Annotated in this window: 803 protein-coding genes, 11 tRNA genes, 3 rRNA genes, 1 other RNA gene, 10 pseudogenes and 2 riboswitches (1 of these 830 only partly in view); of the genes and pseudogenes, 350 read left to right on the forward strand and 478 right to left on the reverse strand. The window is 65.4% G+C overall.

The annotated features are described in order from the left end of the window. Positions 1 to 34: 34 nt before the first annotated feature. From LQ955_RS09440 to LQ955_RS09450, 3 genes are all read left to right on the forward strand, one after another. Positions 35 to 107, forward strand: a tRNA-His gene (locus LQ955_RS09440). Between the two features lie 183 nt (positions 108 to 290). Beyond that, the gene (locus LQ955_RS09445; protein ID WP_231027901.1) at positions 291 to 641 is read left to right on the forward strand and encodes a metallopeptidase family protein; all 351 of its coding nucleotides are present in this window, start codon (positions 291 to 293) and stop codon (positions 639 to 641) included. Positions 642 to 779: 138 nt separating this feature from the next. After that, positions 780 to 2,132, forward strand: coding sequence for a D-alanyl-D-alanine carboxypeptidase family protein (locus LQ955_RS09450; RefSeq protein ID WP_231027902.1), 1,353 nt, complete (start codon positions 780 to 782; stop codon positions 2,130 to 2,132). A gap of 175 nt (positions 2,133 to 2,307) precedes the next feature. Here the strand turns inward: LQ955_RS09450 and LQ955_RS09455 are convergent, their stop codons facing one another. Genes LQ955_RS09455 through LQ955_RS09470 form a run of 4 tightly spaced genes read right to left on the reverse strand, consistent with a single transcriptional unit; the run spans position 2,308 to position 5,844 of the window. Further along, the gene (locus LQ955_RS09455; protein ID WP_231027903.1) at positions 2,308 to 2,787 is read right to left on the reverse strand and encodes a hypothetical protein; all 480 of its coding nucleotides are present in this window, start codon (positions 2,785 to 2,787) and stop codon (positions 2,308 to 2,310) included. A 10-nt stretch (positions 2,788 to 2,797) separates the two neighbouring features. After that, a complete protein-coding gene (locus LQ955_RS09460) occupies positions 2,798 to 3,580 on the reverse strand; it encodes an energy-coupling factor transporter transmembrane component T family protein (protein WP_231027904.1) in 783 nt (260 codons plus the stop codon). Continuing rightward, positions 3,577 to 5,211: an ABC transporter ATP-binding protein gene (locus LQ955_RS09465; RefSeq protein ID WP_231027905.1), complete on the reverse strand. Its 1,635-nt coding sequence runs from the start codon at positions 5,209 to 5,211 to the stop codon at positions 3,577 to 3,579. Before LQ955_RS09465 ends, LQ955_RS09460 begins: the two co-directional genes overlap by 4 nt. A 3-nt stretch (positions 5,212 to 5,214) precedes the next feature. Beyond that, complete coding sequence (locus LQ955_RS09470; RefSeq protein WP_231027906.1) at positions 5,215 to 5,844, reverse strand: ECF transporter S component; 630 nt, start codon at positions 5,842 to 5,844, stop codon at positions 5,215 to 5,217. Between the two features lie 106 nt (positions 5,845 to 5,950). Continuing rightward, positions 5,951 to 6,060: riboswitch (TPP riboswitch) on the reverse strand. A 22-nt stretch (positions 6,061 to 6,082) separates the two neighbouring features. On the opposite strand from LQ955_RS09470, the gene LQ955_RS09475 reads away from it, so the two are divergent. From LQ955_RS09475 to treZ, 5 genes are all read left to right on the forward strand, one after another. Continuing rightward, entirely contained in the window at positions 6,083 to 6,466 is a 384-nt protein-coding gene (locus LQ955_RS09475; protein ID WP_231027907.1) for a hypothetical protein, read from the forward strand. A gap of 88 nt (positions 6,467 to 6,554) precedes the next feature. Further along, a complete protein-coding gene (locus LQ955_RS09480; protein ID WP_231027908.1) occupies positions 6,555 to 7,478 on the forward strand; it encodes an LLM class F420-dependent oxidoreductase in 924 nt (307 codons plus the stop codon). An 88-nt stretch (positions 7,479 to 7,566) separates the two neighbouring features. Further along, positions 7,567 to 9,768 carry a glycogen debranching protein GlgX gene (gene glgX / locus LQ955_RS09485; protein WP_231027909.1) on the forward strand — a complete coding sequence of 734 codons (2,202 nt, stop codon included), beginning with the start codon at positions 7,567 to 7,569 and terminating at the stop codon, positions 9,766 to 9,768. 50 nt (positions 9,769 to 9,818) lie between these two features. Beyond that, on the forward strand, positions 9,819 to 12,194 hold the full coding sequence (treY, locus tag LQ955_RS09490; RefSeq protein ID WP_231027910.1) for a malto-oligosyltrehalose synthase: 2,376 nt from the start codon (positions 9,819 to 9,821) through the stop codon (positions 12,192 to 12,194). 3 nt (positions 12,195 to 12,197) lie between these two features. Next, positions 12,198 to 14,192: a malto-oligosyltrehalose trehalohydrolase gene (gene treZ, locus LQ955_RS09495; RefSeq protein WP_231027911.1), complete on the forward strand. Its 1,995-nt coding sequence runs from the start codon at positions 12,198 to 12,200 to the stop codon at positions 14,190 to 14,192. Positions 14,193 to 14,390: 198 nt separating this feature from the next. On the opposite strand, the gene LQ955_RS09500 is transcribed toward treZ, so the two are convergent. The 4 genes from LQ955_RS09500 to LQ955_RS09515 form a co-directional block, all read right to left on the reverse strand. Next, positions 14,391 to 15,596, reverse strand: coding sequence for a DNA polymerase IV (locus LQ955_RS09500; RefSeq protein ID WP_390623480.1), 1,206 nt, complete (start codon positions 15,594 to 15,596; stop codon positions 14,391 to 14,393). A gap of 298 nt (positions 15,597 to 15,894) precedes the next feature. Then, entirely contained in the window at positions 15,895 to 16,473 is a 579-nt protein-coding gene (locus LQ955_RS09505; protein WP_231027913.1) for a DUF1697 domain-containing protein, read from the reverse strand. 4 nt (positions 16,474 to 16,477) lie between these two features. Continuing rightward, complete coding sequence (locus LQ955_RS09510) at positions 16,478 to 18,115, reverse strand: ABC-F family ATP-binding cassette domain-containing protein (protein WP_231027914.1); 1,638 nt, start codon at positions 18,113 to 18,115, stop codon at positions 16,478 to 16,480. Between the two features lie 177 nt (positions 18,116 to 18,292). After that, positions 18,293 to 18,556, reverse strand: coding sequence for a hypothetical protein (locus LQ955_RS09515; RefSeq protein ID WP_231027915.1), 264 nt, complete (start codon positions 18,554 to 18,556; stop codon positions 18,293 to 18,295). Between the two features lie 133 nt (positions 18,557 to 18,689). On the opposite strand from LQ955_RS09515, the gene LQ955_RS09520 reads away from it, so the two are divergent. Genes LQ955_RS09520 through LQ955_RS09530 form a run of 3 tightly spaced genes read left to right on the forward strand, consistent with a single transcriptional unit; the run spans position 18,690 to position 22,882 of the window. Further along, positions 18,690 to 21,581 (forward strand): rhomboid family intramembrane serine protease, encoded by a 2,892-nt coding sequence (locus LQ955_RS09520; protein ID WP_231027916.1) that lies wholly within the window; start codon positions 18,690 to 18,692, stop codon positions 21,579 to 21,581. Between the two features lie 48 nt (positions 21,582 to 21,629). Further along, on the forward strand, positions 21,630 to 22,634 hold the full coding sequence (locus tag LQ955_RS09525; protein ID WP_231027917.1) for an aldo/keto reductase family protein: 1,005 nt from the start codon (positions 21,630 to 21,632) through the stop codon (positions 22,632 to 22,634). A gap of 11 nt (positions 22,635 to 22,645) precedes the next feature. Continuing rightward, positions 22,646 to 22,882 (forward strand): hypothetical protein, encoded by a 237-nt coding sequence (locus LQ955_RS09530; protein ID WP_231027918.1) that lies wholly within the window; start codon positions 22,646 to 22,648, stop codon positions 22,880 to 22,882. Positions 22,883 to 22,947: 65 nt separating this feature from the next. On the opposite strand, the gene LQ955_RS09535 is transcribed toward LQ955_RS09530, so the two are convergent. From LQ955_RS09535 to LQ955_RS09550, 4 genes are all read right to left on the reverse strand, one after another. Continuing rightward, the gene (locus LQ955_RS09535; RefSeq protein ID WP_390623462.1) at positions 22,948 to 23,868 is read right to left on the reverse strand and encodes an oxygenase MpaB family protein; all 921 of its coding nucleotides are present in this window, start codon (positions 23,866 to 23,868) and stop codon (positions 22,948 to 22,950) included. A gap of 86 nt (positions 23,869 to 23,954) precedes the next feature. Continuing rightward, entirely contained in the window at positions 23,955 to 24,497 is a 543-nt protein-coding gene (locus tag LQ955_RS09540; protein WP_231027919.1) for an isoprenylcysteine carboxyl methyltransferase family protein, read from the reverse strand. Beyond that, positions 24,497 to 25,588 carry a type III polyketide synthase gene (locus LQ955_RS09545; RefSeq protein ID WP_231027920.1) on the reverse strand — a complete coding sequence of 364 codons (1,092 nt, stop codon included), beginning with the start codon at positions 25,586 to 25,588 and terminating at the stop codon, positions 24,497 to 24,499. Before LQ955_RS09545 ends, LQ955_RS09540 begins: the two co-directional genes overlap by 1 nt. Positions 25,589 to 25,651: 63 nt before the next feature. Beyond that, positions 25,652 to 26,992: an MFS transporter gene (locus tag LQ955_RS09550; protein WP_231027921.1), complete on the reverse strand. Its 1,341-nt coding sequence runs from the start codon at positions 26,990 to 26,992 to the stop codon at positions 25,652 to 25,654. 61 nt (positions 26,993 to 27,053) lie between these two features. Between LQ955_RS09550 and LQ955_RS09555 the strand changes: the two genes are divergently transcribed. Beyond that, the gene (locus tag LQ955_RS09555; protein WP_231027922.1) at positions 27,054 to 27,722 is read left to right on the forward strand and encodes a GntR family transcriptional regulator; all 669 of its coding nucleotides are present in this window, start codon (positions 27,054 to 27,056) and stop codon (positions 27,720 to 27,722) included. Positions 27,723 to 27,735: 13 nt separating this feature from the next. Here LQ955_RS09555 and LQ955_RS09560 read toward each other — a convergent pair whose 3' ends face one another. Further along, on the reverse strand, positions 27,736 to 28,302 hold the full coding sequence (locus LQ955_RS09560) for a GNAT family N-acetyltransferase (protein WP_231027923.1): 567 nt from the start codon (positions 28,300 to 28,302) through the stop codon (positions 27,736 to 27,738). Between the two features lie 100 nt (positions 28,303 to 28,402). Here LQ955_RS09560 and LQ955_RS09565 point away from each other — a divergent pair, with 100 nt between their 5' ends. After that, on the forward strand, positions 28,403 to 28,978 hold the full coding sequence (locus LQ955_RS09565) for a TIGR03086 family metal-binding protein (protein ID WP_231027924.1): 576 nt from the start codon (positions 28,403 to 28,405) through the stop codon (positions 28,976 to 28,978). 33 nt (positions 28,979 to 29,011) lie between these two features. Then, on the forward strand, positions 29,012 to 30,010 hold the full coding sequence (locus tag LQ955_RS09570; protein ID WP_231027925.1) for an SDR family oxidoreductase: 999 nt from the start codon (positions 29,012 to 29,014) through the stop codon (positions 30,008 to 30,010). Positions 30,011 to 30,016: 6 nt separating this feature from the next. On the opposite strand, the gene LQ955_RS09575 is transcribed toward LQ955_RS09570, so the two are convergent. After that, positions 30,017 to 30,874 (reverse strand): LysR substrate-binding domain-containing protein, encoded by an 858-nt coding sequence (locus LQ955_RS09575; RefSeq protein WP_231027926.1) that lies wholly within the window; start codon positions 30,872 to 30,874, stop codon positions 30,017 to 30,019. A 155-nt stretch (positions 30,875 to 31,029) separates the two neighbouring features. On the opposite strand from LQ955_RS09575, the gene LQ955_RS09580 reads away from it, so the two are divergent. After that, positions 31,030 to 32,373 carry an MFS transporter gene (locus tag LQ955_RS09580; protein WP_390623481.1) on the forward strand — a complete coding sequence of 448 codons (1,344 nt, stop codon included), beginning with the start codon at positions 31,030 to 31,032 and terminating at the stop codon, positions 32,371 to 32,373. A 29-nt stretch (positions 32,374 to 32,402) separates the two neighbouring features. Further along, entirely contained in the window at positions 32,403 to 33,062 is a 660-nt protein-coding gene (locus tag LQ955_RS09585) for a DUF1345 domain-containing protein (RefSeq protein WP_231027928.1), read from the forward strand. Positions 33,063 to 33,215: 153 nt separating this feature from the next. On the opposite strand, the gene gatB is transcribed toward LQ955_RS09585, so the two are convergent. From gatB to mnmA, 6 genes are all read right to left on the reverse strand, one after another. Beyond that, the gene (gatB, locus tag LQ955_RS09590; RefSeq protein WP_231027929.1) at positions 33,216 to 34,730 is read right to left on the reverse strand and encodes an Asp-tRNA(Asn)/Glu-tRNA(Gln) amidotransferase subunit GatB; all 1,515 of its coding nucleotides are present in this window, start codon (positions 34,728 to 34,730) and stop codon (positions 33,216 to 33,218) included. Next, positions 34,730 to 36,310, reverse strand: coding sequence for an Asp-tRNA(Asn)/Glu-tRNA(Gln) amidotransferase subunit GatA (gene gatA, locus LQ955_RS09595; protein ID WP_231027930.1), 1,581 nt, complete (start codon positions 36,308 to 36,310; stop codon positions 34,730 to 34,732). The genes gatB and gatA overlap by 1 nt, the downstream gene beginning before the upstream one ends. Beyond that, positions 36,307 to 36,597 carry an Asp-tRNA(Asn)/Glu-tRNA(Gln) amidotransferase subunit GatC gene (gene gatC, locus LQ955_RS09600; RefSeq protein WP_231028101.1) on the reverse strand — a complete coding sequence of 97 codons (291 nt, stop codon included), beginning with the start codon at positions 36,595 to 36,597 and terminating at the stop codon, positions 36,307 to 36,309. Before gatC ends, gatA begins: the two co-directional genes overlap by 4 nt. Before the next feature lie 610 nt (positions 36,598 to 37,207). After that, the gene (locus tag LQ955_RS09605) at positions 37,208 to 37,801 is read right to left on the reverse strand and encodes a hypothetical protein (RefSeq protein WP_231027931.1); all 594 of its coding nucleotides are present in this window, start codon (positions 37,799 to 37,801) and stop codon (positions 37,208 to 37,210) included. A 212-nt stretch (positions 37,802 to 38,013) separates the two neighbouring features. Continuing rightward, entirely contained in the window at positions 38,014 to 40,476 is a 2,463-nt protein-coding gene (gene ligA / locus LQ955_RS09610) for an NAD-dependent DNA ligase LigA (protein ID WP_231027932.1), read from the reverse strand. A 79-nt stretch (positions 40,477 to 40,555) separates the two neighbouring features. Continuing rightward, the gene (gene mnmA, locus LQ955_RS09615; protein WP_231027933.1) at positions 40,556 to 41,707 is read right to left on the reverse strand and encodes a tRNA 2-thiouridine(34) synthase MnmA; all 1,152 of its coding nucleotides are present in this window, start codon (positions 41,705 to 41,707) and stop codon (positions 40,556 to 40,558) included. 130 nt (positions 41,708 to 41,837) lie between these two features. Here mnmA and LQ955_RS09620 point away from each other — a divergent pair, with 130 nt between their 5' ends. Further along, on the forward strand, positions 41,838 to 42,830 hold the full coding sequence (locus LQ955_RS09620; RefSeq protein ID WP_231027934.1) for an endonuclease/exonuclease/phosphatase family protein: 993 nt from the start codon (positions 41,838 to 41,840) through the stop codon (positions 42,828 to 42,830). Positions 42,831 to 43,154: 324 nt separating this feature from the next. Next, complete coding sequence (locus tag LQ955_RS09625; protein WP_231027935.1) at positions 43,155 to 45,104, forward strand: helicase HerA-like domain-containing protein; 1,950 nt, start codon at positions 43,155 to 43,157, stop codon at positions 45,102 to 45,104. A 246-nt stretch (positions 45,105 to 45,350) separates the two neighbouring features. Here the strand turns inward: LQ955_RS09625 and LQ955_RS09630 are convergent, their stop codons facing one another. Then, positions 45,351 to 46,895, reverse strand: coding sequence for a cysteine desulfurase family protein (locus tag LQ955_RS09630; RefSeq protein WP_390623463.1), 1,545 nt, complete (start codon positions 46,893 to 46,895; stop codon positions 45,351 to 45,353). Between the two features lie 32 nt (positions 46,896 to 46,927). On the opposite strand from LQ955_RS09630, the gene glgX (LQ955_RS09635) reads away from it, so the two are divergent. Beyond that, positions 46,928 to 48,982, forward strand: coding sequence for a glycogen debranching protein GlgX (gene glgX, locus LQ955_RS09635; RefSeq protein ID WP_231027936.1), 2,055 nt, complete (start codon positions 46,928 to 46,930; stop codon positions 48,980 to 48,982). A gap of 23 nt (positions 48,983 to 49,005) precedes the next feature. Here glgX (LQ955_RS09635) and glgP read toward each other — a convergent pair whose 3' ends face one another. Continuing rightward, complete coding sequence (gene glgP, locus LQ955_RS09640; RefSeq protein ID WP_231027937.1) at positions 49,006 to 51,615, reverse strand: alpha-glucan family phosphorylase; 2,610 nt, start codon at positions 51,613 to 51,615, stop codon at positions 49,006 to 49,008. A 267-nt stretch (positions 51,616 to 51,882) separates the two neighbouring features. On the opposite strand from glgP, the gene LQ955_RS09645 reads away from it, so the two are divergent. The 3 genes from LQ955_RS09645 (at position 51,883) to LQ955_RS09655 (ending at position 56,857) form a co-directional block, all read left to right on the forward strand. Next, complete coding sequence (locus LQ955_RS09645; protein WP_390623482.1) at positions 51,883 to 53,907, forward strand: alpha-1,4-glucan--maltose-1-phosphate maltosyltransferase; 2,025 nt, start codon at positions 51,883 to 51,885, stop codon at positions 53,905 to 53,907. 121 nt (positions 53,908 to 54,028) lie between these two features. After that, positions 54,029 to 56,248, forward strand: coding sequence for a 1,4-alpha-glucan branching protein GlgB (glgB, locus tag LQ955_RS09650; RefSeq protein ID WP_231027938.1), 2,220 nt, complete (start codon positions 54,029 to 54,031; stop codon positions 56,246 to 56,248). A gap of 99 nt (positions 56,249 to 56,347) precedes the next feature. Beyond that, on the forward strand, positions 56,348 to 56,857 hold the full coding sequence (locus tag LQ955_RS09655; protein WP_231027939.1) for a hypothetical protein: 510 nt from the start codon (positions 56,348 to 56,350) through the stop codon (positions 56,855 to 56,857). A gap of 30 nt (positions 56,858 to 56,887) precedes the next feature. Here the strand turns inward: LQ955_RS09655 and LQ955_RS09660 are convergent, their stop codons facing one another. From LQ955_RS09660 to LQ955_RS09670, 3 genes are all read right to left on the reverse strand, one after another. Beyond that, complete coding sequence (locus LQ955_RS09660) at positions 56,888 to 58,027, reverse strand: AI-2E family transporter (RefSeq protein WP_231027940.1); 1,140 nt, start codon at positions 58,025 to 58,027, stop codon at positions 56,888 to 56,890. Positions 58,028 to 58,119: 92 nt separating this feature from the next. After that, positions 58,120 to 59,121 (reverse strand): tetratricopeptide repeat protein, encoded by a 1,002-nt coding sequence (locus LQ955_RS09665; RefSeq protein ID WP_231027941.1) that lies wholly within the window; start codon positions 59,119 to 59,121, stop codon positions 58,120 to 58,122. Further along, a complete protein-coding gene (locus LQ955_RS09670; protein ID WP_231027942.1) occupies positions 59,118 to 60,989 on the reverse strand; it encodes a hypothetical protein in 1,872 nt (623 codons plus the stop codon). Before LQ955_RS09670 ends, LQ955_RS09665 begins: the two co-directional genes overlap by 4 nt. Before the next feature lie 120 nt (positions 60,990 to 61,109). Between LQ955_RS09670 and LQ955_RS09675 the strand changes: the two genes are divergently transcribed. Beyond that, entirely contained in the window at positions 61,110 to 62,165 is a 1,056-nt protein-coding gene (locus LQ955_RS09675) for an AI-2E family transporter (protein WP_231027943.1), read from the forward strand. An 80-nt stretch (positions 62,166 to 62,245) separates the two neighbouring features. Here LQ955_RS09675 and LQ955_RS09680 read toward each other — a convergent pair whose 3' ends face one another. From LQ955_RS09680 to LQ955_RS09725, 10 genes are all read right to left on the reverse strand, one after another. Then, on the reverse strand, positions 62,246 to 62,971 hold the full coding sequence (locus tag LQ955_RS09680; RefSeq protein WP_231027944.1) for an alpha/beta hydrolase: 726 nt from the start codon (positions 62,969 to 62,971) through the stop codon (positions 62,246 to 62,248). 1 nt (position 62,972) lies between these two features. After that, positions 62,973 to 63,326: a hypothetical protein gene (locus tag LQ955_RS09685; RefSeq protein WP_231027945.1), complete on the reverse strand. Its 354-nt coding sequence runs from the start codon at positions 63,324 to 63,326 to the stop codon at positions 62,973 to 62,975. A gap of 65 nt (positions 63,327 to 63,391) precedes the next feature. Next, on the reverse strand, positions 63,392 to 65,035 hold the full coding sequence (locus LQ955_RS09690) for a cation:proton antiporter (protein WP_231027946.1): 1,644 nt from the start codon (positions 65,033 to 65,035) through the stop codon (positions 63,392 to 63,394). A 48-nt stretch (positions 65,036 to 65,083) separates the two neighbouring features. Next, positions 65,084 to 65,650 carry a DivIVA domain-containing protein gene (locus LQ955_RS09695; protein ID WP_231027947.1) on the reverse strand — a complete coding sequence of 189 codons (567 nt, stop codon included), beginning with the start codon at positions 65,648 to 65,650 and terminating at the stop codon, positions 65,084 to 65,086. Positions 65,651 to 65,705: 55 nt separating this feature from the next. Beyond that, on the reverse strand, positions 65,706 to 66,674 hold the full coding sequence (locus LQ955_RS09700) for a phosphatidate cytidylyltransferase (RefSeq protein ID WP_231027948.1): 969 nt from the start codon (positions 66,672 to 66,674) through the stop codon (positions 65,706 to 65,708). Positions 66,675 to 66,681: 7 nt separating this feature from the next. After that, positions 66,682 to 67,236 carry a ribosome recycling factor gene (frr, locus tag LQ955_RS09705; RefSeq protein ID WP_231027949.1) on the reverse strand — a complete coding sequence of 185 codons (555 nt, stop codon included), beginning with the start codon at positions 67,234 to 67,236 and terminating at the stop codon, positions 66,682 to 66,684. A 105-nt stretch (positions 67,237 to 67,341) separates the two neighbouring features. Then, positions 67,342 to 68,067 (reverse strand): UMP kinase, encoded by a 726-nt coding sequence (pyrH, locus tag LQ955_RS09710; protein WP_231027950.1) that lies wholly within the window; start codon positions 68,065 to 68,067, stop codon positions 67,342 to 67,344. A 109-nt stretch (positions 68,068 to 68,176) separates the two neighbouring features. Then, positions 68,177 to 69,007 (reverse strand): translation elongation factor Ts, encoded by an 831-nt coding sequence (gene tsf / locus LQ955_RS09715; RefSeq protein WP_231027951.1) that lies wholly within the window; start codon positions 69,005 to 69,007, stop codon positions 68,177 to 68,179. 99 nt (positions 69,008 to 69,106) lie between these two features. Next, entirely contained in the window at positions 69,107 to 70,117 is a 1,011-nt protein-coding gene (rpsB, locus tag LQ955_RS09720) for a 30S ribosomal protein S2 (protein ID WP_231027952.1), read from the reverse strand. Between the two features lie 232 nt (positions 70,118 to 70,349). Then, positions 70,350 to 71,867, reverse strand: a complete 1,518-nt coding sequence (locus LQ955_RS09725; RefSeq protein ID WP_231027953.1) for a sugar porter family MFS transporter — start codon at positions 71,865 to 71,867, stop codon at positions 70,350 to 70,352. 275 nt (positions 71,868 to 72,142) lie between these two features. Here LQ955_RS09725 and LQ955_RS09730 point away from each other — a divergent pair. Next, positions 72,143 to 72,487 (forward strand): annotated as a pseudogene (locus LQ955_RS09730) (peptidoglycan DD-metalloendopeptidase family protein); the annotation flags it as partial. 99 nt (positions 72,488 to 72,586) lie between these two features. On the opposite strand, the gene LQ955_RS09735 reads toward LQ955_RS09730, so the two are convergent. The 10 genes from LQ955_RS09735 to LQ955_RS09780 form a co-directional block, all read right to left on the reverse strand. Beyond that, positions 72,587 to 73,630, reverse strand: a complete 1,044-nt coding sequence (locus LQ955_RS09735) for a tyrosine-type recombinase/integrase (RefSeq protein WP_231027954.1) — start codon at positions 73,628 to 73,630, stop codon at positions 72,587 to 72,589. A gap of 64 nt (positions 73,631 to 73,694) precedes the next feature. After that, the gene (locus tag LQ955_RS09740; protein ID WP_231027955.1) at positions 73,695 to 74,591 is read right to left on the reverse strand and encodes a phosphodiesterase; all 897 of its coding nucleotides are present in this window, start codon (positions 74,589 to 74,591) and stop codon (positions 73,695 to 73,697) included. Further along, the gene (dprA, locus tag LQ955_RS09745) at positions 74,588 to 75,907 is read right to left on the reverse strand and encodes a DNA-processing protein DprA (protein WP_231027956.1); all 1,320 of its coding nucleotides are present in this window, start codon (positions 75,905 to 75,907) and stop codon (positions 74,588 to 74,590) included. Before dprA ends, LQ955_RS09740 begins: the two co-directional genes overlap by 4 nt. Continuing rightward, positions 75,904 to 77,439 (reverse strand): YifB family Mg chelatase-like AAA ATPase, encoded by a 1,536-nt coding sequence (locus tag LQ955_RS09750; protein ID WP_231028104.1) that lies wholly within the window; start codon positions 77,437 to 77,439, stop codon positions 75,904 to 75,906. Before LQ955_RS09750 ends, dprA begins: the two co-directional genes overlap by 4 nt. Next, positions 77,436 to 77,870 (reverse strand): YraN family protein, encoded by a 435-nt coding sequence (locus LQ955_RS09755; RefSeq protein WP_231027957.1) that lies wholly within the window; start codon positions 77,868 to 77,870, stop codon positions 77,436 to 77,438. The genes LQ955_RS09750 and LQ955_RS09755 overlap by 4 nt, the downstream gene beginning before the upstream one ends. Before the next feature lie 102 nt (positions 77,871 to 77,972). Then, positions 77,973 to 78,296 (reverse strand): DUF2469 domain-containing protein, encoded by a 324-nt coding sequence (locus LQ955_RS09760; protein ID WP_104244363.1) that lies wholly within the window; start codon positions 78,294 to 78,296, stop codon positions 77,973 to 77,975. A gap of 94 nt (positions 78,297 to 78,390) precedes the next feature. Then, positions 78,391 to 79,065: a ribonuclease HII gene (locus tag LQ955_RS09765; RefSeq protein ID WP_231027958.1), complete on the reverse strand. Its 675-nt coding sequence runs from the start codon at positions 79,063 to 79,065 to the stop codon at positions 78,391 to 78,393. After that, on the reverse strand, positions 79,062 to 79,847 hold the full coding sequence (gene lepB, locus LQ955_RS09770) for a signal peptidase I (RefSeq protein WP_231027959.1): 786 nt from the start codon (positions 79,845 to 79,847) through the stop codon (positions 79,062 to 79,064). Before lepB (LQ955_RS09770) ends, LQ955_RS09765 begins: the two co-directional genes overlap by 4 nt. 190 nt (positions 79,848 to 80,037) lie before the next feature. Beyond that, positions 80,038 to 80,385, reverse strand: a complete 348-nt coding sequence (gene rplS / locus LQ955_RS09775; RefSeq protein ID WP_231027960.1) for a 50S ribosomal protein L19 — start codon at positions 80,383 to 80,385, stop codon at positions 80,038 to 80,040. Between the two features lie 235 nt (positions 80,386 to 80,620). Beyond that, positions 80,621 to 81,139, reverse strand: a complete 519-nt coding sequence (locus LQ955_RS09780) for an MFS transporter (RefSeq protein WP_231027961.1) — start codon at positions 81,137 to 81,139, stop codon at positions 80,621 to 80,623. Between the two features lie 76 nt (positions 81,140 to 81,215). Between LQ955_RS09780 and map the strand changes: the two genes are divergently transcribed. Continuing rightward, positions 81,216 to 81,983 carry a type I methionyl aminopeptidase gene (gene map / locus LQ955_RS09785; RefSeq protein WP_231027962.1) on the forward strand — a complete coding sequence of 256 codons (768 nt, stop codon included), beginning with the start codon at positions 81,216 to 81,218 and terminating at the stop codon, positions 81,981 to 81,983. Between the two features lie 43 nt (positions 81,984 to 82,026). Here the strand turns inward: map and trmD are convergent, their stop codons facing one another. Next, a complete protein-coding gene (trmD, locus tag LQ955_RS09790) occupies positions 82,027 to 82,797 on the reverse strand; it encodes a tRNA (guanosine(37)-N1)-methyltransferase TrmD (RefSeq protein WP_231027963.1) in 771 nt (256 codons plus the stop codon). Positions 82,798 to 82,895: 98 nt separating this feature from the next. Here trmD and LQ955_RS09795 point away from each other — a divergent pair, with 98 nt between their 5' ends. Together LQ955_RS09795 and LQ955_RS09800 are read left to right on the forward strand one after the other, a co-directional pair. Then, entirely contained in the window at positions 82,896 to 83,441 is a 546-nt protein-coding gene (locus LQ955_RS09795) for a hypothetical protein (RefSeq protein ID WP_231027964.1), read from the forward strand. An 11-nt stretch (positions 83,442 to 83,452) separates the two neighbouring features. After that, positions 83,453 to 84,031, forward strand: a complete 579-nt coding sequence (locus tag LQ955_RS09800; protein ID WP_231027965.1) for a hypothetical protein — start codon at positions 83,453 to 83,455, stop codon at positions 84,029 to 84,031. Positions 84,032 to 84,158: 127 nt separating this feature from the next. On the opposite strand, the gene rimM is transcribed toward LQ955_RS09800, so the two are convergent. From rimM to rpsP, 3 genes are read right to left on the reverse strand one after another with little or no spacing between them, the layout of a single operon-like run. Continuing rightward, entirely contained in the window at positions 84,159 to 84,926 is a 768-nt protein-coding gene (gene rimM / locus LQ955_RS09805) for a ribosome maturation factor RimM (RefSeq protein WP_231027966.1), read from the reverse strand. Next, positions 84,883 to 85,119, reverse strand: coding sequence for an RNA-binding protein (locus LQ955_RS09810; protein ID WP_231027967.1), 237 nt, complete (start codon positions 85,117 to 85,119; stop codon positions 84,883 to 84,885). Before LQ955_RS09810 ends, rimM begins: the two co-directional genes overlap by 44 nt. Before the next feature lie 3 nt (positions 85,120 to 85,122). After that, complete coding sequence (gene rpsP / locus LQ955_RS09815) at positions 85,123 to 85,554, reverse strand: 30S ribosomal protein S16 (RefSeq protein WP_231027968.1); 432 nt, start codon at positions 85,552 to 85,554, stop codon at positions 85,123 to 85,125. A 226-nt stretch (positions 85,555 to 85,780) separates the two neighbouring features. Here rpsP and LQ955_RS09820 point away from each other — a divergent pair, with 226 nt between their 5' ends. Further along, complete coding sequence (locus LQ955_RS09820) at positions 85,781 to 86,917, forward strand: glutamate--cysteine ligase (protein WP_231027969.1); 1,137 nt, start codon at positions 85,781 to 85,783, stop codon at positions 86,915 to 86,917. A gap of 197 nt (positions 86,918 to 87,114) precedes the next feature. Here the strand turns inward: LQ955_RS09820 and LQ955_RS09825 are convergent, their stop codons facing one another. The 10 genes from LQ955_RS09825 to LQ955_RS09870 form a co-directional block, all read right to left on the reverse strand. Continuing rightward, positions 87,115 to 87,936 (reverse strand): LLM class F420-dependent oxidoreductase, encoded by an 822-nt coding sequence (locus LQ955_RS09825; protein ID WP_231027970.1) that lies wholly within the window; start codon positions 87,934 to 87,936, stop codon positions 87,115 to 87,117. 175 nt (positions 87,937 to 88,111) lie between these two features. Then, positions 88,112 to 89,698, reverse strand: a complete 1,587-nt coding sequence (gene ffh / locus LQ955_RS09830; RefSeq protein ID WP_231027971.1) for a signal recognition particle protein — start codon at positions 89,696 to 89,698, stop codon at positions 88,112 to 88,114. A gap of 95 nt (positions 89,699 to 89,793) precedes the next feature. After that, complete coding sequence (locus tag LQ955_RS09835; RefSeq protein ID WP_231027972.1) at positions 89,794 to 90,321, reverse strand: hypothetical protein; 528 nt, start codon at positions 90,319 to 90,321, stop codon at positions 89,794 to 89,796. Positions 90,322 to 90,346: 25 nt separating this feature from the next. Continuing rightward, a complete protein-coding gene (ftsY, locus tag LQ955_RS09840; protein ID WP_231027973.1) occupies positions 90,347 to 91,222 on the reverse strand; it encodes a signal recognition particle-docking protein FtsY in 876 nt (291 codons plus the stop codon). Positions 91,223 to 91,284: 62 nt separating this feature from the next. Next, positions 91,285 to 92,286: a lipoyl synthase gene (lipA, locus tag LQ955_RS09845; RefSeq protein WP_231027974.1), complete on the reverse strand. Its 1,002-nt coding sequence runs from the start codon at positions 92,284 to 92,286 to the stop codon at positions 91,285 to 91,287. Continuing rightward, a complete protein-coding gene (gene lipB, locus LQ955_RS09850; RefSeq protein ID WP_231027975.1) occupies positions 92,283 to 93,002 on the reverse strand; it encodes a lipoyl(octanoyl) transferase LipB in 720 nt (239 codons plus the stop codon). Before lipB ends, lipA begins: the two co-directional genes overlap by 4 nt. Positions 93,003 to 93,061: 59 nt before the next feature. Further along, positions 93,062 to 93,502 (reverse strand): SRPBCC domain-containing protein, encoded by a 441-nt coding sequence (locus LQ955_RS09855; RefSeq protein WP_231027976.1) that lies wholly within the window; start codon positions 93,500 to 93,502, stop codon positions 93,062 to 93,064. Positions 93,503 to 93,681: 179 nt separating this feature from the next. Further along, positions 93,682 to 94,245, reverse strand: a complete 564-nt coding sequence (locus tag LQ955_RS09860; RefSeq protein WP_231027977.1) for a YbhB/YbcL family Raf kinase inhibitor-like protein — start codon at positions 94,243 to 94,245, stop codon at positions 93,682 to 93,684. Continuing rightward, positions 94,242 to 98,012, reverse strand: a complete 3,771-nt coding sequence (locus LQ955_RS09865; RefSeq protein ID WP_231028105.1) for an AAA family ATPase — start codon at positions 98,010 to 98,012, stop codon at positions 94,242 to 94,244. The genes LQ955_RS09860 and LQ955_RS09865 overlap by 4 nt, the downstream gene beginning before the upstream one ends. Positions 98,013 to 98,278: 266 nt before the next feature. Beyond that, positions 98,279 to 99,121, reverse strand: coding sequence for an IclR family transcriptional regulator (locus LQ955_RS09870; RefSeq protein ID WP_231027978.1), 843 nt, complete (start codon positions 99,119 to 99,121; stop codon positions 98,279 to 98,281). Positions 99,122 to 99,239: 118 nt separating this feature from the next. Here LQ955_RS09870 and LQ955_RS09875 point away from each other — a divergent pair, with 118 nt between their 5' ends. Beyond that, entirely contained in the window at positions 99,240 to 99,854 is a 615-nt protein-coding gene (locus tag LQ955_RS09875) for a DUF3558 family protein (protein WP_231027979.1), read from the forward strand. A 151-nt stretch (positions 99,855 to 100,005) separates the two neighbouring features. Next, positions 100,006 to 101,292 (forward strand): ThiF family adenylyltransferase, encoded by a 1,287-nt coding sequence (locus LQ955_RS09880; RefSeq protein WP_231027980.1) that lies wholly within the window; start codon positions 100,006 to 100,008, stop codon positions 101,290 to 101,292. 114 nt (positions 101,293 to 101,406) lie between these two features. On the opposite strand, the gene LQ955_RS09885 is transcribed toward LQ955_RS09880, so the two are convergent. Continuing rightward, positions 101,407 to 101,691 (reverse strand): MoaD/ThiS family protein, encoded by a 285-nt coding sequence (locus LQ955_RS09885; RefSeq protein WP_304961685.1) that lies wholly within the window; start codon positions 101,689 to 101,691, stop codon positions 101,407 to 101,409. Positions 101,692 to 101,710: 19 nt separating this feature from the next. Next, positions 101,711 to 102,832 (reverse strand): GTP 3',8-cyclase MoaA, encoded by a 1,122-nt coding sequence (gene moaA, locus LQ955_RS09890; RefSeq protein ID WP_231027981.1) that lies wholly within the window; start codon positions 102,830 to 102,832, stop codon positions 101,711 to 101,713. Positions 102,833 to 102,949: 117 nt separating this feature from the next. Here moaA and LQ955_RS09895 point away from each other — a divergent pair, with 117 nt between their 5' ends. The 6 genes from LQ955_RS09895 (at position 102,950) to LQ955_RS09920 (ending at position 110,934) form a co-directional block, all read left to right on the forward strand. Next, positions 102,950 to 104,362, forward strand: a complete 1,413-nt coding sequence (locus tag LQ955_RS09895) for a molybdopterin molybdotransferase MoeA (RefSeq protein WP_231027982.1) — start codon at positions 102,950 to 102,952, stop codon at positions 104,360 to 104,362. Beyond that, a complete protein-coding gene (gene moaC, locus LQ955_RS09900; RefSeq protein ID WP_304961688.1) occupies positions 104,355 to 104,942 on the forward strand; it encodes a cyclic pyranopterin monophosphate synthase MoaC in 588 nt (195 codons plus the stop codon). Before LQ955_RS09895 ends, moaC begins: the two co-directional genes overlap by 8 nt. Then, a complete protein-coding gene (locus tag LQ955_RS09905; protein ID WP_231027983.1) occupies positions 104,939 to 105,454 on the forward strand; it encodes a MogA/MoaB family molybdenum cofactor biosynthesis protein in 516 nt (171 codons plus the stop codon). Before moaC ends, LQ955_RS09905 begins: the two co-directional genes overlap by 4 nt. Then, positions 105,444 to 106,358, forward strand: a complete 915-nt coding sequence (locus LQ955_RS20195) for a molybdenum cofactor biosynthesis protein MoaE (protein ID WP_390623464.1) — start codon at positions 105,444 to 105,446, stop codon at positions 106,356 to 106,358. Before LQ955_RS09905 ends, LQ955_RS20195 begins: the two co-directional genes overlap by 11 nt. A 683-nt stretch (positions 106,359 to 107,041) precedes the next feature. Then, positions 107,042 to 107,845, forward strand: a complete 804-nt coding sequence (locus LQ955_RS09915) for an FAD binding domain-containing protein (protein ID WP_231027984.1) — start codon at positions 107,042 to 107,044, stop codon at positions 107,843 to 107,845. Beyond that, positions 107,842 to 110,934 carry a molybdopterin-dependent oxidoreductase gene (locus LQ955_RS09920; protein WP_231027985.1) on the forward strand — a complete coding sequence of 1,031 codons (3,093 nt, stop codon included), beginning with the start codon at positions 107,842 to 107,844 and terminating at the stop codon, positions 110,932 to 110,934. The genes LQ955_RS09915 and LQ955_RS09920 overlap by 4 nt, the downstream gene beginning before the upstream one ends. Before the next feature lie 52 nt (positions 110,935 to 110,986). Here LQ955_RS09920 and LQ955_RS09925 read toward each other — a convergent pair whose 3' ends face one another. Next, positions 110,987 to 112,135, reverse strand: coding sequence for an XdhC family protein (locus LQ955_RS09925; RefSeq protein WP_231027986.1), 1,149 nt, complete (start codon positions 112,133 to 112,135; stop codon positions 110,987 to 110,989). Positions 112,136 to 112,199: 64 nt separating this feature from the next. On the opposite strand from LQ955_RS09925, the gene LQ955_RS09930 reads away from it, so the two are divergent. After that, positions 112,200 to 113,531 carry an amidohydrolase family protein gene (locus LQ955_RS09930; RefSeq protein WP_231027987.1) on the forward strand — a complete coding sequence of 444 codons (1,332 nt, stop codon included), beginning with the start codon at positions 112,200 to 112,202 and terminating at the stop codon, positions 113,529 to 113,531. A gap of 225 nt (positions 113,532 to 113,756) precedes the next feature. Here the strand turns inward: LQ955_RS09930 and LQ955_RS09935 are convergent, their stop codons facing one another. Both LQ955_RS09935 and LQ955_RS09940 read right to left on the reverse strand, forming a co-directional pair. Continuing rightward, positions 113,757 to 114,716, reverse strand: a complete 960-nt coding sequence (locus tag LQ955_RS09935; protein WP_231027988.1) for a PDR/VanB family oxidoreductase — start codon at positions 114,714 to 114,716, stop codon at positions 113,757 to 113,759. A gap of 18 nt (positions 114,717 to 114,734) precedes the next feature. Further along, a complete protein-coding gene (locus tag LQ955_RS09940) occupies positions 114,735 to 115,598 on the reverse strand; it encodes a helix-turn-helix domain-containing protein (RefSeq protein WP_231027989.1) in 864 nt (287 codons plus the stop codon). Positions 115,599 to 115,798: 200 nt separating this feature from the next. Here LQ955_RS09940 and LQ955_RS09945 point away from each other — a divergent pair, with 200 nt between their 5' ends. From LQ955_RS09945 to LQ955_RS09980, 8 genes are all read left to right on the forward strand, one after another. Continuing rightward, complete coding sequence (locus tag LQ955_RS09945) at positions 115,799 to 117,082, forward strand: amidohydrolase family protein (RefSeq protein WP_231027990.1); 1,284 nt, start codon at positions 115,799 to 115,801, stop codon at positions 117,080 to 117,082. Beyond that, entirely contained in the window at positions 117,079 to 117,864 is a 786-nt protein-coding gene (locus tag LQ955_RS09950) for an ABC transporter ATP-binding protein (RefSeq protein ID WP_231027991.1), read from the forward strand. The genes LQ955_RS09945 and LQ955_RS09950 overlap by 4 nt, the downstream gene beginning before the upstream one ends. Next, entirely contained in the window at positions 117,861 to 118,748 is an 888-nt protein-coding gene (locus LQ955_RS09955) for an ABC transporter permease (RefSeq protein ID WP_231027992.1), read from the forward strand. Before LQ955_RS09950 ends, LQ955_RS09955 begins: the two co-directional genes overlap by 4 nt. Positions 118,749 to 118,879: 131 nt before the next feature. Beyond that, positions 118,880 to 120,058 carry an ABC transporter substrate-binding protein gene (locus LQ955_RS09960; RefSeq protein WP_231027993.1) on the forward strand — a complete coding sequence of 393 codons (1,179 nt, stop codon included), beginning with the start codon at positions 118,880 to 118,882 and terminating at the stop codon, positions 120,056 to 120,058. 7 nt (positions 120,059 to 120,065) lie between these two features. Further along, complete coding sequence (locus LQ955_RS09965; protein WP_231027994.1) at positions 120,066 to 120,827, forward strand: SDR family NAD(P)-dependent oxidoreductase; 762 nt, start codon at positions 120,066 to 120,068, stop codon at positions 120,825 to 120,827. Between the two features lie 46 nt (positions 120,828 to 120,873). After that, positions 120,874 to 121,731 (forward strand): creatininase family protein, encoded by an 858-nt coding sequence (locus LQ955_RS09970; RefSeq protein WP_231027995.1) that lies wholly within the window; start codon positions 120,874 to 120,876, stop codon positions 121,729 to 121,731. Between the two features lie 55 nt (positions 121,732 to 121,786). After that, on the forward strand, positions 121,787 to 123,121 hold the full coding sequence (locus LQ955_RS09975) for an FAD-binding oxidoreductase (protein ID WP_231027996.1): 1,335 nt from the start codon (positions 121,787 to 121,789) through the stop codon (positions 123,119 to 123,121). Position 123,122: 1 nt separating this feature from the next. Then, entirely contained in the window at positions 123,123 to 123,695 is a 573-nt protein-coding gene (locus LQ955_RS09980) for a pyridoxamine 5'-phosphate oxidase family protein (protein ID WP_231027997.1), read from the forward strand. On the opposite strand, the gene LQ955_RS09985 is transcribed toward LQ955_RS09980, so the two are convergent. Then, positions 123,692 to 124,891, reverse strand: coding sequence for a methylenetetrahydrofolate reductase C-terminal domain-containing protein (locus tag LQ955_RS09985; RefSeq protein WP_255713777.1), 1,200 nt, complete (start codon positions 124,889 to 124,891; stop codon positions 123,692 to 123,694). The genes LQ955_RS09980 and LQ955_RS09985 overlap by 4 nt on opposite strands. A gap of 119 nt (positions 124,892 to 125,010) precedes the next feature. On the opposite strand from LQ955_RS09985, the gene allB reads away from it, so the two are divergent. Next, entirely contained in the window at positions 125,011 to 126,381 is a 1,371-nt protein-coding gene (gene allB / locus LQ955_RS09990) for an allantoinase AllB (protein ID WP_231027999.1), read from the forward strand. A 13-nt stretch (positions 126,382 to 126,394) separates the two neighbouring features. Beyond that, positions 126,395 to 127,300 (forward strand): factor-independent urate hydroxylase, encoded by a 906-nt coding sequence (gene pucL, locus LQ955_RS09995; RefSeq protein ID WP_231028000.1) that lies wholly within the window; start codon positions 126,395 to 126,397, stop codon positions 127,298 to 127,300. A 9-nt stretch (positions 127,301 to 127,309) separates the two neighbouring features. Here the strand turns inward: pucL and LQ955_RS10000 are convergent, their stop codons facing one another. The 6 genes from LQ955_RS10000 to uraD form a co-directional block, all read right to left on the reverse strand. Then, positions 127,310 to 127,801, reverse strand: coding sequence for a hypothetical protein (locus tag LQ955_RS10000; protein ID WP_231028001.1), 492 nt, complete (start codon positions 127,799 to 127,801; stop codon positions 127,310 to 127,312). Between the two features lie 88 nt (positions 127,802 to 127,889). Continuing rightward, positions 127,890 to 128,006 (reverse strand): 5S ribosomal RNA (gene rrf / locus LQ955_RS10005). 179 nt (positions 128,007 to 128,185) lie between these two features. Then, positions 128,186 to 131,305 (reverse strand): 23S ribosomal RNA (locus tag LQ955_RS10010). Positions 131,306 to 131,749: 444 nt separating this feature from the next. Further along, positions 131,750 to 133,275 (reverse strand): 16S ribosomal RNA (locus LQ955_RS10015). The 16S, 23S and 5S rRNA genes sit together here, the layout of an rRNA operon. Before the next feature lie 553 nt (positions 133,276 to 133,828). Beyond that, on the reverse strand, positions 133,829 to 134,170 hold the full coding sequence (gene uraH / locus LQ955_RS10020) for a hydroxyisourate hydrolase (RefSeq protein ID WP_231028002.1): 342 nt from the start codon (positions 134,168 to 134,170) through the stop codon (positions 133,829 to 133,831). Further along, complete coding sequence (uraD, locus tag LQ955_RS10025; protein ID WP_231028003.1) at positions 134,167 to 134,655, reverse strand: 2-oxo-4-hydroxy-4-carboxy-5-ureidoimidazoline decarboxylase; 489 nt, start codon at positions 134,653 to 134,655, stop codon at positions 134,167 to 134,169. Before uraD ends, uraH begins: the two co-directional genes overlap by 4 nt. Before the next feature lie 65 nt (positions 134,656 to 134,720). On the opposite strand from uraD, the gene LQ955_RS10030 reads away from it, so the two are divergent. Beyond that, positions 134,721 to 135,323, forward strand: coding sequence for a nucleotidyltransferase family protein (locus LQ955_RS10030; RefSeq protein WP_231028004.1), 603 nt, complete (start codon positions 134,721 to 134,723; stop codon positions 135,321 to 135,323). An 11-nt stretch (positions 135,324 to 135,334) separates the two neighbouring features. On the opposite strand, the gene LQ955_RS10035 is transcribed toward LQ955_RS10030, so the two are convergent. The 4 genes from LQ955_RS10035 to LQ955_RS10050 all read right to left on the reverse strand — a co-directional run bounded on the left by LQ955_RS10035 (position 135,335) and on the right by LQ955_RS10050 (position 140,319). Then, positions 135,335 to 136,222, reverse strand: coding sequence for a MurR/RpiR family transcriptional regulator (locus LQ955_RS10035; protein WP_231028005.1), 888 nt, complete (start codon positions 136,220 to 136,222; stop codon positions 135,335 to 135,337). A gap of 121 nt (positions 136,223 to 136,343) precedes the next feature. Continuing rightward, on the reverse strand, positions 136,344 to 137,834 hold the full coding sequence (locus LQ955_RS10040; RefSeq protein ID WP_231028006.1) for an allantoate amidohydrolase: 1,491 nt from the start codon (positions 137,832 to 137,834) through the stop codon (positions 136,344 to 136,346). Further along, positions 137,831 to 139,033, reverse strand: a complete 1,203-nt coding sequence (locus tag LQ955_RS10045; protein WP_390623465.1) for a pyridoxal-phosphate-dependent aminotransferase family protein — start codon at positions 139,031 to 139,033, stop codon at positions 137,831 to 137,833. The genes LQ955_RS10040 and LQ955_RS10045 overlap by 4 nt, the downstream gene beginning before the upstream one ends. Positions 139,034 to 139,236: 203 nt before the next feature. Next, positions 139,237 to 140,319, reverse strand: coding sequence for an acetamidase/formamidase family protein (locus LQ955_RS10050; RefSeq protein ID WP_231028008.1), 1,083 nt, complete (start codon positions 140,317 to 140,319; stop codon positions 139,237 to 139,239). 116 nt (positions 140,320 to 140,435) lie between these two features. On the opposite strand from LQ955_RS10050, the gene LQ955_RS10055 reads away from it, so the two are divergent. Then, the gene (locus tag LQ955_RS10055; protein WP_231028009.1) at positions 140,436 to 141,161 is read left to right on the forward strand and encodes a YoaK family protein; all 726 of its coding nucleotides are present in this window, start codon (positions 140,436 to 140,438) and stop codon (positions 141,159 to 141,161) included. A gap of 68 nt (positions 141,162 to 141,229) precedes the next feature. Here the strand turns inward: LQ955_RS10055 and LQ955_RS10060 are convergent, their stop codons facing one another. The 13 genes from LQ955_RS10060 to LQ955_RS10120 all read right to left on the reverse strand — a co-directional run bounded on the left by LQ955_RS10060 (position 141,230) and on the right by LQ955_RS10120 (position 154,205). Continuing rightward, positions 141,230 to 142,198: an Fpg/Nei family DNA glycosylase gene (locus LQ955_RS10060; protein WP_231028010.1), complete on the reverse strand. Its 969-nt coding sequence runs from the start codon at positions 142,196 to 142,198 to the stop codon at positions 141,230 to 141,232. Between the two features lie 15 nt (positions 142,199 to 142,213). Beyond that, the gene (rnc, locus tag LQ955_RS10065) at positions 142,214 to 142,939 is read right to left on the reverse strand and encodes a ribonuclease III (RefSeq protein ID WP_231028011.1); all 726 of its coding nucleotides are present in this window, start codon (positions 142,937 to 142,939) and stop codon (positions 142,214 to 142,216) included. Positions 142,940 to 142,956: 17 nt separating this feature from the next. After that, positions 142,957 to 143,160, reverse strand: coding sequence for a 50S ribosomal protein L32 (gene rpmF / locus LQ955_RS10070; RefSeq protein WP_116282206.1), 204 nt, complete (start codon positions 143,158 to 143,160; stop codon positions 142,957 to 142,959). A 3-nt stretch (positions 143,161 to 143,163) separates the two neighbouring features. After that, on the reverse strand, positions 143,164 to 143,760 hold the full coding sequence (locus tag LQ955_RS10075) for a YceD family protein (protein WP_231028012.1): 597 nt from the start codon (positions 143,758 to 143,760) through the stop codon (positions 143,164 to 143,166). Between the two features lie 119 nt (positions 143,761 to 143,879). Then, positions 143,880 to 144,827: a LysR family transcriptional regulator gene (locus tag LQ955_RS10080; RefSeq protein WP_231028013.1), complete on the reverse strand. Its 948-nt coding sequence runs from the start codon at positions 144,825 to 144,827 to the stop codon at positions 143,880 to 143,882. A 689-nt stretch (positions 144,828 to 145,516) separates the two neighbouring features. Continuing rightward, a complete protein-coding gene (locus LQ955_RS10085; protein WP_231028014.1) occupies positions 145,517 to 146,851 on the reverse strand; it encodes an aspartate aminotransferase family protein in 1,335 nt (444 codons plus the stop codon). 87 nt (positions 146,852 to 146,938) lie between these two features. Then, positions 146,939 to 148,093, reverse strand: a complete 1,155-nt coding sequence (locus LQ955_RS10090; protein WP_231028015.1) for an ABC transporter substrate-binding protein — start codon at positions 148,091 to 148,093, stop codon at positions 146,939 to 146,941. Positions 148,094 to 148,205: 112 nt separating this feature from the next. Next, the gene (locus LQ955_RS10095; RefSeq protein WP_231028016.1) at positions 148,206 to 149,078 is read right to left on the reverse strand and encodes an ABC transporter permease; all 873 of its coding nucleotides are present in this window, start codon (positions 149,076 to 149,078) and stop codon (positions 148,206 to 148,208) included. Beyond that, complete coding sequence (locus LQ955_RS10100) at positions 149,075 to 149,887, reverse strand: ABC transporter ATP-binding protein (RefSeq protein WP_231024419.1); 813 nt, start codon at positions 149,885 to 149,887, stop codon at positions 149,075 to 149,077. Before LQ955_RS10100 ends, LQ955_RS10095 begins: the two co-directional genes overlap by 4 nt. After that, positions 149,884 to 150,765: an ABC transporter permease gene (locus tag LQ955_RS10105; protein WP_231024420.1), complete on the reverse strand. Its 882-nt coding sequence runs from the start codon at positions 150,763 to 150,765 to the stop codon at positions 149,884 to 149,886. The genes LQ955_RS10100 and LQ955_RS10105 overlap by 4 nt, the downstream gene beginning before the upstream one ends. A gap of 13 nt (positions 150,766 to 150,778) precedes the next feature. Further along, positions 150,779 to 151,795 carry a TIGR03842 family LLM class F420-dependent oxidoreductase gene (locus LQ955_RS10110; protein WP_231024421.1) on the reverse strand — a complete coding sequence of 339 codons (1,017 nt, stop codon included), beginning with the start codon at positions 151,793 to 151,795 and terminating at the stop codon, positions 150,779 to 150,781. A gap of 33 nt (positions 151,796 to 151,828) precedes the next feature. Next, positions 151,829 to 153,268: a dihydropyrimidinase gene (hydA, locus tag LQ955_RS10115; RefSeq protein ID WP_231024422.1), complete on the reverse strand. Its 1,440-nt coding sequence runs from the start codon at positions 153,266 to 153,268 to the stop codon at positions 151,829 to 151,831. A gap of 88 nt (positions 153,269 to 153,356) precedes the next feature. Beyond that, positions 153,357 to 154,205 (reverse strand): nitrilase-related carbon-nitrogen hydrolase, encoded by an 849-nt coding sequence (locus LQ955_RS10120; RefSeq protein WP_231024423.1) that lies wholly within the window; start codon positions 154,203 to 154,205, stop codon positions 153,357 to 153,359. Positions 154,206 to 154,306: 101 nt separating this feature from the next. Between LQ955_RS10120 and LQ955_RS10125 the strand changes: the two genes are divergently transcribed. From LQ955_RS10125 to LQ955_RS10140, 4 genes are all read left to right on the forward strand, one after another. Then, entirely contained in the window at positions 154,307 to 155,725 is a 1,419-nt protein-coding gene (locus LQ955_RS10125) for an aminotransferase-like domain-containing protein (RefSeq protein ID WP_231024424.1), read from the forward strand. A 69-nt stretch (positions 155,726 to 155,794) separates the two neighbouring features. After that, the gene (locus LQ955_RS10130) at positions 155,795 to 156,796 is read left to right on the forward strand and encodes an LLM class flavin-dependent oxidoreductase (RefSeq protein ID WP_231024425.1); all 1,002 of its coding nucleotides are present in this window, start codon (positions 155,795 to 155,797) and stop codon (positions 156,794 to 156,796) included. A gap of 54 nt (positions 156,797 to 156,850) precedes the next feature. After that, positions 156,851 to 157,858 carry a 2-phospho-L-lactate transferase gene (gene cofD, locus LQ955_RS10135; protein WP_231024426.1) on the forward strand — a complete coding sequence of 336 codons (1,008 nt, stop codon included), beginning with the start codon at positions 156,851 to 156,853 and terminating at the stop codon, positions 157,856 to 157,858. 28 nt (positions 157,859 to 157,886) lie between these two features. After that, complete coding sequence (locus LQ955_RS10140; RefSeq protein ID WP_231024427.1) at positions 157,887 to 159,080, forward strand: hypothetical protein; 1,194 nt, start codon at positions 157,887 to 157,889, stop codon at positions 159,078 to 159,080. A gap of 154 nt (positions 159,081 to 159,234) precedes the next feature. Here LQ955_RS10140 and cofC read toward each other — a convergent pair whose 3' ends face one another. The 5 genes from cofC to LQ955_RS10165 form a co-directional block, all read right to left on the reverse strand. Then, a complete protein-coding gene (cofC, locus tag LQ955_RS10145; protein ID WP_231024428.1) occupies positions 159,235 to 159,867 on the reverse strand; it encodes a 2-phospho-L-lactate guanylyltransferase in 633 nt (210 codons plus the stop codon). Then, positions 159,864 to 160,964, reverse strand: a complete 1,101-nt coding sequence (locus LQ955_RS10150) for a coenzyme F420-0:L-glutamate ligase (RefSeq protein WP_390623368.1) — start codon at positions 160,962 to 160,964, stop codon at positions 159,864 to 159,866. The genes cofC and LQ955_RS10150 overlap by 4 nt, the downstream gene beginning before the upstream one ends. After that, entirely contained in the window at positions 160,924 to 161,925 is a 1,002-nt protein-coding gene (locus tag LQ955_RS10155; protein ID WP_231024429.1) for a TIGR03557 family F420-dependent LLM class oxidoreductase, read from the reverse strand. Before LQ955_RS10155 ends, LQ955_RS10150 begins: the two co-directional genes overlap by 41 nt. A 40-nt stretch (positions 161,926 to 161,965) precedes the next feature. Further along, entirely contained in the window at positions 161,966 to 162,451 is a 486-nt protein-coding gene (gene coaD / locus LQ955_RS10160) for a pantetheine-phosphate adenylyltransferase (RefSeq protein WP_231024430.1), read from the reverse strand. A 72-nt stretch (positions 162,452 to 162,523) separates the two neighbouring features. Then, positions 162,524 to 164,923 carry an ATP-dependent DNA helicase RecG gene (locus tag LQ955_RS10165; RefSeq protein WP_231024431.1) on the reverse strand — a complete coding sequence of 800 codons (2,400 nt, stop codon included), beginning with the start codon at positions 164,921 to 164,923 and terminating at the stop codon, positions 162,524 to 162,526. 92 nt (positions 164,924 to 165,015) lie between these two features. Between LQ955_RS10165 and rsmD the strand changes: the two genes are divergently transcribed. Beyond that, positions 165,016 to 165,588: a 16S rRNA (guanine(966)-N(2))-methyltransferase RsmD gene (rsmD, locus tag LQ955_RS10170; RefSeq protein WP_231024432.1), complete on the forward strand. Its 573-nt coding sequence runs from the start codon at positions 165,016 to 165,018 to the stop codon at positions 165,586 to 165,588. Between the two features lie 4 nt (positions 165,589 to 165,592). Here rsmD and LQ955_RS10175 read toward each other — a convergent pair whose 3' ends face one another. Further along, positions 165,593 to 166,270 carry a hypothetical protein gene (locus tag LQ955_RS10175; RefSeq protein WP_231024433.1) on the reverse strand — a complete coding sequence of 226 codons (678 nt, stop codon included), beginning with the start codon at positions 166,268 to 166,270 and terminating at the stop codon, positions 165,593 to 165,595. Between the two features lie 163 nt (positions 166,271 to 166,433). Here LQ955_RS10175 and LQ955_RS10180 point away from each other — a divergent pair, with 163 nt between their 5' ends. Both LQ955_RS10180 and LQ955_RS10185 read left to right on the forward strand, forming a co-directional pair. Then, positions 166,434 to 167,084, forward strand: a complete 651-nt coding sequence (locus tag LQ955_RS10180) for a TetR/AcrR family transcriptional regulator (RefSeq protein ID WP_231024434.1) — start codon at positions 166,434 to 166,436, stop codon at positions 167,082 to 167,084. Beyond that, the gene (locus LQ955_RS10185; RefSeq protein WP_231024435.1) at positions 167,081 to 168,793 is read left to right on the forward strand and encodes an MDR family MFS transporter; all 1,713 of its coding nucleotides are present in this window, start codon (positions 167,081 to 167,083) and stop codon (positions 168,791 to 168,793) included. Before LQ955_RS10180 ends, LQ955_RS10185 begins: the two co-directional genes overlap by 4 nt. A 96-nt stretch (positions 168,794 to 168,889) precedes the next feature. On the opposite strand, the gene LQ955_RS10190 is transcribed toward LQ955_RS10185, so the two are convergent. Both LQ955_RS10190 and LQ955_RS10195 read right to left on the reverse strand, forming a co-directional pair. Continuing rightward, the gene (locus LQ955_RS10190) at positions 168,890 to 169,192 is read right to left on the reverse strand and encodes a DUF7882 family protein (protein WP_231024436.1); all 303 of its coding nucleotides are present in this window, start codon (positions 169,190 to 169,192) and stop codon (positions 168,890 to 168,892) included. A gap of 92 nt (positions 169,193 to 169,284) precedes the next feature. Beyond that, positions 169,285 to 170,385: a thiamine-phosphate kinase gene (locus LQ955_RS10195; protein WP_231028109.1), complete on the reverse strand. Its 1,101-nt coding sequence runs from the start codon at positions 170,383 to 170,385 to the stop codon at positions 169,285 to 169,287. Positions 170,386 to 170,495: 110 nt separating this feature from the next. On the opposite strand from LQ955_RS10195, the gene LQ955_RS10200 reads away from it, so the two are divergent. The 3 genes from LQ955_RS10200 to LQ955_RS10210 all read left to right on the forward strand — a co-directional run bounded on the left by LQ955_RS10200 (position 170,496) and on the right by LQ955_RS10210 (position 173,121). Next, the gene (locus LQ955_RS10200; RefSeq protein WP_231024437.1) at positions 170,496 to 171,044 is read left to right on the forward strand and encodes a DUF3515 family protein; all 549 of its coding nucleotides are present in this window, start codon (positions 170,496 to 170,498) and stop codon (positions 171,042 to 171,044) included. A gap of 160 nt (positions 171,045 to 171,204) precedes the next feature. Continuing rightward, positions 171,205 to 171,609 (forward strand): VOC family protein, encoded by a 405-nt coding sequence (locus LQ955_RS10205; protein ID WP_231024438.1) that lies wholly within the window; start codon positions 171,205 to 171,207, stop codon positions 171,607 to 171,609. Positions 171,610 to 172,113: 504 nt separating this feature from the next. Then, positions 172,114 to 173,121 (forward strand): IS3 family transposase, encoded by a 1,008-nt coding sequence (locus tag LQ955_RS10210; protein WP_255713779.1) that lies wholly within the window; start codon positions 172,114 to 172,116, stop codon positions 173,119 to 173,121. A gap of 136 nt (positions 173,122 to 173,257) precedes the next feature. On the opposite strand, the gene LQ955_RS10215 is transcribed toward LQ955_RS10210, so the two are convergent. Continuing rightward, positions 173,258 to 175,297: a M3 family metallopeptidase gene (locus LQ955_RS10215; protein WP_231024440.1), complete on the reverse strand. Its 2,040-nt coding sequence runs from the start codon at positions 175,295 to 175,297 to the stop codon at positions 173,258 to 173,260. A 91-nt stretch (positions 175,298 to 175,388) separates the two neighbouring features. Here LQ955_RS10215 and LQ955_RS10220 point away from each other — a divergent pair, with 91 nt between their 5' ends. Then, a complete protein-coding gene (locus LQ955_RS10220; protein ID WP_231024441.1) occupies positions 175,389 to 176,225 on the forward strand; it encodes an aldo/keto reductase in 837 nt (278 codons plus the stop codon). Here the strand turns inward: LQ955_RS10220 and LQ955_RS10225 are convergent. The 7 genes from LQ955_RS10225 to LQ955_RS10255 all read right to left on the reverse strand — a co-directional run bounded on the left by LQ955_RS10225 (position 176,222) and on the right by LQ955_RS10255 (position 183,709). After that, positions 176,222 to 177,313, reverse strand: coding sequence for a D-alanine--D-alanine ligase family protein (locus LQ955_RS10225; protein WP_231024442.1), 1,092 nt, complete (start codon positions 177,311 to 177,313; stop codon positions 176,222 to 176,224). The two genes, LQ955_RS10220 and LQ955_RS10225, sit on opposite strands and share 4 nt — an antisense overlap. After that, entirely contained in the window at positions 177,216 to 178,307 is a 1,092-nt protein-coding gene (locus tag LQ955_RS10230; RefSeq protein ID WP_231028110.1) for an NAD(P)H-dependent glycerol-3-phosphate dehydrogenase, read from the reverse strand. The genes LQ955_RS10225 and LQ955_RS10230 overlap by 98 nt, the downstream gene beginning before the upstream one ends. A gap of 89 nt (positions 178,308 to 178,396) precedes the next feature. Continuing rightward, positions 178,397 to 179,143 carry a lysophospholipid acyltransferase family protein gene (locus LQ955_RS10235; protein WP_231024443.1) on the reverse strand — a complete coding sequence of 249 codons (747 nt, stop codon included), beginning with the start codon at positions 179,141 to 179,143 and terminating at the stop codon, positions 178,397 to 178,399. A gap of 9 nt (positions 179,144 to 179,152) precedes the next feature. Continuing rightward, complete coding sequence (gene murA, locus LQ955_RS10240; RefSeq protein WP_231024444.1) at positions 179,153 to 180,541, reverse strand: UDP-N-acetylglucosamine 1-carboxyvinyltransferase; 1,389 nt, start codon at positions 180,539 to 180,541, stop codon at positions 179,153 to 179,155. Between the two features lie 12 nt (positions 180,542 to 180,553). Next, positions 180,554 to 181,150, reverse strand: coding sequence for a 3-isopropylmalate dehydratase small subunit (gene leuD, locus LQ955_RS10245; protein WP_231024445.1), 597 nt, complete (start codon positions 181,148 to 181,150; stop codon positions 180,554 to 180,556). Between the two features lie 2 nt (positions 181,151 to 181,152). Then, a complete protein-coding gene (gene leuC, locus LQ955_RS10250; protein WP_231024446.1) occupies positions 181,153 to 182,616 on the reverse strand; it encodes a 3-isopropylmalate dehydratase large subunit in 1,464 nt (487 codons plus the stop codon). Between the two features lie 85 nt (positions 182,617 to 182,701). Then, a complete protein-coding gene (locus tag LQ955_RS10255) occupies positions 182,702 to 183,709 on the reverse strand; it encodes a TerC family protein (RefSeq protein ID WP_231024447.1) in 1,008 nt (335 codons plus the stop codon). 162 nt (positions 183,710 to 183,871) lie between these two features. On the opposite strand from LQ955_RS10255, the gene LQ955_RS10260 reads away from it, so the two are divergent. After that, entirely contained in the window at positions 183,872 to 184,669 is a 798-nt protein-coding gene (locus LQ955_RS10260; protein ID WP_231024448.1) for a TIGR00645 family protein, read from the forward strand. A 13-nt stretch (positions 184,670 to 184,682) separates the two neighbouring features. Here LQ955_RS10260 and LQ955_RS20200 read toward each other — a convergent pair whose 3' ends face one another. From LQ955_RS20200 to LQ955_RS10280, 4 genes are all read right to left on the reverse strand, one after another. Continuing rightward, positions 184,683 to 185,462: a PadR family transcriptional regulator gene (locus LQ955_RS20200; protein WP_390623369.1), complete on the reverse strand. Its 780-nt coding sequence runs from the start codon at positions 185,460 to 185,462 to the stop codon at positions 184,683 to 184,685. Then, positions 185,459 to 186,298, reverse strand: coding sequence for a DUF4097 domain-containing protein (locus tag LQ955_RS10270; protein ID WP_231024449.1), 840 nt, complete (start codon positions 186,296 to 186,298; stop codon positions 185,459 to 185,461). Before LQ955_RS10270 ends, LQ955_RS20200 begins: the two co-directional genes overlap by 4 nt. A gap of 300 nt (positions 186,299 to 186,598) precedes the next feature. After that, entirely contained in the window at positions 186,599 to 186,880 is a 282-nt protein-coding gene (locus tag LQ955_RS10275; protein ID WP_231024450.1) for a hypothetical protein, read from the reverse strand. After that, the gene (locus tag LQ955_RS10280; protein WP_231024451.1) at positions 186,877 to 187,551 is read right to left on the reverse strand and encodes a MarR family winged helix-turn-helix transcriptional regulator; all 675 of its coding nucleotides are present in this window, start codon (positions 187,549 to 187,551) and stop codon (positions 186,877 to 186,879) included. Before LQ955_RS10280 ends, LQ955_RS10275 begins: the two co-directional genes overlap by 4 nt. Positions 187,552 to 187,677: 126 nt before the next feature. Between LQ955_RS10280 and LQ955_RS10285 the strand changes: the two genes are divergently transcribed. Both LQ955_RS10285 and LQ955_RS10290 read left to right on the forward strand, forming a co-directional pair. Then, positions 187,678 to 188,202: an SRPBCC family protein gene (locus LQ955_RS10285; protein ID WP_231024452.1), complete on the forward strand. Its 525-nt coding sequence runs from the start codon at positions 187,678 to 187,680 to the stop codon at positions 188,200 to 188,202. 47 nt (positions 188,203 to 188,249) lie between these two features. Further along, the gene (locus tag LQ955_RS10290) at positions 188,250 to 189,095 is read left to right on the forward strand and encodes an NAD(P)H-hydrate epimerase (protein WP_231024453.1); all 846 of its coding nucleotides are present in this window, start codon (positions 188,250 to 188,252) and stop codon (positions 189,093 to 189,095) included. Here LQ955_RS10290 and LQ955_RS10295 read toward each other — a convergent pair. The 4 genes from LQ955_RS10295 to LQ955_RS10310 all read right to left on the reverse strand — a co-directional run bounded on the left by LQ955_RS10295 (position 189,070) and on the right by LQ955_RS10310 (position 193,695). After that, entirely contained in the window at positions 189,070 to 190,701 is a 1,632-nt protein-coding gene (locus LQ955_RS10295) for an acyl-CoA dehydrogenase family protein (protein WP_231024454.1), read from the reverse strand. The two genes, LQ955_RS10290 and LQ955_RS10295, sit on opposite strands and share 26 nt — an antisense overlap. Before the next feature lie 108 nt (positions 190,702 to 190,809). Then, positions 190,810 to 191,280, reverse strand: a complete 471-nt coding sequence (locus tag LQ955_RS10300) for a hypothetical protein (RefSeq protein WP_231024455.1) — start codon at positions 191,278 to 191,280, stop codon at positions 190,810 to 190,812. Beyond that, the gene (locus LQ955_RS10305; RefSeq protein WP_231024456.1) at positions 191,268 to 192,779 is read right to left on the reverse strand and encodes a glycosyltransferase family 4 protein; all 1,512 of its coding nucleotides are present in this window, start codon (positions 192,777 to 192,779) and stop codon (positions 191,268 to 191,270) included. The genes LQ955_RS10300 and LQ955_RS10305 overlap by 13 nt, the downstream gene beginning before the upstream one ends. 76 nt (positions 192,780 to 192,855) lie before the next feature. Beyond that, on the reverse strand, positions 192,856 to 193,695 hold the full coding sequence (locus LQ955_RS10310) for a glucose 1-dehydrogenase (RefSeq protein WP_231024457.1): 840 nt from the start codon (positions 193,693 to 193,695) through the stop codon (positions 192,856 to 192,858). 67 nt (positions 193,696 to 193,762) lie between these two features. Between LQ955_RS10310 and LQ955_RS10315 the strand changes: the two genes are divergently transcribed. Both LQ955_RS10315 and LQ955_RS10320 read left to right on the forward strand, forming a co-directional pair. Next, positions 193,763 to 194,218, forward strand: coding sequence for a TM2 domain-containing protein (locus tag LQ955_RS10315; protein ID WP_231024458.1), 456 nt, complete (start codon positions 193,763 to 193,765; stop codon positions 194,216 to 194,218). A gap of 145 nt (positions 194,219 to 194,363) precedes the next feature. Continuing rightward, entirely contained in the window at positions 194,364 to 195,254 is an 891-nt protein-coding gene (locus LQ955_RS10320) for an alpha/beta fold hydrolase (protein WP_231024459.1), read from the forward strand. A 228-nt stretch (positions 195,255 to 195,482) separates the two neighbouring features. On the opposite strand, the gene LQ955_RS10325 is transcribed toward LQ955_RS10320, so the two are convergent. Beyond that, complete coding sequence (locus tag LQ955_RS10325; protein ID WP_313788345.1) at positions 195,483 to 197,069, reverse strand: HNH endonuclease signature motif containing protein; 1,587 nt, start codon at positions 197,067 to 197,069, stop codon at positions 195,483 to 195,485. A gap of 196 nt (positions 197,070 to 197,265) precedes the next feature. Then, positions 197,266 to 198,378: an EamA family transporter gene (locus LQ955_RS10330; RefSeq protein WP_231024460.1), complete on the reverse strand. Its 1,113-nt coding sequence runs from the start codon at positions 198,376 to 198,378 to the stop codon at positions 197,266 to 197,268. Positions 198,379 to 198,416: 38 nt separating this feature from the next. Between LQ955_RS10330 and LQ955_RS10335 the strand changes: the two genes are divergently transcribed. The 3 genes from LQ955_RS10335 to LQ955_RS10345 all read left to right on the forward strand — a co-directional run bounded on the left by LQ955_RS10335 (position 198,417) and on the right by LQ955_RS10345 (position 201,398). Next, positions 198,417 to 198,971 carry a CGNR zinc finger domain-containing protein gene (locus tag LQ955_RS10335; RefSeq protein ID WP_231024461.1) on the forward strand — a complete coding sequence of 185 codons (555 nt, stop codon included), beginning with the start codon at positions 198,417 to 198,419 and terminating at the stop codon, positions 198,969 to 198,971. A gap of 9 nt (positions 198,972 to 198,980) precedes the next feature. After that, complete coding sequence (locus LQ955_RS10340; RefSeq protein ID WP_231024462.1) at positions 198,981 to 199,406, forward strand: VOC family protein; 426 nt, start codon at positions 198,981 to 198,983, stop codon at positions 199,404 to 199,406. Positions 199,407 to 199,529: 123 nt separating this feature from the next. Next, positions 199,530 to 201,398 carry a chromosome partitioning protein ParA gene (locus LQ955_RS10345; RefSeq protein WP_231024463.1) on the forward strand — a complete coding sequence of 623 codons (1,869 nt, stop codon included), beginning with the start codon at positions 199,530 to 199,532 and terminating at the stop codon, positions 201,396 to 201,398. A gap of 78 nt (positions 201,399 to 201,476) precedes the next feature. Here LQ955_RS10345 and LQ955_RS10350 read toward each other — a convergent pair whose 3' ends face one another. Beyond that, positions 201,477 to 202,415, reverse strand: a complete 939-nt coding sequence (locus LQ955_RS10350) for a hypothetical protein (RefSeq protein WP_231024464.1) — start codon at positions 202,413 to 202,415, stop codon at positions 201,477 to 201,479. 98 nt (positions 202,416 to 202,513) lie between these two features. On the opposite strand from LQ955_RS10350, the gene LQ955_RS10355 reads away from it, so the two are divergent. After that, positions 202,514 to 203,950 carry a saccharopine dehydrogenase NADP-binding domain-containing protein gene (locus LQ955_RS10355; RefSeq protein ID WP_231024465.1) on the forward strand — a complete coding sequence of 479 codons (1,437 nt, stop codon included), beginning with the start codon at positions 202,514 to 202,516 and terminating at the stop codon, positions 203,948 to 203,950. After that, positions 203,937 to 204,632 (forward strand): TetR/AcrR family transcriptional regulator, encoded by a 696-nt coding sequence (locus LQ955_RS10360; RefSeq protein WP_231024466.1) that lies wholly within the window; start codon positions 203,937 to 203,939, stop codon positions 204,630 to 204,632. The genes LQ955_RS10355 and LQ955_RS10360 overlap by 14 nt, the downstream gene beginning before the upstream one ends. Before the next feature lie 159 nt (positions 204,633 to 204,791). On the opposite strand, the gene LQ955_RS10365 is transcribed toward LQ955_RS10360, so the two are convergent. Next, a complete protein-coding gene (locus tag LQ955_RS10365) occupies positions 204,792 to 206,717 on the reverse strand; it encodes a S53 family peptidase (protein WP_231024467.1) in 1,926 nt (641 codons plus the stop codon). Between the two features lie 253 nt (positions 206,718 to 206,970). Between LQ955_RS10365 and LQ955_RS10370 the strand changes: the two genes are divergently transcribed. The 3 genes from LQ955_RS10370 (at position 206,971) to LQ955_RS10380 (ending at position 210,563) form a co-directional block, all read left to right on the forward strand. Next, the gene (locus tag LQ955_RS10370; RefSeq protein WP_231024468.1) at positions 206,971 to 207,978 is read left to right on the forward strand and encodes a PfkB family carbohydrate kinase; all 1,008 of its coding nucleotides are present in this window, start codon (positions 206,971 to 206,973) and stop codon (positions 207,976 to 207,978) included. Between the two features lie 183 nt (positions 207,979 to 208,161). After that, positions 208,162 to 208,986, forward strand: a complete 825-nt coding sequence (locus LQ955_RS10375) for an alpha/beta fold hydrolase (protein WP_231024469.1) — start codon at positions 208,162 to 208,164, stop codon at positions 208,984 to 208,986. A 50-nt stretch (positions 208,987 to 209,036) separates the two neighbouring features. Next, a complete protein-coding gene (locus LQ955_RS10380) occupies positions 209,037 to 210,563 on the forward strand; it encodes a sensor domain-containing diguanylate cyclase (RefSeq protein ID WP_231024470.1) in 1,527 nt (508 codons plus the stop codon). An 81-nt stretch (positions 210,564 to 210,644) separates the two neighbouring features. On the opposite strand, the gene LQ955_RS10385 is transcribed toward LQ955_RS10380, so the two are convergent. Further along, positions 210,645 to 211,853, reverse strand: a complete 1,209-nt coding sequence (locus tag LQ955_RS10385) for an MFS transporter (RefSeq protein WP_231024471.1) — start codon at positions 211,851 to 211,853, stop codon at positions 210,645 to 210,647. A gap of 52 nt (positions 211,854 to 211,905) precedes the next feature. On the opposite strand from LQ955_RS10385, the gene LQ955_RS10390 reads away from it, so the two are divergent. Next, positions 211,906 to 212,244 carry an ArsR/SmtB family transcription factor gene (locus LQ955_RS10390; protein WP_231024472.1) on the forward strand — a complete coding sequence of 113 codons (339 nt, stop codon included), beginning with the start codon at positions 211,906 to 211,908 and terminating at the stop codon, positions 212,242 to 212,244. A 12-nt stretch (positions 212,245 to 212,256) separates the two neighbouring features. On the opposite strand, the gene LQ955_RS10395 is transcribed toward LQ955_RS10390, so the two are convergent. Continuing rightward, positions 212,257 to 212,652 (reverse strand): PPOX class F420-dependent oxidoreductase, encoded by a 396-nt coding sequence (locus LQ955_RS10395; RefSeq protein WP_231024473.1) that lies wholly within the window; start codon positions 212,650 to 212,652, stop codon positions 212,257 to 212,259. A 103-nt stretch (positions 212,653 to 212,755) separates the two neighbouring features. Between LQ955_RS10395 and LQ955_RS10400 the strand changes: the two genes are divergently transcribed. After that, on the forward strand, positions 212,756 to 214,339 hold the full coding sequence (locus LQ955_RS10400; protein ID WP_231024474.1) for a Na+/H+ antiporter: 1,584 nt from the start codon (positions 212,756 to 212,758) through the stop codon (positions 214,337 to 214,339). A gap of 57 nt (positions 214,340 to 214,396) precedes the next feature. Here LQ955_RS10400 and LQ955_RS10405 read toward each other — a convergent pair whose 3' ends face one another. After that, on the reverse strand, positions 214,397 to 216,079 hold the full coding sequence (locus LQ955_RS10405; protein ID WP_231024475.1) for an APC family permease: 1,683 nt from the start codon (positions 216,077 to 216,079) through the stop codon (positions 214,397 to 214,399). A gap of 219 nt (positions 216,080 to 216,298) precedes the next feature. Here LQ955_RS10405 and LQ955_RS10410 point away from each other — a divergent pair, with 219 nt between their 5' ends. Further along, positions 216,299 to 217,054, forward strand: a complete 756-nt coding sequence (locus tag LQ955_RS10410) for a ParA family protein (protein WP_231024476.1) — start codon at positions 216,299 to 216,301, stop codon at positions 217,052 to 217,054. Here the strand turns inward: LQ955_RS10410 and LQ955_RS10415 are convergent. From LQ955_RS10415 to LQ955_RS10435, 5 genes are all read right to left on the reverse strand, one after another. After that, positions 217,051 to 218,049 (reverse strand): alpha/beta hydrolase, encoded by a 999-nt coding sequence (locus LQ955_RS10415; protein WP_231024477.1) that lies wholly within the window; start codon positions 218,047 to 218,049, stop codon positions 217,051 to 217,053. The two genes, LQ955_RS10410 and LQ955_RS10415, sit on opposite strands and share 4 nt — an antisense overlap. Positions 218,050 to 218,070: 21 nt before the next feature. Beyond that, a complete protein-coding gene (locus LQ955_RS10420; RefSeq protein WP_231024478.1) occupies positions 218,071 to 218,922 on the reverse strand; it encodes a mycofactocin-coupled SDR family oxidoreductase in 852 nt (283 codons plus the stop codon). A gap of 202 nt (positions 218,923 to 219,124) precedes the next feature. Beyond that, complete coding sequence (locus LQ955_RS10425; protein WP_231024479.1) at positions 219,125 to 219,391, reverse strand: hypothetical protein; 267 nt, start codon at positions 219,389 to 219,391, stop codon at positions 219,125 to 219,127. Positions 219,392 to 219,396: 5 nt separating this feature from the next. Next, entirely contained in the window at positions 219,397 to 219,999 is a 603-nt protein-coding gene (locus LQ955_RS10430; RefSeq protein WP_231024480.1) for a DnaJ family domain-containing protein, read from the reverse strand. Between the two features lie 122 nt (positions 220,000 to 220,121). Beyond that, positions 220,122 to 222,416, reverse strand: a complete 2,295-nt coding sequence (locus LQ955_RS10435; protein ID WP_231024481.1) for a helix-turn-helix transcriptional regulator — start codon at positions 222,414 to 222,416, stop codon at positions 220,122 to 220,124. A gap of 135 nt (positions 222,417 to 222,551) precedes the next feature. On the opposite strand from LQ955_RS10435, the gene LQ955_RS10440 reads away from it, so the two are divergent. Then, complete coding sequence (locus LQ955_RS10440; RefSeq protein WP_231024482.1) at positions 222,552 to 224,414, forward strand: alkyl/aryl-sulfatase; 1,863 nt, start codon at positions 222,552 to 222,554, stop codon at positions 224,412 to 224,414. A gap of 87 nt (positions 224,415 to 224,501) precedes the next feature. Here the strand turns inward: LQ955_RS10440 and LQ955_RS10445 are convergent, their stop codons facing one another. Beyond that, positions 224,502 to 226,160, reverse strand: a complete 1,659-nt coding sequence (locus LQ955_RS10445; protein ID WP_231024483.1) for an MDR family MFS transporter — start codon at positions 226,158 to 226,160, stop codon at positions 224,502 to 224,504. A 136-nt stretch (positions 226,161 to 226,296) separates the two neighbouring features. Here LQ955_RS10445 and LQ955_RS10450 point away from each other — a divergent pair, with 136 nt between their 5' ends. Beyond that, the gene (locus LQ955_RS10450) at positions 226,297 to 227,292 is read left to right on the forward strand and encodes a diacylglycerol/lipid kinase family protein (RefSeq protein ID WP_231024484.1); all 996 of its coding nucleotides are present in this window, start codon (positions 226,297 to 226,299) and stop codon (positions 227,290 to 227,292) included. A gap of 46 nt (positions 227,293 to 227,338) precedes the next feature. Here LQ955_RS10450 and LQ955_RS10455 read toward each other — a convergent pair whose 3' ends face one another. Together LQ955_RS10455 and LQ955_RS10460 are read right to left on the reverse strand one after the other, a co-directional pair. Next, a complete protein-coding gene (locus LQ955_RS10455) occupies positions 227,339 to 227,731 on the reverse strand; it encodes a PNPOx family protein (protein WP_231024485.1) in 393 nt (130 codons plus the stop codon). A gap of 184 nt (positions 227,732 to 227,915) precedes the next feature. After that, on the reverse strand, positions 227,916 to 231,485 hold the full coding sequence (locus LQ955_RS10460) for a TM0106 family RecB-like putative nuclease (RefSeq protein ID WP_231024486.1): 3,570 nt from the start codon (positions 231,483 to 231,485) through the stop codon (positions 227,916 to 227,918). A gap of 225 nt (positions 231,486 to 231,710) precedes the next feature. Between LQ955_RS10460 and LQ955_RS10465 the strand changes: the two genes are divergently transcribed. Together LQ955_RS10465 and LQ955_RS10470 are read left to right on the forward strand one after the other, a co-directional pair. Further along, positions 231,711 to 232,625 carry a helix-turn-helix domain-containing protein gene (locus LQ955_RS10465; protein ID WP_231024487.1) on the forward strand — a complete coding sequence of 305 codons (915 nt, stop codon included), beginning with the start codon at positions 231,711 to 231,713 and terminating at the stop codon, positions 232,623 to 232,625. An 8-nt stretch (positions 232,626 to 232,633) separates the two neighbouring features. Beyond that, on the forward strand, positions 232,634 to 233,236 hold the full coding sequence (locus LQ955_RS10470; protein ID WP_231024488.1) for a TetR/AcrR family transcriptional regulator: 603 nt from the start codon (positions 232,634 to 232,636) through the stop codon (positions 233,234 to 233,236). Positions 233,237 to 233,302: 66 nt separating this feature from the next. Here LQ955_RS10470 and LQ955_RS10475 read toward each other — a convergent pair whose 3' ends face one another. Next, a complete protein-coding gene (locus tag LQ955_RS10475) occupies positions 233,303 to 234,283 on the reverse strand; it encodes a GlxA family transcriptional regulator (protein WP_231024489.1) in 981 nt (326 codons plus the stop codon). Between the two features lie 129 nt (positions 234,284 to 234,412). Here LQ955_RS10475 and LQ955_RS10480 point away from each other — a divergent pair, with 129 nt between their 5' ends. Continuing rightward, positions 234,413 to 235,129: an alpha/beta fold hydrolase gene (locus tag LQ955_RS10480; protein ID WP_231024490.1), complete on the forward strand. Its 717-nt coding sequence runs from the start codon at positions 234,413 to 234,415 to the stop codon at positions 235,127 to 235,129. Between the two features lie 208 nt (positions 235,130 to 235,337). After that, entirely contained in the window at positions 235,338 to 235,712 is a 375-nt protein-coding gene (locus LQ955_RS10485) for a hypothetical protein (protein WP_231024491.1), read from the forward strand. A 26-nt stretch (positions 235,713 to 235,738) separates the two neighbouring features. On the opposite strand, the gene LQ955_RS10490 is transcribed toward LQ955_RS10485, so the two are convergent. After that, positions 235,739 to 236,047: a DUF7882 family protein gene (locus LQ955_RS10490; RefSeq protein WP_231024492.1), complete on the reverse strand. Its 309-nt coding sequence runs from the start codon at positions 236,045 to 236,047 to the stop codon at positions 235,739 to 235,741. A 185-nt stretch (positions 236,048 to 236,232) separates the two neighbouring features. Further along, entirely contained in the window at positions 236,233 to 236,412 is a 180-nt protein-coding gene (locus LQ955_RS10495) for a hypothetical protein (RefSeq protein ID WP_231024493.1), read from the reverse strand. A gap of 297 nt (positions 236,413 to 236,709) precedes the next feature. On the opposite strand from LQ955_RS10495, the gene pstS reads away from it, so the two are divergent. Further along, positions 236,710 to 238,755, forward strand: coding sequence for a phosphate ABC transporter substrate-binding protein PstS (gene pstS / locus LQ955_RS10500; protein ID WP_231024494.1), 2,046 nt, complete (start codon positions 236,710 to 236,712; stop codon positions 238,753 to 238,755). A 45-nt stretch (positions 238,756 to 238,800) separates the two neighbouring features. Here the strand turns inward: pstS and LQ955_RS10505 are convergent, their stop codons facing one another. Then, positions 238,801 to 239,820 (reverse strand): S1C family serine protease, encoded by a 1,020-nt coding sequence (locus LQ955_RS10505; protein WP_231028112.1) that lies wholly within the window; start codon positions 239,818 to 239,820, stop codon positions 238,801 to 238,803. 250 nt (positions 239,821 to 240,070) lie between these two features. Between LQ955_RS10505 and LQ955_RS10510 the strand changes: the two genes are divergently transcribed. The 6 genes and pseudogenes from LQ955_RS10510 to LQ955_RS10535 all read left to right on the forward strand — a co-directional run bounded on the left by LQ955_RS10510 (position 240,071) and on the right by LQ955_RS10535 (position 244,221). Continuing rightward, entirely contained in the window at positions 240,071 to 240,772 is a 702-nt protein-coding gene (locus LQ955_RS10510; protein WP_231024495.1) for a hypothetical protein, read from the forward strand. Positions 240,773 to 240,958: 186 nt separating this feature from the next. After that, a complete protein-coding gene (locus LQ955_RS10515) occupies positions 240,959 to 241,228 on the forward strand; it encodes a hypothetical protein (protein WP_231024496.1) in 270 nt (89 codons plus the stop codon). Between the two features lie 202 nt (positions 241,229 to 241,430). Next, entirely contained in the window at positions 241,431 to 241,628 is a 198-nt protein-coding gene (locus tag LQ955_RS10520) for a hypothetical protein (protein WP_231024497.1), read from the forward strand. Between the two features lie 116 nt (positions 241,629 to 241,744). Continuing rightward, positions 241,745 to 242,065, forward strand: coding sequence for a hypothetical protein (locus tag LQ955_RS10525; protein WP_231024498.1), 321 nt, complete (start codon positions 241,745 to 241,747; stop codon positions 242,063 to 242,065). Positions 242,066 to 242,088: 23 nt separating this feature from the next. After that, positions 242,089 to 242,676 (forward strand): annotated as a pseudogene (locus LQ955_RS10530) (RNase H family protein); the annotation flags it as partial. A 108-nt stretch (positions 242,677 to 242,784) separates the two neighbouring features. Further along, positions 242,785 to 244,221 (forward strand): HNH endonuclease signature motif containing protein, encoded by a 1,437-nt coding sequence (locus tag LQ955_RS10535; protein ID WP_231024499.1) that lies wholly within the window; start codon positions 242,785 to 242,787, stop codon positions 244,219 to 244,221. Between the two features lie 60 nt (positions 244,222 to 244,281). On the opposite strand, the gene LQ955_RS10540 is transcribed toward LQ955_RS10535, so the two are convergent. Then, positions 244,282 to 245,184, reverse strand: coding sequence for a siderophore-interacting protein (locus tag LQ955_RS10540; protein WP_231024500.1), 903 nt, complete (start codon positions 245,182 to 245,184; stop codon positions 244,282 to 244,284). Between the two features lie 53 nt (positions 245,185 to 245,237). Here LQ955_RS10540 and LQ955_RS10545 point away from each other — a divergent pair, with 53 nt between their 5' ends. The 5 genes from LQ955_RS10545 to LQ955_RS10565 are packed head-to-tail and all read left to right on the forward strand — an operon-like array spanning position 245,238 to position 250,223. After that, the gene (locus LQ955_RS10545) at positions 245,238 to 246,248 is read left to right on the forward strand and encodes a FecCD family ABC transporter permease (protein WP_231024501.1); all 1,011 of its coding nucleotides are present in this window, start codon (positions 245,238 to 245,240) and stop codon (positions 246,246 to 246,248) included. Between the two features lie 26 nt (positions 246,249 to 246,274). Continuing rightward, positions 246,275 to 247,438, forward strand: a complete 1,164-nt coding sequence (locus LQ955_RS10550) for a FecCD family ABC transporter permease (RefSeq protein ID WP_231024502.1) — start codon at positions 246,275 to 246,277, stop codon at positions 247,436 to 247,438. Next, positions 247,435 to 248,295 carry an ABC transporter ATP-binding protein gene (locus tag LQ955_RS10555; RefSeq protein WP_231024503.1) on the forward strand — a complete coding sequence of 287 codons (861 nt, stop codon included), beginning with the start codon at positions 247,435 to 247,437 and terminating at the stop codon, positions 248,293 to 248,295. Before LQ955_RS10550 ends, LQ955_RS10555 begins: the two co-directional genes overlap by 4 nt. A gap of 21 nt (positions 248,296 to 248,316) precedes the next feature. Continuing rightward, positions 248,317 to 249,357 (forward strand): ABC transporter substrate-binding protein, encoded by a 1,041-nt coding sequence (locus LQ955_RS10560; RefSeq protein WP_231024504.1) that lies wholly within the window; start codon positions 248,317 to 248,319, stop codon positions 249,355 to 249,357. 38 nt (positions 249,358 to 249,395) lie between these two features. After that, positions 249,396 to 250,223 carry an alpha/beta fold hydrolase gene (locus LQ955_RS10565; RefSeq protein WP_231024505.1) on the forward strand — a complete coding sequence of 276 codons (828 nt, stop codon included), beginning with the start codon at positions 249,396 to 249,398 and terminating at the stop codon, positions 250,221 to 250,223. Here LQ955_RS10565 and LQ955_RS10570 read toward each other — a convergent pair. Next, a complete protein-coding gene (locus LQ955_RS10570) occupies positions 250,195 to 250,947 on the reverse strand; it encodes an SDR family NAD(P)-dependent oxidoreductase (RefSeq protein ID WP_231024506.1) in 753 nt (250 codons plus the stop codon). The two genes, LQ955_RS10565 and LQ955_RS10570, sit on opposite strands and share 29 nt — an antisense overlap. Positions 250,948 to 251,048: 101 nt before the next feature. On the opposite strand from LQ955_RS10570, the gene LQ955_RS10575 reads away from it, so the two are divergent. Then, a complete protein-coding gene (locus LQ955_RS10575; RefSeq protein ID WP_231024507.1) occupies positions 251,049 to 251,975 on the forward strand; it encodes a helix-turn-helix transcriptional regulator in 927 nt (308 codons plus the stop codon). Here LQ955_RS10575 and LQ955_RS10580 read toward each other — a convergent pair. Next, on the reverse strand, positions 251,963 to 253,384 hold the full coding sequence (locus LQ955_RS10580) for an MFS transporter (RefSeq protein WP_231024508.1): 1,422 nt from the start codon (positions 253,382 to 253,384) through the stop codon (positions 251,963 to 251,965). The two genes, LQ955_RS10575 and LQ955_RS10580, sit on opposite strands and share 13 nt — an antisense overlap. An 81-nt stretch (positions 253,385 to 253,465) precedes the next feature. Beyond that, on the reverse strand, positions 253,466 to 254,116 hold the full coding sequence (locus LQ955_RS10585; protein ID WP_231024509.1) for an ArsR/SmtB family transcription factor: 651 nt from the start codon (positions 254,114 to 254,116) through the stop codon (positions 253,466 to 253,468). Positions 254,117 to 254,209: 93 nt separating this feature from the next. On the opposite strand from LQ955_RS10585, the gene LQ955_RS10590 reads away from it, so the two are divergent. The 5 genes and pseudogenes from LQ955_RS10590 to LQ955_RS10610 all read left to right on the forward strand — a co-directional run bounded on the left by LQ955_RS10590 (position 254,210) and on the right by LQ955_RS10610 (position 258,881). Continuing rightward, the gene (locus LQ955_RS10590) at positions 254,210 to 255,181 is read left to right on the forward strand and encodes an aldo/keto reductase (RefSeq protein ID WP_231024510.1); all 972 of its coding nucleotides are present in this window, start codon (positions 254,210 to 254,212) and stop codon (positions 255,179 to 255,181) included. Between the two features lie 53 nt (positions 255,182 to 255,234). Beyond that, positions 255,235 to 256,203 carry an NAD(P)-dependent oxidoreductase gene (locus tag LQ955_RS10595; protein WP_255713569.1) on the forward strand — a complete coding sequence of 323 codons (969 nt, stop codon included), beginning with the start codon at positions 255,235 to 255,237 and terminating at the stop codon, positions 256,201 to 256,203. Between the two features lie 62 nt (positions 256,204 to 256,265). Next, positions 256,266 to 257,156 carry an SDR family oxidoreductase gene (locus LQ955_RS10600; RefSeq protein WP_231024512.1) on the forward strand — a complete coding sequence of 297 codons (891 nt, stop codon included), beginning with the start codon at positions 256,266 to 256,268 and terminating at the stop codon, positions 257,154 to 257,156. Between the two features lie 9 nt (positions 257,157 to 257,165). Next, positions 257,166 to 257,615, forward strand: a pseudogene (locus LQ955_RS10605) (DUF72 domain-containing protein); the annotation flags it as partial. Between the two features lie 165 nt (positions 257,616 to 257,780). After that, entirely contained in the window at positions 257,781 to 258,881 is a 1,101-nt protein-coding gene (locus LQ955_RS10610) for an ATP-binding protein (RefSeq protein ID WP_231024513.1), read from the forward strand. A gap of 35 nt (positions 258,882 to 258,916) precedes the next feature. On the opposite strand, the gene LQ955_RS10615 is transcribed toward LQ955_RS10610, so the two are convergent. After that, a complete protein-coding gene (locus LQ955_RS10615) occupies positions 258,917 to 259,576 on the reverse strand; it encodes a DNA-3-methyladenine glycosylase family protein (protein ID WP_231024514.1) in 660 nt (219 codons plus the stop codon). Between the two features lie 143 nt (positions 259,577 to 259,719). Here LQ955_RS10615 and LQ955_RS10620 point away from each other — a divergent pair, with 143 nt between their 5' ends. Next, positions 259,720 to 260,067 (forward strand): helix-turn-helix domain-containing protein, encoded by a 348-nt coding sequence (locus LQ955_RS10620; protein WP_231024515.1) that lies wholly within the window; start codon positions 259,720 to 259,722, stop codon positions 260,065 to 260,067. 55 nt (positions 260,068 to 260,122) lie between these two features. Here the strand turns inward: LQ955_RS10620 and LQ955_RS10625 are convergent, their stop codons facing one another. Continuing rightward, entirely contained in the window at positions 260,123 to 261,013 is an 891-nt protein-coding gene (locus tag LQ955_RS10625; protein ID WP_231024516.1) for an SDR family oxidoreductase, read from the reverse strand. 97 nt (positions 261,014 to 261,110) lie between these two features. On the opposite strand from LQ955_RS10625, the gene LQ955_RS10630 reads away from it, so the two are divergent. Further along, entirely contained in the window at positions 261,111 to 261,683 is a 573-nt protein-coding gene (locus LQ955_RS10630; protein ID WP_231024517.1) for a TetR/AcrR family transcriptional regulator, read from the forward strand. A gap of 32 nt (positions 261,684 to 261,715) precedes the next feature. On the opposite strand, the gene LQ955_RS10635 is transcribed toward LQ955_RS10630, so the two are convergent. After that, positions 261,716 to 263,134: an ABC transporter permease gene (locus tag LQ955_RS10635; protein WP_231024518.1), complete on the reverse strand. Its 1,419-nt coding sequence runs from the start codon at positions 263,132 to 263,134 to the stop codon at positions 261,716 to 261,718. Between the two features lie 351 nt (positions 263,135 to 263,485). Here LQ955_RS10635 and LQ955_RS10640 point away from each other — a divergent pair, with 351 nt between their 5' ends. Genes LQ955_RS10640 through LQ955_RS10650 form a run of 3 tightly spaced genes read left to right on the forward strand, consistent with a single transcriptional unit; the run spans position 263,486 to position 265,555 of the window. Further along, positions 263,486 to 264,187 carry a GAF and ANTAR domain-containing protein gene (locus LQ955_RS10640; RefSeq protein ID WP_231024519.1) on the forward strand — a complete coding sequence of 234 codons (702 nt, stop codon included), beginning with the start codon at positions 263,486 to 263,488 and terminating at the stop codon, positions 264,185 to 264,187. A 9-nt stretch (positions 264,188 to 264,196) separates the two neighbouring features. Beyond that, on the forward strand, positions 264,197 to 264,916 hold the full coding sequence (locus LQ955_RS10645; protein ID WP_231024520.1) for a GAF and ANTAR domain-containing protein: 720 nt from the start codon (positions 264,197 to 264,199) through the stop codon (positions 264,914 to 264,916). A 51-nt stretch (positions 264,917 to 264,967) separates the two neighbouring features. Then, on the forward strand, positions 264,968 to 265,555 hold the full coding sequence (locus tag LQ955_RS10650; protein WP_231024521.1) for a GNAT family N-acetyltransferase: 588 nt from the start codon (positions 264,968 to 264,970) through the stop codon (positions 265,553 to 265,555). Between the two features lies 1 nt (position 265,556). On the opposite strand, the gene LQ955_RS10655 is transcribed toward LQ955_RS10650, so the two are convergent. Next, complete coding sequence (locus tag LQ955_RS10655) at positions 265,557 to 266,249, reverse strand: TetR/AcrR family transcriptional regulator (protein WP_231024522.1); 693 nt, start codon at positions 266,247 to 266,249, stop codon at positions 265,557 to 265,559. Positions 266,250 to 266,372: 123 nt separating this feature from the next. Here LQ955_RS10655 and LQ955_RS10660 point away from each other — a divergent pair, with 123 nt between their 5' ends. Genes LQ955_RS10660 through LQ955_RS10670 form a run of 3 tightly spaced genes read left to right on the forward strand, consistent with a single transcriptional unit; the run spans position 266,373 to position 270,881 of the window. Next, positions 266,373 to 268,409, forward strand: coding sequence for a 3-hydroxyacyl-CoA dehydrogenase NAD-binding domain-containing protein (locus tag LQ955_RS10660; protein WP_231024523.1), 2,037 nt, complete (start codon positions 266,373 to 266,375; stop codon positions 268,407 to 268,409). After that, positions 268,406 to 269,656, forward strand: coding sequence for an acyl-CoA dehydrogenase family protein (locus LQ955_RS10665; protein ID WP_231024524.1), 1,251 nt, complete (start codon positions 268,406 to 268,408; stop codon positions 269,654 to 269,656). Before LQ955_RS10660 ends, LQ955_RS10665 begins: the two co-directional genes overlap by 4 nt. Positions 269,657 to 269,687: 31 nt before the next feature. Beyond that, positions 269,688 to 270,881, forward strand: a complete 1,194-nt coding sequence (locus tag LQ955_RS10670; RefSeq protein WP_231024525.1) for an acetyl-CoA C-acetyltransferase — start codon at positions 269,688 to 269,690, stop codon at positions 270,879 to 270,881. 137 nt (positions 270,882 to 271,018) lie between these two features. Here LQ955_RS10670 and LQ955_RS10675 read toward each other — a convergent pair whose 3' ends face one another. Next, complete coding sequence (locus LQ955_RS10675) at positions 271,019 to 271,465, reverse strand: MarR family winged helix-turn-helix transcriptional regulator (protein ID WP_231024526.1); 447 nt, start codon at positions 271,463 to 271,465, stop codon at positions 271,019 to 271,021. A 62-nt stretch (positions 271,466 to 271,527) separates the two neighbouring features. On the opposite strand from LQ955_RS10675, the gene LQ955_RS10680 reads away from it, so the two are divergent. From LQ955_RS10680 to LQ955_RS10725, 10 genes are all read left to right on the forward strand, one after another. Continuing rightward, positions 271,528 to 271,893: a VOC family protein gene (locus LQ955_RS10680; protein WP_231024527.1), complete on the forward strand. Its 366-nt coding sequence runs from the start codon at positions 271,528 to 271,530 to the stop codon at positions 271,891 to 271,893. Between the two features lie 86 nt (positions 271,894 to 271,979). Then, positions 271,980 to 272,975 (forward strand): alpha/beta fold hydrolase, encoded by a 996-nt coding sequence (locus LQ955_RS10685; RefSeq protein ID WP_231024528.1) that lies wholly within the window; start codon positions 271,980 to 271,982, stop codon positions 272,973 to 272,975. Positions 272,976 to 273,047: 72 nt separating this feature from the next. Continuing rightward, positions 273,048 to 273,710 carry a class I SAM-dependent methyltransferase gene (locus LQ955_RS10690; RefSeq protein ID WP_231024529.1) on the forward strand — a complete coding sequence of 221 codons (663 nt, stop codon included), beginning with the start codon at positions 273,048 to 273,050 and terminating at the stop codon, positions 273,708 to 273,710. A 119-nt stretch (positions 273,711 to 273,829) separates the two neighbouring features. Beyond that, on the forward strand, positions 273,830 to 275,044 hold the full coding sequence (locus LQ955_RS10695; RefSeq protein WP_231024530.1) for a histidine kinase: 1,215 nt from the start codon (positions 273,830 to 273,832) through the stop codon (positions 275,042 to 275,044). Beyond that, the gene (locus tag LQ955_RS10700) at positions 275,041 to 275,733 is read left to right on the forward strand and encodes a response regulator (protein ID WP_231024531.1); all 693 of its coding nucleotides are present in this window, start codon (positions 275,041 to 275,043) and stop codon (positions 275,731 to 275,733) included. The genes LQ955_RS10695 and LQ955_RS10700 overlap by 4 nt, the downstream gene beginning before the upstream one ends. A 185-nt stretch (positions 275,734 to 275,918) precedes the next feature. Continuing rightward, on the forward strand, positions 275,919 to 276,692 hold the full coding sequence (locus tag LQ955_RS10705; protein WP_231024532.1) for an ABC transporter ATP-binding protein: 774 nt from the start codon (positions 275,919 to 275,921) through the stop codon (positions 276,690 to 276,692). Then, positions 276,689 to 278,113: an ABC transporter permease gene (locus LQ955_RS10710; RefSeq protein WP_231024533.1), complete on the forward strand. Its 1,425-nt coding sequence runs from the start codon at positions 276,689 to 276,691 to the stop codon at positions 278,111 to 278,113. Before LQ955_RS10705 ends, LQ955_RS10710 begins: the two co-directional genes overlap by 4 nt. Then, positions 278,110 to 278,757 (forward strand): VTT domain-containing protein, encoded by a 648-nt coding sequence (locus LQ955_RS10715; RefSeq protein ID WP_231024534.1) that lies wholly within the window; start codon positions 278,110 to 278,112, stop codon positions 278,755 to 278,757. The genes LQ955_RS10710 and LQ955_RS10715 overlap by 4 nt, the downstream gene beginning before the upstream one ends. Positions 278,758 to 278,767: 10 nt before the next feature. Continuing rightward, entirely contained in the window at positions 278,768 to 279,658 is an 891-nt protein-coding gene (locus LQ955_RS10720; RefSeq protein ID WP_231024535.1) for an ABC transporter permease, read from the forward strand. Between the two features lie 40 nt (positions 279,659 to 279,698). Continuing rightward, positions 279,699 to 280,907 (forward strand): adenosylhomocysteinase, encoded by a 1,209-nt coding sequence (locus LQ955_RS10725; protein WP_231024536.1) that lies wholly within the window; start codon positions 279,699 to 279,701, stop codon positions 280,905 to 280,907. Positions 280,908 to 280,992: 85 nt separating this feature from the next. On the opposite strand, the gene LQ955_RS10730 is transcribed toward LQ955_RS10725, so the two are convergent. Further along, a complete protein-coding gene (locus tag LQ955_RS10730; RefSeq protein WP_231024537.1) occupies positions 280,993 to 281,949 on the reverse strand; it encodes an undecaprenyl-diphosphate phosphatase in 957 nt (318 codons plus the stop codon). Positions 281,950 to 282,268: 319 nt separating this feature from the next. Continuing rightward, a complete protein-coding gene (locus LQ955_RS10735; RefSeq protein WP_231024538.1) occupies positions 282,269 to 282,796 on the reverse strand; it encodes a hypothetical protein in 528 nt (175 codons plus the stop codon). Positions 282,797 to 282,957: 161 nt separating this feature from the next. Between LQ955_RS10735 and LQ955_RS10740 the strand changes: the two genes are divergently transcribed. Continuing rightward, positions 282,958 to 283,683 (forward strand): response regulator transcription factor, encoded by a 726-nt coding sequence (locus LQ955_RS10740; protein WP_231024539.1) that lies wholly within the window; start codon positions 282,958 to 282,960, stop codon positions 283,681 to 283,683. Beyond that, positions 283,680 to 285,341 (forward strand): sensor histidine kinase, encoded by a 1,662-nt coding sequence (locus LQ955_RS10745; protein WP_231024540.1) that lies wholly within the window; start codon positions 283,680 to 283,682, stop codon positions 285,339 to 285,341. Before LQ955_RS10740 ends, LQ955_RS10745 begins: the two co-directional genes overlap by 4 nt. 31 nt (positions 285,342 to 285,372) lie before the next feature. Here LQ955_RS10745 and LQ955_RS10750 read toward each other — a convergent pair whose 3' ends face one another. Then, the gene (locus LQ955_RS10750; RefSeq protein ID WP_231024541.1) at positions 285,373 to 285,828 is read right to left on the reverse strand and encodes a MarR family winged helix-turn-helix transcriptional regulator; all 456 of its coding nucleotides are present in this window, start codon (positions 285,826 to 285,828) and stop codon (positions 285,373 to 285,375) included. A gap of 133 nt (positions 285,829 to 285,961) precedes the next feature. Here LQ955_RS10750 and LQ955_RS10755 point away from each other — a divergent pair, with 133 nt between their 5' ends. Beyond that, positions 285,962 to 286,711, forward strand: a complete 750-nt coding sequence (locus tag LQ955_RS10755) for an SDR family oxidoreductase (RefSeq protein ID WP_231024542.1) — start codon at positions 285,962 to 285,964, stop codon at positions 286,709 to 286,711. 104 nt (positions 286,712 to 286,815) lie between these two features. Here LQ955_RS10755 and LQ955_RS10760 read toward each other — a convergent pair whose 3' ends face one another. Next, positions 286,816 to 287,394: an SDR family oxidoreductase gene (locus LQ955_RS10760; protein ID WP_231024543.1), complete on the reverse strand. Its 579-nt coding sequence runs from the start codon at positions 287,392 to 287,394 to the stop codon at positions 286,816 to 286,818. A 17-nt stretch (positions 287,395 to 287,411) separates the two neighbouring features. Beyond that, on the reverse strand, positions 287,412 to 288,278 hold the full coding sequence (locus LQ955_RS10765; protein ID WP_231024544.1) for an SDR family NAD(P)-dependent oxidoreductase: 867 nt from the start codon (positions 288,276 to 288,278) through the stop codon (positions 287,412 to 287,414). Positions 288,279 to 288,378: 100 nt separating this feature from the next. Between LQ955_RS10765 and LQ955_RS10770 the strand changes: the two genes are divergently transcribed. Together LQ955_RS10770 and LQ955_RS10775 are read left to right on the forward strand one after the other, a co-directional pair. Next, the gene (locus LQ955_RS10770) at positions 288,379 to 289,233 is read left to right on the forward strand and encodes a helix-turn-helix transcriptional regulator (RefSeq protein WP_231024545.1); all 855 of its coding nucleotides are present in this window, start codon (positions 288,379 to 288,381) and stop codon (positions 289,231 to 289,233) included. Positions 289,234 to 289,276: 43 nt separating this feature from the next. Beyond that, positions 289,277 to 290,179, forward strand: coding sequence for an SCO6745 family protein (locus LQ955_RS10775; protein ID WP_231024546.1), 903 nt, complete (start codon positions 289,277 to 289,279; stop codon positions 290,177 to 290,179). A 47-nt stretch (positions 290,180 to 290,226) separates the two neighbouring features. Here LQ955_RS10775 and LQ955_RS10780 read toward each other — a convergent pair whose 3' ends face one another. The 4 genes from LQ955_RS10780 to LQ955_RS10795 all read right to left on the reverse strand — a co-directional run bounded on the left by LQ955_RS10780 (position 290,227) and on the right by LQ955_RS10795 (position 294,426). Then, positions 290,227 to 291,033, reverse strand: coding sequence for an ABC transporter permease subunit (locus LQ955_RS10780; protein ID WP_231024547.1), 807 nt, complete (start codon positions 291,031 to 291,033; stop codon positions 290,227 to 290,229). Next, positions 291,030 to 292,046 carry an ABC transporter ATP-binding protein gene (locus LQ955_RS10785; protein ID WP_231024548.1) on the reverse strand — a complete coding sequence of 339 codons (1,017 nt, stop codon included), beginning with the start codon at positions 292,044 to 292,046 and terminating at the stop codon, positions 291,030 to 291,032. The genes LQ955_RS10780 and LQ955_RS10785 overlap by 4 nt, the downstream gene beginning before the upstream one ends. Next, positions 292,043 to 292,783, reverse strand: coding sequence for a TetR family transcriptional regulator (locus tag LQ955_RS10790; protein ID WP_231024549.1), 741 nt, complete (start codon positions 292,781 to 292,783; stop codon positions 292,043 to 292,045). Before LQ955_RS10790 ends, LQ955_RS10785 begins: the two co-directional genes overlap by 4 nt. 137 nt (positions 292,784 to 292,920) lie before the next feature. Beyond that, entirely contained in the window at positions 292,921 to 294,426 is a 1,506-nt protein-coding gene (locus tag LQ955_RS10795) for an HNH endonuclease signature motif containing protein (RefSeq protein WP_231024550.1), read from the reverse strand. 250 nt (positions 294,427 to 294,676) lie between these two features. On the opposite strand from LQ955_RS10795, the gene LQ955_RS10800 reads away from it, so the two are divergent. From LQ955_RS10800 to LQ955_RS10810, 3 genes are all read left to right on the forward strand, one after another. Continuing rightward, entirely contained in the window at positions 294,677 to 295,429 is a 753-nt protein-coding gene (locus LQ955_RS10800; protein ID WP_231024551.1) for an SDR family NAD(P)-dependent oxidoreductase, read from the forward strand. A 76-nt stretch (positions 295,430 to 295,505) separates the two neighbouring features. Further along, a complete protein-coding gene (locus LQ955_RS10805) occupies positions 295,506 to 295,850 on the forward strand; it encodes a VOC family protein (RefSeq protein ID WP_231024552.1) in 345 nt (114 codons plus the stop codon). A gap of 51 nt (positions 295,851 to 295,901) precedes the next feature. Beyond that, on the forward strand, positions 295,902 to 296,504 hold the full coding sequence (locus LQ955_RS10810) for a TetR/AcrR family transcriptional regulator (RefSeq protein ID WP_231024553.1): 603 nt from the start codon (positions 295,902 to 295,904) through the stop codon (positions 296,502 to 296,504). Between the two features lie 128 nt (positions 296,505 to 296,632). On the opposite strand, the gene LQ955_RS10815 is transcribed toward LQ955_RS10810, so the two are convergent. The 5 genes from LQ955_RS10815 to LQ955_RS10835 all read right to left on the reverse strand — a co-directional run bounded on the left by LQ955_RS10815 (position 296,633) and on the right by LQ955_RS10835 (position 302,273). Beyond that, a complete protein-coding gene (locus LQ955_RS10815) occupies positions 296,633 to 297,616 on the reverse strand; it encodes an SRPBCC family protein (RefSeq protein ID WP_231024554.1) in 984 nt (327 codons plus the stop codon). Positions 297,617 to 297,618: 2 nt separating this feature from the next. After that, a complete protein-coding gene (locus tag LQ955_RS10820; protein ID WP_231024555.1) occupies positions 297,619 to 298,032 on the reverse strand; it encodes an ArsR/SmtB family transcription factor in 414 nt (137 codons plus the stop codon). A gap of 64 nt (positions 298,033 to 298,096) precedes the next feature. Next, positions 298,097 to 299,758, reverse strand: a complete 1,662-nt coding sequence (locus LQ955_RS10825; protein ID WP_231024556.1) for an amidase — start codon at positions 299,756 to 299,758, stop codon at positions 298,097 to 298,099. Beyond that, positions 299,755 to 300,783: an agmatine deiminase family protein gene (locus LQ955_RS10830; protein WP_231024557.1), complete on the reverse strand. Its 1,029-nt coding sequence runs from the start codon at positions 300,781 to 300,783 to the stop codon at positions 299,755 to 299,757. The genes LQ955_RS10825 and LQ955_RS10830 overlap by 4 nt, the downstream gene beginning before the upstream one ends. Beyond that, positions 300,780 to 302,273 (reverse strand): purine-cytosine permease family protein, encoded by a 1,494-nt coding sequence (locus LQ955_RS10835; RefSeq protein WP_231024558.1) that lies wholly within the window; start codon positions 302,271 to 302,273, stop codon positions 300,780 to 300,782. The genes LQ955_RS10830 and LQ955_RS10835 overlap by 4 nt, the downstream gene beginning before the upstream one ends. An 85-nt stretch (positions 302,274 to 302,358) precedes the next feature. On the opposite strand from LQ955_RS10835, the gene LQ955_RS10840 reads away from it, so the two are divergent. Both LQ955_RS10840 and LQ955_RS10845 read left to right on the forward strand, forming a co-directional pair. Further along, entirely contained in the window at positions 302,359 to 302,979 is a 621-nt protein-coding gene (locus LQ955_RS10840; RefSeq protein ID WP_231024559.1) for a TetR/AcrR family transcriptional regulator, read from the forward strand. Positions 302,980 to 303,090: 111 nt separating this feature from the next. Then, entirely contained in the window at positions 303,091 to 303,507 is a 417-nt protein-coding gene (locus LQ955_RS10845) for a hypothetical protein (protein WP_231024560.1), read from the forward strand. Positions 303,508 to 303,547: 40 nt separating this feature from the next. Here LQ955_RS10845 and LQ955_RS10850 read toward each other — a convergent pair whose 3' ends face one another. From LQ955_RS10850 to LQ955_RS10865, 4 genes are all read right to left on the reverse strand, one after another. Beyond that, complete coding sequence (locus LQ955_RS10850; protein WP_231024561.1) at positions 303,548 to 304,486, reverse strand: LLM class F420-dependent oxidoreductase; 939 nt, start codon at positions 304,484 to 304,486, stop codon at positions 303,548 to 303,550. Positions 304,487 to 304,559: 73 nt separating this feature from the next. Continuing rightward, entirely contained in the window at positions 304,560 to 308,942 is a 4,383-nt protein-coding gene (locus tag LQ955_RS10855; protein WP_231024562.1) for an LPXTG cell wall anchor domain-containing protein, read from the reverse strand. Between the two features lie 290 nt (positions 308,943 to 309,232). Beyond that, the gene (locus tag LQ955_RS10860; RefSeq protein ID WP_231024563.1) at positions 309,233 to 310,990 is read right to left on the reverse strand and encodes a DUF4832 domain-containing protein; all 1,758 of its coding nucleotides are present in this window, start codon (positions 310,988 to 310,990) and stop codon (positions 309,233 to 309,235) included. Between the two features lie 129 nt (positions 310,991 to 311,119). After that, positions 311,120 to 311,815 carry a response regulator transcription factor gene (locus LQ955_RS10865; protein WP_231024564.1) on the reverse strand — a complete coding sequence of 232 codons (696 nt, stop codon included), beginning with the start codon at positions 311,813 to 311,815 and terminating at the stop codon, positions 311,120 to 311,122. A 47-nt stretch (positions 311,816 to 311,862) separates the two neighbouring features. Here LQ955_RS10865 and LQ955_RS10870 point away from each other — a divergent pair, with 47 nt between their 5' ends. From LQ955_RS10870 to LQ955_RS10880, 3 genes are all read left to right on the forward strand, one after another. Further along, on the forward strand, positions 311,863 to 313,149 hold the full coding sequence (locus LQ955_RS10870; RefSeq protein WP_231024565.1) for a sensor histidine kinase: 1,287 nt from the start codon (positions 311,863 to 311,865) through the stop codon (positions 313,147 to 313,149). Continuing rightward, entirely contained in the window at positions 313,146 to 314,357 is a 1,212-nt protein-coding gene (locus LQ955_RS10875; protein WP_231024566.1) for a hypothetical protein, read from the forward strand. Before LQ955_RS10870 ends, LQ955_RS10875 begins: the two co-directional genes overlap by 4 nt. A 104-nt stretch (positions 314,358 to 314,461) precedes the next feature. Then, a complete protein-coding gene (locus LQ955_RS10880; protein WP_231024567.1) occupies positions 314,462 to 317,254 on the forward strand; it encodes a putative Ig domain-containing protein in 2,793 nt (930 codons plus the stop codon). Positions 317,255 to 317,384: 130 nt separating this feature from the next. Here LQ955_RS10880 and LQ955_RS10885 read toward each other — a convergent pair whose 3' ends face one another. Beyond that, positions 317,385 to 318,485: an AI-2E family transporter gene (locus LQ955_RS10885; protein WP_231024568.1), complete on the reverse strand. Its 1,101-nt coding sequence runs from the start codon at positions 318,483 to 318,485 to the stop codon at positions 317,385 to 317,387. A 347-nt stretch (positions 318,486 to 318,832) separates the two neighbouring features. On the opposite strand from LQ955_RS10885, the gene LQ955_RS10890 reads away from it, so the two are divergent. From LQ955_RS10890 to LQ955_RS10900, 3 genes are read left to right on the forward strand one after another with little or no spacing between them, the layout of a single operon-like run. After that, the gene (locus tag LQ955_RS10890) at positions 318,833 to 319,666 is read left to right on the forward strand and encodes a mycofactocin-coupled SDR family oxidoreductase (RefSeq protein WP_231024569.1); all 834 of its coding nucleotides are present in this window, start codon (positions 318,833 to 318,835) and stop codon (positions 319,664 to 319,666) included. A gap of 55 nt (positions 319,667 to 319,721) precedes the next feature. Further along, positions 319,722 to 320,555 (forward strand): mycofactocin-coupled SDR family oxidoreductase, encoded by an 834-nt coding sequence (locus tag LQ955_RS10895; RefSeq protein WP_231024570.1) that lies wholly within the window; start codon positions 319,722 to 319,724, stop codon positions 320,553 to 320,555. A 2-nt stretch (positions 320,556 to 320,557) separates the two neighbouring features. After that, positions 320,558 to 321,391 (forward strand): mycofactocin-coupled SDR family oxidoreductase, encoded by an 834-nt coding sequence (locus LQ955_RS10900; RefSeq protein WP_231024571.1) that lies wholly within the window; start codon positions 320,558 to 320,560, stop codon positions 321,389 to 321,391. A 142-nt stretch (positions 321,392 to 321,533) separates the two neighbouring features. Here LQ955_RS10900 and LQ955_RS10905 read toward each other — a convergent pair whose 3' ends face one another. The 5 genes from LQ955_RS10905 to LQ955_RS10925 all read right to left on the reverse strand — a co-directional run bounded on the left by LQ955_RS10905 (position 321,534) and on the right by LQ955_RS10925 (position 324,633). Continuing rightward, positions 321,534 to 321,860: a type II toxin-antitoxin system HicB family antitoxin gene (locus LQ955_RS10905; protein ID WP_231024572.1), complete on the reverse strand. Its 327-nt coding sequence runs from the start codon at positions 321,858 to 321,860 to the stop codon at positions 321,534 to 321,536. Positions 321,861 to 322,199: 339 nt separating this feature from the next. Continuing rightward, on the reverse strand, positions 322,200 to 323,093 hold the full coding sequence (locus LQ955_RS10910; protein ID WP_231024573.1) for a DUF4349 domain-containing protein: 894 nt from the start codon (positions 323,091 to 323,093) through the stop codon (positions 322,200 to 322,202). Between the two features lie 141 nt (positions 323,094 to 323,234). Further along, positions 323,235 to 323,627: a type II toxin-antitoxin system VapC family toxin gene (locus LQ955_RS10915; protein ID WP_231028113.1), complete on the reverse strand. Its 393-nt coding sequence runs from the start codon at positions 323,625 to 323,627 to the stop codon at positions 323,235 to 323,237. Continuing rightward, entirely contained in the window at positions 323,627 to 323,857 is a 231-nt protein-coding gene (locus LQ955_RS10920) for a type II toxin-antitoxin system Phd/YefM family antitoxin (protein ID WP_231024574.1), read from the reverse strand. The genes LQ955_RS10915 and LQ955_RS10920 overlap by 1 nt, the downstream gene beginning before the upstream one ends. 26 nt (positions 323,858 to 323,883) lie before the next feature. Then, positions 323,884 to 324,633, reverse strand: coding sequence for a DUF4253 domain-containing protein (locus LQ955_RS10925; protein WP_231024575.1), 750 nt, complete (start codon positions 324,631 to 324,633; stop codon positions 323,884 to 323,886). Positions 324,634 to 324,883: 250 nt separating this feature from the next. Here LQ955_RS10925 and LQ955_RS10930 point away from each other — a divergent pair, with 250 nt between their 5' ends. Genes LQ955_RS10930 through LQ955_RS10945 form a run of 4 tightly spaced genes read left to right on the forward strand, consistent with a single transcriptional unit; the run spans position 324,884 to position 331,429 of the window. Next, entirely contained in the window at positions 324,884 to 326,341 is a 1,458-nt protein-coding gene (locus LQ955_RS10930; RefSeq protein ID WP_231024576.1) for a DUF3375 domain-containing protein, read from the forward strand. After that, positions 326,341 to 326,997, forward strand: a complete 657-nt coding sequence (locus LQ955_RS10935; RefSeq protein ID WP_231024577.1) for a DUF4194 domain-containing protein — start codon at positions 326,341 to 326,343, stop codon at positions 326,995 to 326,997. Before LQ955_RS10930 ends, LQ955_RS10935 begins: the two co-directional genes overlap by 1 nt. After that, positions 326,994 to 330,329 (forward strand): ATP-binding protein, encoded by a 3,336-nt coding sequence (locus LQ955_RS10940; RefSeq protein ID WP_231024578.1) that lies wholly within the window; start codon positions 326,994 to 326,996, stop codon positions 330,327 to 330,329. The genes LQ955_RS10935 and LQ955_RS10940 overlap by 4 nt, the downstream gene beginning before the upstream one ends. Beyond that, positions 330,326 to 331,429 (forward strand): Wadjet anti-phage system protein JetD domain-containing protein, encoded by a 1,104-nt coding sequence (locus LQ955_RS10945; protein ID WP_231024579.1) that lies wholly within the window; start codon positions 330,326 to 330,328, stop codon positions 331,427 to 331,429. The genes LQ955_RS10940 and LQ955_RS10945 overlap by 4 nt, the downstream gene beginning before the upstream one ends. A 162-nt stretch (positions 331,430 to 331,591) precedes the next feature. On the opposite strand, the gene LQ955_RS20205 is transcribed toward LQ955_RS10945, so the two are convergent. From LQ955_RS20205 to LQ955_RS20215, 21 genes are all read right to left on the reverse strand, one after another. Next, positions 331,592 to 332,182, reverse strand: a complete 591-nt coding sequence (locus LQ955_RS20205) for a type II toxin-antitoxin system VapC family toxin (RefSeq protein ID WP_390623372.1) — start codon at positions 332,180 to 332,182, stop codon at positions 331,592 to 331,594. Positions 332,183 to 332,606: 424 nt separating this feature from the next. Then, complete coding sequence (locus tag LQ955_RS10950) at positions 332,607 to 333,578, reverse strand: aldo/keto reductase (protein WP_231024580.1); 972 nt, start codon at positions 333,576 to 333,578, stop codon at positions 332,607 to 332,609. Between the two features lie 113 nt (positions 333,579 to 333,691). After that, positions 333,692 to 334,942, reverse strand: coding sequence for a GNAT family N-acetyltransferase (locus LQ955_RS10955; protein WP_231024581.1), 1,251 nt, complete (start codon positions 334,940 to 334,942; stop codon positions 333,692 to 333,694). Positions 334,943 to 334,993: 51 nt separating this feature from the next. Further along, positions 334,994 to 335,656 (reverse strand): nucleotidyl transferase AbiEii/AbiGii toxin family protein, encoded by a 663-nt coding sequence (locus LQ955_RS10960; protein WP_231024582.1) that lies wholly within the window; start codon positions 335,654 to 335,656, stop codon positions 334,994 to 334,996. Beyond that, a complete protein-coding gene (locus LQ955_RS10965; RefSeq protein WP_231024583.1) occupies positions 335,653 to 335,991 on the reverse strand; it encodes a transcriptional regulator in 339 nt (112 codons plus the stop codon). Before LQ955_RS10965 ends, LQ955_RS10960 begins: the two co-directional genes overlap by 4 nt. A gap of 13 nt (positions 335,992 to 336,004) precedes the next feature. Continuing rightward, positions 336,005 to 336,268, reverse strand: a complete 264-nt coding sequence (locus LQ955_RS10970) for a hypothetical protein (protein WP_231024584.1) — start codon at positions 336,266 to 336,268, stop codon at positions 336,005 to 336,007. A 217-nt stretch (positions 336,269 to 336,485) separates the two neighbouring features. Next, entirely contained in the window at positions 336,486 to 337,034 is a 549-nt protein-coding gene (locus LQ955_RS10975) for a hypothetical protein (RefSeq protein WP_231024585.1), read from the reverse strand. A gap of 14 nt (positions 337,035 to 337,048) precedes the next feature. After that, complete coding sequence (locus tag LQ955_RS10980) at positions 337,049 to 337,642, reverse strand: hypothetical protein (protein WP_231024586.1); 594 nt, start codon at positions 337,640 to 337,642, stop codon at positions 337,049 to 337,051. Between the two features lie 122 nt (positions 337,643 to 337,764). Then, positions 337,765 to 338,826: an ABC transporter permease gene (locus tag LQ955_RS10985; RefSeq protein WP_231024587.1), complete on the reverse strand. Its 1,062-nt coding sequence runs from the start codon at positions 338,824 to 338,826 to the stop codon at positions 337,765 to 337,767. After that, positions 338,805 to 339,782: an ABC transporter ATP-binding protein gene (locus LQ955_RS10990; protein WP_231024588.1), complete on the reverse strand. Its 978-nt coding sequence runs from the start codon at positions 339,780 to 339,782 to the stop codon at positions 338,805 to 338,807. Before LQ955_RS10990 ends, LQ955_RS10985 begins: the two co-directional genes overlap by 22 nt. Positions 339,783 to 339,864: 82 nt before the next feature. Next, positions 339,865 to 340,092, reverse strand: a complete 228-nt coding sequence (locus tag LQ955_RS20210; protein WP_390623373.1) for an antitoxin VbhA family protein — start codon at positions 340,090 to 340,092, stop codon at positions 339,865 to 339,867. Positions 340,093 to 340,170: 78 nt separating this feature from the next. Then, entirely contained in the window at positions 340,171 to 341,982 is a 1,812-nt protein-coding gene (locus LQ955_RS10995) for a DUF2075 domain-containing protein (RefSeq protein ID WP_231024589.1), read from the reverse strand. Next, positions 341,969 to 342,289, reverse strand: coding sequence for a nucleotide pyrophosphohydrolase (locus LQ955_RS11000; RefSeq protein ID WP_231024590.1), 321 nt, complete (start codon positions 342,287 to 342,289; stop codon positions 341,969 to 341,971). The genes LQ955_RS10995 and LQ955_RS11000 overlap by 14 nt, the downstream gene beginning before the upstream one ends. A gap of 302 nt (positions 342,290 to 342,591) precedes the next feature. Next, positions 342,592 to 343,116: a very short patch repair endonuclease gene (locus tag LQ955_RS11005; protein ID WP_313788346.1), complete on the reverse strand. Its 525-nt coding sequence runs from the start codon at positions 343,114 to 343,116 to the stop codon at positions 342,592 to 342,594. A 332-nt stretch (positions 343,117 to 343,448) separates the two neighbouring features. Further along, on the reverse strand, positions 343,449 to 345,098 hold the full coding sequence (locus LQ955_RS11010) for a TIGR02391 family protein (protein ID WP_231024591.1): 1,650 nt from the start codon (positions 345,096 to 345,098) through the stop codon (positions 343,449 to 343,451). Continuing rightward, on the reverse strand, positions 345,095 to 346,192 hold the full coding sequence (locus tag LQ955_RS11015) for a DNA cytosine methyltransferase (protein WP_231024592.1): 1,098 nt from the start codon (positions 346,190 to 346,192) through the stop codon (positions 345,095 to 345,097). The genes LQ955_RS11010 and LQ955_RS11015 overlap by 4 nt, the downstream gene beginning before the upstream one ends. 56 nt (positions 346,193 to 346,248) lie before the next feature. After that, entirely contained in the window at positions 346,249 to 348,063 is a 1,815-nt protein-coding gene (gene drmB / locus LQ955_RS11020; protein WP_255713570.1) for a DUF1998 domain-containing protein, read from the reverse strand. Further along, a complete protein-coding gene (locus tag LQ955_RS11025) occupies positions 348,050 to 351,235 on the reverse strand; it encodes a helicase-related protein (protein ID WP_231024594.1) in 3,186 nt (1,061 codons plus the stop codon). Before LQ955_RS11025 ends, drmB begins: the two co-directional genes overlap by 14 nt. Further along, the gene (locus tag LQ955_RS11030) at positions 351,232 to 352,749 is read right to left on the reverse strand and encodes a nuclease-related domain-containing DEAD/DEAH box helicase (RefSeq protein WP_231024595.1); all 1,518 of its coding nucleotides are present in this window, start codon (positions 352,747 to 352,749) and stop codon (positions 351,232 to 351,234) included. Before LQ955_RS11030 ends, LQ955_RS11025 begins: the two co-directional genes overlap by 4 nt. Then, complete coding sequence (locus LQ955_RS11035) at positions 352,746 to 357,521, reverse strand: DEAD/DEAH box helicase (RefSeq protein WP_231024596.1); 4,776 nt, start codon at positions 357,519 to 357,521, stop codon at positions 352,746 to 352,748. Before LQ955_RS11035 ends, LQ955_RS11030 begins: the two co-directional genes overlap by 4 nt. A gap of 117 nt (positions 357,522 to 357,638) precedes the next feature. Further along, a complete protein-coding gene (locus tag LQ955_RS20215; RefSeq protein WP_390623374.1) occupies positions 357,639 to 357,968 on the reverse strand; it encodes an ArsR/SmtB family transcription factor in 330 nt (109 codons plus the stop codon). Positions 357,969 to 358,045: 77 nt separating this feature from the next. Here LQ955_RS20215 and LQ955_RS11040 point away from each other — a divergent pair, with 77 nt between their 5' ends. The 4 genes from LQ955_RS11040 to LQ955_RS11055 all read left to right on the forward strand — a co-directional run bounded on the left by LQ955_RS11040 (position 358,046) and on the right by LQ955_RS11055 (position 360,979). Next, on the forward strand, positions 358,046 to 358,405 hold the full coding sequence (locus LQ955_RS11040) for a single-stranded DNA-binding protein (RefSeq protein WP_231024597.1): 360 nt from the start codon (positions 358,046 to 358,048) through the stop codon (positions 358,403 to 358,405). 281 nt (positions 358,406 to 358,686) lie between these two features. Further along, a complete protein-coding gene (locus tag LQ955_RS11045) occupies positions 358,687 to 360,117 on the forward strand; it encodes an Abi family protein (protein ID WP_231024598.1) in 1,431 nt (476 codons plus the stop codon). Between the two features lie 249 nt (positions 360,118 to 360,366). Next, on the forward strand, positions 360,367 to 360,534 hold the full coding sequence (locus LQ955_RS11050) for a hypothetical protein (protein ID WP_231024599.1): 168 nt from the start codon (positions 360,367 to 360,369) through the stop codon (positions 360,532 to 360,534). Positions 360,535 to 360,613: 79 nt separating this feature from the next. Beyond that, complete coding sequence (locus LQ955_RS11055) at positions 360,614 to 360,979, forward strand: hypothetical protein (protein WP_231024600.1); 366 nt, start codon at positions 360,614 to 360,616, stop codon at positions 360,977 to 360,979. Here LQ955_RS11055 and LQ955_RS11060 read toward each other — a convergent pair. Next, positions 360,945 to 361,379: a (deoxy)nucleoside triphosphate pyrophosphohydrolase gene (locus tag LQ955_RS11060; protein ID WP_231024601.1), complete on the reverse strand. Its 435-nt coding sequence runs from the start codon at positions 361,377 to 361,379 to the stop codon at positions 360,945 to 360,947. The genes LQ955_RS11055 and LQ955_RS11060 overlap by 35 nt on opposite strands. Then, a complete protein-coding gene (locus tag LQ955_RS11065; RefSeq protein ID WP_231024602.1) occupies positions 361,369 to 361,710 on the reverse strand; it encodes a ribbon-helix-helix domain-containing protein in 342 nt (113 codons plus the stop codon). The genes LQ955_RS11060 and LQ955_RS11065 overlap by 11 nt, the downstream gene beginning before the upstream one ends. Positions 361,711 to 362,601: 891 nt before the next feature. Between LQ955_RS11065 and LQ955_RS11070 the strand changes: the two genes are divergently transcribed. Beyond that, complete coding sequence (locus LQ955_RS11070) at positions 362,602 to 362,775, forward strand: antitoxin VbhA family protein (protein WP_231024603.1); 174 nt, start codon at positions 362,602 to 362,604, stop codon at positions 362,773 to 362,775. Between the two features lie 72 nt (positions 362,776 to 362,847). On the opposite strand, the gene LQ955_RS20220 is transcribed toward LQ955_RS11070, so the two are convergent. Continuing rightward, positions 362,848 to 363,042, reverse strand: a complete 195-nt coding sequence (locus LQ955_RS20220; RefSeq protein WP_390623375.1) for a DUF2510 domain-containing protein — start codon at positions 363,040 to 363,042, stop codon at positions 362,848 to 362,850. A 72-nt stretch (positions 363,043 to 363,114) separates the two neighbouring features. Between LQ955_RS20220 and LQ955_RS11075 the strand changes: the two genes are divergently transcribed. From LQ955_RS11075 to LQ955_RS11095, 5 genes are read left to right on the forward strand one after another with little or no spacing between them, the layout of a single operon-like run. Further along, a complete protein-coding gene (locus tag LQ955_RS11075) occupies positions 363,115 to 363,450 on the forward strand; it encodes a hypothetical protein (protein WP_231024604.1) in 336 nt (111 codons plus the stop codon). A gap of 38 nt (positions 363,451 to 363,488) precedes the next feature. Continuing rightward, complete coding sequence (locus LQ955_RS11080) at positions 363,489 to 363,800, forward strand: SdpI family protein (protein ID WP_231028114.1); 312 nt, start codon at positions 363,489 to 363,491, stop codon at positions 363,798 to 363,800. A gap of 23 nt (positions 363,801 to 363,823) precedes the next feature. Further along, the gene (locus LQ955_RS11085; protein ID WP_231024605.1) at positions 363,824 to 364,516 is read left to right on the forward strand and encodes a hypothetical protein; all 693 of its coding nucleotides are present in this window, start codon (positions 363,824 to 363,826) and stop codon (positions 364,514 to 364,516) included. After that, complete coding sequence (locus LQ955_RS11090; protein WP_231024606.1) at positions 364,513 to 365,124, forward strand: SdpA family antimicrobial peptide system protein; 612 nt, start codon at positions 364,513 to 364,515, stop codon at positions 365,122 to 365,124. Before LQ955_RS11085 ends, LQ955_RS11090 begins: the two co-directional genes overlap by 4 nt. Continuing rightward, the gene (locus LQ955_RS11095) at positions 365,112 to 366,230 is read left to right on the forward strand and encodes a sporulation-delaying protein SdpB family protein (protein ID WP_231024607.1); all 1,119 of its coding nucleotides are present in this window, start codon (positions 365,112 to 365,114) and stop codon (positions 366,228 to 366,230) included. Before LQ955_RS11090 ends, LQ955_RS11095 begins: the two co-directional genes overlap by 13 nt. A gap of 524 nt (positions 366,231 to 366,754) precedes the next feature. Here the strand turns inward: LQ955_RS11095 and LQ955_RS11100 are convergent. Continuing rightward, on the reverse strand, positions 366,755 to 367,459 hold the full coding sequence (locus LQ955_RS11100) for a (deoxy)nucleoside triphosphate pyrophosphohydrolase (protein WP_231024608.1): 705 nt from the start codon (positions 367,457 to 367,459) through the stop codon (positions 366,755 to 366,757). Between the two features lie 141 nt (positions 367,460 to 367,600). On the opposite strand from LQ955_RS11100, the gene LQ955_RS11105 reads away from it, so the two are divergent. Next, positions 367,601 to 368,260: a hypothetical protein gene (locus tag LQ955_RS11105; protein WP_231024609.1), complete on the forward strand. Its 660-nt coding sequence runs from the start codon at positions 367,601 to 367,603 to the stop codon at positions 368,258 to 368,260. Positions 368,261 to 368,264: 4 nt separating this feature from the next. Further along, positions 368,265 to 368,576: a hypothetical protein gene (locus tag LQ955_RS11110; protein ID WP_231024610.1), complete on the forward strand. Its 312-nt coding sequence runs from the start codon at positions 368,265 to 368,267 to the stop codon at positions 368,574 to 368,576. Positions 368,577 to 368,659: 83 nt separating this feature from the next. Here LQ955_RS11110 and LQ955_RS11115 read toward each other — a convergent pair whose 3' ends face one another. The 4 genes from LQ955_RS11115 to LQ955_RS11130 form a co-directional block, all read right to left on the reverse strand. After that, positions 368,660 to 368,920 carry a Txe/YoeB family addiction module toxin gene (locus LQ955_RS11115; protein ID WP_231024611.1) on the reverse strand — a complete coding sequence of 87 codons (261 nt, stop codon included), beginning with the start codon at positions 368,918 to 368,920 and terminating at the stop codon, positions 368,660 to 368,662. Further along, the gene (locus LQ955_RS11120; protein ID WP_449342971.1) at positions 368,917 to 369,234 is read right to left on the reverse strand and encodes a type II toxin-antitoxin system Phd/YefM family antitoxin; all 318 of its coding nucleotides are present in this window, start codon (positions 369,232 to 369,234) and stop codon (positions 368,917 to 368,919) included. The genes LQ955_RS11115 and LQ955_RS11120 overlap by 4 nt, the downstream gene beginning before the upstream one ends. 216 nt (positions 369,235 to 369,450) lie before the next feature. Then, positions 369,451 to 369,852, reverse strand: coding sequence for a (deoxy)nucleoside triphosphate pyrophosphohydrolase (locus LQ955_RS11125; RefSeq protein ID WP_231024613.1), 402 nt, complete (start codon positions 369,850 to 369,852; stop codon positions 369,451 to 369,453). Positions 369,853 to 369,874: 22 nt separating this feature from the next. Further along, on the reverse strand, positions 369,875 to 370,216 hold the full coding sequence (locus LQ955_RS11130; protein ID WP_231024614.1) for a ribbon-helix-helix domain-containing protein: 342 nt from the start codon (positions 370,214 to 370,216) through the stop codon (positions 369,875 to 369,877). Positions 370,217 to 370,713: 497 nt separating this feature from the next. Between LQ955_RS11130 and LQ955_RS11135 the strand changes: the two genes are divergently transcribed. The 3 genes from LQ955_RS11135 (at position 370,714) to LQ955_RS11145 (ending at position 373,011) form a co-directional block, all read left to right on the forward strand. Continuing rightward, positions 370,714 to 371,418, forward strand: coding sequence for a hypothetical protein (locus LQ955_RS11135; RefSeq protein WP_231024615.1), 705 nt, complete (start codon positions 370,714 to 370,716; stop codon positions 371,416 to 371,418). 657 nt (positions 371,419 to 372,075) lie between these two features. Further along, a complete protein-coding gene (locus LQ955_RS11140) occupies positions 372,076 to 372,594 on the forward strand; it encodes a hypothetical protein (RefSeq protein ID WP_231024616.1) in 519 nt (172 codons plus the stop codon). A 51-nt stretch (positions 372,595 to 372,645) separates the two neighbouring features. Continuing rightward, positions 372,646 to 373,011, forward strand: coding sequence for an META domain-containing protein (locus LQ955_RS11145; protein WP_231024617.1), 366 nt, complete (start codon positions 372,646 to 372,648; stop codon positions 373,009 to 373,011). Positions 373,012 to 373,029: 18 nt separating this feature from the next. Here the strand turns inward: LQ955_RS11145 and LQ955_RS11150 are convergent, their stop codons facing one another. From LQ955_RS11150 to LQ955_RS11165, 4 genes are all read right to left on the reverse strand, one after another. Further along, on the reverse strand, positions 373,030 to 374,328 hold the full coding sequence (locus LQ955_RS11150) for an RNA polymerase sigma factor (RefSeq protein WP_231024618.1): 1,299 nt from the start codon (positions 374,326 to 374,328) through the stop codon (positions 373,030 to 373,032). A 48-nt stretch (positions 374,329 to 374,376) separates the two neighbouring features. Then, the gene (locus LQ955_RS11155; protein ID WP_231024619.1) at positions 374,377 to 374,712 is read right to left on the reverse strand and encodes a YciI family protein; all 336 of its coding nucleotides are present in this window, start codon (positions 374,710 to 374,712) and stop codon (positions 374,377 to 374,379) included. A 39-nt stretch (positions 374,713 to 374,751) separates the two neighbouring features. Further along, the gene (locus LQ955_RS11160) at positions 374,752 to 375,351 is read right to left on the reverse strand and encodes a dihydrofolate reductase family protein (protein ID WP_231024620.1); all 600 of its coding nucleotides are present in this window, start codon (positions 375,349 to 375,351) and stop codon (positions 374,752 to 374,754) included. A 183-nt stretch (positions 375,352 to 375,534) separates the two neighbouring features. Then, on the reverse strand, positions 375,535 to 376,170 hold the full coding sequence (locus LQ955_RS11165; RefSeq protein ID WP_231024621.1) for a MerR family transcriptional regulator: 636 nt from the start codon (positions 376,168 to 376,170) through the stop codon (positions 375,535 to 375,537). Positions 376,171 to 376,243: 73 nt separating this feature from the next. Here LQ955_RS11165 and LQ955_RS11170 point away from each other — a divergent pair, with 73 nt between their 5' ends. Beyond that, on the forward strand, positions 376,244 to 376,744 hold the full coding sequence (locus tag LQ955_RS11170) for a DUF4188 domain-containing protein (RefSeq protein WP_231024622.1): 501 nt from the start codon (positions 376,244 to 376,246) through the stop codon (positions 376,742 to 376,744). 18 nt (positions 376,745 to 376,762) lie between these two features. Here LQ955_RS11170 and LQ955_RS11175 read toward each other — a convergent pair whose 3' ends face one another. The 7 genes from LQ955_RS11175 to LQ955_RS11205 all read right to left on the reverse strand — a co-directional run bounded on the left by LQ955_RS11175 (position 376,763) and on the right by LQ955_RS11205 (position 383,194). After that, entirely contained in the window at positions 376,763 to 377,527 is a 765-nt protein-coding gene (locus LQ955_RS11175) for an amino acid ABC transporter ATP-binding protein (protein ID WP_231024623.1), read from the reverse strand. Further along, positions 377,524 to 378,465: an amino acid ABC transporter permease gene (locus LQ955_RS11180; RefSeq protein WP_231024624.1), complete on the reverse strand. Its 942-nt coding sequence runs from the start codon at positions 378,463 to 378,465 to the stop codon at positions 377,524 to 377,526. The genes LQ955_RS11175 and LQ955_RS11180 overlap by 4 nt, the downstream gene beginning before the upstream one ends. Before the next feature lie 6 nt (positions 378,466 to 378,471). Next, complete coding sequence (locus LQ955_RS11185) at positions 378,472 to 379,365, reverse strand: transporter substrate-binding domain-containing protein (protein WP_231024625.1); 894 nt, start codon at positions 379,363 to 379,365, stop codon at positions 378,472 to 378,474. Next, positions 379,365 to 379,841, reverse strand: a complete 477-nt coding sequence (locus tag LQ955_RS11190; protein WP_231024626.1) for a DUF3830 family protein — start codon at positions 379,839 to 379,841, stop codon at positions 379,365 to 379,367. The genes LQ955_RS11185 and LQ955_RS11190 overlap by 1 nt, the downstream gene beginning before the upstream one ends. Further along, positions 379,842 to 380,621 carry a gamma-glutamyl-gamma-aminobutyrate hydrolase family protein gene (locus tag LQ955_RS11195; RefSeq protein WP_231024627.1) on the reverse strand — a complete coding sequence of 260 codons (780 nt, stop codon included), beginning with the start codon at positions 380,619 to 380,621 and terminating at the stop codon, positions 379,842 to 379,844. Then, the gene (locus LQ955_RS11200; protein ID WP_231024628.1) at positions 380,618 to 382,123 is read right to left on the reverse strand and encodes an aldehyde dehydrogenase family protein; all 1,506 of its coding nucleotides are present in this window, start codon (positions 382,121 to 382,123) and stop codon (positions 380,618 to 380,620) included. Before LQ955_RS11200 ends, LQ955_RS11195 begins: the two co-directional genes overlap by 4 nt. Before the next feature lie 75 nt (positions 382,124 to 382,198). After that, complete coding sequence (locus LQ955_RS11205; RefSeq protein ID WP_231024629.1) at positions 382,199 to 383,194, reverse strand: Lrp/AsnC family transcriptional regulator; 996 nt, start codon at positions 383,192 to 383,194, stop codon at positions 382,199 to 382,201. Positions 383,195 to 383,769: 575 nt separating this feature from the next. Between LQ955_RS11205 and LQ955_RS11210 the strand changes: the two genes are divergently transcribed. Continuing rightward, positions 383,770 to 384,255 carry a hypothetical protein gene (locus tag LQ955_RS11210; RefSeq protein ID WP_231024630.1) on the forward strand — a complete coding sequence of 162 codons (486 nt, stop codon included), beginning with the start codon at positions 383,770 to 383,772 and terminating at the stop codon, positions 384,253 to 384,255. 146 nt (positions 384,256 to 384,401) lie between these two features. Here the strand turns inward: LQ955_RS11210 and LQ955_RS11215 are convergent, their stop codons facing one another. Beyond that, positions 384,402 to 385,136, reverse strand: a complete 735-nt coding sequence (locus LQ955_RS11215) for a DUF2510 domain-containing protein (RefSeq protein ID WP_231024631.1) — start codon at positions 385,134 to 385,136, stop codon at positions 384,402 to 384,404. A 940-nt stretch (positions 385,137 to 386,076) separates the two neighbouring features. Between LQ955_RS11215 and LQ955_RS11220 the strand changes: the two genes are divergently transcribed. The 3 genes from LQ955_RS11220 (at position 386,077) to LQ955_RS11230 (ending at position 394,898) form a co-directional block, all read left to right on the forward strand. Continuing rightward, positions 386,077 to 387,231 (forward strand): hypothetical protein, encoded by a 1,155-nt coding sequence (locus LQ955_RS11220; protein ID WP_231024632.1) that lies wholly within the window; start codon positions 386,077 to 386,079, stop codon positions 387,229 to 387,231. A gap of 740 nt (positions 387,232 to 387,971) precedes the next feature. Then, the gene (locus tag LQ955_RS11225; protein ID WP_231024633.1) at positions 387,972 to 388,646 is read left to right on the forward strand and encodes a hypothetical protein; all 675 of its coding nucleotides are present in this window, start codon (positions 387,972 to 387,974) and stop codon (positions 388,644 to 388,646) included. Between the two features lie 771 nt (positions 388,647 to 389,417). Continuing rightward, entirely contained in the window at positions 389,418 to 394,898 is a 5,481-nt protein-coding gene (locus LQ955_RS11230; RefSeq protein ID WP_231024634.1) for a DUF3320 domain-containing protein, read from the forward strand. Here the strand turns inward: LQ955_RS11230 and LQ955_RS11235 are convergent. After that, a complete protein-coding gene (locus tag LQ955_RS11235) occupies positions 394,891 to 395,067 on the reverse strand; it encodes a hypothetical protein (RefSeq protein ID WP_231024635.1) in 177 nt (58 codons plus the stop codon). The genes LQ955_RS11230 and LQ955_RS11235 overlap by 8 nt on opposite strands. Before the next feature lie 149 nt (positions 395,068 to 395,216). Between LQ955_RS11235 and LQ955_RS11240 the strand changes: the two genes are divergently transcribed. After that, on the forward strand, positions 395,217 to 396,329 hold the full coding sequence (locus LQ955_RS11240) for a restriction endonuclease (protein ID WP_231024636.1): 1,113 nt from the start codon (positions 395,217 to 395,219) through the stop codon (positions 396,327 to 396,329). Here LQ955_RS11240 and LQ955_RS11245 read toward each other — a convergent pair. Beyond that, a pseudogene (locus LQ955_RS11245) lies at positions 396,284 to 397,550 on the reverse strand (IS3 family transposase). The gene LQ955_RS11240 and the pseudogene LQ955_RS11245 overlap by 46 nt on opposite strands. A gap of 113 nt (positions 397,551 to 397,663) precedes the next feature. On the opposite strand from LQ955_RS11245, the gene LQ955_RS11250 reads away from it, so the two are divergent. After that, positions 397,664 to 398,101 carry a hypothetical protein gene (locus LQ955_RS11250; protein ID WP_231024637.1) on the forward strand — a complete coding sequence of 146 codons (438 nt, stop codon included), beginning with the start codon at positions 397,664 to 397,666 and terminating at the stop codon, positions 398,099 to 398,101. Positions 398,102 to 399,198: 1,097 nt separating this feature from the next. Here LQ955_RS11250 and LQ955_RS11255 read toward each other — a convergent pair. The 12 genes from LQ955_RS11255 to LQ955_RS11310 all read right to left on the reverse strand — a co-directional run bounded on the left by LQ955_RS11255 (position 399,199) and on the right by LQ955_RS11310 (position 412,656). Further along, on the reverse strand, positions 399,199 to 399,858 hold the full coding sequence (locus LQ955_RS11255) for a hypothetical protein (RefSeq protein WP_231024638.1): 660 nt from the start codon (positions 399,856 to 399,858) through the stop codon (positions 399,199 to 399,201). A 95-nt stretch (positions 399,859 to 399,953) separates the two neighbouring features. Beyond that, the gene (locus LQ955_RS11260) at positions 399,954 to 400,481 is read right to left on the reverse strand and encodes a DUF2716 domain-containing protein (RefSeq protein ID WP_231024639.1); all 528 of its coding nucleotides are present in this window, start codon (positions 400,479 to 400,481) and stop codon (positions 399,954 to 399,956) included. Between the two features lie 41 nt (positions 400,482 to 400,522). After that, positions 400,523 to 402,004, reverse strand: coding sequence for a hypothetical protein (locus LQ955_RS11265; RefSeq protein ID WP_231024640.1), 1,482 nt, complete (start codon positions 402,002 to 402,004; stop codon positions 400,523 to 400,525). Between the two features lie 125 nt (positions 402,005 to 402,129). Next, entirely contained in the window at positions 402,130 to 403,599 is a 1,470-nt protein-coding gene (locus tag LQ955_RS11270) for an ApeA N-terminal domain 1-containing protein (RefSeq protein WP_231024641.1), read from the reverse strand. Positions 403,600 to 403,601: 2 nt separating this feature from the next. Next, complete coding sequence (locus LQ955_RS11275; RefSeq protein ID WP_231024642.1) at positions 403,602 to 403,862, reverse strand: hypothetical protein; 261 nt, start codon at positions 403,860 to 403,862, stop codon at positions 403,602 to 403,604. A gap of 820 nt (positions 403,863 to 404,682) precedes the next feature. Continuing rightward, positions 404,683 to 405,384: a TY-Chap2 family putative peptide chaperone gene (locus tag LQ955_RS11280; RefSeq protein ID WP_231024643.1), complete on the reverse strand. Its 702-nt coding sequence runs from the start codon at positions 405,382 to 405,384 to the stop codon at positions 404,683 to 404,685. Continuing rightward, positions 405,381 to 405,980 (reverse strand): recombinase family protein, encoded by a 600-nt coding sequence (locus tag LQ955_RS11285; RefSeq protein ID WP_231024644.1) that lies wholly within the window; start codon positions 405,978 to 405,980, stop codon positions 405,381 to 405,383. The genes LQ955_RS11280 and LQ955_RS11285 overlap by 4 nt, the downstream gene beginning before the upstream one ends. A 323-nt stretch (positions 405,981 to 406,303) precedes the next feature. Continuing rightward, entirely contained in the window at positions 406,304 to 409,930 is a 3,627-nt protein-coding gene (locus tag LQ955_RS11290) for a YobI family P-loop NTPase (protein ID WP_231024645.1), read from the reverse strand. 71 nt (positions 409,931 to 410,001) lie between these two features. After that, positions 410,002 to 410,400: a hypothetical protein gene (locus tag LQ955_RS11295; RefSeq protein ID WP_231024646.1), complete on the reverse strand. Its 399-nt coding sequence runs from the start codon at positions 410,398 to 410,400 to the stop codon at positions 410,002 to 410,004. A gap of 63 nt (positions 410,401 to 410,463) precedes the next feature. After that, positions 410,464 to 410,994, reverse strand: a complete 531-nt coding sequence (locus tag LQ955_RS11300) for a hypothetical protein (protein ID WP_231024647.1) — start codon at positions 410,992 to 410,994, stop codon at positions 410,464 to 410,466. Beyond that, entirely contained in the window at positions 410,991 to 411,356 is a 366-nt protein-coding gene (locus tag LQ955_RS11305; protein WP_231024648.1) for a hypothetical protein, read from the reverse strand. Before LQ955_RS11305 ends, LQ955_RS11300 begins: the two co-directional genes overlap by 4 nt. Before the next feature lie 307 nt (positions 411,357 to 411,663). Further along, positions 411,664 to 412,656, reverse strand: coding sequence for a hypothetical protein (locus tag LQ955_RS11310; RefSeq protein ID WP_231024649.1), 993 nt, complete (start codon positions 412,654 to 412,656; stop codon positions 411,664 to 411,666). A gap of 279 nt (positions 412,657 to 412,935) precedes the next feature. Between LQ955_RS11310 and LQ955_RS11315 the strand changes: the two genes are divergently transcribed. After that, positions 412,936 to 414,225 (forward strand): tyrosine-type recombinase/integrase, encoded by a 1,290-nt coding sequence (locus tag LQ955_RS11315; protein WP_231024650.1) that lies wholly within the window; start codon positions 412,936 to 412,938, stop codon positions 414,223 to 414,225. Positions 414,226 to 414,270: 45 nt separating this feature from the next. Here the strand turns inward: LQ955_RS11315 and LQ955_RS11320 are convergent. After that, positions 414,271 to 414,343: transfer RNA gene (locus LQ955_RS11320), tRNA-Glu, on the reverse strand. 70 nt (positions 414,344 to 414,413) lie between these two features. On the opposite strand from LQ955_RS11320, the gene LQ955_RS11325 reads away from it, so the two are divergent. Then, entirely contained in the window at positions 414,414 to 414,923 is a 510-nt protein-coding gene (locus tag LQ955_RS11325) for a hypothetical protein (protein WP_231024651.1), read from the forward strand. An 88-nt stretch (positions 414,924 to 415,011) separates the two neighbouring features. On the opposite strand, the gene LQ955_RS11330 is transcribed toward LQ955_RS11325, so the two are convergent. After that, positions 415,012 to 415,440 (reverse strand): VOC family protein, encoded by a 429-nt coding sequence (locus LQ955_RS11330; RefSeq protein WP_231024652.1) that lies wholly within the window; start codon positions 415,438 to 415,440, stop codon positions 415,012 to 415,014. A gap of 64 nt (positions 415,441 to 415,504) precedes the next feature. Continuing rightward, a complete protein-coding gene (locus LQ955_RS11335) occupies positions 415,505 to 416,176 on the reverse strand; it encodes an FMN-dependent NADH-azoreductase (protein WP_231024653.1) in 672 nt (223 codons plus the stop codon). A gap of 148 nt (positions 416,177 to 416,324) precedes the next feature. On the opposite strand from LQ955_RS11335, the gene LQ955_RS11340 reads away from it, so the two are divergent. Next, positions 416,325 to 416,858 (forward strand): MarR family winged helix-turn-helix transcriptional regulator, encoded by a 534-nt coding sequence (locus tag LQ955_RS11340; protein ID WP_231024654.1) that lies wholly within the window; start codon positions 416,325 to 416,327, stop codon positions 416,856 to 416,858. 20 nt (positions 416,859 to 416,878) lie between these two features. Here the strand turns inward: LQ955_RS11340 and LQ955_RS11345 are convergent, their stop codons facing one another. Continuing rightward, entirely contained in the window at positions 416,879 to 417,490 is a 612-nt protein-coding gene (locus LQ955_RS11345; protein WP_231024655.1) for an NADPH-dependent F420 reductase, read from the reverse strand. Positions 417,491 to 417,710: 220 nt separating this feature from the next. Here LQ955_RS11345 and LQ955_RS20080 point away from each other — a divergent pair, with 220 nt between their 5' ends. Continuing rightward, complete coding sequence (locus tag LQ955_RS20080; protein WP_304961039.1) at positions 417,711 to 418,298, forward strand: TetR/AcrR family transcriptional regulator; 588 nt, start codon at positions 417,711 to 417,713, stop codon at positions 418,296 to 418,298. 23 nt (positions 418,299 to 418,321) lie between these two features. On the opposite strand, the gene LQ955_RS11355 is transcribed toward LQ955_RS20080, so the two are convergent. After that, positions 418,322 to 419,392: a diacylglycerol/lipid kinase family protein gene (locus LQ955_RS11355; RefSeq protein ID WP_231024656.1), complete on the reverse strand. Its 1,071-nt coding sequence runs from the start codon at positions 419,390 to 419,392 to the stop codon at positions 418,322 to 418,324. 129 nt (positions 419,393 to 419,521) lie between these two features. Between LQ955_RS11355 and LQ955_RS11360 the strand changes: the two genes are divergently transcribed. From LQ955_RS11360 to LQ955_RS11375, 4 genes are all read left to right on the forward strand, one after another. Then, on the forward strand, positions 419,522 to 420,190 hold the full coding sequence (locus LQ955_RS11360; RefSeq protein WP_231024657.1) for an MBL fold metallo-hydrolase: 669 nt from the start codon (positions 419,522 to 419,524) through the stop codon (positions 420,188 to 420,190). A gap of 152 nt (positions 420,191 to 420,342) precedes the next feature. Beyond that, positions 420,343 to 420,675, forward strand: a complete 333-nt coding sequence (locus tag LQ955_RS11365) for a hypothetical protein (RefSeq protein WP_231024658.1) — start codon at positions 420,343 to 420,345, stop codon at positions 420,673 to 420,675. A 165-nt stretch (positions 420,676 to 420,840) separates the two neighbouring features. Next, positions 420,841 to 421,602: an META domain-containing protein gene (locus tag LQ955_RS11370; protein WP_231024659.1), complete on the forward strand. Its 762-nt coding sequence runs from the start codon at positions 420,841 to 420,843 to the stop codon at positions 421,600 to 421,602. A 151-nt stretch (positions 421,603 to 421,753) separates the two neighbouring features. Then, complete coding sequence (locus LQ955_RS11375) at positions 421,754 to 422,428, forward strand: aggregation-promoting factor C-terminal-like domain-containing protein (RefSeq protein ID WP_231024660.1); 675 nt, start codon at positions 421,754 to 421,756, stop codon at positions 422,426 to 422,428. Positions 422,429 to 422,869: 441 nt separating this feature from the next. Here the strand turns inward: LQ955_RS11375 and LQ955_RS20085 are convergent, their stop codons facing one another. Further along, positions 422,870 to 425,428 (reverse strand): sigma-70 family RNA polymerase sigma factor, encoded by a 2,559-nt coding sequence (locus LQ955_RS20085; protein WP_304961041.1) that lies wholly within the window; start codon positions 425,426 to 425,428, stop codon positions 422,870 to 422,872. A gap of 529 nt (positions 425,429 to 425,957) precedes the next feature. Between LQ955_RS20085 and LQ955_RS11390 the strand changes: the two genes are divergently transcribed. The 10 genes from LQ955_RS11390 to LQ955_RS11435 all read left to right on the forward strand — a co-directional run bounded on the left by LQ955_RS11390 (position 425,958) and on the right by LQ955_RS11435 (position 438,856). Next, the gene (locus LQ955_RS11390) at positions 425,958 to 429,362 is read left to right on the forward strand and encodes a S8 family peptidase (protein WP_231024661.1); all 3,405 of its coding nucleotides are present in this window, start codon (positions 425,958 to 425,960) and stop codon (positions 429,360 to 429,362) included. Positions 429,363 to 429,650: 288 nt separating this feature from the next. Further along, positions 429,651 to 431,246 (forward strand): ABC transporter substrate-binding protein, encoded by a 1,596-nt coding sequence (locus LQ955_RS11395; protein WP_231028115.1) that lies wholly within the window; start codon positions 429,651 to 429,653, stop codon positions 431,244 to 431,246. A gap of 131 nt (positions 431,247 to 431,377) precedes the next feature. Then, positions 431,378 to 432,331 (forward strand): ABC transporter permease, encoded by a 954-nt coding sequence (locus LQ955_RS11400; RefSeq protein ID WP_231028116.1) that lies wholly within the window; start codon positions 431,378 to 431,380, stop codon positions 432,329 to 432,331. Next, entirely contained in the window at positions 432,328 to 433,248 is a 921-nt protein-coding gene (locus tag LQ955_RS11405) for an ABC transporter permease (RefSeq protein ID WP_390623377.1), read from the forward strand. Before LQ955_RS11400 ends, LQ955_RS11405 begins: the two co-directional genes overlap by 4 nt. Before the next feature lie 128 nt (positions 433,249 to 433,376). Further along, positions 433,377 to 435,218: an ATP-binding cassette domain-containing protein gene (locus LQ955_RS11410; protein ID WP_231028118.1), complete on the forward strand. Its 1,842-nt coding sequence runs from the start codon at positions 433,377 to 433,379 to the stop codon at positions 435,216 to 435,218. Positions 435,219 to 435,296: 78 nt separating this feature from the next. Continuing rightward, positions 435,297 to 435,821, forward strand: coding sequence for an AAA family ATPase (locus LQ955_RS11415; RefSeq protein WP_231024662.1), 525 nt, complete (start codon positions 435,297 to 435,299; stop codon positions 435,819 to 435,821). A 171-nt stretch (positions 435,822 to 435,992) separates the two neighbouring features. Beyond that, on the forward strand, positions 435,993 to 436,277 hold the full coding sequence (locus LQ955_RS11420; RefSeq protein WP_304961044.1) for an ABC transporter ATP-binding protein: 285 nt from the start codon (positions 435,993 to 435,995) through the stop codon (positions 436,275 to 436,277). A gap of 77 nt (positions 436,278 to 436,354) precedes the next feature. Further along, positions 436,355 to 436,729 (forward strand): cupin domain-containing protein, encoded by a 375-nt coding sequence (locus LQ955_RS11425; RefSeq protein ID WP_231024663.1) that lies wholly within the window; start codon positions 436,355 to 436,357, stop codon positions 436,727 to 436,729. A gap of 39 nt (positions 436,730 to 436,768) precedes the next feature. Continuing rightward, on the forward strand, positions 436,769 to 437,605 hold the full coding sequence (locus LQ955_RS11430; RefSeq protein WP_231024664.1) for an alpha/beta fold hydrolase: 837 nt from the start codon (positions 436,769 to 436,771) through the stop codon (positions 437,603 to 437,605). 168 nt (positions 437,606 to 437,773) lie between these two features. Then, the gene (locus LQ955_RS11435; RefSeq protein ID WP_255713783.1) at positions 437,774 to 438,856 is read left to right on the forward strand and encodes an IS1249 family transposase; all 1,083 of its coding nucleotides are present in this window, start codon (positions 437,774 to 437,776) and stop codon (positions 438,854 to 438,856) included. 110 nt (positions 438,857 to 438,966) lie between these two features. Here the strand turns inward: LQ955_RS11435 and LQ955_RS11440 are convergent. Continuing rightward, positions 438,967 to 439,038, reverse strand: a tRNA-Gln gene (locus tag LQ955_RS11440). Between the two features lie 138 nt (positions 439,039 to 439,176). Next, positions 439,177 to 439,599, reverse strand: a complete 423-nt coding sequence (locus LQ955_RS11445) for a VOC family protein (protein WP_231024666.1) — start codon at positions 439,597 to 439,599, stop codon at positions 439,177 to 439,179. Positions 439,600 to 439,816: 217 nt separating this feature from the next. Here LQ955_RS11445 and LQ955_RS11450 point away from each other — a divergent pair, with 217 nt between their 5' ends. Continuing rightward, positions 439,817 to 440,767: an NADP-dependent oxidoreductase gene (locus LQ955_RS11450; protein WP_231024667.1), complete on the forward strand. Its 951-nt coding sequence runs from the start codon at positions 439,817 to 439,819 to the stop codon at positions 440,765 to 440,767. Positions 440,768 to 440,873: 106 nt separating this feature from the next. Here LQ955_RS11450 and LQ955_RS11455 read toward each other — a convergent pair whose 3' ends face one another. The 3 genes from LQ955_RS11455 to LQ955_RS11465 all read right to left on the reverse strand — a co-directional run bounded on the left by LQ955_RS11455 (position 440,874) and on the right by LQ955_RS11465 (position 444,385). Continuing rightward, positions 440,874 to 441,857: an NAD(P)/FAD-dependent oxidoreductase gene (locus LQ955_RS11455; protein WP_231024668.1), complete on the reverse strand. Its 984-nt coding sequence runs from the start codon at positions 441,855 to 441,857 to the stop codon at positions 440,874 to 440,876. A 41-nt stretch (positions 441,858 to 441,898) separates the two neighbouring features. Continuing rightward, positions 441,899 to 443,485 (reverse strand): glutamate--tRNA ligase, encoded by a 1,587-nt coding sequence (gene gltX, locus LQ955_RS11460; RefSeq protein WP_231024669.1) that lies wholly within the window; start codon positions 443,483 to 443,485, stop codon positions 441,899 to 441,901. 72 nt (positions 443,486 to 443,557) lie between these two features. After that, positions 443,558 to 444,385 carry a TetR/AcrR family transcriptional regulator gene (locus LQ955_RS11465; protein WP_231024670.1) on the reverse strand — a complete coding sequence of 276 codons (828 nt, stop codon included), beginning with the start codon at positions 444,383 to 444,385 and terminating at the stop codon, positions 443,558 to 443,560. 99 nt (positions 444,386 to 444,484) lie between these two features. Here LQ955_RS11465 and LQ955_RS11470 point away from each other — a divergent pair, with 99 nt between their 5' ends. Next, on the forward strand, positions 444,485 to 444,862 hold the full coding sequence (locus LQ955_RS11470; RefSeq protein ID WP_231024671.1) for a VOC family protein: 378 nt from the start codon (positions 444,485 to 444,487) through the stop codon (positions 444,860 to 444,862). A 280-nt stretch (positions 444,863 to 445,142) separates the two neighbouring features. Here the strand turns inward: LQ955_RS11470 and LQ955_RS11475 are convergent, their stop codons facing one another. The 5 genes from LQ955_RS11475 to LQ955_RS11495 all read right to left on the reverse strand — a co-directional run bounded on the left by LQ955_RS11475 (position 445,143) and on the right by LQ955_RS11495 (position 451,130). Beyond that, a complete protein-coding gene (locus LQ955_RS11475) occupies positions 445,143 to 446,147 on the reverse strand; it encodes an aldo/keto reductase (protein ID WP_231024672.1) in 1,005 nt (334 codons plus the stop codon). 81 nt (positions 446,148 to 446,228) lie between these two features. Further along, the gene (locus tag LQ955_RS11480) at positions 446,229 to 446,987 is read right to left on the reverse strand and encodes a fumarylacetoacetate hydrolase family protein (RefSeq protein ID WP_231024673.1); all 759 of its coding nucleotides are present in this window, start codon (positions 446,985 to 446,987) and stop codon (positions 446,229 to 446,231) included. A gap of 187 nt (positions 446,988 to 447,174) precedes the next feature. Beyond that, positions 447,175 to 448,287 carry a branched-chain amino acid aminotransferase gene (locus LQ955_RS11485; protein WP_231024674.1) on the reverse strand — a complete coding sequence of 371 codons (1,113 nt, stop codon included), beginning with the start codon at positions 448,285 to 448,287 and terminating at the stop codon, positions 447,175 to 447,177. Between the two features lie 97 nt (positions 448,288 to 448,384). Further along, entirely contained in the window at positions 448,385 to 449,485 is a 1,101-nt protein-coding gene (locus LQ955_RS11490; protein WP_231024675.1) for a 3-isopropylmalate dehydrogenase, read from the reverse strand. A gap of 49 nt (positions 449,486 to 449,534) precedes the next feature. Continuing rightward, on the reverse strand, positions 449,535 to 451,130 hold the full coding sequence (locus tag LQ955_RS11495; RefSeq protein ID WP_231024676.1) for an MFS transporter: 1,596 nt from the start codon (positions 451,128 to 451,130) through the stop codon (positions 449,535 to 449,537). A gap of 164 nt (positions 451,131 to 451,294) precedes the next feature. On the opposite strand from LQ955_RS11495, the gene LQ955_RS11500 reads away from it, so the two are divergent. From LQ955_RS11500 to LQ955_RS11515, 4 genes are all read left to right on the forward strand, one after another. Beyond that, positions 451,295 to 453,823, forward strand: a complete 2,529-nt coding sequence (locus LQ955_RS11500) for a GH25 family lysozyme (protein WP_231024677.1) — start codon at positions 451,295 to 451,297, stop codon at positions 453,821 to 453,823. 100 nt (positions 453,824 to 453,923) lie between these two features. Next, positions 453,924 to 455,720: a hypothetical protein gene (locus tag LQ955_RS11505; RefSeq protein ID WP_231024678.1), complete on the forward strand. Its 1,797-nt coding sequence runs from the start codon at positions 453,924 to 453,926 to the stop codon at positions 455,718 to 455,720. Positions 455,721 to 455,750: 30 nt separating this feature from the next. Then, on the forward strand, positions 455,751 to 456,311 hold the full coding sequence (locus LQ955_RS11510; RefSeq protein WP_231024679.1) for a TetR/AcrR family transcriptional regulator: 561 nt from the start codon (positions 455,751 to 455,753) through the stop codon (positions 456,309 to 456,311). 23 nt (positions 456,312 to 456,334) lie between these two features. Then, positions 456,335 to 456,973, forward strand: coding sequence for a hypothetical protein (locus LQ955_RS11515; protein WP_231024680.1), 639 nt, complete (start codon positions 456,335 to 456,337; stop codon positions 456,971 to 456,973). 30 nt (positions 456,974 to 457,003) lie between these two features. Here the strand turns inward: LQ955_RS11515 and serA are convergent, their stop codons facing one another. After that, positions 457,004 to 458,593 (reverse strand): phosphoglycerate dehydrogenase, encoded by a 1,590-nt coding sequence (gene serA, locus LQ955_RS11520; RefSeq protein WP_231024681.1) that lies wholly within the window; start codon positions 458,591 to 458,593, stop codon positions 457,004 to 457,006. Between the two features lie 101 nt (positions 458,594 to 458,694). On the opposite strand from serA, the gene LQ955_RS11525 reads away from it, so the two are divergent. Next, the gene (locus LQ955_RS11525) at positions 458,695 to 459,093 is read left to right on the forward strand and encodes a DoxX family protein (RefSeq protein ID WP_231024682.1); all 399 of its coding nucleotides are present in this window, start codon (positions 458,695 to 458,697) and stop codon (positions 459,091 to 459,093) included. A 10-nt stretch (positions 459,094 to 459,103) separates the two neighbouring features. Here the strand turns inward: LQ955_RS11525 and LQ955_RS11530 are convergent, their stop codons facing one another. Then, complete coding sequence (locus LQ955_RS11530; RefSeq protein WP_231024683.1) at positions 459,104 to 459,463, reverse strand: hypothetical protein; 360 nt, start codon at positions 459,461 to 459,463, stop codon at positions 459,104 to 459,106. A 1-nt stretch (position 459,464) separates the two neighbouring features. Beyond that, positions 459,465 to 460,112 carry a hypothetical protein gene (locus tag LQ955_RS11535; RefSeq protein WP_231024684.1) on the reverse strand — a complete coding sequence of 216 codons (648 nt, stop codon included), beginning with the start codon at positions 460,110 to 460,112 and terminating at the stop codon, positions 459,465 to 459,467. Positions 460,113 to 460,179: 67 nt separating this feature from the next. Between LQ955_RS11535 and LQ955_RS11540 the strand changes: the two genes are divergently transcribed. After that, on the forward strand, positions 460,180 to 460,557 hold the full coding sequence (locus LQ955_RS11540; RefSeq protein WP_231024685.1) for a hypothetical protein: 378 nt from the start codon (positions 460,180 to 460,182) through the stop codon (positions 460,555 to 460,557). A 120-nt stretch (positions 460,558 to 460,677) separates the two neighbouring features. Here LQ955_RS11540 and ilvC read toward each other — a convergent pair whose 3' ends face one another. From ilvC to ilvD, 4 genes are all read right to left on the reverse strand, one after another. Continuing rightward, the gene (ilvC, locus tag LQ955_RS11545; RefSeq protein ID WP_231024686.1) at positions 460,678 to 461,703 is read right to left on the reverse strand and encodes a ketol-acid reductoisomerase; all 1,026 of its coding nucleotides are present in this window, start codon (positions 461,701 to 461,703) and stop codon (positions 460,678 to 460,680) included. A 46-nt stretch (positions 461,704 to 461,749) separates the two neighbouring features. Further along, positions 461,750 to 462,259: an acetolactate synthase small subunit gene (gene ilvN / locus LQ955_RS11550; protein ID WP_231024687.1), complete on the reverse strand. Its 510-nt coding sequence runs from the start codon at positions 462,257 to 462,259 to the stop codon at positions 461,750 to 461,752. Between the two features lie 3 nt (positions 462,260 to 462,262). Next, complete coding sequence (locus tag LQ955_RS11555; protein WP_231024688.1) at positions 462,263 to 464,092, reverse strand: acetolactate synthase large subunit; 1,830 nt, start codon at positions 464,090 to 464,092, stop codon at positions 462,263 to 462,265. A gap of 98 nt (positions 464,093 to 464,190) precedes the next feature. Then, positions 464,191 to 465,885: a dihydroxy-acid dehydratase gene (ilvD, locus tag LQ955_RS11560; RefSeq protein WP_231024689.1), complete on the reverse strand. Its 1,695-nt coding sequence runs from the start codon at positions 465,883 to 465,885 to the stop codon at positions 464,191 to 464,193. Positions 465,886 to 465,977: 92 nt separating this feature from the next. On the opposite strand from ilvD, the gene LQ955_RS11565 reads away from it, so the two are divergent. Continuing rightward, on the forward strand, positions 465,978 to 467,096 hold the full coding sequence (locus LQ955_RS11565; RefSeq protein ID WP_231024690.1) for a GGDEF domain-containing protein: 1,119 nt from the start codon (positions 465,978 to 465,980) through the stop codon (positions 467,094 to 467,096). A gap of 118 nt (positions 467,097 to 467,214) precedes the next feature. On the opposite strand, the gene otsB is transcribed toward LQ955_RS11565, so the two are convergent. Together otsB and otsA are read right to left on the reverse strand one after the other, a co-directional pair. Beyond that, positions 467,215 to 467,976, reverse strand: a complete 762-nt coding sequence (gene otsB, locus LQ955_RS11570) for a trehalose-phosphatase (protein WP_231024691.1) — start codon at positions 467,974 to 467,976, stop codon at positions 467,215 to 467,217. Next, complete coding sequence (gene otsA, locus LQ955_RS11575; RefSeq protein ID WP_231024692.1) at positions 467,976 to 469,574, reverse strand: alpha,alpha-trehalose-phosphate synthase (UDP-forming); 1,599 nt, start codon at positions 469,572 to 469,574, stop codon at positions 467,976 to 467,978. Before otsA ends, otsB begins: the two co-directional genes overlap by 1 nt. Before the next feature lie 87 nt (positions 469,575 to 469,661). Here otsA and LQ955_RS11580 point away from each other — a divergent pair, with 87 nt between their 5' ends. The 4 genes from LQ955_RS11580 (at position 469,662) to LQ955_RS11595 (ending at position 472,085) form a co-directional block, all read left to right on the forward strand. Further along, complete coding sequence (locus LQ955_RS11580; RefSeq protein ID WP_231024693.1) at positions 469,662 to 470,567, forward strand: sugar phosphate isomerase/epimerase family protein; 906 nt, start codon at positions 469,662 to 469,664, stop codon at positions 470,565 to 470,567. Positions 470,568 to 470,636: 69 nt separating this feature from the next. Continuing rightward, the gene (locus LQ955_RS11585; RefSeq protein ID WP_231024694.1) at positions 470,637 to 470,834 is read left to right on the forward strand and encodes a hypothetical protein; all 198 of its coding nucleotides are present in this window, start codon (positions 470,637 to 470,639) and stop codon (positions 470,832 to 470,834) included. A gap of 124 nt (positions 470,835 to 470,958) precedes the next feature. After that, positions 470,959 to 471,468 carry a hypothetical protein gene (locus LQ955_RS11590; protein ID WP_231024695.1) on the forward strand — a complete coding sequence of 170 codons (510 nt, stop codon included), beginning with the start codon at positions 470,959 to 470,961 and terminating at the stop codon, positions 471,466 to 471,468. A 140-nt stretch (positions 471,469 to 471,608) separates the two neighbouring features. Continuing rightward, positions 471,609 to 472,085, forward strand: coding sequence for a hypothetical protein (locus LQ955_RS11595; RefSeq protein ID WP_231024696.1), 477 nt, complete (start codon positions 471,609 to 471,611; stop codon positions 472,083 to 472,085). A 218-nt stretch (positions 472,086 to 472,303) separates the two neighbouring features. On the opposite strand, the gene LQ955_RS11600 is transcribed toward LQ955_RS11595, so the two are convergent. From LQ955_RS11600 to LQ955_RS11650, 12 genes are all read right to left on the reverse strand, one after another. After that, on the reverse strand, positions 472,304 to 473,677 hold the full coding sequence (locus tag LQ955_RS11600; RefSeq protein ID WP_231024697.1) for a glucose-6-phosphate dehydrogenase: 1,374 nt from the start codon (positions 473,675 to 473,677) through the stop codon (positions 472,304 to 472,306). 92 nt (positions 473,678 to 473,769) lie between these two features. Beyond that, positions 473,770 to 474,531, reverse strand: coding sequence for a hypothetical protein (locus LQ955_RS11605; protein WP_231024698.1), 762 nt, complete (start codon positions 474,529 to 474,531; stop codon positions 473,770 to 473,772). A 107-nt stretch (positions 474,532 to 474,638) separates the two neighbouring features. Beyond that, complete coding sequence (locus tag LQ955_RS11610) at positions 474,639 to 476,120, reverse strand: GH1 family beta-glucosidase (protein ID WP_231024699.1); 1,482 nt, start codon at positions 476,118 to 476,120, stop codon at positions 474,639 to 474,641. Then, positions 476,117 to 478,438 carry an alpha-xylosidase gene (gene yicI, locus LQ955_RS11615; protein ID WP_231024700.1) on the reverse strand — a complete coding sequence of 774 codons (2,322 nt, stop codon included), beginning with the start codon at positions 478,436 to 478,438 and terminating at the stop codon, positions 476,117 to 476,119. The genes LQ955_RS11610 and yicI overlap by 4 nt, the downstream gene beginning before the upstream one ends. Positions 478,439 to 478,471: 33 nt before the next feature. After that, the gene (locus LQ955_RS11620; protein ID WP_231024701.1) at positions 478,472 to 479,395 is read right to left on the reverse strand and encodes a carbohydrate ABC transporter permease; all 924 of its coding nucleotides are present in this window, start codon (positions 479,393 to 479,395) and stop codon (positions 478,472 to 478,474) included. Beyond that, positions 479,395 to 480,387, reverse strand: coding sequence for a carbohydrate ABC transporter permease (locus tag LQ955_RS11625; RefSeq protein ID WP_231024702.1), 993 nt, complete (start codon positions 480,385 to 480,387; stop codon positions 479,395 to 479,397). Before LQ955_RS11625 ends, LQ955_RS11620 begins: the two co-directional genes overlap by 1 nt. A 67-nt stretch (positions 480,388 to 480,454) precedes the next feature. Beyond that, positions 480,455 to 481,786 carry an ABC transporter substrate-binding protein gene (locus LQ955_RS11630; RefSeq protein ID WP_231024703.1) on the reverse strand — a complete coding sequence of 444 codons (1,332 nt, stop codon included), beginning with the start codon at positions 481,784 to 481,786 and terminating at the stop codon, positions 480,455 to 480,457. Between the two features lie 254 nt (positions 481,787 to 482,040). Beyond that, positions 482,041 to 483,270 carry an ROK family transcriptional regulator gene (locus LQ955_RS11635; RefSeq protein ID WP_231024704.1) on the reverse strand — a complete coding sequence of 410 codons (1,230 nt, stop codon included), beginning with the start codon at positions 483,268 to 483,270 and terminating at the stop codon, positions 482,041 to 482,043. Positions 483,271 to 483,316: 46 nt separating this feature from the next. Then, a complete protein-coding gene (locus tag LQ955_RS20020) occupies positions 483,317 to 483,445 on the reverse strand; it encodes a hypothetical protein (protein WP_255713574.1) in 129 nt (42 codons plus the stop codon). A gap of 206 nt (positions 483,446 to 483,651) precedes the next feature. Next, the gene (locus LQ955_RS11640; RefSeq protein ID WP_231024705.1) at positions 483,652 to 484,962 is read right to left on the reverse strand and encodes a HipA domain-containing protein; all 1,311 of its coding nucleotides are present in this window, start codon (positions 484,960 to 484,962) and stop codon (positions 483,652 to 483,654) included. Next, a complete protein-coding gene (locus LQ955_RS11645; protein ID WP_231024706.1) occupies positions 484,955 to 485,200 on the reverse strand; it encodes a helix-turn-helix domain-containing protein in 246 nt (81 codons plus the stop codon). The genes LQ955_RS11640 and LQ955_RS11645 overlap by 8 nt, the downstream gene beginning before the upstream one ends. A 164-nt stretch (positions 485,201 to 485,364) precedes the next feature. Next, positions 485,365 to 485,440 (reverse strand) — tRNA-Lys (locus tag LQ955_RS11650). Between the two features lie 105 nt (positions 485,441 to 485,545). On the opposite strand from LQ955_RS11650, the gene bcp reads away from it, so the two are divergent. Further along, entirely contained in the window at positions 485,546 to 486,028 is a 483-nt protein-coding gene (gene bcp, locus LQ955_RS11655) for a thioredoxin-dependent thiol peroxidase (RefSeq protein WP_231024707.1), read from the forward strand. A gap of 28 nt (positions 486,029 to 486,056) precedes the next feature. On the opposite strand, the gene LQ955_RS11660 is transcribed toward bcp, so the two are convergent. Beyond that, complete coding sequence (locus tag LQ955_RS11660; protein WP_231024708.1) at positions 486,057 to 486,497, reverse strand: hypothetical protein; 441 nt, start codon at positions 486,495 to 486,497, stop codon at positions 486,057 to 486,059. 289 nt (positions 486,498 to 486,786) lie between these two features. On the opposite strand from LQ955_RS11660, the gene LQ955_RS11665 reads away from it, so the two are divergent. After that, positions 486,787 to 487,035: a WhiB family transcriptional regulator gene (locus tag LQ955_RS11665; protein WP_137835978.1), complete on the forward strand. Its 249-nt coding sequence runs from the start codon at positions 486,787 to 486,789 to the stop codon at positions 487,033 to 487,035. Between the two features lie 157 nt (positions 487,036 to 487,192). Here the strand turns inward: LQ955_RS11665 and LQ955_RS11670 are convergent, their stop codons facing one another. Beyond that, on the reverse strand, positions 487,193 to 488,695 hold the full coding sequence (locus LQ955_RS11670; RefSeq protein WP_231024709.1) for a sensor histidine kinase: 1,503 nt from the start codon (positions 488,693 to 488,695) through the stop codon (positions 487,193 to 487,195). Positions 488,696 to 488,906: 211 nt separating this feature from the next. Between LQ955_RS11670 and LQ955_RS11675 the strand changes: the two genes are divergently transcribed. Next, positions 488,907 to 489,332, forward strand: a complete 426-nt coding sequence (locus tag LQ955_RS11675) for an Rv3235 family protein (protein ID WP_231024710.1) — start codon at positions 488,907 to 488,909, stop codon at positions 489,330 to 489,332. Between the two features lie 90 nt (positions 489,333 to 489,422). On the opposite strand, the gene istB is transcribed toward LQ955_RS11675, so the two are convergent. From istB to mtrA, 8 genes are all read right to left on the reverse strand, one after another. Beyond that, complete coding sequence (istB, locus tag LQ955_RS11680) at positions 489,423 to 490,199, reverse strand: IS21-like element helper ATPase IstB (RefSeq protein ID WP_231028119.1); 777 nt, start codon at positions 490,197 to 490,199, stop codon at positions 489,423 to 489,425. Further along, positions 490,199 to 491,404, reverse strand: coding sequence for an IS21 family transposase (gene istA, locus LQ955_RS11685; protein ID WP_231024711.1), 1,206 nt, complete (start codon positions 491,402 to 491,404; stop codon positions 490,199 to 490,201). Before istA ends, istB begins: the two co-directional genes overlap by 1 nt. A gap of 1,210 nt (positions 491,405 to 492,614) precedes the next feature. Further along, entirely contained in the window at positions 492,615 to 495,500 is a 2,886-nt protein-coding gene (gene secA / locus LQ955_RS11690; RefSeq protein WP_231024712.1) for a preprotein translocase subunit SecA, read from the reverse strand. 143 nt (positions 495,501 to 495,643) lie between these two features. Beyond that, positions 495,644 to 496,357, reverse strand: a complete 714-nt coding sequence (hpf, locus tag LQ955_RS11695) for a ribosome hibernation-promoting factor, HPF/YfiA family (protein WP_231024713.1) — start codon at positions 496,355 to 496,357, stop codon at positions 495,644 to 495,646. A 119-nt stretch (positions 496,358 to 496,476) separates the two neighbouring features. Further along, positions 496,477 to 497,061, reverse strand: coding sequence for a ComF family protein (locus LQ955_RS11700; protein WP_231024714.1), 585 nt, complete (start codon positions 497,059 to 497,061; stop codon positions 496,477 to 496,479). 301 nt (positions 497,062 to 497,362) lie between these two features. Further along, the gene (locus LQ955_RS11705; protein ID WP_231024715.1) at positions 497,363 to 499,048 is read right to left on the reverse strand and encodes an LpqB family beta-propeller domain-containing protein; all 1,686 of its coding nucleotides are present in this window, start codon (positions 499,046 to 499,048) and stop codon (positions 497,363 to 497,365) included. Continuing rightward, complete coding sequence (mtrB, locus tag LQ955_RS11710; protein ID WP_231024716.1) at positions 499,045 to 500,883, reverse strand: MtrAB system histidine kinase MtrB; 1,839 nt, start codon at positions 500,881 to 500,883, stop codon at positions 499,045 to 499,047. Before mtrB ends, LQ955_RS11705 begins: the two co-directional genes overlap by 4 nt. Then, complete coding sequence (gene mtrA, locus LQ955_RS11715; RefSeq protein WP_231024717.1) at positions 500,870 to 501,556, reverse strand: MtrAB system response regulator MtrA; 687 nt, start codon at positions 501,554 to 501,556, stop codon at positions 500,870 to 500,872. The genes mtrB and mtrA overlap by 14 nt, the downstream gene beginning before the upstream one ends. 156 nt (positions 501,557 to 501,712) lie before the next feature. Here mtrA and LQ955_RS11720 point away from each other — a divergent pair, with 156 nt between their 5' ends. From LQ955_RS11720 to LQ955_RS11740, 5 genes are all read left to right on the forward strand, one after another. After that, on the forward strand, positions 501,713 to 503,038 hold the full coding sequence (locus LQ955_RS11720) for a hypothetical protein (protein WP_231024718.1): 1,326 nt from the start codon (positions 501,713 to 501,715) through the stop codon (positions 503,036 to 503,038). A 2-nt stretch (positions 503,039 to 503,040) separates the two neighbouring features. Then, positions 503,041 to 503,820, forward strand: a complete 780-nt coding sequence (locus LQ955_RS11725; protein ID WP_231024719.1) for a DUF4129 domain-containing protein — start codon at positions 503,041 to 503,043, stop codon at positions 503,818 to 503,820. Beyond that, on the forward strand, positions 503,817 to 505,163 hold the full coding sequence (locus tag LQ955_RS11730) for a DUF4350 domain-containing protein (protein ID WP_231024720.1): 1,347 nt from the start codon (positions 503,817 to 503,819) through the stop codon (positions 505,161 to 505,163). Before LQ955_RS11725 ends, LQ955_RS11730 begins: the two co-directional genes overlap by 4 nt. A gap of 112 nt (positions 505,164 to 505,275) precedes the next feature. Beyond that, complete coding sequence (locus LQ955_RS11735; RefSeq protein ID WP_231028120.1) at positions 505,276 to 506,268, forward strand: AAA family ATPase; 993 nt, start codon at positions 505,276 to 505,278, stop codon at positions 506,266 to 506,268. Between the two features lie 136 nt (positions 506,269 to 506,404). Beyond that, positions 506,405 to 507,712, forward strand: coding sequence for a DUF58 domain-containing protein (locus tag LQ955_RS11740; protein WP_231024721.1), 1,308 nt, complete (start codon positions 506,405 to 506,407; stop codon positions 507,710 to 507,712). Positions 507,713 to 507,845: 133 nt separating this feature from the next. Here the strand turns inward: LQ955_RS11740 and LQ955_RS11745 are convergent, their stop codons facing one another. Then, positions 507,846 to 508,841 carry a stage II sporulation protein M gene (locus LQ955_RS11745; RefSeq protein ID WP_231024722.1) on the reverse strand — a complete coding sequence of 332 codons (996 nt, stop codon included), beginning with the start codon at positions 508,839 to 508,841 and terminating at the stop codon, positions 507,846 to 507,848. Between the two features lie 17 nt (positions 508,842 to 508,858). Between LQ955_RS11745 and LQ955_RS11750 the strand changes: the two genes are divergently transcribed. Then, a complete protein-coding gene (locus tag LQ955_RS11750; RefSeq protein ID WP_231024723.1) occupies positions 508,859 to 509,722 on the forward strand; it encodes an RDD family protein in 864 nt (287 codons plus the stop codon). A gap of 122 nt (positions 509,723 to 509,844) precedes the next feature. On the opposite strand, the gene ahcY is transcribed toward LQ955_RS11750, so the two are convergent. Both ahcY and LQ955_RS11760 read right to left on the reverse strand, forming a co-directional pair. After that, positions 509,845 to 511,332 carry an adenosylhomocysteinase gene (gene ahcY / locus LQ955_RS11755; protein ID WP_231024724.1) on the reverse strand — a complete coding sequence of 496 codons (1,488 nt, stop codon included), beginning with the start codon at positions 511,330 to 511,332 and terminating at the stop codon, positions 509,845 to 509,847. Positions 511,333 to 511,434: 102 nt separating this feature from the next. Further along, a complete protein-coding gene (locus tag LQ955_RS11760; protein WP_231024725.1) occupies positions 511,435 to 511,647 on the reverse strand; it encodes a DUF3499 family protein in 213 nt (70 codons plus the stop codon). 61 nt (positions 511,648 to 511,708) lie between these two features. Between LQ955_RS11760 and LQ955_RS11765 the strand changes: the two genes are divergently transcribed. Continuing rightward, the gene (locus tag LQ955_RS11765) at positions 511,709 to 512,149 is read left to right on the forward strand and encodes a metallopeptidase family protein (RefSeq protein ID WP_231024726.1); all 441 of its coding nucleotides are present in this window, start codon (positions 511,709 to 511,711) and stop codon (positions 512,147 to 512,149) included. Positions 512,150 to 512,180: 31 nt separating this feature from the next. Here LQ955_RS11765 and LQ955_RS11770 read toward each other — a convergent pair whose 3' ends face one another. From LQ955_RS11770 to LQ955_RS11780, 3 genes are all read right to left on the reverse strand, one after another. Continuing rightward, positions 512,181 to 514,148 carry a DUF5719 family protein gene (locus LQ955_RS11770; RefSeq protein ID WP_231024727.1) on the reverse strand — a complete coding sequence of 656 codons (1,968 nt, stop codon included), beginning with the start codon at positions 514,146 to 514,148 and terminating at the stop codon, positions 512,181 to 512,183. After that, the gene (locus LQ955_RS20305; RefSeq protein ID WP_231024728.1) at positions 514,145 to 517,249 is read right to left on the reverse strand and encodes a glycosyltransferase family 2 protein; all 3,105 of its coding nucleotides are present in this window, start codon (positions 517,247 to 517,249) and stop codon (positions 514,145 to 514,147) included. The genes LQ955_RS11770 and LQ955_RS20305 overlap by 4 nt, the downstream gene beginning before the upstream one ends. Positions 517,250 to 517,384: 135 nt before the next feature. Next, positions 517,385 to 517,729: a WhiB family transcriptional regulator gene (locus LQ955_RS11780; RefSeq protein WP_390623379.1), complete on the reverse strand. Its 345-nt coding sequence runs from the start codon at positions 517,727 to 517,729 to the stop codon at positions 517,385 to 517,387. A gap of 254 nt (positions 517,730 to 517,983) precedes the next feature. Here LQ955_RS11780 and LQ955_RS11785 point away from each other — a divergent pair, with 254 nt between their 5' ends. Beyond that, positions 517,984 to 518,973, forward strand: a complete 990-nt coding sequence (locus LQ955_RS11785; RefSeq protein WP_231024729.1) for a GlxA family transcriptional regulator — start codon at positions 517,984 to 517,986, stop codon at positions 518,971 to 518,973. Positions 518,974 to 519,125: 152 nt separating this feature from the next. On the opposite strand, the gene LQ955_RS11790 is transcribed toward LQ955_RS11785, so the two are convergent. Then, positions 519,126 to 519,707, reverse strand: a complete 582-nt coding sequence (locus tag LQ955_RS11790; protein WP_231024730.1) for a hypothetical protein — start codon at positions 519,705 to 519,707, stop codon at positions 519,126 to 519,128. A 142-nt stretch (positions 519,708 to 519,849) separates the two neighbouring features. Between LQ955_RS11790 and LQ955_RS11795 the strand changes: the two genes are divergently transcribed. After that, positions 519,850 to 521,931 carry a carboxypeptidase-like regulatory domain-containing protein gene (locus LQ955_RS11795; RefSeq protein ID WP_231024731.1) on the forward strand — a complete coding sequence of 694 codons (2,082 nt, stop codon included), beginning with the start codon at positions 519,850 to 519,852 and terminating at the stop codon, positions 521,929 to 521,931. A gap of 6 nt (positions 521,932 to 521,937) precedes the next feature. Further along, entirely contained in the window at positions 521,938 to 524,010 is a 2,073-nt protein-coding gene (locus LQ955_RS11800; RefSeq protein WP_231024732.1) for an S-layer homology domain-containing protein, read from the forward strand. A gap of 51 nt (positions 524,011 to 524,061) precedes the next feature. Here the strand turns inward: LQ955_RS11800 and manA are convergent, their stop codons facing one another. Continuing rightward, complete coding sequence (manA, locus tag LQ955_RS11805; RefSeq protein WP_231024733.1) at positions 524,062 to 525,354, reverse strand: mannose-6-phosphate isomerase, class I; 1,293 nt, start codon at positions 525,352 to 525,354, stop codon at positions 524,062 to 524,064. A gap of 133 nt (positions 525,355 to 525,487) precedes the next feature. Between manA and LQ955_RS11810 the strand changes: the two genes are divergently transcribed. Both LQ955_RS11810 and LQ955_RS11815 read left to right on the forward strand, forming a co-directional pair. Beyond that, on the forward strand, positions 525,488 to 526,696 hold the full coding sequence (locus LQ955_RS11810; RefSeq protein WP_231024734.1) for an acyl-CoA dehydrogenase family protein: 1,209 nt from the start codon (positions 525,488 to 525,490) through the stop codon (positions 526,694 to 526,696). Positions 526,697 to 526,772: 76 nt separating this feature from the next. Beyond that, on the forward strand, positions 526,773 to 528,176 hold the full coding sequence (locus LQ955_RS11815; protein ID WP_231024735.1) for an O-antigen ligase family protein: 1,404 nt from the start codon (positions 526,773 to 526,775) through the stop codon (positions 528,174 to 528,176). A 25-nt stretch (positions 528,177 to 528,201) separates the two neighbouring features. On the opposite strand, the gene LQ955_RS11820 is transcribed toward LQ955_RS11815, so the two are convergent. Both LQ955_RS11820 and LQ955_RS11825 read right to left on the reverse strand, forming a co-directional pair. Further along, positions 528,202 to 530,583, reverse strand: a complete 2,382-nt coding sequence (locus LQ955_RS11820) for a glycosyltransferase (RefSeq protein ID WP_231024736.1) — start codon at positions 530,581 to 530,583, stop codon at positions 528,202 to 528,204. Continuing rightward, positions 530,583 to 530,915 (reverse strand): hypothetical protein, encoded by a 333-nt coding sequence (locus tag LQ955_RS11825; RefSeq protein ID WP_231024737.1) that lies wholly within the window; start codon positions 530,913 to 530,915, stop codon positions 530,583 to 530,585. The genes LQ955_RS11820 and LQ955_RS11825 overlap by 1 nt, the downstream gene beginning before the upstream one ends. A gap of 185 nt (positions 530,916 to 531,100) precedes the next feature. Here LQ955_RS11825 and LQ955_RS11830 point away from each other — a divergent pair, with 185 nt between their 5' ends. Together LQ955_RS11830 and LQ955_RS11835 are read left to right on the forward strand one after the other, a co-directional pair. Beyond that, positions 531,101 to 532,048, forward strand: coding sequence for an FkbM family methyltransferase (locus tag LQ955_RS11830; RefSeq protein ID WP_231024738.1), 948 nt, complete (start codon positions 531,101 to 531,103; stop codon positions 532,046 to 532,048). After that, positions 532,045 to 533,574, forward strand: a complete 1,530-nt coding sequence (locus LQ955_RS11835) for an ArnT family glycosyltransferase (protein WP_231024739.1) — start codon at positions 532,045 to 532,047, stop codon at positions 533,572 to 533,574. Before LQ955_RS11830 ends, LQ955_RS11835 begins: the two co-directional genes overlap by 4 nt. A 119-nt stretch (positions 533,575 to 533,693) precedes the next feature. Here the strand turns inward: LQ955_RS11835 and LQ955_RS11840 are convergent. The 8 genes and pseudogenes from LQ955_RS11840 to LQ955_RS11875 form a co-directional block, all read right to left on the reverse strand. Continuing rightward, positions 533,694 to 534,470 (reverse strand): annotated as a pseudogene (locus LQ955_RS11840) (ABC transporter ATP-binding protein); the annotation flags it as partial. Continuing rightward, positions 534,470 to 535,414 carry an ABC transporter permease gene (locus LQ955_RS11845; RefSeq protein ID WP_231024740.1) on the reverse strand — a complete coding sequence of 315 codons (945 nt, stop codon included), beginning with the start codon at positions 535,412 to 535,414 and terminating at the stop codon, positions 534,470 to 534,472. The gene LQ955_RS11845 and the pseudogene LQ955_RS11840, both read right to left, overlap by 1 nt. 44 nt (positions 535,415 to 535,458) lie before the next feature. Continuing rightward, entirely contained in the window at positions 535,459 to 536,955 is a 1,497-nt protein-coding gene (locus LQ955_RS11850) for a glycosyltransferase (RefSeq protein ID WP_231024741.1), read from the reverse strand. Next, positions 536,952 to 538,505, reverse strand: a complete 1,554-nt coding sequence (locus LQ955_RS11855; RefSeq protein ID WP_231024742.1) for a glycosyltransferase — start codon at positions 538,503 to 538,505, stop codon at positions 536,952 to 536,954. The genes LQ955_RS11850 and LQ955_RS11855 overlap by 4 nt, the downstream gene beginning before the upstream one ends. Before the next feature lie 9 nt (positions 538,506 to 538,514). Beyond that, complete coding sequence (locus LQ955_RS11860; RefSeq protein WP_231024743.1) at positions 538,515 to 538,748, reverse strand: hypothetical protein; 234 nt, start codon at positions 538,746 to 538,748, stop codon at positions 538,515 to 538,517. Positions 538,749 to 538,756: 8 nt separating this feature from the next. Next, on the reverse strand, positions 538,757 to 539,353 hold the full coding sequence (locus LQ955_RS11865; protein WP_231024744.1) for a GtrA family protein: 597 nt from the start codon (positions 539,351 to 539,353) through the stop codon (positions 538,757 to 538,759). Positions 539,354 to 539,401: 48 nt separating this feature from the next. After that, positions 539,402 to 541,360, reverse strand: a complete 1,959-nt coding sequence (locus LQ955_RS11870) for a DUF4012 domain-containing protein (protein WP_231024745.1) — start codon at positions 541,358 to 541,360, stop codon at positions 539,402 to 539,404. A 96-nt stretch (positions 541,361 to 541,456) separates the two neighbouring features. Then, a complete protein-coding gene (locus tag LQ955_RS11875) occupies positions 541,457 to 543,457 on the reverse strand; it encodes a glycosyltransferase (protein WP_231024746.1) in 2,001 nt (666 codons plus the stop codon). 75 nt (positions 543,458 to 543,532) lie between these two features. On the opposite strand from LQ955_RS11875, the gene LQ955_RS11880 reads away from it, so the two are divergent. The 5 genes from LQ955_RS11880 to LQ955_RS11900 are packed head-to-tail and all read left to right on the forward strand — an operon-like array spanning position 543,533 to position 549,046. After that, positions 543,533 to 544,519 carry a GDP-mannose 4,6-dehydratase gene (locus tag LQ955_RS11880; protein ID WP_231024747.1) on the forward strand — a complete coding sequence of 329 codons (987 nt, stop codon included), beginning with the start codon at positions 543,533 to 543,535 and terminating at the stop codon, positions 544,517 to 544,519. A 59-nt stretch (positions 544,520 to 544,578) separates the two neighbouring features. Further along, on the forward strand, positions 544,579 to 545,547 hold the full coding sequence (locus LQ955_RS11885) for a GDP-mannose 4,6-dehydratase (protein WP_231024748.1): 969 nt from the start codon (positions 544,579 to 544,581) through the stop codon (positions 545,545 to 545,547). Between the two features lie 5 nt (positions 545,548 to 545,552). Further along, positions 545,553 to 546,746 (forward strand): glycosyltransferase family 4 protein, encoded by a 1,194-nt coding sequence (locus LQ955_RS11890; protein WP_231024749.1) that lies wholly within the window; start codon positions 545,553 to 545,555, stop codon positions 546,744 to 546,746. After that, complete coding sequence (locus LQ955_RS11895) at positions 546,743 to 547,594, forward strand: glycosyltransferase family 2 protein (RefSeq protein WP_231024750.1); 852 nt, start codon at positions 546,743 to 546,745, stop codon at positions 547,592 to 547,594. The genes LQ955_RS11890 and LQ955_RS11895 overlap by 4 nt, the downstream gene beginning before the upstream one ends. 3 nt (positions 547,595 to 547,597) lie before the next feature. Beyond that, positions 547,598 to 549,046: a hypothetical protein gene (locus LQ955_RS11900; protein ID WP_231024751.1), complete on the forward strand. Its 1,449-nt coding sequence runs from the start codon at positions 547,598 to 547,600 to the stop codon at positions 549,044 to 549,046. On the opposite strand, the gene LQ955_RS11905 is transcribed toward LQ955_RS11900, so the two are convergent. Genes LQ955_RS11905 through LQ955_RS11915 form a run of 3 tightly spaced genes read right to left on the reverse strand, consistent with a single transcriptional unit; the run spans position 549,043 to position 553,672 of the window. Continuing rightward, positions 549,043 to 550,887, reverse strand: a complete 1,845-nt coding sequence (locus LQ955_RS11905) for a hypothetical protein (protein WP_231024752.1) — start codon at positions 550,885 to 550,887, stop codon at positions 549,043 to 549,045. The genes LQ955_RS11900 and LQ955_RS11905 overlap by 4 nt on opposite strands. 32 nt (positions 550,888 to 550,919) lie before the next feature. Further along, on the reverse strand, positions 550,920 to 553,100 hold the full coding sequence (locus LQ955_RS11910; protein WP_231024753.1) for a carbohydrate binding domain-containing protein: 2,181 nt from the start codon (positions 553,098 to 553,100) through the stop codon (positions 550,920 to 550,922). Beyond that, positions 553,097 to 553,672, reverse strand: a complete 576-nt coding sequence (locus tag LQ955_RS11915; RefSeq protein WP_231024754.1) for a hypothetical protein — start codon at positions 553,670 to 553,672, stop codon at positions 553,097 to 553,099. Before LQ955_RS11915 ends, LQ955_RS11910 begins: the two co-directional genes overlap by 4 nt. Before the next feature lie 283 nt (positions 553,673 to 553,955). Here LQ955_RS11915 and LQ955_RS11920 point away from each other — a divergent pair, with 283 nt between their 5' ends. From LQ955_RS11920 to LQ955_RS11930, 3 genes are all read left to right on the forward strand, one after another. Beyond that, on the forward strand, positions 553,956 to 554,888 hold the full coding sequence (locus tag LQ955_RS11920; protein WP_231024755.1) for an NAD-dependent epimerase/dehydratase family protein: 933 nt from the start codon (positions 553,956 to 553,958) through the stop codon (positions 554,886 to 554,888). A 52-nt stretch (positions 554,889 to 554,940) separates the two neighbouring features. Beyond that, a complete protein-coding gene (locus LQ955_RS11925; protein WP_231024756.1) occupies positions 554,941 to 555,663 on the forward strand; it encodes a glycosyltransferase family 2 protein in 723 nt (240 codons plus the stop codon). Between the two features lie 124 nt (positions 555,664 to 555,787). Beyond that, on the forward strand, positions 555,788 to 556,927 hold the full coding sequence (locus LQ955_RS11930) for a glycosyltransferase family 4 protein (RefSeq protein ID WP_231024757.1): 1,140 nt from the start codon (positions 555,788 to 555,790) through the stop codon (positions 556,925 to 556,927). 10 nt (positions 556,928 to 556,937) lie between these two features. On the opposite strand, the gene purE is transcribed toward LQ955_RS11930, so the two are convergent. Further along, positions 556,938 to 557,459: a 5-(carboxyamino)imidazole ribonucleotide mutase gene (purE, locus tag LQ955_RS11935; RefSeq protein ID WP_231024758.1), complete on the reverse strand. Its 522-nt coding sequence runs from the start codon at positions 557,457 to 557,459 to the stop codon at positions 556,938 to 556,940. A 159-nt stretch (positions 557,460 to 557,618) separates the two neighbouring features. Further along, on the reverse strand, positions 557,619 to 558,767 hold the full coding sequence (locus tag LQ955_RS11940; RefSeq protein WP_231024759.1) for a 5-(carboxyamino)imidazole ribonucleotide synthase: 1,149 nt from the start codon (positions 558,765 to 558,767) through the stop codon (positions 557,619 to 557,621). Positions 558,768 to 558,925: 158 nt separating this feature from the next. Between LQ955_RS11940 and LQ955_RS11945 the strand changes: the two genes are divergently transcribed. Then, complete coding sequence (locus LQ955_RS11945; RefSeq protein ID WP_231024760.1) at positions 558,926 to 559,450, forward strand: GtrA family protein; 525 nt, start codon at positions 558,926 to 558,928, stop codon at positions 559,448 to 559,450. A gap of 22 nt (positions 559,451 to 559,472) precedes the next feature. Here the strand turns inward: LQ955_RS11945 and LQ955_RS11950 are convergent, their stop codons facing one another. Further along, entirely contained in the window at positions 559,473 to 559,973 is a 501-nt protein-coding gene (locus LQ955_RS11950) for a PH domain-containing protein (protein WP_231024761.1), read from the reverse strand. Between the two features lie 7 nt (positions 559,974 to 559,980). After that, positions 559,981 to 560,781 carry a biotin--[acetyl-CoA-carboxylase] ligase gene (locus LQ955_RS11955; protein WP_231024762.1) on the reverse strand — a complete coding sequence of 267 codons (801 nt, stop codon included), beginning with the start codon at positions 560,779 to 560,781 and terminating at the stop codon, positions 559,981 to 559,983. Between the two features lie 139 nt (positions 560,782 to 560,920). On the opposite strand from LQ955_RS11955, the gene LQ955_RS11960 reads away from it, so the two are divergent. Genes LQ955_RS11960 through LQ955_RS11970 form a run of 3 tightly spaced genes read left to right on the forward strand, consistent with a single transcriptional unit; the run spans position 560,921 to position 563,337 of the window. After that, on the forward strand, positions 560,921 to 562,492 hold the full coding sequence (locus LQ955_RS11960; protein ID WP_231028122.1) for an acyl-CoA carboxylase subunit beta: 1,572 nt from the start codon (positions 560,921 to 560,923) through the stop codon (positions 562,490 to 562,492). Positions 562,493 to 562,508: 16 nt separating this feature from the next. Continuing rightward, positions 562,509 to 563,066, forward strand: coding sequence for a DUF4287 domain-containing protein (locus LQ955_RS11965; protein ID WP_231024763.1), 558 nt, complete (start codon positions 562,509 to 562,511; stop codon positions 563,064 to 563,066). A 46-nt stretch (positions 563,067 to 563,112) separates the two neighbouring features. Next, positions 563,113 to 563,337 carry an acyl-CoA carboxylase subunit epsilon gene (locus LQ955_RS11970; protein WP_231024764.1) on the forward strand — a complete coding sequence of 75 codons (225 nt, stop codon included), beginning with the start codon at positions 563,113 to 563,115 and terminating at the stop codon, positions 563,335 to 563,337. Positions 563,338 to 563,632: 295 nt separating this feature from the next. On the opposite strand, the gene LQ955_RS11975 is transcribed toward LQ955_RS11970, so the two are convergent. The 4 genes from LQ955_RS11975 to LQ955_RS11990 form a co-directional block, all read right to left on the reverse strand. Next, positions 563,633 to 564,649, reverse strand: a complete 1,017-nt coding sequence (locus LQ955_RS11975) for a hypothetical protein (RefSeq protein WP_231024765.1) — start codon at positions 564,647 to 564,649, stop codon at positions 563,633 to 563,635. Next, a complete protein-coding gene (locus LQ955_RS11980; RefSeq protein ID WP_231024766.1) occupies positions 564,646 to 565,953 on the reverse strand; it encodes a sensor histidine kinase in 1,308 nt (435 codons plus the stop codon). The genes LQ955_RS11975 and LQ955_RS11980 overlap by 4 nt, the downstream gene beginning before the upstream one ends. Before the next feature lie 2 nt (positions 565,954 to 565,955). Then, on the reverse strand, positions 565,956 to 566,645 hold the full coding sequence (locus LQ955_RS11985; RefSeq protein WP_231024767.1) for a response regulator transcription factor: 690 nt from the start codon (positions 566,643 to 566,645) through the stop codon (positions 565,956 to 565,958). A gap of 178 nt (positions 566,646 to 566,823) precedes the next feature. Next, complete coding sequence (locus tag LQ955_RS11990) at positions 566,824 to 568,218, reverse strand: class I SAM-dependent RNA methyltransferase (protein WP_231024768.1); 1,395 nt, start codon at positions 568,216 to 568,218, stop codon at positions 566,824 to 566,826. A 122-nt stretch (positions 568,219 to 568,340) separates the two neighbouring features. On the opposite strand from LQ955_RS11990, the gene LQ955_RS11995 reads away from it, so the two are divergent. The 3 genes from LQ955_RS11995 (at position 568,341) to LQ955_RS12005 (ending at position 574,751) form a co-directional block, all read left to right on the forward strand. Beyond that, complete coding sequence (locus tag LQ955_RS11995; RefSeq protein ID WP_231024769.1) at positions 568,341 to 569,057, forward strand: Maf family protein; 717 nt, start codon at positions 568,341 to 568,343, stop codon at positions 569,055 to 569,057. A gap of 93 nt (positions 569,058 to 569,150) precedes the next feature. Beyond that, entirely contained in the window at positions 569,151 to 570,944 is a 1,794-nt protein-coding gene (locus LQ955_RS12000) for an ATP-binding protein (RefSeq protein WP_231024770.1), read from the forward strand. A gap of 63 nt (positions 570,945 to 571,007) precedes the next feature. After that, complete coding sequence (locus LQ955_RS12005) at positions 571,008 to 574,751, forward strand: DEAD/DEAH box helicase (protein WP_231024771.1); 3,744 nt, start codon at positions 571,008 to 571,010, stop codon at positions 574,749 to 574,751. A 10-nt stretch (positions 574,752 to 574,761) separates the two neighbouring features. Here LQ955_RS12005 and LQ955_RS12010 read toward each other — a convergent pair whose 3' ends face one another. After that, positions 574,762 to 576,075, reverse strand: coding sequence for a Vgb family protein (locus tag LQ955_RS12010; protein WP_231024772.1), 1,314 nt, complete (start codon positions 576,073 to 576,075; stop codon positions 574,762 to 574,764). Positions 576,076 to 576,260: 185 nt separating this feature from the next. On the opposite strand from LQ955_RS12010, the gene LQ955_RS12015 reads away from it, so the two are divergent. Further along, positions 576,261 to 576,884 carry a transposase gene (locus tag LQ955_RS12015; protein ID WP_231024773.1) on the forward strand — a complete coding sequence of 208 codons (624 nt, stop codon included), beginning with the start codon at positions 576,261 to 576,263 and terminating at the stop codon, positions 576,882 to 576,884. Positions 576,885 to 576,917: 33 nt separating this feature from the next. Then, the gene (locus LQ955_RS12020) at positions 576,918 to 577,283 is read left to right on the forward strand and encodes a transposase (RefSeq protein ID WP_231024774.1); all 366 of its coding nucleotides are present in this window, start codon (positions 576,918 to 576,920) and stop codon (positions 577,281 to 577,283) included. Positions 577,284 to 577,461: 178 nt separating this feature from the next. On the opposite strand, the gene LQ955_RS12025 is transcribed toward LQ955_RS12020, so the two are convergent. Beyond that, positions 577,462 to 578,316, reverse strand: a complete 855-nt coding sequence (locus LQ955_RS12025; protein ID WP_231024775.1) for a hypothetical protein — start codon at positions 578,314 to 578,316, stop codon at positions 577,462 to 577,464. 680 nt (positions 578,317 to 578,996) lie between these two features. Further along, positions 578,997 to 580,433 carry an NAD(P)H-quinone dehydrogenase gene (locus tag LQ955_RS12030; RefSeq protein WP_231024776.1) on the reverse strand — a complete coding sequence of 479 codons (1,437 nt, stop codon included), beginning with the start codon at positions 580,431 to 580,433 and terminating at the stop codon, positions 578,997 to 578,999. Positions 580,434 to 580,529: 96 nt separating this feature from the next. Here LQ955_RS12030 and LQ955_RS12035 point away from each other — a divergent pair, with 96 nt between their 5' ends. The 3 genes from LQ955_RS12035 to LQ955_RS12045 all read left to right on the forward strand — a co-directional run bounded on the left by LQ955_RS12035 (position 580,530) and on the right by LQ955_RS12045 (position 584,007). Further along, a complete protein-coding gene (locus tag LQ955_RS12035; protein WP_231024777.1) occupies positions 580,530 to 581,363 on the forward strand; it encodes a purine-nucleoside phosphorylase in 834 nt (277 codons plus the stop codon). A gap of 74 nt (positions 581,364 to 581,437) precedes the next feature. After that, positions 581,438 to 583,192, forward strand: a complete 1,755-nt coding sequence (locus LQ955_RS12040; protein ID WP_231028123.1) for a phospho-sugar mutase — start codon at positions 581,438 to 581,440, stop codon at positions 583,190 to 583,192. Then, positions 583,189 to 584,007, forward strand: coding sequence for an IclR family transcriptional regulator domain-containing protein (locus LQ955_RS12045; protein WP_231024778.1), 819 nt, complete (start codon positions 583,189 to 583,191; stop codon positions 584,005 to 584,007). Before LQ955_RS12040 ends, LQ955_RS12045 begins: the two co-directional genes overlap by 4 nt. A gap of 298 nt (positions 584,008 to 584,305) precedes the next feature. Here the strand turns inward: LQ955_RS12045 and LQ955_RS12050 are convergent, their stop codons facing one another. Genes LQ955_RS12050 through LQ955_RS12060 form a run of 3 tightly spaced genes read right to left on the reverse strand, consistent with a single transcriptional unit; the run spans position 584,306 to position 586,216 of the window. Further along, positions 584,306 to 584,578 carry a PTS sugar transporter subunit IIB gene (locus LQ955_RS12050; RefSeq protein ID WP_231024779.1) on the reverse strand — a complete coding sequence of 91 codons (273 nt, stop codon included), beginning with the start codon at positions 584,576 to 584,578 and terminating at the stop codon, positions 584,306 to 584,308. Continuing rightward, entirely contained in the window at positions 584,575 to 585,033 is a 459-nt protein-coding gene (locus LQ955_RS12055) for a PTS sugar transporter subunit IIA (RefSeq protein WP_231024780.1), read from the reverse strand. Before LQ955_RS12055 ends, LQ955_RS12050 begins: the two co-directional genes overlap by 4 nt. Before the next feature lie 46 nt (positions 585,034 to 585,079). Continuing rightward, entirely contained in the window at positions 585,080 to 586,216 is a 1,137-nt protein-coding gene (locus tag LQ955_RS12060) for an adenosine deaminase (protein ID WP_231024781.1), read from the reverse strand. Between the two features lie 92 nt (positions 586,217 to 586,308). Here LQ955_RS12060 and uriH point away from each other — a divergent pair, with 92 nt between their 5' ends. After that, a complete protein-coding gene (gene uriH / locus LQ955_RS12065) occupies positions 586,309 to 587,256 on the forward strand; it encodes a uridine-preferring nucleoside hydrolase UriH (RefSeq protein ID WP_231024782.1) in 948 nt (315 codons plus the stop codon). 166 nt (positions 587,257 to 587,422) lie between these two features. Here uriH and LQ955_RS12070 read toward each other — a convergent pair whose 3' ends face one another. From LQ955_RS12070 to LQ955_RS12100, 7 genes are all read right to left on the reverse strand, one after another. After that, positions 587,423 to 588,715, reverse strand: a complete 1,293-nt coding sequence (locus LQ955_RS12070; RefSeq protein ID WP_231024783.1) for a thymidine phosphorylase — start codon at positions 588,713 to 588,715, stop codon at positions 587,423 to 587,425. 52 nt (positions 588,716 to 588,767) lie between these two features. Further along, entirely contained in the window at positions 588,768 to 589,184 is a 417-nt protein-coding gene (locus LQ955_RS12075) for a cytidine deaminase (protein ID WP_231024784.1), read from the reverse strand. A gap of 11 nt (positions 589,185 to 589,195) precedes the next feature. Then, positions 589,196 to 590,563 (reverse strand): ABC transporter permease, encoded by a 1,368-nt coding sequence (locus LQ955_RS12080; RefSeq protein WP_231024785.1) that lies wholly within the window; start codon positions 590,561 to 590,563, stop codon positions 589,196 to 589,198. Continuing rightward, a complete protein-coding gene (locus LQ955_RS12085; RefSeq protein WP_231024786.1) occupies positions 590,560 to 591,873 on the reverse strand; it encodes an ABC transporter permease in 1,314 nt (437 codons plus the stop codon). Before LQ955_RS12085 ends, LQ955_RS12080 begins: the two co-directional genes overlap by 4 nt. Continuing rightward, on the reverse strand, positions 591,870 to 593,411 hold the full coding sequence (locus tag LQ955_RS12090) for an ABC transporter ATP-binding protein (protein WP_231024787.1): 1,542 nt from the start codon (positions 593,409 to 593,411) through the stop codon (positions 591,870 to 591,872). Before LQ955_RS12090 ends, LQ955_RS12085 begins: the two co-directional genes overlap by 4 nt. 86 nt (positions 593,412 to 593,497) lie before the next feature. Continuing rightward, entirely contained in the window at positions 593,498 to 594,607 is a 1,110-nt protein-coding gene (locus LQ955_RS12095) for a BMP family lipoprotein (RefSeq protein ID WP_231024788.1), read from the reverse strand. A 219-nt stretch (positions 594,608 to 594,826) separates the two neighbouring features. Then, on the reverse strand, positions 594,827 to 595,945 hold the full coding sequence (locus tag LQ955_RS12100; RefSeq protein ID WP_231024789.1) for a mannose-1-phosphate guanylyltransferase: 1,119 nt from the start codon (positions 595,943 to 595,945) through the stop codon (positions 594,827 to 594,829). Between the two features lie 86 nt (positions 595,946 to 596,031). On the opposite strand from LQ955_RS12100, the gene LQ955_RS12105 reads away from it, so the two are divergent. The 8 genes from LQ955_RS12105 to trpS all read left to right on the forward strand — a co-directional run bounded on the left by LQ955_RS12105 (position 596,032) and on the right by trpS (position 604,069). Continuing rightward, the gene (locus LQ955_RS12105; protein ID WP_231024790.1) at positions 596,032 to 597,180 is read left to right on the forward strand and encodes a glycosyltransferase family 4 protein; all 1,149 of its coding nucleotides are present in this window, start codon (positions 596,032 to 596,034) and stop codon (positions 597,178 to 597,180) included. 129 nt (positions 597,181 to 597,309) lie between these two features. After that, complete coding sequence (sdhC, locus tag LQ955_RS12110) at positions 597,310 to 597,735, forward strand: succinate dehydrogenase, cytochrome b556 subunit (protein ID WP_255713578.1); 426 nt, start codon at positions 597,310 to 597,312, stop codon at positions 597,733 to 597,735. After that, on the forward strand, positions 597,735 to 598,184 hold the full coding sequence (locus LQ955_RS12115; RefSeq protein WP_231024791.1) for a succinate dehydrogenase hydrophobic membrane anchor subunit: 450 nt from the start codon (positions 597,735 to 597,737) through the stop codon (positions 598,182 to 598,184). Before sdhC ends, LQ955_RS12115 begins: the two co-directional genes overlap by 1 nt. Positions 598,185 to 598,232: 48 nt before the next feature. Continuing rightward, positions 598,233 to 600,032 carry a succinate dehydrogenase flavoprotein subunit gene (gene sdhA, locus LQ955_RS12120; protein WP_231024792.1) on the forward strand — a complete coding sequence of 600 codons (1,800 nt, stop codon included), beginning with the start codon at positions 598,233 to 598,235 and terminating at the stop codon, positions 600,030 to 600,032. Next, complete coding sequence (locus LQ955_RS12125) at positions 600,032 to 600,790, forward strand: succinate dehydrogenase iron-sulfur subunit (protein WP_231024793.1); 759 nt, start codon at positions 600,032 to 600,034, stop codon at positions 600,788 to 600,790. The genes sdhA and LQ955_RS12125 overlap by 1 nt, the downstream gene beginning before the upstream one ends. Before the next feature lie 89 nt (positions 600,791 to 600,879). Next, positions 600,880 to 602,079 (forward strand): YihY/virulence factor BrkB family protein, encoded by a 1,200-nt coding sequence (locus LQ955_RS12130; protein WP_231024794.1) that lies wholly within the window; start codon positions 600,880 to 600,882, stop codon positions 602,077 to 602,079. Positions 602,080 to 602,133: 54 nt separating this feature from the next. After that, positions 602,134 to 602,988, forward strand: coding sequence for an exodeoxyribonuclease III (locus LQ955_RS12135; protein ID WP_231024795.1), 855 nt, complete (start codon positions 602,134 to 602,136; stop codon positions 602,986 to 602,988). 58 nt (positions 602,989 to 603,046) lie between these two features. After that, the gene (gene trpS / locus LQ955_RS12140; protein WP_231024796.1) at positions 603,047 to 604,069 is read left to right on the forward strand and encodes a tryptophan--tRNA ligase; all 1,023 of its coding nucleotides are present in this window, start codon (positions 603,047 to 603,049) and stop codon (positions 604,067 to 604,069) included. Here trpS and LQ955_RS12145 read toward each other — a convergent pair. Beyond that, on the reverse strand, positions 604,066 to 605,058 hold the full coding sequence (locus LQ955_RS12145; RefSeq protein ID WP_231024797.1) for an IS481 family transposase: 993 nt from the start codon (positions 605,056 to 605,058) through the stop codon (positions 604,066 to 604,068). The genes trpS and LQ955_RS12145 overlap by 4 nt on opposite strands. Positions 605,059 to 605,529: 471 nt before the next feature. On the opposite strand from LQ955_RS12145, the gene LQ955_RS12150 reads away from it, so the two are divergent. After that, entirely contained in the window at positions 605,530 to 606,339 is an 810-nt protein-coding gene (locus LQ955_RS12150) for a cytochrome c oxidase assembly protein (RefSeq protein ID WP_255713786.1), read from the forward strand. A 16-nt stretch (positions 606,340 to 606,355) separates the two neighbouring features. Here LQ955_RS12150 and LQ955_RS12155 read toward each other — a convergent pair whose 3' ends face one another. Then, positions 606,356 to 607,471, reverse strand: a complete 1,116-nt coding sequence (locus tag LQ955_RS12155; protein WP_231024798.1) for an FUSC family protein — start codon at positions 607,469 to 607,471, stop codon at positions 606,356 to 606,358. Between the two features lie 58 nt (positions 607,472 to 607,529). On the opposite strand from LQ955_RS12155, the gene LQ955_RS12160 reads away from it, so the two are divergent. The 7 genes from LQ955_RS12160 to LQ955_RS12190 all read left to right on the forward strand — a co-directional run bounded on the left by LQ955_RS12160 (position 607,530) and on the right by LQ955_RS12190 (position 617,108). Further along, positions 607,530 to 608,276, forward strand: coding sequence for a polyprenol monophosphomannose synthase (locus LQ955_RS12160; RefSeq protein WP_231024799.1), 747 nt, complete (start codon positions 607,530 to 607,532; stop codon positions 608,274 to 608,276). Between the two features lie 781 nt (positions 608,277 to 609,057). Then, a riboswitch (FMN riboswitch) is annotated at positions 609,058 to 609,221 on the forward strand. A 240-nt stretch (positions 609,222 to 609,461) separates the two neighbouring features. After that, positions 609,462 to 610,607 carry a bifunctional diaminohydroxyphosphoribosylaminopyrimidine deaminase/5-amino-6-(5-phosphoribosylamino)uracil reductase RibD gene (gene ribD, locus LQ955_RS12165; protein ID WP_231028126.1) on the forward strand — a complete coding sequence of 382 codons (1,146 nt, stop codon included), beginning with the start codon at positions 609,462 to 609,464 and terminating at the stop codon, positions 610,605 to 610,607. A 1-nt stretch (position 610,608) separates the two neighbouring features. Next, on the forward strand, positions 610,609 to 611,352 hold the full coding sequence (locus tag LQ955_RS12170) for a riboflavin synthase (RefSeq protein ID WP_231024800.1): 744 nt from the start codon (positions 610,609 to 610,611) through the stop codon (positions 611,350 to 611,352). Then, positions 611,352 to 612,767: a GTP cyclohydrolase II gene (ribA, locus tag LQ955_RS12175; RefSeq protein ID WP_231024801.1), complete on the forward strand. Its 1,416-nt coding sequence runs from the start codon at positions 611,352 to 611,354 to the stop codon at positions 612,765 to 612,767. Before LQ955_RS12170 ends, ribA begins: the two co-directional genes overlap by 1 nt. A 41-nt stretch (positions 612,768 to 612,808) precedes the next feature. Then, positions 612,809 to 613,315: a 6,7-dimethyl-8-ribityllumazine synthase gene (gene ribH / locus LQ955_RS12180; protein ID WP_231024802.1), complete on the forward strand. Its 507-nt coding sequence runs from the start codon at positions 612,809 to 612,811 to the stop codon at positions 613,313 to 613,315. A 147-nt stretch (positions 613,316 to 613,462) separates the two neighbouring features. After that, entirely contained in the window at positions 613,463 to 614,851 is a 1,389-nt protein-coding gene (locus LQ955_RS12185; RefSeq protein ID WP_231024803.1) for an MFS transporter, read from the forward strand. 103 nt (positions 614,852 to 614,954) lie between these two features. Next, positions 614,955 to 617,108, forward strand: coding sequence for an ABC transporter ATP-binding protein (locus tag LQ955_RS12190; protein WP_231024804.1), 2,154 nt, complete (start codon positions 614,955 to 614,957; stop codon positions 617,106 to 617,108). Between the two features lie 345 nt (positions 617,109 to 617,453). On the opposite strand, the gene folD is transcribed toward LQ955_RS12190, so the two are convergent. The 18 genes from folD to LQ955_RS12280 form a co-directional block, all read right to left on the reverse strand. Next, on the reverse strand, positions 617,454 to 618,317 hold the full coding sequence (gene folD, locus LQ955_RS12195) for a bifunctional methylenetetrahydrofolate dehydrogenase/methenyltetrahydrofolate cyclohydrolase FolD (RefSeq protein WP_231024805.1): 864 nt from the start codon (positions 618,315 to 618,317) through the stop codon (positions 617,454 to 617,456). 67 nt (positions 618,318 to 618,384) lie between these two features. Next, positions 618,385 to 619,323: a formyltetrahydrofolate deformylase gene (gene purU, locus LQ955_RS12200; RefSeq protein WP_231024806.1), complete on the reverse strand. Its 939-nt coding sequence runs from the start codon at positions 619,321 to 619,323 to the stop codon at positions 618,385 to 618,387. A gap of 96 nt (positions 619,324 to 619,419) precedes the next feature. Next, complete coding sequence (locus tag LQ955_RS12205) at positions 619,420 to 620,262, reverse strand: TrmH family RNA methyltransferase (RefSeq protein WP_390623484.1); 843 nt, start codon at positions 620,260 to 620,262, stop codon at positions 619,420 to 619,422. A 166-nt stretch (positions 620,263 to 620,428) separates the two neighbouring features. Next, positions 620,429 to 621,025: an isochorismatase family protein gene (locus LQ955_RS12210; RefSeq protein WP_231024807.1), complete on the reverse strand. Its 597-nt coding sequence runs from the start codon at positions 621,023 to 621,025 to the stop codon at positions 620,429 to 620,431. Between the two features lie 66 nt (positions 621,026 to 621,091). Continuing rightward, positions 621,092 to 622,522, reverse strand: coding sequence for a D-alanyl-D-alanine carboxypeptidase/D-alanyl-D-alanine endopeptidase (gene dacB / locus LQ955_RS12215; protein WP_231024808.1), 1,431 nt, complete (start codon positions 622,520 to 622,522; stop codon positions 621,092 to 621,094). 62 nt (positions 622,523 to 622,584) lie between these two features. After that, positions 622,585 to 623,565: a Gfo/Idh/MocA family protein gene (locus LQ955_RS12220; protein WP_231028128.1), complete on the reverse strand. Its 981-nt coding sequence runs from the start codon at positions 623,563 to 623,565 to the stop codon at positions 622,585 to 622,587. 184 nt (positions 623,566 to 623,749) lie between these two features. After that, complete coding sequence (locus LQ955_RS12225; protein WP_231024809.1) at positions 623,750 to 625,195, reverse strand: glycosyltransferase family 39 protein; 1,446 nt, start codon at positions 625,193 to 625,195, stop codon at positions 623,750 to 623,752. A gap of 96 nt (positions 625,196 to 625,291) precedes the next feature. Further along, positions 625,292 to 625,364: transfer RNA gene (locus LQ955_RS12230), tRNA-Thr, on the reverse strand. Between the two features lie 36 nt (positions 625,365 to 625,400). Beyond that, positions 625,401 to 626,063: a TetR/AcrR family transcriptional regulator gene (locus LQ955_RS12235; protein ID WP_231024810.1), complete on the reverse strand. Its 663-nt coding sequence runs from the start codon at positions 626,061 to 626,063 to the stop codon at positions 625,401 to 625,403. Positions 626,064 to 626,164: 101 nt separating this feature from the next. Then, the gene (locus LQ955_RS12240) at positions 626,165 to 627,748 is read right to left on the reverse strand and encodes an alpha/beta hydrolase (RefSeq protein WP_231024811.1); all 1,584 of its coding nucleotides are present in this window, start codon (positions 627,746 to 627,748) and stop codon (positions 626,165 to 626,167) included. Continuing rightward, positions 627,745 to 628,905: a DNA polymerase III subunit delta' gene (locus LQ955_RS12245; protein WP_231024812.1), complete on the reverse strand. Its 1,161-nt coding sequence runs from the start codon at positions 628,903 to 628,905 to the stop codon at positions 627,745 to 627,747. The genes LQ955_RS12240 and LQ955_RS12245 overlap by 4 nt, the downstream gene beginning before the upstream one ends. A 112-nt stretch (positions 628,906 to 629,017) precedes the next feature. Next, the gene (gene tmk / locus LQ955_RS12250) at positions 629,018 to 629,644 is read right to left on the reverse strand and encodes a dTMP kinase (RefSeq protein WP_231024813.1); all 627 of its coding nucleotides are present in this window, start codon (positions 629,642 to 629,644) and stop codon (positions 629,018 to 629,020) included. Positions 629,645 to 629,652: 8 nt separating this feature from the next. Further along, entirely contained in the window at positions 629,653 to 632,559 is a 2,907-nt protein-coding gene (gene topA / locus LQ955_RS12255; RefSeq protein WP_231024814.1) for a type I DNA topoisomerase, read from the reverse strand. Positions 632,560 to 632,682: 123 nt separating this feature from the next. Continuing rightward, positions 632,683 to 633,129 (reverse strand): Rv3654c family TadE-like protein, encoded by a 447-nt coding sequence (locus LQ955_RS12260; RefSeq protein WP_313788348.1) that lies wholly within the window; start codon positions 633,127 to 633,129, stop codon positions 632,683 to 632,685. Continuing rightward, on the reverse strand, positions 633,105 to 633,473 hold the full coding sequence (locus LQ955_RS12265) for a TadE family type IV pilus minor pilin (RefSeq protein ID WP_231024815.1): 369 nt from the start codon (positions 633,471 to 633,473) through the stop codon (positions 633,105 to 633,107). The genes LQ955_RS12260 and LQ955_RS12265 overlap by 25 nt, the downstream gene beginning before the upstream one ends. After that, entirely contained in the window at positions 633,470 to 633,628 is a 159-nt protein-coding gene (locus LQ955_RS12270; protein ID WP_390623485.1) for a DUF4244 domain-containing protein, read from the reverse strand. The genes LQ955_RS12265 and LQ955_RS12270 overlap by 4 nt, the downstream gene beginning before the upstream one ends. A 155-nt stretch (positions 633,629 to 633,783) precedes the next feature. Then, the gene (locus tag LQ955_RS12275; protein ID WP_231024817.1) at positions 633,784 to 634,845 is read right to left on the reverse strand and encodes a hypothetical protein; all 1,062 of its coding nucleotides are present in this window, start codon (positions 634,843 to 634,845) and stop codon (positions 633,784 to 633,786) included. Then, positions 634,838 to 636,016, reverse strand: coding sequence for a TadA family conjugal transfer-associated ATPase (locus LQ955_RS12280; protein WP_231024818.1), 1,179 nt, complete (start codon positions 636,014 to 636,016; stop codon positions 634,838 to 634,840). Before LQ955_RS12280 ends, LQ955_RS12275 begins: the two co-directional genes overlap by 8 nt. Before the next feature lie 422 nt (positions 636,017 to 636,438). Here LQ955_RS12280 and acs point away from each other — a divergent pair, with 422 nt between their 5' ends. After that, the gene (gene acs / locus LQ955_RS12285) at positions 636,439 to 638,505 is read left to right on the forward strand and encodes an acetate--CoA ligase (protein WP_231024819.1); all 2,067 of its coding nucleotides are present in this window, start codon (positions 636,439 to 636,441) and stop codon (positions 638,503 to 638,505) included. A gap of 11 nt (positions 638,506 to 638,516) precedes the next feature. Here acs and LQ955_RS12290 read toward each other — a convergent pair whose 3' ends face one another. Together LQ955_RS12290 and LQ955_RS12295 are read right to left on the reverse strand one after the other, a co-directional pair. Next, complete coding sequence (locus LQ955_RS12290; RefSeq protein WP_231024820.1) at positions 638,517 to 639,011, reverse strand: RidA family protein; 495 nt, start codon at positions 639,009 to 639,011, stop codon at positions 638,517 to 638,519. Then, complete coding sequence (locus tag LQ955_RS12295) at positions 639,008 to 639,244, reverse strand: hypothetical protein (RefSeq protein WP_390623381.1); 237 nt, start codon at positions 639,242 to 639,244, stop codon at positions 639,008 to 639,010. Before LQ955_RS12295 ends, LQ955_RS12290 begins: the two co-directional genes overlap by 4 nt. Positions 639,245 to 639,293: 49 nt before the next feature. Between LQ955_RS12295 and LQ955_RS12300 the strand changes: the two genes are divergently transcribed. The 3 genes from LQ955_RS12300 to LQ955_RS12310 all read left to right on the forward strand — a co-directional run bounded on the left by LQ955_RS12300 (position 639,294) and on the right by LQ955_RS12310 (position 643,025). Continuing rightward, a complete protein-coding gene (locus LQ955_RS12300) occupies positions 639,294 to 641,807 on the forward strand; it encodes a transglycosylase domain-containing protein (protein ID WP_231024821.1) in 2,514 nt (837 codons plus the stop codon). Between the two features lie 94 nt (positions 641,808 to 641,901). Beyond that, positions 641,902 to 642,858, forward strand: a complete 957-nt coding sequence (locus tag LQ955_RS12305; protein ID WP_231028131.1) for a metallophosphoesterase — start codon at positions 641,902 to 641,904, stop codon at positions 642,856 to 642,858. 93 nt (positions 642,859 to 642,951) lie between these two features. Continuing rightward, positions 642,952 to 643,025, forward strand: a tRNA-Pro gene (locus LQ955_RS12310). Between the two features lie 54 nt (positions 643,026 to 643,079). Here the strand turns inward: LQ955_RS12310 and LQ955_RS12315 are convergent. Continuing rightward, positions 643,080 to 643,688 (reverse strand): thymidine kinase, encoded by a 609-nt coding sequence (locus tag LQ955_RS12315; protein ID WP_231024822.1) that lies wholly within the window; start codon positions 643,686 to 643,688, stop codon positions 643,080 to 643,082. Between the two features lie 87 nt (positions 643,689 to 643,775). Between LQ955_RS12315 and LQ955_RS12320 the strand changes: the two genes are divergently transcribed. Beyond that, positions 643,776 to 645,581 (forward strand): glycosyltransferase family protein, encoded by a 1,806-nt coding sequence (locus LQ955_RS12320; RefSeq protein WP_231024823.1) that lies wholly within the window; start codon positions 643,776 to 643,778, stop codon positions 645,579 to 645,581. Positions 645,582 to 645,934: 353 nt separating this feature from the next. Here LQ955_RS12320 and LQ955_RS12325 read toward each other — a convergent pair. The 4 genes and pseudogenes from LQ955_RS12325 to LQ955_RS12340 form a co-directional block, all read right to left on the reverse strand. Next, positions 645,935 to 647,044, reverse strand: a pseudogene (locus LQ955_RS12325) (Rv2578c family radical SAM protein); the annotation flags it as partial. Positions 647,045 to 647,773: 729 nt separating this feature from the next. Then, complete coding sequence (locus LQ955_RS12330; protein WP_231024824.1) at positions 647,774 to 648,445, reverse strand: copper resistance CopC family protein; 672 nt, start codon at positions 648,443 to 648,445, stop codon at positions 647,774 to 647,776. Beyond that, on the reverse strand, positions 648,438 to 649,379 hold the full coding sequence (locus LQ955_RS12335) for a YcnI family copper-binding membrane protein (protein WP_231024825.1): 942 nt from the start codon (positions 649,377 to 649,379) through the stop codon (positions 648,438 to 648,440). Before LQ955_RS12335 ends, LQ955_RS12330 begins: the two co-directional genes overlap by 8 nt. A gap of 130 nt (positions 649,380 to 649,509) precedes the next feature. After that, entirely contained in the window at positions 649,510 to 650,277 is a 768-nt protein-coding gene (locus LQ955_RS12340) for a hypothetical protein (RefSeq protein WP_231024826.1), read from the reverse strand. Positions 650,278 to 650,472: 195 nt separating this feature from the next. Here LQ955_RS12340 and LQ955_RS12345 point away from each other — a divergent pair, with 195 nt between their 5' ends. Both LQ955_RS12345 and LQ955_RS12350 read left to right on the forward strand, forming a co-directional pair. Continuing rightward, complete coding sequence (locus tag LQ955_RS12345; protein WP_231024827.1) at positions 650,473 to 651,762, forward strand: alpha/beta hydrolase; 1,290 nt, start codon at positions 650,473 to 650,475, stop codon at positions 651,760 to 651,762. Between the two features lie 218 nt (positions 651,763 to 651,980). Beyond that, complete coding sequence (locus LQ955_RS12350; protein ID WP_231024828.1) at positions 651,981 to 652,313, forward strand: hypothetical protein; 333 nt, start codon at positions 651,981 to 651,983, stop codon at positions 652,311 to 652,313. 331 nt (positions 652,314 to 652,644) lie between these two features. Here LQ955_RS12350 and LQ955_RS12355 read toward each other — a convergent pair whose 3' ends face one another. From LQ955_RS12355 to LQ955_RS12370, 4 genes are all read right to left on the reverse strand, one after another. Further along, positions 652,645 to 653,559, reverse strand: coding sequence for a DUF1345 domain-containing protein (locus LQ955_RS12355; protein WP_231024829.1), 915 nt, complete (start codon positions 653,557 to 653,559; stop codon positions 652,645 to 652,647). After that, complete coding sequence (gene lepB / locus LQ955_RS12360; RefSeq protein WP_231024830.1) at positions 653,556 to 654,698, reverse strand: signal peptidase I; 1,143 nt, start codon at positions 654,696 to 654,698, stop codon at positions 653,556 to 653,558. The genes LQ955_RS12355 and lepB (LQ955_RS12360) overlap by 4 nt, the downstream gene beginning before the upstream one ends. Continuing rightward, entirely contained in the window at positions 654,691 to 656,154 is a 1,464-nt protein-coding gene (locus LQ955_RS12365; protein WP_231024831.1) for a hypothetical protein, read from the reverse strand. The genes lepB (LQ955_RS12360) and LQ955_RS12365 overlap by 8 nt, the downstream gene beginning before the upstream one ends. A 113-nt stretch (positions 656,155 to 656,267) precedes the next feature. Further along, positions 656,268 to 657,632: a hypothetical protein gene (locus LQ955_RS12370; protein WP_231024832.1), complete on the reverse strand. Its 1,365-nt coding sequence runs from the start codon at positions 657,630 to 657,632 to the stop codon at positions 656,268 to 656,270. A gap of 429 nt (positions 657,633 to 658,061) precedes the next feature. Between LQ955_RS12370 and LQ955_RS12375 the strand changes: the two genes are divergently transcribed. Further along, positions 658,062 to 658,574: a hypothetical protein gene (locus LQ955_RS12375; protein WP_231024833.1), complete on the forward strand. Its 513-nt coding sequence runs from the start codon at positions 658,062 to 658,064 to the stop codon at positions 658,572 to 658,574. Positions 658,575 to 658,618: 44 nt separating this feature from the next. After that, entirely contained in the window at positions 658,619 to 659,506 is an 888-nt protein-coding gene (locus LQ955_RS12380) for a response regulator transcription factor (protein WP_231024834.1), read from the forward strand. Between the two features lie 6 nt (positions 659,507 to 659,512). Here LQ955_RS12380 and LQ955_RS12385 read toward each other — a convergent pair whose 3' ends face one another. The 4 genes from LQ955_RS12385 to LQ955_RS12400 form a co-directional block, all read right to left on the reverse strand. Continuing rightward, positions 659,513 to 660,709 carry a GGDEF domain-containing protein gene (locus LQ955_RS12385; protein ID WP_231024835.1) on the reverse strand — a complete coding sequence of 399 codons (1,197 nt, stop codon included), beginning with the start codon at positions 660,707 to 660,709 and terminating at the stop codon, positions 659,513 to 659,515. A gap of 86 nt (positions 660,710 to 660,795) precedes the next feature. Then, positions 660,796 to 662,340 (reverse strand): sensor histidine kinase, encoded by a 1,545-nt coding sequence (locus LQ955_RS12390; protein ID WP_231024836.1) that lies wholly within the window; start codon positions 662,338 to 662,340, stop codon positions 660,796 to 660,798. 184 nt (positions 662,341 to 662,524) lie between these two features. Beyond that, complete coding sequence (locus LQ955_RS12395; protein ID WP_231024837.1) at positions 662,525 to 664,171, reverse strand: chitinase; 1,647 nt, start codon at positions 664,169 to 664,171, stop codon at positions 662,525 to 662,527. After that, positions 664,168 to 666,423, reverse strand: coding sequence for a glycosyltransferase family 2 protein (locus LQ955_RS12400; RefSeq protein WP_231024838.1), 2,256 nt, complete (start codon positions 666,421 to 666,423; stop codon positions 664,168 to 664,170). Before LQ955_RS12400 ends, LQ955_RS12395 begins: the two co-directional genes overlap by 4 nt. 325 nt (positions 666,424 to 666,748) lie before the next feature. Between LQ955_RS12400 and LQ955_RS12405 the strand changes: the two genes are divergently transcribed. From LQ955_RS12405 to LQ955_RS12415, 3 genes are all read left to right on the forward strand, one after another. After that, positions 666,749 to 667,312 carry a hypothetical protein gene (locus LQ955_RS12405; protein ID WP_231024839.1) on the forward strand — a complete coding sequence of 188 codons (564 nt, stop codon included), beginning with the start codon at positions 666,749 to 666,751 and terminating at the stop codon, positions 667,310 to 667,312. 94 nt (positions 667,313 to 667,406) lie between these two features. Next, the gene (locus LQ955_RS12410; protein ID WP_231024840.1) at positions 667,407 to 668,414 is read left to right on the forward strand and encodes a MauE/DoxX family redox-associated membrane protein; all 1,008 of its coding nucleotides are present in this window, start codon (positions 667,407 to 667,409) and stop codon (positions 668,412 to 668,414) included. Between the two features lie 274 nt (positions 668,415 to 668,688). Continuing rightward, a complete protein-coding gene (locus LQ955_RS12415) occupies positions 668,689 to 669,495 on the forward strand; it encodes a helix-turn-helix domain-containing protein (protein WP_231024841.1) in 807 nt (268 codons plus the stop codon). 48 nt (positions 669,496 to 669,543) lie between these two features. Here the strand turns inward: LQ955_RS12415 and LQ955_RS12420 are convergent, their stop codons facing one another. Further along, a complete protein-coding gene (locus LQ955_RS12420) occupies positions 669,544 to 670,065 on the reverse strand; it encodes a hypothetical protein (protein WP_231024842.1) in 522 nt (173 codons plus the stop codon). Between the two features lie 209 nt (positions 670,066 to 670,274). On the opposite strand from LQ955_RS12420, the gene LQ955_RS12425 reads away from it, so the two are divergent. The 3 genes from LQ955_RS12425 (at position 670,275) to LQ955_RS12435 (ending at position 672,939) form a co-directional block, all read left to right on the forward strand. Further along, on the forward strand, positions 670,275 to 670,466 hold the full coding sequence (locus tag LQ955_RS12425; protein ID WP_231024843.1) for a hypothetical protein: 192 nt from the start codon (positions 670,275 to 670,277) through the stop codon (positions 670,464 to 670,466). 193 nt (positions 670,467 to 670,659) lie between these two features. Further along, positions 670,660 to 671,148, forward strand: coding sequence for a hypothetical protein (locus tag LQ955_RS12430; protein ID WP_231024844.1), 489 nt, complete (start codon positions 670,660 to 670,662; stop codon positions 671,146 to 671,148). A 345-nt stretch (positions 671,149 to 671,493) separates the two neighbouring features. Beyond that, positions 671,494 to 672,939 (forward strand): BNR repeat-containing protein, encoded by a 1,446-nt coding sequence (locus LQ955_RS12435; protein WP_231024845.1) that lies wholly within the window; start codon positions 671,494 to 671,496, stop codon positions 672,937 to 672,939. A 113-nt stretch (positions 672,940 to 673,052) separates the two neighbouring features. On the opposite strand, the gene LQ955_RS12440 is transcribed toward LQ955_RS12435, so the two are convergent. The 6 genes and pseudogenes from LQ955_RS12440 to LQ955_RS12465 form a co-directional block, all read right to left on the reverse strand. Continuing rightward, positions 673,053 to 673,214 (reverse strand): hypothetical protein, encoded by a 162-nt coding sequence (locus LQ955_RS12440; RefSeq protein WP_231024846.1) that lies wholly within the window; start codon positions 673,212 to 673,214, stop codon positions 673,053 to 673,055. A 96-nt stretch (positions 673,215 to 673,310) separates the two neighbouring features. Next, positions 673,311 to 673,904 (reverse strand): acyltransferase, encoded by a 594-nt coding sequence (locus LQ955_RS12445; RefSeq protein WP_231024847.1) that lies wholly within the window; start codon positions 673,902 to 673,904, stop codon positions 673,311 to 673,313. A 97-nt stretch (positions 673,905 to 674,001) separates the two neighbouring features. After that, on the reverse strand, positions 674,002 to 674,661 hold the full coding sequence (locus LQ955_RS12450) for a 3-oxoacid CoA-transferase subunit B (RefSeq protein ID WP_231024848.1): 660 nt from the start codon (positions 674,659 to 674,661) through the stop codon (positions 674,002 to 674,004). After that, positions 674,661 to 675,446, reverse strand: a complete 786-nt coding sequence (locus LQ955_RS12455) for a CoA transferase subunit A (protein ID WP_231024849.1) — start codon at positions 675,444 to 675,446, stop codon at positions 674,661 to 674,663. The genes LQ955_RS12450 and LQ955_RS12455 overlap by 1 nt, the downstream gene beginning before the upstream one ends. Positions 675,447 to 675,637: 191 nt before the next feature. After that, positions 675,638 to 675,745, reverse strand: a pseudogene (locus tag LQ955_RS12460) (transposase); the annotation flags it as partial. A 156-nt stretch (positions 675,746 to 675,901) separates the two neighbouring features. Further along, entirely contained in the window at positions 675,902 to 676,981 is a 1,080-nt protein-coding gene (locus LQ955_RS12465) for a hypothetical protein (RefSeq protein WP_231024850.1), read from the reverse strand. Positions 676,982 to 677,653: 672 nt separating this feature from the next. Here LQ955_RS12465 and LQ955_RS12470 point away from each other — a divergent pair. Both LQ955_RS12470 and LQ955_RS12475 read left to right on the forward strand, forming a co-directional pair. Beyond that, the gene (locus LQ955_RS12470; RefSeq protein ID WP_231024851.1) at positions 677,654 to 679,678 is read left to right on the forward strand and encodes an acyltransferase family protein; all 2,025 of its coding nucleotides are present in this window, start codon (positions 677,654 to 677,656) and stop codon (positions 679,676 to 679,678) included. Positions 679,679 to 679,786: 108 nt separating this feature from the next. Then, a complete protein-coding gene (locus tag LQ955_RS12475) occupies positions 679,787 to 681,022 on the forward strand; it encodes an IS256 family transposase (protein ID WP_231028027.1) in 1,236 nt (411 codons plus the stop codon). A 503-nt stretch (positions 681,023 to 681,525) separates the two neighbouring features. Here the strand turns inward: LQ955_RS12475 and LQ955_RS12480 are convergent. Genes LQ955_RS12480 through rfbA form a run of 3 tightly spaced genes read right to left on the reverse strand, consistent with a single transcriptional unit; the run spans position 681,526 to position 684,802 of the window. Then, positions 681,526 to 682,929, reverse strand: coding sequence for a sugar nucleotide-binding protein (locus LQ955_RS12480; protein WP_231024852.1), 1,404 nt, complete (start codon positions 682,927 to 682,929; stop codon positions 681,526 to 681,528). After that, positions 682,930 to 683,928 (reverse strand): dTDP-glucose 4,6-dehydratase, encoded by a 999-nt coding sequence (rfbB, locus tag LQ955_RS12485; RefSeq protein ID WP_231024853.1) that lies wholly within the window; start codon positions 683,926 to 683,928, stop codon positions 682,930 to 682,932. A 4-nt stretch (positions 683,929 to 683,932) separates the two neighbouring features. Continuing rightward, on the reverse strand, positions 683,933 to 684,802 hold the full coding sequence (gene rfbA / locus LQ955_RS12490; RefSeq protein ID WP_231028132.1) for a glucose-1-phosphate thymidylyltransferase RfbA: 870 nt from the start codon (positions 684,800 to 684,802) through the stop codon (positions 683,933 to 683,935). Between the two features lie 590 nt (positions 684,803 to 685,392). On the opposite strand from rfbA, the gene LQ955_RS12495 reads away from it, so the two are divergent. Continuing rightward, entirely contained in the window at positions 685,393 to 685,812 is a 420-nt protein-coding gene (locus tag LQ955_RS12495) for a hypothetical protein (protein ID WP_231024854.1), read from the forward strand. A gap of 56 nt (positions 685,813 to 685,868) precedes the next feature. On the opposite strand, the gene LQ955_RS12500 is transcribed toward LQ955_RS12495, so the two are convergent. After that, positions 685,869 to 687,350, reverse strand: coding sequence for a malate:quinone oxidoreductase (locus LQ955_RS12500; protein WP_255713584.1), 1,482 nt, complete (start codon positions 687,348 to 687,350; stop codon positions 685,869 to 685,871). 56 nt (positions 687,351 to 687,406) lie between these two features. Beyond that, complete coding sequence (locus LQ955_RS12505; RefSeq protein ID WP_231024856.1) at positions 687,407 to 688,720, reverse strand: UDP-glucose dehydrogenase family protein; 1,314 nt, start codon at positions 688,718 to 688,720, stop codon at positions 687,407 to 687,409. 176 nt (positions 688,721 to 688,896) lie between these two features. Here LQ955_RS12505 and LQ955_RS12510 point away from each other — a divergent pair, with 176 nt between their 5' ends. Both LQ955_RS12510 and LQ955_RS20235 read left to right on the forward strand, forming a co-directional pair. Then, positions 688,897 to 689,844 (forward strand): nucleotidyltransferase family protein, encoded by a 948-nt coding sequence (locus LQ955_RS12510; protein WP_231024857.1) that lies wholly within the window; start codon positions 688,897 to 688,899, stop codon positions 689,842 to 689,844. Beyond that, positions 689,841 to 690,140 (forward strand): PqqD family protein, encoded by a 300-nt coding sequence (locus tag LQ955_RS20235; protein ID WP_390623382.1) that lies wholly within the window; start codon positions 689,841 to 689,843, stop codon positions 690,138 to 690,140. The genes LQ955_RS12510 and LQ955_RS20235 overlap by 4 nt, the downstream gene beginning before the upstream one ends. Positions 690,141 to 690,319: 179 nt before the next feature. On the opposite strand, the gene LQ955_RS12515 is transcribed toward LQ955_RS20235, so the two are convergent. Next, a complete protein-coding gene (locus tag LQ955_RS12515) occupies positions 690,320 to 691,852 on the reverse strand; it encodes an FAD-dependent oxidoreductase (RefSeq protein WP_231024858.1) in 1,533 nt (510 codons plus the stop codon). 109 nt (positions 691,853 to 691,961) lie between these two features. Continuing rightward, a complete protein-coding gene (locus LQ955_RS12520; RefSeq protein ID WP_231024859.1) occupies positions 691,962 to 692,621 on the reverse strand; it encodes a YdcF family protein in 660 nt (219 codons plus the stop codon). An 88-nt stretch (positions 692,622 to 692,709) separates the two neighbouring features. On the opposite strand from LQ955_RS12520, the gene LQ955_RS12525 reads away from it, so the two are divergent. From LQ955_RS12525 to LQ955_RS12535, 3 genes are all read left to right on the forward strand, one after another. After that, positions 692,710 to 693,597, forward strand: coding sequence for a polysaccharide pyruvyl transferase family protein (locus LQ955_RS12525; protein WP_231024860.1), 888 nt, complete (start codon positions 692,710 to 692,712; stop codon positions 693,595 to 693,597). 134 nt (positions 693,598 to 693,731) lie between these two features. Further along, positions 693,732 to 695,762 (forward strand): acyltransferase family protein, encoded by a 2,031-nt coding sequence (locus LQ955_RS12530; protein ID WP_231024861.1) that lies wholly within the window; start codon positions 693,732 to 693,734, stop codon positions 695,760 to 695,762. Positions 695,763 to 695,837: 75 nt separating this feature from the next. Continuing rightward, a complete protein-coding gene (locus tag LQ955_RS12535; protein WP_231024862.1) occupies positions 695,838 to 697,166 on the forward strand; it encodes an oligosaccharide flippase family protein in 1,329 nt (442 codons plus the stop codon). Positions 697,167 to 697,215: 49 nt separating this feature from the next. Here LQ955_RS12535 and LQ955_RS12540 read toward each other — a convergent pair whose 3' ends face one another. The 3 genes from LQ955_RS12540 to LQ955_RS12550 are packed head-to-tail and all read right to left on the reverse strand — an operon-like array spanning position 697,216 to position 701,701. Beyond that, complete coding sequence (locus LQ955_RS12540; RefSeq protein WP_231024863.1) at positions 697,216 to 699,381, reverse strand: acyltransferase family protein; 2,166 nt, start codon at positions 699,379 to 699,381, stop codon at positions 697,216 to 697,218. A gap of 32 nt (positions 699,382 to 699,413) precedes the next feature. Next, complete coding sequence (locus LQ955_RS12545; RefSeq protein WP_231024864.1) at positions 699,414 to 700,391, reverse strand: acyltransferase family protein; 978 nt, start codon at positions 700,389 to 700,391, stop codon at positions 699,414 to 699,416. 41 nt (positions 700,392 to 700,432) lie between these two features. After that, positions 700,433 to 701,701 carry an O-antigen ligase family protein gene (locus LQ955_RS12550; protein WP_231024865.1) on the reverse strand — a complete coding sequence of 423 codons (1,269 nt, stop codon included), beginning with the start codon at positions 701,699 to 701,701 and terminating at the stop codon, positions 700,433 to 700,435. Positions 701,702 to 701,862: 161 nt separating this feature from the next. Between LQ955_RS12550 and LQ955_RS12555 the strand changes: the two genes are divergently transcribed. From LQ955_RS12555 to LQ955_RS12565, 3 genes are all read left to right on the forward strand, one after another. Beyond that, entirely contained in the window at positions 701,863 to 703,059 is a 1,197-nt protein-coding gene (locus LQ955_RS12555; RefSeq protein ID WP_231024866.1) for a DUF1972 domain-containing protein, read from the forward strand. A 31-nt stretch (positions 703,060 to 703,090) separates the two neighbouring features. After that, a complete protein-coding gene (locus tag LQ955_RS12560) occupies positions 703,091 to 704,179 on the forward strand; it encodes a Gfo/Idh/MocA family protein (protein ID WP_231024867.1) in 1,089 nt (362 codons plus the stop codon). Positions 704,180 to 704,284: 105 nt separating this feature from the next. Beyond that, complete coding sequence (locus LQ955_RS12565; protein ID WP_231024868.1) at positions 704,285 to 705,073, forward strand: hypothetical protein; 789 nt, start codon at positions 704,285 to 704,287, stop codon at positions 705,071 to 705,073. Between the two features lie 92 nt (positions 705,074 to 705,165). Here LQ955_RS12565 and LQ955_RS12570 read toward each other — a convergent pair. Both LQ955_RS12570 and LQ955_RS12575 read right to left on the reverse strand, forming a co-directional pair. Beyond that, positions 705,166 to 705,407, reverse strand: a pseudogene (locus LQ955_RS12570) (IS481 family transposase); the annotation flags it as partial. Positions 705,408 to 705,466: 59 nt separating this feature from the next. Next, the gene (locus tag LQ955_RS12575; RefSeq protein WP_231024869.1) at positions 705,467 to 710,539 is read right to left on the reverse strand and encodes a CBM96 family carbohydrate-binding protein; all 5,073 of its coding nucleotides are present in this window, start codon (positions 710,537 to 710,539) and stop codon (positions 705,467 to 705,469) included. Positions 710,540 to 710,713: 174 nt separating this feature from the next. Here LQ955_RS12575 and LQ955_RS12580 point away from each other — a divergent pair, with 174 nt between their 5' ends. Together LQ955_RS12580 and LQ955_RS12585 are read left to right on the forward strand one after the other, a co-directional pair. Next, the gene (locus tag LQ955_RS12580) at positions 710,714 to 711,844 is read left to right on the forward strand and encodes a glycosyltransferase (protein ID WP_231024870.1); all 1,131 of its coding nucleotides are present in this window, start codon (positions 710,714 to 710,716) and stop codon (positions 711,842 to 711,844) included. A 45-nt stretch (positions 711,845 to 711,889) separates the two neighbouring features. After that, a complete protein-coding gene (locus tag LQ955_RS12585; RefSeq protein ID WP_231024871.1) occupies positions 711,890 to 712,894 on the forward strand; it encodes a glycosyltransferase family protein in 1,005 nt (334 codons plus the stop codon). A gap of 20 nt (positions 712,895 to 712,914) precedes the next feature. Here LQ955_RS12585 and LQ955_RS12590 read toward each other — a convergent pair whose 3' ends face one another. The 10 genes from LQ955_RS12590 to LQ955_RS12635 form a co-directional block, all read right to left on the reverse strand. After that, positions 712,915 to 713,613 (reverse strand): hypothetical protein, encoded by a 699-nt coding sequence (locus LQ955_RS12590; RefSeq protein ID WP_231024872.1) that lies wholly within the window; start codon positions 713,611 to 713,613, stop codon positions 712,915 to 712,917. A 196-nt stretch (positions 713,614 to 713,809) separates the two neighbouring features. Beyond that, positions 713,810 to 715,303 carry a sugar transferase gene (locus LQ955_RS12595; RefSeq protein ID WP_231024873.1) on the reverse strand — a complete coding sequence of 498 codons (1,494 nt, stop codon included), beginning with the start codon at positions 715,301 to 715,303 and terminating at the stop codon, positions 713,810 to 713,812. A 137-nt stretch (positions 715,304 to 715,440) separates the two neighbouring features. Continuing rightward, on the reverse strand, positions 715,441 to 716,868 hold the full coding sequence (locus tag LQ955_RS12600) for a sugar transferase (protein ID WP_231028133.1): 1,428 nt from the start codon (positions 716,866 to 716,868) through the stop codon (positions 715,441 to 715,443). A 71-nt stretch (positions 716,869 to 716,939) separates the two neighbouring features. Further along, complete coding sequence (locus LQ955_RS12605; protein WP_231024874.1) at positions 716,940 to 718,379, reverse strand: polysaccharide biosynthesis tyrosine autokinase; 1,440 nt, start codon at positions 718,377 to 718,379, stop codon at positions 716,940 to 716,942. 120 nt (positions 718,380 to 718,499) lie between these two features. After that, positions 718,500 to 719,120: an arsenate reductase/protein-tyrosine-phosphatase family protein gene (locus tag LQ955_RS12610; protein ID WP_255713585.1), complete on the reverse strand. Its 621-nt coding sequence runs from the start codon at positions 719,118 to 719,120 to the stop codon at positions 718,500 to 718,502. Positions 719,121 to 719,202: 82 nt separating this feature from the next. Continuing rightward, positions 719,203 to 719,856: an arsenate reductase/protein-tyrosine-phosphatase family protein gene (locus tag LQ955_RS12615; protein ID WP_231024876.1), complete on the reverse strand. Its 654-nt coding sequence runs from the start codon at positions 719,854 to 719,856 to the stop codon at positions 719,203 to 719,205. 11 nt (positions 719,857 to 719,867) lie between these two features. Continuing rightward, entirely contained in the window at positions 719,868 to 721,382 is a 1,515-nt protein-coding gene (locus tag LQ955_RS12620) for a polysaccharide biosynthesis tyrosine autokinase (protein WP_231024877.1), read from the reverse strand. Between the two features lie 191 nt (positions 721,383 to 721,573). Further along, on the reverse strand, positions 721,574 to 722,131 hold the full coding sequence (locus LQ955_RS12625; RefSeq protein WP_231024878.1) for a hypothetical protein: 558 nt from the start codon (positions 722,129 to 722,131) through the stop codon (positions 721,574 to 721,576). Between the two features lie 286 nt (positions 722,132 to 722,417). Beyond that, positions 722,418 to 723,563, reverse strand: a complete 1,146-nt coding sequence (locus LQ955_RS12630; RefSeq protein WP_231024879.1) for a hypothetical protein — start codon at positions 723,561 to 723,563, stop codon at positions 722,418 to 722,420. A gap of 11 nt (positions 723,564 to 723,574) precedes the next feature. Beyond that, on the reverse strand, positions 723,575 to 724,792 hold the full coding sequence (locus tag LQ955_RS12635; protein WP_231024880.1) for a sensor histidine kinase: 1,218 nt from the start codon (positions 724,790 to 724,792) through the stop codon (positions 723,575 to 723,577). A 388-nt stretch (positions 724,793 to 725,180) separates the two neighbouring features. On the opposite strand from LQ955_RS12635, the gene LQ955_RS12640 reads away from it, so the two are divergent. Continuing rightward, positions 725,181 to 726,755 carry an HNH endonuclease signature motif containing protein gene (locus LQ955_RS12640; RefSeq protein WP_231024881.1) on the forward strand — a complete coding sequence of 525 codons (1,575 nt, stop codon included), beginning with the start codon at positions 725,181 to 725,183 and terminating at the stop codon, positions 726,753 to 726,755. 179 nt (positions 726,756 to 726,934) lie between these two features. On the opposite strand, the gene LQ955_RS12645 is transcribed toward LQ955_RS12640, so the two are convergent. Both LQ955_RS12645 and LQ955_RS12650 read right to left on the reverse strand, forming a co-directional pair. Next, positions 726,935 to 728,293 (reverse strand): FAD-binding oxidoreductase, encoded by a 1,359-nt coding sequence (locus LQ955_RS12645; RefSeq protein ID WP_231024882.1) that lies wholly within the window; start codon positions 728,291 to 728,293, stop codon positions 726,935 to 726,937. 141 nt (positions 728,294 to 728,434) lie between these two features. Then, a complete protein-coding gene (locus LQ955_RS12650; RefSeq protein ID WP_231024883.1) occupies positions 728,435 to 729,088 on the reverse strand; it encodes a response regulator transcription factor in 654 nt (217 codons plus the stop codon). Between the two features lie 155 nt (positions 729,089 to 729,243). Here LQ955_RS12650 and LQ955_RS12655 point away from each other — a divergent pair, with 155 nt between their 5' ends. Continuing rightward, positions 729,244 to 729,879: a phosphatase PAP2 family protein gene (locus LQ955_RS12655; protein WP_231024884.1), complete on the forward strand. Its 636-nt coding sequence runs from the start codon at positions 729,244 to 729,246 to the stop codon at positions 729,877 to 729,879. 32 nt (positions 729,880 to 729,911) lie between these two features. Here the strand turns inward: LQ955_RS12655 and LQ955_RS12660 are convergent, their stop codons facing one another. Then, positions 729,912 to 730,811 carry a decaprenyl-phosphate phosphoribosyltransferase gene (locus LQ955_RS12660; protein WP_231024885.1) on the reverse strand — a complete coding sequence of 300 codons (900 nt, stop codon included), beginning with the start codon at positions 730,809 to 730,811 and terminating at the stop codon, positions 729,912 to 729,914. A 250-nt stretch (positions 730,812 to 731,061) separates the two neighbouring features. Here LQ955_RS12660 and LQ955_RS12665 point away from each other — a divergent pair, with 250 nt between their 5' ends. From LQ955_RS12665 to LQ955_RS12675, 3 genes are read left to right on the forward strand one after another with little or no spacing between them, the layout of a single operon-like run. Next, positions 731,062 to 731,508 carry a GtrA family protein gene (locus LQ955_RS12665; RefSeq protein ID WP_231024886.1) on the forward strand — a complete coding sequence of 149 codons (447 nt, stop codon included), beginning with the start codon at positions 731,062 to 731,064 and terminating at the stop codon, positions 731,506 to 731,508. Between the two features lie 36 nt (positions 731,509 to 731,544). After that, a complete protein-coding gene (locus tag LQ955_RS12670; RefSeq protein WP_231024887.1) occupies positions 731,545 to 732,873 on the forward strand; it encodes an FAD-binding oxidoreductase in 1,329 nt (442 codons plus the stop codon). 6 nt (positions 732,874 to 732,879) lie between these two features. Then, positions 732,880 to 733,698: an SDR family NAD(P)-dependent oxidoreductase gene (locus tag LQ955_RS12675; RefSeq protein WP_231024888.1), complete on the forward strand. Its 819-nt coding sequence runs from the start codon at positions 732,880 to 732,882 to the stop codon at positions 733,696 to 733,698. Here LQ955_RS12675 and LQ955_RS12680 read toward each other — a convergent pair. After that, the gene (locus tag LQ955_RS12680; RefSeq protein ID WP_231024889.1) at positions 733,695 to 734,348 is read right to left on the reverse strand and encodes a TMEM175 family protein; all 654 of its coding nucleotides are present in this window, start codon (positions 734,346 to 734,348) and stop codon (positions 733,695 to 733,697) included. The genes LQ955_RS12675 and LQ955_RS12680 overlap by 4 nt on opposite strands. A gap of 252 nt (positions 734,349 to 734,600) precedes the next feature. Between LQ955_RS12680 and LQ955_RS12685 the strand changes: the two genes are divergently transcribed. After that, on the forward strand, positions 734,601 to 735,608 hold the full coding sequence (locus LQ955_RS12685; RefSeq protein ID WP_231024890.1) for an endonuclease domain-containing protein: 1,008 nt from the start codon (positions 734,601 to 734,603) through the stop codon (positions 735,606 to 735,608). Between the two features lie 179 nt (positions 735,609 to 735,787). Here LQ955_RS12685 and LQ955_RS12690 read toward each other — a convergent pair whose 3' ends face one another. The 6 genes from LQ955_RS12690 to LQ955_RS12720 form a co-directional block, all read right to left on the reverse strand. After that, positions 735,788 to 737,830 (reverse strand): glycosyltransferase, encoded by a 2,043-nt coding sequence (locus tag LQ955_RS12690; protein ID WP_231024891.1) that lies wholly within the window; start codon positions 737,828 to 737,830, stop codon positions 735,788 to 735,790. Continuing rightward, the gene (locus tag LQ955_RS12695) at positions 737,827 to 739,569 is read right to left on the reverse strand and encodes a hypothetical protein (protein ID WP_231024892.1); all 1,743 of its coding nucleotides are present in this window, start codon (positions 739,567 to 739,569) and stop codon (positions 737,827 to 737,829) included. The genes LQ955_RS12690 and LQ955_RS12695 overlap by 4 nt, the downstream gene beginning before the upstream one ends. A gap of 27 nt (positions 739,570 to 739,596) precedes the next feature. Next, positions 739,597 to 741,867 (reverse strand): hypothetical protein, encoded by a 2,271-nt coding sequence (locus tag LQ955_RS12700; RefSeq protein ID WP_231024893.1) that lies wholly within the window; start codon positions 741,865 to 741,867, stop codon positions 739,597 to 739,599. Between the two features lie 187 nt (positions 741,868 to 742,054). Then, entirely contained in the window at positions 742,055 to 744,631 is a 2,577-nt protein-coding gene (locus LQ955_RS20025; protein ID WP_255713587.1) for a putative bifunctional diguanylate cyclase/phosphodiesterase, read from the reverse strand. A 490-nt stretch (positions 744,632 to 745,121) separates the two neighbouring features. Beyond that, positions 745,122 to 745,610, reverse strand: coding sequence for a DUF1707 SHOCT-like domain-containing protein (locus LQ955_RS12715; protein WP_231024894.1), 489 nt, complete (start codon positions 745,608 to 745,610; stop codon positions 745,122 to 745,124). A 102-nt stretch (positions 745,611 to 745,712) separates the two neighbouring features. Further along, positions 745,713 to 746,840 (reverse strand): aspartate-semialdehyde dehydrogenase, encoded by a 1,128-nt coding sequence (locus tag LQ955_RS12720; protein WP_231024895.1) that lies wholly within the window; start codon positions 746,838 to 746,840, stop codon positions 745,713 to 745,715. 81 nt (positions 746,841 to 746,921) lie between these two features. Here LQ955_RS12720 and LQ955_RS12725 point away from each other — a divergent pair, with 81 nt between their 5' ends. Continuing rightward, positions 746,922 to 747,872: a CPBP family intramembrane glutamic endopeptidase gene (locus LQ955_RS12725; protein WP_231024896.1), complete on the forward strand. Its 951-nt coding sequence runs from the start codon at positions 746,922 to 746,924 to the stop codon at positions 747,870 to 747,872. Between the two features lie 250 nt (positions 747,873 to 748,122). Here LQ955_RS12725 and LQ955_RS12730 read toward each other — a convergent pair whose 3' ends face one another. Then, positions 748,123 to 749,532 carry an aspartate kinase gene (locus LQ955_RS12730; protein WP_231024897.1) on the reverse strand — a complete coding sequence of 470 codons (1,410 nt, stop codon included), beginning with the start codon at positions 749,530 to 749,532 and terminating at the stop codon, positions 748,123 to 748,125. Between the two features lie 401 nt (positions 749,533 to 749,933). On the opposite strand from LQ955_RS12730, the gene LQ955_RS12735 reads away from it, so the two are divergent. Next, a complete protein-coding gene (locus tag LQ955_RS12735) occupies positions 749,934 to 750,371 on the forward strand; it encodes a cupin domain-containing protein (RefSeq protein WP_231024898.1) in 438 nt (145 codons plus the stop codon). Between the two features lie 241 nt (positions 750,372 to 750,612). Here the strand turns inward: LQ955_RS12735 and LQ955_RS12740 are convergent, their stop codons facing one another. From LQ955_RS12740 to LQ955_RS12760, 5 genes are all read right to left on the reverse strand, one after another. After that, the gene (locus LQ955_RS12740; protein ID WP_231024899.1) at positions 750,613 to 752,832 is read right to left on the reverse strand and encodes an AtzH-like domain-containing protein; all 2,220 of its coding nucleotides are present in this window, start codon (positions 752,830 to 752,832) and stop codon (positions 750,613 to 750,615) included. 10 nt (positions 752,833 to 752,842) lie between these two features. Further along, complete coding sequence (recR, locus tag LQ955_RS12745) at positions 752,843 to 753,442, reverse strand: recombination mediator RecR (RefSeq protein ID WP_231024900.1); 600 nt, start codon at positions 753,440 to 753,442, stop codon at positions 752,843 to 752,845. Positions 753,443 to 753,444: 2 nt separating this feature from the next. Continuing rightward, the gene (locus LQ955_RS12750; protein ID WP_313788349.1) at positions 753,445 to 756,549 is read right to left on the reverse strand and encodes a DNA polymerase III subunit gamma and tau; all 3,105 of its coding nucleotides are present in this window, start codon (positions 756,547 to 756,549) and stop codon (positions 753,445 to 753,447) included. Positions 756,550 to 756,630: 81 nt separating this feature from the next. Next, entirely contained in the window at positions 756,631 to 756,987 is a 357-nt protein-coding gene (locus LQ955_RS12755; RefSeq protein WP_231024901.1) for a hypothetical protein, read from the reverse strand. A gap of 184 nt (positions 756,988 to 757,171) precedes the next feature. Beyond that, the gene (locus LQ955_RS12760) at positions 757,172 to 759,235 is read right to left on the reverse strand and encodes an alpha-keto acid decarboxylase family protein (RefSeq protein WP_231024902.1); all 2,064 of its coding nucleotides are present in this window, start codon (positions 759,233 to 759,235) and stop codon (positions 757,172 to 757,174) included. A gap of 102 nt (positions 759,236 to 759,337) precedes the next feature. On the opposite strand from LQ955_RS12760, the gene LQ955_RS12765 reads away from it, so the two are divergent. Further along, positions 759,338 to 759,796: an Lrp/AsnC family transcriptional regulator gene (locus LQ955_RS12765; RefSeq protein WP_231024903.1), complete on the forward strand. Its 459-nt coding sequence runs from the start codon at positions 759,338 to 759,340 to the stop codon at positions 759,794 to 759,796. A gap of 236 nt (positions 759,797 to 760,032) precedes the next feature. Further along, positions 760,033 to 760,617: a GNAT family N-acetyltransferase gene (locus LQ955_RS12770; protein WP_231024904.1), complete on the forward strand. Its 585-nt coding sequence runs from the start codon at positions 760,033 to 760,035 to the stop codon at positions 760,615 to 760,617. A gap of 626 nt (positions 760,618 to 761,243) precedes the next feature. On the opposite strand, the gene LQ955_RS12775 is transcribed toward LQ955_RS12770, so the two are convergent. After that, complete coding sequence (locus LQ955_RS12775; RefSeq protein WP_231024905.1) at positions 761,244 to 762,380, reverse strand: acetate/propionate family kinase; 1,137 nt, start codon at positions 762,378 to 762,380, stop codon at positions 761,244 to 761,246. Next, positions 762,377 to 764,689 (reverse strand): phosphate acetyltransferase, encoded by a 2,313-nt coding sequence (pta, locus tag LQ955_RS12780; RefSeq protein WP_231024906.1) that lies wholly within the window; start codon positions 764,687 to 764,689, stop codon positions 762,377 to 762,379. Before pta ends, LQ955_RS12775 begins: the two co-directional genes overlap by 4 nt. 189 nt (positions 764,690 to 764,878) lie before the next feature. On the opposite strand from pta, the gene ffs reads away from it, so the two are divergent. The 5 genes from ffs (at position 764,879) to LQ955_RS12805 (ending at position 768,924) form a co-directional block, all read left to right on the forward strand. Then, an RNA gene (gene ffs / locus LQ955_RS12785) (signal recognition particle sRNA small type) lies at positions 764,879 to 764,975 on the forward strand. Positions 764,976 to 765,160: 185 nt separating this feature from the next. Next, positions 765,161 to 765,814 carry an NAD(P)H-binding protein gene (locus LQ955_RS12790; protein WP_231024907.1) on the forward strand — a complete coding sequence of 218 codons (654 nt, stop codon included), beginning with the start codon at positions 765,161 to 765,163 and terminating at the stop codon, positions 765,812 to 765,814. Between the two features lie 77 nt (positions 765,815 to 765,891). Continuing rightward, positions 765,892 to 765,979: transfer RNA gene (locus LQ955_RS12795), tRNA-Ser, on the forward strand. A 116-nt stretch (positions 765,980 to 766,095) separates the two neighbouring features. Beyond that, positions 766,096 to 767,556, forward strand: a complete 1,461-nt coding sequence (locus LQ955_RS12800) for an MFS transporter (RefSeq protein ID WP_449342972.1) — start codon at positions 766,096 to 766,098, stop codon at positions 767,554 to 767,556. A 195-nt stretch (positions 767,557 to 767,751) separates the two neighbouring features. Beyond that, positions 767,752 to 768,924: a DUF4190 domain-containing protein gene (locus LQ955_RS12805; RefSeq protein ID WP_304961169.1), complete on the forward strand. Its 1,173-nt coding sequence runs from the start codon at positions 767,752 to 767,754 to the stop codon at positions 768,922 to 768,924. Between the two features lie 43 nt (positions 768,925 to 768,967). Here the strand turns inward: LQ955_RS12805 and LQ955_RS12810 are convergent, their stop codons facing one another. Both LQ955_RS12810 and LQ955_RS12815 read right to left on the reverse strand, forming a co-directional pair. Further along, positions 768,968 to 770,194, reverse strand: a complete 1,227-nt coding sequence (locus LQ955_RS12810; protein ID WP_231024908.1) for an MFS transporter — start codon at positions 770,192 to 770,194, stop codon at positions 768,968 to 768,970. 363 nt (positions 770,195 to 770,557) lie between these two features. Next, positions 770,558 to 770,761 (reverse strand): hypothetical protein, encoded by a 204-nt coding sequence (locus tag LQ955_RS12815; protein ID WP_231024909.1) that lies wholly within the window; start codon positions 770,759 to 770,761, stop codon positions 770,558 to 770,560. Between the two features lie 20 nt (positions 770,762 to 770,781). Here LQ955_RS12815 and LQ955_RS12820 point away from each other — a divergent pair, with 20 nt between their 5' ends. Further along, entirely contained in the window at positions 770,782 to 771,624 is an 843-nt protein-coding gene (locus LQ955_RS12820) for a potassium channel family protein (RefSeq protein WP_231024910.1), read from the forward strand. 124 nt (positions 771,625 to 771,748) lie between these two features. After that, positions 771,749 to 772,384: a hypothetical protein gene (locus LQ955_RS12825; RefSeq protein ID WP_231024911.1), complete on the forward strand. Its 636-nt coding sequence runs from the start codon at positions 771,749 to 771,751 to the stop codon at positions 772,382 to 772,384. A 136-nt stretch (positions 772,385 to 772,520) separates the two neighbouring features. Here the strand turns inward: LQ955_RS12825 and LQ955_RS12830 are convergent, their stop codons facing one another. The 4 genes from LQ955_RS12830 to LQ955_RS12845 form a co-directional block, all read right to left on the reverse strand. After that, positions 772,521 to 773,795, reverse strand: coding sequence for a saccharopine dehydrogenase family protein (locus LQ955_RS12830; RefSeq protein WP_231024912.1), 1,275 nt, complete (start codon positions 773,793 to 773,795; stop codon positions 772,521 to 772,523). 43 nt (positions 773,796 to 773,838) lie between these two features. Then, positions 773,839 to 774,555: a phosphatase PAP2 family protein gene (locus tag LQ955_RS12835; RefSeq protein WP_231024913.1), complete on the reverse strand. Its 717-nt coding sequence runs from the start codon at positions 774,553 to 774,555 to the stop codon at positions 773,839 to 773,841. Positions 774,556 to 774,779: 224 nt separating this feature from the next. Then, entirely contained in the window at positions 774,780 to 776,009 is a 1,230-nt protein-coding gene (locus LQ955_RS12840; protein WP_231024914.1) for a multidrug effflux MFS transporter, read from the reverse strand. Between the two features lie 99 nt (positions 776,010 to 776,108). After that, on the reverse strand, positions 776,109 to 777,482 hold the full coding sequence (locus tag LQ955_RS12845) for an ROK family protein (RefSeq protein WP_231024915.1): 1,374 nt from the start codon (positions 777,480 to 777,482) through the stop codon (positions 776,109 to 776,111). Between the two features lie 248 nt (positions 777,483 to 777,730). Here LQ955_RS12845 and xylA point away from each other — a divergent pair, with 248 nt between their 5' ends. The 3 genes from xylA to LQ955_RS12860 all read left to right on the forward strand — a co-directional run bounded on the left by xylA (position 777,731) and on the right by LQ955_RS12860 (position 781,588). Beyond that, entirely contained in the window at positions 777,731 to 778,921 is a 1,191-nt protein-coding gene (gene xylA, locus LQ955_RS12850; RefSeq protein WP_231024916.1) for a xylose isomerase, read from the forward strand. Positions 778,922 to 779,030: 109 nt separating this feature from the next. Further along, positions 779,031 to 780,839, forward strand: a complete 1,809-nt coding sequence (locus LQ955_RS12855; RefSeq protein ID WP_231024917.1) for an FGGY family carbohydrate kinase — start codon at positions 779,031 to 779,033, stop codon at positions 780,837 to 780,839. Positions 780,840 to 781,216: 377 nt separating this feature from the next. Beyond that, positions 781,217 to 781,588, forward strand: a complete 372-nt coding sequence (locus LQ955_RS12860; protein ID WP_231024918.1) for a VOC family protein — start codon at positions 781,217 to 781,219, stop codon at positions 781,586 to 781,588. A gap of 55 nt (positions 781,589 to 781,643) precedes the next feature. Here LQ955_RS12860 and LQ955_RS20120 read toward each other — a convergent pair whose 3' ends face one another. After that, on the reverse strand, positions 781,644 to 783,164 hold the full coding sequence (locus LQ955_RS20120) for a glycerate kinase (protein ID WP_313788350.1): 1,521 nt from the start codon (positions 783,162 to 783,164) through the stop codon (positions 781,644 to 781,646). 164 nt (positions 783,165 to 783,328) lie between these two features. On the opposite strand from LQ955_RS20120, the gene LQ955_RS12875 reads away from it, so the two are divergent. Beyond that, the gene (locus tag LQ955_RS12875) at positions 783,329 to 786,028 is read left to right on the forward strand and encodes an FUSC family protein (protein WP_231024919.1); all 2,700 of its coding nucleotides are present in this window, start codon (positions 783,329 to 783,331) and stop codon (positions 786,026 to 786,028) included. On the opposite strand, the gene LQ955_RS12880 is transcribed toward LQ955_RS12875, so the two are convergent. The 3 genes from LQ955_RS12880 to LQ955_RS12890 form a co-directional block, all read right to left on the reverse strand. Beyond that, positions 786,003 to 786,998, reverse strand: a complete 996-nt coding sequence (locus LQ955_RS12880; RefSeq protein WP_231024920.1) for an ornithine cyclodeaminase family protein — start codon at positions 786,996 to 786,998, stop codon at positions 786,003 to 786,005. The genes LQ955_RS12875 and LQ955_RS12880 overlap by 26 nt on opposite strands. 174 nt (positions 786,999 to 787,172) lie before the next feature. Then, on the reverse strand, positions 787,173 to 787,583 hold the full coding sequence (locus tag LQ955_RS12885) for a hypothetical protein (RefSeq protein WP_231024921.1): 411 nt from the start codon (positions 787,581 to 787,583) through the stop codon (positions 787,173 to 787,175). Between the two features lie 187 nt (positions 787,584 to 787,770). Beyond that, a complete protein-coding gene (locus LQ955_RS12890; protein ID WP_231024922.1) occupies positions 787,771 to 788,427 on the reverse strand; it encodes a nucleotidyltransferase domain-containing protein in 657 nt (218 codons plus the stop codon). Positions 788,428 to 788,661: 234 nt separating this feature from the next. Between LQ955_RS12890 and LQ955_RS12895 the strand changes: the two genes are divergently transcribed. Continuing rightward, a complete protein-coding gene (locus tag LQ955_RS12895) occupies positions 788,662 to 789,297 on the forward strand; it encodes a DoxX family protein (RefSeq protein ID WP_231024923.1) in 636 nt (211 codons plus the stop codon). Between the two features lie 165 nt (positions 789,298 to 789,462). On the opposite strand, the gene LQ955_RS12900 is transcribed toward LQ955_RS12895, so the two are convergent. The 11 genes from LQ955_RS12900 to LQ955_RS12945 form a co-directional block, all read right to left on the reverse strand. Beyond that, the gene (locus LQ955_RS12900) at positions 789,463 to 789,831 is read right to left on the reverse strand and encodes a hypothetical protein (protein WP_231024924.1); all 369 of its coding nucleotides are present in this window, start codon (positions 789,829 to 789,831) and stop codon (positions 789,463 to 789,465) included. A 78-nt stretch (positions 789,832 to 789,909) separates the two neighbouring features. Continuing rightward, positions 789,910 to 790,038 carry a hypothetical protein gene (locus tag LQ955_RS20030; RefSeq protein ID WP_255713589.1) on the reverse strand — a complete coding sequence of 43 codons (129 nt, stop codon included), beginning with the start codon at positions 790,036 to 790,038 and terminating at the stop codon, positions 789,910 to 789,912. A 216-nt stretch (positions 790,039 to 790,254) separates the two neighbouring features. Then, positions 790,255 to 791,229: a class 1b ribonucleoside-diphosphate reductase subunit beta gene (gene nrdF / locus LQ955_RS12905; protein WP_231024925.1), complete on the reverse strand. Its 975-nt coding sequence runs from the start codon at positions 791,227 to 791,229 to the stop codon at positions 790,255 to 790,257. A 69-nt stretch (positions 791,230 to 791,298) separates the two neighbouring features. Next, positions 791,299 to 793,446, reverse strand: coding sequence for a class 1b ribonucleoside-diphosphate reductase subunit alpha (gene nrdE, locus LQ955_RS12910; RefSeq protein ID WP_255713591.1), 2,148 nt, complete (start codon positions 793,444 to 793,446; stop codon positions 791,299 to 791,301). Continuing rightward, positions 793,431 to 793,832: a class Ib ribonucleoside-diphosphate reductase assembly flavoprotein NrdI gene (nrdI, locus tag LQ955_RS12915; protein ID WP_231024926.1), complete on the reverse strand. Its 402-nt coding sequence runs from the start codon at positions 793,830 to 793,832 to the stop codon at positions 793,431 to 793,433. The genes nrdE and nrdI overlap by 16 nt, the downstream gene beginning before the upstream one ends. Before the next feature lie 25 nt (positions 793,833 to 793,857). Next, entirely contained in the window at positions 793,858 to 794,091 is a 234-nt protein-coding gene (nrdH, locus tag LQ955_RS12920) for a glutaredoxin-like protein NrdH (RefSeq protein WP_188672494.1), read from the reverse strand. A 266-nt stretch (positions 794,092 to 794,357) separates the two neighbouring features. Then, on the reverse strand, positions 794,358 to 795,857 hold the full coding sequence (locus LQ955_RS12925) for an MFS transporter (RefSeq protein WP_231024927.1): 1,500 nt from the start codon (positions 795,855 to 795,857) through the stop codon (positions 794,358 to 794,360). A 74-nt stretch (positions 795,858 to 795,931) separates the two neighbouring features. Continuing rightward, a complete protein-coding gene (locus tag LQ955_RS12930) occupies positions 795,932 to 796,666 on the reverse strand; it encodes a cyclase family protein (protein ID WP_231024928.1) in 735 nt (244 codons plus the stop codon). Beyond that, positions 796,663 to 798,114, reverse strand: coding sequence for an APC family permease (locus tag LQ955_RS12935; protein ID WP_231024929.1), 1,452 nt, complete (start codon positions 798,112 to 798,114; stop codon positions 796,663 to 796,665). The genes LQ955_RS12930 and LQ955_RS12935 overlap by 4 nt, the downstream gene beginning before the upstream one ends. Before the next feature lie 109 nt (positions 798,115 to 798,223). After that, complete coding sequence (locus tag LQ955_RS12940) at positions 798,224 to 798,514, reverse strand: type II toxin-antitoxin system prevent-host-death family antitoxin (protein ID WP_231024930.1); 291 nt, start codon at positions 798,512 to 798,514, stop codon at positions 798,224 to 798,226. A gap of 73 nt (positions 798,515 to 798,587) precedes the next feature. After that, positions 798,588 to 799,484: a LysR family transcriptional regulator gene (locus LQ955_RS12945; protein ID WP_231024931.1), complete on the reverse strand. Its 897-nt coding sequence runs from the start codon at positions 799,482 to 799,484 to the stop codon at positions 798,588 to 798,590. A 92-nt stretch (positions 799,485 to 799,576) separates the two neighbouring features. Here LQ955_RS12945 and LQ955_RS12950 point away from each other — a divergent pair, with 92 nt between their 5' ends. Further along, positions 799,577 to 800,839: an MFS transporter gene (locus LQ955_RS12950; protein WP_231024932.1), complete on the forward strand. Its 1,263-nt coding sequence runs from the start codon at positions 799,577 to 799,579 to the stop codon at positions 800,837 to 800,839. A gap of 124 nt (positions 800,840 to 800,963) precedes the next feature. Here the strand turns inward: LQ955_RS12950 and LQ955_RS12955 are convergent, their stop codons facing one another. From LQ955_RS12955 to LQ955_RS12970, 4 genes are read right to left on the reverse strand one after another with little or no spacing between them, the layout of a single operon-like run. Next, positions 800,964 to 801,341 carry an SHOCT domain-containing protein gene (locus LQ955_RS12955; RefSeq protein WP_231024933.1) on the reverse strand — a complete coding sequence of 126 codons (378 nt, stop codon included), beginning with the start codon at positions 801,339 to 801,341 and terminating at the stop codon, positions 800,964 to 800,966. A gap of 55 nt (positions 801,342 to 801,396) precedes the next feature. Further along, a complete protein-coding gene (locus tag LQ955_RS12960) occupies positions 801,397 to 801,822 on the reverse strand; it encodes a DUF6325 family protein (protein ID WP_231024934.1) in 426 nt (141 codons plus the stop codon). A 47-nt stretch (positions 801,823 to 801,869) separates the two neighbouring features. Further along, the gene (locus tag LQ955_RS12965) at positions 801,870 to 802,541 is read right to left on the reverse strand and encodes a GAP family protein (protein WP_231024935.1); all 672 of its coding nucleotides are present in this window, start codon (positions 802,539 to 802,541) and stop codon (positions 801,870 to 801,872) included. Beyond that, the gene (locus tag LQ955_RS12970) at positions 802,538 to 804,199 is read right to left on the reverse strand and encodes a SulP family inorganic anion transporter (protein ID WP_231024936.1); all 1,662 of its coding nucleotides are present in this window, start codon (positions 804,197 to 804,199) and stop codon (positions 802,538 to 802,540) included. The genes LQ955_RS12965 and LQ955_RS12970 overlap by 4 nt, the downstream gene beginning before the upstream one ends. Positions 804,200 to 804,444: 245 nt before the next feature. On the opposite strand from LQ955_RS12970, the gene LQ955_RS12975 reads away from it, so the two are divergent. Further along, on the forward strand, positions 804,445 to 804,840 hold the full coding sequence (locus tag LQ955_RS12975) for an SHOCT domain-containing protein (protein WP_231024937.1): 396 nt from the start codon (positions 804,445 to 804,447) through the stop codon (positions 804,838 to 804,840). A gap of 67 nt (positions 804,841 to 804,907) precedes the next feature. Here LQ955_RS12975 and LQ955_RS12980 read toward each other — a convergent pair whose 3' ends face one another. Continuing rightward, complete coding sequence (locus tag LQ955_RS12980; protein ID WP_304961191.1) at positions 804,908 to 807,289, reverse strand: arylsulfatase; 2,382 nt, start codon at positions 807,287 to 807,289, stop codon at positions 804,908 to 804,910. A gap of 124 nt (positions 807,290 to 807,413) precedes the next feature. Between LQ955_RS12980 and LQ955_RS12985 the strand changes: the two genes are divergently transcribed. Together LQ955_RS12985 and LQ955_RS12990 are read left to right on the forward strand one after the other, a co-directional pair. Further along, on the forward strand, positions 807,414 to 808,541 hold the full coding sequence (locus tag LQ955_RS12985) for a hypothetical protein (protein ID WP_231024938.1): 1,128 nt from the start codon (positions 807,414 to 807,416) through the stop codon (positions 808,539 to 808,541). 94 nt (positions 808,542 to 808,635) lie between these two features. Next, positions 808,636 to 810,192 (forward strand): hypothetical protein, encoded by a 1,557-nt coding sequence (locus LQ955_RS12990; protein ID WP_231024939.1) that lies wholly within the window; start codon positions 808,636 to 808,638, stop codon positions 810,190 to 810,192. 63 nt (positions 810,193 to 810,255) lie between these two features. Here LQ955_RS12990 and LQ955_RS12995 read toward each other — a convergent pair whose 3' ends face one another. After that, positions 810,256 to 811,272: an NAD-dependent epimerase/dehydratase family protein gene (locus tag LQ955_RS12995; RefSeq protein WP_231024940.1), complete on the reverse strand. Its 1,017-nt coding sequence runs from the start codon at positions 811,270 to 811,272 to the stop codon at positions 810,256 to 810,258. Between the two features lie 200 nt (positions 811,273 to 811,472). Between LQ955_RS12995 and LQ955_RS13000 the strand changes: the two genes are divergently transcribed. Together LQ955_RS13000 and LQ955_RS13005 are read left to right on the forward strand one after the other, a co-directional pair. After that, positions 811,473 to 811,742 carry a hypothetical protein gene (locus LQ955_RS13000; RefSeq protein WP_231024941.1) on the forward strand — a complete coding sequence of 90 codons (270 nt, stop codon included), beginning with the start codon at positions 811,473 to 811,475 and terminating at the stop codon, positions 811,740 to 811,742. Positions 811,743 to 812,455: 713 nt separating this feature from the next. Then, on the forward strand, positions 812,456 to 813,766 hold the full coding sequence (locus LQ955_RS13005) for an arginine deiminase (protein ID WP_231024942.1): 1,311 nt from the start codon (positions 812,456 to 812,458) through the stop codon (positions 813,764 to 813,766). Positions 813,767 to 813,959: 193 nt separating this feature from the next. Here the strand turns inward: LQ955_RS13005 and LQ955_RS13010 are convergent, their stop codons facing one another. Together LQ955_RS13010 and LQ955_RS13015 are read right to left on the reverse strand one after the other, a co-directional pair. Beyond that, positions 813,960 to 815,111: a cystathionine gamma-synthase gene (locus tag LQ955_RS13010; RefSeq protein WP_231024943.1), complete on the reverse strand. Its 1,152-nt coding sequence runs from the start codon at positions 815,109 to 815,111 to the stop codon at positions 813,960 to 813,962. Positions 815,112 to 815,275: 164 nt separating this feature from the next. Further along, complete coding sequence (locus LQ955_RS13015; RefSeq protein ID WP_231024944.1) at positions 815,276 to 816,640, reverse strand: cystathionine beta-synthase; 1,365 nt, start codon at positions 816,638 to 816,640, stop codon at positions 815,276 to 815,278. A gap of 53 nt (positions 816,641 to 816,693) precedes the next feature. Here LQ955_RS13015 and LQ955_RS13020 point away from each other — a divergent pair, with 53 nt between their 5' ends. Then, positions 816,694 to 817,437: a cysteine hydrolase family protein gene (locus tag LQ955_RS13020; RefSeq protein ID WP_255713594.1), complete on the forward strand. Its 744-nt coding sequence runs from the start codon at positions 816,694 to 816,696 to the stop codon at positions 817,435 to 817,437. 137 nt (positions 817,438 to 817,574) lie between these two features. Here LQ955_RS13020 and LQ955_RS13025 read toward each other — a convergent pair whose 3' ends face one another. The 8 genes from LQ955_RS13025 to LQ955_RS13060 form a co-directional block, all read right to left on the reverse strand. Further along, positions 817,575 to 819,437 (reverse strand): ABC transporter ATP-binding protein, encoded by a 1,863-nt coding sequence (locus LQ955_RS13025; protein ID WP_231024946.1) that lies wholly within the window; start codon positions 819,435 to 819,437, stop codon positions 817,575 to 817,577. 104 nt (positions 819,438 to 819,541) lie between these two features. Beyond that, positions 819,542 to 820,531 (reverse strand): carbohydrate ABC transporter permease, encoded by a 990-nt coding sequence (locus tag LQ955_RS13030; protein ID WP_231024947.1) that lies wholly within the window; start codon positions 820,529 to 820,531, stop codon positions 819,542 to 819,544. Continuing rightward, positions 820,528 to 821,499, reverse strand: coding sequence for a carbohydrate ABC transporter permease (locus LQ955_RS13035; RefSeq protein ID WP_231024948.1), 972 nt, complete (start codon positions 821,497 to 821,499; stop codon positions 820,528 to 820,530). The genes LQ955_RS13030 and LQ955_RS13035 overlap by 4 nt, the downstream gene beginning before the upstream one ends. A gap of 131 nt (positions 821,500 to 821,630) precedes the next feature. Next, positions 821,631 to 822,983, reverse strand: coding sequence for an ABC transporter substrate-binding protein (locus LQ955_RS13040; RefSeq protein ID WP_231024949.1), 1,353 nt, complete (start codon positions 822,981 to 822,983; stop codon positions 821,631 to 821,633). A gap of 383 nt (positions 822,984 to 823,366) precedes the next feature. Then, a complete protein-coding gene (rplL, locus tag LQ955_RS13045; protein WP_231024950.1) occupies positions 823,367 to 823,750 on the reverse strand; it encodes a 50S ribosomal protein L7/L12 in 384 nt (127 codons plus the stop codon). Next, complete coding sequence (gene rplJ, locus LQ955_RS13050) at positions 823,750 to 824,271, reverse strand: 50S ribosomal protein L10 (protein WP_188672421.1); 522 nt, start codon at positions 824,269 to 824,271, stop codon at positions 823,750 to 823,752. The genes rplL and rplJ overlap by 1 nt, the downstream gene beginning before the upstream one ends. A gap of 228 nt (positions 824,272 to 824,499) precedes the next feature. Beyond that, positions 824,500 to 824,721 (reverse strand): DUF2071 domain-containing protein, encoded by a 222-nt coding sequence (locus LQ955_RS13055; protein ID WP_231024951.1) that lies wholly within the window; start codon positions 824,719 to 824,721, stop codon positions 824,500 to 824,502. 238 nt (positions 824,722 to 824,959) lie between these two features. Next, entirely contained in the window at positions 824,960 to 825,970 is a 1,011-nt protein-coding gene (locus LQ955_RS13060; RefSeq protein WP_231024952.1) for a DUF1684 domain-containing protein, read from the reverse strand. Positions 825,971 to 826,091: 121 nt separating this feature from the next. Between LQ955_RS13060 and LQ955_RS13065 the strand changes: the two genes are divergently transcribed. Then, positions 826,092 to 826,469: a YciI family protein gene (locus LQ955_RS13065; protein WP_231024953.1), complete on the forward strand. Its 378-nt coding sequence runs from the start codon at positions 826,092 to 826,094 to the stop codon at positions 826,467 to 826,469. After that, complete coding sequence (locus LQ955_RS13070) at positions 826,451 to 827,983, forward strand: RNA polymerase sigma factor (protein ID WP_313788351.1); 1,533 nt, start codon at positions 826,451 to 826,453, stop codon at positions 827,981 to 827,983. Before LQ955_RS13065 ends, LQ955_RS13070 begins: the two co-directional genes overlap by 19 nt. A gap of 2 nt (positions 827,984 to 827,985) precedes the next feature. Here LQ955_RS13070 and LQ955_RS13075 read toward each other — a convergent pair whose 3' ends face one another. Both LQ955_RS13075 and LQ955_RS13080 read right to left on the reverse strand, forming a co-directional pair. Continuing rightward, positions 827,986 to 829,482 carry a sensor histidine kinase gene (locus LQ955_RS13075; protein ID WP_231024954.1) on the reverse strand — a complete coding sequence of 499 codons (1,497 nt, stop codon included), beginning with the start codon at positions 829,480 to 829,482 and terminating at the stop codon, positions 827,986 to 827,988. Then, the gene (locus tag LQ955_RS13080; RefSeq protein WP_304961204.1) at positions 829,479 to 830,240 is read right to left on the reverse strand and encodes a response regulator transcription factor; all 762 of its coding nucleotides are present in this window, start codon (positions 830,238 to 830,240) and stop codon (positions 829,479 to 829,481) included. Before LQ955_RS13080 ends, LQ955_RS13075 begins: the two co-directional genes overlap by 4 nt. A gap of 226 nt (positions 830,241 to 830,466) precedes the next feature. On the opposite strand from LQ955_RS13080, the gene LQ955_RS13085 reads away from it, so the two are divergent. From LQ955_RS13085 to LQ955_RS13095, 3 genes are all read left to right on the forward strand, one after another. After that, on the forward strand, positions 830,467 to 832,014 hold the full coding sequence (locus LQ955_RS13085; protein WP_231024955.1) for an FtsX-like permease family protein: 1,548 nt from the start codon (positions 830,467 to 830,469) through the stop codon (positions 832,012 to 832,014). Positions 832,015 to 832,118: 104 nt separating this feature from the next. Next, positions 832,119 to 832,787 carry an ABC transporter ATP-binding protein gene (locus LQ955_RS13090; protein ID WP_231028141.1) on the forward strand — a complete coding sequence of 223 codons (669 nt, stop codon included), beginning with the start codon at positions 832,119 to 832,121 and terminating at the stop codon, positions 832,785 to 832,787. Between the two features lie 212 nt (positions 832,788 to 832,999). Continuing rightward, on the forward strand, positions 833,000 to 833,623 hold the full coding sequence (locus LQ955_RS13095) for a YqaJ viral recombinase family protein (RefSeq protein ID WP_231028142.1): 624 nt from the start codon (positions 833,000 to 833,002) through the stop codon (positions 833,621 to 833,623). A gap of 445 nt (positions 833,624 to 834,068) precedes the next feature. On the opposite strand, the gene rraA is transcribed toward LQ955_RS13095, so the two are convergent. From rraA to aceB, 3 genes are read right to left on the reverse strand one after another with little or no spacing between them, the layout of a single operon-like run. Then, positions 834,069 to 834,533 carry a ribonuclease E activity regulator RraA gene (gene rraA / locus LQ955_RS13100; protein ID WP_231024956.1) on the reverse strand — a complete coding sequence of 155 codons (465 nt, stop codon included), beginning with the start codon at positions 834,531 to 834,533 and terminating at the stop codon, positions 834,069 to 834,071. Further along, positions 834,533 to 836,728 carry a malate synthase G gene (locus tag LQ955_RS13105; RefSeq protein ID WP_231024957.1) on the reverse strand — a complete coding sequence of 732 codons (2,196 nt, stop codon included), beginning with the start codon at positions 836,726 to 836,728 and terminating at the stop codon, positions 834,533 to 834,535. Before LQ955_RS13105 ends, rraA begins: the two co-directional genes overlap by 1 nt. After that, positions 836,725 to 838,353: a malate synthase A gene (gene aceB, locus LQ955_RS13110; RefSeq protein WP_231024958.1), complete on the reverse strand. Its 1,629-nt coding sequence runs from the start codon at positions 838,351 to 838,353 to the stop codon at positions 836,725 to 836,727. The genes LQ955_RS13105 and aceB overlap by 4 nt, the downstream gene beginning before the upstream one ends. Before the next feature lie 173 nt (positions 838,354 to 838,526). On the opposite strand from aceB, the gene LQ955_RS13115 reads away from it, so the two are divergent. The 14 genes from LQ955_RS13115 to LQ955_RS13180 all read left to right on the forward strand — a co-directional run bounded on the left by LQ955_RS13115 (position 838,527) and on the right by LQ955_RS13180 (position 856,169). After that, positions 838,527 to 840,122, forward strand: a complete 1,596-nt coding sequence (locus tag LQ955_RS13115) for an isocitrate lyase (protein WP_231024959.1) — start codon at positions 838,527 to 838,529, stop codon at positions 840,120 to 840,122. A gap of 136 nt (positions 840,123 to 840,258) precedes the next feature. After that, entirely contained in the window at positions 840,259 to 841,692 is a 1,434-nt protein-coding gene (locus LQ955_RS13120; protein ID WP_231024960.1) for a helix-turn-helix transcriptional regulator, read from the forward strand. Between the two features lie 354 nt (positions 841,693 to 842,046). After that, positions 842,047 to 843,189 (forward strand): sugar ABC transporter substrate-binding protein, encoded by a 1,143-nt coding sequence (locus LQ955_RS13125; RefSeq protein WP_231024961.1) that lies wholly within the window; start codon positions 842,047 to 842,049, stop codon positions 843,187 to 843,189. 145 nt (positions 843,190 to 843,334) lie between these two features. After that, complete coding sequence (locus LQ955_RS13130; RefSeq protein WP_231024962.1) at positions 843,335 to 844,384, forward strand: ABC transporter permease; 1,050 nt, start codon at positions 843,335 to 843,337, stop codon at positions 844,382 to 844,384. Continuing rightward, positions 844,381 to 845,949: a sugar ABC transporter ATP-binding protein gene (locus LQ955_RS13135; protein WP_231024963.1), complete on the forward strand. Its 1,569-nt coding sequence runs from the start codon at positions 844,381 to 844,383 to the stop codon at positions 845,947 to 845,949. Before LQ955_RS13130 ends, LQ955_RS13135 begins: the two co-directional genes overlap by 4 nt. Before the next feature lie 48 nt (positions 845,950 to 845,997). Then, positions 845,998 to 847,308 (forward strand): NtaA/DmoA family FMN-dependent monooxygenase, encoded by a 1,311-nt coding sequence (locus LQ955_RS13140; protein WP_231024964.1) that lies wholly within the window; start codon positions 845,998 to 846,000, stop codon positions 847,306 to 847,308. Continuing rightward, the gene (locus tag LQ955_RS13145; RefSeq protein ID WP_231024965.1) at positions 847,305 to 848,132 is read left to right on the forward strand and encodes an alpha/beta fold hydrolase; all 828 of its coding nucleotides are present in this window, start codon (positions 847,305 to 847,307) and stop codon (positions 848,130 to 848,132) included. The genes LQ955_RS13140 and LQ955_RS13145 overlap by 4 nt, the downstream gene beginning before the upstream one ends. Continuing rightward, entirely contained in the window at positions 848,129 to 849,109 is a 981-nt protein-coding gene (locus tag LQ955_RS13150; protein ID WP_231024966.1) for an LLM class flavin-dependent oxidoreductase, read from the forward strand. The genes LQ955_RS13145 and LQ955_RS13150 overlap by 4 nt, the downstream gene beginning before the upstream one ends. Continuing rightward, positions 849,106 to 850,428 carry an LLM class flavin-dependent oxidoreductase gene (locus LQ955_RS13155; RefSeq protein ID WP_231024967.1) on the forward strand — a complete coding sequence of 441 codons (1,323 nt, stop codon included), beginning with the start codon at positions 849,106 to 849,108 and terminating at the stop codon, positions 850,426 to 850,428. Before LQ955_RS13150 ends, LQ955_RS13155 begins: the two co-directional genes overlap by 4 nt. Next, the gene (locus tag LQ955_RS13160) at positions 850,425 to 851,759 is read left to right on the forward strand and encodes an NtaA/DmoA family FMN-dependent monooxygenase (protein ID WP_231024968.1); all 1,335 of its coding nucleotides are present in this window, start codon (positions 850,425 to 850,427) and stop codon (positions 851,757 to 851,759) included. Before LQ955_RS13155 ends, LQ955_RS13160 begins: the two co-directional genes overlap by 4 nt. A gap of 49 nt (positions 851,760 to 851,808) precedes the next feature. Beyond that, entirely contained in the window at positions 851,809 to 852,915 is a 1,107-nt protein-coding gene (locus LQ955_RS13165) for an LLM class flavin-dependent oxidoreductase (protein WP_231024969.1), read from the forward strand. Between the two features lie 92 nt (positions 852,916 to 853,007). Further along, positions 853,008 to 853,721 carry a GntR family transcriptional regulator gene (locus LQ955_RS13170; protein WP_231024970.1) on the forward strand — a complete coding sequence of 238 codons (714 nt, stop codon included), beginning with the start codon at positions 853,008 to 853,010 and terminating at the stop codon, positions 853,719 to 853,721. 135 nt (positions 853,722 to 853,856) lie between these two features. Beyond that, positions 853,857 to 854,906, forward strand: a complete 1,050-nt coding sequence (locus tag LQ955_RS13175) for a YncE family protein (RefSeq protein ID WP_231024971.1) — start codon at positions 853,857 to 853,859, stop codon at positions 854,904 to 854,906. A 228-nt stretch (positions 854,907 to 855,134) separates the two neighbouring features. After that, the gene (locus LQ955_RS13180) at positions 855,135 to 856,169 is read left to right on the forward strand and encodes an NADP-dependent oxidoreductase (RefSeq protein WP_313788352.1); all 1,035 of its coding nucleotides are present in this window, start codon (positions 855,135 to 855,137) and stop codon (positions 856,167 to 856,169) included. Between the two features lie 101 nt (positions 856,170 to 856,270). On the opposite strand, the gene LQ955_RS13185 is transcribed toward LQ955_RS13180, so the two are convergent. Further along, on the reverse strand, positions 856,271 to 856,801 hold the full coding sequence (locus LQ955_RS13185; RefSeq protein ID WP_231024972.1) for a GNAT family N-acetyltransferase: 531 nt from the start codon (positions 856,799 to 856,801) through the stop codon (positions 856,271 to 856,273). A 63-nt stretch (positions 856,802 to 856,864) separates the two neighbouring features. Here LQ955_RS13185 and LQ955_RS13190 point away from each other — a divergent pair, with 63 nt between their 5' ends. Further along, positions 856,865 to 857,326, forward strand: a complete 462-nt coding sequence (locus LQ955_RS13190) for a hypothetical protein (RefSeq protein WP_231024973.1) — start codon at positions 856,865 to 856,867, stop codon at positions 857,324 to 857,326. A gap of 169 nt (positions 857,327 to 857,495) precedes the next feature. Here the strand turns inward: LQ955_RS13190 and rplA are convergent, their stop codons facing one another. Further along, positions 857,496 to 858,188, reverse strand: a complete 693-nt coding sequence (gene rplA, locus LQ955_RS13195) for a 50S ribosomal protein L1 (RefSeq protein ID WP_231024974.1) — start codon at positions 858,186 to 858,188, stop codon at positions 857,496 to 857,498. A 9-nt stretch (positions 858,189 to 858,197) separates the two neighbouring features. Beyond that, positions 858,198 to 858,629, reverse strand: coding sequence for a 50S ribosomal protein L11 (gene rplK / locus LQ955_RS13200; RefSeq protein WP_231024975.1), 432 nt, complete (start codon positions 858,627 to 858,629; stop codon positions 858,198 to 858,200). Between the two features lie 214 nt (positions 858,630 to 858,843). Here rplK and LQ955_RS20240 point away from each other — a divergent pair. From LQ955_RS20240 to LQ955_RS13210, 3 genes and pseudogenes are all read left to right on the forward strand, one after another. Next, positions 858,844 to 859,011: pseudogene (locus LQ955_RS20240) on the forward strand (type IV toxin-antitoxin system AbiEi family antitoxin domain-containing protein); the annotation flags it as partial. 24 nt (positions 859,012 to 859,035) lie between these two features. Continuing rightward, complete coding sequence (locus tag LQ955_RS13205; RefSeq protein WP_231024976.1) at positions 859,036 to 859,407, forward strand: hypothetical protein; 372 nt, start codon at positions 859,036 to 859,038, stop codon at positions 859,405 to 859,407. Further along, positions 859,404 to 860,324, forward strand: a complete 921-nt coding sequence (locus LQ955_RS13210) for a nucleotidyl transferase AbiEii/AbiGii toxin family protein (RefSeq protein ID WP_231024977.1) — start codon at positions 859,404 to 859,406, stop codon at positions 860,322 to 860,324. The genes LQ955_RS13205 and LQ955_RS13210 overlap by 4 nt, the downstream gene beginning before the upstream one ends. Positions 860,325 to 860,399: 75 nt before the next feature. Here the strand turns inward: LQ955_RS13210 and nusG are convergent, their stop codons facing one another. The 3 genes from nusG to LQ955_RS13225 all read right to left on the reverse strand — a co-directional run bounded on the left by nusG (position 860,400) and on the right by LQ955_RS13225 (position 861,904). Continuing rightward, the gene (gene nusG / locus LQ955_RS13215; RefSeq protein ID WP_231024978.1) at positions 860,400 to 861,446 is read right to left on the reverse strand and encodes a transcription termination/antitermination protein NusG; all 1,047 of its coding nucleotides are present in this window, start codon (positions 861,444 to 861,446) and stop codon (positions 860,400 to 860,402) included. Between the two features lie 42 nt (positions 861,447 to 861,488). Next, positions 861,489 to 861,779, reverse strand: a complete 291-nt coding sequence (gene secE / locus LQ955_RS13220; RefSeq protein WP_231024979.1) for a preprotein translocase subunit SecE — start codon at positions 861,777 to 861,779, stop codon at positions 861,489 to 861,491. Between the two features lie 52 nt (positions 861,780 to 861,831). Beyond that, a tRNA-Trp gene (locus LQ955_RS13225) sits at positions 861,832 to 861,904 on the reverse strand. Between the two features lie 150 nt (positions 861,905 to 862,054). On the opposite strand from LQ955_RS13225, the gene LQ955_RS13230 reads away from it, so the two are divergent. The 4 genes from LQ955_RS13230 to LQ955_RS13245 all read left to right on the forward strand — a co-directional run bounded on the left by LQ955_RS13230 (position 862,055) and on the right by LQ955_RS13245 (position 866,084). After that, the gene (locus tag LQ955_RS13230; RefSeq protein WP_231024980.1) at positions 862,055 to 863,098 is read left to right on the forward strand and encodes an AI-2E family transporter; all 1,044 of its coding nucleotides are present in this window, start codon (positions 862,055 to 862,057) and stop codon (positions 863,096 to 863,098) included. Between the two features lie 28 nt (positions 863,099 to 863,126). Further along, a complete protein-coding gene (locus LQ955_RS13235) occupies positions 863,127 to 864,101 on the forward strand; it encodes an NAD(P)H-quinone oxidoreductase (protein ID WP_231024981.1) in 975 nt (324 codons plus the stop codon). Positions 864,102 to 864,256: 155 nt separating this feature from the next. Further along, a complete protein-coding gene (locus LQ955_RS13240; RefSeq protein ID WP_231028144.1) occupies positions 864,257 to 864,799 on the forward strand; it encodes a flavin reductase family protein in 543 nt (180 codons plus the stop codon). An 85-nt stretch (positions 864,800 to 864,884) separates the two neighbouring features. After that, a complete protein-coding gene (locus LQ955_RS13245; RefSeq protein WP_231024982.1) occupies positions 864,885 to 866,084 on the forward strand; it encodes a pyridoxal phosphate-dependent aminotransferase in 1,200 nt (399 codons plus the stop codon). A gap of 21 nt (positions 866,085 to 866,105) precedes the next feature. Here LQ955_RS13245 and LQ955_RS13250 read toward each other — a convergent pair whose 3' ends face one another. The 3 genes from LQ955_RS13250 to LQ955_RS13260 all read right to left on the reverse strand — a co-directional run bounded on the left by LQ955_RS13250 (position 866,106) and on the right by LQ955_RS13260 (position 868,778). Beyond that, on the reverse strand, positions 866,106 to 867,044 hold the full coding sequence (locus LQ955_RS13250) for a Fic family protein (protein ID WP_231024983.1): 939 nt from the start codon (positions 867,042 to 867,044) through the stop codon (positions 866,106 to 866,108). A gap of 117 nt (positions 867,045 to 867,161) precedes the next feature. Next, the gene (locus LQ955_RS13255; protein WP_231024984.1) at positions 867,162 to 868,103 is read right to left on the reverse strand and encodes a Fic family protein; all 942 of its coding nucleotides are present in this window, start codon (positions 868,101 to 868,103) and stop codon (positions 867,162 to 867,164) included. A 141-nt stretch (positions 868,104 to 868,244) separates the two neighbouring features. Beyond that, the gene (locus tag LQ955_RS13260) at positions 868,245 to 868,778 is read right to left on the reverse strand and encodes a Fic family protein (RefSeq protein ID WP_231024985.1); all 534 of its coding nucleotides are present in this window, start codon (positions 868,776 to 868,778) and stop codon (positions 868,245 to 868,247) included. A 567-nt stretch (positions 868,779 to 869,345) separates the two neighbouring features. Here LQ955_RS13260 and LQ955_RS13265 point away from each other — a divergent pair. The 4 genes from LQ955_RS13265 to LQ955_RS13280 all read left to right on the forward strand — a co-directional run bounded on the left by LQ955_RS13265 (position 869,346) and on the right by LQ955_RS13280 (position 873,173). Next, a complete protein-coding gene (locus LQ955_RS13265; protein WP_231024986.1) occupies positions 869,346 to 870,284 on the forward strand; it encodes an ABC transporter ATP-binding protein in 939 nt (312 codons plus the stop codon). Beyond that, positions 870,281 to 871,168, forward strand: coding sequence for an ABC transporter permease (locus LQ955_RS13270; RefSeq protein ID WP_231024987.1), 888 nt, complete (start codon positions 870,281 to 870,283; stop codon positions 871,166 to 871,168). Before LQ955_RS13265 ends, LQ955_RS13270 begins: the two co-directional genes overlap by 4 nt. Before the next feature lie 86 nt (positions 871,169 to 871,254). Continuing rightward, positions 871,255 to 872,553: a sensor histidine kinase gene (locus LQ955_RS13275; RefSeq protein ID WP_231024988.1), complete on the forward strand. Its 1,299-nt coding sequence runs from the start codon at positions 871,255 to 871,257 to the stop codon at positions 872,551 to 872,553. Further along, positions 872,550 to 873,173 (forward strand): response regulator, encoded by a 624-nt coding sequence (locus LQ955_RS13280; RefSeq protein WP_231024989.1) that lies wholly within the window; start codon positions 872,550 to 872,552, stop codon positions 873,171 to 873,173. Before LQ955_RS13275 ends, LQ955_RS13280 begins: the two co-directional genes overlap by 4 nt. Before the next feature lie 208 nt (positions 873,174 to 873,381). Here the strand turns inward: LQ955_RS13280 and LQ955_RS13285 are convergent, their stop codons facing one another. The 4 genes from LQ955_RS13285 to LQ955_RS13300 all read right to left on the reverse strand — a co-directional run bounded on the left by LQ955_RS13285 (position 873,382) and on the right by LQ955_RS13300 (position 876,792). Then, positions 873,382 to 874,701 (reverse strand): FAD-binding protein, encoded by a 1,320-nt coding sequence (locus LQ955_RS13285; RefSeq protein ID WP_231024990.1) that lies wholly within the window; start codon positions 874,699 to 874,701, stop codon positions 873,382 to 873,384. Between the two features lie 80 nt (positions 874,702 to 874,781). Further along, on the reverse strand, positions 874,782 to 875,213 hold the full coding sequence (locus LQ955_RS13290) for a MaoC/PaaZ C-terminal domain-containing protein (RefSeq protein WP_231024991.1): 432 nt from the start codon (positions 875,211 to 875,213) through the stop codon (positions 874,782 to 874,784). Beyond that, positions 875,210 to 875,656, reverse strand: coding sequence for a MaoC family dehydratase N-terminal domain-containing protein (locus LQ955_RS13295; protein WP_231024992.1), 447 nt, complete (start codon positions 875,654 to 875,656; stop codon positions 875,210 to 875,212). Before LQ955_RS13295 ends, LQ955_RS13290 begins: the two co-directional genes overlap by 4 nt. Before the next feature lie 44 nt (positions 875,657 to 875,700). Then, positions 875,701 to 876,792: a hypothetical protein gene (locus tag LQ955_RS13300; RefSeq protein WP_231024993.1), complete on the reverse strand. Its 1,092-nt coding sequence runs from the start codon at positions 876,790 to 876,792 to the stop codon at positions 875,701 to 875,703. A 149-nt stretch (positions 876,793 to 876,941) separates the two neighbouring features. Between LQ955_RS13300 and LQ955_RS13305 the strand changes: the two genes are divergently transcribed. The 4 genes from LQ955_RS13305 (at position 876,942) to LQ955_RS13320 (ending at position 881,701) form a co-directional block, all read left to right on the forward strand. Continuing rightward, positions 876,942 to 877,985, forward strand: a complete 1,044-nt coding sequence (locus LQ955_RS13305) for a serine hydrolase domain-containing protein (protein WP_231024994.1) — start codon at positions 876,942 to 876,944, stop codon at positions 877,983 to 877,985. A gap of 112 nt (positions 877,986 to 878,097) precedes the next feature. Further along, positions 878,098 to 878,952: a DUF4190 domain-containing protein gene (locus tag LQ955_RS13310; RefSeq protein WP_231024995.1), complete on the forward strand. Its 855-nt coding sequence runs from the start codon at positions 878,098 to 878,100 to the stop codon at positions 878,950 to 878,952. A gap of 73 nt (positions 878,953 to 879,025) precedes the next feature. Beyond that, positions 879,026 to 879,580, forward strand: coding sequence for a hypothetical protein (locus LQ955_RS13315; protein ID WP_231024996.1), 555 nt, complete (start codon positions 879,026 to 879,028; stop codon positions 879,578 to 879,580). 222 nt (positions 879,581 to 879,802) lie between these two features. Then, positions 879,803 to 881,701, forward strand: coding sequence for a potassium transporter Kup (locus tag LQ955_RS13320; protein WP_231024997.1), 1,899 nt, complete (start codon positions 879,803 to 879,805; stop codon positions 881,699 to 881,701). Between the two features lie 33 nt (positions 881,702 to 881,734). On the opposite strand, the gene LQ955_RS13325 is transcribed toward LQ955_RS13320, so the two are convergent. Both LQ955_RS13325 and LQ955_RS13330 read right to left on the reverse strand, forming a co-directional pair. Beyond that, positions 881,735 to 882,676: an anti-sigma factor gene (locus tag LQ955_RS13325; RefSeq protein ID WP_231024998.1), complete on the reverse strand. Its 942-nt coding sequence runs from the start codon at positions 882,674 to 882,676 to the stop codon at positions 881,735 to 881,737. Further along, a complete protein-coding gene (locus LQ955_RS13330; RefSeq protein WP_231024999.1) occupies positions 882,673 to 883,179 on the reverse strand; it encodes a sigma-70 family RNA polymerase sigma factor in 507 nt (168 codons plus the stop codon). Before LQ955_RS13330 ends, LQ955_RS13325 begins: the two co-directional genes overlap by 4 nt. 146 nt (positions 883,180 to 883,325) lie before the next feature. On the opposite strand from LQ955_RS13330, the gene LQ955_RS13335 reads away from it, so the two are divergent. Next, positions 883,326 to 883,895 (forward strand): COG4315 family predicted lipoprotein, encoded by a 570-nt coding sequence (locus LQ955_RS13335; RefSeq protein ID WP_231025000.1) that lies wholly within the window; start codon positions 883,326 to 883,328, stop codon positions 883,893 to 883,895. Here the strand turns inward: LQ955_RS13335 and LQ955_RS13340 are convergent. Both LQ955_RS13340 and LQ955_RS13345 read right to left on the reverse strand, forming a co-directional pair. Further along, positions 883,873 to 884,936: pseudogene (locus LQ955_RS13340) on the reverse strand (amino acid permease). The gene LQ955_RS13335 and the pseudogene LQ955_RS13340 overlap by 23 nt on opposite strands. A 184-nt stretch (positions 884,937 to 885,120) precedes the next feature. Further along, positions 885,121 to 886,020: an SDR family NAD(P)-dependent oxidoreductase gene (locus tag LQ955_RS13345; protein ID WP_231025001.1), complete on the reverse strand. Its 900-nt coding sequence runs from the start codon at positions 886,018 to 886,020 to the stop codon at positions 885,121 to 885,123. Between the two features lie 108 nt (positions 886,021 to 886,128). Here LQ955_RS13345 and LQ955_RS13350 point away from each other — a divergent pair, with 108 nt between their 5' ends. Then, positions 886,129 to 886,596 (forward strand): MarR family winged helix-turn-helix transcriptional regulator, encoded by a 468-nt coding sequence (locus LQ955_RS13350; RefSeq protein WP_231025002.1) that lies wholly within the window; start codon positions 886,129 to 886,131, stop codon positions 886,594 to 886,596. Positions 886,597 to 886,872: 276 nt separating this feature from the next. On the opposite strand, the gene LQ955_RS13355 is transcribed toward LQ955_RS13350, so the two are convergent. Both LQ955_RS13355 and LQ955_RS13360 read right to left on the reverse strand, forming a co-directional pair. Then, positions 886,873 to 886,946, reverse strand: a tRNA-Met gene (locus LQ955_RS13355). Positions 886,947 to 887,055: 109 nt separating this feature from the next. Continuing rightward, positions 887,056 to 887,127 (reverse strand) — tRNA-Thr (locus tag LQ955_RS13360). A gap of 99 nt (positions 887,128 to 887,226) precedes the next feature. On the opposite strand from LQ955_RS13360, the gene LQ955_RS13365 reads away from it, so the two are divergent. Beyond that, positions 887,227 to 889,017, forward strand: a complete 1,791-nt coding sequence (locus LQ955_RS13365) for a glycoside hydrolase family 13 protein (RefSeq protein WP_231025003.1) — start codon at positions 887,227 to 887,229, stop codon at positions 889,015 to 889,017. 169 nt (positions 889,018 to 889,186) lie between these two features. Here LQ955_RS13365 and LQ955_RS13370 read toward each other — a convergent pair whose 3' ends face one another. The 3 genes from LQ955_RS13370 to LQ955_RS13380 all read right to left on the reverse strand — a co-directional run bounded on the left by LQ955_RS13370 (position 889,187) and on the right by LQ955_RS13380 (position 891,102). Then, positions 889,187 to 889,999: an inositol monophosphatase family protein gene (locus tag LQ955_RS13370; protein ID WP_231028145.1), complete on the reverse strand. Its 813-nt coding sequence runs from the start codon at positions 889,997 to 889,999 to the stop codon at positions 889,187 to 889,189. Positions 890,000 to 890,070: 71 nt separating this feature from the next. After that, entirely contained in the window at positions 890,071 to 890,391 is a 321-nt protein-coding gene (locus tag LQ955_RS13375) for a hypothetical protein (RefSeq protein ID WP_231025004.1), read from the reverse strand. A gap of 309 nt (positions 890,392 to 890,700) precedes the next feature. Then, positions 890,701 to 891,102 (reverse strand): hypothetical protein, encoded by a 402-nt coding sequence (locus LQ955_RS13380; RefSeq protein WP_231025005.1) that lies wholly within the window; start codon positions 891,100 to 891,102, stop codon positions 890,701 to 890,703. A gap of 214 nt (positions 891,103 to 891,316) precedes the next feature. Between LQ955_RS13380 and LQ955_RS13385 the strand changes: the two genes are divergently transcribed. Beyond that, the gene (locus tag LQ955_RS13385; RefSeq protein ID WP_231025006.1) at positions 891,317 to 891,481 is read left to right on the forward strand and encodes a hypothetical protein; all 165 of its coding nucleotides are present in this window, start codon (positions 891,317 to 891,319) and stop codon (positions 891,479 to 891,481) included. A 51-nt stretch (positions 891,482 to 891,532) separates the two neighbouring features. Here the strand turns inward: LQ955_RS13385 and LQ955_RS13390 are convergent, their stop codons facing one another. Beyond that, a complete protein-coding gene (locus LQ955_RS13390; protein ID WP_231025007.1) occupies positions 891,533 to 892,408 on the reverse strand; it encodes an alpha/beta fold hydrolase in 876 nt (291 codons plus the stop codon). 248 nt (positions 892,409 to 892,656) lie between these two features. Between LQ955_RS13390 and LQ955_RS13395 the strand changes: the two genes are divergently transcribed. Further along, complete coding sequence (locus LQ955_RS13395; RefSeq protein WP_231025008.1) at positions 892,657 to 893,103, forward strand: hypothetical protein; 447 nt, start codon at positions 892,657 to 892,659, stop codon at positions 893,101 to 893,103. Positions 893,104 to 893,382: 279 nt separating this feature from the next. Here LQ955_RS13395 and LQ955_RS13400 read toward each other — a convergent pair. Then, positions 893,383 to 893,464: transfer RNA gene (locus LQ955_RS13400), tRNA-Tyr, on the reverse strand. Between the two features lie 91 nt (positions 893,465 to 893,555). On the opposite strand from LQ955_RS13400, the gene LQ955_RS13405 reads away from it, so the two are divergent. Continuing rightward, positions 893,556 to 894,572 (forward strand): LacI family DNA-binding transcriptional regulator, encoded by a 1,017-nt coding sequence (locus tag LQ955_RS13405; protein ID WP_231025009.1) that lies wholly within the window; start codon positions 893,556 to 893,558, stop codon positions 894,570 to 894,572. Positions 894,573 to 894,596: 24 nt separating this feature from the next. Here LQ955_RS13405 and LQ955_RS13410 read toward each other — a convergent pair whose 3' ends face one another. Next, the gene (locus LQ955_RS13410) at positions 894,597 to 895,532 is read right to left on the reverse strand and encodes a lytic transglycosylase domain-containing protein (protein ID WP_231025010.1); all 936 of its coding nucleotides are present in this window, start codon (positions 895,530 to 895,532) and stop codon (positions 894,597 to 894,599) included. Between the two features lie 76 nt (positions 895,533 to 895,608). Continuing rightward, positions 895,609 to 896,679, reverse strand: a complete 1,071-nt coding sequence (locus tag LQ955_RS13415) for a DUF2510 domain-containing protein (protein ID WP_231025011.1) — start codon at positions 896,677 to 896,679, stop codon at positions 895,609 to 895,611. 181 nt (positions 896,680 to 896,860) lie between these two features. On the opposite strand from LQ955_RS13415, the gene LQ955_RS13420 reads away from it, so the two are divergent. Next, positions 896,861 to 897,349: a YajQ family cyclic di-GMP-binding protein gene (locus LQ955_RS13420; protein ID WP_231025012.1), complete on the forward strand. Its 489-nt coding sequence runs from the start codon at positions 896,861 to 896,863 to the stop codon at positions 897,347 to 897,349. Between the two features lie 30 nt (positions 897,350 to 897,379). Here LQ955_RS13420 and LQ955_RS13425 read toward each other — a convergent pair whose 3' ends face one another. The 7 genes from LQ955_RS13425 to LQ955_RS13455 all read right to left on the reverse strand — a co-directional run bounded on the left by LQ955_RS13425 (position 897,380) and on the right by LQ955_RS13455 (position 904,067). After that, on the reverse strand, positions 897,380 to 898,540 hold the full coding sequence (locus tag LQ955_RS13425) for an FkbM family methyltransferase (protein WP_231025013.1): 1,161 nt from the start codon (positions 898,538 to 898,540) through the stop codon (positions 897,380 to 897,382). Positions 898,541 to 898,560: 20 nt separating this feature from the next. Further along, positions 898,561 to 899,334, reverse strand: coding sequence for a hypothetical protein (locus tag LQ955_RS13430; RefSeq protein ID WP_231025014.1), 774 nt, complete (start codon positions 899,332 to 899,334; stop codon positions 898,561 to 898,563). Then, positions 899,331 to 900,260 (reverse strand): ABC transporter ATP-binding protein, encoded by a 930-nt coding sequence (locus tag LQ955_RS13435; protein WP_231025015.1) that lies wholly within the window; start codon positions 900,258 to 900,260, stop codon positions 899,331 to 899,333. Before LQ955_RS13435 ends, LQ955_RS13430 begins: the two co-directional genes overlap by 4 nt. 2 nt (positions 900,261 to 900,262) lie before the next feature. Continuing rightward, on the reverse strand, positions 900,263 to 900,616 hold the full coding sequence (locus LQ955_RS13440; RefSeq protein ID WP_231028146.1) for a GntR family transcriptional regulator: 354 nt from the start codon (positions 900,614 to 900,616) through the stop codon (positions 900,263 to 900,265). A gap of 176 nt (positions 900,617 to 900,792) precedes the next feature. Continuing rightward, the gene (locus tag LQ955_RS13445) at positions 900,793 to 902,154 is read right to left on the reverse strand and encodes an FAD-dependent oxidoreductase (protein WP_231025016.1); all 1,362 of its coding nucleotides are present in this window, start codon (positions 902,152 to 902,154) and stop codon (positions 900,793 to 900,795) included. Positions 902,155 to 902,176: 22 nt separating this feature from the next. Next, positions 902,177 to 903,232: a polyprenyl synthetase family protein gene (locus LQ955_RS13450; protein WP_231025017.1), complete on the reverse strand. Its 1,056-nt coding sequence runs from the start codon at positions 903,230 to 903,232 to the stop codon at positions 902,177 to 902,179. 55 nt (positions 903,233 to 903,287) lie between these two features. Next, the gene (locus LQ955_RS13455) at positions 903,288 to 904,067 is read right to left on the reverse strand and encodes a class I SAM-dependent methyltransferase (protein ID WP_231025018.1); all 780 of its coding nucleotides are present in this window, start codon (positions 904,065 to 904,067) and stop codon (positions 903,288 to 903,290) included. A gap of 307 nt (positions 904,068 to 904,374) precedes the next feature. On the opposite strand from LQ955_RS13455, the gene LQ955_RS13460 reads away from it, so the two are divergent. Both LQ955_RS13460 and LQ955_RS13465 read left to right on the forward strand, forming a co-directional pair. Continuing rightward, on the forward strand, positions 904,375 to 905,643 hold the full coding sequence (locus LQ955_RS13460; protein WP_231025019.1) for a D-arabinono-1,4-lactone oxidase: 1,269 nt from the start codon (positions 904,375 to 904,377) through the stop codon (positions 905,641 to 905,643). Positions 905,644 to 905,924: 281 nt separating this feature from the next. Further along, positions 905,925 to 907,283 (forward strand): isochorismate synthase, encoded by a 1,359-nt coding sequence (locus tag LQ955_RS13465; protein WP_390623488.1) that lies wholly within the window; start codon positions 905,925 to 905,927, stop codon positions 907,281 to 907,283. Between the two features lie 28 nt (positions 907,284 to 907,311). Here the strand turns inward: LQ955_RS13465 and LQ955_RS13470 are convergent, their stop codons facing one another. The 3 genes from LQ955_RS13470 to LQ955_RS13480 all read right to left on the reverse strand — a co-directional run bounded on the left by LQ955_RS13470 (position 907,312) and on the right by LQ955_RS13480 (position 911,107). After that, positions 907,312 to 908,256 (reverse strand): PPK2 family polyphosphate kinase, encoded by a 945-nt coding sequence (locus LQ955_RS13470; RefSeq protein WP_231025020.1) that lies wholly within the window; start codon positions 908,254 to 908,256, stop codon positions 907,312 to 907,314. 209 nt (positions 908,257 to 908,465) lie between these two features. Then, positions 908,466 to 910,751, reverse strand: a complete 2,286-nt coding sequence (locus tag LQ955_RS13475; protein ID WP_231025021.1) for a 2-succinyl-5-enolpyruvyl-6-hydroxy-3-cyclohexene-1-carboxylate synthase — start codon at positions 910,749 to 910,751, stop codon at positions 908,466 to 908,468. Next, on the reverse strand, positions 910,748 to 911,107 hold the full coding sequence (locus tag LQ955_RS13480; RefSeq protein ID WP_231025022.1) for a PLD nuclease N-terminal domain-containing protein: 360 nt from the start codon (positions 911,105 to 911,107) through the stop codon (positions 910,748 to 910,750). The genes LQ955_RS13475 and LQ955_RS13480 overlap by 4 nt, the downstream gene beginning before the upstream one ends. 101 nt (positions 911,108 to 911,208) lie before the next feature. Between LQ955_RS13480 and LQ955_RS13485 the strand changes: the two genes are divergently transcribed. Further along, positions 911,209 to 911,517, forward strand: a complete 309-nt coding sequence (locus LQ955_RS13485) for a DUF4229 domain-containing protein (RefSeq protein ID WP_231025023.1) — start codon at positions 911,209 to 911,211, stop codon at positions 911,515 to 911,517. Between the two features lie 12 nt (positions 911,518 to 911,529). Here the strand turns inward: LQ955_RS13485 and LQ955_RS13490 are convergent, their stop codons facing one another. Together LQ955_RS13490 and LQ955_RS13495 are read right to left on the reverse strand one after the other, a co-directional pair. Next, positions 911,530 to 912,510, reverse strand: a complete 981-nt coding sequence (locus LQ955_RS13490) for a 1,4-dihydroxy-2-naphthoate polyprenyltransferase (protein WP_231025024.1) — start codon at positions 912,508 to 912,510, stop codon at positions 911,530 to 911,532. A gap of 68 nt (positions 912,511 to 912,578) precedes the next feature. Further along, a complete protein-coding gene (locus tag LQ955_RS13495; RefSeq protein ID WP_231025025.1) occupies positions 912,579 to 913,826 on the reverse strand; it encodes an AMP-binding protein in 1,248 nt (415 codons plus the stop codon). A gap of 70 nt (positions 913,827 to 913,896) precedes the next feature. On the opposite strand from LQ955_RS13495, the gene LQ955_RS13500 reads away from it, so the two are divergent. After that, entirely contained in the window at positions 913,897 to 914,940 is a 1,044-nt protein-coding gene (locus LQ955_RS13500) for an o-succinylbenzoate synthase (protein ID WP_231025026.1), read from the forward strand. Positions 914,941 to 914,952: 12 nt separating this feature from the next. On the opposite strand, the gene ccsB is transcribed toward LQ955_RS13500, so the two are convergent. The 5 genes from ccsB to LQ955_RS13525 form a co-directional block, all read right to left on the reverse strand. Next, the gene (gene ccsB / locus LQ955_RS13505; RefSeq protein ID WP_231028148.1) at positions 914,953 to 916,014 is read right to left on the reverse strand and encodes a c-type cytochrome biogenesis protein CcsB; all 1,062 of its coding nucleotides are present in this window, start codon (positions 916,012 to 916,014) and stop codon (positions 914,953 to 914,955) included. A gap of 97 nt (positions 916,015 to 916,111) precedes the next feature. After that, positions 916,112 to 917,791, reverse strand: coding sequence for a cytochrome c biogenesis protein ResB (resB, locus tag LQ955_RS13510; RefSeq protein ID WP_231025027.1), 1,680 nt, complete (start codon positions 917,789 to 917,791; stop codon positions 916,112 to 916,114). Beyond that, on the reverse strand, positions 917,775 to 918,518 hold the full coding sequence (locus LQ955_RS13515) for a cytochrome c biogenesis CcdA family protein (RefSeq protein ID WP_449342973.1): 744 nt from the start codon (positions 918,516 to 918,518) through the stop codon (positions 917,775 to 917,777). Before LQ955_RS13515 ends, resB begins: the two co-directional genes overlap by 17 nt. A 4-nt stretch (positions 918,519 to 918,522) precedes the next feature. After that, positions 918,523 to 919,119 carry a TlpA family protein disulfide reductase gene (locus tag LQ955_RS13520; RefSeq protein WP_231025028.1) on the reverse strand — a complete coding sequence of 199 codons (597 nt, stop codon included), beginning with the start codon at positions 919,117 to 919,119 and terminating at the stop codon, positions 918,523 to 918,525. Between the two features lies 1 nt (position 919,120). Beyond that, positions 919,121 to 919,765 (reverse strand): histidine phosphatase family protein, encoded by a 645-nt coding sequence (locus LQ955_RS13525; RefSeq protein WP_231025029.1) that lies wholly within the window; start codon positions 919,763 to 919,765, stop codon positions 919,121 to 919,123. Between the two features lie 150 nt (positions 919,766 to 919,915). Between LQ955_RS13525 and LQ955_RS20035 the strand changes: the two genes are divergently transcribed. After that, positions 919,916 to 920,047 (forward strand): hypothetical protein, encoded by a 132-nt coding sequence (locus tag LQ955_RS20035; RefSeq protein WP_255713603.1) that lies wholly within the window; start codon positions 919,916 to 919,918, stop codon positions 920,045 to 920,047. Between the two features lie 63 nt (positions 920,048 to 920,110). Beyond that, positions 920,111 to 921,439, forward strand: a complete 1,329-nt coding sequence (aspS, locus tag LQ955_RS13530) for an aspartate--tRNA(Asn) ligase (RefSeq protein WP_231025030.1) — start codon at positions 920,111 to 920,113, stop codon at positions 921,437 to 921,439. 37 nt (positions 921,440 to 921,476) lie between these two features. Here the strand turns inward: aspS and LQ955_RS13535 are convergent, their stop codons facing one another. From LQ955_RS13535 to LQ955_RS13545, 3 genes are all read right to left on the reverse strand, one after another. Further along, positions 921,477 to 922,217, reverse strand: coding sequence for a UPF0758 domain-containing protein (locus tag LQ955_RS13535; RefSeq protein ID WP_231025031.1), 741 nt, complete (start codon positions 922,215 to 922,217; stop codon positions 921,477 to 921,479). 170 nt (positions 922,218 to 922,387) lie between these two features. Then, a complete protein-coding gene (locus LQ955_RS13540; RefSeq protein ID WP_231025032.1) occupies positions 922,388 to 922,687 on the reverse strand; it encodes a Dabb family protein in 300 nt (99 codons plus the stop codon). Beyond that, positions 922,684 to 922,746, reverse strand: the 3' portion of a protein-coding gene (locus LQ955_RS13545) for a glutaredoxin family protein (protein WP_231025033.1). It continues 207 nt past the right edge of the window; 63 of the gene's 270 nt are visible here — the last part of the coding sequence; its start codon lies beyond the right edge, outside the window; its stop codon occupies positions 922,684 to 922,686. Before LQ955_RS13545 ends, LQ955_RS13540 begins: the two co-directional genes overlap by 4 nt.

A 922,746-nucleotide genomic window follows, 5' to 3' on the forward strand; every position in this document is an offset into this window, starting at 1 on the left:
GCGGGGCCGCAGCCCCGCTTCGGTGGGGCGCCTGGTGGGTATAGCTCAGTTGGCAGAGCGCCTGGTTGTGGTCTAGGAGGCCGCGGGTTCGAGCCCCGTTACTCACCCCGTGTTAGTAACAAGCGTTACTAAAGAAAACGAATGGCCCGGTATACACCGGGCCATTCGTCTGTGCTAGTAACAAGCGTTACTAAAGAAAACGAATGGCCCGGTATACACCGGGCCATTCGTTTTATCTGGCGCGGTACCCTGAGGGCTGGCGTGGCGGTGTATTGGTCAGGAGGTTCCGGATGCTCGAGGTCGACGCCGAGGCGTTCGAAGCACTGGTGGTGGCCGAACTCGACCTGCTGCCCGACGAGATGGTCGACGGGCTCGACAACGTGGTGTTCGTGGTCGAAGACAGACCCGAGAACGGAACCCTCGACACGCTCGGCCTGTACGAGGGAGTCGCCTTGACCGAGCGCGACGATTACGGCTTCGGCGAGCTGCCCGACCGCATCGTGCTGTTCCGTGAACCGCTGCTGACGATCTGCGCCGACGAGGCCGAGCTGCGCGATGAGATCCACACCACCCTCGTGCACGAGATCGGCCACTTCTACGGCATCGACGACGCCCGCCTGCACGAGCTCGGCTGGGCCTGAGCGTCGGGCGCTGATGACGGGCGGTCATGACAGGCTCGACCCCGCGGCCGTGACGGCGTGACGGGTGACGGGTTACGGGTCGGTTACGAACGGCGGGGCGAGGCGGCGAGCGAACGCAGAGCCGCTTAGCCTGAACCCATGGCCTCGACCGTTGCACGACGAATCCGGCGCGGTATCTTCATCGGAGTAGGTGCGCTGGTCATCCTCGGAATCGGCCTGTACGGCCCGGTGACCCTCGTCGGCCCGCTGCCGACCGCCACGGCGACCGTGGTCGATGCGACCGGCACCCTCACTCCCCCGCCTCTGCCGACGCTGCCCGAGACGGGTGCCAGCGGCATCACCGCCGACGGCGCGACCGGAGTTCTGGCAACCGCCGGCATCACCGATCCGGTGCCGCTGGGCGGCACCGCCAAGGTCATCACCGCCCTCGTGGTGCTCGACGCCAAGCCGATGCAGTCGGGCCAGCAGGGCGAGTCGATCGTCATCACGCCCGCCGACTACGCCGACTACATCACTTATATCTCGCAGAGCGCCCGCGCCGTGTCGTTCATCGCCGGCGAAACGTGGACCCAGCGCGACATGCTGCAGGCCATGCTGATGGGCTCGAGCAACAACCACGCCGACGCGCTCGCCGCGTGGGCGTTCGGCTCCACCGACGCGTACGTCGAGGCCGCGAACGCATGGCTCACGAAGAACGGATTCAGTGGCACGACAGTCGTCGACGCGACGGGGCTTTCGAGCAATTCCGAGGGCACGGCATCCGATCTCACCCGCATCGCTCAGCTGGCGTTCGCCAACCCCGTCATCAGCGAGATCATCGCTCAACCAGCGGCCACTGTGAACGGCGGGCGCTACGTGAACAACCTGGCAATCTACCTGCCCGACAAAGGGGTGACCGGGCTCTCGCTGAGCTATACCGACCAGGCGGGCCTGTGCTTCTTGTACAAAGCCGACGTGTCCGTCGCCGGAACCACCGTGACCCTCTACGGAGCGATGCTGCGCGAGCCCGACTACGACACACTCAACGGCGACATGACCACGCTGCTGACGAGCGCCGCGACGAACCTCAAACCCACCACCGTCGTGACGGCCGGCGACGTGTTCGTGCACTACACCACTGCCTGGGGCCAATCGGCCGACGGCGTGGCGATCGCCGGCGACTCGCGGATGCTCTGGGCAACCACGCCCGTCACGCACACTGTGGCGGCGGCACCCGTCACCACAGCTCTCGGCGGAACCTCGGCCGGCACCGTGACGTTCGATCTTCCCGGCGGCCCGCTGACCGTCGCCCTCAAGCTCAGCAACGCGCTCTCCGACCCGGGACCGTTGTGGCGGCTCACCAACCCGATTCCGGTCATCCAGTCGTTCGTCGACTCCCGAACCGGGTCGAGCGATGCCCCCGCACCGAGTGGGCCGGCCACGTCACCGGCAGGTACGCCGACCCCCTCGGCCACGCCTGCGTCGAGCGGGCCCGCCACGCCCGCAGGCTGAAACCTCGCGCAGTTCGGTACAAACGCGCCCGCTCGAGCAGGGGCAGTTACACCGAACTGCGCGTGCAGGCAGGCGAAACGCCCCCGGGCTCAGAGATCAGATTCAGGGCTCACGCTGAGGGCTGAGAGCTCAGGTTCAGGGCTCACGCTGAGGGCTCAGAGCTCAGGCTGACGGCTCAGACGAGCGCCTCGCCGAGGTCGGTGTCGTCTCCGCTGACAAAGGGATCGCTCTCTTGGGCCTCGAACGAGTAGCTGACGTGCAGCTGTCCGTTCAGTTCACGGGTCGAGACGGCGGTGTATTCGAAGTTCGACTCGATTCCGTCGACGAGGGCGATGACGCCAAAGGTCTTGTCGTAGTCGCCGCCGATGAGAATGCGCTCGTCAATCTGGCCCTTGAGGGGGCCGTCGGCGTATTCGACGGTGTACGTGGCGGGGGTGGAAGCTGAGTCTGTCATGACTCCACCGTAGCGCGACCGGCCGACACGGGCATCCGGATGCCCGCGGCTGGCGCTCGCGCCCCACACCGTGGTACCGCGGTGGCGGGTCGCGGCCAGCGCTGCCAGCGGCAGCAGCGCGTGCGAAAACGGAGGCGATTCCGCACCAGTGCCGCCGTATTCGCGGCACGCTTTCGAAATCTCCTCTGTTTCAGCGGCCACCGCGCGCACCTTAGCCGCCGATGAAGTTCCAGTGCCCCGTCGACACCGACACCGCGACCGCCGTCAGCGCAACGGCCGCCGCGATGACGATCAGCAGCGTCTCGCGCCAGCCGAACGTCGACTCGCGGGCATACGTTCGGCGCCCCGGGGCGCCGAATCCGCGCGCCTCCATGGCCGTGGCGAGCTTGCTGCCGCGCCTGATCGACAGCACCAGTAGAGCGAACCCCAGGCTCAAGAACCGGCGGATGCGCCCCGAGTCTCCGACTCCGCGCGCCCGCCGCGCGAGTTTCAGCGAGCGCCAATCGTCGAGAAACAGCCCCACGAGACGCAACCCCGCCAGCCCGCCGAGCACGAACCGGCTCGGCAGATGCAGCACCTGCGCGAGCCCGTCTGCGAGGTCGGTCGGATCGACGGTGACGAACAGCACGATGGCAGGCAGCCCGATCGCCAGCACCCGCAGCATTGTCGCAACGCCGAGTTCGATCGATCCGTCGGTGACGTGCACGAGCCAGAACTGGGCGTAGGTCTGACCCGACGGCCGGCCGTACAGAACGGTCGTCAGGCCGGCGAGCGGCGCGGCGATCCAGACCGGAAGCGTGCGCAGAAAGAACACCTTCGGCGTCAGCCCGGCCCAGAAGAAAAGGATGCCCTCCAGCACCAGCGCGACCGACGCCGACACCCAGTCGATCGAAAGCAGCAGCGTCAGGCTCAGCACGAATGCCGCACCGATCTTGGCGACCGGGTTGATGGAGTACACCGCCTGCGTGCCGCGATGCGGGGTCAGGATGCTCATGCCCCTCCACCCTCGGGCGCCGCCGTGGCAGCCGGCGTGAGCCGCGCGGCAGAGAGAGAAGGAGCATCGGCTGCAACGGGCATCCGGAACTCGCGGTCGGCAAGCGCGTCGACGAAGTCAGAGTCGTGGGTGACAGCAACCACGGCCGTACCGTCGTCGAGCAGTTCGGCGAGCAGGGCGAGGAGTTCGGCCCAGGTTCGGGAGTCTTGCCCGAACGTCGGCTCATCGAGCACGAGCAGCTGCGGCCGCGTGGCGAGAACGGTCGCGACAGAGAGCCGGCGCTTCTCACCGCCCGAGAGCGTGAAGGGGTTCGCGGCGGCGAGTCGGGTGAGCCGCAAGCGCTCGAGCAGCTCGTCGACGCGCTCGTCGATCTGGCGCTGCGCAACCTTGAGCGCCCGCGGACCCACAGCCAGCTCGGCCCGCACGGTGGCGGCGAGAAACTGGTGTTCCGGGTCTTGAAAGACGGTTCCGATGCGGCTGAGCAGCTGTCGGGAGCGCCAGCGAATCGGCTGCGTACCCGCGCCTGCAGCAAACGCCGGGCTCGCCTGCAGGGTGCCGCCCGCCGGCGACAGTAGCCCGGCGAGCGTCAAGGCGAGGGTCGATTTGCCCGATCCGTTCGCCCCTGTCACCGCAGTAGCGTTGCCCGCGACAACGTCGAGGCTGAGGTCGCGGGCGACCGGCCGCCCTTTCGCACGCGCCACGGCGAGGTCGGTGGCGCGCAGCAGTACGGCGCCCGACGCATCGGCGCCTCGTGTCGCACCCGTCTCGTGAGTCACGTGCGCCGTATTGAGGTCGTTGTAGCGACCTCTCCTCGGCGCAGCTGTCTCACCGAGGGCGCGCACCGGACGCGCGGGCGGGTACTCCGGAACCCACACCCCCGACGCCGCCAGCTCGGCCCCACGGGCGCGAAGCACGTCATCCGGCGCGCCGTCGGCGAGCACTCCCCCGCCCGGCGCGAGCACGATCACCCGATTCACCAGATGCCGCCAGATCTCGACCCGGTGCTCGATGACGACAAACGTCGCCTCCGAATGCTGCAGCACCCGCGCGACAGAGTCGCGCACCTCCACAACTCCCTGCGGGTCGAGGTTGGCGGTCGGCTCGTCGAGCAGCAGCAATTGCGGGCGCATGGCGAGCACCCCGGCGAGCGCGAGGCGCTGTTTCTGCCCGCCCGACAGCTCCGATGTCGGATGCTCGTGCGGCAGGTACAGCCCGACCGCCTCCAGCGCGTCACCGACCCGCCGCCAGATCTCGTCGCGAGGCACACCGAGGTTCTCGCAGCCGAAGGCGACGTCGTCGCCGACCCGCGCGAGCATTACTTGGGAGTCCGGATCTTGCAGCAACAATCCGACCCTGCCCCGGGCATCCTCGGGCCGGCCCCCGCCGACCAGCAGCGAGCCTTCGTCTTCGCCCTCGTCGGCGCCGCCGAGCACCCCGGCGAGCGCCGAGATCAGGGTCGACTTGCCGGCCCCCGAAGCCCCGAGCAGCAGCACGCGCTCGCCCGCCCCGATCTCGAGGTCGAGCTCACGAACGGCCCACGCCGCTCGCCCGGCGTGCCGCCACCCCCATCCGCGCGCGCTGACGTCGGCGCCGCCGCCGGCACCGGATGCCCGGCCTCCGCCTGGCGCCACGGGTTAGACCCGCACCGCGGATTCCCGCCCCGCCGCGAACCGTGAGAGCGCCCCCGTGCGAGCGAGACCCTTCACGGCCAGCCACGACAGCAGACCGGCCAGAACGATGCCCGAGATGATCGACGACACGGTGTAGATGATGATGAACGGCGTGTCCGATCCCGGGTACGACACCAGCAGATCGTTGATGGCGAGCGCCAGGCCCGCCCCGGCGCCGGCGAGCAGCGCGACGTACAGGCGGTAGTTCACGTAGAGGAACAGCGCGAAGACCACCTCGGCACCGATGCCCTGCACGACCCCCGAGAGCAGGGTCAGAATGCCCCACTGGGTTCCGACCAGCATCGACACGACGGCGGCGAGCACCTCGGTATAGAGGGCTGCGCCGGGCTTGCGGATGATTAGCCCGCCGAGCACGCCGGCGAAGAGCCACCCGCCGCCGAGCAGCGCCCCGAGCCCGGGAGCGAGCGCTTCGAGGGGTGCGCTGAGCGGATTCCACGCCTGCCCCCACGCCCAGAAGATGAGCCCGGAGGCGACGCCGACGACGCTCGCGACGACGATATCGACGACGCGCCAGCGGAAGCGGCCTGTCGCGACCCCGGATGCGACCTTGAGTGATGCGGTTGTTGTTTGCACTGTTCGTGCCCTTTCGTTAGACGAATTTATTAGGGCACGGGTTGTGAGACGTCGCGATCGGTGCGGGGCCTGCAGAGCATCCATTCGGCCGCGCACCAATAACGACGGCTCGAGAGTGTCTGCTCCCTGCGCTGGCATGATCCAGATCAGGTTAGACGGTCGAAGGTTGAGAACCTTCCTCTCAGCCCGGCTCACCGGACTCCCGTGTTGCCGCAAGTATCCCATATTCTGAGTGATCATGCCTTTGTTCATTCTCGCGATCGCCGTTTTCGCGGCGATACTGGTTCTCGCCGTCTATGCGCATCGCCGCATGACCGAGAACTGGCTGAGCCACAACGGCACAAGAACACGAGGCCAGGCCATCACTGTCGCCCCTCCACTGTCGGCTGGCCTGATTTCGCGCCTCACCAAGACGGTGACCATCATCTCCTTCACCGCGACCGACGGCGTCTCGCGCAGCCTCATTCCGCGTTCGGGGGCGATGACCTTCACCGTCGCCCAGGCGCAGGGGGCGGTCACCGTGCTCTACGACCAAGCCAAGCCGTCGAACCACGACCGGATGCGCGTGGGATTCGGGCCCGCACCCACCACGTGGCACCGGGTGCGGCTGCGCGACGGCTGAATTATCCACAATCCACTCGACTTCCCACATCTGCACAGCTCCCGGCAACCCCACACGACCGCCCGTCGAAGTGTGTCAGGCTGAAGTCATGCAGTTGCGCATCTTCACAGAGCCCCAGCAGGGCGCCAGTTACGACGATCTTCTCGCGGTTGCGCAGGCCACCGAACGCCTCGGCTTCGACGCCTTCTTCCGCTCCGACCACTACCTCGCCATGGGCGGCGAAGGCCTGCCCGGCCCCACCGACGCCTGGACGAGCCTCGCCGGGCTCGCCCGCGAAACGAGCCGCATCAAGCTCGGCACGCTCGTCTCGAGCGTCACCTATCGTGTTCCGGGCATCCTGGCCATTCAGGTTGCCCAGGTCGACCAGATGTCGGGCGGCCGAGCCGAACTCGGGCTCGGCACCGGCTGGTTCAAGGCAGAGCATGAGGCCTACGGCATCCCTTTTCCTGAAAAGCGGTTCGGCATGCTCGAAGAGCAGCTCGAGATCGTGACCGGTCTCTGGTCGACACCGCCGGGTGAGAAGTACAGCTTCAGCGGTGAGAACTACACGCTCATCGACTCGCCGGCGCTGCCCAAACCGGTGCAGAGCCCCGTGCCCGTCATCGTCGGCGGCAACGGACCGAGTCGCACGCCCAAACTCGCCGCCCGCTTCGCCACGGAGTACAACCAGGCGTTCCCCGAGTTCGAGACCATCGCGCCGCAGTTCGGGCGAGTGCGCGCAGCGTGCGAGACGCTCGAGCGCGACCCTGCCAGCCTCATCTACTCGGCCGCGCTCGTGGTCGCCACCGGTGCCGACGAGGCGGAGTTCACTCGCCGCGCCGGCGCGATCGGCCGCGAACCCGCAGAGCTGAGAGAGCACGGCGTGGCCGGTACGGCAGCTGAGGTCATCGACCGCATCGGCTGGCTGAAGCAGCAGGGCGTCGAACGGCTGTACCTTCAAGTGCTCGACTTGTCAGACCTCGACCACCTCGAGTTCATCGCGAGCGAGATCGCTCCACACGTCGCCGGGTAGCCGAATAGCCGATTACCGGCTGCCGTGAACTGCGCGTAGCCTGCCCCGACCGACGATCACCGAACCAATACATCAACTGGAGTCATTTGTGGACAGCTGGCCAGGATCCGCCTACCCGCTCGGAGCGACCTTCGACGGCAGTGGTACCAACTTCGCGATCTTCAGCGAGGGTGCAGAGAAGGTCGAACTGTGCCTGTTCGGCGAGAAAGGCGCAGAGACCCGCATTCTTCTGCACGAGGTCGACGCGTTCGTCTGGCACTGTTACCTGCCGCAGGTTCAGCCGGGCCAGCGTTACGGCTACCGCGTCTACGGGCCGTACGACCCGAAGAACGGGCTGCGGTTCAACCCCAACAAGCTGCTGCTCGACCCGTACGCGAAGGCCACCAGCGGAACCATCGACTGGGACCAGTCGCTGTTCGCCTACAACTTCGGCGACCCTGACAGCGAGAACGACCTCGACTCCGCCAAGCACATGATGTACGGCGTCGTCATCAATCCGTTCTTCGATTGGTCGGGCGACCGGGCATTGCGTGTTCCCTACAACGAGACCATCATCTACGAGGCGCACGTGAAAGGGCTCACCGAGCTCAACCACGAGATTCCGAAAGACCAGCGCGGCACCTACGCGGGCATCGCGCACCCCGCCACCATCGAGCACCTGCAACGGCTCGGTGTCACGGCCATCGAGCTCATGCCGGTTCACCAGTTCGTTCAAGACTCGACGCTGCTCGACAAGGGTCTGCACAACTACTGGGGCTACAACACCATCGGGTTCTTCGCACCTCACAGCGCGTATTCGTCAGCCGGTGAGCGCGGCCAGCAGGTGCAAGAGTTCAAGGGCATGGTCAAGGCCTTACACGCGGCCAACATCGAAGTCATTCTCGACGTCGTGTACAACCACACCGCCGAGGGCAACCATCTCGGCCCCACAATCTCGTTCCGCGGCATCGACAACGAGGCCTACTACCGCTTGATGGATGACGACAAGCGGTACTACATGGACTACACCGGCACGGGCAACACCCTCAACGTGCGTCATCCTCACTCCTTGCAGTTGATCATGGACTCGTTACGCTACTGGGTCATCGAGATGCACGTCGACGGATTCCGCTTCGACCTCGCCTCGACCTTGGCGCGCGAGTTCTACGACGTCGACCGGCTGTCGAGCTTCTTCGAGCTCGTGCAGCAAGACCCGGTGGTCTCGCAGGTGAAGCTGATCGCCGAGCCATGGGACGTCGGGCCCGGCGGCTACCAGGTGGGTAACTTCCCTCCGCAGTGGTCGGAGTGGAACGGCAAGTATCGTGACACCGTGCGTGACTTCTGGCGTGGCGAACCGTCGACGCTGGGTGAGTTCGCGTCGCGGTTCACAGGCTCGAGCGACCTCTACGAGCATTCCGGTCGCCGCCCTGTCGCCTCAATCAACTTCGTCACGGCGCACGACGGATTCACCCTGGCCGACCTGGTGTCGTACAACGAGAAGCACAATGAGGCGAACGGCGAGAACGGCAACGACGGCGAGTCGAGCAACCGCAGCTGGAACGGCGGGGCGGAGGGTCCCACCGACGACCCGGCCATCCGGGCCTTGCGCGCGCGTCAGCAGCGCAACTTCTTAGCGACGCTGTTGCTCTCGCAGGGTGTGCCGATGCTGCTGCACGGTGACGAACTCGGGCGCACCCAGAACGGCAACAACAACACCTACGCGCAAGACAACGAGCTTTCGTGGGTGCACTGGAAGCGCGCCGACGAGCCGCTCACCGAGTTCACCTCGGCCGTGATGCGTCTGCGCAAAGAGCATCCCACCTTCCGGCGCAGCCGGTTCTTCGACGGCCGGCCCGTGCGGCGCGGGCGCGGCGAGCCCCTTCCCGACATCGTGTGGCTGAACCCCGAGGCGGGCGAGATGGAGCCGGAAGAATGGGATGCCCCGCTCAGCCGTTCCGTCGGTGTCTACCTCAACGGTCAGGGAATCCGCGGTCGTGACTATCGCGGCGAGCGGGTCACCGACGTGAACTTCTTGCTCTACTTCAACGCGGACGACGTCGAGGTTCCCTTCACCCTGCCCAGCGCAGAATACGGAGTCGCGTGGGACGTCGTGATCGACACGGCGGGTCAGGCGACCGACGAGGCGCCCAGCAAACCGGCAGACATCGTCACCGTGCATCCGAAGTCGATGATGGTGCTGCGTGCACATCGCGCCGATGTGCCAGACCCCGATCACTCGGTCGCCGCTTCGCTTAGCAGCATGACCGGCGCGGTTCCCGTGATTCCCGCCAACCGGCCGTCAGCGGGCTGACCCGGCCGCCGAACTCCCCTCCCACGCCTCGTGAACGAGAGAAGACCTTGATGCGCGTTCCCCGCTCGACCTACCGATTGCAGATCACCTCGGAGTTCACCCTTCAGCAGGCTGCCGACGTCGCTGGGTACCTCAAAGACCTCGGCGCCGACTGGCTGTACTTCTCGCCGATTCTGAAGGCCGAGCCCGGCTCGAACCACGGTTACGACGTCGTCGACCACTCGCAGATCGATCCGGCCCGCGGCGGTTCCGCCGGCCTCGATCAGGCGGTCGGCGCGGCACGCGAACTCGGCCTCGGAGTGCTCATCGACATCGTTCCGAACCACGTGGGTGTTGCGACGCCCGCAGAGAGCACCTGGTGGTGGGATCTGCTGAAGCACGGGCAACTCTCGCGATTTGCCGTGGCCTTCGACGTGGACTGGCAGTTCGGCAACGGCAAGGTGCGCATTCCAGTGCTCGGCGACGATTCCCTCGACGGCCTCGAGATCGTCGGGGCTGAGCTGCACTACTACGACAACCGCTATCCGCTTGCTCCGGGCAGCTACGAAGACGGGGCAGATGCCCGCACCGTGCACTCTCGTCAGAACTACGAATTGGTGAACTGGCACCGCGCCGACTACGACCTGAACTATCGGCGTTTTTTCGCCGTGAACTCGCTCGCGGGCATCCGGGTCGAAGACGCCGGCGTGTTCGACGAATCGCACCTCGAGATCGCGCGCTGGTTCGACGAGGGTCTCGCCGACGGTCTGCGGGTCGATCATCCCGACGGCCTTCGCGACCCCGAGGGTTACCTCGAGCGGCTCGGTGGCCTCACCGGCCACAGCTACGTTCTCGTCGAGAAGATTCTCGAAGGCCGTGAGCCGCTGCCTGCCGAGTGGGCAACAGCGGGCACGACCGGGTACGACGCGCTTGCCGACTTCGACCGCGTGCTGGTCGACCCCGCAGGTCAGCAGCCGCTCGACGAGCTCGACCGAAGGCTGGCGACGGGTGCCCGCCCGGCACCCTCGTCGTTCGCTGACCTGATCCACACGACCAAGCGCGGGATCGCCGACGGCATTCTGCGCTCCGAAGTACTGCGCATCGTTCGTGACCTCGCCGCGAGTCGAGCAGTGGATGTCTCGGGCACGGTGTCCCCGGGTGGGGAGCCGTTCCCCGCGGGGTTGCCGACGCTCGATGCAACCTCGATCGCCGATGCGATCGCCGAGCTGCTGACCTGCTTTCCTGTGTACCGTTCCTACCTTCCGCTGGGTGTGGAGCAACTCCACGAAGCGGCCGATCTTGCAGAGACCTACCGCCCCGATCTGTCAGCGACGATCGACGCGCTGCTGCCCGCCCTGAGCGATTCCTCCAACATCGCGGCGAAGCGCTTTCAGCAGACCTCGGGAATGGTCATGGCGAAGGGTGTCGAAGATACAGCGTTCTACCGTTTCAACCGGCTCACGTCGCTCAACGAGGTCGGCGCAGACCCCGCCGAGTTCGCCATCTCGGTCGCTGAGTTCCACAAGCGGCAGGTGACACGGCTGCGGTCGTACCCGAACACGATGACCACCCTGTCGACCCACGATACGAAGCGAGGCGAAGACACCCGCGCCAGAATCAGCGTCATCTCCGAGTTGCCCGAGCAGTGGGCATCCACTCTCGGCCAGTTGCGCACACTCGCCCCGCTCGGCGACGGGCAACTGGAGAATCTGCTGTGGCAGGCGATTGTCGGTTCCTGGCCCGTATCGCGGGAGAGACTTCACGCCTACGCAGAGAAGGCGGCGCGCGAAGCAGGCGATTCGACCGGCTGGCTCACCGTCGACGAAGAGTTCGAGTCTCGAATGCACCGTCTTGTCGACAGCGCGTTCGACTCGCACGAGGTTCGGCGGGTGCTCTCGGGGTTCTTGAAGCTCGTCGAGCAACCCGGCTGGTCGAACTCGCTCTCGCTGAAGCTGTTGCAGCTGACCGCACCGGGCTCACCCGATGTGTACCAGGGCAGCGAATTGTGGGAGACCTCGTTGGTCGACCCCGACAACCGGCGTGCGGTCGACTTCGACGTGCGGCGCGCAATGCTGGCGAGGCTCGACGCCGGCGATCTGCCGCCGATCGACGAGACCGGGGCGGCAAAACTGCTCATCACCTCGCGCGCCCTTCGGCTGCGCCGCGACAAGCCCGGACAGTTCGAGGGGTACCGACCGCTCGTCGCCGTCGGCTCGGCCGCACATCACGTTGTCGCCTTCGACCGCGACGAGGCCATCACCGTCGTCACGCGCCTGCCCGTCGGGCTCGCTGAGCGCGGCGGCTGGGGCGAAACGACGATCTCAACGGACTACGAACGGGTGCACGACGTGATCACGGGGCGCTCGTACCCGGGTGACGGCATCCGTCTCGCCGACCTTCTCGCGACCTACCCGGTCGCCCTGCTCGTACCGATGACGGAAAGCTGAATCATGGCACTCAAACAGTTCGATGTCTGGGCACCGCGGGCCTCCTCGGTGACGCTGAGGTATCGGGAGCTCTCGGCCGACCTGACTTCGGTCGTGATGACGCCGCGTTCCGGCGGCTGGTGGAGCGCGCCCGAACTCAGCGGCTTCATCGAGGCGGATTACGGCTACGTGATCGATCCCTCAGGTTCGACTGACGACCTGACGTTGCCCGATCCTCGCTCGCGGCGGCAGCCGACGGGCGTTCACGGTCTCTCACGCACCTATGACTCCTCCCGCTTCGTCTGGAGCGACGGCTCCTGGAAGGGCCGTCAGCTTGCGGGCGGGGAGATCTACGAGCTGCACATCGGCACGTTCACCCCCGAAGGCACCCTCGACGCCGCCATCGACAAGCTCGACCACCTCGTGTCGATCGGTGTCGACTTCGTCGAGCTGCTGCCCGTCAACGCGTTCAACGGCACGCACAACTGGGGCTACGACGGCGTGCTCTGGTTCGCGGTGCACGAGCTGTACGGCGGCCCCGAAGGGTACCAGCGTTTCGTCGATGCCTGCCACTCCAAGGGACTGGCGGTCATCCAAGACGTCGTCTACAACCACCTCGGTCCGAGCGGCAACTACCTCCCGCTCTTCGGCCCCTACCTCAGCGATGCCAGTGCCAATACCTGGGGTTCGTCGATCAACCTCGACGGCGACGACTCGGCCGAGGTTCGCCGGTACATCATCGATAACGCGCTGATGTGGCTGAATGACTACCACGTCGACGGGCTGCGCCTCGATGCCGTGCACGCGCTGCACGACGACTCCGACCCTCACCTGCTCGCCCAGCTCTCGAGCGAGGTCGAAGCGCTGTCGTCGTTCGTCGGCCGCCCGCTCACGCTGATCGCCGAGTCCGACCTCAATGACCCCGTCATGTTCACTCCGCGCGAGAGCGAAGGCTACGGGCTCACGGGGCAATGGAGCGACGACTTCCACCACGCCGTGCACGTCGCGCTGACGGGCGAGACCACCGGGTACTACGCCGATTTCGAACCCATCTCGGCGCTGGCGAAGGTGCTGACCGAGGGCTTCTTTCACAACGGAACCTACTCGAGCTTTCGCGAGAAGAACCACGGCAAACCCATCGACACCGAGCACACCTCCTCGTGGCGCCTGGTCGTGGCGAATCAGAACCACGACCAGATCGGCAATCGTGCCACAGGCGATCGGCTCAGCGCGTCGCTGACTGACGGTCAGCTCGGCATCGCGGCAACACTCACTCTGCTCGGGCCGTTCACCCCGATGTTGTTCATGGGCGAGGAGTGGGCGGCCTCGACTCCGTGGCAGTTCTTCACGTCGCATCCCGAGCCCGAGCTCGGCGAGGCCACCGCGAAGGGCCGCATCGCCGAGTTCGCGAAGATGGGGTGGGATGAATCCGCCGTTCCCGACCCCCAAGACCCCGCAACGTTCGAGAACTCGAAGCTCGACTGGGCCGAAGCCCTCTCTGGCCGGCATGCGCGGCTTCTGCGCCTCTACCGCCAGCTCGCGACGCTGCGCCGCAGCTCACCCGAGTTCACCGACCCGCGCTTCGGCGAGACGTCGGTGCGCTTCGACGAGGCTGCGCGCTGGTTTGAACTGCGCCGCGGGGCGGTGAGCATTCTCATCAACTTCTCTGGCGCGCCGATCGACGGCGCAGCCCTCGACGCCGAGGTGGGCGAGGTGCTGCTGTCGACGCACGATGTTCTGGCCGACGCCCCCGACCCCGCTGTCGCCGCCTCTGCTGATGCCGCCGCGTCCGGCACCGCCGCCTACACTGATGCCGCCGCGTCCGGCACCGCCGCCTACACTGATGCCGCCGCGTCCGGCACCGCCGCCATCTCCGGCACCGCCGCCACCTTCGGCACCAACGCCGACGCTGCCAGCGCTGATGCCGACACCGCCCCGGCCGGCAACGCGTCACCAACCCTTTCGCCCGCTCTCACCAGACTGCCGCCGCATTCGGCCACCGTTTTCCGACGCGGCTGACCCGCTGCGCACACAGCGCGCCGTCGTTTCGTAGGAAATGTCGACAGGCTGACGGCCATAGCGACACTCCCCCCTCCCATCTCCTACGAAATGGCGCACGGACCGAGACAGGGCGGGGCCGAGCCGGGCACGTGCTGCTACGCGCACCCGTGGCGACAGGCTGCGGGCGCGGCGGGGGCGGCAGGTGCGGCGAAGCGGCTACGAGTCGGGTGAGAACGGCGGCGTCACCGGATGCTCGCTGGCCGACCGCACGAGAGAGGCACGCCGCACGGCGCCTGCGCCGAACTTGGCGGCCACGCGGTCGACGGTCACCTCCGCATCACGCCAGCCGTCTGACGGGGCGGACTCGTCTGCCCACAACGACGGCTGATGCACCACATCGGCTGCCTCGACGAGGTTCTCGACGCGAACCCCGATGAGTCGCACGCGCTGAACCATCGGGCCGAGCGCGTCGAACAGATCGCGCGCCGCGTCAGAGATGGTCTGCGCGAGATCGGTCGGCTCCGACAGAGTGCGTGACCTCGTGATGGTCGAGAAGTCGGTGAAGCGCAGCTTCAGCGCCACGGTCTTGCCGGCCAGTCCCGCGCGGCGCAACCGAACGGCGACCTGATCGGATTGGCGCAGCAGTTCGAGCCGCACCTGCCGGGCATCCGCCACGTCGTGCTCGAACGTCATCTCGTGCCCGATGCTCTTCTCGCTGCGGGTCGTGACCACCGCGCGCGCGTCGCGACCGTGGGCCAGATCGTAGAGCTTCTGCCCGTTTGCCTCACCCACGCGGTTTTTCAGGGTGGGCAGCGGCGTCGCGGCGAGATCGGCTACCGTGCGGATGCCCAGCCGCGCCAGCGCGTCGGCCGTCGTCGCCCCGACGCCCCAGAGCGCCGAGATCGGCAACGGATGCAGAAAGTCGAGCGTCGCCCGCGCCGGAATGACGAGCATGCCGTCGGGCTTGGCCCGGCCAGAGGCCATCTTGGCGATGAACTTGGTCGATGCCGCTCCCACCGAACAGGTGAGCCCCGTCTCGTCGAAGACGCGCTGCCGAACGGCGGCGCCGATGGTCGACGGCGAGCCGAGCAGTCGGCGGGCTCCGGCCACGTCGAGAAAGGCCTCGTCGATGCTCAACGGCTCGACCAGCGGAGTGACATCGCGAAAAATACGCATCACTTCGCTCGAGTAGTGCGTGTACTTCTCGCGGTGACCCGGCAGCACGACCGCGTGCGGGCAGAGCTGCAGAGCGCGAGCGACCGGCATGGCCGAGTGCACGCCGAACCGGCGCGCCTCGTAGGTGGCTGACGTGACGACTCCGCGGCCACCGGCGTGGCCCACGATGACGGCCTTGCCGACGAGCTCCGGATGCTCGAGCAGTTCTACCGACGCGAAGAACGCGTCCATGTCGATGTGCAGCATGGTTGCCGTGCCGTCGTCGTCGAGGCCGCCGAAAACCGTCGGGCGCGCGGAACCCGCCGCGGGCACCGGTTTCGGCGCCCAGTCGGCCGCTCGTTTCGCGCCCTCTGCCACTCCCCCAGCCTAAGCCGCGCCACCGACATCGGCACTGCCACCAGCACTGTCATCGGCACTGCCACCGAGGCCGGTCAGCGCGGCCGCCCCGCCAGCACTACCGCGCCGTCAGCGCGCCAGCACCGCCAGCACTGCGTCACCGCTGCAGCACCGTCAGCACAGCAGTCCGGTCACGGCCATAGTCCGATCACTCCAGCAACCGCGCCCGCACCATCTCGCTCAACTTGCTCGTGGTGTTCAGGTTTCGCGCGGTGTAGACAGGGCCGACACGCTTCCAGAACGCCGCGGGAACCTTGCTCTTCGAGACACCGTTGGGGCACCACAGGTACACAGCGCGCTTGCCGACCGCCATCACCTCGGGTGCCAGCCACTCGGGGTCGGGCGGTTCGAGTTCTTCGGCTGCCAGCGCGGAACGGGCATCGGCAGTCGGCGGCACGTAGGCCACGAGGCTCTGCGCTGGGTTGACGGCAATGTCGAGCAGAGGGTTCTCGTTAGTGATCTCAAGGAACTCACGGCCGCTCAGCACCACGAACCCGGCGGTGAACCCGGCAACTCGCTCGAACTCGGCTTCGATAGCAGTGACCTCGGCCGGCCCGATCGGCGCAGCGGCCGAGAACACGACGTTGCCGCTGCGCAGCAGGGTGCGCACCCCGGTGTAGCCGAGATTCTCGAAGACGCCCCGCAGATCATCCATGGTCACCTGATGGCTCGTGCCTACGTTGATTCCTCGAGCGAGGGCAACGTGAACGTATACGTCTTCGGGCATACGATCAGAGCTCCGTAACGATTCCGTCGCTCACGCTGAGCTGGCGCGTGAGCCGCACCGTTTCGAGCATGCGCCGGTCATGGGTGACGAGCAACAGCGTGCCGTCGTAGCTGTCGAGCGCTTGCTCGAGCTGCTCGATCGCGGCGAGGTCGAGGTGGTTCGTCGGTTCGTCGAGCACGAGCAGGTTCACGCCCCGCGCCTGCAACAGTGCGAGTGCGGCACGAGTTCGCTCGCCGGGCGACAGGCTCGAAACGGGCCGGTCGACGTGGTCGGCCTTCAGCCCGAACTTCGCCAGCAGGGTGCGAACCTCGGCCTCGGGCAGATCGGGCACCTGGGCGGCGACGGCTTCACGCAGCGGCATCTCGCCGTCGAGTAGCGCACGCGCCTGGTCGATCTCGCCGATGGCAACAGTACGGCCGAGACTCGCGGATCCCTCCGAAGGCAGCTGGGTGCCGAGCAGAAGGCGCAGCAACGTCGACTTGCCCGCACCGTTCGGCCCCGTGATTCCGATGCGGTCGCCGCCGTCGATCTGCAGCGACACCGGGCCGAGGGTGAAGTCGCCTTGGCGGGCCGTGACGGCGCTGAGGGTCGAGACGACCGCGCTCGATCGTGGCGCCTGCCCGATCGAGAACTGCAGCTGCCACTCTTTGCGCGGCTCGTCGACCTCGTCGAGGCGTGCGATGCGACTCTCCATCTGCCGCAACTTCTGGGCCTGCTTCTCGCTGGATTCGACGGATGCCCGGCGGCGGATCTTGTCGTTGTCCGGCGCCTTTTTCAGCGCATTGCGCACACCCTGCGACGACCATTCCCGTTGCGTTCGCGCGCGGCCCACGAGGTCGGCCTTCTTCGAGGCGAACTCCTCGTATTCGTCGCGGGCGTGGCGCTTGGCCGTCTCGCGTTCGTCGAGAAAGGCGTCGTACCCGCCGTTGTAGACGCCGATACTGTTCTGGGCGAGGTCGAGTTCGACCACCGTGGTGACGCAGCGAGCCAAGAACTCCCGGTCGTGCGACACCAGCACGACGCCTCCGCGCAACCCGCGAACGAAGGACTCGAGGCGGGCGAGGCCGTCGAGGTCGAGATCGTTGGTGGGTTCGTCGAGCAGCACCAGATCGAAACGCGAGAGCAGCAACGCCGCGAGCGCCACGCGGGCGGCCTGGCCTCCCGAGAGTCCCGTCATGAGAGCGGTGGGGTCGGCCTCGAGACCGAGTTCGGCGAGCGTAGCGGGAATACGGTCATCCAGATCGGCGGCACCGCTCGCCAGCCAGCGGTCGAGGGCGACCGAATAGGCGTCGGCCGCCAGGGGGTCGTCACCGCCGAGCTCGACCGAGGTTCGCTCCATGTCGGCGGTCGCCTCAGTGCAGCCGGTGCGCCGACCGATGTACGCGGCGATCGTCTCGCCGCCGACCCGCTCGTGCTCTTGCGGCAGCCAGCCGACGAAGGCATCGGGCGGCGCGAGCGCGACGGTGCCGGCGAGCGGAGCATCCACCCCCGCCAACAGACGCAACAAGGTGGTCTTACCTGCGCCATTCGCGCCCACCAACCCAACCATGTCGCCCGGGGCGACCGTCAGGTCGAGCCCCGTGAACAGCACCCGGTGCCCATGGCCGCCCGACAGGTTCTTTGCGACGAGTGTTGCGGTCATCTCACCATTCTCGCCCATCTCGCCCGTTCGCCTGCATGCCGACCGCCTCCGTTTTGCGCAGACGCACCTTCCGGCCGCCATAAAGGTGCATCTGCGCAAACCCGGCGGGGATAGCGGGGCGGCAACGCGGCACCTGAGCCGCCTGAGGTGCGGCGGGCGTCAGCGCGGGTGCCGGCGTCAGCGCGGGTTGTCGGCGAGAATCTGGTCGACGTCGATGCGCTTGAGCAGGGCATCCCAATCGATGGCGCGGGCCTCGGCCTCGAGCTCGCGCTCGGCGAAGGCCTTGCCGTTGCGGTGCACGACGATGCCCTCGGGAAGCATCGAATTGAGCTGGGCGAGCACCGCGTCGTCGACGGCTTCGGTGTCGAAGTCGGCACCCACGGTCGCGTAGTAGTCCGCTGAAACGGTGTAGGAGACGGTTGTGATCTCGACTTGGCTCATGAGCTAAAGAATAGCCCCGGGCACGCCCTTACTATGGTGATTGGCCGCAGCAGCAGGACAGCAGCTCGAGCAGCACCAGTAACACCAGCAACACCAGCAGCACCGAAGGCAGGCCGACGACAAGGGGCGAACAGTGGACCAGTGGCTCGCGACGATTCCGCCGCTGCTCATCATGCTCACTGTCGCCGGGTTCGTCGCCGTCGAGAGCATCGGGGTTCCGCTGCCGGGCGAGACCGTGCTCATCGCGGCCACGATCGTGTCGCTCGACGGCCACATCTCCCCGTGGCTGGTCTGGGGCTCGGCGGTTGTGGGAGCCGTGGTCGGAGACTCCGTCGGCTACCTCATCGGGCACCGGTTCGGCGTGCGGTTGCTCGCGGTCGGCTCGCGCCGGTTTCCGAACAGGTTCAGCCCCGAGGTCATCCACCGCGCCATCGGCACGATGAACCGGTGGGGCGCGCTGGCCGTCGTCGGCGGTCGTTTCGTGGCCATTCTGCGCATTCTGGTCGGCCCGCTGGCCGGTACGCTCCGGATGCCCTACCGCCGTTTTCTCGCAGCCAACGTCACGGGCGCCATTCTGTGGGCCGGAGCGATCGTGCTGGCCGTCTCGATGCTCGGCCACGCCGCCATCGAGCTGATTCACCAGTTCACGTGGATCGCGCTGCTCGTGGTGCTCGTCGCTGTCGTCATCATCGCCATCGTCGTCGTGTACCGATCGCGCCGGGCAGCCGTCCGGGCGGCGGAGCAGTCGGCAGCAGACCAGTCGACAGCGCCAGGCTCCCCCGGCAGCGAACGCACCGTCGACCCGGCCGACACCGCGACCGGAACCCTCGAGTTGAGCGACCTGTTCGAGCCCGACGGCAGCCTCAGCCCGCTCGCGGCGCGCGCCGGACTCGAGACGAACGCCTCCGGCGTCGCCGCCGTTCCCGGCCTCGCCGGGGTCTCGGGGCTCGCCGGCATCGCCCAAGCGGCAGGGGTCGTCGTGGGGCCGATCGGGCGCACCGCACGACGCTTTCCGTTCACCACCGGCTTGTTCGGCATCTTCTTGATTCTGGGCATCGCCACCGGCGCCCTGTGGGATCCGGTGCATCGTCAGCCCTGGTACCACAGCATCGCCTACGGGGTGCCCTCGTTTCTCGACGGGCAGTGGTGGACGCTGATTACGGGCACGTTCTTCTCGCAGCTGCCGATCCATTACGCACTTGTGCTCGTCGGGCTCATCGTGGGCGTCGGCTGGGCGGAGCGAAAGTTCGGCTCACGCCGGGCCTTCGGCATCTTCGCGGCCGGGCAGATCGTTGCGGTCGTGGGCAGCCTGTTCATCCTGCTCGCCGCGCGCTCGTTCGACAGCTCGTGGGCGAACGACCTCGCCACCCAGTACGACGTCGGGCCGTCGGGCGGCATGTTCGCCTGTCTGGCCGCCGCCATGATCACGCTTCGTGCGCCCTGGCGGCTGCGCCTTCGGTTCGCGCTGTTCGCTGCGGTCACGGTGGCGCTCATCTACATCTCGTCGCTGGCCGACCTCGAGCACTTTCTCGGAGTGCTGGGCGTCGTGGTCGCGGCCCCGTTCATTCAGGGCTTTCACCGAAAGCAGGGTCGGCCCTCGGTGCGGGAGTGGCGCATTCTGGCGTTCGCCAGCCTGGTGATTCTCGCCGTGGTCGAGATCATCGGCACGCTCTTGCCTTCTGACGACCCCGCGACCAGCGCGAGCCCGGGGGCGAGCACCTGGATCGACCTGGCGATCGACGTGATCATCATCGCCCTCATCGCGAATGGCATCAGGCAGGGATACCGTCTGCCGTGGGTGATCGCCGTGTGCCTCTGCGCGTTCAACGTGCTCGAGTTCGTCGCACTCACCGTCTACGCCATCGTGGCGGTCGATTTTCCGCCCAGCTTGTTCGAGGCGCTCACCAACTCGTCGCTCTGGATCGCCCTTCTCGTGGTCTTGCTCCTCGGCCGTGGCGCCTATCGGGTGCCCTGGCGCCGATCGAGGCGCGTCGTTCGGCAAGTGGATGCTCCCAAGAGCCCGCTCGACATCTTGACCGAAAACGGCGGAGGCACCCTCTCGTGGATGACCATGTGGAAGGCGAACTCGTACTTCATCACCGCAGACGGGCAGAGTTATGTCGCCTACCAGCGATACTCGGGCGCGGCGATCGCGCTGGGCGACCCGGTCGGCCCTGCCGAGAACCTGGCGCAGACCGTGAGCGAATTCGTCGCGGAGTGCGAGCGGATCGGTCTCGTGCCGTGCTTCTTCTCGGTCTCTGACGAGACGCTCGCGGCAGCCCCCGAAGGCTGGACGAACCTGCAGGTCGCCGAAGACACCATCATCGACCTGCCGACCCTCGAGATGACGGGCAAGAAATGGCAGGCCATCCGCTCTTCGCTGAATCGGGCGACGCGCGAGAACATCACCTTTCGCATGACGAATCTGGCCGACGAGCCCTGGTCGATCGTGTCGCAAGTGCGCGCCATTTCTGAAGAGTGGGTCGGCGACAAGGCTCTGCCGGAGATGGGATTCACGCTGGGCGGGGTGGATGAAGCACTCGACCCGCACGTGAAGACCGCCCTTGCTCTCGACGAGTCGCAGACGGTGCAGGGAGTGTTGTCGTGGTTGCCCGTCTATGGCGCCGGCGACACCGTGCGCGGCTGGACCCTCGACCTCATGCGGCGTAAAGACGACGGGTTCAAGCCCGTCATGGAGTTCTTGATCGCCTCGTCGTGCCTGTACTTTCAGGCCGAGGGTGCGCTCTTCGTTTCGCTCTCGGGCGCACCGCTCGCCCGGGCCGACGACCAGGGTGAGCCCGAGGGCATCGACGCTCTGCTCGAATCGCTCGGCAGAATTCTCGAGCCGCTCTACGGGTTTCAGTCGCTGCACAACTTCAAGACGAAATTCAACCCGCGCTACGAGCGGATGAGCCTGCTGTATCGCGACGAGGCAGACCTGCCGAAGATCGCTCTCGGGCTGACGCGGGCGTTTCTGCCGAACGAGTCGCTCGTGGGCATCGCGCGCATGGGGCTGCAGCGCTGACGGTCTTCGCCGAGCATCCGTCGACACGGGCGACGCTACGCTGGAGACATGGAATTCAGGTACCTCGGAAACAGCGGCCTCAAGGTCTCAGAAATCACCTACGGCAACTGGCTGACCCACGGTTCCCAGGTTGAGAACGAGATCGCCCGAGAGAGCGTGCAGGCCGCCCTCGAGGCCGGCATCACCACGTTCGACACGGCCGACGGCTACGCGAATACCGCGGCAGAGAAGGTGCTCGGCAAGGCGCTGAAGAACGAGCGCCGCGCGTCGCTGGAGATCTTCACCAAGGTGTACTTTCCGACCGGTCCGAAGGGCCCGAACGACACCGGCCTCAGCCGCAAGCACATCATGGAATCGATCGACGGCTCGCTTCGCCGGTTGCGTACCGATTACGTCGACCTCTACCAGGCGCACCGCTACGACTACGAGACGCCACTCGAAGAGACGATGACGGCCTTCGCCGACATCGTGCGGGCCGGCAAGGCGCTGTACATCGGCGTCAGCGAATGGACCGCCGCGCAACTTCGTGAGGCACACGCCCTTTCTACGAAACTGGGATTTCAGCTCATCTCGAACCAGCCGCAGTATTCGATGCTCTGGCGAGTGATCGAGGCCGAGGTGGTTCCCGCCTCTGTCGAACTCGGCATCTCGCAGATCGTCTGGTCGCCGGTTGCACAGGGCGTGCTGACGGGCAAGTACAAGCCCGGCGCCGCACTGCCCGAGGGATCGCGCGCCACCGACACTAAGGGCGGCGAAGACATGATCAAGAGCTGGCTGAGCGATGAGACGCTGACGCGGGTGCAGAAGCTGCAGCCGATCGCCGACGACCTGGGGCTGACGATGGCCCAGCTCGCGGTCGCGTGGGTGCTGCAGAACCCGAACGTCGCGTCGGCCATCATCGGGGCCTCCAAGCCCGAACAGATCGCCTCGAACGTGGTCGCGGCCGGCGTGAAGCTCGAGCCAGAGGTGCTGACACGCATCGACGAGGCGCTGGGTGATGTCGTCGAGCGCAGCGCCGACAAGACCACGTCGCCTTCGCACCGGCTGGCCTAGGCGGGCCGGCGATGGATCGGGCCACCCGCTTCTCTCTGCTCGGCCTCGGCGGCTCGTTCATCGTCGTGGTCGCCGCGGTGATCGATGCCATCACGCACGGCGCCTATGGCACGGTGCTGCTCATCATCATGCTCGCGGGCATCGTCTTCGCGCTGGTCATGGTGGTGTCGGCTCGGCTGGAACGCCGCCGGGTACGCAAGCTGTCTGAGCCGCCCAAGCCGATGCCGCCGACTCAGCGCCTGCGCTGAGTGCGTTCGCGCGTCGCTTTACGCCGCTTCGTCGAGCGCATGGCGACCAAAAACGACGCGCGAGACTAGGGCGCTGCGACTCGTTCGAGGCGCGCGAGGCGGCGGCGAGCGGCGAGTTCGCTCGGTCCGGGCCCTGTGCCGAGCATGTCGCCCACGACCTTCAGCACAAGCCGAGTCGCGGTGACGCTGGGAAGCGGAACCCGCCACAGATGGGCGGGCTGCAGCCCGAGCATCCGGCGGTATTCGGGCGCGATCGACGCCACAGCACCGTTGAAGAGCACACGATAACCCGGCATCAGCCCGCGAGCCAGGGGCGGCCGGCGGATGAACCGAACCGCCTCGGCGACTCGCTCGTCGCTCTTCAGAGTGCCGGAGGTGAGAAACGCGCGGATCTGAGCGTGCAGCTCCGCCTCAGACCTCGGCGGGTTCGGCACCCCCATCAGCTCACCGGCCTTCGCCCACTCGCGAACATAAGCGTCGGGCCCACCGGGAATGGGCGTGCTCCAGAGCTTCGCTGTGGCGAGAAACGAGTCGGTGAACGCCAGGTGCACCCAGCTGAGCAGTTCGGGGTCGTTCGCGGCGTAGTCACGCTCACGGCCCTGGGCGTCGAGGTAACTTCCGACCACGCGCTCGTGCAGCTTCAGCACCCAGTTCGACGCAGAAACGGCTGTCTCGGTGTCGGCGTAGGTCACGGTGAAGATCCAGCGGATCGTACCTGCGAGCCGGCCGAGCGGGTCTTCGCGGTACCGCGACCAATCGTGCACGCCCGCCATCGCACCCGGGTGCAGCGCCTGCATGAGCAGGGCACGAACGCCGGCCGCGATGGTGGCCGTCTGGCCGTGCACCGCCCAGGTGGCCGACGCGGGGTCGAAGAAGCCCGCGTCATCACCCTGGTCGAGGGCGAGCACCCACTCCGGCTGCCCCTCGAGCTGCCCGGTGAAGGTCGACCGCAGTCGGTTGCGCATGCTCTCGGGAAAGATACTCACGCATCAATTCTGCGCCCGGCGGATGCCCGTAAGACCCCCTTGACGGAAAACTGCCAGCACTGCATTTCGTTGCACGCGTGCCGGCGTCAGGCCCCCGCCCGGGCATCCGGTGCCTGCGCGAGCCCGAACGCGAGAGCTCGCTCTTCGACAGGAATGCGAAAACGCAGCAGCAGTACCAGATTGATGACCGTGAACACGGTCGCCGTAATGTACGCATTATAGACCAACGGCAGGGCGATTCCCTCAGCGATGACCGCGACGTAATTGGGGTGGTTGAAGAATCGGTAGGGCCCCCGGTCGACCAGCGGCAACCCGGGCACGACGATCACCCGAGTGTTCCAGCGCTTGCCGAGGGTGGCGATGCACCACCAGCGCAGGGCCTGGCTGGCCAGGGCGATGACGAGCATCGGATAGCCCAGCCACGGGGTGAACGTGCGGTTCAGCAGAAACACTTCGGCCAGGCAGGCGAGCAGCATTCCCGTGTGCAGGCACACCATGAACGCAAAATGTCTCTTGCCGAACTCGACTCCGCCGCGCTTGAAGGCCCAGGCGGCGTTGCGCGACGAGACACCGAGTTCGACGAATCGTTCTGCCCCCGTTGCCAGAATCAGCGCCGCGTACCAGAGCACTAGCGGGCGGCCTCGGCATCGTCCGGCCACTTCAGCAACACGATCTCGGCGCAGACCCCCGGGCCGAGCGCAAACAGCAGACCGAGGCCGCCGGCCTCGAACTTGTCTTGCTCCAGCGTCTCGGCGAGCACATGCAGAATGGAGGCCGACGACATGTTTCCTTTGTCGGCCATCGACTGCCAGCTCACGTCGAGCGCGCCCTCGGGCAGATCGAGCGCCGACGAGAACGAGTTGAGCACGCGCGGGCCGCCCGGATGCGCGAGCCACACTTCGATGTCGGAGACCCCGATTTCGTGGGCGTTCAACATTCCTCGCACGTCGCTTTCGAAGTGCTCGTCGATCACATCGGCGACACCGGCGGTCAGCACGATGCGAAACCCGCTCGCGCTCGGGTTGAAACCGAGCACCTCGCGCGTGCCCGGGTAGAGCCGGCTTCGCGTGTCGATCACGTCGGGGCCGGTCACGGGCATCCGTTTCGCCCGTTCAGAGCCGACCATGATGACGGCGGCAGAGCCGTCGCCGAACAGGCCGGTCGCAACGAGGTTGCCCATCGAGTCGTCGCCACGCTGAACGGTGAGCGAGCAGAGTTCGACAGAGACCAGCAGGCCGACCTCGTCGGGATGCCCGAGCAGATAGTCGTTCACACGGGCGATGCCCGCCGCTCCTGCTACGCACCCCAGGCCGAACATCGGCATGCGTTTGATGTCGTCACGAAAACCGAGTCTCAGCGCGAGCAGAGCATCGACAGAGGGAGCCGAGATGCCGGTGACCGAGGTGAAGACGACAAAATCGATGTCGGAGGCGTGCAGGCCGGCCTTGAGCAGCGCCGCCGCCGTGGCCTCTTCGGCAAGCTCTAACGCTTGCACGATGAAGGTGTTGTTGGTCAGCGTGAACGTCAGCTCGTTGTCGCGGTACCACTCGTACGGCATCACCAGGTGGCGGCTGTTCACTTTGCTGTTGGCGTGCAAGCGGCGAACCAGCGCCATCTTGCTGGGATTCTCGGTGATGATCGAACCGAGTAGCTCCGTCAATTCATGCTGCGGATAAGAACGTGAGGGGAAGGCTGCGGCTACTCCCGCGATACGTGGCATTTTTGCACGGTACCACGCGCGCGCGGCGTTCGTTCGACGCCCGAACCGGTGCGGCGAACGGGTCTAGAGTTTCTTGCCGGATCGCTTGTCGACCAGCGGAACGAGCGGAATGGCGACGAGAGGCAGAAGGGCCGTCAGTCCGAAGGCGGCAGCGAAACCGAAAACCCCGATCAGCGCGCCCATGACAGGTGCGGTTGCCGTCGCCGCAACAAATTGTGCCGTGTTCTGAGCACCGAGAGCGCGGCCCGACCATCGGCTGCCCGCGATCTCGGCGACAGCGGTGAAGGCCAGACCGTTGTCGGCGACAGTGATGGCCGAGGCCAGAATCACCGCCACGGCAGCAATCCCCGAGAGGCCCCACCAATCGGTCAGCGCCAAGACGATCATCATCAGCGCGGCAGCGCCTGCCACCACGCGCAACGGGAGCATACGGCTGCCCACGCGATCGGAAACCAGACCCACCACGATGCGCCCGAGCGCCCCGACGAACTGGGCAATGCCCACCACGAGGCCCGCCGCCAGCGGCTGCCAGCCCTCATCGGTGATCAGCCAGACCAGAGCGAACGTCGACACGACGAACTGCGGAAAGACGAGCAGCACCGACACCCCGTGGATGCGCCAGAGCAACGAGGTGGTGCGGTACGGGTTCTGCGGCTTCTGACCGACGGGCAGCACGTCGTGCGGGGCGCGTTTGGGGTCCACGATGAACACGGCGCTCAGCACGGCGGCCGCGGCCGTCATCACAAACGGCAGCAGCAGCGCTGCGCTCAGCCCGTTCGCGGCGGCGATCGGCGGTACGACGATGGCCGCGACGGCGACGCCGAGCGGCTGCGCCATCTGCCGAATGCCCATGGCGAGGCCACGGCGCTCCCGAGGAAACCAGCCGACCACCAGACGGCCGCCCGCCGCGTTGGCGCTCGCTGCACCCATACCGCCGATCACGAAGAAGATCGTGATCGCGGTGAGGTCGCCGGCCACCAGGGCGCCCAGCGCGGCGAGTGCCGTGATCGTGAGGCCGGCCGCGATCACCCAGTGCTCTCCGACGCGGTCGGCGAGGGCTCCCCAGGCGATCAGGGTGAGCACCATGCCGAGCGAAGGAGCCGCCACCACCAGTCCGGCCTGCGCCAGCGAGAGGCCGCGCTGGTCGTGCAGCAGCGTGACGAGAAAGGCGGGAGTCGTGACGGCGATAGTTCCGGCGACCTGGGCGAAGAGGCCGAGCGCGAGCATGAACCAGGGGCGCAGGCCGAGCGGGGGCGCCGCGAGGGTCGCGCCGGTGGCGGCGGGCGCGGGTGCAGCGACGGCGGTCGGGGGCGCAGCGGCGGCGAGCGCGCGTGCGGCGGTAGACGCGGTCGCGGTCGCGGGTGGCGTCTCGGCCGCGGTCTCGGTCTCGGGTCGCTCAGTCATGATCCGGTTGCCTTTCGGTTGGTATACCACCACGGTATACCAACCTTGCTAGACTCGCAGCATGGTAGAGATATCGCAGACCGTTCAGATCTACGCGCGGCTTCGGGAGGGCATCCTGAGCCTGTCGATGGCGCCGGGCGAGCGACTCACCGAGCGGGGCCTCGAGACAGAGCTGCTGGCGTCGCGCACCCCGGTGCGGGCCGCGCTCATGCGTCTCGAATCCGAAGGGCTGGTTCAGCGCGAGGGGCGCGGGTGGATGGTCGCTCCCATCGATCTCGCCGAGATCGCGCACCTGCTCGAGTACCGCGAAGTCATCGAATCGGCGGGGGTGCGACTGGCCTGCGAGCGCGCGGTCGACGCCGACATCGAGGCGCTCGACGAGTTGCTCGCCTCGTTCGACATCAGCCAGTCGAGCGAAGAGGGGTTACGCTCGGGCACCGACTTTCACGTGGAGTTGATGCGGCTGTCGCAGAATCCGTTTCTCGTCACCGCCACCGAGGGGTCGATGACCCGACTTTCTCGCACGCGCTGGCTCGAAGTGCAGACCGAGCAGTCGCGCGCTCTGGCGGTGTCGGAGCACCGAGCGATCGTGGATGCACTGCGGCACCGCGACGCCGACGTCGCCGTTCGGCGGGTCGTCGCCCACATTCACGACACGCGCGACCGGCTGCTCGCGGCCATCGACTCGGATCGACGGATGCTGCGGGCCCGCGGCGTCGCGATCGTGTGAGAAGGCGTTCGGGTCAGCTGTCTCGGCTCGCCGCTGCCGGCTCCGTCACTGACCCGACTACTGGCCCCTCCGCCGGTGCCGCCAGCGGTGCCGCCAGCAGCGAAACGACGAACGCGCCGCCCTTCGTTGCCTGCTGACCCACTTCGACGAAACCCAGGCGGTGGTGGAATCGTAGCGACCCCGGGTTCGGCGGCGAGAGGTTGACCTCGCAGAACACTTCGGAGACACCCTCGGAGCGCGCGGAGTCGAAAATCGTGGTGTAGAGCATTTGCCCGACGCCCGCGTCGCGCGCGCCCTCGGCCACGACGATGCGGTCGACGTAGAGAAAATCGCTCGAACGGCTCTCGAACCAGCGATAGTTCTCGCTGTGGTAGTCGGCGCCCGAAACGAGGGTGAGCGCGAATCCGAGCACGCCGGCGGGCTCAGCGTCGTCGACGACCGTGAACCCGAATCGCACCTCGGCCAGAATTGCTCGCAGCGCCGGCTCGTCGAGCTTGTTGACCGCGGGCACGGCGAGATTGTTCAGGGCGAGCAGCTGGGCTACGTCGTCAGATCGGGTGGCGCGAACGTGAAGTGTCATGACTCGAACCTACACATCCACAGGCTGCACACTGTGGGAGTTGTGCACAGGGCGAGGCTGCCGGAATGGATGCCAGACGGTTGCGCTTTACTGTAAAGACATGAACGGAGACCCCATGAGCATCGACTGGCTGAGCCTGCACGGGACGGCACACGACGAGTTCGGTGCGCGCCTTGCGGCCGTCACCGACTGGTCGGCGCCGACGCCCGACACCGAGTGGAATACGCATCAACTGGTGCAGCACGTCATCGAAGAGCAGCAGTGGGTTCCGCTGCTGCTCGAGGGCCGCACGGTGCGCGACGCGCATCCCCTCATTCGGCCGCTCGGTGACGACCTCATCGGCGAGTGGCATCGCTACTCCGCCGCGGCCGCGTCGGCCTGGGCCAAGGCCGCCCCCGAGACGCCCGTACATGTGTCGTACGGAACCATTCCCGCGAGCGAGTACCTGCGCGAGCAGGTTTCTGACGTGACAATCCACACGTGGGATCTCGCGAAGGCCACCCATTCGTCTGACTCGATCGACCCGGCCTTGATCGAGGCCGTGTACACCGTGTTCGAGCCGCAGAAAGACACGCTCGAGGCGAGCGGGTTGTTCGCCTCGCCCGTTCCGATCGCCGACGACGCTCCGCTGCAATCGCGGCTGCTCGCGCTCACCGGTCGCGACGACCGCGAGTAGTCGGCGCGAGAGTAACCGAGGCGACAGGCGACCATGGCGAAACGCGGTGACATCAAGCTTCCCGATTTGACGGGCCGGCGGGCTGTGGTGACGGGAGGCAACTCCGGGCTGGGCTTCGAGACGGCTCGCCGACTGCTCGCGGCCGGTGCCGATGTGACCATCACCGCGCGCTCGGCAGAGAAGGGCGCCGAGGCTCTGCGCCGTCTGCAGAGCGGCGCCGCGGGCCGCTCGGGCGACGCGGAGCGCGAATCCGGGTCGTTCGAGGCCGCCGCCGCGGCGGTGACACCGGGCACTCCGAGCCTCGCCTCGCTCGACCTCGCGAATCTCGGCTCGGTGCGGCGGCTCGCCGACGCGATCGTGGCCGACGGGCATCCGCTCGACCTGCTCTTCAACAATGCCGGCGTGATGGCCGTGCCGCGTCGAACACTCACCGACGACGGCTTCGAGCTGCAGTTCGGAACGAACCATCTCGGCCACTTCGCTCTCACAGGCCTGCTGTTGCCGGCCTTGATGCGTTCCGACACGGCCCGCGTGATCACCATGTCGAGCATCATGCACTGGATCGGGCGCATCGATTTTGAAGACCTGCAGAGCGAAAGTAAGTACAACGCGTGGGGCGCTTACGGTCAGTCGAAACTGGCGAACCTGATGTTCGCCAAAGAGCTCGCCAGGCGCAACGCGACGCTCGGCTGGGGCGTGCTGAGTGTGGCCGCTCATCCGGGCTTCAGTCGCACGAACCTGCAGTCGTCAGGCCCGAACCTCGGGCGGGCGAAGCCGTCGCGAATGATGAGCGCCATGAACAGCGTGCCCAAAATGACGCAGAGTGCCGAGCAGGGCGCACTGCCCGAACTCTTCGCGGCCACGAACGATGAGGTTCTCGGGGGTGACTACTTCGGCCCGTCGGGGCCGGTCGAGCTCACCGGTGAACCGAACTTCGCGCATTTCGCCCGTCGCGCCGAGAACGAGAAGCAGCTCGCGCTGCTCTGGTTGCGCTCAGAAGAGCTCACGGGCGTGCACTTTCCCACCGACTGAGCTTCGTCACGCGGCGGGGCGGGAGAGCGGGCGCCCCATGATGGCGGAGGTGAGTGCCTCGACGGGCGAGGCGGCCGCTGCCGGGTTCGCCAGCAGGCGAAAGTCGACGTAACCGAGTTCGGGCAGGCCGAACCGCGCGCCGACCGGCACCAGATCGTCGGGAATCAGCGACTGCGGAAACACTGCGATGCCGATTCCGGCCCGAACGGCAGCGAGCAGCCCGTTTACCTCGCGCGTATTGCACGTCACCCGCCACGTGCGCCCCGCTGCCTCGAGCGCGTCTATCGCGCTCTGCCGGCTGATGCTCGGAGCCTGGTAGACGATGAGCGGCACCGGCTCCCCCGGGTCGACGACCGTCTTCGGCTGCCCCACCCACACCTGCGTATCGCGCCGAACCAGCGCACCCTCGTCTGAATCCGACATGCGCTTGATGAAGATGAGGTCGAGCCGGCCCGCCTTCAACTGCCGGTAGAGCGGCGTGCTCTGGTTCACCGTCAGCTCGAGGTTGATCTGCGGGTACAGCTGACGAAAGTGCCGCAGAATGCGCGGCAGCTGCGTAATCGCGAGGTCGTCCGCGGCACCGAACCTCAGCTTTCCGCGCATGGCGGATCCGCTGAAATACGCGGTCGCTGCCGAATGGGCCGCAAGGATGCTGCGCGCGAACCCTGCCATCGCGTCACCGTTGTCGGTCATCCGCACGTCTCGCGTGTCGCGAGCCACGAGCTGACGCCCCGCCGCGTCTTCGAGCTTGCGAATGTGCTGGCTCACGGTGGGCTGACTGATACCGAGTCGATGCGCGGCAGCCGTGAAGCTGTGGGTCTCAGCGACCGCTAGAAAAGTAGTGAGCAGCACCGGGTCGAACATGAGCCGAACCTCTTCATTCGATTTCGTAATAGGAGTAATAGCCTCAATTTAGCAAGATAATGGATGCCCGCGAGATACGGTCGAAGAACACCACTCATTACTACGCAACTCAGGATCCATACGTGACTGCTCCACCGCCCACCCGCCCCATTCCCATCGTTCGAAACGAAGCGCCGGTCCGTGCGGCGAATTCGGCTCCCGCCACGGCCCCGGTTCCGATCATCCAGCACCGCCCGCCGTGGCGCGACACACTCGTCGCTCTGCGCATCCGCAACTATCGCCTGTTCACGTTCTCGAACATGGTCTCGATGACCGGCACGTGGATGCAGCGCATCGCCCAAGACTGGCTCGTTCTCGAACTCACCGGCAGTGTGACCGCGGTCGGCATCACCGTTGCCATGCAGTTCACACCGATGCTGCTGTTCGGACTCTTCGGGGGCGTGTTCGTCGACCGGCATTCGCGCCGCCTGTTGCTCATCACGACGCAGATCGCCCTGTTTTTTCTCGCCGCCGCCCTCGCCGCACTCACTTTGAGCGGGGTCGTGGTGGTCTGGGAGGTCTATATCATCGCGTTTCTGGTCGGGGTGGTGACCGTGTTCGACAACCCCGCGCGCCAGGTGTTCGTGAACGAGCTCGTGGGTCCGAAGTACCTGCACAACGCCATCGCCATCAACTCGTCGGTATTTCAGCTGGGCGGGCTGGTCGGGCCCGCCGTGAGTGGCGCTCTGCTGGTGGCCGTGGGCGCCGGATGGTCGTTCGCCATCAACGCCATCAGCTGTCTGTTCGTCGTGGCGGCGTTGCTCCGGTTGCGCGTGGCCGACTTACACAAGACGACGCCCGCTCCGCGGGCTCCGGGTCAGCTGCGCGAGGGGCTGCGCTACGTCGTGTCGAAGCCGTCGATTCTCTGGACCATGGTCATGATGGCCGTGCTGTCGCTGTTCACCTTCTCGATGCCGGTGTTGCTCGCCGCCTTCGCGAGCAACGTCTTCGACGTCGGGGCCGGCGGGTACGGCCTGTTCAATACGCTGCTCGCGATCGGCGCCTTCACGGGGGCCATCGCCTCGACGCGGAGGATGGGCATCCGGTTGCGCACCGTGATCGCAACCGCCGCTCTATTCGGCGGTCTGCAGGCGCTCGCCGGTCTCATGCCCAACCAAGTGTTCTTCTCGGTGGTGCTCATCGGAGTGGGGTTCGCGAACCTGCTCTTCATCACGGGTGCAAACTCGCTCGTACAGATCTCGTCGAACATGGCGGTGCGCGGGCGGGTGATGTCGGTCTACGTGCTGGTGCTGCTCGGCGGGCAGGCCATCGGTGGGCCGTTCATGGGTTTCATCGTGGAGACGTTCGGGGCGCACCGGGCAATGGCGATCTCGGGGCTGGCCCCCGTCGTCGCCGCGGCCGTGATCGGCGCCATTCTGGGGAAGCAGGGTCGGTTGCGCCTGCGGCTCACCCTGCACTCCGGCCCCCGATTCATGAGCATCGTCAGAGCTGACGACTGAGCGGTCTGGGCGCGTGCGATGATCGCAAGGTGAGTACTAGCAGTCAATCCGTTCCCCTGATGCGCAGATCAGCCACGCGTGCCGTCATCATGCTTCTCGTCGGAATAGCGGCCGGGTTCATCGCCGGGGCCTTCGGAGGCTGGGCGGATTCCGCCGTCATCGGCTGGATCTGCGCGGCCCTCGTGTACAACATCTGGACCTGGGCTCGCACCCACAACAAGAATTCCGCCGACACCGCTAAGCACGCAACCCGAGAAGACCCCTCCCGTGCGGCCGCCGAGCTGCTGCTGCTGCTCGCGAGTCTCGGCAGCATCGCTGCTGTCGTCATCGTCATTCTCGGCTCGAGCGACGAGCACGGTGCAGACAAGTTCGGAGCCGGGGCGCTCGGCGTGCTGAGCCTGACCCTCTCGTGGATACTGGTGCACATCTTGTTCACCCTGCGCTATGCGTCGCTCTACTACCGCGGTACACCGGGCGGCGTCGACTTCAACCAGAAAGAAGACCCGCGGTACAGCGATTTCTACTACCTGTCGTTCACCATCGGCATGACCTACCAGGTCTCCGACACGACCTTCGAGAACAGCGCGTTCCGGGCGCAGGCGCTCCGCCACGCCCTTCTCTCGTACCTCTTCGGCGCGGTCATCCTCGCGTCGGCCATCAACCTCGTCGCCGGCCTGGCGAGCCACTAGCCTGGTGCGTCGCCATCGCAGGGGCGGCGTACCAGACGGGTTCAGAGAAAGCGGCGACCGCGCTCGTCGCTTTCTCTGTTGGTAGCGGCCAATACAGCGATACGTTTCACCAGTCGCATGGTGCGCCGCAGGGGCGGCGGCGCACCAATCAATTCAGGCGCTTGCGCGTTCTAGCACGAGTTCGCGAACGCGGGCGGCGTCGGCCTGGCCCTTCATGGCCTTCATGACGGCACCGATCACAGCACCGGCAGCCTGAACCTTACCGTCGCGAATCTTCGCGAGAACATCCGGTTGCGCCGCCAGTGCCTCATCGATGGCCGCGATCAGCGCACCGTCGTCGGACACGACTGCCAATCCGCGGCCCGCCACGACCTCGTCGGGCGTGCCTTCACCCTCGATGACGCCCTCGAGCACCTGACGCGCGAGACGGTCGGTGAGGGTTCCGGCGTCGACGAGCGCGATGAGCTCGGAGACGTGCAGCGGCGACACCAGCGTTGAGGCGTCGACCCCGCGCTGATTGGCCACGCGAGCGATCTCGCCGGTCCACCACTTGCGTGCGGACTGAGCGGATGACCCAGCCTTCGTCGTCTCCACGATCTCGGTGAGCAACCCCGAGTTCACCACGTCTTGAAACTCGAGATCGGTGAAGCCCCAGTCGGCCTTGAGACGCCTCCGCCTGGCAACCGGAGCCTCGGGCAGCGCGGCCCGCAGTTCCTCGATGAGTTCGGGCGACGGCACCACGGGCAGCAGGTCGGGCTCCGGAAAGTACCGGTAGTCGTCGGCGTCGCTCTTCGGGCGCCCGGCCGAGGTCTGGCCGGTGTCTTCGTGCCAGTGCCGCGTCTCTTGGATGATGGTTCCGCCCTTGGCCAGAATGGCGGCCTGACGCTGAATCTCGTACCGAATGGCCCGCTCGACAGAACGCAACGAGTTCACGTTCTTCGTCTCGGTGCGCGTGCCCAACTTCGCGGCCGGCTCGCCCGGCGCCGTGCGCGGGCGCAGCGAGATGTTCGCGTCGCAACGGAGGTTGCCGCGCTCCATCTTCGCGTCGCTGATACCGAGCGCCACGACGATGTCGCGGATCGTCGACACATAGGCCTTCGCCAGCTCGGGCGCGTCACTCTCGGCGCCGTAGATGATGTCGGTCACGATCTCGACGAGCGGAACGCCGGCCCGGTTGTAGTCGACAAGCGAATACTCGGCGCCTTGAATACGGCCCGTGGCACCGCCCACGTGCGTGAGCTTGCCGGCGTCTTCTTCCATGTGCGCACGCTCGATCGGCACCGTGAAGAGGCGGCCGTCGGGCAACTCCACCTCGACAGAGCCGGTGAACGCGATGGGCTCGTCGAACTGCGAGATCTGGTAGTTTTTCGCCAGGTCGGGGTAGAAGTAGTTCTTGCGCGCGAAGCGCGAGGTGGGTGCGATCGAGCATCCGAGGGCCAGCCCCAGGCTGATGGCGTACTTGACGGCCTGCTCGTTGACCACGGGCAGCGACCCCGGCAGGCCGAGGTCGACGGGCGTCACATTCGTGTTCGGCTCGCCGCCGAAGAAGTTCGGGGCGTCAGAGAACATCTTGGTCTTGGTGTTCAGCTCGACGTGCACTTCGAAGCCGAGCACCGGCTCGAACAGCTCGAGGGCTTTGTCGTAATCCATCAGCTCGGGCTTGGCCATCAGACGGCCCCTTCTTCAGACGCGAACATTTCTTGCGGGGCGAGGTCGGGCGCTTCGCTGAGCAGCGGATGCCCCCACTTCTCTTCGAGCAGCGCCTCGAGTGTTGCGCCGAGCTTGTAGAGCCGGGCATCCTCTCGCGCAGGCGCCATGAACTGGATGCCCACCGGAAGCCCGTCTTCGGGAGCAAGCCCGACGGGCAGGCTGATTCCGGGGACGCCCGCGAGGTTCGCCGGAATCGTGGTGAGGTCGTTCAGGTACATCGCCAGCGGGTCGTCGAGCTTCTCGCCGAGCTTGAACGCTGTGGTGGGCGCGCTCGGGCTGACCAGCACGTCGACGTCGGCGAACACCCGCGCGAAGTCGCGCTGGATGAGCGTGCGAACCTTCTGTGCGGAGCCGTAGTAGGCGTCGTAGTAGCCCGCGCTGAGCGCATAGGTGCCGAGGATAATACGGCGCTTCACCTCGGGACCGAAGCCGGCCTCGCGGGTCGCCGACATGACGTCTTCGACCGTGCCACCACCGGGCGGGTTGACCCGCAGCCCGAAGCGCACCGAGTCGAACTTCGCGAGGTTGCTCGACGCCTCGGCGGGAAGGATCAGGTAGTACGCCGAGATGGCGTACTCGAAGCTCGGAGTGCTGACCTCGACGACCTCGGCGCCGGCTGCGGTGAGCAGCGCGACCGCTTCTTCGAAGCGCTGGGTGACACCCTTCTGGAAGCCGTCGCCCTGCAGTTCTTTGACGATGCCGACCTTCAGGCCCTTCAAGCTGCGCGTCGCCGCGCCCTCGCGAGCGGCGGCGGCGAAGCTCGGCCACTCGTCGCGCAGGCTCGTGGAGTCGCGCGCGTCGTGGCCGCCGATGACGTCGTGCAGCAGTGCCGCGTCGAGAACGCTGCGGCTGACCGGCCCGACCTGATCGAGGCTGGAGGCGAGGGCGATGGCGCCGTAGCGGCTCACTCCCCCGTAGGTGGGCTTCATGCCGACGCTGCCCGTCACCGCGGCCGGCTGGCGAATCGAGCCGCCGGTGTCGCTGCCGAGTGCCAGTGGTGCCTCGAAGGCGGCGACGGCCGCGGCGCTGCCGCCACCGGAGCCGCCGGGGATGCGGTCGAGATCCCACGGGTTGTGCGTCGGACCATACGCCGAGTGCTCGGTGGAGGAGCCCATGGCGAACTCGTCCATGTTCGTCTTGCCAAGCGGAATGAGGCCGGCTCGCCGCAGCTTGGCGACGACGGTCGCATCGTAGGGCGGAACCCAGCCCTGCAGAATCTTCGACCCCGCGGTGCTCGGCATATCGATGGTGCAGAGCACGTCTTTGATGGCGATCGGCACGCCGGCGAGTTCACTGCCCGCGCCGCGAGCGGTTCCGCTCTCGTCGGCGGTGAGGTCACCGGATGCTCGGCGAGCGTCGATCGCGCGTGCAGTCGCCCGGGCCTGGTCTGCCGCCACGTGCAGGAACGCGTGCACGTCGGGCTCGACGGCGGCGATGCGGTCGAGGTGGGCATCCACTGCTTCGAGGCTGCTCACTTCGCGCGTGGCGAGCTTCTCGGCCAGCGCGGAGGCGCTCAGGCGGGTCAGGTCGTGGCTCACTGTTCTTCTCCCAGAATGGCCGAGACGCGAAAGCGGCTGCCGTCGTGTTCGGGTGCCCCCGAGAGCGCTTGCTCTTGGGTGAGGGTGACGCCCACGACGTCTTCGCGGAACACGTTCTGCAGCGGAATGGGGTGGCTCGTAGCGGGCACGTCGGGGGTCGCGACCTCGGTCACCTTGGCCACGTTGTCGACGATCGCCACCAGCTCGCCGGTGAGTTTCGTGATCTCGTCGTCGGTGAGGTTGATGCGCGCGAGGCCGGCGAGGTGCGCGACCTGGGCGGTTGTGATCTCGCCGGGGCCGCTAGCGCCTTCTGCGGGCGCAGGCCGACTGTTGGCGCTCGTCGCAGGGCGCGCACTTTCGCTGCTCGCGACGCTGGCGCTGTTCGCGTTCGGGGGTGTTTCGGTAGACATGCGACTCCGTACTGCTGGGTTCGGGGCGGCGCACAACGGCGCGGCTCGGTGCGGTGCGCTGCCGCGCCCCGGGAACCCATCAAGTGTATTCGCTGTCGCTGACCTTCAGTTGCGCCGCCGTCTCCGGCTCGCCACTGCGTTTCCGCGCCACAGCGCTCGAATAAGCGCCGGCCGCAGCGAACCCGCATCAGTGCACGGCCGGCACCAACTGGTTGAATTCGATAGTCAGTCGGCCCAGTTGTGATGAGGCTACTCGGACGCGCACGGTGGCGCCCGGCACAATCGCATCGACCAGCACCTGGGGAATCGCTTGGTTCGTTCGCGGCGGAAAGGAGTCATGCCCCGGGACCGAGACCAGCAGGTCGAGATGACGGCCGGATCTGCATCGAATTGAGTTCCGAACGCGACATTCGTCGACTGCATTCCCCGCACCACGGCGATGAGGTCCGCTGAAGTACAGATCTGCGGCCCCAGTCGACGGTCGAGGCTACACTGCGGGCCAGTCGATCGTCCAGAGGTCGGGCACCGCCGGGTTGCCCTTCAGCGGAAACGTCGCGCCCGGGACCACGAGCGGGTACTTATCTCGCGGGATGCGCTGCCCGTTCTTCGAGATATACGGGGCGCCACCGGGATATGTGATGCTCATGATGAGACCGAGCACCGGGTCTCCGTTCGGTGCCGTGATGCTGCCCACGCTGAACGTCTGCTGCACCACTCCCGTGGCCGCCGTTCCACTCTCGCGAAGAGCGTCGCCAGACATCGGCTGCCCTCCCGGCACGGCACCTGCCATCGCAGCCGCGCCGATTCCGGCTCCGCCCATCATTGCCCCGCTCATTCCGCCCCCGCCCAGGGCGTTCGGGATGATCTGACTGAAGTCAATGCCTAACCGGCCGAGATTGGTGGGGTCGACGCGAACGAATACGGTGGAGCCCGGCAGGATCGAGCCGATGAGCATGAACGGAACCGTTTGATTCGTTGTCAGTGGATATGGCTCGTGATCGGGAATCGTGACGATGAGTTCAAACGAGACGACGTGATTCGACTGGAAGTCGGCACCGAACGACACGTTCGTCGATGTCATTCCGCGGACGAGAGCGGTTCCTTGAATGCCGCTCGCCTGAAGGTCAGCCGGCATCGTGCGCGGCGTACTCATTTCAGCAACGATTTTGCCCAGGCCCAGGCCGTTTACAAAGTCACGGAAGCCCATCATCTATCTCGATTCAAGTCGGACTCGTGAAATTCGACTGAATCTCACATATTGTCAACTTCGAGAGTAGCATGAACTTATCTCAACTAAAGTGGATCTTCTTCGGCTTCAGGCTCGGCCAGAGCCGCGGGGCCTTCCTTAAGCAACAGGGCGAACTGCTCCGCGTTGATGATGCGGAGGCCCAGGGCCTCGGCTTTGGGGAGCTTCGAGCCGGCACCAGGGCCGGCCGCCACGAAGTCGGTCTTCTTCGAGACCGACGAGGCCGCCTTGCCGCCGGCCGCGATGATCGCCTCGATGGCGCCTTCACGGGTGAAGCCCTCGAGCGAGCCGGTGGCGACGACGGTGAGGCCGTCGAGGGTTCCGCCGGCGCCGACGTTTGCGCCGGGGCCCGGATGCCCGGGGGTGCTGAACTGTACGCCAGCCGCCGCCCAGCGGTCGATGATCTCGACGTGCCAGTCGACCGAGAACCAGTCGATGAGCGCATCGGCGATGATGCCGCCGACCCCGTCGACCGCCGCGAGCTCTTCACGGGTCGCGGCACGGATGGCGTCGAGCGAACCGAAGTAGTCGGCGAGCGAGCGCGCCGCGACGGGCCCGACGTGCCGGATGCTCAGCGCGACGAGGATGCGCCACAGCAGACTCGTCTTCGCCTTCTCAATGTTCTCGATGAGCTTGATCGCACTCGCAGAAGGCACGTAGAACTCGTCGCCGGCGAAGGTGGTCGAGGCAGTACGAGCGGTAGAGGCGGTGACAGATTCAGCAGTGAGAGTAGCCTCGCCAGACCCTTCGGCGGTGTCCGAAGTGGCAGGTGCGCTAGCGCCGGGAGGCACGAAGAGCCCGTCTTTCTTCTGCCGACGGCGACGGAACGGCGCCTCACGTTTGGGCTCGCCGTTGTCGTCGAGTTTCTCGAGGCCGGTCTCGTAGTCGCGCACAATGGTCGTGATGGGGAAGATCTGCTCGAGCGTGAGGTCGAACAACCCGGCTTCGGTGTCGAGCGGCGCCCGGGCGGGCTGATCGGGCTGAGTGAGGGCGGCCGCCGCGACCTCGCCGAGCACCTCGATGTCGAGCGCACCGCGCGAGCCGACATGCTCGACCCTGCCGCGCACCTGAGCGGGGCAGCTTCGCGCGTTCGGGCAGCGCAGGTCGATGTCGTTCTCTTTCGCGGGAGCGAGACGGGTGCCGCACTCGGGGCAGAATTCGGGCATCACGAACTCGCGTTCGGTTCCGTCTCGCAGCTCGACGACCGGCCCGAGCACTTCGGGAATCACGTCGCCGGCCTTACGCAGGATGACCGTGTCGCCGATGAGCACACCCTTGGCCTTCACGACGTCTTGGTTGTGCAGGGTGGCCTGCCGAACCTCTGAGCCAGCGACGCGAACCTTCTGCATCACGGCGAACGGCGTCGCTCGACCGGTGCGCCCCACACTCACCACGATGTCGAGCAGCTTCGTCTGCACCTGCTCGGGCGGGTACTTGTAGGCGATGGCCCAGCGCGGCGCCCTGCTAGTGGCGCCGAGCTCTTCGTGCAGCGCGAGCTCGTCGACCTTGATCACGATGCCGTCGAGCTCGTGCTCGACGCTGTAGCGGTGTTCACCGAAGTACTCGATGAACTCCGAGGCGCCGGCGATGTCGGGCTTCACCTGGTAGTGCGTGCTGGTGGGCAGTCCCCACGACTTGAGCAAGTCGTAGATGCCCGATTGGGTGTCGACGGGCGGGTTCGGCCAGGCGCCGATGCCGTGCACGAGCATCCGCAGGCCCGTGAGGCGCCGATGCATGAGGTCGAGGCCGGCAGCGGTCTTGTTCTCAGCCTTCTGCCGCAGCGATCCGCTCGCCGCGTTGCGGGCGTTGGCGAACAGGCGGTCGCCCGCAGCGAGCTGCGCGGCGTTCAGTTCGTCGAACGTGGCGACCGGGAAGAAGATCTCGCCGCGCACCTCCATGAGAGGCGGATGCCCGGTGCCTTCGAGTTTCGTCGGGATTCCCGGAATGTACGCGACGTTCTCGGTGACGTCTTCGCCGACGACGCCGTCACCCCGAGTCGCCGCCGAAACGAGCCTGCCGTTGACGTAGCGCAGGTTCATTGCCAGGCCGTCGATCTTCAGCTCGCAGAGGTAGTGCACTGGCCGGCCGGAATCGCGTTCGACCTTGGCCGCCCACTCGGCGAACTCGTCGAGCGAGAAGACGTTGTCGAGGCTGAGCATGCGTTCGGCATGCTGCACCGGGGAGAACAGCGTGGTCTCAGCGCGACCGCCGACGGTCTGCGTGGGGCTGTCTTGGCTCTGCAGCTCGGGAAAGAGCCGCTCGAGCTCGCCGAGCCTGCGCAGCATGCGGTCGTAGTCTTCGTCGGAGACGAGCGAGGCGTCTTTGTCGTAATACGCGTCGCGAAGCTCTTGGATGCGCGTAGTGAGCGCCGAGGCTTCGTCGGCCGCCTGCTCGAGCGTCAGCTCGTCGGCCGCAGCCGTGCTCGCCACCGTGCTCGCCGAAGTGGCCGCCACTTGCGCGGCACCCGATTCACGCTCGGACTTCGTCGTCGCTGAGGATTTCGCCATCATGCTCTCCGTGTGGTGGTTCTGCGCGGTTCGGTGGCTGTCGTTCGGTCTATCGTTCGGGCGATCTGGCGATCGGTCGGGCTCAGCCTGCCGCCACGGCGGCGGCGGCCGAAACCGAAGCCACCGGAACGGCACTCGTGGTGCGGTCGATCGTGGTCTGCCCCAACACGCGCGTGCCGACGTAGACGACCGCCGTCTGCCCGGGAGACACGCCGATGAGCGGCTCGTTCGGCCGGATAACCAATTCGCGTGACCCGTCGTCAAGGTCGACCACCTGCGCCACGGCCGGCACCGGGTCGGCGTGCGCCCTGATCTGCACCTCGCAGTCGAACGCGGCCTCCGGATGCTCGGGGGCATGCCCCGCCCAGGTGAACCGCGACCCGGCGATCTCTGCGATGGCGAGCGCCTCCTTCGGACCCACGACTACGGTGTTCGTGGCCGGCTTCACCTCGAGCACAAACCGGCGGCGGCCGTCTTCGGCCATGATGCCGAGATTCAGCCCCCGCCGCTGGCCCACGGTGTAGCCGTGCGCGCCCTCGTGCGATCCGATGACGGTACCGTCGCGCTCGACGATGTCGCCCGTCGCGGTGCCGACCTTCTCGGCGAGCCAGCCGCGCGTGTCGCCGTCGGGAATGAAGCAGATGTCATGGCTGTCAGGCTTGTTGGCAACGCTGAACCCGCGCTCGGCGGCCTCGGCGCGAACGAGCGCCTTCGACGGAGTCGCTCCCAGCGGAAACATGGAGTGCGCGAGCTGCTCTGCCGTGAGCACACCCAGCACGTAACTCTGGTCTTTCGCCCAAGCGCTCGCCCGGTGCAGCTCGCGGTTGCCGTGATCGTCGGTGACGATGGTGGCGTAATGCCCGGTCGCGACGGCGTCGAAGCCGAGATCGAGCGCTTTCTCGAGCAGGGCGGCGAACTTGATGCGCTCGTTGCAGCGCATGCACGGGTTCGGGGTGCGGCCCGCGGCGTATTCGGCGATGAAATCGTCGACCACGTCGAGCTTGAAGCGCTCGGAGAAATCCCACACGTAATAGGGAATGCCGATGATGTTGGCCGCACGCTGGGCGTCGGAGGAGTCTTCGATGGTGCAGCAACCCCTGCTGCCGATTCGGAGGGTACCGGGCATCCGGCTGAGGGCGAGGTGAACCCCCACGACGTCGTGCCCCGCCTCGACCGCGCGTGCTGCGGCCACTGCGGAGTCGACGCCGCCACTCATTGCTGCCAGAACCTTCATGCCACAAGCATAAACGGCGCCACTGACGCCCCGCCGGGAATGCGCCAGACTGTGCATAACTGCGCGACACGCACGCGCTGTGGAGTATTCATTCACGAAAGCATCAGACACGTAGACGAGACTGATCACGATGTCTTTGCTCCTCCCCACTCGTCCCATCCCGACGGGCGGCGTGCCAGCCAGCCCCGTGCGAACTGCCCGCCACCCGCGGCTCACGGCGCTCACCATCGTGTTCTCGTTCGTGCTCGCCGTGCTTGTGTTGTTTCATACGGCGGTGCCCGACATCGGTGGTATCGGGCTGCTACTCGACACGAGCATCCCGTGGTTCGGGCTGTTCGTGATTCCGCTGGCGGTGATGGCGGTCGTAGCGCGGCGGGTGAGCGCGCTGGTTTTCGTGCTGCTTGCTGCGGTGGTGTGGGGGGCGCTGTTCGGGCCGGGGCTCGTGCCGTTGAAATGGAGTGCGCCCGCGGCATCCACCGCCGACGGAACGCACCTCACCGTGGCGAGCCAGAACATCGAGGCGTCGTCGGGAACCGGCCGGCAGTCGGCGCAGACGCTGGCCGCAACCGGGGCAGACGTCATTGCGCTCGAAGAGATGACGTCAGACGATTTCGACAGCATCTCGGCCTCTCTCGCGGCGGCGTATCCCTACTCCTATGGCGTGGGCACCGTGGGAGTCTGGAGCAAGTACCCCGTCGTCAACGCCCAGCCGCTCAACCTGGGGCTCGGCTGGAATCGTGCACTCGCTGCCGATCTGCAGACACCGCAGGGGCTGGTGAGCATCTACGTCATCCACGCCGCCTCGGCCAGGCCCGGTGACGTTTCGGCTCGCGACTCGATGCTCGCGGCCCTCGCCCAGACGCTGCCGAACGACGAGAACAAGCGAGTCATCGCGGTCGGCGACTTCAACGCCGCCTCGACAGACCGCGCGATGGGCGGCATCGAGTCGCAGCTCTCCGAGGCGAATCAAAGCGAAGGGATGCTCGGCAGCACCTGGCCGTCGAACCTCCCCGTGACGCGGCTCGACCACCTCCTGCAGCGCGGAATGACCGTCACGTCGAACACCACCCTCGCCGCCGGCGGCAGCGACCACCGCGCCATCCTGACGTCGCTCAACCTCTAGCCCGCCTCACTCCCGCGGCGTCGAGCGCGACTCTTCCGGACGAGAGCGGCCGCCCCGGCGGTCGCTCTCGTCCGGAGCCATCGCGGTGACGGGGCTTGCGCCTCCCGTGGCGGTGCGGCGTCGTTCGTGAGCGTCACGCGCAGGGGCCTCGCGGTCACACGTCGAGGTTGCGCAGATGCACCTAAAGCCGCTGCGCGCGGCGCTTTTGCGCAACCCGGCGGTCGAAGAGCGTCGAATCGGAGCCGAATGTGCGCGCCGCTGGTCTCCGAGTCAAGGGCGGCTCCGACCGTGGATACCGCGGCGCGCGCGGAATAGGCTGACCACATGACCGACGATGCTCTGCGAATTGCTCAGGAAGAGGCCGCCGCCGCGGTCGAAGCGGCCCGCCAGGCCCAGGCGGCCGCGGAGGCAGCGCTCAAACGGGCTCAGGATGCGGCCCTCGCCGCCGCATCCGCGCCGTCACCCGCGGAAACTGCTGCGGCTGCGGCTGGCGCTGCCGCGACACCCACCCCCGCAAACACCCCCGCCACCCCGCCGGTCGACACCCCCGCTCCGGCAGACACCCCCACCCCCACCGCCGCCCCCGCGCCGCAGGCCGGCCCCCTCGACCCCGCCGCGGTCGACCTCATCCGCGCCGGATACGCGTTCACCGGCCCCGCCCTCGAGATGGGCTCCCTCGTCAACGGCGACGCCGACCCCGCGACCCAGGTGCGCATCCCGCTCGCCATGACGAACCGCCACGGACTCGTCGCCGGCGCCACCGGAACCGGCAAGACGAAGACGCTCCAGGTGCTCGCCGAGCAGCTCAGCGCGGCCGGCGTTCCCGTCTTCGCAGCCGACATCAAGGGCGACCTCTCCGGCATCGCGACCGCCGGCCAGCCGAACGACAAGCTGCTCAGCAGAACCCAGGGCATCGGCCAGAACTGGGTGCCCGAGGCCAGCCCGACCGAGTACTTCAGCCTGGGTGGCAGAGGAAAGGGCATCCCGATCCGCGCCACCGTCGCCGGGTTCGGGCCCCTTCTCATGAGCAAAGTGCTCGGCCTGAACAACACGCAGGAGTCGAGCCTCGGCCTCGTCTTCCACTACGCCGACAAGGCCGGCCTCCCACTGCTCGACCTCAGCGACCTGCGGGCCGTGCTGAGCTACCTCGCGAGCCCCGAGGGCAAGGCCGAACTCACCGATCTCGGCGGCATCTCGTCGCAGACCATCGGGGTGATTCTGCGCGAGCTCATCACCTTCGCCGATCAGGGTGCCGACGTCTTCTTCGGCGAGACCGAGATCGATACGGCCGAGTTTCTGAAGACCACCGCTGACGGTCAGGGCATCGTGAGCCTGCTCGAGGTTCCGGGCGTCGCAGACAAACCGGCCCTGTACTCGACGTTCTTGATGTGGCTGCTGGCCGACCTCTACAACGATCTGCCCGAGGTCGGCGACCTCGACAAGCCCAAGCTCGTGTTCTTCTTCGACGAGGCGCACCTGCTCTTTCGCGACGCGTCGAAAGACTTTCTCGCCTCGATCACGCAGACCGTGCGGCTGATCCGCTCGAAGGGCGTCGGCATCTTCTTCGTGACGCAGACCCCGAAGGATGTTCCGGGCGAAGTGCTGGCGCAGCTCGGCTCGCGCATCCAGCACCAGCTGCGCGCCTTCACTCCCGACGACGCCAAGTCGCTGCGGGCCACGGTCTCGACCTTCCCGAAGTCGGGCTACGACCTCGCCGAAGTGCTGCAGAACCTCGCCACGGGCGAAGCCGTCGTCACGGTCATGAACGAGAAGGGCGCCCCGAGCCCCGTCGCGTGGACCCGTCTGCGCGCCCCACAGGGGTCGATGTCTCCGACACCGGATGCCCAGATCGACTCCGCCGTAGCCGCCTCCCCTCTGCTGCCGATCTACGGCGCCGTCATCGACCGCGAGTCGGCCCGCGAGATGCTCACCGCGAAGCTCAATCTGGCTGCGGAACAGGCCGCGGCAGCCGTGCAGGCCGAAGCCGACGCGAAGGCCCAGGCCGACGCGGCCGCGGCGGCAGCCAAGGAGCAGGCCGCGGCCGAAAAAGCCCAGGCGAAGGCGCAATCCGACCACGAGAAGGCGCAGGCTAGGGCCGAGCGTGAGGCCGTGGCAGCCGCTGCCTCCGCGGAAAGGGCCCGCCGGGCATCCGGAACCCGCACCACCGCCCAGGCCGCGCCGAACATTCTCGCCGACGTGCTCGGCTCGAAGGCCACTCAGTCGATTCTCACCAGCGTCGTCTCGGGCATCTTCGGCACCCGTCGCCGCCGCTGACGCGAAGGGCGGCGCCCGGCCGCGACGGGTCGCTGCTCGGCTCGGGATCCGCTCCCACCCCGCCGCTCCCGCTCCGCTGCCCGCGCCGCCGCTGCCCTCGGGCCCGGTCGGCGCGCCCGGCTCCCCGTCGCTGAGGTCGTTACCGCCGTACTGAGGCCGTCACAGCGACCTCAGTCGAGTCCTAACGACCTCACAAGGCCTCGCGAGCCGGCGGCGCGGTGCGGTGCGGTGCGGTGGGACGCAGCGCTAGGCCACGGCGCGGTCGGCGAAGCCGGCCTTCGTCGCGCGAGCGACTGCCGCGGGCAAGGCTGCCACCAGAGCATCCACCTCGGCCGCCGTTGTGCCGTGCCCGAGCGTGAACCGCAGAGCCCCGCGGGCCTCCAGCTCGGGAACGCCCATCGCCACGAGCACGTGCGACACCTCCGGCACTCCGGCCTGGCATGCCGACCCAGTCGACACCGAGAACCCGGCCACGTCGAGCAGAAACAGCAGCGAATCCCCCTCGCATCCCTCGAACGTGAAGTGCGCGTTGCCCGGCAGCCGACCTTCCGGGCTCGGGTCTCCGCGCAGCACAGCCGTCGGCACCGCCGACCGGATGCCCGAAACCAGCCGGTCACGCAACTCCTCGAGTGCTGGCGCAAAGGTGGGCAGCGTCGAAACCGCGTTCTGGGCTGCCGCCGCAAACGCCACGGCGCCCGCCACATCTTGCGTTCCGGATCTCCCGCGCTGCTGCCCCCCACCATGAATCAGCGGCACCACATCGGCCGTTCGCGACAGCAGCAGCGCCCCCACCCCGACCGGGCCGCCGATCTTGTGGGCCGAGACGCTGAGCGCGGCGACTCCGATCGCATGAAAGTCGATGGGCACATACCCGTACGCCGACACCGCGTCGACGTGCACCGGAACGCCGTATTTCGCAGCTACCGCGGCCAGCTCGGCGACGGGCTGAATCGTTCCGACTTCGTTATTCGCCCACAGAAACGACACGAGCGCCACGTCGTCGGCCGCGCCAGTCCCGCTCGCAGCAGTCACATCGTCGACCGCACCAGCCTCGCTCACAGCAGACCCACCGTCGACCGCACCAGCCCCGCTCACAGCAGACCCACCATCGACCGCGCCCGCCACGTTCGCCGCGCCGGTCACAGAAACGCCACCCCCAGCTGCGTTACTGCCGACAGCCGCGCCTCCGCTGCCCCGCGCCAGCGCCGCCTCGAGCACCTCAGGGTGCAGCCGCCCCACCGAATCCACCGGCAGCCACTCGATGACGGCGCCCTCGTACTGCGCGAGCCACTCCACGGCGTCGTTCGTCGCGTGGTGCTCCCCGCCCGGCACCAGCACTCGGGGCCTCCGTGGCATGCTGCCACCGGCACCACTCACGCCCGCCGCACCAGCACCCGCGCCCGCCGCGCCGCCTTCGGCACCCGCTCCACCACCGGCACCCGCGCCACCCGCGCCACCTCCGGCACGCGCGCCCGTCGCACCACCCGCGCCGCCCGCCGCAGCGCCCTGCTGCCGCTTCCAGTACAGTCCCTTAACCCCGAGGTTGATCGACTCCGTACCCCCCGACGTGAACACCACTTCAACCGGGTCTGCCCCGAGCGACGCCGCCACGACCTCGCGGGATTCCTCGAGCATCCGCTTCGCCTGCTGACCCTGCGAATGAATCGACGACGGGTTGCCCACCACACCGAGCGCCGAGACGTACGCCGAGAGCGCCGACGGCAGCAGCGGCGTGGTCGCCGCGTGATCGAGATAAATGGCCATAACGGGCAGCACTACTCCAGTTTTCATTGCCGAAACAACTACTCACTACTCTAAGACGCATGACCCAAGCCGATCCCCTCGCCAACCTCGGTATTCGACAGACGGCGTCGGGCGGCGAACTGAGGGTGTGGTCTGAGCACGCCACGCAGATCGACCTGTGTCTCTTCGACAACAAAGACCCCAAGTGGATCTTCAAGACCGTCAGCCTCGTGCGCGACGCGAACAACGTCTGGTACGGCAAGACCAAGTCGCTCGCGCCCGGTCGTAAGTACGCGCTCAAGGTCAGCGGACCCGACGGACCCATGAACGCCTTCGACCCCAACCTGCTGCTGCTCGACCCCTACGCCCGCGGGCTCACCCGCACCGGCCCTGACACCTGGCGCGGGGTTGTGGTCGACGACTCCTTCAACTGGAACGGCGTCACCAAGCCCAACACTCCGCTCGACCACACCGTCATCTACGAAGGTCACGTCAAAGGCCTCAGTAAGCTGAACACCCGCATGCCCGAACACCTGCGCGGCACGTACGCGGGCCTCGCACACGAGACCACCATCGGGTACCTGCAGAAGCTCGGCGTGACCGCCGTACAGCTGCTGCCGGTGCACGCCTTCGTCTCCGAGCGCCGCCTCATGAAGCAAGGCCTCACGAACTACTGGGGTTACAACACCCTGAATTTCTTCAGTCCGCAGAACTTCTACGCCACCCGCGAGGCGCAGGCCGAGGGTCCGAGCGGCGTGCTGCGCGAGTTCAAGGGCATGGTGAAGCTGCTGCACGAGGCCGGGCTCGAGGTGATACTCGACGTCGTCTACAACCACACCGCCGAAGAGGGCCGCATGGGGCCGACCACGAGCTTTCGCGGCATCGACAACGCGAACTACTACCGGCAGACCCGAACGGGCAACTATATAGACGTCACCGGATGCGGCAACAGCGTCAATACGTCGGTGCCCGCCGTGACACGGTTGATCCTGGATTCGCTCAAGTACTGGGCGAACGACGTGCAGGTCGACGGATTCCGGTTCGACCTGGCCGCCACGCTCGGGCGCAACGCCGACCACTCGTTCGACCCCGGGCATCCGCTCATACAGGGCATCATCAACGACCCAGACCTGACCGGCGCCAAAATGATCGCCGAACCGTGGGATGTCGGCATGGGCGGCTGGCAGACGGGCAACTTTCCGGGCGGCTGGCAGGAGTGGAACGACCGCTACCGCGACCGCATGCGCAAGTTCTGGCTGCGCGACATCCGATCGATTCGCGAAAACGGCTCCCCCGGCGACGGCGTCGGGATGCTCGCCACCCGACTCGCGGGTTCGTCGAACACCTTCTCTCCCGCGCGCGGGCCGCTCGCCTCGGTCAACTTCATCACCGCCCACGACGGCTTCACCATGGCCGACCTCACGGCGTACGACGTGAAGCACAACGTCGGAAACGGCGAGTCGAACCGCGACGGAACCGACAACAACATGTCGTACAACCACGGCGTCGAAGGCGCAACGCCGAACCGCGCCGTCGAGGCCAGCCGGCGCCGCACCATCCGTAACCTCATGGGCACGCTGCTGCTCTCGGCCGGCACGCCCATGATCACGGCCGGCGACGAATTCGGCCGCAGCCAGAAGGGCAACAACAACGCCTACTGTCACGACTCCGAACTGACCTGGCTCAGCTGGGATCGCCGCAAGTGGCAGAACGGACTCTGGCAGACCACGCAGCACCTCCTGCGACTTCGCCGCGAGAACCCGGCGCTGCGCCCGGTGCGCTTCGGAGTGTTCGGCGAGACGACCCCGAGCGCCAGCCAGATGGACTGGTACGACGGCGGCGGCAACTCCATGAGCGTCTATGAGTGGAACTCGGCCGAGAACCGCACCCTGCAGTTTCTGGCCGCGTCGACCCCCGAACACGAGCCCTTCAACCGCATTCTCGTGGTGATCCACGGCATCGAGTCGCCGACCACCGTCATTCTGCCCCACCACGAGGGCGTCACCCAGTACACCCTGCTCTGGGATAGCTCGTTCGACTCGCCCCCTTCGCTCGAGGCCCCCGCGGACATCCGGATGCCCGGCGGCGAGTACGACGTGGCCGCCAGCTCTCTGCAGCTCTTCCGCGCAGACTGAGCCGACTGATCCGCCCGTCGCGGTCAGTGCGCCGACGCGATGAGCCCCAGCTCGGCCGAGGAGGCCAGGTTCGCGTGCTTGGGCACGACGCGCACGGTGTAGCCGAACGAGCCGGCGTGCTCGAGAACGACGGTGCCCGAGAAGCCCCAGAGGCCGTCGGAGTCGGTGTGCTGCGATCCCGGGTTGATGATGGTGATCGGCGTGGTCGTGGTGGGGAGCTGCGCTGGCGAGAGTGCGACAGAACTCACCGCGGTGAGTACATCGCCCGCGACAGCGTGCCCGTAACAGACCTCGACCGACACGTCGTCGGGCGTCAGCGATCCGAGCTGGATGCGCGCCCGCACCTGCAACTCGTCGCCGACCTGGGGCGTGTCGTCGAGCCCGCCGGACTCGACGTGCACCACGGCGACCGATGACCAGGCGGCGCGCTCGCGCGATTTCCACTCGGCGAGTTCCACGGCCGGCGTGTAGTCGTGCCCCTCGATGACCCGGGCAGCAGCGGCCGCAGGCACATAGAGGCGCGAAACGTACTCCGAAACCATGCGCTCGGCCGACAGCGCCGGCGAGAGTGTCGCGAGGGTGTGCCTGATCGACTTGGTCCAGCGCACCGGCAGCCCTTGCGCGGTGCGGTCGTAGAACCGCGGTGCGACTTGGTGCTCGATGAGGTCGTAGAGCGCCTCCGACTCGAGCTGGTCGCGCTCTTCGGGGGTGTCGGCCGAATCGGCCGTCGGAATAGCCCAGCCGTTCTCGCCGTCGTAGAACTCGTTCCACCAGCCGTCGAGAATCGAGAGGTTGAGCCCGCCGTTGAGGGCCGCCTTCATTCCGGATGTTCCGCAGGCCTCCAAGGGCCGCAACGGGTTGTTCAGCCACACATCGGTGCCCGGGTACAGCTTCTGCGCCATGCCGATGTCGTAGTTCGGCAAGAACGCCATTCGGTGGCGCACCTCGGGGTCTGACGCGAACTGCACGAGCTTCTGGATGAGCCGCTTGCCCTCCTCGTCGGCCGGATGCGACTTGCCCGCGATCACCATCTGCACGGGCCGCTCGGGGTTCAGCAGAATCGCCTTCAGCCGGGCCGGGTCGTGCAGCATGAGCGTGAGCCGTTTGTAGGTGGGCACGCGCCGGGCGAATCCGATGGTCAAGACCTCGGGGTCGAGCAGGGTGCGATACCAGGCCGGCGGAATGGAACCCGGGCTGCGCTCGAGCCAGGCTTCGGTGACGCGGTGCCGGGCATCCGTCACCAGCTGCCGCCGCATGTCGTTGCGCACCGCCCAGATGTCTTCGTCGCTCACATCAGACGAGAGCCAGTTCGCGTGGGCCGTGTCTGAGGTGCCGAGCTTGTTCTCGGCGAGTTCGATGAGCAGCGGGTCGGTCCAGGTGGGGGCGTGCACGCCGTTGGTGACCGAGGTGATGGGCACCTCGCCCTGGTCGAATCCGGGCCAGAGCCCCGCGAACATCCCCCGGCTGACCTCGCCGTGCAACTGAGAGACGCCGTTGGCGCGCTGCGCCAGCCGCAGCCCCATGACGGCCATGTTGAAGACGTCGGGGCTTCCACCATTGGCGACCTCATTGCCGAGCGCCAAGACCTCGTCGACGTCGACCCCGGGCAGCAGGTCAGTCGAGAAATAGCGCCGCACGAGCGACGCGTCGAAGCGGTCGATGCCGGCCGGCACGGGCGTGTGAGTAGTGAACACCGTGCTGGCGCGAACGACCTGCAGTGCCACGTCGAACGAGAGCCCCTCGCCGATGAGGTCGCAGATGCGCTCGAGGCCCTGAAAGCCCGCGTGACCCTCGTTGGTGTGAAACACCTCGGGCTCGTCGGTGTGCGTGAGCTCGGCCAGAATCTTCAGCGCACGAATACCGCCGATGCCGAGCAGCAGTTCTTGCAGCAGCCGGTGCTCTCCCCCGCCGCCGTAGAGCCGGTCGGTGACCGAGCGCAGGTCTTCGTCGTTGTCAGGAATGTCGGTGTCGAGCAGCAGCAACCGGATGCGCCCCACCTGCGCCTGCCAGATGCGGGCGTACAGCGCGCGGTCGTCGGGCAGCGAGAGCACGATCTGGGCGGGCGACCCGTCGGCTAGCCGCAGCACGTTCAGCGGAAGCCCGTCGGGGTCGAGCACGGGGTAGCTTTCTTGCTGCCAGCCGTCGCGCGAGATGGCCTGCCGAAAGTAGCCGGCCCGGTAGAACAGCCCCACGCCGACGATCGGCACGCCGAGGTCGGAGGCCGCCTTGAGGTGGTCGCCGGCCAGAATTCCAAGACCGCCCGAGTACTGCGGCAACGCTTCCGCGATGCCGAACTCGGGCGAGAAATACCCGATGCTCTTTGGCTTCTCGCCCTCGAGCCCCTGGTACCAGCGGGGCTCGTGGATGTAGCGGTGCAGGTCGTCACGCAGGCTGTTCGCCCAGGCGACGAACCCCTCGTCGCGGGCCAGCTGAGCGAGGCGCTCGGGGCTCACCGCACCGAGCAGCGCGATCGGGTCTCCGGTGGTCGCCTCCCAGTCGTCGGGCGAGATGTGGGCGAGGAGCTTGCGGGTCGGTTCGTGCCACGACCAGCGCAGATTGGCGACCAACTCGCCCACAGCGCTGAGCTCCGGAGGCAGTACAGACCGAACGGTGAACTTGCGAATCGCTTTCACGGGTGTGAGCTCCTTCTGGGTTCCGTGGCGCCAGCCTAGAACAGGTCGATCCTGTCTCCCAATTGGGCACGGCCGCGAGATAGCTTGCCGACCGCCGGGCGCGCAAGGGGCGATGTTTCTGAAGCCCCGTCGCGGCTTTGTTGGTACGGTCGAACCGTGGCTAAGTCAGTGGTTAACCCAGCAGCGAAAAGCACACCCCGAACGACCGTGAAGAAGCCGGCGGCACAACCGGCAGCGGGCGCGATCACCGCGCCGTTCGAGCCGATCATCGGGCGCATCCCTATCATCGACGTGTTTCCACAGGTCTCCGGAGGCCGCTGGCCGGCCAAGGCCTACGCCGGCGAGGTCGTGCCGTTCGGCGCGACGGTCTTTCGCGAAGGCCACGACGCCGTCGGCGCCCAGGTCGAACTCGTCGACCCCGCAGGCGTCTCGTCGTCGTACGGATTGCGGATGATCGGGGTCGGCATCGACCGCTACCAACGCCTCGCCCATCTTCCCACCGCGGGTACCTGGCGCTTTCGTATTCGCGCCTTCAGCGACGATTACGCCACCTGGCACCACAACGCCGAAATCAAGGTGCCGGCAGCAATCGATGTCGAGCTGATGTTCCTCATCGCCAGCGAGCTCTTCGTGCGCGCCGGGGCAGAAGCCGCGCGCCCCGCTGCCGATCGGTCGCTCTTCGACGATCTCGCGCTGCTCGTCGCCGACACCCTGTTGCCCGCCGAAGACCGGCTCGCAGCGGCGACGTCGGAGACCGTTCTCGACGCGGTCGAGCGCTTTCCGATCGCCAGCCTCGACACGTTCTCAGACTGGCAGACGGTCAAGGTCGAGCGTGAGCGCGCCGGCTACGGCGCCTGGTACGAGTTCTTTCCCCGCTCGGTGGGAGCTATCGCGAACGCCGACGGCAGCATCACGAGCGGCACGTTCCGCACCGCGGCCCGGCGGCTACCGGCCGTCGCCGCGATGGGGTTCGACGTGCTGTACCTGCCGCCGATCCATCCCATCGGCGAGGCCTTTCGCAAGGGCCCGAACAACTCGCTGACGCCAGAACCCGGCGACCCCGGATCGCCCTGGGCCATCGGTTCGGCGGCGGGCGGCCACGATGCCGTGCACCCCGATCTCGGCAGTGTCGCGCAGTTCAAGATCTTCGTGCAGGCCGCGCAGAAGGCGGGTCTCGAGGTGGCGTTGGACTTCGCGTTGCAGGCCAGCCCCGATCATCCGTGGGTCACAGAGCACCCGGAATGGTTCACCACCCTGCCCGACGGCTCGATCGCCTACGCCGAGAACCCGCCGAAGAAGTACCAAGACATCTACCCGATCAACTTCGACAACGACCCCGAGGGCATCCGTGCCGAGGCGCTGCGCATTCTGAAGTTCTGGATCGCCGCCGGCGTGCGCATCTTTCGGGTCGACAACCCGCACACGAAGCCGCTCGACTTCTGGGAATGGATCATCACGACGATCAACCTCGAGTTTCCCGACATCGTCTTTCTCGCCGAGGCCTTCACCCGCCCGGCGCTCATGCAGACGCTCGCGAAAGTCGGCTTTCAGCAGTCGTACACCTACTTCACCTGGCGCAACAGCAAAGAAGAGCTCGAGGAGTTTCTCGACGGGCTGGCGCACGAGACGGCTGCTTTCTTTCGCCCCAATCTCTTCGTGAACACGCCCGACATTCTGCACGCCTATCTGCAGTTCGGGGGGCGCCCGGCCTACAAGATCAGGGCAGCGATCGCCGCGACAGGCTCACCGACCTGGGGCGTCTACTCGGGCTACGAGCTGGTCGAGAACGTCGCGCGCGCCGGATCCGAAGAGAACATCGACAACGAGAAGTACGAGATCAAGCCGCGTGACTTCGCCGCCGCCGAGGCCGCGGGCACGTCGATCACGCCCTACATCACGCAGCTGAACAAGATCAGGCGCGAGCATCCGGCCCTGCACCAGCTGCGCAACCTCGACATTCACGCCAGCGACGACGACTCGATTCTCGTCTACAGCAAGTACATCTCGGGCGAGTTCACCGCCGACGGCGAGGCCGACGGCATCATCGTGGTGGCGAATGTCGACCCGTGGTCGGTACGCGAGACCACCGTGCGGCTCGACGTCACGAAGTTCGGGCTCGAGCCCGGGGCGCAGTTTCGCGTGACCGACCTCATCACCGGCGTCACCTGGCAATGGGGCGCCGACAACTACGTGCGCCTGAACGCGTTCGGCGAGCCCGTGCACATTCTGCGGGTGCACTACGGCGCCGAACCGGATGCTCCCGCCGACGCCCCGATCGTCGCGACGCCGTGATGGCAGCCACCGTGCACGCGGCGCCGATGGCAGGTCGCCCCGCCGCCACCTCGAACTCCGCGCGGGCGCCACGCCACCGCACCACCACCCTGCTTGTCACCCCGAACGAAAGCGACTTCTGATGTCACAGATCGACGGGCTCACCACCCTCAGCCTCCCCCAGGTGCCGGAATCCGTACTCGAACAGGTAGCGGCCGGCTCATACTTCGACCCGCACAAGGTGCTCGGGCAGCACCTCGTGCATGGGGAGGGTGTGAGCGACCCCATCACGGTCATCCGCACCCTGCGCCCGCTCGCCAGCGAGGTCGTGGCGGTGCTCTCGAACGGGGCCCGGGTGCAGCTCACTCACCTCTGGGGCGGCATCTGGCAGGGCTACACGCTCACCGGGCTGAACGACTACCTCATCGAGGCGACGTATGACGACGGATCCGCGTGGACGGCCGACGACCCCTACCGCTTCTCTCCCACGCTCGGCGAGCTCGACCTGCACCTCATCGGCGAGGGCCGGCACGAGCAGCTGTGGGATGTTCTGGGCGCCCACTATCGCACCCACTACGGCGCCGAAGCCGCGTTCGCCGGCACCGCCTTCGCCGTCTGGGCTCCGCACGCCCGCGCCGTTCGCGTGATCGGCGACTTCAACGGCTGGGACGGAACCCGTCACTCCATGCGCAGCCTGGGCGCGACAGGCGTCTGGGAGATCTTCATTCCCGACCTCGAGCCCGGCAGCAACTACAAGTTCGAGCTACTCGCCCAGCACGGCGGCTGGGTGCAGCACGCCGACCCGATGGCGCGGCGCACCGAGGTGCCCCCGCTGACGGCATCCGTCATCACCGAGTCGTACTACGAATGGGCCGACGGCGACTACATGCGAGCGCGGGCGGAACGCGACCCGCACAACTCGCCCATGAGCGTGTACGAGATGCACCTCGGCTCGTGGCGCCCCGGCCTCGACTACCGCTCGATCGCCGACCAGCTCATCGACTACCTGAACGAACTCGGCTTCACCCATGTGGAGTTCATGCCCCTGGCCGAGCATCCGTTCGGCGGATCCTGGGGCTACCAGGTCACCTCGTACTACGCTCCCACAGCGCGCTTCGGCACACCGGATGACCTGCGGTACCTCATCGACCGGCTACACCAGGCCGGGTTCGGTGTGCTGCTCGACTGGGTTCCGGGCCACTTTCCGAAAGACGAGTGGGCGCTGGCCAAGTTCGACGGGGAGGCCCTGTACGAGCATCCGGACCCCCGCCGGGGCGAGCAGCCCGACTGGGGCACGCTGGTCTTCAACTTCGGCGACTCGAAGGTGCGCAACTTTCTGGTGGCGAACGCGCTGTACTGGCTCGAGGAGTTTCACATCGACGGCCTGCGCGTCGACGCCGTGGCGTCGATGCTCTACCTGGACTATTCGCGCAAGGCCGACGAGTGGCTGCCGAACCAGTACGGCGGCCGCGAGAACCTCGAGGCCATCAGCCTGCTGCAGGAGGTCAACGCGACGGCCTACCGGCGCTACCCCGGCATAGTGATGATCGCCGAGGAGTCGACGAGCTGGCCCGGCGTCACCCACCCCACCAACCAGGGCGGCCTCGGCTTCGGCATCAAGTGGAACATGGGCTGGATGCACGACACCCTCGCCTACATCGAGACCGACCCGCTGTACCGGTCGTACCACCACGGCGAGATCACGTTCTCGTTCTTGTACGCGTTCAGCGAGAACTTCATCTTGCCCATCTCGCACGACGAGGTCGTGCACGGCAAGGGCTCGCTGCTCTCGAAGATGCCCGGCGACCACTGGCAGAAGCTCGCGAACCTGCGGGCGTACCTCGGCTTCATGTGGGCGCACCCGGGCAAGCAACTGCTCTTCATGGGCCAGGAGTTCGGTCAGCCCTCCGAGTGGAGCGAGGAGCGGGGCCTGGACTGGTGGATTCTCGACCAGCCCGTGCACCGGTCGCTGCTGCACCTCGTGTCGTCGCTCAACCGCGTCTATCGCGAGAACCCCTCACTCTGGCTGCGCGACAACGAGGCCGGCGGCTTCGAGTGGATCGACGGCGGATCGAGTGAGAAGAACCTCGTGTCGTTCCTGCGGTGGGATGACGCGGGCAACCCCATCGCGGTGCTGATGAACTTCAGCGGCGCCCCCGTCGGCCCCTACCGCGTCGGGCTGCCCTTCGGCGGCCAGTGGAACGAGATCATCAACACCGACGCCACCGAGTACGGCGGCTCGGGTGTCGGCAACTTCGGCGCAGTGCAGGCCGAATCCGTTCCGTGGTCGGGCCGCCCCGCCTCCGTCGAGCTCACCCTCCCGCCCCTGGCCGCGCTCTACCTGAAGCCGGCCCCCCGCTAGCCCGTCGCCGCATTTCGCGGAGTGGCGTAAGCGCAAGCCGTGTTCGGTGTCTTTGTTCACGAGGAGCCCGCTCGGGGCACTTCTGACGAAGGGACCATCTTGACGAACATCCACTCGCTCTCGCGGAGCCGGAACACCCGGCGCAGAACCCTGACAGCGGCCGCAGCGCTCGCAGCCGTCGCGCTGGCCCTCGTCACCGGCGCCGCGAGCGCTGAGGCCGCACCCGCGCCGCCCAAGCCCACCCTCGTCGCTCAGGTGCCCTTCGACGTGCCGGCTTCGTTCACCGCGGGCGTGGCTGTCGGCGTCACCGCCACGATCTGGCACCTGCCGGCCGCGGTCGACGCCGACGACGTCATCGCATGGGTGACCTGCACGGGAACCCGGGTGCCGTCAGCGTATCCGGTCACCAAGATCGTCGATCACACCACGCGTCGCATCCTGCTCTCCACCGTCATCGAGAGCTCTCGAGACGACAGAGACTGCGTTCTCAACGCGGTGCCCACCGCGCTCGGCACCCATGTCGCGTTCTCTCCCGCGATCACCGATGCCAGCACCGGCGCCATCCAAATCGACGGCGACTACGTCGTAGAAGGCGTCATCGCACGCTAGGCCCACCGGCTCGCCCGCTGCGCTCGACCCTTATTTCGCGTCTTGCTTCGGGAAGACGACCTTTTCGATGATGATGATGGCCGAGGCCGCGATGGGGATGGCGACGAGTGCACCGAGCACCCCGGCAATCGCCGCGCCGGCCACGGCCCCGATGACGACGACCGCACCTGGCACAGCAACCGCGCGGTTCATGATGCGAGGGCTGAGAACGTATGCCTCGACCTGCATATAAATGAGGTAGTACACGGCCGCCACGATAGCCGTGAGCGGCGATGCGAGCAGACAGACGAGCACGATGATGACGGATCCCGACACCGTTCCGACGAGCGGAATGAGCGACAGCAGGAACGCGATGAACGCGAGCAGCACCGGCAGCGGCGCCCCGATGATCGTCAAGAAGATGAAGCTCAAGATTCCGTTGACCAGCGCCAGGGCGATCTGCCCCACCACATAGCGCCCCACGGCCCCGGTGATCTGCTCGGTGATGTCGGCGAAGTTCGCTCGCTTTGTGGCCGGCACAAAACGGTAGGCGACGCGCTTCATCGAGCGCAGCGAGGCGAGAAAGTACAGCGTCAGAATCAGCACGATGACCGTACCGGTGATGCCGCTCGCCACGCCCGCGCCCACCGCGAGCAGCCCGCCGCCGAGCGACAGCACCTTATCGGGGCTCAAGAAGCTCTGCAGGTTCTTCACCACGTCGTCGACGCTCACCACGCCAGAGAGTTGCTGCTCCAGACTCTGGAACCAGTCCGAATTCTGCAGGTTGGTGACATACGTCGGAAAGTTATTGATGAGGTTGCTGGTCTGGGTCACGATGATGGGGATGATCGTGAGCAACAGCCCCGCCAGCACCAGTACCACGACACCGAACACGATGGTGATCGCCAGCGCACGCGGCATTCGGCGGGCGAGCCGTGAGACAAGAGGATCAAGGCCGAGCGCAATGAACAGTGCCACGCCCACGTAGATGAGCACGGTGCCCAGCTGGGTGACCAACCCACCGATGACGAGCGCGACCAGCACACCGAGGCCGCCGAGCAGGCCGATCTTGAAGGCGTTGATCTGCGCAAACGTCTCGCCACCGGTGGTCACCGACTGGATCTCGGGCGAGACTTTCATCTGCGGCGTGATGGCCGCCTGCGATGCGGCCTTGCGATGGAAAATGCTCATAACCCGACTGTATTGCTAATGAGGCGCACTCGCCCGCAACGGAGCCACCGATTGACAAGGGCTCGCAGATGTGGCTGGGGCAGCCGGTGTCGTCAGTACAGCAGCATGGTCAGGCGACGACGCGCGGCGGTCACGCGCGGATCGTCGAGCCCGACGACCTCGAAGAGTTCGAGCATCCGTGCGCGAAGCAGGTCTTTGCTCGCCTGGTCGGCCTTGGTGAACAGGGCGAGAATGCGGTCGAAGGCGTCTTCGACGTGACCGCCCGAAACGTCGAGGTCGGCGACGGCGAGCTGAGCGTCGATGTCGTCGGGCGCCGCAGCACCGGCCGAACGAATCTCGTCGAGCGACTTTCCGTCGAGCCTGTCGAGCAGCTTCACCTGCGCCAGGCCTGCGGCGGCGAGGGCGTCGCGCGGGTTCTGCACGATTGCCTTCTCGTACTCAGCGATGGCGGTCTTGTAGTCGCCCTGCGAGATGGCGTCGAAGGCCTCGGCGTGGTGCGGCGGCAAGGGCTCTTCGACGGGCTCGGCCGGGGATTCACTGTCGGCTTCTGCCCCCGCGCGGCCGTCTTGCGGCAAGGCACGCCCCGTGACGCCGTTCTGCGCCGCCAACTGCACGACCTGGTCGAATACGTCGCGGATGCTCTGCTCCGGCTGCGCGCCCTCGAAGAGCGCAACGGGCCGGCCGGCGATGATCGCGGCGACCGTCGGCACCGACTGTGCCTGAAAGGCCGCAGCAAGCTGCGGGTTGGTGTCGGTCTCGACACGCACGAGCACGAACTGACCGCCGTACTCGAGGATGAGCTTCTGCATGAGCGGCGCGAGAATTCGCGAACCGTCAGACCACGAGGCCCACAGTTCGACGATGACCGGCACGGCGTTCGACAGATCGAGAATCTGCGAGAAGGTGGCGTCGGTTCCGTCGAGCAGCAGACTCGGAACCGCGACACCCGCTCCTGGTGCGGCACCCGGGGCTCCTGGCGCTGCGGCCGGGCCGCCGGCGGCAGGCGAGCCCGCGGGAGCAGCGGCACGATTGACCAGCGACGAGAGGTCGACGGCGCCTCTCAGACTGGCGGCAGAGGGGGGAACGTTACTCATGGCAGCTCCTTGGCAGACAGCAGGCCCTGGGCGAACCCGAGGAGTTGAACCTTCGAGGTATCGCCCGACGCCGGAACGTAGAACAACAATTGATAATCGTAGATCGCTTCGGTGCCCTTGGTGGTGCCGCCGGCCGCGACTCCCGAGAGGGCCTGCACCGCGCCCGTCGGGGTGACCGTGGCGCCAGACTCGACCGGCTTCACCGTCACCGATTCACGGATGTTCGCGGTCACGATGGCGCCGGACTGATTAGTGGCGAGAGCAATGGTCTGCCCGGGCGCCGGCACCTTTGCGAAGTCGATGCTCGCCGTGTTCGGCAGATTGGCCTTCTGCTGAGCCTTGTAGTCCGCGCCGACGCTTGTGCGCAGCGTGTCGCCGGTGGCATCGAACTTGTCGAAGTATGGGCTCTGTTGACCGACTGCGAGGATGTCGGCGTAACCAGTGGCCACATCGGCGGGCGTCATCGACAACAGCTTGGTGTCATTGTCTAGTACGGCAGTGCCCACCGTGGCCGGGGCGACCGGCGGAAGAGTGGTCGACGGCTCCAGCGGCACGGCGTAGTAGACCTTGTACTGACTGCGCGGTGTGTCTTGAGTGAGCATCAGCGACAGCGGAGCGATGGTGGGGTCGGCGGGGTTCTCAACGATGGTGAAGACAGTACGTGGCCAGTCGTCTGTCGCCTGCGGCAGAACGACCGAGGAGGGGCCGGCGGGAATCGCCGCCTGCGCCGGGTAGTCGGCGTCGGTCTTGCGAATCGAGTAGGTCGCGGTGCGCAAGTCGAGCGCAGGACCGGTCATTCGCACAGCGAGGCCCGTCGCGGCAGCGGTGGGGTCGGTGGCAGACGCCGCATCAGAAGCAGTGACGACCGTCGACACCTTGCCGAGAATCGTGTCGAGCTGGGACTCGGAGACGACGGGCGGTGGCCCCGAGTCGGGCGTCGGAACCGGCGTCGGCACGTCGGTCGCGCTCGGCGTAGCGGTGCTGGTCGTCGTTGCCGTGCCGCTGGTCGCGACGGGCACGGGCGTGGCGGTGTCGGCGATAGCCGCCGGAAGGGACTGCGACGAGAGGGGCAGAACCGAGCATCCGCTCAGCGCAGCGACGCTCAACACCGAAACCGGCACCAGAACGGCGATCGACTTGGTGATGGAGCGACGACCGCGCCGCACGCCCGATTCGATGCCGTTCGTTCGAGAAGACGAGAAGCGCTTGCCCTTCGGCAGAGCCGGCTGCTTACGACGGGGGCCTTGCGACTTCTTCATCTGCCGCAGGCCCAGCAGCAACAGAATGAGGCCCACGATGAGAAAAAACGCCCCCGTCAGCAGCAGCGGCACGGCCATGGGTGTGCTGTCGTCGAGCGGCCACGAGATGGTCACACTGGTCGGCGCGGGCGCAGTGCCGTCGTCGGCGATGATGAGCGCGTACCCTGCCGGCAGATTGAAGGTGCGCATCATCGAACCGTCGGTGCTGTACTGATCGAGCCAGAGGTCGGAGCCGGCCGGGTCGGCCGAGCCGCTCGCCACGTTCGCTGCACCTGCCGGGTCGGCGGCGACGATGGTCGCGTTCAAACTCGGTTTGTCGCCCGGCACCACGCTCAGATCGGCATAGGTCGAGCCGTTCAGCCAGGACTTCACGTCGTCGGTGCGCCCGTACGCCACGAAGGTCTTCGCGCTGCCGGTGAAGGTCACGGTCTGGTCGCCCGACTCGGCCAGCAGCGAGTCGCTGCCGAGAAAGAGGTAGGGCGCCCCGCTGGTCTGGGTGGTCTGTACACTCACCGACGACGGCGGAAGAAACACCGTTCGTTGGGCGATGCCGATGCCGATGAGCGCCAACGCAATGACGAAGGCGATGATGGCAAGAATAAAACGCACGAATGAACTCCAGACAAGACATTAAAAGATAGCCGATCCTGCTTGTGAATGCTCCCAGACTTCTGGGTTGTCATGTGCAGGCGCTAGATTTGCTGGCAGAGCACGACCTGAGGAGCAACGGTGAAGATTCGGAACGCCTTCACCCTGGGACTCGTCGGTACGCTCGGTGTCGGCCTCGGAATCGTCATTCTGATGGCCATCGGCAACCTGGCCACCGTGCTCACCTACGTGGGCATCGCCATCTTTCTCGCGCTCGGCCTCGACCCGGTCGTGTCATGGCTCGAGTCTCGGCACGTCAGGCGATCGCTCGCGATTCTGATCGTGATCGTCGGGGTGGCGGCGATCATCACCGGGCTCGTCTTCGCCGTGCTGCCGATCATCATCGACCAGCTCACTCAGCTGTTCGGCCAGATTCCCGTGCTGCTGCGCGGCTTTCAGTCGTCGACCTGGGCGTCTGACCTGAGCGATCGACTCGGCGGTTTCATCGACGTGCAGGCGGTGGTGGATGCCGTGACGAAATATCTGCAAGACCCCGGCAATATCACGACCATCGCCGGTGGTGCGCTGGCGGTGGGAGTCGGCATTGCGAACGGCATCTTCGGAACCGTGATCGTGATCATTCTGACCCTGTTCTTCACGGCGAACCTGGCCATGATGAAACGCACGGTGTATCTGCTCGTTCCCGCGTCGAAGCGCGAGCGGTTCGCCGATCTCGGCGAGCAGGTCACCGACGCGGTAGGGCGTTACGTGATCGGGCAGGTGGTGCTCGGCATGTGCAACGGAGTGCTCAGCTTCATCTTCTTGTCGATCATCCAGGCGCCCTATGCCGCCGTGCTGGCGTTCATCGCCGGGCTGCTCTCGCTGATTCCGCTCGTCGGAACCATCTCGGGATCGGTCATCATCGTGGCCGTCTGCCTCATCCCCGGAATCGGATCGCCGCTCACGGCGTTGGTCGCGGCGATCTACTACCTCATCTACATGCAGGTCGAGGCGTACTTCTTGAGCCCGAACATCATGCGGCGAGCGGTCTCGGTGCCAGGGTCGGTGGTGGTGATCGCCGCGTTGGCCGGCGCCTCACTACTGGGCGTGCTCGGGGCGCTGATCGCGATTCCCATCGCGGCGTCGATCATTCTCGTCGTGAAGCAGGTCGTGATTCCCCTTCAGAACGAGCGCTGAGGAAGAACGAGCGCTGAGGACCGGTAACAGTGCTGCGGCGACTGGCTGGCTGCGCCGGGCGAACGGATGCCCGCCAGAACCTACTCGAGTTCGTACGTCTCGGGCAGCGGCGCTGCGGCGGGATTCACGTGCGCCACGATCTCGTTCAGCACACGTTTCACTTGCGTCTCCCCCACCCACAGATGCTTTCCGCCCGCGATTTCGACGAGGTCGATGTCGGGCACGACCGAGAAACGCTCTCGAGCCTCCTCCGGGCGCAGAAAGTCGTCGAACTCGGGAATGAGCGCGACGAGCGGCACGCTGTTCGTCGCCCACGCGGCGAGCTCGGCCTCCGTCGCGCGGTGCAGCGGCGGCGAAAGGAGAATCGCCCCGTCGATGTTGTGCTCCAGCCCGTATTTCAGGGCGAGTTCGGTGCCGAACGACCAGCCGACAAGCCAGGGATGCGGCAGCTGGTGCTCGGTGACGAAGCGCATAGCCGAGTCGAGGTCGAGCCGTTCATCCGTTCCCTCGTCGAAGGCACCCCCGCTTCTGCCGCGCGGAGACGACGTGCCCCGCGTATTGAAGCGCAGCACGGCCAGATCGGCTAGCGCGGGCAGTCGGTTCGCCGCTTTGCGCAGCACGTGCGAATCCATGAATCCGCCCGCAGTCGGCAGCGGATGGAGCGTGACGAGAGTCGCTACGGGCGGCTTGTCGACGGGCACCGCGAGTTCGCCGACCAGGGTGAGCCCATCGGCGGTGTGCAGCTCGATGTCGGTGCGGGTCGCGGGCAGCTCGACGCCGCTTCGTACCTCGACGGTGGGTGCCACGTTATGTTCCGATCTTCCAGCAGTGAGTGTGCCAATGGCGGCGCGCGGCGAGGTCGGCAGCGTCACCCAGAACTCCGTCGGCGCGCCAGGCGACGAGGTGCGCGGTGCCGGGCGTGATGGCCTGCAGGCAGCCGGGGCACATGTACTCTTTGGTCGCCTGCAGCGCCGAGATGGGCTGCACGTTCCAGTCGCCCGAGCGGCGGTGCTCGGTGCTGCGCCAGCCGGTCAGCAGTCGCTCGATGCTCGGCTCGTCGTCGTCAGCGCCCCCCGCCGAGCCGCTGCCCGCTGCCGCGCCGACGCCCGCACGGCCCGGTGTGGCGCGCTTCGCCTTTCGGGGGTGATTGCTGCGGGGCATGCCTTCCATCCTACGATCGTGCGGGCGGGTAGCCGCCGGGCATCCCTCGGCCCTCGGCCAGCGCTTCAGTCGGCCAGACCTTCGTTCTGCACCAGCCGCGACTCCTCGAGGTCAAGCATCTCGTGCGCCTTGGTGATGGCGTGCGAACTGAACGACTCGCGGTCGCGGGCATCGAGCAGCGTTTCGCGTTCGACCCGCAGCACCTCGAGGCGCAGCTCGCGGTACTGCTCGCTCGACGGGAGGGCACCGGGAGCCACCGCAGCGTGCTCGGCGGTCTGCGCGAGCTCCCACGCCGACTGGCTGCGCAGCAGTGCGTCGTGGCGCACCCGCTCAACCACCTCGGGGTCTGGAACGGTGCCGTCTGACAGTACGAGGGAGGGGTTCTCGAGCATCCCCCTGCCCGCCTCTTGCAGCTCGTCCACGAGAGAGGCGAACTCCTCCCGATCGGCGACGGGGCTGGCCAGCCGGATGCCCGACCACCGAATCACGAACGGCAAGGTCGTGCCCTGCAGCACCAGTGTCACGATCGCCACCGTGAATGCGATGAGAATCAGTTGTGGCCGGTACGGAGTGTTTTCGGGCAACGATTGCGCCGCAGCCAGCGTCACGACACCCCGCATGCCGCTCCACGACAGCACCAGGCCGCCAGGAGCACCGGCCGGGGCGTCTGGAGCACCCGGATCGAACGCGACTCCCTGCCGCGCGAGCCGGCGCCGGTACCGCCACGACATCAGCACCGCAGGAGGCATGACGAAAACGAAGCGCAGGATGATCAGCAGAACCGTCGCGTACAGCCCGAACAGCACGGCTTGCTGCACACTCAGCTTCTGATCGACCACAGACTCGAGCAGGCCCTTCAGCTGCAGGCCCATGATGAGAAAGACCGCGTTCTCCAGCAAGAACGACAACGTGCGCCAGGTGAGCCGCTCGCTGATGCGCGACGGCGCGGAGAAATATTTGGCTCCGAAGTGCCCGGTCAGCAGGCCTGCGGCCACCACCGCCAACACGCCCGACGCGCCGATCTCCTCGGCGGGCACGTAGGCCAGAAACGGCACCGCGAACGAGATGGCGGTGGTGAGAACGGGGTCGCGCAGCTTCGATCGCACCCACACGGTGACCACGCCGACGATACCGCCGACGATCGCGGCGATGACCACCGAATACACGAACGAACCGCCGACCTGCCAGATGCTCACCGCTCCCGCCGTGGCTGCCACGGCCGAGCGCAGCAGCACCAGTGCTGACGCATCGTTGACGAGGCTCTCGCCCTCGATCACCGCTACCAGCCGGTGCGGCAGGCCGAGCCGCTTGGCGATCGAGGCTGCAGACACCGCGTCGGTTGGGCTGATCACCGCGCCGAGAGCGATGGCCGAGGCGAGGCTGAGCTGCGGAAAGAGCCAGAACAGCAGGAGCCCGGTGCCGAAGGCGCTCACGAACACGAGGGCGACCGACAGCCCCGTGATGCTCACGATGTTCTTGCGAAAGTCGCTGAGCGGCAGATTGATGGCCGAGGCGTAGAGCAGCGGCGGCAGCACAACGGTGAGAATGAGCGCCGACGGCACGACAACCGGTTGAACACCGGGAATGATCGAAATGCCGATTCCGATCAGAACCAGGATGATCGGCGCCGCAATCTTCAGCCGCGGAGCGAAGACCGAAACGCCCACGATGACGATGACGCCGATGACGGCCACGACCTCATTGCGCATGGTGCCTCCCCCGAATCATCGCCCCGATCATCCGCAATCCGTGCGGGTTTACTGCACCGAGAGCATCACGTCGACGACCGCGTCGAGCACGGCGTCGACCTGAGCCTCGTTGTAGCCGCCCAGCTTCGGGCGAAAAATGGCGTTGCGCACGTCGTCGACAGTCACGGTCTCGGTGCCGCGAAAATAGCCCGCGACCGTCTCGCAGAAGTCGTCGACGTCGCCGCGATCGTAGCCGCCGGTGAGAATGCCCACCCGCCGGAACTTGTGCCCGCGCCCGCGCTCGAGTCGCCCGACGATCTCTCGAGCCCGGTCACGGCTCAAGGTGTACCACTTCTCATCGCCGATTTCGTGCTTGGCCCGCGCACGCTCGCGCGCAGAAAAGGCGTCTTCGAGCCGCTCGAGGGCCGCGTCGACGTGACTCGTCGAGTACCCGCCCTTCTGCAGCGAGAACGAGGTGCGACGGATGCCCCGCGAATCCAAGTCGACGTCGGATGTCCCGCGCGAGGGGTCGCCCTGCGCCTCGTAGGCCGCGCGTGCGTCGCTCAAGAACTTCTCTACCTCGTCGACGTTGTAGCCCATTGCTGACTTGCGACTGACCGGAAACGTTTGACTCACGCACCCATTGTGCCAACTCTTCTGGTGCCAAGCTGACCGAAGGCCGCACGGAGTGTCAGTGGAAGATCACAAAAAGTGCGTACGCCGCGACGGCGGAAGGCAACATCGAGTCGAGCCGATCGAGAAAACCGCCGTGCCCGGGCAGCCAGGTGCTCATGTCTTTGATGCCCATGTCGCGCTTCAGCAGAGACTCGGCCAGGTCGCCGAAGGTCGCCGTCGCAGTGATGACCGCCCCGAGGATGAGGCCCACCCACCAGGGCTGCTGGAGCAAGAAGATGCCGAGAATGAGGCCGGCGATGAGGGCCAGACCGGCGGCGCCGGCAAAGCCCTCCCACGTCTTCTTCGGGCTGATTCTGGGCGCCATCGGGTGTTTGCCGAAGTTGAGCCCTGTGGCGTACGCGCCCGTATCGACGCAGATCACCACGATCATGAACGACAGCACCCACCAGCGACCGTCGGGCTGAGTCACGAGCAGAATCGAGATGCTGCCGAGAAACACGACGTAGGCCTGAACGAAGAACCCCGCCGCGAGATCGCGGAACACCGACGCCGAGCTCGTGCGATACTTCGGCACAGCGAGCTCCACCAGGCGCCAGAGTAAAACGAACACGCTGCCGGCGAGCAGAATGAGCCATTGCCCCTGCTGCCCCCAGAAGTACGCCGCCACCGACACGGCCGCCGCCGAGATCAGCGTTGGAATCAGGGGAACGTGACGCCCCGATTTACCGAGGGCACCGACGAGCTCAGCGGATGCCAGGCACGTCAGTACACCCACGAAGATGAAGAACACGACCGGAAAGAACAGCAGGCTGAACAGCATGATGAGCCCGAGGCCGAGCCCGATGGCTATCGCGCTGACGAGGTTTCGCCCGGTGCGAGCAGCAATCTTCTCATTGACCTCGTCGAACTGCTCTCGGCGGGCTCGCACTCGCTCTTCGAGTTCGGCCCGCGAAATGCCCTGCCCGGAACGTTTCGGCTTCTGAGGCTTCGCCGCCTGATCAGCCGCCCCGGGGTCATTGCTCATGGGTGACCTAGATTTCCAGCAGTTCGGTCTCTTTGCGCTTCAGAGCATCGTCGATGGCATCGACCGTTGCTTTCGTGTTCGCCTCGAGTTCTTTCTCAGCACGCCCGACCTCGTCGTCGCCGACTTCGCTCTTCAGGGCGTCGAGATCGTCTTTCGCCTTGCGGCGGATGTTGCGCACCGAGACCTTGCCGTCTTCGGCCTTGCCCTTCACGAGCTTGACGAACTCTTTGCGGCGCTCTTCGGTGAGGTCGGGCAGCGTGACACGAATGATGTTGCCATCGTTCGTGGGGTTCGCGCCCAGGTTCGGCATGTCGCGCAGTGCCTGCTCGATGTCGCGCAGAGCACCCTTGTCATAAGGCGTGACGATGATCGTGCGAGCCTCGGGGTTCGCGAGCGAGGCGAGCTGGGCGAGAGGTGTGGGCGAGCCGTAATAGTCCACCAGCACCTTCTGGAACAACGACGGGTTCGCACGGCCGGTGCGCACTGTCGAGAAATCTTCTTTGGTGGCCTCGAGGGCCTTTTTCATGCGTTCGGCGGCATCGGTCAGCACATCGGCAATCACGGTGGAACTCCCTTACTTCAAGCCCTAAGTTTAGAGGTCGTGCGAATGTTCTGCTTGCTCGAGCGTCTCTCGTGGCGGTCTACTCGTGCGAGCTGCTCGAACCAGCTACTCGTGCGAGGTGTGAACCAGCGTGCCGATCTCTTCGCCGAGAATGGCGCGGGCCACGTTGCCGTTGGGCTCCATGCCGAACACCACCATGGGCATCCGGTTGTCCATACACAAGCTGAACGCTGTGGAGTCGACGACCTTGAGCTCACGCTGCAGCGCGTCGATGTAGGTCAGCCGGTCGATCTTCTTGGCGTCGGGGTTGGTGCGCGGGTCGGAGTCGTAAACGCCGTCGACACCGTTCTTCGCGACCAGCACGACATCGGCGCCGATCTCGAGGGCGCGCTGGGCGGCGACCGTGTCGGTCGAGAAGTACGGTAGCCCGGCGCCGGCGCCGAAGATGACCACACGGCCTTTCTCGAGGTGCCGCTCGGCACGACGGGGGATGTACGGCTCAGCCACCTGGGTCATCGAGATGGCCGACTGCACCCGCGTCTCGGCCCCGGCCTGCTCCAGAAAGTCTTGCAGCGCGAGGGCGTTCATCACTGTGCCGAGCATGCCCATGTAGTCCGCTCGGCCGCGATCCATGCCCCGCTGGGAGAGCTCTGCACCACGAAAGAAGTTGCCGCCCCCCACAACGACGGCGATCTCAACGGTCTTTGCAGCCTCGGCTATCTCACGAGCCAGTGCTCCGACGACATCGGGATTAACACCGAGTGCGCCACCGCCGAAAGCCTCCCCCGAGAGCTTCAGCAGTACACGCCTTTTCTTGGTTGTGTCTGTCATGTGAGGCAGATTCCCTTCGTCGCTACGTTCAACAGGCTACCGGTAAACCGGGTGACCTTTCGGGCGCGAAAAAGGGGCGACTTCCGCCGCCCCTTTTTGATGTTTGTGGCTACGCGCCGACCTTGAACCGGGCGAAGCCCGTGATGGTCAGGCCTGCGTCGGCGACGACCTTGCCGACAGACAGCTTGTTGTCTTTGGCGTAGTCCTGGTCGAGCAGTGCGACCTGCTTGAAGTACCCGGTCAGGCGACCCTCGATGATCTTCGGCAGCGCCGCAGCAGGCTTACCCTCGTTTTCGGCGATCTCGGTCACGATCTTGCGCTCGGCCTCGACCGCGTCGGCGGGAACACCCTCGCGGTTCAAGTACTCGGGGTTCGCGAACGAAATGTGCTGCGCGATGCTGCGTGCAGTGTCTGCATCGTCACCGATGTAGCCCACGATGACGCCGACCTGCGGGGGCAGGTCTTTGCTCGTGCGGTGCAGGTAGATCGCGAAGTGCTCGCCGCCCACCTGGGCGACACGACGCAGTTCGAGCTTCTCGCCCAGAATCGCGGCCTCGTCGGTGATGACCTCGGCGACGGTCTGGTGCGGGCCGCAGGCGGCGCCCAGAGCTTCGGCGACGGTGCTCGCGTTCGCGGCGACGGTCGCGTCGAGAACCTTCTCGCTCAGGTCGATGAACTTCTGGTTCTTCGCCACGAAGTCGGTCTCACAGGCCAGCTCGATGAGAGTGGCACTGTTGCCGTTCTCTTTAGCGGCTACAAGGCCCTCGCTGGTGGCGCGGCCTTCGCGCTTCGCCACGCCCTTCTGGCCCTTGAGACGCAGAATCTCGATGGCCTTGTCGATGTCACCATCGGCCTCGACCAGAGCGTTCTTGCTGTCGACCATTCCGGCACCGAGGCGGTCACGCAGGATCTTAACGTCGGCAACGTTGAAATTTGCCATGTGCTTTTTTTACTCCTAGCTAAATGACTGTGCCCGAGTCACCCCGGGCACAGCTTGTTGTCGTTTCTCGAGTCGCAATCGTGGTTGCGACCAGTGGTTCTATTCGGAGAGCGTTTCGCCGCGCGACGGGGCGACGGGGTGCGCCACCGGGTCGCCGATGTTCTTGCCGATGAGCTGCGCGTCAGCGTCGTTCTCTTCGGTGTTCGGCTCTTCGGCAAGCTCGACGATGTCTTCGACGATCTCCGCAGCATCGGTTGCAGCAGCCTCGACGACAGCCTCAGGCTGGCCCTCGACCTCGAGCTCGACGGCTACTTCGATTTCGGTCGCAGCCAGCTCGACGGTGCTCGTCTCGAGCAGCTCGCGCTCCCACTCGGCGAGGGGCTCGACGGCCGAGACGTTACCGGCCTCTTCGGGCTTCTGGTGACGCTGGATGAGGCCTTCGGCCGCAGCGTCGGCGATGATGCGAGTCAACAGGCCTACCGAACGGATGGCGTCGTCGTTACCCGGAATCGGGTACTGAACTTCGTCGGGGTCGCAGTTCGTGTCGAGAATGCCGATGACCGGGATGCCGAGCTTGCGGGCCTCGTCGATGGCGAGGTGCTCTTTCTTGGTGTCGACCACCCAGAGCGCCGACGGGGTCTTCGTGAGGTTACGAATACCACCGAGGCTCTTGTGCAGCTTGTCGAGCTCGCGCTTCTTGATGAGCAGCTCTTTCTTCGTGAAACCGCTCTTCGCGGTGTCTTCGAAGTCGAGCTCTTCGAGCTCTTTCATGCGGGCGAGACGCTTCGACACCGTCTGGAAGTTGGTGAGGAGCCCACCGAGCCAGCGCTGGTTGACGTAGGGCTGGCCGACACGGGTCGCCTGCTCGGCGATGGACCCCTGAGCCTGCTTCTTGGTGCCGACGAAAAGAACGGTGCCGCCGTGCGCCACGGTCTCTTTGACGTAGTCGTAGGTCTTGTCGATGTAGGCCAGCGACTGCTGCAGGTCGATGATGTGGCTGCCCGAGCGCTCGGTCAGAATGAAGCGCTTCATTTTCGGGTTCCACCGGCGGGTCTGGTGCCCGAAGTGAACGCCGCTGTCGAGCAGCTGGCGAATGGTTACAACGGCCATGGCCGTTCTCCTGTTCTGCGGGCCGCGGCGCACGGATGCACGGCGAACCCAAATCGGTTGCTAGCGACGACCGGATGATCGCCTCTCCTGGTGCCCGGCACAAACCCGCCGCACTTCGAACGCCGTTTGGGCGTCTGATTCGCAGACCGAATGGATTTGGCGGCCGAAACGGCACGCGTAGTCACCGCGACAAGCGCGGCGCGTCTACAAGAATAGCACCTTCGAACGGAATTTACGCCGGGGCATCCGCCTTGAGGGCAGCGGCTGCCTTCGCCGCTCGTCCGCCGCGGTCGACCTTCAGATCATCCATACTCTCCAGCGACCGGCCCTTGGTCTCGGGAACGGCGAAGAACACGAAGAAGAACGACACGAGCGCGAAGAACGCGTACATGCCGTAGGTGAAGGTGAGCGAGAAGTCAGACAGCGCCGGGAAGGTCTCGGTGATGGCGAAGTTGGTGAGCCACTGAGCCGCAGCCGCAACGCCGAGCGCCTTGCCGCGAATGCGGTTCGGAAAGATCTCGCCGAGCAGAACCCAGACCAGCGGACCCCAGGTCGCACCGAAGCAGATCACGAAGAGGTTCGCGGCGACCAGCGCAATGGGCCCCCAGGCGCCCGGAAGAGAGGGGCTGCCGTTGACCTGAACCGACTGCGCGAAGGCAAGCGCCATCACACCGAGCGAGATGAACATGCCGATCGAACCGCTGAGCAGTAGCGGCCTTCGACCGACCTTGTCGACGAAGAAGATCGCCACGAAGGTGACGGCGACGTTCACCACCGACGTGACCACCGAGATCGTGAGAGACGTGCCCGGATTCGTGGTGTCGAAGCCGACCGAGGCCCACAACGACGTCGAGTAGTAGAAGATCACGTTGATGCCCACAAGTTGCTGGAACATCGAGAGCAGAATGCCCACCCATACGACAGGCAGTAGACCGAACAGCTTGCCGCGTAGCGAGGCCGTTCGAGCGTTCTCCTTGTCTTCCTTCAGGGTGCGTTCGATCTCGTTCAGGGCATCGTCGACCTGATGCTTCGGCATGACACTGGCCAGAACGTCTCGCGCGTCATCCTGCCGCCCCTTGTTCGCCAGATACCTCGGCGATTCCGGTAACCGCAAGGCAAGCAGGCCGTAAACGATGGCCGGAATGGCGCACATCACGAACATCCACCGCCAGGCGTCGGCGCCGAACCAGAGCGGACTGTTGGCGTCGCCGGCCGCATTCGCGAGAATCGCGTCAGAGAGCAGGGCGGCGAAGATACCGAGCGTGATGGCCAGTTGCTGCAGCGACGCGAGACTGCCGCGCACGGCCTTCGGCGCGATCTCGGCGATGTACGCCGGAGCGATCACCGAGGCGATACCGATGCCGAGGCCGCCGAGCACGCGCCAGAGCACCAGATCCCACACGGCGAAGGCGAAGGCCGAGCCGATGGAGCTGACCAGAAAGAGCCCGGCGCCGATGAGCATGACCGGAATACGGCCCATGCGGTCGGCCAGCCGGCCGGCGAAGTAGGCGCCGATCGCGCAACCGAGCAAGGCTGAGGCGACGACAAAACCGCTCAGCAGCGGAACGCCGCCCAGGTCGAAGTCGCTCTTGATCGCGTCGACCGCGCCGTTGATGACCGAGGAGTCGAACCCGAACAAGAAGCCGCCGAGGGCCGCCGCGATCGAAAGGCCGATCACCTTGCGATTGAGTTTTTTCTGCAGGTCTTTCTCTGAAACGCCAGACCCCGTTGTGCTAGCCGTGCCAGACATTGCTACCCCTTCGAACAGTGAAGCCGCGTCAGATGCCGCGGTGGATGGTTCTACTCACATCTCCGATCTTGGCACGATGATCCACAGATCGGGCGAAATGGCTCGGGGGTTGCGTTCGCGGCGACGACGCTGTTCGCATGCGAAAAAACACAGTATGGGTGCGGGTTCTCCTGATCGTCGCTACGGTCGTCGTCGGCGGCGTCTGGGCGCCGGCGGCGAGCGGTGATCTCGCTGAGGTCGGCGGCGGCGTGCTAGCGGCGCCCGTGGGCGACCGGATGCACGGGGTGTGGCCCGTCGGCCCGCAACACGTGGTTCTTCGGGGCTTCGAAGCGCCAGAGACCCGCTATTCGGCCGGGCACCGCGGAATCGACCTGGCGGCCGACGTGGGCGAGCCCGTCGTCGCCACAGCGGCGGGGGTGGTGTCGTTCGCGGGAGTGGTTGTCGATCGCCCGCTGGTGTCGATCGTGCATCCCGGCGGTTTTGTCAGCACTGTCGAGCCCGTCTCGCCGATCGTCGCGGCAGGCGACGTCGTTGCTGCCGGAGAGCAGATCGGCGTTGTGGCGGCGTGGGTGCACTGCCCGGTGGCGTGCGTGCACCTCGGAGTGCGGCTGAACGGAGAATATGTGTCGCCGTTGTTGTTGCTCGGCGCGGTGCCGCGCGCGGTGCTGCTGCCGAATGCTGCGGATCCCGGCGCTGGCGCCGAACGAAGACGTATCGCCTTAGGCCCTCGGGTGGGCAGCGAGGTACGTCTGGCGAAGCCGCTCGGTCGTGACGTGGGTGTAGATCTGGGTGGTGCCGAGGCTGGCGTGGCCGAGCATCTCTTGTACCGCCCGAAGATCGGCTCCCCCGTCGAGCAGGTGCGTTGCCGCGGTGTGCCGAAACGCGTGGGGGCCCTCGGGGCCTGATCCGGGAACGCCCTGAAGCAGCTTCGAGACGAGGGCGTAGACCGAACGCGTGCCCATTCGCGCCCCGCGAGTGTTGAGAAACAGCGCGGAGGCCGCCGGCGCAGCTGCGACCGCCGCCTTCGCCCGCGCCGGCGACGGCACAGCCGCTGAGTCAGGGGCGCTCGCGCGAGCGAGCAGAGCGCGTCTGCCGTGTTCCCGATACTGGGCGATCGCTTCTGCCGCAGGCGCTCCGAACGGCACGACGCGCTGTTTCGAGCCCTTGCCGGTCACGAGCACCGTGCGCCGCGAATCGTCGAGGTCGTCGACGTCGATGCCGACGAGTTCCGACACGCGCAAGGCTGAGGCGTACAGCAGTTCGACGATCGCCCGGTCACGCTCGGCAACCGGGTCGCCCTCCGCGGCCGCGATTTCGAGAGCGTCGAACAGCACCTGCATCGACGCGCGGCTCAGCACCCTCGGCAGAGACCGCTCGGGCTTGGGCGCGCGAAGTCGAATGGCGTTGTCGACGGGCTGCCGGTGGGTGCGTGACAGCCAGGCCGAGAAGCTCTTCGTCGTCGCAGATCGCCGCGCCAGGGTGGCTTTCGAGAACCCCCGGTTCGATGCATCCCACAGCCAGTCGCGCAGCAATTCGAGCGTCAACTCCACATCGGAGGTTGCCGACGGCACGCTCGCGGCGGCAGCGGGAGCGGGGGCCGCAGCGGGAGCAGCGGACACAGCTCGGGCGGCAGCTTGTCGCTGCGCGGCGAACGCGCGAAGCGTCGCGAGGTCGGAGGAGTACGACCGGATGGTGTTCGGCGAATAGCCGCGCTCAAGCGCGAGGTACGACACGAAGTCGTCGATGCTCTGCCCGAGATCCATTCCTTCAGCATGCCCCACACGCGCCGTCGCACGCCTCACCGACGACAGGCGCGCCGCCAACCGATCACTCCGCTGGCGGAACCTGGCGGGAGAAGGCGTTTTTCTGCTCGGCAGGCGAGAGCGCTTCGACCTTCGACACGAATTCTGCCGGGAACGACGTGACGACCTCGTAGTCGCCGATCGGCACGGCCGAGTGAACGACCTGGTCGTCGTAGACCGTGACGACGTTGATGGATTGGCCGCCGTTCATCCCCGCGAGCAGACCACGCTCTGAGACGGTATCCATCGTGTAACACGTCGCGGCGGCCACCGAAATCGGAATTCCCGCGAACAACGAGTGGGTCGAGTAGTGCAGGTGGCCGCCGAGAATGCCCCGAACATCCGTCGCCCGAACAACGTCGGCAAAGCGCTGCTGCTCCTGCAATTCAAGAATGGGCATCAATGGGAGTGTCGTCGGAATGGGCGGGTGATGCAACGCGATGAGCGTGCCCTTCGGCGCGGGCTGGGCCAGCACGTCGCCGAGCCAGGCCAGCTGCGCATCGGTGAGCTCGCCGTGATGAAAGCCGGGAACCGAGGTGTCGAGCGCAATGAGCCGCAACCCGTTCAGGTCGAAGACACGGTCGACGGGCTCGTCGCTCGCCGCGATGTCGAGCAGGTCGGTGCGCAGACGCTCGCGAGAGTCGTGGTTTCCCATCACCCAGACGAGTTGCGCCCCGAGGCGATCGGCCACCGGTTCGACGATCGACCGGATGCGCGCGTAGGCGTCACTCTGCCCGAGGTCGGCGATGTCGCCGGTGAAGACGAGCGCGTCGAACCGAATGCCCGACGCCTCCAGCCTCGCCAAAATGCGAGAGAGCGTGGCGTCGGTGTTCACTGCACCGTAGAGCAGTGCCTCGTCGGCGAGAAAGTGCGTGTCGCTGATGTGCGCGATCGTGTGGCTGGGTTGGGGGCTCGTCGTCATGGTTCTATCTTCTTCCACCCGAGATCGACTTCGATCACATCACCGGCGACCTGCAGCACCCCGAGCATGGCCCTCGTGCGATCGATTCCCAGACCCGCACGCTTGGCCAGCTCCTCGGTTCTGCGTGCCGAGCGGTTGCTGAGAGCATCCATCAGCCGCAGTGTCTCGCCCGAACGGCGAGCCGCGCCATCCGCACCCCGCACCTCTTCGCCCGCGCCTTCGGCGCCTCTCTCCCCTCCTGTGCCCGACGCCGCACCCCGTTCGTCGCCCCGGCGAGGGAGAGCCTCACCGACGGCCAAGAACAGCCCGATGACCTCCTCGGAGTTCGTGACGCACTCGGCGTTGTACTCGCGCAGTAAGCGATGACAGCCCGCCGACGATGCAGACGTCACCGGGCCCGGCACAGCACCGAGCGGCCGGCCGATTGCCGCCGCGTGGGCTGCCGTATTGAGCGAACCGCTGCGAGTGCCCGCCTCCACCACCACGGTCGCGCGCGACAGAGCGGCGATGAGGCGGTTGCGCTGCAGAAACCTCCACTTGGTCGGCGGCGAGCCACAGGGCATCTCTGAGACCACCGCTCCCACCGACGCGATGCGCGTCAGCAGTGCGTCGTGGCCGCTGGGATAGAACCGATCGACCCCACCGGCCAGAAACGCGACAGTGAAGCCCGAACTCGCAAGGGCGGCTCGGTGCGCCATGCCGTCGATTCCGTAGGCCGCGCCCGAGACCACACCCACACCCCGGTCGCTGAGGCCTGCCGACATCTCCATGGCCACATGCTCGCCGTAGCCGGTCGCGGCCCGCGCGCCGACGAGGGCGACCGAGTGGCTTGCTCGGCGAAACTCGGCCGGCCTTCCGCGCACCCAGAGCGCCAGGGGTTCATGTTCACCGAGGTCGGCGAGCGAGGTGGGCCACTCGGCATCGCTCGGCACGATGAGACGAGCACCGCACCGTGCCGCCGACTGCATGGAGTTCAGCGCCGCGGTCGAGCCCAGGCGAGGAGCCCACCGATCCAGCGCCTGGGACAGAACCGTAGACGACACCGTTTCGACACCGGCCTCCGCAAGCGCTTCGAGAATGCGGGCGTTCTTATGGCGCTCGAGCAGGGCACCAAGAGCTGCTGGCGCCCCGAGCGCACGAACCAGCGTGCCGGCCACGACATCTCCGGGCTCGGCGAGGCCGCTCCACGTCGCCCGCGCGAACCGCTCGGCAATGTCAAAGCGGGCGCCATCGTTTGCGGGCTCCTCGCCGTCGCGGTGGGTGATCGCCTTGACGGCGGTCGAGACGATCGTTTCATCGAGCGAGAAAATGGTCATGTCGCTAGTGACTTTCTGAGGTAGAGGGCACGGCCCACGTGGTCGAGATCGGGCTGGTCTGCGTCGTCGAGGTCGGCCAGAGTCCAGGCGACGCGCAGAATGCGGTCGTATCCGCGCATTGTGATGCCGCCCCTCTCGAGGGCCCGATCGAGCGAGGCTGTCACATCAAGACCGAGCCGTCGCGGGCCTGCGCGCAACCACTCGCCCGAAACTTGGTTGTTAAGACTCCAGGGAGTGTCGACGAGCCTTTCGGCCATTCGCCCGCGCGCGGCGGCAACCTGAGAGCGCGCCTTCGCCGTGGTCAGGCGCGGCTCGAGCTGTGCCGTGCGGAGTTCGCCCGCCGTCACGCGGCGCACCTGCACCTGAATGTCGATGCGGTCGAGCAGCGGCCCCGATAGCCGGGCGAGGTAACGCCGTCGGGTATTCGGTGTGCACACGCAGTTCGTCTCTGCGGCGCCGTACTGACCGCACGGGCACGGATTCGCCGCGAGCACGAGCTGAAACCTCCCGGGAAACCGTGCCACGGCGTTTGCGCGATGAATCGAGATGATGCCGGACTCGAGCGGTTGCCTCAGACAGTCGAGCACGTTGGTGGCGAACTCGGGTGCCTCGTCGAGAAAAAGTACCCCGTGACAGGCGCGCGCAGCCGCGCCCGGGCGAATCTGTTTCGATCCGCCGCCGATGAGCGATGCCGCTGTTGCGGTGTGGTGTGGACTCTCGAAGGGCGGCCGAGTGGCCAGCGTACGTGGAACACCGGCACCGGCAAGTGACCGGATCGAGCTCACCTCGAGCGCCTGCGCGGTGTCGAGATCGGGCAGCAAGCCGGGCAGCCGAGCGGCGAGCATGGTCTTTCCGGCGCCAGGCGGGCCCAGCATGAACATGTGGTGACCTCCGGCCGCGGCGGCGACTAAGGCGAGCACGGAGTCGGGATTGCCGATGACGTCGGCGAGTTCGTAATGCGGTTCGTTATCGGTAACGAGCTCGCTGCCCTCGATGACCTCGAGGCCGACCGGGTCGAACGACCCGCCATGATAGATCGCCGCGTCACGCATCGAAACGACCGGCACTATGGTCACGTCGGGTACCAGCTCGGCCTCGTGCCGGTTGCCGGCCGGCACCATGAACGTGCGGAAACCGGCCCGAGCCGCCGCCGCTATCGCAGGTAGCACCCCGTTCATCGGCCGCAGCCGCCCGTCGAGACTCATCTCGCCGAGATGCACTACGCCCTCGACCGATCGAGCCGAGATGCTGCCCGACGACGCCAGAATGGCCATGGCGATCGCGAGGTCGAACGTAGAACCGTGCTTGGGCAGCGCCGCCGGGCTGAGGTTCACGGTGATCTTGCTCACCGGCAGCGGGCAGCCGGAGTTGCTCGCTGCCGCGCGCACCCTGTCACGGGCGTCAGCGAGCGCCGTGTCAGGCAACCCGATGATCATCAGCGTGGGCAACCCGTTGCCCATGTCGGCCTCGACCTCGACCATCGACCCGGTCATTCCGAGCAGCGCCACCGAATACGTGCGCGCCACCATCAGAAGATGCCCTCGAGGTGCTCGATCGTTGCCGGGCGCCCCGTCGGTGCAACGACGCCGATCGCATCAATGCGGATCTGCCGCCGCGCGCGACGACGATTCGCCGCCGCCGCGTCGACGCCGCCGTCGCCGTCGCTGTCGCCCGAGTTGCCTTCAGCCGTTGCCTCGGCCCCGTGCGCCTCGCACCATGCCGCGCTCAACCGTTTCAATCGCGCCAGCTTCGCCACCGTGATCGCCTCGAACGGATGCCCGTACCGCAGCCCCGATCGGGTCTTCACCTCGACGAAGACCACGACTCCACGGCGCTCCGCCACGATGTCGATCTCGCCCTGCGTGCACCGCCAATTGCGCTGCACGATGGTATACCCCGCGCCGACCAAGTGGTCGACGGCAAGTTGCTCGCCGCGTCTGCCGAGCTCGTCTTTCGCTTTCATCACTGCCTCCGCCAGCAACTCTGGCGGCAGGCGAACGGCTCAGGCCCGCGAAAACATCAAACGGTGCACAACCCGCAGGGATGACCGGTTGTGGAGAACGACCTACTCGTCGAGCGCGAGCTCTTTCGGCAGCTCGAAGTCTTTCGACGAAAGCTCTTCGATGTTGACGTCTTTGAAGGTCAACACACGAACAGACTTGACGAACCGGTCGGAACGATAGACGTCCCACACCCACACGTCGCTCATCGTGAGTTCGAAGTAGAAGTCGTGCTCCGTATCGCGCCTCACGAGGTCGACGTCATTGGCCAGATAGAACCGGCGCTCGGTCTCGATCACATACTTGAACTGCGACACGACGTCGCGGTATTCGCGGTAGAGGGCCAACTCGACCTCGCGGTCGTAGTCCTCGAACTCATCTTCTTCCATGGTGCGACAAGTCTATGCCCGGGCCCGGCGGTCGCAGGCAGAGTTCACTGCACCTGTGCAGTCTCGGCGGCAAGAGCCAGAACCGAACATCCACTCACGCCTCTTCGAAGAGCCTGAGCATCCGATCGGTCTTGAGCCACGTGTGCCGATGATGTTCGCTCGGCCCCAGAAGATCGAGCGCCTCGAAATGCGCAGCAGAGGCGTACCCCTTGTTGCTCGCCCACTTGTACCCGGGAACCTCGCCATCGAGCGAATTCATCAGCCGGTCACGATGCACTTTGGCCACGACTGACGCGGCCGCCACCGAGGCGCAATCACGGTCGGCCTTGATGCGCGTCGTCACCCGCACCGGCGCGCTGAGGTGCCGACTGAGGTAGTCGTAGTTGCCGTCGAGCACCAGCACCGCATCTGACACGTCGACCCCCGCCGCGAGCAGCGTCTCGAGCGCCCTCGCGCCGGCCAGCCCGAGGCACACCATGATGCCGAGTTCGTCGACTTCGTTCGCACTCGCCAGGCCCACAGCGGATGCCCGCGCCCACGCCGCGGCCAGCGGAGCCAGTTGCTCCCGCCGAGGCTCGGCCAGCAGTTTCGAGTCGCGCAGCCCGGGCGGGAATTTGCCCGGGCGAACGGGATCGATCACGCACATTCCCACCGCGACGGGGCCCGCCAGCGCGCCGCGCCCGACCTCGTCGACACCGATGACCAGGCGTGCGCCTTGGCGCCCGAGCGCGCGCTCGTGCTTCAGAGTCGGGTCGGCGACGGGCGTCATCCGGAACCGCCGCTCGGCGGAGAGCTGGCGGGCGGGCTCGTGGGAGCGGCGTCTTTGGCACCGCGGAAGACGGCCGAGTAGTTGTCGAGATACGTCCAGCGGCTCGACGGCCAGGTGATCCACAGCGCGCGACCGACGACATCGCTGATCGGTACGAAGCCACCGTCGGGTTTGTCTTGGTTGTAGCGCGAGTCGGCCGAGTTATAGCGGTTGTCACCCATCACCCACAGAGAGCCGGCGGGCACGGTGACGTCGAAGGCGAGGTCGGAGACCTTCGTGACGCCGTCGGGAAGCTTGATGTACGGCTCGTTCAACGGCACGTCGTTCACCGACATCTGCCCCAGAGCGTTGCAGCAGGTGACGTGGTCGCCCGGAAGCCCGATCACCCGCTTGATCAAATGGTCGTTACTGTCGGTCGCTGCGAGGCCGACGGCGTCGAGGGCCCAGTTGATCGCGGTGACGATGGGGGTGGTCGGCGGCTCGTACTGGGGCTGCAACCAGCCGCCCGGGTCTTTGAAGACCACGACGTCGCCGCGGGAGACCGGGATGATGTTGGGTTCGAGCTCGTTGACCAGAATGCGGTCGTTGATCTGCAGGGTATTCTCCATCGACCTCGACGGAATGTAGAACGAGCGCACCAGAAACGTCTTGATGAGCACGGAAGCGAGCAACGCCACCAGGAAGATGATGATGATGTCGCGCGCGAACAGGGCAGCACTGCGAGACCGCCGCCCCCCACGCCTACCGCCGCGTTGTCGCGTCGGTACCGGTGTTTCTGTCATTGAGTTGTTTCTTGTCTTAAATGGTCTGAGCCCTCGACCCATTTTATGGGGCGAGGGCTCAGAAGGCCGTTCACGACTCCGCGCTCACGCGGCAATTTCACAGTCGCTTTGCCTAACCGTCAACTCCTGCATGAATTAATCATGCAATTGCCAAGTCGTATGGCAGGCCGGTGCTCGGTGAAGCCGGCTATTACGCGTCGCGCTTCTCTTTGATCTTGGCCTTCTTGCCACGCAGCGAACGCAGGTAGTACAGCTTCGCGCGACGAACGTCGCCGCGGGTCACGACCTCGATGTGGTCGATGATGGGCGAGTGCACCGGGAAGGTACGCTCGACGCCGACCTGAAAGCTCACTTTGCGAACGCAGAAGGTCTCGCGCACGCCTTCGCCGGAACGGCCGATGACGATGCCCTGAAAGACCTGCACACGCGAGCGAGTACCTTCGATGATGTTGACGTGAACGCGAACAGTGTCACCGGCGCGAAAGTCGGGAATGTCGCTGCGCAGCGAAGCTGCGTCTACGGCGTCAAGAATATGCATGATGTATCGCTCTCTGTAACCGCCACAGGTCGACTACGGGTTATGTAGAAAAAGGAGTGTGTGCCCACTCGTTACTGCAGAACTCCCCTGTGGCAGAGTCTGGCGGTGGCACAATCGTCAATTGTGCCACGAGACGGCCCACTTAAGCAAAGGCGAGCGGATGCCCGTGCCTGGCCTCCCCCGAACATCCTGTGCCCGCGGGCGGATGCCCGTGCTGCAGCTGGCGCGAACGCCCCTAGTTCTGCTGGCCCCGGCTCGTCTCGATGACGATGTATTCGTGCTCGTCGACGATGGGCGGTCGGGGCGCAGCGCCCACTCCGGCGGCAGCCCCGGCCGGGGCGCCCATCTGTGCCGCGTACTGGAATGACTCGTAGACGCCCTGCACTCTGCGGCGGGTCTCGCGCGCCAGCTCTACGATCGACACCCAGAAAGCGGCGAGCCCGAGCACCACCACGGCCACCGACAGCAGCGGGGTCGCGGCCGTGAGAAAGCCGGTCGCGACGATGGCGGCGTGCCAGCCGGCGGCGAGAGCGACGTCGGGCCAGGAGAGCGCCCGCTCGGTGCGCACCTTCTTGCGAGTGAAGTTCAGCAGCCCGACACCGGCCAGCGCGAGCGCGAGAACACCGCACGAGAGCAGCACCAGAAGGAACTGCCAGGCCGACCCCCCGAAGATCGACCAGCCGATCAGAATCCAGAGCGGAAGCACAACGACGGCAGCTGGCTGCCAATAGTAGAAAGCTCGACGAACGAACATGAATCAAGGGTACGGCGGGTATCGTGGGTTCGGCCCATGTGGCCGAGAAAAACACAGTCAAATCAAAGGGAACGCAGTGATCGAGCTCAAGACGCCAGCCGAAATCGACAAGATGCGAACGGCCGGCATCTTCGTGGGCGAAGTGCTGACCGAGCTCGCCGCGCACGCGGCCGTCGGCGTGAACCTGCTGAAGCTCGATCAGATCGCGCACGACATGATCAGGGCGCGCGGAGCCGAGTCGTGCTACATCGACTACCACCCGTCGTTCGGCGCGAGCCCGTTCGGCAAGGTGCTCTGCACTTCGGTCAACGACGCCGTTCTGCACGGCCTGCCGCACGACTACCGCCTGCGCGACGGCGACATGGTGTCGCTCGACTTCGCGGCATCCGTCGACGGCTGGGTCTCCGACTCGGCCATCACCGTCATCGTGGGCACGCCCCGGCCCGAGGATGCCCGGCTCATCGATACAACACAACGCGCCCTTGCGGCAGGCATCGCCGCCGCGCAGCCGGGTGGGCGCCTCGGCGACATCTCGGCCGCCATCGCCGCGGTCGCCACCGCCGACGGCTACTCCATCAACACCGACTTCGGCGGACACGGCGTCGGGCGCACCATGCACGGCGACCCGCACATCCCGAACAACGGCCGAGCCGGCCGCGGGCTGCGCCTCGAGCCAGGGCTCACCGTGGCGATCGAGCCGTGGTTCCTCGAAACGACGAACAAGCTCGTGACCGACCGTGACGGCTGGACCCTGCGCAGCGCCGATGGCTCGCGCGGCGCCCACGCCGAGCACACCGTCGCCATCACGGCCGACGGCCCGCTCGTGTTGAGCGCTCGCTCGTAGGGTCGACGGCGAGTATTTCCTTATTTATCGACGCTCACGGGCGTCACTCGGGCAGCAGGTCGGGGCGCACGCGGCGCGTGCGCTCGAGCTGGGCATCCCGTCGCCAAGTCGCGATGGCGCCGTGGTTGCCGCCCATCAGCACCGGCGGAACCTCGTATCCGCGCCATTCGGCGGGCTTGGTATAGCTCGGGTATTCGAGCAGGCCGTCTTCGTGTGACTCTTCGACGAGACTCTCGGGGTTGCCGATGACGCCGGGAATCAACCTGCCGATGGCCTCGATCATCGCCATAACAGCGACCTCTCCCCCGTTGAGCACGTAGTCGCCGAGACTCACCAGGCGAACGGATGCTCGGCTCTCGGCATACTCGAACACCCTTTGGTCGATTCCTTCGTAGCGCCCGCACCCGAACACGAGGTGGTCGGCGGTGCTCAGTTCGCGCGCCATGGCCTGGGTGAAGACTTCACCGGCGGGCGAGGGAAAGATGACGAGGGGGGCGTCGCGAGTGAGCTGCTGGGCATCCGGCCCGACCGTCGAATCGAGATCGAGAATTGCATCGAGGGGATTGGACGCGTTGGCCGCACCGTCGAGATCGAGAATTGCGTCGAGGGCCTCGCCCCAGGGTTCCGGCTTCATCACCATGCCGGCACCGCCACCGTAGGGCTTGTCGTCGACCGTTCGGTGCCGATCGTGTGTGAACGCGCGCAGGTCGTGCACCTGGACGTCGAGAATCCCGTCTTCGCGCGCCCGCCCCAGCAGAGAGACGTCGAGCACGCCGAAGTACTCCGGAAAGATCGTCACGATATCGATGCGCACCCCCCGACTCTAACCTGCGATTTCGCCGACAAATGCTCGGCGTTGGCTGGCTCATTGCTATTCTGATGTTTTCTCACTAATGAAATCAGGTAAAGCAAATGACTCGAGGCGGGCGCGCGGTGCTCATCACTCTGATCGTGGTGCTCTTCGTCGGCGGCGGGCTGGTGAGCGCGGCCTTCGCGTTCATCCCAATGCTGACCGGCGGCTCCGGCGGAATGTTCGGGTCGATAGCTGGCGGGTGTTCGGCTTCGCAGAGCTTCACCGACGCCGACGGCACGAACACGACCAACGTCAGCGACTGTCTGCCGCCCGGCCTCCCGTCGTCGATACCGCTCATCACCGGGCGCGCGGTCAGCGGCGACTCGGTGACCGGCCAGAACGGTTACGCCGAGTACGACGCGATCATTGTCGTCACGAACACCGATTCCGCGACGCAGCAGATCACCAAGCAGCTCACCGACGCGGGCTTCACCGTGGTGCCCTACGACCAGTCCGACTACGACCTCGAGTTCACCGGGTTCGGCTACGACGTCGCGATGACGATGACGTCGACCGGCCCGCACGGTCCGACCGTCGAGTACTACATCACCCAGTCGACCAACGGGTCGGGGGCGCCAGCACCGTCGCCCGCGTCATCGACATAGGCGTCGACACCATGAATCGTGAGCAACTGCGCGACATTTTCGCGCCGCTGCGACCACCTCGCGCACTCGACGCGTTGACCGAGTTCGACGAGGCCGTAGGTGGATGTTACGCAGAAGGGTTCGCCTACGAACGCCGAAACGGGCATCGTCTGCGGCAGCTCTCGTCAGACCCTCGAGTCACCGACAGACTCATCGTCTTCGGCCAGGCAAACGAAGACGGCAGCGAGTTCGCCGTGTGGAATGTTCCGCCTCGCAGCGCAGAATCGACGGCGCCCGAAAGCATCCTCGAAGAAATGCCCATCGTCATTCTGGGAGACGAAGGCGGAATCCACCCTGTCGCCTCGAACGCGGTCGAATTTCTTCGGCTGCTCTCGTTCGATCGTGACCTCGCAGTGAGCGAGGAGCGCGTCTGGTTCTCTCAAGACGAGCTTCACGACGACTCCCCGTTCCATGCGGCCTATCGAGTGTGGTTCGAGGCACATTTCGCGGCCACACTGACAACGCGTGACGAAATCGCGCAGAACGCCCAACGCCGGTACGGACGGGCCCTGACGGCCTTCCTCTCCGGCCCCACGAACACATCGCACTAAGGGCGGCGTCGACGACGGAGGTCACCGCCGGGGCGGAGGGCGCCGCGCTCAGAAAAAACGTAGGAGCGTTCGGCGGCGTGACGCCAATGGCGCAGCACAGTGCCGAAAACTCCTACGTTCTGACGAGCTACTCCGTCGGGGCGCTGGTGGCAGCGGTGCGGCCCGGTGCGGTGGGCGCGACGGCATCCGCATCGCCAGCGAGGGCCTCACGCGCATCCGCTTCGCCCGCAACATCGTCGCGTGCATCCGGGTCGCCCGCAACACCGTCGCGTGCATCCGCATCGCCCGCGGCGCTGTCGCTCGCATCGCCGGCCTCGCTGGCGGGCAGCTCCTCGAAGAGGCCGGGAGGCGGCGTCACGGTGAGGGTGCCGGCGTCGATGTCGACCTCTGACACGATCGCCTTCACGAAGGGAACGAGCACCTCTCCGGCGTCGGTCGACACGTGCAGAAGGTCTTGCGCAGACAGGTGGTCGATCGCGCTGACAGATCCGATGCGAACCCCATCACGGATGACCCCGAGTCCGACCAGCTGATGGTCGAACCAGGCGTCTTCCTCGTTGGTCTTCTCATCGAGGTCGTGGTCGATCCAGAGTATCGCCTTCGCGAGCGACTCGGCGGCCGTGCGGTCGGGCACGCCGACGAAAAAACCGACCGGATGCCCGTTGTACCAACGGAGCTCGGATAGCTCGAGCGTCTTGCCGTGCCACGGCGAAGACGGGGGGACTTGCAGCGTGAACACCGCGCCCGGAACGAAGCGTCGCCCCGGGTCGTCGGTGAACAGCTCGAGTTTGATCGCGCCCTTCAGCCCGTGGGCTTTGGTGAGGCGACCGACTCTCAGTTGCGTTTCGTTCTTAGAAATCGGTATCAACCACGTCGACACGAACGCGCTTGCCATCGGCGAGCGCTGCAACGAGGGTGCGCAAGGCTTTCGCCGTGCGCCCGGAACGACCGATCACGCGGCCGAGGTCGTCGGGGTTCACACGAACCTCGAGAACCTCGCCGCGTGGTGAGTTCTTTGCCACGACGTGCACATCGGCAGGATGATCGACGATCCCCTTGACGAGGTGCTCGAGTGCTGGTGCGAGCAAGACTTACGCCTCGGTCGATGCAGCGGCGTCAGCGTCGTCAGACGACTCCGCGGCAGCAGGTGCAGCAACCGGAGCCGCGGGAGCCTCGGTCTTCGGGCGCAGAACCGGCTTCTTCTTCTCGTCTGCGATGTAGGGCGCCTTAGGCTCTTTCACCCGAACGGTCGAAACCGCGTTGGGGTCACCCTTGAACTTGCCCCAGTCACCGGTCAGCTTGAGAATGGCCTCAACCTGCTCGGTCGGCTGCGCGCCGACGGAAAGCCAGTACTGCGCACGATCGCTCTTGACCTCGATGTACGAGGGCTCTTCGGTCGGGTGGTACTTGCCGATCTCTTCGATGACACGGCCGTCGCGCTTGGTGCGCGAGTCGGCGACGACAATACGGTAGTAAGGAGCGCGGATCTTGCCCAAGCGCTTCAAACGGATTTTTACAGCCACAATTCTCCTGAGTAATTTTTATGGGGCGAACTGTCGGCCGTGAGCGTGGGGATGCACACTCGGCCAAGAATAAGTTCTGGGGTTCTCCAGCCGCGCCTGATTAGAGGGTCGGGCGGGCAGAGACTCGACAGACCATTCTGTCAGATTTTGCGGCCAAGCAGTAATCCCGGCGAGAATTATCTGCCGACTTCCCAGAATCGGTCAGAAGAGATGCCACAGTTGACCCATGCAGATCTCTTTTGCCGAATCGGAACGGTCCACTCTCGGCATCGAGTGGGAGATCGCACTCGTCGACCAGCAGACCGGCGACCTGGTCTCGGTGGCCGGCGAGGTGCTCGATGCGCTTCGCCAAGAAGACGGCTCCGAGCATCCGCAGATCACCGGCGAATTGTTGCTCAACACCGTCGAGTTGGTCACGAAGGTGCACCACCGAGTTGAGGATGCCGTCGCCGACCTCTTGGCCCAGCTCGACGAGGTGCGCGCCATCACCGATCCGCTCGACGTCGAGCTGATGTGCGCCGGAACCCACCCCTTCGCCCAGTGGTTCGACCAGCAGGTCACCGACAAGGAGCGCTACCACAAGCTCGTCGACCGCACCCAATGGTGGGGGCGCAACATGCTCATCTGGGGCATTCACGTGCATGTGGGCATCGAGTCGGTCGACAAGGTGCTTCCGCTGCTCGACGGGTTGCTCACCTACTACCCGCACCTGCAGGCGCTGAGCGCGTCGAGCCCGTTCTGGGGCGGAGTCAACACGGGGTATGCGTCGAACCGGGCGCTGATGTTCCAGCAGCTGCCCACGGCGGGGTTGCCGTACCAGTTCTCTGAGTGGAGCGAGTACGAGAAGTACGTGGCCGACATGACCACGACGGGCATCATCGACGACTACACCGAAGTACGGTGGGACATCCGCCCCTCGCCGAAGTGGGGCACGGTAGAGATGCGCGCGTGCGACGGGCTGTCGAGCCCGCAGGAGATCGGGGCTGTGGCCGCGCTCATCCAGTGCCTCGTCGAGCACATGTCGTCGGAGCTCGACGCGGGGCGTTCACTCGTCACTTTGCAGCCGTGGTTCGCGCGCGAGAACAAGTGGCGGGCGGCCAGGTACGGGCTCGACGCCGAGATCATCCTCAACTCCGCCGGCGACGAGCGGCTGGTGACCGACGAGATCCGCGATCTGCTGGTGCTGCTCGCGCCCGTCGCTTCGCGCCTCGGATGCTCGGCGGAACTCGCCCAGATCAACCTCATTCTCGAGCACGGCGCCAGCTATCAGCGCCAACTGCGCGTCGCGGCCGAGAACGGCGGCAGCCTGCACGCGGTGGTGTCGTCACTCACCCACGAACTCCGCCACGGCCTGGCGGGCTGACGCGCTGGCCCACCGCGCGCAGCATGCAGGTGAGGCCGCTCGCAGCTAGTGAGGCCGATGGGCCGCTAGTGAGGCCGACGTGACGACCTCAGCAGGGCTACAACGACCTCACGTCTCAGCCCCTGGTGGTCGGCGGGAGGGCAGGCTGGCGCGGGCGCGGTGCAGGCCGAAGCGCATCGACTGGCACGATCAATGCCTCAGCGGGCGTTGACCTCGTCGCGCCAAGCGAGCAGGTCGATGACCGGAGACGGGTCGAGGTCGGGGCCCGTGATCCCGAGGGTGAAGAGCGTCGCGCCCAGGCCGAGCTGTTGCTCGAGGTCGCTCGGGTCGAGTGAGCCCGGGGTGTGCGGCCGAGTGCCGGTCGAGATCTCGATGTCGCCGAAGTCGCGGCCGACCGCCTCGCAGTGCCCGCGCAGAATGCCGAGCTTGCGCTCGAGCGTCTCGGTGTCGGCGAAGCTGTGCCAGATGTCGGCGTGCTGAGCCACGATCCGCAGCGTCTTCTTCTCTCCCCCACCGCCGATGAGCACGGGGATCTTGCGCGTGGGAGCCGGGTTCAGCTTGGCCCAGCGCGACTCGATGCGCGGCAGAGCTTCGGAGAGGGCATCCAGTCGCTGACCGGCGGTACCGAACTCGTAGCCGTATTCGTCGTAGTCGCGCTCGAACCAGCCCGATCCGATGCCGAAGATGAGCCGGCCTTCGGCACCGTTCTTCGCGCTGATGTGGTCGACGGTGCGCGCCATGTCGGCGAGCAGGTCGGGGTTACGGTAGCTGTTGCAGGTGACGAGCGGGCCGAACTGGATGCTCGTGGTCTGCTCGGCCCAGGCCGCCAACATGCTCCAGCCTTCGAAGTGCAGGCCGTCGGGCTCACCGCTGAGCGGATAGAAGTGGTCCCAGTTGAAGACGACGTCGACGCCGAGCTCTTCGAGCTTAGTGACCGTGTCGCGGATTTCGGTGTAGGTGGAGTGCTGGGGAGCGACTTGCACTCCGATTCGTACGGGGCGCGTGGCTTCAGAGGTCATACTCCGAGCCTATTCCTGCTTACGAGCACCGCATGCCGCGGCCTGCGCCTGCCGCAACCGCCGCCCGCACATCCGCCGCCCGCACTCACGCGTCACTTTTGACCGCAAAGCATCAGGATTGGTGGCAGAAATCGACGCGCGAAAGAGACTAGGGTGCAGCAGAGTCGCTGTCAGCCTAGCGACGCAAGAACTTCTGCAAGGTCTCGAGTTCTTGCTCGCTCGGGGCACCCTCAGGCAGGCCCGCGCGGCCGCCGAGGCCGAAACCCGAGCCCTTCGGTGCGGTCTCGGCCGAACCAGCACCGACCTTCTCGCCCGACGCCAGCGCCGCGTTCTCGACGGCACGCTTCGCCGGGTTGCCCGACTTCGAGCCCTTCTTCTTCGCCGGCAGCTGCTTGCCGCGACCGCCACCGAAACCGGCGCCGGGAACCGGCCCCATGCCCGGGATGTTCGGCACCCCGCCGCGCGCGACGGTCTTCATCATCTTGGCGGCCTGCTCGAAGCGCTGCACGAGCTGGTTCACATCGGTCACGGTCATGCCCGAACCGCGCGCGATGCGCACGCGACGCGAGCCGTTCAGCAACTTGGGATTCTGGCGCTCGGCCTTCGTCATCGACTGGATGATGGCCTCGGTGCGCACGATCTCACGCTCGTCGAAGTTGTTGAGCTGCTCTTTCATGGCGCCCATGCCGGGCAGCATGCCGATCATCTTCTTGATCGACCCCGCGCCACGCAACTGCTGCATCTGCCCGAGAAAGTCTTCGAGGGTGAACGTGTCGGTGCGGAACTTCTCCGCGACCTTCGCGGCTTCTTCTTCGTCGAAGGCGCCCTGCGCCTGCTCGATGAGCGTGAGAATGTCGCCCAGGTCGAGAATGCGCGACGCCATGCGGTCGGGGTAGAACGGCTCGAAGTCGTCGAGGGACTCCCCCGTCGAGGCGAAGATGATGGGGCGGCCGGTCACCGACGCGACAGAGAGCGCGGCACCGCCTCGCGCGTCACCGTCGAGCTTGGTGAGCACAACACCCGTGAAGTCGACGCCCTCTTGGAACGCCTTGGCCGTAGCAACCGCGTCTTGACCGATCATGGCGTCGATGACGAACAGCACCTCGTCGGGCTGCACCGCCTTACGGATGTCTGCGGCCTGCTTCATCATGTCGGCATCGACACCGAGACGACCGGCGGTGTCGACGATGACCACGTCGTACTGCTTGTCGATGGCCCACTTGATCGAGTCTTTGGCGACCTTGACGGGGTTTCCGACGCCGTTGCCGGGCTCGGGCGCGTACACCGCGACACCGGCCTGGCCGCCGACGACCTGCAGTTGCTGCACGGCGTTCGGGCGCTGCAGGTCGGCCGCGACGAGCAGCGGGGTGTGGTTGTCTTTGGCGAGCCACTTCGCGAGCTTGCCGGCGAGCGTCGTCTTACCGGCACCCTGCAGACCCGCGAGCATGATGATGGTCGGCGGCTTCTTGGCGAAGTTGATGCGCCGCGCCTCGCCGCCCAGAATGGCGATCAGCTCTTCGTTGACGATCTGCACGACCTGCTGCGCCGGGTTCAGCGCCTTGTTGACCTCGTCGCCCAGGGCACGCTCGCGCACCTTGCCGGTGAAGTCTTTGACGACGTCGAGCGCGACGTCGGCGTCGAGCAGCGCACGACGGATCTCGCGCACAGTACCGTCGACGTCTGCGGGGCTGAGCTTGCCCTTGGTGCGCAGGTTTCTGAAGGTATCGGCGAGGCGGTCAGAGAGGTTTCCAAAAGTGGCCATGGTGCAACAATCTTAACCGCTCCCGCCGAGCACATGCTGCGAGCGACGGCGTGTACGCGAACGCCGCTGGCGAACGGATGCCCGGCAGAGGCAGCTCAGCGCAGAATCTCCACCAGCATGACCCACGCGTTCACGACCGCACCGATGATCACGAACAAAATGCCCGCTGCAATCCACGACAACCCGGCGGCCAGGCCCCCACCCACAACCAACAGCACACCGCCCACGACGAACGGGACGACCTGCAGCACGCTCATCGCGCCGTTCACGACGAGGTTGCTGAGCGGCCTTCGGTACCCTCCGGCGTCGGGGTGTGTGCTCTCTTGCGTCAGGCGAACTGTGGAGTCGACGGCGAAGGCCAGCGCGATGAGTCCGAAGACGAGTGACTCGAGCCCGAGCATCCATTCGGCCTGAATGGGAATGAGGGCCCCGATCGACACGACGACCACCAACACTAAGGCGGCGATCGACGACCCCGCCCGCGAGGGCATCGATGTCGTGGCCAGAATCTGCTTGATGTTGACCGACATCGACACGATGATCAGACCTGCCAGCGCAGCGGCCGCTCCTGCCGAGGCGACGAACAAGTCGTGCCACGCCTCCAGCTCCACCGTTGCCCCCATGTTCGCCCCCGCGGATTCGCCCGGCTCAGCCGATGAGGTTCTGCACGAACACGTGCGGGGTGAACCCGGTGAGGTCGTTGATGCCCTCACCCTGGCCGATGAGTTTGATGGGGATGCCCGTCTTCTCTTGCACCGCGAGCACGAACCCGGCCTTCGCCGACCCGTCGAGCTTCGTGAGCACGAGCCCGGTCACGCCGGCGTGCTGGATGAACGCCTCCGCCTGCGCCAACCCGTTCTGCCCTGTCGTGGCATCGAGCACGAGCAGCACCTCGGAGACCGGCGCCTGCTTCTCGATGACGCGGCGGATCTTGGTGAGCTCGTCCATCAGCCCGCCCTTGGTCTGCAGCCGGCCGGCGGTGTCGATGATGACGATCTCGATGCCGTTCTTCTGCGCGTACTCGATGGTCTGGTAGGCGACGGATGCCGGGTCTTGACCCTCGTGCTGCGGGCGCACAATGTGCGCGCCGGCCCGCTCGGCCCACGTGGCGACCTGCTCGACGGCTGCGGCCCGGAACGTGTCGGCCGCGCCGACCACGACGCTGCGGTTGTAGTTGCGCAAGAACTTCGCGAACTTTCCGATGGTCGTCGTTTTGCCCACGCCGTTCACCCCGACGACCAGCACGACGGCGGGCCGCTCGGTGAGCTTCAGGGTCGAGTCGAGCTTGGAGAACCGCTCTTCGAGGGTCTCGCGCAGCATCCGCTGCAGGTCTTTGGGGTCTGTGGTGTTGTAGCGGGCGACCTTGGCGCGCAAGTCGTCGACGATCTCGTCGGTCACGTCGATGCCGAAGTCGCCCGTGATCAGGGCCGTCTCGAGGTCGTCCCACGTGTCTTGGTCGATGAGGCGCTTCGAGAACATGCCCCGCAGGGCACCCGAAAGCGACCAGGGGGTGCGTTCAGCCATGGCTCCAGCTTAGGCGCACGCACCCCACAGGCCGCGGATGTTCGCCCCGGGCAGCCGGCAGCTCAGACCGCCTGCGCGAAACCGAGCTGGGCGTTGGCCAGCTGCGCCTCGGCGAGTGCCTCGAGGCCCTCGGGGATGGCCCAGCCCTTGCGGTGCATCGACTGCGCCCAGAGGCGGCCGGCGCGGTACGACGAGCGCACGAGCGGGCCGGCGAGCACGCCCAAGAAGCCGATCTCTTCGGCCTCTTCTTTGATTTCGACGAACTCTTCGGGCTTCACCCAGCGGTCGACCGGCAGGTGCCGCGGCGACGGGCGCAGGTACTGCGTCACCGTGATGATGTCGGTTCCCGCGTCGTGCAGGTCGTGCAGCGCCTGACTGATCTCTTCGCGGGTCTCCCCCATGCCGAGAATCAGGTTCGACTTCGTGACCAGCTGGGCCGCACGGGCCTGTGTGATGACGTCGAGCGAGCGCTCGTACCGAAAGGCGGGGCGGATGCGCTTGAAGATACGCGGCACGGTCTCGACGTTGTGCGCGAACACCTCGGGGCGCGACGAGAACACCTCGGCGAGCAGGTCGGGATTGCCCGAGAAGTCGGTCGCGAGAATCTCGACCCCGGTGCCCGGGTTCTGCTGATGGATCTGCCGCACGGTCTCGGCGTGCAGCCAGGCCCCCTCGTCGGGCAGGTCGTCGCGGGCGACTCCGGTCACGGTGGCGTAACGCAGGCGCATCTGGGTCACCGATTCGGCGACGCGGCGCGGTTCGTCGCGATCGTAATCAGCGGGCTTTCCGGTGTCGATCTGGCAGAAGTCGCAGCGGCGCGTGCACTGCGAGCCGCCGATGAGAAAGGTCGCTTCACGGTCTTCCCAGCACTCGAAGATGTTCGGGCATCCGGCCTCTTGGCACACCGTGTGCAGGTCTTCGCTCTTCACGAGCTCTTGCAGCTGACGGTATTCGGGGCCGAAGCGGGCCTTGGTCTTGATCCACTCGGGCTTCTTCTCGATGGGCGTCTCGGCGTTGCGCACTTCGAGGCGCAGCAGTTTGCGGCCCTCTACAGGCGCGCTCACGCGTTGACTCCGGCACGGGCATCCTGCGCCGCGGGCACCGGATGCCCGGGGCTGGGCGCCTCCCGAACCGGCGAGCCCTCCGCGGCGAACGCCGCGTACAGGTGCCGTTGCACGGAGTCGATCACGTCGGCGGGGTCGACCGTGCGGCCGAGCACGTCGGTGATCGTGGTCACGCCGGCGTCGCGGATTCCGCACGCCACGATGTGCGCGTACGGCTCGAGGCTGTTGCTGCAATTGAGCGCGAAGCCGTGCGAGGTGACCCCGTCGGCGACCCGGATTCCGATGGCGGCGATCTTGGCGTCTTTGGCGAACGGACCCTCGCCGATCTGCACCCAGACGCCCGAGCGTCCCTCGACGCGCCGACCGGTGACACCCGCCTCGGCGAGCACCGCGATGAGCACGGATTCGAGCGTGCGAACGTAGGCGACGACATCCATCGGCTCGCGCAGGCGCACGATGGGATACCCGACCAGCTGCCCCGGGCCGTGCCAGGTGAGCTTGCCGCCGCGATCGACCTCGATCACCGTCGAGCCGTCGGTGGGGCGCTCGGAGTCGTCGGTGCGTCGGCCGGCGGTGTAGACGGCGTCGTGTTCGAGCAGAATCACGACGTTCTCGGCACCCTCGCATACCGCCTTGCGCCTCGTGCGCTGCAGCACCAGGCCCTCTTCGTAGGGAACGGTTCGGCTACCGACGTCTGCGACGAAAAATTCGACCATGGCGTCCACTATACATTTTGTGGACTCAGTCCAGGAATGCGCATCGGCGGGGAACCTCCTCAGTCGTCGACGAGAGTGCCCTCGACCACCGAGCGCAGGCCTTTCAGGGCGAGCATCCAGTTCTCTTCGGAGTGCGCAGCCGCTTCCATGGTGGGATTCTTGTCTTGGGTGAGGGCGACGCGGGTGCCCTCGGCGACTTTCTCGAGCGAGAACGACACCGTGTGATAGTTCTCGGCAACGTCAGGCTGGCCGGTCATCGGGCTGAAGTGGGTCATGCTCAGGGCGTGCGGCTCGTCGAACTCGAGAATCGTGCCCTTGTCTTCGTAGTCGGTGCCTTTGAAGGTGCCTTTCCAGGAGATCGGATGACCGACCTGCCAATCGGTCACGATCTCGGCGCCGAACATGATCTCGGGATTCGACCCTGTGGCCGTGAGCGTCTGCCACACTTCTTCCGGAGCCTTTCGGATCAGAATTTCGGCCCGAGAAACGTAGTCAGACATGAAGACTCCCCTGTCGTTCGTGTGGTGTGCTCATCATTCTGCAACGCACGACGCCGCCGGTCTACGGTCTGGTTCGTACAGTCGCGACGTGCTACAGGCCGACGTGCCGCTGGCGCAGGCGCTTCGGGCGCAGGCGGTGCGTTGCGGGTGCTACGGCCGCAGATGGTGAGTTGCGGGTGCTACGGCCGCTCGAACGTCGCCCAGGTGCGTCCGCGGGCGAGGATGAGCCCGTAGGTCGCATTGGTGACCTCGCTGCGCCCGGCCGAAGCGGGCAGCGGCAGAGACTTCGAGAGCGCAAAAAGCTCGAAGACGTAGCGGTGCGGGCCGTGCGCCTCGATCGGCCGCGGGCCCGCGTAGCCGTAGCGGTTGAACGAACCCGGGTGCAGCACGATTCCGGTGTTCTCGGCCTCTTCGTTCAGCTCGCCGCGGGCGACGCCGATGCGGCTCGGATCGAGACGGGCGATCAGGTGGATGACCGGCCTCAGCAGGGGAACATCAGGGTCTTCGATCATCAGCAGCAGCTGCCGCGTGCCCACCGGAACCCCGCTCCATTCCAGCGCGGGCGAAATGTTGTCGCCGACACCGTCACCGGCGTGGAGGGCCGGAATCGCACCGCCCTCGGCGAAGTCGGGGCTGGTGACACGGATGCTCGTCGGCGCTTCTGGCGCCAACGTGCCCCAGGCGAGCATGTGCTGCCCGGCATGCACCCGCCGAATCACGCGCCCGGGCTTGGGCAGTTTCACGACGCGGCCTCGATGCGCTGACCGATCACGGCAGAGACGCCGTCTTGGCGCATCGAGACGCCATAAAGGGCGTCGGCGATTTCCATCGTGCGCTTCTGGTGGGTGATGACGATGAGCTGCGACGTCTCGCGCAGGTCGCGAAAGATGGTGAGCAGACGCCCCAGGTTGGCGTCGTCGAGGGCGGCCTCGACCTCGTCCATGATGTAGAACGGGCTCGGGCGCGCCTTGAAGATCGCGATGAGCAGCGCCACGGCCGCCAGCGAGCGCTCGCCGCCCGAGAGCAGCGAGAGCCGCTCGATCTTCTTGCCGGCGGGCTTCACGCTCACCTCGACACCCGTGGTGAGCAGGTCTGCCGGATCGGTGAGCGAAATGCTGCCGGTGCCGCCGGGGAACAGGATCGGAAACACCTGCGCGAACGCCTCACGAGTGTCGTTGAAAGCACTCTCGAAGATGAACTTCATCTTGTCGTCGATCTCGTCGATGATCGTCAGCAGATCTTTGCGGGTGTTCGTCAGATCGGTGAGCTGCTCGGTCAAGAACTTGTGACGCTGCTCCAGCGCATCGAACTCTTCGAGGGCGAGTGGATTCACGCGACCGAGCTCCGCGAGCATCCGCTCGGCCTTGGCGAGCCGGCGCTTCTGCTCGTCGCGGTTGAACGGCACCGAATCGTCTTCGTCGCTCGGCTCGGCAGACGGGCCGCCGGATGCCGGGCCACCGGATGCTCGGCCACCGGATGCTCGGCTCTCCACCGAGGCGTCGAGAGGAATGCGCTGATCGGGGCCGTACTCGGCGACCAGGTCGTCTTCGACCAGACCGAGCTCCGAACCGACCCGCTCGAGCACGCTGGAGAGGTGCAGCTTCTTCTCGTAGATCTGCAGCTCGAGCCCGTGCACGTTCTCGGTGATGCCCTGCAGGCGCTCGCGCAGGGCGGATTCCTCGCGGCGCAGTTCGGTGAGCTCGGCGTTCTGCTCGGCGCGTTCGGCCTCGCGCTTGCCGAGATCGAGTCGAGCCTCGGCCACGGAGGCGTCGACCGAGGGCAGAACGTCGGGAAGGGCATCCACGACCGAGGTCGCCGCGTCGACCTGACGCCGGCGGATCACCGCCCGCCGCGCGGCCTCTTCTGCGGCGGCGCGCTCAGTCTCGAGCTGACGCTCGAGATCGACCACTCGTGCCTGCTCGGCGCGAACACGTTCGCGCACGGTCTCGAGCCGCAGGCGAGCCTCGAGCTCACCCTCACGGCCCTTCTCGAGCATTTCGAACAGGTCGTCGCGCGAACTCACGTCGAGGATGGGGCGGGGCCTGGCGCGGGCGGACTCGAGTTCGGCACGCGCCTTCTCGGCGGCCGCAAGCGCGGTGGCGACGGTCTCACCGGCGGCCGCGCGGCTGCGCTCGAGGCGCTCGAACTCGCCGTGACTGGCGTCGACTTGCGCGCGCAGACGCGAGAGCCGCTCGGCCTGTGCCGCGAGCCGCGAGTCGAACTCGCGCAGGGCCGTCAGCGCCGTGGCCGACTGCTGCTTGGCGTTCTGCAGAATGCCGCGCTGCTCGGCGAGCGCGAACTTCGCGCGGTCGATCTCGGCGGTCACGATCTCGAGCCGGTCGGCTGCCGCGTCGCGCTCGGCGACGAGCTCGAGCCGGGAGCGCTTCGCGCCGGATCCGCCGCGCAGCACGTACTCGGTGAGCACGTCGCCGCCGCGCGTGATGATCGTGAGGGTGCTCGTGGCGGCACCCGTCGCAGCGACGCCTGTCACGGCGGCACTTGTCGCGTCGGCCCATGTCGCGGCGGCACCCCTCGCGCCACCGCCTGTCGCCGCGGAGTGGATGCTCGGCCACGCCTCTCGCGCCGCCTCGAGATCATCGGCGATCAGTGTGTGCGCCAGCAGCGCTTTCACTCCCTCGGGCGCCGTCACGACATCCACCGCACGCACCAGCCCCGGCGCGCCCCGCGCGCCCGCCGCCGAGAGCGACGTTTTCGGACGAGAGGAGCCGCCGAGGCGCTCGCTCTCGTCCGGAACCGTCGCTCTGGCAGAGGCGGTGGCGTCGGTAGCGGCAGCAGCGGCGACGCCGCCCGGGTTCGCCACGACGACTTCGACGCGACCCATGTCAGCGTCGCGGGCCGCCGCTAGCGCGGCGAACGCCGCATCGGCGCTGTCGGCGAGCACGCCATCGGCGAGGGAACCGAGCGCGGCCGCGATGGCCGCCTCGAAGCCGGGCTCGACCTGCACGTGATCGGCGAGCAGCCCGCGAACACCCGGGACTCCGGCGGCGGCGAGCTCGCTCGATCCGTCTTTCTGGCCCAGCGCCATCGACAGCGCGCTGGTCTTGCCGGCCAAGGCGTCGCGCTCCCGCTCGTGCACATGCAGGGCATCCCGCAGCTGTTCGATCTCGGCCTCCGCCTCGAACACGGCGGCCTGCGCGAACTCGTACGCCTCGTCGAGGTCGGTCTGGCCGGTGTCGTCGAGAGCGGCCTGCGCTTCGAGCGCCACGAAGTCTGCCTGCAGGCGTTCCCTGCGATCGCCGGCCGCATCGAGCGCATTCTGCTGCCTCAAGTCTTCGCCGCGTACCGCCGCGAGTCGCGAATTCGCCGACTCGAGCTGACCGCCGAGCTTCGACAACTCCAGATCGTGCTTCGAGACCAGGGCACTCTGTACGGCGATCTGCTCGTCCACCGCGTCGAGCGACTGCCGCGCGGCCTGGGTGCGACCTTGCGCGTCGAGCCAGCCCTGCTCGGCGGCCGCCACGGCGGCGACCAGGCGTATGGCCTCGTCACGGGCATCCTGAACCATCGACGGCGACACGCTCGGCGAAACGTCGTGCGCGCCCTGCTCCGAACCCAGCAGCGCAAGGCGCTGGTTCGCGAGGGTGAAAAGTCCGCGCAGGCGTTCTTGAACCGATTCGAGGCCGAAAGCCGTGCGGCGGGCGAGGTCGACGGCGTCGCCGACCTGCTCCTGCTCGATTCGCGTGATGCGCAACTGGTTCTGCTCGAGGCGCTCCTGCAGCACGATGCGCTCGGTGCGGCGCTCGTTTTCGCTCTGGGAGTGCGCGTCGAGGGCCTGGCGCAGGGTCACCACTTCGTCGGCGAGCAGGCGGGCGCGGGCATCCCGCACGATCGACGCGATGCCCTGGGCCTCTTTGGCGACCTCGGCCTGGCGCCCGAGAGGTTTCAGCTGCCGACGGATCTCGCCCGCCAAGTCACTCAGCCGCGTGAGATTCGCTTGCATCGCCTCGAGCTTGCGCTGCGTCTTCTCTTTGCGGCGGCGATGCTTCAGGATGCCCGCGGCCTCCTCGATGAACCCACGCCGCCCCTCGGGGCTGGCGTGCAGAACGGCATCGAGCTGACCCTGCCCCACGATGACGTGCATTTCCCGCCCGAGGCCGGAGTCACTGAGCAGCTCCTGTACGTCGAGCAGCCGGCACGAGTCGCCGTTGATGGCGTATTCGCTGCCCCCGTTGCGGAACAGCGTGCGGCTGATCGTCACCTCGGAGTAGTCGATCGGCAGGGCCCCGTCGGCGTTGTCGATGGTGAGAATCACCTCGGCGCGGCCGAGCGGGCCGCGGGTCGAGGTGCCGGCGAAGATGACGTCTTCCATCTTGCCGCCGCGCAGCGTCTTGACGCCCTGCTCGCCCATGACCCAAGCCAGGGCATCCACCACGTTGCTCTTGCCGGAGCCGTTCGGGCCGATGACACAGGTGACGCCGGTCTCGAACGCGAACGTCGTGGGCTGCGCGAACGACTTGAACCCCTTCAGGGTCAGGCTCTTCAGATACACCGGTGACCCTCTCTGCGCGCTCACGGTCGTGCTCTACGGTACCCAACAACCCCTTCGGTTCGGCCTCGCCGCACGTGCTGGGCTTCACATGGGTGCCCAAAAACGCCCTCCCGGGCCCTTTTCGGCGCCGCCCGCGCCATCGAGTTGACGAAAAAGCCCCCAAAATCGCGCGGGAACGGGCTTTTTCGCAAAGTCGATCGCCGCGACGGGGCTTCAGGGGGAAGGGAAGGAGGGATGCGCGCGAACGGCGGAGGCACGCGGCGGCGTCAGCGCGCGGCAGCAGCCGCCACGATGGAGTCACGGGTAGCGCCCGAGACCGCTGCCGCGCGCAGGGCCCGTTCGACGAGGGCCGCGTCACGGTCGATCTGCGGAGTCGTCGAGATGCACACCAGCGCCGCCGGCATGCCGGGCTGCGGCCAGGGCACGGCCACGCACGACACCTCGGGCATGAGTTCGGCCCGATCGATGAACACTCCGTCGCGCACGATCGTGTCGAGCTGAGCGTCGAGCTGTGCGCGGGAGGTGGCGCGGGTCGTCGACTGCACCACGTACCCGCCCGGCGTCGGCCCGAGTCCGAGCGAAACGCGAAACTGCTGCACGACGGCCGACGGCGCCACGCCCGACACGGCATCGGTGGGCACGGGCAACGGATCGTTCGGCAGGTAGCGCTGCCGATCATCCGCCGCCAACTGCGACGCAATGGTCTTACCGGCCGCGCTGACCCACAGCGGAAAACTCGTGGTCAGCCCATAGGGAATCTTCGCCCCCACCGGGTCGGCAGAGGCCAGCACCACTCCGACTCCGCCGACCAGCCCCACGGCCTGCGTCAGCATGCCGGTGACACCCGAAACCGCGTGGATGATCGGCTCCGCGAGCCGCAACGACACCCCTGCGGCGGCACCCTGTCCGAGCAGAGTCGAGCGAGGCCCGATCAGCACGTGACCGCCGTCGTCACGCACCAGCCAGCCGTCGGCTTCGCATGCCGACACCATGCGCGAGGCGGTGGCCTTGTCGACGCCGAGTTCGCGCGCGAGCTGCGAGACGGTGAGCGGGCCCGAGAAATCGACGATCTCGAGCAGACGGAGGCCGCGCAGCAGAGTCTGTGACACGAGTTCACGATACTGCACTCCGGGCGCAAAATAGGGCTGTTATTTGCATTCAGTGAGCACTATCGTTGCAATTAGTGCAACGGATGTTGACAATAACGACCTCAGTGAGGAGAACACGATGAATCGAGCAGCAGCGATTCGAGCGACAATCACCGGTGCGGCGGCCCTGCTCTTGGTGGCCGGATGCACGGCGTGCAGTTCGAGCTCATCGACAACCAGTGCCGGGTCAGGCGCCGGGGCAGGGTCTTCGGCATCAGCCTCCGCCTCGGCAGCGGATTCTGGCGGTCCCTCCGCGGCCCCCGCCGCGGCCAGTGGATCCACCGACCCGTGCACCCTCGCCACCACCACCGAGATCCAGGCGATTTTCGGCGGCACGGTTGCAACCGGTGCGCCCGACACCGACCCTTCTCAGGTCAATCCCACCTGCGTCTGGCCGGTGACCGGGTCGAATCTCGGCGGGTCAGGCCAGGTCGACATCTTCCTGCCCACGGCTATGCAAGACGCCACGAAATTCGGCTACGCCAAAGACGGAACCCCGGGTGCCATCGACCTTCCGGGCATCGGCGATTCGGCCTTCTACAGCGCACAAACAGATGCCGTCACCTTCGCGTCGGGTGACACCGTCGTCACCGTGCAGAGTGTGTTCATTCGCGGCGACGGCAACACGCTCGACCCCGCCACCACCCAGCAGCAGGTGACCGCCCTCGCGACGAAGGTGGCCGCGGGGCTCTAGCCGCCGGGCCTTGGCTCTCGACATCGAGAGGGCGATTTCGCTCCCAAGTTCCACAGTTTGGGAGAGAAATCGCCCTTTCTATGGGGCAATCTGCAAACGAGGACGCGGGCAAGCACGGGAGGAGCCGCGCGCAGGCGCGTAGGGTTGGAACATGGCACGCACCCCGCTCGTCGCACCCGGGCGGGAGCTGACGGCGAGCGAGCTGGAGCGCTATTCGCGGCAGATCCGGTTGCCGCAAATCGGCATCGAAGGGCAGCGCCGTCTGGCGAATTCGCGCGTCGTGGTGCTCGGCGCAGGTGGGCTCGGCTCGCCGGTGCTCACGTCCCTCGCGGCCGCGGGTGTCGGAACGATCGGCATCGTCGACGAAGACGTTGTCGATGTGTCGAATCTGCAGCGTCAGACCATCCATACGACAGCCGCCGTGGGTACTTCGAAGGTGCATTCTGCGGCAGCGGGCATCCGTCGGCTGAACCCGCACGTGAACGTCGAACTGCACGACGAACGCCTGACCGGGCGTAATGCCGCCCGCATTCTCTCGGCCTACGACCTCGTCATCGACGGAACCGACAACTTCGCCACGCGATACCTGGCAAACGATACAGCCGCGCTGCTCGGCATGCCTTATGTGTGGGGGTCGGTGCTGCGATTCGACGGGCAGGCGTCGACGTTCTGGAGCGCCGCGGGCGCACATGGCGAGCTCGGACCGAATCTGCGCGACGTCTTTCCCGTGCCCCCCGGCGACGACGAAGTCGAGTCGTGCGCCGTCGCCGGGGTACTGGGGCCGCTGTGCGCCACCGTCGGAGCAACCATGGCGAGCGAGGCGCTGAAGCTCATCGCGGGGTTCGGCGAGCTGCTGTTAGGGCGCATTCTGGTAGTGGATGCTCTCGACGGCAGCTACACGAATGTGCCGTTTCACCGTGCGGCGGCCGACGACTCGACGCCCCCGGCTGACGCGGTAAAGGGTTCGGCTTCGGGCCCGGCTTCGGCTTCGGCTTCGACTTCGGCTTCGGCTTCGGGTTCGGGTTCGGGTTCGGGTTCGGCGCAAGGTTCACCAATCGAAAGAAGCACAATGCCTGACGAATCAACTCCCGCCACTCCGGCGGCACCGTCGATCACCGCGACCGAACTCGCCGCGCGACTGGTCGCGCGCGCGGCAGGCACCGACGACTTCGTGCTCGTCGACGTGCGGGAGCCCTGGGAACGTGAGCTCGTCGCGATTGAGGGCTCAGCCCTCGTTCCGCTGCAGTCGATTCTCTCCGAAGCGGCCCAAGAGGTCATGCCGCGCGACGAGACCGTCATCGTGCACTGCCACTACGACAACCGCTCCCGCTACGCCCGCGAGGTGCTGCTGCAGTCGGGCTGGACCAACGTCACCTTCGTCGAAGGCGGCATCGACGCCTGGGCGACCGAGGTCGACCCCACCCTCCCCCGGTACTGAGTTGTCTGGTGCGCCGCCGCCCCCTCGCTGACCAGATCGACTTTGCGAAAAAGCACCTTCCCGGCACGTTTTGGGTGCTTTTTCGCAAAGTCGATTGCAGCGACTGCAGGTAGCTCAGCCGCCGGCGAAGGGAGGGAGCACGTCGAGTTCGTCGCCGTCTCGCAGGGGGTGGGAGCGATCGGTCGTGGTCACGCCGTTGACGAGAAAGCTGCTGCGGCCGAAGACAGGCACCGCCGCCAATCCCGCGCCGACGAGTAGCTCGTCGATCGTGCATCCTTCGGCCACCGTTCGCGTCTCTGCGCCAACACCGGCGGCCGCCTTTGCCGCCGCGAAATAGCGCACATGAATGTTCGCGGGCGCGGCCGATGCCGTCGTCGAACCACCAGCGCCAGATTGCACAGTCGGGGCCTCCGCCGAGTTATCCACCGATCGCACTCATCGGCCGATCGGGCTGCTGGAAGCCTGCGAGGCTCATGCCATGTCCAGATTGCTTCGCCCACATCGCCCCGCGCCAGAGATCGGCCACGGTGTCGTCGTCAGCGCCTGCGCGCATCGGGCCGAGCAGATCGGTCTCCGTGTGCGAGAACAGGCAGCTGCGCACGGCGCCCTCCGCCGTGAGCCGCGTGCGTCGGCAGTCCTCGCAGAACGCCTCGGTGACCGAAGCGATGATGCCCACGGTTCCCAACGGCGCACTGTCAGCGGCCGCACCGCGCTCGCGAACCTGGTACAACTCTGCCGGGGCGCCATCGCGCGGCGCTTCGTCTGGCGTGAGGTCGAATCGCGACGAGAGCCGCCGGCGAATCTCGGCGGCCGTGATCATCACGTCACGATTCCAGATGTGGTCGGCGTCGAGCGGCATCTGCTCGATGAACCGCAGTTGGTGCCCCCCGGCGAGCGCCCACTCGAGCAGGTCGGGGCCCTGCTCGTCGTTGATGCCCGGAATCAGCACGGCGTTGATCTTCGTGTGCCCGATTCCCGCCTCGCCCAGTGCGTCAATGCCCTTGAGCACCCGCTCCAGAAACGGCCGCCGGGTGATGATGGCGAACGTCTCGGGGCAGATCGAGTCGAGCGACACATTCACGCGGTCGAGCCCCGCGTCGGCCAGCGCAGCAGCACGACCAGAGAGCCCGATGGCGTTGGTGGTCAGCGAGATCTCGGGGCGGGCATCCAGTGCGGCGACGTCACGGATGATCTCCACCAGGTCTTTACGCAGAAGCGGCTCACCGCCGGTGAAGCGCACCTGGCGCACACCCAGGTGCTCGGTCGCCAGGCGGGCCAGGCGCACGATCTCGTCGCGCTGCATGAGCTTCGAGGTCGGCAGAAAGGGCAAGCCCTCTGCCGGCATGCAATACGTGCAGCGCAGATTGCACTTGTCGGTCAGCGAGATGCGCAAATCGGTGGCGACGCGACCGTAGGTGTCGAGCAGCCCGGGCACTGCGGCACTCGACGGGCGGCCGGTCGACGCGTGCGCGACAACCCCGACCCCCGAATCCGGGTTCGCAGAAAGGCGAACCTGCGGAACTCCGAGCATGACGGTCATGCAACCAGCCTACGAGCAGTTGTCGTGACATCCTGCCCTAGTCACGCGAATTTAACAGCAGACAGCGTTCCTCGGCCCACCGACTGCAGCTCCCGAGCCCGTGGCAGTATTGACCGTGTGAGCACCAGGCGAAGCGTCAACGACCATCGTGAGGCAGTGGATGCCCTGCTCGCCCCGCTCGCCGAAAAAAGCGCGATCGAAACCCTCGCCGTCACCGCAGCGGCCCTCGCTGCCCGACCCGGCGACTACCGAAACCGCCTTCTCGCGGCAGACCTCATAGCTCCCGCAGACCTGCCGACCTTCGACAATTCGCAGATGGACGGCTACGCCGTCAGCTGGTTCGACCTCGTCACGGCCTCACCGAGCGAGCCTGTGACGCTGGCGATTGCCGCCCAGATCGCGGCCGGCGACGACGCATCGGCACTCGTTCCCGGAACGGCGGCCCCCATCATGACGGGCGCGCCGGTTCCGCCCGGCGCCGACGCAATCGTTCCCATCGAGCAAGCGGTTCCGCCGCGGTTTCAGCACCTGCACGCGCCTGAGACAGCCGCCCGGCGCGCTCCCCTCACCGTCGATTTCGTCGAACCTGTCGTTCCCGGCACCTTCGTGCGCCGGGCCGGCAGCGACGTCACGCGCGGCGACCTGCTGCTACGGGCCGAAAGCCTGCTCGGCCCGGCGCAACTCGGCGTGATCGCCGGCACCGGGCTCACCGAAGTCGAAGTGCTGCGCCGCTTGCGCGTGCTGCTCATCTCGACCGGCCACGAAATCCGCGACGCCGGCAGCACCCTGCAGCCGGGCCAGATCTTCGACTCGAACAGCGTCTCGCTCAGCCTCGCGCTCGCCGACGCCGGGTGCGTGGTGACCGCCGTGCCGTGCCGATCCGATGACGCCGACGTGCTGCTGGGCATCCTGAGCCAGCACGCTGAGCAGGTAGACCTGGTGATTACGATCGGCGGAGTCAGCGCCGGTGCCCGCGAGGTCGTGCGCGACGCGCTCGGCCCGCTCGGGGTGCAGTTCGGCAAGGTGGCTATGCAGCCCGGTGGGCCGCAGGGTTTCGGGCTCGCCACAATTCCGCTCGAAATACCCCCCGACGCTCGGCCTGGTGCTGACTCGCCCGACGGCGCCGATTCGGGCAACACTTCAGTGCGCGACGTGCTGCCCAGCCCTGCTCCACCCGGTGCCGCGCGAAGCGTCACTCTGCCTGTGCTGACGCTTCCGGGAAACCCCGTGAGCGCCTTGGTTTCGTTCGAGATGTTCGTGCGCCCGGCCCTCCGCCGACTGGCCCACGCGGAACCGGCCGAGCGGGTGCGCGAGGTTGCGATGATCGCGGAGCCAGTCGACTCTCCCGCGGGTGTGCACCAGGTGCGTCGCGGTTTCGTGCACGAAGACGGCACCGTCGCATTCGTCGGCGGGCCCAGTTCGCATCTGCTGCACTCGTACGCCTCGTCGAACGCCCTCGTTCATATTCCCGCAGACGTCGAGCACCTCGACGCCGGCGACCCCGTCATGGTGTGGAGAATCGATGACTGACCACGAACCAACCCTCGTCACACACATTGCGCAATCGGAGTCTGCACCGCCACAGCCTGTCGCGCATCCGCACGGCGCTCACGCGTCGCACGGCGCGTCGCACTCGCAGGCCCCGCAGCTCACGCACGAACGTCCCGACGGCGCCGTGCTCATGGTCGATGTCAGCGACAAGCCCGTCACGAAGCGCACCGCCCGCGCCACGGCAACACTGATCACCCGTCCAGACGTCATCGCGCTGCTCGTTGCGGGAGACCTGCCGAAGGGCGAAGCTCTGGCCACTGCCCGCATCGCCGGCATCATGGGCGCCAAACAGACCTCGTCTCTCATCCCGCTCTGCCACCCGCTTCCGCTCTCGGGAGCCACCGTCGATTTCGAGACGCACGACGACCGGGTCGTCATTCTCACAAGCGTCAAGACCACCGGGGTCACCGGCGTCGAGATGGAGGCGCTTACCGCCGCCTCGGTAGCCGCCCTCACGCTCTACGACATGATCAAAGCCGTCGACAAACATGCGCAGATCACCGACCTCCGCGTGCTCGAGAAGACCGGCGGCAAGAGCGGCGACTGGGTGCACGAATGACTCCGGATGCACGAAAGACACTCGATCAACAGAAGACACTGACGGCGGCGGTGCTCATCGTGTCGACCCGCGCAGCGGCTGGCGTCTACGACGATCTGACGGGTCCGCTCATCGTCGACTGGCTGACGGCCCGCGGATGGTCGGTGCAGGGCCACCACGTCATCGCCGACGGCCCCGGGGTCTCCACCGAGCTGGCCACACTGCTCGCCGCGCGGCCCGACCTCGTGCTCACCAGTGGCGGAACGGGCATCCACCCGGGCGACCGCACCCCCGACCAGACCCGCACGCTGCTCGACTATGAGATTCCGGGGTTCGCCGAAGAACTGCGCCGCCGGGGTTCTCTGAAGGTCGCGAGCGCACTTCTCTCGCGGGGAATCGCGGGAGTGTCGGGCTCGACGATCGTCATCAATCTGCCCGGTTCGACGGGCGGCGTGAAAGACGGTCTCGGTCTGCTCGACGAGGTGCTCGACCACATGATCGACCAGCTGAGAGGCGGCGATCATGCCCGCTGACACTACCCGCGACGACGCTCCCGCCCATCGCGCTCACGACGCCGACCGCTTTGACGACTCCGACAGCACGCCCTCCGGCGCGCAACCCGAGCGCAGCGCCGTCGCCCCCGAGCGCACCGTCGCCCCCGAGCGCACCCTCGTCGCTCCCAAGCACACCGGCGCCGCTCCCGAGCACACCGGCGCCGCTCCCGAGCACACCGGCGTCAGTCCCGAGCGCACCGTCAGTCCCGACCGCACCGTCAGTCCCGACCGCACCGTCAGTCCCGACCGCACCGTCAGTCCCGACCGCACCGTCAGTCCCGACCGCACCGTCAGTCCCGACCGCACCGTCAGTCCCGACCGCACCGTCAGTCCCGACCGCACCGTCAGTCCCGACCGCACCGTCGCGCGGGGCCGTGACGTCGCGCGGGGCAGTGACGTCGAGCCCCGGCGCACCGTCGAGGGAATCGAAGGCACCTTCGCGCTCGACGACGCCAGCGCTCCCGCCGAAGTGGCGTTCGCCTTCGTGAGTGAGACTCCGATCACGATCGAGTGGTGCGTCGACAACGTCACGTCTGACCACTCCGGCGCCGTCGTCACCTTCAGTGGCATCGTGCGCGATCACGACCACGGGCGCGGAGTGCTGCGACTGAGCTATTCCGGGCATCCCACAGCCGACGAAGTCATGCGCCAGGTCGCCGAAGAGGTGGCCGCCTCCCACCCCGGCACCCGCATCGCCGTGGCACACCGCGTGGGCGAGCTGGGCGTCGGTGACATCGCCCTCGCCGCCGCGGTCGCGAGCGCCCACCGCGCTCAAGCCTTCGCCGCCTGCGCTCAACTCATCGACGAGGTGAAGTCGCGGGTTCCCATCTGGAAAGAGCAGTGGTTCACCGATGGCACCACCGAGTGGGTCGGCGCCACCTAGGAGCAGCGGCACCCGACACCCCCACAACGGCACCACCGAACCGGTCAGTGCTCCCCAGAGCACCGGCACCCCACACCCCCATCCGCCGCCGCCCCAGCCCGAGTCGCCGCACGCCGCGCCGCACACCGCCAGAGCGACACATGCGGACGAGATGAGCCTGCGCGCTTGTCCCTCTCGACCCAAAAGGTCGCACTCGCACGCGCAGCCGATCACGTGGGCAGCCGAAAAGCTGCGAGCGGGCGCGAAACGGCTCCCCACCCCGCCCCGGTCTCCCCGCCCGGCCCGGCCCCACGCCACCCCGCCTCGCCCCGCCCCACGCCACCCCGCCTCGCCCCGCCCCACGCCACCCCGCCTCGCCTCACCCCACCTCGCCCTACTCCACCCCACCCCGCCTCGCCCTACTCCACCCCACCCCGCCTCGCCCTACTCCACCCCACCCCGCCTCGCCCTACTCCACCCCGCCTCGCCTCACCTCACCTCACCCCGCCTCGCCCTACTCCACCCCGCCTCACCCCACCCCACCCCGCCTCGCCTCACCCCACCCCACCCCGCCTCGCCTCACCCCGCCTCGCCCTACTCCACCCCACCCCGCCTCGCCCTACTCCACCACGCCTCGCCCCACCCCACCCCACCCCGGCGCGAGCCGTTACACGCCCGACACGTTCATGGTGTCTACTTGCAGCGTGGATCTGAATACTGTCACCGACGTCAGGCTGGCCCGCAGCCGCGCCGATCTGAGCGCCCTCGGCCCAACCGTCGCACCTTTCGCCGGCGGATCAGCCCTCTTCGGCGAACCGCAGGCCCATCTCACGGGCCTCGTCGACCTGATGACGTTCGGCTGGCCCTCGCTCACGGTCACGTCCGAAGGCCTCGAGATCGCCGCCACCTGCACCCTCGCCGAGCTCTCGCGCCTGCCTGCTCAGCTCGGCTGGCAGGCGCACCATGTCTTCTTCGAGTGCTGCACGTACCTGCTCGGCTCGTTCAAAGTCTGGAACGTCGCCACCGTCGGCGGCAACATCTCCGCCTCACTTCCGGCCGGCCCCATGACCTCTCTGACCGCCGGCCTCGACGGAATAGCCCTCGTCTGGCGCGCCGACGGCTCCGACGAACGGATGCCCGTGACCGAGTTCGTCACCGGCAACAAGTCGAACGCCCTCGCTACGGGCGACATTCTGCGTTCCGTTACCATCCCGCTCGACTCCCTGCAATCGCGAGTCGCCTCGCGCAAGATCGCTCTCTCTCCTCTCGGCCGCTCCGGCCTCGTGCTGCTCGGTCGGCGCGCCGCCGACGAGACCTTCGTTCTGACCGTCAGCGGCGGAACAGTACGCCCGATTCAGCTGCGCTACCCGGATCCCCCAGACGCCGCAACACTTCGCGACGATGTGCTCGCCATCGAGGCCTGGTTCACCGATCCGCACGGCGCCGCGGACTGGCGCCGCACCGTGAGCACCGTTCTCGCAGAAGAAATCCGACAGGAGCTCGCATGACTTTCAGGGTGAACGGTTTGCCGCTCGAGAAGACCCCGCGCCCCGGGCAAGTACTGCGCACCTTTCTGCGCGACAATGAGCACTTCGAGGTCAAGAAGGGCTGCGATACCGGCGACTGCGGTGCGTGCTCGGTGCTCGTCGACGGCACGCCGGTGCACTCCTGCGTCTTTCCCGCGTACCGCGCCGACGGCCGTGAGGTCACCACGGTCGCAGGCCTCGGCACGCCCGACGATCTGAGCCCGGTGCAACAGCACTTCGTGAACGCCGCGGGGTTCCAGTGCGGCTTCTGCACCGCGGGGATGGTCGTCACGGCATCGACCCTCGAGGGTCACGACGTGGATGATCTGCCGCGCATGTTCAAAGGGAACCTCTGCCGCTGCACCGGTTACCGCGCGATTCACGACGCCCTGGCCGGCGTCGCGAATGTGGTGAGCTCATCTCTTCCAGCCGATCCCCGCGACGACGATGGCGACGACGATGCCGATGGCACGACCATCTCCGCGACGGGTGCCGCCGGCCATACGCCGTCCGGATCGCGCGGCGCCCCCGCGCCGGGCGCAGGCCCCGTGCCGCACACACAGCCCCACGCACACGGCGGCGGCACGGCAGTGCTCGAGCGAACGCTGCCGACCACCACGGGCATCCGCTCGGTCGGCCGCTCGCAGAAGTCGCCGGCCGGCTCGCGCATCGTCAGCGGAAGGGAGCCGTACACCCTCGACATCGCCGTCGCCGGGCTGCTGCACCTCGTGGTGTTGCGCAGCCCGCACGCCCACGCGCGAATCGTGTCGATCGACACCGCAGCGGCCGAAGCCCTGCCGGGCGTGGTCGCCGTCTTCACCCACGCCGATGTGCCGAAGACCCTCTTCTCGAGCGCCCGCCACGAGAACCGCACCGACGACCCCGACGACACCCTCATCCTCGATGAGGTCGTGCGTTTCGTGGGCCAGCGGGTTGCGTTCGTCGTCGCCGAATCCGTAGGCATCGCCGAGGCCGCCTGCCGCCTGCTCGACGTTCAGTACGACGTGCTGCCCGCGAACTTCGACCCCGCGCGCGCCCGCGAAGCCGGTGCACCGCTGCTGCACGCCGAGAAAGACGCCGCAGCGTCGCGCATCGCCGACCCCTCGAGCAACCTCGTCGCCGAGATGCGCGGCGAGTACGGCAGCATCGCCGAGGGACTTGCTCGCGCCGATGTCACCGTCACCGGAACCTGGCAGACCCAGCGCATCTCGGCCAGCGCCCTCGAAACGCACGGCGCCATCGGCTGGCTCGACGCCGACGCACGCCTCGTGCTGCGCACCAGTTCGCAGGTGCCGTTCCTCGTGCAGAAAGAACTCTCGCGCATTCTCGACATCGACATCGAGCGCATCCGGGTCTACACGGCGCGGGTCGGCGGAGGTTTCGGCAGCAAGCAAGAGATTCAGACCGAAGACCTCGTCGCCCTCGCGGTTCTGAAGACCGGCCGGCCCGTTCAGTACGAGATGACCCGCACCGACGAACTCACCGTGGTGCCGTGTCGTCACCCCATGCGATCGACCGTCACCCTGGGCGCCACGGCCGACGGGCGACTCACCGCCATCGACCTCACGATGCTCAGCGATACGGGCGCGTACGGAAACCACGGGCCGGGCACGATGTTCCACGCCTGCGGCGAGTCGATCAGCATCTACAACGCACCGAACAAGCGCGTCAACGCCGAGTGTGTGTACACGAACAACATGCCCTCGGGTGCATTTCGGGGCTACGGCCTCGGCCAGGTGATCTTCGGCGTCGAGTCGGCGATGGATGATCTGGCCCTCGCCCTCGGCATGGATCCCTTCGAGTTGCGGCGCATCAACGCCGTGCGCGCCGACGATCCGCTCGTCGTAACGCACGTGGAGGGCGACGACCTTTCGTTCGCCGGAAGCTACGGGCTCGACCAGTGCTTCGACCTCGCCGAGTCGGCGCTGCGCCGCGGAAACGGCGTGGGAGCGCCGCAGGGCGACGTGTGGAAGATCGGCGAGGGCGTCGCCGCAGCCATGATCGCCACCATCCCACCACGCGGGCACTTCGCCGAGGCGTCGGTGACGCTCGCCCTCGACGGCGTCTACGACCTCAACTTCGGCACCGCCGAGTTCGGCAACGGCACGTCGACCGTGCACGCACAGATCGCCGCCGAGACCCTGGGCACCTCACCCGAGCTGCTGCGCATCCGCCAGTCCGACACCGACGCGGTGCCCTACGACACCGGAGCCTTCGGCTCGGCCGGAACCGTGGTCGCGGGCCGGGCGGTGCTCGCCGCAGCGACTGCCCTGGCCGAAAAACTGCGCGAGACCGCTGAGGTCTTGACGGGCGTTCCGGCAGACAAATGGATGCTCGCGCCCGACGGCCTGCGCACCCACAACCGGCTCCTGCCGCTCACCGAGGTGGCAGCCGCTGGTGCCGCCGCGGCCCGGGCCGCGACCGCAGCCGCTCGCGTTTCGGACGCACCCGGTGCGCTCCCCGCTGCGCTCCCTTCCCCGCTCGCGGAACTCGACGCCGTCACCAGCATCGCCATCACCGAAGGTGTCGCCTCTGCCGAAGCCGAGCTCGCCGGCATCACCGCCACCGGACACCATGCCGGAGACCACCGCTCGATCGCGTTCAACGTGCAGGCCTTTCGGGTCGCGGTGAACACCGACACCGGCGAGGTGCGCATTCTGCAGTCGGTGCAGGCCGCCGACGCCGGCTTCGTGATGAACCCCGAACAGTGCCGCGGTCAGGTCGAAGGCGGAGTTGCACAGGGCATCGGAACCTCGATGTACGAAGAGATCATCGTTGACGAAGGTGTGGTGACCACTTCCGTGCTGCGTAGTTATCACCTGCCGCAGATGGCCGACGTGCCCCTCACCGAGGTCTACTTCACCTCGACGGCCGACGACCTCGGGCCCTACGGCGCGAAGTCGATGAGCGAATCGCCCTTCAACCCGGTCGCTCCGGCGCTCGCAAACGCCATTCGCCGAGCCATCGGCGTACGACCGTACGAGTTGCCGCTCTCCCGCGATCGTGTGTGGCGCCTGCTGCAGCCGGCCGATGCGGTTGCGATCGACGCCGTGCAGCTGCCCGCCGACTGAGGCCCTAGTTGCGTTCGCTGGCCCAGACAAACGTCGCTTGAGGGCTGACGTGCTATATGCCGCTTTCGGCATGTAGCGGCTCGCGGGCAGCCGTCGTGCGATGAATCGGCCCGCTGGCGTGCCTCAAGAGCCCCCCGGTCGCCGCATTCTTCACCGCCAGCACCTCCGCAAGAATCGACACAGCAGTCTCTTCGGGAGTACTCGCCCCGATATCGAGGCCGATCGGCGAATGCAGCCGCTCGAGCGCCTCGGCAGGCACCGTCTGGCGCAGCGCCGCAAGCCGGCGAGCGTGAGTACGACGGGAACCCATCGCTCCCACGTACGCGATCGGCATTCCGAGGGCTACTTCGAGCAACGGAATGTCGAACTTGTCGTCGTGTGTCAGAACACAGACCACCGTGCGGGAGTCGATCTCGGTGCGCGCAAGATACTCCGACGGCCACTCGACCACGACCTCGCTCGCCGCGGGAAATCGTTCGGCGGTCGCGAAGACGGGGCGCGCGTCGCAGATGGTGACGCGATAGCCGAGCAGCGCCGACGCGTTCGCAAGAGCCGCGGAGAAGTCGACCGCTCCGAAGATGATCATTCGCGGCGCCGACGCCGCCACCACGAACAACGCCTCGACGGGCCCGTCTTCGCAGTCCACGACAGCGAGCCCACCGCGACCGCCCGAGATGCGCGCCGCGAGCTCGCCCTGAAGCCGCCGAATGCTGTCGGCGCCGAGAGCGTTCGCACCTGCGCCCACCAGCCCGCCCGGCCCAAGGTCGTCACCCGCCGCGAGCGCAACCCCGAATGCGCTGCCGCCCACGATCAGCGCCACGCCCGCCGGCAGACCGGCCGCCGCCGCAACGAACTCGGCCCGCAACGGGCTCGCCGACCATCCCGCGCCCGGCGAAAGCCGCTGCACCACAACCTCGATTCGCCCTCCGCACGCGAGCCCCACGGCGAACGCATCGTCGTCGGAGTAGCCGAACTCCTGCCGCGACGCCTCACCGGTTCGAAGAACTTCACGGCAGGCTTCGTACACCGCGCCCTCGACGCAGCCGCCCGAAATACTGCCGATCACGGCGCCGTCATCGTCGACGGCCATGGCGGTTCCGAGGGTGCGCGGAGCGCTGCCGTTGATGCGCGTCACAGTTGCGAGGGCGAGCCGATGCCCGGCGTCGAGGCGGGGCAGCAGCGTGGCGGCGAGCTCGATCATCCGTTTCCCTCCCTGTCGAAATCGGCGACATCAGCCTGACACAAAAGCATGTTAGAACTCATTCATGCTCACCATCCGCGGCGCCGTGACCACGTTCATCGATGAAACCACAGAATACGCCGGTGACTTGTTCCTCGACGCCGGGGTGGTGACCGAACCGGATGCCCGGGGTGCCGCCGACCCGCAACTCGAGGTGATCGACGCCTCGGGCTGCGTCGTGACCCCCGGTCTCGTGAACGCCCATCACCACTTGATGCAGACCGCTTTTCGCACCCTGCCTGGCACTCGGGGTGTACCGATGGCCACGTGGCTGCCCACCATGGCTGCGGTTTATGCCGAAGTCGGCATAGACGCCGAACTCGCCTTCACCGCTGCCCGAGCCGGGCTCGCAGAAGGGCTGCTCAGCGGCGTCACCACCATCGCCGACCATCATCTCAACTGGGGCACCGCCGGCGTCGAGGACTCGGTCGCCATCGCGAGCGGCACCGCCGCTGCCGCAGAAGAGCTCGGCGCGCGCCTCGTGTTCGTGCGCGGTTCGGCACGAGACGATGCCGAACTCGCCGCCGCCTCAGCCGAGGCGATCGTCGGCGCGCTGGTCGCCGGGGCGCCCCAGGGCATCCGTGCCGACGGTCTGCTCCAGGTGGCGGTCGGCCCGGCCGGAGTGCACAGCGACAGCCCCGAAACCTTCGCGCTGCTCGGCGAGGTTGCGGCGAAATACGGGTTGCGCCGCCGCACCCAGGCGAACGAACAGGTCGACGTGGTGATCGCCCTCGAAAAGTACGGCAGACGGCCGATCGACCTGCTCGAAGAATGGGGATGGCTCGCGCCCGACGTCACGGTCGCCCACCTCTGCGCCGTCACGCCCGACGAGATTGCGCGCCTCGCCGCCGCCGGCGTCACCGGCACACACGCACCCGCCTGCGACCTGCCGATGGGCTGGGGAATCGCGCCTGTCGCGGCCCTGCGCGCGGCAGGCGTCACCATGGGTCTCGGCACCAGCGGCGGCGGCAGCAACGATGCCGGTCACCTGCTGGCGGATGCTCGGCTCGCCATGCAGGTCGCCCCTCTCGTCGGCCCGCCGATACCGGCGCGCGAGGCGCTCAGTATGGCGACGAAGGGCTCTGCGCTCGGCCTCGGACGCCCCGAACTCGGCTCGCTCACTCTGGGCGACGCGGCCGACGTCTGCGTCTGGGACGTCTCCGGGGTCGCCGACGCCGCCGTCGCCGACCCCGTGGCCGGCCTGCTCTGGGCGAACCCCGGTCGTCGCCCGAAACACGTCATCGTGGCGGGCCGCGTCGTCGTGCGCGACTACCGCCTCGTCTCCGCCGACGAGCGCACCGTCACGACCGCCCTCGAAGACCTCCTCGCCTCTCGTCGCAAACATTCCGCCCACTGACGCGCATCCGCCGAAAAAAGGTGCCCACTAGCGCCCCCGGGCTCCTACGCCATGCGAGATCGGCAGAACGCGGCGACCGCGCTCGTCGCGTTCTGCGAGAGTAGCGGCCAGAACAGTGGCATGAACGGCCAGTCGCAATGTGCGCCGTCCCCACCGGGCCACTCCGCGCGCCGCGAGCGGCACGCGGAGCCTCGGGCCGGCGTGGGCCCAGAGGCGGCGGCGCACCTATAGATCCAGAACGAGCCGCGGGCACGCGGCACGTGAAACGCAGATCATCATCGTGTCGTTCGCTTCTTGCTCCTCGGGCGTCAGCACCGAGTCGCGGTGGTCGATCTCGCCCGACACGACGGGCGTCTCGCACGTGCCACAGGTTCCCTCGCGGCACGACGACAGCACAAGCACGCCCGCCTCCTCGGCGACCTCGAGAATGCTCTTCTCGGGCGGAACCGTCAGGGTCATTCCGCTCAGCTCGAGTTCGACCTCGAACGAGTCGGCGAACACCGGCTCGCCGGCGGCGACGGCCTCGAACCGCTCGAGGTGCAGCGCGCCAGACGGCAGCGAATCCGCGAGCGCGAGTGCGGCATCCAGCAGCCGGGCCGGCCCGCAGCTGTACACGAGTGTCGAGGGCGTCACGGCAGCGAACAACGTGGGCAGCGCCAGGCGTTCACCCGCGTCGCCGGCATAGATCGTGACGCGCTCCGGATGCTCGGACTTGAGCTCGGCGGCGAACGCCATCGATCCGTGCGAGCGCCCCGCGTACGCGAGCGACCACTCCGCCCCGGCAGCTTCGGCGGCAGCGATCATCGGCAGCAGCGGCGTGATGCCGATGCCCCCGGCGACGAACAGATACGCGGGTGCCGCAACGAACTCGAAGTGATTCAGCGGCCCCCGCACATGCACCGACGAACCGATCGATAGCGACCCGTGAACGAATTCCGACCCGCCCCGGCCGCTCGGCTCACGCAGCACGGCGACCTTCCACGCAGAACGATCCGCCGGATCCGAGCAGAGCGAGTACTGCCGTTCCAGCCCGGGCTGCAACACCAGATCGATGTGCGCGCCCGGCAGCCATTCCGGCAGGTCGCTGCCGTCCGGTCGAGCGACGGTCACGAGTACCACGTCGTCGGCGACGACAGAGAGCTCTGTCACGACGGCGTCGAAGTCGGCGAGTGGATGCACGGTCACAACAGGCTCATTTCAGATTCATTCGGCGCGTCGGTGCCCGATGCCCACTGCGGGCACCGTCTCGAACGACGGCGGCGTCTCGACCGCTGGCGACCACTCGTCCGCCGGCACCGTCTCGTCCGCGGGCACCGTCTCGAACGACGTCGCCGGAGCGAACGTGGCCGCCGTCTCCGCCTTGCTCCAGAGCGTCACCCGCGCGGGCACGCCGTTCTGCCCCGGCGTGAAGCGCTGCTTCACGATCAGCAGCCGGTACGGACTCGGCGTCGCCGACCGCCAGCGGTGCGCGGTTCCGCCGACGAAATACAACGAGTCGCCGGCGGCCAGCGTATTCAGCCCCGCCTCGTCGAGATCGACCACGATCTCTCCGTCGATCACGGTGATGAACTCGTCTTCGGCGTGCCGGTAGAAATCGCCGAAGGTCTGGTTCTGCCCGCAGAACTCCATGGGCTGAAACTTCGCCCGGGCATCCACCAGCAGCCGCCCCTGCCCCTCGGCATACGGCCCGCGGGTGCCCTCGGCGGCTCGAATCAGCGTCGATGCCGTCGACTCGACCCCGGCCGTAGCAGACGGCGAACCAGCAACCGTGCCGCCGGCGCCCGCACCACCGACCCCCACGCCACTCTCTGCCGCACCGGCGAGCAGGTCGAGCTGGCTGGTTTCAAGCGCCCGCGCGATGCGCTCGAGCGACGTCATGCTCGGCCGCGCGTGCCCCCGCTCCAGCTGCGAGAGAAACGGATGCGAGAGGTTCGACAGCCGCGCCAATTCGACCAGCGTCATCGACTTCGAGAGCCGTGACGCACGAATGGCCGCGCCGAGTTGCAGCGTCTGCAGATCGAGCGCTTCGGTGATGGCGGGAATCTGGTGCTCCTTTCGAGACCTCACGACAGACAGTAATCGCTTCGTGCACCGATTCTGCAATCCGTGTCGCCCAGGCTTAACACGTCGAAATGTTCGCGTTACACGCCCGAAACGCGCCGAACGTAGATTTTCACATGTTGAGCACATCAACATCAGCACGATCTCCCAACGTCGAGACGATCGATCACCCGATCAGCACACATCATTCTCAGGAGGCGAGCACGATGAGCCGCCTGCCCCTGCGCTTGAGCCTTCTGCAGAACGCAACACTCGCCGACGGATCGACCTGCGACGTCTCCCTCGCGAGCGGTCTCGTGACCGGCATTTCGCCGGCGAATTCCACTCCTCCGCAGCCCGGCAGCACCCTCGACCTCACCGGCTTTCTGCTGCTGACGGCCCCTGCCGAACCGCATGCCCACCTCGACAAGGCCCTCTCGTGGGACGCGATCAACCCCCCGATGGGCGACCTGGTCTCGGCCATCATGGCCTGGCGCGAGTACGCCGCCACGATGACCACCGAATCGATCGCCGAGCGCGCCCGGGCCGCAGCACTCCTTGCGCTGAGACAGGGCACCACCGCCATTCGAAGCCACGTCGACATTCTGCTGAGCAGCGATCCGCTGCGAGGAGTGAAGGCTCTGCTTCAGGTTCGGGATGAACTGCGAGGCCTCATCGACATCGAACTCGTCGCGCTAGCGAGCTCCGACGCACCCGACGCCGACATCGAAGCGGCCATCGACCTCGGCGTCGACCTGGTCGGCGGCGCCCCTCATCTCGCGCCCGACCCCAGTGCCGATCTGCAGCGGTTGCTGCGCATCGCGGAACGCAAGGGCGTCGGCGTCGACATCCATACCGACGAAGGCCTTGGCGGTCCGCTCACCCTGGGCGAGCTGGCGACCGCCGTGCGCGACTGGCCGGCGGACCGCAACCGCAGCGCCGGGCACTGCGTGCGTCTCGGCACGCTCGAAGCCGCTGAACTCGGCGAGGTTCTGACCGAGGTGAAGGCGGGCGACGTCGGCATCATCAGCCTGCCGATCACCAACCTCTACCTGCAGGGCTGGGAACACCCGGTGGCCACCCCGCGTGGGCTCACGGCTATTCGCGCCGTGCTCGATGCGGGCATCCGGTTCGCCGCCGGCGCCGACAACGTGCGCGATCCGTTCAACCCGGTCGGTCGCAGCGACGCGCTCGAGACCGCTTCACTGCTCGTCACGGCCGGTCATCTCACCCTCGACGAGGCGTACACCGCCATCAGCGACGGTGCCCGATCGGTGATGGCGCTGCCTCTGGCCGGCGTCGCCGTCGGAGCGGCCGCCGAACTGCTGGCCGTTCGCGGCGTCTCGCTCTCTGATGTCATCGCCAACGGCTCCGCCGACCGCTATGTGATCCACGCCGGCAACCTGGTTGCCCAGAGCTCGGTGTCGTACGACGTCGCCGAGCCCTCGCTGCTTACCGCCCCTCCCGTGCTCCACCCGTCTCTCAACGAAACCGAGGTGATGCTGTCGTGACCGTCACAGCACCCGCACCAACCAACACGCAGACATCGGCAACCGATGTACTGCTCGACTTCTCGAATGTCGAGATGACCTTTCCCGATGGCACGATCGCGTTGCACGGGGTCGATCTGGTCGTCAAGCGCGGTGAGTTCGTCACCGTGGTCGGCCCCTCGGGCTGCGGCAAGAGCACGCTGTTGCGCATCGCATCAGGGCTCGAAACCGCGTCGAACGGCGTCGCCGAGGTCGGCACAGACCGCATCGGGTACGTGTTCCAGGATGCGACACTGCTGCCCTGGCGCAACGTGACCGCTAACGTCGAACTGCTGGCCGAACTGCACGGCGAGACGAAAAAAGACCGCGCTGCGAAGGCACGAGAGGCCATCGAGCTGGTGGGCCTCGGCGGCTTCGAGAAGCACCTGCCCAAGGCGCTCTCTGGCGGAATGAAGATGCGCGCCTCGCTCGCCCGCTCCCTGACGCTCGACCCGGAGCTCTTCTTGTTCGACGAGCCGTTCGGCGCCCTCGACGAGATCACTCGCGAGCGCCTCAACGACGAACTCATCGGGCTTTTCAATGCCAAGCAGTTCGCCGGGCTGTTCATCACACATTCCGTCTCTGAGGCGGTCTACATGTCGACGAAGGTCGTGGTGATGTCGGGCCGACCGGGCACGATCGTCGAGACATTCGACGTTCCGTTTCCGCCCACTCGCGATCCGGAGGTGCGATTCACTCCCGAATTCGCTGCGCTGGTCGGAGAGGTTTCTCACGCCCTCCGGAAAGGACACGGCCACTCATGACCACCATCTCGAACGAAACGACCGTGGGCGACGGCATCGATAACATCGAAGGCCACCCGACTCCCGAACTGCCCGCAACGCTCTCGACGACACCCGCCAAGAAAAGGAAGCGCGGCCTCTCGCGCTGGCTGCCACCAGTTCTCGTCTTTCTCGGCATCGTCGTCGTCTGGTACATCATCAGCCTCTTCGTGCTCGACCCGCATCTGCGCTTCTTGCTGCCTCTACCCCAAGACATCCTCTTCAAGGGGTTCCTCGACCCGCTTTCGTTCAACGCGCTGATTGTCGCGCTGTACCAGACCATCATCGTCGCCATGCTCGGGCTTGCGATCGCCATCGTGATCGGTGTCATCTGGGCGATCGCCATGTCGCAGGCGAAATGGGTGGAACGCTCGCTGTTCCCGTACGCGGTGATTCTGCAGTGCATCCCGATCCTCGCGCTCGTTCCGCTCATCGGATTCTGGTTCGGCTACGAGTTCCCCTCGCGCGTTCTGGTCTGTGTGATGATCGCGTTGTTCCCGATGGTGAACAACACTCTTTTCGGTCTGCAGTCGGTCGACAAGGGCCACAAAGAACTCTTCAAGCTGCAGGGCGCCAGCCGCTGGACCACGCTCGGCAAACTCTCGCTGCCCGCCGCGCTGCCCGCCATCTTCGCCGGCATGCGCATCTCAGCAGGTCTCGCCGTCGTCGGTGCGATCGTCGGCGACCAGTTCTTTCGCCGGGGAACACCGGGCCTGGGCATTCTGATCAGCAACTACAGTTCACGCCTGCAAGGTGAGCAGTTGTTCGCGACCATCATCACCGCTGCCCTGTTCGGCGTCGTCGTCTTCTGGCTGTTCGGCCTGCTCGGCCGGCGCGCCGTCGGCAAGTGGTACGACTTCACCTAAACAAGCGCATCGCACCGCACACGACGCACCCCCACGCATTCCCTACCACCACGCACGCGGCACCCCCACAGATGTTCCACCCGCACCAACAGCACCGCACCGCACCTGCACACATCCCGAAGGAGTAGTAAATGCACAAACGTTCGAAGAGGGTCGCCTTCGCCGGCGGCCTCGCCGTTCTCAGCATGGTGGCCCTGGCCGCCTGTAGCTCGGGCTCGTCGACCAGCACTCCGGCCGCGACTGCCGCCTCCGGTGGGGTCGACCTCGCCGCAGCCGGATGCCCGGCCACTGTCGTGATTCAGACCGACTGGAACCCCGAGGCCGAACACGGTCACCTGTACCAGATGCTCGGCCCGAACCCGACGATCGACGCCAACAAGAAGTCGGTCTCCGGACCCCTCTACGCTGACGGCGCCCCCACCGGTGTCAACCTCGAGATCCGCTCGGGCGGCCCGGCCATCGGGTTCCAGACGGTGACCAGCCAGATGTACGCCGACACCAGCATCACCCTCGGCTACGTCACCACCGACGAAGCGGTTCAGCTCTCGGCCGACCAGCCCACCACGGCCGTCTTCGCTCCGCTCGACAAGACGCCGCTCATGATCATGTGGGACCCGACCACCTACCCGAACGTCAAGACCATCGCCGACTTGGGCAAGCAGCTCCAGCCCGGCAAGGTCGTTCGCTACTTCGGCGGCTCGGCGTACATGGACTACTTGACCAGTTCGGGCATCCTGAGCAAGAGCCAGGTCGACGGCAGCTATGACGGCACCCCGGCGAGCTTCGTGGCCGACCAGGGAGCGTCGGGCCAGCAGGGCTTCGCGAGCGCTGAGCCCTACCAGTACCAGTACGAGGTGCCGGCCTGGGGCAAGGCCGTCAACTACCAGACGCTGAACGATGCCGGTTACCCGGTCTACGCTTCAGCAGTCTCGGTTCGCACCGCCGATGTGTCGACGCTCTCGAGCTGCCTCACCAAGCTGGTTCCGATCATGCAGCAGGCCGAGGTCGACTACTTCGCGAACCCCGCGCCGGTCAACTCGCTGATCTTGAACCTGGTCACCCAGTTCAACACCGGCTGGGTCTACTCGCAGGGCATGGCCGACTACTCGGTCAAGACCCAGGTCGACAAGGGAATCGTCGGCAACGGCGACAACTCGACGCTCGGCGACATGGACACGGCTCGCGTTCAGAAGATCATCGACATCGACACGCCGATCTACGCGGCTGGTGGAAAAGCGGTGAAGGCCGGGCTCACTCCTGCCGACATCTTCACCAACCAGTTCATCGACACCTCGATCGGAATGAAGTAACTCCATCATGACCACGACTCCGCCGGTGACGAATGCGCGCCTTCAGGGCAAGCGCATCATCGTCACCGGCGGGGCCCGTGGCATCGGTGCCTCCATCGCCGCCCGCGTGGCGGCCGACGGCGCCGACGTCGTGATTCTCGACCTGCTCGAAGAGCAAGGCGTCGCCACCGCCGAGCGAATCGGTGGCCGTTTTCTGCGTGTCGACCTCAGCGACGAAGCGGATGCCCGCGGTCAAGTCGGCGCGGCCATCAACACGCTCGGCGGGGTCGACGTGCTCATCAACAATGCGGGCATCCTGCGCTTCTCCCCCTTGCTCGACATCTCGGTGGCGGACTGGGATGCGATGTTCACCATCAACACCCGCTCGATGCTGCTCACCACCCAGGTGGCGGCGAAGTGGATGATCGGGGCTGGCCGCCCCGGCAAGATCATCAATATGGCGAGCATGGGCGGCAAGTCCGGCGGGGCGGGCCAAGCGCACTACGCCGCCTCGAAGGCCGCCGTCATCGCCCTCACCCGGGTCACCGCCCTCGAACTCGGCTGCGAGTCGATCACCGCCAACTGCATCTGCCCCGGTTACGTCTTGACCGAGATGGGAGCAGCAACCCGCACCGCAGAAGACATCGCCGAATGGAGCAGTTACTCGCCCCTCGGGCGCTTGGCCGAACCCGACGACGTGGCCGGAGTCGCGGCTTTTCTCGCCTCCGCAGACGCCGACTACCTCACCGGGCAGGCCTTTAACGTCACCGGCGGAATGATCATGCACTGACGCTTCAGCTTCACAACCACGCATCGCCCCCACAGCAAGGATTCACATGTCACGCAACCTCGTCGAGCTCTCTAGCATCGCCGCCGTCGAGGCACTGCGCCACGACTCGGTGATTGTGCTGCCCACTGGCGCCATCGAACACCACGGCCCCCATCTGCCGCTCTCGACCGACTTTCTCGTCGCCGAAGAGTCGGCGAAGGCCGCCGTCGACCTCGCTGCCGAGGCCGGAGTGAACGCCTGGCTGCTGCCGGGCCTCGCCTATACCAAGTCCGACGAGCACCACTGGGCTCCGGGTACCGTCTGGCTGAGCTGGGAGACGCTCATGCAGACCATCGTCGAGATCGGCGAATCCATCGCACAGACGCCCTGCACCCGGCTCGTTTTCTACAACGGCCACGGCGGCAACGTCGCCCTGCTGCAGGTCGCCTGCCGCGAGCTACGGCGCCGGTTCGGTCTGCAGACCTTTCTCATCGGCGGCGGCATGCCGGCCAACGGCGGCGCGAAGTCGGGTGAGAACGAGTTCGGTCTCGGTATCCACGGCGGCCACGTCGAGACCAGCGTCGTGCTGCATCTGCGCCCAGAACTCGTCGATATGAGCCGTGCGGTACGCAGCGTGCCCGAGCATTTGCTCGACTACCAGTACGTCGGCTTCGGCAAACCCGTCAGCTTCGGCTGGGTCAGCAACGATTTCTCGCCCGGCGGGGTCATCGGCGACCCGACCGAGGCCACGGCCGAATTCGGCAAGGCGCATTTCGAAGCGAACGTGGCCCAGGCGGCTGCCGCTCTCGCCGAGATCGCCGTCTTCAGCCCGGCGCCGACAAACGCGCGCATCGGTTTCAGCCCGGCCCCCGTTGTCGAATCGCCCCCCGCCCCGCCCAAACGCATCGGCTTCAGCGCGGTCTGACCGACCCGCCCTCACTTCGCAAGACTCTCCGCTCACGATCGCAAGGAAGCACAGCATGACCGACCACACCCCCGACATCGACGCTCTCGCGGCTGAACTGCGCGAACTCCTCGGCGACAGAGCCGTCACCACCGAGCTCCGGGCGCGCGAGAAGGCCTCGGTCGACGGCGCCTACCTCTCCCCGATTCTCGCCGAGCAGTTGCCGCTCGGTCTCGCCGACCTGGTGGCCTTTCCTACCTCCGCCGAACAGATCGCCGAGACCATCGGTGCGGCGGTGCGCCACCACGTGCCGATCACGCCGCGGGGCAAGGGCACGGGCAACTACGGCCAGGGCATCCCGATGCAGGGCGGCCTCGTGCTCGACATGTCGAAAGCGCGCGGCGTCATCGAGGTGGGCGACGGCTTCATCACCGTCGAGGCCGGCACCCCCATGGTCATGATCGAACAGGCGGCGAACGCGGCCGGCCAGCAGATTCTGATGTACCCCTCGACCGCGCAGTCCACCATCGGCGGTTTTCTCTCCGGCGGCTCGGGCGGCACGGGGTCGATCAAACACGGCTCGAACCACATCGGTTTCGTTCGCGCCCTCGACGTGGTGCACGCGGTTCCGGATGCTCGGCTCATCCATGTCGAAGGCACCGCCGCTGAGCCCTACGTTCACACCTACGGAACGCTCGGCATCATCGCCAGAGCCACCCTGCAGCTCGAACCCCTGCAGAATTGGCGAGGACTCTACGCCAGCTTCGATACCTTCGACGACGCCCTCTCTGTCATCCGCGAGATCGGCCTGCTCGAGCCCACTCCACGGCTGGTCTCGGCCGACCTGCCCGTTCTGGCCAATGCCCTGCCCGACGACCCGGCGATTCCGAAAGACCGCGCGAGCCTGCGCGCGATTCTCGACGCCGACACCGTCGAGGCGGCCAGCGCGCTGATCTTCGGCGCCGGCGGACGCATCGAAGACGTTCGCGAGGGAGCGGCCGCATCGATGAAGATCAGCATGCTTTCGTACAACCACCCCATCGAGTGGCTGCAGAAGAGCGACCCGGGAAAGTACTTTCACGTCGAGGTCGCCGGAGACGCCCTCGTCGAGCGCATCGACGAGGTTCACGCGATCTACAACGGCGGAATGCTGCACATCGAAGCGCAGCACGGCCGGCCGATCGGAATGCTCGCGGGCATCTACGAGAGCAAAGAGCAGGTCTACGCGGGCTTCGACGCCCTGGCCGCCATCGGTGTCGGCTCCCACAACCCGCATCACTGGGAGGTCGATCACGAAGTCGAGCGCACTCGCCGTCTCGCCGCCGACACCGATCCCGAGGGCCTGTTCAACCCCGGCAAGCTGCCCGCCGAGGGAGTCGCTCCGGTCGCGGGCGCCGGAAAGGTGACCTGAGGTGACAGCGCCTTACCTCGACGAGCTCGCCGAGTGGCTGCCCGCGAACGACGTGCCGGCCAGGCCGCTGATCGCGCTCTCGACGATCTCGCCCGACGGTTACCCCGACACCCGGCACGTGCTGCTGAGCGAGTACACCGACGAGCGGTTCTCCTTTCATACAGATGCCCGCTCCCGCAAACTCGCTCAACTCGAGTTCGCCCCCCGTGCGTCGTTCGCCGTCGCATGGCCCGAGCTCGGGCGTCAGCTGATCGTCGTCGGCGATGTCGAGGCGGTCACTGACGAAGAAGCGCAGCGCGTCTACCAGCACCGCTCGTACTACCTACAGGTGCTGGCCTGGCTGAACGATGCCGAGTACGCGGCCCTGCCCCTGGCCGAACGGCAGCGCATCTGGGCGGAGTTCGAGGCCGAGCATCCCGTTGGCACGCTCACCCCGCCGCCGACGTGGGCCGGCACAGCCATTCGACCGAGACGCGTCACCTTGTGGCACGGACGCCCCGACGCCGCGAGCCGCCGCACCGAATACACCCGCGCCGACGACGGAACGTGGTTGACCACGATTCTGCCCGGCTAGACCCGCCCATGATCATCGAACACCCGCAGTCGAGTGCCAGCCGCCACGAGCACCATGGCTTCGGCGAAGTGCTCTTCGCGCCCGTCGGCCGGGCCCCCAGACAGGTTGACTCCGACCACGCCATCGAGCGCGAGCAGTTCTTCGCTCAGGTCGATGGCCGCCGCAATGCCTTCAGCGAAGACGTCGCGTGCGCCGAGAATGCGCTCGAGGTAACCCTCGGGCAGCACGAGCGTCGTGAACGAAGCGAGCAGCTCGGCACTGCCGCGATCCACGACGAGCGGAACACACGCGATGAAACGCACCGGTTGTCTCGCACCGGCCGGCGAGTGGGAGGGCGCATCGGACTGCGGTTCGGCCTGCGTTTCGGCCGCCTCGAGTGCGCGAACCTCGGCGATGAAGCGCTCGACCGGTCCGGCCCCGCCGCAATGGTTGACGAATGCGAGATCGGCGCCCGCCTTGACCTTCTCGATCAGCCGGGCCGCGCGATGCGTCGTGGGCGGAGTGGCCGGGGCCTCCCCCACCGACACCAGGTGACCGGATGCCCGGGCGAGAGCCGCGACCCGCGTGGAGTCGAGGTCGAACACCGGCTGGGCATCCGGCCTGTTGCCGGTGAGAGTATGGTCGCCCGTGACACAGTGCACGGCGGCCACACCGACGGCGGCCAGCCCCGCGAGCTCACCCTCGATCGCCACCCGATTGCGGTCTCGGCAGTTCACGCCGATGAATGCGGCGAGCCCGGTCTCTTGGATCAGTTGAGCCCGATACGTCGGAGCGAATTGCACCCGCTGCGCACCGGAGTCGCCCGAGAGCGCCGCATCCACTGTTCTCGTCATGATCTCGGCGCAGCGCCTGGCCGACTCGACATCGAGTGCCCGAGCCGGAAAGTCACCGACCACGATCTGACGCCGGCCGAGCACCGCGCGCAGCCGCGCTCCGACCGATTCGGCGCCTCCGGATTCGGTGTCTCCCGACGAACTCGGCGCCGCCGCACCAGCCCGGCCCTGGATCCCTCGTGCAACCGGCTCCCCCGGCCACCGCACCGTCGGGGCATCCAGAAACACGCAGCGGTTCGGTGCCACCTCGCACGAACCGTCGAATTCCACACCGCCGCACGGCCCGAACTGCATCTTCTTCGGGCAGGTGAAATCGTCGATGGCGGACTTCATCGAGAGCGTCTCCTTGCTGCAACCGGTGATGGCCTCAGGCTAGCGTCGCCGTGTGTCGGCCACGTTTCACACTCTCGAAATACCGGCAGGACCAAAAAGTTAGGCTGGAAAATGCGCCACAGCACGACCCGAACCACCTGGAGAATTGCGTGAGTGAACCCTACGACCTGGTCGTGCGATCGACGCGAGCCTACGTCGACGGAGCCTTCCGGCCTGCCGCACTTGCTGTGACGAACGGCGTGATCGTCGCCATCGGCGAAGTGGATGCTCCCTTCGACGCCCTCGAAGACATCACCCTGCCCGATTCCCGCGTTCTGCTGCCGGGCGTCGTCGACTCGCACGTACACGTCAACGAACCCGGGCGCACCGATTGGGAGGGCTTCGCCAGCGCGACAAAAGCCGCCGCAGCGGGCGGTGTGACGACCATCATCGACATGCCGCTCAACAGCATCCCGCCCACCACGACGCCAGAGGCACTCTCCCTCAAACGCGAAGCGGCCGCCCGCCAGGCCACGGTCGACATCGGCTTCTGGGGTGGCGCCATTCCGTCGAGCCTCACCCACCTCGAACCGCTGCACGACGCCGGTGTTTTCGGCTTCAAGGCGTTTCTCTCGCCCTCAGGTGTCGACGAGTTCCCTCATCTGAGCACCGAGCAGCTGCACGCGGCCCTGCAGGAACTCGCCGCCTTCGACGGGCTTCTCATCGTTCACGCCGAAGACCCCGGAGTTCTGGCCGAGCACGAGAACGCCGGCGGCGTGGGCTACGAAGACTTCGTCGCCAGCAGGCCCGAACAGGCCGAGAAGACAGCGATCGAACACGTCATCGAGGGACTTCGGGCGACCGGCGCTCGCGCGCACATTCTGCATCTCTCGTCGGCAGGGGCGCTGCCGATCATCCGTGCCGCCAAGGCCGAAGGGTTGCGACTCACCGTCGAGACCTGCCCGCACTACCTGAGCTTCGCGGCCGAAGGCATTCCCGATGGCGCGACACAGTACAAGTGCTGCCCGCCGATTCGTGACGAGGCCAACCGCGAACTGCTCTGGCAGGCGCTTCTGGCGGGCGACATCGACCTCATCGCCTCCGACCACTCGCCGAGCACCCGGGAGCTCAAACTGGGGCACGGTGGAGACTTCGGTCTCGCCTGGGGCGGAATCTCCGGTCTGCAGGTCAGTCTTCCGGCGGTGTGGACTGCCGCGCGCGCCCAGGGCATCGATCTCGGAAAGGTGATCGAGTGGATGAGCGTGTCGACCGCTCGCTTAGCTGCACTTTCGACGAAGGGCACGCTCGCGGCCGGCTTCGACGCCGACTTCATCGACTTCGCACCCGACGAGACCTTCACCGTCATCGCCGAGCATCTCGAACACAAGAACAAGCTGACCGCCTTCGAAGGAACCGACCTGCACGGTGTCGTGCACACGACCTGGTTACGCGGCACTCCGGTCTTCACCGTCGACGACCTCGTCACCCCGGTCGCGCTCGCAGGCGCACTCGTCACCCCCTATTCCTCTACCCCTCACTGACAGGAGAACACCCGTGGCCATTGTTCTGGGCTCAAACCGTTACGGCAAAGCAGAAAACCGCGTCGTACGCATCTACCGCGATTCCGAGCGGCACGAGATTCGCGACATCAACGTATCGAGCGCACTACGCGGCGACTTCGCCGACGCGTACCTCACCGGTGATCAGTCGAAGATCCTGCCCACCGACACGCAGAAGCAGACGGCGTACTCGTTCTCGAAAGAGAAGGGTCTCACGTCGATCGAGACCTACGCGCTCGAGCTCGGCGCGCACTTCGTCGACAGCGTCGAATATGTGAAGAGCGCGCGCATCGAAGTCGAAGAATTCGAGTGGCAGCGTGTGCTCGTCGACGGCACCGAGCACAACCACACGTGGGTTCGCAAAGGGCAGGAGACGCGCACCGCAGCGGTGACGGTCACGGGCTCGGGCGACGACCGCAGCAACATCGTCATCGGCGGATTCAAAGACCTGATCATCCTGAAGTCGACCGGTTCTGAATTCTCCGGGTTCTACGAAGACCCGTACACCCTGCTCGAGCCCACGACCGATCGTGTCATGGCGACGTCGCTGGTGGCCAAGTGGCGCTTCACCTCGACCGACGTCGACTGGGAGGCGACGTATCTCGGCATCAAACAGATCATCATCGAGACCTTCGCCACGCTGCATTCGCTCGCCTTGCAGCAGACCCTTTACGAGATGGGCAAGGCGGTTCTCGAAGCCTACGACTTCATCGCTGAAATCCGTTTTTCAGCGCCGAACAAGCATCATTTCTTGTACAACCTGGCACCCTTCGGCGTAGAGAACAACAACGAGGTCTTCAATGCGGATGACCGCCCCTACGGCCTCATCGAAGCAACCGTCATTCGCGACGAGGTGCCGCCGGCGCCCGAGGCCTGGGATACGTACACCGGTCTCGTCTAGCCTGCACGATCAATACTGCGGCGGCCAGTCGAACGCGGGGCTCGGTACTGCAACCGCGCCCCGCGGTGTGAACACCAGGTCGATGTCCATCCTGTTCGTCAGAACGATCTGTGCTGGATCTCCTGAGTAAGGCGCCTGGTTCACGAAGACGGTGAAGTTCTCTGTCGACGACTGCTGCACCCCGCCCACCCCGGAAGGCTGTAGGGCCAGACCCCACTCATCGAAAAATCGGCCGAGCTCGAACGTCTCCTGAACGGGCGACTCGACGTGCAGGATGCCCGTGGTGTCGTGCGTGTGCAAAGGCTGTGTCACGCCCGTCACCGCGTTAATACCTGTATTCGCGGGCACGGTCTGCTCGACGCCGTTGATCGAAACCGTCAGATGAGCGTGGATGTGCTCGGGCACCGGAGCAACTCGCACGGCAAGCAGTAGCACGGCCGCACAGAGCGCAGCGAGCAGCACCGCGATCGCCCAGAACGGAAGGTGCCACGCTTTTGTCATGCGGTAACGCTAGCCGTCGCAGCCGTATTCGCACTGTTAAAGCGAAAGAGCCCAGCTCCCGAAGGGGCTGGGCTCTTTCTCAAGTTGAGTCCGGCGGTGTCCTACTCTCCCACAAGGTCTCCCTTGCAGTACCATCGGCGCTGAGAGTCTTAGCTTCCGGGTTCGGAATGTTGCCGGGCGTTTCCCTCTCGCTATGGCCACCGAAACATGTTCGACCTTTTTTACGGTCATTGAATGTTTCTGCAGTTGCTGCAGTATTCAGTTGTGTTGTCACCACAGTATGTGTGTGGTGGGTTACCCGACCGTATGTCGGGAACCACAGAGTGGACGCGAGTGCCTTTGAGGCAGAAGTTTTTTCAGCCACCCTTTGTGGGGGTGGTGGTGTTGTTGAAGTTGTTGGCTTATTAGTACAGGTCAGCTACACACCTCGTTAGTTGGTGCTTCCACATCCTGCCTATCAACCCAGTAGTCTCCTGGGAGCCTCTCACCATGAATGGTATGGAAATCTCATCTCGAAGCCGGCTTCCCGCTTAGATGCTTTCAGCGGTTATCCGTTCCGAACGTAGCTAATCAGCGGTGCACTTGGCAGTACAACTGACACACCAGAGGTTCGTCCATCCCGGTCCTCTCGTACTAGGGATAGCTCTTCTCAAATTTCCTACGCGCGCAGAGGATAGGGACCGAACTGTCTCACGACGTTCTAAACCCAGCTCGCGTACCGCTTTAATGGGCGAACAGCCCAACCCTTGGGACCTACTCCAGCCCCAGGATGCGACGAGCCGACATCGAGGTGCCAAACCATGCCGTCGATATGGACTCTTGGGCAAGATCAGCCTGTTATCCCCGAGGTACCTTTTATCCGTTGAGCGACAGCGCTTCCACAAGCCACTGCCGGATCACTAGTCCCGACTTTCGTCCCTGCTCGACTTGTCAGTCTCACAGTCAAGCTCCCTTGTGCACTTACACTCGCCACCTGATTGCCAACCAGGTTGAGGGAACCTTTGGGCGCCTCCGTTACTCTTTAGGAGGCAACCGCCCCAGTTAAACTACCCACCATGCACTGTCCCAGAACCCGATCAGGGTTCGTAGTTAGATATCCAGAGTGACCAGAGTGGTATTTCAACAATGACTCCACCAGCACTAGCGTGCCGACTTCACAGTCTCCCACCTATCCTACACAAGCCACACCGAACACCAATACAAAGCTATAGTAAAGGTCACGGGGTCTTTCCGTCCTTCTGCGCGTAACGAGCATCTTTACTCGTAGTGCAATTTCGCCGAGTTCGCGGTTGAGACAGCTGGGAAGTCGTTACGCCATTCGTGCAGGTCGGAACTTACCCGACAAGGAATTTCGCTACCTTAGGATGGTTATAGTTACCACCGCCGTTTACTGGGGCTTAAATTCTGGGCTTCGCATTGCTGCTAACTCTTCCTCTTAACCTTCCAGCACCGGGCAGGCGTCAGTCCGTATACATCGTCTTGCGACTTGGCACGGACCTGTGTTTTTAGTAAACAGTCGCTTCCCACTGGTCTCTGCGGCCCTATCACGCTCCCGGAGTAAATCCGTTCACGATCGGGGCCCCCCTTCTCCCGAAGTTACGGGGGCATTTTGCCGAGTTCCTTAACCACGATTCTCTCGATCTCCTTAGTATTCTCTACCTGATCACCTGAGTCGGTTTGGGGTACGGGCACATGGAACCTCGCGCCGATGCTTTTCTTGGCAGCAGACGATCACTGATTTCCCCACTGAAGGGTACCCATCGAGTCTCAGCCTTATACGAGAGGCGGATTTGCCTACCCCTCGGCCTACATTCTTAGACCGGGACAACCATCGCCCGGCTCAGCTACGTTCCTGCGTCACACCTGTTAATACGCTAACCGCACCACATCGGGTCGCACGCTACGCCGGCACGCCTCACCCCGAAGGGATCGGTCTAACCGGTTTCAGATGCTTAGCATTAGTGGATTGGCTTGGACGGTTCTTCTGCGGTACGGGAATATCAACCCGTTGTCCATCGACTACGCCTGTCGGCCTCGCCTTAGGTCCCGACTTACCCAGGGCGGATTAGCCTGGCCCTGGAAACCTTGATCTTTCGGAGGACGGGTTTCTCACCCGTCTTTCGCTACTCATGCCTGCATTCTCACTCGTGTGGCCTCCACGGCTGGTTTACACCGCCGCTTCGCTGGCCACACGACGCTCTCCTACCCATCCATACGGCTGGACCACGAAGGCCTGCCAAAAATATAAATGCCACAACTTCGGTGGCGTGCTTGAGCCCCGTTACATTGTCGGCGCGGAATCACTTGACCAGTGAGCTATTACGCACTCTTTCAAGGGTGGCTGCTTCTAAGCCAACCTCCTGGTTGTCTATGCAACTCCACATCCTTTCCCACTTAGCACGCGCTTAGGGACCTTAGATGGTGGTCTGGGTTGTTTCCCTCTCGACGATGAAGCTTATCCCCCACCGTCTCACTGCTGCGCTCTCACTTACCGGCATTCGGAGTTTGGCTAACGTCAGTAACCTTTTAGGGCCCATCGGCTATCCAGTAGCTCTACCTCCGGCAAGAAACACGCAACGCTGCACCTAAATGCATTTCGGAGAGAACCAGCTATCACGAAGTTTGATTGGCCTTTCACCCCTATCCACAGCTCATCCCCTCCATTTTCAACTGAAGTGGGTTCGGTCCTCCACGACGTCTTACCGTCGCTTCAACCTGGCCATGGATAGATCACTTCGCTTCGGGTCTAGAACCAGCGACTCAAACGCTCTATTCGAACTCGCTTTCGCTACGCATTCCCCTCACGGGTTAAGCTCGCCACTGATCACTAACTCGCAGGCTCATTCTTCAAAAGGCACGCCGTCACACCAACAAAGGGCGCTCCGACGGCTTGTAAGCAAACGGTTTCAGGTACTATTTCACTCCCCTCCCGGGGTACTTTTCACCTTTCCCTCACGGTACTTGTTCACTATCGGTCATCTGGGAGTATTTAGGCTTATCAGGTGGTCCTGACAGATTCACGCGGGATTTCTCGGGCCCCGCGATACTTGGGATACTCTCCAGGCCATAACCGCATTTCGACTACAGGGCTGGCACCTGCTATGGCTGGGCTTTCAATCCCATTCGTCTATACGGCGCTGTAACCACCAGAACACGGCAGTGCTCTACGGAAAGTCCCACAACCCCGCCCATGCAACCCCTGCCGGGTATCACACACGAACGGTTTAGCCTGATCCGGGTTCGCTCGCCACTACTAACGGAATCACTATTGTTTTCTCTTCCTGTGGGTACTGAGATGTTTCACTTCCCCACGTTCCCTCTACCCGCCCTATATATTCAGGCGGGAGTCACCAGGTCACCTCACGGGCCTGACGGGGTTTCCCCATTCGGAAACCCTCGGATCACAGCTCTATTATCAGCTCCCCGAGGCTTATCGCAGATTTATACGTCCTTCTTCGGCTCCAGATGCCAAGGCATTCACCGTTTGCTCTTAAAAACTTCAAAACAAAACATACACATACAAAGACCAATGTTTATCCCGATCCAAAGACCGGGGAACATTGATTATCAGTCCACAAAACAAGACCCCGAAGGATCAAAATTTCGCGGCTGATGATGCTCGCGTCCACTGTGTAGTTCTCAAAATACGGGCGGCACCCCACACCACAACTCCCCCAAAAGGAAGCCGGCGTGAGGCCCATAAGTTACAAACAACCCTCCATCCGAAGACGAAGAGATGCCCGGTCCCTCAGGACCCAACAGCGTGCACCACACCCACGACACGTGAACATTCCGTTCCAAACCCCGAAGGATCGTACTAAAAACAACCACGCCGTTAAGCGCTTGTCATATGTTCCACCCATGAGCGCCACCAACACATAACTTGCGTTGAAATGACTGTCACTGCAACTCCGCTGTATACAGACGGACAGTGAACGTGCTCCTTAGAAAGGAGGTGATCCAGCCGCACCTTCCGGTACGGCTACCTTGTTACGACTTAGTCCTAATCACCGATCCCACCTTAGACAGCTCCCCCCCTTACGGGTTAGGCCACTGGCGTTGGGTGTTACCGACTTTCATGACTTGACGGGCGGTGTGTACAAGGCCCGGGAACGTATTCACCGCAGCGTTGCTGATCTGCGATTACTAGCGACTCCGACTTCATGAGGTCGAGTTGCAGACCTCAATCCGAACTGAGACCGGCTTTTTGGGATTCGCTCCACCTTACGGTATTGCAGCCCTTTGTACCGGCCATTGTAGCATGCGTGAAGCCCAAGACATAAGGGGCATGATGATTTGACGTCATCCCCACCTTCCTCCGAGTTGACCCCGGCAGTCTCCTATGAGTTCCCACCATAACGTGCTGGCAACATAGAACGAGGGTTGCGCTCGTTGCGGGACTTAACCCAACATCTCACGACACGAGCTGACGACAACCATGCACCACCTGTAAACGAGTGTCCAAAGAGTTGACCATTTCTGGCCCGTTCTCGTTCATGTCAAGCCTTGGTAAGGTTCTTCGCGTTGCATCGAATTAATCCGCATGCTCCGCCGCTTGTGCGGGCCCCCGTCAATTCCTTTGAGTTTTAGCCTTGCGGCCGTACTCCCCAGGCGGGGAACTTAATGCGTTAGCTGCGACACAGAAACCGTGGAATGGCCCCTACATCTAGTTCCCAACGTTTACGGCATGGACTACCAGGGTATCTAATCCTGTTCGCTCCCCATGCTTTCGCTCCTCAGCGTCAGTTACGGCCCAGAGATCTGCCTTCGCCATCGGTGTTCCTCCTGATATCTGCGCATTCCACCGCTACACCAGGAATTCCAATCTCCCCTACCGCACTCTAGTCTGCCCGTACCCACTGCAAGCCCGAGGTTGAGCCTCAGGATTTCACAGCAGACGCGACAAACCGCCTACGAGCTCTTTACGCCCAATAATTCCGGACAACGCTTGCACCCTACGTATTACCGCGGCTGCTGGCACGTAGTTAGCCGGTGCTTTTTCTGCAAGTACCGTCACCCCGAAAGGCTTCTTCCTTACTAAAAGAGGTTTACAACCCGAAGGCCGTCATCCCTCACGCGGCGTTGCTGCATCAGGCTTTCGCCCATTGTGCAATATTCCCCACTGCTGCCTCCCGTAGGAGTCTGGGCCGTGTCTCAGTCCCAGTGTGGCCGGTCACCCTCTCAGGCCGGCTACCCGTCGTAGGCTTGGTGAGCCATTACCTCACCAACAACCTGATAGGCCGCGAGTCCATCTCCAACCAAAAAATCTTTCCACCAACAAACCATGCGGCTGAAGGTCGTATCCGGTATTAGACGTCGTTTCCAACGCTTATCCCAGAGTCAAAGGCAGGTTACTCACGTGTTACTCACCCGTTCGCCACTAATCCGCTAGCAAGCTAGCATCATCGTTCGACTTGCATGTGTTAAGCACGCCGCCAGCGTTCGTCCTGAGCCAGGATCAAACTCTCCGTAAATGCTTACGCGCCACACCACCCACGGGAATCGAAGGCAATGCGACAAGTTTGATGCTGACAGAACAAATCATTACTGACTTGCTTGTCCGCAACCACCCCAAAGGGCAGCTGCTAATTTCAATTTCCCAAAGGAACCCGGACACCACCAAAGCGATGCCACGGGAATTTGGCATATGACAATTGTGCACACTGTTGAGTTCTCAAAGATCGGACACACCCGAACCATCCCCCACTCACGCAGGACCCGGCTCCGGGGCAACTTCACTATCTTATCACTTGCCGCATCCGTGTCAAATCGAGGCATTTGGCCAACCTCTCGAGAGAGGCGTCGCCAAGAACCCAGAACTGAAGGTTGCGGAAGGTGTTTTACATCTCCCGCCGAGAGACAGAGTTCTACGAGAGAATCTGTACTGCTTGGGGTTTGATGGCCCCCGCTTGAGGCCCAGAAGCGCTTCGGCTTTCCGGCACCTTTGGGGTGACGAGTAGTTACTCTATGGGCTTTTTGGCCACCATGCAAATCGAGGCCGAGAAGCCCGGAATCACGCGGAATTCGTCAACTTCCGCGGTACGTGGAGTACGCGAATGGGCTCAGCAGAAGAGGGATGTGATAGTGCTCCGCTTCGTTCTGCAAGACGAACGTGATGGCCACTTCCGGGTAGAAGGCGCTCTGACCTTGTGCGCTGAAATAGCTGGCCGTATCGAAGGTCACTCGATAGAGACCCGCCGCCAGAGCCTCGGGGCCGAGGTTCGACACGCGTCCGTCGGCGTCGGTGATGCCTGAGGCAACGATCATCCACTGCCCGCCGGCGGCGGATTCGAGAGAGATCGGCACACCCTCTGCCGGTCGGCCGACGGTCGAGTCGAGAACGTGCGATGTGACATGGCTGCGAGTCATAACGAATGCTCCTCGTAGATCGAGCGAAGGCGTAGCTGCGCGATGTCGAGCAGCTCAGAACCGACGATAACCCGTTCGGTCTGGTCGTCGAGGCTGAGACGGCGGCGCAGCTCGCCGAGAATCTCGGGCCTGGTTCGGCCCGCAGCGCGGATGAGAAAGACCCGGCCGAACCGCTCTTCGTAGGCGACGTTGCCCTCGGCTATCGCCAGATTCACGCTCGCATCGTCGTCGCCCAGCGACGCCTGCTCCTTACGGGAGAACTCGGCTGCGGCCGTATCTGCCGCGTGCCTCTCGCCGATGCGCGGATGATCGGCCATCGCCTGGTCGATCTCGCTCGTGCTGAGCGGGCCTGCGTCTCGCGCGGCGGCGAGCAGTGCATCCAGATCGCCGAATGGCGCCTTTGCCGACACCTCGTCGACCCAGCGATCCACATTCAGGCACGAACGCAGCAAGTCACGCAGCTCTGGGGGCGGCAGGTTCAGCACGGCTCCTCCTTGCGTAGACGAGTGTCAGCCGCTTTCAGCCTAGCGGGGCGATCTACGATGAGCAGGTGACAGACCACCGCGTGACCGGACTGCTGCTGGCTGCGGGCGGCGGCAGCAGAATGGGCATGCCGAAAGCGCTCGTTCGGGGCGGTGACGGCGTGCCGTGGGTAGTGCGGAGTGTGCGGCTGCTGATGGCCGCCGGATGCTCGCCGGTCGTGGTGGTCGTGGGAGCCCGCGCTTCCGAGGTCGAGGCTTTGCTCGCGCTTGAGTTCGGCCCTCGCTCTGCGGTTGTCGTGGCCCATGCAGAGGAGTGGGCCTCGGGCATGGCTGCGTCACTGCGTGCCGGCTTGGCAGCGGTCGCGCACGAGAAATCGTCGCCGATCGGGGTGCTGGTGACCCTCGTCGATCTTCCCGAGCTGACCGTCGAAGCGCTCGAGCGCGTGTTGTCACGGGCACGCGCGAACGAGCACCCTGAGAGCGCGCTGGTGAGGGCGGCGTACGACGGAATGCCCGGGCATCCGGTGTTCATCGGGCGCCGACACTGGGCCGCCGTGGCCGCCGACGTCAGCGGCGACGCGGGAGCCGGGCGCTACCTCCGCGCGCACAATGCTCAGCACGTCGATTGCAGTGACCTCGGCGGAGGGGACGACCGGGACACCGCGCGCTGAGAACGCGAAAGCTACTCGAGCTCGTTGAGGTCGCCGTAGAGGCGGTTGATGGAGGAGATGCGGGAGCGAGTACCGCGGGCCGCGACTCCGAGGGTCTCGCTGGCGAGCAGGGCGACGAGGCTGTTCGCGGCGGCATAGCTGTCGAGGGCTGTGACGCTGTCGACGGGGCAGTCCAGCCAGACGGTGGAGTGGGGGGCGTAGCGTGCGGCGGAGGAATCGCCGATCAGCACGACGGGTACGCTCAACTGCCGCAGGGCATCAACTACGCCGGTGAAGCCGTGCGGACGGCGGCGGAAGCCGACGACGATGGCCGCGTCGTCGGGGCCGAGGCCGACGAGCTCTTCACCGATCGACTGCGCGGGCTGGGGGGCGAGGCGAACGTCGCCCAGTCCTTGGATGAGCTGCTGCCGCAGGTGCAGGGCGACGGGGTACGAATTGCGCAGGCCGATCACCACGACGCGGCGGGCACGGGCCAGCAGGGCGGCCGCGGCATCCAGTCGGCCGTCGGTCACGGCTTCGAGGGCGCGCTGGATGTTCGACCGCTCTTGCTCGAGGTGCGCCTCGAGCGCCGCTCTGCCGTGATCCAGTTCGAGGTTCGGGCCGCCTGAGCCGAGGGCGATTCCGCCGAGGGGGACGCCCTCGCTACGCAGGGCGCGAGCGTGATCGCGCACTTCTTGCGCGTCGGTGAAGCCGAGGCTGCGAAACAGTCGGCTCACGGTCGCCTTCGAGACACCGCTGAGGCGGGCGAGCTCGCTGGCGTTGTACACGGCGAGATCGTCGATGTGATCGAGAATGAAGTCGGCCGCCCGCTGCTCTTGCGGCGAGAGCTCGGCGTACGAGTTGTCGATGCGCTGCCCGATCGGCGCCGCCGCCGACTGCGCTTCGGGGGCGGCGGTCACCTCTGCGCTCCGGCCGCGGGGCTAGATCGAGCTGCGGGTTTGTGCGGGTGGCGCGGGTGTAGACCCGCACAAAGTCGCAGCTCGATGAGGTGGAGAGGTGCCACGAGGCTGGTTGGGCGAGTCACGCGAGCACCGGGGGGTCGACGGCGAGGGGCATCTGCGCGGCGAGCGAGAGAACGGCCTGCTCGAAAGCATCGGTGGCGAGGGCGACGTCGGCCGCCTCGACGTGCTCGTCGGGGTGGTGGCTGACGCCGCCGCGGCAGCGGATGAACAGCATCGCGATGTCGGTGACGTCGGCTACGGCCATTCCGTCGTGCCCGGCGCGGCTGAGCAGCAGTTTGGGCTCGGGGTTGCCGGTCGAGTGGATGCCAGCCGCGATCGCCTCGCGCAGGTGCGGGCTGCACACCACGGCTGGGGCGTTATGCGTCTGCCGCACGGTGAAAGTGAGGTCGCGTGCCTGGCACGTGGCGGCGATGTTCGCGTTGATCTCGGACCACACGTGGTCGCGCTCGTCGTCGAACTCTCCGCGCAGGTCGAGGCTGAGCTCGACGCGGCCGGGGATGACGTTGACCGCGTTCGGGAACACCTCGAGGTGGCCGACGGTCGCGATCAGGCCTGCGAAGCGGGCGGTGGTCTCGATCATGGTGACGATCTCTGCGGCGCCGGCCAGGGCATCCTTTCGCCGGTCGAACGGAGTGCCGGAGTGACCGGCGTGGCCGTTGATGGTGATGGCGAAGCGGCGGGCGCCCGCGATCGAGGAGACGATGCCCAGAGCGTGACTCGCCTCTTCGAGATAGGGGCCCTGCTCGATGTGCGCTTCGAGGTAGGCGACGAGAGATTCGGGGGTGCGTGCCGCGTCGGTGAGCTTCTCGGGGTCGAGCCCGAACGCACGATAGGCCTCGCGCAGGGTGACGCCCTGCTCGTCGGTGAGGTCGAGCCAGTTCGGGTCGAAGGTGCCCGCGAGCGCGCGGCTGCCGAGCAAAGCGCGGCCGAAGCGGGTGCCCTCTTCGTCGCCGAAGGCCACGACCTCGAGCGCAAACGGCAAGCGGATGCCCGCCGAATGAATACGATCGACCACCGCGATGGCGGTCAGAACACCGAGAATGCCGTCGTAGCGCCCCGCGGAAGGAACGGTGTCGAGGTGCGATCCGAGCAGAACGGCGGGCAGACCCGGAACGGCGCCCTCGAGGCGGCCGCACTGGTTGCCGGCGGCGTCTTGCCAGGTGGTCATGCCGGCCTCGATCATCCAGCCGGCGGCGAGCGCGTTGACCGCGCGGTGCTCGTCGGTGAGGTAGACGCGGCGGATGAGTCCGTTCGGCAGGGTGCTGTAGCTCGCGAGCTCGTCGCAGCGGGCGAGCAGGGAGAGGGCGCCGGTGCGGTCGACTACGGCGGCGGTCGCCGGGGCGCTGACGGTCGTGGGCCTGGCGTCGGTCGTAGACGCGGCGCCGGAGGCGTCGGTGGCGTCGGTCGTAGACGCGGCGCCGGAGGCGTCGGTGGCGTCGCTCGTAGACGCGGCGCCGGAGGCGTCGGTGGCGTCGCTCGTAGACGCGGCGCCGGAGGCGTCGGTGGCGTCGCTCGTAGACGCGGCGCCGGAGGCGTCGGTGTCGGTCATACGGCCTCGGCTTCGGTGAACTCCGGGGCGGTCGCCGCAGAGTCGGCATGGGCGTCGGTGTAGAAGTCGTAGGCGGCCCCGACTCCCCCACCGGCCGCGACAGGTGCGCCCGCGCGGCGCAACACCTGCTCGAGTGCCGAAAGCGTGGTGAGCACGGTGTCTTTGCGGGCGTTGTAGCCCATGGTTCCGATGCGCCAGACCTTGCCGTGCAGCGGGCCGAAGCTGGTTCCGATCTCGATGCCGAAGTCGTCGAGCAGCTCGCCGCGTACCGCGTCACCGGCGACTCCCTCGGGGATGTAGACCGCGGTGACGTTGTTCATGAGGTACCGCTCGTCGCCGAAGATACGCAGGCCGAGCCCGCGGAGGCCTTCGCGCATGGCGCCGCCGTGCATCCGGTGCCGCTCGACGGCGGCATCGATGCCTTCGTCGACGAGCAGCCGCGCGCATTCGCGTGCGCCGTAGAGCATGGAGGTGGCCTCGGTGTGGTGGTTGAGGCGTTTGGCGCCCCAGTAGTCGAAGATCATTGAGAGGTCGAAGTAGTTCGAGCGGATGGGGGTGGCCGATCCAAAGGGAGACAGCACAGGGTCGCCCTCCGAACGGATGCCCGCCTCGATGCTCTTGCGCGAGTTGATGAGCTCGACGGCTTTGGCCGAGAAGGTGGCCGGCGCAGATCCCGAGGGGCCGCCGAGGCACTTCTGCAGGCCGGCGGTCACGGCGTCGAGGCCCCAGGCGTCGGTCTGGAAGGTGTTTCCGGCGAGCGAGGCGGTGACGTCGGTGTAGAACAGCACTCCGTGTTCGCGGCAGATGGCGCCGAGTTCGTCGAGCGGCTGAGCGACGGTCGTGGAGGTGTCGCCGTGCACGATAGCGAGCAGCTTCGGCTTGGTCTCGATGATGGCTTGCTCGATCTGCTCGGGCGTGAAGACGGTGCCCCACTCGACTTCGCGCACGTGCACTTCGGCTCCGCAGCGCTCAGCAATTTCGCGCAGCAAGTGCCCGAATCGGCCGAAGACGGCCACCAGAACGCGGTCTCCGGGCTCGATCATGCTCACGAGCGCGGCCTCGATGCCGGCGCGCGAGGTGCCGTCGATGAGCAGCGTCTGCTCGTTCTGCGTCTTGAAGACGTCGCGGTAGAGGCCCATCGTCTCGGTCATGTACGCCGTCATCGCCGGGTCGTATTGCCCCACGAGCTGCGCTGACATCGCCCGCAGCACCCTCGGGTCTGCGTTGATGGGGCCGGGGCCCATGAGCAGGCGCGCGGGTGGGTTGATGGGCTGACTGGTGATGACGACTCCTCGTGCGATGTGTGAAGGTTGTGCGGCTACCGGATGCTCTGAATCAGGTGTTTCAAGGTTCTAGTATATGCAACACGTGTTTCACGGGTGTTACGCGGAGTGCAACGGCGTCACGTGAAGTCAGCCACGCGGATGCGGGCGTGCACTCCCTTCACGATGTCGACCACCTGCGAGATGTTGAAGTCGGTCGCCGCGCTGAGGTACGCGTAGGCCAGGTGCGAGTCCATGCCGTAGCGAGCGCCGAGCAGCGAGATCGCTGCGCGAACGCAGTGCTGCACGGCCTCGTCGAGGTCCACGCTCATGCCTGTGGGTACGAGAAACTCGGAGGTTTCGGCGAGCGGGCCGACCAGGTGGCCGAACTGCTGCAGAGCATCCGCTTGGGTGACGACCTCGAAGCGCACGGTGACGCGCAGCGACGCCTCCATGGCGGTGAGGGCGACCTCGCCGTCGCCCTGTGCGAAGTGCGGGTCGCCGACGTAGGCGAGTGCGCCCTCGACCTGCACCGGCAGGTACAGCGAGTTACCGGCGGTCAGCAGGTTGATGTCGATGTTGCCGCCGTGCGGGCCGGGCGGTACCGAGTGCGGTCGGGTGTCTCCCGAGACAGCGACGCCCATGATGCCGAGGAACGGGGCGAGCGGGAATCGCACCGAGCGGGCGCCGCCTACGACGAGTGGAAGTGCTCCGACCCGGCGGCCGTCGGGGTCTTCGTCGACCTTGGCGAACGCGCTGACGGTTTCGAGCCCGACGGGGAATTCGCCGGGAAGCGCGCCGCGCCCGTGCCGGTTCGAGATGACGCCGTAGGGCACCCGCGGCAGGGCCTCGACGAGGGTCATCTTGAGCAGGTCGCCGGGGCGGGCTCCGCGAATGCGGATGGGTCCGGTGATGACGTGCGGGCCGTCGACGGCCCGATCGCGCGGGTAGTCCGAGGCGGCCAGGGCGACGGCATCGGCGAGCACCCCGTCGGGGTCGACTCCGTGGCTGCCGAAGTAGCGGCGCGGATCGCGGCCCTGGTCTTCGAGCACACCCTCGTGACTGAGGGTGTCGATGGTGACCTCGTCGCCCGAATCGACCTCGAGCACGGCAGCGTCGGCCGCGCAGGGCAAGCGGCCCCAGAGAACATTGCGACCGGTGGCGGGCAGATAGTGTTGTGAGCGGATCGCGCCGGCCTCTGGCTGGAGTGGATCGAGAATCATGTCAGATCTGCCTTCTGGTCTGCGTCGGTCTGCCCCGGCCTTCGCAGGCCTGCGCTTCTGCCTCTGATCGGGCTACTCGCCCGACGTTTCGACATTACCGTGACAAGGATTCGCCCGTGTTTCGACGCCTCAGCAGCAACACCGACAACCTGCACCTCGGACTCATGCTCGCGCTCACGTTCTCAACCGGCGTGGTCGACGCTGTCGGGTACCTCGGGCTCGACCGGGTGTTCACAGGCAACATGACGGGCAACGTCGTGATTCTCGGTATGGCGCTGGCTGGGGCGGATGGTCTGCCGATCATCGGGCCGGTCATCGCCTTGCTCAGCTTCATGCTGGGTGCGGTGATCGCCGGGCGGGTTCTTCGGCCGGTCAAAGACGGCTGGACTTCGCGCAGCACCGGGCTCTTGACGACCGTCGCCGTGATCATGGTGGCGCTGGCCATCACGCTGATTGTCTACGGCAGCACTCCCCCGCAACCGCAGGAGTACATCGTCACGATGTTCTTGGCCATCGGAATGGGAATACAGGCCGGTACGGCACGACACCTGGGCGTGAAAGACGTGACGACGGTGGTCGTGACGTCGACGATCACGGGGTTCGCTGCCGATTCACGTCTGGCCGGCGGTAAGGGGCAGCCCTGGTTTCGTCGCGGGGCCGCGATCGTGCTGATCGCCTGCGGCGCGGCGACGGGTGCCCTGCTGCTCCGGCTCGGGCTGGGGTGGGGAGTGTCGCTGACGGCGCTGATCACGGTGATCGTGGCCATCCTCGGCCACGTCGGCGCGCGCGAGACCGCGCGGCGCGTGGCAGCCGACGTCGACGCTCCCACCCCCGCCCCCTAACGATCTCGCGCGTCGATTTCGGCCGGTTCATCGGCGGGATAGCGGCAGAAATCGACGCGCGAGATTTCTCAGCGGGGGTTGCGGAGGCGTTGACAGTGGGGGCAGAAGTGCGAGCCTCTGTTCATGAAGTTCTCGCGGACGACGAGGGTGCCGCAGCGGGGGCAGGGTTTGCCCTGCTGGCCGTAAACGTTGAGCGAGTGCGAGAAGTACCCTGACGCACCGTTGACGTTCACGTAGGTGGCGTCGAAACTCGTGCCACCCTCGGCCAGCGCCTTGGTGAGCACGAGCCTTATCTCCGTGAGCAGCAGCCGCGCACGCCGTGTGCCGAGCGAAGAGGTCGGCTGCGCGTAGTGGATCTTCGCCGCCCACAGCGCCTCGCCGGCGTAGATGTTGCCGATGCCGCTGACCAGCGTCTGGTCGAGCATCGCGCGCTTGATGCCGGTGTTCTTGCGCTTGAGCGCGGCGAAGAAAGCGCGGTCGTCGAAGGCCGGGTCGAGTGGATCGCGGGCGATATGGGCGACCTGGCTGGGCACCGCGGCGAGCCACGCGGGGGGCTCCGTCAATGATGTGCTGGCGGCCGCGGAAGAGGGGGGCCAGCCGCGCTCGAGACCGGGGCCCGAGTAGCCGCCCGCACGGGCATCCGGTGTCGGCAGCAGGGTGTCGACCGCCATCGAGCCGAAGATGCGCTGGTCGACGAAGTTGACCCAGTACTCTCCGAGCTGCGGATGCTCGATGCCGAGCCGAATGCGCAGCAGGCCGTTCTCGGCGGTGCCCGGTTCGCGCAGAAGTACTTGCCCGCTCATTCCGAGGTGGGTGACGAGGGCGGCGCCCGAGCTCAGCGGAAACCAGAGGAACTTTCCGCGGCGCACGGCCGCGAGCATCCGGTTGCCTGTCAAGAGCGTCTCGAACTCGCCGGCCGCGGGTGCGTGCCGCTTGAGCGAGCGCTGGTCGAATACCTCGACCCCCGTGACGAGGGCACCGGTCACGGCGGGTTCGAGGCCGGCGCGCACGACCTCGACTTCGGGCAGCTCAGGCACGGTCGACCGGTGCGCTCACGCGCGGTCGGCGAGCAATTGCTGCGCCTGGCGCGCGGCTACCGACTCGGCCTGCTTCTTGCTCGAGCCTTCGCCGACGCCCGTGACGAGGTCACCGATACTCACGGTCGCGACGAAGACCTTGCGGTGATCGGGGCCCGACTCGGTGATCTCGTACTGCGGGGCCTCTTCGCCGAGTGTCGCAGCGAGTTCTTGCAGGGTGGTCTTCGGGTCCATGGACTCGCCGAAGGTATCGGGGTTCTCGATGAGAGGCTCCACCAGACGCAGCACCAGCGCCGTTGCGGTGTCACCGCCGAGGCCGAGATAGGTGGCGCCGATCAGCGCCTCGACCGTGTCGGCCAGAATCGACGCCTTTTCGCGGCCGCCGGTCAGCACCTCGCCGCGGCCGAGGTGGATGTACGCGCCGAGGCCGATCGTCTTGCCGATGCCGGCGAGAGCCACCGTCGACACGAGGCTCGCGCGGCGCTTGGCCAGCTCACCCTCGCCGAGGTCGGGGTAGCGGTTGTAGAGCATCACCGTGACGGCCTGGCCGAGAATCGAATCGCCGAGAAACTCGAGGCGCTCGTTCGTGGCGACGCCGCCGTGTTCGTACGACCAGGAGCGGTGGGTTAGAGCGAGGTGCAGCAGATCATCCGGAATCTGAACCTGCAGGGTCGCCAAAAGGCGCGTTCTGTCTAACGCCGTCTCGGACTTGGCCGCCGCGGATTTTTCAGAACGCGCCATTCGGTAGGAACCGAAGCCTATACGTCGGCGACCTTGCGGCCCTTGTATTCAAGGAACAGCGCGGTGCCGGCGGAGTCTTCGACAACCTTGGCGCGGTGCGGAAGGCTGTAGGTGGTCTTGCCGTTCTCGATGGTCTTGACGAGCGTGGGGGCGGTCGCCTTCCACTGTGCGCGGCGCATGCGGGTCGAGGCCCGCGACATCTTTCGCTTGGGTACAGCCATGAGCTAACTCTTCTCTATCTCGGCCCCGGACGGCGATTCTGCGTCGGGCGCGTGGTTTGTGGATGCTTCTGACTCGTTCGGTTCCAGCAGACCTGCGAGCGCAGACCAGCGGGAATCAATGAGCTCCTGCGGCGGGCGTTCGGGCAGATCTTCGAGTCGCTCACCCGTGACGGGGTCGAGACCAGGGCAATCTGGCCGGCAAACCGGTTGGAACGGGAGTGCGAGAACAACCGCATCCCTGATCAGAGGTTCAAGGTCGACGTGGTCGCCGATCACCTCATAATCAAAAGCTTCGTCATGAGAATACGCGAAAAGCTCCGCAAACTCGACTCGAACGGGCAAAGTGATGTCTTTGAGGCATCTGCCGCACACTCCGACGGCCTCGCCATCGACTCTGGCCGTGGCCAGAATGCCGTCGTGCAGGGACTCCAGACGCAGGTCGATGTCGAGCACACTGCCCTGTTCGACCGCCACGAGGCCCTCGCCCAGTTTCTCCGGCACAACGAGTTCGAGTTCGCGTTCGCGCAGCTCGCCGGGCTGATGCATCAGATCCCAGACGTTGACCGTGAACGGGGTCTTGTTGAATTTGTTCACGGTCATTGAGTTTACATTGGTGTTGCTGGTGGTCGGCGGGTGGGGTCAGGTCTGGCCTGGCCTGGTCTGGTCTGGCCTGGTCTGGTCGGTGCGCGTCAGGTCTGGTCGGTGCGGTGCGGGTCGGGTCACGGGATGATCGTGGGGTTCGCCTCGCGGATCGCTGCGGATTCGGCTCGCAGGGCATCCACTACCGTTCGCACGGCGAGGCGCTCGGCGCGGTCGGGGCGCATCAGCGCATAGATGTGACGCTCGGCGCGCACTCCGGTGAGCGGTTTGAGCGAGATGCGTTGCGACATGGTGCTCGAGGTGAGGTAGGCGCCGCCCGCGGTGTAGCGGGGCAAGATGGCGATGCCGAGTCCCGCGGCCACGAGCGCCTCGGTGACGCGGGTGTCGGCGAAGCGCTGCACGATGTTCACCGGAGCGCCGGCCGCAGCCGAGATGTCGTAGAGCGTCTGTTCGAACGGGTAGCCCCAGGGCACGCCGATCCACTGGTCGCCGACGAGATCGGTGGGGCTCACGCTCGGTTCGCCGGCAAGCGGATGCCCGGGCGGCAGTGCCACGTCGAGGGGCTCCGTCATCAGATGTACCACCTCGAGGCCACGGCCCTGCCAGAGCGCCGGCGGCCGGGAAGGGGCGTGCGCGATGACGATGTCGAAGTCGTTCGTGAGGTCGGGAAAATGCTCGGAGACGGGGTCGCGGTCGCTGGCGTGCAGGGTCAGCCCGGACTGGCGGGAGAGGCGGTGCAGCACGCCGGGGAGCAGCATCTGGCCGCCGGTGGGAAAGGTAGCGAGAGAGACCTCGCCGGTGGGGTCGTGGCGGAACTCGTCCCACAGAGCGTCGGCGCGCTCGATGGCGACGGCGATGTCGGCGGCGCTGCGGGCCAGGGCGCGGCCGGCGTCAGTAAGCACAATGCCGCGGCCTGCCTTCTCGGTGAGCGGAAGCCCGGCCTCGCGCTCGAGCACGCGCAGCTGTTGCGACACGGCGGAGGGGGTGCGATGCGTCGCGCGCGCCACCTCAGTGATGCTGCCGCGCTCCGCGAGCTCACGCAGCAGCTCGAGTCGGCGCACGTCCATGTAGCGACGCTACCGCGTCGCGGCGGCTTGCGCGGGCGACGCTACCGCGTCGCGGCGGTTCGTGCGGGCGACGCTGCCAAGTTGAGGCGGTTCTGCGTGCGGCGACAACGACGCTTTACGCATCCGATCCCAACTCGCTCCACGCCCGAACCCACTCCGCGCCCCACCTGGCGCGTGAGAGCGAGTGTTTCGGACGAGAGCGACCGGCGCGGCGGCTCATCTCGTCCGAAACACTCGCTCTCGGCAACGACGGGCGAGCTGCCGCGTACGGGTGGCCAGCGAGAGATGCTGGTGCGGACGAGAGAAGCTGTAGCAACGGCTTCTCTCGTCCGCACGAACTTCTCTCACGGGGTGGGGCGGGTCGGCGGGTGGGTCAGGGCGGGCGCGGGCCGGCGGCGAAGCGGCGGCCCGGGGTCAGGCGTGGGCGGGGTGGCGGCGAAGCGGCGGCCGGGTCAGGGCAGGCGCGGGTCGGCGGCGAAGTGGCGGGCAGGTCAGGCGGACGCGGGGTGGGGGCGGATCAGCGGGCAGGTCAGGCGGGGGCGGGGCAGGGGCGGATCAGCGGGCGGGTCAGGGCGGGCGCGGGTCGGGGGCGAAGCGGGGGCCCGGGGTCAGACGGGCGCGGGTCGCCGGCGAAGCGGGGGCCCGGGGTCAGACGGGCGCGGGTCGACGGCGACGCGGGGGCCCCGGGGTCAGGCGGGGGTGGACAGAGCGGCGAGGGCCTCGTCGACGATGGCGAGGGCCTGGGCGCACTCGGCGTCGGTGACGACACAGGGGGGCACGATGTGCAGGCGGTTGTCGGCGAAGAACGGCAGGAGGCCGCGCGCGAGGAGGGCCGACTTCAGCTCGCCGATGACTGCTGCCGACACCGGCTCGCGGGTCGTCGCGTCGGCGACGAGGTCGAGCGCCCAGAACACTCCGAGGCCGCGCACCTCGCCGATGATCTCGTACTTCGAGGCGAGCTCGCGAAGGCCCGGGCCGAGCACGTCGCATCCGATGCGCGCGGCGTTGTCAACGATGCCCTCGTTCGCCATGGCGTCGAGTGCCCCGATGATCGACGCCATGGCGAGCGGATGCCCGGAATAGGTCAAGCCGCCCGGGAACACCTGCTCGTCGAACTGTTCGGCGATGAAGGGCGGAATGATGACCCCGCCGACCGGCACGAAGCCGGAGTTGACACCCTTGGCGAACGTGATGAGGTCGGGAACGACCGGCTCGTCGACGAGCCCCAGCGACTGGAAGGCGAACCAGCCGCCGGTGCGCCCGAACCCGCTCATCACCTCGTCGAAGATGAGCAGAATGCCGTATTTGTCAGCCAAGGCGCGAACACCGGCGAGGTAGCCCGGCGGCGGTACGAGCACGCCCGCCGTGCCGGGAATCGTCTCGATGAGAATCGCCGCGATCGACGATGAGCCCTCGGACTGGATGACGCGCTCGAGGTGGTGCAGCGCGCGCTGCGACTCCTGCTCGGGCGAGGTCGACCAGAACTCCGAACGGTAGGCGAAAGGCCCGAAGAAGTGCACGTGGCCGCGCGCGTACTCGTTCGGCACCCGCCGCCAGTCGCCGGTTGCGACCACGGCAGCCCCGGTGTTGCCGTGGTACGAGCGGTACATCGACAGCACCTTGTCGCGCCCGGTGTGCAAGCGCGCCAGCCGGATGGCGTTCTCGTTGGCATCGGCGCCGCCGTTGGTGAAGAAGACCTTGCTGAACTCGTCGCCGGCTCGCTCGAGAATGCGCTGCGCCGCCTGCCCTCTGGCGAGGTTCGCATGCGCGGGGGCGACCGTGGTGAGGATGTCGGCCTGCTGCTGGATCGCCGCGACGACCGCAGGGTGCTGATGGCCGATGTTCACGTTGACGAGCTGGCTCGAGAAGTCGAGGTAGGTGTTGCCGTCGAAATCCCAGACGGTGCTGCCGAGACCGCCCGCGATGACCATGGGCTTCAGCGCGGCTTGAGCCGACCAGGAGTGGAAGACGTGCGCGCGGTCGAGTTCGAGGGCGAGTCGGCCGTCGTCGGGTGAGAGGTTCACGGTGGTGCTTTCTTTCGATGGTGGTGAGTTCGGGCATCCGCTGCCCTGCAGCGAGTGGATGCCCGAACCCGGGTGGTGACGGTGAACTTACTTGCCGCCCTCGGTGAGGGTGACCGTGATGGGCTTGAACGAGGTGCCGGTGACGTCGACGCCCTCGGACTTCAGCGCGTCGAGCGCCTTATTCACATAGGTGTTGTCGTACGCGTCGGCATCGGGTTCTTTGGTGATGACGGTGCTTCCTTCGAGGTTCTTGGCGTTCATGGCGACGTTCACAGTCTGCGCCCACGAGTCGGCGTTGACCACACCGATTCCGTCAGGGGAGGGCCAGATGAGCTTGTTGATCTCGTTGGTCATCCAGAGCTGGTGGCTCGCGCCGAGCTGAGACCCCGCCGCCACGACGATGTCGGACGCCTTCTGGGGGTTGTCGCGGGCGTAGACCCAGCCTTTCAGGCCCGCGGTGAGGAACTTGACCGTCGTGTCTTGGTACGCCGGGTCGCTTTTCAGCTTCTCGGTGTTGGCCCAGATGGCGTCTTGCAGCATCGCGGTGCCCTCGGTATTCCAGTCGATGACGTTGAGGTCGCTCGGCTGGTAGAGCTTGCCCGTGGCCGGGTTCACCGTTTCGAGAATCTGCGCATACTCGTTGTAGGTCTCGGCCTGCGCCGCGTCGATCGACCCGTCGAGCAGGCCCGACTCGTCGAACGCCTGCTGCACGAGCTGCACGTCGGTCGCAGGGTCGAGCCCGGCCTTGGTGATGCCGGCGAACATCTCGAACTCGTTGCCGTAGCCCCAGTTGCCGACGATCTTGCCCTTGAGATCGGCCGCGGTCTTGATGTTCTTGTCGGCCATCGAGACCTGCAGGGTGCCCGAGCGCTGGAAGATCTGGCCCACATCGGTGATGCCGGCGCCCTGCTCGCGCGAAGCCAGCGCCTTCGGCACCCACGCGACGGCGTAGTCGACCGCGCCATCGGCGAGTTGGGTCTGCGGCACGATGTCGGTGCCGCCTTCGACGATGGTCACGTCGAGACCTTCGTCTTTGAAATAACCCTGGTCGAGAGCCGCGTAATACCCGGCGAACTGCGCCTGGGTGAACCACTGCAACTGGAGCTTGACCGGGGTGAGGGCGCCACCGCTGCTGCTTGCGGCCGGGGTGGAACTGCTCGAACTCGAGCAGCCCGAGAGAATCAGGGCTGCCGAGGCGGCGATGGCCGCCACGCCGAGGGTGATGCGTTTGCTGTGTTTCATTTCTCCTCCTTCAGTGATGATGCTGGGTGTGGGGGTGATCCTTTTGGTGCGATGGAACATCTGTGGAGAACCGCGAGTGAGCGGTTGCTGTGCAAACGGGGCCGGCGAGCGCTCAGCCGCCCGACGATCGCCGCCGGGTGACGAGCCATTCGAGCAGCAACGTGGCCCCGTAGAACACGAGCCCGAGCACGATCGCGCCGAACACGTACGCCCACGCCCTCGGGTACGCGCTGTTCGCCGCCGCCGAGGTGATGCGCGAACCGAGCCCGTTCTGCAGGCCGCCGAAGTACTCGGCCACGATCGCCGAGATCACCCCGAGCGGTGCCGCGATGCGAAGCCCGGTGAAGATGAACGGAATCGCGCCGGGCAGCGTGACGGTTCGCGTCATCTGCCAATTCGACGCCGCATAGGCGCGCATGAGATCGCGGTGCACGGGCCGCACCTGCCGAAGTCCGCGCAGGGTGTTGATGAAGATGGGTGCGAACACGACGATCAGCACCACGATGCGCCGCGGAGTGTCGGAGGTCGACCCGAACATGGTGTTCAGAATCGGCGCGAGGGCGACGATGGGAACGACGGCGACGGCCGCGACCAGAGGCACGATCATCCGGTCGAAAATGGTCAGCCGCGAGGCCAGCAGAGCGAGAACGATGGCGAGCACGGCGCCGACGACGACACCGATCAGCGCATTGAGGCCCGTGGCGAGCAGCGACGACCACAACAGCGGAAAGACGAGCACGATCTGGCCCGCGATGTCGGTCGGTGCCGGCAGCAGGTAGGGCTTGAGGTCGAAGACGATGACCGCGAGCTGCCAGAGCAGCAGAAAGGCCAGGCCCAGGATGATCGGCGGCAGTATCGAGCGCGCGATCCACGCACCGCTGCCCGGCCCGGTCGCGGGCCGTCGAGTGCTGGCGAGGGGCACCGACTCCCCCGGCAGCGCGAACAGCGCAGGGGACGTCGGTTCGACGAGGGTTTCGTCGCTCATCGCAGGTCAGCCCCGGCGGGAACGGCGGGCGACCCGTGCAGCGCCTCGCGCACGGCGGTGACGGCCGTGAAGAAGCCCGGGTTCTCCCGCAGCGCCTCCGTTCGCGACGTTCCCGGGCCCAGCGGAACATCCACGATACCGACGATGCGCCCGGGCCGCGGTGACATGACGACGACACGGTCGCTCAAGAAGACCGCCTCGGGAATCGAGTGCGTGACGAACACTACTGCGGCGCCCGTCTCGGCGCAGATGCGCACCAGCTCCTGCTGCATCCGTTCGCGGGTCATCTCGTCGAGGGCGCCGAACGGTTCGTCCATCAGCAGCAACTTCGGGCGCTCGGCCAGCGAGCGGGCGATGGCGACCCGCTGCTGCATTCCGCCCGAGAGCTGATCGGGAAACCGGCTGCGAAAGTCGGTGAGCCCCACGAGCTCGATGAGCTCTTCGGCGCGAGCCGTTCGTTCGGCCTTGCCGACGCCGTGCAGCTCGAGCGGCAGCTCGATGTTCGCCTGAACCGAGCGCCAGGGCAGCAACCCCGCACTCTGGAACGCGATGCCGTACTCCTGGTCGATGCGCGCCTGCCGGGCCGACTTGCCGAACACGAGAACCTCGCCGCTCGAGGCTTCGTCGAGGTCGGCGATCAACCGCAGCAGGGTGCTCTTGCCGCAGCCCGATGGCCCGATGAGCGAGACGAACTCCCCCGGCGCGACCGTCAGATCGATGTTCTCGAGAGCGCGCACCTCGGCACCCTTCGCGACGGCGAAGACCTTGCCGGCGTTGGTGATCGTGATGGCGGCGTTCGTTTCGGTCACGACGAGATCTCCTGTCGATTGAAGCGTTTGAGGCCGAGCCCGAGCAGGGCCACGAGACCGGCGGCGACGAGGCCGAGAACAACCGCCCCGGCGATGGGCGCGTATGCCTTCGCTGGATCTGACGTGCCCGACTGCGCGAACTCCACGATCATGCGGCCGATACCGCCCTTGTAACCGGTGGAGACCTCGGCGACGACGGTTCCGACGATGGCACTCGCGGCTCCGAGGCGCAGCGCGGGCAGCAGGTACGGCACACTCGCCGGCAGCCGCAACCGCAGGAGCGTCTTGAACCAGCCGGCGTCGTACGAGCGCATCAGCTCGAGATGGATGGTGTCGGGCGACTGCAATCCCCGCAATGCACCGACGGCCACCGGGAAGAAGGCCAGGTAGGCGGCGATGACGGCCACGGACATCCACCTATCCCAGGAGAAGGCACCGATCTGGATCTTGCCACCCCAGGCCACGATGAGCGGCGCCAGCGCGATGAGGGGAACCGTCTGACTGAGAATGAGCCACGGCAGCACCGCACGTTCGGCGACGCGCAAGCGCTGCATGAGAATCGCGAGCAGCAGACCGACGACCGAGCCGATGGCCCAGCCCACGGCGGCGACCCCGAGGCTGTTGAGCGCAGCCCCGATCACCGCAAGCCAGACCGGAGGTGAGCCGGCCGACGAGTTGACGGGCTCGGCGGCGCGCTGAACCATGGCCCACAGGTGCGGCATCGAGCGATCGTCGGTCTTCGGCAGGATGCCCTGGCCGAAGAGTTCGAAGCCGGTCGATGGCCCGAGCGCCTTATAGCCCTCCCACAGAGCAAGCAGGATGATGACACCGATCAGCCCCCACAGCACTGCGTAAAAACGCCCCCCGGCCCGGATCATGCGCTCGTGAGCCTCACGACGTCGCCGTGATGTGGTCGCGAAGCGCGGGAATCACCGTCTCGCCGTAGACCCGCAGCGTCTCTTCTTTGTTGTCGTGCTGCAGGTAACCGGCGAACTGGTCGACACCCAGCTCTTTGAGTGCTTTGAGCTTCTCGATGTGATTCTCGGCAGGCCCGAGCAGGCAGAATCGGTCGACGATCTCGTCGGGCACGAACTCGGCGTGCGTGTTGCCCGCCTGCCCGTGCTGGTTGTAGTCGTAGCCCTCGCGCCCGGCGATGTAATCGGTGAGCGCCTTGGGCACCGAGGAGTTCGACCCGTGTTTGGCGACGATGTCGGCTACGTGGTTGCCCACCATTCCGCCGAACCAGCGGCACTGGTCGCGCATGTGCTGCCAGTCGTCGCCGATGTACATGGGCGCTGCCACGCAGAACTTGATCGACATCGGGTCGCGACCGGCCTTCTCGGCCGAATCGCGTACGGTTCTGATCATCCACTCGGCGATATCGAGGTCGGCGAGCTGCAAGATGTAGCCGTCACCCACTTCGCCCGTCAGCTTGAGGGCGAGCGGGCCGTAAGCGGCGACCCAGACGTCGAGCGTCGAGCCGTGGCTCCACGGAAACTGCACGGTGGCGCCGTTGTATTCGACCGAACGAGAGTTGGCGAGCTCGCGGATGACGTGAATCGACTCGCGCAGCGTCTTCAGCGTGGTGGGGGCGCCGTTGGTGGCACGCACCGCCGAGTCGCCCCGGCCGATGCCGCAGATGGTGCGGTTGCCGTACATCTCATTGAGGGTGGCGAAAATGGATGCCGTGACCGTCCAGTCGCGGGTCGCCGGGTTCGTCACCATGGGGCCGACGATGACGCGGTTGGTCTCGTCGAGAATCTTGCTGTAGATGACGTAGGGCTCTTCCCAGAGCAAGTGGGAGTCGAACGTCCAGATGTACTCGAAGCCGTGCTGCTCGGCGAGCTTGCTGAGCGCGATCGTGCGCGCCGCCGGTGGATGGGTCTGCAGTACTGCTCCGAATTGCATCTGTGGTGCTTTCGTTAGAAGGAATGAAGAGAATCAAATGAGGTATTGAGACAGGCCGCGCTTGAAGTACTTGCCGTCGCCCTTGGTGCCGAGGTACTGGTTGTCGTCGACGATGACCTTGCCCCGCGAGATGACCGTATCGACGTGACCGTCGATTTCGAAACCCTCCCACGCCGCGTAGTCCATGTTCATGTGGTTCTTCTTGCCCTCGCCCATGCCGATGGAGGTGTGCCCGTTCGGGTCGTAGATCACCACATCGCCGTCGGCTCCCGGCTGAATGACGCCCTTCTTGCCGTACATGCCGAACATGCGAGCGGGGGTGGTCGAGGTGAGTTCGACCCAGCGCGGCAGCGAGATCTCGCCCATGACGACACCTTGGTAGATCAGGTCCATGCGGTGTTCGACCGAGCCGATGCCGTTGGGAATCTTCGAGAAGTCCCCGATTCCCATGTCTTTCTGGCCCTTCATGCAGAACGGACAGTGGTCGGTGGAGATAACCTGCAAGTCGTTCGTGCGCAGGCCCTGCCACATGTGGTGCTGGTGCCCCTCGGCCCGCGAGCGCAGCGGAGTCGAGCACACCCACTTGGCGCCTTCGAAGTCGCCCCACTCGGCACTGGATGCCCCGAGCTGTTCTTCGAGCGAGAGGTACAGGTACTGCGGGCAGGTCTCGGCGAACACGTTCTGGCCATTGTCGCGCGCCAGGGCGATCTGCTCGACCGCCTGCTTCGCACTCACGTGCACGATGTACAGCGGCGCCCCGGTGAGGTTCGCGAGCATGATCGCGCGGTGTGTCGCCTCTTCTTCGGTCTGCCACGGGCGCGTCGTTCCGTGGAAGTACGGGCTCGTGTCGCCACGGGCGATGGCCTGCTGCACGAGTACGTCGATGACGCTGCCGTTCTCGGCGTGCATCATCATGAGGCTGCCGTTCTCGCTGGCACGCTGCATGGCCTTCACGATCTGGCCGTCGTCGCTCAAGAACACGCCCTTGTAGGCCATGAAGAGCTTGAAGCTCGAGACGCCCTCGTTCAACAGTTCATCCATGGCGCTGAGCGAGCTGTCTTGCACGTCGGAGAGAATCTGGTGAAAGCCGTAGTCGACGGCACAGTTGCCCGCCGCCTTCTCGTGCCAGAGGTTGTACTGGTCGAGAACGTTCTCGCCGGCGTACTGCACCACGAAATCGACGATGCTCGTCGTGCCGCCCCAGGCCGCCGCGCGGGTGCCCGTTTCGAAGGTGTCGCTCGCGAAGGTGCCGCCGAACGGCATCTCCATGTGCGTGTGGGCGTCGATGCCACCGGGGATCACGTATTTTCCGCGGGCATCGATGACCTGGTCGACGTTTCGGGCCACGTCGAACCCGAGCAGGCTCGAGCCCGGCGCCAGAACGGCGGCGATCGTCTCACCGTCGATCAGAACATCCGCTTCGGCCGTACCGGTCGCGTTGACGACCGTTCCGTTGGTGATGAGGGTCTTCATGAGTGCTCCTTCGCGCTGATTCGTTGGCGCAGATTCTGATTGGCGCAGATTCGGTTGGCGCAGATTCGAACGTGTCCTTGTCGAGAGCCTAGGGCTGCGGGATGGCCGTGTACGACTCCGGCCGGCGGTCGCGGTAGAACTGCCAGTCGTCGCGCATCTGCTGCACCATGTCGAGGTCGAGGTCGCGGATCAGAATCTCTTCGTCGCTGCCCGAGCCGCGCTCGCCCACGAAGTTGCCGCGCGGGTCGATGACCTGGCTGGTTCCGTAGAAGTCGACGGCGAGCTCGCCGTACTCGTTGTCTTCGCGGCCGACCCGGTTGGGCTGCAGCACGAAGTATCCGTTGGCGACGGCCGCACACGGGCCCTCGACCTCCCACAGCCGGTTGGAGAGACCCGGCTTGGTGGCGTTGGGGTTGAACACGATGTGGGCGCCGTTCAGGCCGAGCTCCCGCCAGCCCTCGGGAAAGTGCCGGTCGTAGCAGATGTACAACCCGATTTTGCCGACCGAGGTGTTGAACACGGGGTAGCCGCCGTTGCCGGGGCGGAAGTAGAACTTCTCCCAGAAGCGGTCGAGGTTCGGAATGTGGTGTTTGCGATACTTGCCGAGAATCGTGCCGTCGGCTTCGACGATGACGGCCGTGTTGTAGTAGACGCCCGTGATGTCTTCTTCGTAGATCGGCAGAATCATCACGAGGTTCAGCTCTTTCGCGAGCGCTGCAAAGCGCTGCACGATGGGGCCGTTGGCCGGCTCGGCGTACCGGTAGTACTTCTTGTCTTCGGTGATGCCGAAGTACGGGCCGTAGAACAGCTCTTGAAAGCAGATGACCTGGGCGCCGTCGGCGGCAGCGTCACGTGCGAACTGCTCGTGTTTGTCGAGCATCGACTCTTTGTCGCCCGTCCAGGTGGTCTGCGTGATCGCTGCTCGAATGACCGTCATCGTGAGTATTCCTTTCAAAGCCGGTTTTGTTATTATTCGTTGTGAACATTTCTCTTGTGTTTCAGCCTGTGACGCGAGCGTAAATAAGTCAAGAGGTGTGCATGATCGACCTCATAGCGACGGCTGTGGAGAAAAAGACGCCCGAGGCGATCGCCGCTGCCGTCTCCCGTCTCATCCGCACGGGGCAGATCGCGTCGGGCGATCGTCTGCCCACCGTGCGCGAGCTGGCGTCGGTGCTCGGCGTCAGCCCGGCCACCGTTTCGAACGCGTGGCAGGCGCTCGCCGGCGTGGGCCTGATCACCTCGCGCGGGCGCGCCGGCAGCTTCGTGCTGCAGGCGTCGACAACGTGGATGCCCGCGCACTTCGCCGAGCTCGCCGGCTCCCATGTGGAGGCCCGACTCGACCTCTCGTCGGGCACTCCCGACGCCGAGCTGCTGCCCGACCTCGGGCCCGCGCTCGCGCGGGTGCCGACCCGAGCCGACACGTCGAGCTATCTCGCGGGCCGAGTGCTTCCCGAACTCGAACGGCATCTACGGGCATCCTGGCCCTACCCGCCCGAAGCGCTCACGATCACAGACGGCGCCCTCGACGCCGTCTCGAGAGCGCTCGACGTCGTGCTGAGATACGGCGACCGGGTCATCGTCGAAGACCCGTCGTTCCCGCCGTTCCTCGACCTGCTCGACCAGAACGGGGCCGAGCGGGTGCCGGTGGCCATCGACGAGCACGGTCTGGTTCCGGATGCCCTGGCCGCAGCCCTGCGATCGAACCCCGCGGCGATCATGCTGCAGACCCGCGCGCAGAACCCCACCGGAGCGTCGATGACAAGCGAGCGCGCCCATGAGCTGGTGCGGGTGCTGCGAGCGCATTCGCACCTCACCGACCCGGTGATCATCGAAGACGACCACTCGGGCGAGATCAGCACCGTGGGAGCCGTCAGTCTCGGGTCGTGGCTGCCGCACCGCACGCTGCACATTCGCAGCTACGCCAAGTCGCACGGCCCTGACCTGCGCATCGGGGCGCTGGCCGGCCCCACCGAGCTGATCGATCAGATCGTGGCGCGGCGCATGCTCGGCCCGGGGTGGACGTCTCGCATGCTTCAGGTGATTCTGTACGAGCTGCTCACCGCGCCAGCATCCGTCGCCCGAGTGAGCGAAGCGCGCGAGACGTACCATTCGCGGCAGGCGCAGCTGGTGGCGGCGCTCGCGCGCCACGGATACGTCTCACCGTTCGGCAGCGCTGCGGCGCGTGCCGCCGACGGGGTGCCTGACGGCATCAACCTCTGGATGCCCGTGGCCGACGAGCGCGCGGCGATCGTGTCTCTGGCGGCCAGCGGTATTCGGGTCGCGGCCGGAACACCGTTTCAGGCTCGGCTGGGGCCGACGCGGGTCGACGACGGGCCGGAGGGGATGCTGAAGGTCGTTGCGCCCGAGCATCCGCAGGCCATCCGGGTCACAGCCGGATTGGTGCGCGGCGACTTCGACGAGGTGGCGGCGCTGCTCGCGACGGCGGCGCGGGCTTGAGGTGGGCGGCGGCGCGGGCTTGAGGTGGGCTCACGGGTCGGTGTCGGTCGGCGCTTCTAGACTGGCGGCATGCGCTTCGGAATCGTGATTCTGCCCCAAGACCCGTGGTCGATCGGGCGTCGAAAGTGGATGCTCGCGGAGGAGCTCGGCTTCGACCACGCCTGGACGTACGACCACCTCTCCTGGCGATCGCTCGCCGATGAGCCGTGGGGTGCAACGCTGCCGACGCTCACCGCCGCGGCGGTCGTCACCTCGCACATTCGTCTCGGAACCTTCGTCTCGTCGCCGAACTTTCGGCATCCCGTGCCGTTCGCGAAAGAGATCGCGACGCTCGACGATGTGTCGGGCGGGCGGTTCACCCTCGGGGTCGGGTCGGGCGGCACCGGGTTCGACGCGTTCGTGCTGGGGCAGGCGGCCCTCTCGCCGCGACAACGGCACGAGCGGTTCACCGAATTCGTGGAGCTGCTCGACGAGTTGCTGCGGTTCGAGCCGGCAGGCGACGGCTCGGCAGGTGACGGCTCGGCAGGTGGGGGCTCGGCAGGTGGGGGCACAGCAGGCGGCCCGGCGGGTGACGGCGCGGCAGGTGACGCCACGGCGGCCGCCGAGCCCTGCGGCATCTCCCGCAGCGGCGAGTGGTTCACCGCGCACGAGGCGCGCATGGTCGGGGTGCCCGCGCAGACACCACGAGTGCCGTTCGTGCTCGCGGCCAACGGGCCGAAGGGGCTCGCGCTGGTGAGCCGCATCGCCGACGGCTGGGTGACCACCGGAGCCGACGGCGCGACCGGCGAAGACTGGTGGCGCGCGGTGACCGAGCTGAGCGGCCGGCTCGACGATGCCGCAGCGGCCGCCGGGCGAGACCCGCGCTCGATCGACCGATACTTGTCGCTCGACTCGGGTGGCGTGTTCTCGCTCGAGAGCGTCGGGGCGTTCGAGGAGCTCGCGGGGCGGGCATCCGATCTCGGATTCACCGACGTGATCAGCCACTGGCCTCGCGCCTCCGGCATCTACGCCGGCGACGAAGACGTGCTCGTCGAGGTGGCGTCACGATTGGCCACCTACCGCTCGCTCTGATGCTCGCTCTGACGCCCCGGGTTGCGCTCGAAATCGCGTGGGAGGATTGAGCCTGTGCGAATAACAGTGTTAGCGGGCGGCGTCGGCGGGGCCAAGTTCTTGCGGGGGCTGCGTGACCACCTGCGGCAGGTCGCGCCCGACGGTCTCGGCGGCACGACGGCCGAGGTGACGGTGGTCGTGAACACGGGCGACGACGTGTGGCTCACCGGGCTTCGAGTGTGCCCCGATCTGGACTCCATCATGTACACGCTCGGCGGCGCGAACGACGAGGTGCGCGGCTGGGGCCGAGTCGGCGAGAGCGAACGGGTCAGCGCCGAGCTCACCGAATACGGGGTCGGATGGCCGTGGTTCACCCTCGGCGACCTCGACCTCGGCACACACATCACTCGGTCGCACCTGCTGCGCGAAGGGCTGACGCTGAGCGAGGTCACCACACGCCTCACCGCGCGCTGGAATCTCGGCGTGCGGCTGCTTCCGATGAGCGACCACGAGGTCGAGACGCATGTCGTCGTCGCCGATCTCGACGCTCCCACCGGTGAGCGCTCGATGCACTTCGAAGAGTGGTGGGTGCACTACCGCGCCGGCCTTCCGGCGCTGCGCTTCGAGCAGCACGGGCTTTCGTCGTCTGTCGCGGCACCGGACGTAGTCGAGGCCATCCTGAGCGCCGACGTGGTGCTGTTCGCCCCGTCGAACCCGGTGGTGTCGATCGACACGATCGTGGCGGTGCCGGGCATCCGCGACGCCCTGCGCGCGACCGCTGCGCCGGTGGTCGGCGTCTCGCCCATCATTTCGGGGTCGGCCGTTCGGGGCATGGCTCACGCCTGCCTCAGCGCGATCGGTGTCGAGACCGCCGCCGACGCCGTCGCACTGCACTACGGAGCACGCGACGCGGGCGGGTTGCTCGACGGCTGGCTTCTCGACGAGAGTGACGCCGCACTCACTCCGGCGCTCGAGCAGGCCGGGCTGCGCGTGGCTGCGGTACCCCTGTGGATGAATTCGGTCGAGACCTCGGCAGCTCTGGCCGCCGCCGCTCTGGCCGAGGCCGCCGGGCTCTCTGTCTGAGGCGAGTATCGGCCGGAGGAGCAGTCGCATGGGGTTCGTCGAGAGGCTGGAACGGGCATCCGCGGCGCTGGGCGAGGGCGCACTGGGCGAGGGCACGCCGGCTGGGGGCGAACTGGGCGAGGGCCCGCCGGATGAGGGCACGCCGGCTGGGGGCACGCCGGCGGATGGCACGCTGGCCGAGGGCGACAGTGAGGTGGGCGACGCGGCAGGCGTCGGCGCGCGGGGGCGCGGGCGCGAGACCCTGGCGGCCGCCTGGGTGGGGCAGATGCTCGCGGCCGAGCTGCCCGAACTGCTGGCCGGCATCGCGCACGACCGCTCTTCCGGAGCTTTCGCGCGCTGGGGGCTCTCGACCGTGGTCGACGAGAACCTGCGGGAGCCCGTGATCGGCCGCGCTCTGTTCGAGTTTCTGCACGAATACGCGGGCGTTGCGGCAACGTGGCCGATCGGCAACGCCGGCGTGCTGCACGTCTACGGGTACCTGCTGTCGGCCGTCTCGACTCGGTACGGGTTGAAGCGAGAGCGCTGGCTCGGTGCTGAGTTGACGACGGCACTCGGGATGCCCGAGGGGGCGTTTCTCGATGCGCTGACGAGTGCCGGCAGCGGTGCGGGCGCGGGGGCTGGCAGCGGTACGGGTGCCGGCGCGCCGGCTGGCGGCGCTGCCGACAGCGGTACGGTCGCCGGGGCGGGGGCTGGCGGCGCTGCGGACAGCGGCACGGTGGCTGGCGGCGCTGCGGACAGCGATGCGGGGCTGGGCGCTGGCGGCAGTGCGGGACTCGCGGGCTGTGTGGCCGATGTCGTGATGTCGACCCTGGAGTCGGCAGTCGTCACGGTCGACGAGTTCGCCGGCGAGGAGCGCGAGGAGGTGTTCCGCGCGGCGTACCTCTCCGCCACCCCGGCGGCCGGTGGCGCGAGCGGCAGCGAGGCGGCGAGCGGTGACGTGGTGGCCGGCGGCACAGTTGGCAACGGCGCGGCGCGAGGCGACGCGGCCGGCAGCGGCGCGGTAGGTGGTGGCGCAGTGGCCTACGTCGCGCTGCTCGGTGACGCGCATCGGCTCGTGACGGTGTTTCCGGTGGCGGCGAGTGCCGAGGAGTGGCTCGCGGCTTTCACCGCGGAACCGCCTCGTCTGAGATACAACGCCGCCGCACACGAGCTGGCCCCGCGCGCGCCGCTGGCCTCCCGCCGGATAGAACGCGCCGGCAGCCTGCCACCGCGCTCCGGGTAAGACGACGCGAAACAGCGGAGATTTCGAAACCGTAGGCGCTATAAGGGGTTACAGTCTCGAACGCTCCTACGTTCTGACGGGCGGTGGCGGCAGGCGAAGGCGGCAGCGGGTGGCAGCCGCCAGAGGGCGGGCCGGCGGCCGCGGGCGCGCAGCGTCAGACGTCGGGGTGGGCCAGGGCGCGAGCCGTGTGGGGGCCGACGCCGCTGCGCAGGGCGGCCTCGAGATCGGAGGGGGTGTCGACGTCGCGACGCAGCGTCGACTCGGGCGGCACGGCGAGCGAGACGAGTCCTGCCGCGGCATGCCGAGCCGCGGAGTGCTCGCCGAACTCCGGCACGATGTCCAACCCCGGCTGGGCCGCGATGGTCGTTGTACCCAGCCCCAACGCATCGGCCACGAACGAGAGCGGATGCTCGGCGGCGAGTCCGAGCGCAAAGACGACGTCGGCCGTGGCGAGTGTGGGCAGGTCGGCGGTGATCACCACACGGGCGGCTGCGGGGTGGGTGCGGGCGGCATGATCCAAGCCGGCGCGGATGGCCGCGTTCAAGCCGTCGCCGGGGTCGGGAATCGTCACGGCGCCGAGCTGCGTGACGGCGTCGGCTGCCACGGGGTCGCTGGTCACCACGAGTAGCTCACGAACATCCGGTACCGCCTGAATCGCGGCGATCGAGTCGAGGGCGAACGCGAGGGCCAGCCGGCGGCGCTCTTCGGGTGCGAGCGGAAAGTCGGCGAGGCGCGTCTTGGAGGCGGTCGATCCCTTGACGGGCACGACCACGACCCACTCGGTCACGCGGTGCCTGCGACTGCAGCGGCGGCGTCAGATCCGGCGGCCACGTCAGGCCCAGCAGCGGCCGTCCCCGTGACTCCGGTTGCGGCGGGCGCGTCAGATCCAGCAGCGGCGGGCGCGTCAGATCCGGCAAATCCGGTTGCGGCGGCAGCGGCAGCGACTCCGGCAGCAGCGGCGGATGCGTCAGATCCGGCAACTCCGGCAGCGGGGTCTCCAGCGTCTCCGGCAGCGGCGGCTCCGGCAGTGGCGGCGGCGGCCGCGCCGGCGGCCGCCAGCCCCGCTTCGTACCCCGAGGCGAATCCCTCCGCCCGGCCCAGCTCGAGCGCCTCGTCGGTGCCGAGCCGGAACATGTCCGTCGGCCCCGTGCGGTTCAGCGCCCGGGCCGGAGTGTCGAGCGACTCGACCACGAACCGCCCCGCGCCGCGCACCAGCGCCACCGGCACTCCCGTCGCCTTGCCTTTCACCAGGTCGGCTGCGGCAGCGAGTTCGTCGGCGACCGAGATCTGTGTGACCTCGAGTGTGGTGCCGAACGTGTCGACCCCGCCGCGCAGATCGTCGACAACCGTCACGCCGGCCGAACCGATCGCCGCGTCGGTCTGGCCTTCGCGCCACGCGCGCCCCAGCGTGTCGGAGATCAGGATGCCGAGCCTCACCCCGAACCGCGTGCGCAGTTCGGCGGCGAGCGCGCGCGCCGAAGCATCGGGGTCGAGCGGCAACAGCAGCACGGTGCCGGCGGGGGTGTTGCTCGCGTCTACTCCGGCGGCGGCTTGCACGATTCCCTGCCGGTTCTCGACGATGCGCGTCACGCCGCCGGGATGCGCCCGAGTCGCAACCACGCGAACGGTCTCGGCCGTGATGGCGGCCTCACGGTCATCCGCTCGCACCGAACGGCCTTCGGCCTTCGAGACGATCTTGCTCGTGACCACCAGAATGTCGCCGTCGACCAGCGTGAGCCCGCTCGCTTCGACGGCGTCGCCGATGAGCCCGGCGAGCGAAACGCCCGCCTCAATTTCGGGTATGCCGTCGACGGCATATACCTCTAACGATGCCGCGCCCATGTCAGCGGCGCAGCTTCGGGAGCACATCGCGGCCGAAGACATCGATCCAGTCGGACTGATTGCGGCCCACATTGTGCAGATAGATGCGGTCGAACCCGAGGTCGGCGAAGCGCTGGATGTAGGCGCGGTGCACGTCGGGGTCTGAGGAGATGAGCAAACGCCCTTCGAAGTCTTCGGCACGCACCGACTTGGCCAGCTGCTCGAATTCGAACGGCGAACGGATGTCGGCCTTCGGAAACCGCATGCCGCCGTTCGGCCACTCGACCATCGCGTTCGAAAGGGCCTGCTTGTCGGTTTCTGCCCAGGACACGTGCAGCTGCAGCACCTTGGGCATGCTCGAGGGATCTTTGCCCACGTCTCGGGCTCCCTCGTCGAACTTGGCGAACAGGCCCGCGATCTTCTCCAGCGGGGCGCCCACGGTGATGAGCCCGTCGGCCTGACGGCCCGCGCGTTTCGCCGTGACCGGCCCGGCCGTCGCGACCAAGATCTCGGGGGCTTTTTCGGGCATGGTCCACAGACGGGTCGATTCGAGCTTGAAGAACTCGCCGCGATGTTTGACGTCTCGGCCGGCGAGAGAGGCGCTGAACAGTTTGTTGATGATGTCGAGGGCTTCGAACATCCGGTTGATGCGTTCGGGCGTTTCGGGCCAGTACTGCCCGACGATGTGCTCGTTCAGCGCCTCGCCCGACCCGATGCCGAGCCAGTGCCGACCCGGATACATTGCGGCGAGTGTCGCGCTCGCCTGCGCCACCATCGCTGGGTGCCAGCGGAACGTCGGCGCCGTGACGCCCGGGCCGAAATCGCCTTTCGTTCGCTCGCCTACGGCGGTCAGCACGTTCCAGACGAAAGAGGCCTGACCCTGCTGCGGCACCCAGGGCTGGTAGTGGTCGGCCGCCATGACTCCGCTGAACCCGTGATCTTCGGCGAGTGCGCTCAGCGCGACGGCTTCACTCGGGTGAAACTGCTCGAGCGCGGCAGCGTAGCCGACGGTGAGTTCAGACATGCCTCAATCCTGCCACTCGAGGCGAAGCGCCCGCCCCGCGTCAGTTGGGGCTGGCGAGAAACTCCGCGACGGCGACGGGAACGTAGGGCGCGACGTCTCCGCCGAGCCCGGCGACTTGGCGCACGAGCGAGCTGGACACGTGGGCGTGCGCGGGGTCGGGCAGCAAGAAGATCGTCTCGACGCCGGCCAGGTTGCGGTTGACGATGGCCATCGGCGTTTCGTAGGCCACGTCGACCTGCGAACGGATGCCCTTGACCAGCACTTTCGCGCCGACTTCGACGCAGTAGTCGACCAGCAGACCCATGCTCCACGACGTGACCAGAATTTCACCCTCGACGTTGCCGTCGGCGATGGCGCGCTGAATGAGGGAGACCCGCTGAGCGATGGGCAGCAGCGCCGATTTGTCGGGGTTGTGCACAACGACGACGTGCACCTCGTCGAAGATCGAGGCGGCGCGCTCGATCACGTCAATGTGCCCAAGTGTCACGGGATCGAACGAACCGGGTACAACGGCGATGGTGTGCATGCTTTCAGGCTATCAATGCGCAGCAGGGGCCGTAACCGCCGGCCACCGGCACCGTAACACCGAGACGCAGCCTCAGCTCTTGGCGAGAAACGCGCGGTCGCTCTCGTCGAGTCGGCGCACGAGCGCGCCGGCGAGCTCCGGATGCCCGGCGAGCGTGGGGTCGAGCTCGAGCACCTCGGCCGCCGCCTCGCGCGCCTCGCCGATGAGATCACCGTCGTGGATCACCCGCAGCAACCGCAGGGATGACCGGCCACCCGATTGGGTGCTGCCGAGCACATCGCCCTCGCGCCGCAGTTCGAGATCGATCTGGGCGAGTTCGAATCCGTCGAGGGTCGAGGCCACGGCATCCACTCGCTCACGGGCGAGGGACTCGGGCTCGGCGTGGGTCACCAGCAGGCAGAGCCCGGGCACTCCCCCGCGGCCGACGCGGCCGCGCAGCTGATGCAGTTGTGAGACGCCGAACCGGTCGGCGTCCATAACCACCATCGTGGAGGCGTTCGGCACGTCGACGCCGACCTCGATGACCGTCGTCGCGACCAGCACGTCGATCTCGCCCGCGGCGAAGGCCTGCATGGTCTGGTCTTTCTCTTCGGCCGACATGCGGCCGTGCAGTGGCTCGATGCGGGCGCCGGCGAGTGCCGGGTTGGCGCGGGCCTCGGCGAGAACGCCGACCACGGTCGCCATGGTGTGCTCGGGTGGCTCCGCACCCGCAACAGCAGCACCAGGAGGCCCGCTGCGGGCTGCTGCCGCGCCCCGTGCCGCCGCACTGGCGCCGGTCGTTCGTTTGGGTGCCGGCCGGGCATCCATCTCGTCGGATTCGAGGGTGTCTGCGGTCTCAGCGACGGTCGATTCGATGGCGGGGCAGACGAAGAACGCCTGCCGCCCTTTCGCCAGCTCTTCGGCGGTGCGCTGCCAAATGCGCCCGGCCCAGCCCGGCTTCTCGGCGAGCGGCACGACGAAGCTCGAGATGCCCTGCCGGCCGGCGGGCAGCTCGGTGATGGTGCTGATGTCGAGGTCGCCGAACACCGTCATGGCGACGGTTCGCGGAATCGGTGTGGCCGTCATCACCAGCACGTGCGGCGGCACCGCGCCCTTGGCCCGCAGCGCATCACGTTGCTCGACGCCGAATCGGTGCTGCTCGTCGACCACGACGAGTCCGAGGTCGTAGAACTGCACGTTGTCGCTCAGCAGGGCGTGGGTGCCGATGACGATTTTCGCCTGCCCCGATACCATGCGCAGCAGGGCCTTGCGTCGCACAGCGATGGGCAGCTGACCCGTATGCAGCGTCGGCATGAGCTCGGCCGAGAGATCGGGGCCCAGCACGCGCACGATCGAGCGGAGGTGCTGCGCCGCCAGCACCTCGGTCGGCGCGAGCAGGGCGGCCTGACCGCCCGAATCGGCGACCGCGAGCATGGCGCGAAGCGCTACGAGCGTCTTTCCCGAGCCCACCTCCCCCTGAATGAGCCGGTTCATCGGCTCGGGCTTGGCCAGATCTGCCGTGATCTCGCTGCCGACGAGGTTCTGGTCGGCCGTCAGGGTGAAGGGGAGCGCCTTGTCGAACCGCTCGAGATACCCGCCCGGTTTGGCAACGCGCGGATTCGCGTGCTGGGCGTGCGCCGCCTGGCGCTGCTGCAGCAGGGCCGTCTGCAGCACAAACGCCTCCTGAAACTTCAGCGCCTCTCGCGCTCGCATGAAATCGCTGTCTTTTTTCGGCTGGTGGATGAGCTGCAGCGCCGTGCCGAAATCGACCAGCCCGCGCTGCTTTCGCAGGGCCGCGGGCACGGGGTCACCGACCGTGCCGACCGCCTCGAGCACCATCGCCATGGCCGCCTGCACCTGCCAGCTCGACATCGTTCCGCTCGCCGGGTAGATGGGAATCGGCGACTCCGCCCACTTCTTGGCCTTCTCGTCGACGCTGCCGTCGAGTTCGAGCAGGTCGAGTTCGTCGAAGAGCTGGTAGTCGGGGTGCGCGAGCTGAAGCGCGCCGCGGTACTCGGAGACCTTCCCGGCGAAAATTCCGCGCAGACCTGGGCGCAGCTCGCGCGAACGCCAGGCCTGGTTGAAGAACGTCAGGCTCAGGATTCCGCGGCCGTCGGAGATCGAGACCTCGAGAATCGAGCCGCGCCGGGCCTTCATCGGCCGCTCGACCACCTTGCGAATCTCGGCGACGATCGTCACCGTCTCATTCAGTGGCAACTCGCTGAGGGCGGTGAGCTCGCCCCGGCGCGCATAACGCCGCGGGTAGTGCTCGAGCATGTCGCCGACGGTCACGATTCCGAACGACTTCTGCAGCACTCCGGCCGTGCGGCCACCGACGATACCCGACACCTTGTCGTCGAGCGGCGACCCGGTTCCGAGGTTGGCGCGCCGCTCCCCCGCCGTGAGTTCGCGTACCGCCCGGTCGTCACCCTTCGTCCACGTCGACCCTCGCGCCGCGGAAGAACTCGCAGCAGATTGGTCAGAGGGGCTCATACGCACGATTCTAGGCTCAGCGACCGACAGATCGGGCCCAACGTGACGCACTCTGAGGAGTGCACCCGACCCGCTGTGGATAACATTCAGCCATGACCCGCATCATCGCCGGCTTCGCCGGTTCGCAGCGCCTGGCCGTTCCCTCGAGCGGCACGCGCCCGACGAGCGACCGGGTTCGAGAGGCCATCTTCTCGGCCCTGGAGTCGCGCGATCTGATCGCCGGCAGTGCCGTTCTCGACCTGTTTGCGGGCTCCGGTGCGCTCGGCCTCGAAGCGGCGAGCCGCGGGGCCGCCGAAGTGACGCTCGTGGAGAAGAGCAGTGCGGCGGCCCGCGTGGCCAAAGGCAATGCAGCGGTCATCCTGAGCGCCGCGGCCGCGTCGAAGGTCACAAAGCCGCGGATTCACGTGGTGCCCCAGGCGGTTTCGGCCTTTCTCGGCACGACCCCCTCGCGTTTCGACGTCGTGTTCATCGACCCGCCGTACGACCTCGGTGAGCCAGAGCTGGCCGACACTCTGCATCGCCTCGTGACTCACGTCGTGCCTGGCGCTACCGTCGTCGTCGAGCGCACCTCTCGCTCGCCCCAGCCCACGCTGCCGCCCACGCTCGAGCTCGACCGCCGCAAAGACTACGGCGAGACGACGCTCTGGTGGTTCACCGCTCGCTGACGCATCAGGCGAGGATGTTCACGGCGCGGGAGACGACGAGGGCGAGCAAGACGAAGGCGCCGATGGATTGGAACGCCATGATGAGTTTGGCGCGGGAGGTCATCGGCATGGTGTCGGTGGGGCTGAAGGCGATCATGTTCGTGAAGGCCACGTAGAAGTAGTCGATGTAACCGGGCCGCCACTGCCTCGAGTCGGCAGGGCTGCCGTCGGTGCTACCGTCAGCGCCGCCCTCGTCGCCGCCGTCGTTCTGCGGAAACCTGAAGTCGGCCCCGGCAGCGTGCCAGCCACCAGCCTCTCGACGGGCGACGGGGCCGCCGTGGTCGAGTTCCCAGTAGACGAGCCCGAAAGTGATCACGCTGCTCAGCCAGACCTGCAGGGCACTGAGAAGCACGTCTTTGCCGTCCGCGTCGCCGTTCAGCAGGTTCTCGATCGTCACGAGCACCGTGATCTGGTTGGCGAGCACGAGGAACGAGGTGAGAACGATCGAGATCCATCGGGAGAGAGTCGTCTCGCGGCACAGCCGACGGGGGTTCTGGATCACGAGCGGTATGAGCAGCGCACCAGCGATCGCCGGCACGAGCCAGCTCGGCAGCACCTGGAATTTCTGCGGAATGAAGTACAACAGCGCCAGATTCACGAGCACCGCGATGAGCACCGGCAGGCGGTCTTCATAGTCAGACATGAGGGATGCTCGTAACTCCACGATGACGAGTGTAGCCCGACCCGGGCATCCGTGCGCAAGCATCCCGGGCCAGATTCATTCCCTGCAAGATTGCATCACAGCAAACTTGCAGGTACGCAACGTTGCAGTTGCGAAAGTTTGCACATAGCGCAATAATTGAGATATGGAAATCACCGCCCCCCTCGGACTACGCGACAAGAAGCGCGCCGAGACCCGGGCCAAGCTCGAACGAGCAGCAGTCGAACTGGTGCTGCGCGAGGGCCTGGCCCACGCCACGGTCGACGCCATCAGTGAGGCCGCCGACGTGTCGAGCCGCACCTTCTTCAACTATTTCGATAGCAAAGAAGACGCCGTACTCGGCATCCACGACCTGGAGCTGACCGAAGAAGCGGTCACCGAGCACCTGCGTAAGAACGACGGTGCCGGTCTCGTCGAGTCGATCGTCAAGCTGTTGTTCTGGGTGATCGGCCCCTCCATTACGACCACCGACCTGCACGCGCTTCGCATGCAGGTCGTTAAGGCCCACCCCGAGCTGCTGAGCAGGCATGTCACGCAAATGACACGCATGGCCGATCAGCTCACCGCGGCCATCCAGACCCTGCTCGCGAGCGATCCCGAATTCGCCGCAGACCCCGTACAGACCCGTTCGGCCTCGGCCGACATGCTGCTCACTATCTGCAGCGGTGGCGTTCGCGTCGCCGTCAAAGAGTGGGTCACCGAGGGCAGCACGGTCAGTTCAGACCCGGCCACGACAGACCAGTTGGAACAGCGAGCCATCGAGCTCGTCAGAGAGGTAACGAAAAAAATCCAATGAGTGCCACAACCGCTCCGGCACCGACCGCATCAACGGCCGCGCCGACTTCGAAACGCAACATCCTTTTGGTGTTCGCCGGCCTGATGGTGACGATGCTTCTCGCATCGCTCGACCAGACCATCTTCAGCACCGCACTGCCCACCATCGTCGGCCAGCTGCACGGCGTCGACCTCATGCTGTGGGTGACCACCGCGTACATCCTCGCGTCGACAATCGTGCTGCCCGTCTACGGCAAGCTCGGTGACCTCATCGGCCGCAAGGGCCTGTTCATCATCGCGATCAGCCTCTTCATGCTCGGCTCGATCATCGGTGGGCTCGCCCCCGACATGGGCCAGCTCATCGCAGGCCGGGCTATTCAGGGCCTCGGTGGCGGTGGTTTGATGATTCTCTCGCAGGCCATCATCGCCGACGTCGTGCCCGCTCGTGAGCGCGGCAAGTACATGGGAATCATGGGCGGCGTGTTCGCCCTCTCGAGTGTCGCCGGCCCGCTGCTCGGCGGCTGGTTCACCGAAGGGCCCGGCTGGCGCTGGGGTTTCTGGATGAACATTCCCCTGGGCATCCTCGCGATCCTGTCTGCCGTGATGTTCTTGCACCTGCCGAAGGGTCAGCAGGGCAAGCCCCGCATCGACTTCGCCGGCATGATTCTGCTGGCACTCGCCTCGACCGGCCTCTTGCTCACCACGACCTGGGGTGGCAACACCTACGACTGGGATTCGCCCACGATCATCGGCCTCATCGTCGGTACCGTCATCGCGGCGATCGCCTTCATCATGGTGGAGCGTCGCGCCTCTGAGCCGATCATGCCGCCGTTCCTGTTCAAGCAGCGCAACTTCGTGTTCACCACGATCGCCGGTCTCATCATCGGAATCGCGATGTTCGGTGCGCTCGCCTACCTGCCGACCTACATGCAGATGGTCACGGGTGCCAACGCCACCCAGGCCGGCCTGCTGATGATTCCGCTGATGGCGGGTCTGCTGATCACCTCGATCGGCTCGGGTCAGCTGGTGAGCCGTACGGGTCACTACAAGTTCCTGCCGATCGTCGGCACGATCATCACGGCCGGCGCGCTTCTGCTGCTCTCCACGATGACCGCCGGGATGCCCGTCTGGATCATCTGCGCCTACCTGGCCATCATGGGTATCGGCCTCGGTATGTGTATGCAGATCCTGATCCTGATCGTGCAGAACACGTTCCCGCTGCGTGTGGTGGGTACGGCTACCGCGTCGAACAACTACTTCCGCCAGATCGGTGCCTCACTCGGCACCGCCATCGTCGGCAGCCTGTTCACCGCGAAGCTGACCACCCTGCTGGCCGAGCGGATGCCCGCTGGAGGAACCGGTACTGCCGGTGGAAACAACTCGCTGACGCCCGACCTGGTGCGCGCCCTGCCCGCCTCGGTTCGTGACATCATCATCGGTTCGTACAACGACGCTCTCACCCCTGTGTTCCTGCTGATGGTTCCGCTGGTGCTCGCCGCTACGGTGCTGCTGTTCTTCGTCAAAGAGAAGCCGCTTGCCACCACGCTCGACCGCGGCGAGGTGCTGTCGGAGTCGCTCGAGGTCGACGGTGCATCGCGAGTCTCCCTCGCCACCGGCGCTATCGCGCTGGAGGAGATCCGGGCCGCGGGGTCGGCAGATCCCGATGCAGAATTGGCTCAGCTGACCGACGACGAGTCGGAAGCAGCCAAGGCTTCGGGGCCACGGCACTAGCTGTAACCCGCATTCGCGTCTGAAGACGAAGAACGCCGGCCCGACCATCCAGTGGTCGGGCCGGCGTTCTTTTGTGCTTGTGGCCGTGTCTGGCTCCTACATATCGGGTTCGGGCAAGAGCTGCAGACCGACGGTCGTGCTGGCGCCGAGCATGAGCGCCTCGATCCAGGCGCGGTTCAGCGCCGGCTCCTTGCTGCCGTAGAACTTGAACTGCAGCGGAATCGACGGGTGCATCCAGAGGCTCGCGTGCCCCGCACCGGCCTCGGGGCCGTAGGCGTACTGCATCGTGAACGATTCGCCGCGGCGCAGCTTCGTGACGATGACGACCCGCAAGTGGGCGAGCACGCGGTCGTCGAACTCGATCTCGACGCCGGGTGTTCCATAGATGAGTTTGCCCATGTGGCAGGAGCTCCGTTCGTCAGAGCGCGGCGGCCGGTGCTCACCACCGGGGTCGGGTCGCGGCGCGTGCCTCAAATTCTACTGGGAGCCGATCAGCCCTCGGCGCCGTTCCAGTCGCTGAAGGGATCCCACCCGCCGGGCTTCACGTAGGCCTCGCCGCCCACCGTGACCAATGGATGCCCGGCAGCACGCTCGAGAACGACCCCGATCCGGCGGAACCCCGCCGGCAGTGGCACGCTCGGCGCGAACGTGGCGAGAAGCGCATGGTCTTCTCCTCCACAGAGCACAAAGTCGCGGGATTGTGCACCGATTACGTCGTCGACGGCCCGCAGCGCTGCCGCCTCGGCTTCGATGGCGGCATGAGAGAAGTCGATCGAGCACCCGCTCGCCGTCGCAATTCGCCCGGCGTCGAGAACCAATCCGTCAGAGACGTCGAGCATGGCGGTAGCGCCGCCCTCGGCTGCTGCCACGCCTGCGTGCAGCGGCGAGGTGGGGGCGAGCTGAGCCTCGATGAGCGCCGGGTGGTGGTGGCGCACGGCTCGCCCGAGCGTGGCGTCGGGGTGGCGGGTTACGGTGGGTGACGTGGTCGTCGGCGACGAACTCGCGCTGGCGGAAGCCGTGGCAACTGACGACATGGCTCGGTCGAAGAGCAGCCAGATGCCGGCACCGGCGCGGCCGAGGTCTCCGGCCACGGCGACCACGTCGCCGGGGCGGGCACCTGACCGCACGACGGGCGCGCGGCCGTCGAGGTCGCCGAAGGCCGTGACGGCGAGGGTGAGAGTTCTCGAAACCGAGAGGTCTCCCCCGACGACCCCGGCGCCCGGGGCGAGCGCCGCGCAGGCGTCGCGGAGTCCGTCGGCGATTCCCTCGAGCGTCGCGACCGGGGTGTCGAGCGGCGCCGCGATAGCGACGACGAGGGCCGACGGCCTTGCGCCCATCGCCGCGACGTCGGCGAGGTTCGTGACCGCGGCCTTCCAGCCCAGATCGTGAGGCGTTGACCAGGCGAGGCGAAAGTCGGGGCCGTGAATCATCATGTCGGTCGTGACCACGAAGCGGGCATCCGGAGCCGAAATCACGGCGGCATCGTCGCCGGGGCCGAGAAGCGCAGAGGCCGCGGCGGGAAGCCGCGGAAAGATTCGCTTGAGCGCCTCGACCTCGCCGACGCTCTCGAGCGTGTCGCTCGGCGGCGACAGGACCGGCGCCCCAGGTGCGGCCTCGCCGCGGGCATCCGGCGCCTGCGCTACCGCCGGAAGCTGAGGGTCGGCCCCATGAGTTCTCACCTGTCAACGGTAGCCTGTCAGTGATGTCTGCCCGTAAACGTCTTCTGGTTCCCGCCGCCCTGGCGGCCGCTTTTGTGAGCATCGTACTGTCGGGGTGCGCCTCGACCGTAGCGCTCGATCCGGCTGCCAGTGCGACCGCGCCCGGCTGCGCGGAGATCATGGTGCGTCTGCCGACAAGCGTGGCGAGCCAAGACCAGCGGCAGACGAATGCCCAGGCGACCTCCGCCTGGGGCACGCCGGCGTCGGTGCTGCTGCGCTGCGGCGTGCAGCCCTACGGCCCGACAACGCTGCCGTGCGTCAACGTGTCGGGCGTCGACTGGATCGAAGACGACTCGCAGAAGCCGTCGTACACCTACACGACGTTCGGCCGCGACCCCGCCACCGAAGTCATCGTCGACTCGAACGCCGTCTCAGCATCGACCGCCCTCATCGACCTGCAGACCGCGATCTCGGCCATCCCCGAAACCGGTCGTTGCCTCGACGCCAACGACCTGCTCGGCACGGGGGATGGAACCTCGACCGGTGCCCCCACCGCCTCCCCCACGGCCCCCGCGGCTTCGGTCGCCCCCTAGCCGCTAGCTTGATGAGGCCGTTCCGACACTGCTGAGGCAGGTGTGGCGACCTCACAAACGACACAAGAGCCTCACGCGGAACGAGAGCCCGAGCGGCCGGCACGGCGCAAGACATTGCAACGGGTGGCGCCCGAACCGGCCGACGGTCGAGAATGGGGATATGTCACTTCGTTGGTACAGCGTGGTCGTCGATTGCCGAGACGTAGCCGCCCAGGCGCGGTGGTGGGCCGAGACGCTCGGCTGGCGCATCGCGTTCGAGTCGGGCGACGAGGCTGCCGTCGTGTCACCGGTTGCGCTCGACGCCGACCGGGTCGTTCCCATCGAGGAGCGGCAGCAAGGACTCGTCTTCGTGCAGGTGCCCGAGGGAAAGACGGTGAAGAACCGCCTGCACATCGACCTGGCTCCGCGTGCCGACGACGATCAGGCCGCCGAGGTCGAGCGCCTTATCGCCCGCGGAGCATCGCGGGTGAACGTGGGCCAAGACGAGTCGAGCGTTGGGTGGGTCGTGCTGGCCGATCCCGAGGGCAACGAGTTCTGTGTGCTCAGCCCCCGCGACAACCCGTGACATGAGTGTTGCGTGCAGGCACGACCGACCATCCGCGGTATTTCGGCGCGTCTGCGGTGGTTTGGCGCGTCCGCGGTAGTTCGACCCTCTGTGTCAGCCTGTGGTGAGACAGATTGGTGGTGTGCTGGTGGTGAGGTCGATGGGTTTGAAGTGGCATCGTCCGGTGGGGTTGAAGCTGGAGATCGTGTCGGCGTATGAGTCTGCTGAGCGGGGTGCTCGGGGTGAGGTGCTGCGCCGGTATGGGGTGGATCGTGGCAGTGTGGCGCGGTGGGCGTTCGCTCGCGATAATGAGGAGTTCGGGCCCTCACCGACGGGCCATCGGGTCTTGGGACGGGCGATGACACCACGCACGCAGAGCGCTGAGATAGCCAGGCTCCGCAAAGAGCTCGCGAAAGCGCAGGCCGACAGGGACATTCTGGAAGCCGCGTTAGAGTCCGTGGGAAAAGCGCACGCGCTCTTGGAGAAACTTGCCGAGAGCGCGGAGCCGGAACCATTGCAACCAGCATCCAGGAAACCGCCGTCGCCGAACTCGTCGCCGCCGGGTTAAGCGTGTCCGCCGCCTGCGCGGCCGCGGGGGTACCGCGAGCGTCCTGGTATCGGCGCAGGCATCGACCGCGAGGACATCGAGCACCGGTACCGCAGTCGGATCGGTTCCAGCCAGCGGCTTTGTCAGTTCAGGAACGCGCCCGGATCGTGGCGTATCTGTGTGACGAGGAGTACGCGGACCTGTCCGTGACGGCGGTGTTCTATCGGCTCTTGGACGAGGGTATCTACATTGCGTCCCAATCATCCTGGCACCGAATCGCGCGCCAACGGCAGCTCACCGGTGACCGGCGTCGTCAGGCCACCCATCCGCCGGCCGTGATCCCGGTGCTCTGCGCGACGGGACCGAATCAGGTGTGGTCCTGGGACATCACGATGCTGCCCAGCACCGATCGGGGCCGCAGTTTCAAGCTGTACCTGATCCTTGACGTGTATTCCCGGTACGTCGTCGGCTGGCGCGTCGAAGACGCTGAACGCGCCACCCTCGCCGTCGCCATGCTCACCGACGCGATCGCTGCGAACAGCGTCCCCGAGGTGCTACACGCCGACCGTGGACCCTCGATGACCTCCGATCTGATGACCGAAACACTAGGCACCCTCGGGATCGTGAAGTCACATTCCCGCCCTCACGTGTCTAACGACAACCCATTCTCCGAAGCCCAGTTCAAAACCATGAAATACGCCCTCGACTACCCCCGCAGGTTCGACACCCTCGAACACGCCAGACACTGGATCGACGCGTTCATCCGCTCCTACAACACCGAACACCACCACTCCGGGATCGGCCACTACACACCCGAGACCGTGCACAACGGCACCTGGCGGATATACCGCAACCGCCGCCAGAGCCTCCTGAACACCGCCTACCAGCAACACCCCGAACGCTACAACCGCCGACCACAAGCCGAAATCATCAACATCCGCACCTGGATCAACCAACCCACCACCGAACTGTCCCACACAGGTTGACAAACACCGCGAACCACCGCGGACGCGCCGAACCACCGCGCATTCACCGACCACCGCGCATTCACCGAGCTACCGCGCGCCGGAACGGGTGGGGCGCAACGGGTGTGGCCGGACATCCGAGACGGTGAACAGGAGCTCAGGCGTTGAGGCCGCGGCGGTCGAGCAGGGGGCCGATTTCGGCGGGGCGACCGCGGAAGTCGACGAACGCCTCGAGGGGCGGAACGGAGCCCCCGACGCCGAGCAAACGTTGGCGAAAGCGGTCGCCGTTGGCGCGGGTGAGGCCGCCGGTGGAGCGGAACCACTCCACCGTGTCGGCGTCGAGCACCTCACTCCAGATGTAGGAGTAGTAGCCGGCGTCGTATCCGCCCGAGAAGGTGTGCGCGAAGTAGGTGCTCGCATACCGGGTGGGCACCGCAGGGTTGTCGAGCCCGAAGGAGGCGAGGGCTGCCGCCTCGAACGCAGCAACGTCGTCGACGGCAGGCGAATCGACCGAAAGCGAGTGCCACGCCTGGTCGAGCAGCGCCGCAGCAAGGTACTCCGACGTGGCGAACCCCTCGTTGAAGCCGGACGAGTCCTGCAACTTCTGCACCAGAGCAGAAGGCATCGGCTCACCGGTCGAGTTGTGCACCGCGTAGTTCGCCAGAACCTCGGGCCAGAGCATCCACATTTCGTTGACCTGGCTCGGAAACTCCACGAAGTCGCGAAACACCCGGGTGCCGGCGAACTTCGGGTACGTCACCCGCGCGAACAACCCGTGCAAGGCGTGCCCGAACTCGTGGAACAGCGTCGTGACCTCGCTGTACGTGAGTAACGTCGGCCCCGACGACGGTTTGGGCACGTTGAGGTTGTTGGTCACGACCACCGGATGCCCGAGCAGCGAGCTCTGCGAGGTGAGCGAGTTCATCCAGGCCCCACCCCGCTTCGAGTCGCGCGTGTACAGGTCGAGCAGGTAGAGCCCCACGACCGAGCCGTCTTCGTTACGGACCTCGAACACGCGAACCTCCGGGTGGTACGCCACCAGATCGAACCGCTCGGTGAACGTCACGCCGTACAAGCGATGGGCGGCGAAGAACACGCCGTCGTTCAGCACCCGCGACGCCTCGAAGTAGGGCCGCATCTCGGCGGTGTCGACGTCGTAGGTGGCCTTGCGCACCTTCTCGCTGTAGAACGCCCAGTCCCAGGCCTGAAGCTCGAATGAAGCGTCGCCCGTCTCGCGCACGGCGAGCTGCTGAAGCGCGGCCTGCTCGGCGCGGGCGTTGCGCGCGGCCGGGCCGGCGAGCTGGCGCAGCAGGGCATCCACTGCCTCGGGCGTCTGGGCGGTCTCGTCGCTGGTCACAAAAGCGGCGTGGGTCGCGAACCCCAGTAGTGCCGCGCGTTCGGCACGCAACCGGGTGATCTGTAGCACGATCTCACGGTTGTCGTGCTCGCAGCCGTGTGTGCCGCGTGAGCGTGAAGCCGTCATGATGCGCTCGCGCACCGCGCGATCGGTGAGCGAAGCGAGGTACGGATGCCCGGTGGGCAGCACCAGCGTGATGACGTACTTTCCGGGCATCCCCCGCTCGGTTGCGGCCGCGGCAGCCGCCGAGATCTCGCCCTCTCCCAGCCCGTCGAGCGAGGCGACGGTGTCGATGACCACGGCGAGTTCGTTCGTATCGGCGAGCAGGTTCTTCTCGAAGCGGGTGGTCAGCGTCGACAGTTCGCTGTTGAGGTGGCGGAGGCGGCTCTTGTCGTCGTCGGAGAGCCCGGCACCGGCCTGGGTGAACTCGGCGTAATACCGCTCGGCCAGGTAGCGCGACTCGGCGTCGAGAGTGTCGCGGTTCTCGTACACACCACGGATGCGTGAGTACAGCGCCGAGTTCAGCCGAATCGCGTCGGAATGCGCGGCCAACTGCGGCGCGAGCTGCTCTTCGAGCTCGTTCGTGAAGTCGGTGCTGTCGGCCGAGGCCTTGTTGAAGAACACCGCGGAGACGCGAGAGAGGGTCTGACCTGCGCGCTCGAGCGGAATCAGTGTGTTCTCGAGGGTCGGCGCATCCGTCTCGGCCAGGATCTCCTCGATCTCGGCCAGGTGCTCTGCGAAACCACGTTCGAAGGCGGGCGCGTAGTGCTCGTCGCGAATGTCGGCGAAGGGCGGCAGGCCGAACTCGAGCGGGCTCGGTTCGAAGAAGGGATTGGGCATACGTCGAGCCTATTGCGACCCGGGCAGGCCGCCGAGCGCAAGCCCCGATGGCGGATTCGGCAGCGTCAGTGGGCGCGCGTAGCGTTGGAGTATGACAGTTCCTAACGTGACCCTGAACAACGGCGTCGAGATTCCCCAGCTGGGTTTCGGCGTCTTCCAGATCAAACCGGCCGACACCAAAGAAGCAACCCTCACCGCGCTCGAGGTCGGCTACCGCCACATCGACACCGCCGAGATGTACGGCAACGAGAAAGAGGTCGGTCAGGCCGTCGCCGAGTCGGGCCTGAAGCGCGAAGACGTGTTCGTCACGAGCAAGCTGAACAACGGCTTTCACGCGCGCACGGATGCCCTGCCGGCCTTCGACAAGACCCTCGACGCCCTCGGCTTCGAGTACCTCGACCTGTTTCTCATCCACTGGCCGCTGCCGGGCATCGGTGACTTCGTCGAGACGTGGCAGGCCATGATCGAAATGCTCGCATCGGGCCGGGTGCGTGCCATCGGCGTCTCGAACTTTCAGCCGCACCACCTCGACAAGCTCTTCGCGAAGACCGACGTCGTTCCGGCGGTCAACCAGATCGAGGCGCACCCGTACCTGACGCAAGACGACGTGCGCGACTTCGACCGCGAGCACGGCATCGCCACCGAAGCCTGGTCACCCATCGCTCAGGGCAAAGTGCTCGACGACCCCACCATCGTGGGCATCGCCGAGAAGCTCGGCAAGACTCCCGCCCAGATCACCCTGCGCTGGCACATCCAGCGCGGCGACATCGTCTTTCCGAAGTCGGTGACGCGCGAGCGCGTGGTCGAGAACTTCAACCTCTTCGACTTCGAGCTGAACGACGACGACATCGCGGCGATCACCGCCCTCAACCGCGACGAGCGCACCGGGCCGAACCCGGACGAGTTCAACTACATCCCGAAGGGCTAGACCTCGAGCGCCAGAGTGATGAGCTCGTCGATGATCTCGGGGTAGGTCAGGCCCGAGGCGATCCAGCACGTGGGGAACATCGAGATGGGCGTGAAGCCCGGCATCGTGTTGATCTCGTTGACGACGAAGCCCGAGGGTGTCAAGAAGAAGTCCACACGGGCGAGGCCTTCGCAGCCGATGGCGGCGAAGGCCCGCACCGCGAGACTCTGCATCTCGGCGAGCTCGTCTGCCGTCAGAACGGCGGGGCAGACGAGATCGATTCCCGGGGCATCCAGGTACTTCGCTTCGAAGTCGTAGAACTCGCGCGCGGTCATCACGATCTCGCCGGCGACGGATGCCCGGGGGGCCGCCCCCGCACGACCCTGCAGCACGCCGCACTCCACCTCGCGGCCCACGATTCCCTCTTCGATGAGAACCCGGTTGTCTTCGGCGAGCGCCACCGTCATCGCCGCACAAAGCTCAGACCACTGCTTGACCTTACTGACGCCGACCGACGAGCCGGCCCGAGCGGGCTTGACGAAGACGGGCAGCGTCAGAGCGGCGGCCGCCACCGCTTCGACCTCAGCGGGAGCCGCGGCCCACTCGCGCGCGGTCACTGTGCGCCACGGCGCCACTTCGATGCCCGCCTGCTGCAGCACGGTCTTGGTGAAGTGCTTGTCCATGCCGAGAGCGGAGGCGAGCACACCGGCCCCGACATACGGTAGCCCGACGAGCTCGAGCAGACCCTGAATGGTGCCGTCTTCGCCGTACGGGCCGTGCAGGATGGGAAAAACCACGTCGACGGCGCCCAGCGAGCGAACAGCGCCCCGGGCATCCGTTACCGTCAGCTCACGCGAGAGCGCGCTCTCGGGCCAGTGCACACGGGTGCCGTTATCGACGACCGACGGCAGGTTCGCCGGGTCGAGTGTGAACTTCGATGCGTCGTCGTCTTCGAGCACAAACGCGCCGTCACGCGTGATGCCGATAGGTACGACCTCGTACCGCGAGCGGTCAATCGCCTTGAGCACCCCGCCGGCCGTCGCGCAGCTGATCGAATGCTCGCTGGAACGGCCGCCAAAGAGCAGAGCCACCACGGTTTTGTTTGCCATCGTTCGGCCTTTCGCCCTGGGGTTCGAGTGAATCGGTTGTGAGGTGCGGTGCAATATCCCGGGGGTTCAGCGTACCGGCAAGCACCTGGCTGACCTGCTGAACGATAGGCATGTCGACACCGCGTGCCGCGGCGAGCGTGAGGATCGGCGCCACCGACGCGAGCCCCTCGGCGGTCTGCTGCATGCGGCCCACCACGTCGGCGAAGCTGTAACCCTGGCCGAGCAACCGGCCCGCGGTGTTGTTGCGCGAGAGCGGCGAGCTGCTGGTGGCGATGAGGTCGCCGAGCCCGGCGAGCCCGGCCATGGTCTCAGGATGCCCGCCATACGCCACCGCGAACGCCGTCATCTCGGCGAGCCCTCGCGTGATGATCGACGCCTTCGTGTTCTCGCCGTAGCCGACGCCGTCCACGATGCCGATGGCCACGGCGATGAGGTTCTTCAGCACGCCGCCGAACTCCGTGCCGATGACGTCGGTATTGACGTATGAGCGAAAGTAGCGGTTGGTGGCGACCATCGCTACAGCCTCGGCGGTCGAAAGGCTGTCAGACGCGATGACGGCGGCCGTCGGCTGCTCTTTGGCGATCTCGAGCGCGAGGTTGGGGCCAGAGGCCACGGCCAGCCGATCGCGGTGAAGATCAAGACCGTGCTCGAGCACCTCGCTCATGCGGAGCCCCGTGCCCTTTTCGACGCCCTTCATCAGACTGACCACGATGGTGTCGTCGCCCAGCGCGGGCCGCAACGCATCGAGATTCGAGCGCAGCGACTGGCTCGGAATCGACACGAACACGATCGACGACCCGGCGACGGCCTGTTCGAGGCTGGCGGTGGCGCGGATGCCCGGCGGCAGGTTCACGCCCGGCAGGTAATCGCTGTTGCGCTTGGCCTCGTTGATCTCGCGCGCGAGTTCGGGGCGCCGAGCCCAGAGGGTGACGTCTGCTCCCCCGTCGGCGAGGATCTTGCTGAACGTGGTACCCCAGCTGCCGGCCCCGAGCACGGTGACGGCCTTCTGCGGGGCGGCCAGCGCCGCGGCGCGCGCGGCGGCCCGGCTCGCACGAGAGGAGCGAGGCGTGACTGATCGGGGCGTCACAGCGGTCTTCCGAATTCGGTCTGGTTGTGGTCGGCCGGGTTGTACCGCTCGGCGGGTGCGCTCTCGCCACGAAGCTGCTCGAGCAGAGTGGTGATGGCGGTCATGACCTGGTCGGTCGCTTCGAGCAGAGCGCTCTGGGTCAGCGGCTTGCCGCGAAACCGGTCGAGATCGACCTCGTCGCCGTAAAGAACGTGAACGGTCTTTCGCGGGAAGAGGCTGATCTTCTTGCTCCAGCGCGGCAGAATGTGCTGGTCGCCCCAGTGCGCCACCGGAATCAGCGGCACGCCGTTCTCGAGCGCGATGCGCACGGCCCCCGATTTGCCGCGCATCGGCCAGAGGTCGGGCTCGCGAGTCAGGGTTCCTTCGGGGTACACGATGACGCCCGCACCCGACGCCGCCAGATCATTTGCGGCCGACATGGCTTCACCGCCGGAGGTTCGGGTGGTGCGCTCGACGGGTATCTGCTTCACCTGGCGCAGTGCCCAGCCGAGCACCGGCACGCGGAAGAGAGACGCCTTCGCGAGAAAACGCGGAGCACGGCCCAGGCGCCACACCGACCATCCGATGACCACCGGGTCGAAGTCGCTGAAGTGATTCGGGGTGAGCACAAAAGAGCCGGTCTTCGGCAGCTTCTCACCGTGCTGAACGTCGAGCCGGCAGATCGCCGCCGTGAAGGCGATGACCGGCGCAGCCATTACCCGGAACGCGACATTCTTCTCGTGCGCCCTTGCCTGTTGCGGCATGAAGAAGGGTTACGACTCGAAGGAGAAGTCTGCTCCGAGCTTCTCGAGCTTGCCGGTGAAGTCACCGTAGCCGCGGCTGATGAGCCCGACGTTGCTGACCCGCGACTGACCCTGAGCGGTGAGAGCCGCGATGAGGTGGCTGAAGCCGCCCCGCAGGTCGGGAACCTCGATGTCGGCACCGTGCAGCTTGGTAGGCCCGACGATGACGGCGGCCTGCTCGAGCGCACGACGCGGAACGCGGCGGCCCTCGCCCTCGAGACCGTTCTTGTGTACCGTGATGTCGGCGCCCATCTCGACGAGCGCCTCGGTGAAGCCGAAGCGGTTCTCGTACACCGTCTCGTGCACGACAGACGTACCGATGGCCTGGGTCAGCGCCACGATGAGCGGCTGCTGCCAGTCGGTCATGAAGCCGGGGTGCACATCGGTCTCGATGACGACAGGCTTGAGGTCACCGCCCGGGTGGAAGAACCGAATGCCGTCTTCTTCGATGTCGAAGTCGCCGCCGATCTTACGAAAGACGTTCAAGAACGTCATCATCTCTTGCTGCTTCGCGCCCACGCAGAAAATGTCGCCCTTGGTCGCCAGAGCAGCGGATGCCCAGCTCGCGGCCTCGTTACGGTCGAACAAGGCACGGTGGTCGTAGCCCTTCAGGCTGTCGACGCCCTCGATGAGAATGACCCGGTTGGGCTCGATCGAGATGATCGCGCCCATCTTCTGCAGCACGGCAATGAGATCCATGATCTCGGGCTCGATGGCCGCGTTCTTCAGCTCGGTGATGCCCTTGGCACGAACACCGGTGAGCAGAACCTGCTCGGTGGCGCCGACGCTAGGGTAGGGCAGCTCGATGTTGGCGCCCTTGAGGCCGTTGGGCGCCGTGATGTTGATGCCGCTCGGCAGCTTGTCGACGACGGCACCGAAGGCGCGCAGGGCGTCGAGGTGAAAGTCGATGGGGCGGTCGCCGATGCGGCAACCGCCGAGGTCGGGAATGAACGCGTGCCCCAAACGGTGCAGCAGCGGCCCGCAGAACAGGATCGGAATGCGGCTCGACCCCGACAGAGCGTCGATCTCGGCGCTCTGGGCGATGGCCACGTTGGCCGGGTCGAGAACGAGGATGCCCGATTCGGGGCTGCCCGTGATCTCGACGCCGTGAATCTCGAGCAACCGCGAGACGACGTGCACGTCGCTGATGTCGGGCACGTCACGCAAGACGCTCTTCGTGTCGCCGAGCAGAGAGGCGACCATGGCCTTCGTGACCAGGTTCTTCGCCCCGCGCACGTCGATACGGCCGCGCAAGGGGCGCCCGCCGTTCACGATGATGGTGTCAGAGAGAAGACCCACGCGAGCCGCCGCCTTCTGTGCATCGAGCAGGAGTGATGCGTCTTGGAGGAGTGTGTTCATAAAGGGTGCTGCCTACTTCACTGGGAGTGTCTTCGGCCGCCATGATGCTCGGCGGCTCTCGAATTCTGTGATCTCTGCTTCATTGCGCAGAGTGAGCCCGATGTCGTCGAGACCTTCGAGCAGCCTCCACCGAGTGTAGTCATCGATGTCGAACGGCAGCCGGAGGTCGCCCACAGACACGGTTTTCGTGTTCAAATCGACACTGATCGAAAGGCCCGGCTCGGCGTCGATGGCCGACCAGATGGTTTCGATGTCGGCTTCGCTCAGGGTGGCGACGAGCAGGCCCTGCTTGCCCGAGTTGCCGCGGAAGATGTCGCCGAAGCGCGAGCTGAGCACGGCGTCGAATCCGTAGTCGCGCAGCGCCCAGACGGCGTGCTCACGGCTCGAACCCGTGCCGAAGTCGGGGCCCGCCACCAGAATCTTGGCGCCCTGGTATTCGGGCTGGTTCAGTACGAAGTCGGGGTCTTGGCGCCAGGCATAAAACAGGGCGTCTTCGAAGCCCGTCTTTGTGACGCGCTTCAAGAACACGGCGGGGATGATCTGGTCGGTGTCGACGTTCGACCGGGTCAGCGGCGCAGCGACTCCGGTGATGACGGATACGGCGTCCATGCTCAGGCCACCCCTTCGTTCGACGACGCACCGACGAGCGAGTGCTCGTTCTGGGTGAGATCCCAGGGGCTCGACAGCGTTCCCCTGATCGCAGTCGCGGCGGCGACGAGCGGCGACACCAGATGGGTGCGCCCGCCCTTGCCCTGCCGGCCCTCGAAGTTGCGGTTCGAGGTGGATGCACAGCGTTCGCCGGGCGCCAGCTGGTCTGGGTTCATTCCGAGACACATCGAGCAGCCCGCGAAGCGCCACTCGGCACCGAACTCTTCGACGATCTTGTCGATGCCCTCGGCCTCGGCCTCGATGCGCACCCGCGCTGAGCCCGGAACGACCATGACGCGAACATTGTCTGCCTTCTTCTGCCCCTTGATGACCGAGGCGAACGCGCGCAGGTCTTCGATGCGGCTGTTCGTGCACGACCCCATGAACACGGCGTCGACCGCGATCTCTTTCATCGGAGTGTTCGCGGTGAGCGCCATGTACTCCAGCGCCCGTTCGGCGTTGGCGCGGTCGTTCGCGTCGATGATCAGCGACGGGTCGGGCACGTTCTCGCTCAGCGAGACGCCCTGGCCGGGGTTGGTGCCCCAGGTGACGAACGGCTCGAGCTCGTCGGCGTTCAAAAAGACCTCGGCGTCGAAGATCGCGTCTTCGTCGGTGGCGAGCGTGTTCCAGTACGCCACGGCCTCATCCCAGTCGTCGCCCGCGGGAGCGTGCGGGCGACCCTTGAGATACTCGTACGTCGTCTCGTCGGGTGCGACCATACCGGCGCGTGCGCCCGCCTCGATCGACATGTTGCAGATGGTCATGCGACCATCCATCGACAACGACCGGATGGCCGAACCGCGGTACTCGAGCACGTAACCCTGCCCGCCGCCGGTGCCGATCTTCGCGATCACCGCGAGAATGATGTCTTTCGCCGTCACGCCGGGGCGCAGCGTGCCCTCGACGGTGATGGCCATCGTCTTGAAGGGCTTCAGCGGCAGGGTCTGCGTGGCGAGCACGTGCTCGACCTCGCTGGTGCCGATGCCGAACGCCATCGCGCCGAACGCGCCGTGGGTCGAGGTGTGCGAGTCGCCGCAGACTACGGTGATACCCGGCATCGTCAAGCCGAGCTGCGGGCCCACCACGTGCACGATGCCCTGCTCGACATCGCCGAGCGAGTGCAGCCGAACGCCGAACTCCTTGGCGTTGGCGCGCAGGGTGTCGATCTGCAGGCGGCTCGTCGCGTCGGCGATGGGCTTGTTGATGGCCAGCGTCGGCGTGTTGTGGTCTTCGGTGGCAATCGTCAGGTCGAGGCGGCGCACCGGGCGGCCCGCGGCGCGCAGGCCGTCGAAGGCCTGCGGGCTGGTGACCTCGTGCACGAGGTGGAGGTCGATGTAGAGAAGGTCAGGGCTGCCGTCTTCGCCTTTGACGACAACATGGTCATCCCACACCTTTTCGGCGAGGGTGCGAGCCCTGGTTTCTGACATGATTCTTCCTTCTCGAACGCGGTGCTACCGCGTGCTGATGTATCCGCTCATTCTAACCGCGCGGGTTGGAATTGATTCCCGACGGCTACTTCGGTGCGTCGTTCGAGGTGACGGCTCGCCGAGCATCCACTCGCATCTTGATGAGGCTCGCTACGGTGGCGACGGCCATCGAGAGGATGATCACCGCGAGCGAGGCGAAGGTCGAGATGTCGGGCACCCAGTCGATTCCCTCACCACCGTTGATGAACGGCAGCTGGTTGTCGTGCAGGGCGTGGAACACGAGCTTCACCCCGATGAAGGCGAGGATGAACGCGATGCCGTAGTGCAGGTAGACCAGCTTGTCGAGCAGGCCACCGAGCAAGAAGTAGAGCTGGCGAAGGCCCATCAGGGCGAAGATGTTCGCCGCGAACACGATGAACGGGCTCTGCGTAATGCCGAAGATGGCCGGAATCGAGTCGAGCGCGAACAGCAGATCGGTCGACCCGATGGCGATGAACACGATGATCATCGGCGTGAAGAAGCGCTTGCCGTCGATGGTGGTGCGCACCTTGGTGCCGTCGAAGTCGGGCGAGATCGCCACGCGCTTGCGCAGCACACGGGTGAGCAGATTGTCTTTCTGGTCTGCCTCGTCGTCGTGCTTGCCGAAGGCCTGCTTGATGGCGGTGTAGAGCAAGAACGCGCCGAAGATGTAGAAGATCCAGCTGAAGTTCTCGATGAGGCTGGCGCCCAGCACGATGAAGATGGCGCGCAGAATCAGGGCGATGATGATGCCCACCATCAGCACCTCTTGCTGCAGCTTTCGGGGCACCGCGAAGCGCGCCATGATGATCACGAACACGAACAGGTTGTCGATACTGAGGCTGTACTCGGTGACCCAGCCGGCGAGGAATTCGACGGCGTGCGTGCTGTCGCCGATGACCCACATGAGGCCCGCGAAGATGAGCGCCAGCAGCACGTAGAACGCGACCCAGAGGGTCGACTCTTTCGTCGAGGGGATGTGCGGGCGCTTGATGACGAGCAGCAGGTCGCCGATGAGAATCAGGGTCAAGACGACGAGAGACGTGATCTCGAACCAGAGGGGCAGAGCGGTCATTCGAACCTTTCGCACGACAAAGCGGCGAAAGTCTCTCCCGCACGAAGAATCGTGCCACCGCGCCGGGCCTTCGATGACGAAGACCGTATTGACGACAACGGTGAAGTGGGATACTCCCCTTCATTGAGAGAGTGTACAGGAAGCGTCTCGTACCCTCGAAGCATGGCCAAACCCGATTCGACCATTATTCGTTCCTACCGACCCCAAAGCGCAGGCGTGAAAGGCATCGGGTACCTGATCTTCTTCAGCCGCTGGCTGCAGGCTCCGCTGTACCTCGGGCTCATCGTGGCCCAGCTCATCTACGTCGTGGTGTTCGTGATCGAGCTGATCCACCTCGCCGAGACCGTGATCCACGACCCGCTGAAGATCGACGAAGCGAAAATCATGCTCGCCGTGCTCGGCCTCATCGACGTGGTGATGATCGCGAACCTGCTGATCATGGTGATCATCGGCGGCTACGAGACGTTCGTGTCACGCATCGACATCGACGGGCATCCGGATCAGCCCGAGTGGTTGTCGCACGTCAACGCCAATGTGCTGAAGGTCAAGCTGGCGATGGCCATCATCGGTATCTCGTCGATCCATCTGCTGAAGACGTTCATCGAGGTGGGCGACATCGGCTCGCCCGAGTCGGAAGACGAGAGCATCACGGGCGAGACATACACCAGCGAGGGGGTGTTCTGGCAGGTGATCATTCACAGCGTGTTCATCTTGTCGGCGCTAGCGCTGGCGCTCATCGATCGCATGTCGAAGGGGCGCGGCGGATCCGTTGCGCTCGGCGCCGGCGTCGGTGTCGGGCTGCATCTTGGCACGGACGGCACGGCGGCAGCTGGCGCGCCGACCGCCGGGCCTTCAAGTGCGACGCCGACCGGCGGGCCCACGACCACGAGTTCGGCGCCCATCGCGGGGCACCTCGTCAACGGGGTCTTCGTGCCGATGGAGCTCGAAACCCGCCACTGAGGCCCGTGCCCCGTCAGGAGCCGAGGCTGGCCTTCAGCTCGGCCTGAATGCGCTTCAGCTCGGCGGTGAAGTGCGAGACGGCAGCCGCCGGAACAGCTCCGCGAGCGGCGTGTTTACGCAGGTCGACCCGCACCGCACTGCGGAAGGAGTTGATCGCCAGCTCGACGTCACGCAGGGCATCCGCGTTGCTGCGGCGCTGCTCGTCGCCGGGGTTTTGACGTTGCTCTTCGGCCGAGGGGGTGGGGTTGTCGCTCTGCTCCTCGCTGCCGGTGCTGCTGTCGCTGCTGCTGTCGCTGCTGCCGGTGCTGCTGTCGCTGCTGTCGGTGCTGTCGCTGCTGCGCGGATCGGCGGCGGGAAAGCCGTAGTTGACCGGGCGGCCTTCGGAACGGGTTCGCGCAGAGTCGGGGCGCGACGCCTGGGCGGCGGCGGCGAGGTCGGCGCGCAGGCTGCGCATGGCTTCGTTCACGCCGGCGCGTAATCCGTCGGCGAGGGTGCGCAGCGAGTCGCTCACGTTGTTCTCGATGGAGTCGAGGTCGTCTTGCCGGGCATCCAGTTCGGCTCGGCCGGCGTCGGTGATCGAGTAGACGGTCTTGCGGCCATCGGTCGATTTGGTGACGAGACCCTCGTCTTCGAGCTTCGCCAGGCGCGGGTAGATGGTGCCGGCGCTCGGGCTGTAGGTTCCGCCGAAGCGAGTGCTCAGCTCTTGGATGAGCTCGTAGCCGTGGCGCGGCTGCTCGGCGAGCAGCTTCAGCAGGTACAGCCGCAGGTCGCCGTGGCCGAAGACGGTACTCACGCCGTCGCCTCGGCGGGCTGCTGGGCGGTGGATGCCGCGGCGGGCCGGCGCACGGCCGTGATGTTGCCCGCGACCGAGTTGGCGTGCACCTCGGCGAAGCGCCCGTCGAGCGAGCCGGTGGTGAAGTTCTTGCCCTTGCCGTAGGTTCCGCGGAACACCGAGCCGTCGAGACTCAGCACACCCGAAACGGTGTTCACGTTGTAACGCGCGCCCAGCCCCTCGTCGAGGCGCACGGTGAACTCACCCGAGACGGTGTTGTTGTCGATGGTGTCGACGTCGCCGTCGAGGTCGAGAAAGACGCTCGCTGCGACGCCGTCGGCGGCGAATTTGGTGACGGATCCGCTGACCGTGATGTCGCCGGTCACGGTGTGCGCGGCGACCGCGCCGCGGTGGTCGCTGATGGAGATCTCGCCGTTCACGGTGTTGATGTCGACGCTGCCCTCGACGCCGTCGATCACGATGTCGCCGTTGACGGAGTTGGCCTTGATGCCGTTGGTCACGCCCGAGACGAACGCGCTGGCATTGACGACGCCGAACTTGAGAGCGACCGACCGCGGAACGAGCAGGCTGATGTCGGCCTTAGCGGTGCCGCGGAACGATGCGAACACGTCGATGAAGTTGTCCCAGCGCAGCTGCGGGTGGTCGATCTCGAGCTCGTCGCCGTCGATCTGCACCTTGAGGTCTTTTCCGCTGACCGAGTGCACCTCGACCCTCGCGCCGGGTTCGTCGTGGGCGATGATGTCGATCTTGCCCCCGATGAGACTGATCTTCACCGAACGCACGAGGTCGAGGTCGATGACTTTCGGCTCACTGACGAGCCACTTCTCCAGCGCCATGCTGGGCTCCCTTCGGTGTCGCGGATGCTCGGCGGCGGCCTTTCGGCACATCGAGCTATATCGCGTTTCTACTTGGGCACCATCGTAGGCAGGCGATCGTGGCAAAGTCAAGCTATATCGCGTTTGCTGGGGCTGTGAAGTCGCTGCAGAGGGACACGCACACTTCGGCGCATGCGCGCTCGCTCGAGCAGGGGCGCATGCGCCGAAGTGCGCGAGTCAGCGGGCGAGTCGTGCGAGTCAGCGGGCGAGTCGTGCGAGTCGGCGGCCGAGCCGTGCGAGTCGGCGGCCGAGTCGTGCGAGTCAGCGCGCGACGACCCGCGGATGATCGTGCCAGGCCGGCATCGTGGCCAGGTAGTCGAGCGTCTCTTTCTCGACCTGCTCGCGCGACTGGTCGGGGTGCGACCTCGCCTGCCAGAGCGACATGCGCCGAAAGCGCTCGTCGAAGTTCTGCAGCGCACCGGATTCGTCGGTGCAGTGGTCGCAATAGGGCCCCGACTCGATGGGCATGCCGCAGCTCTCGCAGGTGAGCATGGTGGTGGTGTCGGTGTTCTCGGTGTTCTCGGTGCTGTCGGTGGTGGTCATGGTGCTGTCCTTTCGTGAGGGGTGGGGTGCGGGGCGGTGGGGTGCGGGGCGGTGGGGCGCGGGGTGGTGGGGCGCGGGGTGGTGGGGCGCGGGTGATCCTGGCCGGGCGTCGAGGCGGCGGCAGCCACGGGTGGAGGCAGGAGAGGAACGGCGGCCGAGCGCTCGACGACCGCCACGAGCGACCGCAACGAGTCGAAGAGCCTGACGCGGTTTTCTTCGGTAAGGTGCTGCAGGGCATCCGTCAGCCGGGTCTCGCTGAGCACTGACTCGTCGCTGCGCAGGCGGTCGACTCCGGCGGGGGTGAGCCAGACGAGCGAGCGCCGGCGGTCGGCCGGGTCTGCCCGGCGCTCGAGCAGACCTTTACGTTCGAGCTGGCTGACCATGTCGCTGACGACCGATTGAGCACGCTCGAGGTGCTGTGCCGTTTCACCGATCGTGAGCGGGCCGGTGAACGCGAGGTGCGTCAGAATCGCGCGCGACGGCCCGCTCAGAGCGGACCGTTTCTCGTCACGGCGGTGCAGCCCGAGATATACGGCGCGAAAGAGCCGTTCAAACTCTGCGGCGGTCGTCTCTGCGCCGGTCTTCTCTGCGCCGGTCGTCTCTGCGCCGGTCGTCTCTGCGCCCGTCTTCTCTGCGCCGGTCGTCTCTGCGCCGGTCTTTTCCGCGTTCATGCAGACAACTTTCGACCTGTTCTGAAGCATCGTCAATGCCGATGTATTCCGCTGCCGGAGATGCCGGGGTGCGGATGCTCGGGCAGAGGCGCGGCGGATGTCGCAGGCTCTCGTTACGGTATGTGCATGGCATTTTCAACCTCGACCTCCTTCATCGACATCGACGCCGGCGCCGACCGGGTGTGGGCGGCTGTCACGCAGCCCGAACTCGTTGCGCGCTGGCAGTACGGCAGTCGGCTGCTCACCGATTGGCGGGTGGGCGGGCCGATTCGGTTCGTCTCCGAATGGGAGGGGCAGCGATTCGAGCAGTGGGGCACGGTGCTGTCGTACGAGGTTCCGCGCGAGTTGTCGTACTCGCTGTTCGCGCCTCGGCCCGACCTCGCCGACGTGCCGGAGAACTACTTCACGATGACGTACACCGTTTCGCCCGTCGCCAACTCTTCTGGTGCGCCTCGAACGCGGTTGACGATCGTGCAGGTCGATCCGCGGCCTGCGGCGCCGGGTGACGAGGGCGCTGACGAGCAATTCGATGGCGAGTTCGATGAGCAGTTCGACGGCGATGACGAGGTGCAGGGCGAATTCGCCGACGACGGGGCGGTCGAGACCGAGAGCCCGGTGCTGATCGCGCTGAAAGAGCTGTGCGAGGAGTAGCCGCATGCCGACCGAAATGCGCAATACTTCAACGCCGAAATGCCGCGATGAAGACCTACACGACCGCCGAGGTGCGGGCAGCGGAGCAGCCGCTGCTCGACGCCGGAGTGCCGCTGATGGCACGGGCGGCGGCAGTGCTGGCAGCCGAGACGCGAGCGTTGCTGGCCGAGCACGGCATCGAGGTGCGTTCGGCGAGGGTACTAGTGCTCGCGGGCGCGGGTAACAACGGCGGTGACGCACTCTTCGCGGCGGCGGAGCTTGCGCGCGGTGGCGCGTTGGTGACCATCGTGAAAACGGCCGACCGGGTGCACGACGAAGGGTTCGCGGCGGCGATCGGCGCAGGTGCGACCCTGCTCGCGGGTGCGGGTGCGGGTGCGGGTGCGGGTGCGGGTGCGGGTGCGAGTGCGGCTGCAGGTGCAGGTACGGGTGCCGGTGCAGGTGCAGGTGCAGGTGCAGGCGACACACTTGCGGCGGCCCTTGCGCGTGTGGTTGCCGCGGCGCAGCAGAGCGACGTGGTTCTCGACGGCATTCTCGGCACGGGAACGAGCGCCAACCCCGCGCTGCGCGGGCGTGCGCGCGAGCTCATCGCGGGCATCCGCCTGGCTGTTGAAATCGACGAGTCAGCCGAGGGCGCGGCAGCCCAGGCGGCGGGTGCGGTAGCAGCCCGCCGGCCGCTCGTGGTGGCCGTCGACCTGCCGAGCGGCATCGGGGCCGACGACGGCGCAGTGCCCGACCCGACGGTGCTGCACGCCACCCTGACCGTCACGTTCGGCGGCTGCAAGGCGGGGCTGCTGCTCGAGCCGGGGGCGAGCTACGCGGGCCGAGTGGTGGTCGCCGACATCGGTCTCGGCCCCGAACTCAAGCGCGTCAGGCTCGGTCGAGAATCTCGGTGAGCCGGATGCCCGGCGGCAGCTCACCGTAGAAGCGTGCCCGGGCATCCGCGAGCCGTGAGCGCACGAAAGCTTCGCTCACGGCGGTGGGGGCGTGCCGCAGCAACAGTGAACTCTGAAGCGCGAGCCCGAGGGCGGCGACGAGACGACGGGAACCGAGGGCTGCAGCGGCGGAGTTCGGGTCGAGACGCGCCTCGCGCACGAGCTCGCGAGTGGTCGCCAGATGCGCGTCGAATGCGGGCGCAACGCCGGCTGCGAGGCTCAGCTCGGCATCGAACGCGTCATACGCGGAAGGCTCCCGCGCCAGGGTGCGCAGAACGTCGAGCGCGATCACGTTGCCCGAGCCCTCCCACACCGCCATCACGGGTTGCTCACGATACCGGCGCGCCAGCGGAAAACCTTCGGTGTAGCCGTTGCCGCCGAGGCACTCGAGCGCCTCGTACGCGTGGGCGGGGCCGAGCTTGCAGATGTAGTACTTCGACACGGCCGTAGCCAGGCGACGAAAGGCCCGATCCTGGTCTGACGCGTCGGCGTCGTGGGCGCGGGCGAGCCGCAGCGCGGTCTCGGTGGCGGCCTCCGACTCGAGCGCGAGGTCGGCGACGACATTCGTCATGGCCGGCTGATCGACGAGCAGCGCTCCGAATGCTGCACGATGGCGCACGTGCCAGAGCGCCTCGGCGCTCGCCTGCCTCATGCCCGCCGCTGTGCCGAAGATGCAGTCGAGGCGGGTGCGCGAGACCATCTCGATGATCGTCTTGACGCCGCGGCCTTCCTCCCCCACGAGCAAGCCGCGCGTCTGATCGAACTCGATCTCGCTCGACGCGTTCGAGCGGTTGCCGAGCTTGTCTTTCAGCCGCTGAATGCGAAACACGTTGCGGCTGCCGTCGGGCAGCACCCGGGCCACCAGAAAACACGAGAGTCCGCCCGGTGCCTGCGCCAGCACGAGAAACGCATCAGACATGGGTGCGCTGCAGAACCACTTGTGCCCGGTCACGAGATACTCGCCTCCGCCGAGCGGGGTCGCTTCGGTCGTGTTCGCCCGAACATCCGACCCGCCCTGTTTCTCGGTCATGGCCATGCCGATTTGCGCCGAGGTCTTGCCCGGCACGAGGGCAGCCTCGTACGAGGTGCTCAGGAGCCGGGGCATCCACTCGGCCACCACCTCGGCAGGCGCCGACGACTGGATGACCGGCACCGCCGCATGCGTCATCGACACCGGGCAGGCGTGCCCCGGTTCGACCTGCGCGAAGAGCATGAACGTCGCGGCGCGAGCCACGTTCGCACCCGGGCGCGGTTCGGCCCACGCACTCGTGTGCGCGCCGTGCGAGACGGCGGCCGAAAGAACGCGGTGATACGAGGAGTCGTACTCGACCTCGTCGATGCGGTTGCCGTACCGGTCGTGACTGTGCAGCTCGGGTTCGACGGTGTTGGCGCGCTCAGCATCGTGCTGGAACTGTTCCGTACCCACGTGCCGGCCCACGTCGCCGAGCGCTTCGATCGCCCACCCGGCGTCGTACCGGCTTACGGCCTCGACGAGCGGCACATTTGTGGTGAACTCGTCGACGTTCTCCCGCGGGGGAACCTGGTTGAAAACCGAATGCGTCGCCATCGACGTACCTCCTGCCTGCCTCCAGACTAGGACGTGTCTCGGGCCCCCGGGGGTTGCTCGTCAGAGGCGTCGCCAGCTAGAGGGATCGCGGGCTAGAGGGATCGCTGGCTAGAGGGGGTCTCCCCCGCGCGATTCTGCGGCCACAGCATCCGGCTGAATCGCAGCCTCGGGCTGAATCGCAGCATCCGGCTGATGCGCAGCGTCGGGCTGATGCGCAGCGTCGTCGATGATGTTCATTCGCCGCGTCACCGCGAGCAGCTCGTTCAGAACCGCCTCGCGATCTCGACCGGCACCGGCGCGAATCGCGTGCAGCGTCTCGTCGTAGCGGTCTGCACGATGCGACTGTTCGTCGAGCTGCAGCTGAGCCTTGGCGAGTTCCGCCCGCAGCTCGTCGAGGTCGGCTGCCTGCCGAGTGCGCACGACCGTCAAGAGCGCCAGCCGGTCTTCGAGAGCACTTGCTCGCTGACGAAGATCGTCGAGTTCACGACCGTGCTGCTCGAGCGGCGCGGTGGTCGCCGCGACGGCGATCGAACGCATTCGGTCACGCAGCCAGATCTTGGGGCTGGTCAATCGGGCCACTCGCTGCTCCTTCTCGGTACGACCAGGTCGTCGGATACTCCCCGGGTTTCGGCCAGCCAAGCAGAGAGCACTCGGCGGGCCTTCTTGTCTTTGTCGTCGATGTCACTTTCGCTGTCGATGTCGCTGTCACCCTCGACATCGAGGTGCGCGCTCGCCGCCGCAGCCGTACGCGGTCGCGTCATGAACTCGAAGACGGCGTCGACATACGTCTCGAACGAATAGTTCTCGTTCATGAGCCGTTGGGCCCGTCTGCCGAGGGTGTCGACGTCGACCTCGCCTGCGACCACCCTGCGCATGGCCTCGGCGAGACTCTCGACGGTACGATCGATCTTCAGGCAGTGTGCTTCGTCGCTGAGCCACTCCGAGACACCCGCTTGGGCGGTGACGATGGGCGTGCATCCGAGGGCCGCTGCCTGCAGCCCCACTTGGCCGAGCGCCTCGCGCTCGGCCGTCGGAAACAGGAACGCGTCGGCGGTCGCGAGCGAATCGTAGAGAACCGCGCGATCGACGTTGCCGTGGAACCGCACAACCCCAGAGAGGCCGAGCTCCTCGGCGCGACGGCGGTAGAACGCGTCGTCGCCGGCACCGAACATGTCGACGGTGAAGGCACCGGATGCCGGCGATCCGGCCGATGCTTGCGATGCCGCCGATGCCGCCGACGCCTTCGACGCCTCCGTCGCCTCGCCCAGAAGCGCGGCAGCAGCGTCGAGCACCAGGTCGACCCCCTTGTGGGCGAACAGAACGCTGGCGAAGACGAAACGAAAGGTTCTTTGCGCGGCAGCAGGCACGCCCGCCGTGCCTTCCGCGGCGCTCGCGGGCAAGGCCGTCTCGCCCGCCGCGCCCGAACCGCGCCGAGTAAGCCCCGCCGGCACCCGGATGCCCCGCGGAACAATCAGGCGATCACCCGACAATTCGACGCCGAACCTCGAAATCTCGGTAGCGAGTTTCGAGCTGACGGCCACTAAGGGAATGTCGGCGAAAAACGCCTCGGCCGCGACCCCCGGAGCGGCGTAAACGTCATGCACCGCCCGGGGCAGCTCACGGAGCACCTCGACGGGGATGGCGTCGCCCAGGTTCAGGCTGAACGGCACGCCGGAGTGCCGCAGAACATCCAGCAGCGCCGCGCCGCCGATCCCGATGACGTTGAAGACCTGCACAGCATCGGGCTGGAATTCGCGCAGGGTCTCGAGCACCAGGTGCGAGTTGACCGGCTGCGAGATCATGTGCTCGAAGTGCAGCTTCAGCTCTTCTTCGCGGGTCAGCTCCATCGCCGGCCCGTAAGCCGTCAGCCGCAGCTCTCGGCGCACATCCACTCCGGCTCGGGAGGCGTCGGTCTCGGACTCGTCGGGGGACACGGCCAGCGCGCCGGTACCAGCACTCGTCAGTACCCGAACCGTATGCCCGCGCTCAGCGAGGGCCTGCGCCAGATCGTGCGCGGCCAACTCGTACCCGCCCAGAATCTTCGGCGGAAACAGATTTGAAATCAGCAGCAGGCGCATCGTTCGTCAACTTTATGTGAAACCTCGAAGAACGCCTGCCAATTGAAAGGGCGCGGCCAGACATCCGAAATGATTATCAGAGCCCCACACTGCCCTGCATAATGCCGCCGTCGACAAAGACGGTCGTCGCCGTCATATACGCCGAGCGCCCCGACGACAAGAACACCACCAGATCGGCGATCTCGTTCGGCTCGGCAAGGCGGCCGAGCGGTATCGCATCGTTGAGATCTTTCAGCTTCTCAGGATCGGCCATCGTGCTGGCGTTGATGGGGGTCGCGACGGCGCCCGGGGCGACGTTCACGCTACGGATGCCGTACTTACCCAGCTCGACGCCGGCGGTTCGGGTGAGCATCCGCGTGCCGCCCTTCGAGACGCAATAGGCGATGTTGCCGGGCATCGGCCAGTCTTCGTGCACCGAGGAGATGTTGATGATGAGACCGCCGTCACCCTGGGCGATGAACTGTTTCGCCGCGAATTGGGTGCCGAAGAAAGCGCTCTTGAGGTTGATGTCGAGCACACGGTGGTATTGCTCTTCGGTGGTGTCGAGGATGCCCGTGCGGGTCTCGACACCGGCATTGTTCACCATCACGTCGAGTCGGCCGAAGGTGTCGACGGCGACCTGAACCATCTTGTGCAGGTCTTGGGCCTTGCTCACGTCGGCTTGCACACCGACCGCGTGGCCGCCGGCAGCCTCGATTTTCGAGATGATCTCGGTGGTCTCGTCGGCATTGCTGATGTAGTCGATGACGATGTTGGCACCCTCCGCGGCGGCCGCGACGACGATGCCTTCTCCGATGCCGCTGTTTCCGCCAGTGACGATGATGGTTTTTCCTGAAAGCAGCACCCGAGACCCCTTGGTCGACAGCGGCTCAAGCGCGACCCGCGCTGCACAGAATATCGGCTGCTGCTGGTTCACGGGGCTACGATTCAGGTATTCAGCGGGTATACGACACCCGCCGAGCCCGTGCGATCAAAGGATGCCCGTGACAACCCTGGAGCCCACCCCGCCGACACCTTCTTCTCTCCCCGTTGCGGCCGCTCCAGCGGTTTCGCTCGTGGCGCCGACCGGGGCGGTGGTCGCCGCCGTTCCCCCCGTCGTCGTCACTCCGGCCGCGCCCGGCTCGTCGACCACGACCGTGGTCTACGTGAACCCGCCCGCCATCGCAGGTTCGGGCGGCGCGGGCGCTGGGGCAGCCGGTGGGCTGGATGCCACGCTGCCCCGCCCCTCACGCAAGGGCGCCTCATTGCTCACCGCCTACGCCTTGTTCTTCTTCTTCGGCTGGACCGGCATGCACCAGGTGTACCTCGGCAATACTCTGCGCGGCGTGAGCTACATCTTCACGTTCTCGTGGTTCACCCTCGCGCTGTGGATCGATCTCTTCACCCTGCCCTCGCAGGTGCGCCGGGTGAACACCGAGCGGCTTCTCGGCCTGCGCTGACGCCGTCAAGCCCCCGCCCCTCGCGCGCCGAAGCACAATCCAGTCGATACGGTAGCTTCCAGGGCTTCGGGAGTTTCGAGGGCTTCGGGAGTTACGGGAGTTTCGGGAGTTACGGGAGTTTCGGGAGTTTCGGGAAGGAGCGAACATGGCGAACCAGCACTACCTGCTCTCGTCGGGTCGCGCGCTCGGAATGACCGCACTCGGCGACCCGTCGTCGAGACGCTTGGTTGTCGTGTGTCACCCCACCCCCGGGGCGGGCGGGTTCGACCCCGATCCCCTGGTCACGGCCGCGTCCGGCCTGCACCTGCTGATGATCGATCGGCCCGGCTACGGGGCCTCCGACCCACTGCCGCGCGACGAAGACCCCGCTGTCGAGCGGCACGCCGACGATGTCGCCGAAGTGCTGCGACACTCTGCCCGGGCATCCGCAGGGGCGACCACCGCCGACTTCGACAGCGTCGGCGTCATCGGCTGGGGTGCCGGTGGCGGCGCCACCGCCCTCTCGCTCGCTGCGCGGTACCCCGATCTCGTCGACCGGCTCGCCGTCGTAGCCACCCCTCGTGTCGACGGCCCTGGCCTCATCGACCCCGTGCGACGGATGCTCGGCCTCTCCCGCATCGAAGCGTTCTCCCCGCGCTCACACCTCGACCGCGTCATCCGCTCGCACAGCGACCTCAGCGCCGAATCGCTCGGCATCGACGAAGCCGAACTCAGCCGTGCCGCGCCCGAGAACAAGGGGCTCTCCGGCCGCTTCGCCCGGATGCTCGCCGACGCGTCGCGCCAGGGCGCAACCGGTCTCGCGAACGACATACTCTCGTTCAGAGACCGTTCGTGGGCCATCGATCTGCCCGCCATCACCGCGCAGACCCTTCTGGTCTACGGCACCACCGATGCTCTGGTCGGCGCCCGTGACGGCAACTGGTACCGCAAACGCATCGCCGCTTCGCGTGTTCTCGAGGTGAAAGACGCCGGCGAGTTCGTCTACGTGTCGGAGTGGCCGCGCCTGCTCGAGCACGTCTCGCGCCCGGCTGCGTAACCTCGGTCGCGGTGCAGCCCGCGCCGTTCGGTGCAGTCGTGCCGACGGTGCAGCCCACGCGGTGCGATGCAGTCCTGCCGACGGTGCAGCCCGCGCCAGTGCAGGGGCAGGGGCAGGGGCAGGGGCAGGGGCAGGGGCACCTTCGTCCCCTGTCCGCGTGCATTGCTGGTGCTGTTGCTGTTGCTGGTGCTGGTGCTGGTGCTGGTGCTGGTGCTGGTGCTGGGATTATCAGGCTTCGGCGCGAAAACGTTCGGCGAGGCGCACGCGCGACTTCGTTGTGGTTGTCCACGTTCGGTACCGCCGGTCGAGCCAGGGAGGAGCCTTGATCTGCGGAGCACCACCACGCATTCGAATCTGCCAGCCCGACACTTCTATCGTTCGATGGTGGAACCAGCACAGGAGTACGCCGTTGTCGATGTGAGTCGCGCCACCGTCGGAGTGTGGTGTCACGTGGTGAATCTCGCACCACGACGCCGGAATGTCGCACCCGGGAACGATGCACCCTCCGTCTCGAAGGGTTATCGCTCGGCGCTGCCACCCCGTGAAACATCGCTGCTCAGTGGAGAGCTGAAGCACTCGACCCGCTCGGTCGAGCAACACCTTCTGCACGCCGCCTGCGCAGACCATCTGGCGCACCGTTCGCATCGAGACCGGTAGTTCGAGGCCTTCGATCCAGCCGATACCCGGTGCAGCTGAGACGAGCGGTATACGATCGCCTGGGTCGGCATCTGCGCTTGGGTCGGCATCTGCGCCCGTTTCATCACCTTGGCCTACGTCATTGTGCGCGTCTGCGACTATCTCCGGCTCGCTCCGGTCGCCGGGGCCGGTGCCCCCGGGATCGAGGTCACTCTGCGTCACCGTGACGAGCACTGTCGGAGCCGCACCACCGATACTGGGCGTCTGCGCAGACCGAGCGGAACAGTCGAGAACGGCGAGAAACACATCGTGCTGCTGCTGAACGCGGGAACGAGGATCGGAGACCGCTCCTGCCTCGGTTTGCGTGCCTTCGGAAGCGGAGCCAGAGAATGGGAACGCCACCGGCCGCGAGACCGGCGAGAGGTATGCGTCGAAAAGCCTCTGCAGTCGAGCAGCCGCCTCGGGAATCAGCACTCCCGACAGGGGCACGCCTGACGAGGTCGCCCTGCCCAAGCTGAGACTGCGGTGCTTCATCGCGCGTTCTTCGTCTGGTTCCACACCGTCGGGGTCGATCAGCGTTCGCCACACCGCCGCCTGCATTCTGAGCTCGTCGGGAGTCGCGGGCACCGGACACTCTGGACTGCTGCCGAGCGCGGCGTCGACGAGTTCGTGCTCGGCGGCGCGAACCGCGTCGTCTGATGCCCGCAGAGTCGGCACGGAGAGCCCAGAGACGATCGCTGTGGCCGTATCGAGCCCGAGCGTGCCGGATTCAACGGCCGCCGCCAGCACAGGAAATCGAGGCGGAAGCGGCGAGCCCGACAACGTCGCACCACCTCGCACCGCGCTCGCCACTCTCTGCAACCGCGCGACTGACGCAGATGACAGCTGCGTCACGCGTTGCAGCAGTTCGCAGGCAGTTCGACAGCCCTTTTTCACACAAAGCCGGTCTGACCCCAGCCCAGCCCGAGACCGATCGCAGATTTCGCCCGTCGCCGAAATCTGCACCGATTCAAGGCCCCGAGCTGCCTTCGCACCCGCTGCCGCGAGGATAAGCAAATCTTCATCGGCTCTCGCCTCGGCGTGAAGTTCTCTTCTGACCTGCATGGCACGCTCGGTAATGGCGTCGAGTTCAGCGACGAGCTGCTCGACGTCAGGAGCGATTGTGCAAGAACTTGACATGCCTCAATTCTCGCACATATATTCGAGTAATGCTCACTCAATTATCAATCAGTTTCGAACACCGGTGCTTCGGCGCCTTCGCGCACCAGTTCAATAACCTTCGAGTCAATAACCCCGGAGTCAATAACCCGCGTGCCCGATTGTTTTTCGCAGTACTGGCATGCGTTCGACTGGCATGTGTTCGGTCTGTGGCCAGTCAGGGCGTGGTCGCGGTCGCCGGGTCGACGTCACCGCCGAGATGCGGCTCGACGTGGGGCTCGACCATCGGCTCGAGGTGCGGCGCGAGGTGCGGCTCGGCGATCGGCTCGACGATCGGCTCGACCTCGACGCGGGCATCCACTCGCTCGGAACGCACAAACCCGATTCCGACCAGAATGAGAGCGCCGCCGACGAGTTGCAGCGGTGAGAGCTTTTCGCCGAGCAGCAGCCACGCGTAGAACGTCGCGGCGACCACCTCGAGCAGGCCCGCGAACGACGCCAGCCGCGAGCCGAGCATCTCGCTTGCGGTGATGCTCGCCGCGTAGGCGACAGCGGTGCCGAGAATGCCCACTGCCACGAGCGGAATCCACCAGGCGACCGAGGAGCCGAACAGGTCGACGTTGGTCATGCTGAAAGTGAACGGTATCAGCCCGGTGAGACCGACGACGAGCAGCATGACGCCGCCGATCAACAGCCCGAATCCCGCCAGAGCCACGGTCGGCAAGCCATCGCTCGGGCGCGCGGCGATGACGTAGTACAGAGCGCAGCCGACCATGGCCATCAGGGCGAACGTGAATCCGAGGGCGTCGAACGCTCCGCCACCGCCGGGCGACACCACGAGAAAGAGGCCGACGAGAGCAATCACCGAACCGACGAGTACGACGACCTTCGGCATGCGGCGCGTGCGCGCCCAGACGAAGGCGACGAGCAGCAGGGGGGCCATGTATTCGATGAGGATGCCCGTCGAAACCGGGATGCGCTGGATGGCCGCGAAGTAGACCAGCTGGGTGCCGGCGACGCCGACGCTCGCCATGGCCAGGACGCGCCAGCGCGAGTGCCACAGCGCACCCCAACGGCCCCGCAACGAGAGCAGGGCGAAGGGCAGCAGTGCGACGGCTCCGATCAGCACTCGCGCGGTGACGGCGGCGGCCGGGCTCCAGCCGGCCTCGAGCAGGGGTTTGATGAGAGCGCCAGAGGTGCCGAAGGTGGCCGCGGCGAGAACCGCCACGGCCAGGCCGGCCGTGGTCGACGAACGCCGTGGCGAAACGGCGACCGAAAGGCTCGACGGCGCCGTCACTGCGGCATCGGAGGAGCGGTTGACTGCACTCATGGCTTCGACGCTAGTCTGGTACCGAGTAAGGAGTCAATTTGCATTTTGCCCCTGACACCGAGGTCACTCTGGAGTTCACCGTGGCGCTCGCCAATACCGTCGCCGGCGCGACCAAGAGCGGTCGCGACGAGATCTCCACGCCCTCAGAGCTGACCGCGCTTCTTGACGCCTACGGCTACACCGGCCGCTTCGATCGTGACCAGGCCGAGTTGCTCGATGTCCGAGACACGCGCAGCCGCCTGCGTGAGGTGTGGCTGCTCGAGAGAGATGCAGCCGTCGCCGAGGTGAACGGCATGCTGCAGGCAGCGAAAGCCCTGCCCCATCTCGTTCGCCACGACACGTTCGACTGGCATCTGCACGCCACAGACCAACAGGCTCCGTTGGCCGAGCGCATCCGAGTCGAAGTGTCACTTGCCCTGGTCGACGTGATCAGAACCGACGAGATGAACAGGCTGCGCGCCTGCGAAGCCGACGATTGCGACGGGTTATTGCTCGACCTGTCGCGCAACGGGTCGAAGCGATTCTGCAGTGTTCGCTGCGGCAACCGGATGAACATGGTCGCGTTTCGACAACGAGTGGCCGGGTCGGCGTAGGGTCTGTGCATGTCGACCCCAGAGAACGGTGCGCACGGCACCGACGAATCGCCCACCGAAAGTCGCTCCGCGACTTTCCGCACGCCTGCGCGGGTGGACTACTTCGAGATCGGCACCCCCGATCCCGTAGCGGCTCAGGCGTTCTACGGAGACCTGTTCGGCTGGCAGTTCGACGAGCCATCCGAGCCCGCGCAGTACAGCATGGTGAACGGCGGCGCGGGCGGTCTCTGGAACACCGAGGCTCTCGGCGGAGCGAGCTGGGCGGTGTTCTATGTGCACGTCGACGACGTCGCGGCGAGCTTCGCGCAGGCCGTCGGAATCGGGGCGACGGTCGCGCTTCCGGTCATCAATAACGGGCAGATCGAGTTCGCCCACCTGATCGACCCAGCAGGCAACAGATTCGCCATCTGGAACGAGGCGCCGGCCGCCGGCTGAAAACGAGAAACGCGCACGGAGGCGCACGTCTATTACGCTCAATCACTAAGGAATCATTCAGATATCGATTCTTCTAGTGACGAGAGGTAGGGCAGCGAGTTGGCAATCGACAGAAGTCAAGCGTTGGATGAACCTGTCATCACCGCGCTGTTGCGCCCCGACCACACCGGAATGCTGAATGTCGACGGCACGGCGCGTGCTCTGCGCGGCACCTCGGAAGGGGAGGCGCTGCAGGCACTGATCGGTCTGATTCAGGATGAAGCGCTGAAGTTCCGTCGCCCGGTGCGCGTGACGGTGCGCGCCCGAACCGGGCTCAGTATTCTGCTCGCCGCACCCGACGGATCGATCGAAGAAGAGAGCTTCGTTCCGTTCGAAGACCTTCCGCAACCGTGGCCGCCGCCGGAGTCGGCCCCAGAGGGAGAGGGAGAGGCAGCGGCAAAGGCAGCGGCAAAGGCAGCGCCAGAAGTAGCCCCAGAGGCAGAGCCGGCGCCAGCGACGGCCGGGCCGCGGGCGGCTGCGGCGTTGACGATCGACGAAGACGTCGACGATGACGCCGACGACGAGCTCGACTACGACGACCCCGCGTTCGGCGGCCCCGTTTCAGCCGCTCCGGTCGCCGCCGCGGCGCGCGACCGCGAACCCGCGGCGGAGGTAGCTCCAGAACCCGAGGCGGATTCCGAGCCCGAGGCTGATTCTGAGGCCGAGGCGGATTCCGAGCCCGAGCCACACCCAGAAGCGGCGACCGCACCCGAGCCCGAGCCTGAGCCGGAACCCGACGCCGTCGTCGAGTCAGACGCGCAATCAGAGGCAGAGCCGACGCCCGAAGCCGAGAAAGAGCCAGAGTCGACGCCAGCCGAACCGGCGCCAAATCCCGTGACGGCGCCAAATCCCGTGACCGAACCCGAACCCGAACCGCAACCGCAACCGCAACCGCAACCGAACACGGCCGCCGACCCAGAGGCGGATCCCGAGCCCGTACCTCAGCCCCGGGCATCCACCGCCCCGCCTGCACCGCCCGCGCCACCCGCAACACCCACCGCACCGAAAGAACCTATGTCTGAGCAAGCTCGTCGTGATTTGCTCGACGCCCCCTCTTTTCTGGCCACGACAAGCGTCGACGAGCCCGCGCAGCGCGGATTGCCGGGGTTCATGAACCGGTTCGGCTTTCATTTGGCTCCGGGCCCGGCCGAGCTCAGCGAACGAAACGACATTCAGGGCGTCTCGCGTCACTTCGACGCCCACCGCACCATCAGCGTCATCAACCGAAAGGGCGGCGCGAACAAGACGCCGACCGTCGTCAATCTCGCGGCGGTCTTCGCCCGCTACGGCGGAGGCGGCGTACTCGCGTGGGACAACAACGAGACCATGGGCACGCTCGGCTGGCGCACCGAACCCGGCGCACACGGTTCGACGGTGCTCGACGTTCTCGGCAGCGCCGACGAGCTCCTGGATGCCCGGGCAGAGTTCGGGCAGATGTCGGGCTTCGTGCACCACCAGCAGGCCGACAAGTTCGACGTGCTGCGTTCCGATGAAGATGCCACGGGCATCCATGAGATGACGGCAGACGAGGTCGACGTGGTGCACAGCATCGCGGCCAAATACTACCGACTCATTTTCATGGACTCGGGCAACAGCGACCGCGCCGAGAATTGGCTTCGCATGATCGACCATACCGACCAACTCGTGGTGCCGACGACAACAATGGAAGACCGTGCCCAAGCGGCCCTGCTCACCTTGCAGGCCGTGCAGAGCCGCAGCGAGAAGGCAGCCGAGTTGGCGCGCAATGCGGTGGTCGTGGTGTCGGAGTGGCAGCCGAAGGAGTCGAGCATCTCGCAGCGCATGGCCGACGATTTTCGGCCGTACGTGCGCGACGTGGTCATCGTTCCGTTCGACCCGGCGCTCAAGGCCGGGCGCATCCAGTACGGAGCGCTGCAACCCGCCACCCGGCGCGCGTGGCTGGCGGCCGCGGCGGCGGTTTCGCGGGGGCTCTGAGCCGGGCATCCACTCGCCGGGCCGCCGGCTCGCCGACGGACGCACGCGCGGTACAGCGCACGAACGCACTCAAAGCACTCAGAGCGCAGGAAACTGCGGCCCGAAAAGCGCACGCAGTCGATCACCGACGATGGTGTTGTCGCCGTCGATCGAGGCGTTGACCGCGGAGCGCAGCAGCGCGGCGGCCGGCTCGACGAGGTAGCCGCCCTCGATGCGCCGAGCGAGGCTCGCCGCGGCACGCACCCCCTGCCGTGGCACCGGGCTCGAGATGTCGGTCAGCGTCATGAGGTCGTCGGCGGCGAGTTGCTCGAACGTCCAGCACAGATCCCACAGCACACTGAACGAGGGCTGCTGCAGGGCCTGACGAATGACAGCGGTCTCGAGATAGTACGACGACATCGAGGCCCGTACGCGGTGCTTCCACGCCAGAACGAGACGGATGAGCGGGCGTAGGCCGTCGTCGTCGATGCGGCTGAGCAGCGTCTCTCGGGCGCCGATTCGCGTCGCGACCCAGCGCTTCGCCGGATCGGCGAGCACCACGACGTCACCGCCGGCGGCCGAGATCGACGACGGCGCTTCGAACGCGGGAATGAGCCGCAGGCCGGGTGGCCCGTCGTCTGGCGCGGCGCCGACGGCCCAACGCCCTGCGCCACCGAGCGCTATTTCGTCGAGCCCAGCGTCACCGAGCCCCGCGTAACCGAGCCCTGTCGCACCGGGCCCTATCCCACCGGTCTCAGGATCGCCGAGCGGCGCCACAGCGGCCGCCACCAGCTCTGACGCTTTGGCCGCGCTGGTCGGTTTGCCCGACAGCACCACGAGAACGTCGAACCAGCTGTGTTGGCCGACCTCGGTGCCGTGCCGGTACGATCCCGCGTCGACGACTCTGAGCACCCTGGGCTCGGTCGCCAACACGTCGACGGCCCGATTGCGCAACTGCACCAGACGCTCTTTCTCGTCGGTCGACGCGCGGATGCTCTCGTCGAAGCTCCGGAACACGGATTCGATGTTCTCCAGCACGAGTACTCCCAGCAGACGCCTGAGCCGAGACTACGTCACTGACAACCGGGATGGGCAACGAATTTGCCGGGCCGAAGCGGGCTCACTAATGTAAGTGAATGGTCACAAACAAAGCAGAAGCCGGCGAACCGACCCGTCGCCCGGTCAGCGCTCTCATCACCGTTCTCGGTGCTACCGGTGCCGTCGGCCGCCCGCTCGCGGCCGAGCTCGCCTCTCGCGCGTCGACGAACGGCTGGCGACTGCGGTTCGTCGGGCGTAATCTCAGCACTCTGCGAACTCTGGCAGAGCGGTTCGACGCCGAATGGTGGCGGGTGAGCGAGTTGTCGCTTCACGAACTCGAACCCGCACTCAGCGGGAGTTCGGTGGTGGTGAATCTGGTCGGTCCGTTCGCCGCGACCGCCCAGGTCGTGTCGGGCGCCGCGCTGGCCGAAGGGTGCCACTACATCGATGCCGCGAACGAATACGCGGCGGTCGCGGCCGTTCTCGCGCGCGACGCCGAGGCCCGCGACCGGGCAGTGACCCTGATGCCGGCGGTCGGCTTCGGAACGGTCGCGACCGAGGGTCTGGCCGCGTCGGTCGCCGAGCACCTTCGAGGCGGAGGCGGTGCTGACGTCGCGCGCGGCGGTAGCGCCGCGAATCCGCTCAGAACCGGGCGACGGAGTGGCGCTGCGACCACGCTAGGCGGTGATTCCTGGTACGGCGGCGTCGAGGGCGGCGCCAGCGGTGGCGGCAGCAGCGGTAACAGAAGCGACAGCGGCAGCGGCAGCGGCAGCGGCAGCGGCGGCGAGCACGTTACGCGGGTCAACGTCGCCATGTTCCCGCAGAGTGCGGCGCGCAGTCGCGGCGCGGCGACCAGTGTCGTCGGAGTGCTGGCCGACGGTGGCGCCGCCGTCGAGAACGGTCGGCTCACCCGTTTCGCCCTCGGCCACCGCGCCCATCGGCTGGTCGGACCGAACGGACCCACCACGCTCATCCCGGCAGCGACGGGCGACCTCGCGGCCATTCCGGCGACCCTCGGCGCTCGATTCGTCACCAGCTCCGTCGGCCTCCCTCTGCCGCGGTTCGGCGCCGCGGCCGCGTTGCCCCTCGTCTCTGCGGCGATGCGTTCGCGCCTGCTGCGCCGGCTAGTGGATGCTCGTGCGGCAGATACGGCGCCGAAAACGGGTGAGCTCGTGTCGTACTCGTGGGCGCGGGTGGCGGGTGAATCGGGTGACACTCGTGAGGCGTGGCTGCGCGCTGGCGAAGGATACGCCTTCACCGTGCACGCCCTCGTGTCTGCCCTCGAGCAGCTGCTCGCGCCGAGAACACCAGCGGGAACAACGACTGGAACGCCGGCTGGAACAACGGTGGGAACAACGGCTGGTGCACTGACGGCGACGGCCGCCTTCGGGTCGGGATTCTTGCGCGGGTTGCCAGGCGTGAGCACCCACTCGTCGCTGGCCGACGCGCTGGCCCACGGTGCTGCTGCCGACGATGCCGACGCCCCGGCCGATGCCGGCGCCGATGCTGATGCTGATGCTGATGCCCCGGCCTAGCCGCAAGGCCGACGTGCTCGCGGCCGCGACCGCCTGCTTCGCCGAGCTCGGCTACGACAACACACGTGTTCGGCACATTGCAGAGCGCTCAGGCATGTCGGAGGCGTCGATCTACCGACACTTCGCTTCGCTCGACGACCTGGCGACGCAGGTCTATTCGGCGAACCTGGCCGCGTACGCGCGGCTCGTCGCCGACGCCATCGAGTCCACCCGCGCCGAGCGTGCCGTGCACTCCGAACGCCCCGAACGCTCCGAAAGCTCCGAAAGCTCCGAAAGCTCCGAGATCGGCGATGCGACGGTGTCGGGCGCATCGGCAGCCTCCGATAACGCGGAAGAACGTGCGCTGCGTGCGATCGTGCAAGAAACGATCGCGCGGTACCGCAGCGACCGCGTCTCGTTCGTGGCGACGCTCGTTCGGGTTCCCACCTTTCTGCCGAAGTTACCGGCGGGCACGGTTTATCCGCTCGAACTCATCGAAGCGGTGATCCGCCAGGCGCAAGCGTCGGGCGTTGCGCGCGAGGGCCAGCCGAACCTGCTCGCCGCCCTTTTCATGGGCGCTCTGCTGCGCCCGTTTCTGCTGGCGGAGCTGGCCGCTCCCGGCGCGTTCGACCTGCTCTCCGAGAGAAAACACGACCTCGTCATCGAAGAGGCCGCCCTCGCGACCGTCATCGTGCCGCGGTAATACGAACGGCCACCGGCGCTCCCTCAGCCGCCGCGAGAACCCGCTAGCAGCGAGAGAACCAGCTAGCGCCGAGAGAAGGTGGTGCACCGTCTTCTCTCGGCGCGAGAGGCTTCTCTCGCGGGCGGTGAGGTGCCGGCCGAGGCCGAGATGCCCGGGTGATCAGCGATCTTCGCCGATGGCGCGGATGCTGCGCAACTCGTCTGCGAGGTCGGGAGCCGCATCTGCGGGTGGGGCTGCCGACACACCGCCGGTCGCACGTGTCGCTGCGGCGTCAGCGGCGGCGGCGCCAGCGGCGGCAGCAGCGGCGGCGGCAGCAGCGGCGGCCGCGGGCGCGACGGCCCCGCCGCCGGCACGGTTCGCCTGGCCCGCGCGCAACGCCGCGAGCAACGCCGTACCGCTCGGCACACCGAGCCCGGTGCACGCATCCCAGCCCACCCCGGCGTCGAAGGCGCCGTTGTCACCGACCGTCACGTCGCGCAACCCAGCTCGTGCCGCGTACAGCGAGGGCTGCAGCAGCCCGAGCGGCGACCCCAACGACTCCACGAACCGCGCGACCAGTGCTGCCCACAGTGGAGCGACCGCGCTGGTTCCGCCGTAGACGGCCCGGGTGCCGTCGACCAGAACCTCATAGCCGGTCTGCGGGTCGGCATTTGCGGCCACGTCGGGCACGCCGCGACCACCGGAGCGCGCCGGCGACGCGGGCACTCCCGCCCCCTGCTGCCACACCGGCAACGCGAACACGTCGCTCACCCCGCCGCCCGTCGCGCCCTTGCCCGACCCGTTGTTCCAGACCGTCTCTGAGGTGACCGTGCTGCCGCTGGCATGCAGGCTTGTGCCGCCGCAGGCCAGCGCGTGCGGGCTCGACGCCGGAAAGTCTGCGTGGTTGGCGCCCGCGCTGTCGCCGTCGGAGCTGCCATTATCGCCCGCGGCGACGGTGACCGTCACGCCGAGCGCCGCCGCGTCTTGCAGGGCGTCGTCGAGGGCCGTGCGGGCCTGGGCAGTCCACTGGTCTTCGCTCTGACCCCAACTGATGCTGATGGCGGCCGGCGTAGGCTTCGCGTGTGCGGCCGTGGCGACCGCATCGAGAAACCCGGCGTCGGTGTTGGGTGCGAAATAGACCAGGATGCTCGCCTTCGGCGCGAGCGCGCCCACCACTTCGATGTCGAGCAGCACCTCGCCGTCGGCCCCCTGGGCGTTGTGCTCGGGGGTGTTCGCGGCGCCGTCGACGCCGACCGCCCGCACCGCCGGAACGTCGATGCCGAGACCGCCGAAGTACGTGTCGAGGTCGCTCTGGGTGAACCCGCCGCCGAGTTCGACGATCGCGACGGTCTGGCCTGCACCCGACGTCTCCGCCGGAAAATCGTAGAGACGCCCCAGCTCGACGGGCGTGTAGCTCACGCTCGCCGCATGGGCTTCGGCCAGGCGAAACTGCGCACGAGCCTGCGGTCGGTCGTCGAGCCCGAGCACCGCCGTCACCACACCGTCGAGGGCGGCCGGGATGCTCAGCCCTCCACTGCGCCGCCGACTCTGCACGAGGTCGCCCCCGCCCACGCCGCCCGCGCCAGCCGCCTCGCTCACGTCACCCGCCGCGCCGCCGACCCCGCCCACACCGCCGCCAACCCCGCCCGCGCCGGAACCGGACCCACCTGCACCGGAACCGGACCCACCCGCAGCAGAACCGACCCCGCCCGCAGACTCCCCCACCTGCAGCGTGGTGCCGAACACCCGCTCGACCGTCGCCACGCTTGCCGCGATGCGAACACGCCGCGAGGGCGGATCGACCTCGAGAATGTCGAGCCCGAGTTCTCGAAACGTGCTCGTGACGAGCTCGACATCGGCAGGCGCAGCCCCGACACCGGCAGCCGCCTCGCCCGTCACCTGACCCACCGCCCCAGCGCTCGCCCGGCGCAACACCACAGTGGCCTCGACCACCGAAGCGCGCGCGGCCGGCTGAGCCGCCGCCGCGAATCCGTGCGCCGGAGGCCGTTCACTGCCGGCGAGCGGCACGAGGTCGAGGGGCGGCACGAGGTCGAGAGGCGGCACAGAGTGCTGAGGCGATTCTGAGGATTGTACGGATTCGGTCATGCATCCGGTTTACCGCCAACCCCCGACACCGGGCAAGTGCTTGCACCAAGCCCGATTCGGCAACCCCCGGCATTCCCCGAGAATCGCCCGATAACATGAAGGAACGGCGGCCGGACCACACCCCCGGCGACGCCGCACCACCGCACCACCCTCATTCTTCGCTCGAGTTCACCGCTGCTCTGGAGCATCGCCCCTGAAGCGCCGCCCGTAAAGCACCGACCCCGAAGCACCGACTCCGATTGCCCCGCCGCCCATGCCTCTGTCACCCTCTCGCGCCGCCGACGCGTCTGCGTCTGCGGATGCGCCTGCGCCTGCGCCTGCGCCTGCGTCAGCGTCAGCGTCAGCAGCATCTGCAGCGCACTCCGTCGACCGTACTTCGACGCCGGCCGCGCGGCACCTCCGGGTCTCCGTGGTCGGCCACGTCTGCATCGACGAGAACACGGCCGACCGAGGCGACGTGCTGCGCTCCGCCGGCTCGCCCGCCGTGTTCATTGCGCATCAGTTCGCCGAGTTCACGGGCGTGAGCACGACGGTGCTCGCTCCGCGCGGCACCGACTTCGACCCGCTCGCCCCCGAGATCTCGTTCTTCGACGCGGCCGAGGGCGACACGACGCTCGTCTATCGCAATTCCTTCGTCGACGGCGTGCGCCACCAGCAGTGCCTCTACACCGACAGCGCCGTTCCGAAGCCGGTCGATGCGCACACGGCGAAGCGAATGCGGGATTCCGACGTCGTGATCGTGGCCCCCCTGCTCAGCAACCTTTCTCCGACCTATCTGAACGACATCTTCGAGAACGTTCCCGCCTCCGCCCTTCGCCTGCTGTTGCCCCAGGGCTACATGCGCCGCGTCGGCACCGATCACATCGTGCACGAGCGCGAGTTCACCGAATGGGCTCACGTGCTCCCCCACTTCGACGTGGTGGTGTTCTCTGACGAAGACTGTACCGACGCGCTCGACACGGCTCGCGGATGGTCGCGGGCACTCCCGCACACCGCCATCGTCGTGACGCAGAACCGGCGCGGAGCCACCATTTTCGAACGGGGTCGCTCGCGCCGGGTCGCGGCGGCACCCATCGCGGCCGTGGATTCCGTCGCCACCATCGGCGCCGGCGACGTATTCAGCGCCCACCTCGCCCTCGGCCTCGCCGGACGACGCGATCTTGATGTCGCCGTGGCGAACGCGAACAACGCGGCGGCGAGCTTCATCGAGGCCGCGAACGTGCGCGCGTCGGCGCGCGACGAGTCGTCGCAGCTCGTCTGACCGACCAGCTCCGCGGCCCCGGTCATCGGGGCGTGCCGCGAAACCGTCGGGGACGTGTCGCGAACCCGCCCGGCGTTTGTCGCAAAACCGAACATACGAGCGTCGCAGAGCCGAGCATCCGCATCCCGTACGAACAGACCCCCGATATGCTGATGCGATGAGCCGTCTGGGGAGTGCGACACTATGACGATCACCATGCCCGGCGGCGCTGCCGCGAATGCCGTTCTGACGAGAAACAACGTCTCCGTTCTCGGTGCCGACACCGCCCCGACCATGATCTTCGGGCACGGCTACGGCACGAGCAAGCAGATGTGGCGCCTCGTCGCCCCGCAGTTCGCCGACGACCACCGGGTCGTGCTCTTCGATCACGTGGGCTCGGGCGACTCCGACCAGGCGGCGTACGACGCGAGCAAGTACGACTCGCTCTACGGCTACGCCGACGACCTGCTCGAAATCGCTCACGCGCTCGACCTGCACGACATCGTGTTCGTGGGTCACTCGGTGAGCGCCATGATCGGCGCCCTCGCCGCCATCGCCGAGCCCGAGCTGTTCGCGAGCCTGATTCTGGTGGGCCCGTCGCCGCGGTACATCAACGACTCCGACTATGTGGGCGGTTTCGAAGCGGCCGATGTGGATGCCCTGCTCGACTCGCTCGACGCGAATTACCTGGGCTGGGCATCGACCATGGCCCCCGTCTTCATGGGCAACGCCGAGCGCCCCGAACTCGCGGCCGAATTGGTGGACAGTTTCGCGAAGGCCGACCCGGCTGTGGCCAGCCAGTTCGCCCGCGTCACGTTCTTGTCAGATGTACGGGCCGAGCTGCCGAACGTGACCACTCCGACGCTCATCGTGCAGTCGACGGATGACATCGTGGCTCCCGTCATCGTGGGCGAGTATCTGAAGGGCGCCATCGCCGGCAGCGAACTGGTGGTACTCGAGGCCGACGGCCACTACGTGCACCTGGCGAACCCGGGCAAGCTCAGCGACACGATTCGCGCCTTTCTGTGACAGAAACCGATTCTGGGACCGGAACCGATTCTGTGACCCAAGCCGAATCTGTGACCCAACACAAGTCTGTGACCGACGCCGAGCCTGAGCCTGCGCCCGCGCCCGCGCCCGCGCCCGCACCGACGGCAGACGGCCCGCACCAGCACGACGACGCCTTCGACCATGCGCCGTGCGGGCTGCTCTCGGCGACGGCGAGCGGGGTGGTGACCACGGTCAACGACACCTTCGTGCAGATGGTGGGGGTACCCCGCGAAGAGGTGGTCGGCCACTACCTCATCGAACGCCTCACCCGCGGCAGCAAGCTCTTCTACGAGACCCGGTTCATGCCGCTACTGCGCGACCAGGGGCGGGTCAACGAGATGGCGCTCGACCTGCAGCTGCCCGACGAGTCGGCGCTGTCGGTGTTCGTCAACGCGGCCGTCGACGACTCGGGCGGCGAGCCGAGCATCCGGTTCGCCGTGTTCGACGCGACCGTGCGCCGCAACTACGAACGCGAGCTACTCGCGGCGCGGCGGGCGGCCGAGCTCTCTGAGAAACGCGTTCGCATTCTGCAAGCGGCGACCACCGGATTCGGCACCGCCGACACGGAGTCCGACCTGGGCGCTACCCTCGCCGAGGCGGCCCGGGCCGCCACCGATGCTCCGCAGGTGACCGTGTACTTCAGCAACGACGACGGCGATCTGGTGCCGGCGGCTGCCGATGCGACGATCATCGCCGCCGGGCAGAGCTCGCCCGCGACACTCGCGCTGCAGAGAGCCGTGACGCAGACCTGGTCTGATGCGGCGACACTCTCCGCCGCGTTTCCGCAGGCCTCCGCGTTTCCACAGGCCTCCGCGTTTCCACAGGCCTCCGCGATTCCTCAGACCGGCGCGGTCTCCGCAAGGCGCGCCCGAATCGAGTCGCTCGTGGCGGTGCCGATCGTCGAGGCGGGCGTCGCCACCGGCGCGCTGCTCTGCGGCTTCGGCCGGCCCAGAATTCTCGAGCCGAGCACGATCGAACTGCTGGAGTCGCTCGCCGAGCAGTCGGTCGGGGCGCGGCAGCGCATCCGGTTGCGCGAGCAGATCGTGTTCCAATCGCTGCACGACGCCCTCACCGGGCTGCCGAACCGGCTCTACCTGCAGCGCCGACTCGACGATCTGCTCGCCGACAACACACCGGATGCCCGGGCGATCGCCCTGCTGTTCGTCGACCTCGACGGGTTCAAGGCCGTCAACGACAAGCTCGGCCACCAGGGCGGCGACCTCGTGCTGCGCGAAGTCAGCGCGCGGCTCACATCGGTGGTGCGGGCCGGCGACACCGTGGCGCGCCTCGGCGGGGATGAGTTTCTGATCATCTGCGAGAACGTCAGCGAAGACCAGATCGTGGACATCGCGGAACGATTACGCGAGTCCGTTCGCCGACCGCTCGACGGCGAGGCGGCGGGGCTGCCCGTCTCGGCGAGTGTGGGCGTGAGTTTCTACAGCGCCGACGAGTCGCGCAACGACGTGACCGGTGAGACGCTCATCCGTTTCGCCGACGAGGCCATGTACGAGTCGAAGCGCGCGGGCAAAGACCGTTTCACCTTCGTGCAGGTCTAACCTCTGGCACACGCGCTGCCGACTTTGCGCAGAGGCACCCAAAACCGCGACGATCGGTACTTTTTCGCAAAATGGAGCGAGTCAGCGAACCTGAGCCGCGAAGGCCGGCTCCGCCGTGCGCCGGCGAATGAGGTACCCGAGCTGAAAGAGCACGAGCGCGATGAGCACCGCGCCGGCGCCCACGTCGGGCACCAGCTGCGCACCCCCGACGGCGAGCGCCGCGCCCCCGAGCAGAGGTGCCAGCGCGATTCCGGCATACATGGCGGTCGTGTACCACGACAGCACGATTCCCGACGCGGCGGGGTCGATGGAGATCAGCCGATGCTGCAGCGGCGGCACGGCCGAGAAAGCCGCCAGACCCCACACCGCGAAGACGACGGCCGTCACCAGGTAGTTGAGGTCGATGATCGGCAGCACCACCAGCGCGAAGAAGTGGATGATCATGAACGCGCTCGCCGTGCGCCGGTTGCCGAACCGGTCGGTCAGAAAGCCAGACCCGAGGTTTCCCACGGTGCCCGCGAGGCCGTAGACGAGCAGCAGCACCGCCAGCAGTGTGCCATTGCTGTTCGTCGCGCCCGCCGTGATCTCTGAGCTGAAGATGTACACCACGTTGAATCCGGCGGTCATGAAGAGCGTGGCGCCGAGCACCACCACGATGCGGTGGTCACGCAGCGGCGCGAAGCGCTCCGCGATGCTCACCGGATTTCCGAGCGGCACCCTGCGCAGGAAGAACGCGACGAGCACCCCGAGCACCGCCGCCATCGCTGCCACGACGTACAGCGGCAGCTGCCAGCCGCCGGATGCTCCCAAAGCCGTTCCGAGCGGAGAACCCAGTGCACTGGCCAGCGTGAAGCCGAGTGTGACGAAGGCGATGGCCTGACCGCGCTTGACCGGAGGCGCCAGCGAGGCCGCAGCAGCGGTCGCGGCGGGAACGAGCGCCGCACCACCCAGGGCAGCCACGATTCGCCCGACGGTGAACACTCCGAGCGTCGGTGCCGCTGCAGCGATCACCGTGCCCACGGCGATCAACCCGAGGCCCGACGCCATCAACGTGGTTCGCGAGACTCTCGGCAGCAGAATGGCGACCGCCGGTGCCGCAACGGCGACCACGATGGCGTAGAACGTGATGGAGTAGCTCACATCGGCCGGCCGCACGTCGAGCGACGCGGCGATGTCGGGCAGCAGCCCGGCGATGACGAAGGCGTTCGTTCCGACCACGAAGAGACCGAACGCCAGCAGCGCGAGCCGTGGGTAGTAGCGCGCGGAGTACGATGGTTCGATGGTCGTCATACTATTAGCGTATCGTATAGTTTGATGATCATCGAACAATGAACCCACGTGGATGACCGACATGTCTTTTCCGCAGCCGAACGCCGACGACATTCGACTTACCGACATTCTGCGCGCACTCTCTGACCCGGGGCGCGTGAAGATGCTGCAGGTGCTGGCCGACGACGGCTACCATTCCTGTACGGTCGACGAGTTCGGGCTCGACATCACCAAGTCGACTCTCTCGCACCATTTCAAGACGCTCCGTGAAGCCGGGCTCACAACGGTGCTGATCGAGGGGCGGAATCGCCGTATCGCCTTGCGCCGACAGGAGCTCGACGAGCGTTTTCCCGGCCTGATCGATTCGCTGACCAGCGCCGCTGCGGTGGCCGACGTCGATGCGGCACACTGACAATTCGCCAGGCTAACTGCGCGGCGAGCTGACCTTGTCGGGCGAGATGATCAGCATCACCCGCGTCTGGTCGCGCCCGCCGTACCAGGGGTAGTCCGTTCCGAGGTATTTGTGCGCCAGTTCGTTGATGTGATCCGCGGCGCCCTCGGTGCGGGTCTCGATCACGGTACCGCGCACCTGCACATAGCGCGTGGGTTCGTCGGCGTCGGCGATCGCCACGGCGACCCGCGGGTCACGTTCGATGTTGCGCAGCTTCTGAAAACCCGCCACCGTATTGATCACCACGTTCTCTCCGTCGGTGTCGACCCAGGTCTCCGTGAGCTGAGGCGACCCGTCGGGCATGGTCGTGGCGATGAAGCAGAGGCTCGGCTTACGAAGCAGGTCGAGCAGTTCGGGTGAGAGTGTCATAGCTTCAAGTATTGCCGTTCATCCACGGCCCGATCGATTCACCACCGATCGATTCACCACCGATCGATTCACCACCGAGTGATTCAACTACCGAGGGGTAACCATGCTGGGTCTCGAAATACTGGTGATCATCGGCCTCACCATCTTCGGTGGCGGCGCGCTGGCGCACAAACTGCGGCTGCCGCCGCCGCTCGTACTGCTCGTGGCCGGTGCCGTGCTGGGGTTCATTCCGTGGTTCGCGGGTATCGCGCTGCCGCCCGACCTCGTGATTCTGCTGTTTCTGCCGGCCCTGCTGTACTGGGAGTCGCTCAACACCTCGCTGCGCGAGATCCGCCGCAATCTGCGCGTCATCGTGCTCAGCGCCATCGTGCTTGTTCTCGTGACGGCGGGCGTCGTGGCCGCCATCGCACACGGGTTCGGGATGCCCTGGCCCATCGCCTTCGTACTCGGAGCCATTCTGGCCCCCACCGACGCCACGGCCGTCGCCTCGGTCGCCGGGCATCTGCCGCGCCGTAACGCGACCATTCTGCGGGCCGAGAGCCTCATCAACGACGGCACGGCTCTCGTGCTCTACGCCATCGCCCTCGGAGCCGCCGTGAGCGGCACCCCCATCTCGATCGGCGCCGCCACGCTGCGCTTCATCGCCTCGTACGCGTTCGGCATCGCCATCGGGCTGGCGGTCGGGCTCATCGTGGTGCTGCTGCGCCGCCTCGTGCGCGACCGGCTGCTGGTCAACACGCTCAGCGTCGTCACCCCGTTTCTGGCCTATCTGCCGGCCGAGTACTTCGGAGTGTCGGGCGTGGTCGCTGTCGTGACGTGCGGACTCTTGATCTTTCAGACCGGGCCCCGGCTCATCACGGCGAGCATGCGTGAACAGTCGTACGGTTTCTGGCAGCTCAGCACCTTCATTCTGAACGGCGCCCTCTTCGTGCTCATCGGATTCGAGTTGCACACCGTGACCGCGGGCCTTGGCACAGGTTGGGCGCAGACCCTGGGCTTCGGCCTGCTGATCGCAGTGGCCGTGTTCGCCACCCGGCTGGTCTGGTCGAACACCATTCCGTACGTCATCCGGGCGCTCGATCGGCGACCGACCCAACGGCTGCGGCGCGTGCGCTTTCGGCAGCGCATTCCCAACGCCTGGGCGGGGTTTCGCGGTGCGGTGTCGCTCGCTGCGGCGCTGGCGTTGCCCACCACCACGAGTTCGGGCGACCCTCTGCCCTACCGCGACCTCATCATCGCAACGACTTTCATCGTCATTCTGTTCACGCTCGTCGTGCAGGGGCTCACCATGCCCGCGATCGTTCGGTGGGCGCACCTCGACCCCGACCCGACCGAGTTCGACGAAGAACTGCTGGCCGACCAAACGGGCCTGCGCGCAGAGCTGGCCGCATTGCCCGAGGTAGCTGCGCAGTTGAAGACCCCGAAGGAGTCGTCCGATGCCGTGCGGCACATGCTCGAGGTGCGGCTGGCGCGCATCCACCGCGAAGACGGCAATCCTGCCGCGGCCAGGCGCGAGGCGAGCGAGATCGACGCCAAGTCAGACCTGCAGGCCGCGTTGCTGCCGAAAAAGCGCGAGGCGGTCTACCGGTTGCGGCACGAGGGCGTCATCGACGACGTGGTGCTGCGGCGCGTGACGGCTCGGCTCGACCTCGAGGAGCTGCGCCTGGCCCCGCCGCCCGAGGACTAGTGACGGCCGTGGATGCTCGCTCCGGGCATCCACCTGCCCGGCGAGCAGCGCCGCGGCTCAGGCGCTCAGCACAGCGGGCTGGCCGTCGGCCTCTTCTTCGTGCTCGAGATCTTCTTCGACCTGTGCCACGACGTCGTCGGCCGACATGCGGCGACTGACGGCGAAGTAGAAGATCACCACAGCAAAGGCGGCCACGATCAGGGTGTCCCAGTCTGTCGGCAGAATGTTGAGTTCGGTGCTGCCGAAGTTGCCGAGCAGACCGAGCACACACATGCCGAGCAGCCACGGCCAGATCCACAGTGCCGCCTGCCAGCGCGTCTTTGCCAGGTTGATGTTCTTCGCCTTCACCAGGGCCGCGATCACGAACAGAATCTGGCCGATCAGCACGGCGACCGAGAGCCGCCATGTGGCGTCCCAGCCGCCCCAGTAGATGATGAGGTTCGCGAACACGAAGCCGAGCGGCAAGAGGAACATCGGCGCCGGCGCCTTGTAGGGGTGATGGCGTTTCAGGTCGGCCTTGCGCAGCGCCGCCAGCGAGATCGGCGCGAACGCGTACATGATGGCGGTCGCACTGGTGATGTACCCGACCAGCTGCAACCAGCCGGAACCCGGCACGAGCAGAGCGCCGATGCCGAGCAGGCTCGCCAGCACCAGCGACCAGATCGGCACGCCCCGTGCATTGATGCGTGTCAGGGCGTTCGGCAGACCCAGGGCGTAGGAGATGCGCGCCGTGGTGCCGACGTAGATGAGGCCGGTTCCACCGGGGGAGATCACCGCGTCGATGATCAGGATCGCCGCGAGCCAGCCTGCACCGGCCGCGAGCGCGAGCGTGTAGTACGGGCCGTAGTCGCCGGCACCGATGGGGTTCGCCCAGCCGTTCTGAATAAGCGTGGCGGGGTCGAGCGAACCGATGAACGCCACCTCGAGCAGCAGGTACAGCAGAGCACCGATGGCCATCGCCAGAATGATCGCCTTCGCGACATCCTTCTTCGGGTTCTTCGCCTCGCCCGCCATCTGCGACGCCTGTTCGAAGCCTTGCAGCGCGAACACCACGCCGGCGGGGAGTGCGGCGAAGATGCCGTGGAAGCCGAAGGGCGCGAATCCGCCGTTCGCGGTGAAGTTCGCCGGGTGAAAGCTGAGCGTGATGAGTACCACGATGGTCAGGAGCGGAACGAACGTCTTCCAGATGACGATGCCCGTGTTGCTGTCGGAGAGCCAGCGGGCGCCGCCGAGGTTGATGAAGGTGAACAGAATCATGGCGAGGATGCCCACGACGATGCCTTGCGTGGTCAGCGTTCCGTCGACGTTGACGAGCGGAAAGTCGTTCTTGATGTTGCCCACCGAGTTCACGTAGCTCAAGCTGGCCTCGACCTCGAGCGGGGCGATGAACACCGCCTGCAGGTAGGTGACCCAGCCGGCCGTGAAGCCCGCAAAACCGCCGAAGGCGTAGTGCGGGTACCGCGCCGTGCCGCCCGCAACAGGGTACGCCCCGCCCAGATCGGCGTGGATGAGTGCGAGCACCATGAGCATGATCGCGGCTATCACCCAGGAGATGAGCGCCGATCCCCCGGCGAACTTCGCGGCGGTGAGCGCACCGAGCAGCCAGCCCGACCCGATGATCGATCCGAGCGAGACGAACGTGAGCCCCCAGAACCCGACGGTTCGCTTCAGGGCGGGAGAGGATCCGGTCGCCGTGGAGGCAGAGCTTGAGGCGGCGGATGGTGCAGCGGAAGTAGTCATGGCAGCCACCTCAGGTAGGTGAATCACGGGCCGTGCAGAGTTCGACCACAGTACTTCTCTCGATGCCGCGCCGCCAGACTTCGTGCCTGAGAGAACTCACACCTGACATTCGCGAGGAGGGCGCGTATCCTCCGCCCCGTTTGGGGGTGTCTGCCCGCACGACGGCGGTTCGACACGGCGCAACTCCCCTGCGGCCCGGGGCGGGCTTAGGCTTCGGCCATGAAGGTCGTCGCTGTCTACAGCACCAAGGGTGGCGTCGGCAAGACGACGACGGCCGTCAACTTGGCGTGTGAGGCCGCGCGCGACTTTCGGGTGCTGCTGTGGGATCTCGACCCGCAGGGCGCGGCGACCTACCTGCTCGACGTGAAACCCAAGCTCAAGGGCGGCGTCGAGTCACTCGTCGCCGGGCGCACGGCGACGGCGGCTGTCATCCGACCCACCGCGAACCGGCGGCTCGACGTCATTCCCGCCGACGCCGGCTACCGCGAGCTCGACCTGGTGTTCGACGCTGCGAAGAAGTCGGGTGAACGCATCTCGCGAATTCTCGAACCGGTCTCTCGACAGTACGACGTGGTCATTCTCGACTGCCCGCCCGGCGAGTCCGTCGTCGCTCGCAACGCTCTGCACACGGCAGACGTCGTGGTCGTTCCGCTTGTTCCCTCGCCGCTGTCGATGCGCTCGCTCGACCAGGTGAGGGCGATCGTCGCCGAGGCCGACGAACCGGCGCGGATGCTCGCCTTCTTGTCGATGGTCGACCGCCGCAAATCGACCCATCGTGACGCCGTGCGCGACCTGCCGAGAGAGCACGCCGAGGTGAGCAACATCGTCGTGCCGTCGACCGTGGTCATCGAGCGCATGGGCTCCGAACGCCGCGCCGTCTCCGACTACGCCCCCAACACCGAGGCGGCCCGGGCATACAGCGAGCTCTGGGTGCGCGCCGCCTCCCTCGTCAAAGCCAAGCACCGCAAACACTAGCCCGAGAGGCCGTTGACGAAGGCGACGGCCGCCGCGGAGATCTGGGTGCGGGCGGCGTCGTGGGTGATGGTCGGGGTGCCGTCGCCCTGCTGGGGGCCGTAGTCGCCGAAGAAGGCGTGCACTCCGCCTTCGACCACCACGTAGTCGGTGTCGGGCGGCAGCGACGACTTCGAGGCGTCGATCTTCGCGGGAGTGGCGAGTCCATCGTTCGAGCCGGAGATCGAGAGCACCTGGGCGTCGAGTCCGCTCATGTCGGTGGCGGGATACGAGGCGAAGAGCAGCAGCCCCACGACCGGCTCGCTGGCTGCGCCGGCGTAGGCCTGGGCATCCATCGCCGCCACCGTGCCGCCCAGCGAGTGCCCGCCGACGACCCACTGTGTCACCTCGGGGTACTGCGAGCGCGCGGCGTCGAACGCCCCCGTCGAGAGGAACGCGATGCCGAACGGCTGCTTCGGAATCACCACCAGGCGCCCCGCCTCGGCCAACGGTCTCAGTACCGCGGCGTAGGCGCGGGCATCCACCTTCGCGCCGGGCTGAAAGAACACACCGGTGTCGCTGACGGAAGCGCCCGCTCCCGAGGGAGTGAGCACGATCTCGGTCGGCGTCTCGCTGACGGTCACCGCCGAATCGGAGGTCGCCGCATCCGAGGTCATCGCGGCGAGGGCCGGTTGCTGCGCCGACGACGGCACGAGCCACGCGACAATCGCCACCATGATGAGCGACAGAACGAGCAGGATGCCCGTGATCACCTTGTGCCGCCGGTGCACCGGTCGCCGCCGAAGCCACGCGCGCACCGCCACCAGCACGGCCACCACCAACGTCACCGCCAGCAGTACGACGTACGCCGGATGCCCGTGCACGAGCATCGCCCCCGTCGACACCGCCGCCCAGACGGTGACGACCACGGCGAGCGTCGCGACCACCCGCACCGCCCAGAACATGACGGTGTCGCCCCGAGTGACTCGAGGCGACACCGCGACAGACTGTTGGCTCATGCAGCTGAGCCTAAGGGGTTTCTACTTCGGGTCGAGGTTGATGCCCGCCATCGCGAGGTGCCCCGAGTCGACCGGCAGTGAGATTCCGGTGACGTTCGAAGCCAGCGACGAGTTCAGGAACAGCGCAGCGTTCGCGATCACCTCGGGGTCCATGAAACCGGAGCCCTTCAGAATGCCGTACGAACGGCCCGCAGCGAGCAGGTCTTCGCGGGTACCGCCGGGGTGCCCGGCCATCATGTCGTAGCCCTGCTGGTTGTTGGTCATGCCGGTGAGAATCGTGCCCGGGTTCACCGTGTTGGCCCGGATGCCCTGCGGCCCCAGTTCGACCGCGATCGCCTTCATGAACCCCACGACCGCGAACTTGGCCGCCGTGTAGTGCGAGAAGAACGGACCACCCTCGAGACCGTTCACCGAGCTCGTCATGACGATCGAGCCCTGCTGCCGCTCGATCATGTGCGGCACCACGGCCTTGACCGACTGCCAGACGCCCGTGATGTTGATGTCGAGCATCTCCTGCCAGGTTTCGCGGCTCATCTCCTGAACGGGCCCGAGGGTCCAGATGCCCGCGTTCGCGATGAGACAGTCGATCTGGCCGAACTGTGCGATGCCTTCCTCCACGGCGGCATCGAGAGCGTCTTGGTCACGAACATCCGCCTCGATGCTGAGCACCCGGCGGTCGAGCGCCTCGACCTGGCTCACCGTCTCTGCGATGTCGTCGGCGGTGGTGTGCGCGTACGGAACCGTGGCGAACGGTTTTGTCGTGTCGACGAAGACGATGTCAGCGCCCTCCCGTGCCGAGACCACGGCGTGAGCCCGGCCCTGGCCGCGGCCGCCACCGGTGATGAATACTACTTTGCCGTCGAGAAGACCCATATTCGTTCAAACTCCCTTGTGTCATCGTGAGCGCGAAATCTCTTCGCGCGCGCCGCATGTGCTGGCGCACAGGGCACCCCACGGCTGGTCACACAAGCAGCGATCGTCATTGAGGCACTCGGTGCCAAATAACTTACTCCTGCCCCCTCGGGGGCGGTAGCCCTCGTCAGCGCGACGCGAGAAATCAGCGCGACACTCAAAATCAGCGCGACGCGAGAAACGTCAGCGCGAAGCCGCCGAGGGTCACGAGCACCATCAGCACCCCGAACGCGATTCCCCAACGGATGCGCGGCGGCGCCGCCTCGGCACGCACCGACCCCCACATGTAGGCCACCTGGTGCACCCGATGCGCCTGCGCGATCACGTCTCGAGTTCCCGGCAGGGACTCGTCGAGCAGCCCGTCGCGGGCCCGCGCCTCGATGGCGAGCGCCTCCTCGAGCGTCATGGCGTGCTGCTTCGACCGGCTCATGGCTCTCAGAACCCCTCGGTACGCCGGGCACGACGCCGCTCGCGCCACGACATCGCCCGCAGCTCGGCCTCCCGGCGTTCGCGGGCCTCGTGCGCCGCGGTCGCGCGGGCGGAGCGGCGCTCGCGCCAGCGCGCCAGTTCGTCGTCGACGTCGCGCATCGGCGTGATGACCGGAGGGCCGCCCTTCAGCTGCCGGCGCGCCTCGACGATGCGGGCGTTGAAATCGGTGAGCAACTGCCGTGCGGCGTGTTCTGACGGCGCAGCGTCGAGCCGATCATCCAGGGTCTGGTTCTCGGTGCGCAGCGTGAGGGCCGGCGGGCCGAGACCGGTGATGTTCTCGCGCTCGATCTTCTTGCGAATCCACCAGTCGGGGTCGTAGGTCTGCTCGAGCCCGGTGAGCGGCTTGCCGGCGCCCGGCAGGTTGTCGAACGCGCCCGCGCGCATGGCCTGCTGAATCTGGATCTCGACGTATTGCGCGCGTGCCTCCATGCGCGTCTGGCCCGCCACGTCTGCTTCGTTCTCGTCGACCTCAGCGCCAGGCGTGCTGCCGTCGACCTGGTAGCGGGCGACGTTCAGCCGCGTATCGCTGCGCTCGTTGTTGCGGGCCATGCCTCAAGCCTAAATTCGGATTCGCTCGCGCGCACCCCCTTGCGCCTCAACCGCGGTACTTTGGCGCATCCGCAGTGGTTCGAACTACCGCGGGGGCGCCGAAGTACCGCGCCTCGGGCGGGTCACGCCGGCAGCAGCGAGAGTTCCCGGGCACGGCGCACCGCGGCTCCGCGACTCGAGACGCCGAGCTTGGCGTAGATGTGCGCCATGTGCGTCTTGACCGTGCTCACCGAGATGAAGAACTGCGCGGCGAGTTCGGGGGCTGTGAGATGAGTCGGCAGGCACGACAGGATCTCCAGCTCCCGCTCGGTCAACGGATCGGCCAGCGTGACGCTGAGCTGCGAACTGCGCGACTCTGCAACGGTCTGACGCTCGCTCGCGAGCGCTGCGAGCCGATCGACAGCAACACGCGGCGCCGGCCCGGCAGGCGGGTCGAGCGCCACCGACTCATCGGTTGCGGCGGGCGAGGGCAGGGCATCCGGAGCGAAGCGCTGCTGCAGCATCGTCGACAGCACGAACGCGACCCACTCGAGCTGCGTACGCCCGTTCGCCCGGATGCGGGCTACGCCCTCGTGCAAGAGAAGCGCCGCCCGCCCGAGTTCACCGCGCTCGATCGTGACGAGCGTCAGTGCGAGGTAAGCGTCGGCGATCGACGGATGCGCCAGAGATGCCGCCTGGCCGGCGATCGCGAGCGCCTCTCGGCTCAGCCGCTCGGCCCGGGTCTGGTTGCCGATCCACGCCTCGAGCAGCGCGAGCGACCCGAGACCGCTGATGCGCCAGAGCGAATATGCGGCACCCTCGCTTACGAGGCTCCGATCGAGCCACCCTCGGGCCTGCTCGAACTCGCCGGCGAGAAACGCGGCCCGACCGCCCGAGAACAGCACAATCGTCTCGAGGGAACGCCGGTCGCTCAGGTTCAACAGGTTCGGTGTCGGCGTCGGCCCGAGCTCGGCCAGCATCGTCAGCGCCTGCCGTGCATATCGCATCGAGATCTGCGGATGCGCCCGCCACTGCGCGAGCGAGGCGAGAAAAGCCTGTGCGGTGGCCACGAGGCCCGCCGACATCGTGGGGTCGGCGACCACCCGGCGCAGAATGTCTTCTGCCTCGACCGCCTGCCCGTCGACGCCCTTCAGAATGCCCAGCAGCACCAGAATGTCGCCCCGGGTGGCGCGGATGCTCGCGGGCACCTGCTCGATCCACCGCACCACAGTGGCCATCTCACCACGCTCGAACACCGCGGAGCCGCCGGCGAGAATCACGTCGAAGACGCGGTTCCACTCGGCGGCACGCACCAGGTAGCCCACGGCCGCATCGGTCTCGCCCCGGGCCAGGTGCCAGTCCGCGGCACCGAGCACCAGTCGCCGCTCGGCCACGGGGTCTTCTGCCCGCGCGCGGTAGCGCAGCATCTCGCCGAACAGGTGGTGAAAACGAAACCACTCGCGCCGGTCATCCAGTGCCACCACGAACATCGAGCTACGTTCGAGCTCGGCGAGAAGGCTCGTGGTGTCGGCGTCGTCGAACAGAGCGCCGACAAGTTCGACGCTCATCGTGTCGAGCAGCGACAGGCGCAGCAGGGCCTGCCGTCGCTGCGGCGCGAGGGCGGCCAGCACCTCCTCGCCGAGGTAGTCGGCCACCAGGCGGTCGGAGCCGGTGAACGCGGCGACGAAGGTCTCGGAGTCGAGCCGAGTGCGCAGGGTGACTCCGGCGAGCAAGAGTCCGGCCATCCAGCCTTCGGTGCGGCTCACGAGCGCACGCACGCTGTCGGTGCCGATGGTGCGCCCGGTGACGCGTTTGAGCAGTTCTGACGAGTCGGCGAAGCTCATCGCCAGGTCGGCCTGCCGTAGTTCGACGTGGTCAGGGCGCAACCGGTGTCTCGAGGCGAAACCGACATCAGAGCGCGACGCGACGACCGTGTGCACGTTCGGTGGCGCGGAGTCGACGAACCGCCCCAGATCGGTCAGCAGCTTCTGATTCGAGAGGTGATGCAGATCGTCGAGCACAAGTACCGTCTCGCCGACCTCGCTCAGGGAGAGCGTCAGCGCCTCGATCAGCGGCTGGCCGAGCCCGCCATCGCCGAGCGCCACGAGGGGCGCCAGCTCGGAGAAGTCGGGGGTGCTGCCGTCGAGATCGCTGCCTGCGCGCCCGCCGCCTGCGGGCCCGTCCCCTGCGGGCCGGTTGCCTGCGCGCCCGCTACCGTCGAGCTCGGCGAAGAGCCGGCGCGCGAAATGAGCGGCGTCGTCGTCAGCCTCGTCGAGAGCGAGCCACACCACTCGCAGCTCCGGATGCCCGGCCACCCACTGCGCGAGCAGCACGGATTTGCCGGAGCCCGCCTGCGCCACCACCACCGCGAGGGGCGCGCTCAAGACCGCATCGAGCCGCTGGCGCAGCGGAATACGGTCGATGACATGTTCTGGCATGACGCGGGAGGTCACGAGCAAGCGGCTTTCTGATGGCGCGGGTGCCTCCAGTGTGCCAGATGTCGTACCTCTCGTACGATGCGTGGCGCGCGGGCCGAACGTACCGTCTACTTCATCATCCCTTCTGGAGGCATCATGGCTGCGGCACCCTTCGACTCGGCGGAGTTTCCCTTCGCAGATACTCGTGACTTCGAAAACGCCGAGCGCGGTTACCTCGGCACCCTCGACTCGGGTCAGATTCTCAACAGCGCCGGCGAGGCGGTGTGGAACGCCGACTCGTATTCGTTCATCACCGGCGAGGCGCCGCCCACCGTGCATCCGAGTCTCTGGCGGCAATCGAAGCTCGTGGCGATGCACGGCCTCTTCGAGGTCATCCCCGGCATCTACCAGGTGCGCGGGTTCGACCTCTCGAACATCACCTTCGTCGAGAGCGACAGCGGCGTCATCGTCATCGACCCGCTGATCTCCACCGAGACGGCCGCCGCCGCACTGGGGCTCTACCGCGCACACCGAGGCGAGCGACGCGTGGTGGCAGTCATCTACACGCACTCGCACGCCGACCACTTCGGCGGAGTAAAGGGTGTGACCAGTCAGGCCGAGGTCGATTCGGGTGACGTCGCGATCTACGCTCCCTCTGGCTTCATGGAGCACACCGTCGCCGAGAACCTCTACGCCGGAACCGCGATGGGCCGCCGCGCCGGGTACATGTACGGCGCCGCCCTGCTACGAAACAAACGCGGCGGAGTGGGCGCGGGCCTCGGCCAGACGACCTCGACCGGAACGGTCACACTGATCGCACCCACGGTCGAGATCACCACAACGGGCGAGACGCACACCATCGACGGCGTACGCGTGGAATTCCAGATGGCGCCGGGCACCGAAGCGCCGAGCGAGATGCACTTTCTCTTTCCCGACCTGCGAGCGCTGTGCATGGCCGAGAACGCCACTCATACGCTGCACAACCTGCTCACGCTGCGCGGCGCCCTCGTGCGCGACCCGCACGTCTGGGCCGGCTACCTGACCGAAGCCATCGTTCGATACGGCGACAAGGCGGATGTCGCGTTCGCGTCGCACCACTGGCCCACCTGGGGCGAAGAGAACATCGTCGAGTTTCTCGAGACGCAGCGCGACCTCTACGCCTACCTGCACGATCAGACTCTGCGCTACCTCAACCAGGGGTATAACGGGGCCGAGATCGCCGAGCTGATAGAGCTTCCGCCGGCACTGGCCGCGAGCTGGAGTACGCACGGCTACTACGGCAGCATCAGCCACAACGTGAAGGCGATCTACCAGCGATACATGGGCTGGTACGACGGCAACCCGGCCCGCCTCTGGCAACACACCCCCGCTGAGAAGGCCGTGCGTTACATCGATTTCATGGGCGGCGCCGACGAGGTGGTTCGTAAGGCGCGCATCGCCTTCGACGAGGGCGACCTGCGCTGGGCCGCCGAAGTGCTCGACCACGTGGTGTTCGCCGAGCCCGGGCATGCCGCCGGCAGCGCGCTGCTCGCCGACACACTCGAACGGCTCGGATTCGGCAGCGAGAACGGAACCTGGCGCGACGCGTACCTCTCGGGTGCGATGGAGCTGCGCACCGGCAACTTCGGCACGCCCGTCTCCTCCACCTCGGCAGACCTGCTCGCTGTGCTGTCGATCGAGCAGTTCTTCGACGCGATCGCCATTCAGATCGACGGGCCGCAGGCGTTCGACCTGAACCTCTCTATCACCTGGGTGCTCACCGACCCGGGGCCGGCTGCATCACCGCAGAGCTATCGCACCACGCTGAAGAACGGCGTGTTCATCCACCAGCAGGGCGCGTCGAAGCCGAGCGATCTGACCATCACGATGCCCCACGCCGCGATCGGTTCGCTTGCGACGGGGTCGCTGACGGGCGCGATGGATGCCGGACTCACCACCGAGGGCGACGCCACCGTTCTGGCGACACTCTTCGGCGTGCTCTCGCCCGGCGACCCGGCCTTCAACATCGTCACGCCGTAACCGGCGATTCGCGTCGGCGCGGTACTTCGGCGCTCCCGCGGTGGTTCGAACTACCGCGAGAGCGCCGAAACACCGCAGATTCACGCGTTACGGTGTCGGCGGAGCGGAATCCTTCGGGGCCGATTTGGCGGCCTTGGCGTCGGCCAGGCGCTGCGCCTCGAGGGCGTCGGCCTCTTCGCCGGTGACCGCCTCGCCACGGGCGACCATTCCGGCCACGTCAGAGAGTGGAATCGGCTTCAAGAAGAGCGACAGGATGAACGCAATCACCACGAACGGCAGCAGATACCAGAACACCGGCGCCAGCGAGTCGGCGTAGGCCGTCACGATGAGGTCGTGCACGGCCTGGGGCAGCTTGTTCAGCGCGGCCGGGTCGAGGTTCGCCGTCGACGACGCCGCGTCGGAGGGCGAGGCGCCCGACTGGCTGAAGATGACGAGCAGCTTCTCCGAAAGGCGGCTCGTGAACAGGGCTCCGAAGACCGCGACGCCGAGCGCCGACCCGACCTCGCGGAAGTAGTTGTTCGTGCTCGTCGCGGTACCCACCTGCTGCGGCGGAACCGCGTTCTGCACCACCAGCACGATGACCTGCATGATGAGGCCGAGACCGGTGCCGAAGACGAACAGGTACACGCAGATCAGCCAGATGGGCGTGGAGGCGGCGAGCGTGGTCATGGCGAAGACGCCGACGCCGAGCACGACCGTTCCGGCGACCGGGAACGCCTTGTACTTGCCGGTGCGCGAGATGACGATACCCGAGATGATCGAGGCCCCGATGAGGCCGACCATCATGGGCAACAGCAACAGCCCGGAGGCCGCGGCCGAGGTGCCGGACGCCATCTGCAAGAAGGTGGGAATGAAGCCGAGCGCCGCGAACATCACCACGCCGAGCACGAGCCCGATGGCGGTCGGAATGACGAACACGCTGTTGCGGAACAGCGACAACGGAATGACCGGGTCTTCGGCACGCGACTCGACGAAGACGAACAGGCAGCCGGCTACGAGCAGGCCGGCCCCGAACATCCACGTCTGCCCGTCGCCCCAGCCGTGCTTCGAGTTTCCGCCGTATTCGGTGAAGAAGATGAGGCAGGCGGTCGCCGCAGAGAGCAGTAAGACGCCGAGTACGTCGATGCGCATCGTCGGTCGTTTGCTCGGCAGGGTGAGGGCGAACCAGGCGATGACGAAGGCGGCGACGCCGACCGGAATGTTGATGTAGAACGCCCACTGCCAAGTGAGGTGGTCGACGAAGTAGCCGCCGAGCAGCGGTCCGGCGACGGCCGCGAGGCCGAAGATGCCACCGAGCGGGCCGAGGTAACGACCGCGCTGCGAGGCGGGCACGATGTCGGCGATGATCGCCTGCGAGAGAATGATGAGGCCACCGCCGCCGAGGCCCTGAATGGCGCGGAACACCACGAACATCCAGAAGTCCGTCGAGAACGCACAGCCCACCGAGGCGAGAGTGAAGAGCGCGATGGCGATCATGAAAAGGCTGCGCCGGCCGAGAACGTCACCGAACTTGCCGTAGATGGGCATCACGATGGTGGTCGCCAGCAGGTAGGCCGTGGTGATCCAGGCCTGGTTCTCGACCCCGCCGAGCTGGCCAACGATGGTGGGCATCGCGGTCGACACGATGGTCTGGTCGAGGCTCGAGAGCAGCATGCCGGCGATGAGGGCGCCGAAGATGATCCAGATGCGGCGCTGCGTGAGCAGCAGCGGCTCTGCGGCGCTTTTCAGCACGTTGGGTGTGGTCATGCGGCGGTACCGACTCTCGAAACGGGGGTGGCGGGGGCGGGTGAGGCATATCGGGCAGTGCTGTGACGATGCAAGCCCCTACCTGAATGATATTCGACCGGTGGCCGGTATGACAGCGCGGCCCTAGGCTGGGCGCATGACCGACTCGCCCGCGAAAGTCGCCGCCATCGTGTACAACCCCATCAAGGTCGACCTCGCCGTGTTGCGCAAGAACGTCGAAACCGAGGCCGCGGCCGCCGGCTGGGGCGAGACGCTCTGGTTCGAGACCACTGTCGACGACAGCGGCCAGGGCGTCACGAAGCAGGCCCTCGAACGAAATGTCGACCTCGTCATCGCTGCGGGCGGCGACGGTACCGTGCGCGCGGTCGCCGAAGGGATGCACGGCTCGGGAACCCCGCTGGCTCTGTTGCCCAGCGGCACCGGCAACCTGCTCGCCCGCAACCTCAAGCTCACGCTGAACGACATGCCGGTCTCGGTGCGCACCGCCTTCGTCGGAGACGACCGCCCCATCGATTTGGGGCTGATCGACATCGAGCGCACCGACACCACCCGCGACCGGCACGTCTTCGTCGTCATGGCGGGCATGGGCATCGACGCGAAGATGATCGAGAACACCAACGACGACCTCAAGAAGAAGGCCGGCTGGATCGCCTACATCGGCGCCGTCGTGGTGTCGCTGCGCGACAAGCGCGAGTTGCACCTGAGGTACACGCTCGACGGTGTGAAGGGCCGCCGGCACACCGCGAACACCATCATCATCGGCAATTGCGGCTCGTTACCCGGCAACATCCTGTTGCTGCCCGACGCCGTGGTCGACGACGGGTTGCTCGACGTGCTGGTCATCCGCCCCGCCGGGTTCTTCGGCTGGGTGCGCGTATGGACGAAGGTCGCCATCATCAACCGCGGCCGCGGTGGCGCTTCTGGCGGCGACACCGCCGGGCAAGACCCCGCGCCCCGCAACCGCAACGACCCCGAACTGCGCTACCGCACCGGCAAACGCCTCGTGGTGCGGCTGAGCCGGCCCGAGCTGATCGAGATCGACGGCGACACCCTCGGCGAGGCGACCGCGTTCAACGCCTGGGTCGAGCCCGGCGGTCTCACCGTGCGCGTTCCCGCGACTCTTCCGGCCTGACCGGTCGAGAGCCGCCACTCTGCCGGCCTGACGGTCCGCGTGCCAGCTACTCTTCCGGCCTGAAGTCCGCCAGCTCGAACACGGCTTGGTCGGCCTTGCTGAACGCGAACCGCAACCGGATGATCGCGCCGAAGACGATCGGATGCTTACGCCGCACGATCGAGGCCCCACGCGCGTGGTCGTCGCCCGTGAGGCGCCGGGCGGTCGCCAGCCGCACCGGGCCGGTGGCCTTTCCGCGGTTGGTGCCGGCCGACACCTTCACGGTAGGAAAGTTGCGAATGCGCTTCGCCTTGCCCGACTCCCCGTCGGTCATCACGTAGATCACGTCGCCGCTGCGCGTTGGCGTCACCGGAGTCGCCACCCAGCTGCCGTCGCGCTTCTGCGTCTGCAGAATGATCGCCGACCCCGTCGTCACCACATCTAGATCTGCTGCAGCCATGGCCGCCTCCCGCCCTCACTCGAATGTTACGCGGTAGAACCGTCGGAGCTGACGCCGCATCCCCGCGTATTGTCGCCATGTCGCCGCTGCTCCGACGTAAGCGACACCGCGGCCCTCGCGCGCGCCACGCGAGGAAGCCCGAAGCGATCGCGGTAGGTCGCTGCCACAATCGCGGGGACGCGAATCAGGCGGGCATGGCGGCGTCGACGAGCGTGATGAAGGCGCTGAGCTGAGCGAGGGCGGCGATGCTGGAGGGGAGGTGTTCGGTGAGCGCCGGTGAGTAGACGAGGTAGGCCGCCCATTGGGCCCTCGAGATGGCGACGTTCAGCCGATTGGCGAGCAGCAAGAACTCCAGGCCCCGCGGAACGTCGTCTGCCGACGATGCCGCGAGCGAGACGATCGCGACGACGGCCTCCTGCCCCTGAAAGGTGTCTACCGTTCCCACGCGCACGTCGGATAGGCCGGCGGCACGCAAACGCTCGCGAATGAGCTGCACCTCGGCGTTGTACGGAGCGACCACGATGACGTCGTGCTGGTCTGACGCCCGGCTCGCGCCCGATTCGGTGAAGCGCCGCCCGACCGTCTGCTCGACCAGCCCGACGACGGCCTCGGCTTCGGCAAGCGACTGCGTCACGTCACCCGAATGGATGATCGGCACGGCGTGCAGCCCGGGCTCCACTCCCTCGAGCTCACGTTCGGGTGCCGCCGAATGCAGCAGCCCGTCGTACGAAAGCCGCGACACCGGCTCGCACAGCGCCGGATGCAGACGCCGCGTCGCCTCGAGAAAATACCCGAACTCCGGCGGCAGTACATTGTGGCCGGCGTTGAGCCAGCCCAGTGCCGATTCGTCGACCGGCTCGGGGTGCGTGCCCTGACTCACCTGCGGCAGCTGCTGCGGGTCGCCGAGCAGCAGGATCCGTTTCGCCGAGACGCTCGCCGCGATCGTGGCAGCGAGCGAGAACTGCCCGGCCTCATCGATCACCAGAAGGTCGAGGCTGTCACGGGCCACGGCGTCGCTGTTGGCGAAGTTCCACTGGGTTCCGCCGTAGACCATTCCTCCGGGCTGCTGCACGAACGCCGCGGTGTTCTTGTCGGTAAGCGCCGTGAAAGCGGGCGGAACCGGAGCTGCCGCCGAACCCGGCGTTGTCGCGGCCTTCTGCTTCTTACCCACGAGCGCCGCCGGCAACCCCGCGTCGATCACGCCCGCGAGCATGTTCTCGACCGTGGCGTGCGACTGCGCCACCACCCCGACCTTCCAGCCGTGCTCGAGCACCAGGTCGCGAATGACGCGCGCGCCCGTGTAGGTCTTTCCGGTGCCGGGCGGCCCCTGCACGGCGATGTACGACCGGTCGAGGTTCAGCAGCGAGGCGACGATGGCGCGCACCGTGTCGGGGTCACGATGAAGACCGGGCCCGGTGACCGACCCCGCCGCGGGTTCGCGGATGCGGCCCGAATCGGTGGCACATGCGTGGCCCGAATCCGCTGCACCCGAGGCTCGCAGACGCGGCGGCAACCGGCGCAGAATGTCGAGTGCGGAATCCGGAACCATGGCCGGCAGGTGCGCCAGAACCTGGGCGCCCCACTCTGCGATGGCCGCCCGAACCTTCTCGGTCTTCGGCGGGCTCGGCGGCGTCACGGCGAGCGGCAGCTGGTCGTACGTCGCGGCACCGGTCGCCAGTCGTTCGACCAGCGAGAACCGCCCGTCGGGCAGCTCGGTGAAGCTGACCCGGTCGTGGGTCGGGCGCGTACCGGGGCCACGGCCGGCCGGGGGCTCGGGCAGCGGAGGGTGGGGCGGGTCGAACAGCACGAAGGGCGACGCCGTGCCCGAGAACCGGCTGCCGGGGGCGGCCTGGCCCGTGACGATCAGCTCGCGCGAGGCGTTGCGCGCCGACCCGACAATCGACCAGTCGCGCACGACAACGGCGGAGTCGATGACGAACACGTCTCGCGTGTCGGCCCACTCGTCGACGGGGCTCTTCAGCCGGTCGAAGTGCTCCCACCAGAAGCTCTTGTCTTCGCGGCGGTGGTAGTCGATCGCCGCAGCCGCAAGGGCGACGGCCGTCTGGTCTGGCGTGCGCAGCGCAGGGTCGACGCCCGCGATCTGGGCGGCCAGCGCGACGTACACCGGGTCGGGCTCGCGTTCGAGAACGGCGACCAGCGCGAGCTGCCCCGCGTGCTGCCCGGCGAGCTCGCTCGCCGGCGCCGCGAGCCCCGCCTGCACGCTTTTCTCCCCGACCCGCTCGATCTGCGCCACCTGCTCGAGCAGCCAGTCCCGCAATCGCAGCGTCGAGAGGCAGTCGTACTCGTTGTAGCGGGCGATGTCGGCCAGAACGGAGGCCGCGGCATCCATTTCGCCGTCGGCCACCAATTCGGTGTAGCGCACGTATTCGGCCACCGAATCGGCCGCGGTCGCTGTGCCGATGCGTGCGTGCGAACCCATGTAGAGCGGCTCGAGTTTCTTCAGCGAGTAGCTTCGGCTGCCGATGCGCAGCCCCTGACGTACGACGGGGTACAGATCGACCAGCACACTGTTGCGCAACAGATCGTCGACCTGCTCTTCGCCCACACCGTGCCGCGCCGCGAGCAGCAAGAGGTGCGTGCGCTCGTACGAGGCGTAGTGGTAGATGTGCAGGTCGGGATGCTCGGCCCGCCGCGCACGAACGAACTCGAGAAACTCGATCAAAGCCCTGCGCTCGCCCGCGAGGTCGTGCGCCCAGAAGGCCCGGAACGACCCGTCGGCCAGGGTCACGCCGAACAGGTAGTCGAGCCCCCACAGGCCGGCCTCCTGATGCAGCGGATCACCCTCGAAATCGAAGAACAGGTCACCCGCACTCGGTCGGGGCACCGCGGCGAGCGCCGCCGTATTCACGACAGCGAACGGCACCGGATGCCCGGGGGTCGCCGGTTCGAGCTGCATCGCCGCCTGCGCCCGCAGCCCGGCGAGTGTCGACTCCGAGACGCCGTCGACCGGCTGTACCCGCGCCGCCAGCTCGTCGATACTCTCGACGCCGGCGCGCCTGAGTTTGGCACGCTGCGTGAGCTTCATGCCCGCGACGAGCAGTACATCACGGTGCAGCTGCACGTGCTCGCTGCACGTCGCACACCGCCCGCAGGCGGAGTATCGGGGGTCGCCCCAGGGCGTCGGCTCGGTGTCGGCGACGCGCTCGTCGATGATTCGCTGCAGCCGTTCGCGGCGTTTGCGGTAGACCGGAAGGATGTCGCGCAGACGGTGTGAGCTCGTCTCGCCGTCGCCGAGCCAGAGGTGCACGCGCTCCCCCAGGTCGAAGCCGAGCAGGGTGAGCTGGTCGCTGTAGGCGGCGAGCTGCAGCAGGGCGGTGATCTTCGCCTTTCGGGCGAGTTTGGTGTCGTAGACCTCGTAACGGCCGTCGGGCCCTCGAATGATGAAGTCGGCGTACCCGAGCATTCGCCCGTCGTAGAACGCCGCCTGAAAGACGACCTCGGCGCCTCCCTTCAGTGCCCGCAGAGTCGACTCGGTGGCGATCTCGATCTCGTCGAACGTGGGCCGCTCGATCTCGACGACCTGCCGCGAGGCACGGAGGTCGGCCAGCACCCGCTGCTCGTGTCGGTCGCCCAGTTGCCCGGCACGCAGCAGCATGGCGTCTTCGACCTCGGGCGGCGTCGGGATTCGCCCGAGCCTCGCGTCGAGCTTACGCATCAGCGCCCACTCGCATACCGACGCGGCAGTGAGGTCGCTCGCCGAGTAGACGACCGGGCCGGTCTCGCGAACGATCATGCCCCGACGATACCGCCCACCCCCGACACCCTCCCGCCGCCGCGTCATTGGCGGGAGGGGCGGCAGCGGGAGCGTGTCTCGAAACGGCGCAAGGTCGGCCAGATCGCGCTCACGGGTTCAGGAGCGGGCGCTCCACAATGAGGAGGCACCGGTACACGTATCGGAAGGCAAGCGTGGCGAACAGGCGAAGCGAACAAGCGTGGCGAGCAGGCGGGGAGAGCAGGCATGAACGAGTCGACGTCAGCGCTTGGCGACTATCTGAGAGCCCGACGTGACGTCGTGCAGCCCGAAGACGTGGGGCTCCCCCGTGATCTGAATCGCCGCGTTCGGGGGCTCCGCCGCGAAGAAGTAGCGGCTGTCGCCGCGATCAGCAGCGACTACTACCTTCGTCTGGAGCAGGGCCGCGACCATCAGCCCTCCGACCAGGTGCTGCTGGCGATCGGGCGCGCCTTGCGGCTCGACGGCGGGGCCACGGACTACCTGTTCCGGCTCGCGCGGCCCGATGTCGTGCATCCGTTCGGCTCACCCGCGGCCGCGCTCGACGAAGATCTGCTGCGGCTGATCGAGCAGTTCTCGGGCACCCCGGCGATCATCGTCGACCGCAATCTCGAGGTGGCCGCCGCGAACGAGATGGCGCTCGCCGTCGGCGGTGGTCAGCTGAACGAGGGCATGAATCTGGTAGCGCTCGCTTTTTCGCCGCTGGTGCGACGCTGCGCGCCGCAGTGGTGCGAACTGGCACTGAGCACGCTCGCTTCGTTCCGTTATCACAGCGACCCGCTCGACCCTCGTCGACGCGAGCTCGTGAGGGTGCTCTCGCGGCGCGATGCCGATTTTCGGCGGCTCTGGAGCAGGCACGATGCCGCGGCGTCGTTCACCGGTCGAACCCGGCACGTCATCAACGGCGCCGGAATGGTGACGCTGCGTTTTCAGAACCTCGTGGTGCCCGGCAGACCAGGGCATCAGGTGCTCACGTTCGTCGGTGAGCCTGGCACTCCGGGCCCGGCGGCCCTGGCGCGGATTGCGGCCGAGCTGCATCCTCTGCAGCCGCACACCCGCGAACCGAACGCCCAGCAGTTGCTCCCTCAAGCCTCGCACCCTCAGGCCTCGCACCCTCACGAACTCTCCGCGGTTTCGCGATAGCGTTGGGTATGGCACGAATTCGGCGCTTCAATGAAGAGACGCTCCTCGACTGCGCCCAAGAGGCGTTCTGGGTGAACGGGTACGATCAGACGTCGATCGAGCAGATCTCCCAGGCTTCGGGCGTCGGCAACGGCAGCATCTACGCCGCCTACGGCAGCAAGCTCGGCCTCTTTCTCGCCGTGTTCAGCCGCTATTGCACCGGCCGGGTCGAGCTGGTGACCACTGTGGTCGACTCCCATGTGGGCTCGTTCGAGGCTGCGGTGGCCCATTATCTCGACGAAATCGTCGCCGACTGCACCTCGCACCCCGACCGGCGCGGCTGCCTCATGCTGAACAGCCTCGCCGAACTCGGCAACCGCTTTCCGGAGGTCGTCGAGGTCGGCGCGCGCACCGTCACCGACATGGAGCGGGTACTCAGCCTGCGCGTGATCGACAGCGTCGAGGCGGGTGAACTCGACATCGAGACCGAGCAGATCGATCCGCTCGGCGCGCACATCGTGCTGGTCTCGCAAGGGCTCATCCAACTGAGCCGGTTCGGTGTGCCGGTCGAGCGGCTGCGGTCGATCGCACAGACCTCGAGCCGCATGACAGCGCTCATGCACGCGGCCTGAACCGCGAAGCGATCTGCGCGCGCGGGTTTGCCACGGGCATCCGGATGCCCGGCGAGAGCTCGGCGCTCAGACCCCCGCCGAGCGCCTCGTCGTCTGGAAGCGGCGCTGGTACTCCGAGGGTGTGATGCCGAGTTTGGCGATGAAGGCCCGGCGAAAGGCCGCCGGGGTGCCGAACCCCGAATCGGCCGACGCCTGCGCGACGGAGGAACCCGACTCGAGGTGACCGGTCGCGAGATCGAGCCGCATCGAGCTCACGTACTCCAGCGGACTCATGTCGAACTCGTCGCGCACGATTCGGGTGAGGTGGCGCGTACTGACATTCGCGTGGGCCGCGAGATCGCGCAGCGTGCATGACCTGGTCGGGTCGGCGTTGACATAGTCGGCCACGGCTCGCGCGACCGGGGTTCGCGGCGGGGCAGCGCGCAGCGACGCCGAGAACTGCGACTGCCCACCAGAGCGCTGCATGTAGACCAGCAACAACTGTGCCACACTGCGAGCCACGTCGGCTCCGTGGTCTTCTTCGACGAGCGCTAGGGCCAGGTCGATGCCGGCGGCGACTCCGGCCGACGTGTAGGTGAGGCCGTCACGCACGAAGATCGAGTCGGGCTGCACGTCGATGTTCGGGTAACGCTCGGCGAGCATCGGGGCGAACTTCCAGTGCGTCGTCGCTGCTTTGCCGTCGAGCAGGCCGGCCTCGGCGAGCGCGTACGCGCCGCTGCAGATCGACGCCATGCGCCGGGTGCGGGTGCTCAGCAGGCGAACGGCGTCGATGATGTCGGTGTTCTTGAAGACGCGCGTCGCGACCTCACTGCCCGGCACGATGACGGTGTCGAATTCGCCCGCATCGGCCGCGGCCGCATGCACCCCGATGCGCACGCCCATCGACGTGGTGACGTCGGCGCCATCGGGCGAGAGCAGCACGAGCTCGTAGCCGTCGACACGTTGGTTCGCCTCGACGAACACCTCGCCCGGCCCGACAAAATCGAGGGTCTTCACTTGATCGAACAACAGCATGCCGATGCGCGCGCGTGCCCGATTTTTCAGCATTCTTGAATGATGCCTCCATAATTCTCAGAACACAACCTGAAAGCGCTCTCCGGCTATCCCTTCGAGGGCCACGCGTATCCTGAGCGACCGGCCTAGCGTGGAGTCATCCACACAGAAGGAGACCAAACCATGCCCGATTCGCCCACCATCGTTCTTGTCCACGGCGCGTTCGCCGACGCTGCCAGCTGGGCACCGGTGACCAGTCTGCTGCTCGAACAGGGGTACTCGGTTCGCGTTCCGCCGGTATTCAATCGCAGCCTCGCGGGCGACTCCGCGTACATCCGCTCGTACGTCGAACAGATCGACGGCCCGGTGCTTCTGGCCGGGCACTCCTACGGCGGCGCAGTCATCACCGTGGCCGGCGTCGCGGCGAACGTCGTCGGGCTCGTCTACGTGGCAGGCTACGCGCTCGACGAGGGTGAGAGCCTCGGTGAGCTGCAGGGCCGGTTCGCGGACTCCGACCTCGCCAAGCACCTCGTGTACTCGCCGTACCCCGTCGAAGGCGCAGAGCCGGGAACGGATGTCTCGGTCGAGATCGACGCGTTCCCCGCCGTCTTCGCGGCCGGCGTACCCGAGGCCACGGTCCGCGTCTTGGCGGTGTCGCAGCGCCCGCTCGCCGCGGTCGCATTCGGCGAACCCGCCAGCGCCGCGGCCTGGAAGACGAAGCCCGGCTGGGGCATCGTCTCAAGCTCCGACCACACGATCAACCCCGAGGTCGAGCGCTTCGGCTACAAGCGCGCCGGCCTTCGCGACGTGATCGAGATCAACGCGCCGCACCTGGTCATGCAGACCAACCCCGCTGAGGTCGCCGGCGTGATCGTCGACGCGATCGCCGCGCTCGGCTGAATCCGCGCGATCGCGGCGCTCGGCTGACTCCGCGCGATCGCGGCGCTCGGCTGACCCCGCACGATCGCCGCGCCGGCCGGGTCGTGGAGAGGCGGTGCGTTACGCCAAGGGCTGAGAGAGCGGTTTGGCTTATACCTCTCCGGGGCTCCGAACGCCAACTCCGGAGCCCTGGATTGGGGAAAACGGCCCGGTCTGATTCACTGTGGAGATGAGAGAGTTGCACTACGGATCGGGCGTCATCACGGTGAGTTTCGACGTCTGCTCCGCAGTGTTCGATTACACCGTCGCTCTCGCAAACGCGGGCAAGACCGATCGCATCACCGTTCCGGTCATCACCGACGGCGAGCGAGGGTTCTCGAACCTTCTTCTCGGGCCGCAGACGCAGCTGTACTGCACAGCCGTCGCCGGCGAGACACGAGGCACCGGCGTCGACAACGCCGACAACGACAGCGCCGACGACGTCGATCTCGAAGATCGCGAACTGGTTGAGACGCTGAAGAAGAAAACAGCGGCGTTGGTGCCCGGCTCACCCCTGAGTGCGGCCAACCGTCGGCTGAACTCAGACTCGAACGACCTCGACTAAGGGAGGCACTGGCTCGGCTTGCGGGCTCAGGCCTGCGGCGGCTGCTCTGGCACGAGCTCCAGCCCACCGGCGTTGTTCGCCCGGCCCATCAGCCGATCGATCCACTCTCGGTTCAGCGGAACCCGCTTCGACCCGAAGTATCCGAACTCGAGGTGCATCTGTGGGTTCATCCAGAGGGTGGTGTGCCCGCTCCCCAGCTCGTTCGAGCGTTCCCAGCTGAACGAAAAGCTCTCACCGCGGCGGAATTTCGCCAGGATGACCGCCTGCAAGTGTGCCAGATCGCGATCTTCGATCGTCAGCGACTTGGCCGTCGGCCCGTACGTCAGTGTGCCCATTCGAACCCTCGATGTCTGATGCCACGCCGTCCGCGTCGCACGTCGACGACGTCGCGGGGTCATCGACCCCGATTGGGGCGGGCAGCACTCAGAGTATCAGCGCCACACCGGGCCGATTCGGGCTTGACTTTACGCCGCCCGAGCCGTGGTTCACAACAAACGCCCACCGCCGCGAACGTACTACCTCAGATCTCATGAGGCCCGGAATGAATGGATCCGCCACCCGCAGCACCGTCGTCGGCCGCATTCATCGCGTCGATCTGCTGCCACGTGTTATAGCCGGCCACGACCGAGAGCACGATTCCGAACACGCTGAGTACCGCCCGCAGCTTCGACGGTGCTCGGTTCGTGGTGCTCTGGATCATCGTCATCCCTCCTCACGGCTCGCTCGTGACCTCAGGATGCCTGCCGAACCTCGATGTCTCCAATGACCTAGCCGTGTAGTTGCTGCATGCTGCCTGGATGCCGTCGGGGTACGCAGCATGACCTCGATTCGACGGCACCGGATGCACAGCGCAGGTTCACGCCGCGTTCACTGACGACCCCTAACCTCGGGCTCGGGCTCGGGATCGGGATTGCTGCATCGCTGCGACCGCCCACGCTCAGGGGGAGATTCGATGAAGCTGCACGCTCACTCACGACGACGCCGAGGGCTCTTGGCCGTGGCCGTCACCATCGCGGGCCTCCTCGTCACGATGGGTGCGGCCTCAGCGACACCCGCTTTCGCCGAGACGTACGTGCCGATCAGCGGCAGCGGCTCGACCTGGTCGCAGAACGCTGTCGAACAGTGGCGCACGCACGTGGCAACGAATTACGGCATGACCGTCAATTACTCCGGCACCGGATCGTCGGCCGGGCGGCAAGACTTCATCAACGGCGCCGTCGACTTCGCCATCAGCGAGCTTCCGTTTCAAGCGCACCCCGAAGACGGATCCGCGCCCGAAGTGCCCTCGACCGCCTACACGTATGTGCCGATCGTCGCCGGCGGCACCTCGCTGATGTACCACCTCACGATCAACGGCAAGCGGGTGACCGATCTGCGGCTCGATGGCCAGACCATCACCAAAATCTTCACCGGAGTCGTCACGAATTGGAACGACCCGGTCATCCAGTCGGCCAACCCCGGCCTCACCATGCCAGACAAACCGATCACCCCCGTGCTGCGCGCCGACGGATCGGGTTCCACCGCTCAGTTCACCCAGTGGATGGCCGACCAGCAGCCCAGCCTGTGGAGTGACTTCTGCGCCTCAGTCGATCGCCCGGTTCCCTGCGGGTCGACAACTCAGTACCCCGGCTTCGGCGGAGCGAAGCTCCAGAACGGGTCGCTCGGCGTCGCAGGCTACGTCAGCCAAGACTATGGTGAGGGTGCGATCGCCTACGTTGAGAATTCCTACGCACTGCAGTCGGGTTTTCCTGTCGTGAAGGTCTTGAACGCCGCCGGGTACTACGTCGAACCGACGGCTCCGGCCGTCTCCGTCGCCCTCCTCGGCGCGACCGTCGCCTCCGATCTCACCCAGCAGCTGGGCGGGGTCTACGACAACGCCGACACCCGCGCCTACCCGCTCTCGTACTACTCGTACATGATCGTTCCAACCAAAGTCGGAGGCATCTTCACCGCCGAAAAGGGCCGGACTCTCGGCGCCTTCGTCAGCTATGCCGTGTGCGAAGGGCAACAGAAAGAAGCGGCACTCGGATACGCACCGTTACCGCTCAACCTGGTTCGGGCCGCATCCGACCAGCTCAAACGGATTCCCGGTGCGCCAGCCGGCGGAGTGGATCTCGCCACCTGCAACAACCCGGCCCTCACCATTCTGAACACCGCTCCGCAGCCGCCCGCCTGCGCCAAGCAGGGGCCGACGCAGTGCCTCTCGGGAGACTCCTCTCTCGCAGATTTCTCGACGACATCGCGCCCTTCGATCGTGGGCACCGCACGCGTCGGCCAGGCGATTGCCGCGGATGCCGGCGTGTGGAGCCCTGCCCCCGACTCCATCGACTATCAGTGGCTGCGCGCCGGCACTCCGATCCCCGGAGCGACAGCACAGCTGTACTCACCCACGGTGGGCGACTACGGCGCCTCCCTTTCGGTGAACACCACGGCGCACAAGGCCGGCTACAAGGTCGTCACCACAGCGAGCGCCCCGACCTCTGCGGTCGGATGGGACGCGTACTTCGCCGATGTCGGCCCTGCGAATCCGTTCTACGCGCACATCCAGTGGATGGCGGCCGAAAGGCTCAGCACGGGTAACGCGCAGCCCACCGGCCTGCCGCTCTTCGCCCCGACCGAGGCCGTCTCCCGCCAGGCGATGGCAGCGTTCTTGTACCGCTATTCGGGCGAGACGTTCGTTCCCCCCGCGACGCCGTCGTTCAGCGACGTCTCTGCTGCGAACCCGTTCTTCACCGCTGTCGAGTGGATGCACGCGAAACACATCACGAACGGAAACGCCGACGGCACCTTCGCACCCACCGACTCTGTCACTCGGCAATCCATGGCGGCGTTCTTGCATCGGTACAGCGGGGCATCCAGCACCCTGCCCGCCACGGCGTCGTTCAGCGACGTCAGCAGCGCGAACCCGTTCTACGCCGACATCGAGTGGATGAAGTCGACCGCCATCACCACCGGCAACGCCGACGGCACCTACACCCCGCTCGCCTCCGTCAGCCGGCAGGCTATGGCAGCCTTTCTCAGTCGTATGAACGCGGCGGGCTGAGCAGATCGTCGTTCCGCCAGGCTGCCTTACTCTCGCTACACCCCGCTACTCCCGCACGGTTAGCTCGCGCGGCACCGTCACCGCGTCGACGAGCGCGCCGTTGCGCCACACCGTGATCTCGACCGGCTTGTCGATGGCATCTTCGACCATCATCGCCTGGATGGCCGTGGTCGAGTTCACCGTGCGTCCGCCGATCTCGACCACGATGTCACCGCGCTTGATGCCCGCAAGGTCGGCGGGGCTCTCGCTCGAGACGCCCGCAACCTGAATTCCCGTTCGCGATCCGATGCGCTCCGCGAGCCCGGGCTCCAGGGTGAGCTGCGCCCCCGCGATTCCGAGCCAGGCCCGTCGCACACGACCGGTGCGGATGAGCGAGTCGATGATCTGCCGTGTCGTCCGGTTGATCGGAACAGCGAGCCCGAGCCCGACTCCGGCGACGGCGGTGTTCACCCCGATCATCCGGCCGCGGCTGTCCGCGAGCACACCGCCGCTGTTTCCGGGGTTCAGTGAGGCGTCGGTCTGAATGACCTCGTCGACCACTCGCCCCGCCTGAGTGGGAAGCGACCGCCCGAGCGCCGACACGATGCCGGCCGTCACGCTGCCCGAGAGCCCACGCGGATTGCCCAGCGCCACCACGAGCTGCCCGACGCGCAATCGGGAGGCGTCGCCGAACGTCACCGGAGCCGGCAGCTCGTCGTGCGCCCACAGCACGGCCAGGTCAGAGAGCGGATCGCGCCCCACCACCTCTGCAGAGGTCACCCGCCCGTCGGCGAAGGCCGCTTCGATCGTGCGCGCCCCCTCGACGACGTGGGCGCTGGTCAACAGATAGCCGCCTGAGCCGTTCTCGGCGGCGCTGGTCACGCCCGTGCCGGTCACGCCCGCGCTGATCACGCTCGTGCTGGTCACGCTCGTGCTGATCACGCTCGTGCTGGTCACGCCCGTGCCGGTCACGCCCGTGCTGGTCACACTCGTGCTGATCACGCTCGCGCTGCCGAGCCCGCCACCGCGCGCCGTGCGCACCGACACGCTGGCAACGCTCGGCAGCACCGACTCGGCAACGCTCATCACCGATCGCGAATACGCGTCGAGGGCTTCGTCGTCTTCGATTACGCTGCGGGGGTCTGCGTTGCGGGCATCGCCGCTGACTGCTCGACGCTCTTCGTCGTCGTCCGTGCGGCGTCGCTCCTCGTGATCGTCGGTTTCGTTCATGGTGTGTGCCTCCGCAACCATCGTGCGACCATCCGCCCTCACGCCTCCCCCTGTTCGCGCAGGGCGAGCGGATGCACGGCAGGGGCCGCCGCGGCAGAATATCCGCATGGCAGAAATTGACGCCACCCAGCCTCTCGTGCGCGTCGAGCCGGCCACGACCGCCGGCTGGGCGCAGGTCGAGCATGCGCTCACGGGTGGAGGCGACGGCGCATCGTGCTGGTGCCAATGGTTTCTGCTCCCCCGCCGTGATTTCGACGCCGCGACGACACCCGAGCTGCGCGATCGGTTACGCGCAGAGGTCGAGACGCAGGTCGAGGGCGAGCCAGAGGGGCAAATCGAGGGCGACGTCGAGGCAGAACTTGAGAGGCAGGTCGAGAGGCAGGTCGAGACGCGCGTCGACAGCGAGGTCGAGAGCCGATCATCCGCTGCTCCCTCACCGGGGCTCATCGCGTTTGTCGGCGACGAGGCCGCGGGCTGGGTTCGCGTCGCACCACGCCTCGCTCAACCGCGGCTGCTCACCTCTCGCGTGGTGAAGTCGGGCAGCCCGGAGCCGAGCGACGCCGCCGATGTCTGGGCCATCTCGTGCCTGGTGGTGCGACGCGAGTATCGCGTCGAGGACTTGCCTCCCGGCTGGTCGCCGCGGCCGCGGAATACGCCGCGCACCACGGCGCGCGAGTCGTCGAAGGGTATGCGATCGACACCGATCAGCGATCCGTCTCGAACAGCGAGCTGTTTGTCGGGTCGGTGCGGCTGTTCACGCAGAACGGATTCACCGAGACGTCACGGCCCCTGGGCGCGCGGGTCGTGATGACGCGCGTGGTGGGTTGAGCATCCGCCGCCGCAGCCGGACGCACCGCACCGCACCGTGCCGCGCCAAGCCCCGCCGCGCGGCCGCACCGCGCCGGACCGCTCCGCACCGCACACCCCCTCGCGCGACTCGTAAGCCTCAGCGCCCGCTCTTGCCCCGCGTCGTGCGCGGGTCTAGTGTGCCGTCATGACCGATCAGGATGCCCAGCCCACCATTCACGACATCGAACTGCCCGAGACAGGCGAGGCGACGTTCTGGCGCGACGGAGTGCAGCACACCCTGCGGGCTGACGGCACCGAAGACGACGAACCGACGTGGACGCTGCACGCCGAAGAATCCCTCATCGCCCATATCAGCCGCCGCGAAGGCAAGTGGATCGGCAGCAACGACTCCCCCTCGCGCCAGGTCGAGTCGGATTCCGACTGGCGCCAGGTCGTCATCGACGTCACCGACTAGCTACAACGAGCCGGCCCGCTCACTGCAGTCAGACAGCCCGCGTTAACACAGTCGCGCGGCCTGCGCAATCGGGTTCGCGCGAGACGATTCGTTCTAAAGTGATAACGAGCGACCAAGACCCCGTCGTCCGTTCGTGTGCACCGCAGAATTGTGCACCGCACGAAATGTGCACCGTCGAATGTGCACCGTCGAAAGGGGTCTCATGCTGTCGGATGCCACCGCGCCGAACACTACGTTCGCCGACTGCTCGGCGTGCGCGCATCCGCTGCTGCCCGGCCCGCGCGGACTGACCTGCCTCAACACCGACTGCGAGCTGTACTTCGAGGTCATCCTCGCCGAAGCCGACGCCGAGGCCGAAGCTCGCCGACCGAGGTCAGCACCGTCGAGGCGCGTACCATGAGTGCCACGCCGCCGTCGTTTGCGGGCGCGCAACGCCGAATCGCTGGCAAACCGAATCGCTGGCAAGCCGAAGCACTGACCAACACCGAACCACCGCCTGAACACCGAGGAGACATCGTGAAGATCGAACCGCTCGTCAAGCTCGTCAACGAAGGCCTGGCCGCCCAGGGCGGTGGCCCGTTCATCCAGGGCCCGTTCGTCGAGGCCGACACCGATCGTGACGCGAACGAAGCTGTCGTGACCGGAAAGCTGGGCGGTCGTGACGTGAGTCTGAAGTTCCACGTGAACAGCGGAAAGACCGAACACGCCTATTCGGTGAGCTTTCTCGACGACGCTACCGGCACCCACCTCGGCAGCGGTGAGGGCCAGTCGACCTTCGCCGATGCGATCTCGGCGTACCACTGGAACACCGCGCTGGCCGAGCTGAAGGAGCTCTAACCAAACCGGCTACCCTTGATCCAATGACCATCACCGCATCTGCCGACGGCTCGGCCCTCGGCAACCCCGGCCCGGCCGGCTGGGCCTGGTACATCGACGACAGCACCTGGGGCGCCGGCGGCTGGCCGCACGGAACCAACAACATGGGCGAGCTCAAGGCCGTGCTCGAGCTCTTTCTGGCCACCGCGCACGTCGATGACGACCTGCATATCTTGTGCGACAGCCAGTACGTCATCAACACTGTCACCAAGTGGATGCCCGGCTGGAAGCGCAAGGGCTGGCGCAAAGGCGACGGCAAACCGGTGATGAACCTCGACCTCATCCAAGCGATCGACGCGGCCATCGTCGGCCGACGCTACCGCTTCGAGTGGGTCAAGGGCCACGTCGGCCATGTGCTCAACGAGGCAGCGGATGCCCGTGCTCGCGCCGCAGCGGAAGCCTACGCCCGCGGGCGCGAACCCGACGCCGGGCCTGGGTTTCCGGGTGCGGGTGCTGCCGCGGGTGCGGGTGGCGCGCGTGCGGGTGCCGCGGGTGCAGGTGGCGCGGCGGGTGCAGGTGGCGCGCGTGCGAGTGCCGCGGGTTCGGGTGCCGCGGCACGGCTCACCACCCCAGCACGAACCGAGGCTCAAACTCTGTTCTAACAGGCGGCTCTTTGCTGAGTTGTGCACAGATCGCCGGGACCCGCCTTGAGTGTCGGTGGTGGGTGATTAGATCGAGGCATGAAGCGAGCAATTCTCATTCCAGCGGGCGACGACGACCCCGGTGGTGACAACGATCACCATCTCGACGCCGATCGGCCGATGCTGCGCGCAGCGTACGCATCGAGCGTTGCGGCCGTACTCGAGGGCGAGCGCGAGGCGGCGAGGGCCTCTGCCGAGCAGGCGACACGAATCGACCGCATGAGGCGCGCGGCGCTCGCGTTGCACTTCGCCGACCAGTCCTCCGGCGGGCCGAAATGGACTCCCGACGTCGTGGTGCAACGCACCGTGGTCACCGAGCTCGCCGTCGGCGCCCGGCTGAGCGAAGCCGATGCCCGCCGAAAGATCGATACTGCGCAGGGCCTCTGCGGTGCCTTCGCCCAGACCCGTCGCGCGCTCGAGCGCGGCCTGATCTCGTACCGGCACGCCGAGAAGATCGTGCAGCACGCCCGGCTGCTCCCCGACGACCGCATCGACGACTACGAGGCGCGAATCCTTCCCGCCGCCCAGCGCGCGAGCGCACAACGGCTTGAACGAGACTGCCGGGCCGCGGTCGAAGAAGCTCAGCCGACCACCGCCATTCAGCGGCACCTCGACGCCTGCGCCGAACGCCGCCTCAGCCTCGACCCGGGTTCCGACGGCATGGCATACCTGACGATGTTCCTTCCCGCAGTCGAGGCCGTGGCCATCTTCAACCGTGCCACCGACCTCGCGCGTTCGCTGAAGAACGCCGGTGACCCGCGCACTCTCACGCAACTCCGCATCGACACCATCGCCGACCTCGCCCTCAACGCCGAGTCGTCCATCCCCGGTGCGACTCGCGGAATCCGTGCTCACGTTCGTCTCACGGTTCCTGCGCTGACGCTGGTTGCACCGTCGACGCCCTCGTCAGAGGCGCACATGCCCGAGGCGCTCCAGCCGGCCGAAGCGAGCGAAAGGAAGCTCGACGCTTCAGAAACCGGGGGGCCCGCCAACCTCGAAGGCTACGGGCCAATCGACCGCCTGACCGCCCTCGAACTCACGCGCGACGCCCCCGGTTTCGAACGCGTTCTCACCGATCCCGCCACCGGAATCGCCCTGAACTACGGCCGTCAGCGATACAAGCCGCCCGCCGATCTCGAAGACCTCATCCGCACGGTTCATAACGAGTGCACCTTCCCGCTCAGCTGCTCCCCCTCGGCGACGGCCGATCTTGATCACACCCGGCCGTTCAGCGACGGCGGCAGCACAGAGTTCGGCAACCTGAGTCCACTGTGTTCGAGCCACCACAAGGTGAAACACCACACGGAATGGAGGGTTGAGCAGCACCCGGGCGCCCACGGCACGGCCGCAACGATTACCTGGACCTCCCCCGCCGGCTTCAGCTACGTCGTCGAGCCCACGCCGATCGCCAGGCCGGTTCCCATCTTCGTCACCGCGCCCACGAGTCTCTCGACAGACACACCCGCTCCGTTCTAGAAATCCGTTATGAGACAGAGGAGCCCGCTTACCTCACGGACTGTTGCTCCCTGCGCGCGGCTAGTTGTGCACGCTGCGCTTCCAATACCCCGAGAAGGTGATTCTCGACTTTGCCAGACCGGCGCGGTGCAGGGCTCGGCGCCCTTCGGTCGCCAGCGCAGATTCGCCGACGACGAAGGCGTAGTCGTTCGGCTCAGGAGCGGAAGTACTCGTGGTCTCGGCGAGCGCATCCAGCGCAGCCCGGCCCGGGTCCCCCGTGCGCGCGACCCACTGCACCTCGACACCGGGCGGTGCCGCCAGCGGCTCGATGTCGGCCTCGAGTGGTACTTCGATGATGGCCGTGCCGATCATCCGTTCATCCAGACTGCGCAGGATGCCGCGCACCGCAGGAAGCCCGGTCTCGTCGCAGATGAGATGCACAGCCCCGACATCTGCCGGCGGGTCGAAGAGCGGGCCTTGGTCGAGCAGAGCGATTGCAGACCCGGGTGTTGCCGAAGTCGCCCAGATCGCGACGCGGCCGGCGATCTCACCGGCCTCATCCCAGTGCAAAACGACGTCGATATCCATCTCGGGCAGCGCAGATTCGGGCAGTGCCGACCCAGGCAGCGCAGACCCGGGCAGCGCCGACCCGGGCAGCGCCGAGCGGCCGAACTCACGCGCGCCGCCTCCCACCGGGCGAAAGTCTGCCACCGTGTAGTTGCTGCAGTGCGGTCGCTCCTGCTCGCCGATTTCGAGATACCGCTTGTACCAAGCACGCCCCGAGACAGCGGGCAAGACCAGGGGCGAGCCGGCCGGTGGCAGAAAGAGCCGGAACCAGTGGTCATTTCCGCTCCACTCGAATGCCGCGAGATCGGCGCCCGCAATCGTCACGCGCTGAAACGAGGGACTGGTTCGGCGCGTCGCCACGACGTGGGCGGTGAAGAGTTTCGGATCTGCGGGCATCAGCCGGGGATATCGGGTCATTCCACCCACCCTACGAGATGCGCGCGTTATTAGGTAAGGCTACGCTTACTGAAATGTCTTCTTCGTTCACCAGGCCCTCTCGCCGCGCACTCATAGTGCTCGGTCTCGCGGGCGGCGTCGTGGCCATCGCTCTGGTCAGCCTCGTGCTCGGCAGCAATCTGATCAGCCCGGTCGCCGTGGTCACCGGGCTCGTCGATCCGTCTCAGGATGCGGGCGCCGTCGTATGGGGCTCACGCGTACCCCGCACACTGCTCGGCCTCATCTCGGGGTTCTGTCTGGGCGTCGCCGGGGCCGTGATGCAAGGGCAGACGCGGAATCCGCTCGCCGACCCTGGACTGTTCGGCGTCTCAGCGGGCGCCAGCCTGGCCGTCGTGATCGGCGTCTACGTTCTCGGCACCAGCTCGGTGCTCAGCACGCTCTGGCTTGCACTGGCCGGCGCCACGGTCGCGAGCATCGTCGTGTTCTCGGTCGCCGCACTCGGGCGGGGGCTCGCCAGTCCGGTACCGCTTGCCATTGCGGGCACTGCCGTCTCCGCCCTACTCGTGGCACTCACGTCGTTTCTCGTGCTCTCCGACGAAACGACGCTCGCCGCGTACCGCATCTGGGTCGTCGGCTCGCTCTCGGGGCGCACGCTGACGGGAGTGGATGCCGCACTGCTGTTCGCGGGCGCAGGCATCATTTGTGCAGCAGCGAACATGCGCTCGCTCAATAACCTCGCGCTGGGAACCGAACTCGCCAGCGGACTCGGCGAGAGCCTGGTGCGCGCTCGCCTGGTCGGTCTCGCGGCCATCACTCTGCTCACCGCGGCGGGCGTCGCGCTGACGGGGCCCATCGCGTTCGTTGGGCTCACCGCGCCGCACATCGCCCGTCGTTTGGTGGGCGGCAACCACTACTGGCTCCTCGCGGCGTCGGGGCTCGTCGGTGCGATCGTGCTGCTCGCCTGCGACGTGGTGGGGCGTCTCATCGGCGGAACCGCAGAGGTGCCGGTGGGCGTGGTGTTGACCGTGCTCGGCGGCATCGCGTTCGTGCTCATCGTTCGCCGCGGCCGGATGGCGACGCTGTGACGGGCGATGCGGTGACCGGCAACGCTATGACCGGCGACACTGTGACGGGCAACACAGTGACGGGCAACACAGTGACGGGCGATACCGTGAGCACAAAACACGACATCGTGCGATCGAACCGCGGCCGGGCATCCACACCCCGGGGTGGCGACGGTCAGCGGATGCTCGCGCGGCACACTCGCGGCCGAGTGCTCGTTGTCACCCTCGTCTGCCTGCTCGTCGCGATCGCGCTCGGGCTGATCGGAATCGTGGCGGGCTCGTCATCGCTCTCTGTCGTCGATGTCGCTCGCACGTTGGCCGGCGGCGGCACCCATGGCCAGCAGCTGATCGTCTTCGAGCTGCGACTTCCGCGCGTCGCCGGCGGACTCCTCGTCGGCGCCGCCCTCGGCCTCGCGGGCGCACTGACGCAGACCTTTGCGCGCAACCCTCTCGCGACGCCCGACATTCTCGGCGTCACGTCGGGTGCCGCGCTCGGCGCCGTATCGGCCATCGTGCTGGTGGGTGGCAGCTACACCGTCGGGGCCGGCGCGCTCACGCTCGGCCTGCCGGCGGTGGCGACAGTGGGCGCCCTCGTGACGGCAGCGGTCGTGTACGGCCTGTCGTGGCGCGGCGGAATCGACAGCTACCGGCTGATCTTGATCGGCATCGGCGTCACCGCGACGCTCGGCGGCATCACGGGATACCTCATCGCGCGAGCACAGATTACGGAGGCCGCTTCCGCGTCGCAGTGGTTGGTCGGCAGCCTGTCAGGCATCTCGTGGGCGAGCGTCTGGCCGGTGCTGATTGCTCTCGTGGTGGTGACACCGCTGGCGCTCGTGCAGTCATCGAACCTCGAGGTGACCCAGCTCGGTGACGACATCTCGACCGGCCTGGGTGTCGCCCTTCAACGCCATCGGCTCATCATCATCGTGTGTGCGGTGCTGCTGTGCGCAGCGGCAGTCTCGGCCGCTGGCCCCATCGACTTCGTTGCGTTCGTCGCACCTCAGATCGCACGGCGGCTCACCCGCACGGCGAGACCACCGCTGCTCGCGTCTGCGTTGCTCGGCGCAATCGTGGTGGTCGGGGCCGATGCGCTGGCGCGCGGGGTGCTGCCCGGTGAAGTGCCGGTGGGCATCCTGACCGCCGTGATCGGGGCGCCTTACCTGATCTGGTTGCTGACCCGCCGTTCGAAGAGAGAAGCATTCGTATGACAGCCCACGCCATCGCCCACACCACCGTGCCCCTCGACACGCCGGCACTGCAGGCGCGCAACGTCACACTCGGCTACGAGAAGACGGCGATCTTCGCCGGCCTCGACCTGAGCATCCGCCGTGGCGAGGTGACCACCCTGATCGGAGCCAACGGCAGCGGAAAGTCGACGCTCCTGAAGGCGTTCGGCCGACTTCTGACGCCGAGCGACGGAACCGTCGAGCTGGATGGTCGTTCCCTCCGCTCGAGGTCGACGCGCGACGTGGCGCGGCACCTCGCCATCCTGCCGCAGAAACCGCTCACCCCCTCGGCTACGAGCGTGCGCGACCTGGTGTCACGGGGGCGGCACCCGCACCAGAGCCTGTTGCGCCCGTGGACCCCGCGCGACGCCGAGATCATCGACCGCGCCCTCGCCGACACCGGGCTCTCGGAACTCGCCGAACGTGACGCTGGTTCACTCTCGGGCGGGCAGCTGCAACGGGCGTGGATCGCCCTCGTACTCGCTCAGCAGGCGCCGATCATTCTGCTCGACGAACCCACGACGTTTCTCGACCTGACCCACCAGCTCGACGTTCTTCGGCTGGTGCGGCGCATCAACCGCGAGCGCGCCGCAACCGTTGTGATGGTGCTGCACGATCTGACCCTCGCCGGCCGTTTCTCCGACCGGCTCGTGGTGGTCGGAGACGGCCGGGTGATCGCCGACGGCACGCCGTGGCAGGTGCTGACACCCGACGTGCTGCGACAGGCGTTCGAGCTCGAGGCGATTGTCATCGCCGATCCGAGCAGCGGAACGCCGCTGATCGTACCGATCGACGAAGATCGCGGCCCCGACCACAACACCGGCTCGACGCGTAGGTAAGCTTAGGCTAACCTTACAAACATGAAAGTTCTCACAGCCGCACGTGTCTCTGCGCTCATCCTCGCCCCCGTTCTCGCTCTTGCCGCTCTCAGCGGATGCTCGTCTGCCGGCTCCGCCGACGGCGCCTCGACCGGTGCCGGCTCGACCCTTGCAGCCTCGACGGCGGCAGCCGACGGCCCGTGGAGCTTTACCGACGACACCGGTACGACGATCACCCTCGACCACCAGCCCACGAAGGTCGCCAGCTATAGCGACTACGCCATCGGGCTGATGAGCTACGGCATCGACCCCGTGGCCATCTTCGGCCGGGTCGAGGTTGCCACCGACGACCGGTTCGCGAGCTACGACCTCAGCAACACCGCGGTCGTTGGCAACAGCTACGGCGAGATCGATCTCGAGGCGCTTGCCGCCGCCGCACCCGACGTGATCGTCACGGGCATCTACCCGACAGACCGCGAGGGCACTCTCGACACCACCGCCGCCTACTACGGCTTCGCCGACACCGAGCAGCAAGCGCAGCTCGAGAAGATCGCTCCCGTCATCGCCATCGAGGTCGGCGGCAAGGGAATGGATGTCATCGCGAGCATCAACCGGCTCTCAGAGGCACTGGGGGTCAGCGATGAGACCGTCGCCGCAGCGAAGACGACGTTCGACGCGGCCGCAGCAGACCTCACCGCAGCCGCCGCAGAGACCAAGCTCGAGGTGACGCAGATGTACGCCGATGCCGACGGAATCTACGTGGTGAAACCGGCCGACGAGCCCGAAACCGAGCTGTACCGCAGCCTCGGCGTGAACTTCACCGATCTGAACCCCACGGGCTATTACTACTGGGACATCTACAGCTGGGAGAACGCGGCCCAGATGATGTCTGGTGATGTGCTGCTGGTCAATGTGGAGGGCTACCAGGCCGCCGAGCTGACGGGCCAGCCGACCTTCGCGGCCCACCCTGCTCTCGTAGCGAGCCAGGCGCACACGTGGAACGGCGCCGCCCTCGACTACGCCTCACAGGCCGCGCACATGACCGAACTGACGCAGATTCTGCGCTCATCGAAGGCGCTCTGATCGGGCGAGCCGAGCGCCCCGCGGCGGCGGCGTCGGCAGTGGCGGCGTCGTCGGCGGTGGTGTCGGCGGCGGCGTCGGCGTCGGCGTCGGCGGCAGCGTCGGCGTCGAGAAGCAACGTCGGGTCGTTCGACCTGTACAGCGAAACCATCGGCGCGGGCGAGCCCGTCGTTCTGCTGCACGGCGGCTTCTGCTCGCTCGAACACCTACGCCCGCTGGCCGAACAGCTTGCCCGCGAATTCGAGGTGTTCGCGTTCGAGCGCCCCGGCCACGGGCGGTCGCCCGACCGCGCTGGGGCGTTCAGCTACGACGACGGTGTCGCTCAGACGGTCGCGTTTCTCGACGCGGCGGGTCTCGGATCCGCACACGTGGTGGGCTTCAGCGACGGAGCAGTCATCGCCCTGATGCTGGCCACCGAGCATCCGGAGCTCGTTCGATCGCTCGTCGCCATCAGCGGCAACCTCTCCCCCGAGGGCTACACAGGCACCGCCGACGACGTCTCGGCCGGCGACATCTCAGCCAGCGAGATGGCTGACGGCCTGGACTCAGCGCTGCGCGCCTACGGCGAGCTGTCGCCCGATGGTGCCGACCACGCACCGGTAATTCTCGAAAAGCTCGCCGAGCTGTGGATGTCCGGGCCGAACATCCAGACGGCCGACCTTGCACGCGTCGATGTGCCTACCCTCATCGTGTCGGGCGAGTTCGACACCATCGACCCGCAGCACAGCAGACTCATCGCGGACTCGATACCCGGCGCCCGACTGTGCATTGTGGCGGGCGCCACGCACGACCTGATCGACGAGCGGCCCGCCGCGGTGTTCGGCGCCGTCGCACGGCATCTCAGAACGGCGCGACGCCCGAACGGTTGATGAACGTGCCGGTCGGGCCCTCGCCGCCGCGGGTCGCGAGTTCGACGATCGCGTCTGTTCCTTCTTGCACGGTCTGGTAGCCGCTGTTGCCGTTGAAGTCGGTGGCCGTGTAGCCCGGGTCAGCCGCGTTGATGCGAATCTCGGGGAACGCCTTCGCGTACTGCACGGTGAGCATCGTGACCGCCGATTTCGACGACGTATATAGAGGCGCGGTGATGGTCGATTCGACGTGTTCGGGGTCGAGCACGAAGGCGAAGGATCCCATGCCGCTCGTCACGTTCACGATGGCCGGCGCGCTCGACTCACGCAGCAGCGGCACGAATGCGCTGGTCATGCGCACGAGGCCGACGACGTTGGTGTCGTACACGGCGAAGGCGTCGGCGGCGGTCAGCTCGGCGGCCGGCGAGTGCGAACCGACGATTCCGGCGTTGTTGATGAGCACGTCGAGTCCGCCTGCGGCCTTGAGGGTGGATGCCGCGGCGGCGACGGATTCGTCACTGGTGACGTCGAGCTGAACGAAGCGAGCCCCGAGCTCGGCGGCCGCCGCGGTGCCTCGTGCCTCGTCGCGGGCGCCGATCCACACGGTGTGGCCGGCCTCGATGAGCCGCCGGGCGGTTTCGTAACCGAGACCCTTGTTGGCTCCGGTGATGAGGGTTGTCGTTGCACGTACTCCTGGGGCGATGTCTCCTGGGGCGATGTCTGCTGGGGCGATGTCTGTTGTCATGGTTCGAGTGTTCCCCGCGACCGTCGGCCTGTCGTGGCCCGGCTCAGCATGTGGATCGGCAGTACCACGCAGCATCCGGAGCTCGGTGACAGACTGGCCAGATGGATGATATTGGCCAAATGGATGAGACTGGCCAGATGGATGAGACGCCGCCCGGCAATCACGGCGACCTCGGCGCGCTGCTGCGGTCGTGGCGAGACCGGCTCTCTCCCGCCGACGTCGGGCTCTTCGCCGGCGAGACCCGTCGCGCGGCCGGGCTGCGCCGTGAAGAACTCTCCGCGCTCGCCGGGCTGAGCGTCGACTACATCGTGCGGCTCGAACAGGGCCGCGCCCGGCACCCTTCGGTTCAGGTCGCCGCCTCTCTCGCTCGCGCGCTGCAGCTGACCGGCGCCGAGCGTGATCACCTCTTTGTGGTCGCCGGGCTGCTGCCCCCGTCGCCGAGCGAAGTGCCCGCGCATATTCCGCCGGGAGTGCAACGCCTCGTGGCCCGTCTCGGCGAGATTCCGCTGGCTGTCTTCACGGCCTCCTGGGATCTGATCAGCTGGAGCCCGCTCTGGGCGGCCCTGCTCGGCGAACCGGTTCGGCCGCCGTCGGGGCGGCCCAACCTCATCCGCTCGCTGTTCAGCGACACCGCCCTGCACAGCGGCGAGGGCTTCATCGTGAGTCGCTCGGGCAGCGTCGACGGTTTCGGCGCCTCGCTCGTCGCCGACCTGCGCCGGGTGCACGGGCAGTATCCGGATGATCGCACGGTGACAAGCCTCATCGACGAACTCGTGGCATCGAGCCCGGCGTTCCGCGAGCTGTGGCACAGCGGTTCGGTCGGCGAACACCAGTCCGAGAGCAAGGTCGTGCGCAACGCCATCGTCGGAGACGTCGAACTCGACTGCGACGTCTTCAGCGTGGCCGGAACCGACCTGCGCATCGTCGCCTACACGGCGGCAACGGGTTCTGCCGCAGCGGCGAAACTCGACTTCTTGCGGGTGAGCGCGGTGCAAGCGAGCACCGGCTCGACCGTTCACGTGCGCTGAGCTGTGCCAGCACCGCGCTCGACCAGCTCCGAAGCGAGCGCCGAGCTCTTCTCCTGCCGCCGGGCCGGAACATACAACGCCGCCCCGACGATGCTGAACGCCCCCGCCACCACGAACGCGAAACCCGGCGACGTCGCACCGGCGAGGGGAACCAGAAGCAGCGCCCCGAGGCTGTAACTGCCGCCCGACACCATCGAGTTCATCGACAGCACCAGCGCCCGGTTCGACTGCGACGCCTGCCGATGCAGCAGGGCGCTGTGCATCGGCCCCGCCGCTCCGTGCGTCAGGTATGCCAGCCAGTACGCCACGATCAGCCCGAGCGGTCCGGCGACGAGACCCATGACGACAACGAACAGTCCGTTCAGAATGCGAGCCACGATCGCCGTGCGCGCCACCCCGATGCGCCGGCTGCCGAACCCCGCCACCACGGCACCCGCCGCGAACAGCGCCCACGCTGCCGCCGATGCCGGGCCGAACAGCGCGGCCGCGGCATCCTCTCCCCCCAGATCGTCGGCCAGCCGTACCGGGGTCAGCGTCTCGAACGCCACCATCGCGATGCTCCAGAACACCTCGACGAGCACCAGAGAACGCAACACTCTCGAGGTTCGCATGAGGCGCAGGCCCTGCCCGATGGTTCGCGGAGCCGCGCGCAGAGCCCCCGTCATCACCGCGGCGCGCCGGGCACCGGATGCCCGCACCGGAGCCTCACGCACCAGCACCCCGAGCAGCACGGTGTGGGTCGCGTAGAGCACAGTGGCGACGGCGAACGGCAGGGCGAGCGCCGAAATCTGAGCCGGCGCAGCAACCTGCGCCAAGGGACTCCACGCCACCAGCGCTCCTCCGATGAGCGCCCCGACGGCGATGGCGATGCCCAGGGCCATCGCGGCCAGGCTGAGGCCACGCTCGATCGGGGGCGCGTCAGTGCTAGCGCGGGCGGTGCCGGCACGGGCGGTGCCGGCGTGCGAAGTCCCGGCGTGGGCAGTGTCGGGATGGGCAGTCCCGACCTGAGCAGAGCCGGCGTGGGCAGAGACCGCATCCACATACCAGGCCTCCAGCGGCCCGGAGTCGAGCGCGCGGAACACCCCCTGCAGCACCATGGCCAGCGCGAACATCCAGAACGACGACGCCGCCAGAAGGAGCGCGGTCGACACCACCGCAACAACACCCGAGGCGATGAGCAGCGGCCGACGGCCGAGCGCATCGGCCAATCCACCCGTCGGCAACTCGAGGCCGAGCACGACAAACCCCTGAATCGAGAGCAGCACACCGACCTGCGCCAGCGAAAGCCCACGCTCGAGCGGCAGCAGAACCGTGAGTCCGAACACCAGTCCGACGGGCAGCCAGCGCGTTGCGGTGAGCAGCACCAGGCGGTGTTCGGCCTGGCGGGCGGCGAGGGGGGCGCCGCTCATCGATCCGTACCCGTCATCGATCCGCGCCCATCACTGATCCGCGCCCATCACTGATCCGAGCCCATCATCGATCCGCGCCCATCACTGATCCGCGCCCGGCGCCTGCAGATCGACCGGACTCGTGAACGTGTGCACGTGAACCCGCCGTGCACGCTCGTCGCCCTCACCGAGCGTGCGGTATCGGTCGAGCAGAGCATCCAGATCGGCCTTCAGAGCGGAGGCCTGCTCAGGCGTGACGAAGACGAACGAGTCGTTGAGCCCGAACACATCGACCCACTCCGCGGGCCAGGTCTCGGCGACGTCGAGCCACTGTTCGGCGCGCGTCGCGAGCTGCCGCACGTAGTCGCGCTGCAGCCAGCCGAGCGCGGTGCGAGCGTCTTCGTCGCCGTCGAAGTCGGAGTTCTTCCACGAGTGGTAGTCGGTGGATGCCCGCCAGAGCCGCCTCCGCCCCGCCCCCTCGCCCGTGTCGGTGACCAGCCCCACCGACTCGAGCGCGCGCAGGTGGTAACTCGTCGCACCCGTGTTCGTCGAGAGGATGCCCGCCAGCTCGGTCGCCGTCAGCGGCCCGTCGACTCGCAGCCGGCCGAGAATGCGCGACCGCAGCGGGTGGGCGAGCACCCGCACGGCTCGTTCGTCGAGCTGGATGCCCGTGTAGGGCCGCGGCGCCGCGCTCTGGTTCGCAGTCGGGCTTTCGGTCGGGTGGTCATCCGTGGCTCCGGGGCTGTCATCCATGACTCCGATTCTGCCACGCACACTTTCTATGCACAAGAGTCGTGCATAAGTGCTGTGCATGCAGATAACCGTGCCGGGTGAGAGAGTGGAACCGTGACTTCCGAGCCTTCTCGCGCCCGCCTGGGCCTTGGCCTTGCCGCCATCGGGCGCCCCGCCTACATCACCGTCGGGCGCGACGCCGATCTCGGAGCGGGCGAGACACGCTCGGTCGAGGCCCTGCGCGAACGCGCGCATCGCCTGCTCGACGAGGCTTGGCGGCTCGGTATCCGGTACATCGACGCGGCACGGTCGTACGGACTGGCCGAACAGTTTCTGGGCTCGTGGCTCGCCGAGCATCCGCACCGCCGGGCCGAGCTCACCCTCGGCTCGAAGTGGGGTTACGAGTACGTCGGCGACTGGCAGCTGAACGCCGAGACGCAGGAGAGAAAGCAGCACTCGCTGCGGATGCTCGACGAGCAGTGGCCGCAGACCCTCGAGGCGCTCGGTACGGTGCCCGATGTGTACCTCATCCATTCGCTCACGCCCGTCAGCCCGGCGCTCGGCGACGCGGCCCTGCTCGACCGTTTACGTGAGCTCGCGGCGAGCGGAGTGCGCATCGGGTTCTCGACCAGCGGGCCGAGTCAGGGAGCGATCATCCGGGCCGCGCTCGCCCTGCCCGACGCGCCATTCAGCGCAGTTCAGACCACCTACAACCTGCTCGAACCCTCGGCCGCGCCCGCTCTGACCGAGGCGCACGACGCGGGGTGGCTCGTGGTGGTGAAGGAGGCACTGGCGAACGGCCGGCTGGTTTCGCTCATGGCCGAGGCGCTCGGTGTGGCGGTGCGCCAGCCGTGGGCCGACATCGTGCTGAGCGGAGCCGTCACCCCCGCCCAACTGCGCGAGAACCTCGAAGCCGCCGCTGCCCCATCCGCTCTCTCGCCCGCTCCCCCACCTGCTCCCCCGTCCGCGCCGCTCGACCCGGACGCCGACGCGCCGCTCGAGCTCGACGCGCTGGCGGCGTTCGCCGCCCTCGCCGAGGATCCCGCTCAGTATTGGGCGGCCCGGAGTGCGCGACCGTGGCGGTGAGCGGCAGGGATACAGGAGCCGCCGGGCCACTCGGAGCACGCGGGGCACGCGGAGTGGTCGGCGTACTCGGGGTGGGGCGCATGGGGCGGCCGATCGCGCGCACACTCGCCGCGGCCGGATTCGACGTCACCGCGTTCGACGTCGAGCCCGCGCGGCTCGCGGGGCTCGACGCGCTCGGAGTTCGTACCGCCGCATCGGCCGCTGCCCTTGCCGCGGCGAGCGATCTGCTCCTCACCGTGCTGCCCGGGCCACCCGAGATCGAGCGGGCCATGGCGGGCACCGGCGGCGCAGCAGGCTCAGGCGGCAATGGCCTGCTCGACCACCTGCGGCCCGGCGCCTGCTGGCTCGACCTCAGTAGCAGCGATCCCGACCTCATGGCGCGACTCAGCCGAGACGCGGCCGACCGCGGCGTGCTCACGGTCGAAGCCCCTCTGGGCGGCGGGGTCGAGGCGGCCGAGGCGGCAGAGCTGTCGTTCTTCGTCTCGGGCGAGGCCGCGGCGATCGAGCTCGCGCTCCCCGTGCTCGCGGCCCTCTCCGCCAGGGCCGAGCCCGGCGCGATCCGTCGCCTCGGCGAAGCGCCCGGCGCGGGCAACACCGCAAAACTGCTGGCGAACCTGCTCTGGTTCGGCCAGAGCATCGCCGTCACCGAAGCCCTCTTGCTCGGCAGCAGACGCGGTATCGATCCGCGAGCGCTGCAGGATGCCCTCACCGGCAGTGCCGGCGGCAGCGCGTTCATCGACCGGCACCTCGACCGGTTGCTCGCCGGAGACGACATGGCCACGTTCGGCCTCGACCGCGTTGTGGAAGAGCTCGACACGCTCACCCGCCTGGCGGCAGATGCCGAGCTGCCGTTCGCGCTGTCGAACCTCGTGGCGGGCATCCACCACCGCGCACTGCAGCGCTTCGGCGCCGTCGACGGCGAACTTCTCGCGGCGCGGCTGCTCGAAGCGGAGGCCGGCATCTCGCTGGTCGACGAAGCGCCTGCAGACACGCACACAGCGCCCCCATCACCCGCGCGATAGGCGCCGGGCGCAGGCACGTCAAGGGGTGCCCTGCGACGCACACCCCGCAATACCGTGAAGCCATGCCCTCGATCTACACGCCCCAAGACCCCATTCACCAGTACCCCAACCCGCCCTTCAAACCACAGCAGCAGTCGGCCCCGGGCGACGTGCACAAGATGGATCCGGAGCCCGATCACGGCGAGAAGAGCTACGTCGGCTCGGGCCGGCTCGCGGGCCGCAAGGCCGTCGTCACCGGCGCCGACTCGGGCATCGGCCGCGCTGTGGCAATTGCTTACGCGCGGGAGGGAGCGGATGTCGCGCTCTCGTACCTCGCCGAAGAACAGGCCCAGGCCGAAGAGGTCGCCGCGCTCGTCGAGGCCGCCGGCCAGAAGGCGCTGCTGTTTCCCGGCGACCTGCAAGACGAAGCGACCAACACAGCGCTCATCGAGAAGACCGTCGAAGAGTTCGGCGGCCTCGACATCATCGCCATCATCGCGGGCACCATGCCGACCGTCGACAGCATCGACGACTTCTCGACCGAGACGCTCGACCACGTTCTGAAGACCAACATCTACCCGCTGTTCTGGCTCACCAAGGCGGCCTCACCCCACCTGAAGCCCGGCGCTTCGATCGTGACCTGCTCGAGCATCCAGGGCTTCAGCCCCTCGCCTGCGCTGGCCGAATACGCGGTCTCGAAGGCGGGCATCGCCAACTTCACCCGGGCAATGGCGCAGCAGCTCGCCGAGCGCGGCATCCGCGTCAACGGCGTCGCCCCGGGCCCGGTGTGGACCCCGCTTCAACCCGCCTTCGTGCCGAACGAGAAGATCGAGTCGTTCGGCAGCGAGTCCGCCTACGGCCGCCCCGGTCAGCCGGCCGAACTCGCCCCGCCCTTCGTGCTGCTCGCCTCGCAAGAGGCCAGCTACATCAGCGGCGAGACCATCGCCGTGACGGGCGGAACTCCGGTGCACTGATCCGCGGCCTGGCACGAGCTCGGCGACAAGCGCGCCGTGCTGCTCGTGCAACTGCCGCCGACCATGCACCGAGACGACGAGCGCCTGCGCTACTTTCTGGCGCAACTTCCCCCCTGGCTGCGCGTGGCGGTCGAGCTGCGGCACGAGAGCTGGAACCACGACGACGTGTTCCGCCTGCTCGAGCAGCACGGGGCCGCCTATTGCGTCATGAGCGGCGCGAACCTGCCCTGCGTGATTCGGGCGACCTCCGAGATCGTCTACCTTCGCCTGCACGGGCCCGACCATACTTACCTCTACGGCGGTTCGTACTCCGACACCGACCTCGCCTGGTGGGCCGACCGCATCACCGAGTGGAACACCTCCGGCCACGAGGTCTACGCCTACTTCAACAATGACGGTGGCGGCAACGCCGTGCGCAACGCTCGCACCCTGAAGTGGATGCTCGGCGAACGCCTCTGAGTTTGCCCTGCCGCACGCCACAAGCACTCAAACGAATCCGCTATACTCGATTAATCGTCATCTATACATCTGGGGTGCTCTTATTGCGGTGACACTCACAAGACTCACTACGCTCACAAGGACTCACAAGGACTCACAAGGACTCACAAGGACTCACAAGATCACGTGCTGAATCCCTTCCGACCCTCCGCCGGTGCAACGCCTCCAGAAATTATTGGGCGATCCGGCCTTCTCGACGAGTTCGCCTATGGTCTCACGCTGCGATCCGGAGCTCCGGGGTTACTGACTATCTTTACGGGCGCACGTGGAATCGGAAAAACGGTCATGCTGGGCGAAGTGCACCAGCGGGCCCGCGACGAAGGCTGGGCGATCATTTCCGAAACCGCGACACGCGGGTTTGTCGCTCGCATCGGAGCAGCGATGGGACGACTCTGCGACGATTTAGGTGACGGACCGCCCTCCCGCCGCATTACAGGCGTCGCAGCGGCCGGATTCAGCATCACGACGCAACTGCCGCCAGAGAGCCAAGTGGACTGGAGAACAACTGCTGAGACATTACTTCGAATCCTTGACTCCCATCAGACGGGCCTCGTCATCACAGTCGATGAGATTCACGCGGCGGATCGCGACGAAATCGCCCAACTCGCCGCGAATACGCAGCATTTCACCCAGGAGGGACTTCCTATCGGCTTGGTGTTCGCCGGATTGCCCGCAGCTGTTTCCGATCTGCTCAACGCGGGCGTCGTCACGTTCTTGCGCCGCGCAGACAAGATCGATCTGCACGCTGCTGCAATTCGTGATGTAGAAAATTCGTATTCGCGCACCTTCGCGGCGGCCGGATTCGCACTCGGGCCGGACGTGATCCGTGATGCCGCCGAATCGACCGGGGGTTACCCATTCCTCATCCAACTTGTGGGCTACTTTCTCTGGCGGGAGTGCGAGAGAACTCCGAATGCGCAACTAGGCACAGCCCGGGCGCAGGAGGCAATCGCTGCAGCACATCGACGCAACGCCCGAACGGTGATCGAAGCAGCGCTGTCTACCCTGTCTCACAAAGATCGTGATTACCTCATCGCAATGACGCTCGACAACCAAGCATCAGCCTCGGGCGACATCGCGCGCCGCCTCAATCTCAAACCGAATGCCGCCGCAAACTATCGGAATCGTCTTCTCACGGCCGGGCTCATCGAGCCGGCCGGATACGGCCGAGTCGCGTATGCACTACCCGGCCTACGAGAGCATCTGGCCAAGGCCTCATTGGAATGACTAGTGAACAGGATCCATCGCCAATAGCTTAGGTGCTACGCGTCGCCGGCGACCGCGCTCGCGGTGCTGCCCGCATAGAGCTCGGCGGCACGCCAGCAGTACCACGACAGCACGCTGCGGTAGGGGCGATAGGGCTCACCGAGCAGCAGCAGTGCTTTCTCAGTGGGGGTCGGCACCTTCCACGCGAGACCGTAACCTTTGCGAATGCCGAGATCGCCGGCCGGCAGCACGTCGGGCCGCCCGAGGTGGATCATCAAGAAGATCTCGGCGGTCCATGGCCCGATGCCGCGCACCGTGACGAGGTTGGCGAGAATCTCATCGTCGCCGAGGCCGGCGATCGTCTCATCGTCCAACGGCACCGTTCCGGCGCGCACCTTCGCCGTGAGGTCGGCGATCGAGGCCGCCTTGGCGCCAGAGAGCCCGACGGCCCGAAGGTCGGTGACGGATGCCCGGGCGAGGCGCTCGGGCACGACGTCGTTCTCGAGCAATGCCTCGAGACGGCCGTAAATGGCTCGGGCGGCGGGCCCGGCGAGCTGCTGGTACGTGATCGCGCGCACGAGTGCGGCGAAGTTCGACTCGGGTTGCGGCACGAAGTCGATCGGACCGGTCTGCTCGACGAGGGCCGCGATCACGGGGTCACGGTCGGCGAGCGCTTTTGTACCCTCGGCGAACATCACCGCGTCGACAGGCGTCATGGCAGAACTCGGCCCGCAGCATCCATTCCCCGAGTAAAGCACACAGGTTGCTCGTGGCATAGGTTGTTAGTGACACAGGATGCTCGTGGCACAGCCGGTCGGCGAAACAGCCGGCCAGCGGCACAGCCGGTTAGTCTGGGCACATGGCCATCGACCGCATCCGTCACTTCATGGCCGCCGCAGACGCGCTGAACTTCGCACATGCCGCGCGCGCCGAAGGCGTTTCGCGTGCCACTCTCGTCGCCTCGGTGAAAGAACTCGAGGCAGAACTCGGGTATCCGCTGTTCGACTACTCCGCAGAGACCACCACCCTGACCCCGGCCGGCGAGGCGCTGCAGCAGACGACGTCGGTGCAGTGGGCGAAGTCGGCCGCGGCCGCTGCCGCCGACGTTCGCCCGCCCGGCGGAAAGGCGAAGGCGTCGAAAGGCAAGGGCCGCGCGCCGGCCGTCAAGGGTGCGCCGCGCGTGGGAAAGCGGCGTCAGGGGCGCTGAGTCGCGAGCGTGACGCCCGGGCATCCGCTCGGCCGGCCCCGGGCATCCGGAATCGTCAGCGCGTGATCGCGGGGTAGTCGCCAGCCTCGAGGTCGTCGATCAGACTCGGGTGGGTGGGCTGCCAGCCGAAACGTTCTCGCGTCCAGGCACTCGAAGAAGGCTGATCGACGGCGAAAACTGCGCCGAGAAAGCCGAACGTCTCGGCGGCCACAGGCTCCGTCGGAACGTCGAGTTGTCGCCCGATGATCTCGGCGAGGGTGCGCATCGCGTCGCCTTCATCAGCGACGGCGTGCACCACCGTGCCCGGGTCGGCCTGCTCGATCATCAGGCGAAAGAGCGTCGCGGCGTCACGGCGATGAACGGCCGGCCAGCGCTGGCTGCCGTCGCCGATGTATCCGGAGACGCCGGTGCGCTGTGCTGCCGCGATGAGCATGCTCGCGAAGCCGTAGGCCACCTGGCGCTCGTGCACCGAGCGGGGCAACCGCACGACCGCTGAACGCACGCCCTTCTGAGCCAGATCGAGCACGGCTTGAGCGTTGCGGCCGCGCCCACCGACCGGCCCCTCGGTCACCGCCGGATCAGACTCGATCGATGCCCGGCCCGCCACGCCGGGCGTGCCCGAGGCGATGACGAACGGCTTGCCCGTCTCGACGAGCGCGGCACCGAGGGCGTCGATCGCAAAGCGCTCTTCGGCGATGCCCTTCTCGAAATTGGTGAAGTCGTTGCTGAAGGCGAGGTGGATGACCCCGTCTGACTGCCGGGCTCCGGCCGAGAGGATGCCCGCGTCATCCATACTCCCGCGAAGTACCGCCGCGCCCGCGGCCTCGACGACGGCGGCCGAGCGATCGGACCGCGCAAGCCCGAGAACCTCGTGACCGGCGGAGATGAGTTCGGGCACGACGGCTGAGCCGATGCCTCCCGAGGCACCTGTGACAAAAACGCGCATGAAAGACTCCTCACTGATGCGACTTGTGTCCCATCACCCTAACACCGTGATGGGACTTTTGTCGCATCGTGAGAATCCGCATCGTTAGAATGGAGGCATGCCTCGTTGGGAACCAGATGCGCGCGAGCGGTTCGTCGTGGCGGCACTGCAGCTGTTCTCCGACCAGGGCTACGACAACACGACGGTCGCCGAGATCGCCGATCGGGCCGGGCTCACGAAGAGCACGTTCTTTCGCCACTTCAGCGACAAGCGCGAGGTGCTCGCCGCCGGGCAAGAGACCCTGTCGAAGCTGCTCGCCGAGGGCATCACCGCCGCCCCCGCCGACGCCACACCACTCGGAGCCGTCGAGGCCGGCCTGCAGCACGCCGCCGAGGCGATGACCGAATTCAACCGCGAACTCGCCCCCCGACTCGCCGCCGTCATCGCCACCAGCAGGGAGCTGCAAGAGCGCAACGCGCTGAAGCAGGTGGGCATGGCTGCTGCGATGGCGGATGCCCTCACGAAACGCGGGGCGTCAGAATCCGTCGCCACCACCGCCGCCGAACTCGGCGTGCTCGCGTTCAAAGACGCCTTCGCCGAGTGGACCGCCGAGGGCAATGTGCACGAGCTGTCCGAGCTCACCCGGGCATCCCTCGATCGGCTGCGCACAGCCGTCACTCAGTTGGGCTGACAGCTGGGGCTGAGCATCCCGGACCCCCACAGCTAGGGTCTGTTGCTGGGTGGATCTTCACCCTCGAGCCCGCTCGACGAGCCGAGAAACATGTTCGGCGAGGTCGAGTCGTCGAACTCGGCGTCGAAGTCCGTGTCGAAGTGCGCGTCGAACTCCGGGTCGAACTCATCCGCGGCCCGGGCGGAAGGCGCGGCCGGCGTGAGCTGAGCGAGCTCTTCGGGAGGAATCGTCGTGATGGTTCCGGTGTCGGTTCGCACCAGATGGTGTTTGGCCAGCGTCTCGTCACGCTGGCGAATGAGAAACTCACGATTCGCGGCGTTCGCGTCGGCGAACATCGTCGTGCGCCCCGACGTCACCCGCTTCACCCGACGCCACTCGAGGTAGTGCTTGCCGACGAACATCAGCACCAGGCCCACGACCGCGTACGACACCATCATCGTGATGCCGCGCGCGCACCCAGGGCCGACCCCGTAGAGAACGCGCTTGAGCATCTCGGTGATTCCGCTGCCGACCACCACATTGTTCAGCCAGGCGAACGGTTCGGGCATGAACCACGACGGATACGCCGCCCCCGACGACGGCATCGACAAAAAGATGAACACGACCATCGCCGGCACCGCAATGAACCGGCCCGCGAAATAGCTCGCGCCGTTCACCGTGAGGCCGATAGCCACGATCCAGCCCCAGGCGATGAGAAACAGCGCCCCGAAGTGCCCGTGCACAGCGCCGATGACCGGCCCGGCGAGAACATTCGTGATGAGCGAGATGAGCGCGCCCCCCACCACGATCACCGCGATACGGGTGCGATGTTTCAGCGGTGCGCCCATCAGGCCGATGAACATGGCCACCATATATCCGCCGATGCACCACGCGAGCATCAGGTACAACGACACCGTTCCGTACTCGTCGTACGAGGGCAGCGGCGCGAGATCGACGACGGTCGGCACGGGGGCGCCGGTCGCCGCGCGGGCAGCGAGAACTGGCGTGATCATCGCAGGCAACAGCGCGGCCACCTGATACTGATGCGCCGATGCCTTGTAGATGGTCGAGGTGCTCGGGTCGAACGCGACCGCCACCTGCCCCGTCGTCACCGCCGCCTTCGCCTCCTCGACCGTGTCGAACGAGCGAACGGAGAGCACTCCGGGTAGAGCGGTATCGAACTCGGTCTGCAACTGTTCGCTTGACGAACCGACCACCCCGACGGGCACATCATGCGGATGCGGCGAGTGAAACGCAGCAATGTAGCAGAGGCAGAACGCCACGATGAAGAACAACGGCAGCCACAACTGCAATCCGATGAGCTGAAGCGACGGATGCAACGTGGAATACCACCGGCGATACGCGCTCACTCGCGGCTTTCGTTCCAGGCTCTGGGCTGATCCGCCCGCGCTCGATGCTGATGCGCCTGTGCTCTGCGCCGATCCGCTCGCGCTCTTTGCTGACCCGCTCATTGCTCGACCGCCTCCCGGTGCCCTCCACGTTACCCGCGGCGTCCGTCTTCCCGAGCTGCAGCACGTCGCCGTGCTCATCTGTTCTGCGCGTCGCGGTCAATCCACTTCTCGAAAAAGCCCCCAAAACGCGCGCTAGAGGGGCTTTTTCGAAAAGTCGATGCTCGGGCCCGGGCACCCGACCTCCGCAAGACGGTCAGCGAGGCAACAGCACAGCCCAGGTTGATGTGACAGAGTGGTCGCACCGGTGGTGTCGCGGGCGGTGCTGCGCAGAAGTACCGCCTGAGGAGACCATGCGCGCCGCTGACCAGATCACCGTGTGCCCGCCCGGGCCCGCCAAAACAGGCGGCGCCCATGCCGGGCCATGACGCATTCCTCAAGGCCGTCTTCGACCTGAGTGCCGCCGGGGCAGCAGGAACGAATCTCTGCCTGCCCTTCGTCGAAGGTCTGCCGATCATCCGCGCCGCCATCTCGACCCTCGGCGACCCGTTCGGGTCTGAAACGGTGTGCGCCAGCGACGATGAGGCGGCGCGCCTGGATGAACTGCAGATCGACCTCGGCGAAGGCCCGTGCTGGCAGGCCCTGTCGTCGCGGCGGCCGGTGATCGAGCCCGATATCCAGAACTCGCCGAACCCCGATTGGCCGACTCTTTCGGCAAGCATTCAAGATGCCGGAGTGCGCGCGGTGTTCGCGTTTCCGCTCCTTGTCGGGTCGCTGCGAGTCGGCGCCGTAGATCTGTACGCCGACACCGTCGGCACCCTCACACCGGGCGAAATCGACGATGCGGCGACGCTCGCTGGCATCGCCGCCCGGCATATCGTGTCGGGAGCGCTCGAGCGAAACGCGCTCGAACAGCCGCCGTCGGTGTTCTCCCGGCGCGAAGTGCACCAGGCCACGGGAATGGTGCTGACGCAGCTCGGCGTCTCGGCAGCGGATGCACTGCTGATCATCCGGGCACACGCCTTCGCCGAGGGGCTGACGGTGCGCGAGGTGGCGGCGACGATCGTCGACCGCAGGCTGATATTCGGCCATGGCTCCACACCGAACGGAACGTAAGATATGCACATGAAGGGCGAAGCGCGGCAGAACCAACTGGTGGAGACGCTGGTGACCCTCGCCGACACGCTCGTCGCCGGTTATGACGTCATCGACCTGCTGCAGACGCTCGTCGAGAAGTGCGCGGCGATTCTCGACGCGGCCGACGTAGGCATCATTCTGGTGGGCACCCGGGGCGACCTCGAGACAGTCGCCTCGACCAACGAGCGCAGTCACCTGCTCGACCTGATGCAGCTGGATGCCGGAACCGGCCCCTGCGTCGAGGCCTACCTCTCGGGTTCCGTCGTCTCGGTGCCGAACGTCGAAAAAGTCGAAAAGCGCTGGCCGGTGTTCGCCACCGGAGCTCGCGAGCTGGGGTACGGATCCTCTCACTCGGTGCCGCTGCGCCTGCGCGACACCACGCTGGGCGCCCTCAACGTGTTTCGCGACCGCACCGGCTCGCTCAGCGACGAAGACATCGTGGCGGCGAAGGCTCTCGCCGATGTCGCGACCATCGGCATTCTGCAAGAGCGCGCCATTCGCGAGGCCGGCATCGCCCGCGAGCAATTGCAGCACGCCCTCGACAGCCGGGTGATCATCGAACAGGCCAAGGGCGTTCTCGCGCAGTCACGCAACATCGACATGGATGCCGCGTTCAAACTCCTGCGCCAGACATCCCGCAACTCGGGCACGGCCATCGGCACGACGGCGCACGGCATCGTCGACGGAACGATCAGCCTGCCGGCCTGATCTCGGCGAACAGCACCGACCATGGCGAACCAGGGCCACTCGACACGGCTCTTGACACTCGAGACCTGGAACGACTTCGCCACCCTCGTCGAAGCCAACAACGGCGTGTGGGGCGGATGCTGGTGCATGGGCTTTCACGCCGAAGGCTTCACCGGCTCGATGGGCCGAGACGACAACCGGGCCCGAAAGCTGGCGCACGTCAGTGACAAGACCTGCCATCAGGTGCTCGTCTACGAGGGCGATGAGTGCGTGGGGTGGTGCCAGTACGGCACCCCGGCCGAGATTGCCGGAATCAAGAACGCCAAGGCGTACCTGAAAGAGCTCGACTTTCTGCCCGACTGGCGCATCGGCTGCATCTTCACCGGCAACGGCCATCGTGGCGGCGGTGTCGCTCGAACAGCGGTGGAGTCCGCCCTCGAGGCCATCCGCGACGCCGGCGGCGGGTTCGTCGAGGCGTACCCCGAGCAACAAGACGAGCGCCCGCCGCAACGGGGTGCCTACTTTCAGACCGGCCCCGAGTCGCTGTACACGCAGTTCGGTTTCGAACGAGTGCGACGAATCGCCAAGTGGCGCTGGGTGATGCGCACCGAGCTGCGACGCACGAGCTGCGACGCACGAGCTGTGCCGCACACGGTGTGACTCAGCCGTCGAGGGCGCGGCGGATGCTCGCCAGCACGGTCTCGGCCGCAGCATCCGACTCGAAAGCGGCGACCACCACACGCGACCCGGCGCGGGCCGGCACCTCTGCGCCCGCCGTCACACGACGCCGGAACGAGTCCGCGAGATCGCCGAGCTCCCCCTGAAGGTGCTTCACCGCGTCGGTTTTCTGTTCGGCGAACCAGGTGCGCAGAGCGTCGTTGTGCACGGCAACAGACGCCGCGGCATAGGCGCTGGGCATCCAGCCGCGCGACTCGTCGTCGACGAGGTGCGCGTTCAGATGCGCGCGAAAGATGCGCTCATATCGATGCGCCATGACGAGTTCACGCTCGCGCAACGAGGGGTTGCTGCGCAGCAGAGCGCGGCGCTCCAGCGTCGCCTCCGGCCGGGAGACGTGGTATCTGATCACCGTGAGGCACGCCTTGTTGACGGCGTCGAACGCATCGCCCTCGCTGTCGGCCAAGACGCCACCCAGACGCTCGAGCAGGTACGTGTGGTCGGCGAAGACGATCTCTTCTTTGGTTCCGAAACGACGAAAAAAGGTACTCCGGCTGACGTCGAGCACGTCAGCCAGCTCGTCGACCGATGTCGAGTCGTAGCCCTGCTGCGCCAAGAGATGAATGGCTGTCGCCGTGACGTCGGCCGACGACAGCGAAGCGGGGTCAGAAGGAGCCATGCCTCAAAATCTACGCGACGGAGAGCCGATTCGAGCCCGGATCACCCAAGAAACTGAAACTCAGTTTCTTGACTTGACACTCAGTCTCATGCTTAGCTTAGTGTAACGAAAGGCTTTTCCACGATGACAACGGAGTCCGAGGTTCACGTCGAGTATGCGGTACTGCCCGGCCGCGCCAGAGAGAGCGCACTGGTTCACGTGGGCGATCCTGCCAGCAGAAAGCCCGTCATCTGGGGCAGCGAACGACTCGCCTCGCTCACAGCGGCATTCGATGACATCGAAGCGCACGAGGTCGAGGCCGTCGTGCTGCTCGGCAGCGCGCATTCCTTCGGCGCCGGAGCCGACCTCACCGCGCTGGCCGCCGCGCGAACCGCCGACGATGCCGCAGAGCTCGGGGCCGAAGGCTGGAGTACCTTTCGCCGGCTGACCGAGTGGGATGCCCCGAGCTTCGCCCTGATCACCGGGTTCGCTCTCGGCGGCGCCCTCGAACTCGCCCTGTTCGCCGACTACCGCCTGGCCCGCAGCGACACCCGCGCGATCGGACTTCCCGAGGTGCGCCTCGGCCTCGTACCCGGCTGGGGCGGCATCCATCGACTGGCTCGGCTCGCCGGCCCTCGCGTCGCCTACGACGTAGCTGTGCGCGACTCGCGCCGCGGAACAAGCCTCAGCGCTGACGACGCCGCCCGGCTCGGCATCATCGATCAGGTGGTTCCAGCCGCAGACTGGAACGAGCAGTGGCCGGCCGCCGTGGCCGCACTGCTCCCGTCATTCACCCCGCAGCGCAGGCAGCGGCGACCAAGCGATGAGGAGTACGCGGCCCAGCTCGAGACGGTTCACAGCGACTTCGCGCGTTCGAGGCCGACCGTCAGCGCCGCACCCGCTTGCGCGGTCGAGCTTCTCGACGCGGCTCAGACAGAGACGCTCGACGAGGCCCAAGCCGCCACCACGGCAGTCTTCGCCGAGCTGCTGCTCAGCGACGCCGGGGCGGCAAGCCTCTACGCTTACCAGCTCAGCCGTTCGCCGGGCCGGCTTCCGGCCGACCTCGCCGTCGGCTCCGCTCAACCCGTCGAGCGCGCCGCCGTCATCGGCGCCGGACTCATGGCCAGCCAGCTCGCCACCCTGCTGGTGCGGTTCGGCGGCCTGCCCGTCGTGCTCACCGACCTCGACCAGGCGCGCGCCGACCGGGGCGCCGAGCTCGTTCGCAGCCAGCTCGCCACAGCGGCCGAGAAGGGCCAGCTCAGCGAGACCGAAGCCGCTCGGTTGAGTGCGCTCGTCTCCGCGAGCGCAGAGCCCGGTGCTATTGCCGGCGCAGACTTCGTCATCGAGGCGATCTTCGAGAACATGGCCGCGAAGAAGCAGGCCCTCGCCGAGGCAGAGAAGCACCTTGCACCCCATGCACTGCTGGCGACCAACACCAGCTCGTTGTCGATCTCCGAAATGGCGGATGATCTGCAGCACCCCGAGCGAGTCATCGGCTTTCACATCTTCAACCCCGTCGAGAGTGTGCCGCTGGTCGAGATCATCCACGGCCGACAGACCGACGAAGCGACCGTCGCCACTGCGCTCGAGCTCGCCGCAAAACTCAAACGGCAGGCGATCGTTGCGGCCGACTCCCCCGGATTCGTGGTGAATCGTCTGCTCACGCGCCTGTACGACGTGGTCATGACGACCATCGACGCCGGTGGCGACCCGCTCGTCGTCGACCACAGCATCGACGACCTCGGGCTGCCGATGAGCCCACTGCGGCTGCTCGACTTCGTGGGGCCTGCCATCCAGCTGCACGTCAGCGAGACGATGCACGACGCTTTTCCCGATCGGTTCAGCCGCCTCGAGTGGCTCACCCGCGTGGTCGATGGTGGTCTGCGCACTGTGCTACAGCGCGACCAGACGCTCACCGCCGAGGCGGCGGCGCTGCTACCCGCGCCAGACGAAAGCACAACCGGCGCCGAGCTGGCCGCGAGCGTTCGCACGGGCATCCTCGACGCCCTGACCGACGAGGTCGACCGCATGCTCGCCGAAGGCGTGGTCGAGCGGGCCGAAGACATCGACAAGGCCATGATTCTGGGTGCGAACTTTCCGTGGGCGCTCGGCGGGCTCACTCCCTACCTGCGCAGCAGAACCGAAAACACACGGAAAAACAGTGAAGGCGAGACCCGATGAGCACCACCCGCACCCTGCTCGGCACCGAAGAGCCGGAGTACGAGCTGACCGAGGCGCTCGACCCCGACGTCGCCGGCGTCTTCGCCGACCTTCCCGAGGCCGATCTCGCGTTCCGCGATCGTGCGCGTCAGTTCGTGAACACCGAGATACTTCCGGTGATCGACGACTACTGGAACCGGGCCGAGTACCCGGTGCACCTGGTCAAACGGCTCGGCGACTTCGACCTGCTGCGTGACGGCATCGATGTCGAGGGCTTCGCCCACCAGAGTGCTCTCGCCGCTGGTCTCGTGATGGCCGAGATCAGCCGCGGAGACGGATCGATCGGCACCATCATCGCCGTACAGGGTGCCCTCGCCCTGCGCTCGATCGCCCTGCTGGGCAGCGCGGAACAGAAGGCCGAATGGCTGGTTCCTCTTGCGACAGGCGAGAAGCTCGGCGCGTTCGGGCTCACCGAGCCGACCCACGGATCGGATTCCGTGAGTCTTGAGACCGTCGCTCGCAGCGTGAATTCGGGCAGCGCCGATTCAGGCAGCGTCGACGGCGGCTACGAGATCACCGGCCACAAGAAGTGGATCGGCAACGGATCGGTCGGCGACGTCACCGTCGTCTGGGCGCGGGGCGACGACGGCAAGGTGCACGGTTACCTCGTGCCGCAAGACGCGCCCGGCTACAGCGCCGAGGTCATCACCAACAAGGTGTCGCTGCGTGCCATCTGGCAGGCGCGCATCACGCTCGACGCCGTGCGCGTGCCCGAGTCGGCCCGACTGGCCGAGGCGAACAGCTTCGCCGACACCTCGCGCGTGCTGCAGGCGACCCGCCTCGGCGTCGCGTGGGCCGCCCTCGGCCACGCCACCGCGTGTTACGAGACGGCGGTGCACTACTCTCGCCAGCGCATCCAGTTCGGCCGGCCGCTCGCTGCCTCGCAGATCGTGCAAGAACGGCTCGCCCGCATGCTCAGCGAACTGACGAGCATGCAGACGCTCATCGTGCAGCTGACCCGCCGAGACGAAGCCGGCGCGCTGAGCGGCCCGGCGGCCGCCCTCGGCAAATACACGGCGACCCGCGCCGCACGCAGCATCGCAGCGAACGCCCGCGACCTGCTCGGCGGCAACGGCATTCTGCTCGACAACCGCGTCGCCCGGCATTTCACCGACATCGAGTCGCTGCACACCTACGAAGGCACCGAAACCGTGCAGGCCCTGCTGATCGGCCGCGATATCACCGGAATCTCGGCATTCACCTCCTAACTGCACACGAACAAACCACGAAGAAGGAATCATGACCACCGAAGACCTCACTCCCGTCATCATCTCGGGTGCACGCACGCCCTTCACCAAGATCAACGGCCAGTTGGCGTCGCTGACGGGCCCCCAGCTCGGCGCCCACGCCATCAAAGCCGCTCTCGCCTCCGGCGGCGTGCCCGCCGACGCGGTCGAAGCGGTCATCATGGGGCAGGTCATCCAGGCCGGTGCGGGCCAGGGCCCGGCCCGGCAGGCCAGCATCGGCGCCGGAATCAGCTACGACGTGCCCACGGTCACCATCAACAAGCTCTGCCTCTCAGGTCTCACCGCCGTCATCGACGCCGCGCGGCTGATCCGCACCGGTGAGGCACGCGTGGTGGTCGCCGGCGGTCAGGAGTCGATGACGAACGCGCCGCACCTGCTGCTGAAGTCGCGCAGTGCGCACCCGTACGGCAACCAGGTGCTCGAGGATTCGCTCAACTACGACGGGCTGGTCGATCCGTTCGAGAAGAAGATCATGGGTGAGGCGACGGATGACGGCAACGAGCTGCGGGGCATCCGTCGCGCCGAGCAAGACGCGTTCTCTGCCGCGTCGCACCAGCGTGCGGCAAGCTCCCGCACTGCCGGCCTCTTCACCGACCAGATCGCGCCGATCAGCGTTCCGCAGCGTCGTGGCGAGCCGGTCGTGGTGAGCGAAGACGACGGCATTCGCCCCGACACGACGGTCGACACGCTCGGCAAACTCAAGCCTGCCTTCCGGCCGCAGGGAACGATCACGGCCGGCAGTGCATCGCAGTTGACCGACGGCGCCGCCGCTCTGGTCATCGCGAGCAAGGGCTGGGCCCTCGAGAACGGCTACGAGTGGATCGCCGAGATCGGTGCCGCCGGCCAGGTCGCCGGCCCCGACGGGTCGCTGCATTCGCAGCCCGCGAACGCCATCAAGGCCGCTCTCGCTCGTGAAGGCGCTGAGGTCGCCGACCTCGACGTGATCGAGATCAACGAGGCCTTCGCTTCTGTCGTGTTGCAGTCAGCGGTCGATCTGGGCATCGACCCGGCTTCGGCGAACGTCGATGGCGGAGCCATCGCGCTCGGACACCCGGTCGGGGCATCCGGTGCCCGCCTGGCACTGCAGCTGGCCTACGCGCTGAAGCGCCGTGGCGGCGGCACCGGTGTCGCGGCCCTGTGCGGCGGCGGCGGGCAGGGCGAGGCACTCATTCTGCACGTCGCATAAGGGCAACGGGGCGGGGCCCGAACTGGGCCTCGTCGTCGGGTGCGATCTTGCCGTGGGCCTCATTCCTGCGTTCCACAACGACGAGGCGGCCAGCTGTACTGATGGTGCGTTGAAGTCCGGCACGATGCCGTAACGCGCTACCCCGCAGGCGGTGGCTGGCGGAGCGCCGTTATGCACCCCTTCAGCAGCGCGCCGAGATCGGACTGCTGCCGAGCATCCAGTGCCGAGGTCATCTGCTTCTCGACCGCACGCACCGCCGAGCTGGCCGCCTTCAACCGCTGCTCGCCCGCCGGGGTGAGTTCGGTCGGAAGGATGCGGCCCGCTTGCGGCTGCTGCGCCCTCGAGATGAATCCGCTGCGCTCCATCGACTGCAGCAGAACATTCATCGACTGCCGCGAGACGAAGGCGCCTCGCGCCAAGGCGGAGTTCGACATGCCCGGCCGCTGTGACAGCAACTCGAGGCACGAGTACTCGGTGATGGTCATGCCGAGCGGGCGCAACACCGCATCCATCGACGCGTGCAGCGCGCTGGAAGCCTGCTTGAGGAGATAACCGAGGGAGGTATCGAGTTCGACTTGACTCATGTCAGTATTCTGACATACATTAAGGCATGTCAGCTAATTGACATACGAAGGAGACCCCACCCATGCCCGTCACCGGACCCGACTTCATCTCACTGCAGGTGCGCAACATCGACGCTTCTGCTGCGTTCTACGAGACCTACCTCGGCCTCCATCGCGCCGCCGGCCCTCCGCACGCGGTGGTCTTCGACACCACGCCCGTCGCGTTCGCCCTGCGCAACGTGGTTGACGGCGTCGACCTCGACACGATCATCCAGCCCGGCCTCGGCATTGCGCTCTGGCTGCACGCGACCGACGTGCAAGAGATTCACGACGCCCTCGTGGCGAAAGGCACGACCATCACCGCGGCACCGATCGACGGACCGTTCGGCCGAACATTCACGTTCGCCGACCCCGACGGCTATCAGGTCACCCTGCACGACCGCGCTTAGGCGCCGTCGGCGCCCTCGAACCGTGGCACTCGCCTGCGCGGCCAGAGGGGTGAACAATAGATGAGGTGCAGCAGAGCATCGACCACGTGACAACTCACGCCGGCACGAAGGTGGCGTTCTCTTCGTGGGGGTCGGGCCGCCCGATCGTCTATGTCACAGGCTGGCTCAGTCACCTCGAGCTGAGCTGGCAGTTGCGTCAGGAGCGGGCGTTCTACGAGAGCCTCGCGCGCGATGTGCGGCTGGTTCGCTACGACCGGGCCGGGTGCGGGCTGTCTGCTCCGCTCACACAGCCGCCGTCGCTCGCCCTCGAACTCGAGCAACTCAGCGCCGTGGTCGGCACGCTCGGTGAAGATCCCTTCGACCTGGTCGGCACGTCGATGGGTGCGGTGGTAGCCGCCGCGTGGGCGGCCGAGCATCCGCAGCGCGTTCGGCGACTGGTGCTCTACGGCGGCTGGGTGCGCGGCGCCGACGTTGCAGAGCCCGGTGCGCAGCAGAACATTCTCGGGCTCATCCAGTCACACTGGGGACTCGGCTCCGACGTGCTCACCGACCTCTTCGCGCCCGACGCCGACGCCGCGACCAGGCTCGAGTTCGGGCGTTACCAGCGCGCCAGTTCGACCGCCGAAACCGCTCGGGCGCTGCTCGCGCTGAGCTATTCGCTCGACATCGGCGAGCAGCTCGCGCAGGTACGGGCTCCGACTCTGGTCGTGCGCCGAGAGCGTGACCGAGCCGCGCCCGTTGCGCAGGCGAGGCTCCTTGCCGCCGGAATACCCGGTGCTGAGCTCGTCGTGCTGCCGGGCCGCTCGCACCTGCCCTACATCGGCGACAGCCACGCACTCGTCACGGCGATGCGACGCTTTCTCGGCCTGCGCGTGCCGCGGCGCGGCGCCACAGACTTGACCCCCCGGCAGCGCGAGGTGGCCGCATTGGTGAGCGACGGATGCACGAACAAAACCATCGCGAGTCGACTCGGTATCACCGAACGCTCTGCCGAGGGTCACGTCGAGCGCATCCGGCAACGGCTCGGGGTGGGGTCACGAGCGCAGATCGCCGCCTGGTACGCGGGCGAGAAGTTGAGGTAGTTTCCCGCCTGACGGGCATCTGGAAGCGGCGCAGAGTGGAGACATCACCACTGAGACTCACTGAGGAAAACAATGATCGACGCCACGCCCACGTCCGCTCCGACCGCCTTCGAGCTGCACCGCGGCCGAGGACCGTTCAACGCCGCCTTCTTCCGCGTGATGGGCCCGTACCTGCAACGCACCCTCCGCCCCCGCAAGCAGCGCGTCTTCGCCGACCTGCCCGCACGCGTCGTCGAGATCGGGCCGGGCGTCGGCGCCAACCTGCCGTACCTGCCGCCCGGCGGCACGCTCGTCGCCCTCGAGCCGAACCGCCACATGCACTCCCCGCTGCGCTCGGCGGCGCACCGTCACGGTGTTCGGCTCGAACTGCACGAGAGCATGGCCGAGCGCAGCGGCCTGCCCGATCACAGCGTCGACGCCGTGATCTCTTCGCTCGTTCTCTGCTCGGTCGACGAGCCCGCCGAAGTGCTCGCCGAGATCCGGCGCATTCTTCGCCCCGGCGCGACATTCCGCTTCGTCGAGCATGTCGAAGCCGGTCACGGCACGTTCACTCGGGCAGCGCAACGTGCACTTCGGCGTCCGTGGGCGTGGGTCTTCGAGGGATGCTCGTGCGAACGTGATCTCGAGCAGAGCATCCGCGCCGCCGGATTCGAAACCGTGGACATCGAGCGCTACCGGGTGCACAGCCCGTTTCTGCCGTTCAACACCCACATCGCGGGAATCGCCAGGGCCTGACCGCCGACGGCCCGGCTCATCACAAAGGAGTACTCCCGGCGTCATCCCTGCGGCTGATCTTGTGGCCACCGTGCCGCAACCCAGCGCCCACGAAGACGGCGACGGCTAGAGTGGCGCCTGTGCTGACGTGGTTCGATGAGCATCCGGGAGGTACCGATGCGCTGCTCGGCGCCCTCGCGCTGGTGCTCTTCGGTACCGCCGACTTTGTGCGCGACGGCGCCTCGGCGGCGCTCATCACGGTGATCTTCGCTGTCGCCATCGTCTTCTGGCGCCGGATGCCCGGGCTGGGCCTTGCGATCGCCTGGATCGGCGCCCTCGTGCAGATCGCCACCGTCGACGGCCTGCTCGTCGGCGATCTGCTCATTCTCGGCGTGGTGTTCGCGACAGGATTCAGCCAGAGCAGGCCCGTGCGCTGGGCGGGCGTCTGGTCGAGCATCATCGGCGGCGGTGTGGCCGGCGCGAGGCTCGTTCTCTACGCACCCACCTACGGCGATGGCGAGCTGATTCCCACCGACCCGCTCTATCGCGGGGTCTATTTCGTTGTCATCAGCGGGGTGATCGCGGCGGCGCTCGCCTTGTTCTACACGCTCGGCGTGGTGGTGCGCATCAGACGAGCGACCGCGGCAACCCGTTCCGAACGGGAACGGGAGCGCATCGTCGCCGAGGCGACACTCACCCAAGAACGCGAGCGCGCCCTGCTGAGCCGCGAAATGCACGACCTCGTGGGCCACGCGCTGGCGGTGGTGATCGCTCAGAGCGACGGCGCTCGGTACGCGAAACTCAGCGATCCGAACGCCGAGACCGCGGCTCTCGAGACGATCAACCGCACCGCGCGATCGGCCCTCGATGATGTGCACGAGCTGCTGCTGGTGCTGCGCGAACCCTCGGGCGGCGGCCGAGAAGCCCCCGGCGCGGCAGACCTCGACCTGCTGCTGGCGAGCGTTCGCGAGGCGGGGCTCTCCGTCTCACTCATCGAGTCTTCGACGCGGGTGCCGATGTCTGCGGCGCACGAACTCACCCTCTACCGGGTGCTGCAGGAATCGTTGACCAACGCTATCAAGCACGGCGGCCGCGGCACAAACGTCGAGGTCGCGCTCGACTGGCAGCGCGAGGCGGTGGTCTTTCGGGTGCTGACGACCGAGACCGGCCCGCACAGCACGCCGATCGTCGTGCCGGAGCCGGCCAAGAAGACCCCAGGCCAAGGCCTCATCGGCATGCATGAGCGAATGAGACTGCTCGGCGGCACGGTGTACGCCGGGCCACTACCCGCGGGCGCACCCGGGTTTCTCGTCGAGGGTCGGCTGCCCTTCAACGCACCAGAGAGCGCACGATGACCCTCGAGAACCAGACCGGCACGAGCGAACCGGCGGGCACGGGCATCCGCATCGGGCTCACAGATGATCAGCCGCTGTTCCGGGCCGGAATCGCAATGGTCGTCAACTCCCAACCCGACCTCACCGTGGTGTGGCAGGCCTCCGACGGGGCAGAAGCCGTGGCACGCTGCGCCGCCGAACCCGTCGACGTGGTGCTGATGGATCTCGAGATGCCGCGCATGGGCGGCGTCGAGGCGATCACCCGCGTCATGGCTGCCGACGGGCATCCGCCTCGGTTCATCGTGCTGACCACGTTCGACCTCGACGACAAGACGTTTCAGGCGGTGAACGCGGGCGCGAGCGGATTTCTGCTCAAGACGACCGACCCGGAATTTCTGCTCGCCGCCATCCGAACGGTGCACTCGGGCAGTGCGGTACTCGCGCCCAGCGCGACGGCCAACCTGGTGCGGCGGTTCGCCGGGCACCGCCCCGCGAACCCGGCTGACGACGTGCTGCACGCCTTGACCGCGCGCGAACGTGACCTCTTCGCTGCGGTCGCTGCCGGGCTGAGCAACGCCGAGATCGCCGCCCAATTGCACCTCAGCGATGCAACGGTGAAGACCCACGTCAGCCGCATCCTGAGCAAACTCGAGCTGCGAGACCGTGTGCAACTGGTCATCTTCGCGTACCAGAACGGGCTCAGTTCCTGAGCGATTTCTGGCTTCGACCGTGCTCGCCGGGCGAACGCGCGGGCGCCGAGCGCGCGCGGTCGCTCGGCTCCCGCCAGGTCATCACATGTGTGTACACGAAAGTCGTCCGTTCGCCCGATTCGGTGCGGAAGAGCTCTTCGTAACGTGGTCATGAGCGTGAGACCCGCGCCGCGAAGGAGACGACCATGAGCGACACCGTGAGCGACACCGTCACACCCAGAGCCGCCGCCGAGGCCCGCGGGGTGAGCAAGATCTACGGAACAGGGCACAGCGCCACCACAGCCCTCGACAACGTCGACCTGCAGATCGGCGCAGGCAGTCTCACCGCGATCATGGGCCCGAGCGGCTCGGGCAAGTCGACCCTCATGCACGTATTCGCGGGTCTCGACAACGCCACGCACGGCACCGTCATCATCGGCGACACCGACATCACGCACCTCGACGACAACGCGCTCACCCTTCTGCGTCGACGACAGCTCGGCTTCGTCTTTCAGGCCTTCAACCTCGTGCCCACCCTCTCGGTACTGGGCAACGTGACCCTGCCCTTCGAGCTCGACGGCCGCAAACCTTCCACCGCAGAACTCGCCTGGGTGCGCGAGCTGCTCGGTCGGCTCGGGCTCGGGATGCTCGAAACCCGCCGCCCGCATGAACTCTCTGGTGGCCAGCAGCAGCGGGTCGCGATCGCTCGTGCTCTGGCGATGCGGCCCCAACTGATTTTCGCCGACGAGCCCACCGGCAACCTCGACTCCCGGTCGAGTCGCGAGGTGCTGACGCTGCTGCGCGATCTGACCCGCGAATACGCGCAGACGGTAGTACTGGTGACTCACGACCCCGTCGCCGCATCGCACGCCGACCGAGTGATCTTCATCGCCGACGGAGCCATCGCCCGCGACGTGGTCGGCACCAGCGACGCGAAGGCTCTCTCTGACATCATTCTGAGCCTCGAGGTCGCCGCATGATTGCACTGGCCTTTCGCGAGCTGTGGCACGGCGGCAAACAGCACGTCTCGAGCATCCTCGTCGCCCTGCTGTCGTCGGTGTTCGCGACCATGCTCATCGAGATGGACACGGTTCTTCGGGTGCAGTCGATCGGCGGCAAGTTCATTCAGCACGGTTACGTGCGCGCGCTGCTCGACGTGCTCGACATTCTGTTCTTCTTCGTCGCCGTGTTCGTCGCGTGCATTGTGACGGCCAACACGTTCGGCATCATCATGGCGGGTCGCTCAAAACACATCGCTCTGCTGCGCCTCCTCGGCGCCTCGGCCAAGACGCTTCGCGGCGCGATCGCCATCGAGGGCGCGGTGGTCGGCCTCGTCGGGTCGATCATCGGTCTCGTGCTCGGCCTGGTCGTGACGCAGATCGCGTACGGCGGCCTCGTCTCGTCGGGCACCTTTGTGAACACACCCATCTCGACGATCACCCCGCTGCTGATCGCGCCGATCGTGGTGGGTGTCGTCAGCACGACCGGAGCCGCCTGGTTCGGCTCGCGCAAGATTCTGAGCGTCTCGCCCATCGAGGCCACCGGGCACACGCACGAGCCGAAGGTCGCGACCGTCGCCGAGATGCCCAAGCGGCTGCGCACCCTCGTCATCATCGCCTTCGCCGGCGGAATCGTGCTGCTCGTCGCCGGAGTCGCTATCGGGCTGAAGTCGCCCCTCGGGCTGCTCGTCGCGGCTCCGGGCGGGGCTCTCAGCTTCGTGGGGTTCGTGCTCGGCGCCACCTACTTCATCCCGGGTCTGCTGAAGGCCGCCGGTCGAGCCACCGGCGCCTCCACACCGAGCGTGCTCGCGAGCGCTAACGCCCTGCGCTACCCCGCCCGCTCGGCTCGCTCGACCATCGGGCTCATCATCGGCGTCACCCTGGTGACCATGTTCACGGTGGCCGGGCAATCGTTTCTGGCCGAGACCGGCCCGGTGGCGGCGGGCGCCGACGCGGCCGATGCCGCGGGAGATCAGGCCTTCCTACAACTGACGATGGGCATCCTCGCCGTGCTGATCGGGTTCTCGCTCGTCATCGCCGCGATCGGGCTCGTCAACAGCCTCTCGCTGAGCGTGCTGCAGCGCCGCCGCGAGATCGGGCTGTTACGCGCACTCGGCTTCACGAAGGGGCAGGTTCGTACGATGATCTTGGCCGAGAGCATCCAGCTCACTCTCGTCGGGGGTGTGACCGGGCTCATTCTCGGAATCGTCTACGGCTGGGCCGGCGTGCTCGCCGCCATCGCCTCCGACCACCACATCGGCGGATTCTTCGCCCCCACGATTCCCGCCTGGATCATCATCTCCATCGCGGTCGGTGCCATCGTGCTCGCGATCGTGTCGTCGGCCATTCCGGCCCGATCAGCCGTGCGCATCTCGCCCGTGCGGGCTCTGGCGATCGAGTGAACATTCTCAATCCGACCGCGTTGCTCGAGGGCGCGGGGCCGTGGGTGATGGTCGTCGTCATGGTGATCGTCTTCATCGAGACCGGCCTGCTGTTTCCTTTTCTGCCCGGCGACACGCTCGTCTTCACCGCGGCACTGCTCTCGGTGCCGCTCGGCTTGCCGCTCTGGGTGCTCGTGCTGGGTACCGCGGTCGCCGCGATTCTCGGCGACCAGACCGGATACCATATCGGCAAGCGCTTCGGCCCGCGGCTATTCAAACCGGATGCTCGCATCTTCAAGACGCGTTATCTGAACGAAGCCGACGCCTTCTTCACGAAATACGGCGGACGGTCTCTCGTGCTCGCCCGGTTCGTACCGATCGTGCGCACCTACGTACCGCCCGTCGTCGGCATGTCGAAACTGCCGTTTCGCACCTTTCTCGCCTGGAACACGATCGGCGGCCTTGCCTGGGCGCTCATCTTGACCCTCGCCGGGTACTTTCTCGGCGGCATCCCCCTCGTTGCGAACAACGTCGAGATCATCGCCGTGATCATCGCCGTCGTCTCGATCGGCCCGGTGGTCGTCTCGTTCGTCCGCAACCAGCGCAAGAGTCGCCAGGCGGCGCACGAGGCAGAACAGGAGAAGGCAGAACAGGAGAAGGCCTAGGCTCGAGTCGATGGGGTGGATGAACGTGCCGGGCGGCCCCGGGTGGCTCGGTGCGCTGGGTGGGCTCGACTGGCTGGGTGGGCTCGGTGGGCTGCTCGGTGGGCTCGACTGGCTGGGTGCGCTGGGTGGCCTCGTTCCCACCATCGTCGCGGTTGTGCTGCTCGCGGCGATCACGGTCACCGTACTGCGCCTTTCGAGCGTGCCACGATCCACCTCGCCGTTCTGGGCGATTCTGCGTGGATCACTGCAACTCGCGGCGCTCAGCCTGATTCTGAGCGGCATCATCAGCAATCCGTGGTGGGTCGCGCTCGGCCTCGTGGTGATGTTCGTGGCCGCGGTCTACACCGCATCCCGTCGGATCCGCGCTTCCTGGGCACAGACGATGGCGGTCGGCACCGCCATGCTCACCGGCAACGCCGTGGTACTCGTCATCGTCTTCACGACCGGCGCCATCGAATTCTCGCCCCGTAACGCACTGGCCATCGGCGGAATCGTCATCGGCAATACCATGAGCATCGCGACGCTCACCGGCCGGAGCTTTCACGCCTCTGTTCGCGACCACTGGGAGGAGGTCGAAGGCTGGCTCGCGCTGGGCGCCCGGCCCATCGAATCGACCCGTGAGATCGCCCGCACAGCGATCTACTCGGCGCTCGTGCCGTCGATCGACCAGACCAAGACCACCGGCATCGTCGTGCTGCCCGGCGCCTTCGTCGGTGCGATCTTCGGCGGCGCCTCGCCCCTGGAGGCGGGGCGGTTTCAGATCGTGGTGCTCGCGGGCATCCTCGCTGCCGGGGCGCTCACCGCGATCATCCTGTTGCGATTGATCGGCGCCGTCGCCCTCAAACCCGACGCCGAAGTCTTCACGCGCCGCGGCCGCCGGCCTCTCGCGTCTCGGGGCTAGGCTGGCGGGCACGACAGGCACGGCAATCACGGAGACACCCATGAGCGAAACGACGAGCGAACAGACGAACGAACAGGCGCGACTGGCCGACGAGGGCGAGGCCCGCCTCGGCTGGATCCGGTCGCGTATGCACCTGCTGCGCGAAGTGCGCGAGCGCTTCGAGCAGACACGGCCGTTCGAGGGCAAGACCATCGGAGTCGGCCTGCACACCGAGCCGAAGACGGCGGTTCTCTTCGAAACCCTCGCCGCAGGGGGCGCAACCGTCGTAGGCACGGGCAATCACGGCTCGACCCAAGACGACATCGTCGCTGCTCTCGCGACCAAGGGCATCACCATCTACGGCAAACGCTCCGACACCCTCGACGAGCACATCGGCAACCTGAACAGAACCCTCGACGCCCGGCCCGACATTCTGCTCGACAACGGCGCCGACCTGGCCCTTCTCGCAGCCGACCGCGGGCTCACCGGTGCGATCGTCGGCGGCACAGAAGAGACCACCTCGGGCGGGCTGCGGCTTCGCGACGAGGGCCGCGGCCGCATCCCTTTTCCCGTACTCGTGATCAACGACAGCCCGCTCAAAGCCATCGCCGAGAACAGGCATGCCGTGGGGCAGAGCACCGTCGAGAGCTTCATGCGCATCACGAACCTGCAGATTCCCGGGCGACGGTTCGTCGTCGTCGGGTACGGCTGGTGCGGCCGAGGCGTGACGCAGTACCTGCGCTCCCTCGGCGGCAAGGTGGCGGTCGTCGACTCCGACGAACTGAAGGCCTTCGAAGCGCTCTACGACGGTTACCGCGTGGGCACCATCGAAGACCTCGCACCCTGGGCCGAAGTCGTGATCACAGCGACCGGGCACCCGAACGTTCTGCAGCCGCACGTGTTCGAGACGCTCGCCGACGGTGCCGTCATCGGCAACGTGGGTCATTTTCCGTGGGAGATCGACGTGCCCGCGCTCAAGCAGCTCGCCACGAAGGTGACTCCCGTCGCCACCGCGCTCGAGCAGATCGACCTGCCCAACGGCCGCCACCTCGTTCTCATCGCCGACGGGCGCATGTTCAACCTCGCCGGAACCCAGCCGAAAGGCAACTCCATCGAGTCGATGGATCTCGGCTTCATGCTGCAGGCCCTTTCGCTTGAGCGAGTGGCGTTGCGTGCCGGTGAGCTCGAGCCTGGCGCTCAGCCGATTCCCGACGATCTCAACCGGTACATCGCCGGGCGGGTACTGAGCGTTCTCGGCGCCTCGCGGTAAGAGCGCGGGCGCGGCATCCAGTCAGCGCAGCATCCGGTCAGAGCAGCATCCGGTCGGCGCGGCATCCGATCGGCGCGGCATCCTGTCAGCGCACCGCGAAGAAGACGATGCACCCGAGGCCGACGGCGAGACTGTAGATGGCGAAGGGCGTCAGCGTGCGGGTGCGAAAGTAGCGGTCGAGAAAGCCCACAGCGAGCAGCGCACTGACGAACGAGGCGATCGCTCCGGCGAGAACCTGACCCTGGATGCCCTGGCCCATGGGCCCGAACAGATCGGGCAGCTTCAGTACTCCGGCGGCGAGGATGACCGGGGTCGCCAGCAGAAACGAGAACCGTGCCGCCTCGCGGTGGGTGAGCCCCGCGGCCATTCCGCCCACCATCGAGACCCCTGACCGGCTGATGCCGGGCAGCAGCGCAAGAATCTGCGAGGCTCCCACGCCGACAGCTCGCAGAGCGCTGAGGCGGCTGACCGCGACATCCACTTCGGCGTCGGTGTCGTTGTCTACGTCGTCAGCGTCGTTTGCGTTGTTTACGTAGTCTGCGTTGTCGGCGTTGTCTGCGTCGCTTCGGCTCTCGAGCTCTTGTGACCGGCGACGAAACCGCTCACCGAGTAGCAGAACGAACCCGTTGAGAGTCAGAAAGATCGCCGCGATCATCGGCACGCCGAGCACCGTTCTGAACACATGGTCGAGCAGCAGGCCGGCGATCGCCACCGGAATCGTGGCGATGATGAGCAGCCAGGCGAGCCGCTCAGGGCCCGTGCCGATGCGTCGATATCGAATCGACGTGCCCAGCCCGACGATGATGCGCGCCCAGTCTTTGCGAAAGAAAACGATGAGCGCGAACGCCGTAGCGACGTGCAATCCGACAATGAAGGCGAGGTAGGGCGAGTCGGGCGCTGACACGTTCATGTCGGTGGCCCACGAACCACCCACGATCGCGGGAATCAAGATCGAATGCCCCAGACTCGAAATGGGGAACAGCTCCGAGATTCCCTGCACGACACCCATGACAATCGCTTCGAGATAGCTGAGTTGGCTCATGATGCCACGCTACGGATGCCCGGGCGAACCCCGCGTCGCCCGAACGACGGAACGTTCTGTACACACAAGTGATGACGAACATTCTCACCCTTCTGGGCGACGCCCCGCGCGCCGCGGCGGCCTAGCGTTGAAGCATGAACCTCGCATCTCTCCCTGCTGCGGACGCCTCGTGACGCACGACATCGTCGAAGCGGCCGTCAGCGTGACCGCCCTGTGGACCGTGGTCTCGATTCCGGTCGCCGTTCTCGTCGGCCAGATGATTCGCGTTCGCGACCACCGCTGACGTTCGAGGCGGTGGTCGCGGCACGACGGCCTCGCTCTACGACGACGGCGTGGGCGTGGCCGTGTGCGCGGCCGACCCCGACTGCACTCGTGTCTGGATACGCTCGGCAACCTTTTGAACCGTGGCACCGTACCCGCCGCTGAGCGCCGTGGTCTTGACGTTGGCGGCGTCGGTCGCAACGTCTGCGCCCGTGGCGTTCTTCAGCGTGGTGAGGTCAGTCTGCAGGTTGGCTGGAAACTTCGCGAACAGCGTGGGTGAATTCACCAGCGTCGTAGCGATCTTCTGGGCTCGAGTGCCGGCGTCGCTGCTACTGCGAATGTCGTTTTCGAGTTCGCGGCGCAGCGGTCCGGCGCGCAACCCGGCATGAGCGTGTGCCGAAGCGGAAGCCGAGGCGCTCGCGCTCGGCGTCGGTACCGGGCCGCCGGCGAACGCGGCGGTCGCCCCGACAAAGCCGAGTCCGATGACGGCGGCGATGCCGACTGCACTGCCTGCTGCGATGAGGCCTCGACGGTGTCTAGGCCGTGCGGGGGTTGGTGGGGAGGCTGGTTCTGGTGTGAGAGTCACGATTCATCCTTCTGCTTGACGAGGTGGTATCAACCAGAGTGCGCCGCCCACAACAGTGGGCGATTCGGCGCATGTTCGAGCAGTGTAAAGATTTCGGGCATCCGCCGCCCGATTCGGCTGCGCCCAGCCGCACAACGGGGCTCTGCGATTAGATTTCAGCTATGCCCTTCGAGCAAGCACCGCCGCAGCAACGCGGCCTCGTGATGATCGTCGAAGACGACCCGGTGATCGCCGACCTCGAGCGTCTCTACCTTCGACAGGCCGGCTTCGGCGTGCACACCGAAAGCAACGGCGAACGGGCGCTTGCCGAGATCAAACGGCTGGCTCCCGTGGCCATTGTGCTCGACGTCGGCCTGCCCGGAATCGACGGAATCACTCTCTGCCGCCGCCTGCGCGAATCGGGAGATTGGACACCCGTGGTCTTCGTGACCGCCCGCGACGAAGAAATCGACCGCATTCTCGGCCTCGAACTCGGAGCCGACGACTACCTCACGAAGCCGTTCTCGCCGCGCGAACTGGTGACGAGATTGCGCGGAATACTGCGGCGCACCGCAGGCGTGGCCGAGAGGCGGCCGATCGAGATCGGCGCGATCAGCATCGATCTCGATGAACGAACGGTACGGGCATCCGGAGTCGCCACCGACCTAACCGCCACCGAATTCGACCTGCTCGCCTACCTCTGTCAGAACCCCGGCCGGGTCTTCACGCGCGACCAACTGCTCTCGGCCGTGTGGGGCCAGACCAGATACAGCACGGCCCGCTACAGCGGGGCTCGCACCGTCGATGTTCACGTCGCCCAGCTGCGCAGCAAACTCGGCGCGGCCAGCCCGATTCTCACCTACCGTGGCGTCGGATACTCCGCGGCGGCACCGCGAGGGCGGCAGTGACGACGTCGGCGGAGGCTGCGGCGGCGGCGGCTGCGGCGCAGCCGGCAGGGCAGTCTGCAGCGCTGCCAGCAGCGCAGCCGGCACGGCAGCCGGCACTGCATCCGATCAAACGCTGGCTCGCGTCTCTCTCGGGTCGAATCACCGTGGTGACGACGGCCGTCGCCGTGCTCGCCGTGCTCGTCACCGCCGCCGTCGCCGTGCCGCTCATCCGCGCGTCGGCGGTCGACCAGGCCCGCACCACACTCGCCCAGGCGGCCGACAGCTTCGCCGCCACCCCGGTGGCCTCGCTAGCACTCGCGCAACGGCAACAGCGCCTGATCGGCCCCAGCGGTACAGAAGTCGTCGAGATCGCCGCAGACGGAACGACGACCGGAGACGGCGCGAAGTACATCAGCAACGCCCTCGCTAGCCGCGCGCTCTCCGGTCAGCCCGTCTCTGACACCGTCACCGTCGGTGCCACCCGGGTTCTGGTCGAGGCGCGGCCGACCAAGTCGGGCGGAGCCGTGCTGCTCGCACGTTCGCTCGACACGGTCTATGCGGCGACCGGGCAGGTGATCTGGCGGCTCGCCATCGCGCTGCTCATCGGCCTCGTGCTCGCTGTTCTCATCGGAACGGCACTGGCACGGTGGCTGGCCAGGCCCCTGGTGGCCGCCGCCGCGACGGCACGCCGACTGGCGAATCGCGACAGCCAGGCGCCTGACCTACGCCCGGCTGTTGCGCGCTCGCCAGATCTGCGCTCGCCAGACCGACAATCGCCAGACCCGCGCTCGCCAGGCCTGGGATCGGCCGGGCCGCGCTCGACTGTTCCGCGGTCGTCTGTCACCGAAGTGGCCGACGTCAGCGACTCGCTCGAGCGTCTCGACCAAGCCCTGAAGAGCAGCGAGGCTCGTCAGCGCGAGTTTCTGCTCTCGATCTCGCACGACATCCGCAGCCCGCTGACCGCGCTTCGGGGCTACGGCGAAGCACTCGCCGACGGGCTCATCCAACCTGCCGACGTGGCTGCGGTCGGTACGACGCTCGTGGCTGAGACCGAACGGTTGAACCGCTTCGTCACCGACCTGCTCGAACTCGCGCGCCTCGAGGCAGACGACTTTCGAGTGGATGCCCGCCCCACCGATCTCGGTGAACTCGTCCGCACGGCCGATGCCGCGTGGCGGGCGCGATCGGCACAGGCCGGCCTCGGGCTGCGCCTCGAGCTGCCCCCCGCGTCGCCCCTCACGTCGACCCTCGAGTCGCCCACGGCGTCGGCCCTCACGTCGCCCGGTACTGAGGCCCACATCGTGACCGACCCCCAACGTGTGCGGCAGATCATCGACGGGTTGCTCGACAACGCTGTACGCGCCACCCCCTCCGGCGGCTCGGTCATCATCGCCCTGCGTGTCGCCGAAGCGGTCACGATCGAGGTGCGCGACAGTGGACCCGGCCTGTCGGCCGCCGACCGCGCCGTCGCCTTCGATCGCGGCGTTCTGCGAGACCGGTACGGCGACTCCCGACCGGTCGGAAGCGGCCTCGGCCTCTCTATCGCCTCGCGGCTCGCAGCTCGCCTCGGCGGCCGACTCGATGTCGCTGAAGCGCCCGAAGGTGGTGCCGCGTTCCGCTTGGTGCTTCCGCGGCCCGCTGAGCAGAGGGCGGGCGCAGATGGCGGCCACAGAGGGTGAGCGCACAGGTCTGACGCAGCCGGCAGGCGGCTCAGGCGGGTTGAGGAGTATGACCGGCGAGGAGCTTGGCGAGGAGGTCACGCAGCTGCCGCTGCTCGTCATCGTCGAGAGCGTGCAGCAGCTCGTGCTGCACGTCGTCGGCGTGTGCTTCGAGCTCGGCGAGATACACAGCGCCGGCTGCGGTGAGGGTGATGATGTTGCGACGCCGATCAGTCGGGTCGGTTTTGCGCACCACCTGGTGGGCCGACGCGAGTCGGTTGATGACGCCATTGACGTCGTTCCTGTCGAGACCGAGTCGTCGACCGAGCTCGGCCTGACTGAGAGCCCCGTACTCGTCGAGGGCAGCGAGGATGGCGAAGTCGGCGCGGCCGTGCAGCGGCATACGGGTCGCGGTCAATCGCGCACCGAGTGTGGAGACTTTGCTCACCTGCCACTGCGCGAGGTCGCGCAGGCGAGTGGGAGGGAGCGGTGCGTCGTCGTCGGGCATAGTGCCAGCGTAATCGTTGGAACCGCCAACAGAAAAGTGTTGTGCTTCCCAACGAATTGTGATTGTGTTGGTCATACCAACGTTGGCGATGCCAATGATCAAGCTGGCCAATGATAAAGCTGAAGGAGTCACCATGAACAACTCATCCGAACATCCGAACCTCTCCGGTCACCGAGTTCTCGTGCCCGGCGGAACAGGAGCGGTCGGTGAAGGCATCGTGCGCCGTTACCTCGCCGCCGGCGCCGACGTGCTGGTGCCGACTCGGAGTCAAGAGCGTTCCGACGAATTCCGAGCGCTGCTCGGCGAGATCGCCACCGAACACCTGCACCTGGTGGTGCACGACTACACGACCTTCGCCGGTGCCCAAGACCTCGCCACGCAGATGGTCGCGCGTCTCGGCGGCATCGACGATGTTGTTGCTCCGATCGGAGGATGGTGGGCCGGCAAACGGCTCTGGGAGATCGACGAGCACGACTGGCAGAGCGCTTTCGTTGCTCTCGCGACCACCCACATGGCCGTCGCCCGAGCCGCCGTGCCGCGTCTGAGCGCCGGCGGTACGTACACCGTCATTCTCGGAGCATCCGCCACCTGGCCCGTGCCCACCAGCGGACTCGTCAGCATGGAGCAAGCCGCCGTGCTGATGATGCACCAGGTGCTCGTCGCCGAGCTCGACGGCGCCAGCCGGGCCTTCGCGCTGGTGCTCGGGCCGGTCAGCACTCGCGCCGTCACGGGTGAATCCGGCTGGGTGACCGCCGACCAGGTCGGGCTGATCGCCGCCGGGCTTTCCGCTGACACGGCCATTACTGGTCAGGCCATTCGGATGACCGAGCCGACCGAAATCGCCGCCGCCCTGACTCTCGTCACGACCGCTGTGCCGGTGTGAACGCCTGACCCCGTGCTGACCCCGATTGGCACAGCGCGGTCGGGGTCAGCACGATAGGGGTCAGCGCGGTCGGGTCGGTGCGATCGGCGTCAGTGAGATCGGCGTCAGTGGCCCGAGAGATGCTCCAGCACCTGGTTATGAGTGCCGCGCGCTTCTGCGTAGCGCAAGAACTTCACGTTCTCGACAAGAATTTCATCGTTGTCGGGCTGCGTTTGCAGAATCGTCATCACCTCCGCGAGAAAATCTTCGAGCGGCATGGCGGTAGCCGATTCTTCTTGCCCCATCAGGGCGGTGCGAACGGCAGGCGGTACGAGCTCGATCACCTGAACGCTGGTGCCGGCCAGTTGAACCCGAAGACTCTGAGTGAATGAATGGATGGCCGCCTTCGTCGCGTTGTACGTGGGAGTGAACGGCAGCGGAACGAACGCAAGCCCCGACGAGACCGTCATGATCGTGGCATCGACCTGACCCGCCAGAAACTCGCTGAATGCGGCGATCAGGCGGATCGGGCCGAGCAGATTCGTGTGCACGGTGTTCTCGGCCGTCGCGAGAAAATCGGCGGTGAGCACGTTCTCGGGCATCATGATTCCGGCCACGGTGATCAGCACGTTCGTCTGCGGAAATCGCGATTTCACCTCCGCAGCGGCAGTCTCGACCGACGCGGCATCGGCCGTGTCGATCACGACGGTCTGGATGCCGTTCAGATCGTGGGGGTGAGACCGGTGAGCTCGACCGTGCGAGCCCAGAGGGTGGATGCGGTGCGCGAATCGAGGCCGGCAGAGGATGCCATGCCGACGGCCGGGTAGCCGCGCATGTGCCCCAGCCCGTCGGGGCCGACGTAAGAGTTGCCCGGAATGTCTTGAGTGGCGGCGAAGAGCGTCGGCAGAGCCCCGTGCTCGGGGTCGTTGAACAGAAACCGCAGAGCGCCCGTGACCTTGCCCGCGGCAGAGTGACTGGCCAGCGAGGTGGAGGCGATGCCCGGGTGAGCGATCATCGACCGAACCGTACTGCCCGACGCGAGCAAGCGTCTCTGCAGCTCGGTCGAGAAGAGCATCAGATCGAGCTTCGAGTCGTTGTAGGCGGCAGATCCTTTATACGGCCGGTTCAGGCCGTTCAGGTCGTCGAGGTGAAGCTTGCCCATGTGGTGCAATTGCGAGCCGACAGAAACGACCCGGTCGGTGATCTTCGGCAGCAGCAGGTTCGTGAGCACAAACGGGCCGAGGTAGTTCGTCGCCAGCTGCAGCTCGTAGCCTTCGGCCGTGCGCGATAGCGGAACATCCATGATGCCCGCATTGTTCACGAGCACGTCGAGGTCACCCGTGAACGTGTCGGCGAACGAGCGCACCGACAACAGGTCGGAGACGTCGAGCTGGCGCACCTCGACGTCACCCGGCATCGACGCAGCGGCCTTGGCGCCCTTGTCGGTGTTGCGAACCGCCAGGATGACCCGGGCACCGGCCCGGGCGAATTCCCTGGCCGCGATGAGCCCGATGCCATCGGAGCCGCCGGTGACCACCACGGTTCGGCCCGTCATGCCGGGCATGTTCACTGCTGTCCATTTCGTCATGTCTTCACTACAACGCAGTCACAATCGGCCAACAAGGACCCGCTTATCCACTGACTGAGAAGTCGTGGCTCACCGACGCTTTACCTGTAAGACTCAGGTCATGAACAGCCCTGAACTGGCCGGCTTTCTGCGCACCCGCAGAGAGGCGCTGCAACCCGAAGACGTGGGCCTGTCGCGTGGACCTCGGCGAAGAGCGAACGGATTGCGGCGCGAAGAAGTCGCCGAGCTCGCGGGAATGTCGACGGATTACTACGCACGCCTCGAGCGCAGCAACGCACCCGAGCCTTCCGAACAGATGATCGCAGCGATCGCCCGCGCCCTTCGTCTCTCCCTGCCCGAGCGTGATCATCTGTTCCAGCTCACCGGCCACACCGCGCCGACCAGGGCGCAGCGCAGCGACCACATCAATCCGGGGCTGATGCGAGTTCTCGACCGACTGCACGACACCCCCGCTCAGGTGATGAACAGCATGGGTGAGACACTCGCGCAGACACCACTGGCCGTAGCTCTGCTCGGCGACCAGACGGGGTTTCGAGGCGATAGGCGAAGCAATGTCTACCGCTGGTTCACCGAGCCGGAAAGCCGCTTCATCTACCCGGAGTCGGATCACGAGCGCCTCGGCCGCGTGTTCGTCGCCCAGCACCGCGCCGTCGTCACACGACACGGATCCGCCTCCCCCGCAGGAGCTCTCGCCCGCCGGCTGGCCGACCAGATCCCCGAGTTCGCGGCCATCTGGGCCGAGCACGAGATCGGGCTCATCCACTCCGATGACAAACGGCTCGATCATCCAGAAGTCGGCGAACTCAGCCTGCACTGCCAGGTGCTTCTCGACCCCGACCAAGAACAGTGCCTGCTGATCTTCACCGCGACGCCCGGCACAGAGAGTTACGAACGGCTTCACCTGCTCAGCGTGATCGGCGCACTGCAACTGAACGAGTCGGCGCTGCTCGACTGAGGGATCAGAAAGCTCGACTGAGGGATCAGAAAGAAGGAGAGCCATGCCCACCGAACGCCACCTGGCGCGTGCATTCTGGACGCTGTTCGAACCGATTCACGCGGTCAGCTATTTCTCACCGCAGTCTCGCCAGGCCTTCGCCGACATCGGGCTGCCTCGGTACTGGGACGGCTATTTCGCCGGTCGGGCGGCACCGCTCGGCGCAGTCGGCGGCGCCGCCGTCGTCGCGATGTTCGGCGGATTCGCTCCCGCGCTCGTTCGTCGCGCCCTGCCCGCGGCCTGGTCGATCGCGTCTCCGGCAGTGGTGCTCGAGGCACGCCTTGCCGGCGCCGAGAACGCCCTTCGTGAGGTCGTTCCCGACGAAGGCGTCGTCGAGCGAGCCGCAGAGGCCCTGGCTGCCGTCGCCGCCCAGGTCGACACCATCGGCCGACCGCTCTCGGCAGCCAATGCCGCACTGCCCGCCGATCCGAACCCGTACCGTTCGCTCTGGCAATCGACCGCCACCCTGCGCGAACACCGCGGCGACGGCCATGTCATCGCCCTCGTCACCGAGCAGATCGCCGGCCTGTCGAGCATCGTTCTGCGCAGCACCATCGACCTCGACGCCCCCACGATTCAGAAGAGCCGCGGCTGGAGCGACGACGAGTGGATGCTCGAACACGACGCCCTCACGGCCCGCGGTCTTATCGCTGCCGACGGCCGCGTCACCGCCGAGGGTGAGGCCGCCGTCGCTCGCGCCGAAGACCTCACGAACCGCCTCGCGACATCACCCTGGGCCGGCCTGGACTCGGACCAACGGTTGTACGTTGCATCCGCTCTCTGGCCCATCTCCGCCGCCTGCCGTCAGCTCATCCCCGAGCCGAACCCCCTTGCGATGCTGCCCTCATGGAACCCGTTCGACGACCCCGAAGCCGAACTCGTACCCGAGGCGCCCGTCAGCGGTTGACTTCGTCTTGTGGCTGACCTCGTCGCGCCTTTTCCTGCCGCGGCACCTCACCCCCCGATGTCCCGCTTGCGGAGAGCGACAACCGCGATGGCAACGAACACCGCGCTGAATCCGTAGAGCAGAGCCAGGCCGCCCCAGTCCGCCCCACTCGCCAGAGGAGTGTGGTGGAACGCCCAGCCGTACGGTGAGAAGTTGCGCAGAGCATCCAGACCAGAGCTCTGGTTGCCGATCGCATTCAGCACGTACCCGAGAACAGCGACCCCCGCTGCCGCTGCGGTCGCGTAGATGCGGCGCCCCGTGAGCGCACCCGCGGCGAGGCCGAGCGTTGCCGACACCAGACCGAGCCCGAGGTATGCGGCCGTCACGGCCACCACATCGCCCACCGAGAGATCAAGCTGGGCGCTCGAGTTCAGCGCAAGAACGAGCACCGCGCTGACCAACGCGAGCCAGGCAAGCCGCGCAACAACGGCAAGGGTTCGCTCGAGCACCAGCTGCTGACGACTCACCGCATGTGCGAGCGTGAGTTCGAGGGTGCCATTCTCTTCGTCGCCGGCGATCGCCGAACTACTCCACGACGTCGCCGCAATCACGATGAGCACAAACCCCAGCAGCCCGAAAAACGTCGACTCGGTATAACCCGCGCCCGAAGTGATGTCGTTGTAACCCAGGGCGTTCACCAGCTGCGGCGGCAGGTTCGCGATGAGCTGACCCATCTGGGAGTCCGCGCCGCCGATCGAGGGAAACAAGGGCAGATAGAGGAGCAGCGCTGCCGCGACACCAAGTGTCCACCCCAGTGTCGACCGCCACGACTCGGTCATCGCCCGGCGGAACAGCGGAAGCACACGAGCGTTCATCGTTCGCCTGCTGCCCCGTACAGTTTCAGCACCGATTCTTCGAGGTCTGGTTCCTCGATCGCCAGATCGACGATCGCGAAGCGCGCGATCGCCTTGACGAACGGGTCGATGTCGCCGCTGACAGTTGCAGTGACTTCCGTGACTTCCGTGACCTCTCTGACTTCTGTGACTCCCGACCCGACGGTACTCCCGGCCGCAGCCCCACCCGCGGGAACAGTAATGCCGCTCGCGCTCGTCACGACGAGGTCGCTGAGATTCCGGATGCCCGCAAGCATCTCCCCCACCGCCCCCGGCGTCGTGTCGGCGAACCCCGCGCGCACCCGGCGCACAGCCGTCTCGCGCAACCCCTCAACCGAACTCACGGTCACGATGCGCCCAGACCGCACAATCGCCACCGCATCGGCCACCTGCTGGATCTCGCTCAGAACGTGCGAACTCAGAAATATCGTTTGCCCCGCCTCTCGAGCCTCCCGCACCATCGCAAGAAACTCGCGCTGAACGAGCGGATCCAGCCCGCTCGTCGGCTCGTCGAGCACCAACAGCGGCGGGTGGTGCATGAAGGCCTGCACGAGGCCCAGCTTCTGCTTGTTGCCCTTCGAGAGCATGCGCACCGGGCGATCGAGCTGCACGCCCAACCGTTCAGCGAGCGCATCGATCGCGCCGGGCGAGACCGGCCCACTGATGCGCGCATAGTGCTGAAGCAGCGAGCGCCCCGTGACCCGACCCTCGAGTCTCAGCTCGCCCGGCAGGTACCCGACACGCCGCCGCAGTTCGGCCCCACCACTCATCGGATCGCTGCCCAAAACCCTGATCGACCCCGCGGTGGGGCGGATGATGTCGAGCAACAGCCGCATCGTGGTCGTCTTGCCGGCACCGTTCGGCCCGATCATGCCGAACACCGAACCCGCCTCGACCGTGAGGTCGATGGTGTCGAGAGCGAGGTGGCCGGTAGAGACCCGGCCATACTGCTTGCTGACGCCCCTGAGTTCAACCGCCGCAGACTCCCCCGTCACGATTCTTCACCTCCTCGGCCGAGCGCCTCACGTGTCGCACGCAGCAGATCGTCTGAGGTGTACACGCCGTGCGTCATGATCTCCACCGCCGGCAGCGCCATCGCCGCCACTACCTCGTCGGTCAGGTCGATCGCTGATGTTCCCGCTGCCGCGCTCGCCGGCCCTGCGCCCGCTTGCCCTGCGCCCGCTAGCCCTGCGCCCGCCGGCCCCACGCCCCTCGACCGCACGGCCCGCGCGAACTGCCGCTCGAGCAACAGCGCCGACATGCTGTACGCGGTCAACGTGACCGCCCTCATGTGGGGATCGCTCGACGGCCGCACCGACCCGTTCGCCTCCCCCTCTTCGAAGACCCGTTCGGTGTATGCGACGAACTCGTCGAACAGGTGATCGCCCGCGGCAGAACCGTCGGCGAGCATCCGGCCGATGTATCGCAACCACGGACGATGCTCGTCGGTGCGCCCGAGCCAGGCCCGGATGTTCGCACTGGCGCCCGGCTTCTCTCCGTTGCCGATCGTCTCGCCCGGCTTCTCAACCTCCGCGAGAATGTATTCGTCGCACGCCTGCCGCAGCCCGTCTTTCGAACCGAAGTGGTGCAGCACCAGCGCTGCGCTGACGCCGACCTTCGCCGCGATCGCACGCACCGTCGTCTCACGAAACCCGTCGCGGCCGAACAGCTCGATGGCCACATCACGAATACGGGCTCGAGTCGTAGCATCGTCGGGAGGCACTGAACGCATGTTCAACATACTAAACGCATGTTCAGTGCCAGGCAAGCTCTCTAACCGATATCGGGTGCACTCGGCACGTTCGGCACGCTCGACTATTCGGCGCGCTCGGTCCGTTCGCTCCGTTCGGTTCATTCGGTGCGCTCGGTTCATTCGGTGCGCTCGGACTCGCCGATACGCTCGGCGATTGCGTCGGCGAGTCGAGTTCGCGACTTCGTCGCCGGCGCCCATCGGCGGTGATGCCTGTCGATCCAGGGTGGTGCCTTGATCTGCGGAACCCCGGCGTGCATGCGGATCTCCCACCCCGAGTGCTCGATCGTTCGATGATGGAACCAGCACACCAACACCCCATTGTCGGTGTGCGTCGGACCACCCGCGGCATGTTCATCGACATGGTGAATCTCGCACCACGACGCCGGAACCGAGCACCCCGGAATCACGCAACCGCCGTCTCGAAGCGTGATCGCCCGCCGCTGCCGGCCGTCGAAACAACGCTGCTCCACGCCCAGCCGAACGATGCGCCCGTCGTCAGAGAGCAGCACACGCTGCACTCCCCCGGAGCAGACCAGCTGACGAACTGCGCGGACAGAAAGCGGCACATCACTGCCATCGACCCACCCCACACCGCGACCGGTGGCCACGTCGGACTCACGAACACTGACCACGACCGTCGCCGGCGCACCACCGATCGACGGAGTCTCGGCGCTTCGGCTCGCCGCATCGAGTACCGACACGAACACGTCATGCTGTTGCTGGCCTCGTGACCGGTCATCCACGGGAATCGGCTGACCGGCGCTAGCTGAGTCTGACTCTGAGTCGGAAGCAGAGACTGAAGCCGAGTCGAGCGGAAACGCGACCGGTTTCGTCACAGGCGAAAGATACGCGTCGAAGAGGCGCTGCAGGCGCGCCGCCGCCTCGGGCAGCAGCACTCCGGAGAGCGTCACGCCCGAAGAGGTAGCCCGGCCCAGCGAAAGACTGCGGTGCCGCATGGCCCGCTCTTCATCGGGCTCAACACCGTCGGGGTCGATGACCGACCGCCACACTGCAGCCTGCAGCCGGAGCTCGTCGGCCGTCGCCGGTACCGCACATTCCGCGCTGTCGCCGACAGCCGCCTGCACCAGCTCGGCCTCTGCAGCTTCGATCGCCGAACGGTCAGCCCGAAGCGAAGACACCGAAAGCCCGGTGACAATTGCATTCGCAGCGTCGACGCAAACATTCACACCACCCAGCGTGCCGCCTAACGTGCCACCGAGCGCCGAACCGAGCACAGCAAACCGAGCTGGCAACTCTTGCCCGGTCACAGAGACACCCGGCCGAACAGCCTCACCCACACGCAAGAGCTTTGAGGCCGTCGCAGACGATACCCGCGTGATGCGCTGCACGAGCTCCGACGCAGTGCGACACCCCTTTCGCGCGGAGAGCCGATCACCGCCCAGCGAGGGCCGAGACCTCTCGCCGACCTCGCCGGCAGTAGCGACAACTATCGAACCGCATTCCCTGTCGACCTCGGCGGCGACACCGACCACACGCAGTAGCTCGTCATCGGTCAACGACGAGGCACGCAGCCGTTCACGAAACTGCCGCAACAGCACAAGCGCAGCGTCGAGCTCGGCGGTGAGCCGGTCGTTGTGCCGCTTTGTCTGTGGTTCGGTCATGCTTCTAGTTTCGCATATATGTTCGAGTAATGCTCAGCAATCGACGCCGATCCACGAATCTGTGGAGAATTCACCCGATTTAGACCTGTGGAAAACGCGCCCCCGATCCGCCTTGCACTTTTAGACAGATCGGTCTAAGTTGATCTTTAGACAGACCGGTACAAATTGGGTTCAGCCGCACGGCCAGACAACAGACCAGCCGCCAGGCCAAACAACACACCAGCCAACAAACCAGACGATGGAGCAGAAAATGACCCAGACAACAACCGACACACAGCGCCGCGAGCTGACCGGAAAAACGGCGCTCGTGACGGGTGCCACCTCCGGCATCGGGCGCGCCATCGCACTTCTGCTGGCATCCCAAGGCGCAGAAGTGCTGGTGCACGGCCGCAATGCGGCTCGCGCCGAGCAGGTCATTGAAGAGATCGAACTCTCGGGCGGATCGGCGCGCTTCATCGCCGCCGACCTCAGCGACCCTGCAGCCGCCGTTCAGCTGGCGGCAGACGCCGGGGAGGTCGACATTCTCATCAACAACGCCGGGTTCTCGTGGTTCGGCGCATCTGCAGATCTCGACGCCGAAACCCTCGACAACCTTTTCGCCAGCAACGTGCAGTCTGCGTTCCTCTTGACCGCGGCCCTGGCGCCCGCAATGGCCGCGCGCGGTGAGGGCACCATCATCAACCTGTCGAGCATGGCCGGAATCATCGGTCTCGCCGGCGGCGCCGCCTACGGTGCGACGAAAGCCGCCATGTCGTCATTCACCCAGGCGTGGGCTGCCGAGTACAGTCCTCGTGGCGTGCGCGTGAACGCCGTGGCGCCCGGGCCCGTGCACACGGGCGGTGCGGATGCCGCGAACACCGAAGCCCTGGGAAAGACGACCCTGCTCGGCCGCGCTGCACAGGCGAACGAGATCGCCGAGGTCGTCGGGTTCTTGGTTTCTGCGCGAGCCAGCTATGTCACCGGAGCGATCATCGCCGTCGACGGCGGTCGCACCGCCATCTAACGAACGACCACCCCCTAACCCGACTACCCCCGACCACCCCCACCCGCTCACCCAACACCCAGAAGGATCACCACTCATGGCCACCACACTTTATGGAATCAGCTACGACGCCACAGACGCCGCACGCACCGCGAGCTTCTGGGCCGACGTGCTCGGGCGCACCGTGAACCCGGGCGCCTCCGCCGAATCGGCTTCGATCGCACCGAATGACGATCCTGCCGCGGGGCCGACCCTCATGTTCCACCGGGTTCCTGAAGCGAAGAGCGTCAAGAACAGGGTGCATTTTGATCTCATCACGACGGAGTTCGAAAGCGAACTCACGCGCATCCTCAACCTCGGAGCCCAGGTGCGCGCAGAGTTCGATTCGTGGACGACCTTGGCCGACCCCGAGGGCAACGAGTTCGATCTGATTCGCGGATAGCCGGCCGCGGGCATCCGGAGCTTTGTACAGATCTGTCTGATACTGTCGATCATGGCCAAAACGTCAGCACCCTCGACCCCGAAGCGGTCAGCACGCGATAGGCTGCTGGCGGCCTCAGACGAGCTGTTCTACACCGAAGGCATCCACACCGTCGGAATCGACCGGGTCATCGAGAAGGCCGGCGTCGCCAAAGGGTCGCTGTATTACATCTTCGGCGGCAAAGATCAGCTCATCGAGGCCTACCTCTTCAACCGCCATCAGGCCTGGATGCACACCGTGCAACAGGGCCTCGACGCCGTCGACGAACCGCAAGCGAAGATACTCGCCGTATTCGACCAGCTCGGCACCCTGTTCGCCCAACCCGACTTTCGCGGCTGCGCGTTCATGAACGCCACCGCCGAGGCGCTTCCCGGAAGCCCCGAAGACCGGGCTGCAACGAAGTTCCGCGGCTGGATTCACGAACTGTTCGGTGAACTCGCAGGCGCTGCCGGTGCAACCGACCCGAAGGCCCTCGCCGACCAGCTCGTCGTGCTCTACGACGGCGCCAACACCACCGCGCAAATGGATAAGACCGCCGCCCCGGCCCGAACCGCGAAAACGATGGCGCAGCTTGTGCTCACCGCGACCCCTTTCGACCCACCACGGGTCAGCTGACGGAGCCTGCCCGCAACCCGCGCAGCGCTGCGCCCAGCACGCGCAGAGTTCTGCCACCCGCTCGCGCCAGCGCAGCGCAGCGCAGTGCAGCGCAGTGCGCTGCACCCGCCACACGTGCAGACCGGACGCTACGCGCGCACGCCCTGCCCGATCAGCCCTTCGAGACGCGCATAACTCGTCTCCATGCCGCCCGTCATTCCGGTCGCCAGGATCGCGTCGCGCTGCTCCACGTTCGCGTACGTGATGACAAGCGACAGCAAGGTGCCTGCCTCGACGGGCGTGAGCGTGAGTTCGTTCAACGTCGCCGGAAAGTCCGTGCCGATCATCGCTTCGGTCGTGACCGCCCGGTACGGCGGTTCGGATTCGAGCAGCTCGCCGGTGAAACCGAACCCCTCACCGCCGCCGACTGGCTCCCACACGTAGCGATAGCTCTCGCCGACAGCGGCGGCAACTTCGCAGACCGGCATCGTCCACCCCTCCGGGCCGAGCAGCCACTGCTGCATGAGAGCGGCGTCGTTGTGCGCGCGCCAGACCTCGTCGATCGGGCCGTGGATGATGCGTGCCACCCGCACCTGTGTGTCGCTGAGGAGCTGGGCATCCGCTGCGCGCTCGGCCGCGAACGCCGCGAGGTCGGCGAGTACGGTGTCGATCTGAGACATGGCCTCCTTCGTTCCCTCGAGCATGCCCATCTCGACTAGCTGCTCGAGTTGCTCGAGTGACCCGAAGCTCGCAATGCTCGTGACGCGCGAGCCGGAATCCGTTGCTTCGAAGGTGAAGGTCATGCGGGTCGCCGGCAGATCGGTGTTCGGCACGCCGCTCGCATCTGCGAACGAGTCGATCACCTCGAACGACTCGGTCGGGATGACCGATTCCCAGCGCCAGCAGCCGTAGTGCTCGTCGCCCGACGGCCCCGTCATCTTGTAGACGCTGCGGCCACCGGATGCGGCGTCATGACGCATGAACGTTGCGGGGTACGTAGGCGGACCCCAGAAGCGCTCGATCTGGCGCGGATCGGTATAGGCGTCCCAGAGCCGCCGCAGGGGCGCGGCGAAATCGGCGACGATCGTGATGGTGAGCTTGTCGAGGTCTTTCTCGACGGTTGTTACGGGCATGATCAGCCTTTCTCGTTTTCGGGGTGTTCGCGTTCGAGCTGTTCGTGTTCGGGATGCTCGTGTTCGGTTTGCTCGTGTTCGGTTTGCTCACTCAGCAGCGCGTCGAGGCGGTCGATTCTCGAACGCCAGAGTTGCTCGAACTGGTCGAGCAGGCGCTGGGCTTGCCGGATGCGCTCGGGCTCACCTCGCACCATTCGCTCGCGGCCGCGTGGTTGCTTCGTCACGAGCCTCGCCTCCTCGAGCACAGCGACGTGCTTCTGCACGGCCGCGAATGACATGTCGTACGAATCGGCGAGCTGGGACACCGAGACCTCGGCGACGAGAGTTCGGCGAACGATGTCACGCCTCGTCGCGTCGGCGAGCGCTCGGAAGATGCGATTCACGTCTTCGTCAGTGAGTACTTTTTCTACAACCATTTGGTTGTACGTTAGTCGCGATTCGGCAGGATTGCAAGCAGAAACCGTCTACAGTGCAGGCGTTCTACAGCGCAGGCGTTCGGCCCGGCGCAACCCGGCGGCGGCTTCGCGCCTCATAGTCGTAGGCATAACGCAGCAGGGCACTGTCGTCGTAGGCCGCGCCCGCGAAGGTGAGCCCCACGGGCATCCCGATGTCTGACAGGATGCCCATCGGCACGGTCACGGTGGGGATGCCGAGGTGCCGCGGCACCAGATTGCCGTTCGCCACCCACGTTCCGTTGCGCCACGCCCGCTCTGCCGAGTCGGGGTTGGTGTCGGCATCTGCCGCGCCGATGTCGGCCACGGCGGGAAAGACGATGGCGTTCAGACCCGAGGCCTCGAGCCACTCCTCGAAATCCACTCGCCGGGTGCGCTCCAAACCCGCGAGCCCCTCCGCGAGCGACGGAATCTGCTCGAGCGGAGTGATGCCCTCGCTGCGGGCCCGAGTCACATAGTCGGCCAGGTCGAAGTCGTCGTCGCCATACCGATCGGGCAGAGCCCCCTCGGGGCTCGGAAAGATCTGCGGCCCGTCGACGTCGGCGAGCGCGTGCAGCGCGGGGTCGCCGTTGGCCTCGAGAAAGTCGTGCCAGCCGAACATCGACAGCTGCCAGAGCTCGGCTTCGGCGAACTCCCGAGACACGAATCCGCGGGTCGCGAGAGTGGATGCACCGGGCCGATCGCCCTCGTAATTCGACACCACGGGCAGGTCGACTTCGACCACCTCGGCACCGAGCGCTTCGAGGTCGGCGCGAGCCCGCTGCCAGAGTTCGATGACGGATGCCCGGGTCTCGATGGGCGTGCTGATTCCGTCGTCGCGATTGATGTACATGCGCGGTACGCCCAACCGCATGCCCTGCAGCGCGCCCGTCACCCGCAGTTCGTCGTACGAAACCGGCCGCACGTCGGAGGCACGCGGAATCGGCACCCACGGCTGGGTGCGCCAGAAGTCGCCGCGGGTTTCGGTGTCGTCGGCGACGACGCATTCGAGAACGGTCAGCAGATCATCCATTGTTCTCGTGTGGGGCACCACCACATCCATCGTCGGCACGAGCGGCCAATTGCCGCGCACCGAGATGACTCCTCGCGACGGGGTGTACGCGACGAGCGCGTTGTTCGAAGCAGGTGCGCGGCCCGACGACCAGGTCTCTTCGCCGAGGCCGAAGGCGGCGAAACTCGCGGCCGTCGCCGTGCCCGACCCGTTCGACGACCCCGAGGCGAAGGCCGCGGTGAGGTAGTCGGCGTTATACGGGCTCTCGGCCCGGCCGTACAGCCCGCGCTGCATGCCACCGTTGGCCATCGGCGGCATGTTCGTCAGTCCGATGAGCACGGCACCGGCGGCGCGCAGGCGAGCGATGGTGAAGGCATCGTCGGTAGCGACGAGCTCGGCGAAGGCCGGCGACCCGGCCGCCACGGTGAGGCCGCGCACCTTGTAACTGTCTTTGGCGGTGTACGGAATTCCGTCGAGCGGGCCGCGTGCTTCGCCACGAGACCGTCGCCCGTCAGACTGGCGCGCCTCGGCGAGCGCGTCGGGATTCATCACGACCACCGAGTTGAGCAGAATTCCGCTGTGATCGTACCGGGCGATACGTTCGAGGTACTGCGCGACCAGCTCGACGCTCGTCACCGCTCCCTGCACGAGGGCCGCCGCAAGGTCGGCGAGGCTCGCCTCGACCACGCTGAACGTCATCGCGCGCGCCTCGCGGGCTGCTGCTGGGTGATGCAGTGGATGCCGCCGCCGCGAGCGAGAATCTCGCGAGCATCCACCGTCACGACCCGGCGCCCGGGGTAGACCTCGGCCAGCAGTTCGCGCGCCCGGGCATCCGCCCGCTCGTCTCCGTAACCGCAGGCGATGACGCCGCCGTTCACCACGAGGTGGTTCACGTAGTTCCAGTCGACGAAGCCCTCGTCGTCTTCGAGGGTCTCGGGCGCGGGCAAGCTGATGATGCGCCACTCGCGGCCGGCGGCGTCGCGTGTGGTCTCGAGAAACGATCGCAATTCGCGGCTGACGGCGAAATCCGGATGCCCGGGGTTCTGCTGCTCGTGCAGCAGCAGTGTGCCGGGGCTCGGTATGGCCGCCACCATGTCGACGTGGCCGCGCGTGCCGAGCTGCTCGTAGTCGCGGGTCAGCCCGCGCGGCAGCCAGATCACGTGGGTCGCGCCGACGGTGCGCTCGAGCTCGGCCTCCACGCGGCGCTTGTCGGTATGCGGGTTTCGCCTCGGGTCGAGCTGCACGGTCTCGGTGATGAGCACCGTGCCTTCGCCGTCGACATGCATGGCGCCGCCCTCGTTCACGAGCAGCGACGACACGATCTCGGCACCCGACTCGTTTGCGACGAACGAAGCGATGCGGTCGTCGCGGTGCCACGTCGCCTCGGGGTGATTGACTCCCCAGGCGTTGAACGTCCAGTCGACGGCGCCGAGCGTACCGCGCTCGTCGAACACGAACGTGGGGCCGATGTCGCGCATCCAGAAGTCGTCGAGCGGGGCTTCGATGACGTCGATGGCCTCGCCGAGCATCCCCTTCGCCCTGCCGACTTCGCTCGGGTCGGCGACCATGGTCACCGGTTCGAACTCGGCGACCGCATGAGCGACCGCGGCCCAGGCCTCGTAGCCTGCCTGCACATCGCCGGCACCGAGGGAGGCTCCCGCGCGGGGGAACGCCATCCAGATGCGTTCATGGGGGTCGGTCTCGGCGGGCATCTGCCAGGTCATGCGGGTACCTCGGTTTCGATGGTGGTCAAGGTGCGGTCGAGCGTGCCGGTCGCGACCTCGGTTTCGATGGGGCGGTTGCCTACCGTGTTGTAGGGAGCGGTCGTGCGCCAGAGTACTGCGTAGAGCACGCCGGCGATCAGCGGCCCCGCGATCGGCGAGATATCGGCACCGGCGAGCGCTTCGGCGATCGGCCCCACGTAGAGGCTGTTGTTCACCATGAACAGCGAGACGCCGACCGCGACGACCACGGAGATGATGCCGGGCCAGTAGAAACCGCCGCGATACCAGAAGGCGCTCTGCCGAGTATCGTCGTTCAGCGCGATGCCGTCATAACGGTTGCGTCGCAGCAACACATCGACCGCGTACACCGCCAACAGCGGTCCCAGAACCGCGACGCTCAGCTCGATGGCCGAATTGAGCGTGTCGAGAAAGCTCTGCGCAGCGAAAACGAGGTAGGCCGAGGCGGCCGCCGCGATCACTCCGGTCAAAACGACCGACCAGGCCCGATGGATGCGCACGCCGAGCGCCTGAACGTACAGCCCGGTCGAGTACGAGGTCAGCACGTTGTTGGTGATGCTGCCGAGAACGATGACGAACAAGAAGATCGGGTACAGCCACGCAGGAAGGATGTCGGCGATGGCGACCTGCGGGTCGGTCATGTCGATCGACGTGCCCGCGAGAACACCGAGCGCACCGATGACGACGGCCGGCACGAATCCGCCCAGTGCGGTGAAGGTCACCACGGCACGCTTCGAGACCGTCGCCGGAAGGTAACGGGAGTAGTCGGCGCTCGTTCCCCACGAGAGCGGCCCCGAGGCCACGATGGCGAAGCCGAGCAGCAGCAGCCCCCAGTGGTCGGATGTCGCGAGCGGAGCGGCTTGGTAGCCGAAGTCGGCGGCACCGAAGACGAAGACGCCGACCACCACGAAGCACGCCGCGAGCAGGCCCGCGAAGATCGGGCTCAGGCGCAGAATCGTGCCGTGGCCGTAGACGCTGATGCCGAAACTCAACACCGTCACAACGATCAGCACGATCCACTGCACACCGGGGTCGACACCGATGCCGATGGTGCCGAGCAAGGCGACGGTCGAAAACGTCGCGAAGGTGATGTTCAGAATCTCGTAGAACAGCCCGATCAGAACGCCCAGCGCTGCGCCGAAGATCTTGTTGCCGCGCACGCCGAACATGGCGCGCATGATCATCACGCTCGGGGTTCCGGAGGCGGGGCCACTGATGGCCATCCAGCCCACCACGACCCACCAGAGGTTGCCGAGTATCGTGAGAACGAGCGCCTGCCAGAGCGGCAGGCCGAGAAGAATCAGCACTCCCCCGAGCACGAAGTACACGTAGGTGACGTTGGCCGACATCCACACCCAGAACAACGAGCTCGGGCGGCCGTGCCGCTCTGCCGGGGGAATGTAGTCTATGCCGCGGGTCTCGATGCGCCCGGCATCGTCGATCTCGGGTGCTGCTTCGGGTGTTGCCGACATCGGTTGCCTCTTAGACGCTCGGTTGGTACCTTATTTACTATCCGATCAATAACTTGTGAGCGACGTTAGCGAGGTCTTGAGGTTCGTGTCAAGCACAGGGCGAAAACGTAACGAACGAACGGCTCCCGCCGAGCGAATCGCCCAGATCGAAGCTGCGGCGATGCAGATCGCCCTCTCGAGCGGGCTGACGGCCCTCACGCTGCGCAGCATCGGGGCCGAGGTGGGAGTCACTCCGGCCTTGGTCTCGCACTACCAGCCCAGCATGGAATCCCTGATCGCGCAGACCTTCACCGCGATCGTGCGCCGCGAGATCGCCGAGGTGAACGAGTTGCTCGCGCCCCTCCCGTCGGCGACCGGCCGGTTGCACGTACTGATCGAAACTCTGCTCGACGGCGGCCGATCAGACGTTACGGTCGTCTGGGTGGATGCCTGGAGCCTCGGCCAGCGCAGCGATATGCTCGCCGCCGCCGTGCGCGAGCAGATGGATGCCTGGGAAGACCTCGTTTCGTCGGTCATCGCCCAGGGCGCGGCGGCCGGCGAGTTCAGCGGCCCCGCACTCGACGACGTCGCCTGGCACGTCCTCGGCATGGTGGACGGCCTGAACGCTCAGTCGCTCGTGCGGTACCGCGACGCATCGGCTCGCCGCCTTCTGCTGGGCCGCGCTATCGAGCAGTCGGTGGGGCTGCCGTCGGGCACGCTGGCCTGAGGGCCTGAGAGCCTGAGGGCGTGTAGGGCTGTCATAGGGCCGCCTCGCGAAGTGCAGTAGTGCTCGACCGGCCGCACTCGATAGTGTGGCCTGAAAAGCTCGGGGGAGATCATGGTTACCATCAAACGGCGCACCGCTCTTCAGGCGGCCTGGGCCGCACCCGTCGTGGCGCTCGCCATCGGAACACCTGCTCACGCGGCATCCGTTGTTCCCGGAATATCGATCGCCTGGCTGCCCAACGGCTCCGACTACGAAGTCGTGTACACGAACAACACCGGAGGGGTGATCCCCGCGACCACGGCGTTCGTCAGGCTGACCTCGTATACGGGGGTGACCGATGTGCAGTTCAACGCTGCCGAGTGGAGTTCGGTCGACGGCGAGCTGTTGACGGTGCTGAGTGTGGCCGACCTCGCCGACGGTGCGAGTTCTCTCGTCTTCTCCACAGTCACGGTCGGCCCTTCGCCCGTGAATGCTCTTGTCGAGGCTTACTCCGACGACTATTACGATTCCGCTGTGCTCAATCTTTAGTCGTGCTCAATCCGTAGCGTCGCTCTACCTGTCGTCCCCGCTACGCGCGCACCAGCGGAGCCAGCGCCTCGCCGAGCGCCGTAACGACGCCGGGCACGTGGCCGTTGAGCGGTGCATTCAGCACGACACCGTCGACACCGGCATCCAGAATCGCGGCCTGCACTCGCTCGGCAATGGTATCTGCCGTGCCCACGAAGGCCCGGCTGCGCCGCTCTTCCGGCAGAGCCTGCAGAATCGCGTCGGCCTCCGCCTGGGTCTCGACGACGGCCGCGCTGGCGAGGTAGCTGGTCTTCAGCGTCGCCGGATCGCGGTCGATCTCCTCGCAACGCTGCTTCAGAACCTCGAGCTTGTGCGGCAGATCTTCGATGGCGCAGATGATGTTCATGTGGTCGGCGTAGCGGGCCGCCAAGCGGAACGTCTTGCGCTCGCCCTGCCCGCCCAGCATGATCGGAATGCTCTCGCGGAACCGCGGCACATTCATCGCCCCGTGCGCGCGGTACCACTTGCCGGTCACTTCGGGCCGCTCATCCCGCAGCATGGGGTGGATGATCTGCAGAGCTTCGTCGAGCTTCTCGAACCGCTCGGTGAACGTGTCGAAATCGAACCCGAGCTGGTCGTGCTCAAGCTCGAACCAGCCGGCCCCGAGGCCGAGAATCGCGCGGCCGTGGCTGATCACATCGAGCGTCGTGACGGTCTTGGCGAGCAGGGTCGGGTTGCGGTACGTGTTGCCGGTCACCAGCGTAGAAAGCTGCACGCTGCCGGTCACCACCGCGAGCGCAGCCAGTGTCGAGTACGCCTCGAGCATCGGCTGATCGGGGGTGCCGATGCCGGGCAGCTGGTAGAAGTGATCCATCACGAGAACCGTGTCGAATCCGCTGCGCTCGGCTTCGAGCGCCTGTGCGGCCACGGTGTCGAACAGTGTCTCGACGCCGCCGGGGTAGGTGTAGTTGGGAATCTGATAGCCGAGCGAAATCGTCATGAGCCCACGCTACTCTTCGCGCTGATTCAGCGGCGGCCGTCTCGACGGTGTTCAGGTTGTCGATGCTCGAACGTCATGCTCCGGATGCCCGGCGACGACGCCGAACGACGCGCAACAGCACTCCCCCCAGCACCAACGCAACTCCGGCCACGAGAAACCAGAGAGCGGACTGATCGCCGGTAGCAGCAAGAGCGTGCACGCCTGACGCCTGGTGGGTGCCGGTCGAGGCGTCGCCTGTGGATGCTCCGCCCCCGGCCGAACCGCCATCACCGCCACCGCCCGAATGTCCGCCGCCCGCGACGACGTTGACCCGCACGATCTGCTCGTCGTTGCCGCCCGCCGTGTCGGTGCCGAGGATGACCTCGTGCAATTCGTGAACGCCGGTGGTCGTCGGGGTGTAGGCGAACGACGCGGTCGACTGACCATCGGCGCGCACTCCCTGCATCGTGGTCGTGGCGACGAGCTTGCCCTCCTGGGGTGATCCGTCATAAACGAGCACGTGCTGGTAGTCGGCCGAGTCGGTGTCGGCTCCCGCCCGCACCAGCAGCGTGCTGCGCTGATTCTGCGTGAGAGTCGGAATGGCGGAGTTCTCGTCGAGCGTCAGGTCGTCGGGGCTCGACGTCACCGCACCGGCACCCGTGAGATGCACACCGGCCAGAGCCGTTGCGGTGGCGGCATCCGTCGTCGCCGGCGCAGCCTGCACATTGATGGTGCCGTACCCCTGGTTGTTCTGGCCGCAGGCGAGTGTCTCGGTCTGCCCGGTCATCGGGTCGGTCAGCAGCCCGTTCGCCGAGGTTGCGGAGTCGATCGACGACGCCGGGCAGGTGTCGGAGCCGTTGCCGGCCCACTCGTGCACCTCGGGAATCGCGTTGTTCTTATCGAGTACCACGAACACTCGCCAGTTCTGCGAACCGCCAGCGGCGGTGCCGGCGGCGGTCCACTGCGGGGACGACACGGTCGCCACCGATTGCGGGCCGAGTGAGGCGACGGTCGATTGGCCGATCGGCACGGGCGCTCCGGTCACGTTGAGGCCCAGAGCATCCACGGGTACGGCGTAGAAGTCGACCGTCACGGGGCTCGGAGTCGCGATCAGACTGTAGTTGTGAACCTCCACGTCGAACACGACGGGATCGCCGACCTGCGGCGCCCCGGCGTAGATCGCACCCGAGGTCACCGGAGACGACGGGTCGAGCGGATGCCGCGCAGAGAACCCGCGGATCTGCTGCCGGTCTGAGAGGCCGTTCCACATCGTCTGGCCGAGGTAGTTCGGCAGGTTGTCGTCGTAGGTGAGCACGGTCGAGTACGCGAGGTTGAGCGCCGGATCGGACTGCTGCCCGTAGTGCTGCAACCACCACTCCGAACCGTCGGCGCCGTTGTCGAGGTTGACCGCATAGCCGACCTCTGGAGTGCCGCTCTGGCTGTAGTAATAGGCGAGGCCGAACTGGTAGCCCTTGTTCGCGTCGACCTCGGGCACGTTCACCTTGAAGCTGCTGGTGTGCGAGCTGGTGTTCGACGAGGTGGTGGTGCCCGTGAACGACGAATCCGTGTTGAAGCCGGCGCTGAGGGTGGTGTCAGTCTGCCCGCCCGCCTCGCCCGGAACTCCGACGGCCGCCTTGATGCCCGCCGTCACCTGGAGGCTCGCGTTCCAGGCCAGGTTCGTCGATTCCGAATCCGATGCCGAAGAACCGTTGGTGAGCCCGATGCTCTGGGCATAGGTGGTGCCTCCGATGTCGATCAACTGGTTGGCGAGCGCGTTCGTGACCGGCGGCCCGAGCGGAGCACCGGTCGAGTCGAGCGGCTGATAGGTGCCGAGGTCGGGTGTCGGCACCGGGCCGCCGGTCTGCGAGATCTGCGGATACGAGATGGCGTTTCCGTTCTGCCATTCGGGCTGGTACCAGTCGAACGATTTACCCGACCCCGAGACGGGGTCGATGGAGCCGGGAATGACGACATCCCAGTAGCCGTAACAACCGGCCGTGCAACTCGCCGACGACGTCGTGTTGTAACCGTCGCGACTCAGCACGGGATAGCGGTAGACGCTGAGATTCTGAATCTGGCCGTTCACGATGTCGTCGTCTTGAGTCGCCTGAGTCACCGACGTCGTCTGCGTGCTCGTGCTGCTCGCAGTCGAGTCCGAACTCGAACCCCACTTGAAACCCAGGCTCGCCTTCACCCCGACACTCTCTGAACCGCCGTCGATATCGGGAATGCCCTCGGTGACGGTCTCGGTCGTCTGCGCGCTCGCCGAGACGCCGTAATTCGTGCTCGACGTCTGCTCGTTCGACGAGGTGTAACTCGACGTCGATGAGTTGCCGAGCTGCACGTAGAAGTCCTGATTTCGTGACACGTTCTGAAAGGCGCCGTTCAGCCAGTCGGAATGCGCGGGCGGCTGCCCGGCCACCAGGGTCGTCGATACCAGCTGCTGAACGGTGAAGACCACCGGCGGCCCCACCACCAGGCTGTCACCGCTGCGATCGAACGCCGTCAGAGCGTACACTCCCGAACCGGGCACGGTGAAGGTGTTGCTCGTCGGCGACGGCGACCCGGGTTGCACGAGCGAAATCGTGGCGGTGCCGCTCGACGGTGTGCCGGAGTAGGTCGACACGGCGATTCCCCAGGTGGCGGCTTGCGCGGCTCCGCCGCCCTCGGCGAATCCGCCCACGGCCAACGAGAGTCCCGGCGTCTGCAGGGGCGATGCCTCGTTCAGCTTGATCGGATCACCCGACGAGGTGAGCACGCGGTCGACCGACTCGGTGGCCGCCTGCGTCGGCGGAGCGTAGGCGAACACGTCGAGATACGACCCAGACGCGGTCTGCCACGCGAGGGCAAGCTGCCGCACGGCGGCGCCCGCTTGCGGGCCGGCGAACGCTCCCGTCGCGAGCGCCAGAGTGCTGTGCTGCCCCTCGGCCGGCTGCACCACCGCCTCCGACGAAACCTGCTCGTCGAGCACGTGATCGACCCCGAAGCTCGGGGTCAGAAACACGTAATGCAGTACCGGTTGCTGCGTGCTGGGGTCGACCGCCGCGTAGGCCAAATCGGGCGTGCCGTCGTTGTTGAAGTCCCACGTCGCCGCGCCGACCGATACGTCGGCCGTCGATGTGCCGAACCCGAGCGACACCGGGCCGGCCACGACGTCGAGGCTGGTACCGCCCGACGCGGGCGTTCTGTAACGCAGGAATTCCGCACTGACGGCACCCTGGGCATCGGTGTAGGTGACGATCAGTTCGGGAATGCTGTCTCCGTCGACATCGGCCGCCTTCACGGTGATCGGGCCGGGCCCGGCGCTCGGGAGGGTCGACGAGGGCGCGGTGACCACGAGCGGGCCCGGGCCGACGTTGTAGTCGAGCACCCGAACCTGCAGTGCTCCGCTCGAATCGGCGTAGGCGACCGCCGCTTCGTCACGCGGCAGACCGTCGGCCGCCGTGACCTGGTTGAGGTCTGCGGCCACGAGGTCGAACGCCGGGTTCAGGGTCGCGGGCAGGCTACCCGCCGCAGACCACGAGGGCGGAATCGCCGACGGCTGGATGAGCCTGTTGAACCGCCAGCTGTTCGTGATTCCCGGCGTGGGTGTTGCCAGAACGAGATTCGCGAACGAGTTGTCGAGGGTCAGGTCGAGGCCGGTCGACACATTACGCAAGAAGCAATAGGTGCCCGACGAGTCGGCGGAGGTCACGGGCATCCAGACCTGCGCCGCGTTCGAGGCGTCGCAGAAGTCGACGCCGACAGGCGACCCGGCGGTGCTGCCGAACGGGGTGAGGCACGTGCCGTCTGCTCGGCTGGCGAAACGCACGAGTTGCTGCCCGCCCTGTGTTCCGGCATCGAGCACCGACCACTGCTCGATGGGTGCGGGCGACGTCGACTGAATGTCGCTCACAGCGATCTGCGACCCCATCGGCTCTGACAGCTCGGCTGCGGTGTTCGTGACGACCTGATCGGACTCCTGCTTCTTGAGCAGCATCGTCTGGCCCACCGGAAGCGGTTCGAGAAAGTCTTCGCCGATCGTGTTCCAATCGGCGTTCTGCCACTCGGCAGAATCGTTCGTCGACGACAGCTGGATGACCGGGTCATCCGGCCCCGCAGAAGTAGCCTGCAGAGCGAGGGTGCGCTCGGCGAACGGCGACGTGAAGTGGCCGGCCACCGACACTCCCTGTGTCGTGAGCGGCGCTCGACCCGCACGGGCCGGAGACGTCGACGGGTCACCCCCGACGGTCTGCACCGTCGTGTTGCTCGGGTCGGTCTGAGCCCAGGTCTGCGACCCGGTCGTCGTATTGGTGAGTAGAAGCTGGTCGGAGGGCAGAATGGTGCGCTCCCCGTTCATGGCGTCGACAGGCACCGTCGCCTGCGGAGCAGTGGTGTCGACGTGCGTGACAGCCCCCGGTGCGTTCGCCTGGGCCACCGACGGAACCGCTAGCGCGATCAACACGGCGCCGGCAGCGATGACGACTCCCCCGAGCATCCGGTGACGGTCGGCCCCTCGGCCATCGGCACTTCGGCGGCCGGCACTTCGGCGGCCGGCCCCTTGCGCGCGATGTGCGCCCCCACGTCTGAGCATGCTGGTCTTTCTCATCGGCCCTCACACCCGCCGCGTTGCAGGTGCACGCGTCGCCGTGTCTCCCCCGGTGACCGCTCCCTCAGTTTCAACGATGCCGCCGCCGTGAGTCAAGAAGCAACCCGCCTCGCGGGCGTCGGCGACTTCTCCACAACCACCGTCGCTGTTCCTTCCTGGGGTGACTTCGTCAGCGCCGCCTATGTGCGACGTCTCGACCGCAGACTCACGACCATCGCACCGACGATCAGCGCGACGGCGGCCACTCCGAGCGCGATGATCGACGGCGCCGCGACGTATCCGGTCGCCGCCAGAGCTGCTGATGCGGCGGGTGCGGCCGTGGCAGCAGCAGCCGCGGGCACTGGGGTTGCGTTCGGGGTCTGCGCGGGTGTCGGCGTCGGCGTGGGGGTCGGGATGCTCGCTGCAACACTCACGGTGCCGAGCACGTTGTACCCCTCGGCCGCGTTCCAGGTGCCGGAGTTCGCGAACTGCACGGCGTAGGAGGGGTCGTCGCGGAGCGTGTCGGAGGCATCGGGAAGCCAGAGTGCTGCACTGTACTCGCCGACGGCGAGATCGGCCGGCATGGTGACATCTTCATCGATGGTCGAACTCGAACCAGCGGCCCAGCTCCGGGGATCGGCTACGAGCGGAATGCGATACTTTCCGCTTGCGCCGTCGAGCACGAGATAAGCGGCGCGCGGGTGGACGATCGAGGCCCAGCCCACGTTCGCGAGTGCGATGGTCACGTGCTCGGTCGCGTCGGGGGCGACGGTCGCGGGCAGTTCGGCGCTCGTCAGCTGCAGCCGGTACCCCAGATCATTCGTGATCTGTTCCCAGCATCCGCCCTCGACATAGTCCGAATTGGCGGTCTCCTTGGGATTCATGCTGCCGTTGAGGTAGGTGAAATGCATGTTGGGCAGCTCAGGGGCGTCGGCTAGCAAAGGGAAGGGGGTCGTGTCACCCGGATCCGGGCTGCCGGTCACAGCGACCGGGCAGGTCGAGCGCTCGCTGCTTCTGCAGGCATTGCCGCCGATGATGTGGCTCTCCCCGAGAACCCCGATGTCTGCCTTCAGCTTCGAGATCTCAGCCTGGTCGGCCTTGGGTTCGTTCGTCAGGTTGGTCACCCAGGTTCCCTCGTCCGAGGGTGACAACGAGGCGTAGCAGTCCTGGTAGTCGGTGAACCGGCTGGAGGCGTCGGACCACGTGATCGACGGGCCCTGAACGCCGTACACGGCGGGGTCGATCACGTCATACGGATGACGCAGCGCGATCTGCTTGTCGGCCGGCAGGTTCTCGAGCAGCGCGGCGATCACCTTCTCTTTGTTGCCCGGCGCCAGCAGCTGATGCGCCGAGCAGTGCCACTCGCCCCATTCGCCGATCATCCCGGCATCGAATCCCATGATCGCGTCATCGTTGTGAGCGAGCGTGCCCTTCAGCTCGCTCAAGTGCGTCTGTACCCACGCGAGGGTGGTGTCGACGTTCGACGGAACCTGATCGACGGGGTAGACCTTGGTCGGATCCAGGCAGCTCGTGAGGTACTTCGTGCCGTTCGGGCCGGCGTTGGGATCGAAGTCCGGGCTGTACGTGATGTGCACCCACCCCTTGAGACCGTATTTTCGCAGCCCGTCGAACGCCGCCTGAATGCTCAGCTGCAGCGTGGTATCGATGACCCGTGTGCGGTAGTCCGAGAGATCGATGCCGAAGTGCACGATAGTCTGGCCGTTCTTGGCCACGTTGGCGAGCCGCGAATCCGTCATGTCCCAGGTCGAGTTGAACGAGGTATACAGCCCGCGCTCGGGGTTTTTGATGTCGGCGTCGGAGGCTTGATAGGTGTAGGTGAGCCGGCTGTCCGAGGTCTGTGTGGGGTCGTCGACGCTCCCCCCGACGGCCGCCATCGCCGGCGTCGCGAGACCGATCACGATCGCCGCGACCGTGATGACGAGAGAGGCCGTCACCATGGTGCGATGATTCCCGCCACCGGTACCCCCGGCGCGCCGCCTGCGTGAAATCAGCACATCTTCCCCCTCGTGAAGCCCGACCGCCCTCAGCATGGCACGGCCGCGTCTGCCCGCCACTAGGAGTTTCTCCTAGCCGCGAAGCTCCTCGGGCGACGACGCCGGCGACGAGGGGCGGTCGACATCGATGATGAGGCCGTCGGCGATGGCCTGCGTGCGCATGGCGACCTTGGCCGAGATGTCGATTCCCGCCTCCCGGTACTTCGAGCGGATGCGCTTGAGGTCGGACTTGGCGGTGTGCTCGGTGATGCGCAGTGCGGCGGCGATGCGCTTCGCCGACTCGCCCGAGCTGTAGAGCGCCATGACTTGCCGCTCTCGCAGCGAGAGTTCGGGCATCCCTGCCACCGCGTCGAGCTGTGCGGCGAGCTTCGGCGACACGAACCGCTCGCCGCAAACGGCTGCGCGCACGGCCAGCACGATGGTCTCGGCCCCTTCGCTCTTCACGAGGTAGCCCTTCGCCCCGGCCGCGAGCGCCTCACGCACCACGGCCGGGTCGGAGTACGTGCTCATCACCACGGTTGCGACGCCGGCGGTGTCGAGAGCGCGCAGTTTCACCGAGACCGGCAGGTCGTCTTTGAGGTCGAGATCAAGCAGCACCGCGTCGACCGGAAACTCCGGATGCGCTAGCAGATCGGTCCACGAGGCGACAGCGGCGACGAGCGTGATGTCGTCGGCGGCACCCTTCATCCACTCGGTCAGGGCGGCGAGCAGCATGCGGTGGTCGTCGACGATCGCGAGCCGGATGCCCGGGCTGGCGGTTTCTGTCATATGTTCATACTCGTGACCCGACTCCCGTCGCGCATCGGTGCGCTGCCGTGATACCTCTCGAAGCGACGGCCTCTGCCGAGCGGCCCGGCCTCGCTGTGGTGTGTGCGCGTCGCTTCGGGGTGATCTTCGCCCTCTCGGCGGCGCTCAACCTCATTCTGCCCGAGTTCGCCCGCGTCCCGGCATTCGCCCCCGCGCTCGTCGGGCTGGCGCTCGTCATTCTCGGGTTCTCGCTGGTGCCGCTTCGAGGCACAACCACGTGGATCGTGCTCGTCTATGCGGCCGGACTCGCGACCCTGGCGACGTTTCTGCTGCCCGGCTCGGGAGTCGACGACCCGTCGACACTAGCGACCGTCACGGCGGTCTCCTCTCTCACCGTTCCCTCCCTGCTCGTAGCCGTCGCGGGGCGCCGGGGCATGACAATTCGCGCCCTCGTCTCGATAGCGACGCTCGCCGCGGTACCCGTCGCGGTGCTCGCGGCTCTCGCCACGGCGCCGTACGGGCGGGCCCTGTTCGTCGTGATCGCCATCGTCGGCGGCTGGGCGGCTCTCACCGGCGCAGGAATCTGGCTGACGGCCAGCGAGCGGCGAGCGGATGCGGGCGTGCAACGCCTGAAGCAGGGCTTCGCCGCCGAACGCCGCTTCACCGAGGCCGAAGCCGAGCTGCGATTCGGTGCACGGATGATGCACGACACCGTTCTCGCAACGCTCACGCTCGTGGCCGGCGAGGGCAAAGGAGTGCGCCCCGACGCGCTGCGAGCGCAAGCGGCCGCCGACAGCGCGCTGCTCGAGCGGCTGAGAACGCACGGAACGCACGGAACGCACGACGCTGCCCGCGGCGCCGTGCCCTCGCCATCCGGCTCATCCGCAGCGCCCGGCGCAGTCGGGATGCTCGACGGTGCTGGCGCGCTGGCGGCACCCCGGGCATCCGGTGCCCCGCCGAGCCCCGAGGCAGGGGCCGAACTCGCGTCGCCGTGGGCCGCAGTCGACGACTGGGGGTTCGCTCACGGCTTCGACATCGACTGGCACGGTGCACGCGGCGTCGACGCCCCGTTCACCCAACAGGATGCCCTCGTGCGAGCCGTCGCCGAATGCCTCGAGAATGTGCGGCGGCACTCGGGGCAGCGGCGTGCCGAGGTCACCATCACCCGCGAGACCGCACGGATGAGGGCCGTGGTCACCGATACCGGCGTCGGGTTCGAACCCGGCTCGGTGCCGAGCGGCCGGCTCGGCCTGACCCAGTCGGTGGAGGCGCGCATCCGCTCGGTCGGCGGTACGACGCGCGTGTTCTCCTCACCCGGGCGCGGCACGACGGTGCTGCTCGAGGTGCCCCGATGAGCAGCACTCTGGAGCAACTGCTCGCAGCCCACCGCGGCGGCCCTGCCGCGCTCGACCGGCTTCGCGCCCGCATTCGCCGCGACCGCTCGGTGAGCGCCGGTTACCTGGGGCTCGCCTTCACCGCCCTCGCCGGATTCGTGCTCGCGCGAGGCCTGGCGTCGCTCGCCTGGTCGTGGTCGGATCAGCCGGGCCGCTGGCTCTCGCTCGTCGCCTGGGCGCTCATCGTGCTCGCCTTCGCCACTGCCGTGCTGGCCGCCCGGATGAGCGGCGGAGTGCTTCCGGCCCGCTTCTCGCACCTCGTGCTGGCTGCCGGTGTGCTGGCGGTCGTCGCCGACCTCTGGTCGTTCGCGCTCGGCGACGGATCTGCTTCGCTGTACCCGACGGCGCCCATCGGCCTCGGCGCGTGCCTGTTCGTCTGCCTGCCGTATCAGCCGCTGCGGCGCAGCGTCGTCGGCGCGGGCATCCTCGCGGCGACCGGAGTCGTCACGGTTACGCTCGGCTGGTCCATCGATGCGTCAAGTCTGTCGACCGTCGTGACGGCCTTTCTGCTCGGTCTCACTCCGGTGGCCGCAGGTATCTCCATGATCCATGCCACCGACCGGCACCTCGCGACGCGAATCGACCAGGCGGTCACCGAGAGCCTCTTCGCGGTGCCGGCGCTCGGGCACAGCGTGCTCGCCGTCTCCGATCTGCGCCGCCTCGACGCCGACTCCGAACGCCTGCTCACCGAGGTGGCGCACCTGCCCGCCGACCAGCCGATCGACGCTTCGATGGCAACCGCCGCCGGTGTGCTCGGCGACGCCCTGCGGCACGCGCTCACTCTCGACCACACGCAGACCTGGCTGCAGATCGCCGTGGGCGAATCGGATGCCCTCACCCGCGCCGTGCGCATCGACGACCCCTTGGCACTCGCGGCGCGACTCGACCCCGAGCGCCGGCGCACCCTGCTGGCCCTCGTCTGGCTGTGCGTGGCCACGGCGCCTGCCGCGTCGGCCGCGATCGCGACGGGCGCCACGAGCGGAGCGCCCGTCGCGCAGCCGACCTTGCAACTGACCTTCATCGACTCTCCGGCCGCAGTGGTGTTCACCCTGGTCAGCACCCACCGGCAGCCCATCGACCCAGCGGTGTGGCCGATGTTCGTGCAACTCGGCCGGCACACGGCCGACCTCGCGGCAGGACGGATGCTCGTGGCTATCGAGCTCGACTGACCCTGCCCCGAGCATCCTGAGCCCCCAGACGCCGAACCGCAGACCCCAAAGGGGGGTACTGCTCGCGTATACAGGCACCCGCGCCGCGTGCCACTCTGCAGACCATGAGCACCCGATCTTCCGCGCCCGCGCCGCTGCGCCGCGTGCTGCGCGCCGTGGCTATCGCCGCCTGCGCCGCCGTCATCGCTACGGGCGGCAGCATCGCCGCTGCGGAGTCGGCCGCTGCATCCGTTCCCAGCGCTGCCGAGGCATCCACCCTGACCGCACCCGCGGCATCGGCGCCTACCGCAACCGCGGCATCGGCCAGCACCGTCGCCGCCCCCGCCGCCCCCACGGCTGCGGTGAACACGATCAACGTACTGAAAGACATACAGATTCAGGTGCGCAACGCCCCCGACAGCTGGGGCCAGCGCCACGATGCGCGGTTCACCATCGGTGTCGCCGCCGACGGCCGCGTGAAGTTCGAAATCGACGGGAGCTGCCTCGACACCTGGTCACTCGATGGTTTTCCCGAATTGCGCACCTTCGCCGTGCCCGATGACTGCCGTGAAGACCCGTCGCAGTACTTCTACCTCGTGCCCTCCAGCCCGACTCCGGTCGCCGGCCCGACACCCGATCACGAGGCCGCCCGAGACAACGACCAATGGTTCGCCATCGTGAGCTCCAGCGGCAAGGAGTGCCTGAGCAGCAAGGAGGGCGGGCTGTTCCCGGCGAACGGATCACTGCCTGACGACATTCCCCAGAACTTCGCCCAGCAGAAGAAATGCGACCCAGCCGACCCGAAGCAGCAGTTTCGCGTGGCCGACGAGTACTGGGAAGACAACGTGCCGGCGCGCTGGACGGCCATTCTCAACACCGCGATAACCTACGCCACGCAGCAGTGCGGCAGCACGACACAGTCGACCCCCGAGAACGCTCCCTGCCTCGTGAAATTCGCCAACGACCCGCAGCAGGAGTGGCTCATCCCCGGCCGTGGCCGCGCGCTCACCATGGGAACCGCCGGTACGGTGTTGCTGGGCTGCGGCACGGGAGCCGACAAGAATCTGCCCAAACAGACGAACCTCACCGGGAGGGACGAGTCGATCACTGTCGGCAGCACCGCCGGTTACGACCACACCGTGCAGTGGGGCGCGGGCCTCGGCATCAAGGTCAGCGTCGAGGCGAAAAATAGTTACAGCGACATCATGTCGGTGACCTACGGCGGCGAATTCAGCATCAACGGCAGCTTCGTCGACACCCGCCAAGACCATGTCGGCAACTCGCAGTCGTACACCCAGACTGTCGCCGACGGCATGACGCTCATGAACGTCTGGCAGGCAGATACGGTGAACCTCACGGGCACCTGGAAGCTCGACATCGGTACGCCTGCCGTGCGGCCCGGTGCCATGGCCTGGACCATTCCCGCCAGCAGCACGCTGCCCATCACCGGCGGCCTCACCAACACCGCGATCGCGACCCGCTCGAACAAGTCGTGCACCGCCACCCCGGCGTCGACGAACACGCAGCGCCCCTGGATCGTCTCCGGCACCAACACCTGCGCCACCCCGCCGACCCCCACGCAGACCAGCTCCGGCATGGTCGACACCGTGCTGACAGCCTGCCCCGGCACCTGGACGACCGGCGCCGATTCCACCGCCCGCGTCTACAGCTACGAGTGGTACACCAAGCCGGCCGGCTCGACCGCTGAGACGCCTATACCGAATGAGACGGGGCCGACTCTGCGGGTCATCCCGTCGTTGTACAAAGCAGGTCAAGACCTCTACGTGGGCGTCAACGTGCGTGAAGAGGGGCCCACAACCCGTCTTGAGTCGGCGCCCGTTCGCGCCGATCTCGAGGCGCTTGTCGTCGCCCGCACCGGCACGGCGCCCGACCGGTTCGCCACGAACTTCACGGGATGGCTTCCCGACGCACACACCAGAATGCCGTACTCGCAGAAACTCGTCACGTCTCCCGGCACCAGGATGAACCTCACGACCAACCAGTCGGCCCTCCGCGGACTCACAATGTCGCCCGACGGCCTGCTCTCGGGCACGCCCACCTCGACGGGTGAGGTGACGTTCACCGTCACCGACACTCCCGGCGACGGCGGCCCGGTCACGACGCGCGACTTCACGCTGCGGGTCTTCGACCGCGACCCGACCGCGCTCGGTGTGGCATCGACTTCTCTCACTGCGACCGTGGGCACTCCGTTCTCGGCGGCGCTCCTCGCCGACCCGGCCGCGGGGCAGACCGCGGCCGTGGCTCCCACGCTGGTGGGCGACATCGCCGGCGGCCTCGCCTTCGACCCGGCCACGGGCATCCTGTCAGGCACCCCGACCGAAGACGGCGTCACGCTGCTCACTCTCGTGACCCCCGAGTTCTCTCAAACGTTCACTCTGACGACGACGGATGTCGCGACCGTACTCAGCACGGCGCCCCTGCCCTCAGCGACGGTCGGTGTGCCCTACTCGGCAGCGACCGCCGTCTCGCTCGGCACCGACGTGCAGATCGGACGCCTTCCTGCCGTGCAGCCCGGAGAGAACGGCGTTCCCCTCGACACCGACCCCGCCGCGCCGGCCGGCCAGCCCCGCGTTCCGTCGCTGCTCGGCCTGACCCTCGACGCCGCCACGGGCCAACTGAGTGGCACCCCCACTGAGGCGGGCACCGTGGTGATCGCTGTCGCGAACCTGACGGATGCCTCGACCCCGGCCCAGCTGAAGACGCTGACGGTCGCTGCGGCAGCTTCGACATCGACTCCCCCGGCCGGGTCGTCAACTCCGGCTCCAGCTGCCGCCTCGAAGCCCAGCCACCTCGCCGCGACTGGTTGGAGCGCCGGACTCGCGGTGCCCTTCGGTGTCGCCGTGCTCCTCCTCGGCGCGCTCCTCTTTGCGCTCCGGCGTCGCAGCCGACTGCGCTGAGCTTCGAGAATGCCCAGAAGCACTCCCGTCTCCCAGGCAATTCCCGAGAGACCGCCGCCGGCGAGAACCAGTGCACCATCTGTCATTCCGTCACGCTACGACGAACCGCTGGCACTGAAGCGAGCCCCCGTCAGGCCGCGGGTTCGCTCTCGATCTTCCGCCAGCGCCCGCTGGCGATGAAGTTCACCATCACGTTGAGCACAGCGATGGTCGGCACCGCGAAGAGAGCCCCCGGGATGCCCGCCAGCAGCGTACCTGCGGCCACCGCGAAGACCACGGCGAGGGGATGCACCTTCACGGCTGACCCCATGACCAGCGGCTGCAGCACGTGTGCTTCGAGCAGGTGCACCAGCAACACCCCGCCCAGCATGATCAGCGCCTGAACCGGGCCGACGAAGACGAGCGCAACGGCCACCGCGATGATGCCCGTGGCAATCGCGCCCACGACGGGAATGAACGACGCCAGAAAGACGATGATCGCAATCGGAATGGCCAGCGGCAGCCCGAGAAAGAACGCGAAGAGCCCGACCCCGACCGCGTCGACGGTCGCAACCAGCAGCTGCACCCGAACGAAGGTGGTGAGCGTCAGCCAGCCTGCGTGGCCCGCGCCGTCGATGGCCGTGCGGGCCCTTCGCGGAAAGAGTCGAGTGACGAACATCCAGACCCCGGCGCCGTCGATGAGAATGAAGATGGTGGCGAACAGGGTCAGCAGCGCCCCGGTCAGAATGTGCAACGCCGACGACCCGACGGTCAGCGCGCCCGAGAACAGTTGGCTGCTGTGCGATGAGACTGCCGAGCCGATCTGATTCAGGTAGCCGTCGAACTGCGAGTCGTCGACCTGCAGCGGTGACGTCTTGAGAAAGGCCTTGAACGAGTTGTACGCCTGCACCGACTGAGTCTCGAGCGAGGGCAGTCCGGCACGCACCTGCGTCTCGACGAGTAGCACCAGCGCGCCCAGAATCGCGAAGGTAGCCACCAACGACACAACGATGGCCAACCACCGTGGCCAGCGATGCCGGCTCAGAAAGCTCACGAACGGCACCAGCAGCGCCGATATCAGCATCGCAACGAGAAACGCCACCACGATCTCTTTGAACGTGGCGATGAGATAGAACACGACGGCCAAGACGGCCGCGACCGCCAGCAATCGCCACGCCCACTGCCCGGCGATATCGACGGGAACAGGAATAGCGCGCCGCACGCGCGCCTCAGGTAGCTCGGTGTCAGACAAGGGTGGCCTCTTTCTCGATTTCCGGCGGCCCAGCGTGCCGCAGACCCTCCACTATCGTTCGCCGAGCCGCCGGTTCATAGCCCTTGCCCCCGCCAAGCGAGAGTGACAGCTGCGCAGCCTGAAAATCGTGGCTCCCCGCCCTTCCTTCCGGCACTCGGTGTCAATAGGCTGAATAACGACGCGGAGATCGGCAGTGCAGCCGAACATCCGGCGCGGTACGTCAGCCTAGGCGCGACGCGCACGACCGAACCGCGTCACTGAAACGGACTTCCGCCGCACACCTCTCGTGCAGCGGATCAGCCGGACCGGAACCCCGGCCTCGACTAGCTCGATGGAAGGATCACGCAATGGGGCGTGTAGAAGGAAAAGTAGCGTTCATCACCGGGGCCGCTCGCGGCCAGGGCCGAAGTCACGCGATTCGGCTCGCCCAAGAGGGTGCAGACATCATCGCGATCGATGCGTGCGAAGATCAGCCGAACATCCCGTACCCCGGGGCGACCGAAGCCGACCTGGCTGAAACCGTGCGGCTCGTTGAAGCGCTCGACCGGCGCATCATCGCCACGAAAGCGGATGTTCGTGATTTCGCCGCGCTGAAGGCCGCAGTAGATGACGGCGTCGCACAGCTCGGCCGCCTCGACATCGTCTCGGCGAACGCCGGAATCGGCGTCGAGCCTCGGCTCACCGAAGACGTTCCCGAAGAGGTCTGGACCGACATGCTCGACGTCAACCTCTCGGGCGTCTGGCGGGCAGCCAAGGCGGCTATTCCGCACATGAAAGCGGCCGGCAACGGTGGGTCGATCATCCTGACGAGCTCCGCAGCAGGGCTGCGCGCCTACGCCAATGCCGGCGCGTACGTCTCGGCCAAACACGGCGTGGTCGGCCTGATGCGAACCCTCGCGTTAGAACTCGCGCCGCACATGATTCGGGTGAACAGCATCCATCCGACTCAGGTCGACACCGACATGATTCAGAACGAGGCGACCTACCGGTTGTTCCGGCCCGACCTCGAACACCCGACTCGTGAAGATTTCGCGCCGGCTTCGCAGACCATGAACGCCCTGCCGATTCCGTGGGTGGAGGCCATCGACATTTCGAATGCCGTTCTGTTTCTCGCCTCTGACGAGGCCCGTTACATCACCGGCGTGACCCTCTCGGTCGACGCCGGCTCGAACATCAAATAGCCGGCCCTAAACACCGGTAGTACCACCAACAACAAAAGAAAGAAGCACGAAGATCATGGGAAGACTGGATGGCAAAGTCGCCTTCATCACCGGGGCCGCACGTGGGCAAGGGCGCAGTCACGCGTTGAGAATGGCGCAAGAAGGCGCAGACATCATCGCGATCGATATCGAAGACCAAATGGGCACGGTGCCATACGACATGGCCACACCCGCCGACATGCACGAGACCGTGCGCCTGGTCGAAGCCCTCGACCGGCGCATCATCGCCACGAAAGCAGACGTGCGCGATTTCGACGCCGTCAAGGCGGCACTGGATGATGGAGTAGCCCAGCTCGGCAAGCTCGACATCGTCTCCGCCAACGCCGGCATCTTCAGCTTCGGCACCATGGAGGAGCTGACAGACCTCGAATGGGATGAACTGCAAGACGTCAACCTCAAGGGCGTCTGGCACACCGCAAAGGCGGCGATTCCGCACCTTCGCGCGAACAAGGGCGGATCGATGATCCTCACCAGCTCCTCTGCGGGCGTCAAAGCTGTGCCGAACATCGGGCACTACGTCGCGGCAAAACACGGTGTCATCGGGCTCATGAAGACCCTGGCCCTCGAGCTCGCGCCCGACATGATCCGCGTCAATACGGTGAACCCGACAAGCGTCAATACCGACATGATCCAGAACGCCGCGACCGCCGCCCTGTTCGCCCCCGACCTGCCGGTCGAAGAGCGCACTCGCGAAGTGCTCGGTGAGCGGTTCAAGACGATGAACGCGATTCCGATCCCCTGGGTCGAGCCGGTCGACATCTCGAACGCCGTGCTGTTTCTCGCCAGTGACGAAGCGCGCTACATCACGGGCGTGGTCTTCCCCGTCGACGCCGGTCAGCTGGTGAAGTGATCATGGGGCGCGTAGAAGGCAAAGTTGCATTCGTCTCAGGCGCTGCTCGCGGACAAGGCCGTAGCCACGCGCTTCGGCTCGCCCAAGAGGGCGCCGACATCATCGCTATCGACATCGAAGGGCAGATCGACTCCGTGCCGTACGGGATGTCGACACCCGAAGACATGGCCGAAACCGTGCGCCAGATCGAAGCCCTCGACCGGCGCATCATTGCGACAAAAGCGGATGTTCGTGATTTCGACGCCGTCAAGACGGCTGTTGACGACGGCGTAGCCCAGCTCGGACGCCTCGACATCGTCTCGGCCAACGCCGGCATCTTCAGCTTCGGCGAGAGCGATGTGCTCGACGAGCAGCACTGGCAAGACATGCTCGATGTCAATCTCACCGGAGCCTGGCACGTGGCCAAAGCCACGATTCCGCACCTGAAGGCCGCGGGCGGCGGGGCGATGATTCTCACGAGCTCAGACGCCGGCCTGAAGGGCATGGCGAACATCCCGCACTATGTGTCGGCGAAGCACGGTGTGGTCGGGCTCATGCGCACTCTGGCGCTCGAACTCGCGCCGCACTACATCAGGGTGAACACGCTGAACCCCACGACGGTCAACACCGACATGATCAAGAACGCGGCGACCTACGCCCTGTTCGCGCCCGATCTGCCGACCGCCGAGCAGACGCTCGAGAACATCGAACCCCGTTTCACGGCCATGAACGCGCTGCCCATTCCGTGGGTCGAGCCGGTCGACATCTCGAACGCACTGCTGTTTCTCGCCTCAGACGAGGCCCGGTATGTCACGGGCGTCGCGCTGCCGGTCGATGCGGGCTGGCTCCTGAAGTAGTCGGCTGTCGAAGAGGCTCGAGACGGATCGGGGCGGGGCGGCTGCTGGTAGCCGCCCCGCCCTTCGTCGATCTCAGCTGCGACCTGATCTTCTACTCTCCCCCTCAACGTTCAGGTGTAGTTCCGCTTGCCCGCACATCGTGCTAGGACGCCAGCCGCGAACTGACGAGTCTATTCAGGCTGACCTGCTCCTCGGCGGCCTGAATAACGAGTGCTCGGTGGAGCTCGGGGGGAATACGCACTTTAAACTCACCGCTGTATTGACGCTCCGAGAACGGGCTTGGAACGATTTCACCGTTCGCCGCCATGTCATCGATCACGCCAGCCACGACCCTATGGATGCCTTCAAACGCTTCAACGGGTGTAGCGGCCAGCCACGACAGAGAGGGGAACTCGACGACTTGGCCGACATACTCGTCATCAGCAGCCGACCATACGACTCGATAGGTGTAGTGGTTTACGTTGCTCATTATTCCTCGCCTTCAAGCCTATCGATTGCTCTCAACACTTGTCTCACCTGATACTGCTTAGCTTTGCCATGGTCGTTCTGAATGTTCACCCGAGGGTCGCCTTGCCAGGGCACCCGAAACACCATGTGACTTGTGCCGATCTGGCGCGGATCACCGAAGAACGATCGGCACACTTTCTGTAGGTCGACGAAGGCGATGTTTTGGGGTTGATCCCTCATCTGGGCGAGGATTCGATGGAGCGATGGCACACAAAATGGTGTCACTAATGGCACTATTTATCAAGCCGTCACATGTTCGCGGCCGGAGAAAAACGATCGGGGCGCTCCCGTCGCGCGAGAATCACGCTCCGGTCGAAGGGTTCTCATGCCGCGCCTTGCGGCCGGCGAAGCGCGCGATCACTATCACGATCAGCGCGATCACAGCCACGATGACCAGCCACGGCAGTGCAACACCGAGAGCGACGAGCGCTCCCGAGAGGGCTGCGACAACGGATGTCCACCCGATGCCGAGCCCGCTCCAGAAGTCCGACGGTGCCACCGTCGCGGCCGCTTGCGTGCTGCTGATGCCGACTGTCAACGAGGAATACTGCACCTGGTCTGTGATCGCAGCCTTTTGGGCGACGAGACTGTCGAGGTCTGCCTGGCGCGACGAGAGCGTCGATTCCAGGGCGATGAGGTCGGTCGTGTTGGTCGCCTTCGACATCAGGTCGAGCAGGCGGCTCACCGAGGTTTGCAGAGCAGTGATGCGAGCGTCGACGTCTTGCACCTGGGACGTGACATCCGTCGCCGAGATCGAGACCGATTCGACGGTCGCGAGCTTCTTCAGCGAGTCGATCGTCGAGCTGACCTTGGCGCTCGGCACGCGGAGTACGAGATCTGCTCGAGCGTCATTGCGGTCGCTCGCGCTCTGCTGAGTGCGGTTGTCGACGTGCCCGCCGGCGGCCTCGGTAAGAGCTACCGCTTGGTCGGCGACGGCGGATGGATCATCCGCCGTCAATGCGAGCGAGCCCGTCGTCACGACCTGCGTGTCAGGCAACAACGCGTCGGCCGCGGCGGAACCGGCGCCTGCCGCATCCGCGGCGCCTCCGTTGGCGACCCCAGCAGGGGCTTGCGCGGAACCCACGGCACCAGAGCCCTCTGAGCTGCTCGATGAGTTCGATGAGGAGCCCGCCGAGCATCCGGTGAGCATGAGAACGGCTGCGACACCGATGATGACGAGATTTTTTCGCTTCATGGCTTCACCATAGGCAGCCTTCAGGTTGAGATAGTGGTGTGTAACGGCGTTGTTATGCCATCTTTATCGGGCCGTTATGCCGCTCGGCTCAACCACGACGAACTGCCTCAGGTACTCGGGCAGCCCCTCATCTGACGAGCGTTAACTCCAGCTGACACGAAGACCTCCGAGTGATGCAAATACGGTGTCCGCTGTGATCAGAACGGCGTTCTCGAGAATCGCCTGAGCCGCGAGCATCCGATCGAACGGATCGCGGTGCGTCCAATCGATCTGCGCCGCGATGAGGGCATGCTCGCTTGAAATCGGTAGCTCGATGGCGCCGAGAGTGCCCATGTGTCGCGGGAACGCGGCAAGGAATGGCCCCGCCTCAGGGAATTTGCCTTTACGAAACTTGATACCGAGCTCCCACGGAGTGATTGCCGAGACGAGCAGCTCGTTCTGCGGTTGCTCGATGAGGTCGACTGCAGCCGCTGGAATGCGGCTAGGCTCACTGACCGCCCAATAGGAGGTGTGGGTATCGAGAAGCAGTCGCATCACGTGCCCCACTCGTCTAACTCGTCGTCTGTCAACGGATCCCAGAACGACTCAGGTAACGCAGGCCCTGGAGCAAAGCCGAGTTGGCGTCGCGGCAGAGGGTCGAGCGCCCTCAGCGTCGCAATCGGGCGACCATTCCGCGCCAGGATGAACTCTTCGCCACGCTCGACCCGCGCCAAGAGCTCGGAGAGCCGAGTTTTGGCATCCTGCACATTTACGGTCTCGGTCATGTTGACCAAGTCTAGTTGGTCAACCGTCAATCCCACCAGAAGCTCCAGAAGTTGCTGCCGACGAGCTCGGCGACATAGGGTCCAATGCCACCGAACCCGTGGAACTGAGAGTCGTACCTGCAGAAATGAAAATGCTCGCGGGCAACCAATCGTGCCTGCACGATGTCGGTAGGTGGACGGGTCACCATGAGCGAAAGGCGACTGTCTGAAGCCGAGTACACATAGGCGCCGAAGCGCCTCTGCCATGACTCGAGTACTACTCGCGCGTCAGCCCCGAGCATCCCCGCGTTCATTGCTCCGGTCCACCCGAGTTCTGCCAGGCAGTCGGCAGGATGCTTTACCTCGACCAAGGCCGGGCACACATCGGTTGCCAAAGGATCCCGCCTGAGCGAACCGCCCGTGAACGCACCGCCTGCAAATGCACCAGGCGTGTAAGCATCGATGTCGTTCAGAATGCTCAGATCCTGAGCTTCATCTCCAATGCACAGTTCACCCGACCGGTCTCGAACCACGCCGCACTCGAAACAGTAATCGTCTTCCTGAATGTCCCACTCCTGACGCTCGAGACAGAACTGCTCGCGGATCGTTTTGGCTGCCGACCGAGGCGCCTCTTCACCCCAGTGAGAATGCACGCCCCACGGACGATCACGATCACACCTCTCGTCAAAAAACACAGGCCAAAGTCCGGTCTGCGGGTAGCGCGCAGCGAGTTGGCCCCATCCCTCTCCGGGTTGCGCGAACGTCAGTGGCGGTGGTTCATATGCTTGTTCTTTCATGTTGCAACGATGAGACAGCGGAACAGGATTTATCTCGGTGATCGCCTAAATGTGGAGAGTTCGCGACATTCGGCTGCTGTGGAGTCTTGCCCCTCGGGAAGCCGGCGTGAGTTCGCGAAATCAGCGTGCTGCTGTCATCGACGAGCAACAGATCAAAGACTGTCGCTCGCTCCGGTCATAACGTGGCACGCTGGGAGCTCGACCCGTCATGATAGAAAAAAGGATCCGCGTTCACGGGGAGGAGATCACCATGGCGGCCAGCTCACTCGCTCGCACTCTCGAACTCGAACGCCTCCAAGAGGAGAGCATCACGTGGCGGCTGCTGCAAAAAGACAACGCCCCGCTCATTGCAGGCACGCTCGGCCACCACTTCGGTGCTGACCAGCGTCGCCTTCCCGCCGAAGAGTTGTATGAGCTTCTCGATGCCGACCTCGATGAGCTACGGGATTTCGGATCTGTTCTGCCGAAGTCTGCTCAGGGCTACTGTGCGGACTGGCGAAACGCAGGATTTCTGGTACGGCGTGCGGCAGAAAATATTCGCGGTGAAACACTCGAACTTTCCGCGGGTGCGCTTGCGGCGATACGCACCCTCGATGAACTGAGCACACCGCGTCAATCGGCGACCGAATCGCGACTGGCCAGTATTGCGTCTCAACTCCGGCAGCTTGCAATCGACACCGATCCCGATGTCAGCCGCCGACTCGAGCAATTGTATGAACAGAGAGATCGCATCGACGCTCAGATCGAACGTATCCACGCCGACGACAATCCGGTTCTTGAAACGCCTCGGGCAGCCGAACGTGTGCGCGATATCCTTGCGCAGGCCAGCGAAATTCCGGCAGACTTCGCTCGCGTTCGGGCAGAATTCGAGGAACTCAACCAGCTCCTTCGTCAGCGGATAGTCGAGTCCGACCACGCCCAGCGCATCGTTCTCGACGAGGTGTTCAGCGGTGTCGACCACATTGCCGAAAGTGACGAAGGCAGAACCTTTACCGCCTTCAACGCTTTAGTGATGGATCCGGCCCTCGGCGCCGAGTTCGACGCCAACGTCGATCAGCTGCTCGAGCGTGACTTCGTGAACGTGCTCAGTGTCGAGCAGCGGCGTTTTCTGCGCCGTTTTCAAAGCACGCTCAAGTCTGACAGCGGTGAGATCCACAATGTCGTCGCAACCTTTGCACGCGGGCTGCGGCGCTATGTGCAATCGCAAGAATTCCAACAAGACCGTGTGCTGCGGCAGGAGCTCCAAGTGGCACTCGGGTTGGGCCTCGAGGCAGCCAGCTCGACGAAGCCGTATTCGTCAACAGATGTATCACTCTCCTTGTCAAGTGTCGAGATTCGCAGTGTGGGCGCTGTTCAGCTTCACAATCCCGCTGACTTCGATGCCGATGAAGTGATTGTCACCAATGTGAATACCATCGTCGACTTAGCCGCACTGCGGGCGCTCGCCAGAGACACGGAGATCGACTTCGCCGAGCTCATCTCGAACACGAATGCCGTGTTGGCCGATTCGCCCACCGCGACAGTAGCCCACGTGCTGAAGAGGTTTCCTGCGACACAGGGCGTCGCAAGTGTCGTCGGTCTGATCGCCCTTGCGGAATCGCAAGGCACGCGACTAGAGAAAGAGGAACTTGTGCGCTGGATCAACCGCAACGGGCAGAGCCGCCACGCTCTCATACCGGCACACGTCTTCGCAGGAAGAGTCGTCTGATGGCGACTCTCTGGCCAGACGATGCGGGGACTCTCGACGAGAACTCGAGGCGCGCCTTGGTCGAACTCATCAAGGGGCCCTACTTGTCGGGGCGAACATCCACTCAGCTGTGGTCGGCGTTGCTGGCTGACGAGAGCGCCATTCGATCGCGCCTCAATGACTTATTCCTCGACGTGGTCATCGACCGCGTCGGAGAATTCGCCTTCGTCAAGAACATCCACTCCGATGAAATCGCGACGCCACGAACGGTTCGCTCCCAGAATCTCACCTTCATCGATACGGCAATGTTGCTGGTTCTGCGACAGATTCTTCTCGCAGGCCAATCGGATGCCCGGGTCATCGTCGGTCGTGATGACGTATTCGAGCGGCTCCGCGTCTATCGCACCAACGACCGCGACGAGCTGGATTTCGAGCGGCGACTCAACGCAGCCTGGGTCAAGATGCGCAACAAACTGCGCATCATCCATTCGACCGGCAACAGAGGTGACGAAGAGGATCGCGTCGAGATCTCGCCCGTTCTGCGACTGATCGTCGATGCCGATCAGGTGCGGCAGATCAGCGCGGAGTATCGCCGCATCGCCGCTAGCGATATCACGGTATCTGAGTTATTCTCAGATGAGCTGTCTGACGACGACCTCCTGGAGGATTCCGCGTGACGATCACCACCGACGCCCCTCAGGCGACTGAGCCCACACCTCTGATTCATCCCGGACAATGGCGCCTCGCCCGCGTCGAACTATTCAACTGGGGCACCTTCGACGGCCACTACCGAATTGACGTGGCACGGCAGGGACATCTCTTCACGGGCGCTTCCGGCTCTGGCAAATCCTCTCTGCTTGATGCCATCGCGGTAGTGATCACGCCGGGTCGATTGCTCCGCTTCAACGCCGCGGCCCAGGATTCGGCATCTCGCAACGACGACCGAACGACGGTGAGTTACGTTCGAGGCGCTTGGAGCAAGGAATCCGACACCGAGCACGAGCGTGCGGTCAGCTCATTCCTGCGCAACGGCGCACGGTGGAGTGGAGTGCTGTTGCGATTCGACGACGGGCGCGGCGAGATTGTCACCCTCGTGCGGTTGTTCAGCATCCGGGCCGGCAGCGCCGACAAAGCAGACCTCAAAGACCTCGCTTTCGTCGGTCGTCACGATGTCGACCTGCCTGATTTTGCTCCATTCGTTTCGGGCGGACTCGAGGCCAAACGGGTCAAGTCGCGCTGGCCGGAAGCCGTAGTGACTACCAACGGTTCGCACAAGGCGTACTTCGTGCGACTCACGAAACTCCTCGGTATCAGCGGCGAGAATGCGCTCTACCTCTTGCACAAGACCCAATCCGCCAAGAATCTCGGCAGTCTCGATCAACTCTTTCGCGGGTTCATGCTCGACACACCGCAGACGTTCGACCGCGAACGCAGCGCTCGCGAGCAGTTCACCGACCTCAATCAGGCTCATCGGTTGGTGGTGGATGCCCGCAAGCAAGCTGCTGAACTGGCTGAGCTCGAACCGATCATCGACGCCTACGAGTCAGGTGTCGAGGGTGAAGCTCGAGCAGAGCATCTGAGCCAGTTGGTGCAGCCGTTCCAAGACCGTTTCACACTCAAGTTCGTGAATGATGACTACTCCGACACGGTTGCCCGCTCCGCTCGGGCAGAGGCCGACGCGGCAGCCACTGCCTCGGCGGCACGGGAAGCCTTTGACCAGTGGCAGGTCGCCCAGCGCGCGGCGAGCGAACTCGGCGGCGCAGACGCCGACCGGGCCCAGGAGCGCGTCACCGAGGCGCGCGAAGCTGCCGCCCGAACCGAGTCTGCGTACAACAGACTTGTCGCCGAGTTGCAGAGCGTGCAGCTGAACCCACCCACCTCGGCGAGCGAGTTCGCTGAGCTTCGCGAAACGACCAGACGTCAGAACTCCGAAGCGGCCCCAGCTGCCGCCCTCCATAAGCACGACGATCAGAAATCGTATTTCGAAGCGAAACGTGATCTCGACCGCATCACTGGCGAGCTGAACGAACTTCAGACACGTAGGAGCAACCTCCCAGCGGGCCTGCTTGTCGTGCGAAGGCAACTCACGAAAGACCTCGGTCTGACAGAAACAGCCCTTCCATTCGTGGGCGAGCTGATCGATGTGCGACCGGAGTATGCAGTATGGGCCGGCGCGATCGAACGGGTGCTGCGTCCATTTGCCACGACGCTCGTCATTCGTGATGACCTCCTGCGCGACGTGAGGCGCTGGGTCGAAAGTCGCAACATCGGCACACGCCTGACTTTCGAGTCAGTACCCACTCTCGCCGAGACCCCTCGTCGGCCCCGTTCAGCACGATCGCTGCTGCACCGCATTCGCGTGTCGGATTCGCCGTTTCACGACTGGCTCACCACGCGGCTGTGGCACGAGTTCGACTTTGACTGCGTCGATAGTCCTGATCGACTAGACGAAGTCGAACGCGGAGTCACTGTCGCCGGCCAGGTCAAGAAATCGGCTAGACGATACGAAAAAAACGACCGCGACAGCATTGACGATCGAACGAAGTGGATTCTCGGTGGCAACAATGACGCCAAAGTGGATGCTCTGCTCGAGCGCCGCCGTTCCGTCGAGTCACAGCTGTTCATCTTCGACGCCAGGCTCAAAGAAGCTCAAGCCACACGAGATCAACTGACCAAGCGTCGCACGGTGCTCGAGAGCGTTTCGAACCGTGAATGGGACGAGGTCGACCGTCGTGCCGCAGCCGTTCTGCTGAAGAGTCGCACAGACGCGCTGGCAGCTTTGACCGTGACCAATCCCGCCCTCGAAGATGCCGTAGCTCGCGAAGCTGCGACGCATGCCGAATGGGACGCAGCGCAGGTTGCCGAACGAGCGGCCGCGATAGAAGTGGGCCGCCTCTCGAACCTGCTGTTGGAGCTGAAAACGGAACGAACACGCCTCTCCGACAGACTCGTGGGAACCGAGCTTAGCGAGACGGACTCGGCCGCCTTGGAGGCGCGCTTCCGGTCGTTCCAGCGCAAGTTCGACCGGGTATCGATCGCCGAGGTCGGCACGAAGGTATCCACCTCGCTCGTGCGAGAAGTCAAGGCGTGCGCCGATTCGGCGGCAGCAGCGCGCTCAAGGTTTGAATCGCTCGTGCACGACTTTCGAAACAATTGGCAAGCAGCATCCGGAGACCTCACCAGCTCGATCGGCGATCGAGCGGGCTACCGCGCCCTACGAGAACAAATCGAGACGCGCGGATTACCGAGCCATGAGCAGAACTTCTTGCGCCTGTTACGGGAGCGCTCGCGCGACTCGATCGCCTACTTGCTCTCTGATATCCGCGACGCACCGAAGCTGGTGAAAGAGCGCATCGACCCGGTGAACGACTCGCTGCGACGCTCGCTCTTCGACCGGGATCGGTACCTGCGAATCCGGGTGCGTGAGCAACGAACCCCCGAAGTCGTGAACTTCATCTCTGACCTCAAGAAGATCGTCGAAGGCAACTGGTCTGATGGCGATCTCGCCGGCGCCGAAGAGCGGTTCGCCGTTCTCGAAGGTCTTATGGCGCGTCTCGGGTCAAGCGACTACGCGGATGCACGGTGGAAGCAAGCCTGCCTCGATACCCGCGAACACGTCACCTTTCAAGCCGAAGAGATCGATGCCGCCGAACGAGTCACGAACGTGCATGACTCCAGCGCCGGTCTCTCGGGTGGCCAGCGTCAGAAGCTCGTGATCTTTTGCCTCGCTGCGGCGCTGCGGTACCAACTCGCGCCCGATGAGGTGAGCATCCCCCGATTCGGCACCGTCATTCTTGACGAAGCATTTGACAAGGCAGACTCGACTTACACTCGCATGGCCATGGACGTTTTCGTCGAGTTCGGGTTCCACATGATTCTCGCTACCCCGCAGAAGCTGCTGACGACCATCGAGCCGTACGTCGGTGCAGTCACCTCGATCTCGAACGAGACCAGGCGCAAGTCGACTATCGCCAACGTCGTGTTCGGCACAGGCGAGCCACAGGCATGATCACGCTTCGCGAGGCCCGGGAGAAAGTGCGTAAGCGGGTCGCACGCGACCTGTCAGAGTGGGCAACGACGAGTGGTGCCGACGCCGAGGTGTCATTGCCGTTACATCCGCCGACGGAACGTGCTGCTCTCGCAGACATCGACCGGGCAGTTGCCTGGCGCGCCGCGTGGCTCGGAGTCGAGGGCGTCGACTGGATCCAGCGGCGCTGGGCGAGCATCGGCACGCAAGAGGTTCCGGAGCGGCTCACCCTTAGAGGAGCCGACGCGATCGCAGAGTTCACCGGTATGACTCGAGAGTGGAAGGTTCTGCGGCAGCGTGCGGTGCGTCTTCAGGCTGAGCTCCCTGCTGGGGCTCCTCTCAATGCGGCGATTCGTACGTTCGGCGCGCAACTTTTGGCTCTCCCCGACGACGACTTCGACAGACTCGTCGGGGTGCTCCAGTGGCTTGCCGAGCATCCGAGTGCCGGATGGCGCCCCAGACAACTACCGATTCGCGGCGTGGATTCGAAGTGGGTCGGCAGCCATCGCGGCATGATCACCGGTCTGCACGCAGCCGTCACGGGCCGAAGCAGTCTCGACCTGCTCGAGCCGCCGCCGCTCATCCGTGTTCGATTCCTCGACCCCCATCTTCGACCGGGTGGTCTCGACTATGCCGCAATTTCCCTTTCAGAGCTTGTCGATCTTTCGATTTGTCCATCACAGGTGCTCGTTCTAGAGAATCTCGAGACCCTGCTGTCCCTTCCGGAGATGACCGACACAGTCGCGCTGCACGGCGCCGGGTTCGGCGCCCACGAACGCGTCGGCGTCGTACCCTGGGTGCGTTCGAGCTCCGTTCGTTACTGGGGCGACCTCGACAGCCACGGCTTCGCCATTCTGAACGAGCTTCGTCACGCGCTGCCCGAAGCCACGAGCATCCTCATGGATGAGAGAACTTTGCTCGACCATCGAGACCTCTGGGTGCCAGAGCCGAAACCTGCGCTGGGCTCCTATCCCCTGCTCACCGAGCCAGAGCAGCAGACCTTGGCGACCCTGCGCTCGACGGGCTCGCCTCGACTGGAGCAGGAGCGCATCGACTGGGCTTACGCGCTCGCTCGACTCTGAGAATGACCCTGAGCTCGGTCGTCGGTACCAGACGCTAAGCACTCACGGTCAAGCTGACGCGCCTGAGCGAGCGGTCGCAAGGCATGCCAGCTTATTACTTAGATCGCTCGAGCGCTCACGGCCTGCCCGATACGCTCACCAGCTTCCGACATTCCAGAGGCATCACGCGACTCCCCCGCGCCGGCGGCGACAGCTTGCTACTCGCGACGAATCCACGAACAGTCTGAGGTGTGCCGCCGGTATGTTTCCGAAGCCAGCGTCTGTCGTCACCAAACCATCCGCCTTGACGTAGAGTGCGGTCGCCGCATGGACAGCATCCATTGATGAGAGCCCATGTTTTGTCATCAGGGCCAGGTAGTCACCAGAGACTTCGCCGACTTCGATTCTCGCGTGGTTGAGAGTCGAAAGCGTCAACTCCCACGATTCCATGAGCTCCTGAGTCAGTCGCCCTGCGCGCCCAGTAATGCGACCATCGTTCCGCGCACCACGCCTGTTCCCGTGTCGCTCTCGAATCGCTATGCGGAAGGCGACCTCGGCCAACTCGATGTCAGTAATCGAGTTGAAGAAGACGTTCACATCCGCTGCGACTAGAGCCTCGAGATAGGTTTTGCATATAGCGTGAAGCGGTTCGGAGTCGACAAACGCGCGGACCAAGAACGACGTGTCTAGCACCACGTCACGAGGTAACGGCGAGGTTGGTTCGTCGAAAGGGTAGACGTTTCGAACAAGCGCAGGGCGGCCGACGGCCGACACTTACTTGGTCTGCGACCGAACTGCGCTTTTCACAGATATTGATGTCGCCGGCGATTTCACGATGCTCGTTGCCCTCCGGATTGTGGCAGCTCGGTCAGCCTTCGCAACAGTGGGGGCAACGAGCCGGTGCAGCTTTGCACTCTCACTCATCTGCTTCGCCATCTCACCACGATAGACGATTGACCCCATCAGTACCATTTTTCTGCGCCCATCGATCGAAGTTGTTTTGTCTCCTCAACTATAGCGAGGTTTCGTCACTTGCGACGAGAGCGAAACTCATTCCAAGCCCGAGACACAGTTTCACTCCTCGGACGCTGGAAAGCCGTGTGTATCGACCCGACCTCCTCGAGTGATCTTGGCGACGCGATCTAGTGCGTGCTGTTCCACCCAGGCTGCGCGCCTACCCTACGTAATCGTGCGCGAGCTACCAGGCGTACTGCTCGGGGGCCGGCTTCTTGCCGGGAAAGATCTCGTCGAGTCTGGCGAGGGCCGCAGCATCCAGTTTCAGGTCGACCGCACGCAGCGCAGAGTCGAGTTGCCCCTGGGTTCGTGGCCCGACGATCGGCGCGGTAACCGCAGGCTGGTGAAGCAGCCACGCGAGCGCAATGTCTCCCGGTTCGTGACCGAGCTCATCGGCGAACGCCTCGTACGCCTCGATCTGTGGGCGATGACTCGCCAGACTCTCTGCAGAACGTGACTCGAGGCGGCGCTTGCCCTCGCTATTCTTCTTGAGTACACCTCCGAGCAGGCCACCCTGCAACGGAGACCACGGGATGATGCCCAGACCGTTCGCCTGTGCGGCCGGAATCACCTCGAGCTCGAGGTCGCGCGTCAGCAGGTTGTACAGCGACTGTTCGCTGACCAGCCCTACCGAGTTGCGCTTGCGCGCCGCTTCCTGAGCCGTTGCGATGTGCCAGCCGGCGAAGTTGCTGCTGCCCGCATAAAGAATCTTGCCCTGCTGAATCGCGACGTCGATTGCCTGCCAGATCTCATCCCATGGGGTGTCTCGATCGACGTGGTGAAACTGGTACAGGTCGACGTAATCGGTCTGCAGGCGCTTGAGGCTCGCATCCAGAGCCCTGCGGATGTTCAACGCTGACAGCTTGCCGTCGTTCGGGTAGTCGGTCATGTTGCCGTAGACCTTCGTCGCGAGCACCGTCTTCTCGCGGCGACCGTCGCCCTTCGCGAAGAAGCGGCCGACGATCTCCTCCGTGGCGCCGCGGCCCTTGTCTTGGCCATAGACGTTTGCGGTGTCGAAGAAGTTGATGCCGTTCTCGTGCGCCGAATCCATGATCGAGTGAGAATCGGGCTCGCTTGTCTGCGGTCCGAAGTTCATGGTGCCGAGGCACAGACGTGAAACGCTGAGGCCAGTGCGGCCGAGGTGGGTGTATTCCATACGTTCAGACTGCGCTCGGGTCGGCCCGGTTGTCCAATCACATCGGGGGGCTGCTACAAGCACGACCCGGGCCGAGCGCGTCCCGCGAGTCGCGCGACACGGGCATCGCTCCGTCAGAAGTGAGTGGAGCCGTAGACCGACGCGACCGGCGCCAGCAGAGCGCGAACGCGAACGGCAGCGTTCGGAGTGTGTTCCACGAGCTGCCCTGCCGCGGCAAGCGTCACCGCGTCGACACCGCCCAGGTAGAGCGAGCCGAGCGTCGGCGCCTCGACAGAGACGTCGGGTGCGGCCGAATCGTCGCGAGTCACCGTCGCCTGACCATCCGCCACGGCGAGCCGGTACGTGCCATTGGCGTAACCCAGAGCATCCGTGACCCGCAGAACCATCGACCCTGAACCTATGTAGGCCCGCGCCTCGAATGCCGCCACGACATCGAGTACGCGAATCCACAGCCAATCCTCGAGACCCGTCAGCGCGAGCGAACGCCAGTCGGCAATCGCCCAGCGCAGCGGATCGTCGGCCGGCGCGGCCTCCCACTCGATGCGTTCGACCAGGTCGACGGATGCGAGAAACTCCCACAGGCCCAGATACGCGTTGTCGTCTGCCGCCACCAGATCGATCACCTCGAGTGTGTTCGGCGCTGTGCCCCACCCCTTGAACAGGTACGACACATACCCGTCGACCTGCCCGGCCTCGTCGTAGTGCGCGGCCGCATAGACGCCCGGGTTCGCGTCGTCTTTCTCGGTTGCCGCGCCCGCGACACGTTTCCAGGTCGCTGCGTGCCGATCGACCGATCCGGGATGCGCCGCGTGGAACGCCGCGAACACCTGCGGGCCCAGGGTGGCGAGGTCGGCGGCCTCGATCAACTCGCACCGCCCGCGGGGTTCGCCGAGCATCCGGAACCGCGTGTCAGTCGTGAGCGTGACGTGGCTGACCCAGGTCGCAACGCCGAAGCCGAACCGCCGGTAAATCGTGGCCTCCGAGACCGTGAGGGCAGCAATTGCCATGCCCGCGGCGGCAGCCTCGCGCAAATGGTCGGTCATCATGCGGCGCAGAATGCCGTTGCGGCGGTGAGTAGGCCGCACGGTGACGTTAGAGACGAGGCTGACCGGCAGAAGCGTCTTCGGCCCGACGTTCAGGGTGCTCTCGAAGGCGGCGAACGTCGCCACCAACTCGTCGCCGCGGTAAGCGCCGGTGAGCTGGCGTCGATCTGTGACGAGATGGCCGGCCGTGCGCTCGAGCTGCTCGTCGGTGGCTCGGGCGTCGTGAAAACCGCGGCGCTCGGCCTGGATCCAGGTATTCGTCGCCGGGTCGGCCACCGCAGCGGGGAAGGTTCGGAAGCTGTAATCGTCGGTGCTGCCCATAGCTCAGGGTACCCGCCGTCTCCAGCGAGCATCCGGATGGTCGGGGCTCGACTATGCGCCGGCCGCAGTCGTTCGCAGCTCTCTTGCCCAGCCCGCAAAGCGTTCACGTATCGCGTCAAGTTGGTCCGCGCTGACGCCATACCTCTCGACACGGTCGGGGCGTATCCGGTTCGCTTGTTCGAGCTGGCCCGCGAACATGAGCAAGTCGAATCCCGAGTCCCTTTCGGCCGCCATCGAGATGAGTTCAGCGTTAGTGAACCTACCTGAAGCACGAATCGCATCGACGTCGAGATAGTCGCGAGCCTCCGCCCGAGAATACAGAGCCCCGACTTTGTTGCCGACCGCATCTTCGAGGCTCAAAACGGGCCCAACCGCCAATGTGACGGGCTCTCGCTCGCGCCAGTCGACCGCCAGATCCATGTCGACGGATCGGTGATCATTGGTGATGATGCGCAACTGAGCGAACCGAGGAGCTCGCCGCACTTGCTCAACGATCAGACCCGAACGCCCGAGGGTGTCAACGAGCCCATCGACGGCCTCGTCGAATGACTCGGGATCAGGGTCGTTTGTAAACAGATCGACGTCTTGGGTGGGCCGGTCGACGATACCGTGCTCGCGGATCGCACCAGAACCAGCCAAAGCGAAAGCATGATCCCGAAGAGCAGCTAGAGCAGCCTGAGTGAGATCCCACTGCAGCCCTAGGTCGTCGCTCACGCCGCTGCCAGCGCCGGGAATCGGTCCTCCCAGAGCATCCGTACCCGAACTGGCAGCAACAGTTCGGGCCAAATCGAAACCAGCAGGTCGGGGTTGAGAATCATTGCCTGATCTTCAACCCGCCCCTCGCGAAGAGTCGCTTGGTAGGCCTCCACGACGTCCGACTCGTTGTCAAGATCGAAGTTGTGCGCGGGCCCCCAATAAACGTTGAGCGGAAGCACCACTCGACCAGCCGACGGCCCGTGCAGCTCGGCGAGTTCGGTGGGTGCATCGTAGGGCTTTATGTCACGGTAGAACACGCGCTCACTCGCCGCCGTATGCGCCTTCTCGACCATGGCGCAATTCTACTCAACTGCTCACGAACTCTGAGACTTTCTCGCACGACAGCTCAGTCCTCTCATCATGATGCGCCTCATAAGCCAGCAGCAGATCGAAGACCTTCTCGCTCGCCCCGACCTCGAACGCCGTCATCACCATGTCAGGATGCAACCCCGGCGTCTTTCTGAACACCTTGCTGATCGACTCCCGAAACGACTGCTGCGGCACCGCTAGCCCGAACGTGAGCCCCGCCAGAAGCTCCGGATACCCGCCTACGAGGAACTCCGCGAACAATGAATCTTCGCGTCAGAGTCGAGGTGCTCCCGCATCCGTGCTGCGGCGTTCAGCGATTCACCGACAAATACGTCACTGACGCTCTGATTCCGGATGCTCGGCCGCCCCCGAACCGCATTCGCATTGTCAAGCACATAAACCACGGGCCAGTTCTTATTGCGCAATCGAGCAAAGGCCGAGCATCCGTTTAGTCGTCGGGTTGAGGGAGGTGGTCACCTCACGGAATCGTGACGAACATGACAACCTGAAGGTCGTCGAAAAGACGTTCCGCTGGGCGCGAGGCGATCGTTATGACTGCTCCCCGCTGTAGCCGAAATTCACAACGCACGTCACCCGAAACAATTTTCGTCAAGTCGGGGTGGCTGCCACCGGAAGCAAGAGACTCACCGACCAACTGGTGAGCGGCAGGCCGCGCAAGAGAGCTGATCGAATGCAGTACGTCGAATGCATGAGTTGCAACAAGCGAACTGAATTCCCACGAGTCATCAAGCGTACGAGTGCCTCTTGAGCCAAACCAACTACGCAAGCTGATCTCGACGACGTCCCTTCCTGCGTGAACGTCATACACAACGTCAACCATGTGTTGTCCCATGGGAAGACCAGGCGCAGCGCTCCCCCGCCAGTAGTAGCCGCGGAACTTCACGGTATCGCTTTGAATCAGGTGAGCGACGGGCCGCCCAAGCTTGAGAGCGGCCCGTCGCTCATCCTGCACCGTGTTCAGCTCACCGCCGGCAGCCCTGTCTCCTGAGCGATCTGAAAAAAACACGGCGCGATCTGCTCTCAGGTTCCCGATGTTGGAGAGCCCGAGTAACAGACGTCGCCGTTAGTGAGCACGGCCAATGAACCCGGCCGTACGTTGCCGTGCGTGCCGGCGCTATTCCCGACGTTCGTAGTCCATCCGTCATCCCACGTCGGTGCCGACGGTCCGCCGTCGAGCCCGAACGAGTAGCCGCCATGGCTGCTGAAGATATCGACTGCCCAATTGTGCCAGAGCGACGGAAGATACACGCTGTATCCGGTATTGAAGTAGACGCTTGATCCGCCGGCGCGAGCCATCTCGAGCCACGACGATCCGCATGGGCCGCCGATTGTGCCGAGGTCAACGTGACCGGCTTGCGCGGCAGCTGCCACCAGCGCTTTGGCTGAATCGCTTACGGGAACGGATTTTTGATTGCCCGCAGCATCAACCATGATCTCGAAACCATTCTTCGCCGCCACATCGGCGTCGAAGCCGCCAACCGTCATCGTCGCGCCGCCGACCTTGGTAATCCCCCCACCTTGATCACCTTCCGATGCCTGCGCTCCGATCGGTTGGGCGAGGCAGACAACAAGTGCCCCGATCGCAACTATCGAGCCACAGATTTCTCTCTTCATGCAGTTCTCCTTAGATCTGCCGCGGAACAACGTCGTTCCACAGCTATACGAGTAAATCTCATTACCTCGGCCTGGTCAAGGTTTCTTGGTGACTGCGACCCCCAGAATAGGTACAGCACACTTCACAGGTCTCCTTGATCCCATTTGAAGACTCGCGCAGCGAGCAACGCGACGGCGACACCGACTGCGGCCATCAGGGCCCACAGAAGATAGATGCTTGTGAACGGCTCAGTACCCGCGAGTTCGCTGCTCATGGCCTGCATGAACCAGGTGCTCGGGATGAAATTGATCGCCGTTGAAACGAATGGCGGGTAAATACCGGGCGGAAGCACGGTCCCTGAAGTCAGAAGTACAACGACGGGTAAGAACCCGGTGATCTGGGTGATCAAGTCTGTGTTCTTCGCGCGAGAACCTAAGAGATAGGCGAACGCGAAAAGCATTGCCAGCCCGAGAACGAACGTCACCGCCAGCTGAAGCGCGTTCACGGACTCGATGTACCCCTGACTGATTGCGATGCCGAGAATGATCACCCCTTCTCCGACCCCCAGTGCGAATCGCACGGGGGTCTGCGAAACGATGAATGTCAGGCGACTAACTGGTGTCGTACCGAGAAGGCGCAGGGTTCCTCGCTGACGTAACGCGACAAGGGGCACTGAGGTACCCATGAAAGCAATTGCCATGAGGCCGGCGATCAGCACTGTCGACAGGTTCACACGGAGCAGATCCACCTCGGGTGAGCCATCAGAGTCGGCAACGGTGATTTTCGAGGTAGGGATGCCGGTGACCGAGTGCACTGCCTTCACGATGGGTATCCACGCGGGTGGGTGCGGAGTGGACAAGATGACGCTCGCAGAATCACCGAACAGCGTGACTTGCGCGGTCGTCGAGCCTTCTGGTGCACCAGAGACCGCCTCGATGCCCTGAGCATTCAGCTTGGCGACGAGATCCTGGGCTTGTTGCGCTGTGCCGGTCACGCTGACGTTCGGTGCGACGCGACTGTCATTGATTGCGACGTTGATGCCGCCAATGATGAGTAGAAAGAAGAAGAACATGAAGAGCATCGCGATGATGGTCTTGACGTTTCTGAACAGTTCACGCGAGCTTGTGAGTGTGAGCTGCTGAAGGGGCGAAGTCGAGCGGCGGCCTTCAATCGATTTGGAGCTCATGAGCGCGCCTTCTTCCACTTCGACGCAGATGCTGTCGGCCTTTTCCCGCGTTCAGACTGCTGTTCCTGAGCCAACTCGATGAAGATGTCTTCGAGTGTCCCGTTACGAATATCGAACTCGCTTGCTTTGACCGACGGCTCGAATGTCACTCGCCGCAGAACTCTGTCGGGGTCGGAGGTAGCAATCGTCACACGAACGGCCCCGCGAATGACCGACGTCACTATGCCGCCCGGCTCAGCGAGTGCGGCCAGAGAATCGAGGTTGGTGTTGGTCGGAACAGTGAAGGAGACGGTACTTTCGGCGCTGCGCTGACGAACGAGTTCGGCAGGCGAACCGAGGGCGGCGACCCGGCCGGCAACGAGAATCGCGACCCGGTCACACAGCGACGTCGCCTCCTCCATGTCGTGTGTTGACAGCAGCACGGTGACGCCGCGTTTACGAAGGGCTGCAATGAGCATCCAGAGGTTTTGCCGTGCCGCGGGATCCAGCCCGGCGGAGGGTTCATCCAACACAACGATCTCCGGGTCACCGACAAGAGCGACGCCCAGAAGCAACCGTCTTGCTTGGCCACCAGAGAGGTTCTTGGATCGATGATCGCGCTCATCTTGGAGCCCGACTTGATGAACAACGTGGTCGGGATCGAGCGGGTTCTTGTGAAACGACCCGAAGAGCCTCAGCGTCTCGATGACGCTCAAGGTGTCGAAGAGGCTAGCTGATTGAGTCTGCACAGCCACGTGGGCAGTCGTCTGCGGTCGGCTGGCGGCGGGATCGAGACCGAGCACTCTGACAGTTCCTTCGGTCGGGCTTCGAAGGCCGACGATGCACTCGATTGTCGTCGTCTTGCCCGCGCCATTCGGGCCGACAAAACCGAAAACCTCTCCGCGGCCTACCTCGAATTCGATACCGCGAAGTGCCTCAAATTCGCCATACCGTTTGACGAGACCTTCGACGGCAATGACAACCTCAGACTGCATGAAGCCTCTTTCAGACGCGATTATTCCTCACATGTTATCATCGCGACCGCTCACTCAAGACCGAGTGAGCATCAAGACCGGTTCAGACAATTCCGTAGCGGCCGAGAGTGCGGCGGCCCAGCTCATCGATATCGATCGTGCCATCAACGTAGGCTGCGGAATCTGCGCGATACTCGGGAGACGAGGCGAGGCCCTCCATAGCTGAACTATGGGCAGCTTGGCTCACTACTCTGTCGCGCCAACGCCGCTCGGCAGCTGAAATGCTCGTCGTAGTAGTCACGGCGCCTCCTCGATCGATCAGGTTTACCATCGAGCCTGGTTACCTCTCTGAAGCGATCTACGGATAAATATGACAATACTTCAGAATACTACTTCGGCCGGAATCTGCTTAGGCGGGAAAGGTTGGAATGAACTGCCCGAGGTACTCCCGCAGCCCCGCATCCTGCACGAAAACGTAAGTTCCCCGAATCCCCCGCGTGAGCAGCACCGCATACACATTGCGAACGAACCGCAGCAGATCGTCGTCGCTGTAAACCACCCCTAGCTGACGGTTGTTCTCCTTGCCCTTCTTGTCGAAGTACGAATCACGGTCAACGAACAGCCGCCCGGCGACCGGGTCGTACCGCAGATCCCGCCCTATGATCACCCCGGCATAGTTCAGGTCGTACCCCTGCACCGTATGAATCGACCCGACCTCCTCGAGCGACCCGGGCGACGCGATCCAGTCCGTCTGCGTGCTGTTCCACCGCAACTGCAACCCGTCGATCTCGATGTCGAACGCGGTCTTGTCGGCCTTGGTCTTCCACTCCCACGCATAACCGGCGAGCAGACGGGAAAGGCCGACCTCGGCATCCCGCGCCCTGATCTCCGCACGCATGGCTTCGACGCTGTCGAACATCCGAAAGTCGTAGCCCTCGAAGACCTGTGGATGCACAGGCTCAGCCAGCTCGAACCCCGAACCCAAGCTGCCACTGCCGGCGCCACTCCCGAGCACCCGCCGCACGTACCCCACGTAGTCATCCCCCGCCGCAACCCGCATCTGCGACAGCAGCGGATACAACCGCCCACCAGCCCGAGCCGCCCCCACCAACTCCCCCAACAGCTCAGCCGGAACATCCGCCGGCCGAACGCTCTGCGAAGCATCCACCAGAAAAATCTGATGCCGACTCCGGGCCCTGATCCAGTCGAGCTGCGTCTTCGACGTGTCATCACTGCCGAACAGCGTCTCCGTGATCTCGCGAAACTTGCGGTTCTGCACCCCCGACGGCTGATTCGCCCGCTGATTGAGCCGATGCGCCTCATCAACGAGCAGCAGATCGAAGACCTTCTCGCTCGCCCCGACCTCGAACGCCGTCATCACCATGTCAGGATGCAACCCCGGCGTCTTTCGGAACACCTTCTTGATCGACTCCCGCAACGACTGCTGCGGCACCACCAACCCGAACGACAGTCCCGCCAACAGCTCCGGATACCCCCCGACGAAGAACTCGGCGAACAACGAATCGCTGTCGAACTCCTCCGCCGGCGGAGCCGCCTGAATATCGACCAGCAACTTCAGCATGTAGATCGCAATTACCGTCTTACCCGTGCCCGGCTCCCCCTGAATCACCGACGTACTCGTCGCCGTCGACTCCAGATCAGCGAACAGCCCCTCGAGTATCCCCTCGACCGCGACCGCCTGATCCTGCGTCAGAGCCTTGAACGGCGACAGCTTGAACAGGTCACTGTTCTCGATCTCAGGAATGCTCCGGATGAACACACCATCGTTCTTCAGCTGCTCAAAAACCTTCTCGAAGCTCTCCCGGTATCGCTCCCGCTCGTAGTACTCCGATTCGGTGATGCCATCGTTCCGATTGAGCACCTGGTACACACCGTCGCCCGCGAGCATCCGGATCAGGTACGACTCCAAATCAAGACACACCGACTTGTTGAAGGTCTCGTCGATGATCACCCTCACCGTCGTGAGGTGCTTCTTCGCATCAGAGTCGAGGTGCTGCCGCATCCGTGCAGCCGCGTTCAGCGATTCGCCGACATACACGTCGCTGACGCTTTGATTCCGGATGCTCGGCCGCCCTCGAACCGCATTCGCATTGTCGAGCACATAGACCACGGGCCAGTTCTTGTAACGACGGTCAAGCGGCGCCCAGGCGCTGATCTCTTCACTCGTCAGGCCGAACGACGTGATGTCAAAGGGCGTCATACTTCGCGCTTCGCCCTCGAGACTTCTCAACCGGATACTTCTCGCGCGTGATGGCCAGCTTGTCGTGCACGATCTGTTCCGGATCCGCCCCGATCCGCTGCGCAAGAAGCATGCAATACGTCAGAACGTCGGCCAGCTCTGCCTTTACTCGGTCGACATCTGCGTCGGCGCTCCACTGGAAGCACTCCAGCAACTCCCCAGCCTCAATGGCAATGCTCTTCGCGAGGTTTTCCGGGCTGTGGAACTGCGCCCACTCCCGCTCTGCGACAAACGCGGCAAGCTCGTCCTGAAGCGACCCTTCGACCATGCCGTCAATCTAGCAGCGGCGCCGACCCATCGCATGACGGCGGCCCTTCGTGCCCGGCCCGCCACACGCTCACCACGACCGCTCCCACCCACACCATTGCCACGACGTCCTCAGTTGTACACACGCCGCTCTCGAAAAGTTGGAGGTCGAGCGACCACGCCCACCTTTTCTCCACGTTTGTCTGCCGGTGTATGGACACCGGTCAGACTGGCGGATCAATGAGCAGCCGATGAATGTGAACCGCTCCCCTCAGGTCAATACCCGAGCCGAATCCTAACGGCAACCGCGATAGCCGCGGAAGGCTAAGGGTTTTTAAGATTTTGCCCGTCGATGCAAGGGAGACCACAGTTGTCTGCAATCGCACGACGTGTGGTCCTCGTCGCGGTTGGATTGGATGGTGCCGGGTCTGGCGCGCGGGCTGCGCGTCCAAACCAAGAGTTGGAAATCAACTTGACGATGTCGTCTACCCGCTCGTGCTCCCAGAAGCGAAGTACTACCCACCCGAGTGATTCGAGCTTTCGCGTCGTCTCCAAATCACGCTCTACGTTTCTTCGGAGCTTGGGTACCCAATAGTCCGCGTTTCGCTTTGGGATTGTGGCGTGGATCGGGCAGCCATGCCAAAAACACCCATCGATGAACACCGCGATCTTCTGCTTCGTGAAGACTATGTCCGCGCGACTTCGGAGGTTGCGGGTAGGGCTCGCGTCGACGCGATATCGAAAGCCTGCGGCATGCAGCGCTCGACGCACCGCGAGCTCGGGTTTGGTATCCCGACTTCTGTTCGCCAGCATCGAACGTCGCGAACCCTCACTAGATGCCCAGGACATGCTCACTACGCTACGGCCCCGGCATAGTATTTTGTGAAAGAAGCTCTGGCAATAATGACGATGTAGCAGCGGCACATTCGAAGTGAAACCCAGTTTGAGCGTAGAAAGTGGCACATATTCACGCTGCGATAACCGCGAGTGTGACTGGAGTCATACTTACGGTCGGTTCAAGAGTGATATTCAAGGACGACTCTTGAGGGCTTGAGGCCGCCTTAAGGAGCGCCGTAGCCCATGCGTCCGCTCCAGCCGATATCTGGCAAAGCCATTCGCTTTCAAAAGAAGCTCTGCGGGTCAGGCACCGAAATGTAGCTCTAGCTGACTGCCAATCGCGTCTACAGCTCACTCTCGTCCAGGCGCCGTGTCAGATGGGAAAGAATTCCGAGCGCGTCTAAGCAGTCTTGGTAAGTGAAGACATCGTTCGCTTTCAGAGCCGCTAATTCCTCATGCGCCATCGGGTTTCTAAACCCAGCAAGGACTCCCATAGATAGATGCTTCTGGCCGCTCTGGAGGTTCTTGATCGTAGTTTCGGAGAATGCAGACGTTTGTCGAAGACGGTCCAGGACTTTCAGGGTTCCCGATTCTCCAAACGCCGCGGTTATTACCTTCAGGGCTTCGTCTGGCGTGGCGCCGGACTTGGCAGCGGTCAACGCTACATACCGCTTTATGGACTCCTGCACGGCGGCCCAGTAGTCTCCGGCGTCATAGTACGTGCGGGTAGACGCCTGAACCTCCGGATGGAAGTGTCTCCACGCGTATTCCGCCCCTTCCGGCGCTAACTGCCGCACGTCTTCTAGGAGCTGAACCTGCTGCTCGGTGTCGATGTTCAAATCGTCCGAGATGATTGACTCCACCAACGTTTGCAATTGTTGCTTCTCAGGCGATTTTACGGATGCGACCCAATCTTCAGTAGAAGTTCCCAGAGTCGACTCGGTGGCTGACTTGCTGGCCGACCGACGCCGTTCACGCCTCTCCTGACCAACCCGTGTAATCAGCTGTTGAAGCGCCGCACGCAGTTGTGCCGTCTCGTCAAGATCCCAGTCGAGCGCACGCCTATCCGTGGCAATCACGTCGTACGACAACTCGTCTAGGAAGTCCACCTCGAGGTATCCAGACAAGTATTCGAAGGCAAAGCTTGACTCAGAAGCTCCGAAGAATTCGGGTTCATTGACGAGTCGACCATGAGCGTAGAGAGTAACTCCGCGATGATCCTGACCGAGCGGTTTCATAGCCGACACGATTCGACCCGTCACGTTTCGGCTTGCAAGATAATCGTTGGTGGCGATGAAGTCTTCGGGGAAAACCCAAGCGAACTCCACCGCCGCGGCATTGAGTCGCAATGCTTGCGTCACCTCGTGACGTGCTTCATCTGGCCCGACTACGGAAAGTGAAAAGTCGACGTCTGTGTAGTTGAAAAGCCGAGAAAGGCTGACTGCAAGCTGCGCAGCATCAATGGGACTTTTCCTTTTTAGATCCCGAAGCGTAACCGTGGTTCCGTGATATTTGCTCTCGATCTCAGACACGAATTCAGAGGGCTTATATTCACCATCCGCGGACATCATCTCGTCATACGACAGCGAGACGTGAGAGGACGCAATCGAGGCTTCACGTGAGGTGTCTAGTCGAACTATCTTGCCTATGCCAAATAGGGCAAGCTTTCCAAGCCCTTTCTTACCAGAAACCCTCCGACGTCCGCTCGATGTCATGCTGGATGCTTCGTCATGACGACGATTGCGACCGATGCGCAGATACTTTTGCGCTAGATCCTCCCTCGACATGCCGTGACCGTCGTCAATGACGCTCACTGACCCGTCGTGACCGATCGCGACTGTCACATTTGTCGCGTCAGCATCGTAGGCATTCGCGACAAGTTCGGCAATCGCATTCGGGAGCTGCGAGTACATTTTCGCGCCGAGGTGTTCGACCGTCTGGGGGTCGAACCGCAGGACGAGGGGCGCCTCGTCATCCCCCGGGGTATTGCTCATATTGCGTCGGTAAGCAGGCGTCCAATCGCCGCGCCGAGAGGGATCGGGACGGCGTTACCAATCTGTTTCGCGATGTCGGTTCGCGAACCAACGAATCGATGGTTCTCGCCGAATCCCTGCAATAGAGCAGCCTCGTAGTGGGTAATCGCTCGATCTTCTTCGGGATGGATATATCGCCCTTTTTCTGGCTTGAAGAATTCGGTGCGTATGGTGACAGAGGGGCGGTCCCAGTGCATGCGACCCATTACGTCGCCGGAGCCGGTCTTATGCTTCACCCAGCAAGGAGCCATCAACTCTGGATATGGCTCCAAATGTCTGCGATTCCCCCCTGCCGGTATGACCGAAAATCTATTCAGGGAGAGATCGGTGTATTTACGGCTCCAGTGGAGATCTCGAATTGAGAAGGCTCCGGCATAATCCTTGCCATTGAACGCAGTACGCCGGTCGCCGAAGACGCGGTCGCGATCGGGTGAACGCGGCACAGATCCCAGAACATCTTTGACTGTCACATACGGAAGCAGACCGGTGCCATCAGGGTCGGACGAGTGAGTCGATGTGGGTAGGCCAGGTGACCCGAGGTCGCGCCGGAATCCGATTACGACTGTTCGGCGCCGAGCCTGGGGCGCACCGTAGTCGGCCGCGTTGAGGACTGCCGACTCGAAGTCGTAGTCGTAAAGCAGCCCACCCTTGGACGCCTCCATCTTGAACTGACGGTACTGCGGCGACTTGGTGAACTCAGCAACATTCTCCACGACGAAATACTTGGGAGTAGCGCGACGAATGGTTCGCGCGTACTCCTTCCAGAGCGAATTTCGCTCATCTTCGACGTTCTGCTTGCCCAGACTAGAAAATCCTTGACACGGCGGGCCGCCGATAATCACATCCGTCGATGGGACCTTTTCTTGGTCGAGCCACCTCTTTATGTCGCCCGCGTAAACCAGGCCCTCGCCGTAGGTCGCTTCGTAGGAGGCGGCAGCGGTCTGATCCCACTCCACTGCGCCAACGATCCGAAAGCGGCTCGAACTTGAGTGAAGTCCGGCTGTGAGGCCGCCCGCCCCAGCGAAGAGATCGAGGACAGTAATCTCAGGGGACATGTGCTCATCGTACAAGCGTTCTCTACCAGCCTCTCGCTGGCGCGCCAGCCCTCCCATCATTGAACTCCGGAAGACCGGCGGACCGCCTCGAGTACGCCTTCCAAGAGACCGGGCACTTCGCTACCACCCAACACTAATTGGCGATCCAGAAGACGATTCCCCGTCTCGCAGGAAGTTTCGCTGATCAGCGCACAGCCGTGACAGGCCGACAGATTCAACTGCGATGATCCTTGTCTGTCGCTCTCAATACACACAGGATCATTCGAGCAAACGTCAGCATCGTCGAGGGCTGCGACGAGCAATGGCAGTAGCTGGCTGGGTTCTCCCAGCCGAACGAGTCCGCCCAAAGTGCCCTGCGCGTCACCAGCCGCCGTGTAGATGAGGATGCCTGCAGTCTTGTCTGCTCTATCCGAATTGGCGTAGATCCGTTCCTGTAGCGACGCCGACGAGTAACCACTTGCGAAGGCCAATCGCCTTACTAGTAGGTGAGCAATAGTGTGCAGCGCAATAAACCGGGGCTCCGGAACGTCCAGACGATGGGACCAATCCGACTGCTCACGACGGTCCATCAGTATTCGAGCACGTGCACGCACCGCAGGCTGCGATTCCCAATCGGAAAGCGATTGCTCGTCGAACTGCAGGAAAATGCCCTCACCGAAGAGTTCAAGAGATGGGTACACGGGGCTATGTTTGGGATCGCGGTCGAGGTCTGCCCGAATGAAGTCAGCATCAGCACTATGGCGTCGAAATCCTTTCAGCGCACGTACTTCTCGTACTCGGCGGACTTGACCGAGCCCGGCAATGCGGGAACTAAGCTCGATAGGTGCACCCGTGAAGTCTTCGAGAGCCCAGCCATCAACGACAAAATCGCCTACGGCGCGGTCTCGTCCACCTCCGAGTTTCTTGACGAATGCCGCCCACTCCCCGTCTTTGAGACGAAGCATAGGTGCCTCCGACTCGCTGTCGGTCTCGAACGCGACGGCAAGCACTGATTCTTCGGTCGCACCAAGCTCCTCGGCGATCCAACCTGCGATCTGCTCAGATTTCGGTCCCCCATTGTCATCAATGAGACGCTGATAGAGGTCGTGAGCGCGAACTTTCTCCAAAATCTCCTGCGAGCGAGGCTTTTCCTCGGGAATGTCGAGGGCAGAGACACGCTCAGCAATGTAGTTGCCTGTCGCGCCGCGTTGAACAGCCACAAGGTGTGACTCACAGGGCTGCGGAACAGCATCTTCCGGTTCCCACGGTTGTCGGCCGTTGCAGCGGACGCCATCTCGAAGCAGCGCATCCTTTGTCACAAGCTCGGAAAAAGGACGAGATCGCTTGCACTTACCACATACAACGCGGAGCGATGAAAGGCCATCACCGTGCTTGCTGGAGCGTTCGAATCGAAGTTCCTTATAGGCACGACAGAAGCGCACTTCTTCCGTAACCATTGCATCATTGCCTCGATGCGCCCACATAAACCAAGGTATGTCTTGGACGTGGCTTCCGGTCTCGCACACCGCGACGTATCGCATAGGGATTAACGTGCCTCCGCACTCGCACGCATTCCTAAATTTACCTTTATCACTCCCTGTCAGCTGAGAGAGGCTCCCGCACCGCTCGCAGAACCGCCAGGCGGGAAATCGCCAATACAGGAGCGATGCGGTGTCCTTCCCGGCTCGCCCGGCATGGGTGGGCGCTTGCCTAAGCACGCCGCCACCCAGCTGAGCCACAAGCCGATCACACGTGATCTCGGGCGCGGTCTTGCGGTCCCACCACGATGTATCGGGGGCGATCAGGGACTCTCCCCTGACGTCGACTACCGCCCCCACTCCGAACGGCGATATCGTCTCCGAGACTCGTAGGTCATGCCTAATGAGCTGCACGTTCTACCTCCCGCAATGGTTCTCGAACGTCAATAGCGACATTCGGTTCGACCGAGCGCATGGAGTCTGCTACAAGCCATCCAGGCCCCGGTTGACCGAATCGTTTCAGGAGTGCCACGCCCACGCCGGCCTTCCGCTCGTAGCGAAGCAGCGCTCCAGCACTCCGCGCCGCGCTCGCTTCATAGTCCCACTGCCTGAGCAGCTCCCAGATTTGCTCACCGACCTCTGCGCGTTCCGATGGGTCGGCTCGCGCGACGAGGTCGAGGAACTTTTCCATCAGATTATCGAGCGCCCGGCGGAAGCTGTTGTCTGCGAGATCAAGCTGACCAGCCGAGGCGTCAGAGGCGAGCGCCGGGAATGACTGTCTGAGCAACGCGACCAGCGCCCCCGCGAGTGACCGACCACGAGATGACAGCGACCAGGGCGTAACGCTAGTCGGCTCGACGCCCCGGTAGAGAGCGTCATGGTAGCCACGGAATGTTTCAAAGTGGGAGCGATCTCTTGCTCGATTCGAGCGGAACAGAGTTACCACGATACCGCTGGCCTGGCCTCGACCAACCCGGCTGGTGGCTTGAATGTACTCTGCGGTAGTTTTCGGTTGCCCTACCATCAGCATTAGCGCGAGTCTCTGGACATCGATGCCGACGGACAGCATATTTGAAGACAAAACGACGTCTGTAGCATTCGCAGACGCGTCGGCGCTGACACCGAGTTGTCGGAGGTCATTCGGCAACTCCTCCGGCCCCCGTCTGCTTGTGAGTTCAAGAACGGACGCCGCCCGGACCCTGCGAAGCTCGATCCCGAGGCGCTCTGATCGTGTTTCGAGACGACCGTTAATATCATCAAGGAGGAGGGAGCCGGTGCGACCAAGCTCTCGCAAACTGTTGTGGTACATCACGAGCGTCCAATAAGAATCCAAGCTCTGCCCCACGCCGTGCGCCCCAACCAAGTGATTGGGGATCTCAATTAGTGGAGCCGCTGCCGCGACGAGCGCCGTTGCCTGGGAAACGCTTTGCGGCATTAAGCCGATGTAGAGTCTCCCTTCGCCATTCTGTACTGGGCGAGCGAAGAAATTCACGTCGCCGTCGAGACCAGCGGGCGGGTACAGGGCGACCTTGCGCCCATAGAGGCCTCGGATCTGATCCGTCGAAGCTCGAATTGTTGCGGTCGAGGCGATGATTTTGGGCTGGGAACCCGATCGAGCCAACAACACTTGGATCACGGCATCAAAAACTGCGACGGTGGTGCCGAGCGGGCCCGACAAGAGATGAAGCTCATCTTGAATGATTAATGAAGGCTGGCGATGAGCGGTGCCGATACCGAGAAGCCGTCCAGCTCGCTCGTTGAACTGAAGTCTGGCGAACTTGTCGACTGTGGCGAGAAGGAAGGTCGGCGGTTCCTCGTAGAGGACTTCATCGACAACCGCCATCGGTAGCTCCCGATTGAAGAACTCGCAGGTCGGATTGACGCACTGAAAAATTACGTCGTTGCCTACCAGGCGCGCTCCATAAGTGCGCCTGGAGTCATCTCGATTTTCCGGAACGAGATCCATGGAACACCACGGGCATTCCATGATCTGAAACTCATTCGCATCGCGGGGATGACGGGCTTTGTATAGCCGCTCGAGAGAATGCTTAGCGGATGCGCGATCCTTCGGAGTGGCTTCGTTGCCGACCCACAAGCCAATGGAGAATCGCGCCATGCCGCGGGTTCGATGATCAGTCCCGCGGAGCAGCTCCATCGCGCATATGAGTGACGCCGCTCGCTGGAACTGCTGGGATGTGAGCAACCGCAAAGTGTAGCGAGTGATGATTGCGGTGCCCGCTCCTTCTCGACCGTGTACAAGTCGGCGCAGAAATATGACTACAGCGGCAAGCGCAAGATAGGCTTCCGTCTTTCCGCCTCCGGTCGGAAACCAGATCAAGTCGACGATTCCTCTGTCTGGATGCACTTCATCAGTGGAGGATGCGAGACTGACAAGTAAGAAACCGAGCTGAAACGGCCGCCACGCCGGCTTCGAATCGGCTGTCCCACGCGCCAAATCAGCCTGACGCATTTGCAGGCGCATCGCGACCATACTCAACGAGAATGCGACTCGCAGTTGCTCGTTGACCGGTTCGGCGAGAAGCTCAACGCCAGCGCGCATCCGGTCGGCGGCGATTCTTGATCGATCAGCGATGTCGCTTGCGACATCTCCAAGCTGTTGCGCCGTATTAACCTGCTCGTCAGCCCAACCGGAGAAGGAGTCTACGAACTCGAACAAGGCCGAGGTCACGGTGAGAGGTTCCTCGTCGAGCTGCGCGAGGAATTCGAGATCAAGCGACAAGGATGCAGTGCCCGAGAGCGCGGACTCGTTGTCTAACGCTTGCTCGACAGCAGGGACCACGAAATGCGGTACAGGGTCGAGGAACACCCGTACACATGAGCCGTCCGAATCCAAATCCCAGCTCGCAGCCATCCCGTGACCGACGCCGAAAATCCTGCGGTCACGATAGCGCAATCTCAGTTCTCGCGATTCGTGATCGACGTCGATCGCGCGATTAACTTCGTACTCGAGGATCCGGGCTCCTTTGGCGTGACGTGCCCCGAGATCAACTTGAAATAGCATGCGGCCAATGTCTTCTCGGTCGTCGCCCGTTGATTTTTCCAGTAGCCGGACATGTAAGGTGACCAGCCAGGCTTTTCCGAAAGCGCGCCATCGTGACCCGATCTCGACGGGAACACTTCCGGCGAATATCCGACGGACAGGCGAGACATCGCGAACCAGCTCAATTCCCTCAAAGCCATGCCCCTCTCTCTGCCACCGTAACGGGCCGTCGTCAATGATCGGAGAATAGGTGGCAGCGGAAAAATCGCAAACGATGTTGTCGGCGTCAGTGACAAATGACAGTGCTGCAGACGATGGGCGCCAATCCTCAGCAAGCGGTGGTGCGGCACCATCCTCTTCGACATCGCCTTCCTCCACGTCGGCGAGGATGAACTGCTCTGAGTCCGTTTGGTTGGCCGCTGAGCCCTCCGCCGTCGCCCGGGTTTCATCGGACGGAAAGAGCATGCCGACTGCATATTGCAATGAGGGTCTATTCATGAGGACCTCGCCGTCGCCCTGCTCCGGCCCAAGGTACGCCTTGCGAAGGTGGGCGAGTGCCTGAGCTTGGGCTCGTGTTAGCGTCATGATCTACGCCCACCCCTCGACTCAAGTGAGCGGAGTCGCTTCTTGTCTGGCTCGCTGGCGACGACATGCAACGTCACCCGTGCTCTCGTGGCCGCGACATAAAATGCTGCTAACGATTCATCGCCGTATTCAGTCGGGAGTTCGCAGACGATGACGTGCTCGGCTTCGAGCCCCTTCGAAACCCGAGGACTAAGCACTCGGAATCCGTCGTGCAATTCATCGAGGTCGTGGTCAGCTGAGACTGGGATCACCCAAATGTCGGCGGGGCGCACGCCGTCTCCCTTGAGGCTTCTCGCGAGTTCGAGGGCGGGTTCGAAGGTCTTATTGTCGACTATCCATTTCCATTGAATGCGCTCGCCGTTGACAATGCCGGGGTCGCCGACGTCCGCTCCCAGATACTCCTGGACCATGTGAACGATTGCCCGCGTGTTTCGAACGTTCTTGCTCAAGTCGCACTCCATTGCATCAGCCAAGACCAATTCGAGGACGTCGGGATCGAAACGACCATGTAAGTGGGCTTGGTTGTTGTGATCGAGAAACATACGCCACCGACCCTGCGATCGACCTCCGATCATCACACGTTCGAGTAAGTCCATTGCATCGGCCGACATCAGATCCTGAGCCTCGTCCACCAATACGACATCGAACTGCTTACTGGGAGTCAACGCCGCGAATTCCGTGATCTCGATTCCCCGACCCGACAAGCGTGGTTCGAAAAAGCTGCGAAGCCCAGGCGACCGGAATGTGACGAGCACCGTGCGTCCAGCTTCAGCATCCTGCTTCGCCGCCTCGGCAAGCACGACCGACTTGCCGGTGCCAGCGCCGCCGAACACGACAAGCCGCGGGATCTTCGCGAGCCCGGCCAGCACGCGCGCTTGCTCATTCGTTGCAGTGTTCTGTTCGTCAATCACCGCCCCGCGCTGAGCGTCGATCACTGGCAGCCGTGAGAAGGCACCGAACAATCGCACGCGAATATCATCCACACGCGCCGGGTGCGCGTTTCGGGGCGCTGTGGGAGCCGATCTCGCGATCACGTCAAGTGCGCCGGCAAGCGAGACAGCCGTCATCGTCTCGTTCGCGAGCCAGTTAGTAGCTTTCCATTCGTGCGAGGGTGGGGGTGCTTCAATATCGGGGGTGATGACCACCGCGACTGCGGGAAACCATCCGAGTCCGTCTTCTTCGAGAATCTTTTTGAGAGCAAACATCGCTGACTGTGCTTGCTCCATTGGGGAGGTTGCCAGGCGATGAGAGTCACCTTTCCTATCGACTGAGTACCAGACGCCCTCGAATTTCTGTACGCCACCTCCCTTGACCTCGACAATGATCGCCACGCCCTTCCATAGAATCACGAAGTCAACCTCCGCCATCTGCTTGTATTGGTGTGAGCGGAGGTTAACCGAGTGGAATGCCACTGCATCAACGTTGGGGATGTCTTTCAAAAGCCGGGCGACGCGTCGCTCGGCGTCACTGTGCGCGGTGCTTTCGATGTCATGAAGATCGGGACTCAGAATCACGACTGCTGCTCCTGCCAAAGGTGCTCGTACTCGCGGTATCCGAGCAAGTTATTGATGTTCACGCTGCCGAAATTGTCGGCCATGTCCACGATCAAACACTCATCCTTTCCGCCGTTCTTCGGGCCGCGGAGGCCTCGTCCTGCCATCTGTATGTAGGCACTCGGGCTGAAGGTTGGGCGCGCGATGTAAAGCGCAGTAACTCCTGGGGCGTCAAAGCCCTGCGTGAGCAGATCGCAGTTGGCGAGCACCCGTATGGCCCCGTCCTTGAACCGCTCAATCACGTCACGCCGCTCCTGTCGGCCTGTCCCGCCGCTTACCGAGGCCGCCGAAGTCCCATTAATTCTTAGCGTGGCGGCTAGAACCTGAGCGGACAAGACGTTGGGCGTGAAGACCAACACCGATCGACGTTGTTCCGCGTCGAGCTCCTGAATGCTCGATACGAGATTGGCCATACGTCGATGATCGGCAGCGACCCGATCGAGGACGGTCCCGCTGACGCGGTTCTTGTTCATAGCTTCCGCCGCTTCAGCCTCGGTGAGACGCACGTCGCCTCCTTGGAGAAGCTTGTGCTTCACTCGTGCAAGCACGCCGAGTTTGACGAGCTCACCATAGACGTCCTCGTCGGCGCCGAATGCCTGAAGCGGATTGTTCCCGAACCGCGCAGCCAATGCCTTGGTTGCTTCGACCGATGTTCCTTTGAAGGGAGTTGCTGAAAGACCGATCAATGGGCGTGCCCAATTTCGGCCATCGACTTCCAGCCAACTCAGAATTTTGGTATATCTCGTGGAGTTGCCAGCGATGTGGGCCTCGTCGATGAAGACCGCAGCAGGAGTGCTCAGCCAGTCGTAGTCAGAATGATCGGGCTTTTCGAGAATCGCTTCAATTTTGGCGTCTGTTGCGACGTAGACACTAAATTCGGTATCGGGCTTGTTTACTTCGTTATTACCCCAAAGGCGTCCCACGGCCAGCGGACTGTCCACACGCTGCTCCGTGCACAGACCGCGCCACACTTGGTTGAAAGTCTGGACGGCCTGCTCACAGAGCTCTTGCGACTGGGCGATCCAGAGGATTGGACCTCGCAGTTTGCCGTCGATGAACTGCTGCAAGATTGTCTGTGTAGCTACTCGTGTCTTTCCTGCTCCGGTGGGGAGCACGACCATCGCTTTTGACCTGCGCCCCGCGATCACTTCGCCCAGGACACGGTCTAACTTGCCGCTGATTTCTCTCTGGTAGTCGTGAAGGGGTTCAAGGATGGTGGCACCAGGGACGACGAACTCGGCATCTTGAGGCTTAGTCCGTTGGCCTGCATACTCGGCCCCGAAACCCATCCGGCGGAGCCACGAGATGGTCGCTGCGCCACCTGCCCATTGCGTAGGCACATCCGGAAAACCGTCTCGGCGAAAAAGTTCCGCGAGCTCCTTTATGGCGTCTTTCCCGTAAACAGAGAGATACAGCTCCGACATTGATGTATGTTTCGTGACTAGACCCTGAGCCTCAAGCCCTTGCCAAAGTCCTTTTGGAAGTTTGTCCCGGAGATCGTCCTCCCCGAAGTATGCGTCTAGTCGATCCACGTCGGTAATTGCGCTGAGCGCGTCTTGGCGCAGCAACTCCAGGTGATTATCCAATCCGACTTTGAGAACCCTCTCAATGTCCGCGTTGGTGAGGTCGAGATCGAAGGACTCACTCACCAAACGCAATGAGCGACGTTCATCGGCATCGGACTGGATGAGCAGCGCCGTGCCATCTCGATAGACCTCGATTGACTGGGTTTCGACACCGTCTTCGGTGGTTACCCATTTCGCGATCGATTCAGCGCGCGAGAGAGTCACGCTCGGCAGGTCATCGCCACTCGGCCATTCCCTCAATCCGGGAAAGATGTCGAGTAGTCGCTCCGGTTCCTGCTGACCATCGATCTGCATCGAAAATGCAAAGCTATCCTCAAATCTGAGGCAACCTACTTTGTCTATTAGTTGCTTTGCTTGCAACTCGGTCGCAAAAAGAAACGGTCTCTGATGAGCTGCTAGATATTCCCGTTGCTCCTCATTGACTGCCACGTAGACATTTCGGTTCGAGCGTGATTCGATGATCCGCCCCACGCGTGCGGGAATCCGCGGCGGTTGGCCTCCCGGGTAGGCGTGGCTTGCCGCTTCGAGGATGAAACTGACGAGAACCTCGTCGGCGAACGTGGGCGGCAACAATTCGACGCTGAGCGCCTCTTGCAGGATCTTTGGAGGGATCAGATCAAGCTCATCTGGAAGCCCCAGAATCTCGACAATCACTCGCGGTCCTTCAAAAAGAGGAAGCACGTCTTTGAACTCAACGAGCGAGGGAGCAACTAGGTCGGCCAGCGGCCTAAAGCCTCGAGAGCTGCGGAACAGCCCGGCCCGCTCAACAGCCCATCGCACCGGCGACTTAACTCGATATGACAGCGCGGTCGCTAAGTCCTCGCAGTCCCAAGGCGAGTCACCGAACTCGAGAAGTCCGCGGGTCCACGATTCGCGGAGCTGCGGTGCGGCATCAGAATCCTTCAAAAGGAGCAGAGCCGAAAAGGGTCCCGGGGAATGAGCGCCAGTCGGGTAAAGCGAGATCCGTTCAATAGGGCGTTCGCCAGGAGTGAGATTGCTGTTTAGATCGGCAAGTATCCAGTCCCGGTATTCATCCGCAGCGAATTCATCCTCGAAAGAAAAGTTCTGGCGGGGCGAATTCGCCACTCCCAATTTGTGGGCTAACGACGGAAGGCACCTTTGCCGGTCGAGCAGGAGGCCGCCATCCGCTCCTGGAAGCTCCCCGTCCAGGTCTAGTACCTGCTGAGGCCATTGCCAGTCACCGTCTCGGGTTGGAACGAGCACCTGCGAAGTCGGATTTTCTCGGATCACATTCAGCGCGTCATGCCCGCTCACTCCGAGTGCGGCATCCCAAAACTTCGCTTGAAGTTCAGGTGGCGCGCCCAGCTTCAAGCGGCTAAGTCGCGCAGCGAGAATGGCCACCGGGTCAAGGTCACGAAAGCCAACAGCTCGGAGGGTTTTCTCCATGTCGGGATACGCGAGGAACTCAGGAGTCACAAACAAGGCGCCGTCTATTTCGAGGTCCTCGGCCTGCGCCAAAAACACGAGGTTGCGATCGCTAATCGAACGCAAACCATTGTTGGTTGGTATAACACGAGCGCTATCGGCATCGGCCATACCTCTATTCGCTATTACTACCTTGAATGCATCCGCTGCCGACTCTAGATCGGAACCTTCCGCCCATTCATGCAGCCATGTAAGGATGCCCCTTTTTGGCACCATTTCGAGCGCGCGCTTCATGTCTCTACCGTCGTCCTCGAATCGCGTCGGGTCCGCGCTCACAGCAAATAGTTGCCGCAATCGTGCCATGCGTTGCGTTGAGCTGTACGACCGCCAGTGCGGCACATCGGTACCAGTATTCGGTGAAACTATCCAAGCTTCGTGCGCGATCTCCGGAACCTTCCATTCGCACGTAAGGTCGAGTGGCCGCAAGTCACCCGGCGTCCGCAGTTCACCGGACCCGTCAGGGATCAGAGGCGAAGTAATCGCTAATGGTGGGACCAACGCACATAGGACCTCATCGCCGAAGTAGATAGCTTCGCGACCACGGGCAGGGAGGTAGTCGAGTTGTGCAGCGGGGTCGTCCTGCGTGCTTATTCGAGGAAGCAAATCGACGAACATCTCGGCGAGAGTGCCCAGGATTTCGCGGTTGTAATCGTTCCGCAGAAGTGTCGTCCTATCGTCATTCACGCTCCACGGTGCATTGAAGAATGCGGTTGCCGATGTTCTGTCTTGGAGGGGAAAGTAGCTCCAAAATTGACCGATCTGAGTTCCAAGATCACCAGACTCCAGGTTCGCCCGACGAGGCTTTAGTGGCACTGCGACGCTGACTTTGATCTGGTCACGCGAAACCGCTTCTCCTACCTCGCGCCGCGCAGCAGGGCTTGGCGAGTGCATACGATCGCTGACCAGCCATTCGTCGCCACCACCATTCGGGCGCTCAATCTTGAATCGTCCACCGCCAAGATCACGAGACACATGACTAGTCGCGAAGCCTCCGTCACCAAGAACGCTTAGACGCACTTCGCGCACCGCGCCAACAAACAGAAGGAACTCGGATGAGAATGATTCCATCTCTCGTCGTAAACGATCTCCCCCCATTGCCCCGGGTAGACGCACGATTGTTGTTGCCCAAGAAGCAAGCTGCTTCGCGATCGGGTCAGACTCGATCAGCTCGATAGCATCCAACTGAGTCGCTGTGCGGAGCACCGGTAGCCGACGACTCGATGAGCCGATTAGCCCCATCGCAGTCTGGGCCTCCACGGAATTGAATTCGAACGATACCGATCGGCTGAGAATCTGTGGCGAGTCGGTGACAGCGAGAACGGACTTGAACCCGAGCCCAAAGCGGCCGATCTCGTCCCCACGCTTTCCGCTTAGATGGGCGTGGGTGATTGCCACGAGACCTGTTCTCGAGAACGGCCGGCCTGAGTTCGCACAGTAGAGCGTATTGGCGATCGGGTCGAGCACGATCTCAACGCGCCCGATGTCGTCCGCGCCTCCCGCCATCGCGTCAGCAGCATTCTGGACGAGTTCGAGGAGGGTTCGATTCGCGTAGCCTCCCGTTCGAATCGACTCTTCATGGTTTGCATGCTCCGCGATCAAAGTCGGCTTTGCCGCATAGGCCGCGATCGCGCTGCGAAATTGCGCTTCGATTTCCCTGACAAGTGCATCATCCGGCACCCACGAATCTGTCGTCATCGACATGCCCAACCCCCGACTATTCGTCCTCAAAGAAATGTTAGTGCCGAGCACAGACAGGGAGATTCTCTCCGCGAGAAATCTTCGTCTTACTAACCTGCCTTACGTACTTCCTTCGGCGCGTCATTCCTGTCGGCTGATGCCGAGGCTTGCGCCAAGCGCTTCATAAACTTCGGCGAGCTTGGCGGTGTCGATTCGATACTCTGTGCGGTGGTAATGATCCGGCTCGTCCAATGGCACCGCGAGGACTAGACCGATCTCACGTAGTGTCACGAGGTGGTGCTGAAGCGCGCCGATGGTGAGGCCGAGTCTCGCAGACAGCCGACCTCGCGTCTGAGGTCCATCCGTATTGAGGCTCGCTAGAACTGCCAGTCTCGCCGGGGTCGCCTGCAACGCGAGAGCTACTTTGGCGAGGTCAGAGTTCAAGTTGGGCATGGATGCTCGACGTGACATAACCCCATTGTGTCGTTTTTCATAGTTGAGGATTTATCTGAACACTTATAAAGTGTCTATATCAACGGAAGGAAAGCATGGACAGCAGGATATGGGTTCGCGGCAGGGTGCAGTCGGATCCCGTGACGATGGACGGGACGGGCATCCAAGTTGCCGCTTTCGTCGTCGAGAACGAGCAGACCGCGCCGGGTAAGAAGGGGCAGCGGACGGCTCGGGCTGTGCCGTGGTGCGATGTTATTTGTGATGGGGAGCTGGCGTCTAACGTTCTCGACAGTCTGGTTGAAGGTGACTATGTGGTCGTTGAGGGGGAACTGCGCGTGCATCGGTTGTATCCGGTTGACGATGGGCGCGACTCGGCGATGGTGTCGGTGCGGGCGGAGAGCGTGGGGCTCGACCTGCGGCGCGGGGTTGCGAAGTTTCTGCGGATGAAGCGATGAGGGCGTCGGCAATGCCTAGCCTCTCGCAGAATTTCGGTCTGGACCCTACCTATCGATCGTGATACGATATTGAGAGAAGCTTGACTTCCGACTCCCCGACCAGTAGGCTACAGCGCATCCTCTGTCTGTTCGGTGCGAGCGCTGTAGCCTACTGGTCGGGGACACCTGAGCCCCGGGTCCCAAACCTCATCAGCCCGTTGTGTTATCCTCTTTTCAACACGACTAGTCGTCTTCTCTTCACAGAGGGGCGACTAGTTTTCTTTAACTACGCGATCGACGCCATGACAAGCAGTTACGCAAAGCCGTTTAAATCTGTTACCGAGCAGGTTGCGCTGATGCGCGCTCGTGGGATGGTTATTGTCGATGACAAGTGGGCCGAAGATCTGCTTCAAAAGGTCGGCTATTACCGACTGTCTGGCTACTCATACCCTTTTCGGAAATTCGATGAGTCTGCGCCTGCCGATCCACCGAAAAGGCTTTCTGAATTCGAGTCAGGCACCAACCTAACCACCGTCGCCGATATTTACGAGTTCGACCGCCAGCTTAGGATCAGGCTGTTTGATGCGATCGAGATGTTTGAAATCGCCTTCAGATTCAAGGTTGGCCATCTGCTTGGAAAGATTGGGGCATTCGCGCACCGCGACCCAACCAACTTCGATGCCGATTTCACAAAGCCACGTAGCAGTGCCATGAATGCCCCTGATGAAACCACGGTGAGTTTCACCGAGTCCCACTACGAAGAGTGGCTTCGAGATCTCAACAAACAGGAGAATCGATCGCAGGAGGCCTTCGTCGCCCACTTCAGGTCAAAATATGGCGAAGAACTTCCGGTATGGGCCGCAACCGAGGTCATGTCATTTGGAACAGTAATCCGTCTCTATGACGGTCTGATGCAGCGGGATCGGCGCACGATCGCGGCGCAATTCGATGTTCTCGATCACGTTCCCGACGGGGACATTGCAACATTCTCGAGCTGGCTCAACCACATCCGATATATCCGGAACACCTGCGCCCACCACTCACGACTATGGAACCGCAACTTCGACGTCATCATCGCGGAATCCCCCGCCATCGAAGAGCTTGCGCATCTGAGGGCTGACGAGTTGCGCAGACACCTCTACGGAACTCTTTCGATCTTGGGGTTCCTGCTTGCTCGCACTCATCCGAAAAGCGACTGGCGACTCCACACGGCCCTTTTCATTAAGTCTTGGGCAGGGCGGATCGATCAGCCACTTTCTGTGATGGGATTCCCTTCGCATTGGGATAGGGAAAGGCTGTGGCAACTTTCTTATTCACGCGATGAGGAACGCGCCAACCGCCTTGAACTCCTTGCGTCTGTCGATACCGTCGGCACCTCTGAAGCAAGAGATCTATTGTCGTCACTTCCTACAAAGGACCGACGAAGTCGCCTCGGCTACTACCGCCAAAAGCATGCCATTTTCGCACTCTCTCCGACGGAGACATTGCACTTTCCGCGGTTTCAGTTTGACGCCGAAACCGGAGATGCGAAGAGCATCGTGCTGGAAGCAAACCGACGACTGTACGTTGGCAATAGAGACGTGAACGAAGACGAGGCGTTTCCCTGGATTGCCCTTACTTGGTGGTTGACGAAGCAGCCCGAGCTAGAAGATCGGTCACCATTAGAGCTGCTGGAGGCCGGCAAGCTGAGCGACCAGCACCTCGACCTATCGCTGCCCTTCAGTAGCGAATAGTTCCCCACGACCGGCATCCGCACGCTCAGTTAGTATTTGTGAGTCAGGACCGCGGCAGGGGGCACTGTTGCCACCAACTGGCCACGGGCACGTAACACTTGAGCAAGTTCTCTCGGCGCAACTGGCCCAGAATGATGCGACAGCTCGCCATGACGCACTACGCGGTGTTCCCCCTAGCGCGAGAACTGCACCAGTCCGTCGACCGAGAGTAGAGGCGACGCGCAACCCGACCGTGCTAGAACGGTTCAAGTGTCTATCGCCGGACATGCACAAGGAGCCCCGCCGAACGGTGTCGTTCGTGCGGCCTGGCCCGGGCATCCGTTCACCTCGCTCAATCTCGTGCCTCTCGACGCGGATACGAGCGAGCTCCCGACCTACGCCGGCGAGCAGCTCAATCAGCCGCAGGCATCTCCCTGAACGCCTCCATCCAGCGACTCCTATGAGCTCGAACCGTTCGAGCCGAGTGAGCTGGGGCGCACCGTCTCTCGGATCGAGTTTGAACTCCAAGCCGATTTTGAGGGCCTGGCTCATTGCCCGCGGCGACACGGTGCGGCGCTTGCGCGTGCCCGTCGGCAATACCGTGATGGAGCCTGACCTGTACAACGAGACGTCCGGCGAGATCGTCGAAGCCAAGAAGTCGTCGGCGCGCGGGTACGTGCGGAATGCGATCGGGCAGGTGCTGGACTACGTGCACACCACACAGAAGGTTGTGAACGGGGTGCGCCCGTCGATACTTCTGCCGGGCATCCCGACACCTGACCTTATGGAACTCTGTGTGAGTCTGGGCATCACCGTTTGGGTCAGGGACGGAGATGGATTAATGTCCGTCAGCCCGACGTCTCTGCCGACTCTTGAGCGATGAGACGCGAGACTGCGGGGAGGTCTGGTTTGGCCCAATCGAGCGACATCAGGTCGGCTATAGGTAGCCAGACCATTTCATCGTGATCGGTGCTCGCCGCTGGCGCGTCTTGTTGGAGAGTTGCCCAGTAACAGGCGAGATCAATCTTGCGCCCGTCTACCGAGGTGGTTGCGCGGAGGACCAGGTCGCCGACCAGGATCGGGACGCCCAGTTCTTCGTGGATCTCGCGGGCCAGAGCTTGCTCAGGCGTTTCGTCGGCTTCGACTTTGCCGCCCGGGAACTCCCACAGGCCAGCTGAGGCTTTGGCTGGGGCTCTTCGACAGCATAAGACCTTCCCCGCGTGAGCGATGACCGCGCCAACTACTATCACGCGTTGCTCTCCTGGTCGGTGGTCAAGATGCATTGCCGAGGTACGCGGAGAGCGCCTCCCTGACGATTTCGCTGGGCTTGCGATGTTCAGACGCTGCGCGCTCAACGAGGGCTTGATCGAGGGCGCGCGGGAGGCGCACCTGGCGAACAGGGGATTCTCCCCGACCGGAAACACCGCTGAGGTTCGGGCGACCGATTGCTTTGTCAACAGCTTCAGCGGAACCGAGGGCTGCTTCGAGGAGCGCTCGGCCGGAGTCTTTACCATTTCCACGCACAACGATCGCGTCGGCGGAAATGTGGTCGAGCGTCTCAACCCACTCGCTGAGTTTTTCGCCGCGCTTGTTCTCATTCTCAGTCGTGCTCATCTACGTGCCCCTCTGCTATGTCTAACATCTTGCGTCTGGCCTCCATGACATGAAAAATCAACAGGTCGGCAGGTGGCGTAACCTCCGCCAACACCTCAATCATCTGCGTGCGACTTCGGTTGGGCCCGATCCACAAATCAGGCCGCAACCCGCCCTCAAGTCTCGGCTCATCGAAAGCCCTCGGCCAGTAAACGTGGCGCTCAATCGCGTTCAAGGCATCGGCCTGGTCGACTCCGTGTTTCGCTGCGCTCGGAGTCCACCTGGTGGACATTTCAACTCATTTCAATATTGTAGTACAGAAGTATCTCGCGAGCTATGCGAAGTGCCAATCGTCCCAACGCCTTCGATCATGACAATCTTTCACTATTGTATTCCAGGTCGAATTACCCGACACGCTGCCCGCGCAGGGCCTGCGTTCTCTCCATGCGGGCAAGCCGAGCGTTTCGATCAGAATGGTTCCGAGCATCCATTCGCCTCGGTTTTGTGGTGAAAATGAGCAGACTGCGCCGGGTAAGAAGGGGCAGCGGACGGCTCGGGCTGTGCCGTGGTGCGATGTCGTTTGTGATGGGGAGCTGGCGTCTAACGTTCTCGACAGTCTGGTTGAAGGTGACTATGTGGTCGTTGAGGGGGAACTGCGCGTGCATCGGTTGTATCCGGTTGACGATGGGCGCGACTCGGCGATGGTGTCAGTGCGCGCAGAGAGCGTGGGGCTCGACCTGCGGCGCGGGGTTGCGAGGTTTCTGCGAGTGAAGAGATGAGACGGGGCGAGTCGCCGGGCATCCGCTCGCCCAGAAAGACCTCAAGCGATTGTTACGCCTACGGCTATCCGCTGCGGCCAACCATCAATGTCGGCTCGGTTCAGTACCGTTGGTTTGAGGAACGGAGGCTGTCATGATGATTGTCGAGTCGCGCGCGCTGCAGGTAGAAGAGGCACGTCACAGCGCCGAAATCGAGGGCCTGACCGTGTCGAAGGAGACTCTCGCCGACGCCGATTCTTATGTTGCGGGCGAGATCGATTCGAATGAACTCGTCGAGCGGGTTCGTGCCAGGTATGGTCTCACCTGAGTTCGTTGATCAGTGTCCGATGCGAGGATCGAGAGTTCTTCGGCACCTGGCGTGACGCCCGGATCGGAACTCTCAGTCCGGCCTGGTATCGGCGTACCATCCGGCTGGCGGAAGATTAGCCGCCGGCTCGTGGAAATGATCAGTCCAAAGGATGCCGTTCCACCAACGCAGGCGGCCATCATGTACCGGGTACCACGCTGCTGACGCGTTAGCCACATTCCCTCCCCCGGATGCTGGCTCGAGCCTAGCGAGAATTGATGCCGCCACACCCCAGGGCTCATTCGGTCGGCTTTAATGAGGACTTGTCATCTTGGTGTCACCCAAGCTAGGGTCTTTCCCATGCCCACAGCGGAGTGCACCCTGCTTGTCGCGTTCAAACCGAACGTCGTTAACGGCTGGTTTCTGCGGTTGTTTGCCCAGGCGTTCGCCGAGGTGAATCGCGAAGAAACCGCCTGTACTTGGGGTGGCAGCACCAGCATCGTGACACCTGCCGGCCCCCTTCATTTGACGACATTCGTTCGATACCGGGGAACCCGAGTGCGATTGGGGTCAGGTTCGCTCGACTTCATGGGGGTAGCTGGAGCGAGCTACACCGTGGTCGCCCGAAATGGCGCGATGAATCAGACGCCATTCACGCCCACGTTGGTGCCAGACGAAGCGGTGGCTCACTCGTGATTTACGGAGCCGCAACCGTTTCTGCACTTCTCGCCATCATGTTGGCCATCAACGTCGTCGGACTTATCCAAGCCCTTCGCGGGACGATCCCTCGCAATAGCATCGTCGGATTCAGGACCCGAGCCACCCAGAGATCGGATGCCTCCTGGGCAGCCGGCCAGCGAGTTGGCTGGTCGGTGCGTGCTCTGCTGATTCCCGTCTATGCGATCGGGTTGGGGCTCACCATCAGCATGAGTGTCATCGGGGGCATCTGGAGCGCGCTTGTGCCGATCGTGGCGAGCTGCGCGGTTTTGGACATCCTCGACTCGGCCGTCGCGATTGTGCTCGCTAATCGGGCCGCCATGCGCTGACGCAAATCAAAGACCAGGGGGAAATGAAACACGAAACAAGGGAGTGGACTGTGTCGATAAGGAAAAGAACAGCGGCGATTGCTTCAACGGCGCTGCTGGTGGGAGTCGTCGGGTTTGCAACACCGGCATTCGCAGCCGAAGGCGGAACTACGCCTGGCGTAGAACAAACCAAGGCTGCGGTTCATTACTCGGACGCCGATGTCGTCGGACTTCTTGTTTTCGGCCAGGGAGCGATTGCGAAGGCATACCCAGACCTTGCAACGGAGGTCACCGGCGGCCGGGCGATGCCGGTCTTCAGCGACGAGAAGATCGCCGAATTCACCGCCGAGCTTGTGGCTGTCGATGCGAATTTCACGTCCGTCGTTACCGACGGTGTTCAAAAGAACGACCCCTACGCCGCTAGAGCAGCACTCAAGCAGCTGAACGCCGATATCAACACCTGGTATGACGCCCAGCACATCAAAGTGCAGCAGCTCTCGGCCGGATCAGCGATCGCGTCACCGAACGACTCCTGGTGGATTGCCAGCAATGTCGCGGTCGCAACGAACATCGGTGGCGGCTGGCAGGCGGTGGTCTTCACGACTGTGGCCGCACTGGCTGAAGCCGTATTCGTGGTCGCGATCGTGCCGGCGGCCGTGAGCTACCAGTTCGAGTACCAAAGCAGCGACAAGATCGAGATCGATGGATGGGCTGCAGATTTGACGACGAGTCTGTGACCGGAGAAGCGCCCTCCCCCGCCGCTCGCGCGGAGAGGGAGGGCCGTTTCTGGCTACGAATCGGAGTTCCGTTCGTCGTTTCGATTGTCGGCATTTTCGGCTTCTTGCTCGCGGCAAGCTTCTTCACGCTGCCGAGCAATGTGGTTGCGACCCGAACGGACGCAAGCGGGGCCCGCCTCGTGTTCAACCTTCTCGCATCCGAGAACTTCGCGTTCTTCACGCGAGACCCCGAATCCCCCGCCGTCGGAGCATATGCGGTTTCTGACGGGCAGTACCCGAGCTTGCTCATCACGCCTCAGAATCTTCAGCGAAACCTCTTCGGGCTGACCAGAACGCAGCGGGCCCAAGGGCCGGAGATTGCTCTGCTGGCAAACAACACCGGTCTGACGTGGACCGATTGCGCCGAGGGCAGCTCCCCTGAGTCATGTCTCACCGCTGCCGCCGCTCTGCCGACTTTGTCACTATCGAATTCGAGCCCGGTCTCGACCGTATGCGGCGACGTGATTCTTACCCAAGAGCAACCGGTCGAGTGGAGTTTCAGAAACCTCGTGCCATCGACTTCGATCGTGCAGAAGTACGCCCACGTGGACGTGCAATGCCACGGCTGAAGATACTCACCTGGTTCGAAGATCGCGTGATGGACTTTGTTATCGGGTTCGATCATCGGAATCGGTGGTTCGGTATCGGCCGCTCGCTGATCGCAGTGAGCGGTTTGACCGTTCTGTTATTCACGCCAATTGCTGCACTCACAGTGCCAGTCGGCGCCTCGCCCGGCACGATGTGCGACGGAATTCGCGCGGCATCCGTACTTTGTGTCGGCGACCCCAGTCAGTTCGTCGAGGCCAGGCGCTGGGTCATGATCATCCTGCTCGCCATCGTCGCGTCGGGCTACCGGCCCAGATTCACGGCGGCGCTCCAGCTGTGGGTAGCGCTCACACTCTCCGTAAGCATCACGCTGCCCGACGGCGGCGAAGGCATCGGGCTAATTCTCGCCCTCTTGATGTTGCCACTTTGCCTGGCGGATGATCGGCGGTGGCATTGGCAGGCTCCGACGACTCGCATAAACGTGTCGTGGCAGACGATCGCGGTCGTCGCTCAGCTCGCCGTTCGGGTACAGCTCGCGTTCATCTATCTCGACAGCGCCATCAGTAAGTTCGCCGTGGACGACTGGGCGAATGGCACGGCCGAGTACTTCATCCTTCGCGATCAGACGTTCGGGAATGGTGGGCCGCTTCGCGATGTGCTGCTCGCAGTGTCATCGTGGCCTCTGGGAACTCTTGCTCTGACCTGGGGTGCAATTGGGATCGAGATCGCCATCGGCCTCTGCCTGTTGTTGTCGTGGAGGTGGCGAATGGCCGGCTTCGTACTCGATGTCGCTCTTCACGTGATGATCGTGGTCACGATGGGGCTATTCAGCTTCTCGCTGGTCATGGTCGGCGGGGCAGCGATCGCGGCGAATCCGTGCGGGCGGCCTGAGGTCGAACGGGAGGCGCGGAGGTTGGCGCGCGTGAGCGACGCGATGAAGCAGCAGGACGCCTCAATGAGTGCGGTGAAGCCCGTGGGCAAAGCGAGGAGTGCACTTGCCCGTCGCATCGCGACCGGTAAGGCCGATCCGATCAATCCTGTGGAGCGCGCGATCGTTGCCGAGCTTCGTGTGTCATACGAGAGACGCTATGGACGCCTGGGAGCACGAGGTGACACATGGCAAAATTGAAGCGCAACATCAGCGTAAGTCGACTGAATGAATCCGCGCTGAGGTCGACGATGAAAACGATGAGTATCGAAGGTCGACTCCCCCTCGTCGAGCCAAGGTCGATCGCGGAGGATTCCCGCGATCGATCAATTGTCGACGCCCTCAAGTCACAGATAGGCCCGCAAACCGCGCCCACTGGAATCTCTGCGAAGGAGAGCCTGGCAATGCATGATCGGATGCCCGTAGAAGCGCGAAACGCGGTAGCCATCGAACTGGAAGCCGACTCGTTGGGGTACCGGAATCATCCTCCAGCAGGGGAATGGGTGAAGCCGAATGCGGCCGGACTACCTGAAAGGGGGTCTCATTTAACCGAGCGCATGGGCACGGAGTAGTCGACCGTGCTCGGACGTCTCAAGCCCTGGCTGCCGGGTTAGACCAAGGACTACCCGGTGAACAGTATTTGGAGTGCGGCTCGGTCCCGGGCATCCATTCGCCTCGATCATGTGGTTGAGAACGAGCCGCAAGCATTGCCCTGGATGCCTCAGCTAGCGATTCTTATGAACTCGAACCATTTGAGGCGAGCGAGCACGGGCGTACTGTCTGGCGGATCGAGTTTGAACTCCAGGCCGATTTCGGAGCCTGGCTGATGGCATGCGGCGACACTGTGCGGCGCTTGCGCGTGCCCGTCGGCAATACCGTGATGGAGCCTGACTTGTACAACGAGACGTCCGGCGAGATCGTCGAAGCCAAGAAGTCGTCGGCGCGCGGGCATGTACGGAACGCGATCGGGCAGGTGCTGGATTACGTGCACACCGCACAGAAGGTGATGAACGGGGTGCGCCCGTCGATACTTCTTCCGGGCATCCCGACACCTGATCGTGGTCGGTGCTCGCCGACGGTGCGTCGTGTTGGAGAGTTGCCCAGTAGCAGGCGAGATCTATCTCGCGCCCGTCTACCGAGGTGATTGCGCGGAGGACCAGGTCGCCGACGAGGATCGGGACGCCGAGTTCTTCTTGGATCTCGCGGGCCAGAGCTTGCTCAGGCGTTTCGCCGGCTTCGATCTTGCCGCCAGGGAACTCCCACAGGCCAGCAGAGGCTTTGCCTGGGGCTCTGCGGCAGCACAGGACTTTGCCCCCGTGTGCGATGACCGCGCCTACAACAAACACATGTACCACCTCCGGATTCCATCTCGAGCTAAGCGGTCTAACCAACCATACCGAGTCGATCCGCAGCCCAATTGTGCGGCGCATTCAGCTTGCTTTGTGGCGCCGGATGTAGTCCTCGAGGGCCTCGCGAGCGATCGCTGGGATTCTAGTTGATTAAATCTCACTCTTTTCGTAAGCTCAGCGGGTCGCCCCAAAAAGGGGCGGCATATGAGCGCCAGGAGTGTCATGCAACCGTTCAAATCCGCTGTTCTCGCAGTAGCCATCGGCGCGACGCTATCGATGTGCCCACTCGCAGCGCGTGCCGAGGCTCCGACACCGGGTGCTGATGTCCAGATGATGGTCCGCGTGAATGGCCACGACATTCCTATCGATGCTGCCTCTCTGCGACACGCCTCGCTTCACAGCCCGAGCGAAGCGCCGGCGGGTGGCGACAATTCGTCCCAGAATCTCCTTGGCTGGGATCAATGGTTCGGGTGCTTTTCACTCAACCACGAAGACGACATCTTCGCCACGTATTACACACCGTCGGTCGACATGCATGCAGGCCGCGAGATCAACGACTCGTTCGGCTACAAGCACATCCGGGCAGACAAGCTCGGAGTCTGGACGGACGAATACGATAGCGCCGTGGCAGCCGGATGGAATCCCGCGCTGCAGAACATGGAGGACTGGGACGATCTCATGAGCGTTGCGGCCGAGACGGGGATCGAGTACCCCAATTTTCAGGGTGGCAGCGCTGTGAACAACACGACTTGCGTCAACGTGAATCTCGATTTCGTCAAGCCAGGAGTCGGTCTCGTTTACACATTCAATGCAATAGCCGTCTACTCCAACACCAACGACCGCCTCATCACGGCATTTCCCACAACGCGTACGACATGCTGAGCTAATGGATGATTCACGCAGGGTGATCCGCGTGTATGCCGATCTCGGACATCGTTGGCCACTCTGGGAGGATAGCTCGCGCATCCACGACCCGACTCCGAAGGACTTGGGACTCTCGCCAGAGCTAGAGGCTCGAATGAAGGAGTGGTATGACTTCTGGGAGTTGCACCACCACTGGCTTCACGGTTGGGACTCCCCCGAAAACGAAGCCAACTCTTGGGCCGAGGGCGCCAAAATGGTGGCCCAGCTGCAGTACGAAGTCGTTGCCTTCGCTGATGTAAAAGACGAACGGTATCGACCTCCGAGGACCTATTGACGAGAGATTGTGTCTGAGGGACCTTTTCCTGAGCGGCGGGAGTGGTCGCGTGCAGCGCGGCTTTGGGCATCCATCGGCCTGAGTCAGGAACCGTAGTGGTAGCGGCATCCCGCTATTCGGAGTTCGTCGCCTTCGACTCGGTACACAAGTCGGTGTTCGTCCGTTATTCGACGTGACCAATAGCCCTGAAAACCGTGCTTCAGAGGCTCAGGCTTCCCGATGCCCTCGTTCCCATTGCGAGCAATGTCGTGGAGAAGCGTATTGATCCGTTTGACGAGTCTGCGATCTTGAACCTGCCACCACTCGTAGTCTGCCCACGCATCTTCGTCCCAGACGAACTTCACTCGATGAGATCCCGTTCAGCACCCCGGCCACTCTCAAGTCGATCGATTGCGCCGAGAAGGCGACGCGCGTTCGCGGGATTGCGAAGGAGGTACGCAGTCTCTTTGAGAGATTCGTACTCGGCGAGCGAGACGATAACCACAGGCTCGTGCCCTGCGCGAGTGATTATTACCTCTTCACGGTCGTCGACAACCGCCGAGAGCGTTTCGGCGTAGTGCGCTCGTGACTCCGAGTAAGACATGGTCCGCATGGCAACCCTCCTTGTACGTAAAATTGTACGCCGTCGAGGGCTTGGTTGTGCCGATGAATTTCGCATGATCAGAGTTTAGTCATTATTGATCAATGCTCGCTTATGCAGAACGGACTCGAGGCCAAACCGCTGAGTTTGACACAACCAGACAGCGTTCTTCGTGGGATCCGGATCTGAGCATCCATTCGCCTCGGTACTATGGCTGAAAACGAGCAGACTGCGAGCTCTGTGAGAGTCTGGGCATCACCGTTTGGGTCAGGGACGGAGATGGATTTACGTCCGTCAGCCCGACGTCTCTGCCGGCTCTTGAGCGATGAGACGCGAGACTGCGGCCAGGTCTGGTTTGGCCCAATCGAGCGACATCAGTTCGGTGATCGGTAGCCAGACCATCTCATCGTGGTCGGTGCTCGCGGCTGGCGCGTCTTGGTGGAGAGTTGCCCAGTAGCAGGCGAGATCAATCTCGCGCCCGTCTACTGAGGTGGTTGCGCGGAGGATCAGGTCGCCGACGAGGATTGGGACGTCTAGTTCTTCTTGGATCTCGCGGGCCAGAGCTTGCTCAGGCGTTTCGCCGGCTTCGACTTTGCCGCCAGGGAATTCCCACAGGCCAGCAGAGGCTTTGCCTGGGGCTCTGCGGCAGCACAGGACTTTTCCCGCGTGTGCGATGACAGCGCCGACAACTATCACGCGTTCCTCTCCCGGTCGGCGGTCAAGATGCCTTGCCGAGGTATGCGGCGAGAGCCTCCCTGACGATTTCGCTGGGCTTGCGGTGTTCAGACGCTGCGCGCTCAACGAGGGCTTGATCGAGGGCGCGCGGGAGGCGCACCTGGCGAACAGGGGATTCTCCTCGACCGGAGACACCACTGAGGTTCGGGCGGCCGATTGCTTTGTCAACAGCTTCAGCGGAACCGGGGGCTGCTTCAAGGAGCGCTCGGCCGGAGTCTCTGCCGTTTCCGCGCACGACGATCGCGTCGGCGGAAATGTGGTCGAGCGTCTCAGCCCACTCGCTGAGTCTTTCGCCGCGCTTGTTTTCGTTCTCAGTCGTGCTCATCTACGTGCCCCTCTGCTATCTCTAACATCTTGCGTCTGGCCTCCATGACATGAAAAATCAACAGGTCGGCCGGTGGCATCACCTCTGCCAACACTTGAATCATCTGCGTGCGACTTCGATTGGGCCCGATCCACGAATCAGGCCGCAACCCGCCCTCAATTCTCGGCTCATCGAACGCCCTCAGCCAGTAAACGTGGAGCTCAATCGCGTTCAAGGCATCGGCCTGGTCGACTCCGTGTTTTGTTGCGCTCGGGGTCCGCCGGATTGAAATATGATGATACCTCGCTATTGCACATTTCGGGTCGGGTTACCCGGCGCGCTACCCGCGACGAGCATCCGTTCTCCCCACGCGGGCAATCAGATGTAGCCTGTCCCACTGACCAAATGAGGACTCCATCACTGAATCACCCACCTTTCGCCCGGACCTCATTTCGCTGACACCTGCTGCGGCTGCCGTCCTCAACTCCATACGCACTGCCGGTGGGCGGCCTCTGATCGTGGGTGGTGCGGTGCGTGACGCGATCCTCGGCCACCAATCGAAGGACATCGACATTGAGATCCACGACACCACCGACAAGGCTCGTGTTTTCAGCGAACTTCGCACAATCGGTCACGTCGACGAACGCGGGGCCTTCTTCGGTGTTCTCGCGTCCCGCATCGATGGGCAGGACTTCGACATTTCCTTTCCACGCAGTCCGAGCCTCAGTTCTATCGACGCGTTCAGCCAACGAGACTTCACGATCAACGCCCTCGGTTACAACCCGGGCACGGGCGAGCTCATCGACCCTTTCAACGGCATAGCAGACCTCGAAAGGAAGATAGTCCGGCACACTTCGGACGCGTTCCTCTTCTCCGGGAAGCCGGTCTACGTGCAGCGCCAGGAGCTGGAGGATGCGCGCACGCTCGACGACTACACGATCCGCCAATGGGTGGATGCTGCGGGGGTGAACTATGTCGAAGTCGACGGTGAGCTCGAACTGCTGCCGGGGGTTCGGCTGCTTCCGGCGCCCGGCCATACTCGCGGCTCGCAGATCGTGGTCGTCGAGACCGCTAATGGCCCCGTCGTGATCGCCGGCGACACTGCGGTGTGGTTCGGCGAGTTGGATGCACCGGGCACCGAGGGCCAGCGACTCATCCGCTCGCTCCATCCCTATCGAGTATGGCTCGCGCATTCCGACGAACCATGGTCCGCCGGGTCTTAGCGAGTAAAGGCGTTTCGCGAAACGCATTCTTGCGTCCAGCCTCGCCGGCGTGATGAACCAGAATCCGTATGCTGCTCGCTGGCGAGCAAGCCGTCGCCGAGCAGGTCGCGAGCGCCGCGATTGAACTCGGGGGTGACGAGCTAGGGATCGGCGTCCGCAGTACGCTCGGCCGCCAGACGAAGCACGCGCGGACCGAGAGCCGCGAACACCAGCGTCAAGGGGCACGCCGAGATCGACCGATTCGACATTATCGAGCTTTAATCATGTTCGGCGTAGAATGTTCACATGCATTGCGCTCGCGGAACAAAGCTCGTCGCCTACGAAACGCTGCCACTTCGGCGCCTGCAAATGGTGACCATTGAAGTATCGCAGAGGAGCAGTTATTCCGACTTGTTGTATACTCACAACACGCTGGTAGACTACACCCGTGGTTAGTGCCGGGAGGCACCCCAAGAATGCCATCAACAAAATTCTCAACAATATTGACCCAAGCCGATTTGCCGTTGTGGAAGTTCATCGGGGCCATCGGTGGGGATTCGTGCGTTGTCTCGTCTGCGGCGACGATGTCGCTATTTGGTCAACTCCTCGCGTACCCGAGAACAATGCGCGAGACATCGAACGATTTACCATCAAGCACTCGCAAGAAAGGATCTGATCGTGCCGATCTACGAATTCATTGCGACACTTGATCGCACGCTCACCGACGAGGACTATGACCAACTATTCGACGCCGGGTTAGACGACACCACGCCTGCAACCGAGCACGGTATCGGCGTACTAATGGTGACTCGCAACGCCGAGTCGCTGATCGCCGCAATCGTGAGCGTGGTCGAAGATGCTCGCAAAGCCGGCTTTGTCGTCACTGGAATGAAAGACGAAGACCTCGTTTCATTGAAGACGATCGCCGCGCGCCTCGGCCGGAGTTATGAATCGTTGCGGTTGCTCGCGTCGGGTAAGCGGGGCCCCGGCGGCTTCCCGCCGCCGCTCTCGGCCGACGGATGGTCACTGTACTCGTGGGCAGCCGTATCGAAGTGGCTCAACGCGAATAACTACGCAAGTCTGGATCCAGCCAGCATCGACCACCTCGCACTCGTCGCCGCCGATCATCTCCTGCAGGCCCGATCGTTAGTGGATGCCCACACTCTCGAAAGGCTGGCTCCGCTCACCGCAGCCTGAGCAGCCAGAGAATGGCTGCGGAAATACGACACGGCCCCTTAGGCTCTAGCCATGAAGCTCCTGGTCGCCCGAATCGCCATGGTCGCAACGGCCGCCTTTACGCTGATGACGGTCTCCGGATGCTCGAGCTCAGGTTCGGCGTTCGCAGGGAGCTGGGGCACAGACTCTCCGGGCCAACCCTCGCTGAGCATCCAGCCCGATGGAACGTTCTCGGGAACGGACGGCTGCAACCGCCTCATGGGCAAGGGAACCGCCTCGGGCGACACCTTCGACTTCGGCACGTTCGCCTCGACCATGATGTGGTGCGAGGGGGTCACGACGTGGCTCAACCTGGCGTCGACGGCCAAGATCGACGGCACGAAGCTCGTGGTCTTCCAGAGCACCGGCGAGCAGATCGGCACGCTCGCCAAGCAGTAAGGCGCGAGAGCGCGGGCTTCACTTCCCCGACAAGTGGTCTCGCTGACGAGTGAGATAGGCGATCTCGGCGGAGTTGCCAGCGAGACCGATCGCCGCGTCGTATGCATCCCCGGAGGCTGCGATGCGGCCCAGCTTGAGCAAGACGTGCGCCCGCGCGGCATGGTAGGCGTGGTACGAAGACAGCTCCGGCTCGAGGTCGTCGATGAGCGCCAGCGCGGCCCCGAGATCGCCGCGCTCCCCCACCGCGATAGCCCGGTTCAGCCGCACGATCGGTGAGGTGTCGAGCCTAACGAGCTGGTAGTAGAGCGCGACGACCTGCGCCCAATCGGTCGCGTTGCCGTCGGTGTGCACGGCGTTGATCGCCGCGAGCAGCTGGTAACGACCTGGCGCCTGACCGGAGGCCAATCGCTCGCGAACGAGCGTGTGTCCTTCGGCGATCTGAGCGGCGTTCCACAGGCGTCGGTCTTGTTCGGCGAGCGGCACCAGCTCGCCGGAGGGTGACACGCGAGCCGCGCGGCGTGCGTCGATGAGCAGCATCAGGGCGAGCATCCCGCTGACCTCGCCATCGAGCGGCAACAGCTGACGCAACAGGCCGGCGAGTCGAATGGATTCGGCGGTGAGGTCGTCACGCACGGGTGCGGAGCCGGCACTCGTCGCGAGGTATCCCTCGTTGAAGATGAGGAACAACACCGCCAGCACGCCCGAGACCCTGCGCGGCACATCGTCTGCGTCGGGCAGGCGAAACGGGATGCCCGCTGCCGCGATCTTCGCCTTCGCGCGGGTGAGGCGAGCTCCCATTGTGGTGTCTTGCACGAAGAAGGCGTTGGCGATTTCGGGCACGCTGAGCCCGCCTACCATGCGCAGGGTCAGCGCGACACGAGCGTTCATAGCGAGCGCCGGGTGGCAGCAGATGAAGATCAGCCGCAGCCGATCGTCGTCGATCGCTTCGAGAGGCTCGGGCTGAGTGTCGGTCACGAGCAGCGCCTCTGGGTGTCGTGCGTCGCGGGTGCTCTCGCGGCGGAGCTTGTCGAGGGCCTTACGAATGGCGGTGGTCGTGAGCCAGCCGCCGGGGTTCGGCGGGATGCCCTGCGAGGGCCATCGCTCGGCAGCGGACGCGAAGGCTTCCGCCGCCGCGTCTTCTGCCACGTCGAGGTTGGCGAACCGCTTTGCGAGGGTCGCGACGATGCGCGCCCACTCGTCGCGGTGGGCGCGAGTCAGAGCGTTGTGGGCGTCGCGCGCGTGAGGCGCCTCACGCGCGTCGGCGGCCGCACTGGCGTCGGTTGCGTCGTAGGCATCGTGGCCGTTAGCCCTGCGCATCGGCGACCTGACCGTCGTCGAGCGCGTCGTGGTCGCGGTGGGCGCGTGTCACGCCGGCGGCGCGAGCACCGGACGCACCTCGAGGCGGCGGTTGGAGGCTTTCGACCCCTCGGCCATCAGCTTCAGTGCGACATCGAGGTCGGGTGCCTCGATGATCCAGAGCCCGGCGGCCCACTCCTTCGCCTCGACGAACGGACCGTCGGTGAAGATCGGCTCGTCTCCCCTGGCGTCGATCACCGTCGACGTGGTCGGGTCAGCGAGACCTGCGGCGAACACCCAGTGCCCACCGGCGATGAGCTTCTCATTGAAGGCGTCGATCGCTTCCGCCTCTTCGGCGGTGCCGGACTCGCTGCGGTAATCGATGACGTTGACCAGATACTGCATGTTCTCATCCTCTCTCAGGGGTACGTGATGCTGCCAGACTCAGGCGTAAGTCGGGCGGCCAGTGGGCCGGTAGGTCTGCGCGAGCACACCCGTCGGAAACACCTTCGACGAGATGAGCTCGAGCGCAAAGTCCTTGCCCTGCTGCGGAAACAGCCGCAGCCCGTCGCCGACGATCACGGGGCACACGATGAGGTTGATCTCGTCGACCAGTTCGTTCTCGAGCAACCACCGGGCGAGCATCCCGCTGCCCACCACCACGAGTTCGCCGCCCGTTTGTGTCTTCAGGTTCCGGATGCCCGCGGCGATGTCACCCGAAATAACAGTCGTATTCGCCCATTCCGGGTCGGCAAGAGTATTCGACACGACGTACTTCGGCCGCGGGTTCATCGCACCGGAGAACGGATTCGACTCGTCGGACTGCCTTCCCCAGTACTCGGCGAACAGGCCGTACGTCTTACGCCCGAGCAGAAACGCATCCGCGCGCTGCCACGTGCTCACAATGTAAGCGAACGACTCGGCGTCGCCGGTCGGAATGGCCCAGCCCCCGCGCGTAAAACCGGGGTCGAGTTCGTCGTTGTTGCCGCCGTTGGCCTGCATCACTCCGTCGACGCTGACCTGGATCGAGATCGTGAGGTTCATGGTCGTCTTCCCTTGATTCGAGTCACCTCTGGAGGGTGCCTTCACTAGGTCTACGAACAGCATCCTGCCGATTCGACAGGTCTTGCCCACATCTCCGAATAATTTTTCAGGTCACTGCGGCGGGCGGATGCTCGAACCGACGTTGGCCGAAGTCGGGCAGCCGCGTGAGGTGACGTGTGCGCTTCACGCACCCAACTCCCCCGGCGGCGCCACGCCGAACCGCTCGAGCGAAGCGGTCTCCTGGGCGAGCCGGCGCATCGCCAGCAGCAGCGGCTCGACGAGGATCGTGCCGAGCACAACATAGCGAACGGCCGCGTCGGCCGAATCGGTGGGAATTTCGGCGACCTCGGCCGCGGCGACAGACTTCATCGCATCGACATAGGCGCGCATGACGGAGGGTGGCACGGCGAAATCGGCGTCGCGCAGACGCTCGAGAGCGTCGCCGAGCGCACTGAGCACGAGCGGATCGCAGCCCGAAACATCCCAGCCCCAGCTCGCCGCCTCTGCACGCACGGCGTCGAGATCGTCGCGGTTCGCTTTGCCAGCCGGAGCGCTGGCCGCATGGGCGGCCCCGAGCAGGTCGTGCGCATGTTCCGGCGGATGCTCCATGGTGCCGAGCAGAGACTGAGCGCCCACAACGGTAAGACCGCCCGGCCCGAGCAGCGCCCGAATCAGCCGCAGCCGCCGAACGTGCTCACCGTCGTATTCGGCCTGCGTGGCAGATGTTCGCACGCCGTCGTGAAGCAGGCCCTCGCGCAGGTAGAACTTGATCGACGGAACGCTGACGCCGCTCTCAGCCGCCAATTGCGAGATCCGCATCAATTTCCTCCTTGACTTGGATAGTAGCAGTACCCAATATTAGGTAGTACAACTATCTATTGGAGCAGAGATCATGGCGAAAATCTTTCCAGGCCGAATGACGCACCGACGCGAGGGCGAACTCGTGGTCTTCATGATCGGGATGCGCATCAACCGCCCGTGGCGACCCGATCAATGGCTGCCCGCGTTCATGGCCATGGGGCCGATGCTCGTCGAGCTCGCGAGCGACCCGACCTCGGGATTGCTCGGCTGCCGGTTCACGCTCGGCGCCGGCGGCCCGGTTCTCGTGCAGTACTGGGCCTCGAAAGAGCAGCTCTACTCCTACGCGAGCGAGCGGGATGCCGCCCATCGCCCGGCGTGGGCCGCGTTCAACTCTCGGGCGCGCAAAGCTCCCGGCGCCGTCGGCATCTGGCACGAGACCTACCTCGTCGACAGCGCCGAGAGCATGTACGTCGGCATGCCGTTGTCGGGACTCGCGCGGGCGACCGAGCATGTACCGGTCGTGGCGCGCACCGACCGCGCGAGAGACCGGATGACCGGCGGGCGCACGGAAGCCGAACCGCGTTCGGCGTAACCTGACCGTGCGGATCGGTCAGAGCACCTTTGACAGGAAGTCGCGGGTTCGCGGGCTCTCCGCAGCGCTGACGGTGAGGTTCGCGGCAGGCCCGACCTCGACGATCTTGCCTTGCTCCATGAACACGAAGCGATCGCACACCTCACGGGCGAAACCGATCTCGTGGGTGACGATCAGCATCGTGATACCCGTGCTCGCCAGGTCTTTGATAGATTCGAGCACCTCGCTCACGAGTTCGGGGTCTAGGGCGCTGGTCGGCTCATCGAAGAGCATGAGTTTGGGCCGCATCGCGAGCGCACGGGCGATGGCCACACGTTGCTGCTGGCCGCCCGAAAGCTGGCTCGGGTAGGCATCCGCTTTGTTGTCGAGGCCCACTCTGTCGAGAAATTCGTGAGCGTCGGCGATGGCCTTCGCACGGTTCAGCTTCAGCACGCCGATGGGCGCCTCGATGACGTTCTCGAGCACGGTCAGGTGAGCGAAAAGGTTGAAGCTCTGAAAGACCATGCCGATCTCTTGGCGCTGCCGGGCTTCGTCTTTTCCCGAGAGTTCGCGCATCGAGTTCTTGTGGCGCTGCCAGCCGAGTTCTTCGCCGTCGAGCACGATGCGGCCCGCGTCGATGCGCTCCAGCATGTTGATGCAGCGAAGAAAGGTGCTCTTGCCGGCGCCCGACGGCCCCAGCAGGCAGAGGGTCTCACCCTTGTCGACAGTGAGGCTCACATCATCCACCACCGTCGTGCCGTTGAACTTCTTGGTGACATCGGTGGCCACGAGAAAGGGCGTCATTTGGTCAGCTCCGAACGGTCGGCGGCGAGCGGATTCACGGCAGTGGGCGACGATTCCTGCGTGGCGAGCCCCGGCGGCTTCTGCCGCCCTTGGCGGGCGGGCGAGTTGCGCAGGCGCCGTTCGAGCAGGCTCTGGCCGACCGACAGCACAGAGACCACGATCATGTACCAGATCGTGGCGACCACGAGCAGCGGAATGATGAGAAAGTTCGCCGAGTAGATCTGCTGAACCGAGTACATCAGGTCGGGAACAGCGATGAACGCCACGAGCGACGTCGACTTGAGCAGGTTGATCGTGTCATTGCCGATGGGCGGCAGCGCGACACGGAACGCCTGGGGAAAAACAATGCGGAGCATGGTTCGCGTACGCGTCATGCCGAGCGCGATCGCGGCCTCGCGCTGGCCGGTCGGCACCGACTGAATGGATGCCCGGAGAACCTCTGACGTATAGGCGGCCTGTTGCAGCGAGAAGGTGACCACGGCGGCAACGAAGGGATTGATGAGATCTTGCGTCTCGACCGAGTAGAACGTCGGGCCGAACGGAATTCCGATACTGATGGTCGGCCAGAGCAGCGAGAGGTTGAAGGTGAGAATCAGGAGCACCAGCAGGGGTACTGACCGGAAGAACCACACGTAGATCCACGCGATGCCGCGAAGCACCCTGTTCTCCGACAGCCGCATTGTGGCGAGCAGGCCACCGAGGATGACCGCCACCACGATCGCGATGGCGGTGATCAGCAGGGTTCGGCCGAGGCCGGCCAGCACGTCGTAGTTCGCGAAGAACTTCCAGACGGTGGGCCAGTCCAGAGCCTGGTTGACGGCCAGGCTCTGAACCAGCAGAAGCAGTGCCAGCACGAGCACGACGGCGGCGACTGCTCGACCGACATGTCTTCTCGGTACGTGCGGCAGGAGTGCCGGGTCGTTATCTTGTGCAGGCATTGCGGGTTATCCTCCGACTACGGGGTTGGGGTTCACTTCGGCTTTGTCGACGGCGTCGCCTTGCACACCATAAGCCTCGAGAATCTTCTCGTATTCACCGTTGGCGATGAGCTCGTTGATGCCGTCGGCCATGGCCTGCGCCATTCCGTTGCCCTTCTTGGTTGCGATGCCGATCAGCACGTACTGGTACTTCGGGCCACCGAGTTCGAACTGGCCGCTCGCCTGGTTCGAGATGTAGCCGAGGTTCGAGAGCGTCGCCGTGGTCGCGTCGACCTGCTTGCTCGACACGGCCAGGGTTGCGGCGCCCTGGTCGGCGAACGTCGAAACGGTGATCGCGCCCTTTCCCGCGGTGGTGCAGGCGGTCGACTGCGTCTGCAGCACGGGGATGGCGCTGTCTGCTGCCACCACCGAGATGGTGAGACCGCAGAGCGACATCATGTCGCTGCCGATGGTCTTGCCCTTGAGCGACATGAATTCGTAGTGATCGTTCAAGAACGACACCTGGTCGTACGCCGCCTCACGGTCGGCGGTGACGTCTGCGCCGAACGTTCCGATGTACGTGCCGCTGTTCGTGCCGAGCAGAGCATTCTCGAAGGAGTCCTGCTTGAGGCTCACGGTCGAACCGAAAGGCCCGCTGAGCGCGGTCGCGAGGTCGGCGCTGATTCCGACGACCTTGCCGTCTTGCAGAAAGGCGTACGGCGGGTATCCCGTGACAGCAGGGGCGACGAGCGTTGATCCCGCAAAGGAGCTCGGCAGTTGAACGGTCGCGGCGGCGGCGGCGGCGGTCGAGCTCGACGTCGCGGCCGTGCCGGTGCTGCTCGAGCATCCGGAGATCGCGAGGGTAGCGGCCAAGCCGAGCGAGGCCACGAGAACTATGCGGTGCAGGGGTGCGCTTTTCATCAGATTCTCCCGATTGTGAGGTTTTTCAGTCCAATGGTTCGTGTTTCTTGGCAGGCGGCAGCGAACTCGTCGAGTCCACTCGTGATCGAGGCCCAGTTGGTGCACGGAGTCCAGCCCAGCGGCCCGAAGATTCTGCCGCCTTTTCCGTAGAAGATGCCGAGTTCCCAGAGCTCGAAGTCGAGCCCGGCCATCAGCTCTTTCGACTGGTGGAACCAGATGAGATCGCCCGGTGCCGGCACGACCTGCTGGTTCTCGGCCGGCAGCGTGGCGGGATCGAACAGCTGCGCTTCTTCGGGGAGACCGAACATGATCTCGGGGCCCGCGTACATCGCGTGCATGACGGGTTGGGTCACGGGAACCTCGAGCGCCTTCCAGATGGCGGCCGCGGTCTTCGGCGCCGCCTCCGTCTGCAGGGTCGCCTCGGCGCGGGGGCCGTTTTCGAACTCCAGGTAGATCTTCTGTACGTCGGCAGCCATCTAGCTGCTCCTCTCGGTGGTGGCGGATGAAACGGTGCGAGCGGAGGCCCGTTCGCGTGCTGCGGCGATGAAGTCGGTCAACAGACGAACCGCATCTTCTCGGCCTTCTCGGCCGGGAATCTTTTCGGGGTGCCACTGAACACCGCGCACGAACCAGCCGGGCGTGGTGCTCTCGATGGCCTCGACCTGGCCGTCATCGGCGACGGCTGCCGTGGCAAGGTTGCCGCCGAGCACGTCGACGGCCTGATGATGGATGCTGTTGACCACGCCGCTCTGCGCAATACCTTCCCGAACCCACGTGGCGCTCGCTGTAATGCGGTGCCGGTCGTCGGCGGGGTTGTGCCCCGGCTCGGCATGCGGATGCACGTCGCTCGCGGGCATGTCTTCGACGAGGGTTCCGCCCAGAAACACGTTCGAGATCTGCATGCCTCGGCAGATGCCGAAAACCGGAATCGCACCGAACTGCGCCTCGGCCAGCAGCGCCGATTCGCTGTGGTTTCGCGCGGCGTTCTCCGGTGTCTCGGGAACCACATCCTCTCCCCCAGACAGCAGCACGCCGTCGACGCGACCGACGAGCTGCCCGATCTGCGCGGCATCGAGGTGCGGCATCATCAGCGGGATGCCGCCGGCTTCGGAGACGAGATCGGCGTACTCACCGCCGAGCGTGTAGAGGTCGGTCGCTTCGCCGAGATACGTGGGCAGTGCCCGGCGCCAGGTGGAGATGAGGATGACCGGGCGAGGCGCCGACTTGAGGCGATCATCCACTCGATCCGCCGTCACAGTTCGATCCAGGTGCTCTTGAGATCGGTGTACTTGTCGACGGCATGAGCGCTCTTGTCTCGGCCGAAACCGCTCGCGCCCGAGCCGCCGAATGGCATCGACATATTTCCCTCTTCGTAGCAGTTGACCCACACGGTGCCCGCGCGAAGCCGGCGCGAGACGCGGTGAGCAGCAGAAAGGTCTTTCGTCCACAGGCCCGCGGCCAATCCGAACGGCGTGCCGTTCGCCACCTCAATGGCTTCGCTTTCAGACGCCACGGCGATCACCGACAGAACGGGGCCGAAGACCTCGACTTGGGCGATCTCCATGTCGGGGCGAACATCGGTCAGCACGATCGGCGCCAGATAACTGCCCCGACCCGATCCGATGTCGAACCGTTCGATCGAGCCGGCGGCGAGGGTAGCTCCGTCTTTCAGGGCTCGCTCGACCATTCCCTGCATGCGGGCGAGCTGCACCTCGCTGACGATCGCTCCCATCTGACTAGCATCATCGAGCGGATCGCCCGGCTGCATCGTGCGGCTCTGCTCGAGAGCGGCATCCACCGCCTCGTCGAGCACATCGCGCATCACGACCATGCGTGACGACGCGCTGCACATCTCACCCTGGTTGTAGAACGAGCCCCAGGCGGTGGTTCGGCCGGCGGCCCCGGCGTCGGCATCGGCCAGAACGACCGACGCCGACTTGCCGCCGAGTTCAGGCCAGACTCGTTTTCCGTTCGACTCAGCCGAGTAGCCCAAGAAACGGCGGCCCACGCCGACCGATCCGGTGAACGAGATGACATCGACATCGGGGTGACGACCGAGCGCCTCGCCCACAACGCTGCCAAGACCGGGCACGACATTCAGTACGCCGTCGGGAAGACCGGCTTCGAGTGCCAGCTCGCCGAGCAGAAGCGCCGAGATGCTGGTCTGTTCGGCCGGCTTCAGAATGACGCTGTTACCCGCCATGAGTGCGGGGCCGATCTTCCAGCCGGTCATGGTGAGAGGAAAATTCCAGGGCACCACGGCGCCGACCACACCGGCGGGTTCACGGGTGACCAGGCCCAGCGATGACGGGCTACTGACCGGGGCCTCGTCGCCCAGCTTGTCGGCGAGCTGACCGTACCAACGCAGGCACTGCACGATCGCACGCAGCTCGACGGCCAGAGCATCGTGTGCGGGCTTGCCCATCTCCAGCGAGATTCGAAGCGCGAGTTCCCTGGCGCGGGAAGCAACGACGTCGGCGAACCGAATGAGAACAGCACCCCGTTCGATCGGCGCAACGCCCGCCCACCGGCCATCCTCGAAGGCCGCTCTGGCCGATGTCACCGCCGCATCGACGTCGGCAGACGACCCGGCACTGACCGCCGAGAGAACTGCGCCGTCGCGCGGGCTGACGAGGTCGAAGGTCTGAGAAGACTGTGACGGCACAAGGCGGCCGTCGATGAGCACACCGGGGTTCCACGAGAGGGTGGATGCCTCCGCCGCCCAGACGTCGAGCGAGGTGGGCATGTCAGGATTCATGTATGCACACTATGTGCTTTCCGGCCAGATTCGCTAGCCGAAAAGGCCTTTTCGGCCAATATTGCAACATGATGTTTACAAAGCGGCCATATCGTTCAAAATCATCGGGCCTCGGCGTACCGGCACGAGCACCACGGCAGTCTGCGTGCGGTGGGCACCGAGGCCGGCCACGTCTTCGGTGAGAAATCGGTAGAGCGCCTTCTCGTCGCTGACGATGCAGTCGACGAGAATCTGCGCCTCCCCGGTGCAGGCCGCGCAGAACCGTACCGATGGGTGGCGGCTGAGGGCAGAACCCACTTCTTCCACCCGATCAGGCGGCAGTTCGAGCCAGGTCAGCGCCTCGACGCGCAGATCGTGCAGCGACGAAGAAATCTCCGTACGAACATGCAGTGCGCCGAGCGCTAGCAGGGCATCCAGTCGCCGCTTCACCGTGGGCGGAGTGACCCCGATGCGCGCGCTGATCTCGATGGCTGTCGCACGACCATCTTCGGCCAGCGCCTCGACCAGGCGTTCGTCTTCGGGCGTGAGCGTCACGGCGGCTGCCTTCGAGTCGGCTGCGCCGGGCCATTGGCTCTTATCGCGCAGCGCGTCGAGGGTGGCCGGCGGCAGCGGGGCCGCCGTCCAGTCGAAACCCGAACGGAAGAACTTCAGCACCGTTCCGACTCGAACAGACAGCAGTCCGTCGATTCGCGGCAGTTCGCTCACGACGAGCCGGGCGCTCTCCTGGGGTGTGCGCGGCATGAGCTGGCAGACCACATCGGCACCGCTCTCCAGCACCGAGACACTGGATGCATCGGGGCGAGCCGCGATCGCCTGGGCGACATCCATCGCGCGTCCCGGGTGCGTTCCGATCTGCACGATGAGGGGCCGAGCGTGCCCGACCATGGTGGTGTCGAGATACGTCGATACGCGTACCGCTCCCGTTTCGATCAGGCGCTGCCCGCGGCGAGTCACGGTTCGCACGGGAACATCGATGGCGGTCGCTATGCGCCCCCAGCTGGCGCGGCCGTTCGCCTGAAGCGCGAGGGCGAGCTTCGCGTCGAGGTCGTCGAATTCTAGAGTCGTGGACACCCCAACACGTTAGCTTGATCGAGCCGTCGAGCACGACGGCGCTCACCAAGCGGGCGCGTTGAGGGCCGAAACGAAAGGCCCGATTCCCCTTGTTGAAAGGGAACCGGGCCTCGTCAGCTAATACAGTGTGACCCCAACCGGATTCGAACCGGTGTTACCGCCGTGAGAGTGCCAAATTCGCACCCCAGTTGCAGCCAGATTTCCCGTAGATCGCTGATTTCTAGGCTTTCCCAGATCACGCGAACACGTCCTCGATCACACCGTTTCGGTCGCAAGTGTGGGCAAAGTATGGGCAAGTTTGGCGGTCATGGTGGCGCCTGTTTTGTGATGTATCAAGACATCTGTGACGAATCTGCATCAGGACATCTTTGACATTTGGTGTATCAGGACATCTCTGACGGTCCGGTGGTTTTGCGTGGTCCTCGGGGTTCGCAGGATCGCCCGGAGCCGAGGTTCGTAGTTGCCGGAGCAGTTTTGAGTAGCGCTTCCGGTAATAAATTGGGTAATGTTTCTGGTAATGGTTGTGGTATGGTTACGAGTAATAGACCAACAACACGATGGAAGGACAGAGCATCATGCCAGAGTACAAAGTTCGAGAGATTAGGTTGCGCAATGCCGCGACACGTCAGGGCCTTCAACTTCAAAAGTCGCGGCTACGCGACCCCAATGCAATTGGTTACGGCCTGTATCGGCTCGTCGATCTGCGGACGGGTGCTGTCGTCACAAGCACCAATCTGCCCGGAGGATTCGGTTGCGATCTGGATGATATTGAGGCGCGTCTTACCGTTGTTTCTGACGAGACAGACGATTACCAGATCGCAACTGACTGGACTGAGCTTGGTAACGCTAATTCCGAGATTGTGGTGGGCGGGGAGGCGAAATTGTTTGTCAACCTGACCACCGACGACATCGAGTGGCTCGCAGTCCAGCGCCGTAAAGAGGCTGATCTGTTCCGCGAAATCGCCAAGCGTCAGCGTCTCAGCCAGACACAAATGCTGAAGTGGGACATCGAGGCTCAGAGGGACGTAGACCGCCTGAATAGCGAGCTCGAGCAAGACTAGACGCCCTCTGACCAACCAGGAACCGGGACCGCGGGCGCTTCGGAATCGGCGAGCGCTACGCTGGCGACGACCGTTTTGAATCCGGTGCACCCTCGCGTCACCGGTTCCAACCGATTCCACCCCTCACTTTCCCAGGTGCTACGACGCTACTGCTCGGCCTGCCAGGCGTAAGAGTTGTCGATCACGGAGACCCGAATCATGACCTGCGAATCGCTCGTCATGGCAACGCATTCAAACGACGTTCCAGAGGCCGCACTAGGCGATGAAGGACACTGAACCGAGGTGAACGTCACGCCCTTGTCAGATGCCTGAGACGTGATGGTCTGCTCGACGCTGCGCCCATCGAGAGTGGGATTTAGAAGCGAGCCAATGAGAGGCAGCGCCACTGAGAAGAAGACGATGGCTCCGACAACCCCAAGGATCAATCCCGCAGTGGCGGACTTGCGACCCGTGGGCTGGCCGGTAAATCGTTGAATTCGAGGAACACGAGTGAACCCGACGATAGCCAAGATAATCGCGACAATACTCAATGCGCCGAATGGGTTGATCAGAATGGAAATTGCTCCGAAGAGAACTGAGCGTGATGCTGGTTTGTTGTCAATGCGAGGATCGAGCGCGATGCCGGTTTGTGACGTCGCGCCAGAAGACGCCGGAGACCAAGTTTGACCGTTCCAGTATCTTTCCTGCCCTGGCTGATCAGGATCCGGATAGAAGCCAGCGGCCGGAAGTGGTGCGGCAGGCGTGTGAGTGGGCGTCAAATTGGAGATCGCTCGAGGCCGCGACTCTCCTACCCACTGACCACCGTCCCATAGTTTCTCTGAGGTCGGATCTTCAGGAAGTGGATACCATCCCGCCGCCACTTGAGTTTGTTCATCGCTCATCTAGTGCCCCCTTTTCAACGCCGACTGCCTCGTGCATCTCTCACATTAACGGAATAGTGTGCATTTGCGCATCGCGGGATAGATGTGCAACCGATGAGATTGCGGAGTGGCAGGAGCTGGTGAACCCAATGAACCAGACTTCGAACCGCTCCGGCATCGACTTCACGAGTTGAGAATCGAGCGCGGCCTCAGCTTTGACGCGTTAGCTGCCGCCAGCGGGTTGAATCGACGGAACCTCGTCGCGATCGAAAACGGTGAGCGGCGAAACGGGCGAATCGTTCGCGGCAACATCGATACTTGGTACAAAATTGCCCGCGGTTTGGACGTTCAATTCTCCAAGCTCATGTCTGCGTTAGATGCACGAGGCAAGTGATTTATTGATTGAAGGCCGAACGGACGCGCGATTTCGTTATTCTTGACTTGTCGAATGAGCATGCGCGGAGTTTGGTTACAGCCGCCGACGTCTTCCGCCAAGGTGGGGATTTCATCCTCGATGGCAGGACACGTGCACCTGGTCAGAGTCGAGGCCTGCCGCGCAATATGTGGCTTGAAGAATACGGCGGCGCTGGAGGAACTTCTAAGTCCCGACGTCCAATCGTCAGTCATCATGACCGGCATCGACCTCATTCCTGCCGCCTGATGGCCACGGGAAGCGAAACACCAACGGCGCTGGTCTTGAACTAGCTGACAGCACGTTCTACCCACGTTGCGCCTTTCTTCCGATCCCCGCTATTGTTCCCACACAGGCAGACAACGATTGAGTCAGACCTGAGTCACAATGCGGGGCACCATTGACGATCAACGCGGCTCCTAACGGACGCTACATCGGACGGAATGGGGACATCGCAATTTGCGGCGCAGCGATGAATCAGGGTACACACGACAACACAGGGCTGTCGTCTGCGCCTGCGTCGGCTCCGGTCATGGCATGAGACAAGGGATGAACAGAATGAAACCCACTCATCGACAACGCATCGCGATTTTCGCGCTACTGACTCTGGCGAGTGTTCTGGTCCTGTCCGGGTGCTCGAACAGCGTCGCATCGGGTCAAACGGACATCCCTTGCAACGACGGGTCCTCCGAAACCGGAGCTTTCGACAAAAATCCCACCAGCGCCGGCAGCGTCCCCGTTTCGGCAAACCCCCCGGGTATCTGGGCGACCTCGGTAGTCGGCCAAAATGACACGATCCTCGCTGGTGGACGCACCGAAGACTGGCAAGATTCAGTCGGGGAATCCCCCGCAGTCGTCGACCGAATCAGCGGTTCCAGCGGCGTGATCATCACGAGCGCCTCAATCGACTCAGCTGCGCTAAAGCTTCCTCCAGCACCGGTATCGACATCCACGACAAGTCCGATCTACGACGACGTCACCGCTGTCGCCGCAAGCCCGACACGCGTATACGTCCTCTGGCGCAGATACGCTAACGACCTCGCAGCAGACAGCTATCTAGTTTCGCTTGACCGGTGTGGCCTGTCCATTGTGGCGCAGCAGAAACTCACGGGCTACGACACAACTAAGGGCGACCTCCTGGCATACGACAGCAAGACGAACACCGTCTGGGTGCCGAACACGCCGAACGGTGGGCAGCTCAGCAGCTACGACGGCGACTCGTTGTCCCTGAAGTCGAGCTCCACCCTGGATGGCGTGTTCACTGTTGAGTGCATGGTCGAACACGGCGATGCCGTTTGGGCATCAGGACTTCTTCAAGGCAGCGAGGGTAATACCTTCAACCTTTTCAGCACCGACCCGAGTACAGGCTCAGCGAGCCTGGTACAGGAAGGCGCAAAGAACGATTACAGCTGCGTGCAAACCGATGGTACTCAGCTGTACTTAGCGCATGAGGCGGAGCTGACCAGCGTCAGCGATGACGGAGCACCAGGCACGAGCACTCCTCTCGGCTTCTCGAAGGTGGCTGGGGTCGCTAACGATGATGTTTGGGCGAGTGGGACACAGCAAGGTGTGCTCTCGACCGTTCCACAGAAAACGACGATTTCGTTTCAACAGCAGCAAGTTGTCTTATCGATTACAACCACCCCGATGAATGTCTGGTACACCGACGGCGGCGGATACCTGATCGTCGTGACGACACCGTAGCCCGCAGAGTTTCGTCCTAGGACAGACTGCGTGATGTCATCGACATCGGGCCACCCCCCGTCTACCGTCCGCGTATCGACCAGTTCGAAGGCACGCCGATCGCTAGCGCGAAACGCGCCTAGTCGTGAGTGTCTGGGCAGGTTGAAATGGCCCCGTTGTGACGGTCTGGTTTGACCCCAATTGCGAACGCCTTCGTCCTTCCTCAGGTCCGAAAGCGCGAGCCGCCAAAAGTCCTGCACTGTCGCGTCGACGCCATCGAACCGTTCGTCACCATCCAGCGGTATTGCGGGTCTTGGTACGTGCCAGCCATCCTTGGCTCTCATGTGCAAATACTGGCACCGTCCAGGACTGATCGGGGAGAACCATCACGTGATGACGATCATCTCGCGCTCAGGTACGAGATGAGGCCGGAAATCCAACCTCAACGACGCCATTGCTGTATCTTTCGAACCATGCGACTTGGGGCGAGATCGTCAAGCGGAAACCGCGTCAGCGAAAGAAAACGCAACCTCATGCAGCGCTCACGGCCACGCGAGAAGGCCGTCTCTCCCGTTCGCCAAATAACTTCGACACTCGTTCCGATCATCTTGTTCGCAGCGGGTTCATGGGCCATCCTCTTCGTCGCCGTGGTGTTGCAATACCCCGCTGACCGAGCGACTGCGTTGAGATGGATATGGGCCTCGACCATTCTGGTTCTCACCTTCTCGATTGCCGGGTCCTTGCTCTCGCGATGGAATCAGGTGCTTCGTCTCGCGGTGTTTATCGCTATAGCGTTGAGCTACGTTTTTGGCGCGGCCTGGCTATTGCTTAGCCAGACGATGGCGAGTCAGCTGGATCCAGATGCTGCCATGCTTTTCGGGGTTATGGCATGGCTAGTCGGAGTTCAGATCGTCACAGGTGCGATCGCGGTACCGGCGTGGATCGAGAAGGGACCGTCGCTCCCGGCTGTCCTTGGTGTCCTAAGCGTGTTCGCTGTGGCCATCCCCCTCCTTCTCGCCGGGTCGACACAAGCCAGGCAGGAGAGGAGCGACATCGCTTCCGAGACCGACTGCAACGGATTGCCCTCTAACGAACCGTTCCGGTATTCAGTCCACGAGGAAGGGCGCCCACCTGATTGGGGTCGCGCGCCCATCGTCGCCGTGATCGATGGTCAGGCGATGAGAACAATACAGCTACCGCCAATAAACAGCCGGAGCACGGTCGTCGATATCCAGTATCAGCCGGGCAGTGACAGCGAAAGAGTGGTAACTATCCCGATATCGTCCAACAAGCAGTTCTCCTCCGGGCTAGCCCGAATTTTGAGCATGGGCTACAACACCGCGTCAAACGGTCCTCAGCTGAACCTAGTAGCGACGGGAGCGGACGTGATCTGCAAAACGATTCAAAACGATGTCCCAGGAGCGGCAACGGGTTAGCCTTATCGCTCGGGGAGACCGCAAAAGTTTCGCGAATTAAGCGCCGCGTTTGGCGTCAGTTCAGTTAAAACACCCGACCAGTCTTTCGCTTCACTGGCCACTCAGCCCTCATCTGTGCGTCGTACTCGGCTTGGGCTCTCCGATAAGCGGCTCGGTTCGATTCATCGCGGACCTGGCCCGATTCGCCATTGTCTGCACCTCGAGGTCGTTCGACGGGTAATCGTTGAGCCGGGCAAAGAACACACCCCGCACAGTGAGGACGGAAACCGATGACCATCGTCGCACCGACCCGGCGTACAGTACGCCTGAATTCCAAAAGAGTGCCGGGTAACGCGGCTGCGCAGCTGGAACCAACACCGGTCGGCAGAAGGTCCTTAGCTGTGATCGTCCTTGTCATGTCCCACCCTGAGTGGCACTAATCTCACGCGGCTGAACTGGGCACAAATGGCTCGTCTCTCGAAGCGGCTGGGCAGCGTCAACCGAGTACCCGCTGACGCAATCAAACCCCATCGGTCGAACTGCAAAGCACACGGCCACGAGGTCTACCAATCATCCCCACACCGCGCCCCAGCAGCAGCTCCCCCAAATGCCTTCTGAAGAACTGATTGGTCGACCTTGAAAGCCGATAGTCACCTTCGTTGCTATTGAACGCATCATCTCAATCTCACCCTTCACCCTGCACGTTCGGGAGTATGAGCGCGCACTCGTTCTCGGGGATATATTTGGTTTACTGCGCGGACGCAGGGCAAGCATGCGACTCAGACGGGGACAATGAGCGACAGCACCGAGAAGTTGAAGGCCGCCCTGGTGCAATGGCGGGACTCGCTCATCAATCTCAGCGGAACTAACAGGCTTCTGAATTACAGGCCAACACGCGCCTCGACAATCGAATTTGTTTCGGCTCATCCGGCCGAAGTCTTCGAGCTGATCGGGCAGCACCGAGGCAGCCACGTGCAAGGCACCCGGGATCCCGCACCGAAGAATAAGTCAGGCTCGACGGACGAGCTCGAAGATGAAGTACTCGCGGTCATCGATAACGTCGAATACGACGTACACGGCACCATGTTACGTGCCGACAAGACTCAATTAGATGTCGAACGCGCCCTAAGGCGTCTGGCCGCAGATTCTCGCCGGGAGTTCGTCGACAAGGGAATCTCGGTTCTGTACGTCGCGTTCGGCGCACTGTCCTGGATCGACGACTCCGGAGACAAGCGCCGCAGTCCCCTGATCCTCATCCCCGTCTCGCTTACGTCGGACGGGCCACGCCAACCACTAAGGCTGACATTCGCAGACGACGAGATGTCAACCAACCCTGCACTCGCCTTGAAGCTCGGCGAATTTGGAATCACGCTGCCCAGCACAGACGAAGTCGACGAGGTGCTCTCTACCAACGGCATCAATGCCGCCTTGGACCTCTTCCGAAAAATTGACTACGAAGAGGGCTGGGAAGTCGAGGACTTCGCTGTGCTGGCCAACTTTATGTTCGCCAAAGAAGCGATGTACCGTGACCTCCTGGAGCACGAGGAGATCATTCTCGGCAACCCCATCCTCCAGGCCCTTGCAGGTGGAACTCCTGCCCCCGGCGAGGAGTTCTACTTCGATGAAGCCGATCCGCGAGAGATCGACACAACGTCCCCAACCGAGACAACACCACTCGTACTCGACGCCGATACGAGCCAGCGAGCAGCCATTGCCGCCGCGGCCGCAGGCAAAAGTTTCGTGCTTGACGGGCCACCCGGAACTGGCAAGAGCCAAACCATCACGAACATCATTGGAACGCTCATCGAAGCTGGGCAAAAAGTACTCTTCGTATCCGAAAAAGCCGTGGCCCTCGATGTTGTGAAGGACCGCCTCACCTCACGCGGACTCGATCCGTTCGTACTCGAACTACACAGTCACAAGGCGATTCGGAGCGAAGTGGCGGCACGCCTGGGCCGCGCTCTCGATCAGACACCGATCGCGCCGGTAGGAATCGACCCGGTAAACGTCGAGCAAGCCCGCGAACTCCGTATGGCCTTAAATCAGTACGCCGACGCTGCGAACGAACTCCGTGAACCGCTAGGCCGCAGCGTCCACGCTGTCCAGGGCGAACTCGAGACCCTTGCCAGCCCCATCCTCGGACCACGGCCCAGCACGCCCATTCACTCGATTGACGCTCGGCTCCTCAACAACCTAGACATTCAAGCGAGCCGGCTCGCAAGCGCATGGAACGCTGCACTGCTCGGAAAGCAGCACCTCTGGTTCGGGCTTGTCAACGAGCAACCAATCGCCTTCGAACTCCAACAAGCCCTCGACACCCTCACTGAATACCAGGAACTCCTCAAAGACATCGCACCAAGCCTCGAAGCCTTCGCGCTGGACAGTCTCGATCAAGCACCCCTGCTCGAGAGCGTAATCCGCATTTGGCATAGCGGCGCTGAACATGCAAGTAAATCATGGCTCACCGAGTACGACGAACTGACCCTACGCGACTCCGTCACCCGATTCAGCAAACTTGTGAGAGAGCAGGAGGCCGCCATATTTGCGGCCTCCTCAACCTGCGGCGATTGGCTCAGTCTGCCAAGTCGCCCCAGCGAGTCGCTCACCGTAACATCGAGGACCACAGAGTGGTGGCCTGCCGTAACAGATGTAACGAACACCGAGGTGCATGCACGACGAGGCTGGCTCAGGGCCGGTGCGGACCTACTAAGCGCCATCTTGATATCGGCTGCTGAGTTTGCCAGCGCCATGGGGCTCGCCATGCCCGCCAACGCCGACGCTGCGGAAGCCCTCTTCACAGTTTGGGCCACCGTTAGCGGAGACGCTCCCCCGCTGCCGAATTGGCTTTCAACAGACTGGTTGGATGCGGCGGAAAGAACAGCCGGACACCTCCACCGCGCACTCAACGTGGAAACCGTCGCACGAACGGCTGCCGAGTCTACCTTCTCTTCCGCTTCACTCACCGCCGATATCGCCAGCATCACTGATCGACTGACAAGAAACGACACGTTCTTCGGGCGCAAAGGCCACGAATATAAAGACGCTCTAGCCGACCTGCAGAAGCTCACAACCGAAGACCCGCGGCAAGCCCAAGTCAAGCTGCCTTTGGCGCAAGCCTGGCAGGACGCTTGGCTCGCACGCACCGAGGCAGAAACGACCTTCGCGGCGAATCTCGGCAGGTATTACGGCGGCACTGCAACGAACTGGTCGCTGCTGGACGCAGCTCTCGAGAATGCGAAGATTCTGACGACAACGAGTGTGCTCACGGAACCGAACAAGCTTCGCGAGTTGCTAGAAAGTCCGGAGATTCGGAGAACGGTCGGCGCTACTGCCGATGAAGTGCGGAGATTGCTAGCCAGCTGGCACGCATACGCATTCGAAAGCAGCCTTCCCTTGCCAGAATCGACAGCCGCCGGCGCTTTCCGGGCGGCCCTTGAATGGATCAAAGCAACCGAACGCGAGCTTGACGAAGTCGTCACCGTGGTCGCCGAATACACTCCCTACCTTGGCCACGACACCACCCTCAGTCGGGTGCGCTCAGCAGCACTCGCTTCCGAATCCGCATTGGGTGCTCAGGCGGCGCTCTCCGAGGCGATGACCAGCCTTGAGCCGGTGCTCGCCACAGCAGAACTCGCCACACAGCACGCCGCACCAGCAGTCGCTCGCGCCCTCGAGGAGAGACTCGGCTGGACGTTGGCAGTCCGAGACGCAGCATGGCGGGCAAAGCCGACAAGCAATCAAACGTGCCCGCCTCTTTCCTTGGAGCAGTTCGCCGCGTTGAACAGCTCGTTTCCACAACCTGCGCTCGTAGCGTCCTACAAGTCCTGGGACGACGCACGGAAAGCAATTCTCGGGCGTTTTGACGACCGCAGAAAGCCTGAAATCCAAACCGAACTGAACAGTTTCGAAGCCGCAAAATCTTTACTCGAAGATCTCGCCGACGGTCAAAACGAAATGCGCGAGTGGTTCACTTCATCGCACGCTCAAGCCGAACTGGCCGTACTGGGATTCGAATCCGTCGTGAACTTCGCGATCGACAAACGACTTCCGGCTGAACAGTTCGTCACCCTCGCCAAAAGGTCACCCTTGACGGCATGGCTCGATTATTATTTCGCAACCGACGAGCGACTGCGTGCGTTCGATCACGAGGAACCAACCGATGTCGTCGAACGTTTCCGCGCCTTGGATCGAACGCTTGTCGACGGCGCTGTCACGAACATCATCAACGCCGCGCTAACCCGCAGGCCCCGAGCCAACTACGGTCAGGCAAGTATCATCCGGCGCGAAGCCGAGAAAAAGCGTCGACACATTCCTGTTCGCCAACTCATAAGCGACGCCAGAGACGTCATCCAGGCTATTCACCCCTGCTTCATGATGAGCCCGCTCGCTGTGTCTCAATACCTACCGGCCGACATGAAGTTTGATGTAGTCATCTTCGACGAAGCAAGCCAAGTCACTCCCGGCGATGCTATTAACTGCATCTACCGGGGCCGGGGACTGATCACCGCCGGCGACCAACGCCAACTTCCTCCGACGAACTTCTTCTCCGCATCGGCGGCGGATGACGATACGGCCGGTGGAGACGATTTCGCTGCCGACTTCGAATCCGTTCTTGACCTCATGAAGTCCAGTGGAAACTTCAACGCACTGACCCTCCGCTGGCACTACCGAAGCCGTCACGAACACCTCATCGCGTACAGCAATGCGTCTTTCTACGACGGAAAGCTGATCACCTTCCCTAGCGCAGTCGACGTATCGGACGACATGGGCGTGAAGTACTTTCGTGTCCCAGGCGTATACAGGCGTTCCGCCGGCCAAGACAACCCGATTGAAGCTAAGGCCGTAGCCTCACGAGTGATCCACCACTTCGATACCCGGCCCAACCAAAGTCTCGGGGTCGTCGCCTTCTCTGCCGCCCAGCGAGACGCAATCGATAACGCACTGCTGCTCGCCAGGGCCGACCGTCCCGATCTGGAACGTTATTTCGACGAAGACCGGTTAGATGGATACTTCACCAAGAGCCTCGAATATGTTCAAGGCGACGAACGAGACGTCATGATCTTTTCTATCGGGTACGGGCCCGACGAACTGGGCAAAATCTACAAAAACTTCGGCGCACTGAACCGTGCAGGTGGAGAACGACGACTCAACGTCGCCATTACTCGCGCACGCGAACTCATCGAGGTCGTCACCTCCATGAGCGCCGGCGAACTCGGAGAAGTCGGAAACGAGGGCGCACGACATCTGCGCCGATACCTGGATTTCGCCGAGCGTGGACCCGACGCATTGGCGCTAGAACTCGGGGACGCTGGATTGGGCACAGACTCCCCCTTCGAGGACTCAGTAGTTGCGGCAATACGCAGCTGGGGCTATGAGGTACAACCCCAGGTCGGCGTGGCCGGCTATCGGATCGACATCGGCGTCAAGCACCCCAATTTTCCCGGCGCGTTCATGCTTGGCGTGGAGTGCGACGGCGCCATGTATCACTCGTCTCGCTCGGCACGGGACCGCGACAGACTGCGCCACGAACTGCTTGAAGGGCTCGGGTGGCGGATTCACCACATCTGGGGAACTGGTTGGTACCGCCACCGAGACCGCGAAATCGCGAGACTGAAGGCGGTCCTCGACGAAATGGCCGCTCTGCCTCTCTCCGGCCGCACCGCAGCCTCCCGAAAGGCAACCAAACGCGAAGCGATCGAACTGGAATACCAAGTCGTTGACTTCGCTGCCCAACCCGACTGGGCCGTCCCTTATCGAATCTCTGAGACCACACCGCTTCCTCGATGGATCGACCTCGGCGACCCGAGCTCAATCCATCCGTTGTCGGTCTTTATCCTCGAGGTCGCCGCCGTCGAGGCTCCAATCCACCTTGATGTCTTGGCGTCACGCATCCGAAACGCAGCTCTGGTGGGACGGATCGGCCCCCGAGCCAAACCAAACATCACCCGCGCAATCAAGATGAGTGGCGTTCAGCTCGACGGCGATTTCCTCATGTCAGCTGGCAACGTGGCCGTGCAAGTCCGCACGCCTGTCGGACTCGTCGACCGGACCATCGAACAGATCCACGACACAGAACTCGAGGCCGCCATCATCGCCGCGGTGGCTGACGCCGCCGGGTCGTCCCGCCCAGACCTGCATAGCCGAGTGGCTGGTGTCTTTGGTTGGCGCCGCAAATCGAGCGCGATTTCGTTTCGCCTTGACGCCACGATTGATCGACTGGTCCGTGGCGGTACCATAGAGGAGTCCGACGCTGGACTTCGAACGATTAGCTAAGACCTGGTCGGGTCAAGTCTTGAACGACGCTTTCAATCGCATCGAGACGATTCATGAGCTGCTTGCCGAGCGACACCTCGTTCAGCCAGTTCAGTTCTCCGTTCAGTATCCGATTGATCTCACGCACCTCGGACAACAGCTCCTGAAGTACCTCCACCACTTCGTCCATGATGCCCCCAACCTGCCCTCGACGCCTGACCACCAGGAGTCAAGACTCAGAGTATCCAAACGAGCGCTCTCCAGCCTTGCTGAAAATCGACCGCAGCTTGGTCGCGCCGATGGGCAGTCTGCCATGCTCAAACGAGGGAAGGACATTCTGTGGCTGCAGCGTGGGTAATAAGGTCGGGCCGGAACGGGGAGCGCGACGCGTGGTCGATTGTCTCAGGAGTATCCGGCGGCGGTTGGCAGGAGCTTCCGGACCTCACCCCATACAGCGATCGAGAGTCGCTATCTGAGGCCGTTCGTACGGCATACCCCGAACTCAGCCCAGCTGCGTTGGCCAACTACACCGGTCAGACGTGGGCGCTGCGGGGCCGCATCAAAGTCGGGGATCTCCTCGCTATGCCTTTGAAGACAACCAGGAAGATTGCGATTGGCCGTGTCACGCGCGGATACGAGTACTTGGCGAATGAAGAAGACCCGAATAAGCGCCACGTGGTTCGGGTCGATTGGGAGAGGACCGATATAGCCCGGTCGTCCGTAAAGCAGGATTTGCTCTACACACTCGGCTCCGCGCTCTCCATCTTTGCACCGTCAAAGAATTACGCCATTGAGAGGCTTGAGCAACTTCTAGCGACCGGCACCGATCCCGGACAGATACCGTTCATGACAGCAGTCACGCTTCCAGGCGGGCCTCGGCCCCTCCTGGATGACGACGTGGATGATCCCGAGCTACAGCCCGATATCGCTGACGTGGCGCAGACGCAGATTTCGGCGCGAATCGCTCAGGAATTTGCCGGCCATGACTTAGCGCTACTAGTAACCAGGCTGCTTGAAGCAGAGGGCTTTACCGCTACTCAATCGCCGCCCGGTGCCGACAACGGTATTGACGTCATTGCTGGGCGAGGAATTCTTGGAATGGACTCACCGCGAATCATCGTTCAAGTGAAGTCAGGCGGCCAAGTCGGAGACCCCGTAGTGCGCGATCTTCTCGGCGTTCTTCACGATCAGGGCGCCGATCAAGGCTTACTTGTGTCGTGGGGCGGAATATCCCGCCCAGCGAAAGAATCGGTGCAACGTCAACGCTTTAAGCTGAAGCTTTGGGACGACACCGACGTTGTCGATGCCGTGCTCCGCCTCTACGACAAACTCCCCGACGACATCCAGGCGCGACTACCGCTTCGACGAGTGTGGATGATGCGCTCTGGGTCTGATGGAGACTCGGGCTATTTGATTTCGACTGGCTCGTTGAGGGTCGTTTGTTCAGCATAGAACGTGTGCTCGTACTCGGCGGGGGTGGGATGTCGCCGAGGTAGCCGTGGAGGCGCTGGTTGTTGTGCCAGTGCACCCATCCGAGCGTTGCCAGCTCGAGGTCCTCGACCGTTCTCCAGGGCTGTGATCGGGTGGGTCCTCTGACAAGTTCTGCTTTGTAGTACCCGTTTACGGTTTCGGCGAGGGCGTTGTCATACGAATCACCGACAGTTCCGATTGAGGGTGTTGCGCCGATCTCAGCTAGCCGTTCGCCGTATCGGATGGACGTGAATTGGCTGCCCGCATCGCTGTGACAGCGAAGATCGTCGTGACGGGTACCGCGTCCCCAGCGGGCCATCTCGATCGCGTCGAGCACCATTTCGGTACGCATGTGCGGCGCGCATCGCCAGCCCACGATCATCCGCGAGTAGGCGTCGATGATGAAGCACACGTACGCGACGCCCGCCCAGGTCGGCACGAACGTCAGATCTGTGACCCAGAGCCTGTTCGGTGCCGTCGCAGTGAACTCGCGTTTCACAAGGTCCGGGTGCCGGGTGGCTGCCGGATCAGCCCGCGTTGTCTTCACCCGCTTCGAGCGGGTAGCGCCCTGAATACCGGCCGCGCGCATCAGCCGGGCGACCTGGTCGCGGCCAATATCGATGTCCGCTCGGCGGGCCGTCTTCCAGAGTTTCCGAACACCATAGACGCGGTAGTTTGACTCCCACAGCTCGACCAATCGTGGCATCAGCGCTGCATCGTTCACCGCACGCGACGACGGAGGTCGACCTTTAGCGGCGTAGTACGTGCTCGGAGCCACCTGCAATACAGCGCAGATGGGCTCGACTCCGAGCCGGCGACCCTCGACGACATTGTCCTTGTTTCGGTCGACGAACGCGACTACTTCTTGTGTTGGCGGTCGAGCTCCGCCCCGAAGAAACTGGCAGCCCGTTTCAATATTTCGTTCGCGCGGCGCAGCTCCCGATTCTCCTGCTCGAGCTCACGCACCCGACGCGCTTCGATCGTGCTCGTACCGGGAGTGACACCGTCGTCGACATCGGCCTGCCTAACCCACGTCCGTACCGACTCGATCCCATACCCGAGCTGTGTGGCGACACGCTGGACTGTCCCATGCTCGGTGCCGAGCTCCGCGCGGAGAGTCCGGACCATCCGGACCGCCGCGGCCTTCTCCTCCGGTGAATAGCGACGCGTCGTCGGCTTGCCAACAGATTGTTCTTTCGACATGACTCAATCCTCGTTTCCAAGGTCAAGAGTCTCCAAACAACCCAGAGCGCATCAGCTTCCTCCCGGCCCAATCATTTGGTCCGGGCGCGTGCATCAACCGGTATGTTTCCATCATGGGGAAGAAACTGGTGCTGTTGTCTGCATCCGCAATCATATTCGTAACCGCAATGACGGGGTGTGCGGCCAAGACAACCATCTCCGAAGCGAAAGCAGAACCTGCGCCGGTTGTCACGACGGCTGCAGTCGACCCGGCCGCAAAGAAGGCGTGCCAGGATTACGGTGCGCTCGTGACACGTGCCAACCTCGCTTTCGCGAGCAATGCGGCTCCGACCAAAGACTTAGCTGAAGCGTTCGTGCGCGGCATCGGCGATCTTGCCCGGTCAGAGAATGGCGAAGCGTCCACCGCCCTGTACAACTATTTCGTCGCGATCGGAAATGCCGTCTCGAAGGGCAACGCGAATGCACCTGAGGTAAATTCCGCATACTCGGCACTCGAAAGCATTTGCACGGTGGCCGGAGTTCAGCTTCCGGCCCTGCAGCCGTCAAATTAGTCAGCTCCGGCACCTCAACCCTTCGTTCGACCATCAGCCGATCTCAATGGCGCCCGCAAAGTCGGACGAGAACAGCGAGGAGCACAACAGGCGCCTTTTCTGAAGACTTCTCATTGATGCGGAGAGTGTAGCCGAGATTTACTCGGTTACGGAAGGGGCTAACGCGGGTGAGACTGGCGTGCACTGACTGCGTTCGCCCACACCCACGCTAAGTTGATCTGACCTGACCGATCAGTCCAGCGAACGCGAACCGCTTTACCGTCGCCCGCAATGGCAATGACCTCCACGTCCGCCTCGATCGTTGCTTCGTGAAAGCGAATCCAAGCGCGCCCAGCGACGGGCTGTTCGAGCTCTCGGATTGGATTGCGGTCAGGATCAACCTCAGACTTGGTCAGACCGATCGGCTTGGGCCGGAGAAGGCTCTCATTGATTTGTCCCTCAATTCCGCCACCGTATCGTCGATTTTCACCCATGCCTCATTAGATCATTAACTCGAACATACATTCGATAGTTCGAGACAGATCTGATGCACCGGACTGATGCGCAGGAGCGTTCCTTCGCTACAAAGCGCTTGGCGCACGGCCAATGATTGTCGGCGCCGCTTGGGCTGATCGATCAGACGAGTATTCCCTCAATTCGCACTTCGACGAGCATCAAGGCCGTCATCGCACCGCCGACAAACGACGCCTGGAGGCCTGTGCCCGAAGAAGACAGTGCGCTGATTCGTTCCTTTTCTTCGACTCGTTTTCATCCGTTCCGATTTACTTCATCAGTGGACCTTGATGGAGTCGATGGGAATTCGCCATTCTCGTCGACGCGAAGGCCGGCGCCACATCGGGAAAGGGAACCGCAGATTCGTCCGGCCCGGGAACCGTGTCCGGCTATGCGCGATTGAACGTCTCCACGGCCATCAGCGCCGCGTACACCAGCTGCACTGACACCGGGACGATCATTTTGACGAAAGCGGTCAAAGGTGCCGCGACTTCGGCTGCGACCGCACCTTCAGTTGATGACCTACGAACGCTCGCAGCTTATTACGTCTCGAACGAAGCTGGGCTCGAGGCGGCCGGCCAGCTGATCTCAGCGGGCTAGATTCGTCACTTACTCTTCACGGTATCGGCCAGAAACTGAATATCTTTAGAGATTCGGTCGAGTGGTTCAGCTCGGGCCCAGGCCAGTTGCCATGCGCGGAGATCGAGCACGAAGGATTCGTGAAATCGAGACTCCCCAGAAATATCCGTATAGCGGACGTCAACTGTGTGCTGCTTTGCAACCGCATCATCTTCGAACGCATCGGCGCCATTAGCGAGGTGGTATACGACCGGACGCGCAGAATCGATCATTGCGATTTCGCCTGTGCCGTTCATAATACGATTTACGAAATCGAGGGCGCGCATGACGTCTGTGTCATCTGCGTCGTTGCCGGCTGGTTCAAACGGCGGCGTGACCTGAAGCACAATATTGCAGGCGGGTCTGACTCCGACATTCTTCACGATCACGCTCACCGATGAGGATCCGCCAAATTGCGGATTCCTTGAAGGATGACTCGTGAGAAGGTAATCAACCACAATCACGGGCCTGACCAGGTTTCGGTTGGACGCCGTGATCTCGTCGTTTGATCGCGCAAGCTGACGATTCGAAACCGAAAGCTCTGTGAGTTGTTTGTATGCGACGACTACGGCCACCACCGCCACAACGACGCCCGCAGTCGCAGCCACCGCAGACACAGCCGCACTTGCGTTGTTGAGGTCGAACAAAATCGTTCCTTCCAGTTCAATATCCGTTGAGATGAACCTACGGGCAACGACTGACGGTGGCGCCTCTGGCGAGCAGCGGGCAGCTGACAGCTCGGTCAGCCATTGATGGGCTCACCGTTGATCCGCAATACGGGCAGCCAGAGTGCGAACGACGTCCCGAGGGAATTGATGAGCCTGTCTCCCATGACGCAAATGGTCCGCTCCCAGGGATGCCCGAATGTACCTTCCCTCATATCAGGGCTGAGGAACGAGTAGTAGTCGCCGTCCGGATGGACTGTTGGGTAGCCGTTTATCGGATCGTCAGGAGGCTGGAGGCTTTCGACCGCGGGATTGAGCCAGTACGCACTGTGCTGCCAGTCGAGCACGAGCATCTCGCGAATGTCTGGCATCTCCCAGATGAAACACCGTAGCGCTTCACTGTTGATTGCTTGGACGGCAGAGGCCAGTCTGGGTCGATCGACGATTCCGAAGAGGTCGAACGTGATGGACGGCGTGGGTTCTCGAATGCCTGGCCAATCGGCAGAACTGATGCCGGCTCGGAATTGAAACCTCTCATAAAATTGATCCCAAACCGCTTTGTACTCTGGGTCTTGAAGCGCACGCCATCCTGGTCGATTGTCCACATCGCGATTCTACGGAGTCGTGCGACTTTCCCGATGGAGCGTCACGACTGCTTCCGTTGGCCACGTTTCCACCATGGCCGCGGTGCTGAGTTTGGAGAATCTCTGGGTGCGCTCGACTGTCCTCTGTCGACTTGCTCATGCGAGGCTTTCCCGGTCTCGGGTGTTCCGAAGGGGTCGAACACCAGTGCCCTGAGGCCCGTCCAATCCTCATCACGCCATGTTTCAAATAACTGCAGAGAAGTGACGACCCCCTCGTTTTGAGCAGCCAAAAATCCTTCGCGTGAATAGGGCTCCCGAGTTCGGTCGAGCGGCTCCTTCTTGTGCTCATGGTTGAGGACAAGAACTCCGCCTTCGATAGGGGTCGCGTTGGGTAGGCCAGGCCATTCACGTAGATGGCGCAAAAGGTCGCCGTACAGGCGTTCGCCCGCATTCCCGCTCGTCGCCTTTACCTCCACGAGGCGAACGCGTCCCTGGTATGAGCAAAGCAAGTCGGCACTCGAAGTTTCACCGAGCGCCTCGTCGAGGTCGACCACATCGATCCCAGCCGCGCTGAACACGTTCGCGACAGCGGAGACCAGGCCAGCGCCAGTGCCATACAGCAGACCGTCACGAACCGTGGTCGCCGCATCACGGGCAACTAGAAGATTGAGCTCAGCGGTCGCCTTGGTGTCAACGTAGTGTCGTTCCACCTCGGCCAAATTTTCGAGCGAAGACCGCTCAGCATAAGTAAGCAGCTGATCAGGAACCGCATTGGTAGCCCGGGCTCGCACCAACGCGGCGGGGTTCATCGCCGGTAGACCTCGCACCACCAGCCAATTAAGAACGACAGTCCAGTCCACGTCGAATGGCACGATATAGCGGCGTTCTGAACCATCCGGAGACACCCAGGCCGCGACGACGGGTTCACCGAGACTCGTCTCGAGAATTGGTTCGAGCGAACCGACTGGCGGATTCACCTGGACTCCGTCATACGCGTGCCACTCGCTACCCACGATTGAAAGGCTCGACCAGGACAGTAACGCCTCGTCGTTCAACAGTCTCAGCGCAAGGTCTCGATCGGCGGCAGTCAAACCGCTACTCATCAAGACTCGGGCACCGTTGCCAAGCCGTCTGCTCGCGATGCTGCAGCGATAGGCCCCCAGATCGACAGAGTCGTCGCTGGAGGCAAACATCGACGTGACGTTCGACTTCGGGTCACTCTTTCCAATCGAGCTAAATACGATTGCCAATTCATCCCGCAATCGAGAACCCTCGAGGAACCGCTGAAACTCCTCAGGTCCTTGGCCGTGATAGACGCTTGGTTCGAGAGCCGCCACGCAGTCAGCGGTATCCGCCCCGATCCACTTCGGCTCGAGACCGATTGAAGACCAAGCAATGCTTGGCTGAGCGATAGACGGACGCACTTGGTCGCGAAGGTATGGCGCAGCATGATCACCATATTCAAGCTGTCGTGCTTCGATGTCGTTCCAGTGCTCTTGGTCGTGCGAACCGATCTGAACCGGAATCAAAATAGGGTTCGGCATCTCAAGCTTCCTCCGTGACAGTCGGCGAGAGAATCAGACTCCGCACGAACCTCATCGAGCCTTCGACCTGATCGTCGTCCGCTCGTGCCGAAACCCACGCCCCGACGCGGCGGATGTGCCTTCGCTTACTCTGCATTTTCCTCCGGCTCACGATCAGGCCTTTTGGACACAAAATTGCCATTCTCGTCAATCACGAGATTGACGCCGTCGAAGCCTTGAAGGTGCTTCTTCATCGCCCAATCGTTGCCAAATCGCGCGACGAGCGATCCTTCGACGTCGACGCGGCGAAGCGCAACCATTCTGACTAACAACAGCAAGACATCGCTGATCAACATCATCTGAGTCGGGTCCGGTTGATCCAACTCGGCATGCTTCACGGCGGTGTAGATCTGCCTGCAGGCGATCGACAATCCGATATTCGAAGTCGTCGCATCAGACCAATCAGCACCGCAGAGCGTAAGGGCTCTGAAGATGTAGGTGGCAAACGTTGGACTGGCTCGGTTCCCGTTCTTCGAATAGGTCGACTTTTCACCGTCAGCTCGCGGCGCCTCCTTCCCCCACGCGTCGAGGAAGATTCCAGTCGCCAGGATCACATCTTCAATGAAGGGTCTCGGCCTGCTGAGAACGGAGACGGTCGGGGATATGAGTCGCTCCCATTCGCCGTCCCAGGCTTCACCCCAGCGCTGCAGCCCTTCTGGCCCGATCTCGGAAAGCCAGAATACCGGGTTTATGAAGTCACTATGCTGGTGCGTCGGAGTGACAAAGTCCTGGCTGGTTCGACGGGTCACGAATGGTCGACGAGGGAAGTACTTCTGCTCGAGTTCACCGGCTGGATTACTACGAAGCTCAGCGAAGTAGGCAGCCTTGCTCGTAATCGCATGCTCGCGGTAGGCGAGGCGAATTCCGAAGACGAGCGACATCAAGCTCTTCACCTTCCAGTGCTCAGTGAGGTGCTCATCAGCGCTTCGCGGCTCTGGAAATTCGCTGATGAGCATCGTCGTTTGCGCGAGCGTTTGTGAGCGACCATGGTCCGCGCTCGAAGACAGCCAGCCCAGCTCGATGCGCATGCTCGCCCCGTTTTGCGGCCACCTTATTGGTTCGATATCTTCCCGGGTGGTGATCGCCACTCGACGAGCAAGGCCATTGTCGTACGCGATGTGGTCAACCACGAGGTTGCGCGCTCCCCACCATTCGGCTAGGCCGTCAAAATGGCTCACGAAGTCGTCGAACAGTGCGGGCTCGTTGATCGCCGCGAGCGTCGGAGCGAGTACCGCCTCTGACGCAGCGAATCGCGCGCCCGAGACGCGGAAATTCTGAGAACGGTACGTGTTTCGAATCCTCGAAAGCGTGATGCTTCCCTCGAGCGACTCAAAGATGCACTGATCCGGTATGTGCGCCTCGCCCCTGAACCAAACCGACGGGTGATTGGAGTCATCGGAAAAGAACGAGCCCGTAGCCGCATCGCTCACTTCGAAGAACACACCCAAGTCAGCGTCGAACCGAAGCGTCGCGGCAGTGCGGTGCTGCTCGGCACCATCGAATGTGAGGAGCACGCCAGAATAGGTGGCATCTTGCTTGAACTCGTCGATGCTCATTGTCAGTTGCGGATTCGCAGTGTCGGCAACGCATCGACGATGGCAACAGTCTCGACACTCACCGTGACGATGCGCTTGACCAGGTTCAAGATGTACTCTGGCTCGTCGTGCTCTGTCGCCCAATCATTTGGGTAATTCGCAATTCCCGAAATCTTGACTTGGTATCGCTCCAACATCCAGTCCGAGGCTAAGATCCTCGATTTGTCCAAGGCGCCCGGCCCCTTTTCGCGTGTGTCTCGCGCGATGTTGGTGTACTCATCCAACAGGTCATGGATTGTCGTCAACGTTTCCCCAGTTCGACCGCATCAGCAAATGGACCATCTCGGATGTCCACTTCTCGATCAGGCTATTGCACGAGCGGAATCAGACGCTCCATTGAGGTCAACCTCGATCCGCGTAGGGGCTGTGAATGCCACGTCGCGCTAGAGCTCCGATACTTCGCTGACTTTGGTTCCGACCGATCTGAACACCCACTCCTGCTCCTTTCGAGACTCCTCAAAGTGGGCAAGTAGACCTTCGCTCGCTGGGTCTGGACTCGCCATCCACAGCCGACCGTCAAGTCCTCGACTGCGGAGACGTTCCGCGAACCAAAGTGCCTGATCTTTTGATTCAGTCCAAGACCACCTCAAGCGAAGCCCGCGCGTAGCACCACGGTAAAGAGTGGGCACATGAGCCGGCCGCGCAACCCGGGTGCTGTCCTTCAGGAATCCAACTGTTTTAAACATCCAGAGCCAGTCCCGCTGTGTGAGCCGGTTTTGTGGGTGTTCGGCTCGCGTCCAGGCATCCTCAATACCTTTCGCGATCTCATCCAGGTCTACAAGACGTTCGAGCATGACGGCGTCCCAGAGAGCCCCCGGAAGTTCGTTTCGGCCGAGTGGTATCCCCGCCTGCCGGTGCCTACTCGCTTGCTCCCAGCTCAATCCGTCCATGTAGTCCCTGAGGTGTGGTCCGATTACTTGTCGATCCAGCCGTGACGAAAACCCGCACTCAGTTCCTTCTGAGGCATGAATTCTTCTCTCGACTGGGCGAATTCTTGTTTGCCAGTTCTCGAAACAAGAATCTGAGCTCGAGAACTTTTCGCGGTCAGATCATATTCACCGCGAAAGCAGCGGACTTGGCTCGGTCACCGCGAAAATCTTGATTCATCTGCAGCAGGTCGAGGCCTTCTCGCCGCGTGTGGAGGTAACCTCGCTCGTCGATAACAGCAACATCGATGTCGTCAGAAAAGACGAACCAGTAGTTCGAGTACCGCCGGCACAGCCGTGTTATCTCGGTCCCAAAATCCCGGCCTAGAATCGCGGCAAGGGCCGTTGGATACGGCGAGAAGTCGTACGGCTTTGGATCAGTTTCTAGTCCGTATCGTTCTGGGTCGGCATTCCGGACCGTCCATCTCGACTTATTTGTGCTCGACAGTGTCATCACTTTCTCGATCACATCGAAGGCCAAAGATCTTCGAGTAAGCATTTCACGCTGCCGAGTGCGTGCCCATCCGGTCATCTCGTCGATGTGGTCGACTACTAGACCGGGCGACTCATCGGTCAAGGTTTCGGCCCAGTCAACGATCCCGAACGTGTTGGGGCCGGAGATGTCGATTCCGAGATTGCGACCGAGTGTCACCGAGTAGCCGTCGTCCCATTGGGCCTTGATCAAGAGTCCGTCGCCGATGACGGGATCTTCACATTGCTGCAGCCACAGCCATGGATGCCTCCGGACGAGTTCTGAACCTACTGACCACATCTGCGCATCGATGAATCGGTCCGCCAAAGCAAAGTCTTCAGCTCTCAAACGACCACCTTGTCTTTCACGTTCTTGTCCGGGTTGCGTCGCGCCTCGCCGAGATGCCTATAAACGGTCGCTACTCCCACGCCCAACATCTTGGCTATCTCAGCGACAGTGTGCTCGCCCGTTTCGTACAGCACACGGGCAGACTTTGTTTTCGATGCATTCATCACGGATGGTCGGCCGCCGACTTTACCTTGTTCGCGCGCCGCGGTTAGCCCAGCTCGGGTGCGTTCAACGATCGTGTCGTGCTCTAGTTGATTGAACGCGGCCAAGACCGTCAGCATGGCTTGTCCGAACGGTCCCCGTGTGTCGAGTCCGTCCGTGAGCGAGCGGAAATCAATTCCCCGAGACTTCAATCCATCGAGGAGTTCGAGGACGTTCCTTGTACTGCGACCGAGGCGGTCCAGTTTCCAAACCACCAGCGAGTCGCCTTCGCGGAGATACGCCAACGCCGCATCGAGCTGAGGTCGACTCGCCAGCGTGCCACTCACTCCGTGATCCGCGAACATTTTGTCTATGCCCGCATCCTTCATTGCCTTCTGCTGGAGCGCCAGGCTCTGGTCAGCAGTTGACACCCGGATGTACCCAATATTCGCCATAACCACTCCGCTCTATCAATACTCATCTATCTTAACACGTATTGGCTGATTGGTTTTGAGATGAGTTGTGATAGACAGATTCGACCGGGTAAGACCGCGCAACTCGGCACAAGGACGTTCTCGTTAAAACCACCGTTATTGATTGCCTCTGGAGCGCGAGCAGCTGGCGAAATACTCGGTGTTCTCTTGGTGACCGAAGACATGTGATTCGACATGGCCAGGTCGTTCCCACACTCGCAAGTCCTTTCTTGAGTGATAAATAATCAACACGAGGGCTTCATAGATCCATCGACTGACGCCACTCATGCTTAGAGCCGCATCCGTCAGGGCTTCACCCCGAGCATGTACACACGAAATTGATTCGTGACTTCGTCAACAGGAGTCTTGCCGACTAGTCCGAGATCGCGTAGTCGACCTAGCAGCGCGAAATGTGCCTTGTCATTCGGCAGGCTCGTTTGGTGCGCCTTCTCCGCGATCTTCTTATAGTTGCCACCCAAATCTTCTAAGAGGCGAGTCAACTCCGGGGCTTCATACGTGACCAAGATTGGTTGCACGAGGGTCGCGATTGCTGCAGGGCGCACCCCTGCCTTCGCGAGAATCTCGAGTGTCTCCTTACCAATTGTGAAATTGGCAGAAATAGCGAGATTCGCGAGAGCCTCACAGCCCTCGGCAGTGACGTCGTCTTCAAACTCAACGAGATTCTTCAGAAGCGCCAGTTTCCCTTCGTCAGAGACGGCAGGATCCGTAGCGATCAGAGTAAAGCCGTAAGGCGTCAAGGTTGTATCGCGAACGTAGGCGGGGAAGGCTGCCGAACGGATTATTAGTGCGATCTTTGCCGCCCAGTCGTTTAGGTGCTCGAACGTCTCAAGATCGTCAGGCAACAGTCCTTGCTGCACCAGCAATCCGAACAGCTCGTCGCTTGTCGGCTCAACTTTCGCGATAACCAGGTTATGTATCCCGAGACTCTTCAGTATCGAGATCTTCACGTCCGGGCTGAGTCGCAAATCGTTGACCACGAGGAGCCCAGCATTTTCCCGCTCTTGAGACTCGGCATGGACTTGGTGGATTGCTCCGCTCTTCTGCAGCAACGCGGCCAGATCGGCGTCAATCATGAAATTGCTTTTGGCGAGGTACGCGGTGAAGTTGTCCCAAGTGCACTCGAAGCGTCCTGCTCGGGCAAGTGCGGGCCAGACGGATTCAGGCACACTTTTGACGTTCTCGACCATGCATCCCGACGAGGCGCGCGATGCTATCTCCGCAATCTGCGACGAGGCTTCATTTTCGAGCTCGCTCAGAATTGAGATGAAGCTTTGCGGTTTGATGATACTCGTCGCATGCTCGTCTTCAATAATCTCGATGTATCGATCAAGATGATGAGTCACGTACGAATAGGCCGGTTTATTCGAGTCGAGAATCAGGTCTAACGCAATTTCCTTATCCCCGGTGATCACTCGAAGATTCTTGGCTGACAACTGATAAATGGAGCGATTGACAACAGCGAGGCGAATTTGTTCGCTAAGTAGGCTCAGGTCAGTGATCGTCGCACCTAGACCTTCCAAAACTTGCGCAATCCTTCCCGCAATGCGGCTGTCCTTGCTGCTCACCAAAGTGGGAATTCGAGCCACATTCCCCCCGATTAGATCGTTCAAACCTTCAGATTCATAAGAACGGTCGGGGCTCGCTGATGCCAAAGCGACGCCCAGAAGATCGAACAGGCGATCTGATGACAAACTACGAACGCCGGCCAAAACTTGAAAAATGGGCTTCCACGTAGGCGCGAGCCTGCTAACGAGAACATCCGGTTTCGATCCGTTTTGAAGGTAATACGCCAGGAACCTCTTTCCTAGCGTGTCGTCCTCCTTGATGCGCGCTAGAGCCCAGTCAAGGAGCTGCGGGCGAGTCGAGAGCAGGCGATCAAATATTTCGACGTTGTAAATACTCTGCCCGCTGAGAATCTCGCGATTCGTCTCAGGAATGAGGTCGTCAACGTCTGTCACGTTGGCGAAGTGGTACTGGAAATTAGATTTTCTGGGCTGAACGTGCTTGAGGACATATGTCATGGCTGAGGCGCTCGCTGAAGTTGGGTATTCAGCAACGTAGAGCGAGAAGTTCTGGTCAATGTAGCCAGCCGTTATGAGATCCAGGGCAAGCTCGGACTGGAGGAGCGTTCGCGCCTCGCTCTCGAGTGCTTCTCTGATGGCTACTAGCTTGGGATGACCGCGAAGCACATCGGACAAACTGCTTGTTCGAACTGCTTCTCTCGAACTCTCAGCGATCCTGATCTGTTCTTTGATCTTGCCTGTGGATGCGCTGACCCATTCGTTCACGTCGAGAGATACGCCGAGCATCGCCTCAACTTGGTGAGACGGAAACGAATACAAGTTGCTGTTCGGAAGTTGCAACTCGACGACACTTCCGGGTGTCGATAGTTGTTTCCAAAACTCGCTGATGACGAATTCGCTCTTATCGAATGGACGTTTGGAAACAGTGACTTGGCCGGACCAGCGTTGGGGCAGAAACAACGCATCAAAAATCGCCTGAAGTTGAGCACCCAGTTGTTCTGAGCGGTCTGTTGCCGTCTCGACCGCCTTCAGCCGGGCGGTCAGCCCTTCTAATTCCGTGTCGAATGCTTCGAGCGCCAATAAGACCCTCTCGCTATGGAATAGCCAGACTTTGTCGAGATTGCTCTGCGCTGCGCCGATGCGTTCGTAATCAGCTAGATGGAGATTCTTGTAGACGACCATCGCAAATAGCTTGTCCGGTGACAGATCCTTGATCCCTTTCGCGCTTAAGATCTTCCTACTAAATACCTCGTACTCGTTTCGAAGATTCTTGATCAGTCTCATATCTGAAATGTGTTTCCCGACAACACCGAATGCGTCAGCTGAAACGGCGACCGTTCGCTCAGTGGGGCCGCGAACCGTTTTGAACTCCTCGCTCATTTGGCTTCTCGATGTCCGATAAGAGACGAATGGAACGATAGGAATTACAAGATCGAAAAATTTGGTCCTGTTTGTGGCTGCCTGACTCCTTGGGATGAGCCCGGTAGCTTGAGACCTGGTTTCTAAAAGCTCGAAAATGCTGTCTTTGATCGCATAAATGAAACGAATTGGCCGCTTGCTGATCTCCTTTGACTGGTTCAGTATCGTGTTTAGCTCGCGAAGAGTCTCAAAGATGTGCGGGTTCTCAAAGCGGTCAAGATCCTCGAACACCACCACGTCGTATTTCGTCCGTTGGAAAAAGTAGACAATTTCGTCAAGGTATTCATCGAAATAGTAGGTGTCTTTGCTGGCGAGACTCACGGTCGCCGGGCCCGCAGTCAACTTGTCAATTCTGAGTCGTCCGTACAACGTCACTTGCAGGAGATAAGCAATCAGGCCCAACACGACGGCCGCCGCGGTGAGCGACGCTGCCTGAGCAATCCACCCGGCGTTTGGCAGCAGTTCACCGATCCGGTTTGTAATGCCGGTGAAGAACGAAAGAACTACAAACGACATCGACACAGCAAGAGCCCAGCCGATGGCGACCCACCGACGGAAGGGCTCGATTCGTCGATATCGTGATCCTCGCATTAGTCGCGGCGGCTCGCGGTAGAGCAACTGCTTGACGATTTCTTTCTGGATAAATTTGGTGACGACGGGCGATTTGCTATCACCGTGAGCGCGATCAAGCGGCTCGTCACCGCCAAGGCTAGAAATCGACACGTTGATTGCGCGGTCCGGAAGTTCGGAAGAAAACTTCTGAAGCACGCTGCTCTTTCCGCTCCCGTATGGTCCTGTCAGCGCGACGTTATGGACGAGATTTCCATCGTCGTCGCGAACGGCCTCCTGCAGTGCCTCCAGATACAGCCCATGATTGACCTCATCGAAGGCAGGCGCGAGTGGGAGAAGGTTTAGCTTTGGCTCCCCTACGTCCGCGCGTGACCCCGATATTGCAGCAGCGGATGACATACGGGAATGCTATTGGATAGCGGGGACCTGTGTACTCCAGCTGAATCTGGCATCGCTTCGATGTGGCGTTTTCACTCAGCCTTATTCACGTCGCCGAGTCCGATATGCGCTGCCGTCAACGTTATTGCGTCTTTCTCATCCCAATCTGCGGGTGTCAATCTCCCGACTATGTGGTCGAGGCTTTCGTCAGGCTGGAGGTCGAACCTCGTCCAATTCAATTTGTATAACGTGTCGTAGTTCTCGATTGTGTAGAGATTAAAGTCAACGACCCGCCAGACGGCGCGGATGCGCGACTCGTACACGACGGCCAGCGCTCGCGTTGCGCTCGACTTAGTCTTCCCAAGATGCCATTCCTGATCAGCGTACGCACGCCAGTCAATGTCTTCGACCAGGGTCGATTCATTTACGTTCTTGGGGATTACAACTAGAACGAGGGAGTCATGTGCGAGAGCTGGGAAATCTGAGTTCATTTCGACGGATCTTTTCTAACCCTCAAGCGAGGGAAATTTGACGTTGACGCTAGATCCACATCGTCAGCGGGCGGTGTCCGCTGCAGTAACTGAGCGTAGGGCCGAGGCCAACTCATATGCCCCTTCCTCCTCCAGGTGTTTCGAAATCTCTTCGGCAACGCGCGGGTGCGCGCGACCCAGTTTTACAATGGCGCGACCGAGATGTTTTGCCTCTTTCAGACTTTCTTCGATGGCGGAGTCATCCAGACCCAATTGAGACATGATGCGAACCAAGATTCTCATTTCAGAATCTCCCGCTCGCAGTGCCAACGCGATGTCTCCATTCTTTGCTGAGACTTCTGCAAGATATCGGGCGTTATCCGCGATCGAGAACATTCGCGCGATCAGGTCAGAAAGGTCACGCTCTGGGTCGGCTTGGAGCTCGAACTGCAACCTGGTCGAAAGTGGACCATGGGAAAAGCGATGCAACGCTGTTACGGAAACGTCGAAGCGTTCCGATACGTTCCGATAAGAGAGGCCCGACGCTAGCGCGGCCTCTATCTGCGCGCGCTTCGGGTGATAAGTGATGGAGCCTTTTCGTCCCACAGTTCTCACGCCCTAGCTTCGGAATCTGTCGAGTCGAAGGAACCACGTCCCGTTCGTTTGCGACGAAGAAGCACCTTGATTGCCGAGTCGGCCTCCGCATAGCTCAGACTGCTGAAGTGCGTTCGCTCGTTGGGCGGCAAAGACAATTCTTCCTCGAGCGAATTCCCCAGCCAAACCTGGTTGGGACTCGCTTTCGAAAGTGCATGGTCGAAACCAAGCTTGGCGTTTAACTTGTCGAATAATTGAGAGACCTCAGCGTGCGACAGCTGAAGGACGCGCTCATACATTTGCTCGGGTCGATGAATCGCGCCCGGATCTGCGGCCCGACGGGCTAGAGACACAATGGCGTGCGCTTGTTTCGATGTAGCCATGAACACTCCCAAGTGATTCGATCCACTCAAAGGAGTTCCCCCGGCCATGGCCGGCAGCGCACAAGCGCCTTGATCATATATGCGCCGACTCAAATTTAAGCCCGCACACGGTGTTAATTAGTTATTAGACATCTCGACTAACACCTAACTCTTAACATACCGCATGCGACCAAATTTTTGCCAGGGATTCACCGTGCTAACTGGTCAAATATCTGAAGCTAGAGCATCTCGACGTTTATCTCGAGATGATCGTCTGAGCCAGACGACGCCACCTGCTCGTTCTCGGGGCCATCGGTCCATCGATGCCTCACTGAAGAAGGCCATAGTCTCTCAAAATCATGCCAGTTGATTGACCGTCCATGATCATGAAGCGTCTGGGTCGCCTCATATCGTAAGCAAACGCAGCGACCATGTTGATCACCGCAGCAGTAATGTCCTTGCCATGCTGAACAACTAGGACGTCTGCGGAGTCGGTAGAGAGACGCTCAATTTGATCGCCACGTGCGCCGAGATCTGGAATCCTCATCGGACCCGATACGCTGCGGCCCTTTAGTAGCCATGCGCTCGATGTTTGCGCTCCGTCGATAAGCAGGTTATTGGTTACCATGTCTGACCGCTCACCTCCCCAGTCCTTTGCTACGAAGGGGAAACCGAGTATCTGAGCCAACCGATCCTTGACGTCCGATTCCGCCATAGAACCCATTGTTCGCACCTCTGCGGCGGTCAGAGACTTGCTCCAGTCGACCTGACTAAACTGATCGATTCGTTGCGGAGAAATTCGCCGGTCTTGCCAGTCACCTCCGGTCAAGCCGCGTGGCTCGCGAACGAAGTTACGCCAACCCACGAAGGCTATCCGCATTCTGATTTGACTAGGGTCAATGGCGGAGACTGTCCCGACAGCGAAAACGTGGCGTCGGCTAGACAAGTGTTCATTTGAAGACGAAAACGGAAACCTGGCCTCGTCAAGCTCGGCAGACAACTCGATAGTTTCGTCAGTATTCAATGCGGCGTGCATAGCAACGCGTCCTTGAGGCTCGTGCCTGAAGTAGAACGCCTGATCGACGCTTACAACCGAGCCTACAGAAAGCGATTCGGCGAGAATCTCGCGCTGGATCTCTGGCAGCGCAATTATTGTGAGCTGTTCTTCTAAGAGCGATGTGAGCGCCTGTTGCTTTTGGGCCATGTCTCGCTGACCCTCGCCCGAGGCACTGAGATAGCGGGGTTGATCAGCGCGCGAGATCCCTAAAAGGCTCACGAGCGCATCCTGATTTGCGAACAAAAGTTCTAGACGAATCCCCACGGGCCAATCATGGCATTCTCGGCAGATACCAGCCAATTCAAGGGTCCGTACTCCCTACTCCCTAGGCCCTTCTTCGTTGTCATGGCCCTGCTCATGCGTATAAGGAGTTAGGGGCGAAAACGTCGCCCAGTTTGGATTGCAACATGGAACGTTATCTGTCCCCGAAGGAAGTGTGCGACATAGTGCCCGGTGTGACCGTCGGACTTCTTGCCCAGCTGAGATATACGGGCAAGGGGCCCCGGTACAGAAAGCCCACCGATCGAACGGTCATCTATCTCTATGACGACATCGTGGAATGGGTGGAACGGTCGGCTCGAACCAGCACTCGACTTTGACTCGGGAATTAATCCGAGGACGACCAGCTTCTGTTATGGAGAATTTCGAATTGCCGCCGTACCAACTTTTCAACGAAGCAACTGGAGTCATATGGGATCAGTAAATCGATATGCCACAGCACATGGGCCACGCTACCGAGTGCGCTTCCGCAAGCCCGACCACAGTCACGGCGAGAAACGGGGCTTCCGAACGAAGAAAGAGGCTGACCTCTACCTCGCTGATGTCGAGCTGCGGAAGAGCCGCGGGACTTACGTGGATCCCATGCGCGGTCGAATCACCGTCTCCGACTGGATCTGGACGTGGTTCGACGCACGCACGGACATGCGAGCCACCACGAGAACGCGGGTCGACGGAATCATCCGCAACCACATCGTTCTCCAGCTAGGGGAAACCCCTATTGGCTCCCTCACAAGGTTGCGCTTGCAACAATGGGCAATGTCCCTTCCGGGCTCTCCCGCATCCGTGCGCAAGTGCGTGAATGTCTTGTCGTCTGCTCTTCAATTGGCAGTCGACGACGAAATACTTCCGTCAAACCCCGCTGTGAAACTTAACCTCCCGCGCGTAGCGAAGTCTCGGAAACGTTACCTAACCCATGAGCAGGTCGAGAACCTCGCTCGCGAAGTCGGAAGACGCGCTGGCGGAGACGCACTGGGCTACGACGTTCTTGTATACGTGCTGGCATACTGCGGACTCCGTTGGGGCGAGTTGAGTGGACTGCGAATTCAAGACTTAGATCTCGAACGCAAGCGGCTGCACGTAAATCAGACCGTGGTCGCCGATAAGGGATATCAACGGTTCGAGGCCCCCAAGAACTACGAAGTCAGACAGATCTCGATTCCCAATTTCCTGGTCGAACCGTTGCGACGCCAGATTGCGGGGCGCGGGAAGGAAAGCCCGGTTTTTTTCGGCAAGTACACGCGCACTTGGCTGAGAAATCATGCCTTCCGAAAGAGCTGGTTAGACGATGCAGCAATCGCTATCGGCGAAACCGGACTGACGCCTCACGAACTGCGGCACACGGCAGCGAGTCTTGCTATATCGGCGGGAGCGAACGTAAAGGCTGTACAGAAGATGCTTGGTCACGCCTCCGCAGCGATCACTTTAGACACCTACGCAGACCTCTTCGATACCGATCTAGACGCTGTTGGCGTCGCGCTCGATCATGCAGCCATGAAATCAAGTGTGGGCAAAGTGTGGGCAAACACCGAAAAGAGGCCCGATGAGGTGTGCTAACAGAAGTGCCCGGTTCCCTTTGTTTGCGAGGGAACCGGGCTGTTGTGACCCCAACCGGATTCGAACCGGTGTTACCGCCGTGAGAGGGCGATGTCCTAGGCCGCTAAACGATGGGGCCGATTAGACAACTTAACGAGTATGCCATACGTTCGAGGGGCTGCGCCAATTGAGGGCGGAGGCGAGCGTCAATGGTGAGCGTGCGAGGGGTCGAGGGTATGGGCATCCGAATTGCCAAGGTCAGCGTGGGGCTGGCGATTGCGGTGTTGGCGGCTGTTTCGGTAACCGGATGCTCGTCGAGCGACAGCTGCGCAGACGGGCGCACGGGCAGCAATTGTGGGGCTCCGGCGACCAGCACGGCGACGGGTGGGGCAACGAGCGCTGCGACGAGCACGCCCGCGAGCACAGGAGGCAGCAGCGTGATCGCACCGATCATCATCGACTTCAGCGGCGGCACCGCGCAGTTCGCCACGGTCGGGCTCAACAATGTGGTCGTCGTCAACGTGGGAGACGCGTCAGTCACGTCGTTCACGGGAGACGTGGGTGAGCCGACGATCGCGAAGTTCGTGCCGGGTCACATCGACGGGGGCGCGACGTTCAACCCGGGCATCCAGCCGCTCGCGGTCGGCGCGACGACCGTCACGATCACCGACACCGAGACGAGCCGCTTCGTGACGCTCGACCTGACGGTCACTCAGTAGCCGTCACTCCCGAGGGTTTGCCGCTGGAAGTGAGTCCGTTGCGCCGGAATGAGGGCGGCACGACTACCTCATTTGGGGCCGATCTACCTCACGAAGCGGGCGCGGCCTCGGCGGCAGGCTCGGCCAGAGAGACGGGGCTCGTGAGGGCGATGAAGTTGCCGCAGGTGTCGTCGAGCACGGCCATGGTGACTCCGCCGGCGGGGGTGGGCGGCTGGATGAACGTGACACCCTTCGATCGCAGGTCATCGTAGACCTGGCCGAGGTCGTCGACGGCGAATGAGGTGAAGGCCATGGAGTCGGCGCGAAGTGCGGCTTTGAAGGTTGCGGCCGCCGGATGAGCATCCGGCTCCAGCAGCAGCTCGACACCGTCGGGCTGCTGGGGTGAGACGACGGTGAGCCAGCGGTAGGCGCCGAGATCGATGTCGGTCTTCTTCACGAAGCCGAGGATGTCGGTGTAGAAGGCGAGGGCCTTGGCCTGGTCGTCGACTAAGACGCTGGTGATGTTGATGGTGGGCATGTGGGTTCCTCCCGTCACTCCACGGTACGCGAGCACGGTGGAGTGACGGAAGGGGCGGCGCGAGTTACGCGGCGCTCTCCTCGTCGGCAGCGAGGCTCGCCACCAGCGCCTGCGCGTGCGCGATCGCGGCGGCGTGCGCGTTCTCGAGGTTCTGGGCGGCGAGCGGGCGCAGCGCCTCCATGGCCGGGTTCACGTCGGCGAGGGTCAGCTCGGCTTCGATGAGCTCGAGGTCGAGGCCCCAGATGTCGCGCAGAAGTCGCACGTTCCAGGGGGTGGAGTGGTCCCAGCCCTCACGCGGGGTGCCGGGGCCGTATCCGCCACCGCGGGCTGTCACGAGAAAGGCAGGGCGGCCGGCGAGGGCCTGGGGTGCACCGGGAGCGAAGCGCGGCTCGGTGAGCAGAAGGTCGGCGAACGACTTGAACTGCGCCGAGACGCCGTAGTTGTAGAGGGGAACAGCGAAGACGAGCGCGTCAGCAGCCACCAGCTCGTCGGCCAGCTCGGTCGCGAGCGCGGTCGCGGCGTTCTGGTCGGCGGTGCGCTGCTCTGCGGGGGTGGCGCCGGCGGCGAGGGCGTTGCCCCAGGCGGTGGCGGGCAGCGGCGTGAGGCCGATCTCGCGATGGATGATCGTGAACTCGTCGAGGCCGGACTCGAGTTCGGTCTGCAGGGTGTTCGCGAGCGAACGAGTCACCGACCCCTCGGGGCGGATGCTGGCGTCGAGACGGTAGATGGTGCTCATAAGGGCGCTCCTCGGTGGGCCGCGGGCGCGGCTCGGTCGTGGTGATTGTCGCGGTAACCGGGCAATCGTTCTGAGTGAGAGAATAGATGATCGAATAATTCGACTATCTAAACCATAGACCACGACGAGCCAGGAGGTAAACTCAGATATGGCTATCGACCCTGCGACCGAACTGGAGGCCGAGTGCACGGCAGCCGAACATCAGGTCGACGCCGATGTGACGTCAGCCACGCTGATGGGCGGCGGCAGCGACTTCGGCTGGGCGCTCGGAACGCTGCTTCGCGGCTACCTGCGGCAGATGGGCGATGCGGTCTCCGATCTGTCGGGCGGCCCCCGCGCCTACCAGGTGATGACCATGGCGGCAGCAGGGTCGTGCCAGAACCAGGCAGCCATCGCCGAACGAATGGGGCTCGACCGCACGCTCATGACGTACCTGGTCGACGGGCTCGAGAAGCAGGGGCTGGTTGTGCGCACGCCCGATCCGCTCGACCGGCGCAGCCGGCGCGTCGACCTCACCCCGGCGGGCGCGGCATTGCACGCGCAGCTGGCCGAGCGGGTTCGTCAGGTGGAGTGCAATGTGCTCGGGTCACTGCCGACCGACGACGCGGCGCAGCTTCGCCGTCTGCTCGGCGACGCCGCGGCGTCGGTGGATGCTCGGGCAGAAGTCAGCGCGCCCGCCTGACCGGCTCCGGCCCGTGCGCGTCAGCGCACCAGCTTGATGTTGAACTGCGGGTTCTTCACGGCGTTCATGATGGCGAAGAACAGCTGAAAGTAGTATTCGGCGCCCTTGGCGGTGTCGATTCCGCCGAGGTCGACGATGTCGTCAGCCTTCCAGCCGAGGTCGACGATCAGCGCTTTCACGGTGTTTTTGGCATCGTCGTGGTCGCCGGAGACGAAGAGCGAGCTCTCGCCGATCGACGACGGGTTCACGATCACGTTCATGGCCGCGGTGTTCAGCGACTTCACGACCTTGGCCTGGGGCAAGGCCTCCTGCAGCGCCTGCCCGAGGCTGGAGTCGGGGTATACGAGGTCGAGGCTGGCGGTGGCGGCGTTGGCCACGTCGAGCACGACCTTGCCGGCGTAGGCGTCGGCACCGATGGCGGTCAGGATCTCGACCGACTGGGCGCCGGGGGTGGCGTTCACCACGACGTCGGCGCCGGCGACCGCTTCGGCGATGGTCGTGACGGGGAAGTCGAGCTGGGCGGCTTTGGCTTCGGGGTCGCGTGAGCCGAAGGTCACCGTATGTCCGGCTGTGGCCCAGGCGGCGGCGAGAAGGGTGGCGACGTGGCCGGTTCCGAGGAGTGCGATGTTCATGGGGTGCCTTTCGAGAGTGGATGCTCGCGGGGTGGATGCTCGCGGGGTGGTTCTTCGGCAGAGTGGATGCTCGGGTCGAGTTGTGGTCTCGGTGCCGCCGGGCATCCGGTGCCCCGCCTGTCATGCGGACGAAATGTTCCGCATACGGGCTACAACTCGCCGCCGGACGAATTATTCCGCTTAACCAGAAATGTGTCGCCGGCCCGCCTACTCTGGAGGTATGAGGCAGATGCGAAGCGACGCCGTCGACAACCGCGAGCGTGTGCTCGCCGCTGCTGTGACGGCGGTGCTGCGCGAGGGGCAGAAGGTTCCGCTGGCCACGATCGCGGCCGAGGCCGGCGTCGGGGTGGGCACGCTCTACCGTCGTTACCCGAACCGCGAGGCGCTGCTCGAGGCGCTCGAGATACGCGCGTACCTCATCGTGATCGAGTCGCTGACCGACATCGCGGCTCAGGATGCGACCGGCCTCCGCTCGATCGAGCTTTTTCTCGAGCGCACCATCTTCACCCGCAGTGACCTCGTGCTGCCGATGCACGGCGCGCCCGAAACGTCGAACTCGGAGACGCTGGCGCTGCGCACCGAGGTGGAGCAGCGTGTGGCGGCGTTGGTGGCGCGCGGAGCGGCCGACGGCAGCCTCGACGCGTCTGTCACGGCTGCCGACGTGATCGTGTTCGGGGCGATGATCGCGCAGCCCCTGCCGCACGTGGACGACTGGAGCGCGGTTGCGCGCGCGCAAGTGCGGATCTTCTTGCGGGGAGCTGCGGCGGGTGCGGCCGGCGATTCTGCGGCCGGCGGTTCGCCGGCCTGACGGGGATTACTCTGCGGCGGGCGTCAGGCCAGCACGCGCAGGGCACCGGGCGCCACAGTGACGGTGACGGGGAGGGGGCCGACCCGCTCGCCGTCGGCGTAGGCGATGATGTCGGGCGCATCCACGGTGACCGAGTGCACGCGCGTGAGTTCGACGATCGGCAGACCGGCGTGGGTGCCCTTGAACACGCGCGGAAAGAGGCGCAGAAACTTCAGCCGCGACACCGGGGCCACGATGAAGAGGTCGAGGGCGCCGTCGTCGAGCAGGGCGGTCGGGGCGATCATCATTCCGCCGCCGATGGAACGGTTGTTCGCGACCGAGAGCAGCACCGAACCGACCTGGCGCGCGACGCCGTCGACCACGAGCTCGTAGGTGCGGGCGCGCAACCGAAGCAGTTCGATCAAGAGGGCGATGGTGTAGCGACTGGCTCCGCGGGGGCGGCGCATCTGGTTGGCGCGCTCATTGATCAGCGCGTCGATGCCCGCCGACAGGGCGGAGGCGAACCAGAGCTCGCCGCCGGCGTGCGAGAGGTGGCCGAGGTCGATGGTGCGCGGCGTCATCGTCGCGAGCGCGGAGCGCAGGTGCGCCAGGGCGGCCTCGAACTCGAGGGGAATGCCGAGGCCGAGCGCGGCGTCGTTTCCGGTGCCGGTGGGCACGATGCCGAGCGGCACGGGCGACTGCACCCACGGTTGGGGCTGGGCCAGCAGATTGACGCCGAGGCTGACCATTCCGTCGCCGCCGACCACGATGAGGGCATCCGGATGCCCGGCGAGCGCCGCACGCGCCTCAGTCTTCAGCGCTTCGAAGTCGGCTGCCACGAGTGGTTGCACGGTGTGCCCGTCGAGGCGCAGCGCCTCGACGACGCGGCCGCCCATGCCCGAGGTCTGTCCGAATGACGCCGTGGGGTTGATCGCGACGACGAGCCGCAGCCCGCCGACGCTGCCACCGCCGCCGACGCCGACGCCGCTGCCGCTGCCGGTGCCATCCGCACGATCTACCATGACGTCTTCGCGCGCACCGTCGCCGTCTGTGTCTTCTCGCGCGCAGCGCTGCGCGGGCTCGGAGGGCTCATCGTCGGGCAGTGTTTCGGGCACTCCCCGATTATGACCTAGTCGCCGCGCCGGGTGGGCGCGGATTTCGAGCAACCGTCACCGCGTGGCGGTCGAGCCGCCACCGTCGCAGGCCGACTTGCAGCAGCGGGTCCGCCGGAGTTAGCTGAAGGCATGAGACTCACGAAACTCGAACATGCGGCACTCGTCCTCGAAGAAGACGGCAAGACGTTGATCATCGATCCGGGGTCGTTCACCCGTCCAACCGCAGAAAGCATCGGAGACGCGAGCAGTGTGGTGGGCATCGTGCTGACCCATGAACACGCGGACCACTGGACGCCCGCTCAACTCAATGCGCTGATCGAGGCCGCCCCGGGCATCCGGCTCTTCGCACCCGAGGGAACCACAGCGGCCATCAGCGCGAGTGACCCTGCGGTGAAGGCCGAGGTCACCGTGGTGCACGCGGGCGACGAGATCACGGTGGGGCCGTTCGAGCTGCGGTTCTTCGGGGGCAAGCACGCGGTGATCCACTCGAGCATTCCGATCGTCGACAACGTGGGAGTGCTCGTCAACGACGTGCTGTACTACCCGGGCGACTCGTTCGCCGTGCCGGAGGGCATCGAGGTCGACGCGCTGGCGACGCCGGTGGGGGCTCCGTGGCTGAAGATCGCCGAGGTGATCGACTACGTGCTCGAGGTCAAGCCGAAGCGCAGCTTCGCGACGCACGAGATGGTGCTCTCCGACGCGGGCAAGAGCATGGGCGGGGATCGCATCCGCTGGGCGACGGAGCAGAACGGCGGCACGTACATCTCCCTGACCCCCGGCGACTCCGTAGAGCTCTAGACGAGCCCTCCTGCCCTCGCGCGTTATCGACTTTGCGAAAAGGGCCCTTCTCGAGCGATTTTGGGGGCTTTTTCGCAAAGTCGATTGGTGTGTAAGAGAGGCGGGATGAGGGGAGCAACTCGGCGTTCACCTGGCGCGGGTATGCTCGCGGGGTGAATAGCACAGCGTCAGCAGTCGTCGTGTTCGTGGTGTGCGTGGCGATTCTGGTTCCGCTGTTTCTGCTGGGGGTGCGCCAGTCGAAGCGGGCGCTGGCCGTGAGCGACGACGAGGTGGGGTCGAGCTTCTTGTCGGGCGTCGCTTTTGTGTTCGCGTTTCTCGCGTCGCCGCTGGGCATCCTGTTCTCGCACCTCGCCCTCCGCGAGGTGACGTTCACGGGGCGCTCGGGCGCGCGGTTGTCGACGGCGGCGTTGTACATCGCGTACGGACTCACCGTCGTGCAGCTCGCCTTGCTGCTGTGGGGTTCGATCACGGGCTACTTTCACTGAGCTTTCGCTGAGCTTTCGCTGAGCTTTCGCCGAACGAAGCGGATGTTCGGAGCCGCGCCGCCGGGCATCCACTCGGCGCAACCGCCGCCGCCGTGTCAACCCGAGCGCTCTCGCAGGTTGAGTTGACTACCCTTAGAGAAGAAGATCTGTGATTTGGAGAGTTCTGTGTCAACGCTGCGAGCGCTCGCCCTTACCCTGTTGGGTGCTGCAGCGCTCGCTGTCTCGGTGACGGCGTGTTCGTCGCCTGCTGCTCCGGCTCCGGATGCTCCGCAGTACACCCCCGCGTCGACCACCACGCTCGCCGGGCACTGGATCGTGAGCGACAGCTACAACTCTCCCGACCAGCCGTTTCTCACCTTCGAGCACGACGGCACCTGGACGGGCTCCGACGGCTGCAACAACGCCATCGGCACCTGGTCGATGGACTCGGCCGGCGCCCTCACCACCACGTCGGGCCCCATGACGCGCATCTACTGCGACGGTGCGCCGCTGCCGATGTACCTCATCGACGCTGTATCGGCGCGGTACGACGGCACGAACCTCACGTTGATCGACCACGACGGTAAAGAGCTCGTGTCGCTGCACCACCCCGCCTCGACCGAGACTCCGGTGCCGCAGGGAACCGACGACGTCACGGGACTCTGGACCGGAATCGAGAACGGGCGCCAGCGCCTGCTGCAGCTCACGATGAACGACGACGGAACCGTCAAGGGCAACGACGGCTGCAACGACTTCACCAGTACCTGGCGGTTCGCTGAAGACGGCTCGGTGTCGTTCTCGAAACTCGCCATCACGTCACGCACGTGCGACGGAGTGGTGACGTGGTTGAGCGGTGCGGCATCCGCAGTTCTCGACGGCACGACCATGGTGATTCGGTCGCAGTACGGCGCCCAGCTGGGCACGTTGACATATCACGGGCCCGCGTAGACTTGGATTCAGCTGGCACGGAAAGCCCAGCGTGGCAGAAGAGAGCAGACTTCTCGCTTTCACAGCTTCGTGTTGCATAATAGATGGTCACGTTTGTATAACGGCGTCAGAGCCGCGGCACCCGAAGCCGCAGAGAGAGACGGATCACCGGATGGGTTTGCTGAACGGAACAGTGCGTCGTCGCGTCGTGCAAACCGCAGCCGTCGTCGCCGCATTCGGTCTCGCCGGTACGCTCGCCCTCCCGATCGCGAATGCTGCCAGTTTCACCAGCAGCTCCCCCGTTCAAAAGCCCATGGCCGCGGGCCAGGCTTACGAGTCGTACGGCACGGGCGCGATTCTCGCTCAGCGTGACACGTATACGGCAACCGACCCGGCTGTTCTGGCCGCGAAGAAGGCCGCCGAGCAGGCCGCCGCGGCCGCTGCCGCAGCTGCTGCCGCCGCAGCCAAGACCGCCGCACAGGCTGCTTCGTCATCCTCGTCTTCGTCATCGTCGTATTCGCCGCCTGCAGCGGCCACGCCGAACCCCGGATCCGCGCAGGCCATCGCGCAGCAGATGCTCTCCGACCGCGGAATGGGCTCCGACCAGTTCTCGTGCCTCGTGTCTCTCTGGAACCGCGAGTCGGGCTGGCGCGTCAACGCGTACAACGCCTCGTCGGGGGCTCAGGGCATCCCGCAGGCGCTGCCGGGCAGCAAGATGGCGGCGTTCGGTTCCGACTGGGAGACCAACCCTGCCACGCAGATCGCTTGGGGCCTCAGCTACATCACCGGTCGCTACGGCACCCCCTGTGGCGCCTGGTCGCACAGCGAGTCGAGCGGCTGGTACTAGGGGCGGGCTCGTCGCGACGACGTGGCGGCTGCCCATCACTTGAGCGGATGCGCGGTAGTTTGGCGTTACCGCGGCAGTTTGGCGCCAGCGCGGTAGTTCGGCGCCAGCGCGGCAGTTCGGCGATGCCGCGGCAGTTCGGCGCCAGCGCGGTAGTTTGGCACTTCCGCGGCAGTTTGGCGCCAGCGCGGTAATTCGAACTACCGCGCTAGCGCCAAAGTAGCGCGGCAGGCGAGCGGCAGCGCGAGATCGCGCCCTCCCCGACGCGGAACTGCGCGTGATGTGCAGCCGCGGTAGCCGGGCAGCGCCGGTGGCCGGGCAGCGCGCGGTGCGCCGGTGTCCGGACGGCGTTCTGGTGCGGGCCGGTGTCCGGACGGCGTTCTGGTGCGGGCCGGTGTCCGGACGGCGTTCTGGTGCGGGCCGGCAGCGGGGTGGCGCGCGCTGTCAGCCGACCGTGAACGACGTGACGCGGGTGGGGCCGTGGCGATCGGTCGAGGGATCCCAATAGCGCATCCCGAGCGTAGCCGGGCCGGCCGGGGCGGTGAAAAGCGAACTGTACGCGCCCGACGAGTCGAGGGGCATCGGGTCGGAGCGCACGGCTCCGTTGAAGATGCGCTGAACGGTCGCGCCGGGTTGGCCGGTCAGCGCGATGGTGAATCGGGTGCCGTCGACGGTGCAGCCCGCCGTGGGATTGTCGAGGGTGGGCGGCGTGGTGAGCACGAAGGTCGATGCCGGGCTCGGTTGCGAGCTGACTCCGTCGACGCTCTGCAGAATCCGGATGCTCGACTGCCCCACCGCGAGACCGTCGAAGTCCGAGACGTTCCAGGCTCCCGAGCTGTCGGCGACGGCGGTGGCGACCGTGGTGCCCGCCGCGTCGAGGATGCTTATCGTGGCGCCAGGCGCCGCGTCTGACCCCGAGAGCAGCGGAAAGAGTTCGCCCGTGGGGTCCGCGTCGATGCTGTACGTGGGCACGGCGACCGGCGCCGGGGTCGGGGTCGGAGTCGGCGTGGGGGTCGGAGTCGGAGTCGGAGTGGGGGTCGGAGTAGGCGTCGGAGTAGGCGTCGGGGTGGGGGTCGGAGTCGGAGTCGGAGTGGGGGTCGGAGTAGGCGTCGGGGTGGAGGTCGGAGTCGGAGTCGGCGTGGGGGTAGGAGTAGTCGACGGCGACGGCGTAGGTGTCGGGGTGGAGGTAGCCGTAGGTGTCGGGGTGGAGGTAGCCGTCGGCGTGGGTGAAGGGGTGGCGGAAGGTGTAGGAGTCGGCGTCGGCGTCGGCAGGATCGGCTCGAGCGGAGACTGCGACGGGGAGGGAGTGGGCGTTGGCGTGGCAGGGGGAACTGACGCGGACGGGGTTGGAGACGCGATGGGGGGTGTGGTGCCCGAATCGGCCCCGGAGCCGGACTGTGAAGAACCGCCCGTTGATGTGCTGGACCCGGAGCCCGACAGCGCGGTCGACCCGGTGCCAGAGGCTGTCCCGCTCGAGGTTGTCCCGCTCGAAGCAGTGCCGCTCGAGGGGCCGGCAGCGTCCACACCCGCAGGCGAATCGGTGCCCGTCAGTGCGGCAGCCGGGGCGTCGGACGGCGACGTCGCGATGGGGCCGGCGGCGGGAGACGGTGTTGTGCCCGGGGCCCCGAAGCGGGCATCCGGAACCGCAAGCGCGGGGGCATCGAGAGCGGAGTTCTGCGAGATACTGTCGGCTGCGGCAGCCTGCGTCGCGGGCGTCGACTGGCTGAGCGCGATCGCGGAGGTCGCGACGAGCGCCGTCAGCGCCACCACCGAGGCCGCCACGAGAATCGTCGGGCGCGGAGTTCGCGCGGCACGGCTCGCGACACGGCTCGCGACACGACGCGCCACTCGTCCGCCGAATGCGGCCGGAGTGATGGCTGCCGAGGGAACGACTGTGGCGGGAACTGTGGCGGGTGCTCCGGCAAATCCGCCGGTACCCCCGCTCGCGGCACCGCTGCCGCCCGAGGACGTCACGTTGCCGCCCGCAACGGCGCCAAGGCTGGGCGTGGCGCCGGAACCCACCGCACCGGAATTGCCCACGCCCGCGCCCACTGACCCGCCGCTTGCGCCGCCAGCACCCACACCGCCGCCCGCGCCCGCTACCGCACCCGGCCACGCGAGCGCGACCGCCGCCGCGGGATGCCCAGCCTGAATCCAGGCGAGGTACCCGCCGGCCCCGCCGACGCCGACAACCAGCGGAAGCAGCACCAGAGCGAGCCGGGAGCCGACCTGATTCGCTTCTTCGAGCACAATCGTGCACGACGGGCATCCGCTCACGTGCTCGTCGACGAGCGCCCGCTTGCCTGCAGGCAGCATGTCTCGGGTGTACGCGCCGAACTGTTCGATCGCGTTCTTGCATTCGTCGTTCAGCGGGGCAGCGAGGTGGGTCTGAATCCAGGCCTGGCGCAGGCCCTCCCGAGCCCGAACCAGGAGCGCCGACACCGAGTTGGCCGTCATTCCGAAGATCGACGCCATCTCGCGCGGCTTGAGGTTCTCGACCTCGCTGTACCAGAGCGCCTCCTGCCAGCGGCTCGGCAACGACTCGAAGGCCCGCGCGGTGAGACCGGCGTTCAGCGCCTTCAACGTCGCGTCGTCTTCGCTCGCCGGGTCAGCCAGCTCATCGAGGTCGGGGCTGGTGTATGTGTTGTCGCTGCGGGCCCAGCTGCGAGCGACGTTACGGATGGTCGTGAGCAGATACGGGCGAAACCCGCTGGTGGGGCCGCCGCCCCTTCTCACAGCTTCGAGAATGCGGGCGAAGCTCTCGACGACGAGGTCGTCGGCATCGTACGACGAGAATCCGCGCGCGAACGCCCGGCCGGCATCACTGTGCCGCCGCCAGAGTTCGGCGAACGCCGGCCGGTCACCGTCGCGCGCGAGTTCGACGAGCTGCAGGTCGCTCTGCAGCGCGACGCCATTCGTGAAGCGCCCGGCCGCCGCTTCGTCGCCCGCGGCGCGGTCGGCGCGGTCGGCACCGAATGCACCGGATGCACTGCGATCGGTCACGGCCAGCTGCTCCTTCTGCGGCTCGACATCGGCGAGCCAGCTTCACCCTATGACGCACGTTCCTCGGCACGAATTCGGCGCCCGTTTCGTGCCCCCTCCTGGGGGTTTTGGTGTACGAGAGGCCCCCCGGCGGGGGGGCGTTGGGGAGCCTCTCACTCAGAGAGACGCGGCAATGCGATTTTCGTGACGCGGTCGCCCGAAGAATGTTTCGAAACGTTACGGGGGGCATGCGGATGCCCGAATCGACCACGCACGTATCTGGCAACACGGCGCGCAAACGGGCACGAAAATGTCAGTCCGCACAATATTCATGCCCTTTTCCCAGGTTTTACATGTTCGAAATGTTCGTGCCTCGTATGGGGGCCAGCCACTGTCTAGGGTGGTCGAACCGCGTGATCGGCGAGATGCGCGGATTCTTCATGTCTCCTACGAACAATTGAGGTTCGCTTTCGTGAGTAGTTTCCAGCGACAGGTTTCTGCAGGCTCATCGTCGTCATCGCCCCGGCCGAGGCGCCGTACCGCGATCAGAGTGACAGCGGCGGGGGGTGCACTTCTTCTGTCGGTGTTCGGCGGAGCATCCATCGCCCAGGCGCTGCCGACGACGCACGCCGCCATCGCGTCTAGCGTCACGAGCGGCTCAGGCTCCGGCCTCGTGCTGCTGCCGGGCGGCGCAACGCGTCCACCCACCGACTTCACGGCCGGCAAGTACATCGTGACGCTCACCGAGCCCGCCGCGGCGAGCTACCCGGGCGGCATCGACGGCTTGGCCGGTACGAAGCCCACACCCGGCGCCAGGATGAACGCCAAGAGCGCGCCCGTCGAGGACTACTCGGCACACCTCAAAGAGAAGCAGCAGGCGGTGGCAGCCGATGCCGGCGTGAGCATCGAGTACTCGTACACCCTCGCCACCAACGGCTTCTCGGCAGAACTCTCACCCGAGCAGGCCGCGAAACTCTCGGCGAACAAAGACGTCGCGCGCATCGAGGCGTCTGAGCTGAAGCACATTCAGAAGGCCGAGCCCTCGACCACCTTCCTCGGCCTCGACGGCTCGACCGGCGTGTGGGCGAAGAACGGCGGAATCGACGCTGCCGGCGCCGGAGTCGTGGTCGGTGACCTCGACACCGGCATCGCCCCGGAGAACCCGTCGTTCGCGGGCGATCCGCTCGGCACCACCGACGGTGCCGCGCCGTTCGTCAGCGCCAACCCGCCCGCCGGGTCTGGGCCCATCACCTTTCACAAGGCCGACGGCACCGACTTTCACGGCACCTGCGTGACCGGAGAACAGTTCACCGCGGCTGACTGCTCGACCAAGATCATCGGCGCGCAGTACTTCATCGACGGCTTCGGCGAAGACAACATCGGCACCACCGCCACCGGCGAGTACCTCTCTCCGCGCGACGGCGACGGCCACGGCTCGCACACCGCAAGCACCGCAGCCGGCAACAATGGCGTGAACGCGGTCGTCAACGGCGACAGTTTCGGCGACATCAGCGGCGTCGCACCCGCGGCCAAGATCGCCGTCTACAAGGTCTGCTGGTCGGGCCCCGACCCCACCAGCGAAGACGACGACGGATGCACCACCCCCGACATCGTGGCAGCGATCGACCAGTCCGTGGCCGACGGTGTCGACGTGCTGAACTTCTCTATCGGCGGCTCCAGCGCCCAGACCACGCTCTCGGCGAGCGACTACGCGTTCCTCGGTGCCGCTTCGGCCGGCATCTTCGTGGCCGCTTCTGCGGGCAACTCGGGCCCCGACGCTTCGACGCTCGACAACGGCTCGCCCTGGTACACGACGGTCGCGGCATCCACCATTCCCAGCTACGAGGCAACCGTCACGCTCGGCAACGGCAAGAAATTCGCGGGCGGATCCATCACCGTCGAGGCGAACGGCAACGGCCCCCTCACCGGCCCGCTCGTGCGAGGCGACGAGGTCGCCCTGCCAGGTGCCGACACCGACAACGCCCTGCTCTGCGGGCCAGGCACGCTCGACCCGGCGAAGGTCGCCGGCGACATCGTCTTCTGCGAGCGCGGCGTCTTCGACCGAACCGCGAAGTCAGACGAGGTCAAGCGCGCCGGCGGCATCGGAATGCTGCTCGTGAACAAGACGCCGAGCTCGATCGACCTCGACCTGCACGCCGTACCTACCGTGCACCTCGATTCCGACTCGTGGGATGGCACGTACGCCTACTCGGCCTCGACGGGCGCGACGGCGACGTTCACCACGGGCAACCAGGCCGGGGCCTCCCCCGCTGTTCCGCAGCTGGCCGGGTTCTCGTCACACGGGCCGGTCGAAGCCGACGGCAGCGACATTCTGAAGCCCGACATCTCGGCGCCGGGCGTGGCGATCCTCGCCGCGACGGCGAATGCCGAGGGTGGCGCGCCCACGTACGCGTTCTACTCGGGCACCTCGATGGCCGCCCCGCACATCGCGGGTCTTGCGGCTCTGTATCTCGGCGTGCATCCGCTGGCCACCCCTGCCGAGATCAAGTCGGCCATGATGACCACGGGAACCGACCTCGTCGACGCCTCGGGTGCACCCAGCGAAGACGTGTTCGGGCAGGGCGCGGGCAACGTGAAGCCCACGTCGTACCTGTCACCCGGGCTGCTCTACCTGAACGGGGTCGATGACTGGCTGTCGTACCTCGAGGGCATCGGCTACGACGCGGGAACGACACCGATCGACGCGAGCGATCTGAACCTGGCGTCGATCGCCATCGGTTCGCTCACCGGATCGCAGACGGTCACTCGCACGGTGACCTCGACCGAGGCGGGCACGTTCACTGCTGCACCGGTCTCGATTGCCGGCATCACGACCACCGTGTCGCCCTCGACGCTGACGTTCGGTGCCGCAGGCGAGTCACAGAGCTACACGGTGACGCTCACGCGAACGGATGCTGCGCTCAACGAGTTCGCCACCGGTTACCTCACGTGGTCGAGTGGAAGCACCTCGGTGCGAAGCCCCATCGCGGTTCGCCCCGTCGCCGTCGCGGCTCCTCTCGAGGTCGACGGAACCGGTACCACGGGCTCGGTCGACGTGACCGTGACTCCGGGCTCGGACGAGCCGGTGCCGCTGAACACGTTCGGGCTGGCCAAGGGATCGCACCTCACCAGCGAGAACCAAGACCCGAGCATCCCCCTCGACGGTCACTCGGCCGTCGCGGTGGCGAAAGACACGGCCGACTTCACTGTCACGGTGCCCGCGGGCGTGGCGCTGGCCCGGTTCGACCTCACCTCGGTGACGTCGGCCGAAGACGGCGCGGATCTCGACCTGTTCGTGGACCTGCTCGACTCCTCGGGCAAGCCCGTGACGGAATGGTCGTCGGCGACGGGTGCGGCGAACGAGCGGGTAGACATTCAGACGCCCACGGCCGGTACCTACCTCGTGACGGCGAACGTCTTCGCTATTCCGTCGACGCAAGACACCGCCGCCATGGATCTGTACTCGTTCCTGGTGCCGACGTCGGGTGGAGTCGGGTCGTTCACCGCTCCGGCCACCGTCGGTGGGGCGCAGGGTCAACCTGCCACCTACACTGCGTCGTGGACCGGACTGGATTACTCGTCGCAGTACCTCGGCCAGGTCGCCTACGGTGACACCGGTGTCGCGACGTACATCGGCGTGACGACGGAGGCGGAGGCGTCGACACCGCCGCCCACCGCTCCGCCGACGACACCGCCCACAACGCCGCCGACCTCGTCGCCGTCGCCATCGGCGCCCGCCCCGTCGGGCAGCGCCTCGGCAGCTCCGGGTGACCCCGGTGCTGGTTCCGGATCGGGTTCGGGCTCCGGCTCGTCTGCGGCCGGCTGGCTGGCTTCGACGGGACTCTCGGCCATCGTGCCGATCGGTCTGGCGGGCATCCTGCTGCTGGCTGGCATCAGCGCCCTCGTCGTGCAGCGTCGTCGCAGCCGCCCGGCTGCGGATAGCTCGGACGAGTAGCCGCTGCTAGACGCTGATCGGAACAGAAGGGCCCTCGCATATCGGGGGCCCTTCTGCTGACAGCGACGGATCCGGCTGCGCTTGAAGCGGGCTGAGCCGCCCGATCGTGTGATGTAATTATGTACTGAGTCCATAAATTCACATCGCGAAAGACACCCTTTGCCCCGCCCCACAGCACCCCGCGCAGCAGCACCCTCCACAGCACCCCACCCCACAGCACCCCGCACTTCCCGCCCCCACCGAGCCCGAGCACTCGCTGCCGTCGTCACCGCGACCGCCGCCGCCCTGTTGCTCGCCGCCTGCACCGGCGGCACGCCCTCGGGCAGCGCCGGCTCGACCGGAACGCCCGTCTCGGGCGGAACCCTCGTCTACGCCACCGGCGACGCCGAACCCACCTGCCTCGACCCGCATGTCGGTGGCAACTACCCGCAGGCACTGGTAGCGACCCAGTACCTCGAAGAACTCGTCTCGCGCGACAAGACGGGCACGATCATCCCGTGGCTCGCCACCGCCTGGAAAGAGTCGGCCGACGGTCTCAGCTGGGACTTCACCCTCAAGCCCGGCGTCACCTTCACCGACGGCACCCCGTTCAACGCCGCGGCCGTCGCCGCAAACGTCGCCCACCTGCAGAACCCGGCCACCGGCAGTTCGACCGGCTACCTCGCGCTCGCCAAGGTCACCGGCGTCGAAGCACTGGATGCCCAGACCGCCCGTTTCACGCTGAGCAGCCCGGACTCCGCTCTCCTCGACTCGCTCAGTCAGCCCTGGCTCGCCATGGAGTCACCGACCGCCCTCGCCCGCAGCCAGGCCGAGAACTGCGAGTCGCCTGTCGGCACCGGCCCCTTCATCGTGAAGCAGTGGAACAAGCAGCAGTCCATCTCACTGGTGCGCAACGACAACTACACCTCGCCTCCGGCCGATGCGGCCCACACCGGCGCGGCCTACCTCGACGGCATCGAGTGGCGATTTCTGCCCGACTCCGCCTCACGCTTCGCCGCGCTGCAGGCCGGAACCGTCGACGTGATCGACAACGCACAGCCCGACACGATCATCCAGGCGCAGAAGAACCAGCAGCTGAGCTACCTGAACGCTCCGCGACCCGGCGCTTCGAACCGCATCGAACTGAACTCGAGCACGGCTCCGTTCGACGATCCGAACGTGCGCGAAGCGTTCATCCGCTCGGCCGACGTGGATTCGGCGGTCTCGAGCCTCTTCTTCGGAACCGCAAAGCGGTCGTACTCGCCCCTCTCGAGCGCCGAGCCGCTCGCCTACTCCGAGCCGAGCGTCTTCACCTACGACCAAGCTGCCGCGGCGAAGCTGCTCGACGCGGCCGGGTACACCGACCGCACCCCCGACGGTTACCGCGAGAAGAACGGGCAGGTACTCGAGCTGACGTTCCCGGTGAGCACGAATCAGTCGATTCCCGCCGAGCAGTCGTTGTTCCAGCAGATTCAGGCCACGGCCAAACAGGCCGGCTTCAAGATCGACCTCCAACCGATGGATCTCTCGAGCTGGTACGCCGCACTCGCCGCCGACAAGTACAACCTCGTCGATGCGCCATACACGAAAGTCGGCCCGGATGTTCTGCGCATCTTGTACGACTCCGCCGGCACCGTGCCTGCCCCGAGCGGGTACTTCGCGAATCTGTCGCAGCTGAAAGACCCCTCGCTCGACGCCCTGCTCGAGCAGGCGGCAGCGACGTCGGATGAGACGCAGCGTTCCTCGCTGTACCAGCAGGCGCAGAAAGTCGTGCTCGACGGCTTCTATATTCTGCCGCTGTACGACCAGCAGAACGGGTACCTCGAGCAGTCGGTCGCGCACGGCTTGCGCGCCATGCCGACGGTGTCGACCCCGACGATGTACGACGTGTGGGTGCAGCGCTGAGACCCGCAGAGCGAACATCGGCTCCGGCCGTCGAATCGCCGGGGCCTGGGGCGGGCGAGCCCGGGGCCGGCGAGCTGGGGGCGGCCGAGCTGAGGGCGCCGGCGGGCGGCCCCGGGCATCCGGCCAGCTGGTTGACGCGTAACGCCCCGCTGCTGCGCTGGCTCGCGCTTCGACTGGTGGGCGTGGTCTTCGTGCTGTGGGCCGTCTCGACCATCACCTTTTTCGCCGTGCGACTCATTCCTGGCGACCCCGCCCAGGCGATTCTCGGCGGGCCCGGGTCGCAGGCCAGCGCGGATGCCCTTGCCGCCGCCCGAGCGGAATACGGCCTCGACCAGCCGCTGCTCGTGCAGTACCTCGCCTTTCTCGGCCGCCTCGGAGTAGGCAACCTCGGCACCTCATACGCCCTGCACCAAACCGTGGCGAGCGTGATCGGCGACAACCTGATCGCAACGCTGACGCTCGCGGCGGCCGCTCTCGTGGTTGCCGTCGCGATAGCGCTGGGGCTCGCCGCCTGGTCGACGCGCGGTGGGCGTGTCGCCGCTGCGATCGGATCGGCGCTCGAGGTGATCGGCGCCGCCGTGCCGCACTTCTGGCTCGCGATTCTCGCCATCGTGTTGTTCAGCACGACGCTCGGCTGGCTTCCGCCGGTGAGCGTGCCGGGGCCGAGCGGCCTCGTTCTGCCAGCACTGGTACTGGCGATTCCGCTCGCCGGGTTTCTCGGCCAGGTGATGCGCGAAGGGCTGCTCGATGCGCTGTCGTCGCCGTACGCCCTGACGGCCCGCGCCCACGGTGAGGGCGAGAGCGGTGTGTTCTGGCGGCACGCGCTCAAGGCGGCAGCGGTTCCGGCCATCGGGCTCACCGGCTGGGCGTTCGGCTCGCTGATCAGCGGAGCCGTCGTCGTGGAGACGATCTTTGCGCGCCCGGGCCTCGGCCGAAGCCTGCTGGCCGCGGTGCAGGGCCGCGACGTTCCGCTCGTGGTGGGCATCGTAATCGTCGTGGCGCTGGTGTACATGCTCGTCACGACCGTGACCGATCTGGCCGAGCGCATCATCGACCCGCGCATCGGGCGCCGGGTGACGTCGTGATCGCGGCACCGCTGTTGTCGCCGGAGGCGAGCGGTGACGCTCAGCTGTCGGGCGGGCGCCCTGACCGCCGCAACGGATTCGAGGCGCGAGAGCGCAGCCGGGCATCCGGTCGCCGACGAACGCTGCCCCTGAGCGTCGTCATCGCGCTCGTGGTGCTGGCATTTCTCGTGGTGGCGGCACTCTGGCCCGATCTTCTCGCCCCTGGCGACCCTCTGGCGATACACCCGCTCGATGCGTTCCAGCCCCCGTCGGCCCAGCACCTGTTCGGCACAGACGAGTCGGGGCGCGACATCTACACGCGGGTGATCCACGGCACGGCGGCCTCGCTTCTGATCGGCGTGACGGCCACCGCCATCGGAATCGGGCTGGGTCTCGTCTTCGGCCTGCTGGCGGGGCTCGGCCCGCGCTGGGTCGACTTCGGCACCACACGGCTGCTCGAGGTGATGTTCGCTTTTCCCGGGCTGCTGCTGGCGCTGCTGTTCATCGTGATCTACGGGCCGGGCGTGGTGACCTCGACTCTCGCGGTGGGTCTGTCGACCGCTCCGGGGTACGCCCGGCTGATCCGCAGTCAGACGCTGCAGGTTCGGGATGCGCCCTACCTCGAGGCGTCGCTCGTGCTCGGGCGGGGCAGCCTCTACCGGCTCACGCGGCATCTGCTGCCGAACGTCGCCGGCACGCTCTTTGTCATCGCGACCCTCGGCATCGGCCAGTCGATCGTGTGGGCCTCGGCGCTCAGCTACCTGGGCCTCGGCGCCGTTCCGCCGTCGCCGGAGTGGGGTGCGATGCTCTCGGCGGGCCGCACGTACATCACGTCGTTCTGGTGGATGACGTTTTTTCCCGGCCTCTTCATCGTGCTGAGTGCGGCAGCGACGACTCTGCTCGGGCGCGGCCTGCAACAGCGCAAGCGGTCGTCGTGAGCGGGTCGGCGCAGGGCGCCGAGGCGGATGCTGCCTCTGATGCTGCCGCCCGCACGGATGCTGCTCCCCGCTCGCACGCTGCTCCCCTCTTACAGGTGCGCGACCTGACCGTGCGCTTCGGCGGCCGGATGCCCGTGGTCGACGGCATCTCGTTCGACATCGCCCCCGGTGAGATCTTCGGCCTCGTCGGAGAGTCGGGATCAGGCAAGAGCGTCACCTCGCGCGCCCTGCTCGGTCTGGCCGGATCGGGCTCGCGGGTGCAAGCGCAGAAGCTCTCGCTCGCGGCGGCCCGGCCGGCCGCCGGGGCGGGTGACGGCATGACGGCAGGCGCGGCAGACCGGGCCCGTGCGGCAGGCTCAGCGGGCGCGGTCGCGGCAGAAGGCGCGGGCGCGGGCGTGCCGAACGGCGCGGGCGGAGGCGCGATCGTGGCGGACGGCGCGGGGGGCGGTGCTCTCGATCTGCTGCAGCTCGGCGCGCGGGCCTGGCGCAATGTGCGGGGGCCACGCATCGGGTACGTGCCGCAGGCCGCGCTCGTCGGGCTCGATCCGCTTCGTTCCGTGGGCCGCGACATCGACGATGTGCTGCGACTGCACACGCGGCTCACCCCCGCGCAGCGCCGCGCAGAAGTGGTCGAGCTGCTGGCGGCCGCAGGCGTTCCGGAGCCCGAGGAGCGTGCGGCCCAGCGCCCCTACGAGCTCTCGGGCGGGCTCCGCCAGCGTGCGCTGATCGCCGGCGCGATCGCCCTGCGGCCCAGCCTGCTCATCGCCGACGAGCCGACAACCGCTCTCGACGCGACCGTGCAGGCGGGCATCCTGGCCCTGCTGGAGCGCCTCGGCGACGAGGGAACCGCCATTCTGCTGATCAGCCACGACCTCGCGGTGGTCAGCCGGCTCGCGAATCGTGTTGCCGTGATGCAGGCCGGCCGTATTGTCGAGCTCGGGCCCACCGAACAGGTGCTGCGTGCTCCTCAGCACGCCTACACCCGGCAGCTCGTGGCGGCGGTGCCGACCGATCGGCCGCGCGGATCGCTGCTCGCCGGCGCTACCACCGCCAGCGCAGCCGCCGCCAGCGCTACCGCCCCCGGCGCAACCGCGACCCCGGCCCCTCCCGTACCAGCGACTCTGACGCCTGCACTGGCGACCGTCGCCCCGCGGCCCACCCTCTCCGCACCGGCCGGGCCGCCGCGAGCGGGTGCGGCTCACCCTGCGCGCGCCGGCGCGGCCTCGCCGGCCGCCACTGCGAATCCGGTTCTCGAAGCGCTCGGAATCAGCAAGCGGTTCGGTGACCGCGCCGCCGTCGACGACGTCAGCTTCACCCTCGAGCGCGGTCGTACGCTCGGTCTGGTCGGCGAATCGGGCTCTGGCAAGACCACGGTCGCGCGGCTCGCACTTGCTCTGACCACCCCCGACGCCGGCGAAGTGCGCCTGCTCGGCGAACCCTGGAGCGACGTGCCCGAACGCCTCCGCCGCGCGCGTCGACCGCTCATCGGAGCCATCTACCAAGACGCCCTCAGCTCGTTCGACCCCCGGCTGACGGTGGGGCAAATTCTGTCTGATGCGAAGGCCGGCGGCCGATCATCCCGCACCCGAATCGACGACCTGCTCGATCAGGTGGGGCTCGTCAGCTCTGTCGCCGACCAGCGCCCGCGTTTTCTCTCCGGCGGCCAGCAACAACGTGTCGCCATCGCCCGCGCCCTCGCGCCGGGCCCCGACGTGCTCATCTGCGATGAGCCGGTGTCGAGCCTCGACGTCTCGGTTCAGGCGCGCATCCTCGACCTGCTGGATGCCCTGCAGCGCGACCTCGGAGTCGCCTACCTCTTCATCACCCACGACCTGGGCGTGGCGCGGCACATGAGCGACGACCTGCTCGTCATGCACGCCGGCCGCATCGTCGAATCCGGACCGACCGAGACGGTCTTCACCTCTCCCCGCGACCCGTACACGAAACGGCTGCTGTCGGCCGTGCTCTGACCCGTTCACCACGGGCTGAACTTCGGCATTCGTCGTGAGGTCGCTTCGGCATTGGTGCCCCTGAAGTACGATCTGTGCATGATCGTTTGGCTGAACGGCACCCACGGTGTGGGCAAGACGACCACGGCCGAGCTTCTGCAGCCCCTGCTGCCCGACTCGCGAATTCTCGACGCCGAGAAGGTCGGCGAAGTGCTCATGGACATCAAACCGGGCCTGCCGCACACGACCAACTTCCAGCACTGGGATCCGTGGCGGCCCCTCGTCGTCGAAACCGCGCGCCGCGTCATCCAGTACACCGGCGGCACCCTCATCATGCCGATGACCGTGCTCGTCGAAAGCTATTGGCGAGAGATCAGCGAGGGTCTGGCAACCCACGACGTTCGGATTCAGCACTTCGTGCTCCACGCCGACCAAGCCACCCTGCGCGAACGCATCCTCAACGACGCCGTTCTCGGCCCGTCGGCGTTCCGCTTCGAGTACGTCGACCCCTACGCCGAGGCCGCCCGCACCTGGCTGCACGCCGAGGCAGAGGTGATCGACACCACGCAGCTGACGCCACACCAGGCCGCGCAACAGATCGCAGAATCCGTACAGTCGCGCTGACTCGATCGCGCGAGCAAGGCCTCCCGAGACGCACCGTACCGCGACGAGAACAGCGACGGTTAGATGCCGAAGGCGGTGTTGTCGACCGTGAAGTAGCACAGGCCGCTCGACGGGCCGAAGTGGTCGCCGTCGAACGCAACGACCCGCCACGAGTACGATCCAGGCACGAAGGTGTCGGAAGGAAGCCACACGCTTTGCAGCCCCTGTTGTGATGAGCCGGTCTCGAGCCTCGACGTCTCGGTTCAGGCGCGCATCCTCCACCTGCTGGATGCCCTGCAGCACGACCTAGGAGTCGCCTACCTCTTCATCACCCACGACCTGGGCGTGGCGCGGCACATGAGCGACGACCTGCTCGTCATGCACGCCGGCCGCATCGTCGAATCCGGACCGACCGAGACGGTCTTCACCACTCCCCGCGACCCGTACACCAAACGCCTGCTGTCGGCCGTGCTCTGACCCGTTCACCGTTCGGTTTTCCTTGCCTCGGCCGCTCTTCAGGGTGATGATGGTGTGCAAAAGCTGAAAGGCGAATCATGCCTGAACCGACTTCTGGCGCTCACGAGCCGACGGATACGGACGAGCTGAGAGGCAAGCTGAAACGTACCGAGATCCAGCACGTCTCCTCCTCGATCCCCGGCCGCGATATTGTGCAAGTGCTCACCGAGATCCCCGTCGACGTGTCGTCGGGTTGGCATCACCATCCGGGTGAAGAGGTCGGCTACATCGTGGCCGGCCGAGTGCGAATGGAACGCGAAGACCGCACCACGCAGATTCTGAACGCCGGAGACGGGTTTGTGATCCCGCCCGGAGTGCCGCACAACGCAACCGACCTCGGACCGGATACCGGGCGGATGCTCTCGACCTACATCGTGCAGACGGGCGCACCCATTTCCACTTTGGAACACTAGCCCCGCTGCGCGGAACATCGACAACGAAGGAGTAGTCAGATGGGCACGATCACCGTCGGTGAAGAGAACTCGACACCGATCCAGTTGTATTACGACGACCAAGGCTCGGGGCGCCCTGTCGTTCTGCTCGCGGGTTGGCCGTTCGACGCTCGCTCGTGGGAACCCCAGCTGCACCCACTGCTGAACGCCGGCTACCGAGTAATCAGTGTGGACAGAAGAGGCTTCGGCCGCTCGAGTTCCGCGACCATCGGGTACGACTTCGATACTCTCAGCGCCGATGTCGATGTACTGCTGAACACCCTCGATCTCCACGACATCACGCTGGTGGGTTTCTCGCTCGGCACGGGCGAGGTGGCGAGATACATCGGGCGTTACGGTACGTCTAGGCTGCGCAGCGCCGCCCTCCTCGAGAGCCTCACCCCCTCGTTCGTGAGGAGCGCAGACAATCCGAACGGAGTGGATGAGACGGCGGTAACGGGAGTGCAAGATGCCATCCGAGCTGACCGTTTCGCGTGGTTGACGGGAATGATGAACAACTTTCTCAACCTCGACGACTACCAAGGCACCCTCGTAAGCGAAGACACGGTGCGAGCGATGTGGTCGGCTGGCGCTAGCGCGTCACCCTATGCGACGTCGGCGTGCCCTCGCCTGTGGCTCGAAGATTTCAGCGCTGACCTCGAGCGGGTCGACATACCCATGTTGATCATGCACGGCACCGCAGATCGCATCCTGTCTCTCGAGGGTCAGGGCCGCCGAGCGCACCAAGCGCTTCCTGACGCCCGCTACATCGAAGTCGAGGGAGGCCCCCACATCAACCCGGTCACCCACAGCGACGTCGTCAACCGCGAGCTCCTCCGATTCCTCGACGGGCACTGAAAGGCCCCCTGCCAAGTACCGGGCCTTTTTCGCGTTCGCCTGCCGGGGGTTATAGGCGGAAACGTGTGGATGGGATTGGTGTTTAGCCGCGTGGTTCCGGGCTGAATCGGGGGTTGTTATGGTCGGGCACCCTTGGGTGTGGCTTTTCCCTCGAACACGACGACCTGTGTGATATGCGCAACCGTGCTGGTGAAGAACGGCCGCACCGCGGCTGGAACTCAGCGCTGGCGATGCCCGAACTGCGGCTCGTCTGCAGTTCGCAAACGACCGGACGTGACCAGGCGGGAGCAGCTGCGCCGGTTCCTGGAATGGCTCAGCAGCAATGAGCCGCAACCACGGCTCGGCGACACCAGCACGGGCCGGTCGTTCCGGTACGAGACAGCATGGTGCTGGGATATCCAACCCACCCTCGGCCCATCGACGAAAACACATCACGCGATCCTCGTCGATGGACTCTGGGTCGGCACCTGGTGCCTCCTCATCGCGGTCAGTGACCAACTCGACGTCCTCGGCTGGCAATGGTGCGGAAGCGAATCCGTCGCCGCCTGGACAGCGCTCCTGCAGCAGATCCCCGCCCCTGCGGTGATCGTGTCCGACGGCGGCACCGGCCTGCCATCAGCGATCAGGAAGTGTTGGCCAGAGACGAAACATCAACGCTGCCTGTTCCACATCCAAATGAACATCAGCCGGCACCTGACCTTCAAACCCCGAACCGACGCCGGCCGCGCCCTGCTCGGCCTCTCCAAAGCACTCTCTAAAGTGCACACCACCGATGACGCCATTCAATGGCGGGTACAGCTGGATCAGTGGTGGCAGGCCTTCGGGCACCTCACCAAAGAACGCACCGTGATCCGGGACGGGAAGTTCTGGTTCACCCACGAACGACTCAGGAAAGCATGGCAACTCCTCGCACGCGTCACAAAAGACGGCACCCTCTTCACCTACGTGACCTACGGCAACCCACGCACCACGAGCCCACTCGAGGGCGGCATCAACGCCCAAATCCGCACCAGACTCCGAGCCCACCGCGGCATGACCGAACCCCACATGAAACGCGCCGCCGAGTGGTACCTGACCCTGCACGAACTCAGCATCAACGACGCCCTCAGCCACGCCAACCAGCACACCGCGAACCCCACACACCCGACCCCCGAATCAGCCGAGGAGCCCGACACGCCAACCCTCTACGACACCGGACTCAACGCCGAAGAAGGCCTCTGGACCCGCGCAGGCTGGGCAGGACCGTCATGACACGCCCGAACCCATCCACACGATCTTGCCTATAACCCCCTGCCGGGGGCAGGCGAAGCCATAGGAGCGCGTTGAAAAGGCCCCCTGCAAAGCAGGAGGCCTTTTCAACGCTGGGGTACCTGGACTCGAACCAAGAACAAAAGAATCAGAATCTTCCGTGTTGCCAATTACACCATACCCCAATGGCCTAAACCGAAGCCCGGGCCAGCTAGTTACTTTAGCCTACGTTGGGGCTGCGCCCAAACCGAGGGCGGCTCGACCTCGAGGCCGGGGTATGTCGGCCACGGGCATCCGCTCGCCGACGGATGCCCGTGCACTGGTCACGCCGCCGGCGCACCCGCCACGTTGACGAGCCAGGCCACACCGAACGGGTCGACGCACATGCCGAACGTGTCGCCCCAGGGGGCGGTGTTCAGCGGCATCGTGATGGTTCCGCCTTCAGAGAGCTTGGCGTAGTAGCCCGAAAGCTCCTCGAGATCATCTGCCGGCCCGCTCAGCGAGACCGAGATGTTGTCGCCCGGGTTGTACCCCATGCGGTTCGGGGTATCGGCCGCCATGAGGGTGAAGCCGCTGGGCGTGGTCAGTTGGGCGTGCATGATCTTGAAGCCCTCGCTCGGGTCTTCGCTGGCATGGAACTCTTCGAACGTGCTGATGGTGAGCTCGCCACCGAATATGGTCTGGTAGAAGTCGATCGCCGCACGGGCGTTGTCGCGAAAGCTGAGGTACGGGTTGAGAATGGCCATGAGAGTGCTCCTTGTGTCGTTCCCCCGGCTGAATGATGCCCCCATTATGACGCCCGGCACCCTTGTTAGGGAATGGCAACGAAGTATCAGGCGATGGCACCGAAGGTGGGAATGACAACGCTTCGTGCGACGTTGGCCCCCCCAGACGCGCATGCGGCCAGCGCGATGGCCGCCTATCCCGAGTGACCCGATGACGGGCATTCGAACAAGGAGAAGCATGTCTCTGCCAACCCACGCCCGCGCCGTTCAGATCGACCGCTACGGTACTCGTGACGAACTGCACATCGCGAGCATCCCGATGCCCGTGCCTGCCGAAGGCGAAGTGCTCGTCGAGGTCAAGGCCGCCGGCATCAACCCGGGCGAAGCCGCCATTCGCCGCGGCGACCTGGCCGCCATGTGGCCGTCGACGTTTCCGTCAGGCGAAGGCAGCGACCTCGCCGGCGTCGTCGTGGCGCTCGGCCCCGGCGTGACCGACTTCGCGGTCGGCAACGAGGTGCTCGGCTTCAGCTTCACGCGCTCGAGCCACGCCACGCACACCGCGGTTCCGGTCACGCAACTCATCACCAAGCCGGCCGAACTCAGCTGGCCCGTCGCGGGCGCGCTGTACGTCGTCGGCGCCACCGCCTATGCGGCCGTTCGGGCCGTGGATGCGCAGCCGGGCGAGACGGTCGCCGTCTCCGCAGCGGCCGGCGGTGTCGGCACCATCGTGGTGCAGTTGCTCGCGCGAAAGGGCGTTCGGGTGCTCGGCATCGCGTCTGCCGCGAACGATTCGTGGCTTGTTTCGCATGGTGCTGTTCCGGTTCATTACGGGGCTTCGGATGACCTCTCCGAACTGGCGGCGAATCTGACCGCCGCGGCGCCGAGCGGCATCGACGCGTTCATCGACCTGTTCGGGCCGCAGTACCTGCAGCTCGCTGTCGATCTGGGCATCGCGCGCGACCGCATCGAGACGATCGCCAGCTTCGCGAAGGCGGCCGAGCTCGGTACGAAGTCCGAGGGCAGCGTTGACGCCTCGACGCGTGAGGTGCTGACCGAGGTGGCGGGGCTCGTGGCGAGCGGCGAGGTAGAGATTCCGATCGCTGCGACGTACCCGCTCGACGACGTGCAGGCCGCGTTCGAGCAACTCGAGCAGCGCCACACGCGCGGCAAGATCGTGCTCATTCCGTAAGGTGCGCTGCCGAGTGCGACGTTTCCGGTCGAGATGAGCCGCCGCGGCGGCCGCTCTCGACCGGAAAGGTCGCGCTCGCCACGGCGACGGGCGCAGGCGCGGCCGGTTAGAGCAGGCCGATGAGGTGGCGGTTGAGGGCGGCGGCCACGCGAGCGCCTTGTCCGGCCGCCACGATGAGCTGCTGCGGTCCGGGTGGGGTGGAGTCGCCAGCGGCGAAGACACCGGGCACCGACGCGCGGCCGAGGTCGTCGACCACGAGCAGGTGGTCGTCGGCGATGGCGAGGCCGAGCATCCGCTCGTAGTCGAGCGCGGTCGAATAGCTGGGGCGTACGAATCCACCGCTGCGAACGACGACGGTGCCGTCGGTGAGCGAGACGCCGGTCATACCGTCGCGGTCACCCTCGATGTCGGCGATGGGGCGGCGTTCCACGGCGATTCCGCGGGCATCCAGTGCGGCTTCGTCGGCCGCTGAGAGCTCGGCGATGCCGTTGGTGAAGACGATGAGGTCGTTGGTCCACTGCGCCAGCAAGAGCGCGCGCTCGGCGAGATCGGGCGATTCTCCGATGAGGGCGAGCGGAGCATCCGACTTCTCGTAGCCGTCGCACTCGGTGCAGCTGTGCAGGCTCGTTCCGTAATACGCGCGGATGCTCGGCAGCGCCGGCAGCGTCTCGACGAGGCCCGTGGCGATGAGCACCGCGCGGGCCGTCGCGACCCGGTCGCCCGAACCACGGATGCCCGTCGAGTGCGCGACGAAGAGCTCGCCCTCCGGCGCGGCGCGGGTGCCCAGCTGCGGCTCGGGCACACGCTCGATCGAGGTGACGAGGCCCTGGTGGAACGTCGCTTCAGGGTAGCCCTCGAACTCGGCTCGGCCGAGCTTGCGCAGTTCGAGCGGAGAGATTCCGTCGCGCGAGAGAAATCCGTGCGACTTGAGGGTTGCCGAGTGCCGCGGGCGGTTGCTGTCGAGCATGAGCACCCGGCGCCGCGCCCGAACGAGGTTCAGCCCGGCGCTGAGCCCGGCGGGGCCGGCGCCGATGACGATGACGTCGAACACCTCAGCGGTCGGCTCGACGCCGCCGACGACCTCGCTCAACGGGCCAGAGTTCGAGCCCGACGTCGTTGTCTCCGCCACCGCTACAAGCCGGAGGGCGCAGCAGGCGCACTCGCGTCGGCAGGCGCCGCGTGCGCCGCGGCCGTACCGGCTTCGGCATGCCACACCGCGAGTCGGTCGAGGCGCGCGAGCGTCTCGACCTTGCCGAGGATCTGCATCGACTCGAACAGCGGCGGCGAGATCTTGCGGCCGCTGAGAGCAACACGCAGTGGACCGTAGGCGTTTCGCGGTTTCAGCCCGAGGCCCTCGATCAGGGCGATCTCGAGATCGCCCTTGATGCGGTCGTGGTTCCATTCCGAAAGCTCGACGAGCTCGAGCGCCGTGATGGCGGCGGCGAGAATCTCGCCGGTGCTGCCCGTGAGGGTGGCCAAGGCATCTTCCTGGTACTCGAAGGCGCCCGTGGCGGCGAAGAGCGGGCCGAGCAAGGCCGGCACCTCGCCGAGCAGGGCGACGCGCGACTGCACGAGCGGGGCGGCTTCGGCGAGCAGGGTCTGTTGGGCATCCGTCAGCGGCTCGGTCACGATGCCGTCGGCGACAAGGTACGGAATCGTGCGAGCGGCGAAATCAGAGACCTCGAGCAACCGGATGTGGTCGCCGTTGATCGACACGGCCTTCTTCTCGTCGAACCGGGCCGGGTTCGGGTTGACGTTCACCACGTCGAACGCCGCCACCATCTCGTCGATCGAGAACACGTCGCGGTCGTGGGTGAGCGACCAGCCCAGCAGCGCCAGGTAGTTGACGAGACCCTCGGGAATGAACCCGTTGTCGCGATGCAAGAACAGGTTCGCCTGTGGGTCGCGCTTGCTGAGCTTCTTGTTGCCGTCGCCCATCACGTAGGGCAGGTGCCCGAAGCGCGGGATGAACGTGGTGACGCCGATGTCGACGAGCGCGTCGTACAGGGCGATCTGCCGCGGGGTCGAGCTGAGCAGGTCTTCACCGCGCAGTACGTGCGTGATGCCCATGAGCGCGTCGTCGACCGGGTTGACGAACGTGTAGAGCGGGGCTCCGTTCGGCCGCACCACCACGAAGTCGACAAAGCTGCCGGCCGGGAACGTGATCTCGCCGCGCACCAGATCGTCGAAGCTCAGGTCGGTGTCGGGAACACGCAGGCGCAGCGCCGGGCTGCGGCCCTCGGCGCGAAACCGCTCACGGTCGGCGTCAGTCAGGTCGCGGTCGAAGTTGTCGTAGCCGAGCTGCTTCGCGCGGCCGTTCGCCACGTTGCGCGCGTCGACCTCTTCGGGCGTCGAGTAGCTCTCGTAGAGGTGGCCGGATGCCTTCAGCTTCTCCATGAGGTCGAGGTAGATGGGCATCCGCTCCGACTGCCGGTAGGGGCCGTTCGGGCCGCCGACGTTCACGCCCTCGTCCCAGTCGATGCGCAGCCAGGTGAGCGCGTCGATCAGCTGCTCGTAGCTCTCTTCGGAGTCGCGCGCGGCATCGGTGTCTTCGATGCGAAAGATCAGCTTGCCGCCGGTGTGCCGGGCGTAGGCCCAATTGAACAGTGCCGTGCGAATGAGCCCTACGTGCGGCGTTCCGGTGGGCGACGGGCAGAACCGCACGCGCACATCGGCACCGGTGGCGGTAGAGAAGGGGGGGAGTTCTGTAGAAGACATACTGCCGTCGATTGTATCGGTGCGGCCTGAGCGGTGGGTGGGGTGAGAGGATGCCCGGGCTGGGCGACCGGGTCAGAGCCCGCGCTCGACCATATCGAGCACTCGGGTGGTGGCGGCGTCGACGAGGGCGCCGTCGAGTCCGCGCAGCGGGCCGTCGATCACGAGCATCCCGAGCCCGTGCACGGCAGACCAGGCGAACAGTTCGGCATTCGGTCGGCGCTCGGGGGGAAGTATGCCGGCAGCGGAATATGCTTCGATCGCCGAGCTCAGAATGGCGAATGGTGTGCGCCCGGCCACACCCGCTTTGGCAGGTGACAGGCTGTGGGCGAGATGGTCGGGCACAGAGAACGCCGTGCGGAACAGTCCAGGCTGTTCTCGGGCGAAGGCGAGGTATCCGGTGCCGACCGCGCGCAGCAACAGCCGAGCCGCGGCGGCGCGGTCATTCGGTGCCACGGCTGGCACCTCTGTCACGTCTGCCATTTCGGCCCCGTCGGCCGCCGGCGGCGTCACGCGCGCTACCTCGACTTCCATGCGGTCTGCGGCGAGACCTTGCGCCGCATCGGAGACGGCGCGCAACAGCGCGCTTCGGTCGGCGAAGTGCCGGTACGCCGCGTTAGGGCTGACACCCGCCTGTCGCGTGGCCCCGCGCAGCACGACCGCGTCGGGGCCGCCGGCTCGCGCCATGGTGAGTCCGGCCGCGATCAGAGCCCCGCGCAGATCGCCGTGCCGATAGCTGGTTCGCGACTCGCACGCGCGAGTGTCGTCGCTCGGCGCTTCGCCGTCACCGGCACGGCCCCCACTGGCACCCCGAGTGGAACCACCGCTGGCATCCCGAGTGGTACCGGCGCCGACGGCACCACCGCCGCCGCGGGAACCGCCGGCTCGAGGCTCAGTGCTCACCGCAGCTCCCCCGCTCGACCGTGCAGCCCGCCGCACCCTAGACAAGAGCCGCGCCACGTGTGATTGTTGACAATGTACACATTAGCGCGAGGAGCAGCCATGTTCAGCCCAGCCCATGCCTTCAGCGGATTCTCCGTCAACGATATCGCCGCCGCGAAAAAGTTCTACGGCGAGACACTCGGCATCGCCGTCAGCGAGAACTCCATGGGGTTCATCGAGCTCAATCTCGACAGCGGCGCGAAGGTACTGGTGTATCCGAAACCCAATCACGAGCCGGCGACGTACACGATCATGAACTTTCCCGTCGGCGATGTCGAGGCCGCGGTGGATGATCTGAACTCCCGCGGCGTCGTGACCACGATCTACAACGGCACGGGCATGCCCGTCGACGACAAGGGCATCATGCGCGGCAACGGCCCCACCATCGCCTGGTTCCTCGACCCCGCTGGCAACGTGCTCTCGGTTCTCGACGAATAGCGCGCCCTCCCGTCGCTGACGCGCGGTTTGCGCCCCTCCGCACGCGCACCCGAGGGGCCGGTCGCTCGCGCAGACGCGCACCTCCCACCGCTGACGCGCCTCTCACCGCAGACGCGCAGTTCGGAGCATCTGCGCCCGCTCGAGCAGGCGCGGATGCTCCGAACTGCACCGACGGCCCGATTCCGAGTGCCGAAGGGGTGCGGATGCTCGGCGTGGGCGAAACGAAGTGGATGATGCCGGGCATCCGTCGCCGTGTGCGAACTCAGGCGGCGCGGCAGGCTCAGGCGGAGGCGCGACCGGTGAGTTCGTCGATGCGGGCGAGCTCGTCGGCCGTGAGCGGGGCGCCGTCGAGGGCAGCGATGTTCTGCTCGAGCTGCTGCACCGAGCTCGCCCCGATGATGGCCGACGTGACGGCCGGGGCGCGCAGCACCCAGGTCAGGGCGAGCTGAGCCAGCGATTGACCTCGCGACGCAGCGAGATCGTTGAGTCCACGCGCCATCGAGAGGTAGTCGTCGCCGACGCGGTCGGCCGTCAGGAAGTGCCCGACGGCGGCCCGGGAATCGGGCGGAATGCTGCCATCGAGGTACCGGTCGGTGAGCATCCCTTGTTCGAGCGGCGAGTAGACGATGGCGCCGACGCCGGCCGCTTCGACGGTGTCGAGCAGGCCTGACTCTTCGGGGCGTCGGTCGAGCATCGAGTACCGCGGCTGGTGGATGAGCAGCGGAACCCCGTGCGAAGCAAGCGCCGCCTGGGCGGCGAGCGTCTGCTCGGGCGAGTAGTTCGAGACTCCGACGTACAGCACCTTGCCCTGCTGCACGGCCGTCGCGAGCGCGCCCATCGTCTCTTCGATCGGGGTCTCGGGGTCGGGCCGGTGCGAGTAGAAGATGTCGACGTAGTCGAGTTTGAGTCGGCCGAGGCTCTGATCGAGCGACGAGAGCATGTATTTGCGCGACCCCCACTCACCGTACGGGCCTGCCCACATGTCGTAGCCGGCCTTCGATGACACCACGATCTCGTCGCGGTACGGCTTCAGGTCGGCGGTGAAGATGCGCCCGAACGTGGTCTCCGCCGAACCGTACGGCGGGCCGTAGTTGTTCGCGAGGTCGAAATGGGTGACGCCGAGATCGAAGGCGCGGCGAACGATGGCCTGCTGAACATCAAGCGGCTTGGTGAAGCCGAAGTTGTGCCAGAGCCCGAGCGACAGAGCGGGCAGCTTCAGCCCGCTGCGGCCGGTTCGGCGGTAGGGCATGGAGTCATAGCGGTCGGGGGCAGGCTGATACGTCATCGTGTCTTTCGGAGTGTGGGGGTCGGGAGGTCATGCCGAGCGGCGGGCGAGTGGCGGCTCGGCGGCTCGGCGGGCGTGCGGCTAGCGCGCGACGTTGGTCAGCGTGCCGATGCCCGCGATCGAGATCTCGACGGTATCGCCCGAGACGAACGGGCCGACGCCGGAGGGGGTTCCGGTGAGAATGAGGTCACCCGGCAGCAGGGTGAAGATGCGCGACACGAAGGCAACGATCTCGCCCAGCGAGAAGATCATGTCGGCTGTGGTGCCGAGTTGCTTGACGTTTCCGTTCACGCGGGCCTCGATGCGGGCATCCGTCGCGTCGAAATCGGTCTCGATGACCGGGCCGATGGGGCAGAACGTGTCGTAGCCCTTCGCCCTGGCCCACTGGCCGTCGACCTTCTGCAGGTCGCGCGCAGTGACGTCGTTGGCGACCGTGTAGCCGAACACGACGTCGGCATAGTCTTCGGCGCGCACGTTCTTGGCGATGCTGCCGATCACGATGGCCAGCTCGGCCTCGTGCTCGACCTGTTTGCTGTCGGGCGGCAGCACGATCCTGTCGCCCGGGCCGATGACGCTGGTGTTGGGCTTCAAGAAGATGATCGGATGATCGGGCACGTCATTGCCGAGCTCCTTTGCGTGCTCGGCGTAGTTGCGGCCGACGGCCACGACCTTGGACCGCGGGATGACCGGGGCCAGCAATTTGGCGCTCGAGAGCGGCACGCGCTCATCCGTGGTCTCGAACCCGTTGAACATGGGGTCGCCCACCAGCACCACCAGCTCGTCGCCGTCGACTATTCCGTACTGCGGGTCGCCGCCCGTGCTGAATCGCGCAATCTTCACCCACTCAGCCTAGGCCGTGTGTCGCCCCGCCCGCGTGGGAGTTACGTCGGACCTGCCGCCCGCTGTCGACAATACGCGGGGATGGCACGCCAGCTCCGACCAAACTCCCGGGAGGGGGGCGAACCGAGAGGGAGTCCAAGGCTCGCGCAGCCGGCGCCCACTGTGGCAACCTCCCTGAGCAGTACACCTAGTTCAGGCGGGTGAGCCAGTTGTGCTTGTCGGGGAGGCGCCCATACTGAATGTCGGTGAGCTCTTGGCGCAGCGACATGGTGAGCTCGCCGGCAGGCGCGTTCGCCTCGCCGAGGGTGAAGTGCTCCGAGCGCAGCTGGGCCACGGGCGCGATGACCGCCGCGGTGCCGCAGGCGAACACCTCCACGATGTCGCCCGACTCCGAGCCGGCCTTCCACTCCTCGATGGTGACGCGGCGGATCTCGACGTTGTGGCCGCGATCCCGAGCGAGCTGCATGATGCTGTCGCGGGTGATCCCCGACAGGATGCTGTCGCTCTCGGGCGTGACAAGGGTGCCGTCTTTGTAGACGAGAAAGAGGTTCATGCCTCCCAGCTCTTCGAGGTACTTGCCCTCTTGCGAGTCGAGAAAGAGCACCTGCGCGCAGCCTTTTTCGTAGGCGAGCTCTTGCGGCAGCAACGAGGAGGCGTAGTTGCCGCCGGTCTTGGCCGCGCCCATGCCGCCGCGCCCGGCACGGTTGTATTCGGTCGAGAGCCAGATATTGACGGGCGACACTCCCCCGGCGAAATACGTGCCTGCCGGCGACGCGATGACGTAGAAACCGACCTTCTGAGCGGCACGCACACCGAGAAAGCTCTCGGTCGCCATCTCGAACGGGCGGATGTACAGGCTCGTCTCGGGCGCATCGGGAACCCAGGCGCCATCGACCGCGACGAGTTGCTTCAGCGACTCCACGAAATCGACAGTCGAGAGTTCGGGCAGAGCGAGGCGCACAGCCGAGCGCTGCAGGCGAGCCGCATTCATCTCGGGCCGGAAGGTGTAGATCGCGCCGTCGGCGTGCCGATACGCCTTGAGACCCTCGAAGATCTCTTGGGCGTAGTGAAAGACCGACGCGGCGGGGTCGAGCGAGATCTTGCCGTAGGGCAGCACCTCGGCGTTGTGCCAGCCGTCGGCGAGAGTCCACTCGATCTGCACCATGTGGTCGGTGAAGTGCTTGCCGAAGCCGGGATCGGAGAGGATCGCCTCGCGCTCGGCGTCGGCACGGGCATCCGTCGACGGAGTGAGGGCGAAGGCGAGCGGAAACGGGGTGGGGGTGGGAGCGGTAGTTGTCATCGGGGGTTCCTCTTGAAGAGAAGTGGTGGTGAGGAGGCGGGCCGCGGAGAGTGCGACGTCGGCTCAGGGAGCAGAGCGCCCTAGGAGTCGCTTCGCCCTAGGAGGCAGCCACGAGGGAGTTCAGCGACGCAGTGATGGCGTCCCCGACCTGGCTCGTGGTGCGTGCAACGGAGTCGGGGGTTCGGCCGGCGAGGTCGGTGGTGACGGCCTCGCGGATGATCGCTGCGGCTTCTGGCAGACCCTGTTGGTCGAGCAGAAGAGCGACCGACAGAATCGCGGCCGTGGGGTCGGCGATCTGCTGGCCTGCAATGTCGGGCGCTGACCCGTGAACAGGTTCGAACATGCTGGGAAAGGAGCCGGTCGGGTTGATGTTGCCCGAGGCTGCCAGGCCGATGCCGCCGCTGATCGCGCCGGCCAAATCGGTGAGAATGTCGCCGAAGAGGTTGTCTGTGACGATGACATCGAATTTAGCAGGATTCGTGACGAAGAAGATCGTCGCGGCGTCGACGTGCAGGTAGTCGACGGAAACCTCGGGGTACTCGGTGGCGATCGTGTGCACAGTGCGCTGCCACAGCGACCCCGAGAACACCAGCACGTTCGTCTTGTGCACGAGCGTGAGCTTCTTACGCGGTCGGCTCTGCGCGAGCTCGAACGCGAACCGCACGACGCGCTCGACCCCGAAGGCCGTGTTGACCGAGACCTCGGTGGCGATCTCGTTGGGCGTACCCACTCGCAGCGCGCCTCCGTTGCCCGTGTAGGGGCCTTCGGTTCCCTCGCGTACGACGACGAAGTCGACGGTGCCGGGATTCGCCAGCGGGCTGGTGACGCCGGGGTAGATCGTGGTCGGCCGCAGGTTCACATAGTGGTCGAGGTCGAACCGCAGCTTCAGCAGCAGCCCGCGCTCGATATTCGCGTTCTTCAAGCGCGGGTCGCCGGGAACCCCGCCGACCGCGCCGAGCAGAATCGCGTCGTGCGCGGCGATAGAGGCGAGGTCGTCTTCGGTGAGCACGTCACCGGTCTCGAGAAAACGAGCTGCGCCGAGCTTGAACTCGGTCTTCTCGAAGACCACCGCATCGTCAGCGTCGCCCGAACCGGATGTCGCGGCCACAGCCGCGTCGAGCACCTTTACGGCCTCGGCGATGACCTCGGGGCCGATTCCGTCGCCGGGAATGACAGCAAGGCGAATGACGCGAGACATAGGTGCGCTCCAAGACTTCGGCGAATGAGTACCTCTAGGCTACAACCCGCTAGGCGCGGGCCTTGCGTAGCGTGATGAGCGCAACGGTGGTGGCCGCGAGCATGAGCAGCACGCCGATGAGCGAGGTGGTGAAGACGCCGCTGTCGAAGGCGTCGCGCGCCGACTGCAGCAGCGTTGTGCCGAGGCTCCACGGAATGTCGTTCGCAACGCCCACCGCGCCGCCGAGCGTCTCGGAAGCCGAGCTGGCCTGGCCGTCGGTCAGCCCGAACGGCAGCACGACGTTCGAACGGTAGAACGCGGTCAGAATGCTGCCCAGAACCGCTGTTCCGAGCACCGCGCCGAGCTCGTAGGCCGTCTCTGACACGGCCGAGGCCGCGCCTGCCTTGTCTTCGGGCACCGCCGAGATGATGAGGTCGTTCGAGATGGTCTCGGCCGCGCCGATTCCCAGCGCGAGCACGGCGAAGGCGAGAGCGAGAGTCAGGGCAGTGGCGCTCTGCCCTGTGAGCATGATGATCGTGTAGGCCAGACCCGAGAGCACCAGGCCACCTGCGACCACGAGACTCGGCTTCACGTGCCGAACGAGAGGAACGACGGCGAGACCGGCCACAACCATGACGACCAGGCCCGGTACCAGGGCGAGTGCGGCATCCATCGGCCGAAGACCGAGCACGAGCTGCAGATGCTGCGAGACGTAGAACAGAAAGCCCACCAGCGCCACAACGCTCAACAAGTTGACCACGACGGCACCGCTGAAGGCACCGACACGGAACAACCGCATGTCGAGCATCGGGTTCTTTCGAGTGAGCTGACGGCGCACGAAGGCGTACCCCGCGGCCAGGCCGAGGGCGAACAGACCAATGGATGCCCAGCTGAACCCCTCGGTGGCGATGCTCTTGATGGCGAAGACCACCGGAACGAGCATCACCATCGACAGACCGATGCTGAGCAGGTCGAGCGATCCCGGATTCGGGTCTTTGCTCTCGGGAATGAGCAGCGGCGCCAGAATGACCAGCGGAATCAGCACGGGTACAGCGATGAGAAAGACCGAACCCCACCAGAAGTGCTCGAGCAGAATCCCGCCCACGATGGGGCCGAGAGCGGCACCGCCGGCGAATCCGGCCGACCAGATGGCAATGGCGAGCCGACGCTGACCGCGGTCGGCGAAGATGCTGCGCAACAGCGACAGGGTGGACGGCATGAGCATGGCACCGAAGAAGGCGAGCGCCCCGCGCGCGGCGATGAGCAACTCGGGGGTCGGCGCGAACGCGGCGACGACCGAGACGGCGCCGAACCCGACCGCGCCGATGAGCAGCAGCTTGCGGCGGCCGATGCGGTCGCCGACGTTACCCATGGCGACGAGCAGGCCGGCGAGCACGAGCGGGTAGGTGTCGATGATCCAGAGCTGGGCGGCGGCCGTCGGATGCAGCGACTCGGAGATGACGGGCAGCGCGAAGCTCAGCACGGTGTTGTCGACCGAGATGAGCAGAACCGGCAGCATGAGCACAGCGAGCGCGAGCCAGCCGCGCTTGCCGACGCGCAGGTTCGGAATGTTCGAGGGCTGAGCTGGGCGTCGCGCAGGCGTGGTGCGCGCGGGCGCAGTGCGTGCAGGGACGGTGATGGGACGGGTGGCGGTGGAGCTGGACATGACGTGTTTCCTGAAGATCGGGTGTTGAGACTTTAGTATACCGTCCAGTCGGTACAGTAGCAAACGATCTGCGACTCGGTGCCTGCTTTGCGAGCAAACTGGTGACACGTACGTAAGGTAAAGAGACACATTGGGGTGTAATCTGAGGGGATCTCATGAAATCAATGAATCGACTCACACGTAATGCGGTGGCCGCGATGGCGGCGTGCACCGCTCTCGTGATGGCGGGCGGCCTCTCGCTCGACGCCGCGGTGGCTGCTCCGACGACGGCGACCGCTGCTTCGTCGACGGTGCAGATCTCGGCCACGCCGGCACCGGCCCCCACGCCCTCCGCCGCGTCGGCCCCGAAGGTTGCGCCTTCGCCATCCGTAACCCCCTCAGCGTCGGCCACGCCGCCCGCTGCGACGGCGCCGATCGCACCGACACCCGCACCCCCGGTGACATCCACAGCCACAGCGACGCCGACGCCGACACCCACGCCGACGAGCGGCAGTGCATCCACTGACGTGCCCACCGACGGCGTCGCAGGCGACCCCACGCTCGAGCAGATGAACGAGGCGCACAACCACTCGATGGGGTCGACCATCAGCGCCAACGAGCCCGCCGCATCCGGGCCGAAGACCTTCTCGCGGCAGGCCCAGGCCGTGCCTAACGCCGCGACTGGTACCGCGACCACCCAGGGCCTGGATATCAGCGGCTGGCAGCCCACGGTCGACTGGAACACCGTCTGGGCGAACGGGGCGCGGTTCGTCTACATCAAGGCGACCGAGAGCGACGACTACACCAGCAGCTACTTCGCGAACCAGTGGGCCGGCGCCACGAACGTCGGAATGGTACGCGGGGCCTACCACTTCGCCAACCCGTACGAGTCGAGCGGGGCCACGCAGGCCAGCTACTTCGTGGCGCACGGCGGTGGCTGGAGTGTCGACGGCAAGACGCTGCCGCCCATGCTCGACATCGAATACGACCCCTACACGGGCTCCGATCACACAAACGCCTGTTACGGGCTGAGCGCGTCGGCCATGATCGCCTGGATTCACGACTTCTCGAATACCGTGCGAGCCAAGACGGGCACGTTGCCCATGATCTACACCACCACGGGCTGGTGGCGCACCTGCACCGGCAACTCCTCGGAGTTCGGCGCGAATCCGTTGTTCATCGCGTATTGGCCGAGCAGCATCTCGGTCGGTGCCGGAACACTTCCGGCCGGCTGGAGCAGCTATGCGATGTGGCAGTACGCCGACTCCGGCATCTTTCCCGGCGATCAAGATCTCTTCAACGGCAGCCTCGACGCGCTGAAGTCGTTCGCCTCGAAGGGCTCGAACGGCGGTGCCGTCGGCAGCCTGGTGAACGGATCGTTCGAGAACTCGACCACGGGCTGGTTTCCCGGCAACGGACCGGTGAATCAACTGATCTACACCGATCCCTCCGCCGCTGAAGATGGTTCGTCGTTCTTGGCGTCGAACACGGCGGTTCCCTGGCACTCCATGGCGCAAGACGTGCAGAGAACGATGAGCGTCGGCGAGCAGGCAACCGCAACAGTCTGGCTTCGAGCGGCATGGGGCACCTTCAGCGGTCAATTCACCCTCTGGGGTATAGGCAACACCCAGGAGTCTGCATCGACGCCGTTCACCGTCGGCACCACCTGGCAGCAGGTCACTGTGCGGCTACCGATCGTGTCGTCGTCGCACTCCTCACTGCGTTTCGAGGTCTACATGACGACCACCGGCGACACCCTGTTTCTCGACAACGCGGCGCTGAGCTTCGGCGCCGCACCGGTGGCTCCCGTCTCACGCCCGTCTGAGAACCTCCTCTCGAACCCAGGCTTCGAGGGCCAGCTCGGCGGCTGGATTCCGGGCAACGGCGACATCAACCGGGCCGTCTGGCAAGACGCCTCGGTAGCGCATTCCGGCACCTGGTTCGGGGCCGCGAACACCGCCACGCCCGCGCATTCGCTCGCCCAGCAGGTGCCGGCGAGCCCCGGCATCGGAGACGACTACGTCATTTCGATCTGGGTGAGGGCGGGAGGCGGCGTCAACCAGCCCTTCAGCGGTCGGCTGGCGCTCTGGGGCCTCGGCGGCGGCGCGAATATCTCGAACGGCGCAGACTTCACCGCGACGTCGCAGTGGACGCAGGTGTCGGTCACCCTGAACGTCACGCGCGGCGACGTGACCGTGCTGAAGCCCGAGATCTATCTCTTCACCACGGGAATCAACCTGCTCGTCGACGATGCGTCACTGACCCACAAGCTCCTGCGATCCGGGTCGTTCGAGGGCAATTCGTTCTCGGGCTGGAGCACCAGCGCCAGCACGATGAACTGGGCGCTCTTCACGGGGCCGCAGACCGGCGTCACGCCGGAAGACGGCAGCTACTTTCTCGCCAGCAACACGAGCGTGAACGGTAACTCGCTCTCACAGCAGATCGCGCGCACCACCAACGTCGGGGAGACGTACACCGCAGAGGTCTGGGTGCGATCGTTCAACCCGAACCAGACCTTCAGTGGCACCCTGGCGCTGTGGGGGCTCGGCGGCGCAACTGAGGGCACCTCGACCGACTTCACCGCGAGCGGCACGTGGACCAAAGTGACCGTCACTCTTCCCATCACGAATGCCGGGCACACACAGCTGAAGTTCGAGGTCTACGAGCGGTCGACGGGGCAGCTGCTGCTTCTCGACGGGGCGCAGGTGTACTGACGCGGTCCGAGCCCGCGAGGCTCAGCAGATCGTCATATCGGGCGTGATACTGTGAAGAGTGACCCTCACTGACAAAACCTCACTTAGCACGCGCTCGAGGGTGATCCGCGAGATCGTCAGCGCGATTCTCGCCGCCGTGATCTCGGTGGCAGGGGCCATCATCGCTCTTCGCATCAGCCCCACCGACATGATGCAGCGCTGGCAGATCAGCAGCCCCGACGGGGTGCTGCATTATCTGCTCTTCGTGAACAGTACGCAGACGTTCTCGTACACGACGAACCCGAACCTGGGATTCCCGTCGGGTCTCGACGCCTTCTTCGTGGCGCAGGTCGACATGCAATCGGCACTCGCCATGAGCGTGCTGGCCGCCATCGTGCACAACGGAATCCTGTCGCACAACCTCTACGTTCTCGGCACGTTCGCGCTCGTCGCCCTGGGTGGGTACGCCTTCTTCCGGGCCCTGCGCATCCGGCGTTGGCTGTCGGTGCTGTTCGCGGTGATCTTCAGCCTCGCGCCCTATCACTTTCTGCGCGTCTGGTACGGGCACACGTTCATCGAGAACTACTGGATCGTGCCGCTCGCCGGCATTCTCGTGCTCATCGCCGCCGGGCCGCGAACGAACCCGTTCACCGCCTGGGCGGCACGCGCCTCGTCGCGCCGCGGGCGAATCGTGCGCACGGCGTTGCCCCCGGTCATCCTCTCGCTCGTCGTCGCCACCGGTGAGCCGTACTATTTCGTGTTCGCGGTGCTCATCGTGGGCGGCGTCTGGCTGTTCGGCGCGTGCGGGGCACTCATCACTCGCACTCCGTGGCGCACCATTGCGGCCACGGCTATCGTTCCCGTGAGCCTGGTGTTCTTCGTGGGCATCAACCTGCTCGTGATGGCGCAGAACTACGGCGTGCGTTACCAGTCATATGCCGGGGCACGGCTGATCTCCGACTCCGAAATCTACTCGGGCAAGCTCATGTCGTTGTTGTTGCCCTGGCTCGGCTCCGGTTTTCCGGGTGCCAGTCGGCTGGCGAACCACTACGCCTCGGCCAGCAACGTGCTGCCCTACACCGAAGCGACGGGCACGCCGATGATCGCCAGCGTGGGCATGATCGCTCTGGTGCTCGTAGTGCTGATCGGCATTCTGGTCGGCAACCGCACCCTCGCAGACACCTGGGTCAACCGAATCGTCACCGACCCCCGCACCCGGGTGCTGGCCGTGGCTTTGCTCTGGGCGTTTCTGTTCTTCGTGGTGTCGGGGCTCGGTGTCGCGGTGGCCATGGTCGCCGGAACCCAGGTCAGAGCCTGGGTGCGCGTGTGCATCTTTCTCACGCTCTTCGGTCTGGCGTTCGTCGCCATGGTCGTTAACGCGTTGCCGTCGAAGTACGGCATCCGCATCGGTGTGGCCGGGCTGCTGGCTGTCGTGGCCGTCTTCGACCAGGTGGTGGGGGTCGCCGCGGCCGTACCGCTCAAGCCGACCGCCGACGACAACATCAAGGCCTACGTCGCCGCCGCCGACAACGCTCTGCCCAACGGTTGCGGCGTCGTACAGCTGCCGATGGCGGGTTTTCCCGAGACTCCACCGACCGATTCCATGCCCGAGCACGAACTGGCGCTGCCCTTCTTGTACACGACGCCCGGCGACATCCGCTGGAGCTACGGTTCGGTCGACGGAACGGTCGGTCGCAAGCTGTGGACCGATGCGAACACGCCCGACTTGTTCGGCACCACCGTGAAGTCGACGGGGGCGTGCGCCATCTCGGTGAACCTCGACGGGTACTCCGATCACGTGGATGCGTGGAAGCCCTTCGTCGCGGCCGCGGGCGGTAATCCCGATGCCCCGACGGTCACGTCTCCCGATGGCGGCATTCTGCTCTTCACGGTCGGCGGCGCCACCAGCAATGGCTAGCGTGCGCCTGAAACGCCTTAGCATGGGTAAATGACTCAAGCGCCGTCGGCTCGTGATCGTGTGCTCGACGCGTTCGAGAACATTCTGATCACGCACGGTGAACGAGCTGCAACGCTCGACGCCGTGGCGGCAGAAGCCGGCGTGAGCAAGGGCGGCCTGCTCTACCACTTCGGGTCGAAGGATGCCCTGGTCGACGGCCTCGTCGAGAGACTGTCTGGGCTGGTCGACGACGATGTGCAGAACATCCGCACGGCCCCCAACGGCGTGGTCGACTACTTCGTACGGAGTTCGGTGAACACCGAGAGCCCGCTCGACCGTGCCATCATCGCTGCGACGCGGCTGGCCCAGGGTTCGCAGCCGAAGGCGCAAGAGGCTCTGCGGTCGATGCAGCGCGCGTGGTTCGATGTCGTTGCGGAGGCGGTCGGCGACCCGGCGGTTGCGCGAACGGTCATGCTCATCAGCGACGGGCTGTACTACAACTCTGCTTTGCTGCCCACCTCGCCGACCGAGACGTCGAGTCGAGCCTCGCAGAACATGGATGAACTCGTGGGCATCGTGCAGGAACTCGTGCGGGCCAAACAGCCGCATTGATCGTGCGCCCCTTATAGTGTTCTGTGACACTTTCGGGGGGAGCGGTTTTGCCACAACACGACGAGAACACTTCGGGTATAACGAGCACATCGGGTGAGGCGGGCTCCGTCAGTCGCCGTTCGGTGATGAAGGCCGCCGCGTGGTCGGCGCCGGTCGTCGCACTCGCGGTCGGTGCTCCCGCCGCCTCAGCCAGCACGTCGACGGTGACGATCCTCTTCGTGGCGTCGGAACTGAAGCTGCACCACTCGACGACATTGAGCGTTCTGGTGGGCATCCACAACACGGGAACAACAGATGTGAGCGACGCCGCGCAGATCGTGCTGTCGGGCATCCCCGACGACCAAGTGGACTTCGCTTACGACACCAGCCAGACGCATTACGTTCCGGCGAGTGACGACACCGAAACCACTGCGACCGACGTTCAGAATGAAGACTTCACACTGGCAGCGCATCAGGAAGGTGACTCGACGTACACGCTGGTCTCGACGCGCAACATCGCGGTTGCGGCGGGCACCACCGTCTATATCTTCTTCACATTGACCTGGCCCGCTGATAACCCGCACCCCGAGTTCTTCGTCATCGCCGGCTCGTTCAGTTTCGGCCATGGCAATGACGCGCACGGATCGAGCGACACGGTGCAGATCGACTACACCGAAGGGTAGCGCCGGGCATCCGAGGCCCGGCATGGTGCGTTACTCGGTTATGTCGATCTCGGTGAGAACGTCGGCGTCGATCGCGAGGCGAACCCGTTCGAGCAGCTCGTCGGGCGCGGGCGAGTCGATGGTGAGCACGCTGAGGGCCTTGCCGCCCGCGGTGGTGCGAGCGATCTGCATGCCGGCGATGTTGATCGACGCGTCGCCGAACTCCTTGCCGTAGATCGCCACGATGCCGGGGCGGTCGTCGTAGATCATGACGAGCAGGTGCTGGGCGAACGGCACCTCGACGTCGTAGCCGTTGATCTCGACGATCTTCTCGATCTGCTTCGTGCCGACGAGCGTGCCCGAGACCGAGAGCTGCGAGCCGTCGCTGAGAGCGCCGCTCAGGGTGAGCACGTTGCGGTACTCCTCTGACGTCGGGTCGGTGATGAGGCGCACGGTGACGCCGCGCTGTTCGGCGAGCAGCGGCGCGTTCACGTACGAGACCGACTCGCTGACGACGTTGCTGAAGACGCCCTTGAGAGCGGCGAGCTTCAAGACGCTTACGTCGAAGGCTGCAATCTCGCCGCGTACGACCACGTCGAGGCTCGTGAGCGGACTGTCGGCGAGGCCGGAGAAGAGCTGGCCGAGCTTCTCGATGAGGGCGATACCCGGGCGCACGGTCTCTTCGATGACACCGCCGGCCACGTTTACGGCGTCGGGAACGAGTTCACCCGAAAGGGCGAGGCGCACCGACTTGGCGACCGAGACGCCCGCCTTCTCTTGCGCCTCGTCAGTGGATGCCCCGAGGTGCGGTGTGACGATGACATTGTCGAGCGCCAGCAGGTCGAGGTTCTTCGGGGGCTCGCTCACGAACACGTCGAGGCCGGCTCCGGCGATGACGTTCGCGGTCAGCGCACGGTAGAGCGCGTCTTCGTCGATGAGCCCGCCGCGGGCCACGTTCACGATGAAAGCCGTGGGCTTCATAAGGGCGAGCTGGGCATCCGAGATCATGCCCGTGGTCTCAGGCGTCTTCGGCATGTGGATGGTCACGAAGTCGCTCTGGGCCAGAAGCTCGTCGAGGCTCAGCAGTGTGACACCGAGCTGCTGGGCACGCGCCGAGGTGACGTAGGGGTCGTAGGCGACGACGTTGACGCCGAAGGCCTGCAGGCGCGCGGTGATGAGCGCGCCGATGCGGCCGAGGCCGATGATGCCGAGTGTCTTCTCGTAGAGCTCGACGCCCGTGTACTTCGACCGCTTCCACTGCCCCTGAGCGAGGGCCGCATGCGCGGCAGGGATGTGCCGGGCGAGGCTGAGAATGTGGCCGACCGTGAGCTCGGCAGCAGAGATGATGTTCGACGTCGGGGCATTGACCACCATGACGCCGGCCTGGGTGGCCGCCTTGATGTCGACGTTGTCGAGGCCGACTCCGGCGCGTGCGATCACCTTGAGCTCCGGCGCCGCGGCGATGGCCTCTTCGTCGACCTTCGTCGCCGAGCGCACCAGAATGGCGTCGGCGGTCGCGAGCGCGGCCAGCAGCGCGGGTCGGTCGGTTCCGTCGACGTTCACCACATCAAAATCGGGCCCGAGGGCTTCAACGGTGGCGGGAGAAAGTTCTTCTGCGATCAGCACGACCGGTTTTGACACGAAAGTGGTTCCTTACGGGGGGAGTAACAGCACTGTGGGGCGTCGGCGGCAGGATCGCGGGCGACGTAGCCCCTCAACTTTAGTGCCTGCAGAATGGGAGCATGGAACCGCAGACGCTCGACGTCATACAGCTCGTGATCGCGATCGTGTTCGGCGCGGTCTTCGTGTTGATGGGCATCAACCATTTCGTGCCGTCATCGAGGCGCACGATGGCTGCGATGATTCCGCCGTCGATGCGCTGGTCGGGGGCGCTCAACCCCCGCAGCCTGGTGCTGATCACCGGCGTCTGCGAGATCGCGGGCGGCATCGGGTTGTTCATTCCCGTGCTGCGGCCGATCGCGGCCGTCGCGCTGGCTGTCTTTCTCGTCGCGGTGTTTCCCGCCAACGCGTATGCCGCAGCCCATAAAGGCCGCTTCGGCGCGCTCGCCATTCCCCTCGTGCCGCGTGCGATCGGCCAGATCGTGATGATCGCGCTGCTGCTCGTCGTGGCGTTCGGCTAGGCGGGCTCGGTCAGCTGTTGCTCAGCACTGCCGCGTACAGACTCTGCAGGTCGAGGGTGATCACCGCAGTCAGGGCGAACCCGACGATGAAGACAACGGCTGAGGCGACCGCTGTGAGACGCCGGGTACCCCACAGCGCGATGGCATAAATCACGACCGGCGCCGCTACCAGACCGATAAGCGCCGCGAGGGCTCCACCGGGCATCGCAACTCCGAACGAAGCGAAGTTCTGATTCACACCGATCAGGTTCGACAGTCCGCCGAAGACGGCGAAGGCGTAGACGAAGGCAAAGACCACGGCGACCACCCAGCCGACTCGGCTTCGGCGGCGCTTGCCGGTCACGGTGGTATCTATCGAATCAGCAGTCATGTCAGTACCCCGTCACGAACGGCCACGGAACGAGCACGATCACACCGATGATCAGCCACAGAATGCGCGTTCTCACCGGCCGTTTCGCGCCAAGCAGCAGCGTGGCGATGAACCAGAGCGCCGGCGCGAAGATCGTGAGCACCGACAGAACGGCCTGCACGATTCCGCCGAGCCCGGAACCGGTGGGCGGGTTGCGCAGAAAGCCGACGAGCCAGCCGATCGTGTAGAGAAAGAGTATTCCGCCGAAAATACCGAAGGCGATCAGCGCCGCCGAACTGAGCGGCTGCGAGGCTGCTTCGGCGTCGGCCAGTTCCTGCTCGGCAGCGAGGTCATCCGCCTGGTCGGCCTGTGCGGCGCGCGCATCGGCCACGGCAGCGGCGTTGGCGGCCGCGACGGCCTCGGTGGGTGCGGCTGCGGATGCCCAGCGGGGCGAGCCCGCGACATCCACCCGTGCCGGCGTCGCAGCGGCGGGACCGGTCGCTTCGGCGGGCACAGCCACAGCGGCGGGCTCGGCCACTTCGGCGGGCGCGGATACGGGCTCGAGCTCGGACTCGGGCGCGTCTTCGGAGTCGTCGAGCTCGGGGGCGACGTAGGTCGGATCGTTCTCGTCACCCCAGCTCAGGGCTTCGTCGTCAGACCCGCGTTTCATGCCTTCAGGCTACCCGGTCAGGGCCGTGGCCTTCGCTGTGAGGCACCAGTGTCATTACGATGGGCGCATGGCCGCAGTCGACTACTTCATCACGGGTGATCACGATGCAGCACGAAATGCGATTGCGGCGGCGCTGCGGTCGCGGGGGTTCGAGGTGGCGACGTCGCCAGTAGGAGGCTGGAGCCTCACCCGTGGTAGCACCAGCGCCACCGTGTGGCTCGGCGCGTTCGCGGGCAAGAACAATCAGCGGCTCGAGTACTCCATGCAGTTCTTCGAATACGAGGGACAGCTTGTGGCGCGGCTCAACCGCGAGAGCGGCGCCGGCGCCCTCGGCGGTGTCATCGGCGTCTCCCGTTCGGCCGAAGTGTTCACCGAGCTCGACCAGGCCGTCGGCTCCGAGCTGACTCGCCTGCTCATCCTCGCGAACGTCGTGCACTACCCCTGACAGGCCCCGCCCTCGGCCCGACCCCTTCTTTCCGGCCGCCTTCGCTTTCCGGCCGACTTTGCGCAGAAGCACCCAAAACCAACGGTTTGGGTGCTTCTGCGCAAACTGGACGCGGTGGGGTCAGCGCGCAGCGCTGCCCTCGGTGTAGTCGGCGTCGGTCTGCTTCCAGGCGAAGAGGGCGCGCAGCTCGCGGCCGGTCTCTTCGATGGGGTGCTGGGCACCCTTCTCACGCAGGGCGAGGAACTCGGGAGCGCCCGCATCCTGATCGTTGATGAAGCGGGTCGCGAAGGCTCCCGACTGAATGTCGGCCAGAACAGCCTTCATGTTCTCTTTCACGTCGGGCGTGATGACGCGCGGACCCGAAACGTAGTCGCCGTACTCGGCGGTGTCGGAGACGCTCCAGCGCTGCTTGGCGATGCCACCCTCCCACATGAGGTCGACGATGAGCTTGAGCTCATGCAGCACCTCGAAGTAGGCGATCTGCGGCTGGTAGCCGGCCTCGGTGAGCACCTCGAAGCCGTACTGAACGAGCTGTGAGGTTCCGCCGCAGAGCACGGCCTGCTCGCCGAACAGGTCGGTCTCGGTCTCTTCGGTGAACGTGGTCTTGATGCCGCCGGCGCGAAGGCCGCCGATCGCACGAGCGTACGACCAGGCGAGCGCCCAGGCCTGGCCCGAGGCATCCTCTTCGACCGCGACGATCACGGGAACACCACGGCCGGCCTCGAACTCGCGGCGCACGGTGTGACCCGGGCCCTTCGGAGCCACGAGAACCACATCGGTGCCCTCGGGCGCCTGGATGTAGCCGAAGCGAATGTTGAAGCCGTGCCCGAAGACGAGCGTGGAGTTCGGCTTGAGGTTCGGCGCGATGTCGGCGGCGTAGATGCCGCGCTGGTGCTGGTCGGGAGCGAGGATGACGATCACTTCGGCCCAGGCGGTGGCGTCGGCGACCGAGAGCACCTCGAAGCCGGCCTCTTGCGCCTTGACGATCGACTTCGACCCGTCTTTCAGGGCGACCTTGACCTCGACGCCGGAGTCACGCAGGTTCAGCGCGTGGGCGTGACCCTGCGAGCCGTAACCGACGACGGCTACCTTTTTCGACTGGATGAGCGACAGATCGGCGTCTGCGTCATAGAAGATTTCAGTCACTTGAGTTCTTGCTCCTTGTTAGTTGCGATGGATGGAAAGTATGTGGTCAGTTTTTGTAAACGCGCTCGGTGATCGACTTGCTGCCGCGCCCGATGGCCAGCAGCCCCGACTGCGCCAGTTCCTTGATGCCGTAAGGCTCGACGACCCGCAAGAACGCATTCGTCTTACCGGTGTCACCGGTCACTTCGATCACCAGAGCATCCGTCGACACATCGACGACGCGCGCCCGGAACAGGTTGACCGCCTCGAGCACGTGCGAGCGGGTCGAGTTGTCGACCTTCACCTTCACGAGCAGGTGTTCGCGCTGCACCGACTGGGTCTGGTCGAGTTCGACGATCTTGATCACGTTGATCAGCTTGTTCAGCTGCTTGGTGACCTGCTCGAGCGGAAGCTCTTCGACGTCGACCACGACGGTGATGCGCGAGAGACCCTCGATCTCGCTCTTACCGACGGCGAGCGACTCGATGTTGAAGCCGCGGCGGGCGAAGAGCCCGGCGACACGGGTCAAGAGGCCGGGTTTGTCTTCGACCAACAGGGAGAGAACGTGGTGGCTCATGGTCTACTCCGCATCCCACTCGGGGGCGTGCTCGCGGGCGTACTGCACCTCTGAGTTACCCACACCCTGCGGAACCATCGGCCACACCATGGCATGCGGGCTCACGACGAAGTCGATGACCACGGGGCGGTCGTTCGTTTCGTTCGCCAGCTTGATCGCGGCATCCACGTCTTCTTTCTTGGTCACTCGGATGCCCAGCGCACCATATGCGTCGGCCATCTTCACGAAGTCGGGAATCATGATGGTTCCGTCTCCCGTGTTGAGGTCGGTGAACGAGTGCCGGCCGTCGAAGAACAGCGTCTGCCACTGGCGCACCATGCCGAGCGAGGAGTTGTTGATGATGGCGACCTTGATCGGAATCTTATTGATGGTGCAGGTGGCCAGCTCTTGGTTGGTCATCTGAAAGCAGCCGTCGCCGTCGATGGCCCAGACCGTGCGGTCGGGGTTCGCGACTTTCGCACCCATGGCGGCAGGCACGCCGTAGCCCATGGTGCCGGCTCCGCCCGAGTTCAGCCAGGCGTTCGGGCGCTCGTACTTGATGAACTGCGCGGCCCACATCTGGTGCTGGCCGACACCCGCGGCGTAGACCGCCTCGGGGCCGGTGATCTGACCGATGCGCTCGATGACGTACTGCGGCGAGAGCAACCCGTCGTCGGGCTCGGTGTAGCCGAGCGGGTATTCGGCCTTGAGTTCTTCGAGTCGAGTCCACCACTCGGAGATGTCGGGCTTCGGCCCGGCATCGGGCCCGGTGATGAGAGCTGCGTACGCAGCCGTGAGGTCGACGATCACCTCGCGGGCGTCACCCACGATGGGAACGTCGGCCACGCGGATCTTCGAGATCTCGGCCGGGTCGATGTCGACGTGTACGATCTTCGCGTCGGGCGCGAACTCGCTCACCTTTCCGGTCACGCGGTCGTCGAACCGGGCACCGAGCGAAACGAGCAGGTCACTCTCTTGCAGCGCGAGAACGGCGGGTACGGTGCCGTGCATTCCGGGCATCCCGAGCATCTGCGGGTGCGAGTCGGGAAACACGCCGCGCGCCATCAGCGTGGTGACCACGGGCACGCCCGTCAGTTCGGCCAGCTTCAGCAGTTCGGCGGCTGCGGATGCCCGTACCACTCCCCCACCGACGTAGAACACCGGGCGCTTCGCCTCGGCGAGCAGCGCCGCGGCGGCCTGAATCTGCTTGCCGTGCGCCTTGATGACGGGGCGGTAGCCGGGCAGGTCGACCTTCGGCGGCCAGATGAACGGCGCGAACGCCTGCTGGGCGTCTTTCGTCACATCGACCAGAACCGGGCCTGGGCGGCCGGTCGAAGCGATGTGGTACGCAGCGGCGATGGTCGCGGGCACGTCTTCGGGGCGCGTGACGAGAAAGGAGTGCTTCGTGATGGGCATCGTGATGCCCGAGATATCGACCTCTTGGAACGCGTCGGTTCCCATGAGCGTCGAGAAAACCTGGCCGGTGATGCACAGCAGCGGCACCGAGTCCATGTACGCGTCGGCGATGGCGGTGACGAGGTTCGTCGCACCGGGGCCCGAGGTGGCGATGGCCACCCCGACGCGGCCAGTGGATGATGCGTACCCCTCGGCAGCGTGACCGGCACCCTGTTCGTGGCGCACCAGAATGTGGCGAATGGCCGACTGCGACATGAGCTCGTCGTAGAACGGCATGATGGCGCCGCCCGGGAGGCCGAAGACGTCGGTGACGCCCAGCTTCTCGAGAGAGCGCAGAATGGCGGCAGAACCGTTGAGAATCTCGGGCTCCGCGTTCACCGCGCTCGGCCGCGCGGGGGCGCGACTGGCAGACGGCACGGGGATTGATTCCGTGGACATAAGAAGTGATCCTAAAAATTAGCTAGCGAGGTGTTGCCTGTGGTCGGTGCGGCCCGAGAACCTCGGGGAACGCCGCCATCGGCAACCTGGTGAGGCCGCTACCCGGTGATCGCGCCAACAGCAGCTGAATGCACGAGCTTGGAGTATTTAGCCAGAACGCCACGGGTATAGCGCGGAGGAAGCGGAGCCCAGCCGTCACGGCGGGCTGCAAGCTCAGAAGGCTCGACAAGTAGGTCAAGCGAGCGAGCTGCGATATCGACCCGTATTAGATCACCATCGCGCACGAAGGCAATCGGACCTGCGTCGACTGCTTCGGGTGCTATGTGGCCGATGCAGAGGCCGGTTGTGCCGCCCGAGAATCGTCCGTCGGTCAATAGTAGTACATCTTTACCGAGGCCTGCGCCCTTGATGGCGGCGGTGATGGCGAGCATTTCACGCATGCCGGGGCCGCCCTTGGGCCCCTCGTAACGGATGATCACCACGTCGCCGTGCTTGATCTCACCGTTGGTCAGGGCATCCATCGCGCCGCGTTCGCGCTCGAACACCTTTGCCGGGCCCTCGAACACCGATGCGTCGAAGCCAGCCGTCTTCACTACGCCGCCCTCGGGTGCGAGCGAGCCCTTCAGCACGGTGAGGCCGCCGGTGGGGTGGATGGGGTTGTCCAGCTTGCGCAAGACGTTGCCGTCGAGCTCGGGAATGTCGAGCGCGGCGAGGTTCTCGGCGAGGGTCTTGCCCGTGACGGTGAGCGCATCGCCGTGCAGCAGCCCGGCATCCAGCAGCGCCTTCATGAGCACGGGAAGGCCGCCGTGGCGGTCGAGGTCGTTCATCACGTACTTGCCGAACGGCTTCATGTCGGCGAGGTGCGGAATCTGGTCGCCGATGCGGTTGAAGTCGTCGATGGTCAGCTCGACCTCTGCCTCATAGGCGATGGCGAGCAGGTGCAGGATGACGTTCGTCGAGCCGCCCAGCGCCATGGCGACGGCGATGGCGTTCTCGAACGCGTCTTTGGTGAGGATGTCGCGGGTGGTGATGCCCAGGCGCAGCATGTTGACCACGGCCTCGCCCGAACGGTGCGCGTAGTAGTCGCGGCGGCGGTCGGCGCTGGCGGGGGATGCACTGCCGGGCAGGCTCATTCCGAGTGCTTCGGCGACACTCGCCATGGTGTTGGCCGTGTACATGCCGCCGCAGGCACCCTCGCCCGGAGCGAAGGCGCACTCGATGCGCTTGGCGTCGGCCTCGCTCATCGTGCCGGCCTTCACGCCGCCGACGGCCTCGAACGAGTCGATGATGGTGATGTCTTTCTCGGTGCCGTCGCTGAGCTTCACCCAGCCCGGCGCAATCGATCCGGCGTACAGAAAGACGCTGGCCAGGTCGAGGCGGGCCGCTGCCATGAGCATGCCGGGCAGCGACTTGTCGCAGCCGGCGAGCAGCACCGAGCCGTCGAGGCGCTCGGCCTGCATGACGGTCTCGACCGAGTCGGCGATGACCTCACGCGATACCAGCGAGAAGTGCATGCCCTCGTGACCCATGGAGATGCCGTCGCTGACCGAAATGGTGCCGAACTGCAGGGGGTAACCGCCGCCGGAGTGCACCCCCTCTTTCGACGCCTGCGCGAGGCGGTCGAGCGACAGGTTGCAGGGGGTGATCTCGTTCCATGAGCTCGCAATGCCGATCTGCGGCTTGTCCCAGTCGGCGTCGCCCATGCCCACCGCGCGCAGCATTCCGCGCGAGGTGGTGGCTTCGATTCCGTCGGTGACAACGCGCGAGCGCGGCTTCATGTCTATTTCGGGCATGTTACGAGTCTAGAACGAACGACCCACCCTTCAGCGACGTTCGTCGCCTCGACGGGCGCCTCTCGGGTATCATCCCCAAAAGGGGGTATTGCATGCCGATGAGGCCGTTTGCGCATCGCACGCCTAAGCAGTTGCGCTCGCTGTCGTTGCAGCTCATCTCGCTGCCCGGATCGCTCTCGCTGCTGATCCTGGCCATCGCCGCCGATTTCAACCCCGATTGGGCTCGCGCGGTCGTCGTGCTCGGGGCGATAGCGGGCGTGGGAGTGTGGGTGGTCGCCCGCTTCACGAAACGGGCGACCGGCTATTTCACGCTGCGCGTGATGGTGCTGACGATGGCCCTGACGACCCTGATCGGTGTGACCATTCAGCCCTCCGCTATCGGCACGATCAGCGCATTCGTTTTTCTCGGCATCGCGGTGGCAGCCTCGGCGTTTCTGTACATGCGCATGGTGGTGGGATTCAGTATTGCGTGCACGGTGCTCGGGGTGCTGGTGATCGTGCTGCGATCATCCATTCCCCTGGTGGCGTCGATCATTTTCGTGGCGCTGATGACCATCACGATTCTGGTGGTGCTCGTGCTACGGCAGTCGCTGCAGGCCGCGCGCGACGAGGCGGTGGCTCTGTCGCTTGCCGACGCGCTGACCGGCCTGGCCAACCGGCGCAGCATGGAGTTGAACGTGCCGCTGATGAGCGCGCTGGCCGAACGCACCAACCAGCAGCTCGGCTGCCTGGTGCTCGACCTCGACCACTTCAAGCAGGTCAACGACTCGTATGGCCACCTGGTGGGCGACGATGTGCTCAAGGTCACAGCGGATGCCCTCATCAAAGCCACTCGTAACAGCGACCTCTGCGTGCGGGTCGGCGGCGACGAGTTCTCGGTGTTCACCATCGTGCAGGGCAAGGCCGAACTGCACGCTGTCGCCGAGCGGCTTCGGTTGGCGATAGCGGAACTGTCGACGACTCCCCCGACGACGGTCAGCGTGGGCGGTGCGCTGCAGAGCGCGGCGGATGCTCGGGGCGCGGCTTCGGGCGGCGGCGGCTCGGGCTCGGGCTCCGGGGCTGGTTCCGGTTCCGGTTCGGATTCGGGTTCCGGTTCGGGCTCCGCGTCGGGATCAAGCTCGGACTCCTCGCTCGACGCCCTGATGCGCGCCGCCGACAGCGCCCTCTACGTAGCCAAGTCGGCGGGTCGCAATCTCGTGAAGATCTCCTGACCGCGCCTGCTCTCGCGCCTTCCCGTCATCTCAATCGACTTGTCGAAATGTGCCCTGAATTCGCGGTTATCGGGGCCTTTTCGAAAAGTCGAGGGCTCGGGAACGAGGAGGCAGGGAGTTAGGCGCGCAGGGAGGCGAGAAGGGCCAGCACGCCGGCGACCTCGCGGGGGTCGGCGACGCGGAACTCGGCGATGGTCGTGCTGGGGCCGCTCTTGAGGCCGACGTCGTGCGGGCCTAACACCGCGAAGGCGTCTTCGTCGGTGACGTCGTCGCCGGCGTAGAAGACGGCGGTGGCCCGGGTGTACTGCTTGAGGTGCAGCAGCGCCTCGCCCTTCGTGGCGCTGCGCACGGAGAACTCGATGACGTTCTTGCCCTCCCGCACGGTGAGTCCGGCGATCGCGGCACGGGTCTCGCTGAGCGCTTGCAGGTGTGCGATACGGCTGTCTTCTTCGGTGGCGAGCCGGGTGTGCAGGGCGAACCCGGCCGGCTTCGACTCGACCCAGACGTGATCGAGCCCGGCCGCAACGTCTTCGAGCACGGTGCGGAGCGCTTCGACCCGCTCGAGCTCCGCGTCGTCGAGGTCCACGGTCGCCGGGCTGTCGAGCCGAAACTCGACCCCGTGCGATCCCACCAGCAGCACCGAATCCGGTACGTCGGCGACGTGCTGCAGGCTCGCCATGGCCCGCCCCGAAATGAGCGCGACCCGAGTGTCGGGTAGCTCGAGCAGCTTGAGCACCGCCGCCCGGGCTTCGGGCAGGGCGCGAGCGTGGGCGGGATCATCCACTTCGAGAGCCAGAGTGCCGTCGAAGTCGAGGGCGACGAGCAGTCGCGCCTCACGGGCCAGCAGGGTGAGCTTGTCGACGAGGGAGGTGTCGCTCACTACTCCGGGTCTCCGTCGTTGCCGTCGCGTTCGGCCGCCGCTTCTGCCGCTTCTGCGGGCCCGCCGCCCTCGGTCTCGGCAGCCGCTTCTGCGGGCCCGCCACCCTCGGTCTCGCCCGCCGCCTCCGCGGCCTCCAACGTGCTCTGCATCAGGGTCTGCTCGGCCAACGCTTGCAGAAACGACTTCGACCAGCGGGCGACGTCGTACTCCTTGACCCGCTTGCGCAGCGCACGCATGCGCCGAGCACGCTCGTGCCGCGGCATCTGGATCGCCCGCATGATCGCCTCTTTGAGGCCCTCGATGTCGTGCGGGTTCACGAGCAACGCCGTACGCAGTTCGTCGGCCGCGCCGGCGAACTCGCTGAGCACGAGTACTCCGTCATTGTCGAAACGCGTGGCGACGTACTCCTTGGCGACGAGGTTCATGCCGTCACGCAGCGCGGTGACCAGCATCACGTCGGCGGCGAGGTACAGCGCCACCATCTCTTCGCGCGGCCGGCCCTGGTGCAGGTAACTGATGGCGGTGTGGCTGATCGTACTGAAGTCGCCGTTGATGCGGCCGACAGTGAGTTCGATCTCGTCACGCAGGGTCATGTACGTCTGCACGCGTTCACGGCTCGGGCTCGCGACCTGAACGAGGCTGGCGTCGGCGACGCTGATCTTCTCCTCGGCAAGCAGCTCGCCGTACGCCTTCAGCCGGTGCCCGATGCCCTTGGTGTAATCGAGTCGGTCGACGCCCAGCATGACGATGTCGGGGTCACCCAGCTCGTTTCTGATCTCGTGAGCACGGGCCTGGATGTCGGGGCGGCGGGCGAGCTCTTCGAAGCTGGCCGCGTCGATCGAGATCGGAAAGGCGCGCGCCGTGACGGTACGCACCTGATGCCCGCGACGGGAGACCTTGGCACGCAGCGGATTGCCCTGCACTTCGGCGGCGTCTTCGATCGGCACCTCGATGCTGGTGCCCTTCGTCGTGTAACCGAGCAAGCGGCGCACCGCTCTGCTGAAGTTGCCCGCGTCGGCCGTGCGCTGAAACCCGATGACATCGGCGCCGAGCAGGCCCTCCACGATCTGTGTGCGCCAGGGCAGTTGCGAGAAGATGCCGTATGCCGGAAACGGAATATGGTTGAAGAAGCCGATCACGAGGTCGGGTCGCATCTCGCGCAGCATCTTCGGAACGAGCTGCAGCTGGTAGTCCTGCACCCAGACGGTGGCTCCGTCGGCCGCCACCGCCGCGGCCGCGTCGGCGAACCGTTGATTCACGACGACGTAGGAGTCCCACCAGTCGCGGTGGTACGTAGGCGGCGCGATCACATCGTGGTAGAGCGGCCAGAGCGTGTCGTTCGAAAAGCCCTCGTAGTACAGCTCGACGTCTTCGGCAGAGAGCGTGACCGGCACGATCGAGATGCCGTCGTGTTCGAACGGTTCGGAGTGGTCGCCGGCGACCCCCGCCCAGCCGACCCAGGCTCCGTCGCTCGCACGCATCACCGGCTCGAGGGCGGTGACGAGCCCGCCGGGTGATGCCCGCCAGGACTCGGAACCATCGGCATCGATGACCTTGTCGACGGGCAACCTGTTGGAAACGACGACGAAGGCGTACATGCGCTCCACGGTATCAGCCGCGCCTGAACGCGCGTTGGTTACGTTGTCTCTACCCCGCGTTCAGGTAACGCCGCTACGCTCAGGCAGATGATTCGTGTAGGCATGAGCACGTCGTGCGTCTATCCGCTGGAGGTCGAAGAGGGTTTTCGGCATGCACAGCTCGCCGGGTACGACGGGGTCGAAGTCATGGTCACTCGTGACGAAGTGACGCAGTCCCCCGAGGCGCTGCGGGCGCTGTCGGCGAAGTATCAGATGCCGATCCTGTCTATTCATGCACCGGTGCTGCTGCTGACGCACTTCGTGTGGGGCAGAGACCCGCAGGTGAAGCTCGAGAAGTCGGCCGAGCTGGCGCGGGCGGTCGGGGCCACAGCGGTGGTCGTGCATCCGCCCTTTCGCTGGCAAGCCGAATACGCCGAGAACTTCTTGCGCATCGTTCGCGAGACGAGCACCGCCTCGGGTGTCGAGATCGCGGTCGAGAACATGTTTCCGTGGAAGGTCAAGGGCTCGAGTCTCAAGGCGTACTCGCCCGGGTGGGATCCGATCGTGATGGACTGCGACGCCGTGACGCTCGACTTCTCGCACGCCGCGCTGTCGGGGCGTGATTCGCTCGAGATGGCCCGTGCCCTCGGGCCCCGGCTTCGGCACATTCATCTCTGCGACGGATCGGGCTCGCTCGACGAAGGCCGGGTGTTCGATGAGCACTTGCTGCCGGGGTACGGCGGCCAGCCGGTCGCCGAGGTGCTCGAGTATCTGTCGAGCAGCGGATGGTCGGGCAGCGTCGTCGCCGAAGTGAACACCCGAAAGGCCAAGTCCGAAGACGAACGGCTCGCCCTGCTCACTGAGACGCTGGCGTTCGGTCGGCAGAGCGCGTGGGAGAAGAAGCCGAAGGCGCTGAAGAAGCGCAAGCAGAAGAAGGCCGACAAGAAGGTGCACAAGGCCGAGAAGAAGGCAACGAAGGATGCCCGCGAGGCTGCACAGTCTGCCGCACCGTGAGCCGCCGCAACACCCCCTTCGAGCAGCGGGCACGATGCCTTAACGTAGAACAAAACGGAAAGTGACCCCATGCGCAAATACATCTTGAACTCGAGCATCATCGGCGCGGTCGCGAGCGGATTCGCGGTCATCCAGACCACCCGCAAGGGGCCGCGCGACTGGCGGCTGCTTCTCATGTGGGTCAGCTGGGGCCTGACCATCGCGCTGGCCGTCGGCAGTGTGCTGCAAGACGACCGTGACGCGCGGGAGCTCTCCGAGAACTCGTGACCCGTCGTGACGCCTGACCGCGCTTAAATCGCTGATCAGCGCGGCGTGGTGCCTGCCGGATTCGGCCCGGTGACGCACACTGTACTTACCAGTGTGGCTTCATCAGCGGCGAGAGGTGCAGACGATGATCGGTTGGCGGCGTAAGGCGAAGGCAGAGCGCGAGAACACGGTGAGCGCCGAGCGGCTGTACGACCTCGTCAACCAGACGCTGCTGAGCAACTTCGGGCCGCTCGGTTCGTACGCGATCACCCATCGCGCGGCGAGTGACACCGACGACATCTTTCACACCGTTCTGGCGTCGTCGGTCGCCCACAACATCGTTTCGAGCCTCGTGGAGCACAAGGCGGTGACGCTCACGGGTTCGCTCGGTGCAGCGCCGGTGCCTGCGCCGGTCTCGCTGGCGCCGATCGACGCCGTGCCGGTGCCGCGCGAACTCGCCGACGCCGTGACCGAACTGCGCCCGATCACCCATCCGGAGCAGCCCGCAGAGGTTTCAGCTGCGTTCGTCGATGCGGACTTCGCTACCGCCGCCGTCGCTGAATTCGCCCGGGCCGAAATCACCTCGGCCGAAGCCTCGTCACGCTCGAACTACGCCGAGGCGCCCTCCGAATACACCAAGGCAGAACTCGCCTAACCTCCCATGGGTTGGCGGCCTCGAACGGCCGCGGAGTCTCAATTTCCGCTGTGATCCGACGGATTTGGTGAACTCGCGTAATACATGGCCGTAGAAGTGGTCTCTCATGCGTACACACTCCGTGTTTAGAGAGGCTGACCATGTCAAACGTATTTTCAACTCGCCACAAATCCCTTGCGATTGCCGCTGGACTTGCGGTCTCTGCGGCTATCGCGCTACCTGCCAGCGCCATCGCCGCTCCGACAGTGAATACGCAGCCGATCATGACCTTTGCGATGCCTGCGACCCAGTACACAAATGAATATGCCGGGCTCGAAGTAGATCTCACGAGTGTGTCCACACCCAGTGCGATCACACTGACCGTGACATGCAACGGGTACCCTCCATTCTCTCCATTCCTGTTGTCTTCCGACGCCGCCACGTCGACCGCGACATTCATTGCGCACGTCTCACGCACGATCTACGGCGCAACCTGCTTCATCGAAGGGAACTCAAGCGCCGCTTCGCAGTCGGTTGATTTCGTGCCAGGAACGACCGTGTCGACCGACAAGAACGTGCCGATCACGGTGGTGCACGGCCGCGTCGTGACGCATTCCGCGCACGGCGGCCTGTACTGACTCGTCTCTCGTCCGGTGGCCCCGCGCCCACCCGGTCTTGCCTGACCGCGGCTGGGCATCCGCGGCGCTCGCCTCGGGCGTTCGCGTCTTGCCGCCAGTCGGCACGAAAACGGCGGAGCATTCGAGAGGGAGGCGACCTATAGCCGCCACACCCTCGAATGCTCCGCTGTTTTGACCGCGGCGGGAGCGGCGGGGGCGGGGTGCTGGGCGGAAGGGCGTCAGATGCGGGGCCAGAGGGTGGGGCCTTCGCTGCCGGCGCGGTAGGTGTCGATGGGAACCTCGTCGTCGTGCCACGCCTTGACGATGGGGGCCACGATGCGCCACCCCTCGACGGCTGAGTCGCCGCGCACCGACAGCGAGGAGTCGCCGTCGAGGATGCCCGCGAGCACCTCTCGGTACGCCAGCAGTTGCCCGTCGCCGAAGTGCGCGTCGAGGCTGATGCGCTCGAGCTCGTAGGGGTCGCCAGGGCCGTTGATGTTGATCTCGAGCGACATCTCGTCAGGCGCGAGGAAGACGCGGAGAACCGTGGGGTCGTTGTGCCCCTTGAGCCCGACCGGCAGCTGCCGCGCCGGGCGGAAGGTGATGACGATCTCGCGGCGTCGCTCGGCCAGAGCCTTGCCCGACCGCAGCGTGAACGGGATGCCTGCCCAGCGCCAGGTGTTCACCTCGAAGGTGACCTCGGCGAGCGTCTCTGTCTCGCGCTTCGGGTCGACGCCCGGCTCATCGACATACGACGGAAGCTGTCGACCCTGCACCTCACCCGCACCGTAGCGTGCCCGACGGCTGCCGGCGATGGCATCACCCTGCCAGACCCGCGTCGCGCGCAAGACGAGTTGTTTGGCGTCGCGCAGGTCGTGCGAGCGCAGGGTCGATGGCGGCTCCATGGCCACGACGGCCATCACCTGCAGCAGGTGGCTCTGGATCATGTCGACGAGGGCACCCGCGGTGTCGTAATAGCGCGCACGGCCCTCGAGAGCCAGTTGCTCGTCGTAGATGATCTCGATCTTCTCGATGTGCTCGGCGTTCCACACCGGCTCGAAGATGCGGTTGGCGAAGCGCAGACCGAGCAGGTTGAGCACGGTCGATCGGCCCAGAAAGTGGTCGACGCGGTGAATCTGCTCTTCGGGCACGAGCTTCAGCAGCAGCGCATTGAGGTCGATGGCGCTCTGCTCGTCGGTGCCGAACGGCTTCTCGAGCGCGAGAGTCAGACCCTCGGGGTACTTCACGTCTTGCAGCGCCGCGCACGCCTTTGCCGCAACCGCGGGCGGCAGCGCGAAGTAGATGGCCGGGGTGCCCTCGCAGGCATCGAGAATCTTCTGCAGATCTTCGGGCTTCGTCACGTCGGCCTGAAAATAGTGCGATCCGCTCAGGATGCCCGCAACCGTCTCACCCGAGGCGTTCACTTCGGCGAACGAACTGGTGATCACCTCGTGCCATTTCGCGTCGTCCCAGGCCTCGCTGCCTGCGCCGATCAAGGTGAGGGTGCGCTCCGGCTCCGAGGTGAGAAGCTGCGCGAGACCGGGCAGCAGAAGGCGTGCAGAAAGGTCGCCACTCGCGCCGAGAATGACGAGTGTGCTGATCGATTGACTCATGTGCTCACCCTAGATCACCGAGCCCTGCGCGCCCGGGAATGACCGCCGACATGTGCATGAACGCTCGGTGTGCTGAGCTGTGGAGAGACGCCCTAGGAGGCAGTCGGGTCGGGAAGCGCCGACGAGACGATGACGACCTGTGGCGAAGGAGCGTCGGACGGCACCGGGTCGGGGCTGCTGGGGTCGGGGCTGGTGGGGTCAGGGCTGGTGGGATCCGGGCTCGACGGATCGGGACTGCTCGGATCCGGGCTCGACGGATCGGGGCTACTGGGATCGGGGCTCGAGGGGTCAGGGCTGGACGGATCCGGGCTCGACGGATCGGGACTCGACGGGTCGGGGCTCGACGGATCCGGACTGCTCGAATCGACCGGCGGCGCGGGATCAACCGGTGCAGCCGGATCGACGGCCGGTGGCGCAGGGTCTGCCGCGACGGGCGAGCTGCCATCTGAACTCGACGAATCGGAGCCGCTCGAATCACCGCCCGACGAACTGTCGTCACTGTAGTAATACGACCCGGAATCGGAACCGTCAGACGACGAGTCGTCGGAGGAGGAACCGGAAGCCTCGGAAGGGTCGCTCGACGGCGACGGCGTAGGCGTCACGACAGTCACTGGCAACGGCCCGGCGGGAGCCGACGGAGCCGGAGCCGGTGTCGGCTTCGCAGTCGGCGTCTGCAGCGAAGAGATCGAGATGGGGGCCGAGGTGGCGTGCGGAGCCGTGCGCTCGAGCGCGACACCGCACAGTGCGGCGGTTCCGCCCGCGGCCACGACGAAGGCGGCTACCAGCGGAACACCGCGGGGAACCGCCCGCACGGCACGCTGGCCGCGCCGTGCCAAGTCATTCAGAAAGGCCACCGTGAGATTTTACGTGAAAATGTGCAATTTGCACCCATTTGGGTTACAAACGTTACACACGGGGCCTTGCGGACTTGGCAAACCGCGCAGCGCGAACGTTGCGCACGTCAGGCGGGGAGTCGGTTGGTCGAGGCCAGCTGGGCGTACCAGTGCGCGCTGTCTTTCGGCAGCCGCTCGAGGGTGTCGTAGTCGACGCGAACGATTCCGAAGCGCTTCGAGTACCCGTAGCCCCACTCGAAGTTGTCCATCAGCGACCAGACGAAGTAACCGCGCAGATCAACACCCTGCTCGAGCGCCCGATGGGCCGCCGTGAGGTGGCGTCGCAGGTAGTCGACCCGATCTGCGTCGTGCACCGCGGGCACGTCGCCCGCAAGGCTCACACTGTCGTCGAACGCCGCACCGTTCTCGGTGATCATGAGCGGCTGAGCCGGAAACTCGTCGCGCAGCGAGAGCAGCAGTTCTTCGAGCCCCGCCGGCTCGATGTTCCAGCCCATCTCGGTGTACGGCCCTGGCTGCACCAAGAACTCCACGCGAGACGCGCCGGGCCACGGCGACCCGCCGACGTCTTTGTGCCCGTCGGCGTTCTGCCGCGGGCTCACGCCATCCCAGATGCGCACGAGGTTGGTCGAGTAGTAGTTCACACCGAGCACGTCGAGCGGCTGGTGGATGATTGCGAGATCGCCGTCGAGAACGAACGACCAGTCCGTGATCTCGGCCGTGTCGGCCAGCAGATCAGCGGGGTAGGCGCCCTTCAGCATGGGCCCGGTGAACGCGCGGTTGCCCAACGCGTCGATCTGCCGCACGGCGTCGGCAGCGTCGGCACTTTCGCCCCGCACGACGTGCAGGTTCAGCGTCACCGAGTACTCGGGGTCGTTCGTCACGACGCCGCGCAGCGCCTGAATGGCGAGCCCGTGCGCGAGGTTCAGGTGATGCACCGCGCGCAGCGCTTTCAGCGGGTCGGTCATGCCCGGGGCGTGCGCACCCGAGCCGTAGCCGAGATACGCCGAGCACCAGGGCTCGTTCAACGTGGTCCAGGTGTGGATGCGGTCGCCGAACGCCTCCCCCACGATGCGCGCGTACTCGCCGAACGCCTCGGCGGTCGAACGCGCGGCCCAACCGCCCTCGTCTTCGAGCGCCTGCGGCAGGTCCCAGTGGTAGAGCGTCGCCACCGGGCGTATTCCGCGCGAGATGAGCCCGTCGATCAGGCGGGAGTAGAAGGCGAGCCCGGCCTGGTTCGCAGGGCCACGGCCGGTGGGCTGGATGCGCGGCCACGCGATAGAGAACCGATAGGCCTGCAGGTTCAGCGTCTTCATCAGGTCGAGGTCTTCGTCAAGCCGGTGGTAGTGGTCGTCGGCGACGTCGCCGTTGTCGTCGTTCCAGATGGCGCCGGGAGTGTGACTGAACGTGTCCCAGATCGACGGCCCGCGACCGTCTTCGTGCACCGCACCCTCGATCTGGTACGACGCAGTGGCCGAGCCGAACACGAAGTCGGCGGGGAATTCGAGGCCACCGTCGCGGTAATCGGGGCTGCCCTGAACGCCAACCGCAGGGGTGGAGTCGGTACTGAGTGTGGTGGTGCTGTCGCTCACAGGGAGAACACTGCCTTTCCGTCTGTCGCCGAGATTGTCTCGTCTTGGTCTACGACCCTAACGCTCCAGCCGCTCGGCACCGAGGAGGAGACCTCCACCTGTGCAGAACTGCGCGTCACCGTGAACTGTGCAGAACTCCCATCGGGATTCGTCACCGTCACAACCCGTGTGCCCGGCGTGCCCGGGTACACGGCGAGCGTGAGGCCGTCGAGATAGTCGTAATCGGGCCGATCGGTGCGGCCGCCAATCGGCAGCACGGCGCCCTCACGCACGTAGAGCGGCACCGAGAGGTAGCCGTGCTGTTCGGTGCGCCAGACCCCGCCTGCCACCACCTCGCCGCTGAAATAGTTGGTCCAGCGGCCTGCCGGAAGGTAGAACGATACGCACCCGTCGGCGGCGAAAACGGGCGCGACCAGAAGGTCGGAACCCAACATGTATTGCGCGTCGAGGTAGGCGGCACCCCGATCATCCGGAAACTCCATTTGCACCGGCCGCAGAACCGGCACCCCGAGAGCCGTGGCCGTGAGACCGGCGGCATACAGATACGGCATCAGCGACAGCTTCAGTTTCGTGAACAGGCGAGTCACGTCGACCGCCTCCTCGTCGAAGACCCACGGCACGCGGTACGAGTCCGAGCCGTGAAAGCGGCTGTGCGACGAAAGCAGGCCGAAGGCGGTCCAGCGTTTGAACACGCCCGCGTCGGGGGTGCCTTCGAAGCCGCCGATGTCGTGGCTCCAGAAGCCGAATCCGCTGAACGCGAGCGACAATCCGCCGCGCAACGTTTCGGCCATCGAGTCGTAGGTGGAGGTGGAATCCCCACCCCAGTGCACCGGCAATTGCTGACCACCGGCGGTCGCCGACCGCGCGAACAGCACCGCGTCACCCACGCCGCGCGCCTCTTCGAGCACCTCGAACACGGCCTGATTGTAGAGGTGCGTGTAGTAATTGTGCATGCGCTCGGGCGCCGAGCCGTCGAAGTAGTCGACCTCGGTGGGGATGCGTTCGCCGAAGTCGGTCTTGAACGCGTCGACGCCTTGATCGAGCAGTACGCGCAACTTCGACTTGTACCACTCGGTAGCGTCTGGGTTCGTGAAGTCGACGAGCCCCATTCCGGCCTGCCAGAGATCCCACTGCCACACGCTGCCATCGGGCCGCTTCACGAGGTAGCCGAGCGCCTTGCCCTCGGCGAAGAGCTCCGAGCGCTGGGCGATGTACGGGTTGATCCAGACGCAGACGTGCAGGTTCTTCTCGTGCAGGCGCGTGAGCATGGCTTCAGGGTCGGGAAAGACGCGCTTGTCCCACTCGAAGTCGCTCCAGTTGAACTCGCGCATCCAGAAGCAGTCGAAGTGAAAGACGCTGAGCGGCAGATCGCGCTCGGCCATCGCGTCGATGAAGCCGTTCACCGTCTCTTCGTCGTAACTCGTGGTGAACGAGGTGGTGAGCCAGAGCCCGTACGACCAGGCCGGAACGTGTGCCGGGCGCCCGGTGAGCGCCGTGTAGCGCTCGAGAATGTCTTTGGGGGTGTCGCCGTAGATGACGAAGTACTCGAGTGCTTCGCCCGGCACCGAGAACTGCACCCGCTCAACGGATTCAGAGCCGATCTCGTACGAAACGTGCCCCGGGTGGTTCACGAGCACGCCGTAGCCCCGGTTCGTGAGGTAGAACGGAATGTTCTTGTAGGCCTGTTCGCTCGACGTACCGCCGTCGGCGTTCCAGATCTCGACGACCTGGCCGTTCTTCACCACGGGCCCGAATCGTTCGCCGAGGCCGTAGACGAGTTCGCCGACGCCCAACGAGAGCTGAGCGAGCGTGTAGGAGAGTGGATGCTCGACCGCACCGGCCCCGTACGCGCGAGCGTTGCTGACGAGCCCGGTGCTCACCTGGGCATCGTGGCTGAGTTCGACGGTGGCGAGCGACTTGGCTCCGCTCGTGGTGAGTACGCGCCCCGAGGCTTCGAATTCGAGGGAGAACGGCGCCCCCTTCGTCACGGTGGCAGTGAGGGATCCCGAGGTGAGGGAGCCCCGGGCATCCGTCACCCGCACCTCGCCGTGCCCGGGCTCGGCACCGACGAGATCGAAGCCGAACTGGGGCAGGCCGCCCTGGAAGTGCTCGACCTTCACGCCCACGATGTCGGGCAGCGGCGAGCTCAGCGTCACCGTGAGCATCGGGCGATTGAGAGTGTCGCCGCGGCTCTGGATGACCTTGGTGGGCGCCGAGACCACGAGAGAGTTCTCGTGCTGTTCGAGGTCGTAGGCCTCTTGCGCGTAGAGGGCGGTGACCCCCGGGCGCATCTGCCAGAAACCGTCGGTGAACTTCATGAAGATCCTTACAAAAAGAGGGAGAAAGCGCAGCTACTTGACGGCGCCGGCAGTGATGCCGCGGGTCAGCGTGCGCTGGAAGATGAGGAAGAAGACCAACGTGGGAATGAGCCCGAGCAGCGCTGAAGCACTGGTGGTCGTGACATCCATCAAGCGGTCGCCCTGCAACACGGCGATGGCCACCGGAACGGTCTGGTTCGCGTTGCTGACCAGGAAGGTCAGCGGAATGAGGAACTCGTTCCACGTCCAGATGAAGAAGAAGATGAGAATCACGGCGAGCGTGGGCCGGCTGATCGGCACGATCACGCGCCACAGAATCTGCCAGCGGCTGGCGCCGTCGAGCGACGCCGCCTCGAGGATCTCTTTCGGGAACGTGCCGTACACGCTCGACAGCAGGTAGGTGCCGAAGGCGCTCTGGATGACCGTGAAGATGATGATCACCGACCACACGTTGTCGTACAGGCCCACCTGCTTGAACATGAAGTAGAGCGGGTACAGCAAGGCTTCTTGCGGCAGCACGTTGGCGAGCAAGAACAGCACGACGATCCAGGTGCGGCCGCGCACACGCCCGATGCCGATGGCGTAGGCGTTCAGCACCGAGACCACGACGGCGAAGATCGCCACGAGGCCGGAGATGAAGAAGGAGTTCCAGAGCTTCTGCGGAAAGTTGACCCGGTTCCAGAAGTTGACGATGCCGTCGAAGTTCAAGGCGGTCGGCCACTGCAGCGGGCCACCGGTGGCGTAGTCTGCGGGCGACTTGAACGAGTTGATGATGATGAGGTAGAACGGCACCGCGATGGCGATGCCGACCACGATGGCTGCGCCGAGCAGCACCCAGTCGCTGGCCTTGCGCTTGGACTTCTTCTTGCGCGGCACGAAGTTGACGGCCGGATTGTCGGTGCGCGACGCGGGGGGCTGGTTGCGGCCCGCGCGCCGGTCGTTAGCGATGGTGGCCATCAGCGATCCATTTCCGCTCGTTCGGCCCGGTTCTGGGCCTTGATGAAAAAGATCGACACGATGATGATCACAATGGTGAGCGCCGTGGCGATCGTCGCGCCGTACCCGACCTGCTGGCTCTGAAAGAACTCGCTGTAGGAGTAGTAGCTGGGCACGATGGTGGCCGTTCCGGGCCCGCCGCGGGTCAGCGTGTAGATCGGGCCGAACACCTTCAGCGCGGCGATCGTACTGGTCAGGGTGACCACGAAGATCTCGGGCCGGATGATCGTGACGGTGATCGAGCGGAACCGCTGGAACCAGTTCGCCCCGTCGAGTTCTGCCGCCTCGTACAGCTCGGGGTCGACGCGTTGCAGCGCGGCCATGAAGATGACCACGGGGTAGCCGATCTGCACCCAGACCATGACGCCCATGATGCTCAGCAGCGCCGTGTCGGGGCTGCCCAGCCAGTTGTGCGCCAGGCCGCCCAGCCCGATGTTGGTGAGGATCTCGTTGAGGGCGCCGTTGTCGGGGCGCAGAATCCAGCCGATGACGACGGCGGCGATGGCCGCAGGCAGAATCTGCGGCAGGTAGTACGTTGCGCGCAAGAAGCTGGCGAGCCGGCCGCCGAACTTCTTGCCGATGAGGTCGAACAGCATTGCAGCCAGAACCAGACCGACCAGAGTCGGAATGACGACCATCGCCAGAATCATGGCGATGCTGTTGCCGAAGCTGGTCCAGAACTTGGCATCGCCCATCAGCTCGACCCAGTTGTCGAGCCCGATGAACTTGGGCGGCTTGATACCGCGGTACGAGGTGAAGCTGAGGTACACGTTCCAGATCAGGGGCACGATGACGATGACCGTCAACAGTACGAATCCCGGAATCAGGTAGAGCCAGAACCCCGCCTTGCTGCGCCCAGCGTTGGGCAGCAGCGACTCTTCGTAGACGCGCGGCTTCTTTGGGCGCGGCGGTTTGCCCGTGGCGGATGCGCCGGGGGCAGTGAGTGTCGCCATGGCTCGACCTTCTTTCGCAGTGGATGATCGGGGCCGGGCGCTCTCGCCCGGCCCCGTCTGTCGGGTCTTAACCCTTGGTGATGGTGTCGACCCCGTCTTGGTACTCGCCGCCGATTTCGGTGAGGAAGTCGGTGGGGCTCTTCGAGCCGTTCACGAGCTCCTGCAGACCGGCGTTGAGCTGGTCGTAGAAGGTCGGGGTGGGCCAGTCGGGGTAGAACGCGATGCCGTCACGATCGGTGAGCGTGGTGAAGTTCGCGATCAGCTCCTTGCTCTTCGGGTCGGTGATGTCCGACGCGTTCGCCGCCACCGGAATACCGCCGTTGTTGCCGATGAGAGCCTGGATCGGCGCGCTCATGGTGATGTCGATGAACTTGTACGCGAGGTCTTTGTTCTTCGAGTTCTCCGGCACGACCCAGAGGTTTCCGCTCGAGCCCGGTGCCATGGTGGAACCCGGGAACAGGAACGACGACCACTGGAAGTCCTTGATCTCGTTCACGAACCGGCCGTACCACCACGAACCAGAGTAGAAGATCGGGTTGGTGCCGGCTTCGAACGCGGTTCCGGCGTCTTCGGCCTTCATTCCGGTGACGCTGCTGGAGATGTAGCCCTTGTCGACCCAGTCTTTGATGGTGTTCGCCGCGAAGGTGAAGTCAGCGTCGTGAAAGTCGACCGTGCCGGTGTAGGTCTGGTAGTCGGTGACCCACTGGCGCGTGGCGTTGCTCAGCGCGAGCTGGTAGAACAGCTGGCCGAGCGGGTACTCCGCAGCCGATTCGGCCAGCGGCGTGATGCCGTTCGCCTTGAACGTCGCCAGGGCGTTCTGGAACTCGTCGAACGTGGTCGGCACCGCGAGGTTGTACTTCGCGAACATGTCTTTGTTGTAGTAGACGTCGACGAACTCACCGTAGTTCGGAATGCCGTAATAGCTTCCCGAGCCCATGATGCCCTTGTCGTCGTACTTCGCCGTGGTCTGCAGCGACGGGGCGAGTTTCTTGTCCCAGCCGTATGCGGCGACGGCAGGGTCGAGGTTCGTGAGCAGACCCTGGCTGGCGAGCAGACCGGCGGTGGCGTTGCCCTTGTTGTATTCGAGAATGTCGGGTGCGGCATCCGAATTCAGCACCTGGCTGGCGGTCGAGCGGATGCCCTCGAAGCTCTTCGCCTCGAAGTTCACGGTCGCGCCGGTCTCTTTTTCGAACTCTTTGATGGCCGCGTTCCAGGCGATGCCCATGGCGCTGGTGTCGTCTTCGTAGTCCCAGAGGGTGAGGGTCTGGCCCTTGCCGTCGGGGCTGGTGTTCACAGCAGCGCTGCTGCTGTCAGAGCCGCTCGAGCTGCCGGAGCAGCCCGCGAGCAGCAGTGCGCTGGCCGCCAGAATGGCGCCCGTCGCGAGAAGTCTCTTGCGCATCAAATACCTCCTTGTAGAGGAGTGGATGCTGCAGGTGCTTATGGGGGCAGCCACTCCGATGCCGTTTGTTGACATCCACAACATACGCAATGAGTGCGCCCGAATGCAAGTCGCAATTTTCGATGTCGAGGGAGGTGGAGGTTGGCAAAACGGCGGAGATCCGCGCAAATATTGACGAGCAGAGCCGTACGGATAATCGGATCGAGATTAGTTCGTTACCAAAACAATCGGCGACACGCCGCAAATGAGAGCGGTTACACGCCGAGAATCGCGGCCGGATCGATCAATAACTCGGAGAAGACCAGCTCTGCAGCGCCCACCAACAGCTGGTCGGGGCCGAGGGCTGCCGGCGTGATCTGCAACAACTCGCGCGAGGCCGAAATGGCATCGCCCGCCATCTCGTCGATGTCAGCGTTCGGTTGCGCGTACAGCGCCGCCAGAAACCCGCCCACGATCACCATGCTCGGATTGAACAGGTTCACGGCGTTCTTGACCGCGATGCGCACGAGTTCCCGGTCGCGTGCAACGAGCCGTTCGACACGACCGCCCGGGTCTGCTGCGGGGCTCGCGGATGCCCGGGCGAGCGCCAGGGGCAGCTGATCGGCCTGCTCGGCCTGCAGCCCGACGCTCTCGAGCAGCGCCGCCTGCGTCACCTCCGCCTCGAAGCACCCGCGCGCGCCGCAGGTGCAGAGGGCTCCCCCGGTGGCGACGAAGGTGTGCCCGAACTCCGACGCGTAGCCCTCGGCACCCGAAAGCAGTTGCCCGCCCGTGACGACGCCGCCGCCGATGCCGCTCGAGCCGCCGATGAGGTAGACCAGATCATCCACGCCCCGCCCAGCGCCGAAGACGCTTTCGGCGCGCATGCCGAGCTGTGCTGCGTTGGCGGCGACGGTTCGGTAGCCGCTGGCCTCGGCCATCATCTCAGTGAGCGGCTCATCGATCCAGCCGAGGTGGTCGGCGCTGCGCACTTGGCCGTCGGCGCTGCGCACCAGGCCGGGAATCGCGAGGCCGATACCGACCACCCGGATGTCGGTCTGCGACCACGCGAGAAGGCCGGCGATGGCGGCGCGCGCCATCTCGACGACTTCGTGCGAACTCGGCGACCCCGCGAGCTCCACGCGCACGCGGCGCAGCACGTGCCCGCCGAGCGCGACGAGTCCCACATAGATGGCGTCGACCTCGGGGTTCACCGCGATCGCCGCGACGTTGGGCGAGGCGTGCACGATGGGGCTCGGCCGCCCCGCGCGGTTCTTGGCTCCGGCATCGGGCATGCTCTCGAAGACCAATCCGAGCTCGCGCAGCTCGCCGACCAGCCCGCCGATAGTCGAGCGGTTCAGCCCGGTCAACCGGGTCAACTCGGCACGCGACAGGTCCCCGTCACGGTGCACCAGGCCCAGGATGCGCGCGAGATTGCTGCGCCGCAGTTCCTCTGTGGTGCCGCCGACGCCGTGCGCACGGGGCGCCGGATCGGAGGCCGAAGACATGCCTCGACCCTATAGCGCCCTCACGGGCATCCGGCGCAGCAAGCCGTCAGTGGGCGACAGCGACCACGACGAGAATGCCGGTCACGACGGTGAGAACAGAGAGGCCCGTCGCCGTGAAGATGCGCTTGCCGACGGCGTGCGGATCAGTGGACTGAGAGATTTCGGATTGCGTCATATCGGTCTCCTTTGACCGGTGGATGGTGCACTGAATAACACTTCTGGGCCGAACGAACGAGCGCGTTTCGGTCGCGACTCGGCTCGTTCACCGGTGAGCAGAATAGCATCATTGCCCGTGCCCGCGTGACGAGAACGCAGGCGTTTCGCGCAGGTCGTCGGGGATTGGCCTGCAGTGCGCTCGTGGCAGCGCGGCTGGGCCCGTGGTCAGCTGCCCGCTTGCTCGGCGAGAGTGTCGGGAGTGCCTAGGCGTGGTAGCGCCATGAGCGGAATAGCAGAAGAGATTCGTGCACGTTTGCCCGCGTTGAGATTCTGCGCCTGCCCGCGAATATATCCGGGTACGTGCTTTTCAATCGAGGTATGGGCACGAATCTTTCGAGTTGCCTCGATGATCTCGTCGAGCGTGCGTGCGATCGTCTCTGTCGATCGATCCGCGGGGACTCCCCAGCCTTCCGATTCGGCGACGAGGTCGTCCACGGTGATGTCGGGTAGTTGAGACACCCCGTTGATCTTCATTGAGAGCGCGGTGCTCAGCGAGAAATCGAGGGCCAGCGGTGCCGCGTCATAAAACGGCGCGAGCAGCGTGCGGCCGGAGTCATTGTGAAGCAGAGAGAAGTTCTTAGCATGAGCATCGGTGTTTCCGGCCGCGACATTCAGCACCGTGTAGCGCAAGAGCTTCAGCCGGTCGCCGTACCGGGCTGGATCGATGACGGAACGATTGGTGTCGAGCAGGCCGGCGACGGCTCGAAGATTCGCGGCGGAATTGTGCCGTTCGAATTTGTCGTTGGCACCCCACGGCAACCCGAGGGCTTGCCCCGCATCTTCTTGATGCAGCCGTTCGATCGTGCCCGACGAAGAGCGATGACGGTCGTACCGTTCGATGACAAGTACCTCGTGCGACCCGATCTTCTCTACCCAGGTCTCGAACGGAGCGAGTCCTAGCCTGTGCGCGATCTGCAGCACGTAGTGTTCGGACTCCACAGAAGACCGGTATTCGACGTCGACGGGTTTGAGAATGTGGGTCGATGGCACCGTGCCGTTGCCGCGAATCCAGTTCGTGCCATCGCGCGTCAGCGTGAGTTTGCGCTGAAAGCCCGGCAGCGCCGATCCCCCACCGCCGACAAGAAAGCCAGAGGCACTTTCGAGCAGCGCGGCGACCTCTTCGATGCTCAACGTCTGGGGCTCCGTCGGGCTGCGGGGATCACCCACGCTCAGCGCGCCGGCGAGGTCTGCACCGACGAAGCCGAGAATGCCGAGCAGGTCGCTGCTCACCGTTTTCGCATCTTTGGCAAGCCGTTCGATGTGCCGCCCTTCCGGCAAGAGCGCGCCGAAGAATGACTCAGTCTGTTCGGTGCTGGAGAGTGAGACTCGGAGGTTGCGACTGAGTACAGCCGAGTTGAGGCCCCACCGCTCTTCTGCATCTCCGGACCACCGCAAGAGCGCCTTGCCTCCCAGCGATTCGAGGTCGCCGATGTGGGTGCCGAACAGGCTCACAGGCAACTCGCGCTGATCAGTCATTGCCGGGATCGTCGGGATCGCTCGCGACCGTTTCGGCATAGAGTTCGATGCCGAGTTTGCGCAGAACGTCGAAATAGTTCGCATCGATGCGCTTAGGCTTGCCTGCCTCGAGCTCTGACAGGTAGCGCTGGCTCGTGCCCAATGCGTCGGCGAGCTGTCGCTGCGTCATGCGCGCATCGGTGCGGATGCGGTGAACGAAACGACCGAGGTCTTCAGGCCTCTCGAGAAGCGATCTCATGCTCACGCCCTTCACTACCGATCGGTAATAAGTTTACACCTGATTACCGATCGGGTATCGCTAGAGCCGTGATTCCCGTACGGTAATGAGCACCTCGGCGCACCGGCGAGCGGTCGTGGAAACACATCAGGGGTTCAGCTCTGCGAGCGGAACCCCTGATCACGTGGTGCACCCCCCGGGACTTGAACCCGGAACCCACTGATTAAGAGTCAGTTGCTCTGCCAATTGAGCTAGAGGTGCATGGCGGACCCGGTGAAATACCCGAGCCGAGGATAAACACTAGCATGAGGAACAGGCCGGGTCGAACCGGCCTGCAGATGAATTCAGACATGTCAGGAGACACCCGTGACCGACACCTCGCAGCGACTGACGGCCGGCTCGGTCGCGCCCGATTTCACTCTCGACGACTCGACCGGCTCACCCGTGTCGCTGCACGATTACCTCGGTCAGAAGGTCGTCGTGTACTTCTACCCGGCGGCGGGAACCCCGGGATGCACGAAGGAAGCCTGCGACTTTCGTGACAACATCAATTCCCTCAAGAGCGCCGGCTACCAGGTGCTCGGCATCTCGAAAGACGCACCCGCCGCTCTCGTGAAGTTCGCCGAGGAGCAGGCGCTGAACTTTCCACTGCTCTCCGACGTCGACCTCACGGTGCACAAGGCGTACGGGGCCTACGGCGAGAAGTCGCTCTACGGCAAGATCGTCACCGGCGTGCTGCGCTCGACGTTCGTGCTCGACGAGAACGGCGTCATCAGCCTCGCCCTCTACAACGTGAAGGCGACCGGCCACGTGGCGTCGCTGCGTAAGAAGCTCGGCATCGACGCCTGAGCCCTGCCCGGGCGTCCGGTGCCTGACGTCAGAGGTCGCGACGAGTGACGGCGACGACCGGCGGCGACAGCAGGAGTCCGATACCCAAGAGGGCGGCGATCAAGAGCGGCCAGCCGTCGTCGGGCGTCGCGAAGACGCCCTGAAAGCAGCAGATCGCAACGATCGCCTGCAGCACCTGCCAGGTGAGCGCTGCGCCGCGGGCCCAGGGGCGCATGCGGAATGCTCCGATGGCGGTGAACAGAATCCAGAGCCCGGCGGCGAGCACCAGAACGATGAGCGCGATCGCGGTGGGGTAGGTGTCGGTGGGCGCCTGGGTCATCTGACCGATCTGCCAGACACCGACGGCCAGCACGACAAAGGCCTCGATCAGAAGCAGGAGCGAGAGCAGCACCAGCAGCACGGGGCGACGCACTCGGGCATCCGAACCCCGATATTCCGCGGAATTCTCAGCATCTGTTTCTTCGCCCATTACCTACGCACCTTCAGAAAATCCTTGATTTGCCAGTATCAGTATGCGACCATATTTGAGGTCGATTGTTGCTCACAATGTCGTGGGGGTGCGACGTGAGATTAATCCCAAGCACCCAATGCTGGTCTATACGCTGACGCGTTCATCTGAGTGCGTTCGTCGGGCTGCGGTCACAGTGAGTACACCCATGCTCACCGTGAACACATGCCCAGTCAAGCAGAGGCGGTCGAACAAACCCGAACTGAGGTCTGCCCGACCGAAGCACCCGCAACACCAAGGAGTACCCCCGATGGACTGGCGCGACAAAGCCGCATGCTTGACCGCAGACCCCGAACTGTTTTTTCCGGTCGGTAATACCGGCCCCGCAGTCGACCAGATCGACAAGGCGAAAGCCGTCTGCGCGCGCTGTTCGGTCACCGAGATCTGTCTGCAATACGCCCTCGAGACCGGCCAAGACAGTGGCGTCTGGGGTGGCCTCAGCGAAGACGAGCGCCGCGCACTCAAGCGCCGCGCCGCTCGCGCCCGCCGCGCCTCCTAGGCTGCACCGCTCGGGCTGCCACACCTCCGCGCCTCACGGGCTGCTGCGCTTCCGGGCTGCCTAGGCTGCCGCACTACCTGGGCTGCCGCCCTTCAGCGCGTCCTAGGCTGCCGCGCCACAGCGGCTCGGCTCAATGCTGCGCTCGGCGAGCCAAGCGCTACGCCGCAGCTCGTTTCTTGAGCCAGCGGAACGGAATCTCGATCGTGACGACCGTTCCGCTGCCGACCATGGTGTGCCAGTCGATGATTCCGCCGAGTTCGCCCTGAATCAGGGTGCGTACAATCTGCGTACCCAGGCCCGAGCCGACCTTACCCTCCGGTAGACCGGATCCGGTGTCTCGCACCTCGACCGTGAGCTTCTCTTCCGACCGGCGTGCGACGATCTCGACCCGGCCCTCCTGGCCTGCCAGACCGTGCTCGACGGCGTTCGTGACGAGTTCGGTGAGAGCCAGGGCCAGCGGCGTGGCGTATTCGCTCGGCAGCACCCCGAAGCTGCCGCTGAACTTCGGATGCACGGTGGTGTTGTGCGCCGAAGCGACCTCGGTGACGAGCATCAGTACGCGCTCGAAGACCACGTCGAAGTCGACCCGCTGAGCGAGCCCTTCAGACAGGGTGTCGTGCACGACCGCGATGGCGGCGACACGGCGCATGGCCTGGGAGAGGGCATCCTTCGCGTCGTCGGAGTGCGTTCGGCGAGCCTGGATGCGCAGCAGCGAAGCCACGGTCTGCAGGTTGTTCTTGACGCGGTGGTGAATCTCGCGAATGGTCGCGTCTTTGGTGATGAGTTCACGCTCGTCGTGCCGCAGCTCGGTGACGTCGCGGCAGAGCACGATGGCCCCGAAGCGCTGCCCCCGGGTGCGCAGCGGAATGGCCCGCAGCGATACCGTCACTCCCTTGGCCTCGACATCGGTGCGCCACGGGGCTCGACCGGTGACGACCAACGGCAGTGACTCGTCGACGACGAGGGTGCCGCTGAGCAACTGGGTCGTGACCTCTGCTAGCGACTGGCCCTCGAGTTCTTCGGCGAAACCCATCCGGTTGAAAGCAGACAGGCCGTTCGGGCTCGCGAATGTGACGGTTCCGTCGGCGTCGAGCCGAATCAGACCATCGGATGCACGCGGGGCACCTCGACGCGGACCGGTGGGGGCGCCGAGGTCGGGAAAGTCGCCCGCAGCGATCATCGCGAACAGATCGTTGGCGCACTCGTTGAACGTCAGCTCCTGACGGCTGGGCGTGCGGGCCTCGCTGAGGTTCGTGTGCCGCGTCACCACCGCGATGGGCTTGTCGGTGGTTTTCGTGTCGGTCGGCGACAACCGTCGCAGCACGGGCACGGCGCGAACGCGGGTCGGGGTCTCTTCGTACCAATCCGGCGCCGCCGTGTCGACGATCTGGGCGCTCTGGTAGGCGTCGGTGACCTGCTTGCGCCACTCGGCCTTGACCGCCTGACCGACGAAGTCGCGATAGAACAGGGTGGCCGATCCGGATGGCCGGGCGTGAGCCACGGCGACGAAACTGCCGTCGCTGGAGGGCACCCACAACACGATGTCGGCGAAGGCCAAGTCGGCGAGAAGCTGCCAGTCTCCGACCAGCAGGTGCAACCACTCGATGTCGGCATCGGTGGAATTGCCCTGCGCCAGCACGAGATCGCTCAAAGTAGACACGACGTCTAGCCTACGACCTGGGTTCGCCCTCCCCCACGTCGGTCATCGCGGTCTTATCCACAATCGGCTCCCGCTGCTTTACACGATCAGATACACCTGCTTTAGTTGCAACACCCGAGAATCGAGAAACACTCATCAAGTTCACGCCAAACACTCAGTGCGCAGACCCAGCGGCTCTGTGGGAGGCGTCACGTTCACCGGAGTCAACACAATGAGCCAACCGTCGACCGTCGCCACGATGGAACACACCCACCCCCACACCCTCCCGGGCGCGCACGAGCCGCTCGTCTCACCAGTGTCTCCGAGCGCACGCGAATTCTTAGAGACGCTCACGCGGGTTGTTCTCGAGGTGCTCGCGGGTGTGCGAGACATCGACCAGATCGCCCGTTGGGTGTCTGATGACGTCTACAAGAACCTGTCGGCGCGGGTGAGGCTGTCGTCGCGCGCCCGGCAGGTCACCGGGCAGCGCGTCCTGCGTCCGACCTTCTGCATCGGGCGCACTGTGCTCAGTGAGCCGCTGCCGGGCGTAATCGAGGGAGTCGTCATCGTGCACGGTAAAGCCCGTTCGCGCGCGGTGGCGCTGCGGCTGGAGCACTTAGGCACGCGGTGGCGGGCGAGCACCATCACCGTGTTGTGACGCGGGTGGCGCATCTGTAGGCCGGTGTGTCGGCGACGGTCTAAAACTGGGCCATTGTGTCGTTCGAAAAGTGAACGGTGTGGCGGTAGTTTAGCTGCGTGTTTCGGCTTTGACAGACGGCAGTGTGTCGATGCCTGCGTTCTTGAGTCGGTAGCTCGCGCCTTTCAGTGTGAGTACGTCGGCGTGGTGCACGATTCGATCGATCATCGCTGCTGCGACGGCCTGGTCCCCGAAGACGTCACCCCATTTGGCGAAGGTGAGGTTGCTGGTCAGGATCAGCGACGCGTGTTCGTAGCGGGAGGACACGAGCTGGAAGAACAAGTTCGCTGCGTCTTGCTCGAAGGGCAGATAGCCGACTTCATCGACGATGATCAGCCCGTAGCGGCGGAGCCGTTTGAGTTCGTCGGGCAGCTTCCCGGCCCGGTGGGTGTCTTGCAGGCGGGTGACCCATTCGGTCGCGGTCGCGAACAACACACGATGACCATGTCCGGCGGCCGCGACGCCCAACGCGATCGCGATGTGGGTTTTCCCTGTTCCGGGCGGCCCGAGGAGCACGACGTTCCGAGCTTCGGTGAGGTAGCCGCCCGCAGCGAGCGGGGTGATCTGGTCACGGCGGATCCCTGGCTGATGCTCGAACGAGAAGTCCTCGATCGTTTTGTGTGCAGGGAACCCCGCGGCACGGATTCTGAGCTGCGCGCCGGACGCGTTCCTCGCCGCGACTTCCCGGTCAAGAACCGCGGCAAGGTATTCCTCATAGCTCCAGCTCGCGTCGCGAGCATGATCGGCGAGCCTGCTGGCGGCGTCTCTGATCCGAGGTGCTTTCAACGCGGTCGCGAGGTGCACGATCTGTTTCGTAGCGTCGTCCATCACGCGACCTCGATCCCGAACGCACGATCGTAATCGGCGAGGTCACGCACGAGCTCGAGTTCCTCGGAGCCCGAGGGCCTGGGTTGTTGGAACTCCGCACGCAGCCGCGCTGCGGTCTGAACATGCTCTGGTGCCGTCACGATAATCCCGGAGCCCCATTCGCGATCGTGTGAGGCCACCAGCCGATCGCCTTGCCGCACCGTGACGTGCGATAGATCGGCGCGGATATCGATCATCCGGCCTGATGCTGTCGGGTCGACGGAGTAGTCATTCCCTGCGATGCTCACATAGTAGTCGCGGCCGAGCCGGACCCGGTTCTGATGCCCCAACGTCGGGACGACGGGCGGCAATGGCAGCATCCGGGCCCGATCGTTACTGATCAGGTCGACCGGGCGTGCGTTCAACGACCGCACTTTCCGGTTGTTCGCGCGTGGCAGCCACTCGGTCAGCTGTCGGTTGAAGTCATCCGGTGATGCGAAGCGTCGGCCGGGGAGGAACGACGTTTCGAGGTATCCGTTGGCGCGTTCGACGATGCCCTTGGACTCGGGATCAAATGGTTTCAGCTGCACGATCCTCGTCGCTAACGCCCCGGTGAACCCTGTCACTCCCTCGGCGAGTTTGTTCCGGCGGCCGATGCCAGCCTCGTTGTCCCAGATCAGTCGCCGAGGTACCGCGCCGAGTTGCTCCGCGAGCAAAGACCACATCCCGGCGACGAGGTCCGGTGTCGTCCGCGAGGGCAGCATCCGTGCCGTGATGAACCTCGAGTGCGAGGCCACGATCACCAACACCGGTAACGGCGCTGTCCGGCCCTGCGTTGGCACCTCGGCCGGCGGGAACCATAGATCGCACTGCGCCTGATCGCCGGCGTCGTACAGCAGTCGGTCCGCGGGATCGATCGGCCGATACTCCGGCCGCAACCTGGCCACGTTCTGTCGGAACCAGGTGATCGACCCCGGCCAGCCCACCCGCTCCGCGATCACTGTCGCGGGCATCGAGGGAACATCCTGCAGCAGAGACCGCACCCGATCCTCGAACCCGCTGAACGACGTCACGGCCGGTGCCCGCTCGTACTTCGGTGACGATTCCGACGCCACCGCCTTCACGACCGTGGTCCGCGAGATACCCAACTGCGCTGCGATCCGCGCCTTCGGAACCCCATCCGCTGCCAGACGACGAATCAACGCCCAATCCTCCAAAGTGATCACTCTCCAATCGTGAGTGTTCACTTTTCAAACGTCGCTACTGTTCAGTTTTCAAGCGTCGCCGACACGGTGGCGCATCTGTAGGCCGGTGGCGCGTCGGGCGCCGAGGGGTCGGCGCGTCGGCGAGCGCCGACCGGATGCTCGGGTGACCGTGCAACGCCGGACGCGCGGGCGACCGTGCAACGCCGGACGCTCGTCCACCGTGCACTCGCCCTTCGCAGGCTACCGGGCACTCGCACAATCGGGCACCGCGAACCCGCCCGGCGCAGGCCACCACGCACCCGCCTATCGCGACCCCCGCTCACCCGCCCGGCGCAGACCACCCACGCACCCGCCCGAACCGCAGCCACCACGCACCAGCCGAAGCGCAGCGACCGTGCACCAGCCGGTCGCGCGGCACTTTGGCTCAACCGCGGTAGTTCGAAAGGGCGCGCGAACGCCGAACTACCGCGCTTCCGCCAAAACAGCGCGGGGCACTACGGCTGCGCGCGACCGGGGAGCCGCGGCGTCGGGCACCGAGGGCACTGGGCGAGCGACCGGGCACCGTCCGTCCGTGCTGGCGCGGCGGCGGACACTGGCGTCGGGCCCGGTGGCCTGTGGCGAGCGGGTACGCGGATGATGGTGCGGTCGCCGAAGGCAGGTGGGCCTGTATAGGGCGGACACACGGTGAGCGTGCATTCACCGAGAGCGCGGCCCTTTGGCACAAGTGCGGTAGTTCGAAAGGGCGCGCGAACGCCGAACTACCGCGCTTTCGCCACGGCAGCGCCGGCGGGCCCACCGGGCGACTGCCGCGATTCGAGCGGGCCACCGCCACGGTTCGAGCGGGCCACCACCGCGATTCGAGAGGGCCACCACCGCGATTCGAGAGGGCCACCACCACGGCTCGAGAGGGCCACCGCCACGGTTCGAACGGGCCACCACCACGGTTCGAGAGGGCCACCGCCACGGTTCGAACGGGCCACCACCACGGTTCGAGAGGGCCACCGCCGCGGTTCGAGAGGGCCACCGCCGCGGTTCGAGCGGGGGCGTGCAGGACGCCACGGCAGCGTCGGCGCGCGCGCCGGGCGACCGCCGCGGTTCGAACGGGACACTGCCACGCCTCGAGCGGGCGCGTGCAGGCCGAACGGGCGCGGCTCGAGCGGGCGCGTGCAGGCCGAACGGGCGCGGTTCGTGCGGGGCGAACGCGCCGGACTGGCGCGGGCGGTACGGCGGGCTACTTCTTCTTTTGGCCGGCGCGACGGTCGGCGCGGTTGCCGGCGGGAGGAGCTCCGGCGGGGGTCTTCTGGCCGAAGGCGCCGGTGGTGGTGGGCGCGGGGCGTTGGGGCTGGCCACCAGTACGGCCGCGGGCGGGGCCCGAGTTGCCTGCGGGGGCTACCGGCGGAGCGGCCTGCTGCGCGCCACTCGTGCTGCTGGCTGCCTCTTCTTGGGCACGCTGAGCGCGAGCTGTGGCGGCCTGCTCGAGCTGGCCGCGCTGGTTGCGCACCTCGACACCGCCGGAGTCGCTCGGTGCGGTGTAGCTGAGCTGTGCCGCCTCTTCGTTGTGGCCCGTTTCGAGGCCCTTGGCCTGAACGCTGGGGGCATCCACTTCGCCCGCCGGAGTGTTGACCTCGACCTCGAGGTTGAACAAGAAGCCGACGGCCTCTTCGCGGATCTGGCCCATCATCTGCTGGAAGAGCAGGTAGCCCTCGCGCTGGTACTCGACGAGCGGATCGCGCTGCGCCATGGCACGCAGACCGATGCCGTCTTTGAGGTAGTCCATTTCGTAGAGGTGATCGCGCCAGCGGCGGTCGATGACGGTCAAGACGACGCGTCGCTCGAGCTCGCGCATTGCGGCCTCGCCGAGCGTGTCTTCGCGCTTCTGGTAGGCGATCTGTGCGTCGGAGAGGATCTCGCGGCCGACGAACTCGCGGCTGATCTTGCCCCGGCTGCCTGCCTCGGCGATGACCTCGTCGATGCTGATCGAGACGGGGTAGAGCGTCTTCAGCTCTGTCCACATCGCGTCGAAGTCCCAGTCGTCGCCATTGCCCTCGCCCGCGTGGGTTTCGAGCACGTCTTCGATTACGTCGCTCAAGAACTTCTGCGAGCGTTCGTGAAGGTCGTCGCCCTCGAGAATGGCGCGGCGATCGTTGTAGATCGCCTCACGCTGACGGTTCAGAACATCGTCGTACTTCAGAACGTTCTTGCGGATCTCGGCGTTGCGGCCCTCGACCTGAGACTGTGCGCTGCGAATGGCGCGAGAGACGACTTTGGACTCGATGGCCAGATCGTCGGGCACGTTGCCTCGGCCCATCAGGCTCTCGGCGGCACCGGCGTTGAACAGGCGCATCAGGTCATCGGTGAGCGACAAGTAGAACCGGCTCTCGCCCGGGTCGCCCTGACGGCCACTACGACCACGCAGCTGGTTGTCGATGCGGCGCGACTCGTGGCGCTCCGTGCCGAGCACGTAGAGACCGCCGGCCTCGACGACCTTCTCGGCTTCGGCCTCGACGCCCGACTTCACTTCGGCGAGCACGTCGTCCCACGCCTCTTCGTATTCGTCGGGGGTCTCGACCGGGCTGAGGCCGCGAACGTTCATCTCGGAGACGGCGAGAAACTCGGTGTTGCCGCCGAGCATGATGTCGGTGCCTCGACCGGCCATGTTGGTAGCGACTGTGACGGCGCCGAGGCGGCCGGCTTGCGCGATGATGGCGGCCTCACGAGCGTGGTTCTTCGCGTTCAGAACCTCGTGCCGAACACCCTTCTTGGCCAAGAGGCGCGAGAGGTATTCGCTCTTCTCGACGCTGGTCGTACCGACGAGAACGGGCTGCCCGCTGGCGTGCCGTTCGACGATGTCTTCGACGACTTGCTCGAACTTCGACTGCTCGTTCTTGTACACCAGGTCGGGCTGGTCTTTACGCTGCATGGGCCGGTTGGTGGGAATCGCCACGACGCCGAGCTTGTAGGTGCTCATGAACTCGGCGGCCTCGGTCTCGGCCGTACCCGTCATACCGGAGATCTTCTCGTAGAGGCGGAAGTAGTTCTGCAGGGTCACGGTGGCGAGAGTCTGGTTCTCGGCCTTGACCGTCACTCCCTCTTTGGCCTCGATGGCCTGGTGGATGCCCTCGTTGTAGCGGCGGCCTGCGAGGATGCGGCCCGTGTGCTCGTCGACGATGAGCACCTCGCCGTTCATGACGACGTAGTCCTTGTCTTTCTTGAACAGCGCAGCGGCCTTCAAGGAGTTGTTCAAGAACGAGATGAGCGGGGTGTTGGCGGACTCGTAGAGGTTGTCGATGCCGAGATAGTCTTCGACTTTCTCGATGCCGGGCTCGAGAATGCCGACGGTGCGCTTCTTCTCGTCGATCTCGTAGTCTTCGTCGGCCACGAGCCGAGTAGCGACCGAAGCGAATTCGGTGAACCAGCGGTTCGCTTCGCCAGACGACGGACCCGAGATGATGAGCGGAGTGCGGGCCTCGTCGATGAGAATGCTGTCGACCTCGTCGACGATGGCGAACTGGTGACCGCGCTGCACCATGTCGCTGGCCTGCCAGGCCATGTTGTCGCGCAGGTAGTCGAAGCCGAACTCGTTGTTCGTGCCGTAGGTGATGTCGGCCGCGTACTGCTCACGGCGCTCGGCCGGAGTCTGGCCGCTCAAGATGACACCGGTCGTCATGCCGAGGGCGCGGAACACGCGACCCATCAGCTCGCTCTGGTAGTTGGCGAGATAGTCGTTCACGGTGACGATGTGCACGCCCTTGCCCGTGATGGCGTTCAAGTACGCGGGAAGCGTGGCAACGAGCGTCTTGCCCTCACCGGTCTTCATCTCGGCGATGTTGCCGAGATGCAGTGCGGCACCGCCCATGAGCTGCACGTCGAAGTGACGCAGACCCAGTGTGCGGCGCGACGCTTCACGAACGGCCGCGAACGCCTCGGGCAACAGGTGATCGAGGCTCTCGCCGTCTTCGAATCGCTCGCGCAGCCGCGGTGTCTCTTCTTTGAGCTCTTCGTCACTGAGGTGTGTGAAGTCTTCTTCGAGAGCGTTGATGGCCTTGGCGTAGTTTTCGAGTCGTCGAAGAACTCGCCCCTCGCCGACGCGAAGAACTCTTTCAAGAACGGAAGCCACGTGAAATCTCCTACCGATCCAGCCGAAGATTCAGCCAGTTATCCGTGCAATCTTAGTTGCGATACCTGAGGGTCTTCTAAACGAGCGCTGAGGGCGCGACGATCGACTCGTCGCGCCCCCAGGCGTCATTCGCACTCGGGCCGTTACGAGAAGACCCGCTCGGCCTCGAGCGGCGCCGCCACCAGCGGCGAAGTGTGGTCGTCGAGCCCGATGACCCCGTAGTCCCAGCCCTTTCGGCGGTAGACCACGCTCGGCCGATTCGTGTCGGCGTCGATGAAGAGGTAGAAGTCATGCCCGACCAGCTCCATCAGGTAGAGAGCGTCGTCGACGCTCATCGGAGCGGCCGCGAACACCTTCTTTCGAATGACCACCGGCGACCAGTCTTCTTCGGTCTGCGCGGTCTCTGTCGCCCGCGTGTCGTCTGCCGGGGGCACCACGGCAACGGCGCCGGTGCTCACACCGGCCAGCGCCTCGGCTTCGGCCGGCACGACGTCGATCACGCTGAAGCCACCGGTGCTCGCCTCGTGCAGCGAGACCGGGCGATGGTGCCCGCGATGCACCTTCTTGCGGTCTTTCGCCCGGCGCACGCGCTCCATGAGCTTGCCGATCGCCAGGTCGAAAGCGACGTATTTGTCGCTGCCTGCGCTCTCGGCGCGAACGACGGGACCGGGGCCGATCAGCGTCAGTTCGACCCTGTCGTCGCCACCCGAGGCGTTCGCGGAATTGTGCCGGCAGACCTTGACCTCGAGCACGAGTGCACGATCGGCGAGAAGAGAGACTTTCTCTGCCTTCTCCGTCGCATAACTGCGAAATCGGTCAGTGATCCCTAGGTTGCGGCCCGTGATGTTGATCTCCATGGCAATCTCCTAGTCTCAAAAAGACACGCCGCCTTGTGGTCAAAGCGAGTTCCTCCGCGCCTTTTGACCCACCGTACTCGCCACCCCTCTGTCTGTCACCAGCTGGAGCTGAGTTCGCCTCATTCCGTCACGAATTCGGTCGAACGCAGCACCGCAGAGCGACCGTGCCGACGCTCGGCGAAGGCCACCGTGGCGGCGCCGACCACGTGTGCTCCTGCGGATTCGAGGGCACGACGACACTCCAGAAGGGTCGCCCCAGTCGTGACGACATCGTCGACGAGCAACACCGTGGCACCCTGCAGAGAACCTTCTGGGAATCTGGTGCGAACGGCCAGAGAGCCCGCGAGATTCTGCTGACGGGCTGCGACTCCGAGGCCCGCCTGGTCTCGCACGCGCCGGGCGACACGCAGCGGACGGATGATCGGCAGCTCGAGTCGCGCACGGCGAACCAGCACGTCCACGGGGTTGTAGCCGCGTGTTCGGTACGCCGCGCGTGACGACGGCGCCACCGCGAGCACGAGTTCGGTACCGGGCGGGAGCCGCGCGAGGCACGCTCGCCGAGCATCCGTTACCGCTGCAGCGAGCACGAGCCCCAGGGTCGGAGCGAGGTCGGTTCGACCGTGCTCTTTGAGCAGAGAGAGGGCACGGGCCACCGTTTCGCTGTACGGCAACCCGGCCCAGATCGGAAAGCCCGCCTCAGCCATCGCTGACTCCGACGGGGCCGACCCCGGCTGTGACACCGCCGCTGGCACCGGCGCTGACACCGGTGCTGACACCGAAAGCGCTGTCACCGCCGGGGTGAATTCGGCAGCGCAGCGAGAGCAGACCGGGCGATCGGGGGTACCGCACACCGCACATTCGGTAGGCAGCACCAGTGCGAGTGCGTCGAGCAGAGCTGAGCTGAATTTCATTCTGCAAGCCTGGTCGCGGCCGGCAAGCCGAGAGCGCTCGAGTACCCGATCTGTGCACAACCCGCAGCAAGCACCGACTGTGCAATCGCAGCGCCTACGTCTGCGTCGCCAACATGCCGACGCCCGTCGTATTCGTCTGCCACCCACTGCCGCGCTGCTGCTGCAGGTCGCCGGCCGAGGTCAGCAGCCAGAGCCCGCTGAGATCGTTTCCGCCCGCGATCGTCGTTGCGTTGACCGGAACACCGAGATTGCTGCTGATTCCGCCGATCTGCTGCAGAACGATACGGTCGTCGCCGCTGGCCGACACCGTGAGCGAGGCCACGTTCGATTCGTCGACCCAGGTCGCATCGACCGGGGTTCCGCCGCCGCTGGCGAGGGTCACCGGGTTGCCGAGCCGCTCGGGCACACCGTCTTTGTCACGGATGACGGCGGCGACGACGAGCTTGGGCTGGCCGTCCGAGGTCGTGAGCGCGAGCGCCCTGGTTCCGTCGCGTGAGATGTCGAGCGACGTGATCGAGGTCGCTCCATCCCACCCGGCCACCACGGCGTGCGCGGTGCCATCGCTGCCGTAGGCCTGAACGGCACCGGGGTTGCCGGCGGGTACCGACCAGACGAATCCCGCCGGATCCACCGACGGCGGAACGAGGCCAGGGCGGTTGTCGACGAGCACCGGGGCATTGGATCCGGGCTGCACGGCGAACACCCCGGCTGCGGTGGCCACCGCGAACACCTTCGCCGACGACACTACCGAGAGCGGGGCCAGCGCCTGGATCTTGTCGCTGACCGCTGGAATCGGTGTCGCTGCATTACCCGACAAGTACCCGAAGACGTTCGCCATATCGACAAGCGCCTGCGGGTTCACCCGTGGATCGACCGAGGGCGCGGGGCCGGCGAGCACCGTCACCGGATTCTGGTTCACCGTCATGACCACGCTCGCAACCGACGCCACGGTGGAGAGCGACTCGTCGAGCTGGTACTGCATGCGCTGCAGAGCCTGCGCCGACTGCGAAAGCACCTGGCTCGACACCGGCACGTTCGCTCTGCCGGAGTCGACGACCACGGCTGTGGTCTCGGTGCCGTCGGGAAAAGCCGTCACGACAGCACCCTGCCCGAGCCACGGCGCCGGCCCCGCAAGCAACGCCTTCACGACCCGGGTACTCGTCGACTCGTCTTTCGCGAACCAGCGTACGTCGGGCACGAGGTAGGTGTAGGTCGGGTCGTAGAAATACAGCGGATGCGACCCGAACACCTGACTGAAGCGCAGCTGTTCGAGAATGATGCCGGGGTTCGCGGCGCTGATGCGCCATTGGCCGTTCTCTTGCGAGAAAGTGAACGGAAGCGTGACGGCCGCCGATGACGCGCTCTCTTGATACTGGCCGGTGGCGTCGACCTCGGCCAGCGGCGTCACGCTGATGCTTATCGAGGTGTCAGAGAGCGTCGTCTCGGCCGGCTGACCGGCATCGATCAGCACCCCGGCATTCGGATCCCACGTTTTCGAGAAGTCGTCGGTGAGGTACTTGCGCGCCACCCCGTAGTCGTTCTGCGGGCTGGCCGCGGCCTGCAGAAAGCCGTTCAGAATCTGCGACTGGTTCGCACCCGACACCGGGTCGGGTGGCAGCAGAATCACGTCGCTGTCGTTCGGGGTCGAGCTGACCGCCTGCGAGTGCACCGCTCCCGAATCGGGGATGCCCGTGCATCCGGTGACCGCAAGCAGAGCCGTGACCACCCCGGCCAGCGCGAACGTCACCCGGCGCGCGCGCTTCTGCGTGCCGGCCGTCATGCGCTGCCCTCGACAGAGTTCGCCGCTCGCGAGTCGGACGGGCTAGCCGTGCGCAGCTCGGCGGGAAGGCCGACCGGCTCGTCGAAGGTGTGCGTCGGGTCGTACGAACGGGTGAAGAGGTGGGCGCCCGTGTCGTCGGTGCGATCGGGATCGGCGTCTTCTGGCGGATCTTCGGGCGGCAACGGAAGCGGCGAGGTGCCGAGGGGGCGACCGTGCACCCGCGGCAGGGTGAGCCGGAAGCAGCTGCCGACGCCGCTCTCTGACCACACCTCGAGCTGGCCGCCGTGCAGGGCCGCATCCTCGAGCGAGATGGCGAGGCCCAGACCGGTTCCGCCGATGGTGCGCTTACGCGAGGGATCGGCGCGCCAGAAGCGCTCGAATACCCGCTCGGCGTCTTCGGCGCTCATGCCGATGCCGTGATCGCGCACCGAGATTGCGATCGCAGAGACGTTGCTGTCGACCGAGACGAGAATCGGGCGACCCTCACCGTGCTCGATGGCGTTGCCGAGCAGGTTCGTGACAATGCGCCGGATGCGCCGCGCGTCGATCTCGACCTCGATATGACCGCCGGGGGCGTAGATGCGTATCTCCGAACCCGCGGCCTCGGCGAGCGGCCGCATCTGGTCGATCGCATCGACCGCGAGCCGCACCAGGCTGGATGGCTCGATGTTGAGGTCGGCAGAGCCGGCGTCGAAGCGGCTGATCTCGAGCAGGTCGCCCAGCAGCAGCTCGAATCGCACCGTCTGAGTGTGCAGCAGCTCTGCCGTGCGGCCGATGGCGGGCTCGAAGCTGTCGCGCTTGTCGTAGAGCACGTCGCCGGCCAGCCGGATGGTCGTGAGCGGTGTTCGAAGCTCGTGCGACACATCGGAGACGAAGCGCTGTTGCAGTTGCGAGAGTTCGGCGAGCTGAGTGATCTGGCCCTGCATGCTGTCGGCCATGCCGTTGAACGACCGCGCCAGGGTGGCGATGATGTCGTCGCCCTTCTCGGGGATGCGCACCTCGAGTTCACCCTCGGCCAGCTTCTCGCTCACCTCGGCCGCCACCCTGATCGGCTCGATCACCAGCCGCACGATGACCCACGCCACGAGACCGATGAGCAGCGTGAGCAACAGTCCGGCGATCCACAGCGTCTGTTGCACGAAGCTGAGGGTCTGCGCCGAGTCGGCGAGGTTGTAGCCGAGGTAGAGCTGGTATTGACCTGCGCTGGGAATGGTGAGTGGCGAACCGACGATGATGCCGGGGTCGAATCCGCCGGATCCGTTCGGCAACGACACCGACTGCCAATACTGCGTCTGCGTACCGATGGCGCTCGAAACCTCGGTGCGCAGTTCGGGCGAGATGATGGTGCCGGTCGTCAGCGCGGGGCTCGCGAACGGCAGAAACGACGTCGCGGTGGGGTCTTGCCCGGGTGAGGCGTAGATGGCGATGAGCCTCGACGACGATGACGAGGTGATCTTGGTCTGGGCCGAGTTCAGCAGCGTGCTGACCGACGAGTCGGTGCTCGAGTCGGAGGCGTCGAAGATGGTCTGGGCATTCTTCGCCGCCTGATTGGCGTCGAGCAGCACCTGGTTCAGCCGGGAGTGGAACAGGTCGTTGCCGATGCTCACCGACGTATAGATTCCGGCGCCGAGCAGAGCGACCGTGGTCAGGGCGATGGTGATGACGATGGTGCGGAACTGCAGCGATTGACGCCACCACCCGGCGATCTGGCCGGGCCAGGCACGCCACTCGCGGGCCAGAAACGGCCCGATGTGGCTGCGGCCCGATGCCGCGCTCGGCGGGCGCCCGCGCCCCGTGGCCGCGCCAGACGACTGCGCCACGCTAGGCGACGGCACCGGCCCGGTAGCCGACACCGCGAACCGTCATCACGATGCGCGGGTTGTCGGGGTCTTCTTCGACTTTGGCGCGCAGGCGCTGAACGTGCACGTTGACCAGCCGCGTGTCGGCTTTGTAGTGGTAGCCCCAGACCTGCTCGAGCAGCATCTCGCGAGTGAAGACCTGTTGCGGTTTGGCGGCGAGCGCGTGCAGCAGATCGAATTCGAGCGGAGTGAGGTTGATGCGCCCGGTACCGCGGCGCACCTCGTGCCCGGCCACGTCGAGCTCGATGTCGCCGATGAGCATGGGGCCGTTGACCGTGGGGGCGACGGTGCTCGGTCGCAGGCGGGTGCGGATGCGCGCGACGAGCTCTTTCGGGTTGAACGGTTTCACGATGTAGTCGTCGGCGCCGGACTCGAGCCCCTTCACGACGTCGGTTGTGTCGCTCTTGGCGGTGAGCATGATGATGGGAACACCCGACTCGGCGCGAATCTGGGCGCAGACCTCGATGCCGTCGAGGCCTGGCAGCATGAGGTCGAGCAGCACGAGATCGGGGCGCGCGGAGACGAATGCGGCGAACGCCTCAGAACCGTCGGCGCAGAAAATGGGTTCGAAATTCTCGGCCTCGAGAACGATGCCGATCATTTCTGCGAGCGCGGGGTCATCGTCGACCACGAGTATGCGAGCATCCATAGCTCATAGGGTAGTGGAGCACCTCCCCGTTCAGCCGCGAAACACCTGACGGAGGACTGTGACACCATGGGAGGGTGAGGGCGCCGACGACGGTGCGAAGCGAGGGCGTGGGGATAGTCTCGTTTCACCTTTTCTCTGACGGAACGAGGAACACCGTTGAGTGACGAGCAGCAGCCACCTGTGCAGCCGCAGCCGCAGTATGGCGCCTACCCGCCGCCGCCACCACCACCGGGACCGCCTGCGCAGCCGCAGTACGGCGAATATGCTCCGCCACCCGCTGCTGCATCTGCGCCGCCGCAGTACGGCTCGTACCCACCGCCGCCCGCGCCGCCGCAGTACGGCGCGTACCCACCGCCGCCCGCACCGCCGCAGTACAACGCGTACCCGCCGCAGTACGCGCCACCCGGCTACGGCCCCGCCTGGACTCCCCCGCCCAAGCCCGGCCTCATTCCGCTGCGACCGCTCGGCTTCGGCACGCTTCTCGGCGCCCCGTTCCGCGTGCTGCGACGCAACCCCGGACCGACCTTCGGCAGTGCCCTGATCATCCAGATCGTCGTCGCCTTCATCTCGCTGCTCATCATCGGCGGCGCGAGCTTCTATGCCTTCACGCGCATCAACCAGGCGAGCTCTGCCGACAGGGCGGCGGTCACCTCGGGTTCGATCGCCATCGTGCTGCTGTCGCTGCTGATTCCCCTGGCGCTGGCACTCATCTCGAGCGGGCTGCTGCAGGGCATCCTCGTCATCGAAGTCTCGCGCGAGGTGCTCGGCGAGAAACGCAAGCTCGGTGAACTCTGGCGGGCTGCCGGCAAACGCATGTGGCCGCTCGTGCTCTGGTACCTGCTCGAGGGCGCGGCCATCGTCGTGGTGCTGGCCATCGCGGTGGGCATCGTCGTGGCCCTCGCGTCGATCGGGGGCACGCCCGGCGTGGTCTCGGCCGTTCTGGTCGGCATTCTCTTCGCGCTCGGGCTGGGCGCGCTCGCCGTGTGGCTCGGCACCAAGGTGTCACTGGTGCCGTGCATCATCGTGCTCGAGCGCCTGAGCGTGCCGCGTGCCATCGCTCGCTCCTGGCGGCTCACGCAGCGCTCGTTCTGGCGAACGTTCGGCATCGAAGCGCTCGTAACCCTCATCGTGTACTTCGCGAGCCAAGTCGTCACACAACCGATCAGTTTCATCTTCGGCATCGTGCTGGGCCTGTTATCACCGAACGATTCCACTTCCAGCAGCGCCACCACCATCGTGGGCATCGTCGTGCTGGAGCTCGTCGTTCTGGTGCTTCAGCTGGTGTTCGGCGCCATCACCTCGGTGGTGCAGGCTGCCGCGATCTCGGTGCTCTACATCGACTTGCGCATGCGCAAAGAGGGCCTCGACCTCGAGCTCATCCGGTTCGTCGAGGCGCGGCAGGCCGGCCACGTCGACCCGGCCGACGATCCGTTCCAGGTGCGCGTCGTGCCGCAAGGGCCCGCGGAGCAGAGGCCCTTCTGACCGTGCTCACCGTGACCTTCGCGGGGTTGGCGTCGCTCGAGGTGCTCGGCGACGTTCCCGTCGACCCGTCTGCTCCGGATGCTCGGCAGTGGCTCATCGACGAACTCAGCAAACCCGAATACACGGCGGCGAGGCCGACTTTGCTCGACCGCATCGCCACCGGAGTGGGCGACTGGCTCTCGTCGCTCACCGTTCCGTCGAACGGCAATCTCGGCGGGCTGCTGCCGGTGCTGGCGGTCATCATCGTGGTGGCGCTGATCGTCGCTGCGTTCATCGTGTTCGGCCGGCCGCGCCGCAATCGGCAGGTCGCAGCGCGGGTCGAAGCACTGTTCGGAACCGATGATCGGCGCACTTCGGCACAATTGCGAGCATCCGCTGCGGCCGCCGCGAGCGCAGGCGATTACCTGACGGCGATCGAAGAGATGTATCGCTCGATCGCGCGGCGACAGGCCGAACGCACGGTGGTGCAGGTGAGCCCCGGAACGACCGCGCGCGATTTCGCGGTGCGTGCCGGTCAGTCGTATCCGGCACAGGCGGCGCGACTCGACTCGGCGTCGCGGGTCTTCGACGGGGTACGTTATCTCGGGCGGCGGCCGAGCAAGCAGGGATTCGACGAACTCGCGGGGCTTGAGCGCGAGCTGCGCGACCTGGCTCCGGCGCGGCGCGAGGCCGTGGGAGTCGGCGCCGGCGGTACTACGGCTGGCGGCGGTACTGCGGCTGGCGGGTTCGCTGTCGGGGGCACGAATGCGAGTGGCCCGGGCGCCGGCGGTGGGGCCTCGTGAGCACTGTCGCGCCGGTCACGCCGGTCACGCCGGTCACGCCGGTCACGCCGGTCACACCGCAGAAAGCGGATGCCCAGCTGCCCGTCTACGCACCGAGCAGCACCCCGACCGTGCGCCGCTTCTTTCGGCGTTGGTCGTTCTGGGTGGGTGCCGCGGTCGTCGTGGTGGTGGCCAGTCTGCTGCTCCTGCTGCTTCGAGGGGGCGGTGGCTCGACTGACGCGTCGGCGCTCTCGATCACGAGCGCGGCGCCCGGCGGCAGCAAGGCGCTGGGCGAGGTATTGCGGCAGCAGGGTGTCACCGTGACGGCCGTCGATTCGCTCACCGCCGCCGAAGCGGCCGTCGCAGCTGCGAAGAAGGCCGGGTCCGCGCAACCGACGGTGCTCATCTACGATCCGGACGAGTTGCTGCCCGGCGACCGTTACGCCGAGGTCGCCGGCCTGGGCGGCCGGATCGTGCTGGTGCAACCCGATGCCTTCGAGCTCGAGGGCGTCGCGCCGAGCGTGTCGCTCGCCGGTGCGCCGTCGGGCGCGGCCGACAACAGCAGCACAGCCGCGGCGGATTGCTCGCTGCCCGCGGCACAGCGCGCGGGCAGTATCACTGTCTCGGGCACGACGTACCGTCTGACCGGGGCCGATGCCGGCTCCGGCCCCGGCGCGGGCAGCACCACCTGTTTCGCGACCGGCGACAACGCGTATTCGCTGGTTCAGACGACGGCCGGCCCCGTGCCGGTCACAGTGCTCGGCGCGCCCGATGTGCTCAGTAACGAGCAGATCGTCAACGCTGGCAACGCCGCGCTCGCGCTCGGCCTGCTCGGGCAGAGCAGCTCGCTCGTCTGGTACATTCCGAGCGCTGCCGACCTCACGGCCACGGCGGGGCCGCCGAGCCTCGGCGATCTGACTCCGGGCTGGGTCACCCCGGTCATCCTGTTGTTGATTCTGGTGTTCATCGCCGCAGCGGTGTGGCGCGGGCGCCGACTCGGGCCCGTTGTCATCGAGAATCTGCCGGTGATCGTGCGCGGAAACGAGACGGTGACCGGCCGCGCTCGGCTATACGCCCGCTCGGCGGCCCGAACGCGCGCGCTCGACGCGCTGCGCATCGGCACGAGCGGCCGGCTGGCGCGGATGCTCGGGCTCTCCCGCCGCGCCAATCTCGACGAAATCGTGCTCGCGACGACGACCGCAACCGGAATCCCGCCGGCAGAGGTCGCCGCGATTCTCGTGAATCGCTTGCCGGGATCGGAAGCCGAGCTGCTCACCCTGTCGCAGAACCTCGCCGACCTCGAAGCAGCCGTGCGGCGGAGTGTCTACGGCGCGGCACAGCCGCCTCCGAAGGGCGCTCCATGACCGCCGCCACTGCATTCACCCTGCATCACCCTCGACGAAAGACGGAACGTTCGTGACCGACTACTCTCTCCCCGCAGAACCTGACGCTCAGTCCGCCCCGGCGCCCGCATCGGTGCCGGCCCCGGCACCGGCACCGGCATCGGCACCGCCGTCGAACGCCGAACTGCGTGCGGCCCTCTCGGCCGTTCGCACCGAGGTCGCCAAGGCGGTCGTCGGCCAAGACGGCGCCGTGACCGGGCTGCTCGTCGCCCTGCTCGCGCGCGGGCACGTGCTGCTCGAGGGCGTGCCCGGCGTCGCCAAGACGCTGCTGGTGCGCTCCCTCGCCGCCTCGCTGAGCCTTGACACGAAGCGGGTGCAGTTCACGCCCGACTTGATGCCCGGCGACGTGACGGGTTCGCTCATCTACGACGCACGAGCGGGCGAATTCGAGTTTCGTGACGGGCCGGTGTTCACGAACATCCTGCTCGCCGACGAGATCAACCGCACACCGCCGAAGACGCAGTCGGCGCTGCTCGAGGCCATGGAGGAGCGCCAGGTCAGCGTCGACGGTCTCAGCAGGCCGCTGCCCGATCCGTTTCTCGTCGCCGCCACGATGAACCCCATCGAGTACGAGGGCACCTACACGCTGCCCGAAGCGCAGCTCGACCGTTTTCTGCTGAAGCTCACGCTCGAAATACCCGAACGCGACGCCGAGATCGCGGTGCTCGCGCGGCACTCCGCGGGGTTCAACCCTCGCGATCTGGCTGCCGCGGGCGTCAGGCCCGTTCTGGGTGCCCTGCAGCTCACGCAAGCGCAGGCCGCGGTCTCCGCCGTCGGCGCGACACCGGATGTTCTGGCCTACGCCGTCGACCTGGCCCGAGCCACACGGCAGAGCCCGTCGGTCAAGCTCGGGGTGAGCCCGCGCGGCAGCACGGCGCTGCTCGCCTCGGCGAAGGCCTGGGCGTGGCTGAACGGTTTCGACTGGATCACGCCCGACCACGTGCAGGCCATGGTGCTGCCGGTGCTGCGGCACCGCATCCAGTTGCGCCCCGAGGCCGAGCTCGAGGGCGTCTCGGTCGACACGATTCTGCGCTCGATCCTGGCGCAGGTGCAGGTGCCGATCTGATGCGCCGGCACGGGATGCTCCGTTGCGAGAGCGCGAGCCGCGAGAGCGAGGTTTGCGGACGAGATGAGCCGGCGCACTCGTCGCTCTCGTCCGCATCCATCGCTCTCGTCGCCACGCGCGCGGTGAAGGAGGGCGCGTGAGCGTGTCTGGGCGGTTCGCGCTGCTGCTGGCGGTAGGGGTGCTGCCGGTGGTGGTGCTGTCGATTGCGTACGACGCCGCGTGGGCAACGCTCGGCGTCTGGCTCGTGTTCGCGCTGCTGCTGGGCGTGGTCGACCTCGTGCTGGCGGCATCGCCGCGGCGGGTCACGATCGAGCGGGTGCTGCCGACCCGGGTGCGGCTCGGTGAGACGGTCGCGAGCGAGCTGTACCTCACGAACGCAGGCCGTCGCACGCTGCGGGCGACCGTTCGAGATGCCTGGCAGCCCTCGGCGGGGGCCGCGACGACGCGGTTCGGCGTCGTGATCCCGCGCGGCGAGCGCCGGGTGGTGACCACCGGGTTGACCCCGTTTCGGCGGGGGGAACGCCGGGTGCAGCAGACGAGCATCCGGTCGTTCGGGCCGCTCGGGCTCTGGGCCCGGCAGGCGACGGTGCTGGCGCCGGGCCGCATTCGTGTGCTGCCGCCGTTCACGTCGCGGCGACACCTGCCCTCGCGGCTGGCGCGGCTGCGCGAGCTCGACGGGCGCACGAGCGTGCTGATCCGCGGGCAGGGCACCGAGTTCGACTCACTGCGTGAGTATGTGCGCGGCGACGACGTGCGCTCCATCGACTGGCGGGCGACGGCCCGGCGCGACGATGTGATGGTGCGTACGTGGCGGCCCGAGCGCGACAGGCGTGTGGTGATCGTGATCGATACCGGCCGAACATCCGCTGCCCGCATCGACAACGAACCCCGGCTCGACACTGCCTTCGAGGCGTCGCTGCTGCTGTCGGCCCTCGCCACGCGCGCCGGCGACCGAGTGGATGTTCTCGCCTACGATCGCCGCGTGCGAGCCCGGGTGCAGGGCGCCACGGGCCCGGCCCTGCTCTCGCAGCTCGTCGACGCGCTCGCCCCCGTCGAGCCGGAGCTGCTCGAGATGGACTGGTCTGCCGTGCCCGCCCTCGTGCGCGAGATCACGAACCAGCGCGCCCTCGTCGTGCTGCTCACCTCGATCGAGACACCCGGGTCGTCACGCGGCCTGCTCGCGGCCCTGCCGCAGCTGACGCGACGCCATACGGTGCTTGTGGCCTCGGTCAGCGATCCGACGACGTTCGCCGCGGTGTCGCTGCGGGATGATCGCACGCAGACCTATCACGCAGCCGCGGCCGAGCGGGCTCTGCTCGACGTCGCGCGGGTGTCTGCCGCTGCGCGACAACTGGGCGCAGAAGTCGTCACGGGCGCGCCCGCGGACCTACCGCCGGCCGTCGCCGACGCGTACCTGGCCCTGAAGGCGGCCGGCCGCCTCTGATGTGCCTGACCCCGGCGGCCGCGGCCACCTCGGGCCGCCCGGCCACGTCAGTTTCGTAGGAGATATGCCCGCCATGGCGCGGTATGGCCGCCACAGTACCGAAATCTCCTACGAAAGTGCAGCGGCAGCCGCGTCAGGCGGCGATGAGGCGCTTGGCGCCAGCGTCGAACTCCTCGAGGTCGCCGGTCTCGCCGGCTCGGGATGCCCGGCCCCCGACGAACACGATGTAGAACACGAAGGCGCCCAACGCCACCGCCCCGATGGCGACCTTCACCGGCCAGGGCCACGGCTGCGGCGTCACGAAACCTTCGATGACCCCCGAGACCAGCAGCACGAAGATGAGCCCGATCGCCACCGTGAAGAGCGCACGGCCGTCTTCGGCCAGGGCTTGGCCACGGGTGCGGGCGGCGGGCGCGATAAAGGCCCAGAAGATGCGCAGGCCCGCGGCGGCTCCGACGAAGATCGCCGTGAGCTCGAGCATGCCGTGCGGCAAGATGTACTGAAAGAACTCGGCGCCATAACCGAAGTGGAACAGCACGCCGGCCGACACGCCGATGTTCATGGCGTTCTGCAGCAGCACGAACGGAACGTAGACGCCCACGATTCCGAATGCCACGCACTGGGCCGTGATCCAGGCGTTGTTGGTCCAGACCTGGCCCGTGAACGACGCGGCGGGGTTGTCGGAGTAGTAGTTCACGAAGTCGTTCTGAGCGATCTTCTGCAGCTCGGCGTCGGTGCCGAAGTTCGCCAAGACCTGCGGGTTGTTCGCCACCCAGACGGCATACAGCACGCTGACCAGAATGGTTGCCGCAGCGACCACCGCGATGATCCAGCGCAGGCGGTAGAGGGCTGCGGGCAGCTGCAGGGCGAAGAACGCCGGGATGGCCGCGAAGAGGTTGGCGCTCGACCCGGTGAAGCGCTGCCGGGCACGCGACAACGATACCGAGAGCCGGTCGCCCGCCACCGTCGAGCCCGCCGACGTCTTCAGCGCGGACAGCTCGGTTGCGCCCGACTGGTACCGGTCGATGAGCTCGTCGGCCTCGGCGCCCGAGTACGTGCGGCGTCGGCCGAGGTCATCAAGACGAGCCCAGTCGTCTCGATGTGCTGCTGAGAATGCGTCGAGATCCATCTGCTTAGATAATAACCATGGCCGAGCCACTTCTTGCGCCCACCGCTGCCGCACACTCACTCGAGTACAACGACGACCTGATGGTGACCGGTGAGGCCGTCGCGCTCGACGTGCGGCCGGCGGGGTTCATTCTGCGCGCCGCCGGGGGCATCATCGACGTGACCGTGTCGATCGCGCTGTTTCTGCTGCTGTTCTGGCTGATCAGCGTATCTTTGTCGGCAACCGGCGCCGACCCCGCGCTGACCCGCGCGCTGACACTGGCGACCCTGGTGTTCTGCATCGTGGTCGTGCCGACCGCCGTCGAGACCGCGCTGCACGGGCGCTCTCTCGGCAAACTCGCCATCGGGGCCCGCATCGTGCGCGACGACGGTGGTGCGACGTCGTTCCGTCATGCGTTCGTGCGCGCACTGACCGGCGTGCTCGAGATCTACGCCACGCTCGGCGGGCTCGCGGTGCTCGTCTCGCTGCTCAACGCGAAATCGAAGCGGCTGGGCGACCTTCTGGCCGGAACGTACAGCCAGCACGAACGAGTGCCCCACCTGCCGTCAGCGGCAGCAGCGATGCCGCCCGCGCTCTACGGCTGGGCGCAGGTCGCCGACGTGGCGCGACTGCCCGACCGGTTGTCGCGCCGCATCGCTCAGTTTCTCGCCCAGGCGCCCGGCATGACTCCGGATGCCCGTGCCAGACACGCCTCGAGCCTGCTGGCCGAGGCGCTGCCCTACGTCTCGCCCGTCGTACCCGTTCACCCCGAGGTGCTGCTCACCGGAATCGCGGCCCTTCGCCGCGATCGCGAATTCGCCGCGCTGCAACTCGAACGCGCGCGCCTCGAGCGCCTCTCGCCCATTCTCAAGGGCCTGCCGCACGGTTTCCCCGACCGCTGACGCCCCACGTCTGAACACCAACCCCCGCACAGGCGCCCGAGACCGGCACGTAGACCGGCCGGTCTCGGCCACACCCGATGGGCTCGGCCAAGCCCGATGGGCTCGGCCACGCCCACAGTGCTTCAGTAGCGGTAGTGCGAGACCTTGTACGGGCCCTCGACGGGCACGCCGATGTAGGCGGCCTGCGCGGGGGTGAGTTCGGTGAGTTCAACGCCGAGGGCGTCGAGGTGCAGACGCGCGACCTTCTCGTCGAGAATCTTCGGCAGCGTGTACACGCCCACCGGGTAGTTGTCGGGGCTGCCCCAGAGCTCGATCTGCGCCAGAACCTGGTTCGTGAACGAGTTGCTCATCACGAAGCTGGGGTGCCCGGTGGCGTTGCCGAGATTCATCAGACGCCCCTCCGACAAGACCAGCACCGAACGGCCGTTCGGCAGACGCCACTCGTGCACCTGCGGCTTGATCTCGACCTTGACGGCCCCCTCGATGCGCTCGAGACCGGCGATGTCGATCTCGTCGTCGAAGTGACCCACGTTGGCGACGATGGCGAGGTGCTTCATGCCGAGCAGGTGCTCGGTGGTGATCACGTGCTGGTTGCCGGTTCCGGTGACGAAAATGTCGACGGTCGGCAGCACGGACTCGAGCCGGGCGACCTGAAAGCCGTCCATCGCGGCTTGCAAGGCGTTGATCGGGTCGACCTCGCTCACGATCACTCGTGCACCCTGGCCGCGCAGCGCTTCGGCCGCGCCCTTTCCGACGTCGCCGTAGCCCACCACGAAGGCGACCTTTCCACCGATGAGCACGTCGGTGGCGCGGTTCAGCCCGTCGGGCAGCGAGTGGCGGATTCCGTACTTGTTGTCGAACTTCGACTTGGTGACGGAGTCGTTGACGTTCATCGCAGGGAACAGCAGTGCATCCGAAGCGGCCAGCTCGTAGAGACGGTGCACGCCGGTGGTGGTCTCTTCGGTGACGCCCTTGATGTCTGCCGCAATGGTGGTGAAGCGGTGCGGGTTCTCTTCGAGCGAGCGACGCAGCAGGTCGAGGATGACCGTGTACTCGTGGCTGTCGGATTCGGCCGCCGTCGGCACTGAACCCGCAAGCTCGAACTCTCGGCCTTTGTGTACGAGCAGGGTGGCGTCTCCGCCGTCGTCGAGGATCATGTTCGGGCCGACGTACGACTCGCCCGCTTCGGCGGCCTCTGCACTCCAGTCGAAGGCCTGATCGGTGCACCACCAGTACTCTTCGAGCGTCTCGCCCTTCCACGCGAACACCGGAACGCCCGCGGGCGCCTCTGGCGTGCCCGTGCGGCCGACGACGATGGCCGCTGCGGCCTCGTCTTGGGTGGAGAAGATGTTGCAGCTCACCCAGCGCACCTGCGCGCCGAGCTCGACCAGCGTCTCGATGAGCACCGCAGTCTGCACCGTCATGTGCAGCGAGCCCATGATGCGGGCGCCCGAGAGGGGCTTCGACTCGCCGAATTCGGCGCGCAGGGCCATAAGGCCGGGCATCTCGTTCTCGGCGAGACGAATCTGGTGGCGACCGGCCTCGGCGAGCGAGAGGTCACGAACCTTGAAGGGCAGTGCGGTGCGAGTGGGGGTGGCGGCGAAAGTCATGCCCTCATTATCGCCCACCGAGCCTTCAGGCGACGTGTGTGTCGACACACTGTGGATGGATGCTCACCGAGTCTCGCTGTGCAGAACTACCGATGCCTCGCTTCAAACGTCGTTGCCGACCGCCATGTATCGAACCACTTGCCAGCCTTGCGGCGCCGACAGTCGCTCGGAGTGCCGCACGCAGAGGTCGTAACTGTGCGGTTCGTGTTGCATGCTCAGCGGCCCGAGAACAGCCATCGAGTCGGCATAGACATAGGTGAGGGTCGAGACGGCTTCGGCCTGGCAGGTCACTCGCGAGCAGGTTCTGGTGTTCATCGTCTACAGACTAAGTCTGAGGGGTCGATCACTCTGGTGGGCGCGCCGTAAGCTTGGGTGCATGCCTCGTTCACGGCGCACTAGCTCGGCGAAGACGTCGCGTTATCGCTACCGCAATCGTCACGGCCGTTCCTTGCGGTCATCGGTCACAGGCCCCTTTCTGCCTCCGTTACGCACGCGCATCGATCTCTTCGAGATGACCGTGGCGTCGACGGCTGACTACCTGAAAGGTGTGTGGCCCGAAGAGCTTTCAAAAGTGGTCTTCGAAATCGGCGCTGTTCCGCTCGATCTGCCCGCCGAGGGTGCTCCGGTCGAACGCTGGAGCGTCATCGGAAACCGCATCATCTTGTACCGGCTGCCCATTCAGCGCATGTCGAAGCTGCACCGCGACGACGAGCTGCACAAACGAATGATCATCGAGAGCTGCGTCTTTCGCGCGGTCGCCGAGCTGCTCGGCAAAGACCCCTGGGATCTCGCCCCCGACCGCTTTCGCCACTTCTAAGAGAGCGGATGCCCGGGCATCCGGTCGCCCGTCAGCCGCCGTAGACCGTGAGGGGGGCCGCGAGCGGGCTCGCGGGGCTGACGCTGAAGGCCGAGATGAGACCGTCGCCGAGGTACCCGACCGACGCGGTCAACGGCTGGTTCGTCACCACCGTGTACGCCGTCTTCGTCGACAGCCCCACGCCAGCTGCGCTGTTCGCCGCGACGGTCAGCGTCACCGGGGCGGCCGACGGGTTGTTGCTCTGGCTGACGCTCACTGCAGCGTCGCTGTTTCCGGTATTGACCAGCTGCAAGCGCGGGCTCGGCCCGGTCGCCGTGGCGAAGAGGAACGTGCCGCTCACCGGCGGCCCCGACTGGTACCAGGCGAAGTCGGTTCCGCCGCTGACCACAGCCGAGCGGGCGCCGGCCACGACGGGCTGGTCGGAGGAGACGATGACGCTGTACGTGTCGTCGGTCACCGAGGGGAACGGAAGGTCGGTAACGACTCCCCCGGTCGCGCTGTAGTTCGCCGTGGTGTCGGCGACGCCGAGCGTCTCGCTCTTCATCGTGACGGTGATGGTCGCTCCGGCGGATCCCGGCACGTAGACACGTAGCGCGGCCGGCAGGTCTGCTGATGCGGGATCGGCTGCCTGCTCGGCGATCGCGCTCGTGCTCACGATCTGTACTCCTGCGATGGTCTGCCGCAGCGCTGGAGCGCCCGTCGGGCCCGCAACGTCGATGCCACCCGGCGCGAGCCCTCTGATGACGCTCTGCTGCAGCGAGGCGAGTACGGTGCCGCCGCTGGCCTGAACGTGGATGACCGGCGAAACGACGTTCGGAGCGAATCCGGCCAGCGACAGCGCCCGCTGCGAGTGCGGTTGCACGGTGATGCCGCTGGTACCGGGAGCGTTGACAACGCCGGCCTCGCTGAAGATCGAGAGGTTGACGGTCGAAACGACGGCCGTGGGGTTGGAGAGCACGAGGTAGCTCGTTCGGCCGGTGATGGTCGAGCCGGCCGCGATCCAGCTGTCGGCTGAGGCTTCGGAGCACTCCGAGCTGGCGAGTCCGGTGACGTCGGGCTGCTTGATCTGCTGCGACTGGCTGCCGCCGAGCAAGGTTCCGCTGGAGCCGGGGGCGGTCAACTCCGTGGGCTGCGCGGGGCCGGAACGGGCATCCGGGCTCGTCAGCGTCGACGTCACGATCTTGTCGCTCTTCGGCACGATGCCGGTGACGAGAGTGGGCGTGCCCACAGAAACGAGGGAGGGTGCGCCCGTCGACGATACCGCCGAGGCATCGGCCTGACCGAGGTAGGGGCCGGGGCAGACACGGGTCTGGTCGGAGGCCGTCGGCGTCACGACGACGCTCGGTACTCCGGCGGCGATGGTCGGCAGCGAGAGCACGGCGGCGGCGCCCACGGTGGCAGCACCCAGCGCGAGAACCACCACGCTGGTCGCGATGCGCAGCCCGGTGCGGGCGGCGGAACGTCGGATGCCCCCCGGCGTCGAGGCCGCTGGCCGGCCGGTGGATGCTCGCTCTGACGGCACCGTCACTTGCTTCGCGGCCTTGTCGGGCTTAGCTGCCTTGGCTGGTTTGGCCGGTTTTGCTGGCTTTGCTGGCTTTGCCGGTTTTGCCGGTTTTGGTTCTTTCGATGCCTTCGGGAGCTTTGCAGCATTCGCGAGCGCGGCCCCGGGTGCGGCAGCGGGGGTCGCTGCGGAATCGGGAGCAGGTGGCTCCGTCGGCCCCGCACCGGTTGCCTCCAGCGGCTCGACTTCGGGCGCCGCGTGTGCTGCTTCGGACGCGTCTGCGGCGTCGCGCAGGGTGGGCGCGCCGGGCAGAACGGGCGCGCCGGACGCGACTGCGGTTTCGGGCAGGATGGGCGCGCCGGACGCGATTGCGGTTTCGGGCACGATGGGCGCGTCGGACCCGTTTGGTACCTCAGGAAGGATCGGCGTACTGGGCACGATGGGCGCGTCGGGCACGGCTTGGTTCTCGCCGGGGCGCGTTTCGTCGCGATCGCTCATGATGACGCACCTCCTCGGTCAGCGCTGTACTGGTGTTCTTCCGGCGGTGCCGCGAGGTTCGGTGCGGCCTGCTCTCGGCTCTCAAGACCCTCGCCACGCCCGCCGACCGGGCCGCTGTCGCTCGCGTCGCCACCGCCCACATCAGCGCCATCCACATCAGCGCGACCCGAGCCAGCGCCACCCGCGTCGGTACCGCCATCGCCAGCGCGACCGGCAGCGCCCGCGGCCTCCTCCTCGGCGCGCACGGCGTCGACCTCCGACCCCGGCCCCTCGGCCCCGACCTCGTCGAGAGCCGTGGCAGCGCGCAGACCGTGCGCCTCGAGCCGACCGGCGGGCAGGGCGAGCAGCAGCGCCAGACCGAACACGATCGCCTGCACGATGAGGATCAGCAACCCGATCCCCGTGCCGGTGTTCGTGGGTGAAATCGGCGGCAGAGCAGAGAAACCCGGTGTGCCGGTGATCTCCCACAACTCACCGGCGAAGGTCGAACCGATGGGAGTGAGTGAAGCATTGCTGTCGAAGGCGATCTTCGACCGTGCGGCGACCGCCTGGGCATCCGTCGTCGCCGCGGACCCGGCGGCCGGCGCCAACACAACGAACTCGATACCCATCTGCGCAAGCTGAACGGTCGAATCGGTTCCGCTGCGCGAGGCCAGGTTTCCCACCAGTTCGGCGAAGGTCTGCCGCTCGGCCGAGACCGAGGTCGTGGTGGCGGCGAGCGTCGACTGCGTCTCGAGCGTTGCGCCCGCGCCGTGAACGATGGATGCCGCCAACCCTCCATTCGCCTGTGGATTCAGCACGAGCGTGCCGACTCTCGGGTTCGACGCGGCCTCGGCGGTGACGAAAGCGGGGAGCGACTGCCCCGTGCCGGCGTGCACATCGCTCGTCGCGGTGAGCGTCGATGTGGCGACGGGAACCGCGAGCACGGCGATCGCAAACGCAGCGAGCACGGCCGGAATACTCGCGAACCGCTTGAACGATGCGAGCCCGATCGTTGCGGCACCCGCGAGGCCGAACCAGTACAGGCTGAGGCCCGCGCCGGGCCAGAGCGAGATCTCGAGCGATCCAGTGGAGCTGACCGAGATGAGCGTGCAGCCGACGGCAGTGGCGAATCCGACAATGCCGACAAACGCCGCCCCGGCGGCGACACCGCCACGACGAAGAAAAAGCGCGACGAGCGCCAGCAGGGCGAGCGGCGCCAGGAGGATGAACGCCACCAGCATCGCCGTGTCGGAGCTGATTCCCACGGTCGTGCCGATCTGCGACCACCCGCCGAGGCCCGACTCCGGCAGGCCGAGCAGCAGGTCGAGCAGACTCGTCGAATTGTGGGCGTTCGGCAGGCCAGGGTCGGCGAAAATGCCGAACGGATTGCCGCGCTGCAGCTGCTCCCAGGCGAGCGGAGCGACGAGAACGAGCGCGGGCAGCGGAAGCGCGATGTACCGCATGATCGCGCGGCGCGCGAAGATCACCGACACCAGCCAGAGCACGAGCAGGGCCGGCCAGAGCGACGGGGCAGCCGCCACGGTGGCAGCGAACAGCAGGGACGCGATGGCCGATGCCGACCACGACCGGGCCGCCGAGACCGCGGCGAGCATCAACCAGGGCAGCAGCAGGTGAGCGATGATGGCACCGGCTTGTCCGGCATCCATCGACGCCAGAAACGGCGGCGCAATGGCCCAGATGACAGCCGCGAAGATACGCAAGCCCTGCCGATTGGTGAACTTCGCCGCGCAGAACCAGGCTGCGAGCGCCGCGAGGGGCAGGGCGGCGATGTAGAGCACCACGAGGGCGGCAGAGGGCGACCAGAAGGTCAGCGACCCGAAGATGGCGAGCAGGTAGGCGAACGGGTCGGATGCCCCGAGAAAGCCGAGGCCGAGATCACGCCAGCCGTAGCCGACCTGCGACCACAGCCCGCCCGCGTCGCCGCCGAGCGGGATGAACGAGCCGCCCACAATGGCGCTCGCCCCGAAGAGGGGAAAAAACAGTACGAGACCGACGGCAGCAGCGGCCGCCACGATGGCCGCGCCGCCGCCCGAGAAGAACTGCAGCTCTTCACGCGACCCGCGCGCCTTCGACAGGGCGAGCTCGCGAACGAGAGCATTGCGTCTGCGAACCTCGGCCCCGGGCACCCGCAGAGGAGCGAGAGACTTCCAGCCCGCCTTCTTGGTGCGCCTGATCGAGCCGCGCGCTGCAGCGACATGCCCGCTGAAGGCCGTCTTGAAGGCGGCTGCGAACTCTCCCGTCACGGCTCCGGGCTGCTTACGCAACACCTGGAACAGCGATCGGAACACCGCAAGCGGAACGAGAGAGAGCCAGTGGAAGACCACCGCGAGCGCAGGAGCGTAGACCAACCGGCGATGCAGCTGGGCCGCGCGCCGCGTGGTCTGCCGCTTGCGACGCTGCGTGCCTTTCACCGAGGTTCCCGGCCCGGAAAGGCCGTCGCCCGCCGTGGCGACCCGCGCCGAGGGCACCGCGATGACGCGGTGCCCGGCGAGCCGTGCCCGAATCGAGAAGTCCAGCCCGTTGTCGGCGGTCGGCAGCGCCTGGTCGAAGCCGCCCAGCTCGTTGAACACGGTGTGCCGCACGAGCATGCCGGCGGCACCGAGGCCGAGCACGTCGCTCATCCGCTCGTGTTGCGCCTGGTCGAGTTCGCGCTCGACCAGCGCGAAACTCGCCCCGTACGGAGTGATGGTCTCGCCAAAGCCCGCGATGAAGTCTTTGTCGTTCCAATCCATCTGCTTCGGCCCGGCGACGGCGACAGAGGGGTTGACCTCGACGGCGGCGAGCAGGGCGGCTAGCGCGCCGGGCTCTGGTGCGGTGTCGTGCGCCAGCAGCCAGAGCCACTCATCGTCTGAAGCGGGCGGGGGCACCACCCCGAGGGCATGCGTCACCGCGACGCCGAATGACAGGCGAGTGGATGCCGAGAGAAACCCTGTGGGCTGCATATCGGTGAGCAGCTTCGCCGTGCCGTCAGTCGAGGCGAGGTCGACAACGACCAGGGAGTCGGGCTGACGCGTCTGGGCACGAAGGGCCTCGAGCGTTCGCGGAAGACGCTCGGCCCCATTGTGGGCTACCAGTACGGCTGTTACTCGGGCTTGCATCCATTCGACTTTAGACGCGGGCCCGGGCGAAGCCGGTGTTGAGACCGGCGAGCCGCCCGTTGTGCTTCTGAGCCGACCTTGTGGCTTTGCCTGCCTACCGGCCCTGCCTGCCTGCCTGGGCCAGCGTTGCGCCTCTTAGCCGGCCTGTTTGCGCAGCTTGCGGCGTTCTCGCTCAGAGAGGCCGCCCCAGATGCCGAAACGCTCGTCGTTCTGCAGCGCGTATTCGAGGCACTGGGACTTGACCTCGCAGCTCTGGCAGATGCGCTTGGCATCGCGCGTGGAGCCGCCTTTTTCAGGGAAGAAGGCTTCGGGGTCGGTCTGGGCGCAGAGCGAGTCGCTCTGCCAGGCGAGCTGGTTGTCTTCGGCGTCGGTTGCCGGCTGGCGAACGCCGGGAACACCGAGAATGACGGGGTCGACGAACCAGTCGTCGGGTGCGCCGGAGCGGAGGCCGGCAATGGGCCGCGCTGAAGTGTTGTTCAACCCCGGGCGGTCGCTGGATGTCGGGCGGTCGTTCGGTGATGAAATACTGCCTGGCGACATATCACGCCCTCCCTTCTCTCAAGCTTCGGCGTGCCGAGTCTCTCTAGAAAACCCCTACGAGTAATTACACCCGTGTAGTTCGCTCACGTCAAGTCGCAGATCGTAAACCCTCAACCGAACATCAAAGGTTTCGACACGAGGTGTTTTGCTGAATGTTATGTCTGTTTTTCGACTGACTTCTATAAACTGCCATCATGCTGAAGAAGGTCGTCCTCATCGCGCTGCCCCACGTGGCACCGTTCGAATTCGGTGTCGTCTGCGAGGTGTTCGGCATCGACCGAACAGAGATGAGCGGCCCCGCCTTCGACTTTCACGTCGTCGCGGCCGAGCCGGGTCCGGTGCCGACCAGCCTGGGGTACACCATGTTCATCTCCGAGGGGCTGGAGGCCGCGGCCGACGCCGACCTCATTGCGGTTCCGGCGCACGCGATCGACGAGCCCGTGCATCCGGAGGTCGTACGAGTCTTGCGCGAGGCCGAAGCACGCGGCGCCTGGATCTTGAGCGTCTGCAGTGGGGCCTTCACCCTGGCGGCGGCGGGCATCCTCGACGGCCGTGCGGCCACCACGCACTGGATGCACGCGGAACGCCTCGCCCGCGACTACCCCCTTACCGCGGTCGACCCCGACGTGCTCTTCGTCGAAGACCGCCGCGTCATCTCCAGCGCTGGCACCGCCGCGGGAATCGGCGCGTGCCTTCATCTCGTGCGTACCGAGCTCGGTGCCGTCGCCGCCAACGTCATCGCTCGCCGCATGGTCGTACCCCCGCAGCGCTCGGGCGGTCAGTCGCAGTACATTCAGGCGCCGGTCGCGCCGATTCAGAGCGACTCCTTCGCCGACGTCACCGACTGGATGCTGCGCAACCTCGACCAAGAACTCTCCGTCGACGAGCTTGCCCGCCGCGCCCTGATGTCACCCCGCACCTTCGCCCGCCGTTTTCGGGCGGATCTCGGTACTACCCCGGCCGCCTGGCTGAATCGGCAGCGCCTGCTGCGTGCCCAAGTCATGCTCGAACAGACCGACCTCGGCCTCGAGCAGGTCGCCGCCGAAACCGGCTTCGGCTCGGCCGCCGTCATGCGCCACCACTTCGTGAAGGTACTGAAGACCACCCCCATCGCCTACCGCCGCACCTTCAGCTGCACCGATGCCGCGCCCGCCGTCCCGCCTCTGCTCGTGCCGTCCCTTTGACGCCGGCACCACCGCGGCGGCGCGCCCCAGCGCACCCCACCCACAAAGTGAGACGGTTACGACGGTACTGAGTCGGTTATACCGACCTCACTATGGTCGTAACGGCCTCACTTTTCGCGGCGGGTCGGGTGGGCAGGCGGCGGGGCGGGGGGTCAGGCAGCGGCGCCGGGTGCCGCGAGAAAGAGCTCGCCGGAGCCGGAGACGGTGAGAGGGCCCACGTCGGGAGTGATGTAGAACGAGTCGCCGCGCGAGACGACGGCCTCGCCGGTCGCTGAGGCCACCGTGAGCGAGCCCGCCGTGCAGATGACGATGGCCGGGCCCAGTGGCGTGTACGAGGCAGTGGTCGCCGCAAGCAGGTCGGTCGCCGCAGAGGTAGCAGCGTCCGGAGGCACCGCACCGGCCGAGGCTGCGCTGGCCACATCGGCGGCACTCGAGGCAGCGAAGCCGTCACCGCCCACGTCGCCGAGAGCAAAACGCACGAGCACGAAGTCGATCACGTCGGGCTGAAAGACCTCGACCCCGGGGGCCGGATGCTCGGGCTCGAGGTAAGGCACGGGCAACGACACGAACTGCAGCACATGCAACAGCTCGGGCACATCGACGTATTTCGGCGTCAGCCCACCACGCAGCACGTTGTCGGAGGCCGCCATCAGCTCAACACCCAGCCCCTTCAGGTAGGCGTGGATGGTGCCCGCCGGCATGCGCCACCACTTCGTGAAGGTATTGAAGACCACCCCCGTCGCCTACCGTCGCACCTTCAGCTGCACGGATGCCGCTCCGGTGAGAGCCCTCTCAGATATGCACTAAAGTCATTGCAAGCCGCGAACAGCATTGGCGCCCGCGGCAATGAACGTGGGGAAGAACGTGGGGAAGACTGTGAATACAGAATCGATTCGGCGCGGCCGCACGCGCATCGGTGCAACACTCGCCAGTGCACTGGTTGCGAGCGCTCTGATCGCGGGCTCGATCGTTGTCGGCGCAGGGCCGGCGAACGCGAGCAGCACCGCTGGCGCGACGGTACATGCTGTCGCGCAGGCGTCATCAGACACCGACTTGTCTACACGGGGCGACCACGCCGCCGGTCTGGGCGATTCTACCGCCCGGGCCCTTCCGGCCGATGTCTCTCTCGCCGATATCGCGGCATCCGGTTCTCACCTGGCTCCACCCAGCGCCCAGACACAGGCTGTGCAGGCCGACTCGGGCACAGCGATCATCGCGGGCCGGGTCTCCGACTCGTCGGCGGGCGGCGCGAGCGTACCCAACTTCATGGTCTACGCGGTCGACCGCTCCTTCAACCCGATCGCCGAAGGCGTGACCGATGCCAACGGCTTCTACCGGGTCAACGGACTCGCAGCCGGGGAGTACACGCTGTGGGCCCGGCCGCTCGACCCGAGCACGAACTTCAAGAGCCAATGGTGGGGGCACCAGCAGTTTCCCGAAAACGCCACGTTCTTCTCTGTGAAAGCCGGCCAGCTTCTCAACCCCTACGACTTCGGCGTGACCCAGGGAGGCTCTCGTGTGACCGGCAACGTGCGCACGCAATACGGAGCCCTGACCGCCGATGTCTTCGTTGGCGCGTACGACGCCTCAGACAACCTCATCGGCTACGACTTCACCTCCACCTACGGCTCGTACGAAATCATCGGACTTCCAGAGTCGACGGTGAAAGTGGCGTTCCTCGGCTCCGACTCCAGCGGTCTCGGCTGGATCTGGTACAACAACTCTCAAACGTACGCAGGCGCTACACCGATCCACTTATCGTCCGGCTCTCAGGTCGGCCTAGGAGATACCTTCCTGAAGCCGATCAGCGCCATCGCGGGCAACGTCACGAACGTGGCGAACCAGCCTGTTGCGGGAATCTCTATCTACGCCTATGACGCGGACGGAATGGAGGCCCAAGCCACAACGGACGCCTCTGGCAACTACAGCATGAACCTCGCTCAGGGCAGCTATACGGTCGACTACTACGACCCGAATGGCGATTACGCGTACCAGTGGTGGCAGAACGCCGCGACGGAGGCGGAGGCGACCACGGTCACGGTGGGCTCATCGCCCGCGAGCCTCAACGTCGTCTTGCAGAAGAGCGCGATCGTGGGCGGCACGGTTGCGGTCGGCGCCGATCATCCGGCGAACATCGAAGCGACCCTTTCGCGTTCGGTGAACGGCAACTTCGTGACGTATTACACGCAAAACGTCGCATCCGATGGCACGTTCTCGTTCACGCGAGTGGCGCCGGGCACCTACGAGCTCTCGTTCGCCGACACCAGCGGGTTCCCAGTGACCTATCCGCTCACCTGGCAGGGCCCTGACGGCACGAACGCCGATTTCGTGGTCACAGCAGGTCAGACCGTCGCCGCAGACGTGCAGATGAAGGCCACCGGCTTCGCCGACATCAGCATCAACCACACGTTCGCCGAACCTATCTCGTGGATGTCCGTCTCCGGGCTCTCGAACGGCTACGTCGTCGACGGCGTGCGTTACTACAAGCCCACCGACGAGGTGCAGCGCCAAGCGATGGCGGCGTTCCTCTACCGATTCGCGCGCACCTCGTTCACGCCGCCGACGACCGCCTCGTTCGCCGACGTGCCGGTGGGCAGCCCGTTCTTCACCGAGATCGAATGGATGAAAGCCGAAGGCATCACAACAGGGAACATCGACCCCGTCTCCGGCGAGCTCGTGTACGACCCCACCGATCCCGTGTCACGTCAGGCGATGGCGGCATTCCTCTACCGGTTCGCGCACGCGACGGCTACCGCGCCGGCGACCCCGACCTTCACCGATGTCTCGGCGGCGAATCCGTTCTACGCGCAGATCGAGTGGATGGCCTCCACCCACCTCACCACGGGGTACCCCAACGGCGACGGCACGCTCTCGTTCCACCCGCAGGAATCCGTCTCCCGTCAGGCGATGGCGGCCTTCCTCTACCGCTACGCCCAGCAGCAAGACGCCGTGAAGTAGGTTTCCGTGAGCTCCTCGACCCGTTCCTGGCGGAAACACCTCGGTCGCCTCAGCCTTGTCGCCGTGGTCGCGATGGCCCTGTCGTGCGGGGTCAGCGCGGCCGAGGCCGAAACCCAGCCAGCCGTCGCAAGTGTTGTGACCGACGCCGCCGCACTCACTCTGCCCGTCGGGCGCGGCAGCGATGGAGCGCCGCTCTCTTCGGCTCGGCACGGCGCCGATTCGGTCATTCCGCCGCTCTCGGGCGGCCCAGCCGCGCCGGCCCCTGGCGCAATGAGCACTCAGAACGAACCGATTTCGTCGTTCTCGGGATACGTCGTCGATTCAGGGCCAGGCAACCCGGGTCTGGCCAACGTTCGGGTGGTCGTTTACGACTCGAACTTCGCGTACATCAACTCGACCATCACCGACAACTTCGGTCACTACTACATCGGCGGCCTCGACACCGGGCCGTACACCCTCTGGGCTTCGTCGCTGGATGCGAAGGCCGGCTATGGCAACGTGTGGCTGAACGGGCAGTCCTCCGCGGCGAGCGCGCAGTTCGATTACCTGCAGTACAACGAGCAGGTGGGGTGGAACATCACCCTGACCAAGCACACAGGTACTTACATCTCTGGCAGTCTCACCTCGGCGCTCTCGCACGCCGCACAAGCAGACGTCTATGTTGCAGCGTTCGACGCCGACGGCCACCCAGCCGGCTACACCTTCAGCGATCAGAACGGCAACTGGCAGATACTCGGCCTGAGGGCTGGGCCGAAGACGATTTTGTTCTCGCCGTCAGCGGCGAGCGGGCTCGGCTCGACCTGGTGGAAGGGGTCGCAAACCGCCGCCCACGCGACCGTGGTCACGGTTCCGGCATCGCTCGCCGGCACTGCGCTTCCCGGTTCAGTGAGTCTGCTTCCTGTCGCTCATGTCTCGGGCACGGTACGAGATGACTCCGGGAATCCACTCGCCGGCATCAGTTCGTACGCCTGGGATGATGACGGGGCCGTGGTCGAGGCGGTCACCGACAGCAACGGGCGGTACGATTTCGCGCTCAGCCAAGGCTCGTACCGTTTCGACTACTACGACACGACGGGCTCCAACTACGGCTACCAGTGGTGGAACAATGCCGTCTTCAGCGCCGACGCGACAGTGGTCGCCGTCACCTCCCCGTCTACGCCGACGGTTCAGAACATCACCCTGACTCGCGGGGGTCGGGTGATCGGCCGGCTGGCGATTGGCGACGCGGCGGCAAACCTCCAGCACCCAGACATGAAGGTCACCATCGCGCGTCAGACACCGAACGGCTTCGTCGACTACGCCGAACCGAATGTCGGAGTGAACGGGGTCTTCTCGCTTCTGAATATTCCGCCGGGCACGTACCGGCTGACCGCCTCAGACGGGAGCAATTTTCCGGGCGTTTGGCCGATGGTGTGGGATGACGGAGACGGTACGGGCACAATCCAGGTGTCAGCCGGGTCTACTGCCCAGGTGTATTTTCAGCTGAGCGAGACCGGATTCGCTGACATCAGCATCGACCACACGTTCGCGAAACCCATCGCATGGATGAAGTCGTCGGGTATCTCCACCGGATACTACAGCGATGGTGTGGCGACGTACCGGCCCACCGAAGACGTTCAGCGGCAGGCGATGGCGGCCTTTCTCTACCGGTTCGCCCGAGGCGACACCAGCGGCTGGATTCCGCCATCGACGGCCTCGTTCGCCGACGTTCCTGCCGGGTCGACGTTCTGGCGCGAGACCGAGTGGATGAAGGCGATGGGCATCACCACGGGCTCGGTCGACCCCTCAACGGGCAAGCTCATTTTCGATCCGACTGCTCCCGTCACACGCCAGGCCATGGCCGCCTTCCTCGCTCGTTACGCGCACGCCTCGACAACGACGCCCGCCACCCCGAGTTTCACCGACGTCGATGCGAGCAACCCGTTCTATGCGCAGATCGAATGGATGCACGCCACCGGCCTCACCACGGGGTATGACAATGGCGACGGCACCTTCTCGTTCCATCCCGACGAAGCCGTGAGCCGGCAGGCCATGGCGGCCTTCCTCTATCGCTACGCCCAGCAGCACGGTGCCGCCTAGCCATACTGGCCTTCAGGACTTTCGGCGTAAGTGAGCCGGGAGTGGTTGCCGTCAGGCGGCGGCGCCGGGGGCCGCGAGAAAGAGCTCGCCGGAGCCCGAGACGGTGAGAGGGCCCTCGTCGGGAGTGATGTAGAACGAGTCGCCGCGCGAGACGACGGCCTCGCCGGTCGCTGAGGCCACCGTCAGCGAGCCCGCCGTGCAGATGACGATGGCCGGGCCCAGTGGGGAGTATGAGGCCGTCGTCACCGCGTCAGCAGGGTCACCGCTCATTTCGCCGAGGGCAAGACGCACGAGCACGAAGTCGATCACGTCGGGCTGAAACACCTCGACCCCGGGGGCCGGATGCTCGGGCTCGAGGTAAGGCACGGGCAACGACGCGAACTGCAGCACATGCAGCAGCTCGGGCACATCGATGTATTTCGGCGTCAGCCCGCCACGCAGCACGTTGTCGGAGGCCGCCATCAACTCAACACCCAGCCCCTTCAGGTAGGCGTGGATGTTGCCCGCCGGCAAGAACAGCGCCTCGCCGCGCTTCAGCGTGACGCGGTTCAGCAGCAACGAGAGCACGACGCCGGGGTCACCGGGATACTCCGCGGCCAACGCACGAACCGTGGCCAGCGCGTCGGCGAACGGCCCGGCGGTCGCGGGGGTCGACCCCGCTGCATCCGGTGCGCTTGCAGCAAGCTGCGGGTCGTCGTTGACCAGCGCCGTCACCTGCGCCACCAGGGCCGACACCTGCTCCGAGCCCGAGAGCAACCATTCCACGCTGGTGCGCAGCGCCTCGGCGGTGTGCCCGCGCAGCTGCGAGGCCAAGGCAGCCAGCAGTTCGGGTTCGGAGACAGCCGCACGGGCATCCGCCGCCGCCAGCTCGGCTATCACGGCGCGAATCTCGTCGACCGACCGAAAGCCGCACAGGGCGTCGAACGTGTCGCTCAGCGCGTAGATGACTTCGGGCTTGTGCAGCGCGTCTTTGTAGTTGCGGTTCGGCGCATCGGCTGCGAGCCCCGCGGCGTTCTCACGGTCGAACCCGGCCCGGGCCATCGCCAGCGTCGGATGCGCCTGCAGCGACAGCGGCTTGTCGGCCGCCAAGATCTTCAGCAGGTAGGGCAGCTGCCCCGCGTGGGCACCGGATGCCCGTTCGGGCTCACTCGCCAGCCACTCGGTGAGCGTGCGAGAGCCGCCCACCTGCTCGGGGTGCTCGATCACACTCGGCGACCCCGGGTGCGCCCCCAACCAGAGCTCGGCCTCGGGCTTGCCCGTGGGCTCGAGCCCGAGCAGATCGGTGATCGCTCGCTCAGAGCCCCACGCGTAGTCACGAGGCGTGTTGGTGATCTGCACAAACATGCTGAACCTTCCGAAAGAGAGCGTTATACAAAACTACCAATGGGGTTTGCCCGATGCCGACCGAGGTCTAGCCTGAGGCTGATTTACGCGGCTCTCTGTCTGCCGCCAACGATTTGCGAATGGATGTCTCACCATGACTCTCGTGCACGAACAGGCCACCACCTTCGAGCCTCTCATCAGCGATTTCTACGGGTACCACAACCTGCTCACCGAGCGTGAGAAGCAGTCGCTCGCCGCGCTTCGCGCCTACCTCGAGAGCGAAGTGAAGCCTCTCGTCAACGGGCTGTGGGAGCGGGCGGAGTTTCCGCACCAGGTGATCAAGCCGCTCGCCGATCTCGACGTCTACCGGTTCGGCTGGGAGTCGACCAAGCCGTTCGAGAACTCGGCTGTGTTCCGCGGTTTTGTGGCTCTCGAACTCGCGCGCGTCGATGCCTCGGTCGCCACGCACGTCGGCGTGCACAACGGCCTGGCCATGGGATCGATCAACGTCGCGGGTTCGCCCGAGCAGAAGGCCGAGTGGCTGCCGAAGATGGCGACCGGCGAGATCGTCGGGGCGTTCGGGCTCACCGAGCCCGACTCCGGCTCCGACTCGGCGCAGGGCCTGCGCACGGTGGCGACCCGCGACGCCGAGACCGGCGACTGGATTCTGAACGGCTCGAAGCGCTGGATCGGCAACGCCACCTTCAGCGACATCACCATCATCTGGGCCAAGAGCGCCGAAGACGGTCAGGTCAAGGGCTTCATCGTGAAGACCGACACACCCGGATACACCGCCACGAAGATCGAAGGCAAGCAGGCTCTGCGCATCGTGCAGAACGCCGACATCACGCTCGAGAACGTTCGCGTTCCCGAAGAGCTGCGCCTGCAGAACGCAAACAGCTTCAAAGACACCGCCAAGGTGCTGCGGCTGACTCGCGCCGAGGTGGCCTGGGCTTCGGTCGGCAATTCGATCGGAGCCTACGAGGCCGCCGTGCGTTACACCAAGCAGCGCGTTCAGTTCGGCAAGCCGATCGCCTCGCATCAGCTCGTGCAAGACCTGCTGGTGAAGAGCCTGGGCAACATCACGGCCAGCCTCGCCATGGTGGTGCGGGTTTCGCAGATGCTCGACGAGGGCACCCAGCGTGACGAGCACTCGGCTCTGGCCAAGGCCTACACGACAGCCCGCATGCGCGAGACCGTCGGCTGGTGCCGTGAGGCGCTCGGCGGCAACGGCATCGTGCTCGAATACGACGTGGCACGGCACTTCGCCGACGCCGAGGCGCTGTACTCCTATGAGGGCACACGCGAGATGAACACGCTGATCGTCGGCCGCAGCATCACGGGGTTCGCTGCTTTCGTGTAGTTCCGATAACGATTGCCGCGACCGGGATCCCCTCCCGGCTGATTCACTGCAGGGGTCTGGGTAGCCTGGTCGTCTGATGTCCAGAACCGATCGAGACCCGTTTGCGCCCGCGTCGCCGCTCCCCGCGGCCGCGGGCGCAAACGCACGCGCACGCGCACACGCAAGCGACCCGGGCACGCGGCGACGCCGAACGCTGGCCGTTCTCGTGCTCATCGCAGCGCTGGGCGGTGACGCCTGGCAGAGCCTGCTCGGCTGGCCGGCGTTCGTCGTGTTGGTCGCAGCTCTCGCCGCTGCGTGTCTTGTTTCGCTCGTGCGCGGAAGGTCGACGCGCACCCTGCCGCTGGCACGATATTCGAAGCCTCTGGCCGCGTTTCTGGTGCTCTGCACCGTCTCGCTCCTCTGGTCGCACTACCCCGGCGCCACGCTGCTCGGGGTGCTCTCGCAGTGGCTGACCGCCATCGCCGGCTTCTTCATCGCCGTCTCACTCTCGTGGCTCGAGATTCTGCGAGTGCTCGGCACGGCGCTTCGCTGGCTGCTCGGCCTGTCGTTGCTCTTCGAGTTCGTGGTGGCTGTCTTCGTGCGGCATCCGGTGGGCGCGCTGTGGCTGCTCGCCCCGGGCCAGAAGCCGCCGCCGGATTACCAATGGAGCGAGGGCAATCTTTTCAACGGCGGGGCCCTTCAGGGCATCGTGGGCAACCGCAACCTGCTGGCGTTTCTCGTGCTGCTGGCCCTCATCGTGTTCGTCATCGAGCTGGTGGAGAGAACGCGCCGACCGCTGCCGAGCATCCTGTGGATCGGCGTGGCGCTGCTCGAACACGCCCTCACCCGCTCGGCGACTGTACTGCTGGCGACGATCGGCGTCGGCTTCGTGCTTGCGGTGGCGCTGGTCATCCGCCGGGTTCCCGTGAACAAGCGGCTCGTCGTCTATCCGTTCGGCATCGTGGGGCTGCTCGGTATCACGATCTTCACGCTGAACCTCTCCGATCAGCTCTTTCCGCTGCTGCACCGCGGCGACAACCTCACCGGGCGCATCGAGATCTGGAACACCGTGCTGAACCTCGCCTGGCAGCATCCGGTGCTGGGCTGGGGGTGGGTGAGCTACTGGGCGCCCTGGGCAGAGCCGTTCAAGAACCTGATCGTCATCGACGGCACCGTGTACCTGCAGGCGCACAACGCCTGGATCGACGTGTTTCTGCAGCTGGGGCTCGTGGGGCTGTTCGTGTTCTCGTGCCTCATCGCTGCCACGATCATCCGGTCGTGGTGGATGGCCGTGGATCGCCCCGGGCCGGTCGTCGGTGTCGAGACGCCCTACCAGGCGGTCGCCCTGCTGCCGCTGCTACTGCTGGCGGCATTGATCATTCAGAGCCTCACCGAGAGCCGGCTGATCGTCGAGGGCAACTTTCTGCTGCTGGTGCTGCTGGCGTCGAAGGTGAAACTCGACCCGCTGCCGCTCGGGCCACCGCCGCGCGCCGTCAGGTGACGCGAACGCTCGGTTACACGAACGCTCAGTAGGCCCGCTGCAGCTCTTCGAGCAACGGATGCTGGCCGAGCGACTTGTCGAGAACCGCCTCGGCGGCCCGGGCGAACGAGTTCTTCTCGGCGTGGTCGATGGCGGCACGGTGCATCGACTGCAGGCGCTGGCGATCTGTCAGCAACTCGGCCAGAACGGCAGCGAGGTCGACCGCGCCGATCTCCGGCGCGACTTTGAGCAGGGCATCGTCGGGAAGCTCGCGCACGGGGCCGACATTGCTGGCCACGACCGGAGCACCGAAGCTGAAGCAGTCGGCGATGGCCGCCGACGACTCGCCGAACGACCGCTCGCGCAACTGAACGGCGACCTTTGCGCGGCGCAGCCACTCGTCGTATTCGCTGTCTGAGGTTCGCCCGGTGATCACGAGCTGATCCCCGAGGTCTGCCTCGGCGATGATCTCGTCGAGCTGCTGCTGCCCCTCGTCGCCGAGCAGGCTCTCGCCGACGAGCGCAAACGTGAGATCGGGAAAGATCGGCGCCAAGAGCGCGAATGCCCGCGCAATCACAATGGATCGCTTGCGGCCCGCCAGAATGCCCATCGACACGACGGCGTCGCGCGGCCCGTCGATGCTCTGCGCGTCGACAGCCCGATGTCCGAAGGGGATCACCCTGATCTTCGCAGCCTCTTCTTGCGCAGACTCCAGCCGAGCGAGCGTGGCCGCCGAGATGTTGTGCACGATGAAGTCGTCGGAGAAGGCGAGCGGCTCGGCAGACATCGGCGAATTGTAGGTGTAATACGACGACGCGTCGTGAGCGCGATAGTGCTGCAGGTTCTCCGGCAGCTGGCCCGCGTTGCGGCGATGCAGCGTGTCGAGGTTCTGCCGCGACACCAGGTCGGGCTGCAGGCGGTGGGCGACCATCAGCATGTCTTGGATGTTGACATCGTGCTGCATCACGGTTCCGCGCTGTTCGCGCCGCAGCAGGTCGAGCACCGGATAGTGGAACGTACTGTTGCCCATACAGAAAATCGTGTCGTTGTACGGACCGTCGAGGGTCGTGACGAACGGGTACGCGCTGTATTGGAACCAGCGCACACCGGGCAGCTCGGGGCGGTCGGCGTCGGCCTGAGTGAAGACGTCGACGTCGGCGACCTTGACGAATTCGTCGAGCAGGCGGGCGCTGTAGTCGGCCACACCGCTCTGGGTCGGCGGCATCGGAGACACCAGAGCGATGCGCTGGCGGGCGTCGGGGTCGACGACCGCCGGACCCGGACTCGTGAAGTTCTCGAGGGAGTGGTAGATGGGCAGAGCCTTCTCTGCCACCGCCTTCCACGAAAAATCGCTCTGCTGGGCGACGTCGATCAGCCGCTGCCGAAACGGCTCGTCGGTGATTCCGCGCACAATCGCCCGAGCGATGTCAGACGGGTCTTCGGCGTTGAAACGGGCGTCGGCCAGCGGCATCACCTCGACGAGCGAGGAGTTGTCACCGACGATGCACGGTGTGTGGCACATCATCGCCTCTGCAGCCGGCAGTCCGAAACCCTCGTACAACGACGGAAAGACGAACAGGTGCGCCGACTGCGAAAGCTCGAGCAGGTGCTCCGACGACACGAAACCGGTGAACAGAATGTCGTCGAGAATGCCGAGGCGAGCAGCGAGCGTGTGCAGGTACTTCTTCGTCTCTTTCGTCACCCGACAGACGACGACCAGCTGGTGAGCCGCTCGCAGTTCGCGAGGCACCAGGCTGAACGCTTCGAGCAGCCCCTCGATGTTCTTACGATGGTCGATGCCACCGGTGTAGAGCACGAAGCCCTCGCGCAGCCCTTTCACGCCCCGGGCCGCCTTACGGTAGGCGCCCGCCCGGTCATCCGTCGGCTGGTAACGGGCTTCGACGCCCGTACCGACGACGAACACCTTGTCGGGGTCGAGACCGAGCAACCGGATCCCGTCGTCTGCAGCCGATTGCGAGATGCACATGACCTTGTCGGCCTGCTGCACGATCGAGAGACTGCGGTAGTAGTTGGCGCGAACCTCGATCTTCGAGAGATAGACGTCATCGAAAATCAGCGGAATGAGGTCGTACAGGGTTACGACGAGTTTCGACCGCGACTCGGTGATGAACCTGAAGTACTCGCTCGAAAGGTCGTAGAACGGCGAGAGGTCGTGCCACACATCGAAAACGAAGTCGTTCGTGCCGTGAATGCCGAGACGGCCGTTGCGGATGCGCTGCAGCTTTCCGGTCGGCAGCAGAAAGTCGAGACCGGCCGGTAACGGACCCTCGTTCTCGATGCCGTACGCGGTGACGAGCTCGGGTTCTGCCTTCTCGATGGCCCGCGCGAATTCGCGCGCGTAGGTCGGAATACCACGCTCAGCGCTGATCGGGTCTTGAGTGCTCGACAGATCGACGAAGAGACGCACTATTCAGCAGACTCCGCGCTCGCTTGTGCGACGGGTTGGGGATGCGCGGCGGCAGCCGAGGTCGTGTTGCCGCTCTTCTTCTGCTCTGCGCTTGTCTTCTGCTCTGCGCTTGTCTTCTGCTCTGCGCTTGTCTTCTGTTCGGCAACGGCAGCCGCCAGCAGCGTCATGGTGTCGAGCAGCGCCCGCTGCAACTCGATGGTGTCTTTGGTCTGCTGCTCGACCATTTCGAGGGTCTTGTCGATGCGCTTTTCGAGGTTCTCCATGCGGTTCTGCAGATCGCCGAACCTCTGGTTCAGATACGACCGAAAGGGGGCCGTTGCTTTCACTACCACCGAAGACGCCACGAAATACCAACCGCTCTTTTCTGCATACGACACCGCCTGCATACGACACCGGTCGCCTCCACCTTCGGCTCCCAGCTTCAGTCTGAATCGCAGACTACTGTTACGGTAGCGTAGCTCAGCCGCATGCCTCCTGAGAACTCGAGGGGCCAGCGTGCACGAAAGGAAACATTAAGGTGAGCGAGTCGAACATCTCGTACGCCCAGAACGGCGAAGACATCGTGCTGTGGCGCGCACTCGGCCAGATCGAGAACGGAACCTACATCGATGTAGGAGCGAACGATCCCACCGAGTTTTCGGTCACCAAGAAGTTCTACGACGCGGGCTGGCACGGCATAGCCATCGAACCCAACCCCGAGTATGCGCGGCGTTTTCGGGTCGAGCGACCGCGCGACGCCGTCTTCGAAGCGGTTGCGAGCGACTCGACTGCTGAGACCTTGACCTTTCATCTGATCGAGGGCACGGGCCTGTCGACTCTCGTCGACGACATCAGCGCCGGCCACGCCGAGCACGGTCACGCCGTGCGCGACACGACCGTCGACGTCGTCTCTCTCAACGAGACGATCGAGGCGGCGGGGCTGGCGGAGAGCGAAATCCACTTCATGTCGATCGACACCGAGGGTGCAGAGACTCAGGTGCTGGCCTCGATCGACCTGACGCGCTTTCGCCCGTGGGTGCTCGTCATCGAGGCGACGGAGCCCGGAACGAGCATCCAGGTCACCGCCGAGTGGCAGCAGCGGGTCGAGCAGGCCGGGTACCACTTCACGTTGTTCGACGGCTTGTCGCGCTTCTACGTCGCAGACGAGCATTTCGAAGAACTCGGCAGTCTGCTGACGCACTCTGCGGGAATTCTCGATCGGTTCGTGCACATCGAACGCGTCGAGCTGCAAGCGCACCTCGACGACGTCTTTCGGCAGCTTGAACAGGCCATCGACCGCGAAAACGTGCTGAAGATCAAACTGGCCGATGCCGAACAGACGAACTCGCGCCTGGAGGCAGAACTCAGCAGCGCCCGAACGCGCGAAGCAGAACTCGGCCAGTTGGTCAGCGATCTGCAGCACACGCTTTCCTGGCGTGTCACGGCGCCCCTGCGCGCCGTACGTGGCGCCGGTAAGAAGGCGTGAAGCAGAACCTGATGACCGCGACGCCCGACCCACCTGTGGCAGCCGCGCCCGTCGCAGCCGCACCCGGCGAACAGCTGTCGATGTGGGCGCGTCGCGAACGGCGACTGTCGAACATCCTCTTCTGGGTCGTGCTGGCCGCCGGAGTAGCGCTCCGCATCTTCTTCGCGTTCTCGGTGGGTCATCTCGAGGATTCCGACCATGCGGTGGTCTACCTGATCTCGAAGCACGTCTCAGAGGGCCAGATCGACTGGTTCTTCTGGGGACAACCGTATGGCGGCACCCTGCTCGAGATTCTCGCCGGCGGGGCGATGGTCGTCTTCGGCCCGAGCCTTGCCGTGCTCACCATCGTGGAGATCGCGGTGATCACGGTCGCCGCGGTGCTGCTGCGCGCCATTGCCACGCATGCCCTCGGTCGCACGGCGGGCAACGTGGCGGCGATGCTCTTCGTCTTTCCCGGCTTCGTCATCTTGCGGCAGTCGACCACCGACGGGGGCTTTTACAACACCAGCCTGTGCCTCGGCCTCTTGGTCATCTTTCTCGCCCTGCGAGCGCCGGTGCGAAAGAGCTATCTGCTGTGGGCCGCCATCGGCTTCGCCTCAGGGCTGGCGCTCTGGCAGTCACCGATGGGCGCGGCATTCGCGGCTCCGGCCTTCGTTATCGCCGCCGTTCGGCACCGCTCGTGGCGGCACATTCTCGTCGGGGTTCTCGCCGCGATCGTCGGAGCCCTGCCGTGGCTGAGTGAAGCGGTCGGGGGCACCGCCTTCGCCAGACAGGGCGCCGCACCGGGCGGGTTTCACTTCTCGAGCGTGATCTCGTTCTTTACGACCCTGATACCTGCACTCGTTCCGGTCTACGATAAGCCCGAACGGTTCATCGTCACGGCCCTCGCCCTCGCCGCCCTCGCACTGCTCGTCGTGCTCACCATCGTGCGGCGAAGCCTGTGGATCGGCGCTCTCACCGTGGGCACCTTCCTCTGCATGGCGGTCATCATCGTTGCGGCGAACGACGTTCTCACCGCGGCCACGGTGCGCTACGCGATCTATCTGAGCCCCGCGTTCGCAGTAGCGCTGGCCTGGCTGTTCACGCGCATCCGCTTTGTGGGACTTTTCGCGGCGCTGCTCGCTGCCGGCCTCACCTTCTCGCAGACGCTGTCGTACTCCAACAACCTGCAACTCGGCACCGATGCGGAATTCGGTGCGGGATACCAGCAGCTCGAGTCGCTGCTCGAATCACACGGCGTCGAGGCAGCCTACGGCGAGTACTGGCTGGCGTACCGTCTCACTGCGGTGAGCAATGAAGACGTGAACATTGCTTCGCTGAATGCGCACCCGTACGAACCCTACGACGACGAGGCCGCCGCGCAGCGTCGTACCGCCATCGTGGTGTTCACCGGTGACGCGGCAGACACCTTTCTCAGCAGCACGGCCGGCCTGCCGACCTCGACGCGCATCGAAGACGGCGACTACACGATCTACCTCTTCGACTCCGTGGTCGACCCGCACAGCCTCGTCGGCGCGCCCTACTGAGCCGCGATAGAGCGCGGGTACTGGTGCGACGGGATGCAAGGCCGAGGAGGAGAGTCGCACTTCAGGTGCGACCGACGACGAGAACGCCGCAGACCGACGTGCCAGGACCCGCGCTAATGCTCGAAAGACTCGCGCAGGGCAGCGATACCTTCGACTGCGCCACCGTCGAAGACGACGTTTCCGTGTGAAAGCACCAGAACCCGGTCGCACAAGAGCTGCACCTGAGCCGACGAGTGCGACACCAGGATGATCGTGCGGCCCTCTTTCTGGAACTCTTTGATCTTCTCCATGCACTTCTTCTGGAACGGCTCGTCGCCGACCGCCAGCACCTCGTCGACGAGCAGAATGTCGGGGTCGACGTGCACGGCGATGGCGAACGCCAGCCGCACGTACATGCCCGAGGAGTAGAACTTCACCTGGGTGTCGATGAATTCTTCGATTTCACTGAAGTCGACGATCGACTGAAAATACTCGTCGGTCTGCTTACGGGTGAGGCCGAGAATCGAGCTGTTCAGATAGACGTTCTCGCGGCCCGTCAGGTCGGGGTGGAACCCCGCGCCGAGCTCGAGCAGCGCGGCGAGACGGCCGCGGCGCTCGACGAAACCGTCGTTCGGCTCGATGATGCCCCCGAGAACCTTCAGCAGTGTGCTCTTGCCCGAACCGTTCGCGCCGACCAGCCCGATCGTCGAGCCCGCCGTGATCTCGAATCCGACATTGCGCAGCGCCCAGAAGTCGTCTTTGTGCTTCTGCGAGCGGCCGAAGTTCACGATGCGCTCTTTGAGCGACTTCTCTTTGCGAATGACGAAGCGCTTCGATACCCCGTTGGCACGCACGACAACGGGCGCCCCCTTGCCGAGGCTCGACTTGTCATTCGTGGTCACATCACTCACCGTCATCAGATCTCCTGCGCAAAGTTGCCCTGCAGGCGCGAGAAGATGCGCTGGGCGATGAAGATGGCGACGACGCCGACGATGCCGGCTCCGAGCATCAATAGCTCCATGTGGGCCGGCCACGGCTGAGGCGGCACGGTGTTGCCTCCGATGACCCGCGTCTGGCTGCCGGCCTGCCACAGCCCGCGCTGGAAGGCGAGAATGGCCAGAGACACCGGGTTCAGCAGGTAGACGTCGAGCAGCCAGGTATGATCCTTGACCGCTGCGACGACGAACGACCACGAGTAGACGATGGGCGAAGCCCAGAACATGAGCAGCATGACGACCTCGACGAGGTACTGGATGTCGCGCAGAAAGACATTCAGCGCCGAGAGCACGAGCGCGAACGCCACGCCCCAGATGAGCACCACGGCGACACCCGCCGGCACCCACAACAGGTTCCACGACACGGGGAACTGGCCGAGCACGATGATCGCCAGCAGCAGCACGACCATCTGCACCAAGAAGTTGAAGATGGCCGAACCCGTCGCAGCGAGCGGAAAGATCTCGCGTGGAAGGTAGATCTTCTTGATCAACCCGCCGTTCGAGACGATCGACGCCGTTCCGGTCGCCACGATCTCGGCGTACAGGCCCCACAGGGTGAGGCCGGAGAAGACGAAAATGGCGAAGTCGGGCACACCGCGCGAGGCGCCGAGCACCTGACCGATGAACACGTAGTAGATCAGCAGCTGCACCAGCGGCTTGATGAGGCTCCACGCGAAACCGAGGGTCGAGTCTTTGTAGCGCGACTTCAGTTCGCGTCGAATGAGCAGGTCGAGCAGCTCACGGTGCTTGACGATCTCGCGAATCGATGCGAAAAAACCGCCCACCGATTTCGGGCCCGCGCTGACCGACACCTCGAAGGGCAGTTCGGCTAGTCGTTCAGCCCTCTGCTGCGCCACATCTGTCATTGGTGCCCACTTTCGAGGACGTTACAAAATCCCACTGCTAGATCCTACGTGACCGAGGCTGGGCGTTCGCTCTCCGGCGCGACGCTCTGCGGAACGAAATACTGCCACAACGCCGCAGCGTAGTCCGACCATCCCCGGCTCGGCAGCTCGGCCGCCTCGGCGACGAGCCGCGCGTGCAGTTCCTCGTCGAGCAGCCCCGCCCGCATGCCGCGATAGACGTCGTCGTCGTCGCGAGGGTCGACGAAGATGGCTCCGCCGGCGGCCGCGATCTCTTTCATGCTGCCGAATCCGCTGGTCACCACCGGGGTGCCCGCCGAGAGCGACTCGCCCACCGGCAGCCCGAATCCCTCGTTCAGCGAGGGGAACACGGTGAGGTAGGCCAGTCGGTAGGCGCTCCAGAGCAGGCTGTCCGAGACGGCCGAGATCGCTTTGACGGGCCAGCCGTCGTTCGTGAGCCGCGCGAGCTGTTCGGCGAAGGCGGCCCCGTTCCAGCCGTTTCCGCCGATGAACACCAGCTGAAACGACACCCCTTCGAGCCAGAGCCGTTCGGCGGCATACAGCACGGCGAGATGGTTCTTGCGCGGTTCGTGGCTGCCGACGCACACCACGAGCGGCGCGTCGCTGCCTGTCGACTGCCCGCTCAGCAGCTGCTCGCGGGCCCGCTCGAAGTCGTCGGCCGAGACCTCTTCTGCGACGCTCGGCAGCAGCAGCGGCTCGATCTCGGGCCCCGCGAGGCCCGCGCCGCTCAGCATGCGCTTCCAGCCCGCATACTCGGTGGCGGATGCCCGCGAAATCGTCGAGACACGATCGAAGTGCGCCAGCGCCGAGAGGTTCTTCGCGAACGCGGCCGACATACCCTCCCCGACCGTCTCCGACGAGGTCAGCGGTACGCAGTCGAAGCCGATCACGGTGGTCTGGTTGCCCGAGAATTCGGCCAGGCACGAGATGCGGTCTGTTCGACCCTGCTCGATGGCGAGCTCGGGAAGAATGTACGTGGTGCGGAACGGAATCGTCAGCACCCACTCGCGCGGCCGGGCGATGCGCGGCACCGATCCGTAGAGCGCGTTCTGACGCTCGGGCTCCGAAAGGTGGCGCAACCCGGTGAACGACGAATCCCAGCCCACCAGCTCGACCTCGGCCTTGCTGTTCCACTGCTGAATGGTCTGCCGAACCACGCGCTGGATGCCCGTGGCCAGGCCCGTGCGCGCCGTGTGGTGCACGTCGACGATCACCGTGTCAGTCGCGATGCGAATCTGCACCGACCGGTTCGGCGCCAGTACCCGCGAGCTGCGAGCCACCTGGCGGCCGATGGCCGCGGCCGCGCCGTTCAGCGCCGCGTCTCGGCGAAAGCGCTCGAAGTCGTCGTGTAACGGAAGCACTGCCGCGATGGCAGCCTGGGTGAGCCAGAGCAGATTCGTGTCACCGTTTACGGCGGGCGCCAGCACGCGCGCGTATTCCTCGGGCGTCGAAAGCCCCGGGTCGCGCCCGAGCACGGTCGTTGCCAGAACTCCCAGCCTGGTCAGTACTACGGCCTTGCTCATACGTCACGCTCCAGGGGTACAACGAGTTCTGACCAGAGTTCGGCCGCGTAGTCGTCCCAGCTGCGGCTGGGCCGCGCGAGCGCCTCGGCGACGAGCCGATCATGCAATGCTTCGTCGGTCAGCAGGGCTCGGAACGCTTCGACCAACTGCCGGTCATCGCGCGGGTCGACGGTCAGCGCCCCGCCTCCGGCCGCGATCTCGGCGGTGCTGCCGTAGTTCGACGTCACGGTCGGAATGCCCATCGCCAGAGACTCCGCCGCCGGGAGACCGAAGCCCTCGTGCAACGAGGGAAAGACGGTAAAACGCGCCGAGCCGTACGAGTCGACGAGCAGGTCGTCGCTTGCGCCCCGCCACAGCTCGATCGGGCGCCCGAGTCGGGTGAGCCGCGCGACGTAGCGGTCGATCAGACGGGTGTACTGCGATTTGCCGCCGCCGATCATCCGGAGCCGAAAGCGTAGGCCTTCGCGCCAGAGCGTTTCGGCCGCGAAGATGACAGCGAGGTTGTTCTTTCGGGCCTCTTGGTTGCCGACCATGAGCACGAGGGGCTCGGCACCGCTGCCTTTCGAACCGGCTGCGGCATTGCTGCGCTGCGGTACTTCGATAGCGAGCGGAACAGGTCGCACGGCGGCCGTGGGCAAGTTCTGGGCCGCGGCCGCGTGCAAGAAGCCTTCGAATTCAGCGCCCGCGCTCGCACTCACGCTGGCGATGCGGTCGGCGTGTTTGACGGCCGTGAGGTATCTGCCGAACATCTCCGACTCGTTCTCGGCGACCAAGTCGGCACTGACGATCGGAACGGTGTCGTACCCGACCATGCCCACTCGGTTCGATGAGAACTCGGCCAGGCAGGCGAGCGCAGGAGCGTATCCCTGTCGGGCGACCTCCGGCAGAATCACCGTGGTGCCGAACGGCACGACGATCCGTGGCCTGAACGTCGGAGGTTCGGCGGGGCGATCTGCTTCAGCGATGAGCTTCCAGGCGTTCCAGTCGACGACGCGTCGGCGCTCGACGGGCGAAAGCTCACGCAGGGCGTTGTCGCCCGTCGACCAGCAGCACAGCTCGATGTCGTGGCTCACCGCCCAGCGCGACATGGTTTCTCGCACCACACGCTGAACGCCCGAGTTGTGGTCGTATTTGGCGCAGAAATCGACATCGACCACCACCCGGTCGGTGACGATCGTTATGTCGGAATCGAGCGAATCGAAGTGCCGAAACGCCGCCTGCACGCTCTCGAACACCGCCGCGAGAGCACGTTCGGGCGTTGCCACGCCCAGGGCCCGCCGGCACGCCAAGAACACGTCGGAGTGCGGAAACGCCGCCGTCAGCGCGACCAGAGCCAGCCACAGTTCGTCGTCGCTGCGACTGATCTGAACGTGGCGGAACACACTGTCGGCCAGCACCCCCACACCGCGTGACAACAGCGACGGGATGCCCGCTTGCTCACTCGGCGGCAGAATATGCTCGGCGGCCGAGACCAGCCGACGACCGAGTGCTGCGACCGTGGCCGCCGAAGGCGCTTCGGGCGTCAGCGTGTCGTACAGGGCAGGGGGCACGACTCGCCTCTACTTCTTGGGCCGCGGAGCCAGCGAGGGCAGCGAGCGAACGATTCGCAGCGGCTTCGTCACACGCCAGGAGATCGTCTGCTGCATGGCGGCCAACGCCTTCGATTCGAACGACGCGGCACCGAGCCAGCGATCGGTGGCCCGGTTCGCGACGGAGTCGAGCTCGGCCTGCAGTCGGTCTCGCTCTGCTTCGAGTTCGGCTAGACGAGTCTGAGTGGCGTCGTGTTCTGGCATCCGACCAATTATAGGTGCGGGTTCTCGCGAGCCGCGTCAGCCTCGGCGTAGCTGTCGTCTTCGAAGATCGACGCAGCAGCAAGCTCGGCTTTCTGCTCGGCATCGAGCTGGGCCGCCGCCGCAGCGGGGTCTGCCAGAACGCTGCCGCGATGGCGGCCGAACACCCAATAGCGGTAGAGCACGAATCGGAACAGAGTAGCCAGCAGGGTGCCGATCAGCTGACCGGAGATGTTGTCGGCGAGAATCGACGTGAAGCCGAGCACGTAGTGCGAGAACCAGAGGCACAGCACGTTGATGAGCAGCCCCGCAACGGCGACCACCGAGAACTCGAAGAGCTCGGCGATGTAGTTGCGTCGGCGGTGTTCGCGAAACGTCCAGTACCGGTTGCCGAACCAGGTGACGACCGTCGCTGCCGCCACCGCGGCGACCTTCGCACCGATTGGCCCCGACAAGAAGTGCCCTTCGCCCAGCCCGCCGACGAGCAGCCAGTTGAAGACGGCGAAGTCGACGACAAAGCCGATAGCGCCGACGACGCCGAACTTCAGCAGGTAGCGCAGCAGCTTCTCATAAACGACGGCGGTAGCCCGCACCAGGCGATTAGGCATTGCCCAATACTACGGGCACAGCGAAGCCCTCCGTCGTATTGCCAGCCGTCACTTGCAACCGGCCGCGGTGACCGTGCTGGCTGTCGGGTTGATCATGGGCGTGACCTGCAAAGTCGGCTTTCCGAACTTTCCGGCGGCCCCGGTGAAGGTCGCGGTGACCGTGTTCGTCTCACCCGGGGCGAGAAACACCTCGAACCGCGCAACCGGTCGGCCGAGGTCTTGCGAGCTCGACCGCACGGTGGCGCCCACACTCGTGTCGCCGGCCGTGTCTGAGGTCAACGTCGCACCGACGGGTCCATAGACGTAGACCTCCGTGGCGATCTTCGTTCCGTGGAACACTCCCCCGGTCACGAACTCGGGCAGGTCTTGGGACTCTTCGAGCGTTTCGGTCGAGTTCAGCGTGATGGTTGTCGTGAATGTCGGATTCTGACTATTGGTGCACACATCGCTCGACATATCGGCGGTCGAATGCACCCAGTAGTCGGCCTTCGACGTTGAGACGTCTCGGAAGTAGACCCCGACCATCGACTGCTTCGTATTGTCGGTTGGAATCACGCCTTCGAGCCCGGCCTGAGTGACCAGTTGCTGCTCAGCGTCGACCGGGCTCCATGCCATCATGTTGCCTGACGAGACCGCCTTCGAAACGGCGTCGATCAACGCCGTGGGGTCTGCCTTCGTGGTGGTGATGCCGGTGAAGATGGTCTTCGCCGAGTCGGCGAAGAAGACGTCGGTCTGCGCCTCGATCTCCGATTGCGGGTAGCGCAGGTAGATGTCGTGCAGCATCAGCGAAACGACATTGTCGGCGTTGATCACGTCACCCGACGCGAGCGTCATCGGCCCCGTCGCCCCCAGAATGTAGCTGAGCGCGATCGGGTCGATCGAAATAACTCCGTCGGGTGTCACGCCGCCCTTGAACTTGGCCCAGTAGGCCTCGATGAGTTTGGCCGCCGTCGGAAAGTCGGGGCGGCTGGTCGACCAGTTCATGGTCGACGCGATGCCCGGAGAGTACATGTCGAGCAGATTCTGGTCGAGCGTCATGACGGGGCCCTGATTGAGGGGGAAGTCGGTGCTCGACGCCTGGTCGGTGATGGCGAAGCTGCCGTTGTCGACGGTCAGCATCGACACCGACGCCGGGCCACCACCCAGCCCCGTGGTCTCGGCGTTGTTCAGAAACGCGAGCAGATAGTGCCGGGTTCCGTTCATTCCGAGAATGTTCTCGACCGTACCGATGGTGCCCCGCACCTTCGTTATTTCGTCGTGCGCCTTGCCGAGCGCCGACACGAACTGCGTCTTGGCCGAGCTGATCTGGCCCACGGTGCCGGCGGTCTGGATGCCCTGAGCCGACGCCTGCACCGACTGCATCGCCGTGTCGGCGCTGGCCAGAGCCGCGTCGCCCTGACTCAAGAGTGCGACGTTCAGTTTTCCGTCGACGGGCTTCAGCGACTCGGGAGTGACGGACGACGCAACGGAGACGAGCGGCGGCAGCGCTTGAGTGCCGATGTCGTTGAGCGCGCCAGAGAGCTCGCGCACCGCGGTCAGATTGACGCCCACGACCGGAAGACCCTCTGCGAGTCGGTACACGGGGTCATTGGTATGCGAAGCAGCACTCTGGGCACTCGATTGGAACGTGGCGACCGACGCCGGCAGCGCCGTCACGTTGAGAGTTGTGACGTCTTTCTGAATCTCAGTAATCGAGCTCTGGGCGGTCTCGAGGTCGGATTTTGCCTGCAACGTCTGATAGGCCACCCACCCAGCCAAGGCGACGATGCCGAGAACGACGACTCCTACCGACGAGAGCACGATAGCGACCGTACGACGACGACGACGGCTGCGCGACGAGCGTCTGCGCCTGCGCCCCGAACCTGAGCTGGAACGCGACGAGGAGTGGGTGCGTGAGTGGCTGTGCGAATGGCCGTGGGAGCGGGTGGACGACTCGTCACCCTCAGGAGCGAGACCTTCTGGCCACGTGCCGTCGGCGGCGCCAGGCTCGTCGGGCGGTGTCTGCATGGGGCCAGGGCTCCTGATGGGTCGTCTTGCGGCGGCTCGGTCGAGGGAGCGAGGGCCCCCACGGTTTCGCTCACTTTAGCAACCGGAACCCGGGAGTTAGCTCGAAATCAGCCGACGTTTCACCACACGAAAGGCAGCCTTGCTCGCCGCGGGCACACCCATTTCGCGTGATCGCGCCACGAAGAACCGGGCGAGCGGGCCGATTTTCGCCACCGTGCGCAGAATCGATCGTTCACGCGCCTGGCGTTCGGCTACGGCGGCGTTCGCCGCGCTCCACCAGCGCTCGAGGGTCAGCCGATCGTAGGCCCGCTGCGACTCGACCGGGGCGGTGGATGCCCGTTTCGGCGTGCTGGCGAAGGGGCGCGTCTCGGTTCCGGCACCGGCCGGATCAGCGCCCGGCGCATCGGCACGCAGCGGATCCGTCGCCAGCGCGCCAGCACTCGACGGGACGGTCACCAACGGCTCGATCAGCGCCGCCCACAGTTCTCGGGCGTAGTCGTCCCAGGTGCGGAACGACCGCGCGGCCGCCTCGGCCCGCAGCCGGCCGTACACCTCGTCGTCGTGCAGCAGGGTCGTCATGGCAACGGCGAGAGCCTCGTCGTCGCGAGCATCCACCATCAGGCAGCCGCCGCCGCGGGCCGCCTCGGCCAGGCTGCCGTGATCGGCCGTGATGACGGGTGTGCCGAGCGCGAGCGACTCGGCGACCGGCAACCCGAAGCCCTCGTGCAGGCTCGGAAAGATCGTGAATCGGGCGTCGCGGTACGAGTCGACCAGCACCTGGTCGCCCGCGCCGCGCAGCACTTCGACGGAGTGGCCTTCGCGCTGCAGACGGGTGATCTCGGCGTCGAACTGCTTCAGATGCAGGGCTCCCCCGCCGCCGATGAAGCGCAGCCGAAAGTCTTCGCCGTTCAGCCACAGCCGCTCGGCCGCGAACAGAATGGCGGAGTGGTTCTTACGCGGCTCCTGGCTGCCGACAACGACGATGAGCGGCCCAGCCGAGCCGTTACCGCCTGCGGGCGACTCGGCGAAACCCGGAGCAGCGGCGGCCGTCGTTTTCGAGCCACTGATTCGCGACGTCGACGAAGCAGCGGCGAGCGCAGGCGCAGTGGCGAGTGACGGTGCGTTCATGGCCAGCGGCACGGTGACCACGTCGGGGCCCGTCACGCCCTGTGCGGTGAGGGCAGAGACGAAGCCCGAGAACTCGTCGGCCGCCGACTGGCTGACTCCGGCGAGCCTGCTCGAGTGCTTCACGACGGTGAGAAACCGGGCGAACCGCTCGATTTCGCCGCCGTCTTGCGACTGCGCACTCACGATCGGAATGGTGTCGTGGCCGACCAGCGCCACGCGGTTTCCGCTGATTGCGGCGAGACCGGCGAGGGCTGCGGCCGTATCCACCTGCGCGACCTCGATCTCGACGACGACGGAGTCGACAGGCACCACGATCGCCGCGCCCGCGCCGCCCAGGCTCGCCGGCACGAGATCAAGATCGGCACTGGCACCGGCACTGGCACCGACCTCGGCATCGGCATCGGGCCGCGGGCCGGCCGCCGAGCGCCGCGAATGTGTCGGCCAGTCGAGAACGCGGTCACGCTCACGCCCCACCAGGGCCCGCAACGCGGTCGAGTCGTCGTTCCAGGCCGTCAGCACGAGCGGATGCTCGACCGCCCACCGAGACACCGTCTCTCTCAGTACGCGCTGAACCCCGGTGTTGTGATCGAAGCGGCCCGCGAAGTTGGCGTCGATCACGACGGCGTTGCGCGCGAGTACGAGGGGCGCGTCGAGGCTGGTGGCGCGATCGATGACCGCACGAAGGGAGGTGAGCAGAGCATCCAGTTCGTCTCCCGGGCCGGCCAGGGCCAGTGCCCGCCGAACGGCGCGGTGCTCGTCGAGCGTCGGAAAAACAGTGCTGAAGGCAACGATGGCGAGCCAGATCTGGTCGTTGCGCAACGATCGTCGCACCGAGGCAGCGATGGCCGACGCCCACTCTGCGGCCTCGACGGCGGCAGGGGCACCCGCACGAGCGAGGCGCTGCGACTCGACCTCTGAACCCAGTAGAACGGGGCCCGCGACCCGAAGTCGACTCAGTAAAGCCTGCACCGTGGAATACTAGTTGATCGCACGCCTTCGAAACGGCTGGCGTCAGCATGACCGACACAGAACACCGAGGAATTTATGCCCCGCGCTCTTATTACTGGTATCACTGGCCAGGATGGCCTTTATTTGGGGGAGCTTCTGCTCTCGAAGGGGTATGAGGTTTATGGTCTGATTCGGGGGCAGAACAACCCGAAGCGGGCGCTGGTGGAGGCGACTTTGCCGGGGGTGAAGGTGCTCACGGGTGATTTGACGGATCTGTCGAGTCTGATCCGGGCGTTGGAGGCGGCGAAGCCGGACGAGTTCTATAACTTGGGTGCGATCTCGTTCGTGGCGTATTCGTGGGAGAACGCGTCGTTGACGACGGAGGTGACCGCGAAGGGTGTGCTGAACGCACTCGAAGCGGTGCGCCTGTATTCCGGGGATGACCCGAAGAAGGTGCGGTTCTACCAGGCATCGAGTTCTGAGATGTTCGGGAAGGTGCAGCAGGTTCCGCAGAACGAGGACACCCTGTTGTGGCCGCGGTCGCCGTACGGGGTCGCGAAGGTGTTCGGGCATTACATGACGATCAACTATCGGGAGTCGTACGGCATGCACGCCTCTTCTGGTGTGTTGTTCAATCATGAGTCGCCCAGGCGTGGTCCGGAGTTCGTGACCCGTAAGGTGTCGCAGGCGGTGGCCCGGATCAGTCTGGGTTTGCAGGACAAGATCGTGCTCGGCAATTTGGATGCCCGCCGGGACTGGGGATTCGCCGGCGACTATGTCGAGGCGATGTGGTTGATGTTGCAGCAAGACGAGGCTGACGACTATGTGATCTCGACGGGTGAGACGCACGAGATCCGTGAGTTGTTGCAGCGGGCGTTCGCGGTTGTGGGGATCACGGACTGGGAGCAGTACGTGGAGCAGAATCCGGAGTTCATGCGTCCCGCGGAGGTCGATCTGCTGATCGGGTCGAGTGCGAAGGCGGAGCGGGTTCTGGGCTGGAAGCCGAAGGTCGATTTCGGGCAACTCGTCACGATGATGGTCGAGAACGACGTCATCGAGCAGAAGGCCCTCGCCCGACTGTGACAGCAGCCCTCCCCGCAACGCCACGACTTCGTGGCGCCTGACCCGAAACGGAACTGACCGTGCCTGTCGCGTTGATCACCGGTATCTCCGGGCAAGACGGTTCGTACCTGGCCGAGTCTCTGCTCGCTGACGGGTATCAGGTGCACGGTGTTGTGCGCAGCCCGGGCGAGGAGAACATCGGCGGTCTCGGTGCGCCTGACGCACTCACTCTGCACACTCTGAACCTGCTCGAACCGGGCCGGCTCGAAGAGCTGGTCGCCGAGGTGCGCCCAGACGAGGTCTACAGTCTCGCTGCGATCAGTTCGGTGTTCGAGTCGTGGAAGAACCCGGTGCGCACCGGGGAGGTCAACGGGCAGGTCGTGGTCAGGCTGCTCGAGAGCGCACAGCGGTTGAGCGCCGACCACGGGCATCCGGTTCGCCTGGTGCACGCGTCGAGCGCGGAGATCTTCGGCCAGGCGACCCAATCGCCCCAAACCGAGTCGACGCCGATCGCGCCGACGTCGCCATACGGGGCGTCGAAGGCGTACGCGCACCTCTCTGCGGGGGTGTTCCGCGCGCGCGGTCTGCACGTGTCGAACTGTGTGCTCTACAACCACGAGTCCCCGCGCCGGCCCGAGACGTTCGTGACCCGCAAGATCACGGCGGGTGTCGCCCGCATCAGCGCCGGCCTGCAAGACGGTCTCGAACTCGGCAACCTCGATGCACGCCGCGACTGGGGCTGGGCACCCGATTACGTGGCCGCGATGCGTTTGGCCGCGACAGCGCCCGAGGCGCAGGACTTCATCATCGCGACCGGGGTCTCCCACACCATCGGCGACTTTCTCGATGCTGCCTTCGACCGGGTCGGCATCACCGACTGGTCGGGCCTCGTGACCGTGAACCCCGCGTTCGTGCGACCCGTCGACCCGTCTGAACAACTCGGCGACGCCAGCAAAGCACACGCCGTGCTCGGCTGGTCGCCCACGATCGACTTCGCCACCCTCGTTCACCGCATGGTCGACCACGACCTCGAGCTTCTGGCCACCTGATCGGCGTGAACAGCACGACCCGCCCTCGTTCCGCCCCGATCGTTCTGCTCGACGCGACGGCGATCCCCGCCGACCGAGGCGGGGTCGGGCGTTACGTCGAGAATCTCGTCCCCGAGCTGGTCGCAAGCGGCGTCGACCTCGTGGTGGTCTGCCAGCAACGCGACGAAGCCGGGTTCACGGCGAGTGGCGCCCGAACCATCGTCGCTGCCGGATGGGCGGCACGGGCATCCGGCCGGTTCGCCTGGGAGCAGGTCGCGCTGCCGAGTATCGCCCGTCGTGCCGGCGCGGCGGTGCTGCACTCGCCGCACTACACGTTTCCGCTGTTCAGCCGCCGCAAGCGCGTGGTCACGATTCACGACCTGACGTTCTTCACGGCGCCCGAGGTGCACAGCCGGCTGAAGCGCGTCTTCTTTCGCAGTTGGATTCGTGCCGCCAAGGCCCTGCGACTCGTGGTCGTCACGCCAAGCCAGACCACTGCCGACGAATACGTGCGCATCACTCGGGCCTCTCCCAGCCGCGTGTTCGCGGCGCCGCTCGGCTACGACACGGCGGTGTTCCACGTGCCGAGCGAGGCCGATCTCACCGCGTTCCGCAGCACACTCGTGCCAGAACCCGAGGCGTGGGTCGCTTTTCTCGGCACACTCGAGCCGCGCAAGAACGTTCCCGCCCTCATCGAGGGGTTCGTGAGCGCGACTCGCTCCACTTCACCCGACCAACGACCCGCACTGCTGCTGGCCGGGGGCGCGGGCTGGGATGAAGCGGTCGCCGGCTCGGTCGAAGCAGCGCGAGGCGCCGGCTTCGACATCCGGATGCTCGGCTACGCCCCGCTCGAACACCTGCGCGCTCTGCTCGGCGGAGCCCGCGTCACGGCCTACCCGAGCCTCGGCGAGGGGTTCGGCCTGCCCGTGCTCGAGGCCATGGCGAGCGGAGCCTGTGTACTCACCTCGCGTGAACTGTCGTTGCCCGAGGTGGGCGGCGACGCCGTCGCCTACTGCGCAACAGACGCCGCGAGCATCGGTCGCGAGCTGGCTCGATTGCTGGCCGATGAGCCCGGGCGAGAAGCATATGCCGCTGCGGGCATACAACGCGCAGCGCAGTTCTCGTGGGCTCGCTGCGCGGCGCGACACACCGTTGCGTTCGCCGCTGCCCTGGGCCGTCGTGCCCTGGTACCGAGCGGTGTGGTCGGGAGGCACGCATGACGAGCCCCATCGCACTGATAACAGTGAGCTACTTCTCGGGCGACGACGTCGCGAACTGCCTGCGCTCCGTCGCGGCGGCGAGCGCCGAGCCGCCACAGCTGATCGTGGTGAACAACGCGGCGACGGATGATCTGCAACCCGTTCTCGCTCCCTTTCCCACTGCAACCGTACTGAACCCCGGCAGCAACCTCGGCTACGGTGCGGCGGTGAACCTCGCCGCCGGGTCTCTGCCGGTTTCGGCCGAATGGATTCTCGTCACCAACCCCGACGTCGAGTTCACCCCCGGTAGTATCGACGCCCTTCTGGCCGTTGCGACGGCAGACGACCGCATCGGAGTGGTCGGCCCGCGCATCACGAATGACGACGGTACGATTTATCCGTCGGCCCGGGCTCTGCCGTCTTTCACGGCGGGCGCCGGCCACGCGATCTTTCACCGGGTCTGGCCGGGCAACCCCTGGTCTCGCCGCTACCTGCAGGCCGATCGCTCGCAGACCCGTTCAGACCGACCGGTCACCTCGGGCTGGCTCTCGGGCGCCTGCCTGCTCGTTCGCCGAACGGCCTTCGAAGAGGTCGGCGGTTTCGACGACCGCTTCTTCATGTACTTCGAAGACGTCGACCTCGGTGAGCGTCTGGCGAACGCCGGCTGGAAGGTGCTCTACGTACCGACGGCCTCGGTGGCGCATGCGGGCGGCACCTCGACGAAGGCGCACTCCGCGGCCATGACGAGGGCGCACCATCACAGCGCGTATCTCTACCTCGCCAAGCGGTACCACCAGTGGTACTACCTTCCCGTTCGGGTGGCCCTGCGCGTGGGTCTCGGCCTGCGTTCCGCTGCAGCCGGGCGGTGAGCCGTGTCTGAATCCCGGCTGATCGCGGTCACTTTCTGGGCCCTGTTCGCGGCCGGCATCGCCCTGCGAATCGTGCTGCTGTTCACCTCGGTGTGGCAGCTCGACTCCGACAACGCCGTGGTCTACCTCATCTCGAAGCACATCTCCGAAGGAGACCTCGCCTGGTTCTTCTGGGGCCAGCAGTACGGCGGCACCCTGCTCGAGTTCGCCGCGGGCACCGGGATGCTCGTGTTCGGGCCGCACGTCGAGGTGCTCGGGGTGACGAGCATCCTGGTCGTCGCGGGATGCACGCTCGTCGTACGGCACGTCGCCACCCTGGCGTTCGACAGGCGCACGGGGTACGTGGCCGCGACGCTGTTCTGGTTCTCGGGCTTCTGGATGCTGCACGTGAGCATCAGCGACCCCGGGTTCTACGGGCCGAGTGTTCTGCTCGGCCTCGGCAGCGTGGCGATCGCGTTGCGCCCGGCGATGCGTCACCCGATCGTGCAGTGGCTTCTGGCCGGGCTTCTCGCCGGACTCGCCCTCTGGCAGTCGCCGATGGGCTTTCTGCTCGCGCTGCCGGGGCTGGTCGTTCTGATCGTGCGACAGCCGGTGTGGCAGCGTCTGCTTGCCGGAGTCGGCGCCTTCGTCGTGGGAGCGCTGCCGTACATCCTTCTGACCGTGCTGCCCGCCGATCATCCGGCCCCGAACCGCTTCGGCGGCTGGGGCACGAGCATCGTGAACCTCGGCGGCATGTTCACGGCGGTGCTCGCCTCGACTTTCGGCGCCGAAAATGCGATCGTCAGCGCACTGGTCGGGCTGCTCTGCCTGGGCCTCCTGGTGGTGCTGGCCGTGCTCGCGGCACGGCGACGCACTGCCGTGGCGGGTGTGCTCGTGGTGGGCGCGGTGCTCGAGGTGCTGCTCATCGCCCCGCTGGCCGGCATCGTGCTGAGCGCCACCGACTTTCGGTACAGCTTCTTTCTGCTGCCGGCACTGGCCATCTCGGCGGGCTGGCTGCTGACGCGCATCCGTCTGCTCGGATTCGCCGCGATGCTGCTCTCGGTCGTGCTGACGATCAGCCAGATCTACGTCGTCTTTCCGGTGCCGCAGTTCAATACGCAGAACCGCTACATCATCGGTGATATCTCGGCGCTCGGCGACTACCTGCAGTCACACCACGTGCAGGCGGCGCTGGGCGACTACTGGCTCGCGTACGCCGTGACGGCCGAGACCAACGAACAGGTTACGGTGGGGGCGCTGGCCATCAATCGTCGTTACGTGCCCTACGAAGAAGCGGCAGTGGTTCAGAACCCTGTCGTGCTCATCGTCTATGCGGGGGCGACCAACGACGAGGCGCTGAGGAAGAACACGCAGAAGTTTCCGCCCTCGACCCGGGTCGAGGTCTCCGGCTTCGCGATCTACACCTTCGCGCAGCCCTTCTCCCCCTTCGCCTACAGCTGGGACCTGTACTAGTTTTTCAGCACGAACAGCTCGTAGCGGCGGTCTTTGTCGCCGCTCACGAGGGTGGGGGCATTGGGATCGGCGACCGAGCCGACGAAGGCCTGCCAGTAACCCGGAGACTCGGTGAACGCGTACGTGTCGACGAGAATGGCACACGCCCCGGACGCCTTGACGTCTGCCGCGAACGCTGCGGGCGCATCGTCGTCCGACCAGAAGGAATTCGCATTCGTGCCGACGACGGAGCCGTAACTCCAGCGCAGGCTGGAATCGCCCGCGAAGTCGTAGAACAGGCCCTCGTCGTAATCGCCCATCTGCCCCAGATTGCCCGTCTCCGGGAATCCCTTGAGAGGCAGCTGCACGATGCCGCAGTTCTCCGGCACGGCACCCTCGATCTGACTCACGAACGACTTCAAGTCGGAATCGTCGGTGATCTGAATGTCGAACGCCTTGCGCGGGCCGACGATCTGGTCGACGACGGCGACCAGCCCGAGAACGACCAGAATCACGATGCGCAGCCAGACCTTCTTCGTGATCATGTCGATGAGCACCGCTAGCACGCCGAGCGCCAGCAGGCTGAGCACGATCGACATGCGTGACCACGTTCTGATCTCGGGCGAGACGGCCCACGCGAGCAGCGCCCCGAGCCCGGCCACCAAGAAGAACAGAAACGCCACGACGAAGGCCACAACAAGCGCTCCGATGCGGTCGTCGTCGATGAAGCGCGTGACCACCGTCGGCTTCCGAAGGCCGGTCACGACAGAGCCGCGCAGCAGCCGCACCACGATCACCACCAGCACAATGGCGAACGCTAGGCCCGTGACGATTGCCGTCGACGGATTCTCGCTCGAGGGCGAGGTGGGCGACTGACTCTGGTAGATCTGCGCCCACTGGGCGAGCTTGGCGAACCCCGTCGAGGGCGCGGGCAGCAGCAGATTCATGATCTTGCCGCCGTACAACTCCGACTCGAGGGGCAGCCGGGCACCGAAATACTTCGCGTACCGATCGCCCCAGTTCAGCGAGAGCACCGCCAACTGCGCGCCGATGAACACCACGAGCATCCCGGTCGTCACCGTCGGCCACAGCATGGTTCGAACGAACTCGCGACGCGACCGGCTGCGAACCAGCTCGAGCACGGCCTTCACCGCCCACGTTCCCCCCACCACGATGGCCGCGAAAATGAAGTAGTACGACTGGGTCAACGCGACGAGCAGCGTGATCACCACGATGGGAAGCCACACGCGCCAACGCCGCTGAGCGACCGACCGCGACCTGGAAACCCAGCCGGCGAACGGATTGGTCGTGTCGCCGGCGACCATCAGCACGAGAATGCCGATGAGCGGCACCGCCCAGTAGTTGGCGAGAAACGGATGCCCGTACAGCAGCTGCACGAAGTGGTACGGCACCGTGGCGAAGACAATCGCGAAGAAGATCGCGATGGCACGCCGAACCCGCAGTGCGCGAAAGAAGAAGTACGCCGTGAAGCCCGTGCCGATGAAGCCGACGAGCGAATACACGTTCAGCGCCCAGATGCCGCTCGGCAGCACCGGGGAGAAGATCAGAACGAACAGGGCCGACCACGGGTCGAACAAGGGAGCGAAGAACAGGTTCTGAGCGTTCGGAAAGCCGAGGTTGTGATTCGGCAGAAAAGGAAAGGTGTTCAGTGCACTGCTGAAGATGTCGTAGTGCAGCACCTGGTCGTTTCCGCCGCTGCCCCAGCGCTCACCGAGCTGCGACGGGTTGATCTTGAGCACGTAGAGCGCGATCAGCAGAGCCACTACTCCGCAGCCGAGCGCGATCAGCGCCTCGATGCCCGCCTTGCGCCACGGCGCGAAATTCGAAATCGCCGACTTCATGCTCGGTCTATCCGCTCTCTGGTCTGTCGTCATCAATACACCTGCGCTCCGTCGACCAGCAGCGTGTCGTCGGTGGAATTCTCGTAGATCTCGAACTTGAGCGATGTGTGGTCAGGGTGAGACATGGTGACGTCGACGGCCACCCGAGTCCAGCCACTGCCCGCGGTGAAGTCCACCGTGCCCACATCGGTCGTACCACCGAGCCCCCACAAAGCCAGGGTTCCCTTGAACGTCTTATTCGGGTCGGCGGAACGCACCCACATCTCGGCCGTGTAGGTGTCGCCTGCGATCGTATCGCGCGTGATCGTCTGCGCGAACGATCCACCCTTCGCCGTCGTGTTCGTGGCGCCGAACCACGTACCGTTCTGCGGCGGGATGCCCGTCTGCTGCTGGGTGAAGGTGGCCTGGTTGATCGTGCCGTTGCCGACACCCCAGTTGAGCAGAGAACCGCCTTCGAACGACCCCGCGGTGAGCAAGTTGCGGCTCAGCGAGCCGTCGTCGAAGAGCACGGTCACCTTTGTCGTTCCGATGTAGATCTCCGGTTTCAGCAGTGAGACGGCCGACGACGTGATGTCGGTACTCACGGTGACCTTCGACCAAGTCGCGCCAGCCGTGAAAGACGTCGAGTTGTTGTACGGACTGCCGCCGAGCGCCCACAATGCCAGCGTGCCGCTGAAGGACTCCTTCGGATTCGAAAGCTTCACCCAGATCGAGAAGGAGTACCGGTCTCCGACCGTCGCCTGCACCGGAATCGTCTGGGCCAGGGAGCGATTCGCTACTTGCGTGTTCGAAGCGCCGAACCAGCTTCCGCTGTGCGCGATGGTCGAATCTTGGAAGACTGCTCGGTTGAGATCGCCGTTGCCAGGCGCCCAGCCCCCGAGTTGTCCTTCGAAGCCCGGGCTGCTGAGCAAGTTCTTCAGGGGCGGCGCCTGACCGTAGGCCAGCGCCGCGTTGTCCATCAACAGGGTTCCCGTGGTCGAGTACATGTAGACCTCGAGCCGGATGACCGGGTGCGACGATTGGCGAATGGGCAGCTTGACCGTGATCTTCTGCCACGCGCCGGTCACCGTGTATGCCGTCGACGCGGTCTCGTTCGGCCCGCCGCCGAGGGCCCACGCCGCTACAGCGCCACTGAACGGGGCCGTGCCCGACGAGCGCAACCAGATGGTCGCGGTGACCTGATCGCCCACGTTCACCGTTCGCTGAACATCCTGCGAGTTCGAGCGCCCGGCGACCGTGGTGTTCGTGGCGAAAAGCCACGAACCGTCTTCGGCCAGCGACGGATTGTTGATGTTCTGCCAGTTCGCGGGGCCGTTCTGCTGAACCCAGCCGGCGAACGAGCCCTCGAACGAGGCGTTCATGAGGCCGCCGCCGGTCGGGTCGCCGAACCAGGTGTTGAAGAGCACCCAGAAGTTGCGATTGCCGTAGGCCGAGCAGGCGTCGCCCGAGCCGTACAGGTTTGCCAGCGCGGCGGCGTTCGGCTGATAGGGGGTGTAGATGTACAGGTTCGCGGTCGCCTGGTTCTGAATGAAGACCGAGGACGACCCGCACGAGGTCGAGGGGTTGTACAGAATGTTGTTGTTCCGCCCGGGCTGATAGCTCCACGACGTGCTGTTCTTGGTGTAGCTCTGAAACTGTGCGGCGGCCGCGTAGACCTGGTTGAAGAAGCCGTAGTACGTCGAGTCGCACGCGGCTGTGTCCGGGCATCCGAAGCCCAGAGCCGAACGATACATGTACGAGGTCGGCGAGCTCGTAGTCACCAGGCCCTGCTCCTTCTCGAGCATCACCAGCAGCACCTGCGGGTTGATGCCGCAGACCGCGCCGACGTGCGTCACGATCTGAGCGGCGGTCTCAGAAGAGGCACCGGCGTACGTCTGGCAATACGACGTGGCGGCGCGAGTCGGGGTGGCCTGGCTGTAGTTCTTCAGGCACGGCACCGAAGCCGAACCCGTGCAGCTCGACCCCCGGCTCGAGAGGAACGTCTGCGCCTGAGCGGCCGTCAGCGCCGTGCCGTTGAAGAACGTGGCGTCGCTGATGATGAATCCCGGGTTGAACGAGCTGCCGCTCAGCGCGTTCGCTGCCGGCGCCGAGAGGCCGTCGACCACGGTGAGCCCGGTGACGGTGAGGCAGAGCGCAACGGCGATGGCCGCGAGCCGCCTGACCAGCCCGGGTCGCGTGTGCGAGCTCGGCTTCATGGTTACGCGATCGGTCATGGTATTACCACCTCTGAAGCTGCGGATGTTCCGCTCGATGTCGCCGACGTATAACTGACGGTCACCTGCCACGAGCCGCTCGTCAATGTGTTCGACGTCATCAGGTGGGTGCCGCAGTCAGTTGTTGTCGCCGACGCGGTCGCGTCGTAGGAGTCGGTGGTCACGATACTGCCCAGCGTTGCAGTGATCGTGCAGGTGCCGCCGGATTCGACGATCGACGGCACGAAGGCGCTGACGCTGATACCGCTGTTCGCCGCATCCCATCCGGCCGATGTGATGAACGGGCTGACGACGCCGGGCGGCAGCGTCGTGGGGCTGGGGGCGGGAGCCGTTGTGGCGCTCGGAGTCGGTGTCGGGGTCGCGGTGGGCGTCGCCGTGGGCAGCGGCGTCACCGACGGAGTCGGCGTCGGGGTTCGCGTCGCCGTCGGTGACGCCGTAGCTGTCGGCGTCGGTGAGGCCGCCGGGTGAGAACTCGCCCCACTGATGAGAAAGAAGGCACCGACAAGTGCGGCGACGACCACCACGCCGACAATCACCCACACCCACCAGAGACGCCGCGGTCCGTTCGTCATCTTTGGCAATAGACCTCTCGAATGTCGCAGATCTGCAGTGCTGAACTTCACGGCAGCGCAGGAGTAACCTCACGAGAGCTTACGGCCTGCCTGACCCCCCGTGTGGGTTGCGCGGCGGCGAGTTGTCGCCGGGCCTTCACCCGGAGGGCCACCGACGGTCGCTCTGCGCGGCGTGTTCTGAGCGCCCCGACCCGGTTCGCGGCGGATGCTACTGTTAACGGATTTTGTGCCACGTCTCGCTGGCATTGCCTCACCAGAACGGCCAACAGAAAGTACGTTTGTTATGCCCAAGACCGCGTTGATAGCCGGGGGTGCCGGCTTCGTCGGTTCTCACCTTTCGGAACGATTGCTGTCAGACGGTTACCGTGTCATCGCGGTCGATAACTTCATCACGGGTTCGCCGAAGAACGTCGCGCATCTGGTCGATCACGAGAATTTCACGCTGCTCGAGATCGACGCCGAAACAGCCGAGTCGATCGATGAAACCTTCGACCTGGTGCTGCACTTCGCAAGCCCGGCTTCTCCGCCGCGCTACCTCGCCCACCCCATCGAGACCTTGCACGCCGGGTCGAACGTGACCGAAGCGCTGCTGAACGTGGCCCGCCGAGACGGTGCCCGCTTCATTCTGGCTTCGACTTCTGAGGTCTACGGAGACCCCTCCGTTCATCCGCAGGTCGAAGAATACTGGGGCAACGTCTCCTCGACCGGGCCGCGCAGCGTTTACGACGAGGCCAAGCGCTACGCCGAGGCCATCACGTTCGCCTATCGCCGCTACTTCGAGACCAACACCGGCGTCGTGCGCCTGTTCAACACGTACGGCCCGCGCATGGACATCAACGACGGCCGCGCGATTCCCGCGTTCGCGAAGGCGGCATTGAAGAACGAGCCGATTCCGCTGCACGGCGACGGCAGCCAGACCCGATCGCTCTGCTACGTCGACGACCAGGTCGACGGCATTCTGAAGCTCGCCGCCAGCACCGAAGCCGGGCCCATCAACATCGGCAATCCGCACGAGCAGACCCTGCTCGAGATCGCCCAGCTGGTCATCGAGCTGGCCGGCAGTTCGTCGACCATCGAGCTTCAGCCGCGACCGGTCGACGACCCCGAGCGCCGCCAGCCCGACATCACCAAGGCTCAGACCCTGCTCGGCTGGAACCCGCGTGTCGATGTGCACGAGGGCCTTACGCGCACCATCGCCTGGTTCACCGACAACTGAACGGGGCCGACCCGATGTGCCCCTTCGCACCCCTCCCTCTCGAAAGGTGACCGTGAAACTCTCTGTACTGATGCCCGTCTACAACGAGCAGGCGACCCTGCAAAAGGTGCTCGACCGGGTTCTGGCCATAACGTGGCAACCCGAGGTCGACGTCGAATTCGTCATCGTCAACGACGGCAGCAAAGACAACACCAAAGACATTCTCGACGGCATCGAGGATGACCGGGTCACCGTCTTTCACCAGCCCGTCAACCGGGGCAAGGGTGCGGCCATCCGCAAGGCCGCGTCGCTCGCGGGCGGAGACTACCTGATCATCTGCGACGCCGACGAGGAGTACAAGCCGTCGGACATTCCGGGGCTCGTTCAGCCCATTCTCGACGGCGAAGCCACCATCGTCTACGGCACCCGCACCTTCGGCAGCCACACCTCGTTCTCGTACTGGTACGTCATCGGCAACCGCGGCGTGAACCTGTTCACGAACATCATCTTCAACTCGTACGTCTCCGACGTGGAGACGTGTTACAAGCTGATGCCGACGAAGCTGTACCGCTCGCTGAAAATCACGTCGAACGGCTTCGGCATGGAGGCCGAGATCACCGGCAAGCTGCTCGCCCGCGGGTACCGGCCGTACGAGCTCCCGATTTCGTACAAGGCCCGCACGCGCGCCGAGGGCAAGAAGATCACCGCCTGGGACGGCGTCGAGGCACTGTGGATTCTGCTCAAGATCAGGCTGCGCGAAGGCTCGCGCAGGCAGCCTCCGGCCGAGGTTCTCTGACCCCGGGCATCCGCTCTCGGGGCTGCCGCCCGGCCGCTGCGTTCATCGGCGGTACACAGCAATCGTTCATAGAAGCGCGCGGCCAGGCTGCTAGGGTCATGCCCACAGTAGTTTTGGGAGATATATGGCAACGCTTCGGGTGATCGTTGACCAGATCGTGGCGCCGGTGCCGGGGGGCATCGGCCGGTACACCGAAGAGCTCACCCGAGAGCTCATCACGACCGCCCCGCGCGATTGTGTGGTGCAGGGAATCATCTCCCGCCAGCCGCACGACACGATCGTCGAGCTCGAAAAGCGCCTGCCCGGTCTGGCCGGAATCGAGCGTACTTCCCTGGCCCGGCGTGAGCTCTCAGCGGCCTGGCAGCACGGGCTCTTGACCGGCGCCAGCGCGGGAATGGTGCATGCCACTTCGCTGCTCGCGCCCTTGAAGAAGCACACGCAGCTGCGCAACCCCGGCGACCAGATCGCGGTGACGATTCACGATGTCGTTCCGTGGACGCATCCCGAAACCCTGACGCCGCACGGCGTCTCCTGGCACAAAGCCATGGCCAAGCGCGCCCGTAAGTACGCCGATGCCGTGGTCGTTCCGACCCACGCCGTGGCGCAAGAACTCGCCCGTTACGTCAACTTCGGTGAGCGCGTGCGGGTCATCGGCGGGGCGGTGAGCTCGACCCTGGTGGTTCCGGCCGACGCGGATGCCCGTGCCGAGGCCCTGGGGCTGCCCTCGTCGTACGTGCTCGCCGTGGGCACACTCGAGCCGCGCAAGGGGCTCAGCCAGCTCATCCGCGCTCTCGCTCGCTCAGACGCGCCCGACATTCCGCTCGTGGTCGCCGGCCCGAAAGGCTGGGGAGACCTCGACGTCGACGCCGTCGCGGCCGAGGCCGGCCTCGCGCCGGAACGGCTGATCGTTCTGGGCTTTCTGAGCAACGAAGACCTGGCGCTCGTCATCTCGCGGGCGACGGTGTTCGTCTACCCGAGCCAGGCAGAGGGGTTCGGGCTGCCCGTCGTCGAAGCGCTGCATTTCGGCACCCCCGTCATCCACACCGACGTACCAGCCCTCATGGAGGTGGCCGACGACGCGAGCATCGTGGTGCCGCGCGACGACCCCGAGGGGCTGCCCGAGCGACTCGCGGCGGCGATCACCCAGGTCGTATCGCACCCCGAGCTGGCCGAGCGCCTGCGCATCGTGGGTCTCGACCGCGCCCGCGCCTTCAGCTGGCGCGACTCGGCCGAAAAAGTCTGGCAGCTGCACGCCGACATCTGACCCGCGAGAGTCAGAGGCGCTGCTGAAGGGCGGCGTTCTTGGTGGCGACGGAGGATTCGAGACCGGTGCGGTAGGTGGCGAGCGCCTCGGCGAGCGTGTCCGCCTGGGCGTCGGTACCGGTGCTCAGGATGCTCAGGGCGAGCAGTGCCGCATTGGTGGCCCCGCCGATGGAGACAGTGGCCACCGGCACGCCCGCCGGCATCTGCACGATCGACAGCAGCGAGTCGAGCCCGTCGAGCCGCGCCAGGGGCACCGGAACGCCGATGACGGGCAGCGTCGTGACGGCGGCGAGCATGCCGGGCAGGTGTGCGGCGCCACCCGCGCCCGCGATGATCACCTTGAGTCCGCGTTCACGGGCGCTACGCCCGTACCCGATCATCTTCTCGGGCGTGCGGTGCGCCGAGACGACCTCGACCTCGTGCGCCACGCCGAAGTCGCGCAGCACCTTCACGGCGTCGCCCATCACGTTGTAATCCGAGTCGCTGCCCATGACGACCCCGACGACGACCTGCCCGTGCCCTGCTTCACTCATGCGAACGAGCCTACCCACCCCCTCCCGCCCTCTCACCCCCACTCCCCCCTCGGATTTGCGCAGAAGCACCTAACCCGGCCGTCTTAGGTGCTTCTGCGCAAACTCGATCTACGGAGGGAGGGAGGGAGGGAGGGAGGGAGGGAGGGGCGGACGGGCGAGTTAGGCGGAGAGGTCGGAGCCGAGGAGGGCCGCGACGGAGCGGGCGCGGAAGACGGCGTCGTCGAGGTCGTCGGAGACGGCCGTGACGTGCCCGACCTTGCGGCCGGGGCGCGGCTCTTTGCCGTAGTTGTGCACCTTGACCCCGGGCTGGTCGGCCAGCGCCACGGGATAGGTGTCGTCGAGGCCGCCGGTCGGCGGACCCCCGAGCACGTTGACCATCACCGACCAGGGGGCACGGGCATCCGTCGCGCCCAGCGGAAGGTCGAGCACCGCGCGCAGGTGCTGCTCGAACTGGCTGGTCAGCGATCCGTCGAGGCTGAAGTGGCCGCTGTTGTGCGGGCGCATGGCGAGTTCGTTGACCAGTAGTCGGTCGTCTGTGGTCTCGAACAGCTCGACCGCGAGCACGCCCGTAACGCCGAGCTCGTCGGCGATGCGCGTGGCGATCGACGCGGCCATTTCGGCCAAGCGGATGCTCGCCCCCGGCGCCGGCGCGAAGACCTCGCTGCACACTCCCCCGCGCTGCACCGTCTCGACGACAGGCCAGAGCGCCGAATCGCCCGAGGGGCGGCGCGCAATGAGCTGCGCGAGCTCGCGGCGAAAGTCGACACGCTCTTCGACGAGCAGCGCGCCCCCGTTGGCGTCTTCGTTCAGAATGCGGAACCAGTCGGCTCCTTCGGCCGCGTCGCGGATGAGGCGCACACCCTTGCCGTCGTATCCGCCGCGGGCGGTCTTCAGCACGGCCTCGCCGTCGTGCTCGTCGAGAAAGGCCTGCAGCTCGTCTTCGTCTCGAACGGCGGCCCAGTCGGGCATCGGAATGCCCAGCTCGCCGAGCTTCTCGCGCATGCGCAGCTTGTCTTGGGCGAACTGCAGCGCATCGGGCCCGGGCTGCACCGAGTGGCCCGCAGCCACGAGTTGCCTGAGAATCGTCTCAGGCACGTGCTCGTGGTCAAACGTGACGACGTCGACCGTCGACGCGAACGCGAGAACAGTGTCTGCATCGTGGTAATCACCGACGACAGACGCGGCGAGCGCGGCAGCGGAGCCCTCGTTCTCAGCAAGCACGCGGATGTCGAGCCCGAGGTTCACCGCCGCGGGAATCATCATTCGAGCCAGCTGGCCGCCACCGATCACACCTACACGTAAACTCACCTGCCCACTTTACCGGTGTGGGCACGCTCAGGGCAGGGGTGACCGCTTCCAGCAAAAAGCGCACGGCATCCCATATAGTCGAAGAACCGTTGTCACATGCGAAGTAGTGGGCGGCCTGCAGCGCAGGTGCCGCAAGAAAGCAGCCAGGTTCACACGAGATGAAACATCTTGCAAGCCGCGTCTGGGAGGGATTCCTCACCTACGCCCTCAAGTTCGGCGTCGTCGGCATTCTCGGCATGGTGCTCGACGTCGGAATCTTCAACCTGCTGCTCGTCGGCACGTTCGGCACCGGTCACTTCTACTCCACCGCCATCGGCGCGAAGCTCATCAGCACCACCGTGGCCATCATCTTCAACTGGGTCGGCAACCGGTACTGGACCTTTCGCGAGAACCGCCGCTCACGCGTCTGGCTCGAGCTGCTCGAGTACTCGGTGGTCTCCATCGGCGGTCTCGCCATCGCCGAGGGCTGCATCTGGTTCACGCATCACGTGCTGGGCATGACGAGCCTGCTCGCCACCAACATCGCGGCCAACGTCGTGGGCCTCGCCCTCGGCACTGCCTTCCGTTTTGTGCTGTACCGCTACTGGGTCTACGGCACCAACCGCAGCGATGGCCTCGCGAACCTGCAGGCGGCAGCGTCGGCGAACGCCGTCGAGCGCGAAGAGGCGCTCGTCAAGAGCTGAGCGCTCCGCTCGGTATCACGAGCTAGCCGCTCAGGTCGGCCAGCGCCGCGACGATCAGCCGAGCATCCGGCACGTCACGTAAGACAAGCGGATGATCGCTGCCCGAGTGAATCGTCACATCACCGCTGCGGAACACCGCCTGCAGGCCGCGCCGCCGCAGCGTCACGTCGAACCCCCGCCGCAGCGACACCTCCTGCCGCTCGCGCACGAACAGCCCCTGCACCGCGATGACCCGGCGCGTCGTGATCGTGTAACGATGGGCCAGCCACGAGAGCAGCGGCCCGACGAACCCGAACACCAGCACGGCCGCTGCGACTCCGAGGGCCGTGAAGTTCTGCCACTCCTCCGGAAAGCGGCCGAGCCAGTAACCGCACGCTGCGGCGAGGGCGATGAGAATGACGGTGGGCACGAACATCCGCCTGAGGTGCCGGCGATAGCGCGCCACCACCCGCTCGCCGAGCTCGGGATGCACGAGCGTGGTGAATTCGTCTGCTTCCGGTTCGTAGGGTGACGGCGTCGGCATCGGTGGGTCAGTACCTCAGGTGAGTGACGTCGCCGGCCGAGACGGCGAAGGTGAGGGCATCCGCGTCTTTCACGACCACGATGCGGCCGCTGTCGTCGAGCCCCGTGGCCAGACCGGTCACCAGTTCTCCTCCGGGCAGCTCGACCGAGACGTGCTGCCCGATGGTGCTGCACGCGGCCGTCACCCGTGCGGCCACACCGCTGGTGACGGCATCGCCGGCGTGCTGCACGAAGGTGGTGTAGAGCTCCTTCAGTTCGCGCAGGTAGGCGGACAGCAAGTCGTCGGCCGTGAATCCGGTGCCCCCGGCGAGCGCGATAGAGGTGGCGGTGGCGACCGGAAGCTCGTCTGCCGTGAGAAACAAGTTCACACCCGAACCCAGCACGACCCCGTTCGCCCCGGGCAACAGCTCGGCGAGAATACCCGAGACCTTAGCCCGCCCGATGAGCACGTCGTTGGGCCACTTCACCGTTGCGATGGCTTCCGATCCGGAGGCGCTCAGCACGGAGTTGACCGCCTGCGCCATCGCCACCCCACCCACGAGCGGGAGCCAGGCGAGCGACTCGATCGGCAGCTGGGGTTGCGGGCGCAGCAGAACCGAGATCGCCAGCGACGACCCCGCCGGCGCGCTCCAGACCCGACCGAGCCGACCCTTGCCCGCGGTCTGGTTGTCGGTGGCGAGCACCGAGAAGTCGGGCCACGAGGCGGACTCCGGCCCCGTGGCCGCCTCGACCAGCGCCGGGTTGGTCGACGGCGATTCGGCCAGCCAGTCGAGCCGGGGGACCTCTGCGGCACTCAACGGAAGGTTCATACTTCTGAGCGTAGAGCGCCGGGGGCAGCGAAACCTCTGGCGACACCGGCATTATCTGTAGCAAATCATCAACGGAACGCACGCAGACCTGGCCGGTAGAGTGAACGGCGTGACTGATGAAACACCCTCGGGCCCCGACATGTACACCACCGCCGGCAAGCTGACCGACCTGAAGAACCGGTACCACGAGGCGGTCACGCAGAGTGGCGAAGCCGCCATCGCGAAGCAGCACGCCAAGGGCAAGAAGACCGCCCGCGAGCGTATCGAGCAGTTGCTCGACCACGGTTCGTTCGTCGAGCTCGACGAGTTCGTGCGGCACCGCACGTACGCGTTCGGCATGGAGAAGAACCGGCCCTACGGCGACGCGGTCGTCACCGGCACCGGCACCATCCACGGTCGGCAGGTCGCCGTCTACGCGCAAGACTTCACCATCTTCGGCGGCTCGCTCGGCGAGGTCGCCGGCGAGAAGATCATCAAGGTGATGGATCTGGCGCTGAAGACCGGCGTGCCCATCATCGGCATGCTCGACTCCGGGGGCGCCCGCATCCAAGAGGGCGTGGTCGCGCTCGGCAAGTACGGCGAGATCTTCCGCCGCAACACGCAGGCCTCCGGGGTCATCCCGCAGATCTCCATCGTGATGGGCCCCGCGGCCGGCGGCGCGGTGTACTCCCCCGCCCTCACCGACTTCGTGATCATGGTCGACAAGACCAGCCAGATGTTCGTCACCGGGCCCGACGTGATCAAGACCGTGACCGGCGAAGACGTCGGTATGGAAGAACTGGGCGGCGCGCTCACCCACAACACGATCTCGGGCGTCTCGCACTACCTGGCAAGCGACGAAGACGACGCGCTCGACTACGTGCGCACGTTGCTCGGCTACCTGCCCGACAACAATCTCGCCGACCTGCCGGTGTACGAGTCGACGGCCGAGCTCGAGATCACCGACGCCGACCACAAGCTCAACACGATCATCCCCGACAGCCCGAACCAGCCGTACGACATGCACACGATCATCGAGCACATCGTGGATCACGCCGACTTTCTCGAGGTTCAGCCGCTGTACGCCCCGAACATCCTCATCGGCTTCGCCCGAGTCGAAGGCCGCTCGGTGGGCATCATCGCGAACCAGCCGAATGCGATGGCCGGAACGCTGAACATCGAAGCCGGTGAGAAGGCGGCCCGGTTCGTTCGGTTCTGCGATGCGTTCTCGATTCCTATCGTGACTCTCGTCGACGTGCCCGGCTACCTGCCCGGAACCGACCAGGAGTGGACGGGCGTCATCCGCCGCGGGGCGAAACTGCTCTACGCCTACGCCGAGGCGACGGTTCCGCTCATCACCGTCATCGTGCGCAAGGCCTACGGCGGCGCCTACATCGTGATGGGCTCGAAGCAGCTGGGCGCCGACCTCAACCTCGCCTGGCCCACCGCCGAGATTGCGGTCATGGGCGGGCAGGGTGCGGTGAACATCCTCTACCGCGGCGAGATCAAACGCGCAGAGGCCGCCGGCGAAGACGTCGCGGCCGTGCGCACCAAGCTCGCGAACGAGTACACCTACAACGTGGCGTCGCCGTTTCTCGCGGCAGAGCGCGGTGAGCTCGACGGCGTGATCGAGCCTGCGGCGACTCGCGTGGCCATCGTGAAGGGACTGCGGGCGCTTCGCACCAAGCGCGCCTCGTTGCCGGCCAAGAAGCACGGCAACATTCCGCTATAGCTGGTAGAACAGCAGCATGACGTTTCAGGCGTACCTCGACACCGTTTACGACAAGACCGGCAAGCGGCCCGACGACTTCGTGGCGGAGGCGAGCGAGAAGGGCTGGCTCGATCCGCTCGTGAAGGCCAGCGAGGTGAAGGCGTGGCTTGCGGCAGAATACGGCCTCGGCCCGGGGCATGCCATGGCCATCTACTCGGTGCTCAAGACCGCGAATCAGCCACGGCCGAGCACCGACGAACGTCTCGCAAAGAACTTCGCCGGAGCGAAAGCGCGCTGGCAGCCTCTCTTCGATGCTCTCGTGGCACGGCTCGACTCCGACGGTGCCGAAACCGGGCTCGCGGCGACCGACTCGTACGTGAGTCTGCTCAAGGGCACCAAGAAGTTCGCCGTCGCTGCCTTCACGGCAGACCGCTTCGACCTCGGTCTGAAGCTGCCGGGCGAGACCGTTCGCGAGCCGTTCGAACCCGCCGGTTCCTGGAACTCCATGGTCACCCATCGACTGCGCATCACCGACGCCGAGCAGATCGACGACGAGGTCTACGGCGAAATGCGGCGAGCCTACGACCGCGCCTGAACATCGCGCCCTTCGGCGCGCCCCTCGATCACGGTAGGTTCGAAGCATGAGCGACGCCGAAGCCCCCGCCGACAACACCCCTGTCATCGTGAAGACCAAGAACGTCACGGCAACCGAGATCGCCGCGGTGACGGCCGTGGTGCGCGGAATGCTGATCGAGGAGAACGACTCGCTGCGCGTCGAGCAGACCCCGCCACCCTCACGTTGGCAGCGCAGTCAGCGCGCGATGCGCGGCGCGCTGAACTCGGCGACGAACAGCTGGGTTGACTGACCGACCCGGTTTGCCATCATGGTCTGTGGGGGACACTTCGTGTCCCCCAAAGTGCCGACTATCCAGCGCAGGTGAGAAGGGGCAGTATTACTAGTGCTAGGTGTCTCTCTTTGAGTTACATCGCCAAACATTCGCTGTCTAGGGTAAGTGAGCGAATGCTTGGGGGCGAGTCAGGGCGTTATTCGGGTTAGCGTCCTGACTCGAAAAAATAGCTGGGGGTTGGCGTTTCGCCGGCCCCCAGTTTTTTTGCCACCGCCACCACTGGGATCACCGGCACGACCGGCGTCACCAGCCTCTACTCGCGGCCGATCTCGGTGAACTGCGACACCTCGTCGTCGGCAGCGTCTGAGCCGAGCGCGGCAGCGCTTCCGTCGTCGCTGACCGTCAGCCCGACGACCGTCACGGCCGCAGTGCTGTCGTCGACGCCGGTTCGAACGATCAAGCGATCCGCGCGCGACCGGGCGATCTCGTCGGCGACCCGTGACTGAATGCGCTCGCGGTCGTCGTCGGGCAGATCATCCAGCCCGCCGTCGTCGAGCAGTGTGACGTCGATTCCGCGTCGCCTGGCCGCGAGCACCTCGGTTCGAACGTCTTCATTGAGCAGGTGCCGGCCGCGGATCTCATCGCGAATGGCCCCCTCGAGGTGCAGACATTCGCGGCGATCCTCTGCGCTGAGCCGGCCGCTGCTATCGATGATGTGGTGCAACATGGGCCCCGCGACACGGTTCATCTGGTCGAGCCGGTGACGCCCCTCGGTGAGCTGCGCTTCTTGGGTGGCGTGCCACGCCGCGGCCTCGCGCTCGGCCAGGCCGAAGAGCCGGGCATCCCGAGCCGCACGCGCCATCGCCCGAGCGAGGGCGTGCGCGACGCCCACCCAGACCGCGCTGCCGATCACCCCGGTCGTCGTGACCGCTGCGAGGCCGCCCCAGAGGTAGACGCTCACGGCGAGCGCCACGATGCCGAGCCAGGCGATGCCGGGCTGCTGACGCACCGCGGTGATCGTCAGCAGCGTGCCGACCGCGGCGACCGACCAGGTCGCGTAGCCGTTGAACACCGAACCGTCGAGCTGCGACAAGACCAGGATGGACATCACCAGGCAGACGGCGAAGTTGAGGGCGGCCATCCAGAGCGGCATGGCCAGCGGGCTGGTGGGCCAGAGGCTCATCACCGTGGCCGCCGCATACAGCGCCATCGCCACGATCACCGGCCAGATGGAATCGGGGTATTGCATGGAGTTGAGCGCCAGCACCAGATGGTAGAGAGAGAACAGGGCGGCCAGAACCGTGACGATGGCGCGAGGCGGTGAAATCACGAGGCGCCCTCCCGCCAGGTGACGATGACCGAGGTTCCGCCGCCGGCAAGCGAGTGGATGGCCGCGCCGCCGCCGACCGACTCGACACGTTCGCGAATCGACACCCGCAGGCCGAGCCGCTCGCGTGGCACCGCCTCGAGGTCGAATCCGACGCCCGTATCAGAGACCTGCACCGTGACCTCGCGGGCGGGCGTGGCGCCAGCTGTCGTGTGCACCGAAACGGTTCGCAGCACGGAATCGCTCTGCGCGTCGGCGCTCGCGTGCTGCAAGCTGTTGATCAACGCCTGCACCGTCGCCGAGAAGAGGGCGTCGGCAACGACCCCCGGCACGGGGCGAGCGTCGAGTGGCTCGACCGAGAAGCCAACCCGTGGGCTGAGCAGATGCACCGCCTCCTCGAGTCGCTGACCGAATTCGGCGAGGGTCACGTCGGCGTCGGGATCGAAGGCGTCTGGCGCGAACTGCAACGTCTCCAATGCGGCCTCGGCCGACCGCGCGGCGGCGACCTGTTCGGTATCGGTCTCGGCGCGGGCTGCGGTGATCAAGGTGCTGAGCACGGAGTCGTGCACGAGAGCATCCATTCTCGTTCGTTCGGCTTCGGCGGCCTGATTGCCGACCGCGCGCGCATACTGGTGCATGGCGGTGGATTGGGCGTCGTCGACTCGCCCGGCCGCGCGACGGAGGGTAACGACGAGCATGACCATGAACGCACCGATCAGCAGCACGTAGACCGCGTCGAGCAGCGCGCCTTTCAGGTCGCCGGCTCCGCCGGAGGGCTGGGTGTGGATGACCACGTAGACGCTCGTGACGACCACGATGTAGGCCCCCGCCCACCACACGGGCAGAGCGATTACGGCGTAGGCCATGGCCACCGCGATCAGCGACCACAGCCAGGGCTGGGTTCCCTTCGCGGCGGTGAGGTTGACCACGCACAACGGCCAGGCGATGAAAGCCGCCAGGTACAACCCGCAGAAGAGCAGCATCGTTGTGCGCACGAAGCGCTTCACGATCGAGGCGACCACGACAAGAAGCAGCGCCCCGAGAGCGACGATCGACTCCGTGTTCAGCCAGTCAGCGCCGACGTACCCCGTCGAACCGGTGACGACAGGGATGGCCTGCAGTGAGAGCAGCAGGCCGAACACGGCGGCCGCCCGGGTCAGCACCCGTTCGACGGTCGAGCGGCTGAGCGCGCCGCGCAGGCGGCTGAGCGTCGATTCGAGGTCGGCGGGGGCGACGGGCTCCGCCGTCGTCGACCGGCGCTGCGTCTCGGCACTCGAGGGGGCGAAGCTCGACGGGTTCTGCGACACCGCTATTTTCCAGCGCCGTGCGGGTCGTCGATCACGAGAATGCCGTCTTCGACGGCCCGGCGCAGCAGGTCGACCTTGGTCGGCGCGGGCCTGCCCACCTCCACGTACTTCGCGCGCACCCGGCCGAGATACTCGCGGGCCGTCGACGGGGCGATGCCGAGCTGATGCGCGACCGCCTTCAGCGGCAGACCGGAGGCGTACAGGTGCAGCACGTCTTGCTCGCGGCTGGCCAGCTGTGCGCGGGCGAACTCCTGGTCGGCGTCGATGGCGCTCGCCCATTCGAGATTATTCAGCACCTCACCGCGAGCAACCGTGGCGATCGCGGCCATCACGATGCTCGTCGCATTGGTCTTCGGAATGACGCCGGCGGCTCCGGCGGCGAGCGCCTCCCGAATGCTCGACGTGCGGTCGGCGATGCTGTGGATGAGCACTTCGGCACCGGTCGCCCGTGCCCGGGTGACGTTCTCAGTGACCGACGATCCGTCGCCGAGACTCAGATCCATGACCACCACGCCGACGGTCTCTTCGCCGAGAGCATCGAGCAGTTCATCCACGGTGCCGCCGACCGCAACGACGTCGTAACCCGCCTCGAGACAGGCGGCACGGATGCCCAGCAGAACCGACTCGTGATCGTCGACGATGGCGACCCGCACACCGAGGTCGGCCGCGGCCGAGCTGTCGTCTTCAGCCATCGTTGACTCCTCTCGCCGGCCAGAACCGGTTGGAACCTCACTGCCATCGTATTGGTTCGACGGACGCTCGATGCCCCCGCTCGGGTGTCAGCAGCGCCCTGGGCGGGCGTCAGGGGGTCTCTGGGCGGCGTGAGCGGAGCTCTGGGCGGGCGTCGGCGGGTCCCTGTCGGCGTGAGCCTCACTCCGCAGGCGTCAGCAGGCCGACCGCTTCGACGTGGTGCGTGTGCGGAAACAGGTCGAAGGCGCGCAACGACCGCAACTCATAACCGCCGGCGGTCAGTTGCCCGAGATCACGGGCGAACGCCACCGGATCGCACGCCACGTACAACAACTGTGCCGGGTGCAACTCGAGCAGGCTCTGGATCACCTGTTTCTGAGCGCCCGACCGCGGCGGGTCGATCACGAAGGATGCCCGCGCGAACGCCGCGCGCTCGTCGGACGTCGAACGGCGAAGCAGACCGCTGAGATAACGATCGACGCGTTCGGTGACAGCCGTCGCGTTTCGTAGGTCTCGCAGGTTATGGGCAGCGTTGGCTGTCGCCCCGGCGTCGCTCTCGACCGACTGGATGCGCGTGTCGACGCCGAACCGGTCTGCGACCGCCGCGGCAAGCAAGCCGACGCCCCCGTACAAGTCGAGGTTGGGTGCTCCTTCGTCGAATTCGCTCTCGAGCAGTTGCTGCTGAACAGCGGCGGTCAGCGTGGCAGCGGCGCCGTGGTGTACCTGCCAGAACCCGAGTTCGTCGAGACGGAATTCGCGCTCGCCGACACGCTCGACGATCGGTGGGCCCGCCGGCGGCCGGGTGGGGAGCGCCGACGCGAGCGCGGGGCGCGCTGAGGGGCGCTCTGCTGGGCGCCCTGATTGGCGGGCTGAGGGGCGTCCCCGCGAGGCCTTCGACTGCCGCGCCTGGCCGCTCTGCCGAGAAGCGGGGGGCTCCGCGCGGTGGGTCACGACCCGTGCGCCGCGACGGCCGTCAGAGATGACGTCGACACCGTCGACCCCGAAGAGGCGCTCGTCGAGCGGCGCCGCGTACTCCACTGCGGGGATCGCCAGCGGAAGATCGGGCACTGCGACTACTCGGTGCGACCGGGCCGCGTATGGCCCGACGATGCCCGACTCGTCGACATGCAGGTTCACGCGGGTGCGCCAGCCCAGCCCGTTTCGCTCGTCGTCACCTTCCACCGCCTCGACCGTCACCTCGAGTGCCGCATGGTCGTCGCCGAGGTGCGCGAAACGCCGCAGAGAATCGACGACGACGACGCGTTTCAGCTCGCGCTGCCAGCAAAGCTCGATGTGCCCGAATTCGGCACCGCCCGCCCGGGCGTCCGGTGCTCTCTGCAGGCTCGCGGCGTGCCACACGTGTTCACGGCGGTGCTCGGAGGGCGTCAGAACCTCGACGGTCTCTGCGCGCCAGAACGACGCGTGGTCGTCAGACGAGATGCGCGCCAGCACGGTCTCACCCGGAAGCGTGTCAGCCACGAACACCACGCGCCCGTCGAGGCGCGCCACACTGACACCGCCGTGCGCCACGTTCGTGATCTCGAGTTCGGCGGTCGTGCCCAGGAGTTCGCCCATCGTTCCAGCATCGCACACGCCGCTCTGCCTGCGGCGGTCGCGCAGCGGGCGGGCTGTGGGCGGCGGCAGGCGGCGGCGGGCGGCGGCGGCGGCGGGCGGATGATCTTCGTTAGGCTCCCGCTATGCGGCTCTATCTCGCCTCCACTTCTCCCGCCCGCCTCGCCCTGCTGCGCCAAGTCGGCATCGAACCCGTCGTCGTACCCTCGTTCGTCGACGAGGAAGCGGCTGTAGTCGCCGCAGAATCCGTCGACGGACCCCTCAGCGCCCCTGAGCTCGTTCAGCTTCTGGCCCGACTCAAGGCCGAAGCCGTACTCGACGCCCGGCCGGGAGGCGAGCCGATCGACGGCTTCATTCTGGGCGGCGACTCGGCGTTCGAATTCGACGGCGCGATCTACGGCAAGCCGCATCTGCCCGAGGTGGCACGAGACCGCTGGCGACGACAGCGCGGGCGCTCGGGCGTGCTGCACAGCGGACACTGGCTGATCGACCGGCGCCAGGATGCCGAGAAGACGGTGCCACCGAGCGAATCCGGAGCCGTCGCGGCGGCGAGCGCGGTCGGCTTGGGTGCAGCCGTCGCGGTCGACGCTCTCGGTGCAGTGGGGGCGGTCGACGCAGCCACCGTCGAGTTCGCCGCCGACATCAGCGATGCCGAGATCGACGCATATGTCGCCTCCGGCGAACCGCTCGAGGTCGCCGGAGCATTCACCATCGACGGACTCGCGGCACCGTTCATTCGGAGCATCGACGGCGCGCCGTCGGCTGTGATCGGAATGTCGCTGCCGGCCCTTCGCACCATGCTCGGCCGATTCGGCCTGACCTACACCGACTTCTGGCACTGAGACGGGCTTTGTAGGCTTGCGCATCGTTTCGGGCCTCATTTTTGTGCGCACATACCAAAGCTCAGCCCCGAGCGCCGAATAGGCTAAGTAACTATGCCCCGAATTACAAAAGTTCTGATTGCCAATCGTGGCGAGATCGCAGTACGAGTGATTCGGGCGGCCAGAGACTCCGGGCTCGCCTCTGTCGCCGTCTACGCCGACCAAGATCGCGAGGCCCTGCACGTTCAGCTGGCCGACGAAGCGTACGCCCTCGGCGGCACATCGAGCGCCGAGACCTACTTGGTCATCGACAAGATCCTCTCCATCGCGAAGCGCTCGGGCGCCGACGCGGTGCACCCCGGTTACGGCTTTCTCGCCGAGAACGCCGCGTTCGCTCAGGCCGTCATCGATGCCGGGCTGATCTGGATCGGCCCCTCCCCCGAGGCGATCGAGCTTCTCGGCGACAAAGTCTCTGCCCGGCACATCGCCGAGCGCGTGGGCGCACCGCTCGCTCCCGGCACCATAGATCCCGTCACGAGTGCCGACGAAGTCGTGACCTTCGCCGAGGAGTTCGGGCTGCCCGTCGCCATCAAAGCGGCTTTCGGCGGCGGCGGTCGCGGGCTCAAGGTTGCTCGCACGATCGAGGAGATTCCCGAACTCTTCGAGTCGGCGACCCGCGAAGCCGTCGCGGCGTTCGGCCGCGGCGAGTGCTTCGTCGAGAAATACCTCGACCAGCCGCGGCACGTCGAGACGCAGTGCCTCGCCGACTCTCATGGCAACGTGGTGGTCGTCTCGACCCGTGACTGCTCCTTGCAGCGCCGCCATCAGAAGCTGGTCGAAGAAGCGCCTGCACCGTTCTTGACCGACGCGCAGAACGCCGAACTGTACCGCGCCTCGAAGGCCATTCTGCGTGAGGTGTCGTACGTCGGGGCCGGAACCTGCGAGTTCTTGGTGGCGAAAGACGGCACCGTCTCGTTTCTCGAAGTGAACACGCGGCTGCAGGTCGAGCATCCGGTGTCTGAAGAGGTCACCGGCATCGACCTCGTGCGGGAGCAGTTCCGCCTCGCCGAGGGCGGCATTCTCAGTTACGACGACCCTGAGCCCCGCGGCCACTCGTTCGAGTTCCGCATCAACGGAGAAGACGCCGGCCGCGGATTTCTCCCTAGCCCCGGGCCCGTACATGTCTTCAAGGCTCCAGGCGGCCCCGGGGTACGCATCGATTCCGGCGTCACGGCCGGCGATGTCATCTCCGGCTCGTTCGACTCTCTGCTTGCAAAGCTCATCGTGACCGGCGCGACGCGTGAAGAAGCACTCGAGCGTTCGCGTCGCGCACTCGACGAGTTCGAGGTCGCCGGGTTGCCGACCGTGCTTCCGTTCCACCGCGAGATCGTTCGCGACCCGGCGTTCGCTCCTCCCGCCGGCCAGCCGTTCACGGTATACACGCGCTGGATAGAAACAGACTTCGTCAACGATATCGAGCCGTGGAGCGGGTCGCTCGAAGAATCCGCCGCACCGCAATCGCGCAGTACCGTGGTCGTCGAGGTCGACGGAAAGCGCATCGAGGTCGTGCTACCCGAACGACTCCTGACGGCCGGCGGAGCGGGTGCCAACGGCAGCCCCTCGTCGTCGCTCGGCGCTCCCCCGCGTCGACGCTCGACCGGCACCTCTGGTCGGTCTTCGACCGGTAACGCCGTCAAGGCGCCGATGCAGGCGACCATCGTCAAACTCGCTGTAGCCGAGGGCGATAAGGTCGTCAAGGGCGACCTCATTCTCGTGCTCGAAGCCATGAAGATGGAGCAGCCCATTCAGGCCCACAAAGACGGCGTCATCGGCGCCATCGACGCCACCGTCGGCACCACCGTCTCGTCGGGCCATCAGCTGCTCGAGATCGCAGACCACGCGGCCTGAGCCGCATCCTGTTGCCGATCCGCCCTCGGTTCGGGCGTCGGATGCCCGTGAGATCATAAGGGAATGTCGACACCAGCCTTTCCGCTCGTCGACGTCGGCGAGATCTCGCGGCTGGTCGGGCGCGCCGCGTTCGAACGGGGTCGCGTCTACGCCCGCGGGCGCGAGGTGCTCGAGCTGAACTGGAACGAGCAGACGCTCGTGCTCACCGGCCGCGTTCAAGGCAGCGCGTTCGAGCCGTACGAGAGCGAAGTCATTCTGCGACGCCTCGGAACGCGCTTCATCGTCGAAGGCGCGGCACTCTGCAGTTGCCCGATGCGTTCTGATTGCAAGCACGTCGCCGCCGTGCTCTTGGCCAGCAATACCCGTCACCTCGTCGAAGCGACACCCTCGATCGGCGTCGAACCGGCCCGGCAGGTTCACGGCAGCCAACGGTTCGACTCGCGCTTTCAGCCGGCCGACCCGGCCCGTACTCCTGTGCGCAGCACGCAACCGGGAGACGAATTCGCCGAGTCTTCCCTCGACCGGTGGAACACCGACGACTCGTTCGACGACACGACGCGCGAGGAGTCGGGCTGGTTTCCGCCAGAGCCACGACTGCGGCCCGAAGCCGCCGCCGAAGCGCTCGACTGGCGGTCGACGCTCGCCGCGCTCGGGCCGTCGAACAGCGCCAATGCGAGCGGGGTCGGCCGGGCATCCGGAGCTCGCCGAACGACGGGCCGCACTCCAGGAGAAACGACGGCACTCGGTCTGCAGTTCGAGATTCGGGAGTTCGTGCCCCGAACGCGTGAGCATTGGCGTGGGCCCCTGTCGCAGACGGCCAAACCGGCCGCGAGCGCAGAGGGCGGCGGCGACACCGGCGCGGTGGCGAGCGGTCATCCTCGCCGACTGGCTGTGCGCCCCGTCATGAAGAACCACGTCGGCAGCTTCGTCAAGGCGAGCCTCAGCTGGGCCACGCTGAGCCACCAGACCAATCGCCTGAACCTCGACCCCGCTCAAGCGAAGTGGTTCGCGCAGTTCGCGGCCCTGCAACGAGCCACCCGTGAGTTGTACACCGGCCAGGAGGCCGACTGGCTCTATCTCGACGACTTCACGAGCCCGCTGTTGTGGAACCTGTTCGACGAAGCAAACGAGTTGGGTATCGCTCTGCTGGGGTCGAAGAAGAGCCTGCGAGTGCGGCGGGGGCGGCACGCACGGGTACGCCTCGAAACGCACGGTGGCCACGACAGTGCGCTGCGGCTCGTGCCCGTGACGTCGCTCGACGGAGTCGACTACGAGCGCGGAGCAACCGGGTTGATCGGCTCGCACGGGGTGTATGTCTACGAACTGGGCACAAACCCGTTCATCACGTTCACGCGACTCGAAACTCCCCTCGACGAGCGGGTCGAGCCGCTTTTCGATCGCTCCAGCGGCATCGATGTTCCGGCAGACGAGGTACCGGAGTTCTTCGACCGCTACTTTCCGCGGCTGCAGCGAGCCATCGACATCGTGTCGGCCGACAGCGCCATACCGCTGCCGCGCATCTCTGCGCCGGTTCTTGTGCTCACGGCGCGTTTTCGCCCGAAGAACGTGCTTCAGCTCGACTGGGAGTGGGAGTACGGCGGAGACAAGCGCACCCGCCTTCCTCTGTCGACCGATTCTGTGACAAACATCGGTGTGAGCGACATTGGTGTGACCGACATCGATCTGAGCGACATCGACCGGCACGACGAAGTCGAGAGCCAGACTCTCGCGCTGGTCATTCCCCTCATACAGCGGCTGATCGACGACCACAGCGATGCGGGAATCGACGGCGCGATCAACGAGTCGGTCACCGAACCGGCCCGATTGGTCGAGCATCTGGTGCTGCAAGGCTTCGAAGCCGCCGTTTTCACCGACAAGGTGCTGAGCGAGCTGCAGCATGTCGCCGGCGTGCGGGTCGACATCGTCGGTAAGCGGCCGGCGTATCGCGAGCTCAGCGGCGTGCCCGAACTCACTGTGACCACGGTCGAAAGCGAGAAGCGCGACTGGTTCGACCTCGGCATCGTCGTGAACATGAACGGCTACCGCATACCTTTCGCTCCGCTGTTCAAGGCCCTCGCTCGCAAGCAGAAGAAACTGCTGATGGTCGACAAGACCTACCTCGCGCTCGACCATCCGGTTTTCGAGCGTCTGCGTGAGCTGCTCGAAGAGGCCTCGGGCCTCGACGAGTGGGAGACCGGTGTTCGCATCACCAGGTACCAGGCCGATCTGTGGAGCGAGTTCGAAGACCTGGCAGAAGAGTCCGAGCAGGCCGTGACGTGGCGAGACGCCGTCTCTGTCTTGAGCGGATCGACAGCCCCCGACACCCTGCCGGTGCCAGCGCAACTGCAGGCGACGCTGCGGCCGTATCAGCATGACGGATTCGAATGGCTCGCCTTTCTCTTTCATCATCGGCTCGGCGGAGTGCTCGCCGACGACATGGGGCTCGGTAAGACGCTGCAGACCCTCGCGCTGATCGCCCATACCCGAGCCGCCCCGACGCAGCCCGATCTGGCCCATCACGGCTCGGCGCAGCCACCGGCAGACCGCGTCGAGGGCGCGAGACCGGCGGCCCCGTTTCTCGTGGTGGCGCCGACCTCGGTGGTTTCGAACTGGGTCAATGAGGCCGCCCGGTTCACCCCCGATCTTGTTGTGCGGTCGGTGACCGCCACCCAGGCGAAGAGCGCATCTACTCTCGCCGAGCTGGCAGAGGGCGCCGATGTGCTCGTGACGAGTTACGCACTGTTCCGGCTCGACGCGCCGGCCTACCGCGCTCTGAGCTGGTCTGCGCTGGTGCTCGACGAGGCTCAGTTCGTGAAGAACCATACGTCGAAGTTGCACCGCTGCGCGAAAGACCTCGATGCGCCGGTGAAGTTCGCGATCACGGGCACCCCCATCGAGAACAATCTGATGGAGCTGTGGGCGCTGTTCGACATCGTTGCACCGGGCCTGTTTCCGTCGTCTCGAAAGTTCACCGAAGACTATGTCAGGCCTCTCGGTCACGGCTTCGACTCTGAGATTCTCACCAAGCTGCGCCGCCGAATCCGCCCCTTTCTGCTGCGCAGAACCAAAGAACTCGTGGCACCAGAGCTTCCGGCGAAGCAAGAACAGGTGCTCAGCATCGGCCTCGCGCCATCGCACCGCAGCCTCTACGACACCTATTTTCAGCGTGAGCGGCAGAAGCTGCTCGGCCTGATCGACGACCTCGATAGGAATCGGCTCATCGTGTTCCGTTCGCTGACGCTCCTGCGCCTGTTGAGCCTCGACGCCTCGCTGATCGACGAGAAGTACGCTGCGGTGCCCTCGGCAAAACTGGATGCCCTGCTCGAGCACCTCGACGACGTCGCCGCCGAAGGGCACCGTGCCCTTGTATTCAGCCAATTCACTTCCTTTCTGAAACGTGCTGCCGAGCGGCTCGATGCCCAGGGCATCGAGTACGAATACCTCGATGGCTCCACCAGGCGACGCTCCGAGGTCATCGACCGGTTCAAGACCGGCCGCGCGCCCGTGTTCTTGATCAGCCTGAAAGCCGGTGGGTTCGGGCTGAACCTCACCGAGGCCGACTATGTGTTTCTGCTCGACCCTTGGTGGAACCCGGCGTCGGAGACTCAGGCCATCGACCGCACGCATCGCATCGGCCAGAAGCAGAGCGTCAACGTCTACCGCCTCGTCTCGGCCGACACCATCGAAGAGAAGGTGATGGCTTTGAAGGAGCAGAAGGCTCAGCTGTTCGACGCGGTTCTCGACGACGATGCGACGTTCAGCTCGGCGCTCACGGCCGATGACATCCGCGGGCTGTTCGACACCTGATTCGCTTGAGCTACAAGCCGCACGCCTCCGTGGAGAACCAGCACCCGGTGCTGCCGGGACGCGGGGCCACCACCATCACAACGTGTTGGGCGCTCGATTGACCTGCCGCGTTGGTGACGACGAGATCGAATTCGTAGGTGCCCGACGAGGCCGGAATACCCGACAACTCGCCGCTCGCCGTCATCGTGATGCCCGGTGGCCTCCCACCAGTGGCGTGGAACACCTCGGGATCGACGCCAGACGCACTGAACGTCATGTCGAAGGGCTGCCCGACCGCTGCTACGAGCTCAGGCGGGAAGGAATCTATGCGAGGTGACATGTCGACGCGGGCGATCGAACTCGTGTCACTGTTGGCGATGTACACCGCTCCGCTGTCGGATGCAGTGATGGATTCGCCGAAAGGCGTACCGCTCAGGCTGGCGACTTCTCCGACGACCATTCCGTCGGCCGAGAGCATCGACACCGCATTCGTGCCGAGATCGCTCGTGTAGATGTTGCCGAGCGCATCACTCGTGATCGCAGCCGGATGCTCGCTCGGATGAGCCCGATTCTCGACGACGTTGGCGCCGGGCGGCAGCGCGAGATCGACTTTCGAGACGGTTTCGCGGGAGGGGCTGAGAACGTAAAGAAATCCGTGATGATCGAACGCCAAGTCGATCGGATAGAAACCGGCCGGCAGCTCGGCCCACGACGCGACGACGGTGCCTCGACCGGCCAGATCGAACGTGATTCGCGAGACGGTGCCGTCGCCGTCATTGGCCGTATAGAGCTGACCGTCGTCGGCGAAGTGCAGCGCAACCGGCTCGGCCCCGTGCGCCAGGGGGTATGTGTCGATGAGGGCCCCCGTCGGCGAGAGGCGGCTCACGCTGTCGTCGGTTGCGGTTGCCACGAAGATGTCTCCGATAGAGCTCACCGTGACGGCGACGGGGTGCCGACCATCAAGCGCCGTGCCGAGGTTCGCCGCGAACGCGGCGTCGACGAGCCCGGTTGCCGAGTCGAGCTTGTACACCGTGCTGAGAGTGGTGCTCGTGACGTAAAGGGCACCCCGGGCATCCTGAGCCAGGCCCTGCGGAAGCGAACCGGGAGGCAGCGTGCCGTCGAAGAGACCGTCGATTGTTCCGTCAGGCAGAATCTTCGAGACCGAATCCGTACCGCTGTCGGCCGTGAAAATGCTACCGTCTGGGGCACTGAGAATAGCGCTGGGTCGAGCTGCCGCGGGCAATGCGCCGAACCAATCGTTCACCACAGGGGCTGCCGTAGCGCCGAGCGCCCCGGCCCCGAGAACAAGCAGAACAGCGACGAGGCCCGCAACCACGAGCTTCACGCTTCTGCGCCCGGGCGCCTTCGTACATAGTCGTTTCACGGTCATCCTTTCACCGGCTGCGGTGAACCCGGATGGCTCGACCGCACGATGTGAGGATATATCAGCTCACGGCTAGGCTTGCGCCCCTTCGACGACCTGTGGATAACTGGTGACGTGCGAGCTGACAAACCCAGTTATCCACAGGCATGACCAACAAGCAAGAGTTCAGCATCCCGAAGCCGGCCGCGTCTCTCCACACCGAGGCCGACGCATACCTCCTGCTTGAGAATCTGCGCTGGGGAGGCGAGCCGGAATCGTGCCCGAAGTGCGGCGCTCACGGTCGCTGTTACTACCTGAACCCGGCGAACGATTCGAGCCGCAAAACCCGTACAGGTTCCGTTTCGGAGCGCCGCGTGTGGAAATGCAGACATTGCAAGAAACAGTTCTCGGTTCTTACGGACACGATTTTTCATGGCAGGAAAATCACCATCCGGACATGGCTGCTTGTCCTCTTCGAAATGTGCTCATCCAAGAACTCGGTTGCCGCACGCGAGATCGCCCGAAAGTATGAGATCACGAACGAGAGCGCGCGGCACATGGTGCACCGCATCCGTGAGGCGATGAAGCGGGAGCCAGTCGCGTCGCTGTTCGAGGGCAGCGTTGTGGCCGACAAAACGTTTATCGGCGGCAACCCGGCGAACCGTCACCGCAACGATCCGCGCGAACTGCCACGCAAGTCCGGCACCACGGACAAGCCGCCGGTATTTGCTCTGGTGCACTTCGAAACCCGTGAAGTTCGCTCAATGGTCGTCAACGACGTCACCGGCTAAACCCTGGTCAACAAGATCAAAGAGAACGCGGAGTTGGCGGAGACATACCTGCAGACCGACAGCGCTAAGGCGTACCTGACGACCGCGCCGCACGTCGCCAGTCACGTGTTCGTCAACCACGCCGCCGGTATCTGGAAGCTCAAGGGTGGCGCTTCCACCAACTTGCTGGAACGGTTCTTCTCGCAACTCAAGCGTTCGCTCGACGGTACACACCCCAGCGTCTCCACGGAGCACCTTAAGCGTTATCTGGCACAGTTCGACTGGCTCTACTCGAGCAGCAAGAGCACTGATTCTGAGCGGATGAAGATGCTCCTCGGCCAAGTGCAAGGTCGGCGGCTGACGTACAAGCCAATGGTAGCCGGAGCCGGAGGGCTGTTAATTCTTATAAATCTGACGTAATATGTGGACCGGACGGGGATTGGACCCGCTAGGGGAGCCTCCAACAGCAACCTGGCAACCATGCCCCGGCCCTAACAAAGACCGATCCGACAAGGTGACAGCCTTAGCCGAACCGGTCTCGTGTATTGCCCCCGCCGTTCTCCTGTCAGAGTGCTGGCGGCGGGGGCTTACGCCCTCCTCATAATCCACCCGACTCTGTAGTGGATTCGGCGGCGGCACCGGATCGGTAACCCCGCAGCTTTTTAATGATGTCGAGCACAAAAGATTCGTCTTCGTCGCTTACGGCGAAAAGATCGACGTCGTAGGTGACGGTGACTGTGCCGCCGGAATTCAGAATCACGGTCTGGGAGTGTCCAGCCGCACCGGAGTTACCGGTCCCGTTCGACTGCTGCTGGTCAGCCGTACCTGCACCCGGCGGCGGTGGCGGCTTGCGTCGCCCCGAATTCTTTTTTGGTTTGGAGCTACCGGGTGAACCCGAACCCGAGCGCGTCGAGGGGAAATGCACACTGAGTTCCAGACCTGAGCCACGAGCAGCGTGGAGGAAAAAGGTAATCGCCTTGCGCCGGGTGTCAGCCGAGGCAATCGACGGGTAATCAGAATTGAAGACTTCCGTAAGAGCGGCAGATGTTCCACTCTGGTCAGATACGCGCATCGGACCGCTGTAACACTCCCGAATCATCTCCCCAAACAGGGTGCGGCGCTGCTCCGCGTCGGTCGCCGTGAGGTTGGTTAGCGCGGTCTGCACATTACCTTCGCTGTCAGTAAACCCGAACGACGTCAGTGCCATGGTGAGGTTGGCTTGGTCTGTGCCCGACTTGCTGCTCATGAGCGAGCGGTCGATGCGCGGCGGCAACGGCTTAGCCGCCAGCTCCTCGATGAAGTTCCAGAACGTCTGAAACGACATGTAAGGAGGCCGAAAGCCGGACGCTTCGGTATCCATCTGTATCTCCCTTATGGCAGACCATCCGCCGCGTTCAATAAGACTGCCATAAGAGATCTTCGTTAAGCAATCTTCCAGAAGATATTTCTTCACAAAGGCTTTGGCAGACGCCAGGCTGGACGTATGGCAATTAACCGAGGAGATCAAGTAGAAGTAACAACGGCCACTGGCCAACGCATCATAGTGCGGGCACTTGGGTCACCCGAGCCAGGCCATTCCTTCGAGGTTCTGTGGGTCGCGACCGAGGACGAATGGGAACGCGCAGAAGGCGCAGACGAACGCGCGGACGGCATTCCGTGGCCTACAGACGCTGTTCGTGAACTGGCATCGCTATGAGCGAAAAGGCTGATGTACCAAACGCAGAGGTCGACCCCGAGGCATTTCTAGCTGCTCTGCTACAAATCAGCCCCGAGGACGCTAAAGCAGTCCGCGACGACGCGACCGAGAAGGCCGGTAAGGATGCGAGCGGTAAGCGTGACGCTCAGCAGTGAATGACCATATATCCGGGATGGCAGAGTATTACAAGCTGATCCCCGGTCTCGATCACGTGGAATCCACGCTGCATGGCTTCATCGATCAGATCTTCCATCGACCCATATTGGTGCACTGATTGAATCGACCTCCGCACAACTCCACCGGTTCTCGCTTGGTATGAATTGAAGATGTCTGTGGTCCACGTCACGGTCTGAGCGTAGCGAAAAAGCGAGTTTCCGCCAACGGATTTGGGTTTGTCAACCCGCACTTCACCGGATAACTCGGCGTACGGCCGAATGTCAGAGAACGATGTGCATGGCCCGCGCCGCGTCGGTGATCGACCCAGTGAGCGAGGGATACACCGAGAAGGCACGAGAGAGCTGATCGACGGTGAGGCGATGCTCGACGGCCAGCGCGATAGAGAAGATGAGCTCAGACGCTTTCGGCGCCACGACGACCCCACCGATGACGGTGCCAGACCCCGTGCGGGCGAACAGTTTGACGAAGCCGTCTTTGACGCCCATCATCTTTGCGCGCGGATTCTCTGAGAGCGGCAGCTTGTAGATATCGCCCTGTGCGATGCCCTCTTCGATCTGGCGTTGGGTCCAGCCGACGGTTGCGATCTCGGGCTGAGTGAAGATGTTCGACGCCACGTTGCGAATCTCGGTGGGGTTCACCGCGTCTCCCATCGCGTGGAAGACGGCGGTACGGCCCTGCATCGACGCGACGGAGGCGAGTGGAAGAAAGGTGGTGCAGTCGCCCGCGGCATAAATGCTCGGTACGCTCGTTCGAGCGACCCGGTTGACGCGAATGTGACCGGATTCGGTGAGCTGAACGCCGGCCTCTTCGAGCCCGATGCCTGCGGTGTTCGGGATGGCGCCGACGGCCATGAGACAGTGCGTTCCCTCGACGATGCGCCCGTCGGAGAGCGTTGCGATCACGCCGTTCTCGGTGCGCACGACCGAATCCGCGCGCGATTTCGACAGAACCGTCATGCCGTTGCGCCGAAAGACGTTCTCGATGACCGCAGCGGCGTCAGCATCTTCTCCCGGAAGAACCTGATCTCGGCTCGAGATGAGGGTGACCTTCGAGCCGAGGGCGGTATATGCGGAGGCGAACTCGGCACCGGTGACACCGGAGCCGACGACGATGAGATGCTCAGGGATCGCCTCGAGTGAGTACAGCTGGGTCCACGTGAAGATACGCTCACCGTCTGGCATGGCGCTCGTGAGAAGCCGCGGGCTGGCCCCGACCGAGACGACGATAGTGTCGCCTTCGATTCGGTCGAAATCGACACCGTTCGGGCCCTGGCCTGTTGAGACGATGACGGCGTCACGACCATCCAGTCGCCCCTCGCCCTGCACGATTCGAACGCCCGAACGGATGAGCGTGGATTTCATGTCTTCGGACTGCTGACGTGCAAGACCGAGCAGCCTCTTATTGACGGCGGCGATGTTGACCGCCACGTCGGGCCGAACCGGGCGGCCGGATTCGGTGCGACTGAAGAACTGCACCCCGAGATCGGCGGCCTCGCCGATGGCGTTCGCCGCCTCGGCCGTGGCGATGAGCGTCTTCGACGGAACGACGTCGGTCAGTACGGCCGCCCCACCGACCCCGACACGCTCGACGAGAGTGACATCGGCGCCGAGTTGAGCCCCCGCGATGGCCGCTTCGTACCCCCCGGGGCCGCCACCCAGAATGGTGATTCTCTGCTTACGCTCGAATTCATAGGCCATGCCGACCATTCTTCCCCAGGCCGCACTGTGCGGCCAAACTGCACAGGTTCGCAATTTCGCCGATTCCGACCGGGCATCGGTAACTAAAGTGGTGGGATGTCATCAGAAGTCAGCAACCCACTCGATCAACCAGACCTCTCTCCGTTCGAAATCGCGCGTGAAGCCGCGGGGCAGATCGCCGAGAAGACGGGCATCGACAAGCACGACATCGCCCTCACTCTCGGCAGCGGCTGGGCGAAGGCGGCCGATCTCATCGGCGAGACCATCGCCACCATTCCGGCCACCGAGATCGTCGGATTCAGTGCTCCCGCGGTCGTCGGTCACGTGGGTTCGCTGCGCTCGGTTCGGCTTCCGAACGGCAAGCACGCCCTGGTGATCGGTGCACGCACGCACTACTACGAGAACCACGGGGTACGGCGCGTCGTGCACAGCGTGCGCACTGCCGCGGCGGCCGGCGCGTCTGTGATGATCCTGACCAACGGTGCGGGCGGAATCCGCGAGACGTGGACGCCGGGCCAGCCCGTGCTGATCAGCGACCACATCAACCTCACCGCGAACTCACCCCTCGAAGGTGCGACGTTCATCGACCTCACCGATCTGTACTCACGGCGTCTGCGTGACCTCGCCCGAGAAGTGGATGCCTCACTCGACGAAGGCGTCTACGTACAGTTTCGCGGGCCGCACTACGAGACCCCGGCCGAGGTACAGATGGCGAAGACCATCGGCGGGCACATCGTCGGCATGTCGACGGCTCTCGAGGCGATCGCCGCACGCGAAGCGGGAATGGAGGTGCTCGGCATGTCGCTGATCACCAACCTCGCCGCCGGAATCTCGCCGACACCGCTGTCGCACGCCGAGGTCATCGAGGCCGGCAGATCGGCCGAGCCGGTGATCAGCGCGCTGCTCGCCCGCATCGTGGCGGCCCTGTGACAACCGGCGACGCGACATTCGGCGACGCGACAACCGGCGACGCCGCAACCGGTGACGCGACAGCCGACGACGCGATGATCGCCGACCCGAGCGGCCTCATCGGCACTGCGCGGGCGTGGATCGCGCAAGACCCCGACCCCGAGACACGCGGCGAACTCGAAGCGTTGATCGCGGCGGGCGATCTCTACGAACTTCGCAGCCGCTTCGACGGGCGTCTGAAATTCGGAACCGCCGGGTTGCGCGGCGAGATCGCGGCCGGCCCCACCCGCATGAACAGGGTCGTCGTCGCCCAGGCCGCCGCCGGGTTGGCCGCCTACCTGACGGCGCACGCTGCGCCCGGCACGACTCCCTCTGTCGTCATCGGATTCGACGGGCGCAAGAACTCTGCGGTGTTCGCACGGGACTCGGCCGAGCTCATGGCGGGAGCCGGGGTGCGCGCCATACTGCTGCCCCGACTGCTACCGACACCACTTGTCGCGTTCGCGGTTCGGCACCTCGATGTGAGCGCCGGCATCATGGTGACGGCCTCGCATAATCCGCCGAACGACAACGGCTACAAGGTCTACCTCGGCGGCATCGACGAGGGGGCGCAGATCGTCTCACCGGCCGACGCCGAGATCGAGGCCGAGATCGTTCGGGTTGCCGGGCACTCCCCCGTCGATACCTTGCCCCGATCATCCGGTTACGAGGTCGCCGACGAGTCTGTCATCGAGGCGTATATCAGCCAGACGGCGGCGGTCGGGCGCCTTCCACCCACCGAGATCGGTGCGCAGCCGCGAGTGGTCTACACGGCCATGCACGGCGTCGGCTGGAACACTTTCAGTCGCGTGCTGGGCGCCGCCGGGTTCATCGAGCCCGACCTGGTGTCTGCTCAGATCGAACCGGATGCCCGATTCCCCACTGTCTCGTTTCCGAACCCCGAAGAGCCGGGCGCCCTCGACCTCGCTTTCACGACGGCACGCGAGGTCGGCGCGCACGTGATCATCGCGAACGATCCCGACGCCGATCGGCTGGCCATCGCCATTCCTGACGGCTCGACCGCCGAAGGCTACCGACGACTGACGGGCAACCAGGTCGGCATGCTGCTGGGGTGGCGGGCAGCCGAAGCGGTGGCGCAGGGTGCCGCGTCGCTGGGCCTGATGGCACGTGGTGAGGTGGGCACCAACGGTGGCGCAGCGGCGGCTCAGCCGTCTGTGGCCCGGCCCACACTCGCCTGCTCCGTAGTGTCGTCGCCCGCACTCGCGGCGGTGGCGGCCGACTACGGGCTCGGCTTTCGCGAAACCCTGACCGGGTTCAAGTGGGTTTCGCGCGTGCCGGGCCTGGTGTTCGGCTACGAAGAAGCTCTCGGGTACCTCGTTAACCCGACCATGTTGCGCGACAAAGACGGCATCTCGGCGGCCGTCGCGTTCTTGTCGCTCGCCAGCGATCTCGCTGTCGACGGGTTCACCATCGCCGACCAGCTCGACCGATTCAGCGAGCGGTTCGGGCACTTCGATTCGGTGCAGATCTCGCTGCGGGTCTCCGATCTTGCACGCATCGACGAGGTGATGGCGGCGCTGCGCAACAATCCTCCCCAGCAGATCGGCGGCACCCCCGTCGCCTCGATCGACGACCTGAAAGGCGGGTCTGCCGACCTGCCGCCAAGCGATATTCTGCGCATCCGAACGGAAGACGGATCACGCATCATGGTTCGGCCGAGCGGAACCGAACCCAAGCTCAAGGTCTACATCGATGTCTCGAGCGCCCGTGGCTCGTTGGCGAAACGCAAGAAGTCGGTGGCCACCCGGCTTGCCGCGCTCGAGGCCGGCATGCGAGAGCTCATCTCGTGAGCGCTGAGGCACGCGATGCGCCCGAAATCGGTGAGCTGCCGGGCCCCAGCAGCGGGTTCGTGCAGTCTCTCGCGCGGGGGTTGTCGGTCATCCGGGTTTTCGGTCCCGATGCACCGCTGATGACGCTGAGTGAGATAGCGCGAGCCACCGGCCTGACTCGGGCGACGACACGGCGGTTTCTGATGACGCTCATCGAGCTGGGTTACGTGCGCACCGACGGCAAGACGTTCGCCCTCACCGCGCAGGTTCTCGAGCTCGGCTTCAGCTACCTCTCGGGCCTCACGCTTGCCCAGATCGCGCAGCCGCAGCTCGAAGACCTCTCGCTACGGGTGGGCGAGTCGACCTCGGCCGCCATTCTCGACGGGTCAGACATCGTGTACATCGTGCGTGTGCCCACCCATCGCATCATGACGGTCGGCATCAACCTCGGCACCCGCCTACCGGCCTACGCCACCTCGATGGGGCGCGTCTTACTCGCCGGGCTCGAAGCGGATGCCCTGTCTGACTATCTGCATGACGTGAAGTTGCAGGCGCTCACCAAACGCACCGTCGGTTCCGAGGCGGCCCTGATCGCAGAACTCGACAGGGTGCGCGAGCAGGGCTGGGCGCTCGCGGACCAAGAGCTCGAACCCGGGCTGCGGTCGATTGCTGCGCCGATCCGCTCCGCCTCGGGCGCGGTCGTCGCGGCGATCAACGTCTCGACGGCCGCGTCGTCGGGGACGAGCGAGTCGCTGCGCCGCGCCTGCCTTCCCGCGCTGCTCGAAACCGCGGCGCACATCGAGGCAGATGCGGCTATCGCGGCCCGCTCGCACTGACGGCATCCGTGCTGACGCAGCGGGGCGGCCGGGCGGCGGGGTGTAGCCGCGTGGCCGGGGCGGCGGGGTAGCCGCGTGGCCAGGGCGGCGGGGTAGCCGCGTGGCCAGGGCGGCGGGGTTGCGGGGCGGCCGGGGCGGTGGCTGCCAGAACGTAGGAGATTTCGCTAGGGCACGGCCTATACGGCTGCACCAGTCCGAATTCTCCTATGTCTTGCGGCGCCGGCCGAGCATCCGCCGCCAACGCGCCACGCCAGCCGCGTGCCACCTCCGCCGAGCACCACCTCAGCCGCGCAGCGCGTCAGCCGAGCGCCGCCTCGAGCTTCTGCTGCAGTTCGTCGACGTCGAAGTAGTTCTGTACCACGATGACATCGGCATTGGTGCGCCCGATCGCCTCGACGAACTCGGGTGACGTGAGAATCACCTGGGCATCGGCCGCGGCGACCTGAACGCTCGCAAGGTCTGCGGCGGTGACATCGGCGTCGATGTCGAGTCGAGCAAGCGCCCGTTCGGCGTTGACCTTGAGAATCGCTGAGGTTCCCACGCCCGCTCCGCAGATTGCGACGATCTTCACTCTGCGCTCTCCGCCTGGGCCGACAGCCCGAAGACCGCTCGCACCTCGTCGGCCGAGGTCGCGTTAGCGAGCCGCTCTATCACGGCCGTTTCGTTGAACACGTTCGCGAGCTCGGCAATTCCGGTGACGTGCTCGTCAGCCGTCAGCACGGCGAGCCCGAGTATGACCGAGACGGGGTCGTTGTACGGATGCCCGAACAGCACCGGCTCGTCGAGCGTGACCACGGCCATGCCCGCCCGCAGCACGTCGTCACCGGGACGCGCGTGCGCCAGCGCCAGCCCCGGCGCGATGACGATGTATGCGCCGAACTCTTCGACCATACCGACCATGCGCGGCCCGTACTCCGCCGTGACAGCGCCCGATGCCTCGAGCGCTGCGCCGGCCAACAGCACCGAAGCACGCCAGTCGGCCGCCTGCTGCTTCAGCAGCACCGCCGAGTCGGGGAGGTCGAGCATCCGTCTGCCTGTCTCTTGTCTCTCTGTTGAAACCTAAGCGTGAAACCTACGCGTCTTCGAAGCCCTCCGAAATGATCTCGGCGAGCTCCTCACGGTCTTCGAGCGGCAAGAAGGTGGCCGCCGCCGCATTCTGCTGAAAGACTTCGAGGTCTGAGAGCTCGTAGTCGAAAGCATCGGCCAGCAGCGCCAGCTCGCGGCTGATCGACGTGTTGCTCATCAACCGGTTGTCGGTGTTCACCGTGACCTTGAAGCCGAGCTGGTAGAGCAGGTCGAACGGATGATCGCCCAGCTCGTCTCCCCACGCCGAGATCGCGCCGGTCTGCAGGTTCGACGACGGTGAGAGTTCGAGCGCGATTCCGCGGTCTTTCACCCATTGCGACAGCAAGCCGAGCGTGACGTAGGTGTTCTCGTCGTCTTGCCGCGCAATAGTGATGTCTTCAGCGAGGCGCACCCCGTGACCGAGCCGAAGCGCCCGCCCGTCGAAGAGGGCGCTACGGATGCTGTCGAGCCCGTCGGCCTCGCCCGCGTGAACCGTGACCGGAAAATAGTGCTGGGCGAGGTAATCGAACGCCGCGCGATGATTCGCGGCCGGAAAACCGAGCTCGGCCCCGGCGATGTCGAACCCGACCACCCCGCGGTCGCGGTGCCGCACGGCCAGCTCGGCGATCTCGAGCCCGCGGTCGGCGTGCCGCATCGCGGTCACGAGCTGGCCCACGCGGATGATCTGCCCCGCGGGCCCGTAGCTACCGGCTTTAGCGTCGTCGATGCCCTGCTCGATGCCGTTCTGTACGGCATCGACCACTTCGTCGAGGCTCAGCCCACCGGCCAGGTGCTGCTCGGGTGCCCAGCGCACTTCGCCGTAGATGACACCGTCGGTGGCGAGATCTTGCACGAATTCGCGGGCGACCCGGGCCAGACCCTCGCGGGTCTGCATGACGGCAGTGGTGACGTCGAACGTCTTGAGATACGACACGAGCGAGCCGGAGTCGGCGCTGTTCTCGAACCAGTCCGCGAGCGCCGCGTCGTCTGCCGCGGGCAGCTCGAGGCCGATGGTGTCGGCGAGTTCGATGATGGTATCGGTGCGCAGCCCACCGTCGAGGTGGTCGTGCAGCGAGATCTTCGGCAGACCGCTGATGCTGATATCGGTGGAGGCCAAGAAGTATTCTTCGGCTGCGGCAGACATCGGTTCCTCCAGAAAATCGAGGCCGACTGCCTCATCGCGGCCCCGGTTCGGTGCCTCACACAATCTATCGGAACGCGCCATACGCTAGCTGAATGCCCCGCAAAATCATTCTGGACTGCGACCCCGGCCACGACGACGCCATCGCCCTGCTGCTCGCCCACGGAAGCCCCGAGATCGAGCTGCTCGCGGTGACGACCGTGGTCGGAAACCAAACGCTCGAGAAGGTGACCCGAAACGCTCTTTCTGTAGCGCGAGTGGCGGGTATCACGGGTGTTCCGTTCGCTGCAGGATGCCCGAGACCTCTCGTTCGCGCCATCGAGGTCGCCCCGGCCATCCACGGCGACTCGGGGCTCGATGGCCCGGTGCTGCCTGAGCCGACCCTCACGCTCGACCCCCGTCACGCGGTGGACCTCATCATCGATCTCGTGATGCAGCATGAGCCAGGCGAGATCACCCTCGTTCCGACCGGGGGCCTGACGAACATCGCCATGGCCGTGCGCAAAGAGCCGCGCATCGCCGAGCGCGTGCGCGAAGTGGTGCTGATGGGCGGCGCGTACGCCGGCGGCAACTGGAGCGCGACCAGCGAGTTCAACATCATCATCGACCCCGAGGCCGCCCACATCGTATTCAACGAGAGCTGGCCGCTCACAATGGTGGGGCTCGATCTCACGCATCAGGCCCTGGCGACGCCCGACGTGGCGGCCGCGATCGAGGCCGTTGGTACGCCGCCCGCGAGGTTCGTGGGCGAACTGCTGGAGTTCTTCGGCGAGACGTATAAGGAGCATCAGGGCTTCGAATATCCGCCCGTTCACGACCCGTGCGCTGTCGCCTACGTCATCGACCCGGGCGTCATGAGCGTGCGCAAGACCCCGCTCGACGTCGAGCTCACCGGAACACTCACGCTCGGCATGACCGTGGCCGACTTTCGGGCGCCAGCCCCGCCGGGGTGCACCACGCAGGTGGCCACCGCCCTCGATCATCCGCGGTTCTGGGCCCTCATCGTGGACGCCCTCACCCGCATCGGCACCCCACCCGGGTAGCTCTCCCGCGTGACTCCCTTGCGCGCCTCCCCTCCCCCACCCTGTGTTGAAACGTTCCACTTTGCGAAAAGGCCCCTAAAACGAGGAGTTTGGGGGCCTTTTCGCAAAGTCGAGCGCGTGCCGGGGAGAGAGGGAGGGGAAAGGGAGGGGCAGAGAGGGAGGGGAGCTACGCGAGGCGCTCTGCCACGAGGGGCCCGCGCGCGCGGTACTCGGCGGCGGGGCCGATGGCGTACGAGCCGTCGAGGGCCTCGAGGGCGCGCTCGAAGCGGGCGGGTTCGTCAGCGCTGAGGGTGAAGAGCGGCTGGCCCTCGACCACGGTGTCGCCCGCCTTGGCGTGCAGGTCGATTCCGGCCGCGTGCTGCACGGGGTCGGATGCCCGGGCACGACCCGCTCCGAGCCGCCAGGCCGCAATACCGAACGGCAGGGCGAGCTGCTCGAGCAGCACCCCCGACGATGAGGCGTAGACCGTGTGCGTCTCGCGAGCGACAGGCAACGCGGCATCCGGATCGCCGCCCTGCGCGCGGATCACCGCACGCCACGTGTCCATCGCGCGCCCCGAGGCGAGGGCGCCTTCGACGTCGGCATCCGGCTGCCCCGCCTGGGTGAGCATCTCGCGGGCGAGCGCGAGCGTGAGCTCGACGATGTCGGCCGGGCCGCCGCCGGCCAGCACCTCGACCGACTCGCGCACCTCGTTCGCGTTGCCGATCGCGAGGCCCAGCGGGCGATGCATGTCGGTCAACAGCGCTGACGTTCGCACGCCGGCGTCGTTGCCCAGGTCGACCATGGTCTGCGCCAGCTCGCGCGACTTGGCGATGTCTTGCATGAACGCACCCGATCCGAACTTGACGTCGAGCACCAGCGCCTGCGTGCCCTCGGCGATCTTCTTGCTCATGATCGACGACGCGATCAGCGGAATCGCCTCGACCGTACCGGTGATGTCGCGCAACGCGTAGAGCTTCTTGTCGGCCGGGGCTAACCCGCTGCCCGCCGCGCAGATCACGCCGCCCACATCGCGCAGCTGCGCGAACATCTCCTCGTTCGTGAGCTCCGCACGCCAGCCCGGGATGCTCTCGAGCTTGTCGAGCGTACCGCCGGTGTGACCCAGCCCGCGGCCCGAGAGCTGCGGCACCGCGACACCGAACGAGGCGACGAGCGGCATCAGCGGCAGCGTGATCTTGTCGCCGACCCCGCCCGTGGAGTGCTTGTCGACCGTGGTCTTGCCGAGTCCGTCGAAGCTCATCGTCTCGCCGCTCGCGATCATCGCCAGCGTGAGGTCGCGGATCTCGCGGCGCTCCATGCCGTTGAGCACGATGGCCATCGCCATCGCGGCCATCTGCGAATCTTCGACGTAGCCGCGGGTGTAGGCATCGATCATCCACTCGATCTGCGACGTGGTGAGCGTGCCCTTGTCGCGCTTGGTACGGATGAGGTCGATGATGTCGTGCGCTTCGGTGCTCATGCGGTGCTTTCTGTTGCTTCGGTGCGTGAAAAGGGAATGCGGTCTGTTCGCCTCACTCGGTCGCTTCGGCGTACTCGACCAGCGTGCGCGGCCCGAACGCGTCGGGCAGCACCTCATCGATGGTGCGGATGCCCGACACCGTCTCGAGCAGCATGCCCGAGACACTGTGCTCGTACAGCAGCTGCCGGCAGCGTCCGCACGGCATCAGGGCACCGCCCTGGCCGTCGACGCACGTGAACGCCACGAGCCTGCCGCCACCCGTCATGTGCAGCGACGACACCAGAGCGCACTCGGCGCACAGGGTCAGCCCGTAGGAGGCGTTCTCGACGTTGCATCCCGAGATGACCCGCCCGTCGTCGACGATCGCCGCCACCCCGACGGGAAACTTCGAGTACGGCACATACGCGTGCCCCATCGCCTCGAGCGCGACGGCGCGCAGCGAATCCCAGTCCACATCACTTGCCAGCATCACAACTCCACTCACGATTTTATATACGGTCGCCCGGAGGCCGCAGGTCCCCGTGAGCGGCCCACCAATCCCGCCACAGCGAAGATGGTGAGCAGGTACGGCAGCATCAGCATGAACTCGCTGGGCACCGGCGATCCGATGATGCCGAGGGCGTTCTGCAGGTTCGACGCGAACCCGAACAACAGCGCCGCAAGGGTCGCCCGTATCGGATCCCACTGGCCGAAGATCACCGCCGCCAGGGCGATATAACCGGCGCCAGCCGTCATCTCCTTGTTGAAGGCACCCACCGAACCGAGCGTGAAGTACGCCCCGCCGAATCCGGTGATCGCACCGGCGAGCAGCACGTTCCAGAACCGGGTCGAGTTGACGTTGATGCCCACGGTGTCGGCGGCTTGCGGATGCTCGCCCACAGCCCGCACGCGCAGACCCCACTTCGTGTGGAACAGAGCGAAGTACACCGCCGCGACCGCGATGTACATCAGGTACACGATGATCGTCTGCCGGAACAGCGTCGGCCCGATGATGGGAATCTCGCTGAGAATCGGGATGTTGATGCGATCGAACCGTGGCGGTGAGTTGAGCAGCTCTGCATTCTTCGACAGCACCTGCGAGTACAAGAAGTTCGTCAAACCGATCACGAGAACGTTCAGCACGACGCCCACGATCACCTGGTCGACGAGGTACTTGATGGCGAACGCCGCCAGCACGAACGACACCGCAGCGCCGGCGATCGCCGCGGCCACCAGGCCGAGCAGCGGCTGCTGCGTGATCGACGCGACCACCGCCGCCACGAAAGCGCCGCCGAGCAGCTGACCTTCGATCGCCACGTTGACCACACCGACCCGCTCGGAGATCACCCCGCCCATCGCGCCGAAGATCAGCGGAACCGAGAGCGAGACCGTTCCGACCAGCAGCCCCGGTACCTGAACGGGCAGTGACGCACCCGCATCGACCCAGGTGAGAAACGCGAACAAGAAGAGCACTCCGAGCAGCGCCGTCAACCAGAGCGGCACCCGCCGGTCTGCCCGAACCCGCAGAAAGGCGACCACCGTGATCACGGCCATCAACACGGTGACGACGATGCCCGTCAGACGCGCCGCTACCGTGATGTCCGGTAGCTGAATGAGGTCGCTGTCGGCCGACAGACTGAACGTGGAGTCGCCGTCACGGCCGAGAATCACGAACAGCACGAGCGCGATCAGCGTGAAGACGGCGAACCCGATCGGGGCCTTCCAGCTCTTCACGACGGTGGTCGCGAGTCCGCTCGAGCTGTCGGGATGCTCGTGCTGAGTAGCGGTGCCCGGGCCCGACGAGTCGAGAGTTCGCGTCACATCGGGCACACCGGTGTCGATTCCCGAGGAGTTCATCGAGTCGCTCATTTCGCTGCCACCGCCTCTGCAGGCGTGGACTGTTTCGCTTTCGGCGGCCGAGGCTGCTTCGGCTTCTTCGCAATACCCGGCGTCGGCAGCCGGAACACCGCACGCACCAGCGGAGGCGCCGCAATGAACAGCACGATGAGCGACTGAACCACGAGCACGATGTCCACAGGAATGCCCTGGCCCGCCTGCATGGCGAACCCGCCGGCCTTGAACGCGCCGAACAGAATGCCCGCCACGAAGATGCCCCATGGCTTCGAGCGCCCGAGCAGTGCCACGGTAATGGCGTCGAATCCGATGCCCGCGTCGATTCCCGAACTGAAACCGGATGTCACGGTGCCCAGCACCTGCGCCACACCGGCCAGCCCCACCAGTCCACCGGAGAGCAGCATCACATAGATGTAGCTGCGCTTGACGTTGATGCCGGCGACCCGTGCCGCATTCGGATTGACTCCCACGGCGCGAAACTTGAAGCCGAGACTCGACCGCGACAACAGCCACCAGACGAAGACGGTCGCGGCGATGGAGACGAGCAGCCCGGCGTGCAGGTTGAAATCGCCGCCCAACAGGTCGGGGTAGATCGCGCTCGGCAGGTCAGCAGGCGATTTCGGATTCGTCGAGCCGGGCGCCTGCAGCGCTCCCGGCGTTCGCAGCAGAAACGAGATCAGATAGAACGCGATGTAGTTGAGCATGATGGTCACGATGACCTCGTGCGCGCCCGTTCTGGCCTTCAGCACGCCCACGATTCCGCCCCACACCGCACCTCCCACGATGCCGGCGAGCACCGCGAGTACAAGGTGGATGCCGTAGGGCAGGTTGAACGAGAATGCGACCCAGCCCGAGCACGCCGCGGCGATGAGCATCTGCCCCTGGCCGCCGATGTTGAACATGCCCGCCCGGAAAGCCAACCCGACGCCGAGACCGGCGACGATGAGCGGGGTGGCGAAGGTCAGCGTGTCGGTGATCGGCTTGATCTGCTTCACAAAGGTGTTGCCGCCGAAGTTGAACACGGCGCCTTGAAAGAGGGCGCCGTACGCGCCCGACACCGACACCCAGATGGCATTGATCGTGTCACCGGGCCGTGAGAAGAAGTACCCCGAAGCCGTCTGCACGTTTTCGTCGGTGAGAGCGATCAGAACACCGCCGACGACCAGCGCCAGCACCACGGCGAGAATCGAGATGACGACGCTGCCACCCATGATGTCGCGCAAGATCTGGTTCGATTTGGGCGGCGGCGCGACCGCACCCGCGCCAGTAGAGCCCGAGGGCGCGCCCGGCGACGGTGCCGGTGCGGTGGATGCGGCGTCGCTCACAGCAGCGCTCCTTCGATCGAATCGGTCGTGGTGATCTCGGCCGGAACCTCGCCGGTCATCATCAGGCCGAGCACGTCGCGCGACGTGTTGCCCGGAACGATGCCCACGATGCTTCCGCGGTACATCACCGCGATGCGGTCGGCCAGCGCGGTCACCTCGTCGAGCTCGGTCGACACCACGATGACGGGAACACCCGCATCGCGCGTCTCGACGATGCGCTTGTGCACGAACTCGATCGACCCGACGTCGATGCCTCTGGTCGGCTGCGCCGCCAGAAACAGCCGCAGGTCTCGGCTGAGCTCACGCGCTAGCACGACCTTCTGCTGATTTCCGCCCGAGAGGCGGCCGACGGGGGTCTGGATGCCCTGCGAACGCACATCGAACTCCTTCGCCTTCTCTTCGGCGAACGTGTTCAGGTAGCTGAGCTGCAGAGTGCCGCGTTTGACGAACGGTGCAGAGTCGCTGCGATCGAGCATCAGGTTCTCGGCGATGGTGAACTCCCCGACGAGCCCGTCGACGTTGCGGTCTTCGGGTACGAACCCGACCCCCGCGTCGAGCACCTTCGACACGCTGAGCCCGACGAGCGACTTGCCGTCGAGGATGATCGTGCCGCGCACATCGTCTTGCAGACCGATGATGGCCTCCGAGAGCTCGGTCTGGCCGTTGCCCTGAACGCCGGCGATGGCGAGAATCTCGCCGTGGTGCACCTCGAAACTGACCGAATTCACCACGAGTTGGCCGACGGCATCCACCACCGACAGGTCTTTCACGATCAGCGCTGCCTCACCGGGTTCGGAATGCTCTTTGTGCACGGTCAGCTCGACCGAGCGGCCGACCATCAACGATGCCAGCTCGGCATTCGTCGCGGTCGGTTCGGCCTCACCGACGACCTTGCCGAGACGGATGATCGTGATGCGGTCTGCGATCTCGCGCACTTCGCGCAGCTTGTGCGTGATGAACACGATGGAGGTTCCGGCATCACGCAACTGGCCCATGATGACCATCAGCTCATCGGTCTCTTGCGGAGTCAGCACGGCGGTCGGCTCGTCGAAGACGAGCACTTTCGCGTCGCGGGAGAGCGCCTTGATGATCTCGACACGCTGCTGAACGCCGACAGGCAGATCTTCGACGAGCGCATCGGGGTCGACGTCGAACCCGAACTGCGAGCCGATCTCGCGCACCCGTGCGCGAGCCGCGGCGAGGTCGAGCCGACCGAGCCCTTTCGTCTGCTCGTGGCCGAGCATCACGTTCTCGGCCACCGTGAAGACCGGAATGAGCATGAAGTGCTGATGCACCATGCCGATGCCGGCGTTCATGGCATCACCGGGGCCGGCGAAATGCTGCACCTCGTCATCGAGGAGAATTTCGCCGTCGTCGGCCTGGTAGAGGCCGTAGAGAACGTTCATCAGGGTGGATTTGCCTGCGCCGTTCTCACCGAGGAGGGCGTGGATCTCACCCGGCTTCACAACAAGGTCGATGTGGTCGTTCGCGATGAGCGACCCGAAACGCTTGGTGATGCCTCGTAGTTCGAGCTTCATAGTGTCAATCTACTCAGAGGGGTGTGCTTTAACGAGGCCGGGGAGCCAGATGTTCTGGCCCCCCGGTTTCGTGTTGCGAAGAGGTGTTACTTCGACAGGTACGACTTCACCGGGATGGAGCCCGAGATGATGCCGGCCTTGATCGTGTCGAGCTCGCCCTGCAGGGTGGAAGGCACCTTGCTGGCGAAGTCGTGGAACGGAGCGATTCCGACACCGTCGTTCGACAGGTCACCGATGTAGGTGGTGGTGTCGAACGTGGTCGCGGTTCCGGCGTTCTGAACGACGGCTGCGGTGGCCTGCTTGATGCCCTTCTCGACCGAGGTCAAGTAGAGGCTGTCGTAGGTCGGGAACGTGTCGTACACGTCGGCGTCGGCGCCCAGCAGAGCCACATTCTTGCCCGAGTCCTTGATCGCGGCGCCCGCGCTCTGGAAGATCGGACCACCGACGGGCAGCAGAACGTCTGCACCCTGGTCGATGAAGTTCTGGGCCGTGGTCTTCGCCGTGTCGTTGGCTTCGAAGCCACCGGTGAACGTTGCTGCGTCAGGGTTGGCCTCGTCGTAGCCGAGAACCGCGACCGACTTGCCCTTCTGCTTGTTGAAGTAGTCGACACCCTGCGCGAAGCCGTCCATGAAGATGGTGACGGTCGGGAAGTTCATGCCGCCGTAGGTCGCGACCTTGCCGGCCGTCGAGTAGTCGGCCGACGCGTAACCGGCGAGGAACGCGGCCTGAGCCGTGTTGAACAGAATCGGCTTGATGTTCGGCGCGTCGGTCTTGCCGTCGAAGTCGTTGTCGGCCGCGTCGTCGATGATCGCGAAGTCGACGGTCGGGTTGGCCAGCGCGGCCGTCACCGTGGCGGCCGAGAGTGCGAAGCCGACCGTGATGATCAGTGTGCAGTTCTGTGAGACCAGGCTGTCGATGTTCGGCGCGTAGTCGGTTTCGGCGTTCGACTGCACGGTGATCGGCTTGACGCCGAGGGCGGCCGAAGCGTCTTGCAGACCTTCGTAGCCCAGCTGGTTGAACGACTTGTCGTCGAACCCGCCCAGGTCGGAGACCATGCAGGGCTTGAAGCCCGCGACGGCCGAGGCCGTGGGGGTTGCAGTCGTGGCGGCAGGGGCTGCCGAGCAAGCGGCGAGAAGCGCCACGCTGGCGAGCGAAGCCAGGCCGCCAAAGGCGACGCGACGTTTGGTGATGCTCAAGATGTCCTCCAAAATGCTGCCCTGCCCAGGGGTGGGGAAGGTGCTGTGGAGTTACACGTTACCTAAAGTTACGAGCCAGCTGAGTATTCCAGAAGAGTTTGCGGCAGAAGCGTTACAAAGACGGGATGCGTGCGAAATCAGACTGAAATGTCTACGCAAGAATCCGGCGCGGAACGCCGATTTTGCTTGGCCTACCGCACCTCGCCCACGGCACTTCGCCTACAGCACGTCTCCGGAGCCCGACAGCCGCAGGGCGTCGACGACGGCCTTGACCCGTTGGGCGTGCGCGCTCGTGGTCACGAGCAGAGCATCCGGCGTGTCGACCACCACGATGTCTTCGACGCCGATGAGGCTGATGACGCGGTCGCTGTTCGAGACCACCACGCCGCTCGACGAATCCGAGAGGATGCGCGCGTTCTTGCCGAGGATGGCCAGCTCTGACTTGCGGCCGCCCGAATGCAGCTTGGCGATCGAGGCGAAGTCGCCCACGTCGTCCCAGCTGAACGTTCCGGGCACCACCGCGAGCTTGCCCTCGAGGGCACTCGGTTCGGCAACGGTGTAGTCGATCGCGATCTTCTCCAGGCCCGGCCAGACCTGGTCGACCACGGCGCCGCGCCGCGGAGTGTCCCACGCCTCGGCGAGTTCGAGCAGACCCGCCAGCAACTCGGGCCGCGAGCGACCGATCTGCTCGAGCAGCACGTCGGCGCGCGAGATGAACATGCCGGCGTTCCACATGTAGCCGCCGGTTTCGACGTACTTCTCGGCGGTCTCGAGGTCGGGTTTCTCCACGAAGCTATCGACGAACATCGCTTCGGGGGCACCCTCGACGCCGAGCGGCTTGACGGCGTGAATGTAGCCGAACCCGATGGCCGGCTCGGTGGGCATGATGCCGATGGTCGTGATGTAGCCGGCGTCGGCGGTGATCATGGCCTGCTTCACGGTGCGGCGAAAGTGCGCCGGATCGCCGATCACGTGGTCTGCTGCGAACGAGCCGATGATGACGCCGGGCTGGCGTCGTTCGAGAATCGCCGCCGCGAGGCCGATGGCGGCTGTCGACTCGCGCGGCTCGCTCTCGAGCACGATGTTCTCGTCGGCCAGCGCGGGAAGCTGCTTCTCGACGGCGGCGCGGTGCGCGCGGCCGGTGACGACCATGATGCGCTGCTCGCCGGCGAGCGGCGCGAGCCGATCCCAGGTGTCGCGCAGCAGGCTCTGGCCCGATCCGCTCAGGTCGTGCAGAAACTTCGGCGCGTCGGCTCGCGAGAGCGGCCACAAGCGAGAGCCGATCCCCCCTGCCGGAATGACGCTGTAATAACGGTCGAGAAGATCGCTGGTAGGCATGCGACCTACCTTATATGCGCCCGCTGTTCTGACCCTCGACGTAGGCACGACACCCTCTGTTCACGCCGCATTTCTAGCCTGAAGCCATGAGGGTCGCGATCGTCACCGAAAGCTTTCTGCCCACCGTCAATGGAGTAACCAATAGCGTCGTCAAGGTGCTCGACCACCTGCAGGCGAACGGCCACGAGGCCATCGTCATCTGCCCCGCGGCGCACGCTCCGTCGCACTACCGCGGTTTCGCGGTGCACGAGGTGGCGGCCATCTCGTACCGGCAGTTTCCTGTCGGCCTGCCCGACCCGCACGTGATGCGGCTGCTGGCCGATTTCGGCCCCGACGTGCTGCACGCGGCCTCCCCCTTTATGCTCGGCGCCCAGGGCATCGCCTCGGCGAATCGACTCGGGGTTCCCTCTGTCGCCGTCTTTCAGACCGATGTCGCCGGCTACGCCCGCCGCAATCACCTCGGGCCGGCGACCAAGCTCGCCTGGCGCTTCGTGAAATGGGTGCACGAGGGCGCAACGCTGACGCTCGTTCCCTCCACGGCGTCGATGGATGATCTGCAGAAGCTCGGCGTACCGAATCTGCGCCATTGGGCGCGCGGGGTCGACCTCACCGCTTTTCACCCGAACCACCGCACTCTGCCGGCGACGGATGCGCTCCGGCGCCGCCTCAGCGCGAACGGAGAGGTTGTGGTGGGGTACGTCGGGCGAATCGCACCGGAGAAGCAGCTCGAGCGATTCGCCTCGCTTCGAGGGGTGCCGGGCATCCATCTCGCCCTCGTGGGCGACGGGCCCTCGCTCGGTCAGGTGAAGACGCTGACCCGCGGCATGCCGGTCACCTTTCTCGGCCGGCTGGGCGGCGAAGAGCTCTCGGCGGCCTACGCCAGCTTCGACATGTTCGTGCACACCGGAACAGAAGAGACGTTCGGGCAGACCATTCAGGAGGCGCACGCCAGCGGGCTGCCCGTGATCGCCCCTCGCGCCGGCGGCCCGATCGACCTCGTCGCCGACGGCGAGACGGGGTTCTTGTTCGACCCGGAAGACGCCGACGAGATGCGCGACCTCGTCGGCGATCTCGCGTCGAGCCCGACCCTGCGCCGCCGGATGGGCGAAGCGGGCCGGCGGGCCGTTCTGGGCCGCACCTGGCAGAGTGTCTGCGAACAGCTCGTCAACCACTACGAGACGGTTCGCAACGTGCCTACACTGGAGGCGAGACGGCAGCATCGGGCCCGACTTTAGTTCGCCGCTAGTAAGGCATGCCTTACAAGACATTTCACGATGCGAACATTATGCTGAAGAAGATTTCGCACCGGGTGCGGCGCGCTCGCGCCAGGTTAGCGAACCGTCCTTAACCAAAGGGGGTTGCTCGTGACCGACCAGGCGTCATCGACACTCACCACCGCCCGAAGCTCGTCGAAACGGCCGGCCGGAACGCTGTACCGCGGTAACACGGGCATGTGGTCGTGGGTTCTGCACCGTATCACCGGCGTTTCCATCTACTTCTTCTTGCTCGTGCATGTTCTCGACACGGCGATGATCCGGGTCAGCCCGCAGGCGTACGACGCGGTGATGAGCACGTACAAGAACCCGATCATGGGTCTCGGCGAGACGGCACTGGTCATTGCGATCATGTTCCACGCCTTCAACGGCATCCGTATCATTCTCATCGACTTCTGGAGCAAGGGCGCCAAGTACCAGCGCGTCATGTTCTGGATCGTGATCGCCCTCTGGGTGATCGGCACGGCGGGCTTCGCCCCCATCCACCTGCACAACGTCTTCACCGAGGGGCAGTGATGTCGACGATCATCGAGGCACCCCGCACGCCGCGGGTACGTTCCAGCAAGGGCCGGGTCAACTGGGAGAAGTGGGGCTGGCTCTACATGCGGCTCTCGGGTGTGCTGCTGCTCATCCTGATCTTCGGCCACCTGTTCGTGAACCTGGTGCTCGGCGAGGGCATCAAAGAGATCGACTTCGCCTTCGTCGCCGGCAAGTACGCCACGCCGTTCTGGCAGTGGTGGGATGTCATCATGCTGTGGCTGGCCATGATCCACGGCTCGAACGGCATGCGCACCATCGTGAACGACTACGCCGGCAACCGCACCGTGCGCCGCGTGCTGCTCGGCGGCATCGCCGTCGCGGCCGTCGTTCTCATCGTGCTGGGCACCCTGGTCGTCTTCACCTTCGACCCGTGCAGCACGCTCATCCCGGCAGACCAGGCTCTGGCCTTCTGCCCCGTGCCCTAGCCGCACCGCACCTAGCACTTTCGTTTCAATCGCAAGGAACCAGATTCAGTGACTGACTATGCAGACGGCACCGTCGTCGATGGCGTGACCTACCACCAGCACGACGTCGTGATCGTCGGTGCCGGCGGCGCCGGCATGCGCGCGGCCATCGAGGCCGGGCCCAAGGCGCGTACCGCCGTCATCTCGAAGCTCTACCCCACGCGTTCGCACACCGGTGCGGCCCAGGGCGGCATGGCCGCCGCCCTCGCCAACGTCGAAGAAGACAACTGGGAGTGGCACACCTTCGACACCGTCAAGGGCGGTGACTACCTGGTCGATCAAGACGCCGCCGAGATTCTGGCGAAAGAAGCCATCGACGCGGTCTACGACCTCGAGAACATGGGCCTGCCGTTCAACCGCACGCCTGAGGGCAAGATCGACCAGCGTCGCTTCGGCGGCCACACCCGCGACCACGGCAAGGCTCCGGTTCGCCGGGCCTGTTACGCGGCAGACCGCACCGGCCACATGATTCTGCAGACCCTGTACCAGAACTGCGTGAAGCACGGCATCAACTTCTTCAACGAGTACTACGTGCTCGACCTGATCATGGTCGAGGTCGACGGGCAGAAGCGCCCCTCGGGCGTCGTGGCCTACGAGCTCGCCACGGGCAACCTGCACGTGTTCCAGGGCAAAGCGGTCATCTTCGCCACGGGTGGTTTCGGCAAGATCTTCAAGACCACCTCGAACGCGCACACCCTGACCGGAGACGGCGTCGGAATCATCTGGCGCAAGGGCCTGCCGCTTGAAGACATGGAGTTCTTCCAGTTCCACCCGACGGGACTGGCAGGCCTGGGCATCCTGTTGTCTGAGGCGGCTCGCGGCGAGGGCGCCATTCTGCGCAACAGCGAGGGCGAGCGCTTCATGGAGCGTTATGCGCCCACCATCAAAGACCTCGCGCCCCGAGACATCGTGGCCCGCTGTATCGCCACCGAGGTGCGCGAAGGCCGCGGCGCCGGGCCGAACAAAGACTACGTCTACCTCGACATCACCCACCTCTCGCCCGCCGTCATCGACGCGAAGCTGCCCGACATCACGGAGTTCGCCCGCACCTACCTCGGCGTCGAGCCGTACACCGAGCCGGTGCCGATTCTGCCGACCGCGCACTACGCGATGGGCGGCATTCCCACCAACGTCGCCGCCGAGGTGCTCTCAGACAACACGACCGTCGTTCCCGGGCTCTACGCCGCCGGCGAGTGCGCCTGCGTCTCGGTGCACGGATCGAACCGCCTCGGCACAAACTCGCTACTCGACATCAACGTCTTCGGTAAGCGCGCCGGCAACAACGCGGTCGAGTTCGCGGCGACCGCCGAGTTCATTCCGCTGCCGGATGACCCGACCAAGCCCATTCGCGACCTCGTCGAGATGCTGCGCAACTCCAACGGCACCGAGCGCATGTCGACCATGCGTAAAGAGCTGCAGCAGTCGATGGACACGAACGCTCAGGTCTACCGCACCGAGAAGTCGCTCATCGAGGTCACCAAGGTGATCGCAGACCTGCGCGAGCGGTACAAGAACGTCATGGTGCAAGACAAGGGCAAGCGGTTCAATACCGACCTGCTCGAGGCCATCGAACTCGGCTTTCTGCTCGACCTCGCCGAGGTGCTGGTGTACTCGGCGATGTACCGCAAAGAGAGCCGCGGCGGGCATTTTCGCGAAGACTTCCCCAAGCGCGACGACGAGAACTACATGGTGCACACCATGGCGTACCTCTCGGGTGACGCGCACTCCGCCGACGCCGGCGACCACATCAAGCTAGACACGAAGCCGGTAGTGGTCACCCGCTACCAGCCCATGGAGAGGAAGTACTGATGAGTACCGCAACCCTGGACTCTCCGCCGGCCGCTGCCGACGCGCCCATCCCGACCTTCACCGTCACCATGATGGTGCGCCGCTTCAACCCCGAGGTCGACGAAGAGCCGCGCTGGCAAGACTTCGACGTCGAGCTCTACCCCACCGACCGGGTGCTGGATGCTCTGCACAAGATCAAGTGGGAACAAGACGGTTCGCTGACCTTCCGCCGCAGTTGCGCGCACGGGGTCTGCGGCTCCGACGCCATGCGCATCAACGGACGCAACCGGCTCGCCTGCAAGACGCTCATGAAAGACCTCGACATCACGAAGCCCATCTACGTGGAGGCCATCAAGGGCCTGCCGCTGGAGAAAGACCTCGTTGTCGACATGGAGCCGTTCTTCGACTCGTACCGCGAGGTGCAGCCCTTCTTGATCGCTTCGGGCAAACCCGAGAAAGAGCGCATCCAGTCGGCCAGCGACCGTGCTCGTTTCGACGACACCACCAAGTGCATCCTGTGCGCCGCGTGCACCTCGTCGTGCCCCGTGTTCTGGACCGACGGGCAGTACTTCGGCCCGGCCGCCATCGTGAACGCGCACCGCTTCATCTTCGACTCGCGCGACGAGGCTTCGTCGGTGCGTCTCGACATTCTGAACGACAAAGAGGGCGTGTGGCGCTGCCGCACCACCTTCAACTGCTCTGAGGCGTGCCCCCGTGGCATCCAGGTCACCCAGGCCATCGCCGAGGTCAAGCAGGCGATCATGTTCGGCAAGCGCTAAGCGCTCGCTCGTTTGCACACCTGAAGGGCCGCGCGCAAGCCGTGCGGCCCTTCAGTGCGTCGGCGTGCCGTGCGCTTTAGGCTGACTCTGTGAGCACAACGCAGACCAGGAGTGCCAAAGACCCGAAACCGTCGGATGCCGTCGAGGTCGCCACCGACGAGGCGAAAGGCTCGGGCCTGCCGAGACCCACCGGCATCAAGGGCCTGATCGACTGGGTGCTGCACTCCAAGCCCGTGCGGGTGTTTCAGAATTACGGTAACAACGGCGGCCCGCTTCTCGCCTCGGGCATGAGCTATCAGGCCGTGTTCGCCATCTTCGCGGCCCTCGCTGCGGCGTTCTCGATCTTCGGGCTCGCGCTGGCGAACAACCCGCAACTGCAGGCGGCGATCTTCGAGCAGATCAACACGAGCGTGCCGGGGCTCATCGGCCCCGACGGCGCGATCCATCCGGATTCCCTCACCAACGCCACTCCCGCCCTCGGCTGGACCGGGGTGATCGCCATTGCGGGTCTGATCTTCACGGCCGTCGGCTTTCTCGGCTCGACCCGCAGTGCGATCAGGCTCATTTTCAACCTGCCCGGGCCGAAGACGAATTTTGTGTTGCTGAAACTGAAGGACTTCGGCCTCGCCATCGCGTTCGCCATTCTTCTGCTCATCTCCGCCGCACTGTCTATCGCGTCGAGTTCGGCGCTCGGCTTCGTGTTCGGCCTGTTCGGCTGGGATCAGTCCTCGGTCGCCGGGCAGGTCATCGCCCGCGTCGTCGGCCTGCTGGTGGTCTACGTCTTCGACACGATCGTGCTCGCGGGCGTCTACCGAATCCTGTCGGGCGTACCGATCCCGTTCCGGCAGCTCGCGCCCGGGGCCGCCCTCGGTGCCGTCGTGATGGGCGTCTTGAAGGTGCTCGGGTCGTCGCTGCTCGGCGGCGCGACCTCGAACCCGTTGCTGGCCTCCTTCGCCGTGATCATCGGTATTCTCATCTGGTTCAACCTGATCTGTCAGGTGCTGCTGATCTTCGCCTCGTGGATCGAGGTGAGCATGCAAGACGCCCACGTCGACCCGCGCAACCTCACTCCTGAGCAAGCCGAGCGCGAAGCTCTGCAAGCCGAAGCCGAGGCACATCGCACGGCCCTCGCCGCGCAGCGCACTCAGGTCACCTCCGAACTCGAGCGGGCGCACGGCCTTCGCCGCAGCAATCTGCGCCGCGCTCTGCGTCGGCTCGACCGCGAACTCGCCCGCGAGCCAGCCGTCCCTGTCATCGACCCCTCCTCGGCCACCCCTCCCCCGAAATAACACGAGCGGGGGCTCGCGAGAACAGTGTCGGCGGGGGCCGGTACAGTTGCGGGTATGGTTTCCGGCTCCAAGAATCTCCGTGTCGCATCTGTCAACGTGAATGGCGTTCGCGCCGCGTTCCGTAAGGGCATGGCGGGGTGGCTGGATGGTCGGGGTGTCGACATTCTCGCGCTGCAGGAGGTACGGGCGTCCACCGAAGACCTCGAAGAGCTGCTGGGGCCCGAGTGGAACATCCTGCACGACGCCGCCACTGCGAAGGGGCGCGCAGGGGTGGCGATCGCGTCGCGCGACAGGGCGAACATCCACCGCGTCACCATCGGCGACGAGGAGTTCGACAGCGCCGGGCGCTGGCTCGAGGCCGACTACGAGGTGAACGGAAAGATCGTCACCGTGGTGAGCGCCTACGTGCACTCAGGTGAAGACGGCACGCCGAAGCAGGTCGAGAAGTACAAGTTTCTCGACGGCATGACTCAGCGCCTTCCCGAGATCGCCGAGCACAGCGAACTGGCTGTGGTGGTCGGCGACCTCAACGTGGGGCACAAGACGCTCGACATCAGAAACTGGAAGGGCAACGTGAAGCGCGCCGGGTTCCTGCCCCGCGAGCGGGCGTACTTCGACCGGTTCTTCGGTGCGGCCGGCTCGACCGTCGAAGGCGTCGACGGATCCAAGGGCCCCGGGCTCGGCTGGGTCGACATCGGGCGGCAGCAGGCCGGTGAGGTCGACGGGCCGTACACCTGGTGGTCGTGGCGCGGCCAGGCGTTCGACAACGACACCGGCTGGCGCATCGACTACCAGATGGCCACGCCGGCGCTGGCTTCGCGCGTGACGGCCTACTCGGTCGACCGGGCGGCCGCGCACGACGAGCGATGGTCGGATCACACGCCCGTCGTGGTGGATTACGCCATATAGAGCTTTTTTGCTCGCCTCCCTGCTCCTTTTCTCACTCGTTCTTTAGGATCAAACCCTCATGACAACCAAACCTCGCCTGCTGTCGGGCATGCAGCCGTCAGCGGAGTCGCTGCACCTCGGAAACTACGTGGGCGCCCTGCTCAGCTGGAAAGAGCTGCAGGCCACCCACGACGCCTTCTTCTTCTTGGCCGACCTGCACGCCATCACCGTTCCGCAAGACCCGGCCGCGCTGCGCGACAACACGCGCCGTACGGTCGCCCAGTACATCGCCGCCGGCATCGACCCGGCCGAATCGACGCTGTTCGTGCAGTCGCAGGTGCCGGCGCACGCCCAGCTGGCCTGGGTACTCAACTCCATCACGGGGTTCGGTGAGGCCAGCCGCATGACCCAGTTCAAAGACAAGGCCTCGAAGCAGGGCTCCGACGCGGCATCCGTCGGCCTGTTCACCTACCCGATTCTGCAGGCCGGCGACATTCTGCTGTACCAGGCCGAAGAGGTTCCGGTCGGTGAAGACCAGCGCCAGCACGTCGAGCTGACTCGCGACCTGGCCACCCGGTTCAACAGCCGCTTCGGCGACACATTCGTCATACCTGAGCCGTACATCCTGAAATCCACCGCGAAGCTCTTCGACCTGCAGAACCCGGGCTCGAAGATGTCGAAGTCGGCCGAGTCGCACGCCGGGGTCATTTGGATGCTCGACGACCCGGCAGTCACGCAGAAGAAGATCATGCGTGCGGTCACCGACGCCGACGGCGGCATCGTCTACGACCCGACCGCGAAGCCGGGCGTCTCGAACCTGCTGACCATCTTCTCGGTGCTCTCGGGGGTGGCGATTGAGACCCTCGAGGCGGAGTACGCCGGCCGCGGCTACGGCGACTTCAAGAAGGCGCTGGCCGAGGTGGTCGTCGACACGATCGCACCCATCCGCACTCGCACGCTCGAGTTACTGGCCGACCCCGCCGAGCTCGACCGCATCCTCGGATCGGCGGCCGACCGGGCCAACGAGGTCGCCGAGGGCACTCTCGCCACGGTCTACGACCGCGTCGGCTTCCTGCCCCGACGCCGCATCCACCTGCTCTAGTTGTACTGCTCAGGGAGGTTGGTTAACCGGCTGATGGGTGGGTGGCTTCCGATGGCGGTGTGGGGTCTGTGGTGATTGTATTCATGGAGCCATGCGGGGAGGGCGTTTCGGCGCGCGGTTTCGGTGGGGTAGAACCGTTTGTAGGCCCACCCGTCGGCGAGGGTGCGGTGGAATCGTTCGATCTTCCCGTTCGTTTGGGGCCGGTACGGCCGGGTCTTTTTCGGTGTGATCCCGAGTTCCGCGCAGGTATCGCGCCAGAGATGCGACTTGTACGCTGACCCGTTGTCGGAGAGCACTCGTTGCACAGTGACGCCGCGGGCGGCGAACCAGGACACCGCCCGCTGCAGCACGGCCGCGGCGGTGGCGGCGGTTTCATCGGCGTGGATCTCGGCGTACGCGACCCGGGAGTGGTCATCGATCACGGTGTGCACGAACTCTTTCCCCGGCCGGGGTTCATAACGAGCATCTCTGACAATCCCGACGGTAGCGGCCCGGTTCCGGCGACCTTGCTGCCGGCCAACGTATCGGTGCCCGCCCCCGTCAGGAATGTTGCCGAACTTCGTGACATCGACGTGGATCAACGAGCCCGGAGTGTCATGTTCGTAGCGGCGGACGACCTCACCGGTGTGTTTATCGATGTAGCCGAGCCGGTTCAGCCGACACCGCACGAGAACGGCGTGCACTGTTGATGCTGGCATCCCGAGCTTCGCGCCGATCGCGACCGGGCCCAGGCGCTGCTTCCACCGCAGATGCCCAATTTTCCGCACGAGCTGCTGCCGGGTCCTGGTTGGGCTGTAGTGCGGGCGAGAAGAACGATCCACGACACCCGCTGCGCCCATCGCCGCGTATCTGTCGGCCCAACGCTTCGCCGTAGGCCAGGAAACATTGAATTGCGCCGCGGCATGAGCGACGGGCCAGCCGTCATCGATTATCAGGCGCGCGATGCGGAGACGGTGACGTGGGGTGAGAGCTGCGTTAGCGTGAGACACGAGGGCCCTTTCAGGTCGGTAAGTGGTTGACTGAGCAACTCCACTTTCGCCCCGGGGGCCCTCACCCCATTCCAACAACTACAGCGAGTCGTCACACCGAATCAACCAACCTCCCTGAGCAGTACACCTAGTCCGGCCCCAACCGCGTGCGCGACCCCCGCGCGGGGTGATCCCCCTCCCGCCCGGCCCCGCCGCCGCGGCCGGGCGCTCGCGCGCTCCACACCCCCGCCTCGCGCGTCGATTCTGGTCGCTATGATTCCCGCATTGCGACCAAAATCGACGCGCGAACGAGGGTGCGCGGAGGCGCGCGCATAATGGAAGGGACGAGAGCCGCAACCAGCGCACCTCGCCGAACAGCCCTGCGCCACACCGCCCCGAGGAGCCGCTACGCCTGACATTCTCACGTTTCTCACGACGTGGCAGCCCAACGCGGTCGGGCTGGTCGCGATCGCACTCGCAGCGCTCGCGTACCTGGCGGGCATCCTGGCGCTGCACCGGCGCGGAGAACACTGGCGGCTGAAGCCCACTCTGGGCTTCTACGTGCTCGGCCTGGGTTCGTATGCGTTCATCGAGTTCGGGTTTCTCGGTGCCTACAGCCAAGAGCTGCGCTTCGCGTTCACCACGCGCATCGCGCTGCTGCTCTTCGCTGTGCCCGCGCTGCTCGCGACCGGCAAGCCTGTCGAGCTGGCGCGCGCCGCGCTCACCGGGCGCCCGCTGCGTGCGCTGAACCGCTTTCTCGACTCGAAGCTCGTCGGCATCATGGGCAACGCCGTCTTCGGGCCGGTGTTCGCGCTCGTCGCGTTCTCGATCTTCTTGACGCCCGTCGCCGGCACGCTGCGCGCGTCACCGGTGGCGCAAGACGCGATCGGCCTCGTGATTCCCGTCGTCGGGCTCATGATGGTGCTGCCGCTGACCGAGCTCGTCGTGGCGCGCACCAGTCTGTTCATCGCTGCCGAGTTCATGCTCGCGTTCGTCGAGCTCGTGATCGACGCGATTCCGGGCATCCTGTTGCGGTTGAACGACGCCATTCTCGACCATGCGGGGCCGATCACGACCGCCGTTCCGGGCTGGTTTCCGTCGCCGCTGCGCGACCAGCAGCTGTCGGGCGACCTGCTGTGGTTCATCGCCGAGATCGCCGACATTCCGATTCTGATTCTGCTGTTCATCCGCTGGTCGAAGCACGACCGCAATGAGGCGAAGCAGATCGACGAGCTCAGCGACGAAGAAATGGATGCCCTCACCCAAGCCCACCTGAAATCGTTCGGCAACCGCTCCGACTGAGCTGCGGCCGCTCGGCTCAGACCGCGCGCACCTCGTCGGTGGCCGTCACGAGCTCCTCGTGGATGCGGCGCAGATCTTCGAGCAGAAAGCCCAGCAGCACCCAATGCTCCGAGCGGGGAACCGCGATGCTCAGCGGCGCGGTCAGGGCCGGCAGTTCATCCGTCACCGGATCGGGTTCAGTGCCGGGCAGGTCGGCGTTCAGGATGACCAGTCGCAGGTCATGAGCGGCGCGCGTCAGCTCCGACACGATCTCGCCCACAATCGGCTCGGCCAGCAGATCGTCGTCGTAGTGGTCGACCACGCCGCGCGCCATGCCCGCCACCCGAGTGACGAGAATCGTGAGCATGGCCAGCAGCTGCCCGTCGCGCTCCAGCAGTTCACGGTGCACCGAGCGGCGGGGGTTGTATCTCAGGCTCTCCTCGCCCGCGGCGAGCGCCGCCGCAGCCTTCGCGCGCATCGGAGTGAGCAGCCTCGCCTCGACCAGCATGCCGGTGCGATCGGCGGCGGTCGACGGCGTGCTGAGCACGCGCGCCATGGTCTCGAGGATGTTCGCGACCTCGTTTCCGAGTGCTGCGACCCCTTCGTGCACCGGCTGAAGGGCCACAGGGGGAACAATCAGCAGGTTCACAGCAACACCGATGAGTGCGCCGATGACCGTCTCGATGATGCGGTCGAAGGCGTAGCCAGGCGTGGTCGATCCGAGAATCAGCACCAGCATGGCGCTGATCGGAATCTGCACCGATGAGGTCACGCCGAGCCTCAGCGCCCAGCCCAGAAACAGCGACAGCACGACGGCCAACAGAATCGCCCACGACGACTGACCGACGGTCACACCCACGATGTAGGCGAGAACGACACCGATGATCACGCCGATGCAGCGCTCGAGCGCCTTGCCTACCGACTGATTGAGACTCGGCTGCACGACGAGAATCGCCGCGATCACGGCGAACAGCGGGGTCGCGCCCTGCAGCAGAAGCACTCCGGCACCCCAGGCGAGAATGGCCGCGACACCCGTCTTCACGACCTGCAGAAACGGAATGCGCGACGAAGAGAGGATGAGCTTTGCGTATCGGTCAGGAGACAGGGCGGCCACGTTCATCCGTCGCCCCTTGACCCAGTTGGTGGCGTTCACACAACAACACTAGGAGCCTGTGCCGTATATTGGGGCAGTCCCAAAGAAAGGTAGCCCATTGCCTGGAGCTGTCGTTGTCATCCCCACCTACAACGAAAAAGAAACCATCACGGCGATCATCGACCGCGTTTTGGCATCCGACTCGAACGTACACATCCTGGTGGTCGACGACGGCTCGCCTGACGGCACGGGCCGCATCGTCGATGGTATCGCCGCGTCGAACGACCGCGTCAACATCATGCACCGCACCGAGAAGAACGGCCTCGGCACCGCGTACGTGAACGGGTTCGGCTGGGCGCTCGAGCAGGGCTACGACTACATCATCGAGATGGATGCCGACGGCTCGCACCAGCCCGAGGAGTTGTCGCGCCTGCTGCTGTTGCTCGACAACGGGGCGAACCTGGCCATCGGCGCGCGCTGGATTCCCGGCGGCAAGACCGAGAACTGGCCGTGGTACCGCAAGCTCATCTCCCGCTCGGGAACCACCTACGCCCGCATCATGCTCTCGTCGAAGCTGCACGACATCACGTCGGGCTACCGCGGATTCAGCGCCGACACCCTGCGCGCCCTCGACCTCTCCAAGCTCGACTCGGCCGGCTACTGCTTCCAGATCGAGCTCGCCTGGCTCGTCGAGCGCTCGGGCGGCATCGTGCGGGAGTTTCCGATCACGTTCGTCGAGCGCATCGAGGGCCACTCCAAGATGACGACGGGCATCGTGGTCGAGGCCCTCTCCAAGGTCACCACCTGGGGCGTTGCTTCCCGCCTCGGCCGCATCCCCAAGTCGCAGCCGCTCGCGGTGAAGTAGCGCCCATTGGCGCGCCGCCGCTCCTGGGCCCACGCCGGCTAAAGGCTCCGCACGCCGCTTGCGGCGTGTGGAGAGGCCGGTGGGGACGGCGCACCGTGCGACTGGATGCTCGTTCCCGAGTTTCGGCCGCTACCAACACAGAACGCGACGAGCGCGGTCGCCGCGTTCCGCCGACCTCGATTGGTTTGCCGCCGCCTCTGGGCCCACGCCGGCTAAAGGCTCCGCACGCCGCTTGCGGCGTGTGGAGAGGCCGGTGGGGACGGCGCACCGTGCGACTGGATGCTCGTTCCCGAGTTTCGGCCGCTACCAACACAGAACGCGACGAGCGCGGTCGCCGCGTTCCGCCGACCTCGATTGGCGCGCCGCCACTTGCTCGTGCCCCGGTGACCGCGACATTTCCGGACGAGAGCGACCGCCGCGCCAGTCGCTCTCGTCCGCAAACGTCGCGGTGGCTCGGTGCGGGCGAGACAGCGTCGGCGTACAGCCACGGGATCCTCCATCCACGCCCGCTGCCGCTCTCGCCACCGCCGCGAGCTCGTTCGCAGACGAGAGAAGCCCCTCCGGACGAGAGAAGCAGTAGCAACTTCTTCTCTCGTCCTCTGCGCCCTCTCTCGAGTGCACCGCGGAGGCCGCCCAGCGCCGCAGGGGCGGCGGCGCGCCACGTGTATGGCCAGCGGGGGCGGCGGCGTGTACGTCGCCCCCGCGTCTCCGCGGCACTAAGAACATGCTGTGAAACAAATCGCAGCATTGGCCGCAGGGGCGGCGGCCAATATAAACTAGCAACGTGCTCCGGGGTCGGTGAGAATCCGAACCGGCGGTTATAGTCCGCGAACTGAGGGCTGCACGCGTCGCGTGGAGTTTCGAGGTTGATCTGGTGTGATTCCAGAACCGACGGTCATGAGGGCGTTTACGCGCCTTCAGTAGTCCGGATGGGAGGTGCACACGTACCGTGTGGGTTCACCCCACCCGGTCGGGCGCAACGCGCATACCCGGAGTCGTCGATGACGAGGATTTCGGATGACCAGCGCCCGCACCACGAGCCCGAGCAGCATGCTCGCGGCCGGTGCTGTCTCGCGCCAGCTCCCGCTCCCGCTCCCGCACCTGGACCCGCCCGAGCTCCCGTCGCCCAGCCGTGCCGAAGACGTGCACAAGGCCGCGCACGTGCCGCCGGCCGTTCGCGCAGCCATGCAGCGCGCCATCGACCTGTCGCAGAACGGTCCCACGTGGGGCGGCAACCCCCAGGTCGGCTGCGTGCTGCTGTCGCCCGACGGCCGAACGCTCGCCGAAGGATGGCACCGCGGCGCCGGCACCCCGCACGCCGAGGTCGATGCGCTGTCGAAGCTGACCCGGGCATCCGGTTCCCCCGAACCCGCCGCCCCAAACACAACCACCAGAACCACCACCGCCCCACAACCCGCTCGCGGCGCCACCGCCGTCATCACTCTCGAACCCTGCAACCACACCGGCCGCACAGGCCCCTGCGCACAAGCCCTCATCGACGCGGGCATCGCCGAGGTGTACTTCGCCGTGGCAGACCCGGGCGCCGAGTCCAGCGGGGGCGCGAGCGCACTCAGAGCCGCCGGCGTGCGGGTGCACCAGGGGCTGCTCGCCGAGCAGGTGGAGCAGAGCATCCACCCCTGGCTCACCGCGATGCGCAACCGCCGCCCCTACGTCACGCTCAAGTGGGCCTCGAGCCTCGACGGCCGCACGGCAGCGGCCGACGGCACGAGTCAGTGGGTCACCGGGCCGGATGCCCGTTCCGACGTGCACACGCGCCGATCCGCCAGCGACGCCATCGTGGTCGCGACCGGCACCCTCGAAGCAGACGATCCCAGCCTGACCGCCCGTGACCGCGCCGGAGCCCTGCTCGCCCACCAGCCGGTTGCGGTGGTGGTGGGGCGACGAGGAATCCGTTCGGGCGCACGCCTGCACGAGCATCCGTTGCCCGTACTCGAGTACCGCACCCGCGACGTGCACGCCGTGCTCGGCGACCTCTTCGCCCGCGGCATACGATCGGCTTTCGTCGAGGGCGGCCCGTCGCTCGCGAGCGCGCTGCTCTCCGAGGGGCTCGTCGACGAGCTCGTCATCTACCTGGCACCGATGCTGCTCGGCGGGCCGCACAAGGCCCTCACCGACCTAGGTATCGCGTCGATGAGGGATGCCCAGCACCTCGACATCGCCTCGATCGACCTGCTCGGCCCCGACCTGCGCATCGTGGCTCGCCCGCGCTCTCGCCCCGCGGCGGCCCAGAACGGCCCGCCCGTGGCCGCCCGAGCTGAAACCCCGCGCCCCGCTACCCACCCGACCCCCGCACCCCCGAAGGAGCCTTGAGATGTTCACCGGAATCATTGAAGAAGTCGGCGAGGTCACTGCCCTCACGCAGAGCGCCGACGTCATTCGGCTCTCGGTGCTCGCACCCCTGGCGGTCGTCGGCACGAAGCACGGCGACTCCATCTCGGTCAACGGCGTGTGTCTGACCGTGGTCGATCAGTCGCCCGAAGGATTCACCGTCGACGTCATGCAGCAGACCCTCGACATGAGCACGATCGGCTCGCTGCAGCCCGGCGACCGGGCCAATCTCGAGCGCGCGGCGATGGTGGGCGACCGCATCGGCGGACACATCGTGCAGGGCCACGTCGACGGAACCAGTACAGTGCTCGCGGTGAGCCCCGGCGAGGCGTGGAGCGTTCTGCGCTTCAGCCTCAGCGACGACCTCGCGCCGCTCGTCGTCGACCAGGGTTCGATCGCGGTGGCGGGGGTGTCGCTGACGGTATCTGCCGCGAGCCACATCGACGTCGACGGCGGGCACGGGCATCCGGATGCCTCGCGCGGCACCGCGGCGAACGACACTGCCGAGACTGCCGCACCCGACATCGCCGCACCCGGCGAACACTGGTTCGAAGTCTCGCTCATCCCCGAGACCCTCGCCGCGACGACCCTCGGCAGCCTCGCTGTCGGCGACGTCGTCAACATCGAAACCGACATTCTGGCCCGCCACGTCGAACGACTGCTGTCGTTCCGCGGCTCCTCTAACACCCCTGCACAAAGTGAAACCCCTGCACAAAGGACGAACTAATGGCCCTCACACCCATGCCCGAGGTACTCGCTGCGCTGCGCGCCGGAAAGCCGGTGATCGTGGCCGACGACGAGACCCGCGAGAACGAGGGCGACGCCATTCTGGCGGCCGAACTCGCCACCCCCGAATGGATCGCCTGGATGGTGCGCAACACCTCCGGCTTTCTCTGCGCCCCCATGACTCCTCCGCGCGCCGCCGCCCTCGGCCTGCCGCCGATGGTCGAGCGCAACGAAGACTCCCTGCGCACGGCGTACACGATCACGGTCGACGCCTCGGAGGGCGTGACCACCGGCATCAGCGCCGCCGACCGGGCGCACACCCTGCGCAGCCTCGCCGACCCGGCCTCGACGCCGGCTAGCTTCATCCGGCCCGGGCACGTGCTGCCCGTCGTCGCCGTCGAAGGCGGGGTGCGGCGCCGTGGAGGCCACACCGAGGCCACCACCGACCTGCTTACTCTCGCCGGCCTCACCCCTGTCGGAGTCATCGGCGAGATCGTGCTCGACAACGGTTCCATGGCCCGGATGCCCGATCTCATCGCTCTGGGCGAGCGTGACGGTCTGCCGGTAACCACTATCGCGGCCTTGATCGTGTGGCTCGATGCCGCTGACGAGGCTGCCCGCGTGCCTTCGGCGGCACCGGACGCTGCCGCAGCCTCCCCCGCCGCCACCGCACCGTCGGCAGCAGCGCTCCAGCCTTCCGTGGCCCCCACCCCCGCCGCTGCCGCACCGGCCGAGACAGCCACCACCGCGGCCTCAGCAGCTGCCAGCAACCCCGCCGCGGCCGCCACCGGCGCCCCCAGTGCGCTGCCGGGCATCGCCGACCGGGTGCAGTTTCAGGTCGAGACCGTCGTGCCGACCATCCACGGCGCCTTTCGCTTTCGCGCCTACCACGACCTCGTCACCGGAGCCGATCACCTCGCGGTGATCTCGGGAACCCCGCCCACCGCCGATGCCCTCGTGCGCGTGCACTCGGAGTGCCTGACCGGGGAGGCCTTCGGATCGCTCAAGTGCGAATGCGGCCCGCAGCTCGACGCCTCGCTCGACCTCATCGCCCGGCACGGCGGCGTCGTCGTGTACCTGCGCGGGCAGGAGGGGCGCGGCATCGGCCTCATCAACAAGCTGCGCGCCTATCGTCTGCAAGAAGACGGCCTCGACACCCTCGATGCGAATCTTGCCCTCGGGCTCGCGGTCGACTCGCGCGATTACACTGCGGCGGCCGCGATACTCGTTGACCTCGGCATCGAGTCCGTGCGCCTGCTCACCAACAACCCCGACAAGGTCAGCCAGCTCGAGGCGCACGGCATCGCCGTCACAAAGCGCGAGCCGCTCATCGTCGGGCACACCGAGGCGAATGCCGCCTACCTCGAGACGAAGCGCGACCGCATGGGGCACCTCTTTCCCGTGAACGCCGGCTGACACCCTCCTCCCCTACCCACCCCACAACCGAAAGGCCCACCATGAGCGGCGCCGGATCACCCTCCACCTCCTCCTCAGCAGGCACCCCCCTCGACGGCTCCGGACTGAAGGTCACCATCGTGGCCGGCCGCTGGCACGACGAGATCACCAACGGCCTGCTCGCGGGCGCACACCGCGTGCTCGCCGAAGCGAACGTCGCCGTCACCGAGATCCGAGTACCCGGAAGCTTCGAGTTGCCCGTGGTGAGCCGCGCAGCGCTCGAGGCAGGGGCCGACGCCGTTGTGGCGCTCGGCGTGATCATCCGCGGCGGCACGCCCCACTTCGAATACGTGTCGGATGCCGCGACCAGCGGCCTCACTCAGGTCAGCGTGCTGACGGGCAAGCCCGTCGGATTCGGCGTCTTGACCCTCGACGACGAGGCGCAGGGGCTCGATCGCGCCGGACTCCCAGGATCGCGCGAAGACAAGGGCGCCGAGGCGGCAGAGGCGGCGGTTGCCACCGCACTCGCACTGCGCGCGCTTCGGAGCGGGCATCCACTCGCCCCCTGAGGGCCCCGGCGAGCGATATGAGGAGTAAGTTGTCGGTGGGGCCACACGCCCACACCGTCACATCGTGGTTGACCATGCGCCCGATCGACGCTCTCACCGCACCTGTGCTCTTGCACCCGTTCGCCTTCTTCATTGCCGAAAGCCGTCATGTCTTCGCCCACTCTCACCTCTGCACCCGCCCCCGTGAACACGCGCTCTCGCGTCGTTCTGGCCAGCCTCATCGGCACTTCGATCGAGTTCTACGACTTCTACGTCTACGCCACCGCCGCGGTGCTGGTGTTCCCGAAGCTGTTCTTTCCCACCACCGACCCGAGCGTGGGCCTGCTCACCTCGTTCGCCGTGTTCGGCGTGGCCTTCGTCGCCCGGCCCATCGGCTCGATCATCTTCGGGCACTTCGGCGACCGCATCGGCCGCAAGAAGACGCTCGTCGCCTCGCTGCTCACCATGGGCATCGCGACCGTGCTCATCGGGTTCTTGCCCACTTACGGCAACATCGGCCTTTGGGCGCCGATTCTGCTGACCGTGCTGCGTTTCGCCCAGGGCCTCGGGCTCGGCGGTGAGTGGAGCGGCGCGGCGTTGCTTGCGACCGAGAACGCTCCGGCCGGCAAGCGCGCCATCTGGGGAACGTTCCCGCAGCTCGGGGCTCCGATCGGCTTCATCATCGCCAACGGCGTCTTTCTCTGGCTGAACCTGGCGATGTCGCCTGCCGACTTCGCCGCGTGGGGCTGGCGTGTGCCGTTCATCGCGAGCGCCGTGCTCGTGATCATCGGTCTGTACGTTCGGTTCCGCCTGGTCGAGACTCCGTCGTTCCAGCGTGTGCTCGACGCCGGCGACGTGGTCAAGCTGCCGCTGGCCCGCGTGTTCAAAACGAGCTGGCGCCCGCTCATCCTGGGCACCTTCATCATGCTCGCGACGTACACCTTGTTCTATCTGATGACCACGTTCACGCTGACCTACGGTACGACGGCATCGTCGGTCGCACAGGGTCAAGCCACGGCCTCGAAAGCCGGCACGACGTTCAACGCCACCGGATTCGTTCCGGGGCTCGGCTATAACCGCAACGACTTCTTGATCATGCTGATCATCGGCGTGGTGTTCTTCGGCATCTTCACCCTGGTCTCGGGCCCGCTGGCCGAGCGCTTCGGGCGCCGTCGCACGCTGATTCTCACCACCATCGGCATCATCGTCTTCGGACTGCTCTTCGTGCCGCTGTTCGGCGCCGGCGTGGTCGGAACCATGGCGCTGCTCATCATCGGGTTCACCCTGATGGGCCTGACGTTCGGTCCCATGGGAGCCGTTCTGCCGGAGCTGTTCCCGGCGAACGTGCGTTACACGGGTTCGGCGATCAGCTACAACTTCGCCTCGATTCTGGGTGCCGCGGTCGCGCCGTTCATCGCCGTCGCCCTCTGGACCGCCACCGGCGGCAGCACGATTCTCGTGGGTGTGTACCTGAGCATCATGGGGGCCATCACCCTCGTCGCGTTGATCATCAGCCGCGACACCGGCGACGTCGAGTACGAGACCAACCTCACCTGACGGATGCTCCCGGCAGGGTACGTCGGGGGCGAGAGTACTCCGTTCGATGTATTCTGTGCCGGGCATCCATCACGCCGTCAGCCGAACACGATAGAAAGTACTCATGACCACAGCACCTTCGTCAGCGCGTTCGGCACGCGGTTCGGGCAGCACACGCAGCGGGCGCAGTGGCGGCGCGAGCGGCACCGGCGGCGCGAGCGGCGGCGGGCGTTCGCGGGGGCGCGGGCGTGATACCGGGGGGCCTCGGGCGAAGTTCTCCGACCTGCTACCGTACCTCACTGAGCACAAGAAGGTGCTCGCGCTCGTCATCGTCTTGAGCCTCATCGGGGCGGCGGCGAGCCTTGCCCAGCCGCTGCTGGTCAGCCAGGTCATCACGCTCGTCGGCCAGGGCAGCAGCCTCAACGGGCTCGTCTGGCTGCTCGTGATCCTCGTGGTGGTCTCGGGTCTCATCAGTGGTTTTCAGCACTATCTGCTGCAGCGCACGGGCGAGGGCGTGGTCTTGTCGTCGCGCAGGCAGCTCGTGCGGCGGATGCTCCACCTTCCTATTCGCGAATTCGACACCCGGCGTACCGGCGACCTCGTGTCGCGGGTCGGCAGCGACACCACGCTGCTGCGAGCCGTGCTGACGCAAGGCTTTGTGGACTCCATCGGCGGGGCGTTCGTCTTTGTCGGAGCGCTCGTCGCCATGGCCATCATCGACCCCGTGCTGCTCGGGCTGACGGTGCTGGTGGTGGGTCTCTCGGTGGTGGTCGTCGTGCTGCTCTCGGGGCGCATCCGTACCGCGAGCCGGCAGGCCCAGGAGAAGGTCGGCGACCTGGCGGCGAGCGTCGAACGGGCGCTGAGCGCGGTTCGCACGGTTCGCGCCGCAAACGCGACCGATCGCGAGATCGCCGAGGTCGAGAAAGACGCCGAGGGCGCCTATCGCATGGGCCTCCAGGTTGCGCGCATCTCGGCGCTCGTCGTTCCGGTGTCGGGCATCGCCCTGCAGGTGGCGCTGCTCACGGTCATCGGAGTGGGTGGTTACCGGGTGGCGAGCGGGGCGATCACCATCGCGTCGCTCATCTCGTTCATTCTCTTTCTGTTCATGATGATCATGCCGCTCGGCCAGGCTTTCGGCGCCTTCACCTCGGTGAACGCGGCGCTGGGCGCGCTCGGGCGCATCCAGGAGATCATCAAGCTGCCGAGCGAAGGCGAGAACGACCCGGTGGCTCCTGCAGGTTCTCTGGGCGGCTTTGCGGTCGGCGATGCGTCGATCGCGGTGCAGTTCGTCGGGGTGCAGTTCGCGTACGCAACGACGGGTGCCTCCGCAGTGCCGGCGACGAATGTCGCGGCTGGCGCGCGTGTGGCGGCTGGCGCGGATGTCGCGGCTCAACGTGAGGCGGCAGAAGCCGATCCTCTGGCACTGCTAGAGGCAACGCTCGACGGCGAGGCACTCGACGAGCTCGCGGGCGGGTTGAGCCGCGAGGGCGCGTTCGAGGGGTCGGCGGCCAGCTACCTCGCGCGCCCGCAGCCGGCTCGCGATGACACGGCCGACACGGCTGATGCGTTCGGCGCTGAGCAGCCGGGCATCCTGAGCCCCACGGTGCTACGTGGGGTGAGCTTCAGTGTGCCGCGCGGCAAACGCGTCGCACTGGTGGGCCCGTCGGGCGCCGGCAAGAGCACCATTCTCGCCCTCATCGAGCGCTTCTACGACCCGACCGCGGGCGCGATTCTGGTGGGCGGCGTCGACATCAGACAGCTCGACCGACGCGCGCTGCGTTCACAGATCGGTTACGTCGAGCAAGACGCGCCCGTGCTGGCCGGCAGCATCCGTTCGAACCTGTTGCTGGCCTCGCCAGAAGCGACCGACGCCGAATGCGTCGAGGTGCTGCGCGCGGTCAACCTGCTCGAGGTGCTCGAGCGTTCGCCTCAGGGTCTGGATGCCCAGGTGGGCGAAGAGGGCGTCATGCTGTCAGGCGGCGAACGCCAGCGCCTCGCAATCGCCAGGGCGTTGCTCGTGGCACCGCCCATTCTGCTGCTCGACGAGTCGACCTCGAGCCTCGACGGACTCAACGAGCAGATGCTGCGCGAGGCCATCGACGCTGTCGCCGAGAACCGCACGCTGATCGTCATCGCCCACCGGCTGTCGACCGTCGTCGACTCCGACCAGATCGTCGTGCTCGACCACGGCAGCGTGGTCGGCGTCGGCACTCACTCCGAACTCGTCGAGACGACGCCGCTCTACCGCGAGCTCGCCAAGCGCCAGCTGCTCGTCTGACGACACCTGAGCCCATTCCGCCGCTCTACCCCGAGGTCGCCAACCGCCAGCTGCTCGCCTGACGCCCCCTGAGCCCGCTCCACCGCGAGCTCGCCAAGCGCCAGCTTCTCGTCTGACGACACCTGGGCCCATTCCGCCGCTCTGCCCCGAGCTCGCCAAACGCCAGCTGCTCGCCTGGCGCGAACTGAGCCCGTTGTGCCGAATTGAGCCACCTCTAGCGGGCTCAATTCGGCACAACGGGCTCAATTTGGCGTAACGGGCTCAGTTCGCGCCACCGGGCGGGCGTGCGGGGGCGCGTGCGGGGGCCGCTCTAGCGCTGCTCAGCGAGACGGTGGGGCGTGGGCGCTACTGCTGCGCGAGCTGGTACTGCAGCTCGGCGGCGCGCAGCGTGTTGCTGAGCAGCATGGCGATCGTCATCGGCCCCACCCCGCCCGGAACGGGTGTGATCAACCCGGCCACCTCAGAGACCCCGGCAAAGTCGACATCGCCGCTCAGCCCCTCGGGCCCGCGGTGAATGCCGACGTCGATCACGGTCGCCCCCGGCTTCACGAAATCGGCGGTCACGAGACCTTTCACACCCACCGCGGCCACGATGACATCGGCCGTGCGGCACACCGCCGCGAGATCGCGGGTTCTCGAGTGTGCGATGGTCACGGTGGCATTGCGGTTCACGAGCAGCTGCGCCACGGGCCGGCCCACCAACTCCGAGCGCCCGATCACGACCACGTTCGCGCCCTCGAACGGCACATCGTACGCATCCAGTAGTTCGATGACACCAGAGGGCGTGCACGGGCGCAGCCCGGGCTTCTTCTGCGCAAGCAAGCCGACGCTCTGCGTCGTGAGCCCGTCGACATCTTTTTCGAAGGGAATCAGCTCGATCAACGGTGCGGGGTCGAGGTGCGCCGGAACCGGCAGCTGCAACAGGATGCCCGAGACCGCCGGGTCGGCCGCGAGTTCTCTGAGCAGCCTTTCGACGTCTGCCTGGCTGGTATCAGCGGGCAGGTGCTGGTGCAGATCGGCCATTCCCGCAGCAACCGAAGAGCGCCGTTTGCTCGCCACATACACTTCCGAAGCGGGATCTTCGCCGACCAGAACCGTTGCAAGCCCCGGCTGTATGCCTGTCTTGGCATGAAAGGCCGCGACTTCTTCTTTCAGGTTCTCGCGCACCCGCGCAGCTACGGCTCTGCCATCGATGATTGCCGCTGCCATGCTCATTCCTCCACATTTCTTGAGGCACTGCAGTTCTCCACAGATGCCGAGTACACCACTCGCTCCGTCACAGGATCGTGGTGGAGTTGCCCCATGTCATCACGCGATCTTCACAGTGCCATTTCACCGCACGAGCCAGCACGCTGCGCTCGACCTCCGCGCCTCTGCGCTCCAGCTCCCCCACATCGTCACGGTGGGTGACCCGCACGACATCTTGCTCGATGATCGGGCCCTCGTCGAGGTTGGCGGTGGCGTAGTGCGCCGTCGCGCCGATGAGTTTCACACCGCGCTCTTTGGCGCGCAAGTACGGCCCTGCGCCGGCGAAGGCCGGCAGAAAGGAGTGGTGAATGTTGATGACCGGGCAGCCGACGTTCTGCAAGAAGTCGGCCGACAGAATCTGCATGTACCGCGCCATGACCACAAGATCGGCTTTGCCACGCAACAGTTCGAGTTGCTGCGCCTCGGCTTCGGCTTTGGTCGCCTTCGTCACCGGAATGTGCAGAAACGGAATGCCGAAGTTCGCGACTTCGTTCTCGAGGTCGGCATGATTAGAGATCACCATGGTCACGTCCATGTCGAGGTCGCCGCGCTTGTTGCGCCACAAGAGCTCGAGCAGGCAATGGTCGTACTTGGACACCATGATAACGACGCGCTTCGGCGACGCGACGTTCGTGAAGGTGAAGGTCATTCCGAAGCGGTCGCCGACCTGGGCGGCGAAGTCCCGTTCGAGGTCGGCGAGAGCATCGGCCAGCCCATCACGGTGAAAAACGGTGCGCTGAAAGAACTCACCGCCCTCAGAGTCGGTCGAGAACTGACCGAGTTCTACGATGTTCGCACCGTGCTCAGCGAGAAAACTCGCAACCGCAGCGACGATTCCCGGCTGGTCTGCACACTGAATCGTGAGTCGCCCGATGTCTTTCGCCCCGCCGGCCGTGGTACCACTCTCTGCAGTCACAGCCTCCGCTGCAGCCGACGGAACAGGTGTCACGACAGTTTCGGGCGCCATCGAGGGCACGCTCCTTTTCGAAAGATCAGAAAGTACCACGCTAACGGGTTCTTGCCGCCGTCGCGCACAGCGTCAGCGGCCCTCACTGCACGAGCGTCACGCCGACACCGCCCAGAGCGCTACTGCACTGGCTGCTGCCACGTTGAGCGAGTCGATTCCGTGGGCCATCGGAATGCTCACCACGGTGTCTGCTGCTGCGAGCGCCTCTGGCGTGAGTCCGTCGCCCTCGGCCCCGAGCACGAGTGCAAGCCGGTCTGGGCGGCGCCCCTCCGACGCGAAAGAGCGAAGCGAGACAGCGTCGTCAGCGAGGGCCAGGGCGGCGATGTGAAATCCTTCGCCGTGCAACTGCGGCGCCAAGATGCTCCAGTCTGCCGAGCGCGTCCACGGCACCTGCAGAACAGTTCCCATGCTCACGCGAATCGCCCGCCGGTAGAACGGGTCGGAGCATCGCGGTGTCACCAGCACCGCGTCGGCGCCGATCGCACCGACCGAACGAAAGATCGCACCGACGTTGGTCGGGTCGGCGACGTTCTCGAGCACAACGACGAGCCGAGCATCCCGAAGCAGCTCGACCGGCGAAACCAGCACCGGGCGGTTCATCGAGGCGATGATGCCCCGGTGCAGAATGTAGCCGGTCAACTCAGCAAGCAACTCGCCGGCGCCGACGAAGATCGGCACGGAGTCGGCCCACGGTCCGAGTGCCAGACGCGCGTCGTCGACCGAGGCGCCCAAGGCCAGCACCGAACGCGGCACATGACCGGCTCGCACCGCCCGTTCGAGCACCAGGGCCGACTCGGCCAGGTACAGACCGTGCTCAGACCCCTGCGCCTTGCGCAGCGCCACGTCGGTCTGATGGGAGTAGTCCCGCAACCGTGGGTCGTCGAGGGTGGTGACTCGAATGACGTTGTCGTCGGCGGCATCGGGTACACCGTTCGCTATGGGCACACCGTCAGCGAGCGGGGCACCGTCAGCGACGGGCACACTGTCAGCGAACGGCACACCGTCACCGACCGGCACACCGTCAGCGACGGGCACACCGTCAGCGAGCGGCATACCGGCGGAGTCGAACCCAACGGCTCCATCGGGCACTGTCACGCCAGACGCGTCAGGAGGCGTCGACATCGGCCGACGAGATCAGCAGCGCTCCGGCGTGCGCGAGTTCGGCGAGGGCGGCCTCGCTCGATGCTTCGCCCACGCCCGCCACCAGGTCGGTGAGCACACGAACCCGTCGACCGTGCTCGATGGCATCGAGAGCGGAGGCACGAACGCAGTAGTCGGTCGCGAGACCGGCGATGTCGATCTCGGTGACGGCGTGCTCATCGAGAAGCGCGTGCACGGTGCCGCCCTCTTCGGTCACGCCCTCGTAGATCGAGTAGGCCGGTTGCCCTTGGCCCTTTCGCACGTGAAAGTCGATGGCTTGCTCGGTCAAGTCATCGTGGTACTCGGCTCCGGGGGTACCGGCAACGCAGTGCACCGGCCAGGTCGTCACGAAATCGGGCTGCGCGTCGAGCGCAAAGTGGCCGCCGTTGTCGTTTTCGGCGTCATGCCAGTCGCGCGAGGCGATCACCAGGTCGTAGGCGTCGGGATGCTCGGCCAAGAGCCGTGAGATGCCCGCGGCTACCGCGGCTCCACCCTCGACCCCGAGTGCGCCGCCCTCGGTGAAGTCGTTCTGCACATCGATGATGAACAACGCCTTTTTCACCAGCGCCAACTCCTTGCTTCTCGCCCCCTCATTCTACGACCGCGGCGTTCTCCCCCGGCGGGCGTACTAATTGTTAGACAGCGCGTTTCCGCACTTGTAGATGCCGACGGTGAGGCTGTCGAGCGCCTCACGCCCGGCATCGATCGAGCTGTCGAGCGAGAAGAAGGCGAAGGTCAGCGTCGTGCCGTCTGCCGCGTGCACGACCCCCGCCAACGTGTTGGCAGTGTCGATCGAGCCGGTCTTGGCGATCACCTTGCCGTCGACCACCGAGTTGGCACCCGTGAAGCGGTACGACAGGGTTCCCGTCTGATCGGCGACCGGCAGACCGTCGAGAATCACTCCCAGATTGCCGACGCGGGCGTTGATCTTGTCGAACAGCGTCGTCAAGAACTTCGCAGAAACCGCGTCGTCGTTGCTGAGCCCCGATCCGTCGACGATGACGAGATTGCTGACGTCGAGACCGTAGTTGTCGTGCAAGGCCGAGGTGATGGCCGTCTGCAGCGACGCGAACGAACTACCGACTCCGAGTTTGATCGCCGTGAGCCGAGCGAGCATCTCAGCCTCGGTGTTGTCGGAGCGCAGAATCGCTTCCTGCACCATCGTCGACACCGGCGCGGACTGCACGGAACCCAGAGCGCTGGCGCCCGGTAGAGCAGTACCCGCGACGAGCTGAGCGCCGGAAGCGACCGAGCCCAGCGCACTCTGGAACGCCTGACCGGCCCGGCTCACCGGGTCCGAGCTGCGCGGCGAGGTATCGGCGGTCGGATTCGCCCGATCACCATCGACCATCAAGGCGGTCACCTCGGCGGTCGAGCCCTCGGTCTGCCCGATTCTGTCCCACGAAGACTGCCAGCTGTCGCCGCTGAACAGCGAACTGTCGAGCACGATCGTCGAGATCGGCACGCCGGCATTCGCCGGATCGGCCGCCCAAGCCGCCTTCACCTGACCCGCGAGATCGCCCATGGTGGCGGTGTTGTTGTAGATATTCGACGAACCGCTGGCGAGCGTAATGTCGCCTCCGCCGACCAGCACCACCGTTCCCGGGGCTGAGCCGGCGACGACCTTCGTGGTGACGCGATAGTCGGGGCCGAGCACCGCCAGCGCCGCCGACGAGGTGAGCACCTTCATGACGCTCGCGGTACGCGAGTAGGTGTCGCCGCTGCGATCGAACAGAATCTCGCCGGTATCGGCCTTACGAACCGTGCCCTGAAACGTAGCCAGACCAGCCGCGCTGGCCAGATCGTTCACCGAGCAGGTGCGCACGGTGCTCGCGCCGGCGGCCGATGTCGGCTGGGGCCGACGCGTCGGAACCGGCAGCGTCGAGATCGGGCCCAGGGTGGGGGTCGCCGAAGGCACCGCTGCGGTCGGCTGCTGCGCCGACGCGACCGCGGCTCCGGCGCCGACCGAGACCACCGCCAAAACGGCGAAAGCGACCCAGGCCACGGCGACCAGCCAGCCCCGGCGGGGGCGATGGTGCGCGGGGGCGTGGTCGGGCATCCGGTCAATTTACCATTCGAGGCTGAAGCCGCGGTCAGAGCGTGACGCCGCAGTCATCGGCGTCACTCCCCCGGGTAGACCAGCCCGATCTGGCGACGCACTTCGTCGAGGGTGCCCATGATTGCAAGCGACGCAGACGCGGGCATCAGGGGGCTTTCGCGCTCGCCCGCCGCGATCATCCGCTCGAATTCGAAGGCCTGGTACTCCATTCCACGGGAGACCACCGGATGCTCGTACCGCTCCAACACCGTGCCCGCCGAGTCGATGAGGCGGAACGTGGTCGGTGTGAACCAGACCGCATCGATATCGATGCGCGCCTCGGTTCCGATGATGGAAGCAACGTTCGGGCCAGCCGTATCGAGAGCGAACTGCGAAACCGACTGGGCGCCGCCCTCGTGCTCCATGATGACGGCCGTCTGCCGGTCGACTCCGGTCGCGGTCGGGCTCGACGAGGCGAGTATCCGCGTCGGCAGGCCGAGAAGATCGATCGCGAACGAGATCGGATAGATGCCGAGGTCGAGCAGCGCGCCGCCGCCGAGCTCAGGGTTATTGATGCGATGAGCCGGATCAGCCGAGAGCCGCTGATTGTGGTCGGCAGAGATCGTGCGCACCTCGCCGAGCGCGCCGGCAGCGATGAGCTCACGAATGCGCACCATGTGCGGCAAGAACCGGGTCCACATCGCCTCCATCACGGCGACGCCGTGCGCAGCCGCCTCGTCGACGATCAGCTGGGCCTCGCGCGCATTGACGGTGAACGCCTTCTCTATCAGAACGTGCTTGCCCGCGCGAATGGCCAAGAGCGCATTCTCGACGTGCATCGGATGCGGGGTCGCGACGTAGACCGCATCGACATCTGCATCGGCGACGAGGTCTTCGTAACTGCCGTGGGCGGTCGGCTCTCCGAACCGGCCCGCGAATTCTCGCGCGCCCTCAAGGGAGCGCGAGCCGACGGCACTCACGCGAAGTCCCGTCGCCAGCAGATCGCTTGTGAACTGCGACGCGATCCAGCCTGTGCCGAGAATCCCCCACCGAATGTCGCTCATCATGCTCCTTTGTCACCCTACGGTCGCCTCGACCATCTTGCCCTACACGCGCGTCAACGCCCCAAACTGGGGCAAGACGGGCCCGGATCACTACTGGCACGCTAGTCAATAGCTACCGGCGAGTTTTTCCCCCCAATGGATCCCCACTCGCCGGCAGCCCACACTTCAGTGCATGAAGCCACCGTCAGGGTCGACGTAATTCGTAGATGGTGGTGTCAGAGAGAGCGAGACTCTTTTCGACGGTATAACCCGCCCCCTCGAACAGGCCGACGTCGGTCGAAGCCTCGGAGTCGTGATCGCTGATGAACCACAGCGTCTGCCCCGTCGGGAGGTCGTGTGCAGCGTCTACCGGGCTCCGATAATCGCCCCACAGAGTGGATGTGTTGCTCTCGATCAGCCCCACATCGTCGAATCCGTCGAATGCGTGCGGGTAGCCGATCATCAGCCCCCGGGTGTGGTTCGATTCGAAAACCACGGCGTCACCCGGCGTTGCGACCGCCGTGAACTCTGCAGCGGCTTGCGACCAGTCGCTCTTATTCGCTTGCGGTGTTCGCAGGCCGACGTCGGTTGCAAGAGCCAAGGCGGCTATTACGACGACGCCCACGATTCCCCACCAGTTTCGCGGTAAGACCGAGAGTGTGAAACCGATGAGCAGCGCGGCAGCCGGTATGCAGAACGACACGTATCGCGGGCTGTAGCTGGGCGAAACGAGGCTGATGGCCGCAAGCAATACGACGGGAACGCACAACCACAACAGGCCGAGCGCGACGAGCGGCGGAAACCATCGCTTCTTCACTCGCAGAGAGATCGCAACCGCTGCCGCAAGCAGAATGAACGCCCAACAAACGATTGCGAGGGGTGGCGAGTAGAACCATTGCGACACAAAAACGTCGTCCCCGGTCACGACCTTTCCGACGCTGATGATCTGCCCGCGTTCGAACACCGAAGCGAGAATCACCGGGAGGGCGATGAGCAGCCCGGCGGTGGTGGCCAACGCCCACCCTTTCAACGCAGCGCGGCGTACCTCGAGATCCTTTCGAGCGACCAACAAGAAGAGCCCGAACACAGGGGCGAGAAGCGCCAGGTAGAGAAAGACATAGATCGACGCGGCGAACGCGAGAGCGAACCACACCCAGGCTCGAGTGCGGTTCTGCCGCACAAGGCTGAGCAGCAGAATCGTCAGCCACACCGCCGCGGCAGCCGCTATCGCGTAGGAGCGGCCCTGGGCGCCCATCTCGATCGTGCGGGGGAGAACGGCCGCGACAATCCCGGCGAGGATGCCGCTGAACCGTGTTGAGAGTCGTGCGCCGATCACGACCACTCCCGTGACCATGAATCCCACGGCGATCGCGCTCGGGAGTCGCAGAGAAAGCTCGGAGATGCCGAACAAGCGAATCCAGAAATGCATGAACAGGTAGTACGTGCCGTGCACCGCGTCGACATTGAGCAGGAGCTTCGGCAGAGTGGCGAGCGGCCGAGATGCCGCTGCGATCGTGGCCGCTTCGTCGGTCCAGAACGACGGAACCCATAACCCGACGAAAGAGGCGACGAAACCGAAAGCCCCGACGGCAACCGCTGCCGGTGCCACGCGAGCGGTGCGTGACGGAGCGGCGGTGAGCGTCGTCGTCATGCGCGCCACTCTATCGTTTGGCCCGGCGGCAGTCGGGCAGTCGGGCGTTCGGGCCACACGGGTTTCTCGCCATACCGAATTTACTCGGCTACACAGGGCCGCCTATCAGAATCGAACTGATGACCTATTCATTACGAGTGAATCGCTCTACCGACTGAGCTAAGGCGGCCTGGCCGGGAGTTACCCACCGGCACAGCAAGCAAGCTTATATGAGTGTGTGAAGCTCACGGAACGAGTTGTCGAGCAAGACGGCCATGGAATCGCCCTCAGAGCTCTGCGCCCAGCACGCCCAGGCGTGACGCATGGCCGCTAAAGCCACCAGAGCGGTCAACGAGGCGCGATCACGAAGTGATGCCTGATCAGGTATTTCGTTCGATTCAGCACGAGTTCGGGCATCCACTTCGAGTCGGCGCTCGATGAGCGAGGTCAGCTCGACCTCGAACTCTCGAACTCTGCTAATTCGCTGAATCAGCAGGTGCGGGGCATCGTGAATGACGCTCTTGCGCAACTGGTGCAGCTCGAAATCTTCGGTGTCGGGTGTCGCGACAACGAGCATGATGCCGAGCAGCCCGTCGAGAACGGGCTGGTCGGGGCCGGCGGCCACAAACGCCTCGGCGAGTTCGGGCGGCAAGGCACCGAAATTCGAATCGCCCATCACAGCCGACTCTTTCGAATCGAAGTAGTTGAAGAAGGTTCGGGGAGAGATGTCTGCGCGCCTGCTGATGTCGTCGACTGTGACGTTCTCGAGGCCCTTCTCACGACTCAACTCGAGAACGGCGAACTGAATCGACCGCCTGGTCGCCTGGCGCTTTCGCTCGCGCAGGCCGAGCTCAGGCGCGGAGGCGGGTGCGCTCATCGTATCGCTCACCCGTCAATCATTGCAGACTGCGCAATATTGCACACCGAAATCGTGTAAACGACTTTGCTCGTCGTTCGAACGCTGCCGGATGCCCGCGTCAGGCCCGAACGTCAGCTCGTGCACTTGGGGTCGGAACTCGGTACGGCCCCCGTCAAGAAGTACTGATTCACCAGGGAGTGTACGCACGACGAGGAGTTGTACGCCGTGTGCCCCTCACCGACGAACGTGATCAGCTGGGCGCTCTCGAGCTGCTTCGCGACGGACTGCGCGTCTTCGTAGGGTGTCGCGGGGTCGTCTGTCGTGCCGATGACCAAGATGGGCTTCGCCCCCGGCGCACTCACAGGGCCGGGCGTGCGGGTCGCCGGCACCGGCCACGCCGCGCAGCCGATGTCGCCGTAGGTCCACCACGGGCCGAAGGTGGGCGAAGCGGCGATGAGTTCGGTGTTCTGCTTCGTTATGGTCGCCGGGTCTGTCACCGCGGGGTAGTCGAGGCAGTTGATGGCGGTGAACGCCTCGGTCTGGTTGTTCTGGTACGTGCCGTCGGTGTTGCGACCGTTGTACGCGTCGGCGAGCTGGAAGGCCAGGTCTGCGTTGCCCTGCTTGACCTGAGCGATCATCTGAGACAGGTACGGCCAGCTGTCTTTGCTGTAGAGCGGGTAGAAGATGGCCGTGAGCAGCGACGACGAGCCGAGCTTTCGCCCGTCACTCGCGGTGATCGGACTCTTGTCGACCGCGTTCAGCAGAGCCTGAACCTGCGTCGACGCGTTGTCGACGGTTCCCGAGAACGGGCAGTTCGAGCCCGCAAGGCAGTCCGCAAGATACGCGCGCATGGCGCCCTCGAAGCCCTTCGCCTGACCGAGGGTGGAATCGAAGCTGGTCGACGTGGGGTCGACCACACCGTCGAGTACGAGCCGATTGACCTTGGTCGGGAACAGGTTGGCATACTCGCTGCCGATGAACGTTCCGTAGGAGTACCCGAGGTAGTTCAGCCCGGTGTCGCCGACGGAGGCCCGCAGCGCGTCGAGGTCACGCACGGTGCTTTCGGTGTCGACATGCCCGAGCAATGCGCCCGTCTTCTGCTCGCAGCCGGCCCCGAATGCGGTGGCGCTGGCCTTCGCGGCCGCCTGCCACTCGGCAGAACCGTGCGCTCCAGGAGTGATGTCGTAGAGGTAAGCATCCATCTGCTTGGGCGTCACGCAGCTGACGGCCGACGAGGCTCCGACGCCGCGCGGGTCGAACGCCACGACGTCATACTGCTTCTGCAGCACGGGGTCGACAGCGAAGTCGGCGCTGTTCTTCAGAAAGTCGACGGCCGAGACGCCCGGGCCGCCCGGGTTGACGAAGAGCGTGCCGAGCTTTGTGCCGCCGCCGGCCGGCTTCTTGATGAGGGCGAGCGAGATCGTGTCGCCGCTCGGATTGCTCCAATCGAGCGGAACCGTGGCGGTCGCGCACTCGAACGAGCCGTTGCAGCTGCTCCAATCGAGCGACTGGTCGTAGAACGGCTGCAGTGCCGCGTCGACCTTCTCACCCGTGGGCGTCGAGGCGCCCGCTGATTGGCCGTCGGTGGCTCCCGAGGCGGAACTGAACCAGGTCGAGCATCCAGAGAGCACAAGGGCGGCCGAAACCGCGGCGGCGGCCAGCGCGAGGGCTCGGCCGCGGCGGCGCGCCGAACGGGGGCGGGGTGGAACAGTCACAGTGTTGCCTTTCGCTGTGGTGACGCAACGGTGACAAGCATGGCCTCCAGCGCCAGAGCAGGTGTTACATTTCGTGAAATTCTCAGCCGGGCCGCAGCAATTGCATCCATGATTGCCAGCGTTTCTGCAGGGTCGGAATCGCGCGCCACCCGCACGAGCCGCTCTTCGATGGCGAGGTTGATGAGCTCGAGTTCGGAGTCGAGCTGCAGCAGCAGAACATCACGGTACAGCGAGAGCAGATCGACCAGAATGCGGTCGATTCCGTCGCGCAGGCTTCGTGTGGCCCGACGTTTCTGATCGTCTTCGAGCGCCTTCACCTGCGAGCGCAGACCCATCGGAACCGCCTGTCCCGGCTCGACGCCGAGCGTGCGCAGCGTGTTCTCGCGCTCTTCGGCGTCGCGCTCTTCGGTGATGGCCTCGGCATCGTCTTTCGCCAGCTCGAGCAGGCGGGCGGCGGCGACCACCGCCTCGGGAACGGTCTGGATGCCCAGAGCGATGTTCAGCGTCTCTTCACGCCGGGCGCGAGCGTCGTCGTTCGTGGCCAGCCGATGCGCCATGCCGATGTGACTCTGCGCCTCGCGCGCCGCGCGCTCGGCCGTCTCGTGGTCGACCCCGTCGCGTCGCTCCAGAAGGCGCGCGACGTCACTCGCACTCGGAACACGCAGGCGCACCGAACGCACCCGCGACCGGATGGTGGGCAGCAGGTCGGCCTCGCTCGGAGCGCACAGAATCCACACCGTGCGCTCGGGCGGCTCTTCGAGCGCCTTCAGCAGAACGTTCGAGGTGCGTTCGACCATGCGGTCGGCGTCTTCGATGACCATCACGCGGTAGCGCGAGACCGACGGCGAGAACTGCGAACTCGTCACCAGCGAACGCACCTCGTCGATGGAGATGATGACCCGGTCGGTGGCGAGCACAGCGAGATCGGGGTGCGTGCGTGCGGCCACCTGACGGCAATCGGGGCAGACCCCGCACCCCCCATTGCGGCAGAGCAGCGCCGACGCGAACGCGTAGGCGAGGTTCGAACGGCCCGACCCGGGTGGCCCGGTGATGAGCCAGGAGTGCGTCATGGCCGACTGCTGCGTCGACTCGCCCGCGGCCGCGCGAAAGACCTCGATGGCCTCGGGCTGGCCGGTCAGTTCGTTCCACACGCTCATACAGACAACCTACCCGGGGTGGCTGACACTCGTGCGGCCGGGCGGCAGGCGGCGGCTCGGGTTCGCAGAGCCGAAAGGCGGGGCCCACACCATCCGGAGCCGAATGCGCCCGTCAGAGCAGCGGCTGCAACCGCTCGCGAACCTGCGCCGCAATGGATTCGGGCGGCAACGTGCCGTCGACCACCACGAAGCGGGTCGGTTCAGCCGCCGCGATCTCGAGGAACGACTCGCGCACTCGGCGGTGAAAATCGCTCTTCTCGGCCTCGAGCCGGTCGAATCGTTTCTGATCGTTGTCGAGCCGGGCCCGCGCAGCGACCTCATCGAGGTCGATCAGAACCGTGAGGTCGGGTCGCAGATCTTCGGTCGCCCACTGCGAGAGCGATCGGATCTCGGCCGCACCCAGCACACGGCCGCTACCTTGATAGGCCACAGAGGAGTCGATGTAACGGTCTTGAATGACGATCTCGCCGCGTTCGAGTGCCGGCCGCACCTTCGTGGCAATGTGCTGAGCCCGGTCGGCCGCGTACAGCAGGGCTTCGGCACGAGGAGTGATGAAGCCGCGGCTGTGCAACACGATTTCGCGCACCTCGAGCCCGAATTCGGTGCCGCCAGGCTCACGAGTGCGCAGCACCGTGCGGCCCGCCTTCAGCAGCCACTCTTCGAGCAGGCCGGCCTGTGTCGACTTACCCGATCCGTCGCCGCCCTCGAGGGTGACGAAGACGCCGCGGCCCGTGCTCACCGCTGAACTCACTTCTTCGGTGCGGCCTTTCGCGCGGGCGCCTTACGTGCCGTCGTCGTGGCTCGCTTCGCTGTGGCGCGCGGCTTCGCCGGGCCTTTCGCGCGCTTGTCGGCGAGCAGTTGAACCGCGCGATCGAAGTCGATCTCTTCGATCGTCTCGGCCTTCGGAATCGTGGCATTCGTCACGCCGTCGGTCACGTAGGCGCCGAAACGGCCGTCTTTGATCTTGATGGCCTTACCGCTTTCGGGGTCTGGCTCGTCGAAGTCTTTCAGAGCACTGGATGCCCGGCGAGCGCCGTACTTCGGCTGAGCGAAGAGCTCCAGAGCACCGGGCAGATCGATATCGAAGATGAGGTCTTCGTTTTCGAGCGATCGTGTGTCGGATCCGCGCTTGAGGTAGGGACCGAACTTGCCGTTCTGGGCAGTGATCGGCTCTTTCAATTCTGGGTCTTCGCCGACGGTACGCGGAAGGTCGAGCAGCTTGAGCGCGGTGTCGAGATCGATCGACGCCAGGTCCATCGTCTTGAACAGCGACGCCGTGCGGGGCTTGACGGCCGCTGCGGCCTTCGTTGCCTTCTTCGCGGAAGCCTTCTTGGCTCCCGCCTTGGTGGTCGTCGCGGTCGCAACCGCGCCGGCAGCAGCGGTCGCCTGCGCCTTCGTCGCCTTCGCGGTCGAACCGGTCGTAGCCGTCGGCTCGGCAAGGAGCCCGGCTGCCGCCTCGGCAAGAGCGATCGTCGCCTCCATGTCGACCACGGGTTCTGGCTCGAGCTCGGTGATGTAGGGCCCGAAGCGGCCGTCTTTCGCCACGATGTTCTTGCCGTTGGCCGGATTCACTCCGATGACACGATCGGTGACGACGGGCGCCTCGATGAGTTCGATGGCCTTGGCGAGGGTGAGTTCATCCGGAGCCAGCTCCGGCGGAATGTTCACTCGACGAGGCGGCGAGACTTCACCGGTGGCCGGGTCGGCCGTCGCTGTGTCGTTGACCTCGAGGTAGGGGCCGTACTTGCCGATTCGAAGGGTGATCTCGTCTGAGAGCGGGATGGAGTTGATGGCGCGGGCGTCGATGTCGCCGAGGTTGTCGATCACATCGCGCAGACCCTTGTGCTCTTCGTTTCCGAAGTAGAAGCCGTTGAGCCAGTCGACCCGGTCTTCTTCGCCGCCCGCGATCTTGTCGAGATCGGATTCGAGCTCGGCCGTGAACTCGTAGTTGACGAGTTCGGCGAAGTACTCTTCGAGCAGCCGAACCACCGAGAAGGCGATCCAGTTCGGCACCAGGGCTTGCCCCCGTGGGGTGACGTAGCCGCGATCGATGATGGTGGAGATGATCGAGGCATAGGTCGACGGGCGCCCGATTCCCAGCTCGTCGAGAGTCTTGACCAGGCTCGCCTCGGTATAACGCGGGGGCGGGCTCGTCTCGTGACCGGCGGCATCGACCGTGATGGCCTTCAGCTGTTGGCCGGCGACGAGCGGTGGCAGCTTGGACTCGGTCGGCTCCGACGGAGCGTTGCGCTCTTCGTCGCGGCTCTCTTCGTAAGCCAGCATGAAGCCGCGGAACGTGATCACGGTTCCGCTGGCCGAGAATTCTGCGGTCGTCGACGGCGAGATCGCTTCGACGGCGGTGGGCCCGGCGGTGATGGTGACCGAGGCCGTCGAACCCTTGGCGTCTGCCATCTGTGAGGCGACAGTGCGCTTCCAAATGAGTTCGTAGAGTTTGAAGTCGTTTCCGCGCAGCACGCTGGCCACTTGTGACGGCGTGCGGAACGTCTCGCCCGCCGGACGAACGGCTTCGTGCGCTTCTTGAGCGTTCTTGCCCTTGCCCGTGTAGAGCCGCGGCTTGTCGGGCACGGTTTCGGCGCCGTACAGCGCGCGAGCCTGGGTGCGGGCGGCATTCAGCGCCTGCTGCGACAGCGACGGTGAATCGGTACGCATATACGTGATGTAGCCGTTTTCGTAGAGCGACTGCGCGACGCTCATGGTCTGCCGAGCCGAGAACCGCAGCTTTCGCGCGGCCTCCTGCTGCAGCGTCGACGTGGTGAAGGGCGCCGCGGGGCGCCGGGTGTACGGCTTCGACTCGACGCTGGCGACCTGGATGTTCACACTCGGGTCGGCGAGGGCCTCGGCCAGCGCCGTTGCCTGGGTTTCGCCCAGCAGGGTCGCCTTGCTCTTCAGCGAACCGGATTCGTCGAAGTCGCGGCCGGTGGCGATGCGGTCCCCGTTCAAGCGCACGAGGCGAGCACCGAAGTGCACCGATTCCGCCTCGGAGGCGGTAGCGGCGTCGGCGAGTACGGCGCTCAGATCCCAGTAGCTCGCGGCGGTGAAGGCCAGACGCTCGCGTTCACGCTCGACGACAAGCCGGGTGGCAGCGGACTGAACACGGCCGGCGGAGAGCCCGGGGCCCACTTTGCGCCAGAGAACGGGCGAGATTTCGTAGCCGTAGAGCCGGTCGAGAATTCGCCGAGTCTCCTGCGCGTCGACAAGAGCCTCATCGATGTCTCGGGTGTTGTCTCGGGCGTGCTCGATGGCCTCTTTCGTGATCTCGTGAAAGACCATGCGGCGTACGGGAACTTTGGGCTTCAAGACCTCGAGCAGGTGCCAGGCGATGGCCTCGCCCTCGCGGTCTTCATCTGTTGCGAGATAGAGCTCGTCGGCGTTCGCGAGAGCCTTCTTCAGCTCGGCAACGGTTTTTCTCTTCTCGGCAGACACCACGTAGTACGGAGCGAAACCGTTCTCGACATCGACAGAGAACTTGCCGAGTGACCCCTTTTTCAGCTCGGGCGGCAGGTTTTTGGGCTCGACGAGGTCTCGAATGTGGCCGACCGAGGCTTGCACCTCGTATCCGTCACCCAGGTACTGGGCGATGGACTTCACCTTGGTGGGTGACTCGACGATTACGAGCTTTCTCGGGCCTGACACGGGCGCTCCTACAACAACGATTGGGGGTTCTCGGGGGTCGAACGACAGATTCGACCGTCAGGCACACCATACACACCCTGTGCCCTGCATTGCCTAATCGACTCTTTGCCTCGTCTATTCCTCTTATATGCAAACACCCGAATTCACACGTACCCGCCTGTGGATTCTCGTGATGTGGAGGCTCGAACCCGGTCGGACAGAAGACGACGGCTCCGGCGGCCCGGCCCTGGCCCTCGCGGTGACGTGCACGCCGAGAACAGTACGCGACACGACAACCAAAACCACCTCGCCGTTGGCCTGGCACGATTCGAGTGTCGCGCCGCCGAGTTCTGCCGCGCGAGCCGCCTGCTCGCACGGGTAGCCTGCCACCGCTCCCGAAGCGACATCGGCGGCGGCCAGCGCGGCCGACTCCGCCGCGGCCTGAACACCGTGTTTGAGCGAGATCGCGCCGCACAAGACGAGCAGCATCGCCACAACGCACACGGCGCCCGCCGCCACAGCGACGGCGAGCACAGAGCCAGCACCCCGATCATCCGCCGCCCACCTCACTTGCCACCTGCAAGAGCGCACGATCGCGCACTGACCCGAAGGCCACCCGAGTCGCCGAGACCGCCGAAGACAACGGGCGCAGTCACGGTTGCGCAGACGAACTCGCCTTCGGTCGACGAGGAGAGCTCGTGGGAACCGGCGAGGGCGCCCGCCACCGAGTCTGCCGCGCCCGTGGATTCGCCACGACCGAGGCTGCGGGCGGCCGCCGAAGCTGCATCGACGACCCTGATCTGCACACCGGCCGCTTGCACGGCCCCCAGCATCATGACGATGATGAGGGCGACAGCAGGCAGCGCGGCCGCCAGTTCGGCGGTAACCGTGCCGCGGTCGTCGCGCAGCCACTGCGGCCACTGCGCGGCACTCATCCAGACACCGTGAGCGCACGGTGGATCATGTCGGTCAGCATGCCGCGCACCTCATCCCCCCGCAGAATCACCACCAGCAGGCCGGCGAACCCCACGGCCGCCATTGTGGCTATGGCGTACTCGGCGGTCACGGAGCCGCTTTCGTCGGCCAGCATCGCGGTGATGCGGTCGATTCGTCGGAAGGGCCGCGGTGGTGTGTTGACGTAGTCGATCATGCAGATTTCTCCTTGGGTGGGTGGGTGAGTGAGTGAGTGAGTTCGTGGGTGGGCGAGTGGATGACTGATGGGCTTGATACGGGTGAAAGGGGGTTTCAGAGAGAAGTGAAGGTCGAGGTCACCACCGAGATGAGAAGGGGAGCGACGCCCAGCAGCATGAAGGCGGGAAGCACGCAGAGCCCGAGCGGCAGCATCAGGCGCACGGCGAGAGCCGCAGCACGCGTCTGACTTGCGGTCAAGGCTTCTCGACGCGCTTGGGCTCCCTCGGCACGGAGCAACTCCGCAGCCGGTACGCCTGCCCGCTCGGCCAGGTCGAGCACATCGTCGAGTCGTCGACGTTCGGTCGGCGAGACGATGTTTGCTGCGTGCACCGCACGCTCGGCGATCTGACGTGCGCGCGAAAGCGATGCACCGCCGCTCATGGCGACGGCCATCAGGTCGAGAGACAGGCCCGACGAGACGTGCCGCGGTTGCGCCGCCCTGACAAGCAGCGCGTTCCACCGCGACGAGACACAGAGCAGCACGGTGCCTGCGACGAGACAGATCACCCCGGGAACCGTGGCGAACAGGGTGTGCACGGTATCGAACCCCAGCACAGCGCCGAATGCCAGCCCGACCACCGGGAGCAAGGTCATCATGCGCGCCGTCGCGATCGGTGCCGCGAGTGCCACTTCGACCGTGCGCTGCACGTCGCCGACCTCGACCAGGGTCTTCGAGAAGTCGCGCAGACACTGAGCCAACGGAGCGCCGCTCTCTGTTGCCACTCGCCACGCCGCTGCGACGAGCATCCACGCCTGCCGAGAGTGAGCGGAACAGACGTTCGCTGCGGCGGCGATGGCCTCGTCGATCGGCGCGCCGTCGCCGACGGCGCCGGCCACCCGACGCACCACCCCGTTCTGCGCGGCGAATTCGATCGTGGCTGCCGAGCCTCCGGCCTCGACGGAACCGCTCATTCTCGCAAAGCCGCGGTGCGCGTGGTCTTGAGACCCCTCGGCCAGATAACGCCAAGCCCGTGCGGGTGGTACGCCTGCTTCGAGCAGAACCGCAAGTCTCTGCACGCTCGACGAAACAGCGTGGATCTGCGCCGCCCGCGATCGCGATCGACCGGCGCCGCTGCCGCCGCGCCCGCCCGCACCCCGCCTCTTCTCGTCAGACATGGCGGCCTCCGCTCATTCGGGAGCCGCCGATGTCGTAAGGGGATGCACCGACCAGCCGGCCTCGCGACCACACACTCGTTGGTGCTCGGGGTGGGTGCGGCGGCGGCGGCACAGGGTCTTCGATGACGACGAGTCGGCCCCGAACATCCAGTTCGAGTCGGCCGATCTGCGCCAGACGGCGACGACTGCCAGAGCGTTCAAGATGAAAGACGACGTTGATCGCGCTCACCGCTTGGCGCGCTACCGCCTCAGGCTGCAGCGCCGCGAGGGCACCCATCGCCTCGATGCGCGCCGCCACATCGTGCAGCGAGTTCGCGTGCAGGGTTCCCGCTCCCCCGTCGTGCCCGGTGTTCAGCGCCGAAAGCAGCTCACGAATCTCGGCGCCACGGCACTCGCCGAGCACGAGTCGATCAGGACGCATGCGCAATGCCTCGCGCAGCAGCCGCTCGAGCGAGATCTCTCCGGCGCCCTCGAGGTTCGCCTGCCGGGCTTCGAGAGCCACGAAATGCGGATGCTCGACCCGAAGCTCAGAGACGTCTTCGATGGCCACGATTCGCTCACCATGCGGCGCCTCGGAGAGCAGGGCAGACAGAAGGGTCGTCTTGCCGCACCCACCCGCACCCGTGATGAGCATGTTCGAACGGGCCTGTACATGAGCGCGAACCAGTTCGAGCTGACGCTCGTCGCAGAAGAATCCCCGCCCCTCGAGGTCGTCGAGGCTCAGCCGCCCGGCCGCCGGCACGCGCAGAGAGATGACCGTGCCCTTGGGGGCCGCCGGCGGCAAGACAGCGTGCAGTCGGACCCCGTCGTGCAGACGCACGTCGACACACGGATTCGCTTCGTCGATGTGCCGGCCGCCCAGCGAGATGAGTCGAACGGCGAGCTGTCGCAGCTCTGCTTCACCGGGACACGACCACGTCTCGTCACGGCAGAGCCCGTCGCCGCGATCGAACCAGAGGTCGTTCGGCCCGTTGATGAACACGTCGGTGACCGCTCGATCTCGCAAATAGGCGGCGAGGGGGCCGAAGTCGTCGGCGCCGACACGTTCCTCAGCCCCGGGTGACGCCACGCCCGCAGTGGTCGCAGGCGTGCCGGATGGTGGTGACGCGGTGAGCGTCTCATCGTGCTGCGAGCGCGAAGCAACGAAGGGAGCGAGGTGAGTCGATGTCATGCTGCGACAGTAGGCAACGCCGCAGGTGCCGACAGGGCCGTGACCACCATCTGTGCGAAAGCCCTGACCCCATGCGGCTGTGGAGAACCTCGCACCGGGCTGCGCGGCAACGCGGATGGCGTACGCGGACGCGAGAACCCGGCGCAGGGGTGAAACGGCCGTTAAATGAAGGGGGCGGCACCATTTGGGGGAAAAGGTGCCGCCGTAGCACCGCATGATTGGGGGGAATCAGTGTTGCGGTGCATCCAAGCCAAAATCGACTTGGTAGCTAAGAGTTTACCTATCCGAAACATGCGCGCAAACCCCATCAGAGAATTCCCAGCATTTCGCAATCGAAACACAGGTTCACGGTCGCAATCTCGCGCAGCACCCCGCTACCTCTGTGCGGCAGAATGTGAAAGCGAGCAGTTCAAAGGAGCACAATGGCGGCCGACGGCAACATCGACAATCTTCTGCACGAGACGCGCAGATTCGCGCCGAGCGAGCAGTTTCAGGCGAACGCGGTCGCGCACGCCGATCTCTACGACAGTGCAGCGAAAGATCTGCCAGCGTTCTGGGGCGATCAGTCGCGCGAACTGCTGCACTGGCACACTCCGTTCACCACAACCCTGAACTGGAGCAACCCGCCCTTCGCCCAGTGGTTCGAAGACGGCGAGCTGAACGTCGCCTACAACTGCCTCGATCGGCATGTCGAGGCCGGAAACGGCGATCGCATCGCCCTCAACTGGGAGGGCGAGCCCGGCGACAGCGCCACCTATACATACGCGCAATTGACTCAAGAAGTGAAGAAAGCGGCGAACGTGCTGCTCGGCCTCGGCGTCTCGCGCGGCGATCGTGTCGCCATCTATCTGCCGATGATTCCCGAGGCCGTCATCTCCATGCTCGCCGTCGCACGCATCGGCGCCGTTCACTCGGTCGTCTTCGGCGGGTTCAGCTCCGAGAGCCTTCGAGCACGCATCGACGATGCCGCCGCGAAGCTCGTCATCACGGCCGACGGTGGCTGGCGAAAGGGTAAGGTGTCCGCTCTCAAACCGGCCGTCGACGCATCACTCACAATCGGCGGAGAAGAGAATCCCTCCACAGTCGAGCATGTTCTCGTGGTCAGACGCGGAGAGAACGACATAGATTGGGCCGAAGGGCGCGACCTCTGGTGGCACGAGCAGATGGCCGCGGCCGACACCGAACACGAAGCACAGCCGTTCCCCGCGGAGACTCCCTTGTTCATCCTCTACACCAGCGGAACGACCGGCAAACCGAAAGGAATACTGCACACGAGCGGCGGCTACCTCACGCAGGTCGCCTTTACGCACAAGAACATCTTCGATCTGCACCCCGAAACCGACGTCTACTGGTCGACGGCCGACGTCGGCTGGATCACCGGCCACAGTTATGTCGTCTACGGCCCCCTCGCCAATGGCGCCACCCAGGTGATCTACGAAGGCACCCCCGACTCGCCGCATACGGGCCGGTGGTGGGAGATCATCCAGAAGTACGGCGTCAGCATTCTGTACGCGGCACCCACGGCGATCCGCACCTTCATGAAGCTCGGGCGGCACATTCCCGACCAGTACGACCTGACGAGCCTGCGTGTTCTCGGCTCGGTGGGCGAGCCGATCAACCCCGAGGCCTGGGTCTGGTACCGCGACGTCATCGGGGGCGGAACCACCCCAGTGGTCGACACGTGGTGGCAGACCGAGACCGGCGCAATCATGGTGTCGGCGTTGCCGGGCGTCACGACGCTCAAGCCGGGTTCGGCGCAGGTGCCTGTGCCGGGCATCCACATCGAGGTACTGGATGATCGGGGCACACCGGTGGGCAAGAACTCGGGCGGGCTGCTGGTCGTAGCCGAACCGTGGCCTTCGATGCTGCGGGGAATCTGGGGCGACCCCGATCGTTTCGTCGAGACGTACTGGAACACCTTTGCCGGTAAATACTTCGCCGGCGACGGGGCTCGCCTCGACCGTGACGGCGACATCTGGCTGCTCGGGCGGGTCGACGACGTGATGAACGTGTCGGGTCACCGGCTTTCGACGGCCGAGATCGAATCGTCGCTGGTGTCGCACCCGCGCGTGGCTGAGGCCGCCGTCGTAGGCGCAAGCGACGAAACGACGGGGCAGGCGGTGGTGGCGTTCGTCATCGTGCGCAGCGTCGAGCCCGACGACGACGACGCCGACGGCGACGGCGACGGGCAAGACGACAGCCACGCGGCGCGTGACAACGGCACAGAAGCCAGCGCGGCATCGGGTTCAGGCACGCCGCCCGAAGACGTCGACGCCCTCGCGCAAGAGCTGCGGGCGCACGTCGCCACGCAGATCGGCGCCATCGCGCGCCCGCGCCAGGTGTTCATCGTGGCCGAACTGCCGAAAACGCGCTCGGGCAAGATCATGCGCCGCCTGCTGCGCGACCTCGCAGAGGGCCGCGAGATCGGCGATACCACCACCCTCGCCGACACCCAAGTCATGACGGTCATCAGCGCCAGCGTCGGCTGAGGGCTCTTCCGCTACTCGAACGAGACGATCAACTCCACCTCGACGGGCGAATCCAGGGGCAGCACCGCAACGCCGACGGCCGAACGCGAGTGGATGCCCGCTGCCCCGAATACGTCGACCAGAAACTCCGAGGCGCCGTTGATGACACCCGGCTGGCCCGTGAAAGACGGGTCTGACGCGACGAATCCGGTCACCTTCACGACCTGCGTGACGCGGTCGAGCGATCCGATCACGCTCTGAATGGCCGCTAGCGCGTTGAGAGCGGCGATCTGCGCCATGCCCTTCGCGTCAGAAGGAGACACCAACGCATTCGCTGCCGAAACCCCAGCATCCGCCTCGACTCCGACCTTGCCCGTCTGCCCCAGCAAGCCGCCCACGAACGGCAGCTGCCCCGCGGTGAACACCAGATTTCCTGACACGACCGCGGGAACATACGCGCCCGCCGGCGCAGAGACCGCTGGAAGCGCGATGCCGAGCTCCGCGAGCCGTGCGGCGACCCCGCTCACTGGGCAGCCCCGTCGTTCCACGAGCCCGCCGCCGCGGCGGCCGAAGCGGCAGCGGCCGCCGGCTCGTCACCCAGCAATGGTCGCTTCAGGTAGGCAACGATTCCCCCCTCAGGGTTCGTCACGATCTGCACGAGTTCCCAGCCGTCCGCCCCCCAGTTGTTCAGAATCGCGGCGGTGTTGTGGATCATGAGCGGCGTCGTGAGGTACTCCCACTTAGCAGGTGTTGCTGGCAACAACTTCTCCTTTGGCTTTTTTTCAGCTTTGTAAATTATGCTCGACCTTATGTCTGCCCCCCAACGTAAGGTTAGTGGCGCGGTCGGAGCCATCCTGGGGTTGGTGGGCATGAGCGTCATCGCCGGCGTCCTGGTCACCGCTATGGTCACTCCGGCCCTCGCCGTCACTGGCCTCGGTGCCAACAGCACCATCAGCGTATTCGAGAACCTGCCGAGTTACATCAAACCCGACGCGCTGAGTCAGACCTCGAGCGTCTACGGCAAGAACCAAGACGGCTCAGAGGTTCTGCTGGCCTCGTTCTTCGAGCAGAACCGCCAGACCGTGGGCTGGGACGACATCAGCCAGAACGTCAAAGACGCTCTGGTCGCCACAGAAGACCCGCGGTTCTACGTGCACGGCGGCATCGATGTTCAATCAACCACTCGCGCCCTGATCGGTAACTTCATCTCGGGCGATGTGCAGTCGGGCGCCTCCACCATCTCGCAGCAGTACGTCAAGAACATCCTCGTTCAGCGCGCCGAAGCCATCACCGACCCGGTTCAAGAGCAGGCGGCCTACGCCGAAGCGACGGCCACCACCTTCGACCGCAAGCTGAAAGAGATGAAGCTCGCCATCGGGCTCGAGAAGGAGTACAGCAAAGACGACATTCTGCTGGGCTACCTCAACATCTCGCTCTTCGGTGGGCGTGTCTACGGCATCCAAGCGGCGGCCGAGTACTACTTCGGCGTGAGTGCCAAAGATCTCACTCTGCCGCAGGCCGCCAGTCTCGTCGCCACGGTGAACGAACCAGAGGGTCTGCGCATCGACAACCCCGACAACATCGACGCCAACAAGGCCCGGCGCGACAAAGACGTTCTCGCCTCGATGCTCAAAGAGCACACCATCACGCAGCAGCAGTACGCCGACGCGGTCGCAACGCCCGTGACCCCGAACATCACGCAGCCCTCCACCGGCTGCCAGACCGCCGTCGACGGCGCCGGGTTCTTCTGCGACTACGTGAAGAAGATCATCGAGCAAGACACCACCTTCGGCGACACGGCGGATGCCCGTGAACACGCCCTCAACACCGGTGGCTACAAGATTCACACCACCCTCGACATGAACCTGCAGAAGTCTGCAGACGACACGGTGAAGTACTACATTCCGTACACCACCGATGTTCTCGACCTCGGCGCCGTTCTGGTCACCGTCGAGCCCGGCACCGGGCGTGTCACGAGCATGGCGCAGAACAAGAACTTCTCTGAAGACCCGGCAGCGCCGGCCGACTCGACCTCCATCAACTACTCGACCGACGTCGAGTACGGCGGGTCGACCGGATTCCAGGTCGGGTCGACGTACAAGCTCTTCACCCTCATCAACTGGCTGCAGACCGGCCACTCGCTGGGCGATATCGTCAACGGGGCCAACGGGCAGAAGTTCAATATGTCGAGCTTCCGCAACTGCGACGGCACCAGTGGAGGCACATACTCCCCACAGAACGACGCGGGTGAATCCGGCGGCCGGGCAACCGTGCTGAACCAGTTCGAAGAGTCGGTGAACAACGCGTTCATCGCCATGTCGCAGCAGCTCGATGCCTGCGACATCCGCGATGTCGCCAAGTCGCTCGGTGTGCACCGCGCCGACAACACGCCGCTGCAGACCAACATCACCGCGGTGCTCGGCACCAACGAGATCGCGCCGCTCACCATGGCCGCGGCCTACGCCGGCGTCATCAACAAGGGCATGTTCTGCTCGCCCATCGCTATCGACAGCATCACCGACGCCTCCGGGGCGGCAGTGGATGTTCCGAAGTCGACCTGCACGCAGGCCATCGACCCGAAGATCGCCGTCGCCGCTTCGTACGCGATGCAGGGCGTCATCCAGAACGGAACAGCGACCCCCGCGAACCCGCACGACGGCACTTCGCACGCAGGCAAGACCGGTACGACAGACAACGAAGAAAGCGTGTGGCTGGTCGGTGGTACGACCAAGCTCGTCACCGCATCCTGGACCGGAAACGTCACCGGGCACGTCTCGATCAGGCACAGCACCATCGACGGCCCCGGCAGCGGCGGCGTCGGGTCGGGCCTGTCTCGTCTGTACATGTGGCGCGACTTCTACGAGAACACGGCCGACGCGTACGGCGGAGACGACTTCGCGACGCCCGATCGTAACCTCACCAACGGCACGTCGGTGACAGTTCCCGACGTGTCGGGCCTGTCGATGGATTCCGCGCAGAACAGGCTCACGAACGCCGGGTTCAGCCCCGACGACGGTGGCGCGGTCGACTCCGACAAGCCGGCCGGGCAGGTGGCGCGAACCGATCCCCCGGGCGGCTCGAGCATCACCAAGGGCTCGAACGTGACGGTGTACACGAGCAACGGCAAGCTGACGAACCTGCCCGACACCACGGGCGATTCGGTGGGCAGCGCGACGTCGCAGCTGAAGGGCTTCACAGTGACGACACAGGTCAGCCCCGACCCCACGTGTAAACCCGATACGGTCGTCAGTCAGACGCCCGGCGCGGGGCTCGTGAATCCATCGTCGACGACCGTTAGCCTTGTCATATGCCCCAAGAAGTAGAAACCTGCGAGTGAGTCGGCGAACCGGCTCCCCCGCCGCAACCGACCCTGCACCCCTCGCCGGCACCGCGCTCGACGCAGCGCTCGACGCACTTGTGAAGACGGCCGTCACCGCGGCGGGTGTGACGGCCGCTGCCGGCGTGGGTGCCTTCGCCTGGGGCTCGCTCGTCGAGCGTCGGCTGTTCACCCTGCGCCGGGTCACTGCGCCAGTGCTGGCCAAGGGCGCCGACCCGATCAAGGTGCTGCACCTCTCGGACTTTCACCTCGCGCCCTGGCAAGAGCAGAAGCAGCGCTGGATCCGCCAGCTCGCGAACCTCAAGCCCGACCTCGTGGTCGACACCGGCGACAACCTCGGCCACGTCGACAGCTACGACGCACTCGCCTACGCCCTCGAACCGCTGCGGGGCATCCCGGGTGTCTTCGTGAACGGATCGAACGACTACTGGGCCCCCGGCTTCAAGAATCCGCTGAAGTACTTCTTGGGGCCGTCCCGCGCCCCGCGTGAGCCCGCCCGACTCGACCTCGAGCGCGAGCACGACATCTTCGCGTCGCTGGGCTGGCGTGACCTGAACAACAAAGCGGCGTCACTGGATGTTCGGGGAACCCACATCGAACTCTTCGGTGTCGACGACCCCCACCGCCGCTACGACCGGCTGGAACTCATCTCGGGGGCGCTCGACGACCTTCGCGAAGAAGAGTCCGACGACGACAACGCGAACGAGAACAACACGGTCTCCGACCGCAGCACCCTGACCATCGGGGTCGCCCATGCGCCCTACCAACGCGTTCTCAACTCGTTTGTGAACCACGGCGCGCAGGTCATCTTCGCGGGTCACACGCACGGCGGTCAGGTCTGCGTTCCCGGCTTCGGTGCCCTGGTGACGAACTGCGACATTCCACGCAAACAGGTCAAGGGTCTGAGCCTCTGGCGGCGCGGTCGCCGCGCGGCATACCTGAACGTGTCAGCGGGGCTCGGAACATCCATCTACGCCCCCGTGCGCTTCGCCTGCCTGCCCGAGGCGACCCTGCTCACCCTCACCCCGGCCCACTGACGCACGAATGGATGCCCGCGTACCGCGGCACTCGAAAGATCAGGTACTCTAGATAAGTTGTTCTGGCCGGGTCATTCCGGTTCGAATTTCGATCGGGGTATGGCGCAGCTTGGTAGCGCGCGTCGTTCGGGACGACGAGGTCGCAGGTTCAAATCCTGTTACCCCGACAAAATGAAAAAGGTCACCGCCAGGTGGCCTTTTTCTTGTTTGGCAGCGGAGTCTCAGCCGGCGACGAGGGTGCCGCCGAGCATCCCTCCGCTTTCTTCGAGGTAACACGCCCCACAGAGCGACTCGTACGTGACACTGTCGCCGTCGATCGCAACCTGGTCGCCGTCGAAGACGAAGCGCCCGTTCACCAGGCGCGAGTTGAAGATCGCCTTGCGCCCGCAACGGCAGATGGTCTTCAACTCTTCGAGGCTGTGCGCCACTTCGAGCAGTCGGGCGCTCCCGGGAAAGGCCTCGGTCAAGAAATCCGTACGAATGCCATACGCCAGCACCGGAACGTTGTCGACCAGCGCGATGCGCAACGCGTCGTCGACCTGAGCGCGTGTCAGAAACTGCGCCTCGTCGATGAGCAGGCAGCTCACCCCGCCGACCGCAGCGCGGCGCGTTTCGAACTCGTCACGCAGCGAAGCGCCCGCGTCGACGAGAAAGTCGACCTCACGTGTCACGCCGAGCCGCGACACGATCTGGTGATCGCCCCGCGTGTCGGTCGACGGCTTCGCGATCAGCACACGATGCCCGCGCTCCTCGTAGTTGTAGGCCGCCTGAAGCAGCGCCGTGCTCTTGCCGCTGTTCATCGCGCCGTACCGAAAGTAGAGTTTTGCCACCCGACAAGCCTAGGCCGCGGGCGCGCGCATTCGGCCCGACGGGGCGGCTCACAGGATGCCCGGGGCTGAACGCATAAGGTAGTGGCTGTGCATCGGCGATTTCTCTGGGCCGCCGGCCTGATCATCGCCGGCGGAGTCGCGCTCCGTGTGGCGCTGGCGCTCTCACCGGGCTTCGTGGTCGACTCCGATCGTGCCATCGTGTACCTCATGGCCGTGCACGCTTCGCACGGAGACCTCACCGTTGTGTATTGGGGCCAGCAGTACGGCGGATCCCTTCTCTCCCTCGTCTCCGGTGCCGTGATGGCGGTCGTGGGCGAGAGCCCGTACGTCGTCTACGGCGTGGTGCTGGCGATGATGGCGGCGAGCGCCCTGCTGCTGTGCCGCCTGACCCGACTGGCGCTCGGGCGGGTCACGGCCCTCGTTGCGACGGCGCTGTTCATGTTTCCCGGCACGTTTCTCACCCGCCAGACGCTCGACGACGGCGGCTTCTATATGAGCACCGTGCTCTTCGCACTGCTTGCCATTTGGTTCGCGGTCGATCATCCGCTGCGGGCACCCCGGTGGCGGATGCTCGGCGTCGGTTTGAGCGTGGGCATCGCGCTCTGGTGCTCACCGATGGGTTTCGCGCTGGCGGCGCCCGCGCTCGGCGTGGCTCTGTATCGGCGCCGACGGATTTCGACCGCGCTGCTCATGCTGCCCGGGCTGGCGCTGGGTGCTGCCGCTTTCGCCGCGGGCGAGCTGCAGTTTCGGGCCGCAGGCAGCGGCTGGGCGCAGCAGGTGACGCTCTTCGATGGCGCGGTCGAGCGTGCTCATCAGTTGTTCTTCGGCCTGATTCCCGCCGGCCTGCCGTTCGGAATCGGGTCGCTTCGCGCGGTCGTCGCCCTAGTGGTGCTCGCGCTCATCGTGGTGCTGCTGATCGGGGCGTTCCGTGACAAGAGCGGCATAACGTTCGCGTTCGCGGCCGGGGTTGTGCTGCTCACCGTGGTTCTTGTGCTGTCGGGAACGACCCTCATCGACGCGGCGGCGCGGTACGTCGAGTTCTACTTGCCGGCGCTGGCCTTCGCCGCGGCCGCGGTCATTGTGCGTGTCTCGGCCGGGGTGGCAGTGCTTGCGGGCCGGGGCCGGGCGGGTTCGAGAGACGGCGAGGAGGGCGCGGGCGACGACACGGTCGGTGAGCACGCCGATGCGAGCGAGAGCGACGGGACGGCCGGCGCGGTCACTGGCGCGGGCGTCGGCACGGTTGGCGCGGCCGCAGGCCCGGGCGTCGGTGCTGCGCGTGAGAGCGCTGGCCCGGGCGACCACGGAAGCGACGGCACTCCCGGTGTGAGCGTGCCTGCGCCTGTTCCTGCGCCGCGTCCGACACCCCGTCGCCCGGCACGAGTACTTCTGGGCGCGCTCGCCACCGTGACCGTGGTCGCAGCGATCGTCATCTCCGTGCGCGGAACCTACCTCATCGGCTCGGGCACGACCCAGACCGGCGGCAGCCGAGGCACCATCGCCGCAGCAGACACCCCCTCGGCCGCCGCCGTACCGGTTGCCGGCCTGCGGCTTTTCGGGGGCGACGCGATCGCCGTCGACAACCTCCTCGAGGCCCGCGGAATCAGTGCCGTGTGGGCCGCGTACTGGATCTCCTACCGGCTCGCCGCCGCCAGTGGCGAGCGGGTCGTCGCGGCCGACATCGAGCTGCGTCGCTACGCCCCTTACGTGCAGCGTGCCAGCGCCGTCGACCCGGCCGCGGTGGTCGAGCCCACGGGCAGCGGCGCGGAGCAGGCCCTGAGCGCCTCAACCGATCTGCCGTACGCCGAACGCGAGACGGTCGCGGGTATGACCGTGTTCATCTACGATCATCCGGTGACCGCCGAACGGCTGGGCCGCGTCATCGGCATGGCCTGAGCCTTCGGCCGGCGCCGCAACTCAGAACAGCGAGACCTCGGCCGGCGCCGCCGCTCAGAAAAGCGTGGCTTCGGTCGCCGCCGCCGCCCGAATCGACGTCACCTCGGCCGGCGCAACCGCCGAGAACAGCGTCGCCTTCGGCGGGGCGCCGGGGCTCAGAACAGCGTGGCTTCGCCGGCCTCGGGATGCCCGCGCCCCCGCTCGCGCGCCAGCTCGGCCTCCCGGGCGGCACGCGCCGTGCCGGTGCCCGCTCTCGGGCCGGCCCGCGGCGCAGTATTGGGCCAGGCTTCAGGCCCGACCTCTGCCGCGATGCCGAAGTCGAACGGCGGCGTCGAGAATCGCGGGGAGCCACCCCCGCCACCGCGCCCCGCAGCGGCTCCTATCCCGGCAGTTCCCGGCCCCGTAGCTCCCGATCCGGTAGCGCCCGACTCAGCAGCTCCTGCCCCGGCCGCTCCGAGGCCCGCCGACAGCGCCGTCGACCGCACGCCACCCGTCACCGGGTCTTCTTGGCCCCGCGTGAGCCCGTGCCGCGCGATCAGCGGCCTGATGCGCGCGGCCAGCCACTTTCGGTACTCCTTCGGCGCATACGAGGTCGCCCCGAAGTACATCTTTCGGTACGACTCCACGAGCTCCGGATGCTCGCGCGCCAGCCATTGCATGAACCACGGTTTGACGCCCGGTCGAAGGTGCAACGCCGTGTAGAGAACGCTCGTCGCTCCCGCCGCTTTGATCTGCGCCAGCGCGGAGTCGAGGTGCGTCGTGGTGTCGGTGAGGTACGGCAATATCGGCATCATGAAGACGGAGCAGTCGAGCCCGGCATCCCGAACCGCACTCACCGTCGCAAGCCGCGCCTTCGCCGTGGGCGTGCCCGGCTCGACCGACTGCTGCAGTTCGTCGTCGTACACCGCGATCGACATCGCCAGGTCGACCGGAACCGCCCGTGCCGCCTCGGCCAGCAACGGCAGGTCGCGGCGCAGCAGGGTTCCCTTGGTGAGAATCGAGAACGGCGTGCCCGAGCCGGCGAGCGCTTCGATGATTCCGGGCATCAGCTTGTACCGCCCCTCGGCTCGCTGATAGGGGTCGGTGTTGGTGCCGAGCGCCACCGCATTGCCACCCCACGAGGGCTTTTTCAGCTCACGCGCCAACACTTCGGCGACATTGACTTTCACGATGATCTGGCTGTCGAAGTCGTGCCCCGAATCGAGATCGAGATAGGTATGAGTGGGGCGCGCGAAGCAGTAGGTGCAGGCATGACTGCAGCCGCGATAGGGGTTTATCGTGTAGCCGAAGGGCATCATGCTCTGGCCCGGCACCTTGTTCAGCGCCGACTTGGCCAGCACCTCGTGAAAAGTGATTCCGGCGAACTCAGGCGTCTGCACGCTGCGCACCAGATTGTTCAGGCGCGCGAGCCCGGGCAGCGCGCTGTCGCTCTCGACTCCGAGTTCTTGCCCGCTCCACCGCATACCGACATTCGAACATACATTCGAACCTCCGTCAATGCCGCCGCGCCCGCCGCACGCCCTCGCCCCGCCGCGCCCGTCACAATCGTGCCGCGCGCGCACTTCGGCGCATCCGCCACCGCTCGAGCAGCCGCGGATGCTCCCAAGTGTGCGCGGCCGCCCGATCGAGTTTCGCGCGGAGCCCCCGCCGACATGGCCGGCGTGGCCGCATGCCGCCGCACACCAAGCCGTGGTGGCACCGCACCAATAGACACCGGGGTGGCGGCGCGCCACGCCCGATCAGCCAAACGCGGCTACGGCACCCCCTCTGCACCGCCCTAAGGGCTCGGCGGAACGCGGCGAAGGCACACCTACACACCTTGCCGCCGAGCGATATCGACGGAACACGGCGACCGCGCTCGTCGCGTTCCGTGTCAGTAGCGGCCCAATCGTGGGAACGACCATCCAGTCGCAATGCGCGCCGCAGCGGCGGCGGCGCGCCAGCAAGCACAGGGGCGGCGGCGTTCAAACAAATGCAGTACGCACCAAGCGCTCCCCGCGATGAGGGGTGTCGACCGCGGGAAGCGCTTGGTAACTAGGTGCGTCGGGTGGGCTCCATCGCAGTTAGAGCCCAGATTCCCGACACAGTGGTTGTTCGGAGGCCCTGCGGAATCGGATTGGAGACTTTTCCGAAATTCTTTCGAGCCCCCGACGCCGGGCCCCGACGGCCCCGGCGGCCCCGAAACCGGGTTGCTACAGTTCCGCCGAATCGTCCGGCCCCGAATCACCGCCGGGCGCATCCCCCACGACGCGCGAACGCCGCGACAGAACGAGAATCAGAACCACACCGACGATCGCCAGCACCACGATGCCGCCCGCGACGCCGAGAATCAGCCCCGCGTTGATGCCGCTTCCCGACGCGTCGGCGGTTCCGGCCGCCGGCAGCGCCGCGACCGAGGTCGACGAGCCGCCGCTTCCGCACGCCGGACCGCTCGCGCTGCCCGCACTCGCCGCCGTACCCGCGACAGGCGCGTACGTGAAATCGATGGCATTCGAAACCGGATGCCCGTCAGACGACACGATCTGCCAACTCACTTGGTACTTTCCGGGTGCACCCAGCGCCACGGGAGCGCTCACGGTACGCCCCAGGATGGTCGGGCATCCGGTCTCGAAGTGAGTGGATGCGCCGTCTGGCCCCGTCACCTCGACCACCGACGACGCCCCGTCGCCCGACAGGTCGAGCACAAGGTCGTTGAACGTCAGCGACACCGTGCTGAGCGGGGTCGTCACCGTGGAATTGAGGGCCGGAGTGCTGTCGACCAGAAAGTCGTGCGCACTCGCGCTCGTCACCGGAACCAGCGCGAGCCCCGCCGCCACGACTGCCGCGAACGCGGCGGCGAGGAGCTTGGTGCGGCGCCTACTCATCGGCGGGGCCCTTCGGATCGTCGGGTTGCGCCGCCGCGCTGCCGCTCCGAGGGGTGGCGGGAGGCGCCGGGGAAGCCGGGATGACCGGTGCCGCTGCGACCGGCGCCGTAGCGCGTTGGCGCGAGCGGGTCAGCGCGAGCACCGCGACGATCAGCGCGATCGCACCGAGTGCGAGCCCGCCGATGCCCACACCGATCGCCACGGCGTCAGCCGAGCTCGTTGCCGCCGACGCGGTCGTGGTCGAACCCTGCGAGGCGACCTCGCCCGAACTGGAACCCGAACCGGAACCGGATCCCGACCCCGACCCCGACCCCGCGACATCCGTCGCCACCGGCCCCGCCGTCACACCCGCAGACCCCGTGCTGCCGGGAACCGAAATAGCCTCGGCGGGCGGCGCATCGTTGATGTACAGCGTCGGAGCCGGATTCTCCGGCTCCACCCCCGATGCCGGCGTCGGGTCGACCCAGTCGGCCACCGTGCCGTCGGAATAGGTCTGGTGCACCGGGAACATCACGCTTCCCGTGTCGGGAACCGGCCCGGCCGACAGCACGAACTGCTGAAACTGCCCGGGCGCGATTCCGCCACCGGCATCAGCGGTGTAGGTGATCTGCGTGGGCGCCTCGGTGATCGTGCCATCGTCGGTCGTCACGGGCGTGGCGAGAGTCGATGTGACGACGTTGGTCGTCCATCCGGCGACCGGCTGATAGCTCACACTGCCGAACGGAGTATCAGTCGGAAGGTCGATCTCGATCTTCACGGTGCTCGCGGTTGCCGACTCGGTGGGCACCTTGAACGTGAGCGTTGCATAGCTGCCGGCGGCCGCCTGGTTGGGGCTCACCGGAACGTGCGCACTCGCCGCCAGCGGCGCAGCGGCAGCCAGGGCGAGTGCAAGTGTTGCTGTTGTGACCGCGCGCGCGATCGTTTTCTTCTGCATGGTTACAACTTTCGTCTCTCGACCGTGCGATCGACATTTCGCTCCGTGGCCTTTCGGCTCACCGGCGCTGACTCTCTGAACGAGCGCGGGCACCCGCGATCGGCCGTCGACGGTCGGCAATTGAACAGTTCTAGGGCTGTGCGAACTGCCAGACGGGCGGGCCACGATGCCGCAGCCTGCCGATGAGCACCTCGAGGGCGCGCGGATGATCGGGGTCAGTGCGCGCAGCATGCGCCACTTCGACGTGGGGCACCCCGAGCGGTTCGACGAACGGAAGCTGAACCAGGCGCCGAACCTGCAGACGCGCGCTTTCGAGGGCTGCCGCGGCAGCCGCTCCCCCGCGGTGCAGCGCGGCCACGGTGACGGCGGCGGCCGCCACGTGGGCGACCCACATCCAGCCGCAGAACAGTGTCGCGACGAGTGCCCACGGGTCGACGACGGTCGAAGCCGCCGTCGCGGTCTGCACCGTCGCCCCTGCGACGGCGTGCGCCGCGGCGTTATCGGCGGTCAGCGAGAGGAGCGAGGTGCCGTGCGACATACCCGCCGCACCCATACCCGACATGCCGCTCATTCCCGACATGCTCTGCAGAGCATCCGCTGCCCCGGAGCCGCCACCCGACGCCCCGGCCGCCGTGACCGATGACCCTCCGCCCGCGCCGATGGAGAACAGCAGGTGAAAGGCGAGCTGGCTGAACCCCACCGCGAGGCTGAGTCTCACGAGCGAAAGAGTCTTGCCTGCCAAAGCGACACAGACGACAGCCGAAAACGCGAGCGCCAGCACCACCCCGATACCGCCCGGCGCCTCACCGCCGCCGAGTGCGTGCGAAAGCGCAGCAACGAACACCGCCACGCCGGCGGCCGTGAGCCCGCGCAGCGTACGTGCCGCCCTGCTGCTCATTCCGCTCCCGCCGCTTCTGCCGTCACTGCCGACCCTGCCGTCACCGTCTCGTGCCCCTTCAGTCTACTTTCGGAGGCCGCGAGCTCCTTGCGCTAAACCCCGAACCGCCGACCCGCCTACCCGCCTGCCCCCCGAGTGAGCCGCAGCCGCGTCTTTGCAGGGTTCCGCCGCCCACATGAGGTACTCTCGCCCCTTGTGTACGACTCCCTGCTCGCGCTCAACATCGTGCGCGGCCCGCTGATCATCACGTTCGGCGTGCTCAGCCTCGCGGCGGGCATCTTCCTCATCGCCCGTCGCCCCACCCGCCGCTGGATCATCACCGCCGCCGCAGGCCTCGTCGGCGGCGCAGCGGCCGGGGCTCTCACCCTCTACATCACGGTCACGGTGCTCGACCTGTTCGGAACGCGGCTTTCTCCGCTCGTCGATGCCACGGTCATCCTGACGTTCGCCGCCGTCGGCCTCGCCATCGTCAACCTCTGGCGCTCACGCTGGTGGCGCAAGGTGATCGCAGTCGCGGCCATGGCCACCCTTCTGATCGCCGGAACCCTCGGTGTCAACGCCATCTTCGGCCTCAACAAGACGGTCGCCGCCTTCTTCGGCGTGACAAACGAAAAGCCGCTGGCCCTTCCCCTGCCCACCGACGCGGCCGGCCAGCCCGTCGATGCCAATGGCACTCCGGTGCCCGTGGACCCCGCCTCGGGCCTTCCCCGCACCGGCGAAGTCGGCACCGTGAGCATCCCGCACGACGTCTCAGGATTCATCGCCCGCACCGCCCTCGCCTACGTGCCCCCGGCGGGACTGGTGGCGAATCCGCCCGCACTGCCGGTGATCATCCAGTTGAACGGCCAGCCCGGCAGCCCCGGACTCGACGACCCCAAAACCCTGCTCGATGCCCGCGCCGCCACGAACCACGGGCTCGCCCCCATCGTGGTCAACCCCGACCAGCTCGGCGACGACAGCCGCGACCCGCTCTGCCTCGACACGCACCGCGGCAACGTCGAGACCTACATCATGAAAGACGTGGTGCCGTGGGTCAAGGCACACTTTCATGTGCTGCAAGACCCCCGCGACTGGACCATCGTGGGCTTCTCCAACGGAGGCATGTGCGCCGCCTACTTCGGAGCCAAATACCCGGGCACCTTCGGCAACTTCGTCGACATCTCGGGCGACGAATACCAGGGCGTCGACTCCGCCCCGACCCTCGACTCGGTGTTCGGCGGCGACGAAGCCGCCTACAAAGCGGTCTGGCCCGTCAACGTGATGGACGCCAACGCTCCCTACGCCGACTCCAGCGCCGTCTTCGCCGTCGGGGCGATGGATGACCAGGCCATCCCCGGAGTGAAGAAGAACTTCGACGCGGCCGTCGCCGCGGGCATCCACTCGACCTACACCGAAATCGCCGGCAGCGGCCACGACGGCACCGCCCTCGACGGCGGCCTGAGCGCCGGCTACACCCTCGTCTTCGCGCGCGCCGGATGGGGCTAGCCCCTCCCCCTCCCTCCCTCCCCCTCCCTCCCATCGCGGACTCGACTTTGCGAAAAAGCCCCCAAGAACCGCCGGATGCAGCCATTTTCGCAAAGTCGATAGGCGTTACACCCCGCGCTCCCAGTCGAGCGGATACTCGTACGGCCACCGCAGATCCGTCGCGCGTCTACCGCATCACCGACGAGGGCACCGAAACCGCTCACCGCTGGCTGCGCGAAATGCTTGCCAACGACTCCCCCGAGTATCCGCGCTTCGTCGCCGCCCTGTCGATGCTCGCTCTGCTCTCACCGACGGATGCCCGTTCCGCCCTCGAGCAGCGTCGCACCCAGCTCGACGCCGAGCTCTACCGCATCACCGGTTCGCTCGCCGATGCCGCCGCCATGGGCCTGCCCCGGCTCTTCATTCTCGAGGACGACTACCGCGTCGCCCTGCTCCGGGCGCAGATCGCCTGGCTCACCGCCCAGCTCGCCGACCTCGACTCAGGCGCGCTCACCTGGTCGGCCGAATGGATCGCCGAGATCGCCGCCCGCTTCGAGCCGCCGCACGCCTGATCCGCGGGCGTCGGCACCCGGCATCCTCGCCCCCTCCGCGCAGAAGCACCCAAAACCGCCCCCAGAGGTGCTTCTGCGCAAAGTGGGCAGCGCGGGAGGGTCACGCACACGTGGCGCACCCACGATTGCCGAGCTACGAGTTCATGCGGGTGCAGCGATCTGCAACCCGCACTTTTTCGCTGCTCGATGAGCCCCGCGGCCGGCGGCAGCGGCACGGCTGCAACCCACAGCGGCGGCCCACGGGCGCCCCCGCCCCGCAACCGCGCACCACGGGCAACCCCGCCCCACCTCGCAACCGAGCACCACGGGCAACCCCGCCCCGCGCCACGCATCAGCTCGAGGCGACCGCCCCCACACTCAAAATCGTGTTCAGCGCCAGCACCACGATCAGCCCGTTGAAGAAAAAGCTCAGCACCGAGTGCCACACCACCGTGTACCGCAGCCGCGTGCTCAGCACCTCGACATCCGAAGCCGCGAACGACGTACCGAGCGTGTACGCGAAGTACACGAAGTCGACCAGCCCAGGGCTCGGCGTATTCGGAAACCGCATCGGAGGCGTCGCCGACCTGAAGTAGTTCTGCTGATAGATCTGCGCGAATCCCCAGTGCAAGAATCCCCACGACAACAGCATCGCCCACACGCCGACGACGTTGAACAACGGCCCGTAATGCGGATCGTTCCGCAACGTCAGCAACTGCACCGCCGCCACCACGCCGACCAGGCTCGCCGAGAACGTTCCGATGAACGACACCACCCGCACCGGCAGACTCAGCTCGAGTCGCGACGGACGCCCCTCGGCCGTGCGTCGCAGACGGCTCAGGATGCCCAGCAGCAGCACGGCGACGAACGCGTAACTCGTTCCGAGAGTGCACCACAGCAGCTGCGAGAACAGCGACGAGTCGTCGTCGTCAGCCGAGATGAAGGTGACACCGAGAATCACCATGACGACCTGAACCGCCACGCTGACGACGAAGACCGCGATGACCACGCGGCCCCGCCGGGCTTGCACCTCGCCGTCACGGCGCTTGCGAACATCCGCTCGCCTGCCGCCGCGGCCCGCAACAGCAAGGGTGGCCTCGGCGCCTACTCGCTGCGCGGCGCGGCCCCGGGCATCCGTCTCGCCGCTCTCGCCGGCGAGAGCGGTTGCTTCGGACGGGAGCGACGGGTGCAGCGGTCGCTCTCGTCCGGAAGGGTCGCTCTCGCCCGGCGACGGTGCCGGCGGCGGCTCGGAGTCGCCCGAACTCACAACCCGCTCCAGTGCCCCGGCGGCAACACCACCGCGAACGCCCGCCCCACAACGTCAGACCGCCCCACCATCTTCAGGCAGTCCGAGGTCGACGCCGTGGGGGGCCTGCCGCGGCAGGCGTAGATCGAGTCGTTCGAGTTCGACCGATGGTCGCCGAGCACGAAGTACTGCCCCGCCGGAACCGTCACCGTCGGAAAACACCGCTGCGACTCCGGAGTCGTCGTGCAGTCGAGCACACCGGGTTGATACGGATAATCCTCATAGATGTACGGCTCATCGAGCGCCACCCCGTCGACCGTCACGCGCCCCTCGGCATCGCAGCACGACACCGTCTGCCCCGGCCCCGCGATCACCCGCTTCACCAGCGTGTGATCGAGCGACGGCCCGACCCCGACTATTCCGCTCAGCCACTTCACCGCATACGACAGCGGATTCGACGGAGCCGCCGCCGCCTCACCCCACAGATCCGACGCGTTGAACACCACCACGTCACCCGGCTTCGGATTCGCCCCGAACTCGTAACTGATGCGGTCGACCAGAATCCGGTCGCCCACCGCCAGCGTCTGCTGCATCGACCCCGAGGGAACGTAATACAGCTTCACCACGAACGCCTGCAACAAGGCCAGCACCACGAAGGCGGCTACCAAGTTGAACCAGAAGCTCCCTGTAATGCGCCGGATGCCCGTGCGCTTGCCCCCCGAAGAACGCCCCCGCCCAGCAGCACTCCGGGCCGGGTCCACCGGCTGCCGACCGCCGCTCGCAGCACCCTCCTGGGCATTTCCGTCAGCACCCCCCACAGAAGGCGCGGCACCCGACCGCGCTCCCCCGCCATTCGCACCGTCGCCACCCGCGCCACCCGCCCGCGCTCCCGCCCCCGCCGCCCCATCACCCTCCGGCACAGAACCACCCGCGCCACCCGACCGCATTCCTCCGCCCAACGCCGCGCCACCCGACCGCGCTCCCCCGCTGGCCGCACCATCGCCACCTGCACCGCCCGACCGCGCTCCCGAGCTCGCCGCACCGTCGCCGCCCGCGGCACCCACCCGGACTCCCGACCCCGCCGCCACATCACCGTCCGGCAGGGCACCCCCCGCGTCACCCGGCACCGAACCCGGCACCCCCTCGCCCGCGTCACTCATCGCGCCCCGCTTCCGGCCCGACAACCGCCAGCAGCCCGATCTCCACCAATTCCCCGACCGCAGCCCCCACGAGACCCTCAGCCAACCCTTCGCCCGGGTCGCCGTGGACCTCCACGACGGCCTCCACGATCTGCCCCCGGCTGCGTGGCGCGAGCTCCACCGCCTCGATGATGGTCGGAGCGATGCCGCCGAGCACCCGAACCGTGGTTCCGCTGAGCACGATCATCGACTCCCCATCACGCACAGCGTCAGCGTACCCGGCGCGCAGCAGCTCCCCGTCTGACGTGTCAGTGTTCTCAGCCCGCGCCGACGCCTCTGCGTTCGCACCTGTCGCTGCGCCGCCGGCTGCGTCCGCACCAATCGCGTGGCCACCGTGGGCCGCCGCCCCGCCCGCAGCAGCACTCGGCGGAGCCGCTACGCCCCGATCATCCACCTCTCGCGCAGCGAAAGCACCCCGGTCATCCACCTCGCCCGCAGCCGAAGCACCCCGATCATCCACTTCGCCCGCAGCCGAAGCACCCCGATCATCCACCTCGCCCGCGCCCGCCGCCGCACCACGCACCAGCGCCCCCGCCCCATCGCCCGCCGCCCGCGCCTCGGCGAACAGCCGCGCGAACACCTCGGGCAGCGTCGCCGCCTCGCCGTACGTCACCGCGCGCAGCCCACCGCACGCCGCGAGCACCTCCACGAGCCGGCGCAGCGGCTTCTCCCGCTCGGGCAGATAGCTGATCTGCGGCACGAGTTCTTCGACCGACTCCGCCACGCTCACCGGCCGGATGCTCGGCACACCCTCGTGCCCCGGCTGCCGATCGAGCATCACCACCCCCACCAGCTGAAGCGCACCCGACGGCGCATTCAAGCCCAACTCCGACGGCGACACTTGGTCTTTGTAATACTCGGGCGGAGGCTGCTTCACCGAGAGCGGCTTGCCGTACGCCAGCACCCCGAGGTCGTCTTGCACGGCCAGCGTCTCGTCGGTGACATACTCGAACACCGTTCCCAGGGCGATCGACGCCGTCGTCTTTCCGCGCCCCGACGGCCCGATGAACGCGATCACGTCGCCCGTCGCGGGGTCGGCGACTCCGCCCGCGTGGAACATCAACAGCTCTCCCCGCCGCGCATCGATCGCGAGCCGCGTGATGAGCCCCGAGAGATGGTCGGCCAGCGCCCGGTAGGTCGGCGCGGTCGCACGCTGTTCGGCGAGCGCGGCAGGGTCACCCGCAGCCACGCCGGCCGCTGCAGAAGCCTCCGCGGCGGCGAGCGCGGTGGCGCGCTGCTCCGTCTCAGCCCGCACAGAGGCGCGGATGATCGTGGCCCCCTCAGGCGCAACCGACGCCTCGCGCGCCTCACACCACTGCCACGACTCCAGAAACTGCCGGGCATCCGCTTCGCTCACACCCTCGAGCGCCACGGCGAACGGCTGCTGCAGCGCAGTTAGCGTGACCCACGACCCCATCACCCCAAACTACCGTGCCGTGCCCACCGGTGCTTACGCGCCCGCGCCGCCCGGTTCGCGGCACCCCGTTCGCGGCCACCCCGTTCACGGCACCCCGTTGATCAGGCCTGCCGTTACGGGGCGCCGGGCGACCCAGGCACCGCGCACGAGGTGCCGCTGCAGCCTGCCGTCAGCGTCGATCCGCTCACCGCCATGGCGACGACTCCGCCCGTGTCACTGTCGCCGACCTGAGCGTTCACCGACCCGGTGCCGCCGATCACGACGTTGGAGTCGTCTTCGGTCACAACATTGTTGTTTCCCTGCGACGTGACAGAGACGTCATCGTAGCCGTCGCCGCCGATGGTCAGGCCCCCGCCGGTCGCCGCGCCGGAGGCAATGCTCGGCTGCGCAGCCATACCCTCAGACCCCGACGCCGAGGTCTCTGCACTCGAAGCGTCACCCGAGTCGCCGGGATCGCCCGAATCGACCGAATCACCCGAGTCGCCGGAGGTGATCACCGAATCGGTCACGTCGACCGCGTTGAGGCCGCTGGTATCGGTATCTCCCGTATTGGCGTTCACAGGCCCGTTGTGATCGATGAACACGTTCGAGTCGTCATAGGTGACGAGCTGGTTATCACCCACGACGTGCAGCGAGTGGTCCTCGTATCCGTTGATCGACGACCCACCCGGAACACCCGAGAGCCCAGACCCGACCGACGACGCACCGGACTGCAGCGACGCGTCTCCTCCCGCGACCACCGGCTGCTGCGTGCTCGCCCCCGACACCGCGCTCGACCCAGACACTGCGCTAGCCCCAGACACAGCGCTCGACCCAGGCGCGGTTGTCGACCCCGACCGGATGCTCGATCCCGACGATGACAGGGCGACGATTCCGCCTCCCGTGGCCGACCCGGTATTGGCCACCAGCGAACCGTTCTGGCCGATCGACACGATGGAGCCGTCTGTTGCGTACACCTGATACCAGGTCTCGTTCGTCGATCCTGCGGTGACGACAGGCGTCACAACGACGGGCACTCCGTAGCTTGCGGAGCTCGCCGCCGGTGCTGCGCGACTTGCAGAGCTCACCGCCGGCGCCGCGCGACTTGCAGAGCTGACCGCCGGCGCCGAGACATCAGTCGAAGCCGGTGCGAGTGGCGCGACCGACGCCTCGCCAGCAGGCGACGCCTGCACCACGATCTCGACGATCTGCGGTTGCGACGAGGCACCGGTCGCTGGGGCACCCGTCGACGGCGCCCCCGTCAACGGCGCAGCGCCCGATGAACCATCCCCCGAAGAACCACCGCCCGGCGAGGCGCCGCCCGATGCCGCGATGTCCCCGCCGCCCAATCCATCGTTTGCAACCACAGAGGCAACCGGCCGCTCCGAAGCGTGACTCAGCTGTTCGCTGAGAATCCACCCGCCGAGCAGGCCGACGGTGCCGGCCAGCAAACAGATCACCAGCGTCTTCGAGTCGAAACGCCTCACATCATCACTCAAGGTCGCAGCTTTCGAGAAGGCTCGCCAGTGCGACGAGCACGAGTTGGCCCCCACACCGCCTGCGACTCTGTCGCGTCAACCGGTGTGCATTGGCACACAGGTTAGGCCGTTCCGCGAGCGGCAACGTGGCCCTCTCGCTCCCACCCGCCATCCCGCTCGGCGCCCCGCGAACAGGCGCCACCCACCCTGGCGGCACCCGCCTGAGCGGCACTCGCGCGGGCGGCACCCACCCTGGCGGCACCCGCTCGAGCGGCACCCCCTTTAGGGCTTTTCTGCTGGTCAGAGGTCAAATTACAGTCGATATCAGACCAACGACCTTTGACGCAGCGAGGGCATTTTCGAAGGTCTTTCAGCCCAAGCATCGACGCTCGCGACCGCAGCCGACGCTGCTTGCGAGCGCCGACTCCCGACCCGAATGCGACTCACATCATGGCCCTGCGCTCTCGCGACACCTCACTCCCCACAAACGGCGACACCACCGAGACTCCGGGCACCGCTGACACCACGCCCGCCGGGTTCAGTCGACGCACGTTAGTGAAGAGTGCAGCCTGGTCGGTTCCCGTCATAGCGCTAGCTGTGGGCGCCCCCGCGCAGGCATCCTCGACCCCGCACGGCTGGACTCCCTGCATCTGCGGCGGCAAGAACGGATCGGGCCCCTACGGCCAGAACGACAACGGGCAGTACCTCGTCGAAGAGCACCTGCTCATCATCACGTATGACCGCATTCCGCAGAACACCATCGATGTCAACGTTCGTTTTCTCGACGGCACCAGCAAGAACTTTCACTACGACTTCAAGAACTGGCCTCTCACCCCGGGCTCGAACCAGCTGACCATCAACCTCGCCGGCTATTCCACCACCGGCCCGGCCTGGGTGCAGGTCGACGGCTTCAACTCGCACTACTCCGACCCGATGTGCCCCGCACCCTCCACTAACAAGTAAAGCGCATTCCTTCTCACTCGCCACGTTCCGCCCTGCTTGGTAGCATGACGACAATGGACATGTCGGGGCAGTTCCAAATCGCAGTCATCATCGAAGACAGTCCGGACATCAGCGGGCTTATCGACACGGTGCTCACCGCCGCCGGCTTTCGCACCGTCGTGACCACCAACGGTCTCGACGGCATCAATGCTGTGCGTGAGTATTCGCCCGTCATCACCACGCTCGATGTCAACATGCCGGGCATCGACGGGTTCGAGACGGCTCGGCGCATCCGCAGTTTCAGTGACACCTACTTGATCATGCTCACAGCTCGCGACGACGAGATCGATACCCTCCAGGGCCTGGAGGCCGGCGCCGACGACTACCTCATCAAACCCTTTCGCCCACGCGAGTTGCGCGCACGCATAGCGGCCATGCAGCGCCGGCCACGCGCCATGGTGAGCCTGGCCGAGCAGCGCGCAACCGTGGCCTCACCCGACGCGACCGGCAACGCGACAGGCACAGGCACAGGCACCAGCACCGGCACCGCGACAGGCACCGGCACCGGCGAACCTGCAACCGGCGCCTCGGGCCGTTCGACCTATCCCCGCGAAGATGGGTGGGTCGGCTACAACGGGCTGTTCATCAATGAAGAGATGCGTCTGGCCGAGAAAGACGGCATTCCGCTCGAACTCACGCGAAGCGAGTTCAGTCTGCTGGTCGCTCTCGTGAACAGCGGCCGTCGCGTTCGCAGCAAGACAGACCTCGCGCTGCTCTTGCGCGGAGAATCCGAATCGCCCTCGACGTACGTGAGCGAAAGCGACAAGCGGGCGATCGAGGTGCATATCGTGAACCTCCGGCGCAAGCTGGGTGATGACCTGCGCGACCCGCGCTTCATCGAGACGGTTCGCGGAATCGGCTACCGAATGGCCGCAGCGCACGACGCCTCCTGACGACCGCTACGAAGGCGGCCGAGCTGGAGTCGAACCTTCGGGCTCGTCTGAGTGACCGACCTCGATGTGATTGCCGCCCGCCGCTCGGGTCAGCTGCGTCACCTCATCGAGCGCCGCCGCCAACACGGTCATGTCGTAGCCGAAGACGTCGGTGCTCACGACACCGAAGCTCGCTGTCGCCCGCAGGCTCTGCGATTCGTCGATCGGATGGTCGACCAGCGCGTCTCGAATGCGCCGGGCGAGTTTCGGCGCCTCATTGTCGTTGATCACGACCATGACGATCACGAACCGGCCGGCTCCCGGATGCCCGAGCAGAGCACCTGTGGGTGCAAGCGCTCGAACGATTTTCGCCACCTGGAGAATGACACCGTCTCCGAAATTTCGACCGAGAGCGGTATTGATTTCGGGCAGGCTATCGATATCGATTGCGATCATCGCCAGTCGCTCCGACCGTGCTGCCGCTCGCTCGAGCCAGTCCTGCCACTGCTGCGCGAAGGCCGAAGCCGAGAGCAGGCCCACCACCGAAAGGGTTCCGACCGTCAGATCACCGAGCGCGGAGGCTCCCGCGCGTTCCACCTGCAAGATCGAGAGCGAGATGGTTCCGAGCAGCACGAACGCCGTGAGGAGAATCGTCGAGATCTCCGGCCCGAAGTACGTCACGAAGAGCTCACCCTGCGGGCCGCCAATGGCAAAAGCGACGGTTCTGAGCCCGTAGTAGATCGCGACGACCCAGAGCGCTCCAGCGAGAACGCGCGCGTTCACGTTGCGCAACAGTCGCCCGCGCAGCGCCTCGAAACCGGCCAGACCCGAAAAGACGGCGATGACGGGAAAGAGCACGAGCGAGCCCTGCCACGCACCCTGACTCTGGGCAGTGACGAGGCTCGCGACAGTGACCGCGGCCGCCGCGAGCGCCACGACCACGATGTACGGTCGACGACCATTGAACGCTCGGCACCCTGACCAGATCATTCCGCTGACGAGCGAGTAAGCCGCATTGCCGATGACGAGAATCCAGCTCGCATCGCTGGTTCCGCCCCAGATGCCGAAACAGATGACAGAGAGTATCGCGCCGATGAACGACACGCTCCACAACCGACCGGCCAAGTCGTTGCGCCGGGTCGCCGTATTGAGCACAAAAGAGAAGCCGCACAGCACGACGACGATTCCGTCGAAAACCAGAAGGGTCTGAAGGTCGAGCCTCACCTCTTCTGCGCCTTTCGGTCAATCTGCCTGCGGCCGCGGCCCGTCGCGAGGTCCCCGCTCGCCGGGTGCCCGCCCGCCAGGTCGATTCAGGCCAACTCTAGCTGTTTGACGGGTAAGCGCACCACGAACTGCGAACCGACTCCGGGGATACTGCTCACCTCGAGTTCCCCACCGTGCTCTCGCACAATATTCCGGCTGATGCTCATTCCGAGGCCCGAGCCTTGGATCCCCGACTGCTGCACCGCCTCTGCCCGGAAGTATCGGTCGAAGATCTTCGCCTGGTCGAGCGCATTGAGCCCGATGCCGGTGTCACTGACCGTAATGGTGACAGAGGTATCGGTAGCCTGCACCTCGACGTGCACCGACCCACCGGGCTTGTTGTATTTGATCGCGTTGGTGAGCAGGTTGTCGATGACTTGCCGGAGCCGGAATCCATCCGCAACGATGCTCGCCGGGGCGAGAGTCTCGCCCGTCACGGTGATTCCGTGCTCCTCGGCGAGAGGATGCCGAGCCTGAATCGAGTCAGTGACGATCTGGTTCACATCGCACTCCTCGAACTTCATTGCGAGCAAGTGATCGGAGTCGGGGGCCGTGATCCGAAGATCAGCGATCAGTGCGAGCAGCCGGTCGGCGTTCGACGAGGCGATCTCCAGGTACGACGACGTGACAGGGCTGAGCGACGGGTCTTCGAGAGCCAGGTCGAGGTAGCCGAGAATCGAGGTCAGGGGTGAACGCAATTCGTGTGAGACGGTGGCGACCAGGTCGTCACGGGCCCGAATGGCCGTGATTTCGCTGGTGACGTCGCGAGTCACCATGACTCCGCCGTCGTGCTCGCCGTCGGCACCGACGATCTGCTGTGCAGAGATCGAGAGCGCCCTGCGACGCTCACCCGGTTCACCCACCCAGACGATGAAGTCGTTGTAGACGTTTCCGAGCGCAGCCTGCCGGTACGGTCGCAGCTCGTCGGGCATCGGGGTGACTCGATCCGCGTAATAGAGCGTGCTCGGCTCCGGGCTCGTCGCGGAGGCACCGAATTCGGCAACGAGCCTCTGCGACGTGCGGTTCACCAGGGTCTCGCGGCCGTGCTTGTCGAAGGCCACCACACCGAACTCGACCGAGTTCAAGACCGCATCGAGCGTTTGTTCCTGCCGCCGGGCACGACGATGTGCAGCTTCGAGCAGACTAGCCTGCTGTCGAAGCAGGGCCAGCTGGGCGGCGGAGCTCTTGGCGCGAACGAAGCTCACCGCAGCAATGAACGCGAGGGTGACGGGCACAACGATGAGGGCGGGGGCATTCGCCATCACGCTGACCGACCCGCCGACGAAGGCGCAACCCCAGATCAACGCAGCAGACCCGACCGACCCGAAAATCGCACCTCTGACGCCGAACTCGGTCGAGAGCCAGATGAGGGGAAAGACGAAGAGAATAGACGCGGCGAGATTGATGGATGCGGGTTGCGCGGTCGCGCCCAGCACTATGGATGCCGCCGCCAGCATGTCTGCGATGGGCACGACCACGATCCAGCCCGGCGTGATCTCCCCCCAGGGCAGAACAGCGGCTAATGCGGTGATGACGAAGACGGCGACGCCTCCACTGAAGAAGAATGGATTGACGACTGCGCCGCTCTGCATGATGAATTCGGCGCAAATCAAGAGAAGTGCTGTAGCGGCGAAGGGGAGTTGCGACTGGAACACAGCGCGCTCGCGCCGTTCCCGCATCGCTCTCGACCCCTCGACCACCCCTGAATCTTAGGGTGCCGAGGCCTTCTCAGTCTTTCCCCAGTCCGGGGGGCGACTCCGCGTAAGCCGGCGACACTCAGGGCTGGCCTGTGGCCGTTCCCGCAGCGATCTGGGCGACCTGCGCGGCGGTCAAGGGGAGCCAGGGCGACCCGTCGGGATCTTTCGCCGTTGTCGCCGCCGGGCTGTCACCTTGCGTCCACCACTTGGCCTGATAGGGCACGCCGTCGAGCAGAACACGATCGCCCGCCGTGTAGACAGTGGTGCCAGACCAGTTCGGATACGTTCCCGGTGGCAGGGTCGGCACAACGTACGGCGTTTCACCGGGCAGAACCGGGCCGACCAGCGACCAGGGAGTATCTGTCGTGGCTTTCACCGGATCATCCGGAGTATCACCCTGCGTCCACCACTTGGCCTCGTACACATTGCCGTGCCAGACGATCTTGGCGCCCGCCAGATACGTGGCGGTTGCCGACCAGATCGGGTAGGGGCTCGTCGCGGGGTCGTCTGCGGCAGGCCCACTAGCGCGGCCCGGGGCCGCGGGCGCCGCTGAGGAGGGCGCTACGGTCGGCGTGGCCGTAACCACGGAATCGCCGTCGGACGATGCGTCGAAGCCCCCAGCCAACACCTCGGCGAACGTCTTATCGCCTTGATCGACGCCGCTGCAGAGATTCGACACTGTCGTGACGTCGATGTAGTTGGGGCTGCACGATTGGTCGCGATTCAGTGACCACTCAGAGAGCCGGCCGAGCTGCTTCTGCTGGGCGAAGGCATTGAGCTGGCTCGCGTCATCGAGCGAAAAGACTTCGCCGGCGACATCGTTCTGGCCGATCATCGGTGTTGCGCCGAGCTTCGCCCAGAGCGTCGCGTCGGTCTGCTGCGTTCCCGAAGCGTTGTACGCCGTGGCGAGCTGATCGTGAGTCGCATTGAGCGCATCTATCGCTGCCTGACCCATCGATTCGCCCTTCAGATCGATGCCGTAGTCCATGGTCATGATGTTCACCCCGGTGAGATCCACCCCCGCGGCGAGGAATTGAGCGATCTGACGGGTTCCGTCGGCCGTGAGACCGGTCGGCATGACCGGAAGCGTCAGCCAGACGGCGAGGTCTTTGCCTGCCTTGCGGCGCTCCGCCTGAAGCGCGGCAATCGCTTCGGCTCGTCGCTCACCGACAGCCGCATCCGTCAAGCCGACGCCCTCCACGTCGAGGTCGATCGTCGAAAGCTGGTAGCGGTCGACAACGGTCTGGTACGCAGCGCTGAGGTCGCCTACGCTGGTGCAGGCTGTCGCCAGATCGGTGTTGATCGCCCCGCCGAACGACACGATCGGGTCGCCACCGACCTGTCGCAGGCGCGCGATACGCCGGTCGAGGTCGATTGATTGTGACGCGGCATCCAGCGTATAGGCCCCACCCCAGCTCGGCGTGCACTCGGTCGCCGCACCGGCGACGACGAACGACAGCACTACATTCTTCTGGCTGGCATTCGCCGGGTCTTCGAAGGCGTATTGCGGCGTGAGCGTCGTGTCGACGTAGCCGGCGAAGAAGGGAGCCTGACTGCTCGCCCTCGCCTGGTCGACCACGAAGAAGTGAAAACCGAAAACGGCGCCGGCCGCTATCACGACCACGACCGTGACGGCGAGCAGCACGCGCCCGAACGACAGACGCTTGCCTGCTCGAGGGTTCGCCGGCTCGGGAGGAGCATCTGGTAGCGACGGTGTTGTACTCATGAGGCTCGGCTTTCTGTACCGGCGGGAGCGTGACCGTGGTACAGCGCTTTCTCCCAATCGAAATCAGCGGTCGGAGTCACAGCGATCGCCCGAGGCGTGGGCACACGATCGATCCACATCCAGTCGGTGAGACCCAGCCAGACGTCGGCGAGCGAATTCACAATGCCGATGTTGTCGAGAATCGCCCACGACGCACAGATCGCGTTGAAGGCGGCGAAAGCCGCGTTGCCCCAGTTCTGATCGATCACGTTGCGCCAGACCGTGAGAACGGAGAAGGCGACGATGCCGTACGGCGCGATCACGTAGAGCAGTTGCGAGGCAGTTCGATTGCTCACCTTCGGCGTTCTCGCGAACGGAATCTTCTTGCCCGTCAGCGACTGCTCGATCGATTTGATGACGCCGGCAAGATTCACCGGCAGCAAGATCAGATTGAACCCGTAGATGCGAAAGATGTCGCTTCGCTTGTAGCCGCACGCTTTCAAGTCGCTCGCCTGAGCAATGAAGTAGGGCAACGCTGCTACGAGCACCAGCGGACTCAACAACCGGCTGTCGTACGGATAGGCGAGCAAGAACACCAGCCCGAAGCTCGCCCAGGCAATCGAGGCCATGTAGTTGATACGCAGCATGGCCTCGGTCATTCGAATCGGGTCACCCGCCCTTCTGCGCGCCTTCATCTGACGCATGAACTTCGACAGAATCAGCAGCCCGCCATTCGCCCACCGTCTGCGCTGCACGATGAGCGAACCGAAGTCGGGCGGTGTCGCGCTGTAGCTCAGCCGCTCGGGATAATTCACCAGAGTCCAACCATGCTCGCCCAGGTCGATGCTCGACTCGGTGTCTTCGATCACGGTTCGGTCTTGCACATAACGGCTGATCTCGAACCCGCCGACCGTCTCGATTTCGAGAATGTCGTCGAGCGCCTCCATTCGGATGACCGCATTGGCACCCACCCAGAAGGTCGCGTTGTATTCGGTGAGCCCCTGGTGCAGAATGTGCTGCAGATCGGTGGTAGCCCCCGCCAGGCGCTCTATGCGCGTGGGCGCGCCACGGAACGACGAGTACGGCGTCTGGGTGACCGCGACCCGCTCGTTGTCGGGTTGTTCGAGCAGATACACCAGTCGCAGACAATAATCGCGCAATAACAGTGAGTCAGCATCGAGTGTCAGCAGGTACTGCGCGTTGGGAATCACCCTGTCGGCCTCGTTGGCTGCCGCCACGGGTCGCAAGATCATTCCATCGGGCGTGCGCTCTTCACGAAAGCGGCCTCCCATTAGGCCGATGTAGGCGTTCAGGTTCATCGCCTTGTTCGCCTCGTGCGAGAGCGATGCGAACTTCTTGCGCTCGAACGTTTCGGTTTCGACGCTGAAGATCCAGACGAGCCGCCGGTGCAGTTCGAGCATCCGCTCGCTCGTCAGCTCGGCGCGATCGTTCACCGCTGCCTCGAGAGCGCTCGCGGTGAGCTCGAGGTCGTCAGCCAGCCCCTTCAGTACTTGATCGATGAAGAAGGTGTCGACGTGATCTTCGTGGGCTTCGGCGTCGGCCATGTCGCGCAGCCATTGCTCCGCCGCGCGATACTCGCCCGCCAGCGCACTGACGGATTCCGTACTGACACGCCCGTTCATCGCCACGGCGCGCTCGAACGTAACGAGCGCATCGGCGAAGCGGGTGCTCGGCTCTAACAGCGACTCCTCGATCTCGCCCGTTATGCGGCGCGTGCTCTCGAGTCGGTACGCCACGTAGGGGTCGACCGGCGCGGGAGAGTCATCGAGCAGCAACACGACGCGAAGCGACGGGTACTCCTGCAGCGCGGCCGACCAGAGAGTCTTTCTTACGACAGAGGGTTCTTCGGCGTAGGAGGGCACCAGCACGGTCATGCCCTGCGGATGCTCGGTGGCGAAGTGCCGGTCGAGTTCAGCGCGTGGCACGCGAACGTGGTCTCGAAAGCGCCGAAGTGCGCCCTGCCGGGCGACCAAGTACATCAAGGCGGAGAACGTCAGGAACGTGACGACCAGCAAGTAGAAAATGGCCTCGAGTGAGAGCCTGAAGTCTTGATTGCCGTATTCGAAGATGAGCCGCGCGACGGTCGTGATCAGGTAGAGCACCCAGGCGGTCACGGTCACCACAACAGCGATGCGGCCCCAGACGATCTTGGCGTCAGAGGGTCGCTCGTGCACGGTCGGCAGCGGAATGCGGTTGCGCTCCGAGCCCCATTGCCTCCGGCGCACAGAAGGTTGCTTCGTCGACTTCGACATGAATCCTCGTAAACAGGTTGTTGGCGTGCCGATCAGCACAGGACGCTTCGGCTTTCACAGGCTATGCGGATCACCCCCGTCGAGAGCTGCCGCTCGGGCAAAGCTGAGCAGAAACTTGCAGAACGCTAACCTTTCGCTTCGCCGTGTCTGGCGCCAAGGAGCGCACAGCCCGCTCGACCGACGCCGAGTCACGTTACGCGACGAGCATCTAACGTTTAGCGACGAATCCGCGCCCGAGCGCGGCTCACGCAACATCTCCCCGTTTTCATGATCTGTACCGGCTTCGACACCACCGTCGTCTCCGGCACTGCGAATGGGGAGAAACATGATCGAAGCCAACGGCTCACCCGAGCTGCCATCGAACGCGGCCCAGAACGCCGCGCCTGCCACTCACTCGCCGGCTCGCATCGCCGGCATCGAACGCCGCACCATCGTCAAGGGCGCCGCGTGGTCGCTGCCCGTCATCGCCCTCGCCGTCGGCGCACCCGCACAGGCCGCGAGCGGCGACGTCAACGTTGGCGCCTTCCAGCTCGACGGAACGTGTGGCGTCTTGGGCGTTCTCGGCCCCGGTTTCACGCTGACCGCAGGTGCGGTGGCGCTGCCCGTTGGAACAACGGTGACCATCCTCGGATCCGGCATCGCCAACATCGGTGTCTTCAGCGTCACCGGAGGCACGGCTTCTGTAAGTGTGCTCAGCGCCACCAGTCGGCAGATCGTGCTGACAAGCGCCGTGGCCGCGGGTGCAACGATCGCCTTCCGCACCACCCTCTCGATCTCGGTGGCGTTCACTCTCACTGCCTCCGCGACCCTTCCGACGGGGTACACCAGCACCGGAGCAAAGGCAGCAGGATCGGTTACGGCGACGCTCATCCTCTGCTCCCACACCTGATCCCTTTCCACTCGTGCCAGGGATGGCGGTCGACTTCGCGACTGCCATCTCTGGCATAGCCCGACCATCCTTTGGCAGGAAAAGAGCTCGGCACGTGCTTCTCATCGCATCGACCCTCTCGACAACGCTCTTGGCACTCGTGTTCGGTGCAAGCGGGGCTCTCAAACTCGGCAGCATCGACGCGACACACTCCGCCTTGACCGCTCTGGGCGCGCCACGATTTCTGCGAAACAGACCGATCGCCGCCGCCGTCCCCTACGCCGAGCTCGCCTTGTCGATCGCGCTGATCTGTGCACCTTCGCCCCTCTTCACAGCCGTTAGCGCCGTGGCAGTAGCCGTCAGCGCAGTCTTTCTCCTGCTCGCAGCGAGAAGCGCTGGTCGGCCTGAGGCGGTGTACTGCAACTGTTTTGGCTCTCTTTCGGCTCAGCCGATCGGCCGCGCCACGGTCATACGAAACGGCATCCTGCTCGTCTTCGCGGTCATCACCTTGACCTTCGCCAGAGAGGGAGTGGTGCCGACGATCGCAGCGCTCGACGCCCCCTCGCTCATCGCTTATCTCGCAGTGTTGTCGCTTGTGCTCGTGGCTTGCGTGGCACTGCTGCTGACACGTGCTGCCCGCCACACCACGCTGCCGTCCCCCGAATCATCGACGACTTTCGACAGCACGCCGTGGCCGATTCCCGACGTCGAGGTGACAACCGGCACGGGCGACGTCATTCCGTTGGCGCACGTCGCATCACACAAAGCGACCCTGCTGTTCCTCGTCTCTGCGGAATGCACGCCGTGCCGATACATCCTCTCGAGCATCCCGGCCTGGCAGCAGCAACTGCTCGGTGCCGTAGACATAGCGCTTCTCACGTCTGAGAAGCCGAGCGTCATGGCTCCGCTTGTCGACGGACTCACCGTGCCGGTCTATTACGGCTATCGGGCGCTGCTCACTGTGACCAAGCTTTCTGGCGTACCCGCCGCGTTTCTCCTCACCCCCGACCGCAACGTCTCTGCCGGACCGGCGCTCGGGAGTGACGAAATCGACGGAATGATGGCCGCAGTCACTGCGGCCATCGTCGAACAAGGGATGGGCGTTAACGCACTGAATCGCTGACGCGAACCAGGCTCATCCGATCAGAGTAAACGGGAATCATGCGATTTCTTTGGAATCGCAGACACCCCTCAAAGCCGATTCTCAGGCTCCGCGAGAGGCCGTCAATTGCGCGACAGCGATAGTCACATTCGCGACACGATTGTCGCTCTAGGGCCCAATTTGACCCCCGTTTAGGTTTACTAATCGAAAGCGAGTTGAGGGGTCAAGCGCTTTATTTCCATAGCACTGCAAGTGGGGGCTCCAAATGAACACAACAGTAAATTCATATGCACTAATGGAATTCGGCTCTGTCTTCATCGCGAAAACATCGCTCATGGCCGGCGTGACACCCGCTAAGCCGGTCGACCAGCGGTACGGGCGCAATCTGCACCTTCTCTTTCCGATCGACGGCGGAATCATCGTCAGAAGTGCTCCCGGCACCCAAGACCTGGTCGGCCGATCAGATATGGCCTGGCTGAACAACTGGACGCCCTATTCGCTCTACGTCGCAACCCCGTGCCAGGCCGTCTCGGTCTTCGTGCCCGACCGCATTCTCGGTGAAAGCGCCGACCCCACCTACCGGCTGCCCATCATCGCAAGCCGAGACCTCTCGCTTCGCAACCCCGTTCGCGAATTCGTGCGCAGTCTCACCAACGACGGGGCACCGACCGATCGCCTGCCGGCCTACCTCGTCGAGAAACTGATCCTCGAGATGACACTCTCCCTCCTGCTCGAAACCCAGGGAATGCGCAAGATCTCAGCCTCCTCGTCAGTCGAACAGAGCCTGTACGCCCGGGCGATGGCGTACATCGCCGCCTACAAGACCGACCCCGACCTCACCCCGGGCAAGGTCGCCAGCACCATGAACATCTCGGTGCGCCAGCTTCAACGTGCTTTCGCCGCCCAGGACTCGTCTGTGAACGACGAGATCCGCCAGCACCGCGTCGACACCGCCGTGGGCCTACTCTCCGACCCGGCCTACCGTCACCTCGACCTCGGCCAGATCGCCCAATACGCCGGCTTCGGCGGCCGTGCCGACCTCCGTCGCGCTATCGCCGCCGTGCACGGCTGCACGCCGACTCAGCTGCGCGTCTCGGCCTAGACACCCACCCACCTGGCCCGGTCGGCCAAGCCCGGCCCGTTATGGCACCTAACCCGCAGCGGGAATGGTGTAAATCCCGGCCGTGAAGTTGGCCTGCGAACTCACCGCGGTGACGCTGAGGGTCGTGGGCATCGTTCCGGTCACCGTGAACCCGAAACCGATACCGCCAGGCTTGGCGTACGGGATAAGAGGTACGCCTTCGTACGTGTACTCCACCGTGCCGCCGGAGAAGTCCTTCGTACGCACCCAGCCCGACGCCGGGCTATCGCCGGTGTTGTCGAAGTACTCCGACGCCGCGAACCCCGTGCCGAAGTCGAGAGTGACGAGGATGCTCGTCACGGTCTCATTCGATGAGTTGCCGTTCACCACGATCACGCCACCTCCGCGGATGAACTGACCCCACGTGTTGTTTGCCTCGAAGTACAGGATGCCGAGGTCACCCTCCGGCTTCGAGTCCGACGCAGCTGCGCCAGGAACCGCTACCGCGAGAGCAACAACGGGTGCTGTCCACGCCGCCGCCTTCACCAGAGATCGTCGAGAAATGCCGGGCGTGGGTGCGTCGAGGCTCATGCCTTCATATTGTCCGAGCCTCCATACATACGAATAGACCCCCCTCAGAGCGCCACCCGCCCGGGGGTCTCGTCTCGGGAGCCACCGAAATAGGTGCCCACCCGCATGCGTGCGACCCGGTTGGGCGGCACCTACTCCGGCAGCACCCCGCCGAGCGGCACTCCTTTTAGGATCTGTCGCCCGCCGTCAGCAGCGGTTCGCCGTGGCTGGTGAAGTTCACCTCCACGGGCACCCTGAACCAGAGCAACTCGATCTCCCAGCTCGTCGCAACCTGGGCCGCCCTTCCCGGCACCGACACTCAGGGCGCTCCGTCGGGCACGATCATCCTCGGCACCGCCTACGGCGTGCTCAGCGACGGCACAACGACCCCTGTCATCGCTTGTAACGCCGACTTCTGGTAACCGCGGATCGTTGCCTAACCACCGCGGCCAATTCACCGTGACAAGAGCGCCCCGGCCCTGGGTCGTGCACGATTTGTTTACGTGCACCTCTCAAGCTTGGGAGTCGAAGTCGCCGGCTCACCAAGGCGGGTAATCGCGCATCCCCCAATACGAGGGCTACAGACTCCGAATAGGAGCACATAAGTTTGCGCAAGTGAATTTCCGAAAGCTTGCCCCACTCATCCTGGTGCCTGCGTTGCTCCTCACGAGTTGCGCCGGTGACCGTGCACAGCCCGCCAGCCCGCAGACGGCGCCGCCGACCACCAACACAAGCGACTCGGTCACGTGCGAGACGTTGTACGGAGCGACTCTTGAAGGCCCTGAAGTGCGGGCGATCGACATCGTCAGACGTTTCGAACAGCGACCCGACCTCTCATCCATCAGCAACACTGAAGTCAAAGCAGCGGACGATGAACTTGTTGCACTTGGTCTTCGTGCCTCACCTGCGGCAGCAACTTTCATCGCCACGCAGGAATCTTCTCTCGGGCAGATGCTCGAGATCAAAGAAACAGGTCAGAATCAGACCATAGACACCCTCGCCTTCAAGACGGCCGGCATTCAACTCCTGTCTTTGTGTAAGAAATACCTCTCCGAGGCCGACTCCGATCCGATGAAAGCCGCATCCCCTGCCGCCCCTTGGTAATTCGGGCGTCGCCGCACGCGATAAGGGCTTCATCGCTCACTACGGCCCGACTGTCACCCGTGACATCGCGAATCCGAGATTCCTAGGCCGCTCTCAGATCAAGTTGGCGAGTGACGCTTACGATTGTTTCGGGTCGCAACGGACGAAAAGGAGCGCGTTATCACGGCCAATCGACGCTCTCCACTTCGGCTTCTCGTCGCGTTTGTCGCGATTCTGGCTGCCGGCATTCCCGCAACAATAGGTGGGGCTAGTGCCGGAGCAGCCGAGACCGAGCCAAACAATCTGCAATGCACCCCAGCCTCGACAAACGACTCGTACTCACTACCGGCAGCTCCAGCGCAGCGCTTGGTCGATCAGAGCCAGGTCGGCACGACCTGGTCGGGTGACTACGTGCAGCAAGCTCTTGTCACCGACCATGAAGACCAATACGTGGGCTACTACAACTCCGATCGACGAATGACCATTGCCCATCGAAAGGTCGGCGAAACCACGTGGCGGACGTACTCCATTCCAGGCCCCATGGCCGTCACCGGTTGGGATTCGCACGACTACATCGCTCTGGCGGTCGACAGCACCGGCGAGTTACACGTCTCCGGCAATATGCATGCCTCACCGTTGGCGTACTGGGTTACCACGGTTACCGGAGACGTAACTTCGCTGATCAACGTTCCCGTATTGGTCGATCACGGCATCGAGTCGCACGTGACATACCCAACGTTCCTTCACACGGCAAACAACGATCTCGTCTTTAGCTACCGCCAGGGTGGAAGTGGTGACGGCGACGCCTACCTCGACGCCTACAACGTCAAGACGAAGACATGGTCGCCGCTCCTCAGCACAGCGCTATTCGACGGCACTTCAAGTTCGCCGAAGAGAAGCGCTTATTTGACCATCAACCCGACGCCAGACGACAACGGATTCTTCGACGTGACATGGGTCTGGCGACGAACCGGTGACATCGTCACTAACAGCCGCCTGTCATTCATGCGCAGTCGCGATCTCGTGCACTGGCAGACCATCGCGGGCACTGCCGTGAGCCTGCCGGTCACCTATGGCACTGCGGGCGTGGTCGTTGACGACTTCCCTGAAAACAGCGGGGTGTTCAATAATCAAGAGAAGGTGGGCGTCGACGAGAGTGGTTCTCCGACCATTTCCTACTCCAAGTTCGACTCCTCAGGATCGAACCAGCTCTTCGTCGCACACCTCGATTCGTCGGACAGGTGGTCGTCGACCCAAATCACCCACTGGACCGGAGCATGGCAATTCTCCGGGTTCGGCACGCTCGACGCCCAAATCGCAGTAAGTGCAACCACAGCCCTTCCCGACGGCAATCTGCAACTTTCATTCCGATGTTCAGGGACGACGTCTGGTGCAAGCGGAGTGATCGTGGTTGATCCGTCCTACCGGGTCATCGCGCAAGTAGCGAGCCCCACGCCGAAACTTCCAACGGAGATAACGCGGCTCACGGCCACCGATCCGTATACCCGAGTACGCCTGGTCTACGACAACGTGGGTGATACGAATTATGTGCTCAAGTGGCAGTCTCAAGGCTACAATCAAGACCAGCCGTTTCTCGAGACGCCCCCACCGCAACCCATTGTGGTCTACTCGTTTGTGCCAATAGACGCCCCGCCCTCGCTAAATCACCATCGATCCGAGGAGCCGGTCGCGGCACACCCGCACGTCGAGCTGACCCTCAGTGTGCCCATCGGCCTGTTCGTACTGTTGGTGTTCACCATCGGGCTTGCGATCGTAATGCTCTTGCATAGACGAAAGGTTCACCGTAAGTAGCCGCAGGTGCATCTCTCTACAGATGCGCGAAGCGACAGGCTTATCGTCGCCAACGGGCGGAGCGCATTCTGTTCGATCACGACGTTCTCGAGGCTAGGAGGCGGGCTCACCAGTCACTCTTCCACGCCGGGGCCTTCGCGCCGTTGCTTCTTCAGGGCACGCAGCCGTGCGCGATAGTCGGGGTCGGTTGACTTGTGTTCAGCTTTGTCCGCTCTTATCTGAGCCGTGATGCGGTCGTAGTGCGGTAGTTGCGGGGTCTGGGCGAGCAACTTCATTGTGGCCCCTTTCTTAGGGTGTTCGCGTTTCTTGGGATGTTCGCGGGGAACTCATGCGGAGGTGCCGTCTAGGCCAGCTTGCACCGGGCAATTCGATCAACTGGCACGTTGTAGTTCAGGAGATCCTTGGGTACGAATCATTTCGCTGACGGGCCGTACCTGACCGGTCAGATCACGTATGGCTTTGGCCGGTGATCCGGCGTACACACGGTTCGGGGCAAGGCTCCTGGTAACGACCGAACCGGCACCCACTACAGCGCCTCTGCCGATCGTGACTCCGGGCATTATCACGACGCGGGCACCAAGCCATGCTCCCTCCTCGATGGTGACGGGAGCCAACATTCCCGGTCCACACCGTCGGGAATTGTCACCGATCTCGTGTGTCGCGGTGATGATCATCACTCCGCGACCGAGCGCGACTCCGGCACCGATCGTCACAGATGCACTGTGGTTGATATCGCAGTATTGGTTGATTCCAACGCCAACACCGATCGAGACGGTCCCTGATCCGGACCATCGCACGTGTGCGTTGATTCTGCTCTTTTCGATATGAAAACCCTGCGCCCGTAAGAACAGGTACCGCAAATATTTAGGAACGAAGGGTGTCGCAGCGATTCCATTCGCCCAGACTTCTTGCAACAGGCCTGGCCAGAGGCGGCGGCATACGCTGATCGGGGAGATATTCATCATTGACTGAGACTCTTTCGTGTCGGACCTGCCTTGGCTACTTCTCGAACCGAGGCAGCGTGGAGATTTGCTCTGGAAGGATCGTGTTCAAGGAGTGGGCTCATGCGGCAACCAAGCTGCAGATTTCTGGCCTTATTCGGTAGCAGGCAGTAGTTGCTGCTTGCACATCGCGGAGCGTCACTCCCGGCGCTAACTCGCGTAACCAGAGTTCACCGTCAGTGACGTCCATGACGGCAAGATCGGTGATGATCAAATTCACGCACCGCCTTCCTGTGAGAGGAAGGTCGCAAGCCTCGACGAATTTCGAGCGACCGTCTTTGGTCTGATGGCTCATCAACGCGATCACCCGAGACGCACCGCTCACTAGATCCATTGCTCCGCCGATACCCTTAACGACTTGTCCGGGAACAGTCCAGTTCGCGATGTCGCCCCTCGCGGACACCTGCATAGCCCCCAGCACCGCAGTCGAGATGCGGCCACCGCGGATCATTCCGAAGCTCGTAGCCGAGTCGAAGTAGGACGCACCGGGATTGACGGTGACTGTCTCTTTGCTCGCGTTGATAAGGTTCGGATCTTCATCACCCTCAAATGGGTGCAGGCCGACTCCGAGTATCCCGTTCTCTGAGTGCAACACCACGGCACTATCCGGCGAAACGAACGCTGGTATCAACGTGGGAATTCCGACGCCAAGGTTTACATAGCTTCCGTCGACCAATTCCCGGGCCGCCCGGGCCGCTATTTCTTCGCGAGTCCAGACCATCAGTGCGCCTCGGCAAGTATCCGCTGGCGGGTAACGCGTTTTTCGATGGGAGTGCGTACCTGCTCGTCCTGAAGGAGCACCACACCGTCTACGAAAATTCCGGGCAGGTGGATGTGGTCTGCATCGAGTTCTCCGGCGTCAACGATTGATTCGACCTCGGCGAAAGTTGTGTCGCCGCACATCGCGACCAAGGGATTGAAGTTGCGGGCCGACTTGTCAAAGATGAGATTGCCGTGACGATCACCTCGGGTTGCTCGCACGAAGGAGTAGTCCGACCGGATTGCAGCCTCGAAAACATATTCACGTGGCTGGCCGAGCGAATGTAGTATTCGAGTTTCTTTTGGCAGCGAATAGGTCTGTACGGTGCCATCTGCCGCGTATCTCATCGGAAGGCCGCCCTCTGCAACCAGTGTGCCCACCCCAGCTGCAGTGTAAAAGCCCGGGATACCCACGCCACCTGCTCGCATTCGTTCCGCCAGAGTGCCTTGTGGAGTCAATTCGAGCTCGAGTTGCCCGGCGAGGTATTGCCGCTCGAATTCTTTGTTGTTGCCGATGAACGATGCGATGACCTTATCGACTCGTCCTGCCTCGAGCAGTTTTCCAAGACCCCACCCGTCGAGGCCACAATTGTTGCTGATGATCTTGAGGTGCGTTGCCCCACTGTCGAGTAGCGCGTTCACTAGTGCATCTGGTACGCCGGCCGCACCGAACCCTCCAACGGCTATTGACGAGCCACTCGCTATTCGGCAGACCGCCTCAAGGGCCGACACCATCGTCTTGTCCATAAAACCGGTCTTCCCGTGGTTCCATTCGGATCGCGAATCTCGCGCACCCATCCCTGCGACTCTTCAGGCGACAAGCTAAACAAACCGCTACGCCCCTGTCACGGCCCCAAGTTGGGGCTTGTAACCGAAGAAATGTCAGGCGGGCCCCCATTCACGGGACACTCCCACACACCCACGGTGACCCGAAACGTGAGCTCGTCCAGCGGACGGCTCTGCCAGGGCTGCATCTCGTCGAAGACTGTGTCGGTGATTCTCGAGATCGTCTCTTTAGACGCCTTCGCCCCGTAGAGCTGAGCGAAAGGCGTCAAGTGGAAGGTATCGACAACACTGCTGACTGCCAGCGACGTAGACAAGCCAACGGAAGTCTGGCTTGGTTGGCGGCTATTCTCCTCGCGTTCTTAGACTCGCGTGCCGCGTCCATCGTCGCGATCGTGCGACAGCCCAGCGCTGTTCACCTACGGCACAACATGAAGTGTGACCGTGAATACCTGCCCATTGTAGGGATAACCGAGTGCAGCCCGTTGGGTCACGACTACATCATGATTGACGTCGTGCGAAGAGACCGTGTATGTCGACGATACCGATGAGGTGCTAGCGCGCCAGCTCTGAAGATCTTGGTAGTCATGCACGTTGAAGGTCGCCAGAGTCAGAGTCAAAATGTCTCCGACGTGCACATCACCGAACCCACCAGCGCTTACGATTCCGCTCGGCGTGCTGACAGACATCGGTCTAGTGATGACGAGTGGAATATACGTCACGGCTGGCGCCACGTCGCTTTGCGTGTCAGACGTATAACCGATTTTCGACGCAGTGGCAAAAGCCGAAATGACATGGCCAACGTCTTCCACCCTGACTGTGTAGGCATAGCCACCTCGAGTACCAGGAATTGGCACACCGTCGCGACGCCACCCAGACACGAGGTTGTCGAGTTTCTGCGACCAGGTAGGCATGGTGAAGCTGAGTGACTGGCCCACTACCGGGTCACCGGTGACGGTGAGCGCCCTCGTCAGAGTTAGGGTCGCAGGTGCGATGGCTGCCGTGGGAGCGCTGACACGAGAAGCCGTTGCGTAATATGTCTTCGACCCCGTCACGGCAACCGTCAGGTGAGTGCCGATGTCTTGCAGACCGGGCACATATGTTCGAGTTGTTGCTCCAACGATGGCTAAGCCATCGCGAGCCCATTGAAATCGAAGATCGACGGGCTGCGGTCCCCAGATTCCTGACAGAGCGTTCAAAGTCGAACCGAACTGTGCCGCACCTACAATTGTCGGAATCGGCGCGGACGCGAGAACGCTGAGCGGCGGGATCGCTGACTCAACTACGGTTTTCGTACTCGCGTAGCCCGTCTTGAAGGCTGTTGCGACCGCCGTTACTGTGTGACCGGCGTCCGCCGATGTGACCACGTAAGTCGTCGTATTGAAAGCGATGGACGCGCCATCATCGCGACGCCATCCATAATCCACCTGATCGGGTTGGAGCGACCAAGTGGGCAAATGCATCGTGAGCGTCTCCCCCAGTTTCAGCGTACCGGTCACTCTCAGTGGCAACGTCGCCGTGAAGGTTCCTATTGTGACTGGAGCGGTAGGAATCGATGTGCGGTATTCGGTGAGGTACCCGGGCTTTGTCGCAGTGACAGTCACGGCCATCCGCTTGCCCATGTCCGACGGGCCCAATCGGTACGTTCGATAGGTGGCGTTAGGCACCGGCTGGCCTGACCGCGACCACTGGTAGGCCAATCCCACCGTGCCTGGCCCCCAGATACCGGGATGAGCATTCAGAGTGAGACCACTGTAGGCGGTACCTTCGATCGTGGGCGTAGGCGCGGGGCTGAGTGTTGCCGAAGCCACGCGAGACGACAACACCCCGGTCGGAGAAGCATCTGCTGCTGAAGCAGCCGCGCTTGAACCGAAAATCACTGTAGCGACGAGCACACCCGCCGCCCACCTCGACAACCGCATGTCTCCCCCAGACTCACCAGCCTCAGATCAGTGTCCCATATCTCCGGCAGATTGATCCAGAAGAACGCTTGACAGTGAAACGCGACTGAGCCCACCTGGACTCTACGGAAGTGGATGAGTGAATCATTCTTCGAGGGTGCCGCCCGTTCAACGCAAGAAGATCCGGCGTTCGACCTTGTGAGATGCACAGATGTGCACCTGAGACAGATTCACGATAGCCTTCCCCTGGTACATCACGAGGGGAACGCGATGCCAACTACTACGGGCAATGACGTCCGAACAAAACCGAAATCTGTATTCCGGCCCGACATTCAGGGGCTGCGAACGATCGCGGTCGTCGCTGTGATCGTCGATCATCTTTTCCACTGGCCCGGCGGCGGTTTCGTCGGCGTGGACATCTTCTTTGTCATAAGTGGATACCTCATCACAGGTCTACTGCTTCGAGAGCACGCGAAGACAGGCCACATTTCCTTCACCAAATTCTATGCGCGCCGAATCAAGAGGATTCTGCCCGCAGCGCTTCTCGTGCTGATAGCCACCGTTGTTGCCGCCTACTTTCTTACGCCTGGCATCAGGTTCGCCCGCACACTCAACGACTCCCTCTGGGCCGCGGTCTTCGCCGGCAACTGGAACCTCGGGCTGCAAGGAACCGATTATTTCCAAACCGCCCAGATTCCCTCACCAGTTCAGCACTTTTGGTCGCTGGCCGAGGAAGAGCAGTTCTACTTCGTGTGGCCCTGGTTGATGCTCGCCGTCCTCGCAATCGGGTTCGGCATTTTCAAATGGACTCACGGTCAGAGCCGTCTCGCTCTAGGCCTCACGATCGGATCGATAACAGTTGCTTCATTTGCCTATTCACTTTTCCTCAGCTCCACGGACCCAAACTGGGCTTACTTCAACGCTTTCAGCCGCGCTTGGGAGCTTGGGGTGGGCGCGCTCCTAGCAATCTTTGCCTACAAATTCACCACGCAGAACATAGCGTTGCGCACGGCTATGGGCTGGGTAGGCCTGATCGGAATCCTGACTTCACTATTCGTCGTCACCTCAGCCGGGTTTCCAGCTCCAGGCGCGATACTCCCAGTCCTCTCAACCGGGCTCGTGTTACTTGCGGGAGAGAATGCATCACAGCCGTATCTATGGCCCCTGACAAACCGAGGCGCTCAGCATGTTGGGAACCTTTCGTACTCGCTGTACCTTTGGCATTTTCCGGTCATCATTCTTCTGCTTGCCGTGCTTCCCGAGACGTCGCCAACGTACTTCGTGGCCGCTCTTCTCGCGACGGCCGCACTATCGATGGCGGGCTATTTTCTGGTTGAAAATCCCATTCGTAAATCTGGCTGGTTGACTGCAACACCGGAGGAGAAGCGAACGGCGGCGCGACGGCGACGACGGGCGCGACGGCGTCGGAGCGCCCGATACAGCCGCTTCGGAGGAACCCAGAGCGTGCTGAAATACGGCGCCCTGGCAGTGGCAGCAGCGGCCGCCGTGGTCGTCGTCGTCATCGCCTTCCAACCACCCGCGGTAAGCGCGATTGCTGGGTCGGCTCCGAATCCGAGCACGTCAGCGTCGCCCCAAGACACGTTGTTCGCCCAGCAGAAGGCGGCGGCCGCGGCCAAGGCAGAAGCGGCTCGGTGCGTTGGCGCTCCGGTGCGCGATTCAACCTCCGGCTGCTCACTCACCTCACTTGACGGGGTTCTTCGTCCCGCTGCCGGCGATGCCGAAGGCGACAACCAGTCATCGTGCTGGATCGACGCCGGCCAACCAATCGATGTCTGTCACTTTGGTGCCGGACCACTCCGAGTCGCTGTCGTCGGGGACAGCCACGGACAAGACCTTCTCACGGCACTCGCCCCGAGTGCTAACGCGCAAGGTTGGAAAATGGATGCCTATATCGGCAACCAATGCTTGCTTTCTACAGAGGCGTTTCCCAAGTGCGCGGCGCACCAACCAATCCTGGATGCCCTGGTCGCGATGCCTGCCTACGACGTGGTCATCACAACGGCCGCTCGAGTGCAACAAGCCTCCGTTCAAGGGTTCACGGAGGAATATCAGGCGATCGTGGCGACTGGCGCCAAGCTGATCGTGGTCGCGGACGTTCCCGCTATCACGGACGACGCTCTGTTGTGCGTACAACGCGTCGGTTTCGACCCTGCCAACAATGACTGTGGAAGCGCGCCCAGTTCTCAACCCGATAACCAAATCGAAGCCGCAAAGGCGGTGCCAGGCGTTCAGGTGGTCGATATGACTTCGTTCTACTGGGTTGCGTCCCCGTGAGTGGTGGAATTTCGGACCGCCTGAGCGTCGTGTTGTCGACGTGGTGAGCCATCGTGCGATGGTCGATGAGCACCGACTAAAGCTACTCATGGAATGGACTCACGCACGATGGCTCTGGATAATTCTGCCTTGCTCGAGCTGCTTGGCCAACTGAAACTCACTGATGTCAGCGACCGGGTCAGGGTCGCGACCGAAACGCTGTACCAGGAACTGATCGACGCGGAAGCTGCCGCGTTCATCGGCGCCGGACCCTACGAACGCAGTACCGATCGGGTCACGCAACGAAACGGGGTCCGGCAACGCCTGCTGACCACGACGGCTGGGGATCTGCAGTTGAAGATCCCGAAACTGCGGGCGGGCACGTTCTTCCCGTCGCTGCTGGAACGACGCCGCCGAGTTGATCAGGCACTGTTCGCGGTCGTGATGGAGGCGTACCTGCACGGCGTCTCGACCCGAAAGGTCGATGACCTCGTGAAAGCGCTCGGCGCTGACACGGGCATATCGAAGTCGGAGGTGTCACGCATCTGCGCTGACCTCGACCAGGAGGTTGCTGCGTTCCGGGATCGTGACCTGACCGGGCAGGCGTACCCGTACGTGTTCCTCGACGCGACGTATTGCAAAGCACGCGTGAATCATCGGGTCGTGTCACAGGCGATCGTTGTCGCGGTCGGTGTCGCCGCTGACGGGCACCGTGAAGTCCTCGGTTTCGACGTCGGTGACAGCGAAAACGAGGCATTCTGGACCGAGTTCCTCCGCGGCCTGAAAGCCCGCGGCCTGAACGGCGTGAGGCTCGTGATCTCCGACGCGCACGCCGGCCTGATCAAGGCGATCACCGTGACGGTGCAGGGTGCGTCGTGGCAGCGGTGCCGGGTGCATTTCATGCGCAACGTGCTCGCGGTGATCCCGAAAGGATCGCAGGAGATGGTTGGCTCGATCATTCGCACGATCTTCGCCCAACCCGACAAAGAGCATGTGAATGGCCAGTTCGACGAGGTCACGAAAATGCTGGAACGCTCCCACCCGAAAGTCGCGACGATGCTGAACGACGCCCGCCCGGACCTGCTCGCGTTCGCGAGCTTCCCGCCGAAGCATTGGCGTCAGATCTGGTCCACGAACCCGCTGGAACGGGTGAACAAAGAAATCAAACGCCGCACCGACGTCGTCGGCGTGTTCCCGAACCCCGCCGCGATGCTCCGCCTCGCCGGATCTGTCCTCGTCGAGCAGCACGACGAATGGGAAGCCGGCGAGCGACGCTACTTTTCCGAAGCCTCAATGAAGGAACTCGACACCACACTCAACGAGGTCGAGGAGGTGGTTGTTATCCCCGAACTCGCTGCCGCATAATCAATGAATTGATCCCCGCACGGTGTCAAGAAACTCCACCACTACGCGGGACGTGACCTTCTACTGCGACTCTGATTTCTGCCCGGCGGTCATCGGAGACACCGTTGTTTATCGGGATTCCATAGGCCATCTGACATCCACGTGGGCACTGACGATGACTCCGTTTCTGGTCAAGGCAATCAAATCTGCGATCAGTTCCTGACCTACATCGACAAGGGAAGAAGCCGACTGTCATCTCAGAAGATGTGACGGCGAGGTAACGGAGCAGACGGGCGAAGCAACACCCGAAGTCACGCCATCGAATCGGACTTCTGGTCGCGGAGGCAGAACGGACACAGAGTCTCTTGCCCGCGAACCATTACGAGATTGTGCTCTGAGCAGGTCTTGGCGATCGTAAGCATGGTTCCCCCGGCGTGTCGGCTTGCTTCAGAGCCTGCGGCAGCGGGACTCCAGTTTGCAACACCCGGCACAACTCTTAATGAAATCGTCGATCGCCTGAAATGTCACTCGTCGAGCAAAGCCTCGACGTAGGCTCGCAGAGATTCGTCTACCAGGCCCGGCACAAAGCCGAGCGATTCGATCTTGTCGAGCGCCAATAGGCTGTTGGTGGGGCGCGGCGCGGCGCTTTTGCCATCGTAATAAACCGTTGTACTGACGCCATCGACGGCGTCTGGCTGGCGGCCGGCCAATTCGAAAACACGACGGGCGACATCGGCCCACGATTGCGGCGGCCCTTCACCTGAGAGGTTGTAGGTTCCGAATGGCGCCGCAGTGGTCAACAGAAAATCGATGGCACCAGCAATGTCTGCCGTGAACGTAAGACGACCGACCTGGTCATCGACAACGCTCGGAGAAACGCCTCGGGCGGCCAACCCGACCATAGTGCGAACGAAATTCGGGCCGTCGCCCACCACCCAACTCGTTCTTACGATGTAGTGCCGTGCAACCGTCGACACCAGAGCATCGCCGGCAGCTTTGGTCTGACCGTAGACGCTAAGCGGACTAAGGGGCTCGTCTTCGTGATGTTCGCGCGCTAGACCGTCAAAAACATAGTCGCTCGACACATGAACAATAACGAAGGAGTGCTTTTGTGCTTCCATGACCAACTGCGCGACCCCCGAAACATTCGTGCGCCAGGCCTCTACGCGCCCTTCGGGGGTCTCTGCGGCATCCGTCGCAGTGAAAGCCGATGCGTTTACAACGACGCGGTAGTCCGACCAGCGCACGCCAGCGAAGCTCCGCGGATCAGAGAGGTCGAACTCATCACGGCCCAGAAACTCTGCCTCCGGCCACTTGTGACGTAACGCTCTGCCCAGTTGCCCGTTCGCGCCCAGAACGAGCACTTTTCTGGATGCGACCGGCATCACTTTGCCGAGTCGGGGATGATCGCGGTCTTTCTCGCTGAGCTCGGCGTCGTCGAGATCGATCGGCCATGGAATCGCCACGGTTTCGTCGGCCAGGTTCAGAAACGTGTATGAGGCGTGAGGACTCCAGTGTTCGTTCACGAGATAGGAATACGACGTGTCGTTGTCAAGCGTCTGATAAGAGTTGCCGACTCCGCGGGGCACGAAAACCGCCTGACCCGGGCCGATCTCCACGGTGAAGACGGCGCCGAAACTCTCACCCTCGCGAAGGTCCACCCACCCGCCGAACACACGACCCGTAGTGACCGAGACGAATTTGTCCCATGGCTCGGCGTGGATGCCTCGAGTAGTGCCCGCCAGGGCATTGAACGACACATTGTTCTGAACAGGGCCGAAATCGGGCAGACCGGCCGCGACCATTTTTTCGCGCTGCCAGTTTTCTTTGAACCAGCCGCGATTGTCTGCATGAACCGGCAGTTGCACTAGCAGCAGCCCAGGAATCGGTGTAGCGGTTACTGTCAACGATGCGGGTTCGTTACTCATTCACTGCCCCTGCTGCTTATATCGAGCCTCTGCCGCGGCCTTCTGCGGCCGCCACCAGGATTCGTTCTGGCGATACCAGTCGATTGTTGAGGCCAAACCCCTCTCGAAGTTCGAATACGCCGGCAGCCAACCCAATTCGCGACGCAACTTCGACGAGTCGATGGCGTAGCGCCTGTCGTGCCCGGCTCGATCGACGACGTGGTCGTATGCGTCAGCGGGTTGCCCAAGCAGAGAAAGAATCAGCTCGACGACGGCAACGTTGTTCCTCTCCCCGTCGGCACCGATGAGATAGGTCTCGCCAACGACGCCCCGATCGAGAATGGCGAGCACTGCCGACGAATGGTCGTTCGCGTGAATCCAGTCGCGCACGTTTTCACCCGCCCCGTAGAGCTTCGGCCGTTCCCCCGTCAGAACATTGGTTATCTGACGAGGAATGAACTTCTCGACATGCTGATAGGGACCGTAGTTGTTCGAACAGTTGCTGATCGTCGCGCGAACCCCAAACGATCGCACCCATGCCCGGACCAGAAGGTCAGACCCAGCTTTCGTTGATGAGTAAGGGCTTGACGGGTTGTAAGGTGTCAATTCGGTGAATCGTTGGGGATCATCCAGTTCGAGGTCGCCGTAAACCTCATCTGTCGAGATGTGGTGAAATCGGGTGTCATGCCGACGCGCGGCCTCGAGAAGCGTGTACGTACCGATGATATTGGTGTCGAGAAACGGGCGGGGATCATGTAGTGAGTTGTCGTTGTGCGATTCAGCGGCATAGTGCACCACCTGATCGTGGCGAATGAAAAGCTCCTCTACGAGGGCAGTGTCACAAATGTCGCCTTTGACGAATTCGAAACGGTCTGCCGGCAGCCCCTCAAGGGAGGCCCGATTTCCCGCGTAGGTCAGAGAGTCGAGCACGGTCACCGTATTCTCGGTGTTTTCGAGAACGTAGTGAACAAAATTCGAACCGATGAAGCCAGCCCCACCTGTTACCAGAATTTTGCTCATTGGTTCATTTCCCCCGCTCGATAGCCTCAATCAGATAGGCACCGTAGCCTGATTTCATCAGTTTATTGGCTCTTTCACGCAGCTCGTCGTCGCTGAGAAAACCCTGACGCCACGCCACCTCTTCAGGAGAGCCGATCTTCAACCCCTGCCGGCGTTCGATCGTACGAACGTACTCGCTCGCGTCGGTCATCGAATCGAAAGTTCCCGTATCGAGCCACGCCGTTCCTCGCGGAAGTACCTCTACCTTCAGTCGCCCTGCGGCAAGATAGGCACTGTTGACATCGGTAATCTCGTATTCGCCGCGCGCCGATGGCGATAGACCCGCCGCTATTTCTACAACATCGTTGTCGTAGAAATAGAGGCCCGGTACCGCGTAGTTGCTTTTCGGATGCTTCGGCTTCTCTTCCAGCGAGAGAGCCTTGCCCGCTTTGTCGAATTCGACCACCCCGTATGCCGATGGCTCGGCCACCCAATATGCGAACACCGCACCACCGTCGATCCTGTTGAACCGAGAGAGCTTCGCTCCGAGGCCGGGGCCATAAAAGATGTTGTCACCGAGCACAAGAGCCACAGATTCGTCGCCGATGAACGATGCTCCGATGACGAACGCTTGGGCAAGTCCGTTGGGTGTCTCTTGAACCGCGAAGGTCAGGGAGATTCCAAACTGACTGCCATCGCCGAGGAGCCGTTTGAATTGCTCTGCATCGTGAGGCGTCGTGATGATCAGTATCTCTCGAATGCCAGCGTTGATCAGAGTCGAGAGAGGGTAGTAGATCATGGGCTTGTCGTAAATCGGCACAAGCTGTTTCGAGATTCCCAACGTGATCGGGTGCAACCTTGTGCCCGAGCCGCCCGCCAAGATGATTCCCCTCATCGCACCAGCATGAAGGATGAGTCGGTGTTCAGCCAAATCGACGATCTCCTCCAACTCACTGGCAAAGAAGTGGCGCCTCCCCGTAGGCTTGGATCTCCCTAGAAATCTCCGTCGAAGAAGCCGGTTCACGACGAACTCCGGAGGACTCACGTGCAAACACATTCGACCAGACCGCTTGGGGCGATTTGATGGCGAAGAATCGAACCAGCCGGGTGTCGTGGTTGATCGTCGGCATCGTGGCCTTTCTGTGTCTCGATGCGGCACTCGTCGTGCTTGCGTTTCAACCTCGAGTGGGTACCCAATCTCTGACAACTTCGCCGCCCAAGACCTTCCCGAGCGAATCGCCCGCTCCGACCTCATCCGTGAGCCCTACTCCGACTCCAGGAGCGGGATCGACGGACCCGACTATCCCCGCCCCAACCACTGGCGCTGACTTTCGTCTTCTCGGTCTGACGACCGATGGAATCGGGTTTCGAGCAACGAAGGGCAGTTGCGACAGCGGCACAAGCGTCGTCGAGAGAACGCGCGACGGAGGAGTCACGTGGGTAAAGGCAAACCCTAGTGACCTGGCCATTCGCGAAACCGACTCGTTGACGGTGGTCGACGAGTCTCACGTCGACCTGCTCGCTCACATCGGCGATGACTGTTCCCTTTCGGCCGTGTCGACGTACACACAGGGCGAATTCTGGCAGGCTTACCCCAATCGCACCTCGTCTCTCAGTGTCGCGCCTGCGCCCTCAAGCAGTCCGCTCAGCGGTGTCTATGCAGTGGCGGAGTCAGATGCTCTCAACGTCGTCGCCCGATTCGGTGATGCAGCCTGCGACGGACTGCTGATCGAAAGCGTACCTTCGATCAGTTCCTCCGACCCAGACTCGCTGGGCTGCCTCACCGAAGTCACCCAACCCACACCAATCGCTGTGGCCATCAACGCGTCCACACTCTGGATCTGGGCTGGCAAATCTCTTTACACATCGTCTGATCTGGGCGCGAGCTGGAAAGTTGCAGCCTAAGAAATCGTCAGAGCGCAGGGGTAGAGCCGACAGAAAAACGCTGACGGAGATGAACGCTAGACGGAAATATCGAGAACCTTCGCAGTCTCAGCCAGGGTCTTCTTCGCCTTCGTAGGGGCGTCGTTCAGCGTGGTGCCAAGCGACGGAATCATTTTCTTGAGGCTCGGCAGCCAGGAGTCGTAACGGTCGGGGAAGCACCGGCTGATCAGATCCAGCATGATCGGCACTGCGGTTGACGCTCCCGGGGATGCGCCGAGCAGCCCCGCGATTGACCCGTCGGCAGCGGTGATCACCTCGGTACCGAACTGCAAGACTCCGCCGCGCTGTGCGTCTTTCTTCATGACTTGAACACGCTGACCGGCGGTTATCAAATACCAGTCTTTCGCCTCGGCGGTAGGCATGAATTCGCGAAGCGCTTTCATCTTCTTTGATCTGCTCGCAAAGACTTCGCTGATGAGGTATTTCAGAAGATCGAGATTGTCTCGTGCCACTGCGAGCATGGGACCGATGTTGCCGGGCCGAATCGACCGAGGAAGGTCGAACCACGACCCCGACTTCAGAAATTTTGGACTGAACCCGGCGTAGGGGCCGAACAGCAACGATGATTCGCCGTCGACGACCCGCTTATCAAGGTGCGGAACTGACATGGGCGGCGCGCCTACGGCCGCCTTTCCGTAAACCTTCGCTTGGTGCTCGCGCACCACGCTCGGGTTGTCGGTTCGAAGAAACTCTCCGCTGATGGGAAACCCACCAAACCCCTTTGCCTCAGGGATACCCGACTTCTGCAACAAGTGCAGCGCGCCGCCGCCCGCGCCCACGAACACGAAGCGCGCGTTGACCGTCGTGCGTGTTCCCCCGACGAGCTGACGCACGGAGACGTTCCATGTTCCGTCTCTCTGTTTCTTTAGACCGGTGACACTCCGACCGGTGAGCAATTCGGCCCCGTTCGACACGAGATAGTCGAACAACTGCTTCGTCAACGAACCGAAGTCGACATCGGTGCCGGCGGCCACTCGCGTTGCGGCAACAACCTCACTCTTGGCGCGATCGCGCATCAACAGCGGCGACCAACCGTAGATGACACGCGGATCATCAGAGAACTCGATGCCCTCGAACAACGGCTCTACGCGAAGTGCTTCGTAGCGCTTCCGTAAGTAGTCGACGTTGGCTTCGCCCGAGACGAACGTCATGTGTGGTGTTGCATTGATGAATGTCTCAGGCGCGTCAATCAGACCTTGCTCGATCAGGTATGACCAGAGCTGGCGGCTCACTTGAAACTGCTCGTTGATCGCCAGGGCCTTGGAGCTCTCTACCGAGCCGTCTTTCGCCTGAGGCATGTAGTTCAGCTCGCATAGTGCCGCGTGACCCGTGCCTGCGTTGTTCCACGGATTCGAACTCTCAAGCGCAACGTCAGAGAGCTTCTCGTAAATCGTGATCGACCAATCGGGCTGCAACCGCTTGATCAGCGCGCCGAGGGTGGCACTCATGATGCCACCACCGATAAGAACAACGTCAGTGGGTTCCGTAGTTGAGGTCACCCAACAATTCTAAGACCTCACCCGGCTCGCCCCGGCGACGCCCGGAGAGTCACAGGTTAAGGACGCCCCAGACCTCGGTACTCCCAGCCGGCAGCCCGCCATGCGTTCGGGTCGAGGCAGTTGCGGCCGTCAATGACATAAGGCCTGTTGACGATTTCGGCGATATCAGCCGGTATGAGCTCGCGAAAGTGTTTCCACTCGGTGACCACGACCACCGCGTCGGCACCGGTAAGCGCGGCCGTAATGTCATGCGTGTAGGCGAGCTGCGGATGCGTTCGCTGAGCGTTCGCGATCGCCTCCGGGTCGGTCGCGATGACATCGGCACCGAGACCCTTCAGCTTTGCCGCCACGTCGAGTGCGGGTGAGTCGCGAATGTCGTCGGAATCCGGCTTGAATGCCAAGCCGAGCACGGCAACTCGTTTGCCGAAGACTTCCCCGCCGAACGACTCGATGACAAGATCGACCACTTTCTGCCGGCGACGTAAGTTGATAGCGTCCACTTCTTTTAGGAATGCGACTGACTCGCCGCGCCCGAGCTCCTCGGCGCGAGCAGTGAACGCACGAATGTCTTTGGGCAGGCATCCACCACCGAATCCAACTCCCGCGTTCAAGAACCGGCGACCGATTCGCGCGTCAAAACCGATGGCGTCAGCCAGGCGGGTGACGTCGGCGCCGGTGCTTTCGGCTATTTCGGCCATCGCATTGATAAATGAGATTTTAGTGGCAAGAAACGCATTGGCCGACACCTTCACGAGTTCTGCTGTGGCGTAGTCAGTAACAACGAGAGGAGTGTCTCGGGCGAGCGCGACCGCGTAGACCTCGTCGAGCAACGCCGTCGCCCGCTCGCCGGCATCACCAGCGGGCACACCGTAGACCAGGCGGTCGGGGCTGATCGTATCTTGCACGGCAAAGCCCTCGCGCAGAAACTCAGGATTCCAGGCCAACACAGCCTCCGACCCCGAATCGGCGATCATCGACGCGAGACGGGCTGCGGTTCCGACCGGAACCGTCGATTTACCGGCAACCAGGTCGCCATCGCTCAAATAGGGGATGAGCGCTTCGAGCGCGGCGTCGACGTACGTGAGGTCCGCTGCATACTCTCCCTTTTTCTGCGGTGTGCCTACGGCCACGAAATGGATTTGCGCCCCGCGCACTGCCGACATGTCGGTCGTGAACGAAAGTCTGCCCGAACCGATGCCGGCCGCGAGAATCTCGGGTAACCCTGGCTCGAAGAACGGTGCAGTGCCCGAAGCCAACATCGCGACCTTGTTCTCGTCGACGTCAATGCCGACGACCTCGTGACCGAGTTCGGCCATCGCCGCCGCGTGAACTGCCCCCAAATAGCCACACCCGATGACCGAAACCTTCATATTCGCTACCCTTTGTTGCCTAACCGAACGTCACAGCGCTGTGCTTACGAGTCATTCATACCAGGTGCGTGTTTCGAATAGGTCTCGCGGTCGCACGACTCGTACTGCCAGCCGTGCGAGTTGCGCATTTCGGGCAGCGCCACGTCTGGTACGACGCGAAGATAGACTCGATCGGTATGGGCGTACCAGAGGCGACCGAGCACGAAATTACGCTCGGGCAGCGCGAGGCTGTCGACCTTGCCACCGCCTGGGTGTCGTATCGAGCGGCTCGGCTCGGCATTCGCACGCTCGTTCTCAAGGGCCCGGTCGCTGCCCAGCAACGATTACGCGCGCAAAAGCTCTCCGCCGATGTCGACGTGCTGGTTGAGCCGCATCAGGTTCAGCGTCTGGCCGCCGAGCTCGAGACCGCCGGCTGGCAAGAGCGATTTACTCCGGCCATCCCGTGGCTGATCGAGCTGCACTCCACAACGCTCATTCACGAGAATTGGCCGATAGATATCGACGTTCACCACTACTGGCCCGGGTTTTTGGGCGACAGAACGGTGATCTTCGATGAGCTCTGGAACACGAGGTCTCGGCACGAAATCGCCGGGATCACCGTCTTCGCCCCCGATCGAGTGTCGAATAGTCTCGTTCTTGCGTTGCATGCGCTTCGCCGGCCCGCCGCAGAGTCCCGTCTCGACGAGATCCCGATACTGGTCAAGGCGGTTCAGCGCGAGGGAATCACCACAGACCAACTGACATCACGAGCGTTGGCCTTAGGCGCTACGCAGACAGCGCGACCGTTTCTGCGGCGCCTCGGTGCAGTGATCCCGACCGACCTCTCGCCGAGCGAGGAACTGCGGCTCTGGAACCTCAATGCGAATTCGAAAGGTCACACGCGAGCTTGGCTCTTAGCGGTGGCCCAGGCCCCGTGGCACACGAAGACCGCCGTTTTGTTTCGGGCCGCCTTTCCGCGGCCGTCCGAGCTGCGCGGGCTCCATCCCGAGCTCGAGCCGGGATGGAGGGGCCTGATTCGAGGGTGGGTCAACCGAATCGCCAACGGACTTCGGGAGATTCCTCGGGCGATCTCCGAGGTTTCGAGATTCGCAGCGGTCAATAGAAACCGCAGATACAAGCCATGACGGCCCTGTCTCGTGAGACTCACGTGCGACGGCGCGAACACGTTGCCGTCGTCGACAAGTCCGATGAGCTGATCATCCTGGCCCTTGATCAACGGTCTTGTGAGCCGTTGGCGATTTCGGAGACGGGGATCGAAATCTGGCGGTCACTGACCACCTCATTTCAGACGATCTCAGCGATCGCGGCTCTTATCTCGGGTGAGATGCGAGTCGATTCACGCGAAATCGAGACGGATATCATACAATTCATATCTGTACTAGTTTCGAAAGGCGTGGTCGAACGTGGCGACCGCGCATAATTGTTTGAACGGGACGATACGGGGGTGCAGGCTCAATGGCTGATACAAGCTGGGCTGTCTATTTGATCGGCGTCGTTTCCGTTGTCGCTACGGTCTGGGTCATCATCGGCACTATCGTTCTCGCTCGTCGAAAGTAACCAGTGGCTTCTGAAGATTCGTCCGCCACATCCGGCTAGCGATCAAACGGAAATGAGAGCACCCTTTGCCGTCAACATCGATTGGACGGTAACGGCATTGAGCTGATGCAGCTGGTCACCTGACTTCGCCGACAGAGCTGCAGCCACGCCTGCCGCTTCGCCGAGTACAAGAAATGTGGGTTCGACGCGCAAGGACGCCCACGCCACATGAGATGCGGAAATACAGACCGAGGAAATGATGTTGCTTGCTTCTGTGTTTTTCGGCAATAGAGCGCCATAAGGAATCTGATATCCAGTGACTGTTTCGGTTGAGGGCATCGTTCCCTCCATCACCACGTTTCCATTCCGATCGACGAAGCGTTGAACGTAATGGCAATCGATCGCGTAAGCGCCGATGGCGATGGCATCCGGCTTTCGGTTGTTGCCAAGAAGATCAGATTCGACCAGGACGACGTCGCCGATCATCCGTAGATTTTCTCGAATATATAGTTGCGACGGAAAGTTGTTGGAGGAGCCGAACTCGTCTTTAGCGAGTCCATACTTTCTGGTCTGCTCTCGCACTTGCTTCGGAATCGACGGATCGTTTGAAAGAAAGTACAGCAGATTCATGGTGTAGGCGCGATGAACGTCCGCGATGGACTTGCGACCGGCGAGATCTGCGACCGGAAAGCCCCAGCTCCCCCCCACCAGGTCTGTGTCGAAGAAGCCGCCGCCGTTCAGATCGAATTTGTGCGGGGCGACCTGAAGCGCTCGAACGCTGTACGGAACGCCGTTCGAAAAGCTTCTTGCGAGCACTTCGAACTGCGAAGCGTCGTAGTTCGGCGCCTTGCTGAACGGCACCGCATTCGAGAGATCGTCGGTAAGACACAGCCGATAGTTGAAGGCCATGATCTTGGAGTCGGCGGCGCCGATCTTCTGCGTCGGGGTCGCCGACAGACCCTCCGACTCCACCCCGGCCTCCTTCCCCGCCGGAACGGGGAACTGCGTGAAATGATAGCCGTAGCCTGCACGCTTCTCACCGAATGCCGAAGTCGCTTCTCGCCCGTACGTCATCTGCACGCCCGACTGCTGCAGCAGCAGCCCCTCGTACGACGAATCGACGAACACGTCAGCCGTCAACGTGGTTCCATCCAGCAGCACCACCCCCGTGAGCGCCAGCCCGTTTTTCACAACGTGATCGACCACCCCGGCGATTGGCTTGATCGCGTATTGGTCGAGCATCGATTGAAACGCTTGAAGGGCCACGTGTGGCTCGAAATTGTAGACCGGGCCGACCTGGCCATATATCTTGCCGACGAGACGAAAAAAAACGTCAGCGAGCCCGCCGACGAGAGCCGGGTTGGCGATGTCCGATCGACCCAGACCGTTTGTCATCATGCCACCGAGCGGGCTCTCACCGAGAACCAGTTGAACGTCGATTCCTTCCCGTGCAACGGCGACTGCTGCAGCGATGCCCGAAGGCGTACCGCCGTACACCAGTACTCGTTTCGCCCCCGGAGTCGAATTGGGCGCACACCCGGCGACAAGCGTGATCATGGCGCCGGTCAGCGTGGTCGCTCCAATCGATCTGATCAACGTTCGTCTAGATATGTCAGGCAACCGAGCTCCCCTCGTTTCTCGCTGACCCCAGCTGTGCGGTCTGGCAGCCGCCCGCTGTACGCGGCGGTGCGTTCGAGAGTACTAGTCACGATGAGCAACCGGCGCCGATCGCCTTGAAGAACGCGCCCGTCTGATAGATGTACTGGGCGGCCCAGACGCTCAGCGGCAACGGCGCGGTGTCATTCACCATCTCAAGCTGGCCCGCATAACACTGCTTGATGACGAAGCGCGCACGAGAGATATGGTAAGTCGCCGTTATCACAGTGATCTTGTTCCATCCACGCGCCTCTGAGAGGTCTGCGATGTAGTGCGCTTCGCCCTCGGTCGTGAACGGATGCGGAGTGAAACAGCGAACGAGGTATGGCGTTTCGCCAGCGCACGCCTGACGCGTCCAATCGTCGGCGGAACCGCCGGCGGGCACCGAAATGACGATTCGATCGGATAGTCCTGCATCCACCATGCTCTTGGCGATGCTCACTCTCGATTGAAGCGAAGGGCCCAAAACGAAAATGGCGTCGGTGTACTGTCGGCGATCGACCTGCGGAAAGACATAGAGGGGCAGCCCCGCGACGACGAAACTCGAGAAGAGCCCGAGCACGATACTCGCGGCGACAATGAATCGCTTTGCACTTTTGGACAAATCGCGGCTCCGGCCCCATCTGGTTTGATTGTCACCCCGTCGTGCAGTATTCTCACCAAACCCGAGCGCGGCAGTTTTGTCAACGCGCAGTCGTGGTTTCGCCACAGATACACTTCAGTCACGCTGGCTCGTCAGCCCTTGTGAAGCGAGCCTCACGTCACAACCTGCATTTTCGAACAGATTGGACTTCTCGTTGGTCGGCAAGCTGAAGGCACACTGGTGGTCTCCTCGACGTTCTCTCAAGACGTTCGGCGCCGAGATGAAGCAGCACTCGGCCGCTTGGGTCCGACTCTCGCGACCGAAATCCTCGCTTCTGTCGAACTATGGCGACGAACTGAATCACATTCTGCTGGCAGAAGTGTCTGGGCGCTCGGTCGACTGGGCTCCGCTGGGAAAAGAAGATGTCGTCGCCGTCGGTTCGATTCTGGTGCCGTATTTCACGCAAGGCGGCGTCGGACTTATTTGGGGAAGCGGCTTGAACCAGCCTTCGGTAAGCCCCGAACAAGCCGCTCGCGTATCTGAGAGGTTCTTGGCCGTTCGGGGACCGCGCACGCGCGATGCGCTCGGCCTGGCTGCGGATATCCCGCTCGGCGACCCGGGCCTCCTCGTGCGGAACTTTGGTATTCAGGCGAGTCCACGTCGCATCCCAAAACTGCTCATTCCGCATTTCACGGTATATAACTCGAATGCGGGTCGACGCAAGATGAAAGCACTCGCCTCGGCCGGATTCACCATCGCTGCCCCCAACCTTCCAGTCCGGCAGATGCTGCACCACATCGCCAGCTCTGACTTCGTCGCCAGTTCGGGGATGCACGGAATGATTCTGTCCCACGCACTCGGTCGACCGGTGCAGCTGATCTCATTCGCCGAGACGGTCGACCCCGAACCCGGTTACAAATATGGCGACTACCTGGCGTCAGTGAACCTTCACACGGAGGTCATTTCGTTTACGGAGGTGCTCGCGAACGGTAAAGCACGCGATGCGTTGATTTCTCGAGCGATCGAGAACACCGAGGCTGTCTCGGTCGCCATCGATGAGCTGAATACCGGGCTCCTCGCCGCTTCGAGAGCCTTGCGGTGAGCATCCATGCGCTTCGCTGAGAGTTTGATTTCGCGCGTTGCGATAGACTCGCCCTGTTCGGGGGACGCAGCGTCGCATCATTTGCCCACAGAGTCAAATCACCATCGCGGAGATTGACACCGATTGGAGCGCTTGTGACCAGTACTGTCATATCGAAACCTGCAACGCGCCAACTCTTTCGTTTCGACATCCAAGGCCTCCGCGCAATCGCCATCCTGCTGGTGGTCATCGATCACATGAACGTGGTCGTCTTCAGCGGCGGATTCATCGGGGTCGACGTCTTCTTCGTCATCTCAGGTTTTCTCATCACGAGCCACCTGCTGTCTCAGCTGCGTCAGACCGGCACAATCAAGTTCGCCGACTTCTATGCCCGGCGAATGCGGCGCATTCTTCCTGCATCGTTCTTCGTGCTCATCGTCACGACCATCGCAGCCTTCATTTTCATGCCACCTCTCTTGCGGGCAAGCATCGTTCAGGGCGCCATAGCCACCGCGCTGTACGTACCGAACATGCTTCTAGCCGCCCTGGGAACTGACTACCAAGCAGAGACCGCACCGTCGCCATTTCAGCACTACTGGTCGCTTGGCGTGGAGGAGCAGTTCTATCTCTTCTGGCCGATCATCCTGTTCGTCTTGTGGCGTGTTCTGCGAAAATCCCGGCGTCGTCTCGCGATAGCGGTTGCCGTGCTGGCCCTGATCTCGTTCGTTTTGTGCATTGTCGTTCTCGGCCGCTCCCAGCCCTACGTGTTCTTTTCGCTACCCACTCGGGCATGGGAGTTCGCGGTCGGCGGACTCGTGGGCATCGCGGCTTCTACGGGCCGAGTTTTCGGCAAGAATTCCGTCCTTGCGGCCGTCTTGGGCTGGGCTGGGATCGCCGTACTGATGATCACCGGTCTGATCTACACCGATACGACGCTTTATCCGGGCTTCCCGGCACTTCTGCCTGTGCTCGCGACCGCGCTCGTCATTTTTGTCGGCACGAATAAGCAGATCTTCGGCCCTGAAGCCGGGCTCAAATGGAAGCCGTTCCAATACATCGGAAAGATCTCCTACTCGCTGTATCTGTGGCACTTTCCCTTGCTCGTGATTCCGCAAGCCGCTGTCGGTCTCGATCATCCGCTACCCGTGTGGGTCAAAGTTCTGCTGATGCTGGTCGCGGTGGGGCTTGCCGACCTGACCTTCAGGTTCATTGAGGAACCGTTCCGCAAGAACAAGCGAATCACTTCGGTCCGGCCGTCGCGCACTCTCCTGGCCGGTCTCGCGGCGTCTGTACTCGTTGTGGCCCTCACCGCGGCTGCTGCTGTGCCGCTGTCGAACTTTGCGACCAGTTCGGGGCAGTCCGCGGCATCCGGCCCGCTCACCGTTCCTCCCGTATCGACAGATTACGTGCCGTCGAACATGCAGCCAACGCTTGAGGGCGCCCCCATTTCAACTTCTGAGATACATCGCGACGGCTGCCACATCGACTCGAACGACGGCACCACAGTGAATGACTGCGCATTCGGCGATCTGTCGTCGGCAACGACCGTCGTGCTCTTCGGCGACTCGCACGCAGCGCACTGGTTTGCTGGCGTTGATGCATGGGCAGACAACGCAGGAGTCCGGCTGCTCGCATACACGAAGGTCGGATGCCCGGGCATAGACGTCAGAGTCACCTCACGTAATGCGCCCTACACCGCCTGCGACACTTGGCGTGAGGGCGTCATGAAAAAGCTGGATTCGGTCGCACCGGCCCTAGTCATCTTGTCGTACTCACGCGAAGATCCCTTGGCCTCGACGGGCGACCCCGAGAGGGTCTGGTCTCAGGGCCTCACGCAGACGCGCGCAGAGCTTCCAGCCACGACCAAGATCATGGTGGTCAGCGATACCCCCGAATTCAACGAATCCGCGCCGGACTGTCTGTCTGCGAACCTTACCGACGCGCTCGCCTGTGGCGCCCCGCGTTCGAGCGCCCTCGATTCCACCTGGGCAGCCGCGCAAAAGGCCACGACCGAACGGTTGGGCGGCAGCTATCTCGATCTCAGTGACTACTTCTGCACATCGACCGAATGCGACCCAGTGATCGGAAACACACTTGTGTACCGCGACACCAGTCACATCACCGAGGTCTGGTCTGCGAAGTTCGGCAGCGTTTTCGGTGTCGAAGCAGAGAAGATTCTGCACTAGGTCACGAAACACGTCAGTCACAAGCGGCTGGTAGCATCCCCCCACACCTTGAATTCGCTCGGAACGCAGGAGCCCTTGGCACGTACAGCTTCACGCACTGCTGGCCCCGGAGACGTCGGCCACAACATGGCGGTCGCCGCGATCACAAACCTGATCGCTCCGGCAGCAGCATTCGCGAGTGCTCCGATTCTCGCCCGCGCGCTCGGTGTCGAGGCGCGAGGCGAGGTCGGCGCGGCCACCTCCCCACTGCTCCTCATGACGGCACTCGCCACGGTCGGTCTTCCTGCCGCGGTAACGGTGTTGACGGCTAAGCGACCCGAAATCGCACGCTTCGCGCTTGCTCACGCGACGCTGCTAGTTGGAGTGAGCGGAGTGATCGGCACTCTCGTCTCGATATTGCTCGCGCCGTTTCTCGCAGGTGGATCGATGGAGATCGCTCATCTCATCTCGATCACCTCACTCGCTATCGTCCCCACTCTGCTCATCGCCGTCCTGCGTGGCGCTGCGTCGGGCCATCACGAGTGGCGCCTGGTCAATCGTGAGAAGTACATCACCGCGTTCGTGCGCCTGGGCGGTGTCATCGCACTCTGGCTGGCCGGCGTACTCACGGTCGAGACATCGATCGCCGCAATCGCCCTCTCGCCCATCATCGGCGGCCTCGCGTATCTGAATATCGGCAAGCTCTCAGTGCCTCACGCAGGTGGAGTGAAGAGCCGCACGATTTCAGGAGACCTGCTGGGCTTCGGTACTCGCGTGTGGGTTGGGTCCCTTTCGGGCATCCTGCTCAGCCGCCTCGACCAGGTATTGATCATCCCGCTGTCGAACACCCAGCAGTTGGGCTACTACGTCACCGCTGTCAGCGTGGCCGAAGTTGCCTTGGTGGTGAACAATGCGGTTCGCGACGTGATCCTGGCCTCGGATGCCGCACAAGCCGACACGGCGAAACTCACCATGAGCGCCCGAGTGTCGTTTCTAGTTTCCATCATCATCGGCGCCGTACTGGTCGGTTCGATGTGGGTCTGGTTTCCCTGGCTGTTCGGCCAGGAGTTCCAGCCGGCAGTCGCTGTATCGTCGGTTCTGGTGCTCGCAGGCACGATCGGAGTTCCGGGCTCCGTCGCGGGTGCCGGACTCAGCTCTCGTGGCAGGCCAGGGCTTAGGAGTTCGGCTCTTGTCATCGCCGTGGTCATCAACGTACTGGCGCTCCTGGTTCTCGTTCCTCCGATGGGTGCAATGGGTGCGGCCATCGCGACATTGATCGGCAACATCGTGTCGGCGAATCTCAGCATCACGTTTTTCTGCCGACTGTCGAAAACGAACCCGCTCGACTTGTATCTCATCAGACCATCAGACGTGCGCGTGCTCATAGCTGTTTCGAAGCGCGTGCTCAAACGCCAGCCCAAGTAAGGTTACGCCGGGAGCCCCGACGCTGTGTCGCAGTTGCCCGGGCGAACGCCTACGTGGCGGGAAAGAGCTGGGCGTCGAGCGGCGGTATCAGCAACGTCGCGTACTGCTCGGTGAGGTGCCCATTGTCCCAGCGCTGAGGAGTCGTGCCGGCGAACGAGGGAACGTTTTCGCCGGCGGCAAACCAGTCCTGGTCGACGAAGTACTCCACGCCAGCCGCCGCGGCGGCGGCCTTGTCGCCGTCAGCATGCTGATGCCATTCGGCTTCGATCTTGAAGTCGCAGTCCGACGGCGAAGAGACGGGTGTGTCGCAGACGTTCATGTCAGCCCCGCCGGGATTCGGTTCTATCAAGATCACCCGCCGGCCATCGGCTTTGACCTTATTGAGCATGTCGACTCGTGCAGAGGTCCACGCCGTTGTCAACGCTGAACCAGTCAACGTCGTGTCTTGCAATTGCTTCATCGAGAACTGCGAGTCGAGCACGATCACCAGCGATGGGTTCAGCCTGTCTACTAAGTCGACGATGTTATCGCGACTCTTATTGCATTGGCTCGACTGCAGGTCTCCGACTTTCAGACGCACCTGCAGCGACACGAACGGGCAGGTCTCGTATGCAACGCTTCGCACGCTGTAGCCACGCGGCTCCAGCACGCCGCGGAACGCGGGAATCCACGAAACAGAGACCGAGTCGCCGATGATGACAGCCTTCTGCGGCCCGTCGCCGTCTGTGCACAGACTCTCGTCATCGAGGCTCGTCGGCTGCAGGCAGCCCAGCCTGGGATCCATCTCGGGCACTCGAGCATCTGCGAGCTGATCGATGCTCGGGTCGAGTTGCGGCCATGAATTCGTGTAAGCCGCTGCCGTTACCTCGGCCGCGAGCTGGGCTGAGGCGCTCAGTACCACAGGCGCCGCCGACGTTGTCAAAGCCGATGGCACTGGGGCGGCTTGATAAGGCTGTGTGACGTTGACCGTAGGGATGAACGCGATCGTGAAACAGGTCACTCCCAAAGCCACCACGAAGGCGAACCCGCCCCAACGGAACTGCGAACCGAATCGGGCTCGCCATTCCTGCCAATCGCGGCGACGCCTGTTCTTGTGACCTGCGTAGTAGTTCAACAGGGGCGAGAGGTGAAAGGGCTGCTCGATGAAGTAGTACGACGTTATCGAGATCGCGAGAATCGCGGCCAAGATGATCAAGTTCACAACGAAGGTCTGGTCGGGCATGAGCACTAAGGCGAAAATGATGATGGGAAAATGCCAAAGGTACAACGAGTAAGAGATGTTGCCGAGAAAGACGCTCACCCTGTTGGTGAGGGGAAAGAGGAATCGTTGGGGGCCCGCAATACCGGAGGCGATCACGAGGGCAGTAGCGACGACAGGAAAGGCCGCCCACGGAGCCGGGAACGGCAAAGTGTCGTTGATCACGAAATACGAGGCGACGATTCCGATCAGTCCGAGCCAGCCGAGTATGGTTCGAGCGATCGGCGGAACGGTCTTGAACAAAGGCGACGCTATCGCCAACAAAGCTCCGAAGCCGAGTTCCCAGGCTCTCGACAGAGTCGAGAAGTACGCCACCGTCGGGTTGGTACTCGTTTCCCACAGTGCGTAGACGAAAGAAGCGACAACAATCAGACCCATTATCGTACCGATGATCATCCGGTTGTGGTCGGGCTTTCGCAGCAGTCGAGCGGCAACGAAGAAAACCAGGAGCATCAGCCAAGGCCAGACGAGATAGAACTGTTCTTCGACCGAGAGCGACCAATAATGCTGCAACGGAGAAACCGGCCCTGTCGCCTGAAAATAGTCGGTGCCTACCGCGGCGAAATGCCAGTTCGCCATGAAGAGGAACGAGTAGACGGCATCCCATAGGGTCTGTAGTTCTCGCGACTTAGTGAAGAGGAACGAGCCCAATACGACAGTGAAAACGAGTACAGCCGTCGCCGCGGGGACGATTCGGCGAATGCGCTTTCGGTAGAAGCCGACGAACGAGATGGTGCCGACCCTCTCGTGGTCGCGCAGCAGTATGCCCGTGATCAAGAACCCAGAGATGACGAAGAAAACGTCGACCCCGCCGAAGCCACCTGAGGGCCAAGCAATTAGATGATCGAAGATGACCGCAACGACGGCGAAGGCGCGCAGACCTTGCACGTCGTTTCGGAAGCTGGCCTTCTTGACTCCGGAGCGACTCCGTCGTTCGTTACCGACAGCAGAGGGCATGATGTTCCCCATTCACGAGCGTGCTCAGAAGGCTACGAATGCTCGACGATCGTTAGTCGCTTTCTTGTCGAAGGTGTGCCGACCAGCCAAGGTGCGAGAGGCGTTCTCACCACGATCAGCGCCACAGTCCAAGGCACGACTAAAGCGAGGATAAGGGCAATTACAGAGCCGCTCGGCGGTGTACCCAAGACCCAGAGAACGATGGCATGCGTCAGAACCACCATCATGCCAACGCCTGCAAGAGAAATAATGACCTGCGAAACGCGACTGCCTAGCTTCGGTATCCACGTTTCGCCCAGCAAGACCAGCGCGATACTGATGGCGACAGCAACGAGCACGCTAAGGACAGGCGTTCCGAAGTTCGCCTGTTTCATATCCAACGGTCTGGAGACACCGGAGGCAATCAGGGCAGCGCTCGCGGCCAGCAGCGCGACCGCAGTGACCGTCGGCCGCGAGAACTGCGTTCTAGACTTTCGGAAGGCAGTGCCGAGCAAGACGAAGATCAATGCAGAGACCGCGACACCACCTGAGAGAGGTACAGCGGCGACGAGATGCGGCTCGATGTACGCCAGTGCCAGCAGCGCGAGTGCGATGACCCAGGCGCACCAGTTCGGAAGTCGCTCGATCAGCCGATAAACGAAGGCGACGATAAAGAGGGCGCTGACGAACCAGAACGCCGAAAATGGTCGACCGAGATGAGAACCACCCAAAACGATGTCCGCCAGCGAGTGCACATTCAAGAGACCCTGGGCCAGGAGCCAGGGAATATAGGCCACCGAAATGAGGATCAGCCACGTGACATAGGGCATCGCGAGAGAGCGGGACCTCTTCGAGACCTCTGTCTTGATGCTGCGGTTCTTCGTCCAGAAATACCCGGTCAGAAAAAAGAAAACCGGTACATGCCACGTGTAGATCACGTCGCGAACGATGACGTTATCTGTCCAAACGTGACCGATAATCACCGCGACTATGCCGAGGATCCGAACGGCGTCTATGCCAGCGTTACGCATTCATTTCTCCCGTTCGCTGCGACCCCACGGGCCGGAGTAGGTTACGTAATCGGGCGATCCAGGCCAAGTGCGCTGGTACGCGACATCGTTCGCTGAGGCAGCCTCGTCTGATTCTGCACCGGAAGCTCAAGAGGTTCCGCAGGGAGAATCATCTCGGGAGGCCCATCTGTGGGCATCACGTATTTGGCAGCGGCGAGCGCGGCTACCGTCCAGAGCAGCATGCCTGCCGCGGTCGGACTACCCACGGAACTGAATGTCTGAACGGTGATGACACCGACCAAGGCGGCAAGACCGGCACCCGGCAGATGCCCCCGACCAAGCCCTCTGAGAGCGACCACCGCTATCACGCCGAAATAGAGAACCGCGATGAGGATTCCGAAGTCGATGGAATACATGAGGATCGCGCTCTCGAAGCTGGTAGCCAAACCGCCGGCGCTTCCGACATCGTATGAGGCCCCCGATCCGCTCCCCCAGAAGATGTAGTCGCGCCAGATCGTCGAGAACAAATCCCAAGCGAAGTTTCGAGCGTTGGACGACCCATTGTCGTCTGCCAGTCTGCTCAGAACGTCGTTGCCCAGACCGCCGAAGAAGAAGGCAAAGACGACGATCAGAGACCCGACAGCGATTGCCATCCGGATCGGAAGCGATGCACCCTTACGAACAAGAAGATAGACGACGGAGATGGAACCGATCAAGAGGCCTGTTCGACTCTGAGAGAGGAGGATACCGGTCATCATTACCACTAGGAGCGCGAGCTGCGGCAAGCCTTTTCGCACGGATGCGATGAGCGGTATACACATAGAGAGGAATAATGCGAGCGTGAGCGGATCGTCCATGGTGCCGAGGGCGCGTAGACCACCGAATGACGCGAACCAATATTTCGTCGAATACTGTTCGACCCAGAACAACGGAGCCCCATTGATCCAACCCGCTGCAGAGATGACGACCTCAACCACCGCCATGGTGAGAAGCACGTTACGAACTGAAAGCAAGCCTTTCGAATTGCCAGCGAAGAACATGCCTAGCTGCACGAAAAAGAGAGCCGGAGCCAGCATGGTGTCGACCATGAGCGAGATTCCGCCGCTGCGGCCTGACACGGCATTGACGAGGAATGCTCCCCCGACCGCGACGAGCACGATCAGGTAGATCAGAGGTCTGCGGCCGATCTCAGCCGCGATCGATTGGGGCCGGGTCAGGAGAGTAACCCCGAACCAGACCAGAACCAACCATGACGCCGGATGCCAGCCGTGGTCCCCGGTGATCAACGTCTGAGCCACATAGGGCATCAAAATGTAGGCGACGATCGTCAACGCGATTCCGAATATCGGGCGCCTGATAGAAGCAAGCGCGACCACCACGCACACCGCGATCCAAATTAGAGTCCCCACAGCAGTACCTTATATCGCAAATCGGTCGGCCACCACCATGAGGCCATGTGCCTCGATCGGGGTACACGGCCTCCCGTAACAAGTTGTTGACATTCGACTGCTACCATCCTGAACGCCCCTCAAAACGCCCGCAAATGAGAGTCGAGTTCCATTCGATGAGAAGGTCTGCAGACAAGACTGTTCGTATCCTGGGATCGCACGGTGTGCCGGCAAACTATGGCGGCTTCGAAACGGCGGCCGAAAACGTCGCCAAGTTTCTCGTCGGGCGAGGCTGGCGTGTCGTCGTCTACTGCCAGTCCGAAGGCACTGGCCCCATCGTCAACGACACGTGGCAGGGTATCGAGAGGGTGACCATTCCGATCGATACCGATGGGTGGCTCGGAACGTCCAGATTTGACTTCATTTCTATTAAGCATGCGATGCGTTTTCGCGACATCAACCTCACTCTCGGTTACAACACGGGGGTCTTCAACATCTGGCAGCGCTTACGCGGAGTACCGAACGTCATCAACATGGACGGCATCGAGTGGTCGAGAGCGCGCTGGGGATTCGTCAAGCAGGCGATCTTGTATGTAAACGAGCGGTTTTCCGCTTTGTACGGCGATCACCTCATCGCCGACCACCCGCTGATCGAAAAGTACTTGTGGACAAGGGCGCCCAAGCGAAAAGTCAGCACCATCACCTACGGCGCCCATGAAATTGTCGACCCGAGCGCCGAAATCGTTCGCGGTTACGGACTGGAGCCGGGCCGCTACGTGACGATGATCGCACGGCCGATTCCCGAGAACAATATTCTCGAGCTCGTCAGAGCTTTCTCAGCGAAACCGCGAGGTGTGAAGCTGGCCGTGCTCGGAAACTTCAAGCGCGATGAAGATCCTTACCATGGTGAGGTTCTCGACGCCGCGAGCAAAGAAGTCGTTTTTCTCGGCGCCATCTTCGAGCCCGACAATGTTCAAGCACTGCGGTACTTCGCACGCGCCTACTTGCACGGACACACCGTCGGCGGCACGAACCCCTCGCTCGTCGAAGCGCTAGCCGCCGGCAACCCCGTCATCGCTCATGACAATGGTTACAACAGATGGGTGGCCGGTGACGCCGCACTCTACTTCAGCTCAGAAGCCGATATCGAGACGCACCTCAGCACCATCTTGTCGAACGCGCAAACGGCGACCGACATGAGCTCGGCGGCGAAGGAGCGGTTCGAGGCAGAGTTCACCTGGGAACGGATCGGCAGTCAGTACGAGGCCCTGCTCGCGCGTTATCTAAAACACCAGTCCTGAATATCGCAACGAACGAAACGGGGAGAAATCGATGATCAGAATCGGAATGGTCGGGCTCGGCAAGATGGGTTTGTCGCATTACTCGATGGTGAATGCACACCCCGACGTCGAAGTGGTCGCGGTGTGCGACTCTTCCGCTTACCTACTCGGCCTGCTCAATCGCTACACCGGGGTCGAAACCTTCAATGACATGAGCAAGATGCTGGCCCAATCGAAGCTCGACGCCGTCATCATCTCGACGCCCTCTGTGCTGCACGCGCAAATGGTCAAAACCGCTCTGGATGCCGGGGTGAATGTCTTCTGCGAAAAACCCTTCAGCCTCGACCCGAGCACGTCGCGAGACCTCACCGAGCTCGCTCGTTCGAAGAAACTTGTTACCCAGGTGGGGTACCACTACCGATTCGTCGGGGCCTTCAAGGAGGTGAAACGCCTCCTCGACAGCGGCGCGATCGGTAAAGTCAGCCACATTCTCGCTGAGGCATACGGCCCCGTCGTCTTGAAGCCGAAGGGTTCGACCTGGCGGAGCAAGAAATCCGAGGGTGGCGGAAGTCTCTACGACTACGCCGCGCATCCCATCGATCTCGTGAACTGGTATCTCGGAGTGCCGTCAGAGGTACGTGGAACGATTCTCGGTCAAGTGTTCTCGAAAGAGACGGATGACGAAGTTTTCAGCACCATGGTGTGGCCCGATCAAACCACAGCACAGCTCTCTGTAAGTTGGTCCGACCCGTCACAGCGCAAAATGTCCACAAAGATCACTGTGTTCGGCAGCAATGGACGCATCACAGCGGATCGTCAGGAGTGCCAGACCTTCCTTACCGACGCGACAGCGGCGCCAGAGGGCTACATCGAGGGCTGGAACGTGCGATACACCACAGACCTGACCGACGAGGTCTACTTCTACGTCAGAGGTGAGGAATACAGCGCTCAGCTCGACGCGTTCGTCAAACGTATCGAAGGCGGAGAGGTCGAGGGCCAGAACAGTTTTGGCAGCGCGACGGGCGCCGACGAGGTATTGGCCATGATGGTCGCCGACGCCAACCGCGACTACACCGGCATCGCGGCCGGCTCCGCGCCACAAGCCGATCGCGGTCTTTTTCGGCGTCGCACCAGAAGCTAATCACCACACTTCAAGAGGAGAGTTCTTATGGATCGGTTGCTTTTCGGCGACAATCAGTTCTTTGGCGTGAACCATATGTCCGAGGAGAAGGCTCGTGCGCAGTCCATGAAGTTCCAGGATCTGAGCGCAGTCATCGACGTGCTCGACGCGGCATACGACGAAGGCATCCACACCTTCATGTGCACAACGCACGATCGGGTCGGCGAGATCGTCGACTACATGCGAACGAAGCCCGAGCGGTATGCCGAGCAGATCTTCTACCCCGGCATGCCGTATGCACACAAGTACGCCAATGCGATGACCGAAGATGGAATGGTCGGCGCTATCAAGCGGTTTCTGCCCGACGGGGGTCTGCTCGACGCTGCGTTCAAGGGCGGGATGTCGGTGGCGAAAAAAGACATCGAGGGCATCACGACTCTGTTGATCGACGCGGAAATGAAGATGTTCCAGGGTCTGCCGACACCGGTGATCTTCTTGCAGAACGTAGTCGTGGACCTGCTGCTGGGTCTCGGTTTCAAAGATGCCTTCCGAATTTTCGCCGACCACGTGAGAAAGAAATACAACGCTGAGCCCGGATTCATCACCATGAATCTGCCGTCACTCCTTGAAGTGTTGAAAGAGGTCGGCGTCGAGAATCCGGTCGTCTGCTCCAACATCAACAAGGTCGGCTTTCGTATGTCGGGAGGTGGCGTGGCCGCCTACGAGAAGGCGCTGAACGAGTACGAATTTCAGGCCATCGCCATGTCCGTGTTCGCCTCCGGCGCGATCCCACCACGCGAAGCCATCGAATGGGTCTGCAAGCTGCCCAACCTGAAATCTATCGTGTTCGGGGCATCAAGTCGTGCGAACATCCATTCGACAAAGATCTTGGTAGACGAGTACTGGGTCGACTGATCCGGGCCATCGGCCCGGCTCAGCTATAGCTGCCTTCAGGTTGGTGAGCAGTGCGGTTTGATGAGGCGCTGTGCCACAGTCGGCGAAGAATCGGCGGCCAGCAGGAGGACGCCAGAGGCAGTGGCCCTTCTCGTCGGCATGGATTTCGGGGTACGCGATTCGAGTGTGGTCGTCGATCACGGCGTGGATGTACTCGTAGCCGACGGCGATTCTCTTGCCACGCGGGATCGGTGCGCGTCCGTGGGCCGCGTCAGCCGCCTCCGTCGGGGATCCGGCCGAGTTTCTTCACATCAACGTGAACGAGCTCTTCCGCGCGTTCCCGCTCGTGCCTGTTCAACCCGCGCGCTGTCACCAACCTCGTGGCTAAGTACAGCTAGCGGCGCAGCTAGTGCGTCAGGTGGCCGGAACGAGTGTAACGAGCAGGTACGGCCGGTTCGCGACGGTCAAGGTGCGCTTGCTGGTAATCGACACCACCAGGCTGGTTCCGACGCCTGCGTCGTCTTGAGTGAACGCGACACTACCTGATCCGCCCTGGTTGGCCTTTACATAAGAGGTGATGTCAAGCGATCTCAGGCTCGAGGTGGAGTCCACGGTGGTATATCCGATGGATGCACCCATGGTTGGTTTCGTGTTGAAAGTGACTGTCGACTCCGACCACGCCGAGGTCACCGCATTGGCCCGGATGTGCGAACTAGTGCCACCCGAGTCTGTAACACTCGCGTAGAACATCAGCTGTGCCGATTGAATGTTCTTGCCTGAGAGCGACGACAAGTCCAGGCCCATATAGGTGTACCGATCGAACGTCGGATATGCGGCCGAGTGACGGTCGAAGAGGGTAACTGCTGTCTTGAAATTCGACGCCGCCCAGTCGCCGCCCTGAACGTACGCGTCTTGCGTGGTGGCCAGCGAGAGCTTCACGCTGACGCCGGGCGCCGCCACCACGGTTGTGCAACCCGACAACTCCGACGAGCGCGGACCAGCCGCAGTAACAGTGCCGAAAACTTTGTCACCGATGTTCAGGTTGCCGTTGACTGTGAACGACGCATTGCCTGCCGAATTCGTCGTAACAGAGACAGCCCCGAGCGCTGTCCCGGAATAGCGAGAAATGGGGCAGGTAGACGCGCTCGTCGAGTACAGATCGACCGACATGCTGGTAGACGCCGGCCCCGTGACGGTACCCGTGACGGTACCCGATACGCTCGAGGTATTGGAGAGTGCCGAAGAGATGGCAGGAACAGCGAGGGTACCGTAGGCGCGCAGCGTGACAACAATGTAGGGCTTGTTCGTCGAGCGCCTCCCGTCGATCGACACCACCGAGCCTGTTCCCACACCGTTGTCGTCTTGGCTGAAGGCTAGTCTCCCCACCGACCCCTTCTTATTGCGAACATAGTCGGTGATGTCCATGCTGCGCAGTGCGGCCGTCTTGTCGACCGCCACCGTTCCGATTCGGTCGGCCGTCGTCGGCTTTGTATTGAAGGTCACGGTCGACTCCGACCACGGAGTGGTCACCGCGAAAGCTGTCAGGTGAGTATTCGTGGTCGTCGTGCTCGTATTGGTCGCCATGAAGAACACCTGCGCCGACTCGATTGATTTGTTCGCCAGCGAGCTGAGATCAAAATCCATGAAGGTTTCGCGATCATATTGAGGGTAGGCGGTGGTGTGGCTCGATAACAGAGCAACTGCCGTCTTGAAGTTACTGTCTGACGAGGTTCCTCCCTGCACGTACCCGTCTTGGCTCGAGAGCAGCGTAAGTTTCTGGCCCACCCCTGGCGCAGCGGTGACCTGAAGACACGAAGACATGTTCGACGACTTCGGCTCGGTGTCCGAGACCGCCCCGTAGACCCAATCTCCTATGGTCAGAGCACCATTAACCGTGAACGAAGCCGTTCCCGATCCGTTGGTGGTGACAGTGATGGCACCGAGCGGGCGACCGGATGCCCGGGCGACGGGACATGTCGGCGCGGTTGCTGCGGCGAGGTCGACTGTCATCTTCGTCGAAGCCGGGCCGGAGACGGTTCCGGTGATCACTCCGGGTGCCGACGGAGAGGTTGAAATGGCCGTCGAGAGCGTCGGAGCCGCGAGCGGTGCACCAGAACGCAGCCGGATTTGCATGTACGGCTTATCCGCAGATCTGCGGCTGTCGATAGAGACCACCAGTCCCTGACCAACACCACCGTCATCTTGGCTGAAGGCCAGGTCGGCTGAACCACCCACCTTCGCTCGCACATAGTCGGTAATGTCCATGGTGCGGGGTACGAGATCTTCGTCGACCGCGACGTACCCTACCCGGTCGCCCGTTGTCGGCTTCGTGTTGTAGGTGACCGTCGACTCGCTCCACGAGGAGGTGACGGCGAGAGCGTCGACATGAGAGGCCGTGGCACCACTGCTGTCGGTCACATTCGCGCCGAAGACCACAAACGCCGACTCGATCTGCTTTCCGGCGAGCGACGAGAGGTCGAAGCCCATGAGGGTGGTGCGATCGAATTGCGGGTAGGGAGTGCTGTGGCTGTCGAGGAGTTTGACTGCCGTTTTGAAATTCGAGCCAGCCCAGTTGCCGCCCTGAACGTAGGCATCCTGATTCGACATCACAACCACGTCCAGCGGGTCTTTCACGGTGATACCACGCACCGCCCACACCCACTGATTCGCCACCAAGACTTTGACGCCTAAGGTGACTACTCCAGGTTTCAGCGCGGTTACCACGCCCGACGAGTTGATCGATGCGATGGCCGAGTTAGAGCTGGTATATGACATCGGCAGCGTCGAGTTCGGCACGGTCGCACCCGTCGGATCGAGCAGTGTATAGCTCAGAGCCGTTGTATCTCCGAGATTTAGTTGGGTCGCACCGCTTGCAAGCGTTGCAGAATAGTGATTGGTCGTCGGGCTCACCGGAGTGGGCTTGTCTTGCGACATGAGTTTCACGTCGCGAATGATCGACATCTTGTTCGTCGGATCGCCGTAGACGAGTATTCGCACATACCGTCGAACGATCGGTCCCGTGCTGAAAGAAGCGTACTGATTGTCAGCAGTCTGTCTCGCTGTTCCACTAAATACAGAAGTCCAGTTCACGTTGTCGTTCGACACGCGGATGGCATACTTCGCCCCGGTAGCGCCGACATCGCCCCAATAGATCTCAGCATGCTGCACCGTCTGGGGCCTGCCGAGATCGAAGGCTATCCACTGTTCGCCCGTCACCGACCAGTTGGTGTAGAGCGAATTATCGGCAACCGCTGATACGGGGTTCGACGCAGTGTCCACGCTGGCGGTGAGACTGACCCAGGGTACGGCCCCGGGTATGAACGAGACGGTATAGGTTACAGAGCTCTTGCCTGATTCCGTGACCACGATCTTAGCTTGACCCGGGGTAGCCGGAGCCTGAGTGATGGCGACGGTAGCGCCGCTGCTCGACGCACCCGACACGGTGGGAGGAGCGCTTACAGATGAGGCCTGAACCTGGTATGCCAGCGTTCCCGGCGTGAATGTCGAAAGCGGCTTGCCATCGAGCGCGAGCGACGTCAGAGCGGAATACTGTGCGCTGGCAGTTCCCCAGTTCGCTAGTGGAGTCACAGCGGCTAACGCCGGAGTCGCTCCCCCAGTGATGGGCGTGAACTGGACGGCCAGGTTGACCGTCGAGGTGCCGCTGATTCGGATAGAGAGTTTGTTGATGCCTGTGTTCGCGCTCTGGCCGGCGACTTGGGGTGAGGTCCAGAGCGGTGCCGCGGACATCATCGAGAACGTTGCTGTACTCGGGGCGGCGATTCGCGCCAGGAGCTGCTGGCCGTTCTGGGAGAGCACAGCCGACTTTCCGTCGGCTGCGATGTTGATGTCCGCCGCTGTGTGCATGTACCACCACGTGTCGATGTTCGCTTTGCCCGACAACTCGTCTTGCACCAATACTTGCGTGCGGTTATCGAAGAGCGAAACCCCCCGCTTCCAGGAGTTGAGCGCGGTCGGGTACGACGAGGTCAGATCGGTGACCGCACTCGCCGTCGTCGCATCCGATCTCACTATCTGCACGGTCGACGAAGCCGATGGATTGCTGTCTGGCCCGCTGGTCGTCGTGCCGGGGTTCAGCACGATTCGGTTTTGGCCCTCGGCTCTCTTCTTATAAACGTTCCACCGGCCGCCGTTGGTGACATCGAAGTAACCGGGCAGTGAATAGCTGTCGGCGCCGAGGTCGACAGCCCATTGCTGCCCGAGCGCGTCGAGCGTGAACGAGCCCCCGTCGAGGTCTGAATGACCCGGAGCCTGGTCGGTTGCGGTCTTGAGCGCGACGAAGGTAGCTTGTCGTTGCGCCCACGACGATCGAAGAGTCGAAACGCCATAGTCGGCGAATGTCGCATCCAGCGGAATCGCTGGTACCGCAGGTACTGTCGTCGTGCGGACTGCCGCGTACCAGATGAGCGCCTTCGGGGTGGGGTCGACGGCGTCAGGCCCGGTCATGGCTGCAATGGCTCGCGTCCGCAGTGTCGCATCGCCGTACAGCGACTCCAGCCCGAGCAGCGGGGTGGTCATCGGTTCGTTCACCCACGCGTCTCCGAAGTTGGCGAAGTTGCCGCTCGGGCCCGAAAGGTTCAGTGCGAAGAGCCCGGTCTGCGCCAGCCCTGGGCTGGCCAAGAGCCCGTAGTCTTTTCCCGTCGACGATTCGAGCGACGATATGTATGTCGTGAGGTAATTCGACGCATATGACCAGTACGTGATGCCTTCGGTGTAGCCACCGTCTGACGAGTATTCGGTGAGACCGTTCACGATGCTCGCCCTGGCGTCGTCGAGAATCTGACCCGACATGCTCGCGCTGTCTTGGGCCAGGGCGAGAGCGGCGATGCTCAGCCCCGAGTTGCTGACGACGTTCCAGTTCGAGGTGTCCGTCGACCAGTAGTTTTGCGCCGCGTACGTTGTGAGCGCGGGGGTGAACGCCTTGGTTTCCACGGCTGCAGTCAGAGTGCTGCGTTGAGCCGACGACAGATAGCTGTACAACCAGTCGTAGCCGATGCCGAAGGCATGGGCCATTTCGGCGGTATCGAGAAAATGGGAAGGGTTCCAGTCGGGAAATGCCGCAGCGGCATTCAATTCTGTCCACAGGCGGTCTGCGTACTTCGTGTTGCCTGTGAGTTGCCACATCAGTCCGAGCGCATAGGTTCGAGTCAGAACCTGACGACTCGCCGAAAGCAAGTCTCCCGACGTGGTGTCGTACGTCGTCACCCCGAGGGGGATGATCGCGTCTGCTGAAGTCTGAATCGTCTTGTACCACGAGATGGCGGTTGCATCGGTTGTCACTGCGACCTTCAGATCGGCGACAGAGGCCGACGTGAGAAGCAACCGCGGGTGCGCGGTCGAGACGTCTGCGATGATGTTCGTCGGCGTCACGGCGACGACGGGTGCCGCTGACGCCGAAGAAACCGATTGGAACGGCGTGAGTGCCGCACCGATCGAGGCGATGAGAGCGACCATGACAACGACGGACAACGTGCGATATCTCAACGAGCCACCCCCCCTGGCTAAACGCAGTACGAGCCCATGAAGGGCTACTGCGCAAGTCCCTAAACGGGTGTCAACTAGTGACCATTATGGCCCCAATAAGGGGTACAGAATAGTCTCGCAGCAAACTTTCAGGTTGGCGGCGACACATGCGCGACATACGTGGTTGCTAGCATTCGGCAAGACGCGAGATTAACGATCGGAGTTTGTGTGCCCGCGGTGACCGCCATTGAATCCATTCGACTCATCCCCGAACTGCGCTCGGTTCACATCACGAGGTACTACGAGACAACACCCGCCCATATGCTCTACTTCACGGAGAAATACGATCTCGTCGGAGTGGACGTGCCGAAACAGTTCAGAAAAGTCAACCTGACGCTCGCCCTGCGCCTGCTTCGAGGTTCAAGGGCGACTGTGCTCGAAATGCCTGAACCGCTCTGGGTTCGCTTTCTACCCACTGGCGTCGCTATCGCACTGACCTGGAAGCTTTCGGGATTGATCACCGGTCGCAAGCGAATACTGGTCACCTACGCAATGGAGAACAACGAGCTCGGTCACCTGATCGGCGGGAATCGACGTGTTCCTCCGATTTTTGTGAGAGCGTTCGGACTCGGCCTCGGTCTGTATATCAGGCTCCTGCTCGACAAGATCGCATTCGCGACGGAAGGCTCGCAGAACCTCTACATGTCGATTCCGTTTGTGCGATCTGTCGAACATCGATTGTTCGAGGAGCTTCCGTCCGATGCCGGCGACAAGCAGACCGTTCCGGACCCCGACGCGTGCGTTTTCGTCGGCGTGCTCGAAGAGCGCAAGGGGGTCGCACAACTCCTCACCGCGTGGGAAGAAGTAGAGCGACTTAATCCGACCGCGACACTCACCATTATTGGCCCGGGTCCGCTAGCAGATCGGGTCACGTCGTGGGCATCGCAGAATCCAAGCCGACGAAAATACCTCGGTCAACTCCCACGTGCGCACGTGCAGCGGCGCCTCGCGACGGCGGTGACACTAATCGCTCCGTCGATACCCGACGGCCGATGGCGAGAACAGGTCGGGCTGCCCATCAAAGAAGGCCTCTCGCACGGGCTCACCGTCGTCACGACTGATCAGACCGGGCTCGCTTCGTGGCTGCGACAGCACGGACACCAGGTCGTTGCTGCGTCGAACATTACGGCTGAGCTGCCCGCTGCGATCAAGCTGGCACTCGAGCATCCGTTGGCCCGCGCCTCGGTAATCGGCTCGTTGCCGCACATCGAAGGTCGATACCAGTCTGATGCCTGGATTCACGAGCGCTGAAGGACAGCACGGATGAGTACGACAGAGAATACGAAGAGAATGCGCATGCGCGAGGCGGTCGAGCATCGCATCCTCATCATCAACACGCTCGGTGGGGCGCTCCTTCACTACACGAAGGCGTTGAGCGACAACCTCGAGGGGGCAGGTTATGAGGTCGCGGTAGCCACGATCTTCGAGCCGTCGCAGGCAACAGGAGGTCGCCTTACGTGGATCCTTCGGTATCTTCGCGTGCTGCTCTCTGCCCGAAGAATGGCAACGAACGACAAGAAGAACACGGTGATCGTCACATGGCCGGTTCTGGGCTATCTCGACCTGCTTCTCGGGATGATTCTCGGCCGGCGGGCTGTGATCGAATTCGTCGTCCACGACCCGGAACCGCTTGTCTCGGCGGTCGGTTACGATCGACGATCCCGACGGCTTTCCCGCTGGGCGCCGTTCAAACGAGGTCTGGTCGTGCACAGCGACGCCGCACTCGCCGACGTCGTGCAGCAGGGATTCGAAGCCATCGTGACCAAACTTCCCCACCCGATTCTTCCGGTAGCACAAAGCAAGAATGAGCCCGTCAACGAACCGAAAGTCGTTCGCGTTCTCGGTCAGTTCAAACCGGATCGTGATGTAAAAGCCCTCGAAGAGATCAGTGCATCGATCGGGCCAGGCGTCTTGCTCGAGATACGCGGAAGACGCTGGCCGCAGATCGCAGGATGGCATGTCTCCGAGGGATTCGTACCTGAAGACGAGTTGCAGAGCCTCTTACGAACGAGTGACGCGGTCGTCGTTCCATACAAGCGGTTCTACCAGAGCGGAATCGCCATCAGGTGCCTCGAGTACGGCGTTCCCATCGTCGGACCGGCAGGGACGAGTCTAGAGGATTTGGTCGGAAAATCGTCGCCGCTGCTGGTGTCGGACACGGGAACCGGCGCCGGCTGGACATCGGCCATCGCCAACGCCCTTGCCAGCGACAAGGACGACGTGCTCAGGATGGTAGACGAGTTGCGTCTGGGATCACGCAAAGCATGGCACGAGTTCATCGATCGGGCGGGCCGCACCTGAGTTCGTGACGAGCCTCGGACTCAGGCCGACACCTTGGCGAGGCTTTCGATGTCGGCCGCCGTGTACGTCGCCTGAATCTGTGCGTCGTTCTGATTGTCGAGCACGTTGGTCTTCATGAGACTCGTTTCGAACGTGCCTCGAACGGTCGGATAGCCTTCCGGAGCAGCGCTCACTTGAGCGACCAGAAACCCGGATCGCACCGCGACGGCATGCAACCAAATATCATCTGCCTTCGGGCTGACGACACGAAATGCCTCGTCTGCGGCGTTCAACTCGTCGAGGAATGCTGGCGGATAGATCACTCCAGAGACGCCGAGGGCGAGGTTGAGACTGCTCGGCTCCGCCGATGTAACCGCGTTCCACGTAGAGTACGGGGCGAAGCCCGCACCTAGCATCTCGACTCGACGCGCTTTCATGGCACGAATGACGTCGGGGCGTGCTCGGTGAGCAGAATCGAGCCTGCTGAGCCAGTCAATGGGATAGATCACGTCGTCGTCTGCAGTCACCATGGCGACTTCATGGCGATTGTGCAATTTCACGTAGGGATAGTACTTCGTGTGCGGCCCGTAGTTCGAGGTGACCAGGATCTCGAGACCACGAGCAACGAGGCGCTCAAGCTCGGGAGGTCTGGGTGCACGGCTGTCTTTTTCATCGATCCACAGAATGATGCGTGAAGGCTTAAGCTCTCCTCGGCCGATGCTCTCGATCGCGTAAAACACGGTTTGCAGACGAAGGCCATGCGTTGTCAGCGAGACGACGGGGCCGTTCGTAGAAAGAACAGATCCACGACTCGTCTTGTTACGCTTTCGCAACTGCCGCATGGTTCTGGTGACTGCGACATATTTTTTCAGGCGCTGCGGGAGTGAAGTGAAAGCTGAGATAGTCGTTCCCAATCGTTTCTGGCGGGTACAGAGCTCAATACGCTCCGGAACTCCCGACAACGGCCCTTGCGGTCTTCAGCAGGATGACGAAGTCGCCGACCATCGACCAGTTTTCCACGTAGTAGAGGTCAAGTCGAACCGAGTCGTCCCACGACAGGTCTGAGCGACCGCTCACCTGCCAGAGGCCCGTTATGCCCGGCTTCATCAGGAACCGACGGTGCACGTGAGTGTCGTACTGGTCGACCTCTTTCTGCAGCGGAGGCCGTGGGCCGATGAGAGACATGTCCCCACGAAGAACATTCAGCAGCTGCGGCAACTCGTCGAGGCTGTAGCGTCGCAGCCACTTACCGATAGGAGTGACTCGCGGGTCGTCCTTCATCTTGAAAAGAATCGAATTACCTTCTTCACGCGACTCGTTTTGCAGGTTCTTCAGCAATGCTTCGGCGTTCGGCACCATAGTTCGAAACTTCATCATGAAGAACGTGGAGCCGTTGAGCCCAACGCGTTCTTGAAGAAAAAACACCGGTCCTTCGGTGCTCAGCCGAACGGTCATAGCGATGAGCAACAGCACCGGCGAGAGGACAAGTAGTAACAATGCGCTCGAAAAAACGTCGAAGAGCCGCTTCTGGTAACGTTTGAAACCCTCGTAACGCGGCGTCTCTACGTGGATCAGCGGCAACCCGGCGACGGGGCGAGTATGGATGCGCGGGCCACCGATGTCGGTAAGACTCGGGGCGACGACTAGATGCTGACGACCGGGCTCCAGCGACCAACTGAGTTCGCGAATACGTTCAGGCGACAGTTCGTCTGAACTGGTGATGACAACTGTATCGGCTCCACTCGCGCGAAGGGCTGACGCGACGTCGTCGACTCCCCCCGCGACAGGAACACGGGTGTCGCCAAGACTGTGTGCCGCGCGACCATTCGGGATACATGCCGCTATGACCTGGTATCCCGCCTGAGGTTGACCCGCTAGCTGCTTCGCCGTGTGCAAGACCGATACCTCCGACCCGACGAGAAGAACACGCGCCGAGTATTCACCGAGTCTGCGGCGATGATTCAGCCAGCGACGCCAGAGAATTCGCGTCGCAAGCAGTATCAGTGTGCCCGCGGGGAATGCGATGATGAAGTATCCGCGACTGAAGTCGATCTGCAACAAAAAGGCCAAAATCGCGAACACACCGAACAGTCGAAGACTCGCGTCGAAGACGATGCGATATTCGGCGCTACCTGTGCCGATCACCCGGTCACCGCGTGAGCCGTAAATGCTTAGAATGCCTGTCCAGCAGATCGCCAGAAGAAGCGACAATGAGGTGTAGCTGATCGTGAATGACCTGAGGTTGCTGGCGACGTTCGTCTCGCTCGAAACGGTGCCGAACCAGACTGCCTGCGTCGCGAACACGGCGCAAAGGATCACGACGAAGTCAGTGATCGCGAGCCGTGCACGATACGAACGACGCCAATCATGGTGCGCCATCTTCGGCTTCTCGCTCGCAGCTAATACCCCGCCAAGCACCTCAGCACTCATACTCTCCCCCAAAGCCCTGTTTCAAACGGGCGATTCCGCGTATTGGGTCAGTAACCCAACCTACCGAAGTCCTCCACTTAAGGGTTAGTCATGGGCACAGGATTTAACGTATTCGACATCTGATGCGACAGTGGCGTTCAATAGGCACCACTGCTGCCAACGACAGCCCTCGCGGTTTTCATGAGTATGACAAAATCGCCTACCATCGACCAGTTCTCGACATAGTAAAGGTCAAGTCGAACGGAGTCTTCCCAAGACAAGTCCGACCGCCCGCTCACCTGCCAGAGGCCCGTGATTCCGGGCTTCATCAAGAATCTGCGATGTACGTGCGACTCGTAGAGGTCAACTTCCTTCTGCAAGGGTGGTCGCGGGCCGATCAACGACATGTCGCCACGAAGCACATTGAACAGCTGCGGCAACTCGTCCAGCGAGTACCGCCTGAGCACCTTTCCGATGGGGGTGACTCGCGGGTCGTCCTTCATCTTGAAAAGAATCGAGTTGCCTTCCGAGCGATCTTCTTGCTCGAGATCGGCGAGCAAGGCTTCGGCATTCGGCACCATAGAGCGAAACTTGAGCATGTCGAAATGGGTTCCATTCAACCCGACTCGTTCCTGCCGAAAGAACACTCCGCCCGGCGTACTCAAGCGAACGATCATGGCCAGACCGAGCAATATGGGGCCGAGGACGGTGATCAGTAGCGCTGACGACGCTACATCGAAAAGCCGCTTCTGGTATCGCTTGAAACCCTCGTAACGCGGCGTTTCTACGTGGATGAGCGGAAGACCCGCCACCGGCCGGGTGTGCAGCCTGGGGCCACCGATGTCGGTGAGACTCGGAGCAACGACGAGGTGCTGACGACCGGGTTCCAGAGACCAGCTGAGTTCGCGAATGCGAGCCGGCGACAATTCGTCCGAACTCGTGATCACAACGGTGTCGGCTCCGGTCGCAGCAATCGCCGGCCCGATCAGATCGACGCTTCCTGCAACGGGAATGTCTGTACCAGGCAAGTAATCCGCCACCAAGCCGCTCGGAATACACGCGCCCACGACTCGGTATCCCGCCTCTGGGTACCGAGCGAGCTCTTTAGCCGTGTGCAGCGCAGTTATCTCGGAGCCGACGAGAAGAACATTAGCGGAATACTCACCGCGGCGACGTTTGCCCTTCAGCCACCGTCTCCACATGAGCCGCGTGAAGAGTAACGCCAGCGCACCAAGAGGAAGGGCGATGACGAAATAGCCACGACTGAAATCGATCTGAAAGAGAAACGCGATGATCGCGAACAGTCCGAACAGCCGAAGGGTGGCATCAACGATGATCTTGTACTCGACAGATCCGGTGCCGACCACCCGGTCGCCGCGCGAACCGTAAACTCCGAGGATGACCATCCACGACACGATGAGCACGAGAGAGATCGCGGAATATGTTCCCAGTGAGATGTCACCCACACCGCCGGCATAGTGGGTTGCGTCTCCTGCGTCGAATCCGAACCAGACCACCTGCGTGACGACTGTGGCGACCGTAATGGCGACGAGGTCTGTCACGATCAAACGAATGGCGTAGCCCATGCGCCAATCTGTCGCGCGAGAAAGGCTCGCATTAGCGACGCGGGGAGTGTCGGCCTGCTCGGCTTCGCGCGTCATGCGATGGCGGGCTTGCGCTTTTTCGCGCGCTTCGCTTCGGTTTTTTCCTTTTTCGACTGCTCGTTGTCAACACCGTACCCGTACCCATATCCGTATCCATACCGGCCATAGCCGTAGGAGTCGGGTCCCTTCGTCGGCAACATCGTCAGAACGATGCCAGCGATACTCGAACCCACATTCTGGAGTGCAGCGATCGAACCCTTCAGCTGACCACGGTGAACACGCCCCGAGCCGACCATGACGAGCGCTCCGCCAGTGTGCTTAGCGAGAATAGCTGCGTCAGTGACAGGCAAGAGAGGCGGGGCGTCGAAGAGAACTAGGTCGTAATCTTTCTCGAGCTGAGCGATCAATTCGATCATCGCCGACGAACCCAGAAGCTCGCTAGGGTTCGGTGGAATTCGCCCGGCCGGCAGAACGTCGAGGGAATGTGTTCCCCATCGCTGAACGACCTCAGCCAATTCGACTCTGCCCACCAAGACGTCGGTCAGACCGGCGCCACCCTCAAGACCCATATATTCAGCGAGCTTCGGTTTTCGAAGATCGGCGTCGATGATGATGACACGTGTACCGGCCGCGGCAGTAACGATGGCCAGGTTCGCCGACGACGTACTCTTTCCCTCACCCGGCACTGATGACGTGATCACATAACTGCGAGGCCTGTTCGTGGCAACTATGAACTGAAGATTCGTTCTAAGCGTTCGAAACGACTCGGCGCGTGGGCTACGCGGGTCGTCCTGCACAACCAACGGTCGCTCCGTGGTTTTGGAGTCGTACGCGATGCCTCCAAGGATAGGGGCGTTGGAAACCAGTTCGACGTCATGCTCGTTGCGTACCCGCGTGTCAAGCGCATATCGAAGGATCGCCACCACAACGCCGAGCACAAGCCCGATGATTGCACCGATCAGGATGTTGATACGGGTGTTCGGCGAGTAGGGACTGGTTGGAACGAGAGCCTGTTGAAGCACTGTGATCTTGACAGGTGATACACCCGTTGAATCAACGGGCACAATCTTCGCGACGGTGGCCTCGAAGCTGGCTGCGATCGCATTTGCCACCTCTGCCGCGAGCTCCGGCGACGGGTCGGATACGCCGATTTCGACAACGACTGTTCCGACTGTCGTAGTGGCGGAGACATGATCGGCCAGGCTTTGGGCGTTTGTTTTCAGTCCGAGCTGATCGATTACCGGCTGGAGCACCGCCGGGGTGGCGATGATGTCAGCGTATGACTTGACCTGTCCTTGGGTGAAGTTGCTTCCCTGAGTGAGTTCGGTCACCGTTCCGGCCGACTGCACCGAAACGAAGACTTTGCTCGAAGCGGAGTACTGCGGCACCGCGAGTATCGAGAACAGGGATCCCACGGCGATCCCGACGAGAACGAGGGCCAGAATAATGACCCAGCCCTTGCGGAGAATCCTCAGGTAATCGCGAAGCTCCAAGTGTTCTGCCTTCCATCGTGTGCGTCAAAGCAGTGATGCTCGCTTTGCTGCACCTCAACTCAAACGTAAATTCGTTTCCAACGCGTTACAGGATCGCGATTATCGCGATCAATTGCCCCTCTAATGTAAAATTCTTACCCCGATCGACGATTTCTCGGTTGCATGTCTCAGAAGTTTTGCGGTGGTGCAAGCAGCCGGTGAGAGTTGACTCAGGGATTCTGAATAGATTTCTGCGCCTCGACGATAAGGGTCAACGACATCGTCATCGCTCGGAGCGTCAATCTGTCCGGTCACACCGCGCCTGATCGTTACGAGTTTGATTACTGCGATCAACTTCTCGCGAGTCGTCGTGAGTGGATTGGTCGTAGCAAGTACCTCGTCATCGGAGATGTCCGCGGCAAGCCTTGCGAATTCTCGAAGGGTGAAGGTCACGCTGACCTTGCGCGGCACGAGCTGAACGATCTCCTTGCGATGAGCGCGCGAGAGCGCCAGCAGCAGATCGGCCGATTCGACATAGGACTCCGTGAGATACCTTGCGCGGTGCGCCGAGGGGTCGAGACCGAGGCCACGAGCGATTTCGGCAGCTTCTGGAGTCATCGCGTCGCCTTCCCCCGCGAATGTTCCCGCGCTCGACACGGAAAAGACGTCAGGCCGCGCGAGTTCTGCACGCAAGATCAACTCTGTGAGAGGAGATCGGATGATATTTCCGGAACAGACTGTCAGAATCGAAAAATCCGGCACATTACCCCCATTTCGGGCACAAGATCGACGTTTCTGCAAGCATAGGCCACAGACCGAGACGCCTCGAACGGCGTCTCGGTGACTAAATTGCGAACATCCTACGGCTGATCGTCGAAACGGCGATTTCGATCATATCTGCCACCTGCCGGTGCACGGCGTCGCCTCGACGGTACGGATCTGGAATGTCGTCATCACTCGCATTTGCGGCGAGGGAGGAGCGAACCGCAGAAGCTCGCCCGACCGTCACGACGCCTCTGCGAGCGACACTCTCACCTGCGCTGACGACTTCGGGTACCTCCTCGAGGATTCGGGCGAACTCTCGAACGGTGAAGGTTCGATGAAGAAGGGCCGGATAGCGCTTCACGAGATCGACTTGCTGCTCCCGGGTCATTGTCAGAAGCACATTGGCCCCCATGCTGATGGTCCGATCGAGAACCCTGCTTTCAGCGCCAGCGATCTGAGCTCCCAAACGCAACCCTTCGCTTGCCGCCGTCTCGTCCATGGCCACGCCATTTATCGTCTGGAGACCCGCGCTCTCCACGCGAATCGTCTGCCGGTCAGCGACTTCGAGCGTCGTGAGCTTCGAGGTAAGCAATCGCTCCGCTAATGGAGAACGGCAGATGTTGCCGGTGCAGACGAACAGAAACGTGAAGGAATCATCGTCGATGACTGACTGAATCGGCCGCGACGACCGACGTGACAAGGGTTGCGACGCCGGGCTCGCATGCGATCCCATGAGCGGCCGGCTCAGTTCGAATCAGTGCCCGTGCGAATGGGCACGACGTTATTTACGACTTCGACAGTGTCTTCGTGCTCGAGGCGAGGTGTGGCATGCTTCGTCTTCTTGCTGTCTTTGCCGTAATACGAACCGTAGTAATAGCCGTAACCCCGACCGAGGGCACCCTTCGTCGGAACACGGTTCAGAATTACGCCCAGTGTCTTACCTGACGTCTTGGCAATATTCGCTAGCGCCTTCGTCAATTCATCAGTAGTCGTCTTTCCGGCCGAAACTACCACTATGGCACCGTCGGTGCGCGCCGAGAGAACGGCGGCATCGGTCACTGGCAGGAGGGGTGGGGCGTCCACGAGCACCATCGCGTCGCGAGCGAGCTCGTGCAGCAACACATTCATGCCTTGAGATCCGAGCAACTCACTGGGGTTCGGCGGAATGGAACCTGCGCCCAACACGAGAAGGTTGCCCGAAGTTCCCCAGGGCTGGAGTACATCCTGTATCTCAGCCTTACCGATGAGGAGATCAGTGATTCCGACACCAGGCACGATGCCGAATGCCGATGTGACGGATGGTTTGCGGAGGTCGCCGTCAACGACGATTACCTTCTGGCCGGCCGCGGCCAATGTGACGGCCAGGTTGGCCGTCACCGTCGATTTGCCGTCGTTCGGCAGTGGGCTCGTGACGACAATGATTCGAGGCGGATTGTCGACATTCATGAATTGCAGGTTGGTGCGCAGTTCACGCAGCGCTTCGGGCAGTGCATGGCTGCCCGACTGCGAAGCATAGTCGGTGGTGTCGGCCTCCGGTACGATGCGGTTCTCATCATCAAGCCGCCTGTCTTTCGGAAGGCTGCCGATGACAGAGAGCCCAAACTGCCGTTCGATCGATTCCGACGTGCGGATGCGCCGGTCGAGCAGGTTTCGCACGACCGCGTATACGAGCCCCAGAATCAGGCCGATGAGCGCTCCCAGTGCGACCGCCAGCTTCACATTGGGGGAAACCGGGCTGGTAGGAACGATTGCGGACTCGACCGGCTGAAGAAAGATGGAGCCAATCGTCGAATCCGACGTCGAGCCGGGGCTGGCACTGTCGGTCTCGATGACTTTGATTTGTGCAGCGAGTGCTGTTATCCACGCGTCTGCGAGATCTTTCGCTCCCTGAGCGGTTGAGGCCGTGGCACTCACATCGATCGTCGGTGTGTCTTTGACGTTGGTGACTGTCACGTGCGATACCAAGGTCTCGGGTGAGGTGGATAGACCGAGGGATTGGATGACGAGCTGGGCGACAGCCCGAGATTCACCCACATTGACGTACGTCGGAGCCTTCGACTTCGCCAGCGAATCAGCCACCGACGTTGTTCCGACGTCGTTGCTCGCCGTCACCAGCGAAACGATTCCGCTCGAGTTGGCCGCGTAGACCTTCGGCTGAGTGAACGTCCAGCCGAAGGCGACGACCGCGCCGAGAACGGTGATCAGAATGATTCCGACCCAATGCGCGCGCAACACGCGCAGATAATCAGATAACTCCATGTCAATCCCCTTGTTGGCGGCATCTCATCAGGCGAACGCGAGCCGGTCTAGGCACGTCTCTGAATCGACGGGCTAAATTAGCGCAGTTCGTAAACAATACCTCCCGGAAACACGCGTTGCGTCACCAAACATCAGTCGATGACGCAATCGCGATCACGTCGAAGGCGATCAATTCATCGCCGTGACGAGGGTCAGCTCAGGCTCAAGCCAAGCGCCGAAACGTCGTCGCTGTCGGAATCGAGTGTGATGCCGAGTACCGGCTTGGTGCTTCCTACAGGGGCATTCCAAGTGACCGTCGGCATGGTCACGACTACACCGTTCGTCACCGCCGTGTGAGAGAAGATGTAGACCTGCGTGACGGTGTTGGCCGAAACGAGCGCCCATCCCGCGCTGATGTAGGCCGCAGTGCTGATTGTGGTCGACCAGATCGTCGGCTTGTTGTTGTAGACCGTGAGGGTGAGGTTGCCCGAGTTCTGGCCAGCGACGCCCGCGCTGTTGTAGGTCATCGACCCATTGACATAGGTAGCGGTTCGAGGTGACGCGCTCGTGCCGGTCGCGGAGATCGTGCCCGTCAAGTAGGCCGTCGGGCTGTCGATGACGACGCTGGCAGCGGCCAGCGGGGTAGATACGGCGAGTGCGACGACGGGCACGGCCCACGCAGCGCCGGTCGCGACCTGGCGGCGGGTGAGGCCCTTCTTCGGGGCCTCGGTGGTTTCGATGTCGATGTCAGACGTGCTGTGGTTTTCCACGTGACTGGCCTTTCTTCGTAGGTTCGTTTTAGGTGCGGTGCTGGTGCTTGATCTTGAGTTCTAAGCAGACGCACGAGAAATTACGATGCTGCGGCGGCACTCCCCCACAAGCTGCTTCGTCGCATGTTGCTGCAGTAGGAAACTAGCAGATCGGGGGCGGCAAATTCGAGCCAAACGTTAATTCGACGTTACGAAAGTCGAATAATGAAGTACAATTCCGCGACTTGCACCCCGAAGGGGGGTACTTGACGCGCAATGTTAGACAAGTTGACGCGAAATGGTGTTTTCAGAAGGTAAAGGTGAGGTGGGCGGCATCCGCGGTCAGCTCGTCAGTGACCCCGGCAAAAGCGAACTGTAGAAGGCCGACGAAGGGAGCTGCACGAGACGCAAGACCGCGATCCGAAGCCACGATGCAATGCAAGGTTCCGCACATGGCGGTGTCGGTTGTCTCGAACGAGAGCGAGATGTCGCGACGGTTGATGGAGGGCTGGTCGACGAGAAACGCGATGACGGCACGCACGGCGGCACGTTGCTGTTCGGAGAGGCGACGGGAGAGGTGGTCGGGGTCGACGAATGATCCGACGACGTCTTCGAGGGGCTCGATCGAGAGGTTCGAGACGATGGAGGCTCGCAAGCGCGTCTGCAGTTCGGCAGCTTTGTCGATGTCGGCCTGGGTGAGGGCATCCTGAGCCTTGAGCTCTCTGAAGAATGGCAGAACCTCGCTGCGCAGGGCACGGATGTCGCGGCCGAGAAACTCTTCGATGGCCTCACGGCGGTCGGCCTGGTCACGGCGGTCTCGGGCTGCAGCGGCCGCGGCGCGATCGGCGGTCAGGCCCGAGATGAGGTAACCGGCGTAGATGGCAGAGCCGATTCCGATGGCGAGAATGGGGGTGCCGACGATCGAGAGTGAGATGAAGTAGGAGCCGGCAGCACGAGTGGCTTCGACGATGACGGTGGTGACGCTGACAAGCGCGAGGGCGATGATCGTGAATCCGACGATTTCGAGCGGGTGACGATAGGGGCCGGCGAGCATGAGAACGAGGGCGAGGCAGATGGGGCCCCAGTCGTTTCGCACGGCGGTGTCTGCGCAGAGTTGACTGAGGGCGTCGAGAACGCTCGCGAGGGCGACCAGAGCGAACACGAGAGAGTAACGCCCGAAAGTCACCCGTTTTCGGTACGGCTCTGCGGCCCAGACGAAGCAGACGTAGGCGGCGACCAACACGACGATTCCCGCGATCTGGAGCGCGGGAATCGCGACTTCGTTGCCGTTGCTGAAGCCGAGACCGAAAGCGGTGCCGACGCTGACGAGACCGACGACGAAAACGAAGATGCGGGCAGTGATGCCGCTCAGCGGGTCGATCTGCTGAGCGGTTTCGGGCTGCGCCTGGGCAGCGCGAGCCGACGGGGCAGCCTTGCGGGATGCGTTGGGCAAGCGGGACACGGTCAGTGCACCAACCCGTACGTGGTGCGGGGCGCGGATGCGCGGGGCACCGACATGAGCACGGCGGTTCCGGCGCCCGGGGTCGACCAGATCTTGACGCTGCCGCCGAGGGATTCGATGCGCTGGCGAACCGAGACGCGCAGGCCCATGCGCTGCTCGTCGACGCGCTTGGTGTCGAATCCGGCACCCGCGTCGGTGACGACGACGTTGATGGTGTCGACTCCGGCGACGACGGCGAGTTCGGCCTCGTTGGTCTGGGCGTGCTTGCTCACGTTGACGAGCGACTGGTCGATGGCTTTGACGATTTCGGCAATGGCGGGAGCGGCGAGTTCGGAGAGGATGCCCGGGTCACCGCTGATGGTGACGATGAGGCCGCGGGCTCTGGCCGACTGGATGACCGGGGCCAGGCCCGAGGTGAGAATCGCTTCACCGCTGACGCGCATCTGCAGCATGGCCTCGTCAACGAGCAGGCCGGGGTGCGCGAGCGCGGCGATGTCTCTGACGAGAAAGGCTCGGTGGGGTTCTGAGAAGGGTCCGACGGCCGTGAGGGTCAGCGCGTGCAGGTCGTTCAAGACGGTGTCGTGCAGGGCGGCTGAGGCGCGGGACGCGATGCGGTTTCGTTCGATCATCCGCTCTTCTGCGACGGCTGCGGCCTGCATGGTGGCGGCGCCCTTGATGGACTCGCGGCGGCCGAGCCACAGGGTGACCAGAAGAACGATGAGGCCGAGGTAGGTGGCGATGAGGGGAAAGTCGAAGGCGAAGGGGATGCCCGAGACGCGGGCGCCGATCTGAACCGCGAGCGAAGCGAAGACGAAGCCGAGAGTGCAGCGCAAGACCGCAGAGAGAAGGGTACGACCGGCGACGCCGACGACGGTCATCGCGATCTTCGGGAGAGAGAAGAGAATGGCGTCGGACTTCCAGTCGGAAGGCGCGCCCATGCCGATCTCGACGGTGAACAAGAAGAGTCCGGCTGCGCCCGCGAGCATGAGCGCGAACATGCCAAGGCGATTCGTCACGATGAGGGCGCCGGCGACGCTCACCCCGGCGATGGCGAGCCCGGCCAGAGCGAGAACGATGTCGACCTGCGGAATGGCTACGCGAAAGGCGATGAGCAAGACGAAGGTAGCGGCGAGAAAGACGCTGCTGACCCAGATGGCCGCCTTGCCGAGCGCTCGGCTCGTAACGAGCCCCTGCACGTCGGTAGGTAATACCAGAGACATAAAACCCTTCGGTGCTTTTGCCGGTTACCCCCGAATAGGGCAGAAGTCACTGGTTCATATTAGGCACCTAGAGGGGGTCTCGGGGTCGAGGCGGGGAGATTCTTCGGGAATGGGGGGTGTTTGGGGTGGGAGCCTGGCTGGGATTGGGGCTGGCTGGTTTGAGAAGGGTCGGTTTGACGAGGGTTAACGGTGACCATCTCGAGGGCCGATTCCTGACTGCTCCGATGTCGGACGTTGATGGTACCTCTGGGGGTGACCCATCTTGGAAGGGCAAGCCCTGTGGGCGCGGCAGCTCGGAAGGCGATGGGATGGTGTTCGAGAAAGTTTTGACGGGCATCCGTTGACCTGATTCGCTGAGTTTTGCTCGTTATCGTGATAGAATCGGGCTATGTCCGAAAGTGCCCTTGACTCCTGCGACCGTACCGTTGCGCCGTTTATGGAGTGTGTGGCGCGGGCGGTTGCGGCGATCTGCGAGAGCGGGGCGTTCGAGGCTGCTGCGCCCTGCGGGCTTTCCGACGATGCATTGATGGCGGGTTTGGTTGCGGCCGAGCAGCTGGGTCGGTTGGGCGACTGGGCTCGTGTGCAGATGGCTGGCGAGGTGGGGCACCGTAGCCGACGGGAACTGGGGCCGGAGGGGCTTGCGGCTTCGAAGAACTTCAGCAATGCGGCCGAGCTGATCGCGTCGGCGGCGTCGGTGTTCGCCTCGACGGCACGGGCACGGGTGCGACTCGGAGAAGAGGTGCGACAGTCGGAGTTCTTCAGCTCGCCGCTGCCGGCTCGGTTTGCGGAGGTACGGGATGCACTTGCTTCTGGCGAGATCGGCATCGATACGGCTGATGCGATCATCAAGCCTCTGGCTCAGGCCGGCGTGCGGTACGGAGACGAGGAGTTGCATTCCGCAGAACGCCGACTCGTCGAACAGGCGACGCAGGGTGCTGGTGGGTGCTCGTTCACGCCCGACCAGATGCGCACGCTGGCCATTCGTGCTCGGGAGCACCTCGATGCCGATGGAGCCGAGCCGCGGTACCGCGAACTCGAGAATGAACGCGGGCTGAAACTCGTGAAGATGAGGTCGGGTAGCACCCGAATCATCGGGGTTCTGACGCCGATGCAGGCGGGGGTGTGGCAGGCGGTCTGTCTCAGCATTCAAAGCCCGAGGGTTCGCCGGGATCTGTTCGGGCGGAGTGTGGGCGATCCCGAAAATGGGGATGGCCATTGCGGCGGGGCAGAGGGCGATAGCGCTGAGGGTCATGGTGATAGGGGTGGGGAAGGTAGCGACGATCTCTTCGACGAGGGCGTCGATACGCGCACGCCGGGGCAGCGACTCGTCGACACTCTGACGGAGGTCATGCAGCGGGCATCCGGTTTGGAGGGAATGCCGCGCATCAATGGGGCGAAACCTGTGGTCAGCCTTCGGGCGAATCTCGACGATGTCGTGTCGGGGCGGGGAATCGGATGGATCGACGGCATCGAAGAACCGGTGCCGGCCTCGGTCGTGCAGCAGCTCGTGTGCCACAGCGACATCGTGACCACGGTTTTCGGCGAGAACGGGCAGATTCTTCATCTCGGTAAGACTCAGCGGTTGTTCACTGCGGCTCAGAACCGGGCACTCGCCGCTCGTGACGGAGGCTGCGTCTGGAAAGGCTGCCAGCGGCCGCCGGAGTTCTGCGAAAGCCATCACGTGGTCGAGTGGAAAGACGAAGCCCACGCGCCAGGAGTGACGGATGTATGCAACGGGGCGCTCCTGTGCGCTTTTCACCATCGACATCTGCACACAACCGACTGGAAGCTCGTGATGATCGACGGGGTTCCGCACGTCATTCCGCCGAAGTGGGTCGACCCCGATCAGTTACCGCAACGATGTCGACAGACGTCAGATCGACTTGTGAAACGCACTCCACTGGTGTTCGAGCCGCGAAGTCGCGCACGACAAACCCGCCCGCGATTCACTGACGCCGAGTAGAACGGCCGTCGCGCCCGTTGCGGTCAGCAGTTCGAGCGCGGATGCCCGTTGCGGCTAGGCGTTCGAGCGCGGATGCCCGTTGCGGTCGGCCGATCGAGCGCGGCGCCGCGCATCCGGCGAGTGATTTGCCAGACACGCCTTAGGTGAGTACAGGTAGGCGAGTCGACTAGGCGAGTCGGCTAGGCGGGAACGAAGGCGAACACGCCGGTGGGGTCGAAGACGGCGCGGATGTTCGCGAGGCGAGCCGCGGTCGCTGGCGACCAGCAGGTGGCGAAGAGGGCGGGGTCGAGGTAGGCGGTGGTGGCGAAGTTGATGTTCGAGACCGGGCTCAGGTAGGGCGCCACGGCGTCGAGCAGACGGGCGCCGTCGGCCCGAACGGCGGGTTCGATGCCGGGTGGCACGAGAACGCCGACGCCCGCGAAGGTGAATGATGCGTCGCGGCCGCCCGCTGCCGAGCCTTCGGCCACATCCACTGCCGCGGCGGATCCGATGTGACGCAGCTCGACACTGACGAGCGCGCATTCTTTGCCGGCGCCGGCGAGGTCGAGAAGCGCGGTGACGAGGTTCTCGTCGATGCGGTCGAGCAGACCGCCGAAGAGCGCCGCCGCTACGGGGTCGGTGGGGTCGTTGTGGATGCTCGGCACCTCGATGGGCCGCATCGGCCGAATCGAGTCGACCACCGCGGGTGCGAGGGCGCGAAGCGGCGCGGCCGACTCGGCACCGCGCTCCGGGTCGCCCGGAAAGGCGAAGCGCAGCATCGCGACGGTCTTGCCGCTCAAGAAGGGCGGCAGCTCGGGCAACGGGGGCATGCGCACGAAAGCGATGCTGGTCGTGACGTTTATGGGCGCCGTCTGGGTGTAGTCGGCCCAGCCGCGCAGTACGGCCTCGATGTTCTCTTCAGCGAAGACGATGTTGCCGGCGAAAAGCGCGGGCAATTCGACGAGGCGAATGGATGCCCCGGTCACAACCCCGAGGCCGCCTTTGCCGCCACGCAGCGCCCAGAAGAGTTCGGGGTTCTCCGTGGCGTTCGCTTCGACGATATCTCCCGCGGCGGTGACCACGGTGAACCCGGTCACGTAGTCGGAGCTCATTCCGTGGCTGCGGGCCAGCGGGCCGAGCCCCCCGCCGAGCAGGTAGCCGACGGCACCGACCGTGGCTGCTGCGCCGGTGATGGCGGCGAGATCGTGCTCGGCCGCTGCTGCAACGATCGCGCTCCAGCGCACACCGGCACCGAAGGTGGCCGTGTGCGCTGCGGGATCGACGGCGACCTGATCAAGACGGCGGGTCGTGATGACGAGTCCGGTGGTGATGGCGGCTTCGTCGCCGTGGCCGGTGGCCAGAACGCGCACGGGCAGATCGTTGGCGGCGGCGAAACGCACGGCCTCGGCGACATCTGCGGCAGAGACGGCACCGACGACGACCTCGGGCGTGTGCACCCATCTGAGGTTGTTGCTGACGAGTTCTTCGGCGAAGCCGTCGTCGTCTGGGGTGAGCACGGGCCCCGAAACGAGTGTTTTGAGTTCGGTGAAGTCGGTCATGGTGGCTCTCCCCTGAGTGCGCCGTCGCTGATGCCTGTGAGGCTAACACGGGCCTCGGACAGGGCGGAAGAGTACGAAAGCCCGACAATGAGGATTCGTCGGTCGCGGCACGTGGCGCTCTCCCTCCGCGCAGATGCGGCTCTAGGTCAGGTAACCGTCTTCGGCGGCGCGGCGAATGAGGGTTTCACGATCATCCACGGGGCGACCTTCTCGGGAGTACTTCGCGCGAAACCGGTCGAGCGCGCGGTTCACGGTTGCGGGCTTGGTGCCGAGCATGAGCGCGACCTCGACCGGAGAATTGCCGTCGGCATAACGATTGAGAATGTCGAGTTCGTCGGGGGTGAAACGGTCGTCGTCATCGGCGATCGAAAGCCCCGGATGCTCGTAGTTCGGGTCGACGGCGGCGCGGGCCGCATCGAGCACTTCGGAGGCGGGGCGTGCCTTCGGAATGAAGGCTGCCGCGCCCGCAGCCATGATGCGGTCGACGGTGGCGGGATCATCCAGTGCGCTGACCACGATGACCGCCGCGCCTGCCGCGCGGCAGAGGCCGAGCCGCGCCTCGATGGAGATGGGCTCGGCGAGCTGGTAGTCCATGATGATGACGTCGGGCGGAAAGGCCGGGTCGTGGATGAGTTTCGGCCACGACCCCGCGGCGATCACGAGGTCGAAGTCGGGGGCATTGCGCAGTACCCAGGTCGCCAGGCCGTCGAGCACGAGCTGGTGATCGTCGATCAACGCGAGAGTAACCCGCTTGCGAACGGGCGGGGCGTTGTGCGGCGCTGAGTCTGCGGGCATGATGAGGCAAGTATAGCGAGCACGCCCCCAGACGGGGGACACGGGTGCGGGCGGGGCCTGGGCAGAGTTCGGCACGCGGATGCCCGGCCGCCGTGCTCGGATGGCCGGGCATTCGGCGGCGCAGGGCCGCGGCGTGCCGCTACTGTTGGGGACAAATGACTACTCTTCGGGCTTCAGAGACCTCGTTCATCGTGGCCGTGCAGGGCACGCGTGTTGCTCGTACGCTGGTGCCCGCCGGCAAGGCGCTCAGCTTCTTCGGCGAGCACGCTGCGGGATGGATTCTGCTGGGGCTGCTCGGTGCGGGCATCGACTGGTCGCACGCGGGGGCCTGGCTGCTCAGCGTGCTCGCGGTGATCGTTGCGCACGGGCTCTCGGTAGTGATCAAGCGCGTGGTGCGGCGTCCGCGGCCGGGAGCGACGGTCGGAGCCGACGGAAAGTTCGACGCGGGCAAGGGCGGCTACCCGGTGACCGCCGGGGGGCGAGTGGATGCACGTGGCAGTGCCGAGACGGGTGAGCAACGGGCATCCGGAGCCGTCGCGAGCGCCGTGAAAGTGTATGCGTCGGCGCCGAGCAAGCTGAGTTTTCCGAGTTCGCACGCGTCGTCGACCATGGCGGCGTGCATCGTGTACACAGCGTTCTTTCCGTGGTTGTGGCCGGTCGCGGTGGTGGTGGCGCTGGCAATGGGTTTCAGCCGGGTGATTCTGGGCATGCACTTCGTGACCGATGTGCTGGCGGGATACGCGATCGGGTTGATCGTGGGCGTGCCCACCATTCTGCTGCTGCACGGGTAGGTCTGCGCGGCCGAGCGCACCGCACCAGCGAGCTAGAGGGTGGGGATCTCCCAGCCGTATTGGCGGGCGAGAACGCTGAGTAAGAAGAGGGCGGCCCAGATGGCGCCGCAGACGAGCAGGCGCACGTCTTTCAACACGATCTCTTCGGGAGCGGCGGCTTCACCGCGCTCGATGTCGAAGGCGTAGAGCAAGAGGGCAGCGCCGAAGGGGAAGACCGACGCGATGGAGCCGATGGAGGTTCCGCCGTTGAGGTCGAACGCCCAGAGGCCGTAGCTGAGCATGGTGAGGGTGGCCGCGACGGTCCAGACGAAGCGCAGGTACCCGAGCGAGTAGAGGTTGAGCGTCTTGCGGGTGTGCGACTCCTCTTTACCCACGCTCTCGACCTTCTCTGAGTAACGCTTGCCCGCCACCATGAAGAGCGAGCCCGACGAGACGACCAGCAGGAACCACTGCGTGACGGGCACTCCCACGATGGCGGCACCGGCGAGAGCCCGCAGCACAAAACCGCTGGCCACGATGAGAATGTCGATGACGGGCTGGTGTTTCAGCCAGATGCAGTACGAGAGCTGAATGATGACGTACGCGATGAGCACGCCGCCGAACAGCCAGTAGCCGAGCAGGGCCGACACGATGGCCGGCGCGAGCAGCAACACGATGGCGGTGGGCCAGGCGATTCGCACGGGAAACTCCCCCGACGGAATCGGCCGGAACCGTTTCTTCGGGTGCAGCTTGTCGCTCTCGATGTCGAGCAGGTCGTTCACGATGTAGCCACCAGAAGACGTGAGCGAGAAAGCGACGATTCCGAGCACGACTTCGAGCAGCACGTCGGGATGCAGCAGCACCCCCGCCGAGAGCGGCGCGAGAGCCAGAAGAACGTTCTTCGCCCACTGTTTCGGGCGCAAAGCCCGGATGAACGGCGGTGCCTTCGGCATGAAGCGGTCTCCCCACAATGGTGTCGGCCGGGGCCGATGGTCGTTCCCCTGAACTCGAACCAGGTCGGCCCCGCGACCGGATCGCACAGGGCGAGGGCCGGTTCGTGACAAACTGGTGATTCACTGCAATCGTAGTTGGGCGCGCTCGGCTTCGAGGTGTCGGCACCCCCGAACGGGTGTGAAGTTTGTGTAAATCAGATGCTGTGCACAACTGCCAGTGCGGGGTTGGCGAAAGTCGAAGGGCGGCCGAGTGAAGACCAGTGCGTTGTACGTGCTGTTCGCCGCCATCTCCACGGCCGCGAACCTCGGTTCGCAGGCCCTCGTCTCCATTCTCGGTACGGGCGTGTTCGGGGCGGGCGCGGGAGTGATGACAAACGCGGTGCTGGTCGCTTCGGTGCTGATCGGCACCGGCGTCGGAGTCGTGGCGAAATACATTCTCGACAAGCGCTTCATCTTTCGGTACGAAGTGAAGAGCATGAAGCACCAGGCCCGAACGCTCGGGCTGTACACGATCATGAGCGGCATCACCACGCTCATCTTCTGGGGCTTCGAGTTCGGTGCCTACTTCGCCTTCGGCACCGCGGCCGCGAAGTACACGGGTGCGGTCATCGGATTGGCGATCGGGTACGTCATCAAGTACTTTCTCGACAAGAACATCACGTTTCGAGAAGACAAGAGCGGGGTCAACACACTGTGAGGTCTGATGTGAGGGTTGTGCTGTGAGGTCTGAAGCGTGAGCCGCCAGCGGGTGTCGTCCTGGGGGCGGTTGAGTGATGACGAGCACGAGATCGTGCCCATTACGTCGGCGAGTGCTGCGCCAGAGATCCTGGCGGCGACGGCACCGGGCGTGGCGCGCGGCATGGAACGCAGCTACGGCGATGTCGCGCTCAACCGCGGTGGCACACTGTGGGATGCCCGGGGGCTCAACCGCTTTCTCGGTTTTGATGCTGAAACGGGCATCCTGACCTGCGAACCCGGCGTGCTGCTGCGCGACATTCAAGCCACATTCAGCAGGCAAGGGTGGATGCTCGCGGTGACGCCGGGCACCTCGGTGGTCACCGTGGCTGGCGCCGTCGCGAACGATGTGCACGGTAAGAACCACTCCACGCGCGGTACGTTCGCCGACCACGTGGTTTCGCTGACGCTGGTGCGCACCGACGGAACCGTGATCGTGTGCGGTCCGTCGGAGAACCGCGACTGGTTCGAGGCGACCTGCGGGGGGCTCGGGCTCACCGGGCTGATCGTTTCGGTGACGCTGCGGCTCAAGCGCGTTCCCGGGCCGTGGTTGCTGGCCGAGAACATCGCGTACCAGTCGCTGCCGGAGTTCTTCTCTCTGTCTGACGAGTCGGAGGCGGAGTTCGAGCACGTGGTGTCGTGGATCGATATCACCACCGATGGGGGGCGGCGGGGCATTTTGTCGCGGGCGAATTCGACGCCGTCGCCGCATCGTTCTCTGCCTCGAGGAGCTGCAGGGGTAGGGGCGACTCGCGGGGGGCCGACGGTGCCGTTCGTGCCGCCGTTCTCACTCGTGAACAAGGTGACCTTGCCTGCTCTCAATCGTGCGTATTACCGTCTGCAGCACCGTTCGCTCGGGTCTGCGGTGGTGCACTACAAGCCTTTCTTCTATCCGCTCGATGCGATTCAGGAGTGGAACCGGGCGTACGGGCCGAATGGGTTCTTTCAGCACCAGTGCGTGCTGCCGCGATCCGTTGGCCTCGAGGCCGTGTCAGAGATACTCGGGCTGGTCGCCGCGTCGGGGCAGGGGTCGTTTCTCGGGGTCTTGAAGACGCTGGGGTCGCGGACGCCCATCGGAATGCTGAGTTACCCCCAGGAGGGCGTGAACCTCACCATCGATTTCCCGAACTTGGGGGCGTCGACGCTTGCGCTGCTGTCGCGGCTCGACGATGTTGTTGCGCAGGCGGGTGGGCGGCTCTACCTGGCGAAAGACGCGCGGATGCCCGTCTCGCTGTTTCAGGCGGGGTACCCCCGCTACGCGGAGTTTCTGAAGTACAAAGACCCGGGCATGAGCTCGGAAATGTCCAGGCGATTGTTAGGGAGCTAGGCGCTTATGTCTGCTGCAGTGAGTAAGGGTTCTTCTTCGGGTTCTGCCGGGGCGCGGGGCAACTCGGGAGCGTGGCCGACCGACGTGGTGGTGGTCGGTGCGACGTCGGCGATAGCAGAGCAGTGCACTCGGTTGTGGCTGGAGGGTGGGGCATCCACTGCCCTGTTGATCGGGCGTTCTGCTTCGAAGCTCGACGCTATTGCGACCGATCTCGGGGTGCGGTTTCCGGCCGCTACGGTGACGACGCTGGTCGCCGACCTGGTTTCGCCGTCGTCGATCTCGACGGTCGTGGCGGGGTTTGCGGGGCCGGGAACGCCGGGCGCCGCCGCGGGTGCCGGGCTGACCGTGCTGGTGGCGCACGGGTCGATGACCGAGCAGGAGGAGTCGCAGGCGTCGCTTGCCGCCGCCGCTTCGGTGCTCGAGGTGACGGGTGTTTCGCCCTCGCTGTGGATCGAGGCGTGCGCCGACACGATGAGCGCGGGTACGATCGCCGTGCTGGGGTCGCCCGCTGGTGACCGGGGGCGACGCAAGAACTACATCTACGGGGCCGCGAAGGCGCTCATCGAGGCAATGACCGAGGGGCTGCAGCATCGGCTCGCCGGGTCGCCGCTGCGTGTCGTGCTGGTGAAGCCGGGGCCCACCGCGACCCCGATGACGGCGTCGATGCCGCAGAAGGGGCTCGCCGACGTTTCGGCGGTGGCCGGCGAGATCGTGGCGGGCGTGAATGCGGGCCGTGCCGTGGTGTATGCGCCGCTGAAGTGGATGCTCATCATGGGTGTTGTGCGCAACATCCCGTCGCCCGTGTTCAACAAGCTCAACTTCTAGGGGCGGGGCGCGGGAGGGCCCGCTGAGTCGGGTACTTCTGGGGCGGCGGGAGCGGCGAGGTCGGAGAGCGCCGAGCGGCCGACGAGGTAGTAGATGGATAGGACCGTCAGGCCGACCATCATGACGATGGGGGCGAAGAGACCGACGACGGTCGCGATCGGGTAGAGCACGAGACCTGCGCCGAAGCGGATGAGCTGAGCTCGACGCTCGGCGCGACCGACGGGCCGGGCTATGAGGCCCGCGTCGATGATGTGGCGCAGAATGAGCACGAAGCTGATCGCCATGCCCTCTGCTACGGCGCCATACACGACGACCGCGACTTGGGCGTTCGTACCACCCTCGACCACGAAGTCGGCCAGCTGCGAGGTGCTGAACGGAATAGTGCACACGAATAGCAGCAAGAGCAGGTTGAGCGCGAGGGTGACGCGGTCGACGCGAACGATCGCGTTGAAGAGCAGATGGTGGTTGACCCAGATGGTTCCGATGACGAAGAAGCTGAGAATGTAGGCCAGGAAGGCCGGCCATTCGTGGGCCAGCTGGTCGAGCAGTGGTTGGCCGGTTGATGCGCTCGTGTGCAGGTCGAGCACGAGCAGGGTGATGGCGACGGCCATTACTCCGTCACTGAATGCCTCGACTCTGCCCCGGCCCATGCAAACACCCTAGAGGTTCGGGGGGTGAGCATCCGCTGTTCTCGGTCTTGGGTCGATTTCTCGATTTTGCGCAGAAGCACCTAACCGGGCCGATTTAGGTGCTTCTGCGCAAACCGGATGCTCGGGAACGAGCAGCGGGGGGCGAGAGAGGGAGAGAAAGGGGGGAGGCGAGAGGGGGAGGCGAGAGGGGCGGGGGGGCTGGGTGTGGATAACTTGGAGGGGCGGGGCGGTGTGGAGGGCATGATGACAGGCATGCCTCGACACAATCCTCTGACACCACAGCTCCAAGCGGCACCGTTCTCGGTGCCTGAAGCCCGGCGGGCCGGCTTCGGTCGCGCTACCATGCGCAACCGAGAACTGCTTCGACCGTTCTATGGAGTCCGCGCGACACCCTCCGCGCTGTCGAGCTCGATTGCGGGCTTCGTTCCGCGGTTGCGCCCGCACGAATGGTTCAGCCACGAGTCAGCGGCGCGACTCTGGGGCGTACCGTTGCGCCATCGACCGCGGCTGGATGACCCGGTGCATGTGACGATTGCTGCGCCGGGGGCGGCGTCCCGCACACGAGGGGCGCAGGGCCACCAGAACGCAGATGCGCACGCGCCTGTCGTGCGCCGCTTCGGTGTGCCGTGCTCAGACGCTGCGAGCACGTGGCTGAGTCTCGCGGGCATCCTGTCTGTTCGGGAACTCGTCGTCGCGGGTGACCACTTCGTTCTCGATCCTGAAGTGAACGACAGAAAAGACCCGCGCCCGTACGTGACTCTTGACGAGTTGCGGGCACGCACGGCGGCGTTTCACGGGCCGGGTAAGCGGCGGGCATCCGAGGCCCTCGAGCTGGTGCGGGTGGGTGCCGAGTCGCGATTCGAGACGCTGCTGCGGCTGCTGGTTCGGGATGCTCGGCTGCCGGAGCCCGAGGTGAATCCGGTGATCGTGGATGCCCGGGGCGCGCGAATCGGGCGGGCGGATCTCGTGTTCCGATCGAGCAGGGTGATCGTCGAATACGACGGTGACCAGCATCGCACCGACAAACGTCAGTACCGCAAAGACGTCACCCGTTGGCAGCGGTTCTCGCGCGCCGGGTGGGATGTGCTGCGGTTTCACGACGACCACGTCGTGCGATTCCCCGCCGTCACGCAGCGCGAGATCGCGGATGCCCTCGCGCGTGACCGAGTCGGGGCCCCGGATGCCGGCCTGGGCCCTGGCCATGGCCCGGCCGCGGTGGCAACCGCGGGCGCAGCCCCGGCTTTGCGCAGAAGCACCTAAAACGGCGACTTTGGGTGCTTCTGCGCAAACTCGATTGCGCAGGGGCGAGCGAGGCGGAGGTTGGGCGGATTCATTTTGCGCAGAAGCAACTAAGACGACGGGTTTGGGTGCTTCTGCGCAAACCCGGCTCCGCGGAGGCGGGGCGAGGGCGAGAGGAAGGGCGCGCGGGGGCGGCGGGGTCAGGCGGCGGCGTTGCCCTCGAAGGCGGAGTCTTCGTACTCTTCGGTGAGGCCGTGGGGGGTCTTCTCCCAGTGGTGGGGGCTGAAGACGATCTGGTAGGCGGCGCGCCAGGCGCTGATGGAGTGCAGGATCCAGTACGCGGGGTTCAGCAGGGCGAACATGGCGACGCGCCAGTTGTACCGGTTCCAGGCGGCAATGCCGGAGATGAGGATGATCATGCCGTTGCTGAAGAGCATATTCACGGTTCCGCCGACGATGAGCCAGTCGGGCAGGTTGAGGCCGATGAACTGCACACCGATGTAGGTGAACACGGTGAAGCCGAGCACGAGCGGGTAGAGCATGAAGGCGATGGGGGTGCCGAGAATCAGGGCGACGAGCGAGAGGGCGCCGAGCACACCGTTGACCCGGAACCAGCGAATGGGATGCCGCGTGTTGACGGCGCCGGTCATGATGTAGCCCTTGATCCACCGAGTGCGCTGCCGGATCCACGCGCCCACCTCGGCGCAGGCCTCCTCGGCGGTGGATGCCTTCACCACACCGACGCGGTAACCGTGAGCAGCCACGCGCAGGCCGAGGTCGGCGTCTTCGGTGACGTTGTAGGGATCCCACGCGCCCAGCTCGCGCAACACCTTGGTATCGAAGTGGTTCGAGGTGCCGCCGAGCGGAATCGGCAGGTGCGACTGGTCGAGCCCGGGCAGCATCGAGTCGAACCACGCAGCGTACTCCACCGCGAAGAGGCGGGTGAGCACGTTGTAGTCGGCGTTGAAGTAGATGAGCGCGCCTTGCAGGCAGACCAGCTTCTTCTGGTCAGCGTCGACGTTGGTGCGCTCGAACTCGTCTTGCCGGAAGGCGGCCACGGTGTCGCGCAGCTGCGACGGGTTGGGGCGGTCTTCGGCGTCGTAGATCACCACGAACTCGCCGCGGGCGAACGAGAGTCCGTAGTTGCAGGCGCGCGGCTTGGTCTGCGGGCCGCCGGGCGGCACGATGACCATACGCACGTACTCGGGCGGGCGCATGGTGCGCACAGCCGCGATGGTCTCTTCGTCGTCTTCCTCGAGCAGCACCATGACCTCGAGCTTCGCCTTGGGGTAGTCGATGGCACCGAGGTTCGTCAGCAGCTTCGAGATGATGTTCGCCTCTTTGTAGGCGGGCACCAGAATCGTGTAGATCGGCAGCTCTTGGTCGGGAATGCGCGACGGCAGCGGCTTCAGCCCGCGCCGCACCCTCTCGAGCGCGACCTCGTCGGCCCAGCGCTCTTTGTCACGATTGTTGAAGGGAGCGCGGAATCCGGCGACCACCTTGAAGATGATGTTCATGGCGAACAGAATGTTCGCGGCGGTCAGAACGATGATGAGCGTCGTCGTGAGGCTCAGCACGCAGCCGACGATCACCAGCAGCACCACAATGCCCGGCACGATGAGTTGCCAGCGCCGCAGCCCCGACTTCGCCGACTCGTCGCTCGAATCGGTGGCCAGGGCATCGGATGCCCCGAAGAGCAGCTGCGTGCGGCACGCCGCCGCGACGGCTTGACTGAGGTCCCAGTCCGTCGTGGTTCGCACGGCGATGTCGGTGACGCCGAGCTGGGTTCGGGCGTCGACCAGCAGTTCTTCGGTGGGAGGTACCGTCGTGGCGATGATCGCCCCCGAGCCGGATCGCTTCCACGGCACCCAGCCGGCCTCGATGAGTTGCTCGGGAGGCAGCACCGAGAGCAGGCCCGCCTCTGGCGGCTCGGCGAGCAGGTCGACGAGTGGCGCGTTCCATTGCGTGGCCAGGGCTTCGTACATTTCGCGACGGGTCACCGCGCCCGACAAGATGAGGTGCCGGCCGAGCAGGCCACCCTCGCGCTCCTGGATGGCTAGGGCATCCGCGAGTTCGTGCTCGTCGATGAGGCCGGCGTCGACGAGGATCTCGCCGATGCGACCGGGGCCGCGCTCGCCCGAACCGTGGCGGCCGCTGCCGCCGCCGCTGCCGCCGCCCGCCGCGGAGCCGCCCGGGGCGCCACCGCCCGCGCCGCCGCCCACTCGTGAGGTCGTGTCGGTCAACTGTCGATCCGCTCGTAGATTCGGTAATCGCCCTGGTCGAACACCACGCGGTACATGGTGGTGAACGATGGGTCTTTCTTCACCGCATCGTAGACGAGGTCGGCGACACCCGTCTGAGAGAGCTCGGGCGCGTCTGCCGTCGACACGAACACCCACTTCGCGTGCGTCGCGGGGTTCGCAATCGCCTGGTAGAAGAGGTCGCCGGTCGATCGGTTGTAATAGTCGACCAGCGGAATGCCGATTTCGGGCAAGAGGGCGCTGCCGGCGGCGGATTCGTCCATCAGCACGTCTCCCCCGTCGTAGTTGTCGCGCAGGTAGGCGGCTGCCGCGGTCGCCCCGCTCGCTGCCTTCAGCTGCACGTAGCCGTCGGCCTCGGCGATGACGGAGGATCGTGCCGGGTCTGCCGCCCACCACGCCGTCTGCACCACGAGCGCCAGCGCGACCAGGGCGAGCACGGGCATCCACACCCGCGATTTTCGTATCGAGTCGACGAGCACGGCCGCCAGTACCGCCAGCCAGGGGATCACCGCGAGGGTGTACCTGCTGTTCCACCAGTTCTGCGGCAGCGAGTGGTCGTTGTTCATGTGGGTCTGGCCGAGAAAGAGGCTGAGCAGCGAGAACGCGTAGGCAACGCCCATGATCCACACGACGAGGGCCTCGTTCGAAAGCCCGCGGGTGTAGGCGAGCACGACGGCGCCGGCGATGCCGAGCACCACGGTGAGCAGGCCGGCGGTCTCGAGCACCGACCAGTCGTAGGTCCAGAGGGTCAGGCCCGCGTTGTGCGTGTAGGCGAGCAGGCCCGCATCTGCCGTGGCCTTCTGCAAGTTCGACGCCGAGTACTGACCGTTCGCGAACTCGAGCGGGTTGCCGTAGACGGTGAAGTTGTAGGTGAGCCACCACGCGATGGCGACGCCCGGCAGCGCGGCGAAGGCGAGGCCCATCTTCACGCAGTAGCGCCACGCGCGCTTCTTACGCCACGAGACCCACGCCACGAGCAGGGTTCCGGCGAAGACCAGCACCCAGCCTTCGTAGCGCGAGAGGGTCGCGCCCGCCGCTGGCAGCCCGCAGAACACCATCATCTCGCCGGCCTGCAGGTTGCGCTTGCTCGTCACCCAGTGCGCCAGCCCCGCAAAACAGCCCATCATGCACACGATGAGAACGGGCTCGGTGAGCGCCGTCGTATACATGTACAGGATGCTCGGGTTGGCGATGATGAGCAGAACACCGATGATGCGTGCCGAACGCCCGAGCCCGATGCGCGCGGCGATGCGGTAGACGCCCGTGGCCGTTCCCATGAGGCAGATCAGTCCGAGCAACCCGGCGGCGAGCCCGGTGTGCCACAGCCAGAGGTTCGTGACGAACGGAACGAGCACCAGGCTCGGCACCGGCAACCACACCGTGCCGAGCTGGGTGAAGCCCGGGGCCTTGCTGTCGAAGAGTCGCCTGGAGATGGTGAGGTGGCTCTGCGCGTCGGCGTACGCGATGTTGAGGCCGCTCGACGTGGTGATGATGACCGCGACGATGCCCACGGCGAGCGCCACGAATGCGATGACCATCGTGCCGGGCACACGCCGCCCCGCGGTGGGGGCGCCGAGCGAGACCCAGCGCGCGATGAGCCAGTCGGTGAAGGCGGAGTGGATGACCGGCGGAGCCTCGGGCTTCGGCAGAAGCAGCCCGGAGTTCGCCGCGGTGTCCGACCACTCCTCGGCGGGCGTCTCGGGTCTGGTGAGGGAGGGCACGGGGTCGCCTTGTCGGGTTCTCGCCGGTTAGTCGGTGCTCGGGGGCGGCGTCGGGCCGGTGCCGGTGGTGCCGGTGCCGGTGGGCGCGGTGCCGGTGGTGCCGGTGGGCGCGGTGCCGGTGCTCTCGGCGGCGGCCTGCGACTGCGCCGTGCCCTCGGCGACCAGCTGCGCGTCGACGTACTTCTTCAGCTTTCCGCGGCGGCGCCGGCGGGTGATCTCGCCGATGACGCCGGCCAGAATCAGCACGATGGCGACAACCGCGATCCACACCGCGTAACCGCGGTAGTCATCGGTGACGGCGGTCTGCGGAACGATGGCGTTGCTCGAGATCAGCACCGGATCGGCCTGGTTCGGCTGAGCGACGAGAATGTCGCCCGACAGCCCGAACCACTGGTCGGGGTTGCTCATGGTGTATTCGGCCGCCTGCAGTTGCAGGGCATCCACATCGCCGGCCGACGAGCTGGGCGACCAGCCGCCGAGCATGAGCACGTTGCGACCGCCGCTCTGGAAGGCCTGCAGCGTGGCGTAGGGTTCGGTGGTTCCGACGCCGAACGAGACGGCGTTCGAGTCGATGGCTTTGAAGCTGTCGAGGCGCAGCGGGGCACCGAGCGCGTTCGAATCGTCTGAGGTCGCACCGACGAACAGGCCCGACTTCGACGAGGAGACGAACTCCCCCGGCGTCATGACGGTGACGGCGAGCTGGATGCTCGAGTTGCGCTGCAGCGAAGCGACGATGTCTCCGGCGCTGGCCACGGCCACATCGACGGAAGCGCCGGAATCGAACGCGACCGGCAGCACACCGCCGAGCACCTGCGGAAAGCGCTGGAAGCCGGGGTTGATGGTCTGGCCGCGAACCGCCGAGACGTTCGACGCGGCCGCGTCGACGAACAGCTGGATGGGGATGAGTGCGGGGGCGCCGGTGCAGTTACCGGTGACCGGCACGGCGCTGAGCTGGATCTTGAGACCATTGGCTGCGGTGATGAGTGTGCCGCTCACGGGCAGCGTCATGCTGAAAGTGGTGCTGTGACCGAGCACCTGCGAGCCGATGAGAAAGTTGTTCCAGTAGACGTTCGCGGTGGCGATGACCGAGTCGGGGATGTCGGAGTGCATGCCGACGAGGTTGACGGTGGCCGAGCTGATGGGGCCGCCGAAGCTCGCCTGCGAGATGTTCGTGAACGAGCTCGTCTGGCCGAAGCCGGCGAGTGCGATCTGGCTCGGCGAGCCGAAGTACTGCAGGTTCTGGGTGAGCGCGGGTGTCGAGGTGCCGGTCTGGCTGAGGCCGGTGGTGTTGCCCGAGTTCGCGAGCACGAGGTAGTCGGAACCGAGGGCGGTGCCGGCGGCGGAGAGCGAGGCTTCAGGGCCCGAGATCGTCAGCGTGGGCACACCGCCGGCGCCCGTCGAGAGGGCGGTTGTCGCCGTGGTCACCGAGGAGTCGGTCGAGGGTGCCAGCACGATGATGCGGCCGCGGATGGGGTCGACGGCGGCTTCGTTCGCTGAATCCCCGGCCGTCGTGAGGCTGATGTCGACGCCGGAGGGCAGCGCGTGAGCCAGCGCGGCCACGGTCGAGAGGCCGGCTTGTTCGAGGGCCGAGGAGGGGGCATCCGGAATCTGCACGGCGACCGCGGTGAGGCTCGGGTTGAGAAACTCGGCGACCGTTTTGGGTACGGTCGCGTCGCCGGAGTAGGCCAGCACGACCTTACTGAGCTCGACGCTCGCGGTCGAGGGAACGGTGCAGACGGCCGCGGTGGTGTCGATGACGGTGTAGGTGAGGCCGATGCTGACGATGCCCTTGACCACGTCGGAAGCCGTGAGGGGCACATTCAGGGCGGCAGGCGCCGCGGGGTCGAGGGTCTGCAGCACCACGCCGTTCACCGAGACCTGCACGGAGCCGCCGAGGGCACCGGATGCCGCAGCCGATGTGCTCGAAGCGGCTGCACCTGCCGCCGGAGTGACGGGGGCGACGATGCCGGTCACGCTCGTCGGGGTGAGGCCGGCCGGAACGTCGAGGTTCACGAAGACGGCGGTGCCGTCGGCGGGAATGGTGGTGGTGGCGGGAAAGGAGAGGGTGCCGGGCGCGTCGGCGGCGGCAAGGGCGCTGGCGCTGCTTCCGGCCTGGGCGGGGGTGCTCGTGCTGGTGCTGGCGCTCGTGCTGGCTTGGGCGGAGGCGGCGAGGCCCAGCGGCGCGGCCGCGATCAGCAGACCGGCGGCGGCCAGTGACACCAGGCGCACGGCGTTCGGGCGGGCGCGTCGAGGCGCACCGTCAGACCTGCGGCGGGGAAGTTTCGACGAGACGCTCATTGACCATCCGATGGGTTAGGTACCGAATCGGTTCCTGGGCTGACACTGATTTCACGCTGCAGGGCTACAAGATCTGCGATATCTTGTCCCCCCAATGGGTACCCTTCAGTCGAATACTAGTAGGTATTCGGTGCGGCTACCGGCAGCGGATTGGTCGTTGTGGCAACACGAAACCAACGTGTAATGACTACGAAACGACCGCCGCGGTTCCGAACTTGTGCAATCTCGTGATGACATCTTGGTAGCTGGCGGGCACGCCGTAGTAGAAGCCTTGGGCGTTTCGAACGCCGATGCGCCGCAGAATCGCGGCAGTTTCGGCCGTCTCGATGCCCTCGACGATGGTGAGGTAGTCGAGCGCGTCACTGAAGCCCTGCAAGGCCTTCACGACCTCCCGCTGGCGGTTGTCGCCGAGGTCGTCGATGAGGCTGCGGTCGAGCTTCAGAATATCCATGGGGATGCGCACCAGCGAGCCGACCGACGAATTCTCTGAGCCGTAGTCGTCGAGCGCGATGATGATGCCGAACTCACGCAGGCTCTGGGCCTGCGCGCGCAACTCGTCGGTCACGTGGCGCAGCGATCGTTCGTTCAGTTCGAGGCAGAGCGAAAGGGCGGGATGCCGCTTGGCGAGGTCTTTGGCGAAGGCGCCGACATGATCATCCACGATCTGACCGACCTCGAGGTTGACGGCGATGGTGGCGATGCTCGGTTCGATGAGCTGAATGGCGCGGGCACCGGCAACGGCCTTGTTCATCACTTGGCGAGTGAGGGCATCCATTCGGCCGAGGCCCTTCGCGCGCTCGACCAAGGCGCCCGGTGAGATGACTCCGAGCTCGGGGTCGGTGAACCGAACGAGTGCCTCGAACGCCCAAATGCGGTTCTCGACCAGATTGACGATCGGTTGAAAGGCCAAGCTCAGCTGTTCGTTGTCGATTGCGTCGGCGACGATGTCGTTGATGCGGGCGGAGCGGTGCGGCGAGATGTTGATGGTGCTGTCAGAGCCCGGGCCGCCGTGGCGCCTGCTTCTCTTGACGGCGAGCATGCTGCGGTCGGCATCGACCACGAGAGAGGCGGCGTCGGTCTCGCGGTGGGCGGAGTAGGCGAGGCCCACGCTGAGCAGGGGGCGCAGCTCGATGGTCTGGGGCGGCGCAGTGGGGGACGAGTCTGCGAGGGCGACGGCGTTTTCGTCGATGGCGGCTGCGGTGGCGGCGTCTTCGGCGGCGGCGGCTGCGGTGGCGGCGGCTGCGGTGGCGGCGTCTTCGGCGGTGGCGGCGTCTTCGGCGATGGTGGCGGTCAGGCCGCCGTCAATCACCGTGAACGGCTCGCTGGCCCTCTCAGTGACGCGCTCGGCCAGGGCCTTCGCCTCGGCGAGTGATTTGAGCGAAGTCAGAATGATCACGAATTCGTCTCCGCCGATGCGAGCGACGATGTCGTGCGAGCGCGTGTTCGCCTTCAGCCGCCCGGCGACCGTCACGAGCATCTGGTCGCCGACATGATGGCCGTACCGGTCGTTCAGCTGTTTGAAGCTGTCGAGGTCGATGAACAGCACGGCGATCGCACCGGAGTACGGCCGATTCTCGTTCGCGAGCGCGAGCGCCTGGCGGAAGGCGTTGTAATTCGGCAGCCCGGTGAGCGAGTCGCTATTGGCTCGCGCGGTCAGGTCGGCCATGTCTTGCGTGACGCGAGCAGCCTCGGTGGCGAGGTGAGCGAGAGCTTCGAGCACCTGCGCGTCTTCGCGGTCGAAGGGAATTCCGCTCAGCTCGCGTCTCGCCACGAGGTAGGAGTCGGCATCCTGGGTCAGGTGAACGGGGTAGCCGATCTCGCTCTGCCCCGGCGGCGGTGAATGCCGAACGGTGACCGAGTCGGCGTTCACGGCGGTCTTCGCGCGCGCTTCGAGGGTCTGCTGAAGATCGTCGTGGCTCCACGGCAGCGCCAACGCTGCGTCGGTGAGGCCCGTGATGCGCCGCTGCAGGCCGCGCAACTGGCGCACTCGAGAGAGCCCGAAGATGACGGCAGCCGCGATGACGAGCACTCCGGCTCCGCGGTGGGTCTCGTCGGTCAGCAGCAGTACCGCGTACACGGCTTGAGACGTGAAGACGATTGCGAGCGCGAGGCCGGAGATGAACGCTAGGATGCCCAGCAGACGCCGTGGGCTGAGTTCGGAGATGCCGAAGGCACCGTCGTGCGCCCAACGGCCGCCCTGCCGGGCGAACTCCACGAGAAGGATGACGAGCAAGTACGCCGCGCTTGCTGCAACAGCGAAAACGACCGTCTGCCAGCCGACCCGGCCGGCGAAGCTCATCACGAGGCACCAGGCAAGAGCGCCGAGGCTCGCCACCCCGGTGGCGTAGACCGAGATCACGAGGTTGCGGGAGTTGAACAGTGCTCCGCAGAAGAACCCGAGCACCCAGACTCCGACGGCGATGAAGAACTGGTCGCCGAGGCTGGCAGTGGCGAACAGGGCCACAGAGGTGCTGACCGACGGCAAGCTCGACAGCCGGCCGACCGGCAGGCGAAAGTCGGTGACAAGCGCCGTGCTTACGAACAGGGCGATCAGGTACAAGAGGTCGATGGAGGCGAGGCCGACACCCCCGCTGCCCGCACCCGTCGTGCCGCCGCCGTTGAGCGTACTGCCCGACGTGCCGTCAGCAAGCACGGCGAGCTGAACGATGCCGAGCACGACAACGATCAGCGCGATCAGCGCGACCGGCACGAAGAAGTACGACCGCGTGATGCGGCGGGTGATCGGCACCGAAGCGTCGGTCACCGGTGCGATCGCGGCAGTCGCCTGCCTGCTAGTTGTGCGGGTCGCCGATGCGGAAGGTGCGTTCGTCGCACGAGCGGGCGACGCGGCCCTTGTCAGGGTACGGGCTGCCGGCGTTTCAGTCTGCCGGCGAGTGATTGCCACTGCAGTGTCACCCCAACCGGCGAAACGACATCTGTCTGCGTGCACTCGGCAGCTGAACGGTCATTCACACAATGTACCGCGCAACGGGGTGGCGCATGCGCCGATGTGGGGCATGCGCCAGGAGCCGAGTCGCACAGCGGCTCGGTGCGGGCGCGCTCAATGCGATCGCTCGTTGCGATCATGCGCCCGAGCAGCGTAGCCACGCCGACCGAAACGGCTAGCCAGGCGAGCACGATTGCGGTGACAACTTCGACAGGATTGAGCGGCGGAAAATTCATCACGCCTGGAGCTTAGATGATTATTCATCACCTTTGTCAAGGGAAGAGCGAATCTGTGGAGAGTCAGTTCTTCAGTGTCGGTCAGGGCGACGACGGGTGCCGCCGCCGTACACGATGATGCCCACCAGGGGAACGAGCAAGAACCAGAGCCAGCTGTAGTTGTAACCCCACACAATGCCTGTCACAAAGAACAAAATGAGGGCGATGAACGGTGTGATCGACACTGCGACGACGCCCGCCGTGCCGCCGATGGGGCCGTTGCGCGGCTCGGGAATCGAGCTGCCGAACGACGACGACGAGCTCGAGTAACCGGGGGCGGCGAAGGCGGCTGGGGGCACGGAGGATGCTGCACCGAGATGGGCATCGGCTGGAAGGTCACTGAAGACCGGCGCCACATCGCCGCGCGTGACGGCCGACCGCACGGTGGCACTGCGCTCGGTGAATTCGGCTTCGGTGATGCGGCCCTCGCGCAGGTTGGCGTTCAGCTGCGCGACGGCCTCATCGCGTTCGGGGTTCGAGAGCCGCAGTGTTGCGGTCTGCGGATCGGTGAAGTCGGTCATGCGTCTATTGTGGCGCGCACGGGGCGAGCGTGCCACACGTCTGGCGGCTTCGCCTGCGGCTCACGAAGGCATAACGGCTGGCCGAGGAGCGGCCGGGGCGGCTCAGCGGGCGACGAGCTCGGGGGCCGCGACCGACGAGGCCGACGTCGAGGCAGCCGCCGTCGAAGCAGCGCGGGCGGCGAAGATCTCGGCGATCTGCACGGCGTTCAGGGCGGCACCCTTGCGCAGATTGTCGTTGCTGATGAAAAGGGCGATGCCCCGGCCATCCGGAACCCCCTCATCGGTGCGGATGCGGCCGACGAAGCTCGGGTCTTTGCCGGCCGCCTCGAGAGGGGTCGGAACATCTGTCACCGTCACACCGGCGGCCGTCGACAGCAGCTCGGCGACACGTTCGGGGCTGATCGGGCGCGCGAATTCGGCGTTGATCGAGAGGGAGTGGCCAGTGAAGACGGGAACGCGCACGCAGGTTCCGCTGACCAAGAGACCCGGCAGTTCGAGGATCTTACGGCTCTCGTTGCGCAGCTTCTTCTCTTCGTCGGTCTCGTTGAGGCCGTCTTCGACGAGGTTCCCAGCGAAGGGGATGACGTCGAACGCGATGGGGCGCACGTACTTCACGGGGTCGGGCAGTTCGATGGAGCTGCCGTCGTGCACGAGGTCGAGCAGGCGTCCTGACGCGACGGCGGCCTCGGCCTGCGTCGCCAGTTCTTCGGCGCCGGCGAGCCCGCTGCCCGACACGGCCTGGTAGGTGCTCACGATGAGGCGCTGCAGCCCGGCTTCGGCGTCGAGCACCTTCAGCACAGGCATGGCGGCCATGGTGGTGCAGTTCGGGTTGGCGATGATGCCCTTGCGCGCTTCGTCGATGGCGTGCGGGTTCACTTCGCTCACCACGAGGGGCACGTCGGGATCCATGCGCCAAGCGCTCGAGTTGTCGATGACCGTGACGCCTGCGGCGGCGAACTTCGGCGCGAGGGCCTTGGAGCCGGTTGCGCCGGCCGAGAAGAGAGCGATGTCGAGGCCCGTCGGATCGGCGGTCGCGGAGTCTTCGACGGTGATCTCTTCGCCGCGGAACGTCAGCGTGGTGCCCGCCGAACGAGCAGTTGCGAAGAAGCGAATGCTCGCGATGGGAAAGTCACGTTCATCCAGTAGCTGGCGCATGACTTTGCCGACCTGGCCGGTCGCTCCGACGACGCCGACGTTGAGGCCGACGTTCTTTTGCGTTGAATCGCTCACTGCACTCTTCCTTATTCGCTCGAACGTTCACTTTACCAAGCATCGGGGAGTGGATGTCCGGCTCAGGCTAGGGTGCCTAGCATGAGTGATTTCGGGGCGGGCGACGGCACCGACGGGTCGCGGCGCGGCACGCCGCGGTACGAACAGCCGGCGAGCGACCCCACACCGCCGGCCGAACCGCCGGACACGCCGCCTGCCCTCTCGCCGCCTGATGCCGCGGGGTGGCCGGTGGCGGAGCCGCAGACCGCGGCCGGCCCGATCCGCGCGGCGGTGCCGGGGTATCTGGTGCGGTGGGGCATCCCGAGCAGCGTGCTGGGCCTGGGAGTGTTCATCGCGGCGCTGGTGGTGGGCATCGCGCTGTATGTGCTGGGCATCATCCCGAACGCGAGTGCGGCGCAGTTCACGACCAATGTGCTCGGCTACGGGGCGCTGTTCGGGGTCGTCGTGCTCGTGGTGCGGCTGCGCGGCTCGGGGTCGCTGCGTAAAGACCTGGGGTTGAGCATCCACTGGGTGGATCTGGCGCTCGGGCTGGGTGCGGCGCTCGTCGCCAAGGCGATTGCGGTGTTCTTCGGGTCTGTGGCCCAGCGGCTCGCAGGCGATACTCCGGTGCAGGGCAATCTGACGCTGGACTCCGACACGTTCTGGATCGTGCTGAACGCGCTGCTCTTCGCCTGCCTGCTGGGGCCGTTCGTGGAGGAGGTCTTCTTTCGCGGCATGGTGCTGCGGGGCATCCGCAACCGCGTGCTGCGCACCGCGCCCGGGGCCGTGGATGCGGCCGGCGTCGCACAGAACGTCGACCGCCTGCGGGTTGCGAACACGGTGGCGATCATCGTGAGCGCGGCGGTGTTCGCTGCGCTGCACCTGTACGAGTCGTCGTCGTGGGCCTCGGCGCTCGCGTTGGGCGGGTCGACGTTCTTCTTGGGGCTCATCAACGCACGGCTCGCCGTCTCGACGGGGCGGCTCGGGGCCGGCATCGTGGCGCACATTCTGTTCAACGCGTCGAGTGTGGTGCTGTTGCTCGCGCTGGGGTGAGTGCCTTTGGGTGCTCGGGCTTGTGGGCTTGTGGGCTTGTGGGCTTGTGGGCTTGTGGGCTTGTGGGCTTGTGGGCTTGTGGACTTGTGGGCTTGTGCCTGTCGTGCCTGCGTGCCTCGCGCCGCCGCGCCACTGATCGACTTCTCGAAAAAGCCCCTTTCGAGGCGATTTTGGGGGCTTTTTCGCAAAGTGGATCGAGGGCCGGGCGCGAGGGCGAGAGGGTGGGGCGAGGGGGTGGGAGAGGGCGAGGCTAGCGGCCCGTGCCGCCGTGCACGACGGCATCGGCGTCGGCGTCGAGGCCGAAGGCCGTGTGCACCACGCGCAGAGCGGTGTTCACGGTGTCGGCACGGGTGACGACCGAGATGCGGATCTCGCTGGTCGAGATCATCTCGATATTGATGCCGGCCTCGTAGAGCGCGGTGAAGAGCTTCGCCGAGACGCCCGCGTTGGTGCGCATTCCGGCGCCGACCAGCGCGAGCTTGCCGATCTGGTCGTCGTACTGCAGCGACGAAAAACCGACCTCGGGCTGCGAAGCGGTGAGCGTCTGCAGCACGGTCTGCCCGTCGGACTTCGGCAGCGTGAACGAGATGTCGGTGAGCCCGGTGGCCGCGGCCGACACGTTCTGCACGATCATGTCGATGTTCGCGCCGGTCTTGGCCACGATGTTGAAGATCTGCGCGGCCTTGCCGGGAATGTCGGGCACACCCACGACGGTGATCTTCGCTTCGCTGAGGTCGGCCGCAACGCCGGCGATGAGTGGCTCTTCCACGGATTTCTCGCTGTTCTGCTCTGTACTGCCTGAGGTCGGGGTGCCTGCGGTGAGGGTGCTTGGGGTGAGGGTGATGGGCCCGGTGATCGTGCCGCGATTCGGGATGCCCGCTCCCCCCGTCGCGGCCGCAAAACCGAGGGCGACAGAAGCCGCGCTGGTCTCGTTGAAGACGATTGTGCCCTCGTTGTTGTTGAACGATGACCGAACGTGAAGCGTGACGCCGTGCCGGCGTGCATACTCGACCGCTCGGATATAGAGCACCTTCGCCCCGTTTGCCGCGAGCTCGAGCATCTCTTCGCTCGAGATGCGGTCGATCTTGTGGGCGCGCGGCACCACACGGGGGTCTGCCGTGAAGATTCCGTCGACGTCGGTGTAGATCTCGCAGACGTCGGCGTGCAGGGCGGCCGCGAGGGCGACCGCAGTGGTGTCCGAACCGCCTCGGCCGAGGGTCGTGATGTCGCCTGTGCCGCGGTTGAAGCCCTGGAACCCCGCGACGATGGCGATCGCACCTTCGTCGAGCGCGCTTCGAACCCTGCCCGGAGTGACATCGACGATGCGGGCCTGGCCGTGGCGGGCATCCGTGATCATGCCGGCCTGGCTGCCGGTGAAAGAGCGCGCATCGTGGCCCATGCTGCGAATGGACATGGCCAGCAGCGCCATGGAAATGCGCTCGCCGGCGGTGAGCAGCATGTCGAGCTCGCGCGGGGCCGGAATCGGGGTGACCTGGTGGGCGAGGTCGAGCAGTTCGTCGGTGGTGTCGCCCATCGCGCTGACGGCCACCACGACCTCGTTGCCGGCCTTGCGGGTTTCGACGATGCGCTTCGCCACGCGTTTGATGCTCTCGGCGTCGGCGACGGATGATCCGCCGTACTTTTGCACGATCAAGCTCACGGGCGTACTCCTGGGGGGTGTGGCGGGCGCGCCGGGCGGGTGGGCCCCGCGCGGGAAAGGCGACTACTCATTCTAGGCGACGCGCGCTGGGGCGCTGCTTTGCGTTACGCCGGGGGTGGGGGTGGTGGATGTCGCGTGGTCGATGTCGCGTGGTGGACTTCGCGTGGTCGATGTCGCGTGGTGAATGTCGCGTGGTTGCGTCGAGGGCGGTGGCTACATGGCGTGGCGATGGGGGTGGGTACATAGCCTGGCGTTGCGCAGCGGGCAGCGGGCAGCGGGCAGCGGGCAGCGGGGTACGGTGGGGCGCTGCGGGCACTCGCGCGACACATTTGCGAAATGTCTGCCTCGTAGGCTGCACGCGAGTCAATCGAACCTGATTGCCGCGACCCGAGGAGACCGCCGTGAGTGGAGCCGCACCAATCGTTCGTAACCTGGCCGACCTGTCGGGCTTTCTGATCAGCAAAGATGACACCGTTGTTCTTGCCGAACTCGCGGGGCCCGCGCAGGGCAGTTCGACCAGCGTTTTTCTCGAGATCTGGGAGCCGGGAGGCGCACAGCCGCTGAATTCGCACGCGGATTCGGCCGAGATCTTCATCGTGCTGGCCGGTACCGCGGTGGCGCACTCAGATGACGCTTCGCTCGCGCTCGTCCCGGGAGACGTGCTCACGCTGCAGCCCGGGTCGGAGCACCGCATTCTGAACGGTTCGGCGACCGAAAAGCTGTACACGATCACGATCATGGCGAACGACGGCGGATTCGCCTCGCTCGTGACGGGTGGCACGCGGGTTCCGCTGGCGGCGTCCGATGTCGACGTGCTCGTGCGGGGGCTGGCAAGCTGAGGCGCCGCGACTGTCGGCGACGCTGACGACGCTGACGCTGACGCCGACGCTGACGCCGACGCCGACGACGCAAAATCGTAGGAGAATCGCGACTAGTGGTGACGTATAGGGGCCACAGATAGCGATTCTCCGCTTTTTTGCACCGAAACTGCCGTCGCGGGGCGGGCACGACGAACCGGGCGCGAAGCCGCCACTGCGAGCAGGCCGGCCAGGCGCGAGGCGGTCACGGCGAGCAGGCGGGTCAGGCGCGCGCGGTTGCCAGGGCTAGCAGGGCGAGGTCGGAGGCGCGGGAGCCGAGAAGGCAGAGTCCGACGGGGAGAGTTCCGACGCGGCCGTAGGGCAAGCTAAGGGCGGGAAGGCCGGAGAGCGACGCGAGGCAGGTCAGGCGCAGGGTTGCGCTGCGCACGCGATCGATTTCGGCGGGATCTGCCGAGAGGGAGGGCGCCGCGCTCGAGGTCGAGGGCAGCGCGAGAGCTGAGCCGGGCGGCACGGCGGCCTCCAGAGCGGTCGTTGCGCGGATCAGAACGGCGCGCGCCTGGTCGGCCTCGGCGACCGTGATGCGGCTGGCCGCCTCGAAACGCGCTGCAATGGCGGGGTCGAGCGCCCCGGGGTTGGCTGTGACGAAGGGGGCGTCTTCGACCCAGGCCTCGAATTGCTGCAGCAGCCGAAACGACTTGAACCAGCGCTCGAGATCGGCCGCAGAGAATGCGGTGGCCGGGTCGATGAACTGCACCGTAGCGCCCGAGTTGAGCGCCAGGGCGCGCACCGCCGCCTGAAAGGTAAGCTGGGCATCCGCATCGGCGAGCGCGACGACGGTCGGGTCGATGAGGATTCGGGTGATCGGGGTGGCGGCATCGGTCGCCGCCGGGGCCGAGGCCGGGGTGGATGTGGCGGGCGCCGGCGGGATGGCGGCCGGTGGCGCGTCGTCCGAGACAGGAGCCGGAGCGGCGGGAGGCGCATCGGTGATGGGCTCGGGGCCGGATGGCGCGGCAGTCGAGGGTTCGAGCCCCGGCGCGGCCGCGGAGGGCCACGGTGCGACAGCAGTGGCGCCCGGCGCGGCTGCGGATGGCCCCGGCGCGACAGCAGAGGCGACGGACCCGGGCGCAGGGGCAGTCGCGGCGACGGCGGGAGGCGCGAAGGCTGACGACACGGCCGCAAACGGAGGAACGGGCATCCGCTCACCTGTTGCGAGGAGGGCCTCGACGCCGCGCTCGAGCGTCGACAGGTCGCGCGCCAGCAGGCCGACGGTGTCGAAGCTGGGCGCGAGGCCGATCAGGCCGGCACGCGAGACGGCGTTGTGCGTGGTGCGCAGACCGTAAAGCCCGGTGTACGAGCCGGGAACGCGGATGGAGCCGGCGGTGTCGGTTCCGAGGCCGAGGTCGGCCAGGCCGAGGGCGACGGCGGAGGCGGGGCCGCTGGTGGATCCACCGGAGATGCGACCGGGCGCCGCGGGGTTCGGCGGGGTGCCGTAGTGCACGTTCGTGCCCGCGATCGAGAAGGCGAGTTCGTCGGTCTGGGCGAGGCCGGTGATTTCGGCTCCGGCGTCGATGAGGGCCTGCACGGCCGGAGCGGTGGCTGTTTCGGGCGCGCGAGCAGCCGCGAAGGCCGGGTTTCCGGCGCCGATCGTTTCGCCCTCGATGGCGAACAGGTCTTTCACGGCGACGCGGATGCCCGCCAGCGGCCCCACGTGCGCTCCGTCGCCCGGGTACGCGTTCGATGCGACGAGCGGGCGCCGCTCGGGGGGTGTCGCCCAAATGGCGCGTTCTTCGGTGTGCGTGAGTGCTGGTTCGCCGAACTGCACCCCCGGAACCGTGGAAACGTGAGCGACGGTGACGGCCCACGGCGAGTCGGCGTCGGGGCGCTGCCAGAGCTGCGTCTGGCTGCCGGTTCCCCGGTCGCCGCGCACCGACTCGGCCACGATCAGCGCCGCGTTGTCGTCGATGGGGCGCAGGTGCACGCGGCGCAGGTATCGCTGCGGCACGGGTGGCCGGGCGGCGCGGAAGGCGGCGATGGCGTCGTGCCCGACTAGCGCGGAGCCGGCCTCGCTGCGCACGGTCAGAAGTCCGTCGGCGAAAAGCACGTCGAGCTCGGGCACGTCGTTGGTCATGAGCGCGCGTTCGTAGCGCCAGAAGGCGGCGAAGAGGGTGGGGTCGCCGAACCAGTCCGGGGCGGTGGGTGGGGTGGCGAGCGACCGGGCTGCAGTCTCGCCGCTCATCGGTCTCGGTTCGGAATCGGTGGGGTGGGCATCCGGTGTCGGCGAGGCGTCGGGATCGGTGAGGTGGGCATCCGGTGTCGGCGATGCGTCGGAATCGGTGGGGTGGGCATCCGGTGCCGGCGAGGCGTCGGGGTCGGTGGGGCGAGCATCCGGTGCCGGCGGTGCGTTGGGGTCGCGCGGGGCAGCGGGCTCGGAGGGCGGCCCGGGCTCGATGGGTTGTCCGGGAACGGGAGGACGCCAGCGCATGGCGGCTCCCCTACCGCTCGACCAGGCGGCGGCCTTCGAAGGCGCGACCGAGGGTGACCTCGTCGGCGTATTCGAGGTCGCCACCGACGGGGAGGCCGGAGGCGAGGCGCGTGACGCGGATCTCGAGCGTCGTGAGCAGCCGCGAGAGGTACGCGGCGGTGGCCTCGCCCTCGAGGTTCGGGTCGGTGGCGATGATCACCTCTTCGATGGTGGCGTCGGCGAGGCGCTGCATGAGCTCGCGGATGCGCAGGTTGTCGGGGCCGATGCCGTCGATGGGGCTGATGGCTCCGCCGAGCACGTGGTAACGCCCGCGGAACTCGCGGGTGCGTTCGATGGCGACGACGTCTTTCGCCTCCTCGACGACGCAGATCACCGTCAGCGAACGACGCGGATCACGGCAGATGGAGCAGGTGTCTTGCTCGGCGACGTTTCCGCAGATCGAGCAAAAGTGCACCTTGTCGCGAATCTCGAGCAGTACCTCGGCGAGACGCGTCACGTCGAACGTCTCGGTCTGCAAGATGTGAAACGCGATGCGCTGAGCTGACTTCGGGCCGATGCCGGGCAGGCGCCCGAGCTCGTCGATCAGTTCTTGAACGATTCCTTCGTACACGGTCAGCCCTCCCGACCTGGGCCGGCACCGGGTGCGGCGCGGGGGGCGACGGGCCGTTCTTCGACGAAGCTGGCGCCGAGGATCTCGCGCACGACGGCCTCGCCGTAACGCTGCTTCTCGCCGAACTGGGGCACGGGGCGAGTGGGCGCAGGTCTGGCGGGCGGAGCGGAGCTGGCGGCCGGGGTGGTGTTCGTGGCCGGGGCGGCGGGGGCCGAGCTGGCCGAGCGGGTGGCTGTGTTGGGCGGGGTGGCGCGCTGCGGGGCGGAGCCAGCCGATGCGGCGGCTCCGGATGCCCGGGGTTCCGTCGAAGCGGACACCTCGGATGCCCGGCCCGAGCTCGAGGCGCCCGACGTGCCCGTGGCGTTCGGGTCGCCGAGGTTCACCCGCCGAAAGTCGGAGGGGTCAAAATCGGTGGGCCCGTCGTCGAGCGGAACATCGTCGGAGGGCGAGTACCATCCGTCGGCAGCAGCAGCGAAATCGGGCACGCTTTCGGGGATGTCGTCGGGAAGGTCGGCCGGGGCGTCAAAATCGGCGCGCTGCGCGGATGCCGGGGCCGCGGATACCCGGGCGGCCGGGATTCTGACGGGGATGGCACCGACCGGCACGGGCTCGTCGCCCGGCTCGGGCGCAGAGGTGGGGATGGCGACGGTCGGCCACGACACCGTCGGAGACGCGGTCGCCGCGGTCGCTGGGGACTTTGAGGGAGCCGAAGTCGCGGAGGTCGCCGTGCCGGCGGGCGCAGCGGCACGGGACCCCGGCGCCGGGCGCGAACTCGCCGAACGCTGGGGGGCGGGCGCGGTGCGTGCGGGCGCGGTAGGCGCGGGCGTCGAAGGTACGGCTACAGCGGGTGCAGGCGTCGAAGGTACGGCTGCAGCGGGTGCAGGTGTCGAAGGTACGGCTGCCGAGGGTGCGAGCGCAGTGGGCGCGGGCGTCGAGGATACGGCTGCCGAGGGTGCGAGCGCAGTGGGCGCGGGCGTCGAGGATACGGCTGCAGCGGGTGCGAGCGCCGTCGCATCGGCGCCGGGCGCGCTGACGCCGGCCGGCGCGGCGGCAGCGCTGGGGGCGCTGGCGGGCGCGGGCGTCGCCGGGGCTGTGCCCGATGTCGAGGTAGCAGTCTGGGGCGCCCCCGGGGCAGAACTCGAGGGTGCTGAACTCGCCGTGCCCGATCTCGATGCGCCAGAACTCGCGAGACCCGAACCCGACGGGCCCGAACCCGCGAGACCCGAACCCGACGCGCCAGAACCCGCGAGACCCGAACCCGACGCGCCCGAACCCGCGGGACCGGAACCCGAGCTCGACGGGCCAGAACTCGAGGGGCCAGAACTCGACGTCGAGCCGGAGGCATCGACGCGGGCGATGAACTTCACGCGGAGCCCGATGACGTCGACGATGGCCCGACGCAGGTACTCGCTGACGCCCTGTCCGGGGGCCTGCTGCTGCTTGAAGCTCGCTACGTCGTTCTCGCTGGGAAAGCTCAGGGTGAGTACGTCGCCCTCGAGTGCACGCACGGTGGCGGTGTACACGACCATCCACGCGCCGCGTTTCGCTTTCTGCACCGCTTCGAGAATCTCGGGCCACGCGTCTCTGAGGAGTTGGGCCGTAGGCGGGCCGGCGACCGAGGAGGTCTCGGCGGCGGTGGTCGGCGCGCTCGATGAAGAAGGCGCAGCAGGCGCGCTGGACGAATCGTTCGCGTCGGACTGAGCAACAGCCGGCGCAGAAGGAGAGGCCGGCGCAGGCGCAGCAACCCCCGAGGAAGACGACACAGCGGACGTCGACGAGGCAACCGATACCGTGAGCGCACCGGCACCGGCCCCCGCAGCCGCGCCGGCACCACCGGCACCCGCACCGCCAGTACCGAACTCGCGAGCGGCGCCCGCACGGGCATCCGCTTCGACCGGCGTGTTCTGGCCCACAGCATTCTGGCCCACGGTGTTCTGGCCGACACCGACACGGCGCTCGAGCCGCTCGACGCGTGCAAGTGCCCCGCGCGCCGAGTCGTCGCTCGCCGGAACCAGCACCCGCGCGATCATCAACTCGAGGTGCAATCGCGGCGATGTGGCACCCGTCATCTCGGTGAGCGCCGCGTTCACGATGTCGGCGGTACGCGAGAGCTCGGCCGAGCCGAACAACGCCGCCTGCTGCTGCATCTGCAGAATGTCGTCGCTGGGCATGCCGCGCAGCACCGCCGCCGCGCCCTCTGCCGAGTTCGAGGCCGCCACGATGATGACGTCTCGCAGCCTCTCGAGCAGGTCTTCAACGAAGCGCCGGGGATCTTGGCCGGTCTGGATGACCCGGTCGACGGCCCCGAACGCCGCCGCAGCATCGTGGTCGCCGAGGGCATCGATGACCTCGCCGAGCAGCGAGGCGTGCGTGTAGCCGAGCAGAGCGACCGCACGCTCGTACTCGATACGGTTGCTCTCGGAGCCGGCGATGAGCTGGTCGAGCAGCGACAGGGTGTCACGAGCAGACCCGCCGCCGGCCCGCACGACGAGCGGCAGAACGCCGGGCGCCACGGCGACACCCTCGATCTCGCAGAGGGCCGAGACATACTCGAGCAACTGCGCCGGCGGGATGAGCCGGAACGGATAGTGGTGCGTGCGCGACCGGATGGTTCCGATGACCTTGTCAGGCTCGGTCGTCGCGAAGATGAACTTGATGTGCTCTGGCGGCTCTTCGACGATCTTCAGCAGTGCATTGAAGCCCTGCGGCGTGACCATGTGCGCCTCGTCGAGAATGAAGATCTTGTAGCGGTCACGAGCAGGCGCGAACACCGCACGCTCACGCAGGTCGCGGGCGTCGTCGACACCGTTGTGGCTCGCTGCGTCGATCTCGACGACGTCGAGCGAACCCGACCCGTCGCGCGACAGCTCCACACAGCTCGGGCACACCCCGCACGGAGTGTCGGTCGGCCCCTCGGCACAGTTCAGGCACCGCGCCAGAATGCGCGCCGACGTCGTCTTGCCGCACCCGCGCGGCCCCGAGAACAGGTAGGCGTGATTGACCCGATTCGTGCGCAGGGCAGTCATCAGCGGCTCAGTCACCTGAGACTGGCCGATCATCTCGCCGAAAGTCTCAGGCCTGTAGCGACGGTAGAGGGCTGTGACCATGGCACCAATCGTATCCGCCACCGCCGACACCAGGCTCCCTCAGCGACAACCCTGTGGAGATCTCGCCAGCAGCGAAGACTGTTACTGCTGAGAGGCCGAAGAGAACCGCTCAAGCGCGATCGAAAGGCCTTCTATCGTCACGTCCGCAGGATCGAGTTGCTGCCGCAGAAGCTCAGCGAGTTCGCACACGTCTCGGCGCGTCGAAGCGATGAGTTCATCAACGGAGCCCTCGTCTATGACGACCTTGCCCTGCAGAACCTTCACAGAGCTACGAGAGCGCTCGAACACGAGCCAGAACGATGATGCAGTCGCCTCGAAGAGTTCTCGACGGGCACCGGTCTCTGATGCGACCACCACCGCGACGACCATCAGCAGGTCGGCGACTGAGGATCCGAGCATCATCGAGGCGTTCGGCCTTCGACCGTGAGAGGTCGCCATCCCTCTATTGCCGCGCACGGTCAGGTCACAGAGGGTCAGCCCTGCGCTGGGCTCCTCGAGTGGCTCGAATCCGAAAAAATTAAACTCCAACATTGCACCACACCAAGACAAGCAACTGCATAAATTGAGCTTATCTCTCTATAACCGACCCGTTCGGGAGTATCAGGCTTTTCTAAGACGAGGGTTACGAGCGCACGGGCGACTGGATGCCCGGGGCATTCGCACTCGAAAGACCCGCGCCGAGCATCCGCAGCAGGCGCGGCGAATCGAGAGCGGGCAGCACGACCTCCACCAGCACGAGTTTGTCGGTCGTTCGAGTGGCGAGGGCGAGGGCATCCACCAGCTCGGCCTCGGTGCGTACGGTCGCCGTGACGGCCCGGTCGGGGGCGCCGAACGCGGTGGGGAGGGCGGTGTAGTTCCAGGGCGTCACGTCTTGGTAGACGGCATACGGGCTCTGGATCGCGCGCTCGATGGTGTATCCGCCGTTGTTCAGCACGAAGATCACGGGAGTGTGGCCGCGGTGCAGCATCGTCGCGAGCTCTTGGATGGTGAGCTGGGCCGATCCGTCGCCGATGAGCAAGACGGCGCGCTTCTCAGGCGCCGCCACGCAGACGCCGAGCGTGGCGGGCAGGGTGAAACCGATCGACGACCAGATGGGCTGGCCGAGCAGGTCGCAGTGGTCGGGCAGCGTGAGGTCGATGGCGCCGAAGAAGGAGGTGCCGGCCTCGGCGATGAGGGTGGTGTCTGGGGCGAGAAAGCCCTCGATTCCGCGCCAGAAGGTCTCGTGGTCGAGGGGTGCGGCGGCGGGCGTTGCGGCTCCCGCGGCGGGCGTTGCGGCTCCCGCCGCGGGCGCAAGGCCGGCAGCGGGCGCAGAGCAAGCGGGCGCGGAGCCGGCGGCGGGGGTACCCGCATCCAGGCCCGCGGCAGAGGCACTCGCGGCGGGGGCGCCGGGTGCCGCCGAGCGGGGCTCGCCGTGCGCCACGACGGCGGAAGGCGTCGGAACGCCCAGCGAGATCGGCGCGACGGGGTCGAGCCGGGCATCCTGCAGCACATCGTCGACGATGCGCAGGGAGTCGGCGAGGCTGACCCCGAAGAAGGTGGTTTCGCCGACGCGAGCCCAGGTGGTGGCGAGTTCGACGGCGTGGTCGGGGTCGAATCGGTGGGTGAAGAAGCCGGTGAGCAGGTCGCTGAGCACGGTTCCGGCCAGAATGAGCAGGGGGGCCTCGTCGACCGCGCGGCGGGCCGCCTCGACCCGGGTGTGAGCGCCGAGGTACGTGCCGAGGCTGGCCGGGTGCGACTCGTCGAGAATGGCTTTCGACCCGCTCTGGGTCGCCACGTAGACGCCGGAAGCGTCGGCGACTCGTCGAACGACGGGCTCGAGGGACGCCCGGTGCACCCGTGGCCCGACCAGTAACGTGACGCTCGTGGCTGAGTAGACGGCCTCGCGCAGAGCCTCGGCGAAGCGTTCGAGCTGCCGCGGGGAGCTGCCGAACCGCTCGAGCGGATCGCGCAGATTCGCCGACGAGACGAGCGCGACCGCGACGTCGGCGGGCACCCCGATGTAGACGGGCTTCGACTCGGTGAGCGCGGTGAGCAGCAAACGGTCGATGTCGGCGGGGGCCGTCTGCGTCTTCAGCACCACCGAGGCCGCAGTCACCTCGTCGTAGGCGCGCACGAAGTGATCGAACACGCCGTCGGCGAGGGTGTGGTGCAGCAGCGCGCCCTGAGTCTGGGCGGTGGTGCTGGGCATTCCGGTGATCTGCACGACCGGAACGTCTTCGGCGAAACTGCCGGCCACCCCGTTGATGGCGCTGAGCTCGCCGACGCCGAAGGTGGTGACGAGGGCGCCGATTCCGCGGCGGATGCGCGCGTAGCCGTCTGCCGCATAGGCGGCGTTGAGTTCGTTGGTGGTGCCGATCCACTCGACGCCGTGGACGGCGAGCATCTCGTCGAGCAGGCTCAGGTTGAAGTCGCCGGGCAGGCCGAAGAGGTGCGGGGCGCCGAGCTGCGCGAGGCGGGTGGCGAGGTAGGCGCCGACGGTGATGCGGGCGGGGAGGGTGGCGCTGGGGGTGCTGGGGGTGTTCTCGGGCGCGGACATGGGCGCCGTTGTGTTGGCGGGCGCGGGGGCGGTCGTTTTGGCGGGTGCGGGGTCGCTGGCCGGCGCGGCCGCGGCCGGTGGGGCCTGCAGCGCGCCGATCGCAGCGGGTTGCTGGGCCTGCGGGGCGTGGATGCTCGTCGGGTGCGTCATAGGCACAATGCAAACGTCAGGCGGCCGATTGCACAAGAGACGCGCTTTCTATTGATCATCATGACTAGTCTGAGTGCATCCGCCCGACAGATTGCGAACAGTATGATCACCCTCGACTCCACCGATCGGCGCATTCTTGCAGCCCTCGACGACGACCCGCGCGCGCCGGTGCTGCTGCTCGCTCAGCGCCTCGGGCTCGCCCGCGGAACGGTGCACACCCGGCTCGAACGCCTCGCGGCCGAGAACGTGTTGCGCGCTCACAGCGTGCGCATCGAGCCGGCGGCGGCCGGGTTCACCCTGCGCGCCTTCGTGACCGCCGAGGTGGATCAGGCGAAGTTCGACCAGACGATCCGGGCGCTGGCGGGCATCCATGAGGTCGTCGAATGCTCGGCGATCGCGGGCGCTGACGACATCATCTGCCAGGTCGTCGCCCGTGATGCCGACGATTTGTATGAGGTCGGGCAGCGGGTGCTGCGCTGCCCCGGAATCCGCCGCACCTCGACGTCGATCGTGCTGCGCCAGCTCATGCCCTACCGAACGGCGCAGCTGCTGGCCGACTGACGCGGGCCACCGTGGGGTCGGCGGGCCGCCTCGGCGCGCGGTGTCGGCGGCGCGGTTCCGGCGGCGCGGTTCCGGCGGCGCGGTTCCGGCGGCGCGGTTTCCGGCGGCGCGGTAGTTTGGCGCACGCGCGCCCGTTCGAACTACCGCAGATGCGCCAAACTACCGCGCGGGCAGACTGGCGAGCGGGCTCAGCGCGGACACGGCCGCCTGCCACCGGCCCCACATAGGCTGGAGTGATGCAGATTCGGCCGTTCATCCTTACCGACACGGATGCCGTCATCGCCCTCTGGCACGAGTGCGGACTGACTCGGCCGTGGAACGACCCGCTGAAAGACATCGAGCGCAAGCTCACCGTGCAACCGGAGCTGTTTCTCGTCGGCATCGAGGGTGACCTGGCTGCAGGTGGCGACGGCAGCCGTACGAGCGACGGCGGCAGCAGCAGTGGCAGTGGCAGCAGCGCTAGCCGCGCGGGGATCAGCGGCAGCAACGGCAGGCTCGGCGGGAGCGGTACGGGCAGCGGCAGCACGGGCAGCGGCATCGGCACGGTCGGCGGCAGCGACACGATCGTCGGCACCGCGATGGTCGGCTTCGACGGACACCGCGGCTGGATCAACTACCTCGCCGTGAGTCCCGCTTGGCAGCGGCGCGGCTATGCGCGGCAACTGATGACCGAGGCCGAGGCCCTGCTGACGGCTCGCGGATGCCCGAAGCTCAACCTCCAGGTACGCTCCGGCAATTCGGCGGCCGAGGCTTTCTACCGCGCCCTCGGCTACGTGGACGATCACACCGTCAGCTTCGGCAAGCGCCTCATCCCCGACTGATTCCTGGCCGCAGTGGTGGTTCACCCACGTCAGCAGCGAGCCACGGCCCGCGAGCCACGGTGACAGCGACAAATGCGGACGAGAGCGACCACCGCACAGGCTCATCTCGACCGAAACAGTCGCTCTCGCGAACGGGCGGAGTGGCGCGGAGTAAGCACGAGCGCAAAGCCGCCACGTCGGGCCACCGCGAACCGCAGAACCGCAGAACCGCAGAACCGCACGTAGCCGCGGAATAGGCACAGCCCCGCCCGCGAAGCGCCGCCTCAGGCCACCGCAGAGCGCAACCTCACACCGCCCTCACACCCCGGCAGAGCGCACCCTCACACCATCCGAGAGCCGCACCCTCACACCACCCAAGAGCCGCACCCTCACAACCCCGGCAAAACGCACCCTCACACCACCCAAGAGCCGCACCCTCACACCCCGGCAAAACGCACCCTCACACCACCCAAGAGCCGCACCCTCACACCCCGGCAGAGCGCACCCTCACACCACCCAAGAGCCGCACCCTCACACCCCGGCAGAGCGCACCCTCACACCACCCGAGAGCCGCACCCTCGCACCACCCGAAAGCGCAACCCCCCACCCCTGCAAAGCGCCACCCCACACCAGCCGACAGCGCGACCTCACACCACGGTCAGGCACTGCCGCGCGATCTCGAGCTCTTCGTTCGTGGGAATGACGAGCACCTCGACCGGCGAACCTTCGGGTGAGATGCGGCGGCGACCCCGATCATCCGCTTCGTTGAGGGCAGGGTCGACGCTGATGCCGAGGCGTTCGAGCCCGGCGAGTGCGCCGGCGCGCACGGGCGCGCTGTTCTCCCCGACGCCCGCCGTGAACACGATGGCGTCGACCCCGCCGAGCTCGGCTGAATACGCACCGACGTAGTGCTTGAGGCGGTGCAGGTACACGTCAAGCGCAAGCTGCGCCGCCTCGTCACCGTCGCCCGCAGCGCCGACGACGTCGCGCATGTCCCCGCGGCCGCTGAGCCCGAGCAGACCGCTCTTGCGGTTGAGCAACTCGTCGAGGTCGTCGAAGTCGAGCTTGCCCTTGCGGTGCAAGTGGATGAGCACGGCGGGGTCGATGTCACCCGATCGTGTGCCCATGACGAGACCCTCCACCGGCGTGAGCCCCATCGACGTGTCTATCGACACTCCCCCGTCGACCGCGCACGCCGACGCGCCGTTGCCGAGGTGCAGCACGATGGTCTTCAGCGAGTCGAGCGACCGGCCAAGAAATTCGGCTGTCGCCTCGGAGACGAACTTGTGCGAGGTTCCGTGAAACCCGTACCGGCGAATGCGGTACTTGTCGGCGAGCTCGGCGTCGATGGCGTAGGTGTAGGCCGCGGGCGAAAGCGTCGCGTGAAAGGCAGTATCGAACACTGCAACCTGCGGAATGTCGGGAAAGACCTTCTGGGCGGCGTTGATGCCCTGCAGATTCGCGGGGTTATGCAGCGGTGCCAGGTCGGAAAGGTCTTCGATGTTGATCTTGACCAGATCGGTGACGACCGTCGGGCCGAAGAACCGCTTGCCGCCGTGCACGACGCGGTGCCCGATGGCGACCGGCGGGTTCTCGGTCAGCGACGGACCCTTCTCTTCGAAGGTGTCGATCATCGACTGGAACGCAGCGGCGTGGTCGCGAACCTCGCCCGGCTGCCCGATCCGTTCGATCAGGCCACTCGCCAATACCGATTCCGTCGACATCTCGATGAGCTGATACTTCAGCGACGATGACCCGCTGTTCACCACGAGAACCGTGCTCACGCGGAGACCTCCTGTTCGGAGGCGGGAGCCCCGCCCTGCTCAGAGGCGAGAGCGCTGCCCTGCTCAGATGCGAGGGCCCCGTCGGCCGCGACAGCCTCATCGACAGCACCCGCCCCGTCGAGCAGCGCCGAAGCGGCGGCGTCGCCGGTCGCCGCTTGTATCGCGGTGATGGCGATGGTGTTCACGATGTCGGCGACCAGCGCGCCTCGCGAGAGGTCGTTGATCGGCTTGTTGAGCCCCTGCAGCACCGGGCCGACGGCGATCGCGCCGGCGCTACGCTGAACCGCCTTGTACGTGTTGTTGCCCGTATTGAGGTCGGGAAAGATGAACACCGTTGCGCGGCCGGCTACGTTCGAGTCGGGCATCTTGGCCGCAGCGACCGCCGCGTCGGCCGCGGCGTCGTACTGAATCGGACCCTCGACGAGCAACTCCGGCCGGCGCTGCCGTACCAGCGCGGTGGCTTCACGAACCTTCTCGACGTCGGCACCGGCACCGGATGCCCCCGTGGAGTACGACAGCATCGCCACCCGAGGCTCGATTCCGAACTGCACCGCGGTCTCTGACGACGAGACAGCGATATCGGCCAATTGCTCGGCTGTCGGATCGGGAATCACGGCGCAGTCGCCGTACACCAGCACTCGGTCGGCGAGCGCCATCAAGAAGACGCTCGACACCACCGACACCTCGGGGCGCGTCTTGATGATCTCGAACGCCGGGCGAATGGTGTGCGCGGTGGTATGCGCCGCACCCGACACCATGCCGTCGGCCAGACCCAGCTGCACCATCATCGTGCCGAAGTACGACACGTCGGTGACGGTATCGCGCGCCATGTCGAGGGTGATTCCGCGGTGGGCGCGGATGCTCGAGTACTCCGCCGCGAACCGCTCTCGCAGCTCGGGGTCGAACGGACTGACGACGGCGGCCGCGTCGAGGTCTACCCCGAGGCTTCGGGCTCGGGAACGCACATCGTCTTCTTCGCCCAGAATGGTGAGCCGCGCTATGCCCCGAGTCAGCACGGTGGCCGCCGCGCGGAGCACCCGATCATCCGTTCCCTCGGGCAGCACGATGTGCTTCTTCACCGAGCGAGCCCGGTCGATGAGCCCGTACTCGAACATCAGCGGGGTCACGACGGCCGAAGAACTCACGTCGAGCAGTTCGAGCAGCCTGGCCCCGTCGACGTATTGCTCGAAGAGAGCGAGGGCGCTGTCGTACTTGCGCTGTGAGTCGGCGGCGAGGCGGCCGCGGGTGCCGGTGATGCGCACCGCAGTGTCGTACGTGCCCAGGGGCGTCGTGATGATGGGGAGGGTCGTGTTCAGCCCGTCGATGAGCCGCTCGATGGGCTCGGGCAGCTCAAAACCGCCGTTCAGGATGATGCCCGAGATGCTCGGAAAGTTCGCCGACGCGTTCGCCATGAGTACGGCGAGCATCACCTCAGTACGATCGCCGGGAATGACGACCACGGCACCGTCGGTGAGGCGCGGAAGCACATTGACGGTCGACATTCCCGCAATGAGAACCCCGAGTGCCTCACGCGCCAGGAGGCGCGGGTCGCCCTTGATCATGGTGCCGTGCGTCGACTCGACCAGATTCGCCATGCTCGGCGCTACCAGGAGCCGGTCTTCGGGAATCGACCAGACCGGAACCCGCGGTGCCCGGCGGCCGGGCGCGGCCGACACCGCGGCGGCGACACGAAGGCCGGCGAAGGCCTCACTGGCCGCGCGGCCGACAGCGTCTCTGATCTTCTCGAGGTTCTCGGGGTCCGAGCGATTCGCGACGATGCCGAGCAGGGTCGCGTGGGCGGCCTTCAACTCCACGAGCGCCAGCTCGGTGATGTGCCGCATGTCGTCAGGCGTGCGCGGTTCGGAGTGCCCCAGCATCTCGGTCGAACCCTGGCTCGCCCGCCCGCCGAGCACCAACAGCACGGGCGCACCGAGGTTCGCCGCGATGCGGGCGTTGAAGGTGAGCTCAGTGGGGCTGCCGACGTCGGTGTAGTCGGAGCCGAGAATGACGACAGAATCGCAGAGCCGTTCGACCTCTTTATAGCGCTCGACGATGCGCGAAAGCGCCTCATCGGGGTCTTCGTGCACGTCGTCGTACGACACCCCGATGACCTGCTCGTAGCCGAGATCGATGCTGTCGTGCGCCAGCAGCATCTCGAGCACGTAATCGGGTTCGGAGACCGACCGAGCGATCGGCCGGAACACACCGACCCGCCCGACACTGCGGCCGAGCACGTCGAGCACACCCAGCGCAATCGTCGACTTGCCCGAATGCCCTTCGGCTGAGGTGATGTAGATGCTGCGGGCCACGCGACTCCTTCGGCTGTCGGCGAAGCGGTCGTTCGCCTGTTCCAGACTATGGAGTCCCAGCCGCGAACGCACTGCGAACGGCAATCTGTTCACTTCTCGGTGACCTTGCCGCCTGTGCATAACTTCGACGCTCGGCCTGAGGCCGGGCATCCTGCGTCGCGAGTAGCCGAATCTGCCGCTAAACTTGTTGGTGGCTCCCCGCGTGGCGCCATCCAGGCCAACTCCCCCAGGGCAGAAATGCAGCAAGGGTAACCGGGCTCTGGCGGGTGCGCGGGGGGTCATTATTATTTGGCGCGCCGGCGCCCCTCCGGCGGGCGACGCTCCCCGCACGCATCCGGCGCCCCTCCGGCCGATGCCCGGTTCTGCGTTCCGCACACCGCCGGCGCCCCTCCGGCGGGCGTTACGCCCTACCCACACTCGGCGTCCCTCCGGCGAGTTGGCATCCGCGGCCAACAGGCGTTGTATTGAGGCATGAGAATCGCCATCGCCGGAGGCCACGGAGCCATCGCCCTGCACATCGAACGCCAGCTCTCAGCGGCGAGTCACGAGGCGATTGCGATCATCCGCAATCCAGAACATGCCAGTGACGTGCTGGCCGCCGGCGGAATCCCCGTCATCATCGACCTTGAAAAGGTGGATGCCCGTACCCTCGCCACCGACCTGACGGGTGTCGACGCAGTGGTTTTCGCCGCCGGCGCGGGGCCAGGATCTTCGGCAGAGCGTAAGTTGACCGTCGACCGTGATGGCGCATTACTTCTTGCTGACGCGGCGGATCTTGCGGGCATCCGCCGCTACGTGCTCATCTCTGCGATGGGCGCGGACGGTTTCGATCCCGACTCCGACGACGTCTTTCAAATCTATCTGCGCGCGAAAGCCGAGGCCGATGCGGGCGTGCGTGAGCGCGATCTCGAGTGGACCATCATCCGGCCGGGCGGCCTCACCAACGAGCCCGGAACCGGTGAAGTCGAGCTCGCCGAATCGACCGGCCGCGGCACGATAACGCGCGAGGATGTCGCTTCGCTCGTCGTCGCATCCCTCCTCGACGGCATCGCCATCCGCGCCCAGTTCGAGGCGATCGAGGGCTCGACCCCCATCCCCGAGGCTCTGGCGGCCGTTCGCTACTAGGCCCGGAGCGTTGCCGCGATCGAGGATGCCGTAGGATGCTCTTTGGCCGTTTCTGCTCCGACAGAAGCTGCCCGCCAGGAGGATTCGCCTAGTGGCCTATGGCGCACGCTTGGAAAGCGTGTTGAGTGAAAGCTCTCGGGGGTTCGAATCCCCCATCCTCCGCCACCTGCCCAGTTGTCAAACCTTCGTCGGGAAAAAAGCGCGAGCATGACCGTAATCGCAGCAATCATCTCCCGAACGGGTCGTGGACGTGTGGCCCCCCTGGCCGTAACGTCACCATCGTGGTGAACTCTACGACAGATGTCATTTCCGACCGGCAGAGGGATCTTCTCTCCCGGCCGCTCCGCCCGCGACTGATCACGGCCGTGCTGGCGCTGGCGGGGCTGAGCGCCTCGTTCATGAGCACGCTGGTCATTCCGATTCAGCCGCAGCTGCCACAGCTCTTAGGGGCGAGCAAAGACGACACGACGTGGGTGATCACCGCGACACTGCTGTCTGCGGCCATCATCACGCCCATCGCAGGGCGCCTCGGCGACCTTTACGGCAAACGCCGCGTCGTCATCGTGCTTCTCGGTGTGCTTGTCATCGGCTCGGTGATCTGCGCATTCTCGACCAGTCTCGTACCGATGATCGTGGGCCGGGCACTGCAAGGCGCGGTCACGGGCGTGATTCCGCTCGGAATCGCCATTCTTCGCGATGTGCTGCACCGCGACAAGCTCGGGGGCGCGATCGCTCTGGTCAGCGCGACGCTCGGAGTGGGTGGCGCCCTCGGCTTACCAATCAGCGCGCTCATAATTCAGAATTTCGATTGGCACGCGATCTTCTGGTTGTCGGTCGTTCTCGCCCTCGTCGTCTTGGTGCTCGTCGTCATCGTGGTGCCGCCCAGTGTGCTTCGGTCACCGGGCACGTTCGATCTCGTCGGCGCTATCGGCCTGGCTATCGGCCTGAGCGCGATACTGCTCGCCGTTTCCAAAGGCAGTTCCTGGGGCTGGGCCTCGGTGGAAACGATCGGATGCGCCGCCGGCGGTCTTGCCGTGCTCGTTGTCTGGGCGCTCTACGAACTGCGGCAGGCGAGTCCGCTTGTAGACCTGCGGGTCGCTGCACGTCCCGCCGTCTTGCGCACCAACCTCGCGTCGATTGCGATGGGATTCGCGCTCTTCGGTAACAGCATCGCCTTTCCGCAGCTTCTCGAGCTGCCGGTGGCGTCAGGGGTGGGTTTGGGCCTCGGCATCCTGGCCGCAAGTCTGGTGATGATGCCGAGCGGCTTGGCCATGATGGCCATGTCGCCCGTTTCGGCCAGACTCATTTCGACCTTCGGTGCACGGATTCTGCTCGCGGTCGGCGCGTGTCTTCTCGCCGTGAGCTACATCTTGGCGCTCTTTCTCATGACGGCGGTCTGGCAGATTCTGCTGGTGGCCATCATCGCCGGGTTTGGTGCGGGCCTGGGATACGCTGCGATGCCCACTCTGATCATGCAGTCGGTGCCGGCCACCGAGAGCGCGGCCGCAAACGGCTTGAACGCGTTGATGCGTTCACTCGGCACAACCATCGCGGCGGCCGTCATCGGGTCGATTCTCGCAACCGTTGCGGTGCAGGTCGGCTCGATCTCGGTGCCGACCGTCGGCGGATTCCGGCTCGTTTTCGCGATCGCGGCCGCCGTCTCGCTCGGTTCCGCCGTGATCGCTCTGACGATTCCGCGGCACGAAGAGCACTATGAAGAGCAGCCGGCTCTTCCCGACTGAATTCGGGTAGCAAGCCGAGCTCCGCGGTGAACGCGCTCGAAGGGCTGCCGCCCAGCGCCGTCACATCGCCGCCTGCGTGACGAGAAACTGACACCCGCTCGCAGCACAACACCGCATGCGAGCGCAAGAGCTGGATTCTCTGTGAGAACCCTCACTACACTGGCACAACTTCGCCCGAAGCCGAAGGAGCCTGCCATGAGCGATTCCACCCTGCCGCCCGAGCCCGACGAGCCGCCGGTCACACCGCCGCCGCCGGCCGCCCCACCGCCAGTCTCCCCGCCAGCAGCGGCCCCGCCAGCACCCTCCCCACCGCCAGTCTCCCCGCCGGCAGCGGCCCCGCCGGCAGCCGCCCCGCCGCCAGGCTACGCCCCCGCGTACACCCCGAACTACGGCGCCCCACAACCACCGACACCGGCGAACCCCTACGGCCCCCCACAACCCCCCACCCCGCAGAACCCCTACGGCCCCCCACAACCCCCTGCCCCGCAGAACCCCTACGGCGCCCCGCCGCCCGCGGCCCCCGAGGGCCGCACCAACGTGCTGGCGATCGTCTCGCTCATCCTCGGCATCGTTTCGTACTTCACGGGATTCTTCCTGGCCATCGGCGCCATCATCACCGGCCACATCGCGCTGAGCCAGATCAAGAAGACCGGCGGCAAGGGCCGCGGCATGGCCCTCGGCGGTCTGATTCTGGGCTACGTGAGCATCGTCGTCGGCATCATCGTCACGATTCTCGTCATCGTGCTCATCATCGCCGCCGGCGCCACCACTGCCGCCAACGAGAAGGCCCTGAATGACTATCTGAACTCCATGACAGCGATTCCGCAGCCGAGCGACACCGACTTCGACGTGCCGACGGCGCCGACCGGTGACCTGTCGTTCGGCGCCGGTCAGGAGATTTTTCCGACCGACACCGCCACCTTCGCCGAGACGTTCTCGCTCGACCCCGCGTGGACCGTGAAGACGCCCGACACCGGCGGCGGAAACTGGTCGTACACCTCCAACGACGGCCAGTGCACGCTGAAGTTCTACCAGGGCGCCCTCGGCGACAGCGTGGACATCGCCGACGGCGACGACCTGAAGACCACCGACAACTTTCTCACCTACGTCGATAACGCGACGGCAGCCGATGAAGCGCAATACGCCGACTCCGACAGCATCGCGTACCAGTACATCGGCTCGAGCGACCAGGTCGCAACGCGCACCCTGACCGGCACCGACAACGACGGAACCAACTGGATCACCTCCGCCCGCGCCTTCACCCAGCTCGAGCAGGGCATGTACTTCGACCTGACCTGCCAGCCGGCTACCGACTTGACGAAGGTGTACAAGAGCGTGCTCGCCGAGACGTCGATCGTCGTCGACTGACCGCTGTGACGCAGACCGTTACCGCGCGAGAGCCGCGCTGCCGCTACGACGCGACAGCCGCGCGGCTGCGTGGCAGCACTGCGACCGAGAACACTGCCGTGATGAAAACCGACCCGCCGACCACGAGGGGAATCGTGAACTCACCGTGCAGGCTCGCCACCGCGCCCGCCCCCAGAGTGCCGAACGCGATTCCGAGCGTCATGGCACTGACCACCCAGGCGTTCGCTTCGGTGAGCCCCGCGCGCGCGCTCAGCTGCTCCACCGTCTCGAAGATCTGGGTGAGCGTCGGTGGCAGCAGGAGGCCGGCGACCAGGGCGGCGACGAGATATGCCGCTGGCGGCATATGGTCGAACGCGAGCGGAATGTAGAGCAGGGCAAGCAGCAGACCGCACACCGGCATCGCTCGACGAGCGGCGATCTTCAGCGGGCGCACCGCAATCACAGCGGCACCGATCAGCGCCCCGAAGGCATTCGCCGCGAGCGCCCAGCCCGAGAACCCGGCGAACGAGGAGTCTTCGAAAACCGTGACGACGATGGTCAGGGCTCCCACGGGAACCCCGACTCCGAAGGTGAACAGCACGATCGGCAAAAAGGCGGCGTTCCGCAGAGGAGAAGGATGCCCCGCCCCACGTGCTCGCTCTGAACCCGTCTCGTGCTGATGAGTCGGTGCCCCAGCCGATCGCGACACCGGATGCACGGCGAACGCCACGGCACCGGCCAGCCCGAGCAGGCCCGCGAACACCACGTTTCCGGTGGATCCGAACGCGGCGATGCCCAGCACGGTGAGCAGCGGACCAACGATGAACATCACCTCTTGCGCACCCGCATCGAGACTGAAGGCCGCTTTCAGCGTGCGGCCCTCGCCGAGCATCCGGGGCCAGAGCGTGCGCAGCGACGGCTCGAGCGGAGGCGTGAAGAGACCGGCGAGGAGCGCGCAGAGCACCGCAGCCACGGGGAGTGCGGCGGCAGTGACGGCAAGGCCGACGAACGCCGCTGCACTCACAATGGCCGAAGCGAGCAGCACACGGGTCTGACCGGCGCGGTCGATGCGCCGGCTGAGTAACGGCTGCCCGACTGCGCTGGCCACGATGTACGCAGCGGTCATGACTCCGGCGAGCGTGTACCCGCCGCCTTGAAGGCGCACGAGCTGAACGATCGCCAGCGACGACATGGCCGTCGGCAGCCGCCCCACCAGCGACGAAACGAGCAGGTACACCGTTCCGCGGGTGCGCAGCACGACCCCGAGCGGATTCACTTCACCGTCGCCCACCTACGCCCCCGCCCGTTCACTCCACGCTCCGCCCGTTCACGCCCCGCCCGTTCGCCCCGGGCGCCTCCAGTGCGCTCGCGAGAGCGACTCCCCCGGACGAGAGCGACCGATGCACCCCTCGCTCTCGTCCGCAAGTCTCGCTTTCGCCAAAGAGGCGGGTCGCGAGGTGACGGCGGCAAACGAAATCGGCGAAACGCGGCGACCGCGTTCGTCGCGTTTCGCGTTTGGGCCCACGCCTCCCGGAGGCTCCGACCGCCGGTTACGGCGGTTGGAGGGGGAGGTGGGGAGAGCGGCCACTACCTAAGACCGAGCATCCAGTCGCACTGTGCGCCGCAGAAGCGGCGGCGCACCGATAAGCACGGCTCAGCCCAGCTCGCGCTCGGTGATGTCGTCGGAGTGCATCGCGATCCACACTTCGGCCGCGTGCCGGTCGGCGAGCTGCTTGAGGAGCTTGCCGTTCGGGCTCTCGACGATGAACGGCCGTTCGCCGTGACCGTTCTCTTCGCGAATGTTCGCAACGTGAACGTCGCCGATCCAGATCTCGTCAGAATTTTTCGATTCGGCCATGCACCCACAATACTCAATGCATGAGTACAGAGCGCGGAGCGAATCCGCGCATGACGCAACAACGCTGGCAGGCCCTGACGAACTGGCCGCTGACGGGCGCCGCTGTGCTCTTTCTCGTCGCCTACTCGTTCAAAGTCATCTTGAATCAGCCGGGCTTCACCCAGACCTTTCTGTACGCGGTGATGATCGTCGTCTGGGCGGCCTTTCTCATCAACTACATCATCAACGTCGTGCTCGCAGGGCCGACCAGAGCCCAGTGGGTGCGCAAGAACTGGTATCAGATTCCCATCACGCTGCTGCCCGCGCTCGAACCCCTGCGGCTGCTAAGGCTGGTCAAACTCACCGATCTGCTGCCGAGCAAAACCGAGGGCAACCGGCTGCGCAGCCGCATCGGCCTGTATGTCATCTCCACGCTGGTGCTGGTGATCTACGTCGGCGCGCTCGGGGTGCTGGATGCCGAGCAGAACGCTCGCGGAGCGAACATCCTGACTCTGGGTGACGCCCTCTGGTGGGCTATCGTCACGGTCACGACGGTCGGCTACGGAGACTATGTGCCCATCACTACGCAAGGTCGCCTCATCGCGGCGGCGCTGATGCTCACCGGAGTCGCTCTGATCGGTACCATCACCGGCACCTTGGCGTCGTTCCTCGGCGAGCGTTCCCGGGCTCACGATGACGCTCGACTCACGGCGAGCAAGAAGCAGGTCGACGACCTTGCCGTACAGATCGCACGGCTGGAGCAGCTGATGCTGCCCCGCGGCGATTCCGCGGCCGACACGCCGGCAAGACCGGCAGCAGCCCCGGCAGCACCAGCGGCAGCATCACCGCAAAACGCGACGGGCGAGGCGTCGGCCGACGACTGAAAACCGCCTCCGTGTCCCCCTAAATGCGGCCTATACACGGCGGGTCGCATAAGCGACACTGGTCAGCAGACCCCGCGCCGGGGGGAACCGGTGCGTGGCGCCAGTGCACAAAAAGGGGGTGAAGATGGAAACTACCGTGACAAGAACACCGGCGGTGTCGGCGCAGTACCGCGTGGTGCGCCCGATTCGCTCGTTGCTCGTGCAGTCGCGCGCCGTAGTGGCGGTGCTCACTCTTCCGGTCTTCGCCGCGATGCTCTGGTTCGCGATTCCGCGCGGCACCTGGCCGAGAGTGCTGATCGCCATGGCGGTGGTCGGCGTGCTGTACCTGGTCGCGATCTCCCTGTTCTCGCGGGTGCGCATCGAGATCGAACCCGACGGAATCACCGAGAACGGCTTCTTCGTGCACAATCGGCGTTTCGCCGCCAAACGCATCGCAAGCGCTGTGATCGTTCCGGTGTACCGCGGTCAGACCCTCGAGACGACTCCGCAGCTCTTTGTGCTCGACGCCACCGGCGAGCTGCTGCTGCGCATGCGCGGGCAGTTCTGGAGCGAGCAGAGCGTTCAGGCGGTCGCCACCGCGTATGGAGTGCCGCTGCGAATCATCGCCGAACCGCTCACTCGTCAGCAGTTTCGCGCCGACTTTCCCGATCTCGTGTTCTGGTTCGAACGCTGGCCCTGGGTGCGCATCGCCTGTCTCGTCGGCGGCATCTCCGCGCTGTCGCTGCTGCTGATCGCGCTGCTCTCGTCGGCGAACGGCTAGCACTGAGGCGGACACGCTCGAAGTGAGGCCGCTACGACTGCCTCACCTGCACTGCGACTGCCTCACCTGCACCGCGACTGCCTCACTCGCACTACGACTGCCTCACCTGCACTGCGACGACCTCACTCGTCGCGCGCTAGACCGCGCGGTCTTCGAGGCCCCACGACTGGCCGTAGCCGCCCTCGTCCACCGGCAGCGCCATGAGCTCGAGAAAGGGCAGGGCGTCGAACGCCTCCGGGCCGAGCACTCCGCTGCCGCCCCACACGCCGAGAGCGAGGAGCTCGAGCGCGATCACGGGGTTCAGCGCCGTCTGCCACACCACGCACTGCGACTCGTACTCCGCCATGGTCCACTCGTTGTCGGCCACGTGGTACAGGTACACCTCGCGCGGGTAACCGTCGACGCCGGTACCCGTGACCCAGAGGCCCGCGCAGGTTTTGCCGGTCATCCGCGGCCCGAGAGTTGCCGGATCGGGTAGACCGGCCGCAACAACATCGCGGGGTGCGACCTCGACGGGGCCGTTCGCCGAGCGCACGCGCACGGGCGCGGTCTTGTCGAGGCCGAGCTGGTTCAGCGTCTTGAGGATGCCGATGAACTCGTTGCCGAGCCCGTACTTGAACGTCACCCGCTTGGCATCGACCCAGCGGGGCATGAGCAACACTTCTTCGTGCTCGACGTTCACACAGTCCACGGCGCCGATGCCGTCGGGAAAGTCGAAGACCTCGGGCTCGCTGAAGGGTGCAGTGGTGAACCAGCCGCGGTCTTTCTCCCAGATGACAGGAGGGTTCAGGCACTCTTCGATGGTGGTCCAGATGGAGAACGAGGGCGCGAAGATCTCGTTGCCGTCGTCGTCACGCACCACGAGGTTCGCTCCGTCGCGGGTGCCCAGCTCGTCGATCTCGCTGAACAGGTGGTCGGCAGCGTAACGCGCAAAGACGTCGCTGAGGCCGGGCTCGACGCCCATGCCGACGAGAGCGAGCGTGCCCGCCTGCTCCCAATCCGGGCCTTGCGCGAACTGGTCATCGCCGAGTTTGATGCCCGTTTCGCTGTAGGGCTCCGTGGGGTGCCGCTCCGACAGGCTCATGGCCATGTCGAGGTAGTTGGCTCCGGCGGCGAGGGCTCCGGCGAAGATCGTGAGCACGAACTTGGGCTCGACGGCGTTCATCACGTGCGTGGCGCCGTGACGGCGCGCGACTTCTTCGACGCTCGCGGCATCGGATGCATCGATGCGGTCGGCCACGAACTTCGCTGCGATCTCGGGCGTGTGCCGCGCCGCGATCCACGCGATCGTGCGCTCGGCGCGCGCCAGGTCGTAGTCGGTCACGACGATCTGCTCGTAGAACGTGCGTCGTGCTGCGATCTTCGCGATCGAGTCGCCCACGCCACCGGCACCAACCAAAAGAATCTTCATGGCCCGAGGGTACCGGATGCGGGCCGCTCGCCACGGCACCCGCTCACGCCGCGCCGCCGCCCGACGTGGATGCCCGGGGCTTCGCCCACACGAACCGGTGCGGTTTGGCGCGCTCCTCCCACAGCTTCACGGCGAACGGGGCCCACACGATGACGGCCACTCCCGCGCCGATGAGCATTCCGGCGAGCGTGTCGGTCAGCCAGTGCGCACCGAGATACGTTCTGCTGAGCAGCATCAGCACGACGTAGGCGGCACCGGCTGCCCACACCCAGACACGCGGAAAGACGATCGCGAGACACACCGCGATCGTCGCCGCGTTCGCTGTATGCCCGCTCGGGAATGAACCGAAATCGGCGGATACGAGAATCTCCGACGGCCGAGCTCGGCCGAACGTCGCCTTCAGCAGCTGCACGAGCCCGGCGCTCAGAACGGAGGCGATGAGAAAGTACAGAGCCGCCCAGCGCCGGCGGAACAGCAGCAGCGCCACAATCACGGCGATCGGCACGACGAACACTCCGACGATTCCTCCGCCGAGGTAGTTCATAAAGAGCGAGGGAACGGTCCAGATCGGCGAGCGGTGCTCGATGATCTCGTCCATCCAGTCGGTGTCGATCTCGGTCGGCGCCCCGTTGTCGCGCAGAGCGATGATGAGCCCGATGGCGGCGGCGAGCAGCACCGCGATGACGCCGGAGATGAGCGGCCAGAACCGGCGCACGCGCCGCGCCTGCACGGGGTCGGTGAGCGGGCCAGGTACGGTCATCCACCGACCCTACGCGATGCGCGGCCCAGGCCCCTGGGGGTTGCGCGGGCGTCGTCCCCCCTCTCGCGCGTCGCTTTTGGTCGCCAAAACGCTGTCGAAGCGGCCGAAATCGACGCGCGAAACGGGGGTGGCGGAGGCAGGGCCGCGGGGGCGGGGTAGCGGCAGGGCCGCCGAGGCGGGGTAGCGGAGGCGGACCGCGGCCGGGCCGCGGAGGCAGGGCAGCGTCAGTGCGTGATGGCCGCCACCGAGCGCGGGCGCACCACGGCCCAGAGCAACACGATCGACACCGTTGCCGTGAGGGCCATCACCACGCCCATCGGAATGGCGTTGGCGACGCCGAAGGCTCCCACGATGGGCGAGATGGCGCCGGCGAGCCCGAAGTTGACGGCCCCGAGCAGCGACGCGGCGGTGGCCGCCTCGTGTCCGTGGTTGTTGAGGGCGAGCACCTGGATGCACGGGGCGCCGAACCCCGCCGCGAGCAAGAAGAACCACAGCGGCACGAGCACTCCCCAGAGTCCGCCGCCGTTCGCATCGAGAACCACGATCGTGAGCGCCGCCACCAGCAGCAGCACGGTAGAGAACGCGAGAATCCACTGGGGTGGAAATCGCCTGATCAGCCGTGCACTGGTCTGAATGCCGATGATCAGCCCGACCGAGTTCACCGCGAACAGCAGCCCGTACTGTTGCGGGCTGAACGAGTACACCACCTGAAACAGAAACGGCGACGCCGACAGGTACGAGAACAGCCCCGCGAACGTCATGCCGCCCATGATCGCCACCCCGACGAACACCCGGTCGCCGAGCACCGAACGATAGCGCTGGCGAATCGTGGTGTGCCCGCGGTCGTTGCGCCGCGACTTCGGCAGCGTCTCGACAATGAAGAACAGCACCGCGAGAAGAATCACCACGCCATAGACGGCCAGCACCCAGAAGATGCCGCGCCACTGCATCACCTGCAGCAGCTGCGAGCCGATCACAGGCGCGATGACGGGCGCGACGGTGGTGATGAGTGACATGCGGGCGAGCATCTTGACGAGCGGATGCCCGGCGAACAGGTCACGGATCATGGCAATCGCGATCACCCCGCCGGCTGCCGCGCCGACTCCCTGCAGCACCCGGAACAGGCCGAGTACCTCGACGTTCGGCGCCACCGCCGCTCCCAGCGAGGCGGCGATGTGCAACGTGGTCGAGGCAATGAGCGGCAGACGGCGCCCCACCGCGTCGCTCCACGGGCCGACGAGCAACTGCCCGAGAGCGAAGCCGATCGTGGTGCCGGTGAGGGTGAGCTGAATGATCGCGACCGGTACGTTCAGGTCAGCCTCGAGCGCCGGGAACGCCGGTAGGTAGAGGTCGATGGTGAACGGCCCGAGGGCGCTGAGCGCGCCGAGAATGACGATGTAGACGGTGCGCTGGCGGCGGGTCAGCGCGTCACCGGGGTGCACAGCGAGAGTCACGGGGTTCCTTGTTCGGTGGGTCTGTGTGCCACGTCGAATCGATTCGAAAGGAGCACATCGAAAAGAGCGAGCAACGGGGAGGGGTTCTGACGGATCGGACTAGAAAGAGGTGCCGGCCGGGTCTGCGAGCAGCTCGGCGAAGGCGAGTTCGGCGGCTCCGATGGTCAGCAGGCGCGAGCGCAGCTGAGCGCGATCGATGCGAACCGAATCCCCCAACGTTCCAAAACTAACGCTTTTCACGGCCGCGCGCAGGCGCTCGGGGTTCGCACCGTAGAGCGAGCCGAGAAACCCGCCGAGAACGAACGATTCGGGGTTGAAGACGCTGATGAAGTTGCCGATGGCGAGCGCCAGAACGTCGAGCTGCCGGTCGACCTCGGCACGAACATCCGGTGTCAGCCGATCGGCCGGCGCGGGCGGGAGCCCAGGCGCGACCGCGGGAGCGAGCGCGGCCGGGTTCGAGCGAGCGGAATCCCGGTCATCCGCCGCGCCCGCGTCGCTCGGCGGCGCAATGGGCACCAGCAGGGCGTCGAGCTCGTCGAGCCCCAGGCTGTCGCGGCCGAGCACCGCGAGCAGGCGCCCGAGGTTGACCTCGGTCTCCAGGCAGCCGATCTTTCCGCAGTGACACCGGATGCCCGTACTGTTCACGAGCGTATGACCCAGTTCGCCGGCGAACCCCTGGGCTCCGCGCAGCATCGAGCCGCCCACCAGCACTCCGCCGCCGATACCGCTGGCGCTGCCGTTGAGGTAGACGAGATCGCTGACTCCGCGGCCGCTGCCGAACAGGCTCTCGGCCACGGTGGCCAGCCCGGCGTCGTTAGCGGCGCGGGCCGGGTACCCCAGGGCATCCGCCATCGGGCGAGCGACCGACTCGTCGTGCCAGTCGAGGTGCGGGGCGAGCAGCACGGTTCCGTCGTTCGAGTTCACCAGGCCCGGAATGGCGATGCCCACGCCGACCACCCGGAACTGCGCCTCGAGCTCGGACTGCATGCCGGCGACGACCGCCGTGACCACGTTGACAGCCTCGCGCACGGTCGGCACGCTCGCCGTCTCGAACCGGATGCGCTTGTGCAACTCGGCGCCGAGCCCCACGACCCCGATCGTGATCGCGTCGACGTCGGGGTTCACCGTGATCGCGACGACCTTCTCGTTCGCGTGCACGATGGGGCTCGGGCGGCCGACGAGCCCGGAATCGTGCGGCTCGGTTTCGTAGGCGAGCCCGAGGTCGCCCAATTCGGTGACGAGCGCGCCGATCGTCGAGCGGTTCAGGCCCGAGAGGCGGGTCAGCTGGGCACGGGTCTGGGCGCCGCCGTGGTGCAGCATCGTCAGGATGGTCGAGAGGTTGTGGCGGCGGGTCTGGTCGTTGCTGTTGCCGACGCCCGCGGCGAGCGGCCGGGGCGCACTCGGGCGAGGCATGGCCTCTGCGGCGATGCCGGGTGAAGCTGCGCCGGCGCTGGATGATCGGGCGAGCGTCATGCAGAGGCATCCTTTTCGGCGAAACGATGGCGGGGCTTCGGCTACCCAAAATCCCTTTGTTGACCTTTGAAACATATACCGCAAAACGGCACTCGGCCAAAGCGGACGCACGCGCGTCAGCTGCCAGGGCTGACATCTTTCCCTTTGACATTCGCCGTGCATCCGGAATATGTTGGGCGTGGTAACTTTTTAGCTGTTACCCACTCAACGACCTGTATCACCAACGATGCTGACTGGAGCACTACGGCATGTCTCTCACGCCCACCCGCGATGACAAATTCTCTTTCGGACTCTGGACGATCGGCTACAACGGCGCCGACCCGTTCGGCGGCCCGACCCGCGCTCCGCTCGACGTCGTTGAGGGCGTCGAGAAGATCAGCGAGGCCGGCGCGTACGGCCTGACGTTTCACGACGACGACCTGTTCGCGTTCGGCTCGACCGACGCCGAGCGCCAGAAGCAGATCGACCGCCTGAAGGGCGCACTGGCCGACACCGGCGTCATCGTGCCGATGATCACGACGAACCTGTTCAGCGCTCCGGTGTTCAAAGACGGCGGCTTCACGTCGAACGACCGGGCCGTGCGCCGGTTCGCGCTGCGCAAGGTGCTGCGCAACATCGACCTCGCGGCCGAGCTGGGCGCGAAGACGTTCGTCATGTGGGGCGGGCGCGAGGGCGCTGAGTACGACGCGGCCAAAGACATCCGGTCGGCGCTGGAGCGTTACCGCGAGGCCGTGAACCTGCTGGGCGACTACGTCACCGACAAGGGCTACGACATTCGCTTCGCCATCGAGCCGAAGCCGAACGAACCCCGCGGCGACATTCTGCTGCCGACCGTCGGGCACGCCATGGCGTTCATCCAGACGCTCGAGCGCCCCGATCTCGTGGGCGTCAACCCGGAGGTCGGGCACGAGCAGATGGCGGGGCTGAACTTCGCCTCGGGCATCGCTCAGGCGCTGTACCAGGGCAAGCTGTTCCACATCGACCTCAACGGCCAGCGCGGAATCAAGTACGACCAAGACCTCGTGTTCGGTCACGGCGACCTGTACAACGCGTTCGCGCTCGTCGACCTGCTCGAGAACGGCTCGCCCACCGGCGGACCCGTCTACGACGGACCGCGCCACTTCGACTACAAGCCGTCGCGCACGGAAGACTTCACGGGCGTCTGGGATTCGGTCGCAGCGAACATGCGCACCTACCTGCTGCTGAAGGAGCGCGCCGCGGCCTTCCGCGCCGACCCCGAGGTGCAGGAGGCGCTCGCCGCCTCGCGTGTTGCAGAGCTCGCCGAACCCACGCTCGCCGAAGGCGAGTCGTACACCGAGCTCTTGGCCGACCGCAGCGCCTACGAAGACTTCGACCCCTCGGTCTACTTCAACGGCAAAGGCTTCGGCTTCGTGCGCCTCAACCAGCTCGCACTCGAGCACCTGACGGGCGCGCGCTAACCCGCCGAATGTGCGCAGAAGCACCTAAGATCGCGTTCTGAGGTGCTTCTGCGCACAGTGGGCGAGCGCCAAACCTGAATCTGACCCACGTGTGAAGTAAGGAACGCCGATGTTCGTCGCCGGAATCGACTCGAGTACGCAGAGCTGCAAGGTCGTGGTGCGCGACGCCACGACGGGGGCGCTCGTTCGCCAGGGAAAAGCCGGGCATCCGGAGGGCACAGAGGTCGACCCCGAAGCATGGTGGGTCGCGCTGAAGACCGCCATCGCCGACGCGGGCGGGTTCGGCGACGTGTCGGCCGTCGCCATCGGTGGGCAGCAGCACGGCATGGTCGTGCTCGACGCCGAGGGCCGAGTGATTCGTGACGCCCTGCTCTGGAACGACACCCGCAGCGCCGCCGCCGCGTCGGCACTGATCGCCGAGGTCGGCGCCGACGGCCCCGACGGCTTCGCGGCGCGCACCGGATCGCTTCCCGTGGCCTCGTTCACCGCCACGAAACTGCGCTGGCTGCGCGACGCCGAGCCCGCGAATGCGGCGCGGGTGGCGGCCGTGGCGCTTCCGCACGACTGGCTCACCTGGCGGCTGCTGGGCTACGGCCCCGCCGACGAGTCGCCGCTCGGGCCGGTACTGGATGCCCTGACCACCGACCGCTCTGACGCGAGTGGCACCTCGTACTGGAGCCCGGCAGCGAACGCTTACGATTTCGCGCTGTTCGAGCAAGCCTTCGGCCGCCCCGCCGTCGAGGCGCTCGGAGCAGCCGAGGCGGCGGTCGAGGCCCACGCCGACTCCGCGCTGGAGGCCGAGCAGGAGCGCATCGTCGATGCCGCCGTGGCCGGGCTCGTGAACGAGGCGCTGGGCGAGAGCGACAGCACGGCGTCGAGCGATCACTCGACGGATGGCGCCACTGCTTACGGCGCCACCGTGGACGGGTCGCTCGGTGACGACTCGGTGCAACCCGGCTTCGGCAGCTTCGGCGCCGACCCCGCCACCGGCGAGCCCGAACTCGAGTCGGTGGGTCAAGCGGCGGCGGCCGAACTGCTGCCGCCGGTCATCCTGCCGCGCGTCGTGCAGACGGGCGAGGTGGCGGGCGTGACGGTCGACCACCCGGGCGACGCGGTGCTCGGCACGGGCGTCACCACCCCCGCCGCCGAGTTCGCCGCGCCGATCATTCCCGCGGGCATCCTCGTCGGGGCCGGCGCAGGCGACAACGCCGGGGCCGCACTCGGCCTCAACGCCACCGCGGGCGACGTCGTAATCAGCATCGGAACCTCCGGCACCGCCTTCGCGGTCACCGAGCATCCGGTCGCCGACGTCACCGGAACCGTCGCCGGTTTCGCCGACGCCGCCGGAGCCTTCCTGCCCCTCGTGGCGACGCTGAACGCTGCCCGGGTGCTCGCCAGCATCAGCACGCTGCTCGGCGTCGACTACGACCAGTTTGCCGCCCTCGCGCTCGACGCCGAACCCGGCTCGGGCGGGCTCGTGCTCGTGCCCTACTTCGAGGGCGAGCGCACTCCGAACCTGCCCGACGCCACGGCCACACTCGCCGGCCTCACCCTCGGCAGCACCACGCGCGAGAATCTCGCTCGGGCCGCCATCGAGGGCATGCTGTGCGCACTCGCCGACGGCGTCGCTGCCATTCGTTCGCTGGGGGTGGATGCCCGGCGAATCCTGCTCGTCGGCGGCGCCGCCCAGAACGCAGCGGTACAAGCGGTCGCGTCGCAGGTGTTCGACGTTGCGGTTTCGGTGCCGACCCCGGGTGAGTACGTCGCCGACGGCGCAGCACGTCAAGCCGCCTGGACCCTCACCGGCACCCGCCCGACCTGGCCCGTCTCGTTCGTCGCCGAACTGCCCGTGGCAACTGTGCCGGCCATCACGGCGCAATACCGCCGCGCGCAACAACTCGGCTCGCTGCCGCGCTGATTTATTGGTGCGCCGCCGCTTCTGGGCCCACGCCGGCCCGAGGCTCCGCGCGCCGCTCGCGGCGGGTGGAGGGGCCGGTGGGGACGGCGCACGTGCGACTGGATGCTCGCGTCTAGGTATCGGCCGCTACCAACGCGAAACGCGACGAGCGCGGTCGCCGCGTTTCGCCGACCACGTTCGGTGCGCCACACCCGGGTCGTCCACGCAGCCCTTGTGTCGTGAGGCAGATATGACTCACGTGAGGCGGTTGTGGCGGCCTCAGTTGTGGCGCGACGACCTCACGAAGAAGCGGCAACGCGCTGCGGGGGCGGCAGAGCATCCGCGAGTCGAGCGCCGGGGGTGTTGACGGGCTACCTGCGCCCGCGCATGATTGCGGCATGACGATCACGCATGTGCAGCTGTTCTCGGTTCCGGTGAGCGACCAAGATCGGGCGCGCGACTTCTACGTAGGCACGCTCGGGTTCGATCTCGTCAACGACGTGCAGATGGGGCCTGACATGCGCTGGCTACAGGTCTCTCCGCCCGGAGCCCCGACCTCCATCACGCTCGTCACCTGGTTCGAGAGCATGCCGGCCGGCTCGACAAAGGGAATCGTGCTCGAGACCGACGATCTCGTCGGCGAGGTCGAGCGGCTGACCGCCCTCGGCGTGGCGACAAGCCCCATCGAGCAGCAGCCCTGGGGAACCTTCGTGACCTTCGACGACCCCGACGGCAACGGCATCGTGCTGCAGGAGACCGCGATGCGGTGAATGTGCGCCGCCGCCTCTGCGGCGCACCGTGCGACCGGATGCTCGCACCGGCGGGTCAGGCGGAAGCGGCGGGGGTCTTGGCGTCGCCGCGGGCGAGCGAACGACCGGCCGCGTGCAAGAACGGTTTCGGGTTCGCGATGGCCTCGGCGGAGCTTCCGGCGAGCTCCGCGAGCGACACGAACGCCGCAAAGTCGTCGGGGTCGGTTTCGATCGCGCCCGCCACCAGCAACGGGAACGTGTCGTACTTCTGCGCGAGGGCGAGCACGTAGCTCGGAACCTTCCCCGCGGCCGACTGGTTGTCGAACCGTCCTTCGCCGGTGATCACCACGTCGGCACGCTCCACCTGCGCGGGCAGCCCGATCGCTGCGCCAACGGCGTCGGCACCGGGGTGGATGCTCGCTCCCCACAGCAGCAGCCCGAACCCGGTTCCGCCGGCGGCACCCGCCCCCGCGGCATGCACGTCGGGCACGCCGTCAGCGACGCCCCGGTCTCGCGCGCCGTCCGCGCCGGCCTGGTCTCGCGCGCCATCCGCGCCATCCGCGCCGGCCTGGTCTCGCGCATCATCCGCGTCGCCCGCGCCAGCCGCGACGGCCTGGTCCCGCGCGCCATCCACGTCGCCCGCGCCGGCCGCGACACCCTGGTCTCGCGCGCCGTCCGCGCCATCCGCGCCGGCCCCAACATTTTCCGCGTCGCTCGCGGCGGTCGACGCAAGCACCCGCTCCACCAGCTCCGCCGCCGAGGTGTCGGCCTCGCCCGTCACGGGGTCGGCGATGTAGCCGAGGTCACCCTCCGACCACTCGTGCAGGTCGGCGGGAGCATCCGCTGCCGCAACCGACGCCGGGGTCGCGCCGAGTACTCGGGCGAAGCTGGCGAGTGCGGCATCCAGTTCGGCCACCGTCTCGGCGTCGGCGCCCTTCTGCGGGCCGAAGACGGCAGCGGCGCCGTTCTCGCCGAGCAGCGGGTTCGTGACGTCGGTGATCACCGAAACCCCGTCGACGGGCAGGGCGCGCAGCGAGCCCAGCTCGACGCTGTGCAGCTGCGCCAGTCCGCGAGCACCCACCGCAACCGCATCACCCGCCGCGTCGAGAAAGCGAGCACCCAACGCGGTGAGCGCCCCCGCTCCGCCATCGGTCGAGGAGCTGCCGCCGATGGCGAGCAGCAGCCTGTCGACGCCATGGTCGAGCGCCGCGGCGATGGCCTGGCCGAAGCCCAGGGTGTGGGCATCCTTTGGCCGTAGCTCAGCGAGCAGCGTGAGGCCGCTGGTATTGGCGAGTTCGACGACCCCTGTTCCGCCCGTGCCCGTGTCGCCCGGTGCCGGCGGCAGCCACAGCCACTCGGCGTCGACGGGCTCGCCGGCGGGGCCGGTCACGGTGACGGCGATGCGGATGCTCCCCGGCACAGCCACGGCGAAGGCGTCGATCGTTCCCTCGCCGCCGTCGGCCATCGGCAGAAGCTGAACCGTGTCGTCGGGGCGAGCCTCGCTCCAGCCCGCGCCGAGCGCGGCGGCCACCTCGGCGGCGGTCGCGCTGCCCTTGAACGAATCGGGCGCGACAACGACGTTCAGCGACGGGCTCATGCCTCCCATCCTGCCGTAATCCGCTCACGGTGATACTCCATCGGCGTCTGCGCGCCATCCTCCGCCTAGAATGTACTTAACAGGGAGCAACTATCTGCCCTTGCGCCGCTGGGCCAATGCCGACTTCACGCGTTTTGAAGAGACCGACTGAGCCGGGGGCCCGCATGACGACCATTGCACGACCACAGGCAGCAGTGCGAGCATCCGCCGGCACGGCACACCGCCGCTCGTGGTGGGATGCGGTGCTGATGCGCGATCTCGGGCTCGTGAAACTGCACACGGGGCTGCGCATGCTCGTCTGCGTTCCGGTGGGGCTCGCCGTCGGATTCGGCGTGGCGCTGCTTGTCGGGTTACCGGTGTCGGTCGGGCTCATGCTCGGCGCCCTGCCCGCCTTCTTGACCTGCTTCATCATCACCGACGACCGGGCCGGCCGGGTCGCCGCGCGCTCTGCAGTGGTCTTCGTGCCGTTCGTCATTGCGCTGTTCGGAAGTCTCGCGCTGCACGACTACCGCCTTCTCGAGCTGTCGCTCATGGTGGTGCTGCTGTTTCTGCAGTTCTACGCGAACCGATTCGGGGTCTGGGCCGCCGACTTCACGGCCGTCTTGTTCGCTGCGTATCTGTGCGGCCTGCTGCTGCCGTTGCCGCTGACTTCTTTCGAAGGCCTGGCGGCGGTCGGAGCCGCGTCTCTCGCCGCCACGATCGCCGTGCGTTCGCTGTTCTTTCGGCCGAACACGTTTCTGGCGTTGACCCGCACGCGCCGAGCCGTCGCCGGCTGGAGCTCTCGCGTCGTCGAGTCGTCGATCGCCGTGCTCGAGGCCGGGGCGGCGGAAGCGCCAGCCGGGCAAGCAGCGCGCGCCGGGCAAGCCTCGCGCACCGCGCAAGCAGCGCAAGCCGGCCAAGCCTCGCGCGCCGCGTCGGCCGCGTCGGCCGCGCGCGCCACCCGCGAGCGTAAGCGCCTCCACCACCGGTTGGCGCAGCTGCACGGTGCCGCACTGGTCGCCGACGGGTTGCTCTCCCTGCCGGGCTCCGGGCTGAGCGGCGCAGCCGCCGAAGACTTTCACCGCCTGCTCTTCGACCTCGAGCTGTCTGTCGACGGCATCGGCCGCCTCACAGAGCAACTCGCACAGCGCGACACCAACCCGCGCCGTGACGCCGACCGCACCGCCAGCGGCAGCGGCAGCCATGATCTGGCCGACCGCGCAGACCCCGCCGATCCTGCCGATTCTGCCGAACGCGGCCACGCCGCCCAGCTCGCCGTGGCCGCAGCACTCCGCAACGTTCACCAGCACGGCGGCCGGGTCGCCTCCTCCGCCGCGGCCGATCTCGGGCAGTGGATGCACGACAACCCCCCGAGCAACGACGAAGCCGCGCGCGAGGCTCGCCGCGACATCCACCGCCTGATCGGCCTGCTGCACGACCTGCAGCACTCTGCCGACCGCTGGACCGAACTCGAGCGAACCCTCGACGACGCCGTAGGCGAACCGTTCGCGTCATCGATCGCTCTCGCCTCGGGACGCGTCGCCGGCTCCGTGCCGATTCTCGGCGACACCCTCGCCGGGGGCGGAATGACGGGAGTCTGGGGCCGCTGGCGCATCTCGGCGCCGCTGCGCACGGCTATTCAGGCGGCCATCGCCGTGGCCATCGTCGAACCTCTCGCGGTGTGGCTCGGCGCCGATCGCTTCTACTGGGGCGTCATCGGGGTCATGGTGATTCTCGCCGGAACCAACTCCACCCACGAACGCGTGCGAAAAGTGCTGAGTCGCGGCGCCGGCACGGTCGCGGGCGGGGTTCTGGGCATCCTGGCTGTCGATGCTCTCGGCACGACGCACGTGTGGCTGAGCCTCGCGCTCATTGTCGTGAGCCTCGCGATCGGCGCGTACTGGTTCAGTTCGCACTATTGGGTGTGGGTGCTCTGCCTGGTCGTGGCCATCTGCCAGGTGTATGCGTTCGCCGGGCAGTTCGAAGACGCCCTGCTGCCGCTGCGCCTGGCCGAGAACATGCTCGGGGCGAGCGTTGCGGTCATCGTGAGCCTGCTCATCCTGCCGGTCGCCACTGGCGCGATGATCTCCAGCGCTGTGCGCCGTCAGCTCGGGGCGGTCGGCCAGTTCGTGCGGGAGGTCGAGGTCGCGTTGTCGGCTGCATCTGCGTCTGCATCTGCATCTGCGTATGCATCTGCGCCTGCGTCTGCGCCGATAACCGCAGCGGCTGCGCCTACTTCAGCGTTCGACTCGGCGTCTTCTTCCGGCGCCACGGCACTGGCCGAGCTGCCCCGCCTGCGAGCGGATGCCCGGGCCATCGACCAGGCGAACTACGGCCTCACGGCGGTCATGAAGCCCCTCGTCGCGGTAACGAGCGGAGGCCCCTACCGCCGCGACGCCGAAACTCGCACTCTGCTGCACGGAATCACCGCGTCGGCCCGGCTGCTCGCGGCGGGAGCGGAGACCAGCCCGCCCCTCTCTTCCCCTCAACGGGATGCTCTGACCGCGACCACGACCCGCATCAGCCTCACGGTCGATGCCGTCGTCGTGGCGCTCGGCGGGTCAGCCCGGTTCAGCAACGGGGAGCACGAGGCGGCCCGACCGGCTCCGGGCGGCGCACTCGGTGTGTCTCGACCCGGGAGCGCCGATCGCGTCTACGGAGATCCAGAGTTCGGCAGCGCCGACGGAGATCCAGAGTTCGGCAGCGCCGACGGAGACCCAGAGTTCGGCAGCGCCGACGGAGACCCAGAGTTCGGCGACGCCGACCTCCCCGACCACCTGCGTGAACTTACGCGCATCGAATCGGCGCTCGGCGGCATCGCCCGTCTGTACGCCGTGACACCGCCCGACCGGGCATCCGTCAGCTCGCCGACGACAGGTCGATAACGGTTCCACGGCCCTCGGCCTGCGCCGCCGCCAACATCAATGCCCCGATGGCGAGATCTTGCAGGGCAAGGCCGACGGAGTTGAACAGCGTGATCTGCTCAGCGCCGGTTCGCCCGTCGGCGACACCGGTGATGACATCGCCGAGCTCGACGACCGGCTTATCGTCGGGCACGTAGCCGTCTTTTCGGGCGAGCAGCAGATCGCCCGACTTCAGATTCGAAGTCGCGAGCGAGTCGACGAACAGGCTCGCCAGCCCCATTCCCGCGGAATCGATCTCGCGGTGATCCGCCCGCGGCGGAGCGCCGACCGCATTGATGTGCAACCCCGGCCGAAACCACGCCCCCTGCACGATCGGCTCTCGCGACGGAGTGAGCGTGCACAGCACGTCAGACTCCCGCACGGTGTGTTCGACGCTAGGTGCGACCTCGACCTCGACGGCCGAGAACTCGGCAACCCGGTCACGAAAGCGCTGCACCGTCTCGGCACGCCGCGACCACACCAGAACCCGCGTCACGGGAAGAACCGCCGTCAGCGCCCGCACGTGCTCGATCGCGAGATTACCGGCCCCCACCAGCCCGAGCACCGAACTCTCGGGCCGGGCCAGGTGCCGCGAGGCCACCGCACTAGCGGCCGCCGTACGCTGCCGGGTGAGAGTCTGCCCGTCGATCACGGCCAGGCACTCCCCCGTTCGCTGCGACAGCAACAACACGGTGCTGCGCTGCACGGGCATCCCTCTCGCCGCGTTATCGGGAATGTCCGCCATGAACTTCACCGCCGCCACCCCCTGCCGGTCGGCCATCGCCGACATCGGCAGAAACACCGCGCTGCCCGACGCCAGCGAAAGCGACGTAGGGGCCGGCTGCGCCGCCGTCTGCCGCGACAGGTCGGCGTGGGCGTTCTCGACGGCATCGATCACGTCGCCCATCGGCACCAGCCCCTCGACATCACCCCGGCTCAGGATGATCGTCACGAGCACCTCCGCCCGAAACCGTCACTCGCCCAATCCACCGCGCTCTCGCGCCTGCCGCACCCCACCGCTCTGGTCATGCCTCCAGTATTCCAGCGCCTCTCGATGCTCCGCATGCCCACCCTCACTAAACGCGCGTCCCTGAACTCGCAGGGCGCCCAGATGCGCCCTTCTCCCTCAGATCTCGTAGGCGGCCATGGCCTCGACCAACCTCTCAGCGTCGCGAGTCATGGCGCGGGCCACCGCAGCTGTGCAGTATCCGCCGTACTGAAGCTGACTCTTCTCCGCAAGCAAACTGCGCAGCCGCCGCGCTAGCTGAGCCCCAGAGGGCCGCACCCGCTCTAAGAGCACAACCGCACCATGATGATCGTGATCGTTCGCGCGTTCCCCGAGCACCTTTCCGCAAATCGCGTCGACCGCGGCTATGCCTGCGCTGATCGCGCTGGAGGCGGCCACCTGAGCCTCGGCAGAATCACCCGACTCGCTGCGGATGAACTCGAGGCGCTCATGCGCGACTTGAAGAAACTCGGCTGCCGTTCCGGCGCGCTGGCCGACGAGATGAGCGGTCATTCGAGCTGTCTGAATCATGCTCATATTCTGCCATGGCAAGACGGCTAGGCCGTGTTGCCAAAGTGCGGGTCTAGCGAGCGAGGTCTGGTTTGACGGGATGCAAGGCGGAGGAGGAGAGTCGCACCGGCGGTGCGGCCGACGACGACAACGCCGCAGACCGACAAACTAGGGCTCGCGCAGCCGGCGCGCACTTTGGCAACACGGCCTAGGGATGATTGGCTCTGCGAACTCGGATTCGGCCCTGAACGTCCGGCCCGTGAAACGTGCGCGCTTCAGCGTGCCACGAGGCGATCATCGGGTCGCCAACATCGACAAGCTCGTCGAAACGGCTCTCGTCGATACGGTAGACATTGCACTCGTTGCCCGTCGCATGGTCAACGGCCACCACGATCTCGTCGACAATGCGCTGCGCAACCCCATTCGAAACGCAGGAGGGAAAGACGGCGAGAAGGTCGACATCACTCAGGCGAGAACTATCACCGCGGGCGACCGACCCAAAAAACGCCAGGGTGATCGCCGACAGAGCTTCTGGTTCTAGGGCCGGGTCGTTCAGCTTGTCTGCGATGAGCGCCTGAAGTCGCTGTCGGGCCGACTTTGCCGCTTCAGCAACGTATTCGATCGACGGCCACATCAAGTGATCACGGTTCGCGGAGTACACCAAGGATGGACCGAGCGAGCGTACTCGAACAGTGCCATCCTCGACGAGCCTCGAAAGGGCAAGGCGCACTCCCGTTTTCGACCTGTTACCGATGAGCTCAGCGATTCTCGAGCCGGTGAAGCCTTCAGTCGAGCCGACAAGTATGCGAAATATTTGACCCTCAACGGTGGTCGTCACCGAATGGATCGGATCAGAGAGATCCATTGACATTCGCCTCCCACGGAACTTGCGTGTCAGAATAGTGTGCGCATGAACAGAAATGTGTTCATATGCACACAATACAGCTCGTACTCGGAGAAGCGCATTGCAGACCGATTTGCGAAAAAGCGCGGTCGTGGTCACAGACGTCGTCAAGGCCTGGGCGGGTCGGCGCGAGCTGCGATACCTTGGCGCAAGGGGAAACCTCGGCAACGATCATCCACTGCACGGGAGGTAGTCATGAATCTGGGCAAGCTCATTCTTCGACTGGTGGTCGGAGGGCTGTTCGTCGGCCACGGTCTGCAAAAACTGCGGGGCTCGTTCGGGGGCCCGGGCATCGACGCGATGTCGGGCGCGATGGAGAGCATGAACATGCGGCCCGGCCGCCGTAATGCGTTTCTGGCGGGCGGCACAGAGACTGCGGGAGGGGTCGCGCTTGCACTCGGGTTTCTGACGCCAGTCGCGGCGGCGGGGCTCATTTCGACCATGATCACGGCGATTCGCAAGGTGCACTGGAAGAACGGCGTGTGGAACGGCGGCGGCGGATTCGAATACAACGCCGTGCTCATCGCGGCCGTTGCTGCGCTGAGCGACGACGGGCCCGGCACGGTGTCGATCGACGCCGCACTGGGCAAGCGGCGCTGGGGCACGTTCGGCGTGGTCTTCGCCCTTGTCGGAGGCATCGTCGGTTCGATCGCGGCCGTCGAACTCGGGCGCCGCGGCGGAACCCCCTTCGGCGATCCGGGTGATGGCCCCTCCTCTGATGACGACGGCCCCGCCGACGGTCCCGATGACGCCCTCACTTCGAGCGAAGAGCCCGAGGGGATGCTCCCCGCAGACTCCGAAGAGGTCGCCGCCGAAAGCGGCGCCGCCTAAGCACGCTCCCCTCCCCTCCCGCACCACCACGAGCATCCACTTTGCGAAAAAGCCCCCAAAACGCGCACGTTGGGGGCTTTTTCGCAAAGTCGATGCTCTCGGCGAGGAGGGGAGGCGGGGCTGAGGAGGGCGAGGAGGAGGAGGGGGGCTCAGGAGGAGGGGGGCTCAGGAGGAGGGGAGCTCGTCGACGACGCCCACGAAGCGGCTGCCGATGCCGTCGAATTCGCGTCGCACGAGACCGGATGCTTTGTGCGGCAGCTCGTCGGGCGAGTGGATGTCGCAGCTCAGGTAGGTGAAGGCCGGCCACCACTTCTTGGGCCGAACGGCCTCGGAGTACCCGCACACCCAGCAGGAGAGCTGCACCCAGGTGGGCTTCTTGCCCGTGCGATTGGCGCGGGACTGCAGCAACCAGGCGGGCGGATCGGCGTCGATCGCCGCAACCTCGGCCTCACTCAGCCTGGTGGGAATGCCGTGCCGCTGCGCCATTTCGAGGGTGATGTCGAGCCTCAGCGCTGCTTCTCGTCGCGTGATCATCGTGTTTCGAGGGTAACAGCGACACCGGATCCGGCAGCACGTCCCCCGCAGCACGGCGTCGGCGCAGATGTCTAGCCGTCAGGCCGTCAGGCCGTCGAGCACGATGTACGAGCATCCTGTCGCTGCGTTCTGCTCGCCTGCAGCCTGCCCGGCACACCGCGCATCGGGCTCGAGATCGCCGACGTCAGAGACCTCGCCGAGATACACATCTCGGCCATGACGAACCCGCGGGCATCCGGTCAACGTTACCGTGCGACCGGTGATTTCGTGCGGATGAACGACATGGCCAAGACGTTACGCGCCGAGAGCCTCATCGACCGGAACGCGTGACGGCGCCTGCACGGCCAATGGCTGCGCCGCAGCGGCGGCGGCGCAGCCATAACTACAGCCCCCTTGGGGCTCTTAGGCGTTGATGTGCAACGCCTAAAAGTCCCAGTCCTCGTCTTCGGTGTTGACCGCCTTGCCGATGACATACGACGAACCCGAGCCCGAGAAGAAGTCGTGGTTCTCGTCGGCGTTCGGCGAGAGAGCCGACAGGATCGCGGGATTCACGTCGGTGACCGTCTTGGGGAACATCGGCTCGTAACCGAGGTTCATCAGCGCCTTATTGGCGTTGTAGTGCAAGAACTTCTTCACGTCTTCGGTCAGACCGACCTCGTCGTAGAGGTCTTGGGTGTACTGCGTCTCGTTCTCGTAGAGGTCGTAAACGAGCGAGAACGTGTAGTCCTTGATCTCGTCGCGCTTGGCCTGGTCGACCTTCTCGAGCCCACGCTGAAACTTGTAGCCGATGTAATAGCCGTGCACCGCTTCATCCCGAATGATGAGGCGAATGAGGTCAGCGGTGTTCGTCAGCTTCGCGCGCGAAGACCAGTACATCGGCAGGTAGAAGCCCGAGTAGAACAGAAACGACTCGAGCAGGGTCGACGCGACCTTACGCTTCAGCGGATCGTCGCCGTGATAGTCGTCGAGAACGATGTCTGCCTTCTTCTGCAGGTTGGGGTTCTCGGTCGACCAGCGGAACGCCTCGTCGATGTCTTTGGTGTTCGACAGCGTGGAGAAGATCGACGAGTACGACTTGGCGTGCACCGATTCCATGAAGGCGATGTTGGTGTACACCGCCTCTTCGTGCGGGGTCACCGCATCTGGAATCAGGCTCACCGCACCCACGGTGCCCTGAATCGTGTCGAGCAGCGTCAGCCCCGTGAATACCCGCATCGTGAGCTGCTGCTCGGCCGGAGTCAGCGTGGCCCACGACTGCACGTCGTTCGAGAGTGGAACCTTCTCGGGCAACCAGAAGTTGTTGACGAGCCGGTTCCACACCTCGACGTCTTTGTCGTCTTGAATCTTGTTCCAGTTGATGGCCTGCACATTGCGGGCCAGTCGAAGCTGTTCAGCCACGGGTTTCTTCTTCTCTCGAGCTGCGGATGCCCGCGGCTGGGTTCTTACAAATGAAAGGGAAACACGCCACTAAAGCGTGCAGCTGACACAACCCTCAATTTCGGTGCCCTCGAGGGCCATCTGGCGCAGACGGATGTAGTAGATCGTCTTGATGCCCTTGCGCCACGCGTAGATCTGCGCCTTGTTGATGTCGCGAGTCGTGGCGGTGTCGCGGAAGAACAGCGTCAGCGAAAGACCCTGGTCGACGTGCTGCGTCGCCGCAGCGTAGGTGTCGATGACCTTCTCGTAGCCGATCTCGTAGGCGTCTTGGTAGTACTCGAGGTTGTCGTTCGTCAGGAACGCGGCCGGGTAGTAGACGCGACCGATCTTGCCCTCTTTGCGAATCTCGATCTTCGAGGCGATGGGGTGAATGGATGCCGTCGAGTTGTTGATGTATGAGATGGAGCCGGTCGGGGGCACCGCCTGCAGGTTCTGGTTGTAGATGCCGTGCGCCTGAACCGACGCCTTCAGCTCTTCCCAGTCGTGCTGGGTCGGAATGTGGATCGAGGCGTTGTCGAACAGCGACGCGACCTTGACGGTGGCCGGGGTCCACGCCTCTGACGTGTACTTGTCGAAGAACTCACCCGATGCGTAGGTCGAGTCGGCGAATCCTTCAAACGACTCGCCACGCTCGATGGCGATGCGGTTCGAGGCGCGCAGAGCGTGGAACAGCACCGTGTAGAAGTAGATGTTGGTGAAGTCGACACCCTCTTCAGAGCCGTAGAACACACGCTCACGAGCGAGGTAGCCGTGCAGGTTCATCTGGCCGAGGCCGATGGCGTGCGAGCGGTCGTTGCCGGTCTCGATGGAGCGCACCGACGAGATGTGGCTCTGGTTCGACACCGAGGTCAAGCCGCGGATGGCCGTCTCGACCGTGAGGCCGAAGTCGGGCGAATCCATCGTGAGCGCGATGTTCAGCGACCCCAGGTTGCACGAGATGTCTTTACCGATGGTGTCGTACGACAGGTCTTCGTTGTACGTCGTCGGTGTGTTGACCTGCAGAATCTCCGAGCAGAGGTTCGACATGTTGATGCGGCCCTTGATGGGGTTGGCCTTGTTCACCGTGTCTTCGTACATGATGTACGGATAACCCGACTCGAACTGAATCTCGGCGAGGGTCTGAAAGAACTCGCGCGCCTTGATCTTCGACTTGTGGATGCGCGGGTCGTCGACCATCTCGCGGTACTTCTCGGTCACCGAGATGTCGCCGAACGGCACCCCGTAGACCCGCTCGACATCGTACGGCGAGAACAGGTACATGTCTTCGTCGTTCTTGGCGAGCTCGAACGTGATGTCGGGCACCACGACGCCCAGCGAGAGCGTCTTGATACGGATCTTCTCGTCGGCGTTCTCACGCTTGGTGTCCAAGAATCGCAGAATGTCGGGGTGGTGCGCGCTCAGGTAGACGGCGCCGGCACCCTGACGGGCACCGAGCTGGTTCGCGTAGCTGAAGGAGTCTTCGAGCAGCTTCATGACGGGAATGATGCCCGACGACTGGTTCTCGATCTGCTTGATGGGTGCGCCGGCCTCACGGATGTTCGACAGCAGCAGGGCAACACCGCCGCCGCGCTTGGAGAGCTGCAGCGACGAGTTGATCGCCCGCGAGATCGACTCCATGTTGTCTTCGATGCGCAGCAAGAAGCACGAGACGAGCTCGCCGCGCTGCGCCTTGCCGGTGTTGAGGAAGGTCGGGGTGGCCGGCTGAAAACGGCCGCCGATGATCTCTTCGACGAGGTTGATCGCCAGGGTCTCGTCACCGTCGGCCAGGCCGAGAGCGGTCATCACCACGCGGTCTTCGAACCTCTCGAGGTAGCGCTTTCCGTCGAACGTCTTCAGCGTGTACGAGGTGTAGTACTTGAACGCACCGAGGAACGTCTCGAAGCGGAACTTCTTCGAGTACGCGAGGTCGTTGAGCTTCTGGATGAACTCGAACGAGTACTGGTCGAGCACGGCCTGCTCGTAGTACTCCTTCTCTACCAGGTAGTCGAGACGCTCTTTGAGGTTGTGGAAGAAGACCGTGTTCTGGTTGACGTGCTGCAGGAAGTACTGCTTCGCCGCCTCTTTGTCTTTGTCGAACTGGATGTTTCCGTCGGCGTCGTAGAGGTTCAGCATCGCGTTCAGCGCGTGGTAGTCGAGAGCCGTGGCAGCACCCGGCGCCTCGATCAGTGTGCTTTCCAAAATTCTTCCAATCCTGTTGTGACGGCCTCGACATCGTCGGGCGTACCGAATACTTCAAATCGATAGAGGGTGTTCACCTTGCACTTGCGCGCGACGATGTCACCCGCGAGACCGTAGGCCTCGCCGAAGTTCGTGTTTCCTGCTGCAATGACGCCCCGAATGAGCGACCGGTTGTGCTCATCGTTGAGAAACGTGATCACCTGTTTCGGGACTGCTCCCCCGTTGGTTCCGCCGCCGTACGTGGGCAAGACCAGCACGTAGGGCTCTTCGACCCTGAGCGGTGCTTCTCTTGCGTAGATCGGGATGCGCTGAGCGGGTTTCCCCAGCCGCTCGATGAACCGGTGTGTGTTGCCTGAGACTGACGAGAAATAAACGAGATCAGGCATGGGTCAGACTAAGAATGAATCGGGATCAGGCTACGCGGGCCGCCAGCTCGGCGATCTTGTCGGGGCGAAAGCCCGACCAGTGGTCGTCGTCGGTGATGACGACGGGAGCCTGGAGGTAGCCCAGCTCCTTGACGGCGGCGAGGGCTTTCTCGTCGACGGAAACGTCGAAGATCTCGAATTCGAGACCCTTGTTCTCGAGGGCGCGGTAGGTAGCAGTGCACTGTACGCAGGAGGGCTTTGTGTAAACCGTGATTGCCATTGATTCAGCACCTTTCTCATCAGAACTTCGGACCGAAAACGCAAGCGAATCTCGTAGGGCGGGATTCTTGCGTGCCGGGAATCCAACACTACATCTAGTTGTCAGCTTCTGAACAGACCCCTAGATGAAGTAGTTACATCCGTGTAATTATCCACAGGCCACGAGGAGTTTCCACACTATTTCAACACCCGTCATCCACAGGTAATTCCGCGAAAACCCGGCCTTGACGCGACCCGTTGTGGATAAGCCGAGCCTGCAAAAAAAGTTTAAAGCGAACCACTGACATCGACCGCGTCGGCGTGTCGCAGGCGCGGCTCGGCACGGCCTGCCACCGCCAGGGAGAAAAGGCCGAGAACGACCGAGACCACGAAACATCCGGTGAACGCAAGCACGTCGACGGGCGCACCAGAACCGGATGCGGCCGCGCCCGCCGAGCCCCCGCCGAGCGTGGCGAACACGGCGGCGGTGATGGCCAGGGCGAGGGCCGCGCCGGTCGAGTCCGAGATCGCGAGCGCCGACGAGTTGAAGCCCTGGTTGGCTGGGGTCGAGAGCCGCAGCGTGGCCACCGAGAGCCGCGGATACATCGCTCCCATGCCGGCGCCGGCGAACACCCAGCCCGTGATGGCGATAGCGGGCGGCAGACCGAGCACCGAGCATCCGAGAGCCGAAGCGACGGCCGCCAGAACCAGCACGATGCCCACCCGAAAGCTCGCCACATCGCTGATGCGAGCGGAGTACCGCCCCTGCACCCACGACGCACCCGCCCACGACAGACCCGACACCGAGAGCGCGAGCCCCGCGAGGGCCGGCGTGAGGCCGTACTGGCTCGTGAAGAAGTACGGCAGATAGGTCTCGGTCGCGAAGTATGCGCCCGACATCAGCCCGCGAAGGGCGATGACGGTAGGCAGGCCGGCGGCAGAACGCAACGCGCCCACCGGCAGCAGCGGGCGCAGCGCCACGATGGCCACGACCACGGCGACGCCGGAGAGCACCCAGACGAGGGCTCCGCTCACTTCGCCGGCGAGGCTGGCGGCTAGCACCGCGAACGCCACGACGACCGACCAGACGATGCGTGAGACCTTCCACGGCACGATCGGGGCACTTGCGCCGGCATCACCCGGCTTTTCGGCGAACTGCCGCATCACCGGAACCACCATGAACATGGCCAGCAGCACGAGCACGACGACCCCGAGAAAGACCCACCTCCAGCCGACCGTCTGCGCCACGACGCCCGCGATCAGCGGCCCGACGAGCGAGGGAATCACCCACGCTGCGGCGAAGGCCGCGAACACCTTCGTGTGCAGGCGCTCGGGAAACACCCGGGCCACGAGAACGTACAGCGCCACAGTGAGTCCACCGCCGCCGAGGCCCGAGATGAGCCGACCCAGCACGAGAAGGGGCATGTCGGTGGCGAGCCCGGCGAGCAGCAGGCCGCCGGCGAACGAGAACACGGCCGCGAAGATGGGGCGGCGCGGGCCGGAGCGATCCGACCAGTTTCCGGCCACCACCATACCCACCACACCGACCGCCAGCGGCCCCGAGAAGGCGAGCGCGTAGAGGCTGCCGCCGTGCAGCTCGCGGCTGATGGTGGGCATCACCGTGGTGACGGCGAGCGCTTCGAAGGCGGCGAGCAGAATCATCGCGAGCATGCCCACCGTCACCCAGCGGTACGGCCGGTTCAGGATGCCCGCTCCCGCGTCGCTCGGCCCGGCGCCGTCATCCCGGCCCGCACCACCGGCGGGCTGGATCCTCGGCTCTGAACTCACCGCTCTACGCTACCCCGCCGCCGCCGCCCGCCCGTCGCCCGCCGCCGCCGGACGGGCGCGGCGAGCGGCAGGGGTCAGCGGGCATCGAGGGTGGCGAAGGCGCGCACGGGGAAGGTGCCGAAGCCGGCGACCTTCGGCGGCACCGCCGTGAATCGTGCGCCGCGAAACGGCAGCGAGGAGAGGTTCGTCAAGTGCTCGACCACGTGGATGCCCGCGTCGAGCAGCAACGAATGGGCGGGCCGCGCGCCGCCCGACGCAGCAGACGTGTCGTCGATGTTCAGCGAGTCGATGCCCACCAGGGCGACCTCCCGCTCCACGAGCAGACGCGCGCCGTCTTCGCTCAGGTAGGGAGCGCGGGCGTCTCCGTACGCGGGGGTGCCGAAGAGGGCATCCCACCCCGTGCTCAGCAGCACGGCGGTGCCGCGCAGATCTTCGGTGCCGAAGGCGTCAGCGGTGATGGCGCGGCCGTCGAAGGCGAACTCCGACTGGTCTTGGGGCGCGGGTCCGTCGAGCGTCGCGCCCTCGACACCGGGGAATTGAAACACCACGGCGGGCAACTCGGCGAGCGTCTCGAGCGCGAGCGTCGAGAGGTCGCCGCCGTCGGCATACCGGTGGAACGGGCTGTCGAGATAGGTGCCGGTGTTGCCGATCATCGTGATGATGTCCATCTGGAACTGGGTACCGGCCGCGTACTTCGCCTTCGACTCCTCACGAGTGAGGTGCGAGCTGAACACCGGCGCAGGCAGGCCGGGGTAGGTGACGAGCCCTTCGGAGATGGTGTGGCTGAGGTCGACGAATCGGCGGCTCATGAGGCCTTCTTTCTGTGCAGGTTGCTGACAACGGTAACAAGGAGGGCGGCCGCCGCGAGCACGGCCGGGGCGAGCAGGTGAGGGCCGGCGAGCGCGAGCAGGCCGGCGACCAGCAGAACGGAGACCCCGGACATCCACCACCCCGCCGAGAACCGCCGCAACAGGCGCAGGGCCGCGACGACACCGAGCGCGTACACCGCCACCATGCACGAGGTGTGCACCAGGATGAACGGGGCGAGCGCCCCGCCCGAGAACACCATGAGCGTGTAGTCGACGGCGGCGAGGCCGGCCACGAGCAGCAGAGCACGGCGCGGCAGGCCACCGACCTCGGCTCCCGGGCTGAACCAGCGCGGCAGGTCGCCCTCGCGGCCGAGGGAGGCACCGAGCTTCGCGAAGGCTCCGACGTACGCGTTGAGAACGCCGAGCGCCACGACTCCCGCAATGGCCGCCACCACGATGCGCGCCCACGACGGCGCGGTGCTCTGCACGAGGTCGAGCAGCGGCACCGCGCTCGCGCCGGCCGCGCCGCCGAGCACCCCGACGGTCACGATCTGCAGGCCGAGGTAAGCCGCGCCGACCACCACGATCGCGATGGCCGTGGCCCGCGGAATGACGCGCCGGGGGTCGACGAACTCCCCCGCGATGTGCGTCACGGCCTCCCAGCCGGCGAACGCCCAGACGAACAGGCTGATCGCCACCCCGACACCGGCCCAGCCGTGCGGCAGCAGCGGCTCGAAGTTCGAGGCCTTCGTCGCCGGCGCCGCGAGCACGATCACGCCGACCACCACGATCACCAGCAGCGCCGACAGCCCGAGCTGCACCCGCCCCGACACTCGCAGCCCGAACGCGTTCAGCACGAGGGAGGGCAGGATGAACAGCGGCGCGATCACGAACCCGACCCACCGTTCGACCCCCAACACCGCGACCACGTACTCGGCGCCGAGCAGCGCGACGACCGGCAACCCGACCGAGACACCGAAGAAGAACCAGTACCCGGTCATCCGGGCCGCCGTTCGCCCCAGCGCAAGCCGCACGAACGTCGCGACCCCACCCGCGTCGGGAAAGCGGGCCGCAAGGGCAGCGAACGTTCCGGCGAGCGGAACCGACAACACGATGAGCGCCCCGACAGCCAGAATGGAGGCCGGCCCCGCGACCTGCGCCGCGAGCGCCGGCAGCACCAGGATGCCCGTTCCCAGCACCGCCGCAATGTACAGCGCCGACCCCTGCGCCAGCCCCACCGTGCCCCCGCGCACCGTCGCGCCCGCCGCCGGAGATGCGCCGCCATGGGCAGCCGCAGAAGCCCCAGGAGCCGGTGTCGCCGCCGATACCGACGTCGCCCCTGAAACGGCAGCTAGAGCCGCCGCGGTACCGAAAACAGATGTCGATGCCTCTGCTGCTGTTGCTCCACCGGCGGCGGCGACACCACGGGCAGCAGCGTTTCTCTCCATCACCCCATATTCGCGCCTCGGCCCACAAGACGAAATGGCAGTAGTGCCAGGCGTCCGCTCTTTTCTGCCAGCTAGCGGCTATTCTGCGAACTGGCGTGGTCACAAATTTTCAACCACCCAGTTCCTCGCTCAGATCGTGAAGGAGCAGCCTCGTTCCATCGTCGCTCGAACGAGCCGCACGAAGCGCGATCAGATCTCGCTCGTTCTCGTAGCTCTCAAGCACTTCGAAGTCGGCGACATCAACGAGCACAACCGCGACCTTGCCATTGTGAACTATTCCGACCCGCTCACCGTCATAAGCAACCCGCCCGATGAGCGACCACGTTTCATCGTGGAGTTCGCGCACACTCACCATCTCATCCACAACGACGGAGCTTTCCAAGAGGCGGTGCCTCGACATCAGATCCTCTTCTCATATGATTGTTCCTCATAATATCGTATGGCCCCGGCCTGAGGCCGCGCTCACGTAGGCGTCAGGCGACGAGCGTCACCGGGTGCTCGCGCACCAGGGCGAGAAACGCCGCCACGGCGGGGCTCGGGCGGGTGGTGGAGCGGTGCACGAAGCGCAGATTCCACTCGATGGGGGGCTCGTCGAGCGGCAGCACGGTGGTGCCGGGGGTAGGCGGAGTCAGCCCGGCGGGGAGCGCGGCCACCCCGAGCCCGGACGCCACGAACGAAGCGACCGCGTTCAGGTCGGAGACCTCGGTCGACACGTGCCGGCTGAGTCCGCGCGCCTCGAACTCGCGGTCGATGACGACGCGGTTGCCGAAGCCGCGCGGAGTGTCGACAAAACGCTCGAGCGAGAGGCGCTGCAGCGTAACCGAGGCTTCGCGGGCGAGGGGATGATCATCCGGAACCACCGCGACGAACTCCGTCGTCACGAGGTCGACCTTCGCCAGGCCGCGCAGCTCGCTGTCAGGCAACCCCATCAGCGCGACGTCGATGCGGCCGGCCCGAACGTCTTCGGCCAGACCGCTGGAGCCGCTCGGCGACGCGGTGAGCAACAGCTCGACCAGCGGGTAGTCGCGGGCGAACGCCGACATGAGGCCTGGAAAGTCGACGATCTCGATGTTGGTGAAGATTCCCACCCGCAACCGGCCGCGAAGGCCCGATCGCGCGGCGACGGCGACTCCGCGAACTCGATCCACGGCCTCGACCACGGCCCGGGCCTCGGGCACGAGCGCTTCGCCGACCGGAGTGAGGGCGACCTGGCGGGTCGAGCGCTCGAACAGCGTGGCGCCGAGCTCTGTTTCGAGAGCACGGATGCCCGCCGAAACAGTCGACTGCACCGCGAACAGGCTCTGTGCGGCCTTCGTGAAGTTGAGCTCTTCGGCTACGGCGAGAAAGTATTCGAGCTGGCGCGTCTCCATAGAAGCAGTCTGTCGCATTGATCGCTCAAGCGCATGAATAGCATCGCTTTTCTTCGTTGGACACGATAAGCGCCACGGAGCAGTATCGAGGTATGTCAACAGCTTCGATTTCTCTCGAGACGAGCGAAATACCCGCCTCCTCGCGCGACCCCCGCGCCCGCGCCAACCGCGCCCGTTTCTCGCACTCGACCGGGTTCTGGGTCATCGCCGCCGCGTTTCTCACGGTGATGGCGTTCTCGACCATCCCCACTCCCCTGTACACGCTCTACCAGGCTCGCGACGGATTCGCGACCTTCATGATCACCGTGATCTTCGCCGCCTACGCCCTCGGCGTCATGGCCGCCCTGTACCTCGCCGGCCACATCAGCGACTGGCTCGGCCGACGCCCGGTCATTCTGATGGCCATCATGCTCGAGATCGCAGCGGCCATCGTGTTTCTCGTGGCACCCTCGATTCCGGGCCTGCTGGTGGCGCGAGTACTCACCGGACTCGGAGTGGGGATGCTCACCGCGACCGCCACGGCCCACCTCTCGGAGTTGCGCATCGCGGCCCGCCCGAACGACGGCGGCGGCGCATCCGGAACCGTCGCCGGCATCGTCAACCTCGGCGGAATCGGCCTCGGCCCGCTCATCGCCGGCGCCCTCGCGCAATACGTCGTGTCACCGCTCGTGGTGCCGTATGTCGTCTTTCTGGTGCTTCTCGTGATCGCGGGCTTCGCCGTCGCGCTGGTACCCGAGACGGTGGTGAAGCAGGAGACTCGCCCGGCCTACCGCCCGCAGCGCATCTCGCTGCCGAGTTCGTCTCGCCCGGTGTTCTGGGCCGCGGCCATCGGCGCCTTCGCCGCCTTTGCGATCTTCGGCCTGTTCACCTCGCTCGCCCCCGCCTTTGTGGCCGGCACGTTCCAGGTCACAAACCGCTTCGTGGGCGGAGCGATCGTGTTCGCGGTGTTCGCCGCGGCGGCGATCGCGCAGATTCTGGTGAGCCGCATGAGCGGGCGGCACCAGCTGATTCTCGCCGTGACCCTCATGGCTGTGGGCCTGGTCAGCCTCGCGGGCGGGGTGCTGCTGACGAGCTTCTGGATGTTCGTGCTCGGCGGCATCGTCGCCGGCGCCGGGGTGGGAATCCTGTTCCGTTCTGCGGTGGGCACCGCCGGGCGGCTCGCCGACCCGCAACACCGGGGCGAGGTGCTGGCCGCGCTGTTTCTCGTGGCCTACGCCGGGCTCGCGATCCCCGCGCTCGCCATCGGGCTCGCCGTGGCATTCGCGCCCATCTCGTCCGTGCTCGTGGTGTTCGCCGCGATCATCCTCGTCATCGTGCTCATCTCGGGCCGCCGCATGATCGCCCGCGCCTCCTGACCTCCCCTCCCTCCGCCTTCCCTCCCCCCTCCCAGCCGATCCACTTCGCGAAAAAGCCCCCAAGACGAGAATCTTGGGGGCTTTTTCGGCAACTCGATTGCCAAGGGGCGAGGAAGGGCGAGGGTCAGATGCCGAGGAGTTTGGCCTTGGCGGCGGCGAACTCGGCGTCTGAGAGGATGCCCTGGGTGTGCAGCCCCGCAAGCTTGGTGAGCTCGCCGATGACGTCGTCGCCACCGCCAGCGGGCGTGGCGGCGGGAGCAGGCGGAGCCACGGGAGCGGGAGCAGCAGCGGCCGACTGCGCCGCGACAGCGGCAGCCGCAGCCGCGTTGATCTGGTCTTGCTGCTGCTGAGCCTCGTACTGCTGCTGCTCGGCGGCGTTCTGCTGCTTCTCCTCGCCGCGGCGGCGCATGCCACCCGAGACGGCGGTGGCGGTTCCGGCGACGACCGCGGTGCGGGCCGCGAGGCCGATCAGGCCGGGGCGGCCCATTCTTCTCATCATCATGATGTGACTCCTTCGTGTGTGTCGGTAGAGGTGGAGGTACGGGCGAAAGCCCGGGTCAGTCGGTGATCTCGGCGAGCGCCGCGTTCACGATCGGAGCCGGAATGCGCTCTGAGGCGATAACAGCACCGCCCGACTGCGCGAGCTTCGAAGCGAGGTTCTTCGCGAAGACGAGTTCGACGACGAGCAGCGCCGCGGAGCTTCCCGGAGGCACCAGCTCGGCGAACTCGGCGATGTCTTCGTCGGCGGCGAGACCGGTGGCCTCGAGCTCGACCGTGCCGAAGCCGTATTCGTCTGACACGTCTTCGATCTCGACGGTGCTGACGTCGCCGAGTTCGTTGCGCGTGATGAACGTCAGGTCGAGCAAGCGCACGAGCCCACCCTCGATGAGGTCGGCGATCGCCTCGACGACGGCCGGGCCGGGCCGCTCACCCTCGAACCCGATCAAGAACATCTCGACCGGACCGAATTCAAAATCAGCCATTCTTTACTCCTTAGTGATTGATAGTGCCATTACGTACGAGAGAAGGGTTAGAAGTTCGCCAGTCCCTTGCCGATCACGACCACGCCGATGACGAGCAGCAAAATGCTCATGACCGTAGCGTTGTTGTGTACCAGCCAGGTGTGCAGAGATTTGAGCGGCGCCGCGAGCCGAGCGGATGCCACGAGGTACCCGATCACGGGCACCGCGACGGTCGACGCGGCGATCACCACGAAGACAACGATGACGATCACGCTCTCGCCCACCGTGATCCCCGCGGCGCCGATGGCGACTCCGGCCGCAATGCCCATCAAGAGGTTCTTCGGGTTCACCGCGGCGAGCAGAAAGCCCAGCCCGAGAGCCTTGGGCGGGGTCATCGAGTCGATGGCGGACATCCACTTCGGCAGCGCCGGCTCGGCGTCGCCCTTCGGCCTCGAGCGCCACTGCCGCAACGCGAGAAACAGCAACAGGATGCCCAGAACGATCTTGATCGTGCCCGCCGTGGGGTTCGACGAGTCGTCACCGCCCTGCGGCAGTAGGGCCGACAGCAGGGTGAAGACGACGACCGCGACGACAATGCCCAGCACCCAGCCGAGGAGAAAACCGAGGCTGGTGCCGCGCGCCTTCGGCGAGAGCAGCATCAAGATCGCCGCGATGATGGGGATCGGGCTGATGGCGATGCCGAACGCGAGGGGCAGAATGCTGCCGATGGCCTGAATCATTCGATGCTCCTGGTGCCTGAGTGAACCGGATGTTCGGCCTGCAGCGCAGCGACAGCCTCACGATTGGTGGGGTACACGGTGGTGCCGTCGATCAGCCCGTAGTGTTCGAGCTTCGTGCGCAGGTCGGGGCGCAGTCGGCTGTAGCTCAGCGACACGTCGTGGGCGGCGAGCCAGGCTCGCGCGCTCGTGAAACTCTCGGCACCTGTCACGTCGATGTCGGTGACGGCTTCGAGGTCGAGAACGAGGTGCCGAACATCCGCACCGACCGCCTTCTGCACCGCGGCCTCGAACACCGCTGCGTTGGCGAAGAACAGCGGGGCCGCGAATCGCAGCACCACCACGCCCGGCGCCGTGGCCACCCCCGCGAACTCGTCAGCGAGCACAGACGACCCAACCCCGTCGTCGGCGCCGAGCACGTCGATCGCGGGGTTCGCCGCGCGGCGAGCGAGGTTGATCAGCGACAGCACGAAGGCGATCACGATGCCGGCGATCGGGCCGAGCAGCAAGGCACCGAGAAAACAGACCGCCCCGATGACGAACTCGAACTTCTGCTGCCGCCAGAGCGTGCGGAACTCGGCGATGCCGAGCAATGGGATGATCGCCACAGCCACGATCGCCCCGATGGCCGGTGACGGGATGTGTTCGAGCAGCGCCGTGCCGAAGATCACGAGAAGCAGCGTTCCGGCGGCGGTCACGATGCTCGGCAGCTGCGTTCGGCTGCCCGCCTGGTCCATGGCGGCGGTGCGGGAGGTGGAGGAGCCGATGGTGAACCCGCCCGAAATACCGGCCGCCACGTTGCCGGCGCCGAAAGCCAGCAGGTCACGATTCGGGCTGGTGCTGTAGCCGCGCTTCTCGCCGTAGCTGCGGGCGACGAGCAGCCCTTCGGCCATGGTCACCAGAACGAGGGCGATCGCCGACGGCACGAGCTGGAGCCAGGTGACCCAGTCGAGGATGGGCCAGGTGAAGCTCGGCGGGCCGGCATCGACTTTGCCGAGCACCGAGACTCCGAGGGCCTCGAGGTTGAACAGCACGGTCACGCTGGTCGACACAATGAGCACGATCAGCGCCCACGGCACCACCTTGGCGACCCGGCGGCCCACCACCAGCACAACGATGGAGGCGACCGAGAGGATCACGGCCCACCCGTTGATAGTGCCGAGCCCGGTGAAAAGATCGCTGACCTTCTCCACGAATTCGCCGCCGCTGTTGATCTTGATACCGAGCATCTTCGCCACCTGGCTGACCAGAATGTCGAGCGCGAGGCCGCCCACGAAGCCCACCAGAATCGGTTTCGACAAGAAGTTGGCGAGAAACCCGAGCTTGAAGATCGAACACAACGCGAACAGCACACCGGCGATGATGGCCTGCGCGAACGCCATCGTGAGATAGGTCTGGCTGCCGGCCACGGCGAGCCCGCCGAGAGAGGAGGCGACGAGAGCGGCAGCCGCGGCATCCGGTGACGCCACCAGCTGACGAGACGTGACGAGCAGCGCGTAGACGACGGCCGGCACGATGAGCGCGTAAAGGCCGGCAGTGGCGGGCAGCCCTGCGATCTGGGCATAACCGATGTTCAACGGCACGGCGATGGCGAGCAAAGTCACGCCCGCCAAAGACTCGCGCCCGGCATTTTTGAGGGTCAGACCGGGAAGAACCCGCACGCCACCCCTCCTTCCGTACACCGCACGTGCTACCTGTTTACCGAGCGTAGCGCCGACGCGTGGCGCGCCGGTGAACAATCATCCGAAAGGGCCGAGGGCCGGGCGGCCGGGTTCGAGGCTCAGCTGAAGTCATCCTTTTCGGATGTATCGGCGCCGGCCCGATTGCCGCCATACTGAGAACTGCGCCGCAGCATTTGGCGCGCCAGCTTTGCGCCTACCCGGGGCGCTCGACAAGGGGAATCATCATGGATTTTAGTAACGTCTGGACTTTCATCGGCATCTTTTTCTGGAGCTTCGTGTTCATCGCCTACCTGATGGCGCTGTTCTCGATCATCGGAGACCTGTTCCGTGACCACCAGCTCAATGGCTGGTTCAAGGCCATCTGGGTGCTGTTCTTGATCTTCCTGCCGTTCCTCACAGCGCTGGTCTACCTGATCGCTCGCGGTCGTGGCATGGCCGAGCGTTCACAGAAGGCTCAGAAGCAGGCCGAGACGGCCGCGAACAACTACATCCGCGAGGTCGCCGGCACCACGCCGACCGACGAGATCCACAAGGCCAAGGCCCTGCTCGACTCGGGTGCCATCACCCAGGCCGAGTTCGACGCCCTCAAGACGAAGGCGCTCGCCTCCACCACCGCGTAAGAATCCACTTCGCGAAAAGGCCCCCAAGACCTCGTTCTTGGGGGCCTTTTCGCGATCTCGATCCCGTTTACTGGTGGCGCATGGCGGCGGCGAGCCACTCTTCGGGGTCGATGAGGTGGGAGTGGTCGTCGAGGCCGAGGTGGATCTCGGCCCAGTCGATCTTCGCGGTGAACTCACCCTTGGGCACCGTATAGCCCTCGTAGGCGGGCATGCCGGTGTCGATCCCCACGTCGAGGCCCTCGTCGAACGAGAAGTACATGGGGTGGGTACGCTCGACGTGCGCGGTCGCGACCGACTCGCCGTCGATGAAGACCGTCACGTCGCCGCCACGGCCGATACCACCGCCGTCGTAGGCGAATTCGGCACGAACCTGGTGGGTTCCGGCATCCACTGTTCGCTCTGAGAGCGCCGTGCTGCGCAGCAATCCGCAGAAGTTGTAGTGGAACCCGATGCGGCCCGCGTCGGCGAAGAACGACCAGCCGCCCGTGCGGCCGCCCTGCGCCACGATGGCGCCGTCGACCGAGGCCGCACCCGCGCCGTCTGCGCCGTCCGCTGCCGCCGGCACCGTGATCTCGGCCGTCACCGACCACGACCGGTTCTTCACGTTGATGGCCACGTTCTCGTTGAGGCGCGTCATGCCCTCGAAGAGGCGCAGCGTGTCGCCCTTTACGATGGTGGGCCGACCCGCGAACTCGGGATTCATGCGCTGGGCGGCGCGGTCGTCGAGCGGTATCACGTTGTACCGCGTCGCCTCGATCAAGAACAGCTGCTGCAGTTCGGCGAGCTTCGCAGGGTTCTCTTTGGCGAGGTTGTTCGACTGGGTCCAGTCGACCGTGGTGTCGTAGAGCTCCCACACGTCGTCGCTGAAGTCGGGGGCGGCTCCCACCACGTCCCACGGGGTGCGGTGCCGGGTCTGGGCGGTCCACCCACGGTGGTAGATGCCGCGGTTGCCCATGATCTCGAAGTACTGCGTGTTGTGGCGCTCGGGCGCTTCGGCGTCGTTGAACGTGTAGGCCATCGACACCCCGTGCATCGGAATCTGCGTGACTCCGTTCACGGTGTGCGGCTGCGCCAGCCCCGCGAGCTCCAGGATGGTCGGGGCCACGTCTATCACGTGATGCCACTGGTTGCGCACCTCACCCTTGCCCGTGATCGTGGCCGGCCAGTGCACGATGGTGCCGTTGCGGGTTCCGCCATAGTGGCTCGCCACCTGCTTGGTCCACTGGTACGGAGTGCACATGGCGTGCGCCCAGCCCACGGCGTAGTGGTTGTAGGCCTCGGGCCCGCCGATCTTGTCGAGGTTCTCTTGCCAGAACTCGGTGGTCTCGTACTCGGAACCGCCGTTGGCCGCGGTCGAGAGCATGAACGCCCCCTCGAGGCCGCCCTCGGCCGAAGCGCCGTTGTCACCGATGATGTACAGGATCAACGTGTCGTCGAGCATCCCGAGCTTGTCGACGGCGTCGACCACGCGGCCCGTGTGAAAGTCGGCGTATTCAAGAAAGGCGCCGTAGACCTCCATCTGGTGGGCCAGAATCGGCTTGCGCTCTTCGGGCACTTCATTCCACGACGGGATGCCCTGCGAGCGCTCGGTGAGAACCGAGTCGGCTCCGATGACGCCGAGCGCCTTCTGGCGGTCGAAGGTCTCTTGGCGCAGGGCGTCCCAGCCCTGGTCGTACTTGCCCTTGTGCTTGGCGATCCACTCTTTGGGCACGTGGTGCGGGGCGTGCGTGGCGCCGGGGGCGAAGTAGATGAAGAAGGGCTTGTCGGGCGTGAGCGCCTTCTGCTGGTTGATGTAGTCGATGGCCTTGTCGGCCAGGTCGGGCATCAGGTGATAGTCGGGGTCGTTCGGCGGCTCGATCATCGACACGCCGTCGATCAGCGCCGGGGTCCACTGGTTGGTTTCGCCGCCGATGAAGCCGTAGAACTTCTCGAATCCGCTGAACGCGGGCCAGTGGTCGAAGGGGCCGGTCGGGCCGGACTCCCACACGGGAACCTCGTGGCACTTGCCGAACTGGGCGGTGTTGTAGCCCGACTGCCGCAGAATCTCGGGCAGCGGCACACACGAGTTGGGCCGGGTCGAGCGGTAACCGGGTGACGGGGTGGCCGTCTCGGTGATCTGGCCCATGCCCACCTGGTGGTGGTTGCGGCCCGACAGCATGGCGGCTCGGGTGGGCGAGCAGATGGCCGTGGTGTGAAAGCGGCTGTAACGAAGGCCCTCGTCGGCGAGGCGCTCGGCGGTCGGCATCGGCACCGGGCCGCCGAAGGCACTGGATGCCCCGAACCCCACATCGTCGAGCATGATCAGCAGCACGTTCGGGGCCTTCTTCGGCGGCCGTTTCATCTCGATGGGAGGGAGTTTCTCCTCCATCTTCTTCGCGTCCAGCACCATCGGGCCGACGTAGACCTGGTCGGGGATGGGGAGAACAGCGCCGGGCAAAACGTCAGCCATGTGGATCCTTTGGTCGTTTCTCCAATAGTGCACCTTGCGACGAAAGGTCGCCATTCTCTCGCTAATTGTTCAACAGAGGCATAGCGTGCGAACAGACATCATCCAGCGTTGGAGGTGACGAGAAGTGGATTCTGCCGAAAAGCACGCCCCCTCGTTGCTGCTGCGCCTGGTCATCGGCGGTGGCGCATTGGTCGCGGGATGGATGATCGTGTCGGCGCTGCTCGGCGGCGCGTCTGCCTCGGCGGCCGAGCCCGACCCGGGTTCTTCGGCGCTGCTCGGTGGGGTGGCTAACGTGGTGTCGGATGATGTGGTGGCACCAGTGGGGGGAACGGCGGCAGACGTCGTCGCGCCCGTGGCGGAGGCGGCGGCTGTCGCTGCGCCAGTAGTCGAGGCGGTTAAGCCCGTCGCTGCGCCGGTGGTCGAGTCCGTGGCAGTCGCGGTTGCGCCTGCCGTTGAGACCGTAGCGCCCGTATCGGAAGCCGTCGCGCCGATCGTTGCGCCCGTGCCTGAAGCCGTGGCGCCGATCGCCGAGCCCGTGGTTGGGGGCGTCGCGCCTATCACCGCCCCCATCGAAGGCGTTGTTGCGCCTGAGGTTGCCGCGCTCGCGCCCGTGACGCAGCCGCTCGCGGCGGTCACGACTCCCGTGCTCGAGGCGCTTGCACCGGCGACGGATCCTGTCGAGGGCGCTGTCGCGCCCGTCATCGCGGCGGTTTCGCCCGTCATCGCAGCGGTTTCTCCGCTGGCCGACGGAGCCACCCCGCCGCTCCACGCGGCCGCACCCATGCCACGGGTCGTGCCGTCGCTGCCCGTCGTGACCGATCCGACGAGCCGCGATTCGGGCGGCACCGCGCCCCAGAGTGCGGGTGTCGCAGCTGCAGGCGAGGGGGGCGCCTGCAGCGGGGGTGGCTCGTGCGGCGTCGTGCGTGCGTTCGGCGGAAGCCGGGCATCCGCGAGCCTCGAGAGCACGCAGACGGCGAGCGGCGCGACCGCCACGAACGCCAGCACGTTGCCGCTTTCGCCGGTGCCCGTGTTGCCGACGCCGGGAGGGCCGAACGGCACTCCGGCGGCGTTACCGCCCACCCCGACCAGTTCTTCGGGGCCCGGATCGGGCTCGGCGGGCGGCACCCCCGCGGCACTCGCGGGCGGGGTCGATCAACCCACCGCGCCGACCGGTGCGCGGCTTTCGGGCTCCGTGGCGAATGACGAGCTTCCGTTGTCGCCCACGTTCGAGACCGACACCGCTCCTGACTGAGTGAGCTCGCGCTGCCGCTGACGGCAGAACACGAGCATCTGCCTTCCGATGGGGAGGGCATCCATTCATTCGATCAGTACAGGAGTACATCATCATGCGTAAATACGTTTCGAGAGGGCTGTGGTTCGCTCTCTTCATCGGGGGCCTGTCGGCCGTCGGAGTCGGTGCGGCCAACGCCGCAGACAACACGAGCGGTGACGGCGGGGCCGCCTCAGGCAACCAAGCCATCGTGTCGGTCGAGCTGCCGGTGACCGTGGGCGGCAACGCCGTTTCGGTCGTCGGGGATTCGACCTCATCGGGCGCGGGAACCGCGGTCGGTTCGCCGGCTGCGGCTGCTCCGGCCGCTGCGGCAGCCGACCCCGAGCCCGCGGCGTCGAGCGATCCCGCTCCCGTCGCTGTGGCGGAGCCGGTGCCGGCGGCTGCTCCGGCGCCCGTGACAACGAGCGGCGATGACTCGCTGCTCGGAGGCAACCAGGGCCTCGTGAGTGTCGAGGTTCCCCTCACGGTGGCCGGCAACGCCGTCTCCGTGGTCGGCGACTCCGACACGACGGATGCCCAGTCCGCCGTCGCCTCGCCCGCCGAGCCCGCACCAGCGGCACCGGCCTCGACGCCGGCCGCGACGCCGGCTTCAGCACCAGCGGCGCCCGTGACGACGCCAGCGACACCGGCGGCGCCTGTCGCTGTCACGAGTGGAGACGACAGCATCGTCGGAGGCAACCACGTCGCCCCCGACGTGACGGCGCCCATCACCGCGAGCGGCAACGCCATCAGCGTGATCGGTGATCCGACCACGACTGGCAGCGTCACAACAGTGGGTTCGGGCAGTGCGCCCACACCGACGACACCGGTCACCGGGACGACACCGGTCACGGGAAGCGCACCGACCGCCCCGGCAGCACCTGCTGCCCCGACGGCACCGGCGGCACCGGCGCCCCTCGCGACGACAAGCGGCGACGACAGCATCGGCGGAGGCAACCAAGCGCTGCCTGTGCTGACCCCGCCCGTAACCGTCGGCGGCAACGCCGTGAGCGTGATCGGTGACCCGACCGCGACTGGCGCGACCACTGTGGTCGATCCGGGTAGCGGAAGCGGCTCGGCCGGTACCGGCGGTACCGACGGTCCCGGCGGGCCCACGACCTCGGGCAACGGAGGAATCGGCGGCGGCAACCAGATTGTGCCTGTGCTGCTGATTCCGGTGACCATCGGCGGAAACGGTGTCACGGTGATCGGAAACCCGACCACCACGGCGCCGACCACCGTCGTCACGCCCGTTGCGCCCGTCACCCCGGTTGCCCCGGTCACGCCGGTCACCCCGGTCACACCCGTCACCCCGGTCGCGCCGGTGACGCCCGTCACGCCGACGGTACCCACGGTGCCGACCACACCGACGGTACCGGCCACGCCGGCCGCCCCGGGGTCGCCGTCGTCGGGGACCACCGCCGCAACCATGGCGGTCGCCGGCGGCGCGGGATCGTTCGCCCTGGCCGGAAACCGGGCGACGCTCGGCTCGAGCGGTTCGTCGAGCGACCCCACGGGCATCCTGGCCCTGACGGGTTTCAACCCGCTCGGGCTGCTTGCACTTCTCGCGTTGCTTGTCATCGCGGGAGCCCTGCTGCTGGTGATCGGGCGCCTCAAGGGAAAGCGCGCCTGATCGAGGGGAGCAACAGGTAGGAACTTCAGCCGGCGGGCAGCTCAGCTGCCCGCCGACCGGAGTTCACCCCGAGCTGAGCAGGCTCAGCAGCTCAGCCTCGTCGAAGTCGGTCAACCCTGCCCGGCGCTTGTAGCGGCGTTGCCGGGCCTCGGGGCGTGTGCGTTCCCACGCGAGTGTGTCGGCCAGCGTCTCTTCGAGCGGCCGGCAGGTCAGGCCGGCGGCGCGTGCGGCACTGCTGTCGCGCGAACTGAACCCGGCGTACTCGGGCAGCGGCAGCCAGAGCGGAAGCGACCGTTCGCCCGCCCACGGCTCGATGTCTTGGGCGATCAGCCAGTTCTGCCGCGCCTTCACCAGAGGGCCGGTGTGTCCGGCGACGTGTCGCGCGACGTCCAGGTGCTGAGGCAACGGCATTGTTTCGCCGGTCGTGTTGAAGGTGCCGTGCAGCTTGTTCTCCGCGGCATCCACCAGCCAGCCGGCGAGGTCTCGCACGTCGATGAGTTGCGTCAGGAGCTCGGGAACATCCGGAACCAGAACACGACCGTCAGCGACTGCCGGCTTAGAGAAGCGCATCGGCCAGTATCCGGAGCGGTCGAACGTGTCGCCGGGGCCGCCAATGAGGCCAGAACGGGCCACGAGCATCCGGTCGCCGCCGAACGATTCGCGAAGGGCGAGCTCGCAGGCGACTTTGGCCTCGCCGTAGGTCTCCATCGACTCCATGACGTCGCCCGTGAGCGGGTCGAGCAGGGCGGCGCTCTCGTTCTGGTGGGGAACGGAGGTGTCGGCGTAGACGTTGCCCGACGACACGAAGATGTACGTTTCGCTGCGTTCACGCAGCGCTGCGGTCGCTTCGCGAACCTGGCCGGGGTGGCGTGAGACGTCGAGCACGGCGTCCCAATCCTGGGTGCGCACCTGGGCGTAGGCGTCGGGCCTGTTGCGGTCGGCGGTGACGACCACTGCGCCGCCCGGCACCGCACCCGATTCGCCGCGCGCAAGGGCCGCCACGAAGTGCCCGCGTTTCAGCGCGGCCGACACCACATGCTGGCCGAGCCACGCTGTTCCGCCCAAGACGAGTAGCCGCATGCGTCGAGTCAACACGGCGGCGCCGCCGAGGGCAAGAGGTGGGTGGGCGGGGTTCGGGGCTCAAGGCGAGCGGCTCGCGGCGAACGGCTCGCGGATGCCCGGGCATCCGCCCCCGCTTGCCACCGTGACACAGCGCGCCTACCGTGGGAGGTGATGGCGGCCCACCCACCGGCGGGCCGCCCACATCGAAGGAGCTCACCGTGACCGACATCCCAGGAATTCTGGCCAGCGAATTCGCCGACGACGCCCGCTCGGTGCCTGGCCAAGAGGCCTTCACGAATCGCAAGCGCGCCGCCGAAGAGCACGAAATCGCCGAAGAGGGCGGTGACCCGGGCGACGACCGCCCCATCTTCTACAAAGAAGACGCCGCCGACTTCGTCGATACTCCCGCCGAGGCCCGTGAGGCCGCTGCCGCCGATGGCACCTCCCCCGACGCCGACGAATCGACGTACGGCGCTGCGGACCTGTGACATTTGTGCGCCGCCGCCCTGGGCCCACGCCGGCCGGAGGCTCCGCGTGCCGCTTGCGGCGCGTGGAGTGGCCCGGTGGGGACGGCGCACCAGTGCGGCTGGATGCTCGCGCCTGAGTAGTGGCCGCTACCAACACGGAACGCGACGAGCGTGGTCGCCGCGTTCCGCCGACCACGCTTGGCACTGCAGGCGTTCGTCGTGCCACGCGGCTGGATGGTCGCACCCGAACCTCGGCGGATCTGCTCACGAGCGTGAGGCCCTCGGGCGCGGGCGGTGGTTTGGCGCGGAGGCGGTAGTTCGGCGCTGAGGCGGTAGTTCGAAGTACCGCGGGCGCGCCAAAACACCGCGCAGGAGTTGAGCGGGGCCGCGTCCTGGGGCATCGGGGTCGGAAGCCGCGGGTGGAACCGGGGACGCGCAGTTTGGAGCAACCGCGTCTGCTCGAGCAGCGGCCGATGCGCCGAGCTGTGCGCGGTCGGAGCCGCTCCGCGGGCGGGGCGGGTCCGTGGCGCTGACTATAGGCGCCCGTGACGGCGGCGACAGCGCCGACAGCGCTGGTAGCGCGACGGTTCGGGTGCCCGCCGCGACCGCGACGGGCACCCCGAGCATCCGTCGGCCGGGTGCGGGGTAGAGTGGCGACAAGGGGCCCCGGCACGAGAATTCGCGTCGAAGTGCAGCCGAAAGTAGCGCGTTCGTCAGCATTCGAGAGGAATCCCGTGGCCGAATCCGTGTCTTCAACGTATGGCGTGCACTCCGAAGTCGGGCAACTTCGCAAGGTACTGGTGTGCGCTCCCGGCCTCGCCCACCGCCGGCTCACCCCGACGAACGCCGAAGCGCTGCTCTTCGACGACGTGATGTGGGTCGAGAACGCCCAGCGCGATCATGCCGCCTTCGTCGCGAGCCTGCGCACGAACGGCGTCGAGGTCGTCGAACTTCATGAGCTGCTCGCCGAGACCATGGCGATCCCGGCGGCGAAAGAGTGGCTGCTCAGCCGCAAGATCGTGCCGAACGAGGTGGGCCTCGGGCTCGTCGAAGACACCCTGCGCTTTCTCGACACCCTCGAACCGCGGATGCTCGCCGAGTACCTCATCGGAGGGCTCGCGACATCCGACCTGCCCGACGAGTTCCGCAACCCGTACGTCTCGCTCGCCCGCGAGAACACGGGAATCGGCGAATACCTCATGCCGCCGCTGCCGAACACCCTCTACACCCGCGACACGACGTGCTGGTTGTACGGCGGCGTGACGCTGAATCCGCTGTATTGGGGTGCGCGCAAAGACGAGACGCTGCTCATGAAGGCGATCTACCTGCATCACCCCGACTTCGTCGGCTCGACCGTGTGGTGGGGGGACCCCGAGCAGAACTGGGGACAGTCGAGCATGGAGGGTGGCGACATCATGCCCGTCGGCAACGGCGTCGTGCTCATGGGTATGAGCGAGCGCACCTCGCGCCAGGCCATCACCCAGGTCGCAGCCGCGCTGTTCGAGAAGGGCGCCGCCGAGCAAGTCGTCGTGGCGGGCATGCCGAAACTGCGCTCGGCGATGCACCTCGACACCGTCTTCACGTTCGCCGACCGCGACATCGCGACGCTCTACCCGCGCATCGTCGACGACGTGCACGCCTTCACGCTGCGCCCGGGCTCGACTCGTGGCTTGGCTCGTGGCTCGACTCGCCACTCGGCGGGAGACGCGACTCCGGGATCGGCCGGCTCGCTCGACGTCACCGACGAGGGCCAGACCCCCTTCACCGACGTGGTCGCTCGCGCCCTCGGACTCCCATCCCTGCAGATCATCGCGACCGGCGGCGACGCCTACGCCTCCGAGCGTCAGCAGTGGGACAGCGGCAACAACGCCGTCGCCCTGCGCCCCGGGGTCGTGTACACCTACGATCGCAATACCCAGACGAACGATCTGCTCGTTAAGGCCGGCGTCGAGGTGATTCCGATCGTGGGCGCCGAGCTTGGACGCGGACGGGGTGGCGGTCACTGCATGACCTGCCCGATCATCCGCGACCCCGTCGAGTTCTGACGGGCCCCACCGCCGCCGAGGTCGCCACCCGCGACGCTTGGAGACGAGAGCGAGTGTTGCGGTCGAGAGCGGCCGCCGGGGCGGCTCATCTCGACCGCAAGGGTCGCTCTCGCCTGGGTCGCGCCCGGAGTGCCCCCGCAGTGCGCCCAGCATCCACCCGGGACGACCGGGGGGCGGCGGGCGGCGCGACGGGCTAGACCGCGGCGAGAGCCTCGTCGAGGTCGGCGAGCAGATCATCCACGTTCTCGATGCCAACCGAGAGACGGATGAGGTTCTCGGGCACCTCGAGCGCCGTACCGCGCACCGAGGCGTGCGTCATCTCGGTGGGGTAGCCGATGAGCGACTCGACGCCACCGAGCGACTCGGCCAGCGAGAAGAGCTTGGTCGACTCGGCGAAGCGGCGCGCGGCGGCGGGGCCGGCGGAGAACTGCAGCGAGAGCATTCCGCCGAAGCCCGACATCTGGCGCGCGGCGAGCTCGTGGCCGGGGTGCGTGTCGAGGCCCGGGTACCAGATGCGTTCGAGCGCCGGATGCCCGACCAGCCGCTCAGCGATGGTCTGCGCGTTGGCGGTGTGCTGCCGCATGCGCACGGCGAGGGTCTTGATTCCGCGCACGGTGAGCCAGGCATCCATCGGCCCTGACACCGCACCGGCGGCGAACTGCTGGAACCCCACGGCCTCCGCCAGTTCGGGATCGTTCAGCACGATGGCCCCGCCGAGCACGTCGGAGTGCCCGCCCAAGTACTTCGTGGTCGAGTGCACCACGACGTCGGCGCCGAGCGCCAGCGGCTGCTGCAGGTACGGCGACGCGAACGTATTGTCGACCACCACGATGGCCCCGGCCGCGTGACCGATTTCGGCGAGCGCCGCAATGTCGCTGATCTTCATGAGCGGGTTGCTCGGGGTCTCGAGCCAGAGGATCTTGGTCTTGCCCGGCACGACGGCCGCACGCACGGCATCGAGATCCATCATCTCGACCGTGTCGTTCAGGATGCCCGACTTGCCGTGGATCTTATTGATCAGCCGATGCGTTCCGCCGTAGACGTCGTTGCCCAGCACGATGTGATCGCCCGGCTCGAGCGCAGCTCGCAGCAGCGCGTCTTCGGCGGCCAGCCCCGACGAGAAGGAGTAGCCGTGCGCCCCGCCCTCGAGCGCGGCGATCAGCGTCTCGAGCGAGCTGCGCGTGGGGTTGCCGCTGCGCGCGTACTCGTAGCCGCCGCGGAACCCGCCGATGCCGTCTTGCACGAACGTCGAGGTCTGGTAGATGGGCGGGATGATCGAGCCCGTCGTGGGGTCGAACTCCTGCCCGGCGTGGATGGCGAGGGTTTCGAAGTGCTGTTCTGACATGTGATTCCTAACGCCGGGCGGCGTATGAGTATTCGGGCGGATGACGTTTCGTGACGTGGAGTGGGCAGCGGATGAACGGGCGGGCCTTGCGCGAAGCGGGCTCCGGCTGCCGCCGAGCAGGGCGGCAGCACGGCGGCGCGCTGGGCGCGGGGCGCCGACCGGCGTCAGGCGCTCAAGAACGCGAGCAGGTCTTGCCGCGTGACCACCGACACGGGCTTGCCGTCGTCGGTGACCAGCAGCGCCTGCGCGCTCGTGAGGGCTGCACGCGCCACAGCTACCGACTCGTTGATGCCGATGAGCGGCAGCGGATCGCTGATGAACGACCCCACCTTGTCGGGCATATTGGCGGCCCCGCTGAACACCTGCTCCAGCAGCGCCTGCTCGTTGAGCGACCCGACCACCTCGCCGATCACTACGGGCGGCTCGGCGCTCAGCACGGGCAGCTGAGAGACGCCGTAGGTGGTCATGATCTCGATGGCGTCGTGCACGGTGTCGGTGGGATGCGCGTGCACGAGGTCGGGCAGCGAACCGTTCTTCAAGCCCAACAGGTCGCGTACGGTGCTCTCACTGCTTTCTTCGGTGAAGCCGTACGAGCGCATCCACTTGTCGTTGAAGATCTTGCCGAGGTAGCCGCGGCCGCCGTCGGGAAGAAGCACGACGACAATGGCGTCTGACGGCAGGTCAGCGGCGGCCTTGAGGGCGACCGACACGGCCAGGCCGCTCGAGCCGCCGACGAGCAGCCCCTCTTCGCGGGCGAGCCGGCGGGTGAGGTCGAACGACTCGGCGTCGCTCGACGCAATGACGCGGTCGACCACGCTCGGGTCGTAAGCGCTCGGCCAGAAGTCTTCGCCCACGCCCTCGACGAGGTACGGGCGACCGGTGCCACCCGAGTACACCGAGCCCTCGGGGTCTGCGCCGATGACCTGAACCCGGCCTTCCGACACCTCTTTGAGGTAGCGCCCGACACCGCTGATGGTGCCGCCCGTTCCGACGCCGGCCACGAAGTGCGTGATCTGCCCCTCGGTGTCGCGCCAGATCTCGGGGCCGGTGGTCTCGTAGTGGCTGAGCGGCCCGTTGGGGTTCGCGTACTGGTTGGGCTTGAACGCCCCCGGAATCTCGCGCGCGAGCCGGTCGCTGACCGAGTAGTAGGAATCCGGATGCTCGGGGGCCACCGCCGTCGGAGTCACCACGATCTCGGCGCCATACGCCGTGAGCACGTTGCGCTTGTCTTCACCCACCTTGTCGGGCAGCACGAACACACAGCGATACCCACGCTGCTGCGCCACGAGCGCGAGCCCCACGCCGGTGTTACCCGACGTCGGCTCGACGATGGTGCCGCCGGGCTTCAAGAGGCCGTCGCGTTCGGCGGCGTCGATGATGCGCGTGGCGATGCGGTCTTTCGACGACCCACCCGGGTTCAGGTACTCGATTTTCGCGAGAACCGTGGCGCCGACGCCCTCCGTGACTCGGTTGAGCCTCACGAGCGGGGTGTTGCCGATCAGGTCGAGAACTGTTTCTGCGTACTTCACCCACTCACTGTACTTGACGGTGCAGAACAGGCCGCTGGTGTTACGTTGGGCCTGTGAAAAGAGCCCTCATTGTCATAGATGTGCAAAACGAATACGTCGACGGCAAACTGCCCATCGGCTACCCCTCGCTGCACGTGAGCATTCCGAACATCATGATGGCGATGGATTCCGCCGCAGACGCCCACGTGCCCATCGTGGTGGTGCAGCACGTCGCCGGCGAGTCGTCGCCCGTCTTTGCGAAGGGCGGCCGCGGCGTGGAGCTGCACGAGTCCATCGCCGACAAGCCGCGTGACCACCTCGTGCAGAAGACCGAAGATTCGGCCTTCGACGGCACCGATCTCGCCGAGTGGCTGAGCGCCCAGAGCATCGACACCATCACGATCGTGGGCTACATGACGCAGAACTGCGACGAGGCTACGGCCCGCGACGCCACCCAGCGCGGGCTGACCGTCGAGCTGCTCTCTGATGCGACAGGCACGCTCGACCTGGCCAACGAGGCCGGACGCATCTCGGCGAAGGAGCTGCACGCGAGTGTGCTCGTGGTTCTGCAGACCGGCTTCGCGGCCGTCGCCACGACAGAGGCCTGGCTGGATGCCCTGCAATCCGGCGCCGCCCTGCCGCTGTCGAACATCTTCGCCAGCACCGAGCCCGCACGGCACCTCTCCCCGCTCGAGAGGCTCGAGCACCTCGGTGCGGCCGCGCGCGCGAAGGGCGAGCAAGCGGGAGCAGGCGTCGAGGCCACCGAGATCGAAGACGCCGGCCTCGGCGACTCCGTCGCCACCCGCCTCGGCTTCTGACCGAACATCCGCTCCCCCGAGTCTCGCGCGTCGCCCCGGGCCCTTTGCCCACGCGCACCTGTCTCGTGAGACTCATACGCCGAATTGAGGCAGTCATACCTGCCTCACGAAGGTCATAACGGCCTCACGAGAACGCGTCAGACGACCGCCGTCACCTGTTCCGAGTACAACGCCGCGTACGCCCCGCCGCGCGCCAGCAGTTCGGCGTGCGTGCCGCGCTCCACGATGGAGCCGTCTTCGATGACGAAGATGACGTCTGCGGCGACGATGGTCGAGAGCCGGTGCGCGATGGCGATGGTGGTTCGCCCGCGAGCCGCCGTGTCGAGCGCCTGCTGCACGATGCGCTCAGAGATGGAGTCGAGCGCGCTCGTCGCCTCGTCGAGAATGAGCACGGCCGGGTCTTTGAGCAGCACCCGCGCGATGGCGATGCGCTGCTTCTCACCGCCCGAAAGCCGGTAGCCGCGCTCCCCCACCACGGTGTCGTAGCCGTCGTCGAAGCTCAGAATGCGGTCGTGGATGTTCGCCAGCTTCGCCGCGGCCTCGAGTTCGTGTTGCGTCGCATCTGGCTTCGCGTAGCGCAGGTTGTCGGCGATGGTCGCGTGAAAGAGGTACGTCTCCTGGCTCACGATGCCCAGGTTGGCGATCAGGGACTGCTGCTGAAGGTCACGAACATCCACTCCTCCGAACAGCACGCGGCCGCTCGTCGCTTCGTAGAACCGGGGGATGAGGTACGAGATGGTGGTTTTACCCGCTCCCGACGGCCCGACGAAGGCCGCGAACTGGCCGGGCTCGATGTCGAACGAGACCCGGTCGAGCGTGGGGCGCGATCCCGGTGACGCGTCGGCGTACTTGAACGACACGTCGTCGAAGCCGACCCGCCCCAGGGCACGCGGCGCCTCGATGGCGGCGGGAGCATCCGCGATCTGCGGCTTCAAGTCGAGGTACTCGAAGATGCGCGCGAACAGCGCACCCGACGTCTGCAGGTCGAGCGCGACCCGCAGCAGCCCCAGTAGCGGAAACAGCAGCCGCGCCTGCACGGTCGTGAACGCCACGATGGTTCCGGCCGTGATATCAGCGGCGCCATTGTGCAGCAGAAACCCCGCGACGAGGTAGACGATGGCCGGAATGCTCGACAAGAAGATGCTCACCATGGCGAAGAACCACTGGCCGCTCATTTGCTGGCTGACCTGCAGCCGCACCTGGTTGGCGTTCTCGTTCGAGTAGCGGGCGATCTCGGTGCCCTGCCGATTGAAACTCTTCGAGAGCAGAATGCCCGACACACTGAGGGTCTCTTGGGTGATCGCCGTCATGTCTGAGAGCGACTCCTGCGTCTTGGTGGCGATGCGCGCACGCACCTGACCGACCCGCCGCTGCGCGATCACGAGAATGGGCATCAACAGCACGGCGACCACGGTGAGCTGCCAGTTCAGCAGCAGCATCGCCACGAACGCCGCGATCACGGTCACCGTATTGCCGAGCACACTCGAGATCGTGTTGGTGAGCACCGACGCCACTCCGCCGACATCGTTCTGCAACCGCGACTGGATGATGCCCGTCTTTGTCTTGGTGAAGAAGCTCAGTTCCATCGCCTGCAGATGGCTGAACAGCCGCACCCGCAGGGCGCCCATCACCTTGTTGCCCACGGTCGCGGTGAGGTAGGTCTGCCACACTCCGAGCAGCGTCGTGATGACGTACAGCGCGATCATCGCGCCCACGATCTCGGCGAGCGCGGGCACGTTCGGGCCGGTATTGCCCGGCGGGAAGAGCCCCACGTCGAACGCACGAGCCGTCAGCAGTGGCGGCACGACCGACAAGGCCGCCGCGATCAGCACGAGAATCACGGTCAGGATGATCGGCATGCGGTACGGCGTGAACAACTCCGTGATGCGGCGCAACAGATGTTCGACCTTGGGTGCTTCGGCGTTTCTGGCCCGCTGGGCCGCCGCGTCACCGCCGCTCACCCGGCCGCCCATCGGACGACCCCGCACCACACCACTCATGGCTTCAGGCTAACCCCGCGCCGAAGCGCCCTCGCCCACGCTCGCTCTGAGCGCAACCGGTGAGTGGATGCTCGGCGCGAGCACGGGCATCCACTCGCCGGGCATCAACCCTTCGTCGACCCCGCCAGCAACCCGCGCACGAAGTACCGCTGCAGGCTGAAGAACACGATCAGCGGAACGATGATCGACACGAAGGCCGCCGCCGTGAGGCGCTGCCAGTCCTGCCCTCGGCTACCCGTGAGTTCGGCGAGCCGCTGTGTCAGCGGCGCGACATCGGGCGAGCCGCCCGAGAACACGAGCGCCACCAGCAGATCGTTCCAGACCCACAAGAACTGGAAGATCGCGAACGACGCCAGCGCCGGCATGGCCAGCGGAATGATGATGCGGAGGAAGATCTGCCCGTGCGACGCCCCGTCGACCCGAGCCGCCTCGATGACTTCACCCGGAACCTGCGAGATGAAGTTGTAGAGCAGAAAGATCGCCAGCGGCAGAGCGAACGCGGTGTGCGCGAACCACAGCTGCGCGTACGTGCCCGAGGGCGTCGGCGGAATGATCAGCGCGTTGCCGATGGTGATGCCGCGGGAGAAGAACGACAGCAGCGGAATGAGGGCCATCTGCAGCGGCACGATCTGCAGCGCGAACACCAGCACGAAGACGACGTCGCGGCCCTTCCACTTCATCCACGAGAAGGCGTACGCCGCCATCGAGGCCAGAACCAGCGGAAAGATGGTGGCCGGAATGCTGATGGCGACCGAGTTCACGAAGTACTGCCCCAACTGCGGCGCCGACGCCGAGGAGGAGAGCAGAACATCCCGATAGTTGTCGAGCGTGAGGCCGGGGTTGCTGAAAATGGTCCACCAGCCCGTGGTCTTGATCAGCACCGCGGGGCGGAACGACGACAGAAACAGCCCGAAAGTCGGGATGGTCCACAGCACGGCGATGAGCAAGGCAGCCACCGTCGCCCATTTCGAGGTGAGGTTTCGTTTCACCCGCCCGGCCTTGGTGGTTGCTTCGACGTACTCTTCTTCGAGTGACGGTGCCCGGCCGGCGACGCCGCCCGGAATCGGAAGCTCGACTGGTGCGACGCTGCTCATCGGATCTCCCTCTGCTTGCGTAGAACTCTCACGTTGTAAATGACGATCGGCAGCACCAGCACGAACAGAATCAGCGCGAGCGCCGACCCCCGCCCTGGCTCGCCGGCGCGGAACGCCTGGGTGTACATCTCATTGGCCAGCACGCTCGTGTCGAAGTTGCCGGCCGTCATGGTGCGCACGATGTCGAACACCTTCAGGGTCGCGATCGAAATGGTGGTGACGACCACCACCAGAGACCCCTGGATGCCCGGAATGGTCACATGCAGAAACCGCTGCCAGGCGTTGGTGCCGTCGAGTTGCGCGGCCTCCACGATCTCGGTCGGCACGCCCTTGATGGCAGCCGACAGCACCACCATCGCGAATCCGGTCTGAATCCACACCATCACGATGATCAAGAAGATCGTGTTGGCGGGAACCGTCTGCAGCCACTGCACGGGTTCACCGCCGAGCCACACGACGACCTGGTTGAGAATGCCGATCTGATTGGCGCTCGTCGGCCGGTACTCGTAGACGAACTTCCAGATGATGCTGGCGCCGACGAACGAGATGGCCATCGGCATGAACACGAGAGCTTTGAAGTACTTCTCACCCCGCGACTTGTCGATGAAGACGGCGTAGGCGAGGCCGATCGCCGTCGACAAGATGGGCGTCAGAACCACCCAGATGACGGTGTTGCGCAGGCTCACCAGCGAATCGGGCTGGGTGAACGCCCAGACGAAGTTGTCGAGCCCGATGAAGTTGCCCTTGGCGTCGTAGAGCGACTGGATCGCCGTGCGAATGGCCGGGTAGACGAGCCCGATGATCAGAATGATGAAGGCCGGGGCGACAAACCCGATGAGCTGAAAGAAGTCTTTGCGCTTTTTCGGCGCCCGGTCGATGAGAAACAGAAGCAGACCGATCACCGCGGCAAAAGCCGCGAGAGCGATCACCACCTGTTCGATCTTGTTCAGAAGGTCAGCAGTGGTCACAATTCACCTCTTTACTAGTACGTCGTTGTGCTGGTTCGGGTGTAGAACCGCGAGAGCCGTGCGGCGTCTCCTCTCGGGTGACGCCGCACGGTTCGTTCGCAGCCGCGGGCCGGTGCGGCCCGCACGAGGTGTTACTGCGGCCAGGTCGACTGGATGAACGTGGTCACCGTCTGGGTGTCGTCGCCGTTGATCCAGTTGACGATGCCCTTCCAGAACGAGTTCGATCCGACGGCTGCCGGCATCAGGTCAGATGCATCGAACCGGAACGTGGTGTTCGGGTCCTGCAGAATCTTGATGCTGTCGACGGCCAGCGGCGACTTCGCGTTGTTCGGGTCGAGACCCTTGTTCGCGCTGATGACACCACCGATCGAAACACGGTTGTTCGCCCAGAGTGCGCTGGAGAGGTAGGTCTGCACGGCCGTGATCTCGTCGCTGGTCTTGAACGCACCGACCATCTCGCCGCCACCGGTGACGGCCTGGGGGTCGCCCGCCTTGGCCGGAGGCATCAGGAAGCCGTAGACGTCGCCGTCGGGGGAGACGGTCGTTCCCTCCGGCCACTGCGCCTCGTAGAACGAGGCCTGGTGCATCATGGCGCACTGATCTTGCAGAATCGGCAGACCGGCGTCTTGGAACGTGGTCGAGTTGATGCTCGTGACATCACCGAAGCCGCCGTTCACGTAGGCCGGGTTCTTCAGGATGCTGCCGACGTAGTCGAACGCCTTGGTGATCTGCGGGTCGGTGAACTTCACCTTGTTGGTGGTCCAGTCGTCGTAGACCTGGGTGCCGCTCTGACGAAGCACGGTGTCTTCGATCCAGTCGGTGCCCGGCCATCCGCTGGCCTCGCCCGACGAGAAGCCGGCGCACCACGGCTTGACCTTGCCGTCGGCGGCGATCTTCGCCGTGAGACTCGTCAGCTCATCGAGCGTCGTCGGAATCGTGTAGCCGTTGTCTTTGAAGAACGCCGGCGAGTACCAGATGTAGCCCTTCACGCTGGCCATGAGGGGGGCTGCATAGAACGTGCCGTCGACAGTGCCGTACTTCTTCCAGTCGGCCGACCAGTTCTTGTCGACGTTGTCTTCGACGCTCTTGGCCGGCGCCTTGATGTAGCCGCCGTCGACCATCTTGGCGAGCAGACCCGGCTGCGGGAAGATCGCCAGGTCTGGCGGGTTACCACCCTGCGCCCGAACGTTGATCTGCGTTTCGAACTCCTGGCTGCCCTCGTACTTGATGGTGATGCCGGTGCACTTCTCGAAATCGGCCCACGACTGGTTCAGCTGGTCGGCCTCGACGTCGACGATGGTGCCGTAGATGTTCACGGTGGGCGAGCCGGTGAAGGTTCCGTAGTCGGCATAGTCTTCACAGCCGGCAGCCGATGTGCCCGTTGACGACGCGGGCGCGTCGCCCGTGCATCCGGTGAGCGCGAGCGCCACGGCGGCAACACCCGCTAATGGGATGATCACTCGTTTTGCACGGGTGATTCTCATGGTTTCCTCCTCATTGAGTAACGGTGGTCGGGCAGCCCCCGAACAGGGTAGCAAGCGCTTCCAGTGACACACACTAAGTGCCAGTCGTCGTGCGATGCAAGCTGTCTGCTGGCGATTCGGCGAGTGGATGCCGAATTGTTATCTGAGAGCACTCACACATCGTGAGAGCGCGGTCATCGTTGAATCTACAAGGAAGCAGCCCGATCGGCAAGCCGAGCTTCTCTCGGGCTGAATGTGCGCTGATAGCCCCGTTTAAGCACAAAAAAATGCCCGAGCCGAAGCCCGGGCATTCTTTTGATTATTAGCGAGCACTGATGAATTCTCCGGGCTGCTGCCCGGTGAATTCATAGCTCAAGTAATTATGCGGCCCACTGGCCGCGTAATTACTTGAGCGTAACCGTGGCGCCAGCCTCTTCGAGCTGAGCCTTCGCCTTGTCGGCGGCCTCTTTGTTGACACCCTCGAGAACAGGCTTGGGTGCACCGTCAACGAGAGCCTTCGCCTCACCGAGGCCGAGGCTGGTGATCGAACGCACCTCCTTGATGACCTGGATCTTCTTCTCGCCGGCGGCCTCGAGAATAACGTCGAACGACGTCTTCTCTTCGACCTCTTCGGCGGGGGCGGCGGGGCCAGCGGCACCGGCGACGGCGACGGGAGCCGCAGCGGTGACCTCGAAGACCTCTTCGAACTTCTTCACGAACTCGCTGAGCTCAATGAGCGTGAGCTCCTTGAAGGCGTCGATGAGCTCGTCTTGTGACAGCTTTGCCATTAGTTATTCTCCTTTTGTGATTCTTTTTCGCGCAGTGCCTCGACCGTGCGAACGGCCTTCGACAGCGGTGCGTTGAACAGATAGGCGACGCCGAACAGCGAAGCCTTGGCGGCACCCGCGAACTTCGCGAGCAGCACCTCCCGGCTTTCGAGGTCGGCGAGCTTGGTGACCTCTTCAGCGGTCAGCGGGTTACCGTCGAAGTAACCGCCCTTCACGCTCAGAAGAGGGTTTGCCTTGGCAAAGTCGCGCAGAGCCTTTGCCACGGTCACGGGGTCACCGTGAACGAAAGCGATAGCGGAAGGACCAACGAGCTCGTCGTCGAACGAGTCGATGCCGGCCTTATTGGCCGCAATCTTGGTCAGCGTGTTCTTTACCACGGCGTAGGTGGCGTGCTCACTGATGGAGCGACGCAAGCTTGTCAGCTGCGACACAGTGAGACCGCGGTACTCAGTAAGCAGAACGGCAGTCGAGCTCTCGAACAGGTCGGTGAGTTCGGCAACCGTGGCTTCTTTGTTCGCCATGGCGCTCCTTGATGAAATAGTGCTGGCAGCCCCGGCCTCGCGCACTAAAAAAGCTCCACACAGGAGTGCGGAGCTTGGGAGACTCGCCATGCTTTCGCACAACGATCAAACGAACTTCGAACACCTGCGCGGGCTTCGCGTGAGCGAAACTTCGACCGGAGTGTTTGCGATTCCCCGTGAGGGTTTTGCGCGCACGCCGATAACCAGCGGTCTTTGGCTTCGTCTAATCTAGCCGGTCGCCCGGCTCGACGCAAGCTGACGCGCTTGCTCGAGTTTCTGCGGGGCACCAACGAGCCCCACCCAGGAGCTTCCGTCGAACTCGTCGGGAACGACCCCGGGCGGCATGAGCGACGCCGCGTCGGCCGTGTCGATGCGCCAGTGCAGAAACGTCACGTTGCGCCACTGTTGCCGCAGGATCGGCCGGCTGATGTCGTGCGGAGAGAGACTCACCCCGCCATTCTGTCTGCCGGCGGCCGTCTCGCCTATTTCCCGGCCTCGCCGGGCTGCCGCCCTGCCGGGAGTTTCGTCGGAGCTGGCGGTACATGGGCGCAATACGCGGGGATGCGTGCTGTGCTCCGACGAAAGCACCGTCTGCTCAAGAGGAGCGCGGTCATCCGTGCGAGGGAAGCGCGGTCAGCCGCGCAGCGGGCGCCGCGTCAGCCGCGTCAGCCGCGCAGCGGGCGCTCCGTCAGCCGTGCAGCAGGGAGCCGTCGCGGGCGAGCACGTTCTTCTCGCCGGCCGTGATGGGAACGGTGAGGCGGTTCTGCGCCGGCGGCATGGGGCAGTTGAAGTGATACGAGAACGCGCAGGGCGGAAGGTAGGCGCGGTTGAAGTCGAGGGTGACGGTGCCGGCGGCGGGGGCATCCACTGCGGCCGGGGTGGCCAGCGGCGCGAGAGTGCCCGCACCAGCAGCCAGCGCCGCGGGAGTGCCCGCACCAGCATCCAGCGCCGCAGAGGTGGCCGGCGCCGCGAGGGCGCCCGCACGGGCATCCGGTGCCGCAAGAGTGGCGGGCGTCGCACCCGCCGCGGGGGCTGCGACGCGCAGGAAGCGGCCGACGCCGTAGGTGGAGTCGCCGCTAGTGGCGTCGGAGAAGACGAGCAGCAACCCACCATCGTCTTGGAAGGCCGCCAGGCTGTACGAGACGCCGTCTCGGCTGAACGTGATCTCGGCCGGAACCACGCGCTCGCGGGTCGCACCGCCGTCTTTCAGGTGGGCGATGCCGATGGTCGATCCGCCCTCAATGGGCCGGAACGACGCCTCGATCACCCACGAGGGGTCGAACTCGAACGCATCGACGCGCCCGAACGCCGCGTTGGCCTCTGAGGCAGAATCCCACACCCGCAGGGCGTACTCACCGTCTTCGCTCGCGATAACGGTGCCCGTGACGGTGTCGCTGAACCGAACAGTGGATGCCCGGCTCTCGTCGGCGCCACGAACCACCACCTCGCCGTCGACAAGCACCCCATCCACCACGATGCCGTCGCTCGCTGCCGCCCTCAGTCGCAACCCGCTCTCACCTTTTTCGAGCGGAAACCACACTCCCGGCACCCCGAACGCGGTCTGGCCATCGTTGGGTGCGCCAGTGATCCACTCGGTGTTCACCAGCGCCAAGGGGCCCTGCGGTGCGGTGACGAAGCGACGACGAGCCTCGCGAAAAGCACTGAGCTGGGCATCGGGAGCAAGCGAAACGGAAGACATATCTTGATCAACACCCCCACCGAACCTTTTATGCCAGAAGAAAACTCGGTCAGAAGTGTCGATCTGGCCCTGGTTCGCTCGTCACGTCAGTGTCAGTATCGATGAACCGAAAGGACATATCATGCAGTACTCACTTCTTGTCATCAGCCGCGAGGCCACCGTCGAAGAGATCGGCGAAGAGGCCATGGAATGGGGCCGCGCCGCGTTCGACGCCTACGCGAAGTCGCTCGATGCCGCCGGCGTGCTGGTCTCGGCCGACATTCTGCAGCCCGTCGCCCTCTCGACCACGGTGTCGGTGCGCGACGGAAAGATTCAGGTTCAAGACGGTCCGTTTGCCGACACCAAAGAACGGCTGAACGGCACGTTCGTCGTCGAGGTGCCCGATCTCGACGAGGCTCTTCGGTGGGCTGCCGCGTGCCCCGGGGCGACGTATGGTGCGGTCGAGGTGCGGCCGTCGGCCATCGTCTTTCGTGACGGCGCGTGGCACCCCGTCGGCTGAGGGCGATCGGCGCGCCCGCCGAGGCGGCGGCGGCCGACGAGGCGGCGGGTGAGGCGGGAGGCGCTCTGGCCGCGAGCGAGGTGTCGCCAGGTGACAGCACTACCGCGGCGACGGCCGCGACGGCCGAGGTAGTGACCCCCAGGGCGGCGACATCCGATCCAGCGCCGGGCGCAGCGGCGACCGACCTCGCGACGATCGAGCGCGTCGCGCGGCGGTCGTACGGGCGGCTGGTGGCGCTGCTGTCCTCCCCGAACCGTGACATCGCGGCCGCTGAGGATGCCCTGAGCGACGCCTTCGAGGCAGCGCTCAGCACGTGGCCCGAGCGCGGTGTTCCCGACAACCCGGAAGGATGGCTGCTCACCGTGGCACGAAATCGGCTGCGTGACCTCTGGAAGTCGGCGGCGTGGCGCACGTCACAGGCCAGCGACGCCCTCGCCAACCGGGCCGCGTCGACCGGCCGCTCGGGCGTCGACGCCGGTGATTCGACGACCGTCGACACCGATGACAACGCCACCCACGCCGCCACCCACGCCGGCAGCACCAACCCCAGTAGCACCGACGAGCTCGAGCGCTACCTCGACGGAGCCGCCATCCCCGACAAGCGCCTCGAGCTGCTGTTCGTCTGCGCGCATCCCGCCATCGACCCCCGCGCCCGCACTCCGCTGATGCTGCAGACCGTGCTCGGTTTCGACGCGGCTCAGATCGCGGCGGCGTTCGCCGTTTCGGAGTCGAGCATGGCCCAGCGCCTGGTTCGCGCGAAGCGGCGCATCCGCGACGCACGCATTCCGTTCGTGGTGCCGCCCGCCGACCAGCTCGGCGAACGACTGCCGGCAGTGCTCGAGGCGATCTACGGTGCCTATGCCATCGACTGGCAGAGTGCATCCGCTCTCTCCGAACCCGGTTCGCTCGCCGGCGAGGCCCTTTATCTCTCGAGCGTGCTGGCCGAACTCCTGCCCGACGAGCCCGAAGTGCTCGGCCTCGAGGCGCTTCTCGCCCTGTCGGGCGCCCGAGCCGCGGCGCGCATCTCGTCGAACGGCGACCCGGTGCCGCTCGACGAGCAAGACACCGCGCTCTGGGATGCAGCACTCATCGCCCGGGGCGAGCGGCTGCTGCGCCGGGCCCATCGCCTCGGCCGTGTCGGTCGCTTTCAGATCGAGGCGGCCATCCAATCGGTGCACGATGACCGCGCCCGCTCGGCAACGGTCGACACGGCAGCGCTCGTGACGCTGCACCGGGCCCTTTCCGCGCTCTCGCCGACGCTCGGTGCCCGCGTCGCTCTCGCTGCCACCATCGGTGAAGCCGAGACCCCGCATGCCGGGCTGCACGAACTCGACCTCATCGAGGGCGCCGAAGCCTTTCAGCCCGCGTGGGCCACCCGCGCGCACCTGCTGGCCCGGGCCGGGCGGTGGACGGATGCCCGGCTCGCCTACGCCGAAGCAATACGTTTGACGCCCTCCCCGGGCATCCGCCGCGCCCTGCAGGCGGCCGCGGACGACCTGCCCGCGCGAGAATAGCGTCAGGCGACGGAGGGCGCGGGCAGGGTCGCCGCGACATGATGCACCGGCAGCACCACGCGAAACACCGTGCGACCGGGAACGCTCGAGACCGTGACCGTACCGCCGTGCGCCTCGGCGACGGCGTAGACGATGGCGAGGCCGAGGCCCGTGCTGCCGGCGTGCCGCGAGCGCGAGACGTCGCCGCGCACGAAGCGTTCGAACAGGGTGGACAGCAGCGCCGGGTCGATGCCCGGGCCGTCGTCGCTCACGCTGATCACCGCGACGTCGGTTCCGTCGACGATCTCGCGCGAGAGCCCGGCTGTCACGTGTGTTCCCGGGGGCGTGTGCACCCGTGCATTCGCCAGCAGGTTCGCCGTGACTTGATACAACCGGGGCCCATCGCCCTCGATCTCCACGGGCTCTTCTGGCAGGTCGAGAATCCAGTCGTGATCGCGCCCGGCGACGTGCGCGTCGCTCACGGCGTCGACCAGCGTAAGCGTGAGATCGACCGGATCGTGCGCCAACTCGGGCCGCGAATCCAGCCGCGCCAGCAGCAGCAGGTCTTCGACCAGCGAGGTCATGCGCGTCGCCTCCGACTCGATTCGGCCGAGCGAGTGGGTCACATCCTCGGGCAGGTCGTACCGCCCGCGGCGTGTCAGCTCGGCGTAGCCGCGAATCGAGGCGAGCGGCGTACGCAACTCGTGGCTCGCGTCGGCGACGAACTGGCGCACTTTGTCTTCGCTCTGCTGGCGCGAGGTCAAAGCGGATGCCACGTGCTCGAGCATGCGGTTCAGCGCCGACCCGACGCGGCCTACCTCGGTCTTGGGATTGGTATCGCTCTCGGGCACCCGTACGGCCAGCGCGACCTCACCCCGGTCGAGCGGAAGCTCCGCCACGTGCGCAGCGGTATCCGCCACCCGCTGCAGGGGCCGCAGGGCGAGCCGGATGATCAGCTGACTGAGCACGATCGCCAGCAGCAGCGCGAGAACCGTCACGACGATGATGATGAGCGCCTGCTGCGCGACCGTGGCCTGCACCTCGGCCAGCGACGAGCCGAGAAACACGGTCTGCCCCGTGTTCGTGATGAGCGAAACCACCCGAAACTGGCCGAGCCCCGAACCGAGGTCGATGGTCGTCGGCTTGCCCGACGTAGAGACGGTTTCGAGCTGCGCCATCTGAGCAGCAGTCAGAGCGACAACGGTGCCGCCACCGAAGCTTCCGCTCGACGATGAGCCTGCCGACACCACGACTCCGGATGTCTCGACCACCCCCGAGTCGACGATCATGCCGACCGTTCCGACCGGCTGGCGTTCGAGAAAGTTCGCGGGATCGTTGTTGCGCAATTGTAAGGAGTAACCACCGGGCGGAGTACCTGCCGCGCCGGCACCGGGCAGCTGGGCATCCAGTCGGCTGGTGAGAATGCCGTTGAGCGTGAGGGCGCTGACCGCACCGATGGTGAGGCCGAGCAGCACGACGAGGGCGGCGACGCTCAGAATCAGCCGGCGCCGAAGAGTCACGGCGCTGTCTTCAGCATGTAGCCGGCGCCGCGCACGGTGTGGATCATGGGTGAGCGGCCGGCATCCACCTTCTTTCGCAGGTAGGAGATGTATATCTCGACGACGCTCGAGCGGCCGCCGAAGTCGTAACTCCACACACGGTCGAGAATCTGCGCCTTGCTGAGCACGCGGCGCGGGTTGCGCATGAGAAAGCGCAGCAACTCGAACTCGGTAGCGGTGAGCTCGATGGACTCGCCGGCGCGGTGCACCTCGTGGCTGTCTTCGTTGAGCACCAGGTCGCCCACGACTACCTCGGGGTCGACGGCGTCGGTGACCAGAACGGTGGATCGACGCAGCAGCCCACGCAGACGTGCGACGAGTTCTTCGAGGCTGAACGGCTTGGTGACGTAGTCGTCTCCACCCGCGGTGAGGCCGGCGATGCGGTCGTCGAGCGAGTCTTTTGCGGTGAGAAACAGCACAGGTGTCTCTTGCCCGTCGCCGCGCACACGCTGCAGCACCTGCAGCCCGTCGATGTCGGGCAGCATAACGTCGAGCACGATGACGTCGGGGCGGAACTCGCGGGCGAGCGTGACGGCCTGGCGTCCCTCGCTCGCGGTCTTGACCTCCCAGCCCTCGTACCGCAGCGCCATCGAGAGCAGGTCGGTGAGAGTGGGCTCGTCGTCGACGACGAGAGCACGCACCGGCGAGCCGTCGGCCCGCGAGAGGCGGGGCCGGGTGGCGGTCGAACTGGATGAAAGCCTTGAGTTGTCTATGGTCACGTCTCCAAGTATTCGCAGTTGCCTAAGAGAAACCTATGAGCGCCCTACGCTCACCCTGTGAATAGCGGATGCCCGTTTACGCCCGAACCGCATGCTCGAGTCTGGGAACGATCGTGAGGAACTCTTCATACCCAGCTGATTCATAGGGTTTTCTTTGCGCTTAGATAAGCGCTCTCCCTAGGTTTTCTCCGTTCGCACCCCTTTATCTGCATCACAAGGAGCACCCGTGTTCGGAACGTATTTGCGGCGAGAGCTGATCAACCGCCGCAGGCAGACGATCATCATCGCCATCGGCATGGGCCTGGCGATCGGTCTCGTCATTCTCGTGAACTCCTTCTCGGCGGGCGTTCAGAACGCCCAGGCGTCGGTTCTGCAGTCGGTGTACGGCGTGGGAACCGACATCACCATCAGCCAGGCGGCGACTCCCCCGACGGCAGGCGCAGCGGGCGGAGGCGGGCAAGGATTCAACTTCGGCGCCGGCCAGGGCGCGACCTCTGGCGGCACCACGAACCTGAGCCAGTCGCGCCTGACCGCGACGCGCACCCAGACGGTGTTCGCCGACTCGCAGCTCGCCACCGTCAAGGCGACGAGCGGCGTCGCCGCGGCAACCGGAACCCTGTCGCTCGAGAACACCACGTTCAGCGGCCAGATTCCGGGCCAGGCGGCGGGCGGCACGGGCGGCACCGGCAACCGCCAGGGCGGCACCGGCGGTGGAGCACCGACGGGTGGCGCCGACGGCGCCGGTGGCAGCGCCTTCAACCTCGATCGTTTCACCGTGCTCGGCATCGACCCGGCAGGTGACTCGGTCGGACCGCTCTCTGCGGTATCGCTCGCGACGGGCCGCCTGCTGACCGCGGCCGACAAGGGAACCGACAACGCCGTGCTCGACTCGAGCTACGCCACGAGCGCGTCGCTCGCCACCGGCGGCACCATCGCTATCGCGGGCACCACCTTCACCATCGTCGGAACGGTCGACTCCACCAGCACCGACTCTGCGACGGCCTCGAATGTGTACATTCCTCTCGATGTGGCGCAGACCCTCTCGAGCAACGCGGGAATGCTGAGCAACATGTACGTGACGGCCGCGTCGTCGAGCCAGGTCGACCAACTGGCCGCCAGCCTCAAGACAGCGCTGCCGGCCGCGACGGTCGACACCCAGGCCGACCTCGCGAACACCGTCTCGGGGTCGCTCTCGACCGCGTCGTCGCTCGTCGCGAACCTGGGGCTGTGGCTCTCGATTCTCGTGCTCGCCGCGGCCTTCCTCATCGCCATCTTGTTCACGATCTCAGGCGTGACCCGGCGAACCCGCGAGTTCGGCACGCTCAAGGCCATCGGCTGGAGCAACAACCGCATCGTGGGCCAGGTGGCGGGTGAGTCCATCGTGCAGGGGCTCATCGGCGGTGTGCTCGGCATCGTCATCGGAGTGATCGGCATCATCGTGATCAACGTCATCTCTCCGACGCTGAGCGGTTCGGCATCCACGACCGGTACCGGCGCGGGCGCATTCGCGCGGCGTGCTGCGGGTGCCGCCGGTGGCACGGTCACCGGCGGTGGCGGTGAGGGCGGCGGGTTCGGCCAGCCCGGGGCCGGCGGCGGCGGATTCGGCGCTGCGGCTCAGGCGACCACGAACATTGCACTGCACGCTCCGTTCACAATCGAGGTCGTATTGATTGCCGTCGGTCTCGCTGTTCTGGGCGGCCTGCTCGCGGGTGCGATCGGCGGCTGGCGAGCGGCCCGGTTGCGCCCGGCCGAGGCCTTGCGGTCGGTGGGTTAGGCGAGCATCCGGATGCCCAGCGAACCTCACACGAAAGCACTCGACTGATGTCTCAAGAGCAAGCGACCCTGAACTCCCCCACCCCCGGCCAAGGAGCCACCAACGTGTACGAACTCGTGAACGTCACCAAGACCTACAACGCCACCAAGCGAAAGGTCACCGCGCTCGACAACGTGACCCTGAGCATCCCGAACGGCCAGATGGTCGCCATTCAGGGGCCGACGGGTGGTGGCAAGTCGACACTGCTGCAGATGCTCGGCGCGCTCGACCGGCCGACGAGCGGCGAGGTGTCGCTCGGCAGCTCCCTGCTGTCGAAGCTGGGCGACCACAAGCTGGCCGAGATCCGCGCGAAAGAGATCGGCTTCGTGTTTCAGAGCTTCAACCTGATTCCGACGCTGACCGCGCTCGAGAACGTCGAGACCGCGCTGGCTCCGCTGCACGTCTCGGGTTCAGAACGGCGCGACCGCTCGCAGGCCGCTCTCGAGTCGGTGGGTCTCGCCGACCGGTACACGCATCTGCCCGCCGAGCTTTCGGGCGGCCAGCAGCAGCGCGTCGCGATCGCCCGCGCGCTGGTGAAGTCGCCGGATGTTCTGCTCGCCGACGAACCCACCGGAGCCCTCGACGAGGGCACCCGCGACGAGATCATGGACCTGCTCGAGGGCTTCTGGCGTGAGCAGGGCCTCACCCTCGTCATCGTGACGCACGACTCGGCCGTGGCGCGCCGGGCCGAGCGCCGGCTGCACATCAAGGCGGGCAAGGTCAAAGAGGCCTGAGGCGCTCGAACCCCGTCGGTCTCGCGCGCGCACGGTCTCGGGCGCGCACGATCTCGGGCGCGCACGATCTCGCGCGTCGAAAATGTGCACTGTGCCGCCACGATTGTGGCAGAAATCGACGCGCGAGACGGGAGTCGGGGCACGGCGGCCGCGTCGGTTCACCCGGTGTCGGTGAAGCGAGAGACAATGGAGGGGTGACGACGACCGCCCTGATGCTGACCTTCCCGTGGGAAGAAGAGCAACAGGCCGCCGCCCCGCAGCCGCCGGCGTATCTGAAACGCGTCGTGGCCGATTCGAACGACCGGGTGGCGTGGATCCGCGCCCGCAGTCGAGGCGTGACGGCAACGGATGCGGCCCGGCTCACGACGCGCAAGTCGGTGGAGAACACCGCGTACGACAAGCTCAACGGCAACAACTTCGGCGGCAACGCGTACACCGATCACGGCAAGATCCGCGAGCCCGAGATCGCAGCGTGGGTGCTGCGCGAACACAACATCGCGCCGAGCACCACGCTGTTTCACGCTCACGGGCGCCCGCTGCACCTCGCGACGCCCGACGGAATCGCGGTGAACTCCGCCACGGGCGAGACCGAGCTCGCCGAGATCAAGACCACGAACAAGGCGTGGCGTTCGATCCCCCGCCACTACCTGCGGCAGGTGTGGTGGCAGCAATACGTGCTCGGCGCCGAACGCACGCTCGTGGTGTGGGAGCAGCACAGCGAATTCGTTCCCGTCGCCCGCGAGCCCGAATGCCGCTGGGTCGACCGCGACGACAACGAGATCGCCCAGCTCGTGCACCTGGCCGACCAGCTGCTGGATTTAATGCGCCGACGCTGATTTGTTGGTGCGCCGCCGCCTCTGCGGCGCACTCGTGCGACTGGATGCTCATTCCTCCGTATCGGCCGCTACCAACAGAGAACGCGACGAGCGCGGTCGCCGCGTTCTCTCGACCCCGTTGGTGCGCCCCCGCTGAGTTTATTGGCGCGCCGCCGCCGCTGGGCCCACGCCGGCCAGAGGCTCCGCGCGCCGCTCGCGGCGGGTGGAGAGGCCCGGTGGGGGCGGCGCACAGTGCGACTGGATGCTCGTTCCTCCGTTGCGGCCGCTACCAACAGAGAACGCGACGAGCGCGGTCGCCGCGTTCTCTCGACCCCGCTTGTGCGCCGCCGCTGACCGCAGTGCCCGCGCGAGAGCGACTGATGCGGACGAGAGCGACCGGCGCGGCGGTCGCTCTCGTCCGGAGGTGTCGCTTTCGGCGAGGCTACGGGGCGACAGCGCGCTAGCGTCAGCGCTCCACGAGGATGCCGTCTTCGTCGCAGAAGATGAGCGCGCCGGGGCGGAAGGTGACGCCGTCGATCAGCAGAGTCTCGTCGACGTCGCCCGCACCCGACTTCGAGCTCTTACGGGGATTACTGCCGAGCGCCTTGAGGCCGAGCTCGAGGCCGCCGATCGCCGCGCGGTCGCGGATCGCGCCGAAAATCACGACACCCGACCAGTCGTTGGCGACGGCGCTGGCCGCGATCAGGTCGCCCATGAGCGCCGATCGGAGCGAGCATCCGCCGTCGACGACTAAGACGTCACCGTGGCCCGGGGTGCCCAGCATCTGCTTGACCAGACCGTTGTCTTCGAGACAGCGGATGGTGCGCACAGAGCCGGAGAACCGGGAGTGACCGCCCAGATTCTGCAGCTGAAGCGAGACGGACTGCAGCTCCTCGCCGCGCTCGTCGTAGAGGTCGGCCGTCGCCAGCACTACCCCACCTCCACGGGGCTGCCGAGAGCCTTCGCTTCGCGGCGGTAACGGTGCAGAAGAGGCTCGGTGTAGCCGCTCGGCTGAACCGTGCCCTCGAAGATGAGATCACGAGCCGCACGAAACGCCAGTCCGTCGAAGTCGGGCGCCATCGGTGAGTACAGCGCGTCGCCAGAGTTCTGCGAATCGACGATCGCGGCCATGCGCCGCAACGACTCCTCGACCTGCGGGGCCGTGATGAGCCCGTGCAGCAGCCAGTTCGCGACGTGCTGCGACGAGATGCGGCATGTGGCACGGTCTTCCATGAGGGCGACGTCGTGGATGTCGGGCACTTTCGAGCATCCGATGCCCGCATCGACCCAGCGCACCACGTACCCCAGAATGCCTTGCACGTTGTTGTCGAGCTCGGCCTGTACCTCTTCGGGCGGGTACGAGCGGGTCGCCAGGGGGATGCGCAGAATCTCGGTGACCTCGGCAGCCGTGCGCGAAGCGAGCTCACGTTGCACGGCGGGCACGTCGACCCGGTGGTAGTGCAGCGCGTGCAGTGTCGCAGCGGTCGGCGACGGCACCCACGCCGTGGTCGCCCCTTGCAACGGATGCTGCACCTTCTGCTCGAGCATGTCGGCCATCAGGTCGGGCATCGCCCACATGCCCTTGCCGATCTGCGCCCGGCCCGGCAGTCCCGCGGCAATGCCGATGTCGACGTTCGACGCCTCGTACGCCGCGATCCACGGCTGCGCCTTCATTTCGGCCTTGCGAACGAACGGCCCCGCGAGCATCGACGTGTGGATCTCGTCACCGGTGCGGTCGAGAAAACCCGTGTTGATGAACACGACACGGTCGGCGGCGACCCGGATGCACGCATCGAGGTTCACCGAGGTTCGACGTTCTTCGTCCATGATGCCGAGCTTGATCGATCGCTCAGGCAGCCCCAGCAGCTGCTCGACCCGTGCGAACAGCTCAACCGCGAACGCGACCTCGTCGGGCCCGTGCATCTTGGGCTTCACGATGTACATCGACCCGGTCAGCGAGTTCGGCAGCAGGCTCTCGCCACGAATGTCGCCGACCGAACCGAGCGCGGTCATGATCGCATCGAGAATTCCCTCCGGAATCTCGTTGCCCGCCGGGTCGAGAATCGCGTCTGTCGTCATGAGGTGCCCGACGTTGCGGATGAACAACAGCGACCGGCCGCGCAGGGTTTCGGTACGACCATCCGGTGTCGTGTACTCACGGTCGGGGTTCATGCCACGCACAAACGTACGGCCGCCCTTGCTCACCTCTTCTGACAGCGTGCCCGCGTTCAGCTCCCGCCAGTTGCGGTAGCCGATCACTTTGTCCGCGGCGTCGACCGCCGCGACCGAGTCTTCGAGGTCCATGATCGTGGTGACCGCCGACTCGAGCAGCACGTCGAAGACGCCCGCGGGGTCGGTCTGGCCGATGGGATGCTCGCGGTCGACCAGCACCTCCAGATGCAGCCCATGGTGCACGAACACCAGGGCAATAGGCATTGCCGGGTCTCCCCGATAGCCCAAAAATGCACCCGCGTCGCCGAGCCCTGTCGACCCGGCCGGAGTGACGACCACCAGCTCCCCCTCCTCAACCGAGTACCCGAGCGCATCGGCGTGACTGCCGCTCGCCAACGGAATCGCCTGATCGAGAAAACGCCGCGCCTCGGCGACCACGGCAGAGCCGCGCGTCGCGTTGTAGCCCGTACCGACAGCCAGCTCCCCCGTGCGGTCGATGGCGTCGGTGCCGTACAGCGCGTCGTAGAGCGAACCCCACCGGGCGTTGACCGCGTTGGCGGCGAACCGGCGGTTCAGCAACGGCACCACGAGCTGCGGGCCCGCCTGCAGCCGGATCTCGTCGTCGACACCCTCGGTCGTGACGTAGCCGACTGCTGGTGACCCCTCGGCGCCGTCGGCCGTCCCGGTCAGGTAGCCGATCTCGTGCAGAAACGCGAGGTACCGCTCGGCATCCACCGGCCCGGGCGCCGCACGATGGTACGCGTCGATGCGTCCCTGCAGGTCGTCACGGATGCCCAGCAGCTCGGCATTCCGCGGCGCGAGATCAGCCAGCAGAGCCGAAACACCGGCCCAGAAGGCGTCGGCCTCGAGGCCCGTTTCAGGCAGCGCCTCGCTGGCGAAGTCGTACAGCGGCCGGTCGATCGACAACCCGGCCGCAGTGATCCGGTCGTTCATGCGGCCACCGCAACCAATTCGTCGACCAGATAGTGCGCGTAGGCCGGAATGGTGAGGTACGTCGGGAAGTCGTCTTCGAGCGCAACCAACCGCACGATGTCGGCGGCGCGGTCGAACTGGTCACCGTCGAAGCGCTCGGCGGCACTCACCTGCGCCTCGAGTTCGGCGTTCACCGACGACACCGTCAGGCGGGTGCCCTCTTCTGTGACCACGGCGTAGTGGATCCACTGCCACAGCTGGGCGCGGGAGATCTCGGCGGCCGACGCGTCGGCGACGATGTTCTCCAGCTCAACGGCACCGACACCACGCAGCCAGCTCTCGATGTACCGAAGCGCGACGGAGACGTTCGAGCGTACGCCGGCGTCGGTCACCGTCTTGTCGAGAGAGCGCACATCGAGCAGCTGCTCTGCCGTGACATTCACATCGGAACGCAGAAGGTCGATCTGGTTCGGGCGCGTGCCCAGCTCGTGATCGAACTCGGCGCGAGCCGTGAGAATCAGGGCCGGATTTGCGACCCAGGTTCCATCGAACCCGTCGCGCACCTCGCGTCGCTTGTCTTCCGAGATGCGAGCGAGCGACTCCTGAGTGAGTTCCGGCTTGCCGGCGTCGGGGATGAACGCGCTCATGCCTCCGATGGCATATGCGCCGCGCTTGTGGCAGGTGGCGACGAGCAGCTCGGTGTAGCTGCGCATGAACGGCACCGTCATCGTGACCCGCGTGCGGTCGGGGAAGACGAACTGACGGCCGCGTTCCCGGTACGACTTGATGAAGCTGAACAGGTAGTCCCAGCGACCGGCGTTGAGCCCGGCGCAGTGGTCGCGCAGCTCGTACAGAATCTCTTCCATCTCGAAGGCGGCCGAGATGGTTTCGATGAGAACCGTGGCCCGAATCGTTCCGTGCTGAAGTCCCAGAGCGTTCTCGGTGAAGGTGAAGATGTCGTCCCACAACCGCGCCTCGAGGTGGTCTTCGAGCTTCGGCAGGTAGAAGTACGGCCCCTTGCCCGAATCGATCAGCTTCTGCGCGTTGTGGAACACGTAGAGCCCGAAGTCCACCAGCGAAGCCGAGGCCGCTTGACGCTGCCCCGCGCGGTCGGTGAACTTGAGGTGCTTCTCCACCAGGTGCCAGCCGCGCGGCCGCATCACGATGGTCGGAAGTTCGCCGCTGTGCAGCCGATGGGTCTCACCGTCGTCGTCGACGTAGTCGAGTTCGCGGCGCACCGCGTCGAAGAGGGTCAGTTGACCGCCGATGATGTTGCTCCAGGTCGGGCTGGTGGCGTCTTCGAGGTCGGCGCCCCAGGCCTTCGCGCCCGAGTTCAGCGCCTGCACCGCGCTTTCGCGATCGACGGGTCCGGTGATCTCCACACGGCGGTCTTCGAGCCCGGGGCCGGCACCGGCTACCTTCCACTGGTCGTCGCGACGAATGGATGCGGTCTCCGGCAGAAAGCGGAAGTCGCGCCCGTTCTCCACGGCGATGCGCCGGGCCATGCGGTCGTGCAGGCGCTCCTGACGGCGGTGCGCGAACTGGTCGTGCAGCCGAGCGACGAAGGCGAGGGCATCCGGGGTCAGAATCTCGTCGAAACGGAACTCGTCGGCTCCACGGATCTCAATGCGTGTGTTTGCGGTCATGGTTCAACTATCGAGTCAGCACGAGACCCTCGACCTCGGTAATGCGGCAGAAAAACACCAGTTCTTCTACTTCTCAGAGTTCTGCAGAAACTTCTGGTCACGGATCACGGTTCGAGGTCGAATCGCCCCCGCAGAGTGGTGTGAAGACCCCCGCCGCTCGAAAAGGAAACGACATGACTGAGTACACAGACGACATCGATGCCATCCAGGCCCTGAAGCAAAAAGCCGGGGCATCGTGGGACGCGATCAACCCGGAGTACGTCGCACGTATGCGAACGCAGAACCGCTTCAAGACAGGCCTCGAGATCGCGCAGTACACGGCCGACATCATGCGCCGCGATATGGAGGAGTACGACGCGGACTCTTCGGTCTACACCCAGTCGCTCGGTGTCTGGCACGGCTTCATCGGGCAGCAGAAGCTGATCTCGATCAAGAAGCACCTCAAAACCACGAACAAGCGCTACCTCTACCTGTCGGGATGGATGGTCGCAGCGCTTCGCTCCGAGTTCGGTCCGCTGCCCGACCAGTCCATGCACGAGAAGACCGCGGTACCGGCGCTCGTTGCGGAGCTGTACACGTTCCTTCGGCAAGCCGATGTTCGTGAGCTCGATCTGCTGTTCACGCAGCTCGACTCGGCCCGCGCCGCCGGTGACGAGACCGCCGTCGACTTCATCCAGTCGCAGATCACCAACTACGAGACCCACGTAGTGCCGATCATCGCCGACATCGATGCCGGCTTCGGCAACCCCGAGGCGACCTACCTTCTCGCCAAGAAGATGATCGAAGCCGGCGCCTGTGCCATCCAGATCGAGAACCAGGTCTCTGACGAGAAGCAGTGCGGTCATCAAGACGGCAAGGTCACCGTGCCGCACGAAGACTTTCTCGCCAAGATCAACGCGGTGCGGTATGCCTTCCTCGAACTCGGTATCGACAATGGCATCATCGTCGCCCGCACCGACTCGCTCGGCGCCGGTCTGACCCAGAAGCTCGCCGTCTCCAATGAGCCTGGCGATCTGGGCGACCAGTACAACTCGTTCCTCGACGTTGACAACGTCACCGAGGCCGGTCTGAACAACGGCGACGTGATCATCCGTCGCGAAGGCAACCTGCTGCGGCCGAAGCGCCTGCCCAGCAACCTGTACCAGTTCCGTGCCGGCACGGGCGAAGACCGGGTCGTGCTCGACTGCATCACCTCGTTGCAGAACGGCGCGGACCTGCTGTGGATCGAGACCGAGAAGCCGAACGTCGAGCAGATCGCCGGCATGGTCGATCGCATCCGCGAGGTCATTCCCAACGCGAAGCTGGTCTACAACAACAGCCCCTCGTTCAACTGGACCCTGAACTTCCGCCAGCAGGCGTACGACGCGCTCGAGAAGCAGGGGGTGGATGTCACGGTCTACACCCGCGCCGAGCTGATGAGTGTCGACTACGACGACACCGAGCTCGCGCAGCTGGCTGACGAGATGATCCGCACGTTCCAGAGTGATGGATCCGCTCGCGCCGGTATCTTCCACCACCTGATCACACTGCCGACCTACCACACGGCAGCATTGTCGACCGACGACCTCGCCAAAGGCTACTTCGGCGACGAGGGCATGCTCGCGTACGTGAAGGGTGTGCAGCGCCGCGAGATCCGCGAGGGCATCGCGACGGTGAAGCACCAGAACATGTCGGGCAGCGACATCGGCGACAACCACAAGGAGTACTTCGCCGGCGACGCCGCCCTCAAGGCCGGTGGGCAGCACAACACCATGAACCAGTTCAGCTGACAACAACAACGAGAGCCCTCGCCGAGCGGGGGCTCTCGTTGTTAAAAAGCGGGTTTCTTCTGTTTATCGCAAAAAGCGCCGATGTCGTTCGAACGAACTCGGCCGGCAACACGCGGCGAGACGACACGATTGCTACATGCCCGATTCGCTCACCGTCGGAAGACGGATTCGCCAGCTGCGCTCAGACCGCGGCCTCACCCTCGACGCCCTCGGCTCGGCGATCGGCCGCGCCGCCTCGCAGGTCTCCGTGGTCGAGAACGGCAAGCGCGAACTGAAGCTCGGCGAGATGCAGCGCTTCGCCGACGCTCTCAACGTGACCGTCGAGCAACTGCTCAGCGAAGAGGCTCCGAGCGAACGGGTCGCACTCGAGATCGCGCTCACGCGCATCCAGCAAGGCCAGCTCTACTCCTCGCTCGGCCTGCCCGCCGTGCCGCCCCGCAAGACCCTCAGCGACGAGGCGATCAAGACGATTCTCGGGCTGCACGCTGAGCTCGAACGGATGCACGGCGAACGCATCGCGACCCCCGAAGAGGCCAGGCGGGCGAACACGGTGCTGCGCGCCCAGATGCGCAGACGCGGCAACTACTTCGCCGAACTCGAGAGCACCGCCAAAGACCTGCTCGCCGCCGTGGGGCATCGCGGCGGGCCGCTCTCGCAGCGCGTCGCCTCCGATCTGGCTTCGCACCTCGGCTTCAGCCTGCACTACGTGGCAGATCTGCCGGGGTCGACGCGGTCGATCACCGACCTCGCGAACGGGCGCATCTATGTGCCGCGTGGGCAGAACCCCGACGCCGACCCCCGCACCGTGCTTCTGCAGGCCCTCTCCAGCCACGTGCTCGGCCACGACACCCCCACCGACTACGCCGAGTTCTTGAGGCAGCGGGTGGAGACGAACTATCTCGCGGGTGCGCTGCTCATCCCCGAACACACCGCGGTGGAATTCTTGACCGCCGCGAAGGCGCAGCGTGAACTGAGCGTCGAAGACCTTCGTGACGCGTTCGGCACGACCTACGAGACCGCCGCCCATCGGTTCACCAACCTGGCGACGCAGCACCTGGGCATTCCGGTGCATTTCTTGAAGGTGCACGAATCGGGCTCGGTCGTGAAGGCTTACGAGAACGACGACGTCGCTCTGCCGACGGATGCCCTGGGCAGCGTCGAGGGCATGACAGTGTGCCGCTACTGGAGTGCCCGGCAGGTGTTCGACGCCGAAGACCGCTTCAGCCCGTACCACCAGTACACGGACAAGCCGACGGGTACGTACTGGTGCACCTCGCGCATCCAGTCGTCTTCTCGCGGGCACTTCTCGATCAGCGTGGGTACCGCCTTCGCCGAGGCGCGCTGGTTTCGCGGGCGCGACACCACGACCCGGTTCACGTCGACCTGCCCCGATGAGTCGTGCTGCCGCAAGCCGCCGACAACGCTGTCGCGCAAGTGGCAGAGCCACGCCTGGCCGAGTGCCAAGCTGAACTCGTCGCTGCTGGCGGCGCTGCCGACCGGCAGCTTCGCCGGGGTCGACAACACCGAGGTGTTCGAGTTTCTCGAGCGGCACGCGCCGTCCGAGTCTTGAACCACGGCGAACCCTGAGGTCACCTAGCGGTTTCTGGCCTCGCCGACCGACGTCGCGAGCCTCGGCGGCAAAGTGCGCGCCGGGCGCGTGGGGCGTCGTCGACTCGCCGACGACGGGCAGAAATGGAGGCTCCATTCGAGCCAGAGACCTGCGTTATTCGCCGTTTCTCACTTTCTCGCGTTTTTCGGCGGCAACGACCCCCCTCTGATCAGGCATTTACTTTTCATGCGCAGCCCGAAACATGAGGCGACCTGCGTAATAGGCGCTTAATTGGCAGGATACGGCGAGGAAACCGGCGGCAGCTTCACTGAGGTCATCCCTAGCACCCGATCTCTTCGACCTCTTGGAGTCCGCATGAAACTTCCGAAACTCGCCGCGGGCCTTGCGCTGGCCGCCGGCGTGACGCTCGTTCTGGCGGCGTGTACGCCGGCAACCGGCGGCACCTCGGCCGCAAGCACCTCGACAGCCGATCTCACAGCCGCGCAGACGGCCTGCGTCGCGGCCGTGAAGGCAGATGTCACCGCCGCCTCGGCCGACACGGCGCTGGTCGCGCCCACCGCACCTCTTGACCTCAGCGCCCTCTCGGGCAAGACCGTGTGGTTCATCACGGTCACCATGAACCAATTCTCGACCGACATGGCCACCGGCGTGCAGGCCGCTGCGGATGCCGCCGGCGTGAAGCTCACCACCTATGACGGCCAAGGCCAGGCCAACCGCTTCAACGAGGGCATCGAACAGGCTGTCGCCCAGGGCGCCGGAGGAATCATTCTGGTGGGCATCGACCCGTCAGTCGTGAGCGCCTCACTCGCCGATGCGGCAGCCGCGGGAATCCCGGTTCAGAACAACCTCAACGGTGACCCCTCCGACGCGGTACCGACCGGCATGTACGACAACCTGACCTCCGACTTCACAAAAGACGGTGAGACCGAGGCCAAGTGGGCACTGATCGACTCGGGCTGCAAGGCCGACATGGTGTCGCTGTACTCGAGTTCGGTCGCGGTCTGGCAGAAGATGTTCGACGGCGCGCAGTCGGTGTTCACGAAGTACTGTGCAACCGACTGCAAGCTGACCGGCCTGAACGTCGACATTGCCAACGTGTCGACCGACATCGGCAGCCAGCTGGGCACGGCACTTCAGAAAGACCAGAACGTCGACTATGTCTACCCGGTGTGGGACAGCGCGGTACCGTTCGTCTCTCCGGTGCTCGCCGCAGCGAATTCGAAAGCCAAGATCATGAGCCGCGACGGCCTGCAGGTCAACCTCGATGCGATTGTCGCCGGCACCCAGACGATGACCGTAGCGATGCCACCGACCGCCTGGATCGGCTGGGCGGCATTCGATGACGTCGCACGCAAGATGACGGGCGCGGCCTCACAGAACTACGTGATTCCGACCCGGCTCATCGACCCCTCGAACATCGGTGACGGCACGGCTGCCACCCTGTTCCCGAACTACACCGGCTACGAGTCGGCGTTCACCACCGCCTGGGGCAAGTAGCCGCCTACCCACGGTCGGCACCCCCCGTGGCCGGGATGCTCAAGCTCGAGCATCCCGGCCCACCTCCACCTAGCATCCGTTTCACTACATCGTCGCCGCACAGCCGAACTCCCCCTTTCGATTGTGTGAGAAATGAGCAGCCAGTATGAGCACCTCGACTTCGACTCCACCCGCCACGTCTACCTCGGCGCCAAGCCCGCAAACACCACTCACCCACGATTTCACGTCGGCCACGAAGTCGCGGTTCTCTGCCGCAGCCTTCACCGAACGCTGGGCTCTCGTCGGCGGACTCATTGTGCTCGTCATCGCCTGCATCATCATCTTTCCGCAGTTTCGAACGGCCTCGCTGTTCACCACGATGATCAACGCCCAGTCGCTGGTGCTGCTGCTCGGCCTCACGGCGACAGTGATACTGCGGCTCGGCGATTTTGATCTCTCGATCGCTCAGACCATGGTGGCCACTGGCGCGATCGTCGCGCAGCTGTGCAAGCTGGGTGTGCCGATTCCCGTCGCAATTGCCTCTGGCTTGGCCCTCGGCGTCGTGGTCGGGCTGGTGAACGCCTTGCTCGTGGTGCGGGTCGGGGTCGACTCGTTCATTGCCACCCTGGGATCGTTCACCGCGCTTGCCGGCCTGTCGTATCTGATCACCAATAGCCGCATCATCTCAGGCATTCCCGACGGCTTCATCAACTTCGCCCGTTCACAGATTCTCGGCATCCCGATGATCACCTGGTACGCGTGGATTCTCGTCATCGTGCTCTGGTACGTCTACCAGCGCACTCCGCTGGGCCGGTACTCGCTGTTCATCGGCGGAAATCGCAATGCGGCACGGCTCTCAGGTATTCCGGTCAACCGCATTCGGGCTGGCGCCTACGTTCTCTCGGGGTTGCTCGCCTCGTTCATCGGCATCTGCTTCATCGGTTACTTCGGCGCGGTCGACCCGAGTGTCGGCGGTCAGTACATGCTGCAGCCGTTCGCTGCCGCCTTCCTCGGCGCGACCACCATCGCGGTCGGGCGTTTCAACGCCTTCGGCACCGTGGCGGCGCTCTACTTGCTGACCGTCGGTATCACCGCGTTGCAGTTGCTCGGCGGCCAGACCTGGGTGTCGAACGTGTTCTACGGCGTCGCGCTCATGGTGGCGGTCACCGCGGCGAAGCTCGCCGGCAACCGTCGCGGTGGAGGGCAGGCCAAGTGAGCGAGACGCTTGCCCCGTCGAGCGTCGCCGAGCCGACGACTCGCATCGCCCTCTCGGTTCAGAACCTCACTAAGTCGTACGGCGGAGCGGTCGCACTCGAAGACGTCTCGCTGACGGTCAACTCGGGCGAGGTGCACGCACTGCTCGGCCAGAACGGCTGCGGAAAGAGCACGCTCATCAAGTGCCTGACGGGGGTCGAGGTTCCCGACGGGGGCCACGTCGACGTCTTCGGCGAAACGCTTGTCATGCCCACGATCGATCCGCACACGAGAGGTATTGCGGTCATCCATCAAGACATCGGACTCGTCGAGTCGATGACGGTGCTCGAGAATCTCGGCATCAATGCCCGGTACGGCACTCGGCTGCTCGCACCGGTGAATGTCAAGAAAGAGAAGGCGATCTACGCAGAACTCATGCACCGACTGGGCGTGCAGTTCGACCTGGATGCCGAGGTCTCGACCCTGAGCCCCGCCGAACGTGCTCTCTTGGCCGTTGCCCGGGCGATGCGCCTGATGGATGGCGAGAGCAGCGAGCAGCTCTTCATTCTCGACGAGCCCACGGCGGCGCTGTCGAAGCCCGAAGCGGCTCGTCTGCTGGCCCTGATGCGGCGGGTCGCCGATCTCGGGGCCGGGGTGATCTTCGTGAGCCATCGACTCTCTGAGGTCATGGAGGTCTGTGACCGCGCCACCGTCATGCGTGCGGGGCGAGACATCGTCGATGTGGCCGTCGCCGAGACCACTCGGTCTGAACTCGTGGCCCACATGCTCGGCCGCCGAATGGATGATTTCTTTCCCGAGCCACCGCACTTCAGCGGGGGCCCGACTCGGCTGGCCGTCACCGAGCTGAGCGGCGAACGCGTTTCGAAAGTGAGTTTCGAAGCGCGAGGTGGCGAAGTGCTCGGCATCACCGGGCTCGCCGGAATGGGGCAGGAGGAACTGCCGTTCTTGCTCTGCGGCGAAGAGCGCAGTCGAGGCGGCAACGTCAGCGTCGACGGCGTTCCCGCGAACTTCAGCTCACCCACAGCCGCTATTCAGGCCGGCGTGGCGCTGGTTCCCGGCAACCGGCTGCGCGACGGCATCTGGATCGCCGGCACCGCAGAAGAGAACGTCACACTGCCCGTCATCGGCACGTTCTCGCGCTTCTTCAACATCAGCACATCGGATGTTCGGCGGCGCGCAGGCGAACTGATGCAGCGAGTCGACGTTCAGCCGAATCGGCCCGACTACGTTCTGGCGTCGTTCAGTGGCGGAAACCAGCAGAAGATCGTCTTCGCGAAGTGGCTGCAACTGCACCCCGGGGTGCTGCTGCTCGACGAGCCGACCCAGGGCGTCGACCCCGGGGCGGCGAAGGCGTTGCTCGGTGACGCGATGGCTGCGGCTGCAGAGGGAAGCGCGGTGGTGGTCTTCTCTGGCGACCACGAACAGCTCGCGGCGATCTGCCACCGCGTGATCGTGCTGCACCACGGCCAGGTCATCGCCGAGCTCGAACGCGGGCCCGCACTGACCGAGCACGCACTGCTCGAGGCTTGCGAAGCGGGCCCCTCCGAGGTGTCGATTGCCGCCTGACCTCACGACAGAACACCCGCACGATTCAGAAACACGTAAGGAAACATCATGACTGCAGCTCCGTTTCGCCTCGGCTGGTTCGGTAACCTGACCGCCCCCGAATGGAAATCCGCCTACCGCGGAAACGACCCGCTGACCTGGTTCGACGGCTCGTTTCACATCGACATGGTTCGAAATCTCGAACGGGCCGGATTCGATTTCATCATGCTCGAAGATTCGCTCATGGTGCCCGACATCTACCAGGGCACGGCCGAGATCGAGCTGAAGCACGCTCGCTACGCACCGAAAATGGATCCGGTGGTCGCCGCGGCCATGCTGGCGCGTGTCACGTCGAAGATGGGCATCATTGCGACAGCCTCGACGACCTTCTACCACCCCTATCAACTGGCCCGGCAGTTCGCCACCATAAACAACCTCAGCGGCGGCCGAGTGGGCTGGAACGTCGTCACCTCGAGCGAAGACCGCGCGGCGCAGAACTACGGCATGGCGAAGCTGCCCGAACACGACCTGCGGTACGACATGGCTGAGGAGTTCATGGCCGCCACAAAGGCGCTGTGGGGTTCGTGGCAAGACGGCGCCATCCTGGCCGATGCTGAGAGCGGCTACTACAGCGACTACACGAAAGTGCAGCCCGTCGACTTCGCCGGTGAGTACTACAGCACCCGCGGCCCGTTGAACCTGCCACCCGGACCCAACGGGCGGCCGGTCATCTGCCAGGCCGGTGGATCACCGCGCGGCCGCGACTTCGCGGCCGCGCACGCCGACGTGATCTTGACCATTCCGCACGGCGCTGCCGGAGCGAAAGAGTACCGCGACGACATCCGGCGCCGCGCCGCGTCGTTCGGCCGCAACCCCGACGACGTGAAGGTCTTCTCGGTGGTGTACCCGATCGTGGGCGAGAGTAAACGCGAGGCCGAGGAGAAGAACGAGGCCTGGTACGCGCGCAAACAGCACAACTTCGAGGTGCAGATGACGCACTTCGCGGCCACCATGGAGATCGATTTCTCGCCGTTCGACCCTGACCAGCCCATTCCCGACGACGTGTCGACCAACGGGCACCAGAGCCAGCTCGCCATCTGGCGTTCACAGCTGGGAGGCAAGACGATTCGCGAAGGCTTCAGCGGCATGCGCGTGCAGACAGAAGAAATGGTGGGAACGCCCGACGCCATCGCGAGCCAGATGGACGAGTTCATGCAAGAGGTCGGCGGTGACGGTTTTCTCATCTACGGTCAGCCGATCAGTCGTCAATTCGTGGCCGAGATGACCGATGGCGTCGCACCGGCGCTTCAGCGGCGTGGACTCATGCGCACCGACTATGCCCACGACACGCTGCTCGAGAACCTGCACTCCTTCGCATGATGAGGCGCAGCTATATCGACACGAGTGGCGGCCAGGTGCATGCCCGCGAGTGGGGTGACGGCAGCGAGCTCGTGCTCCTGCTGCATCAGACGGCAGCCTCGTCGGCGATGTTCGAGCTCTTCGCTGCCGAGCTCGAACAAGCCGCGATCGGTCACGCGTACCGGTTTCTGGCGATCGATACGCCCGGTTTCGGAGAATCCTTTGTGCCGGCAGACGCCTATTCGCTCGCCGAGTGGGCCGATACGGTACTCGAGGTCGCCACGGCACAGCGTGCCCACTCGTTTCACGTTCTCGGGCATCACACCGGGGCGGCAATCGCAGCCACCGTCGCCGCCACGGCGCCCGACCGAGTGACCAGTCTGGCGATGATCGGGGCGCTCGGCCTGCTGCCAGACGAGCGTGAGCGCTGGAGCGACTCGGTGCACGGCATGCTGCTCGACGAGCACGGGTCGCACCTCCTGACCGCCTGGCAGCAGGTCGCAACGATTGACGGTGACCCGCTCGCCTTCCCGCCGAGCCTCGAATTGCGACAGCGTGAAGTGGTCGACAAACTGAAGGCCGGTGTGCGCTGGCACGAGGCCTACCTGACCGTCTTCACCACCGACGTGCTTGGCACTCTGGCCCAGACGAGCTGTCCCGCCGTGCTGTTCAGCGGTACGGCCGATGTACTGCACCCCTACGTCGAGGCCACCCTGCAGGCGAGACCGGGCATCGACTATGTCGAGCTCGCGGCCGGGGCATACGTTCTCGACCAGCAGCCCGCGCTGGTGGCTAAGCCGTACATCGAGTTTCTCGCGAGCGTCTCAGCGGGGGTGCTCGCATGACCGCCCCCGACGCAGGCGCACTCTCGAACCCGTCGTCCGAGCGGTCGGCGCGCCGGCCCCTCATTCTGTGGCAGGCCGAGCCAGACCCCGTCGCAACCCAGCTCAAGACGATTGTCGCGCTCGACGCGGCCGGGGTGGATGCCGTACTGCTGCCAAGCGTGTCGCCGGCGTCCCCCGACCCGATTCTGGTCGCGGGCGCCGCGAGTCGACGCGCCCCCGCGATCGGGCTCGTGCCGATGCTCTCGCCGTGGATACAGCCTCCCTTCCACACCGCCCGCGCCCTCGGCACCCTCGACGCACTGACGAGCGGCCGAGCCGGCTGGTTCGTCGTGGCAGGGCCCTCGACCTTTGTATCAACGGATGACACTCCACGTTGGAATGCCTCGCTGGTGACAGACGCTGGCGAACTCGACAGCGCGACCCGCGACTATCTCGAAGCGGTCTTCGCGCTCTGGAACTCATGGCAGCCGGGTGCGCTCATCGCCGACGTCGAATCCGGTCAGTACGTCGACCCGGCCCGGGTGCATGTCACCGACTACCACGGCGACTTCTTCGACGTTCGTGGGCCGCTGAACATGCCTCGGCCGCCACAGGGCAGGCCCACGGTCATCGCCCGTTTCATGGCAGGCTCTGCGGCATCCACGAAAGCCGACGTCGCCGTGGTCGACGACGAAGCCGATGTCGTCGAGGCACGGGGCTCTGCGCCGATCGTTCTGCTCGAACTCTCGGGCGAGCGGGCGGCCGAACCCGTCGCGAGCTCGGCCGACGGTTACCTCATCTCGGGCATCTCTAGCGCCGCAAACGGCTCCCTCTTCGGCGAGGTGCTCTACTCGGTGCTGCCCGGGCTCGTCTCGCATACCCCGTCGGTTCCCCTGCTGCGAGACCGCTTCGCTCTCGACGCCGCTCGCTTCGCCTGGTCGGCACCGAGCCCGACCGTCGACCCCACTTCTTCTCTGCTCTCGAAAGGACTGCGATGACCGACGCGGCTGCACAGCGCATGATCCTCGGCTGGTTCGTGAACTACATGCCCACGGCGTGGAACCGCCCCTGGGCCGGATCCGACCTCACGGGGTGGACCGATGGGGAGTTCTACGTCGACATGGCGAGAGCGCTCGAGCGGGCATCCGTCGACCTGATCATGCTCGAAGACTCGAGTGTTGTTCCCGAGAATTTCGGGGGAACCACCGAGGCCGAGTTCAAGGCGACGGTGAAAGCGCCCAAACACGACCCGCTGCCCCTCGCGGCCGCCATTTCGCAGGCGACCGAAAAGCTCGGCATCGTCACCACGATGAGCACGAGCCTGTACCCGCCGCACCGTCTCGCGCAGCTTCAATCGACGCTCGACCAGCTCAGCGGCGGGCGCGCGGGGTGGAACATCGTGACCTCTTTCGAAGATCTCGCCGCCCAGAACGTCGGGCTCTCGTCGCTCTGGGAGCATGACGAGCGGTACGTTCGAGCCGACGAGTACCTCCGCCTGGTCGAGTCGTTCTGGAACGGCGGCACGTCGGGCTCGGGCGCGGTGTCGTTCGACGGCAAATATTTCGGTGCGCAGTCGCCTGCAGCGCCGACGCCGGTACAGCGCCGACCCGTGCTCTGCCAGGCGGGCGGCTCTTCATCTGGCATGGATTTCGCCGCCAAGTGGGCCGATCTGATCGTCTCGGTGCCGGTGGGCATCGACGCGATGAAGGCCTACCGCGACGGAATTCGCTCTCGCCTCGAAGCCGACGGTACCGACCCAGACGGCTGCAAAGTGCTCTACATGGTCACTCCTATTCTCGGCGAGACCGACGCCGAGGCCGAAGACAAAGAAGCCCGCATGTACTCGCCAGACGGCGACAACTTTCTGCGCCGACTGGTTCAGCTCTCGAACATCTCTGAGATCGACTTCGCCCAGTACGATCTCGACGCACCGATACCCGAAGACGCGACAACCAACGGCGCGCAGAGCATTCTCGAGTCTCTGAAGAAGGCAACGCGAGGCTCCTCACTGCGAGCGGCCATGGCAGGAAACGGCGAGTCGACCTCGCTTCGGCTCGTCGGCTCGGTGCAGTCGGTGGCCGATCAGATGGAAGCAGCGATCGGCGAGGTCGGCGGTGACGGCTTTCTGCTCTTCCACGGCGGAGGCGGCCTCATCAGCAGGCGTTACCTCGATGAGGTGCTCGACGGACTCGTGCCCGAACTGCAGCGACGCGGGCTCTCGCAGACCGGCTACGGCGACGGGACCTTCGGCGAACGCCTCGCCTCGGCGAACACGCGTGCAGCCTCGGCCAAGACGATTTCAGCGAGCATCTCATGATCCATCTCGGCTGGTTTCTCGGCAACGGTTTCGGTATTCAACCGTGGAATGAGAAGGGAGGCGATGGCCCGTGGGTCGGCTCGAACGTGACCGACTGGATGAAGCCCGACATCTACGTCGACCTCGCCACCTCGATGGAGCGCGCGGGCTTCGACTACATTCTCATCGAAGACACTGCGATGGTCGAAGACAGCTATCACGGCACAGCAGAGACGTCGTTGCGCCGCGGATTCATGGCCCCGAAGAACGACCCGATGCCGCTCGTGCCGCTCATGACGCAGCGCACCAAACACATCGGAATCATTCCGACGGCCTCGGTCATCCAATACCCGCCGTACCTCGCGGCGCGGCTCTTCACAACGCTCGACCACCTCACCGAAGGCCGCGTCGGGCTGAATGTGGTGACCAGCGTCACCGATCGGGTCGCCCAGAACTACGGGTACGCCGAACACTTCGAGCACGACGAGCGCTACCGCATGGCACAAGAGTGGGTCGAAGTGGTTCAGCAGCTGCAGGGCACCTGGGCTCCGGATGCTGTGCTCGCCGATCTCGAAAATGGAGTGTACGCCGACCACACCAAGGTGCAGCCCATCGACTTCGTCGGAAAGTACTTCTCGTCGCGGGGCCCGCTGAACACCATTCCCGGGCCGCAGGGTCGCACCCCCATCGCCTCGGCCGGCGGATCACCCGCGGGCCGCGACCTCGCGGCTCGCTACGACGACACCATGATGTCGTTGTGCAAGTCGGTCGAAGAGATGAAAGAGTACCGCCTCGACATGCGCCGCCGGGTCGCCGCGTACGGTCGTGACCCCGACGCGGTGAAGTTCCTCTTTCTCGTCACACCCGTCATCGCCGAGACAGACGCCGAGGCGCAGCAGAAGAAGAAGCACATTCTCGCCTCGAAGGCCAGCGACGCCTCGATCGAGTACAACCTGTGGAACATGTCGTACACCAGCGGCGGTCGCATCGATTTCGGAGCGATCGACCCCGACACGCTCATCCGTGACATCGACTTCAGTCGGCAGAACGGCGAGAACAGCTCCGTCGCTGCGATCTTTCAGAATTCGGCCGACAAGACGCTTCGCCAGGTCGTCGCCAGTTCGTTCCAGATCACCGATCTCGGGCTCGTCGGCAGCCCCGACACCGTGGCGGCGAAGATGGGCGACATCATGGACGAAGTCGCCGGAGACGGGTTTCTGTTCTACCTGCCGACCACCCGGCGCAACATGGCGGAGGTCGCCGATGGCCTCGCGCCTGCTCTGCGCCGCCGCGGCCTCATTCGCGACGGCTACTCCGGAACGACACTGCGCGAGAACCTGCTCGAGAACTGAACCGGCCCGGTTCACGCCGCACCCATCGCCCAGAGGCCAGGAGCCCGTCATGAAATGTGGAGTCTTTCTCCCCACCACCAACAACGGCTACATCTACAGCGTCAACTCACCGCAGTACATGCCGACGTACGCACTCAACCGGCAGATCACGGTCGATGCCGAGAAATACGGCTACGAGTTCGCCCTGTCGATGGTGAAGTACCGCGGATTCGGCGGCGAGACCGAGTTCTGGAACTACGCCGTCGAGTCGACCGTGCTCATGGCTGCTCTGGTCGAGGCCACCAGCACGCTCAAGCTCTGGGCGTCGGTGGGCATTCTCTCGTCGAACCCCGCCATGATCGCCCGCTCGGTCGCGACACTCGACGACGCCTCGAACGGGCGCTTCGGGGTGAACATCGTGGCGGGCTGGAACCGGTACGAGTACGAGCAGATGGGCATGTGGCCCTCGGAGGAGTACTACAAAGACCGTTACGCCTACAGCGGCGAATACGTCGAGATTCTGCGGAATCTGTGGCAGACGGGTCGACTCACCCACCACGGCCGGTTCTTCGATCTCGACGACTGCGTCGTGCTCCCGACACCCGAACACCACATCACCGTCGTCATGCCCGGGCAGTCCGCCGCCAGCCTCGACACGGCCGCCGCCTACGCCGACGTGAATTTCATTCTCGGCCCGCTCGACGAGCTGAAGTCGGCTCGGGATGCACTGCTCGAGCGCCTCGCGGTGAACGGCCGCACGTGCAAGAGCGCGGTGCTGCTCGGAATCATCATGGCCGAGACCGACGAAGAGGCCGTCGCCGAAGCTCGGCACTACATGGCAGGTGTCGACCTCGGTGCCCAAGCCGGCATTCTCGCGGCCGCGAGCAACGACCGCACCGGAACCGCGGCCGGGGTGGGGCTCGCGCGGCAGAGCGAGGCGCCCGAGGTCGTGTTCGAGCATCTGGAGCGCGCAGCGTTCTTGCAGGGAACGTGCTGGTACGCCCCGCACATCGTCGGCTCGTACGCGCGGATTGCGGCATACCTCGACGCGCTCGATCGTGAAGCCGGCATCAGCCTGGCTGCCCTGACCTTCGCCGACTACACCGTCGATGTCGCGCGATTCGCTGAAAACGTCGTTCCGCTCATGCAGACAACACCGCCGCGCTCCCGCAATTGACAGGTTGTCGTCACACGGCTGAAATGCGCGGTTGTTAGTCTGGGCAAGAAGAGAGACCCGCCATGACAAGCACCCTGAGGAGTGAGATGGCCGTGCCTAACACTTCGCCAAGCGCCACTGGCACAAGCAATCAGACCAGGCGCGCCTACGATCAGGTCAAGGTGCTGATTCGTTCGGGTGAGATCGTCGAGAACGAGAAAATCCTCGAAGACTCGCTCATCAGGTCGCTCGGAATCACGCGCACGGCAGTGCGCGAGGCCCTTCAGCTTCTGGCCGCCGAAGGGCGAGTGAGTAGACAACGGCGCGCGGGCACGCTGGTCAACACCGCAGTGCTGCAGATTCCGGTCGATGACATCATGCCGTGGAAGGCGTCATCACGGCTCTCGATTGAGCGCACCGACTATCGCACGGTCGTCAATACGCCGACCATCGCCGAGCATCTGAACATCGACGACGAATACGTCGGACTCGTCGAGCATTGCTTCATGAACGGCACCGAAGCATTCGGTGTGCGCATCGCCTATTTTCGCCGCATCTACGAGCAGCCCGCGAGCTGGCTGCACTTTCCGTCGCTCGCCGAGGCGTTCGAATTCGTCTACGGTTCGCCCCTCACCGAGATCCGCACCGTCGTCGATGCGACGGCCTGCGACAGCGCGACGGCGAAGCTGCTCGGTATCGCCACCGGGTCACCGATGCTCGTGCTCGAGCAGGTTCTGGTCGACGGGCGCGGGCTGGCGCAGGAGTACACGTTCTCGTATTACCGCGCCGACAGCGTGACTTTTCCGTTGGCGCCGGTTCGACTCTGAACTCTCTGTGCCGCGCAGCACTTGAGGTTTCATCACCAAACAGCGTAGTCTCGCGTCGTGATGATGCGAAGAAGGCTTCTGGGCATTCGGCCGGTGTGTACAGCATTCTGGGGTGCTCTCGCAGCCGCAGCCCTGGTGAGTTCTCTGCTACTTCACCCCGTCGGCGCCGCCAACGCCGATGAGCCCACCGCCGCGTCGCACACGCTGACCAGCATCGAGCTTCCGCCGAGCGGCGGCTCCCCGAGCGGTATCGCGAGCGATCCGCTCTCCCACACGCTTTTCATAGCCGAAGGCACCTCCGTTCTGGCCGTCGACGAACTGACCGGAGCCTCGACCCGTTTCGGCGAAGGTGTGGGCGGGGGTCTCTACCACCTCGCGGTCGACCCGGCACTGCACGAGGTGTTCGTCAGCCGAGAAGACGACTATGAGGGTCGCTGGGTGCTGGTCTTCACCGAATCCACTCTCAGCCTCATCGCGACCATCCCGGTGACGGGCAACAACATTGCAGCGATTGCGGTCGATAATCCACGTCACAGCATTGTGGTCGTGGGTCAGGGGCTCGGGGCAGCCGGAGCAGCGACGTTCATCGACGAGCGAACGAACGCCGTACTCGCGTCGATCGCCGTCGGCGGTGAACCGGATGCGGTCGCCGTCGACGACGTCGCCGGCACTATCTACGTTGCCAACGGGAGCGACGATACGGTTTCGATCGTCGATGCCGTGAGCCGGTCGGTGCTGTGCTCTCTGCCGATCGGAACAGATCCGATCGGCATCGCGGCCGACCCCGTGCGCCATCGCGCCTACGTCTCCGACTCCCGGGCGTCATCGGTCGCGGTCGTCGCCTCGACGAGAAACCCGGCCAGCGGGGTTGTCAGCTTCGAGGTGGTTTCGCACGTCGCGATCGACGGATCGCCGTGGGGAGTCGCCATCGATTCGAGCGCCGGGCTGGCCTATGTTGCCTCGTCGAGCTCGGGTAAGGCTGCGATCGTGAGCGAAAGCGGGGGTGCTGCGACGTCGGTCGGCGAGTACATCGGCCCGATAGCGTCGAACCCGCAACACGTGGCCGTCGACGAATCGCTGCACTCCGCCTTCGTCGTCAGCCTGAACAGCCTCACCGTTTCGGTGATCTCACCCACGCTGGTGCTCGCTCCGCCGCGCGGCTGCGACGTATCGTGGTGCGCCTGAAATCGACGTTCGGGCCTGAGTCTGCGGTGTACACCCGTCAGACGGTTCATCGTGCAGCGCAACTGAGCATTTGTGCGAGTTTTGTTAGCAACAAGGTGACACCCTCGTAACATCTTTGTATCAATCGGGGGCTTTACTAGAAGACGGGGCCCCCGCAACGGGGCACAACGCACAGTCGATACCTCGCGATCACCAGCGGAGTTGATCGCACCACACGGAAGGCTACCGATGTCGCAGCAATCTAGCGGAGTGAGCCACTTGTCGAGTCCGAAGGCAGTGTTCGCCGAAGACCGGCCGCACACCATGCGCGCGGCCGTCATCGACCACACGGGGGCTCCCGAGGTTCTGCACGTGTCAGAGGTTCCGCTGCCTGTTCGCATCAACGCCGAGGTGCTGGTGAAGGTGGCGGGGGCCGGCATCAACCCCCTCGACGCGAAAACCCGGGCCGGGCGAGGGGTAGCGGCGGCGATTCCCGGGTATCCGTTCATCCTCGGTCAAGATTTCAGTGGAGTCGTGGTCGAGTCTCCGTACGAGGGGCACTTTCTAAAGCCGGGTGATGAGGTGTATGGAATGCTCAGCACCCCTCGCGGGCAAGGATCGTACGCCGAATTCGTCTCGGCACCGAGCATGCAGCTATGCAAGAAGCCCGGGCGCCTTTCACTCATCGAAGCCGCGGGAGTGCCGCTCGCCGCGCTCACCGCCTGGGGCATGGTCGTCGACGTCGCCAAGGCGCACGAAGGGCAGCGCATTCTGATCCACGCGGCATCCGGCGGTGTCGGGCACTTCGCGGTGCAGTTCGCGTCGTACTTCGGTGCCTACGTCATCGCCACCGCGTCGCCCCGCAATGCGAGTTGGCTGCGCGAGTTGGGGGCATCCGAGGTCATCGACTACACCGCAAAACGATTCGAAGACGAGGTGTCGAACGTCGATGTGGTCATCGACCTCATCGGCAACACGCACGACGACACCGGCACCCGCTCGCTGCAGGTCATCAGGCCTGGCGGACTGCTGGTCAACGGGCCGACCGGCAGCTGGCCGACCGTGATCGATGACGCGCACGCCGTCGGATTGCGTGCCACAACCTACAAGGTCTCGCCCGACGCCGCGACGCTCACCATCATCACCCGGCTCATCAACTCGGGCGACGTCATCGTGCACATCGACGAGGTCTTCGAACTGGCGAATGCGGCCGACGCCCACACCGCCCTCGAATCCGGTCACACCCGCGGAAAGCTCGTGCTCAACCTCGCCGACCAGGTCTGACCCCGCGCACCCCACCTCGGCGAAAGACGCCGGTTGAGCCGAGAGACGCCGTACGGGCGCCATCTCTCGTCGCTAGGGAGTCCTCTCGCCATCCCGAAGGGTTAGAGCAGGCGCTCGCGCACGAAGTCAGACTCGAGGCGTGAACCGAGCTGGAACGTCTTGGCGCCGACCACGGCGAATCCATTCTTCTCGTAGAACCGGTTCGCACGGGCGTTCTCGTCGTTGACGCCGAGCCAGACTCCGGATGCGCCCGCCGCCCGCGCCGCCTCGACCGAGCGCGCCATAAGCTCTGCGGCAACGCCGCTGCCGTGGTGGCCGGCGAAAACGTACATCTTGCTGAGCTCGGCGGTCGGCCTCACCGTGATCGCCGCAGCCACATCGGGGTCGGCCGGCTCGCCCAGGATGACCATGGTGTAGCCGACCGGCACACCGTCGTTCTCGGCCAGGAAGAGCATGCGGTTCTCGTCGGCGAGGTAACCCGCGAAGCGCTCTTCGCTGAGCTGGGTCGTGATGAAACTCGTGATGTCGGCGACCGGGGCATCGTCGGGGCATGCGAACGCGAAGGTGGCAGCGGCGATGAGGGCGAGGCGGGCTGAGTCGGCCGGCTCGGCCTGGCGATAGAGTACAGTCACCTCGAAATAGTAGTTCACTCAGGTGCGCGCGCCACTGAGCGATACTCGGCTACGATGCTGCCCATGGCTCCCACCCTGATGAACCGGTTGTTCGGCAGCGGCAAGCTGCCGGAATCCGTGCTCCGTGAACTCGGCGACGCCGTCGTTCTGGCGAGACAGGAGGGCATTCGAGTCTCGGCACGCGGCTCGTACCGTGTGCCGGGCCGTCGACAGGGCGCCGGGGTACAGCTGCACGCCGGGGCCTTCGTCATCACAGCGTCGCGAGTGATTGCGACCATCGGCAAGGCGACGGTGATCGACCTGCCCTTCGCTGCCGCGACGCCGGGCGGGGCAGCGACCGTCGCTTTCGCCGAAACCGGAGTCACCCTGAAGTTCGATGTCGGGCGCACTACTCCGAACGGAGACGGCGACGCCGAGATCAGCTTCCGTGGCGAGATTCCCGCGACGGTTCTTGCGGGCATCCCGAGCGCGCTCGACATGACGCCGAACCCCACCGGTGCCGAGCAACTGCTGCGCTGGGTCTAGCCGTCTCAGCGGAACGCGCGACAGCGACGGTTTCGGACGAGATGAGCCGCCGCGGCTGTCGCGCTCGTCCGAATGGGTCGCTCTCGACGCCGACCGTCGTCGCGGGGGCGTCGCGGGGGCGCAAAAAAGGGGGGGCCGCCGAAGCGGACCCCCCCTATTGAACCAGCGACTACGCCAAGGCGTTCACGTCGACCGGGATGCCCGGGCCGAACGTGGTCGAAACGGTGCCCTTGGTGATGTAGCGACCCTTCGACGAAGACGGCTTCTGGCGCACGATCTCGTCGAGCGCAGCGGCGACGTTCTCACGCAGCTGGTCGGGCGAGAAGCTCGCCTTGCCGGCAACGAAGTGCACGTTGCTGTGCTTGTCGACGCGGAACTCGATCTTGCCACCCTTGATCTCGGTGACAGCCTTCGCCACGTCGGGGGTGACGGTGCCGGTCTTCGGGTTGGGCATGAGGCCACGCGGGCCGAGCACCTTTCCGAGACGACCGACCTTGCCCATGAGCTCGGGGGTCGAGACGGCGGAGTCGAACGAGGTGTAGCCGCCGGCCACCTTCTCGATCAGCTCGTCGCCACCGACCTCGTCGGCGCCGGCAGCGATGGCTGCCTCGGCCGCGGGGCCCGTTGCGAACACGATGACGCGCGCGGTCTTGCCGGTGCCGTGCGGAAGAATGACGGTGCCGCGAACCATCTGGTCTGCCTTGCGGGGGTCGACGCCGAGCTTGAGGGCGACCTCAACGGTGCTGTCGAAGTTGGCAGAGCCGGTCTCTTTAGCGAGAACGACGGCCTCTGCGGCGGTGTAGAGCTTGCCCTCTTCGATCTTCGAAGCGGCGGCGCGGTATGCCTTTGATTTCTGTGCCATGAGAGCCTCCTACGCCTCGACCGTGATGCCCATGGAACGGGCGGTGCCAGCGATGATCTTCGAGGCGGCCTCGAGGTCGTTCGCGTTGAGGTCGACGAGCTTCGCCTGAGCGATCTCGCGAACCTGCTCTTTGGTGAGCTTCGCAACCTTGACGGTGTGCGGAGTGCCGGAGCCCTTGGCAACGCCGGCTGCCTTCTTGATGAGCTCTGCTGCGGGCGGGGTCTTCAGGATGAACGTGAACGAACGGTCTTCGTACACAGTGATCTCAACCGGAATGACGTTGCCACGCTGGTCTTCTGTCGCAGCGTTGTACGCCTTGCAGAACTCCATGATGTTCACGCCGTGCTGACCCAGCGCAGGCCCGATGGGCGGTGCGGGGTTGGCGGCGCCGGCCTTGATCTGAAGCTTGATCAGACCCGTGACCTTCTTCTTCGGTGCCATTATTTTCTCTTCTCTTTCGTGCCGCCTCAATGGGCCGCGCTCCCGCGACAGGGCTTCTCCCCGCAGCGGTGGTGTGATGTCACCCGAGGGCAACCTATACATCTTAGCCGATAGGTTCAGTCGACCGCCACCACAGTGTCGTACAGGCCTACGCGCGCTCTTCTCTAACGAGACGCGCTCGATCTCAGTCTATTTCGTCAGAAGTGTGTCGATAATGGTACAGTATTGCCACGGAGGAGATGATGTGAGCTACCGGCGTGACTTGTGGGAGATAGCTGCGTCGCGAAACGGTGTAGTCACTTTGGCTGAGGCGGATGAAGCGGGAATTCCCGCCGTCGACGTGCGAAAGCTTGCCTCGCGCGGAGCACTTCGTGCATATGGCCAGGGCGTCTACACACATCGCGAAGTGCCGACCACGGCGTTGACGGAGCCAACCCTTGCCGTCGCCCTCGCTGGGGAAGGTGCATTTCTCCACCGCGAATCGGTATTCGAACTGCTTGAGCTCGGTCAGTTCAACCCGCCGAAGGTGCGCGTAGGCACGCGCCGGCGGGTGCGTCGTGCTCTGCCAGAGTGGTTGGAGTTGGAGAACCGGCCCGACATCTCCGATGCCGATCTCGCCCGTTATCAGGGCATCCCCGCGACGACCATCCGGCGCGCTCTCGAGGATATGCAGCAGCGGATGCCCACCGATCGGTGGAACTCGCTGATCGACGAAACGCTGCGACGCGAGCTAATCGACGATCAAGACGCGGCCAGACACAAGAGGGCGTCAGCATGAGCGACGTTTTACCTCCGCTCAACGTGACCCAACTCAACGAACGAGTGATGCAGGTCGCCGCCGAGCTTGGCATTCCGGTCTCGCGCGCACGGGTGATGCTGTGCACACTCATCGTGTCGCAGATGCTCCCCGAGGCGGTTGCGATCAAGGGTGGCATGGGAATCAAGCTGCGGTTCGGAGAGCGCGGCACGCGCGCTACAGCAGACCTCGACGTGTCAACCCGCACCCGCGGAGCAGAATTCGAAGGACCATTCAGCGCGCGCCTGGCCGAAGGATGGGGATCAGTTCCGCCGTCGAAGGGCCAGAAACGTCGTGACCCGGAATCGCCCGATCGGGTTGCGTTCACGGCGACGTTACGCGCGGTAAAGCGGCACGATCCCGGGTTGACGCGACCCGAGTACGTCATGCACCCCTACCGGGTATCGATCGAGTTTCTCGGCAATGCCTGGGCGGCGCTCGACGTGGAAGTATCCGATCCCGAGATCGACGCGCAGTCGCACAGCCGAAAACAGATCGATGGAGAACTCGTGCAATTCGGCGCCCACTTCGGGTTCGGCGAGCTGAATCCCGTCGAGTTGGTCGATCTGGAGTATCAGATCGCGCAAAAACTCCATGCTGTCACTGATCCCGCCTACGTGCGAGCGCACGACCTGGTCGACCTGCAATTACTTTGGAACGCCGGCGCCGACATCAGTAAGTTGCAGAGACTCTGCGTGCGCACCTTCGACTGGCGGAGCCAGCAGCCTTGGCCACCGCTCCCGCTACGCTCGATGGACGGTTGGGCTCTCGCGTATGCTGACGCGCGCGCGGAAACGGTGGTCGACGGACAGAACCTTGTGCTACCCGACATTCCGGCGGCGCGCGAATGGCTTGGCCGAGTCATCGACAGAATCGTCGCGCGACCGGTCAAATCCTAACGAACAATGCGCCCCGGTGCGCCGACGTGCGTACAGTCGCGCCGTCCCACGGAAACGAGGCGGCGCGACATCGACCTACAGCTTGGTGACTTGGTCGAAGCTGAGCTCGACCGGCGTCTCACGCTCGAAGAGGGAGACGAGCACCGTGAGCTTGCCGCTCTCGGGCTTGATCTCGCTGATGGTACCCGGCAGGCCCGCGAACGAGCCCTCTTTGATGGTGATGGTCTCGCCGATCTCGAAGTCGATCTCTGCGGGAATGGAGCGCGATACGGCCTTGCCGCCCTTGCCGCCGGCGTTCTTGGCGACGGGCGCCTCAACGATCTCGACGAGGCTCTTCAGCATGTTGAAGGCCTCTTCGAAACGCAGCGGCGTCGGGTTGTGCGAGTTGCCCACGAAGCCGGTCACACCGGGGGTGTGCCGAACGACAGACCAGCTGTCTTCGTTCAGGTCCATGCGAACGAGCACGTAGCCGGGGATGCGAACGCGGGTGACGAGCTTGCGCTGGCCGTTCTTGATCTCGACGACGTCTTCCATCGGAACCTCGACCTGGTAGACGTAGTCCTCCATGCCCATGGAACTCTTGCGGCTCTCGATGTTCTGCTTCACGCGCTTCTCGAAGCCGGCGTACGAGTGGATGACGTACCACTTGCCAGGCTGAAAGCGCAGTTCGGCGCGGAAGGCTTCGTAAGGGTCGACCTCGGCCTCTTCGGCGAGCTCGGCCTCCAGCTCGACTTCGCCTGCGTCATCAGCCGACACGACGGAATCGGAGATGAAGTCGTCGTCTTCGGCGTCGGTCTCGGGGCCGTCGATCTCTTCTTCGTCTTCGATCGCTTCAAGGGCGGCCTCGGTGTCGAGGGCGTCGCCCGACTCGAGGGCCTCGTTCACCTCGTTGTCGGCCTCGAGGTCGTCGAAAGCAACTGCGTCGTCATCACCTGGGTCATTAGCAAGCCCTGCATCGATGAAGTGCTCGTCGTTCGTTCCGCCGTCGATGGCACGCAGAAGTGCATCGAGATCGCTCGGAGACTCGATCTCGATGTTGTCGCCCTCTTGAGCCTCTTCAACTTCGCTCGACTGCTCTTGCGCAGCCCCGAGGTCGAGATCGTCATGGTTTGACTTAGCCACTAAATACGTTCCATTTCTTGAGTAATAAGCGTGAATGGAACCCTACGAACCGATGGGAGCGGTTCCCGGATCACCGAACACGAAGACGGCTGCCCAGCTGAACAGCCAGTCGAGGCCGCCCACCAGCGCCATCATGATGACGACGAACACGAGCACGACCAGCGTGTAGCTGATGAGTTCTTTTGTCGTCGGCGTGACGACTTTTTTCAGTTCTGTAAAAACCTGCCTGATGAAAAGCACGATTCGAGAGAAAGGGTTGCGCCGGGCATCCCTGTCGCTTTTGGCGCGTTCGACGACAGCCTCACTGGGTTCGTCGACTATCTTTCGTGCCACCGTCAGTACCTTTCACAAGCGATCGAAAAGAGCAAACACCCTCTTCGACGTGCAGGGCGGACAGGACTCGAACCTGCAACCTGCGGTTTTGGAGACCGCTGCTCTACCAATTGAGCCACCACCCTATGGAAGCGAAATCACCGCGCTTCAGCAGAGCCACCGATACACTCGTAACCCTGCGAGCCCTTGAAAATGGGCACAAAAAAGCATGGCAGATTTCAACTACCTGCACCTAGTGTAAGTCACATCGAAGACGACCGCAAAGAGAGCACCAGATGAAAACGAACGCCTTCCGAATCGGCTTCATCGCAACCCTCGGCGGATTGCTCGCCATTCTGCTCGGCCTCGCCCTCTCATCGATCGCCACGATCTTGGTCTACCTGGCCGCGGCCTTGTTCATCGCACTCGGGCTCGACCCCATCGTGCGCCTGCTCGAGCGCCGCGGCCTGAAAAGGATGCTCGCGATCACGATTGTGTTCGTGCTGTTCATCGCACTCATCATCGGCGTGCTGTTTCTCGTGGTTCCGGTCGTGATCAAAGAGGGCACCGCCCTGGTGACCGGTCTGCCAGAAACCCTCTCGAACATGGCCGCACAACCCTGGTTCATCTCCCTCAACTCCGCCCTGGGCGGAACGATGAACCTCTCTGCCGCCTCGACCGCACTGCAGAAGTTCTTGAGCGACCCCAACAACCTGGCCTCGCTGGGCGGCGGACTATTGAAGGTGGGCGGCGACGTGATCGGGGGCATCTTCGGCGGCATCACCATCGTGATTCTGTCGCTGTTCTTTCTCGGCTCACTCGATGCCTCGAAGAGCGCCCTCTACATGCTGGTTCCCGCCTCGAAGCGCGCCGGCGTGGTCTCGATCACCGACCAGATCGTGAATTCGGTCGGCAAGTACGTCATCGGCCAGGTCATTCTCGCCGCCTCGAACGGCATTCTCGGCTTCATCGCCATGACGCTGATCGGGGTGCCGTTCGCCGGCGTACTCGCGGTGGTCGCGTTCCTGCTCGCCCTGATTCCCCTGGTGGGCACCGTGATCAGCGCCATTCTGGTGACGGCCGTCGGGCTCACCCAGTCGCCCGGCACGGCGATCGCCATCGCGATCTACTTTCTCATTTACATGCAGGTCGAGGCGTACGTGTTCAGCCCGCGGGTGATGAGCAAGGCAGTGGATGTTCCGGGCATCCTGGTGGTCATCGGCGCCCTGGTCGGCGGCACCCTGCTCGGCATTCTCGGGGCGCTGGTCGCCGTTCCCGTCACCGCCTCGATTCTCATCATCGTGAAACAGGTGATCGTGCCACGACAACAGGCGCGATAGGCGAGCGCAGCGGGCTACGTTGGAGAGCATGAAAGCAGTAGTCATCTCTTCGTTCGGCGGCCCCGACGTTCTGCAGCTGGCCGAGGTGCCAGACCCCGTGGCCGCGCCCGGCGATGTGCTCATCGACGTCGCCGCCGCCGGAGTGAACCGGGCAGACGTCAGTCAGCGCGAAGGTCATTACCCGTCCCCGGCCGGTGCGCCGGAATGGCCGGGCCTCGAGGTATCGGGAACGGTGGCTGAGCTCGGTGCCGGTGTCACCGGTTTCGCCGTGGGCGACCGAGTGTGCGCTCTGCTCAGCGGCGGAGGCTACGCCGAGAAGGTGAGCGTTCCGGCCGGCCAGGTGCTGAAGGTGCCCGAGAACGTCGACCTCGTCGACGCCGCCGGGCTGCTCGAAGTGGCCTGCACCGTGTGGTCCAACGTCTTTCTGCTCGCGGACTTGCGGCGCGGAGAGACGCTGCTGATTCACGGGGGGTCGAGCGGAATCGGCACCATCGGCATCCAACTCGGTAAAGCCTTCGGCGCGACGGTGGCCGTGACGGCCGGCTCGGCAGCGAAGCTCGAGGCGTGCGGCGCCCTGGGCGCCGACATTCTGATCGACTACAAGACCGACGACTTCGTCGCCCGCATCAAAGAGGCGGGCGGTGCGCACGTGATTCTCGACTCGATCGGCGGGTCGTACCTTGACCGCAACATTCGTGCGCTCACCATCGACGGGCACATTCTGAACATCGGAAACCTGAGCGGAGAGCCCGGCTCGCTGAACTTCGGGGCGCTGATGATGAAGCGCGGCACGATCCACGGCACGAGTCTGCGGGCGCGATCGGCGGCGGCGAAGGCGGCCATCGTGGCCAGCGTCGCCGAGAATGTCTGGCCCCTGGTCGCGAAGGGTCAGGTGAAGCCCATCATCGACACGCGCATCCCGCTCGCCGAGGCACCGCAGGCACACCGGCTGATGGAATCGTCGACACACATCGGCAAGGTGTTGCTCACTGTTACACGCTGACACACCGATGAAATATCGGCGAGCGTACGGTGGTTGAAGAGCAGTAACCGAACGTCACGATTTCAGGAGCAACGGTGAGCGAAGCGCAGGCGTCGAACGTATTCAGTCGACCAGATGACAGCGAAGATCAGCACACGGTCACCGGCGAGCACCAGTTGGTGCAGCACCCGAGTTCAGAGACGGTGACGCCCGACGAGTTCAAGGCGGCGTTCCGCAATCATCCGGCGGGCGTCGCAGTGATCACGGCCGACGCCGGTGACGGCCCGGTCGCCCTCACGGCCACTTCGGTGTTCTCGGTGAGCGCCGTGCCGCCACTGCTGGTGTTCTCGATCTCCGAGCTCTCGAGCAGCAGCCCCACCATCCGTCGCGCCGACACCGTGGTGGTGCACCTGCTCGGTGCCGACCAGATCGACATCGCCAAGCTGGGCGCGACGAGCGGCATCGACCGGTTCGCCGACACCTCCATCTGGAAGCGCCTGCCCACGGGCGAGCCGTATTTTCCCGCCGCACACGCCTGGATTCGCGGCCGCATCGTGAACAAGATGGAGGCCGGCGGCTCGACCGTGGTCGCCGTGCAGGCGCTCGAAACGCACGCCCCGAAGCCGGGCGACGAGTCGGCAGACGCGTCGTTCGCGCATCCGCTGGTGTACCACAACCGCACGTGGCACCGGCTCGACGAGAACTCGAAGATCCAGTAGCCGCCGACGGCGAGCGGATGCCCGGGGGCGAGTCTCGGCGTTATAGCTCAGCCTGCGCGAGGGCGGCCCGTCTAAGCTTGATCACGTGACCGAACGCTCCAGAATCTCGCACCGCATCGCTTCCATCTCCGAATCGGCGACCCTCAAGGTCGACGCCAAGGCCAAGGCCCTGAAGGCCGCCGGTCGCCCGGTGATCAGTTACGCCGCGGGCGAGCCGGATTTCGCCACTCCCGACTTCATCGTCGAGGCCGCCGTCGAGGCGGCGCGCGACCCCAAGAACCACCGGTACACCCCGGCGGCCGGGCTGCCCGAGCTGCGGGAAGCCATCGCCGCTAAGACGCTGCGCGACAGCGGCCTGGAGGTCAGCGCCTCGCAGGTCATCGTGACCAACGGCGGCAAGCAGGCCGTCTACCAGGCGTTTCAGACGCTGCTCGACCCGGGCGACGAGGTCATCGTGCCGACCCCCTTCTGGACCACCTACCCCGAGGCCATCGCGCTCGCCGACGGCGTGCCTGTCGAGGTGTTCGCCGGCAGCGACCAGGGTTACCTCGTCACCGTCGAGCAGCTCGAGGCCGCGCGCACCGAGCGTACGAAGGTGCTGCTGTTCGTGTCACCGTCGAACCCGACCGGTGCCGTCTACTCGCCATCGCAGACCGCGGCCATCGGCGAGTGGGCCGAGGCCAACGGGCTGTGGGTCATCACCGACGAGATCTACCAGAACCTCACCTACGACGGGATTCGTGCCATCTCCATCGTCGAGGCCGTGCCGGCGCTCGCCGACCGCACGATACTCGTGAACGGCGTGGCCAAGACGTATGCCATGACGGGCTGGCGGGTCGGCTGGATGGTCGGCCCGGCCGACGCGATCAAGGGCGCCGCGAACCTGCAGAGCCACCTCTCGTCGAACGTGGCGAACGTGTCGCAACGGGCGGCGCTTGCTGCGCTCACCGGTCCGCAGACCGCCGTCGAAGAGATGCGGCAGGCATTCGACCGCCGCCGCAAACACATTGTCGCTTCGTTGAACGAGATTCCGGGCATCCTGACGCCCACCCCCGAAGGGGCGTTCTACGTCTACCCCGACGTCACCGGGCTGCTGAACCGGCCGTGGGGCGGTGTGACACCGACCACCTCGCTCGAGCTGGCCGACCTCATTCTCGAGCAGGCCGACGTCGCCGTCGTTCCCGGCGAGGCGTTCGGGCCGAGCGGTTTCGTACGCATGTCGTACGCCCTGGGCGACGACGCTCTCGCCGAGGGCGTCGCCCGGCTTGCCACGCTGTTCGGCTGACCTGGACGGCGTCACTCTCGCTCAGGACTGAACCCCGGGCTGAACTCGCGCGGCCACGGTCGTGAGGTTGAGGAGCGACTGCGAGAGCGCGTCGTGCTTGTCGGTGGCCTGGTAGTTGTACTGGGCGTGCACAAGCCGTGCCACCGTGTCGGAATCGACGGCGAATTCGCTATAGTCCGGCAGATATCCGATGCGTTGCCCGAATTGCGCGCCGAACGCACAGAAGGCGCGCGAATTGCCGTCGCGAAACGGGTGGATGGAGTGGAACTCCCCGAGCGACTCCGCGACTCGGCTGAGCAGCACCTCGGGCTCGAGGTCTTTCGCGCGCAGAATGGCCGCAAGCTGGGCGAACTGAACCGACGCCGCGTCTGTCATCTCCGTTCCCGAGTAGTACGAATATTTCACCAGCGGCGCGTTCGTGTCTCCCGGCTCGAAACTCACGGAATCGGGCGCGAACCGGATCATCGCCGAATCGGGCCCGGTGCGAAACTGTCCGGCCCACGGGTAGAGGTCGCGAAACAGTGCCCGGTGCACAGCCCGGTAATGGTCTGAATCGAAGTCTCCCGAAATGGGCGACTTCGACAGTTCGATCAGTCGAAGGCGCGAGATCTCCACCTCGATCGCCCGAAAGCGTGGGGAATCCGCGAGTTGCTCCCCCGTCTGCGCGTCGCGAAGGTTGTTCTTGAGCATCAGGGTGCCGTCGATCAGGTAATCGTCAAAGTCTCGGATGAGCGGGCGATAGCTGCGGTCGATGACCACCCCGTGCCGCTCAGCCGTCAATTCCACAGCCTCGTCGGCGGAGAGCGCCTCGATGGCGACAGCAGTCGCCACTTCTCGATGGGCCGGGGAGCCCTTGCCAACCTTCACGTAAGCCAGCACAGCGTCGGCGAAGTTGAGCCGCCAGGCCACCGTGTCGGTATCGGCCTCGATCGACCCGGTCAGCGCATCACCGAACACCATTCCCCCGCTTCGCTCTCATCCACCTGCGTCGGTGCGGTCGGATGCCGTGCTGAGGCCTATTCGATCCTTTTCTCTTCGAGAATTCGACCCCCCAAACACGGGTCAGCGAGAGGCGGGTCACCGAGAGCCGATGAGACTGCCTTGCGGTTCGTAGCCCTCGAGAGCAGCGTCGAGGGTGCGCAAATAGGCATCGTGCCGGCCCGTCGCCTGATTCTGGTGGCGCGCATGCATCAATGACTCGCGAAGCTTCGCACCCATCACGAATACCGCGGGGTCTGCCGGATAGCCCGAGGCCGCGAAGAGTTGCAGCGCCCACACGAACAGGGTGCGGTTGTGACCATCACGAAAGCAGTGGATGGTCTGCAGCTCACCGCCGTGCTCCGACATGCGATCGATCACTTCGCGGCGAGACATGCCCGGCGCCCGCAACAGCAGCTCGGCAACCGCCGCGTACTGTACAGACGCGGAATCTGCGATCTCGCTCCCGGGGTAGAAGCGATAGGCGATCATCGGCGCCGCCGCATCACCCGCTTCGTAATTGACTGCATCGGGCGCGAATCTAATCATCGAGGACTCTGGACCGACCCGCTCCTGGCCGGCCCACTGATAAATGTCTTGAAAGACATGACGGTGTATCGCCTTCATGTGGTCGTAATCAAGATCGCCTTGAATCGGATCGATGGCCAATTCGACGATGCGAAGGCGAGAGATCTCTATCTCGAGCTTTCGGAACACCTCGGGGTCTTCGACGCCGAACGGGTGGCTGGGGTCGCCGAAATTGTTACGCAGAGCGGTCGAGCCGGGAATGGTGTAATCCTCCCATTTCGCAATCACGAAGTGCTCGGGCCGCTCGGTACCGACGCCGGCATTCTGCACCGCGAGGGCCACAGCTTCTGCTGCGCTCAGCTCGCCGGTCGCCACTCGGCGCAACAGAACCCGGTGCGGCTCGTCACCGGGGCCGGAATTTGCGAGCGCGAGGGCCGCATCGGCATAGTCGATGCGCCACTGAATAAGCTCCTCGGTGACCTCTCCCGGCCGCACCATCGGCTTGAATGACATCGACGCCCTCCCGAACTCTGTCACCAATGTATCGGTTCTTAGAGAACCGCTCATCTATTTGAACGCTTTTGTACCTCCTGTGCGATCCCCCAATCGGGGGATATGGCGGGTCGGTCGATGAGAGGATCGTCGCTGCCCCGGTCACGGCCGCACGAATCGGTCGGCGTTCCGGTCGATGTTGCGTTCAGGCGCCATCGCCAGGTTCAGGGTATCGAAGTAGGCACCGTGCGTGCCCGTCGCCTGATTGTGGAATCTCGCGTGCATCAACCGATCGCGAAGTTCTCTGCCCATGAGAAACACAGCCGGATCGACGGGGTAGCCGATCGCCTCGGCGAAGAAGATGCCGTAGACGCAACTCGCCCGAACATTCCCGTCGCGAAAGGCATGAATAGTCTGCAACTCGCCACCGTATTCGGCGAAGAGATCGATGACTTCTGTTCGCGTCAGGTCGGTGCGAAGCGGCAGCGAGGCGAGAAGCGCGTATTGCACTGAGGCAGCCTCGGCAATCTCGGGCCCGGAGAAATAGGCGTACTTGACGAATGGCGCAGCGGGGTCGCCCGCCTCGTAATTCACCGCATCAGGAGCGAAGCGCACAACCGGTGTTGTGGGCCCGACACGCTCGTGCCCAGCCCAGTCGTAGATGTCACGAAAGAGTCGACGATGAATAGTCTTCATGTGTTCGTATCCGAAGTCACCCTTGGGAAAGTTGGCGACGACGTCGACGATTCGAATCTGCGAGATCTGAATCTCGAGCGCGCGAAATCGTTCGGGGTCTTCTTCCCTCGGGATTCTCGAAGTCTGTGAGTCGATTCCTGAGCGTCGACGAGCCGGGGATGAAGTACTCGTCCCACTCGCGCACACGAAGCGCGGAGTCTCGGCGAACGAGCCCTTCCCTCTTCAGTTTGTGCGCAACAGCTTCGTCGGCGGACATGACTCCGCGCGCCACCCTTTCGACGAGCGCACGCTGACTCCTGTCGCCCGCATCCGACCGCGTGGCAGCCAGCACGCCGTCGGCACAGTCGATGCGCCAGCGCACCTCGTCTTCTGACGGCAGACCTTGGTTGACCGGCGATCGAACAGCCATCACTCGTTCCCCCGGGTCTCCGATCTCCCACACAAAGGGAGGTCTACTCATCTATTCCAGTGCTTTTGTGCCTCCTGTGCGATCCCCCGATCGGGGGATGCGCAAGGTCGACCAGGTGGAGGCTGTTGTCGAAGCGCGATGCAGGCCAGCATGGGGGAATGACAACGAACGAGATTGCCGTGAGCGTTGAGAACCTCACGAAGAGCTATGGCACGTTCGCCGCGCTGAAGGGCGTCACCTTCGACATCAAGCGCGGCGAGACCTTCGCCCTCCTCGGGCCGAATGGGGCGGGCAAGAGCACCACCATCGAGATTCTCGAGGGATACCGCGACCGCACGGGCGGCGAGGTGCGGGTACTGGGCACCGATCCACAACACGGCGGTCTGCCGTGGAAGGCGAAGCTCGGCATTGTGCTGCAGAGCTCGGGCGAGAGCGGCAACGTTACCGTGCGCGAACAGCTCACCCAGTTCGCCGGCATGTACCCGAATCCGCGCACGGTGAACGAGGTGATCAGCGCGATCGGGCTCGAAGAGAAGGCCAACACCCGCATCAAGAATCTGTCGGGCGGTCAGCGGCGGCGAGTGGATGTGGGGCTCGGCGTCATCGGAAGGCCCGAGTTGCTCTTTCTCGACGAACCGACGACCGGATTCGACCCCGAGGCCCGGCGGCAGTTCTGGGAGCTGATTCGTTCGCTGAAGCGGGAGGGAACGACCATCCTGCTGACCACCCACTACCTCGACGAGGCCGCCCAGCTCAGCGACCGGGCTGCAGTCGTCGCCGGCGGAGTGCTCGTCGACATCGGACCCGTCGGGTCGCTCGGGTCGGCCGAGGCGCGCATTCCCATCGTGCGCTGGCGCGAGAGCGGCATCGTTCGCGAGCAACGAGCCACCGAACCGGGCGCCGTCGTTGCCGACCTCGTCGCCCGACTCGGCGAACCCGAGGGGCTCGAGGTCGTGCGCCCCAGCCTCGAAGACATCTACCTCGACCTCGTCTCTGCTCAGACCGCCGGAACAGAGAACACCGAGGCCGAAGCCCGCGTCTTGGCGAACCAGACAGACCCGACGGCCGACACGACGAAAGAAAGTGAACTCGCATGAGCACCGTGACCCAGACCTCGCCCTCCTCCTCATCGTCTGCCGGCAGTGCGAGCGCCGCCGCCTTCGGCGTAGGCCGCACGGTCCGACTCGGCCTCAGCCGTATCGGCTACGAGACGAAGATCTACTTTCGCCAGACCGACACCCTCTTCTTCACGTTCTTGTTCCCCGTGATCATGCTGACTATTTTCTCCGTGGCCTTTCAGGGCATGGGCAACGTCGGGGCGAATCCCGACGGCACGGGCGGCATCAGCCAGGCTGCAGCGTATTTGCCGGGAATGATCGCCGCGGGCATCCTGCTCTCTGGCGTGCAGAACCTCGGCGTCGACATCGCAACCGAACGCGGCGACGGAACGCTGAAGCGCCTCGGCGGCACCCCGCTGCCGGTGCTGTCGTACTTCTTCGGCAAGATCGGGCAGGTGTTCGCCACCTCGGTGCTGCAGATCGCGTTGCTGCTGCTCGTCGCCGTGGTGGCGTTCGGTGTGCAGCTGCCCACCGATCCTGCCAAATGGATGACCTTCGTCTGGGTCTATCTGCTCGGAATCGCCACTTCGGCAATACTCGGCATCGCCATTTCGAGATTGCCCCGGTCGGGCAAGAGCGCCACGGCGGTCATCATTCCGCCGGTGCTGATACTGCAGTTCATTTCGGGTGTGTACCTGCAATTCGCGCTGCTGCCCGACTGGCTGCAGACCGTGGCGAGCATTTTTCCGCTGAAATGGATCGCCCAGGGCATGCGCTCGGTGTTTCTGCCCGAGTCGTTCGCGTCGGTCGAGCCGGGTGGAACCTGGAATCTGGGCGCGGTCGCCGTGGCGCTGCTGATCTGGCTGATCGCCGGGCTCATCGTGTGCCGGGTGACGTTCCGGTGGATCCGCAAAGACAGCTGACGATGAATTCGCCATGCACGTCGGCGACGCGCGACCTAGCGGGCAAACATGCCCTCTCTTCGCCACACGACTCCTAGATTGAGAAGATGACTCGCTTCAGCTGGTGGCACGTGGCCGTCGGGGCGACCGTTGTCGCGCTCGCGGCGGCGGTGGCGATCGACTTCGCCGACCACCCCGGCTCGACCATCGGCGCCTGGGTCTGCCTGGCCCTGCTCGGCGGCGGGTACGCTGCGTTCGGCTGGCGAAGCTTCACGGCCGATGACCCGGCGACGAATGCCTTCGCGGCGGCGGCCGTCGACCGGCGGGAACGGGCATCCGCCGTGGTTTTTCCGCTGTTGGCTATCGTGTGCACCAGTGTCGGCGTGGCCTTCGATCCGAATCTCGCCACATTGCAGGCCATCACGTTTCCCATCATCTGGTTCTCGGTCGACCCGATGCGACGGGCGATCGTGCTGAACGTGCTGCTGGCCGTGGGGGTGACTCTCGGCTTTCTGGTTTCGACCGGAACGAGCCCGGCGGCTATCGCGCAGGCGATCGTGATCGAGACGATCTCGCTGCTGTTCAGCCTCGCGCTCGGCTTGTGGTTCAGTTTCGCGCTGCGGCAAGGTCAAGAGAACACCCGTCTGCTGAACGAGTTGCGAGCGGCACAAGGCGAACTCGCGACGCTCAGCCGCGACAGCGGAATTCTGAGCGAACGCGAGCGGCTCGCCGGCGAGATCCACGACACCATCGCCCAGAGTCTCACCGGGCTCGTCATGCTCGCCCAGCGCACGCGTGGTCAGCTGCCGGATGATCTCTCCCCCGCCCGCGCGAATCTGCAGGTGATCGAAGACATCGCCCGCGAGGCGCTCGTCGAGACCCGCGCCCTGGTCGCCGCCAGCGCGCCGGTCGACAACGACGGCGGACTGTTGCCCGCCCTTCAGCGGCTGATCTCACGTTTCACTCGCGAAACGGGTGTGACCATCGATCTCGAGACGACGGCCTACACAGGCCAGCCGAATGAGGTCGAAGTGGTGCTGTTGCGTTGCGCCCAAGAGGCTCTGGCGAACGTTCGAAAACACTCGGGTGCGACGAGTGTCTCACTGGGCTTGGCCGAGGCGGCGGGGATCATTTCGCTGACGGTGAGCGACAACGGGGCAGGCATCGACGCCGCCCGGCCGATCGATGGCGGCTTCGGGCTGGCGGGCATGCAGCAGCGGCTCGCGCTGCTCGGTGGCACGCTGCGAGTGGCGCAGTCGGCGAGCGGCGGAGTGGAGCTCGCGGTGACGCTGCCGGCACAGGGCGCTGCCGAGGCGCGCGGCTCGGGTGGCGCGCCGGCGGCGGGTGCAGGCGACCGCGCCGGGGCGGCGCGCGTACCACCCGCGGCGGGGCGGGTGACGTCGTGATTCGCGTGCTGGTCGCCGACGATCATCCCATCGTGCGCAGCGGAATCGTCGGGCTGCTGCAAGATGCGCCCGACATCGAGGTGGTCGGCGAGGCCTCGAACGGGCTCGAGGCCGTGACCCTCGCAGGTTCGCTACGGCCCGATCTGGTGCTGATGGACCTCCGGATGCCCGGCCAGGGCGGCGCCGAAGCCACGGCCCAGATCGTGGCCGGCCTGCCCGACGTGCGTGTGCTCATACTCACGACGTACGAGACCGACGACGACATCTTGCCCGCCATCGAGGCCGGCGCGAGCGGATACCTCGTGAAAGCCGCCCCCGAAGACGAGATACTCGCGGGCGTGCGCGCGGTCGCGGCCGGCCAGACCGTGCTTGCGCCGTCGATCGCGTCGAAGCTGGTCGAGCGGATGCGCGCTGACCGCACCCCGCCACCGCGACTCAGTGCGCGCGAACTCGACGTGCTGCGGCTCGTCGCCGCGGGCCAGAGCAACCCCGAGATCGCGCGGCGGCTGTTCATCGGCGACGCCACCGTGAAGACGCACCTGCAGCACACCTTCGAGAAGCTCGCCGTGACCGACCGCACTCGCGCCGTGACCCGCGCCATGGAGCTCGGCCTGCTCTGACCGCCGCCACCCCGCTCGCCGCTCTTCGGGCGGCGCGTCCTAGCGAGGGTATGGGTGGGTGCGTCGGCCGTCGGCCGTCGGCCGTCTGGTGCCTGCCGTCAGCCGTCAGCCCGGGGCTTTCGTCGGACGACAGCTCACATGTCGACGTATTGTCGACGTGTTGGCTCAGCTCCGACCGTTCTCCCTGCCGCTCACTCGACCCGGGCACTTACTCGCCGTCGACGGCGCCGAATCCTACGAAGACGGGCTCGGGTGAGAGGTTCACGCCGAACTCGGCCTGCACACGCCACTGCACGAAGCGCGCCAGTTCGGCGATCTGCTCGGCGGTCGCTCCGCCGCGGTTGACGATGGCCAGGGTGTGCTTCGACGAGATGGCGGCCGCTGAGCCGGGCAGGGCAAATCCCTTACGAATGCCCGCCTGCTCGATGAGCCACGCCGCGCTGAGTTTGACGGTGTAGCCGCCCTCGGGCGGAGCCACCGGCACGTCTGGCACCAGCGGCACGGGCGACTCGCCGAATCCGTCGTCGGCATCGCCGAATCGCCCCGCGCCGTGCGCGCCCGGGGGGCCCAGGCCGTACCCGCCCGGGCCGCCCAGCGGGATGATCGCGGCAGGCTCTTCGGGTGCGGTGAGCCACTGCGGGGCATCCCGAGGCAGCGTACGCGCGAACGACTCGCTCACGATGGGGTTGGTGAAGAACGACCCGGCACTGACCGAGTCGGGATCGTCGGGGTCGAGCACCATGCCTTTGGAGGCCCGCAGCCCCAGCACCGCAGCACGGACCTGCGCCAGTTCGACGCTGTCGCCGAGTTCGACGCCGAGCGCCCGGGCGAGCTGGTCGTACTCCACGGGCCCGCTGAGAGCGCCCGCAGCCTCTCCAACGGCACCGCCGGCACCGACAACACCGACAGCACCGACAGCACCGACAGCTCCGTCGGCACCATCGCCACGCGCGCCGGCCCGCAGCCGCAGGTCGAGCGACAGCACTACGCCCGCCTTGCCCCGCTTGAAGACCGACGTGCGGTACCCGAAACCGAGATCGCGCGCGGCGAGCCACTGCACCTCGCCGGTCTCGTAGTCGAGAAATTCCACCCCGACGAGCACCGACGACAGCTCTTGCCCGTACGCACCGATGTTCTGCACCGGCGCCGCGCCGGTCGAGCCGGGGATGCCCGACAGTGCTTCAATTCCGCCCAGCCCTTCGGCGACGGCGTAGGCGACCACCGAGTCCCAGGGCTCGCCGGCCTGCACCCGAAGCCGCACGGTGCCGGGCGCATCTGCGGGGCCGCTCTCGAGCCGCTCGATTCCGCGTGTCGCGAGCACGATGACGGTGCCGTCGAAGCCTTCGTCGGAGATGACCACGTTCGATCCGCCGCCCAGTACGAACCACGGCTCGCCGTCGGCCCAGACCGTGAGGCACGCTTCGACCAGCTCGCTCGAATCGGTAACCCTGATCATCCGCTCTGCCGTACCGCCGACGAGCAGGGTGGTCAGCGGCGCGAGAGGCGCCGAGCCCCAATGTTCGATCATGCTCTGCCTCTCTGCCCGCTCGCTGCCAGTCTCTGCCACCACTCTCTGCTGCCCTGCCGCCGTGCCGCCACAAAGGCCCCTCAGGCCGCGTGCACGCGCACTTGCGCCTTGCCGAGCACGGTTGTTTCGGCGGCGGTCACCACGAGGTCGATGCGCGCGGCGCCTGCTTCGGCGTCGACCTGTCCGATCTTGGCGATCACGCTGACCACCGCCTCGCCGTCTGCCGGAACGTAGACGGGCCGCGTGAACCGCACCTGGTAGTCGTCGATCAGGGCCGGGTCGCCGAGCCAATCGACGACGGGCTGCACGGCTGCGCCCATGGTGAGCATTCCGTGCGCGAGCACGCCGTCGAGCCCCACCGACAGCGCGATGTCGTCACGATAGTGAATGGTGTTGAAGTCTCCGGATGCCCCGGCGTATCGCACGAGCGAATCCCTCGTGAAAGCGAACTCGCGTTGCGCCACCACGTCGCCGACGCTGAGCGCCCGGAGTGCCTGCTTCGTGAGCGTCATGAGTCACCCCGCACGACGAGCGTAGATGTGGTGGTGGCGACGTGCTCGCCTGCCGCGTCTTCGATGACCGACTCCGACGTGATCATGGAATTACCGCCGAGCGACTTCACGCTCGCGATGGTCTGCACCGCCGTGAGCTCGTCGCCCGCGACGATAGGCCGCGCCGAGGTGAACTGCTGCTGGCCGTGCACCACGTGCGACAGCTCGATTCCGGCATCGTCGTCGTCGAGCAGCTGCTGCAGGGTGAACTGCTGCAGCACTATCGCAAATGTCGGGGGCGCCACCACGTCTGCGTACCCGGCCGCGCGAGCGGCCTCGACGTCGAAGTTCAGCGGGCTGGTCGAGAAGACGGCGCGCGAGAACTCGCGGATCTTCTCCCGCCCGACGAGGTAGCTGGGGGTCTTCGCGTACACGCGCCCCTGAAGTTCTGGGTTGATTGGCACCCCCCAAGTGTACGAGGCGCCGCATCTCTCGCGGCCACAGAGCCTTAGCCGGCGGGGGCCGTGCGGGCCGAAGAACTCACGCCGTACGAGCCGTCGGGGTTCCAGAACACCACGTCTTGCGACACCGAGCGATCGGGAAACGAGGCGCTGCCGTCGTTCAGCTGCAGGCTGGTGATGCGCAGCTCGATACCCATCGAGGTGAACTCCTCGGTGGTCACGCACGTCGCACTCTGGGTTCCATCGGTATAGACGGCCAGCAGGCACGGCTGGTTGATGCGGTTCTCGACCGCGTAGACCGTGAGAAACGAGTTCGCCACACCGAGCAGCCGCAGCGAATCCGGTTGGTAATAGGGGTCGATGTTCGCCGGCGGAATCGACGGCGCGAGACTCGGGTCACTGAAGATGGTGAGGCCACGAGTCGCACCCGCGATCGTCTGCGACGGGGTCGGGATGCCCGTTCCGGCCGCTCCGGGCAGCAACGCGAATCCGGCACTGCCCTGGGGCGCGAGCTGTTGCGCGACGACGAGGCCGACGCCGGCCAGCAGCAGCACTCCGCAGGCGATGGCGGTCCACATCCAGACCTGCGAGCGACGGCGCCAGCGAGCGACCGTGCCGCGGGCTGCATCCTCGTCACCGTCGGGGTCGTCGAGCGGGAGATCATCGTCGGCGGCGGCGATCTGAGAAGCCTGCGCCGAGGGCCGAGCGCCAGCCTCCACTGCGCGGTGCGCCTCCGCTTCGCGTCTCGCCGCGCGTGCCGATGCCGCGTCGATCTGCGGTCGGGCATCCTGAACAGCTCGATCTAACGCCGCGGCGTCGTCTGACAGCTGCTGCTCGAGTTCAAGCAACGCGGCCTGACTGACGTCCGACCCGGAGCGCGAGAACACCTCAGCCTGCAGAACGGCCCGCTCGGCCGCCGGGTCGAGAACTCCGCTCGGCGAGTCAGCGAGAGAATGCCCGCGCCACCAGAGCGCGTCGGCAACGTCGTGCCGACCGGCATACACCAGACGCAGCGCCGCGTCGACGTCGGAGTCATGCTGCATCAGCTGCAGGATGCCCGTGGCTTCGTCACCCGTCACGACCGGCGCAGGCACGCTCGCGCCCGCGCTGGCGGGAACCTCGGGCGGCGTCATCGACATACCTCAATCCTCCCGCAGGTTTATACATAAAGTGCACCCTCGCTATTCGGAGCCCGACCCGTAGTGACACTGGTATCTGGCTGAATTTCGGCGAACAACGACGCGATTCCGTCGCCGTGCGCCGCACCCGGTCGGCCAGAATGGAGAGCATGACGACCTCGCACGCGAACTACAACTACGCCCTCGACTGGGTGCGGCGAACCGTCGAGCACGGCCCGATGCCGATCGGTGTGTTCGGGGCTGCCACCTCGAGCGGCGTACAAGAGATCGCCGCCTTCGGCACCGACGACGGGCGCCGAGCCGCCGTCGACGATCACTTCGCCCTGTTCTCCGTGACAAAACCGCTCGTCGGGCTTGCCGCCATGCGCGCCGTCGAACGCGGCCAGCTCAGCCTGAGCGCCCAGCTCGCCGAGGCGGTGCCCACGTTGGCCGGAACGCTCGCCGGCCAGGTCACGCTCGAGCAGCTGCTCAGCCACCGCAGTGGGTTGTTCGATCCGGCGCTCGACGCCGCCGATCCGCGCGCCCTTCTGCAGAACGCCTCGCTCGTCTTTCCGCCCGGAACCATGACGCAGTACTGCAACATCGCATTCGTCGGAATCGAGTTACTGCTCGAGGCGGCCACCGGCATCTCGCTGGCCGACCACGTCGCGGCGTTCACCGAGCTCGACGGGGTCTCGACGCTCGCCCTCGACACGGGCGAGGGCCGCGATGCCCACCGCGTTCACGGCTCCGAGGAGGTCGGGCTCGACGTCGCGGCGATGGCCCGTGTTCGGCATCCTGCTGCCGGGGCCTATGCCACGGCGACCGATCTGCTGGCGCTGGGAAGCGCACTGCTTCGAAGCACCGCCGCCGCGGGTACGGCCCCTGCCACGGCAGAGGTCGTGCATCCGGCGACCCTCGCAGCGATGAGGGTGAACCGCACCGCCGGGCTGCCGCGCCTGAACTCGAAGCTGAACGATGCCCGCGACCAGGACTGGGGCCTGTCTTTCAACCTTCCGCACTCGCCCGCGCTCCTCGAGCACAACCTGTTCGGGCACGGCGGATGGTCGGGCTGCCAGTTCTGGGTCTACCCCGAGTACGACGCGTGTTTCGTGCTGCTGACGAACCGGCTCGACCTGCCCGACCTCGGCGTGAGAGTGGATGAACTGCAGAACGCCTTCGCCGGCGGGCTCGTCGCGCCTCTTAGGGCGTGACAGGCGATGCGCGCAAGAGTCGACTGAAATTCGCCGAACGTGCCAGAGTTACAACAGCGATAGTTCACACAGCCCAACCGTCGAGCTGGCCACGTGCCTCAAGGAGTTCATCATGAGCAACGACACCCCTCCCCCCGGCGGTCCGGTCGACCCCTACCAGCAGCCTCAGGTGCCGGCAGGTGAGCCTGCGGCGCCCTACGGCCAGCCGCCGACACCGGCACCGGCCCCGTACGGCCAGCCGACAGACCCGTACGGCCAGACGGCGCCCTACGGCGCCTACCCGGGTCAGCCTCCGGTGACCGAAAAGACGAACGTGCTCGCGATCGTCTCGTTGGTGCTCGGCATCGTCTCGTACTTCACCGGGTTCTTCTTGGCCATCGGCGCCGTCATCACCGGTCACATCGCCCTCAGCCAGATCAAGAAAACGGGCGGCAAGGGCCGCGGAATGGCCATCGGCGGCCTGATTCTCGGTTACGTGAGCATCGTCGCCGGAATTATCGTGACCATTCTCGTCATTGTGCTGATCATCGCGGCGGGGGCGACAACTGCGGCGAACGAGAAGGCGCTGAACGACTTGCTGAACTCGGCGAGCGCGTTTCCCCAGCCCTCCGAGACCGACAGCAGCGGCGGCGGAATCCAGACCAGCAGTGAGGCCTGCACGATTCTCAACGGCGACGTCTCCGATTCGGCTTCAGCCCTCAGCGACAACTTCGCGGAGTTGCAGAGCGACCCCGCGGCTGCAATGACCGCGCTGCAGAACCTCTCCGACGACTTCACGACGGCCGAGGGCGACATCAGCAACCCCGATGTGCTCGAAGCGGCGACCCAGGCGAACACCGACTTGCAGCAGCTGATCACCGACATTCAGGCGTTCCAGGCCGATCCGAGCGTCGGTACCGGCGCCATTGTGGCCGACTCGTCGGCCGTGCAGACCTCGTTCTCGGCGATCGGTACGCTCTGCCCGTAGAACCGCAACGCCTGCGGTCGCGGTGGGCCGTGCCCGAGCCGAATACACCTGAGCCGAATACAATGGTGTCGCTATGACATCAGCCGAGGGCATCCAGCAGTCGGATCCCGAGTCGCGCGAGCGACCCGGGCAGCGTGACGACGTAACTCCCGACGAGCGAGCGAGTCAGCTCAAAGAGCGGGTCTACGTGACCTTCACCGCGCTGGCGGTGCTGATCGCGCTCGCCCAAGAGACAGAATCGCCCGGCGCAGCCGCGCTCGTGCTTCTGGTGACCACGTGCGGGGTGCTGCTGGCCGGCCTGGTCGCGGACATCATCTCGCACACCGCCGTGCACTCGAAGCTGCCGTCGCGGCATGAACTCGGGCACATGATCGCCACCAGCGTCAGTGCACTGGCCGCCATCGCGGTGCCGATGATCTTGTTCGGCCTGGCCGCGCTGGAGATCATCCACGTCGACGCCGCCCTCCGCGCCGGCCAGATCGTGCTCGCCATCTCGCTGGGTGTGATCGCGCTCGGCGCCCTGCGGCGGGCCGGGCTCACCTGGTGGCGGCGCCTTCTGCTGGCGGGCATCCTCACCGCCGTCGGCATCGCGGCCATCGTGCTCGAGTACCTCGCCCACACCCTCTAGCTCGGCCCCTCGAACTGGCAGGTATGACGGAGGCGACGTCGACGAACTCGTCAGGCGGGCTGCGCGGTCGTGCTCACCTGCAGAGCCAAGCTCGAAATCGACTGAGAGCGACGGGGCGCGGGGAGGGGAGCCCCTCGAGGCGGGTAGAGTCACGTGAGTCCCGCACCGAGAGCGTGCGGGGGTTGACGTTGTGATGATGGTCGGAGTCTTTTGGTGAAAACCATGACGCAGCCGGTGAAGGTCGGAGCCAGCGGGCTCGCGATCGCGGCGCTGGGTGTGGTGTTCGGTGATATCGGAACCAGCCCGCTGTATTCTCTGCAGACCGTTTTCAGCATCGACGGCGGGGCAGTGAAGGCCACGCCCGACGACGTCTACGGCGTGATCTCGCTCATGTTCTGGGCCATGACCATCGTGGTATCGATCAAATACGTGTCGATCTTGATGCGCGCCGACAACGACGGCGAAGGCGGAGTGATGGCCCTCGCGGCGCTGGCACAGCGCCTCTACGCGAAGAACGCCGGCAAGGCAGGGCTCCTGCTCATCATCGGCATCGTCGGGGTCTCACTGTTCTACGGCGACTCGCTGATCACCCCCGCGATCAGTGTGCTGTCTGCCGTCGAGGGCCTACAGGTCGCCGTGCCAGGCATCGCCAACCTGATCGTTCCGATCGCCGCGGTCATTCTCACCGGCCTTTTCGCCTTTCAACGGTTCGGCACCGGCAAGGTGGGCAAGCTGTTCGGCCCGGTGATGGTGCTGTGGTTCGTCGTCATCGGTCTGGCCGGCCTCGCGATGGTGGTGCAGCATCCGAGCGTGCTGGTGGGGCTGTCCCCGTCGTATGCGGTCGTGTTCATCGTCGCTCATCCCCTCATCGCCTTCGTGGCGATGGGTGCGGTCGTGCTGGTCATCACCGGCGCAGAGGCGCTCTACGCCGACATGGGCCACTTCGGCCGGCCGCCGATTCGCCGGGCGTGGTTCGTCGTCGTCTTCCCCGCTCTCGTGCTCAACTACCTCGGCCAAGCTGCGTTGATTCTTCAGGATCCGGCCTCGCGCGCGAATCCGTTCTTCTTGCTGTTTCCCGACTGGGCGCGCCTGCCGATGGTCGTTCTCGCCACCGCCGCCACTGTGATCGCGAGTCAGGCCGTCATCTCCGGGGCCTTCTCGCTGACCCGGCAGGCCATTCAGCTCGGACTGCTGCCGCCGCTCACCGTCAAACACACGTCAGAGAAAGAGGGCGGCCAGGTCTACCTGCCCGCGGTCAATGCTCTGCTGTTCATCGGTGTGATGGCCGTCATGCTGGTGTTCCGATCGTCGGCGGCCCTCGCAACCGCGTACGGCGTTTCCGTCACCGGTGCCCTGCTCGTCGACACGGTGCTGCTGCTGTTGGTGGCCCCGCGCCTCTGGGGCTGGGGTCCGCTCAAGATCGGCGCCGCCGCCCTGGTCTTCGGAGGGCTCGAAGCGACCTTCCTGAGTGCCAACCTGTCGAAGATCCTGCACGGCGGCTGGGTACCGCTGCTCGTCGCCTTCGCCGTGATCGTGGTGATGACCACTTGGCGTCGCGGCAGACAACTCGTCATCGCCGGGCGCATCAAGAAAGAAGGATCGCTCTCGGAATTCGTGGACAAGGTGCGCGAGAAGAACATCGTTCGCGTGCCGGGTATCGCGATCTTTCTGCATCCGAATAGAGACTCGACCCCGCTCGCGTTGCGCGCGAACGTCGAACGCAACAAAGTTCTGCACAAGCGCGTCATCATCGTCAGCGTCGTGATCGAGAACATTCCGCATGTCGACCCGAAAGACGCGTTCGAGTACAACGACCTCGGTTACTCCGACGACGACATCGACCACCTCAAGATTCGCTTCGGCTTCTCGGACTCCCCGAACATCCCCCGCGCCCTGCGCAGGGCCTGCATGCTCGACGTTCTCGACCTGTCGGCCAAGCAGGTCGACGCGGCGTCGTACTTCGTGTCGCGCGGGGCGATCCGTACGACACGCGCCCCGGGCATGGTGCCGTGGCGCAAGAGTCTCTTCGCAGCTCTCGCGCAGAACGCGGCGAACCCGGCGGCGCGTTTCGCGCTGCCCGCCAGCCGCACCGTCACGATGGGCAGCGACATCGACATCTGAGCCGTTCGCGACGTTCGCGCGCTTCGTGCCGCCTCAGAACGTCGTACGCACCAGCGGGGTCGCGGTTCCCGCCAGCCGAATATCGACCGAACGGATGCTCGCGGTCGGCACACTCGTCGACGCCGACAGACCACCGGCGGCGGTTGACGACGTGGCACTCCACGAGGCGACCGTCGTCTCGGCGCCGGAGTCGTCGGTGACGACCAGCTCGTAATCGCCCGAACCACCGTTCTCGGTCGCCCACCCCGCGTCGGAGTAGTGGCAGGTCCAGTCGAATCGGGTACCCCAGCCCTTCGGGGTGACCTGCAGGTCTGCCGTCATGACGCCGGCGACCACGGGGGTCATCGACACGGGATTCGTGACCTGGGGTTCGCCCGTCGCGGGCGCAGCCGGGGTGGCAGGGGCGGCCGGGGTGGGTGCGGCCAGCGGCGCGGAGGATGCTACCGGCACAGACGGACCCCGCACCGCGCCCGTCACCCCGCCGATCACGAGGCCGCCCACGACAAGAGCAACGGCGGCCGCCGAGGAGAGCCCCACGAGCATCCACCGCCCGCGTTGGCGACGCCGAGCTGCTCGATGGGCCAGCGACTGCACAGAGGCCGAACTCGCCGGAACCGGAGCCGGAGTCAGCGCCGGAGCCGGAGTCAGCGCCGGAGCCGAAGTCAGCGCCGGAGTCGGGGCCGCTGCCGGCGCCAGCGCCGCTGCAAGCACAGCGTCGTCCGACTCCAACGCCTGGTCGGCCGGCACGGCACGCCCAGGCTCTGCCAGCAACGCGACGGCCTCCTCGGCCGACAGCATGCTCAGAATGCCCGGCAGCCCGGCGAGCTCGGCCACCTCTGCGGCGCGCGCCGCGTCGACGGCCAGCAGCCGCTCGTAGACGCGGCGGTCATCGGCGCTGAGTGCGCCCAGCACGTACGCCGCATCCCAGTCGCGAAGATCGCGCGACCTGTCGCTGAAACTCGCACTCTCGTTCACTCGGTCACCCCCCGTTCTTGCAGGGCGAGTTTGAGCGCGCGCAAGGCGTAGTGCAGGCGCGACTTGATCGTTCCCTCTGGCACGTCTTCGGCCCGGGCGATCTCGGCCACCGACTGACCGAGGTAGTACGCACCGACGATCGCCGACCGGTGTTCGTACGAGAGGTTCGAGAGGGCATCCGACAGCAGCCAGGCATCGAGCACCTGCCCGGTACGGTCGGGGCCGGGTCGCTCGGGCACGGTGTCGGTGGCGAATTCGTGCGCCCGCCGCGCACTGCGACGATCGTCGATCACTAGATTGCGGGCCACGGTGAACAACCACGCTCGTGCCGATTCGTCACTCTGCTGCAGGATGCTCGGCTTCTTCCACGCCCGTAGCAACGACTCCTGCACCACATCTTGGGCCAGCCCGTAGTCACCTGTGAGGCGGTAGACGTAGCGGAACAGGGCGGCGCCGTGTGCGTCGTGAACGGCCCGCAAAAGCTCGGCCTGATCGTTCTGCATCTGCGCCTCCCACTTGTGAACAACGAGGCAGACGCGACTTTCGTTCAGTACTGATTCGTGGTGAACGTTTGCCGAGGCTATGCCGTCGTTCGGGGGTGACGGCCACTCTGAGCCGCCCATCGCAGTCACATTCGAAAGAAGACATCATGAAGAACAAGCTCATACTCACGGCCGCGGCTGGTGCTTTCGCGTTAGTTGCACTGGCCGGATGCTCGAGCTCATCCACCTCGACGGCCGCCGCGCCGGGCGCTGCCTCTACGACGTCGGCTGCCAGTGCCGCGCCGGCGTACGGTGGCGCAGCGGGAGCCTCTGCTGCGGCGTCCGGTGCAACTTCTGCCGGTGCATCCGGAACCGTCGACGCCCAGACCGCGAGCACCTCGCTCGGCACCATCGTCGTGAACGGCGCCGGCATGACCGCCTACTTCTTCGACAAAGACACCAAGGGTGCCAGCACGAGCGCCTGCACCGGCGGCTGCGCCACCGCCTGGCCCGAGATCACCACGAACTCCTCAGCGCCCACCGTCGAAGGCATCACCGGAACGGTCGGCACCATCACCGGCGTCGACGGCAAGCTGCAGATCACCATCAACGGCCTGCCGATCTACACCTACGCGGCAGACACCGCTCCCGGGCAGACCTCGGGCCAGGGCTTCGGCGGCATCTGGCACGTGATCGGCGCCGACGGCTCCGAGATCATGACGCCGGCCGCCGGTTGAGCCCGCGGCGTGCTACTCGCCCTCGCAGAACGTAGGTGAGGGCGAGGAGCACGAACCAGATCGGGGTGCAGGCGAGGGCAGCCTGGGTGGCCGGATACACGCCGAGCAGTACCAGGATGAACGCAAAGAACGCGAGCACCACAATGCACATCACGCGCCCCCCGGGCATCCGGTACCGCGAGACGGCGTGCAGGTCTGGTCTGCGCCGTCGGTACACCAGGTACGAGAGCAAGATCATCGACCAGACGAAAATGAACAGCACCGAAGAGATGGTGGTGATCAGCCGAGGTCAGCACCACAAAGTTGATCACGCCCGCCGCCGCCGAAAGCCCGATGAGTACGAAGAGCGCCACGAAGGGGCTCTGGTCGGGCGCGATCTGGTTCCACGGAGTGACGCAGACGATGACACCGAGGGCGACCACGTAGAAGAACAGAATTCGCACGGGAACCTGATTGATGGCCTTCGGCAGCGTCTTCTCCGGATCCTTCGCCTCGGCCGCCGTGGTACCCACCAGCTCGATACCGACGAACGCGAAGATCGCTATCTGAAAGCCGCCGAAGAAGCCTTCGGCGCCATTCGGAAAGAAACCGCCCTCATCCCACAGATGACTGACTGAGGCCGTGTTTCCGGCCGGCGAGGTGAAGTTCGTCGCGATGAGGTAAATGCCCACGACGATCAGCGCAAGGATGGTCACGACCTTGATGAGCGCGAACCAGAACTCGGCCTCGCCGAAAGCGCGCACCGCGATGAGATTCAGCCCGAGAACCACGACGATGGCGATGCCGATCGGAATCCAGCCGGGCAGGGCGCATCACGAAGAACAGCATGAAGCCGACGATGGCGTAGACCAGCAGAATCGACGGCCCCGCCGCGTGGATGCCGATGCCCGACCCGAGAAAAAGGCCCGTGCCGATGGCGCCACCGATGGCGATGAGCTGAATGTGCCGGTTCGACAGTCCGCGCTCGAGCTTGACCGGCTCGCCGGAGGCCGTGGGGTTCTGGGCGGTGGGGTCGACGGCGCGCTGCGCGGTGCGGCCCACGGCGCCCTGCGCGGTGCGGCCCGCGGCGCCGTGACTCGCGGGATCCTGCGCGCCCGGAGCTTGGCCCTTTGTGCTTGTCATTTCGGCCCTCCCCGCCATCGATGTGCTGCCGAGAGTAGCGCAACCCCCCTCGTTTCGGTACCGCTGGCTTCCGCCACCGGAACCTGTTCTCAGCGCGGAGGTCTCAGCGCGGAGATTCGTCGACCGCAGCGCGGCCCTCGTCGAGCAGATGCTCGGTGTCGGCCCAGAGTCTGGCCTGCCACGCGGTGTCGTTTCCTGGGTGGATCGGAATGAGGCGTTCGGTTTTCTTCACGGTGTAGTAGCCGCCGTTCTGCCCGGCGAAGCAAGGATCGGTGGCGAGCTTCACGATCAGTCCGGCGCCGCGGCGGGGATCACCGATGTGCAGGCGTGTCAGAATTCTCTCGAGCGGCGCGGCGAACCCGAGTTCGCGGCCGAGGCCGGTCACGTTGAACCCGGGGTCGAGCACATTCGCTGTGACGCCGCTGCCTTCGATTCTGCGGGCGAGCTCGAGGGTGAACATGATGTCGAGCAGCTTGCTCTTCCCATAGAGCAGTGAAGAGCCGCGCGCGGTGAACGCGGCGGTGTCGGTGAGGTCGCCGGGAAGGCTCAGAACGCCGTGCCTGCGGGATGCCTCGGAGCCGACGTTCACGATCCGGGATCCCGGTGTCTTGGTGAGAGTCGGGAGCAGTTCGCGAGTGATCAGCCACGGCGCGAGGTAGTTGACGGCAATCATTTCCGGGTAGCCGTCTGCGGTGATTCGCTGTTCGAATGCGTGCACCCCGGCGTTGTTGATGAGAACGTCGATCTGGTCATAGTGTCTGGCAATCTCTTGGCCCACCCGGCGCACGTCGGCAGTGTGTGTGAAGTCGACCAGAAAGACGTCGATCTCGCTGCCGGGCGAGGCCGCCAGGATCTCGGCGCGGGTCTCTTCTGCGCGCTCGGCACTTCGGGCGGTGAGCACGAGGTGCGCTCCCTGTTGAGCGAGTTCGGTTGCGGCGATCCGGCCAAGGCCGCTCGTGGCGCCGGTGATCACGATCGTCGGGACGCGTTCGGAAATAGGCATAGTGCGTGCTTTCCCTTTCGAAATGGGTATCAGTCAGTGACGAAAGGAAGAGCAACGTCATGCTTCGATATAGTGGGGATTTACAAACCATATAGAGATGATGGGTAAATGTCCACTAGTTATCAGGATGCGTTCGACGTGCGTCAGCGTCGACAGGCCGAACTGGCGCTCGGGGTCGAGATCAACGCCTTGCTCAGCGCAGCGCGCGCCTTGACCGAGCGAACTGCCGCCGCATTCCATCCAGGTCTTCGGCCAGCCGCCTTTCACCTCGCCCGATGGCTCTACGCCTACGGCCCCGCCAGTCCGAGCACCCTAGCCGAGGCCGTCGGGATGGATCGAAGTTCCACGAGCAGCCTGGTCGGGCGCATGAAAACTCTCGGGCTCGTCGAGAGCAGCTCCGATCCGGTCGACCGTCGCGCCGTCACGATCTCGCTGACCACTGCCGGCGTCGCCCGCGTCGTCGAAGCAACAGATCTTCGAGGAACGGCCTTCTTCGCGCGAACCAAAGACTGGTCGGTCGACGAATTGCAGGTATTCACGCATCTGCTTCACACCTTCAACACCACACCCGAGTAAGTCCAGCGTTCACTCGCCCGCCAGACCTTCTTCGCCGTCGCACCTGCGATTGTGATGCAGACGCGCAGAGGTGCCCGCCACCACCTGTCTCGTGCTGCGCTTCTGCGCTCGTGAGCCCGATATGGCACGATTGAGGCCGTTATAACGGCCTCAATCGGCTCTAATGGCCTCAAGACGGGCGCAGGGGGCTCCCGCAGGGGGCAGGGGCGGGCGGGCGGGGACGGGGCGGGGCGACGCGAAAGAAGCCCCCGAGACGGCGAGATCTCGAGGGCTTCGTAGCGGGAGCGGGACTTGAACCCGCGACCCCACGATTATGAGCCGTGTGCTCTAACCAACTGAGCTACCCCGCCATGCCTCCATACTCTCACGAGCAGAAGGGACGTGCGCCGCGCCGAGGCCGAAGGCCTCCTCAAAGCCTGAACGGCTTTGCTCGGCCGAAGGCCGATGGAGCTAACGCAGAGCCCCCTGTGGGAATCGGACCCACTACCTCTTCCTTACCAAGGAAGTGCTCTACCAATGAGCTAAGGGGGCGCACACGCACGCCGACAAGCGGCCGCGTTTTGGCACCGTAAGAGAATAGCATCCCGACGGGGCCCGAAAAGACCGGCGGGGGCGCATTAGGGTTTTAGCATGACTACCGAGTACACGCCCGAGCCCTCAGCCGAGCAAGGCCAGCTGGCTGAAACCCTCACGTTCGCCGGAATCGACGCCGAAACCCGGGTGGCGACAGAGACCGCGGGCACCGAATGGTGGCGCTCGGCCGTCATCTACCAGATCTACCCGCGTTCGTTCGCCGACTCCGACGGCGACGGCCTCGGCGACCTTGCGGGCATCACCAGCCGACTGGATGCCCTGCAGCAGCTCGGCGTCGACGCGATCTGGCTCAGCCCGTTCTTCACGTCGCCCCAGCACGACGCGGGATACGACGTGGCCGACTACTGCGACGTCGATCCCCGGTTCGGCACGTTGGCCGACTTCGACTTCTTGCTGGCCAAGAGTCACGCCCTGGGCATCCGGGTCATCGTCGACCTCGTGCCGAACCACACCTCGTGGGATCACGTGTGGTTCAAACAGGCCAAAGCAGCGAAACCAGGCAGCATCGAACGCAACCGGTACATCTTTCGCGACGGCACGGGCCCGAACGGCGACACTCCCCCGAACAACTGGGAATCCGTTTTCGGCGGCCCGGCGTGGACCCGCCTCACCAACGACGACGGCACCCCGGGTCAGTGGTACCTGCACCTGTTCGACTCGAGCCAGCCCGACCTCAACTGGCAGAACGAGTGGGTGCGCGAGCAGTTCCGCGACATTCTGCGGTTCTGGCTCGACCGCGGCGCCGACGGGTTCCGCGTCGACGTTGCCCACGGGCTCGTCAAAGAAGAGGGCTTGCCCGACTACACCCCGCCGGCAGACTCCGGCAGCATGGGCGGCGGCGTGAGCATCGCCGACGCCATCTCCGAGACAGCGGATGCCCCGACCCCGCCCTATTGGGCCCAAGACGGCGTGCACGAGATCTACCGCGACTGGAACAATGTGCTGAGCGAGTACGAGGGCGACCGCGTGCTCTGCGCCGAGGCGTGGGTGGAACCGCTGCACAAGCTCGCCCGCTGGGTACGCGACGACGAGATGCACCAGGCCTTCAACTTCACCTACCTCGAAGCCAAGTGGTCGGCTCCCGAGCTTCGCCTGGTGATCGACGGCTCCATCGCCGCCTTCTCAAGCGTCGGCGCCCCGAGCACCTGGGTGCTCTCGAACCACGACGTCGTGCGGCACGCCACGCGCCTCTCGCTTGGCCCCGGGCATCTGCAGGGCGACGGCATCGGCCCGAAGTCGACCGGCCTGCCGGATCCGGTGGATGGCCTCCGCCGAGCCCGCGCGGCCACTGCCGTGATGCTCGCCCTGCCCGGCAGCGCGTACATCTACCAGGGTGAAGAGCTCGGCCTGCCCGAGTCGATCGACCTGCCCGACGAGGCCCGCCAAGACCCCACCTGGTTCCGCACGAAGGGCGAGCGCTACGGGCGCGACGGATGCCGCGTGCCCATCCCCTGGGAGGCCGGAGCTCCCAGCTACGGCTTCGGCCCCAGCGCCGCGACGTGGCTGCCGCAGCCGGCCGACTGGGATCCCTACGCGCGCGACCAGCAAGACGGCGTCTCCGGCTCGACCCTCGAGCTGTACAAGCTGGCGCTGGCGCTGCGTGCGGAGTCCAACCTCGGCTTCGGCACGCTGACCTGGCTCGACCACCTCGGCTTCGGCCCGGAGGTGATCGCGTTCACCAACGGCGACATCACCGTCATCGCGAACACCGGCCCCATGCCCGTCGAGATTCCCGTCGAGGAATTCGGCGAGCTGCTGCTGGCCAGCGGCCCCGTCGACGAGGCCGTCGTGCCCACCGACACCACCGTCTGGCTGCGCGCCCGCTAGCGTCGGCCGTTCCCCGCCTGACGCCGGCGACGGCTTACGCCTCGGGCGCGGTGTTTTGGCGCATCCGCGGTAGTTCGAACCACCACGCGAGCGCCGAACCACCGCGCGAAAGCCGAACGACAGCGGTGAGCTGGCACGCGGAGAGGCGGGACGGGGGCGCCGCGCGGGGCTAGTCCGTTTCGAGGCCGGCGGAAGTGAAGAGGTCGAAGAGCAGGGGCTCGAGAATCGCGAGCAGGCGCGGGTTCGCCGCCAGCGTGACGGGGCGGTCGGCGCGCAGGTCGCCGAAACCCTTCACGAGGGCTCCGGCCTCGCGGGCGATGAGGGCGCCGGCGGCGTGATCCCAGGGGCTGAGGCCCCGCTCGTAGTAGGCGTCGAGCCGCCCGGCCGCCACGTTGCAGAGGTCGAGGGCGGCTGCGCCGATACGGCGGATGTCGCGCACCTGGCCGATCAATCCTGCGAGTACGAGACCCTGCTTCACGCGAATGTCAGACGAATAAGAGAACCCGGTGCCGACGAGGGCCTGCGAAAGGTCGAGCAACGGATTCACGTGCAGCTGTTGCTGGCCGAGAAAGGCTCCACGAGCATCCGTCGCCGTGAACACCTCGCCCAGAACCGGATTCACGACGCAGCCGGCGAGCGCGCGCCAGGTCTGCGGGTTCGCGTCGCCCTCGACCACGGCGATGCTGATGTTGTAGGCGGGGATTCCGTAGAGGTAGTTCACGGTTCCGTCGATGGGGTCGACCACCCAGGTGAGGCCCGAGGTGCCGGCCGAAGCGGAATCGGTGGACTCTTCGCCGAAAAATCCGTCGTTGGGGCGCGCATCGGCCAGCGAGCTGCGGATGAACAGCTCGACCTCGCGGTCGGCGAACGTCACCACGTCTTCGGGTGACGACTTGCTCGCTGCGACTTCGACGCCCGCCGCGCGTCGCCGGGCGGCCAGCTCGGCGGCCTCGACGGCGATACGCCGGGCGAGCTCGAGCAGCTCGCGGTTCGGGTCGGGCGTACTCGGGTCGGGCGCGCTCGGGCGGGCGGATCGCTCGTCGGTCACCGCCCTCAGACCTCGTTCGTGAGGCTGATGACGGCGTCGCGCCAGGTCAGCGGCGCCCCCTCGGCATCGTGTTTGTGCGCGTGGCCGGTGAGGTGCACGGTATAGGCGCCCTCCGGAAACTCGGCCGCGGCAAAGCTGCCGGCGGCGAGCCGATGGATGCGCCCCAGCTCGTGCCAGTCGACCAAACGATAGCTGCGGACGCCCCAGCGGTCGGCGTGCTCGTTCTCGAGCAGGTACTGGTATTTGCCGTACGTGAAGTAGACCTGTTCGTGGTGGCCTCGGGGCAGGTCATCGATCTCGTCGAGATTCGGTGGCAGGTCGCTCATGTCTGCACTCTACCGGCTCGCCTTCCCGGCGCCGCTCGTGAGAGCGACGTTTTCGGACGAGAGATACCGGCGCAACGCCCACTCTCGTCCGAAACCACCGCTCTCGCCGGCGCGAGCGCAGGGCGTCGCGGGCGAGCGGGGGCGGGCAGCGGGGCGGCGGTCAGCGGGGCAGCGGGCGCAGTGGGTCAGCGGGTGGCGAGGTAGGCGATGAGCACGGCCACGTAGGTGGCCGACGCCGAGAGCAGCAAGACGCGCTCTCGACGGCGGTGCTCGCGGGTGTGCGGGTTGTCGCTCATCGCGATGGCGCGCCTAAGCGGCCCGACTGCGGGCACGGTCCTGCGCGAAACCGGGAAGCGCCTCGGGGCGGAAATCGATGAGGTCACGCAGTGCACCCGCAGGGTTCACGGTTTCGGCCGCCGCTTCTAAGAAGGCATCGGCCAATTCGGCGTCGATCGTGTCGCTGATCGACGGGGCATCCACCAGCGCACCCGTGCGCGCATCGACGTGAACGATCACGATGACGCGCGCGCCGTCGTCGGAGCGCGACGAGTAGGCGAGCCGAAGCAAGTCGCCGTTGTGCGACCCTACGGCGCTGACCGAAATGGCGTCGACGGGGTGACTCGGGGCCAGAGGCGCGTGCACGATTCTGTCGGGCAGGTAGCACTCGAATCCGTTGGCTTCACGGTCGTAGGTCAAAGAGAGTTGGGGCACGTCGAACCTTTCCAAATCGTCATTTGCGACTGCGACGCAGAAGTACTTGTGGTGTACGTAGGTTATTGGGCGGAGCCGCCGGCGTGCATCCCCCCGTTGCAGGGGGACTTCGGCGTCAGCGCGGGCTGAACGGCGGCTGCGAATGACCTCGGATCTCAGCCAATACCCACGAACGAGGGGCGAGGCTCGAAGCATCGAAGAAAGAAGGGCCGCGATGTTCGGGCTGATGTGGATTCTGCTGGCGAGTGCGCTCGTCTGGGTGCTGGCGTCTGTCGTCACGTCGCTCGTAGTCGGCCGCGTGGTCGCGGTTGCCGACGACCGAGACCATCACGACCATCACGGCTTCGAAGGACAAGCCTCGCACCTCGTGCACCGCTGACCGCGCGGCCTCGTGTCGTCGTCGTGGGTTCCGTCGGGCATCCGGAGCCCCTCACACGTGCGCGTTCAACCACTCGATCACGTGCGCGGTGATCTCGTCGCGGTTGATCTCGTTGAAGATCTCGTGCCGCGCTCCCGGATACACCTTCAGCTGCACATCCGACACGCCAGCAGCGGTGTACCGCTGTGCGAGCGCACCCACCAGCGCACCTTCACCCGACAGCGGATCGTCTTGGCCCGAGATCACCAGAATCGGCAGCTCGGAACGCACGCCGGCGAGCGCCTCGGGGTCGGCCAGCCGCACCGCTGCCGTGAACAACTGCGGCACCGTGTCATCGGCGAGATCGAACCCGCTGAGGGGGTCGGCGACGTAGAGGTCGACCTCAGCCTCATCTCTCGTCAGCCACTCGTATCCGGTGCGATTCTCGAAGGCCGCGTTGAATGCGGTCAACTCGACGGGCCCAGTTCCGGCGGCGGCGAGCCCCTGCGCGAGCAGGTCGAGCGCGGTCGAACCCGACAGCACGACGCCCCGATACAGCTCCGAATGGTCGAGAATCACCTCTTGTGCTGCGAACGAGCCCATCGAATGCGCCACGAGAAAGAGCGGCAGTTCCGGATGCTCGGAGCGGATGTTCTCGCTGAACACGACAAGATCGTTCACCAGCGCCGGCCACCCCGCAGCCCCGAAACTGCCGAGGGCGACGTGTCCGTCGACCGAGCCGCCGTGACCGCGGTGATCGCTCGCGTAGACAATGTAGCCGGCGGCGCTCAGCGCCTGAGCCAGTCGGTCGTACCGCAGAGAATGCTCCGCGACCCCGTGGGCGATCTGCACGACTCCGCGAGCCGGCGAGACGGCGCTCTGCCAGGTGTGGGTGGTGATCTCGAGCGAATCGGAGGGAGAGACAAACGACGCTGTTGTGTATTCCATAGGCCAATAGCAGCCCGAATCCGCACCCCTGTCAAGGCGCGACAGACGCCTCATTCCAAGGCAGCCACCCACTTGTCAACAGCCTGATCAGGAGACCGGCGTCCGTGGTGCATGATTGGCGGGTGGCCGTTGCGTAAATAGACGAGTCGCAGCCCGGCGGGACCGGGAGCGGCCAACCGTACATACTCACCGCTACCATCCCCTTTTTCAGCGAGCTCGTTGCCGAATACCGAAAGCTGCTCCGGCAGGTGAAACCGCCCTCACAGCTGAAGCTGCATTGGTACGAGTCCGTCGAGGCGCAACGGCGTAAGTACATCACCCTCATTGCAGGCATGGAGATCATGCACTGGGTGATTGTCCGCGAAGACACTCAAAACGAAGGACCGGAACGTTCACGTCGCGCGTGCATCGAAATGATGATCTACGAGCTGCACCAGATCGAAGTTTTCGAGGCTGTGTTCGAGTCGCGGGGCGCGGCAAATGACAAACGAGACATCGACATGCTGGGCTATTTGCGTGCCACGAAGACGATCACAAAACCATTCCGCATCGACCACGTGCGAGGCATGGACGAACCCCTTCTGTGGTTGCCCGACATTGTCTGCGGCGCGATCTCCGAAGACATGGCAGGAAACCACACGCACCTGGATCGCCTCAGGCAGCACACCGAGGTTCTGAGGAACACGAGCCGCTAAACGCAAAAACCCGGCCCCACAAACAGCAGGAAATCCGGGTTTCACTTTCAGACACCACCTCGATGGGCTGACACTGGCAATTGTGCCACACCCAAACGAGTGAAATCGACATTGACCGACGATTCGCGACAAACCATCACGATGGTGGCAACGTCGTCGCGCCATTACTGTAAGTCGCACTGTTCGCCGTCCCCACCGGGCCACTCCACCCGCCGCAAGCGGCGCGCGGAGCCTCGGGCCGGCGTGGGCCCAGAGGCGGCGGCGAACAGAACCAGCGCGTGGCAAGTGAGGGATTCGAACCCCCGAAGGCTGAGCCGTCTGATTTACAGTCAGATCCCTTTGGCCGCTAGGGTAACTTGCCAAGGCGCACCCGACCACGTTGAACAACACAACCGAAGGCGCTTGACAACAATACTTGCAAGCCCCGCGCTCGCGAAATCGAAGAGGATGCCATGCCAGGAATCGACGCCGTCGCCCGGCTGGCGGGCGTGTCGACGGCCACGGTCTCGCGCGCGCTGAGCGGCAACGGGCACGTGTCGCCGGCCACGCGCATCCGGGTGCAGGAGGCGGCACGGCAGCTCGGCTACGTCGTGTCGTCGCCCGCCTCGAGCCTCGCCAGCGGGCGCACGAAGAACATCGGCGTGGTGGTGCCGTTTCTCAATCGATGGTTCTACTCGTCGGTGCTCGAGGGCGCCGGCGCGGCGCTGCTGCGCAACGGCTACGACCTCACTCTGTACGGCCTGGCGGGCGGGGCGGATGAACGACGCAGCGTCTTCGAACATTTTCTGCTGCGCAAGCGAGTGGATGCCGTACTCGCCCTCACGATAGAACTCACCTCCCGCGAGTTGCAGAGTCTGCTCGACCTGCAGAAGCCGATCGTCGGCATCGGCGGCCCGCTGACGGGTGTTCCGACGCTCAGTATCGACGATGTGGATGTTGCCCGGCGCGCCACCGACCACCTGCTCGGGCTCGGCCATCGCCGCATCGGCATGATCGGCGGCGAGTCGGGGTTCGAGCTCGACTTCCACCTGCCGACGAACCGCAGATCCGGGTACGAGTATGCGCTGCGCCAGGCCGGGGTCGAACCTGACCCGGGGCTGTTTCGGCCCGCGGACTTCACGATCACGGGCGGGTATGCGGCCGCGCGGCTGCTGCTCGAGCATCCGGATGCCCGGCCGACGGCCGTCTTCGCAGCGTCGGACGAAATGGCGCTGGGCTGCATGCTCGCGGCCCGCGATCTAGGGCTGAGCGTGCCGCGCGAGCTCTCGGTGATCGGCATCGACGGGCACGAGTACGCCGAGTTCTTCGGGCTGACCACGATGGCGCAGTACCCCGGGCGGCAGGGCGAGCAGGCCGTGGAGATGCTGATGGATCAGCTGCACCCGGGGCGGCGAGAGGCGGTGCCGGCGAACGTTCCGCTGCCGGTGGAGCTGGTGGTGCGCGGCTCGACCGCGCCGCCACCGGCCTAGCCCGCGGCACCCGCCGCCGCCGGTCTACCCCGCAGACCCCGCAGACCCCGCCGCCGCTGCGGCCGGAACCGGGGCCTCACCGACAGGAGCCGCCGCCGCAAACCGGTTCGCGGCCTGCGACACCTTCACCGCGTAAGCCGGGTCGCTGTTGTACGAGGCGATCGCCTTCTTCCAGCCGGCGTCGGTGCCGAGATCGCCGCCGGCATGGCAGAGATAGTTGGCTGTCGCGAGCGTGGCGTCGTCGATGTTCTGCGGGTCGGCAACCCCGTCACCGCTGGCATCGGTGCCCCAATTGCGCCAGGCCTCGGGAATGAATTGCATCGGCCCGACGGCGCGGTCGGCCGAAGCGTCGCCGTCGATCGCTCCGCCGTCGCTGTCGTCGACCGTGGCGAATCCGTTGCCGTTGCCGGTCAGCGAGGGCCCGTAGATCGGCGGGCTCACAACGCCATCGGCGCCCACTGCGCTGCCGGCGTGCGTGCCGTTTCCCGACTCCACAGCCCCGATGGCGGCGAGGGTGTTCCAGCCGATGTGGCAGCCGGGATTCTCCGCCTGTTTGGCAATGGCGACACCGGCGTAAGCCTGAAGGGCCCGCAGCGAGACGTTCGTGTCGGCGGCGAGCTGCGTGGTCCAGGCGACGTCGGCCTGCCCCGCGAGCCCGGGCAGTGCGCCCGGAGTGGTGCCGGGCTGAGCCACGGCGGGGGCCTGCGTGGGAACAACCACGGTCTGGGCATCCTGAGTCGACGTACCCTTTTCGTTCAGGGCACTGTTCACCACCTGCCCGATGGCGTCGCCGAGCGGTGCCGCCACGAACACCCCGACAACGGCGACAGCCGCCACGACCCCCGCGCTCGCCAGCACGATGCCCCAAACCCGGCGGTGGATGCCCGTTTCTGCCCTGCGCGCCCGCTTGCGTTTGCGCGTGGCTGCCCTGGCGCGTGCGGATGCAGGGCGGGCGTTCATTCGAGCCACCCTATGTGCGCCCGGTGGGAGATTCATGACCGGGCGGCCCCCCTCGTCTGTGACTCGGTTCAGGCTTTCAGTCTCGGTTCCAGTGGTAATGACCGTTCTTGTCGGCGCCGTTTCCGCCGCAGGTGTAGCTTCGGCCGTTGGAGTTCGTATGGGTCACGCCGACGTCGGAGTCGTCGCAGAACCCGCCGGGGTCGATGTCTGCCGAAGCCGGAGCGGGGGCAGCCGGCGCGGCTGGCGCAGCCGGTGCGGCTGGTTCTGCGGGAGCCGCTGGCGCAACCGGCTGAGCGGGTTCGGCCGGCGCCGCCGGGGCCGCAGGAGCGACGGGCTGGGCCGGCGACGGGTCGGACTGAGCCGGAGCCGCAGCAGCCGAGGCCGGCGCCGGCGCCGGAGCAGGCGCGGCGGGAGTAGGCGTCGGCGCCGGTGCCGTCAGGTCGATCTCGACCGTGCTTCCCGGCGCGATCAGTGTGCCGATCGCGGGTTTCTGGGCGACGACGGTCCAGCCCGTCCAGTCGGTCGGGGTGCTTGCACCGACAGCGACCTTGCGCACCACGAAGCCGGCATTCTTCAGCGACGTCTCGGCCTGCGCGGCGGCCTGCCCGACGTAGCCGATCTCGGCGATCTTGCTCGGCGTGGGCGTGGGACTGGGGATCGGGGCCGGCGTCTGACTCGACGACGAATTCGCAGCAGCGAGCGGCACCGTCGGCGGCGCGGGCGGATGCGGCGACACTACGGCGCCCACAATCAGCAGAACGGCGCCGATTCCCACGGTGATCGCTCCGGCCGAGCGCCGGCGCGCCAATCGCAGCCAGCTCGGGCGGCGGGTGGCGAGTGTGTAGATTCCGGTTGCGACAGCGAACAACGCGAGAGCGATGAGCAGGCCGCCGACGCCACCCGACGCGAAGAAGATCACCGCCACGATCAGGGCCACCACCCCCACGATGACGGTCAAGACCGTCGGTCGCCACCCCGCGCTCATCGACGCAGACGCAGGCGCAGGCGCAGCCGCAGCCGCAGGTGCAGGCGCAGCCGCAGGTGCAGGCGAGAAGTCGCTCGTCCATTCCGCGCCGTTCCACCACCGCTGGCGACCTGGCTGCTCGGGATCGGCGTACCAGCCCGCAGGCGGCAGAGAAGCGCTCATGACGCTTCGTTCCTTCGTGCCGTAAAACGAATCGATCGCTGCTCGCGGCAGCGTGAAATGGCATACAGAACCATGAGTGGTACCCCCACGAGCACTGTATGGGCTGGAGGCTGAAACGAGCATCCCCTTTTCGGGTGACGCGTCAGCAGAGCCGCGCGAGGCCGACCGGTAGAATCGAAGCATGGCAGATTCAAGTTTTGACATCGTGAGCAAGGTCGACAAGATGGAGGCCGACAACGCTCTGCACCAGGCGCAGAAAGAGGTCGAGCAGCGCTACGACTTCAAGAACGTGGGCGCCTCGATCGACTACAGCGGCGAGAAAGTGCTCATCAAGGCCAACTCCGAAGAGCGCGCCAAGGCGATTCTCGAGGTGTTCGAGCAGAAGCTCATCAAGCGCAGCATCAGCCTGCGCAGCCTCGACGCGGGCGAGCCGTTCGCCAGCGGCAAGGAGTACCGCATCGAAGCCAACTTCAAGAACGGCATCGAGCAAGAGGCCGCCAAGAAGATCTCGAAGCTCATCCGCGACGAGGCCCCCAAGTCGGTCAAGAGCCAGATTCAGGGCGACGAGTTGCGCGTCTCATCGAAGTCTCGGGATGACCTGCAGTCCGCCATGGCGCTGGTCAAGGGCGCCGACCTCGATGTCGCGGTGCAGTTCGTCAACTTTCGCTGAGACTCGGCTGCAGGATGCCCGGCGGCTCGCTCAGCGCCGGCGCCGAAGCCGCCCGTACACGGCCCGCGGCGCTCTACTCACCCGCCACAGCTTCGTGTGCATGATGGCGTTCAGCTCGCGCTCGAGCGCCGCCTTCTGCTCGCTCAGCGCTGCCGTCTCGGCCCGCAGCCCCGCCTCGTGCTGCTGGGATTCATCCAGCACCGCTCGCAGACGCCCCACCTCGTTGCGTTCCACCTGCGCCGCCTCGTCGGCCGCCACTCGGTCGTTCAGAGCTTGAGCCAGTTCGACCTCGAGTTCACCAGACAGCGAATCTCGGGCGCGAACATGCGAGACCTGCACCACGAGATCGTCGTCACGCGGGTCGAATGACACGGCGATGAGTCCGTCGCCGCTTGCAGACTCGCTGACGGAGTGCTCGGCGATGATATGGGCGCCGTACTCGAGAAGCAGCGCGAGGGCGTTCTGGTGGGTCAGCGCATCACCCGAGATGCGGTGGTGATGGGTCGACACGACGAGAAAACGAACGCGACCGGCCGCGAAGTCGCCGCGCGCCCGAGCGAGCATGATGGTCTCTGCGCCCTGCACGTCGCAGAGCACGATGTCGACGTGATCGAGGCCGGTGTCGGCCATCAGGGAAGCCAGGTCGACCGTGACGATGTCGCGCTCTTCGTTGTCGCTCTCGGTTCGCAGCCGAATGGTCTCACCCGGCGAAGCGCCGATGGCCGCCTGAATGAATGTGATGCGGTCGGTGGCACCGTTGAGCGCGGCGTTGCGCCGGCCGAGATCGAGGTTAGACGGATCCGGCTCGATCGCCACCACCCGGGCGTCGGGGAATTCGGCGCAGAACCACAGACTGTAGTAGCTCCAGAAGCTGCCGAGTTCGATCATGGCCCGGGCGCCGCCGGTTTCGTGCAGGCGAGTGACGATGCGGCTGAACGTCAGCTCTTCTTGCGGCTCGTGATGCCCGCTCAGGCAACGGATGACCTCGGTCATCCACGGCCCGGCGTAGCCGTCGGCCTCCACCAACACTCCGTTGTGCATGATCTGCACCGCGGTACCGTCATGGTCGTACACCTCGCCGGCCCGCTCCACTTTCGGAATCTCATCGGCGTCGTGGCAGTCGATCGTGGTCACCATGCGGTGCACGAGATACGGGCTGAATCCGTCGAGACGGGGCGAGAGATGCTGCACAGCGCCAGTCTAGGTCGTGATCAGTTGACGGGGGTCGCGCGACGCAGCACCCAAAAGCCGAACAGAGCGGCGACGGCCGTGATCGGAAGAGTCCAGAGCACAACACCGTACGACCCGGCATCCACGAACCACTGGCCGATTACGGTCCAGTTGTTCGTGAGCGTGATCAATGTCACGGCAGCGAGCCCGATCAGCACGACGATTCCCCAGAGCAGCATCTGGCCGAGGGAACGCCAGCGCAGATAGACCGTCGACACGGCCGCCCCGACGAAGAAGAAAAACAGCAGGCCGAAGAACTCTTGCGAGAACCGCTCGGGCAGACTGCCGTTGCCGTACCAGACCGTCGAGAACATGTGACCGCCGACTCCCCAGCCGTCGGTCGCCTGCTCGATATAGCTCATGATGGTGAGAATCGCCGCGTAGATCACCGAGAGCACACCGAACAGCAGAGCCGACCCGAGCGCGAAGTCGCGCCTGGTCACGCTGAATCCGAGCGCGAACGGAAAGGTGCGAAGCACGACCTGTATGCCGATGATGGCCATGTAGATGAACACGTAGGCGATCGATCCGCTGTATTGGGTGCCCTGCACCGCCTCGCGGTCACCATCCGGCGTCGACCGGTAGATGAGCACCCAGATGACGTAGTTCACGAAGAAGATGAAGGCGAGAATCAGCAGCGGTGTGCCGAGCGTCGTCCACTTGTTCGTGAGATGCAAGCGCAGCACATTCACAACGCGTGGGGCGGATGCCGCAGAGCGAGCTGCGGCGGGCGAGGTAGCGGCGAGAGTCGTCATCGTTCCTGTCCTTTCTGCGAGGTGCGTTCGGGCTGCGCGGCGCGGTCGGGCTGCGCGGCGCCCTCCGCGGCGCCGCTCAGCGACACCACGAGCTGTTGCAGCGAAACGGGGCCGACGTCGAGGCCGGCCGCTACCGCCGCGGCACGATCCTCTGCGCTGAGCCGCCCCACGGTAGCCTGCGCGAGCGACCCGAGCCCCTGCCGGCTGATCACCGTGCGGCCGGCCGTGAACGCGTCGACCGCCCGGGCCGTGCCCGCAATGGTGGTCGCCGACCCCCGCAGCTCTTCGGCATCCGAATCGACCAGAATTCGGCCCTGGTCGATGACCACGACGTGCTCGAGCAGGTTCTGCACCTCGTCGATGAGGTGGGTCGACAAGATGACGGTACGTGGATGCTCGGCGAAGTCTTCGAGCAACCGGTCGTAGAACAGCTGACGCGCGACCGCGTCGAGCCCGAGGTACGGCTCGTCGAAGAACGTGAGCGGTGCCCGCGAGGCGAGCCCCACGATGACGCCGAGCGACGAAAGCTGCCCGCGCGAGAGCTTCTTGATGCGGCGGTTCAGCGGCAGCCGAAATTCAGCGATCAGCTGGTCGGCGAACGCCGCATCCCAGTTCTCGAAGAACAGCGGCGCGTTGCGAAAGACGTGCTTGGCGCGAAAGTCTTCAGGGTACTTCTGGCTCTCTTTGATGAAGCAGAGCTGCTTCAACACATGCGCGTTCTCGACCGGCGCGGCACCGAAAACGCTGATGGTGCCGGAACTGGCGAAGTCTTGCCCGGTCAGCAGCTGCATCAGCGTCGTCTTGCCCGCGCCGTTGCGGCCGAGCAGGCCGTGGATCTTGTCGGGCTCAAGACTCAGCGACACGTCGTTCACGGCGAGCACACTTCCGTAACGCTTCGTCAGGTTGGTGATCTCGATGACACTCATGGTCAGGCCTCCTTCTGCAACAGCGCGACGAGTTGCTCGCGCGTGATGCCGAGTTTCGCCGCCTCGGCGACGAGCGGGCGGATGAACTGCTTCTCGAACTCGTCGCGGCGACCCACGAGCAGACGCTCTCTGGCGCCGGTGGCGACGAACATGCCGATGCCTCTCTTCTTGTAGAGAGTGCCGTTCTCGACCAGCACGTTCACGCCCTTGCCGGCCGTGGCCGGGTTGATGCGATGGAACGCGGCGAACTCGTTCGTCGACGGAACCTGCCCCTCTTCGGGCAGCGTGCCGTCGATGATCTCGTTCTCGATCTGCTCAGCGATCTGAACGAAGATGGGTCTGCCGTCTTCGATCACTGTCACTCACTCTCGGTTACTTGGTTAGTTACTACAGTAGTTAACCAACCATGCACGGATGCCCGTGTCAACCCCGCCGCCCGAAAAACCAGTTCGCGCGTCGCTTTTGGTCGCAAGTCACGGCGGATTGCGGCAAGAAACGACGCGCGAGGCGGGTGAGGCGGGTGAGGTGGGCTCTAAACCTCGGGGGTCTGGTTCGAGACGGCGACCATCTCGTCGCGCTCGACGACCTTGATGCGGGTGCGGCCGGCGGCGGCGCCGAGACCGAGCTCGTACTGGTCGAGGTGGTGCCAGCCCTCGACGGTGGTGAAAACCACTCCACGCTCGGCGAGCAGCGCGTCGATCGACTCCTCCGAGGGGTCGGCCGGAGTCCACCACGAGGCCTGATCGCGCACGAGGTGCGAGAGCGTCTCCATGGCGTCTGACTTGGTGTGGCCGATGAGCCCCACGGGGCCGCGCTTGATCCACCCGGTGGCGTAGACACCGGGAACGACCTCGTCATGATCATCCAGTACCCGGCCCTCGCGGTTCGGAATCACACCGCGCTTGTCATCGAACGGCACGTCGGGCAGCGGCGAACCGAAATACCCCACGGCGCGGTAGATGGCCTGAATCGGCAGCTCGCGAATCTCGCCCGTGCCCTCGACTCCGCCGGCGCCATCGGGGCGCGTGCGCTCGTACCGGATGCCCGAAACGGCGCCATCCGCACCGAGAATCTCGAGCGGCCGAGCGTAGAAGTGCAGGTGCAGCCGCCGCGATGCCCCGCCGTGCGGGCGGGTGCGCCACTGATTCATGACGCGGTTGATCACCATGACCTGCTTGTTCGAGGCGATCGCCGCCTCTGAAGCGGGGTCGAGGTCGAAGTCTTCGTCGTAGACGATCATGTCGACGTCGGGCACCTCGCCGAGTTCACGCAGCTCGAGAGGTGTGAACTTCACCTGCGCCGGCCCGCGCCGACCGAAGACGTGCACGTCGGTGACGGGCGACTCCTGCAGGCCGTCGTAGACGTTCGCGGGAATCTCGGTGGGCAGCAGGTCGTCGGGGTGCTTCGCCAGAATGCGGGCCACGTCGAGCGCCACGTTGCCATTGCCCAGCACCGCGATCGACTCGGCGCGCAGCGGCCAAGTGCGCGGCACATCAGGATGCCCGTCGAACCAGCTCACGAAGTCGGCGGCACCGTACGATCCGTCGAGCTCGATGCCCGGAATGTCGAGCGAGGCGTCACGAATGGCGCCGGTCGCGAAGATGACCGCGTTGTAGTGCTTCTTCAGATCATCCAGTGTCAGATCGACGCCGTACCGCACGTTGCCGAAGAACCGGATGTCGCCACGGTCGAGCACCTCGCGCAGGGCGGTGATGATGCCCTTGATGCGCGGATGATCGGGGGCGACGCCATAACGAACGAGCCCGTACGGCGCAGGCAGGTGGTCGAACAGGTCGATCGACACGTCGAAGTGGCGTTCAGCTTTGATGAGCAGATCGGCGGCGTAGATTCCGGCCGGCCCTGCGCCGACGATGGCCAGGCGGAGCTTGGTCATGAGGGTGTGTTTCCTTACGTTGTTAGCTGCTTCGCTCGACCATGGTGTCGGCGAAGCGAATGAGCGTCTTCTTGACCGTGCCCTCGGGCAACGGCGCGAGGGCGGCGACGGCTTCTGCCGCCCAGCGATGCGCCTCGGCGGTGGTTTCGAGGGTGACCGGATGCACGCGAAGCTCCGCGATCAGCGCATCGACCTCCTCGGCGGGGGTCACGTCGATGGTCGCCGGGTCGAGCCGCCGCAGCAACTCGGCCGCTGCGGGGTCGGTCGGGGCATCCCTCTGCAGGTAGAGCAGGGGCAGCGTGACGACTCCGGCCCGGATGTCTGTTCCGGCCGTCTTGCCCGTCTTGTCGCTCGGCGGAGCAAGATCGATGACGTCGTCGACCAGCTGGAAGGCGATGCCCACCTTCTCGCCGAAGTCGAACACGGCCTGCTGATACTCGTCGGGCGCGTTCGACACGAGAACGCCGAGCTGCGCCGACGCGGCGATCAGCGAACCGGTCTTATCGGCCAGCACGCGCAAGTAGTGTTCGATCGGGTCTTCGCCGACCCGCGGGCCAGCGGTCTCGTGCAGCTGCCCGAGGCAGAGCCGCTCGAAGGTGTCGGCCTGCAGACGAATGGCACGCTCGCCCAGAATCGAGAGCAGCTTGCTCGCCCGGGCGAAGAGCAGGTCGCCGGTGAGAATGGCGATGGAGTTGTTCCACACCGTGTGCGCGGTGGGCACACCGCGGCGCTGCTCTGCATCATCCATCACGTCGTCGTGATACAGCGACGCGAGGTGGATGAGTTCGATCGAGGTCGCCGCCGTCACCACGTCGTCGGTGACACCGTCTCCGAGCTGTGCGGTGAGAAACGCGAGGATGGGGCGCACACGTTTTCCGCCCGCATCGAGCAGGTAGCGCGCAGAGACTTCGGCGAGCCCGTCGTGAAAGGCGGTTTCTTCGACGAGACGCTCTTCGACCCGCACGATACCGGTATCGACCGCTTTGGCGGCCCTGCGATCATCCGCTGTGGCGAACAGGCGCTCGGTGAGCGAAAAAGCCGACGACGAGCCCGCGTTTCGGCGCGCAGGTTTCGTCAAGTTGACGCCCCCGGCAAGGTTCAGGGACCGATTGGTCGGCTTCACGGGGTCAAGCCTACTGAGTCGCCGAGGCGGCAGCGGACTGCGGCAGGGCGGTCTCGGGGCTCGCGGCAGCGGTCGCGGCGGGCGCGATCTCGGGCTTTGTACCCCGATGGAGGGCCACGATTCCGGCGGTGAGGTTGCGGTAGCCGACATGCGTGAAGCCCGTCTCGCGCAGCCAGCGCGAGAGGGTCTGCTGGTTCGGCCAGTCTTTGATCGACTCGGCGAGGTAGGTGTACGCGGCGGGGTTCGAACTCGCGACCTTGGCCAGGCCCGGCATCACGCGCTGCAGGTAGAGCGAGTAGCCGAGTCTGATCGGAGTGATCGGGGGCGTACTGAATTCGCAGATCACGATGCGCCCGCCGGGCTTGGTCACCCGGTAGAGCTCGGCGAGAGCCACACGCGGTTCGACGATGTTGCGCAGGCCGAACGAGATGGTCACGGCGTCGAACTCGTCGTCGTCGAAAGGCAGGTTCATGCCGTCGGCCACCACGAACTCGACCCGGGGGTTACCGGCCTGCTGGCGCTTGCCCACCTCGATCATTCCGGGCGAGAAGTCGGCCGCGACGACCTGCGCGCCACTCTTGGCGAGCGAGGCGCTCGAGGTTCCGGTTCCGGCGGCGAGGTCGAGAATGCGTTCGCCCCACTCGGGTTCGACCGCCTTCGTCGTGGCGACACGCCACAGAAACGCGTTTCCCACCGAGAGCACGTTGTTCGTACGGTCGTAATGGGTCGACACGTCGTCGAACATCGCAGAAACCTGCGCGGGCTGCTTGCTGAGGTCGGCCTTGGACACCCCCACAGTTTACGGGGCACCTCCGCCGCACTCGGCAAAGGCTCAGGATGCCCGCAGCGGGCTTGCGGCGGAGGCCCCCGCGTGCAAGCGCCGCCTTTCACCTCGCGGATTCGATCGAATTCGCGAAAAAGCCCCCAAAACTCGACGGGAAGGGGCTTTTTCGCAAAGTGGATTGCGGATGTGGGGTGGGGGGCGGAGGCACGGGGCATCCGGATACGATGTAACGATTCAAATCGCGAGACACAGAGCGTGCGAGACACAAAGCATGCGAGACACAGAGCATACGAGACACAGAGCAGGGGTAACAATGGCGTCGACGGTCGGGCCGAACTGGGCAGGCACCTACGAATTCGGGGCCGCGCGCCTGCACACACCCCGAAGCACGGCAGAGGTGCAAGAGATCGTCGCCGCCTCGCCGCGAGTGCGCTCGCTCGGCACCCGGCACTCGTTCAACGACATCGCCGACAGCACCGGCGACCTCGTCAGCCTCGTCGACCTGCCCCCCGAGGTCTCGATCGATGCGGATGCACGTACCGTCACGGTCGCCGCCGGAACACGTTACGGCGCTCTCGCCGTCGCCCTGCAGGCCGAGGGCTGGGCGCTGCACAACATGGGCTCGCTGCCGCACATCTCCGTCGCCGGAGCAGTCTCGACCGCCACCCACGGCTCCGGAAACCGCAACGGCAACCTCGCCACGGCCGTCGCGGGGCTCGAGTTCGTCGCGGGCAGGGGTGAGCTCGTGAGCGTGACCCGCGAACATCCGGCCTTCGCCGGCATGGTCGTCTCGCTCGGCGCCCTCGGCGTGATCACCCGCGTCACCCTGGACATTCAGCCCACCTTCGACGTGCGGCAAGACGTCTACATCGACCTGCCGTGGGATGCCCTGCTGGAGTCGTTCGAAGAGGTGACGGGCAGCGCCTACAGCGTGAGCGTCTTCACGAACTGGCTCGGCGACACGGCCGAGGGTCTGTGGCTGAAGACCCGGCTCGTCGACGGAGAGCCCCGCTCGCTGCCCGGGACGCTCTTCGGCGCGACCGCGTCGGTGTCGAAGGCCACCTCGCCGGCCGACGAGGGCCGCGACAACACCACCGTGCAGGGCGGGGTTCCGGGTCCCTGGTCGGAGCGACTGCCGCACTTTCGGTTCGACGCGACGCCGAGCAACGGCGACGAGATTCAGAGCGAGTTCTTCATCGACCGCGCGCACGCACCCGCGGCGCTCAGCGTGCTCCGTTCGATGGGATCACGCATCGCGCCGCACCTGCTCGTCACCGAGCTGCGCACGGTCGCCCAGGATGAGCTGTGGCTGAGCATGGCGTACGGGCGGCCTTCGCTGGGCATCCACTTCACCTGGAAGAACGACCCGGCGGGCGTGTACGCGCTGCTGCCCGACATCGAGGCCGCCCTCGCGCCCTTCGGCGCCCGGCCGCACTGGGGCAAGGCGTTCACGGCGAGCGCCGCGGCCATCGCCCCGCTCTACGAGCGCCTGCCCGACTTCGCCGCCCTCGCCGCCCTCTACGACCCCGACCGCCAGTTTCGCAACGCCTACCTCTCCCGCGTGCTAGCCCTGCCCCAGTAGCCCGCGCCCTCCCTCCCTCCCTCCCTCCCTCCTCCCTCCCTCCTCCCCCTCTCGCCCTCGTCGCTCCCCCCCTCTCTCCCTCCCTCTCGCCCTCCTCCCTCCCGCCCTCTCTCCCTCCCTCCCCCGCAAACCTCGACTTTGCGAAAAAGCCCCAAAGAATTGGCTTTTGGGGGCCTTTTCGCAAAGTCGAGGCACCGGAGTCGGACACGCGTGTGGGCAACGTGCAAGGGGGCGGGGCGGTGGGCTGGCGCCCAGGCTGGGGCGCGTAGCCTTTATTCGTGATCGAAACTGCACAGGCGACCCGGCTGTACGTCGAAACCCGGGCGGTGAGCGACATCAAGCTGCTGATTCCGCTGCTGGATGCCCGGCATCCCCAACTCTGGATTCGCAAGGGCCAGGGCATGGCAGGCCTCGGCACCGCGCTGCGCCTCGAGTTCTCGGGCCCCGATCGGTTCACCGATGCCTGCGCCGCATGGCGTGAGGTGGCCGCCGCCGCGACGGTGAACGACCCGATCGCCGCACCCGGCACCGGGCTCATCGCGTTCGGCACGTTCGCCTTCTCGGCACGGTCGGCCGAGACGAGCGTGCTCATCGTTCCCGAGGTGGTCATCGGCAAACGCGACGGGGTGTTCTGGGTCACGCGCACGCGCGTGCTGGCCGAGGGCGAGCAGGCTCCGGATGCCCGGGGCGGCGTCTCAGGCCTGACGGGCCTTATCGCAACGGTGACGGCGAAGTCGGGCTCTCGCAGCGGTTCGGGTGCCGGCACTGCCGCCGGGCATCCGCTGCCCGCAGACGTACCCCCCGCGACCTCGTTCGGGCCCGAGTACCGCCTGACGCTGCTGCCCGGCGCCGCCACTCCCGACACGTACCGCGCCGCGGTCGAGACCGCCGTCGGCCGCATCAACGCCGGCGAGCTCGAGAAGGTCGTTCTCGCTCGCGATCTCGTGGGGCATCTGCCTGCGGATTCCGACCTGCGGCGCGTGCTGCTCGACCTCGCGCTCGGCTACCCCGACTGCTACACGTTCGCCGTCGACGGCCTCGTCGGTTCGAGCCCCGAGACCCTCGTGCGCGTCGACCACGGCACGGTCTACGCGCGCGTGCTCGCCGGAACCATCTCGCGCGGCCGCGATGCAGAGGCCGACCACGATCAGGCGGTCGCCCTCGCCACGAGCTCGAAAGACCTCGACGAGCACCGCTTTGCGGTTGCCAGTGTGATGACCGCGCTCGCCCCGCATTCGACAACCGTGATCGCGAGCGAAATTCCGTTCACTCTGAAGCTGCCGAACCTCTGGCACCTGGCGAGCGACGTCGAAGGCACGCTCAGCGATGGTTCGACCTCGCTCGACCTCATCGCGGCCCTGCACCCCACAGCGGCGGTGGCGGGCACGCCGACACCGGATGCCCTGCGGCTCATCGACGAACTGGAACCCTTCGACCGCGGCCGCTACGCGGGCCCGGTCGGCTGGGTCGGCGCCGACGGCGACGGCGAGTGGGCGGTCGCGCTGCGCTGCGCCCAAGTCGACGACGACGGCACGATCACGGCCTACGCGGGCGCGGGAATCGTCTCGGAATCGAACCCCGAGCACGAATTCCTCGAGACGCGCATGAAGTTCCGCCCCATCGTCGAGGCGTTCGCGTAGGCACCCGCCCCGGGCATCCACAGCCGAATCAGGTCGCGGCGAGGCGGCGCTTCTGCTCGTCGATGTCGAAGTCGGCAGAGGGCCAGCTCTGGCCGAGGTTCCGCAGTGCATCCAGCAGCAGGTGCTGCACCGCCAGTCGCGCGTACCACTTGCGATTGGCGGGAATCACGTGCCAGGGCGCGGTCGGCGTCGACGTCTTCTCGAACACGGTCTGGTAGGCGTCTTGGTAGGGGTTCCAGAGCAGGCGCGAGTCGATGTCGTTGGGGTTGAACTTCCAGTACTTGTCGGGGCGCTCGAGGCGCTCGGCGAGGCGCGTCTTCTGCTCGTCGGCGCTGATGTTGAGCATCACCTTGATCACGGTGGTGCCGTGTGCGACCAGTTCCGACTCGAAGTCGTTGATCTGCCGGTACCGCTCCTCGATGACCTCGGGCGCGGCGAGTTCGAGCACCTTGCCGGCGAGCACGTCTTCGTAGTGTGAACGGTCGAAGACGCCGATGTGGCCCGGTGTCGGCAACTGCTTGCGGATGCGCCACAGAAAGTCGTGCTCGAGCTCTTCGGGCGTCGGCTTCTTGAAGCTCGCGTGCTGCACGCCCTGGGGGTCGACCAGCCCGACCACGTGCCGCACGATTCCGCCTTTGCCCGAGGAATCCATGCCCTGCAGCACCAGCAGAATCGACCGCTCGTCGCCGAAGAGGCTGTTGGCGAAGAACTTCTCTTGCAGCAGGCCCATCTCCGGCGCGTCGGTGATCAGGGCCGCGGCGCCGTCGGCCTTGCTGCCGTCGAATGCGGGCGTGGCGCTCGGGTCGCTGCCGGCCAGCGTGAAACCCGCGCCGGCTCGCAACAGGGGCGCCGGGTCTTCGCTCCAGGTCTTCACGGGCTTTGCGGACTTCTCGGGCTTTGCGGACTTCTCGGGCTTTGCACCCTTCTCCGGCTTCGCGGCTTTTGCGGAGCTCTCTGGCTTGTCAGGCTTCATGGCGTTCGCCCTTCGTCGGCGGCCGTGCCGCGTCGTCATCGTCGGGTTCAGGCTACGCCGCTCGTGCTCACTGCCCAAAGCGACACCCACCGCCGAGCCCTGCACACTCTGCGAGCATCGACTTTGCGAATAAGCCCCCAAGAATCGTCGGGAACAGGCTTTTTCGCAAAGTCGATGCTGCGCGAGGGTGAAGATACGTGCGGCGCGGGTCAGCGCAGGAGTGGCACCTCGAGGATGGCGGGGCCCGTCACGGGGGCCGTGAGGGCGCTGTCGAGTTCGCTGCGGGTGGTCGCGCGGGAGTAGTCCCAGCCGTAGGCCGCGGCGAGCGCGGCGAGATCGACATTCTGCGGCGTGTTCATGACCCGATCGAACGCTGCCCTATCGGCGCTGGCAGCGACTTCGAGCGTGTCGAAGATGGTGCCGCCGCCGTCGTTGCCGACAACGAGCTGGATGCGCGGCAGCCGCTCCCCTACTCCGAACAGCAGGCTGCCCACGTCGTGCAGCAGGGTGAGATCGCCGAGCAGCACGCGGGTTACGCCGGTCTGGGCAGCCAGAGCGGATGATCGGGGTTCCGCTCGGGCAGAGCTCGCCCGTTCGGCCAGGGCCACGCCACGGCCACCGCCACTGCCGCTGCCGCTGCCACTGTGGCGATTTTCGCGCAGCGAGCCCGGAGTACGTTGGCTCGCCAGGGCGATTCCGGTCGCCGTCGCGATCGTGCCGTCGATACCGGCCAACCCCCGGTTGGAGTGCACACTGATCTTCTTGCCCGGCGCCCACCGATCAAGATCGCGAATCAGCCGCGACGCGCCGAGCACCAGCCGATCGTGCGGCCAGGTCGCCCGCCAGACGGCCAGCCCGAGCATCCGCCGCGTGATGGGTGCACGCAGCGCGGCCAGCTCGTTCACCCGGTATTCGCGGCGCTCGGCGATATCGGCCGATCGGGCCGCGTGGATGTTCGGCGGCGCCACATCGTCGGGCTCCTCTTCGAGCAGCGCTCGACTGGTCAGCACCCACTCGCGCAGCCAGGCGCGGTCGGCGGCGGCGCGCTCGGCGCCATCGGACTCGGCACGAGCACCCCACCCTGCACCAGCACCCGACCCGCCACCAGCACCCGACCCGCCACGAGCACCCACCTCGGCACCAGCACCCGACCCGCCACGAGCACCCACCTCGGCACCAGCACCCGCCCCGCCACGAGCACCCACCTCGGCACCAGCACCCGCCCCGGCATGAGCACCCGACGTGCCAGAAGCATCCGAATCGCCACGGGCACCCACCCCGGCGTGAGCATCCGACGCGCCAGAAGCATCCGAATCGCCGGAAGCACCGACCCGACCATCGTCGGCCGGCGCCACGGTCGCCCGCTCGGCGAACCTGCTCACGCGGTGCCCGGGGTTGAACACCCCGAGGTCGTCGGCCGCATGACCCACCACCACGACCTCGACCTCATCACGCAGCAGCAGCGCGGGAACCTCCCGAGACAGCGACGGATGCCCGAACACCACCGCTCGCTCGACCCGCCCGCCGAACTCAGGGTCAGCGAGCAACTCCCGATAGGCGACCACGAGGTTGCGCCCGAACCGCGACCCGCTCGATACCTCCGCGATGAGCGGCCAGCCGCCCTCGTGCGCGAGTTGCTCGGGTGCCGGGCCGGAGCCGTGCCCGGCGATCACGATCGTGCGGGGGCCACGAGACAACTCAAGCGGCGTCGCGTCGGAAGCACGGGGAGCGCCGGCACCGCTGCGAGCCACAGCAGCGCGGGCAGCGTCTGCCGCGACGTGATGCGGCCCAGCCTGATCCGGCCCAACCTGATCCGGCCCGGCCTGATCCGGCCCGGCCTGATCCGGCCCGACCTGATCCGAACCGTCGAGCCCCAGCTCGGTGAGGTCGGGCACCACGCCTGAAAGAGGCTCACGCAGCTGCAGATTCACGTGCACCGGGCCGGGCGCGCGGCTGGCGGAACGGGCATCCATCGCCGAAGGCTCACCCAGCGCAACGGCCCAGGCTCGCCGAGCGATGTCACGCGCAAGTTCGGGCTCGTTGGGCGCACCAATGGGAGCAGCGACGTCGAACTCGGCCCGGATGAAGCGGCCGAAGATGCCGGGCTGCCACGTGGTCTGGTTGCTGCCGGTTCCGCGCAGTTCGTCGGGGCGGTCTGACGTGATGAGGATGATCGGCACGTTCGAGTGGCTGGCCTCGAGCACGGCGGGCAAGAGGTTGGCTACCGCGGTTCCCGATGTCGTGACGACGAGGGCCGGGCGTGCCGTTTCGACGCCGAGGCCCAGGGCAGTGAATCCGGCGCTGCGTTCGTCGAGGCGCACCTGCAGGTCGAGAATGCGGGCACGATCGAACTCGGCGAGGATGAGTGCCAGGGCTTGCGAGCGTGATCCAGGCGCGACGATGGCGTCGGTTGCTCCGAGTCGAGCGAATTCGCTCAGAATCGCCAGCGAAAACGCGGCGGCGGGGCTCTCAGGCGCCGGCTCGGCCGCCGTCACCGCTCGGTTCTGCCGTTGTCGGTTCGTTTGTCGGGGTCGTCGTTCTCGGCGAACTGCTGCTCGAGCTCACGAAGCTGCGCTTCGGAGACCGGATCGGCCCGCAGGGCGCCCAAGAACTCCGGGTCGTCGTCGGGCCCGACCGTACGGTACTGCACCTGGCGTTTCGACGACTTGCGACCGCGCCCGATGAGAAACCACAAGATGCCGCCGACCACCGGAAACAACAGCACGATGAACACCCAAGCGACCTTCGGGAGCCCCCGAACTCGGGTTCGGGCGAACAGAATGCAGTCGACGAGCGCGTACACGTAGAAAGCCACCGCAACCGCGACGAGACCAACCAAGAGACGAGCCATAATCAAACCTTACGCCCTGCGAATGCGCAGAAACCCACTCGTGAGATTGTGCACGGGAGGCTCGCAGAAAGCGATCAGAACCGCCTCTGTAAGCTGAGGAGGTGAAAACTGGTCGCACCTGGGTCGTCTATACGCTGATTCGCATCGGCATCTTCGCCGTGGTGCTCGCAATCCTTCTCGTGACGCAGATGACGCCGTGGATCGCGGCCGTCATCGCCGCCGTCATCTCGCTCTGCGCGTCGTACATCTTCTTGCGCAAACCGCGCGAAGAACTGGCCAACGGGCTCTTCGAGGCCCGACACGGAACCGCGAAGCCGGCCCCCCGTGCAGCCGAGAAGCCCGGGTCAGACGAAGACCTCGAAGACACGGTGGTCGAGCACGCCGACGACGGCACGAAGCCCCAGCCCTAGAACGTCAGCGCCCTAGAACGTCAGCGCCGCTGCCAGCCCGAGGCCGAACAGCAGCCCCATGAAGCTGGTGAGCTTCAGCGCGAGAATGAACTCCTTCGCCGTCTTGCCCGTCAGCACGATGAGAATCGCGGGCAGCGACAGCAGCAGCGTGAAGAACACCAGTGGCGCCAGCGGGAACAAGAACGAGAACAGCAGCAGAATCGCATACGCCAGCAGCAAGAACACCACGAACACGATGCGCGAGGCACGCTGGCCGAGCAGCACGGCGAGCGTGCGCTTCTTCGCCACCCGGTCTTGCTCGATGTCGCGGATGTTGTTGACCATCAGTACTGCGCACGCGATGAACCCGGCGGCGGCCCCCGCCAACAGGCTCTCGACGTTGTACGTTCCCGACAGGATGTACGTGGTGCCCACCGTGGCCACCAGCCCGAAGAAGATGAACACGAACACTTCGCCGAGCCCGTAGTACCCGTACGGACGCTTGCCGCCCGTATAGAAGTACGCCGCCGCGATGGCAATGGCACCCGGAATCAGCAGCCACCACTGCTGGGTCAGCAGAACGATGGCCACCCCGCAGGCAGCTCCCAGCGCGAAGAACACCAGAGCGACGGCCAGCACCCGTTTCGGATTCGCCACGCCCGAACCGGTGAGCCGGGGCGGCCCGACCCGGAATTCGTCGGTTCCGCGCACCCCGTCGGAGTAGTCGTTCGAGTAGTTCACGCCGATCTGCAAGAACAACGCGACACCGAGGCACAGCAGCGCGAGACCCCAGTCGAGCGACCCGAGCCGGTTGAGGCCGCCCACGACACCGTCGCCCGTGATCAGTGTCGCGGCCCCGATACCGAGCGCGACAGGCGCGATCGCGAGCGGGAGGGTGCGGATGCGCGCTCCCGCGATCCACATCGCCGGGGTCGGCTTCGTCAATTTGTTCGGCGCAGAGTGCTGCCTCTTGCCTGCCGGGTGACCGGACTTTCTTCGCTTGGTTTGCGCCACCCGAAGATTCTACCGAGCGCGGCCGCGACTCCCGCTGTGCGCAGGGTGTCGACTCATCCGGCTCGCGTTCAGGCGACGTGTCCGAGGGCACGCGCCACGGCCATGCGGTCGGGCTTGCCCGAGCTGAGGGTGGGCACAGCGTCGAGCAGCACGATGCGTGAAGGCGCGGCCGGGCGCCCGACAGCGTCGGTCACGGCAGCCTGCAGCAGGGCGAGCGAGCCCTCACCGAACGGCCCGCTGGTCACCACTACCGAAGTCTGCCCCCACTTCTCACTCGGCTGCGAAACCACGATCGCCGTCTGAAAACCCTCGAACGATTGCACGACCCGTTCGACCCGGTCGAGCGCGACCTTGATGCCGCCCGAGATGATCACATTGTCGAGCCGACCCGACACCGAGACCTGGATGCCCGCGGGCCCGCTCGTCACCTCGCCGCCGTCGTCGGTGCGGTACCAGCGCCGCCCCGCATCGGAGTAGAACTTGCGGGCCGTCAGCTCCTCGTCGCCGAGGTATCCCTCGGCCAGCATGGGGCCCGAGAGCTCGAGTTCGCCGGCCGTGGTGCGGGCGACGGCTTGCCCGATGGGATGCCCGTCGTAGACACATCCGCCGCTGGTCTCGCTCGATCCGTACGTTCGCTTCACCTTGAGGCCGAGATCGGTCGCGCGGGTGAACAACGCGGCGGGTACCGCCTGCCCACCGATGAGCAGTGCATCCAGTCGCCGAAGGGAGGCGCGGATGCCCGTGTCGCTCTCGGCCGCATCGACGAGTCTGGCGAGCTGGGCCGGCACGATCGACGAGAACGTCAGTTCTGCGGTGAGCTCGTCGACGAGTTCGGCGAACGCGCGGGCTCCGAAGCTGCCCGGCGGCATCACCAGCGGGCGGGTCGCGGCGACGATCGAGCGGATCAGCACCTGCATTCCCGCGATGTAGTGCGTCGGCAACGCAAGCACCCACTGCCCCGGGCCGCCGAGCTCGGACTCGGTCGCCCCGGCACTGGCGAGCAGGGCGTCGGCACTGAGCGCTACCCGCTTGGGCAGCCCCGAGCTGCCCGACGTCTCCACGACGAGGGCGACGTTCTTGACTACCTCGGTCGGCAGCGGGGGCGCCGTCGGCAGCGCGAGGGCCCCGGTCTGGGCGGGTGCGCCGGAATCTGCACCGCGATCGGCACCGAACGTCGACCCGGCGTGCCGCGCCCGTGAGGCTTGCTTCACCTCACGCGGCAGTATCGCGGGGCCGGTTCCGCTCAGCGCGGCCCGCACGGCGACCGACATCTCTGCCGGGTCGACCGCCGGCACAACCTCGAGTCGTCTCGTCATCTCCCCAGCCTAAATCTCCGTCACGGGCATCCGACCGCCCGCGCCGCCCGTATTCGCGTCACAATGGGGCATGGCCACACCGCACCACGCCCCACCCGCGCACACCCTACCCACCCTCGCCGACCTCCTTGGCAGCGCCAGCGTCGTCTCGCTTCCGTTGCACACGAGATTCCGGGGGGTGGATGCCCGTGAAGCTGTGATTCTGCGCGGCCCCGAAGGCGCCACCGAATTCTCCCCGTTCGTGGAGTACGACGACGTCGAAGCCCTGGCCTGGCTCGCCGGCGCCATCGACTTCGGCTGGACCACGCCGCCCCCACCACTGCGCGACCGCATCGCGGTGAACGCCACCCTTCCCGCCGTGGGCCCGTCCGAAGTCGCAGCGGTACTCGACCGGTACCCGGGTTGCCGCACCATCAAGGTGAAAGTCGCCGAGCGCGGCCAGACGCTCGACGACGACATCGCGCGGGTGCGCGAAGCCCGCGCCTACCTCGGCACGAGCGGCCGCATCCGACTCGACGCCAATGGCGGCTGGAACGTCGATGAGGCCGAGCACGCCATCCACGCCCTCGCCGAGTTCGACCTCGAATACGTTGAGCAGCCGTGCGCGAGCGTCGATGATCTCTGGGAGATCCGCCAGCGCGTGAAGTACATGGGCATTCCGGTCGCGGCAGACGAGAGTGTGCGAAAAGTGGAGGATCCGCTGGAGGTGGCGCGCCGGGGTGCCGCCGATGTGCTGGTCATCAAGGCGCAACCGCTAGGGGGCATCCACTCGGCCCTCGACATCGTCGAGCGCGCCGGGCTGCCGGTGGTCGTCTCTTCAGCGCTCGATACGTCAATCGGAATCGCGATGGGCGCACACCTCGCGGCCAGTATTCCGAATCTGGAATACGATTGCGGGCTTGCCACGGCGGCGCTTCTGGCCGCCGACGTGACAGCCGAACCGCTCGTGCCCGTCGACGGATCTATCGCGGTCACCCGCCCGGTACTCGACGAGTCGCTCGTTCAGAAGAGCCTCGCTACCGCCGAGCGTGATGCGTGGTGGCGCGATCGCCTCTCCCGCGTCTACGGCCTGCTCACCGAGTTCAGCGACACCAAGGGCCGCCACTGCGCGTGACCGCGGCCGGGCCTACAGCCCCGAGTACGAGTGCAACCCGTGAAAGAACACGTTCACGACGCCGAAGTTGAACAGCACGGCTCCGAAGCCGATGATGGCCAGCCACGCCGACCGTGATCCGCGCCAACCGCGCGTCGCCCGAGCGTGGATGTAGCCGGCGTACATGACCCAGATGATGAAGGTCCAGACCTCTTTGGTGTCCCAGCCCCAGTAGCGCCCCCAGGCCCGCTCGGCCCACACGGCACCGGCGATCAGCGTGAAGGTCCAGAACACGAACCCGACGATGTTCACGCGATAGGCGAGATTCTCGAGCCGAGTCGAATCCGGCAACGACGCCAAGAACTTCAGCTTCAGAAACTTCAGCGCAGAGCCCGAGTTCTCGCGTCGAGCCTGCAGCAACTGGATGCCCGACAGCGCAAATCCGAGCGCGAAGAACGCGGTGCCGAGGCTCGCCACGAACACGTGGATGACCAGCCACGCCGACTGCAGCGCCGGCGGCAGCGGCGCGATGACCACGTAGTAGTTCACCGTCGAGATGCCCAGCAGCACCAGCACGAGACCGCTGATGAACGTGCCGAGGAAGCGCAGGTCGACCCGGGTGTTCACCACCAAGAAGACGCCGACGATCAGCACCGTACCGGTCATCGAGAACTCGTACATGTTGGCCCACGGCACCCGCTGGGCCGCAATGCCGCGCAGTATGTCGGCGACGACCTCGAGTGTGAAGCCGAGAATCGTGAACGCCATACCGAGCCGCAGGCTCAGCGACCGCTTCGAAACAGAACCGTCTGCAGCGACCCGGCCGCCCTTCAGGCCGCCCGCACCGCCCCCGGATGCCGCACTCTTCGTCTTCGAAGGCGCGAGGGTGATCGTGTCAGCGCCCGCCGCAGCACTGGCTGCCGGCGCAGAATCGGCCTGACCCGCTGCGCCCGCTGCCGCCCCGACCGTCTCGAGCACCTTCGGCGCGGTCGTGACCGTTCCGTCGACGGCGACCTTGTTGCCGGCCGAGACTTGAGCCGAACGGCGAGCGAGGTCAAGAGCGAACGCGATGAACGCAGCCGCGTAGACCACCATCGCGGCGTACAGAAAGAAGATCGAATACTCGTCGAGTGTCACAGTGTAAGCCTAAGTGTTTGTCGTCTGTGGAGGAACGTCGCTGTGAGTATTGGAATCACAGCGTTTGGGAATCACCGAGCCCCGGCGAATCGCCCAGCGCAGTGGTGTGGCGCTCCGCGATATCGGCCACAGCCGCGACCAGCCGGGGGTCTTCACCGCGAGCGAGGCCCGCGTATTCCAGGCTCAACGATCCGTCGGTGTTCTCAGAGGCCTTGACCCACACGCGTCGACGGGGAATGAACAAGGAGATCAGCAGGCCCGCGAGGCCCGACGCCGCGAACAGCAGCACCCAGCCCTGGGTCGGATCGTGGTGAATGTCGAGCGAGGCGTACCGCTGAACGGCATCGAAGCTGATGGTGCCCATTCCGTTCGGCAGCGCCTGGCTGTCGCCCGGCTTGAGTTCGATCGAGTCGACTCCCGTCGTGCCACCGGTCAGCTGCGTCATCTTGTCGGTGTCGAGCGAGTACACCGAGGTCGGCACTCCGCCGTTCAAGCCGAGGTCGCCGTCGTAGACGTTGAGCGTCAGAACCGGGTAGTCGTCGTCGGGGTACGTGGAGTAGAACGCCCCCGTCGTCGAGGTGGCCTGGGTGGGGTAGAAGAACCCGATCATGCCGATCTGTGTGGCCAGGCCATCCGGAATCTTGACGACACCGATACTGGTGAGGTTCGCGTCTTGCGGCAAGAACGGCACCGAATCGGTGAAAACGACCTTGCCGGTCGGGTCTTTCACCGTGATCGTGGGCGCGTATCCGTTGCCCAAGAGATAGACGTCGGTGCCGCCGATGCTCAGCGGCGAGTTGACCTTGATGTCGGACTGCTGAGCGGCCCCGCCGCGCTCTTGCGTGGTCACGTCGGCGTTGTAGTCGGTGGGCTGGCCGAACGCGCCGTCGGCCTTCGTCTCATACGTGGCCGTGAACTGATCGAGCTTGATCGTGTACGGGTCGAGCGCGGTCTCGTTGAAAAATCGGCCCGGGTTGAACGAGTCGTAGGCGCTCAACGTATTGACGAACGTCTGGCCTCCCGCAACCACCACCCGCTGCCCGCTGTAACCGAATCCGCCGCCGAGCCCGACGGTGATGAGGATGCCCACCAGAGCGGCGTGAAAAATGAGGTTGCCCGTTTCGCGCGCGTAGCCGCGCTCGGCCGACACCGACGCGGTCTCGAGTCCGTTCTTACCCGGAGCGCTGAACACGACGGCGCGGTAGCCCGACTTACGCAGGATCTTGCGGGCGGACTCGATCGCGGCGACCGCACCCACGGCCTCGCCCTCGGCGACCGGCTCGACCGTGCGCTTCTGAAACCCGGCGAGGCGCGAGAGCCGGGCGGGTGTGCGCGGCGGCTTCGCCCGCAGAGCGTCGAAGTGGTGCTTGGCCCGAGGAACGACACAGCCCACCAGCGAGATGAACAACAAGAGGTAGATGGCCGAGAACCAGACCGATGTGTAGACGTCGAATGCCTGCACCTTGTCGAGAATGGGAGCGAGCGTGGGGTTGTCGACGAAGTACTGGGTGACGCCGTTCGGGTCGGCGGCACGCTGCGGAACCAGCGAGCCGGGCACCGCAGCGAGCGCGAGCAGCAACAGCAGGAACAGCGCGGTGCGCATGCTGGTGAGCTGCCGCCAGAACCAGCGGATCCAGCCGACGAAGCCGAGCTTGGGCTGAACGATCGTGCCGTCGTCGTCGGGGGCGGGCGCCTGTGGCGCCGGCGAATCGAAATGATCAGATGGCCGGGACAAAACCGGTGATCACCGCCTGCAGTTGGTAGGTCCAGATGGTCCAGAGGCCGCTCACCATCAGAATGCCGATGACGACCAGGCCCGCACCCCCCAGAATGTTGATGGCTCGAATATGCCGCTTCAGGAATTTGACGGTGTGCGTCATCCAGTTGAGCCCGAGGGCGACTAAGAGAAACGGAATTCCGAGACCGAGGCAGTAGAAGAGGCCGAGCAAAGCGCCGCTCGCCGCCGAACCGCCGGTGAGGCTGAGGGCCTGGATCGCGCCGAGCGTCGGTCCGATGCACGGGGTCCAGCCCAGGCCGAAGACGATGCCGAGGATGGGCGCACCGGCGAGGCCGGTGGCGGGGCGCCACGACGGCTTGAAGGTGCGCTGCATGAAGCTGAACTGCCCGATGAACACCAGCCCGAGCAGAATCACGACGACGCCGAGCACGCGGGTGATGACGTCGCCCCAGACGAGAAGCCAGACGCCGAGCGCGCCGAAGAGAGCGGATGCCGAGACGAACACCAGCGAGAACCCGAGCACGAACAGGCTGATGCCGAGCAGAACGCGGCGGCGATTGCGTGCCGCGCTCGGATCGCTCAAGCCCCCGACGTAGGCCAGATAGCCCGGCACCAGAGGCAGAACGCAGGGAGAAGCGAACGAGACCAAGCCGGCCAGCATCGCGATGGGAATCGCCACGATGAGCTGGCCGTTCAGAACCGCATTGGCGAACGGATTGACCACGCGGTCAGCTCTTCTCAGCGACAGCGTCGCCGATCAGCGTGTCGAGAATGTCGGGAGCGGTCGCCTGGCCCAGGATGCGCGCGGCGACCCGGCCCTTCTTGTCGATGACGAGCGTGGTGGGCACCGCATCCGGAGCCACCTGCCCGCTCAGTGCCAGCTGCACGGCGCCGTTGGTGTCGATGACGGAGTTGTACGTGATGCCGAACGAGGTGTCGAACGCCACGGCGGTGGCCGGCTGGTCACGCACGTTCACACCGAGAAAAGTCGCGCCGTTGCCGGTGTACTTGGCGTTCAGCTTCTGCAGCGCCGGTGCCTCGGCTCGGCACGGGGCGCACCCGGCGTACCAGAAGTTCAGCACCAGCACCTGGCCGAGGTACTTGCTGGAATCGACGGCGGAGCCGTCTTGCGTGGTGCCCGTGAAGTTCACCACGGCACCACGGTTCTCTGCGGCGATCTCGGTCACCGTGCCGTCACCGGCGATGTACTGCTTGTTGTCGCCGTTACGGTACTGGTCTGCAAGAGGATCGCTCGAGCATCCGGCGAGTACGCCCAACGCCAGAGCGGCAGCCGTCACCGCAAGAAGGGTACGTCGAAGCTTCACGTCAGACCGCTCCATCGTCGACGGCCTCGGCCAAGAGGTCTGCGGCCGGGTCTTCGTAGCCGACCTCGACGAACAGCCCGCCGATTCGTTCGAAGGTGGTGATACTCGAAAGATTGCACCGTCGCTTGCGCGGATCGTGCCAGAGGTGCTCGCCGGCCACCTTGAGGTGTGTCGCCCAGATGGGCAGCTGGTGGCTGACCATGATCACGTCGTCGCCTTCGACCGAATCGAAGGCATCGTTCATGGCCGCGAGCATGCGTGTGGTGACGCTGGTGTAGGCCTCGCCCCAGCTCGGCTTGAACGGATTGGCGACCCACGACCAGTTCTTCGGGTTGCGCAGCGCTTTGTTGCGCATCTGTGGGCTCATGCCCTCGAACTTGTTGGTCGGCTCGATGATGCGCGGCTCGGTCTGGATCGGCAGGTCGAACGCCACCTGCTGAGGAGCGGCCGATTCTTGGGCACGCTGCAGAGGCGACGCGAAGAGCGCCGAAACCGGGCGATCGCGAGCCACGAGTTCGTCTGCAGCGGACTGCGCGATCTGCCGGCCGAGGTCGGAGAGGCCGAATCCGGGCAGGCGGCCGTACAGAACGTGCTCGGGATTGAAGACCTCGCCGTGACGCACGAGATGAAGTTGGCTGGCTACCACGCCACATAGTTTACGGAGCGTAGAAGTCACGAAGCTGCTCAGCACCTGAACGCTGCATAAGTAATGAAGCAGAGCTACACAATCACCGCAATAAAAAGCGATTGTGCTGAATGGTTGTCGCGGCAAAAATAGACGATGAAAGGACTTCTCATGGCACTCATCATCTTCCTCAGCATTTTCGGGCTCATCGCCCTCGTAGGCATTGTCGCGGCAATCATCCAGACCGCGACCGACGGCTACGGCCGCGTTGCGAACCGCGCCTACTTCCGTCGTCTGCCGTAAGGGCCGGGCGTAGGAGTCGCTTCCCGTCGGGCTCTTCGGCACGACCGCGTAGACTAGCTCCCCGTGACTGAACGTGTACTCATCAAAGATCTCGCTGCTCTCAACGACGGCCCCGTAAGCGTTTCGGGCTGGGTCGAGACCGTTCGAGACCAGAAGAAGGTGCAGTTCGTCGTTCTGCGCGACGAGAGCGGTGCGGTTCAGCTCGTCAACCCGCGCAACTCCGACGCCGACGGCGTGGTCATCGCCGACGAGCCCGCCACCACGATCTCGGCTCTCACTCAAGGGTCGTTCGTCAGCGTCACCGGCCAGCTGAAGCACGACGAGCGAGTCAAGCTCGGCGGCATCGAGGTCAAGCTCGACTCGCTCACCGTTGCCACGCTGGCGAACCCCGAGACGCCGATCGCACCCGACAGCGGCATCGACAAGCGCATGGACTGGCGTTTTCTCGACCTGCGCGTTCCGCGCAACGCGCTCATCTTCCGCATTCAGACGACGCTCGAGCACGCCTTTCGCACGTATTGGATCGAGCACGACTTCGTCGAGATCCACACCCCCAAGCTCATGGCCAGCCCGTCGGAGTCGAACGCCGAGCTGTTCAAGCTCGACTACTTCGACACCACCGCATACCTCGCGCAGAGCCCGCAGTTCTTCAAGCAGATGGCGCAGTCTGCCGGCTTCGGCAAGATCTTCGACATCGGCCCGGTGTTCCGCGCCGACCCGTCGTTCACCTCGCGGCATGCCACCGAGTACACGGGCGTCGACGCCGAGATCAGCTGGATCGACAGCCACGAAGACGTCATGCGTATGCAAGAAGAGTTGCTCGTCGCCGGTTTCACCGCGGTTGCGGCCAAACACGGCGCCGAGATCAAAGAGCTCTTCGACGTCGACGTGGTGGTGCCGAGCATTCCGTTCCCGCGCATTCCGCTGCTCGAGGCAAAAGAGATCGTTGCAGCGCGCGGACACGTGGTCGACCGCAACGACGACGACATGGACCCCGAGGGCGAGCGGCAGATCGCCGCGTATGCGTACGAGACGTTCGGTCACGAGTTCGTTTTTCTCACGGACTACCCTGCGAGCATCCGGCCGTTCTACCACATGCGCAATGACGAGAACCCGGGCCTCACCAAGAGCTACGATCTCATCTACCGCGGCACCGAGATCACGACCGGGGCGCAGCGCGAGCACCGCGTCGACGTTCTCGAGGCGCAGGCTGTCGAGAAGGGCCTCGAGCCCGAACAACTCGACTACTACTTCGACTTCTTTCGTTACGGCGTGCCGCCGCACGGCGGTTTCGGAATGGGCCTCGCCCGTGTGCTGATGCTCATGCTGCACCAGGGCAACCTGCGCGAGGTCACGTACCTCTTTCGCGGCCCGACCCGCCTGCAGCCCTAGCGCAGGAGCCCGCGCGCCGACGCGGGGGAGAGTTCGCTCAGTCAACGACGGTCCAATCGGTCGCAGCGATGACGACGGTGGAGAGATAGCGCAGGCCCACCGTCGATGCGGCCAGTTTCATCACGTCGCGTAATGCCCGCAGCTCTTCGCGCCGCTCCTCACCGACCAGCCCTCGCCCGCCCGCCGCTACGACACTCGGATGCTCGACAACCGCCAGCGCGAACGCGCTGCCACCCCGGTAGAGCACCTCGTGCAGCACCCGCGGAACGACAGACGGAATGCTCTCACCGGTGCCGTCACCTTCACCGTGCGCGAGTGCGACCACCACTCGCACCCGCAGCTCGTCGTCGGCCACCACGACGTAGGTCGACGGCGACGCTGACGGCAGCGACGGGGGCGGAGACGGCGTACGCATCGCGACGAACGCACGCACCACGTCGACGAGGTCGCCGGGCTGCTCGATCTGCCGGCCCGGAAGCGGGTCGTAGGCGCGGCGCCAGAGCTCCGACACCGCGACCACCCGCCCTGCGGTCGCGATGCCGACGCCCATGAGCGCACGCAACTCGCGCACCGTCATCACCATCAGCTCATGCACCCCGCCAGCCTGGGCGAGCAGGGATGCGGCGCTGTCGAGCACGTTCACGCCCGGCAGGCCGGTGCCGAGTACCAACGCCACAAGCTCGGCATCACTCAGCCCCGCGGGGCCGAGGCGCTGCAGCTTTTCGCGCGGACGGTCACCGGGCGGGGCGGCCCAGAGTGATTCGCGAGTCGATTTCATGGCCAAACGCTACCGAGCGGGCATCCGCCGCCCTGGGCCTCAGCTCAGATCTGTGCACAACTCCCGCGCGAAGCAAGCCTCTGGAGAACCACAGATGCGGAGAACCTCCGATGCGGAGAAACTCAGATGCGGAATTACTCAGATGCGGAAAGACTCCGATGTCGAGTGACTCAGACCTCGTAGTCGATGGCCGCACGCACCGCGACCAGCGGCTTGATGCCCGAGCTCACGCGCACGTGATCGGGGTGCACCTGGTAGGTGTCGAGTGCCGCATGATCGGCGAACTCCGAGACGAGCACCACGTCGGCGTTGCCCGGCGTCACGTTGACGTCGATGCCCATGCTGAGCGACTGGATCTCGGGAATCAGCGGGATCAGCGACTCGAGCTGTGCCGCGATCCAGGCCGCCTGCTCGGCGCGCTGCTCGGCCGATTCGGCGGCCAGTTTGAACGTGACGATGTGGCGGATCATGAAACCCCTAACAAGGCGGTGGTGAGACGAGCCGGGTCGACCCGCCAGAAGGTGTGCAC

The sequence above is a fragment of the Subtercola endophyticus genome, assembly GCF_021044565.1.
Classification (GTDB): Bacteria; Actinomycetota; Actinomycetes; order Actinomycetales; family Microbacteriaceae; genus Subtercola; species Subtercola endophyticus.

What these genes read in the sequence shown, in the direction of transcription:
- LQ955_RS10725 (WP_231024536.1), top strand. Translation starts at nt 279,699, where the DNA reads ATGAGCGAAACGACGAGCGAACAGACGAACGAACAGGCGCGACTGGCC.
- LQ955_RS12765 (WP_231024903.1), top strand. Translation starts at nt 759,338, where the DNA reads ATGATCACCCTCGACTCCACCGATCGGCGCATTCTTGCAGCCCTCGAC.
- LQ955_RS09925 (WP_231027986.1), bottom strand. Translation starts at nt 112,135, where the DNA reads ATGATCGAGCTCGCCGCCACGCTGCTGCCCCGCCTCGACGCCGGGCAT.
- hpf (WP_231024713.1), bottom strand. Translation starts at nt 496,357, where the DNA reads ATGGAGATCAACATCACGGGCCGCAACCTAGGGATCACTGACCGATTT.
- LQ955_RS10815 (WP_231024554.1), bottom strand. Translation starts at nt 297,616, where the DNA reads ATGCCCGTAACAACCGTCGAGAAAGACCTCGACAAGCTCACCATCACG.
- LQ955_RS12875 (WP_231024919.1), top strand. Translation starts at nt 783,329, where the DNA reads ATGACGACCATTGCACGACCACAGGCAGCAGTGCGAGCATCCGCCGGC.
- LQ955_RS12960 (WP_231024934.1), bottom strand. Translation starts at nt 801,822, where the DNA reads ATGGCTGATTTTGAATTCGGTCCGGTCGAGATGTTCTTGATCGGGTTC.
- LQ955_RS10150 (WP_390623368.1), bottom strand. Translation starts at nt 160,964, where the DNA reads ATGTCTTCGGCCGCGATGTGCTCCCGAAGCTGCGCCGCTGACATGGGC.
- LQ955_RS11965 (WP_231024763.1), top strand. Translation starts at nt 562,509, where the DNA reads ATGACGTTTCAGGCGTACCTCGACACCGTTTACGACAAGACCGGCAAG.
- LQ955_RS12975 (WP_231024937.1), top strand. Translation starts at nt 804,445, where the DNA reads ATGGATTTTAGTAACGTCTGGACTTTCATCGGCATCTTTTTCTGGAGC.
- LQ955_RS09795 (WP_231027964.1), top strand. Translation starts at nt 82,896, where the DNA reads ATGACTCGAGGCGGGCGCGCGGTGCTCATCACTCTGATCGTGGTGCTC.
- LQ955_RS11045 (WP_231024598.1), top strand. Translation starts at nt 358,687, where the DNA reads ATGACAAGCAGTTACGCAAAGCCGTTTAAATCTGTTACCGAGCAGGTT.
- LQ955_RS11915 (WP_231024754.1), bottom strand. Translation starts at nt 553,672, where the DNA reads ATGACGAACGGACCGCGGCGTCTCTGGTGGGTGTGGGTGATTGTCGGC.
- LQ955_RS11815 (WP_231024735.1), top strand. Translation starts at nt 526,773, where the DNA reads ATGTCCAGAACCGATCGAGACCCGTTTGCGCCCGCGTCGCCGCTCCCC.
- LQ955_RS20120 (WP_313788350.1), bottom strand. Translation starts at nt 783,164, where the DNA reads ATGAGCCCGTCGCTGAACGTCGTTGTCGCGCCCGATTCGTTCAAGGGC.
- LQ955_RS11295 (WP_231024646.1), bottom strand. Translation starts at nt 410,400, where the DNA reads ATGAACTCAGATTTCCCAGCTCTCGCACATGACTCCCTCGTTCTAGTT.
- LQ955_RS09855 (WP_231027976.1), bottom strand. Translation starts at nt 93,502, where the DNA reads ATGTCTGACTACGTTTCTCGGGCCGAAATTCTGATCCGAAAGGCTCCG.
- LQ955_RS12030 (WP_231024776.1), bottom strand. Translation starts at nt 580,433, where the DNA reads ATGGCCTATGAATTCGAGCGTAAGCAGAGAATCACCATTCTGGGTGGC.
- LQ955_RS10040 (WP_231028006.1), bottom strand. Translation starts at nt 137,834, where the DNA reads ATGACCGACACCGACGCCTCCGGCGCCGCGTCTACGAGCGACGCCACC.
- LQ955_RS13445 (WP_231025016.1), bottom strand. Translation starts at nt 902,154, where the DNA reads ATGACCAAGCTCCGCCTGGCCATCGTCGGCGCAGGGCCGGCCGGAATC.
- LQ955_RS11360 (WP_231024657.1), top strand. Translation starts at nt 419,522, where the DNA reads ATGAGACTCACGAAACTCGAACATGCGGCACTCGTCCTCGAAGAAGAC.
- LQ955_RS10495 (WP_231024493.1), bottom strand. Translation starts at nt 236,412, where the DNA reads ATGATCCAGAGCACCACGAACCGAGCACCGTCGAAGCTGCGGGCGGTA.
- LQ955_RS11785 (WP_231024729.1), top strand. Translation starts at nt 517,984, where the DNA reads ATGCTGAAGAAGGTCGTCCTCATCGCGCTGCCCCACGTGGCACCGTTC.
- LQ955_RS12715 (WP_231024894.1), bottom strand. Translation starts at nt 745,610, where the DNA reads ATGACCGACTTCACCGATCCGCAGACCGCAACACTGCGGCTCTCGAAC.
- lipB (WP_231027975.1), bottom strand. Translation starts at nt 93,002, where the DNA reads ATGGTCGAATTTTTCGTCGCAGACGTCGGTAGCCGAACCGTTCCCTAC.
- LQ955_RS11000 (WP_231024590.1), bottom strand. Translation starts at nt 342,289, where the DNA reads ATGGTCGAAGGGTCGCTTCAGGACGAGCTTGCCGCGTTTGTCGCAGAG.
- LQ955_RS10555 (WP_231024503.1), top strand. Translation starts at nt 247,435, where the DNA reads ATGACAGCCCACGCCATCGCCCACACCACCGTGCCCCTCGACACGCCG.
- LQ955_RS11810 (WP_231024734.1), top strand. Translation starts at nt 525,488, where the DNA reads ATGACTCTCGTGCACGAACAGGCCACCACCTTCGAGCCTCTCATCAGC.
- LQ955_RS11950 (WP_231024761.1), bottom strand. Translation starts at nt 559,973, where the DNA reads ATGCCGACGCCGTCACCCTACGAACCGGAAGCAGACGAATTCACCACG.
- LQ955_RS09760 (WP_104244363.1), bottom strand. Translation starts at nt 78,296, where the DNA reads ATGGAAGAAGATGAGTTCGAGGACTACGACCGCGAGGTCGAGTTGGCC.
- aceB (WP_231024958.1), bottom strand. Translation starts at nt 838,353, where the DNA reads ATGACCGCAAACACACGCATTGAGATCCGTGGAGCCGACGAGTTCCGT.
- LQ955_RS09525 (WP_231027917.1), top strand. Translation starts at nt 21,630, where the DNA reads ATGGAATTCAGGTACCTCGGAAACAGCGGCCTCAAGGTCTCAGAAATC.
- LQ955_RS10950 (WP_231024580.1), bottom strand. Translation starts at nt 333,578, where the DNA reads ATGGAATACACCCACCTCGGCCGCACTGGCCTCAGCGTTTCACGTCTG.
- LQ955_RS13260 (WP_231024985.1), bottom strand. Translation starts at nt 868,778, where the DNA reads ATGAAGACTATTCATCGTCGACTCTTTCGTGACATCTACGACTGGGCT.
- LQ955_RS11930 (WP_231024757.1), top strand. Translation starts at nt 555,788, where the DNA reads ATGGCAACGCTTCGGGTGATCGTTGACCAGATCGTGGCGCCGGTGCCG.
- LQ955_RS10090 (WP_231028015.1), bottom strand. Translation starts at nt 148,093, where the DNA reads ATGAAACACAGCAAACGCATCACCCTCGGCGTGGCGGCCATCGCCGCC.
- LQ955_RS10175 (WP_231024433.1), bottom strand. Translation starts at nt 166,270, where the DNA reads ATGTCTGACTATGAAGACCGCCTGCCGGTGCTCATCGCGGTGCTCGTG.
- LQ955_RS20305 (WP_231024728.1), bottom strand. Translation starts at nt 517,249, where the DNA reads ATGCAAGCCCGAGTAACAGCCGTACTGGTAGCCCACAATGGGGCCGAG.
- LQ955_RS11110 (WP_231024610.1), top strand. Translation starts at nt 368,265, where the DNA reads ATGGATGATTCACGCAGGGTGATCCGCGTGTATGCCGATCTCGGACAT.
- LQ955_RS10400 (WP_231024474.1), top strand. Translation starts at nt 212,756, where the DNA reads ATGCTGGGTCTCGAAATACTGGTGATCATCGGCCTCACCATCTTCGGT.
- LQ955_RS09755 (WP_231027957.1), bottom strand. Translation starts at nt 77,870, where the DNA reads ATGAAAGCGAAAGACGAGCTCGGCAGACGCGGCGAGCAACTTGCCGTC.
- LQ955_RS11595 (WP_231024696.1), top strand. Translation starts at nt 471,609, where the DNA reads ATGTCAAACGTATTTTCAACTCGCCACAAATCCCTTGCGATTGCCGCT.
- LQ955_RS13470 (WP_231025020.1), bottom strand. Translation starts at nt 908,256, where the DNA reads ATGAAGCCTGACAAGCCAGAGAGCTCCGCAAAAGCCGCGAAGCCGGAG.
- LQ955_RS11850 (WP_231024741.1), bottom strand. Translation starts at nt 536,955, where the DNA reads ATGAGCAAGGCCGTAGTACTGACCAGGCTGGGAGTTCTGGCAACGACC.
- LQ955_RS20020 (WP_255713574.1), bottom strand. Translation starts at nt 483,445, where the DNA reads ATGACGCAATCCGAAATCTCTCAGTCCACTGATCCGCACGCCGTCGGC.
- LQ955_RS12105 (WP_231024790.1), top strand. Translation starts at nt 596,032, where the DNA reads ATGAGGGTCGCGATCGTCACCGAAAGCTTTCTGCCCACCGTCAATGGA.
- LQ955_RS12265 (WP_231024815.1), bottom strand. Translation starts at nt 633,473, where the DNA reads ATGAGTGCCGCGCAGTGGCCGCAGTGGCTGCGCGACGACCGCGGCACG.
- LQ955_RS10720 (WP_231024535.1), top strand. Translation starts at nt 278,768, where the DNA reads ATGGGGTGGATGAACGTGCCGGGCGGCCCCGGGTGGCTCGGTGCGCTG.
- LQ955_RS11745 (WP_231024722.1), bottom strand. Translation starts at nt 508,841, where the DNA reads ATGGATCTCGACGCATTCTCAGCAGCACATCGAGACGACTGGGCTCGT.
- LQ955_RS11490 (WP_231024675.1), bottom strand. Translation starts at nt 449,485, where the DNA reads ATGTCTCGCGTCATTCGCCTTGCTGTCATTCCCGGCGACGGAATCGGC.
- mnmA (WP_231027933.1), bottom strand. Translation starts at nt 41,707, where the DNA reads ATGAAGGTTCTGGCAGCAATGAGTGGCGGCGTCGACTCCGCAGTGGCC.
- ahcY (WP_231024724.1), bottom strand. Translation starts at nt 511,332, where the DNA reads ATGACTTTCGCCGCCACCCCCACTCGCACCGCACTGCCCTTCAAGGTT.
- LQ955_RS11040 (WP_231024597.1), top strand. Translation starts at nt 358,046, where the DNA reads ATGGACAGCAGGATATGGGTTCGCGGCAGGGTGCAGTCGGATCCCGTG.
- purE (WP_231024758.1), bottom strand. Translation starts at nt 557,459, where the DNA reads ATGAGTGAAGCAGGGCACGGGCAGGTCGTCGTCGGGGTCGTCATGGGC.
- LQ955_RS10905 (WP_231024572.1), bottom strand. Translation starts at nt 321,860, where the DNA reads ATGAGCAACGTAAACCACTACACCTATCGAGTCGTATGGTCGGCTGCT.
- LQ955_RS10625 (WP_231024516.1), bottom strand. Translation starts at nt 261,013, where the DNA reads ATGCGCGTTTTTGTCACAGGTGCCTCGGGAGGCATCGGCTCAGCCGTC.
- LQ955_RS10800 (WP_231024551.1), top strand. Translation starts at nt 294,677, where the DNA reads ATGACCCAGACAACAACCGACACACAGCGCCGCGAGCTGACCGGAAAA.
- LQ955_RS13345 (WP_231025001.1), bottom strand. Translation starts at nt 886,020, where the DNA reads ATGCCTATTTCCGAACGCGTCCCGACGATCGTGATCACCGGCGCCACG.
- LQ955_RS09965 (WP_231027994.1), top strand. Translation starts at nt 120,066, where the DNA reads ATGACCACGACTCCGCCGGTGACGAATGCGCGCCTTCAGGGCAAGCGC.
- LQ955_RS12680 (WP_231024889.1), bottom strand. Translation starts at nt 734,348, where the DNA reads ATGGGCCGGGGCAGAGTCGAGGCATTCAGTGACGGAGTAATGGCCGTC.
- LQ955_RS11895 (WP_231024750.1), top strand. Translation starts at nt 546,743, where the DNA reads ATGACGAGCCCCATCGCACTGATAACAGTGAGCTACTTCTCGGGCGAC.
- LQ955_RS09700 (WP_231027948.1), bottom strand. Translation starts at nt 66,674, where the DNA reads ATGAGCAATGACCCCGGGGCGGCTGATCAGGCGGCGAAGCCTCAGAAG.
- LQ955_RS12330 (WP_231024824.1), bottom strand. Translation starts at nt 648,445, where the DNA reads ATGAGTAGGCGCCGCACCAAGCTCCTCGCCGCCGCGTTCGCGGCAGTC.
- purU (WP_231024806.1), bottom strand. Translation starts at nt 619,323, where the DNA reads ATGGCGCCCGAAACTGTCGTGACACCTGTTCCGTCGGCTGCAGCGGAG.
- LQ955_RS11865 (WP_231024744.1), bottom strand. Translation starts at nt 539,353, where the DNA reads ATGCCTAATCGCCTGGTGCGGGCTACCGCCGTCGTTTATGAGAAGCTG.
- ffh (WP_231027971.1), bottom strand. Translation starts at nt 89,698, where the DNA reads ATGGCCACTTTTGGAAACCTCTCTGACCGCCTCGCCGATACCTTCAGA.
- LQ955_RS12350 (WP_231024828.1), top strand. Translation starts at nt 651,981, where the DNA reads ATGCTTGCCAACGACTCCCCCGAGTATCCGCGCTTCGTCGCCGCCCTG.
- LQ955_RS11425 (WP_231024663.1), top strand. Translation starts at nt 436,355, where the DNA reads ATGCCTGAACCGACTTCTGGCGCTCACGAGCCGACGGATACGGACGAG.
- LQ955_RS12380 (WP_231024834.1), top strand. Translation starts at nt 658,619, where the DNA reads ATGACGACAATGGACATGTCGGGGCAGTTCCAAATCGCAGTCATCATC.
- LQ955_RS12675 (WP_231024888.1), top strand. Translation starts at nt 732,880, where the DNA reads ATGTCTGCTGCAGTGAGTAAGGGTTCTTCTTCGGGTTCTGCCGGGGCG.
- LQ955_RS11325 (WP_231024651.1), top strand. Translation starts at nt 414,414, where the DNA reads ATGGTGAGCGTGCGAGGGGTCGAGGGTATGGGCATCCGAATTGCCAAG.
- LQ955_RS10120 (WP_231024423.1), bottom strand. Translation starts at nt 154,205, where the DNA reads ATGACGGTCATTCGAGCAGCGATCACGCAGACCACCTGGACGGGCGAC.
- LQ955_RS12135 (WP_231024795.1), top strand. Translation starts at nt 602,134, where the DNA reads ATGGTTTCCGGCTCCAAGAATCTCCGTGTCGCATCTGTCAACGTGAAT.
- LQ955_RS12040 (WP_231028123.1), top strand. Translation starts at nt 581,438, where the DNA reads ATGATCGCCGACCCGAGCGGCCTCATCGGCACTGCGCGGGCGTGGATC.
- LQ955_RS11100 (WP_231024608.1), bottom strand. Translation starts at nt 367,459, where the DNA reads ATGCGCCGCACAATTGGGCTGCGGATCGACTCGGTATGGTTGGTTAGA.
- manA (WP_231024733.1), bottom strand. Translation starts at nt 525,354, where the DNA reads ATGTTTGTGCAGATCACCAACACGCCTCGTGACTACGCGTGGGGCTCT.
- coaD (WP_231024430.1), bottom strand. Translation starts at nt 162,451, where the DNA reads ATGCACACCATCGCCGTTGTACCCGGTTCGTTCGATCCCGTGACACTT.
- LQ955_RS10835 (WP_231024558.1), bottom strand. Translation starts at nt 302,273, where the DNA reads ATGTCGGCAACACCCGAAGCAGCACCCGAGATCGACGATGCCGGGCGC.
- LQ955_RS11410 (WP_231028118.1), top strand. Translation starts at nt 433,377, where the DNA reads ATGCCCGTGGTCGACGGCATCTCGTTCGACATCGCCCCCGGTGAGATC.
- LQ955_RS11065 (WP_231024602.1), bottom strand. Translation starts at nt 361,710, where the DNA reads ATGAGCACGACTGAGAATGAGAACAAGCGCGGCGAAAAACTCAGCGAG.
- LQ955_RS11305 (WP_231024648.1), bottom strand. Translation starts at nt 411,356, where the DNA reads ATGGCTACATCGAAACAAGCGCACGCCATTGTGTCTCTAGCCCGTCGG.
- LQ955_RS12855 (WP_231024917.1), top strand. Translation starts at nt 779,031, where the DNA reads ATGTTCGTCGCCGGAATCGACTCGAGTACGCAGAGCTGCAAGGTCGTG.
- LQ955_RS10900 (WP_231024571.1), top strand. Translation starts at nt 320,558, where the DNA reads ATGGGGCGCGTAGAAGGCAAAGTTGCATTCGTCTCAGGCGCTGCTCGC.
- LQ955_RS12560 (WP_231024867.1), top strand. Translation starts at nt 703,091, where the DNA reads ATGATCAGAATCGGAATGGTCGGGCTCGGCAAGATGGGTTTGTCGCAT.
- LQ955_RS12015 (WP_231024773.1), top strand. Translation starts at nt 576,261, where the DNA reads ATGACCAACAAGCAAGAGTTCAGCATCCCGAAGCCGGCCGCGTCTCTC.
- LQ955_RS12170 (WP_231024800.1), top strand. Translation starts at nt 610,609, where the DNA reads ATGTTCACCGGAATCATTGAAGAAGTCGGCGAGGTCACTGCCCTCACG.
- LQ955_RS10635 (WP_231024518.1), bottom strand. Translation starts at nt 263,134, where the DNA reads ATGAGCGGGTCAGCAAAGAGCGCGAGCGGATCGGCGCAGAGCACAGGC.
- LQ955_RS13210 (WP_231024977.1), top strand. Translation starts at nt 859,404, where the DNA reads ATGAGCGACGTTTTACCTCCGCTCAACGTGACCCAACTCAACGAACGA.
- LQ955_RS20035 (WP_255713603.1), top strand. Translation starts at nt 919,916, where the DNA reads ATGGCACTCATCATCTTCCTCAGCATTTTCGGGCTCATCGCCCTCGTA.
- LQ955_RS09800 (WP_231027965.1), top strand. Translation starts at nt 83,453, where the DNA reads ATGAATCGTGAGCAACTGCGCGACATTTTCGCGCCGCTGCGACCACCT.
- nrdI (WP_231024926.1), bottom strand. Translation starts at nt 793,832, where the DNA reads ATGCCTGATCTCGTTTATTTCTCGTCAGTCTCAGGCAACACACACCGG.
- LQ955_RS10990 (WP_231024588.1), bottom strand. Translation starts at nt 339,782, where the DNA reads ATGCAGTCTGAGGTTGTCATTGCCGTCGAAGGTCTCGTCAAACGGTAT.
- LQ955_RS11375 (WP_231024660.1), top strand. Translation starts at nt 421,754, where the DNA reads ATGGGTTTGCTGAACGGAACAGTGCGTCGTCGCGTCGTGCAAACCGCA.
- LQ955_RS11510 (WP_231024679.1), top strand. Translation starts at nt 455,751, where the DNA reads ATGACTCAAGCGCCGTCGGCTCGTGATCGTGTGCTCGACGCGTTCGAG.
- LQ955_RS10630 (WP_231024517.1), top strand. Translation starts at nt 261,111, where the DNA reads ATGCCTCGTTGGGAACCAGATGCGCGCGAGCGGTTCGTCGTGGCGGCA.
- lepB (WP_231027959.1), bottom strand. Translation starts at nt 79,847, where the DNA reads ATGACAGAAACACCGGTACCGACGCGACAACGCGGCGGTAGGCGTGGG.
- LQ955_RS13165 (WP_231024969.1), top strand. Translation starts at nt 851,809, where the DNA reads ATGAAATGTGGAGTCTTTCTCCCCACCACCAACAACGGCTACATCTAC.
- LQ955_RS13430 (WP_231025014.1), bottom strand. Translation starts at nt 899,334, where the DNA reads ATGACGACTCTCGCCGCTACCTCGCCCGCCGCAGCTCGCTCTGCGGCA.
- LQ955_RS10355 (WP_231024465.1), top strand. Translation starts at nt 202,514, where the DNA reads ATGGTCACAAACAAAGCAGAAGCCGGCGAACCGACCCGTCGCCCGGTC.
- mtrA (WP_231024717.1), bottom strand. Translation starts at nt 501,556, where the DNA reads ATGGATGCTCGCATACTCGTGGTCGACGATGACCCCGCGCTCGCAGAA.
- LQ955_RS11530 (WP_231024683.1), bottom strand. Translation starts at nt 459,463, where the DNA reads ATGACTGCTGATTCGATAGATACCACCGTGACCGGCAAGCGCCGCCGA.
- LQ955_RS10275 (WP_231024450.1), bottom strand. Translation starts at nt 186,880, where the DNA reads ATGACCACCACCGACAGCACCGAGAACACCGAGAACACCGACACCACC.
- LQ955_RS10515 (WP_231024496.1), top strand. Translation starts at nt 240,959, where the DNA reads ATGACCGATCAGGATGCCCAGCCCACCATTCACGACATCGAACTGCCC.
- LQ955_RS12475 (WP_231028027.1), top strand. Translation starts at nt 679,787, where the DNA reads ATGGCTCTGGATAATTCTGCCTTGCTCGAGCTGCTTGGCCAACTGAAA.
- LQ955_RS10420 (WP_231024478.1), bottom strand. Translation starts at nt 218,922, where the DNA reads ATGGGTCTTCTCGACGGCAAAGTAGTATTCATCACCGGTGGCGGCCGC.
- LQ955_RS13290 (WP_231024991.1), bottom strand. Translation starts at nt 875,213, where the DNA reads ATGACGCTCACGAAGCAGGCACTCCGGGCGCTCAGCGTCGGCGACGTG.
- trpS (WP_231024796.1), top strand. Translation starts at nt 603,047, where the DNA reads ATGACAACCAAACCTCGCCTGCTGTCGGGCATGCAGCCGTCAGCGGAG.
- LQ955_RS10895 (WP_231024570.1), top strand. Translation starts at nt 319,722, where the DNA reads ATGGGAAGACTGGATGGCAAAGTCGCCTTCATCACCGGGGCCGCACGT.
- LQ955_RS11150 (WP_231024618.1), bottom strand. Translation starts at nt 374,328, where the DNA reads ATGCGCAGGGCTAACGGCCACGATGCCTACGACGCAACCGACGCCAGT.
- treY (WP_231027910.1), top strand. Translation starts at nt 9,819, where the DNA reads ATGCGCGTTCCCCGCTCGACCTACCGATTGCAGATCACCTCGGAGTTC.
- LQ955_RS10830 (WP_231024557.1), bottom strand. Translation starts at nt 300,783, where the DNA reads ATGACCTGGCAGATGCCCGCCGAGACCGACCCCCATGAACGCATCTGG.
- LQ955_RS10270 (WP_231024449.1), bottom strand. Translation starts at nt 186,298, where the DNA reads ATGGCGCTGGAGAAGTGGCTCGTCAGTGAGCCGAAAGTCATCGACCTC.
- LQ955_RS10780 (WP_231024547.1), bottom strand. Translation starts at nt 291,033, where the DNA reads ATGAACGCTCGTGTGCTTCCGCTGTTCCGCCGGGCGATGACCGAGTCG.
- LQ955_RS10995 (WP_231024589.1), bottom strand. Translation starts at nt 341,982, where the DNA reads ATGACGCCCTTTGACATCACGTCGTTCGGCCTGACGAGTGAAGAGATC.
- LQ955_RS12595 (WP_231024873.1), bottom strand. Translation starts at nt 715,303, where the DNA reads ATGAGTGCTGAGGTGCTTGGCGGGGTATTAGCTGCGAGCGAGAAGCCG.
- LQ955_RS11555 (WP_231024688.1), bottom strand. Translation starts at nt 464,092, where the DNA reads ATGTCCACGGAATCAATCCCCGTGCCGTCTGCCAGTCGCGCCCCCGCG.
- LQ955_RS12335 (WP_231024825.1), bottom strand. Translation starts at nt 649,379, where the DNA reads ATGCAGAAGAAAACGATCGCGCGCGCGGTCACAACAGCAACACTTGCA.
- LQ955_RS10660 (WP_231024523.1), top strand. Translation starts at nt 266,373, where the DNA reads ATGACAACGGAGTCCGAGGTTCACGTCGAGTATGCGGTACTGCCCGGC.
- rpsB (WP_231027952.1), bottom strand. Translation starts at nt 70,117, where the DNA reads ATGGCCGTTGTAACCATTCGCCAGCTGCTCGACAGCGGCGTTCACTTC.
- LQ955_RS12860 (WP_231024918.1), top strand. Translation starts at nt 781,217, where the DNA reads ATGACGATCACGCATGTGCAGCTGTTCTCGGTTCCGGTGAGCGACCAA.
- LQ955_RS11625 (WP_231024702.1), bottom strand. Translation starts at nt 480,387, where the DNA reads ATGGCGACACTCACTGCCCCCGGCGCATCCGCCACGGGCAAACCGCCG.
- LQ955_RS13235 (WP_231024981.1), top strand. Translation starts at nt 863,127, where the DNA reads ATGAAAGCAGTAGTCATCTCTTCGTTCGGCGGCCCCGACGTTCTGCAG.
- LQ955_RS12790 (WP_231024907.1), top strand. Translation starts at nt 765,161, where the DNA reads ATGAGAATCGCCATCGCCGGAGGCCACGGAGCCATCGCCCTGCACATC.
- uraH (WP_231028002.1), bottom strand. Translation starts at nt 134,170, where the DNA reads ATGACTCGCAGCCATGTCACATCGCACGTTCTCGACTCGACCGTCGGC.
- LQ955_RS10225 (WP_231024442.1), bottom strand. Translation starts at nt 177,313, where the DNA reads ATGGCAAACAAAACCGTGGTGGCTCTGCTCTTTGGCGGCCGTTCCAGC.
- LQ955_RS12930 (WP_231024928.1), bottom strand. Translation starts at nt 796,666, where the DNA reads ATGAGCCGCCGATTCGTCGACCTCAGCCACACCATCTCCGAAGGGCTC.
- LQ955_RS12185 (WP_231024803.1), top strand. Translation starts at nt 613,463, where the DNA reads ATGTCTTCGCCCACTCTCACCTCTGCACCCGCCCCCGTGAACACGCGC.
- LQ955_RS13150 (WP_231024966.1), top strand. Translation starts at nt 848,129, where the DNA reads ATGACCGCCCCCGACGCAGGCGCACTCTCGAACCCGTCGTCCGAGCGG.
- LQ955_RS10765 (WP_231024544.1), bottom strand. Translation starts at nt 288,278, where the DNA reads ATGACGAAATGGACAGCAGTGAACATGCCCGGCATGACGGGCCGAACC.
- LQ955_RS10820 (WP_231024555.1), bottom strand. Translation starts at nt 298,032, where the DNA reads ATGGTTGTAGAAAAAGTACTCACTGACGAAGACGTGAATCGCATCTTC.
- LQ955_RS12660 (WP_231024885.1), bottom strand. Translation starts at nt 730,811, where the DNA reads ATGCCGAAGGCACCGCCGTTCATCCGGGCTTTGCGCCCGAAACAGTGG.
- LQ955_RS10185 (WP_231024435.1), top strand. Translation starts at nt 167,081, where the DNA reads ATGAGTGCCACAACCGCTCCGGCACCGACCGCATCAACGGCCGCGCCG.
- LQ955_RS09735 (WP_231027954.1), bottom strand. Translation starts at nt 73,630, where the DNA reads ATGGATCTCGGGCAGAGCATCGACGACTTCGTGTCGTACCTCGCGCTT.
- LQ955_RS13250 (WP_231024983.1), bottom strand. Translation starts at nt 867,044, where the DNA reads ATGGTGTTCGGTGATGCGCTGACCGGGTCGATCGAGGCCGATACCGAC.
- LQ955_RS10690 (WP_231024529.1), top strand. Translation starts at nt 273,048, where the DNA reads ATGATCGACGCCACGCCCACGTCCGCTCCGACCGCCTTCGAGCTGCAC.
- rplK (WP_231024975.1), bottom strand. Translation starts at nt 858,629, where the DNA reads ATGGCACCGAAGAAGAAGGTCACGGGTCTGATCAAGCTTCAGATCAAG.
- LQ955_RS12415 (WP_231024841.1), top strand. Translation starts at nt 668,689, where the DNA reads ATGGAATTCGGCTCTGTCTTCATCGCGAAAACATCGCTCATGGCCGGC.
- LQ955_RS13410 (WP_231025010.1), bottom strand. Translation starts at nt 895,532, where the DNA reads ATGAACGCCCGCCCTGCATCCGCACGCGCCAGGGCAGCCACGCGCAAA.
- LQ955_RS20215 (WP_390623374.1), bottom strand. Translation starts at nt 357,968, where the DNA reads ATGTCACGTCGAGCATCCATGCCCAACTTGAACTCTGACCTCGCCAAA.
- LQ955_RS10890 (WP_231024569.1), top strand. Translation starts at nt 318,833, where the DNA reads ATGGGGCGTGTAGAAGGAAAAGTAGCGTTCATCACCGGGGCCGCTCGC.
- LQ955_RS11445 (WP_231024666.1), bottom strand. Translation starts at nt 439,599, where the DNA reads ATGGCCATTCTCAACCCGTACCTCAGCTTTCGCGACAACGCCCGTGCG.
- LQ955_RS11705 (WP_231024715.1), bottom strand. Translation starts at nt 499,048, where the DNA reads ATGACGGCCGGCACGCAGAAGCGCGCGCGCCGGGTGACGTTCGCGCTG.
- LQ955_RS12540 (WP_231024863.1), bottom strand. Translation starts at nt 699,381, where the DNA reads ATGCCCTCTGCTGTCGGTAACGAACGACGGAGTCGCTCCGGAGTCAAG.
- LQ955_RS12340 (WP_231024826.1), bottom strand. Translation starts at nt 650,277, where the DNA reads ATGAGCAGCAGGGCGGCACGTACGCTGCGCGGGCTCACGGCCGCCGGC.
- LQ955_RS12650 (WP_231024883.1), bottom strand. Translation starts at nt 729,088, where the DNA reads ATGCCCGCAGACTCAGCGCCGCACAACGCCCCGCCCGTTCGCAAGCGG.
- LQ955_RS12640 (WP_231024881.1), top strand. Translation starts at nt 725,181, where the DNA reads ATGTCCGAAAGTGCCCTTGACTCCTGCGACCGTACCGTTGCGCCGTTT.
- LQ955_RS10805 (WP_231024552.1), top strand. Translation starts at nt 295,506, where the DNA reads ATGGCCACCACACTTTATGGAATCAGCTACGACGCCACAGACGCCGCA.
- LQ955_RS12950 (WP_231024932.1), top strand. Translation starts at nt 799,577, where the DNA reads ATGTCAACAGCTTCGATTTCTCTCGAGACGAGCGAAATACCCGCCTCC.
- LQ955_RS10080 (WP_231028013.1), bottom strand. Translation starts at nt 144,827, where the DNA reads ATGGACGTGCGCCGACTCGAGCTGCTGCGTGAGCTCGCGGAGCGCGGC.
- LQ955_RS10925 (WP_231024575.1), bottom strand. Translation starts at nt 324,633, where the DNA reads ATGAAAGAACAAGCATATGAACCACCGCCACTGACGTTCGCGCAACCC.
- LQ955_RS10305 (WP_231024456.1), bottom strand. Translation starts at nt 192,779, where the DNA reads ATGCGCCTGCTGCTGATTTCAAATCTGTTTCCGCCGAAGATTCTGGGC.
- LQ955_RS10425 (WP_231024479.1), bottom strand. Translation starts at nt 219,391, where the DNA reads ATGAGCCGGTCGAAGCAGCACGCCATGACGCTCGAGGAGGCGCTCGCC.
- LQ955_RS12600 (WP_231028133.1), bottom strand. Translation starts at nt 716,868, where the DNA reads ATGGGCTACGCCATTCGTTTGATCGTGACAGACCTCGTCGCCATTACG.
- LQ955_RS12455 (WP_231024849.1), bottom strand. Translation starts at nt 675,446, where the DNA reads ATGGACAAGACGATGGTGTCGGCCCTTGAGGCGGTCTGCCGAATAGCG.
- LQ955_RS10130 (WP_231024425.1), top strand. Translation starts at nt 155,795, where the DNA reads ATGCGCTTCGGAATCGTGATTCTGCCCCAAGACCCGTGGTCGATCGGG.
- LQ955_RS12510 (WP_231024857.1), top strand. Translation starts at nt 688,897, where the DNA reads ATGGGCGTACCAGAGGCGACCGAGCACGAAATTACGCTCGGGCAGCGC.
- LQ955_RS10550 (WP_231024502.1), top strand. Translation starts at nt 246,275, where the DNA reads ATGACCGGCGACACTGTGACGGGCAACACAGTGACGGGCAACACAGTG.
- rplS (WP_231027960.1), bottom strand. Translation starts at nt 80,385, where the DNA reads ATGCATATTCTTGACGCCGTAGACGCAGCTTCGCTGCGCAGCGACATT.
- LQ955_RS12000 (WP_231024770.1), top strand. Translation starts at nt 569,151, where the DNA reads ATGCCCCGAATTACAAAAGTTCTGATTGCCAATCGTGGCGAGATCGCA.
- murA (WP_231024444.1), bottom strand. Translation starts at nt 180,541, where the DNA reads ATGAACACACTCCTCCAAGACGCATCACTCCTGCTCGATGCACAGAAG.
- LQ955_RS12275 (WP_231024817.1), bottom strand. Translation starts at nt 634,845, where the DNA reads ATGTCTGACGAGAAGAGGCGGGGTGCGGGCGGGCGCGGCGGCAGCGGC.
- LQ955_RS12300 (WP_231024821.1), top strand. Translation starts at nt 639,294, where the DNA reads ATGTCTGCCCCCCAACGTAAGGTTAGTGGCGCGGTCGGAGCCATCCTG.
- LQ955_RS12220 (WP_231028128.1), bottom strand. Translation starts at nt 623,565, where the DNA reads ATGAGCGACATTCGGTGGGGGATTCTCGGCACAGGCTGGATCGCGTCG.
- LQ955_RS11095 (WP_231024607.1), top strand. Translation starts at nt 365,112, where the DNA reads ATGCCACGGCTGAAGATACTCACCTGGTTCGAAGATCGCGTGATGGAC.
- LQ955_RS13300 (WP_231024993.1), bottom strand. Translation starts at nt 876,792, where the DNA reads ATGTCGATGACGCCGCCCGAGGTTCCCGCCAGCGCGGGCGCGAGCGTG.
- LQ955_RS11025 (WP_231024594.1), bottom strand. Translation starts at nt 351,235, where the DNA reads ATGACGCTAACACGAGCCCAAGCTCAGGCACTCGCCCACCTTCGCAAG.
- LQ955_RS11145 (WP_231024617.1), top strand. Translation starts at nt 372,646, where the DNA reads ATGAAGCTCCTGGTCGCCCGAATCGCCATGGTCGCAACGGCCGCCTTT.
- LQ955_RS10665 (WP_231024524.1), top strand. Translation starts at nt 268,406, where the DNA reads ATGAGCACCACCCGCACCCTGCTCGGCACCGAAGAGCCGGAGTACGAG.
- LQ955_RS13480 (WP_231025022.1), bottom strand. Translation starts at nt 911,107, where the DNA reads ATGGCTCGTCTCTTGGTTGGTCTCGTCGCGGTTGCGGTGGCTTTCTAC.
- LQ955_RS10000 (WP_231028001.1), bottom strand. Translation starts at nt 127,801, where the DNA reads ATGACAAAAGCGTGGCACCTTCCGTTCTGGGCGATCGCGGTGCTGCTC.
- ribD (WP_231028126.1), top strand. Translation starts at nt 609,462, where the DNA reads ATGCAGCGCGCCATCGACCTGTCGCAGAACGGTCCCACGTGGGGCGGC.
- LQ955_RS11640 (WP_231024705.1), bottom strand. Translation starts at nt 484,962, where the DNA reads ATGACTGATCAGCGCGAGTTGCCTGTGAGCCTGTTCGGCACCCACATC.
- LQ955_RS11180 (WP_231024624.1), bottom strand. Translation starts at nt 378,465, where the DNA reads ATGCCTGCACAAGATAACGACCCGGCACTCCTGCCGCACGTACCGAGA.
- LQ955_RS10490 (WP_231024492.1), bottom strand. Translation starts at nt 236,047, where the DNA reads ATGGGCACACTGACGTACGGGCCGACGGCCAAGTCGCTGACGATCGAA.
- LQ955_RS13160 (WP_231024968.1), top strand. Translation starts at nt 850,425, where the DNA reads ATGATCCATCTCGGCTGGTTTCTCGGCAACGGTTTCGGTATTCAACCG.
- LQ955_RS09515 (WP_231027915.1), bottom strand. Translation starts at nt 18,556, where the DNA reads ATGAGCCAAGTCGAGATCACAACCGTCTCCTACACCGTTTCAGCGGAC.
- LQ955_RS10945 (WP_231024579.1), top strand. Translation starts at nt 330,326, where the DNA reads ATGATCACGCTTCGCGAGGCCCGGGAGAAAGTGCGTAAGCGGGTCGCA.
- LQ955_RS11955 (WP_231024762.1), bottom strand. Translation starts at nt 560,781, where the DNA reads ATGAACCTTCCGTTGAGTGCCGCAGAGGTCCCCCGGCTCGACTGGCTG.
- LQ955_RS11215 (WP_231024631.1), bottom strand. Translation starts at nt 385,136, where the DNA reads ATGAGCGATGAACAAACTCAAGTGGCGGCGGGATGGTATCCACTTCCT.
- LQ955_RS12820 (WP_231024910.1), top strand. Translation starts at nt 770,782, where the DNA reads ATGAGTACAGAGCGCGGAGCGAATCCGCGCATGACGCAACAACGCTGG.
- LQ955_RS11450 (WP_231024667.1), top strand. Translation starts at nt 439,817, where the DNA reads ATGTCTCTGCCAACCCACGCCCGCGCCGTTCAGATCGACCGCTACGGT.
- LQ955_RS10440 (WP_231024482.1), top strand. Translation starts at nt 222,552, where the DNA reads ATGGCTGCGGCACCCTTCGACTCGGCGGAGTTTCCCTTCGCAGATACT.
- uriH (WP_231024782.1), top strand. Translation starts at nt 586,309, where the DNA reads ATGCCCCGCAAAATCATTCTGGACTGCGACCCCGGCCACGACGACGCC.
- LQ955_RS11290 (WP_231024645.1), bottom strand. Translation starts at nt 409,930, where the DNA reads ATGTCATCCGCTGCTGCAATATCGGGGTCACGCGCGGACGTAGGGGAG.
- LQ955_RS13535 (WP_231025031.1), bottom strand. Translation starts at nt 922,217, where the DNA reads ATGAAATCGACTCGCGAATCACTCTGGGCCGCCCCGCCCGGTGACCGT.
- LQ955_RS10050 (WP_231028008.1), bottom strand. Translation starts at nt 140,319, where the DNA reads ATGATTCTCGATCCACTCCAGCCAGAGGCCGGCGCGATCCGCTCACAA.
- LQ955_RS10790 (WP_231024549.1), bottom strand. Translation starts at nt 292,783, where the DNA reads ATGCGTTCAGTGCCTCCCGACGATGCTACGACTCGAGCCCGTATTCGT.
- LQ955_RS09820 (WP_231027969.1), top strand. Translation starts at nt 85,781, where the DNA reads ATGCAGATCTCTTTTGCCGAATCGGAACGGTCCACTCTCGGCATCGAG.
- LQ955_RS10920 (WP_231024574.1), bottom strand. Translation starts at nt 323,857, where the DNA reads ATGACCGAGACCGTAAATGTGCAGGATGCCAAAACTCGGCTCTCCGAG.
- LQ955_RS13435 (WP_231025015.1), bottom strand. Translation starts at nt 900,260, where the DNA reads ATGAGTGTCATCGAGATCACCAACCTGACGAAGCGTTACGGAAGTGTG.
- LQ955_RS12845 (WP_231024915.1), bottom strand. Translation starts at nt 777,482, where the DNA reads ATGACGCTCGCCCGATCATCCAGCGCCGGCGCAGCTTCACCCGGCATC.
- LQ955_RS11105 (WP_231024609.1), top strand. Translation starts at nt 367,601, where the DNA reads ATGCAACCGTTCAAATCCGCTGTTCTCGCAGTAGCCATCGGCGCGACG.
- LQ955_RS13255 (WP_231024984.1), bottom strand. Translation starts at nt 868,103, where the DNA reads ATGTCATTCAAGCCGATGGTGCGGCCGGGAGAGGTCACCGAGGAGCTT.
- LQ955_RS11330 (WP_231024652.1), bottom strand. Translation starts at nt 415,440, where the DNA reads ATGCCCACCATCAACATCACCAGCGTCTTAGTCGACGACCAGGCCAAG.
- LQ955_RS10670 (WP_231024525.1), top strand. Translation starts at nt 269,688, where the DNA reads ATGACCACCGAAGACCTCACTCCCGTCATCATCTCGGGTGCACGCACG.
- LQ955_RS12940 (WP_231024930.1), bottom strand. Translation starts at nt 798,514, where the DNA reads ATGTCGAGGCACCGCCTCTTGGAAAGCTCCGTCGTTGTGGATGAGATG.
- LQ955_RS10235 (WP_231024443.1), bottom strand. Translation starts at nt 179,143, where the DNA reads ATGCCGCAACAGGCAAGGGCGCACGAGAAGAATGTCGCGTTCCGGGTA.
- rpmF (WP_116282206.1), bottom strand. Translation starts at nt 143,160, where the DNA reads ATGGCTGTACCCAAGCGAAAGATGTCGCGGGCCTCGACCCGCATGCGC.
- LQ955_RS13315 (WP_231024996.1), top strand. Translation starts at nt 879,026, where the DNA reads ATGACATCAGCCGAGGGCATCCAGCAGTCGGATCCCGAGTCGCGCGAG.
- ligA (WP_231027932.1), bottom strand. Translation starts at nt 40,476, where the DNA reads ATGATGGCGAAATCCTCAGCGACGACGAAGTCCGAGCGTGAATCGGGT.
- LQ955_RS12990 (WP_231024939.1), top strand. Translation starts at nt 808,636, where the DNA reads ATGCGTAAATACGTTTCGAGAGGGCTGTGGTTCGCTCTCTTCATCGGG.
- LQ955_RS11415 (WP_231024662.1), top strand. Translation starts at nt 435,297, where the DNA reads ATGATCGTTTGGCTGAACGGCACCCACGGTGTGGGCAAGACGACCACG.
- LQ955_RS11200 (WP_231024628.1), bottom strand. Translation starts at nt 382,123, where the DNA reads ATGAATCCTGACATGCCCACCTCGCTCGACGTCTGGGCGGCGGAGGCA.
- LQ955_RS11880 (WP_231024747.1), top strand. Translation starts at nt 543,533, where the DNA reads ATGCCCCGCGCTCTTATTACTGGTATCACTGGCCAGGATGGCCTTTAT.
- LQ955_RS10510 (WP_231024495.1), top strand. Translation starts at nt 240,071, where the DNA reads ATGGCAGAAATTGACGCCACCCAGCCTCTCGTGCGCGTCGAGCCGGCC.
- LQ955_RS12405 (WP_231024839.1), top strand. Translation starts at nt 666,749, where the DNA reads ATGATCGAAGCCAACGGCTCACCCGAGCTGCCATCGAACGCGGCCCAG.
- LQ955_RS10390 (WP_231024472.1), top strand. Translation starts at nt 211,906, where the DNA reads ATGACCGACATGTCTTTTCCGCAGCCGAACGCCGACGACATTCGACTT.
- LQ955_RS12035 (WP_231024777.1), top strand. Translation starts at nt 580,530, where the DNA reads ATGTCATCAGAAGTCAGCAACCCACTCGATCAACCAGACCTCTCTCCG.
- LQ955_RS11870 (WP_231024745.1), bottom strand. Translation starts at nt 541,360, where the DNA reads ATGCAGACACCGCCCGACGAGCCTGGCGCCGCCGACGGCACGTGGCCA.
- LQ955_RS09545 (WP_231027920.1), bottom strand. Translation starts at nt 25,588, where the DNA reads ATGCCACGTATCGCGGGAGTAGCCGCAGCCTTCCCCTCACGTTCTTAT.
- LQ955_RS11675 (WP_231024710.1), top strand. Translation starts at nt 488,907, where the DNA reads ATGAGCCAACCGTCGACCGTCGCCACGATGGAACACACCCACCCCCAC.
- LQ955_RS11485 (WP_231024674.1), bottom strand. Translation starts at nt 448,287, where the DNA reads ATGACAACTACCGCTCCCACCCCCACCCCGTTTCCGCTCGCCTTCGCC.
- LQ955_RS11230 (WP_231024634.1), top strand. Translation starts at nt 389,418, where the DNA reads ATGAGCGACAGCACCGAGAAGTTGAAGGCCGCCCTGGTGCAATGGCGG.
- LQ955_RS11970 (WP_231024764.1), top strand. Translation starts at nt 563,113, where the DNA reads ATGAGCGACGCCGAAGCCCCCGCCGACAACACCCCTGTCATCGTGAAG.
- LQ955_RS20210 (WP_390623373.1), bottom strand. Translation starts at nt 340,092, where the DNA reads ATGGTAAACCTGATCGATCGAGGAGGCGCCGTGACTACTACGACGAGC.
- LQ955_RS10865 (WP_231024564.1), bottom strand. Translation starts at nt 311,815, where the DNA reads ATGACAGAAACCGCCAGCCCGGGCATCCGGCTCGCGATCGTCGACGAC.
- LQ955_RS12450 (WP_231024848.1), bottom strand. Translation starts at nt 674,661, where the DNA reads ATGGTCTGGACTCGCGAAGAAATAGCGGCCCGGGCGGCCCGGGAATTG.
- LQ955_RS11210 (WP_231024630.1), top strand. Translation starts at nt 383,770, where the DNA reads ATGCCAGAGTACAAAGTTCGAGAGATTAGGTTGCGCAATGCCGCGACA.
- LQ955_RS10365 (WP_231024467.1), bottom strand. Translation starts at nt 206,717, where the DNA reads ATGACCGAATCCGTACAATCCTCAGAATCGCCTCAGCACTCTGTGCCG.
- LQ955_RS12375 (WP_231024833.1), top strand. Translation starts at nt 658,062, where the DNA reads ATGGCCCTGCGCTCTCGCGACACCTCACTCCCCACAAACGGCGACACC.
- LQ955_RS10155 (WP_231024429.1), bottom strand. Translation starts at nt 161,925, where the DNA reads ATGTCTGAACTCACCGTCGGCTACGCTGCCGCGCTCGAGCAGTTTCAC.
- LQ955_RS09880 (WP_231027980.1), top strand. Translation starts at nt 100,006, where the DNA reads ATGGCACGCACCCCGCTCGTCGCACCCGGGCGGGAGCTGACGGCGAGC.
- LQ955_RS10600 (WP_231024512.1), top strand. Translation starts at nt 256,266, where the DNA reads ATGCCCTCGATCTACACGCCCCAAGACCCCATTCACCAGTACCCCAAC.
- LQ955_RS10480 (WP_231024490.1), top strand. Translation starts at nt 234,413, where the DNA reads ATGCCCGATTCGCCCACCATCGTTCTTGTCCACGGCGCGTTCGCCGAC.
- LQ955_RS09905 (WP_231027983.1), top strand. Translation starts at nt 104,939, where the DNA reads ATGACTCCGGATGCACGAAAGACACTCGATCAACAGAAGACACTGACG.
- LQ955_RS10535 (WP_231024499.1), top strand. Translation starts at nt 242,785, where the DNA reads ATGAAGCGAGCAATTCTCATTCCAGCGGGCGACGACGACCCCGGTGGT.
- LQ955_RS10580 (WP_231024508.1), bottom strand. Translation starts at nt 253,384, where the DNA reads ATGAGCGGCGCCCCCCTCGCCGCCCGCCAGGCCGAACACCGCCTGGTG.
- LQ955_RS12280 (WP_231024818.1), bottom strand. Translation starts at nt 636,016, where the DNA reads ATGACATCGACTCACCTCGCTCCCTTCGTTGCTTCGCGCTCGCAGCAC.
- LQ955_RS11170 (WP_231024622.1), top strand. Translation starts at nt 376,244, where the DNA reads ATGGCGAAAATCTTTCCAGGCCGAATGACGCACCGACGCGAGGGCGAA.
- dprA (WP_231027956.1), bottom strand. Translation starts at nt 75,907, where the DNA reads ATGACCATTTTCTCGCTCGATGAAACGATCGTCTCGACCGCCGTCAAG.
- LQ955_RS09510 (WP_231027914.1), bottom strand. Translation starts at nt 18,115, where the DNA reads ATGACCGCAACACTCGTCGCAAAGAACCTGTCGGGCGGCCATGGGCAC.
- LQ955_RS11995 (WP_231024769.1), top strand. Translation starts at nt 568,341, where the DNA reads ATGCGGCTCTATCTCGCCTCCACTTCTCCCGCCCGCCTCGCCCTGCTG.
- LQ955_RS10340 (WP_231024462.1), top strand. Translation starts at nt 198,981, where the DNA reads ATGTCGACCCCAGAGAACGGTGCGCACGGCACCGACGAATCGCCCACC.
- LQ955_RS11635 (WP_231024704.1), bottom strand. Translation starts at nt 483,270, where the DNA reads ATGTCTTCGGCCTCCGATCCGGCGCCCCGTGCGCACGGCGTCGGCGGC.
- LQ955_RS11340 (WP_231024654.1), top strand. Translation starts at nt 416,325, where the DNA reads ATGGCTATCGACCCTGCGACCGAACTGGAGGCCGAGTGCACGGCAGCC.
- rplJ (WP_188672421.1), bottom strand. Translation starts at nt 824,271, where the DNA reads ATGGCGAACAAAGAAGCCACGGTTGCCGAACTCACCGACCTGTTCGAG.
- LQ955_RS10560 (WP_231024504.1), top strand. Translation starts at nt 248,317, where the DNA reads ATGAAAGTTCTCACAGCCGCACGTGTCTCTGCGCTCATCCTCGCCCCC.
- LQ955_RS10545 (WP_231024501.1), top strand. Translation starts at nt 245,238, where the DNA reads ATGTCTTCTTCGTTCACCAGGCCCTCTCGCCGCGCACTCATAGTGCTC.
- nrdH (WP_188672494.1), bottom strand. Translation starts at nt 794,091, where the DNA reads ATGGCAATCACGGTTTACACAAAGCCCTCCTGCGTACAGTGCACTGCT.
- LQ955_RS12760 (WP_231024902.1), bottom strand. Translation starts at nt 759,235, where the DNA reads ATGACGCACCCGACGAGCATCCACGCCCCGCAGGCCCAGCAACCCGCT.
- LQ955_RS12980 (WP_304961191.1), bottom strand. Translation starts at nt 807,289, where the DNA reads ATGGCTGACGTTTTGCCCGGCGCTGTTCTCCCCATCCCCGACCAGGTC.
- LQ955_RS10415 (WP_231024477.1), bottom strand. Translation starts at nt 218,049, where the DNA reads ATGAGCCAACAGTCTGTCGCGGTGTCGCCTCGAGTCACTCGGGGCGAC.
- LQ955_RS12545 (WP_231024864.1), bottom strand. Translation starts at nt 700,391, where the DNA reads ATGCGTAACGCTGGCATAGACGCCGTTCGGATCCTCGGCATAGTCGCG.
- LQ955_RS10980 (WP_231024586.1), bottom strand. Translation starts at nt 337,642, where the DNA reads ATGAAGAGAGAAATCTGTGGCTCGATAGTTGCGATCGGGGCACTTGTT.
- LQ955_RS11920 (WP_231024755.1), top strand. Translation starts at nt 553,956, where the DNA reads ATGCCCAAGACCGCGTTGATAGCCGGGGGTGCCGGCTTCGTCGGTTCT.
- LQ955_RS12935 (WP_231024929.1), bottom strand. Translation starts at nt 798,114, where the DNA reads ATGGAGAGAAACGCTGCTGCCCGTGGTGTCGCCGCCGCCGGTGGAGCA.
- LQ955_RS12700 (WP_231024893.1), bottom strand. Translation starts at nt 741,867, where the DNA reads ATGAGCGTCTCGTCGAAACTTCCCCGCCGCAGGTCTGACGGTGCGCCT.
- LQ955_RS12615 (WP_231024876.1), bottom strand. Translation starts at nt 719,856, where the DNA reads ATGGGATCGCATGCGAGCCCGGCGTCGCAACCCTTGTCACGTCGGTCG.
- LQ955_RS10485 (WP_231024491.1), top strand. Translation starts at nt 235,338, where the DNA reads ATGAGAGAGTTGCACTACGGATCGGGCGTCATCACGGTGAGTTTCGAC.
- LQ955_RS09625 (WP_231027935.1), top strand. Translation starts at nt 43,155, where the DNA reads ATGACCGACGATGCTCTGCGAATTGCTCAGGAAGAGGCCGCCGCCGCG.
- LQ955_RS11005 (WP_313788346.1), bottom strand. Translation starts at nt 343,116, where the DNA reads ATGTCCTGGGCATCTAGTGAGGGTTCGCGACGTTCGATGCTGGCGAAC.
- LQ955_RS12885 (WP_231024921.1), bottom strand. Translation starts at nt 787,583, where the DNA reads ATGATTCAGACAGCTCGAATGACCGCTCATCTCGTCGGCCAGCGCGCC.
- LQ955_RS13030 (WP_231024947.1), bottom strand. Translation starts at nt 820,531, where the DNA reads ATGAGCAGCGTCGCACCAGTCGAGCTTCCGATTCCGGGCGGCGTCGCC.
- LQ955_RS10095 (WP_231028016.1), bottom strand. Translation starts at nt 149,078, where the DNA reads ATGAGCGACGAAACCCTCGTCGAACCGACGTCCCCTGCGCTGTTCGCG.
- LQ955_RS10910 (WP_231024573.1), bottom strand. Translation starts at nt 323,093, where the DNA reads ATGAAGCGAAAAAATCTCGTCATCATCGGTGTCGCAGCCGTTCTCATG.
- LQ955_RS12755 (WP_231024901.1), bottom strand. Translation starts at nt 756,987, where the DNA reads ATGGCGACCTCTCACGGTCGAAGGCCGAACGCCTCGATGATGCTCGGA.
- LQ955_RS10455 (WP_231024485.1), bottom strand. Translation starts at nt 227,731, where the DNA reads ATGGCTGCAGCAGATCTAGATGTGGTGACGACGGGGTCGGCGATCATT.
- LQ955_RS10935 (WP_231024577.1), top strand. Translation starts at nt 326,341, where the DNA reads ATGGCGACTCTCTGGCCAGACGATGCGGGGACTCTCGACGAGAACTCG.
- LQ955_RS13060 (WP_231024952.1), bottom strand. Translation starts at nt 825,970, where the DNA reads ATGTCTTCCGTTTCGCTTGCTCCCGATGCCCAGCTCAGTGCTTTTCGC.
- LQ955_RS12770 (WP_231024904.1), top strand. Translation starts at nt 760,033, where the DNA reads ATGCAGATTCGGCCGTTCATCCTTACCGACACGGATGCCGTCATCGCC.
- rplL (WP_231024950.1), bottom strand. Translation starts at nt 823,750, where the DNA reads ATGGCAAAGCTGTCACAAGACGAGCTCATCGACGCCTTCAAGGAGCTC.
- LQ955_RS20080 (WP_304961039.1), top strand. Translation starts at nt 417,711, where the DNA reads ATGAGGCAGATGCGAAGCGACGCCGTCGACAACCGCGAGCGTGTGCTC.
- LQ955_RS12585 (WP_231024871.1), top strand. Translation starts at nt 711,890, where the DNA reads ATGCGCGAGGCGGTCGAGCATCGCATCCTCATCATCAACACGCTCGGT.
- LQ955_RS10220 (WP_231024441.1), top strand. Translation starts at nt 175,389, where the DNA reads ATGACAGTTCCTAACGTGACCCTGAACAACGGCGTCGAGATTCCCCAG.
- LQ955_RS13365 (WP_231025003.1), top strand. Translation starts at nt 887,227, where the DNA reads ATGACTACCGAGTACACGCCCGAGCCCTCAGCCGAGCAAGGCCAGCTG.
- rsmD (WP_231024432.1), top strand. Translation starts at nt 165,016, where the DNA reads ATGACCCGCATCATCGCCGGCTTCGCCGGTTCGCAGCGCCTGGCCGTT.
- lepB (WP_231024830.1), bottom strand. Translation starts at nt 654,698, where the DNA reads ATGAGTGACGCGGGCGAGGGGGTGCCGGGTTCGGTGCCGGGTGACGCG.
- LQ955_RS11585 (WP_231024694.1), top strand. Translation starts at nt 470,637, where the DNA reads ATGCGCAAATACATCTTGAACTCGAGCATCATCGGCGCGGTCGCGAGC.
- LQ955_RS11580 (WP_231024693.1), top strand. Translation starts at nt 469,662, where the DNA reads ATGATTCGTGTAGGCATGAGCACGTCGTGCGTCTATCCGCTGGAGGTC.
- LQ955_RS11160 (WP_231024620.1), bottom strand. Translation starts at nt 375,351, where the DNA reads ATGAACCTCACGATCTCGATCCAGGTCAGCGTCGACGGAGTGATGCAG.
- LQ955_RS11860 (WP_231024743.1), bottom strand. Translation starts at nt 538,748, where the DNA reads ATGCCAGAACACGACGCCACTCAGACTCGTCTAGCCGAACTCGAAGCA.
- LQ955_RS10750 (WP_231024541.1), bottom strand. Translation starts at nt 285,828, where the DNA reads ATGCCCGACGACGACGCACCGCTCCCTCCCACTCGCCTGCGCGACCTC.
- LQ955_RS10325 (WP_313788345.1), bottom strand. Translation starts at nt 197,069, where the DNA reads ATGTCAAGTTCTTGCACAATCGCTCCTGACGTCGAGCAGCTCGTCGCT.
- LQ955_RS13120 (WP_231024960.1), top strand. Translation starts at nt 840,259, where the DNA reads ATGCCCGATTCGCTCACCGTCGGAAGACGGATTCGCCAGCTGCGCTCA.
- LQ955_RS09725 (WP_231027953.1), bottom strand. Translation starts at nt 71,867, where the DNA reads ATGTCTGGCACGGCTAGCACAACGGGGTCTGGCGTTTCAGAGAAAGAC.
- LQ955_RS09945 (WP_231027990.1), top strand. Translation starts at nt 115,799, where the DNA reads ATGAGCCGCCTGCCCCTGCGCTTGAGCCTTCTGCAGAACGCAACACTC.
- LQ955_RS09835 (WP_231027972.1), bottom strand. Translation starts at nt 90,321, where the DNA reads ATGGGGGCAACGGTGGAGCTGGAGGCGTGGCACGACTTGTTCGTCGCC.
- leuD (WP_231024445.1), bottom strand. Translation starts at nt 181,150, where the DNA reads ATGGACGCCGTATCCGTCATCACCGGAGTCGCTGCGCCGCTGACCCGG.
- LQ955_RS11665 (WP_137835978.1), top strand. Translation starts at nt 486,787, where the DNA reads ATGGACTGGCGCGACAAAGCCGCATGCTTGACCGCAGACCCCGAACTG.
- LQ955_RS11060 (WP_231024601.1), bottom strand. Translation starts at nt 361,379, where the DNA reads ATGCATCTTGACCACCGACCAGGAGAGCAACGCGTGATAGTAGTTGGC.
- LQ955_RS10330 (WP_231024460.1), bottom strand. Translation starts at nt 198,378, where the DNA reads ATGAGTGCAGTCAACCGCTCCTCCGATGCCGCAGTGACGGCGCCGTCG.
- LQ955_RS11080 (WP_231028114.1), top strand. Translation starts at nt 363,489, where the DNA reads ATGTTGGCCATCAACGTCGTCGGACTTATCCAAGCCCTTCGCGGGACG.
- LQ955_RS12945 (WP_231024931.1), bottom strand. Translation starts at nt 799,484, where the DNA reads ATGGAGACGCGCCAGCTCGAATACTTTCTCGCCGTAGCCGAAGAGCTC.
- LQ955_RS12115 (WP_231024791.1), top strand. Translation starts at nt 597,735, where the DNA reads ATGTCGACGATCATCGAGGCACCCCGCACGCCGCGGGTACGTTCCAGC.
- LQ955_RS12815 (WP_231024909.1), bottom strand. Translation starts at nt 770,761, where the DNA reads ATGGCCGAATCGAAAAATTCTGACGAGATCTGGATCGGCGACGTTCAC.
- LQ955_RS12060 (WP_231024781.1), bottom strand. Translation starts at nt 586,216, where the DNA reads ATGTCTGCCGCAGCCGAAGAATACTTCTTGGCCTCCACCGATATCAGC.
- LQ955_RS12995 (WP_231024940.1), bottom strand. Translation starts at nt 811,272, where the DNA reads ATGCGGCTACTCGTCTTGGGCGGAACAGCGTGGCTCGGCCAGCATGTG.
- LQ955_RS11470 (WP_231024671.1), top strand. Translation starts at nt 444,485, where the DNA reads ATGTTCAGCCCAGCCCATGCCTTCAGCGGATTCTCCGTCAACGATATC.
- LQ955_RS12005 (WP_231024771.1), top strand. Translation starts at nt 571,008, where the DNA reads ATGTCGACACCAGCCTTTCCGCTCGTCGACGTCGGCGAGATCTCGCGG.
- LQ955_RS11660 (WP_231024708.1), bottom strand. Translation starts at nt 486,497, where the DNA reads ATGGGCGAAGAAACAGATGCTGAGAATTCCGCGGAATATCGGGGTTCG.
- LQ955_RS13375 (WP_231025004.1), bottom strand. Translation starts at nt 890,391, where the DNA reads ATGAGCGACCTGCCACCGAATCTCGACGAGATCGATGACCTGCCCCGA.
- LQ955_RS09570 (WP_231027925.1), top strand. Translation starts at nt 29,012, where the DNA reads ATGGCGAAACGCGGTGACATCAAGCTTCCCGATTTGACGGGCCGGCGG.
- LQ955_RS10410 (WP_231024476.1), top strand. Translation starts at nt 216,299, where the DNA reads ATGAAGGTCGTCGCTGTCTACAGCACCAAGGGTGGCGTCGGCAAGACG.
- pyrH (WP_231027950.1), bottom strand. Translation starts at nt 68,067, where the DNA reads ATGACAGACACAACCAAGAAAAGGCGTGTACTGCTGAAGCTCTCGGGG.
- LQ955_RS10680 (WP_231024527.1), top strand. Translation starts at nt 271,528, where the DNA reads ATGCCCGTCACCGGACCCGACTTCATCTCACTGCAGGTGCGCAACATC.
- LQ955_RS11250 (WP_231024637.1), top strand. Translation starts at nt 397,664, where the DNA reads ATGGGGAAGAAACTGGTGCTGTTGTCTGCATCCGCAATCATATTCGTA.
- LQ955_RS13145 (WP_231024965.1), top strand. Translation starts at nt 847,305, where the DNA reads ATGATGAGGCGCAGCTATATCGACACGAGTGGCGGCCAGGTGCATGCC.
- LQ955_RS10165 (WP_231024431.1), bottom strand. Translation starts at nt 164,923, where the DNA reads ATGAGCCCCTCTGACCAATCTGCTGCGAGTTCTTCCGCGGCGCGAGGG.
- LQ955_RS10375 (WP_231024469.1), top strand. Translation starts at nt 208,162, where the DNA reads ATGACGATCACCATGCCCGGCGGCGCTGCCGCGAATGCCGTTCTGACG.
- LQ955_RS11500 (WP_231024677.1), top strand. Translation starts at nt 451,295, where the DNA reads ATGAATCGACTCACACGTAATGCGGTGGCCGCGATGGCGGCGTGCACC.
- LQ955_RS10320 (WP_231024459.1), top strand. Translation starts at nt 194,364, where the DNA reads ATGGCGAACCAGCACTACCTGCTCTCGTCGGGTCGCGCGCTCGGAATG.
- LQ955_RS12900 (WP_231024924.1), bottom strand. Translation starts at nt 789,831, where the DNA reads ATGATCACGCGACGAGAAGCAGCGCTGAGGCTCGACATCACCCTCGAA.
- LQ955_RS12440 (WP_231024846.1), bottom strand. Translation starts at nt 673,214, where the DNA reads ATGAAGTTGCTCGCCCAGACCCCGCAACTACCGCACTACGACCGCATC.
- LQ955_RS11075 (WP_231024604.1), top strand. Translation starts at nt 363,115, where the DNA reads ATGCCCACAGCGGAGTGCACCCTGCTTGTCGCGTTCAAACCGAACGTC.
- LQ955_RS13275 (WP_231024988.1), top strand. Translation starts at nt 871,255, where the DNA reads ATGACTCGCTTCAGCTGGTGGCACGTGGCCGTCGGGGCGACCGTTGTC.
- LQ955_RS10795 (WP_231024550.1), bottom strand. Translation starts at nt 294,426, where the DNA reads ATGACCGAACCACAGACAAAGCGGCACAACGACCGGCTCACCGCCGAG.
- LQ955_RS11525 (WP_231024682.1), top strand. Translation starts at nt 458,695, where the DNA reads ATGGAACCGCAGACGCTCGACGTCATACAGCTCGTGATCGCGATCGTG.
- LQ955_RS13065 (WP_231024953.1), top strand. Translation starts at nt 826,092, where the DNA reads ATGCAGTACTCACTTCTTGTCATCAGCCGCGAGGCCACCGTCGAAGAG.
- LQ955_RS11270 (WP_231024641.1), bottom strand. Translation starts at nt 403,599, where the DNA reads ATGAGCATCGACGAGTTCAAGCAAGATGCCACCTATTCTGGCGTGCTC.
- LQ955_RS11910 (WP_231024753.1), bottom strand. Translation starts at nt 553,100, where the DNA reads ATGACCGATCGCGTAACCATGAAGCCGAGCTCGCACACGCGACCCGGG.
- LQ955_RS10200 (WP_231024437.1), top strand. Translation starts at nt 170,496, where the DNA reads ATGTCTGCCCGTAAACGTCTTCTGGTTCCCGCCGCCCTGGCGGCCGCT.
- LQ955_RS13095 (WP_231028142.1), top strand. Translation starts at nt 833,000, where the DNA reads ATGCTGACCTTCCCGTGGGAAGAAGAGCAACAGGCCGCCGCCCCGCAG.
- tsf (WP_231027951.1), bottom strand. Translation starts at nt 69,007, where the DNA reads ATGGCAAATTTCAACGTTGCCGACGTTAAGATCCTGCGTGACCGCCTC.
- glgB (WP_231027938.1), top strand. Translation starts at nt 54,029, where the DNA reads ATGTCACAGATCGACGGGCTCACCACCCTCAGCCTCCCCCAGGTGCCG.
- LQ955_RS12620 (WP_231024877.1), bottom strand. Translation starts at nt 721,382, where the DNA reads ATGGAGTTATCTGATTATCTGCGCGTGTTGCGCGCGCATTGGGTCGGA.
- LQ955_RS09550 (WP_231027921.1), bottom strand. Translation starts at nt 26,992, where the DNA reads ATGACTGAGCGACCCGAGACCGAGACCGCGGCCGAGACGCCACCCGCG.
- LQ955_RS10215 (WP_231024440.1), bottom strand. Translation starts at nt 175,297, where the DNA reads ATGCCCAATCCCTTCTTCGAACCGAGCCCGCTCGAGTTCGGCCTGCCG.
- LQ955_RS12480 (WP_231024852.1), bottom strand. Translation starts at nt 682,929, where the DNA reads ATGAGTAACGAACCCGCATCGTTGACAGTAACCGCTACACCGATTCCT.
- LQ955_RS09825 (WP_231027970.1), bottom strand. Translation starts at nt 87,936, where the DNA reads ATGACCTCTGAAGCCACGCGCCCCGTACGAATCGGAGTGCAAGTCGCT.
- LQ955_RS11765 (WP_231024726.1), top strand. Translation starts at nt 511,709, where the DNA reads ATGCCTCGTTCACGGCGCACTAGCTCGGCGAAGACGTCGCGTTATCGC.
- LQ955_RS13140 (WP_231024964.1), top strand. Translation starts at nt 845,998, where the DNA reads ATGACTGCAGCTCCGTTTCGCCTCGGCTGGTTCGGTAACCTGACCGCC.
- LQ955_RS11185 (WP_231024625.1), bottom strand. Translation starts at nt 379,365, where the DNA reads ATGAAAAGCGCACCCCTGCACCGCATAGTTCTCGTGGCCTCGCTCGGC.
- LQ955_RS13285 (WP_231024990.1), bottom strand. Translation starts at nt 874,701, where the DNA reads ATGATCGAACATTGGGGCTCGGCGCCTCTCGCGCCGCTGACCACCCTG.
- LQ955_RS13500 (WP_231025026.1), top strand. Translation starts at nt 913,897, where the DNA reads ATGGCCACACCGCACCACGCCCCACCCGCGCACACCCTACCCACCCTC.
- LQ955_RS11645 (WP_231024706.1), bottom strand. Translation starts at nt 485,200, where the DNA reads ATGAGATCGCTTCTCGAGAGGCCTGAAGACCTCGGTCGTTTCGTTCAC.
- LQ955_RS11540 (WP_231024685.1), top strand. Translation starts at nt 460,180, where the DNA reads ATGGCCGCAGTCGACTACTTCATCACGGGTGATCACGATGCAGCACGA.
- LQ955_RS12685 (WP_231024890.1), top strand. Translation starts at nt 734,601, where the DNA reads ATGCCTCGACACAATCCTCTGACACCACAGCTCCAAGCGGCACCGTTC.
- yicI (WP_231024700.1), bottom strand. Translation starts at nt 478,438, where the DNA reads ATGAAGTTCACCGACGGTTTCTGGCAGATGCGCCCGGGGGTCACCGCC.
- LQ955_RS10450 (WP_231024484.1), top strand. Translation starts at nt 226,297, where the DNA reads ATGACCGACTCGCCCGCGAAAGTCGCCGCCATCGTGTACAACCCCATC.
- LQ955_RS10855 (WP_231024562.1), bottom strand. Translation starts at nt 308,942, where the DNA reads ATGCTCGGGGGAGTCGTCATCGCTGCCGGCGCCGTGTTGATCGCGCTA.
- moaA (WP_231027981.1), bottom strand. Translation starts at nt 102,832, where the DNA reads ATGACCGTCATGCTCGGAGTTCCGCAGGTTCGCCTTTCTGCGAACCCG.
- LQ955_RS10740 (WP_231024539.1), top strand. Translation starts at nt 282,958, where the DNA reads ATGCCCTTCGAGCAAGCACCGCCGCAGCAACGCGGCCTCGTGATGATC.
- LQ955_RS10730 (WP_231024537.1), bottom strand. Translation starts at nt 281,949, where the DNA reads ATGAGCCAACTCAGCTATCTCGAAGCGATTGTCATGGGTGTCGTGCAG.
- LQ955_RS12270 (WP_390623485.1), bottom strand. Translation starts at nt 633,628, where the DNA reads ATGCTGGCCGACGAAAGCGGCTCCGTGACCGCCGAGTACGCCATAGCC.
- LQ955_RS11015 (WP_231024592.1), bottom strand. Translation starts at nt 346,192, where the DNA reads ATGTCCCCTGAGATTACTGTCCTCGATCTCTTCGCTGGGGCGGGCGGC.
- rplA (WP_231024974.1), bottom strand. Translation starts at nt 858,188, where the DNA reads ATGGCACAGAAATCAAAGGCATACCGCGCCGCCGCTTCGAAGATCGAA.
- LQ955_RS09960 (WP_231027993.1), top strand. Translation starts at nt 118,880, where the DNA reads ATGCACAAACGTTCGAAGAGGGTCGCCTTCGCCGGCGGCCTCGCCGTT.
- LQ955_RS11565 (WP_231024690.1), top strand. Translation starts at nt 465,978, where the DNA reads ATGCCGATGAGGCCGTTTGCGCATCGCACGCCTAAGCAGTTGCGCTCG.
- LQ955_RS10140 (WP_231024427.1), top strand. Translation starts at nt 157,887, where the DNA reads ATGGGGTTCGTCGAGAGGCTGGAACGGGCATCCGCGGCGCTGGGCGAG.
- LQ955_RS09875 (WP_231027979.1), top strand. Translation starts at nt 99,240, where the DNA reads ATGAATCGAGCAGCAGCGATTCGAGCGACAATCACCGGTGCGGCGGCC.
- LQ955_RS10445 (WP_231024483.1), bottom strand. Translation starts at nt 226,160, where the DNA reads ATGACCACACCCAACGTGCTGAAAAGCGCCGCAGAGCCGCTGCTGCTC.
- LQ955_RS09450 (WP_231027902.1), top strand. Translation starts at nt 780, where the DNA reads ATGGCCTCGACCGTTGCACGACGAATCCGGCGCGGTATCTTCATCGGA.
- LQ955_RS13265 (WP_231024986.1), top strand. Translation starts at nt 869,346, where the DNA reads ATGACAACGAACGAGATTGCCGTGAGCGTTGAGAACCTCACGAAGAGC.
- LQ955_RS09505 (WP_231027913.1), bottom strand. Translation starts at nt 16,473, where the DNA reads ATGCCCGAAGACGTATACGTTCACGTTGCCCTCGCTCGAGGAATCAAC.
- istB (WP_231028119.1), bottom strand. Translation starts at nt 490,199, where the DNA reads ATGGACGACGCTACGAAACAGATCGTGCACCTCGCGACCGCGTTGAAA.
- ribH (WP_231024802.1), top strand. Translation starts at nt 612,809, where the DNA reads ATGAGCGGCGCCGGATCACCCTCCACCTCCTCCTCAGCAGGCACCCCC.
- LQ955_RS11845 (WP_231024740.1), bottom strand. Translation starts at nt 535,414, where the DNA reads ATGACAGATGTGGCGCAGCAGAGGGCTGAACGACTAGCCGAACTGCCC.
- LQ955_RS12655 (WP_231024884.1), top strand. Translation starts at nt 729,244, where the DNA reads ATGACTACTCTTCGGGCTTCAGAGACCTCGTTCATCGTGGCCGTGCAG.
- LQ955_RS11155 (WP_231024619.1), bottom strand. Translation starts at nt 374,712, where the DNA reads ATGCAGTATCTGGTCAACGTCATCGATTACCGCAGCGAGTCCGGCACC.
- LQ955_RS10620 (WP_231024515.1), top strand. Translation starts at nt 259,720, where the DNA reads ATGGCCATCGACCGCATCCGTCACTTCATGGCCGCCGCAGACGCGCTG.
- leuC (WP_231024446.1), bottom strand. Translation starts at nt 182,616, where the DNA reads ATGTCAGAAACCAGGGCTCGCACCCTCGCCGAAAAGGTGTGGGATGAC.
- LQ955_RS12420 (WP_231024842.1), bottom strand. Translation starts at nt 670,065, where the DNA reads ATGAGCCTCGACGCACCCACGCCCGGCATTTCTCGACGATCTCTGGTG.
- LQ955_RS11620 (WP_231024701.1), bottom strand. Translation starts at nt 479,395, where the DNA reads ATGGCCACCATCGCTAACGACCGGCGCGCGGGCCGCAACCAGCCCCCC.
- ftsY (WP_231027973.1), bottom strand. Translation starts at nt 91,222, where the DNA reads ATGGCTGAACGCACCCCCTGGTCGCTTTCGGGTGCCCTGCGGGGCATG.
- LQ955_RS10710 (WP_231024533.1), top strand. Translation starts at nt 276,689, where the DNA reads ATGATTGCACTGGCCTTTCGCGAGCTGTGGCACGGCGGCAAACAGCAC.
- LQ955_RS12725 (WP_231024896.1), top strand. Translation starts at nt 746,922, where the DNA reads ATGAGTGATTTCGGGGCGGGCGACGGCACCGACGGGTCGCGGCGCGGC.
- LQ955_RS09975 (WP_231027996.1), top strand. Translation starts at nt 121,787, where the DNA reads ATGACCGACCACACCCCCGACATCGACGCTCTCGCGGCTGAACTGCGC.
- LQ955_RS09565 (WP_231027924.1), top strand. Translation starts at nt 28,403, where the DNA reads ATGAACGGAGACCCCATGAGCATCGACTGGCTGAGCCTGCACGGGACG.
- LQ955_RS10770 (WP_231024545.1), top strand. Translation starts at nt 288,379, where the DNA reads ATGAACAGCCCTGAACTGGCCGGCTTTCTGCGCACCCGCAGAGAGGCG.
- LQ955_RS10260 (WP_231024448.1), top strand. Translation starts at nt 183,872, where the DNA reads ATGGCCAAACCCGATTCGACCATTATTCGTTCCTACCGACCCCAAAGC.
- LQ955_RS10045 (WP_390623465.1), bottom strand. Translation starts at nt 139,033, where the DNA reads ATGTCAGCGCAGCTCGTGGGGCAATACGACCCGGCGATGACGGCGTAC.
- LQ955_RS10105 (WP_231024420.1), bottom strand. Translation starts at nt 150,765, where the DNA reads ATGATCCGGGCCGGGGGGCGTTTTTACGCAGTGCTGTGGGGGCTGATC.
- LQ955_RS09740 (WP_231027955.1), bottom strand. Translation starts at nt 74,591, where the DNA reads ATGACGACGAGCCCCCAACCCAGCCACACGATCGCGCACATCAGCGAC.
- LQ955_RS12830 (WP_231024912.1), bottom strand. Translation starts at nt 773,795, where the DNA reads ATGAAGATTCTTTTGGTTGGTGCCGGTGGCGTGGGCGACTCGATCGCG.
- LQ955_RS10645 (WP_231024520.1), top strand. Translation starts at nt 264,197, where the DNA reads ATGAAGGGCGAAGCGCGGCAGAACCAACTGGTGGAGACGCTGGTGACC.
- LQ955_RS12825 (WP_231024911.1), top strand. Translation starts at nt 771,749, where the DNA reads ATGGAAACTACCGTGACAAGAACACCGGCGGTGTCGGCGCAGTACCGC.
- LQ955_RS10955 (WP_231024581.1), bottom strand. Translation starts at nt 334,942, where the DNA reads ATGGGCAGCACCGACGATTACAGCTTCCGAACCTTCCCCGCTGCGGTG.
- LQ955_RS09500 (WP_390623480.1), bottom strand. Translation starts at nt 15,596, where the DNA reads ATGCTGCACATCGACATGGACGCGTTCTTCGCGTCGGTAGAACTGCTC.
- LQ955_RS10505 (WP_231028112.1), bottom strand. Translation starts at nt 239,820, where the DNA reads ATGAGCGTTGCCGAGTCGGTGCTGCCGAGCGTTGCCAGCGTGTCGGTG.
- ribA (WP_231024801.1), top strand. Translation starts at nt 611,352, where the DNA reads ATGGCCCTCACACCCATGCCCGAGGTACTCGCTGCGCTGCGCGCCGGA.
- LQ955_RS11315 (WP_231024650.1), top strand. Translation starts at nt 412,936, where the DNA reads ATGACGACATCGTGGAATGGGTGGAACGGTCGGCTCGAACCAGCACTC.
- LQ955_RS10850 (WP_231024561.1), bottom strand. Translation starts at nt 304,486, where the DNA reads ATGACGATTTCGCTCGGCTATCAGATTCCCAACTACACCTACCCCGGC.
- LQ955_RS09690 (WP_231027946.1), bottom strand. Translation starts at nt 65,035, where the DNA reads ATGCGCAATGAGGTCGTGGCCGTCATCGGCGTCATCGTCATCGTGGGC.
- LQ955_RS13460 (WP_231025019.1), top strand. Translation starts at nt 904,375, where the DNA reads ATGGCGTCGACGGTCGGGCCGAACTGGGCAGGCACCTACGAATTCGGG.
- xylA (WP_231024916.1), top strand. Translation starts at nt 777,731, where the DNA reads ATGTCTCTCACGCCCACCCGCGATGACAAATTCTCTTTCGGACTCTGG.
- LQ955_RS11535 (WP_231024684.1), bottom strand. Translation starts at nt 460,112, where the DNA reads ATGAAACGCGGGTCTGACGACGAAGCCCTGAGCTGGGGTGACGAGAAC.
- LQ955_RS10435 (WP_231024481.1), bottom strand. Translation starts at nt 222,416, where the DNA reads ATGCCAGAACATGTCATCGACCGTATTCCGCTGCGCCAGCGGCTCGAT.
- LQ955_RS13155 (WP_231024967.1), top strand. Translation starts at nt 849,106, where the DNA reads ATGACCGACGCGGCTGCACAGCGCATGATCCTCGGCTGGTTCGTGAAC.
- LQ955_RS10775 (WP_231024546.1), top strand. Translation starts at nt 289,277, where the DNA reads ATGCCCACCGAACGCCACCTGGCGCGTGCATTCTGGACGCTGTTCGAA.
- hydA (WP_231024422.1), bottom strand. Translation starts at nt 153,268, where the DNA reads ATGAAGACCCTCATCACCAACGGAACGGTCGTCAACGCGACCGGTACG.
- LQ955_RS12505 (WP_231024856.1), bottom strand. Translation starts at nt 688,720, where the DNA reads ATGAAGGTTTCGGTCATCGGGTGTGGCTATTTGGGGGCAGTTCACGCG.
- LQ955_RS11035 (WP_231024596.1), bottom strand. Translation starts at nt 357,521, where the DNA reads ATGTCGATGACGACAGATTCGTGGGTGCCGGATGATGCACTTGTCAGG.
- LQ955_RS10880 (WP_231024567.1), top strand. Translation starts at nt 314,462, where the DNA reads ATGAGCACCCGATCTTCCGCGCCCGCGCCGCTGCGCCGCGTGCTGCGC.
- LQ955_RS09555 (WP_231027922.1), top strand. Translation starts at nt 27,054, where the DNA reads ATGGTAGAGATATCGCAGACCGTTCAGATCTACGCGCGGCTTCGGGAG.
- LQ955_RS13180 (WP_313788352.1), top strand. Translation starts at nt 855,135, where the DNA reads ATGTCGCAGCAATCTAGCGGAGTGAGCCACTTGTCGAGTCCGAAGGCA.
- LQ955_RS10125 (WP_231024424.1), top strand. Translation starts at nt 154,307, where the DNA reads ATGATCGACCTCATAGCGACGGCTGTGGAGAAAAAGACGCCCGAGGCG.
- LQ955_RS12070 (WP_231024783.1), bottom strand. Translation starts at nt 588,715, where the DNA reads ATGAGCACCGAAGCGCACGACATCATCGACCTCATCCGTACCAAGCGC.
- LQ955_RS10965 (WP_231024583.1), bottom strand. Translation starts at nt 335,991, where the DNA reads ATGGTCGAGAAGGCGCATACGGCGGCGAGTGAGCGCGTGTTCTACCGT.
- otsA (WP_231024692.1), bottom strand. Translation starts at nt 469,574, where the DNA reads ATGTACGCCTTCGTCGTCGTTTCCAACAGGTTGCCCGTCGACAAGGTC.
- LQ955_RS13405 (WP_231025009.1), top strand. Translation starts at nt 893,556, where the DNA reads ATGCCAGGAATCGACGCCGTCGCCCGGCTGGCGGGCGTGTCGACGGCC.
- LQ955_RS09560 (WP_231027923.1), bottom strand. Translation starts at nt 28,302, where the DNA reads ATGACACTTCACGTTCGCGCCACCCGATCTGACGACGTAGCCCAGCTG.
- LQ955_RS12080 (WP_231024785.1), bottom strand. Translation starts at nt 590,563, where the DNA reads ATGAGCGACTCGATGAACTCCTCGGGAATCGACACCGGTGTGCCCGAT.
- LQ955_RS13305 (WP_231024994.1), top strand. Translation starts at nt 876,942, where the DNA reads ATGACGACCTCGCACGCGAACTACAACTACGCCCTCGACTGGGTGCGG.
- LQ955_RS12245 (WP_231024812.1), bottom strand. Translation starts at nt 628,905, where the DNA reads ATGAGCGTGTGGAACGAACTGACCGGCCAGCCCGAGGCCATCGAGGTC.
- LQ955_RS10370 (WP_231024468.1), top strand. Translation starts at nt 206,971, where the DNA reads ATGCCTCTGTCACCCTCTCGCGCCGCCGACGCGTCTGCGTCTGCGGAT.
- LQ955_RS12055 (WP_231024780.1), bottom strand. Translation starts at nt 585,033, where the DNA reads ATGCTCGACCTCCCCGACTCGGCGGTGCTGCTGAAGCAGCAGGCGGCC.
- LQ955_RS13385 (WP_231025006.1), top strand. Translation starts at nt 891,317, where the DNA reads ATGTTCGGGCTGATGTGGATTCTGCTGGCGAGTGCGCTCGTCTGGGTG.
- LQ955_RS20195 (WP_390623464.1), top strand. Translation starts at nt 105,444, where the DNA reads ATGCCCGCTGACACTACCCGCGACGACGCTCCCGCCCATCGCGCTCAC.
- LQ955_RS13350 (WP_231025002.1), top strand. Translation starts at nt 886,129, where the DNA reads ATGTCCACTAGTTATCAGGATGCGTTCGACGTGCGTCAGCGTCGACAG.
- LQ955_RS12805 (WP_304961169.1), top strand. Translation starts at nt 767,752, where the DNA reads ATGAGCGATTCCACCCTGCCGCCCGAGCCCGACGAGCCGCCGGTCACA.
- LQ955_RS11010 (WP_231024591.1), bottom strand. Translation starts at nt 345,098, where the DNA reads ATGAGCAATACCCCGGGGGATGACGAGGCGCCCCTCGTCCTGCGGTTC.
- LQ955_RS11495 (WP_231024676.1), bottom strand. Translation starts at nt 451,130, where the DNA reads ATGTCCAGCTCCACCGCCACCCGTCCCATCACCGTCCCTGCACGCACT.
- LQ955_RS10615 (WP_231024514.1), bottom strand. Translation starts at nt 259,576, where the DNA reads ATGACGCCTGTCGACGCGGTGATGTTCGCCGAGGGTACAAAAGCGCTC.
- ilvN (WP_231024687.1), bottom strand. Translation starts at nt 462,259, where the DNA reads ATGAGCCACCACGTTCTCTCCCTGTTGGTCGAAGACAAACCCGGCCTC.
- LQ955_RS11985 (WP_231024767.1), bottom strand. Translation starts at nt 566,645, where the DNA reads ATGGCTGAAGACGACAGCTCGGCCGCGGCCGACCTCGGTGTGCGGGTC.
- LQ955_RS09460 (WP_231027904.1), bottom strand. Translation starts at nt 3,580, where the DNA reads ATGAGCATCCTGACCCCGCATCGCGGCACGCAGGCGGTGTACTCCATC.
- LQ955_RS10915 (WP_231028113.1), bottom strand. Translation starts at nt 323,627, where the DNA reads ATGCGACTGCTTCTCGATACCCACACCTCCTATTGGGCGGTCAGTGAG.
- LQ955_RS12125 (WP_231024793.1), top strand. Translation starts at nt 600,032, where the DNA reads ATGAGTACCGCAACCCTGGACTCTCCGCCGGCCGCTGCCGACGCGCCC.
- LQ955_RS13330 (WP_231024999.1), bottom strand. Translation starts at nt 883,179, where the DNA reads ATGCAGAACGATCAGGCCGAGCTTTTGCGGGCCGTTCACGACGCACAC.
- rnc (WP_231028011.1), bottom strand. Translation starts at nt 142,939, where the DNA reads ATGGCGCGTTCTGAAAAATCCGCGGCGGCCAAGTCCGAGACGGCGTTA.
- LQ955_RS11175 (WP_231024623.1), bottom strand. Translation starts at nt 377,527, where the DNA reads ATGACGCCCTTTCTCGTGGCCACCGATGTCACCAAGAAGTTCAACGGC.
- LQ955_RS12075 (WP_231024784.1), bottom strand. Translation starts at nt 589,184, where the DNA reads ATGCTGGCAAGTGATGTGGACTGGGATTCGCTGCGCGCCGTCGCGCTC.
- LQ955_RS13115 (WP_231024959.1), top strand. Translation starts at nt 838,527, where the DNA reads ATGACTGAGTACACAGACGACATCGATGCCATCCAGGCCCTGAAGCAA.
- LQ955_RS13390 (WP_231025007.1), bottom strand. Translation starts at nt 892,408, where the DNA reads ATGGAATACACAACAGCGTCGTTTGTCTCTCCCTCCGATTCGCTCGAG.
- LQ955_RS12400 (WP_231024838.1), bottom strand. Translation starts at nt 666,423, where the DNA reads ATGTCGAAGTCGACGAAGCAACCTTCTGTGCGCCGGAGGCAATGGGGC.
- LQ955_RS10825 (WP_231024556.1), bottom strand. Translation starts at nt 299,758, where the DNA reads ATGACGTTCAGCGTGGTCGAGGCGAGCCTCGCCGACCTTGCGGCGGCC.
- LQ955_RS10465 (WP_231024487.1), top strand. Translation starts at nt 231,711, where the DNA reads ATGAACGAGTCGACGTCAGCGCTTGGCGACTATCTGAGAGCCCGACGT.
- LQ955_RS09475 (WP_231027907.1), top strand. Translation starts at nt 6,083, where the DNA reads ATGCCTTTGTTCATTCTCGCGATCGCCGTTTTCGCGGCGATACTGGTT.
- LQ955_RS11700 (WP_231024714.1), bottom strand. Translation starts at nt 497,061, where the DNA reads ATGGCTGAGGCGGGCTTTCCGATCTGGGCCGGGTTGCCGTACAGCGAA.
- gatB (WP_231027929.1), bottom strand. Translation starts at nt 34,730, where the DNA reads ATGGCCAAGCCCGAGCTGATGGATTACGACAAAGCCCTCGAGCTGTTC.
- LQ955_RS12395 (WP_231024837.1), bottom strand. Translation starts at nt 664,171, where the DNA reads ATGAGTACAACACCGTCGCTACCAGATGCTCCTCCCGAGCCGGCGAAC.
- LQ955_RS13320 (WP_231024997.1), top strand. Translation starts at nt 879,803, where the DNA reads ATGACGCAGCCGGTGAAGGTCGGAGCCAGCGGGCTCGCGATCGCGGCG.
- LQ955_RS13105 (WP_231024957.1), bottom strand. Translation starts at nt 836,728, where the DNA reads ATGAACGACCGGATCACTGCGGCCGGGTTGTCGATCGACCGGCCGCTG.
- LQ955_RS12470 (WP_231024851.1), top strand. Translation starts at nt 677,654, where the DNA reads ATGCCAACTACTACGGGCAATGACGTCCGAACAAAACCGAAATCTGTA.
- LQ955_RS11960 (WP_231028122.1), top strand. Translation starts at nt 560,921, where the DNA reads ATGTACACCACCGCCGGCAAGCTGACCGACCTGAAGAACCGGTACCAC.
- LQ955_RS09780 (WP_231027961.1), bottom strand. Translation starts at nt 81,139, where the DNA reads ATGTTCGTTCGTCGAGCTTTCTACTATTGGCAGCCAGCTGCCGTCGTT.
- LQ955_RS09575 (WP_231027926.1), bottom strand. Translation starts at nt 30,874, where the DNA reads ATGTTCGACCCGGTGCTGCTCACTACTTTTCTAGCGGTCGCTGAGACC.
- LQ955_RS09605 (WP_231027931.1), bottom strand. Translation starts at nt 37,801, where the DNA reads ATGACATCGACGAACGTGTCGTTCGGTGCCGACTTCCAGTCGAATCAC.
- LQ955_RS13420 (WP_231025012.1), top strand. Translation starts at nt 896,861, where the DNA reads ATGGCAGATTCAAGTTTTGACATCGTGAGCAAGGTCGACAAGATGGAG.
- LQ955_RS10395 (WP_231024473.1), bottom strand. Translation starts at nt 212,652, where the DNA reads ATGACACTCTCACCCGAACTGCTCGACCTGCTTCGTAAGCCGAGCCTC.
- LQ955_RS12895 (WP_231024923.1), top strand. Translation starts at nt 788,662, where the DNA reads ATGAATCTGGGCAAGCTCATTCTTCGACTGGTGGTCGGAGGGCTGTTC.
- LQ955_RS11190 (WP_231024626.1), bottom strand. Translation starts at nt 379,841, where the DNA reads ATGGCTGCCGACGTACAGAAGATCTACCTGGAGTTCGAAAACGGCCCC.
- LQ955_RS11120 (WP_449342971.1), bottom strand. Translation starts at nt 369,234, where the DNA reads ATGCGAAATTCATCGGCACAACCAAGCCCTCGACGGCGTACAATTTTA.
- LQ955_RS10570 (WP_231024506.1), bottom strand. Translation starts at nt 250,947, where the DNA reads ATGACAACAGACATCGCCCCAGCAGACATCGCCCCAGGAGACATCGCC.
- LQ955_RS12835 (WP_231024913.1), bottom strand. Translation starts at nt 774,555, where the DNA reads ATGACCGTACCTGGCCCGCTCACCGACCCCGTGCAGGCGCGGCGCGTG.
- LQ955_RS11335 (WP_231024653.1), bottom strand. Translation starts at nt 416,176, where the DNA reads ATGAGCACCATCTACCGTCTCGACGCCAGCATCCGCCCCGAGGGGTCG.
- LQ955_RS10460 (WP_231024486.1), bottom strand. Translation starts at nt 231,485, where the DNA reads ATGATCGTTCGCGAGACCGGCCCGGTCGTCTACTCGGCGAGCGACCTC.
- LQ955_RS10405 (WP_231024475.1), bottom strand. Translation starts at nt 216,079, where the DNA reads ATGACTACTTCCGCTGCACCATCCGCCGCCTCAAGCTCTGCCTCCACG.
- LQ955_RS13270 (WP_231024987.1), top strand. Translation starts at nt 870,281, where the DNA reads ATGAGCACCGTGACCCAGACCTCGCCCTCCTCCTCATCGTCTGCCGGC.
- LQ955_RS11905 (WP_231024752.1), bottom strand. Translation starts at nt 550,887, where the DNA reads ATGAAGTCGGCGATTTCGAATTTCGCGCCGTGGCGCAAGGCGGGCATC.
- rfbB (WP_231024853.1), bottom strand. Translation starts at nt 683,928, where the DNA reads ATGAGCAAAATTCTGGTAACAGGTGGGGCTGGCTTCATCGGTTCGAAT.
- LQ955_RS12365 (WP_231024831.1), bottom strand. Translation starts at nt 656,154, where the DNA reads ATGGGGTCGTGGGTCACGCTAACTGCGCTGCAGCAGCCGTTCGCCGTG.
- LQ955_RS12645 (WP_231024882.1), bottom strand. Translation starts at nt 728,293, where the DNA reads ATGACCGACTTCACCGAACTCAAAACACTCGTTTCGGGGCCCGTGCTC.
- LQ955_RS10205 (WP_231024438.1), top strand. Translation starts at nt 171,205, where the DNA reads ATGTCACTTCGTTGGTACAGCGTGGTCGTCGATTGCCGAGACGTAGCC.
- ilvD (WP_231024689.1), bottom strand. Translation starts at nt 465,885, where the DNA reads ATGCCCGAAATAGACATGAAGCCGCGCTCGCGCGTTGTCACCGACGGA.
- LQ955_RS11430 (WP_231024664.1), top strand. Translation starts at nt 436,769, where the DNA reads ATGGGCACGATCACCGTCGGTGAAGAGAACTCGACACCGATCCAGTTG.
- LQ955_RS09445 (WP_231027901.1), top strand. Translation starts at nt 291, where the DNA reads ATGCTCGAGGTCGACGCCGAGGCGTTCGAAGCACTGGTGGTGGCCGAA.
- LQ955_RS09630 (WP_390623463.1), bottom strand. Translation starts at nt 46,895, where the DNA reads ATGAAAACTGGAGTAGTGCTGCCCGTTATGGCCATTTATCTCGATCAC.
- LQ955_RS10585 (WP_231024509.1), bottom strand. Translation starts at nt 254,116, where the DNA reads ATGGATGACAGCCCCGGAGCCACGGATGACCACCCGACCGAAAGCCCG.
- LQ955_RS10255 (WP_231024447.1), bottom strand. Translation starts at nt 183,709, where the DNA reads ATGACCGCTCTGCCCCTCTGGTTCGAGATCACGTCTCTCGTCGTCTTG.
- LQ955_RS12445 (WP_231024847.1), bottom strand. Translation starts at nt 673,904, where the DNA reads ATGATGAATATCTCCCCGATCAGCGTATGCCGCCGCCTCTGGCCAGGC.
- LQ955_RS12955 (WP_231024933.1), bottom strand. Translation starts at nt 801,341, where the DNA reads ATGATGATGAGAAGAATGGGCCGCCCCGGCCTGATCGGCCTCGCGGCC.
- acs (WP_231024819.1), top strand. Translation starts at nt 636,439, where the DNA reads ATGGCGGCCGACGGCAACATCGACAATCTTCTGCACGAGACGCGCAGA.
- LQ955_RS12390 (WP_231024836.1), bottom strand. Translation starts at nt 662,340, where the DNA reads ATGCAGAGCGGCGCAGTCGTCAATCCATTCTTCTTCAGTGGAGGCGTC.
- LQ955_RS10280 (WP_231024451.1), bottom strand. Translation starts at nt 187,551, where the DNA reads ATGAACGCGGAAAAGACCGGCGCAGAGACGACCGGCGCAGAGAAGACG.
- LQ955_RS13130 (WP_231024962.1), top strand. Translation starts at nt 843,335, where the DNA reads ATGAGCACCTCGACTTCGACTCCACCCGCCACGTCTACCTCGGCGCCA.
- LQ955_RS12100 (WP_231024789.1), bottom strand. Translation starts at nt 595,945, where the DNA reads ATGCCTACCAGCGATCTTCTCGACCGTTATTACAGCGTCATTCCGGCA.
- LQ955_RS11165 (WP_231024621.1), bottom strand. Translation starts at nt 376,170, where the DNA reads ATGCGGATCTCGCAATTGGCGGCTGAGAGCGGCGTCAGCGTTCCGTCG.
- moaC (WP_304961688.1), top strand. Translation starts at nt 104,355, where the DNA reads ATGACTGACCACGAACCAACCCTCGTCACACACATTGCGCAATCGGAG.
- LQ955_RS10075 (WP_231028012.1), bottom strand. Translation starts at nt 143,760, where the DNA reads ATGACCGTGAACAAATTCAACAAGACCCCGTTCACGGTCAACGTCTGG.
- LQ955_RS13125 (WP_231024961.1), top strand. Translation starts at nt 842,047, where the DNA reads ATGAAACTTCCGAAACTCGCCGCGGGCCTTGCGCTGGCCGCCGGCGTG.
- LQ955_RS12740 (WP_231024899.1), bottom strand. Translation starts at nt 752,832, where the DNA reads ATGCGCTGGCGTCCTCCCGTTCCCGGACAACCCATCGAGCCCGGGCCG.
- LQ955_RS10860 (WP_231024563.1), bottom strand. Translation starts at nt 310,990, where the DNA reads ATGGTGACGGCCTCTCTCGTCATCACGGTCGCGGCGATCGTGATCGGT.
- LQ955_RS10930 (WP_231024576.1), top strand. Translation starts at nt 324,884, where the DNA reads ATGGCGGCCAGCTCACTCGCTCGCACTCTCGAACTCGAACGCCTCCAA.
- LQ955_RS11345 (WP_231024655.1), bottom strand. Translation starts at nt 417,490, where the DNA reads ATGAACATCGCACTCCTCGGAACCGGCCACGTCGCCACCCTTCTCGCC.
- dacB (WP_231024808.1), bottom strand. Translation starts at nt 622,522, where the DNA reads ATGCCCGACCACGCCCCCGCGCACCATCGCCCCCGCCGGGGCTGGCTG.
- gltX (WP_231024669.1), bottom strand. Translation starts at nt 443,485, where the DNA reads ATGTCTTCTACAGAACTCCCCCCCTTCTCTACCGCCACCGGTGCCGAT.
- LQ955_RS10180 (WP_231024434.1), top strand. Translation starts at nt 166,434, where the DNA reads ATGGAAATCACCGCCCCCCTCGGACTACGCGACAAGAAGCGCGCCGAG.
- LQ955_RS12635 (WP_231024880.1), bottom strand. Translation starts at nt 724,792, where the DNA reads ATGTCTCTGGTATTACCTACCGACGTGCAGGGGCTCGTTACGAGCCGA.
- LQ955_RS11990 (WP_231024768.1), bottom strand. Translation starts at nt 568,218, where the DNA reads ATGGGCGAACTCCTGGGCACGACCGCCGAACTCGAGATCACGAACGTG.
- LQ955_RS13040 (WP_231024949.1), bottom strand. Translation starts at nt 822,983, where the DNA reads ATGAGAATCACCCGTGCAAAACGAGTGATCATCCCATTAGCGGGTGTT.
- LQ955_RS10190 (WP_231024436.1), bottom strand. Translation starts at nt 169,192, where the DNA reads ATGGGCAAACTCATCTATGGAACACCCGGCGTCGAGATCGAGTTCGAC.
- LQ955_RS10110 (WP_231024421.1), bottom strand. Translation starts at nt 151,795, where the DNA reads ATGCAATTCGGAGCAGTACTGCAGACCCATCCACCGGCGGCGCGCACG.
- LQ955_RS09530 (WP_231027918.1), top strand. Translation starts at nt 22,646, where the DNA reads ATGGATCGGGCCACCCGCTTCTCTCTGCTCGGCCTCGGCGGCTCGTTC.
- LQ955_RS10575 (WP_231024507.1), top strand. Translation starts at nt 251,049, where the DNA reads ATGGATGATATTGGCCAAATGGATGAGACTGGCCAGATGGATGAGACG.
- LQ955_RS11475 (WP_231024672.1), bottom strand. Translation starts at nt 446,147, where the DNA reads ATGACGTATCAGCCTGCCCCCGACCGCTATGACTCCATGCCCTACCGC.
- LQ955_RS09480 (WP_231027908.1), top strand. Translation starts at nt 6,555, where the DNA reads ATGCAGTTGCGCATCTTCACAGAGCCCCAGCAGGGCGCCAGTTACGAC.
- LQ955_RS13495 (WP_231025025.1), bottom strand. Translation starts at nt 913,826, where the DNA reads ATGACGAGACGACTCGAGGTTGTGCCGGCGGTCGACCCGGCAGAGATG.
- LQ955_RS12965 (WP_231024935.1), bottom strand. Translation starts at nt 802,541, where the DNA reads ATGATTCAGGCCATCGGCAGCATTCTGCCCCTCGCGTTCGGCATCGCC.
- LQ955_RS13025 (WP_231024946.1), bottom strand. Translation starts at nt 819,437, where the DNA reads ATGAGTGGTGTGGTGCGGGGTCGTCCGATGGGCGGCCGGGTGAGCGGC.
- LQ955_RS13310 (WP_231024995.1), top strand. Translation starts at nt 878,098, where the DNA reads ATGAGCAACGACACCCCTCCCCCCGGCGGTCCGGTCGACCCCTACCAG.
- LQ955_RS10520 (WP_231024497.1), top strand. Translation starts at nt 241,431, where the DNA reads ATGCTGTCGGATGCCACCGCGCCGAACACTACGTTCGCCGACTGCTCG.
- LQ955_RS10810 (WP_231024553.1), top strand. Translation starts at nt 295,902, where the DNA reads ATGGCCAAAACGTCAGCACCCTCGACCCCGAAGCGGTCAGCACGCGAT.
- LQ955_RS13230 (WP_231024980.1), top strand. Translation starts at nt 862,055, where the DNA reads ATGAAAACGAACGCCTTCCGAATCGGCTTCATCGCAACCCTCGGCGGA.
- LQ955_RS11750 (WP_231024723.1), top strand. Translation starts at nt 508,859, where the DNA reads ATGGCCGAGCCACTTCTTGCGCCCACCGCTGCCGCACACTCACTCGAG.
- LQ955_RS10295 (WP_231024454.1), bottom strand. Translation starts at nt 190,701, where the DNA reads ATGGCGACGCATTCGGTTTTCAACCAGGTTCCCCCGCGGGAGAACGTC.
- LQ955_RS09665 (WP_231027941.1), bottom strand. Translation starts at nt 59,121, where the DNA reads ATGAGTAACGTTCCCCCCTCTGCCGCCAGTCTGAGAGGCGCCGTCGAC.
- LQ955_RS11220 (WP_231024632.1), top strand. Translation starts at nt 386,077, where the DNA reads ATGAACAGAATGAAACCCACTCATCGACAACGCATCGCGATTTTCGCG.
- LQ955_RS09765 (WP_231027958.1), bottom strand. Translation starts at nt 79,065, where the DNA reads ATGACGCCCGTCGCCGACCCGACTCTGAAGCACGAGCGCGCGCTCGGG.
- LQ955_RS09930 (WP_231027987.1), top strand. Translation starts at nt 112,200, where the DNA reads ATGCTCACCATCCGCGGCGCCGTGACCACGTTCATCGATGAAACCACA.
- LQ955_RS12190 (WP_231024804.1), top strand. Translation starts at nt 614,955, where the DNA reads ATGACCACAGCACCTTCGTCAGCGCGTTCGGCACGCGGTTCGGGCAGC.
- rimM (WP_231027966.1), bottom strand. Translation starts at nt 84,926, where the DNA reads ATGGCAAGCGCGTTCGTGTCGACGTGGTTGATACCGATTTCTAAGAAC.
- LQ955_RS13540 (WP_231025032.1), bottom strand. Translation starts at nt 922,687, where the DNA reads ATGATCCGCCACATCGTCACGTTCAAACTGGCCGCCGAATCGGCCGAG.
- LQ955_RS09920 (WP_231027985.1), top strand. Translation starts at nt 107,842, where the DNA reads ATGACTTTCAGGGTGAACGGTTTGCCGCTCGAGAAGACCCCGCGCCCC.
- LQ955_RS13415 (WP_231025011.1), bottom strand. Translation starts at nt 896,679, where the DNA reads ATGAGCGCTTCTCTGCCGCCTGCGGGCTGGTACGCCGATCCCGAGCAG.
- LQ955_RS13335 (WP_231025000.1), top strand. Translation starts at nt 883,326, where the DNA reads ATGAAGAACAAGCTCATACTCACGGCCGCGGCTGGTGCTTTCGCGTTA.
- ccsB (WP_231028148.1), bottom strand. Translation starts at nt 916,014, where the DNA reads ATGGTGGTCTACGCGGCTGCGTTCATCGCGTTCGCTCTTGACCTCGCT.
- LQ955_RS11235 (WP_231024635.1), bottom strand. Translation starts at nt 395,067, where the DNA reads ATGGACGAAGTGGTGGAGGTACTTCAGGAGCTGTTGTCCGAGGTGCGT.
- LQ955_RS11600 (WP_231024697.1), bottom strand. Translation starts at nt 473,677, where the DNA reads ATGAGTCAATCGATCAGCACACTCGTCATTCTCGGCGCGAGTGGCGAC.
- LQ955_RS10360 (WP_231024466.1), top strand. Translation starts at nt 203,937, where the DNA reads ATGCCCCGGCCTAGCCGCAAGGCCGACGTGCTCGCGGCCGCGACCGCC.
- LQ955_RS09685 (WP_231027945.1), bottom strand. Translation starts at nt 63,326, where the DNA reads ATGCCCCGCAGCAATCACCCCCGAAAGGCGAAGCGCGCCACACCGGGC.
- LQ955_RS11130 (WP_231024614.1), bottom strand. Translation starts at nt 370,216, where the DNA reads ATGAGCACGACTGAGAACGAAAACAAGCGCGGCGAAAGACTCAGCGAG.
- treZ (WP_231027911.1), top strand. Translation starts at nt 12,198, where the DNA reads ATGGCACTCAAACAGTTCGATGTCTGGGCACCGCGGGCCTCCTCGGTG.
- LQ955_RS10655 (WP_231024522.1), bottom strand. Translation starts at nt 266,249, where the DNA reads ATGGCTCCTTCTGACCCCGCTTCGCTGTCGTCGGCCGACGTCACGGCG.
- LQ955_RS11945 (WP_231024760.1), top strand. Translation starts at nt 558,926, where the DNA reads ATGAAACATCTTGCAAGCCGCGTCTGGGAGGGATTCCTCACCTACGCC.
- LQ955_RS10640 (WP_231024519.1), top strand. Translation starts at nt 263,486, where the DNA reads ATGCCGGGCCATGACGCATTCCTCAAGGCCGTCTTCGACCTGAGTGCC.
- LQ955_RS09970 (WP_231027995.1), top strand. Translation starts at nt 120,874, where the DNA reads ATGTCACGCAACCTCGTCGAGCTCTCTAGCATCGCCGCCGTCGAGGCA.
- LQ955_RS11085 (WP_231024605.1), top strand. Translation starts at nt 363,824, where the DNA reads ATGAAACACGAAACAAGGGAGTGGACTGTGTCGATAAGGAAAAGAACA.
- glgX (WP_231027936.1), top strand. Translation starts at nt 46,928, where the DNA reads ATGACCCAAGCCGATCCCCTCGCCAACCTCGGTATTCGACAGACGGCG.
- LQ955_RS11770 (WP_231024727.1), bottom strand. Translation starts at nt 514,148, where the DNA reads ATGAGCGATCGCGACGAAACGCGCCCCGGCGAGAACCAAGCCGTGCCC.
- LQ955_RS09955 (WP_231027992.1), top strand. Translation starts at nt 117,861, where the DNA reads ATGACCACCATCTCGAACGAAACGACCGTGGGCGACGGCATCGATAAC.
- LQ955_RS10285 (WP_231024452.1), top strand. Translation starts at nt 187,678, where the DNA reads ATGGCATTTTCAACCTCGACCTCCTTCATCGACATCGACGCCGGCGCC.
- LQ955_RS10430 (WP_231024480.1), bottom strand. Translation starts at nt 219,999, where the DNA reads ATGGCCCGCAACAACGAGCGCAGCGATACGCGGCTGAACGTCGCCCGC.
- LQ955_RS10675 (WP_231024526.1), bottom strand. Translation starts at nt 271,465, where the DNA reads ATGAGTCAAGTCGAACTCGATACCTCCCTCGGTTATCTCCTCAAGCAG.
- LQ955_RS11265 (WP_231024640.1), bottom strand. Translation starts at nt 402,004, where the DNA reads ATGCCGAACCCTATTTTGATTCCGGTTCAGATCGGTTCGCACGACCAA.
- LQ955_RS12565 (WP_231024868.1), top strand. Translation starts at nt 704,285, where the DNA reads ATGAAGTTCCAGGATCTGAGCGCAGTCATCGACGTGCTCGACGCGGCA.
- LQ955_RS12090 (WP_231024787.1), bottom strand. Translation starts at nt 593,411, where the DNA reads ATGAAGCTCGAACTACGAGGCATCACCAAGCGTTTCGGGTCGCTCATC.
- LQ955_RS10385 (WP_231024471.1), bottom strand. Translation starts at nt 211,853, where the DNA reads ATGACGACCATCGAACCATCGTACTCCGCGCGCTACTACCCACGGCTC.
- folD (WP_231024805.1), bottom strand. Translation starts at nt 618,317, where the DNA reads ATGGCAGCGGCAATCATCGATGGCAGAGCCGTAGCTGCGCGGGTGCGC.
- LQ955_RS10470 (WP_231024488.1), top strand. Translation starts at nt 232,634, where the DNA reads ATGGCACGAATTCGGCGCTTCAATGAAGAGACGCTCCTCGACTGCGCC.
- LQ955_RS13190 (WP_231024973.1), top strand. Translation starts at nt 856,865, where the DNA reads ATGGCTCCCACCCTGATGAACCGGTTGTTCGGCAGCGGCAAGCTGCCG.
- LQ955_RS11070 (WP_231024603.1), top strand. Translation starts at nt 362,602, where the DNA reads ATGATGATTGTCGAGTCGCGCGCGCTGCAGGTAGAAGAGGCACGTCAC.
- LQ955_RS11630 (WP_231024703.1), bottom strand. Translation starts at nt 481,786, where the DNA reads ATGCGCAAGAGACTTCTCGCGACGGGCGCCATTCTGGCGGCCAGCGCA.
- LQ955_RS12890 (WP_231024922.1), bottom strand. Translation starts at nt 788,427, where the DNA reads ATGGATCTCTCTGATCCGATCCATTCGGTGACGACCACCGTTGAGGGT.
- LQ955_RS13010 (WP_231024943.1), bottom strand. Translation starts at nt 815,111, where the DNA reads ATGTCAGAACAGCACTTCGAAACCCTCGCCATCCACGCCGGGCAGGAG.
- LQ955_RS10755 (WP_231024542.1), top strand. Translation starts at nt 285,962, where the DNA reads ATGAACAACTCATCCGAACATCCGAACCTCTCCGGTCACCGAGTTCTC.
- LQ955_RS12750 (WP_313788349.1), bottom strand. Translation starts at nt 756,549, where the DNA reads ATGGTCACAGCCCTCTACCGTCGCTACAGGCCTGAGACTTTCGGCGAG.
- LQ955_RS10540 (WP_231024500.1), bottom strand. Translation starts at nt 245,184, where the DNA reads ATGACCCGATATCCCCGGCTGATGCCCGCAGATCCGAAACTCTTCACC.
- LQ955_RS11760 (WP_231024725.1), bottom strand. Translation starts at nt 511,647, where the DNA reads ATGAACACCAGAACCTGCTCGCGAGTGACCTGCCAGGCCGAAGCCGTC.
- LQ955_RS20235 (WP_390623382.1), top strand. Translation starts at nt 689,841, where the DNA reads ATGACGGCCCTGTCTCGTGAGACTCACGTGCGACGGCGCGAACACGTT.
- LQ955_RS10475 (WP_231024489.1), bottom strand. Translation starts at nt 234,283, where the DNA reads ATGCTGAAAAATCGGGCACGCGCGCGCATCGGCATGCTGTTGTTCGAT.
- rfbA (WP_231028132.1), bottom strand. Translation starts at nt 684,802, where the DNA reads ATGAGGGGAATCATCTTGGCGGGCGGCTCGGGCACAAGGTTGCACCCG.
- LQ955_RS12225 (WP_231024809.1), bottom strand. Translation starts at nt 625,195, where the DNA reads ATGACGACGACGCTCACCGCCGCTCCGTCACGCACCGCTCGCGTGGCA.
- LQ955_RS10875 (WP_231024566.1), top strand. Translation starts at nt 313,146, where the DNA reads ATGAGCAGCACTCTGGAGCAACTGCTCGCAGCCCACCGCGGCGGCCCT.
- LQ955_RS10700 (WP_231024531.1), top strand. Translation starts at nt 275,041, where the DNA reads ATGACCCTCGAGAACCAGACCGGCACGAGCGAACCGGCGGGCACGGGC.
- LQ955_RS11285 (WP_231024644.1), bottom strand. Translation starts at nt 405,980, where the DNA reads ATGGCGAATATTGGGTACATCCGGGTGTCAACTGCTGACCAGAGCCTG.
- LQ955_RS11590 (WP_231024695.1), top strand. Translation starts at nt 470,959, where the DNA reads ATGATCGGTTGGCGGCGTAAGGCGAAGGCAGAGCGCGAGAACACGGTG.
- LQ955_RS10845 (WP_231024560.1), top strand. Translation starts at nt 303,091, where the DNA reads ATGGTTACCATCAAACGGCGCACCGCTCTTCAGGCGGCCTGGGCCGCA.
- LQ955_RS10705 (WP_231024532.1), top strand. Translation starts at nt 275,919, where the DNA reads ATGAGCGACACCGTGAGCGACACCGTCACACCCAGAGCCGCCGCCGAG.
- LQ955_RS09660 (WP_231027940.1), bottom strand. Translation starts at nt 58,027, where the DNA reads ATGAGCATTTTCCATCGCAAGGCCGCATCGCAGGCGGCCATCACGCCG.
- LQ955_RS09620 (WP_231027934.1), top strand. Translation starts at nt 41,838, where the DNA reads ATGTCTTTGCTCCTCCCCACTCGTCCCATCCCGACGGGCGGCGTGCCA.
- LQ955_RS10290 (WP_231024453.1), top strand. Translation starts at nt 188,250, where the DNA reads ATGAAGACCTACACGACCGCCGAGGTGCGGGCAGCGGAGCAGCCGCTG.